This is a genomic window from Myxococcus sp. CA056, from assembly GCF_013336715.1.
In the GTDB taxonomy this organism is placed as follows: domain Bacteria; phylum Myxococcota; class Myxococcia; order Myxococcales; family Myxococcaceae; genus Myxococcus; species Myxococcus llanfairpwllgwyngyllgogerychwyrndrobwllllantysiliogogogochensis.
The window spans coordinates 633,233-1,555,978 of record NZ_JABUMT010000002.1 but is presented as its reverse complement, the minus strand read 5'-3'; the positions used below and the strand labels follow the sequence as shown (position 1 = coordinate 1,555,978).

At 69.5% G+C, this 922,746-nt stretch carries 705 protein-coding genes, 5 pseudogenes and 2 riboswitches (2 of these 712 only partly in view); of the genes and pseudogenes, 318 read left to right on the top strand and 392 right to left on the bottom strand.

Going from position 1 to position 922,746, the window contains the following annotated elements:
• Nucleotides 1-906, bottom strand: the 5' portion of a protein-coding gene (chrA, locus tag HUA76_RS13760; protein ID WP_174461213.1) for a chromate efflux transporter. 300 nt of this gene lie to the left of the window's left edge; only the first 906 of its 1,206 coding nucleotides appear in the window; it begins with the start codon at nt 904-906; its stop codon lies beyond the left edge, outside the window.
• 110 nt (nt 907-1,016) lie between these two features.
• Between chrA and HUA76_RS13755 the strand changes: the two genes are divergently transcribed.
• Nucleotides 1,017-1,442, top strand: a complete 426-nt coding sequence (locus tag HUA76_RS13755) for an OsmC family protein (RefSeq protein ID WP_174457944.1) — start codon at nt 1,017-1,019, stop codon at nt 1,440-1,442.
• Between the two features lie 65 nt (nt 1,443-1,507).
• Here HUA76_RS13755 and maiA read toward each other — a convergent pair whose 3' ends face one another.
• From maiA to HUA76_RS13740, 3 genes are all read right to left on the bottom strand, one after another.
• On the bottom strand, nt 1,508-2,167 hold the full coding sequence (maiA, locus tag HUA76_RS13750; RefSeq protein WP_174457943.1) for a maleylacetoacetate isomerase: 660 nt from the start codon (nt 2,165-2,167) through the stop codon (nt 1,508-1,510).
• On the bottom strand, nt 2,164-3,144 hold the full coding sequence (locus HUA76_RS13745) for a fumarylacetoacetate hydrolase family protein (RefSeq protein WP_174461088.1): 981 nt from the start codon (nt 3,142-3,144) through the stop codon (nt 2,164-2,166). The genes maiA and HUA76_RS13745 overlap by 4 nt, the downstream gene beginning before the upstream one ends.
• A gap of 152 nt (nt 3,145-3,296) precedes the next feature.
• On the bottom strand, nt 3,297-3,881 hold the full coding sequence (locus HUA76_RS13740) for a hypothetical protein (RefSeq protein ID WP_174467301.1): 585 nt from the start codon (nt 3,879-3,881) through the stop codon (nt 3,297-3,299).
• Between the two features lie 368 nt (nt 3,882-4,249).
• On the opposite strand from HUA76_RS13740, the gene HUA76_RS13735 reads away from it, so the two are divergent.
• Nucleotides 4,250-9,235, top strand: a complete 4,986-nt coding sequence (locus tag HUA76_RS13735) for an ATP-binding protein (RefSeq protein ID WP_174461086.1) — start codon at nt 4,250-4,252, stop codon at nt 9,233-9,235.
• 21 nt (nt 9,236-9,256) lie between these two features.
• Here the strand turns inward: HUA76_RS13735 and HUA76_RS13730 are convergent, their stop codons facing one another.
• Nucleotides 9,257-10,267: a class I SAM-dependent methyltransferase gene (locus tag HUA76_RS13730; protein ID WP_217439558.1), complete on the bottom strand. Its 1,011-nt coding sequence runs from the start codon at nt 10,265-10,267 to the stop codon at nt 9,257-9,259.
• A gap of 222 nt (nt 10,268-10,489) precedes the next feature.
• Here HUA76_RS13730 and HUA76_RS13725 point away from each other — a divergent pair, with 222 nt between their 5' ends.
• Together HUA76_RS13725 and HUA76_RS13720 are read left to right on the top strand one after the other, a co-directional pair.
• Nucleotides 10,490-12,388 (top strand): S9 family peptidase, encoded by a 1,899-nt coding sequence (locus tag HUA76_RS13725; RefSeq protein ID WP_174461084.1) that lies wholly within the window; start codon nt 10,490-10,492, stop codon nt 12,386-12,388.
• A gap of 126 nt (nt 12,389-12,514) precedes the next feature.
• On the top strand, nt 12,515-14,476 hold the full coding sequence (locus HUA76_RS13720; protein ID WP_174461083.1) for an alpha/beta fold hydrolase: 1,962 nt from the start codon (nt 12,515-12,517) through the stop codon (nt 14,474-14,476).
• Here HUA76_RS13720 and HUA76_RS13715 read toward each other — a convergent pair.
• On the bottom strand, nt 14,410-15,447 hold the full coding sequence (locus tag HUA76_RS13715) for a serine/threonine-protein kinase (RefSeq protein WP_174457938.1): 1,038 nt from the start codon (nt 15,445-15,447) through the stop codon (nt 14,410-14,412). The genes HUA76_RS13720 and HUA76_RS13715 overlap by 67 nt on opposite strands.
• A 282-nt stretch (nt 15,448-15,729) precedes the next feature.
• Between HUA76_RS13715 and HUA76_RS13710 the strand changes: the two genes are divergently transcribed.
• The 3 genes from HUA76_RS13710 (at nt 15,730) to serA (ending at nt 19,312) form a co-directional block, all read left to right on the top strand.
• Nucleotides 15,730-16,107: an STAS/SEC14 domain-containing protein gene (locus HUA76_RS13710; protein WP_141646994.1), complete on the top strand. Its 378-nt coding sequence runs from the start codon at nt 15,730-15,732 to the stop codon at nt 16,105-16,107.
• Nucleotides 16,108-16,212: 105 nt separating this feature from the next.
• Nucleotides 16,213-17,865, top strand: coding sequence for a serine protease (locus HUA76_RS13705; RefSeq protein ID WP_174457937.1), 1,653 nt, complete (start codon nt 16,213-16,215; stop codon nt 17,863-17,865).
• 193 nt (nt 17,866-18,058) lie between these two features.
• The gene (gene serA / locus HUA76_RS13700) at nt 18,059-19,312 is read left to right on the top strand and encodes a phosphoglycerate dehydrogenase (RefSeq protein WP_174461082.1); all 1,254 of its coding nucleotides are present in this window, start codon (nt 18,059-18,061) and stop codon (nt 19,310-19,312) included.
• Nucleotides 19,313-19,336: 24 nt separating this feature from the next.
• Here the strand turns inward: serA and HUA76_RS13695 are convergent, their stop codons facing one another.
• The gene (locus HUA76_RS13695) at nt 19,337-20,743 is read right to left on the bottom strand and encodes an FAD-binding oxidoreductase (RefSeq protein WP_141646997.1); all 1,407 of its coding nucleotides are present in this window, start codon (nt 20,741-20,743) and stop codon (nt 19,337-19,339) included.
• 185 nt (nt 20,744-20,928) lie between these two features.
• Between HUA76_RS13695 and HUA76_RS13690 the strand changes: the two genes are divergently transcribed.
• From HUA76_RS13690 to HUA76_RS13680, 3 genes are all read left to right on the top strand, one after another.
• Nucleotides 20,929-21,312 carry a hypothetical protein gene (locus tag HUA76_RS13690; protein WP_174457936.1) on the top strand — a complete coding sequence of 128 codons (384 nt, stop codon included), beginning with the start codon at nt 20,929-20,931 and terminating at the stop codon, nt 21,310-21,312.
• 25 nt (nt 21,313-21,337) lie between these two features.
• Nucleotides 21,338-23,152 carry a hypothetical protein gene (locus HUA76_RS13685; RefSeq protein ID WP_174457935.1) on the top strand — a complete coding sequence of 605 codons (1,815 nt, stop codon included), beginning with the start codon at nt 21,338-21,340 and terminating at the stop codon, nt 23,150-23,152.
• Nucleotides 23,153-23,475: 323 nt separating this feature from the next.
• A complete protein-coding gene (locus tag HUA76_RS13680; RefSeq protein ID WP_174461081.1) occupies nt 23,476-24,012 on the top strand; it encodes a dihydrofolate reductase family protein in 537 nt (178 codons plus the stop codon).
• Between the two features lie 36 nt (nt 24,013-24,048).
• On the opposite strand, the gene HUA76_RS13675 is transcribed toward HUA76_RS13680, so the two are convergent.
• Together HUA76_RS13675 and HUA76_RS13670 are read right to left on the bottom strand one after the other, a co-directional pair.
• A complete protein-coding gene (locus HUA76_RS13675) occupies nt 24,049-25,374 on the bottom strand; it encodes a hypothetical protein (RefSeq protein ID WP_174461080.1) in 1,326 nt (441 codons plus the stop codon).
• Nucleotides 25,371-26,735 carry a hypothetical protein gene (locus tag HUA76_RS13670; protein WP_217439557.1) on the bottom strand — a complete coding sequence of 455 codons (1,365 nt, stop codon included), beginning with the start codon at nt 26,733-26,735 and terminating at the stop codon, nt 25,371-25,373. Before HUA76_RS13670 ends, HUA76_RS13675 begins: the two co-directional genes overlap by 4 nt.
• Before the next feature lie 163 nt (nt 26,736-26,898).
• Between HUA76_RS13670 and HUA76_RS13665 the strand changes: the two genes are divergently transcribed.
• Nucleotides 26,899-27,720: a hypothetical protein gene (locus HUA76_RS13665; RefSeq protein ID WP_174457931.1), complete on the top strand. Its 822-nt coding sequence runs from the start codon at nt 26,899-26,901 to the stop codon at nt 27,718-27,720.
• A gap of 12 nt (nt 27,721-27,732) precedes the next feature.
• On the opposite strand, the gene HUA76_RS13660 is transcribed toward HUA76_RS13665, so the two are convergent.
• Genes HUA76_RS13660 through HUA76_RS13605 form a run of 12 tightly spaced genes read right to left on the bottom strand, consistent with a single transcriptional unit; the run spans nt 27,733 to nt 39,134 of the window.
• Complete coding sequence (locus HUA76_RS13660) at nt 27,733-28,209, bottom strand: hypothetical protein (protein ID WP_141647004.1); 477 nt, start codon at nt 28,207-28,209, stop codon at nt 27,733-27,735.
• Nucleotides 28,210-28,218: 9 nt separating this feature from the next.
• The gene (locus tag HUA76_RS13655) at nt 28,219-29,334 is read right to left on the bottom strand and encodes a hypothetical protein (protein WP_141647005.1); all 1,116 of its coding nucleotides are present in this window, start codon (nt 29,332-29,334) and stop codon (nt 28,219-28,221) included.
• Nucleotides 29,334-29,849 carry a phage tail protein gene (locus HUA76_RS13650; protein ID WP_174461078.1) on the bottom strand — a complete coding sequence of 172 codons (516 nt, stop codon included), beginning with the start codon at nt 29,847-29,849 and terminating at the stop codon, nt 29,334-29,336. The genes HUA76_RS13655 and HUA76_RS13650 overlap by 1 nt, the downstream gene beginning before the upstream one ends.
• Nucleotides 29,836-32,427, bottom strand: a complete 2,592-nt coding sequence (locus tag HUA76_RS13645) for a putative baseplate assembly protein (RefSeq protein WP_174457927.1) — start codon at nt 32,425-32,427, stop codon at nt 29,836-29,838. The genes HUA76_RS13650 and HUA76_RS13645 overlap by 14 nt, the downstream gene beginning before the upstream one ends.
• Nucleotides 32,424-32,852, bottom strand: coding sequence for a GPW/gp25 family protein (locus tag HUA76_RS13640; protein WP_141649480.1), 429 nt, complete (start codon nt 32,850-32,852; stop codon nt 32,424-32,426). The genes HUA76_RS13645 and HUA76_RS13640 overlap by 4 nt, the downstream gene beginning before the upstream one ends.
• Complete coding sequence (locus HUA76_RS13635; protein ID WP_141649479.1) at nt 32,849-33,190, bottom strand: hypothetical protein; 342 nt, start codon at nt 33,188-33,190, stop codon at nt 32,849-32,851. Before HUA76_RS13635 ends, HUA76_RS13640 begins: the two co-directional genes overlap by 4 nt.
• Nucleotides 33,191-34,708 carry a phage baseplate assembly protein V gene (locus HUA76_RS13630; protein ID WP_174461077.1) on the bottom strand — a complete coding sequence of 506 codons (1,518 nt, stop codon included), beginning with the start codon at nt 34,706-34,708 and terminating at the stop codon, nt 33,191-33,193.
• Complete coding sequence (locus tag HUA76_RS13625; protein WP_174461076.1) at nt 34,705-35,454, bottom strand: LysM peptidoglycan-binding domain-containing protein; 750 nt, start codon at nt 35,452-35,454, stop codon at nt 34,705-34,707. Before HUA76_RS13625 ends, HUA76_RS13630 begins: the two co-directional genes overlap by 4 nt.
• Nucleotides 35,454-36,797 carry a hypothetical protein gene (locus tag HUA76_RS13620; RefSeq protein ID WP_174461075.1) on the bottom strand — a complete coding sequence of 448 codons (1,344 nt, stop codon included), beginning with the start codon at nt 36,795-36,797 and terminating at the stop codon, nt 35,454-35,456. The genes HUA76_RS13625 and HUA76_RS13620 overlap by 1 nt, the downstream gene beginning before the upstream one ends.
• Nucleotides 36,790-37,278, bottom strand: a complete 489-nt coding sequence (locus tag HUA76_RS13615; protein WP_141645052.1) for a phage tail protein — start codon at nt 37,276-37,278, stop codon at nt 36,790-36,792. The genes HUA76_RS13620 and HUA76_RS13615 overlap by 8 nt, the downstream gene beginning before the upstream one ends.
• Nucleotides 37,271-38,449: a phage tail sheath family protein gene (locus HUA76_RS13610; protein ID WP_141645051.1), complete on the bottom strand. Its 1,179-nt coding sequence runs from the start codon at nt 38,447-38,449 to the stop codon at nt 37,271-37,273. The genes HUA76_RS13615 and HUA76_RS13610 overlap by 8 nt, the downstream gene beginning before the upstream one ends.
• A 1-nt stretch (nt 38,450) precedes the next feature.
• On the bottom strand, nt 38,451-39,134 hold the full coding sequence (locus HUA76_RS13605; RefSeq protein WP_141645050.1) for a carboxypeptidase-like regulatory domain-containing protein: 684 nt from the start codon (nt 39,132-39,134) through the stop codon (nt 38,451-38,453).
• 333 nt (nt 39,135-39,467) lie between these two features.
• Here HUA76_RS13605 and HUA76_RS13600 point away from each other — a divergent pair, with 333 nt between their 5' ends.
• Nucleotides 39,468-41,726 carry a CocE/NonD family hydrolase gene (locus HUA76_RS13600; RefSeq protein WP_174461074.1) on the top strand — a complete coding sequence of 753 codons (2,259 nt, stop codon included), beginning with the start codon at nt 39,468-39,470 and terminating at the stop codon, nt 41,724-41,726.
• Between the two features lie 34 nt (nt 41,727-41,760).
• On the opposite strand, the gene HUA76_RS13595 is transcribed toward HUA76_RS13600, so the two are convergent.
• The 3 genes from HUA76_RS13595 to HUA76_RS13585 form a co-directional block, all read right to left on the bottom strand.
• Entirely contained in the window at nt 41,761-43,224 is a 1,464-nt protein-coding gene (locus HUA76_RS13595; RefSeq protein ID WP_174461073.1) for a hypothetical protein, read from the bottom strand.
• A 189-nt stretch (nt 43,225-43,413) separates the two neighbouring features.
• On the bottom strand, nt 43,414-46,086 hold the full coding sequence (locus HUA76_RS13590; RefSeq protein WP_174461072.1) for an N-acetylmuramoyl-L-alanine amidase: 2,673 nt from the start codon (nt 46,084-46,086) through the stop codon (nt 43,414-43,416).
• Nucleotides 46,087-46,122: 36 nt separating this feature from the next.
• Nucleotides 46,123-47,004, bottom strand: a complete 882-nt coding sequence (locus tag HUA76_RS13585; protein WP_174461071.1) for an OmpA family protein — start codon at nt 47,002-47,004, stop codon at nt 46,123-46,125.
• A 282-nt stretch (nt 47,005-47,286) separates the two neighbouring features.
• On the opposite strand from HUA76_RS13585, the gene HUA76_RS13580 reads away from it, so the two are divergent.
• Both HUA76_RS13580 and HUA76_RS13575 read left to right on the top strand, forming a co-directional pair.
• The gene (locus tag HUA76_RS13580; protein ID WP_174461070.1) at nt 47,287-47,916 is read left to right on the top strand and encodes a hypothetical protein; all 630 of its coding nucleotides are present in this window, start codon (nt 47,287-47,289) and stop codon (nt 47,914-47,916) included.
• Nucleotides 47,917-47,931: 15 nt separating this feature from the next.
• Entirely contained in the window at nt 47,932-48,477 is a 546-nt protein-coding gene (locus tag HUA76_RS13575) for a hypothetical protein (protein ID WP_141645039.1), read from the top strand.
• A gap of 7 nt (nt 48,478-48,484) precedes the next feature.
• On the opposite strand, the gene HUA76_RS13570 is transcribed toward HUA76_RS13575, so the two are convergent.
• Nucleotides 48,485-49,024 carry a hypothetical protein gene (locus tag HUA76_RS13570; RefSeq protein WP_254614155.1) on the bottom strand — a complete coding sequence of 180 codons (540 nt, stop codon included), beginning with the start codon at nt 49,022-49,024 and terminating at the stop codon, nt 48,485-48,487.
• 97 nt (nt 49,025-49,121) lie between these two features.
• Between HUA76_RS13570 and HUA76_RS13565 the strand changes: the two genes are divergently transcribed.
• The 4 genes from HUA76_RS13565 to HUA76_RS13550 all read left to right on the top strand — a co-directional run bounded on the left by HUA76_RS13565 (nt 49,122) and on the right by HUA76_RS13550 (nt 54,520).
• A complete protein-coding gene (locus tag HUA76_RS13565) occupies nt 49,122-49,847 on the top strand; it encodes a TetR/AcrR family transcriptional regulator (RefSeq protein WP_174461069.1) in 726 nt (241 codons plus the stop codon).
• A 9-nt stretch (nt 49,848-49,856) separates the two neighbouring features.
• The gene (locus HUA76_RS13560; protein WP_174461068.1) at nt 49,857-50,765 is read left to right on the top strand and encodes a transglycosylase SLT domain-containing protein; all 909 of its coding nucleotides are present in this window, start codon (nt 49,857-49,859) and stop codon (nt 50,763-50,765) included.
• A gap of 525 nt (nt 50,766-51,290) precedes the next feature.
• A complete protein-coding gene (locus tag HUA76_RS13555) occupies nt 51,291-52,607 on the top strand; it encodes a zinc metalloprotease (RefSeq protein ID WP_141645035.1) in 1,317 nt (438 codons plus the stop codon).
• Nucleotides 52,608-52,858: 251 nt separating this feature from the next.
• Nucleotides 52,859-54,520, top strand: coding sequence for a von Willebrand factor type A domain-containing protein (locus HUA76_RS13550; protein ID WP_174461067.1), 1,662 nt, complete (start codon nt 52,859-52,861; stop codon nt 54,518-54,520).
• Here HUA76_RS13550 and HUA76_RS13545 read toward each other — a convergent pair.
• Nucleotides 54,514-55,257 carry a glucosamine-6-phosphate deaminase gene (locus HUA76_RS13545; RefSeq protein WP_174461066.1) on the bottom strand — a complete coding sequence of 248 codons (744 nt, stop codon included), beginning with the start codon at nt 55,255-55,257 and terminating at the stop codon, nt 54,514-54,516. The two genes, HUA76_RS13550 and HUA76_RS13545, sit on opposite strands and share 7 nt — an antisense overlap.
• 207 nt (nt 55,258-55,464) lie before the next feature.
• Here HUA76_RS13545 and HUA76_RS13540 point away from each other — a divergent pair, with 207 nt between their 5' ends.
• From HUA76_RS13540 to HUA76_RS13530, 3 genes are all read left to right on the top strand, one after another.
• Complete coding sequence (locus tag HUA76_RS13540; protein WP_174461065.1) at nt 55,465-56,892, top strand: amidase; 1,428 nt, start codon at nt 55,465-55,467, stop codon at nt 56,890-56,892.
• A gap of 78 nt (nt 56,893-56,970) precedes the next feature.
• The gene (locus HUA76_RS13535) at nt 56,971-58,008 is read left to right on the top strand and encodes a 6-phosphofructokinase (protein ID WP_141645032.1); all 1,038 of its coding nucleotides are present in this window, start codon (nt 56,971-56,973) and stop codon (nt 58,006-58,008) included.
• Nucleotides 58,009-58,109: 101 nt separating this feature from the next.
• Complete coding sequence (locus HUA76_RS13530) at nt 58,110-59,741, top strand: long-chain fatty acid--CoA ligase (RefSeq protein WP_174461064.1); 1,632 nt, start codon at nt 58,110-58,112, stop codon at nt 59,739-59,741.
• Nucleotides 59,742-59,794: 53 nt separating this feature from the next.
• Here HUA76_RS13530 and HUA76_RS13525 read toward each other — a convergent pair whose 3' ends face one another.
• The 4 genes from HUA76_RS13525 to HUA76_RS13510 all read right to left on the bottom strand — a co-directional run bounded on the left by HUA76_RS13525 (nt 59,795) and on the right by HUA76_RS13510 (nt 63,466).
• Nucleotides 59,795-60,253: a hypothetical protein gene (locus HUA76_RS13525; protein ID WP_174461063.1), complete on the bottom strand. Its 459-nt coding sequence runs from the start codon at nt 60,251-60,253 to the stop codon at nt 59,795-59,797.
• Entirely contained in the window at nt 60,250-60,552 is a 303-nt protein-coding gene (locus HUA76_RS13520) for a hypothetical protein (protein WP_174461062.1), read from the bottom strand. Before HUA76_RS13520 ends, HUA76_RS13525 begins: the two co-directional genes overlap by 4 nt.
• A 260-nt stretch (nt 60,553-60,812) precedes the next feature.
• On the bottom strand, nt 60,813-62,840 hold the full coding sequence (locus HUA76_RS13515) for a hypothetical protein (RefSeq protein ID WP_174461061.1): 2,028 nt from the start codon (nt 62,838-62,840) through the stop codon (nt 60,813-60,815).
• A 272-nt stretch (nt 62,841-63,112) separates the two neighbouring features.
• The gene (locus tag HUA76_RS13510; protein WP_174461060.1) at nt 63,113-63,466 is read right to left on the bottom strand and encodes a hypothetical protein; all 354 of its coding nucleotides are present in this window, start codon (nt 63,464-63,466) and stop codon (nt 63,113-63,115) included.
• Nucleotides 63,467-63,777: 311 nt separating this feature from the next.
• On the opposite strand from HUA76_RS13510, the gene HUA76_RS13505 reads away from it, so the two are divergent.
• Both HUA76_RS13505 and HUA76_RS13500 read left to right on the top strand, forming a co-directional pair.
• Nucleotides 63,778-64,314, top strand: coding sequence for an FHA domain-containing protein (locus HUA76_RS13505; RefSeq protein WP_174457910.1), 537 nt, complete (start codon nt 63,778-63,780; stop codon nt 64,312-64,314).
• 183 nt (nt 64,315-64,497) lie between these two features.
• Complete coding sequence (locus HUA76_RS13500; protein WP_174461059.1) at nt 64,498-65,709, top strand: metallophosphoesterase; 1,212 nt, start codon at nt 64,498-64,500, stop codon at nt 65,707-65,709.
• A gap of 8 nt (nt 65,710-65,717) precedes the next feature.
• Here the strand turns inward: HUA76_RS13500 and HUA76_RS13495 are convergent, their stop codons facing one another.
• From HUA76_RS13495 to HUA76_RS13485, 3 genes are read right to left on the bottom strand one after another with little or no spacing between them, the layout of a single operon-like run.
• Nucleotides 65,718-66,344 (bottom strand): class II aldolase/adducin family protein, encoded by a 627-nt coding sequence (locus HUA76_RS13495; RefSeq protein WP_174461212.1) that lies wholly within the window; start codon nt 66,342-66,344, stop codon nt 65,718-65,720.
• Between the two features lie 32 nt (nt 66,345-66,376).
• The gene (gene mtnA, locus HUA76_RS13490; RefSeq protein WP_174461058.1) at nt 66,377-67,483 is read right to left on the bottom strand and encodes an S-methyl-5-thioribose-1-phosphate isomerase; all 1,107 of its coding nucleotides are present in this window, start codon (nt 67,481-67,483) and stop codon (nt 66,377-66,379) included.
• Entirely contained in the window at nt 67,480-68,364 is an 885-nt protein-coding gene (locus HUA76_RS13485; RefSeq protein WP_174461057.1) for an S-methyl-5'-thioadenosine phosphorylase, read from the bottom strand. The genes mtnA and HUA76_RS13485 overlap by 4 nt, the downstream gene beginning before the upstream one ends.
• Nucleotides 68,365-68,476: 112 nt before the next feature.
• On the opposite strand from HUA76_RS13485, the gene HUA76_RS13480 reads away from it, so the two are divergent.
• From HUA76_RS13480 to HUA76_RS13465, 4 genes are all read left to right on the top strand, one after another.
• Nucleotides 68,477-68,848, top strand: a complete 372-nt coding sequence (locus HUA76_RS13480) for a helix-turn-helix transcriptional regulator (protein ID WP_141642978.1) — start codon at nt 68,477-68,479, stop codon at nt 68,846-68,848.
• Nucleotides 68,845-69,327, top strand: a complete 483-nt coding sequence (locus HUA76_RS13475; protein WP_174461056.1) for an SRPBCC family protein — start codon at nt 68,845-68,847, stop codon at nt 69,325-69,327. Before HUA76_RS13480 ends, HUA76_RS13475 begins: the two co-directional genes overlap by 4 nt.
• The gene (locus HUA76_RS13470) at nt 69,320-69,853 is read left to right on the top strand and encodes an SRPBCC family protein (protein ID WP_174461055.1); all 534 of its coding nucleotides are present in this window, start codon (nt 69,320-69,322) and stop codon (nt 69,851-69,853) included. The genes HUA76_RS13475 and HUA76_RS13470 overlap by 8 nt, the downstream gene beginning before the upstream one ends.
• A gap of 178 nt (nt 69,854-70,031) precedes the next feature.
• Complete coding sequence (locus tag HUA76_RS13465; protein ID WP_217439553.1) at nt 70,032-70,472, top strand: CBS domain-containing protein; 441 nt, start codon at nt 70,032-70,034, stop codon at nt 70,470-70,472.
• 46 nt (nt 70,473-70,518) lie between these two features.
• Here the strand turns inward: HUA76_RS13465 and HUA76_RS13460 are convergent, their stop codons facing one another.
• From HUA76_RS13460 to HUA76_RS13440, 5 genes are all read right to left on the bottom strand, one after another.
• Nucleotides 70,519-71,328: an alpha/beta hydrolase gene (locus HUA76_RS13460; RefSeq protein ID WP_174461054.1), complete on the bottom strand. Its 810-nt coding sequence runs from the start codon at nt 71,326-71,328 to the stop codon at nt 70,519-70,521.
• A 32-nt stretch (nt 71,329-71,360) separates the two neighbouring features.
• Nucleotides 71,361-72,590, bottom strand: a complete 1,230-nt coding sequence (locus HUA76_RS13455; RefSeq protein ID WP_174461053.1) for a DUF1501 domain-containing protein — start codon at nt 72,588-72,590, stop codon at nt 71,361-71,363.
• A 180-nt stretch (nt 72,591-72,770) separates the two neighbouring features.
• On the bottom strand, nt 72,771-73,430 hold the full coding sequence (locus HUA76_RS13450) for a site-2 protease family protein (protein WP_141642973.1): 660 nt from the start codon (nt 73,428-73,430) through the stop codon (nt 72,771-72,773).
• Nucleotides 73,431-73,557: 127 nt separating this feature from the next.
• Nucleotides 73,558-75,225: an RCC1 domain-containing protein gene (locus HUA76_RS13445; RefSeq protein ID WP_174461052.1), complete on the bottom strand. Its 1,668-nt coding sequence runs from the start codon at nt 75,223-75,225 to the stop codon at nt 73,558-73,560.
• A 216-nt stretch (nt 75,226-75,441) separates the two neighbouring features.
• Nucleotides 75,442-77,046, bottom strand: a complete 1,605-nt coding sequence (locus HUA76_RS13440) for a DUF1800 domain-containing protein (protein ID WP_371823475.1) — start codon at nt 77,044-77,046, stop codon at nt 75,442-75,444.
• A 270-nt stretch (nt 77,047-77,316) separates the two neighbouring features.
• On the opposite strand from HUA76_RS13440, the gene HUA76_RS13435 reads away from it, so the two are divergent.
• Together HUA76_RS13435 and HUA76_RS13430 are read left to right on the top strand one after the other, a co-directional pair.
• Nucleotides 77,317-79,179, top strand: coding sequence for a protein-arginine deiminase family protein (locus HUA76_RS13435; RefSeq protein ID WP_174461050.1), 1,863 nt, complete (start codon nt 77,317-77,319; stop codon nt 79,177-79,179).
• Complete coding sequence (locus tag HUA76_RS13430) at nt 79,176-80,093, top strand: hypothetical protein (RefSeq protein WP_174461049.1); 918 nt, start codon at nt 79,176-79,178, stop codon at nt 80,091-80,093. Before HUA76_RS13435 ends, HUA76_RS13430 begins: the two co-directional genes overlap by 4 nt.
• A 3-nt stretch (nt 80,094-80,096) precedes the next feature.
• On the opposite strand, the gene HUA76_RS13425 is transcribed toward HUA76_RS13430, so the two are convergent.
• The 7 genes from HUA76_RS13425 to HUA76_RS13395 all read right to left on the bottom strand — a co-directional run bounded on the left by HUA76_RS13425 (nt 80,097) and on the right by HUA76_RS13395 (nt 95,698).
• Nucleotides 80,097-80,801 (bottom strand): response regulator transcription factor, encoded by a 705-nt coding sequence (locus HUA76_RS13425; protein WP_174461048.1) that lies wholly within the window; start codon nt 80,799-80,801, stop codon nt 80,097-80,099.
• Nucleotides 80,798-82,621 carry a HAMP domain-containing sensor histidine kinase gene (locus tag HUA76_RS13420; protein ID WP_174461047.1) on the bottom strand — a complete coding sequence of 608 codons (1,824 nt, stop codon included), beginning with the start codon at nt 82,619-82,621 and terminating at the stop codon, nt 80,798-80,800. Before HUA76_RS13420 ends, HUA76_RS13425 begins: the two co-directional genes overlap by 4 nt.
• Nucleotides 82,622-82,629: 8 nt before the next feature.
• On the bottom strand, nt 82,630-84,048 hold the full coding sequence (locus HUA76_RS13415; RefSeq protein WP_174461046.1) for a von Willebrand factor type A domain-containing protein: 1,419 nt from the start codon (nt 84,046-84,048) through the stop codon (nt 82,630-82,632).
• A gap of 118 nt (nt 84,049-84,166) precedes the next feature.
• Nucleotides 84,167-84,835: a D-alanyl-D-alanine dipeptidase gene (gene ddpX, locus HUA76_RS13410; protein WP_174461211.1), complete on the bottom strand. Its 669-nt coding sequence runs from the start codon at nt 84,833-84,835 to the stop codon at nt 84,167-84,169.
• Between the two features lie 2 nt (nt 84,836-84,837).
• Nucleotides 84,838-85,530, bottom strand: a complete 693-nt coding sequence (gene queC / locus HUA76_RS13405; RefSeq protein WP_141642965.1) for a 7-cyano-7-deazaguanine synthase QueC — start codon at nt 85,528-85,530, stop codon at nt 84,838-84,840.
• Nucleotides 85,530-86,129, bottom strand: a complete 600-nt coding sequence (locus HUA76_RS13400; protein ID WP_174457897.1) for a hypothetical protein — start codon at nt 86,127-86,129, stop codon at nt 85,530-85,532. Before HUA76_RS13400 ends, queC begins: the two co-directional genes overlap by 1 nt.
• A gap of 20 nt (nt 86,130-86,149) precedes the next feature.
• Nucleotides 86,150-95,698 (bottom strand): flagellar hook-length control protein FliK, encoded by a 9,549-nt coding sequence (locus tag HUA76_RS13395; protein ID WP_174461045.1) that lies wholly within the window; start codon nt 95,696-95,698, stop codon nt 86,150-86,152.
• Between the two features lie 152 nt (nt 95,699-95,850).
• Between HUA76_RS13395 and HUA76_RS13390 the strand changes: the two genes are divergently transcribed.
• Nucleotides 95,851-98,439, top strand: a complete 2,589-nt coding sequence (locus HUA76_RS13390) for a protein kinase (protein WP_174461044.1) — start codon at nt 95,851-95,853, stop codon at nt 98,437-98,439.
• A 40-nt stretch (nt 98,440-98,479) separates the two neighbouring features.
• Here HUA76_RS13390 and HUA76_RS13385 read toward each other — a convergent pair whose 3' ends face one another.
• The 3 genes from HUA76_RS13385 to HUA76_RS13375 all read right to left on the bottom strand — a co-directional run bounded on the left by HUA76_RS13385 (nt 98,480) and on the right by HUA76_RS13375 (nt 106,320).
• Nucleotides 98,480-98,791, bottom strand: coding sequence for a hypothetical protein (locus HUA76_RS13385; RefSeq protein ID WP_254614153.1), 312 nt, complete (start codon nt 98,789-98,791; stop codon nt 98,480-98,482).
• A 184-nt stretch (nt 98,792-98,975) separates the two neighbouring features.
• The gene (locus tag HUA76_RS13380) at nt 98,976-99,929 is read right to left on the bottom strand and encodes a CHAP domain-containing protein (protein ID WP_217439550.1); all 954 of its coding nucleotides are present in this window, start codon (nt 99,927-99,929) and stop codon (nt 98,976-98,978) included.
• 73 nt (nt 99,930-100,002) lie between these two features.
• Nucleotides 100,003-106,320: a hypothetical protein gene (locus HUA76_RS13375; protein WP_217439549.1), complete on the bottom strand. Its 6,318-nt coding sequence runs from the start codon at nt 106,318-106,320 to the stop codon at nt 100,003-100,005.
• 203 nt (nt 106,321-106,523) lie between these two features.
• On the opposite strand from HUA76_RS13375, the gene HUA76_RS13370 reads away from it, so the two are divergent.
• Together HUA76_RS13370 and nth are read left to right on the top strand one after the other, a co-directional pair.
• On the top strand, nt 106,524-107,030 hold the full coding sequence (locus HUA76_RS13370; RefSeq protein WP_141642960.1) for a GNAT family N-acetyltransferase: 507 nt from the start codon (nt 106,524-106,526) through the stop codon (nt 107,028-107,030).
• Between the two features lie 189 nt (nt 107,031-107,219).
• Nucleotides 107,220-107,909 carry an endonuclease III gene (nth, locus tag HUA76_RS13365; protein ID WP_371823470.1) on the top strand — a complete coding sequence of 230 codons (690 nt, stop codon included), beginning with the start codon at nt 107,220-107,222 and terminating at the stop codon, nt 107,907-107,909.
• 3 nt (nt 107,910-107,912) lie between these two features.
• On the opposite strand, the gene HUA76_RS13360 is transcribed toward nth, so the two are convergent.
• On the bottom strand, nt 107,913-109,193 hold the full coding sequence (locus HUA76_RS13360; RefSeq protein WP_174461040.1) for a phosphatidylserine/phosphatidylglycerophosphate/cardiolipin synthase family protein: 1,281 nt from the start codon (nt 109,191-109,193) through the stop codon (nt 107,913-107,915).
• 143 nt (nt 109,194-109,336) lie between these two features.
• Between HUA76_RS13360 and HUA76_RS13355 the strand changes: the two genes are divergently transcribed.
• Together HUA76_RS13355 and HUA76_RS13350 are read left to right on the top strand one after the other, a co-directional pair.
• Complete coding sequence (locus HUA76_RS13355; protein WP_174461039.1) at nt 109,337-111,676, top strand: acyl-CoA dehydrogenase; 2,340 nt, start codon at nt 109,337-109,339, stop codon at nt 111,674-111,676.
• 68 nt (nt 111,677-111,744) lie between these two features.
• On the top strand, nt 111,745-112,260 hold the full coding sequence (locus HUA76_RS13350) for an ester cyclase (RefSeq protein ID WP_174461038.1): 516 nt from the start codon (nt 111,745-111,747) through the stop codon (nt 112,258-112,260).
• A gap of 7 nt (nt 112,261-112,267) precedes the next feature.
• Here HUA76_RS13350 and HUA76_RS13345 read toward each other — a convergent pair whose 3' ends face one another.
• Nucleotides 112,268-112,894: a hypothetical protein gene (locus HUA76_RS13345; protein WP_174457890.1), complete on the bottom strand. Its 627-nt coding sequence runs from the start codon at nt 112,892-112,894 to the stop codon at nt 112,268-112,270.
• Between the two features lie 151 nt (nt 112,895-113,045).
• Nucleotides 113,046-113,801: a hypothetical protein gene (locus HUA76_RS13340; RefSeq protein WP_174461037.1), complete on the bottom strand. Its 756-nt coding sequence runs from the start codon at nt 113,799-113,801 to the stop codon at nt 113,046-113,048.
• Nucleotides 113,802-113,963: 162 nt separating this feature from the next.
• Here HUA76_RS13340 and HUA76_RS13335 point away from each other — a divergent pair, with 162 nt between their 5' ends.
• On the top strand, nt 113,964-114,422 hold the full coding sequence (locus tag HUA76_RS13335; protein WP_141642953.1) for a DUF3293 domain-containing protein: 459 nt from the start codon (nt 113,964-113,966) through the stop codon (nt 114,420-114,422).
• 132 nt (nt 114,423-114,554) lie between these two features.
• A complete protein-coding gene (locus HUA76_RS13330; protein ID WP_174461036.1) occupies nt 114,555-116,492 on the top strand; it encodes a bifunctional UDP-sugar hydrolase/5'-nucleotidase in 1,938 nt (645 codons plus the stop codon).
• An 18-nt stretch (nt 116,493-116,510) separates the two neighbouring features.
• Here the strand turns inward: HUA76_RS13330 and HUA76_RS13325 are convergent, their stop codons facing one another.
• From HUA76_RS13325 to HUA76_RS13300, 6 genes are all read right to left on the bottom strand, one after another.
• Nucleotides 116,511-116,933 carry a hypothetical protein gene (locus HUA76_RS13325; protein WP_174457887.1) on the bottom strand — a complete coding sequence of 141 codons (423 nt, stop codon included), beginning with the start codon at nt 116,931-116,933 and terminating at the stop codon, nt 116,511-116,513.
• A gap of 193 nt (nt 116,934-117,126) precedes the next feature.
• Complete coding sequence (gene clpP / locus HUA76_RS13320; protein WP_141642951.1) at nt 117,127-117,735, bottom strand: ATP-dependent Clp endopeptidase proteolytic subunit ClpP; 609 nt, start codon at nt 117,733-117,735, stop codon at nt 117,127-117,129.
• A 141-nt stretch (nt 117,736-117,876) separates the two neighbouring features.
• Nucleotides 117,877-119,271, bottom strand: a complete 1,395-nt coding sequence (fumC, locus tag HUA76_RS13315) for a class II fumarate hydratase (RefSeq protein WP_174461035.1) — start codon at nt 119,269-119,271, stop codon at nt 117,877-117,879.
• A 105-nt stretch (nt 119,272-119,376) separates the two neighbouring features.
• Nucleotides 119,377-119,721, bottom strand: coding sequence for an antibiotic biosynthesis monooxygenase (locus tag HUA76_RS46280; protein WP_174461034.1), 345 nt, complete (start codon nt 119,719-119,721; stop codon nt 119,377-119,379).
• Nucleotides 119,718-120,908: a cytochrome P450 gene (locus tag HUA76_RS13305; RefSeq protein ID WP_174461033.1), complete on the bottom strand. Its 1,191-nt coding sequence runs from the start codon at nt 120,906-120,908 to the stop codon at nt 119,718-119,720. Before HUA76_RS13305 ends, HUA76_RS46280 begins: the two co-directional genes overlap by 4 nt.
• Nucleotides 120,909-121,156: 248 nt before the next feature.
• The gene (locus HUA76_RS13300) at nt 121,157-121,507 is read right to left on the bottom strand and encodes a PspC domain-containing protein (RefSeq protein ID WP_254614152.1); all 351 of its coding nucleotides are present in this window, start codon (nt 121,505-121,507) and stop codon (nt 121,157-121,159) included.
• A 273-nt stretch (nt 121,508-121,780) separates the two neighbouring features.
• Between HUA76_RS13300 and aceB the strand changes: the two genes are divergently transcribed.
• The 3 genes from aceB (at nt 121,781) to HUA76_RS13285 (ending at nt 125,371) form a co-directional block, all read left to right on the top strand.
• On the top strand, nt 121,781-123,406 hold the full coding sequence (gene aceB / locus HUA76_RS13295; RefSeq protein ID WP_174461031.1) for a malate synthase A: 1,626 nt from the start codon (nt 121,781-121,783) through the stop codon (nt 123,404-123,406).
• A gap of 49 nt (nt 123,407-123,455) precedes the next feature.
• Entirely contained in the window at nt 123,456-124,742 is a 1,287-nt protein-coding gene (gene aceA, locus HUA76_RS13290; protein ID WP_174457883.1) for an isocitrate lyase, read from the top strand.
• 200 nt (nt 124,743-124,942) lie between these two features.
• Nucleotides 124,943-125,371, top strand: a complete 429-nt coding sequence (locus HUA76_RS13285) for a hypothetical protein (protein WP_141647273.1) — start codon at nt 124,943-124,945, stop codon at nt 125,369-125,371.
• A 3-nt stretch (nt 125,372-125,374) separates the two neighbouring features.
• Here the strand turns inward: HUA76_RS13285 and HUA76_RS13280 are convergent, their stop codons facing one another.
• The 5 genes from HUA76_RS13280 to HUA76_RS13260 all read right to left on the bottom strand — a co-directional run bounded on the left by HUA76_RS13280 (nt 125,375) and on the right by HUA76_RS13260 (nt 130,754).
• A complete protein-coding gene (locus HUA76_RS13280) occupies nt 125,375-125,626 on the bottom strand; it encodes a hypothetical protein (protein WP_141647274.1) in 252 nt (83 codons plus the stop codon).
• Nucleotides 125,627-125,727: 101 nt separating this feature from the next.
• The gene (locus tag HUA76_RS13275; RefSeq protein ID WP_141647275.1) at nt 125,728-126,066 is read right to left on the bottom strand and encodes a hypothetical protein; all 339 of its coding nucleotides are present in this window, start codon (nt 126,064-126,066) and stop codon (nt 125,728-125,730) included.
• A gap of 63 nt (nt 126,067-126,129) precedes the next feature.
• Nucleotides 126,130-127,413 carry a TIGR04013 family B12-binding domain/radical SAM domain-containing protein gene (locus HUA76_RS13270; protein ID WP_174457882.1) on the bottom strand — a complete coding sequence of 428 codons (1,284 nt, stop codon included), beginning with the start codon at nt 127,411-127,413 and terminating at the stop codon, nt 126,130-126,132.
• Between the two features lie 59 nt (nt 127,414-127,472).
• Nucleotides 127,473-129,068: a serine hydrolase domain-containing protein gene (locus tag HUA76_RS13265; protein WP_371823469.1), complete on the bottom strand. Its 1,596-nt coding sequence runs from the start codon at nt 129,066-129,068 to the stop codon at nt 127,473-127,475.
• 162 nt (nt 129,069-129,230) lie between these two features.
• A complete protein-coding gene (locus HUA76_RS13260) occupies nt 129,231-130,754 on the bottom strand; it encodes a pyridoxal-dependent decarboxylase (RefSeq protein WP_174461029.1) in 1,524 nt (507 codons plus the stop codon).
• 153 nt (nt 130,755-130,907) lie between these two features.
• On the opposite strand from HUA76_RS13260, the gene HUA76_RS13255 reads away from it, so the two are divergent.
• Complete coding sequence (locus HUA76_RS13255; protein WP_254614151.1) at nt 130,908-132,341, top strand: hypothetical protein; 1,434 nt, start codon at nt 130,908-130,910, stop codon at nt 132,339-132,341.
• A gap of 11 nt (nt 132,342-132,352) precedes the next feature.
• Here HUA76_RS13255 and HUA76_RS13250 read toward each other — a convergent pair whose 3' ends face one another.
• Complete coding sequence (locus HUA76_RS13250; RefSeq protein ID WP_174461027.1) at nt 132,353-133,264, bottom strand: LysR family transcriptional regulator; 912 nt, start codon at nt 133,262-133,264, stop codon at nt 132,353-132,355.
• 67 nt (nt 133,265-133,331) lie between these two features.
• Here HUA76_RS13250 and HUA76_RS13245 point away from each other — a divergent pair, with 67 nt between their 5' ends.
• Entirely contained in the window at nt 133,332-134,276 is a 945-nt protein-coding gene (locus tag HUA76_RS13245) for a haloalkane dehalogenase (RefSeq protein WP_174461026.1), read from the top strand.
• 66 nt (nt 134,277-134,342) lie between these two features.
• Here HUA76_RS13245 and HUA76_RS13240 read toward each other — a convergent pair whose 3' ends face one another.
• The 3 genes from HUA76_RS13240 to HUA76_RS13230 all read right to left on the bottom strand — a co-directional run bounded on the left by HUA76_RS13240 (nt 134,343) and on the right by HUA76_RS13230 (nt 136,930).
• Nucleotides 134,343-135,572: a hypothetical protein gene (locus HUA76_RS13240; protein ID WP_174461025.1), complete on the bottom strand. Its 1,230-nt coding sequence runs from the start codon at nt 135,570-135,572 to the stop codon at nt 134,343-134,345.
• Nucleotides 135,573-135,651: 79 nt separating this feature from the next.
• On the bottom strand, nt 135,652-136,416 hold the full coding sequence (locus HUA76_RS13235) for a hypothetical protein (RefSeq protein WP_174461024.1): 765 nt from the start codon (nt 136,414-136,416) through the stop codon (nt 135,652-135,654).
• Between the two features lie 49 nt (nt 136,417-136,465).
• Nucleotides 136,466-136,930 carry a MarR family winged helix-turn-helix transcriptional regulator gene (locus HUA76_RS13230; RefSeq protein ID WP_174457873.1) on the bottom strand — a complete coding sequence of 155 codons (465 nt, stop codon included), beginning with the start codon at nt 136,928-136,930 and terminating at the stop codon, nt 136,466-136,468.
• A gap of 127 nt (nt 136,931-137,057) precedes the next feature.
• Here HUA76_RS13230 and HUA76_RS13225 point away from each other — a divergent pair, with 127 nt between their 5' ends.
• Complete coding sequence (locus HUA76_RS13225; RefSeq protein ID WP_174461023.1) at nt 137,058-137,807, top strand: hypothetical protein; 750 nt, start codon at nt 137,058-137,060, stop codon at nt 137,805-137,807.
• 78 nt (nt 137,808-137,885) lie between these two features.
• On the opposite strand, the gene HUA76_RS13220 is transcribed toward HUA76_RS13225, so the two are convergent.
• On the bottom strand, nt 137,886-138,908 hold the full coding sequence (locus tag HUA76_RS13220; protein WP_254614150.1) for a polysaccharide lyase: 1,023 nt from the start codon (nt 138,906-138,908) through the stop codon (nt 137,886-137,888).
• Nucleotides 138,909-139,264: 356 nt separating this feature from the next.
• Here HUA76_RS13220 and HUA76_RS13215 point away from each other — a divergent pair, with 356 nt between their 5' ends.
• Complete coding sequence (locus tag HUA76_RS13215; RefSeq protein WP_141647287.1) at nt 139,265-140,290, top strand: arginine N-succinyltransferase; 1,026 nt, start codon at nt 139,265-139,267, stop codon at nt 140,288-140,290.
• A 12-nt stretch (nt 140,291-140,302) separates the two neighbouring features.
• Here HUA76_RS13215 and HUA76_RS13210 read toward each other — a convergent pair whose 3' ends face one another.
• Nucleotides 140,303-141,328 carry a lasso peptide biosynthesis protein gene (locus HUA76_RS13210; RefSeq protein WP_174461021.1) on the bottom strand — a complete coding sequence of 342 codons (1,026 nt, stop codon included), beginning with the start codon at nt 141,326-141,328 and terminating at the stop codon, nt 140,303-140,305.
• Between the two features lie 65 nt (nt 141,329-141,393).
• Between HUA76_RS13210 and HUA76_RS13205 the strand changes: the two genes are divergently transcribed.
• Entirely contained in the window at nt 141,394-144,537 is a 3,144-nt protein-coding gene (locus HUA76_RS13205; RefSeq protein ID WP_174461020.1) for an ABC transporter substrate-binding protein, read from the top strand.
• A gap of 1 nt (nt 144,538) precedes the next feature.
• Here the strand turns inward: HUA76_RS13205 and HUA76_RS13200 are convergent, their stop codons facing one another.
• Together HUA76_RS13200 and HUA76_RS13195 are read right to left on the bottom strand one after the other, a co-directional pair.
• Nucleotides 144,539-146,698 carry a hypothetical protein gene (locus HUA76_RS13200; protein WP_174461019.1) on the bottom strand — a complete coding sequence of 720 codons (2,160 nt, stop codon included), beginning with the start codon at nt 146,696-146,698 and terminating at the stop codon, nt 144,539-144,541.
• A gap of 68 nt (nt 146,699-146,766) precedes the next feature.
• Nucleotides 146,767-147,387, bottom strand: coding sequence for a DedA family protein (locus tag HUA76_RS13195; protein WP_141640569.1), 621 nt, complete (start codon nt 147,385-147,387; stop codon nt 146,767-146,769).
• Between the two features lie 140 nt (nt 147,388-147,527).
• On the opposite strand from HUA76_RS13195, the gene HUA76_RS13190 reads away from it, so the two are divergent.
• Entirely contained in the window at nt 147,528-147,845 is a 318-nt protein-coding gene (locus HUA76_RS13190) for a hypothetical protein (RefSeq protein WP_141640568.1), read from the top strand.
• Here HUA76_RS13190 and HUA76_RS13185 read toward each other — a convergent pair.
• Complete coding sequence (locus HUA76_RS13185) at nt 147,834-149,003, bottom strand: DUF6183 family protein (RefSeq protein ID WP_174461018.1); 1,170 nt, start codon at nt 149,001-149,003, stop codon at nt 147,834-147,836. The genes HUA76_RS13190 and HUA76_RS13185 overlap by 12 nt on opposite strands.
• 258 nt (nt 149,004-149,261) lie before the next feature.
• Between HUA76_RS13185 and HUA76_RS13180 the strand changes: the two genes are divergently transcribed.
• The 4 genes from HUA76_RS13180 to HUA76_RS13165 all read left to right on the top strand — a co-directional run bounded on the left by HUA76_RS13180 (nt 149,262) and on the right by HUA76_RS13165 (nt 159,100).
• Entirely contained in the window at nt 149,262-150,857 is a 1,596-nt protein-coding gene (locus HUA76_RS13180; RefSeq protein WP_174461017.1) for a putative metal-binding motif-containing protein, read from the top strand.
• A gap of 31 nt (nt 150,858-150,888) precedes the next feature.
• On the top strand, nt 150,889-157,872 hold the full coding sequence (locus HUA76_RS13175; protein WP_174461016.1) for an RHS repeat-associated core domain-containing protein: 6,984 nt from the start codon (nt 150,889-150,891) through the stop codon (nt 157,870-157,872).
• A gap of 7 nt (nt 157,873-157,879) precedes the next feature.
• Complete coding sequence (locus HUA76_RS13170; protein WP_174461015.1) at nt 157,880-158,071, top strand: hypothetical protein; 192 nt, start codon at nt 157,880-157,882, stop codon at nt 158,069-158,071.
• 297 nt (nt 158,072-158,368) lie between these two features.
• On the top strand, nt 158,369-159,100 hold the full coding sequence (locus tag HUA76_RS13165) for a methyltransferase (protein WP_174461014.1): 732 nt from the start codon (nt 158,369-158,371) through the stop codon (nt 159,098-159,100).
• A gap of 294 nt (nt 159,101-159,394) precedes the next feature.
• Here the strand turns inward: HUA76_RS13165 and HUA76_RS46430 are convergent.
• A pseudogene (locus HUA76_RS46430) lies at nt 159,395-160,983 on the bottom strand (IS3 family transposase).
• A gap of 1,520 nt (nt 160,984-162,503) precedes the next feature.
• Between HUA76_RS46430 and HUA76_RS13150 the strand changes: the two are divergent.
• The 4 genes from HUA76_RS13150 to HUA76_RS46425 all read left to right on the top strand — a co-directional run bounded on the left by HUA76_RS13150 (nt 162,504) and on the right by HUA76_RS46425 (nt 171,516).
• Entirely contained in the window at nt 162,504-163,271 is a 768-nt protein-coding gene (locus tag HUA76_RS13150; protein WP_174461011.1) for a hypothetical protein, read from the top strand.
• Nucleotides 163,268-170,500 (top strand): RHS repeat-associated core domain-containing protein, encoded by a 7,233-nt coding sequence (locus HUA76_RS13145; protein ID WP_174461010.1) that lies wholly within the window; start codon nt 163,268-163,270, stop codon nt 170,498-170,500. Before HUA76_RS13150 ends, HUA76_RS13145 begins: the two co-directional genes overlap by 4 nt.
• Complete coding sequence (locus tag HUA76_RS13140) at nt 170,501-170,980, top strand: hypothetical protein (protein WP_174461009.1); 480 nt, start codon at nt 170,501-170,503, stop codon at nt 170,978-170,980.
• A gap of 221 nt (nt 170,981-171,201) precedes the next feature.
• On the top strand, nt 171,202-171,516 hold the full coding sequence (locus HUA76_RS46425) for a helix-turn-helix domain-containing protein (RefSeq protein ID WP_371823468.1): 315 nt from the start codon (nt 171,202-171,204) through the stop codon (nt 171,514-171,516).
• A gap of 455 nt (nt 171,517-171,971) precedes the next feature.
• Here HUA76_RS46425 and mscL read toward each other — a convergent pair whose 3' ends face one another.
• From mscL to HUA76_RS13110, 5 genes are all read right to left on the bottom strand, one after another.
• On the bottom strand, nt 171,972-172,379 hold the full coding sequence (mscL, locus tag HUA76_RS13130) for a large conductance mechanosensitive channel protein MscL (RefSeq protein WP_174461007.1): 408 nt from the start codon (nt 172,377-172,379) through the stop codon (nt 171,972-171,974).
• Nucleotides 172,380-172,506: 127 nt separating this feature from the next.
• On the bottom strand, nt 172,507-173,583 hold the full coding sequence (locus HUA76_RS13125) for a radical SAM protein (RefSeq protein ID WP_174454321.1): 1,077 nt from the start codon (nt 173,581-173,583) through the stop codon (nt 172,507-172,509).
• Nucleotides 173,580-173,819, bottom strand: coding sequence for an anti-sigma factor (locus HUA76_RS13120; RefSeq protein WP_141640579.1), 240 nt, complete (start codon nt 173,817-173,819; stop codon nt 173,580-173,582). Before HUA76_RS13120 ends, HUA76_RS13125 begins: the two co-directional genes overlap by 4 nt.
• 69 nt (nt 173,820-173,888) lie before the next feature.
• Nucleotides 173,889-174,503 (bottom strand): RNA polymerase sigma factor, encoded by a 615-nt coding sequence (locus HUA76_RS13115; protein WP_141640553.1) that lies wholly within the window; start codon nt 174,501-174,503, stop codon nt 173,889-173,891.
• 35 nt (nt 174,504-174,538) lie between these two features.
• On the bottom strand, nt 174,539-175,126 hold the full coding sequence (locus HUA76_RS13110; RefSeq protein WP_174454320.1) for a DNA-3-methyladenine glycosylase: 588 nt from the start codon (nt 175,124-175,126) through the stop codon (nt 174,539-174,541).
• Nucleotides 175,127-175,265: 139 nt separating this feature from the next.
• Here HUA76_RS13110 and HUA76_RS13105 point away from each other — a divergent pair, with 139 nt between their 5' ends.
• A complete protein-coding gene (locus tag HUA76_RS13105) occupies nt 175,266-176,816 on the top strand; it encodes a 4-alpha-glucanotransferase (protein ID WP_141640551.1) in 1,551 nt (516 codons plus the stop codon).
• A gap of 62 nt (nt 176,817-176,878) precedes the next feature.
• Here the strand turns inward: HUA76_RS13105 and HUA76_RS13100 are convergent, their stop codons facing one another.
• Nucleotides 176,879-177,187: a hypothetical protein gene (locus HUA76_RS13100; RefSeq protein ID WP_141640550.1), complete on the bottom strand. Its 309-nt coding sequence runs from the start codon at nt 177,185-177,187 to the stop codon at nt 176,879-176,881.
• A gap of 163 nt (nt 177,188-177,350) precedes the next feature.
• On the opposite strand from HUA76_RS13100, the gene HUA76_RS13095 reads away from it, so the two are divergent.
• Together HUA76_RS13095 and HUA76_RS13090 are read left to right on the top strand one after the other, a co-directional pair.
• Nucleotides 177,351-179,480 carry an outer membrane protein assembly factor gene (locus HUA76_RS13095; RefSeq protein WP_371823467.1) on the top strand — a complete coding sequence of 710 codons (2,130 nt, stop codon included), beginning with the start codon at nt 177,351-177,353 and terminating at the stop codon, nt 179,478-179,480.
• Nucleotides 179,477-184,171 carry a translocation/assembly module TamB domain-containing protein gene (locus HUA76_RS13090; RefSeq protein WP_174461005.1) on the top strand — a complete coding sequence of 1,565 codons (4,695 nt, stop codon included), beginning with the start codon at nt 179,477-179,479 and terminating at the stop codon, nt 184,169-184,171. Before HUA76_RS13095 ends, HUA76_RS13090 begins: the two co-directional genes overlap by 4 nt.
• A gap of 10 nt (nt 184,172-184,181) precedes the next feature.
• On the opposite strand, the gene HUA76_RS13085 is transcribed toward HUA76_RS13090, so the two are convergent.
• A complete protein-coding gene (locus tag HUA76_RS13085; RefSeq protein WP_174454317.1) occupies nt 184,182-185,240 on the bottom strand; it encodes a hypothetical protein in 1,059 nt (352 codons plus the stop codon).
• Nucleotides 185,241-185,486: 246 nt separating this feature from the next.
• Here HUA76_RS13085 and HUA76_RS13080 point away from each other — a divergent pair, with 246 nt between their 5' ends.
• Nucleotides 185,487-186,815, top strand: coding sequence for a hypothetical protein (locus HUA76_RS13080; protein ID WP_174461004.1), 1,329 nt, complete (start codon nt 185,487-185,489; stop codon nt 186,813-186,815).
• Nucleotides 186,816-186,876: 61 nt separating this feature from the next.
• Here HUA76_RS13080 and HUA76_RS13075 read toward each other — a convergent pair whose 3' ends face one another.
• On the bottom strand, nt 186,877-188,568 hold the full coding sequence (locus HUA76_RS13075) for a hypothetical protein (RefSeq protein WP_174461003.1): 1,692 nt from the start codon (nt 188,566-188,568) through the stop codon (nt 186,877-186,879).
• A 200-nt stretch (nt 188,569-188,768) separates the two neighbouring features.
• Here HUA76_RS13075 and HUA76_RS13070 point away from each other — a divergent pair, with 200 nt between their 5' ends.
• Nucleotides 188,769-190,073 carry a calcium-binding protein gene (locus HUA76_RS13070; RefSeq protein ID WP_254614149.1) on the top strand — a complete coding sequence of 435 codons (1,305 nt, stop codon included), beginning with the start codon at nt 188,769-188,771 and terminating at the stop codon, nt 190,071-190,073.
• A gap of 7 nt (nt 190,074-190,080) precedes the next feature.
• Here the strand turns inward: HUA76_RS13070 and HUA76_RS13065 are convergent, their stop codons facing one another.
• The 10 genes from HUA76_RS13065 to HUA76_RS13020 form a co-directional block, all read right to left on the bottom strand.
• Nucleotides 190,081-192,834, bottom strand: coding sequence for a VWA domain-containing protein (locus tag HUA76_RS13065; protein ID WP_174461002.1), 2,754 nt, complete (start codon nt 192,832-192,834; stop codon nt 190,081-190,083).
• Complete coding sequence (locus HUA76_RS13060; RefSeq protein WP_174461001.1) at nt 192,831-194,564, bottom strand: BatA and WFA domain-containing protein; 1,734 nt, start codon at nt 194,562-194,564, stop codon at nt 192,831-192,833. The genes HUA76_RS13065 and HUA76_RS13060 overlap by 4 nt, the downstream gene beginning before the upstream one ends.
• Nucleotides 194,565-194,696: 132 nt before the next feature.
• Nucleotides 194,697-195,557, bottom strand: coding sequence for a DUF58 domain-containing protein (locus HUA76_RS13055; protein ID WP_174454312.1), 861 nt, complete (start codon nt 195,555-195,557; stop codon nt 194,697-194,699).
• Nucleotides 195,554-197,086, bottom strand: coding sequence for an ABC transporter permease (locus HUA76_RS13050; RefSeq protein WP_371745518.1), 1,533 nt, complete (start codon nt 197,084-197,086; stop codon nt 195,554-195,556). The genes HUA76_RS13055 and HUA76_RS13050 overlap by 4 nt, the downstream gene beginning before the upstream one ends.
• Entirely contained in the window at nt 197,083-198,066 is a 984-nt protein-coding gene (locus HUA76_RS13045) for an ABC transporter ATP-binding protein (protein ID WP_174461000.1), read from the bottom strand. The genes HUA76_RS13050 and HUA76_RS13045 overlap by 4 nt, the downstream gene beginning before the upstream one ends.
• Nucleotides 198,063-199,823: a hypothetical protein gene (locus tag HUA76_RS13040; RefSeq protein ID WP_217439547.1), complete on the bottom strand. Its 1,761-nt coding sequence runs from the start codon at nt 199,821-199,823 to the stop codon at nt 198,063-198,065. The genes HUA76_RS13045 and HUA76_RS13040 overlap by 4 nt, the downstream gene beginning before the upstream one ends.
• A complete protein-coding gene (locus HUA76_RS13035; protein ID WP_174460998.1) occupies nt 199,816-200,814 on the bottom strand; it encodes an AAA family ATPase in 999 nt (332 codons plus the stop codon). Before HUA76_RS13035 ends, HUA76_RS13040 begins: the two co-directional genes overlap by 8 nt.
• A 19-nt stretch (nt 200,815-200,833) precedes the next feature.
• A complete protein-coding gene (locus HUA76_RS13030) occupies nt 200,834-202,444 on the bottom strand; it encodes a hypothetical protein (RefSeq protein WP_174460997.1) in 1,611 nt (536 codons plus the stop codon).
• 106 nt (nt 202,445-202,550) lie between these two features.
• Nucleotides 202,551-203,387 carry a hypothetical protein gene (locus tag HUA76_RS13025; protein ID WP_254614148.1) on the bottom strand — a complete coding sequence of 279 codons (837 nt, stop codon included), beginning with the start codon at nt 203,385-203,387 and terminating at the stop codon, nt 202,551-202,553.
• A gap of 287 nt (nt 203,388-203,674) precedes the next feature.
• Nucleotides 203,675-204,922 carry a hypothetical protein gene (locus tag HUA76_RS13020; protein WP_174460996.1) on the bottom strand — a complete coding sequence of 416 codons (1,248 nt, stop codon included), beginning with the start codon at nt 204,920-204,922 and terminating at the stop codon, nt 203,675-203,677.
• A gap of 261 nt (nt 204,923-205,183) precedes the next feature.
• Between HUA76_RS13020 and HUA76_RS13015 the strand changes: the two genes are divergently transcribed.
• The 7 genes from HUA76_RS13015 to HUA76_RS12985 all read left to right on the top strand — a co-directional run bounded on the left by HUA76_RS13015 (nt 205,184) and on the right by HUA76_RS12985 (nt 211,438).
• Nucleotides 205,184-207,151, top strand: coding sequence for an alpha-amylase family glycosyl hydrolase (locus HUA76_RS13015; protein ID WP_174460995.1), 1,968 nt, complete (start codon nt 205,184-205,186; stop codon nt 207,149-207,151).
• Between the two features lie 12 nt (nt 207,152-207,163).
• Nucleotides 207,164-207,991 (top strand): AraC family transcriptional regulator, encoded by an 828-nt coding sequence (locus HUA76_RS13010; RefSeq protein WP_174460994.1) that lies wholly within the window; start codon nt 207,164-207,166, stop codon nt 207,989-207,991.
• A 52-nt stretch (nt 207,992-208,043) separates the two neighbouring features.
• Nucleotides 208,044-208,526 carry a DoxX family protein gene (locus HUA76_RS13005; protein ID WP_141640535.1) on the top strand — a complete coding sequence of 161 codons (483 nt, stop codon included), beginning with the start codon at nt 208,044-208,046 and terminating at the stop codon, nt 208,524-208,526.
• A gap of 11 nt (nt 208,527-208,537) precedes the next feature.
• A complete protein-coding gene (locus HUA76_RS13000) occupies nt 208,538-209,533 on the top strand; it encodes an aldo/keto reductase family protein (protein ID WP_174460993.1) in 996 nt (331 codons plus the stop codon).
• A gap of 159 nt (nt 209,534-209,692) precedes the next feature.
• Entirely contained in the window at nt 209,693-209,917 is a 225-nt protein-coding gene (locus tag HUA76_RS12995) for a hypothetical protein (protein WP_174460992.1), read from the top strand.
• A 112-nt stretch (nt 209,918-210,029) separates the two neighbouring features.
• A complete protein-coding gene (locus tag HUA76_RS12990) occupies nt 210,030-210,320 on the top strand; it encodes a hypothetical protein (RefSeq protein ID WP_141640532.1) in 291 nt (96 codons plus the stop codon).
• A gap of 125 nt (nt 210,321-210,445) precedes the next feature.
• Nucleotides 210,446-211,438 carry a hypothetical protein gene (locus HUA76_RS12985; protein WP_174460991.1) on the top strand — a complete coding sequence of 331 codons (993 nt, stop codon included), beginning with the start codon at nt 210,446-210,448 and terminating at the stop codon, nt 211,436-211,438.
• A gap of 6 nt (nt 211,439-211,444) precedes the next feature.
• Here the strand turns inward: HUA76_RS12985 and HUA76_RS12980 are convergent, their stop codons facing one another.
• Complete coding sequence (locus tag HUA76_RS12980) at nt 211,445-212,020, bottom strand: NIF family HAD-type phosphatase (RefSeq protein WP_174460990.1); 576 nt, start codon at nt 212,018-212,020, stop codon at nt 211,445-211,447.
• A gap of 203 nt (nt 212,021-212,223) precedes the next feature.
• Between HUA76_RS12980 and HUA76_RS12975 the strand changes: the two genes are divergently transcribed.
• The 4 genes from HUA76_RS12975 to HUA76_RS12960 all read left to right on the top strand — a co-directional run bounded on the left by HUA76_RS12975 (nt 212,224) and on the right by HUA76_RS12960 (nt 215,622).
• Nucleotides 212,224-213,453 (top strand): PQQ-dependent sugar dehydrogenase, encoded by a 1,230-nt coding sequence (locus HUA76_RS12975; RefSeq protein WP_174460989.1) that lies wholly within the window; start codon nt 212,224-212,226, stop codon nt 213,451-213,453.
• Nucleotides 213,454-213,654: 201 nt separating this feature from the next.
• The gene (locus tag HUA76_RS12970; protein ID WP_141640529.1) at nt 213,655-214,365 is read left to right on the top strand and encodes a MotA/TolQ/ExbB proton channel family protein; all 711 of its coding nucleotides are present in this window, start codon (nt 213,655-213,657) and stop codon (nt 214,363-214,365) included.
• A gap of 3 nt (nt 214,366-214,368) precedes the next feature.
• Entirely contained in the window at nt 214,369-214,803 is a 435-nt protein-coding gene (locus tag HUA76_RS12965; protein WP_141640528.1) for a biopolymer transporter ExbD, read from the top strand.
• Between the two features lie 15 nt (nt 214,804-214,818).
• Nucleotides 214,819-215,622, top strand: a complete 804-nt coding sequence (locus HUA76_RS12960; RefSeq protein ID WP_174460988.1) for an energy transducer TonB — start codon at nt 214,819-214,821, stop codon at nt 215,620-215,622.
• 51 nt (nt 215,623-215,673) lie between these two features.
• Here the strand turns inward: HUA76_RS12960 and HUA76_RS12955 are convergent, their stop codons facing one another.
• Nucleotides 215,674-216,162, bottom strand: a complete 489-nt coding sequence (locus tag HUA76_RS12955; protein ID WP_174454297.1) for a MarR family winged helix-turn-helix transcriptional regulator — start codon at nt 216,160-216,162, stop codon at nt 215,674-215,676.
• A 311-nt stretch (nt 216,163-216,473) separates the two neighbouring features.
• On the opposite strand from HUA76_RS12955, the gene HUA76_RS12950 reads away from it, so the two are divergent.
• From HUA76_RS12950 to HUA76_RS12940, 3 genes are all read left to right on the top strand, one after another.
• Nucleotides 216,474-217,898, top strand: a complete 1,425-nt coding sequence (locus HUA76_RS12950; RefSeq protein ID WP_174460987.1) for a TolC family protein — start codon at nt 216,474-216,476, stop codon at nt 217,896-217,898.
• Nucleotides 217,899-218,041: 143 nt separating this feature from the next.
• Nucleotides 218,042-218,254: a hypothetical protein gene (locus tag HUA76_RS12945; protein WP_141640524.1), complete on the top strand. Its 213-nt coding sequence runs from the start codon at nt 218,042-218,044 to the stop codon at nt 218,252-218,254.
• Between the two features lie 261 nt (nt 218,255-218,515).
• Nucleotides 218,516-220,999 carry an FG-GAP-like repeat-containing protein gene (locus HUA76_RS12940; protein ID WP_174460986.1) on the top strand — a complete coding sequence of 828 codons (2,484 nt, stop codon included), beginning with the start codon at nt 218,516-218,518 and terminating at the stop codon, nt 220,997-220,999.
• Between the two features lie 77 nt (nt 221,000-221,076).
• On the opposite strand, the gene HUA76_RS12935 is transcribed toward HUA76_RS12940, so the two are convergent.
• The 5 genes from HUA76_RS12935 to HUA76_RS12915 form a co-directional block, all read right to left on the bottom strand.
• Nucleotides 221,077-221,712 carry an isoprenylcysteine carboxylmethyltransferase family protein gene (locus tag HUA76_RS12935; RefSeq protein WP_141640522.1) on the bottom strand — a complete coding sequence of 212 codons (636 nt, stop codon included), beginning with the start codon at nt 221,710-221,712 and terminating at the stop codon, nt 221,077-221,079.
• 91 nt (nt 221,713-221,803) lie between these two features.
• Nucleotides 221,804-222,373: an RNA polymerase sigma factor gene (locus tag HUA76_RS12930; RefSeq protein WP_174454294.1), complete on the bottom strand. Its 570-nt coding sequence runs from the start codon at nt 222,371-222,373 to the stop codon at nt 221,804-221,806.
• Nucleotides 222,374-222,380: 7 nt separating this feature from the next.
• Nucleotides 222,381-223,442, bottom strand: coding sequence for a Rieske 2Fe-2S domain-containing protein (locus HUA76_RS12925; RefSeq protein ID WP_174460985.1), 1,062 nt, complete (start codon nt 223,440-223,442; stop codon nt 222,381-222,383).
• Between the two features lie 23 nt (nt 223,443-223,465).
• Nucleotides 223,466-224,110 carry an HAD family hydrolase gene (locus tag HUA76_RS12920; protein ID WP_174454292.1) on the bottom strand — a complete coding sequence of 215 codons (645 nt, stop codon included), beginning with the start codon at nt 224,108-224,110 and terminating at the stop codon, nt 223,466-223,468.
• Between the two features lie 143 nt (nt 224,111-224,253).
• A complete protein-coding gene (locus HUA76_RS12915) occupies nt 224,254-224,820 on the bottom strand; it encodes a hypothetical protein (protein WP_174460984.1) in 567 nt (188 codons plus the stop codon).
• A 284-nt stretch (nt 224,821-225,104) separates the two neighbouring features.
• Here HUA76_RS12915 and HUA76_RS12910 point away from each other — a divergent pair, with 284 nt between their 5' ends.
• Nucleotides 225,105-226,298, top strand: coding sequence for an LLM class flavin-dependent oxidoreductase (locus HUA76_RS12910; RefSeq protein WP_174460983.1), 1,194 nt, complete (start codon nt 225,105-225,107; stop codon nt 226,296-226,298).
• 269 nt (nt 226,299-226,567) lie between these two features.
• Nucleotides 226,568-227,779, top strand: a complete 1,212-nt coding sequence (locus HUA76_RS12905) for a right-handed parallel beta-helix repeat-containing protein (protein WP_174460982.1) — start codon at nt 226,568-226,570, stop codon at nt 227,777-227,779.
• Nucleotides 227,780-227,833: 54 nt separating this feature from the next.
• On the opposite strand, the gene HUA76_RS12900 is transcribed toward HUA76_RS12905, so the two are convergent.
• From HUA76_RS12900 to HUA76_RS12890, 3 genes are all read right to left on the bottom strand, one after another.
• Nucleotides 227,834-228,589: a hypothetical protein gene (locus tag HUA76_RS12900; protein WP_174460981.1), complete on the bottom strand. Its 756-nt coding sequence runs from the start codon at nt 228,587-228,589 to the stop codon at nt 227,834-227,836.
• 27 nt (nt 228,590-228,616) lie between these two features.
• Nucleotides 228,617-231,814: a TonB-dependent receptor gene (locus HUA76_RS12895; RefSeq protein ID WP_174454288.1), complete on the bottom strand. Its 3,198-nt coding sequence runs from the start codon at nt 231,812-231,814 to the stop codon at nt 228,617-228,619.
• 102 nt (nt 231,815-231,916) lie between these two features.
• Nucleotides 231,917-232,519: a TetR/AcrR family transcriptional regulator gene (locus tag HUA76_RS12890; RefSeq protein ID WP_174454287.1), complete on the bottom strand. Its 603-nt coding sequence runs from the start codon at nt 232,517-232,519 to the stop codon at nt 231,917-231,919.
• A gap of 195 nt (nt 232,520-232,714) precedes the next feature.
• On the opposite strand from HUA76_RS12890, the gene HUA76_RS12885 reads away from it, so the two are divergent.
• Entirely contained in the window at nt 232,715-233,806 is a 1,092-nt protein-coding gene (locus HUA76_RS12885) for a Gfo/Idh/MocA family protein (RefSeq protein WP_174454286.1), read from the top strand.
• Between the two features lie 201 nt (nt 233,807-234,007).
• Nucleotides 234,008-234,910: a DUF547 domain-containing protein gene (locus HUA76_RS12880; protein ID WP_371823466.1), complete on the top strand. Its 903-nt coding sequence runs from the start codon at nt 234,008-234,010 to the stop codon at nt 234,908-234,910.
• Between the two features lie 6 nt (nt 234,911-234,916).
• Here the strand turns inward: HUA76_RS12880 and HUA76_RS12875 are convergent, their stop codons facing one another.
• Nucleotides 234,917-237,772 carry an HAD-IC family P-type ATPase gene (locus HUA76_RS12875; RefSeq protein ID WP_174460979.1) on the bottom strand — a complete coding sequence of 952 codons (2,856 nt, stop codon included), beginning with the start codon at nt 237,770-237,772 and terminating at the stop codon, nt 234,917-234,919.
• Nucleotides 237,773-237,979: 207 nt separating this feature from the next.
• Between HUA76_RS12875 and HUA76_RS12870 the strand changes: the two genes are divergently transcribed.
• Genes HUA76_RS12870 through HUA76_RS12860 form a run of 3 tightly spaced genes read left to right on the top strand, consistent with a single transcriptional unit; the run spans nt 237,980 to nt 240,737 of the window.
• Nucleotides 237,980-239,146, top strand: coding sequence for a HEAT repeat domain-containing protein (locus HUA76_RS12870; protein ID WP_174454283.1), 1,167 nt, complete (start codon nt 237,980-237,982; stop codon nt 239,144-239,146).
• Nucleotides 239,146-240,132: a hypothetical protein gene (locus tag HUA76_RS12865; protein WP_174460978.1), complete on the top strand. Its 987-nt coding sequence runs from the start codon at nt 239,146-239,148 to the stop codon at nt 240,130-240,132. The genes HUA76_RS12870 and HUA76_RS12865 overlap by 1 nt, the downstream gene beginning before the upstream one ends.
• 56 nt (nt 240,133-240,188) lie before the next feature.
• A complete protein-coding gene (locus HUA76_RS12860; protein WP_141640507.1) occupies nt 240,189-240,737 on the top strand; it encodes a peptidase M23 in 549 nt (182 codons plus the stop codon).
• Nucleotides 240,738-240,802: 65 nt separating this feature from the next.
• Here the strand turns inward: HUA76_RS12860 and HUA76_RS12855 are convergent, their stop codons facing one another.
• Entirely contained in the window at nt 240,803-241,609 is an 807-nt protein-coding gene (locus HUA76_RS12855) for a helix-turn-helix domain-containing protein (RefSeq protein ID WP_254614145.1), read from the bottom strand.
• Between the two features lie 132 nt (nt 241,610-241,741).
• On the opposite strand from HUA76_RS12855, the gene HUA76_RS12850 reads away from it, so the two are divergent.
• Entirely contained in the window at nt 241,742-242,146 is a 405-nt protein-coding gene (locus HUA76_RS12850; RefSeq protein WP_174460977.1) for a hypothetical protein, read from the top strand.
• Nucleotides 242,147-242,192: 46 nt separating this feature from the next.
• On the opposite strand, the gene tpx is transcribed toward HUA76_RS12850, so the two are convergent.
• From tpx to HUA76_RS12820, 6 genes are all read right to left on the bottom strand, one after another.
• Entirely contained in the window at nt 242,193-242,711 is a 519-nt protein-coding gene (gene tpx, locus HUA76_RS12845) for a thiol peroxidase (RefSeq protein WP_141640501.1), read from the bottom strand.
• Nucleotides 242,712-242,729: 18 nt separating this feature from the next.
• The gene (locus tag HUA76_RS12840; RefSeq protein ID WP_141640500.1) at nt 242,730-243,662 is read right to left on the bottom strand and encodes an ROK family protein; all 933 of its coding nucleotides are present in this window, start codon (nt 243,660-243,662) and stop codon (nt 242,730-242,732) included.
• Nucleotides 243,663-243,676: 14 nt separating this feature from the next.
• Nucleotides 243,677-244,228 (bottom strand): NADPH-dependent FMN reductase, encoded by a 552-nt coding sequence (locus HUA76_RS12835; protein WP_174454280.1) that lies wholly within the window; start codon nt 244,226-244,228, stop codon nt 243,677-243,679.
• Between the two features lie 2 nt (nt 244,229-244,230).
• The gene (locus tag HUA76_RS12830) at nt 244,231-245,601 is read right to left on the bottom strand and encodes a phosphomannomutase/phosphoglucomutase (RefSeq protein WP_141640499.1); all 1,371 of its coding nucleotides are present in this window, start codon (nt 245,599-245,601) and stop codon (nt 244,231-244,233) included.
• Nucleotides 245,602-245,841: 240 nt separating this feature from the next.
• Complete coding sequence (locus tag HUA76_RS12825; RefSeq protein WP_174460976.1) at nt 245,842-247,785, bottom strand: protein kinase; 1,944 nt, start codon at nt 247,783-247,785, stop codon at nt 245,842-245,844.
• A gap of 200 nt (nt 247,786-247,985) precedes the next feature.
• Entirely contained in the window at nt 247,986-249,050 is a 1,065-nt protein-coding gene (locus tag HUA76_RS12820; RefSeq protein WP_141640497.1) for a mannose-1-phosphate guanylyltransferase, read from the bottom strand.
• Between the two features lie 124 nt (nt 249,051-249,174).
• Here HUA76_RS12820 and HUA76_RS12815 point away from each other — a divergent pair, with 124 nt between their 5' ends.
• Both HUA76_RS12815 and HUA76_RS12810 read left to right on the top strand, forming a co-directional pair.
• Nucleotides 249,175-252,054 carry a GDSL-type esterase/lipase family protein gene (locus HUA76_RS12815; RefSeq protein ID WP_174454277.1) on the top strand — a complete coding sequence of 960 codons (2,880 nt, stop codon included), beginning with the start codon at nt 249,175-249,177 and terminating at the stop codon, nt 252,052-252,054.
• A 1-nt stretch (nt 252,055) separates the two neighbouring features.
• Entirely contained in the window at nt 252,056-253,474 is a 1,419-nt protein-coding gene (locus HUA76_RS12810; protein WP_174460975.1) for an MBOAT family protein, read from the top strand.
• On the opposite strand, the gene HUA76_RS12805 is transcribed toward HUA76_RS12810, so the two are convergent.
• Both HUA76_RS12805 and HUA76_RS12800 read right to left on the bottom strand, forming a co-directional pair.
• Nucleotides 253,465-254,088 (bottom strand): CoA pyrophosphatase, encoded by a 624-nt coding sequence (locus HUA76_RS12805; RefSeq protein WP_174460974.1) that lies wholly within the window; start codon nt 254,086-254,088, stop codon nt 253,465-253,467. The two genes, HUA76_RS12810 and HUA76_RS12805, sit on opposite strands and share 10 nt — an antisense overlap.
• A gap of 13 nt (nt 254,089-254,101) precedes the next feature.
• Complete coding sequence (locus HUA76_RS12800; RefSeq protein WP_141640493.1) at nt 254,102-254,995, bottom strand: undecaprenyl-diphosphate phosphatase; 894 nt, start codon at nt 254,993-254,995, stop codon at nt 254,102-254,104.
• A 124-nt stretch (nt 254,996-255,119) separates the two neighbouring features.
• On the opposite strand from HUA76_RS12800, the gene HUA76_RS12795 reads away from it, so the two are divergent.
• Nucleotides 255,120-255,590 (top strand): YchJ family protein, encoded by a 471-nt coding sequence (locus HUA76_RS12795; RefSeq protein WP_174460973.1) that lies wholly within the window; start codon nt 255,120-255,122, stop codon nt 255,588-255,590.
• 28 nt (nt 255,591-255,618) lie between these two features.
• Nucleotides 255,619-257,214 carry a TIGR02996 domain-containing protein gene (locus HUA76_RS12790; RefSeq protein ID WP_174460972.1) on the top strand — a complete coding sequence of 532 codons (1,596 nt, stop codon included), beginning with the start codon at nt 255,619-255,621 and terminating at the stop codon, nt 257,212-257,214.
• Nucleotides 257,215-257,279: 65 nt separating this feature from the next.
• Here the strand turns inward: HUA76_RS12790 and HUA76_RS12785 are convergent, their stop codons facing one another.
• Both HUA76_RS12785 and HUA76_RS12780 read right to left on the bottom strand, forming a co-directional pair.
• On the bottom strand, nt 257,280-257,918 hold the full coding sequence (locus HUA76_RS12785) for a hypothetical protein (protein WP_174460971.1): 639 nt from the start codon (nt 257,916-257,918) through the stop codon (nt 257,280-257,282).
• Between the two features lie 42 nt (nt 257,919-257,960).
• On the bottom strand, nt 257,961-260,708 hold the full coding sequence (locus HUA76_RS12780; protein ID WP_174460970.1) for a CHAT domain-containing protein: 2,748 nt from the start codon (nt 260,706-260,708) through the stop codon (nt 257,961-257,963).
• Nucleotides 260,709-261,159: 451 nt separating this feature from the next.
• Here HUA76_RS12780 and HUA76_RS12775 point away from each other — a divergent pair, with 451 nt between their 5' ends.
• Nucleotides 261,160-261,978 carry a class D beta-lactamase gene (locus HUA76_RS12775; RefSeq protein ID WP_174460969.1) on the top strand — a complete coding sequence of 273 codons (819 nt, stop codon included), beginning with the start codon at nt 261,160-261,162 and terminating at the stop codon, nt 261,976-261,978.
• Nucleotides 261,979-262,062: 84 nt separating this feature from the next.
• Here the strand turns inward: HUA76_RS12775 and metK are convergent, their stop codons facing one another.
• The gene (metK, locus tag HUA76_RS12770; RefSeq protein WP_141640487.1) at nt 262,063-263,244 is read right to left on the bottom strand and encodes a methionine adenosyltransferase; all 1,182 of its coding nucleotides are present in this window, start codon (nt 263,242-263,244) and stop codon (nt 262,063-262,065) included.
• A gap of 228 nt (nt 263,245-263,472) precedes the next feature.
• Here metK and HUA76_RS12765 point away from each other — a divergent pair, with 228 nt between their 5' ends.
• The 5 genes from HUA76_RS12765 to HUA76_RS12745 all read left to right on the top strand — a co-directional run bounded on the left by HUA76_RS12765 (nt 263,473) and on the right by HUA76_RS12745 (nt 270,299).
• A complete protein-coding gene (locus HUA76_RS12765) occupies nt 263,473-264,048 on the top strand; it encodes an ABC transporter substrate-binding protein (RefSeq protein WP_141640486.1) in 576 nt (191 codons plus the stop codon).
• Nucleotides 264,049-264,154: 106 nt separating this feature from the next.
• Complete coding sequence (locus tag HUA76_RS12760; protein WP_174460968.1) at nt 264,155-266,305, top strand: site-specific recombinase; 2,151 nt, start codon at nt 264,155-264,157, stop codon at nt 266,303-266,305.
• Between the two features lie 125 nt (nt 266,306-266,430).
• Nucleotides 266,431-269,106: an RND family transporter gene (locus HUA76_RS12755; protein ID WP_174460967.1), complete on the top strand. Its 2,676-nt coding sequence runs from the start codon at nt 266,431-266,433 to the stop codon at nt 269,104-269,106.
• A gap of 75 nt (nt 269,107-269,181) precedes the next feature.
• Entirely contained in the window at nt 269,182-269,781 is a 600-nt protein-coding gene (locus HUA76_RS12750) for an MXAN_6521/LA_1396 family lipoprotein (RefSeq protein WP_174460966.1), read from the top strand.
• 11 nt (nt 269,782-269,792) lie between these two features.
• The gene (locus tag HUA76_RS12745; RefSeq protein WP_174460965.1) at nt 269,793-270,299 is read left to right on the top strand and encodes an MgtC/SapB family protein; all 507 of its coding nucleotides are present in this window, start codon (nt 269,793-269,795) and stop codon (nt 270,297-270,299) included.
• 7 nt (nt 270,300-270,306) lie between these two features.
• Here HUA76_RS12745 and HUA76_RS12740 read toward each other — a convergent pair whose 3' ends face one another.
• The 7 genes from HUA76_RS12740 to HUA76_RS12710 form a co-directional block, all read right to left on the bottom strand.
• Nucleotides 270,307-270,693, bottom strand: a complete 387-nt coding sequence (locus tag HUA76_RS12740; RefSeq protein ID WP_174460964.1) for a hypothetical protein — start codon at nt 270,691-270,693, stop codon at nt 270,307-270,309.
• Nucleotides 270,694-270,760: 67 nt separating this feature from the next.
• Nucleotides 270,761-272,575 carry a phosphoenolpyruvate--protein phosphotransferase gene (ptsP, locus tag HUA76_RS12735; RefSeq protein ID WP_141647095.1) on the bottom strand — a complete coding sequence of 605 codons (1,815 nt, stop codon included), beginning with the start codon at nt 272,573-272,575 and terminating at the stop codon, nt 270,761-270,763.
• A gap of 46 nt (nt 272,576-272,621) precedes the next feature.
• Complete coding sequence (locus HUA76_RS12730) at nt 272,622-272,900, bottom strand: HPr family phosphocarrier protein (protein WP_141647096.1); 279 nt, start codon at nt 272,898-272,900, stop codon at nt 272,622-272,624.
• A gap of 20 nt (nt 272,901-272,920) precedes the next feature.
• On the bottom strand, nt 272,921-273,688 hold the full coding sequence (locus HUA76_RS12725; RefSeq protein WP_141647097.1) for a PTS system mannose/fructose/sorbose family transporter subunit IID: 768 nt from the start codon (nt 273,686-273,688) through the stop codon (nt 272,921-272,923).
• Nucleotides 273,685-274,401 carry a PTS sugar transporter subunit IIC gene (locus HUA76_RS12720; RefSeq protein ID WP_174454265.1) on the bottom strand — a complete coding sequence of 239 codons (717 nt, stop codon included), beginning with the start codon at nt 274,399-274,401 and terminating at the stop codon, nt 273,685-273,687. Before HUA76_RS12720 ends, HUA76_RS12725 begins: the two co-directional genes overlap by 4 nt.
• 4 nt (nt 274,402-274,405) lie before the next feature.
• Nucleotides 274,406-274,891 (bottom strand): PTS sugar transporter subunit IIB, encoded by a 486-nt coding sequence (locus HUA76_RS12715; protein WP_141647099.1) that lies wholly within the window; start codon nt 274,889-274,891, stop codon nt 274,406-274,408.
• A 33-nt stretch (nt 274,892-274,924) separates the two neighbouring features.
• A complete protein-coding gene (locus HUA76_RS12710) occupies nt 274,925-275,347 on the bottom strand; it encodes a PTS sugar transporter subunit IIA (protein ID WP_141647100.1) in 423 nt (140 codons plus the stop codon).
• A gap of 417 nt (nt 275,348-275,764) precedes the next feature.
• Here HUA76_RS12710 and HUA76_RS12705 point away from each other — a divergent pair, with 417 nt between their 5' ends.
• From HUA76_RS12705 to HUA76_RS12695, 3 genes are all read left to right on the top strand, one after another.
• Complete coding sequence (locus tag HUA76_RS12705) at nt 275,765-276,262, top strand: peroxiredoxin (protein WP_141647101.1); 498 nt, start codon at nt 275,765-275,767, stop codon at nt 276,260-276,262.
• Nucleotides 276,263-276,777: 515 nt separating this feature from the next.
• Complete coding sequence (locus tag HUA76_RS12700; protein ID WP_371823465.1) at nt 276,778-277,848, top strand: M35 family metallo-endopeptidase; 1,071 nt, start codon at nt 276,778-276,780, stop codon at nt 277,846-277,848.
• Nucleotides 277,849-277,969: 121 nt separating this feature from the next.
• Nucleotides 277,970-278,542 (top strand): protease, encoded by a 573-nt coding sequence (locus HUA76_RS12695; RefSeq protein WP_174460962.1) that lies wholly within the window; start codon nt 277,970-277,972, stop codon nt 278,540-278,542.
• 39 nt (nt 278,543-278,581) lie between these two features.
• On the opposite strand, the gene HUA76_RS12690 is transcribed toward HUA76_RS12695, so the two are convergent.
• The 3 genes from HUA76_RS12690 to HUA76_RS12680 all read right to left on the bottom strand — a co-directional run bounded on the left by HUA76_RS12690 (nt 278,582) and on the right by HUA76_RS12680 (nt 281,716).
• Nucleotides 278,582-279,670: a 6-phosphofructokinase gene (locus HUA76_RS12690; RefSeq protein ID WP_141647104.1), complete on the bottom strand. Its 1,089-nt coding sequence runs from the start codon at nt 279,668-279,670 to the stop codon at nt 278,582-278,584.
• 89 nt (nt 279,671-279,759) lie between these two features.
• Nucleotides 279,760-280,680, bottom strand: a complete 921-nt coding sequence (locus HUA76_RS12685) for an NAD+ kinase (RefSeq protein WP_141647105.1) — start codon at nt 280,678-280,680, stop codon at nt 279,760-279,762.
• A gap of 25 nt (nt 280,681-280,705) precedes the next feature.
• Entirely contained in the window at nt 280,706-281,716 is a 1,011-nt protein-coding gene (locus HUA76_RS12680; RefSeq protein ID WP_174454262.1) for an SPFH domain-containing protein, read from the bottom strand.
• 498 nt (nt 281,717-282,214) lie between these two features.
• On the opposite strand from HUA76_RS12680, the gene HUA76_RS12675 reads away from it, so the two are divergent.
• The 5 genes from HUA76_RS12675 (at nt 282,215) to HUA76_RS12655 (ending at nt 288,433) form a co-directional block, all read left to right on the top strand.
• Entirely contained in the window at nt 282,215-282,922 is a 708-nt protein-coding gene (locus tag HUA76_RS12675; RefSeq protein WP_174454261.1) for a metallophosphoesterase family protein, read from the top strand.
• A 93-nt stretch (nt 282,923-283,015) separates the two neighbouring features.
• Nucleotides 283,016-283,810, top strand: coding sequence for an imm11 family protein (locus HUA76_RS12670; RefSeq protein WP_174460961.1), 795 nt, complete (start codon nt 283,016-283,018; stop codon nt 283,808-283,810).
• Between the two features lie 208 nt (nt 283,811-284,018).
• A complete protein-coding gene (locus HUA76_RS12665; protein ID WP_174454259.1) occupies nt 284,019-285,161 on the top strand; it encodes a serine/threonine-protein kinase in 1,143 nt (380 codons plus the stop codon).
• Between the two features lie 57 nt (nt 285,162-285,218).
• The gene (locus HUA76_RS12660; protein ID WP_174454258.1) at nt 285,219-286,271 is read left to right on the top strand and encodes a PEGA domain-containing protein; all 1,053 of its coding nucleotides are present in this window, start codon (nt 285,219-285,221) and stop codon (nt 286,269-286,271) included.
• An 89-nt stretch (nt 286,272-286,360) separates the two neighbouring features.
• Nucleotides 286,361-288,433 carry a TonB-dependent siderophore receptor gene (locus tag HUA76_RS12655; protein ID WP_174454257.1) on the top strand — a complete coding sequence of 691 codons (2,073 nt, stop codon included), beginning with the start codon at nt 286,361-286,363 and terminating at the stop codon, nt 288,431-288,433.
• Between the two features lie 232 nt (nt 288,434-288,665).
• Here the strand turns inward: HUA76_RS12655 and HUA76_RS12650 are convergent, their stop codons facing one another.
• The 3 genes from HUA76_RS12650 to HUA76_RS12640 all read right to left on the bottom strand — a co-directional run bounded on the left by HUA76_RS12650 (nt 288,666) and on the right by HUA76_RS12640 (nt 295,064).
• Nucleotides 288,666-293,537 carry a hypothetical protein gene (locus tag HUA76_RS12650; protein ID WP_174460960.1) on the bottom strand — a complete coding sequence of 1,624 codons (4,872 nt, stop codon included), beginning with the start codon at nt 293,535-293,537 and terminating at the stop codon, nt 288,666-288,668.
• Between the two features lie 48 nt (nt 293,538-293,585).
• Complete coding sequence (locus HUA76_RS12645; protein ID WP_217439543.1) at nt 293,586-294,560, bottom strand: peptidoglycan-binding protein; 975 nt, start codon at nt 294,558-294,560, stop codon at nt 293,586-293,588.
• Nucleotides 294,561-294,632: 72 nt separating this feature from the next.
• The gene (locus HUA76_RS12640; RefSeq protein ID WP_174461206.1) at nt 294,633-295,064 is read right to left on the bottom strand and encodes a hypothetical protein; all 432 of its coding nucleotides are present in this window, start codon (nt 295,062-295,064) and stop codon (nt 294,633-294,635) included.
• A gap of 375 nt (nt 295,065-295,439) precedes the next feature.
• On the opposite strand from HUA76_RS12640, the gene HUA76_RS12635 reads away from it, so the two are divergent.
• The 5 genes from HUA76_RS12635 to HUA76_RS12615 all read left to right on the top strand — a co-directional run bounded on the left by HUA76_RS12635 (nt 295,440) and on the right by HUA76_RS12615 (nt 302,741).
• On the top strand, nt 295,440-295,811 hold the full coding sequence (locus tag HUA76_RS12635; protein WP_141649270.1) for a hypothetical protein: 372 nt from the start codon (nt 295,440-295,442) through the stop codon (nt 295,809-295,811).
• Nucleotides 295,808-300,994: a hypothetical protein gene (locus HUA76_RS12630; RefSeq protein WP_174460959.1), complete on the top strand. Its 5,187-nt coding sequence runs from the start codon at nt 295,808-295,810 to the stop codon at nt 300,992-300,994. The genes HUA76_RS12635 and HUA76_RS12630 overlap by 4 nt, the downstream gene beginning before the upstream one ends.
• The gene (locus tag HUA76_RS12625; RefSeq protein ID WP_174460958.1) at nt 300,991-301,719 is read left to right on the top strand and encodes a hypothetical protein; all 729 of its coding nucleotides are present in this window, start codon (nt 300,991-300,993) and stop codon (nt 301,717-301,719) included. The genes HUA76_RS12630 and HUA76_RS12625 overlap by 4 nt, the downstream gene beginning before the upstream one ends.
• 86 nt (nt 301,720-301,805) lie before the next feature.
• Nucleotides 301,806-301,967, top strand: coding sequence for a hypothetical protein (locus HUA76_RS12620; protein ID WP_174460957.1), 162 nt, complete (start codon nt 301,806-301,808; stop codon nt 301,965-301,967).
• Between the two features lie 36 nt (nt 301,968-302,003).
• Nucleotides 302,004-302,741 (top strand): hypothetical protein, encoded by a 738-nt coding sequence (locus HUA76_RS12615; RefSeq protein ID WP_174460956.1) that lies wholly within the window; start codon nt 302,004-302,006, stop codon nt 302,739-302,741.
• Between the two features lie 18 nt (nt 302,742-302,759).
• On the opposite strand, the gene HUA76_RS12610 is transcribed toward HUA76_RS12615, so the two are convergent.
• Nucleotides 302,760-303,413, bottom strand: a complete 654-nt coding sequence (locus HUA76_RS12610) for a hypothetical protein (protein ID WP_217439542.1) — start codon at nt 303,411-303,413, stop codon at nt 302,760-302,762.
• 753 nt (nt 303,414-304,166) lie between these two features.
• Between HUA76_RS12610 and HUA76_RS12605 the strand changes: the two genes are divergently transcribed.
• The 12 genes from HUA76_RS12605 (at nt 304,167) to HUA76_RS12550 (ending at nt 319,195) form a co-directional block, all read left to right on the top strand.
• A complete protein-coding gene (locus HUA76_RS12605; protein ID WP_174460954.1) occupies nt 304,167-304,919 on the top strand; it encodes a hypothetical protein in 753 nt (250 codons plus the stop codon).
• 45 nt (nt 304,920-304,964) lie between these two features.
• Nucleotides 304,965-306,191: an ROK family transcriptional regulator gene (locus tag HUA76_RS12600; RefSeq protein WP_174460953.1), complete on the top strand. Its 1,227-nt coding sequence runs from the start codon at nt 304,965-304,967 to the stop codon at nt 306,189-306,191.
• Nucleotides 306,188-307,033, top strand: a complete 846-nt coding sequence (locus tag HUA76_RS12595; protein WP_174454249.1) for a family 16 glycosylhydrolase — start codon at nt 306,188-306,190, stop codon at nt 307,031-307,033. The genes HUA76_RS12600 and HUA76_RS12595 overlap by 4 nt, the downstream gene beginning before the upstream one ends.
• Nucleotides 307,030-308,685, top strand: coding sequence for an ABC transporter substrate-binding protein (locus tag HUA76_RS12590; RefSeq protein WP_174460952.1), 1,656 nt, complete (start codon nt 307,030-307,032; stop codon nt 308,683-308,685). Before HUA76_RS12595 ends, HUA76_RS12590 begins: the two co-directional genes overlap by 4 nt.
• A 2-nt stretch (nt 308,686-308,687) precedes the next feature.
• Complete coding sequence (locus HUA76_RS12585; protein ID WP_141644429.1) at nt 308,688-309,668, top strand: ABC transporter permease; 981 nt, start codon at nt 308,688-308,690, stop codon at nt 309,666-309,668.
• Nucleotides 309,661-311,430: a dipeptide/oligopeptide/nickel ABC transporter permease/ATP-binding protein gene (locus HUA76_RS12580; RefSeq protein WP_174460951.1), complete on the top strand. Its 1,770-nt coding sequence runs from the start codon at nt 309,661-309,663 to the stop codon at nt 311,428-311,430. The genes HUA76_RS12585 and HUA76_RS12580 overlap by 8 nt, the downstream gene beginning before the upstream one ends.
• A complete protein-coding gene (locus tag HUA76_RS12575; protein WP_174460950.1) occupies nt 311,427-312,422 on the top strand; it encodes an ABC transporter ATP-binding protein in 996 nt (331 codons plus the stop codon). The genes HUA76_RS12580 and HUA76_RS12575 overlap by 4 nt, the downstream gene beginning before the upstream one ends.
• Entirely contained in the window at nt 312,403-313,773 is a 1,371-nt protein-coding gene (locus tag HUA76_RS12570; RefSeq protein WP_174460949.1) for a GH1 family beta-glucosidase, read from the top strand. The genes HUA76_RS12575 and HUA76_RS12570 overlap by 20 nt, the downstream gene beginning before the upstream one ends.
• Nucleotides 313,770-317,105, top strand: coding sequence for a glycoside hydrolase family 2 TIM barrel-domain containing protein (locus HUA76_RS12565; RefSeq protein ID WP_174460948.1), 3,336 nt, complete (start codon nt 313,770-313,772; stop codon nt 317,103-317,105). Before HUA76_RS12570 ends, HUA76_RS12565 begins: the two co-directional genes overlap by 4 nt.
• 10 nt (nt 317,106-317,115) lie before the next feature.
• A complete protein-coding gene (locus HUA76_RS12560; RefSeq protein ID WP_174460947.1) occupies nt 317,116-317,670 on the top strand; it encodes a hypothetical protein in 555 nt (184 codons plus the stop codon).
• Nucleotides 317,667-318,314 carry a hypothetical protein gene (locus HUA76_RS12555; protein ID WP_141644423.1) on the top strand — a complete coding sequence of 216 codons (648 nt, stop codon included), beginning with the start codon at nt 317,667-317,669 and terminating at the stop codon, nt 318,312-318,314. The genes HUA76_RS12560 and HUA76_RS12555 overlap by 4 nt, the downstream gene beginning before the upstream one ends.
• A gap of 422 nt (nt 318,315-318,736) precedes the next feature.
• Nucleotides 318,737-319,195, top strand: coding sequence for a hypothetical protein (locus HUA76_RS12550; RefSeq protein WP_174454242.1), 459 nt, complete (start codon nt 318,737-318,739; stop codon nt 319,193-319,195).
• Nucleotides 319,196-319,289: 94 nt separating this feature from the next.
• On the opposite strand, the gene HUA76_RS12545 is transcribed toward HUA76_RS12550, so the two are convergent.
• From HUA76_RS12545 to hprK, 6 genes are all read right to left on the bottom strand, one after another.
• On the bottom strand, nt 319,290-319,997 hold the full coding sequence (locus HUA76_RS12545) for a QsdR family transcriptional regulator (protein WP_174460946.1): 708 nt from the start codon (nt 319,995-319,997) through the stop codon (nt 319,290-319,292).
• Nucleotides 319,994-320,839 (bottom strand): SDR family oxidoreductase, encoded by an 846-nt coding sequence (locus HUA76_RS12540; RefSeq protein ID WP_174460945.1) that lies wholly within the window; start codon nt 320,837-320,839, stop codon nt 319,994-319,996. Before HUA76_RS12540 ends, HUA76_RS12545 begins: the two co-directional genes overlap by 4 nt.
• Before the next feature lie 34 nt (nt 320,840-320,873).
• Nucleotides 320,874-322,397, bottom strand: a complete 1,524-nt coding sequence (locus tag HUA76_RS12535) for an NAD(P)/FAD-dependent oxidoreductase (RefSeq protein WP_174460944.1) — start codon at nt 322,395-322,397, stop codon at nt 320,874-320,876.
• A gap of 150 nt (nt 322,398-322,547) precedes the next feature.
• Entirely contained in the window at nt 322,548-323,102 is a 555-nt protein-coding gene (locus HUA76_RS12530) for a manganese efflux pump MntP family protein (protein WP_141644416.1), read from the bottom strand.
• A gap of 3 nt (nt 323,103-323,105) precedes the next feature.
• On the bottom strand, nt 323,106-323,969 hold the full coding sequence (gene rapZ / locus HUA76_RS12525) for an RNase adapter RapZ (protein ID WP_141644415.1): 864 nt from the start codon (nt 323,967-323,969) through the stop codon (nt 323,106-323,108).
• Nucleotides 323,966-324,931, bottom strand: a complete 966-nt coding sequence (gene hprK, locus HUA76_RS12520; RefSeq protein ID WP_141644414.1) for an HPr(Ser) kinase/phosphatase — start codon at nt 324,929-324,931, stop codon at nt 323,966-323,968. The genes rapZ and hprK overlap by 4 nt, the downstream gene beginning before the upstream one ends.
• A gap of 192 nt (nt 324,932-325,123) precedes the next feature.
• Here hprK and HUA76_RS12515 point away from each other — a divergent pair, with 192 nt between their 5' ends.
• The gene (locus tag HUA76_RS12515) at nt 325,124-325,468 is read left to right on the top strand and encodes a histidine triad nucleotide-binding protein (protein WP_174454237.1); all 345 of its coding nucleotides are present in this window, start codon (nt 325,124-325,126) and stop codon (nt 325,466-325,468) included.
• 97 nt (nt 325,469-325,565) lie between these two features.
• Nucleotides 325,566-326,336: a YoaK family protein gene (locus HUA76_RS12510; RefSeq protein WP_174460943.1), complete on the top strand. Its 771-nt coding sequence runs from the start codon at nt 325,566-325,568 to the stop codon at nt 326,334-326,336.
• A gap of 1 nt (nt 326,337) precedes the next feature.
• Here the strand turns inward: HUA76_RS12510 and HUA76_RS12505 are convergent, their stop codons facing one another.
• From HUA76_RS12505 to HUA76_RS12430, 16 genes are all read right to left on the bottom strand, one after another.
• Nucleotides 326,338-328,767, bottom strand: coding sequence for a spermidine synthase (locus tag HUA76_RS12505; RefSeq protein ID WP_174460942.1), 2,430 nt, complete (start codon nt 328,765-328,767; stop codon nt 326,338-326,340).
• Nucleotides 328,768-328,786: 19 nt separating this feature from the next.
• Nucleotides 328,787-330,478 (bottom strand): carbon starvation protein A, encoded by a 1,692-nt coding sequence (locus HUA76_RS12500; protein ID WP_174460941.1) that lies wholly within the window; start codon nt 330,476-330,478, stop codon nt 328,787-328,789.
• A 75-nt stretch (nt 330,479-330,553) separates the two neighbouring features.
• Entirely contained in the window at nt 330,554-333,838 is a 3,285-nt protein-coding gene (locus HUA76_RS12495; RefSeq protein WP_174460940.1) for a serine/threonine-protein kinase, read from the bottom strand.
• Nucleotides 333,839-333,921: 83 nt separating this feature from the next.
• Nucleotides 333,922-335,604 (bottom strand): FHA domain-containing protein, encoded by a 1,683-nt coding sequence (locus tag HUA76_RS12490; RefSeq protein WP_141649394.1) that lies wholly within the window; start codon nt 335,602-335,604, stop codon nt 333,922-333,924.
• A gap of 161 nt (nt 335,605-335,765) precedes the next feature.
• Complete coding sequence (locus HUA76_RS12485) at nt 335,766-336,257, bottom strand: ubiquinol-cytochrome c reductase iron-sulfur subunit (protein ID WP_174460939.1); 492 nt, start codon at nt 336,255-336,257, stop codon at nt 335,766-335,768.
• Nucleotides 336,254-336,988 (bottom strand): cell surface protein, encoded by a 735-nt coding sequence (locus HUA76_RS12480; RefSeq protein WP_371823464.1) that lies wholly within the window; start codon nt 336,986-336,988, stop codon nt 336,254-336,256. Before HUA76_RS12480 ends, HUA76_RS12485 begins: the two co-directional genes overlap by 4 nt.
• Nucleotides 336,985-338,433: a hypothetical protein gene (locus tag HUA76_RS12475; protein ID WP_174460938.1), complete on the bottom strand. Its 1,449-nt coding sequence runs from the start codon at nt 338,431-338,433 to the stop codon at nt 336,985-336,987. The genes HUA76_RS12480 and HUA76_RS12475 overlap by 4 nt, the downstream gene beginning before the upstream one ends.
• Nucleotides 338,434-338,580: 147 nt before the next feature.
• Nucleotides 338,581-338,795: riboswitch (cobalamin riboswitch) on the bottom strand.
• A 20-nt stretch (nt 338,796-338,815) separates the two neighbouring features.
• Nucleotides 338,816-340,429: an MXAN_6577-like cysteine-rich protein gene (locus HUA76_RS12470; RefSeq protein ID WP_174460937.1), complete on the bottom strand. Its 1,614-nt coding sequence runs from the start codon at nt 340,427-340,429 to the stop codon at nt 338,816-338,818.
• Nucleotides 340,404-342,419, bottom strand: coding sequence for a TonB-dependent siderophore receptor (locus tag HUA76_RS12465; protein WP_174460936.1), 2,016 nt, complete (start codon nt 342,417-342,419; stop codon nt 340,404-340,406). Before HUA76_RS12465 ends, HUA76_RS12470 begins: the two co-directional genes overlap by 26 nt.
• 58 nt (nt 342,420-342,477) lie before the next feature.
• Nucleotides 342,478-342,725, bottom strand: a riboswitch (cobalamin riboswitch).
• Nucleotides 342,726-342,731: 6 nt separating this feature from the next.
• A complete protein-coding gene (locus HUA76_RS12460) occupies nt 342,732-343,256 on the bottom strand; it encodes an FHA domain-containing protein (RefSeq protein ID WP_141648015.1) in 525 nt (174 codons plus the stop codon).
• A gap of 157 nt (nt 343,257-343,413) precedes the next feature.
• A complete protein-coding gene (locus HUA76_RS12455) occupies nt 343,414-344,685 on the bottom strand; it encodes a hypothetical protein (RefSeq protein ID WP_174460935.1) in 1,272 nt (423 codons plus the stop codon).
• The gene (locus tag HUA76_RS12450) at nt 344,682-345,668 is read right to left on the bottom strand and encodes a tol-pal system YbgF family protein (RefSeq protein ID WP_174460934.1); all 987 of its coding nucleotides are present in this window, start codon (nt 345,666-345,668) and stop codon (nt 344,682-344,684) included. Before HUA76_RS12450 ends, HUA76_RS12455 begins: the two co-directional genes overlap by 4 nt.
• On the bottom strand, nt 345,665-346,261 hold the full coding sequence (locus HUA76_RS12445) for an RNA polymerase sigma factor (protein ID WP_174454381.1): 597 nt from the start codon (nt 346,259-346,261) through the stop codon (nt 345,665-345,667). Before HUA76_RS12445 ends, HUA76_RS12450 begins: the two co-directional genes overlap by 4 nt.
• Before the next feature lie 44 nt (nt 346,262-346,305).
• Nucleotides 346,306-347,412: a hypothetical protein gene (locus HUA76_RS12440; RefSeq protein ID WP_174460933.1), complete on the bottom strand. Its 1,107-nt coding sequence runs from the start codon at nt 347,410-347,412 to the stop codon at nt 346,306-346,308.
• 178 nt (nt 347,413-347,590) lie between these two features.
• Nucleotides 347,591-348,850, bottom strand: a complete 1,260-nt coding sequence (locus tag HUA76_RS12435; RefSeq protein ID WP_174460932.1) for a dipeptidase — start codon at nt 348,848-348,850, stop codon at nt 347,591-347,593.
• A gap of 85 nt (nt 348,851-348,935) precedes the next feature.
• Entirely contained in the window at nt 348,936-349,832 is an 897-nt protein-coding gene (locus HUA76_RS12430) for an MBL fold metallo-hydrolase (RefSeq protein ID WP_174460931.1), read from the bottom strand.
• A 550-nt stretch (nt 349,833-350,382) separates the two neighbouring features.
• On the opposite strand from HUA76_RS12430, the gene HUA76_RS12425 reads away from it, so the two are divergent.
• From HUA76_RS12425 to HUA76_RS12390, 8 genes are all read left to right on the top strand, one after another.
• Complete coding sequence (locus HUA76_RS12425; protein ID WP_163863983.1) at nt 350,383-350,631, top strand: hypothetical protein; 249 nt, start codon at nt 350,383-350,385, stop codon at nt 350,629-350,631.
• Nucleotides 350,628-350,981, top strand: a complete 354-nt coding sequence (locus HUA76_RS12420) for a helix-hairpin-helix domain-containing protein (RefSeq protein ID WP_141649416.1) — start codon at nt 350,628-350,630, stop codon at nt 350,979-350,981. Before HUA76_RS12425 ends, HUA76_RS12420 begins: the two co-directional genes overlap by 4 nt.
• A gap of 160 nt (nt 350,982-351,141) precedes the next feature.
• Entirely contained in the window at nt 351,142-352,854 is a 1,713-nt protein-coding gene (locus HUA76_RS12415; protein WP_141649415.1) for a dipeptidase, read from the top strand.
• A 312-nt stretch (nt 352,855-353,166) separates the two neighbouring features.
• Complete coding sequence (locus HUA76_RS12410) at nt 353,167-353,709, top strand: MarR family winged helix-turn-helix transcriptional regulator (RefSeq protein WP_141649414.1); 543 nt, start codon at nt 353,167-353,169, stop codon at nt 353,707-353,709.
• A 560-nt stretch (nt 353,710-354,269) separates the two neighbouring features.
• Nucleotides 354,270-357,413 (top strand): DUF4175 family protein, encoded by a 3,144-nt coding sequence (locus tag HUA76_RS12405; RefSeq protein ID WP_174460930.1) that lies wholly within the window; start codon nt 354,270-354,272, stop codon nt 357,411-357,413.
• 11 nt (nt 357,414-357,424) lie between these two features.
• Nucleotides 357,425-359,179, top strand: coding sequence for a peptidase MA family metallohydrolase (locus HUA76_RS12400; RefSeq protein ID WP_174460929.1), 1,755 nt, complete (start codon nt 357,425-357,427; stop codon nt 359,177-359,179).
• Between the two features lie 153 nt (nt 359,180-359,332).
• Complete coding sequence (locus tag HUA76_RS12395; RefSeq protein WP_174460928.1) at nt 359,333-359,776, top strand: DUF1622 domain-containing protein; 444 nt, start codon at nt 359,333-359,335, stop codon at nt 359,774-359,776.
• 51 nt (nt 359,777-359,827) lie between these two features.
• A complete protein-coding gene (locus tag HUA76_RS12390) occupies nt 359,828-360,106 on the top strand; it encodes a hypothetical protein (RefSeq protein ID WP_141649158.1) in 279 nt (92 codons plus the stop codon).
• Between the two features lie 54 nt (nt 360,107-360,160).
• Here HUA76_RS12390 and HUA76_RS12385 read toward each other — a convergent pair whose 3' ends face one another.
• Nucleotides 360,161-362,194, bottom strand: a complete 2,034-nt coding sequence (locus tag HUA76_RS12385) for a S9 family peptidase (RefSeq protein ID WP_141649157.1) — start codon at nt 362,192-362,194, stop codon at nt 360,161-360,163.
• Nucleotides 362,195-362,351: 157 nt separating this feature from the next.
• Between HUA76_RS12385 and HUA76_RS12380 the strand changes: the two genes are divergently transcribed.
• The gene (locus HUA76_RS12380) at nt 362,352-362,972 is read left to right on the top strand and encodes a DsbA family protein (protein ID WP_141649156.1); all 621 of its coding nucleotides are present in this window, start codon (nt 362,352-362,354) and stop codon (nt 362,970-362,972) included.
• A gap of 67 nt (nt 362,973-363,039) precedes the next feature.
• On the opposite strand, the gene fliB is transcribed toward HUA76_RS12380, so the two are convergent.
• The 3 genes from fliB to HUA76_RS12365 are packed head-to-tail and all read right to left on the bottom strand — an operon-like array spanning nt 363,040 to nt 367,933.
• Entirely contained in the window at nt 363,040-364,314 is a 1,275-nt protein-coding gene (gene fliB, locus HUA76_RS12375) for a flagellin lysine-N-methylase (protein ID WP_174460927.1), read from the bottom strand.
• Nucleotides 364,315-364,327: 13 nt separating this feature from the next.
• The gene (locus HUA76_RS12370; protein WP_174454219.1) at nt 364,328-364,540 is read right to left on the bottom strand and encodes a ClpX C4-type zinc finger protein; all 213 of its coding nucleotides are present in this window, start codon (nt 364,538-364,540) and stop codon (nt 364,328-364,330) included.
• 33 nt (nt 364,541-364,573) lie between these two features.
• The gene (locus HUA76_RS12365) at nt 364,574-367,933 is read right to left on the bottom strand and encodes a TIGR02266 family protein (RefSeq protein ID WP_174460926.1); all 3,360 of its coding nucleotides are present in this window, start codon (nt 367,931-367,933) and stop codon (nt 364,574-364,576) included.
• 142 nt (nt 367,934-368,075) lie between these two features.
• Here HUA76_RS12365 and HUA76_RS12360 point away from each other — a divergent pair, with 142 nt between their 5' ends.
• Complete coding sequence (locus HUA76_RS12360) at nt 368,076-369,242, top strand: hypothetical protein (RefSeq protein ID WP_174460925.1); 1,167 nt, start codon at nt 368,076-368,078, stop codon at nt 369,240-369,242.
• Here the strand turns inward: HUA76_RS12360 and HUA76_RS12355 are convergent.
• Complete coding sequence (locus tag HUA76_RS12355) at nt 369,211-369,732, bottom strand: RNA polymerase sigma factor (RefSeq protein ID WP_174454216.1); 522 nt, start codon at nt 369,730-369,732, stop codon at nt 369,211-369,213. The genes HUA76_RS12360 and HUA76_RS12355 overlap by 32 nt on opposite strands.
• Before the next feature lie 391 nt (nt 369,733-370,123).
• Here HUA76_RS12355 and HUA76_RS12350 point away from each other — a divergent pair, with 391 nt between their 5' ends.
• From HUA76_RS12350 to HUA76_RS12340, 3 genes are all read left to right on the top strand, one after another.
• Nucleotides 370,124-374,293: a MopE-related protein gene (locus HUA76_RS12350; RefSeq protein WP_174460923.1), complete on the top strand. Its 4,170-nt coding sequence runs from the start codon at nt 370,124-370,126 to the stop codon at nt 374,291-374,293.
• A 270-nt stretch (nt 374,294-374,563) separates the two neighbouring features.
• Nucleotides 374,564-374,917, top strand: a complete 354-nt coding sequence (locus HUA76_RS12345) for a hypothetical protein (protein WP_174460922.1) — start codon at nt 374,564-374,566, stop codon at nt 374,915-374,917.
• Between the two features lie 165 nt (nt 374,918-375,082).
• Nucleotides 375,083-376,495 (top strand): fibro-slime domain-containing protein, encoded by a 1,413-nt coding sequence (locus HUA76_RS12340; protein ID WP_174460921.1) that lies wholly within the window; start codon nt 375,083-375,085, stop codon nt 376,493-376,495.
• Between the two features lie 93 nt (nt 376,496-376,588).
• Here the strand turns inward: HUA76_RS12340 and HUA76_RS12335 are convergent, their stop codons facing one another.
• From HUA76_RS12335 to HUA76_RS46050, 3 genes are all read right to left on the bottom strand, one after another.
• Nucleotides 376,589-377,143, bottom strand: coding sequence for a hypothetical protein (locus HUA76_RS12335; protein ID WP_174454212.1), 555 nt, complete (start codon nt 377,141-377,143; stop codon nt 376,589-376,591).
• 123 nt (nt 377,144-377,266) lie between these two features.
• Nucleotides 377,267-378,721 (bottom strand): metallophosphoesterase, encoded by a 1,455-nt coding sequence (locus HUA76_RS12330; RefSeq protein WP_174460920.1) that lies wholly within the window; start codon nt 378,719-378,721, stop codon nt 377,267-377,269.
• Nucleotides 378,722-379,009: 288 nt separating this feature from the next.
• Nucleotides 379,010-380,383 carry a hypothetical protein gene (locus HUA76_RS46050; protein WP_174460919.1) on the bottom strand — a complete coding sequence of 458 codons (1,374 nt, stop codon included), beginning with the start codon at nt 380,381-380,383 and terminating at the stop codon, nt 379,010-379,012.
• 278 nt (nt 380,384-380,661) lie between these two features.
• Here HUA76_RS46050 and HUA76_RS12320 point away from each other — a divergent pair, with 278 nt between their 5' ends.
• The 3 genes from HUA76_RS12320 to HUA76_RS12310 are packed head-to-tail and all read left to right on the top strand — an operon-like array spanning nt 380,662 to nt 384,674.
• Nucleotides 380,662-381,690 carry a MoxR family ATPase gene (locus HUA76_RS12320; protein WP_141641671.1) on the top strand — a complete coding sequence of 343 codons (1,029 nt, stop codon included), beginning with the start codon at nt 380,662-380,664 and terminating at the stop codon, nt 381,688-381,690.
• Between the two features lie 6 nt (nt 381,691-381,696).
• On the top strand, nt 381,697-382,575 hold the full coding sequence (locus HUA76_RS12315; RefSeq protein ID WP_141641670.1) for a DUF58 domain-containing protein: 879 nt from the start codon (nt 381,697-381,699) through the stop codon (nt 382,573-382,575).
• The gene (locus HUA76_RS12310; protein WP_174460918.1) at nt 382,572-384,674 is read left to right on the top strand and encodes a BatA domain-containing protein; all 2,103 of its coding nucleotides are present in this window, start codon (nt 382,572-382,574) and stop codon (nt 384,672-384,674) included. The genes HUA76_RS12315 and HUA76_RS12310 overlap by 4 nt, the downstream gene beginning before the upstream one ends.
• Before the next feature lie 250 nt (nt 384,675-384,924).
• Here HUA76_RS12310 and HUA76_RS12305 read toward each other — a convergent pair whose 3' ends face one another.
• The 8 genes from HUA76_RS12305 to HUA76_RS12270 form a co-directional block, all read right to left on the bottom strand.
• Complete coding sequence (locus HUA76_RS12305) at nt 384,925-389,472, bottom strand: non-ribosomal peptide synthetase (RefSeq protein ID WP_174460917.1); 4,548 nt, start codon at nt 389,470-389,472, stop codon at nt 384,925-384,927.
• The gene (locus HUA76_RS12300) at nt 389,469-395,933 is read right to left on the bottom strand and encodes a type I polyketide synthase (protein WP_174460916.1); all 6,465 of its coding nucleotides are present in this window, start codon (nt 395,931-395,933) and stop codon (nt 389,469-389,471) included. Before HUA76_RS12300 ends, HUA76_RS12305 begins: the two co-directional genes overlap by 4 nt.
• Complete coding sequence (locus HUA76_RS12295) at nt 395,930-411,472, bottom strand: type I polyketide synthase (RefSeq protein WP_174460915.1); 15,543 nt, start codon at nt 411,470-411,472, stop codon at nt 395,930-395,932. The genes HUA76_RS12300 and HUA76_RS12295 overlap by 4 nt, the downstream gene beginning before the upstream one ends.
• Nucleotides 411,473-411,483: 11 nt before the next feature.
• A complete protein-coding gene (locus HUA76_RS12290; protein WP_174460914.1) occupies nt 411,484-417,057 on the bottom strand; it encodes a type I polyketide synthase in 5,574 nt (1,857 codons plus the stop codon).
• A gap of 19 nt (nt 417,058-417,076) precedes the next feature.
• Entirely contained in the window at nt 417,077-422,662 is a 5,586-nt protein-coding gene (locus HUA76_RS12285) for a type I polyketide synthase (RefSeq protein ID WP_174460913.1), read from the bottom strand.
• Nucleotides 422,659-430,029, bottom strand: a complete 7,371-nt coding sequence (locus HUA76_RS12280) for a type I polyketide synthase (protein WP_174460912.1) — start codon at nt 430,027-430,029, stop codon at nt 422,659-422,661. Before HUA76_RS12280 ends, HUA76_RS12285 begins: the two co-directional genes overlap by 4 nt.
• A 569-nt stretch (nt 430,030-430,598) precedes the next feature.
• Nucleotides 430,599-431,981 (bottom strand): ATP-dependent RNA helicase DbpA, encoded by a 1,383-nt coding sequence (dbpA, locus tag HUA76_RS12275; protein ID WP_174460911.1) that lies wholly within the window; start codon nt 431,979-431,981, stop codon nt 430,599-430,601.
• Between the two features lie 88 nt (nt 431,982-432,069).
• Entirely contained in the window at nt 432,070-432,510 is a 441-nt protein-coding gene (locus HUA76_RS12270) for a DUF488 domain-containing protein (protein ID WP_254614143.1), read from the bottom strand.
• Nucleotides 432,511-432,766: 256 nt separating this feature from the next.
• On the opposite strand from HUA76_RS12270, the gene nagZ reads away from it, so the two are divergent.
• The gene (nagZ, locus tag HUA76_RS12265) at nt 432,767-433,831 is read left to right on the top strand and encodes a beta-N-acetylhexosaminidase (RefSeq protein ID WP_141641672.1); all 1,065 of its coding nucleotides are present in this window, start codon (nt 432,767-432,769) and stop codon (nt 433,829-433,831) included.
• A gap of 175 nt (nt 433,832-434,006) precedes the next feature.
• On the opposite strand, the gene HUA76_RS12260 is transcribed toward nagZ, so the two are convergent.
• The 4 genes from HUA76_RS12260 to HUA76_RS12245 form a co-directional block, all read right to left on the bottom strand.
• Nucleotides 434,007-434,444, bottom strand: coding sequence for a hypothetical protein (locus HUA76_RS12260; RefSeq protein WP_174454202.1), 438 nt, complete (start codon nt 434,442-434,444; stop codon nt 434,007-434,009).
• Nucleotides 434,445-434,544: 100 nt separating this feature from the next.
• Nucleotides 434,545-435,039, bottom strand: coding sequence for a hypothetical protein (locus tag HUA76_RS12255; protein WP_174460910.1), 495 nt, complete (start codon nt 435,037-435,039; stop codon nt 434,545-434,547).
• A 380-nt stretch (nt 435,040-435,419) separates the two neighbouring features.
• On the bottom strand, nt 435,420-436,628 hold the full coding sequence (bcp, locus tag HUA76_RS46275) for a thioredoxin-dependent thiol peroxidase (RefSeq protein WP_305794231.1): 1,209 nt from the start codon (nt 436,626-436,628) through the stop codon (nt 435,420-435,422).
• Between the two features lie 68 nt (nt 436,629-436,696).
• The gene (locus HUA76_RS12245; protein WP_174454200.1) at nt 436,697-437,191 is read right to left on the bottom strand and encodes a hypothetical protein; all 495 of its coding nucleotides are present in this window, start codon (nt 437,189-437,191) and stop codon (nt 436,697-436,699) included.
• Nucleotides 437,192-437,247: 56 nt separating this feature from the next.
• Here HUA76_RS12245 and HUA76_RS12240 point away from each other — a divergent pair, with 56 nt between their 5' ends.
• Entirely contained in the window at nt 437,248-437,895 is a 648-nt protein-coding gene (locus tag HUA76_RS12240) for a hypothetical protein (protein WP_141641657.1), read from the top strand.
• A 70-nt stretch (nt 437,896-437,965) separates the two neighbouring features.
• Here the strand turns inward: HUA76_RS12240 and HUA76_RS12235 are convergent, their stop codons facing one another.
• On the bottom strand, nt 437,966-439,294 hold the full coding sequence (locus HUA76_RS12235; protein WP_174460908.1) for a response regulator: 1,329 nt from the start codon (nt 439,292-439,294) through the stop codon (nt 437,966-437,968).
• Between the two features lie 114 nt (nt 439,295-439,408).
• Here HUA76_RS12235 and HUA76_RS12230 point away from each other — a divergent pair, with 114 nt between their 5' ends.
• From HUA76_RS12230 to HUA76_RS12200, 7 genes are all read left to right on the top strand, one after another.
• Nucleotides 439,409-439,774 (top strand): MXAN_6627.5 family MYXO-CTERM protein, encoded by a 366-nt coding sequence (locus HUA76_RS12230; protein ID WP_141641655.1) that lies wholly within the window; start codon nt 439,409-439,411, stop codon nt 439,772-439,774.
• An 11-nt stretch (nt 439,775-439,785) separates the two neighbouring features.
• Nucleotides 439,786-440,829 carry a methyltransferase gene (locus HUA76_RS12225; protein ID WP_174454199.1) on the top strand — a complete coding sequence of 348 codons (1,044 nt, stop codon included), beginning with the start codon at nt 439,786-439,788 and terminating at the stop codon, nt 440,827-440,829.
• 83 nt (nt 440,830-440,912) lie between these two features.
• Nucleotides 440,913-442,358 (top strand): UbiA family prenyltransferase, encoded by a 1,446-nt coding sequence (locus HUA76_RS12220; RefSeq protein ID WP_174454198.1) that lies wholly within the window; start codon nt 440,913-440,915, stop codon nt 442,356-442,358.
• Nucleotides 442,359-442,371: 13 nt separating this feature from the next.
• Nucleotides 442,372-443,763, top strand: a complete 1,392-nt coding sequence (locus tag HUA76_RS12215; protein WP_174454197.1) for an FAD-binding oxidoreductase — start codon at nt 442,372-442,374, stop codon at nt 443,761-443,763.
• 24 nt (nt 443,764-443,787) lie between these two features.
• Nucleotides 443,788-444,525, top strand: a complete 738-nt coding sequence (locus HUA76_RS12210) for an SDR family oxidoreductase (protein WP_141641651.1) — start codon at nt 443,788-443,790, stop codon at nt 444,523-444,525.
• Between the two features lie 64 nt (nt 444,526-444,589).
• A complete protein-coding gene (locus HUA76_RS12205) occupies nt 444,590-445,180 on the top strand; it encodes a Uma2 family endonuclease (RefSeq protein WP_174460907.1) in 591 nt (196 codons plus the stop codon).
• A 49-nt stretch (nt 445,181-445,229) separates the two neighbouring features.
• A complete protein-coding gene (locus tag HUA76_RS12200) occupies nt 445,230-445,817 on the top strand; it encodes a Uma2 family endonuclease (protein WP_174460906.1) in 588 nt (195 codons plus the stop codon).
• Nucleotides 445,818-445,844: 27 nt separating this feature from the next.
• Here the strand turns inward: HUA76_RS12200 and HUA76_RS12195 are convergent, their stop codons facing one another.
• Nucleotides 445,845-446,960, bottom strand: coding sequence for an aldo/keto reductase (locus HUA76_RS12195; RefSeq protein ID WP_174460905.1), 1,116 nt, complete (start codon nt 446,958-446,960; stop codon nt 445,845-445,847).
• 90 nt (nt 446,961-447,050) lie between these two features.
• On the opposite strand from HUA76_RS12195, the gene HUA76_RS12190 reads away from it, so the two are divergent.
• Entirely contained in the window at nt 447,051-447,953 is a 903-nt protein-coding gene (locus HUA76_RS12190) for a LysR family transcriptional regulator (protein WP_174454193.1), read from the top strand.
• 18 nt (nt 447,954-447,971) lie between these two features.
• On the opposite strand, the gene HUA76_RS12185 is transcribed toward HUA76_RS12190, so the two are convergent.
• From HUA76_RS12185 to HUA76_RS12175, 3 genes are all read right to left on the bottom strand, one after another.
• On the bottom strand, nt 447,972-448,748 hold the full coding sequence (locus tag HUA76_RS12185) for an alpha/beta fold hydrolase (protein WP_174460904.1): 777 nt from the start codon (nt 448,746-448,748) through the stop codon (nt 447,972-447,974).
• 147 nt (nt 448,749-448,895) lie between these two features.
• Nucleotides 448,896-449,459 (bottom strand): regulatory protein RecX, encoded by a 564-nt coding sequence (locus HUA76_RS12180; protein WP_141641645.1) that lies wholly within the window; start codon nt 449,457-449,459, stop codon nt 448,896-448,898.
• A gap of 110 nt (nt 449,460-449,569) precedes the next feature.
• Complete coding sequence (locus tag HUA76_RS12175) at nt 449,570-451,294, bottom strand: alkaline phosphatase family protein (protein WP_174460903.1); 1,725 nt, start codon at nt 451,292-451,294, stop codon at nt 449,570-449,572.
• A gap of 106 nt (nt 451,295-451,400) precedes the next feature.
• Between HUA76_RS12175 and HUA76_RS12170 the strand changes: the two genes are divergently transcribed.
• Both HUA76_RS12170 and HUA76_RS12165 read left to right on the top strand, forming a co-directional pair.
• Nucleotides 451,401-452,336: a LysR family transcriptional regulator gene (locus HUA76_RS12170; RefSeq protein WP_141641643.1), complete on the top strand. Its 936-nt coding sequence runs from the start codon at nt 451,401-451,403 to the stop codon at nt 452,334-452,336.
• A gap of 103 nt (nt 452,337-452,439) precedes the next feature.
• Nucleotides 452,440-453,795, top strand: coding sequence for a hypothetical protein (locus HUA76_RS12165; RefSeq protein ID WP_174460902.1), 1,356 nt, complete (start codon nt 452,440-452,442; stop codon nt 453,793-453,795).
• 5 nt (nt 453,796-453,800) lie between these two features.
• On the opposite strand, the gene HUA76_RS12160 is transcribed toward HUA76_RS12165, so the two are convergent.
• Nucleotides 453,801-454,910, bottom strand: a complete 1,110-nt coding sequence (locus tag HUA76_RS12160; protein ID WP_174454189.1) for an MBL fold metallo-hydrolase — start codon at nt 454,908-454,910, stop codon at nt 453,801-453,803.
• 92 nt (nt 454,911-455,002) lie between these two features.
• Nucleotides 455,003-456,046 (bottom strand): SDR family oxidoreductase, encoded by a 1,044-nt coding sequence (locus HUA76_RS12155; RefSeq protein WP_174460901.1) that lies wholly within the window; start codon nt 456,044-456,046, stop codon nt 455,003-455,005.
• Nucleotides 456,047-456,139: 93 nt separating this feature from the next.
• Between HUA76_RS12155 and HUA76_RS12150 the strand changes: the two genes are divergently transcribed.
• Nucleotides 456,140-456,772: a TetR/AcrR family transcriptional regulator gene (locus tag HUA76_RS12150; RefSeq protein WP_174454187.1), complete on the top strand. Its 633-nt coding sequence runs from the start codon at nt 456,140-456,142 to the stop codon at nt 456,770-456,772.
• Nucleotides 456,773-456,778: 6 nt separating this feature from the next.
• Here the strand turns inward: HUA76_RS12150 and HUA76_RS12145 are convergent, their stop codons facing one another.
• The 5 genes from HUA76_RS12145 to HUA76_RS12125 are packed head-to-tail and all read right to left on the bottom strand — an operon-like array spanning nt 456,779 to nt 461,552.
• A complete protein-coding gene (locus HUA76_RS12145) occupies nt 456,779-457,876 on the bottom strand; it encodes an NAD(P)/FAD-dependent oxidoreductase (protein ID WP_174454186.1) in 1,098 nt (365 codons plus the stop codon).
• Nucleotides 457,873-459,582, bottom strand: a complete 1,710-nt coding sequence (locus HUA76_RS12140) for a fatty acyl-AMP ligase (RefSeq protein ID WP_174454379.1) — start codon at nt 459,580-459,582, stop codon at nt 457,873-457,875. The genes HUA76_RS12145 and HUA76_RS12140 overlap by 4 nt, the downstream gene beginning before the upstream one ends.
• 44 nt (nt 459,583-459,626) lie before the next feature.
• Nucleotides 459,627-459,905, bottom strand: a complete 279-nt coding sequence (locus HUA76_RS12135; RefSeq protein ID WP_141644603.1) for an acyl carrier protein — start codon at nt 459,903-459,905, stop codon at nt 459,627-459,629.
• Nucleotides 459,898-460,473: an isoprenylcysteine carboxyl methyltransferase family protein gene (locus HUA76_RS12130; protein WP_174454185.1), complete on the bottom strand. Its 576-nt coding sequence runs from the start codon at nt 460,471-460,473 to the stop codon at nt 459,898-459,900. Before HUA76_RS12130 ends, HUA76_RS12135 begins: the two co-directional genes overlap by 8 nt.
• Nucleotides 460,467-461,552 carry a type III polyketide synthase gene (locus tag HUA76_RS12125; protein WP_141644601.1) on the bottom strand — a complete coding sequence of 362 codons (1,086 nt, stop codon included), beginning with the start codon at nt 461,550-461,552 and terminating at the stop codon, nt 460,467-460,469. Before HUA76_RS12125 ends, HUA76_RS12130 begins: the two co-directional genes overlap by 7 nt.
• 240 nt (nt 461,553-461,792) lie before the next feature.
• On the opposite strand from HUA76_RS12125, the gene HUA76_RS12120 reads away from it, so the two are divergent.
• Nucleotides 461,793-462,938 carry a TonB family protein gene (locus tag HUA76_RS12120; protein ID WP_174460900.1) on the top strand — a complete coding sequence of 382 codons (1,146 nt, stop codon included), beginning with the start codon at nt 461,793-461,795 and terminating at the stop codon, nt 462,936-462,938.
• Nucleotides 462,939-463,001: 63 nt separating this feature from the next.
• Here HUA76_RS12120 and HUA76_RS12115 read toward each other — a convergent pair whose 3' ends face one another.
• Together HUA76_RS12115 and HUA76_RS12110 are read right to left on the bottom strand one after the other, a co-directional pair.
• Nucleotides 463,002-464,516 (bottom strand): MXAN_6640 family putative metalloprotease, encoded by a 1,515-nt coding sequence (locus HUA76_RS12115; protein WP_174460899.1) that lies wholly within the window; start codon nt 464,514-464,516, stop codon nt 463,002-463,004.
• Entirely contained in the window at nt 464,513-465,304 is a 792-nt protein-coding gene (locus HUA76_RS12110; RefSeq protein WP_141644599.1) for an HmuY family protein, read from the bottom strand. Before HUA76_RS12110 ends, HUA76_RS12115 begins: the two co-directional genes overlap by 4 nt.
• A gap of 218 nt (nt 465,305-465,522) precedes the next feature.
• Here HUA76_RS12110 and HUA76_RS12105 point away from each other — a divergent pair, with 218 nt between their 5' ends.
• On the top strand, nt 465,523-466,230 hold the full coding sequence (locus tag HUA76_RS12105) for a siderophore-interacting protein (protein ID WP_174460898.1): 708 nt from the start codon (nt 465,523-465,525) through the stop codon (nt 466,228-466,230).
• Between the two features lie 10 nt (nt 466,231-466,240).
• On the opposite strand, the gene glgC is transcribed toward HUA76_RS12105, so the two are convergent.
• Both glgC and HUA76_RS12095 read right to left on the bottom strand, forming a co-directional pair.
• Entirely contained in the window at nt 466,241-467,488 is a 1,248-nt protein-coding gene (gene glgC / locus HUA76_RS12100; protein WP_141644597.1) for a glucose-1-phosphate adenylyltransferase, read from the bottom strand.
• Between the two features lie 124 nt (nt 467,489-467,612).
• Complete coding sequence (locus HUA76_RS12095; RefSeq protein ID WP_174460897.1) at nt 467,613-468,023, bottom strand: hypothetical protein; 411 nt, start codon at nt 468,021-468,023, stop codon at nt 467,613-467,615.
• A 156-nt stretch (nt 468,024-468,179) separates the two neighbouring features.
• On the opposite strand from HUA76_RS12095, the gene HUA76_RS12090 reads away from it, so the two are divergent.
• Nucleotides 468,180-470,096 carry a glycoside hydrolase family 2 protein gene (locus HUA76_RS12090; protein WP_217439540.1) on the top strand — a complete coding sequence of 639 codons (1,917 nt, stop codon included), beginning with the start codon at nt 468,180-468,182 and terminating at the stop codon, nt 470,094-470,096.
• A 120-nt stretch (nt 470,097-470,216) separates the two neighbouring features.
• On the opposite strand, the gene HUA76_RS12085 is transcribed toward HUA76_RS12090, so the two are convergent.
• The 7 genes from HUA76_RS12085 to HUA76_RS12055 all read right to left on the bottom strand — a co-directional run bounded on the left by HUA76_RS12085 (nt 470,217) and on the right by HUA76_RS12055 (nt 482,033).
• Nucleotides 470,217-471,581 carry a hypothetical protein gene (locus HUA76_RS12085; RefSeq protein WP_174460895.1) on the bottom strand — a complete coding sequence of 455 codons (1,365 nt, stop codon included), beginning with the start codon at nt 471,579-471,581 and terminating at the stop codon, nt 470,217-470,219.
• Between the two features lie 309 nt (nt 471,582-471,890).
• On the bottom strand, nt 471,891-472,454 hold the full coding sequence (locus HUA76_RS12080) for an RNA polymerase sigma factor (protein WP_174460894.1): 564 nt from the start codon (nt 472,452-472,454) through the stop codon (nt 471,891-471,893).
• Nucleotides 472,455-472,596: 142 nt separating this feature from the next.
• Entirely contained in the window at nt 472,597-475,296 is a 2,700-nt protein-coding gene (locus HUA76_RS12075; protein WP_174460893.1) for a family 20 glycosylhydrolase, read from the bottom strand.
• 68 nt (nt 475,297-475,364) lie between these two features.
• Entirely contained in the window at nt 475,365-476,738 is a 1,374-nt protein-coding gene (locus tag HUA76_RS12070; RefSeq protein ID WP_174454176.1) for a carbohydrate porin, read from the bottom strand.
• Between the two features lie 85 nt (nt 476,739-476,823).
• Nucleotides 476,824-478,539 (bottom strand): N-acetylglucosamine-specific PTS transporter subunit IIBC, encoded by a 1,716-nt coding sequence (gene nagE, locus HUA76_RS12065; RefSeq protein WP_371745524.1) that lies wholly within the window; start codon nt 478,537-478,539, stop codon nt 476,824-476,826.
• Nucleotides 478,540-478,569: 30 nt separating this feature from the next.
• Nucleotides 478,570-481,149: a phosphoenolpyruvate--protein phosphotransferase gene (gene ptsP, locus HUA76_RS12060; protein WP_174460892.1), complete on the bottom strand. Its 2,580-nt coding sequence runs from the start codon at nt 481,147-481,149 to the stop codon at nt 478,570-478,572.
• Nucleotides 481,146-482,033: an N-acetylmuramic acid 6-phosphate etherase gene (locus tag HUA76_RS12055; protein ID WP_254614142.1), complete on the bottom strand. Its 888-nt coding sequence runs from the start codon at nt 482,031-482,033 to the stop codon at nt 481,146-481,148. Before HUA76_RS12055 ends, ptsP (HUA76_RS12060) begins: the two co-directional genes overlap by 4 nt.
• A 271-nt stretch (nt 482,034-482,304) precedes the next feature.
• On the opposite strand from HUA76_RS12055, the gene HUA76_RS12050 reads away from it, so the two are divergent.
• The 4 genes from HUA76_RS12050 to HUA76_RS12035 all read left to right on the top strand — a co-directional run bounded on the left by HUA76_RS12050 (nt 482,305) and on the right by HUA76_RS12035 (nt 487,510).
• Nucleotides 482,305-483,090 carry a GntR family transcriptional regulator gene (locus HUA76_RS12050; protein ID WP_246137350.1) on the top strand — a complete coding sequence of 262 codons (786 nt, stop codon included), beginning with the start codon at nt 482,305-482,307 and terminating at the stop codon, nt 483,088-483,090.
• Complete coding sequence (locus HUA76_RS12045; RefSeq protein ID WP_174460890.1) at nt 483,087-484,124, top strand: SIS domain-containing protein; 1,038 nt, start codon at nt 483,087-483,089, stop codon at nt 484,122-484,124. The genes HUA76_RS12050 and HUA76_RS12045 overlap by 4 nt, the downstream gene beginning before the upstream one ends.
• Entirely contained in the window at nt 484,124-485,287 is a 1,164-nt protein-coding gene (nagA, locus tag HUA76_RS12040; RefSeq protein WP_174460889.1) for an N-acetylglucosamine-6-phosphate deacetylase, read from the top strand. The genes HUA76_RS12045 and nagA overlap by 1 nt, the downstream gene beginning before the upstream one ends.
• Before the next feature lie 195 nt (nt 485,288-485,482).
• Nucleotides 485,483-487,510: a glycosyl hydrolase family 18 protein gene (locus HUA76_RS12035; RefSeq protein ID WP_174460888.1), complete on the top strand. Its 2,028-nt coding sequence runs from the start codon at nt 485,483-485,485 to the stop codon at nt 487,508-487,510.
• A gap of 157 nt (nt 487,511-487,667) precedes the next feature.
• On the opposite strand, the gene modC is transcribed toward HUA76_RS12035, so the two are convergent.
• From modC to modA, 3 genes are read right to left on the bottom strand one after another with little or no spacing between them, the layout of a single operon-like run.
• Nucleotides 487,668-488,762, bottom strand: coding sequence for a molybdenum ABC transporter ATP-binding protein (gene modC / locus HUA76_RS12030; protein WP_217439539.1), 1,095 nt, complete (start codon nt 488,760-488,762; stop codon nt 487,668-487,670).
• Nucleotides 488,735-489,412 (bottom strand): molybdate ABC transporter permease subunit, encoded by a 678-nt coding sequence (gene modB, locus HUA76_RS12025; protein ID WP_174454169.1) that lies wholly within the window; start codon nt 489,410-489,412, stop codon nt 488,735-488,737. Before modB ends, modC begins: the two co-directional genes overlap by 28 nt.
• Nucleotides 489,409-490,170 (bottom strand): molybdate ABC transporter substrate-binding protein, encoded by a 762-nt coding sequence (gene modA, locus HUA76_RS12020; protein ID WP_217439538.1) that lies wholly within the window; start codon nt 490,168-490,170, stop codon nt 489,409-489,411. Before modA ends, modB begins: the two co-directional genes overlap by 4 nt.
• 118 nt (nt 490,171-490,288) lie before the next feature.
• Here modA and HUA76_RS12015 point away from each other — a divergent pair, with 118 nt between their 5' ends.
• Together HUA76_RS12015 and HUA76_RS12010 are read left to right on the top strand one after the other, a co-directional pair.
• Nucleotides 490,289-490,801 carry a MarR family transcriptional regulator gene (locus HUA76_RS12015; RefSeq protein ID WP_174454167.1) on the top strand — a complete coding sequence of 171 codons (513 nt, stop codon included), beginning with the start codon at nt 490,289-490,291 and terminating at the stop codon, nt 490,799-490,801.
• 167 nt (nt 490,802-490,968) lie between these two features.
• Nucleotides 490,969-492,504, top strand: a complete 1,536-nt coding sequence (locus HUA76_RS12010; RefSeq protein ID WP_174460887.1) for a trypsin-like peptidase domain-containing protein — start codon at nt 490,969-490,971, stop codon at nt 492,502-492,504.
• Here the strand turns inward: HUA76_RS12010 and HUA76_RS12005 are convergent.
• Both HUA76_RS12005 and HUA76_RS12000 read right to left on the bottom strand, forming a co-directional pair.
• Nucleotides 492,485-493,147 carry a YdcF family protein gene (locus tag HUA76_RS12005; RefSeq protein ID WP_141644579.1) on the bottom strand — a complete coding sequence of 221 codons (663 nt, stop codon included), beginning with the start codon at nt 493,145-493,147 and terminating at the stop codon, nt 492,485-492,487. The genes HUA76_RS12010 and HUA76_RS12005 overlap by 20 nt on opposite strands.
• 43 nt (nt 493,148-493,190) lie before the next feature.
• A complete protein-coding gene (locus tag HUA76_RS12000) occupies nt 493,191-494,582 on the bottom strand; it encodes a hypothetical protein (protein ID WP_174454164.1) in 1,392 nt (463 codons plus the stop codon).
• Between the two features lie 160 nt (nt 494,583-494,742).
• On the opposite strand from HUA76_RS12000, the gene HUA76_RS11995 reads away from it, so the two are divergent.
• Together HUA76_RS11995 and HUA76_RS11990 are read left to right on the top strand one after the other, a co-directional pair.
• Complete coding sequence (locus HUA76_RS11995) at nt 494,743-495,126, top strand: hypothetical protein (RefSeq protein WP_174454163.1); 384 nt, start codon at nt 494,743-494,745, stop codon at nt 495,124-495,126.
• A gap of 112 nt (nt 495,127-495,238) precedes the next feature.
• Nucleotides 495,239-495,790 carry a hypothetical protein gene (locus HUA76_RS11990; RefSeq protein ID WP_174454162.1) on the top strand — a complete coding sequence of 184 codons (552 nt, stop codon included), beginning with the start codon at nt 495,239-495,241 and terminating at the stop codon, nt 495,788-495,790.
• Here the strand turns inward: HUA76_RS11990 and HUA76_RS11985 are convergent.
• From HUA76_RS11985 to HUA76_RS46270, 3 genes are all read right to left on the bottom strand, one after another.
• The gene (locus tag HUA76_RS11985) at nt 495,769-496,623 is read right to left on the bottom strand and encodes an endonuclease/exonuclease/phosphatase family protein (protein ID WP_174460886.1); all 855 of its coding nucleotides are present in this window, start codon (nt 496,621-496,623) and stop codon (nt 495,769-495,771) included. The genes HUA76_RS11990 and HUA76_RS11985 overlap by 22 nt on opposite strands.
• 85 nt (nt 496,624-496,708) lie before the next feature.
• Nucleotides 496,709-497,338 (bottom strand): MXAN_6652 family MXYO-CTERM-anchored protein, encoded by a 630-nt coding sequence (locus HUA76_RS11980; protein ID WP_174460885.1) that lies wholly within the window; start codon nt 497,336-497,338, stop codon nt 496,709-496,711.
• Between the two features lie 201 nt (nt 497,339-497,539).
• Entirely contained in the window at nt 497,540-498,220 is a 681-nt protein-coding gene (locus HUA76_RS46270; protein WP_174454160.1) for a DUF4336 domain-containing protein, read from the bottom strand.
• Nucleotides 498,221-498,407: 187 nt separating this feature from the next.
• On the opposite strand from HUA76_RS46270, the gene proS reads away from it, so the two are divergent.
• Complete coding sequence (gene proS / locus HUA76_RS11970) at nt 498,408-499,841, top strand: proline--tRNA ligase (RefSeq protein WP_141649056.1); 1,434 nt, start codon at nt 498,408-498,410, stop codon at nt 499,839-499,841.
• A gap of 71 nt (nt 499,842-499,912) precedes the next feature.
• Here the strand turns inward: proS and HUA76_RS11965 are convergent, their stop codons facing one another.
• Together HUA76_RS11965 and HUA76_RS11960 are read right to left on the bottom strand one after the other, a co-directional pair.
• On the bottom strand, nt 499,913-500,773 hold the full coding sequence (locus tag HUA76_RS11965; protein WP_174460884.1) for a caspase family protein: 861 nt from the start codon (nt 500,771-500,773) through the stop codon (nt 499,913-499,915).
• A gap of 97 nt (nt 500,774-500,870) precedes the next feature.
• The gene (locus tag HUA76_RS11960; protein ID WP_174460883.1) at nt 500,871-502,115 is read right to left on the bottom strand and encodes an adenylate/guanylate cyclase domain-containing protein; all 1,245 of its coding nucleotides are present in this window, start codon (nt 502,113-502,115) and stop codon (nt 500,871-500,873) included.
• Between the two features lie 87 nt (nt 502,116-502,202).
• Here HUA76_RS11960 and HUA76_RS11955 point away from each other — a divergent pair, with 87 nt between their 5' ends.
• The 4 genes from HUA76_RS11955 to HUA76_RS11940 all read left to right on the top strand — a co-directional run bounded on the left by HUA76_RS11955 (nt 502,203) and on the right by HUA76_RS11940 (nt 506,203).
• A complete protein-coding gene (locus HUA76_RS11955) occupies nt 502,203-502,727 on the top strand; it encodes a metal-dependent hydrolase (protein ID WP_174454158.1) in 525 nt (174 codons plus the stop codon).
• Nucleotides 502,728-502,730: 3 nt separating this feature from the next.
• A complete protein-coding gene (gene thpR / locus HUA76_RS11950) occupies nt 502,731-503,285 on the top strand; it encodes an RNA 2',3'-cyclic phosphodiesterase (RefSeq protein WP_174454157.1) in 555 nt (184 codons plus the stop codon).
• A 148-nt stretch (nt 503,286-503,433) separates the two neighbouring features.
• Complete coding sequence (locus HUA76_RS11945) at nt 503,434-504,063, top strand: YiiX family permuted papain-like enzyme (RefSeq protein ID WP_174454156.1); 630 nt, start codon at nt 503,434-503,436, stop codon at nt 504,061-504,063.
• Between the two features lie 73 nt (nt 504,064-504,136).
• Entirely contained in the window at nt 504,137-506,203 is a 2,067-nt protein-coding gene (locus tag HUA76_RS11940; protein WP_174460882.1) for a MopE-related protein, read from the top strand.
• A gap of 12 nt (nt 506,204-506,215) precedes the next feature.
• Here the strand turns inward: HUA76_RS11940 and HUA76_RS11935 are convergent, their stop codons facing one another.
• The 8 genes from HUA76_RS11935 to HUA76_RS11900 form a co-directional block, all read right to left on the bottom strand.
• Nucleotides 506,216-506,983 (bottom strand): methyltransferase domain-containing protein, encoded by a 768-nt coding sequence (locus tag HUA76_RS11935; protein ID WP_174460881.1) that lies wholly within the window; start codon nt 506,981-506,983, stop codon nt 506,216-506,218.
• A gap of 59 nt (nt 506,984-507,042) precedes the next feature.
• Entirely contained in the window at nt 507,043-509,274 is a 2,232-nt protein-coding gene (locus HUA76_RS11930) for a sialidase family protein (RefSeq protein ID WP_174460880.1), read from the bottom strand.
• A gap of 159 nt (nt 509,275-509,433) precedes the next feature.
• Nucleotides 509,434-510,222: a hypothetical protein gene (locus tag HUA76_RS11925; protein WP_174454152.1), complete on the bottom strand. Its 789-nt coding sequence runs from the start codon at nt 510,220-510,222 to the stop codon at nt 509,434-509,436.
• A 190-nt stretch (nt 510,223-510,412) separates the two neighbouring features.
• Nucleotides 510,413-511,117 carry an ABC transporter ATP-binding protein gene (locus HUA76_RS11920; RefSeq protein WP_368773767.1) on the bottom strand — a complete coding sequence of 235 codons (705 nt, stop codon included), beginning with the start codon at nt 511,115-511,117 and terminating at the stop codon, nt 510,413-510,415.
• Nucleotides 511,118-511,164: 47 nt separating this feature from the next.
• Nucleotides 511,165-512,061, bottom strand: a complete 897-nt coding sequence (locus HUA76_RS11915; protein WP_141642011.1) for an ABC transporter ATP-binding protein — start codon at nt 512,059-512,061, stop codon at nt 511,165-511,167.
• Entirely contained in the window at nt 512,058-513,122 is a 1,065-nt protein-coding gene (locus HUA76_RS11910) for a branched-chain amino acid ABC transporter permease (protein WP_174460879.1), read from the bottom strand. The genes HUA76_RS11915 and HUA76_RS11910 overlap by 4 nt, the downstream gene beginning before the upstream one ends.
• Nucleotides 513,123-513,124: 2 nt before the next feature.
• A complete protein-coding gene (locus HUA76_RS11905) occupies nt 513,125-514,045 on the bottom strand; it encodes a branched-chain amino acid ABC transporter permease (RefSeq protein WP_141642010.1) in 921 nt (306 codons plus the stop codon).
• Entirely contained in the window at nt 514,046-515,257 is a 1,212-nt protein-coding gene (locus HUA76_RS11900; RefSeq protein ID WP_174454150.1) for an ABC transporter substrate-binding protein, read from the bottom strand.
• 428 nt (nt 515,258-515,685) lie between these two features.
• Between HUA76_RS11900 and HUA76_RS11895 the strand changes: the two genes are divergently transcribed.
• A complete protein-coding gene (locus HUA76_RS11895) occupies nt 515,686-516,603 on the top strand; it encodes a YsnF/AvaK domain-containing protein (protein ID WP_174454149.1) in 918 nt (305 codons plus the stop codon).
• A gap of 155 nt (nt 516,604-516,758) precedes the next feature.
• Here HUA76_RS11895 and HUA76_RS11890 read toward each other — a convergent pair whose 3' ends face one another.
• From HUA76_RS11890 to HUA76_RS11870, 5 genes are all read right to left on the bottom strand, one after another.
• Complete coding sequence (locus HUA76_RS11890) at nt 516,759-518,240, bottom strand: serine/threonine-protein kinase (protein WP_254614211.1); 1,482 nt, start codon at nt 518,238-518,240, stop codon at nt 516,759-516,761.
• A 113-nt stretch (nt 518,241-518,353) separates the two neighbouring features.
• Entirely contained in the window at nt 518,354-518,653 is a 300-nt protein-coding gene (locus HUA76_RS11885) for a hypothetical protein (RefSeq protein WP_174460878.1), read from the bottom strand.
• A gap of 95 nt (nt 518,654-518,748) precedes the next feature.
• Nucleotides 518,749-520,572 (bottom strand): molecular chaperone DnaK, encoded by a 1,824-nt coding sequence (dnaK, locus tag HUA76_RS11880; RefSeq protein WP_141642005.1) that lies wholly within the window; start codon nt 520,570-520,572, stop codon nt 518,749-518,751.
• A gap of 5 nt (nt 520,573-520,577) precedes the next feature.
• Nucleotides 520,578-521,471, bottom strand: coding sequence for a nucleotide exchange factor GrpE (gene grpE, locus HUA76_RS11875; protein ID WP_174460877.1), 894 nt, complete (start codon nt 521,469-521,471; stop codon nt 520,578-520,580).
• A gap of 95 nt (nt 521,472-521,566) precedes the next feature.
• A complete protein-coding gene (locus tag HUA76_RS11870; protein ID WP_174454145.1) occupies nt 521,567-522,067 on the bottom strand; it encodes a transcriptional regulator in 501 nt (166 codons plus the stop codon).
• 223 nt (nt 522,068-522,290) lie between these two features.
• Here HUA76_RS11870 and HUA76_RS45280 point away from each other — a divergent pair, with 223 nt between their 5' ends.
• The 10 genes from HUA76_RS45280 to HUA76_RS46420 all read left to right on the top strand — a co-directional run bounded on the left by HUA76_RS45280 (nt 522,291) and on the right by HUA76_RS46420 (nt 537,429).
• Nucleotides 522,291-524,576: a lamin tail domain-containing protein gene (locus HUA76_RS45280; protein WP_254614141.1), complete on the top strand. Its 2,286-nt coding sequence runs from the start codon at nt 522,291-522,293 to the stop codon at nt 524,574-524,576.
• Between the two features lie 287 nt (nt 524,577-524,863).
• On the top strand, nt 524,864-525,307 hold the full coding sequence (locus HUA76_RS11860) for a hypothetical protein (protein ID WP_174460876.1): 444 nt from the start codon (nt 524,864-524,866) through the stop codon (nt 525,305-525,307).
• Between the two features lie 191 nt (nt 525,308-525,498).
• Nucleotides 525,499-526,194, top strand: coding sequence for an RNA polymerase sigma factor (locus tag HUA76_RS11855; protein ID WP_141642001.1), 696 nt, complete (start codon nt 525,499-525,501; stop codon nt 526,192-526,194).
• Nucleotides 526,191-526,937, top strand: a complete 747-nt coding sequence (locus HUA76_RS11850) for a hypothetical protein (protein WP_174460875.1) — start codon at nt 526,191-526,193, stop codon at nt 526,935-526,937. The genes HUA76_RS11855 and HUA76_RS11850 overlap by 4 nt, the downstream gene beginning before the upstream one ends.
• A complete protein-coding gene (locus HUA76_RS11845; RefSeq protein WP_174460874.1) occupies nt 526,934-528,667 on the top strand; it encodes a caspase family protein in 1,734 nt (577 codons plus the stop codon). Before HUA76_RS11850 ends, HUA76_RS11845 begins: the two co-directional genes overlap by 4 nt.
• 27 nt (nt 528,668-528,694) lie before the next feature.
• On the top strand, nt 528,695-530,629 hold the full coding sequence (locus tag HUA76_RS11840; RefSeq protein ID WP_174460873.1) for a hypothetical protein: 1,935 nt from the start codon (nt 528,695-528,697) through the stop codon (nt 530,627-530,629).
• The gene (locus tag HUA76_RS11835; RefSeq protein WP_174460872.1) at nt 530,626-532,515 is read left to right on the top strand and encodes a hypothetical protein; all 1,890 of its coding nucleotides are present in this window, start codon (nt 530,626-530,628) and stop codon (nt 532,513-532,515) included. The genes HUA76_RS11840 and HUA76_RS11835 overlap by 4 nt, the downstream gene beginning before the upstream one ends.
• Before the next feature lie 51 nt (nt 532,516-532,566).
• Nucleotides 532,567-534,612: a hypothetical protein gene (locus tag HUA76_RS11830; RefSeq protein ID WP_174460871.1), complete on the top strand. Its 2,046-nt coding sequence runs from the start codon at nt 532,567-532,569 to the stop codon at nt 534,610-534,612.
• Between the two features lie 116 nt (nt 534,613-534,728).
• Nucleotides 534,729-536,390 carry an FAD-dependent oxidoreductase gene (locus HUA76_RS11825; protein WP_174460870.1) on the top strand — a complete coding sequence of 554 codons (1,662 nt, stop codon included), beginning with the start codon at nt 534,729-534,731 and terminating at the stop codon, nt 536,388-536,390.
• Between the two features lies 1 nt (nt 536,391).
• Nucleotides 536,392-537,429 (top strand): ATP-binding protein, encoded by a 1,038-nt coding sequence (locus tag HUA76_RS46420; protein WP_174460869.1) that lies wholly within the window; start codon nt 536,392-536,394, stop codon nt 537,427-537,429.
• A 5-nt stretch (nt 537,430-537,434) separates the two neighbouring features.
• On the opposite strand, the gene HUA76_RS11815 is transcribed toward HUA76_RS46420, so the two are convergent.
• Nucleotides 537,435-538,991 (bottom strand): sensor histidine kinase, encoded by a 1,557-nt coding sequence (locus tag HUA76_RS11815; RefSeq protein ID WP_174460868.1) that lies wholly within the window; start codon nt 538,989-538,991, stop codon nt 537,435-537,437.
• A gap of 279 nt (nt 538,992-539,270) precedes the next feature.
• Here HUA76_RS11815 and HUA76_RS11810 point away from each other — a divergent pair, with 279 nt between their 5' ends.
• Both HUA76_RS11810 and HUA76_RS11805 read left to right on the top strand, forming a co-directional pair.
• Nucleotides 539,271-540,659 (top strand): ATP-binding protein, encoded by a 1,389-nt coding sequence (locus tag HUA76_RS11810; RefSeq protein WP_141641992.1) that lies wholly within the window; start codon nt 539,271-539,273, stop codon nt 540,657-540,659.
• A 165-nt stretch (nt 540,660-540,824) separates the two neighbouring features.
• Nucleotides 540,825-541,322, top strand: a complete 498-nt coding sequence (locus HUA76_RS11805; RefSeq protein WP_174454134.1) for a hypothetical protein — start codon at nt 540,825-540,827, stop codon at nt 541,320-541,322.
• On the opposite strand, the gene HUA76_RS11800 is transcribed toward HUA76_RS11805, so the two are convergent.
• The gene (locus tag HUA76_RS11800) at nt 541,309-542,025 is read right to left on the bottom strand and encodes a DUF2238 domain-containing protein (protein ID WP_174460867.1); all 717 of its coding nucleotides are present in this window, start codon (nt 542,023-542,025) and stop codon (nt 541,309-541,311) included. The genes HUA76_RS11805 and HUA76_RS11800 overlap by 14 nt on opposite strands.
• 431 nt (nt 542,026-542,456) lie before the next feature.
• Between HUA76_RS11800 and HUA76_RS45270 the strand changes: the two are divergent.
• The 5 genes and pseudogenes from HUA76_RS45270 to HUA76_RS11780 all read left to right on the top strand — a co-directional run.
• Nucleotides 542,457-542,681: pseudogene (locus tag HUA76_RS45270) on the top strand (Gfo/Idh/MocA family oxidoreductase); the annotation flags it as partial.
• Nucleotides 542,682-542,763: 82 nt separating this feature from the next.
• Nucleotides 542,764-543,474 carry a hypothetical protein gene (locus tag HUA76_RS11795; protein ID WP_254614140.1) on the top strand — a complete coding sequence of 237 codons (711 nt, stop codon included), beginning with the start codon at nt 542,764-542,766 and terminating at the stop codon, nt 543,472-543,474.
• Nucleotides 543,475-543,600: 126 nt separating this feature from the next.
• Complete coding sequence (locus HUA76_RS11790) at nt 543,601-544,374, top strand: VOC family protein (protein ID WP_174460866.1); 774 nt, start codon at nt 543,601-543,603, stop codon at nt 544,372-544,374.
• 78 nt (nt 544,375-544,452) lie between these two features.
• Nucleotides 544,453-546,021, top strand: a complete 1,569-nt coding sequence (locus tag HUA76_RS11785) for an AAA family ATPase (RefSeq protein ID WP_141641987.1) — start codon at nt 544,453-544,455, stop codon at nt 546,019-546,021.
• The gene (locus tag HUA76_RS11780) at nt 546,018-546,728 is read left to right on the top strand and encodes a hypothetical protein (protein WP_141641986.1); all 711 of its coding nucleotides are present in this window, start codon (nt 546,018-546,020) and stop codon (nt 546,726-546,728) included. Before HUA76_RS11785 ends, HUA76_RS11780 begins: the two co-directional genes overlap by 4 nt.
• Before the next feature lie 66 nt (nt 546,729-546,794).
• Here HUA76_RS11780 and HUA76_RS11775 read toward each other — a convergent pair whose 3' ends face one another.
• The 18 genes from HUA76_RS11775 to HUA76_RS11690 all read right to left on the bottom strand — a co-directional run bounded on the left by HUA76_RS11775 (nt 546,795) and on the right by HUA76_RS11690 (nt 568,303).
• Complete coding sequence (locus HUA76_RS11775) at nt 546,795-548,063, bottom strand: SH3 domain-containing protein (protein ID WP_174454129.1); 1,269 nt, start codon at nt 548,061-548,063, stop codon at nt 546,795-546,797.
• Between the two features lie 115 nt (nt 548,064-548,178).
• Nucleotides 548,179-549,351: a nickel pincer cofactor biosynthesis protein LarC gene (gene larC / locus HUA76_RS11770; RefSeq protein WP_174460865.1), complete on the bottom strand. Its 1,173-nt coding sequence runs from the start codon at nt 549,349-549,351 to the stop codon at nt 548,179-548,181.
• A gap of 5 nt (nt 549,352-549,356) precedes the next feature.
• Entirely contained in the window at nt 549,357-550,109 is a 753-nt protein-coding gene (larB, locus tag HUA76_RS11765; protein ID WP_141641983.1) for a nickel pincer cofactor biosynthesis protein LarB, read from the bottom strand.
• Between the two features lie 24 nt (nt 550,110-550,133).
• Nucleotides 550,134-550,733 (bottom strand): chemotaxis protein CheC, encoded by a 600-nt coding sequence (locus HUA76_RS11760; protein WP_174454127.1) that lies wholly within the window; start codon nt 550,731-550,733, stop codon nt 550,134-550,136.
• Nucleotides 550,730-553,186: a chemotaxis protein CheA gene (locus tag HUA76_RS11755; RefSeq protein WP_174460864.1), complete on the bottom strand. Its 2,457-nt coding sequence runs from the start codon at nt 553,184-553,186 to the stop codon at nt 550,730-550,732. The genes HUA76_RS11760 and HUA76_RS11755 overlap by 4 nt, the downstream gene beginning before the upstream one ends.
• A gap of 50 nt (nt 553,187-553,236) precedes the next feature.
• Complete coding sequence (locus HUA76_RS11750) at nt 553,237-553,605, bottom strand: response regulator (RefSeq protein ID WP_015352829.1); 369 nt, start codon at nt 553,603-553,605, stop codon at nt 553,237-553,239.
• Nucleotides 553,606-553,680: 75 nt separating this feature from the next.
• The gene (locus HUA76_RS11745; protein ID WP_141641980.1) at nt 553,681-554,103 is read right to left on the bottom strand and encodes a chemotaxis protein CheW; all 423 of its coding nucleotides are present in this window, start codon (nt 554,101-554,103) and stop codon (nt 553,681-553,683) included.
• Between the two features lie 15 nt (nt 554,104-554,118).
• Nucleotides 554,119-554,721 (bottom strand): MmcQ/YjbR family DNA-binding protein, encoded by a 603-nt coding sequence (locus HUA76_RS11740; RefSeq protein WP_174460863.1) that lies wholly within the window; start codon nt 554,719-554,721, stop codon nt 554,119-554,121.
• Nucleotides 554,718-556,043, bottom strand: coding sequence for a methyl-accepting chemotaxis protein (locus tag HUA76_RS11735; protein WP_217439534.1), 1,326 nt, complete (start codon nt 556,041-556,043; stop codon nt 554,718-554,720). The genes HUA76_RS11740 and HUA76_RS11735 overlap by 4 nt, the downstream gene beginning before the upstream one ends.
• Before the next feature lie 133 nt (nt 556,044-556,176).
• A complete protein-coding gene (thiL, locus tag HUA76_RS11730) occupies nt 556,177-557,109 on the bottom strand; it encodes a thiamine-phosphate kinase (protein WP_174460862.1) in 933 nt (310 codons plus the stop codon).
• A 56-nt stretch (nt 557,110-557,165) separates the two neighbouring features.
• Complete coding sequence (locus HUA76_RS11725) at nt 557,166-558,695, bottom strand: hypothetical protein (protein WP_174460861.1); 1,530 nt, start codon at nt 558,693-558,695, stop codon at nt 557,166-557,168.
• 139 nt (nt 558,696-558,834) lie between these two features.
• Nucleotides 558,835-560,733: a Hint domain-containing protein gene (locus tag HUA76_RS11720; protein ID WP_174460860.1), complete on the bottom strand. Its 1,899-nt coding sequence runs from the start codon at nt 560,731-560,733 to the stop codon at nt 558,835-558,837.
• A 221-nt stretch (nt 560,734-560,954) separates the two neighbouring features.
• Nucleotides 560,955-562,568: a hypothetical protein gene (locus tag HUA76_RS11715; protein ID WP_174460859.1), complete on the bottom strand. Its 1,614-nt coding sequence runs from the start codon at nt 562,566-562,568 to the stop codon at nt 560,955-560,957.
• Between the two features lie 316 nt (nt 562,569-562,884).
• Nucleotides 562,885-563,907 carry a hypothetical protein gene (locus HUA76_RS11710; protein WP_174460858.1) on the bottom strand — a complete coding sequence of 341 codons (1,023 nt, stop codon included), beginning with the start codon at nt 563,905-563,907 and terminating at the stop codon, nt 562,885-562,887.
• 88 nt (nt 563,908-563,995) lie between these two features.
• A complete protein-coding gene (locus HUA76_RS11705) occupies nt 563,996-564,487 on the bottom strand; it encodes an SRPBCC domain-containing protein (RefSeq protein WP_174460857.1) in 492 nt (163 codons plus the stop codon).
• 19 nt (nt 564,488-564,506) lie between these two features.
• Nucleotides 564,507-564,854, bottom strand: a complete 348-nt coding sequence (locus HUA76_RS11700) for a helix-turn-helix transcriptional regulator (RefSeq protein ID WP_174460856.1) — start codon at nt 564,852-564,854, stop codon at nt 564,507-564,509.
• A 16-nt stretch (nt 564,855-564,870) separates the two neighbouring features.
• Nucleotides 564,871-565,296 (bottom strand): VOC family protein, encoded by a 426-nt coding sequence (locus HUA76_RS11695; protein ID WP_174454118.1) that lies wholly within the window; start codon nt 565,294-565,296, stop codon nt 564,871-564,873.
• 145 nt (nt 565,297-565,441) lie between these two features.
• On the bottom strand, nt 565,442-568,303 hold the full coding sequence (locus HUA76_RS11690) for a serine/threonine-protein kinase (RefSeq protein WP_174460855.1): 2,862 nt from the start codon (nt 568,301-568,303) through the stop codon (nt 565,442-565,444).
• A 26-nt stretch (nt 568,304-568,329) separates the two neighbouring features.
• On the opposite strand from HUA76_RS11690, the gene HUA76_RS11685 reads away from it, so the two are divergent.
• A complete protein-coding gene (locus HUA76_RS11685) occupies nt 568,330-569,040 on the top strand; it encodes a sigma-70 family RNA polymerase sigma factor (protein ID WP_141641968.1) in 711 nt (236 codons plus the stop codon).
• Between the two features lie 29 nt (nt 569,041-569,069).
• Here the strand turns inward: HUA76_RS11685 and HUA76_RS11680 are convergent, their stop codons facing one another.
• The 3 genes from HUA76_RS11680 to HUA76_RS11670 all read right to left on the bottom strand — a co-directional run bounded on the left by HUA76_RS11680 (nt 569,070) and on the right by HUA76_RS11670 (nt 571,993).
• A complete protein-coding gene (locus tag HUA76_RS11680) occupies nt 569,070-569,657 on the bottom strand; it encodes an NYN domain-containing protein (protein ID WP_141641967.1) in 588 nt (195 codons plus the stop codon).
• Between the two features lie 108 nt (nt 569,658-569,765).
• The gene (locus tag HUA76_RS11675; RefSeq protein ID WP_174460854.1) at nt 569,766-571,277 is read right to left on the bottom strand and encodes an ATP-binding protein; all 1,512 of its coding nucleotides are present in this window, start codon (nt 571,275-571,277) and stop codon (nt 569,766-569,768) included.
• Nucleotides 571,274-571,993, bottom strand: a complete 720-nt coding sequence (locus HUA76_RS11670; protein ID WP_141641965.1) for an ATP/GTP-binding protein — start codon at nt 571,991-571,993, stop codon at nt 571,274-571,276. Before HUA76_RS11670 ends, HUA76_RS11675 begins: the two co-directional genes overlap by 4 nt.
• A gap of 287 nt (nt 571,994-572,280) precedes the next feature.
• Between HUA76_RS11670 and HUA76_RS11665 the strand changes: the two genes are divergently transcribed.
• The 5 genes from HUA76_RS11665 to HUA76_RS11645 all read left to right on the top strand — a co-directional run bounded on the left by HUA76_RS11665 (nt 572,281) and on the right by HUA76_RS11645 (nt 577,418).
• Nucleotides 572,281-572,820, top strand: a complete 540-nt coding sequence (locus HUA76_RS11665; RefSeq protein ID WP_141641964.1) for an N-acetyltransferase — start codon at nt 572,281-572,283, stop codon at nt 572,818-572,820.
• Between the two features lie 245 nt (nt 572,821-573,065).
• Nucleotides 573,066-574,772, top strand: a complete 1,707-nt coding sequence (locus HUA76_RS11660) for a type IV pilus twitching motility protein PilT (protein WP_174460853.1) — start codon at nt 573,066-573,068, stop codon at nt 574,770-574,772.
• A gap of 1 nt (nt 574,773) precedes the next feature.
• Nucleotides 574,774-575,880, top strand: a complete 1,107-nt coding sequence (locus HUA76_RS11655) for a type IV pilus twitching motility protein PilT (RefSeq protein ID WP_174454112.1) — start codon at nt 574,774-574,776, stop codon at nt 575,878-575,880.
• A 112-nt stretch (nt 575,881-575,992) separates the two neighbouring features.
• Nucleotides 575,993-576,817, top strand: a complete 825-nt coding sequence (locus HUA76_RS11650; protein WP_174460852.1) for a hypothetical protein — start codon at nt 575,993-575,995, stop codon at nt 576,815-576,817.
• Nucleotides 576,818-576,887: 70 nt separating this feature from the next.
• Nucleotides 576,888-577,418: a GNAT family N-acetyltransferase gene (locus HUA76_RS11645; RefSeq protein ID WP_254614139.1), complete on the top strand. Its 531-nt coding sequence runs from the start codon at nt 576,888-576,890 to the stop codon at nt 577,416-577,418.
• A 40-nt stretch (nt 577,419-577,458) separates the two neighbouring features.
• On the opposite strand, the gene HUA76_RS11640 is transcribed toward HUA76_RS11645, so the two are convergent.
• The 4 genes from HUA76_RS11640 to map form a co-directional block, all read right to left on the bottom strand.
• The gene (locus HUA76_RS11640; RefSeq protein ID WP_217439533.1) at nt 577,459-578,130 is read right to left on the bottom strand and encodes a hypothetical protein; all 672 of its coding nucleotides are present in this window, start codon (nt 578,128-578,130) and stop codon (nt 577,459-577,461) included.
• Nucleotides 578,131-578,773: 643 nt separating this feature from the next.
• Nucleotides 578,774-580,537 (bottom strand): hypothetical protein, encoded by a 1,764-nt coding sequence (locus HUA76_RS11635; RefSeq protein WP_174460850.1) that lies wholly within the window; start codon nt 580,535-580,537, stop codon nt 578,774-578,776.
• Complete coding sequence (locus tag HUA76_RS11630) at nt 580,534-581,160, bottom strand: hypothetical protein (RefSeq protein WP_174460849.1); 627 nt, start codon at nt 581,158-581,160, stop codon at nt 580,534-580,536. Before HUA76_RS11630 ends, HUA76_RS11635 begins: the two co-directional genes overlap by 4 nt.
• A 358-nt stretch (nt 581,161-581,518) precedes the next feature.
• Nucleotides 581,519-582,328 carry a type I methionyl aminopeptidase gene (gene map / locus HUA76_RS11625; protein ID WP_174460848.1) on the bottom strand — a complete coding sequence of 270 codons (810 nt, stop codon included), beginning with the start codon at nt 582,326-582,328 and terminating at the stop codon, nt 581,519-581,521.
• Between the two features lie 104 nt (nt 582,329-582,432).
• Here map and HUA76_RS11620 point away from each other — a divergent pair, with 104 nt between their 5' ends.
• Together HUA76_RS11620 and HUA76_RS11615 are read left to right on the top strand one after the other, a co-directional pair.
• Nucleotides 582,433-582,711: a LysR family transcriptional regulator gene (locus HUA76_RS11620; RefSeq protein WP_141646277.1), complete on the top strand. Its 279-nt coding sequence runs from the start codon at nt 582,433-582,435 to the stop codon at nt 582,709-582,711.
• Nucleotides 582,712-583,675: 964 nt separating this feature from the next.
• The gene (locus HUA76_RS11615; protein ID WP_371823463.1) at nt 583,676-585,598 is read left to right on the top strand and encodes a TonB-dependent receptor; all 1,923 of its coding nucleotides are present in this window, start codon (nt 583,676-583,678) and stop codon (nt 585,596-585,598) included.
• A 3-nt stretch (nt 585,599-585,601) separates the two neighbouring features.
• Here the strand turns inward: HUA76_RS11615 and HUA76_RS11610 are convergent, their stop codons facing one another.
• The 4 genes from HUA76_RS11610 to HUA76_RS11595 form a co-directional block, all read right to left on the bottom strand.
• On the bottom strand, nt 585,602-586,933 hold the full coding sequence (locus tag HUA76_RS11610; protein ID WP_174460846.1) for a hypothetical protein: 1,332 nt from the start codon (nt 586,931-586,933) through the stop codon (nt 585,602-585,604).
• Nucleotides 586,934-587,034: 101 nt separating this feature from the next.
• A complete protein-coding gene (locus HUA76_RS11605; RefSeq protein ID WP_141646281.1) occupies nt 587,035-589,032 on the bottom strand; it encodes an ATP-dependent DNA helicase in 1,998 nt (665 codons plus the stop codon).
• A gap of 133 nt (nt 589,033-589,165) precedes the next feature.
• Nucleotides 589,166-589,927: a hypothetical protein gene (locus HUA76_RS11600; protein WP_141646282.1), complete on the bottom strand. Its 762-nt coding sequence runs from the start codon at nt 589,925-589,927 to the stop codon at nt 589,166-589,168.
• Complete coding sequence (locus HUA76_RS11595; RefSeq protein WP_141646283.1) at nt 589,924-590,919, bottom strand: site-2 protease family protein; 996 nt, start codon at nt 590,917-590,919, stop codon at nt 589,924-589,926. The genes HUA76_RS11600 and HUA76_RS11595 overlap by 4 nt, the downstream gene beginning before the upstream one ends.
• Before the next feature lie 215 nt (nt 590,920-591,134).
• On the opposite strand from HUA76_RS11595, the gene HUA76_RS11590 reads away from it, so the two are divergent.
• From HUA76_RS11590 to HUA76_RS11580, 3 genes are all read left to right on the top strand, one after another.
• A complete protein-coding gene (locus HUA76_RS11590; RefSeq protein WP_141646284.1) occupies nt 591,135-591,482 on the top strand; it encodes a hypothetical protein in 348 nt (115 codons plus the stop codon).
• A 101-nt stretch (nt 591,483-591,583) separates the two neighbouring features.
• A complete protein-coding gene (locus tag HUA76_RS11585) occupies nt 591,584-592,384 on the top strand; it encodes a hypothetical protein (RefSeq protein WP_141646285.1) in 801 nt (266 codons plus the stop codon).
• Nucleotides 592,385-592,426: 42 nt separating this feature from the next.
• Nucleotides 592,427-593,146: an HAD family hydrolase gene (locus HUA76_RS11580; protein ID WP_174454102.1), complete on the top strand. Its 720-nt coding sequence runs from the start codon at nt 592,427-592,429 to the stop codon at nt 593,144-593,146.
• 59 nt (nt 593,147-593,205) lie between these two features.
• On the opposite strand, the gene HUA76_RS11575 is transcribed toward HUA76_RS11580, so the two are convergent.
• A complete protein-coding gene (locus tag HUA76_RS11575; protein WP_174454101.1) occupies nt 593,206-593,688 on the bottom strand; it encodes a transcriptional regulator in 483 nt (160 codons plus the stop codon).
• Between the two features lie 185 nt (nt 593,689-593,873).
• Between HUA76_RS11575 and HUA76_RS11570 the strand changes: the two genes are divergently transcribed.
• Nucleotides 593,874-594,743: a calcium-binding protein gene (locus tag HUA76_RS11570; protein ID WP_174454100.1), complete on the top strand. Its 870-nt coding sequence runs from the start codon at nt 593,874-593,876 to the stop codon at nt 594,741-594,743.
• Nucleotides 594,744-594,874: 131 nt separating this feature from the next.
• On the opposite strand, the gene HUA76_RS46415 is transcribed toward HUA76_RS11570, so the two are convergent.
• A complete protein-coding gene (locus tag HUA76_RS46415; RefSeq protein ID WP_174461202.1) occupies nt 594,875-595,639 on the bottom strand; it encodes an immunity 52 family protein in 765 nt (254 codons plus the stop codon).
• Nucleotides 595,640-596,116: 477 nt separating this feature from the next.
• Between HUA76_RS46415 and HUA76_RS11560 the strand changes: the two genes are divergently transcribed.
• On the top strand, nt 596,117-597,028 hold the full coding sequence (locus HUA76_RS11560) for a lipid kinase (RefSeq protein WP_254614205.1): 912 nt from the start codon (nt 596,117-596,119) through the stop codon (nt 597,026-597,028).
• Nucleotides 597,029-597,080: 52 nt separating this feature from the next.
• Nucleotides 597,081-599,963, top strand: coding sequence for a carboxypeptidase regulatory-like domain-containing protein (locus tag HUA76_RS11555; RefSeq protein ID WP_174460845.1), 2,883 nt, complete (start codon nt 597,081-597,083; stop codon nt 599,961-599,963).
• A gap of 61 nt (nt 599,964-600,024) precedes the next feature.
• Here the strand turns inward: HUA76_RS11555 and hrcA are convergent, their stop codons facing one another.
• Nucleotides 600,025-601,056 (bottom strand): heat-inducible transcriptional repressor HrcA, encoded by a 1,032-nt coding sequence (hrcA, locus tag HUA76_RS11550; RefSeq protein WP_141646294.1) that lies wholly within the window; start codon nt 601,054-601,056, stop codon nt 600,025-600,027.
• 285 nt (nt 601,057-601,341) lie between these two features.
• Between hrcA and yedA the strand changes: the two genes are divergently transcribed.
• Both yedA and HUA76_RS11540 read left to right on the top strand, forming a co-directional pair.
• Nucleotides 601,342-602,295, top strand: a complete 954-nt coding sequence (gene yedA / locus HUA76_RS11545; RefSeq protein ID WP_371823462.1) for a drug/metabolite exporter YedA — start codon at nt 601,342-601,344, stop codon at nt 602,293-602,295.
• 170 nt (nt 602,296-602,465) lie between these two features.
• Nucleotides 602,466-604,757 (top strand): hypothetical protein, encoded by a 2,292-nt coding sequence (locus tag HUA76_RS11540; RefSeq protein WP_174460843.1) that lies wholly within the window; start codon nt 602,466-602,468, stop codon nt 604,755-604,757.
• Nucleotides 604,758-604,783: 26 nt separating this feature from the next.
• On the opposite strand, the gene HUA76_RS11535 is transcribed toward HUA76_RS11540, so the two are convergent.
• The 3 genes from HUA76_RS11535 to HUA76_RS11525 all read right to left on the bottom strand — a co-directional run bounded on the left by HUA76_RS11535 (nt 604,784) and on the right by HUA76_RS11525 (nt 615,413).
• Nucleotides 604,784-606,769 carry a PAS domain S-box protein gene (locus HUA76_RS11535; protein ID WP_141646819.1) on the bottom strand — a complete coding sequence of 662 codons (1,986 nt, stop codon included), beginning with the start codon at nt 606,767-606,769 and terminating at the stop codon, nt 604,784-604,786.
• 114 nt (nt 606,770-606,883) lie between these two features.
• Complete coding sequence (locus HUA76_RS11530; RefSeq protein ID WP_217439634.1) at nt 606,884-614,053, bottom strand: HAMP domain-containing protein; 7,170 nt, start codon at nt 614,051-614,053, stop codon at nt 606,884-606,886.
• Between the two features lie 469 nt (nt 614,054-614,522).
• Nucleotides 614,523-615,413: a hypothetical protein gene (locus tag HUA76_RS11525; protein WP_174454094.1), complete on the bottom strand. Its 891-nt coding sequence runs from the start codon at nt 615,411-615,413 to the stop codon at nt 614,523-614,525.
• Nucleotides 615,414-615,595: 182 nt separating this feature from the next.
• Here HUA76_RS11525 and HUA76_RS11520 point away from each other — a divergent pair, with 182 nt between their 5' ends.
• From HUA76_RS11520 to HUA76_RS45260, 3 genes are all read left to right on the top strand, one after another.
• The gene (locus tag HUA76_RS11520; RefSeq protein ID WP_174454093.1) at nt 615,596-618,088 is read left to right on the top strand and encodes a TonB-dependent receptor; all 2,493 of its coding nucleotides are present in this window, start codon (nt 615,596-615,598) and stop codon (nt 618,086-618,088) included.
• 283 nt (nt 618,089-618,371) lie between these two features.
• On the top strand, nt 618,372-618,902 hold the full coding sequence (locus HUA76_RS11515; RefSeq protein ID WP_174454092.1) for a transglycosylase domain-containing protein: 531 nt from the start codon (nt 618,372-618,374) through the stop codon (nt 618,900-618,902).
• Nucleotides 618,903-619,107: 205 nt separating this feature from the next.
• Nucleotides 619,108-620,070: a hypothetical protein gene (locus tag HUA76_RS45260; RefSeq protein WP_254614138.1), complete on the top strand. Its 963-nt coding sequence runs from the start codon at nt 619,108-619,110 to the stop codon at nt 620,068-620,070.
• A 4-nt stretch (nt 620,071-620,074) separates the two neighbouring features.
• Here HUA76_RS45260 and HUA76_RS11505 read toward each other — a convergent pair whose 3' ends face one another.
• Genes HUA76_RS11505 through HUA76_RS11495 form a run of 3 tightly spaced genes read right to left on the bottom strand, consistent with a single transcriptional unit; the run spans nt 620,075 to nt 621,510 of the window.
• Nucleotides 620,075-620,371, bottom strand: coding sequence for a cyclic-phosphate processing receiver domain-containing protein (locus HUA76_RS11505; protein WP_141646814.1), 297 nt, complete (start codon nt 620,369-620,371; stop codon nt 620,075-620,077).
• 25 nt (nt 620,372-620,396) lie between these two features.
• The gene (locus tag HUA76_RS11500; protein WP_141646813.1) at nt 620,397-620,630 is read right to left on the bottom strand and encodes a hypothetical protein; all 234 of its coding nucleotides are present in this window, start codon (nt 620,628-620,630) and stop codon (nt 620,397-620,399) included.
• 34 nt (nt 620,631-620,664) lie between these two features.
• Complete coding sequence (locus HUA76_RS11495) at nt 620,665-621,510, bottom strand: 2-oxo acid dehydrogenase subunit E2 (protein WP_174460842.1); 846 nt, start codon at nt 621,508-621,510, stop codon at nt 620,665-620,667.
• A gap of 113 nt (nt 621,511-621,623) precedes the next feature.
• On the opposite strand from HUA76_RS11495, the gene HUA76_RS11490 reads away from it, so the two are divergent.
• Together HUA76_RS11490 and yjjJ are read left to right on the top strand one after the other, a co-directional pair.
• Complete coding sequence (locus tag HUA76_RS11490; RefSeq protein WP_174454089.1) at nt 621,624-622,559, top strand: DUF1684 domain-containing protein; 936 nt, start codon at nt 621,624-621,626, stop codon at nt 622,557-622,559.
• 198 nt (nt 622,560-622,757) lie between these two features.
• On the top strand, nt 622,758-624,059 hold the full coding sequence (gene yjjJ, locus HUA76_RS11485) for a type II toxin-antitoxin system HipA family toxin YjjJ (protein ID WP_174454088.1): 1,302 nt from the start codon (nt 622,758-622,760) through the stop codon (nt 624,057-624,059).
• Nucleotides 624,060-624,130: 71 nt separating this feature from the next.
• Here the strand turns inward: yjjJ and HUA76_RS11480 are convergent, their stop codons facing one another.
• Nucleotides 624,131-624,712 (bottom strand): type 1 glutamine amidotransferase domain-containing protein, encoded by a 582-nt coding sequence (locus HUA76_RS11480; RefSeq protein WP_174454087.1) that lies wholly within the window; start codon nt 624,710-624,712, stop codon nt 624,131-624,133.
• Nucleotides 624,713-624,917: 205 nt separating this feature from the next.
• On the opposite strand from HUA76_RS11480, the gene HUA76_RS11475 reads away from it, so the two are divergent.
• From HUA76_RS11475 to HUA76_RS11465, 3 genes are all read left to right on the top strand, one after another.
• Nucleotides 624,918-626,084: a sorbosone dehydrogenase family protein gene (locus HUA76_RS11475; RefSeq protein WP_141649430.1), complete on the top strand. Its 1,167-nt coding sequence runs from the start codon at nt 624,918-624,920 to the stop codon at nt 626,082-626,084.
• Between the two features lie 70 nt (nt 626,085-626,154).
• On the top strand, nt 626,155-627,750 hold the full coding sequence (locus HUA76_RS11470; RefSeq protein WP_246137899.1) for a sodium:proton antiporter: 1,596 nt from the start codon (nt 626,155-626,157) through the stop codon (nt 627,748-627,750).
• Entirely contained in the window at nt 627,747-628,880 is a 1,134-nt protein-coding gene (locus tag HUA76_RS11465; protein WP_174454086.1) for an NAD-binding protein, read from the top strand. Before HUA76_RS11470 ends, HUA76_RS11465 begins: the two co-directional genes overlap by 4 nt.
• Before the next feature lie 126 nt (nt 628,881-629,006).
• Here the strand turns inward: HUA76_RS11465 and HUA76_RS11460 are convergent, their stop codons facing one another.
• The 4 genes from HUA76_RS11460 to HUA76_RS11440 all read right to left on the bottom strand — a co-directional run bounded on the left by HUA76_RS11460 (nt 629,007) and on the right by HUA76_RS11440 (nt 635,304).
• Nucleotides 629,007-630,179, bottom strand: coding sequence for a tetratricopeptide repeat protein (locus HUA76_RS11460; protein ID WP_174454085.1), 1,173 nt, complete (start codon nt 630,177-630,179; stop codon nt 629,007-629,009).
• An 88-nt stretch (nt 630,180-630,267) separates the two neighbouring features.
• The gene (locus tag HUA76_RS11455) at nt 630,268-631,986 is read right to left on the bottom strand and encodes an aldehyde dehydrogenase (RefSeq protein WP_174460841.1); all 1,719 of its coding nucleotides are present in this window, start codon (nt 631,984-631,986) and stop codon (nt 630,268-630,270) included.
• Nucleotides 631,987-632,066: 80 nt separating this feature from the next.
• Entirely contained in the window at nt 632,067-634,916 is a 2,850-nt protein-coding gene (locus HUA76_RS11450; protein WP_254614137.1) for a M56 family metallopeptidase, read from the bottom strand.
• A 4-nt stretch (nt 634,917-634,920) separates the two neighbouring features.
• Nucleotides 634,921-635,304: a BlaI/MecI/CopY family transcriptional regulator gene (locus HUA76_RS11440; protein ID WP_141648249.1), complete on the bottom strand. Its 384-nt coding sequence runs from the start codon at nt 635,302-635,304 to the stop codon at nt 634,921-634,923.
• Between the two features lie 247 nt (nt 635,305-635,551).
• Here HUA76_RS11440 and HUA76_RS11435 point away from each other — a divergent pair, with 247 nt between their 5' ends.
• Nucleotides 635,552-637,795: a PAS domain-containing protein gene (locus HUA76_RS11435; RefSeq protein ID WP_174460840.1), complete on the top strand. Its 2,244-nt coding sequence runs from the start codon at nt 635,552-635,554 to the stop codon at nt 637,793-637,795.
• Nucleotides 637,796-637,798: 3 nt separating this feature from the next.
• Here the strand turns inward: HUA76_RS11435 and HUA76_RS11430 are convergent, their stop codons facing one another.
• From HUA76_RS11430 to HUA76_RS11420, 3 genes are all read right to left on the bottom strand, one after another.
• On the bottom strand, nt 637,799-639,190 hold the full coding sequence (locus HUA76_RS11430) for a hypothetical protein (protein WP_141648250.1): 1,392 nt from the start codon (nt 639,188-639,190) through the stop codon (nt 637,799-637,801).
• 152 nt (nt 639,191-639,342) lie between these two features.
• Nucleotides 639,343-640,953, bottom strand: a complete 1,611-nt coding sequence (locus HUA76_RS11425; RefSeq protein WP_174460839.1) for a phospholipase D-like domain-containing protein — start codon at nt 640,951-640,953, stop codon at nt 639,343-639,345.
• A 67-nt stretch (nt 640,954-641,020) separates the two neighbouring features.
• Nucleotides 641,021-641,260 carry a chaperonin gene (locus HUA76_RS11420; protein WP_141648252.1) on the bottom strand — a complete coding sequence of 80 codons (240 nt, stop codon included), beginning with the start codon at nt 641,258-641,260 and terminating at the stop codon, nt 641,021-641,023.
• A gap of 415 nt (nt 641,261-641,675) precedes the next feature.
• Here HUA76_RS11420 and HUA76_RS11415 point away from each other — a divergent pair, with 415 nt between their 5' ends.
• Together HUA76_RS11415 and HUA76_RS11410 are read left to right on the top strand one after the other, a co-directional pair.
• A complete protein-coding gene (locus tag HUA76_RS11415; RefSeq protein ID WP_141641306.1) occupies nt 641,676-642,239 on the top strand; it encodes a hypothetical protein in 564 nt (187 codons plus the stop codon).
• Nucleotides 642,240-642,348: 109 nt separating this feature from the next.
• Nucleotides 642,349-643,137, top strand: a complete 789-nt coding sequence (locus HUA76_RS11410) for a hypothetical protein (protein WP_174460838.1) — start codon at nt 642,349-642,351, stop codon at nt 643,135-643,137.
• A 22-nt stretch (nt 643,138-643,159) separates the two neighbouring features.
• On the opposite strand, the gene HUA76_RS11405 is transcribed toward HUA76_RS11410, so the two are convergent.
• The 7 genes from HUA76_RS11405 to HUA76_RS11375 all read right to left on the bottom strand — a co-directional run bounded on the left by HUA76_RS11405 (nt 643,160) and on the right by HUA76_RS11375 (nt 648,577).
• Nucleotides 643,160-643,618 (bottom strand): hypothetical protein, encoded by a 459-nt coding sequence (locus HUA76_RS11405; protein WP_141641308.1) that lies wholly within the window; start codon nt 643,616-643,618, stop codon nt 643,160-643,162.
• Nucleotides 643,615-644,262, bottom strand: coding sequence for an anti-sigma factor (locus tag HUA76_RS11400; protein ID WP_174454079.1), 648 nt, complete (start codon nt 644,260-644,262; stop codon nt 643,615-643,617). Before HUA76_RS11400 ends, HUA76_RS11405 begins: the two co-directional genes overlap by 4 nt.
• 73 nt (nt 644,263-644,335) lie before the next feature.
• A complete protein-coding gene (locus tag HUA76_RS11395; protein WP_141641310.1) occupies nt 644,336-644,950 on the bottom strand; it encodes an RNA polymerase sigma factor in 615 nt (204 codons plus the stop codon).
• Nucleotides 644,951-645,026: 76 nt separating this feature from the next.
• Nucleotides 645,027-645,947 (bottom strand): Immediate early protein ICP0, encoded by a 921-nt coding sequence (locus tag HUA76_RS11390; protein WP_174460837.1) that lies wholly within the window; start codon nt 645,945-645,947, stop codon nt 645,027-645,029.
• 429 nt (nt 645,948-646,376) lie between these two features.
• Nucleotides 646,377-646,880, bottom strand: a complete 504-nt coding sequence (locus HUA76_RS11385; protein ID WP_246137012.1) for a hypothetical protein — start codon at nt 646,878-646,880, stop codon at nt 646,377-646,379.
• A 5-nt stretch (nt 646,881-646,885) separates the two neighbouring features.
• Nucleotides 646,886-647,800 carry an oxygen-dependent coproporphyrinogen oxidase gene (gene hemF / locus HUA76_RS11380; protein ID WP_174454078.1) on the bottom strand — a complete coding sequence of 305 codons (915 nt, stop codon included), beginning with the start codon at nt 647,798-647,800 and terminating at the stop codon, nt 646,886-646,888.
• A 21-nt stretch (nt 647,801-647,821) separates the two neighbouring features.
• Nucleotides 647,822-648,577 (bottom strand): hypothetical protein, encoded by a 756-nt coding sequence (locus tag HUA76_RS11375; protein ID WP_141641368.1) that lies wholly within the window; start codon nt 648,575-648,577, stop codon nt 647,822-647,824.
• 169 nt (nt 648,578-648,746) lie between these two features.
• Here HUA76_RS11375 and HUA76_RS11370 point away from each other — a divergent pair, with 169 nt between their 5' ends.
• A complete protein-coding gene (locus HUA76_RS11370) occupies nt 648,747-649,340 on the top strand; it encodes a hypothetical protein (protein WP_174454077.1) in 594 nt (197 codons plus the stop codon).
• Between the two features lie 28 nt (nt 649,341-649,368).
• On the opposite strand, the gene HUA76_RS11365 is transcribed toward HUA76_RS11370, so the two are convergent.
• The gene (locus HUA76_RS11365) at nt 649,369-649,659 is read right to left on the bottom strand and encodes a DUF3467 domain-containing protein (RefSeq protein WP_141641313.1); all 291 of its coding nucleotides are present in this window, start codon (nt 649,657-649,659) and stop codon (nt 649,369-649,371) included.
• A gap of 69 nt (nt 649,660-649,728) precedes the next feature.
• Between HUA76_RS11365 and HUA76_RS11360 the strand changes: the two genes are divergently transcribed.
• The 13 genes from HUA76_RS11360 to HUA76_RS11300 all read left to right on the top strand — a co-directional run bounded on the left by HUA76_RS11360 (nt 649,729) and on the right by HUA76_RS11300 (nt 667,127).
• A complete protein-coding gene (locus tag HUA76_RS11360; RefSeq protein ID WP_141641369.1) occupies nt 649,729-650,529 on the top strand; it encodes a carboxylesterase in 801 nt (266 codons plus the stop codon).
• A gap of 54 nt (nt 650,530-650,583) precedes the next feature.
• Nucleotides 650,584-651,300, top strand: coding sequence for an ABC transporter ATP-binding protein (locus tag HUA76_RS11355; RefSeq protein WP_174460836.1), 717 nt, complete (start codon nt 650,584-650,586; stop codon nt 651,298-651,300).
• A complete protein-coding gene (locus tag HUA76_RS11350) occupies nt 651,297-653,837 on the top strand; it encodes an FtsX-like permease family protein (protein WP_174460835.1) in 2,541 nt (846 codons plus the stop codon). The genes HUA76_RS11355 and HUA76_RS11350 overlap by 4 nt, the downstream gene beginning before the upstream one ends.
• Nucleotides 653,838-653,841: 4 nt before the next feature.
• The gene (locus HUA76_RS11345) at nt 653,842-655,107 is read left to right on the top strand and encodes a lipocalin-like domain-containing protein (protein ID WP_174460834.1); all 1,266 of its coding nucleotides are present in this window, start codon (nt 653,842-653,844) and stop codon (nt 655,105-655,107) included.
• A gap of 151 nt (nt 655,108-655,258) precedes the next feature.
• The gene (locus HUA76_RS11340) at nt 655,259-656,635 is read left to right on the top strand and encodes a hypothetical protein (RefSeq protein ID WP_174460833.1); all 1,377 of its coding nucleotides are present in this window, start codon (nt 655,259-655,261) and stop codon (nt 656,633-656,635) included.
• Nucleotides 656,636-656,643: 8 nt separating this feature from the next.
• Nucleotides 656,644-657,189, top strand: coding sequence for a hypothetical protein (locus HUA76_RS11335; protein WP_174454072.1), 546 nt, complete (start codon nt 656,644-656,646; stop codon nt 657,187-657,189).
• A 97-nt stretch (nt 657,190-657,286) separates the two neighbouring features.
• Nucleotides 657,287-658,153: a hypothetical protein gene (locus HUA76_RS11330; RefSeq protein ID WP_217439531.1), complete on the top strand. Its 867-nt coding sequence runs from the start codon at nt 657,287-657,289 to the stop codon at nt 658,151-658,153.
• A gap of 84 nt (nt 658,154-658,237) precedes the next feature.
• A complete protein-coding gene (locus tag HUA76_RS11325; protein ID WP_174460832.1) occupies nt 658,238-659,086 on the top strand; it encodes a helix-turn-helix transcriptional regulator in 849 nt (282 codons plus the stop codon).
• Between the two features lie 104 nt (nt 659,087-659,190).
• A complete protein-coding gene (locus HUA76_RS11320; protein ID WP_174460831.1) occupies nt 659,191-659,790 on the top strand; it encodes a TetR/AcrR family transcriptional regulator in 600 nt (199 codons plus the stop codon).
• Between the two features lie 126 nt (nt 659,791-659,916).
• Entirely contained in the window at nt 659,917-661,029 is a 1,113-nt protein-coding gene (locus tag HUA76_RS11315) for an efflux RND transporter periplasmic adaptor subunit (protein ID WP_141641318.1), read from the top strand.
• Nucleotides 661,030-661,065: 36 nt separating this feature from the next.
• Nucleotides 661,066-664,185 (top strand): efflux RND transporter permease subunit, encoded by a 3,120-nt coding sequence (locus HUA76_RS11310; protein ID WP_174460830.1) that lies wholly within the window; start codon nt 661,066-661,068, stop codon nt 664,183-664,185.
• 159 nt (nt 664,186-664,344) lie between these two features.
• The gene (locus HUA76_RS11305) at nt 664,345-665,784 is read left to right on the top strand and encodes a TolC family protein (RefSeq protein ID WP_174460829.1); all 1,440 of its coding nucleotides are present in this window, start codon (nt 664,345-664,347) and stop codon (nt 665,782-665,784) included.
• Nucleotides 665,785-665,789: 5 nt separating this feature from the next.
• A complete protein-coding gene (locus HUA76_RS11300) occupies nt 665,790-667,127 on the top strand; it encodes a POTRA domain-containing protein (RefSeq protein WP_254614136.1) in 1,338 nt (445 codons plus the stop codon).
• A 63-nt stretch (nt 667,128-667,190) separates the two neighbouring features.
• Here HUA76_RS11300 and HUA76_RS11295 read toward each other — a convergent pair whose 3' ends face one another.
• Nucleotides 667,191-668,156 carry an MBL fold metallo-hydrolase gene (locus HUA76_RS11295; protein WP_174460828.1) on the bottom strand — a complete coding sequence of 322 codons (966 nt, stop codon included), beginning with the start codon at nt 668,154-668,156 and terminating at the stop codon, nt 667,191-667,193.
• A gap of 401 nt (nt 668,157-668,557) precedes the next feature.
• Here HUA76_RS11295 and HUA76_RS11290 point away from each other — a divergent pair, with 401 nt between their 5' ends.
• The 6 genes from HUA76_RS11290 to HUA76_RS11265 all read left to right on the top strand — a co-directional run bounded on the left by HUA76_RS11290 (nt 668,558) and on the right by HUA76_RS11265 (nt 676,595).
• Nucleotides 668,558-670,216 (top strand): hypothetical protein, encoded by a 1,659-nt coding sequence (locus tag HUA76_RS11290; RefSeq protein ID WP_174460827.1) that lies wholly within the window; start codon nt 668,558-668,560, stop codon nt 670,214-670,216.
• 52 nt (nt 670,217-670,268) lie between these two features.
• Nucleotides 670,269-671,759: a glycerol kinase GlpK gene (gene glpK, locus HUA76_RS11285; protein WP_174460826.1), complete on the top strand. Its 1,491-nt coding sequence runs from the start codon at nt 670,269-670,271 to the stop codon at nt 671,757-671,759.
• A complete protein-coding gene (locus tag HUA76_RS11280; protein ID WP_174460825.1) occupies nt 671,756-673,141 on the top strand; it encodes a hypothetical protein in 1,386 nt (461 codons plus the stop codon). Before glpK ends, HUA76_RS11280 begins: the two co-directional genes overlap by 4 nt.
• A gap of 56 nt (nt 673,142-673,197) precedes the next feature.
• The gene (locus tag HUA76_RS11275) at nt 673,198-673,509 is read left to right on the top strand and encodes a 4a-hydroxytetrahydrobiopterin dehydratase (protein ID WP_141641325.1); all 312 of its coding nucleotides are present in this window, start codon (nt 673,198-673,200) and stop codon (nt 673,507-673,509) included.
• 44 nt (nt 673,510-673,553) lie between these two features.
• Nucleotides 673,554-674,822, top strand: coding sequence for a hypothetical protein (locus tag HUA76_RS11270; RefSeq protein ID WP_174461198.1), 1,269 nt, complete (start codon nt 673,554-673,556; stop codon nt 674,820-674,822).
• A 168-nt stretch (nt 674,823-674,990) separates the two neighbouring features.
• A complete protein-coding gene (locus HUA76_RS11265) occupies nt 674,991-676,595 on the top strand; it encodes a hypothetical protein (RefSeq protein ID WP_254614135.1) in 1,605 nt (534 codons plus the stop codon).
• Nucleotides 676,596-676,717: 122 nt separating this feature from the next.
• Here the strand turns inward: HUA76_RS11265 and HUA76_RS11260 are convergent, their stop codons facing one another.
• A complete protein-coding gene (locus HUA76_RS11260) occupies nt 676,718-677,137 on the bottom strand; it encodes a cell envelope biogenesis protein TolA (protein WP_141641327.1) in 420 nt (139 codons plus the stop codon).
• 128 nt (nt 677,138-677,265) lie between these two features.
• Complete coding sequence (locus tag HUA76_RS11255) at nt 677,266-678,420, bottom strand: hypothetical protein (protein WP_174460824.1); 1,155 nt, start codon at nt 678,418-678,420, stop codon at nt 677,266-677,268.
• A 185-nt stretch (nt 678,421-678,605) separates the two neighbouring features.
• On the opposite strand from HUA76_RS11255, the gene HUA76_RS11250 reads away from it, so the two are divergent.
• On the top strand, nt 678,606-679,016 hold the full coding sequence (locus HUA76_RS11250) for a hypothetical protein (protein ID WP_174460823.1): 411 nt from the start codon (nt 678,606-678,608) through the stop codon (nt 679,014-679,016).
• A gap of 34 nt (nt 679,017-679,050) precedes the next feature.
• Here HUA76_RS11250 and HUA76_RS11245 read toward each other — a convergent pair whose 3' ends face one another.
• From HUA76_RS11245 to dapE, 5 genes are all read right to left on the bottom strand, one after another.
• A complete protein-coding gene (locus HUA76_RS11245; protein WP_141641330.1) occupies nt 679,051-679,821 on the bottom strand; it encodes a LytTR family DNA-binding domain-containing protein in 771 nt (256 codons plus the stop codon).
• On the bottom strand, nt 679,818-680,969 hold the full coding sequence (locus HUA76_RS11240) for a sensor histidine kinase (protein ID WP_371817211.1): 1,152 nt from the start codon (nt 680,967-680,969) through the stop codon (nt 679,818-679,820). The genes HUA76_RS11245 and HUA76_RS11240 overlap by 4 nt, the downstream gene beginning before the upstream one ends.
• A 59-nt stretch (nt 680,970-681,028) precedes the next feature.
• Nucleotides 681,029-681,499 (bottom strand): DUF6640 family protein, encoded by a 471-nt coding sequence (locus HUA76_RS11235; RefSeq protein ID WP_174460822.1) that lies wholly within the window; start codon nt 681,497-681,499, stop codon nt 681,029-681,031.
• 87 nt (nt 681,500-681,586) lie between these two features.
• Nucleotides 681,587-682,423: an AraC family transcriptional regulator gene (locus HUA76_RS11230; protein WP_217439530.1), complete on the bottom strand. Its 837-nt coding sequence runs from the start codon at nt 682,421-682,423 to the stop codon at nt 681,587-681,589.
• Nucleotides 682,424-682,476: 53 nt separating this feature from the next.
• Complete coding sequence (dapE, locus tag HUA76_RS11225) at nt 682,477-683,559, bottom strand: succinyl-diaminopimelate desuccinylase (RefSeq protein ID WP_141641333.1); 1,083 nt, start codon at nt 683,557-683,559, stop codon at nt 682,477-682,479.
• A gap of 243 nt (nt 683,560-683,802) precedes the next feature.
• Here dapE and HUA76_RS11220 point away from each other — a divergent pair, with 243 nt between their 5' ends.
• Together HUA76_RS11220 and HUA76_RS11215 are read left to right on the top strand one after the other, a co-directional pair.
• Nucleotides 683,803-685,533 carry an ankyrin repeat domain-containing protein gene (locus HUA76_RS11220; protein ID WP_174460820.1) on the top strand — a complete coding sequence of 577 codons (1,731 nt, stop codon included), beginning with the start codon at nt 683,803-683,805 and terminating at the stop codon, nt 685,531-685,533.
• 98 nt (nt 685,534-685,631) lie between these two features.
• Nucleotides 685,632-687,068, top strand: a complete 1,437-nt coding sequence (locus HUA76_RS11215; RefSeq protein ID WP_174460819.1) for an ankyrin repeat domain-containing protein — start codon at nt 685,632-685,634, stop codon at nt 687,066-687,068.
• A 12-nt stretch (nt 687,069-687,080) separates the two neighbouring features.
• Here HUA76_RS11215 and HUA76_RS11210 read toward each other — a convergent pair whose 3' ends face one another.
• The 4 genes from HUA76_RS11210 to HUA76_RS11195 form a co-directional block, all read right to left on the bottom strand.
• Nucleotides 687,081-688,838, bottom strand: coding sequence for a hypothetical protein (locus tag HUA76_RS11210; RefSeq protein WP_174460818.1), 1,758 nt, complete (start codon nt 688,836-688,838; stop codon nt 687,081-687,083).
• Between the two features lie 108 nt (nt 688,839-688,946).
• Nucleotides 688,947-689,582 carry a cupin domain-containing protein gene (locus HUA76_RS11205; protein WP_174454366.1) on the bottom strand — a complete coding sequence of 212 codons (636 nt, stop codon included), beginning with the start codon at nt 689,580-689,582 and terminating at the stop codon, nt 688,947-688,949.
• 62 nt (nt 689,583-689,644) lie between these two features.
• Nucleotides 689,645-690,469: a 2,3,4,5-tetrahydropyridine-2,6-dicarboxylate N-succinyltransferase gene (locus HUA76_RS11200; RefSeq protein ID WP_174454056.1), complete on the bottom strand. Its 825-nt coding sequence runs from the start codon at nt 690,467-690,469 to the stop codon at nt 689,645-689,647.
• Nucleotides 690,470-690,533: 64 nt separating this feature from the next.
• A complete protein-coding gene (locus HUA76_RS11195) occupies nt 690,534-690,839 on the bottom strand; it encodes a hypothetical protein (protein ID WP_174454055.1) in 306 nt (101 codons plus the stop codon).
• 205 nt (nt 690,840-691,044) lie between these two features.
• On the opposite strand from HUA76_RS11195, the gene HUA76_RS11190 reads away from it, so the two are divergent.
• Both HUA76_RS11190 and HUA76_RS11185 read left to right on the top strand, forming a co-directional pair.
• The gene (locus HUA76_RS11190) at nt 691,045-693,441 is read left to right on the top strand and encodes a carbohydrate-binding domain-containing protein (RefSeq protein WP_174460817.1); all 2,397 of its coding nucleotides are present in this window, start codon (nt 691,045-691,047) and stop codon (nt 693,439-693,441) included.
• A gap of 22 nt (nt 693,442-693,463) precedes the next feature.
• On the top strand, nt 693,464-695,134 hold the full coding sequence (locus HUA76_RS11185; RefSeq protein WP_174454053.1) for a DUF1501 domain-containing protein: 1,671 nt from the start codon (nt 693,464-693,466) through the stop codon (nt 695,132-695,134).
• A 51-nt stretch (nt 695,135-695,185) separates the two neighbouring features.
• Here the strand turns inward: HUA76_RS11185 and HUA76_RS11180 are convergent, their stop codons facing one another.
• Complete coding sequence (locus HUA76_RS11180) at nt 695,186-695,425, bottom strand: SelT/SelW/SelH family protein (RefSeq protein ID WP_246137016.1); 240 nt, start codon at nt 695,423-695,425, stop codon at nt 695,186-695,188.
• Nucleotides 695,426-695,821: 396 nt separating this feature from the next.
• Here HUA76_RS11180 and HUA76_RS11175 point away from each other — a divergent pair, with 396 nt between their 5' ends.
• Entirely contained in the window at nt 695,822-697,264 is a 1,443-nt protein-coding gene (locus HUA76_RS11175; protein ID WP_174460816.1) for a pyridoxal-dependent decarboxylase, read from the top strand.
• Here HUA76_RS11175 and HUA76_RS11170 read toward each other — a convergent pair.
• A complete protein-coding gene (locus HUA76_RS11170) occupies nt 697,242-699,749 on the bottom strand; it encodes an ATP-binding protein (RefSeq protein WP_174460815.1) in 2,508 nt (835 codons plus the stop codon). The two genes, HUA76_RS11175 and HUA76_RS11170, sit on opposite strands and share 23 nt — an antisense overlap.
• 200 nt (nt 699,750-699,949) lie before the next feature.
• Here HUA76_RS11170 and HUA76_RS11165 point away from each other — a divergent pair, with 200 nt between their 5' ends.
• Complete coding sequence (locus HUA76_RS11165; RefSeq protein WP_141641343.1) at nt 699,950-700,669, top strand: glycosyltransferase family 2 protein; 720 nt, start codon at nt 699,950-699,952, stop codon at nt 700,667-700,669.
• A 29-nt stretch (nt 700,670-700,698) separates the two neighbouring features.
• Here the strand turns inward: HUA76_RS11165 and HUA76_RS11160 are convergent, their stop codons facing one another.
• Both HUA76_RS11160 and HUA76_RS11155 read right to left on the bottom strand, forming a co-directional pair.
• Nucleotides 700,699-702,810, bottom strand: a complete 2,112-nt coding sequence (locus HUA76_RS11160) for a cation:proton antiporter (protein ID WP_141641344.1) — start codon at nt 702,808-702,810, stop codon at nt 700,699-700,701.
• 168 nt (nt 702,811-702,978) lie between these two features.
• Complete coding sequence (locus tag HUA76_RS11155) at nt 702,979-703,455, bottom strand: hypothetical protein (RefSeq protein WP_174460814.1); 477 nt, start codon at nt 703,453-703,455, stop codon at nt 702,979-702,981.
• 363 nt (nt 703,456-703,818) lie between these two features.
• On the opposite strand from HUA76_RS11155, the gene HUA76_RS11150 reads away from it, so the two are divergent.
• The 3 genes from HUA76_RS11150 (at nt 703,819) to HUA76_RS11140 (ending at nt 706,446) form a co-directional block, all read left to right on the top strand.
• On the top strand, nt 703,819-704,361 hold the full coding sequence (locus HUA76_RS11150; RefSeq protein ID WP_141641346.1) for a hypothetical protein: 543 nt from the start codon (nt 703,819-703,821) through the stop codon (nt 704,359-704,361).
• A gap of 169 nt (nt 704,362-704,530) precedes the next feature.
• Nucleotides 704,531-705,565, top strand: a complete 1,035-nt coding sequence (locus HUA76_RS11145) for a rod shape-determining protein (RefSeq protein WP_141641347.1) — start codon at nt 704,531-704,533, stop codon at nt 705,563-705,565.
• Nucleotides 705,566-705,684: 119 nt separating this feature from the next.
• Complete coding sequence (locus HUA76_RS11140; protein WP_141641348.1) at nt 705,685-706,446, top strand: hypothetical protein; 762 nt, start codon at nt 705,685-705,687, stop codon at nt 706,444-706,446.
• A 7-nt stretch (nt 706,447-706,453) separates the two neighbouring features.
• On the opposite strand, the gene HUA76_RS11135 is transcribed toward HUA76_RS11140, so the two are convergent.
• Complete coding sequence (locus HUA76_RS11135) at nt 706,454-707,239, bottom strand: glutathione S-transferase family protein (RefSeq protein ID WP_174460813.1); 786 nt, start codon at nt 707,237-707,239, stop codon at nt 706,454-706,456.
• 46 nt (nt 707,240-707,285) lie between these two features.
• Between HUA76_RS11135 and HUA76_RS11130 the strand changes: the two genes are divergently transcribed.
• From HUA76_RS11130 to HUA76_RS11115, 4 genes are read left to right on the top strand one after another with little or no spacing between them, the layout of a single operon-like run.
• A complete protein-coding gene (locus HUA76_RS11130) occupies nt 707,286-707,924 on the top strand; it encodes a macro domain-containing protein (RefSeq protein WP_174460812.1) in 639 nt (212 codons plus the stop codon).
• A 49-nt stretch (nt 707,925-707,973) separates the two neighbouring features.
• Entirely contained in the window at nt 707,974-708,783 is an 810-nt protein-coding gene (locus HUA76_RS11125) for a YdeI family protein (RefSeq protein ID WP_254614134.1), read from the top strand.
• Nucleotides 708,784-708,805: 22 nt separating this feature from the next.
• Complete coding sequence (locus tag HUA76_RS11120; protein ID WP_141641352.1) at nt 708,806-709,567, top strand: ABC transporter ATP-binding protein; 762 nt, start codon at nt 708,806-708,808, stop codon at nt 709,565-709,567.
• Nucleotides 709,568-709,569: 2 nt separating this feature from the next.
• Nucleotides 709,570-710,376: an ABC transporter permease gene (locus tag HUA76_RS11115; RefSeq protein ID WP_174460811.1), complete on the top strand. Its 807-nt coding sequence runs from the start codon at nt 709,570-709,572 to the stop codon at nt 710,374-710,376.
• A 4-nt stretch (nt 710,377-710,380) separates the two neighbouring features.
• On the opposite strand, the gene HUA76_RS11110 is transcribed toward HUA76_RS11115, so the two are convergent.
• A complete protein-coding gene (locus HUA76_RS11110) occupies nt 710,381-712,459 on the bottom strand; it encodes a prolyl oligopeptidase family protein (RefSeq protein ID WP_174460810.1) in 2,079 nt (692 codons plus the stop codon).
• Nucleotides 712,460-712,608: 149 nt separating this feature from the next.
• Complete coding sequence (locus HUA76_RS11105) at nt 712,609-713,604, bottom strand: zinc-binding dehydrogenase (protein WP_174460809.1); 996 nt, start codon at nt 713,602-713,604, stop codon at nt 712,609-712,611.
• 99 nt (nt 713,605-713,703) lie between these two features.
• On the opposite strand from HUA76_RS11105, the gene HUA76_RS11100 reads away from it, so the two are divergent.
• The 3 genes from HUA76_RS11100 (at nt 713,704) to HUA76_RS11090 (ending at nt 722,545) form a co-directional block, all read left to right on the top strand.
• Entirely contained in the window at nt 713,704-714,027 is a 324-nt protein-coding gene (locus HUA76_RS11100) for a helix-turn-helix domain-containing protein (RefSeq protein WP_141641356.1), read from the top strand.
• Nucleotides 714,028-714,076: 49 nt separating this feature from the next.
• On the top strand, nt 714,077-718,273 hold the full coding sequence (locus tag HUA76_RS11095) for an MG2 domain-containing protein (RefSeq protein WP_174460808.1): 4,197 nt from the start codon (nt 714,077-714,079) through the stop codon (nt 718,271-718,273).
• Nucleotides 718,274-718,486: 213 nt separating this feature from the next.
• Nucleotides 718,487-722,545, top strand: coding sequence for an MG2 domain-containing protein (locus HUA76_RS11090; protein ID WP_174460807.1), 4,059 nt, complete (start codon nt 718,487-718,489; stop codon nt 722,543-722,545).
• 28 nt (nt 722,546-722,573) lie between these two features.
• Here HUA76_RS11090 and HUA76_RS11085 read toward each other — a convergent pair whose 3' ends face one another.
• From HUA76_RS11085 to HUA76_RS11045, 9 genes are all read right to left on the bottom strand, one after another.
• Nucleotides 722,574-723,302, bottom strand: coding sequence for a 2OG-Fe dioxygenase family protein (locus HUA76_RS11085; protein ID WP_174454040.1), 729 nt, complete (start codon nt 723,300-723,302; stop codon nt 722,574-722,576).
• Nucleotides 723,303-723,441: 139 nt separating this feature from the next.
• Nucleotides 723,442-724,161, bottom strand: a complete 720-nt coding sequence (locus HUA76_RS11080) for a double-CXXCG motif protein (RefSeq protein WP_174454039.1) — start codon at nt 724,159-724,161, stop codon at nt 723,442-723,444.
• A gap of 4 nt (nt 724,162-724,165) precedes the next feature.
• Entirely contained in the window at nt 724,166-724,834 is a 669-nt protein-coding gene (locus HUA76_RS11075; protein WP_174460806.1) for a TIGR02269 family lipoprotein, read from the bottom strand.
• Between the two features lie 46 nt (nt 724,835-724,880).
• Nucleotides 724,881-725,705 (bottom strand): c-type cytochrome, encoded by an 825-nt coding sequence (locus HUA76_RS45255; protein ID WP_254614133.1) that lies wholly within the window; start codon nt 725,703-725,705, stop codon nt 724,881-724,883.
• Nucleotides 725,706-725,720: 15 nt separating this feature from the next.
• Nucleotides 725,721-726,839, bottom strand: coding sequence for a metallophosphoesterase (locus tag HUA76_RS11065; protein WP_174460805.1), 1,119 nt, complete (start codon nt 726,837-726,839; stop codon nt 725,721-725,723).
• A gap of 13 nt (nt 726,840-726,852) precedes the next feature.
• Entirely contained in the window at nt 726,853-728,166 is a 1,314-nt protein-coding gene (locus tag HUA76_RS11060) for a cytochrome-c peroxidase (protein ID WP_174454037.1), read from the bottom strand.
• A gap of 194 nt (nt 728,167-728,360) precedes the next feature.
• The gene (locus HUA76_RS11055) at nt 728,361-729,728 is read right to left on the bottom strand and encodes a phosphatidylglycerol lysyltransferase domain-containing protein (RefSeq protein WP_371823461.1); all 1,368 of its coding nucleotides are present in this window, start codon (nt 729,726-729,728) and stop codon (nt 728,361-728,363) included.
• 5 nt (nt 729,729-729,733) lie between these two features.
• Nucleotides 729,734-731,608, bottom strand: a complete 1,875-nt coding sequence (locus HUA76_RS11050; protein WP_174460804.1) for a chloride channel protein — start codon at nt 731,606-731,608, stop codon at nt 729,734-729,736.
• The gene (locus tag HUA76_RS11045) at nt 731,595-732,158 is read right to left on the bottom strand and encodes a MarR family winged helix-turn-helix transcriptional regulator (protein ID WP_254614132.1); all 564 of its coding nucleotides are present in this window, start codon (nt 732,156-732,158) and stop codon (nt 731,595-731,597) included. Before HUA76_RS11045 ends, HUA76_RS11050 begins: the two co-directional genes overlap by 14 nt.
• Before the next feature lie 238 nt (nt 732,159-732,396).
• Between HUA76_RS11045 and HUA76_RS11040 the strand changes: the two genes are divergently transcribed.
• The 3 genes from HUA76_RS11040 to HUA76_RS11030 all read left to right on the top strand — a co-directional run bounded on the left by HUA76_RS11040 (nt 732,397) and on the right by HUA76_RS11030 (nt 735,851).
• A complete protein-coding gene (locus HUA76_RS11040; protein WP_174460803.1) occupies nt 732,397-733,128 on the top strand; it encodes a hypothetical protein in 732 nt (243 codons plus the stop codon).
• Complete coding sequence (locus HUA76_RS11035; protein WP_254614131.1) at nt 733,125-733,712, top strand: hypothetical protein; 588 nt, start codon at nt 733,125-733,127, stop codon at nt 733,710-733,712. Before HUA76_RS11040 ends, HUA76_RS11035 begins: the two co-directional genes overlap by 4 nt.
• A gap of 222 nt (nt 733,713-733,934) precedes the next feature.
• Nucleotides 733,935-735,851 (top strand): DNRLRE domain-containing protein, encoded by a 1,917-nt coding sequence (locus tag HUA76_RS11030; protein WP_174460802.1) that lies wholly within the window; start codon nt 733,935-733,937, stop codon nt 735,849-735,851.
• Nucleotides 735,852-735,879: 28 nt separating this feature from the next.
• Here HUA76_RS11030 and mtgA read toward each other — a convergent pair whose 3' ends face one another.
• The 3 genes from mtgA to HUA76_RS11015 all read right to left on the bottom strand — a co-directional run bounded on the left by mtgA (nt 735,880) and on the right by HUA76_RS11015 (nt 739,786).
• Complete coding sequence (mtgA, locus tag HUA76_RS11025) at nt 735,880-736,821, bottom strand: monofunctional biosynthetic peptidoglycan transglycosylase (protein ID WP_174460801.1); 942 nt, start codon at nt 736,819-736,821, stop codon at nt 735,880-735,882.
• Between the two features lie 69 nt (nt 736,822-736,890).
• A complete protein-coding gene (locus HUA76_RS11020; RefSeq protein ID WP_174460800.1) occupies nt 736,891-737,553 on the bottom strand; it encodes an NlpC/P60 family protein in 663 nt (220 codons plus the stop codon).
• A gap of 163 nt (nt 737,554-737,716) precedes the next feature.
• Nucleotides 737,717-739,786, bottom strand: a complete 2,070-nt coding sequence (locus HUA76_RS11015; protein WP_174460799.1) for an MASE1 domain-containing protein — start codon at nt 739,784-739,786, stop codon at nt 737,717-737,719.
• Nucleotides 739,787-739,930: 144 nt separating this feature from the next.
• Between HUA76_RS11015 and HUA76_RS11010 the strand changes: the two genes are divergently transcribed.
• The 3 genes from HUA76_RS11010 (at nt 739,931) to HUA76_RS11000 (ending at nt 744,509) form a co-directional block, all read left to right on the top strand.
• Nucleotides 739,931-740,470 carry a hypothetical protein gene (locus HUA76_RS11010; RefSeq protein WP_174460798.1) on the top strand — a complete coding sequence of 180 codons (540 nt, stop codon included), beginning with the start codon at nt 739,931-739,933 and terminating at the stop codon, nt 740,468-740,470.
• 103 nt (nt 740,471-740,573) lie between these two features.
• The gene (locus HUA76_RS11005) at nt 740,574-743,126 is read left to right on the top strand and encodes a M1 family metallopeptidase (protein ID WP_174460797.1); all 2,553 of its coding nucleotides are present in this window, start codon (nt 740,574-740,576) and stop codon (nt 743,124-743,126) included.
• 24 nt (nt 743,127-743,150) lie between these two features.
• Complete coding sequence (locus HUA76_RS11000; RefSeq protein ID WP_174460796.1) at nt 743,151-744,509, top strand: phosphoenolpyruvate kinase; 1,359 nt, start codon at nt 743,151-743,153, stop codon at nt 744,507-744,509.
• Between the two features lie 30 nt (nt 744,510-744,539).
• On the opposite strand, the gene HUA76_RS10995 is transcribed toward HUA76_RS11000, so the two are convergent.
• From HUA76_RS10995 to HUA76_RS10975, 5 genes are all read right to left on the bottom strand, one after another.
• Nucleotides 744,540-745,655, bottom strand: a complete 1,116-nt coding sequence (locus HUA76_RS10995; RefSeq protein WP_174460795.1) for a zinc ribbon domain-containing protein — start codon at nt 745,653-745,655, stop codon at nt 744,540-744,542.
• A gap of 11 nt (nt 745,656-745,666) precedes the next feature.
• Entirely contained in the window at nt 745,667-746,734 is a 1,068-nt protein-coding gene (locus tag HUA76_RS10990; RefSeq protein ID WP_174454026.1) for a DUF2804 domain-containing protein, read from the bottom strand.
• 95 nt (nt 746,735-746,829) lie between these two features.
• Complete coding sequence (locus HUA76_RS10985) at nt 746,830-747,999, bottom strand: ABC transporter permease (protein WP_174454025.1); 1,170 nt, start codon at nt 747,997-747,999, stop codon at nt 746,830-746,832.
• A complete protein-coding gene (locus HUA76_RS10980) occupies nt 747,996-748,730 on the bottom strand; it encodes an ATP-binding cassette domain-containing protein (RefSeq protein ID WP_174454024.1) in 735 nt (244 codons plus the stop codon). Before HUA76_RS10980 ends, HUA76_RS10985 begins: the two co-directional genes overlap by 4 nt.
• Nucleotides 748,731-748,743: 13 nt before the next feature.
• The gene (locus HUA76_RS10975) at nt 748,744-750,189 is read right to left on the bottom strand and encodes an alpha/beta hydrolase (protein WP_254614130.1); all 1,446 of its coding nucleotides are present in this window, start codon (nt 750,187-750,189) and stop codon (nt 748,744-748,746) included.
• 174 nt (nt 750,190-750,363) lie between these two features.
• Here HUA76_RS10975 and HUA76_RS10970 point away from each other — a divergent pair, with 174 nt between their 5' ends.
• The 12 genes from HUA76_RS10970 (at nt 750,364) to HUA76_RS10915 (ending at nt 760,578) form a co-directional block, all read left to right on the top strand.
• Complete coding sequence (locus tag HUA76_RS10970) at nt 750,364-751,206, top strand: LEA type 2 family protein (RefSeq protein WP_141642143.1); 843 nt, start codon at nt 750,364-750,366, stop codon at nt 751,204-751,206.
• 94 nt (nt 751,207-751,300) lie between these two features.
• Nucleotides 751,301-751,693 carry an aspartate 1-decarboxylase gene (gene panD, locus HUA76_RS10965; protein ID WP_141642144.1) on the top strand — a complete coding sequence of 131 codons (393 nt, stop codon included), beginning with the start codon at nt 751,301-751,303 and terminating at the stop codon, nt 751,691-751,693.
• A gap of 102 nt (nt 751,694-751,795) precedes the next feature.
• Nucleotides 751,796-752,239, top strand: a complete 444-nt coding sequence (locus tag HUA76_RS10960; RefSeq protein ID WP_141642145.1) for a hypothetical protein — start codon at nt 751,796-751,798, stop codon at nt 752,237-752,239.
• Between the two features lie 38 nt (nt 752,240-752,277).
• Entirely contained in the window at nt 752,278-752,907 is a 630-nt protein-coding gene (locus tag HUA76_RS10955) for an EcsC family protein (protein ID WP_174454022.1), read from the top strand.
• 188 nt (nt 752,908-753,095) lie between these two features.
• Entirely contained in the window at nt 753,096-753,665 is a 570-nt protein-coding gene (locus tag HUA76_RS10950; protein WP_141642147.1) for a MarR family winged helix-turn-helix transcriptional regulator, read from the top strand.
• A 69-nt stretch (nt 753,666-753,734) separates the two neighbouring features.
• The gene (locus HUA76_RS10945; protein WP_174460793.1) at nt 753,735-755,186 is read left to right on the top strand and encodes a sulfatase-like hydrolase/transferase; all 1,452 of its coding nucleotides are present in this window, start codon (nt 753,735-753,737) and stop codon (nt 755,184-755,186) included.
• Nucleotides 755,187-755,498: 312 nt separating this feature from the next.
• Entirely contained in the window at nt 755,499-756,155 is a 657-nt protein-coding gene (locus HUA76_RS10940) for a hypothetical protein (RefSeq protein ID WP_174460792.1), read from the top strand.
• A gap of 51 nt (nt 756,156-756,206) precedes the next feature.
• Complete coding sequence (locus HUA76_RS10935; RefSeq protein ID WP_217439529.1) at nt 756,207-756,812, top strand: hypothetical protein; 606 nt, start codon at nt 756,207-756,209, stop codon at nt 756,810-756,812.
• Nucleotides 756,813-756,952: 140 nt separating this feature from the next.
• Nucleotides 756,953-757,597, top strand: coding sequence for a hypothetical protein (locus HUA76_RS10930; protein WP_174454019.1), 645 nt, complete (start codon nt 756,953-756,955; stop codon nt 757,595-757,597).
• A gap of 155 nt (nt 757,598-757,752) precedes the next feature.
• Nucleotides 757,753-758,460 (top strand): hypothetical protein, encoded by a 708-nt coding sequence (locus HUA76_RS10925; RefSeq protein ID WP_174454018.1) that lies wholly within the window; start codon nt 757,753-757,755, stop codon nt 758,458-758,460.
• 117 nt (nt 758,461-758,577) lie between these two features.
• A complete protein-coding gene (locus HUA76_RS10920) occupies nt 758,578-759,570 on the top strand; it encodes an Ig-like domain-containing protein (protein ID WP_174454017.1) in 993 nt (330 codons plus the stop codon).
• A 39-nt stretch (nt 759,571-759,609) separates the two neighbouring features.
• A complete protein-coding gene (locus HUA76_RS10915) occupies nt 759,610-760,578 on the top strand; it encodes a WD40 repeat domain-containing protein (RefSeq protein WP_254614129.1) in 969 nt (322 codons plus the stop codon).
• Nucleotides 760,579-760,592: 14 nt separating this feature from the next.
• Here the strand turns inward: HUA76_RS10915 and HUA76_RS10910 are convergent, their stop codons facing one another.
• On the bottom strand, nt 760,593-761,180 hold the full coding sequence (locus HUA76_RS10910) for a Crp/Fnr family transcriptional regulator (protein WP_174454016.1): 588 nt from the start codon (nt 761,178-761,180) through the stop codon (nt 760,593-760,595).
• Nucleotides 761,181-761,246: 66 nt separating this feature from the next.
• On the opposite strand from HUA76_RS10910, the gene HUA76_RS10905 reads away from it, so the two are divergent.
• Nucleotides 761,247-762,494: a sterol desaturase family protein gene (locus HUA76_RS10905; RefSeq protein WP_174454015.1), complete on the top strand. Its 1,248-nt coding sequence runs from the start codon at nt 761,247-761,249 to the stop codon at nt 762,492-762,494.
• 10 nt (nt 762,495-762,504) lie between these two features.
• Here the strand turns inward: HUA76_RS10905 and HUA76_RS10900 are convergent, their stop codons facing one another.
• Complete coding sequence (locus tag HUA76_RS10900) at nt 762,505-763,344, bottom strand: hypothetical protein (protein WP_174454014.1); 840 nt, start codon at nt 763,342-763,344, stop codon at nt 762,505-762,507.
• 163 nt (nt 763,345-763,507) lie between these two features.
• Nucleotides 763,508-766,054 carry a TonB family protein gene (locus HUA76_RS10895; RefSeq protein WP_174454359.1) on the bottom strand — a complete coding sequence of 849 codons (2,547 nt, stop codon included), beginning with the start codon at nt 766,052-766,054 and terminating at the stop codon, nt 763,508-763,510.
• A gap of 135 nt (nt 766,055-766,189) precedes the next feature.
• On the opposite strand from HUA76_RS10895, the gene HUA76_RS10890 reads away from it, so the two are divergent.
• Entirely contained in the window at nt 766,190-767,068 is an 879-nt protein-coding gene (locus tag HUA76_RS10890) for a hypothetical protein (RefSeq protein WP_174454013.1), read from the top strand.
• A 66-nt stretch (nt 767,069-767,134) separates the two neighbouring features.
• Entirely contained in the window at nt 767,135-767,728 is a 594-nt protein-coding gene (locus HUA76_RS10885; RefSeq protein WP_141642156.1) for a DUF2378 family protein, read from the top strand.
• A gap of 103 nt (nt 767,729-767,831) precedes the next feature.
• On the opposite strand, the gene trxA is transcribed toward HUA76_RS10885, so the two are convergent.
• The 6 genes from trxA to HUA76_RS10855 all read right to left on the bottom strand — a co-directional run bounded on the left by trxA (nt 767,832) and on the right by HUA76_RS10855 (nt 773,470).
• Nucleotides 767,832-768,212: a thioredoxin gene (gene trxA, locus HUA76_RS10880; RefSeq protein WP_141642157.1), complete on the bottom strand. Its 381-nt coding sequence runs from the start codon at nt 768,210-768,212 to the stop codon at nt 767,832-767,834.
• Nucleotides 768,213-768,251: 39 nt separating this feature from the next.
• Nucleotides 768,252-768,575, bottom strand: a complete 324-nt coding sequence (locus HUA76_RS10875) for an FKBP-type peptidyl-prolyl cis-trans isomerase (RefSeq protein ID WP_141642158.1) — start codon at nt 768,573-768,575, stop codon at nt 768,252-768,254.
• A gap of 146 nt (nt 768,576-768,721) precedes the next feature.
• Nucleotides 768,722-769,891, bottom strand: coding sequence for an outer membrane protein (locus tag HUA76_RS10870; RefSeq protein WP_174454012.1), 1,170 nt, complete (start codon nt 769,889-769,891; stop codon nt 768,722-768,724).
• Nucleotides 769,892-770,037: 146 nt separating this feature from the next.
• On the bottom strand, nt 770,038-771,930 hold the full coding sequence (nadE, locus tag HUA76_RS10865) for an NAD(+) synthase (protein ID WP_174460791.1): 1,893 nt from the start codon (nt 771,928-771,930) through the stop codon (nt 770,038-770,040).
• 95 nt (nt 771,931-772,025) lie between these two features.
• Nucleotides 772,026-772,685 carry an LON peptidase substrate-binding domain-containing protein gene (locus HUA76_RS10860; RefSeq protein WP_141642161.1) on the bottom strand — a complete coding sequence of 220 codons (660 nt, stop codon included), beginning with the start codon at nt 772,683-772,685 and terminating at the stop codon, nt 772,026-772,028.
• Between the two features lie 143 nt (nt 772,686-772,828).
• Nucleotides 772,829-773,470: a TetR/AcrR family transcriptional regulator gene (locus HUA76_RS10855; protein ID WP_174460790.1), complete on the bottom strand. Its 642-nt coding sequence runs from the start codon at nt 773,468-773,470 to the stop codon at nt 772,829-772,831.
• A 75-nt stretch (nt 773,471-773,545) separates the two neighbouring features.
• Between HUA76_RS10855 and HUA76_RS10850 the strand changes: the two genes are divergently transcribed.
• Nucleotides 773,546-774,832, top strand: a complete 1,287-nt coding sequence (locus tag HUA76_RS10850) for a serine hydrolase (protein ID WP_174460789.1) — start codon at nt 773,546-773,548, stop codon at nt 774,830-774,832.
• A 19-nt stretch (nt 774,833-774,851) separates the two neighbouring features.
• On the opposite strand, the gene HUA76_RS10845 is transcribed toward HUA76_RS10850, so the two are convergent.
• Entirely contained in the window at nt 774,852-775,817 is a 966-nt protein-coding gene (locus HUA76_RS10845) for an AraC family transcriptional regulator (RefSeq protein WP_141642164.1), read from the bottom strand.
• Nucleotides 775,818-775,915: 98 nt separating this feature from the next.
• Between HUA76_RS10845 and HUA76_RS10840 the strand changes: the two genes are divergently transcribed.
• Together HUA76_RS10840 and HUA76_RS10835 are read left to right on the top strand one after the other, a co-directional pair.
• Nucleotides 775,916-776,899 carry an NADPH:quinone oxidoreductase family protein gene (locus HUA76_RS10840; protein WP_174460788.1) on the top strand — a complete coding sequence of 328 codons (984 nt, stop codon included), beginning with the start codon at nt 775,916-775,918 and terminating at the stop codon, nt 776,897-776,899.
• Nucleotides 776,900-777,028: 129 nt separating this feature from the next.
• Nucleotides 777,029-779,326, top strand: a complete 2,298-nt coding sequence (locus tag HUA76_RS10835; protein WP_174460787.1) for a discoidin domain-containing protein — start codon at nt 777,029-777,031, stop codon at nt 779,324-779,326.
• A gap of 25 nt (nt 779,327-779,351) precedes the next feature.
• On the opposite strand, the gene HUA76_RS10830 is transcribed toward HUA76_RS10835, so the two are convergent.
• Nucleotides 779,352-781,760, bottom strand: coding sequence for an MASE1 domain-containing protein (locus tag HUA76_RS10830; protein WP_174454358.1), 2,409 nt, complete (start codon nt 781,758-781,760; stop codon nt 779,352-779,354).
• 263 nt (nt 781,761-782,023) lie between these two features.
• Between HUA76_RS10830 and HUA76_RS10825 the strand changes: the two genes are divergently transcribed.
• Nucleotides 782,024-782,245 carry a hypothetical protein gene (locus tag HUA76_RS10825; RefSeq protein ID WP_141642167.1) on the top strand — a complete coding sequence of 74 codons (222 nt, stop codon included), beginning with the start codon at nt 782,024-782,026 and terminating at the stop codon, nt 782,243-782,245.
• A gap of 64 nt (nt 782,246-782,309) precedes the next feature.
• Here the strand turns inward: HUA76_RS10825 and HUA76_RS10820 are convergent, their stop codons facing one another.
• The 7 genes from HUA76_RS10820 to HUA76_RS10790 all read right to left on the bottom strand — a co-directional run bounded on the left by HUA76_RS10820 (nt 782,310) and on the right by HUA76_RS10790 (nt 787,320).
• Nucleotides 782,310-783,239 (bottom strand): hypothetical protein, encoded by a 930-nt coding sequence (locus tag HUA76_RS10820; protein WP_254614128.1) that lies wholly within the window; start codon nt 783,237-783,239, stop codon nt 782,310-782,312.
• 41 nt (nt 783,240-783,280) lie between these two features.
• Nucleotides 783,281-783,700 (bottom strand): hypothetical protein, encoded by a 420-nt coding sequence (locus HUA76_RS10815; RefSeq protein WP_174460786.1) that lies wholly within the window; start codon nt 783,698-783,700, stop codon nt 783,281-783,283.
• Nucleotides 783,701-783,844: 144 nt separating this feature from the next.
• On the bottom strand, nt 783,845-784,453 hold the full coding sequence (locus tag HUA76_RS10810) for a putative glycolipid-binding domain-containing protein (RefSeq protein ID WP_174460785.1): 609 nt from the start codon (nt 784,451-784,453) through the stop codon (nt 783,845-783,847).
• A gap of 160 nt (nt 784,454-784,613) precedes the next feature.
• A complete protein-coding gene (locus tag HUA76_RS10805; protein WP_141642170.1) occupies nt 784,614-785,273 on the bottom strand; it encodes an HAD family hydrolase in 660 nt (219 codons plus the stop codon).
• Between the two features lie 84 nt (nt 785,274-785,357).
• Nucleotides 785,358-785,936 (bottom strand): biopolymer transporter ExbD, encoded by a 579-nt coding sequence (locus tag HUA76_RS10800; RefSeq protein WP_141642171.1) that lies wholly within the window; start codon nt 785,934-785,936, stop codon nt 785,358-785,360.
• A gap of 24 nt (nt 785,937-785,960) precedes the next feature.
• Entirely contained in the window at nt 785,961-786,449 is a 489-nt protein-coding gene (locus HUA76_RS10795; RefSeq protein ID WP_141642172.1) for a biopolymer transporter ExbD, read from the bottom strand.
• A gap of 130 nt (nt 786,450-786,579) precedes the next feature.
• A complete protein-coding gene (locus HUA76_RS10790; protein ID WP_141642173.1) occupies nt 786,580-787,320 on the bottom strand; it encodes a MotA/TolQ/ExbB proton channel family protein in 741 nt (246 codons plus the stop codon).
• Nucleotides 787,321-787,642: 322 nt separating this feature from the next.
• Here HUA76_RS10790 and HUA76_RS10785 point away from each other — a divergent pair, with 322 nt between their 5' ends.
• The 3 genes and pseudogenes from HUA76_RS10785 to HUA76_RS10775 all read left to right on the top strand — a co-directional run bounded on the left by HUA76_RS10785 (nt 787,643) and on the right by HUA76_RS10775 (nt 795,062).
• A complete protein-coding gene (locus tag HUA76_RS10785; RefSeq protein WP_174454006.1) occupies nt 787,643-788,530 on the top strand; it encodes a general secretion pathway protein GspE in 888 nt (295 codons plus the stop codon).
• Nucleotides 788,531-788,939: 409 nt separating this feature from the next.
• Nucleotides 788,940-789,869: pseudogene (locus HUA76_RS10780) on the top strand (bifunctional methionine sulfoxide reductase B/A protein); the annotation flags it as partial.
• A 171-nt stretch (nt 789,870-790,040) separates the two neighbouring features.
• Nucleotides 790,041-795,062, top strand: coding sequence for a hypothetical protein (locus tag HUA76_RS10775; RefSeq protein ID WP_174460784.1), 5,022 nt, complete (start codon nt 790,041-790,043; stop codon nt 795,060-795,062).
• A gap of 18 nt (nt 795,063-795,080) precedes the next feature.
• On the opposite strand, the gene HUA76_RS10770 is transcribed toward HUA76_RS10775, so the two are convergent.
• From HUA76_RS10770 to HUA76_RS10760, 3 genes are read right to left on the bottom strand one after another with little or no spacing between them, the layout of a single operon-like run.
• Nucleotides 795,081-797,003, bottom strand: coding sequence for an ATP-binding protein (locus tag HUA76_RS10770; RefSeq protein WP_174460783.1), 1,923 nt, complete (start codon nt 797,001-797,003; stop codon nt 795,081-795,083).
• Complete coding sequence (locus HUA76_RS10765; protein WP_141642178.1) at nt 796,993-798,972, bottom strand: PAS domain S-box protein; 1,980 nt, start codon at nt 798,970-798,972, stop codon at nt 796,993-796,995. The genes HUA76_RS10770 and HUA76_RS10765 overlap by 11 nt, the downstream gene beginning before the upstream one ends.
• Nucleotides 798,973-799,027: 55 nt before the next feature.
• Nucleotides 799,028-800,692 (bottom strand): nitrous oxide reductase family maturation protein NosD, encoded by a 1,665-nt coding sequence (locus tag HUA76_RS10760; RefSeq protein ID WP_174460782.1) that lies wholly within the window; start codon nt 800,690-800,692, stop codon nt 799,028-799,030.
• A gap of 453 nt (nt 800,693-801,145) precedes the next feature.
• On the opposite strand from HUA76_RS10760, the gene HUA76_RS10755 reads away from it, so the two are divergent.
• From HUA76_RS10755 to HUA76_RS10725, 7 genes are all read left to right on the top strand, one after another.
• Complete coding sequence (locus HUA76_RS10755; protein ID WP_174454002.1) at nt 801,146-801,895, top strand: SDR family NAD(P)-dependent oxidoreductase; 750 nt, start codon at nt 801,146-801,148, stop codon at nt 801,893-801,895.
• A gap of 154 nt (nt 801,896-802,049) precedes the next feature.
• Nucleotides 802,050-803,084, top strand: coding sequence for a M23 family metallopeptidase (locus HUA76_RS10750; protein ID WP_141643636.1), 1,035 nt, complete (start codon nt 802,050-802,052; stop codon nt 803,082-803,084).
• A 111-nt stretch (nt 803,085-803,195) separates the two neighbouring features.
• Nucleotides 803,196-803,600 carry a hypothetical protein gene (locus HUA76_RS10745; protein WP_141643637.1) on the top strand — a complete coding sequence of 135 codons (405 nt, stop codon included), beginning with the start codon at nt 803,196-803,198 and terminating at the stop codon, nt 803,598-803,600.
• Nucleotides 803,601-803,602: 2 nt separating this feature from the next.
• Nucleotides 803,603-804,724: an alpha/beta fold hydrolase gene (locus tag HUA76_RS10740; RefSeq protein WP_174454000.1), complete on the top strand. Its 1,122-nt coding sequence runs from the start codon at nt 803,603-803,605 to the stop codon at nt 804,722-804,724.
• Complete coding sequence (locus HUA76_RS10735) at nt 804,724-805,635, top strand: alpha/beta fold hydrolase (protein ID WP_174453999.1); 912 nt, start codon at nt 804,724-804,726, stop codon at nt 805,633-805,635. Before HUA76_RS10740 ends, HUA76_RS10735 begins: the two co-directional genes overlap by 1 nt.
• A gap of 56 nt (nt 805,636-805,691) precedes the next feature.
• Nucleotides 805,692-806,420: an ATP-grasp domain-containing protein gene (locus tag HUA76_RS10730; protein ID WP_174454356.1), complete on the top strand. Its 729-nt coding sequence runs from the start codon at nt 805,692-805,694 to the stop codon at nt 806,418-806,420.
• Nucleotides 806,421-806,515: 95 nt separating this feature from the next.
• Nucleotides 806,516-807,832 carry a hypothetical protein gene (locus HUA76_RS10725; protein WP_174460781.1) on the top strand — a complete coding sequence of 439 codons (1,317 nt, stop codon included), beginning with the start codon at nt 806,516-806,518 and terminating at the stop codon, nt 807,830-807,832.
• A 15-nt stretch (nt 807,833-807,847) separates the two neighbouring features.
• Here HUA76_RS10725 and HUA76_RS10720 read toward each other — a convergent pair whose 3' ends face one another.
• From HUA76_RS10720 to HUA76_RS10680, 9 genes are all read right to left on the bottom strand, one after another.
• A complete protein-coding gene (locus tag HUA76_RS10720; protein ID WP_174460780.1) occupies nt 807,848-808,597 on the bottom strand; it encodes a queuosine precursor transporter in 750 nt (249 codons plus the stop codon).
• An 89-nt stretch (nt 808,598-808,686) separates the two neighbouring features.
• Nucleotides 808,687-809,532 (bottom strand): dihydroneopterin aldolase, encoded by an 846-nt coding sequence (locus HUA76_RS10715; RefSeq protein WP_141643642.1) that lies wholly within the window; start codon nt 809,530-809,532, stop codon nt 808,687-808,689.
• Nucleotides 809,529-810,254 carry an SDR family NAD(P)-dependent oxidoreductase gene (locus tag HUA76_RS10710; RefSeq protein ID WP_174460779.1) on the bottom strand — a complete coding sequence of 242 codons (726 nt, stop codon included), beginning with the start codon at nt 810,252-810,254 and terminating at the stop codon, nt 809,529-809,531. The genes HUA76_RS10715 and HUA76_RS10710 overlap by 4 nt, the downstream gene beginning before the upstream one ends.
• Before the next feature lie 123 nt (nt 810,255-810,377).
• Nucleotides 810,378-810,902, bottom strand: a complete 525-nt coding sequence (locus HUA76_RS10705) for a hypothetical protein (protein WP_254614127.1) — start codon at nt 810,900-810,902, stop codon at nt 810,378-810,380.
• Nucleotides 810,903-811,036: 134 nt separating this feature from the next.
• Complete coding sequence (locus HUA76_RS10700; RefSeq protein WP_174460778.1) at nt 811,037-812,185, bottom strand: hypothetical protein; 1,149 nt, start codon at nt 812,183-812,185, stop codon at nt 811,037-811,039.
• Complete coding sequence (locus tag HUA76_RS10695) at nt 812,182-815,259, bottom strand: IPT/TIG domain-containing protein (protein WP_174460777.1); 3,078 nt, start codon at nt 815,257-815,259, stop codon at nt 812,182-812,184. The genes HUA76_RS10700 and HUA76_RS10695 overlap by 4 nt, the downstream gene beginning before the upstream one ends.
• A gap of 471 nt (nt 815,260-815,730) precedes the next feature.
• Complete coding sequence (locus HUA76_RS10690) at nt 815,731-817,191, bottom strand: hypothetical protein (protein ID WP_174460776.1); 1,461 nt, start codon at nt 817,189-817,191, stop codon at nt 815,731-815,733.
• Between the two features lie 2 nt (nt 817,192-817,193).
• The gene (locus HUA76_RS10685) at nt 817,194-818,648 is read right to left on the bottom strand and encodes a choice-of-anchor D domain-containing protein (protein WP_174460775.1); all 1,455 of its coding nucleotides are present in this window, start codon (nt 818,646-818,648) and stop codon (nt 817,194-817,196) included.
• Nucleotides 818,645-819,754 (bottom strand): vWA domain-containing protein, encoded by a 1,110-nt coding sequence (locus HUA76_RS10680; RefSeq protein ID WP_174453692.1) that lies wholly within the window; start codon nt 819,752-819,754, stop codon nt 818,645-818,647. The genes HUA76_RS10685 and HUA76_RS10680 overlap by 4 nt, the downstream gene beginning before the upstream one ends.
• A gap of 127 nt (nt 819,755-819,881) precedes the next feature.
• On the opposite strand from HUA76_RS10680, the gene HUA76_RS10675 reads away from it, so the two are divergent.
• The gene (locus HUA76_RS10675) at nt 819,882-820,598 is read left to right on the top strand and encodes a class I SAM-dependent methyltransferase (protein WP_141643666.1); all 717 of its coding nucleotides are present in this window, start codon (nt 819,882-819,884) and stop codon (nt 820,596-820,598) included.
• On the opposite strand, the gene HUA76_RS10670 is transcribed toward HUA76_RS10675, so the two are convergent.
• Nucleotides 820,599-821,504: an MBL fold metallo-hydrolase gene (locus HUA76_RS10670; protein WP_174460774.1), complete on the bottom strand. Its 906-nt coding sequence runs from the start codon at nt 821,502-821,504 to the stop codon at nt 820,599-820,601. It lies immediately after the preceding gene.
• Between the two features lie 9 nt (nt 821,505-821,513).
• Entirely contained in the window at nt 821,514-822,044 is a 531-nt protein-coding gene (locus HUA76_RS10665; RefSeq protein ID WP_174460773.1) for a GreA/GreB family elongation factor, read from the bottom strand.
• Nucleotides 822,045-822,189: 145 nt separating this feature from the next.
• Here HUA76_RS10665 and HUA76_RS45250 point away from each other — a divergent pair.
• Nucleotides 822,190-822,474 (top strand): annotated as a pseudogene (locus tag HUA76_RS45250) (dienelactone hydrolase family protein); the annotation flags it as partial.
• Nucleotides 822,475-822,626: 152 nt separating this feature from the next.
• Here the strand turns inward: HUA76_RS45250 and HUA76_RS10655 are convergent.
• The 3 genes from HUA76_RS10655 to HUA76_RS10645 all read right to left on the bottom strand — a co-directional run bounded on the left by HUA76_RS10655 (nt 822,627) and on the right by HUA76_RS10645 (nt 827,458).
• Complete coding sequence (locus tag HUA76_RS10655; protein ID WP_174460772.1) at nt 822,627-823,160, bottom strand: hypothetical protein; 534 nt, start codon at nt 823,158-823,160, stop codon at nt 822,627-822,629.
• Between the two features lie 702 nt (nt 823,161-823,862).
• Nucleotides 823,863-826,577 carry a DUF4105 domain-containing protein gene (locus tag HUA76_RS10650; RefSeq protein WP_371823460.1) on the bottom strand — a complete coding sequence of 905 codons (2,715 nt, stop codon included), beginning with the start codon at nt 826,575-826,577 and terminating at the stop codon, nt 823,863-823,865.
• 440 nt (nt 826,578-827,017) lie between these two features.
• Nucleotides 827,018-827,458 carry a hypothetical protein gene (locus HUA76_RS10645; RefSeq protein ID WP_141643651.1) on the bottom strand — a complete coding sequence of 147 codons (441 nt, stop codon included), beginning with the start codon at nt 827,456-827,458 and terminating at the stop codon, nt 827,018-827,020.
• Between HUA76_RS10645 and HUA76_RS10640 the strand changes: the two genes are divergently transcribed.
• The 3 genes from HUA76_RS10640 to HUA76_RS10630 all read left to right on the top strand — a co-directional run bounded on the left by HUA76_RS10640 (nt 827,430) and on the right by HUA76_RS10630 (nt 830,650).
• Entirely contained in the window at nt 827,430-827,864 is a 435-nt protein-coding gene (locus HUA76_RS10640; RefSeq protein ID WP_174460770.1) for a hypothetical protein, read from the top strand. The genes HUA76_RS10645 and HUA76_RS10640 overlap by 29 nt on opposite strands.
• A gap of 479 nt (nt 827,865-828,343) precedes the next feature.
• Nucleotides 828,344-829,468: a helix-turn-helix transcriptional regulator gene (locus HUA76_RS10635; protein ID WP_141643653.1), complete on the top strand. Its 1,125-nt coding sequence runs from the start codon at nt 828,344-828,346 to the stop codon at nt 829,466-829,468.
• A 15-nt stretch (nt 829,469-829,483) separates the two neighbouring features.
• Nucleotides 829,484-830,650: a metallophosphoesterase gene (locus HUA76_RS10630; protein ID WP_174460769.1), complete on the top strand. Its 1,167-nt coding sequence runs from the start codon at nt 829,484-829,486 to the stop codon at nt 830,648-830,650.
• Nucleotides 830,651-830,659: 9 nt separating this feature from the next.
• Here HUA76_RS10630 and HUA76_RS10625 read toward each other — a convergent pair whose 3' ends face one another.
• On the bottom strand, nt 830,660-832,027 hold the full coding sequence (locus HUA76_RS10625; RefSeq protein ID WP_174461190.1) for a thioredoxin family protein: 1,368 nt from the start codon (nt 832,025-832,027) through the stop codon (nt 830,660-830,662).
• A 107-nt stretch (nt 832,028-832,134) separates the two neighbouring features.
• On the opposite strand from HUA76_RS10625, the gene HUA76_RS10620 reads away from it, so the two are divergent.
• The 4 genes from HUA76_RS10620 to traB all read left to right on the top strand — a co-directional run bounded on the left by HUA76_RS10620 (nt 832,135) and on the right by traB (nt 839,284).
• Nucleotides 832,135-833,880: a GTPase domain-containing protein gene (locus HUA76_RS10620; RefSeq protein ID WP_174460768.1), complete on the top strand. Its 1,746-nt coding sequence runs from the start codon at nt 832,135-832,137 to the stop codon at nt 833,878-833,880.
• Nucleotides 833,881-834,031: 151 nt separating this feature from the next.
• The gene (locus HUA76_RS10615; RefSeq protein ID WP_174453984.1) at nt 834,032-835,102 is read left to right on the top strand and encodes a hypothetical protein; all 1,071 of its coding nucleotides are present in this window, start codon (nt 834,032-834,034) and stop codon (nt 835,100-835,102) included.
• A 307-nt stretch (nt 835,103-835,409) separates the two neighbouring features.
• The gene (gene traA / locus HUA76_RS10610; protein ID WP_174460767.1) at nt 835,410-837,656 is read left to right on the top strand and encodes an outer membrane exchange protein TraA family protein; all 2,247 of its coding nucleotides are present in this window, start codon (nt 835,410-835,412) and stop codon (nt 837,654-837,656) included.
• Entirely contained in the window at nt 837,653-839,284 is a 1,632-nt protein-coding gene (traB, locus tag HUA76_RS10605) for an outer membrane exchange protein TraB (RefSeq protein ID WP_174460766.1), read from the top strand. The genes traA and traB overlap by 4 nt, the downstream gene beginning before the upstream one ends.
• 146 nt (nt 839,285-839,430) lie before the next feature.
• Here traB and HUA76_RS10600 read toward each other — a convergent pair whose 3' ends face one another.
• The 4 genes from HUA76_RS10600 to HUA76_RS10585 form a co-directional block, all read right to left on the bottom strand.
• Nucleotides 839,431-840,234, bottom strand: coding sequence for an Ig-like domain-containing protein (locus HUA76_RS10600; protein WP_246137260.1), 804 nt, complete (start codon nt 840,232-840,234; stop codon nt 839,431-839,433).
• Between the two features lie 188 nt (nt 840,235-840,422).
• Nucleotides 840,423-841,772, bottom strand: coding sequence for an HD-GYP domain-containing protein (locus HUA76_RS10595; RefSeq protein WP_174460765.1), 1,350 nt, complete (start codon nt 841,770-841,772; stop codon nt 840,423-840,425).
• 33 nt (nt 841,773-841,805) lie between these two features.
• The gene (locus HUA76_RS10590) at nt 841,806-843,497 is read right to left on the bottom strand and encodes a hypothetical protein (RefSeq protein WP_174460764.1); all 1,692 of its coding nucleotides are present in this window, start codon (nt 843,495-843,497) and stop codon (nt 841,806-841,808) included.
• 355 nt (nt 843,498-843,852) lie between these two features.
• Complete coding sequence (locus HUA76_RS10585) at nt 843,853-845,781, bottom strand: lipase maturation factor family protein (RefSeq protein WP_174460763.1); 1,929 nt, start codon at nt 845,779-845,781, stop codon at nt 843,853-843,855.
• Nucleotides 845,782-845,926: 145 nt separating this feature from the next.
• On the opposite strand from HUA76_RS10585, the gene HUA76_RS10580 reads away from it, so the two are divergent.
• Both HUA76_RS10580 and HUA76_RS10575 read left to right on the top strand, forming a co-directional pair.
• On the top strand, nt 845,927-846,583 hold the full coding sequence (locus HUA76_RS10580; protein WP_174453977.1) for an MBL fold metallo-hydrolase: 657 nt from the start codon (nt 845,927-845,929) through the stop codon (nt 846,581-846,583).
• Nucleotides 846,584-846,916: 333 nt separating this feature from the next.
• Nucleotides 846,917-847,270 carry a hypothetical protein gene (locus tag HUA76_RS10575; RefSeq protein ID WP_174453976.1) on the top strand — a complete coding sequence of 118 codons (354 nt, stop codon included), beginning with the start codon at nt 846,917-846,919 and terminating at the stop codon, nt 847,268-847,270.
• A 186-nt stretch (nt 847,271-847,456) separates the two neighbouring features.
• Here the strand turns inward: HUA76_RS10575 and HUA76_RS10570 are convergent, their stop codons facing one another.
• Together HUA76_RS10570 and HUA76_RS10565 are read right to left on the bottom strand one after the other, a co-directional pair.
• The gene (locus HUA76_RS10570; protein ID WP_174453975.1) at nt 847,457-848,248 is read right to left on the bottom strand and encodes a hypothetical protein; all 792 of its coding nucleotides are present in this window, start codon (nt 848,246-848,248) and stop codon (nt 847,457-847,459) included.
• The gene (locus HUA76_RS10565; RefSeq protein WP_174460762.1) at nt 848,241-849,137 is read right to left on the bottom strand and encodes a dimethylarginine dimethylaminohydrolase family protein; all 897 of its coding nucleotides are present in this window, start codon (nt 849,135-849,137) and stop codon (nt 848,241-848,243) included. The genes HUA76_RS10570 and HUA76_RS10565 overlap by 8 nt, the downstream gene beginning before the upstream one ends.
• 127 nt (nt 849,138-849,264) lie before the next feature.
• Here HUA76_RS10565 and HUA76_RS10560 point away from each other — a divergent pair, with 127 nt between their 5' ends.
• On the top strand, nt 849,265-850,962 hold the full coding sequence (locus HUA76_RS10560; RefSeq protein WP_174460761.1) for a GTPase: 1,698 nt from the start codon (nt 849,265-849,267) through the stop codon (nt 850,960-850,962).
• A gap of 183 nt (nt 850,963-851,145) precedes the next feature.
• On the opposite strand, the pseudogene HUA76_RS46035 reads toward HUA76_RS10560, so the two are convergent.
• Nucleotides 851,146-851,511 (bottom strand): annotated as a pseudogene (locus HUA76_RS46035) (M23 family metallopeptidase); the annotation flags it as partial.
• Between the two features lie 430 nt (nt 851,512-851,941).
• On the opposite strand from HUA76_RS46035, the gene HUA76_RS10550 reads away from it, so the two are divergent.
• From HUA76_RS10550 to HUA76_RS10540, 3 genes are all read left to right on the top strand, one after another.
• Nucleotides 851,942-852,616: a TetR/AcrR family transcriptional regulator gene (locus HUA76_RS10550; protein WP_141648158.1), complete on the top strand. Its 675-nt coding sequence runs from the start codon at nt 851,942-851,944 to the stop codon at nt 852,614-852,616.
• A 21-nt stretch (nt 852,617-852,637) separates the two neighbouring features.
• Nucleotides 852,638-853,537, top strand: coding sequence for a sterol desaturase family protein (locus HUA76_RS10545; RefSeq protein ID WP_174453971.1), 900 nt, complete (start codon nt 852,638-852,640; stop codon nt 853,535-853,537).
• A 179-nt stretch (nt 853,538-853,716) separates the two neighbouring features.
• Nucleotides 853,717-855,306 carry a glucose-6-phosphate isomerase gene (locus tag HUA76_RS10540; protein ID WP_174460760.1) on the top strand — a complete coding sequence of 530 codons (1,590 nt, stop codon included), beginning with the start codon at nt 853,717-853,719 and terminating at the stop codon, nt 855,304-855,306.
• Between the two features lie 162 nt (nt 855,307-855,468).
• Here the strand turns inward: HUA76_RS10540 and HUA76_RS10535 are convergent, their stop codons facing one another.
• Nucleotides 855,469-856,500, bottom strand: a complete 1,032-nt coding sequence (locus HUA76_RS10535) for an alpha/beta fold hydrolase (RefSeq protein WP_174460759.1) — start codon at nt 856,498-856,500, stop codon at nt 855,469-855,471.
• A gap of 195 nt (nt 856,501-856,695) precedes the next feature.
• Here HUA76_RS10535 and HUA76_RS10530 point away from each other — a divergent pair, with 195 nt between their 5' ends.
• Complete coding sequence (locus HUA76_RS10530) at nt 856,696-857,595, top strand: AraC family transcriptional regulator (protein ID WP_174460758.1); 900 nt, start codon at nt 856,696-856,698, stop codon at nt 857,593-857,595.
• A 179-nt stretch (nt 857,596-857,774) separates the two neighbouring features.
• On the opposite strand, the gene HUA76_RS10525 is transcribed toward HUA76_RS10530, so the two are convergent.
• Nucleotides 857,775-858,677: a LysR family transcriptional regulator gene (locus HUA76_RS10525; protein WP_174460757.1), complete on the bottom strand. Its 903-nt coding sequence runs from the start codon at nt 858,675-858,677 to the stop codon at nt 857,775-857,777.
• 111 nt (nt 858,678-858,788) lie between these two features.
• Between HUA76_RS10525 and HUA76_RS10520 the strand changes: the two genes are divergently transcribed.
• From HUA76_RS10520 to HUA76_RS10510, 3 genes are all read left to right on the top strand, one after another.
• Nucleotides 858,789-859,763 (top strand): alpha/beta fold hydrolase, encoded by a 975-nt coding sequence (locus HUA76_RS10520; RefSeq protein ID WP_174453966.1) that lies wholly within the window; start codon nt 858,789-858,791, stop codon nt 859,761-859,763.
• A 97-nt stretch (nt 859,764-859,860) separates the two neighbouring features.
• Nucleotides 859,861-860,631: an SDR family NAD(P)-dependent oxidoreductase gene (locus tag HUA76_RS10515; RefSeq protein ID WP_141643366.1), complete on the top strand. Its 771-nt coding sequence runs from the start codon at nt 859,861-859,863 to the stop codon at nt 860,629-860,631.
• A gap of 84 nt (nt 860,632-860,715) precedes the next feature.
• Nucleotides 860,716-861,228, top strand: a complete 513-nt coding sequence (locus HUA76_RS10510) for a hypothetical protein (protein WP_174460756.1) — start codon at nt 860,716-860,718, stop codon at nt 861,226-861,228.
• Between the two features lie 54 nt (nt 861,229-861,282).
• On the opposite strand, the gene HUA76_RS10505 is transcribed toward HUA76_RS10510, so the two are convergent.
• From HUA76_RS10505 to HUA76_RS10450, 12 genes are all read right to left on the bottom strand, one after another.
• Nucleotides 861,283-861,681 carry a DoxX family protein gene (locus HUA76_RS10505; protein ID WP_174453964.1) on the bottom strand — a complete coding sequence of 133 codons (399 nt, stop codon included), beginning with the start codon at nt 861,679-861,681 and terminating at the stop codon, nt 861,283-861,285.
• 60 nt (nt 861,682-861,741) lie between these two features.
• On the bottom strand, nt 861,742-864,534 hold the full coding sequence (locus HUA76_RS10500; protein WP_174453963.1) for a beta-propeller fold lactonase family protein: 2,793 nt from the start codon (nt 864,532-864,534) through the stop codon (nt 861,742-861,744).
• Nucleotides 864,535-864,896: 362 nt separating this feature from the next.
• Complete coding sequence (locus HUA76_RS10495; RefSeq protein ID WP_174460755.1) at nt 864,897-865,922, bottom strand: cytochrome d ubiquinol oxidase subunit II; 1,026 nt, start codon at nt 865,920-865,922, stop codon at nt 864,897-864,899.
• Nucleotides 865,912-867,258, bottom strand: a complete 1,347-nt coding sequence (locus HUA76_RS10490; RefSeq protein ID WP_305794229.1) for a cytochrome ubiquinol oxidase subunit I — start codon at nt 867,256-867,258, stop codon at nt 865,912-865,914. The genes HUA76_RS10495 and HUA76_RS10490 overlap by 11 nt, the downstream gene beginning before the upstream one ends.
• 45 nt (nt 867,259-867,303) lie before the next feature.
• Nucleotides 867,304-867,813, bottom strand: a complete 510-nt coding sequence (locus HUA76_RS10485; RefSeq protein WP_174460753.1) for a hypothetical protein — start codon at nt 867,811-867,813, stop codon at nt 867,304-867,306.
• Nucleotides 867,810-868,214, bottom strand: a complete 405-nt coding sequence (locus tag HUA76_RS10480; RefSeq protein ID WP_141643359.1) for a phage holin family protein — start codon at nt 868,212-868,214, stop codon at nt 867,810-867,812. The genes HUA76_RS10485 and HUA76_RS10480 overlap by 4 nt, the downstream gene beginning before the upstream one ends.
• A 174-nt stretch (nt 868,215-868,388) precedes the next feature.
• Nucleotides 868,389-869,417, bottom strand: coding sequence for an ADP-ribosylglycohydrolase family protein (locus HUA76_RS10475; protein WP_141643358.1), 1,029 nt, complete (start codon nt 869,415-869,417; stop codon nt 868,389-868,391).
• A gap of 411 nt (nt 869,418-869,828) precedes the next feature.
• Nucleotides 869,829-870,089, bottom strand: a complete 261-nt coding sequence (locus HUA76_RS10470; protein WP_174453959.1) for a hypothetical protein — start codon at nt 870,087-870,089, stop codon at nt 869,829-869,831.
• Nucleotides 870,086-870,532 carry an Rrf2 family transcriptional regulator gene (locus HUA76_RS10465; RefSeq protein ID WP_141643356.1) on the bottom strand — a complete coding sequence of 149 codons (447 nt, stop codon included), beginning with the start codon at nt 870,530-870,532 and terminating at the stop codon, nt 870,086-870,088. The genes HUA76_RS10470 and HUA76_RS10465 overlap by 4 nt, the downstream gene beginning before the upstream one ends.
• 2 nt (nt 870,533-870,534) lie before the next feature.
• Nucleotides 870,535-871,524 (bottom strand): FAD-binding oxidoreductase, encoded by a 990-nt coding sequence (locus tag HUA76_RS10460; protein ID WP_174460752.1) that lies wholly within the window; start codon nt 871,522-871,524, stop codon nt 870,535-870,537.
• A gap of 17 nt (nt 871,525-871,541) precedes the next feature.
• Complete coding sequence (locus HUA76_RS10455; protein WP_141643354.1) at nt 871,542-871,925, bottom strand: group 1 truncated hemoglobin; 384 nt, start codon at nt 871,923-871,925, stop codon at nt 871,542-871,544.
• Nucleotides 871,926-872,065: 140 nt separating this feature from the next.
• Nucleotides 872,066-872,671 (bottom strand): flavin reductase family protein, encoded by a 606-nt coding sequence (locus HUA76_RS10450; protein ID WP_246137229.1) that lies wholly within the window; start codon nt 872,669-872,671, stop codon nt 872,066-872,068.
• Nucleotides 872,672-872,844: 173 nt separating this feature from the next.
• Between HUA76_RS10450 and HUA76_RS10445 the strand changes: the two genes are divergently transcribed.
• Entirely contained in the window at nt 872,845-873,606 is a 762-nt protein-coding gene (locus HUA76_RS10445; protein WP_217439523.1) for a helix-turn-helix transcriptional regulator, read from the top strand.
• Here HUA76_RS10445 and HUA76_RS10440 read toward each other — a convergent pair.
• The 5 genes from HUA76_RS10440 to atpG all read right to left on the bottom strand — a co-directional run bounded on the left by HUA76_RS10440 (nt 873,537) and on the right by atpG (nt 877,974).
• The gene (locus HUA76_RS10440) at nt 873,537-873,944 is read right to left on the bottom strand and encodes a F0F1 ATP synthase subunit epsilon (RefSeq protein ID WP_141643351.1); all 408 of its coding nucleotides are present in this window, start codon (nt 873,942-873,944) and stop codon (nt 873,537-873,539) included. The two genes, HUA76_RS10445 and HUA76_RS10440, sit on opposite strands and share 70 nt — an antisense overlap.
• A 22-nt stretch (nt 873,945-873,966) precedes the next feature.
• Entirely contained in the window at nt 873,967-874,536 is a 570-nt protein-coding gene (locus HUA76_RS10435; RefSeq protein ID WP_174453956.1) for a hypothetical protein, read from the bottom strand.
• A 31-nt stretch (nt 874,537-874,567) separates the two neighbouring features.
• A complete protein-coding gene (gene atpD, locus HUA76_RS10430; protein WP_174453955.1) occupies nt 874,568-876,010 on the bottom strand; it encodes a F0F1 ATP synthase subunit beta in 1,443 nt (480 codons plus the stop codon).
• Between the two features lie 176 nt (nt 876,011-876,186).
• On the bottom strand, nt 876,187-876,984 hold the full coding sequence (locus tag HUA76_RS10425; protein ID WP_174453954.1) for a prohibitin family protein: 798 nt from the start codon (nt 876,982-876,984) through the stop codon (nt 876,187-876,189).
• Between the two features lie 108 nt (nt 876,985-877,092).
• The gene (gene atpG, locus HUA76_RS10420; RefSeq protein ID WP_174453953.1) at nt 877,093-877,974 is read right to left on the bottom strand and encodes an ATP synthase F1 subunit gamma; all 882 of its coding nucleotides are present in this window, start codon (nt 877,972-877,974) and stop codon (nt 877,093-877,095) included.
• Nucleotides 877,975-878,178: 204 nt separating this feature from the next.
• On the opposite strand from atpG, the gene HUA76_RS10415 reads away from it, so the two are divergent.
• The 3 genes from HUA76_RS10415 (at nt 878,179) to HUA76_RS10405 (ending at nt 879,721) form a co-directional block, all read left to right on the top strand.
• On the top strand, nt 878,179-878,613 hold the full coding sequence (locus HUA76_RS10415; RefSeq protein WP_174460751.1) for a response regulator: 435 nt from the start codon (nt 878,179-878,181) through the stop codon (nt 878,611-878,613).
• 78 nt (nt 878,614-878,691) lie between these two features.
• Entirely contained in the window at nt 878,692-879,339 is a 648-nt protein-coding gene (locus tag HUA76_RS10410) for a vancomycin high temperature exclusion protein (protein WP_174453952.1), read from the top strand.
• 109 nt (nt 879,340-879,448) lie between these two features.
• A complete protein-coding gene (locus HUA76_RS10405) occupies nt 879,449-879,721 on the top strand; it encodes a hypothetical protein (protein ID WP_141643344.1) in 273 nt (90 codons plus the stop codon).
• Nucleotides 879,722-879,804: 83 nt separating this feature from the next.
• Here the strand turns inward: HUA76_RS10405 and HUA76_RS10400 are convergent, their stop codons facing one another.
• The gene (locus tag HUA76_RS10400; protein ID WP_217439521.1) at nt 879,805-880,128 is read right to left on the bottom strand and encodes an immunity 53 family protein; all 324 of its coding nucleotides are present in this window, start codon (nt 880,126-880,128) and stop codon (nt 879,805-879,807) included.
• A 135-nt stretch (nt 880,129-880,263) separates the two neighbouring features.
• On the bottom strand, nt 880,264-881,988 hold the full coding sequence (locus tag HUA76_RS46265) for an SMI1/KNR4 family protein (protein ID WP_174460750.1): 1,725 nt from the start codon (nt 881,986-881,988) through the stop codon (nt 880,264-880,266).
• Between the two features lie 358 nt (nt 881,989-882,346).
• Here HUA76_RS46265 and HUA76_RS10390 point away from each other — a divergent pair, with 358 nt between their 5' ends.
• Entirely contained in the window at nt 882,347-882,691 is a 345-nt protein-coding gene (locus HUA76_RS10390) for a co-chaperone YbbN (RefSeq protein ID WP_141643341.1), read from the top strand.
• 18 nt (nt 882,692-882,709) lie between these two features.
• Here the strand turns inward: HUA76_RS10390 and HUA76_RS10385 are convergent, their stop codons facing one another.
• On the bottom strand, nt 882,710-883,060 hold the full coding sequence (locus HUA76_RS10385; protein ID WP_141643340.1) for a hypothetical protein: 351 nt from the start codon (nt 883,058-883,060) through the stop codon (nt 882,710-882,712).
• A 188-nt stretch (nt 883,061-883,248) separates the two neighbouring features.
• Here HUA76_RS10385 and HUA76_RS10380 point away from each other — a divergent pair, with 188 nt between their 5' ends.
• From HUA76_RS10380 to HUA76_RS10360, 5 genes are all read left to right on the top strand, one after another.
• The gene (locus HUA76_RS10380) at nt 883,249-884,793 is read left to right on the top strand and encodes a right-handed parallel beta-helix repeat-containing protein (RefSeq protein ID WP_217439520.1); all 1,545 of its coding nucleotides are present in this window, start codon (nt 883,249-883,251) and stop codon (nt 884,791-884,793) included.
• Between the two features lie 258 nt (nt 884,794-885,051).
• Nucleotides 885,052-885,390 (top strand): hypothetical protein, encoded by a 339-nt coding sequence (locus HUA76_RS10375; protein WP_174460749.1) that lies wholly within the window; start codon nt 885,052-885,054, stop codon nt 885,388-885,390.
• Between the two features lie 296 nt (nt 885,391-885,686).
• Nucleotides 885,687-886,265 (top strand): type 1 glutamine amidotransferase family protein, encoded by a 579-nt coding sequence (locus HUA76_RS10370; protein WP_174460748.1) that lies wholly within the window; start codon nt 885,687-885,689, stop codon nt 886,263-886,265.
• Between the two features lie 92 nt (nt 886,266-886,357).
• Nucleotides 886,358-886,624 carry a hypothetical protein gene (locus tag HUA76_RS10365; RefSeq protein ID WP_174460747.1) on the top strand — a complete coding sequence of 89 codons (267 nt, stop codon included), beginning with the start codon at nt 886,358-886,360 and terminating at the stop codon, nt 886,622-886,624.
• Between the two features lie 141 nt (nt 886,625-886,765).
• Nucleotides 886,766-887,599 carry a Uma2 family endonuclease gene (locus HUA76_RS10360; RefSeq protein ID WP_174460746.1) on the top strand — a complete coding sequence of 278 codons (834 nt, stop codon included), beginning with the start codon at nt 886,766-886,768 and terminating at the stop codon, nt 887,597-887,599.
• A 10-nt stretch (nt 887,600-887,609) separates the two neighbouring features.
• Here HUA76_RS10360 and HUA76_RS10355 read toward each other — a convergent pair whose 3' ends face one another.
• The 3 genes from HUA76_RS10355 to HUA76_RS10345 form a co-directional block, all read right to left on the bottom strand.
• A complete protein-coding gene (locus HUA76_RS10355) occupies nt 887,610-889,472 on the bottom strand; it encodes an ABC transporter ATP-binding protein (protein WP_174460745.1) in 1,863 nt (620 codons plus the stop codon).
• Nucleotides 889,473-889,515: 43 nt separating this feature from the next.
• A complete protein-coding gene (locus HUA76_RS10350; protein WP_174460744.1) occupies nt 889,516-890,451 on the bottom strand; it encodes a universal stress protein in 936 nt (311 codons plus the stop codon).
• A gap of 897 nt (nt 890,452-891,348) precedes the next feature.
• Complete coding sequence (locus HUA76_RS10345) at nt 891,349-891,540, bottom strand: CsbD family protein (protein WP_141643332.1); 192 nt, start codon at nt 891,538-891,540, stop codon at nt 891,349-891,351.
• Between the two features lie 461 nt (nt 891,541-892,001).
• On the opposite strand from HUA76_RS10345, the gene HUA76_RS10340 reads away from it, so the two are divergent.
• Nucleotides 892,002-893,777 (top strand): methyl-accepting chemotaxis protein, encoded by a 1,776-nt coding sequence (locus HUA76_RS10340; RefSeq protein ID WP_141643331.1) that lies wholly within the window; start codon nt 892,002-892,004, stop codon nt 893,775-893,777.
• A 64-nt stretch (nt 893,778-893,841) separates the two neighbouring features.
• On the opposite strand, the gene HUA76_RS10335 is transcribed toward HUA76_RS10340, so the two are convergent.
• Together HUA76_RS10335 and HUA76_RS10330 are read right to left on the bottom strand one after the other, a co-directional pair.
• The gene (locus HUA76_RS10335; RefSeq protein WP_174460743.1) at nt 893,842-894,699 is read right to left on the bottom strand and encodes a hypothetical protein; all 858 of its coding nucleotides are present in this window, start codon (nt 894,697-894,699) and stop codon (nt 893,842-893,844) included.
• 93 nt (nt 894,700-894,792) lie between these two features.
• Nucleotides 894,793-896,394 (bottom strand): NAD(P)/FAD-dependent oxidoreductase, encoded by a 1,602-nt coding sequence (locus HUA76_RS10330; protein WP_174460742.1) that lies wholly within the window; start codon nt 896,392-896,394, stop codon nt 894,793-894,795.
• Nucleotides 896,395-896,605: 211 nt separating this feature from the next.
• Here HUA76_RS10330 and HUA76_RS10325 point away from each other — a divergent pair, with 211 nt between their 5' ends.
• Nucleotides 896,606-898,432, top strand: coding sequence for a CHASE domain-containing protein (locus HUA76_RS10325; protein ID WP_174460741.1), 1,827 nt, complete (start codon nt 896,606-896,608; stop codon nt 898,430-898,432).
• A 76-nt stretch (nt 898,433-898,508) separates the two neighbouring features.
• On the opposite strand, the gene HUA76_RS10320 is transcribed toward HUA76_RS10325, so the two are convergent.
• The 3 genes from HUA76_RS10320 to HUA76_RS10310 form a co-directional block, all read right to left on the bottom strand.
• On the bottom strand, nt 898,509-898,754 hold the full coding sequence (locus HUA76_RS10320) for a hypothetical protein (RefSeq protein WP_141643326.1): 246 nt from the start codon (nt 898,752-898,754) through the stop codon (nt 898,509-898,511).
• A 187-nt stretch (nt 898,755-898,941) separates the two neighbouring features.
• On the bottom strand, nt 898,942-899,913 hold the full coding sequence (locus tag HUA76_RS10315; RefSeq protein ID WP_174453941.1) for an aldo/keto reductase: 972 nt from the start codon (nt 899,911-899,913) through the stop codon (nt 898,942-898,944).
• A 187-nt stretch (nt 899,914-900,100) separates the two neighbouring features.
• Nucleotides 900,101-901,009: a LysR family transcriptional regulator gene (locus tag HUA76_RS10310; RefSeq protein WP_174453940.1), complete on the bottom strand. Its 909-nt coding sequence runs from the start codon at nt 901,007-901,009 to the stop codon at nt 900,101-900,103.
• Between the two features lie 66 nt (nt 901,010-901,075).
• Here HUA76_RS10310 and HUA76_RS10305 point away from each other — a divergent pair, with 66 nt between their 5' ends.
• Nucleotides 901,076-902,533, top strand: a complete 1,458-nt coding sequence (locus HUA76_RS10305; RefSeq protein WP_174460740.1) for an alpha/beta fold hydrolase — start codon at nt 901,076-901,078, stop codon at nt 902,531-902,533.
• A gap of 69 nt (nt 902,534-902,602) precedes the next feature.
• Nucleotides 902,603-903,016 (top strand): hypothetical protein, encoded by a 414-nt coding sequence (locus tag HUA76_RS10300; protein ID WP_174460739.1) that lies wholly within the window; start codon nt 902,603-902,605, stop codon nt 903,014-903,016.
• 31 nt (nt 903,017-903,047) lie between these two features.
• On the opposite strand, the gene HUA76_RS10295 is transcribed toward HUA76_RS10300, so the two are convergent.
• Both HUA76_RS10295 and HUA76_RS10290 read right to left on the bottom strand, forming a co-directional pair.
• A complete protein-coding gene (locus tag HUA76_RS10295) occupies nt 903,048-903,344 on the bottom strand; it encodes a hypothetical protein (RefSeq protein ID WP_141643321.1) in 297 nt (98 codons plus the stop codon).
• A gap of 45 nt (nt 903,345-903,389) precedes the next feature.
• Nucleotides 903,390-904,679 (bottom strand): M48 family metallopeptidase, encoded by a 1,290-nt coding sequence (locus tag HUA76_RS10290; RefSeq protein ID WP_174460738.1) that lies wholly within the window; start codon nt 904,677-904,679, stop codon nt 903,390-903,392.
• Nucleotides 904,680-904,815: 136 nt separating this feature from the next.
• On the opposite strand from HUA76_RS10290, the gene HUA76_RS10285 reads away from it, so the two are divergent.
• The 3 genes from HUA76_RS10285 (at nt 904,816) to HUA76_RS10275 (ending at nt 909,234) form a co-directional block, all read left to right on the top strand.
• A complete protein-coding gene (locus HUA76_RS10285) occupies nt 904,816-905,688 on the top strand; it encodes a class I SAM-dependent methyltransferase (protein ID WP_174460737.1) in 873 nt (290 codons plus the stop codon).
• Between the two features lie 109 nt (nt 905,689-905,797).
• Nucleotides 905,798-908,791 carry a protein kinase gene (locus HUA76_RS10280; RefSeq protein ID WP_174460736.1) on the top strand — a complete coding sequence of 998 codons (2,994 nt, stop codon included), beginning with the start codon at nt 905,798-905,800 and terminating at the stop codon, nt 908,789-908,791.
• Nucleotides 908,792-908,919: 128 nt separating this feature from the next.
• Nucleotides 908,920-909,234: a hypothetical protein gene (locus HUA76_RS10275; RefSeq protein ID WP_174453933.1), complete on the top strand. Its 315-nt coding sequence runs from the start codon at nt 908,920-908,922 to the stop codon at nt 909,232-909,234.
• A gap of 66 nt (nt 909,235-909,300) precedes the next feature.
• Here HUA76_RS10275 and HUA76_RS10270 read toward each other — a convergent pair whose 3' ends face one another.
• Both HUA76_RS10270 and HUA76_RS10265 read right to left on the bottom strand, forming a co-directional pair.
• Nucleotides 909,301-909,582: a hypothetical protein gene (locus HUA76_RS10270; protein WP_371817204.1), complete on the bottom strand. Its 282-nt coding sequence runs from the start codon at nt 909,580-909,582 to the stop codon at nt 909,301-909,303.
• A gap of 100 nt (nt 909,583-909,682) precedes the next feature.
• Nucleotides 909,683-910,348, bottom strand: a complete 666-nt coding sequence (locus HUA76_RS10265) for a hypothetical protein (protein WP_141644471.1) — start codon at nt 910,346-910,348, stop codon at nt 909,683-909,685.
• Nucleotides 910,349-910,482: 134 nt separating this feature from the next.
• Here HUA76_RS10265 and HUA76_RS10260 point away from each other — a divergent pair, with 134 nt between their 5' ends.
• From HUA76_RS10260 to HUA76_RS10250, 3 genes are all read left to right on the top strand, one after another.
• On the top strand, nt 910,483-911,772 hold the full coding sequence (locus HUA76_RS10260) for a glycosyltransferase (protein ID WP_174460735.1): 1,290 nt from the start codon (nt 910,483-910,485) through the stop codon (nt 911,770-911,772).
• A gap of 200 nt (nt 911,773-911,972) precedes the next feature.
• Nucleotides 911,973-912,269, top strand: coding sequence for a hypothetical protein (locus tag HUA76_RS10255; RefSeq protein WP_174460734.1), 297 nt, complete (start codon nt 911,973-911,975; stop codon nt 912,267-912,269).
• Nucleotides 912,270-912,378: 109 nt separating this feature from the next.
• Complete coding sequence (locus tag HUA76_RS10250) at nt 912,379-912,639, top strand: hypothetical protein (protein WP_174460733.1); 261 nt, start codon at nt 912,379-912,381, stop codon at nt 912,637-912,639.
• Nucleotides 912,640-912,726: 87 nt separating this feature from the next.
• On the opposite strand, the gene HUA76_RS10245 is transcribed toward HUA76_RS10250, so the two are convergent.
• The 8 genes from HUA76_RS10245 to HUA76_RS10210 form a co-directional block, all read right to left on the bottom strand.
• On the bottom strand, nt 912,727-914,433 hold the full coding sequence (locus tag HUA76_RS10245; protein WP_174460732.1) for a DUF3616 domain-containing protein: 1,707 nt from the start codon (nt 914,431-914,433) through the stop codon (nt 912,727-912,729).
• 255 nt (nt 914,434-914,688) lie between these two features.
• Complete coding sequence (locus HUA76_RS10240; protein WP_371823459.1) at nt 914,689-915,282, bottom strand: imm11 family protein; 594 nt, start codon at nt 915,280-915,282, stop codon at nt 914,689-914,691.
• Nucleotides 915,279-916,019, bottom strand: a complete 741-nt coding sequence (locus HUA76_RS10235; protein ID WP_174460731.1) for an AHH domain-containing protein — start codon at nt 916,017-916,019, stop codon at nt 915,279-915,281. Before HUA76_RS10235 ends, HUA76_RS10240 begins: the two co-directional genes overlap by 4 nt.
• A 111-nt stretch (nt 916,020-916,130) precedes the next feature.
• On the bottom strand, nt 916,131-916,631 hold the full coding sequence (locus HUA76_RS10230) for a VOC family protein (protein WP_141644475.1): 501 nt from the start codon (nt 916,629-916,631) through the stop codon (nt 916,131-916,133).
• Nucleotides 916,632-916,790: 159 nt separating this feature from the next.
• On the bottom strand, nt 916,791-918,827 hold the full coding sequence (locus HUA76_RS10225; protein ID WP_174460730.1) for a zinc-dependent metalloprotease family protein: 2,037 nt from the start codon (nt 918,825-918,827) through the stop codon (nt 916,791-916,793).
• Nucleotides 918,828-919,005: 178 nt separating this feature from the next.
• Nucleotides 919,006-920,208 (bottom strand): formaldehyde dehydrogenase, glutathione-independent, encoded by a 1,203-nt coding sequence (gene fdhA, locus HUA76_RS10220; RefSeq protein WP_174453926.1) that lies wholly within the window; start codon nt 920,206-920,208, stop codon nt 919,006-919,008.
• A gap of 178 nt (nt 920,209-920,386) precedes the next feature.
• The gene (locus HUA76_RS10215; protein ID WP_174460729.1) at nt 920,387-921,781 is read right to left on the bottom strand and encodes a suppressor of fused domain protein; all 1,395 of its coding nucleotides are present in this window, start codon (nt 921,779-921,781) and stop codon (nt 920,387-920,389) included.
• 67 nt (nt 921,782-921,848) lie between these two features.
• Nucleotides 921,849-922,746: the 3' portion of an RluA family pseudouridine synthase gene (locus HUA76_RS10210; RefSeq protein WP_174460728.1), read on the bottom strand. It continues 563 nt past the right edge of the window; only the last 898 of its 1,461 coding nucleotides appear in the window; its start codon lies beyond the right edge, outside the window; it ends in the stop codon at nt 921,849-921,851.

The following is a 922,746-nucleotide window of genomic DNA, read 5'->3' as shown; positions in this document are numbered from 1 at the left end:
GACCACCGCCCCCGTCATCCCCCCGAGCACGTAGCCGATGAACGTGGCCGTGGTGAACACGGGACCGGGCGTCACCTGCCCCACCGCCACCGCGTCCAGCAACTGCGCCTGGGTGAGCCATCCCCACCGCTCCACCAGCTCGGAGCGGAGGAACGCCAGCAGCACGTACCCACTGCCGTACAGCACCGAGCCCACCTTCAGGAAGAAGAGGAACAGGCCCTGCTGCGTGAAGGGCACGGCCGTGGTGGCAACGCCCAGGGGAAGCGCCAGCGCCCACGGCGACACGGGCAACAAAGCGGAGCGTCCCGAGGGCCCATGCTCCCGGCGGTGCTCGATTGCGCGCCACGCGAGGACGCCGAGCCCCGACAGCAACAGGAGCCACAGCTCGTTGACGCCGAGAAAGGCCGCCGCCGCGGACCCCAAGGCCACGACAGCGGAGAGCCGCGTCTTCACCACGGTGCGCGACAGCCCCCACAGGGCCTGCAGCACCACGGCGATGATGACGGCCTTCACGCCGTACAAGAGCGCGCCCACGTCCGGCAGGTCTCCGAAGCGCGCGTAGGCCCAGGCGAAGCCGGTGACGATGAGGAACGCCGGAAGGATGAAGCAGACGCCGGAGACCAGCAGCCCCGGCCACCCGCCGCGTCGGTGGCCGATGTGGATGGCCAGCTCCGTGGAGTTGGGGCCGGGGATGAGGTTGGCCGCGCCGAGCAGGTCCACGAACTCCTCGCGCGTGAGCCAGCGTCGACGGCGCACCACCTCGTCCTCCATGAGCGCGATGTGCGCGGCCGGGCCGCCGAAAGCGGTGGTGCCCAACCGGAGGAACAGGAGCGCCAGCTCCCGGAGCACGGGTGCGCTGTCTCTCGGCGCGGAAGGCGCGGGGCTCGCGGGCTCCTGGGGAGGCATCTTCACGAAAGCTACCCCAGGAAGAGGGATGCGCTTTCGAAACAACCTGGCGACTTCCCACCCGAGCACGGGCCTTGTCACCCGGGCCCCGTCCTGGATTCATGCCCGTCATGACCACCCATGACACCACGCTGCTCGCGGCGGCCGTCGTCGAGAGCCAGGCTGGCTACACGCAGTCGATTCGCACCGGCAAGCACCACTTCCAGGCGGACGAGCCCGCGGCGCTGGGAGGCGCGGACCAGGGCCCCGCGCCCTATCAACTGCTGATGGGCTCGCTGGGTGCGTGCACCGCCATCACCTTGAAGATGTACGCGGCCCGCAAGGGCTGGGACCTGGGCCCGCTCACCGTGAAGCTCAAGCTCTTCCGCGAGAACGACACCGAGCGCGTGGAGCGCGTGCTCTCCTGCGGCCCCGCCGTGAGCGAGGAGCAGCGCGCGCGCCTGCTCGAAATCTCCGCGAAGACGCCGGTGACGCTCACCCTCTCGCGGGCCCTGCGCATCGAGACGACCTTCGCCCCGGCGACGCCCACGCCCTGACAGCTCCGCGAGAGGGCCGCCCCCGCTCTCACTCGAGCGGGGACGACCTTCACGCGCCTCGGGCCTCAGCCCGGCGTCGCGTCGGGCTGCCGGTCCGGGTGGGACGCCTGGAAGGCGGGGTGCTCCGCGCACGCCGCTTCAATCCGCAGCAGCGTGGGGTACGGCGACAGGTCCAGCGCGAAGCGACGCGCGCCGTACAGCTGCGGCACCAGACAGACATCCGCCAGCGTCACCGAGTCACCCACGCAGAAGCGACCCACCGTGGGCTGCACCATCTTCTCCAGCGCCTCCAGGCCCCGGGTGTTCCAGTAGGCCCCCCACGCCTTGTCGTCGCCGTTCAGCTCGGCCTTGATGCGCTGCAGGACGGACAGATTCTGCATGGGCTGCATGCCGGAGTTCACATACTCCGCCAGCATCCTCGCGCGGGCGCGCAGGTACGCATCCTCGGGGAACAGCGACGGCGACGGGACGTGGTCCTGGAGGAACTCCAGGATGGCGAGCGACTGGGACAGCCGGCGCACGGTGCCGTCCGCCTCCGTCCACTCCAGCGTGGGCACCGTCCGCATGGGATTCACGGCGCGGTATGCGTCGGAGTTCTGCTGACCGCCGTCCTTCAAGAGATGCACCGCGACGTACTCGAAGGGCAGGCCCTTGAGGTTCAGCCCCAGTCGCACCCGCCACGAAGCGGAGGAGCGCCAGTAGTTGTGCAGGCGCAGGTCCTTCATGGCGTCTTCACCACCTTCTGGGAGATGCGACCGAAGACGCTCTGCCCGTCCTCGCCCATCATCTCGATGTCGATGGTGTCGCCGGGCTTCATGAAGGGCGTCTTCGGCTTGCCCTCCTCAATCGTCTCAATCATGCGCTGCTCGGCGAGGCAGGAGATGCCCCGGGCGCGGTCCACGTTGGACACCGTGCCGCTGCCCAGGATGGTGCCCGCGGTGTAGCCGCGCGTCTTGCACAGGTGCTGGATGAGCTCGAAGAAGGAGAAGTGCATCTCCGGGCCCGCGTCGGTGTCACCCACCTGGACGCCGTTGAGCACCGAGCGCAGGCGCAGGTGGATGCGGCCCTCGCGCCAGGCCGGGCCCACCTCGTCCGGCGTCACCGCGAACGGGCTGAAGGCCGTGGCGGGCTTGCTCTGGAAGAAGCCGAAGCCCTTGGCCAGCTCGTCCGGGATGAGGTTGCGCAGCGACACGTCGTTGGCCAGCATCAGCAGCTTGACGTGCTTGCCGGCGTCGGCGGCCTTCGTGCCCTGCGGCGTGTCGCCGAGGATGACGCAGACCTCGCTCTCGAAATCCAGGCCCCACGCCTCGTCCGCCAGCGGGATGTCCGCGGTGGGCGCCAGGAAGTCCCCGGAGCCGCCCTGGTACACCAACGGGTCCGTCTTCAGCGTGGCCGGCGGCTCCGCGTTGCGCGCCTTGCGCACCAGCATGACGTGGTTGATGTAGGCGCTGCCGTCAATCCACTCGTAGGCGCGCGGCAGCGGCGCATGCAGGGCCGTCTGGTCCAACGGGCGGCTCTGCACCGCGCCGGCCTCCAGCTGCGCGGCGAGCGCGCGCAACAGCGGCTCCTTCGTGTCCCAGTCGTCCAGCGCCGCCTGCAGCGTCAGGGCGACGTTGGTGGCCAGCGCATAGGCCGAGTTGTCCCGCTTGACGACGATGAGCCGCCCATCACGGGTTCCATCCTTGAGCGTCGCGAGCTTCAATCCCGGGCTCCCCGCGGCCCGGTGGAAACAGCGGGGGCCGCCTCATGTGCTCGGCTTTTCCGCCGGGGCCCCCAGGGTGTCAAGCGCGGGGCGCAGATGCGCCGCGACAATCGTCACGGCGTGGAGAATGTCGAACCGCTCGCGGCGGAAATCTACCAGCAGCTCGACCGTGCCGGCAGCTGCGCGAAGTAGTTGTTGCCCAGGTTGCTGTCCCACTGGCCATGGGACGTCGCCGCCAGGGAGATGTCCCACGCGTTCTGATTCCCATTGGAGTTGAAGGCGTAGAAGAAGAGGTCGTTCTCCACCGCCGTGGGCTGCTGGCACACCCAGACGCCATCCTGGCCACCGTTGGCGAAGTGCTCAGTGCACTGGGGCAGGTTCTGGTACTGCATGCACTTGATGCAGGCGCGCGGCCCCGCGTTCAGGAAGACATAGGCATCGTTGTTGGTGCCCGCGCTGGCGCTCAGCGTCTGCTGGCGGCCGTTGAGCTGGATGTAGATGGAGATTTGATTGTCCGGGTACAGGCCCCGCAGGTAGCCCCGGTAGCTGACGGTGAGCGTCGCCAGGCGACCGGGAAGCCGGCGCGTGTGGCGGATGACCTCGAAGGGCCCCGTCGTCGCGGAGTCGTACACGCTGCAGATGGGGTAGTCCGGCGGATAGTCGGAGGCGCGCGCCGAGGAGACAGGGAGCAGCAGGGTCAGCGCGAGCGCGGCCAGGAACGTCTGCGACAGCTTCATGAGTGTGTCCTTGAGCAGGAGCGAGTTCACGCACCGGCGTAGCATGTGTCACCCACATGCCGGAAGACCGGGCGCCCGCCTCGTCGGCCGCCGGACGGACAAGGCCGCCCGCACGGCCTTGCCTCCTCGACAGTCCGTGGCGTTGGGCGCTCGCCCCCCTGGTCCGCGAGCGGGCACACAGCATGCTCGTGGAGCAGGAGGGAAGCGGAGCGCGCGCGGCTGTTGAAGGCTGAGTCGGCACACGGGGGACGTGCGTCGGCCTCTCCCCTTGGCAGCGCCCCGTCCGACACCCAACGTTGCCGGAAGGACGGAACGCGAGGCCAACCTCATCGCCGGAGCGATGCGGGGGTGGAGCGCGAGGACACTGAATGGCTGAAGGCTTCCAAGACGCCGGCGCCGTTCCAGGAGAGCCGCAGTCCGGCCGCCGACTGGGCAACCGGTTCGAGCTTGCCCACCGCATCAAGGCCGGCCACGGCATCTCCACCTGGGACGGCGTGGACCTGCGCACCGGAGAGCGCGTCGCCATCAAGGTGACGTCCACCACGGCGCTCGTCCCGGCCGCGCGGCACCGGCTGGAGCACGAGGCCACCGTCCTCTCCCACCTCGACAGTCCCTTCATCGTGCCGGTGCGCCACCTGGGCACCTCGGGCGACTGGCTGTTCCTGGTGGCGCCCTGGCTCCAGGGCGAGTCGCTGGATGCGCGCCTGTCACGCGGAGCCCTGAGCGTTCCGGAGGCCCTGTCCCTGGGCCGAGACTTGCTGTCCGCGCTGGCCGAGGCCCACCGTCACGGCGTCCTGCACCGGGACGTGAAGCCCACCAACATCATCGTCTCCGGACAGCCGCTCTCCCGCGCCACGTTGATTGACTTCGGCCTCGCGCGCAGCGAGCGACTGGACCCGTCGCTCAGGGACCTCCCGGTGGGCACCGCGCGCTACCTGTCGCCGGAGCAGGCCGGCCTGCTCCACCGTCCGGTGGAGGCCACCTCGGACCTGTACTCCGCGGGCGTCGTCCTCTTCGAGTCCCTCTCCGGAGAGCCCGCCTTCGACGGTGACTCCGTGGGAGAGGTACTGCGTCAGCACCTGGCGGCGAGGCCCCGGCTGCGCGCCGTGGGCGTGGAGGCGCCGCGCGCGCTGGAGGAGGTCATCTCCCGGCTGCTGCAGACGGACCCGTCGGACCGCTACCAGACCGCGAGCTCCGCGCTGGCGGACCTGACGGAGCTGGAGGAAGCGCTCTCGCGGGGACAGTCGGAGCCGGCGCTCATCACCGGCGCGAGGGATGCGCGACGCAGCCTCGCCGAGCCGTCCTTCGTGGGCCGTCACGAGGAGGTGGCCACGCTGGAGCGGGAGCTGGACCTCACGCGGACGGACCCCGGACGGCTCGTGCTGGTGGAGGCCGAGTCGGGCGGAGGCAAGAGCCGGCTCCTCGAGGAGCTCCGCGCGCGAGCGGCGCGGCATCACGCGTGGGTGTTGCAAGGCCAGGCGCAGGACCAGGCCGCGCGGCGCCCGTTCCAGCTCTTCGCCGGCGTGGCCTCGGACCTCACCCAGGCGCTCCAGGCGAAGCCCGCGCTCGCGGAGCTCCTGCGCGACAGGCTGGCGGGGCAGGAGGCCGGCCTGTGCACGGTGCTGCCGCAGTTGGAGCCCGTGCTGTGCGCCCAGGCCCGCGCGCCCGCGAGAGGCCTCGGGCCCGAGTCACTCGGAGAGAGCCGGGGCATCTGGGCCCTCACCGCGCTGCTGAACGCGCTGGGCACCCGGGACGAGCCCGCCGTGGTGGTGCTGGATGATTGTCAGTGGGCGGATGAGCTGACCCTGCGGGCGCTGGAGGGCTGGTCCCTGGCGAGGAAGCAGGGGCGGGGGCGGGTGCTCGTCGTCGTCGCGTTCCGTGGCGAGGACATCGGCCCCACGCACGTGCTGCGCAGACTGGCTCCCACCGCGCACCTGAAGCTGGCCGCCTTCGGCGCCCTGGAAGTCACGCGGCTGGCGGAGTCCATGGCCGGCGCGCTGCCCCCCGAGGCCACCGAGCTGGTGGCGCGGCTGTCCGAGGGCAACCCCTTCATGGCCAACGCGGTGCTGCACGGGCTGGTGGAGGACGGCGTGCTCGTGCCCGGCCCCTCCGGGTGGCAGGTGCAACCGGAGGCGATGGCGCACGCGCGCTCGTCGCGGCAGGCGGCCACCTTCCTCGTGCGACGCCTGCGGCTGTTGCCCCTGGCCGCGCGGCGCCTGCTGTCCGTGGGCGCGGTGCTGGGCAAGTCCTTCGAGCTGGCGCGGGTGGCGACGCTGTCGGGTGTCTCCGCCGAGGAGCTGGGCGCCGCGCTGGAGGCGCCGCGCCGCAGGCACATGCTGTGGGAGGAAGGCACGCGCTACACCTTCGTGCACGACAAGCTGCGCGAGGTGTTGCTGGACATGCTGACGCCGCAGAAGCGGAGGGAGCTGCACCGGCTGGCGGCGCGCTCGGCGGCGAACCAGCTGCCCCAAGACCCGTTCGAGCTGGCCTATCACTTCGACGCGGCGGGCGAATACGCGCAGGCACTGCCCCACGCGCTCGTGGCCGCGGAGCTGGCGCGGCGGCGCTTCGCGCTGGAGACCGCGGAGCTGAACTATCGCATCGCCGAACGCGGCGCCTCGGGCGCGGATGCGGGCACCCGCTTTCGCGTCGCGGCGGGGCTGGGCAATGTCCTCATGCTGCGCGGTCGCTACGAGGAGTCCCGCCAGCAGTTCGAGCGCGCCCAGGCGTTGGCGAGAGACCGACAGGAGCAGGCGCGCATCCTCGGCCAGGTGGGGGAGCTGGCCTTCAAGCGGGGCGACTTCGGCGAGGCCACGCTCGCGCTGGAGCAGGGCCTGAAGCTGATGGGGCGCTGGGTGCCTCCGGGAGGACTGCTCACCGGCGCCAGCGCCGTCTGGGAAATCCTGGCGCAGGCCGCGCACACGGTGGCGCCGCGCAGGTTCCTCTCGCGCAGGCCGCTGGCGGGTGGGGAGAGCGACCTCCAGGCGGTGCGCCTCTACAGCCGGCTCGCCTATGGCTACTGGTACCGGCGCGGACGCATGGCGGTGCTGTGGGCGCACCTGCGGGACTTGAACCTCGCGGAGCGCTACCCGCCCACGCCGGAGCTGGCCCAGGCGTATTCGGAGCACTCGCCCGCGCTCACCACCCTGCCATGGTTCCAGCGCGCCTTCGCGTACGCGGAGAAGTCCCTGACCCTGCGCCAGGAGCAGCGCGACGTCTGGGGCCAGGGACAGACGCTGCACTTCTACGGCCTGGCCTGCTACGCGGCGTCCCGCTTCAACGACTGCATCGAGAAGTGCACCGAGGCCATCCGGCTGCTGGAGCGCACGGGGGACCCCTGGGAGGTGAACAACGCGACGTTCCAGGTGGCCATGGCGCTCTATCGGCTGGGCCGGCTGCGCGAGTCGCTGGAGACGAGTCAGCGGCTGCACGCGGCGGCCCTGGCGCTGGGAGACCGCTACTCGGCGCGCCTGGGGCTGGAGGCCTGGGCCAAGGCGTCGGGAGGGCGGCTTCCGGGCACGCTCCTGGAGGGCGAGCTGGGCAACCCCGACCAGCCGGACCCGCAGAGCTACGCGGGCGTCCTCCAGGCGGAGGCCCTGCGCCGGATGCACAAGGGGGACGCGGCGGGCGCCGTGGAGGTGCTGGAGCGCGCCGCGCGGCTGGTGGACGAGGCGAACCTGCGCCAGGAGTACGTGGCCCCCATCGCGCCCCTCCTGGCCACGGCGCTGCGTCAGCTCGCGGAAGTCACCTCGCCCCTGGCCGCCGCGCGCCGCGAGGCCCTGCTCAAACGCGCCGAGGGCGTGGCACGGCGCGCCCATGCGCTGGCGCGCACCTACCGCAACAACCTCCCGCATGCGCTGCGCGAGCGGGGCCTGATTGCCGCGTTGAGAGGCCAGCCCCGACAAGCGCGACGCTGGCTGGAGCAGTCGCTGCAAGTGGCCGAGGCCCAGCAGATGCGGCACGAGCATGCCCAGAGCCTGAAGGCCCGCGGAGCGCTGGGACACGCGCTGGGCTGGCCCGACGCGGAGGTGGACCTGGCCACGGCCACGCGGGCGCTGGAGGAGATGGAAGAAGGCCTCTCGCCGGAGGTCGCCGCGCGAGGCGGCACGCGCACCCTCTCGCTGGTGGACCGCTTCCCTCGCGTGCTGGAGGCGGGCCGCAGGCTGGCCTCCGCCCTGTCGCGCGAGGCGGTGTTCGAGGCCGCGCGCCAGTCGATGCTGGAGCTCCTGCGCGCCGAGCACTGCGCGGTGGTGGACCCTCGGGATTTGCCCACGGACGAGGACTCGGATGCGGTGGGCATCAGCCGCACCGCCATGGCCCGCGCGCTGGAGACCGGCCGCATCACCGTGCTGGGCCAGGGCCTGCCCGGGCGCCCGAGCGAGAGCATGGAGCTGCTCGGCGTGCGCTCGCTGCTGTGCGCGCCCATCCAGGTGCGCGGCAAGACGGTGGCGTGCGTGGTCGCCACGCATCGCCAGGTGGGCGCGCTGTTCGGCGAGCTGGAGGAGCACCTGGCGGAGTTCGTCACCGTGCTGGCCGGAGCGGCGCTGGAGAACGCGGAGAACTTCGCGCGCATCGCCGCGCTCTCCGAGGAGCAGGGCCGGCTCTACCGCGCCGAGCAGGAGGCGGTGCGCCGCCGCGATGACTTCCTCTCCATCGCCGCCCACGAGCTGAAGACGCCGCTCACCTCGCTCCAGCTCCACATCCAGGGCCTCCAGGCCCAGGCCCGCGCCACCACCCACCTGCCTCCGGAGAAGCTCACCGCCAAGCTGGAGTCCGCCTCCGCGCAGACCCAGCGCCTGGGGCGGCTGGTGAGCGACCTGCTGGACATCTCCCGGCTCGCCCAGGGCCAGCTCCACATCAAGCTCTCCGAGGTGGACCTGGTGGCGCTGGTGCGAGGCCAGCTCGAGCGCAGCCGCGAGGCGCTCGCCCGCGCCGAGTGCCCGGTGCGGCTGCACGCACCCAGGCACCGCCTCGCGGGCTACTGGGACGCCATGCGACTGGAGCAGGTGGTGGGCAACCTGTTGTCCAACGCGATGAAGTACGGCGCCGGCCAGCCGATTGAAATCACCCTGGAGGAGCGGGGCGGCCTCGCGCGGCTGCGCGTGCGGGACTCCGGCATCGGCATCGCCACCGAGGACCTCTCGCGCATCTTCGGACGCTTCGAGCGCGCGGTGTCCGTGCGCCACTATGGCGGCTTCGGCCTGGGCCTGTGGATTGTCCGCGAAATCGTCCAGGCCCTGGGCGGCACCATCGACGTGGAGAGCACCCCGGGCACGGGCTCCACGTTCACCGTCACCCTGCCCTGCTCCGGGCCCCCGTCACACCTCGAGCCTCCTGGCCCGCCCGTGCACTGAAGCGCGCTCCTGGCGCCAAGGTCAGCGGCGCGTGAGCTCCAGGTAGATGACGTTGTCCTGGCTGTCCCTGAACAGCCGCACGGAGTCGAGCTGCTCCAGCGGCACCTCCCCGAGCAGGGCGCGCATGTCGTCCTCCTCACGGTAGGTGAGCCACCAGTCCATGAAGGCCTCCATGTAGCCCGTCTCCGGCGGAAAGCGCGCGAAGTTGGCCACCAGCAGACGGCCTCCCGAGCGCAGCATGCCGAAGAGCAGCCCGGTGAGCCGCGTGGCAACGGAGGCGGAGAGGTAGTCGTAGAGGCCCGCGGAGTAGACGAAGTCCAGGTCCGCGAAGGTCACCTTGCCGGCGAGCAGCGCGCGCACCGAGCCGCAGTGGGGGCGCACCACGTCGAGCGGCTGGTGGTGGGAAATCTCCGCGAGGCTCAGCGGGTCCTGGTCGAACGCGATGAGTTCTTGGACGCGGCGCTCCCGCACCGCGGCGGAGGACTCGGCTTCACGCAGGTGGCCACACGCGACGGAGAGGATGCGCGCGTTCTGGGGGACACGCTCGGCCGTCGCGTCGAGGGCGCGCGCTAGCAGCTCGCGGCGCTCCCGCACGCTGACTGCGCTGGGTTGCTGGTGCATGTACCGGTAGACCTCGCGGCCCGCGTGAAGCTCGTCCGCGGCCCGGTCCATGTACAGGTAGTCGATGAGGGCCGCGTCCCCCGCGTAGCCCCGAGGGCGCTCGAAGGCCCGCCGGGTGAAGGGACACTGGTGGACGAATGAGCGGAGCGGGTGCTTGCGCGCGGTGTCCGTGCAGAAGGACTTCCAATCCTCCTCGCTCCAGCGGCGCCGCAAGGTGAGCAGGCCCAGGTGGAGCGAGTGCATGTCCTGGTGCAGCACCTCATCCTCGGCGGCCATCATCCGCTCGTGGATGCCATCGAGCCACCCTCGAGCTTCCGCGAGCGCCTCGTGGGCTGGACGCTCCGGGACGGGAAGGACCAGTTGGTTGCGCTGGACGGAGGGGACAGGCGTTGGCCTCGGCGGGCGGGGCATCGTCTGGGGGTCGTGCATCGTCCAACACAACCCCGGGGGGGTATGTATGCACTTCCCACGAGAAGCGCTCTCGCCCGCCCGGTCCTGGAGGCGGGCATCCGAGCGCGCCCCCGGAGCCTTCCTTCCAGAGGTGCTCTTCAAAACGCAGCGAGTATTCGTATCCCGGCCCCGCTCACGCCACAGTCCCGCGCGCCTTCGGTCCTGCGTCTCCTGGAGCTGCCCATGACCTCGTGGTCCACCCTCTCGCGAGCACTCGTCACCCTCGCGGTCCTCCCCGCCCTGGCCCTGGCCCTCCCGCGCCCCAAGGCCCCAGCGAAGCGCTACACCGTCGAGCAGTTCATGCAGACAACGACGGTGTCCGGCGCGTCCTTCTCCTCGGACGAACAGCGGGTGCTCTACTCGTCGGACGAGACGGGCGTCTTCAACGTCTTCTCCGTACCGGTGAAGGGCGGCAAGCCCACCCAGCTCACCCGCGCGAAGGACGCCTCCCTCGCCGTCGGCTACTTCCCCACCGATGACCGCATCCTCTTCACCCGGGACACGAGTGGCCAGGAGCGCCCCCACCTCTACGTGCGCGCGCTGGACGGCCAGGAGCAGGACCTCACGCCGGGCGACAAGCACCGCGCGTCCTTCTTTGGCTGGAGCCACGACGACACCGCCTTCTACGTGCTCACCAACGAGCGCGACGAGCGCTTCCTGGACCTCTACCGCTACGACGCGAAGACCTACGCGCGCACCGTTCTCTACGCGGGAGACGGCGAGCACGTGCCGGCCGCCCTCTCCCCGGACGAGCGGTGGCTGGCGCTGGAGAAGTCGCGGACGCTGTCCGACAGCGACGTCTACCTCTTCAACGTCACCACGAAGGAGCGCCAGCACCTCACCGCGCACCAGGGCCCGGCCACCTGGAAGGCGGCGACCTTCGACCCGACGTCATCCGCGCTGTACCTGCTCACCCATGAGGGCTCCGAATTCACCCGCGTGGAGCGCCACGAACTCGCCACCGGGAAGCGCGAGTCAGTGGAGGCGCCCGCCTGGGACGCACTGTCCACGACGTTCTCCAAGCGCGGCGCCTTTCGCGTCACCCGCGTCAACGAGGACGGCCGCACCACGCTGCGCGTCCACGACGTGAAGGCCGGCAAGCCCCTGGCCCTCCCAGGGCTCCCCGAAGGCGCCATCTCCGACGTGGCGCTGTCGCGCGGCGAGAAGCGGATGGCCTTCCTGGTCGACGGAGACCGCGCGCCGGCCAACCTCTACGTGTTCGACTTCGCGACAAAGAAAGTCACGCGCCTGACGGACACGCTGAGCCGGGCGCTGGACGCGAAGGACCTGGTGGAGTCGGAGCGGGTGCGCTTCAAGTCCTTCGATGGGCTGGAGATTCCGGCGCTGCTCTACAAGCCCCACCCGGCCACCGCGAAAGCTCGCGCCCCCGCCATCGTCTTCGTCCACGGGGGACCGGGGGGCCAGTCCTCCAAGGGCTACAGCAGCTTCTTCCAGTTCCTGGTCCACCACGGCTACGTGGTGCTGGCCGTCAACAACCGGGGCAGCGAGGGCTACGGCAAGGCGTTCTTCGCGGCGGACGACCAGCAGCACGGCAAGGCGCCGCTCCAGGACTGCGTCGAGGCGAAGAAGTACCTGGCCGGCCTGCCCTACGTGGACGGCGAGCGCGTGGGCATCCTCGGCCCCAGTTATGGCGGCTACATGGTGCTCGCGGCACTGGCCTTCCACCCGGACGTCTTCGCCGTGGGCGTGGACGCGTTCGGCATCACCGACTGGCTGAGCGCCCTGCGCGAGCTGCCACCCCACAAGACTGCGCTCCGCGAGGCGCTCTACCAGGAGCTGGGCAACCCCGAGACGCAGGAGGCGATGCTGCGCGACATCTCCCCGCTGTTCCACGCGGAGAAGATTCGCAAGCCGCTGCTCATCATCCAGGGCGCCCATGACCCGCGCGTGCCCAAGGCGCGCACGGACACGTTCGTCGAGTCCCTCCGGAAGAACACCACCCCCCTCGACTACCTCGTCCTCCCCGAGGATGGCCACGGGTTCAGCGGTAAGAAGAGTGAAGCGGAGACCTCCCTGCGAATCCTCTCCTTCCTGGAGCAACACCTGCGGGGAAAGCCCTGAGACCGCTCACGGCGGCGCCCACGCAATGGCGCCTCCCGCCGTTCGTGTAGAAAGGCACGGGGACGATGCGCCAGCGCCGCCTCGCGCGTGTCCCCCTCTGCGCACCCCACTTCCCCCGGAGCCGTCATGCCGACCTGGTCTTCCCTGTCACGAGCGCTCACCGCCGTGGCCCTCGTCCCCACCCTCGCGCTGGCCGCGCCCAAGCCGGAGCCGACCGCGACGGAGAAGAAGCCGGGTGCGGTGCGTGAAACGGCGCGCCCGTCGAAGCACTACGCCATCGAGCAGTTCATGAAGACGACGCTGATTCGGGGCGCGTCCTTCTCCCCGGACGAGCAGCGGGTGCTCTACTCGTCCAACCAGACGGGCATCTACAACGTCTTCTCCGTGCCGGTGAAGGGCGGCAAGCCCACCCAGCTCACCCGCTCCACCACGGACAGCACCTTCGCCGTGGGCTACTTCCCCCAGGACGAGCGCATCCTCTTCACCAAGGACCAGGGCGGCAACGAGCAGCACCACCTCTACGTGCGCACGCCGGACGGCAAGGAGAAGGACCTCACGCCGGGCGACAAGCACCGCGCGTCCTTCTTCGGCTGGAGCCGCGACGAGTCCGCCTTCTACGTCCTCACCAATGAGCGCGATGAGCGCTTCATGGACCTGTACCGCTACGACGCGAAGACGTTCGAGCGCACGCTGCTCTACCAGAACGAGGGCGGCCTCGACGTGGGCGACGTGTCCCCGGACGAGAAGTGGCTCTCCCTGGGCAAGACCAACACCACGTCCGACAGCGACGTCTACCTCTTCAACGTCGCCACGAAGGAGAGCAAGCACCTCTCCCCCCACAAGGGCATCGCGACCTGGGAGTCGGCGACGTTCGACCCGACGTCCTCCTCGCTGTACCTCATCACCGACGAGGGCACCGAGTTCACCCGCGCGGTGCGCTACGTGCTCGCCACCGGGAAGATGGAGGACGTGGAGAAGACGGACTGGGACGTGATGTACACGTACTTCTCCAAGAATGGCGCGCTGCGCGTCACCGGCATCAACGCGGACGGCCGCACCGCCATCCGGCTGCACGACGTGAAGGCCGGCAAGCAGCTCGATTTGCCCAAGCTCCCCGAAGGCGACATCACCGGCGTGTCCATTGGCCGCAGTGAGAAGCGCATGGCCTTCCACCACAACGGGGACCGCTCTCCCAGCAACCTGTACGTCTTCGACTTCGCCACGAAGAAGGTCACCCGCCTGACGGACACCCTCAACCCGGAGATCGACGCCAAGGACCTGGTGGACGCCGAAGTGGTGCGCTTCAAGTCCTTCGACGGGATGGAGATTCCGAACATCCTCTTCAAGCCGCATCAGGCCACCGCGAAGCAGCAGGCGCCCGCGCTCGTGTGGGTCCACGGCGGCCCCGGCGGCCAGTCCCGCAAGGGCTACAACCCGATGATTCAGTACCTGGTCAACCACGGCTACGTGGTGCTGGCCATCAACAACCGGGGCAGCTCCGGCTACGGCAAGACGTTCTACACCGCGGATGACCAGAAGCACGGCAAGGAGCCGCTCCAGGACTGCGTCGAGGCGAAGAAGTACCTGTCCACCCTCCCGTACGTGGACGGCTCACGCGTGGGCATCATCGGCGGCAGCTACGGCGGCTACATGACGCTGGCCGCCCTGGCCTTCCAGCCCGATGTCTTCAACGTGGGCGTGGACATCTTCGGCGTGTCCAACTGGCTGCGCACGCTCAAGAGCATGCCGGCCCACTGGGAGTCGCGGCGTCAGGCGCTCTACCAGGAGGTCGGCAACCCGGAGACGCAGGAGGCGATGCTGCGCGAAGTCTCCCCCCTGTTCCACGCGGAGAAGATTCGCAAGCCGCTGCTCGTCATCCAGGGCGCCAATGACCCGCGCGTGCTGAAGGCGGAGTCGGACGAAATCGTCCAGGCCGTGCAGAAGAGCAAGGTCCCCGTCGAGTACGTCCTCTTCCCCGACGAGGGCCACGGCTTCACCAAGAAGAAGAACGAAGCGGAGGCCTACTCCCGCACCCGCGCGTTCCTGGACCAGTACTTGAAGAAGCCCGCCAACGCCCCGACGAACTGAGCCGTCCGGGTCCGGTGCGCGCGCGGCATGGCGCGCACCGGCTCCGCCGCTTCATCCTCCTCCACGCCAACGTCCCGCAGCGCCTCCAGCACCGCGTCCATGGAGGCGAAGCGCTGCTCGGGCCGCTTCTCCAGACAGCGGCGCACCACGGCCTCCACGGAGGCGGGGATGGCCAGGTCCGGACGCAGCTCGCCAAAGCCCGGCACCGGCTCCTTGTGGTGCGCGAAGACCAGCTCCAGCGCATCCTCCGACTCGAAGGGCACGCGTCCCATCAGCATCTGGAACAGCACGACGCCCAGCGAATAGATGTCCCCGCGCGCGTCGGCGACTCCGCGCGCCCGCTCCGGCGCCATGTACGCGTGCGCGCCGTGGAACGAGCCGCTGCCCGTCAGGTCTGGCACGGAGAGCCGCTCGGACTCCGCGACGACGGGCCGCAGCCGTCCAAACCCCCGCACCTTCACGTGCGAGCACTCCCGCCCCGCCGCGTCCGTCACCAGCATGACGTAGGCCGGCGTCATGTCCCCGTGCACCACGCCCCGCCGGTGTGCCTGGCGCAGCGAGCGCCCCAGCCCCCGGGCCAGCTCCACCGCGCGCGCCCACGGCAGCGCCCCCGAGGTGAGTACGTGGGCCAGCGTGCGCCCCTCCAGCCACTCCTGGGTGACGTAGAGCGTGCCGTCGTCCGTCCTGCCCGCGTCCAGCACGGTGACGGTGTTGGGGTGGGCCAGCCTCGCGGCGACGCGGGCCTCCTGGAAGAAGCGCTGCCGCGCCTCCTGGTCCGTGAGTGGAGCACTCAACACCCGCAGCGCGACTTCCCGCTCCAACGGTAGGTGGAGGGCCCGGTACAGCCGCGCGGGGCCGCTGGGGCCCACGGCCTCCAACACCTGGAAGCGGCCGTGCAGCACCTGGCCGACGAGCGTGTCCACCCCCCACGAGGGTGGAGCCAGCGGGGTGGAATGGAGCTCGGTCTGCATGGTGGAATCTCCTCGGCACACTCCCAAGCGCTCGTCACGGCGGCGTCGAGCGCCCGTGACGGCCCCGACAACACGGCGCGACACCTGGACCCGGGGCCACGCCCTTCGACGCGGCCAGTACCGGTTCGGCGGCAGGGACGTCACTAGCCGGGGGGTCTGACATTCCTGGCGCTTCCGGACAGGCCGGGCGGACCTACCTCCCCCAAGGACATTGGAAGCGTCGGGTATCGGAGTGTCACCGGCTGGGGTTAGGATGCTGCGCCTTCGGAGCCGTCACCACCCATGCCATTCCAGATCAACGTTCACGCGCAGGACCGTATCCTCGAGGTCGTCTATCCCCCCCAGGTCACCTCGGCCGACCTGTCCGAGTATCTGACGGAGGTGAAGAAGGCGATTGTCGGGTTCGCGGGGGAGTGGTCCGCGCTGGTGGACCAGTCCCAGTTGAGGGTGATGCCCACGGACGTCGTGGCCTCCATGGCGGCGCTCAACGCGTACGCGCAGTTGCATGGGATGCAGCGCTCGGCGCGGGTCGTCACGGACGCCCCCTCCGGCCTCCAGGCGTGGCGCATGACGAAGCGGGCCATGCTGACCATCCCCACGCGAACGTTCGAGACGCGGCAGGAAGCCCTGGAGTGGCTGCGCAATCCGGACGCGGACTGAGCATTGCCTCGGGGGGCCCTCTGCCCTCCACTGGCGGCTCCCTTATAGTGGCGACCCGCTCGTCCCCCGGGCGGGCATCGATCCATCATCAGGAGTCGTCTCCATATGCACAACACCCGGAATGGCGCCGCCAGGAAGCTTCTTGGCGCGCTGCTGTGTACCCTTGCCTTCACCGCCTGTCAGCCGGCCCCCGAGGCTGAGCCCGGCGAGGAGGCTCCAGCGACGGGGGCGGGCGAGCAGCCCGTGGTCTACGGCAACGACGACCGCAAGGACGTGTTCGAGCACACGAACGCCACGCTGAAGGCGCGGGCGGAGCAGGCCACCGTGGCGCTGATGTCCCCGTCGGACTTCAACGCCAGCAACCCCAACAACGTCACCTTCAATGGCCCGAACCTGGGCTCGTCCGAGAACCTCTGCACCAGCCAGCGCTTCCGGAGTGATCCAACGGCGGCCTGGTGCTCCGGCACGCTCATCGACGACGACCTGGTGCTGACGGCGGGCCACTGCGTCGAGAGCGCGGCCGAGTGCGGGGACACGCGCATCGTCTTCAACTACTACCGGACCGCCGCCAACACGCTGAAGACGGTGACGACGGCGGATATCTTCTCCTGCCAGTCCATCGTCGTGCGCAAGAAGTCGACGACGGGTGGGCGCGACCTGGATTTCGCCATCCTCAAGCTGGACCGCGCCGCGACGCCGCGCTTCACGCCCGCCCCTGTCCGGGCCGGCAACACCGCGCTGGCGACGGGCGCCAACGTGGCCGTCATCGGCTCCGGCAGCGGCATCCCCTTCAAGATTGACTCCGGCGGCTCGGTGCGCACGCCCCGCGCCAGCACGTTGGACTACTTCGTCGCCACCACGGACACCTTCGCCGGCAACTCCGGCTCGGGCGTGTACGAGACGGCGGAGCACACGCTGGCGGGCATCCTCGTGCGCGGTGACGAGGACTACATCGGCAGCGGAAGCTGCAACGTCGTCAACACCTGCACGGAGACGGGCTGCAACGGCGAGGAAATCACCTACGTGAGCAACGCCATCACCGCGCTCTGCCAGGCGACCACCAACGCCCGGCTGTGCGGCTCCGGTCCTCCGCCCACGGGCGGCAGCAACTTCACCTTCTCCGCGAGCGCCACCGCCAGCGCCACCACCAACACCACCAACAAGACGGTGGCCCTGACGGCCGGTCAGAAAATCACCCTGGGCACCTGCGGCGTCACCGGCGCCGCCGTGACGGGTGACTCCTACCTGCGCCTGTTCGGCCCCAGCGGCACCGAGGTCGCAAGCAACGACGATGGCTGCGGCGGCCGGGGCTCCAACCTGAGCTTCACCGCGACGCAGGCGGGCAACTACGAGGTCCGCGCCGGCTGCTACTCCTCCGGCGCCTGCTCCGGCACCGTGGCCTGGACGCTGGAGGGCGGCGGCACCGGCCCCGCGCCGTCGAGCGGCTCCTTCGCGTACACCGCCAGCGCCACCAACAGCGCGCAGACGGGCACCACGAACCAGGGCATCACCGTGGCCGCCGGCCAGAGCATCTCCTTCGGCACCTGCACCGTGACGGGCGCCGCCGGCACCGGCGACACCTTCCTGCGCCTGTACAACAGCGCGGGCCAGCAGGTGACGAGCAACGACGACTCCTGCGGCTCGCTGTCCTACGCCAACTACACCGTGCCCGCGGGCGCGGGCGGCACCTACCAGGTTCGCGCGGGCTGCTTCGGCAACTCCTCCTGCGGCGGCACCGTGGCGTGGACCGTCCAGTAGCGCATCCGTCCTGATTCACGGCCTCTCGCGGGCGGTCCGGGAAGCCGGGCCGCCCGTTTTCGTCTTCCGGACACCCCCACCCCCCAGGTCACGGACGGCGGGCCGCCCTCCTTCCCTGCTCCCGACACCGGGCCCTCCAGCCCCCTCACCCCGCGCTTGACAGCCTTGGGGCCGGGGTCTAACGCACGGCGACATGAGCACTGCCCGGTTCCCGCCGTCCCCGACGCGCCCGATTCTCAACGAGGGTCCGTTCCGCGCCCTGCTGCTGGAGAACATCCACCCGTCCGCCGAGGCGCTGCTGGCCGCCGAGGGCTTCCAGGTGGAGCGCACGTCCTCGGCGCTCAAGCCGGCGGAGCTGGCCGAGCGCCTCAAGGGCGTGCACCTGCTGGGCATCCGCAGCAAGACGACGGTGCCCGCGGAGTCGCTGGTGCACGCGGACGAGCTGCTCGCGATTGGAGCCTTCTGCATCGGCACCAACCAGGTGGACCTGACGTCCGCCAACACGCACGGCATCCCCGTCTTCAACGCGCCCTTCAGCAACACGCGCAGCGTGGCGGAGATGGTCATCGCCGAAATCATCGCCCTGACGCGGCAACTGTTCGACCGCAGCCGCGAGGTGCACACCGGCCAGTGGCGCAAGGTCGCCACCGGCAGCCACGAGGTGCGCGGCAAGACGCTGGGCATCATCGGCTATGGCCACATCGGCTCGCAGCTCGGCGTGCTGGCGGAGTCCCTGGGCCTGCGGGTGCTCTACTTCGACGTCATGACGAAGCTGCCTTTGGGCAACTCGCGCGCGGTGGGCTCGCTGGACGAGCTCTTGGCCGAGTCGGACTTCGTCACGCTCCACGTCCCGGCGCTGACGTCCACGCACATGATGATGGGCTCCGAGCAGTTGGCGAAGATGAAGAAGGGCGCCTGCCTCATCAACGCCAGCCGGGGCACGGTGGTGGACATCAGCGCGCTGGCGGCGGCCCTGCGCTCCAAGCACCTGGGCGGCGCCGCGGTGGACGTCTACCCGGAGGAGCCCGAGGGCAACTCGGATGGCTTCGTCACCGAGTTACAGAACCTGCCCAACGTCATCCTCACGCCGCACATCGGCGGCTCCACCGAGGAGGCGCAGGCGTCCATCGGCAGGGAGGTGGCCGTCAGCCTCTCCAAGTTCTTCCGGACGGGCGCGACGACGGGCTCGGTGAACTTCCCCATGGTGGAGGCGCCGCTCATCCCCGGCACCCACCGCATCCTCAACGTGCACCGCAACATCCCCGGCGTGCTGCGCGACATCAACCGCATCGTCTCCGACTTGAACGCCAACATCCACGCGCAGGTCCTCAGCACGGACGCGAACATCGGCTACCTGGTCATGGACCTGGACCAGGACGTGTCGCGCCCCGTCTGTGACGCCATCGCCGGCCTGACGACGGACATCAAGACGCGCATCGTCTCCTGACGTCAGCGCGCGCCCATTGCGCGCTCAGGCGTCCAGAATCTTCCCGGGGTTGAGCACGCCCCGGGGGTCCAGGGTCCGCTTGAGCGCGCGCAAGAGGGCCAGCTCCTCCTCGGAGCGCGAGTAGCCCAGGTAGTCCTTCTTCAACAGGCCGATGCCGTGCTCCGCGGAGATGCTGCCCGCGTGCTTGCGCACCAGCTCGAACATGGTGGGGTCCGCCTGCTTCGTGTGGGCCAGGAACTCCGCCTTGTCCAGCGCGTCCGGCTTCATCACGTTGACGTGCAGGTTGCCGTCGCCAATGTGGCCGAAGAGGCAGATTTCCCACCCCGGGTAGCGCGACTGGAAGACGGCCTCCAGCTCCGCGCAGAACGCCTCCAGGCCCGCGACGGGCAGGGAGATGTCGTTCTTGTGGGGCAGGCCCGTGGCGGACAGGCTCTCGCTGATGCCCTCGCGCAGCGCCCACAGCTCCGCCGCCTGCGCCGCGCCCTGCGCCTGCGTGCCGTCCGTCACCAGCCCCCGCTCGAAGAGCGAGCCCAGCCACGCCTCCACCGCCGCCGCGTCGCGTGACTCCGCCTCCAGCAGCACGTAGCAGCCACTGGTCGCTTCAAAGGGGGAGCGCAGCTTGCGGTGGCGCTGCACGCGCGAAAGGCAGCGGTCCGTGAAGAACTCGTAGGCGGAGATGAGGAAGGCCGTCTGCTGGCGCGCGTCCCGGAACAGCCTCAGCACGGCGGCCACATCCGGCACGGCGAAGAGGAAGACGTCCTGCTTGCCGGGAAGCTGCGTCAGCTTGAGGGTGGCCTCGGTGATGACGCCCAGCGTGCCCTCGCTGCCGATGAAGAGCTGGCGCAAATCCAGGCCGGTGTTGTTCTTCTCCAGCGCGCCGTTGAGCTCCAGCACGCGGCCATCCGCCGTCACCACCTGGAGCCCCAGCACCCAGTTGCGGGTGAGGCCGTAGCGGATGACCTTCACTCCGCCCGCGTTGGTGGCGATGTTGCCGCCCACGGTGCTGGAGCCCTTGGAGGCGAAGTCCACCGGCCACGTCAGGCCATGCTCGGCGCAGTGGCGGTGCACCGCCTCCGTCACCGCGCCCGCCTGCACGCGCACCGTGTTGCCGAGCAGGTCCACCGGGCCCAGGCGAGCCATGCGCTGCAGCGACAGCACCACCTCGCCCTTCGCCGCCACCGCGCCACCGGCCAGGCCCGTGCGGCCTCCGGAGGGCACCACCGCCACGCCGTGCTGGTGGCACAGCGCGAGCAGCCGGGACACCTCATCCGTGGTGCGGGGCAGCGCCACCGCGCTCGGGGCCGGGGCATACACGCGCGTCCAGTCGCGGCCGTACTCCTTCAATTCCTCCGGCTCCTGGGTGAGGAAATCGACGGGGAAGCCCTCGGAGAGAGCGCGGAGGAAGTCGGCGGGGAGCGCGGCGCTGGACATGCCCCAGGCGTATTGCAGGTCCCACCCGGTGACAAGGTGCGGCGAGGGCCCCGGCGGCTGGGAGGTCGTCCGGAATTCACCGGGAAACGGACAGGAAAATGGGCTCGTTGCGTATACCCAGGCGACACCCGTCGGGTTCTGTCGGGCCGTCCCTGTATCCCACCCCACCCTCCAGGATTCCGAAGATGCATCCGAGCCGAGTCCTCCGCGCCGCCGCCCTGCTGCTCGCCTCCGTGACGCTGACGCCCTCCGCGCTGGCGGCCGAGACACCCCAGCCCAACGTGCCCTACGTCTTCGTGACGGTGGACAGCTACTCCCTCGTCCAGGCGGACACCATCCAGGTCACCGGCGTCCTCCAGGGAGAGAACACGCCCCGGACCCTGGAGTTCGAGTTCCCCTACCCGTCCACCAACTACTACGGCGCCAGCCCGCATATCGCTCGCTGCGACCGGCTGGCCTTGCTGCTCATGAACAAGCCAGGGGCCTACCTCCTCGAGCTGTCGCTCCGGTACCAGGGGGCGATTGTCACCTGCAAACTGACCCGCCGGACGGCGGCGCCGGCTCCCTGACGGACGGAAGACGGGACTCCCGCTCATGGCGACGACGCGAAGCATCTGGCTGGCGCTCGCGCTGGCCCTGCTGGGGCTCCAGTCTGGCTGCGCCGATGGTGGCGATGGCCTCGGGACTGGCGGCAAGGACTCGGACGGCGACGGCGTGGCGAACGACGCGGACTGCGAGCCGTTCAACAGGGCGAACTGGCACGAGGTCTCCGCCTACGAGGACGTGGACCGTGACGGTCGGGGTGACGGGGCCTTGAAGAAGGTGTGCGCCCCCGACAACGCCCTGCCCCTGGGCTGGACCTCGGTGCCGGGAGACTGCGCCCCGAAGGACAGCTCCCGGTGGCGCACGGTCTCCGGCCTGTATCCGGACCGGGACAGCGACGGCGCCACGGGCCCGGGTCCGGTGGAGGTCTGTCTGGGGGAGACCCTCTGGGGGTATCGCGAGCAGGCGGGCCCCTCGGACTGCGATGACGAGGATGCGCGCTTCGCGGTGGCTCGCGGCGCCTGGCCGGACCTGGATGCGGACGGGTATGGCGAGGGCCCTCGCGTGGACGTCTGCGCCGGCAAGTCGCCACCGCTGGGGTTCTCCATCGTGGAAGGAGACTGCGCGCCGCTCGATGCCACTCGCGCGGTGTCTCTCGCCTATCTGTACCGGGATGTCGACGGGGATGGCCTCACCGTGGATGCGCCGGGCGCGCTCTGCCTCGCGCCCCTTCAGCAACTGCCTGCCAGCTACACCCTCCAGTCCCTCGGCGCGGATTGCGACGACTCGGACTCGACGGTGTGGCGGACGCGCGACGTCTACGTGGACGCGGATGGCGATGGCTTCGGCACGGGTGAGCCCCAGGCCCGGTGCGCGGGCGCGGTGGCGCCTCCGGGACATGCGCTCCAGGGCGATGACTGCGCCCCCGGGGACGCCACGCTCTGGCAGTGGCGGGGCTACACGTACCGCGACGCGGATGGGGATGGCGACACGGTCCCCGAAAATGGCGTGCGGTGCAGCGGCGAGTTTCTGCCCCAGGGCTATGCCCACCTTCCCCGCGGGCTCGACTGTAACGACCAGGATGCTTCCATCCGGGTGAGCTGGAGCGTCCATCCCGACGAAGACGGGGACCTGGTGGGCGCGGGCACGGCGGTGACGCTGTGCGCGGGTGGCACGGTGCCACAGGGCTACTCGACGCTCGGCTCCGACTGCGCGCCCTCGAACGCCAGCGGGTGGCAGCTCCGGGAGTACCGGCATCGCGACGCGGATGGGGATGGCTACACGGTGCCCGAAGCGGGCAACGTCTGTGGTGGCACCGCACTGCCTCCTGGCTATGCGTGGACCGAGCAACGCCGGGACTGCGACGACACGAGCCCCACGCGACACACGTCGCTCCTGTCCTGGCCGGACCTGGATGGAGATGGCGTGGGCGCGGGCACGTCGGAGACGCTGTGCACCGACGGGCAGACGCCTCCTTCCCGGTCGGCGGTGGGAACCGACTGCGCGGACGACGATGCGACGCGCTGGGTTCAGCGCAACTACACCCACGTGGACCGGGACCTGGACGGCGCCACGATGCCCGAGCAGGGCGGTGTCTGTGTGGGCAGCGCGTTGCCAGCGCCGTACTTCACGAAGGCCACGGGCAACGACTGCGACGACGCGGACCCGGAGCGCACGCGCTGGGTCGTGCTCTATCCGGACATGGATGGCGACGGCGTGGGCGCCGAGCCCCGGCAGATTCCGTGCATCGGCGCGACGATACCTCCGGGCATGTCCATCTACGGCTACGACCTGGACGACAACGACCCGGACGTGACGGAGGCCACGGAGGACGACAGCGACATGGACCTCATCCTGGAGCCGTGAGCCGCATTCCCGCCATCTGACGACAGGCGAACCCTTGCCTGGAGTCGGGGCGGGACTGCGTCACCTCGTGACTTGCATCGTCAGTGGGTTGAGGCCATCCTCATTTCCGGCGCGGGAAACCGCGCTGTCCATGACCTCTTCTCACTGACAGCTCTCGCTCCTCGAAGCGCTCCTCCTCGCCCTCGACGCCATGCGTCCGAGGTGGCGGGTGAGGCGCTCCCCGTGAGCGATTCCCACAGCACCGCATTCACGTCCCCACCGCACCCTTCCGGCGCGGAGCGCCACCCGTGCGCGGTGGGACTTCTCGAATCCGAGGTCCTCCTATGCAACCCCAGAAGCGCAAGCTCGCGTACCACGTCGCCACCACCCTCGACGGCTTCATCGCCCGAGAGGACGACTCCTTCGACTGCTTCGCGAACGAAGGCGACCACGTCACCGAGTACCTCGCCACGCTGCGCACCTATGGCGCGGTGGTGATGGGCCGCCGGACGTATGACATCGGCCTGAAGTTCAACGTCACGGACCCCTACCCGTACCTGGAGACGTACGTCGTCTCGCGCACGCTGAAAGAGAGCCCGAACCCCCGCGTCCACCTCATCTCCGAAGACGTCGTCGGCACGGTGCGCGCGCTGAAGGCCCAGGAGGGCAAGGACATCTACCTGGCGGGAGGCGGAGCCCTGGCCACGCAGTTGCTCACCGCGGGCCTCGTGGACGAGGTCCTCATCAAACTGAACCCGGTGCTGCTCGGCGCGGGAATCCCCCTCGTCTCGCGGTTGGGTTCACACATCCCCCTGGAGCTGCTGTCGACCAAGGTCTACCGGACCGGCGTCGTGCTGCTCCAGTACGCCATCAAGCACTGAGCCTTCGCGCTCCAGGGTGCCCGGACGTGAGTGCGCTCACGTCCGGGCGCTCTTCGCCTTTCCCGGCGTGACGGCGTCCGGCCAGGAGCGGAGAATCAACTCGGCCGAGGACTGCGCGGACCACTCCATCTGCCCCATCAGGACCTGCCTGCCGCGACTGACTCGAAACGGCTTCCACAGCGGAGCCTCCTCCCGCTTCAAGGAGTCCCAGGCCGACCAGCTCACGCCTCCAGTGGCAGTCACCAGCCGCGTCAGCCAGTCGTCGAACTCCGTGCCGGACAGCCAGCGGAGCTGCTCCAACACCCGGCCCACGTCCGCCGCGAGCGTCGACTCCCGCCCCGTCACCGTCGAGAGCACCTGACGACCGGCCGCCTCCGGAATGAAGGACACGCCGCCAGGCCGCAGCACGGCCCACCCCGAGCGGGGCGCCGCCGCCGCCTCCCGCAGCGATGCGGGAAAGACAACCACGTCCGCGAGCCGTACCCCGGAGCGCACCCGCCCCAGCAGCGGAGGCTGGCTGTGCAGCTCGAGAAGGGTCGCGAGCGCCTTGGCGTCCGCGAGATGGGCCACCTGGAGCCGGGGCTCACCCTCCACCTTCAAGTCGTGCGTGGGCCCCAGGTGGACACCTCCAGGCGCGATGGTGGCCAGGGGGACGGAGACGGTCTCTCCGAACGTCGGCATCCACAACAGCCGCCTGCTCGTCATCCAGACGCGACCCGCCCGGGCCCACGCCACGAACAGCGGGGCGACGATGAACGCCACCAGCGCCACCCCCGCCCGACTCCCGTTTCCTCGCAGCAACGCCAGGAGGAGGACATACAAGCCCCAATACAGCAGGGCCATGGAGACCAGCAGCGGAAGCGTCTGTCCCGAGGAGACCGGCGACAACCGGTCCGCCTGGAACAGCAGCACCTCACCGGGCTCGAGCGTCATCGTCGCCCGCTTGCCCACCAACCCGTCCAGCCGCGCCAGCTCCACCTTCAGCACGGGAGGACCGGACACGTGCACCAACCGCGACAGTCGCGCGCGCACCAGCGTCTTGAGCCGCTCCCGGCGCGCCTCCAGCTCGCGCAGCCCCTCCATCACCGGCAGCGTGTCGGACCAGCCCTCCACCCGCGCGCGCCGGCTCGTCCGCTCCAGAGCCTCCTCGACAGTGGCCTCCTCTGCCAGCCACTCCGAGACGAGCGTGGGATGCGCGCGCCACCGACGCTTCCATCCCCGGCCGCGCAGCACCGCCTCCAGGGTGGCCGCTCGCCGGAGCGCCGCCTCAAGCACCTCCGCGCGACCTTCCAACTGGACGCGCACGTCTTCGGCGGTGGGCCCTTCCGACGACTCCTTCCCGGTGTGGACACGCTCGGTCATGACCCGCTGCTCAGCTTGGGCTGAACGTCCTCGTTCGAATCCTGGAGACCCTCACTCCAGGCGTGCACCAATCGGTAGGCAAGCTCCCGCTGCGCCAGCCCCACGTTGCCGACGAGCACCTCCTCGCCCCGGGTGATGTGGACCTCCTGCTCCAGGGGAATGTCCCGAGCCACCCGCGCATCCTGAGACGACCAGGCCGCGCCCCCGGTCGCCACCGTGGCCCGCACGAGGTACGCGTCCAGCTCCGACTCGGGCTGCCAGCACAGGCCATCGAGCACGCACTCCAGCTCGACGCTCGACAGCAACCTCCGGCCGGTCGCGGCATGCAACAGCGCCGCGCCCGCGTCGGGGTCGGGGAGGAAGAAGACGCCACGACCCAGCAACACGGCCTGCCCGGAGCTCCACGTCCCCTTGCGACGCAGCAGCGCCGAAAACGTCAACAGCTCCACCCGCCGGTCCACCCGGGCCGCTTGCGCCCGGACGCGGGCATCGCGAAACAACTCCATCAGGACGCGCAGCCGGTCGGCGCTCGCGCCATCGAACCGCGTCAGCCGGATGAAGTGGTCTCCGCGAAGGCTGAGCGCTCCCCCGCCGTCTTCCAGTTGGAGTCCGCCCTCCTCCAGCGAGTCCAGCCGCACGGCCACCGGGGGCTCGTCTCCCGGCGGCATCCACACCACGCGCTCCGGCGTGAGCCAGACGACGCCTGGGGCCTTCATTCGCAGCAGCGTCACCGTCCCCATCAACAACGCGACCAACGCCAGCGTGCCACCGACCAGCGCCACTCCCGTCGAACCGAGGAGCAGCAGCCAGAGAATCCCCACCCCGAGGCCCAGCGCGGCCAGGACGAAGACGAAGGCCACCACGTACTGCGGCGCCCGGCCCACCGAGGCGATGCGCAGCGCGAAGGGCTCCGTCGGCGTCCGCTGGAGGGAGACCTCCTGGGCGCAGACCTCCTTCAGCTCGCGCAGCTTCGCCTCCAGCGACAGGGACTCCGTCACGAGGCCCCGGGTCAGCAGCGCGTCGCGCACGCGCATCGTCAGTCGCTCGCGGACCTCGCGCACCCGACTCGCGGTCTTCGGAATGGACGAGCCCTCCGGCCAGCCCTCCTGCTCACCGCGCCGCTCGGTGCGCTCCAGCGCTTCCAGCAACGTGGGCTCCACCTCCAGGACGTCCTGAATCAACGAGGGCTCGTCCTGCAACGTCCGCCGCCAGCCGCGCGAATCCAGGGTCCTGTCGAGCATGCGGTAGCGGCGGAGGGCGGACTCAATCAGTTCCACGCGCCCTTCCAGGCGGCGGCGCAGGTCCCCCTCCGACGGTCGCGACTCGGGCACCACGGCACCGGTTCGGTTGCGTTCGGACATTGCCCTCGCAGCATATCCGGTCGGGCCCTCCCTCCGGGAGCAGAGCCCGTGAGCCCCAGGACAGTCCCGACGACGGCACGAGGGAATCCCCTTCCACCATGCCTAGGCTCGCGTTCACGCGCCGCTGGGGGCGCGCCTTGCCGGGGGGCGCGGCATGGACCGCATGCGAAGACCCTTCCTCATCGCCGCGCTGGTGCTGCTGGCGCTCTGTGTGCTCGTGGAGGTGGGCTCGCCCATCCTGCTGCCCCAGAAGTCGCCGGACTGCTCGGTGCTGAGTGGCACGAAGCCCTGCGCGCCGCTGCCTCCGGGCTTCCCCGAGGACTGCCGTCCCCTGCACGCCGCGATTTGCGAGGGAGAGGACGTGGACCCCTCCGACGTGGTGCGCACGCAGAAGGAGAACCCGCCCACGCCGGGCCTGGGCATTCCCTACCTCGCCCTGGTGGATGCGCTGCTGCTACTCACGCTCGGGTTGATGGGCGCGAGCCTCATCATCCCCGAGCGCGTCCACGGGCGAGTGCAGGGACTGGCGACGCTCATCGGCTCCATCGTCGCGCTGCTCACCGGCTTCGGCCTGCTCATGGCCGCCATCGCGCTGACGCTGACGATGATAACGCTCGTCGCGTCGGTGCCCTTCGGCACGCTGGCCTATCTGGCCGTGTGGGGCTTCTTCAACCGGGGAGGCGCGGCCGGCACGCTGGGCTTCTTGATGTTCCTCAAGCTCGCCGCGGGCGTGTGCCTGGTGCTCGCGCACCAGCGCTTCCTCCAGAACAAGGGATTGGTGCTGCTCTACCTCACGTCGCTGTTGGCCAACGCCGTGGTGTCCCTCCTCCACGGACTGGTGCCCGGCATCCTCGTCAGCATCACCGACGCGGTGAGCGCCATCATCGTCGCCATCCTCGGCCTCATCTGGGCCGTGCTGCTGCTGGTGGGCGCGCTGGTGTCCATCCTCAAGGTGCTGCGCCTCAAGCGCGCCGCGCCGGCCTGAGGCCGCTCCTGCTCACCGCAGTCCCAGCTCGCAGATGGGACGCTGCGGAGGGGCCGACAGACACGTCACCTCCAGGTCCGCGCCCTCCTTCGCCACGTCCAGCTTCTTCGCCTCCTTCAGCGGGTCGAACTTCGCCGGCACCGACGGCTTGCCCCTCGACGCCAGCGACACCCGGACCACGGAGAGGGGGCGGGGCACCACCTCCAGCGAGCGCATCCGCGTGTCGGACGCCTTCACGTCCACCCGGCAGGAGCCCCCGCTCGGAAGGACGAGCACCCCCTCCTGGAAGGCACACGTCGCGGCCAGCTCCGTGGCATCCACCGGCTCGGGCTTGATGAACCGCTCCCGGAGCTCCTGGGCGGACTGCGTGGGACTCTCGCGACGGGAGGACTCATCCTTCGCCCCCAGGCCCACGCCCAGGACATAGAGCGCGACGATGGCGACGATGGCCAGGATGAGCACGACATGGAGGGGCTTGAGCTCAGGCATGGCGCGGCGCTACCGGATGATGCCCTCTTCCCGCCGACGCATCTCCAGTTGCAGACGCTGCTGCTCCTGCATCTGCTCCATGATTTCCGACTTGCGAGGGGAGACCTGGAGCATCTCCTGGTTGAGCACCGTCGCCCGGACGTTGACGCACTGGCCATTGCTGCAGACAGTGAAGTCCGGGCACGGGCCCGGGCATTGGAAGCCCAGCGGGGCGACCTGACACGTCCCCGCGCAGAAGCCGGAGAGGCAGACCTCGTTGGACCGGCAGGGCTGTCCATCCGCGAGCTGGCAGAGCTTCGTGGGGCCACACTGCGCCGGCTGGCGACAGTCGGCGTTGCTTTCGCAGCGCCCGTCGTCCCGGCTGCATTTCCCGTCGGCGCGGCAGTAGAAGCTGGAGCAGTCACTGTCGCGCTCGCAGTCCTGCAGGGACTCCAGCAGGCACAGCCGCGAGCCGGGCACCTCCGTGCACTTCAGCGGCCCCGGGCAGTCGCGCTGGCTCGCGCACGTCTGCCCCAGTGCCAGCTGGCACTCACCCCTCCTGTTGCAGAAGCCGGTGGAGCACATCGCGCCGCCGTCACACGCCTCGCCCGCGGACACCAGGCACGAGCCGCCATCCGGGTCCGTACACGTGAGCCCCTTGTCACAGTCCCCCCCCGGGCAGGGCTGGCCCAGTTCGGCGCCCCCACTCGACGAGATGATGCCAATCACCGTCCCGATGATGAGGATGACGCCCGCCGCCAGCGCGACCCACATCCAGGGGAAGGGCTTCTTGGGCGGCGGCGCGGCCACGACTTCAAAGGCCGTGGCGGGCCCTTCCGCGTAGCGCTCGTCCGGGTTCGTCACGTCCACCACGAGCAGGTGGAAGGTGAAGCGTCCCGGCGGTGTGCCCGGTGGGACGCGAAGCTGCACGCTGAGCTGCTGCGTGCCGTCCGGCGCGAAGTCCCGCTCGTCGCCTCCGGAGATGGTGGCCCACTCCGCCTTCGCGCCGGGGCCCGGGACGATGGAGGCCCGGGCTCGGACGGGGGCACGCAGCGCGTTGGACACCGTGTAGGCCACCTCCCCTTGTCCCGTCGCATTCAGACGGACGGTGTCCGTCACGGCGGTGATGTCAAAGGCGCGGGGCATCAACTGGCTCCTTGAGGCGGCTGCGCGAAACGCAGCTCATAGGTGACGTATGCGGGCTTCTCCCGCTCGATGATTCGCTCCAGCAGCAGCCGGTGGGCGGACACCGCCGAGGGCGCGAGCACCAGGACGTGAAAGGGCCGCGGCCTGCCGTCCTCGCCGGGCACCGCGTCGTCCACCTGGAAGTCGGTGCGGCCGGTGGCCGTGGTGAGGAACAACCGCAGGCCGCGCGCGGTGCCGCGCCAGCGCGATATCTCCACCGCCTGCGCCACCAGCTCTCGCAGCCGTCCCAGGCCCGTGGACACGGGCAGGTCCATGCCCACCCAACGCGCCAGGAAGGGCACGAAGCGGTCCGGCGCCCGGCGCGGGTCGAAGTGGGACTCCAGCCCGGCGAGCACGTCCTCGCTGGGCGCGTGCAGCGCGTCCATCACCGCCAGCAGCGCGGTGAGCGGAGAGCCCGGCATCACGGTGCGCTGGAAGACGCCCGGCAACAGCCGCTGGATGTCAGGGCTCCGCATCGTCCGTCACCACTTCCAGCGTGTGCGCGCCGGAGCTGAGGAGCCACGTGGGCGGCAGCGTCACCTTCTCGGTGAACTCGCGCGTGGAGACGGGCTCATAGCGCTCGCTGCCTCGGGGGCGACGGAAGACGCCGTCCGGTCCTCCCGCGAGCACCGGGGCGCCCGTGGGCGAGGACGCCAACGCGGACACGGGCTGGAACAGGCGCTCCGCCTCGCGCAGCGGCAGGCCACAGCCCACGTCGGGACGCCGCCAGGAGGCACCGGGGCGACTCGAGTCCACCCACAGCACACCCACGCGGTGGCTGCCCGCGTACACGGTGGAGCCGCTGAACGCGAGCGCCAGACAACTGCCGCCATCCCAGTTCCTGTCGAACGGACGCCAGCCATCCGGCGGGTCCGCGCTGCCCATCAACTCCCAGCACAGCGCGCCCCTGCCCGGGTCCGCGCCACTGGCCGCGGCGAGGCCCGCCCAGAGGAAGGAGCGAGGCCCGTCCTTCTGGACCTCCAGCACGCGCACGTCCTGGCCCTTGGGGCCGATGGGACGGAAGGTGCCTCCGCGTCCACCGCCGCTCGACAGGAAGACGCCCCGCGTGCCCATGGCCGCCACCGCGACATTCACCGCGCCGCGCACGTCCGTCGTCGCGGCCACCGCGTAGAAGCCCAGGTCCTGATTGGCGGGGTCCACGAGCACCTGGATGGGCGTGGCGCCCGGACGCGACACCAGCTCGAACAGGCCCACGCGCGTGGCCAGGAGCAGCACCGGCACGCCGTCGCGCTCCGCCCACGTCAGGTCCTCCACCGCGTCCAGCGTGTGCGTGGTGTCGTCCCACGTCTCGCCGCAGTCGTAGGACAGGTGGATGCGGGAGCGCTTCGAGTCCGCGGCCAGCCGCGCGCACACGGCGACGAGGCCCGCGCGCTGGGGATGCGCCTCCACCGCGTCCACGTCCTCGCCGGGGAACAGGCCCGCCCGCTCCCAGCCGTCCGCGTCGTTCACCGTGCGGAACAGCGTCTCGCCGCCGCCCGCGTAGAAGGTGCCCGGCTGGAAGCTGTCGGCGGCCAGGGTGCGCACCTCGCGGGGCACCTCGTCCACCAGCAGCCGCACCTTGTCGAGGTAGCTGACGCCTGGCTCCGCCAGGAGCGCGTCGTAGACATGCGAGGCGCGCAGCGCCTGGCCGAAGCGCCACCCTTCCGGCTGGAGTCCCGAGGGCAGCGGCGTGAGCACCTGGTGGAGCCGCTCGGTGAGCCGCGCGCGCAGCGCCGCCGTGTCCTCCTCGCGGTGTGCCACCACGCGCGCCTGCACCCGCACCGTCTTGTAGCGCGCCCACTCCACATGGCAGGTGGTGCCCAGCGGACGGCGCAGGTCCAGCTCCGCGTGGATGCGCGCGCGGGCCTCCTCCGTCTCGTGCTCGCGCAGCGCCGCCTCCGTGATTCCCTCCCCCGACGCGCCTCGCACCTCCGGCGGCAGGTGCGGCACCAGCAACACCTCCACCGTGCCCGCGGGGGCGTGGGACCACAGCTGCGCCAGGGTGACGGCCTTGGCGCGCGCCACCGCGCCGGAGCTGCGCAGCGCCAAGAGTTCGAAGTCTCCGGCGGTGACGGCGCGCCGCAGCGAGTGCAGCTCCTGGGGCCCGCGCAGGAGCGCGTTCTCCAGCGTCTCCGCCACGCGGCCTCCCGTCGCGGGCCGGGGGTTGGTGACCTTCAAGCCTGGGATGGGCGCCTTGAGCACCTCCAGCGTCCCCGCCGCCACGTTGCCCGCGGCGCCTCCACCGCGCCGGTACCAGAGGCGAATCTCCCGCCCCACCCCCGGCACCGCCGCCAGCGTGCGCGGCTCGTCCAGCGCCCCCGTCTCGTTCGCCAGGCGCACCGAGGACGCGAAGGTGATGGTGCCCGTCATCCGGTCCGCCACGTACGCGGGCTCGTTCGAGTCCAGCGCCGCGAAGTTCTCCACCTCGCGCCAGATGCGGTAGGTGCGGCCGTCATGGCGGCGGGCCGGCGCGCGCGCATCCAGCTCCCCGGGCCCCGCCTCCACTCCCACGACGAGGTCCAGCGAGTCCCCGGTGGGCGCGACGATGGGGGGACGCTTCGCCTGCACGGTGAGGCCCGGCAGGCCCGTGCCCACGCCCACCAGCTCCCCGTCCACCGGGTCGCAGTGATACGCGAGCACCTCCACCTGCGTGTCCCCTGGCGCGATCGTCACCGCGTCCGCCGTGTGGAACACGACGGGCTCCACGCCCGCTCCGGCGCGCGACAGGGTGACGGGCGTGTTGCGAGGAATCTCCGTCGGTCGCTCGGAGGCGCGGGCCAGCGAGAAGCGCAGGCGCACCGACGCGGCGGCGGGCGGCTGGAGGCGCACGCCGAGCAGCCGGAGGAACTCCACGTAGGCCTTCTCCGGCAGCCGGTTGAGCCGGTACAGCATCGTCTCGGTGAGGTGGGAGAACACCTCCACCAGCACCATGCCCGGGTCGTGCGGCGTGAGGTCCGTCCACTCGGGACACAGGGCGAGGATGCGTGAGCGCGCCTGCTCCACGAGCTGGGAGAAGCTCCGGTCGTCGAGCCGGGGTGTCGGCAGCGACGTCATGTCGGGCCTCCCGCGAGCGAGTAGGGATAGGCCAGCCGCTCGGTGCGGCCGGTGGAGCGCACGCGGTACTCGACGGACACGTCCAGTCGGAAGCCGTCCTCCGCGCTCCGGGTGGCGTCCAGGTGAAGCACCTGGATGCGCGGCTCCCAGCGGTCCAGGGCGCGGCGCACGTAGTGGATGGCGAGCCCCGCGGTGGTGTCGTCGTTGTTGGCGAAGAGCAGCTTGTGCAATTCACAGCCGTAGTCCGGGCGCATGACGCGCTCGCCGGGCACCGTGGTGAGCAGGAGCAGCACGGCCTGACGGATGGCGGCGTGCTCCTCCACCATCTCCACGCGGCCTGTCGGCGCCACGCGCAGGCCGGACTTCTCCGCCATCTCGAAGTCCGGGTGCGCGAAGCGCCAGGTGCGGAAGCGGGGCGCGCTCATCGCTCCTCCGTCACCAGCATCTGGCCGGGCGCGTTGACCTTGTACTTCACGATGCCGGGCGGCGTGCCGTCCGTCAGCCCCGTCAGCGTGTCCAGGCACACGGGCTTGCCGTCGATGGTGACCAGCGTGGAGTACCCCTGCTGCACCTTCAACGTGGTGGTGCAGGGCTTGATGGTGGGGCCGATGTTGGGACACCCGCCGATGGGACGCCCCTCCGGGTCCGCGCGCACGAGCAGCGGCCGGCGCTCCACCGTCACCCAGGGCTGCGAGTTCACGAGCCCCACCCGCCCCAGCTCATGGGCACACACCACCAGCGCGTCCACGGTCAGCAGCCGCATTCAGCCTCTCCGGAAGTCAATGGACCGTCCACGGATGACCACGTCCTGGCCCGGCGCCTCGAGCTCCATCGCCACCTTCGAGTGCAACCGCACCCCCTTCGGTGACAGCTCCAGGTAGCTGCCGGTGCCATCCTCCAGGCGCAGCGTGCGGCTCTCGTCGTCCAGCTTCAGCCGGTGCCCACCCGTGGTCAGCAGCGTGTAGCGCCGCACCGAGCCACCCTCGACGCCCGCGTCCGGAGGCCCCCCGCCGCCATACAACCCTCCCACCACCACGCCCCGCGCCGGGTCCTCTCCGCCCAGCGCGAGCAGCACCGTGTCCCCCACGTCCGGCAGCAGCATCAGCCCCTTGCCGGAGCCGCCGCCCGCCGCCAGCACCTGCATCCAGTCCGTCTCCACGCCCCCATACGAAGGCAGCGTCGCCCGCACGCGGCCCCGCCCATCCGGGTCATCCACCCGGCTCACCATGCCCAGCGTCACCGCGGACGCCCGCGCCCGGGGCCTTCGCGCGGGAGGCTCGGAGGACAGCTCCGAGACGAAGCCCTGCCTGGCGTCGATGCGGTGCGTGACGCTGGTGAGCACGTAGCGCCCCGCCACCAGCGAGGCCACGCCCGCCACGTCCACGCGCGCGCCGGGCCGCAGCCTCGCGTCGCCCTCGGCAAGGCCGGTGAGCACCACCTCGCGCGCGCCCCGGTGGTCCAGTTCCGCCTGCGCCGCCGACTCGACGTGGGGGATGCCCTCCGCCGCCTCATCCACCAACGAGCGACGCGACTCGCCACCCACGCGCTCCGGCGAGACTCCCGCCTCCACGTCCCGTCCCACCCGGGGCACGTCCGCGCGACCCGCGTGGGCCTCCGCGCGCAGCACGTCCCAGCCCTCGGCGGACACCTCGCGACAGGCCGCGTCGCCATTGACCTCGATGGACGCCTCCAGCAGCGACTCGCCCAGCCGCAGCGACACGGGCGTTCCCTCGCCCTCCAGCGTCACCAGTCGCAGCGTGTCGCCGTGGAGGATGGGGAACAGCCCGCAGCGGTCCGCGTACTCCACCAGCAGCTCCAAGTCGGACTGGCCATGCTGGATGAGGTAGCGCCACAGCGGCCCGGAGGACGCGGCCTTCACGGAGAGCCCCAGCCCGGAGACGAGCTCTTTCGCCAGGTCCTCCAGCGTCACCTGGACGTGCGCGCGCACCGGCTGCCGTTTGCGCAGGCGGTGCAGGACGTCATAGCCGCGCACCCGCACCTCGCGCGCGCCGCCTCGCGCGTGCGAGAACTCAACGGCCGTCACCTCCCCCAGGAAGAGGTCCTCCAGCGACGACGAGGCCGCGACGCGCAGCGAGGTCCCCGGAGGAAGACCGGAGGTCGCCAGGACGCCGCGAGGGTCGGTGAAGGTCAGCTCGCACTGCGTGGGCAGCGCCAGTCGCTGCGACACCTGGATGGACGCGAGCGAGCGCAAATCCCCCGTCGGCAGCGGCGCGCCGTCCACCTCGATGCGCAGCTCGGGCAGCCCTCGCAGCTGGCTCACATCACCCTCCGGAGCGCTTCGGGTGTGGGCAGGCGCAGCACCTGTCCGGCGGGAATGCGCGAGGGGTCGGAGATGCCGTTGAGCGCGGCGATGAGGCGCCACATCGACGGGTCGCCGTAGCGCTGGTGCGCGATTTCATCCAGGCGCTGCCCGGAGGCCGGCGTGCCGTCGTCCCCCTCTTCGGCCCCGAGCACCGTGTGGGCCTCGTAGTCCTCAGGCGTCAGGGCGGCTTCCACGGCGTCCGCGTCTGGCGGCTCGCCGCGCTCCACCGGCTCCCTTGGGCCCGTCTCGTCCTCCACGCGCACCAGGCGCAGGCGCAGCCACGAGCGACGCGGCGCCCCCGTCGCCGTGAAGTGCTCCAGCCGCTCCGCGACGGCGGCCACCACGCCCAGGAAGTTGAGCCGCTTGCCCCACACCATGCGCGCCAGCGAGGGACGCATGCCGCCGTCTTCTCGCAGGCCGTTCTCCGCCAGGCGCCACAAAGGCTCGGTGAGCTCCCGCACGTCCTCCGTCTCCAGGGTGGAGCCGGAGAGCGAGACATCGAAGAGCAGGTCCAACGTCATCTCGGTGGTGCCGCCACCGGTGAAGAGCAGCGGGTCGTCTCCGGGCCCACCCCACGGCAGCGAGCCTCCCAGCGCGCGCCTCGGGCGCAGCCCCGCCTCTCGACGCACGACGAGCGTCTCCGGGTTGAGCAGACACCCGATGCGCTCACCGCCGGGCTCGATGAGGAAGGCCACGCGCTCCATCACTCACCCCGCTGCTCGCGCTCGAGCCGGCGCAGCCGCGTCCAGAGCCGGAGCTCCTGGGCGACGTCCGGAGACTCCGGGGCCAGGGCGGACGGAAGCTCCGGCCAGGAAGCCGCGTCGGCCGTGGCCGATTCCTCGGGCGCACCCGGTGGCTCCTCCCTCACGGGGGTGGCGAAGCGCGCCGTCGAAGCCTCCTCCTGCTCCCGTGCGCTCGCGCCGCGCCTCCCGTCCTCCTCTGCCTCCGTCCAGGTGCAGGGAGCGAACGGGGGTGTGCGCTCCAGCGACACGTCCCGCTGCACCGCCGGGCGCGCCTCCTCCTGGAGTTCGGCCTGACGTCGACGTGGCCCCCACGGCTCGCCGGTGAACCGGGGCGTTGCGCGCCGAGGCGCCGGGGGCGCCGCCTTCACGGGGACGCCTTGCAGCCCCAGCGCCTGGGACGCGGAGATGCCTTGGGGATATCCCGAAGCGCACAGGTTCCGCTCGCGGTCCTCTTCCCGCAGGGGCGGCACGCACACCTCCGAAGGCGACGCGGGAGTGGAGGCCACCATCACCGGGTTGGCGAAGGCCGGTCCTCCATGCATCAACGACGGGGTGGGGGTGATGGCCACCTCGGCCAGGAGCCGCCCCGCGTCCATGGGAACGGGCGTCGGAGGCGATGTCGCAGCGAAGGGATTCGGCATCGACAGGGGCGACACCTTCGAGGCGTGTCGAGGCGCCTCGCGAGGAACACCCACGGGCCCCTGCCGCCCGGGCGTCTCGGAGCCCCCTTCACCGCGCGCCGACGCGAAGGGCCCCCGCTCCGAGGGCGCTTGCGCGGCGGGACGGTGCGCGACCCGCTCGGGGCCGGCTGACGGACGCGCGGCGTCGCGTCTGGGCGGAGGAGCCGATGACGGAGCATTCGTTGAGGCAGGCGCGGCGCTCGACGATGCCGAGAGCAACATCCGCGCGCGGAACGAGAGGTGGGCGTCACTCACCGGCAGCGGTGCCTCCGCTTCCGGAAGCCCCTCGACGAGATGGGGCGCGACCTTCCGCACCCGGGCCACCCAGTCGGCGGGAGGCCCCCCGGTGCGCCGCGCCTGGATATCGCGGAGCCAGTGCTCCGGAGCCCCCAGCCCCACCGCGGGCGCCGTCACGGTGACGGGCGCGGCGGGGACACGGGCAACCTCGGCGCCGTCCGGGCTCGCGTCGGCACGTGGGGCGTCCAGCGACACGCGCGCCTGGGCGAGCGCCGCGGCGAAGTCGCTCTCCTCCTCGGAGAGCACGGACTCCGCCCACGCCTTCATCTTCCGAGCGACGGCGCGCAGCCACGCGCCGGGCACGGGTCTGCGCGTGGGTTCAGCCACGGGTGATGGACTCGAAGACGAGGGTGAGTGAGTCGATGGCGATCTGCTGGCCGAGCGCATCCAGCGGCGCCGCCCGCCACTTCTTCGGCCACGCCTCATTGAGGTTCCAGCGCAGCTTCTCCGTCACCCCATCCATGTCCAGGAGCAGGACCGACACGTTCTTGCGCTGGGGCACGCCGTTCATCGACGCGAGGAACCAGTTCCACAGCTCGGGTGACACGGTGACGCCGTAGCGCAGCGTCATGTCTCCGTGCGTGACGGGCCCCGCCAGCCTGCGCGTCACCGGGCCCGCTCCGCCCTCGCGGTAGTGCAGCGCGGTGACTTCGACCTCCAGCCCGGTGCACTGGGTGAAGTGTCCTTCGTTCACTCCGTCGATGAGCAGCTTGAAGTTGTACGCACGGAACGGGTCCGCGAGCGCGCCGGGCTGGGCGCCCGCTTCCTGCTCCGGGGGGGCCGCCTCGGGAGCCTTGGCCTCAGCCATTCGACACCTCCTCCACTTCCGCCCCGCCCGCGTGCTGGCCGATGCGGAAGATGATGAACTCCGCCGGCTTCACGGGCGCCAGACCGATGACAGCGATGACCTGGCCGGCGTCGATGGTCTCCTGCGTGTTCGTCTGTTCGTCGCACTGCACGAAGAACGCCTCTTCCTTGGTGCGTCCCATCAGCGCGCCGTCGCGCCACAGGCGCAGCAGGAAGGCGCTCACGTCGCGGTGGATGGACTTCCACAGCGTGGGGTCATTCGGCTCGAACACCGTCCAGTTGGTGCCCAGCGCGATGGACTCCTCCACGAAGTTGAAGAGCCGGCGCACGTTGACGTAGCGCCACTCGCTGGCGGCGTCCGCCACCGTGCGCGCGCCCCACACGCGGATGCCGCCGCGCGGGAAGTAGCGGATGCAGTTGACGCCCACCTGGTTGAGCTCGCCCTGCTCCTCGGGCGTCACGTCGCGCACCAGCCGCATGGCGCCGCGCACCACCTCATTGGCGGGGGCCTTGTGCACGCCTCGCGTGACGTCCGTGCGCGCGTAGATGCCAGCGATGTGCCCGGAGGGCGGCACGTTGACCATGGCCTTGCCGTCGCCGAGCGGGTCCGGCGTGGAGAACCACGGGTAGTAGAAGGCGCCGTAGCCCTGGTCGGAGAAGCGGCAGCGCAGGCCGGGGCCTTCCGCGCCGGTGGAGACCTTGGTGAGCCGCTCCACCTCCTCCACGTCCTCGGGCGCGTCCAGGATGGCGATGCGGTCCCGCATCTTCTCGCAGTGGGACAAGAGCGCGTCCCAGGCCGCCGCGTCCGTGAAGCCGGGCGCGGCCACCATGGCCACCTCGCTGACCTCTTCGAGCACCGCCACGCCCTGACGCTTGCGCGCGTCGCCGATGACGCTCTCGCTGTCGCCGATGTTGACGATGAAGCAGCGCCGGCCGCCGTTCTCGAAGAAGCCGTACACGGCGCGGGCCAGGGAGGTGCCCGGAGAGCCGGGGGGCGCGAACTCCTTCACGAACTGCGCCCAGCCATTGACGGGCACCGCCTCATGGAGCCGAGCATCCCTGGCGGGCGCCCGGCCAACGAAGGCCGCGGTGGTGGTGCCCACGCCCTGGATGGAGCGTGTCCCACTGGGAACCTCCTCCACATAGACGCCGGGCGTCAGGTAGTTCGGCACGTCAGTCCTCCTTCAGCGGCAAGCGGATGAGCAGCGGTTGGGGCTCGGAGGCGAGCGCCTCCGGACCCAGCGCGAGCAACTCCCCCTTCGCTCGCACCTCCAGCCGCCCCAGCGTGGCCACTGGCGGCACGCGGGGAAAACGAAAGCAGCCCTTGTCGTCCGTGCGCGTGGCCAGGCTCAGCCCGGGCAATTCCACCAGCGCACCCGGAATGGGCACGTCACCGGGACCGACGACACAGCCCAGCAGCGCCTCGGCGGGCACCGCCTGGGTGACGATGGGGAAGCGCACCCGGTGGACCACGGGTTGCGGACGCTCGCGTCGCACGGGCAGGCGCAGCCGGAAGCCGGGACGCGGGGGGATGCGCAGCCCCGCCCAGACACTGGCGGGCACGGGGGTGAGGTCCACCTCGAACTCGGCTTCCTCCATGGCCGCGAAGACCAGCTCCCCGAGCAGCCGGTGGGCGAGTTCAGGCGACTCGGCGCCCACGGTGACGAGGTAGCAGACGGAAATCTGGAGCGGCACGCGGCGTCCGCCTCTCGCGGGAGGCGCGGGCCCCAGCTCCAAGAGGTACAGGCACACGCCGCGCTCGACGGCGTCGCGGTCCGGCACGCCCAGGTACACGGGTGCGTCGCCGGAGATGCGGCCTGCCCACGACTTCAATCGCAGATCGACTTCGTCGATCATCCGGTCCCCCCCGAAGGCCCTGGGCCGGCGCTCAGCTTCCTGCATCGCCAGTGACGTCCGGGCTCGCAAGGTCGCATCGGCTGCGGGGAACGGTAACTGGTCCGAAGGATGGAGCCGCCGTCGCGGTCCCAACACGCCCTCGCCCATGGCACGCGCTTCGTCGGACGGAACACACAGCCAACGCGAACTCGTGAACCGAACGGGTGGGCTCCCCGCACACCTCCACCGTGAGAGGCCCCGGTGGACGCTCATGTCCGTGAAGAAATCCACGCATGCGGGGCCACCAGGAGGCGGGGCGGGAGCGTTATCTTCACGACCCTTCGCCGAGCCTCCATGCCCCGACTGTTCTGTCTTCCCCTCCTCCTCCTCGTCACCGTCGCCCAGGCCCAGCCTCGCGACTTCGCCGCTCCCACCTCCGCGGCCCCCGACGTCCTGGCCCAGGCCATGCCCGCCCTCGCGAGGCAGGTGCTGGCGCAGTACCCGGAGCAGGACGCCGACACGCGCCTGGGACACGTGTTCCGACTCCAGCTCGTAGCGGGAGACTTCGCGGGCGCGCTCGAGTCCATTCGAGCCCTGCGGCCCTTGCGCGAGATGAAGTCGCCCGTGAAGGGCATCACCTTCCTTCAATACGAGGCCCACTCGCGGGCGAAGCTCGAACAGGCGACCCACGGGACGCCGTATGCACAGGCGCTGAGCACGGCCTTCCAACAGACATTCGGCGCCTTGGATGACCGGGCGGCCTTCCAGGCCACGGGCATGTTCCGGTTCGACCTGGAGCGCGCGCGGAGAGAGCTGGAGGCCGGGGTCGAGGACGCGCGGAAGTCAGGCCGCGTCTCGCTGGCCCAGGCCCTGGAGCTGGTGCGGCTGTACCAGGTGCACCAGTCCTTCCAGGAGCTGCTCCCCCAGGCCGACGCCCTGTGGGCCGAGGACGACGCGCGTCGCTACGTCATCGAGCGCGACCTCCTGGTGCGCACGCCGGATGGCGCCTCGGTGTCCGTCATCGTGGCGCGGCCCCGGAAGGCGTCAGGACCGTTGCCCACGGCGATGTCCTTCACCATCTACGCCCAGGACGACAACGTTCGCGAGGCCGTGCGCTCGGCGGCGAATGGCTTCGCGGGCGTGACGGCGAACACGCGCGGCAAGCGAGGCAGTCCCCAGGCCCCCGTACCCTTCGAGCACGACGGCGCCGACGCCACCGCCGTCATCGACTGGGTGAGCCGTCAGCCGTGGAGCGATGGTCAGGTCGGCATGTTCGGCGGCAGTTATGAAGGCTTCACCCAGTGGGCGGCGGCGAAGCACGGGCACCCGGCGCTGAAGACCATCATGCCGTCGGTCCCGGTCGCGCCGGGCATCGATGTGCCGATGCAGGGCAACGTCTTCCAGAGCTTCTTCTACAAGTGGCCGCGCTACGTCACGCTCGACAAGGGGCTGGCGGACGCGGACTACTTCGATGGCGCGCGGTGGGATGCGCTCGACGAGCGCTGGTTCGCGAGCGGCGAGCCCTACCGCGCGCTGGAGCGGCTGGATGGCCGTCCCAATCCCTTCTACCAGCGCTGGCTGAAGCACCCGGGCTACGACGGCTACTGGCGGAAGATGATTCCGTATCGCGAGGAGTTCGCGCGCATCCGCATCCCTGTCCTCACCACCACGGGCTACTACGACGGCTGCTCGCTGAGCGCGATGTATTACCTCACCGAGCACCTCAAGTACGCGAAGGACGCGAACCACACGTTCGTCATCGGGCCGTATGACCATGTCGGCGCGCAGCGCGTCTCCAGCGATGAGCTGATGGGCTACCGCATCGACCCCGTCGCCCGGCTCGACGTGATGGAGCTGCGCTACCAGTGGTTGAACCACGTGCTGCGCAAGGGGCCCCGGCCCGAGCTGCTCAAGGACCGCATCAACCACCAGGTGATGGGCACGAACACGTGGAAGCACGCGCCGGGTCTCCAGGCCTTGAGCAATGCCTCGCTGGAGCTGTACCTGGACCCCGCGCCCTCGGGTGACGCGCACCGGCTGGCCCTCAAGCCGCCCGCGCCGGGAACGGTGCTCCGTCAGCGTGTGGACCTGAAGGACCGCTCGGAGGGAAGACACTCCGAGCCCGCGCGCATCGTCGACACCACCGTGGACGCGCGCAACGGTTTCACCTTCGTCAGCGAGCCGCTCGATGCGCCCGTGGAGGTCAGCGGCCTGTTCTCAGGGCAGCTCGACTTCATCACCAACAAGAAGGACTTCGACTTCAACGTGGTGCTCTTCGAGCGCACCAAGGGGGGTGAGTACTTCTACCTGTCGTACGTGCTGGCGCGTGCCAGCTACGTCGCGGACCGCGCCCAGCGACGACTGCTCACGCCGGGCAAGCCCCAGCGCCTGACGTTCCAGAGCGGCAGGATGACCAGCCGCAAGCTCGAAGCGGGGAGCCAGGTCGTCATCGTGCTCGCCATCAACAAGCAGGCGCAGTCACAGGTCAACTACGGCACCGGCAAGGACGTCAGCAGCGAGTCCATCGCCGACGCGAAGGTTCCGCTCGACGTCACCTGGCTCGGTGGAAGCCGCATCACCCTGCCCCTATGGCGGGAGCCTCCGGCCCCCTGAGCCGACTTCTGCCTCCCGACACAGGCGGACGGCGTCAGAGCGCGTGACAGACCTTGGGCTGGAGCGGCGTGGTCAGGAGCACGCCTTCCGGCAAGGCCGTCGCGGCCTTCCACGTCGTCACATTCGCGGGCACCAGCCGCGCCTCCTTGTCGACCTGGATGATGAGGCCACCATCCGGCAGCGACATCAGCGAGGCGCCGCCCGACCCTTCGTGGATGCGCACGCGCTTGTTGTCGCGAGCGACGCGTTCCACGACATGGCGCAGGATGCTCGTCGGCTCCGGCGTCGAGGCATCGCACCAGGACTCCACGGACGACACCCAGACCGCATCACCCACCGTCACCGCCTGGAGGAAGGGGTGCTTCGCGGGCACGGTGTCGTGCGGGATGCTCCGCTGCGTCGACTGCTCGACGAGTTTCCCCCCGTCCCTCATCCAGCCGTCGGGGAACCCGATGAGCACCGAGCCCTCGGAGACCAGTTCACCCTGGGCCGACACGGAACGATTGCGATGACCGCTCTCAGTGGCCACGTCACGCCACCCACTGAACTGGGGTTGTGTGGGATTGGTCTGGTCACCGTTCTGGACGCGGAAGGCCCACTTGCCTCGGACTTCGCTCCACTGGAGCGCCTGGGGGCCGCGATAGTCCGGAGTGGGGCTCCGCACGGGAGTCATCGGGCTCCCTGTGACGGCGTCACGGACGCTCACCTCCAGGTCCGTGAGCATCGACGTCAGGCCCAACCCCAGCGCCCCTCGGACCAGCAGCACACTCGCGCGGTCGGTCGACAGGCGCGCGGTGATGGCGCCGGGCTCCAGCGGTCCCGCCGGCACGAAGCGGCCCTGCTTGGGCAGATAGACGCCCGCGCGGAGCAACGCGGGAGGCGGCGTCGTGAACGCCCCCGAGTCATCGCCCTCCTCGCTCCGTGGCGCCGCGGGCTTCCACCACACCACGGGAAGGCCCTGTGTCAGCGCGGTCCGCCAGGAAGCCTCGAGCCGAGGCAGCCGCGCGGCCAACGCCCGTCCCGGCTCGCTGTCACGCAGCGGCGCGAGCCCCGGGTCCGTCGCCCAGAGGGAGACAAAGCGCGGCAGGTCCGCTTGGAGGAGCGCTTCGATGTCCCGTGCCGCCGCAATGAAGTCCTTGCGTCCGACAGCCGCGCGCACGGGCTGCAGCGCCGACTCCGTGTCCTGGGGGGCCTGCGCGGGGTTCACACCGAGCAGCGCCGGGCCCGCTGGGGATGGAGAGGACGGGGCGGAGGATGAGGTCCCCCCGGTTTGTGAAGGCACCGCACCCGTGGTCGCGCCGGCAAGCGACGTCCCCACGGTTCGCGGCTGAACCACTGGCGCCGACGTGGACGGCGCGGTGCCAGGCGTCGCCACCGAGGTCCGCTGCTGAAGCCCTGGCGTCGTCGAGGACGATTCCGCGGCGACCGCCTGCCGACAGGCACCGGTCAGCAGCGGCAACACCGCCACCATCCACCCCAGCGCCAGACGCAACGCCATGCCCGCCCACAGACGACCCGCCCCTCGCGAAACCACACTCACCCGACGCCCCATGGACGACCTCCCTCGACTCCAGAGCGACTCGGGATTGCGCCGGGCCGCCGGCACGGAACCACCCGCCGTGACGGCCCCCACTCGGGGCGTTGTCGTTCCTGGCTCGCGCTCATGGGGACCATCTTGTCACCGACCTCAAGGCGCGTGCAGGTGGAGCCGCATCTGCCCCAGCTCCGCCTGGAGCGTCGCGAACTCGGGCGCGACGGCCGTCAACTGCGCATCCGTGGCGGCCGTCGCCGCGAGCAGCCGCGTCAGCCATTCCAGGCTGTTGGCCGTCGCATCCACCTGGGGTCGGGTCGCACCGTCGGCGTCCTGCAACATCTCCATCTCCACCGAGCCCACGCCCTCGCGGTTGTTCAGATACGTCACCACGCGCCGCACCGTCTGGATGAACTCGTACCAGGCCGCCACCGTGGTGCCGTTACCAGGGCGGACATCCACCGCGTTCCCCGCGAGGTGCCGGCCCGCCCGAGCGCTCAGCGCGTTGACCTCCACCGCCACATGGCTCAGCAGCACCGTGACGCCGTGCTGGCGGTCGTTGATCATCTCCAGGGCATCCAGCAGGCGCATCCGGAAGCGCGTCGTCTGCTGCGGCGCCGCGGCCAGCGCCGTCAAATCACAGAGCCGGTCCACCGTGACTTCGTAGAGGTTGTCGTTCCACCGGACCTCCGCGTACCCCTGGGGCGGCGCCACGGAGGGGACGGGGTTCACGAAGCGCACCACGTACCCGTTCTCCACGGCGATGGTGCTCGTCACCTGTCCACGCGTCTTGTCCTGGGAGCGGAGAATCTGCTCGTGCCGCGCGACACGCTCGTTCATCCACTGCATGAACACGAGCGGGTGCAGGTGCCAGACATGCGAGTCGCCCAGGAAGGGCCCGATGACAGCCTCGGTGGCGACGCCCTGCATGTCCGTGTGGAAGCACAGGGGCCGGATGTTCGCCTCCCACTGCTCGTTGGTGAGCGCCTGCGTCAGCGCCACCTCGACGGCCGGCTGCCCCACGACGATGGTCTGCGTGAGCTGCTCACGCGTCTGCAGGCTCCACTCGCTGCGGAAGCGCACGGCCACCTGGCGCAAGTCGCTCACCGCCGTGCGGACATCGACCTGGGTGATGGGCGGATAACCCCGTCCCTGGAGCCAGTCATCCAGCGCGGGCAAGTCACAGACCAGGTCCTCCGTGGTGTCCTCCATCCGGTTGGCCGCATCCACCCACGGGCTGTCGGCGAACCGGGACACGTCCGCGGTGGTGAAGACCTCCACATGCACCGTGGGCCCATACACGGGCCCGGTGGCATCCATCCCGGTGATGTACGTGCCCGAGTGGCCTACCAGGTCACTGAGCAGCACGGTCTGGTCGGGATAGAAGATGTCGCCGTTGTCGGGCGCCTGGTCCGTCGGATGGTCGATGAAGTAGTGATTGAGCCAGTCCGGATGCGCCGCGTAGTCGACCACCGCGGCCCCCGCGTCGCTGCGCGCAATCACCTGCGGTCGCAGGTGCATGTAGAGGGAGTAGACGGTCTCCGTGGAGTCCGCCCCGTAGTCGATTTCCCCCTCGCGGTTCGCGTCCTCGCGCACGTGTACTTCATGACGCACGAGCACGAAGCAGCGGCTGTAGCGAGGCTCGACTCCCTGCACCAGCCCGTTGACGACCCGCGCGGCGACGATGCGGCCGTTGGCCATGGCATAGACGGGCCGCGCGTTCTCCCCCGAGGGGAGGTGGATGCCGCCGTGCCACAAGCGATTGAGGCCCACCGGGAAGTAGCCGCCGCCCGTGCCCTCGCATTCGGTGAAGTAATCCACGCGACGGCTTGCGACGTTGTACGCCGTCATCGCGATGTAGTCGGCGGAGCGCGCCGTCTCGAGGTAGTTCAGCGCCCGCGTCGTGTCGTCCAGGTTGACGGGGTACCACCACTCGTCGCTGACGCCGCGCTTGAGCCGGTAGAAGTCCATGGACGCGCCCGGGTCCGAGCGGTCCGCCTGGATGTTGTTGTGCCCGATGATTCCCTGGAAGGAGCGCACCCGCTCCTTGTTCTGGAGCACCGCGGGCGTGTTGAGCTCGATGAGGTCCTGAACGTCAATCCAGGGTTGCTCGACGCCGGTGGCCGGATGCAGCAGGAAGGCCTTGGGAATGCGATTCATCTCGCACATGCACTTCGCCCACTTCACCAGCGTCTGGTACTGCTCCTCGGTGAAGAGCACGTCCAGCGGGTACGTGGCGCGGTTGTCATTGCGCTCGTCGTCGAACGTCGCGACCTTGATGTAGTAGTAGGAGCGGCTGGCGCTGGTGCTCTGGAGCACCGTCCCGCCATTGATTTTGCCCAGCTTGTACCGGCGCGTGCCGCCCGTCTTCGAGCCCGGATGGGTGCTGTAATTACACTCGTCCGGGAAGGTCGTCACGGTCTGGAAGTCGATGCCGGGATAGCCATTGACGCTGTAGAGCGCGGGGCCCTGCTGAATCTTGCCGAAGCGCGCCAGCTCCACGCCGATGGACGTGAGGTTGACGAAGCTGTACTGCCCGGAGAAGTCGGGCGCACCGCCCACGTGGTTGGTGCGGACAATCATCTCCTCGCACTGGAACAGCGTCCCATCCAGGTCGATGTTGAAGGTGGCGCCGTACCAGTCCGTGGCGGGCGCCTGCCAGTTCCCCGCCACCCAGCCGTGGGTGTAGTGCAGGGTGATGGTCCGCGTGACGTTCCGGTGGCGCGTCGCCGCGTTCCAGGCCGGAGTGCTGGTGGGCGGCTGCTGGTCTCCCACCGCGGTCAACACATCGGTACGTCCGTAGAGTCTCAGGACTTCCGGAACGGGCATGATGGCTCCACGCGAGCTGAAGGCAGGACGGCCGCCTCAGACAGAGAAGAAGAAGGTGTGGCGCGGGGTGATGGGCAGATAGCTGCGCTGGTAGCCGCCCTGGGCCCCGTAGAGTTGCGCGCCCGGAGGACTCTGGCGCGAGAAGTCCGGCGGCGGCTCCTCGAAGAAGACCAGCTCCACGCGTCGGTTGACCTGGGAGCGAAGGTTGTCCTGGCCCTGGCCTTCGATGGGCCAGTCCTCGCCGCACCCGAGCACCGCGGGCGTGGCGAAGCTCAGCGCACCCCGCGCGGCTTTCAGGTCCACGCGGCCCGCGACATACGTCTCATAGAGTTGGAAGACGGCCTTCCAATCCTCCACGCCCGGCGCGCGGGAGTCCGGCGGCTTCGAGCCGTGCGCGGCCTCCACGGCCTTGCGGAACGCCTCGAGCGCCGCCGTGGTGCGCTTGCCGTGCTGGCCATCGATGCCACCCGGGTCGCAGTTCCAGCCGTACTCGTCCGCCACCCAGGTGAGGACCGTCTGGTAGTCCTGCACCGTGTGCTCGGCGCACGAGGAGGCCCAGCCCGCCTTGTCGCCCGTCAGGAAGTCATGGACGTTCTGCGCGCGGGCCTTCGACAAGGCGCGGTTGGAGCCATCCCCTCCGACGCTGTCGGTGTGCCCGGCGACGAGCAGGGTCTGCTTCTTCTCCAGCGCATACTCGAGCGCGCGGATGACACACGTCAGTCCGCCCGTGTGGCCCTGGCGCCAGTTCTCGCGCGCATGAGGCGCGGGCAGCAGCACGGCGCTTCCGGAGTGGAAGTTGAGGTCGTCCAGCTCCACCACGACGGCCGCGCGACGCTTGAGGACCAGGGTGTGGGCTTCGCCCGTGGGCAATCCGAGGCCCGCTGTGAGCTTCCGCGCGGTGACCTTGCTGTGAGACATCCTCGCCCCCCGGACCGCTGTTGTTGGAAGTTGAACTCTAGTCGTTCCTTCACCGCGCGTGCGAGTCCCTCCAGCAAGAAGTCGACGCGCGTGGGTGACTCGCGCCTGCCTGCCCCGCATGACGCGGCAGCGCTCCGCTCCACCGAGAATCCTCGCGCCAGGAACCCAGGGCTTTCCGCGCCTCGGCCGTGAGGGCTCATCATTTTCATCCCCGCGACTTCCGTTTCCGCGCTCGCCGCCGAATGATGCTCGCCGGGCCGGACATCCTTCGTGGAACAGCACATGACGATGGCAACACCTTCGACGAGACGACGTGCGGCATCCCTCCGACGACATGGCACGGCCCTGGCCTGCCTCGTGGCGGTGGCCACCGGGGCCGCCGCCCACGCGCAGGAGACGGCGGGCGCGGAGCCCTACCGACTGGGACTGCTGGTGGATGCGGGCGCGCCCCACGGCATCGGCGTGTCCGCGGTCTTCAAGCCCCTGCCCTGGCTGCGGCTGCAAGCAGGTCCCACCACCAACACGTTGAGCCTGGGGTTTCGGGGCGGCCTCAGCCTCCTTCCGATGCAGACGTTCATCTCCCCCTCCATCAACGTGGAGGGCGGGCACTACTTCGGCTCCGACTACAACGACGTGGTGGACTGGCTGGGCGCCACGCCGACATCGGCGACGTCCGCCATCCGCGACATCAGCTACGACTACGTCGCCGGCAGCGTGGGGCTCGAAATCGGCGCCGCCAACCGGTTCAACTTCTTCCTGCACCTGGGCCTGAGCTACGTGCGCATGGGCGTGGACGACGCGAGCGCGCTCATCGAAGACGCCACGGACGAGTCGGACATCACCGCGCGAAACCTCACCGTGCGCGCCACCATCCCCTCCGTGAAGGTGGGCTTCCTCTTCTATTTCTTCTGAGTCTGGAGACACACCATGCGAACGAATTCCTTCCGCGCCCTGGTGCTCTCCACCTGTGCGCTCGTCGCCACCGGCTGCGACTCGCTCTTCTTCATCGAGGCGGAGGCCGAGGAGATCTGCAAGGCCGAGCCCGACGTCGACTTCCCCGCGGCCTTCCCCGGCACTCTCAGCATCGAGTACTCGATGGAGTTCCCGCTGGGTGACTTCGACGAAGTGCTCCCCCAGGACACCGACGTGGAGACGGAGCTGCGGCTCAAGGGCTTCGAGGTGACGTCCAGCACGGACCTGAGTGGCATCGAGCGCGCCAGCGTCTCCGTGGTCCGCCCGGGCACCAGCGAGAGCATCCTCATTGGCGAGTACCGCCGCACCAACACGTCGCCCACGCAGTCCATCCGGCTCACCGGCAGCGGCGCGGTGAACCTGCTGGACATGGCCCGCGAGGACGCGCTCGAGCTGACCTTCGAGGCGCGGGGCTCGCTGCCCACGCGCGACTGGAACGCGAGAATCGAGGCGTGCGCGGGCGTGCGTGCCAAGGCGAACTACTTCGACCTCGTCTTCTAACCCCGCGTCACGGGTGCGCGGGGGACGCGGACGTCAGGCGCTCCCCCGTGCCCATGGGCACCGGCGCCGTGGAGGCCGAGGGCTGCACGCCCAGGTACTCGCGCCGCGTGCCCAGCAGGTTGTCGAAGAACGGGTGCGTCACGCACCAGTTCGCGTTCTGGTCCGAGCCCAGGTGGTGGTCGTAGTGCCAGGGCAGGTGCTCCCGGGCCCACTGGGGGTCCAGGTGCGCGCGGCGGTGGACGCGGTAGTAGTTCACCGCGCACGCCCACACGGTGCCCACGAAGAAGGGGGCCACCGGGAACAGCGGCGCGTGCGCCAGGGCGACGGCGGCCAGCCCCAGGAGCTCCTTCGTCTGCGCGGACCAGGTCCACAGCGAGCGCAGGTACTGGTCATCCAGCATGTCGTGCTTGCGGGACGCCTGGTGGTGCTCGTGCCAGTGGAAGCCCCAGAAGCTTCCCCGGTGTCGACCCAGGCCATGCAGCACGTACTTGTGCAGCGCCCATTCGCCAAAATTGGAGTACGCCCAGCCCAGAGGGATGCCGATCATCGTCGCTCTCCAGCGGGGCGCCCGGCCGACTCCCCGCCCTCAATATCATGACTATTTGGTCACTCTTTTTCTATCACGCAATGAGTCGGAGCGCACGATGGTGAGCCGCGACGGCACGAAGGCCAGGGGCGTGGAGGCGGACAAGCGACCGGGGCGGCCGGGTGGCCCGAGGGAGACGGCGCGGCGGGAGAGGAGGAAGGAGCTGGAGGACGCGGCGTTGCGGCTCTTCGTGGAGCGGGGGCTGGACGCGGTGACCATCGACGACATCACCCAGGCGGCGGGGGTGGCCAAGGGGACGTTCTACCGGTACTTCGTCGACAAGGCGGCGCTCGTGGAGGCGCTCTTGGAGCCGGTGCGGGGCGAGCTGCTCTCGGGGTTGGAGGCGTGCGGCCAGGCGCTCGGGAAGGCGCGGGGCGTGGAGGCGATGTTCGAGGCGTACCGCGCCATGGCTGCCGTCATCGCGAGCGCGCTGTTGCAGTACCCCGGCGTGGTGCGGCTGTACCTCCAGGAGAGTCGGGGGCCAGCGGTGGGTGCGCGGCGGAAGGTGGCGCAGCTGGCGCGGGAGGTGTCGCGGCATGCGGTGGATATCACCCAGAAGGCGCACACGCATGGGCTGTTGCGGCCGATACGGCCAGCGGTGAGCGGGCTCGCGGTGGTGGGGGCGGTGGAGCGGCTGCTGCTGGCGGTGTTGAGTGAAGAGGACATCGGCAATCCGCTGGAGTTGCCGGACGCGCTCACGACGCTGGTGCTGGACGGACTGCGAGTGCCGCCTGGGACACGGGAGGGGCGCCGGAAGTTGGACGGGGGAGCCAAGCGCACTTAAGGGTGGAGTGTGGCGCGCAAGCGGGCCCTGGGTGGCTTCAGCATTCCGTGGTGGGCGTGGGTGGGGCTGGCGGCTGTCACGCCGGTGGTCCTCATCAACACGGCCATTGCGTGGCTGGGTGACACGCACGTGTCGCCGCTGTCGCTGTCGTTCCTGGAGATGAAGGTGAACGCGCTGCGCACGTATGTGGCGCACCGGCCGTCGTGCGTGCTGGATGGGCACGAGCCGCTGGAGCCGCTCATCGCGCGGGCGGAGCGGCGGCACGGGCTGCCCGCGGGATTGTTGCAGGCGCTGGTGCTGGTGGAGTCGGAGGGGCGGGTGCATCGCATCTCTCCGGCGGGCGCGATGGGGCCTGGGCAGTTGATGCCCACCACGGCGGTGATGCTGGGGGTGGAGGACCCGTTCGACCCGGCGCCCGCGTTGGATGGGAGCGCGCGATATCTGGCCGAGCAGCTCCGGCGGTTCCGGGACGTGAGGCTCGCGGTGGCCGCGTACAACGCGGGGCCTGGCGCGGTGGATGGGCGCGTGCCGAGGAATGGGGAGACGGAGTACTACGTGCCCAAGGTGCTCACGGCCTGGGTGCGGACACGGCCGCCGGAGCCGCCGCCTCGTCCAGTTCCCGTGGTGGCGGCGCGTGCTCGGCCCGTGGTGGCTGTGGTGGCGAAGCCCGTGGCGCCTGTGCGTCCCGCTGTGGCGCCGGTGAGCAAGAAGGCGGGGCCCAAGGTGGCGGCGAAGCCGGTGGCCCCCGTGCGCCCCAAGGTCGTCGCCAAGGTGTCAGCAGCGCCGGCGCGCAGCGCGGTCGTCGCCAAACCGGTGGCACCCAAGGCGAAGCCAAAGAGCGCGGCTGGTCCCGCGAAAGCGCCGACGCGCGCGACGCAGGCGAAGCCCGCTGTCACGGTGAACACTCGCCCGGGCTGAAGGGCAGCCCTGCTCCCGAACAGGCGATTGGGTGGAATGGTCTCTGGGGTGCTGACGCGGCGTTTGCATCGCCCTCGTTGAGCCCGCTCAGTTGGGTGGGCGAAGAATCCAACGATGCGACCACCGAAGCCGTACCTCGTCGGATTTCTGGTTGAGTTGCCACGAAGGTCTGCGCTGGGCGCGGATGACCAGAAGCCAGCCGCAGAGTTCCCCATCGTCCAACCCCTTGCGCGTCAATGGATTCATCGCTGCGAATTGGATGAGGACGAAGGCCAGCACAGCCTGATGACTGACGAAAGGCAGAGATTAGCCCGACCGCAATCAGGCAGACCTCTCAATCACCCATCGCGCCGCGCATGCGCCGGAAATTTCAAGCACGACAGTGTCTGTAATTTTACAGAGCACATCAACAATCCTTGACGCTTGAGCTTTGGAGGGAAATTCGACATATGTCATTCCTGGCACGGCGGCCGACCCAGAACAAACCGGGAGCATCGGCGACGTCCGCACACCCAAGGAAAGTCAATGACGAGACATGCCAGTCTGTCGATGCATGCAAGCGTGGCCGCTGCATGGCTGACGCTCTCTGCCTGTAGCCCTGTCGATGAGAATCCAGGTCCCGAGTCAGTTTCCGCGTCCAACTCCGCGGAGGGATGCAACACGTCGAAGGAGAAGATTCTCAGCCGCGCGCGATGTGGCACGCCTGAGCCGACGGCCGCACAAACGGAAGCAATGCGGGTAACCACGGAAGAAGATCCGTCGACACTGCGCGCCACAAGTCTCGTGGGGCTCACGACGATTGACGTCTGGTTTCACGTCATCCAAAGCGGCCCTGCCCTGTCACAGGGGAATGTGCCCGAAGCCTGGCTGGATGCACAGATCCGCGAACTGAACGATGCTTACGGCGATGCCACGGCTTTGGCTTCGAGTCGCTTCAACTTCGTGAAGCGAGGAGTGACGCGCACCACGAATGGCACGTGGTTCAACCTCACTCCTGCCACTCCCGCGTCCGCAAACGAACTGGCGATGAAGCAGGCGCTCCACCAGGGCGGCGCAACGACACTCAACATCTACACCATGGCGCCTGGGGCCGGGGTGCTGGGATGGGCAACGAATCCCGCCCAGCTCTCTGGCACCAACGGTGCCGTACTGGATGGGGTGGTCGTTCATTACAACTCGTTTCCGGGTGGAACGGAACTCTACTACGACCAAGGGATGACTGCAGTCCACGAGGCCGGGCACTGGCTGGGATTGTATCACCCCTGGCGCAATGGCTGTTCTTCCGTCGGGGATGAGGTCAGCGACACGCCTGCGATGGACGATGCCTGGTTGGGGTGCCCCGCTCAGACAGTGGACAGCTGCCCGTCGATGCCTGGAACGGATCCGGTCCGCAACTACATGGGGTACACCGACGACATCTGCATGTGGGAGTTCACGAGTGGGCAGGTCGCCCGCATGGCTAATCTCTATTCAAGTCTACGCGGAACCCTGGGCACCGTGAACGGCTATACATACGAAGGGCTGTGGCAGCACACCATTACGTCCACCATTTATGGCGGGGCGTACGACTCCGACACCCCTAGCTCGGCAATTCAAGTGCGAGCCTACTGGGACGGAGCCGCTGGCAGTGGCGCTTCATATACACAGGTCACCGCGAACGAGGCGAACGGCTATATCAACGAGATTTACGGCGTGGCTGGAAACCACGGCTTCACCATCACCGTGCCGACGGCGCTCCGAGATGGGCAGCCGCACAAGGTCTACATCTACGGTGTCGACTCGGGCTCCGGCCCCATGTCTCATCTCATGTACGGGGCGCTGAGCTTCACCATCAACCCCTGAGCTGGCCGTGGCGAGAGGCGACTTTCGGGAAGCGCCCCTCTCCCTGACGAGGGACATACCCCGTCGAACTCCCTGAGATAGGAGCCCCGCGTGCGCTGACCACGGGGCTCCCGCGTTCGGGCAGGTCGCATCGGTCGGATGACCGACCTCCTCCCGTTGACCGACCTCGGGCGAATGACGGACGCGCGGCGTGAAGCACTCGTGCGACGAGTAGCTCACGCATGACGACTCCTTCCACTCCCCGAGGCTCCATGAGCAAGTCCTTGAAGGTCACCTTCGCCCTGCTGTCCGCAGCGCTCGCCTTCGTGGCCGGAGTCACCCTGTTCGGCGACAACATCCGCAAGTACTTCGGCGCGACCTGCGGGGCGCTCGCCGGCAACCCAGACGTGGCCTACAGGAAGAGCATGCGCACCTTCGGAGAGAACACCGCGTACGGCAACGACGGCGCGACCGCCTCTGTCGACTCCCTCCAGCGCAAGCCGATGCGCCACTTCAACTCCGGCGCCTACGCCGAGGCCCCCGCCCCTAGCCAGCGCACGGAGCGCCTCGCCTCCAACGCCTATACCCGCACCGAGAACGACCCGCTCTCCACCTTCGCCGTGGACGTGGACACCGCCTCCTACGCCCTCTTCCGCCGCGCAGTGAAGGGCGATCGGCTGCCCTCCGCCGACACCGTCCGCGTGGAGGAATGGGTCAACTACTTCCGCTACCGCATCCCCGAGCCCAACCCCGACGAGGGCGCCTTCCACGTCGCGCTCGAAGCCGCGCCCTCCCCCTTCGCCCTCAGCCAGCACATCCTCAAGGTGAGCCTCCAGGGCCGCCACGTCGCCAAGGCCCAGCGCAAGCCCACGCACCTGGTCTTCCTCGTGGACACCAGCGGCTCCATGAACGGCGAGGACCGGCTGGAGCTCGCCAAGACGTCGATGAAGCTCGCCGTCGCCGGCCTCAACCCCGCCGACACCGTCACCATCTCCACCTACGCCGGTGACGTGCGCACCGTGCTGGACACCACGCCCGCGCGCGACCGCAAAATCATCGAAGCCGCCATCGACGGCCTCTCCTCCGGCGGCGGCACCGCCATGGGCAGCGGCCTGGAGCTGGCCTACCAGCACGCCGTCCGCATGGCCGGAGCCAACCGCGTCTCCCGCGTCGTCGTCCTCACCGACGGCGACACCAACCTCGGCCGCAACCAGACGGCGGACGCCATGCTGGAGAGCATCAGCCGCTACGTGAAGGAAGGCGTCACCCTCTCCACCATCGGCTTCGGCATGGGCAACTACCGCGATGACCTGATGGAGCGCCTGGCCAACAAGGGCAACGGCAACTGCTACTACATCGACTCCGAGCGCGAGGCCCGCCGCGTCTTCCAGGAACAGCTCGGCGGCACCATGGAGGTCATCGCCCAGGACGTCAAAATCCAGGTGGAGTTCGACCCGACCGCCGTGCGCGGCTACCGGCTGCTCGGCTACGAGAACCGCGCCATCGCCGACAACGACTTCCGCAAGGACGCCGTCGACGCGGGCGAAATCGGCGCGGGCCACACCGTCACCGCGCTCTACGAACTGGACCTCACCGGAGAAGGCTCCACCGTGGCCACCGTCCGCGTGCGCGCCAAGAAGCCCGGCGACTCCGAGGTCGCCGAGCAACGCTTCACCCTGCCGCGCCACCAGGTGCGCGAGTCCCTGTCGACCACCTCCTCCGACCTGCGCTTCGCCCTCGCCGTCGCCGGCACCGCGGACCTCCTGCGCGGCACCACTCCGACGGATGACCGCGGCTTCGCGCGCATCCACTCGCTCGCCGAAGATGCCGTGGATGGCCAGGAGGACCGCGAGGAGTTCCTCACCCTGCTCGGCAAGCTGCGCGAGCTGATGTCGCCGCGCCTCGTCCGCAACGCGAACTCGACGCGCTACTGAGTCCGCGCCGACAGGGCGCTCGCCGAGGCCCTGTCCAACCACACCTCCACGTCGCGGTGCAGTTGCAGGAACGACGCGGGGCAGCGCGGAGTCACGGGGCCCTCCATCATGGCCTTCACCGCCTCCGCCTTGCCCTCGCCGAACGCCAGCAGCATCGCGCGCCGCGACTGGATGAGCGCCCCCATTCCCAACGTCAGCGCCTCCAACGGCACGTGGCTCGGGTCATCACCAAAGAGCATCGCGTTGGCCTCCCGCGTCTCCCGGCTCAGCCGCGTCCGGTGACAGCGCGCCTGCAACTGCTCCGCGGGCTCGTTGAAGGCCAGATGCCCGTTGGCGCCAATGCCCAGCAGCACCAACCCCAGCCCACCCTCCGCCACCAACTCCGCCTCGTAGCGCGCGCACTCGACCTCCGCGTCCGGCGCCGTGCCGTCGAGGAAGTGGATGCGCTCCTCCGACAGGTTCACCTTCCGGAAGAAGTGCCGGTCCATGTACGCGCGAAAGCTGCCCCCGTCCTCCGCCGACACCCCGAGCAGTTCGTCCAGGTTGAACGTCCGCGCGCGAGACCAGTCCACCGCCTTGCGCTCATGCAACGCCACCAGCTCCCGGTACACGTTGAGCGGCGTGCGCCCCGTGGGCAGCCCCAGCACCAGCGACGGATGAGACGTCACCGCCTCGCGGACTCGCGCGGCGCATGCGACGGCCGCGTCCTGCTCGGACTCGAAGACTCGAAGGTGCAAGGAGGCTCTCCGCTCGCGAAAGAGGCGCGCACACGAGCATAGAAGCCCCACCTCCAACACGAGCCCTGAGTCAGGAACGCGTTCACCACGAGGCGCGTCTGTGACAACTGCTGCAACTGTCTCTTTCCGATACCGCACAAACGCAACGCGTCATGCGTGGCGGCCCGCATGCGAAGGTGTCGACGAGGAAAGCGGTAGAGTCGACGGATGGACCCCTTCGTCAGCCTCGACGCCACCGCCCAGGCCGAGCTCGTCCGCAGCGGGGAAGTCACGCCGCTGGAGCTGGTGGACGCGGCCATCGCTCGCATCGAGCGCTGCAACCCGAAGCTCAACGCCGTCGTGCAGACGCAGTTCGACACGGCGCGCGCGCGGGCGAAGGCGCCCCTTCCCCAGGGCCCCTTCACCGGCGTGCCGTTCCTGCTCAAGGACCTGCTCGCCGCGCAGGAGGGCTACCCGCTCAGCTTCGGCTCGCGCTTCACGAAGGACTTCTCGCCGAACCACGACAGTGAGCTGGTCAAGCGCCACCTGCGCGCGGGGCTCGTCGTGCTGGGAAAAACCAATACGCCGGAGCTGGGCCTCCTGCCCACCACGGAGGGCGCGCTGCACGGCCCCTGTCGCAACCCGTGGGACGTGACGCGCTCGCCCGGAGGCTCCAGCGGCGGCGCCGCGGCGGCGGTGGCCAGCGGCATGGTGCCCTTCGCGCATGCCTCCGACGGCGGCGGCTCCATCCGAATCCCCGCGTCGAGCTGCGGCCTGTTCGGCCTCAAGCCCAGCCGGGGCCGCAACCCCACCGGACCGGAGCTGACGGACAGCGTCCACTGGCTGGTGGGCGAGCATGCCCTCACCCGCACGGTGCGAGACAGCGCCACCCTGCTAGACGCCACCGAGGGCCCCGACCTGGGCGCGCCCTACATCGCCCCGCCCAAGACACGGCCCTACAGCATGGAGGTCGGCGCGCCACCTGGACGCCTGCGCATCGGCCTGACGCTGCGCAACGCCGTGGGCGCCCCCGTCCACCCGGAGTGCCTGGCCGCGGTCGCCGCCACCGCCCGGCTGCTGGAGGGCCTGGGCCACTCCGTCATCGAAGGCAGCCTGCAGATACCGGGCGACGAGGAGCTGGGACAGCACTTCATGACGGCCTGGGCCGCCAGCGTGGTGAACAGCATCGAGGGCCTGGGCCGGCGCATGCGCCGCACCCCGGAGCCCGAGCACTTCGAGCCCTTCACCTGGGCGCTCTACCAGTTCGGACTGAGCCAGGGCCTGACGGCCTACCTGCACGCCCAGGCGGAAGTGCTGCGCTTCGGCCGCGCCTTCGCCCGACGCTTCGAGGACGTGGACGTGTGGCTCCTGCCCACCGTCACCGAGCCCGCGCCCACGCTGGGCACCTTCGCCTCCCCGCCCGACGAGCCGCTCGCTCCGCTGTTCCGCTCGGCGGCCTTCACGCCCTACTGCCCCATGGCGAACATGGCGGGCAACCCGGCCATGAGCGTGCCCCTCCATTGGAGCCCGGAGGGGCTGCCTGTGGGCGTCCAGTTCATCGCCCGATTCGGCGACGAGGCCACCCTCTTCCGGCTGGCCGCGCAGCTCGAGTCGGCGCACCCCTGGACGCACCGGCGCCCCTCGGTGTTCGGCTAGGGGTCGCCACGTCCTTCGGAGAGCGCTCGGGCAAACTTCGCGAGCACGCATGGCGCCGGGCGCGATACAACCTTCCCCATGAAAGTCGCCGTGCTCACCGGCGGGGGTGACTGCCCCGGCCTGAACGCCGTCATCCGCGCCATCGTCCGCCGCGCCACCGCCCACGGTTTCGAGATGATGGGCCTTCGAGACGGATGGAAGGGCCTGCTCGAGGACAACCACTTCCGCCTCACGCGGGAGACCACCTCCGGCATCCTCCACCGGGGCGGCACCATCCTCGGCACCTCGCGCGTCAACCCCTTCAAGGTCGAGAACGGGCTGGAGAAGGTCAAGCGCGCCATTGAACGCAATGGCATCCACGCCGTCATCGCCATCGGCGGCGAGGGCACGCTGTCCGCCGCCACGCGCATGTCGGAAGAGGGGCTGCGCATCGTCGGCGTGCCGAAGACCATCGACAACGACCTCAACGGCACGGAGTTCACCTTCGGCTTCGACACCGCCGTGGCCATCGCCACGGAGGCCGTGGACCGGCTGCACTCCACCGCCGAGTCCCACAAGCGCGTCATCGTCTGCGAGGTCATGGGCCGGCACGTGGGCTGGATTGCCACCTACGCGGGCATCGCCGGCGGCGCGGACGTCATCCTCGTCCCGGAGATTCCCGCCGACCTGGAGCGCGTGGCCGAGCACATCCAGCGCCGTCACGCGGGCGGGCGCACCTTCTCCATCGTCGTCGTCGCGGAAGGCACGCGCATCAAACTGGCGGCGGACCAGAACGAGCAACTGGTCACCAGCGGCGCGCTGGACGAAGCAGGCCGGCCGCGCCTGGGCGGCGTGGGCAACATCGTCGCGCACGAAATCGAGCGCCGCACCGGCTTCGAAACGCGCGTGTCCGTGCTGGGCCACATCCAGCGCGGCGGCGCACCCACCGCGCATGACCGCGTGCTCGCCACCCGCTACGGAGTCCACGCCTGCGACATGGTGGCCCGCGGCGAGTTCGGGAAGATGGCCGCGCTCAAGGGCAACGAAATCATCAGCGTGGACCTGTCCGCCGCGACGAAGGAGCTCAAGAAGGTGCCCAAGGAGTTCTTCGAGGTCGCCCAGGTCTTCTTCGGCTGACGCAGTGCGATAACAAACGAGCCGCATGACGCGGGACGCTGGCTCGTGTGCGCATCCGGTAGCATCGGTGGCCTACCCCTCGCAGTGAAGGGACGGTGCCGATGCTTCCAGGACGCATGATGGACTTCCCGCTCACCCTGACGCATTTCCTGGAGCGCGCGCGGACGTACTTCCCGCGCTCGGAAATCGTCAGCCGCAATCCGGACAAGACGACGCACCGCTATACCTATGCGGACTTCCACCGGCGCACGTGTCAGTTGATGAACGCGCTGACGCGGCTGGGGGTGAAGGCGGGCGACCGGGTGGCGACGCTGAGCTGGAACCACTACCGGCACCTGGAGGCGTACTTCGGCATTCCGGCGATGGGCGCGGTGGTGCACACGCTGAATCTGCGCCTGCACCCGAACGACCTGGCCTACATCGCGCGGCACGCGGAGGACTCGGTGGTGCTGGTGGACCGCTCGCTGTTGCCGCTGTTCGAGAAGTTCGCGGCGCAGGTGCCCAGCATCCGCCACGTCATCGTCATCCCGGACGCGGGGCCCGCGCCGGAGGGGATGCTGGACTACGAGCAGCTACTGGCGAAGGAGTCAGTGGACTTCGACTTCCCGACGCTGGAGGAGAACAGCGCGGCGATGCTCTGCTACACGTCGGGGACGACGGGCAACCCGAAGGGTGTGCTGTTCAGCCACCGCTCCATCGTGTTGCACACGTTGGTGTGCTGCATGAAGGATTTGACGGGCATTGGCGAGGCGGACTCGGTGCTGCCGGTGGTGCCCATGTTCCACGCGGCGGCGTGGGGACTCCCTTTCGACGCGATCATCACCGGCGCGCGCATGGTGATGCCGGGGCCGCACCTGGACCCGCCGTCGCTGTTGGAGTTGATGGCGACGGAGAAGGTGACGGTGGCGGGGGGTGTGCCCACCATCTGGCTGGGGATTCTCGCGCTGTTGGACCAGGACCCGAAGAAGTGGGACCTGAGCGCGATGCGGACCATGTTGATTGGGGGCTCGGCGGCGCCCCCGGCGATGATTGACGGCTTCCGGCAGCGGCACGGGCTGGAGGTGACGCACGCCTGGGGCATGACGGAGATGAACCCGGTGGGCACCATGGCGAAGGTGAAGCAGGAGCTTCGCCACGCGGACGCGAAGACGCAGCTGGCGGCGCAGGGCTCGCAGGGCTTCGCGCTGCCGTTCGTGGAGACGCGGGTGATGAGCGAGGAGGGCAAGCCGTTGCCGTGGGACGGCTCGACGATGGGCGAGTTGGAGGTGCGCGGACCGTGGGTTGCGGGCTCGTACTACGGCGGCGAGGGCCAGGACCGCTTCACGGCGGACGGCTGGTTCAAGACGGGCGACGTCGTCACGCTGGACGCGGATGGGTATGTCCGCATCTGCGACCGGAGCAAGGACGTCATCAAGTCGGGCGGCGAGTGGATTTCGTCGGTGGCGCTGGAGAACGCTCTGATGAGCCACCCGGCGGTGCTGGAGGCGGCGGTGTTCGCCGCGCGGCACACCCGCTGGGACGAGCGCCCGCTGGCGGCGGTGGTGCTCAAGCCGGGACAGGCGGCGACGAAAGAGGAGCTGGCCGAGCACCTGGCGAAGCAGTTCGCCAAATTCTGGCTGCCGGACGACTACCTCTTCATCGCCCAGATTCCCCGCACATCCACCGGCAAGTTCCTCAAGACGAAGCTGCGCGAGGACTACGGCGACCACCTGCTCAAGAGCGCCACAGGGTGATTTGAACGGCATCCGGACCCGCCGTCCTCGCGACGAGGCGGTGGGTCCAGGGCTCAGCCGTGCTGGTCGATGAGCTGAATCTTCCGGCTCCGGCACACATCCTCGAAATCACCTCGGTTGAAGGTGATGAGAGCGTGCAGCCGGTTCTTCGGGTTGAGCAGCATCAGGCGCACCACCCGGTCCACCAGACTCAAGGCGCGGTAGCTGCCTCCCTGTTTCTTCAGCTCCTCGAAGCACTCGCCCAGCGCCTGCTCCCGCATCTTGCGGTCGAACAACATCGACAACCGGTTTCGCTGTCGCAAGCGCTTCAAGTCCCGCTCCAGCAGCCCCAGCGAGTCACTGCGTCGGGCCATCCGGGTCGACACCGTTTCATAGAGGATGGGCCAGGGGACGACGAGTTCATGCGTGGCCGAGTCGAAGAGCTTCTCGAAGAGGGCCTCCGCGACACCGTGCAGACCGTCCCGCGAGTCGTACAGCGCGATGAGGAAACAGGCATCGACGCAGACCTTCATGCGTCGTCCTGCTCCTCTCCCGCCACCTCGGAGTAGCCGACCCAGGAGGCTGGACGCCTGCTGCCGAACAGCCACTTCCCGCTCCACTTCCCATCCTTGTCGGGCCCAATCAGATAGGCGCGGCCCTTCTTCCCGATGATGGGCTTGAGGGCGCGCTTGAGTTGCGTGGGCGTCAGCGCCGTCGTGAAGGTCGCCATGCCATCACCGCACTCGCGTGCCTCCAGCTTCGCCAGCCACCTGTAGAGGTCGTCGTAGTTCCCCCGGAGCCCCAGGTCGAACGAGAGCCAGTACCGTGTCATGCATCCTCCCTGACGAGGCCGTGCGCCGCCCCGACGGACGGGAGCCCGTACAGGCGCGAGGTCCGAGCCCTGTTTCTCACCCCCCAGGTCGCGGCGTCTACTCCCTACCGGAGTTCGTGGAATCGGAGGAGGACGGGACGAGGAAGTCGCTTCGATAGAGGGACGCATGCAGTCTCACAGGTTGGACGGTCCGCGCCCATCGCATGAGCGCGGACCGTGATTCCTGCAAGCACCACGCCCTGGCCGGACAGAGCCTGACGTCAGTTGGCGCCGAGACAGACGCCGCCGCAGGTGGTCTCCACCTTGCCGTCCGGCCGCAGGAAGAGGTCCACCTGCTCGCGGCCCTTCACGTTGCGCCGCACGCCCTCATGCACCGGATTGTCCTGCGCCGGCAGGTCCGCCACCGTGCCCGGCAGCGGCGCCGGCAGCCCGAAGTCGAACTGCACCAGCGCCGCGCTGTCGATGGCGCCCTCGAACACCGGCAGCTCCGGCACCCGCCACGCCGCCGGCAACTGCTGCGTCAGCCCCATCGCCCGCGCGTGCAGCTCCGTGGCCACGTTGGGCACCTGCGCATCCCCCAGCCCGTACTGCACCAACACCCGACGCGACGCCGGTCCACCGGTGTACAGCGTCGTCACCACGTGCGGCGCATAGGTAATCGGGTCGATGCGGTCGAAGCTCGTCTGCGTCAGCGCCGCGAACTTCTGCTGGTCCAACGCGTCCGGCACCGCCGCCGCAATCGCCTGGAGGAACATCGCGAACGGCTTCGCCCGGAACATCATCAGCGAGAAGTCCGCCCCACCCACGCTGAAGACCGCCCGTGAGATGTGCGGCGACAGCGCCACGTACGTCCCACCCAGGATGTGCCCCTGGCTGATGCCGTAGAAGTACGTCTGGTCCGGGTCATACACGAGCACCCCGTTGTCCTTGAGCTCCGCCAGGTCCTTCAACGTGGTCCGCGCCGCGTAGGTGACGGCCATCTGGTTCACCATGCCCTGGTGCACCCTGTCCGTGAAACGCAGCGTCTGCGCGGGCTGCTGCGACATGGCGCCAATCACCCCCGGCGCGTCCGCCTGCGACATGCCCCACCAGTCCACCGTCATCACCACCATCTTCGTCGCTTGCACGAAGGGCCGGACGAACGAGCCGTCCGACTCGCCCTGGCTGCCGAAGAAGCCGTGCCCGTACTGGAGGAAGCGCACCGGCGCCACCGACTGGCCCCAGACACTCCGCGGAATCTGGAGCGTGAAGGGCACCTCCGCCTCGCCATTGCGCTTCACCCGCCCCTGCGCGTCACGCGCCAGCAGCGCCCCCGCCTGCGCCGTCTCCGTGAAGAGCGGCACCCGCAGCGTCCCCTTGATGCGGCGGAAGATGTTCGCGTCCACCTCGTCCTTCACCTCCGTCACCGTCACGACAGGCGGCGTGGCCTCCAGCGCCTCCATCGCGAGCCGCCGCACGTCCATCATGTCCCGGGTGACGTTCTCCTCCGTCTCCGTGGTGAAGTCCCACGCGAGCTGCAACTCCGAGCGCGCCACACCCGCGGCCTCCAGCGCCGGGAAGATGTCCGCCTCGTACCGCGCGGCCAGGGGCGCCAGCAGCGGGTCTCCCGCCGTCTGCCCATCCCGGATTCGACGGAAGCCCTCCGGCACGGGCACGGCCGTCCCGTCCTTCGCCTTCAGCCCGCGCAACGCGACGATGTAGCGCGCGCCACCGCGCAGCCGCACCGCCGGCCGCACCAGCAGTGCCCGGTGCGCATCATCCGGCGCGCGCGGGTCCAGCTCCGCGAAGTGCAGCACCCCCGTGCCTGCTTCCGCGTCCAGCACCACCGTGGCGCCCGTGGTCGCCGCCGTGGGCTGAGCCACCGACGGCAGGTTCGTCGCGTCCACGCCTCCCGGGAACAGCGCGAGCATCTGCGTCCCATGCGAATAGCCATCCGCCGGATGCAGGTCCGTGAAGTCAAAGGGCGTCCCGTCCTTCATCTTCAGCTTCGCCGCCGTGGTCAACTTCACGCGGTGACCCGACGGCAGCGCCGCGTCCTCCTGCAGGAAGTAGTTCGACGGGTACGGCAACAGACAGTCGTGCTCCGACGCCAGCGGGTTGCAGCCCTCAGGCACCTCCAACGCCGGCAGCTGCGTCCCTGAGTCCCCCGCGTCGGGCGTGCCGCCACCGTCGGGCTGCTCCTGCCCGGCGTCCGGCGGCGCGTCATCCTCCGAATCCGAACACGCGGTCATCGCCAGCAACGACAACGCCAGCACCCACGCGCCGCGCTTCTTCATTCGCTCCCACATGGTCCGAGGACTCCTCGTGCGAACACAGATGTTTGTGTCACGAGGATGTAACCGGAGACGTCACCCGAGCAAAGCCTTGTCTCACGACGCACTGCACCACGCACAACCCTGGCATGCCCCGCGTGCGTGGGCCCCGCGCTCGGCTGCCCAATGTCGCACACCCACGCCTCCCTGGAACCATGTCAGGCCCCACGGAAAGTGAGAGGAATCAGGCAAGCAGCGGAACAGCGTCAGCCCGAATTACGGACTGACGCTGTCTATCCACGGATGTTTCAGATTCCGCAGATATCTTCAGCCAGCGAGATGCACGCCGCGATGAACTGCGCGGTGGTGCAGCCGCCGTTCTGGGTGCAGACGATGTCGCCGGTGCCCGGCTCGCTACACCACTGGAGCGTCACCCAGCACGCCGCCTGGGTGAGGGTGCGCTCTCCCTCGATGGACTGCGCGCTCAGGTTGTTCTCTCCCGAGGCATCCCGCACCGTCACGGGCGTGCCATCGGCGCGCGTCGCCTCATAACGTGGGCCCAGCTCTCCGGAGACGGCCTCGGGCGAAGACGTCTCGGGACCACAGCCCGTGAGCATTCCAACGGCGAGCCCCGCGACCACCATGAATGACAGCGCTTTCATATGGGTTCTCCTGGTGATGGAGCTCACCGACCTGAGCCCCACTGCCCATATGCAATGTTTGTATTTACTCCTCTATCGTTGATTGCCACTATCTGAAATGTTTTCAGCCCATTCCCGAGTCTGGGATTACAGCCCGCCGCAATCACTGCGCATGGATTGGGTGCGAGAACGCCCGTCGTGAAAGCTTCCGCTCATCCTGGTCGCGCGGGCTCCGGCGCCCTCGCACAGGAGCGTTGTCTGGTGGACGGGAGCCTGGAGCGCGCGGACGGCGCGAGCGTCCACCGCGTCCTCCAGGTTAAGTTGCGGCCACCATGCCGTCCGTGAAGCAACTTCGCCCGTTCGCCCTGGCAACCCTGGAAGCCTTCCTCGACGCTTCCGGGCCCGTGGTCCTTGTCCAACAGCCGCCCGAGCCTGTCTTCCAGCAGGTGGCGATGCGGCTGGGTGAGGCGCGCACCGTGGGCATGGCCCATCGCAGCCGACTGGTGGACCGCCTCTTCGTCATGCTCCGGGGCTTCGACGCGCTGGAGGTCCACTTCCTGCGTCCCGCCATGGATGGCCACGAACTCACCGTGGGGAGGATGGAGGGCTGCACGCTGCTCGTCCCGGACCCATCCGTCTCCAAGCACCACGCCACGCTGAAGTGGCACGAGTCACGGGGCGACTGCTCGGTGAAGGACGTGGGCTCGATGAACGGAACGTGGGTCAACGCCTCGTCGCTCACCGCGGAGCAGGAGGTCCTGCTCACGGACGGCGACGCGCTGGGTTTCGGCGACGCCCAGTTCCTCTACCTGCGCACGGAGACGCTGCACGCGCACCTGCGCATGGCCAGCCCCGGCACCCACCGCTGATTCGCTCCTCGCGGGAATGCCACACCCGGCCTGCGCGTAGGGAGGGCGGCCCGGCGCGCCCCTGCTCCCGGCCGAGCCCGGCTCGCGCGAGGCCCCGTCCTCTCCTACATTGAGCCACTTCGTGCGGCGAGGCAGGCGGGTCGCCGCTATGACTCCCGCTCTTCAGCGCGTGGGAGTGTGTGGATGGTCAGGCCGTTGCTTCTCCTCTTGGTCTATGTGGGCGCATGGGCCGTGCTGCGCGCGCTCTGGCCCGACCTGTTGCGTGGGTGGCGGCGGTGGGTGCTGCTGGGCGGCTCGGTGATGTCCCTGGCCGTGTGGCTGTTCCCCCTGCTGGCGGGCCCCCACGTGGAGCTGCCCGCCGCGCTGCGCATCCTCGCCGTCGGGTGGTCCATCTCCGCCATCATCGTCGTGCTCGCCGGGACGCCCATCGCCCTGCTGCGCAAGTGGGTGGACAGGAAGAGCCCGGGGCTTGTGCCCTCCGCCCCGCTCGCTTCCGACGCGATTGCCCCCATCACTCCACCCCCCGCCCTGGGTGGGATGAGCCGGCGCAGCCTGCTGACGAACGCGGGGCGCGCGGTGCCGTTGCTCGCGGCGGGGACGAGCACGGTGGGCCTGGCGGGCGGCGCCACGGGCTTCACGCTGAAGTCGGTGGAGGTGCGCCTGCCCGGCCTGCCCGCCGCGCTGGACGGGTTTCGCATCGGGCAAATCACCGACGTCCACGTCGGCACCTTCATCGACACCCACTACCTGCGCGAGACGGTGGCCGCGATGAACGAGGCCCAGGTCGACCTCCAGGTGATGACGGGTGACCTCATCGACGACCTGGACCAGCTCGACGGCACCATGGCCGCGCTGGAGTCCTGCCGCGCCCGCCACGGCATGCTGGCGGTGCTCGGCAATCACGAGCACTGGCGTGGCCTGGACGAGGTCCTCGGCGCCTACGCCCAATCCCAGGAGCGCGGCGGCCCGGTGCGGCTGCTGGTGGACTCCTCCCACGTCATCGAGCACGGCGGCCAGCGCGTGCGCATCGTCGGCGTGGACTACCCCATGTCCGGCCGCAGCCACCGCGTGAAGGCCGAGCGCATGCGCCAGTCCGCGGAGAAGGCCTTCCAGGACACCGCCTCGGACGAAGTCGTCCTCTGCCTGTCCCACCATCCCGACTTCTTCAACCACGCCGCCGAGCGCGGCGCCCGGCTCACGCTCGCCGGCCACACCCACGGCGGCCAGGTGGCGTTCTTCGGCGTGCCCGCCTTCTGGTTCGCCTTCCAGTACATGCTCGGCCGCTATCGGCGCGGGGACCACCAGCTCTACGTGTCCGGCGGCACCGGCCACTGGCTGCCCTTCCGTCTGGGTGTCCCGCCCGAGGTGACGGTGCTCACGCTGCGCGCGGCGTAGGCGCGCCTTCAGCGACCTCCGGGCGGCGACTGCTGCCCGTACGTCTTGAACTTCTCCAGCACGCGCGCCATCTCCTCATCGTCGAGGAGCACGGGCTCGCCCACCTGGAGCGCCCGCCAGTACATGGCCGCGAGCGTCTCCACCTCCACCGCCAGCTTGAAGGCCTGGGCCAGGCCCGCGCCCAGCGCGAGCATGCCGTGGTTCGCCATCAGGCACGCCTTGCGTCCCTCCAGCGCCTCCAGCACGCGTCGCGCCAGCTCCTCGGTGCCGAACGTCGCATAGGCCGCGCACCGCACGTCCACGCCGCCCGCCGAGGACACCATGTAGTGGAAGGCGGGGATGCCCCGGCGCAGACAGGCCAGCGTGGTGCAGAACATGGAGTGGGCATGCAGCACCGCGCCCACCTCCGGGCGCGCCACCAGGAGGTCCCGGTGCAGCTGCCACTCCGACGACGGAAGACGGCGCCCCTCATGGCTCCCGTCCAGGCGCATGAGGACGATGTCCTCCGGCTCCAGCACGTCGTAGTCCATGCCGGTGGGCGTCAGCAGGAAGCCCTCCGCCACGCGCAGGCTCAGGTTGCCGGACGTCCCCTGGTTGAGTCCGGCCGCGTTCATCTTCCGGCAGGTGGTAATCATCGCCTCGCGCGAGGCGCGGTCATCCCGACTGCTCACGAAGCCCTCCCCGCCCGCTCCGGGAAGAGCGAGCGCAGGCCCTCCTCGGTGGCGGGGCACACGCCTTGCTCGGTGATGAGCGCCGTCACCAGCCGCGCCGGTGTCACGTCGAAGGCGTAGTTGGCGGAAGCGCTGCCCTCCGGCGTCACCCGCACCGTGGCCACCTCACCCGAGGCCAGTCGCCCGGTGACATCGCTCAGCTCGGTGCCGTCGCGCTGCTCAATCGGAATCTCCCGCACGCCGTCTCGCAGGCTCCAGTCGATGGTGGGCGAAGGCAGCGCCACGTAGAAGGGCACGCCGTTGTCCTTCGCCGCGAGCGCCTTCAGGTAGGTGCCAATCTTGTTCGCCACGTCTCCGTGCGCCGTGGTGCGGTCCGTGCCCACCAGACACAAGTCCACCTGTCCATGCTGCATCAGGTGGCCTCCCACGTTGTCGGCGATGACGGTGTGCGGGACACCGTGCTGTCCCAGCTCCCAGGCCGTCAGCCCCGCGCCCTGGTTTCGCGGACGCGTCTCGTCCACCCAGACATGCACGGGCAGGCCCGCGGCATGCGCCAGGTAGATGGGCGACAGCGCCGTGCCCCAGTCCACCGTCGCCAGCCACCCCGCGTTGCAGTGGGTGAGCACCTCCAGCCGACCCTGGCGTCCCTTCTTCTCCCAGGCGGCCTCCAGCAACTTCAGACCGTGCCCACCCATGGCGCGGTTGATGGCCACGTCCTCGTCGCACAGCTCGGCCGCGCGCTGCTTCGCGGCGGACGGACGCTCCGAGACGGGCAGCGGCTCCAGCAACTGGCGCATCTGCTCCAGCGCCCAGTGCAGATTGACGGCGGTGGGGCGCGTCGCGCCCAGCACCTCGCGGGCCCGCGCCAGCGCCGCATCCGAAGCGTCCTCGCGCAGCGCGAGCCAGACGCCATACGCGGCGGTGGCGCCGATGAGCGGAGCGCCTCGCACACGCATCGCACGGATGGCGTGCGCGGCCTCCTCCAGCGTGCCCAGCCGCGCGGTGACGAAGGCGTGGGGAAGGCGAGTCTGGTCGATGATGCCCACCGCCTGCCCGTCGGGCTCCAGCCAGATGGTGCGCATGGGCCTGCCCTGGACCTTCATCGGTTCAACACCCGGCCGGCCACGGCGGACAGCTTTTGCGCGAGCGCGGCATCCCGAGCCTCGGGCGCGGTGATGACCGCGTGGTCCAGGGCGCGCTGACAACCCTGGCGACAGGGCCCCTCATGTCCACCGAGCAGCGGTGTCACCTGCTTCACCAGACCGCGCGCCTTGCCCGCGTTGCCCAGGAGCACGGAGACCACCTGGTCCACGGTGACGGCGTCATGGTCCGGATGCCAGCAGTCGAAGTCCGTCACCATGGCCACGGTCGCGTAACAAAGCTCCGCCTCCCGGGCGAGCTTCGCCTCCGGCATGTTCGTCATGCCGATGACGTCACAGCCCCACGTCCGGTACAGGCGGCTCTCCGCGAGCGAGGAGAACTGCGGTCCCTCCATGGCCAGATAGGTGCCGCCCCGCCGCGCGGCCACGCCCAGGTTCTCGCAGGCGGCCATCACCGCGTCCCCCAGCCGCGAACACACCGGCTTCGCCATGGACACGTGCGCGACGAGCCCCGTGCCGAAGAAGCTCTTCTCCCGCGCGAAGGTCCGGTCGATGAACTGGTCCACCACCACGAAGACGCCCGGCGGCAGATCCTCGCGCAGGCTGCCCACCGCGGACAGTGAGAGCAGGTCCGTCACCCCGCTGCGCTTGAGCGCGTCCACGTTCGCCCGGAAGTTGATGTCGCTCGGGGCGATGCGGTGGCCCCGGCCATGGCGCGGCAGGAAGACCACGCGCTGTCCCTCCAGGGTGCCGAAGCACAACTCGTCGGAGGGCTCGCCAAAGGCAGAGGACACCTTCTTCCAGGTGACGTCCTTCAAACCGTCAATCTGGTACAGGCCGCTGCCACCGATGATGCCGATGACGGGCGGGGAGGCATCGGACATGAGGTCTTCTCCCGGAAACGAAAGGCGCGGGCGAGCGTACCAGCCTCCCCGGCCCACGGCGGCACGGGCTTCGTCGGTTGACAGTCCCACGCACGGACTTATATTCAACCTCATGGTTGAACAACGTCTCGCCCAGCTCGACAACACCTTCCACGCGCTGTCGGACCCGACGCGCCGGGCGATGCTGCGCAACCTGTCCGTACATGAGCGCAGCGTCGGAGAGCTGGCGGCTCCCTTCCGGATGTCCCTGGCCGCGGCGTCCAAACACATCAAGGTGCTGGAGCGCGCGGGGCTGGTGCGCCGCGAGGTGAAGGGCCGCACGCACGTCTGCCGACTGGACGCGAAGCCGCTCTCGGAGGTGAAGGACTGGCTCCAGTACTACGAGCGTTTCTGGAGCGAGCGCCTCGACGTCCTGGAGGCCCTCCTCCGAGAGGACGCGCCCACGCCCCCTTCCTCCCCCCGCAAGAAAGGACGCTCCCGGTGAGTCCCCACGCCCCCATCCAGGTCCAGCTCGTGCGCCACTTCGACGTACCCGTCGAGCGCGTCTTCGACGCCTGGGTCGACGCGAAGCTGCTGGGCCAGTGGATGTTCGGCCCGCGCGTGCGCGACGAGCAGGTCCTCCACCTCCACCTCGATGCCCGCGTGGGCGGCACGTTCTCCTTCCTCGTTCGCCGCCGGGACATGGACATCGACCACATCGGCACGTACCTCGAGGTCGACCGCCCCCACCGCCTCGTCTTCACCTGGGCCATCCGGGAGGATGACCTGGCGGAAGAGGACATCAGCCGGGTGAGCCTGGAGTTTCGTCCCCAGGGCACCGGCTGCGAGCTGACGCTGACCCACGTCATGTCGTCCAAGTGGGCCGAGTACGCCGACCGGACCCAGGCGGGCTGGGCCACCATGCTCACCGCCCTGACGCGCGCGCTCGCCACACCCGATGCGCTGGAGCCCCACCGTGGCTGAGTACGGAATCGTCACGGAGCCCCAGACGGTGCGCATCGAGCGCGTGCTGCCCGGGCCCATCGAGCGCGTGTGGGCGTTCCTCACCGACTCGGAGAAGCGCGGCAAGTGGCTGGCCGCCGGAGAGCTGGAGCCGCGCGTGGGAGGCCGCGTCGAGCTGCACTTCCTCCACTCCACGCTCTCCCATGAGCCCCTGCCGAAGCGCTACGAGGTCATGCGCGACGGCCATCGGCACCTCGGCCACGTCACCCGCTACGAGCCACCTCACGCGCTGAGCTACACCTGGGCCGAGCAGACGGGCGCACCCTCCGAGGTGACATTCGAGCTGAGCGAGCGCGGCACCGAGGTGCTGCTCGTCCTGACGCACCGACGGCTCACCACGCGCGCGGACAGGGTCAGTGTCGCCAGCGGTTGGGACACCCACCTGGGCATCCTCGACGACCAGCTCTCCGGCCGTGCGCCCCGAGGCTTCTGGTCCACGCACGCCCGCCTGGAAGCCGAATACGAGCAGCGGCTTCCGCGCGACTGAGGGACAAGGGGTCCGGGGCCCTTCATCGGCTCGGACCCTTGCCCCACCGCTGTCCGGTCCTCGAACCGCGCCCCCGCATCCCGGGCCGACCGAACGGCGAACACCCGGGTCTCCCGCTGTCGCCTTCCAAGGAGAGGCCCACCTTGAGGCGGAGAGACACTCGCCCCGGGAGGCCCCCATGAACGTCGAAGAAGTCATGTCCGAGAACCCCGTCACCTGCCTGCCCGACACCGGCATCGAGCAGGCCGCGCGGTGGATGGTGGAGTGTGACTGCGGAGCCCTGCCGGTCATCGACGTGGACAACAAGCCCATCGGCGTCATCACCGACCGCGACATCACCTGTCGCATCATCGCGAAGGGGAAGGACCCCTACATGCTCAACGTGAGCGATGCGATGAGCATGCCCGCGGCGACGGTGTATCGAGACACCAGCCTGGAGGACTGCCTGGAGTTGATGGAGCAGAACCAGGTCCGCCGCATGGTGGTGCTCGACGACGACGGCACCGTCTGCGGCATGGTGGCGCAGGCGGATCTGGTGAAGCAGCTCAAGGCGGAAGAGACCGCGGAGCTGATGCGCGAAGTGTCCGTCGACACCGAGTCCCCTTCACAGGTCCACTGACGAAACACCTCGGGGGGCGGTGGACTCACGCGCCTCGGGGCGTTGCTCAGGTTCCGCCCAGGGCGAACACGGCCATGCGCCGCACGAGGTCGGGGCCTGACTTCTCCAACACGTCGTTGTGGCCCGCCCCGGGCACCGTCTCCACGGTGGCGCTGGGAAAGCGCGCGCCCAGCCTGCGCCCCATCTCCACCGGGATGAGCGTGTCCTGCTCTCCGTGGATGATGAGCACCGGCAAGGTGATGTCCGGCGCCTTCGACGCGGAGTCATAGCGGTCCCTCACCAGCAGGGACGCGGGGAGGAAGGGAAAGACCTGCGCCGCAATCTCCGTGAGAGAGGTGTAGGGCGCCACCAGCATGATGCGCGAGCCGTGTCCCCGGCGCGCCATCTCCACCGCCACGCCCGTGCCGAGGCTGCGGCCACTGAGCACGGTGTGCTCCGGCGTCACCCCCTGCGCTCGCAGCATCGCCAGCGCCGCCTCCGCCGCCGCGTAGATGCCCTGCTCCGTGGGCTGTCCGGGCGACGCGCCATATCCCGGGTACTCGACGGCCAGGAAGCCCAGCCCGTTCTGGTTCAGCACCGTGCCCAGGTCGAGCTGACCCAACAGCTGCTCTCCATTGCCATGGAAGTGCACCACTGTCGGGGCGCCGGGCGGCGCGGGGAGATGGAGCACGTCCACGAACGTGTCTCCTGGCAGTGGCAGGTGCCGGAAGCCGAGCTCGGCCGGCAGCGGGATGGGGGCCTTGGGCGCCGGGTATATCAACGGGCGCTGGAGCACGAAGGCCGCCAGGCACAGGGCGAGGTAGGCGACCGCGAAGATGGAGACGAGGATGACGAGCACGCGACGAGGCCGGACCATGGCCCCTCCAGTCTGCACGAACTCGAGCCGCGCTACGCGAAGAGTCCCAGCGGCGCGCCGGGCGTGAAGCCGGGGAACACCCGGGTCAAGTCCACGCCAGGGCGGCAGGCGCGCAGCACCTCGGCCAGCGGCGCGCGCACGTCCGTCCACGCGGGCACGTCCCGCCCGTCCTGGAGCCGGTCCGGGGTGAGCGACTCGAAGCGGCCGTGGACCTGGCCACCCTTCACGCCGCCACCGAGCACCAGCATCGCGCTGCCCACGCCGTGGTCCGTCCCCCGGCTGCCGTTCTCCCGCACCGTGCGGCCGAACTCCGTCAGCACCACCACCGTCACCCGCTCCAGCAGCGGCCCCACGTCCCGCGCGAAGGCGGCCAGCGCGCCCGCCAGCTCCGCGCACCGGTTGGCGAAGGTGCCCGTGGCCGCGCCCTGCGCCGCGTGCGTGTCCCAGCCGCCCATCTCCGTCGCGGCGACCTCCAGGCCCACGTCGCCTCGGATGAGCCGCGCGATGTCCCCCAGTCGCTGTCCCAGCGGGCCGCGCGGATACTCCACGCCCGACGTCGGCGGCAGTCGTGACAGGTGCTCCGCGTCCAGTTGGGAGAGCGCGTCGAAGGCGCCCTGGCCCGTGGTGCGCAACGCTTCGTCCACCGCGCCCGCGTAGAGCGCCGCGAAGCCGCGCGTCGCCTCGGCGCCTCGCTTGCCCACGCGGAGGCGGAACTCCTCCAGCCGTCCCATCGCCAGCGCGCCCGCGTCACCGAACAACGCGCGGGGCAACGTGGCTTGCAGGGCCACGGCTCGCAGCGGCGCGGCGGACTCCTCGACACCGAGGGCGCGGTTGAGCCACCCATCGGGCGTCGACTTGCGGCCCGGCGTCCCCGACTCGACGAAGTCCTGCGCGTCGAAGTGCGAGCGCACCGGCGTGGGCAGCCCCACCCCGTGCAGCACCGCAAGGTGGCCCTCGTTCCAAAGGGGCAGCAAGGCCTCCAGCCGGGGATGCAATCCGAAGGGGCCCGACAGCGGCAGCGCGGCGCCCTCCCCGGTCCTGCGCAGCGCCAGCGTGGGACGCGCGCGGTGATAGGCCGCGTCATCCACGGGAGGCACCAGGGAGAGACCATCCACGCCGCCTCGCAGGAACACCGTCACCAGGGTGCGCCGTGAGGACGGGGCGGCCAGCGCGCGGCCCGACAGCGCTGGAGCGAAAGCCAGCCCCACGCCCGAGAGCCCCAGGGCGCGCAGCAGGAGGCGTCGAGACAGCAGCGGACTCATGGGCTTGCGCGGCTCCGGCGAGTGAAAGGCGGCCCTGTCCATTCCGCGGGGCCGTTCAAGCGACACAACACCGGACCCGGGCGGAGGTTACGAGCGTCCGTGCCGAATCCCCGGCCACAAGTCAGGGTCCCCACTTCCCTTCCTCCAGACCCACCCGGAGGACCCAGCGCGACCGGGTCTTCAGAGAATCGCCCGGACGAAGAGCGACGCCACCCACGCGGCCCACACCAGCGAGACGGCGAGCAATACGGCGGCGACCGGGCGCACCCACGTCGGGGACTTGTCGCGCCAGGGCAGGAGCATCAAGTAGCCCCCCGCCAGCGAGGGAATGGGGAGCAGGTTGAGGGCCGCCATCCGGGCGCTCATGATGCCCCACGCGCGCACCAGTTCGCCCTCTCGCAGCAACCCGACGAAGCGCTCCACGCGGCCCGGCAGCGCGGCGACGTTGAACACGGCGGGGAAGCCCTCGGTGAACTGATGGAAGCCCTCCGCGGGGCCCAGGCACGCCATGGCGACGCCAATCTGCACGTACCAGGGGACGGCCAGGGCCAGCGCATGCAGCGGCGGAGGCAGCTTGAGCAGCCGGCTCTTGAGCGGCGGCTCGGGCGAAGCGTCGTCTTGCTCCGGCACGAACGACGCGGAGCTGCCCAGGGTGATGGGATGCAGGCTCCAGCCAATACCGGCCATGCGCCACGCCACCAGCTGGGGCCCATAACCAATCCGCACCGCGAGCGGTCGAGCCCCGAAGGCACTCGCCACCACCGCCTGCGCAAGCGCCCACATCACGTTGACCGCGAGGAACAGCACCCACAGCCAGAAGAAGAGGGCGACTCTGTCCATGGCTGGAAGTCTATCCTCTTTCACGAGGAACTCGCGCCCTGGGTCGGTCCAGACGAGCGCCATGCATCGAGGTCCCAGCCACCTCGGGTAGGTGGCTGGGCGGGAGGCACGCTGATTCACGCATCCATCAACGCAAGGACGAGAGAATCGGGGTGAGGTGTTGGTTGCCCTCCGTTCCGTTGCCGGCCTGTCCGTGCGTGTTGGCGCCCCAGGTGAAGACAGCACCATCGGCACGCATGGCCAGGGAATGGTCGAAGCCCGCCTTCACCGCCACCCCTCGCTCGAATCCGGACACCTGCACCGGTGAGAGCCGCGTGACGACCGTGCCATCCCCCAACTGCCCCTTGTCGTTCAACCCCCAAGCCCAGACCGTGCCATCCGCCTTGAGCGCGAGCGAATGACGCGACCCCGCTGACATGGCGACGATGTCGACGAGGCCTGGAATCATGGTGGGTGTATTCCGGTAGACCGTCGTGCCATCACCGAGTTCACCGTTGCTGTTACTCCCCCAGGCCCAGAGCGTGCCATCCGACTTGAGTGCGAACGCGTGAGCATTCCCGGCTGAAATGGAGATGACACCGCTCAGTCCCGGCTTCTGCACGGGGAGATTGCTCTGCGGCGTCGTGCCATCGATTCCCCAGGTCCAGACGGTGCCATCGGACCTCAAGGCCATGCTGAACCTGCTTCCCGCCGACACCGAGATGAGCCCCGTGGGGGCCGTTGCCTGGACAGGGACACTGGTGGAGTCCTCCGTTCCAGTCCCAAGCTTCCCATAGTAACCCGCCCCCCAAGCCCAGATGGTTCCATCCCAGCGCAGCGCAAGGGAATGAAAGGGACCTGCCGAAACCATTCGGACATTGGTGAGGTTCTGCACCTGCGTGGGAGTGTAGTGGGCAGAGGATTCGGTTCCGATGCCCAGCTGGCCAAAGAAGTTGTTGCCCCATCCCCAGACCGTGCCGTCGGAACGCAGCCCTATTACGCTCAGGTTCGAGGTCGACACCGTCTTCATGCAACTCAACACCGACACTCGCAGCGGATTCTGCGCGGAGTGGTCCGGAGGGAAGTCGTTCCCCAGGCTGCCATGTCCGCTATAGCCCGCGCCCCAGATACTGGCGTCGGCTCGCACCGCCAGCGAAGTATCATCCCCCGCGGCCAGCAATGACTGGGGAGAGAAGACATCTGCTTGCGTCTGGGGGAAGACGGCGCCCAGGCCTCCACAGTCGGTCATGAGCCGGAACGTGGATGAGAATCCGGCGTATTGCTCGAAGTCCACATCACTGACCTGGAAGGTGTGTGAGACCTCGTATCGATTGACGACCAGACCCGTGAGGGTATCCGTGTAGCTGTTGAGAAAAGTAACGCTCAGCGGAGCCGTCGTGTAGGCACTGTTCGTCCCGCATCCAGGTGCCTGGGTGAGTCGGGTCCGCGCATAGGAGCCACTCGCACCCGGCAGCAGCGCGATGTCGGCCGGGACAGGCTGCAACCATGATACGCGGACGCTGCGAACGCCGTTGCTCCCCGTGACGGTGTAGCCACGGTAGGACGGCCTGGAGGTATCGGCGTAGTCGAACTCACAGCCCGGGTAGTCCACCTGCGCCCTCACGGTGCGACCGGTGGGGGCATTGGCGCTCAGGTGGTGTTCGACGCCTCGTGCATCCACATAGCCACTGGCCACCGGAAAGTCTCGCGGATGTCGCTCCAGCAGGACCTCGGTGGAGGTTGCCTCCTCGCGGCCCGCGACCTCTTCGTCGCCCCCCCCGACCTGACAGCCCATCAGCCCCACCACGATGGACATCACCGCGACACGCAAGGTAGCGCGTGAATCCGGGCACCCCGCAGGCGACTCGATGGATGTACTTCCGGCGCACCGTCTCGGATGAAACATCTTCACAAGGAAGCTCCTGACTCGATTGGGACCGGGCGGTCCGTGAGACACCCAAGCCAAGGCCGAAAATTACGGCAATACAGGCAAATCTAGCAAGCCAGCACCAGGTGCCTGACGAGCGCAACGCTATTGCCGTTGAAACTCGGGTGAGCCAAGCAGCAACCCCGCGATGAGCTGCACGTCGACAGGGCCTGGTTCTCCTTCAGCGCTGGCGGCCTCGGTGCGACGAGACAGCGCCGCGAGCACCGTGGCCCGTGTCTCCGCCGAGGGCGCTGTCCCCAACAGCGTGTGCCCCAATGTGTCCACCCAGGCCTCCGCTGTGGGTGTCGCTGGGGTGGCGAGTGACGAAAGTGTCACACGCGCTCCGGGAAGCCGCCCCGACACCAGGTCCAGACTGAAGTTGAGCCGAGCCACCAGCGCGCCACTGTTCACCCACGGCGCCGCACCTTCCGGAAAGCCCGTGGGCGCGGGCGCGCGGTAGAGCGGCTCACCCATCCTCGCCAGCGACTGCACCAGCCGGGGACGCACCTCCACTTGCGCCCTCGTCGCACGCAGCGCGGACACCACGAACTCGAACGGCGTCTTCACCTTCGCCCCTCGTGCCTCGGGAGCCCAGAACTCCGGCGAGTCGATGAGCGCGCGATACACCGTGGGCAAGTCCCCGTCCGAGTCGAGGAACACCTTCGCCAACCGGTCCACCAGCGCGGGCGGCGGCGTGTCCGAGACGAAGCGCCGCGCCAGCTTCGTCGCGACGTGGCGCGCGGTGGCCGGATGGCTCGCGAGCAGGTCCAGCACCTTCTCTCCATCCGCCTCGCCACCGCGCGCGGGGATGACCTGTCCGAGGACCTGCTTGGCCTCCCTGTCATGCGCCCGCCGCCGGAAGAGGAACTCCGGCGCGCGGCGAGGATGCCGGATGCTCCACCCCGTGAAGCTGCGCGCCACCTCTCGCACGTCCTGCTGTGAATAGCCCCCGTCCACGCCCAGCGTGTGGAGCTCCAGCAGCTCGCGCGCATAGTTCTCGTTGAGACCCGGCCTCGGCCCGGACACCGCGGGCTCGTCATCGCCGTCGCCGTCCTCCTCCATCATCATCGGAGCCACGCCGCGCCTCGCCAGTCGCTCCCCGAGCTTCGGCAGGCCGTCGCGAGTGCTCGTCCAGTTGTCCAGATAGACGAGCATCGCCGGGTGGCGCGCCGTCGCCCCCAGCAAGTCCCTGAAGCGCCCGAGGACATGCGGGCGGATGGCGTCACGCTCGTACGACGTCACCATCCACCGCACCGCGCCTTTGTTCGCGGACACGTTGAAGTGGTTGAACCAGAAGTCCACCAGCACCTCCTCCAGTGGATTGGGTCCCTCCACTGCCCGGAGCACCTTGGCGGCGGACAGCTCCAGGCCAATGCGCGCGGTCGGCAACAACTCCCGGCCATCCAGCAGCGCCTGCTCCCGCTCCCTCTTGCCGGGGTAGTCACTGACGAGCTGGGTCATCGACATCGTCAGGGTGGGCAGCTCCCGGAGCTTCGCCTCCAGCTCCGGTGACATCGGCACGTCCCGCCGCGCGAGTCGTGCCTCCACCCAGCCCCGCACGCCCAACGCGCGGACCTCGGCCAGGTCACGCTCCGACGGACCGAAGGCCCACCGCTGAAGCAGGTGCACCTCCGCGCCCGGGCCGAAGTCTGGCGGCGCCTCACTTCGGACAGGGTGTGAGCTGCTCGCACATGAGAGCAGCAGGGCCACCAGGGAGCAGAGGGACACAAGGCGCATGGCGGGAACTGAACCCACGAAGGTGCCCGAAGTTACAGCGCGTTCAGCCTCGCTCGCCTGCCCTCCCCCGGGGTCGCCTCGACGGAAGCAGACGCGATGTCAACCATCACTTGCCTCGCGAAGGTCGCCCCGGGGCGCACCCGATGTTGCTTGAACCCGAGGCCAGGATGCTTTTCGTATGCATACCAACGATGGGTGGGTGCCCCCCGGCACCGGACCGGTCATCCATCGACCCGGACCTTCATGAGCCTACCTCCCGAACAGCGCGTCACCTCCTGCGTGCCCCTGGGCGTGCTGCTCTCGCTGGTGCTGTTCAGCGGGTGCTCCGCCTTCGACTCGGGCAACGACACGAGCCAGAACTCGGACCGGCTCACCGCGCCCTTCGAGCCGAATGTGAATCTGCTCGCGGATGTGAACCGCGATGGCGTGGTGGACGCGGAGGACGAGGCGGGCGAGGACGCGTGGACCGCCGACCGGGGCGCCATCTTCCTGGCCAACATCGACGATGACCAGGAGATCTGCGCCTTCAGCATGTCCTCCTCCATCCTGAGTGATGACGCGCTGGCGGCCTGCAACGACGGGCGGGACTCGGAGGTGAATGGGGACGAGGACCTGTTGGACCTGGCGCGGCTGCGCGTCGAGCGCTGGGCGGACGCGCCGGGCTATGCGGTGGGGAGCATCTCCGTGACGGGGCCCGCGAGCGACAAGGTGCGCCTGTTCAAGCAAATCGAGGGTGAGTTCGTCTCGTTCCGCATCGCCAACGTCCTGCCCCTGTCAGCGAAGAACCTGCGCGAGGGCGTGAACATCGCCATCGAGGCCAACGACATCGCGAGGGACCCGGCGGAGTGGGACGGGTACGCGGACGTGGTGCTGTCCATCTACCACGTGGACCGGCCGCAGGAGCGGTTCCAGGACACGGTGCGCCTGCGCGTCGCGCCGGTGGTGATGTTCCATCATCTGACGCCGGTGCGGAACGTCTACGTGTCGCGGTTGGATATCGAGGACTCGTCGCGCTTCCGTGGCGATTTGGGCAGGGCCCTCGCCGAGTCCGGGGAGCCGACGGCCTTCTCCGAGTTCGCGGTGGAGGACCTGTGGGCGCAGGACTACTTCGAGCCCGCATACATGTCGATGCCCCGGCTCGAGGGTGGCGGCGCCCAGCACGTCATCCAGGTCAACTACCGTTCGGCCAACGTGAACTGGGGCGCGACCAAGGCTCCTCTCCGAGAGGCAGGCCGCATCGTCTACTGGCTCCGGGGCAGGAACCAGGCGGCGGTGCAGCAATACCAGACGGGCATGTCCTCCGAATCCCAGACGCTCAACTCCCTGGGCAACACGGAGGTCATCCCGCCCTACGAGAAGGACGGCGTGAAGTATCCCCTGGGGCGGCTCTTGCGCGGCCGGGGTCCCGACTCGGAGCCCGACTTCCAGCCGGACCCCAGCTTCACGAAGATGCTGGAGGCCCAGGCCGTGCAGCCGCCGGTGTACCTGGACACGTCCTGGCTCGCCGTGGCCCACGTGGACGAGACGCTCAGCTTCCTTCCCGCCGACACGCCTCGCGGCTGGATTGCGCTGGTGGCGGACCCGGCCCAGGCGCGGCGCATGTTGCAGAACGCCCAGGCCCAGGGACATGGCGAAGCGAAGCTCTTCACAGGCATGCGCTGGCCGTATGACCGGCCCGCGGAAGCGACGGTGTCGGAGCTGTTGAACCATGCCGGGGTGATGGATGCCAACGCGCGGGCGGCGCTCGAAATCGACGAGCAGTTGCTCATCCTGCGTGAAGCGACGGGCCTCACCGACGATGAGATTGTCCGCGTGCCCTTCCTCTTCCAGAACGCGCCGAACGGCGCGACGGCGCTGCAACCCGGGACGGTGAATCTCCTGTCGGTGTCCCGCTCGCTCGTCATCGCGCCGGACCCGCACGGGCTCGTCATCGACGGGAAGGACATCTTCAAGGTGCAGCTCGAAGAGGCGCTGGCTCCTCACGGCATCCGGGTGCACTGGACGGACACCTGGGACCTCTACCACCTGGGAGGTGGCGAGGTTCATTGCGCGACGAACAGCGTGCGAGAAGTGCCTTCAACGAAGTGGTGGGAGAGCGGCCGATGAGTCACGCACTGTCCGCCGGACTGGGCGCCGCGCTGTTGATGCTGTTGTTCACCTCGCCCGCCACCGCCCAGACGGCCCCTGTGGATGGACTGGGCGAGCTGCGAGAAGAAGTCGCCCGCGCGCGGCAGCAGACGCCCGAGGCCTTCGCGCGCCTGGAAGCGGTCATCCCCCAGGTGGAGGTGATGGACTCACGCAAGAGGGGCACCCTCGCCGCCGCCGCGCCGCTGTTCCGACAACTGGGTGCGCAGGCGCTGTGGCCCATGGTGGAGCGACTGGTCTTCGACGCGGGCCTGGCAACTCAACCCGCGCGCGACTCGGCGAAGCTGGCCCTCCAGGTGGGCATGGTGGAGGCCACCGGGGACCTGCGGGACGCGCGACTCCTGCCGCTGTGGCAGACCCTGCTGGAAGGCGCGGAGACGCGGAGGCCCGCGCGCCGTGCGGCGGCGGTGGCCCTGGCGAAGCTGGAGTCCCCGGAGGCCGCGGCGCTGCTCATCACGCTGTCCCCCCAGGAGGGCTTCCGCGGAGAGACGGTGCGCGAGGCCATGGGCCAGTGTCGCAGGCTGGTGGTCGCCCAGGCGCTGGCGGATGCCCTCGCGCGCACCCCGGCGCCCTCGGAGGCCCGGCGGCTCGCCGTGGCGCTGGGCGACATCGGCTCCTTCTGGGCGTGGAAGACGTCCCAGCCGAAGGCCGCTCCCGAGGAAGGTGACGTGCGCCGCGTGGCCGCCGAGGCCCTGGTCAACGCCTGGCTGAACTACACCGGAGACGTCCAGCAGGCCCTCACCCAGGCCCTCATGCGCGTGGATGCGCCGGAGACGGGAGCCCTCATCCAGTCGATGCGGGCTCGCACGCGGGAGTCCAACCACCCCGCGCTGGAAGGCCTGTCGCGGCGGATGGCGAACAACCCGCTGCGCTGAGCGTCAGGGCGCCTCGATTTCCATGCGGTAGCCCACGCCGCGCACCGTCTGGATGGCGAAGCGCGAGGCGCTGTTCCACCCCAGCTTCTTCTTCAGGCTGGAGACGAAGTTGTCCACGGTGTGAGGGTCCACGACGATGTCACGGCCCCACACCGCGTCGAGGATGTCATCGCGGCGCAGCACGCGCTCACGCTCGCGCACCAGGAAGGCCAGCAGGTCGAACTCCGTGCGCGTCAGCTCCACGTTCGCGCCCTCGGGCGTCTCCAGCTTGCGGCGGTCCATGTCCATCCGATAGCCGCCGAAGCGCACCTGCTTCGCCGGAGCACCGCCACCCGCGCGGCGCACCAGCGCGCCCACCCGGGCCAGCAGCTCGCGCAGGCGGTAGGGCTTGCCCAGGTAGTCCTGCGCGCCCGCCTCGAAGCCGCGCACGACGTCATCCTCCAGCGTGCGAGCGGTGAGCATCAACACCGGCGACGTGACACCTTCCTCGCGCAGCGACCGGCACAGCGTGTAGCCGTCGCCATCCGGCAACATGACGTCCAGGAGGATGAGCTGGAAGGCGCCGCGGGCCAGGTGCTCGCGGGCCTCGCGCACGGAGGCCGCCTCTTCCACGGCGTAGCCTCCTTGATGCTCCAGGCTGTCGCGCAGCGCGAGCCGCAGGTTCGGGTCATCCTCCACGAGCAGGATGGTGGGCTGGGTGGGATTCATAGCGTCGCGTTGGGGGAAAAGGAGAGCTCGAAGGTGGTGCCCTCGGAACTGGAGGCCACCACGCGAAGGGTACCGGAGTGCAAGCGCATGATGCGGCGACACAGCGCGAGCCCCAGGCCACTGCCGGGGACTTCGCGCCCCTGCCCGGGCAGGCGGACGAACTCGCCGAAGACGCGCTCCCAGTCTCCCGGAGCAATGCCCACGCCGTTGTCGGAGAAGCGCACGCGTCCACCCGGCAGCGACTCCACGCGCAGGCGCACGGGGACGCGGGTGTTGTAGGCGCAGGCGTTGCGCGCGAGGTTGGAGAGCAACAGGCGCAGCAGTTGGGCGTCGGCGCGCAGCTCCAGCTCGCCCACCTCCGCCACCAGCTCCACGGGGATTTTCGACCAGGCTTCCAGGTCCCTGCGCAGCAGCGACACCAGCTCGTCCAGGCGCACCGGCTCCAGCCTCGGCACCCAGCGGCCCTTGTCGATGCGGTTGAAGGACAGGAGGTTCTCCACCAGGAAGCCCAGCCCATCCGCCTCGCGAACGATGCGCGCCGGATAGTCCCGGGCGTCCGTGCCTTCGGCGAGCCGCCACTCGAGGGTCTCCGCGAGCAGACGGATGGAGGCCAGCGGCGTGCGCAGCTCGTGCGACACCGTGGCCACGAAGTCGCTCTTCAGCTCCAGGAAGCGGTACTTGCGGTGCTGCGCGAGGAAGGCCAGCGCGGCGATGCCCAGGGCCAGCCCCGCGCACAGCACCACCATGCCCGTCTTCAAGCGGTAGCGGCTCTCCAGCGCGGCCTGGGCCCGGGCCCACTCGGGCGTGGCCACCGACAACGGCAGCGCGTCCAGCGACAGCACCGCCGTGTCCCCGAGCAGCCGCACCTTGCCCTCGGTGTCCAGCAACCCGCGCTCGCGCATCTCGCGCGTGAGCGACTCCAGCAGCTCCGACGCATCCACCGCCACGCCTCGCACCTGGTTGCCACCGCGCGGTTCCAGGTACCAGCCGACGCGCACCAGGGCCGGGCCCGGAAGGGACACCGGCAGGGGCAGCGGACGGGCCGTCAGCTCGCGAGCGCGCGACTCGAAGTCGTCCACCGGCGCGCCCACCTTCGTGGAGAGCGCGGCCACCCGCTCGAGCAGGAACTGGAAGTCCGCCGGAGTGAAGCGCGAGCGGCGGGACAACAGCAGCCGCTGGAGGCCATCCAGCCGGCCACCCTTGCCGTCCGCCAGTCCATCCCGCACCAGCGCCTGCATGAGCTGCGGCACCGGGTCGCCGCGCTCCGCCAGCGACTCCAGCACCACCAGCAGGCCCGGCACGTCTCGCGTGGAGGCGAGCACGTATTGCGAGCGGTGCTGCAAGAGCGCCATCAGCGCCACCGTGGAGGCGCGACGGTCTCCCCGCGCGAGCGCCAGCTCCACCGCCCGCGTCCTCACGAGCCGCTCCGCCCACGGGTCTTCCGGGTCCTCCGACACCTCCGTGCCGGCGCGCAGCCGCGCATACCGCTCGCGGGCCGGCGAGACGTCACCGGTGTCGTGGAGCGCGAGGCGGGGCAGCACCTGCGTGCCGCGCTCTCGCAGGTAGAGGCCGGTGTCGGGAGCCAGCGGATCCGCCACCGCGGCCTCAAGGGCGGGCTTCGCGGCCTCCAGCTTGTCGTGCAGGGACTGCGTCAGCGACGCGCGCGCGTACTGCTCCAGCGCCTCGCGCCGCGAGTCGAGCGAGAGCCGGGCGTCTTCCCGCTCGTTGGCGAAGATGCGATGGAGGTAGCCCAGTCCCCAGCCGAGCCCGACGAGGCCCAGCAGCAGCGCGACGAGCATGGGCAGCAGCCTGCGAAGCATGCTCGCGGCTACCTTCCGGGACCCGGGCCCGTGTCGGGGTCCATGGTGGACAGGGAGCCTGGGGGGCCGAAGCGGTCCTTGCGCTGGTCCAACGCGCCCGCCTTCTTGATGAGCGCGCCCAACTCCACCACGTCCGGACGGCTCACCAGCAGCTCCCCGATGTCCTGCCAGAGCGCGTGCAGCCGCGGCCAGTCGAGCGTGCGCGTCCAGTAGGAGCCGCGCAGCTTCTCCGCGAAGGCGGCGGCCACGTACACCAGCCGCGTGGAGGCGGCGACGCGCGCGGAGGACGAGCGCAGGACGCTGGAGGGCAGCAGCTTCTGCACGCGGCGCCACATGGTGTTCTCGCCCTCTTCATAGAGGACGCGCAGGGTGCCGAAGGCGATGGCGGGCCCTATCAGCTTCACCTCGTAGATGGCGGTGACGGACGTGCCCGCCGCCAGCGGCACGGGCTCTGGCTCCGCGTCATCGTCGAACGGCTCCGGCGTGGCGGACTGGTTCTCGTACCCCACCAGGCGGTAGCGGGCCACGGCCTTCCGGTCGAACTCCAGTTGCACGCCCACGTCGGTGAAGGACTCGCGTGCGCGCACGCTCACTCGCACCACGTGGTAGCCCTTGCGACTGGGTGACGGGAAGCCCTCCACGTGGATGACGAACGGGCCCACCACGTCGCCGTCCTCGCCCACTTCGAAGCTGTTGACGAAGTCCTCCACCCGCACGGCCTCCTCCGCCGGCAGGGAGTCGCGCTCCAGATAGCCTCGTGTCAGCGCGTACGAAGCCGTGCTCACCTGGAACGTATACGTGGAGATGCGCTCCTCCTCCGTGTCGATGGTCGGATTGACGCCGTGGCCCCGCGTGTCCGAGTCGCGCAGCGGCTTGCTGCCGGGAGCGAAGAGGCTCTGGTTCGTACCGTCGGGCCCGAGCACCGAGAGCTGGGGCAGCGCCCACGGTGGAGCCCGGTCACGAATGTCCCCGGCCCGGGGGACGACCATCCACGCGACACCATCTGACTCCAGGCGCAGCGGGGGAGCGAACGGAGCCAGCGGAGCGAAAGCGTGGGACGCCGTGCCATTCGTCGCGGCGGAGGGCGGGGACGACGTCACGGGCGCAAGCTCCACCTGCACGGTGAGCGTCTGGCCCGACTCCACCTTCACGTCCGCGCGCGTGACGGTCTGGAAGGACTCCTTCTCGAAGCGCAGCGCGTAGAGACCCGCCGGGAGCTGGGCGAGCTGGTAGTGGCCCTTCGCGTCCGTCAGCACGGTGCGCGGCGCCGGGAGCATGGGGGACGTCGCTGAGACCTTCACCCCCACGAGGGGCTGCTGGCTCCGCGCCTGGAGGACCGAGCCCGCCACCGTGCCCACCTGTGCCCACGCCGACGTGGCGAGACACAGGAGGACACCGCACAGGGAGCGCAAGAGAGCGGTCTTCATCGTGGGACCAACGCGGACACCGGGCGGAGCCTTCCCTTCGGATTCAGCCCAGCGTGCCGCAGGTGGAGCCCGGCTGCATCACGGTTCCATCATGGAGCCGGGGCCTTGGACTCTCGCGCTACTTCACCGGAGCGAAGGGCACGTCCAGCACCGGCCGGGACTTCGCATCCGGCAGGTCATAGTGCCACCACTCCATGCGGTTGGGCGCGAAGCCCGCGCCCTCCATCGCCTCTCGCAACACCTCGCGGTGCTTGCGCGACGCCTCGCTGCCACCGGCATAGCCGTGGTGCGCCTCCGGCGTGAAGGTGTCGAAGGCGGTGGGCATCTCCACCTCCTTGCCCTCCAGCGTCACCATCGTCAGGTCCACCGCCCCACCCCGGTTGTGGTTGGAGCCCTTGCGAGGGTCCGCCACGTAGCCGGGCACGGGCATGATCTTCCACATCTCCCACTGCACGGCCCGGGGCCGGTAGCAGTCGTAGACCTTGAGCCGGTAGCCCTTGGGCCGCAGCACATCCGCCGCCGCCTTCAGCTTGCGCGCGGACTCCGGCAGCAGCAGGCAGCGCGCCGTGTCCGGATACACCTGCTTCTTCAGGAAGTTGTCCGCCGTCGCGTAGCGGAGGTCCAGCGCCAGGTCCTCCACCACCGTCGTCGCGTCCACGAGCGGCGCGATGTCACCCGCCTTCGCGCCCTTGGCCTTCGTGGGCTTCGCCGCGCCACTGTCCTGGGCCAGCGCCGTGCCGCTCACACACAGCCCCAGCACCACCACCCACCCCAGCCGCGTCGTCATGCTCATGCCCCCACCGTGTAGCGCGTCGGGTCCGGGACTCCCGCTTCCTCGAAGCCCTTCTTGCGCAACAGACAGCTGTCACAGCGTCCGCAGGCGAGCCCCTGTGCGTCCGGGTCGTAGCAGGAGTGCGTCATCCCGTAGTCCACGCCCAGCCGCGTGCCCTCGCGGATGATGTCCGCCTTCGTCAGTCCGGACAGCGGCGCGTGGACCGTGAAGCTCGCGCCCTCGACGCCCGCCTTCGTCGCCAGGTTCGCCATCGCCTCGAACGAGCGGATGAACTCCGGGCGGCAGTCCGGATAGCCGCTGTAGTCCACCGCGTTGACGCCGATGTAGATGTCCGTGGAGCCCACCACCTCCGCGAGCCCCAACGCCAGCGAGAGGAACAGCGCGTTGCGCGCGGGCACGTACGTCACGGGGATGCCGTGGCTCATCTCATCGGCCGGCCGGTCCTTCGGCACGTCGATGTCCGCGGTGAGCGCCGAGCCGCCAATCTGCCGCAGGTCGATGCTCACCACCCGGAAGTCCTTCACGCCCATGGCGCTCGCGACGTCCCGCGCCCGCTCCAGCTCCACCACGTGTCGCTGTCCGTACGCCACGGCGAGACACACCGGCTCGAAGCCCTTCGCCTTCGCCATGGCCACGCACGTCGTGGAATCCAGGCCACCCGAAATCAACACCACCGCTCGCTTCGCCATCAGTCCCTCCGCACTCCCTGCACCTTGTACGCCGTCTTGCACGTCGCGGGAGTACACGTACAGGAGCCCGGCAGGAAGACATCTGTCAGCGAACCACACGCCAGGGACACGTCGTAGCCGTTCTCCGTGGGAGCAGGCGGGCTGCCGTCGGGGACGCCTCCGTCGAACGCGTTGCAGTCCCGGTTGAGCACGCGCGCCTGGCTGTCACTGAAGATGGTCACCTTCAGCGACTCCTCGATTTGCGAGTCCTTGCAGCCGGTGCCGCACGAGGCGCGCGGCGCCGTGGCACGGAGCGCGGAGTCGACAAGCTGCCCCTCGTACTTCGCTTCGCGGTCGAAGCCCTGCACGGTGAACCAGCCGGTGCCACCGTCGTCGTTCTTGGAGAACGTGCCCTCGAAGCGGAACACGCCGCCGTCGTCGAGCTGCGCGAACTCCGGCATCGCCGCGTCGCAGGTGGTGTTCGCCGGATCCAGCCGTGCCTCGAACTGGAAGGTGCCCAGGAGCTGATTGCCCGGGTACACGGGGTCCGAATAACAGGCCATGGCCGTCACGACGGCGGCGGCGGGGAGGACGGAGAGGGCAATGTGCTTCAGGCGCATACGGCGCGGAGGCTACACGGCTACCCGACGTCGAGCACGCAAAGGGCCACGGCACGGAAGGCGCCTCCACGTCCGAGCACCGCGCCCACATCCACCCGCGCTGGGTCACTCCCGCGCACCTCCGCATCCAGACGCGCCAGGACGCGCCCCGCGGCGAGCGAGGCGGGCACCGCTCGGAAGGCCGCCACTGCGGCGGCCTCGAAGCCGGGCACCTCTCCAGGACGAGACAGCTTCACGCCGTCCTCGCCCAGCACGAGGGCCAGCGCGGACAGGTAGCCCAGCTCCACCGAGCCGAAGCACGACAGCGCGCCCGCGCCCAGCACCAGCGCCTCCGAGCTGACCAGGTACCCCTCCACGCCACCCGAGGGGTCCACGTACACCCGCAGGCCGCTGGCTCCCAGCGACGACAGCAGGGGACGCAGCGCGGCGAAGAGTCGGGGGAAGCGCTCGGCCGTCACCTGCAGCGAGTCCGCGGGCAGCGCATGCTCGAAGCCCGTGGGCACCGGCAGCGCGGACACGGATGCCGCGGGCACCGTCGCCGTGCTGGAGGACAAGGCCGCGCCGACACCGTCCGCGCGCTCGGCGGCGTCCTGACGCTCCAGGAGCCGCAGGGCCTCCGCGAAGAGCGTCCAACCATCCACGTCCAGCGGCGCCGCGCGCAGCAGCTCCGGCCAGACGCGCACGGCGAACGGCGCGCCTTCAATCACCGGAGAGAGCCGCTCACATGCGAGGCGGAGGACCTCTGGAGACAGGACCCCCGCGTCGAAGAGGCGCTCGGCGAGCCGGGCCGCGGGAGACACGAGCTGCGCGTCCAGATAGCCGCGGAGGATGGACTCCAGCACGCCGGGCTCGTCGGTGAGCCGCTCGCGCAGCCCCAGGGCCTCGCCCGTGAGGCCGCGCTGCTCCGCCAGCCTCGCGCGGCGAGCGAGCCGCTCCTCCGTCTCCGGCAGCGCCTCCAACTGCGCGACGGCGTCCGCCACCTGGCCCAGGACCTCGTAGGCATCCGCCAGTCGCTCGCGATGGGGCGTGGCCGCGTCGGGCCCCTCCTCCACCGTCAGCCGCTCCGCGAGCGACACGAAGACAGCGGGCTCCTTCGACTCGTCCACCAGCGCCAGCAGGTTGCGCAGCGAGGGCAGGCTGGTGCCATCGGTGTCCAGCGCGCGCTCGAAGGCCGCGCGGGCCGCGTCGGGCTGGTCCAGCGGGCTCAGCAACAGCTCGCCGTGCTCCAGGTGCAGCGCGGCCAGGACGCGGGCGTCCTCCTCCACCTCGATGAGCCGCGCCAGCGAGCGCGCGGCGGCGTCGAAGCGGCCCAGCCCGTACTCCAGCGTGTGACGCTCGCGCAGCAGCGGCTTGCGGCGCGACGTCCATCCCTCCGCCGCCATGGCCAGCGCTTCCACGCGCGCGGCATCAGACAGGGCGCGCACACGGCCGAGCACCGCTTCCGAGAGCGCCTCCGGGTGCTTCTCCAGCCCCGGCAACAACAGGGTGAGCCGGGTGCCGAAGTTCGCATCGGACGACAGCTCGTCCAGGGCCCGCAGGCGCTGGAGCGCCGGGGCATCCGCCGCGCGAAGCACTTCGTCACGCAGGGCGACGGCGAAGGGCTCGTCACGCGTGACGGAGAGGGCCGCCAGCTCCAGCAGTCCTTCCGCGTCGCGCTCGGCGCGCAGGCCGTCCGCGAGGGCGGAGGCATGGGCCGCATCCGCGTCCGGCTGAGCCACCAGGGCCCACAGCGCCTCGCGCGTGCGCGCCGTATCGCCGGCCTGCGCGGCCATGGCCAGCGCATCCGTCAGCTCTCCAGCGGCCATGGCGGGCGCGAAGCCCACCTGGAGCGCGCGAGTGAAGGCACCCAGCCGGCCGAAGCGTTCCGCCAGCTCCGCGGGCGCGAGGATGTCCGGTGCTTCGGTGGCGATGCGCTCGATGACCTCCAGCGCTTCACCGTGCTCGCCCGCCTTCTCCCAGAGGTCCGCGGCCTCCAGCAGCAGCGGCGGACGCTCCTCCGGCGAGGCGAGCCGCGCCGCCTGGAGCAGCGCCTTGGCGGCCCGGGGCGCCTCCCCCAGGGCGCGATGCAGGTGGGCGACGCGCATCGCCGCGTCCACGTCCGGCTCGGTCGCCACGGCGGCCTTCGCCGCCTTCAGCGCGTCCCGCAGGCGCCCCGCGCTCTCGAAGGCCCGAGCGGAGGACAAAAGGAGCACCAGCCGCTCGCGACCGGAGACCAGCTCCGCGCGAGCCACCTGCACCTCGGCCCGGCGCGCGGGCTCATCACGCAGCAGCTTCTCCAGCTCCTCCAGCGCGACGGCATAGCCCGCGCCCGAGGCGCCACGCTCGACGACGGCTTCGAGCGACTCGCGGGCCCGCGACACCTGGTCCGAGTCGCGGAGCAGCGTGGCCAGCTCCAGGCGCAGGACGGACGCCTCGTCGGCATCCTCCAGGTGAGGCACCAGTCGCTCCAGCGCCTCCAGCAACCGCGTCGCCTCCCCCCGCTCGCGCAGCCCCGTCACGAGGGCGCGCAGCGCGGTGACATCCTCGGGGGCGGCCTCGGCCGCGCGCTGGGTGAGCTCCCAGGCCGCGTCCACGTCCGCGAGCGACTCGGCGGCCACGGTGGCGGCGGCCAGCAACAACTCGGCGGCGCGCACGCCACCGGCGGCCTCGGCGCCGGACTCGTACACCGCCAGCAGGTCCCCGTGGCGCCCCAGCGCGCGCAGGCCCGCCACCGCGCGGTCGATGACGGAGGCATCCGCCGGACGCAGTCGCGCCAGCGGCAGCAGCGCGTCGATGGCGTCCTTCGGGTCGTCGAAGAGGTCCGCCGCGCGGCGGTACAACACCTCCGCCGTCGCCGTGTCCTCCGCCCGCCGGGCCAGCTGCAACGAGGCCCGGTACAGACCCGGTGCGTTGCCCGTGCGCGAGTGGACTTCCGCCAGCAGCGACAGCGCCTCGCGGCCGCGCTCGCCTTCCGGCTCCAGCGACACCACCGACTCGAAGGCATCCGCCGCGTCGTGGTACGCGTTCGCGCCCAGCGAGGCATGGCCCAGCCGCAGCCATGTCCGCGCGCGCACCGTCACGGGCAGCGTCTCGCCACCGGCCGACAGCAGGCGTCGGTCATACGGTCTCGCGGCGGCGGGGCCTCCGCTCTGGGCCGCCAATTCGGCGCGCGCGGACAGCGCCTCCACGTCGTCACCCGAGGAGCCCAGGTACACGTCGAACGCCTCGGCGGCCAGCAGCGCCTCGCCCGCGTCCAGCAAGCGGGTGGCGCGCTCGCGCAAGAGCGGCAGCGCTTCCTCGGGAGGCAGGGCCGCGGCGCGCACGGCCAGCAACTCCGACAGCCGGCGCACGTCTCCGGCCGCGCGCTCGCGCACGCGCTCGAAGGCTTCTGCGCTCGCGGGGCTCAGCTCGAAGGCCCGGTCCTCGCACAGCAGCGCGCGCTCGCGGGCACCCGCCGCGCGGAAGGCCCGGGCGGCGGCGAGGTAGCTGTCCGCGGCGTCGGCATCCGACTGACGCTGGGCCCGGCGCAGCATCAACTCCGCGAGCGACTGCGGGTCCTCGTTCTCCTCCAGGAAGGCGCGGTGCCGCGAGAAGACGGGTTCGCGGAAGGGGTCGGCCTCCAGCAGCACGGCGTCGAACTCGGCCGCGTCCGCGTGGCGCTTCACCTCGTGCAGCAGCTCCGCCGCCTGCGCGGTGAGGTCCAGGTCATCCGGGCGAGCGGACCGCGCGGCGATGAAGGCCGCCGCCGCCGCGTCCGGGCGCCCCGCCCTGTCGCGGTACAGCACGGCCGCGCGCTGGAGCAGTGCCGCGCGGCGCTCCGTGTCCGGCTCACCCTCGGCGCACTCCTCGTACCAGGCCGCCAGCTCCGCCAGCCGCCCGTCCCGCTCCAGGAGGCGAGCCAGCAGCGTCTCGGCTTCATCCAGCGAACGGTCCTGCCGCAGCGCTCCGCGCAGGAAGCGCTCCGCCTCTTCCGTATCCGCGAGCACGCCCAGGTGCAGCTTCGCCAGCCGCAGTCGCAGCGCCGCCGCTTCCTTCGCGTCGTCCAGCAGGGGCAGCGCGCGCTCCAGCCAGAGGGCCTCCGCGTCGGCATCGTCCCGGCGCTCCGCCAGCGCCGCGCCCAGCCGCGCCGTGCCCAGGTCCTCCGCCAGCGAGAAGGCGCGGTCCAGCGCGCTCTCCGCCGCGGCCAGGTCCAGCTTCACATCGCGCAGCAACTCCGCGCGCCGACGCTCGCACGCGGCGGCCTCGGGGGCGCGCCCACGCGACTCCAGCAAGTCTCGCGCGTCCGCCAGTGCCCGGAGCGCGTCGTCCGCGCGGCCCGTGGCCTCCGCGAGACTCGCCTCTTCGTCATGGGCCGCGAGCGTCGCGGCCACGTCGCCCACCTGGAGGCTGAGCGCGGCCACATGGCGCAGCTCCGCGAGCAGCTCCAGCGAGCGACCCGTCTCGCGGTAGAGCGAGGCGAGCTGGAGGCGCAGCGGCAACGGCATCGTCGCCATCTCCGCCGCGCGCGACAGCAGCGACGCCGCCACACCCGCGTCGGCGAGCGCGGCACGCGCCTTCTCCGCGAGCACCACGAGCCGCCGCACCGTGTCCTCGGAAGGCGCCAGGGCGCGAGCGTGGGTGACGAGCACCTCGAACGCGCCGCGCGGGTCGTCCTTCTCCAGCAGCGCGGAGAGCCGCTGCACCGCGGGCTCGCACAGCGGACGCTCGACGAGCAGCTTCCGGTACGCCCCCACCGCGCGCTTCGTCTCGCCCGCGCTCTCCGCCAGCTCCGCCAGCCGCAGCCAGGTGGCCTCGGCCGCGTCGGCGCTCGCGGTGAAGTCCGCCGTCGAGGCCAGCGTCTCCTGGAGCGGCAGGGCCTCCAGCACCGCGCCGCGCAGGTAGAGCAACTCCGCCAGCGACGCCAGCTCCGCGCCGCGCGCCGGCACCAGGGAGTGTGCCTTGCGCGCCAGCTTCAGCGCGCGGTCCAGGTCCTGGGCATCCCGCGCGTACGCGGCGCCCTCGCGCAGGAGCGTGGCGGCCTCGGACGTCGTGGCGCTCTCTGCGGCGGTCTCCAGCAGGGCCGCGGCCTCGCGCAGCTCTCCGCGCCCGGCCACCAGCGACACCAACCGGCGTCGCACGTCCGAGTCGCCGGGAGCGAACCGCAGCGACTGTCGCAGCGCCGCCTCCGCGGGGGCCGGCTGCTCCAGGCGCTCCAGGTAGAGCGATGCCAGCTCCGCGTACATCGCCGCGGACTCGGACGGCGGAGCATGAGGCGCCTCGGCCGCGAGCAGCTCCGCCAGCGCTGCCCAGTCCTCCAGGGCCCGAAGCGCGCGCTGCAAGGAGACGGTGGCCCGCGCGTGACGCGGGGCCAGCGCCAGCGCGGCCTGAAGGCTCCCACGAGCCTCCGCCAGCTCTCCTCGCGTCTCCAGCAGTGTGGCGCGAGCGAGCAGGGCCTCGACGCGGCGGGGCGTGGGGCCCTGGCGAGCGGCCTCGGCGAGCGCGGCGGCTTCCTCGTCCGGGCGCTCGTCGCGGTGGGCCAGGTCGGCCAGGGTGAAGAAGGCGTCACAGCGCTCGGCGTCCGACGGGGACAGCGCCACCGCGGAGACCAGCGCCTCGCGCGCGAGCCCCCGCTCATCCTTCTCCGCCAGCACGGTGGCCAGGGCGAGCAGCCGCTCCCGAGCGCGCGTGCCCAATTGGGCATCGGCGACCACGGCGCGACGCCACACTTCCAGCTCCCCGGCCTCGTCTCCGGACTCACGCGCCAGCTCCGCCAGCGCGAGCAGCAGGGCCGCGGGACGGCGGGCCAGCTTCGCGGCCTCGGAGAAGTCCTCGCGCGCGGCGGAAATCCGGCCCGTGGCGCGATGGAGCACGGCGCGACGCGCGAGCAGCTCCGAGCGGTCCTCGCCCGTCGCGGACGCCACCAGCGCGCCCAGCAACTCCAGGCGCTCGGCTTCCTCGTCCGAGGAGCCCGTGCCCGGAGGCGGCAGCAAGTCCAGCAGCGCCTGCGCCGCCCAGGTGTCCTGCGGCTCCTCCAGTCGCAGGCTGCGCAGCGAGTCCACCGCCGCGCCGGCACGACCGAGCACGAGGGACAGCTCCGCCAGCTCGCGACGGGCCGCGCGCCGGGGCTCGCCGGACAGGCGCGGCCACAGCTCCACCAGCAGGTCCGCCAGCGCCTCGCGAGCGCCGGCCTTGCGGTGCAGGTTGACCAGCTCCACGCGGGCGTCGAGGTCCTCGGGAGCCCGGATGCAGTACTCGGACAGCAGGCGACGCGCGGAGTCCGTCCGGCCCGCGCGCACGGCGGCGCTGGCGGCCTTGCGCGTGAGCGCCACCCGCTCCGCTTCCCGGGGCGCGTCCGCGTCCACCGGAGGCAGCGCCAGCACCGCCTCGAAGTCCTCCAACGCGGAGCGCGCGTCGGTGGGAAGCTTCAGCTCACCGCGTCGCTGGCGCGCGGGCGCGAAGGACGCGTCGCGCTCCAGGGCCTCGGCGAGGAACGCCTCTTCGCGACTGGTGCCCGCCGCCAGCAGCGAGGCGCGGTAGAGCAGCTTCGCGCCGGAGCGGTCCTCCGGCACCAGCGCGGCGCGGCGCGCGTACAGCCGGGCGGCTTCCAGCTTCTCGCCCCGCTCCAACTCCAGCTCGGCCAGCGACTCCAGCACCTCGGCCGCCAGCGGCCCCTGGGGACTGGCCTCCAGCGCGGCCGTCAGGCGCAGCAACGCGGCGGCCTTCTCGCCCCGCTCCAGCAAGGCACGAGCGCTCTGGAGGAACAGCGGCGCGGCTTCCTCGGCGCGGTCGGCGCCCATCAGCGCCTGGGCACGGCCCGCCCACAGCTCGGCCAGCGCCTGCGTCTCGCCCGCCTCCGTGTAGAGCGACTCCAGCCGCGCGGCCAGCGCGTCATCCAGCCGGCGCAGCGGCAGCGCCTGCGCGTACGCGGCGATGGCGCCTTCGCGGTCGCCCAGCATCTCGCACGCGCGACCCAGCCGGGCGCGCACGTCCGCCAGCTTCTCCGGCGCCGCGGTGCGCGGCAGCGTGGACAAGAGCGACTCCAGCGCGCGTCGGGCGTGCTCGGGGCGCTCGCAGCGCAGCGACAGGTCCGCCAGGTCCAGCAGCACGGCGGAGTCCGGGGCCAGCCGCGCCGCCTTCTCCAGCGCCACCAGCGCGTCACCCACCCGACCCAGGCGGGCCTCCAGCACACCGGCCAGCTCTCGCAGCGCCGCGGCGGCGAGCCGCTTGTCGCCCTGCGCCTCCGCCACCCGCGCGCGCTCCTCCAACGCCACGGCCAGCCCGGCCATGTCCGCGCGCTTGCGCTGCAGGGCGCACAATTCGCCCAGCGCGGGCAGGTCATCCGGCTCCGCGCGCAGCACTTCCTGGAGGGAGTGCACCGCCAGGTCCAGGTCGAAGGCCAGGTCGCGCGCGGCCACCGCGAGGCGGCGGTACTTCTGCGCGCGCTCCTTCACGTCCGGCGCCAGTCGCGCCAGCGCGGACAGGCACCGCGTCAGAAGCGGCCCGTCACGCCGCGCCTCGGCCAGCGCCAGCAGCGACTCCAGCGCGGGACGGTGGTCGGCGTCGGCCTCCAGCGCGAGCAGCAGCAGTTTCTCCGCCTTCTCCGGCTGCTGGAGTCGGCCGCGATACAGCTCACCCGCCTCGGCCCAGGACGCGGCGCGCTTCGCCGGCTCGTCCTGGAGCGCGGCGGACTTCTCCAGCGCGTCGGCCAGCTCCAGCGACTTCCCGGTGATGCGGAAGTACGGAATCAGCTCCTCGAGCGCCACCGCGTCGCGCGGGTCCAGCGACAGCGCGGACTCCAGGTGCTCGCGCGCACGCGCCGGGTCTCCCAGTCGGGAGCGGTACAGCCGCGCCAGCGCATGGTGGCTGGCGTGCGCGGCATGGCGGACGCCTTCCGAGCGCGGCGCCGGCCCCGCGAGCTCCAGCGCCTGCTGGTAGCCCGCGAGCGCCTCCTGCAACCGGCCCAGTCCTTCCGCCACGCGCGCGGCGGCGAACAGCGGCTCCGCCTCGCCGGGCAGCAGCGACACCGCCTCGCGGTAGCGCAGGAGCGCGTTCTCCGGCTGCTTCAGGCCCTCTTCCCACACGCGACCGGCCATCAGGTCCGCGTGGCCCACGCGGTCCAGCTCGTGCCGGGCCATGGACACTTCACGCAGCCGGTCCAACGCCTTCAGCGCGCGCAGGTGCTCGCCGCCCCGGTGACACAGCTCGCCCAGCAACAGCAGCGCATCCGACTGGTCCGGCGACAGTCGCAGCGCCGCCTCGCAATGCAGGCGCGCCCCCGCGATGTCGTCCTCCGTCTGCGCGCACAGTCGAGCGAGATGCACGTGCGCGTCCGCGGCCTCATGCGGGTCGCGAGCGAGCGCCGCCAGCCGACGGTACGCCCGCACCGCGCCCGCCTTGTCCCGGGCCTGGTCCGACGCGCGCGCCAGCGCCTTGAGCGAAGGCAGGTGGTCCGGCTTCAGGCCCAGCAGCTCGTGCAGCGCCTTCACCGCCACCTGGGGCGCGGTGTCTCGCGAGCAACGCGCCGCCGCCTCGGCGGAGAAGAAGGCCGCGGCCTCCTCCGAGGTGCGACGGGCCAGCGCGCACAGCGCCAGGTAGCGCTCGGCGGCGCGGGCACCCTCGCCCCGACGCTCGCGCACCACGGCCTCGCCCCACAGCGCGGCGGGACTGCGGTCTCGACGACGCTGCAGCGTGGCGGCCACGTCCAGCGCCAGCTCATGCGCCTGCGGGTCCGCCACCAGCAGCGAGAGCAGGCGCTCGGCCGCGAAGGGGTGCGCGTCCTGCGCGTCCCCGGCCTGGAGGTACTGCTGTCGCGCCTCGGCCAGCCGGCCCTGGGCGACGAGCCCCTCCGCGTCCGCGAAGGCCCGCGCGCCCTCCAGCGTGAGGAGCAGCTCCTCGTCCGGCGCGGACGGCGGAGGCAGGCCCCCGGCCGCGAAGCGCAAACGCAGCCCCGAGCTGGACACCTCCGCGGCGGACAGGCGCGCGGTGTCCAGCGACGGCATCTTGTACCCACGGCTCACCGCCGCGAGCTGACACAGCGCAGGCAGCACGCGGGTGGAGAAGCCGGAGGCCCCGCGCACCTCCACGTCCGGCACCAGCGCCAGCGCGCCCACTGCCGCGGACAGGAGGCCGGGCACCTGCACCGACGGCGTGGAAGAGAACCCGTAGAGGCGGACGTCGTAGAGATAGACGGCGAGCTTCTCCCCGTCCGCGTCGAAGGCCACCTTGAACGTGAAGGGCGTGCGCTCCGGCGCGGGCAGTCGGCCCTGTCCTTCCAGGTATCCGGGACGGAAGTGCAGCCGCACCTCCTCCAGGCCCGCGAGTCGCCCTGCCAGCTCCGCCACCCGCCGCGTCACCAGGTCCGCGTCGACGGACAGCTCCAGGAAGCCGAAGTGCAACTTCTTGCGCTGATAACGCGTGGCACCGGCGCTGACGTTGAACGGGAAGCTGACGTCCGGAATCTGGAGCGCGAAGTCGGAGATGCGCAGGCCCGGCACGACTTCCAGGGCCGGGAAGCCCACGAACGCCCTGCGGTCCAGCAGGCGCAGCTCGGGTGCGGCGGCGCGCGCATCGGGCGCCGCGGTGGGCTTGGGGGAGTCGCTCTCGTTGGCCATCGCGGGAGCCTGGAAACTACCACGGGGTCCAAGCGCCCGAAATTTATGACAATCCCCCGCCCGGGGGGCAACCAACGGGGCTGGGGGACCCCAGGGCCGCATGTGTTGTTCGTCATGCGCGCCGGACTGAAGTCGGACAATATGCGCCCGGCGTGCTGGCTCCCGACTCCCTCGTCCTCGACGGTCGCTTCCGAGTACTCCGTCCCTTGGGTTCGGGCGGAATGGGCGAAGTGTACCTGGGTGAACAGGTCTCCCTGGGCCGCAAGGTGGCCATCAAGGTCCTTCACCACGACCTCAACGCCCAGCCCGGCATGGCCGAGCGCTTCAAGCGCGAGGCCCGCCTCCTCTCCGCCGTCGAGCACCCCGCCGTGGTGCACATCGTCGACTTCGGTGAGTCCGGTGACCACGCGTGCCTGGTGATGGAGTTCGTGGAAGGCGAGAGCCTCTACGACGTGCTCACCCGGGGCGCCATGCCGCCGGGACGCGCGCTGCCGCTGCTCCACCAGCTCGCGGAGGGCCTGTCCGCCATCCACGAGAAGGGCATCATCCACCGGGACCTGAAGCCGGAGAACGTCTTCATCTCCCCCGGCGTGCGCGGCGAGCAGGCCCGGCTCCTGGACTTCGGCATCGCTCGACTGGTGGAGCCGGACGCGCAGAGCAACGTCAGTCAGGTTGGCGTGGTGCTCGGCACCCCGGAGTACCTGTCGCCGGAGCAGGCGGTGGGCGCGAAGGTGGACACGCGCAGCGACCTGTACACCTTTGGCGTGCTGACCTACCGCGTGCTGTCCGGACGGCTCCCCTTCGATGGGCCGCAGGCGCGCCACTTCCTCGCACAGCACGCCTCCCACGCCCCGCTCCCGTTGGACAGGGCTGCGCCTTCCCTGTCGCGCTACATCGGCCTGCTGTCGCTGGTGATGCGCCTCCTGGAGAAGAACCCGGCCAAACGCCCCCAGAGCGCGCACGAGCTGGCGGATGCGCTGGCCGCCGCGCACTCGTCGCTGTCCGCCTTCACACCCGGCCTGGGCACGCCCGCCTACGTCAGCGCTCCCACCACCAGCACCACGCCCTCCGGCACGTCCGTCTTCGGCGCGGGAGAAGCCACGAGCACGGGCCCCAGCGGGACGTCCGTCTTCGGCGCGGAAGAAGCATCAGCTCCGCTTCCGAGCCGCTCGAGTCGAGGCACCGCCGCGTTCGGCCTGGAGTCCTCGACGGGCCCCGACAGCGCGGCGTCCGCGCCGATGGCGATGCGCACGGGCACGGCGTCCTTCGGCACGCGGCCCTCGCTGTCTGGCAGCACATCGACGGTGAAGCCTCAGAACCTGACGGTGATGCTCACCGACATCCAGGGTTTCACCGAGCGCACCAGCCGGCAGACGCACGAAGAGAACGCGCGGATGCTGGAGACGCATGACCGGCTGCTGATGCCCCTGGTGCGAGAGCACGAGGGACGACTCGTGCAGAAGCGCGGCGATGCCCTGCTGGTGGTGTTCCGCTCTCCCACTGCCGGCGTGTTGTGCGGCATGGCCATGCAGGACCGGCTGTGGCGCCACAACCAGTCGCTGCCCAACGAGGAGCGGCTGCACGTGCGCGTGTGTCTGCATGCCGGCGAGGTGCTGCTGACCGCCGACACCGTGCTGGGCGAGCCCATGGAGGTGGTCGAGACGGTGGAGCACGTCGCCGCCGCGGGCCAGGTGACCTTCACGGAGGCGGTGAACCTGGCGCGCAATCGCGCAGGAGCGGACGTCGAGCCGTGCGGCTCCATCACCCTCCCCGGCCGCGAGGAACAGCTCCAGCTCTACCGCTGCCAGCAGGCGGCCGAGGGGCCTCCCTTCGGCGGACGTTTCGAGAAGCAGAACGCCCTCATGGTGCGACTGGCCCCCGCGGTCCAACGGACGCGCGCGGCGCTGGCCCCCATCTCCCAGCGGGTGCGCTCTCTCGGAAGCTCCCTGCGCACGGCGACGAGCACGCTGGGCGCGGGCCTGTCCCGACTCGGCGCGGCCCTGAAAATCCCCCCGAAGCTGAAGGAGGGACTCGGCAGGACGGTGGTGCTCGCGCGCGCGAAGCCGCGTCAGGCGGCGGCGGTGCTTGGAGCGGTGGTGCTCCTGGGCGGCGGCGTGGCCCTGGTGGTGCATCTGAACAGCCCTGCCGTGCGCGCCATGTCGCTGCTGAAGGCTGGAAAGAGTAACGAAGCGCTGGCGCTGCTGAACGCGACGTCGAACGAGGAGCAGAAACAGCCCTCGGTGCGGCGCGCGCTCGCGGCGACCCACCACGCGCTGCGCAACCACGACAAGGAGCGGGTGCTGCTCGCCACGCTGGACGTGGACGGGCGCGCGGAGGTGGAGGACTCCGTGCTGGATGGGCTCGCGGAGGACTTCGGCCGCGGCGACATCGACGAACCCGTGCGCAAACTGCTGGCCACCCTCCCGAAGGAACGGGTGCGCCCTCACTTCGAGTCCCTCGTCGAGGACGAGTACTCGCTGAAGCAGTGGGGGGCGCTTCGCTACCTGGACTCCTCGGAGCTCGCTGACGAGGTGGACCTGGTGGTGGCCTACTCCAAGGCCCTGGAGGCGAAGGAGTGTGGCGTGCGCAGGGCCGCCGCGAAGCGGCTGGGCGTGCTGGGCAACACGGACGCGGTCCCCGCCCTCATCCGACTCGCCGAGCTGGGCAGCACCAAGGGCGGCGACTGCGGCCAGGACGAGGCGAACCGAGCCATCCAGAAGTTGAACAAGAAGGGCGGCTGAAACCCGGGAGGCGTGTCACCCCCGGCCCCACCGGTGGTGCTCAGTCGTCGTCGCGCCGCGCGTGGCCCTTCTTCTTGCCCTTGCCATGGCCATGACGGTGGTCGTCGTCATCCCAGTCGTCGTCATCGTCCCGGTCATCGCGCCGGGCCTTCACCTTCTCGTCCACCCTGAGCAGGTTGCGGGAGAAGGCGTCGTACTCCAGATGCAGGTGGCCTCGCGCACCGGGAGCGGCGGCGAAGAACTTCACCTTCCAGATGTCGTTGCCCGTCCGGTGCGCCTCCTTGAGGCGGCAGTCATAGCGGCGCGAGCGACACTCACCGAAGCCCCGGTCCACCGCCTCATTGTAGGCCATGGACGACGGACGCGAGGGCGGAGGAGGCCGCGGGAGCGAGGGGCGGTTCGGCGGGCGCGCATGGAGGTGACAGCCCGACGCGAGCAGCAACCCACCAATAAGCAGCACGATTCTCATGCCGTCATGACGCATCAACCGCACGGAGCTTCAAAGCCACGCGGGGTGTGAGTTGACGACTGGAAAACTACAGTCCATCGGGAGACGCGAAGGCCACGAAGAGTTCGCCGGTGAGATACGCGCGCGCACCCTTCGTCGCGGGCCGGAGGAAGTCATTCACCACGGGGCCACCCTGCGCGAGCTGATGCTTCTCCGGGTGTGACAGGTTCATCCGACTGCGGGCCACACCCTTGTTGCCTCGGTGGATGAAGGTGACGGTGCCGTCGTCTGCCACACCCTCCACCACGCCGACATGGGTCATCCCGTCATTGCGACGGCCGTCGCGGTTGCGGTCATACGTCTCGCGGAAGAACACGAGGTCTCCGGGACGCGGCGCGCGGTGATGCAGCCGCTTGCCATCCGTGGCGCGACGGAAGATGGCGGACACGGCATTCTCTCCCGCGAGGAAGCCATGCGCGACCAGGTCGATGCCGGCGGAGAGATAGGCCAGGCGCACGAAGCCAGAGCAGTCGTTCGGCATGCCCCGGCTGACCTTCGCGAGGTTGCGCTCACCGACGAGTTGCATGGAGCGAGACACGATGAGCCGCGCCAGTTGCATCGGCGTACGGTACGCATCCCAGAAGCCCTCCATGTCGGTGGCGGGGCGCACGACGAGGGCGACGGCCTCCAGCGCGGCCGCGATGACCCCCGTCACCAGGGGGCGCTCCTTCTCCTCGAGGACGACAGTGGCCACGACTCGCGGCGCCACCTCGGTGTGCGGCACGCCCTCGGCCGCTCCCGGCGTGGCCGACTCACCGCTCTTCACCGTCGTGGGCGCCTGAGCGGAAACCTGGGCCACGGACCCACCCGGTGTCACGGCCCCCACACCCTCGGCGGCGGGTGCCGTCACGACCTGCTCGGAGGGTGCCACCGCCGCGTGTGACGGGACCTCCAGGGCGGTCCCCTCTTCGCGCGACTGCACGGTGGCACAGCCGATGAGAGCGCACAGCGGAACGGTGGCGAGCAGGCGAAGACGGGACAACCGAAGGACCTTCCGAAAGTTGGCGCCGCATTCAATCCCACGTTTTTGGGGGTGCCGCCAAGAACTCGAAGTGTCAGCCCTCCCAGGTGGACAGCAGTGCGCGAACCCGTGCGTACCTCTGGAGGAGTGCGGCACGGTGGGCGCTGAGCATCACCATGGAGCCGATGACGAAGAGGCCCAGGAGGAACAGCGATGCGGCGGCGACGCGGTGGTCCCTCATGCCGAAGCGCACGAGGTTCGCCGCGATGCACGTCACCAGGAACGCGGTGCCCAGGTACACGTAGGAGCGGATGCGCAGGGCGATGCCGAAGCCCACGCCCACCACGCAGAGGAACACGCACAGGAGCATCGCGCTGCCGTCGCTGAACATCAGCGGCTTCCACGCTCCCGCCACGTAGATGACGGTGACGGCCAGCGCGCGCAGCCGCGCGTAGGTGTCCTCGTCGATGGCGCCTCGGAACACGCGCAGCAACGCGAGCAGCGAGAGCCCCGCGGGGATGACGTAGAACTGCGGCTCGCCCTGGCCGGTGCCCTGCCACACGAGGTAGAGCGCCACGTTGAAGGCCACCACCGACGCGAGCGAGGCGACCCCTCGACGCGTCGGATGCGACGCCAGCGCGGCGAAGTGCGCGGCGTGTCCCACGAGCAGGGCCGCCACCTGGAGCGGCTCGCCCCAGGGCGCTGACAACAACCCCGCCAGCGGGAAGAGGTATGCGCCCCACAGCGCGGGCCTGCGGAAGACGGCCAGACTGGAGCCCTCGCGCTGCACGAAGAAGTAGAGGCCCGTGAAGAGGGCGCCCCCGACGAGGGCCGCGAGGCTGTCCCCGGTGCTCGGGCTCGTCCCCATGCCCAGCAGGCGCACGGACAGGTAGCCCAGCGCGAGCACGGCCTGGGCGAGGAACGCCGCCGGCTCGTCCTTCTCCACGGCGGCGTGGCGCACGAGCGCGACGAACAGCACCGCCAGCGCGATGCAGGCCACCAGTGCTTCGCGCAAGGCATCTCCCGTCGCGCCCAGGAACGACAACCCGAGGAGGACCTCGGTGAGCGCGACGACGGTGAAGCCCAGGCCCACGCCCCGCCGGAGCTTCGCGCCCGCCAGGAACAGCGCCAACGTGGCGAGCACGGCGCTGGCCGCGCCGAAGTGCGGGAGGATGAACTCCGAGCCCCGCCCGGACGAGTACACCGCGCCCAGGTGCATCAGCGCGCCGTGCGCCGCCGCGAGTGAGGCCAGCCAGCCGACCACCTCGCGCTCGCGCCGACGCCACACCACCGTCCACGCGGAGGCCAGACCGAAGAGGAAGCACAGCGGCGTCGCCAGGTGCTCCAGGTCTCTCAGCGAGGCCAGCGACAGCAGGGCCAGCACCCAGCCGCCGTGGTGCAGGGCCGCGCCCACGCGCACCCCGCGCGAGTCGAGCACCATGCCCCCTACGCACAGCACCAGGCCCGCGCCACTGATGACGGCGGGGAGCCACAACACCGGCACCGCGGCGACCAGCGAGGCCGCGAGCAGCACGGTGGCCACGTTCGCCATCCACCGCTCACGAGCGACCATCAGCACCAGGGACGTGAGGACCGCGCCCGCCGCCACGTGCGACGCCAGCGCTCCCGGCCCCGCATCCGCCAGTCGTCCCAGGAGCAGCAGCGCGAGCGCTCCGGCGCTCCCCACCCATAGCGGCTCGCTCCAGGTGCCTTCCAGACCGGGAGTCAGCTTCAACGCCACCGCGCTGAGCGCGCGTTGCATCGCTCCGGACTGGCAGAGGGCGGACAACAGGCCCGCGCCCAGCGCCACCGCGATGACGGCGAGCCCCGTCTCCGGCCTCCACTCCAGGAAGTCATACGCCTCGGTCCGTCCCGCCGTCGCCAGCGCGAGCACCCAGACGGCGGGCACCAGCAGCCACCGGCGCGACAGCAGGAACGCGGACGCCGTCACCACGGCCGCGAGCCCCGCCAGTCGCGGCGGCGACGGGTCATCCAGCACCGGCAGCACCGCGATGGCCAGCGCGGTGATGACGGAGGCCCGACGCAGGTAGACATCCGGTGGGCTCCGGAAGAAGGCCCAGACAGCGGAGGGCGCATGGTGCTCAGTCAGGGCCAGTGCGAGCAGCATGCTGGTGACGACAGGCCTCGCCTCCGGAATGACGAGCAGCAGGAGCGAAGCGCCGCACACCCGCATGAACGGACGCGGCCCGGGCATCAACGCCAGCGACGCCGTGAGGAAGTACACGGGCGTTGGCCCCATCCAGGGCGCCATCATCACCATCGGGGTGAGGCAGGCGAGGGCCAACTGCATCCACAGGGACAGCGCGTCGCGCTCCTTCTCCTCGTTCGAGCGGAGCAGCAGGGAGCTGAACGCGGGCACATGCGCGACGGCCCGTGCCACGGCGAGTGACACCAGCGGCAGCGCATACGCCCAGGTGGGCGGAGTGCCGCCCATCGCCAGGAAGCCGACGAAGGCATACGGCACCGCGAGGCTGGCGAAGACGGGCTGCCGGGTGGCGCGCGTCCACAGCAGCGGAAGCAGCATCGCGCCAGAGACCATCCACGCGGGATGCGCATCGTCCCAGCGCACCACCACGATGGCCAGCACCAGGGCCGATGCCAGGGTGGCCACCCACGCGAATCGCTTTCCTCCCGCGCCGACGGCCAACACCGCCGGGATTTCCTCCGCCACGGCCAGGAGCCCCAGCACGGCGGACAACCCCAGCAGCACCACGGGGCCTTCCGAGTACAGGCCCATCGTCGCATACAGCGCCGCCACCGCGACGCTGAGCCCGGCCGGCATCGCCCGCGCGGTGAGCAGGGCCACGAAGGCCGCGCCGAGCAGGAACATGCCGCCCTGTGAGCTTCTCGCTTCCACCACGGCGACCAGCGGGAAGACCCACGCCACCAGTCCGGCGACCGTGGTGCTCGCGCCGCGCCCCCATCGCGCCGCGCAGAGCGAGGCACCCAGACCCCAGAGGAGGAACAACCCCAGGGACATCCCCGGCGTCATCATTCCATTCCAGGGCGCATAGAAGTTCGAGATGTCGGGCAGCAGCGCGAAGGCGGCGATGAACACCGCCAGCGGCCGGCTGAGGGGGAACGTGCGCGACACCACGGCGATGGCCGCCGCGGCCAGGAGCACCACCAGCCCCAGTCCGCTCACCTGGCCGACGGCACCCGCCACGAAACCGAACAGCGCGTAGAAGACGGCGACCCCGCCCAGCAGACGCAGCAGCCGTCCTCGCTCGGCCAGCACCGCCAGAGCCAGCGCGACGAAGACCAGCGAGAACGCCATCGCGGTGGACGAGACCTGGATGGCGAACTTCGGCACGAGGGCCGCCGCCAGGAGGGCGGCATAGGCCATGGCGTACTCACTCCGGAGCGCCCACGCGACGACGAGCGTGCTCACCGCGCACAGCACCGCGCCCGTCATGGCCACGAAGCCGAAGTTGCTGCCGAGGCCCATGAAGAGGCCCGCGGTGGCGATGAGCCCCGCGATGGGCGCCAGCAACGAGCGCGTCCGCGCGGTGCACACCGTGCAGACCCCCGCGAGCGCGAGCGACAGCAGCCCGGACACGACGGCAGCGGCCGGAACCGAGAGCACGTCGGCGGCCAGCACCGGCACCAACAGCGACAGCAGCGCGCCCACGACGGTCAGGTAGAAGCGCTCCACCAGCAGACCCGTGACCAGGCACAGGAGGGACAGCCCGAGCACGCTCCAGAATCCCGGGCGCGTGTCGGGCCCCGCCAGGCCGTAGACGGTGAAGACGACGCTGGCCACGGCGGTGGAGCGGAAGAGCACCTCCGCGAAGGCGATGTCCCGCGCATTGCCCGTGCGCTCACCGCGCCACAGGCGCGACACCGCGAGCACGACGCCGGCGAGGATGAACGGCATCGCCGTCAGGGCGCCGTACTGCAAGGGCAGCTTGCCCGCGTCGGGGTAGCCGAGCGCGGCCTTGAGCGCGGCGATCAGGCGCTTCACGGGGCCAGGGATGAGCTGCCCGCTGGTGGCATAGGCGAAGTAGGACGCCGCATAGGCGGGGTACACCCACGGCAGGCGACCGATGGCGCCGCGAGCCAGGGACACCAGGGTCCACGTGGTGACGGCGGCGGTGACGAACAAGGTCGGCGGCGGCGCGCCGATGGCGGCCACCAGACACATCACCTGGAGCGAGGCCACGCCCAGGGCGAGCGGATCCGCCGCGCGCTCGGCAGGCAGCGAGCGGAAGCGCTGCATGGCGGCGAGGAGGAACGCGAGGAAGGGCGCATAGACGCGCACGTCCGGCGGCGTTCCGGCATCGACGAGCGCCACGTGGAGGCGGACGGCGTAGACGAGGAGCAGGTAGAGGGGCGCGCCCAGGGCGAAGGTGAGCTCGGCGCCTTCGCGCGGTCTGGCCACGGGTCGCGCGGACAGCAGGAAGAAGAGGACGCACGGGAGGATGTTCAGCCACAGCGCGGTGCCGCCGAGCTTCGCGGCCAGCGGCGCCAGTCCCATCATCAGCGTGCTCGCGACGAGGGCCACCTGGACGAAGGGACGCGAAGGCGCATCGAACGCATCCGCCGGTTTGCGCACGAGGAAGGCCGCGCCCACGGCCCAGCCGAGCAGCAGCGGGATGAGCATCACCGTGTTGACGCCCCCGAGCAGCAGCGCGTCTCCGAACTCCATGGGCCCCAGCGCGATGCCGGCGATCGGCGCGGACGCGGAGCCGATGATTCCGAGGATGCGCCCCGGGTTGCGCAGCGCCTCGCGACGGGCGAGGTACGCGCCCCAGACGGAGAAGCCAGCGGAGTAGCCCACGGTCATGCCGAAGACGGTGAGCGAGCGGGTGACGGAGGACATTCCGGCCCAGCTCTCGAAGACGAAGTAGAGGGTGCCCGAGAGGATGAGGAAGGCACCGACGAACCACATGATGCTCTCGTAGAGGAACGGCCTCCACACGCGATTCCACGTGGAGGTTTCCTCGACGAGTCGCGCCGTCGCATTCCGGGGCGGAGGCGCCTCGAACGAAGGCTGTGAGGGGTTCTCGGGCAGAGGGAGCTCTTCCGCCCCAGGCTCTCGCTGCGTCGGAGGTTTCACCCGATTCGGAGCACCGGGACGGGCCTGCTGCGCGGCCGAAGCCTGGTTGCGAGGCGCCGACGTCGCATCACCTCGCGAGGCACGAGCCGCCTCCACGGAAGCAGCCAGCAACCGCGCCGCTTCCTCACCCGAAACCACCGAGGCTCCCGAGGCCGCACGCGCGGCACTCGCGGCGGCGGCAGCCTCTCGCGCCGCGGCGTCCCTCGAAACCACCGAAGGAAGTCGAGCCGCGTCCCGCGGAGAGGCGACAGAGGACTCCACGGCATCCGAAGTCGCGCGGGGCGTCGCATCCGCACGCGCCAGTTCCTCATCCGAGAGCGCCGAGGCCGCGAGGTGCAACCCATCCACCTGAGCCACGGCCTCGTCCGAGGCCGCCTGGCGCATCGCACTCGCCTGCGCCACATCCGAAGCCGCGAGCCCTGTCACACCTGACTGCACCACATCCGCATCCGAGTGGCGCACCACGCCGGGCCGTGCCGCGTCATCACCCGATGCAGCGAAGCCTGTCGCACCCGCCTGCACCACATCCGCATCCGTGTGGCGCATCACGCCCGGCCGTGCCGCGTCGTCACCCGATGCAGCGAAGCCCGTCGCACCTGAGTGCAGCGCGTCCGCATCCGTGTGGCGCACCACGCCCGCCCGCACCGCGTCGACACCCGATGCAGCGAAGCCTGTCGCACCTGAGTGCGGAACATCCGCATCCGTGTGGCGCATCACGCCTGCTTGCACCGCGTCGTCACCCGAAGCCGCAAGGCCCTTCACACCTGCATGCGCCACGCCCCCGTCCGTGTGGCGCACCACGCCCGCCCGCACCGCGTCCTCGTCCGAAGTCGAGAAGCCCTTCACACCCGCATGCGCCACGTCCGCATCCGTGTGGCGCATCACCCCTGCGTGCGCCGCGTCATCACCCGAAGCCGCCGAGCCCGTCACGCCCGCCCGCACCGCGTCCTCGCCCGAAGCCGCGTGGAGCATCGCGCTTGCCCGCGCAGCAGCCTCGCCCGTGCCCGCCACCACGACCGTCCGCGCCTCGCCAGCATCCGCGACGCCCTCCACCCGAGCGGCACGCTGCCCGGTCCCCGCGAGAGGAGCGGGCGACTCAGCGAGCACGGATAGGAGGATTCGAGACTGCCGCTCGTAGCGTTCGGAGAGGAAGCGCCGGACGTTGGAGGGAACCTCGGAGGAATCCCAGCGAGTCAGCTCGGACAGGAGGAAGTGGACGTGAGCAAGCTCCGCTTCCAGCTCGGAACGGGGGCGCGAGGTCATCGCCGTACCGCACAAGGCGCACTGGCTGAATTGACCCAGGCGCTCCTGTCGGCAGTCAGGGCAGTACATGGGGTTCCCCCTCTACAACGGACATGCCACCCAGAATGCCTGGGTTCTCCCAGGGGAGGAAACCGGGGCCCCACTTCAGGGTGCGCCGGCTGTGTGCCACCTGTGCAGCCGGGTGCACAACAGGTGCGTGCACCCCGACGCACCCGTCAGCCCCCTGGGTCTCTCTGGCCCTCGGTCCGCATCCATGAAACCGTGTGCCCCGCATGAGTACTGACGAACTGCGACTGCGCCCCATTCAGCCCCAGGACGACAAGCACATCGCCTCCATCATCCGCGCGGTGATGCCGGAGTTCGGCGCGGATGGCCCCGGCTTCGCGCTGCATGACGCGGAGGTCGACACCATGTCCGCCGCCTACGCGCACCCCCGCCACGCCTACTTCGTGGTGGAGCGAGCGGGCCGCATCCTGGGAGGAGGTGGCATCGCACCACTGGAAGGCGGCGACCCCAGCGTGTGCGAGCTGCGCAAGATGTACTTCCTGCCTGAGGCCCGGGGCTTGGGAGTGGGCGAGCGCATGGTGCGCCGCTGCCTCGACTTCGCGCGCGAGGCGTTCTTCCACCGCTGCTACCTGGAGACCCTCGCCTCGATGACCCAGGCCCAGAAGCTCTACCGGCGCCTGGGCTTCACTCCGCTGTGCGCGCCCCTGGGAAGAACCGGGCACTTCGGCTGCGACCACTGGTACGCGCTGGACCTGACGAAGCCGCCCGGCTGACGCGCTCCCCTGCCCTGCCACCGGGCAGGAGGCACCCGCGGACCCGTTCCCGTGAAGGTCCTCATCTTCCCTCGAAACCCAGGGAGGAGAGGGATGGCGACGACACCCCGGAATCGCCGCGCGACAAGCCGTCAGGCCCCGTCCCGGACCAGCACGCGAACCGTGCGAGCACGTCCGGACAACACAGGCGTGGTCACCGAACCCGAGCCGCGCGCCGACAAAGTTCCCTTCGACATCGACGACGTGCTGGCGCGAGTGCGCGAAGCGGTGAGCGACTTCGCGGACGCGGCGATGTTCGCGCTCGCGGCACGAGGCCACGACAGCCTCTTCGAGCAGCTCGTCGCCTGCATCCTCTCCATCCGCACCCTCGATGAAGTGAGCCTGCCCGCCGCGCTCGCATTGCTCCAGCGCGCCTCCACCCCCGAAGCGCTCGCGAGCATGCGCCCCGACGACCTCGACGCCCTCATCCGCCCCGTCACCTTCCACGACGCCAAGGCGCACCAACTCCACGCCATCGCCGTGCGCACCCGGAACGAGTTCGGCGGAAAGCTGCCCTGTGACGCCCAGGTGCTCCAGTCCTTCAAGGGCGTGGGGCCCAAGTGCGCGCATCTGGCGCTCGGCATCGCCTGCGGCCACGAGGCCATCAGCGTGGACATCCACATGCACCGCGTGACGAACCGCTGGGGCTACGTGAAGGCCGGCTCACCCGAGGCGACGATGGCGGCCCTGGAGACGCATCTCCCGCGCAGGTACTGGGTGGAGCTCAATCGCCTGCTGGTGCCCTTCGGCAAGCACGTGTGCACCGGCTCGCGGCCCCGGTGCTCCACCTGTCCGGTGCTCGCGTCCTGTCGTCAGGTCGGCGTGACGAACCCGCGCTGACCGTCAGCGGTCATGGCCCACGAGCTGCGTGGCCCTGCGAGCCAACCGTCGCCACGGGTTGGTGCGGCCCCCGTTCTCCAGCGAGATTTCCTTGGAGACACGCAGGTCCTTCGCCCAGCAGCGCTCCATCTTGCGCACGAACTCCGCGTCGTTGATGACGAGCGAGCCCTCACCCAATTTGTTGAGCGACAGCGAGTCCATGTTGGTGGAGCCCACCACGGCGAGCCAGTCATCCACGAGCATCGTCTTCGCGTGCATCATCGACGGCTGGTACTCGTAGATGCGCGCGCCCGCGTCCAGCAGTCGCTCGTACGTGGAGCGCTGCGAGGCGCGGATGACCTTCACGTCATGGATGGGCCCGGGACCCAGGATGCGAAGCTCCACGCCCTGCCGGCACTTCTCCTCCAACTGCTCCAGAATCTCGTTGGGTGGAGAGAAGTACGCGTTGGCGATCCACAGGCGCTCACGCGCGGCGGCGATGACCATGCGCACCATGCGCTCCGCATCCGTGATGCCCAGCTTGCCCGAGCTCTCCACGAAGCACGCCTCGGAGTCACCCACCAGCGCGGGCTCCGGGAAGGTGCTCGGAGGCAGCAGTCCGCCGCCCGACTCCTGCCAGTAACGCGAGAAGGAGAGCTGCATCTCGCGCGCGGCGGGGCCCTCGACACGGACGCTCGTGTCTCGCCACTCCTCGGGCGACTGACCGTTGCCCTCCCAGACCTTCCAGAAGCCGAAACCACCCGTGTACGCGATGCGTCCGTCGATGATGACCAGCTTCTGGTGCGTGCGCCCCAACAGGCGCCCCATCACCTTGCCCGCGAGCAGCCGGTAGTAGTGAACCTCCACCCCGGCCTCGCAGAGCACCTTCTCCACCTTCTGGTCGAAGTCCTTGTCGCCGCTGAGTTCCTCGCTGCCCACCGGATCCACCACCACGCGGCACGCGACACCCGCGCCGGAGCGCTCCACCAGCGCCTCGATGATGCGGTCCGACACGTCACACGGCCGCCAGATGTAGACGAGGATGTGGACACTCTCCCGCGCCGCGTGAATGTCCTCCAGCATCCGGTCGAACACCGCGCCGTTGTCGAGCAGCTCCAGCCGGTGCCCCGGCATCAACGCGGCGCCGGTGGACTGGTACAGGGAGAACGAGAACCCCTGGGGCCCGGGGGGCAGCACGAAGGGGCCATGCATCTCGTGCCTGCCGCGCTCCCTGGCGCCGTCAAAGCCGTGGGCGCCCGGCTGGGGCAGAATCTCCGTCTCCGTGAGGTCCTGGGGCTCGTCCATGACGTGGCAAGCTAGGGACACTCTCCGGCCCCGGCATGCAGGGCCCGCCCGCCTGCCCGACAGCCGAGTGCTCTCTCCCATTGCCGCCCGGCGCCATGCTGTCCACACTGCGCCCGTTCCCTCGCCTGCTGGAGTGTCGACTTATGGTGGAAGAGATTCGTCCAACCGCGAAGGAGCTGCTGTCGCTGCCGCGCCTCGCGCCGCTGGTGCCCATGCTGTACGTGGCCTGGACGGACGGAGAGCTGACACCCGCGGAGATACGGATGCTCGGCAACGCGGCCCGCGCCCAGCCCTGGCTGGACCTGCGCTCCACCTCCGTGCTCGCGCGCTGGTTGGACCCGCTGCTGCCGCCCACCTCCAACGAGCTGGCGCTGGTGCGCGAGCACATCCGCGCCGCCGCCACGCGACTGGCCCTCAGTCCCCAGGACAGCCTCGCGGAGCTGGGCGCGAAGCTGGCCGAGCTGGTCTCCGGCACGAAGGAGCTGCCCCCGTCCGTCCCCGAACTGGTGCGCGCGCTGGCCTCCGTGGAGGCGGTGCTGGGGGTCTCCAGCCGGGACGCCGTTCGCGCCCTCGTCCCCTCCGCCGCGCACGAGCCACGCCGCGTCGGCCCCACGGAGCCCACGTCCTTCGCCCCGGAGGCGCTGCGCGCGGTGCTGGACCGCAAGTACCCGGAGGTCCGCTCGAAGGTGCGCACGTGGCTGGAAGACCCGGCCTTCCGCCAGCAGCCCACGCAAGACACGGCGAAGCAGCGCGAGCAGGTCTTCGACTGGCTCAAGCAACTGGCGGACGAGGGCCTGGGCCGCATCGCCTTCCCGGAAGGTGACGAGGCGGGCGCGGACCTGGGCGCCTTCATCGCCGCGTTCGAGACGCTGGCGTTCTTCGACATGAGCCTCGTGGTGAAGGCGGGTGTCCACTTCGGCCTGTTCGGCGCGAGCATCCTCTTCCTCGGCACGGAGCGGCACCACCGCGAGTACCTGCCAAAGGTCGCCACGCTGGAGTTGCCCGGATGCTTCGCCATGAGCGAGCTGGGGCACGGCTCCAACGTGCGCGACGTGGAGACGGTGGCGCGCTACGACGCGGAGGCCGGAAACTTCCTTGTCCACACGCCGTCGGACTCCGCGCGCAAGGAGTGGATTGGCAACGCCGCGGTCCACGGCCGCATCGCCACGGTGTTCGCGCAGCTGGAGGTGGGCGGCAAGGGCCTGGGCGTGCACGCCCTCCTGGTGCCCCTGCGCGATGAGCGCGGCAGGCTGCTGCCCGGAGTGCGCATCGAGGACTGTGGCCGGAAGATGGGGCTCAACGGCGTGGACAACGGCCGCATCTGGTTCGACCACGTGCGGGTGCCTCGGGAGAACCTGCTGGACCGTTTCGGACAGGTGAGCGCCGACGGCGAGTACACCAGCTCCATCTCCAGCGACGGACGTCGCTTCTTCACCATGCTGGGCACGCTCGTCGCGGGGCGGGTGAGCGTGGCGTGCGCGTCGCTGAGCGGGGCCAAGAGCGGGCTGACCATCGCCGTTCGCTACGCGGACTTGCGCCGGCAGTTCGGTCCTCCGGGCGCAACGGAAGTCCGGCTGCTCGACCACCAGACGCACCAGCTGCGCCTGCTGAGGCCGCTGGCGAAGACGTACGCGCTCGACTTCGCGCTGGAGTACCTGGTGGAGCGCTACGTGAAGCGCACCGAGGAGGACTCCATGGAGGTGGAGGCCCTGGCGGCGGGTCTCAAGGCGTATGCCTCGTGGAACGTGACGGCGGTGCTCCAGGAGGCGCGCGAGGCGTGCGGAGGCCAGGGTTATCTGGAGGCCAACCGGCTGCCGGGGCTGAAGGCCGACACGGACATCTTCACGACGTTCGAGGGCGACAACACGGTGCTGATGCAGCTGGTCGCCAAGAGCCTGCTGACGGACTACCGGCAGCGCTTCGAGGATGACCGCGTCTTCGCGGTGCTCAAGCTCATCGCCGACAGGGCGACGTCGGTGGCGGACCGAAACCCCATCGCGACGCGGCGCACCGGCAGCGAGCACCTGCGCGACGGCGACTTCCAGCTCCGGCTCTTGCGCTACCGCGAGGAGGACCTGCTGGCCTCGGTGGCGAAGCGGCTGCGCAAGCGGATGTCCGCGGGCGTGGAGGCGTTCAGCGCCTTCAACCAGGTGCAGGCGCACCTGGTCGCGCTGGCGCACGCGCACATCGAGCGGGTGGTGCTGGAGCAGTTCCTCCACGGCGTGGCGACGGTGAAGGACGAGGGGCTCAAGGTCGTCCTGGGACGGCTGTGCGACCTCTATGGCCTGTCGTGCCTGGAGTCGTCGAGCGGCTGGTTCCAGGAGAACGGGCTCATGGAGGGCAACAAGGCCCTGGCCATCCGCAAGGAGGTCGTGAAGCTCTGCACGGAGCTGCGTCCGGACGCGGTGGCGCTGGTGGATGCCTTCGGCATTCCAGACAGCTGCCTCGCCTCGCCCATCGGCCTGGGGCACCTGTCGCCCTGACGTGCGGTGAACACTCGGGGACCTCGGGGGGCTGACGGCCTGGGCGGCGCTGCGCAGCTTCCCAGGCCATGAAAAGCCCCGCGACGACGATGTGGCTCTGCGTGCTCGGAATGCTGTCCGCGTGTGCGTCCGTGTCTCCGGTGGAGCGCGCCGCCGCGCTGGAGGAGCAGAACCGCCAGCAGGCGCGACTGCTCACCGAGGAGCTCTACAACCTGCGCAAGCTGGACCGCGTCGCGGAGCTGTTCTCCGAGGACTACGTGGACCACTCCACGGGAGCGCCCACGGACGTGGTGGGTCCGGCCGCCGTGCGCCAGCAGGCCGAGGCAACGTTCCAGGCCTTCCCGGACCTGCGCTTCGACGTCCTCCACGTGGTGGCGGACGGAGACATGGTGCTGGTGCACTGGAAGGCCGAGGGCACGGACGTGAAGCACCCGGACGACACGGGCAAGCCCCGTCCCCTCGCGCTGAACGGCCACTCGCTCTACCGGATGCGCGACGGCAAGGTGGTGGAGTCCTGGGACATCTCCGACCGCCTCGCCCCGCTCCTGCAACGCGGCTACAAAATCGTTCCGCCCCAGCAGTGACGCGGAATCACTGCAGGACGGCGGGCGCCTGGAAGACCTCGCCGTCGCGGCCCTCCACGCGCAGGCTGGCGCCGTCGGCGGGGCTCACCTTCAGCTCCACGCGAGGCTGACCCCGGCGGTCCACCAGCATCAGCCCCGGCGAGCCGTGCTCATCCGCGCCCAGAATCGCGCGAGGCCGCCCGTCCGCGTCCGCCAGCTCCAGCCGCGAGGAGCCGTCCACCTGGAGCCCCACCGCGAACAGGTCCACGCCACCGGGCTTGGACAGCGTCAGGCGCGGCGCTTCATCCGAGTACACGGTGAGTTCGGCCAGGGACTCGCCGCCGGCCGTGGAGAAGCGCAGCCGGGGCGAGCCATCCACCGCCACGCCCAGCAAGGCGCGCGGACGTCCCGCGCCGTCATGGAGCACCAGCCCCGCGGCACCCGAGTCATCCAGCCCCAGCGAGGCCCGGCGCTGGCCCTGGGCATCGTTGAGCACCAGGCGCGAGGCCACCAGCTCTCCCCCCAGCGTCGGCGCGGGCTTCAACGCCGCGGTGCCCAGCCCCACTCCCGCCAGCGCGAGCGCCGAGAAGGTGAGTCCCTGCAACCGCCGACAGCGGCGCTCCAGTCGCTCCAGCCGCGCATCCACCGAGTCCATGTCGAGCCTCTTTCTGACCGGACCCTGCACGCCCGGAGTCGGGCAGGTTAGCGGAAGAAGGACGAGCGCGCGCCCCACACCCAGAGACAAGGACAATCATCCACCCACCGAGCCCAGGACAGCCGTTGCCCGGGCCCGAAGGGAAGCCACGTCAGATGTCGACGTCGCTCGAGTCGGCGGTGTTGTAGTCCCGCACGTCGCGCCGGATGGAACGACCGCGGCCGAAGAGGAAGCCCAGCTTGAACTGGACGAAGCCTCCCTCGAAGCCCGCGCCCAGCTCCGAACTGGAATCCGTGGTGTTGAACTCACCGACGATGGGGACGGAGATGCCCACCTCGGGCATCAGGCGGAAACCCTCGGTGACGCGCAGCGCGTAGCCCACCGAGGCACCCACGCTCAGCAGATTCACCGCCGCGTTTTCGGTGGAGCTGCCCGCGGCGATTCGCGTCGCGGACACGCGAGGCCCCAGCACCAGCTCCGAGCCGCCCGCCGTCTTGAAGCCCACCAGCAAGGGCACCGCCAGGTTGACGTAGCTGCCCACGGCGGCGTCATCGTTTCCCACGAAGACACCCATCACCGAGGGCGCCAGGGAGATTGCCAGGTTCGGGTCATCGGGGGTGGTGAGCAGGAACTTCGACTGGAGTTCGGCCAGCGACGAGCCGAAGCGCACGCCCAGGTCCAAGCGCTCCGTCACGCCGAAGCGCGCCGCGAGGTCGATGTGTGGATAGTAGACGCCAGCCGCCCCGCTCTCACCAATGACGGCGGCGCCCCCGACGCCTGGCTCGATGGCGAACTGGAACTTGCCCGCGCCCAGCGTGTCGGCTGTCTGGACATGACTCACCGAAACACAGCCGGTCCCCCCCAAGCCCCCGCACAGCGCGGCGACGACCACGGCACGACGCATCATCTGGATCCGCCCCACGTCCAAACGCCCCCTCATTGGAACGTTGCGAGGGCACCAGACGTTGAGGGGTTCTGAACATTCACCGGGAATATCCAGACACCTTTTTGCCAGAACCTGTCGCCCCCGGGGCTGACAGCGGGGTGTCGGCAACGCGAGAATGAGGCGATGAGACAGCTCGACCAGGAGCGGTTGCTGGGAGCCTACCGGGCGACGCGGTATGTCATTCGCCCCCATGGTTCCACGGAAGGCGTGGAGCAGGTGCTGCGAGTTGGAAGGCTGCACCCCGCCCTCGACGCCGCCCTGGCGGCACGGGGGCATCGGGAGTGGGCCTTCCTGACGGCCTGGAATCCGGGTTCGCGCCCTCGGGGCAAGGACGAGAACCAGCGCGCGCAGGAGCGGCTGACCTCCCAGCTCATCGCGGGCGGCTGGGTGGTGGCGCCCGCCATCGGTGAGGCGGAGGACGGGAGCTGGTCCGAGCAGAGCCTCTTCGTGCCGGGCCTGCCCCGCGCGGAGGCGGAGCGCTTCGGCCGCGCCCACGGACAGGTCGCCGTCCTCGTGGGCCGCACCGGGGGGCCCGCGGAGTTGCTGCTGTGCGGCGGCGAGGCGCCGCCACCCGCTCCTTGAAGCAGGGCGATGAGTCGCAACCCCGTGTCGAGACGAAGTCGAGGCGCGAGCTTCACCGTGCCGCCATGAAGGGCGCGCCATCCTCCACGAACCTGAGTAGGCTCCCCCTCCCCGTTCGTTGGAGTTCCGTCGATGCCTCAAGCCACACCGCGCTCGTCACTTCCGGGAGCGCGCCCCAGCGTCTTCCTGCTCGCCGGAGCGTTTGTCACCGGCATGTTCCTCTTCGCCCATGGCGGCTGCGGAGGTGACGAGTGCCAGGACGCCGCCGACTGCCGTGAAGACAACGGCACACCGGCCGAGGGAAAGGAGTGGGTCTGCGACGACAAGCGCTGCGAGCAGCACCCCGTCCTGCAGCCGCCTCCGGACGCGGGGACACCCGACGCGGGGACACCCGACTCGGGGACACCCGACGCGGGGGCGCCCGACGCGGGGAGACCCGACGCGGGGACTCCCGACTCGGGTCCCACCACGGTGAGCGTGCAGGTGCTCGCGTTCAATGACTTCCACGGGCAGCTCGAGGAGCCCGCGAGCCAGATTCTGGCGGGCGTGGCCCCCGACGGTGGGCCGGTGCGGGTGAACGCGGGCGGCGTGACGTACTTCGCCCGGCACATCGCGGCCCTGCGGGCCACCAATCCGAACACGGTGGTGGTGGCGGCGGGAGACCTCATCGGCGCCTCGCCGCTGGTGTCGGCGCTCTTCCACGACGAGCCCACCATCGAGGCGATGAACCTGATTGGTCTTGACCTGGTCGCGGTGGGCAACCACGAGTTCGACGAGGGCAGCACGGAGCTGTTGCGCATGCAGTCGGGCGGCTGCCACCCGGTGGATGGCTGCCTGGACGGGGATGGCTTCCCGGGCGCGAAGTTCAAGTACCTGGCGGCCAACGTGGCCACGGGCGTGGACCGCACGCTGTTCCCCCGCTACGACGTGCGCGAGTTCGAGGGCGTGAAGGTGGCCTTCATCGGCATGACGTTGGAGAACACGCCGGAAGCCGTCATACCCACGGGCGTGGCGGGGCTCACCTTCAAGGACGAAGTGCAGACGGTGAACGCGCTGGTGCCGGAGCTGCGGCAGCAGGGCATCGAAGCCATCATCGTGGTGGTGCACCAGGGCGGCAATCCGGCCCCGGGCTCGCTGGTGAACGAATGCAAGGGCGCGGGTGCGGACGGCCTCATCTCAGGTGCCATCGTGGGCATCGCCAAGGGCCTCAACGACGCGGTGGATGTCATCGTCAGCGGCCACACGCATCAGGCCTACAACTGCATCATCGATGGCAAGGTCGTCACGAGCGCCTCGTCGATGGGGCGGCTCGTCACGGACATCGACCTGACGTTGAGCAAGGCGACGGGCGACGTCGTGGGGGCGCGAGCGAACAACGTCATCGTCACTCGCGACGTGCAGGAGGTCGGCGCGGTGAAGGAGCTGGTGACGAAGTACCAGGGGCTCGTCGAGCAGCGGGCCAACCGGGTCATCGGCTGGGTGGCGCAGACGCTCAGGTCACAGACGGACTCCGCGGGCCAGTCCACCCTGGGCTTCGTCGTCGCGGACTCTCAGTTGGAGGCGACGAAGCCCGCGAACCTGGGTGGGGCGCAGGTGGCCTTCATGAACTCGGGCGGCCTGCGCGCGGACATCGGCCAGGGAGAGGTCACCTACGGCGAGGCCTTCACCACGCAGCCGTTCGGCAACAGCCTGGTCACCCTGACGCTGACGGGCGCGCAAATCGAGCAACTGCTGGAGGGGCAGTGGCAGCCGTCGGGAGCCACCATCATGCTGCTTCCGTCGGCGGGCTTCACCTATGCGTTCAGCGCGTCGGCGCCCATCGGAAACCGCGTCGACCCGGCGTCCATCCGGATCAACGGCGTGCCAGTGAGCCTGACGGCGGAGTACCGCGTCACCGCGAACAACTACCTCGCGAGTGGGGGTGATGGCGTCGAGGTGCTCCCCGAGGGGACGAACCGGCTGGGTGGCGCCGTGGACAGCGACGCGATGGAGGCCTACCTGAAGGCGCACAGCAGCGCGGCGAGCCCCTTGCCCGCCCCGGCGTTGAATCGCATCACCGCGCTGCCGTAGCGGCCGGCTCCGGCCGCGTCAGGGGACGGGTCCTCGCCCCTGACCGCCGGAGGGCACGTCCTCTCCCCGTCCGGGGACGTTGTCGGGGGTGGTGGTGGAACCCGGGAGGATTTCAATCTCCTGGGCGCGCGTCACCCGGCGGGCAATCTCGTCGAACTCCAGCTCCACGCCCCGGCCGGGCTTGTCCTTCAAGCCGAAGCGGATGCGCCAGAGGTTGGGGCGGATCTCCACGGCCTCGCCGGCCTGGGCCAGGACGAAGCTGTTGTTGCGGGCGTATTCCTCACCGGCCTGGATGACGTCGCGCTCGCCCAGCTCCGCCTGCACGGAGGCCGAGGAGGGGGGAACGGGCGGGCGACCGGTGGGCCCCACGCAGCCCACTCCAAGCAGGATGGCGGCGGGCAGCAGGAGTCGACGGAGGGTGCGCGAGCGGGGCCAGGACATGTGTCCAAGTTTGGGCATCGGCCAGGACACTCGCAGCCAAGGGAGCGGGCACGGCGGCGTGCGGGTTTCGCGCCTGCTCGGTGCACCAGCGGAGGACCTGCGCGCGGCGGGGGGCGGAATCAACGGGCGGGCTCGAAGCACCCACCCGGCCCCCGCTCCGCCACGAGAGCGGGGGCGGTGCGACGACGCGCCGTTACTTCGCGGACGGGGACGGAGAGATGATGCGCTGCTTCTCCACGACTTCGTCGATGAGGCCGTACTGGCGGGCATCCTCGGCGCTCATGAAGTAGTCGCGCTCGGTGTCCTTCTCGATGCGCTCGACGGTGTGGCCCGTGTGCTTGACGATGAGGCCGTTGATGTAGCTGCGCAGGCGGAGGATTTCCTTGGCCTGGATGTCGATGTCCGTGGCCTGGCCCTGAGCGCCGCCGAGCGGCTGGTGAATCATGATGCGGCTGTTGGGCAGGGCGTAGCGCTTGCCCTTGGCACCGGCCAGCAGCAGGAGGGCGCCCATGGAGGCGGCCTGTCCCACGCAGATGGTGGACACCGGACACTTCACGTACTGCATGGTGTCATAGATGGCGAGGCCGGCCGTGACGGAGCCACCGGGCGAGTTGATGTAGAGGTTGATGCCCTTGTCGGGGTCCTCGGACTCGAGGAAGAGCAGCTGGGCGACGATGATGTTGGCCACGTCGTCGTTGACGGGCGTGCCCAGCATGATGATGCGGTCCTTGAGGAGCCGGCTGTACAGGTCATACGCCCGCTCGCCGCGGTGCGTGGTCTCAATGACGAAAGGGACGTTCATGGCTTTCCTACCCTAATCGTCCTGTCGCCCTCGCGCCCGCTCGTTCTTCCCGCAGCGTGAGCTGGCCCACGGTTGGGACGGGGATGGCCCCCCGGATGCCCCTCGGTGGGGCGTCCAGGCGGGGTGTAGGACACGGGCGGCCTACAGGCCGGTCATCTTCTCCGGGCGGACCCATTGGTCGAACTGCTCGGAGGTGAGCAGGCCCAGCGCCACGGCGACCTCCTTGAGCGTCTTGCCTTCCTTGTGGGCCTGCTTGGCGATTTTCGCGGCGTTGTCGTAGCCGATGTGCGGGTTGAGGGCGGTGACGAGCATGAGGCTGCGCTCCAGGTTCTCCTGGATGCGGGCGCGGTTGGGTTCGATGCCGACGGCGCAGTTGAGCCGGAAGCTGCGCATGCCGTCCGCGAGCAGCCGGCAGCTCTGCAGGACGTTGTGGATGATGAGGGGCTTGAAGACGTTGAGCTCGAAGTTGCCGGAGGCGCCGCCGATGGAGACGGCGACGTCGTTGCCCATGACCTGGGCGCAGAGCATGGTGAGGGCTTCGCTCTGGGTGGGGTTCACCTTGCCCGGCATGATGGAGCTGCCCGGCTCGTTCTCCGGGATGGTGATTTCGCCCAGGCCGGAGCGGGGGCCCGAGGACAGCCAGCGGATGTCGTTGGCGATTTTGAAGAGGACGGCGGCCAGGCCCTTGAGGGCGCCGTGGGCCTGGACGAGCGCGTCGTTGGCGGCCAGCGCCTCGAACTTGTTGGGGGCGGTGACGAAGCCGAGGCCGGTGAGGCGGGCAATCTCCTTCGCGACGCGCTCGGCATAACCCTTGGGGGCGTTGAGGCCCGTGCCGACGGCGGTGCCACCCAGCGCGAGTTCATGCAGGTGCGGCAGCGTCCGCTCCAGGTGGGAGCGCGCGAGGTCCAACTGGGCGACGTAGCCGCTCAGCTCCTGGCCCAGGGTGAGGGGCGTGGCGTCCTGGAGGTGGGTGCGGCCAATCTTCACGACATCCATGAAGGCGCGGGACTTGTCGGCGAGGACATCGCGCAGGGCCTTCAGTTCGGGGAGGACGTGCTCGACGAGGGAGGTGGCGGCGGCCACGCTCATGGCGGTGGGGAAGACGTCGTTGGAGCTCTGGCCCTTGTTGACGTCGTCGTTGGCGTGGACCTTGCGGCCCTCGCCGCGCTCTCCGCCGAGCAGCTCCGAGGCGCGGTTGGCGAGCACCTCGTTGGTGTTCATGTTCGTCTGGGTGCCGCTGCCGGTCTGCCAGACGGACAGGGGGAACTCGGCGTCGTGTTTGCCGCCGAGGACTTCATCGGCGGCGCGGACGATGGCATCGCCCTTCTCGCGAGCCAGGCCGCCGTTCTCCACGTTGACGAGGGCCGCGGCCTTCTTGACGAGGACGAGCGCGCGGATGAGGCCGGGGGGCATGCGCTCGGTGGAGATGGCGAAGTTCTGGAGGCTGCGCTGGGTCTGCGCGCCCCAGAGGCGGTCGGCGGGGACTTCGATGGGGCCGAAGGTGTCCTTCTCGATGCGAACGTTCTGGGTGCTCACGCGCGGGGCTCCTGGCGAAAAGTGTCCGTGAGCCCACGAATAACAGGCTGGAGCCGTTGGCACCCGGAAGGTGTGTGGACCGTCGCTCCGTGAGCAATCCGGGTGTCAGCCGTGAGCCCGGCGGCTGTCGTCGGGGGCCTGCTCGCGCGCGTGGGGTCCGTAGTCGCGAAGGACCGTGGCGACGCGCAGGCGGTAGTCGGCGAAGACGGACTCCCGGCCCCGGGCCTGGGCGGCGCGGTGGGCCTCGAGCTGTCGCCACTGCTGGACGGCGGCCTCGTCCCGCCAGAACGAGAGGGAGAGCAGCCGGTCTGGCGAGGACAGACTCTGGAAGCGCTCGATGGAGATGAAGCCGTCGATGCGAGCCAAGAGCGGCCGGAGCTGGTCGGCCAGGTCCAGGTACTCACGCTGTCCATCGGCAGTGAGCCGGGCCTCGAAGATGACGGCAATCATGGTTGAGCCTCCGGGAGTGCAGCAGCAGCGAACACGGGGATGCGAGAGTTGAGCGAGGGCATCCACGCAGCCCCGAGGACGGCCGCCCGAAGCGAGCGAAGGTCCGAGGAGAGCAGCGCCAAAAGGGAGCCATGAGCCACGGACTTCGCGAGCCCATCACCAGGGCAGGCATGAGCGCCCGCGCCGAAAGCAAGCGCCCGGGGATGCGCCCGGTGGAGGTCGAACCGCTGCGGTTCCGGATGAAGGGCGGGGTCACGGTTGGCGGCGGCGAGGACGACGAGCACGGCATCCCCGGAGGCCATGGCCTGTCCGTCGACAACGGCGTCATCGGCCAGGAACCGGCGGGTGTTCTGGACGGGGGACTCGAACCGGAGCACCTCGTCGAGAAACGAAGGAAGCAGCGACACGTCGTCCCGCACCTCCATGAGCAGCGAGGAGTCCGTGAGCAGGGCGCGAAGGGCCTGCCCCAGCAACCCCGCCGTGGCGTCATGCGTCTGCAAGAGCAGACCGATGGCATTGGCGACCACCACCTCCGAGGAGTCCTGGGGCCCCAGCGAGGCCGTCTCGTGGGCCAGCACAGCCAGGGGGCCGCCGGACGAGCCCGGTGCGAGCTGGGTCTCCAGCGCGGAGCGAAACACCGAGCGCAGAGACCGCGCGGCCACGGTCGCGGGCCCCAGGGTGTCCGGGTGGGCACCGGGAACGATGCAGCGAACAAAATCCCGCGTCCAGGAGGCGACCTGGGGAAGCGACTCGGAGGAAAGCCCCAGCAGCTCACCGAGCACGTACACCGGGAGCAGAAAGGTCAGCGTGTGACTCGGAGCCGAAAGCGAAAGCTGTCGGGTCCAGCGCCCGGAGACCTCGATGACGTGAGGCGGCGCCCACGTGCGCAGCAGCGCGACGAGGGCGCGCCGTGCGAAGGCGTGAGAGGAGCCGTCGTTCATGCGAGCAAGGCGTCGGAACACCTCGCCGGGAGCCGACCCGAGCAGGGCGCGAGGAACCGGTTCGGAAACAGGACGGACGCGACAGGAGGGGTGGGTGAGCACCGCCTGAACGGCCTCCGAGCTGGAGGCGACCCACAGGCGAAGGGAGTCATCCCAGTACAGGGGTCGTCGGGAGACGAGGTCCGCGTAGAAGGGGTACGGGTCCGGGTGGGTCGCGGCGGCGATGGGGTCCAGAGGGGGTGACATCCGGAGTCCTCGAACCGCCGTGCACGCCGGGATGGAGTGCGAAGCGGTGAGGAGCTTCTACGGGTCCCCGAGGACGAACGTTTCGGTGCGGACCGAAATGAGCCGAAGGATGTGTACGAGAGCCGTGTGCCGCAAGGGAGCGGGACGGCCGGCGTGGGGGGCCCCGTCCGCTGACGGGGGGACCCGCGCCGAGCCGAGGGGCCCGCGAGCCGTGTCTACCGTGGCCGCGGGCCCGTGAATCCTCGCACTCAGACGCGGCGCTCGACGCGAGAAGGCGCCGACTGCCCGAGTCCCGACAGCCACTCCATCGTGCGCTGCAGCGGGGCCTGTCCCACCGGAGACGAAGGAGTGAAGCCCCAGAGGAGCAGATAGACGAGGGGCACTGTGCCGCCGGAGAACAGGGTGGCGATGACGAGCGCCACGCGGACCAGCGCCACGTCGATGCCCAGCTCGCGAGCCAGCATCGCGCACACGCCCGTCAGCGCCCGTCCTTCAACACCCCGGTGAAGCCGCTCCCCTCGCGTCCCGCAGCGAGGGCACTTCGCCGCTTCCGCCCTCATCTCCTCCGCGCATCCCGAGCACCGCTTCATCGCGTCCATGACCTGTCTCCCCAGAGGGGCAACCCCCTTGGCGTCAAGCACCCTCATCCCTACCTACGCACCCTGGCGTCGCTGATTGCATCCCTTCCGCCCGCCGCCCCCTCCCCGCCAAACCCGCGCCAAGTCTGTTGATTTACAGATTTAATCCGGCGGGTGTTGACAGCATTACAGCCAAGCAGGCACAAATTGACCGACACTTCCTTTCCTCCCTCGGAAGATCCATTTTCCGACCCGTCGAAGCTGATTTACAACGCAGCAAGCCAAGGAGTCGAGATGACCGCGGATGCCCCCTCCTCGAAGACCCCGGCCTTCAGCGCTGGCGTGGCCGTCAAGGGGCCGTGGCACCCCGATTACGCCGAGGTCCTCACCCCGGCCGCCCTCGATTTCGTCGCCCGCCTCGCCCGCGCCTTCGGCGAACGCCGTGAAGCCCTCCTGGAGCGCCGCAAGACGGTCCAGGCGTCCTGGCGCAAGGGCGAGCGTCCCCACTTCCTGCCGGAAACGAAGGCCATCCGGGACAGCCACTGGACGGTGGCTCCCCTGCCTCCGGACCTCCAGGACCGCCGCGTCGAAATCACCGGCCCCGTGGACCGGAAGATGATCATCAACGCGCTCAACTCCGGCGCGAACGTCTTCATGGCGGACTTCGAGGACGCCAACAGCCCCACCTGGGACAACGTCGTCCGCGGCCAGCTCAACCTCCGCGACGCCGTCCGCCGCCGCATCTCCTTCACCGCCGACGGCGGCAAGCACTACGCCCTCAACGAGAAGCCCGCCGTCCTCTTCGTGCGTCCTCGCGGCTGGCACCTGCCCGAGCGCCACGTCGAAATCGACGGCAAGCCCATCTCCGGCTCCCTCTTCGACTTCGGCCTCTTCTTCTTCCACAACGTCCGCGAGCAGCTCACGCGGAACACCGGCCCCTACTTCTACCTGCCGAAGATGCAGAGCCACCTGGAGGCCCGCCTCTGGAACGACGTGTTCCTGCTCGCCCAGGACACCCTCGGAATCCCCCGCGGCACCATCAAGGCCACCGTCCTCATCGAAACGCTCCCCGCCGCCTTCGAGATGGACGAAATCCTCCACGAGCTGCGCGAGCACTCCGCCGGCCTCAACTGCGGCCGCTGGGACTACATCTTCAGCTTCATCAAGACGCTCCAGTCCGACACCAGCGTCGTCCTCCCGGACCGCGGCCAGGTCACCATGGACAAGGCGTTCCTCAACGCCTACTCCCAACTGCTCATCCAGACGTGCCACCGCCGCAACGTCCACGCCATGGGCGGCATGGCCGCGTTCATCCCCATCAAGGGTGACGCCGCCGCCAACGAGGCCGTCCTCGAGAAGGTCCGCGCCGACAAGCTGCGCGAGGTGAAGAACGGCCACGACGGGACGTGGGTCGCCCACCCCGGCCTCGTCGCCCTCGCTCGCGACATCTTCGACGCGAACATGAAGGGCGAAAACCAGCTCTCCAACAAGCGCGAGGACGTCCGCATCACCGAGGCCGACCTGCTCAAGGTCCCCTCCGGCACGCGCACCGAAGAGGGCCTGCGCCACAACCTCCGCGTCGGCATCCAATACACCGCCGCCTGGCTGGGCGGCCTGGGCTGCGTGCCCCTCTACAACCTGATGGAGGACGCGGCCACCGCCGAAATCTCCCGCGCCCAGGTCTGGCAGTGGATTCACCACGGCGCCCCGCTCGACGACGGCCGCAAGGTGACCACCGCGCTGTTCCAGGCGCTGCTCGCCGAGGAGATGGCCGAGCTGGAGCGCGAAGGCGTCCAGCAGCGCTACGGCGCCGACCACGTGACGCGCGCCCGCGAACTCTTCGAGCGCCTGTCCACCGCCTCCACCTTCGAGGACTTCCTCACCCTGCCCGCCTACGCGGCGCTGGATGCCACCCGCTGAAACCTTTCGTTCTTCTTCAACCCTTCACCGCCGCACCGAGGAGCCTGCGATGTACGACGCCACCACGACGACCCCGGATGCCACTCCCCACGCCAAGCTCCACGCTCGACGCTTCGAGGGCATCACCCGCAACTACACCGACAAGGACGTGCTGAAGCTGCGTGGCACCCTGCCCATCAGCTACACGCTGGCGGAAGTCGGCGCGAAGCGGCTGTGGGAGCTGCTCCACACCGAGGACTACATCAACGCGCTCGGCTCGCTCACCGGCAACCAGGCCGTGCAGATGGTCCGCGCGGGCCTGAAGGCCATCTACCTCTCCGGCTGGCAGGTCGCCGCCGACGCGAACTCCGCCGGGCAGATGTACCCGGACCAGAGCCTCTACCCGGTGGACAGCGTCCCCACCGTGGTGAAGAAGATCAACAACGCCCTGCGCCGCGCGGACCAGATCGACCACGCCGAGGGCAAGAGCGACCGCTACTGGTTCGCCCCTATCATCGCCGACGCCGAGGCCGGCTTCGGCGGCCCGCTCAACGCCTTCGAGCTGATGAAGAGCATGATTGAAGCCGGCGCCGCGGGCGTCCACTTCGAGGACCAGCTCGCCAGCGAGAAGAAGTGCGGCCACATGGGCGGCAAGGTCCTGGTGCCCACCAACCACTTCATCCGCACCCTCACCGCCGCGCGCCTCGCCGCCGACGTCATGGGCGTGCCCACCCTGCTCGTCGCCCGCACGGACGCCGACAGCGCCAAGCTGCTGATGAGCGACTCGGACGAGTACGACCACGCCTTCATCGACCGCAAGAACGGCCGCACCTCCGAGGGCTTCTACCGCCTCAACGGCGGCCTCGACTGCGCCATCGCCCGCGGCCTCGCCTACGCGCCCTTCGCGGACCTGGTGTGGTGCGAGACCAGCACCCCGGACCTCGCCCAGGCCAAGAAGTTCGCCGAGTCCATCCGCGCGAAGTTCCCCAACAAGATGCTGGCCTACAACTGCTCGCCTTCCTTCAACTGGAAGAAGAACCTGGACGACGCCACCATCGCCAAGTTCCAGCGTGAGCTGGGCGCCATGGGCTACAAGTTCCAGTTCGTCACCCTGGCCGGCTTCCACGCGCTGAACCACTCGATGTACGAGCTGGCCCGCAAGTACAAGGACCGCGGCATGGCGGCCTACAGCGAGTTCCAGCAGGGCGAGTTCGGCTCGGAGAAGGACGGCTACACCGCCACGCGTCACCAGCGCGAGGTCGGCACCGGCTACTTCGACCAGGTCGCCGAGGTCATCTCCGGCGGCTCCGCCAGCACCCTGGCCCTGCACGAGTCCACCGAGGCCCACCAGTTCTAATCGGGCGCCTTTTCCGCTGATCCATCCGAAGGCCGTGGACCTGGGCACCCTGCCCGTAAGTCCGCGGCCTTCGGTCGTTTTTCTGGCCAGCGGGCAGGCTCCGCGCGCCCGGACGCAACTTCCCGGGGCTTCGGGCGATAATGTGTGCAGACCTCCGAGAATCGCGCTTCGTGCGCCCTCGGTTTGCCAAGGAGCCCACCATGAGCCGCATCAACAACCTCACCGGTCCTCGGGTCCAGGTCCCCACTCCGCAGGCCAACGCCGCGGCCTCGCGCGCGGGCTTCGGCGCGGTGATGCAGCAGCACAACAACAACATGATGTCGGCGGCGAACCGCCCGGGTGATCCGCTGATGTCCACGGGCGGCCTCGTGGTGCAGTCGGCGCTCAACTCCGTGGGCGGCTCCTCGCACGGCGGGCTGCTGAACTCCTACCTGTCGGCCGTGGGCCGTCCCCCCGTGGCCAAGGACGCCAGCTCCGCGGACGGCGCGCAGGCCGCGTCCACGCCGGCGGCGGGCTCCAAGGAGGCGGAGGAGCAGAAGGTGATGATGGAGTTGGCGGAGCTGTCCGCCGCGACGCTGAGCAACTCCATCTTCCACATGGGCAACCGCACGAAGGTGTCGCTGGATTAGTCGCTAGCGCTTCTTCGTCGTCTTGCGCTCGGCGCGCTTGAGGTACTCGGCGCGCTGGCCCTGCTGGAGGTCCCCGGCGCCATCATACGGATGGCCCACCTCCGTGCGCTGACCGCCGTCCTGCCCCGTGATGTCGTTGAGGAACTCGGCGCGCCCTTCGGCGGGCACCCGGTCTCCATCCGCCTCCGGGTCCTTCTGCTTCTCGGGGTCCAGGGGGATTCCGAGCGGCGTCTGGAGATACTCCTTCGGGTCCATGGGGGTCGCTCCTTCGAGGGTGCACTCAGCCCGTGACTCGAAGGTGGGGACGACGGGACGCTTCGCGCAGCGAGAGAGCCGGCGAGCAGCCCCCCGTCACCTCAGTTGAGGTACTTCGGGCGAGGCGGCGTCGCGGGCTGCTGACGCATCATCTCCAGGCCCTGGCGCGTGAGGATGAAGCGCACCACGCCGGAGCCGCGCTCCGTCTCGATGTCCGCCTCGAAGGCAGGACCGGCGATGCCGCCGAGCGCCACGTCCTTGCGAAGGTTGCGCACCTTGCCGCTCAGCATGTCCCCGGCGACGTCCTTCGCGCCCTCTCCCCGCTCGTGCAGCTCGTACGCCGTCTGGTGCAGCGTCATGGCGAGCGAGGGCGTCAGCGGCTGGGAGCTGAAGAGGACGGAGATGAGCAACCAGTAGGGAGGGGTCTCGTCGGAGGACATCGCGCACCCATCCTAAGCGCCTGAGCGCTCGCGGGCCCGAGGAAGTGACGCGGGCAAGGGACGCTAGCCCGCCCGGGGCCTTCGTCGCGAGGCGATGCCCTCCGCCAGCGCCACCTGCTGCTTCCAGTGGCCATACAGCCGGCCCTGGGAGGCGAGCGTGTCCAGCTTGCGCTGCGTCTCCTCATCCACCCGCCCTGGCGCGGCGTCGCGATAGGGCGTGCCGGGCAGCGGCATGAAGGTGTGTCCGTGGACGCGCGCGCCCAGCTTCCCCAGCTTTTCCATCAGGGAGACCGTGGCCTCCACGTCCTCGGGCGTCTCGCCGGGGAGGCCGAGGATGAAATCCACGTTGGGGACGAAGCCGCCCTCCACCGCGAGCCGCGTGGCGCGCACCACCGTCTCCACGTCATGGCCGCGGCGCGTGGCCTGGAGGATGCGCTCGGAGCCGGACTGCCCTCCAATGATGAGGTTGTCGTTGTGGACATAGCGCTTGAGGACCGCGAGCGCCTCCGGTGTGACGTGCTCGGGACGGACCTCCGAGGGGAAGGTGCCGTAGTACACGCGCCCATCGGGAGCCATGGCCTCGCGCACGGCGGCGAGCAGCTCCTCCACGGCGGCCAGGTTCATCGTCTCGTCGGCGGTGCCGTAGGACATGGACGTGGGCGTGATGAAGCGGATGTCCCGCCGCCCCGAGCGCCGCAGCTCTCGGGCCCAGTGCGCGATGTTGGCCACGGAGCGATGGCGGAAGCGCGCCTTGCTCATGAAGGGCGTCTGGCAGAAGCGGCACGCGTAGATGCAGCCGCGCGTTATCTCGATGGCGCCAAACATGGCGTGACGGGCCGCGAAGGGAGGGAAGTCGTCGAGCTTCACGCCCTCGCCCCGGCCGTGCTGCACCAGCTTGCCGTCCTTCAGGTGGGCCACGCCGTGCGTGTCACGCGGGTCTTCTCCGCGCTGCACGCGCCCGAGCAGCTCGCGCAGCGAGTACTCGCCTTCCCCAATCGCGATGAGGTCGAAGCCGGCCTGGAGCGTCTGGACGGGCTCGGCCGTCGCGTGAACTCCGCCCGCGATGCAGAGGACGGAGCGGCCCTCCAGTCGCTCGCGCACCCACGCGAGTTCCTCCGCGGAGACGGCGAAGCTGGCGGAGTAGAAGGACCACGCGGCCACCACGGTGTCGCCCGCGTCGGCGCGCTCCTTCACGGTGGAGAGCAGGGTCTCCCTGTCGCGAGGGAAGAACAGCTTCACGTCCGCGAGCGCGGGGTCGGATTCGACGGCGCCCGCCAGCACGGTGAAGGCGTACTTGCCCGGGTACTGATAGCTGAGGACGAGCGAGATGGGACGGTGCGGCACCATGAGCGTCCACCATGATGCCACATGGCCCCAGCCGCGAGGACTCCGAGAGAGCAGGCGACTCAGCGCGCGGCGGGCGCGGGCCGGACGAGGTCGAGCACCTTGCCAGTGAACTCTGAGAACTCCAGGGCCTCGTCGGGAACGCGCTCATCGGAGTCCGACATGCGCACGGCCACGAGGTCGTACTTCGGCAGCACGAGGACACGCTGTCCGCCCTGGCCAATCGCCGCGAAACCGCTGGGCGGGCCCTCCACGTTCTGTTTGAAGTTGTAGGGAGCGGACTTCTCCATGAAGTCAGTGAGCAGGGAGGCGTCTCCCAGCTTCTCCACGAACGTGGCCAGGAACACGCCCTGCGGAATGGGGCGGTCAGCGAGGTCCCGCAGCCGGGCCAGCGGAGCCTCGGGGAAGCCGTTGCGTCGAGCCTGCTCCAGCATGTCCGTACCGAGCGTGACGGACATGCCCTGCTCGTAGAGGAGCCACCAGAGCAGTCCCCCCGTGGGCGTGTGCGGCTGAGCGGGAGCACCGCCCAACGCCTGGATGTACGACGCGCTCAGGACACGCTGGCCCTTCCACGTGCCGCCCTGGAGCAGCATCTGCCCCACCTTGGCGAAGTCCACGGGATGGAGCTGCAGGCCCGCCATGCCCACGGGGTTGCCCGACGGGTCCTTGTCCCAACGGAAGTCGCGGATGCCGAGCGGAGTGAAGAGCTTCCGCGCGAGATACACATCCATCTTCTCACCCGACGCGCGCTCCACGATGCCCGCGACGAGATTGGTGGCCTTGTTGTTGTACGCGTGCTTGCTGCCGGGCTCGTCCACCACCTCGGAGTCCAGCGCGTAGCGCACGAAGTCCTTGGACTCGTAGATGTCGAAGGCGGTGCGATTCGAGGCCAGTCCCGACGTGTGATTGAGCAGGTGCTTCAGCGTCACCTTGCCCTTGAGGCCGTCCTTCCACTCAGGAAAGAAGGCGGAGACCGGGGTGTCCACGGATGGAATCTTCCCCTCGTCGATGAGCAGGCCGATGGCCAGCGCCACCATGCCCTTGGTGGCGGACATGGCCTCGATGCGATGCGTCTCGCCGCCGAAGTACCACTCCCCCACCAGCTTGCCGTGACGCAGCAGCACGAGCCCCGCGGAGCCTGACTTTTCGGCGGCCTTCAGCAGCTCCGCCAACGCGGGTTCGGACAGCCCTGCCTCCTTGGGAGAACTCCGCTCCAGTCCAGCGCCCACGCCCCAGGCGCGCCGGGCCTCCAGCGCGTTCTTCCGGGCGCGCTCCACCAACGCGTCGTAACCCGGCAGTGTGCGCAGGGAGGCCAGCGTCTTGGCGTGAAGCAGGCCCGACGGGTCGGCCAGTCCCTTGTCGAGCGCCCGCTCCAACCAGGTCATGGCCATGGCCGTATCGCCCGAAGCAGCGGCCATGCCCGCGGCGGCGCGAGCCACCTCCTCGAACTGGTGTCCCGCGTCCCACACCTGTCGCAGCTCGGCGTGCCCCTTCGCCGCGTCCCCCGCGTGCTGGGCCATCCAGGCCCGCGTCATCGCGGCGCTGGCCTCTGGAGAAGACACCGTCGAGGCCGCGGCGGCCGATGGAGGAGAGACCGGCTGGGAGTGGGCGCAAGCCAGCAGCGCGCAGAGCGGCAGGAACAGGGCACGTCGTGACACGAAGGACTCCAGGAGAGCGACGGGGGTGTGGGGTACCGCGACAACCAGTTGCCTGGCTGGCGAGAGAACGCTTCGCCTTCCGTCGCATTTCATTACGCCGTGTAAAGGGACACACGGACGTGTCCCCTGGCGCGCGCCCCTCGGCCGTGTTCCTGGAGGACGTCAGCCGACGGACGACGCGAGAAGTTCCCACGCGGCGCGTACGTGTCGCTCCTGCGTCATCGAAGCCCCGATGGCCATCCGCAGCACATAGCGAGCAGGCGTGCCCTCCACCGCATGCAGCACGGTGTGTGAGAGGAACATCTTGCCCGAGGCATTCACCCGCTCCAGCAGCTCCCGGTTGCGCGCGTCCGTGGCCTGAGGAGGCTCGCCAGGGAGTGGCTTCAAACGGAAGCACACCAGTGACAATGAGCGGGGCACGGCTACCTCGAAGCGCTCATCCTCGGCCACCCACGACTCGAAGCGCTCCCCCAGTCGCACGTGCTCACGGATGTGGGCCCGCAGGCCCTTCGCGCCATAGTGACGCAGCACGAACCACAGCTTCAGCGCGCGGAAGCGGCGCCCCAGCGGCACCTGCCAGTCGCGGTAGTCGATGACAGCGCCGCTCGCGCTCGCGGCGTTGCGCAGGTACTCCGGCGTCACGCTGAGCGCATCGAGCAGCGCCTTCCTGTCCCGCGTGTAGAAGGCATTGCAGTCGAAGTTGGTGAGCAGCCACTTGTGCGGATTGAACGCGAGCGAGTCCACCCCGGACATGCCATCGAGCAGGTCCCGGTGCTCGGGGCACACCAGCGCCGCGCCCGCCCAGGCCGCGTCGACATGCAGCCAACCGCCCGACGCACGCATGGGCGTGCGGGCCATCACCTCACCCACCGCGCGAACCGGGTCCGCAGCGCCCGACGACGTGCTCCCCACGGTGGCGCACACGAAGAAGGGCACGCGCCCCGCCTCGAGGTCCTCGCGGATGGCGCGCTCCAGCAGCTCGGGCCGCATCCCGTAGCGGGCACTCGTCTCGATGAGCCGCACATGCGTCGTGTCCTCGGCGCCATGGGCCACTCCACACAACATGGCCGCCTTGAGCACGGAGGAGTGCGCCTGCGTGGACGCATAGGCCACCCACTCGGAATCAGCGGGAGCGCCGTGACGACGGGCGCGCTCGCGAGCGGCCACCATGGCGACGAGCGTGGCCTCGCTCGCGGTGCCCTGGATGACACTGCCCCCGGTGGCGGAGGTGGAACGGAAGTCCTCGGGCAGGCCCGTCAGCTCCGCGAGCCAGTCGAGCACACGCGTCTCCAGCTCCGTCGCGGCGGGACTGGTGGACCAGAGCATGCCCTGCACGCCCAGGCCCGCGGACAGCAGCTCTCCGAGCACGGCGGGCCCGGAGGCATTCGCCGGGAAGTACGCGAAGAAGGACGGTGACTGCCAATGCGTGAGCCCCGGCAGGATGATGTCCTCCAGGTCCTTGAAGATGCCTTCCCAGCCGGCCTCACCCGCGAGCCCCTCCTCGGGAGGATGCTCGGGCAGCTTCGACGCGACGCCACCAGGCGCCACCTGGGAGCGCACCGGGAAGGACTCCAGCCGCGCCTGATAGTCGGCAATCCAGTCCACCATCCGGTGACCGAGCTTCCGGAACTCCTCCGGGCTCAGGTGGGGCACGCCTCCATCACCGCCAGTCGAGTCATCGCGCATGCGCGGTTCCTGACACGGGCCCCGTGAAGCTTCAAGCGACGCACAGCGCCATCCCTTCAGGAAATGCACTTATTCACGTTTTCCCAACATTGATATGGGAAGAGTCATGGTTTGCTCGGGGGCATGACTCCAGACACCACGAGACGTGCTCCGATGTTTCGAGGGCTCGGCCTGTACGGCGTGCTCGCGCTGACCTTCGCCGCGCTGTGCTGGCCCACACAGGCCCGCGCTCAGGCCTGGTCCCTGACGAGCGCGCAGCGACAAGCGTTCCTCCAGTACTACGCGCCCGTCATCCTCAAGCGCGGCAACGGGAACGACGGGCGGCACGGCTATGACTGGGTGACGAACTTCGACTTCGACCGGGATGGGAACTTCTCGAACAACAAGCTGAACTGGAAGCAGATCCCCCAGTACGTCGACGCGTCTCGTACAGGCCCCAGCGCCTATGACGGTTGGCGCATCCGGCCGACGCTGTACACGTCGCTCATCGAGTTCATGGACGGAGGCAAGAATCTCGTCCTCATCTACCACGTGTATCACGCGCTCGATAAGAACGCGGCCGGGGACTACCAGCTCCACGACTGGGAGCGGGTGGAGCTGCTCGTCCAGAACGTGGTGGGCAACCCGGGCAGTGGTGAGTCCGTTGCTTACGGAGTGGTGACGCAGCACAAGCGCAACGTCGTGCGCCGGGCGGGGCACGTGGACCTGAACTTCATGCAGACGGCCACGGGCAAGCACCTGCTCATCTGGCAGGCGGAGTGGTCCGACAAGCTGGCGGCGGCTCATGGACAGGAGCTGCGCTTCTGCACGGACCCCTACTCGTTCTTCGCGGGCCGCATGGCGAGCGCGGGCAAGGCGGAGGCCGGGGTCAACAACGATGGTAGGAAGAACGTGCACTACGCCTTCGTGCCGGAGGGTTCGGCGGACGCGGTGGCGGCGTTCGGCGCGCGGGCGCTCACGTATGCGACGGCGGACGCGCTGGCGAGCCGCTACGACAACGGGAAGACCGTCACCTGGCCCAACGTGAAGCGAATCACGTACGAGCTACAGGACCTCGCGGACATCCTGCCCACGCACTGGCAATACGGCGGCTACACGACGCACTGGAAGGACACATCCCCCATCGACTTCTGGCTGGAGAGCGCCATCGTCAACGAGGCGGGACAGACGGAGGTGAGCGCCGGGATGCAGCGCTTCTTCCCGCAGACGCGCGACATCGAGAACGAGGATGACCGCGAGGGCTACATCGCGAAGAAGTGGCTGCTGGGCACGTTCGAGCTGAACGACAGCGCGTCCGACTTCGGCGGGGGTGGCTCGAACGCCTTCCACGACAATGCCTATGCCAGCAGCGTGGCGGACTCTCGTGGCCAGACTCGGGCCAGCGCGAGCGGCTACAGCACGTCGCCGGGTTCCTTCTGGTGGCAGCACGACTACTTCGTGCACACGGGCTTCACGGACTCCAATGACGGCGTGGAGCATGGCTTCTGGCTGCCGGGCGCGTGGTACTCGCCGACGAGCGGCGGCTTCGACGGGCGCTGGGTCCAGCTCTTCGGCGACCGTCCAGGCCTGGAGTCAGGGCAGCGCTGAGCCGAGCCACTTCACGCGGCCAGGACACCGCGCCGCACCAGCTCGCGGAAGAAGCGCGCGGCCGGGTCGGCGTGGGTGCGCTCGTGCCAGCACATCGAGATTCTGACGGAATGTGAGGGATGCGGCGCGTCGACCGGATGCACCGTGAGACGCGCGCCGTGCTCGTGTACGAGCGACTCTGGCAACGTCGCGACCAGGTCGGTCGCGGCGACGACCGCCGCCGCCGCCGTGAACGTGGGCACCGTCATGACGACCTCCCGCGGGATGCCCGCACGTGCGTAGGCGGCTCCAACGGCGTCACCGAAGCCCTTTCCCGGCACCATCTCCACGCGGACATGCCGGAGTCCCCCCAGCGCCCGTGCCGACTGGCGCTTGCCCAGCACCGGGTGCCCTCGGCGAGCCACGAGCACGGTGCGCTCCGTCAACAACGGCTCGAAGTGCAGACCCGCCCCCTGTCCCGCCACGCCCAGGTGCAAATCCACCTGCCCCGACCCCAGGTCCCCCAGCGAGACGAGGGAATCGATACCGACCACGCTCAGGCGCGCGTTCGGTAGCTCCTTGCGCATCAGCGCCGCGATTCGCGGCACCCACGTGAGCTGTCCCGCATCGGCGATGGCCAGGGTGAAGGTCTGCTTGCACCGCAGCGGCTCGAAAGGGACTTCATGGAGCGCGAGCTCCATCTCTCGAAGCCCACGGCCAATGGCGGGGGCCAGCGCGAGCGCTCTCGGCGTGGGGACGATGCCACGTCCCTTCCGCGTCACGAGTGGGTCCCCGAGCAGGGCGCGGAGCCGGGCCAGACTGTTGCTGATGGCCGACGGCGTGACATGGAGCCGCTCGGACGCGCGCACCACGCTGCGCTCGGTGAGCACGGTGTGGAGGACCAGGAGGAGATTGAGGTCGATGGCCCCTATCTGAATGCTCATGGCTCGTGAGGTTACTGCTCACGAATCATCACGGCCAGGAAGGTCTCACCGGCCGCATATTGGGCGCATGCACAGACTGCTCGGCTGGCTCGTCACCGGCACGCTCATCGCGTGCCACACGTCTCCACCTGTCCTTCCCCAGCGCACGCCCATGCCCACCACCCACCAGGCCCCCGTCCTCGACTCCTTCATCTCCTACCGAGAGGAGGGCACCGGCTCGCCCATCGTGTTCCTCCACGGCAACCCCACGTCTTCGTACGTGTGGCGCAAGGTGACTCCACAGCTCGCCGACCGGGGCCGCTGCCTCGCGCCCGACCTCATCGGGATGGGGAGCTCCGGCAAACCCGACATCGCCTATCGCTTCGCGGACCACGCGCGGTACCTCGACGCCTGGTTCGACGCGCTCGACCTGCGCGACGTCGTGCTCGTCGGCTACGACTGGGGCGGAGTGCTCGCCCTGGACTGGGCCTCGCGACATCCGGACCGCGTGCGGGGCGTCGTGGTCTTCGAGACATTCTTCCGGTCGATGAACTGGAGCGACTCGACGCCACAGGGTGAGCAACTGTTCCGCGCGCTGCGTACGCCCGGCGTCGGCGAGAAGATGGTGCTGGAGCAGAACGAGTTCCTCGCACGCTCCCTCGCCAATGGCGTCAAGACGGGCCTCACCGAGAGCGCCCGCGAGGCCTACTACGCCCCCTACCCCAATGCCGCGTCACGGCGCCCCATGCTTCAGTGGCCGCGTGAGCTTCCCATCGAAGGAGAACCCGCCGATGTCATCGCCGTCATCGAGCGCTATGACGCGTGGCTTGCCCATCCCTCCGTGAAGCCCGCACTCCTCCTGACGTTCGGGGACACCGGCCTGAGCGCGCCGAAAGTCATCGAGTGGGTACGCAAGTCCCTCCCGGGCCTCGAAATCGTTCCGCTCCCCCCGGCGGGACACCACGCGCCGGAGGACGCGCCCGACGACATCGCCCGCGCGCTCCGAAGCTGGCTCGACCGTCACGGCTGGTGAGCCCCATCGCGACGTGTGACTCGACTTGCACGCCAGCACCTCGAATGCTGGCGTACACACGCCGCGTCAGCGCAGGTCGAGAAGCCCCGCGTCGGTGACCTTCTCGAGGCCGCTCACCCAGGCAAACTCGTCCGTGTCGTTGTCGTACACGTTGAGGACGCCGCCCCTCGCGTACAGGACGAGCGTTCGCCCGTCCTCGCTGATGTCGTGCACCCCCTCCATGCCTTGAGCCTTCAGCTCGCGGACCTCATCCCCGTCGAGCGAGTACTCATACAGTTGGGAAACGCCGGTGGAGAAGTAGTTGCTCTCGATGAAGTACGCCGTCCTGCGCCGCGCACTCGCCGCAGCGATTCCGAAGCCGCTGCAGTACGTCTCATGTGTCCGCCAGACCTTCTCCTGGCCGGTGCGCAGGTCGAGGCGACGATAGGTGGCCGAGTCCGCACCTTCGCAGTTCATACCCTCGTCCTGTGTCCCCTCGCGGTAGAAGACCATCGAGTCCCCCAACACCACGGGTGTCAGCAGTCCCTTCCGCTTCTGTTTCATGGGGGAGCCCAGCTTCCAGGGCTTCGTGCCCGAAGGGTCCAGCGTGGCGACCCGGACTCCGCCACGCTCGTGCCGCACCACGGTGCGCGACTCCCCCAGGACCAGGTCGTTGCTCGCGGTGTCCGTCACATGCGCGGGCAACACGCGAACGCCCTCGGGCTTGGGCCCGAAGCTCCAGCTCCACCAGTCCGCGGTGGTCAAGGTCCCGTTGGCGACGAGCACACGAGAGCCGTCTGCCGTGAACAACTCGGGACGCTGCGAGTGCTGGACCTGGTTGCTGGTCCACTGCGCCGGGACTCCGGGGGTGATGGCCACGACGCCCTCGAGGTCCCCCATCACGAGCAGGTTGCCCTCCTTGGCGCGTCCCGCTTTGTCGGTGGGCACCTCGACCTTCCGACCCGACAGCGTCATGCTCACCAGTCGAGTCGTACCGATATCCCCGCTGACCGAAACACCCATCGCCCAGCGTCCCGTGGGTGGATGCACGGCGAGGTACCAGAACGAGCACGGCTCGGTCTCCCGAAACAACTTGCCCTTGTCGGGCCCACCCAACATCCGGTGCTCCTCGACCTGTTCGCAGTCCGCGAGGGTTCGCGAGCCCCGCGAGTCGATATGGAGGACCTTCCCAGGGACCAGGGCAATCAGTGGCACCGGGGACACGGTGGCGGCGGGAGACACAGGGGTTTCGGCCCACGCCGTCGCGGACGTGGCCAACAGTGCGGAGAGCACCGTGCTGCGCAAGATGTCGTGCATACACCTGATGACGGACTCACCTGTGCTGTATTCACCATGCGTGTGATTGTTCCACCGGAGCGGTTGAGCGCCCCGGGGTTCAGCGCACGCCGCGCGGCCCCTTCGGCTGCCGGGGTCGCCGCGCACCGGGCAGGTCCGCGAACAACCGGTCCGCGAGTTGCTTCAGGGCCAGCGGGTCATCGCCACCGAGCCGCAGCGTCAGCCGCGCGGGGTTCTCATCGAACTGGGCATGCACACAGAGCGGCCCCGCCTGCAAACAGGCCACGCGGCCCAGCAATGGCAGGACAGGCACGAACCCGGCGCGCTGCAGCAGCGCCACGGCCCGCGGCAACACCCCGCTTCCCTCGCAGCCCTGGGTCACCACTTCGTGGTGCGCACGGAGGCGCAGCTCGAAGTGGCTGAACACGCTCGTGGTGATGCGTTCGCCGAAGGTCTCGTGGGACTCGACGGGTAATTGCAAGTCGAGCGAAACACCCTGCTCCAGCACCACGAGCGGCACGTCATCATCCTCGGCGCGCCGCAGGTCGAGGTAGTGGTCATACAACGCCACCTGCGACTCGTCGGTTTCGAGGGCCACGGGGAAGAAGCGGCTGGACAGCGCGTCGTCGTCCTCGCCGAGCCGCTCTGCGATGGCGGAGAAGCGGTGGTCCTGCGTGGCGCCAAACGGACAGTAGTCGTTGCTGCTACCCCCCATCCGCCGCAGGAACTCCACATAGAACCCAGGCAGGGTGACGTCCCGTCCGGCGGTCAGGGTCGCGATTGCGGCGTCCGGCACCCCCTCCAGCCGGGACAGGAACACCGGGTCGCGCTGCCGGATGAACTCGAACACCAGGGGCCAATCCATGAGAGGGTTTCTCCTGAGCAGCACGCCAACCGGACACGGAGCAACGGTTTCAGGCTTCGCTCGCCACGGCGACGTCCTGCTCCAACGCCTCCCGGACCTCCTGGAGCGCCCCCAGCGCCGTCTTCAGTGACGCCACGGACACCCGGCCTCCCACCTTGTTCGCCCAGGCCAGTTGACGCGCCTCCACCTCGCGCAGTCGCTCGCGCCCCTTCGTCGTCAGGGCGATGAGCTTGGCCCGGCGGTGGTGCGGGTTGTCCTGGTACTCGACCAGCCCGTCGGCCTCCAGCGCGTCCGCCGTCTGCTGCACGCTCTGCCGGGTCAATCCAATGGTGCGCGCCACGTTCGCCACCGGCGTCGGCTCATGGTCCACCACACCCAGCACCTGCCAACGCGCGCTCGTCAGCCCCGACGGCTCGGAGAGGCGCTCACCCGCCGCGAGCAGCAGGCCGTTGTTCCGGAAGATTTCGAGCACCAGGTCCGTGAACGTCGACCCGGCCGTCGTGTATTTCGCCATGGACAGAAGGCTGTCTGATTGACAGATGGCTGTCAATCAACCGCGTCTCCCGCGCTTCCGAAACTCCCGTGAATTTCCGGAGGCCCGTGACGTCCCAGGAGCGCACCCACGCCTCCAGGAGCCCGTGATGCTTCGCGCCCTCGCCGGACTTCTTCCCCTGTGTCTGCTCGCCACCGCCTGCGGAACCTCGGCTCGACAACAGGCGCTGCTGGAGCGCCGGGAGGCCATCCGCGCTTCCAATGACGCCTTCGCCGCGGAGGAGCTCGCCCACTACCGGGGCAAGAGCGGCTTCCAGGAGACCCGCTGGGGCATGTCCCCCGACGAGGTCCGCGCGCTCCATCCCGAGGCCCGGACGACTTCGTCCCAAGGCGACCTTCGCGTCACCACCCGCGTCACGGACCGCCTGGCGACGGTGGACTTCAGATTCACCCTGAACAAGCTCGCCACCGTGTCGCTGCGCTTCGACACCGACGCGCCCCTGCGCGAGGACTTCGGTGCGCTCTCGGAGCTGCTGAGCATGAAGTATGGCGCGCCCACCTCGCGTCGGGACACGGCCGAGGACGCGGAGGAGCGCCTGCGCATGGCGGAGTCCCTTAACCTGAGCCTGGGCGAGGGCACGAGTTTTTCCCGGACCACCGGGGACGACCACGCCTACGAGGAGCGGCGTCGCATCGAGGCGCTCGCGGCCAGGACGGACTACCAGTTGGAGAAGACGTGGAAGGACTCGGAGACGAAGCTCCAGCTCTCCGGTTGGCAGCAGCCCGACTCCAAGCGGCTCACCCTGAACTATGTGAGCCGCTACCTCGAGCCCCACCTGAGCAAGCGCTCCGAGACCCAGGACCTGGAGCTCAAGCGCGCGCAGGCCCAGGAGCTGTGAGCGCGGACCCAGGACTCGGGAGCTTCAGCGGCGAGCCCCCGAGTCCGCGTCGATGAGCACAGCGTCCCGGCGCGAGCCTCAAGAGCGCCGGCGACGCACCCAGGCCAGGCCCATCAACCCCAGGAGCGCGAGCCCCGCGAGCGGCCCGCCAGCGCTGTTGCAGCCCGCGGCCTCCCCGTCCGAGCCATCGGGAGTCACACCCGTGGGAGGCAGCACTCCGCCGGGTCCCTCCTCCGGCAACGTGCCCGCATCGCTCCCAGGCGGAGTGCCCGCGTCCTTGGGCTCCTCCGGCTCCGGGTCGACCGGCGGACCCGCGTCCACCGTGGGCGTGCCCGCGTCCGTCGGGGGAGGAGGGCCCGCGTCCACCGTGGGCGTCCCCGCATCCGCGGGAGGAGGCGTGCCCGCATCCGGCGTGGGCGTGGGCGTCGTGTCCAGCACGTCCGCCAGCGTCGTCGCCTGGATGAAACCGTCGTGGTACAGCACGCCCACCGGCTTCACCGTGTCGCTGCGATACAGGCCCAGCTTCAGATAGTTGTTCTGGCCCGCGTACATCGTCACCGCGCTCTTCTTCGCCAGCACCTTCTCCTTGTTGTGCCAGAGCTCCACGAAGCCCGTGCTCGCCTTGGAGGACCACTTCACGTGCAGGATGAACTCGTGCCACACGCCGCGCTGGAGCTTGCCGCGCCATGGAATGGTGGAGTCGTAGTTGAGCGCCATGCGAATCTCCTCGCCGCGCACGTAGAACTCCAGCGGCGGTGAGCCGCAGCACCCGTCATGGTGCCACTGCGTGAAGAGCTGCCACGTGTCCACGCTGGGGAAGTCCGCCGCGAACATCACCTTCCAGCGGTAGAAATACTCGGAGCCTTCCTTCTCCTTGCCCTGGTACACCAGCTCGTTGCGATTGCCGCTGGAGTTGATGGGGTCGTCGCCCTGCTTCACGGTGACCTTGAGCGCGTACTTGCCCTCCGCCACCGGGTTCGTCACCACCAACAACCGGTCCGAGCTCACCACCTGCTCGCTCGAGTATTGCGAGCGGTTGCCCGTCTCGAAGTCACCGCGCCACACGACTCCGGCGAACGCCAGACTGGGGAGCATCCACATCGCAAGCATTCCAGGAACAAAGACTCTCAATGGCACGCGTCCTTGCGAAGGTTTGAAAGCCAACGGTCGACACACGGTAGCCGAAAGCATTCCACGCTTCATTCCCCCCACCGTTTCTTCCCACTCGCCTGACAACAGGGCGAGCGTCCAGTCAGGGGGTTGGACGTTTGATATATGTTTCACCCCGCGCGAGCCCGTGCGTGGGCCACGCGTGCCTGCCAGGGCGGATAGTTCACCTAATGACTCAGCGCGTCACACAAGGAAACAAGCGAGCGTGAGCTGACCGCCGGCAGGTGGTGTGGTGTATGGTCCCCACCCCTTCCGGCGCCCATTCCAGGGGCGTCCCGGGTGCACCCATGCTTGTCCTGCGTGACGTCCAGAAGACCGACCTGGCCGGCCTCAAGCGGCTCGCCGCCGTGCTCAACACGGTGAACCTGCCGAACAACGAGGAGACGCTCGAGAACATCATCGACAAGTCGGTGAAGAGCTTCGCCGGGAAGGTGAAGAACCCCTTCGAGCGGGAGTACCTCTTCGTCCTCGAGGACGTGCGCAACGGGCTCATCATCGGCACGTCGATGATCATCGCCCAGCACGGCACGTACGAGGCGCCGCACATCTATTACGAGGTGAGCGAGCGGGAGCACTACTCCGCCTCCCTGGAGCGGCACCTGCGGCACAAAGTGCTGTCCATCGCCTACAACTACGAGGGGCCCACCGAAATCGGCGGCCTCGTGGTGGACCCGCCGTACCGGGCCACGCCGGACAAGCCCGGCAAGCAGCTGTCCTACGTGCGCTTCCTCTTCCTCGCCATGCACCGCCGGCTGTTCCGCCCGCGCGTGCTGGCGGAGCTGCTCCCGCCCCTGCTCCCCGACGGGCGGAGCCTCTTGTGGGAGGCGTGCGGCAAGAAGTTCACCGGCCTGACGTACCTGGAGGCGGACCGCCTCAGCCGGCAGAACAAGGAGTTCATCAAGGAGCTGTTCCCCGCGTCGGACATCTACGCGTCGCTCTTCCCGGACCGCGTGCAGAAGGTGCTGGGCGAGGTGGGGCCGCAGACGCGCGGCGTGCAGCGCATGCTGGAGCGCATCGGCTTCCGGTACGTGGAGCGCATCGACCCGTTCGACGGCGGTCCGCACTTCGAGGCCAACACCTCCGACGTGTCGCTGGTGCGCAAGTACCGCACGGTGAAGCTCGCGGACGAGGACTTCGAGATGGAGGGGGACGACATCCTCGTCGCCTACGAGCGCGAGTCCGGTCGCAACCGCTTCCGCTCGGTGCGCTGCCAGGCCCGGCTCGACAACACGGTGGCCTACCTGCCCGCCCGCGCCAAGGAAATCCTCGGCGCCGACGCGGGCGCGAAGCTGTCCATCATCCCCTTCGAGTAACCCGCGCCCATCTCACGGCCGGCGCACCACCCGGTGCGCCCCGCGCAAGAGCGACAACCACCGCGCTCCAGCCTCCAGCGCCGGGCCGCGCGCCTCCGCGAGCGCCAGCGCCAGGTGCGTGTCCGCGCGGACGTCATCCAACGACGTGGGGTCCAAATCCAGCGTGCCCCCTCCCACCAGCGCCACGCGCACCCAGGCGTGGGGCCGGGCCGGCCCTCCGTCCACCACGAGCAGTCCGTGCACCAGGGCCACCTTCACGCCCTTCTCCCGCGCCCACGCCGCGAAGCGAAGCGCGTGCGCCAGACACCCGCCCGCCTCCCCCGCCCCGTCCTCGCTCCAGTCCGCCGCGCCGGGCCCCTTCTCCGGAAACGCGGCGTGCACCCTCGCCGACAGGGCCCGCGCCGCCCCCACCGTCCAGGGCGTCATGCCATCCAGTGTCGAGGGGACCTCCAGCGGGGGCACCATGGCCAGCGCCCCCGTCTCGCCTTCCACCGGCAGCCCCTTCGCGAAGAAGTCCGGCGGGGCGCGCAGCCGCTCACCCGGCGCCGCCACGGTGAAGCGCGACTCGCCCACCTCCAGCACGTCCATGCGTCCGCCCGCGTCGTAGCGCGCCCGGAAGGGTGTTCCGAGCAGCGTGCCCTCCACCCACGGCGCCCTCCCCCCCGTGACGCAGTGCGGGCCCTCGCGGCCAGACAGCTCCTCGCGTCCCGTCACACAGCCCGGCGCGGGAGGCCCCCGCCACAGCCACAGCGCCTGGGGAACCACGGCCCGGCCCGGGAGCCGACCCGCGGCATCCACCTCCAGCGTGGCCTCGCGCCGACGCTCCCCGTGCTCACGTCCTCGTGTGTGCAGGTGCCGGCTCAGATACGTGAAACGTCCGGCGGCCTGCGTCAACGTCACCGTGCCCACCGGCACCCCGCGCCAGGAGAAGACGAAGCGCGCCTCCTCCCTCCGAGGCGGACCCCCGACACCCTCACTTTCAGGGCTGACGGGATTCACTGGGAGAGCGAGGACAAGGAGGGCGAGCAGGACGGACACGGGGCTCCCCAGTCTGCGGCGTTTTGAGGACCGGCGCGAGAAGGCGGGGTAGCCTCGGTCGGTCCATGGGCGCCAAACGGTATCTCTTCGCGTTCGGCCTGGCGGCCGGCCTGCTGTCCGCGCTCGTGTTGGGGGGCGTCCTTCAGTTGAGCGGCCAGCAACTGGAGTCCTCCTCCTGGCTGGCGCTGCTCCTGGCCACCCCCGCGCTGTACCTGACGGGCGGGTATCTGGCGTGGTTCCGGTGGGCGGCGCTGCGGCGGCTGGCGCGCCGACGCGTCATGGCCCGGCTGGCGGAGGGCGACCTCACCACGACGGGCGGGCACAAGTACGAGGGGCACGAGGATGTGCGCCGCCTGGTGCTGTCCCTGCGCCGCGCCCTGTCGCAGGTGCAACGGGTGACGGCGAACCTGCACCGCACCAGCACGGACGTGAGCGAGCAGGCCCGCATGCTGCTGGAGGCCGCGCGGCGCCAGGGCGGCGCGGTGGAGCGCACGCTGCACTCCGTCAGCGGCATGGGCGGCAGCCTCCAGGTGGTGGGCAAGCGGGTGCACCAACTGGAGGTGTTCGCCGTCGACACCACGGGCGCGCTCCTGGAGATGACCGAGCGGCTGGAGCAGGTGGTGGAGTCGCTGTCGCAGGTGAACGACTTCGCCAATCACACCACCGCGCTGATGCAGGCGATGAGCGAACGGCTGGCCAACATCGCCTCCTCGGGTGACGAGCTGGCGCGCTTCGCGAGCGAGGCGGAGGACTTCGTGGCGCTCGTCGAGGGCGGCATCGACTCCGTGCGCCGCCGCGCCAGCGAGACGAACCAGCTGGCCCTGGCGGTGACGGCGACGGCCGAGCGCGGCGAAGTGCTGGTGGCCGACAGCGTCAAGGGCATGTACCGGGTGGAGGAGACGGTCCGCAAGGCCGCGGAGCTGATGGGCACGCTGGGCTCGCGCTCCGCCGAAATCGGCCGCATCGTCGACGTCATCCAGGAAATCGCGGACCAGACGAACCTGCTCGCGCTCAACGCCGCCATCATCGCGGCGCAGGCCGGCGTGCATGGCCGCCCCTTCGGCGTGGTGGCCAACGAGATTCGCAACCTGGCCGAGCGCACCACGCGCTCCACACGCGAAATCGCGGCCATGGTGTCCGGCGTCCGCGACGCGGTGCTGACGGCCGTGGCGCTGGTGCACGAGGGCCGCGAGCAGGCCACCGCGGGCGTGGCCCTGGGAGACCGCGCGTCCGAGGCGCTGGTGGAGATTCGCTCGATTACCCGGCGCACCTTCAGCGCCGTGGAAGCCACGGTGACGGAGACGCAGCTCTTGGAGGCCCAGGGCGCCACGGTGGTGGAGGCCAGCCGCCGCGTGGCCCGCCGCGTGGAAGACGTCACGCGCATGGCCATTGAACAGTCCGGCCACGCGCGCGAGCTGGTGCGGCAGACGCAGGAGATGGCCCGCGTGGGCCATGGCGCGTCGCAGAAGGCGGAGGACCAGGCGCGCACGGGCCGCGACTTGTCGGAGTCCGTGGTGCGCCTGAGCGCGGCGATTGAAGAGCTGCGCACCGCCAACGTGGTGCTCACCAAGGCGGACTCGTCCATCCGCGAGGAAGTGGCGCAGGTGCGCGAGGACGCGCGCCGGGTCATCCGCATTGGCGACGGGCTGACGCGCACGGTGGACCAGCTGAGCCACGAGGCGCTGGGCCTGGAGACGGAGGTCTTCCGCTTCCGACTGCCCCAGCCGCGCGCGGGCGGCATGCTGCGCGTCGTGCTGCATCAGGCGGCGTCGCTGCGCAACCGCCAGGCGGTGGACCCGCTGTTCAGCGTGGAGAACCAGCTCTCGGAGCTGACCGCGTGCGCCTTCTCCAGCCTCCTGCGCCTGGAGGACGGCGGACTGGAGCCGGACCTCGCCGAGCGTTGGGACGCGGACCCCTCCGCGCGCCGCTATCGCTTCTATCTGCGCCGGGGCGTCACCTTCCACGACGGCGCGCTCTTGACGGCCAGCGACGTGAAGCGCCACCTGGAGCGCCTGCTGGACCCGGCGGTGCGCTCACCGGACCGCAGCCTCCTGGAGGACGTGGAGGGCGCGTCCGAGTACACGTCCGGCCTCGCGCGCGAGGTGTCGGGCATCGAGGCGCTCGACGACGCCACGCTGGAAATCCGCCTGCGCGAGCCGAAGGCGTTCTTCCTGCACCTGATGGCGCTGACGCCCACGGCGGTGGCGCGGGTGGACTCCAGTGGCAGGCTGGTGGGCACCGGCCCCTTCCGCGTCATGTCCCTGGAGCCGGAGCGCGTGGTGATGGAGCGCAACCCGTCCTACTGGCGCGCGGGCACGCCGCTGTTGGACCGGCTGGAGTTCCAGTTGGTGAACTCGCGACAGGAGGCCGTGGCGCGGCTGCGCGAGGGCGCCGCGGACCTGGTGTCCTTCCTCTCCGCCGAACACGTGGAGGTGCCGGGCCTGGAGTCCTTCCAGGTGCTCGCCAGCACCACGCCCTCCACCGCCTTCGTGGCCCTCAACCTGCGCGAGGCGCCCTACGACGACGTGCGCGTGCGACGCGCGCTGCGCGCGGGCATGGACATCGTCGGCGCGGTGGAGCAGTTCCACCCGGGCGCCCGCGTGGCGCGCACGCTCACCCCGCCGGAGCTCATCGGCGGCACGGAAGTCGGGCCCCTGCCCGCGCCCGACGTGGCGCTGGCCGAGCAGTTGTTGCGCGACGCGGGCCTGCGGCGGCTGCGGCTCACCCTGCACCACCCCGCGGGCCGGGACACTGCCGCCGAGGACGCGGTGCTCTTCCGCCCCTTGTTGCAGGCGGGCCTGCTGGAGCTCAAGCACGTGGAGATGGCGCCGGAGGAGTACTCGGCGCGGCTGCGCGACGGAAAGGTGCCGGCCTTCCGCACGCTGTGGCTGGCGGACTTCCCGGACCCGGACACGTTCCTCTACTTCCTGCTGCACTCCAGCGCGCAGACGGTGTACCCGCTGGGCTATCGCAACCCGGAGCTGGACCGCATCACCGCCGAGGCACGTGTGTCCATCGACCCGGGCCTGCGGCAGCAGCTCTACGTGCGCGCCGAGCACCTCTTCCGCGACGACTGTCCGCTCATCCCGCTGTACCACGAGCGCGTGCACGCGGCGGCCACCTCCACGGTGCAGGGCCTTCGCCTGCACCAGACGCCGCCGCAGGTCCGCTACGAGGACCTGTGGGTGGACCCGAATACGACCGAGTGATTCACGGCGACTCGCGCCGCGTCGCTCCCGGCGTCCCGTGTCGCTGGGGCCAGCCGCGCGCATCCACCTGGATGCCGGGCCCCATGCCGTAGGACTCCAGCTTCCACACGCCGTCGCGCTCCAGCACGACGAGCAGCTTGTCCTCGAAGAAGGACGCCCCCGCCACCACCGTCGGGCGGCCCGGCAGCGGGCACATCAGCAGCTTCTGTCCTCGCGCGAAGAGCTGGAGCCACACCTGCCGCCCATCCGGGCGCGTCGCGTCCGAGAGCACCCCCACCGCGCCGCCCTGAATCAGTGTCGCGTCGTGCAGCGAGCCGGGCAGCGCGGTGAAGGGCAGCGCGTCCACCTCCCACGCCATCTGTCCCGTGGCCGAGTCCACCGCGCGAAGCACCGTGCGATCCTCCTCGGGCGTGCACGGCAGGCCATCCGCGCGGTCGCAGGACTGGGCGAACAGGTAGCCGGGAGACCCCTCCGCCGCGAGCAGCGCGGGCTCGGCCAGCGGAGTCAAAGTCCGCGTGCCCGCGTCCCAGTCCACCGCCACCTGCGTACCGCCGTCCGTGGACACGAAGGCCTGGGTGCCCACCAGCAGCGTCCCTCCCGCCACCGCCAGCGACGCGCGCCCGCCCGGCACACCCCCGTCGCCGAGCGCGGAGATGATGACTTCCGTGCCACCGTCCGGCTCGAGGTCCGCGCGCTCCAGCCGTCCATCCACCGTGTAGCGATAGGCCGAGCCCTCCACGTCGAGCGCGAGCCGGGCCTCACCGCGCCAGGGCTCCACGGGCCCCGCGCGCACCACCGAACCCGCATCTTCATGCCCCGCGAGCCAGACCCACCGCGCACCCTCCGGCGCCAGCGGCGGCGCCACTCCGCCATCCGCGCCCGCGTCCAGCACAGGGCCCCAGGCCACGTGCGCGACCACGTCTCCGTCTGGTGTCAGCGCGACCTCTCCCGCTTCCACGTGCCCCATCCAGGGCCCCGCATCCGAGGGCGCGCCCAGCGACGTCCAGGGGGCCTCCCACTGCCGCGCGCCCGGACCCCGAGGGGCATAGGACTCCAGTCCCTCCGAGGCGAGCACCACCACGCCCGCATCCGACGCGGCCAGCAGCGTGCGGGTGCCACCGTCGGGATAGGGCGACTCGTAGCGCAGCAGACCGCCGTGCGTGAAGGAGACGAGCCGGCAGCCCCCGTCACCCCCGCACACCGAGGTGAACAGCGCGCCCTCCTGGACGAGCAACGCGGGCTGGCCCATGGGCTCCCCTCCCAGGTCCTGGCTGAAGTCGACCGGGAGGTCTCCCGCGTCGGGCTTCTCACACTCGCCATCCTGGCAGGTGCCCTCACCCTGGCATGCGGTGGCGGGCGCGCAGAGCATGCCATCCGGCGTGGGCAATTCCTTGCACGAGCCCCCGAAGCACAGGTTGGACTTCTTGCAGTCCACCGGCCCGCACGGGACGAAGTCCTCCGCGTCCACCTCCTCGCAGCCGTCGTCGCGGTCGCACACGCCCACCTTGCATGGGTTCTTCGGCACCGGACACGCGACGGGCGCCGTCACGCAGCCCAGGGTGGGCGAGCACGCATCCACCGTGCACGGGTTGTCGTCGTCACACGAGCGGGGGGTGCCCACGCACGCGCCCGACTCGCAGCGGCCGTTCGCCTGGCAGCGACTGGTGGGGATGCAGGTGGCGCCGTCCTCCAGGGGCCGCTCCACGCAGGCACCGGAGTCCAGGTCGAAGCGCGACTCGTGACAGGGACTGGAGGGGACGCAGTCGAGCGGCCTCACCCCCAGGCCCATGAGTCGAACGGTCTCCGTGCGTCCCGCGCCCGTCAGCGTCAGCGTGCCCTGCGCCGCGCCGTTGCCCGCGAGGAAGTCCACGTCGACGGTGGCCTGGCCACTGCCCGGCACCGTCACCTCGGCGACGTCCACGGAGAAGGGAGAACCCGAGGAGGCCGTCACGGTGACGCCGGCGCGCCCGGTGGCCAGCAACGTCACCTGACGACGCGTGAGGGAGCCCTCCAGCGCCCGGCCGAAGTCGACCTCTTCCTCCTGGGGACGGAAGCCCTGGCGCGCGCCGCCCACGCCCGGGTCATCTCCACAGCGGCAGCCCGCCACGGACAACACGAGCGCGACGAGCAACGAAGTCCCTGGATGGATGCGCGAGGCCATGGAGGCGACTCAACCGCGCCGGGCCCTGGCCGCGCAATGTCGGTGTGGGAGGCCGTCCGACTGAAGACTCAGGGCTCGGAGGCGGGCGCGCGTCGCCGAGCGAACATGCGCACCAGCACCGCCACCACGCCCACCACCACCAGCCCCAGCACCGCGTACTGGTAGCGGCTCATCAACGCCGACAACTTCTCGAGGTTTCCGCCCACCGCGGCGCCCAGCGCGAGCACCAGTCCGGTGTGCGCCATGGCGGACAGCGCGCCCAGGCCCAGCGCGTTGACGCGAGGCATGCGCGCGGCGCCCGCGGCGATGAAGATGAGGCCTCGGATGCCTGGAAGGAAGCGGTTGGCGAGCAGCAGCCATGGCCCGTTGCGCCGCATCCGGGACTGCACTTGCTCCAGGCGGGCGTGGGTGATGCCGAAGTAGCTGCGGCCCGGGTGCGCATCGAAGCGCCCCGCCAGCCAGTGGCCGACCATGTAGTTGATGGCCGCGCCCACCACGCTGCCCGCCGTCACCACGAGGAAGACGAGCACCCATGGGTGCGCGCCGCGCACCGCGTACACGCCGCCCAACAGGGTGATGGTGTCTCCGGGGAAGGGTGGGACGACGTACTCCAGCGCCGCCGCCAGCCCCAGCACCAGCAGCCCCAGGGGGCCGAGCGCTCCGATGAGCTGGTCGATGTATTCCACCATCCGCGCGAACGACCTCCTCCGGGTGCCAGACACCCGTCATAAGGCAGCACCCGTGAAGGGGAAAGCGTGGGTGGTCGATGGTGAACAGAGACAGGTGCGCGGACGCGAGGAGACGTCGGCTATGCTCCGCGCCCACCGCCATGATTCTTCCGCGCTATTGGGACAGGCTCACCGCCACCCTGCACGCCGTCGACCTCCACCGAAGCCCCGAGGAGGCGTGGCGGTTCCTCGTCTACCAGGGGTTCACGGAGGACTCGGCGGAGGGACTGCGGTTCTTCGAGGACGTCGTCCGTCAGAGCCGGGAGATGGACCACCCGACCGGTAGCAGCCCGATGGGCTTCATCGCCACGGAGCTGATGCAGGAGCGCCTCGTGGAGCCCCGCCACCCCAGGGACCCGGATGGCCGCTCCTCGAACCGCGCGTTCCGCCTGTGGAAGCGCAGGGCCCTACCCGCCTGAGTTCTCGGGCGTATCGCGCACCGCCAGGAGCGCGAGCGAGGTCCCTCCGGGGCGAAGACAGACGACGCCCACGCCCTCGGGCACGTTGAACTGGTACCACGTACAGGCGCCCCAGCGCTTCTCCAGGGCATCACCGGCCCACGAGGCCGGGAGACCCCCGAGCCCCTCAAGCGTGCGCCACAAAGCCAGACGCCCATACGCCGCGCCCAGCGCGCCCCGCCATCCTCGCGCGCCCGACACCGCCAGCGCATAGAGCGCCTCCGCCACGTCGGCCAGCCGCGCCCGCTCGCACACGACGGCGGTGGCGTCCTTCAGGAGCGGCAGGTCCAGGTCGACCAGCAGAGAAGTCACGGTATCGGCGGGCGCCTTGGGCAGCGCGGGGCGCAATCGGAGCACCCGCTGGTCGACTTCAGTGGGAGGGCCCTCCTCACCACGGCCCTCGACGACGGCCGCGAACCCCGGGGGCACGGGTTCGTCGTGCGTCACCAGCCGGACGTTCGGAGTGGTGTATTCGTCGTCGTCGTCCTCGCGAGACTTCGCGGCCCTCAGCTCCGCGAGCGAGTCCGCCGCCGAGGCGACATCGTCAGCCCCCAGGAGGTGCCCCAGCGTGGACTCCCAGCGATTGCGCCGCGGTGGCAGCGCCGCCAGCGGGTGTTCCCGCCGCGTCAGCTCCGCTTGGAGTTCTTGCACACCCGGCGCCGACGACAGGTCCGCGCCACGCATGACGTACTCCTGCACGCCGCAGGCGAACAGCTCGAGGAGGTCCTCGGGCCCCAGGCGATGGGACATGAGTTCCACGAAGCTCGACGCGGAGCGATGCGTGGCCAGCAGCGCCGCCAGGTCCTGCTCGCGTCGCGCGGCGGAGTGCCGCCCCTGGAAGCGCGCGGCGCGAGGTTGCCGGGCGACCTCCAGGAGGGCCAGGGCACTGTCCACGTCCTGGCCCTTGGCCAACACCTCTTCGAGGTGGTCCGACAGCGCATGCAGCCGCCACCGCGCGTCCACGGGCGTCGAGGCCTGACGCGCCTCCAGTTCGGCCGCGAGAGCCACCAGCGTCGGGCAGGCACTCTCTTCACCCAGCCGCTCCAGGCGCAGCCGGGCCTCGTTCAAGCCCTCACGGGTGTCGATGTCGTCGAGGAACGCGCTCACCGTCGAAGTCATGGAAGGAAAGCCTACAAGGAAAAACGCGGGCGTGGACCGACAAGCGGAGTCCGGGCTGGGCTCCGCGGTGTGTGCACGCCCCGTCCCGAACACCTCAACAATCTGGGTCACAACGGAATGTCACGACCAGCTTGAACGCGTGCCTCCGTATGCGTTGCGGGGGGCACTCCTTCATCCCTGAGTCGAACCGCGCCCCCTCCGCATGGCACTCGCATGCCTGGTCGCGAGTTCATTCGTCGTCCACCACGAAAGCCCACCATGTCTCGACCTCCAGAGACCCGCGCACGCGCGTGGCGTCTCAGCCAGTCTGTATTGATATTGCTCACGGCCCTCGCCGTCGGCCCGGTCTTCGCGGCCCCGGCGAGCTCCGCCATCAGCTCCCAGCAGGAGCCGAACCTGCTGCCTCCACCTGGATGTCCCGACTGTGAGCCGGACCCTGAATGTGTCGCGGAGATCTGCGACGGGGAGGACAACGACTGCGACGGCCAGATAGACGAGGGCGTCAAGCGCAACGTCTATCGCGACGTGGATGGGGACGGCCACGGCACCGGGGCCGCGCAGCAGGGCTGTCTGGACCATGGCTGGGTCCTCAACAACAACGACTGCAATGACGCAAACGCCTCCATCTGGCAGGCCGGTCGCTACTACAGGGACGCGGACGGAGATGGCTACGGGGCACCAGGAAACTGGATCGACTCCTGTGGCCTCCCCGCGGGCTACGTCGCGGACGCCACCGACTGCAATGACGGCAATTCCACCATCAAGCCGGGGGCCATCAAGCAATGCGGCCAGGGAGCCTGTGCACGGAGCGTCCAGGCCTGTGTCAACGGCGTGGAGCAGGCCTGTGTCCCCTATGCCGCCTCCGCCGAGATTTGCGACCGCATCGATAACAACTGCAACGGGCAGGTGGATGACCTTCCCCCCATCTCCTGCGGCACGGGAGCCTGCCAGCGCACCGTCGCCGCCTGCGGCAACATCTGCGAGTGGGTGGTAGTCCAGGACGGCAAGCCGCCCGTCGAGTTCTGCGAGTGGGGTGACAACGCCTGCACGCCGGGCGTCGCCAAGGCAGAGACCTGCAACAACGTGGACGACAACTGCAATGGCACCATCGATGACGGGGTCCAGCTCACCTACTACAGCGACAACGACGCGGACGGCTATGGTGCCGGCGCTCCGATTGGCGCGGGCTGCAGTGTGCCGGGCGGCGCTTCCTCCAACAGCCAGGACTGCAACGACTCGAACTACGCCGTGAAGCCCGGGGCGTTGAAGCACTGCGGCCTCGGCGTCTGCGCCGCCAGCGTCCAGGCGTGCGTCAACGGCGCGGAGCAGACCTGCATCCCACGCCCATCCCAGCCGGAGATCTGCGACAAGTCAGACAACGACTGCAATGGGCAGGTGGATGACCTCCCGCCCATCAGCTGTGGCCAGGGCGCCTGCCGGCGAACCGCCCCCGCCTGTGGCGAGCTGTGCGAGTGGGTGGAGACCCATGACGGAAAGCCGCCCGTCCAGGTCTGCGAGTGGGGCGAGCACGGCACCTGCACCCCGGGCGCGCCCACGGCGGAAGTGTGTGCCAATGGCCTCGACGAGGACTGCACCGGCTTCTCCGATGACTCGAGCAACAGCGCGGCGTGGCTCACCTTCTATCCGGACCAGGACCACGACGGTTACGGCACGAGCTGGGGCGAGACCACCACGTGCCGCCAGCCCGCGGACACCTCCCGGGCACCGGGCGATTGCGACGACACGCGAGCCGACATGAAGCCGGGCGCCGCCGAGGTCTGCGACGGCATCGACAACAACTGCTCGGGCACCCTGGACGAGTCCGGGGTCTGCGACCAGTCCCTCTGTCAGTAAATCCCTTTCGACGCACCACGGTCATTCCCACATGAGACACGATTCAGAATCCCCGCGTCCGCCGGGACGCCGCAAGCGGTTCGCGGCGAACCTCACGCTGTTCTTCTATGGCGCCCAGTTGCTCACCAGCTGCGGCCCCTCGCTGACTTCCTCCTCTGGAGACGAGGATGGGCAGCCACCATCCCAGACACGAAGCGCGCTCCTGGACGTCCCCATCGAGCTGCGCTCCGACACGATTCTCGACACGGCCTTTCCCGGCACGGAGGCGCCCGGAGTCACGGCCTTCACGGCGGATGTGACACCGAGCGGCTCGGCCACCGTGTCGCTCCCGCTCTGGGTTCCTCCGGGGCGCGCGGGCCTCCAGCCCTCGCTGTCGATTGTCTATGACAGCAATGCCAGCGACGGGCTCCTCGGCCCCGGCTTCAACCTGGCGGGGTTGTCACAAATCACGCTGTGCCCCAACTCGTTCGCACGGGACAACGCGCTGCACTCCGTGGACTTCATGCCGGACGAGGGGCTGGCCGCGAAGAACCGCTACAGCAGGGCCTGGTGCCTGGACGGCGTCCGGCTCGTTCCGGCCGGCGGTTCCGACGCCCGGGCCTTCAAGACGGAGCACGACACGTACGCCTCCATCCGCATCCCGGAGGGAACCACCCTCCACGCGCCTGACACCTTCGAGGTTCGGGGTCGCGATGGGCTCATCCGGACCTACGGCAAGGGGCCGGGCTCGCGCGAGGACGCACTCGTCAAGGGCATCCATTCGCAATACGAGCAGGGGCCCAACGAGACCATCCAGACCGTGAACAACAACACGGTGCGCATCGCCTGGGCGCTCGCCTCCATCGAGGACCGCTTCGGCAATCGGATGGAGGTGTTCTACGACCAGGCGCCCCTCGGAGCTCCGTCCGGTGCGTGGCACCGCCCTTCCCGCATCGTCTACACGCAGTTCCGCGACGCCTCGGGCTCCATCGAGCCGGGCCAGCGCGAAGTCACCTTCGACTATGAGGCCCGGACGGATGTCTTCACCGGCTATCTGGCGGGTGTGAAGGTCGGCCGCGACTTCCGGCTCTCCCGCGTCAACATGAAGGGCCCCGGGTTTGCCCCAGGTGCCAGCACCCTGTCGCAGGTGCTGCTGCGCTCCTACAAGCTGAAGTACTACCTGGGAACCCTCAGCAAGCGCAGCCTCCTGACGGAACTGCGGGAGTGCGATGGCAAGGACATCTGCAAGACGCCCGTGCGCTTCGAGTGGGAGCAGGGCTCGTGGGACTTCCAGTATCCGCCGGCCCAGAGCGTAAGCGACGCCGCGGCGGGCGCGGGCCTGAATGCCTTTGGCCTGGGCGCGGGACGTCAGGGCCTCGCGTACTTCGTGCGGTCCGACATGACGCTCGAGGAGGAGCTCGACTTCCATGCCTCCAACGGGGTCACTGAGTTCACGCAGCAGAACTGGCGAGACACGATGCGCCTGTTGCAGTTCCCGGACGCCGCGTCCCCCTCGCTCGAGGCGTCCGACGTCACGGGGCTCTCCCTCTGGCACCCCTGGTTCAACATCCAGGGCACGGGCTGGCTGGAGGACATCTGGGACAGCATCTTCGGGAACGACAACCCGGGCGAGTTCTGTGGGAAGCGCAACGAGCGCGGCCTCTATCCGATGGTGACGGACTGGGATGGCTTTGGCCGCTCCAGCGTCACGCCGCTCTCCTGCTTCTGGACGGTGTTCTCCGGCTCTCCATTCCCGGCGCCCGCGTATGCGCATGCCAACCGGGGGTCCGCCGAACTCAAGGTGGTCGGCTCCGAGCCGAACTCCCAGTATTGGATTGACGTCGACGGCGACGCCCGCAACGAGCGCGTGTGGATGGGGCAGCACGAAATCGACCTGACGGGAGACTCCGACTCGACGGTGACCGCCAAGCGCCGCGTCGTCGTCGACAGGACGGCGCGCAACCGAATCACCAAGATGTCTCCGGTGGGCTACTTCCAGGCCGCCCGGCTCGGCATGCGCGTGGTGGACCTGGATGGAAGCGGGAAGATGAGCATGCTGGGCGTGGGTCCCAATGGGAACGCGTTCCTGGATGCGCTCACCTACCGGGAGGTCTCGACGACCAACGTCAACGAGGCGGAGCTGAAGGTCGTCCCGACCTCCGTGCGCACGCCCTTCACGATGCCAGCCCTCTTTCCGTCGCTCTACGCCTCCACGTTCGACTTCGTCGACGTCAACGGAGACGGCCTGCGGGACGCGGTGGCGCTGGGGGTGACGAGCATCTCCGACCCGGCCATCAAGCTCCGGGTCCAGTTCAACACGGGCAAGGGTTTCACCGAGGTCCGGGAGACCGTCATGCCGAGCAACATCGCCACGATGCTGCTCGGCGCCAAGACGGAGCATGGCGACTTCGACGGCGATGGCCGGGTGGACTTCGCCATCTTCAAGAATGGCAGCCCGGTGCAGTTGCTGCTCGCCGGTCCGCAGGGCGACTTCACCAACTATGAGAACCTGTCGATTGTCCCGAGCGGCGACAACAAGGAGTGGGCGCAGGTCATCGACACCAACAACGATGGCCTGCTCGACTTCACGTTTCGCCAGGGGAACAACCTTCGTGTCGCGCGTCGCATCAAGGCGACCGACGTGCTCAAGAAGGTGCACGGGAACATCCAGATTGCCAGCTACCTGGGCTTCTCCGGCCTGAGCTACTCCTTCGAGTACGCCCCGCTCTCGCAGGGAAATCCGCACGGAGACGTCACGCCGCCCGAGGCGTTCTACGCCCGGAGCTACGTGGAGACCGCCACGAAGCCGTGGCTGCGCCTGGCCTCCGAGTCGATGCGCGTCGTCTCGCGCATGTCGCTCAACTCGAATGACCAGCAGGTGCGGAGCTGGCGCTATCTCTACCGGGATGGCCTCTCCGATACCCGGGGCCTGGGCTGGCTGGGCTTCGGTCAGCGCATCGTCGTGGACGAGGTGACGGGCGCGCGCACGACGACGACGTACAACAACCAGCACTCGGTGGACAGCACGCTGGACCGCAAGGCCTCGGCGCCCCTGGCGCACTTCCCACAGGAGGAAACGACCGAAGTCGCCCTGGATGCCAACACGAAGCTCCAGACGAAGCGGACCTGGACCTATGCCCTGACTCCGGCGACCCACTCCACAATCTGGCAGCAGTACGCCCGTCGCGTCGTGGAGACGGTGCGCGAGTTCAAGGGTGGCGCCGAGACGGTGGTGTCGGAGAGGGAGTCGCTCACGGAGCTCGACGACAAGGGCAACCCTGTCTACAGCACGACCCTCACGCACAGCGCGGGCAAGACCGAGCAGGTGAAGGTCGTCACCACGGGGAGAGGGTTTGACTCCACGACGTGGCTGCCCACCGGACTGTGGACTGTCTCCAGCGCGTGGCAGTCTTGCTCCAGGGCACTGGAGGTCGGCTGCACGGGCCCCGCGGACGCGGCGAACACCCGGACGCAGCAGGTCACCTACGGCACGAAGGGGCAGGTCGAAAGCACGGAGCTGGAGCCCTCGCGTTTCGAGGAGGTCGTGACTCCGACGACGTCCGAGACGTACCTGAAGACACGCTTCGAGCGGAACGAGCGGGGCCTGGTCCAGCGAGTCGTCCAGCAGGGCCGTGAGACGGAGCGTGCGGAGTCGGTGACGTACGACACCGTCGACCAGACGCAGGTGGCCACGTCCACCGACGCGGGAGGGGCGACGTGGCGATACCTGTACCACCCTGGCATGGGTGTGCTCGCGCAGACGGCGGACCCGAACGGCGTGAATACGCGCTACCAGTACGACGGCTTCGGCCGCCCGCGCGTGGTGACGCCGCTGTACATGGGGCCCTCCGTGGCGCCGGCGGACCAGTCCATCGTTCGCACGTACTACGAATGGAATGGCCCGTTGCCGCAGCACCGCACCCAGGTGGCGACGGACACGGGGACGGTGGATGAAACCATCACCCGCTTCGACACGCTGGGCCGGCCCGTGGCGACCCAGGGAGCCCGCTTCGATGGACAGCCGGTGACCTCCAGCGTCACCTATGACGTCCAGGGGCGTGTGCAGAAGTCCGAGGCACCTCGCACCAACACCGAGCAGCCAACGTGGGAGTCCTATGAGTACGACCCCCTTGGCCGCGTCACGGCGCGCCGCTTCGGGGACGGGACGACGGGGCCTTCCGGAAAGCTCCTGGAGCGCATCGCGTACACGGTGCCCGCGCCCTACTCCACCCAGACGGTGGTGACGGACGCCATCAACCAGGCGAGGAAGACGCTGCTCGACTTCCGCGGGCTGATGGTGCGGTCGACCGAGGCGGTGGGGACCTCGAAGGAGGCGACCATGACGTATGGGTATGGTCCCTTCGGTCGGCTGGAGTTCACGGATGACCCGCAGGGCCATCGCAGCGCGAACTTCTATGATGGCTTCGGTCGGCTTGAGCGGACGGTGGACCCGAACGCGGGGACGCGGACCTTCCTCTACAACGCGTTTGGCGAGGTGAAGAGCGACTCGGACGGCCCCGTGGGCATGCCCGGCCTCATCACCACGTCGTACGAGCGGGACGTGCTCGGCCGGGTGCGCACGGCCACGAACGAGAAGGAGAGCCTGTCCTATCTCTATGACCAGGGCCCGGGTGCCATCCGGCGCCTGTCGCGTGCGACGCGTACGCCCACCGGCAACCCCGCGGGCGTCGTCATCACGAATCATGTCTACGACGACTTCGGCCGCGAGACGAACACGTCGCAGGAAGTCGCTGGCGGCACGCAGGTGATGAGCCGGCAGTATGACGCCTACGGACGGGTGAGCCGGCTCACCTACCCCGTCATGTTCAACGGGCAGCCGGTGTCGATTGGCTACTCGTACACCTCGCGAGGCGACCTCTCGAGCATCTACCGGACGAACTCCATCACCAGCTACTGGTCGGCGCTCGCGCGAGACAGCGGGGGGCGGCTGACGCAGGCGCGCTATGGCAGTGGGGTGGTGCGCGACTTCCGCTACGACACCATGGGTCGTCTGCGATTCCTGGACGCGAAGCGCAGTGGCACCAACGTCCAGCGACTCGCCTACGAGTACACGGACAATCACAACCTCTCCGCCCGCCACGACCTCATGGTCGGAGCGACGGAGAAGTTCACCTACGACGCGTTGGACCGGCTGGAGCGCTGGAAGGTCCAGCAGAACTGCCAGACGCTGGACGTCCAGTTCCAGTACGACGCGCTCGGCAACCTGCTCAGCCGCTCCCCTGTCACCGGCTTGGAGCCGACGTCCACGCTGAACTACACCCTGGGCGCGACGGGTGGACCGCACGCCGTCAAACGGGCGCAATTCGGAGCGGACTCGCTCACCTACGAGTACGACCACCGGGGCAACCAGACGGCCTCGCGCGACGTTTCGAACAACGAGGTCCGGACCGTCACGTACACGCCCTTCGATTTGCCGGAGTCCATCACCCAGGGGGGCAAGACGGTCCGCTTCGACTACGACGCGTCCGGAACGCGCGTGCGCAAGCAGAAGAGCGACGGCCTGGAGGAAGTGCTCTATGTCGGCGGCCTCTACCAGCGACGCAAGCAGGGTCTGACGACGACGCACGTGCTCAGCATCCCCAGCCCCGAGGGCATCATCGGAGAGCTGTCGTGGGACGAGGGGTCGAGCACGGAGAGCGCCCGGTACTTCCTCAACGACAAGCAGGGCAGTCCGGACACTGTCACCAACGCCGCGGGCGCGGTGGTGGAGCGCATCAAGTTCGAGCCCTACGGCGGACGACGAGACGCGACCAACCTGTTGCAAGCGTCCAGCGCGAGCTACAGCGGCGCGAAGCGGGGCTTCACCGGGCATGAGCAGGATGAGGAGCTGGGTCTCATCAACATGCGCGGGCGCATCTACGACCCGCGGTTGATGCGATTCATCAGCGCGGACCCCGTCATCGCGGATGCGGGCTCGGTGCAGGCGTACAACGCGTACTCCTATGTGTTGAACAACCCGATTCGCTACACGGACCCCAGCGGGTACACGCCCTACGGTGGAACGCTGGTGGGTCAATGGGGAGGCAGCTCGGGCGGTGGGTATGTGCCGGGACCGAACCTGGTGGCGGAATCACTGCTGCGGCACGAGTCCGCACCGGGGGCCACGCCGTTCCTGCCCTCGGTCGACCTCCGTGTCCCCAGCGTGGAGAGTCTGGATGACGCGAAGGCGCAGCCGGATGCCCACCACACGAATGACATCGGGCAGAGCTCTGGCGAGTCCAAGGCCAGCCTGACGTCGCTGATGACGACCGCCGCGGGGAAGATAGGGGCCGCCTACGACCAGTTCCCGTGTGGCTTGTCCCTCGGGTGCCATGTCGGCAGGTCCCTGGCCAAGGGCCAGCTCGACAGCATGGTCGCGGCCGCGACGTCGTATGAGCGCTACGAGCCTGTCAGCAAGCTCGCCGCGGTCAGCTACGCCGTCAACGAGTTCATCCCGTTCGTGACGGCGGGAGAGAGCTATCTCCAAACCAAGTCAGCCTGCGGCAACGGAGAAACAGGCGGCTGCGTCGTCGGCGCGGGGAAGACGGCCTTCTACACACTCGCCTCTGGCGCCAGCATCTTTTCCATCCTCGAATCGGGAGGCGGCGTTGCATCCGTGCTCAGAGCCCCCGTCACGAAAGTTCGTGGCGTGGTGGACGATGTTGCTCGAGCCTTCGGGACTCGAGCCCCCCCGCCCAGTGGCTCCTTCTCCATGACCAAGAACGCGGCAGGTGGAGAGGTCTGGACCTCCAATGGGGAGATCATCCAGTTCCATTTCGCCCCGCACGTGAATGACGCCCTCACCAAGGGAGATGTACACATTCTCTCGGGGGCTCACGGCTCACGCGGGGGCAGAATCACTCCGGCGCCAAATTTTCTCAGGGATGACAAACTTCGTTGGAGAAAGAACCCCAACGTGAAAATCCATGACATCACCAAGATGACGCCCGACGAAATCACGAACATCCTCCGAGGCGAGGGAACCATCGTCGGCGGCTTTTGCTATAGTGATATCTGCCTCGCACCCTTCAAGTAGACACGACATGACCGAAAAGAACTTGAGAGAGTACCGAGCAATCATCCTGCTCGAGGGCCCCGCTCAGACTCAGCCGGGTCTGCAGGTCACCGTGATGGCAACTGACGGTGACGAAGCCTACACGCTTCTCGAGGAGAAGTATGGCGACGGCACCGTCTTCGACCTGCACAATGAAGAGGATGCGAGCACGATTCGATAACCCTGCCGGCTGAATGTTCGGCTTGGAGTAGCTGAGGCTGGGCTCGCGATCTTCCAGGTCGCGGGCCCTCCTCCTCGGGGTAGGCACAATGGGCGTCCTCCCATGCCGTCCTCCGGTCGCCCATCCGTGGGAAGACGTGAGCACTGGCACCGATTCTGGGAAGCAGCCAGAGGCCAAGAGCCCGCACCGTCCAGACAATCCGCCGATTCAGCCTGAATCCCCGCCCTACCGGACTGGCCTGCCGACGCGCATCCTCGAACAATCGCCCGCCTTCAGCGGGCCCATCGAGGACACGTCATGGCCCATGAACACCTCACTCACTCCGCCCACCACATCGTGCCGGGCTTCGGTGCCGACCGAGCCGCCCACTACGACGCCCAGGCCGCCATCAACCTCGCTGGCGCCCAGGCCATGTATGAGCTCGGTGTCAGCGCGCTGACCGCACAGCTCGACGGACAGGAGGCTGCCTCCCTGCTGTTCGTGGGCATGGGTACGGGCACGGAGCTGATGCCCTATCTGCGCTTCGATGTTCCCGGCTGGAGCTTCACGGGCGTGGACCCGTCCGAGGCCATGCTCGACGTCGCCCGTAAGCGCCTGGAGGCCGAGGGCCTGCTTTCTCGGACGCACCTTCACGTGGGTGAGCTGCGAACCCTGCCTCCCGGCCCACCCTTCGACGGCGCGCAGATGATGGGGGTGCTGCACCACGTGGAGGGCGAGGAAGCCCGCCTGGAGCTGCTGCGGGAGGTGACCCGGCGACTCAAGCCCGGAGCGCCTTTCGTCGTGGGTTGCCGCGTCGGCAATGACCCCGAGCTGACGAACGTGGAGTTCCGGCGGCTACGGGCTCATGGAATCCCCTCCGAGGCACTGGTGCAGCGACGCAAGCGTATGGTGGAGATCCGCCCCATCGAGTCCGATAAGGCCATGTTCGCGATGCTCGCACGAACCTCACTGGTGGCGCCGCGCCCCATCTTCGTCTCCTTGCAGTTCAAGGTGTTCCTCACCCGCTTCGAGCCTGGAGGAAAGCGCTGAAGCCCTGTCAACGACGCTCGTAAGCGAAGGGCAGGCGCGCATCGCGGGCCGCACCTGCCGCGCCATCGGGATCGACCTCCACAGAGGTGGAGCCAGGTCGAAGAACGTTCCTCCTCTGGATTCACGTGGGCGTATACTGGTCGCTGGCTCAGCCCTCTCTGCCAACGTGAGTGAGACAGTCCGTACCCGGCAGTTTAGTGTGCAGGGCAACCCAGGCAGGAACGATGAATCCGGTGGTGGAAGAGGCTCGGGTCAGGGACGGTGAGCGTCAAGGTAGTTGTCGCGTGAGAGGGTTCAGCCGATGCGCTTCATCTCCTGCACGGCCGGGGTGAGGTTCGGAGAGGGACCGAGACGAACGGGGCCTGCTGGCGTCCAGTTGCGCGTGACGCGGCTCCAGCGCTCGGGGTGACGGGCTCGTGCGCGCTGGTACACCTGGTGGCGTCGAGTCAGCAGCATGGCCTCGCGACCGAGGTGCCTGTCGTCGGGCGTGATGAAGCGGATGGCGGAGTGTCGGTGCTCGGTGTTGTACCAGTCCACGAAGCGCGTCACCCAGGCGTGCGCATCCTCGAAGGACGCAAAGGGCCGCCGGGGGAAGTTGGGGCGGTACTTCAGCGTGCGGAAGAGGGCCTCGGAGAAGGCATTGTCGTCCGAGACTCGGGGCCGGCTGAAGGATGGGGTGACGCCCAGCCACTGCAAGGTGGCCAGCAGCGTGGCGCCCTTCATGGGGCCGCCGTTGTCCGAATGCAGCACCAGTCCCTCGGGGCAGCCAGCCTCATGCCAGCAGCGACGGATGAGAGCCGCTGCATGCTCGGACGACTCCTCCTCGTGCACCGCGAAGCCCATGATGCGCCGGCTGAAGACGTCCACCACCAGGTACAGGTAGAGGAAGGCGCCCTTCACCGGGCCCTTCAGGTAGGTGATATCCCAACTCCAGACCTGGTTCGGCCCGGTGGCGGTGTGCTCGGCCCGAGGCTTGGGTGTGGGCGCCTTGGCATGGCCTCGGTGGGCCAACTGCCCCGCTTCGCGCAGCACCCGGTAGAAGCTCGCCTCGCTGGCCACGTACTCGCCCCGGTCCGCCAGCCTGGGGACAATCTGCTTGGGCGAGGCGTCCCGGAACTCCTCGCTGTTGGCCACCGCCAGGATTCGGCGCCGCTCCACCTCGGACAGCCGGTTGGCCGGCCGGGTATGCGGTCCGCACCGCCGGTCCTCCGCCGTGGCTGGCTTCCTCCAGCGTTGAATCGTGCGCGGGGCCACCCCGAGCCGCTCGCAGATGGCTTCCAGGCGCACGCCTCTCTCCAAGGCCTCGTCGACGTGGGCGAGCGTCATTTCTCGCTCTTCTCGTCCGCTGCGTCGTCCTCGTCGGCCAGGTGCCTCTCGTCCCACCCCATCGCCTGAAGTTTTTTTTCGAGCACCAGCAGCGCCGCCGTCTCCGCCAGCGCCTTCTCCTTGCGGTGCAGCTCCCGCTCGAGCTCCTTCACCCGCTTCTCGGCGGCGGCCAGCCGCTTGCGCTCCTTGGCCGGCAACGGCTCGCTCGCCGTGCCTGAGAGCGCCCCCGCGGCCGCCTGCTGCCACTCTCGCAGCTGCGCTTCATGCAGCCCCTCTCCACGCAGCAACGCCCCCAACTCCTCGCCTTTGAGTTCCTGGGCAGCCACCAGCACGCGCAGCTTCTCCTCGGGAGTCCACTTCTTCGGCACGGGGGAGGGCGCGGGCTTCTTCTCGTCGGACGGGGGCGTCATGCCCGCTACCCTATTCGCCGCGCGCAACCACTGCGACAACGTCGGCTGCGACACTCCCACCTGCCGGGCCAGTGTCGAGGCATTCACCGCACTCGGGCCCATCATCCGCTTCACCATCTGCGTCTTGAATGCGTCTGTGTACGGCACTTCAACCGCCTGCGCTCGCCCCCATCGGGTGGTCAGCTCGGCCGGTCAGCCGAGGCGACTTCTTCCCTGACACAGGGGGAAGCGGAAGGCGGAGTGTCGGTGCTCGGTGTTGCACCAGGCCACGAAGCGCGTCACCCGGCAGCATGCGTCCACGACGGAGGCGAAGGGGCGCTGAGGGAAGGTAGGGCGATACTTCAGCGTGCGCAAGAGGGCCTCGGAGAAGGCTTTGTCGTCCGAGACTCGGGGCCTCCGCCAGTCGGTACTCGGCCTTCGCCTCGGCCAGCCGCGTCCGCGCTTCGGGACTCCCGTCCAAACTCGCGTACGCCCGCTGCAACTCCACCTCTGCCCACCCCAGACGCTCCGCGAGCGCTCGCCGCTTCTTCATGCTCATGACCGAGGGTGGAAAGCAGGGGGCATGCCGCACCTTCACGGACACCACTGCGCTCGGGGCGTGTTGAGCACCGGCCTGGTGCCTGCGTCCGTCGACTCGCACTCCCCAGTCCGGCCCGGAAGACACCAGCCACAACCGCCCATGGACTGGAGCCCCTGGCGACATTGGCCCGTGAATTGAACTACCCCGAAGGGCGATACCCCTGAAGGGCGTGGCTTCAATCAGCCGAACGCTATCCAAGGGCTAGGTGTGACTTGTCGTGCATGGCCTAACACTCACAGCCTCGCTCGCGCGCTCTCCAGTCAGTGGTCGCGATTACGCCGCATTCAAAGAAATAGCGCTTACGCGTCGACTGCAAGCGAGGCTGGAAGGCCTCCGCGCATTCATGTCAGCCCTTACAGCTACGCTTCGCGGAATCCAAGGGGAAGAGGCACCATGTCGTTACAAGACACATTATTGGTTCACGACAGCGGCTGCTACGCCAACACGCTGTCCGTGTCTGTTCCAAGGGGGCGCAATGAGGTTGTGTTTCGGGGTCGTCTGGATCCTCTTTGCCATTTTCGCGGCATGGAGAGCGTGGGGAGAATCACGGCAAGGGTCGCCAAGTGGCCGGAGACTTACCACCGTGTGGGGGCGCATTCGAGGGCGAGCGCTGACTCCTGTCGCCATTGCTTTGCAGCTCTTTACCTTTCCAGCCCAAGCGGGCCCTTGTGCGGAAGGGGATACCGCGCCTCGGGATTGCAAGGTCGGCGTGTGCAAGGGCGTTGCCTATTGTAATGGTCTCTACCTGGGCGAGTGCGAACCCTCAGGGGCGTCCACCGAGACATGTACTGTCTGTGGGCGCACGGGCTACCGGTTGTGTTCTGGTTTCGACCTCATGCCGGCGTCGTGCTCCGCCTACCGGGCGGAACTCTGCAACGCCTGCGATGACGATGGTGATGGCGCCGTGGACGAAGGTGTCGCAGGGGTGCCTTGCACCATGCCCAACGGCTGTAGCGGTGTGATGACGTGCTCCCCCTCGGGTGGGACTTGCGTCTGGACTCCAGGGAGCACGAAGCACTGCTCCAACTGCGGGGCAGGAGGAAAAGCCATCTGTCAACAAGATGGCTCCATCGGCCTGTGTCGGCCCATGTCTCCGACGAGTGAAATCAATTGCAACGGCTGCGACGACAACCATGACGGCGTTGCGGACGGGGCCTCGGGCGCTGCGGAGACCTGTAACGGGACGGACGATGACTGCGATGGCGCCATCGACGAGAGCGCCTCGGGCGTGGAAGGAGACGCGTGCCAGGTGAATGTGGCTCAGGTGTGCTGCGCGCCGACGACGTGTCAGGCGCAAGGCAAGAATTGTGGCCTCATGTCCGACGGCTGCGGAGCCACGATAAACTGTGGTGTCTGCCCGAGTGGCCAGGCCTGCGGCACCGGCGGCGTCCCCAACGTGTGCGCCTGCGCGCCCATTCCCCAGCAAACCGCCTGTCAAGGCAAGTGCGGCCTGGTCCCCAACGGTTGCGGTGACACGTGGAACTGCGGTGGCTGCGCCAGTCCCCAGAGCTGCGGCGGTGGCGGCACGCCCAACGTCTGCGGTTGCACCCCCATCTCACAGGCGACGGCCTGCAGCGGAAAGAACTGCGGCATGGTGTCCAACGGCTGCGGTGGCACCTATGGCTGCGGCGGTGCCTGCACGGGCTACAACACCTGCGGCGGCGGCGGCACGTCCAACGTCTGCGGTTGCTCGGCGGACCCAAACGCCTGCGACGGCAGGGAGTGCGGCAGTGTCGACAATAACTGTGGTGGGACGATGAGCTGCGGAACCTGCTTTGGGGGCACCTACTGCCGGGCCGGCGAATGCACGGGCGGGGACCCGGTTCTGCCGAAGTCCGAGGAGGTCTCGCGATGACTCGCCTGACGAAGCCCTCCACCTTTCGTGACAGTCAATCCTTCGGGAAGAGCATCCAGATGAAGCGTGTCCTCTCGTTGCTCGTCCTCGGCCTGTACGGCGTCAATCTCCTCAGCTCATGTGGCCCCACCGTGGGCCCAGACGGAAAAGAAGCGCTGGCGGGCTTCTCGGCCAACCGGCTCAGTGGCACCGAGCGCCTCATCGCCCCGGCTGGGACGGTGGTGGATACCAACGCCCAGGTCGGCGTCACGCCGGGCGCGACGGAGGGCAGCTACTCCCTGACGGCCGACGGCGCGGCCTCCTACAGCCTGCCGTTGTGGGTGCCTCCGGGGCGCGCCGGCATGCAGCCGGAGCTCGCGCTCAGCTACAACAGCCGTTCGGGCGCGGGCCTGGCGGGCGTGGGCTTCACGCTGAGCGGGACGCTGTCGCGCATCACCCGGTGTCGCAAGTCGGTGGCGCAGGACGGCGTGGTGGGGCAGGTGAGGTTCACCACGTCGGATGCGTTCTGCCTGGATGGCGCCCGACTCATCCACACCAATCCCGGCGTGGCGGGGTACGGCGCGAACGGCAGCGAGTACCGCACCGAGGTCGACACTTTCGCCAAGGTGAAGCTCTCCTCCATCATCGCCAACGGCCCTCCGGACTCCTTCGAGGTTCGCCAGAAGAATGGACGCATCCTCACGTATGCCGCGAGGCTGGAAGGTGCTCGCGTCATTCCCCAGCAGGCGCCGCCCACGGGCGTCAACACCAGCACCCTCGAAACGGTTCGCTTCGCCTGGGCCCTCTCCGAGGTGAAGGACCGGCAGGGTAACTACATGCGCCTGCTGTACTCCCAGGAGGGCACCCATACGACGGGCTTCGAGCACCTGCTGACGCGCATCGACTACACCGGCTCCCATACCGATGCTTCCGTAGCCCAACCGCAGCGCAGCGTGGTGTTCAACTACGAGCCGGGCGACGTGGATGAGTCCTATGTCGCGGGATTCAAGCTGCGCACCTCCAAGCGTCTGGAGCGCATCGAGATGTTCGCGCCGGACGTGCCCGTGTCCCAGACACAGATGGGCGCCGTCGTCAGCTGGCGCTCCTATTCATTGAAGTACCGCGAAGGCAGTGAGAGGAGTGTTTCCGGCAGGAGCCTGCTCAAGACTCTGACGGAGTGCGACGGTCGCAACGTGTGCAAGTCCCCCACCACCTTCCACTGGGGGATGGGCTCCGAGTCCTTTACGACTATCAACACGGGTGTCCCGGACATCATCCACAATGACGCCAGGCTCGACAGTTTGCACCCCTATGTTGCCCGCGATTACTGGACGATACAGCTCGTGGACGTCAACGGAGACGGCAAGGACGACCTTCTCTATCGGTACACTGTCTTTGGCCCCTCGGGCGGTTTTCCGGAGCCGGAGTGGCGCCTGCGGCTAAGCACCGGCTCGGGGTTCGGCGAGTCCATGGTCGTCAACCTCCCCACCGCGAGGGTGGGCGATACGCTGGATGATTTGGCCCCCGTGGACATGGACATGGATGGCAAGACGGACATCCTGGCCATCAAACGCACCCACTGCGACATGAACATCAGCGGCCACAACCAGCTCTACCGGTTCAACGGCACCGATTTCATTCCCACCATCAACGATGGGAGTGAGACCTACGCTGTCTGCGATACGACTCTGGCGAACCGCCGTCCCTCGGGCCTGCAGACCGCGGACCTCAACGCCGATGGCCTGCCGGACCTCATCCGCTCCTGGCGTCACGTCAACGCAACCGAGGTCACGCCCGCGGAGTGGGCCTGGCGTCTCAACCCGCTGGGCACTACTGGCACGCTGAATTTCCCCGCCTACACCCCGCTCGGCATCCGCGCTGGACTGGAGCACGCGGGCCTCGTGGTGGACGTGGATGGCGATGGTGCGTCGGAGTTGTTGCTGCGCAAGCCCCAGTCCAACACTCCCGACTATTTCGCCAACTACTACACGGCTGTGGGCATCAACTCAGACGGCAGTGTGCGTGAAGTGGCGACGACGCTGTCCGCTCTGCCCTGGGACCACGTGTTGGCGCAGCCCTACCACTACCTCAACCTCTGGATGGTGGACGTGACGGGTGACGGTCTTGCGGATGCCCTGACGTTGCACCGGGAGGCACAACCACGTGCAGACGCTCCCCGCCTGCTCAAACTGGCGGTGAACACCGGCAATGGCTTCTTGCCGCCCCAGACTCTCGACCTCCCCGCTGGCAGTATGCCGGGGCCGTCTCAGTGGCATGAGATGGGCCGACTCATCGACAACGGCCTGCGCGTGCTCGACTTCAACATGGATGGGCGGCAGGACCTGCTGCTCACCGAGTACTACCTCGACCGGGGGACCTTACGCGCGCACCTCACGGTGCTGCTGTCGACGGGCACGGGCTTCACGACCAAGACTCTCTCCGACATTGCAGTGGGCCGGGACACGGGGAACGGAACCCAGTCACCTTCAGGCGCCGGTGCAGGAGCGGAGGGCTCGGGTTGGGGACAGAAGCTGACGCGAGTCGGCGACATCAACGGCGATGGGTTGCAGGACATCGTCCAGGTCGAGCCCAGCACCTCGAACCTGGTGGTGCATCTGCGGCAGGGAGGCAAGCCGGACCTGCTGCAAGAGGTCCGAGACGGGCATGGCAAGTTCGTCCGCTTCGAGCACGCCCCGCTGCGTGCGCTGCAGGACGCGGGGCGGTACACGCCCGGCACCTGCACTTATCCGCAGTACTGCGGCACGCGCGGGTTGTGGGTCGTCAGCTCATACGCGGTGGACAACGGACAGGACGACGTGCTTGAGCCGCCCTTCCGCAAGTATGACGTCAGCTACGCGGAGGGGAGGACGGACCTTCGAGGCCGGGGGTGGCTGGGCTTCGGCCGCCGCGTCGTCACGGACACCTCGACGAATGCGACGACGACGACGGTTTATGACAACGTCACTCGCACCGGAACGCTCTACCTGCATGCGGGCTCTCCCAAGTCCGAGACAGTCAACACCCCTCTCGCGTCGGGCACGCACAGCCGCGTCACCACATTCCTCCGGGAGGCCCGCACGGCGCCCGAGGGCGTCACACGATTCCTGTGCCCGGTGAAGACGTCCGTGTCCGAGACTGACGGCATCCATGGCGTCGTCTCGGACGCGGTGTCGGACCAGCAGTGTGACGCCTACGGCAACGTGACGTCGCAGGACACCTACGTGGGCGCCAGCGCCACCGACACAGTGGGAACGCGGCTGCAACGCACTCTCCAAGTGGAGAATCACCCCAGCACCTGGGTGCTGGGCCTGCCCCGGAGAGTGACGGACACTTCGACGTCACCGCCCAGCGGCCTGTACCCGAGTGGACAGCAGGCCACGCGCGCACAGACATACCAGTACTGCGCCAGCGAGCCCTGCCCTGAGTCCAACCTCGTCTGGCGCGTCGTCACGGAGCCGGAAGGCAGCGTGGACACGCGGATGGTCACCACCTACGCGCGGGACGCCACGGGCCAGGTGACGTCCGCCGAGGCCACGCATGGGGGCACCGCGCCCTCGCGCCAGGAGAGTGTCTACTTCGACAACTTCGAGAAGCTCTTCCCCACCGTAGCCATCAACGCGGAAGGCCACCGCGAGGACACGGCCTACCATCCGGCGCTGGGCGTGGTGGCGCTCATCGAGGACGCCAACGGCGTGCGGGTGCGCGCCTCCTATGATGGCTTCGGCCGGCAGCGCATGGAGACGGCGCCCTACCGCGAGGGCGGAGCCTCGGCTGGCGCGCCCCTCCTGGTGGACTACGCGCGCCAGGGACAGGGCACCCAGGTGACAGCGCAGCGCAGCGGCAGCCCCATCGTCATCCAGCGGCTGGACAGGTGGGAGCGGCAGCTGTCCGTCAGCACCCAAGCTGCAGATGGACGTTGGACGTACGCCACCACGGAGTACGACTTCTTCGGCCGCCCGTCCCGCATCACTCAGCCGCGCTATGAAACCGAGCCGGCAAAGGCCACCACCTTTACCTACGACAATCTGGGACGACTGCTGAAGGCGACAGGGCTGGACGGCACCTTCCAGGAATGGGTGTACGAGGCGCGCAGGACGCACCGCTACGACGAGTTGCGCAACCGGTCGACTCTCGTGCGTACACCGCTGGGCCGGGCGTTGCTGGTGGACGAGGTGCGGGCAACCGGCTCCCTGGTGACGACTATCTACACCTATGGCTCGTTTGGTGTGCTGGAGTCGGTGCGGGACACCAGTGGCGGCGTCACCTCCATGGAGTATGACGTGCTGGGGCGCCGCACGAAGCTGACGGAGCCCAAGCTGGCGCCGCTCGTCACCGCGTACGACGCCTTCAGCGACATCCGAGAGGAGACGGATGCGGGAGGCCGTCAGACGACGTATGTGAATGACAGGCTCGGCCGAGAAATCCTCATCAACAACACGGACGGGCAGACACGCCTCACCTGGGACACCGCGCCCCATGGCGTCGGCGGACTGGCGTATGCGGTGAACGAGCGCGGGGCGACGACGACGGCGGACGACGTGCTGACGGCGTACGCGTATGACACGCTGAGCCGCCCCATTCAGGAGGCGCTCACCTTCGGCGGCGTGACGCACCTGGTGGACCAGAGCTACGACAGCTACGGCCGTCCGGACACCCTCCGGTACCCGGCGGGCCCTGGAGGCACCCGGCTGACAACGCAGCAGGTGTACACGGCGCTGGGCTACCCGGTGGCGGTGAAGGACGCGTCCACCGGCGCCGAGTACTGGCGGGCGAGGGAGCGCGACGCGGCCGGACGACTGCTCATCGAGACACGCGGGGCCAACGTCCTGACGACGTGGAACCGCTATGACAGCCGGGGGCGGTTGCGCTTCATCGAGTCCCGCCTGGGCGCGACGGCGGCGGGCGGCCCCGTCCAGTCACTGGCCTACAGCTACAACGCGGATGACAGCCTGCGCAGCCGCCACGACACCCTGAAGCAGGTAACGGAGTCCTTCCAGTACGACGGTTTGGACCGACTCACGCGCTGGACGGTGCAGGCCCGGTGCGACAACACCGTCACCGACTACGGCTACAACAACCTGGGCAACCTCACCTCCAGGAAGGTAGTGCGCAACGGCACGCAAATGGAGCATCTGTACTTCCAGTACGGCGCGCAGACGGCTCCGCGGCACGCACTCACGGGCGTGAGCACGACGCCGACCTTCAGCACGCTGACGGAGAGCTTCACCTACGACACGGCGGGCAACCAGACGCACGCGGCCGAGGCGGCAACGGGACGCTTCCGTAATATCTCCTACACCTCCTTCAACCTGCCCTCCACCCTGGAGACGCAGCAGGGCACGTTGAGCTTCACCTACGACGCCTTCCAGCGCCGGACGCTGAAGCAGCACAGCAACGGGGACTCCACCCTCTACGTGGGGGGCGTCTACGAGAAGCGGCGGCAGGCGGGCGTCGACTCGCACATCTTCTTCGTGCTGGCCGAGGGCCGCGCGGTGGCGCAGGTGACGCTGGCCGCCAGCAGCGGCGCCACCCCCGTCACCTTGTACCTGCTGAATGACTATCTGGGCTCGGTGGAGACGGTGACGGATGCGGCCGGTACCGTGCTGGAGCAGCGCAAGTACCAGCCCTTCGGTGCGCAGGGGCGAGCGGACGACCCGACTCTCGCTCCCGCCACCACGGCCAGCGGCGTGAGCCTGGGCTTCAGCAGCCACGAGTGGGACGACGAGGCGGGCCTCGTCAACATGAAGGGCCGTCTCTACGACCCGAGAGTGGGACGTTTCCTGACGCCGGACCCGGTGGTGCAGGCGCCCTTCTCCAGCCAGGCCCTCAACCGCTACAGCTACGTCCTCAACAACCCCCTGCGCTACGTCGACCCGACGGGTTTCTCGGGAGAGGACGCCCTCTCAAGCGTCATGTGGACGGCTCCCGTTGCCGATGGCGAGGTGACCGCCATCTGCGGCTCCCCCAATCCGGCGGACTGCATCTCACCGACGGTGGGTGCGGTGAACGGCGCGGAGACGGAGGTCGGTAACAGCTCCGACGGTGGAGACAGCAGCCCTGCGGCCATCGCCGGCGGCGCCGACCAGAACGGCGGCATCGAGCCAGGCGTCGTCCAGTCCTCCTGCCGCTTCTGCGTGGGCGACGGCCGGGGCCTATTCGCCTTCAGCGACAAACAGATGGACGACCTGCAGGGCTGGATGCGCGAGACGAAGTGGGCCTACGTCCCCGTCGCCGGGCTCGCCACGACGTCGCTCAACCTGATGCTGTCGTTGATGCGCGGCAACACGGACGACCTGGTCAGCGAGGTGTCCCAGGTGGCCCTCTCCCTCGTCGCCGCAAAGGCGGTGGGCGCCGCCATCAAGGTAGCAGCTCCTGTCGTCGCCTCTGCGGCAGGCAACGCCAGTGGCAGACTCGCGCAGGCCATCACGAACAGACTCTCCCGGATGCCCAAGGCTTGCTTCGTAGCAGGCACACTGGTGCTGACGACGGCGGGCCACCGGCCTATCAACGAAGTCAAGCCAGGGGAGTTCGTGTGGTCCCAGAATTCACGAACCGGCGCATGGGACTGGAGCGACGTCACCGAAGCGTTCGCTCATGACTACGAAGGCGTGGTCGTCCGGGTGGACTTCGACGCGTCGAGCATTCAAGCCACTGAGAACCATCCATTCTGTGTCACCAATGGCGCCCTCGTGTGGGGACGGCCTGTTCCCACCGACATCGGCCTGGATTCGCTCTCCTGCGGCGGAGACGGCAGGTGGGTCGCCGCAGGAGATCTCCTGCCGGGCGACATGCTCCTGGGTGCAGATGGCCCGCGACAAGTCACGTCCGTCACGCCGTACTTGGCGAGCCTCCCAGTCTACAACCTCCAGGTCAAGGGGACACATACCTACGCTATCTCGACTGAGAACCTACTCGTCCACAACAAGTCGATGCCGACCTTGCCCTCGAAAGCGATCCGCGTCTCCCGTCGATGGCAGGCGCGTGATGTCACGGATCCCTGCTTTAGGAATGGATGCGGTAGCGTCGCTCAACAAATCAAAGACCAAATCGGGGGGAAAGTGGTAGAGATCACCCCAACAATGTCAACGTGGATGGGGGCCTACCGAGGCCACGACCCGCGGTGGGCCTTTCACAAGGTCGTCGTGAAGGACGGACGTGTCTATGACCTCTTCACTGGGCACAAGGGCTTGCCCGTTGAGGAATATAAGGCTCTCTGGTCCTATCGCGACACTCTCAACTTCGGATTCTAGATGAAGCTGACACCTCTATCGGAACTCGTCGGTCGCCTGCGGACCATGCAGCTCGGGTTCATGCCCACGGAGGGCTACGACACCTTGGTCGCGTACATTCTCGGGTTTGATGTAGCAACCGGCGGAGGCGCGCTCACGGGCCTTCGCGAGTGGCTCATCACCCAGGTTCGGGACGGGACCAATCTCCATTGGCCTGATCTGGTGAGCATGCTCCTGCACCAACGAGCCGCTTCAAATCCTGAGACCCATGAGTGGGGAGAGAGAGAGCGTATCGATTTTCTCTGCGACACCCTCGAAGAGTTCTTCAAGGTGCAGCAGTCTCGCGACGGCCTGAGTACCATTTATTTTCATTACGAGGCGTGGCTCAGGAGACATAAGTGGTACGACCCACCGACTCCTTACTGGCTCCCACCACCGGCACCGAAGAAGCCTCCGCACAAGCGCGCCAAGAAGGCTCCAACGATCCGACGCAAACGTTGAGCCACTGAGACTCTCCCATTCGGAGCTACGTCCGTGCCCAGGACGTGGTCTGCCCCCCATCCTCTGGCCCACGTCCAACATCCGTCCAGGGGAATGGGGGCAAGCCGACGGGACACGACTCTCGTGGCGCCAAGTACATGCAGGCATGTGGGACTTGCTCGACGACTACACGCAGGACGTCCCAAAACTAACCCCGTTCAGGGAAGTTGGCTGAGGGCGGGATGGTTACGCCATGGAGGAGGTGGGCCATGGCGTGGCAGCCCAGGCACTGGACGTCGCAGCAGTTGGAGGAGCGACGGCGTGCAGCCGGACGGTTGTTGTCGCAGGGGCGCCTGTCACAAGCGGAGGTGGCGCGCCGGATGGGGATCAGCGAGGCCGCTGTCAGTCACTGGGCAAGGCGGCTCGATGAGGCAGGCGGCTGCCTCCGCGGGCTGAGCGGTGAGCGTCAAGGCAGATGTCGCGTGAGAGGGCTCAGTCGATGCGCTTCGTTTCCTGCACTGCTGGGGTATGGTGAGCACCCATTCCGGACGTGGTGAGCACAGGCCGAGGCGGCACGGAGCGTTGACGGCGCTGGGTAGCGAGGTCGAGCAACATGACGGGTCAACGCGCCAACTCGTGAATGCGCTTTTGATGGCATTCACGATGCGGCATTGGGACCGGATACGTCTCGCGAGAGCACTTCCCAGTCTTTACATCCACGAAGAGTCCGGACCGAGGGAGACTGCGGTACGCATCCTGGTCATCCTGCTCAATCTGAACAGGCGGGCCCCCGGCGAACGAATCCAATACGGCGATGACATGCCCTGCGGTTTTCGGACCACCTGAAGCTTGAGAGGATGCCGTCTCCGGACACCACGGAGGCAGGCACTGAAGATGCGCTCTCTTATCGAGTAACGCCGAGCAGACGCATCCCACTGAGCATGTCCGGTTTGAAGGGGCACCTCCACACCTCTGGCCATAGGAGGCAGTTGATGAAATGCCCGCAATCACTTCACACCGTCACCAGCACCGACGTACAAGCCCGGCACCGCCGGGCCTCCAACGGAATCGTCTCACGGCACTCCGGGCACACCTTCGTCGTGGCCGGCGCGGGCTCACCCTTCTTCCCGCGCTTCGCCCATGCCTGCCCCACCTTCGCCACCACGATGAACAGCACCGACGCGATGATGAGGAAGTCGAGCACCGCGCCCAGCAGGTGTCCCAGCCGTAGATTCAGTGACGTCGCCGTCGCATTGCGCCAGTCACCTCCAGGCAGCACCGCGCCGACCACTGGCATCACCAGGTCCGCCACCACCGCGGTCACAATGGCGGAGAACGCGTTCCCCATCACCACCGCCACCGCCAGGTCCACCACGTTGCCCTTCAGGGCGAACTGCTTGAACTCCGAGAGCAGGGACACGGGTACGCGCCTCCGTCACCGGATGGCCTGCTCCCTGAATGCCTTGGCACCAGCCGGAGGGCCCCGGAAACCCACGCACCCTACCCGCCCCACCCCGCACCCTCGGCTCGCCCGACAGGGCCGATTGTCACGTGGTGGTCGAAGTCGACTCGGACACGGGCGCCGGCATCACCGTGCCCCCGTACTGCGTCGCCGCCAACGTGCCGCACGCCGCCCCAATCTCCTTGCCCCCTGAATACCGCCGCGCCACCGGCGCCTTCAGGATCTGCAAGTAATCACGGAACGCGCTCAGCTCCTCCGCCGTGGGCGGCTCGTACTTCCCCGTCGGGTCCGTCACGTCGATGAGGTCCACCTTGATGGGAATCCCCTCGAAGGCCACCTTCAACGCCTCCGCGTCCTCCCGCTCCAGGTTGAACCCGCGAATCGCCACATAGGCAATCATCGCCCGCTCGCGCCGCACCTGGCTGTACTCGCGAATCGCCTCAATCAACTCCGGCAACGGATGCGTCTTCTCAATCGGAAGCACCTTCATCCGCTTCTCCGGAATCGCGCTCGTCACCGAGAAGGCCAGCCGGTACGGATGCCCCTCCCGCGTGTAGCGCCGAATCGCCGGCACATGCCCCGCCGTGGAGAAGGTGATGGACTGCCCCGAAATCGAGAAGCCCGCCGGATTCGACAGGATGCCCGCCGCTCGCAACGTCTCCTTGTAGTTGAGCAGCGGCTCCCCCATCCCCATGAACACCACACCCCGCACCGGCCGGTCCGCCTCCGCCCTCACCTGAAGCACCTGGTCCAGAATCTCCCAGGTCTGGAGGTTCCGTTTGAAACCCAACTTCCCCGTCATGCAGAAGTCGCACGCCAGCGCGCAGCCCACCTGGCTGGACACGCAGACGACGTACTTCTCATCGAAGATGGGAATCCGGACGGCCTCAATCCGCCCGCCCAGGGGCGAGTCGAAGAGGTACTTCACGAAGCCGTCATCCGCCCGGCGCCGCTCCACCACCTGGAGGCTGGGCATCTCGGCGTGGGCCTTCAGATGGTCGGACACCCGCCGGGGCACCTGCGGCGAGCGCGCCACTTCCTCCACCGAGCCGAGCCCGTGGGCGAAGACGGCGGCGAACACCTTGCGGACCGCGGTGGGGGACGGGGAGAAGGGCGCGAGCGCCTCCGCCAGCTCCGGCAGCGACAGTTGCTTCAGGTTCACGAGGCGGACTTGATTTTGGTGCGAAGGAACTCCGTCAGCTTGGAGCTGACCTCCTTCGGCATCCTCGCCGCCAGCGCGCGCTTGCACAGACTGGGCGTCGCCCGGTACGTGTTCAAGAACTCCTCACAGGGCGAGCACCCCGACAGGTGCTCCTGAAGGTGGCGCGACTCCTCGGGCGACATCTCGCCCTCGAGGTATTCCAGCAGGAGGTTGATTGAGTCTTTACAGGTGTACATCCGAACCTCGGCTGGCTGCGGCACGCCCTCGTCCTCGCTTCGGAAGATGCGGAGCCCCCCAGTTGCGTTTCACGGCCCGCGATTGTCCCGGTTGTAGAAGGCGTCAATGGCCTCCCGGAGCGCGAGACGAGCCCGGTGCAGGCGGCTCTTGATGGCGGGAATGGAATCCCCCGTCACCTCTGCAATCTGTTCGTAACTGAGGCCGTCCACGTCTTTCAAGAGGAAGACCTCACGATACCCCTCAGGCAGCCTGTCCGCCGCTTGTCGGATGGCATGCCCCAGCTCGGCGTCCAGCGCCTTCTCCTCGGCGTCCCGGCTCCAGTCGGACACCGGGTAGTCCGCGAGCGTACCCCGGGGGGTGAATTCCGGCCCCTGGAGCTCCGCCTCGGCGGCCTGCGTCACCCGGCGGTGGCGCAGGCGCATCAGCGCATGGTTGGCCGCTATCCGGTGCACCCACGAGCCGAAGGCCGCATCCCCGCGAAAATCCTTGAGATGTTGGTAGGCCGACAGGAAGGTGTCCTGGGTGATTTCGGCGGCGTCCGCCTCCGAGCGGGTCATCCGCAGGGCGAGACCGTACACCTTGTCCTGGTGGGACTCCACCAGGGCCTCGAAGGCGGACATGTCCCCATCCTGCGCGCGGGCGAGGAGCTGGCGATCATCTTCCGTGGCGACCTCGTCAGGCATGGCGGGGCGCACCCAACCAGCCGGAAGCGCCTTCGTCAAGGCCGGTTACGAGCCCTCGTCGCCGGCCGCTTGCTGACGTGTTGACTGTCCCGGACCCAGAGCCGGAAGGGCTCCTGGGCCCACGCCCCCGCGTAGTCCACGCCGATGCGCGGCCCGCGCTCCACCCGCGCCTCGGCCACGTCCACCCCCGGCAGCAGGTGCAGCCCGGGGGAGGCCAGGTCCATCCGGTTGTGCGTCAAGGTCAACCCCAGGGCCTTGCACAGCTTGCCGGGCCCGTCCGTGCGCGCCCCGACCTCCAGGCCCTCCACCGGCTCCACCGCGCGCACCAGCACCGCCGCCCCCACCCCGGGCGCGTCCGTGACGACGTTGAAGCAGTGGTGCATGCCGTAGATGAGGTACATGTACGCCCGCCCCGGGGGCCCGAACATCACCTCCGTGCGCGGGGTGAGCCCCTTGGCCGCGTGACAGGCCAGGTCGTGTTCACCGATGTACGCCTCCGTCTCCACGATGCGCCCCACCCGACGAAGTCCGGTGGCGTCTCGCACCACGAGGAGGGTCCCGAGCAGCTCCCGCGCCACCACCAGGGCCGGCCGCGCATAGAAGGAAGGGGGCAAGACAGTCACGCTCACCCCAGGATTGTACCGGCCAACAGACGGGTGCGCCGGGGAAGGTGAATCCGTCCTCCAGCGAAAACCCGCCGCGCATTTCCTGTCACGGGACCAGTTCACTCCGGGGCAGGGGTGGTGCAGATTGCGCCGCACCATGTCCACCCCCGGCCGGCTCTCCGGTCTCCTGCTTCCGCTGTTCTCACTCCGCGCCCCGACGGATTTCGGCATCGGCGACTTCGGCGCGCTGGATGGCCTGTTCTCCTGGATGAAGGTCGCGCGCCAGCGTCTCCTGATGCTGCTGCCGCTGCTGCCCACCGCGCCCGGAGACTCCAGCCCCTACGCCACCCGCTCGGCCTTCGGACTCAACCCGCTCTTCATCGACCTGCACGCCCTTCCGGAGTTCATCACCTCCGGCGGCGAGGGCGCGTTCTCCGAGGAGCAGCGCCGGCAGCTGGCCGAGGCCCGCTCCGCGCCCCGCGTCCGCTACGACCTGGTCTTCCCCCTCAAGGACGCCGCCTTCGCGCGCGCCTTCGACACCTTCGAGGAGCAGCACCAGTCCCGCCAGTCCGAGCGCGCCCGCGCCTTCCACCAGTGGCGCGAGGCCCAGGCGGACTGGCTGGAGACCTACGCCCTCTTCACCGCCATCAGCGAGCAGGAGCAGCGCCGCGCGTGGTGGGAGTGGCCGGAGGGCCTGCGCACGCGCCAGCCCGAGGCCCTGCGCGCGAAGGCCACCGAGCTGGAGCGCCGGGTGCGCTACCACGCCTGGCTCCAGTGGGTGGCCGAGCAGCAGTGGGACGCGGCGCGCGCCAGGGCCAAGGCCCAGGACGTGCTCCTGTGCGGCGACGAGCCCTTCATCATCGGCCAGGACAGCGCGGACTGCTGGGCCAACCCCACCATCCTCCGTCGCGACGCGCGGCTGGGCGTACCGCCGGACGACTTCTCCGCCACCGGCCAGGACTGGGGCCTGCCCTACTTCGACTTCGTCGCCATGCAGAAGGACGACTACGCCTGGCTGAAGGCGCGCGCGAAGAAGGCGGCCAGCTACTACGACTTGCGCCGCGTGGACCACGCGGTGGGCTACTTCCGTCAGTGGATTCGCGACGAGAAGACGCCCACCGGACGCTTCACGCCGCCGGACGAGGAGAGCCACAAGCGGCTGGGCCGCAAGCACTTCGAGCTGCTCTCGGAGGGCGCGGGCATCGTCGCCGAGGACCTGGGCGTGATTCCTCCCTTCGTCCGCCACATCCTCGCGGAGCTGAAGCTGCCCGGCTACCGGGTGATGCGCTGGGAGCGAGACGACAGCGTCTACCGCGACCCGCACCAGTTTCCCCCCGTGTCCCTCGTCACGACAGGCACCCATGACACCGACACGATGGCCGAGTGGTGGGAGGGCGCCCGCGACGACGAGCGACAGGCCGCGGCACGCGCCTGGCCGGAGCTCAAGGGCGTGACGGTGACGCGCGAGTTCACCCCGGAGGTACACCGGGGCCTGCTGGCCTCGGCGCTCAACGCGAGCAGTGACTTGTGCGTGCTGCCCTGGCAGGACGTGCTCGGCACCCGGGACCGCATCAACCTGCCGGGCTCCATGAGCGACTCGAACTGGGCGTACCGCATCACCCAGGACGTGGGCGCGCTGATGTCGGATTCGACCACGCGGGAAGCGGCCGAGAAGCTGGCCTGGCTCACCGCGTCCGCCCGGCGCTGAACGCCGGACTCCGCTCGCCCGGGGCTGTCCTCCCGGGCGTGGCTCCACTCAACTCGCGCCGCTTACTTGATGCACTTCACCTGACCGGGGAAGCCATCGAAGATGGCGCAGCGGCGGTTGGTGTTGGCGCACTCCAGCCGTTCGCACACGTCCTCGGTGATGCAGATGGGCGGCGAGCGACCGAATTCCAGGAAGACCTCTGCGCAGAACTCGTTGAGCTGGTCGCAGCCGAACGAGCCGCAGTACTCGGCGTCGGCGAGGCTCTCGCCCTCCTTCACGCGCACGACCTCGTCGTCATCCACGCCGCAGGCGGTGGCGAGCGCCGACACCACGCAGAACACCAAGACTCTGATTCGCCGGGACAGGAGCATGGCCCCCAATCTGGCGCACCTTGGCGCGGCTTGCACGTCTCCGTGTGTATCCAGCAAGGACCAGCCGACAGGAACCGCCGACGAGACGTTGGAATGCGACAAAGGGATGGGGGCGTCCGACAGGAGACGCGTCAGGCGCTTGCCTTCCGGGTATGAACAGTCCGTGGCCGTTGACCTGCTCCGACTCCTTCGCCTCGCCACTGTCGCCGCGCTCCTGAGCGTCGCGGCGTGCGCCACCACGTCCACCCCGCCCCCGGGGCCCAAGGTCTCCCGGCTGGAAATCGAGGGCACGAAGCAGGTGAAACAGGGGGACATCAAGGACCGCATCCTCACCTCGGAGACCCCGTGGTGGGCGTTCTGGCCCTTCGGCAGCCCTCACTACTTCGACCCCAATGCGTGGCAGGCGGACCTGCGCCGCATCGAGCGCTACTACCAGGCCCAGGGCTTCTACCAGGCGGAGGTGGTGGACAGCGCGGTGAAGCCCAAGGGCAAGAACGAGGTGGAGCTGCAGGTGCAGGTGAGCGAGGGCGAGCCCACGCGCATCAGCGAAATCCAGGTGGAGGGCCTCCAGACACTGCCGGAGGAGCACCGCAAGGAACACCACGAGCGGGTGAAGTCCGAGCTGCCCCTCAAGGAGGGCGACATCTTCCGCGAGGCGCCCTGGGAGGAGGCCAAGGCCCGGGTCCAGGAGCAGCTGCGCGAGCTGGGGTACGCGGAAGCCGAGGTGTCGGGCGAGGTGCAGGTGGACGTGGACACCCGGAAGGCCCGGGTGCGGTTGGACGTGAAGCCGGGGCTGCGCTACCGCTTCGGCAACACGTTCGTCGCGACAGACGCCAATCCCCAGGTGCCGCCGCGCCGCATCATCGAGCAGGTGCAGGGCTCGCTGAAGAAGGGGGACTGGTACAGCGAGACGGCGCTGGCGGAGGCCCAGGCCCGCGTGTTCCGCATGGGCGTGTTCGGCGCGGTGAAGGTGAACCGCGGGGCGCCAGACCGGGAGTCAGCCACGGTGCCCGTCGTGGTGGACGTGCGCGAGGCGCCATTCCGCTCGGTGCGACTGGGCGGCGGCATCGGCGTGGACGCGGCCCGCCAGGAAGCGCGCGTGCTGGGGGAATGGACCAACCGCAACTTCCTGGGCGGTCTGCGCCGCGTCACCGTGCGAGGCCGCGCCGGCTACGCGTTCATCCCCCACGTCCTGTCGCCGTCGAAGCAGGGCCCCGTCTTCGAGATAACGGGAGAGTACGAGCAGCCGCGGTTCCTCTTCCGGGATTTGCGCCAGCAGACGTCCCTGACGCTGGAGAAGGGCCTGGAGCAGGCCTACGACTTCTATGGCGGCAGGTTGCAGACGGGCGTCATCTGGCAGCCGCACCGCAACTTCTCCGTCTTCCCCTCCTACAACCTCCAAATCTATCGGCTGTCGGGTCGGGTGAGCGCGGACTCGCGCGTGCCGCCCGTCGTGCTGGGCTGCGGCGAGGACACCATCCAGTGTGACGTGGCGCTGAGCTTCCTGGAGGTGGCCTTCGCGTGGGACCGGCGGGATGACCCGGTGGAGCCTCGGGATGGCTACTACCTGAGCCTGTCCGTGCAGAAGGGCGGCAGCATCTTCTTCGGCGACTTCAACTACATCCGTCTGCTGCCGGACCTGCGCTTCTACCACTCGTTCGACGAGGACAAGCGCGTGGTGCTGGCGGCGAAGCTGCGGATGGGCACGCTCAACCCCGCGGGTGGCTCACAGAGTTCCATCGTCACGCGCTTCTTCTCCGGTGGCGCCACCTCCATGCGCGGCTTCAACGGCCAGCGCCTGTCGCCCCTGGCGGCGCTGGCCAAGGAGGAGGACACCGACGGGGACGGTGTGCCGGAGACGACACAGACGGAGGAGTGGGAGACGGTGCCGGTGGGAGGCAACAGCCTCTTCGAGACGACGGTGGAGCTGCGCTACCAGATTTCCACCAGCATCGTGCTCGCGGCGTTCTGGGACACGGGGCTGGTGGGCGTGGAGGGCTTCGACTCGCGCGACTCGCCGCGACTGTTCGGTCCCGACCACTACCACGCGGTGGGCGTGGGCCTGCGCTACCTCACGGTGGTGGGCCCGGTGCGCCTGGACATCGCGCGCCGACTGAACCTGGGCCAGGGATTGCCCGTCGCCACCCCGGGGTACATCTATCCGACTTCTGGAGGCTGCTTCGGCATTGGCAGCAAGTGGAAGCCCGACGGCCCCACGTCTCGCGGGGCCACCTTCGCGGGAGCGCCTGACGGTCAGTGCGCGCTGCACCTGTCGATTGGAGAGGCGTTTTGAGAGGGCGACGCTGGGCACGACGACTGCTGTGGGGCCTGCTCGGCGTCGTGTGCCTGGGAGTGGTCGCCGTGCTGGGCGTGCTCCTCTGGGCGACGTCGTCACCGGGTGAGGGCTGGCTCATCCGCAAGGGCCTCCAGCTGGCCAATGAGCAGTTCTCCGGTCGGCTGGAAGTCGGCGGGCTGGACCTGGCACCACCGGGCGCCGTCCTCACCGGCGTGAAGCTGTATGACCCGGAGGGTGAGCTGGTGGCGGAAATCGCGCGCGTCGAGGCCCGCGTGCGACTGGGCGGCCTCATCCACCAGCAGGTGGACCTCACGGACGTGCGCGTGGAGAAGCCGCGCCTCTATCTGGCCCAGGATGAGCGCGGGTTGAACCTCGCCCGGGCCATCGCGCCCCGCGTGCCCAAGCCCGAGGAGCCGCCCTCTCCGCGCGGCAAGCTGCGGGTGGAGCTGCACGAGTTGGAGCTCGAGGACGGCTACGTCGACTTCAGGCAGGAGCTGGAAGAAGGCGGCGAGCGACACGTGCGCCTGGAGGACTTCGACGCGAAGGCGTCCGGCCACTACGCGGCGGCGACGCAGGGCTTCGGCGCGACGCTGGAGTCCACCGGCGCGCTCGCGTTGCCCACCAAGGGGCCCCTGCGGCTGGCCTTGAAGGGCGGCGGCGAGGAGGGCGCGCTGAACGCCGACGTGGACCTGGACCTCGCGGGGCTGCTGCTGGACGCGAGCGCCACCGCGCGACTTCCTCCCGAGACTCCGCCCGGCCTGCCCCCGGGCACCCTGAAGGCGGACGTGGACGTGCGGCGCCTCACCGTGCCGCCGGAGCTGACGCGCGGCGTGCTGCCCACCTGGCCGCTGCTGGTACCGGTGAACCTCGCGGGCAAGGCGGGCATCGACGGCGAGCTGGCTCAGGTGGACCTCCAGGGGACGGCCGCGGACGCGAAGCTGGACGTGAAGGGCGACCTGGACCTGGAGCGGATGCGCTCCACCGGCGTCTCCGTGAAGGCGCGCGACGTGGACCTGTCCGCGCTGGTGAAGGAAGGACCGAAGACGAGCCTCTCCGCGGACCTGACCGCGAGGGGCGGCGGCACCAGCCTGGAGACCCTCGACGGCGAGGTGGACCTCACCGTGTCGCCCTCGCGCTTCCGGGGTCAGCCGCTGGGGCCCGTGGAGCTGCATGCCCGCGCGAAGGACGGCCGCTACACGCTGTCGCGCCTGCTGGTGCTGGTGCCGGGCGCGTCGCTCCAGGCCAAGGGCGAAGGCACCACCGAGGCGATTCGCGTGGACGGCGGCCTGACGGCGGGCAACCTCGCCATGCTGTCCGACGCGCTGACCCGGCTGCTGCCTGGCACCGTGCCTCCGCTGTCTGGCAGCGGCACGCTGGAGTTCCGCGTGGAAGGGCCCGTGCGCGCTCCGGGCGTCGTCGCCCACGGCAACTTCACCTCGCTCTCCTATGGGGACTTCGCGGTGAGGAACCTCACGCTCCAGGCCGAGGTGCCGGACATCACCCGCCCCCTCACCACGGACGCCACGCTGGTGATGGGTGAGCTGCGTTCGGGCGAGCGCTCCTTCCAGGACGTGTCCGCCACCATCACCACGCACGAGCGTCACCTGGAGGTCAGCGTGAAGGCCCTGGGGGGCGCGACGCTCGGCCTGGCGCTGAACGGGCTGGTGGATGAGGACAACCAGGGATTGGAAGTCCAGGCGCTGGTGCTCTCGTGGCCGGAGGCCACCTGGAAGCTCCAGGCCCCCACGCACGTGGGCTTCGGCGGCGGACGCATGGAGGTGGAGCCCGCGCTGAAGCTCGCGTCGGGGGCACAGTCGCTGGCGGTGCGCGGCTCGCTCGCCAACGAGCAGCTGACGGCGCGCGTGGACCTGGAGGCGGTGGACCTCACGCTGCTGCCCCGCATCGTCATCCCGGAGTCGCTGGGGCTGGGCGGCACGGTGTCGGGCTTCGTCACCGCGAAGGGCAGGCTGCCCCGGCCGGACGCGGAGACGAAGCTGCGCTGGCAGGACGGACGGGTGAGCGGCTACGAGAACCTCCAGGTGGCGCTCGACGGGCGCTACGTGAAGGACCGCGCCACGGGCACGCTGTCGGCGGGGCTGCCGGTGGCGAAGGTCGTCGCGGACTTCGACGTGCCGGTGCAGGGCGTGCTGAAGCGGCGCAAGGATGCGCTCTCCCTCAAGGTCGACCTGGATGACCTGGACCTCGCCGGGGTGATGAAGCTCCTCGGGCGCACGGAGCCGGTGAGCGGCCTGGTGGCCGGAGAGCTGCGCATCGACGGCACCGCGCGCGAGCCCCGGCTGGACTTCGTGCTGCGCGGCCAGAAGCTGAACTACGCCGCGCCGCCTCCGGGCTTCGCGCTGAAGCAGCCGCTGGATTTCGAACTGCGCGCGGCATCGGACCGCGAGGACGCCACCCTGGATGCACGCCTGGACGTACAGGGGATGGGCACGCAGACGTACGTGGTGCTGCACACGCCCTTCACCCTGGGCGGGATGCTGGCGCGTCCCCCCAAGGCGGACGACCTCCTCTCGGCCTCGGTGGACCTGGAGGCCCGCGTCGCGGACCTGTCCCTGGCGCAGTTCGAGGGCGTCAATGGTCTGCAGAAGCCCGCGGGCACCGTGTCCGCGCAGCTGTTCCTCTCCGGCTCCGCGCTGGTGCCGCAGGCCCGCCTGAGCGTGAAGGCCGTGGGCCTCACCGCGTACGGCCTGCCTCCGGTGAACGGGCAGCTCGGCGTGGTGGGCGATGACCAGGACGTGAAGGTGACGCTGGCGGCGCAACGGGACGAGGGGCCGCTGGCGCAGCTCGACGTGACGCTGGACGCTCCGCTGGGGGCACTCCAGGACCAGGAGGTCTACGGACACATTCCCTTCCAGCTCAAGGGCCGCCTGGGCCCGGTGGCCCTCCAGCACCTGCCCGGCGTGGCGAAGGCCCGCGCGACGGGCGCCGCCGCGCAGAAGGCGAGCGCCGCGTCCAAGGGCATCCAGGGCGAGCTGTCGGTGGAGCTGGCCGCCCGCGGCACGTTGGACACGCCTCGCATGGAGCTCACCGCCGGCGTGCAGAAGCTGGGCATGGGCGAGCTGGCCTTGGGACAGGCGCGCCTGCACTACGGCTACCAGAACGCTCGCTCCGCCTTCGACGTGCTCCTCACCGCGCCGGCGGGCGGCACCTTGATGGTGGAAGGGGGCGTGGAGTTGGACGTGTCCCTGCCCGCGATTCAGCGCGGCCTCGACACCTCCCGCGCGCCGCTGGACGTGACGCTCAAGGCGCGCGACTTCGACCCCTCCTTCCTCTCCGGCGCGGTGGAGATGCTGCGCAGCGTGGGCGGGCTGATTCAGGCGGACGCGAAGCTGGCGGGCACTCCGGCCGTGCCCACGTTCCAGGGTTCGCTTTCGTGGAAGGACGGCAAGCTCGGGCTGATGGGCCTGGGCGAGTACCGCGAAATCCAGCTCGCGCTGGAGGCCAGTCGCGAGGAACTGGCCATCAACACGCTGTCCGCCAAGGCCGGAGGCGGCACGCTGTGGCTCGACGCGCCGCTGACGGCCACTCGCACCCAGAATGGCGAGTACGAGCTGAACAGCCCCGCGGGGAAACCCTACCCGCTGATGGCTCGCGACTTCCCCATCGTCTTCGACGACCAGCTCATCGCCGTGCTGAGCATGCGCGCGAAGGTCGAGGGCACGCTGTCCGAGCGGCTCGTCAACCTGCGCAACGTCTCCATCCCCGAGGCCACCATCGAGCTGCCGGAAGTCAAACGCAAGGACCTCCAGGACCTGGAGCGTCCCAGTGACGTGGTGCTGGTGCGCAACGGCACGCCCATTGAGCGGCGCAAGCGCAGGCAACAGCAGCAGCCCTCACCGGGCGCGCCCGAGACGAACCAGCAGCCCTCCACCGAGCCTCCTCCCGTGGCCGACTCCGCGGAGGACCTGGAGTCGGGCGAGACGCCACCCGGGCGCGCGTACTGGGTGAACGTGAATGCGCCGCGCAACATCTGGGTGAAGGGCTCTGACGTCAACGTGGAGCTGGGGCTGTCGGAGGACTTCCGCGTCGAATACACCGACGTGGCGCGCCTCTTCGGACAGGTGCGCGTGCTGCGCGGACGGGTGGACGTGCTGGGCCGGCGCTTCGACGTGCAGCGCGACAGCATCGTGAGCTTCACCGGGCCGCCCACCGTCCCGTACATCAACGTCACCGCCGAGCACCGCAACGACAGCGCCAACATCACGGTGTTCGTCACCATTCGAGGCCAGGGCCGGGACATCACCCTGAAGCCCACCAGCGAGCCGCCGCTGCCCGAGTCCGAAATCTACACGCTGCTCGCCACCGGCCGCCGCACGCTGGAGCGCGGCTCCGGCGCGTCGATGACGGCCAGCGCCCAGGCCGCTTCCGTGGTGGGCTCGCTCGTCGCCAACGAGGCGCGCAAGGCCCTGGCCGCGAAGCTGCCGCTGGACGTGATTTCGATTGAAGCCGGCGGCGCGGGCATCGCCGGCACCAAGCTGGAGGTGGGCACCTACGTCACCGACAAAATCTACGTCGGCTACACCGGACGCGTGGGTGCCAACATCCAGCAGGGAGAGAACTCCAACGCGGTCCGGTTCGAATACCAGTTCGGACCGCGCTGGAGTCTGGAGGGCCAGTACGGCGATGCGCGCTCGGGTGGCCTGGACCTCATCTGGACCAACGAGTACTGACGCCGCGGGCTTACAGCCAGTACATCTCGAAGCACGCGCCCACGGGGCCCGCGCCGCTGTTGGGCGCCATGGGCGAGCTCACCCACGCGCCGCCCACGCCGCACTGGCTCCACTGCTGGTCAGACGAGGACTGCACGCACGTGCGCGCGGGCACGCTGCGGCCCAGCGTGGCGGAGGAGCACCACGGCCACGACTGGGTGCAGTTGGTGGGCTTCGTCGTGGTGCCCGCGGTGAAGACGCCGGACACGCACTGCCGCCACACCGCGTCCGACGAGCTCTGCACGCAGCCCAGGTTCGGCACCGTCGTGCCCGCCGTCTCCGACACGCAGCCCGACGTCGTCGGCGCGTCCCAGTTGAAGCCGCCGTCCGCGTACCGGTGGTAGATGACCGCCACCAGCGACGAGCCGCCCACCGTGGTGCGGCCACACTGCGTCGCGTACGCGCCCACCCAGGGCGTGTACGTGTACAGCGCCGCGGTGGCCTTGTTGGTCGGCTTGATGGAGCACGGGTCCAACGACGCCTTCGTCGTCCCCACCTTCCAGCCAGACACGGTGGTCCGCCCCGCATCCAGGTCCGTGAAGTAGCCGCGCAGCTTCTTCGCCGAACACTCAATCTGCTTGCCGAAGCCCGTGTATTGCGCGTCACACCCGCTGCTGTCCGGACAGCCACAGCCGGTGGCCTTGGCCAGGTTGGTGGAGGTGCCGCTCTGCACCAGGCTCGACTCCACCTGGATGCGCGCCAGCATGTACAGCGGGCTGATGTTGTACGCCTTGGAGCGCTCGACGATGAGCGCGGCCGCCGTCTTGTTGCTGAAGGCCGGGTCCTTGTACGTCGCCAGGTACGAGCCCTGCTGCGTCAGGAACGCCTGCACCTGCTCGGTGGTAATCCACTGATGCCCCAACAGATGCGTGTCCTCCAGGAGCCGGTGCATGTCGTACTTCACCGTGGCCCGCTGGAGCACCTGCCCGGTCAGCTCGTCGATGACCTCGCCTTCTTCGTCATCGATGACGGGACCACAGCCAACCGCCAGCAACGCGGGCACCACCAGCCACCACAGTCGCGTCTTCATCACGGCCTCGAGGGGATGTGCCGCGCCCGCGAGGAAGCCCAGACCACCCGGCGGGCTCGGCAGGGGGGAACCCTGACGTGTAGTCGGCGCGAATACCGAGTTTCAAGAATTTCTTGAATTGAAAGATTAACAGATTGTTATCGCGAGGCTGGATGTCGGGCGAGGAAGCAGTCAGGACGGCCCCCTGTCCCGGAGTCCCAGGCCCTTGAGCCGTGCAGGGCGTGGCGAGGTAGCGTGACTGTCGTCATGCGCATGCACACTTCGACGTGGCTGAAGCGACTCGCTCCGCTCACCCTCTGCCTGCTGATGCTGGGAGGCTGCTCCGACGCGGGCACGGACGGCACCAACACCCCAGACGGCGGCAATGGCACACCGGACGGTGGCGGCGGGACGCCGGATGGCGGCCCTGTCGGCACCGGGTGCATGGGCGAGACGTTCCTCGCGTCCCTGGGGAAGAACCGGCTCCTCGTCGGCGCGCAGATGGAGCCCGGCACGGCGGCCGGCGCGCCCTTCGACGTGCACTACCTGTACGTCGCCAGCGGGCTGGTCGACTCGACGAACGTGTGCACCTCATGCACGACGGGCTGCACCACGTCCGGCACCTCCTGCGCGGGCGCGGCATGCGCGTGGTGGGGCTGCTGGCAGGACGTGTCGGATCCGCCAGGTGCCTACGTGCGCGGCCACGTGTCCGGGGCGAAGGGGCGCCAGCAGCTTCCCTTCATCACCTACTACCAGCAGCTCCTGGGCGGCGTCGGGCCCGCGGGCGAGGGCGAGCAGCAGCTCCAGGCGCTCAACGACGTGGCCATCATGCGACGCTACTTCGCGGACTATCGCTTCACGTTGCAGCAGGTGGGCAGCGAGCCCGCGCTGCTGCACCTCGAGCCGGACCTGTGGGGCTATCTCCAGTTCTTCTCCAATGGAGACCCGGCCACGGTGCCCGCGCAGGTGGCGAGCGCCAACGCCACGGACTGCTCGGGGATGGCCAACAACGCCGTGGGCGTGAGCCGGTGCATGATTGCGATGGCTCGCAAGTACGCGCCCAACGCGAAGGTGAGCCTGCACGCCAGCCCCTGGTCGACGCGCACGGACGTGTACCTCAACACCAACGCCTCCTTCGACATCGCCGGTGAAGCGCGCAAGGTGGCCGACTTCCTGCTGAAGCTCGGCGCGGCGGACACGGACTTCATCGTCGTGGAGGCGTCGGACCGTGACGCGGGCTTCTACGACAGCATCGGCGAGGACACGTGGTGGGACGCGAACAACACCACCCTGCCCCACTTCCGTCAGGCATTCACCTGGGCGAGCGCCATCTCCGAGCGACTCAACAAGCCGAACTTCTGGTGGCAGCTCCCGGTGGGCAACATGAACCTGCCGAACACCAACGAGCGGTGGAAGGACAACCGCGTGGACTACTTCTTCTCGCACACGTCGGAGCTCGCCGCCGCGCACTCGGTCGGCTTCTCCTTCGGCGCGGGCGAAGGCCGGCAGACCTCGCCGGAGACCGACAATGGCAACCTGTCCAGCCGCGTGAGCGCCTACAAGCGCGCCGGCGGTCAGGCGCCCTGCGCGCCGTAGAGAAGCGTCCGTGTCGTGGGGTGTCCTCCGAGGGTTCTTCTCGGAGGCACCGACGCGCGGCTCAGAACAGGCGCGAGTACGTGGGCTTCGCCTCGGGACGCGGCACCCATCGCTGACCGTCACGCGGGAGCCACAGGAGGTGCAAGCGCCCCTCGGGGCCCTGGTACCGCACGGTGTGCTCACCTCGCGACAGGATGAGCTCCGCCTCCGTCACGCGGGCCCCATCGACGAACAGCGCGCCCGACTCCAGCATGGACGCGGGCTCGACGAAGTAGCGCCCGTCACGCACCGCCAGGAAGCGACCCTCCAGCGCGCTCCCGGGGGACACGTCGTATCGCTGCCCCCACAGGAACAGGTCTCCGTCGTAGGGCTGGTAGTACGTATCGAGGAAACCTCGCAGCGATGGCGGCAATCCCGACGTCCGCAGGTCATCCACGCGCAGCACGCAGCCGCGCTCCACCAAGGCCCGGGGCACCTCGCGCGCCAGCACGTCCGGGATGGAGCCCCGCAGATAGGCATCCGTGTAGAAATAGAAGTGGGCGTGTGGCCGGCTCACATAGCCTCCCGAGTTGTCGTAGACGACGTCCTCGGGCCCGGTGAGCGTGGCGATGCGCGCGAGCACGTCTCGCTGTCTGGCATTGCCCCCGCCATCCACGAGGGCCTCCATCCTCCAGAGTTGAAGACAGAGCAACACCCCGAGCGCCAGGGCCGCGACGACTCGCGCCGGGGGCGTACTCCAGCCGCTGAAGATTGCCACCGTGCCTCGCGCCATGAACGGCGCGAGCGCTCCCAGGAAGGGCAGCAGGCTGTACGGAAACGGCGCGCGCTGGAGCGCATACGAGCCAAACGTCGCCAGCACCGCGAGCAGCAACGGCAGGTCCGCGCTCGCCCAGCGCTCCACGCCCGCACGCCACCACGCGCGCACGGTGACGAGGAACCCCAGCACCGCCAACGCGAAGAGCCAGGGCTGCTCGCGAACCATGGGCAGCAGATAGTCCCGCCACGAGAAGCCGGGGTAGTGCCGCTGATGCTCCGCGGCCCACGCGAAGCACCACTGCCACCAGGCGCCCCACGAGCCCGTCACCGTCAGATACGACGCCACCGCCGCGAGCCCCACCCCCGCGCCCGCGAGAAACGCGACGGGCCGCGCCACGAGCGCCGGTCCCCTTCCCCGCCGCCAGACGATATCCACCGCGAGCACCGCGCCCACCACGCCGCCGTGGAACAACACCTTCTGCGAGGACCAGAGCGCGGCGGAGAACAACACCCCCGCCACGAAGCCGAGCCCCCGGGTGCCCGGCCTCACCGACAACGCGGCGAGCCCTCCCAGGAACAAGGCACAGGCCAATGCGTCCGGACGAATCTCCACCGCGAAGCGCGTGAAAGGCGTCAGCGCCAACAACAACACCGGAGCCAGCCACATCGACACGCGACCCTCGCGTCGATTGAGCACGGCCACCGAGACACACGCACCCGCCAGCGGAACGAGCATCGCCAGACGCAGCGCGAGCACACCCCGAGGCGCATCCCCCACGAGCCAGAACAGCGGCGCCAGCCCTTGATAGACAAGCGGGAAGTGGACCTCGAAGAAGTCCCGGTAGGGCACCTGCCCTTTCGACACGAGCCAGGCCGCGTGCGCGTACTGGAACTCGTCGATGCTGAAGCCCTTGTGCAACGCCAGGCGCGCGGCCTGGAGGGCAAGTGCGAGGAGCGCCAGCGTGAGTCCCAGGCGCCCCCAACGTGCAGACGTCATTGGCGCCTCATACCTCGAAAGAGCCATTCCCATATTCTGGTAGGGGGGAATTTTTTTGACCCAGTTGTGGCACCCATTCTTTCCGTGTATCTCTTCTTTACCCTGTGAGCTTCATAGGGAGCGGGCCGCCCTCCTCATCGTGATGACACCTCCAGGTCGGGGGCGGCCCGTGCCACATCCGTAGAGGGGGAACCACCGAAATGACTCAGACCCATCCGTGGGGCGCCTGGCGCTCCGCGATTGCTCGCTCATGTCGTAATGCTGGCGGCGCCGCGCTGTTGGTATTGGGAGTGGCCGCGCCGGGGAGCGCCCTGGCCACCCTGAACCTGCCGGGCATGAACCTCAATGCGTATTGCGCCTGGCAGTACGGCGCAGGCGCGTTCTCCACGCTGACGCAGCAGAATGCCTTTGGCTGGTCTTGCTACAAGAATGGGCAGTACCTGTCCATGGACCTCACCCAGGCCTGTCTGACGCAGCACCCGAACTCCAACATCTATCAGGCCGCCTACCAGACCTTCAGCGACCCCTATTCCTGGTACTGCCAACGCCGGGGGACGTACACCTCACAGCCGGGCGCCCAGCACACGCTCTACATCTGGAAGGGCCAGAAGGTCACGCTGCACACCCCCGATGTGACGACCTGCACGGTGTCGCAGATCAAGCTCGTGGTCGACGGGCTGGACAATGGCTACACCTTCTACCAGGACATGACCGGCCGGACTCCCAGTTCGGGCCGCAGCTACCAGGGCACGGACAGCCTCGCCATCCTCCCCTCGGGTGTCGCGACGGGCTGTGGGAGCGCTTCCGACCCGGCCTGCGGTGACCTCGGCTCGCATGGCATCGAGTTCAAGTTCGACCTGTTCCAGCTGAACATCTGCACCGATGCCGCCGCGGGCAAGCACAACCAGGTCGGCTTCTACGAGCTGGGTCGCAACTTCTGGTTCTACGGGCCCCAGCTCGCGTCCAACAATGGCAACTACGGCCACGCCATGGTGACCGGCTACGCGGTGCTGAATCGCTTTCTGGCCATGGAGTACTACGGGCTGCCCGTGTCCTCCAGCCACACCACCCTCTACACCAACGTCAAGAACCTGATGACCGCGTACCAGGCCGACGTGGCCTGCGGCACGGTGGGCGCCACCAGCACGCCCATCAGCCCGGGGAGCACCCGCTGCTTCAAGCATGACTGGGCCAACACGCTGCTGGTGAGGCAGGGCATCGGAGGGTTCGACACCACGGACCTGTTCGCGTCCTTCGTGCTGAAGCTCAAGAGCGTCCACAACTGGAGCTTCATCTTCCAGCTCTGGCGCAAGGTCGAGCAGCTGGGCAGCGTGACGAGCCCGTACTCGTCCGCGGACAACTTCGTGCTCGCGGCCAGCCGCGCCGCGAACGTCAACCTGTCCGACGTGTTCCAGTACACGTGGCGGTGGCCGGTGAGTTCCTCCATCCGCATCACGCTCCAGAACGAGCTGGGCAACCCTGTGAGCGGCACGCCGTACCTCTAGCCGCCACTCACCGGTCCAGTCGACGACGAGAGCGGGCGCGCGCGGCCTCCAACGCGGAGTCCACGCCGCCCTCTTTCGGCTTCGCTTCACCTTCGGGAGCGCGGGGCCCCGCCTCGGGAGCCGCTGGGGCCGCCGTCACGGAAGTCACCGTGGAGGGCGCGGGTGACGACGGCGCCAGCATGCTCCCCGCCACGGACGCCTCCGACACGGTGCGAGCCTTCACGCGCTGCCGAGGCGCGGAGAGGAAGCGGCGCACGGCCACCTCCGACAGCAGCACGGCCACGGCCAGCGCCACCAACCACGGAGCCAGGGCCAGGTGTCCCTCCGACTCGGGGGCTTCCTCGAAGAGGCCCGTCATGGACAGGCGCTCCACGCCCCCTCCCACGGCGGCGACGGCTCGCAGCAGCACGAGTCCTTCCTTGGGACTTCCCGGCTCGAACTCAGGGGCATACGGCAGCGCGACGGGTGGCGCACGCAGGGCGCGCGTGCCCACTCGCACCACCGGGTGCCACGTGCCGCTTCCTTCCAGCGGGAGCTCCGCCACCAGCCGGTCGTCTTCCTCCCAGCGCATCGGATGCTCGGTGGGCGCGGACGTCCCGTCGCCAGACAGCAACATCAGCGTGGGCAACGTCGCGGGCAGCGGCTCGTCCGGAGGCAGGTCCAACGTCACGCGCAGCAGGTGACCGCGCCGCTCCGAGCGCACCACCGCTTCTCCCAAGGGAGAGCTGCCCGCCAGCGTCCAGCGCACCATCGCCTCCAGCGTCGCGCGCAGCGAACCCCACTGGCGCAGCTCGCCGGTGAACGGGCCATCCACCTCCGCGGTGAAGGCCACCGTGCGTCCCGCGCCGCGCGGCCACATCGCGAGCAGGGGCGCGGCATGCGTGTCGAGCGTGCGCAGTGCCACGCTGGCCCGAGGTCTCAGATAGGTGAGGTTGTAACCGCCCACCTGGGGCAGTCCCTCGGAGGGCAGCTTCCCCAGGAGCGGCAGGTCCGGCGCGGCCTCCACCGAGACGGGCTCGTCGATGAACGTCGCGCGCGCGACGGCGAGCGTCTCCTGGCTGAAGATGCGTGGGAGGCTCATCGCGTCCTCCGCGAAGTAGATGCGCCCGCCGCCGCGCTGGGCCACTTCCTTCAGCAGCGCCGCGTCCACGTCCTTCGGCGTTCCCAGGCCGATGACGGACACCGTCACGCCCTCGCCCTGCAGCTCCGACAGGGTGCGACGGTAGTCGTCCGGCTCCTCGGAGTCGGCCGCGTCGGAGAAGAGGAGGACATGGCGGGTGGGCTTCTCGCTCTTGAAAATCTGCTTGCGCCCCGTGCGCAGCGCTTCGCCCACGTAGATGCCACCGCCGCCGCTGAAGCCCTTCGCCACCTTGTCGTACGGCAGGCCCGCCTGCACCGAGCGAAGGGGGAAGATTTCATGGGTCTCCGTGTCCACCATGTGCACGGAGGCTTCGTCCTGGGGGTTGAGCAGCGTGAGCGCGGCCACGACGCCCTCGGCGGCGACCTCCATCTTCGTGCGGCCGTCGGGCACCGTGGCGCCCATGGAGCAGGAGCAGTCCATCAGGATGCTGATGGCGATGGACGCGCGCCGCTGCTCCTCTCGCATCTCCAGCGAAACGGGCAGCAGCGGCTCCACGGGTGAGCGGCGATACCCCCCTTCGCCGAAGCTCTCGCGCCCGCCCGTCATCACGAGCCCCCCTCCCGCCTGCTCCACGTAGGCCGCGAGCGCGTTGAGGCCCGGCTCGCCCAGGGTGTTCGCGTCCACGTTCTCCAGGACGACGGAGCCCACGCCGTCCAGGTCATCCAGGGTGAGGCGGAAGGGCGCGCGGACCTCCAGCACCAGCCCCGTCGCTTCGAGCGCCTTCGCGAGGGTGCCCTTGGGCTGGTTCGTCACCAGCAACACGCGGCGAGGACCTTCGACTCGCAGGACCGCGAGCCCCTTGTCGTTCTCCACCACGCCGTCTCCCGGGACTTCGACGGTGAGCTGGTAGCGCGCGAGTCCGGGCTCCTCGATGAGGTCCCTCAGCGGGAGGACGTTGGGGCCGGGCTGGAAATCGAAGGGGCCCTTCACCAGCACGCGGCCATTGCGCTCCAGTCGCACCGTGCCCGTCACCGCCGCGGAGGCGTGCACGCTGGCGGAGAACTGGAAGGGCTCGCGGGAGGACACGGCGGTCGGCACGTCCAACGAGACGACGGCGACATCGAGCGGAGGCTCGGGCCGCGCGAGCTGACGCCAGTCCACGGCGATTCCCCGGGCCGCGAGTCTTCGCGCGGAGCCTCGTGCATCCGTGCCCGTGGCGCGTCCATCGGAAAGGACGAGCACCCGGCCGGTGCGCTCCTGGGGGATGAGGGCGTTGGCGGCATCGAGCGCGGCGGACAGGTCCGACGACTCCGCATCCACTGGACGGGTGAAGCCGCCGAAGGCTCCGCCCGAGGACAGGGGTTGCTCCACCCGGGGCTCGCGGCCGAAGGCGATGACGCCCACCCTGTCACCTGGGCGGCGCTGTGATTCCAGATGCGAGACGAGCTCCTGCGCGGTGCGGTCGATGTCCCGAGGCATCGAGGCGGAGCGGTCCACCACCACCACCACGTCGCTGCCCGCGTCGGCCCGTCGCAGCTCCGGCCCCGAGAGCGCGCCCACCGTCAGCACCAGCAGCACCGCCCGCAGCCACATGGGCGGACCGGGCCGCCGGCCGAACTTCCAGAGGAAGAGGCCCAGCGGCAGCAACAGCACCCACGCCTGGGGGAGGGAGAAGGTCATGACACCCGCCTCGTGACGTAGAAATCTCCCACCAGCGCGAGGAGCAACAACACCAGCGGCCAGCGCGCCCGGTCCGAGGCATTCGCGCGCGCCTCGTCGTCTCCCGATTCACGCGCCGGCACGTCCGCGCGCCCACGTCCCCGCAGGTCCGACTCGCGTGCGTCCAATGCGAGGACTTCCGCCGCGTCCACCCCATCCGCGCCATCGCGTTCCAGGACATATCGCCCCGGCATGGCGGGAGGAGGAAGGCTCACCGCTCCCGCGCCGAACACCGGCTTGCTTCCACTCGGGCCCGTCAGCGTGTAGCGCTTCCCTGGCAGTGTCACCAGTTGGAGCGGCTCGCCCAGGGTGAGCTGTCGTCGGACGAAGCCCTCGCGGGCGCGACGCGACTCTCGCACCACATTGCCCAGCAACACGGGCCAGGCGGACACGCGCTGCACGTTGGAGCGAGCCAGGTCCACGTTGAGGTGCAGCCGTCCGTCGTCCTCCTCGGAGACCAGCACCGCGTCACCCGCCGTGATGAGGGGATGCCCCGGGGGATTCTCTCCCGCCGACCACCTCACGCCCGCGAGCTGTACGTCGTCCAGCAGCGGGTGTCCCTTCTCGGAGAAGAAGGGCCCCACGAAGGTGCGCACCTTTCCCGTCGCGCCCACTGTCACCTTCGCATCCGTGCCTCGTGGGCCCATGAGCAATGTTTCGCCCGCGGCTCCGTCTCGTGCCACGTCGGGGGAGGCCGCGAGGAAACGCTCCAGGGCGTCACGTTCGAGCGGACCCAGGCCCTGGGCCAGACTCACCGCGAGGGGCCGTGTCGGAGAGGCCGTGAGCCGGGCCTGACCGTCTTCGAGCAGCGCGTCGTCCGGCAGGGAGACCTCGACGTCACCCGCGTTCTGGAAGGTGAGGCGCACCGTGGCGGAGCCCTCGCCTTGGAGCGAGACCTTCTCCACGCGCTCCGTGCCTTGCTTCGCGTCGGGACCCGGGAGCGCGCGCAGCCGTACGGACACTGACTCAGGGGCCGCGCCGAAGCGGGCCACTCGCAGCGTCACGGTCGCCGTGCCGCCATCGTCCTTGCGCTGCGCGGAGACGAACGCCACGTTTTCGCGCGCGGTGCCCAGCGCCGTCCACCGCACGGGGGCTGGGATGACCAGTCCCTCCACGGGGGCGGCGTCGGTGAAGAAGGCCACGTGTTTGCCCGCTCCCGCGAGTTCCTGGGCCCACAGGAGCGTGGGCATCGGGTCGTGGTCCGCGCCTCGAGACTGGAAGGACTCGAGCGCCGCCAGGGCGCGGGACGGCTCTGCTTCCGGACCCGCGACGACACGCGGACTCAGCCCGGTGGCCAGCACCGTCACTCGCGTGGCGGCTTCGTCTTCCACCCGCTTCGCGGCCTCTCGGCGGGCGAGTTCCAGCACCGTCACGCCATCGGGCCCTCGCGCGGACATGGACAGGCTTCCGTCCACCACCAGCACGAGGTGCTTCGTCCGCGCCGCCTCACCCAGGCGCACGTCCGCGAGGTACAGCGCCGCCGCGATGACCGCGAGCGCCTCCAACAGCAGCGAGGCCTCCCGCGTGAAGCGCTCCCAGCGAGGTCCTGCCTCCGCGCGGGGACGCGGCGTGCGCCACAGGAACAACGCGCTCACCACGACCGGCTTCTGCCGACGCCGCAGGAAGTACGCCGCCACGAGGGGCACCAGCGCGCCCAGGGCGAGCAATCCCCACGGGAAGCCGAAGCTCATGCCACACCTCGCGCGACGGCACGGGAGCACGACACACAGGCCCGCAATCTCCACGAGAGGTCGGCGCTCATGCCGCACCTCGCGCAACGACGCGGGAGCTCTGCGCGCCATGCGCCCCTGAGCGGTCGAAGCTCACGCTCGACCTCCCGCGACGAACAAGGGCCGCAGCGGGCCCATCACCAGGGCGTTCAGTGTCTCCGTGGCGGGCGCCGTCAGGAGCGCTCCACGCGAGCGCAGGGCCGCCGCCCTCAACACGCGCTGGTGCTCCGCGAAGCGCCGTGCATACGCGGCCAACACGTCCTCGGTCAGCAACTCCTCCAGCGCCGCGCCAGTCTCCGAGTCCACCAATCGCGCGCCCTCGCCCCCCGTCGGAGCCAGGTCCTCCGCATCCAACACCTGCACCAGGAAGACCCCCGCCGCGCCCCGCGACAACCGCGCCACCATCGCGGGCAGGTCCGCCTCGAACAGGAAGTCGCTCACCACCACGCGCAGGCCACAGGACCTCGGCGGAGGCATCCGCCCCAGCGCCGTCACGAGGTCATCCTTCGCGTCGAACTCCAGCGCGCGCAGCGCCGCCCGACACGCCGCCCCCTGCACCCGCTCCGACCGCACCCCCGTCGCAAGCAACGTGGGACTCAATCCCTGACGAGCCCCCACCTCACACGCGAGCAACGCCAGCTCCCGCGCACACGCCGCCTTGCGCGGTGACAACGCCATGGAGCGCGAGCCATCCAGCACCACCTCCACGCGCGGCGACACCTCGTCCTGCCGCACCCGCAAGATGAGCTCATCGGTCCGCGCCACCGCGTTCCAGTCGAGCTGCCTCAGGTCATCGCCCGGCTGATACGCCCGGAAGTCATGCAGCTCCAAGGCGCTCCCGGTGGACGCCGCGCGGACCTCACCCACGCGGCCCCGGTGAGGCCCTCGCGGCAACGCCAGCCCCAACCCGGGCGCCAGTCGTCCCACCGCCGCTTCATCCAGACGCTCGCTCACGGCAGATGGGCCCGCTTCTCACGCTCGACGAGCACCCGGTCCGCCATGAAGGCGACCAGCAACGCCACACCCACCACGAAGGCGACCAGCGGCCACGCCATCCCCGGCTCGGCCGTGGCGTAGTCATGCGCCCCGAAGTTCGCGATGCCCACCACCGGATTCAGGAGGTTCAGCAGCGGGTCTCCCATCTCGATTCCCACCAGCGCGGCCACCAGCGGAGGCAGGCCCGCCGCCACGCCCACCGCCGCCACGAAGAGCAACCGCACCGAGGCCGGCGACGAGAACCGGTCCGAGCGAGGCATCCTCCCGAGCACCAACGCCAGGGACAGATAGAGGATGACGTAGGCCGGCATCACCGCCATCAGCATCCGCATGGACTCGCTGCCGTGGTTCGTCTTCCCCGACACCAGCGCCAGCGCCGCCCACACCCCGGCCCACCCCACCAACAGGAGCATCGTCAGTCGGAAGCCACGCAACGCGCCGGGCCGGAACAGGGACACCGGGCCGGTGGCCGCTCGCAACGCGCGCGCCTGCCCGTCCACGTCCGTCACCACGAAGAGCCCCACGACGGCGAGATGCAGCGTGCCGCAGACGGCGAAGATCTCCGTCACCACGTGCCCCTGGTCCTCGTGCCACCAGAACCCCAGCCCCACCACCAAGGCCACCAGCATCTGCACCACCATCACCCGCCGGGGGCCGCGTGTGTAGTCCTCCGTGGAGAGCGACAGTCGCGACGCGGCCACCTCGAACAACAGCCAGCCATCCAGGAGCATCAACCCCAGCCCGATGCCCATGGCCAGATGAACCCCATCGTTGCTCAGGAGCCTGTTGCCCGAATCACTCAACGCGCCCGAGACGCCCAGCGCCGCACTGAAGGCCAGTCCCAACACCCCCAGCACCACGAAGTGCACGAAGGCGCGCCCCATGCGGCTGTCCGCCAGCGTCGCCGCGCACACCGCCACCACGGTGAGGAACACCAGCCACGCCCCACCCAACCCCAGCACCGCGAGGATGGACGGCAGGGAGATGCCATTGAGGTAGTAGCTGAACAACAGGAAGGGCCCCACCGCCGAGGCATACAGCGCCGCCTGCACCAGGAAGGAGGACACCTTGCCTCGCAGAATCCTCCGAGGCCCCAGGCCCGTGAGCACCAGCAGCACCCACGTGTCGTCCTCCCGCTCGCGCGCCAGGGAGCGATACGCGCTGTAGGGAATGACGAAGAAGTGCACCACGGCCAGGCAGATGAAGAACGCGAAGAAGTAGCCCTGGCCATGGTGGGCGAATGCCTCCTCCCGCGTATGCACGAAGGCCACGAGCGCCAACACCAGACAGGCCAGCAACATCAAACCGAAGCACGCCCAGAAGACACGCGTGCGCAGTCCCTGACGGACCTCCTTCACCACCAGCGGATTGAGGCGATCTCCCCACCGCTCCTGGAAGGACAGGCCCGCGGTGCTCGCGTCCGCCGTCTCCACGGATGCGGACACCTCCGTCCCCGCCCCCGTGCTCGTCTCCACCGGCGCGCTCACGCCAGCCTCCCCTTCGTCACCGTCATGAACGCATCCTCGAGGTTGCGCTCCCGCATGCCGAACGAGCACACCGGCAGGCCCGCCGTCACCAGCGCCGACAACAGCCCCGCCGCCGCAGCGTCCACCTGCCCCGCGCCTGCTCCCGCCTCCAACTCCAGCCCCACCCTCAAGGACTCTCCCTCTCGCGAGACGCGCGCCACGCGCGGCTGCTCCAGCAGGAGCCGCTCCGCTCGCGCCCACGCCGCGTCCGCATCCGCGCCCACCGCCAGCCGGACCATCAGCTCCACGGCGGCGACACTGGCGCCCTGCCGGAGGATGTCCTCCACCCTGCCCGTGGCCAGCAGGCGCCCCTGCTCGATGATGGCGCACGTGTCACAGATTTCAGCCAGCTCCGTGAGGATGTGGCTGGAGATGATGACGGCCTTGCCCTGGTCCGCCAGGGCGCGCAGCAGCTCGCGCAGCTCGATGCGCGCACGCGGGTCCAGGCCATCCGCGGGCTCGTCCAGCAGGAGCAGTTGCGGGTCGTGCAGCAACGTGCGCCCCAGCGCCACCCGCTGCCGCATGCCCTTCGACAGCGCGGTGGTGAGCTTGTCCGCCAGCGGGCCCAGCCCCGTGAAGCCCATCACCGACTCCACGCGCTGGCGCCGCTTCGCGCCCGTCAGCCCATACGCCCGCGCGAAGAAGTCCAGGAACTCGAAGACTGTGACGTCGTCATAGGTGCCGTACCGGTCCGGCATGTAGCCGATGAGCGGACGCACCCGGTCCGGCGCGTCCACCAGCGAGTGGCCCCCCAACAGCACCTCTCCCGCCGTGGGCGAATCCAGCGTCGCGAGGATGCGCAGCGTGGTGCTCTTGCCCGCGCCATTGGGGCCGATGAAGCCCAGGATGCTGCCCGGCTCCAGATGGAACGACACGTCGTCCACCGCCCGCAGCGCGCCGTAGTCACGCCGCAGCCCCTTCACCTCCAGCAACGGACTCATGGCCTCACCTCGCCGCGGACCAGATGCACGGCGGTCTCCACTTCCGAGGGCATGCCACTGCTCGGCAGCGGCCCCTGCCCGCTCAGCCGCGCGATGAAGCCTCCCTCGGAGAGGTCCGCGCTGAAGGGCGTCAACGCATTCGACAGCCGGAGCCCCGCGCCATCTCCCAGGTGCCGCCCGACCAGGGTGTCCGCCACGTTCCCCGGCTCCGGCTCGGGAGCCCCCAGCGCGCCTTCCTCACCGTCGGACAAGGCAGGCAGCCGGCGCACCGTCCCGTCCAGCCGCACGTACCCCTCCTCCAGTCGCGCGCCCAGCGCGTTCTGGACACGGGGCGCATCACCCTCACGCTTGAGCACCAGCCGGGCCCGCGACGGGAGCACCGCGACCTCACCCCACTCGCGATAGGTCCTCGGCGGAAGGAAGCCGTCCCCCACCGTGAGGCCCGCCGTCCAGTCCAGGTCCGCCAGGGCGTCGTCCAGGTCGGGCGGCGGCAGGAGCACGCTGGAGGCGGGCAGGTGCAGCGCGTCGGGCGACAGGTTGGCGTACCAGGCGCTCAAGCCCGCCGTCACCGCGCGCGCCCGCGCTCCGTCCAGCCACGTCAGGCTGTAACGCGAGGTGTGCACGGCGAAGCCATCCACCAGCACGGACCAGAAGATGAGCGCCAGACACGTCACCACGGAGACGGCCGGCACCATGATGAGAACCGACACCGGCCCCCGGCGTCTCGCCAGCCACCAGGCCCCGGGGCCCACCACCAGCGCGAAGGCGGTGATGACCAGCAGGAAGCGCCCCACGGGCGTGCTGGCATTGGACAGCAGCGGCCGCGGGTCTTTCGTCTGCATCAAGGGCGCCACCCAGCGCTGCGTCATGCCCAGGGGAATCACCACGCCCCGCTGGTAGGCCTCGATGCCGACGGAGCCCCCTCGAATCAGCGACGCACACTCGAACTTGCTTTCCAGGCACGTCCACACCTGCCCGAAGCCATACTGTGACTGGGGGGTCGTCGCTTCCGGCAAGAGCGGCAGGCGCTCACGCAGGTCACGGGAGGGGCTCGTGACGACCAGCGTTCCTCCCGTCGCGGCGTAGGCTTCGAGCACGGCCCATACATCCGCCGGAACCGCCGCGGCCTCCGCCGTGACGACCACCAGTTGGAAGCCCACGTAGGCAGCCAGCTCACGAGGAGCATCCTTCGCGTCGAGGAAGCGGATGGAGAAGTAGGGCTCGTCCCGCTCCCCCGTCTTCGTCAATCCCGTGGAGGTCTCGAACTCCGACACCGTCCCCACCGACAGCACCGGCTCGAAGCGGTCGGAGTCGGCGTAGAGGGACTCCACGATGGGCTTCAATCCGGGTGAATCGACCCGCAGGGTGACGGAGTGCCACGCCACGGGCAACGGCACCCAGGTGACGACACGCTGCCGGGGCCCCACCTCCACATGCCGCATGGCGGAGCGCGACGTGTCTCCGTAGGCGGGAGAGAAGGCGATGCGCACCGGGAGCGCCTGCGACCCGCTGTTGTTCAGCACCACCTGCGCCGCCCAGTACCCACGCTGGGGCTTCAGCACGGCGCCGTGCATGGTGACCCGCAGGGGGCCCTCCGTGACGGAGTCCACGGTGCCCGTCGCGTCGCGATAGCCGTTCGGAGCGTTGGCCTCGGTCGCGTCCTCGGCCTCGGCCACGGCCTGCTCGACGGCGACGGCCGCCGGCGGGGGCGAGGTGCCCAGCAGGAGCCACAGCGAGAGCATCGCGACGCTAGTCACGCGGCACCTCGGGCACGGCCTGGAGCAGCGCGCGCACCACGTCCGGAGCGGACACCTTCTCGAGCGACGCCTCGTACGCGAGCACCAGCCGGTGATTGAGCGCGGCGGGAGCGGCGGCCACCACGTCGTCGAAGCTCACGTTGGGCCGTCCACTCAACAGCGCACGCGCGCGGCCCGCGGCGGCCAGGGCAAGCGCGGCGCGCGGACTCGCGCCATAACGCACGAAGCGGCGAACGGCCTCCGGCGCGGAGGCCTGGCGCGGGTCGCTGGCCTCCACCAGCCGCCCGATGAAGTCCGCCACCGGCCCCGGCAGATGCACGCGGTCGGAGGCGGCGAACAGGCGCGCGAGCCCCTCCCCATCGAGGACGGGAGACAGCTCCGGCGGCGCGCCGCGCACGCGCGTGGTGAGCAGCGCGCGCAGCGTCTTCGCGCCCACGGGCGGCACCTGGATGCGGAAGAGGAAGCGGTCCAACTGCGCCTCCGGCAGCGGGTAGGTGCCCTCCAGTTCGATGGGGTTCTGCGTGGCCAGCACGAAGAACGGGTCCGGCAGGGTCCGCGTCTGGCCGAGCACCGTCACCCGGCGCTCCTGCATCGCCTCCAACAACGCGGACTGCGTCTTGGGACTGGAGCGGTTGATTTCGTCCGCGAGCACCAGGCTCGCGAACAGCGGCCCCTCGCGGAAGACGAACTCGCGGCGCCCCTCTCCCTCCAGCACGTAGGTGCCGGTGATGTCTCCGGGCAGGAGGTCCGGGGTGAACTGGATGCGACGGAAGGGCAGCGCGAGCAGCTTCGCCAGCGACTTGCACAGCTCCGTCTTCCCCAGGCCGGGCAGGCCCTCCAGCAGCACATGCCCGCGCGCGAGCACGGCGACGACGACCTGCTCGACGACGGACTCCTGGTCCAACAGCACCGTGTTCAGGCTGTCCCTGAGCCGGGCCGCCACCTCCGCCGCCCCCTGTGCCTCGGCGGGACTGAGAAGCTCCGCTGCCACGTGTGTCTCCCCTTCCAGACTACTCGCCACCAAAGTACCGCTTCACCAGGTCGCGGTTGCGCGGCAACAGCGGCTGCGCACCAGGCCCCGCCGTCGCCTCACCCCGCGCGCTCGTTCCTCGCGAGCCCGCCGCACCCGCCGACCCCGTGCCGCGCCGAGGGTCCGCCGCCTCGAGCCCCCAGAGCTCTCCGGCCTCGCCACCCTGTCCCTCCGGAAGCGGCTCGAACGAGAGTCGGTCCGGGTCCATCTCCGCCTCACCGCCGAACACGAGCGGACTCGGCCCTCCGCCCTGTGTCCCCGTACCACGACGAACGCCCCGGCTCGCATGGCCCTCATTGCCTGTCTGCCCCTGCCCCTGTCCCTCGCCCTGCCCCTGTCCCTCGCCCTGCCCCTGTCCCTCGCCCTGCCCCTCGCCCTGTTGCTCGCCGTCCTGCCCCGGTCGCGACGCACCTTCACTCCGCTGGCGCGCGCCCTGCTTCCGACGTGAGCCCGACCGTTGTGAGCTCGCCTGGGCGCCTTGCCCTTCGCGGGGCTCGAAGCGTTGCGAGAGTGACTGCTGTCGACGCTCCAGCGACCGGCGGAGTTCCGAAATCTGGTCCGGAGCGCCCGAGGCCTGGGCGCGGGCCTGGGCCTGCCGCCGCGCCTGGGACTGCGCTTTCGAGCCCTCCGAATCCGCGGTGCCCTGCTGTCCCGACTGCGAGGTGCCCTGCTGTCCCGACTGCGAGGTGCCCTGCGTCCCGTTCGGGTCCTCTCCCTGAGGCCCCTGTTGTCCCTCGCCCGATTGGGCCGATGCCTCACCCGGTCCCTGGGAGTCCTCACCCTCGCCCTCACCCTCCAGGCCCATGAGCGCGCGCTCCAGGGCCTCGCGCTCACGAGACGAGGACTCGGCGCCGCCCGCCGCCCCCAGGGCTTCCTCCAAGTCACGCGCGGCCTCGGAGGCCTGGGCCAGCTCGACGGCGGCCTCGGCGGCGCGCTCGGCGAGTCGCTGCTCCAGTGAATCGGCGGCCTCCCAGTCACCCGAGTCGAAGCGACCCGCGGCCACCTCCTCGGCCAGTCGGCGCAACTCGTCCTCCACGGCCTCGCCCAGAGGTTCCTCCCGGGCCAGGGCCTCCGCCTGGGCCTTCACGGCATCCACCTTCGCGGCGGCCGCGGCATGAGGGGCGCGCGGGCCCTTCGGCGCGGGCAGCGGGAGGAGGAAGCCGACGAGCAGGAACAGCAGCGCGCCCAGGAGGGCCCCCACGGGACGCCGCCACGCCACCACGGGGAGCTTCACGTCGCGCACGAGCTGATTGACGCTGAGCTCCCACTCCCCCATGGGCCGCTCCAGCCGGGTGAGGAGCAGTCCCCCCGCGTTGGCCGAGCGGTCCGCGAGCACGGCCGCATGCTCCAGCGACACGCCCCGCGTCCGTGCGCGGAGGAAACACCACGCCAGTCCCGCGAGGACCAGCGGAGGCAGGGCCCAGACCACCGCGCCACGCAAGAGCAGCCGGGCAAGCACACACGCCGTGACGGTGGCCCACAAGGGAACGAGGCTGGCCTGTGCCCAGGCGAAGGCGTTGAGGCGCCGCTGCACACGCCGCACCGGGGCGAGCACGAGAGCCTGGAGGCGACGTTCTTCGCTGGCGGCCATGGGGAGGGGCCAGTGTCGGACACTCGGCCGGCCCCCACAAGCCACGCGGAGCGGTAACAACGCGCCGGGTTCCCCACGAAGGAGGACCCGGCCGGGAAGACAGGGACTACTGGGCGCGGCTCGGGTCCACGGTGAGGCAGGGCTCCATCTCGTCCGGGACGACGAGGAACAGCTCCTCGCGGTTCAGGTTCTGGAGGAAGCCCAGGGAGGGGTCGCCAATCTGCCCGCCTCCGTCATAGAGCAGGGCCGTCCAGTCGTTCTGTGACGCGGGAAACACATCCACGACACCATTGCGATTGAAATCCCGGGAGTAGCTCGCGGTCGAGACGTCGCCGTCCCCATTGAAGTCGATGTTGGTGCTCGCGTTGCCGATGACCTGGGCCTCGTTGAAGCGCAGCCCGCTGATGCGCGCGAGGTCCGCCTCCTTGGGGGGAGCGACCGGCGCGAAGGCCGCGACCTCGTTGATGGTCGCTTCGTTGAAGGAGGCAACCCGCACGCGCGAGTAGTCGAGCACGTTGGCCACGCCGCCAATGGTGAAGCCGTAGAACTGGTACTCGTAGTTCATGATGCTCAGGTAGTTGGGCTTGTAGTTGGCGTGGTCGGTGCCACCGTGGCGCAAGCCGATGTTGTGCCCCAGCTCATGCATGATGGTCCCGGCCAGTTGCAGCGCAGTGCTGTCTCCGGCGTCGCCCAGGGTCATCACCAGGTCATGGGCGGGGATGCCTCGGGAGATGCCACTGGAGTAGTCCCCGTCATAGTGGTTGGCGATCACCATGTAGTGGAAGAAGGGCCCTCGGCTCGCGGCGAAGTACTTGGACTTGGCCTTGAGCTTGTCGAAGTCCGTCCAGACGGGGTTCAGGTCCGGGTCCGCGTCCACCGCGGCGATTTGCTGGTCCACCACCAGGTGCAGCGAGACGCCCGTGGAGCCATCCGGGTTGCTCACCGGCGCGTTGGCAAACGCGCGGACTCATACCCATCCTTTGCGCTGCACCCATTTGCATCACGCCATGCAACGCATCCCTTACGGCTCACGGCCGCGCTTCGACTTATGGCATCCGCCGGCAATGAAGAACTCTCGCAATCTTGCATCACAGCAATGCCAGGGATTGGACAGGCACGAGCCCTCCAGGACACTGCCGCTCCAACGGCGCGCTCAATGGCAGACAAAAGGCCGGGCCCTCGGAAGGAGGACCCGGCCTTGGGATGCGAAGGCTTCCGCGAAACGAGGGACTACGGCATGCGGCTCTCGTCCACGGTCTGGCAGGGCTCCAACGTTTCCGGGGCGTCGAGGAACCGCGCCTCGCGGTTCAGGCTCCGGAGGATGCCCAGCCCGGGGTCACCAATCTGCCCGGCCCCGTCATAGAGCAGGGCCGTCCAGTCGTTCTGGGACGCGGGATACACGTCCGCGACGCCATTGCGATTGAAGTCCCTGGAGTAGGTCGGGGCATCGGTGACGCCATTGCCGTTGAAGTCGGTGTTGTTGCTCGCGTTGCCGACGACCGAGACGTTGTTGAAGCGAAGTCCGCTGATGCGGGCAAGGTCCGCCTCGGTGGTGGGGGCGACAGGCGCGAAGCCCGAGCCCTCGTTGACGGCCAATTCGTTGAAGGAAGCGACCTGCACGCGCGAGTAGTCGAGCACGTTGGCCGCCCCGCCGATGCTGAACCCATAGAACTGGTACTCGTAGTTCATGATGCTCAGGTAGTTGGGCTTGTAGTTGGCGTGGTCGGTGCCACCGTGGCGCAGGCCGATGTTGTGCCCCAGCTCGTGCATGATGGTTCCGGCCTGGTCCAGTGACGTGCCGCCTCCGGCGAAGCCCAGGGTCATCACGAGGTCATGGCCGGGGATGCCGCGAGAGATGCCACTGGAGTTACCCCCGTCGTAGCGGTTGGCAATCACCATGTAGTGGAAGAACGGCCCCCGGCTCGCCGCGAAATACTTGGACTTGATCTTGTCGAAGTCCGTCCAGACGGGGTTCAGGTCCAGGTCCGCGTCCACCGCGGGAATCTGCTGGTCCACCACCAGGTGCAGCGTGATGCCCGTGGAACCGTTCGGGTTGGAGATGGGCGCGTTGGCGAACGCATTGATGACGCGGTTCAGCGTGGCCTGGGTGGGCTGGAGGCCGGGGTAGTAATCCACCTCCACGAAGACGTCCTTCTTGCGCGCGTTCGCCCCGAGCGCGGCCAGGTCCAATCCCCCGAATCCGAATGACTCCGCGTAGTCGCTCAGGCGGTCACCGTCCGTGTCGGTGCTGTTGGGGTTGGTGCCCAGCAACGCCTCGACGATGTCGCAGATGCCATCCTTGTCCGTGTCCAGGGAGGCGAGCAGGCACCCGACAGGGAGCGGAAGAGGCACGGCCTCCGCGGTCATCTCCTGGGCGGCGCTGTCCGTCTCTTCTCCCTGCACATCGGTGACGCCACACCCGGTCAACCCCAGGAACACCAGGGTGCCTGACAACAAGCGTTTGCAAAGCGGGTTCATACACGTCCTTTGTGCTGCGAGGATTCACATCGCATCGCGCAACGACTTCTTTACGACTTGCGGCAATTTCAGGATTTAGTCTATCTGCCACTTCTGACAAATCTTTGGAGACCGGAGGCCCCAGGGATTGGAGCAGGGTGAAACGCGGGGGCCACTGCCTGGAATTGAACGAGGGCCGGCCCTCCAGGGAGGATTTACCCTCGGGTCCTCCCGCTGTCGGAATGCGGCACATCGCGCGACGTCCGCGGTGCGGGGGAATGAATGTCGAACCGAGAAACGAATCCGAACGAAACACGTTCGCCGCGCAAGGACTTCAGCGAGTCCGCGTGCAGGGCTCGCGGAAACCAGGTGGTGGAGCGCACCGCGCGTTCTCGCGCCGCGCCGGAGCTGTTTGGCCCCGCGGACCAGCTCCAGGCTCCCGGCTTCCTCACGGCCTTCGTCCCGCTGGAGCCCCAGCCCGAGCCCTCATGGCGTCCCGGCATGGGCGCCATCCCCTTCGATGGCGGCGCGACGTTCCGCGTGTGGGCGCCTCATGCGCAGCGCGTACAGGTGGTGGGAGACTTCAGTCACTGGCACGCGGTGGAGCTTGCGCGCGAGCCCTCCGGCAACTTCTCCCGTGACATCCCTGGCGCGGGCAATGGCCAGCAATACCAGTTCATCATCCAGGGCCGTTACGGCGACTGGCGCTGGCGCAATGACCCGCGCGCCGCGGACGTCACGAACTCCACGGGCAACAGCGTCATCCTGGACCATCGCGACTTCGTCTGGCGCTACGACGGCCTCTTCCGGATGCCGGACTTTCGCGAGGCCGTCCTCTACGAGCTGCACATCGGCACGTTCAACGACTCGGCCGGGTGGGGACCGGGGCATTGGCTGAGCGCCATCGACAAGCTCGACTACCTGCGCGAGCTGGGCGTCAACGTGGTGGAGCTGATGCCCTCGGCCGAGTTCGCGGGGGACTTCTCCTGGGGCTACAACCCCACCTTCCCCTTCGCGCCGGAGAGTTCCTACGGCACGCCCAACGACTTGAAGCGCTTCGTGGACGAGGCGCACCGACGAGGTATCGGCGTCATCATGGACGTCGTCTACAACCACCTGGGGCCCAGTGATTTGCCGCACTGGGACTTCGATGGCGAGACGTTCGGACGGGGCGGCGTGTACTTCTACTCGGACTGGCGCGCGAGCACGCCGTGGGGCGACACGCGTCCGGACTACGGCCGCTCCGAGGTGCGCGACTACCTGCGCGACAACGCGCTGATGTGGCTGCGCGAGTACCACATGGATGGCCTGCGGCTGGATGCGACGAAGGAGATTCGCACCGCCAGCGGCGTGGACAATCCCGCGGGCTGGGAGCTGTTGCGCTCCATCACCGAGGCGGTGAAGCGCGAGTTCCCCTGGAAGCTGCTCATCGCGGAGGACATGGCGTCGGACCCCGCCGTCACGCATTCCCAGGGCGCGGGCTTCGACGCGCAGTGGGACGCGGCCTTCGTGCATCCGGTGCGCGCCGCGCTCATCGCGCCCTTCGATGAGGGGCGCGACTTGAACGCCGTCCGCGACGCGCTGTACTTCCGATACAACGGTCAGGCCTCCCAGCGGGTCATCTTCACGGAGAGCCACGATGAGGTGGCCAACGGCCGCAGCCGGCTGCCCACGGAGGTGTCGCCCTACAACCCGGGGGACATGCTCGCGAAGAAGAAGGCACTGCTGGGCGCGGTGCTGACCTTGACGGCACCGGGCATTCCGATGCTCTTCATGGGGCAGGAGTTCCTGGAGGACGGGCACTTCGACGACGGAGACCCGCTCGACTGGAACAAGGCGGGCTGGTTCGGCGGCATCCTCCAGGCGCACCGGGACCTCATCCAACTGCGCCGCAACTGGCATGACACCAGCGCGGGCCTGCGCGGCGAACACGTCCACGTGTTCCACCTGAACCACGAGGACAAGGTGATGGCGTTCCACCGCTGGGAGCATGGCGGCGCGGGCGACGACGTCATCGTCGTGGTGAACCTGGGACACCGGACCTTCACGGGGTACGAGCTCGGCCTGCCCACGGATGGCCTCTGGCGGGTGCGGTTCAACGGAGACTGGCGGGGCTACTCACCGGACTTCGGCGACACCTCCGTGCACGACGTCTGGGGCGATTGGGGCGGACGGGACGGACTGCCCGCGCGCGGCGCGCTCTCACTGGGGGCCTACAGCGCGGTCATCCTCTCGAAGAATCGCTGGTAGCGTCACCGCCGAATGCTGCTCGCGCGACCGCCCGACCTCGCTCCCCGTGCCCCGTGGCCGGACATGCCCCTGGTGGTGTGGCCGGCCGCGCTCGCCATGTGGGGCCCGGGCGACGCGTCGTCCAGGCACGCCCACCACGCGATGCACCTGCTGCTCCGTCGCGAGGGCACCCTGACCTTCCGCGCGGGCACGGCGAAGGGGGACTCCCGCGCGGCGGGGGTGCTCGTGGGCCCGGACGTGCCCCACGCCATCGACGCGACGGGTGGCGAGGTCCTCCTCCTGTTCATCGAACCGGAGAGCCAGGACGGCGAGCGGCTGCGCGCCTCGCTCGATTCCCCCGCGCGACTCTTCGACGAAGCGGCACGTGACGCCCTGCTCGCCCGGCTGCCGCGCAAGGGCCCCATCGCGCACGAGGCCATCGGCCCGTGGATGGAGGCCACGCTGGAGGCCCTGGCCGGTCCCACGGAGGCCCCCGCGCCGCGCATGCACCCGCGCGTGCGCAAGCTCCTGCGGCACCTGCGCGCGGAGCCCGCTCCCGAGGACACCTCCCTGGAGGCCCTCTCCGAGGTCGCCGGATTGTCCTCCGGCCGCCTGATGCACGCCTTCACGGAGTCCACCGGCGTGCCCCTGCGCCCCTATCTGCTCTGGCTGCGACTGCAGCGAGCAGCGGGCGCCCTCGCGTCAGGCCGCACCGCGGGAGAGGCCGCGCACGCCGCGGGCTTCTCCGACGCGGCCCACCTGACGCGCACCTTCCGCCGCATGTTCGGCACCACGCCCTCGTTCCTTCAACGTCGCAGCCAGTTCGTTCAAGCGAAGGCCCGCCCCACCGACGCATCTTGAGCATCGACCCGCCGGACCAGTCTCCGGCTCGCTGCCCTCGAGGTGCCTCGCCATGTCCTTCGCCCTGATACTCATCTCCACCTTCCTGTTGCTCCACCTGCCTCCGCTGCGCCGCCTCCCCTCGCTCTCCACGCCCACCCGTCGCGCCGCCGTGGCCGCGGGACTCTTCTTCATCGGCGCCGGCGTCATGCACTTCGTCGTGCCCGCCCAGTACGACGCGATGATTCCGCCGCAGCTCCCCTCGCCGCGCTTCTGGACGCTGCTGTCCGGCGTGTTCGAGGTCGCGGGCGGCGTGGGCATGCTGATTCCCCGGACGCGGAAGCTCGCGGCCCTGGGGCTCATCGCGCTGCTGCTCGCCGTCCTCCCCGCCAACATCCACGAGGCGGCGTCGAACCAGGGCTCCCACGTGCTGCCCTTCCCGGACTGGTACTTCTGGCTGCGCATCCCCTTCCAGCTCATCTACCTTGCGTGGGTGGCATGGGCCGGTGGACTGTGGCCGCTCGGAAGCCGTGCGAGCCGACCTGTCACTGGTTAGGCTGGCGCCCCATGCACTTCCGTCATCTTGGTCGCAGCGGTCTGGCCGTCAGTGAGATTTCCTTCGGCAACTGGCTCACGCACGGCTCCCAGGTGGAAGAGGACGCCGCGCTGGCCTGCGTGAAGGCGGCGCAGGACGTCGGCATCACCACCTTCGACACGGCCGATGTCTATGCCGGCACCCGCGCGGAGTCCGTGCTCGGCCGAGCCCTGAAGGGTCAGCGCCGCGCCGGCTATGAGCTGTTCACCAAGGTGTTCTGGCCCACCGGGCCCGGGAAGAACGACTGGGGCCTGTCGCGCAAGCACATCATGGAGTCCATCGATGGCTCCCTGAGCCGCCTCCAGACGGACTACGTGGACCTGTACCAGGCCCACCGGTTCGACACGGCGACGCCGCTGGAGGAGACGATGGTCGCCTTCGCGGACATCGTCCGTCAGGGCAAGGCCCACTACATCGGCGTCTCCGAGTGGACCGCCGACCAGATTCGCCAGGGCGCCGCGCTCGCCCGCGAGCTGCGCATCCCCTTCGTCTCCAGCCAGCCCCAGTACTCCATGCTCTGGCGCGTCATCGAGGAGAAGGTCATCCCCGCGTCCCTCGAGGAAGGCCTGGGACAGATTGTCTGGTCTCCCCTGGCCATGGGCGTGCTCACCGGAAAGTATCTCCCAGGCCAGCCTCCTCCGGCCGGCAGCCGCGCCACCGACCCCACCGGCTTGCGCTTCATCGCCCGCTTCATGAAGGACGACGTGCTCAACCGCGTGCAGCAGCTGCGTCCCCTGGCCCAGCAGGCGGGACTCACCATGGCGCAGCTCGCCGTCGCGTGGGTGCTCCAGAACAAGGGCGTCTCCTCCGCCATCATCGGCGCCTCGCGGCCCGAGCAGGTCCACGACACCGTGAAGGCCTCGGGCGTGAAGCTGGAGGCGGAGTTGATGCGCCGCATCGACGAGGTGCTCGGCCCCGTCGTCGAGCGCAACCCGGCCCTCACCGAAGTGCCCGACCGGAAAATCTGAAGCAGGGCTGTCATGCATCAACACAGCTCTGTCCCCTCTCCGACACTTGAGAGGGGATTGAGTTGAAGGCGACAACCCCAGACATGGCCTAATCCCTCCCCAGGCGCGCCCGTGTGGGACGCCCTGGACGCAATCACAGCCACACGTGACGAGGGATACATGAAGAAGACTCTGTTGATGGGACTCCTGGGCGCGCTCATCGGCATCGGCACCTCCATGGTGTCAGGGACCGCGGCGGCCTCGGAGGATTCGCTCGTGCCGTGCTGCTCTGACTGTGATGCCGGCTATGACAGGTGCATGGCCAACTGTCAGGGCGAAGACTGCGATCTCTCCTGTTTCAGCAGGTGGAGGCCTTGCTACAACGTCTGCTCCCACGCCTGCTAGGTGAGGTCGTCATGATGTCGGAGGGCGCGGGCACGAAAGCCCGCGCTCTTCGATTCAAGGACCTCCGCCGCCGCCCTATACTCGTCCCAGGCTCTTCACCTGGAGGTGGCGTATGCGCTGGTTCGTGGTCACCGCAGTGCTGTTCGCGTCGAGTGCGTCCGCCCAGTCTCCTGAATGCAAGTCGGCGAAGAAGGAGTTCGCGGAGCGCGAGGAGCAGCTCACCACCTTGAAGAAGGCGCGCAAGGACATGCGCGACGTGCTGGTGACCGCCAAGAAGGGGCGCGCGCACAGCCGCGCCCTGGACTCACTGGAGAAGGCGGATGACGCCCTGGAGGACGCCGTCAAGCGGGCGACGGCGGAGCAGCTCCAGCGCGACAAGCTGACCCGGGAAATCTGCAAGTAGCCGTCTCGCTGTCCAGGCGGCGTGAGGGCCTCACGCCGTCTCTCACGTTCTCAAGTTCCTGATGTTTCAGGGCTACAGCTTCGTCCCTCTTGGGATTCAGCGGGGATTGAAGCATGGTCCTCGCCATGAATCGGCAAGAGTCCGCGATGTTCGTCGGGGTGGCGGTGCTGTGGGTCCCCTTGCTGCTGGGCGTGTTCATCGGGACGTGGCTCAGGAAGCACGTACATCCCAAGGTGATGGCGCACTCGGAGCTGCTCAGCAGGACGGCGAACTCCAGCGTCACCCGGCTGTCGAACATCGTGTTCGTCATCTTCTGGGTGGGAGTGACGCTGGCCTGCAGCGGCATGATGGCCCCGAGGACTCTCACGTGGCTCCAGTCACTGGGAGGGCTGCCCTTCGTGCCCACGCTCGAGCTGCTGCGAGGGGTCTCCCTGTTCGCGGCCTTCATGATTGGCTACACCGTTGGGGCCATGCCCCGGGGAGACTCCGCGCGGCAGGCCTCACAGGCGCACGGCAACGCGTCAGGAGCGACCGCGTCCGGTCCCAGCAACGGCCAGCACGTCAACAAGTACCCCAGCATGCGGGTGCTCGCCATCATCGGGGGCACGATTGCCGTCGGACTGGGCGTGGGCGCGCTGAGCACGGGGCTCAAGAAGGGTGGCTTCCTCACGACCTCGGACGTGGGCGGGCTCCCCGAGCTGGCGCGCATCCAGGAGCAGCTGAGGCCGCTCGAGGCCTGCTCGCTCAGCTACATGAAGCGGGACCGGCGAGGCTCACGCAACTACCCGACCACGGTCTGGCTCAGGACCTGTACGCACAACGAGTACTTCTCCGTCATGATCACCGTCCCTGGGACCTGGGCGAGCCGAGGCGTCGGCTTCGAGATGGAGCGCGGTTCCAGCTCTGAGCCCTGGGAAATCCTGGTCGAGAAGAACGACGTGCCCTTCCCCGACCTCAAGGAGGCGCTCGAACACTTCGCGCCCATCATCGCCGCGCAGTATCCGGAGGAGCTCCGAAAACGACGCACGAGCTCGGATGAGATGGACCGCCACCTGGAGGAACGCTCGCGGCTGGAGAAGGAACGCAAGGAGCGCGCGAAGACCTCCTATCCGGAGTGAGTTCGCTCACTCGCGTGGATTCCTCCAGCCCCGCTTCTCCAGCACGCGCACGTTGGGGACGTCCGCGAGCGTGGCCAGGTAGTCCGACAGCGCGAGCAGCTCGATGTCGTCCACCTGCCCCTCGAAGGGCCGCACGTAGATGGCATTTCCGTAGTTGTGCAGACACTTCGCGGGGGTGTCGTCGACGATGAGCACCCGCTCCAGTCGGAAGCCCCTGCGCTTCAGCTTGTGGAGCTTCTTCGCATATTCGTAATGCGAGGACGGGTCCATGAAGCCCTCCTCCAGCACGCGCGCGCGGTCCACGCTGAAGGTGCACCGGCTGCGGCCCCAGACCAGCTCGGGGCGGAGTTCCGGCGGGAAGAGGTGCTGGACGATGGCCGCGACGTAGTCGTCCGCCGCGGATGACCAGACGGCGAGGCGGAACCGGGCCGCGCACGCGGTGAGGAACCGCTCCAGGTGGGGCCGCGCGTAGACGTGGAAGCCGAACACACGGAAGTCCGCCGCGCGCTCCAGCGGGGCCTCGCGGGCGTGAATCAGCGTCTCGTCCAGGTCCAGCACCAGGAGCAGCTTGTCCGGGTCCATGCGGGTCACCACTCGTCGCGCTGCGGGATGCGCCACATCGCCAGGAGACACATGCCAGGGACGCCTCCGTGCCTCCAGTGCTGACTCTTCCACGCATGCCCTGTTGGAACGCGCACACCCCGCTGTGAGGACAGGCGGCACGCCGCGCCCCAGGGCTAAGTGCTGTCGGGTTCATCCCTCTCATCCGCCCCCTGAGGAGCCCCATGCACCTGCGCGTCTTGTTGACGACCCTGGCCTGCGCCGCCGTCCTGTCCCTCGCCGGACCCGCCCGAGCCCAGGACGCCACGGAGAGTCCTCCGTCCGAGCCCGGCGTGTCCTCGTTCGACCCGGCCTTTCCCGGCCAGACGCGCGCGCCCGCCGTGCAGACGCAGACGCCCTATCAAGTCACTGAAGTCGCCTCCGGCTTCAACTACCCCTGGGCCGTCGCCTTCCTGCCGGACCGGCGCATGCTCGTGACGGAGAAGCCGACCGGGAAGCTCTTCATCGTCACACCCCAGGGCGTGAAGTCCGCGCCCGTCGCGGGCCTGCCTCCCGTGGACGGCCGCGAGCAGGGCGGCCTGCTCGACGTGGAGGTCGACCCCGACTTCGCCACGAACAGCCTCATCTACTGGACCTATTACGAGCCACGCGAGAACGGCAACGGGCTCGCGGTGGGACGCGGGAAGCTCAAGGACGGCCCCCAGCCGCGCATCGAGGCGCTGCGAATCATCTTCCGCATGAAGCCCACCCTGGACTCGCTGTGGCACGCGGGAGGCCGCCTCGTCTTCGCTCCCGACGGCACCCTCTTCGTCACCCTGGGCGAGCGCTCCATCCTCACCGGCCGCGTCCAGGCCCGACAACTCAACAGCCACTTCGGCAAGATTGTCCGCATCCACACCGATGGCACCGTGCCCGCCAACAATCCCTTCGTGAACAACCCCGCGGCGCGTCCGGAAATCTACTCACGGGGCCACCGCAACGTCCTCGCCGCCGCGCTCGACGGCCAGGGCCGCCTCTGGGAAGTGGAGATGGGACCACTGGGCGGCGACGAGCTCAACCTCGTCGAGCCGGGCAAGGACTACGGCTGGCCCACCATCGGCTATGGCAAGGAGTACTCCGGCGCGCCCATCCACGAGAGCTCCCAGGGCCCAGGCATGGAGCAGCCCGTCTACTACTGGGACCCGGTGATTTCCCCCTCGGGGTTGACCATCTATTCCGGGAACCTCTTCCCCGAATGGAGGGGCAACTTCTTCATCGGCGGGCTGTCCAGCCACGCCCTGGTGCGGCTCGTCCTGCGCAATGACCGCGTCGTGGGTGAGGAGCGCCTCAAGCCCGCGGGGAACAACCGGGTCCGCGACGTCGTCCAAGGTCCCGAAGGCGCGCTCTACCTGCTCACCGACGCGCCAAACGGCCGGCTGCTCAAGGTGACGCCCCGCCCGACGCCGCCGCTCTAATGGGGCCTCCCGCGAGGGGCGCTGGAACCAGAGGCGACGGCCAGGCGACAAATGTGTTTCCAGCCGTTGCCAGACGGCCCAGGAAGCGGACAAACCGGCCGATCCATTTGACTTTCAGGGCGGACGGAACAACAGATGGGCGCGCGAGTTGGCAACCGGGTTACTGACACCCGTCACCCACTTCCCCCCAGGCTTCCCTTCATGACGCTCTCCCTCCTCCTGGCCCAGACAGGGCAACCCGAGCTCGGCTGGCTCAGCAGCAAGCTGCTCGGTGTCACGCTCACCTCCGCCGAGTGGGTCCTCTGGATTCTGGTCGTCCTCTCCGTGCTCTCCATCGCCATCATGCTGGAGCGCACGGTGTACTTCGCCCGCAACCGCCTCCCGGACTCGGAGGCCCTGGCGGTCCGGCTGGCGCGCGGCGACTTCGAGGCGGCGCGCAAGGCCGTGGAGGGCAAGACGGGCATGGAGGCCGCCATCATCCGCGAGGCGCTCGCCTCCGCCTCGCAGGGCGCGGACACCGTGGAGCAGGTGATTGCGTCCACCATGTCCCGCGAGCGCCCCCAGTACGAGCGCTTCCTGTCCTTCCTGGGCACGCTGGGCAACAACGCCCCGTTCATCGGCCTGTTCGGTACGGTGCTCGGCATCATCAAGGCGTTCCACGATTTGGGCTCCGCCAACGTGAAGGGCGCGGCGATTCAGCAGACCGTCATGGCCGGCATCTCCGAGGCGCTCGTCGCCACCGCCGTGGGTCTGGCCGTCGCGATTCCCGCCGTCGTCGCCTTCAACATCTTCAACCGTCAGCTCAAGACGCTCACCAGCCGCGCCAACGCCCTGGGCTACGCGCTGGTGGGCAGCATGCGCGCCGAGGGCCGCACGCCCGACGCGGCCACTCGCACGGCGGAGGGCCGCTAGCCCATGGCCGGAGGCGCGCAGCAAGACGACGAGGAAATCACCGGCATCAACGTCACCCCGCTGGTGGACATCGTGCTGGTGCTGCTCATCATCTTCATGGTGACGGCCAACTTCATCGTCCGGGAGACGGTGGAGGTGGACCTGCCCCGCGCGGCCAACGGTGGCGAGACGGTGCAGGGGCTCGTCAACGTGGTGCTCGACAAGGAGGGCAAGCTCTACTTCGACGGCGCCGCGGTGAGCGAGGCGGACTTGAGGGCGAAGGTCGCCGAGGCCATCGCCAAGGACAAGGACACCCGCGCCATCATCAGCGCCGACCAGAGCATCGCGTATGGACAGGTGATGCGGCTCATCGACACGGTGAAGGGCCAGGGCATCGCCAAGTTCGCGCTCAACATCGAGAAGGACGTGGCCCCCGCGGCCGCGCCCGCCACACCCTGACGCAAGGCCCAGCGCATGAGCCAGGCGGTCGTCGACTCCCCTCCCCCGATGTTCCCCCGCCGTGAGCGCTCGCTCTGGGTGGTGGGCATCTTCCTGCTCACCTCGCTGGTGCTGCACGGCGTGGGCTTCTGGTACCTCAACCGCATCGCCGAGCGCCCGCGCCCCGTCGCCCAGCGCCCGGTGGAGCTCGTCATGGTGGAGGTCCAGAAGCCGCCTCCGCCGCCTCCTCCCGAGGAGAAGAAGGAAGAGCCCAAGCCGCCTCCGCCCAAGCCCAAGGCGGTGAAGCCCCCGCCCATCAAGGTGGCCGAGGTGCCCAAGCCCCAGCCGCCTCCGTCGGAGCAATTGCCGCCTCCGCCCAACGAGCCGCCGCCCACGCCGCAGGCCAAGCCGCCGCCGCTCGTGGTGGGCATGACGATGTCCTCCACCACCAGCGCGGGCTCGTTCGCCGCACCCGTGGGCAACACCGCCTACGGCAAGGCGGACGGCGTCGCGAAGGACCCCAAGGACGTGAAGGGCTACTCCGCGCCCAAGTACACGCCCATCTACCAGGTGGACTCCGAGCCCACCGTGGCCTCCGAGGTGAAGGTCCCCTATCCGGAAGAGGCCCGTCGCGCTGGCATCGAAGGCACGGTGACGCTGTCCATCACCATCGACAACGAGGGCCGCGTCGTCGCCGCCAAGGTGCTCTCCGGCCCCGGCTACGGCCTCAATGAAGCGGCGCGCGATGCCATCAAACGCTTCCGCTTCAAGCCCGCCATCAAGGGCGGCGAGGCTGTCTCCACGGAGATGAAGTACTCGTACACGTTCCTGCTGGACTGAAGCACGCCGGGGCCCCACCTCCCTGCTGGAGGGACGGGGCCCGCGCGGGCCTCACTGCGAGCGCAGCGCCCGGCGCATGATGTCGCGCAGCGCGCGCAGGTCATCATCCGACAGCGCGGCGATGAGCTCCGGCGGCTCCGCCAGTCGCTCCAGGAGCCGCTCGCGCAGCGCCACACCCGAGTCCGTCAGCACCAGCATCTTCACCCGCCGGTCCTGCTCGCTGCTGCGCCGCTCCACCAGGCCCCGCGCCTCCATGCGGTCCACCAGGCCGGTGACATTGGACGCGTCACACGACAGGTAGTTGGCCAGCGTGCTCATCGCCAGCGGGCCCTCGCCCAGCTGACGCACCACGTGCGCCTGCACCGGGGACAGCTCGAACTCGGCCGCCAGCGCCGGGAAGTTCCGCATGTGGGCGTGCATCAGCTCGAACAGCAGCGTCCACGCCTGCTTGGGCAGGTCCCCCTCCAGGGCCTCCGGCCCGGAGTTCGGCGGCTTGCCCCGTCGCTCCAGATTCTCGCTGCTTCCACTCATACCGCTCATGGTAATTCACCCCCATTACCTAAACAATTGACTTCATCAAATATTGAGGGTTACTACATTCCGGAGCTTCCAAAATCGAACGACATGGCCTATGTGGGGCCCGACCCGAAACAGGACCGTGGAAGAAGCCATGCGGCGGCGGATGACCTTCATAAGAGCCGGTTCGGCCCTTCGCGCTGAATTCCTGTCGTTCATGACGCGCTCGGGCAGAACGCCCGGAACGCGGACCCAAGACACACCCCCGTAGTGAATCCATCTAGGACCATTGGGGTTCGCGCCGGCGCGGACCCCACGAGGAGGCAGAGGCGGTTATGAGCTCACTTCTGGCGTTGACCCTGGCGGCCACCCTGGCCGCGGCACCGCCCCCCGTGCTGACCCTGGAAGACGCACTCATCCAGGCGCGAAAAGAGAACCTGGACCTGAAGGCGGCGCAGGCGCGGCTGCGTCAGGCGGACACGGCGTCCCGCAAGGCGTGGGCGGGCTATCTGCCCACCATCACCGTGGGCGCGGCCATCGTCCGAAACTCCAATGCCGCCGTCATTCCCCCAGGTCCCCTGGGTCCCGAGCCCGTGGTCATCCAGCCCCTGGTGCAGCGGCAGTTCCAGGCGGAATTGCGCCAGGCCATCATCGCGCCCCAGCTGTGGGCGGGCATCCAGGCGGCCTACAAGAGCGAGACGGTCGCCGCGCTCAACGTGGAGCAGGCGCGCCGGGAAATCCTCTTCGGCGTGGCGCAGGCGTACTACGGCGCCGCCGCACAGGCCCAGGCCGTGACGGTGCAGGAGCGTCTGGTGGAGCTCAACGGCGCTCGCGCGAAGGACACCAAGGTCCGCTTCGACGCCGGCACGGTGACGCGCGTCGCGCTCCTGCGCGCCGAGCAGGATTTGTCCCGCGCCGAGCAGGACCTCATCCGCGCCCGCAACGCGCTGGCGTCCGCGAAGCTGGTGCTGACCACGCTGCTGGCGTTGGACAGCCCGGACTTCGAGGTGGCCCCGCCGCCGGAGCCGCAGGTGCCGGTGAAGACGGAGTCAGAGGTGCTCGTGGAGCGCTCACTGGAGCAGCGCGCGGACGTGGCCGCGGCCCGTGAGACGACGGAGCTGGCGCGCATCAACAAGCGCGGCGTGTGGTTCAGCTACCTGCCCACCGTGGGCCTCACCGGCACCTGGCGCATCGCCAACGCCGCGGGCTTCGCGGGCCGGGCGGACGTGTGGCTCATCACCCTCGGGGCCAACTGGACGCTGTGGGATGGCGGTCTGCGCGAGGCCAACCTCGCGGACACCTCCGCGAAAATCGTCGAGGCCCAGGCCAACGCCCGCAAGGCGGAGCTGACGGCACGTGAGGAAGTGAAGCGCTCGCAGCTGGATTTGGAGAGCGCCCTGGCCAACCGCCTCAAGGCGGAGCAGACGGTGGAGCTGGCGCGGGAGTCCCAGCGCCTCACCGACGTCTCCTTCAAGGCCGGCGTGGCCACGTACCTGGAAGTCGCGGACGCGAACACCGCGCTGACCAACGCCGAAATCGGCCTGGTGAGCGAGCGCCTCCAGGCTTCGGTCGCCGCCCTGCGCCTCTTGCGCTCGGTGGGTGCGTTCGAGGCTCGCCCGCTCGACTCCGACCTGAAGGACGAGAACGCGGTGCCGCCCACGGTGCAGCCGCTGCCCGGCGCGACGGAGCAGAATCCCGCGGGGATGCAGCCCCCGGAGCAGCCGAAGCCGGAGCAGCCGCAGCCCGCGCCGCAGCCGTAGAGACTCACCCGTCCGGCGCCTGAACTCCAGGCGCCGGACCGACCGCCTCCCGGGGCGGTGGCGCGGCCCCGCTTGTGAGGCTTCGCCACCGACCCCACCCTCGGAAGGAAGACAGCAGCACCCCTTTTTCCGAGGAGGTCATCATGGCGGAAGGACAGTGGGGCAACTGCAAGAGTTGTCGCTACTTCGCCAGCGGTAACGCGAACCCCAGTGACAATGAGACGCAGCGCTGCATGCAGGCGGACCTGCGTGCGTACGACCTGAAGGTCTCTGGCGCCAGCGGCTGCAATGCGTTCGAGGCCCGCACCGGCGTCGGACCCCAGCAGCGGCAGGAGCCCGCCCAGCCGGCGCACTGACACCGGCAAGCGGTTCCCGTCGAGACTTCGTGGAGCACAAGACTCCACGAAGCAAGACGGCCACGGCCCGTCCTCCCTCTCAACACCCTTTGACACCCGCTCCGTCAGAGCGAGCACGTCCTGCTCGCGGGCGCGCAGGTGACGCATGGACTGCTTTGGGGCCGCCTGGAGTCTGCCCTTGGAAGCGACGTGCGAAGGCGTCAGCACGACATGGTAGGAGCCTGCCGGGCCATTCACGAAGGCCCCCGTTTGGATTCCCCCATGAAAAGACTCCTGCTGCCGTTGTTGATGACAAGCATGGCTTGTACCCAGGCCACTCCTTCCGCCCCCGTCGAGACGGGCCAGCGCCGTGATGCCGTCCTGACGGACGCGCAGATTGGGAATGCCTGGAAGGACCCACCCCTGCCGTACCGGACCGTCTCCTTCACCTTCGATGACGGTCCGGATGACAATCCGATGGCCAGCTTCAATACCAGTTGGCAGATCGCGAAGTACCTGCAGCAGCAGGGGATTCGCGCGACATTCTTCATCAACGGGTGCCGCATCGACGCGGGTTGCCCGCGGTACCTCGGCGACCTGGGCAACACCACCTATCTGTCCCAGATTGTCGAGATGGGCCACCGGGTGGCCAACCACACGTATGACCACGAGGCGCTCACCAACCCTTCGCTGGGGGCCGCGGGGCAGATCGCCGAGCTGAAAGTCAACCAGGCCATCCTGGACCCCTACATCACGGATGGCATGTTTCTCTTCCGGGCCCCGGGCGACAACTGGGGGCAGTCCCCCACCGGTGGAACCCACGCGTGCGACGGCTCCTCCTCGATCGCGAACAACGTCCGGAGCGACCCCGCGTTGTCCAAGATGAGTGGCCCTTTCTGTTTCGACTGGGACGCCCACGATTGGGCTTGCACGAATGACGACTTGACGCCGGAGGCCTGCGCGGACCTCTACGTCGCCAAGAGCCTGGAGCTGGATCCCGATGGGGACAGGACGGTGAACGGGCTGGAGCGAGGCATCATCCAGATGCATGACTTCAATCCCACGGATGGCTTCGCTGGGACGGACTGGGCCTACCGCTTCGTGGTGTCCCTGGTCGGAAAGCTCAAGGCCGTGTCTGGCGCCCCGTATGTCTTCGTCCCGCTCGACGCGCATCCCGGCGTCCGGGGAATGTTCAGCTTTCCCGCTCCGACCCAATGGACCACGACCTACCTGTCCGACTGGGAGACGTGGAACAGCGACGTTGGCTACTACGGGACGGTCCGGCTGGGTGACATCAATGGCGACGGCAAGGCGGACGTGTGCGGGCGTGGCTCCGGGGGGATTCGGTGCGCGCTGTCGCTCGCGGACGGCTCCATGGACACCGCGACCAACTGGCTGAGCCTGGTGGCCGACACGGATGGCTACAAGCCGGCCCAGTACAGCACGACGTTCCAGTTGGCGGACATCGACAATGATGGCAACGCCGATGCTTGCATCCGTGCCGTGGTTGGCTACCTGTGCTTCAAGTCGAACGGAACGACGGCGTTCGCGACGTCGGCCTGGGACGCGGCGGAGTTCTCCAATGCGAACGGGTGGAATGCCTCGGAGGCGCTCTATGGCTCGATCCGGATCGGGAACGTCGACGGGGACCTCGATGGCTATGCCGACATCTGTGGGCGGAACGCGGCGGGTGAAATCGTATGCAGCCTCTTCAACGGGACGACCTTCGAGGCCGCGACGTCCTGGAGCTCGGACTTCACGGCCCCGTCGTGGGCCCTGGCGAAGCACGCCACGACGTTCCAGTTGGCGGACCTGGACAACGACGGCAAGGCGGACATCTGCGCGCGTGGGGCGGACGGCATGTGGTGTGGACTGTCCGAGGGCGTCGCCACGGGCTTCGCGACGGCGTCGCGCTGGACGCAGATGTCCTTCGATGACGCCCAGGGATGGGGAACCCTGCCGTCGCGCTACAAGTCCATCAAGCTCGGCGACGTCGATGGGGACGGCAAGGCGGACGTCTGCGGCCGGCACTCGACGGGGCTGGTCTGTTCTTTCTCGACGGGGACCTCCTTCAGGAACTACCGCTATGTCACCAACATGGACTTCGGTGACTCCGAAGGGTGGTCCGCCGACGAGTACGGCTCGACGCTCGCCCTGGGAGACGTCAATGGCGATGGCCGGGCGGACCTCTGTGCTCGCGCGAGCGCGGGGTTGACCTGCACCCTGGCCCCCATGCTTCTGGCCACCTACAACACGACGCGACAGACCGGGCTGTGCTCGACGGCGCAGGCCTCCTGCGACTCGGGGATGTTCTATGAGGGCCGGGGGACGGTGTATCCGGAGGCCCAGCAGCCCAACACGCTGCAGGGCACTTGCGCGGATGGCTCCGCGGTCACCACCGTGGGCACTGACGTCACGGGCGGATACCTCAAGGATGGCTCGGTTGAGCGCGTGCGGGTGATGACGCTCGACAAGACGCCGTTCGCCTCGGGGAAGACGGTGCGCGTGGAGGTCAGCGCCTTTGCCTCGGGCACCGGGGAGCAGTTGGAGATCTTCACCGCGGCCAACGCCGCCAGCCCGACGTGGGTCAGCCTGGGCGCGACCACCCTGTCGAGCGCGGGGTATGCGTGGGTGACGCGAACCTACACCCTGCCGGCGGGCGCGCAGCAGGCGGTGCGAGCCGTCCTCCGCTCCACCAGCCTCTCGGGTGCATGCCCCGGTGGCGGCTTCACGGACGTGGATGACCTCGCCTTCACGGTGCAGTGACGTGAACGACTGACCTACCCGTGGCGCCTGGGGCCGGAGTTCATCCCGGTCCCGGGTGCCGTTGGGAGGTGTGCCCTTCAGGCCGTGACTTCCGCGGGCTCCAACCGGCCCAACCCTGGCAGGAAGCGCCCCACCCGCGCCGCGTACTCGCGATACGCCGGGCCGTGCAGCCGCGCGAGGTGCTCCTCCTCCAGCCTTGCTTGAAGAGACACGAGCAGCACGTAGTCGGCGCACGCCATCCACGTCCACGCGCTCGGCGTCACGCAGGCCATCCCCACCACGACCCACAGCATGCCCGCGAAGATGGGATTGCGGACGACGGAGAACAGGCCGTCCGTCACCAGCGCCGTGGGCTCCCGGTCGATGCCGATGCGCCAGGACGCGCCCATCTGCACCTGGGCCACCAGCACGACGACGAGCCCCGCGAGCAGCACCGCCCAGCCCAGCCACCGGACGGCGTCCGGCACCGGCCACACGCCGAGCCGCTCCGAGCCCAGCGCCGCGTACAGCGCGCTCCAGGCCGTCAGGCCGAGGATGAACAGGCCCATGCACACGCCGATGACACGCTGGAAGGGATTGGCGCGGCGGTGCAGCACGAAGGCGGCCTGGCCCGTGCGGCGGCGCAGCCGCGCGGTGGGCAGCACCATGGCGAAGAGGAGGAAGGCGACGGCGCTGGCGGGCAGCGCGAGGCGGTGGAGGGTTTCGGCGTCCATGAGAGGTCCTCGACGAAGAGGGCGAGCACCCGCCCGCCCCTGACGCCAGGGCTGACGCCCGGCCCCCGTGCCGCATTACACCGGCTTTTTGTCAGGCCTCTTCGGTGACTCGGGGACGCCCCGGCTCGCAGGCGCAGTCCACGCAGCCGTGGGTACAGCAGGTGCCGCACAATTCGATGAGCCGACGACCCAGGGCCTGCCGGGCGCGGTGCAGGCGGACGGCGGCGTTGTTCGCGGTGAGCCCTTCCTCGCGGGCGAACGTCGAGACGGGCGTGCCCTCCAGGTCCACGCGGCGGATGGCGGCCGAGTACTCCGGCTTGAGCGTGTCCGTCAGCCCCGCCACGCACGCGCACACGGAGGACTCCAGCGCCTCGGCGTCCTCGGTGGAGCGGGGAGCCTCCGCGTCCTCGACGGCCAGGGCGCGCTCTTCCCTGCGGGCGCGGCGGTGGCGGTCCACCAGGACGTTGCGCAGCAGCCGGTAGAACCAGGCCACCGCGCTCTCCTCGTCGCGCAGCCCCTCGCCCTTCTCCAGCCCCTTCACCAGGGCGAGCTGGAGGACCTCCTCGGCTTCCTCCGGGCTGCCCACGCGCGGGGCCAGGAACGCGAGGAAGCGGCGCCGCTGGGCGACGAGGGTCTCCATGACGCGCGCGTCCAGGCTCATGCGGGCTTCAGCCTACCGCCTCGCGCGCGAGCGTCACGGCGGGCAGTTCGTCCTCGGTGGTCGTCGTCCGAGGCTGACGGAAGTAGATGCGCTCCATCAGGCGGCGCTGGTGCACCAGCGGCTTGTCGTACCGGTCCAGGCGCATGCCCCTGTGGCTGTAGGGCGTGTCCGCGACGGTGGGGATGAAGCGCGCGTCGTCGACGACCTCCCAGCGGGTGAGCTCCATGGCCACGCGGGCCGCCACCGGCAGGAAGGGCTTGAGCAGCGGCTGCACGCAGCGCAGGAAGGAGAAGACATGCAGGCGCGTCGTCTTCGCCGTCTCCGGGACGAAGAAGATGTTGGCGCGGGTGATGAACGGACGCTGCTTTCCGGAGGGCGCCTCCCAGCTCACGGTGTACTGGCTGTGCACCGGGTCGAAGCGCGTCACCCACTCGTTGCGGAACAGGTCGCCGTCGCGCACGCCCAGAAGCTTCATGAGCGCCGCGGGCCGCTGGGGGGCGCGGTAGAACACCTCCGTGCGGTCCTCGAGGTTGTGCGCCTCGAACTCCACCTGGCCCGCGTGAGGGTCATCCCAGCCCAGGCGGGTGTGGACGTAGGGCGTGTGTTCGTCCTCGCTGAAGTTGTCGAGCGCGACATGCAGCGGCGCCTCGAAGAGCACGGAGAAGCTGCCGCCGAAGAGGTAACCGTCGTTGGCGGGCAGCTCCGGCAGCGAGGACAGCGGGGTGTCACGGTGGGCCAGCCACAGGTAGCCCCGGTGCTCCACCACCTGGAAGCTCTTCACGTCGCAGTGGCGCAGCTCCGGCTGACTGGGATTGGCGCCCTGTCCCTGCGCGTCGAAGCGCCAGCCATGGTACGGGCACTGGAGCCGACCATCCGCGCGCACGCGGCCCTTGGACAAAGGCGCGAAGCGGTGGGGACACGCATCCGCGAGCGCGGCGGGACGCCCTTCAGCGTCCCGGAAGAGGGCATAGGCACGACCGGCCACCTCCACTCGCATGGGTTTCTTACGGAGCGCGGTGGCTGGGAGCACGGGATGGAAATGACGGAGGACGTCGGGCAGTGGCTCCATACTTTCCAAGTATAGCGAGCGACTCAGGACAGGGGAGGAAGGCGCTCCAGCAACCGTCGCAAGTCGGGCTGAAGCTCATCCGGTGTTTCACCGGCCAGTTCCTCCACGGGGTGAGTGCCCCAGGTGACACCGTAGGTGCGCAGTCCGGCCGCCTTGCCTGCACGCAGGTCCAGGGTGGTGTCACCCACCATCCACAGTCCGCCCGTCTTCAGCTCGGCGAGGGCGCGGTGGAGCACGTCGGGTGCGGGTTTGTGCGGAAAGTCATCCGTGCCCTGCACATGGTGGAGCACGGAGCCCAGGCCCATGGCGTCCACGAAGCGGCGGGCCATGGGGCTCTTCTTGGTGGTGGCCACGGCCAGCAGGTAGCCGCGCTCGCGCAGCGTGCCGAGGGCCTCCAGCACACCGGGATAGGGGCGCGAGCGGTTCATGTAGTTGAGGGGGTAGTGCTCGCGATAGGTGGCGCACAGCGCGGGCACGTGCTGGGGCGCGAACTCCGCGTACATCAAGTCGAGCGGGTAGCCGATGAGCGCGCGCACCTGGGCGTAGGTGGGGGCGGTGAGGCCATGCACGGGGAAGGCTTGCAGGAAGCTGTCGATGATATCCGGCAGCGAGTCCACCAGCGTGCCGTCGAGGTCGAAGAGGATTCCACGGGAGTCAGCGCGGCTCATGCGCTCCTGCATACGTGGTTCGTGCGCGCGGGGCACCTGTTCCCGACGTGGCCCTCGCGGGCACCCGGCCTGGGAAGCGGACGGGTGCCCGGGAGGAGGTCGTCACCTTCGCCGTGGGGGCCTCGCGGGGGTGACGGAGGGGCTCACTCGAAAGCCGTGAAGGAGAAGGTCGATTGGAAGTCGACGTCCGCGCCCTTGCTCGTGAAGGTCGGCGCCGCCGTGCCTCGCAGGACCACATCGAACCGACCCGCGAGAAAGCGCGTGTAGTCCTCCTCCGCCATCGCCTCCGAGTCGAAGTCGACGATGAATGCCACCGGGCCACTGCCCGTGGGGCTCTCCCCGTGGCCCGCGACGTAGGTGTTGTTGGAGTCATCGATGAGAAAGAGGATGTCCACGCGGCCGGTGAAGACCTCGGCCAGCGAGCTCACGCCGACGCTGGACGCGCCCAGGGTGAGCGTGAGCTGGGTGAGTTCGATGCGCGCAGGGGACTTTCCGTCCAGCTCCTCGCGCGCCGCATCGACGAAGACCTTGAAGGGATTTCCCGACTCGGTCGAGATGCCCTTCCGCGAAGTCACGGTCGCATTGACGGTATCAGACGACTTGGCCTTGAGGTTGATGCCGACCGGCGCCGAATACGACACCGCATCGCCTCCACAACCCATGAGTGTCTGGGCGGCGAGCACCACCACCAGGAAGACCTGCTTCCACATGAAAGCTCCAAAAAGAGAGAACAGGGTGCGCTCGGCCCGGCGCGCCTCGCGTACTTGGGACGCTACCCATGCAGGACCCATTCGACAGGCCGATGGCCACATCGCCCCGCACTTGAAACGAAGGGTGCGGGCTGGCGACCTCCCGCGAACAGCACCAGGTAAGACAAACAATGGATGTCAACCGCGACCCTCGCCGTGACAAGGATTGACCCGCGAGACGGAACAACCACACTCCTGGTGCTACAGTCGCATCAACCCGAGGTCTACAGGGGGAAGGACCTGACATGCGACTCGATATCTTCTCGGAGATGCAGCACCCGAAGGAACACTGGACCCAGCCGGACCATGAACATCGGCTCATCCGCGAAACACTGGAGCAGGCGCGGCTGGCGGATGAGATGGGCTACGGCGTCTGGTGGCAGGTGGAGCATCACACCGCGGTGGAGTTCAGCTACAGCTCCGCGCCGGAGGTCATGCTCACCGCCATCGCGATGGGCACGAAGAACATCCACGTGGGCCACTCGGCCGCGCTCGCGCCCGCGCGCTTCAACCACCCCATCCGCATCGCCGAGCGCTCCGCGTTCATCGACCACCTGAGCGGCGGCCGCTTCCAGCTCGGCATGGCCCGCAGCACCATCCCCGAGTGGCGCGTCTTCAACATCGACGCGGACGCCACCCGCTCACAGATGCAGCAGGCTTTCGAGATGGTCCCGAAGATGTGGACGCAGGAGAAGTTCTCCTGGGACACGCCGGACTTCCGCGTCAAGGACATCAGCGTCATCCCCAAGCCCTACCGCAAGCCGCACCCTCCCCTGTGGCAGGCTTGCTCCAGCCCCGCGTCCTTCGAGCAGGCGGGACGCAACGGCGTGGGCGCGCTCGGCGTGACGCTGTGGGCCTCTCCGGAGCAGGTGGGGGAGATGATTCACCTCTACCGCGAGGCGCTGAGGACGCGCTGTGAGCCCGTGGGCGAGTTCGTGAACAACCAGGTGGCCTTCTTCACCTTCGTGCACTGCGCGGACTCGGAGCGCGAGGCCATGGAGAACGGCGCCGCCCAGGCCGCGGCCTGGTACACCAACGGCTCCTTCACCTTCTTCGAGGCCAAGGACTTCTTCGTCAAGTCGGCCGCGGAGCTGGAGGCGCTCGCCAAGGACCCCGCCGGTGGCGGCCTGACGGGCCAGTACCTGCGCGGCAAGGACCCGAACGCCCCCGTGTCCAAGGCCCAGCGCATCCTCGGCCGCATCATGTCCGGCGAGGACGTGCCGCACGAGCAGGTCTGGGAAGTCTTGAGCGCGCAGGACTCGCTCATCGTCGGCACGAAGGACCAGGTGCGGCAGGGCCTCAAGCGCTACGAGTCGCTGGGCATCGACGCCCTCATGTCCTTCCACCAGGTGGGCGCCCTCTCGCACGAGGCCGTCCTCAAGAGCATCCGCCTCACCGGCGAGCTCATCCCCGAGTTCAAGACCCCCGCCCCTCCCTGAACCCCAGCGGCAACGACGGGCCCCTTCCCCGCTTCCCAGCCGCGCCATCGTGCGCACCTTGGGGAGCGGGGTTTGTCCGACGGGAGGGGATGGGGATGAGGGTCAGCCAGCTGACACTGGGATGGGGCCTTGCCTGCGCGCTGTGGGCGTTCAGCCCCGCATGGGCGGCGAAACCGACCACGCCTGCCAAGAAGGAGGGCGACCAGGGGAGCGGCGACACCGTGCGGCACGCCACGCGCCGCCCGAAACAATTCTCCCGGGAGTGGCACGTGAGCACCTCGGGCTCGGACACGGCGGCGGGGACGAAGCAGGCGCCGTTCCGCACCATCGGCCGCGCGCTGAGAGTCGTAAGTCCCGGCGAGGCCATCCGGGTCGGCCCCGGTGAGTACGCGGAGGGCCTGCTCATCGACAACGCGGTGAAGGCGGGCCGCGCGGATGCCCCCATCACCCTGGTGGGCGAAGGGCGACCGCGCATCGTCCCGACGCCGAAAGGCGGGACGCTGGTCCAGGTGCGCAAGCCCTACTGGATTGTCGAGGGCTTCGAAATCGACGTGCGCGGCCAGCCCCGCTTCGCCGTCCTCTTCGAGGGCAACACCACGGGCTCCGTGCTCACCGGCAACGACCTCCACCACGGAACCCTGGGCGCCGGCATCGCCACCTACGGCGGAGCCCGGGACGTGCTCATCGAGAACAACCACATCCACGACTTCCGCAAGCAACCCAAGGGCGACTCGCACGGCGTCGTCATCCAGGCCACGTCGCGCGGAATCACGGTGCGCGGCAACGACATCCACCACAACTCGGGGGACTCCGTGCAGTGCCTGCTGCCGGACAAGAAGGAAGACGCTCCGGCGAGCGACATCCTCATCGAGAACAACCTGCTCCACGACAACGACGAGAACGCCGTGGACATCAAGACGTGCCATCGCGTCGTCATTCGTGACAACACGATGTACGGCTTCCGCAAGTCCCCCACGTCCTCCGGAGAGGCCGTCGTCATCCACTACTCCGCGCGGGACGTGCGCGTGGAGGACAACACCATCCACGACGCGGGCCGGGGCATCTCCGTGGGGGGCTCGCGAATCGGCGACCAGCCCAGCCCCGTGGGCGTGGTGGTGAGCGGCAACGTCATCCGGGACATTACCCAGAGCGGCGGGAGCGACGGCACGGGCATCCGCGTGGAGAACTCGCGCGAGGTGCAGGTGGTGGACAACGCCATCTCCGGCACGCAGGGCTACGGGATGATGCTCGGCCTGGGCTCCAACGGCGCGCCCAGCGAGAACCTGACGGTGCGGGGCAACAGCATCCAGGGGCGCAGGCTGGTGCGCCTGGGGCAGCGGCAGCACCGGCCCGGCCTGAAGATGGACCGGAACCAGTACGGCTCCAACGGGACGTTCAAGGTGGACCCCCAGGAGGAGACGAACCTCACCGACTGGCGCAAGTCCTCCGGCGTGGACCAGCAGTCCACCCCGCTCCAGTGAGCCCAGGTCCCCTTCCGCTCGACGAACAGCGGAAGGGGCCTGCGTCACCGACGCTCAGGGCGTTTCGTCGGACGGCACGTCACCGGTGAGCACGCAGATGAGCGCGTCCGGGTCGCACTTCACGGGGAACAGCGGGTTGATGCCGGAGCCGCGCAGCCGGCCCACGGAGTAGTCCGCGTACGGGTCACACTTCGTCTCGTCCGGCGCGCCCTTCGTCGCACAGCCCACCACGGGCCAGATGCCCTTGGCCTGGTACGTCGCCGTGCAGCCGTTCTCCGTGTAGGTCAGGTCCGCCTTGAACTGCGTGCCCGGAATCCCAGGCGTGTTGTAGATGCGCAGGTTGGACCACTCGTAGCGGAAGCTCTGCGCGGGCAGCGTGGCCGTGGCGGGCACGTCCAGCCGCGTGGGGCTCAGCTGGGGCACGTCGCAGAAGTTGTCCGCGCCGGGCCCTTCGCTCGAGAACGGGCCCACCGAGAACGGCGTGTGCGCGGGGTCCGGGTCCGGCCGGTCCTCCTCGAAGTCCGCCACCAGTTCGCCCAGCCGCTCGCTGCGCACCGCGACGGTGTCCCGCGCGTTGGGGTCCTGGCTGTAGTACTTCTGCAGGCCCAGCGGCTCCGGCTTGAGCTGTGCGCACTGCTGGTCCGGATTCTGTCCGGGCAACAGCGTGTACACGGTGGCGAACGAGCCGATGGAGCCGTCGCTCACCGCGCGCGCCACGACACACTGCGGCTCCGGGTCCTCGACGCCACAGCCCGCGAGCAGAACCAAAGCGGCGACGCCGGGTCCCCATCCCATCCAACGAGTCTTCATGGGTGATTGTCCTTTCATGGTGGGGGCCTAGAAGCTGAGCTTCGCGCCCAGACGGACGGAGCGCGGCGCCTGGTAGGCGGTGGGACGCTTGAAGTTGGGGTTGATGTCGGAAGTCGTGATGGGCAGGTTCGTCGCCGTGGAGATGACCTTGCAGCCCGGGTTGTTGGCCGTGAGGCACGCCGTCAAATCCTCCGGCTTGCCGCCCTGCTCAATCGCATAGACGCGGGTGAAGGTCAGCGTCTGGTCCACCGCGGTGTACTGCTGGAAGTTGAAGAGGTTGAACACATCCAGCGACAGGCTCAGCGTGTAGTCGCGGGCCAGCTTCTGGCTGACGCCCACGTGGGTGTCGAGGTTGTGGACCCAGGGCAGCCGGCCGGCGCTGCCGCGCGGCAGGATGAACGTCTCGGAGCCGCTGCGCCGGGGGTGCGCGCCCAGGTAGTTGAGCGGCGTGCCGGAGCGGCTGCGGTAGCCACCGCCAACATTGACGCTCGTCGTCCGCGTCACCTGGAACTCCCGCGCGCCGAACACCTTGATGGCGTGCGTGCGGTCACCGGGCAGCGGACCGTCACGGTTGGTGGTGAGCGACAGCAGGTCGAAGTCGCGCGTGAGGTTGGGCGACAGCTGGCCCGTGTCCGCGCGGAACAGGCCGGAGTAGTTGCCGCGCAGCTGGGACCACGTGTAGCTGGCCTGGGCCAGCCAGCCGTCGGAGAACGCCTTCTGGTAGTACAGGTTCACCGCGTCGTACTTGCGCACCGCCTCCGGGAAGTCCGTCGAGTACCCCTTGCCCGGGTTGCCCAGGAAGAAGGTGTTGCCGTCGTCACGGCTCATGTCCTCGATGACGTCGTTGAGCTGGCGGCGGGTGTACGTCAGGCCGAAGCGGCCGAGCAGCACCTCGTACTCGCCGCCCACCATGATTTCGTCCGCGGACTGGGCGCGGATGTTCGGGTCCACCGGCACGCGGTCTCCACCCTGCGCGTCCCAGGCCTGGTTGGGGCTCTCGCTGTTGCCGATGAGCTGACGGTTGCGGCTGGCCACGCAGTCCGTCACCAGCGAGTTGCGGTCGTCGGGGCGGCACGGCGGCGAGTCATACGTGGCCGACAGCAGCTGCTGCTGCGGGAAGGACAGGTCCGCCATGTCCAGCGGCACGTTCTCGAAGAAGCGCGCGAAGTTGACGAACAGCTTGGAGCGCCCCTGCTGCGTGAAGTCGTAGACGGCGCCCACGCGGGGCGACCACTGGTTGGGCAGGTGCAGGCCCACCTTGTCGTCCAGGCCCCACAGCGTCTGCACGTCGTAGCGCAGGCCCGCGTTGAGCGTGACGGTGTCCATGATGGACCAGCTGTCCTGCACGAAGCCGCCCACCGTCATCGACGTGGACGTGCCTTCCTTGCTGGCCAGGAACACCGGCGAGTCCGGCCCATCCAGGTAGCCGTACTGGTTCAGCGTGTAGAAGCAGTCGCCGCCGGTGCACTCTTGCCAGGGCGTGCCGCCGGTGCGCGCGCGGTTGTTGTAGAAGCTCATCCGCTCCGCGTCGAAGCCCGCCTTGACGATGTGGTGGCCCAACGCTTGGAACAGGTACGTGCCCATCACCTTGCCCTGGACGCGGTCCAACTCCTGCTCGCTGATGGTGCCGGGGCCACCCGTGGAGTAGGCGGTGACGGGACAGTTGCGGCGCTGCTCGGCCTCCGTGGCGCCACAGACGGACGGGTCCATCAGCGACTCGAACTCGGTGATGGTGTGGGGGCCGGGGTTGCGCGTGCGGCGCCAGGCGATGTTCGGCCGGGAGGACAGGCCCGAGTCCGACAAGAGCCCCGAGCCATCCGACGGCAGCTGGCTGTCCGACTGGTGGTGCCAGCCGACCGTCGCGTCGACGAGGAACTTCTTGTCGAAGAAGGACGAGGACTGCTTGGCGACGATGTCCATCACGCCGTTGGAGCGCCGGGTGGCGATGGAGTCGTAGGTGCCCTGGACGTAGGCCGTGCAGGACAGGCCCACGCAGACCTCCGGGTCACCGTCATCGCTGAAGGCATACTTGCCGTCGCCGCCGGAGGAGCGCGGCGTGCCGAAGACGGAGAGCGACAGGTTGTGGTCCGGGTTGAAGAGGTACGTCAGCTTGCTCATGTACTGGATGCTGCGCTCGTCCGCGAAGCGGGTGGTGCGCGAGCCTTCAATCGGCGTCACCTGACCGAAGCCCGTCTCCGGGTCCCTGCGGCGCTGGCCCACCGTGGCGCAGCCGATCGCCGGGTCCACCTCCGTGCAGAAGTCCAGCGTGCTCAGCTGCCGGTCCACGCGGATGCGATTGAACGACGGCGCCACGCCCACGTAGAACCAGAGCTTGTCCTTGAGGATGGGGCCGCCCAAATCAAAGCCGAAGTCGCCCTGGTTCCAGGGCTGACCCTGCGCGGAGATGACGGTGCCTTCCTGGCGGACCACCGTGCCGTTGCGCTGCAACGCACCGGGGGCCATGTTCGCGAACACCGAGCCGTGGAACTCGTTGGAGCCGGACTTGGTGACGACGTTGAGCACGCCACCCGTGGAGCGGCCGTACTCCGGCATGTAGCCACCGGTGATGACGTTGACCTCCTGGACGAACTCGACGGACAGCGGCGTGCCCAGCGTTCCCACGCTCGGGTCATTCACCGACAGGCCATCCACCACGTACTGGCTCTCCGGCGAACTGCTGCCGCTGACGCTCACGCCGTAGCGGTCCTCCGTGGCGCCCGGGGCCAGCTCCGCCAGCGACTCGAAGGAGCGCGACGCGGAGCCCTTTGTGCCGGGGCGGATGACGGCCATGGTGCGCAGGAAGTCCGCGTCCACGCTCAGGCCCGTCGTGCTGGAGCCCACGTCCACCGTGGGCGCCGCGCTGATGGAAATCTCCTCGCCGAAGGCCGAGGGCAACAGCTGGATGTTGACCCGGATGGTGCGGTCCAACCGCAGGACGATGTCGGCGCGCACGAAGGGCTCGAAGCCCTCGCGCTCCACGCGCAGCGTGTACGTACCCGGCGGCAACTGGGCGAGCCGGTACTGGCCGCTCGTGTCCGAGACAACCACCCGCTCACCCTGCAGCTTCGGCGACGTCGCCGTCACGACTGCGTCCGCGAGCGAACGCTTGTCATCCGCGCTGGTGATGGTGCCGGTGATGACCGAGACGCCCTGCGCGAATGCCCCCGCGCCAAAGAGCAGGACCGCGAGACACAGCCCGCGAGCAAGACCTACACGTATGGACAAAGCTGACTCCCTCCCGTGATTCAGGGAGCACTCTGTCTCAAGACACGAGAAAGCAACAATCCCTAATTAAACAGTGCGGATTGGCGAGCCGCGCCATGCGCGCTAGGTGGCGCAGGCGGCGGTTGCCTGCTCCAGGGAGCGATCAAACGCCAGCCGCAGGAAGGCATCCAGCGGGGCGCGGCCCTTCTCCACGCGGCTGCGCAGCACGGCGCCCTCCCAGGCCCCGAGCATGAAGGTGGCGAGCATCTCAGGAGCGACGTCCTTGGCGACCTCTCCGGAGCCCTGCGCCTCGAGCAGCACTTCCTCCAGGCGCGAGGACCACTCGGCGAAGGAGGCCGCCACGCGCTCGCGGATGAGGGGGCTGTGGTCGGCCAGCTCCGCGGCGAAGTTCGCCAGCAGGCAGCCGCACTCGAACCTGCCCGCGACGAGCACCTCCACCTGCGCGGCGAAGTAGGCGCGCAGCCGTCGCAGCGGTGTGAGGGACGTGTCGCGCAGCAGCGACAGGTCCGCGCTGCTGGCGCGCATGTACTGGTCCACCACCGCCGCGCCCAGCGCTTCCTTGCTTTCGAAGTGGTTGTAGAAGGAGCCCTTCGGCACACCGGCCGCGTCGGTGATGTCCTGCACGCCGCAGCCGTTGAACCCTTGAGTACGCAGGGTCTCCAGACCGGCGGCGAGCAGCTTGTCGCGAACGCTGGCTCTCGGCATCGCTCCCTTTTAGGGCCCGTGCCCCGGGCCGTCAAAACCCGCCTCGAATTCGATACAACCCCATGATACTCCACGGCTTTTGGTTGAATATGACCAGTCGTCTTGAATCCATGGAGGTCGCTCGCTAGCCTGCCGGCCGGGAGCGGAGCCCGGACTGGCGCGGTGCCGCCCCGTCACCTGCGAAGGAGTGGAGCGATGGGCAAGTCGAGCGTGTCGGACAGGATTCGGGTGGGCATCATCGGGGCGAGCCCGCAGTGGGGGTGGGCGACCTACGCGCATCTGCCCGCGCTGCAGTCCCTGCCGGGCTATCGCGTCACGGCGGTGAGCACCACGCGGCAGGTGAGCGCGGATGAGACGGCGCGCCGGTTCGACGTGCCGCATGCGTTCGCGAGCTTCGAGCCGCTGGTGGAGCATCCCGAGGTGGACCTCGTCGTCGTCTCGGTGCGCGCGGCCGAACATGCGCGGTTGGTGCGCGCCGCCATCGCCGCGAAGAAGAACGTGTTCTGCGAGTGGCCGCTGGGCGTTTCGGTGGAGGAGACGACGGAGCTGGCGGCGCTGGCGCAAGCGGCGGGGGTGCGCACCGTCATCGGGCTTCAGCGTCGGCTGGCGCCCGGCGCGCGTTATCTGAGGGATTTGCTCCAGGAGGGCTACGTGGGGCAGGTGCGCTCCGCGACGCTCCAGGTGTCCACGGCCATGCTCGGGCACACGCGGCCCAAGGCGTATGACTACACGGCGGACGCCACCAAGGGGGCCAACGCGCTGGCCACCATCACCGCGCACTTCCTCGACACGGTGCTGGCGGCGGTGGGGGATTTCCAGAGCGTGGCCGCGCTCGTCACGCGCCAGTTCGAGCACACCACGCTGGCGGAGACGGGCGAGGTCATCCCCGTCACCGCGCCGGACCAGGTGCTCATCACCGGCACGCTGAAGAGCGGCGCGGTGCTGTCCGCCCATGTCGAGGCCGGCAAGCGCAACGGCGGCGTCATCGGCTGCACCATCACCGGCACCGAGGGGGACCTGTACCTGTCGCAGGACCTCACCGTGTCCGGAGCGCGAGGCGACAACCAGCCGCTCCAGTTGCTGCCGACGCCGGAGAAGTACCTCCTGAGCGCCAAGGGCGCGCTGACCGACGACGCGCACCAGACGGCGCAGCTCTACGCGGCGTTCGCGAAGGACGTCGCGGAGGGCACGTCGCTCGCTCCCGACTTCCAGCACGCGGTGAAGCTGCACCGTTTGCTGAACACGTTCGCGGAGTCGTCCGCGTCGGGACAATGGCGGACGCTGTAGCGGAGTCTTCCGCGCGTCAGCAGCGGGGATGCCGGTGGCGCCCTCCTCGTCGGGACAGCGGCGGACGCTGTAGCGGAGTCCTCCGCGTCTGGTCACCGAGGTAGGTGGCCGGTGGGCATGGCGTCCTTCTGTGTGCTCGCCGGGCGGGAGACCGATGGGGGCAGGTGGCACAGGCTCGCGCTGGTCTATGCTGCGCGCCGCGTGGACGCTCCCCTGCCCTCCCGACGACGCTACCTGGTGGCCGCAGTGCTCTTCGCCAGCATGAGCATGCTGGCGGCACTGGCGGCGTTGCACGTGCAGGGCCTGCTACCCGCCTCCGTGCCTTCCGCCGACGAGCCCTTCCACTACCAGGGCTTCGAGAAGGTGCTGCGACACGTCCAGCCGGACGGCGATGTGGACTTCTCCTCGGTGGGGCGCGAGCGCGCGGAGCTGGACCTCTTCGTCGCGTCGCTCGCCTCGTTCTCTCCGCACAACCGGCCAGATGTCTTCCCGACGTCGGAGGACGCGCTCGCCTTCTGGCTCAACACCTACCACGCGCTCGTGCTCCAGCAGGTGGTGGATGGGTATCCCTATCTGGAGAGCGTGGAGCAGCCCTGGCCAGGGCGATTCTACTGGGCCCGCTCATGGCCCGTGGGCGGCCGGCGGATGACGCTGTGGTCCCTGCGCCATCGCATCCTCTCCGGCGAGTTCGCCGACCCGCGCGTCCACCTCGCGCTCTTCCACGCCACCCGGGGCGGCCCCCGCATGGGCAGCTCCCACTTCCAACCCGAGTACCTCGACGCGCAGCTCAACGAGGCCAGCCGCCGCTTCGTCGGCGACAAGCGCCACGTGCGCCTGGACAGGGACACCGTGCACCTGGCGCGCCTGTTCGAGACGTACCGCGAAGACTTCCTCGCCGCCCTGCCCGAGGGACGCCGGGGCAACGTGCTCCAGTTCGTCTGGGCCTTCCTTCCCGACACCTGCGAGGAGCGTCCCGGCTGCGACACCCGCGCGGACCTGGACCACGCCTGCGGACCCAAGCTGGACCGCTGCCACATCGTCTTCGAGGCCGAGGACACCTCGCTCCCGGACGCCGCCGCGCGCCCCTCGCGCACGGAGCGCTGAAGCACCTCACGCCGGCAGACGCTCGTGAGTCCCGGGAGGCGGCGTGTGCTCCTCATCCTCTCGCGAGCGGGGGCGGGAGCGGGAGCGCTCCACCGGACCGCCGTCCTTGCGTCCGCGCAGCCACTTCTCCAAACCCACCGCGGGCACCACCACCGCGCCCACCAGCACGGACAGGCCAATGGCCTCCAGCGACAGCGGCGCGGTGCCGAAGATGCGCCGCATGAAGGGCACGTACATGAAGGCGAGCTGCAGGAGCACCAGCGCCCCAATCCCCATGAACACGGAGGGATTGCTGAACAGGCCCACCTTGCGCAGCGAGCCGGTGAGCGTGCGGCACATCACCATGTAGAAAATCTGGAAGCTGATAACGGTATTCACAGCCATCGTCTGCGCCTCGGCCAGCGCCCGCGCATGCCCCACGTCCGGCACCTCGTGCTTGTACTCCCAGAGGAACAGGCCGATGGCGCCCGCCGCCATCAGCAGGGCGACGAGGCACGTGCGCATCACGATGAAGTGACTGAGCACCGGAGCGTCCGGATTGCGCGGCCTGCGCCGCATGACGTCCGACTCACGCGCCTCGAACGCCAGCGGCAGCGCGAGCGACACCGTGGCCACCAGGTTTATCCAGAGCAACTGCGTGGGCAGCATCGCCATCAGCGGCACCGGCCCCCCTCCGAAGTCCTGGATGGGAAAGAAGGCCACGCCACACAGGAGGATGAGCGCGAGCCCCAGGTTGGTGGGCAACACGAAGGCCAGCGACTTGATGAGGTTGTCGTAGACGCGCCGTCCCTCCTCCACCGCCGCCGCGATGGAGGCGAAGTTGTCGTCCGTGAGGACGATGTCCGCCGCTTCCTTGGACACCGCCGTGCCGGTGATGCCCATGGCCACGCCGATGTTCGCCTGCTTGAGCGCGGGCGCGTCATTGACGCCGTCCCCCGTCATCGCCACCACGTGCCGCCGTTGCTGGAGCGCGCGCACCAGCCGCAGCTTGTGCTCCGGCGCCACCCGCGCGAAGACATTCGTGCGCTCGGCCACGTCCGCCAGCGCCTCATCGTCCAGCGCTCCCAACCTCGCGCCCGCGACACCGGGCGTCCCTGGCTCGTGCAGCCCGAGCCGCGCGCCAATGGCCTCCGCCGTCGCGAGATGGTCGCCCGTAATCATCTTCACGACGATGCCCGCCTCGTGGCACGCCCTCACCGCCTCGATGGCCTCCTCGCGAGGCGGGTCCATCATCCCCTCCAGTCCCAGCAGCTCCAGGCCCCCCTCCGCGTCCTCCAGTGCCAGGGTGTCTCGCGTCTCCGCCAGCTCGCGCGAGGCCACGGCCAGCACGCGCATCCCCCGCCGCGCCAGTCGCTCCACCTCCTCCAGCACGGCCTCGTTCGACGCGGCGCCGTCCGGCGCGCACCGTGCCAGCACGACTTCGGGCGCGCCCTTGAGGAGCAGCACGCGGCCGCCTCGCGCGTCCTCATGCAGGGTGGCCATGAACTGGCTCTCGGACTCGAACGGGATGGCGTCCAGCCGGTGGAAGCGCGCGCGGGCTTCGTCCACGCCGAGGCCCGCCTTCTCCGCCGCCACCACCAGCGCCCCCTCGGTGGGGTCACCCGTCATCCGCCAATCACCGCCCTGCCCGTGCAGCGCGGCGTCGTTGCACAGCGCGCCCGCGAGCAGCAGCTCCCGCACGTCCTCGGGCACCAGCAAGGCGCTGAGCGGCGGGCCATCCCTACGCAGCTCTCCCCGAGGCGCATAGCCCACCCCGGTGACGGTGTAGCGCCCCGTCGGTGTCCACAGCGCCTGCACTGTCATCTCATTGCGCGTGAGCGTGCCTGTCTTGTCCGAACAGATGACGGTGGTGCTGCCCAGCGTCTCCACCGCCGGCAGCTTGCGGATGACGGCGCGACGGGCCGCCATGCGTTGCACCCCGATGGCCAGGGCGATGGTGACGATGGCGGGCAGGCCCTCCGGAATCGCCGCCACCGCCAGGGTAATCGCCACGACGACGGCCTCGCTGAGGTCATAGCCGCGCCACAGGCCCACCCCGAGCAGGAGCACGGACACGACGAGGATGGCCCCGGTGATGACCTTGGCGATGGTCGCGAGCGCCTTCGTCAACGGCGTCTGGAGGTCCGTCGCCCCGCGGAGCATCTCCGAGATTCGGCCCAGCTCCGTGGCACCGCCCGTGGCCACCACCACCGCCCTGGCCGCGCCGGACGTCACCAGCGTGCCGCCGAAGACGACGCTCGTCCGGTCGCCCAGCTCCGCGTCCTCCTCGACGGGCAGGGGCTGCTTCGACGCGGGGACGGACTCGCCGGTGAGCGCGGCCTCCTCGATTTGGAGGTTGCGTGAGGACACCAGCCGCATGTCCGCGGGCACCTTGTCCCCAGAGGCAATCTCCACCACGTCGCCAGGCACCAGCTCCGCCGCGGGCACCGCGCGCTTGTCGCCGGCGCGCACCACGGTGGCGTTCTCCGGCACCATCCGGCTCAGCGCCTCGATGGCCTTGCCCGCACGGAACTCCTGCACGAAGCCGATGACGGTGTTGAGCACCACCACCGCCGCCACCACCAGCCCGTCCGTCACCTTCCCCATCACCACCGCGAGCACCGCCGAGACGATGAGCACCCAGATGAACGGGCTGTTCACCTGACGCCAGAGCAGCCTCAGCGGCCCTTCACCCTTCTGGCGCTCCAGCACGTTGGGCCCGTGGCGCATCAACCGCTCTCGCGCCTGCTCGTCCGTCAGGCCCTCGGCGCCACTCTCCAACTGCTCGAACACGCGCTCGGGGGGAAGGGCATGCCAGGGCACGGCTCCGCGAGAAGACACACGGCCGTCCTCTCCAGAGGCGGCGGGTGGCGGCTCGTGCATGGGACTCCCCCTGCCAGACATCGGCTGTGATGGGAGGCGTCACCTCCACCTCACCCGGGAAAGCTATGTCCGCCGCTTCCGCGCGCTTCACGCCCGCCCTCGCAGGGAGCAGGCGTCGCGTCGGGCCCGTGACAAATCCGTTGCCATTCACGCATTTTCCAAGTAATCGAGAATTCTCAGTTTTAACAACCTATCGACTTTCTCCTGATGACCTTCAGAAAGCCTGGTTGGGCCCTGGTGGGCGCGGTGCTGGTGGGGGCGGCCGTCGCCCTGCTGCTCTCCCGAGGGACACCTCCCTCCGTCGAGGACAGCGCGCGCTCTGATTCCGCCGCGAGGCCGCCCTCCGCGAGCGGCGTGCTGGTCGGCACGTCTTCAGGGATGCCGTCTCCCAACGAGCCGAAGCTGGCGGTTGAACAGCTTCCCATGCCGGGGTGCTGGGACGGCCTGAGAGACCTCGACAAGACGGCCACGCTGGACTCGCTGCGCGAGGCGCTGGGTGTCGCGGTGGGCAAGCGGGACAACCTGCTGGCGACGTACCTCCAGGAGCGCCTGACGGAGGTGGTGGGCCAGGACGCGGGCCGCGGGCTCCAGGTGGTCGAGTGGGCGAAGCAAGCCAGTCCTCCCGAGCTGGGGCTCTACCTGGACGCGCTCAAGGCGGCCCCGGCCGTCCACGACGCGAAGGTGTCGGAGGCGCTGCTGAAGCTGGGTGAGGACCGGAGCATGCCGCTCCAGAACCGCTCGGCGGCGCTGGACGCGTTGGAGACCCAGCGCCGCCTGTCCCCCAGCGATTTGGCGCGGCTGAAGGCCGTGGCGCTGGACGAGACGGCGGACTCCACGGCCTGGGTGGCCACGCGCACCCTGGGCCGGGTGATGAAGGAGGACTTCGAGCGCACCGGCACCCATGCCCCGTACTGGAAGGAGCTGCTCTCCATCGCCGGCAAGTCGGACGACATGGCGGTGCGGCTGCTCGCGCTGGAGATGCCGTCGTATTCCAATCCGCTCATCGGCTCGGAGTCCTTCGACGAGCTCCAGCGCATCCTCACCACGGACCGCGAGCGCGACGTGCGGGAGATGGCGGCCTTCCGGCTCGGCGTCACCCGCGAACCGGAGGAGGCCCTGAAAATCTACGAGGCGGCCTTCGAGAAGGAGCACGACGTCTGCGTGCGCTGGGCCATCTTCCGCTTCGCCGTGCGCGCCGCCGGAGAGAAGGCGCTGCCGCTGCTGGCGAGGCTCGCCGCGAAGGACCCGCGCTTCCAGCGCGACTACGCGGAGTTCAAGCAGCTCTACGCCTCCGGCACGGTGGACTTCGCCCGCATCTGGCTGGGCAAGGGCGAGCACCACGCGTGCCTCGTCGAGGAAGGAGCGCCGCACTGATGGACGCCCTCGTGAGGAAGCACCTGGGGCGCGCGCTGCTGCTGTCGGCCCTGGCATTCGGGGGGATGTCCGCGAGCGCGGCCCAGCCCCTGCTGACGCCGTCCACCTGCACGGTGGAGACGATGCTGGTGGACGTGCGCGCCGCGCTGAAGGGCGGCTCGCCGGCGCTGCGGCGCTACGTGAAGCTGCGGCTGCGAGAGGCGGCGCTGGCCCTGCCCGTCTCCGAGCTGCAGGCCGCGCTGGAGCGGGAGCGCGAGCCGGAGGTGCTGGAGGCCCTGGGCGCGGCGCTGGCCACCAAGGCGAGCCACGCCGAGTCACCCACGCTGGTGCAGCCGCTATTGGCCCGGGCCGCCGGAGACGCGGACCCGGCCGCGCGCGCGGCGGCCGTGCGCGCGCTGAGGGCCACGCCCTCCGTCGAGTTCATGGCGAAGAACGGCGGCGTGGTGACGTACCAGCAGCTCGCGAGGGATTCATCCCCCGAGGTGCGCCAGGCCGTGGCCGACAACCTGCGAGAGGAGAGCGCACAGGTGTACTCCGGCCATGACCGCGCGGTGTCGGAGACGGCGGTGTCGGTGGCGGCGGCGACGGAGGACCCGGCAGTGGCGGCGAAGCTCTTGGGCGAGGTCTCCATGGAGGCCGTGGGCCACGACGCGGTGGAGAGCGTCACGCGGCAGCTCGAGGCGGAGGACCCGGGCCTGCGCGCGGCGGCGGCCACGGCGCTGGGAGGCGTGCCAGGGGCGGAGGCGGATGGGGCGCGGCGCTCGCTGGTGGAGACCTTCCGACGTGACGCGAATCCCGCGGTGCGCAAGGCGGCGCTCGAGGGAATCGCCCGGCTGGGTCAGGCCTCCGCGCGGCCCCTCCTGGAGTCGCTGCGGGGCGTGGACGCGAGCATGGACTTGGAAATCGACGCGTGGCTGTCCGCGCTGAAGCTCAACCTCCAGGAGTGGCACCTGCTGCTGCGCGAGAAGCAGCGGCTGCGGAGGTGACCCCTGCATCACCGCCGTAGGCAGTGCCACAGCGAAACAACCCAGAGGAGGTTTCCATGAAGGGAATGAAGTGGATGTTGGCCACGGTGGTGCTCACCGTGACGGGATGGGCCACCAGCGCGCTGTCCGCGACGGCGGTGGGCCCCATCTGTGACACGGCCGCTCGCGTGGGCTCCACGACGTACTACTCCTGCTCGGGCAGCAGCCACAACGCGCTCGACATGAGCAATGGCACGTGCAGCGAGTGGAACCACCGGGGGATGATCAACGTCAGCCGCTACTACGCCTACTACGGCGGCTGTGCGAACAACTGCAGCGGAGGCACCACCTGTAACGGCGGCGCGGGCAACTACTACGTCGTCACCGGCGCCACCGGCTGGGACTTCCGTCAGCTCCACCTGAACTCCAACGTGTCGTCCGGCTCCAAGACGTGTGACCGCTGTGCGCTGGGCCTCGTGGGCTCCACGGGCAACTCCACCGGCGCGCACGTACACGCGGACAATCGTCAGTACGGCACCCGCAAGACGGCCTGGTACACCAGCGTCGGCACCACTTGCGGCTCCAGCGCGTACTGCAGCAATCGCGTGGGTACGCCCACGCTGTAGTCGCGGTCGCCACACCCCGCGCCCCGCTCCGGTTACCCTATGGCCGGAACGGGGCGTCCCTATTTTCAGGCGTCGGAGTGTCGCGCCGCCTCGGCCGCGGCCTGGCGCAACAGCTCCCCCGTCGCCGCGTCCGCCGGGAAGAACGACTCAATCGCCAGCTCCGCCAGGGTGATGTCCACCGGCGTGCCGAACACCGTCGTCGTGCCGATGAAGGACATGATGCCTCGCGGCGTCTGGATGCGCAGCGGCACCACCACGCCCGCGAAGTCCGGCTCCGCGGATGCGCTCGGGGCCCCCATCGCTCGCAGCTCCTCGAGCAGCGCCGCCAACGTCACGTCCGCCGTGCTCGACACCTGCCGCTGCAGCCGCGTCAGCACGTGCGCGCGCCACTGCTCCAGGTTGAGGATGCGCCGGCCCAGGCCCTCCGGGTGCAGGCTCAGCCGCAGCACGTTGATGGGAGGCTGGAGCAGCTCCATGGGCACGCCCTCCAGGAGCACCCCGATGGCGCGGTTGGCCGTGACCAGTTGCCAGTGCCGGTCCACCGCGAGCGCGGGATAGGGCTCGTGGCCGGAGAGCACCAGCTCCACTGCCTCGCGCGCCGCGCCCATCCGGGGGCCATCCAGCTCGTTCTCCGAATAGACAGGCGCGAAGCCCGCCGCCACGAGCAGCGCGTTGCGCTCGCGCAGGGGCACCTCCAGCTCCTCGGCCAGATGCAGCAACATGTCCCGGCTCGGCGTGGAGCGCCCCGTCTCCAGGAAGCTCACGTGCCGTGCCGACACATCCGCGCGGCACGCCAAATCCAGCTGACTCAAGCTGCGGCGCTGGCGCCACTCCCGCAGCAACTCACCCACCGGACGGCTCGGCATCATCATGCCCCTGACACTAGGAACCCGGGGGAAGCGCTCCAATTACCTCCCACGTAATCGACTTCAAATCCCCCGGCGCGCAATTTGTGTCTCACACGGCGGCCGGATTCACCGGCGCCGCTCTCCAAGGACACACCCATGAGCGCCATACCCGCTTCCCGCACCCTGCTGGGCCACATCCTGCTCGCCGACGGTCTCATCAGCGGCGCCACCGGGGCCCTGATGTTCTTCGCCGCGGGGCCCTTGAGCGACTTGCTGGGCCTGCATGTCACGCTGCTGCGCTCGGCGGGCTTCAGCCTGCTGCCCTTCGCCGCGCTGCTCGTCTTCCTCGCCATGCGCCCGCTCGTGCCCCGAGCGCTCGTCTGGGCCATCATCGTCGCCAACGTGCTGTGGACGGTGGACAGCTTCGTCCTGTTCGCCTCGGGCTGGGTGCAGCCCACCGTCTGGGGTCAGGCCTTCACCCTGGTGCAGGCCCTCGCCGTGGCGGGCTTCAGCTGCCTGGAGCTGATGGCCGTCAAGCAGGCCCGCGTGGTGCACGCCTGAGCCGCCTCACACTCCCGCGCCTGGAAGCGGCGCGGCGCTCGACGACTCAGAGCGCCTTGCGGACCGCTTCCAGCGCGGCGTCGTAGTCCGGCTCGTGCATCATCTCCGGGACGACCTCCCGGAAGACGACCTTGCCGTCCCGGCCCACCACGAAGGTGCTGCGCGCCAGGAGGCCCAGCTCCTTCATGTACAGGCCGTACTTCCGCGCGAACTCGCGGTTCTTGTAGTCCGACAGCACCGCGACGTTGTTGATGCCCTCGGCCGCGCTGAAGCGGTTGAGCGCGAAGGGCAGGTCCAGGCTCAGGTACCAGACCTTCACGTCCGGCCCCATGTCCGTCGCCTGCTTGTTGAACATGCGCAGTTGGATGGCGCAGACCTTGGTGTCCACGCTGGGCGCCACGCTCAGCACCACGACCTGACCCTTGAGCTCCGACAGCTGGTGGGACTCGAAGAACCCCTTGAAGACGGTGAAGTCAGGCGCGACGTCGCCCACCTGCACCTGTCCGTCCCCCTCCAGCGTCACCGGCTGTCCCCGGTAGGTGACCTGGTTCTTGAACTCGGCCATGAATCCCCACTCCTCTCATCACGCGGCCAGCAACGCCGCACCAATGAGGCCGCTGTCGTCACCGAGCTCCGCGTCGGCGATGAGCAGCCCCTCGCGGGACGTCTGGGACGCCCACGCCCGCACACCATCCAGCACCCGGCGCCGCATGCCGGGACAGTGGTTCAACACCCCACCGCCCAGGATGAGTCGCGCCGGATTCAACACCGTCACCTGGTTGGCCACCGCCAGCGCCAGGAACCGCGCGGCCCGCTCATACACCTCTCGAGCCGCCGCGTCGCCTGCTTCCGCCGCCTGCTCCAGCGTCACCGGCGTGAGCTTCGTGGCGTCATTCCCCACCAGCTCCGCCAGTGCGGGCGAGCTCCCGGCCGCCAGCAGCTCCCGCGCCTGCGCGATGAGGTTGTGTCCGCCGGCATACGCCTCCAGGCACCCCTGCTCACCACAGCCGCAGCGCCGGCCATCCGGCACCACCTTGATGTGGCCCAGCTCTCCCGCCACGCCGCCCGCGCCATCCAGCAACTGTCCGCCCGCGATGATGGCGCTGCCCACGCCCGAGCCCACGAAGACCACCAACAAATCCTGGGCGCCGCGCCCCGCGCCCGCGTGCAGCTCACCCCAGGCGGCGGCGGACAGGTCGTTCACCACCTTCACCTTTTGCCCCAGCCGGTCCGTGAGCAACTGGCCCAGCGGCACGTTGCGCCAGCCCAGGTTGGGGGCGACCGACAGCACGCCGGAGTCCTTGTGAATCTGCGCGGCCGCGCCCACGCCACAGCCGCCCACCACGACGCCCGCGGACTTCACCGCCGCGGACGCCGCCTGGGCGATGGTCTCCACCACCCCGGTGGGGCTGCGCTCGTCGAGGGCCACCTTCGCCGACGCGAGCATCTTTCCCGCCGCGTCCACCACGGCGGCGCGGGCGAACGTCCCACCCAGGTCGATTCCTAGCGTCGCCATGGCGGTGTCCTTTCTCAACCCTTCACGCGCTCGAACAGCTCGGTGACCAGCGCTTCGACTTCCTTCTTCCGCGCGTCGTCCTTCAGCGCACCCTCGGGCGTGAAGGCCTCCATCGCCCGCGCCAGGTGCACCTGGGTGGGCAGCACCAGCGCGCCCACCGAAGACATCACCTGCCGCAGGTGCGGCTGCATGCGCGACGTGCCGAAGTTGCCGGGGCTGGCGCCCATGAGCGCCGCCCACTTGCCCTGGAACAACCGGCCCGGCGCACGCGACGCCCAGTCGATGGCGTTCTTCAGGCCGCCGGGAATGGACGAGTTGTACTCGGGGCTCGAGATGAGGAAGCCCTGGGCCCTGGCCACCCGCTCGCGCAGCGCGACGACGGGCGCCGGCAGGCCCTGGGCCTCCACGTCGCCGTCATAGAGCGGGACGCCGAGCGACTTGAGGTCCACGACGTCGACCTCGGCCCCCAGCGCGCGGGCCTTCTGGACGCCCACCGCCAGGAGCAGTTGGTTGAAACTGCCGCTCCGGAGACTTCCGCTGATGGCGAGGATGCGAGGCGACGACATGCTCACCCGCCCACTTCCTTCTGCACACGGGCCACCGTGCCCTCGATGAGCGCCTGGATTTCCTTGAGGCGCTCGGCCGTGTTGGCCTCGAAGCGAAGGACGAGGATGGGCTGCGTGTTGGAGGCGCGGATGAGGCCCCAGCCGTCGGGGAACGTCACGCGCACGCCGTCCACGTCGATGATGTCGTGGCCCGCCGCGCGCAGCGTCTCCGTGGCGCGCTTGACCATCTCGAACTTCTTCTCTTCCTTCGTCTCGAAGCGCAGCTCGGGGCTGGCGTACGTCTTGGGCACGTCGGCGAGCAGCTCGGACAGCTTCTGCTTCTCGTGGGTGAGGATTTCCAGCAGGCGCGCGGACGAGTACACCGCGTCGTCGAAGCCGAAGTAGCGGTTCTTGAAGAAGATGTGACCGCTCATCTCCCCGGCCAGCTCCGCGTGCTCCTCCTTCATCTTCGCCTTGATGAGGGAGTGGCCCGCCTTCCACATGATGGGCCTGCCGCCGCGCTTGGCGATGTCGTCGTACAGCGTGTAGCTGCACTTCACCTCGCCGACGATGGCCGCGCCCGGGCTGTCCTTCAGCACGTAGCGGCTGAAGAGGACCATGATCTGGTCACCCCAGAGGATGTTGCCCTGGTCGTCGATGACGCCGATGCGGTCGCTGTCACCGTCGTAGGCGATGCCCACCTCCGCCTTCTCGCGCTTCACCGCGGCGATGAGGTCCTGGAGGTTCTCCACCACCGTCGGGTCCGGGTGGTGGTTGGGGAACGTCGCGTCCATCTCGCAGAACAGGGGCACCACCTCGAAGCCCATGCTCTCGAACAGCGGGACGGCGATGGCGCCGCCGGTGCCGTTGCCCGCGTCGATGACAATTTTCATCCCCTTGCGGCCCACCTTCACCGTCTGCTTCACGAAGTGGTTGTAAGGGGTGATGATGTCGAACGGGGTGACGGTGCCGGGCGTGGCGGAGACCTCGAAGTCAGCGGCCTCGATGAGCTTTCGCAGCGCCTGGATTTCGTGGCTGTGGAAGGTCGTCTTCCCCGCGCCAATCTTGAAGCCGTTGTACTCCGGCGGGTTGTGGCTGCCGGTAATCATGGCCAGGCCATCCACCGGCAGGGTGTTGGCGGCGAAGTAGACCAGCGGCGTGGGCACGACGCCCACGTCGAAGACGTTGAGGCCCGTGGACGTCAGGCCGGCACAGAGCGAGTCGCGGAAGCGGGTGGACGACTCGCGGCAGTCGCGGCCCACGGCGATGAAGCGGCCGCCCTTGCGTCGGATGATGGTGCCCAGGCCCTTGCCCAGCAGTTCCACCACCTCGGCGGTGAGGTCCTTGTCCACCAGACCCCGGATGTCGTACTCGCGGAAGATATGCGCGTTCATGAAGGTGTCCCCGCCCTCGGAAGACCGGAGGGCATGACGGAGGGCGGCGGACTCTACACGAGCCCCGACCTTCCCGGCACCCGCCGAGACGGGGGCGCAACCTGCTGAACGGAGGCCCCTCGGGGGCCCTTCAAGTCCCTGGGGTGCCAATCAACCCCTGGATGTGCCCGCCTGTCGGGCGGGCGGCGGTACACACCGGGCCTCCACGCCCTCTGGAGGGTCTCCCGGAAGACACAGCCCTCAGTGCGTGAGGGCCTCCGCGCCAGGGGCCTCGACGGCCGGGAGGACCGCCAGACGCACCCGTCCGCGCAGCTCCTGGTAGTGCCGCAGCCAGGAGGCGTTGAGGGGGTCCAACGAGAGGGCCTCCGCGTAGCGCTCCAGCGCGGCGTCCAGCGAACCCCGCGCCTCCAACGCATGCCCCTGGGTGAAGAGCGCCCGGGCCCGCGTCTCGGCCAGGGGACGCGCCGCGAGGAAGGCCTTGCGCAGCACGTCCGCTTGCGGCTCCGACAGGCCCGCGGCGAGGCAGCGCGCCACTCCCGCGAGGTTGCCGCGCGTGGCGTCGAAGCCCGCGCGTGACACGGGCTCGCCCAGCACGCGTCCCGCGGCCTCCACCCGGCGCAGGAGCGACTCCAGGGCCTGACGTTGCCCCAGTGGAAGCGCGCGCTGACGGAACAGGTTCAGCCGGCGCAGCGCGGCGCTCGCGCGACGACGCACCTGCTCGAAGTCCTCGTGAGGCAGCGCGCCCAGGAGGGCGTACGGGTCCTTGGCCACGACGGCCGCGCGCGACAAGAGCCGCCCCAGCTCCGCGTCCGGCACGGGCTCCGCGTCCAGCTCCCCCGGCGTCACGCCCACGCCCAGCGCGCGGCCCAGCAGCGCCCGCGCCGCCTCGCCCGCGAACTGGACATAGAGGCCCGAGGCCCCGCCCCACGCCCGCGCTTCTTCACTCGTGACATGGCGGACCACGTCGCAGTCACACGCCACCTTGCGGCCCCCCAGTGACAGCTCCACGGGGAGCTGCGAGGCCAATTCCGGCAGCGGGCCCGCCCAGGTGGCGAAGAAGCCGTCCACCGTCACATCGCCCACGCGCACGGGCACCAGCTCCGTGTCCGTCGCCAGCCCCAGCCGGACGCCCAGCCCGCGCGGCGACTCCATGCGCGGCGGGTTGACCTCGGTCGGCGTGGCGTTCCCATGCGCCGCGTCTCGCAGCGCCAGGTGCAGCGGCGTGGCGCCGTCCTCGGGGAGGATGTGCCCGAAGATGGAGACGCCGCCCTTCGACGTGCGTGTGCGCGTCGACGAAGAGGGCTCCAGTCGCCCGATGCCCTGGCTCTCCAGCAGCGCCTCGCGGAAGGCCCTCGCGTTCGGGAAGCGCTCCCCGGGGCGCTGGGCCAGCGCGCGCAGCAGCACCGTGGAGAGCGCGGGAGGAACCCGCGGGTTGAGCACGTGCGGCTCGGTGGGCGACAGGCCTCCCACGCGGCCGAAGCCGAAGGGCAGCCGGCCCGTGGCGAGCAGGTAGCCCACGACGCCCAGCGCATACAGGTCCGTGCGCCCATCCACCGCGTCCCCCGCCCACTGCTCGGGCGCGAGGAAGGCGGGTGAGCCCACCACCATGCCGCACGCGCGCTCCTCCTGAGAGAGGCTGGCGGAGAGCACCGCCTGCGTGCCGAAGTCGAGCACCTTCACCTGCCGCTCACCGCGCGAGTCCCACGTCAGGATGAGGCTGTCCGCGGACAGGTCCCCGTGCACCAGCCCTCGCGCGTGCGCGGCCTCGAGCGCGCACAGCGCCTGGGCCAGGAGCAGCACCACCTCCGCCGAGGCCAGCGGCATGGGCAGGCGCGAGAAGGGCTCACCCTCCGCGTACTCCATGAGGAGGCACGGCAGTCCCTCGGGGCCCCGGCGCACATCCAGCACGCGGGCCACGTGGCGGTGCTTCAGTCCGCGCAGCGCCCGGGCCTCCGCCTGGAAGCGCGCGCGCACCGCGGGCTGGGCGGCCAGGTGCCGATGCAGCACCTTCACCGCGAAGCGATGGCCCGTGGGCTGGTGCTCGGCCAGATACACCGTGCCCAGCGCTCCGGCCCCCAGCGGCTGGCGCAGCACGAGCGGACCGTGACGCTGCCCTTCCAGCGACGGCGCCTGGGGACAGCCCGTACCCACCGGATGCTCCACCGCGCAGTGCCTGCATGCCATGTTCGCCACCGCCCCTGCCGCCCCTGGATGGGGCGGGCGGCGGTGGCACTGCAACCCTCGTGCACCCCCGGCTTCGTCACCGACTGGACAGGACAACCTCCCGACGGGACGAGAACCCGGGGAAACCCGTTACCCACGAAGCGGAAAATGTTTCAGCCCCGAGAGTGGAAGTTTCTCCAGCGCACACTGGGCGCCTGCGCCTACAGATACTTCTGAAGCTTGCGGGCCTTGAGGGCCTCGACCACCTTGCGGACGTCCTGGCTCTTCTCGCGAGGCACCACCAGCACCGCGTCGCCGGAGTCCACCACCACCACGTCGGTGAGGCCGACGACGGCCAGGGGGCGCTTGTCCGCGAGCACCACGCAGCCCTTGCAGTCCACCACCACCGCCGACGCGCCGGAGATGACGTTGCCGTTCTCGTCCGCGGGGCGGACCTCCGGAATCGCCGCGAAGGAGCCCACGTCGGACCAGCCGAAGTCCCCGGGCAGCACCGCGATGTTGGACGCCTTCTCCATGACGCCGTAGTCGATGGAGATGGAGGGCAGCTTGGGGAAGACCTTCTTCAGCACCGGGCCGAAGGTGCGCTTGCCCGCCGCCTTGCTCAGCGCGGCCAGGCCCTTCTTCATCTCCGGCATGTGCTGCTCGAAGGCGGCCAGGATGACGTCGGCGCGGAAGACGAAGATGCCGCCGTTCCACAGGTACTCGCCGGAGGAGACGTACGCCTTGGCCGTCTGCGTGTCGGGCTTCTCCTTGAACGCCTTCACGGAACGGCCGCCACCCGAGAGCGCGTCACCCACCTGGATGTAGCCGTAACCCGTCTCCGGGCGGTTGGGCTGGATGCCCAGGGTGACGATGTGCCCCCCTTCCGCGATGCGGGCCGCCTCCTCCAGCGTGCGCTTGAAGCCGGGGACGTCCGCGACATGGTGGTCCGAGGGCAGCACCACCATGATGCCCTTCGGGTCTCTGGCGGCCACGTGCACGGCGGCCAGCGCAATCGCGGGCGCGGTGTTGCGCGCCACCGGCTCCACCAGGATGTTCGCCTTGGGCAGGCCCTTCACCAGCTTCGCCGCGGCCTTCGCGTGCAACGGGCCGCACACGATGAAGGTGTTCTTCACCGTCGACAGGCCCTTGAGGCGGGCGGCGGTGTCGGTGATGAGCGGCAGCTTGGAGGCCAGGGGCAGGAACTGCTTGGGCCGCGCCTGACGGGACAGGGGCCAGAAGCGAGTGCCGGAGCCACCGGCCATGATGACGGGGTAGAGGGCCATGCGGGGTACGACTCCTGCGAGTGCCGGCTCGTCGCCAGCGGGAGGCGCCAGGGTCTTCCCCCAGCGTGAATGGCGGCGCACCATACCGTTTCGGCCTTTCCGGGAAAGAGGGGAGCCGCTTCCCATGAAGCCCCCGTCCAGGCCGTTGCGCCTCCCACCTTCCGGTCCAGACCGCCCGCCTGTCCGCCCCCCGGACGATGAAGCGGCCCCGAGCGGCGAGAGTTTTGACCCGCCCCCGAAAAGCCAGTCTCATGCCGCGCTGTTGGACTTCCTCAAGGCCAGAACCACCGGGCTGACGCTCACCCTCACCGTCGCGCTGGCGCTGGGGCTTTCGCTCGCCCCGATTCCGGAGTCGTGGCGCCCCCTGCCCAGTCTCCAGCGAGGCCCCCTGGGCCCGAAGCTGGTGGCGCTGGCGGTGCCGGCGTCCTTCACCGGAGGCCGCCCCGCCCCACCCCCGGAGATTGAGGTGGTCGCGTCGGACACGCCCAAGCAGGGCGTCGTGCCGGAAGAGGACCCGGCCGACGACGCGGGGACGGAGGTCGTGGACGCGGTGCCCACGCCCGCGGTGCCCACCGTGCCTGGCATCGGCCTGGAGGAATTGAGCGCCCCCTCGCTGGCGCGCGCCGTGGAGCTGGAGGCGCTGCGCGAGCGGATGAGCGCCCAGCACGTGGATATCGAACCCAACTGCCGCAAGGCGCGGGCGGACGGCACCTGTGAGGAAGACGGGCTCGCCCCCTTCCACCGGGCGCTGACGGAGCTGCGCGCGGACACGCGGCGCACGCCGGTGCGCGTGGTGCACCTGGGAGACTCGCTCGTCGCGTCGGACTACATCACCGACGTGGTGCGGGACAGGCTCCAGGAGCGCTTCGGCTCGGGCGGCAAGGGCTTCCTCTTCATCACCCGCCCCGCCAGCGCGGGCCGGTGGACGCGCTCCGGACGGGGCTCGGACGGCTGGGAAATCGCGCGGCTGGTGGACACCAAGTGGCCCCGCGACAGGGTGGGCTGGACGGGTGTGGCCTTCACCTCGGCGGGTGGCTCGCAGAACACGAAGTATGACGTGGAGGGCTCGCGGGTGGCGGAGCTGTTCTTCCTCGCCCAGCCCTCCAGCGGCTCCGTGCAGCTCTCCGTGGATGGCCGGCCGCTGCAGCGCATCCAGACGCGCGGCTTCTCCAAGACGAAGTCGGAGGCGGCCTTCGCGCGGGTGAACCTGCCCGAGGGCGCCAAGACGCTGACGCTCACCACATCCGGCAAGGTGGAGCTGCACGGCGTGACGCTGGAGACGGGCACGCCGGGCGTCATCTACGACACGGTGGGGCTGCTCGGCGGCATGGCGGAGGTGTACCTGCGCGCCCAGCCCGCGGCCTTCCGCGCGCAGCTTCGTCAGCGCAAGCCGGCCATGGTGGTGTTGATGGTGGGCGGCAACGAGGCGTTCTTCTTCTCGAGAGACCGGACCACGCTCGAGGAAGTGCGCGCGCAGATGAAGGAGTTGGTGTCGCGCGTGCGCGCCAACGTGCCAGACGCGGCGTGCCTCGTCATGTCGCCCATCGACGCGGGCGTGCGGACCATGGGCGGCGAGCTGGTGCCGCGCCGGGGCTCCAAGGAGGTCTCCGACATCTTCCGCGAGGAGGCGCGCCTGGGTGGCTGTGCCTTCTGGGACGCGTACACCGCCATGGGTGGCGAGGGTGCGGCTCTTCGGTGGCTGGAGGCCGGGTTGATGTTGGAGGACCTGGTGCACCCGCGCGCGAAGGGCTCCGATTTGCTGGGCCACCTGTTCGACCTGGCGCTGCAGCGCGGGTTCGCGAAGGTGCACGCGCCGCTGGTGCCGGTGGCGGATGCGCCGGGCCTGCGGGACGCGGACACCGCGCTGACGAAGACGTTCGACCGGCTGCGCCGCCGCGAGTCCGGCGAGGCTTTGCGCGTGGGCATCGCCCAGCTCGGCGCGTCGCATACCGCGTCGCACTACTTCACGGACGCGGTGCGTGGGGTGCTGACGAAGCGCTTCGGTGACGCGGGCCGGGGCTTCATCGCCGCGGGCAAGTCCTCGCCTCGGCTCGAGAACGCGCGCGTGGCCCGCGAGCTGGTGGGCGACTGGACGGTGGAGGACGCGATGGAGGCACCGCCGGGCGGACTGTGGGGCCTCACGGGCATCCGCGCCGTGGGCGCGCCGGGCGCGAAGCTGCGCATCGAGTTCTGCAAGGACTGCAAGGACGCGAAGACCTTGACCGGGCGGCTCGACCTGTACGCGCTCGACGCGCCCGACACGAAGGCTCCAGACATCCGGGTGGACGGCGAGGCCATGCCTCCGGACGCGCCGCTGCCGGAGCCGCTCTCCGCGCCGATGGTGCGCATCCGCTCCTTCCCCGTCACGGGCGCCTCGCACGAAGTCGAGGTGGTGGCGCCGGAGGGCAGTGGGGTCACCGTGCTGGGCGCCGCGCTGGAGTACGACACGCCGGGCGTGGTGCTGGACGCGCTGGGGTTGCCCGGGGCCATGGCCTCCACGCTGCGGGACATGGATGCGTCGGCGGTGGATGCGCAGCTCGCCTCGCGTCGTCCGGACCTGCTCGTCTTCTGGTACGGCACCAACGAGGCGGGCAAGGCGGACCTGGACGCGGCGGCGATATCGAACGACTACCCCGCGCTCATTGCCCGCCTGCGCAAGGCCACCGGCAACGCCGAGTGCCTGTTGATGGGGCCCACGGACCGGCTGGCGCAGGACGCGAATGGCCGCTGGACGGAGGCGCCCGCGCTGGCGTCGGTGCTGGACGCGTTGCCTCGGGTGGCGCGTGACGCGGGCTGCGCATACTGGTCTCCGCGCGCGGCCATGGGCGGCGAGCGGGCGATGCTGCGCTGGCAGCGGGCCCGTCCGGTGCTGGGCCATGCGGATGGCGTGCACCTGACGCCGGAAGGCTACGAGCGACTGGCGGCGAGCTTCGCGCGGGACTTCCTGGCGGCGTACGAGCTGCGCAAGAAGACCGAGCCCACCGCGCGCATGGAGGGGAACTGACGTGCTGTCGCACAGCCTCCAGTACCTCGTCTTCGTCATCGCGGTGTTCGCCCTGTACTGGGCGGTGCACCGTCACTACTGGCCGCGCCTGTTGGTGCTGCTGGTGGCCAGCGTCTACTTCTACGCGGCCTTCACGCCCTTCCCGCTCATCATCTTCCTCATCGGCGTCACGGTGGACCACCTGCTCGTCAAGGGGATGGGACGCGCGACGTCGCAGGGCGTGCGCAAGCTGTTCGTCACGCTGTCGGTGGTGTCGAACCTGGGGTTGCTCGCGGGCTTCAAGTACCTGGAGCTGTTGCGCAAGACGGCGCTGGAGCTGGTGCCCGAGTCCTGGGGCCTCCACGTCCGCGAGACACCGTTCAGTTTGATTCTGCCGCTGGGCCTGTCGTTCTTCGTCTTCCAGGCCATCAGCTACACGGTGGACGTGTACCGGGGGAAGGCCAGCTCCGAGCACTCGTTCATCGAGCACCTGCTGTACATGCTCTTCTTCCCGCGCGTGGTGAGCGGGCCCATTGTCCGCGCATCGGAGCTGATGGCGCGCTTCAAGGACGTGCCCACGCTGACGCCGGAAGAAGGCGGACAGGCGATGTTCCGCATCGCCGTGGGCCTGGTGAAGAAGCTGGTCATCGCGGACGTGCTGGGCAGCGGCATTGTCGACCCGGTGTTCGCCTCGCCGGACAAGTACGCCTCCGCCGAGTGCATCGTCGCGGCCATCGCCTATACCTTCGAGCTCTACTACGACTTCTCGGGCTACTCGGACATCGCGCTGGGCGTGGCGGCGCTGTTCGGCTTCAAGTTCCCGGAGAACTTCAACCGGCCCTATCTCGCGAAGAACCTGGGCGAGTTCTGGAACCGGTGGCACATGAGCCTGTCCACCTGGCTGCGGGACTACCTGTACCGCCCGCTGGGCGGCAACCGGGTGTCGAAGCCTCGGGTGTTGTTCAACCTGATGACGGTGATGGTGCTGGGTGGCCTGTGGCACGGCGCGGACTGGCGCTTCGCCGTCTGGGGCGGCGTGCACGGCGCGGTGCTGGGCCTGTCACGGTGCTGGGAGTGGTGGGTAGGCAAGCCGGAGAAGCCGGGGGTCCCTCGCATCGCCATGGGGATGCTGGCCACGTTCACCATCGTCGTGCTGACGCGCGTGGTGTTCCGCGCGAAGACGATGACGCACGCGGGTGAGTTCTACGCGCGGATGATGGAGGGCGTGCCGGGCATCGCCAACGTCAGCCCGCTGGTGTGGGGCATGTTGGCGGCGGCGGTGTTCTTCCACGTGGTGCCGATGAAGCTCTACACGGTGACGTCGGAGCTGTTCGTGCGGATGCCGGTACCAGTGCGCGCCGTGGCGCTGGTCGTCCTGGGCCTGGGCATCCGCCACCTGTCCGCCGTGGAGACGCGGCCGTACGTGTACCTTCAATTCTGACGCTGTCCGGGCGCGGCGAGCACGGACTCCAGGCCGGGCACCTGCGCGAGCTGCCCCAGGAAGTCGCGGAGGATGCGCGCGGTGGCTCCCCAGATGACGTGGGAGTCGTACGTGTAGAAGTACAAGTCCCGCTCGGCGCCAAAGACTTCCTTGCGCTCCACGCGGAGGATGGCCGGGTCCATCAGGGCGACGAGTGGCACCTCCAGGATGAAGGCCACCTCTTCTGGACTGGGCTGGTACTTGCCGTCGCCCGGAATCACGCCCACGAAGGGTCGCACGCGGTACTGGGAGATGGTGGGCACCTCGTCCAGCATGCCCAGCACGCGCACGCCGCGCCGGTCGATGCCCAGCTCCTCTTCCGTCTCGCGCAGCGCGGTGTGCAGCGGCGTGAGGTCCTCCGCGTCGCGGCCTCCGCCCGGGAAGCTGTACTGATTGGCGTGGGTGCGCAGGGTGGCGGGGCGTCGGGTGAAGACCACGTGCGGCACGCCGTCGCGCTCGAACAGCGGCACCAGCACGGAGGCCTCGCGCAGCACGAGCCCCGGCAGGTCCACATTGCGCGCCGGGCGCGTCGACAGCCGCGCCTCCACCCCCTGGAACAACGCCTCCACGCTCACGACGCCAGCCTCCCTAGTCGGTGATCTGCTTCTCGATTTGCTGCTTCCCCGGCTCGCGAGGCACGTCCACGTTCTCCACGCCCGACAGCGGCTTGAGCACGCCCGCCTGGAGCAACCCGAGGAGCAGCAGACCGAGCGCCACGCGGTACACCACGAACACCAGCGTCGTGCGCGAGCGCAGGTAGTTCAACAACCACGCGATGGCCGCCATGCCCGAGGCGAACGCCACCAGGGTGCCGACCCAGAGCGACACGGCGCTGGGCCGCTCGGTGGCTTCCAACAGGTGCTTCAGTTCGAAGATGCCCGCCAGCGAGGTGGCGGGGATGGACAGGAGGAACGAGTAGCGCGCCGCGTCCTCGCGCTTGAGTCCCAGCGACAGGCCGCCGGTGAGCGTCGTGCCCGAGCGCGACGAGCCGGGGATGAGCGCCAGCGCCTGCCACAGGCCGATGAGGATGCCGTCCCGCCACGTCATGTCGGCCAGCGTCCGCTGGTGTGAGGCGCGCTTCTCCACCACGAAGAGGATGATGGCCAGGATGATGAGGCTGCCGGAGATGACGTAGAGCGAGCGGAACTGCGTCTCGATGGCCTTCTTGAAGGCCAGGCCACAGAGGCCGATGGGCAGCGTGCCCACCAGGACGAACCACGCCAGCCGGGACTCCACGGTGCCGAAGGGCTCGCGCTTCGCAAGCCCCCGGAAGAACGCCGTCACCAGCGAGACGATGTCCTTGCGGAAGTAGATGAGCACCGCGGCGACCGTGCCCAGTTGGATGACCGCGGAGTACGCGGCCCCCGGGTCCTTCCACCCGAACAGCTCCGGCGCGATGCGCAGGTGGGCGGTGGAGCTGATGGGCAAGAACTCGGTGAGACCCTGGACCAGTCCCAGGACGATGGCTTCAAGGAGGCTCATAGGCGCGGTCCCCGGATGTATGCCCGGACACCGCCGCCAGCAAGGGCGAACCTCCGCGTGTGTGGCGGGGCGAGCACGCGGCGTCCCCCTTCCCCCTCGGTCCAGGTAGGCTCGGGTCCGCGACATGCCCCCTGCCCCTCCGTGCCCCTGCTGCTCCGGACTGCGCTACCGCGAGTGCTGTGCCCCCTTCCACCGGGGCGAAGCGGAACCGCCAGACGCCGAGCGACTGATGCGCAGCCGCTACAGCGCCTTCGCCCAGCGCGAGCCGACGTACCTGTGGAAGACACTTCACCCCAGCCATCCGGACCGCGCGCGGCCCGAGGACGTCGTGGTGCGCGAGCTGCGCGCCTTCGCGCAGGTCCACCAGTTCCCCAAGCTGGTGGTGATGGACCGCCAGGCCCCCGACGCCCAGGGCACCGCGCAGGTGCTCTTCTTCGCGAAGGTGTTCGAGAAGGGCAAGGACCGCTCCTTCGTGGAGCGCTCCGACTTCCGCCACGACGGCACCGGCTGGCGCTACCTCTCCGGTGACACGCTCATGCTCCGCGAGCTGACCGTCCCGCCCGAGTCCCTCACGCTCGCGACGTTCCCCAGGTAGGCCAGCTCCGCGTCTCGAAGGAACCTCGATGCCCACCGCGCCCTCGAAGCTGTCTTCCCTGCTGAAAGCCGCGAGCCAGCACGACTGGAGCCGCGTCCTCGACGACCTACTCGTCGCGTGGCGTGCCGCGCCCCACACCGCGCTGGCCGACCGCATCGTCACCGTGGGACAGAAGCTCTCCGGCGGCATCCCTCCGCCCAAGGACTGGGATGCGCTCGCGAAGAAGCCCGACGCGGCGAACCTCACGACGCTGCTCGCCGCGCTGCTCGACAAGGGCTCGGTGAAGGGGCGGGGCCGGCTGGAGACGCTCGCGGACTGGCCCGAGGACCCGCGCATCGACCGCTGGGTCGCGAGCCAGTTCGTGGACCCGCCCTTCACCAGCACCGGGGCCCGTCCATACTGGACACGGCTGGCTCCCCTGGCGCGCCGCGTCCGGGATGCCCAGGCCGCGAGTTCGATGCTGAAGGCACGCGCGCGCTACGACAAACAGGATGACTTCGAGGAGTTCCTCGCCGGCCACGTCGACCGGATTCGCGCCGGGCTCGAGGCCGCGAAGGACGCCGAGCTTCACGCCGACGACGTGAAGGTCCTCGCCGGGTTCGACGCGGCCCTCCAGGAGGCCGCGCCACCGAGGCCCCGGAACGCCGCGGACGCGGAGGCCCTGCTGGCCCAGGTGCTCGCGAAGCCCGAGGACGACGAGGCCCGCGCCGTGCTGGCCGACGTGCTGCTGGAGCAGGGCCACCCTCGCGGCGAGCTCATCGCGCTCCAGCTCGAGGCCGCCCGGCGCCCACTCACCGCCGCCGAGCGCAAGCGGGAGCAGGCGATTCTCAAGAGCGCCCGGAAGGAGCTGCTCGGCCCGCTCGACGAGGCGCTCAAGCCCGACTGCGTCTTCACGCGGGGCTTCCTGTCCCACGCCGCGCTGAAGCAGGGCAACGCGCGCGCCACCCAGAGCGCCATCGAGAAGACCATCGGCCATCCCCTGTGGGCCACGGTGGAGCACCTGGAAGGTCGCGGCGACTACGACATCACCACGGACCCGGTGATGAAGTCGCTGCGCTCGCTCGCGAACACCGACGTGGGGCTCCGAGCGCTGGCGAAGATGCCCCGGCTCGAGTCCCTGCTGGTGCGTGGCGCGGTGGACGCCTGGACGGAGGTGGGCAAGGACACCAGCGCGTTCCCCTCGCTGCGCCACCTGGACCTCTTCCTCTTCCTCGGGTGGGTCTCCGATTTCCTGGCGACACCGCTCGTGTCTCGGATGGAGCGACTCCAGGTTCGCATCTACGTGAGCGCCGAAATCCCGTCGTCGGCGCTGGAGTTTCTTTCGCTCGTGCCGACGCTGAAGGTCCCTGACCTCACCTTCCGACTGGTGCGCAACGACACCAAGGACTGGAGCTGCGGCTTCCGCTTCGTGCGCGAGCCGGATGGCAAGCACGCGGTCCACCTCTTCACCACGAAGATGAACGAGCCCTACGAGGAGCTCGTGCGCGACGACCTCGTCGCCGGACTCGAGCAGATCGCGCGGCTCAAGCGCTCGAAGCTCACCATGGCCCATCAGCTGCGCTCGGACGTGAAGGCGGACATCGAGCAACGCGTGAAGGCGCTCGGCGGCACGCTGGAGACCTGACGCACTCGCGAGGAGCACGACGAGGCCCGGCGTGACAGCTCCGGGCCTCGTCCCTTCACCCGCGCCTAGCGGGGCACCGTCGTTCCAGCCGGCGGAGCAGTGGCCGCGGGCACGGGGTCGCTGGTGTCATCGACGGCATTGGCGGTCCTCCAGGCCAGGGCCGCGAAGCCATCCGGCACCGCGCCCCCCTCATCCGTCGGGTCCGGCGGCGGCTTGTCGCCAATCTCGTCAGACTGGTTGGTGCAGGGGTCATACGGCGGTGGCGCGCTCTGCTCCTCGCCTCCTCCCTGATTTCCCTGCTGAGGGTTGGAGCCCGCGTCGACGGCGTCCGTCCCCACGGAGCCCCCGCCCCGGACCCTCACCGGCGCGGTGAACGTCGTCGTGGGGATACCCTTGCGGCGGACGTTCGCGAAGAACGCGTCGCTGGAGGCGCGGTCGCCCGACACCGCGTACGCGAAGGTCTTCCCCCCGGGGTTGACGCCCAGCGCGAGGAACTTGCCCGTGCGGGGGCACAGCCCGACGACCATCTGGGTGGCGCCCTCGGGCAGCTGCGCGCTGGGCGGCAGCGGCTGGACCTTGGGAGTCTTCGGCATCGGGCCGGGCTCGGGGCACGGACTCGGCGTCGGTCGCGAGCCCATCGTGCGGCACCCCGTCACCGCACCCACCAGCACCAGGCACATCATCCACTTGTTCATGTTCTTCATTGTCTTCCCCCTCCACTCGAACCAGGCGGGCCCATCCCGCCTTCATTCAAAAACCAGGACGGAGCGCACCCAACTGCGAGGGTCTCGCCGCATCCACGTCATCCGCACGTCTCGCAGGGCATTGGCCGCGCGCTCTCCACGCTGAATCCGCTCACGCACCGCATTGAAGAAGGGTCCCGCTTCGGCATCGGGCACGTCCACGGTCGCCGCGAGCACGGTGCTCGCCCCCGCATCCAGGAAGGCGACGGGCAGGCTGAAGCGCTCATATGTCCAGGTGACGCCATGCGCGGCCCGGCACGCGGCCAGGATGACCAGGGGCTGGCCTCGCAGCTTTGTCGCACGCACTTCGCCCGCGGTGAGCGCATAGCGACCGTTCGACTCGGGCGACAGCACCAGCAACGACGCCTCGGACACATCCGGGTTCATCAGCCCGTGGGCATGGACCTCGATTTGCGTGGCGTCCGCCATCGCCTCCAACACGCGTGAAGGCGTGGCCTGCCGTCCCAGCAACATCGTGGCGTCATCCCCGGGCAGCCCCGCCCACCCGCCGAGCGCGGGCAGCCCCAGCGACGCGGGCGCCTGCACCTCCGCCACCACCAGCCGACGTCCCGTGCTCGATGCCGGTACGGCTGGCCCTGGCCTGACGACGTGGTAGGCCCACGCCACATCCTCGGGCAGCAGCCCCGCTCGGCCATGAAGCGGAGGACGCGCCACCACCTCCACCGCCGGGCAGGCTCGCAGCATCGTCGTCACCGACTCGGGCACGAGGCCCTGAAGTTCTTCATCCAGGGGCGCGCGGCGGCTGGCGTTGAGATGCTCCACGAGCTGCCCCTCCGGTCCTCGCGCCAGCACGAGGGTCCGCTCGACATCCACGGTGACGGCCAGGACACACCGCTCGGGAAGCGAGCCGCCCAGCTCCTCGCCGAAGAGTCGGAACGCCTGTTCGGACTCTCCGGCCCGGGCCGCCGCGAAGAGCAGGGACGTGTAGCTGTAGGCGCGGGCCTTGCGCGCATCGACGCTGGTGGAGGGAAGGCGCTGCGCCTCGGCGATGGACCGCCGCAGCAACGCCTCGCCCCGCACCCTGTCCTGCTCCACGAGGAAGCGCCCTTCGATGTGCGTGAGCAGCGCCGCCTCGCCCGGGGTGAGCGTCCCCTGCTGGCGCCGCTCCGACATCCCCGCCACGAGCCGAGCATCCTGTTCCGGGTCCGGCCGCAACCGCGCCAGGTCCGCGAGCGTCTTCGCGCCCGAGAGCAGCAGGGGCGTCTTGCAGGAGAGCGCCTCACGCATGCGCTCCCGGGCCGGCGCCACGGACAGATTCCCCAGCAAGGCCAACGCGTCGTTCGAGCGGACGAAGTGGCGGATGGTGCAGTCCTCGGGACGCTGCGCGAGCGCCTCCTCCAGATAGGCCCGTGCCTGCGCGCCATCACCCTGGTAGCGGGCGAGCTGTCCGAGATGGAGCAGCAGTTGCGCCTCGCCCCACCTCGGGTCCGTGCGGTACAGGGCGCGCGCGGCCTGCAGGTGACGATGGGACTCCGCCAGCCGGTGGAGCTGGCGATAGAGGTCGCCCAGGTCCGACTCAATCGGGATGCAGCGGTAACCCAATGGATGTTCCCGGCAGAGCGCGGCAGCGGCCAGGAGGTGTTGCTCCGCCTGGAGCAGGTCTCCTCGGGAGATGGCCACCCTGGCGCGCTCGTGCTCCAGCAGGAGCGTGAACCACGGGTCCCCCAGTCGCGCGACGAGCGGGGTGAGTTCGTCCAACCGCTCCGCCACCTTCCCCTCGCGCACCAAGGCGCCCAGGTACAGGTCCAGCTCGCCGGCGCGCCGCAGCTCATCCAGGAACGCGGCGAGCCCCCCGGCGACCTCGTGCGTGCGGTACAGCTCCAGGTAGCGACGGGCCAGCGGCGCGCGGACGTGGAAGTCCCGTCCGCTCGCCCAGCGGAGCGCATCGCGCAGCACCGTGCCGCCGTCGCGTGCATCCAGGACCGTGGCCATCGACTCCAGGGCGCGCAGCCGCTCCAGCGAGGGCGCCGCGCGAATGGCCTCGTAAAGGAACATGCGGAAGATGCCGGGATGCGCCTGGAGGACCTCGGCGGACACGGGCTCGCCCTGAGTCACCAGCGCCTGTCCTCGCGCCGACGGCTTGCGCCAGTCCTCCGTGCTCATCAGCCGAGCGCGCGCCGCGTCCGCGCGAGTCCTCGCCTCCGCCGCCCAGCCCGGCTCCCCCAGCGCGGCCACGGCGTCGAAAGACAGCGCGGCGAGTGCCCACAGCTCCAAATCTCTCAGCACGAGCGCCCGATTCCACAGCGCCTGCGCATGCGTCGGCCGAGCCGTCAGCACGCCCTCCAACAGCGCCAGCGCCGTGGCGGAGTCCCCGTGGTCCAACGCCATGATGGCCCTGTCGCTGGCCACATCCGGAGACGTCCCCGCCTTCGCCAGATAGGGCGCCGCCAGCTCCGCGTTTCGGCGCACCAGATAGGCCGCCGCGAGCCCATGCATGTCGCCCTCGGCCTCCAACCGCGCCAGCTCACGCAGCGGCGCGGGAGGCGGCCCGCCGGCATCCCCCGAGCGCAGCGGTCCGTAGGGGCGGTGAACGTCCGCGCCGGGATGGCTCACCCGCGCCTCCAGCGTGCGCACCGGAGCGCCCGTCAGGAACAGCTCCGGCGACACAGGCTCGGAACGTTGCCGCGAGCGCACGCCGGCCACGACAGCGGCGGCTCCCGCGACACCCACCACCACCACGAGCGCGGCCCACCTCGGCCGCGGAATCCAGGACCAGGACCCGTCATCCACCGCCGTACTCCCCGCGTATGTGCCCTGGCAGCCCATGCCCACCCAACGGCGGGTCGCCAGAATCTTCCCGCCGGGACGCTACGCCGCTTCTTTCGTCATCGCGATGCCGCCGCGCCGAAGGCTCCACCTGTGCGGTCGACGTTGACGAGCGAGGGCTTCGCTTCAGGGCTGACGTCACCTGCGCCGCGTGCCCGAGCCAGTCACCCCGGCTCCGGTGCGAGGAGGAACGGGCCGAACAAGCGGCGCACGACAGAGCGCACCCCAGGTGGGCGCACGACGCGGGCTTCGAGCCACGAGCCCGTGGACGGGGCGCCACGGCTTCGTGTCCGGAGGACCACGCGACCTACGGGTTCCAACTCACGCGCCTCGCAACGAGCCCTGGCGCGAGCCTTGCTCTCGCCCCGGCCCCAACGCGCGAAGCTCGGCCCACGTCGCGCGGAACCGGAGTCCCATGTCCCGCAGCCCCTCGACACTGCTCGCCCTCATCACCCTCGCCACCACGAGCGCGCTCGCCGCCGCGCCGAAGGCTCCAGCGGCCCACCCGGGCTGTTTCCTGTTGATGGACCTGGAGACAGGCAAGGTCACTCGCAACGACGCGGTGAAGTGCGCCACGCGGCTGCCGCCGGCCTCCACCTTCAAGGTGCCCCATGCGCTCATCGCCCTGGAGACCGGCGTCGTGGCGAGCGTGGACGAGGTGCACAAGTGGGATGGCACCAAGCACTCCATCGCGATGTGGAACCAGGACCAGACGCTGGACACGGCCATGCGCCGCTCCGCGGTGTGGTTCTTCCAGGGCACGGCGAAGCAGTTGGGCCGCGAGCGCATTGAGGACTGGCTCGGCCGCTTCGACTACGGCACGAGGGACGCCTCCGGCGACATCACCCTCTTCTGGCTGGGAGGCCCGCTGCGCATCTCTCCCGACGAGCAGCTCGACTTCCTCGCGCGCATGTTCCGGGGCCAGCTCCCCGTCAGCGCGAAGGTGCTGGAGCAGGTGAAGGGCACGATGACGCACGGGCCAGACACCGTGGCCAGCGTCCGCGACGGCATCAACCTTGGCGGCCCCTGGAAGGACGGCGCGGTGCTGAGCGCCAAGACGGGCTGGTACCCGAACAAGTCCGGTGACGTCACCTGGCTGGTGGGCCACGTGGCCTCGCCCAAGGGACGCCACGTCTTCGTCAGCGCCGTGCGCTCTCCCGCGGGCAAGGCCCCGTCGCGCTCACCGGCACTCGCGTCGGCAATCGACGCGCTCAAGGCGCACGGGCTGCTCTGAAACGACGATGGGCCGCCCCCATGGTGGGAAGCGGCCCATCTCGGTCCCGCGTCAGCCCCCATCAGCGGGGCGAAGGCGCGGGTTTCAAACCACCTTCAGGCGACGACCCGTGGAGGTGCTGTTCGCCGCATCCCGGAGCGCGTCCTTCTTGTCCGTGCGCTCCCAGGTGAACTCCTTCTCCGTGCGGCCGAAGTGCCCGTACGCGGCGGTCTTCTGGTAGATGGGCCGCAGCAGGTCCAGGTGCTCCGTGATTTCGCGCGGCTTCAGGCCGAACGTGTTGCGGATGGCCTTGGCGATGCGCTCCTCGGGAACCGTGGCGGTGCCGAAGGTCTCCACCATGACGCTGACGGGCTCGGCCACGCCGATGGCGTAGGAGACCTGCACCTCGCAGCGAGTCGCCAGGCCCGCGGCCACGACGGTCTTCGCGATGTGGCGCCCCATGTACGCGGCGGAGCGGTCCACCTTGGACGGGTCCTTGCCACTGAAGGCGCCGCCACCGTGACGGCCCATGCCGCCGTAGGTGTCGACGATGATCTTCCGGCCGGTGAGGCCCGAGTCGCCCATGGGGCCACCCACCACGAAGCGGCCCGTGGGGTTGATGTAGAACTTGGTCTTGTTGTCGATGAGCTTCTTGGGGAGCGCCTTCGCGATGACGTCCTCGCGGATGGCCTCCTGGATCTTCTTGTTGGAGACGTCGTCCGAGTGCTGGGTGGACACCACCACCGCGTCGATGCGCACCGGGCGGCCCTCGCGGTACTCCACCGTCACCTGGCTCTTGCCGTCGGGACGAAGCCAGTCGTGCTGCTTGCGGCGCACGTCCGCCAGCTTGCGGGTCAGCGCGTGGGCGTAGTGCAGCGGGGCGGGCATCAGCTCCGGCGTCTCGTCGCACGCGAAGCCGAACATCATGCCCTGGTCACCGGCGCCCTGCTCCTTCTTGTTGTCCACGCCGCGGGCGATGTCCTGGCTCTGCCCTTCGATGGCCACCATGACGCCGCAGGTGTTGCCGTCGTAGCCCATGGAGCTGTCGGTGTAGCCAATCCGGCAGATGGTGCTGCGGACAATCTTGGGGATGTCCACGTAGGTGTTCGTCGTCACCTCACCGGCGACGATGGCGAGGCCCGTCTTGACGAGCGTCTCCACGGCGACCCGCGCCTGCGGGTCCTTGGCGATGATGGCGTCGAGGACACCGTCGGAGATCTGGTCGGCGATCTTGTCCGGGTGGCCCTCGGTGACGGATTCGGACGTGAACAGGTAGTCGGTAGGCATGTCGTCTCAGTGCAAGGGGGGCGCATACCGCGCGCGCGGGCGGACACTAAAGTGTGGTCCCAAGGGAGTCAAACAGACATCCGGGCCGCTTCATTCGGGTGTCCGACATGCAGGGCGACCGGGCATGGTGCCCGCCCGCCAGGCGTCTGGGGTTGAATTTCGCGAAGCGCCCAGCGTTCTCCTGGGCTAACAGAACGCCGAGCATTCCCTGTGGAGGACTCGCCCGACATGAACGCCCGCTTCCGTACCCTCTCCCTCCTGGTCGCCTTCACCCTGTCCATGCCCGCCCTCGCCGCGGCCCCGAAGAAGGACGACCCTGTCGTCAAGCCGGTGAAGACGGTGGTGACGTCCGTGCGCTACGAGCGCGACGCGGCGGCCCTCAAGCTCTTCGGGGGTGAGGAGCAGGGGAAGTACCTGCTTGGCGACGCGTGGGCCAAGGGCACCGACGAGCAGCGCAAGGAGTTCGTCACCCTCTTCCATGGCCTGTTCGCGAAGATCGCCTTCCCGCGCGTGCGGGAGAACTTCAAGTCGCTGGAGGACATCGTCTACTCCCCCGCCGAGGTGACGGGCAACGAGGCCACGGTGGACTCGGTCGTCTTCATCAAGCACCCGCTGAAGACGCAGGAGATGAAGTTGAAGTACCGGCTGGTGAAGGACGCCGCCGCGTGGAAGGTCGTGGACGTGACGGTGCTCGGCTCCTCCATGCTCCAGGACATCCGCGACACGCAGGTGCAGCCGCTGCTGGCCCAGGGCGGATGGGACCTGCTGCTGGGGCGCATGCGGCAGGAGCTGGCGAAGAAGTAGTCGCCGCGCCCACTCCCGACGGCCGGGCCACCAGGCCCTCGGCCGTCGGAGGGGTTCCGAGGGGGCGACGCATGGCGTAGTCTCGCCCTCCCCTCTCGTCGGGTCGATGACCACCACCTCCTCCTCCGCTCAGCTCTCCGTGAGCCGCACCTCCCACGCTCCTTCCGAGCGGGAGGTGGACGCGTTCTGCGTGCAGTACGCGCCGCGCGCGCCCGGGCACCCCGCGGTGAGGGACTTGTACCGGCTCCTGCGCGACGTGCCCGAGGACGGCCTGGAGTCGCGGCTGGACTGGGTGGAGCGCTGGATGGCGTGGCTGCGCGAGCGCATCCCCGCCCACGGGCTGGTGGACGCCACCGAGCCGGAAGCGCCCCCCACCGACACCCGCCTGACGCTGATGGTGCGCATCATGGAGGGCGAGCCGGCCATGCGGGCCGCGGTGACGCACCTGGTCTCCGCAGTCTGCGATGGCAGCCGGGGCCTGAAGCTCTTCGCGCAGGTGGGCCTGCCCGCGGGCCAGGGCTTCTTGTCGGAGGCGTCCGACCGGCTGGCCCGCACGCTGCTCCCCTCCCCGCCGGAGCCCGGCAAGCTGTCGGAGCTCCTGCTGCGGCTGTTCCCCGTACCGGAGGACGCGGTGTGGCTGGCGCTGCTGTCGCCCGCACTGCTGGCGAAGCTCGCGTCACTGGTGGGCGAGCCCAGGCCGCCGGACCCGGTGCCCGCCGCCCGCGTGCGCGCGGACCTGCTGGACGCCCTGATGCTGCTGGCGGTGCAGACAGCGGCGCTGGGGACCATGGAGGACGTGAGGGAGCGTGCCCCGGAGACGGCCTTCCGCGCCTCGCCCTTCCTGCGGCTGCGGATGGTGTGCGACGCGGTGCTGGCGCGCGACGCGGCGGCGGACACGATGAGGGACCTGGCCACGTGCGTGGACGACTGCCGCCTCGTGGTGGGCAGCGTGTCACGGCACCTGGAGGCCTCGGGCGTCAGCGTGGACCTGGTGTACCGGCTGGAGCGCATCCGCCGGAGCCTGGAGCGCATGGAGGCCATCGCCCGCGTGCTGGGCGCGCCTCGGGGTGAGCCGCGCTGGCGCGAGGCGCTGGGGCTCCTGTCGGACCTCCTGCGGCGCGCGCACGCGGACCGCTCCGTGGGCGAGCTGGTGCGGCGCAACGTGCGGATGCTGGCGCGTAAAATCATCGAGCGCGCGGGCCACTCCGGCGAGCACTACATCACCAGCACCCGCTCGGAATTCCACGCCATGGTGCACTCGGCGGCGGGCGGCGGGCTGGTGACGGCCGTCGCCGTGGCCCTCAAGTTCGCCCTCACCGCGCTGGCGCTCGCGCCGTTCTTCTCGTTTCTGGCCGTGGGCCTCAACTACGCGGTGGCCTTCCTCCTCATCCAGGCCCTGGGCTTCACGCTGGCCACCAAGCAGCCCTCCGTCACGGCGGCCACGCTGGCGGGCGCGGTGGGCGAGGGCGCCCGGGGAGACCGGCTGTCGAGCCTGGTGGACATCATCCCCCGCATCACCCGCTCGCAGCTCGCTGCCTTCACCGGCAACCTGGGCTGCGTGCTGCCCGCCGCGGTGGCCCTGGCCCTGGCATGGCAGGCCGCGCGGGGCACGCCCTTCCTCTCCCCCGCCAAGGCCCAGGCCACGGTGGCCTCCATGCACCCCTGGCGCAGCGGCGCGCTCCCATACGCGGCTCTCACCGGCGTGCTGCTCTGGCTGTCCAGCGTGGCGGGCGGGTGGATGGAGAACTTCGTGGTGTACCGGCGACTGCCGGAGGCCCTGGCCCACCACCGCATGCTGCGCCGCGTCCTGGGCGTGGGCGGCGCGCAGCGGCTCGCGGACGGGCTGGTCCACGCGGCGTCGGGCCTGGGCGTCAACGTGACGCTGGGCTTCCTGCTGGCGCTGATGAGCGTACTCGGGCGCTTCTTCGGGCTGCCCCTGGACGTCCGCCACGTCACCTTCGCGCTCGGCTCGCTGGCCATGGCCGGGGGCGCGCTCGGCCCCCAGGCGGTGCTCCAACCCGACTTCCTCATGGCCCTGGTGGGCGTGGGGCTCATCGGGGTCATGAATTTCACCGTGTCGTTCTCGCTGGCCCTGGGCGTGGCCGTCCGGGCCCGTGACGTCCCCCTGGGAGAGGCCCTGCCCTTCCTGCGGGCGGTGGGGGTCCGCTTCCTCGCCGACCCCCGCTCGTTCTTCCTGCCCCCCCGCGCCCCACCCGAGCCGCTGCCCGCCGCCCTCCCCGTGGAAGAGGGGCGCTGAGGGCTCGTCGGCGCCCTGTCAATTATTCCCGAGCCCGGTCCCGGGTTTCTCCGTGGCCAGGAAGCCAGCCGGGCAGGTGGGCCGTGCTTCCGGGGCAGCGCGTTTGTCGGTAGGGTCGCCCGCGAATGAGCGGCGCTCCTCGAAACCCGAACTCGCATTCTCGCTTCGCCTACGCCTTCGCCGAGCTGCTGGTCCGTCGTCCAGGCACCATCCTGGCCGTACTGCTGACCCTGCTCGCCGTGTCCACGTGGGCCACGCTGAAGCTGCGCATCAACTCCAACCAGCTCGACCTCATCTCCCAGGATTTGCCGGAGGTGAAGGACGTCAAGCAGGTCATCGACATGGTGGGGGGCAGCGGCTTCTTGATGCTCGCCCTGCGCTCGACGGACGAGGCCGCGATGAAGCGGACCGCCGACGACATCGCCGGCATGCTCGAGGCCGACAAGCAGAACGTCCGCACCGTCTCCTACAAGCTGCCCGTCGAGTTCATCCAGCAGAACATGGTCCTCTTCGTGAAGACGGAGGACCTGGTCGAGGGCAAGCGCCGCATCATGGCCTTCCTCGAGGACAAGCTGCGCCGCAGCAACCCCTTCTACATCGACATGGGCGCCACCAAGCCGGTGGAGCTGAACATGCAGGACCTGGTCGACAAGTACTCGTCCGTCGGAAAGAAGAGCATCCGCGACGACTACAACATCTCCAGCGACAAGAAGATGGTGCTCATCCTCGTCAAGCCGATGTGGGACACCACGGAGATTGGCAAGACGAAGGACTACCTCGACAAGCTCAACAAGGACCTGGCCGCGTACTCCACGCAGGCGGGCAAGGTGAAGCTGGTCGAAGACTACAAGCTGATGGGCGACTCGAACCTCATCGCCTACGGCTACACCGGCTCGTACAAGACGACGGTGGACGACTCCTTCGCCATTGAGGAGTCGCTGCAGCCCGTCACCGTCATCGCGCTGGTGACCATCTTCGCCATCACCATCCTCTTCTTCCGCAAGCTGGCGCCGACCTTCATCGTCGTCAGCGGCACGGTGATTGGGACGATTTATACGCTGGGCTTCACCTACGCGACGATTGGCGAACTCAACATGATTACGTCCATCCTGGGCGGCATCCTGATGGGGTTCGGCATCGACTACGGCATCCACTTCACCTTCCGCACGAGGCTGGAGCTGGGCGCGGGCAAGCCGTACGACGTGGCCATCATCGACGCCTTCGTCAACGCGGGCCGCCCCGCGGCGGTGGCCGCCATCGTGACGGGTGGCTCCTTCTTCGTGCTGATGGTGAGCGAGTTCCGCGGCTTCTCCCAGTTCGGCTTCCTGGCCGGCTGCGGCACGCTCATCCTGGGCCTGACGCTCTTCGTGTGGAGCGCGTCGCTGCTGGCGCTGGTCGGTCGCATCAACCCGGAGTGGCCCAAGAAGCTCATCGGCGAGATGAAGCCGCCGCCGGTCAACTCCGCCATCAGCGGCCAGGAGCTGCGCATCCCCCGTCCCGGCCTGGTGCTGGGCGTGAGCACCGCCATCGTCGCGCTCATCTGCGCCGCCGCCGTCCCCTGGGCGGGCACGGGCGAGCCGCCCGAGGGCGCACTGAGCTTCTTCGACCGCGTGAAGCACGGCGTGGGCTTCAACTACAACACCCGCGCGCTCATCCCGGACGGCATGTCGTCGGTGCTGCTGCAGGACGAAATCAACGTCCGCTTCAACATCTCCAGCGACCCGATGGCCGTGTACACCAAGGACCTGGACGAGGCCGAGGGCGTGTACCGGGAGCTGACGCAGAACGCGCACAAGTACCCGTCCATCGACCAGGTGGTGAGCATCTTCACCTTCGTGCCGCCCGAGGCGACGGCGAAGGCCAACGAGAAGGTGCTCCAGGAGTGGAAGCAGGACATGGCCAACCTGGAGGCGCGCGGCTTCTCCATCTCCGCGCTCCCGCCGGACATGCAGGACAAGGCCACCTTCTTCATGAAGGTGCTGGATGCGAAGCCCTTCGACGTGCACGGCGTGCCGGACAACTACAAGGCCCAGTTCAAGAACCTGCCCACCGCGCAGAACAAGGGCTACCTCACGTTCATCTACTCGAGCGTGGACCTGTTCGACGGCCAGAAGATGATGCAGTTCGCGGACGAGACGCGCGGCATCCCCGTCACGTACAACCCGGGCCGCTTCGACAAGGACGACTTCGACCCGCCGGGCCCCACCGCGCAGAAGGAGTTCCGCGCCGCGGGCGCCACCCAGCTCTACGCGAAGCTGGCGCGCATCGTCCTCTGGGACGGCAAGGTGACGGTGGTGCTCACGGCGCTGTGGATTCTGGCCATGCACTTCCTGGACTTCCGCAACGCGAAGCTGGCGCTGGCGTCGGTGATTCCGCTGGGCGTGGGCGTGGCGATGATGCTCGGCATCATGTCGCTGACGGGCCTGCGGCTGAACTTCATGAACATCATCATCCTGCCCATCCTCCTGGGCTTCGGGGTGAGTCACGGCCTGTACCTCCTGCATCGCTTCCTGGAAGGCACCTCGCCGCTCGTCGCCCTGCGCAGCGTGGGCGCGGCGGTGGCGTCCTCCACGCTGACGGCGGTGGCGGGCTTCGCGGCGCTGCTGGCCGCCAAGCACAACGGCCTGCGCTCCATGGGCATGGTGGCCTGCATCGGCCTCATCACCACGCTGGTGGTGTCCTTCACGGTGCTGGCCGCGGTGATGCAGCTCATGCATGACCGGCGGCGGCGCGAGTCGGCCCCGGGGGGAGATGCGCCCCAGGCCGGCGGCGGCGAGGACAGCTCGACGCGGGCGGCCTGAAGCACGCGGTACGCGTCACGCAACGGCGCGGTAACGAGGCCCCCTTCACCCGAAGGGGGCCGGGAGAGGGACATCATGAGGATGATGCGATGGGCGCCCCTGCTCGGGCTGGGGCTGTTGGCGGGTTGCTCCGCGGTGAAGACGCACCGCGTACGAGGCGACTACGCGCAGGTGGACCGCAAGGCGACAAAGCGGCTGGTGGTGGTGGCGCAGCCGCTCCCGGACGAAAAGCCCGCGGTGGGTGAGCTGTGGAGCCTCATCGCCCGCCAATGGGTGAACCAGAACCGCGACTTCATCGTGAAGGACAACGTCGCGCTGCCGGGCCGGCCCTCGGACACCACGTTCAAGGGGCTGTGCGTGGAGGGCGTGGAGGGCGTGCTCTGGCTGGACCCGAGTGTCAGCCTCAAGGGCGACGGCGCGGAGGCCGAGGTGAAGGCCCAGCTGTTGCGGTGCACCGACGGCCAGGAGGTCTGGGCGGCGAAGGCGGCGGGGAGCTGGAGCTCTCGCGACGAGGACTACGCGGCGCGCGTGACGAAGTTCAGCGAGGAGCTGGGCGAGGAAGTGGCCCCCTACGTCGTGCCCACCACGAAGCTGTTGGCGGCCACGCTGGAGACGCTGCCCAATCCCGAACTGACGGAAGCGGACAAGGACGAGAAAATCGAGCTGGGTGAGTAGGCTCGTCCCTCGTGGACGAGACACTCATCGCCCTGCGGCTCGGCGTCGCGGCGCTGCTCGGCGCCGTGCTCGGCCTGGAGCGGGAGCTGCGGGGGCAGGCCGCCGGGCTGCGCACGCACATCCTCGTCTCCCTGGGCGCCTGTCTCTTCACGCTGGCCAGCGTCTTCGTCGAGTGGACGCTGGGCGGCGACTCCCCGGACGGCTCGCGCGCGGACGTCAGCCGCATCGCCAGCCAGGTGGTGGTGGGCATCGGCTTTCTGGGCGCGGGCGCCATCATCCGCGACCAGGGCCAGGTGAAGGGCCTGACGACGGCGGCGAACCTGTGGCTCACCGCGTCCGTGGGGCTGGCCACCGGCATGGGCTTCCACTGGGCGGCCGGCACCACGGTGGTCATCGCGTTCCTGGCGCTCGCGGGCCTGCGCCCCCTGGAGCGCGCCATCCGACGACATCGTGTCCGCAAGGGGCTGAAGGTGGAGGGCGGGATTTCCGACCGCCCCGACGAGGAGGGCCCGGACTGAAGCGCGGTTACCGGTCCAGGTCTCCGGGTATGACGCCCAGCGCGCCCGTCGCGTCATGGTGGAGGACGGCGTGGCGGGCCGCCTCTCCGCGCGCCTCCAGCACGTCCGGGCGGACCCCTGGCAGGCTCGCCAGGTCCTCGCGCAGGTACACGTCGTCCCGGTCGATGTCCGACACGTCCGAGAAGGCCACCCGGTGATCTCTCGGGAAGTAGCTGCCTTTCTCGATGAGGAAGCCCATCTCGTCGACGGAGACGATGAGGCCCAGGTTCTCCCCGTCCCTGTCCCGCGCCGTCATGCCCTTCTGGATGTCCGCTGGATTGAACACGCCCGCCTCCCAGGTCAGGTGTTCGACCTGCTGACTTGAAAGCTGGGCATGGCCCGCGCGCTCCGGCATGGGCCACCCGCCGGGCAACCAGGCGGGCAGGCCCCCGCACCACGCCCCGGCCGAGGGCGTGGGGGTTTCAGCCCGTGGTGCGCCCGGAAGGCGCGTCACCGGTCAGCTCCGGCGCGCGGTCCGGCGTGTCGACGAAGCGCCGGTCCATCTCCGTGCGCATGAAGCGCTCGATTTCCTCGGCGGTGGTCAGCTCCATCGCCTCGCGCAGCAGCTCCGCCGCGTCCACGCGGCTCACCCGGCGGATGAAGCGCTTCACGGCCGGAATCTGCCCGGACGTCATCGACAGCTCGTCGAAGCCGAGCGCCAGCAGCACCAGCGTGTAGAGCGGGTCTCCCGCCATCTCCCCGCACATGGACACGGGGATGTTGGCGGCCTTCGCCGCGCCGACGATGGTCTCCAGCATGCGCAACACGGACAGGTGCAGCGGCCGGTAGAGATAGGCGACCTCCCGGTTCTGGCGGTCGATGGCCAGCGAGTACTGGATGAGGTCGTTGGTCCCCACCGAGAAGAAGTCGGCCTCCTGCGCGAGCCGGTCCGCGATGATGGCCGCGCTCGGCGTCTCCACCATGATGCCCACCGGGAAGCGCTTGCCCACGGGCAACCCCGCGCGGCCCAGCTCGGTGCGGCACGCCTCCAGCTCGCTCCGGGCCTCGCGCAGCTCGCTCACCCCGCAGATGAGGGGGAACATCAGCCGCAGGTTGCCGTGCACGCTGGCACGCAGGAGCGCGCGCAGCTGCGTGCGGAACAGCTCGCGGTTGGACAGGCAGTAGCGGATGGCCCTCAGGCCCATCGCCGGGTTGGGCTCCTTCTCGTGCTTCGTCTTGCCCGGCACCTTGTCGCCGCCCAAATCCAGCGTGCGGATGGTGACGGGGCGTCCGCCCATGGCCTCCAGCACCTGACGGTAGGCGCGGTAGTGCTCCTCCTCCGTCGGCGCCGTCTTCCGGTCCAGGAACATGAACTCGGTGCGGTACAGGCCAATGCCCTCCGCGCCGTGCGCCAGGAGCGACGGAATCTCCTCCAGGAACTCCATGTTCCCGTTGAGCCGGATGCGGAAGCTGTCGGTGCTGATGGCCTCCAAATCCTTCGTCGCCAGCGCGACCTGCTCGGCTTCCTGGTGACGGCGCTGCTCCTCGCGGAAGCTCTGGAGCTGCTCCTCCGTGGGGTTGACCAGGATAATGCCCCGGGTGCCATCCATGGCCACCAGGTCCCCGGGGGAGATCTGCTCGCTGGCCCTTCCAGCGCCCACCACCGCGGGCGTCTCGCGCGCACGGGCGACAATGGCCGTGTGGCTCGTCTGGCCGCCCAGGTCCGTCACGAAACCCGCCACCCGACCGCTGCGCGCCATCATGGCGGCGTCGGCCGGGGGCAGGTCATGTGCGACGACGATGGCCTCCGCGGGGACTTCCACTTCCTCGTCCACCACCTGGCCCATCAGGTTGCGGATGATGCGGTCGGCGACGTAGTCCACGTCGGAGCGCCGCTCGCGGAAGTACTCGTCCGGGATGTTGTCGAAGAGGTGCTTGATTTTGCGGGCCACGCGGCGGACGGCCCACTCGGCGTTGATGCGGTCCTCGACGATGAGCTGGTTGACGGCGTCCACCAGCATCGGGTCGTGGAGCATCAGCCGATGCGCCTCCAGGATGAGGGCGTGGTCGGAGCCCTCGGTGCGCGTGATTTGATCCTTGAGCTCGGCGAGCTGGCGGTCGGACAAGTCCACCGCCGTCTTCATCCGCATCCGCTCGGGCTCGACTTCCGCCTCCGCCAGCCTCAGCTTCGGCGTGCGGATGCGTTTGCGGTCCAGGATGAAGGCGTGGCCTACCGCCACGCCGGGTGAGGCGCCGATGCCCATCAACCTCAGTGTGGGAGTGGCCTGGCTGCTCACGTGTCTTTCTTCCCTCCGAGTCCTACCGCATTTTCATTCTCACCCGTCACTTCGACTCGCCAAAACGGTCGGCGATGAGCTTTGCCAGCTCCTGGAGACACGCCTCGGCGTCGTCTCCCTTACACGTCAGCTTCACCTGGACCCCCTGGGCCGCCGCCAGCATCAGCACGCCCATGATGGACTTGGCGTTGGCCCGCTGACCCTGGGCCTCGATGAGGACGTCGCTCTTGAAGCGGTTGGCCACCTTGACCATCTGCGCCGCCGCCCGGGCATGGAGCCCCAGCTCGTTGATGATCTCGTATGTTCCTACAGCCTCGGTTGCCATCGCGACTCCTACCTCTCGTCTTAAAGGAAGGCACCCGCCGCGCCGGCCAATATCGCCGCGAGGTAGAGCACCACGTAGTTGGGCACCCGACGGCTGACCAGCACGTAGGATGCAACCCCCAGGGCCAGGCACCCGGCCGCCAGCAGGGGCGCATGCGCCCCACCCGCGTTGGCCCCAAAGGACACCGCCAGCCAGGCCGCGAGCCCGCCAGCGCACAGCGCCGCCACCGTCCTGAGCCGCGCCCCCCGGGCTGGCAGGTTCGCCCGCGCCACCGCCTCCACCAGCCGGTCTCCCAGGGTGAGCCCCAGCCAGTACAGCCGCACCCGCAGGAGCAGGTGCACCAGATTGTAGAACACCAGGAACACCGGCACCGCCCACAGCCCCATGAGCGGCACCAGCGCGGCGCCCACCGCCCCGGCCGCGGGCTTGAGCGACAGCCAGAAGAAGCCGTCCCCCAGCGCGGCCAGCGGCCCCATCAGCGCCGCCTTGAAGGCCACGACCTTGTCCGGGGTCTCCTCGCCCCGGGCGATTCGCTCCTCGTGGAAGACGACTCCGCCGACGATGGCCGCGGCCACGTAGGGGTGGGTGTTGAAGAAGACCAGGTGCCGGCGGACGGCCTCCTCGCGCGCGGCGCCGGACGCGTACAGCCGCTCCAGTGCGGGGAAGACGGCGTAGGCCAACCCCAGGTTCTGCATGCCCTTGGGGTTCCACGAGGCCTGGAGGAAGAGCGAGCGCATGAAGACGCGCAGCAGCACCGTCCAGGGCAGCGGGGCGTCGGGAGCGCTCACGTGCGCTCCTGGAGCAGGAAGAAGACGACCGTCACCGTCACGGCCGCCGCGCCCAGCGCCGCGTAGAGCGGAGCGCGCCTGGCGTGGCTGCCCTGCGCGGCGATGGCCGCCGCCACGGAGGCCATGGCGGGCCACGCCCACGCCAGCCCGCGCACGAGCATGGGGGGCATCGCCTGGAGCAGCGGCTCCACGAAGAAGCCGGCGAGCGCGCACAGCGACGTCAGCACGCCGTACACCACGAAGTGCGGCCACATGCCCCACAGGTTCTGCCGCATGGCGCGCGTGAGGTCGCCGGCCTCCGCGGACGACAGGGCCACGCGCGCGAGCCTCGCCGTATACCCCTCCAGCAGCCGGTCCGCGCGCCGCCCCACCCGGCCCATGCCGATGAAGAGCAGCACCGCCAGGGACCAGATGGCCGGCGTGGAGCCCGCGCCGGAGGCCAGGGTGATGGTGCCCGCGGCGGCGCTGGTGGCGGTGGCCGCCAGCGTGTCGTTCTCCGGCAGCGCCGCGCCCAGGTTGGCGGTGCCCAGGAAGAACAGCTCCAGCAAGAGGCCCACGCCCAGCCCGGAGGGCACGTCATTGAGGAGCAGCCCCATGACGGTGGCGGCCACGAGCGGCCGGGACAGCATGGCCTGGAGGAACGCCTTGCGCTCCACGGCCACCAGTCCGCCCCACACTCCCGCCAGCGCCACCTGGGTCCAGACGACGCTCACGCGCTCACCCGGCCTTCGCCCACCGCTCGGACAGGTCCGGCAGCTCCACCGGCTTCTCCGCCGGCACCGCGCGCGCTTCCACGCGCACGCCCTGCTCCGCCAGCTGCTGGAGGGTGCGCAGCTCCGCCTCCGCCAGGAACACGGACGGGGACACCTGCCGCCGGCCGGTGCCGAAGTGGACGTTGCCCAGGTTGAGCTCTCCCAGGTTCAGCCCGTGCGCGTACGCGAAGGGAACGGAGGCCACGTCGCGCAGGAGCACCAGCGTGCGCACCCCGTCCTTGGACAGGGCCGCGAAGTCCACCTGGGACAGGGGGAGAATCTGCACCTCGATGGCGCTCTGCACCGCCAGCGCCATGGCGGCGCGGATGAGCGGGCTGGAAGCAGCCTCGTCATCCGCGACCACGACGCGGGACACCTTGAGGTGGGGCAGCCAGGCCTCGACGACCTGGCCGTGGATGAGGCGGTTGTCGACGCGGACCAGGGTGATCACGGCAGTCTCGAATCGCCGACCCGCGCGGGTCCGTCAAGTTCGCGGTTGCTGCTGGGCCTCGCGAAGCAGGGCGGATGCACAGGTGATGTTGCGCTGACCATGGGATGCCAGCTGGTTGGCCATCTCAGGGAGGGTGAGCTGCTCGGAACGAAGCGAGTTGGCCTTGAGGAGCATGGGCAGGTTGACGCCCGCCAGGACCTCCAGGTTCATGCGCTGACACATCATCAGCGACTCCTTACAAGGCGTACCTCCGAACAGGTCCGCGAGGATGATGACACCGTCACCGGTGTCCACGCGCGACACTGCCTGCTTCATCTTCGCGCGGATGTCCTCGACAGGAGTCCCCGGCTCGATGTTGCAGGTTGCCACCGCGGGGAGTTTCCCCACGATCTGTTCCGCGGTGGAGACCAGCTCCTCCGCCAAACGCCCGTGCGATGCGACGACGAGGCCGACCATGTTCACTCCTGACCAACCCCCCGGAGATCGCGTCCTACGCCTGAACACGACGTTGCGCAACTCCGGCGAAAGTTTCCGCCCTGTACCCTAGATAAGCTCTCACGTCTTGTCTCGAAAGGTAAGACGCCATTGCCTCCCGTGCCCGAAATTTCGGGTCCGGCCTCGCGCAGGGCTGTCGCCTGCCGGACGGGGGAGCGCCGTCGCATCCCCCACGTTCATGAGATGCGGAGGGGGTGGTGGAGATGCTTCGCGCCAACAAGCGCGCGCCCACGCCCCCCACACCCTCGGGCAGCGAGGGTGCAGGCACCCCACTCAGTGGGAGGGCTCGTCCGCAAGCTCGCCCCTCCCCTCGGGGCATGGTTGACTGCCACACCTGGGGCACGCCGGGCCCCACCTCCGGCGATGCGGGAGGACTGCGTGGCGAACCAGAAGCTGCTGAAGGCCGGGGATGCGCTGCCGGACGTGACGCTGCCGGGAGCGGGCAACCAGCCGGTGCGCCTGCGCGACCTGGCCGGGCAGAAGGTGCTCGTCGTCTACTTCTATCCGAGGGACGACTCGCCGGGTTGCACGGTGCAGGCGTGCGGCTTGAGAGACCAGTACGAGGACTTCGTCGCGGCGGGCGCGGAAGTGGTGGGCATCAGCGGTGACTCCTCCGCGTCCCACCAGGGCTTCGCCGCCAAGCACCGCCTGCCCTTCGTGCTGCTCAGCGACGAGAAGGGCGAGGCGCGCCAGGCCTTCGGCGTTGGCACCTCCTTCCTGGGCATGCTCCCCGGCCGCGTGACGTTCGTCGTGGACCGCGCCGGAGTCATTCGCGACAGCTTCGAATCCCAGATTCGCGTGGGCGAACACGTGCGGCGCTCCCTGGAGCTCGTCCGCTCGCTCGCCGGTGAAGCCGCTCCCGCCACAGGGAAGTGATGGGGTGGATGCGCGGGTGCGCGCCTCGGAATGTCGCGGCCGCACGGGCGCGTCCCATGCGCGAACACGTTGCGCGGCCCCCGGGGCAGCGCACCCCCGCTCCACCGCGCCAACCCCGCGAAGCGCCTGGGTTTCCGCCCGCGTAAAGCCCGTGGCCCATGCCTTGCTCTTGTGTCCGGATGCCACGCGATGACCGCGCGGCACGACGCAAGGAACACGGCCATGAACACCCAACCCGAAAGCTTCTACGACACGGTCCTCTTCGCGCTCGGCCCCGTCGTCCTCGGCTACGCCGCGTGCATGGTGGCGCTGCTCGTGTCGTACGCGCGCCCCTAACCACGCCCACGTGTCGGGGCCTGGACGGGATTCCTTGGGAAGAGATATAAGCAGAATACCGCGACAGGACCGCATTCTCTGAATGAGGGCCGCCGCGCACTCCGCGAAGTCACTCCCAAGCATTCCCCGAAAGGAAGTCCGACATGAGCTTCAGCTCAGGTGGTCGCCTCAATTGGTGGATGGGTGCAGTTGTCAGTGTCTCGCTGCTGGGTGCCTGTGGTTCGCCAGAGGAGCGGGCGGGAGAGGTCCCCGTCGAGGCCGAGACGGCGCGAGACGCGGTCGCCGGAGATGTCGCCGTGAAGTTGTCCACGCCGCGCCAGTCGCTGGCCGCGCGTGAGGGCGTGAGCGTGACGGTGACGCTCACCAACGTGTCGAAGGACACGGTGCGCCTGCTCAAGTGGCACACGCCCACGGAGGGGCTGAAGGAGGACCTGTTCGCCATCACCGTGGACGGCGCGGCGGTGGAGTACCAGGGCCGGCACTACAAGTGGGCCACGCCGGTGGAGAGCGACTTCCTGCGCATGGCCGCGGGCGAGAGCGTCTCGTACACGGTGGACCTGGGCGAGACGTATGACTTCTCGCGCACGGGCAACTACAGCCTGCGCTACGACTCGGACGCGCACGACTCCACCGTGGGCCACGAGGGCATCTCCCAGCTGCGCTCGGACAGCCTGAACCTCTTCGTCGAGGGCCGCCCCTTCGTCGACGTGGGCGCCGACCAGGACGGCACCGTCTCCTCCATGGCGCTGTCCACCGCGAACTGCACGGCCGCGCGGACGACCCAGGTGACGACGGCGTTCGCCAACGCGAAGACGATGTCCACGAACTCCATCAACTACCTCGTCAATGGAGTGCCGCCGTACCTCCGGTACACCACGTGGTTCGGGACGTACAGCGCGGCCAACAAGACCATCGTCCAGAACCACTTCAACGCCATCCTGAGCGGCTTCAACAACCAGTCGGTCATCGTCGATTGTGGCTGCACGGACAGCGCCTACGCGTACGTCTACAAGAACCGTCCCTACCGCATCTACGTGTGCAACGCCTTCTGGCCCGCGCCCGCGACGGGCACGGACTCCAAGGCCGGCACGCTGATTCACGAAATCAGCCACTTCACCGTGGTGGCGGACACGGACGACCACGCCTACGGACAGAGCGCCTGCAAGAACCTGGCGAACTCCAGCCCGACGAACGCGCGCGACAACGCGGACAGCCACGAGTACTTCGCGGAGAACACGCCCGCGCAGTAGTGACGGGCCTCCAGTGACATGATGTGACGCGAAGCGGGGGCGCGGCCGGGCGCCCCCGTTTTGTTTTCCGGGCGGCGCGAGGCCTCGGGCCCCACGCCGTCTTCCGAGGGCGGAGCAAACCATGACGCGTGGACATGTGGGCCGCATCGCGCTGCTGACCCTGGCCATCACCGGGGCGGGCTGTGCGTCGCGCAAGGAAGAGACAGCGCCGCCAGCGGACGCGCGGCAACAGGAGGAGGCAGCCGTGGCGAAGACGCTGGAGTGCTCGCTGAGCGGCCCCGCGCAGGTGAAGGCGGGTGAGCCGGTGGAGCTGGTGTTCAAGCTCACCAACCCCACGAAAGAGCCCCTGTACGTGCTCAAGTGGCACACGCCACTGGAAGGCATCCGCAACGACATCTTCACGGTGACACGCGCGGACTCGGCGGCGGAGCTCTCCTACGGAGGTCCGATGATGAAGCGCGGGCCACCGGATGCGTCCTCCTACGCGACCATCGCCCCCGGGGAGTCGGTGGAGGGCACGGTGGACGCGGCGCTCGCATACGGGCTCCAGGAGCCGGGCACCTACCGCATCACCTTCCGGGGACCGCTGATGGACGTCACCTCCGACCAGGCGAAGGTCCCCGCCCTCGCGGGCGAATACGAATACCACGACGTGGCGCTGAAGTGCCCCGAGGTCGTCGTGACTGTCACGTAGGTCGCGAGGTGGAGGCGCGACGGGGCGCTCGCGCGCGGGCTACAGCGCGAGCACGCCCTGCACGGACTCCATCATCCGCACGCGCCGCTGGGTGACGGGGCTGCTGCCATCCAGCAGCGCCGCCGTCTCCGCCAGCACCTGCTCCAGCGGATAGCGCTTCACGTACGGGTCCGGCGTCGTCTGGCCGCCGGGCACCGTGGACTGCCAGCCCACCATCAAGTCAGTGGCGCCCTCCAGCGCGGCCTCCACGGCGGCGAACGCGAGCCGGCCCGCAATCATCCGGTCATGGTGGGTGGGACTGCCGCCGCGCACCAGGTGGCCCAGCACCATGCCGCGCGCCTCCACGCCCTTCAGGTCCTTCAAGCGCTCCTGGAGCCGCGAGACGAGCAGCGGCGTGGGCAGCTCCACGCCCTCCGCCTTCAGCACGAGCACCCGGCGCTTGGTGCGCCCCTCCGCGAGGTTGCGCCGCACCAGGTCCTCCAGCGCCTGGAGGATGTCCGCCTCGCCCCTGCCCTGCTCCCGGAACAGCACCGCGTCGGCGCCCGCGGAGACGGCCGCCGCCATCGCCAGGTAGCCGCAGTGCCTGCCCATCACCTCGACGATGAAGGCCCGACGGTGGGCGCGCGCGGTGTCGGAGATGCGGTCGCACGCCTCCACAATCGTGTTGAGCGCGGTGTCCACGCCGATGGCGGACGCGCTGCAGCCGATGTCGTTGTCGATGGAGGCGGGGATTCCGACGATGGGCGTCTTGCACTCGCGCGCCAGCAGGTGCGCGCCGGTGAGGCTGCCGTTGCCGCCGATGACGACGAGGCCCGACAAATCCTCCAGCCTCCGAGCCGCGTCCGCGCGTCCCTCCGGCGTCATGAAGCGCTGGCTGCGGGCGCTGCCCAGGATGGTTCCCCCCAACTGGCCGCTCGCATCCAGCTCCGGCTCCGGCACCAGCGGGCCACCCTCGCCGTCGGGCCGGGTCAGCTCTCGGAAGCGGCCCTCCATCAACCCCTCGTAGCCGAACTCCACGCCCAGCACGCGCACGCCGCGCACCGCCGCCACGCGCACCAGGGCGCGCAGCGCCGTGTTCATCCCCGGCGAATCCCCGCCAGACGTCATCACCGCGAGTGTCCTGGCCATGAGCCTCTCCTCGTGCGTGTTCCAGCGCGGGACGCCGCGAGCGTCCGTGAGGCCTCACCATAGCGCGAGGAACACGGCCCCCGTGAAGCTCAGCCCACCACCAGCCGCGCGCGCTGCCGCGCCGGACGGATGTGCGCCCGCGCCCCCGCGCCGAAAACCAGGAAGTCCTCTTCCATCCCGTCACTGAAGATGACGCCCCCCGACGGCATCCTCGACTCCAGCACCAGCTCCTGCTCCTCCGTCACGAAGCCGCCCACCACCTCCGCGCCCGAGTGACGACTCACGAAGGGCTCGCGCACCACGAAGGCCAGCCGGGGCTCCTCCCACCCCAGCCGCCACGGCGCGCCCGGCACGCCGCCCGTCTGCGCGGTGAGGCTCCGGGCCAGGGTGAAGATTGAGGACAGCCACCCGCTGGAGCCCGCCCCCGTGGACACCAGCACGCCACTGGACGACTGCGACTCCTCCTGTCCGCCATGGCTCAACCTGTAGCGCGCCGACACGTGCGTCCGGGCGCCGATGAACAAGTCATTGAAGGCCAACAGCCGCTGCCCATCCTCCAGCCGGGCCTCCGCCAGCGTGACGCCGCGCAGCCGGGCCTTGCCCTCGAGCACCTTGCGCACCGCGCCACGCGCCCCCGCGACTTCGTAGGGCAGGAGCACGCCGTCGAAGCGCTCCGGGTCCGGATTCACGCCCACCAGCGGCTGCTCCCCCACGTACTTGGCCACGTTCGCCACCAGCCCGTCCTGCCCGGCGACCACCACGATTTCCTTCCCGCTGAAGAGGAAGGTGGGCACCAGGCCCCGGTCCACGTGCTGCACGGGAAGCCCCACGTCCAGCGAGTCGCGGAGCCGGTCCACCGCGCGCACGTAGGCTTCGTCCTCGCGCTCGAACTCCTCGAAGTCCTGCCCGGCGTGCTCCACGTAGAACTTCGCCTGCTTCTTCGTGTTGAAGCGCTCCACCAGCCCCGCCAGCCGTGTGCGGCGGGTGACGAGCAGGATTTTCTCGAACATGGCCCGGCCCTCCCCTCGTGGTGACTCAGCGCTCGCGGGCAGGCCCCTGCGTGGCATTCCGAGGGGTGTCCCTCGGCGGCTTCGCACCCGCGTTCATCAGCGAGTTCAAGAGGTCCGGAGACACGTTCAGCTCGCCGATGCGGTGCGCGTTCTCCGCCATCTCCCGGAAGGCGAGCGCGATGTTCAGCGCAGGGTCCCCGCCGCTCGCGGACGTGGCCATCAGCGTCTTCCAGTCCACCCCGCGCACCGGCGCCAGCGTCTTCTCCAGCGCGTAGGCCCGCGCGTCGGCGGCCTGCTTCTCGTTCTGCGCCCAGCGCTCCATCAGCGCCGAGCGCTGCTCCTCCACCGCGATGTCCCCCGCCATCTTCGCCTCGCGAATCTGCCGCTGCCGCTCCTGCACGGCCAGCTCCGTCGCCAGCTCGCTTTCCTTGATGCGGCGCTCCTGCTCCACCGCCGCGTTGCGCCGCGCGTAGATGGCCTCGTCCGCCTGGCGCTGCAGGCCCTCGCGCGCATCGGCCTCCAGCGCCCGCGCCATCTCCGGCGTCGGCTTCGCGGACAGGAGCGAGAACGCCATCACCTCCACCCCCAGCGCCCGGATGGGCTCCGCCGCCGAAAGCGACGCCAGCACCTGGGCTTCAATCGTCTGCGCCCCCACCAGCACCTCGCGCAGCGCCATCCCCTGCACCACCGTGCGCGCCCGCACCTGCGCCACCTGCACCAGCCGCTCCGGCAACTTCTCCGGGTCCTCCGAGCGATACCGCCCCGACGGCCCCAGCGAGTAGTCCAGGAGCGACGACAGCTTGCGCGCGTCCGCCACCCGGTACGTGAGCTGCCCCTGCAGCGTCACCGCCTGGAAGTCCCGCGTGATTTCGTTGAACGCGAAGGGCACGTCCACGCTCGACAGCGGCACGCTCACCAGCGTCGCGGACGGCTTCCAGTAGAAGAACGAGAGCCCCGCCCCCTCTCGCACCACCTGTCCCCCCTCGAACTGCATCACATACGACGTCGGTGCCGCCTTCATGTACCCGATGACCATGCGCCCACCCTCGCTGCTTCGTGTACCTTCGACACATACTTAGTGTCCAATTAACACAAAATCAAATCAAAGCGACGGAGCGGTCCACCGGCCCACGCGCGGTCGGCGCCCGTCACCGCGAAGCGGAAGGCCGTGCGTCGCCTCGACAGGGGTCCAGGGCGAGGATGCGCTGCTCGGCCACCCCACTCCCGGCCCGGCACGTCATCACCGCGTCAGGGTCGATTCCCGAGCCGCTGAAAATCCGGGGGGCGACAAAAGAAGGTCTTCAGTCGTGGACGAATGGGGCGCGCGTGCGCAGGGTTGCGGGGAAGCCCTGGTCCGGTTCCTTCGGGACGAAGTCGGCGGTGAAATCGCCAGGAGCAGCATGCCTCGACACCAAGGGACGACTCGACGCCCCAGGCTGGGAAGCCACGCGACACACCCGCTCGGGCGAATCATGCCGCTCGCGGCCCGCCGCCCCCGGCCCCGCCCTTGCAAATCCACGGGAGGGGACATGCCATGCACATCGCGGTGATTTCGGACCTCCACCTGGGCAGGCGCGACGTGGCGGACCATTTCGGCCACGAGGACTCCGCCTTCGCCCGCTTCCTGCGCGTGCTGGAAGGCAACTTCGAGCGCATCGTCCTGCTGGGCGACATCTTCGAGACGCTCACGTCCCGGGCTCCTGGCCACCATGCGGCCGAGCTGGCCGCCGCGCGCGCCGCCCATCCGGAGCTGGTGCGCCGCTTCGCCGAGCCGAGGTACCACTACATCCACGGCAACCATGACCTGGTGGCCGGCGCGGTGCTCGGCGCGCCCGAGCAGCTGGTGCTCGAGGCCGACGGCGTCAGGATGTTGTTCACCCATGGGCACCACCACGACTGGGTCATCCGCAAGGCGCGCTGGTTCTCGGAGGCCGCGGTGTGGACGGGCGCGTGGCTGCGGCGCATGCACCTGCGCGCGATGTTCCGCATGTTCCAGGCCATGGACGCGCGCCTGATGCACGCGGTGCCGGACCCGGCGCGCTGCACCTTCCAGCAGTGGGCCCTGGCTCGCGCCAGCGACAGCGCCGCGGACATCGTCGTCACCGGGCACACCCACCTGGGCATGCGCGTGGAGCACGGCAGCCGGCTGTTTCTCAACAGCGGCACCTGCTCGGAGGGCCAGTTCTCCTTCCTCAGCCTGGACACCCGCGCCGGCCAGTACGCGCTGCACACCACCTGGTAGTGCACAGGCCGGCCGGACGCGGAGGGGGCGACGGGCCGGGCCCCCTCACGTTCCGCTCGCTCCCACCCGGGACGGGCGAAGTAACATCGCCGGATGTTCAGGCGGCTCACCCAAGCGCTCCGGCTTCTCGCGCGGAGCATCCCGGGTCCGAGCTCCGACGAAGGGTCTCCACGCGGCGGCGAGGTACCTTCCGAGGAGGCTCCGGACCGCGCCCGCCGAGCACCCGCCGCCCGCCGCGCCTCGCAAGCCCCGGACCGCGCGGCCCGCTACTTCGACCTCCACGACGACTTCCGCACCCCGGACCGGCGCGAGCTGAGCGACCCGGTGTCCCTGGACGGGCGGAAGATGAACTCCGTCTGGTTCTTCACCTCCGGCGCCGCCGTGCCGCACCGGGGCCGGCTGAAGCTGACCGCCGAGCCCCCCGGCCGCCCCCTCGACTTCTCCCTGGCGGGCGCGGGCCTCACCCCCGTCGTCCACGCCTCCGTGGCCGCCATCTTCCGGGAGCTCGCCCCCGACGACGTGCAGCTCATCCCCGTGGAAGTCGAGCGCGAGCCGGAGTCGTTCTTCATCCTCGTCGCCACCCGCCTGGTCCGCTGCCTGGACGAGACCGCCTGCGCGGAGGTCTCCCACTACACCGCCGAGGACGGCCCCCCCGAGCGCGTGGGTCACTACCGCACCGTTCGCGGCCTGCGCATCGACCCCGTGAAGACCGAGGGCGCCCGGGTGCTGCGCACGTGGGGCTGGCCCGTCAGCCTCATCGTCTCCGAGGGAATCAAGGAGGCCCTGGAGCACGCCGGCGTCTCCGGCGTCCGCTTCGCCGAAGTCACCCCTCCAGCCGCCCCCCGCAAACGCCGCCGCAAGTCCCGGAGCAAGCCGCGCCGGGGCTGACCCACCCGACTTCCAGAGTTTGATGCCCAAAGTGCTTGACACCGAGGGGTCGTGAACTTGTGGGGTAGGTAAACCAACTGTATCTTTCTCGCCTTACAGCTAATTCCTGAGGCGAAAGTTGGACAGGCTCGACGCGCCAGTGCCGGTTCCCGCAGAGGACGTTTACTTCGGGAAATACAGAATTCTGCAACGGCTCGCGGCGGGTGGGATGGCGCACATCTTCCTGGCCTCCATCGACGGGCCGGACGGCTTCTCCAAGCCGTGCGTCATCAAGCGGGTGCTGCCGGAGTACGCGAACCTGGAGGCGTTCAGCCGGATGTTCGCGGACGAGGCGAAGGTCGCCGCGCTGCTGACCCATCCGAACATCGTGCAGGTCTTCGACTTCGGGAAGATTGATGGCCAGTACTACCTGGCCATGGAGTGGATTCAGGGCCAGGCGTTGGACCGGGTGCTGCGGCACGCGTGGAAGTCGCACTTCCCGCTGGGCCAGCGGGTGGCGGTGGACGTGGGCATCGCCGTGGCGGACGCGCTGGCGTATGCGCACTCGAAGACGCTGCCGGACGGCACGCCCCTGAAGCTGGTGCACCGCGACGTCACGCCGGGCAACGTGCTGGTGTCGCGCGACGGCATCGTCAAGCTGGCCGACTTCGGCATCGTGAAGAGCGCGGTGAACGTCGAGCGCACCAGCGTGGGCGTGGTGAAGGGCAAGTACGCGTACATGTCCCCGGAGCAAATCACCAACCGGGAGTTGGACCACCGCTCGGACCTCTACTCCCTGGGCATCGTCCTCTACGAAGCGTCCACCGGACGCCGGCTGTTCAAGCGCGAGACCGTGGAGCAGACCATCATCGCCGCCACCCAGGTGCAGGTGACACCGCCTTCACAGGTGTCACCGGGTTTCATGCCGGAGCTGGAGCGCATCATCCTGCGCCTGCTCGAGAAGGAACCCGACGCGCGATACCAGAGCGCCCGGGAGCTGGCCATGGACCTGGAGCGCTTCCGCGCCGCGCAGAACTGGACGTCGGGCGGGCGCGAGCTGGCCACGCTGGTGACGTCGCTGTTCCCCGCCGACAAGACGGGCCACCACAACACCGCGCTGTCCGCGTTCGGCTCGTCATCCACCAGCGGCATGTCCAGCGGCGGCGTGCCATTGGAGCGCACGCCGAACCCCAGCGTGCGGCTTGGACCTCCCGTGGAGGAGCGGACCTCTCCCACCACGCGCGGCCCGGTCGCGGACGCCGCGCTGGCCATCCCCGTGGACCTGGCAGAGCCGCCGTTCCCCTGGCCCATCGTGTTGACCGCGGGAGCCGCGGCCTGCGCCAGCGCCTTGTTCTGGTACTTCGTCGCCTGAGAATGACGGCCTTCGTGCCCGGGCTGACGTGGCGCATGCGGTGAGACCGAGAAGCGGATGAAACAGAAGACCTGGATTGCCGTCATCGTCGTCGGAACACTCGCCGTCAACGCCATGGCGTACGTCGTGATGCGCAAACGCCGCGCGACGGAGGCCATTCCCGCCACCGCCTCTGTCACGCCGCCCCGGCCTCCGTCAGCGACGACCGCGCCGCCACCGCCCGACCCCGTCACCGCCCCGCCGGTGGATGACGCGAGCGAGGGACTGGCCCGCGCGCGCCGGGCCGCCGGACTCGCCGCCCTGGAAGACCGCGACTACGACACCGCCGTCAGCGAGTTCACCGAGGCGCTGAGCCTGCGCAAGACGCCCGGCGGAGACCTGGTCGAGCTGTTGCGCATCGCCACCGACCTCCAGTCGCGCGAGCGCAGCCGGGGACGCGGAGAGCAGGCCAAGGCGACCCGGGAGCCCCCGACGCGGCAGACCGCCCGCTCGCGCGCCTCCAGGGCCGCCGCCGCTCGCGCGCAGCAGCAGCAACCCAGGGAAGAAACCACCGTGCTGGAGGAGCCTCGCGGCGGTCTTCTGCTGGTGACGTCCACGCCGCCGGGCCTCGTGGTGCAGGTGGATGGGAAAGCCGTGGACCTGACGCCCGCGCGACTGCCCCTGCGCGCGGGGACGTACCGCGTGGCGCTCGCACAGGGCGACCGCCGGCTGGTGGAGGAGACGGTGGAGCTGGAGGAGGACGGTGTGCGCTCCATCAACCGCGACCTCAGCGAGCAGCTGGCCCCACCACCGCCCGTCGCCGCGAAGCCCGCAGCGCCCGCTCCCCCCGTCGCCGCGCCCGCCGCCGCCGTGGAGCCTCCGCCCACGTCCGTGGCCACCGCCGCGGTCGCGAAGAGCGCCGCGACGGGCAGGGGTGAGCTCGACATCACCTCTCCGTCCCTCTACGGCGAGGTCTGGGTCAACAACCGTCCCTATGGCTTTCCCCCGCTCGTCGCCCAGAACCTCCCCGCCGGCCCCGCCCGCGTGGAGGTCCGCGTCAACGGCGAGGTGAAGCGTCGCATGAGCGTCGAGGTCGAGCCGGGTCGTCGCACGGCCGTCCGGGTGCGCTGAAGCCCCGCCGCGCACCGCTGTCTCCCATTCCTTTTCAGACGCGGGCCCTGGCCGCCCACGCCCCGTCCTTGCCCAGAGGTCCGCCCCCCATGCCGTTCCGCCCTCGCTGGCCCCGCCCCGTCCTGCTCTCGCTGCTGCTCTCCGCCACGCCCTCCGCCCTCGCCCAGTGGGAGCCGGAGACCTCCGAGCCCACCACCGAGGCCGAAGTCGCTCCCCCGCCGCCCGCGTCGGGACAAGAGGAGCTGCCGCTCGACGAAGAGTCGGACGTGCACAGCCAGGTGGCCTCGTTCGCGATAACCAAGCTGCGCGACTCGCCCGCCGTGGTGACGTCGATGACGACGGAGGAGATTCGCAACTCGGGCGCGCGCGACTTGATGGACCTGCTGCTCCAGGTGCCGGGCTTCTTCTTCGGCGTGGACGTGCAGGGCGCCGTCGGCCCGGGCTTCCGAGGGCTGTGGGGCTACGAGGGCAAGGTGCTGCTCGTCGTCGATGGCAAGGAGCTCAACGAACAGCTCTACTCGACGATGCAGTTGGGCAACGAACTGCCCATCGAGCTGATTGAGCGCATCGAAGTCGTACGCGGCCCCGGCTCGGTCATCTACGGCGGCAACGCGGAGCTGGCCGTCATCAACGTCATCACCCGGGGCGTGCAGGGCAGCACCGACTTGATGGTGTCCGGCACGTACGGGCAGATGGAGAAGGTCAACGGACGACGGAGCCTGACGCTGTCGGGACGCAAGGTCTTCGAGTCCGCGCCAGGCCTGAGCGTCTTCGCGTCCGCGTCGCTGGGCCAGGGCCAGCGCAGCGATGCCCTGTTCCAGGACTTCTTCGGCAACACGGCGGAGATGGGCGGCAACACCAAGCTCAACCCGACGACGGTGCAGGCGGGCGTGGGCTACCGGGACCTCCAACTGAGCGTGCTGTACCAGCGCTTCGCCACGTCGGCCATCATCGCCTTCGACGAGGTGCTGGACGCCCCCGCGGCCACCGACTTCGAGTCCTTCCACGCGGAGCTGAGCAACCGGTTCCGTCCGAGTGAGCGGGTGGAAATCATCCCCCGCCTCAACCTGACACTCTCCGAGCCGTTCCGCGACGCGGACCAGGCCTCCGAGTTCTATTACGAGAAGCAGGTGATGCGGCTGCGCGGCCGGACGATGGCGCGCTGGGCGGCGCTGGACGTCCTGCAGCTCACCGGCGGCGTGGACGTGGCGTCGGACCAGGGCAAGCTCAGGGGTCCCGCGGACGTGGGGCTCCAGACGGCCTTCGGCGAGGACGGCGCCACCAGCGTCTCGTACCTCAACGTCGCGGGCTTCGTGGAGGCGTTCTCGGAGAACCCCATCGTCACGGTGGTGGCGGGCGCGCGGTATGAGAACCACAGCGACTTCGGCAGCTCGTTCGTCCCCCGGCTGGTGCTCTTGCGCGGCTTCGGTCCGTTCAGCGCCAAGGCGCTCTTCAGCCGCGCGTTCCGCGCGCCGGGCATCGAGAACATCAGCCTGGGCGCGGACGTGAAGCCCGAGCGCACCACGGTGTACGAGTTGGAGGGCACGCTGCGCTTCGGTGACGGCCACGCGCTGAGCGCCAACGCCTTCGACGTGGGCGTGTCGGACCCCATCATCTACTCGTACGACGCGGCGACGAACGAGGAGGCGTACCGCAACCTGGGACGGCTGGGCAGCCGGGGCGTCGAGCTGGACTACCACGTCAAGGGGAGCTGGGGCCGCGTCGCGCTCAACTACTCGTTCTACGCGCCGTCGGGCCGCAACGACGTGGCGGACTACCAGGTGCCCGGGCACTCCAACGCCTTCACCGGCATGCCCACGCACAAGGCCTCGCTGTCGGGCAGTCTCAAGGTGCAGCCATGGCTGTCCGTGAATCCCACGGCGGTGCTCGTGGGCCGGCGCTTCGCGGTGGACGTGCCCGACGACAACGGCGACTCGGCGGTGGAGGAGCTGCCCACGCAGCTCTTGCTCAACCTCTACGTGCGCGCGGAGGACGTGGGCACGAAGGGGCTGGAGATTGGCGCGGGCGTCTACAACCTGCTCGGCACGAACTTCCGCATCGCCCAGCCGTACAATGGCGGCCACGCACCGCTGCCCGTGTTCTCCCGCGAGTTCCTCGTCAAGCTCAGCTACCTGTTCGACCCGGGCCTGAGCGAGCTGTAGTCACGCCCCCGAGCCGGGTCCCACGCGGGCCCGGCCCCCGGACGCCGCCCCGAGCTCGGAAGCAGCCCGCGCGAGGCCGTCAGGCATGTCGCTCCCCAGACTCCGAGCCGCTGGCCTGTTGAACGGTGGGCGTCAGCGTCTCGGGAACTCACGGGAGAACACAGGCATGAACACCTCGCGAGAGGGGCCGGACTCGCGAGGGCGCCCACACCATCGCGACGCCAGTTCATCGTCATTGATCGGGTCTCTTCGGTCCCATTCTCGGGAACTTGTGGGGGCGCCTCGCGACGGGAGCGGACTCCCTCTCCTGCTCGTCTTGACTCGCGTCGTCTTCGACAGGAGCCGCGTCGTCTTCGACAGGCGCCGCGTCGTCTTCGACAGGGGCCGTGCCGTCTTCGACAGGGGCTTCGTCGTGGTTCACGTCGCGCCTGCGCTTGGTGCGCGCGCGCCCCCGGGCCACGCCCTCTCCAGCGGTGGTGGAAGAGGACAGGGAACTCGAGGAGCTGGCGACTTGCACCTCCTTGCAGCGCTGACACAGCCCCTCGAGCCTCCCGCGCAGATAGGCCAACGTCTTCGGCGCGTACACGTCCAGTTGGCCCAGCTCTGTTCCCAGGAGTATCTCGCCGTCGCTGTTCCGCGGGAGCACGAGCCTGCGGAACTGGCGACTCTCCACGCGGTCAATCAGCGCCCGCAGGTCCTCGTCGAGAATCGCCGTGTTCTGCGCATAGGTGGCATCGGACCAGCGCCCCATCGCCGGTGACGTCCCGCCCGAGATGCGCAGCGTCCGCAGGGGGACGACATTGGGAACACCCACGACGCTCGTGCTGGAGTCCTCACGGACGGACGGAGCCCGCTGCATCGCCTCCGAAACCTCCTGCACGTAGAGGTCCTCCTGATTGCGCGTCACCACCGACGGCACGAGCAGGGTCAACCGGGGGACGACCCGCACCTTCCCCAGCTGGGCGTTCGCCCAGTCGATGAGCTCCTGGATTTTCTGCTGCAAATGAGCCCACGTCCTGGGCGCGCCCTTCGGCAGGTTGGCGACCCCCGTGCCGATATCCAGCGTGTTGGACGCGAGGTTCCACGGCACGACGAGCGTCGTGTACAGGCCCTGCGTCAGGAGCCGGAGTGCCTCGGCGCAGTCGTCGTCGATGGCCTGCTGGTTCCTGGCGAAGTCCGTGTCGACCATGCCTACGCCAGGCACCCAGCACGTGCGCACCCCGAGCGCGTTCGGGTTCATGCGGATGATGGCCTGCGTACTGCTCTGGAAGTGTTTGTTCTTCTTCGACGCGTCGTTCTCACCGAAGAGAAAGAGCCCCCGTGGATGCCGGGTCGGCGTGTCGTGCTGGAAGTGGTTCGTGCTCGGCCAGAGGCATACGGGACCGGTCATCGCCGGGTCCGTCGAGGAGCCCCCCGCGCTCGAAGCCGTGCTGGACGAAGACGTGGCCGCTGACTGCGCGAGGGCCCTCAGCGCCCCTTCTCCACCTCGGCGGCGCCGCACGGCGAGGGCGGCGTACCGCTCGGGCGACCCCGCCACCGCGGGCCCCAAACCCTCCTCCGGGCATACCGCCTCGTAGTGCGCGTTCCTCAAATTGGCGAGCCGCAGCAGGGGCGCCGCCTCATGCCCCTCCTCACGGGGCACGAAGTCCACCTCGTCGCTCCAATATGCGCGGGCGCTCGTCCTGGCGAAGGTCTGGAAACGCACGCGGAACAGGTTGGAGACCGCCGCCAGCACCACATGGTCTCCCCACACACCGTCCCGGCTCATCGCCCGCAGGTACTGACTCCAGGCATCCACCCCGTTGACGCGCCGGTACGCCAGCTCGTTCGGCCAGCCCGCCCGATGCCAGTCGAGCAGCAAACCCATGTCCCGCCGGAACGTCTCCACCGACACGGGCCCCACCCGTGCTCCACCGCCCCCTCCCCGCCCGGCGAGCAGGTCGTCCAGGTGATTGACCGCCAACTGGCGCACCGTGCCGTGGTGCCGCTCGTCGCCGAAGAGAAGCTGAGCCAGTGAGCGGAAGAGGCAGTCACCTCCCCCTGCGTTCGGCTCGCGCCGCTGATGGAGGGACGTCAGGTGTTCATCCATCGAGATGGTCCGGACGGCGCTCCTGCGCCCTCCATCCGACTCTAGAGTCGGCCGCTTGCCCCAATAGGCCGCCGTGTCGAAGCCCTCCGCCCGGAGCGCGACGAGCGTCAGACGCACTTGCATGGCATCCGCCACCAGGCTGCCAGACCGCTCGTGCTCGGCCTCACCGACCTGGGCCGCCGCCTCCAGAATCTGGTCGAGCGCCCTGGCCGCCACCTCGTCGGACTCCGTGGACTTCTGGTAGGCGAGACACAACGCCTCCAGCCTCCGCATCTCCTCGGAGCCCCTGGGCGCCTCCGGGACCTCGGGGGGCAGGGCGGTCTCCTCGACGACCAGCTTTTCGCGCCCGTCGTAGACCAGCCTCAAATCAGAGACGAGCGGCATGTGGTCGCTCATCTTCTTCGCGTCCGCCATCAGGTCGACCCAACGCGCGTCGTCGCTGCCCTTCAGCGTGACACCCGCGCCGCGCAGCTGCCCGAAGATGCGCTCCTCCTCCTCCAGCCGCGCATCCTCCCTCTGGATGAGCTGCCAGAAAGGTCTCAGGTGCTCGGGCAGGAGCTCGCCGTGGATGCGAAAGAGCTTTCGCTCCTTGTCAGTGGCGAGGACCATCGGGAACGGGATGACGAAGACCGAGGCCTGCTCCAGCCTCCAGCCATCCGTGCGCGGCGAGTACACGAGAATCTTGTCATAGCCACTCGCGCCATAACGTTGCTGGGGCGAAGTCGCGAACGACTCGATGAGCCCCAACACATCCTCGACGGAGTTGAGCAACGATACCGGCTCGCCGCGCTCCGTCGTGGAGGGGTTGAACGGAAGGGCCTTCACCGCCGTGTTCAGCAGCGCGCGCAGGGACTGCTTGGAGCCACTGCCAAAGTCGTGGTCCGCATCGGACGCCCAGGCCGTGAAATCACTCACCGCGAGGGTGGAGCGCTCATCGGCCAGTGCGTAGAGATGACTGGCATTCGCGCCGGGCCCCAGCAGCGTATCGAAGAACCGGTGGAACGAGAGCTTCGGCTTGCAGTCGGCGATGTACGGAGTGCCATCGGGCGCGAGGCCTTTTTTGGGCCTCGCGGTGTCGATGTTCAAGTCGGACAGGACGATGCCCAGGGCCTTGGCCTGGCGCTCGGCCTTGCAGTACTCGAGGAAGGCTGAAAAGTCCTTGCCCCGGGCAGGCCCATTGTCAGCCTTGGGCGAGGGCGGATGCCACGCGATGACGCCTATCTCCGGAGCCGCTTTCACCTTGGCGAGCCGCACCGGAATCCGCAGGGGCTCTCGCTTGCTGAAGAGGCTCCCGGCCTCCTTCTCTCCACGCGCCAGATAGGTGCTGACGTAGGAGACGGCCTCCTGGTCGATGCTCACCTTGGAGGCGCGCCACAGGACACCGTACGCCTCATCCTGCGTATAGAGCCCCTTGACGGCCCCTTCGGGCACCTCTCGGGGCCACGACTCGTAGACCTCCACATGACGGGCCCGGCACTGGGCGTTCAGCGCATCACGGATGCGCAAGAACTCGCGCAACCCCGCATGGGTCGACGGCCCGTCTTCGGTCTCGTTCTTGCGCCGGGCATAGGCCGCGAGCTTCGACTGATAGAGCCGATTGAGGTGCTCGGTATTTGAACGAGACAGGATTTGTTCGAACTCGAACTCGCGCCCCTGCTTCCTGGAACGCGGCACCTCCTCCTTCGCGATGCTGAAGATGAACCCCTTGAAGAGTTCTCCGCAGTACGCGAGGAGCTGTTCGACGGCGAACTTCGCGAGCTTGTCGCGGGCAGTCCGCTCAGCTCCGAGTTCCGCATCCTCTCTCTCGGTGGTTGAGTAGCGCGGCGCGAAGGGCTGGAGCCAATCGTAGTACTCCTCTTCCACGAGCAACCGCACACAGTACGGGTGAAACTCCGCGATGAGCTTCGGGGTCTTGCGCTTCACATCGATTTCGGTCGCGACGAGCCGCGCGGCAGGGGCATCATCATCATCATCATCCGGCCCACCGAAGCGATCGATGAGCAGGGGCTCGCAAGCCTCCCATGCGGTTTCGATGCTCTCATTGAGTTCGTCGAGCCTCTCGGCATCGAGTTCTTGCGTCGTTTCGCTCCAATCCGGGTCGGGTGCTGATTCGGCCGTGACGCCCGGCCAGATGGCTCTGCGCACTCTCGTGGCGAAGATTTTCGCCAGGTCATTGGCGAACTCCGATTGCCACTCCCGGACAGCGGCATCCTCGGCATCCTGGGGGGCGACGTTCCTGACGGCGCTCGCGGCGGCCTTCTTTCTATAGCGCTTGGGCACCGGGAAGCGCTCCAACAGCGCGGTCAACGAATCGCCGCGCACGCGATTCGGCGGTGGCGGAACCGGCGGCTTGGGCTCAACCAGACGCAGGCCCCCCTTCTTCTTCAGCTCCAGGATGGTGACGAGGTCGGGGTTCGCCGCACGGATGACGTGCGCCAGGGCGTCGATGGTCCACTGCTTTCGGACCGCGGGAGTTCCGCTCGGCCCCCCTCCCAGGTCCGCGATGTTCCACAGGAGCACCCGGAGCGGGAAGCTCCGGTCGAGCACGGGCGCGTCAGCCACGGTGGTCTCCGCGCCGAGCGGGACACTCCGGACCTCGGACCGCGCGTCCCTCAGCGCTTCGGGTGGCGACTCCAGGGGCGGGATGACGACTTCGGAGGAGGACGCATCGAGCATCTGCGCATGCATCTGCTCGTTCGACAGCCGGTGCGAGTCCGTTGAATCAAGGCTCTCCAGCACCTTGTCGTACTCATCCCCCATGAGCGAAGCGAGGGTCTCATCGTCATCGGAGACCGCCTGGGCCCCCACGTCGATGGGTGGGAGTTCGTCATCGTCACCGAGCGGCTGGAGGTCCGCGTCGTCATCGTCGTCGACCGGCTGGACCTCATCGTCCACATCGTCCCAATCGTCACCGTCGGCGGCGGCCCAGTCGTTGTCATTCCCCGCGGCGGGGACGACAGGCAGGGGAGTGCCACAGGCGGCGCACCGGGGAGCGGCCTCCGCTCCGTCGTCCATGACTTCAGCGTGGCAGTTCGGGCATCGCATCGCGAAAGGCTCCCTGGATTACGAACGGTGAAGCAGGCCCAGCGCGGCGCGGGTCGCCTCGTCCACGTCACCGCTCGGAGGCAGCCCGAGCGCGTACTGAAACCACTCGACGGCCAGACGCGTCTTGGGCCCCAACTCCCCCTGCTCGCCTCCGCAGGAGAACCCCAGGTTCTCCAGGCGCTCCCGCAGCCCCTCCGGCGCGCTCGTCGACCGCAGCGCGACGAAGCGCAGCGTCAGGCGGCGCTCATCGGGGCGACCGGGCGCCACCGTCACCTCGCCCCTCACCGCGCGCTCCGGCAGCACCTGCACGACGCGCCCCTCGTCATCCGTCACGCCCTCCTGCGCGGGCAGCTCCTCCTCGTCATCCAGCCACACCTTCAGCAGATAGGGCTGGTGCGCGCGGGGTTGGTGCGCGCCGTCGCGCAGCACCAGCACCAGGGCCAGGGGAATGCCAATCCGGTGCACCACCTGCCGGTAACCTGTCTCCACGGTGACCCACTCCCGGGCGAAGGGCCGCGCCACGACGCGAGTGCCCGGCGCGGGTGCCACGTCGGACGCGAGCGCTTGTCCCGTTCGCGCATCCACGAGGCGCGATGGGCGCACTCCCCACCTCGCGGCGAGGACCGTGAGAGACTCGGTCCCCTCGCACGTCCAGGTGAGCGCCTTGGGCTGGGACGCCGGCCCCCATCTCGCGCTGGCTCCCGCCTCGCGAGGTGGCAGCTCCAACGCGCCGAGCACCCGCCACAACGCGGGCTCCACGTCGAGCAACCGCAGGCGATAGCGGCCTTCCTCCAACCCCTCGAACAGCGCGACGCCCTGCTCATCCGTGCGCGTGCGCAGGGCTTCATCCCCTGTCAGCCGCGTCAGCTCGAGCGCCACACCCGACAGCGGCGCCTCCCGGTCATCGACGACGACCACCTCCACCTGGCCCTTCCCGGACTCGAGTGGACAGGGGGCAATGGCGGCATCCGTCCCGGACGTGGGGGGTGGCATGGCAGTGGGTCCTCGCTCAGGCGTGCGTGTCGGGTCGGCCTGGGCGGCGGCGACATGCCCGTGCGACTCCGGTCAGGTGTCGGTCCCAGGCGGAGCATGGAGGAGGCGGAATGCCTCTTCCTTCCGTCGGTTCTGGAGGACCACGTCCTCGCGGCGGCGGCGCTCGTTCACCACCCTGCGAAGGCGCGCGACAGGGTCCGAGACGCCCGCGTCATCCAACCAGGTTCGCATCCAGGCATGAGGGCGTTGCTCCTCGAAGTCCGCGCCCAGCGACTCGGCGAGGCTGACGTAGAGCCGCACGTCCGCGAGCGCGAGGATGCCCCGGTCCACCGCCCGGCGAACCACGGGCCGCAGCCGCTCCCGCGTCCACGCCGGCTCCACACGAGCAGGCCCGGGCACGACAAGAGCCTGCTCCGCGAGAAGGTCCCCGACCCGCTGCTCGACCCGCGCATCCTCCGCGGAGAGCCGCAACGTGGTGATCTGCGACTCACGAATCCGCAACAACGGAGACACCCACGCCGGTGAAGTGACGCAGGATTATTTCCAGGACATCAGAGGAAAGCAAGGTACGGAGGCGTCTCGGACGGATTCATCCGGCGACGAGTCCTCCGCGACGAGGCAGGTGAAGACAGGCCTCCGCGTGGCGGACGACCAGGGGCCCGGGCACGCCAACGCCTTCACCGGAACGCCGCCTCGGCGGTGGAGGAGTTGCCCACGAGCGTTCGAGCAATCTGACCTCGTGGGTTTCACCGGAACACGAGGCGGAAGGACGCGCCGCCTCCGTTGCGGGACTCGTGAGGGACGCCTTATCGTTTCGCCTCAGTCCTGGAAGCACGGTTGCGCGGGGGGCCAGGAATTCAGGCTCGATAAGGCACCCCTTTGTTGATCATCCGTGACGAGCAGAAGCAGGTCTTCCAACAGGAGTCGCGTCGACGGTTCGAGGTCCTCCTCGCCGCCTTCCTGCGAGAGCACTACCCCGCGGCCCGCCGCATGGCACCCGAGCAGCTCTCCGGGTTCGTCCACACGCAGGTCAGCAAGGCCGGGCCCTATGGGCTGGTGAGCCGGCGCGGCGCGGCGCTGTTCGTGGCGGCCGCCTGGCATCTGGGTGACGGCTTCGACCTGCGGTTGCGCGGAGGAAAGCGGCCCATCTTCGGCCGCGACACGTTCCCCTCTGAGCGCGAGGCGATGCTCGAGGACCTGCTCCACGAGTTGGGCGCGGGCGTGCCCGCCGGAGAGGGGGCCGGACGATGAGCGACACCTTCGACGATGACCCGCGCTCCAGGCCCCCGTTTCGTCCCGCCCCTTCGTCCTCGAAGCCCCCCCATGGAGAGCCGCCCCACAAGCAGAGGACCCCCGCGAGTGGCACCTTCCCGCCCCCGTTGGAGGACGAGCCGAACCTGACGGACGACAGCGACTCCGAGACCGAGGCCGTCGTCCCAGGAGAGTGGCGCCCCTCCACCCGACTGAAGGGGCCCAAGGCCCTGGACGGTGGACAGAAGCGCGTTCACGGGAACTGGGATCCGCCTTCGGGCTCGGAAAGCGACGACAGCGACGACGACAGTGATGACGACAGTGGGGACGACTCCCAGTCCCCCATCATCCACGACAAGAAACGCACTCGGTACAGATACGCGCGGACAGGAGAGCCCGAGTACCCATTCTTCCCTCCGCGGGCGTCGTCCTCGATGGACGTCGACCTGGTGGTCCTCCCCTGCGACCCCCCTTCACCGCCCCCCTTCGTCCCTGAGATGGAGGAGGACGAGGGCCCCGAGGAGACGGAGGGCTGGTTCTATGCCACCGCCAGCAAGTACGAACCCGATGACACAGGGGAGCGCGCCCTGGTGTGGTTGGACCTCGTCGAGGAGGAGTGGTTCGACGAGCGCGCGGAGCTGGAGCGACAGGAGTTCCATCGCCAGAACCGGTGGACGCCCCTCTGGGAGCTGGAGTTCCAGGCGGACGGCTACCGCCATGAGGCGGGAGTCCCCACCGTCACCGTCGTCGTGGGGAACAGCAAGTTCCACATCCAGGAAGGCATCTGGTTCCGGGTCAGGGTTTCGTCCACCCGTCCCACCATGGACGTCGACAACGGCCCCCTGGAGGTGTCGTGCTACCGGCAGTTCCCCTCGCTGAAGTTCGGGCCCGAGCAGACCTGGTGGGTGCTGGAACTGGAGGCGATTGGGGACCAGGGCAAGGAGCTGGCGCGCATCTATTCCATCCGCCCCGAGGACAGCACGGGCCAGCAGAGCACCAGCCTCAACCAGCACGTGTCCTATGTCGGCGTGTTCGACATCGGTCAGGGCAACTGCAACGCCCTCTTCGACGCGAATGGCCACCCGTTCGCCTACTTCGACTTCGGCCTGGGGGACGACAAGTCCCACAAGTACACGCGCCCGACGAACTACCAGCCCTGCATGGCCGGCAACCCCGTGGTCATCCTGTCGCACTTCGACACGGACCACCGGCAGCTCGCGGTGGAGAAGCCGCAGGCCATGCACCTGCCCTGGCTGGTCATCGAGAACAAGCCCGTCACCAGTGACAGGAACTTCTTCAACGCGCTGACCCACGTCCGCGTCATCTCCAACAACCAGCTCTGCTTCGAGGAATACCCCTGGGGCTTCGTGCTGCGCGCGGACTGGCCGGGCCACCACAACAGGGAGATCGACAAGAACGAGATTGGCCTCGCGGCGCTGGTGCGCGTGCAGGACGACAGCAACGCGCCGCCCATCGGCCAGCGCCGGGCGCTCGACGCGGGCGGCACGCGGCCAGAGCTGTTCCCGGAAGAGCGCTACGTCCTGCTCACTGGCGATGCGATGTTCCAGCACATCGCCTCGTGTCGCGCGGGAGACCTGGACGGCAAGGTGGTCGGCATCCTCGCGGCCCACCATGGCGCCAAGGACGGCCTGGAGGAGAAGTACATCCCGCTCGCCGCGCCGCCGCTGCACGGCCTGCCGCCCACGGTGGTGTACTCCTACGGCATCTTCTTCACGGGGAGCCTCAAGAACAAGGTCGGCAAGCACGGCTACGCGAAGAACGGCGGCGCGGGACACCCCTTCCCCGAAGCCGTCGACATGTACCGCGTGCGCGGCTACCACTACGTCCAGAAGACGGCGGAGGACATCGACGTCACCCTCATCAACACGAACACGAACGTCCTCGTGGTCCACCCCCGCCATGGAAAGGAACACAACGACAACGTCACCCTGAGCGGGGCCGCGCATGCGGTCTACAACGCGGGGCCGCACCCCATCCACAAGCTGGACGAGGACCACTACACCTTCCCGGTGCCTCGCGACGGCACGCCGAGGGTCGAAGCGGGCATCCTGTCCACCTGCGCCGTGCGCGTCTTCGACGCGGGTCCGAACACCTGGTGCTTCATTCGCAAGCCCGGGCACGGCCTCTCGGATGGAGACATCGTGGCCATCGCCGGGACGTCCAACGACAACCCGGCCATCGCCATCCACCGGTGTGACAAGAACTACGTCGCGGCGCCGCTCTCCGTCCTGGCCAGCCAGTTGGACGCGGATGGCACCCTGAATGGAGCGCCAGCCGCCGTCTACCACCTGCCCGCCAACCACTGCCTCGTCCGCCACGAGCGGCACGGCCTGGACGCCCACGGCGCGCCCCAGGTCAACCTGAACGGCGTGGGCCTGAACCCTGTCACCGTGCTGGACGAGGACCACTACATCTGGCCCCTGTCCACCAACGCCACGGCGACGCCCACCGTGAACAAGGTCGCCACCGCGGGCGTCACCGTGACGCTCATCGCGGTGCCCACCGGCGACGCGCTGGTCGTGGACCCGGGCCCCGCGCGCACACCCGGCATCCAGGTCCGCCTGCGCAAGTACGACGGTGGCGGCTTCCCCGCGGCGCTGACGCAGATGCCGCTGCAGCCCGTCCCTGGCGTCGCCGGCTACTACACCGTCGATCAATGCCATCACAAGAATGACTCCTCCCCCATGCGCATGGAGCTCAACGGCGTGGTGGGCCAGCGTCGCCACTGCCTGCTGGGCTGGAGGGGACCCGGGACGCCGCCCGTAGGGCTCGCCGCGACGAACATCCAGGCGGCCACCACGGCGTATGAGCAGGCCGCCGCGCGTGTCTCCCACTGCTACGCCCAGGCCCAGGCGGCGACGCTCGTCGGGGGCGCGGCGGAGGCCGCGAGCAAGGTGACCGGCAACTCCGCGGCCGACGTGGCGGACGAGGCCGAGACGGAAATGACGGGCGCGGCCTTCGTGAACCTCCATCCCACGGCGGCGACCAAGATGGCCCTCCGCGACGCGATTCTCGCGGCGCGCGGCGAGCCCAATCGCAGCGCGGCCTCTCGCCTCATCAACGGCATCGTGCAGCGGCTGCGGCAGCCCGCCATCCTGGCCAGCCAGGAAGCGGAGCGACAGGCCCGCGCGTCCGTGCAGGTGGTCCACACGAACGGAGGCCCGCTGCCGCTCCAGCTCGTGCATTGCCAGAAGCCGCCCGCGTCCCAACATCCCGTGGCCGCGAAGCCCGTCCCGGAGCCCGTGCTCGGCGTGGGGCCACGCGCCACGGGGACCTCCATGCCCCCGGGCGGCGGCGCTCCCGTCGTCGAGGCCACCGAGTTGCTCACCTTCCCCGCGGGCGAATGCCTGGTGCACCACCCGGCCCATGGGCTCGTGGGGACGAAGCAGGTGAGGCTGCGTGGCACGGGCGTGGCACTCCTGAATGGCGCGCGCAACGCCACCGTCGTCGACGCCCATCACTACCGGCTGGATGCCAGCGCGGGAGCGAACCACGTGCACACGCTGCCGAGCGTGGGCGTGCGCGTGACGCTGATGGACTTCCCCGAGGGCCAGTGCCTGCTTCACCACCCCGGCCAGGGCGCCACGCTGGGCTGCGTCCACGTCGACGGCTCCTCGGCCGGCGCGTGGGATGGCGACCACGAGGTGACGGAAATCATCGACGCGGACCACTACAAGCTGCGCTTCACCAGCGCGGTGGCCAACGGCGAGGCCGCCCAGGTGGACGGCACGGCGGTGACGCTGGACGATGACGGCACCGACACCATCGTCACCCACCTGGCCCATGGACGCGGGCTGGGTCCGGTGGTCGTCACGGAGAGCACGGACCCATCACTCGACGGGCCTCAGCGGGTCGTCGAGATTGTCGACGCGAACACCTACCGCACGGACAAGACGAGCCCAGTGAACGTGCATGCGACGGCGAAGCTGGGCGGGGTGGATGTCGTCCTGGACGCGGACCTCACGGGAAGTGTCGTCACCCACGCGAACCATGGACGAGGGCTGCGAATGGTGAAGCTCCAGGGCGCCAGCGTGCCCGCCTACGACGGCGCCCACCCTGTCGCCCGGAACCTGGACGCGGACTGGTCCCTCCTGGACGTGTCCCAGGGTGCGGCGGCGGAAGTCACCGGGCAGGTCGCCGGCAACAACGTCACGCTGCTGGACAAGGCCCCCACCGAAAGCCTCCTGCGCCAGACGCAAGCCGACGGCTTCTGGGGCACGGCCCAGGTGGAGTTGGTGGGCTCCACCGGCCACTTCCACGACGGCGAGCGCACGCTCGCGAACGTGGGCGGCACCCCCTCGCTGCGCACGCTTCCGCGCAACGAGAAGGTCTATCGCAAGGATGAGGTGGACCTCTTCGTCCCGGTGACGGTGGTGGACCACATGGGCAACCAGGCGGTGGCGCGTCACCCCAACCATGGCCTCAAGGGCGCGCCCATCGTCACCATCAACGGCGCCGCGGTCATCGCGCTGAACGCGGCGCATGCCGCCACCGTGGTGGACTCCAACCACTATGCCCTGCCCCTGGGCGCTCCCGCCGCCGCGGTCCAGAACATCACCTCGCAGGTGACGCGAACCCCGCTGGCCATCGCCGGACCGGCGGCTCCCGCCCAGGGAACCCCCAGGCATGGCGTCACCCTCAGCGTGATGGGAATCGCGGCGCTGAACGGGCACCACCAGACCGCTCAGGTCATCGATGAGACGAGCTACGAGTTGGCCATCACCACCGGCGCCGTCCACCTCGGCGTCGCCGGAATGGCGGACACCGGCATGGGGGCGGGCCCCGTGGCCATCACCCTGGATGATGACGGCACCTCCTGCACGGTGACCCACGCGGTGAACCACGACCTGGGCGCGGGCACGGTCACCATCACCGACGGCAACCACGTCGGAGGCACGTATGCCTATAATGGCCTGTATGCCGTTGCGGGCGTCACCGACGACGACTCCTACGACATCACCCTCCCGGTGTCGGGGGTGGTGAGGACCGTCAAGCTGAAGGCCAATGGGCGCACCGCCTACCTCGCGGACGACGGCGCGGGGGTGGGCACCCTGGAGCACTCGAATCCCCACGAGCGCGTCATCCACCTGGCCCCCGCGAACGCCGCGCCGGTCTCATGCCTTCCCGCCGCCTGCGACTTCACCAATCTCACCCAGGCATGAGCACCCACGCGGACAACGAAGGCCGACGGCTGCTCTCCGGCGAGCCGTTATGTGAAGAGGGCAGCTACCTCCAGGCGACGCTCGGCGGGTGGTTCCGCCTGAGTGAGTCCGGCGCCCCCGTGCTGCTCACCGTGGAGCACCTGTTGACGCCGGACCCCATCAGGGCCGCGTCCGCGTGCCTCGCGGTAGGAGGCCCGCCGCCGCGCCTGCGCTGGCAGGGGGAAGACGCCATCGTGAACCGCCGTCCCGAGGGGCGCTGGCTGTGCCACGCCACGTCGGGCGAGCGCGTCGCCAGGGTGCTGGCCTCGGGAGTCCGACCCGAGACGGGACACCAGGGTCCGCTCGACGCCTGCATCGCCGCGCCCGTGGCCCCGTCGCTCGGCTCGGACGAGTACCCGCCGCTGCCCTGGGTGCCCCGCGTCGCGGAGCCTCGCGAGGGCAGCACCGTGCTCAAGTTCACCCGGCGGGGCGGACTGCGTCACGGCCGCATCCTCTGCGTGAGCGAGTCTGGAGACGAGGTGCTCGTCACCTCCACCAGTGAGCAGCCCTTCGCGGTGGAAGGCGACTCGGGCGCGCTCCTCATCGACGTGGAGGCCCGTGCCGCCATCGGGATGCACGTGGGTGAGGTCTACATGCGCTACGTAAAGGAGCGTCAGTGGGCCGTGTTGTGGCGGGCCCGTCCACTGCCGCTCCTGATGAAGGCCTTTCACCTGCGGCCCTACTGAACAGCCCTCACACGCGCACCGGGGACTCCGTCGCGAAGGACACACGGGCTTCAAGGTGCCTGCGCCGTCCTGCCCCACCCACGTCCGTGGCCCGAGGGTCGCGGTGGGGTGGCAGGGACAGCCTGCTCGGCGAGAACTTCCGCATCGCCCAGCCGTACAATGGCGGCCACGCGCCCATGCCCGTGTTCTCCCACGAGTTCCTCGTCACGCTCACCGCCCTGTTCGACCCTGGCCTGAGCGAGCTGTAGCCACGCCAGGTCTTCCCTCTGGAGTCTCGCCCGACCATGAGCACGCACGGCCACGGCAAAGGCCCCCGGCTCATCGCCGGAGAGCCGCTGAGTGAGGAGGGCAGCCCCTACGAGACCTCCCTCGGAGGCTGGTTCCGCCTGCGTGAATCCGGCGACCCCGTGCTGCTCACCGTGGAGCACCGGCTGGGACCACCCGTCCTCCCACCGGCGCCCGGCGGCCTCACGATGGGAGGAGGACTGGTGCCACAACCTCCACCGTATTCGCGGGGAGAGGACGGCATCGTGGACCGCCGTCCCGAGGGGCGCTGGCTCCGCCACGTCATCACCCAGACCCGGGTCGCCCAGGTGATGGCCACGGAAGCCAGGCAGTGGAGCCCCTCGGGCCTGCTCGACGCCTGCATCGCCGCGCCCCTGGACCCGGCGGAGCGTGGCACGGGCGAGTACCCACCCGTGTCCTGGGTGCCCCGGGTGGCGGCGCCCCGCGTGGGCAGCACCGTGATGAAGTACACCTCCCGGGGAGGCCTGCATCGCGGCCGCATCATCTCCGTGGGCGAGGACGGACAAGAAGTGCTCGTCACGGCCACGGATGACCGGCCCTTCTCGATATCGGGTGAGCCGGGCGCGCTCCTCATCGACCTGGAGGCCCGCGCCGCCGTCGCGCTGTACCTGGGCGACGTCTACATGCGAGGCGTGAACGAACGACAGTGGGCCGTGCTGTGGAGCGCGCGCCCCCTGCCGCTCCTCATGGAAGCCTTCCGCCTGGCGCCGTTCTGAGCACCCCGCGCACGCGACTCAAGGGTGACGCTCCAGGACGATGTCCCGGCGCGCGAGCCACACGCCAGAGGCCGTGCGCGACAGCTTCACGATGCCACTTCCACCGCGAAGCTCCTGCTTCTCGCGGTAGCGCGGCGTCACGCCAAACTCGCCGTCGAACACGACGTCATCGACGTGGTACGCGGGCCGCCCCGGCTCGCCAATGAACAGGTGTACGTGCGCCGGCAGGGTGTCGTTCGGATAGGGCGCGGGCTTGATGGTTTCGAACGCATAGACGCCGTCCCCACCCGTCCTCGCCCACCCGCGCAACCGACCATGGCGACGGCTCCACTCGGACTCCCGCGTACCATTCGCATAGAGCCCGGCCGCGTTGGTGTGATGCGCGTAGATGACGACACCCGCGACGGGCTCGCGTGACTGAGCGCTCAACACCCGTCCCGTCAGCGTCATCCGTTCTCCGGGCTCCTCGGCGCTCGACAGCCAGACGGTGGGAACCAGCCGCTCCGGCACCCGCTCCGCGACGGCTTCACATCCCTCGCAGGCGTAGAGCTGGGCCCTGACGCGGGGCGCCACGGGGACGGCTTCCGCTGGGACCGCGCAGGTGCATGCCACCACACTCACGGCGCAGGACCCCAGCCCCAGCACGACGGAACGCCGACTCAGCTCTCGCATGAAGCCTCACAACAGGCGGCGCACCTCCGGATTCCAATCCCCTCGGACGTCCCGCGCGGACCTGGCTCCGTTCAACCCGGTGCATCGACACGACCAGCCTGGTGACGCGGGCCGGCGCGCTCCTGGCCCTCTCCATGACGCGCCCGCCAGCCGAGGGCGCGGAGCCCTTCCTTCTCGCGCTGGATGAAACTGTTCAAGGCGGCGGGCCCACGCTATGGTGGCAGCCGCTGTCGTCATTCCACTCGGAGCCGGACGTGAGCCTCACCCCGTCCAGCGCCCCACCTGGGTGACCCGGCACCTCCCACCCTGAACTTTGTTCGCCGTCCGAACAAAGTTTCGAGCGCCCCTCCAGGCGGCATTCTCGCCGCGCGTGGCCCCACTCGGCGGGCTCGAAGCGCCCCTCGTGCCCTCTTATCCCTCTCACGTCACGGTCGCCGCGACGCGTCAGGCAATGGGACGGGCCGCGCGCGGCGCCGTGTCTGGGTTTGGCGTCAAGGCCCTGTCACGCGGCGGCTTGCAATCCAACCAACGTCGCTGGTACTTTCTTCGTCACTCGAACGAATGAAGCACGGTTCGTGACGGAGTGACGGTGAGCCCCGGGGGTGTGGGCGGATGGGCACGGCGTGATTCACCTCACTCTCCTCTGAAGCAGAGCGCCTTTCTTGACGCATCGCACCACGCGAGCGTCGGTTCCTTGCGTCGTCTGGTTTCTTCGCAGTGCGAACGAAGTTTTCCAGCAGGGAGGGGAAGCCCATGCAACACAAGCGTTTCGCCTGGACGTGTGCCGCGGCGGGGTTGCTCGCCACGATGAGCCTGCTCGGTGCATGTGACCCGGAGGAGGATGACAAGACGCCCGACCCCCAGACTGACGCGGGGACGAAGCCCGACTCGGGAACTCCGGACTCAGGACAGCCGGACGCGGGGCCCGTGGACTCGGGGGTGCCGGACGCGGGTCCGCCAGACTCCGGGACTCCCGACGCGGGCGAGCCGGACGCGGGGCCTCCTGACGCGGGCCCCACCACGGCGCTTCCCCTGACGGTGGACGGAACGTGGGCGCCCAGCGGCTACATGGGCGACGGCGCGTCGGGCGGCATCGTCTCCGCGCCCGAGTGCGCCGCGACGCGGCCGGGCACGGGCAAGGGCGACTGCCACAAGTTCACCTATACGGCGGGCGGCGGCAACTGGGGCGGCGTGTGGTGGCAGTACCCCGAGAGCAACTGGGGTGACCTGCCCGGCTTCGAGGTCCCCGAGGGCGCGTCCGTCCTGTCCTTCTATGCGTGGGGAGCCACGGGAGGTGAGGTCGTCAAGTTCCTGGTGGGTCTGAGTACTACGGCCGACGGCTTCAGCCTCGATACCGGAGACCAGACGCTCACGGCGGAGCCAAAGGAGTACACAATCGACGTCAGCCGCGTCCGATACCGGAAGGTGGTGGGTGGTTTCGGCTGGGTAGCGGGGGGCAAGCCGACCCCGGTCGTCTTCTACGTCGACGACATCCAGTGGAGATGACACCCACCGCGCCTTCCGCGCGGCGGAATGGAGCGTAAGGGGACGATGAAAGTGGGAACGGCGGCACTGACGGTCGACGCGGCGGGCATGCGGGCGCAGAACAGCAGCCTGCTGCTCAACATGATCTGGCGCGAGCGCCAGATTTCCCGGGCGGAGATTGCCCGGAGGACGGAGCTGAGCCCGTCCACCGTGTCGGCCATCGTCGCGGACCTGGAGCACTCGGGGCTGGTGCGCAGCATCGGCGCCGGCGTCTCCCGAGGCGGCCGTCGCCCCACCCTCATCGGCTTCCGGGATGACGCCTTCAGCATCCTCGGCGTGGAGATGGGCGCCACCCACGTCACCGTGGTCCTCACGGACCTGCGGGGCCGGGTGCGCACCCACCGCAGCGCCGCACAGCAGGTTCGCAACGACCCGGAGGGCACACTGAAGACGGTGCGGACATTGGTGCAGGAGTGCCTGGACGCCGAGCGCGTTCCCCGGCGCTCCGTCGTGGGCCTGGGCGTGGCCGCGCCCAGCCCGGTGCACCCGTCCGCGCCCGGGAAGATGTCCCCGCTCATCCTGCCGGCGTGGCGCGGCTACGACGTGCGGGAGGCCTTGAGCACCACGTTCGACCTGCCGGTGTTCGTGGACAACGACGCGAACCTCGGCGCGCTGTCGGAGTGCTACTGGGGCGCGGGCACCAGCGGCGAGGACCTGACGTACATCAAGCTGGCCACGGGCATCGGCTCCGGCCACATCATCCACGGCGACGTGTACCGCGGCGCCGGAGGCACGGCCGGAGAGATTGGCCACATCGCCGTCGACTCCGCGGGGCCTCCGTGCCTGTGCGGACTGCGCGGCTGCCTCGTCACCCTCATCGGCTCCGGGGCGCTGGTGGAGCGCGCGCGGGAGCTGATGGGCACCAAGGGCCGCAAGGCTCCGACGATTCGCGAGATTGTCGAAGGCGCGCGCGCGGGCGACCCGGCGGCGCGGCAAATCATCGATGGGCTGGGCCAGTACCTGGGCGTCGCCGTCGCGGGCCTGCTCAACCTGCTCAACCCCGCCATCGTCGTGCTCGGCGGGGAAATCTCCTCCGTGGGCGACCTCTTGTTGGACCCGTTGCGGGCGTCGGTGCGCAAGCGCGCGCTGTCCACGTCCATGGCGGAGACGCGCATCGTCACGTCCGCGCTGGGCGACAAGTCCATCGCGGTGGGCGCGGCCACACTCGTGCTCCAGGCGGCCCTCCGGGACCGCACGTTATTTCCCCTCCAACACGTCGGAAAAACCGCATGACGCCCAGCCGACTCCTCCCGTGGTTCGCGCTCCTGGGATGCATGGCCTGTGACCCGGCCCGCTCAGGACGCACCGACCCGCCCCCCACCACCGTCCAGCCCTCGCATCAGGATTGGAAGCTGGTGTGGCAGGACGAGTTCGACGGACCGGCGGGCACGCCACCTTCCACCGAGCGGTGGAGCGCGGACGTCGGAGGAGACGGCTGGGGCAACGGCCAGTACGAGCACAACACCGCGCGGCCGGAGAACGCTTCGCTGGACGGCGAGGGGCGCCTGGTCATCACCGCGCGGCGCGAGCGCTACCAGGGCAACGACTACACCTCCGCGCGCCTCACCACGCGCGGCAAGTTCGAGCGGACCTACGGGCGCTTCGAGGCGCGCATCCAGCTGCCCACGGGCAAGGGCATCTGGCCCGCCTTCTGGATGCTGGGCGCGAACTTCAACCAGGTGGGTTGGCCCACGTGCGGCGAAATCGACATCATGGAGCACCGGGGCCAGCTGCCCGCCATCGTCCGGGGCTCGCTGCACGGACCGGGGTATTCGGGCGGGGAGAACGTGGGCCAGGAGCACGTCGTCGCGGGCGGCAGGCTCTACGAGGACTTCCACGTCTTCGCGGTGGAGTGGGACCCCGACCGCATCCGCTGGTTCGTGGATGACATCGCCTTCATGGAGGTGACACCCCGGGACCTGCCGGGCAACGCCCGCTGGGTGTTCGACCATCCGCACTTTCTCATCCTCAACGTCGCGGTGGGAGGCGGCTTCGTGGGCCCGGTGGACGGCACCACGCAGTTCCCCCAGCAGATGCGGGTGGACTACGTGCGCGCCTACTCGAGGGTGGAATGAGGCCCGCGGGCCTCGTCACCTCCGCCCTCCTCCTGCTTCTGTGCGCGGCGTGCTCGAACGAGCCCCGTCCGCGTCCGCCGGGGACCCTGTTCGTCTCCGTGGAGCAGCAGAGCGCGTGGGTGCGCAACTTCAACCCGCTCTTCCCGGGCGCGGGCTCTCGCTGGCCCACGCGCGCGGGCGTCTACGAGTGCCTGGAGCTCTACACACCGTCCAAGGGTGACTACCAGCCGTGGCTGGCCACGGGGCACGCGTGGTCCGAGGACCGCCGCACCCTGCGCTTCACGCTGCGCGAGGGCGTGCGCTGGTCCGACGGAAAGCCCTTCACCGCCGAGGACGTGGCCTACACCTTCCAGTTGCTGCGCAAGCACGCGGCCCTGGACGCGGGCGGCGTGTGGCGCTTCCTGGCGGACGTGCGCGCCGAAGGGCCGCACACGGTGGCCTTCCAGTTCTCGCGCACGTTCATCCCCGGCTTCGGGGACCTGGCCGCGCAGCCCATCGTCCCGCGCCACATCTGGGAGCGGGTGGCGGACCCGGTGACGTTCACGAATCCCAACCCCGTGGCCACCGGTCCGTTCACGCAGGTGAGTGTCTTCCGCAATCAGGTGTACGAACTGAGCCGCAACCCGTACTACTGGCAGCCCGGCAAGCCCGCCGTCAGGGCGCTGCGCTTCCTGGCCTTCCCCACCAATGACCAGGCGAACCTGGCGCTGGTGGAGGGCGAGGTGGACTGGGCGGGCAACTTCGTCCCCGCGGTGGACCGCACCTTCGTCGCCAGGGACCCGAAGCACCACGCGCGCTGGTTCCCGCTCTTCGGCAGCACCGTCTTCCTCTACCCCAACACCACCCAGCCCCCGCTGAACGACGTGCGCGTGCGCAAGGCGCTGAGCATGGCGTTGGACCGGGAGCGGCTGGTCGAAATCGCCATGTATGGCTACACGCGGCCGGCGGACGCCACGGGCCTCAACGACGCGTACACGGGCTGGCGGGACGCGGACGTCGCGGACGACGCGTGGGTGCGCCACGACGCGAAGGAGGCCGCGCGGCTCCTGGACGAGGCGGGGCTCACGCGGGGGCCCGACGGGCTGCGCCGCCAGGCGGACGGCAGCCCGCTGACGCTGGACATCGAAGTGGTGGGCGGCTGGTCGGACTGGGTGCGCGCGGGGCAGGTCGTCGCGCGGGACTTGCGCAAGCTGGGCCTCCAGGCGCAGCTGCGCACGTACGAGTTCAGCGCGTGGCAGGCGCGACTCCAGAAGGGGGAGTTCCAGCTCGCCATCTCCTGGTCGCTGGACGGCCCCACGCCGTACACCTTCTACAAGTGGATGCTGTCGTCCGCGACGGTGCGTCCGGTGGGCGAGGTGGCTCCCGCCAACTGGCAGCGCTACGGCGACAAGGAGACGGACGCGCTGCTGGAGCGCTTCGAAGTCACCGACTCGCGCGAGGAGCAGCAGGCGCTGATGGCGCAGGTGCAGCGGCGCTTCTCCGAGACGGCGCCGGCGATTCCGTTGTTCCCGAACCCGTCCTGGGGCGAGTCCAACTCCAAGCGCTTCACGGGCTTTCCCACCGAGGCGAACCCCTACGCCCGGCTTTCGCCCCACGCCGAGCCCGACAGCCTGCTGGTGCTGACGGCGCTCGCCCCGAGGGAGGCGCCCTGACCATGCGCTACGTGCTCCGCAGGCTCGGCTTCTACCTGCTCGCCGCGTGGGCCTCGCTGACGATGAACTTCGTCATCCCGAGGCTCGCGCCGGGAGACCCGGCCACGGCGATGTTCGCCCGCTTCGAGGGCCGCATCTCCCCCGAGGCGCTGGTGGCCCTGAAGACGGCGTTCGGCTTCACGGATGCGCCGTGGCACGTGCAGTACTTCACGTACCTGAAGCACCTGCTGACCGGGGATTTGGGCCTGTCGTACGCGTACTACCCGTCGCCCGTGTCGGAGGTCATCGGCACGGGCCTGTTGTGGACGCTGGGGCTGGCCGGGTGCGCGGTCATCATCAGCTTCGCGGTGGGGACGATGCTGGGCGTGCTGGCCGCGTGGAACCGGGGCGGTTGGCTGGACTCCGCGCTGGCGCCCGCGCTCGCCTTCCTGGGGGCCTTTCCCTACTTCTGGCTGGCCATGCTGGCCCTGTACCTCTTCGGCTTCGGGCTGGGCTGGTTCCCGCTGCGTCACGCGTACTCGCACGACGTGGAGCCCGGGGCGACGCTCACCTTCCTCGCGGACGTGGGGCGGCATGCGGTGCTGCCGGCGACGTCCATCGTCGTGGCCACGCTCGGCGGGTGGATGCTGAGCATGCGCAACACCATGGTGGCGGTGCTGGGCACGGACACGCTGCGGCTGGCGCACGCGAAGGGCCTGCCGCCCCGCCAGGTGATGCTGCGCTATGCGGCGCGCAATGCGCTGCTGCCCAACGTCACCGGCTTCGGCATGGCACTGGGCTTCGTGCTGAGCGGCTCGCTGCTGACGGAAATCGTCTTCTCGTATCCGGGCACCGGCTACCTGCTCATCCTCGCGGTGCGCAACCAGGACTACCCGCTGATGCAGGGGCTCTTCCTGGTCATCACGCTGGCGGTGCTCGCCGCGAACTTCGCCGTGGACCTGCTCTGCCTCTGGCTGGACCCGAGGACCCGCGCCCATGCGTGACACCCTTCGACGCTTGCTCCGCCAGCGCAAGGCGGCGGTGGGAGGCACCCTCCTCCTGGGCTTCCTCCTCGTCGCGCTGGTGGGCCCGTGGTTCGTGATGGACCCGACGGAGCTGATGGGCCAGCCCCACCAGCCGCCTTCGAGTGCCCACTGGTTCGGCACGACGGGCCAGGGCCAGGACGTGCTCGCGCAGACGGTGGTGGGCGCGCGGGAGACGCTGGCCATCGGCTTCGCGGTGGGCGCGCTCGTCACGCTGGTGGGCGCGCTGGTGGGCATCACCGCCGGCTACCTGGGCCGCCGCGTGGATGACGCGCTGACGCTCACCACCAACATCTTCCTGGTCATCCCGGGCCTGCCGCTGGCCATCGTCCTGGGCGCCTACCTGCCCTCCGGTCCGTTCCGCATGGTGGTGGTGCTCACCTTCGCGGGCTGGGCGTGGAACGCGCGCGTCTTCCGCGCGGAGGCGCTGTCGCTGCGAGGTCGGGACTTCGTCGCGGCGGCCGTCGTCGCCGGAGAGAGCCACCTGCGCATCATCACCCGCGAGCTGCTGCCCAACATGGCCTCGCTCGTGGCCTCGTCGTTCATTGGCAACACGCTGTACGCCGTGGGCGCGCAGGTGGGCCTGGAGTTCCTGGGCCTGGGTGACGTGGGCTCGGTGACGTGGGGCACCAACCTCTACTGGGCCGGCAACGACGCGGCGCTCCTGACGCGCTCCTGGTGGATTTTCGTCCCCACGGGCATCTGCATCGCGCTGGTGGGCTTCTCGCTCACGCTGCTCAGCTCCGCCATCGACGAGCTGACCAACCCCTCGCTTCGCGCCCCTCCGAAGGCGCCCAGCGCCGCGGCGGTGCGCGCCGTCGCCTCGCCCGCGCAGGAGGCCGCCACGCCCGGCGCGCTCTTGAGCGTGCGTGAGCTGTCCATCGAGTACATGACGCAGGCGGGCCCCTCCCGCGTGGTGGACCAGGTGTCCCTGGACATCGCCCCCGGCGAGGTGTTCGGCCTCGCGGGCGAGTCCGGCAGCGGCAAGTCCACGCTGGGCTCCGCGCTGTTGCGCCTGCTGCCCTCGTCGGCGGCCATCACCCACGGACGCATCCTCTTCGACGGAACGGACGTCACCGCGTTGTCGCCGGAGGCGCTGCGCGCCTTCCGGTGGAGCCGTGTGTCCATGGTGTTCCAGAGCGCGATGAGCGCGCTCAACCCGGTGCTCACGCTGGGCGAGCAGTTCCACGACACGCTCGCGGCACATGGCGGCAGCTCGCGCGCGTCCTCGTATGCGCGGGCCCGTGAGCTGCTCGGCATGGTGGGGCTCAAGCCCGAGCTGGTGGACGCGTGGCCGCACCAGCTCTCCGGAGGCATGCGCCAGCGCGTGGGTATCGCCCTGGCCCTGGCCCTGGAGCCCCGGCTGGTGGTGATGGACGAGCCCACCACCGCGCTCGACGTAGTGGTGCAGAAGGAGCTGCTCCAGCGTGTGGTGGAGCTGAAGGAGCGGCTGGGCTTCGCGGTCCTCTTCATCACGCATGACCTGCCACTGCTGCTCGCGCTGGCGGACCGCGTGGGCATCCTCCAGGCCGGCAAGCTGGTGGAGGTGGACACCGCGCAGCGCCTGCGCACCGACGCACGGCATCCGTACACGCGCCTGTTGCTGTCGTCCTTCCCTCACCTGGGCGCGGCCGACGCGCCGACGCCGGCACCCGACGTGCTGGAGCAGGCCACCAGCGCGCTGAAGCCGCCGCTCGCCGCGTCCCCCGGAGGTCGTCGATGAGCCCTCCCCTGCTGGAAGCCTCGTGCCTGAATCGGAGCTTCCCCGTGGGCGGCTTCCTGTCCCACGCGCGCCGCAAGGTGCTGACGGATGTGTCCTTCTCGCTGGAGCGCGGAGAAATCCTCGCGCTCGTCGGCGAGTCTGGCAGCGGCAAGTCCACGCTGGCCCGCCTGCTGGCGCGGCTGGACACCCCGGACTCGGGCGACATCCTCCTTGGCGGAGAGAACGTGCTCGCCCGCGAGGGCGGCGCCGCGTCACTGGCCTACCGGGGCCGCGTGCAGATGGTGTTCCAGGACCCGTTCGCCTCGCTCAATCCGGTGCACACGGTGGCTTATCACCTGGAGCGCTCGCTGGTGCGCCATGGGCGCGCGCGGGGCGTGGAGCTGACGCGACGGGTGCACGCGCTGCTGGAGTCGGTGGGGCTGACGCCGGCGGAGCAGCTGGCGAAGCGCTATCCGCACGAGCTGTCCGGAGGCCAGCGTCAGCGCGTGGCCGTGGCGCGGGCGCTGGCGGTGGAGCCCGACGTCATCATCGCGGACGAGCCCACCTCCATGCTGGACGTGTCCACGCGCCGGGGGGTGCTCCAGTTGCTCAAGGGCCTCACGCGCGAGCGCGGCATCGGCATCCTCTTCATCACCCACGATCTGGCGAGCGCCCGTCACCTGGCGGACCGCGTGCTGGTGCTCTACGCGGGCTCCGTCGTGGAGACGGGCCGCACCAGCGACGTGCTCCAGGCGCCTCGCCACCCGTATACGCGGCTGTTGTTGTCGGCCGTTCCGGATGGCGTGGACTTCCTGCGCACGCCCCTGCCCGCGCGCGTGGCGATCGTGCCCGCGCCTCCTCTGGGGTGTGCCTTCGCGCCCCGCTGTCCTCACGCCGACGTGCGGTGCCACGAGGCGCTTCCTCCCTTTCACCTTCCCGCGGCGGAGCACCACGTCCGCTGCCATCTCGAGTCCTCGAAAGGAGTCCCTGACGATGCGGCAGTTTCCTCATGACTTCGTGTGGGGTGTGGCCACCTCCTCGTACCAGATTGAAGGAGCCACCGACGCCGACGGGCGCGGTGAATCCATCTGGGACCGGTTCGCCGCCACGCCCGGTAAAATCGCCGACGGAACCAACGGCAACGTCGCCTGCGACCACTACCACCGCTGGCGCGAAGACGTGGAGCTGATGCGCTGGATGGGATTGAAGGCGTATCGCTTCTCCGTCGCCTGGCCGCGCGTGTTCCCCATGGGGCGCGGCAAGGTGAACACGGCCGGCCTCGACTTCTACTCGCGGCTGGTCGACGGACTGCTGGAGGTGGGAATCGAGCCTGTCGTCACGCTGTACCACTGGGATTTGCCGCAGGCGCTTCAGGACAAGGGCGGCTGGGCCTCGCGCGACACGGTGAGCGCGTTCGTCGAGTACGCGGACGTGATGAGCCAGAAGCTCGGGGACCGGGTGTCGCGGTGGATTACGCACAACGAACCCTGGTGCATCAGCATCCTGGGCTACGCCAACGGCGAGCATGCCCCCGGCATCAAGGACTGGGGCCAGGCGCTGGCCACGGCCCACCACGTGCTGCTGTCGCATGGACAGGCCGTCCCCGTCATCCGCGCCAACGTGCCCAGGGCGGAGGTCGGCGTCACCCTCAACCTGGTGCCCGCGGAGCCCGCGTCGCCCAGCAAGGAGGACCATGACGCGTGCCGCTCCTTCGACGGCGGCTTCAACCGCTGGTACCTGGACCCGCTCTACGGGAAGGGCTACCCGCGCGACGTGATTGACGACCATGTCGCCGAGGGGCGACTGAAGTCGGACACGCTGCCCTTCGTGCGACAGGGGGACATGGCGGACATCGCCGCGCCCATCGATTTCCTCGGGGTCAACTACTACAACCGAGGCGTCATCCGCAGCGACCGCATCCCCGAGGCGCAGAACGCCCCGCGCACCGTCCACGTCAGCCCCGAGAAGACGGAGATGGACTGGGAGGTGTCGCCCCACGGGCTCACCCAACTGCTCGTGCGGTTGAACCAGGACTACAAGCCCGGCCGCCTCTACGTCACGGAGAACGGGGCCGCCTACGGCACCACGCCGGACGCGGACGGCCGCGTGCGGGACACCAAGCGCGTGCACTACCTGCGCACGCACCTGGAGGCCTCGCTGGAGGCCATCAAGCAGGGCGTGCCGCTCAAGGGCTACTTCGCGTGGTCGCTGCTGGACAACTTCGAGTGGGCGTACGGCTATCAGAAGCGCTTCGGCATGGTCTACGTGGACTACGCGACCCAGAAGCGCATCCCCAAGGACAGCGCGCACCTGTACCGCGCCGTGGTGGCCCAGAACGGGCTGGATGTGGAGCTGGCCGCATGAGAGCCCTGTTCCTCGCACCCCTCCTCGCGGTGGCGCTGTACCAGTCCCCCGTCCACGCCGGGCAGGACGCGCAGCCCGTCCAACCCGGCGGCACGCAACCTCAAACGGCGCCGGTGGAAGCAACTCCGCCGGCCGCCGCTCCTCCCGGTGGCGCGCCGCCCGCGGCCACCACCACGACGCCCTCGGGTCCTCCGAGCCCGGCGCCGTCTCCCGCGCCGCAGCCCCTCACCCTGCAGCCCGTGGACGTCACCGCGGGCGCGGAGCAGGCCACCGTCGTCAAGCTCCAGCGCGACGAGCGCGGCTTCAAGCTGAAGGTGGACGGCCGCGACTTCCTGCTGCGCGGCATGAACTGGGGCTACACGCCCATTGGAGAGAACTACCGCTATTCGCTCTGGAACCAGCCCGACGACTTCGTGCGCGCGGTGCTGGCGCGGGAGATGACGCTGCTGCGCGACATGGGCGTCAACGCCATCCGCCAGTTCGACGACATCCCCCCGCGCTGGGTGGAGTTCATCTTCAAGAACTACGCAATCACCACCGTGGTGAACCCGCTGATGGGCCGCTATGGCGCCACCGTCAACGGCACCTTCGTGCCCAACATCGACTACTCCAACGCCGCGCACCGCAAGGCGCTGCTCGAGGAGCTGGCGAAGAAGGTGGAGGTGTACCGGGGCGTTCCGGGCGTGTTGATGTGGCTGCTCGGCAACGAGAACAACTACGGCCTGCACTGGACCAGCTATGAAATCGAGGCGCTGCCGGGCCAGGAGGACGCCGCGCGCGCGGTGCACCTCTACACGCTGATGGGCGAGGCGGCGCGGACCATCAAGGCCCGCGACGTCAACCACCCGGTGGCGATGGCCAACGGCGACCTCCAGTACATCGACCTCATCGCGAAGCACGCCACCGACATCGACATCTTCGGCGCCAACGTCTACCGGGGCCCCAGCGTCCGGGACTTGTACGAAGAGGTGCTGCGCAAGGTGGACAAGCCGGTGCTCTTCTCGGAGTTCGGCGCGGATGCGTTCAACGCGCGGGACGGCCGTGAGGACCACCTGTCGCAGGCCGAGTACCTGCGCCAGCAGTGGGAGGAAATCTACACGCAGACGTACGGCCAGGGCCGCGTGGGCAACGCGCTGGGCGGCTTCGTCTTCCAGTGGGTGGATGGCTGGTGGAAGGTGGGCCAGGAGGCCAACCTCTCCCTGCACGACACGACGGCGTCGTGGCCCAACGGCGGCTACGCGGCGGACTTCGTGGCCGGTCAGAACAACATGAACGAGGAGTGGTTCGGCATCTGTGCCCTGGGCACGCCGGACGACGCGGGCATCTCCCGCATCCAGCCGCGCACGGCCTACTACGTGTTGCAGGCGGCCTTCCGCCTGGACCCGTACGCGGAGGACACGGACCTGGACCGCATCCACGCGCACTTCGCGGGCCTGCGGCCCTCCGAGCTGTCGAAGAGCTACGAGTCCTCCATCGCCCTGGCGAAGGCGGACGAACTCAGCGCGGTGCGGGTGTCGAACCTGCGCCTCGTCATGGACAGCTCGCTGTCGCGCGGGAGCATCGCGACGACGCGGCCGAACCTGACGGCGGCGGACCACACGGAGTCCATCTTCTTCGACCTGGCGCTCCAGCCCGCCACCGGCGTGTACGGCCGCGCGTCCTTCAACGTGGTGGGCAACGTGGCCACCAACCGCCTCAACAACCTCTTCTACGAGAACCGGGGCACCACGCCGACGCCGACGACGCCGGCACCGGGGGCCTCGCCGACGCCGGGCGTCTCCCAGCCGGGAGTGAATGGCTTTGACCGCTTCGCGCTGTACCAGGCGGAGTTCAAGCTGGACCGCGCGGACTTCGCGCTGGAGGGCTTCTACCGCGTCGGCCACTACCACTGGGGCGAGGAGGGTGACTTCTTCGGCCTGTACCGCGAGGCCAACTACGGGCCGAACATCGACATCTACCACGGCAACGCGCCCTTCGGCGTGGTGCTCAGCGGCAAGCGCTCCTTCGAGGGCTTCAAGCTGGCGGTGGGTCCGGAGCTGTACTGGGGCGCAAACCCATCCGTCGTCGCCAAGTACCGCAAGGGCTTCGGGGACATGGCGCTGACGCTGGTGCATCAGGAGGACATCGCCCGGGGCGCGACGCAGCAGACCGCCTCCGTCATCCGCGAGCGCGTGGCGCGCCGCACGGCGCTGACCTTCGAGTGGAACCGGGGTCCGCTGGCGCTCGACATCGGTGGCATCCTGGCCGCGCCCCAGCGCATCGGCGAGGAGTTCACGTGGACGCGCGAGGCGACGGGCGGTGCCAGCTACATGGGCAGTGGCCAGGAGGTGCTGCGCGACAAGGTGCAGTTCCTCGACACGCTCGGCGCGAAGGCGCGGGCCACGTATGACCTGGGCGGCGTCCGGCTGTTCGCCCAGGGCTCGTTCCGCGGGCTGGTGGCGGACGGTGGTCCCGAGCCGAGCATCGTGCTGACGGGCTGGAGCCTGCGGGAGAGCGGCCGCGGCAACCACTTCGGAGCGCAGGCGGGCGCGGCCTTCCAACTGGGCACCATCGAGGTGGCGCCCAACGTGCTGTACCAGAAGCCGCTCATTGGCCCGAATCCGAACATCCCCGACACGTATGACCAGGACTCGGGCACGTACTTCCCCGCCGTGCGCGCTCGCAACGTGTTGCAGGACGCCTTCACCGTCCTGGACAACCGCGAGACGCTGGGCGCGGAGCTGCTCATCACCTTCGACCCGACGCCGGGGACGTGGTTCTGGGCGTGGGACCGGGAGATGCGCGAGGACGCGCCCTTCGCGGCGGGCCTGGACCTGGTGTACCGCCGACAGCCGACGTCACGGGATGCGAGCATCGCCATCCTCGCGGACGGCAGCGCGGTGGCCTTCGCCGGGGCGCCTCCCGCGCGCGACGAGTGGGAGACGACGCTGCGCATGGTGGGCAACCCCACGCAGCGGCTGAAGCTGTACGGCACGGCCTTCGTGGGCAGCGTGCAGTCCGGAGGCGAGGACGCGCGGCAGGTGCGCCGCTTCGGCCTGGACGCCAACGTGCTGTACGACACGCTGCTGCTCGCCACGCAACTGCGGTTCAACGACTGGGGTCCGTACGACTACCACCGCGTGTTCAACCTCACGTATCCGGTGCAGCTCGGGGGCGACGTGTCCTACGGGCTCAAGCGGCCGGTGCTGGGCGCGGTGTCCACGCGCTTCGGTCTGCGGGGGCTGGTGCGCATGCTGGATGAGTACTCGGAGGGCATGAGCACGACGGCCATCACCGAGGGACTCAAGGGCCGCGAATACGAGGTGGGTGCGTATGCAATCCTTTCGCTCTGAGGGACAACGTATGAGGACGTGTCTCGTGCTCCTCGCGGTGCTGGGCACCTTCGGGTGCTACGACCGCGCGAGCTATGTCTATGGCGAGCCGCTGGAGGACCTGACGCTCGAGGTCCACGACCCGACCATGGGCGTGTATCCGAGCACCGTCATCCTGGACGACCCGAACAATCCGTTCGCGGACTCGACGCCGGGGACGGAGACGAAGTGGGTGCTCCAGGCCAACGCGGGGCCGGTGGCGGCCTTCTACTCGTGGGCCACCGTGCTCGCGCGGGGGCCGTATGGCGAGGCGCAGTACTACGTCGGCCTCAACCTGCTCGGCGTGTACCAGAACGGACTGGCGAGGCAGGAGGACCTGCCGGTGGTGCGGGACATGGCCATCCGCTCGTACCAGTCGGTGTTGGACAACTTCCCGGACGCGGTGACGTACGACTCGACGGGGACGATTCCCTACGAGCTGTTGACGCCGTCCTACAAGGCCATCGTGGAGATGGGTGGGACGGTGACGGGCGGTTGGGTGCTGGTGCGGACCTCGAGTGGTGGTGAAAGGGCGGTGCGGCCATGAAGCGGACCGTGGGAGTGCTGCTGTTGACGTTGGCCGCGTGCCGGCCGGACCCGGGTGCCTCCGACTACGAGAACCACCAGCCGTCCTCGCAGGACGACGCCGGGACGAATCCCCAGGACGAGGTGCTCCCGGGGCCGTTCCCGTTCGAGGCGGGCCAGCGGCGCCTCTTCGTCGGCTTCTACGAGGGAGGCCGGTCCGAGGAAATCATCATCAACGACGTGGACACGCACATCTACCTGTACGAGGGCACCGTCACGATTGAGTCCTCGAACACGCGCATCGAGGGGAAGACGGCGGACCGCATCGTCCACGCGGGCAAGGGGTGGTTGGGGTTTGGCATCCACTGGGATACGGGCCACAACCTGGACGCGTGGAAGACGCTGCACGTGAGCCTCAACTCGTCGGACCCGGGGTTCGCCTCGGTGAAGATTGGGATGAGCGACACGGAGGGCGTGCAGCTCGACGTGGCGAAGTATGGGTATGTGAACGACGGGCAGTGGCACCACCTGGCCATTCCGTTGTCGGACTTCACCGCCGCGGGCGTGAGCCTGGGCGCGGTGCTGTCGCCCTTCGTGTTCATCGCCGGCGGTGGGCCCTCGGGCAACGCTCTGCTCTTGGACAACCTGTACTTCACGACGAACTAGAGACTGTGCGACGGGCCCGCTTCCCTGCTTCCGGGGAGCGGGCCTGGGTCGAGGCCATGGGCAGCGAGCGCCTCCGAATCGAGCCGTGGCTACAGCGAGGGCAGTTCCCGCATTTCGTAGGGTGCATGCGCGAACGCCAGACGCTCAGAAAAACAAGCCACACGCCAAATTTGCAATTCAGGTGCTTCAACCATTCAGAACCAACTGATTGACAGTTGCCACCTGACGAAGGGCTCGCGACGGGAGGGGCCTCTGGTTTGATTCCCTACCGGAGGCCGTCCACCATCCCAGGCTGACGGGCCCAAGGCCGACCGATGGGGTGTTCCTGGAGCAACAGCAGGCGACGGACCGTCTTCGTCCACTGTCTCCATCCACTCCCCAACACAGGCACCAGGCCATGGTGCCTCCGGAGTTCTCCCGTCATGTCGCGAACTGGCCGCACACTCTTCAGCGCCGCCCTTCTCTCCGCGCTCTTCGCCGCTTGCAGCCCCGACCCCACGGAGGGGACGCCGGTTTCCAACGAAGAAGTCACCCTGGATGAACAAACGCAGGGACTCGAGTCCAACGGCGGAACCCTGGCGGCCTGTACCGCCACGGCCATCTGCGGCACTTGCACGACGTTGACGTGCAGCGGCACGTCCACCTGCTCGGCGCTGAATGGAACCACGGGCTTCGTCACCTGTGATGGCGTCACGAAGTCCTGCCGCACGTGCACGTACGGCGGCATGACGTTCAACGATGGGGAGGGCTACCCGATCGACGGCAGCACCAGCTGCTCCGCCAAGGACGACGGCTACTGTCTTGGCGGTCCCTTCTCGGGCAGGTCCTGCGTCGGCAGCGGAGAGTGCTACGCCCGATGCTGCAATGGCGAGTGGCAGTAGCGCTGCCCAATCGTGCATGACCAGGCCATCGCGGGTCCGCACGGCGTGAAAGCGGGCGGTGACACGGAAGTGGACTTTCGAGCCCACCTCTTCGTCACCGCCTGTTCCACCGCGCATCCCCCTCCTCCGCGGTGAGGAGGATGAGCGTCGCGGTGATGGCGGCCCGCACATCCGGCGGGTCGCCCGTGAGCGCGTCCCGGTACAGGAAGAACTGCCCCACCCTCACGATGACGTTCGACAACGCATCCAGCCCCATCGCCGGTCGGAGGTGCTTGTCCCTCACGCCCTCCTCCAGCGCTCTCCGGATGCTCGCCGCGCAGCGCTCCTCCACCCGGCTGCTCTTCGACATCAGCACGCGCATCGCGTACTCGGAGTCCTGCTGGATGAAGCGCCGCAGGGGCGCGTCCTCCACAATCAGGTGGATGAGGCGCTGGGTGACGTCCGCCACGTACGCCGTCCCCTCCCCCTGGAACTCGCTCCTCGCGGCGGTGAGCGCGGCCTCGAACCGAAAGGACAGCACCTCCCCATAGAGCAGCTCCCGCGTCCCCGCCCAGCGGAACACCGTCGCCCGACTGACGCCCAGCTCCTGCGCCATCCGGCCGATGTCGAAGCGCTCCCCCTCGTTCCACCACCGCATCGCCAGCGCGAAGAGGTCCTGCGGCGTCGCCCGCGAGGGCACCTCCAGCCGCTGCGAGAGCGGCGTCACCCGCGCCCGCGCCTTCTCTCGCGAGGCCGGCCGACGCGTCCTCGAAGGCGCTTCCTTCGTCGCGCGCCGCGAGTCCTTCACGCGCGTCCGTTTCATGTCGCCGCGCTCAGCATCTTCCGCCGCCGCCGCCGCATCCCCGCCACCAGCACCCGCTGGTACAAGGTCGGCAACAACCGCTGGAACAGGTCGATGAGGACCGCGTCCCCGCCAATGAGCTGCCTCCGCCGGTTCTTCCGAATCGCCGTGAGGATGTCCTCCGCCGCCCGCTCCGGCGTGGTGGCCAAGGCCTTCTCGAAGTCACTCGACGAGCGCTCGTCCGTCCACCCCCGACGCACCGTCACCCGCGCATTGCGCGCGATGTTCGTCTTGATGCCCCCAGGATGCACACAGGTGACACCGATGGTCCCCGGATCCACCTCCAACTCCTGCCGCAGCGCCTCCGTGAAGCCCTTCACCGCGAACTTCGCCGAGTTGTACGCCGCCTGCGTCGGCACCCCAATCAGCCCGAAGACGCTCGACACATTGACGATGTGCCCCTCATCCACAGCCTTCAGGTGAGGCAGGAACGCCTTGGTGCCGTACACCACCCCCCAGAAGTTGATGTTCATCAGCCACTCGAAGTCCTCGTACCGGGTGTCCTCGATGGTGGCGCCCAACGCCACGCCCGCGTTGTTGATGATGATGTGGACCGCGCCGAACTCCCGCGCCACGTCATCCGCCCACGCATGCACCTGCTCGCGCTTCGCGACATCCACCCGGTCCGCCCGGACACGGACACCCAGCGCACGGCACTGTGTCTCCGTCTCGGAGAGCCCCTGCCCATTCACGTCCGACAGCGCGACGTGACACCCCTGACGCGCGAGCAACACCGCCGTGGCCCGGCCAATGCCCGAGCCCGCTCCGGTAATCGCCGCGACCTTGTCCTTCACCGATTTCATCCGTTGGCTCCGTTCCGCGTCCATCGCCACCGCGTCAGCCGTGCGCCTGCTTCCGGGGGCTCGCCCCGGTCTTCAAGGACGCGCGCCCACGCCGGGTGATGGCGACATATTCCGAGGGCTCGAAGGTGGCGACGCGGCGCCTGTAGTCGAACGTGAAGCCCGGCCACAGCGTCGAGTTGCGCCCCGTCGCATCCAGGTACCAGCTCACACACCCGCCCCGCATCCACACTGTCCGCGCCATCCGCGTGTCGACGTCGCGGACGAACGCCTCCTGCGCCTCCACCGTCGGTTCCACCGCCGCCAGCCCCCTGCCCTCCAGGTAGCGCAGCGCGCTGAGCACATGCGCCAGCTGGCTCTCAATCATCAGGATGACGGACGTGTGCCCCAGCCCCGTGTTCGGCCCCAGCAACATGAAGAAGTTGGGGAACCCGCTCACCGACGTCCCCAGGTGCGCCTTCATGCTCCCCGCCCACGTCTCCGCCAGCGTGCGCCCATCGCGCCCCCGGATGTGCCGGGCGAATGACGGCTCCGTTATCTGAAAGCCCGTCCCGAAGATGAGCGTGTCCACCGGATGCTCGACGCCCGATGCCGTGACGACGGAGTGCTCGCGCACCTCCTGGAGCCCCTCCGTGACGACCTCGACATTCTCCCGCGTCAGCGCCGGCAGGTAGTCGTCCGACACGAGCACTCGCTTGCAACCCATCGTGTAGGAGGGTCGCAGCTTCGCGCGCAGCACCGGGTCCGGGACGGACTGCTTCAGGTGCCGCCATGCCCCTCGCTGGGCCCAGCGGATGATCCACGGATACATGAACGCCAGCGCGGACAGCTCCTTCACCGCGTAGAGGCCCGCGCGCATCAGCCAGCGCGCCCCGGGAACGCGCGCGTACAGCCACTGCTTCCAGCCCGAAATCGCGTGGTCATTGCGCGGCAGAATCCAGGGAGGCGTGCGCTGGAAGAGGACCAGCCGCTCGACCTTCGGTTGAATCGCCGGGACGAATTGAATCGCGGACGCGCCCGTGCCCACCACGGCGACCTTCCGGCCCGCCAGCTCATGCGAAGGGTCCCACCGCGCCGAGTGCATCACCTTGCCCTGGAAGCGCTCCAGCCCCGGGAGCGAGGGCTGTACCGGCTCGCCGAACGCCCCCGCCGCGAGGATGAAAACATCCGCGGTGAAGAGCCCCTCCGACGTCTGGAGGCGCCAGTGCCGCGCATCGTCATCCCAGCGCGCGTCCTCCACGGCGTGACGGAAGCGCACGTGGGGGAGCACGCCGAAGCGCTCCGCGCAGTCACGCAGGTACGCGTGAATCTCCGGCTGGGGCGAGTACGCCCGGGACCAGCGCGGATTCGGCGCGAAGGAGAACGAATACAGATGCGACGGCACATCGCACGCGCACCCCGGATACGCATTGTCCCGCCAGACGCCGCCCACGTCGTCCGCGCGCTCGAAGAGGACGAAGTCCTCCAGCCCCTCCTGCTTGAGCCGGATGGCCATCCCCAGGCCGCCGAACCCACTGCCCGCGATGGCCACGTGGAAGTGCCGCGTCGGGGGAAGGGACATCCAGGCCTCCAGTGGGAATCCGCGCTACGGACTCCCAGCATGGCGCGCCATGAGTCACTTCACAAGGATGACGCATGCATGAGGTGCCCCGACAGGGTGTCGCATGAACGACAGGCTCGGGCGGAGGCTTCGAGCCCACCGCCAGGAGGCCTACGCGGTCAGGTGCTCGACGAGCGTCTTGAGGCCGATGCCGATGAGCACCAGGCCGCCGAGGATTTCGATGCGGGTGCCGAAGCGCTCGCCCAGCCGCTTGCCGGCCCAGGCACCGACGATGGACAGCACGAAGGTCATCACCCCGATGAGGGCGGTGGAGAGGACGATGCCCAGCTCCAGCGCGGGCAGCGTCACGCCGACGGCGAGCGCGTCGATGCTGGTGGCCACGCCGAGCGTCAGCAACATGGGCAGGGGGATGCCGGTGGCGGCGCGCTCCTCCTCGTCATGGGAGAACGCCTCCCAAATCATGTGCCCGCCCACGAGCGCGAGCAGCCCGAAGGCAATCCAATGGTCCACCGCCGCGAAGTGCGTGAGGATGGCCTTGCCCCCGAGCGCACCGCCCAGGGACATGCCGAACTGGAACAGGCCGAAGGTCAGCGCCAGCTTGAGGACATCCGGAGGCCGAGCCCCCCGGATGGCCATGCCACTGGAGACAGCGGTGGCATCCATCGCCACGCCGAGCGCGAGCAGAAGCAGGGTCACGGAGGCCACGGACTACTCTTTCTCGATGTCGCGGTCCCAGAGCTGAACGCGGGTGTTCTCGTCGGCCAGCCGTCGGGTCAGCTCCGCGGCGATGGCCACCGAGCGGTGCTTGCCACCCGTGCACCCCAGCGCCACCGTGAGGTACGCCTTCCCCTCCTTCTGGTAGCGGGGGAAGAGGAAGCGGCACAGGTCCACGACCTTCTCGAGGAACTGCTGCGTTTCCTCGCGGTCCAGCACGTACGCGGCCACCTTGGGCACCTTGCCCGTCAGCCCCTTCATCTCCGGGACGAAGTACGGGTTGGGCAGGAAGCGCACGTCCAGCACCAGGTCCGCCTGCGGCGGCACCCCGTACCGGTAACCGAACGACATCACCGACAGGCTCGGCCCCGCGGCGGGCTCCGGGCTGAAGCGCGCCTGCACCATGCGCTTCAAGTCGTGCACGTTCAGCACCGACGAGTCGATGACCTGGTCGGCGATTTCGCGCAAGTCGCGCAGCTCCTGGCGCTCCGCCTTGATGCCGTCCGCCACGGTGCCGTTGGGCGCCAGCGGATGGCGGCGGCGCGTCTCGCTGAAGCGACGGATGAGGCTGTCATCGCTCGAGTCGAGGAAGAGCACCTCCACGTGGTGACCGGCGCGGCGGACCTCGTCCAGCACCCGGGGCGCGTCCTTGAGGAACACGCCTTCACGCACGTCCATCACCAGCGCCATCCGCTCGATGTTGCCCCCGCCCGCGAGCTCCGTGAGCTTGGGCAGCAGCAGCACCGGCAGGTTGTCGATGCAGAAGAACCCCGCATCCTCCAGCGCCCTGATGGCGGTGGACTTGCCGGAGCCGGACATGCCGGTGATGACGACCAACTGTTTCGCGGGCGCGGTCACTCGACCTCTTCTCCCAGGGTGCGGCGCATCGCCCCTTCGGCGATGGCTCGGTTGAGCCGCTCGGCGAATTCCCTCGCCGAGTGGTGGCCCTGAAGCTTCAACAACTGGTTGCGGGCGGCCACCTCGATGATGGTCGCCATGTTACGGCCTGGACGCACGGGTACCACCGACAGCGGGATGTCCACACCCACAATCTGGAGATGTTTGTCCTCCACGCCCAGCCGGTCGTACTCCTGATGGGGGTCCCATTCCTGCAGCTCGATGACGAGCTCGATTTTCTTCTGCTCGCGCACCGCCGCCACGCCGAACAGGTCCTTGATGTTGATGATGCCCAGGCCCCGGATTTCCATGTGGTGCTTGATGACCGGGTTGCCCGCGCCGTAGACCGCCCCCTTGCGCCGGGTGACGTCGACGATGTCGTCGGCCACCAGCCGGTGGGCCCGCATCACCAGGTCCAGGGCAATCTCGCTCTTGCCGATGCCGCTCTTGCCGAGCAGCAGGATGCCCACGCCGAAGACGTCCATCAGCACGCCGTGCAGGCTGCTGGACTCGGTGAGCGCTTCCTCCAGGAAGGACTGCACCCGGGTGATGAACTCGCTGGAGAGCAGCGGCGTCTTCATCAGCGCCAGCCCGCCGGACTCACACGCCGTCACCAGGACGGGCGGAATCTCCAGCTCCTTCGTCACCACGACGCACGCCAAGTCCTCTTCCTCGAAGAGCTTGGAGAGCGCCTCGCGCTGCCGCGACTCCGGCAGGGTGGCCAGGTACGAAATCTCCGTGTTTCCGAACACCTGGACCCGGTGGGGGTGGAGGTGCTCGGTGAAGCCCGCCAGCGCCAGCCCCGGCTTCTGGATGCGCGGCGAGTCCACCGTCCGAGTCAGCCCGCTCGCGCCCGCGATGAGCGTGAGCCGCAAGTCGTAGTCGTGGTCCTCGATGAGCTGGGAGATGCGGATGGATTTCATCGTCGGGGCCTGGAATATCACTGGTGGGACCTTTTGAGGCGAGGTGCCCACCTGGCATGTCGTCCCCTACCTCTACCCCCGATAACCCACCCGAGCGAAGCCCTGGTCGCCCGCTGGGGGAATCGCTTGGGACTTCAACAATGAGTGCCGAGGCCATTTCCCGCCGCCTCGTGCGTTGCTAAGCCCCCGGCCATGTCCGACTGCCTCTTCTGCAAGATTCGAGACGGCCTCATCCCGGCCAAGGTCGTCTATCAGGACGACGCCTGCCTGGCCTTCGAGGACATCAATCCCCAGGCGCCCACGCACGTCCTGTTCATCCCCCGCAAGCACATCGCCACGGTGAACGACGTCACCGCGGAGGACGAGGCCACGGTGGGCCACCTCTTCGTGGCGGCGGCCAAGCTGGCGAAGCAGCGGGGCCATGACAGCAACGGGTACCGGGTGGTGATGAACACCCACCGCGACGCCGGGCAGACGGTGTTCCACATCCATCTGCACCTCCTGGCGGGTCGACCGCTGCTCTGGCCTCCAGGCTGAGCAGGCGTGCGCGCCGCGGATCGCCAGGGCGCGGGAGTGGACGCGAGCCGGGTGAGCGGGTGCTAGCGTTCCCCGACAGCGCAGGGATGCGCCGCGCATGCCCTTCACCACGGAATCCTCTCCCAGCAACCGCCGCGCCTATACGGTGCTCTCGCTCCTGCTCGCGGCGGTCGCCGGCGCGGTGAATGCGACGGGCTTCGTGGCGCTCGGCATGCACACGTCTCACATGTCCGGGAACATGGCGGCGCTGGGCGAGTCGATTGCCACGGGCGAAGCACGCCTCGCGGTGCTCGCCGCGCAGTTGCTCCTGTCCTTCCTGCTGGGCGCGGTGTGCGCGGCGGCGCTGCTGGATGCGTCCCGACACCGCTCGCGAGGCCGGCACGTCGCCGCGCTGATGGTGGAGGTGGTGACGTTGGCCGGCATCGGCACGGCGCTCACGTCCTCGCCGGGGACGCGCGCGCCCGTGCTGATGTGGGGCCTGTCGTTCGCCATGGGGCTGCAGAACGCGCTCGTCACCCGGGTGTCCGGCGCGGTGGTGCGCACGACACACGTCACCGGCATCCTCACGGACATTGGCATCCAGTTGGTGCGGATGTTCGCCTGGGTACGGGACGGGGCTCGCGGCCAGGGCGTCGCCGGCGTGTTGCGCGGGCTGCGCGCCCTGCCTTCCGCCATCGAGTTCGAGCGCACGCGCCTGCACCTGGGACTGGGCGCCGCGTTCCTGCTGGGGTGCACCAGTGGGCCGCTGCTCTATGTCCACCATGGGCCCGCGGCACTGGGGTTGCCGTGCGCGGTGCTGCTCCTGCTCATTGGCCTGGACTTGAGCCCGGCGGCGCGGCGCCAGCCGGACTCGGCCTCGCGCGCCTGAGTCACGGCGAAGCGGGCTTCGCCATGGGCACCTTCGGCGGGCCCGAGGGCGCCTCCACATCCACGACGTTCGCGTCGGGGCCAATCTGGCGCAGCACCCGCAGCACGCTGCTGCGGTCATCCGTCCAGGCAAAGTCCTGCTCGTCACGCAGCCCCAGGCGGCGCACCCGTGCCTTGGCACGGGTGAAGGTGGGGCCCCAGGAGAACTCGCGGTCTGGACTGAGCAACATCCAGTTGCTGCGCAGCGCGCTTCCTTCCGTGTCATGGAAGACGAAGGCCGCGTACATCCCCAGGCGGCGCGCATGCGACAGCGTCACTGGCACCAGGTCCAGGTGCACGTTGCTGATGTGCAACGCGAGGACTCCGTGCGGGGCCAGGTGCCGCTTGTACAGGGCGACGGCCTCCTCGGTGAGCAGGTGCACGGGGACGGAGTCGGAGGAGAAGACATCCAACGCCAGCACGTCGAACCCGCCGGGCTCGCCCCGCTCCAGCTCGCGCTCCAGGGAGATGCGCGCGTCCCCTTCCACCACCTCAATCGTCGCGGGCGAGTCGCCCAGGTAGCTGAAGAAGCCGCCCTCGCCTCGCGCCAGGGAGATGACCACCGGGTTGATTTCATAGAAGCGCCCCCGGTCCTCCTTCTCCAGCAGCGCCGCGCTCGTCCCCACGCCCAGCCCCAGCACACCCATGCGCAGGCCCGGAGGCAGTCCCACCGCCGCGCGCAGCCGACGCTGCTCGGCGACAGCCAGTCCCAGACCGGCCTCTCGCGTGTAGTAGGTCGTGGGCCACGAGCGCAGCTCCGGTTTGACGTACTGCATGCCATGGGTGATGGCGCCGTGGCGCTGACTGTAGAGGTGTTTGTCCGGCGACTCCTCGTTCTGCTCCGTCACCCTCACCACGCCGAAGAAGTTCCGCTCGCTGAACAGCGCCTTGTCCAGCTCCCGGTTCACCGACAGGAACAGGTTCACCGTCACCATGACGAGCATCGCGCCGCGCAGCACCCGTCGGCCGCGCTGACTCCACGTCTCTGCCGCCGGCCCGCGCACCATGCCCGCGAGCGCCACCGCGCAGCAGCCCCCCAAGGACAGCGGGTACTCCCAGTACGCGCGGAAGAAGGCGGTGGCCACGCCGCTGACGAACAGCGCGCCCAGCACGCCACCGGCGGACACCCACAGGTAGAAGGCGCTCAAATGGCGCGGTGACGGACGCAGCCGGTACAGCTCGCCGTGACACACCATGCAACCGGCGAAGAGCGACGCGGCGTAGGCGATGAGCTGGAGGGTGAGCGGGAAGTGGGCCCCCGCCGCGTGCGCGTGCGCCACCATCGCTCCGGAGCCGATGAGCAGCACCGAGTAGACGGTGCGCGAATAGAAGGACTCGCGCGAGAAGGCGATGATGAAGGTGAGCAGGTAGACGGCCAACGGCAGCACCCAGAGGAAGGGGCCCGCGGCCACGTCCTGCGAGAGCTGGTTCGTCGTCGCGAGCAACAACACGGACGCGCACGTGGCCAGTCCGAGCCACGCCAGCGTCCGGCCCACACCGGGTCGAGCCTCGGAGTCGCGGGGCGCGGCCTCCAGTGAGGCGCCTCGTGCTTCTCGCCGCATCGCCTCGAAGGCGGCTTCCCGGGCCGCCTCCGCGTCCGTCTGAAACCGTGATGCCGACTCAAACGCCGTCGATGAACCTGCGCCTGCATCCTGCGTGGCCATCGCGCCGACTCGGGCGCTGACGTCTTGCGATGCGAGTTCGCCCGCTGTCACTCGGGCCGTGGCGCCCTCCAGGAGGACCGCCCCGCGTGGACCTGTCGCTTCCGTGCTCGCCACCACGCGCTCATGCCGCAGCACATCCAGCGCGCACACCGCGCAGGCTCCCACGAAGAGGACGAAGCCCACGCCCCAGCCCCACGCCTGCGTGGCTCGCCCCACCCACGGCTCCACGAGGAAGGGGTAGCCCAGCAGCGCCAGCAGCGAGCCCACGTTTGACAGCGCATACAGCGCATACGGTGAGCGGCCGGGCCTCGCGCGAGCAAACCAGGACTGGAGCAGCGGCCCCGTCGTGCTCAACACGAAGAACGGCAGGCCGATGGTGGCCGCCAGCATCGCCAGCAGCCTCGGCACCGCCAGGTCCGTGCCCACCGGACGCCACTCCGGCCCCGGTGCCACGGGCGAGCCCACCCACAAGGCCCGCGCCCCCAGCACCGCCACCGCCACCGCCAGGACGCCCAGGTGCACCTTCGCCTGCGTCCGTGGCGTCAGCCGCGAGGCGAGCCCGTGCGCATACGCATACCCTCCCAGCAGCGCCGCCTGGAAGAACAGCATGCATGCGGTCCAGACGCCGGGCGTGCCGCCGTACCACGGCAACGCATACCGCCCCGCCAGGGGCTGCACACCAAACAGAAGGAAGGCACTGGTGAAGATGGCGACGGCGTAGCGGAGCATGGCGAACCTGGAGGCTGAATCAGACCGCGGGCGCGGTGGCCGAAGGTGCTCGCCGGGAGCGCAGCGCACGCGCCCCCGCGGTGAAGAGAGACAGGGCCAACGCCAGCAACACCACCGCCACCACCCCGTTCACCCGGGAGACGGCGGAGCTGGCCGGCTGCAGCGCCTCGCGCACCAGGAGCACCAGGCTGGTGAGCGTCACGGCCCCCACGAACAACATGGGCACCAGCGCGTACACATACGGCCGGCTCGTGCTCTTGAGCCACACACAGACGCCCAGCAGGGACAGCGAGGCGAGCAACTGATTGGACGTGCCGAACAACGTCCAGAACGAGCGCCACGCCCCCGTGCCCGCCAGCAGCACGAAGGCCAGCGGCACCCCACACGTCACCGCCGTGGCCACCATCGCCGACACCCGGCCCTTCCGCCCCGTCAGCTCCTGGAGGATGTAGCGCCCCAGCCGCGTGGACACGTCCAGCGTGTCGAACACGAACGTGGAGAAGGCCATGGCGCCGAACGTCGTGGCGAAGACGAGGTGCTCCTTGCCCAGCACCGTGACGAGTAGGCGTCCCAGCCCCGCGCCGTACACCGCGCCCGGCGCCTTGCCCGTCAGCTCCCCCTTCGTGGCAATCATCACCGTCGCCAGCGCGATGACCGCCACGAAGCCCTCCAGCAACATCGCCCCGTAGCCCACCGGCTTGCAGTGCGGCTCCTTGTCTATCTGCTTCGACGTGGTGCCCGAGCACACCAGCCCGTGGAACCCCGAACACGCCCCGCAGGCGATGGTGACGAAGAGGAAGGGAAACAGCGCGCCTCCCGCCCCCGGCACGTTGAAGCCCGCGAAGGCCGGCTGCTGAATCGACAGCTCCCCGCTCAACCCGCCGTAGAAGATGCCCACCACGCCCACCGCCAGCGCCGCGTAGAGCACGAAGCCGCCCAGATAGCCGCGCGGCTGCAGGAGCACCCACACCGGCGTGAGCGACGCGACGAAGCAGTACGCGAGGATGAGCGCCGCCCAGCCCCGCGCATCCAGCACCAGCAGCGTGGAGAAGCGCGTGCCCAGGTACACCACCCCCAGCGTCGCCGGCACGAAGATGAGCGTCTGCAGCCACAGCGGCGGCTTCAGGTACCGGTCCACCAACCCCATCACCACCGCCAGCGCCAGGTATGCAATCGACGCGAAGGCCACCGCGCCGCCGGGGTTGAAGCGGAAGGTGAGCCCCTCCAGCTCCGCGTCACCGCTGACGAACGTCGCGGCCGTGGCGTCCGTGAAGGCGACGATGACGTAGACGAGCGCCACCCAGATGAAGGCCAGCATCGCCAACCCCGCCGTTGCCCCCAGGTGGGTGCGCACCACCTCCGCGATGGAGACGGCCCCGTGGCGCACGCTGGCCACCAGCGTGGCGAAGTCATGCATCGCCCCGATGAACACCGCGCCCACCGCAATCCACAACAGCGCCGGCAACCAGCCGAACTGCTGCGCCGCGAGGATGGGACCCGCGATGGGACCCGCCGCGGCAATCGCGCTGAAGTGCTGACCCAACAGGTAGAAGGGCTTCGTCGGCACGAAGTCCACGCCGTCGTTCTTCGCGTGCGCGGGCGTCTGGGCCTCACCGTCCAACCGGAACTGCCGGGCGATGAAGCCACCGTAGAAACGATAGCCGAGGGCCAGCACCACCAGGAACACGCCGGCAATCAGGGGGAGGCTCATCCCTGAAGGCTTTCCCGCCCGGGACTTCCGGTCAACTCCATGACTCCTGGACGCTCGGGGAACGAATCAGCGTCCTCACTGCCCCACTTTGTCCAGCTGTCGCTGCGCGGCCTTCTTGAGCCGCTTCACCTTCCCGAGGAGCTCGGGGTCCACCTCTCCCTCGGAGGCCTCCACCAGTTCCTTCAGGTCGTCCCGCTGCTGGCACAGGAAGCCCAGGTCGTCGCAGGAGCGGAACTCCTGGAGCGTCTTGAACACCGCAACGGACTCCTTCCACTCCTTCTTGAGCTCGGCCTGGGACTTGTTCGTGCTGCCGGAGATGATTCGCACGCGCGGGGCCGCCGCGCGCTTCGGCGGGGTGGACTTCGGGGGCGCGGACTTCGGGGGGCTGTTCAGCGGGGCCAGGAGCAGGTCCTCGGACAGCTTCTCGTCCGACGGCTTCGGAGGAGGCGCGGGGGGGGTGTCGACAGCGGCCTGTGGGCTGTTCACGGCGGCCACGTCACCCGTGGGTGGAGGCGCCGCGGCCCCTTCGCCCGGCGCGGCCTCTGGAAGCGCGGGCTCCCCGCGCGCCACGGCGTTCTCGGAGGGCAGCGGCGGGGTCCGCTCGATGGGCCTGGAAGGCGGCGGGCCCTCCAGGACCTGGGTGAGCCCCAGTTGGTGCGTCAGGCGCCTGCGCAGCACGGGGTCCAGGGTGAGCGCGGCGGCTCCTGCCAGCAGCGCACCCAGTCCGCCCAGCACCACCACCCACGCCACGACGGACCTGCGCTGGGAGCGCCTGGGGATGGTCGTCCGCCGGGTGTCCTCTCCCGGGCGGCGCGCGGCGGGCTGCGCATTCGGACGGACGGGCACCGCCGTGCGGCGCGTCTCGTCATGCGAGGGCATGGACACGCGCACGTCCACGTCCTCCTCCTCGTCCTCGACTGGCGCGGGCGCCGGGGCGGGCGCGGGGCGGATGACGGAGGCGGACCCCGTGCGCCGGCCCGACACGGGCGCCATGCCAGGAGACGAGGGGCGAACGCGGCGTGAGCCCGTCTTCGGACGCGACGGGCCGGACCTCTCCTCCTGCTCCCGCGCGGCGCCTTCCGCGTCGCGAAGGAAACTCTCGTCCAGCACCACGCGAGGCTGGGTGTCCTCATGAAGGCCGGCGGCGGCACGGGGCTGCGTGTCGGCCGCGCGAGGCCCCCGAGGGTCCGTGTCCGCGTCGCGAGGCGCACGCGGCTGCGTGTCGTCGGAGCGCTCCGCGCGCGGCGGCCGGGACGCGCGCGGATTCGTGTCCATCTCCTCCACCCGCGCCGCCTGCTCGTCGTGCCCCATCTGCTCGGGCGTGAGCACCGGCAGCTCGGCGCTCTCCGGCTCGGAGCCCGTGTCCGAGACGACCACGCCCGGCTCGGCACTTCTCGAGGGAGGCGCACCGCCCGGGTTCGTGCGCACCGGCGTGCTCGCGGGGATGGAGATGGCCGGCATCACCATCGCTCCCGAGCGCGTCGGGGCGCTCGGAGGCGGCGAGGAGAACGGTCCGCTCGTCGCGGAGACGGCGGGCATCACCAACGCCCCCGAGCGCGCGGGAGCCCCGGTCGGAGGCGAGCCCGCGGGAGCACCCAGCGCCTGCCGCTGCGGCATCACCGCGGAGGCAGGAGGCACCGGCGCGGCGGGCGGCGGCTGGGACGCGGGAGGCGCAAGCCCACCGGGACGAAGACCCGACGCGGGCACCGGGGGCCGGGACATCGGCGCGCCGGGACGAGGCTCGCCCCCCATCACGCGCAGCGGCTCCGCGCGGGGCTCCGTCGGCTCCACCGGCCACGGAGAGGGCTCCGAGTCGGCGGGGCCGACCACGGCGCCAATGGGCAGCAGCTCCAGCTCGGTGGGCCGCATGTCCGGACGCGCGGGCATCGGGGGCGGCGGCGCGGGCGGGGACCAGGGGGCGGGTGGAATGGCCTCCGGCGGCACGGTGGCCAGCGGCACCTCCCGCGTCTGCGAGGGCGGACGCATCACGGGAGCAACGGCGGGCGGCGGCGTGGGAGGAGGACGGTTGAAGGCCTCCGGCTCCACCTCCACCGAGGGCGACGTGTCCGGATTCAGCCGGCTCGCCCGGGCGCGGGCCTCTTCCTCCAAGGCCTCCAGCGGGAAGGCGGGCCGCGTGGCCTCGTCCATGGGAATGCCCGGACGCGTCTCGCCGTCATTCACCGGACCGCCGGCCTCGCGGCTGCGCGGCGTGGGGTGGAAGGAGAGCGCCTCCACCGGGCCATCCAACCGGATGGTCTTCGCGGGGAGGATGGCCCCCGCCGGCAGCGTCGCGCGGGGCGCGGTGCCGCCGTCGTCCTGCTCCTGCGCCGCGGCCCGTGGCTCGGGGACACCTCCGCGCGGCACGTCCTTGAGGCTGGCCAACAGGCGCCGCTCGGACTGGAAGTCCGCCGTGAAGAGCTCCCGCATGAAGCGGCTGACGCTCTCCGGGCCCGCGCTGGCGTCAATCTCCATCAGGCACGTCTGCAGCCGGCCACGGAACTCCTCCGCCGTCTGGAAGCGCTGCGTGGGGTCCACCTCCAACGCCTTGGCCACCAGCGCCGTCACCGAGCGCGGCGTGAGCGGCTCCACGTTGTCCAGGGGGGCGACCTTGGGGTTGGCCACCACGGACATCAGCTCGCCGGGGTGGATGCCGTCGAAGGGGTTCTTGCCGGCGATGAGCTCGTAGAGCGTGAGGCCCACCGCGTACAAGTCACTGCGCCGGTCCACCGGCTGGTGCCGCGCCTGCTCCGGGGACATGTAGAGGAACTTGCCCAGGATGATGCTCGGGTTCGTCTTCGCCGCGGACAGCCGGCTCTTGGCGAGCCCGAAGTCGACGACCTTCACCTCCCCCTCGTAGGAGATGAGGATGTTCTGCGGAGAGATGTCCCGGTGGACCAGCTTCAGGTCCTCGCCGTCGTCATCCTTCTTGCGGTGCGCATAGGCGAGCGCGTCCAGCACGCGGCCCATGATGTAGAGGATGAAGGTGAGCGGCAGCGGCACCTGCCTGTCCCGCACCCGAGCGGCCACCTTGCGCAGGTCCTTGCCGTCCACGTACTCGAGGGCCATGTAGGCCTCGCCCTCGTGCAGCCCCATGTCCAACACCTGGGCGATGGAGCCGTGGCTCAGCCGGACCAGGGTGCGCGCCTCGCCCACGAAGCGCTCGACGAAGTCGCTGTCCTCCGCGAGCTGCGGGAGGATTTTCTTGATGACGCACAGCTTCTCGAAGCCCTGCGCGCCCTCCAGGCGGGCGAGATAGATCTCACCCATGCCGCCCGTCGCCAGATGGGACAGGAGGGTGTACCGGCCAAAGGGCTGGGGCCGGAACGGACGCAGCCGGGCGGAAGGGTTATGGGCGTTCATGGAGGCGGGGGTCCACCACTCGGGCCCCATTGAACCCCGTCCAGGGCCACGGCATCAACCCGTCAACCTGCCGCGAGGGGTTTTCACCGCAGGCCCGGGTTGGTGAGCGTGCCGACATCCTCGTCGAGCACCTCGAAGACGGCCACCTTCTCCCGGGGTGCGCGCACCATCCGCTCCCCCAGGGGCATCACGTCGAAGCGGGCCCCCACGGAGGCCAGCATCTTGCCGGTCATCAGCACCTGGCCGGGGTTGCCCGTGGCGGCCAGCCATCCGGCCACGGCCATGCCCTCGCCCACCGCCGTGTAGTCCGAGCGCACCTCGTTGCCGATCATCCCCACCAGCGCGCGCGTGGTGTGCAGGGCCAGCCGCAGCTCGCAGCGCTCGTCCAGGGGGCGGCGGCTCATGGCCCGCTCCCAGTCGGCGCGCAGGGACAGGGCGGCGCGCACGGCCCGCACGGAGTCCTCGCCCTTCACGTAGGGCACGCCGAACAGCGCCCGCATGGAGTCGCCCTGGAAGCCCTCCACCGTGGCCTCGAAGCTGAACACGATGCCGGTGGCCCGCGAGTGGAATTCGTTGAGCAACTGGGTGGCCTTGGCCGCGCCGATGCGCGGAGCCAGCGCGCCAAAACCCACCAACTCCACGTGCAGCACGGTGAGGGTGCGCTCCTCCAGCCCCGGCAGCCGTCCCCCCTGACGCAAGGCCTCCGACGCTCGGCGCTCCGCGATATCTGGCGGGTGGAAGCGCTCCAGCATCCGGCGCATCCGCTCCAGCGTGGCGCCGCCCTCCTTCGGGGAGAACTTCTGCACGCCCGTGGCCACCAGGTGCGCCACCGCCGAGCACGCATCCAGCATCGGCTCCAGCCCATCCCCCTTCGCGGAGGTGTTGACGTAGAGCACGCCCGCGTACGGGGGCTCGGCGCCAATGGGGATGCACAGCACGCTGTCCACGCCGTAGAGGATGACGCTCTCGCGGGCGGCGAAGCGGCGGTCGTCGCGCACGTCACCCACGGCGAGCGCGCGGCCCTGCTTCAGCGCCTCGTCGACGATGGCGTCGGACACGGGCACCTCGCCCTTGGCCAGCTTGCCCCGGTGACGCACCGCCGCCGGCACCAGCGCGCCCGTGGGGTGCTTGAGCAGCACGACGGCCGTCGTGGCGTCCGTGCGCTCCAGCAGCCGGTCCATCGTCATGTCCAGGAAGGTGGACAGCGTGGTGGCGGTGGAGAGCGCCTCCGCGGTGCGGAACATCAGCACCAGCGTCTCCTGGCCCACGCGGGGACTTGCGGGCGCAATCGGCGTGGACGCGCTGCTGAAGTCCTCGAAGGGCATGGGCCCCACGTTGTCCAACAGGCGCAGCACGTCCGCGTCCCGCACGCTCTTGGCCAGCAGCACGGAGGGGCCCACGTCCTGCCCATGGCCGAAGCGCACGACGCCGCCCGCGCCCAGGTCCACCATCTCCGTGGCCGCGTTCTCCACCGTGTTGGGCTGGCGGACCGCGAGCGTGTTCTCGCCCAGCGCGACGGTGTCCCCGGGGGACAGCTGTCGTGAGCCCTGCAAGGGCGCGCCGTTGACGCGACTGCCGTTACGGCTGCCCAGGTCCTCGATGCGGAGGATGTCCGCCTCGACGTACAGGCGCGCGTGCCGGCGCGAAACGAGGTCGCCACCCAGGACGATATCGTTCTCGTCCGCGCGGCCGAGGCTCGTCACGCCCTCGGGCAAATCGTAGGACGTATCGAAGTAGCCGGGCCCGTTGATGATGATCTGCCACATCGAATGCCCGACATTACACGACTCTCCCGTCTCATGAGAGAAGGAGACACCGCTTCGAGAGGGGGGACAGGAGTGACCCGGACTGCCGGCGCAAGTGCTTCGCGCCGCGTCAAGACTGACAGTGCTCCGGGCGACTCGCAAGTGCCCGCCAGGGCGAGTCCTCAGCGCGGCCGGTGGATGAAGACGGACTGTCCGTGGCGCACCGCGGTGAAGGCCGTCAGCGCTCTTTGGGCGGGGCCTTGGAGCACCGCGCCATCCAGCGCGAAGCGGGAGCCGTGACAGGGACACTCCATGACGCCCTCGGCCGGGAGCCAGTCCACGGCGCAGTCCCCGTGCGTGCAGATGCGCCACAGCGCCACGAAGCAGCCGGGCCGCGTGTGCACGAGCACCACGTCCAGGAGCGCTTCGGGCACGCGCACCTCGGCGTGGCCTCCCGGGGATTGAAGCGCCGGGTGGTCCGCGAGCCGCACTTCCACCCAGCCCTCCTCGGTGGTGCCCGGCACCGGCGCCCCGGGGCAGGCGGCGCCGTCGGGCGGGAGGTCCAGGACGATGGCCTCCCGCCACTCCCCGCCGCACCCCACTCCCAGCGCGGCCAGGGCACAGCCACCCTGGGCCAGCGTGAGGAGCGCGGCGCGGCGGTCCAGCTTCGTCATGGCGCGGCCGTGAGCGACACGCCGTTCACCACGGCGACGCCGTCCAAATCGAACCCGGCGGACGTGCCGGCGGAGCCGCTGGTGCCGGAGTCCTGGATGCGCACGTAGCGCGCCCGGCTCAGGCCCACGGTGGCCAGGTCGAACCCGTCTCCGCCCGCGACGGCGGGGTCCGTGGCGCTGATGCCGGCGGCGGGGTTGGCCGTCACGGGACGCACGCCCGCGCAGCCCGGGTAGTTGTTCGCCGCGTCCGAGGGGGCGCAGGGGAACTCGAACCACTGCACGCCATCGTCGCTCACGGACACCTTCGCCCGCTCGGTGAAGGCGCGAGGGCCTCCGGCGATGAGGAAGGCGTTCTCGAAGACGAGCAGGTCCACGCCCGGCCCGTCCATCACCGCGAGGTCCGTGAAGCGAAGGGTGATGGAGCCCGACTTGCCCAGCGAGAGGACGTCGAGCGAGCCGCTGTCCAACCCCGAGCCCACCGGCGGCCCGAGGACGATGGACGGGAAGCGGTCCTGTCCGAAGCCCGCGCCGGGGCCCGGAAGGAACTCCACGACCTCGTCCGCGTACGGGTCCGCGGGCACGGCGACACTCGCGTCTTCAGGCGAGCCCGAGTCCCCCGGCCCCGCGTCCTCCGAGGGCGAGGACGGGTCCTCACCACCGCAGGCCGACAGGCTCAGGAGCAGGGCGAGCGCCGCGCCCCGCTGGTGCGGCCAGGACACGCGGCGACTCACGGGGCCACCTGGAGGCGGACCAGTCGCTGGCCGTTCTTGTCGGCAACGCCCACCAGCACGTCCGAGCCGAGCGGCTCCAGCATCGTGACGGTGGTGCACTGGTCCACGTAGTCGAGCACGGCGGCGCGCGCGCCCACCGTGACAGTGTCGCTCCCCGTGCTGGTGGACAGCGCGAAGCGGGACACATCCGTGCTCACGAAGCTGAAGTTCTCGTCATACCCGCCGCGGTTGACGACGACACCCGCGCCGAAGGAGGACGCACTGTCGAAGTCGCTGCCCACCTCGATGGGCGACTGGCTGCCCAGCTCCAGCGGCGTCCCGCTGGTGATGGCCTGGGCGACGACCGACGGCGCCACGCCGTAGATGACGTTGACGAAGTCTCCGTTGAAGAAGCCCAGCGCGGCGACGCCATTGTCCGCCACGGCGGTGAAGCCGCTGGCGACCACGCCTTCGGCCGGGAAGTTGGCCACGCGCACCGTGCCCAGGGGATTCGCGGACGTCACCACGCCGTAGATGCCGAGCCCCGTGGGCAGGGTGCCCAGGCCACCACCGTTGAGGAGCACCGCGCTCGTGTCCCCGTTCGAGAAGGCCGCCGCGGAGTAGTTCTTCGGCGCGGTGAGGAAGGACGACGAGGCCGGCGTGGCGATGTCGTAGAGCGAGAGGGAGCCCGGAGACCCGGAGGCACCCGTGGTGTAGCCGGTGAAGACGCGCTGCCCGTCGTTGATGAGGTAGCCGCCCGCGTAGACCGCGACGCTGCCAGCGCGGTCCTCCGGGGTGACGACGTCATAGAGCTTGGTGGGGGACAGCTGGAGGTCGGGCCACGTGCCCATCGAATACAGCGCGGCGTCCTTGCCGCCCCCCTGCACCGCGTAGAACGAGTACGTCGGACCCGGCGACGAGCCCAGGGCGGAGATGCCATCCGGCAGCGGGGCCGTCTCGGTGGCGACGAAGCCCGCCTGGAGCTGGAGCGTGCCCAGCTTCGCGTCGTGCGGCGTCGTCTCACAGGTGACGGGGCCCGCGTCCGGCGTACCCGCATCCGGCGTGGGGTCCACGGGGCCGGCGTCCGGCGTGCCCGAGTCCACGGGGCCCGCGTCCGGCGTGGGGTCCACCGGGCCTGAATCCGGCGTGCCCGAGTCCACGGGACCGGCGTCCGGCGTGCCCGAGTCCACCGGACCTGAATCCGGCGTGCCCGAGTCCACGGGACCCGCGTCCGGCGTGCCCGCGTCAGGCACCGGGGGCTGGCCAATCGGCTCCGTCTCGCACTTCTCGTCGACGCAGACCCACTGCTGGCCCGCGGGGGGCTCGCCGTTGTCGGCGCGGCAGTCGAATGTGTCCACGCACTCGGGGTTGCAACCCGTGCCAAGCAGCGCCACCGCGAAGGTGGTCACAGCCAGCGAAACAGACTTCGTCCAGGGAGCTACGCGCTTCCAGTCAGCGGTCTTCATCGGCGTCCTCAGTCCCTCTCCGCCCCCACGGGCGGGTGGGCATCCAGGAGGACGCGGTCGAAGGCGGGCCCGGGCACACCCACGTGCACGGAAGAAAGGCTGACGCCTCCGCCGCCTCCCCTCGGAGGCCTCGGTGATGTCCGTGCCCGAAGGGCACGGGTCCTTGGCAGGTTTTCGGACTCGCAGGCGCGGATGCCCCGGGGGCACCCACCTAGTGGCCGTCGCTTCCCAGCCCCATGGAGGGACCAGTGCTTCGTGACGGCGGTCGTTCCTGCACACCGCTGCGGGGCAGTCCCGGATTCACACCGGGTTCCCTAGAGCCGCCGTGTTTCCACGTCAGCACCGAGGACGCCGGCGGGGATATGGCGGGTGACCGGCATTGTCAATGGAGCGCGGTGACGTCGATGGCATTGGACACGGGGCGACGCGGGTCCAACGGGCACGCCTCCAGCGCGGGGCCCTTCGCCTCGGGCGTGGAGTAGCCACGACGCTCGGTGAGGCGGCCGTCTCCCACCTCCACCACGAAGACGCGGCCGGCGTTGGTATCCGCCAGGTACACCGAGCCCTTCGCCACCGCGAAGCGACTGGCCACGGAGAGCACACACCCGGGCGCGCCCGGCTGACAGCCAGGGTTGAGCGCGTAGGAGGCCACGACGGTGTCGTCCTTCACCAGCACCAACCCGGTGGAGCGCACGGACGTCGCGATGTAGCCATTCTCCGGGTCATAGAGGGCCTCGCCGATACAGGCGACCACCAGCTGGTCCCCCACCGCCTCCACGTAGCCCGCGTTGAGGCAGCGCTCCGCGCCCAGGTCGATGGCGCTCATCGCGCCGGTGGAAGGGTCGATTCGCGCGAGCATGCCCGGCCCGTTGGGACGGTAGTCATTGGCGGGATTCAGATTGGTGAGCGCCACGTACACGGCGGAGCGCGTCGCCGTCACCGAGTACGGCAGCGGCATCACCGGGCCTCCGCCAAAGGGCTTCAGGTCCAGGCCCGCGAGCGACAGCGTGTCCACCTTGCGCGGCTGCTCGGGGTTGGAGATGTCCACACGCGCCACGGCGTTGCCGTGCTGGAAGTTGGAGCTCGCGGTGCCGAACAGCGGGATGAAGAGCGTATCGCCGAAGCGCGCGAGCGCCTGGGGACTGGTGTTCGCGCCCAGGTTCACCTGGCCCACCGTGCGCAGGCCCAGGCCATTGCCCTGCGCCGTGCCCTCGCGCTTGAGCACCTGGAGCGTGTTGTTCACCGAGTCGACGACGTACACGTAGGGCGGGTCCACGAGGATGTCGTTGGGCGAGCCGGAGACCACGCCCAGCGAGTCCTCCTCGACGAGGGTCCCCAGGTTGCCTCCCGCCGCCTGGAGCAGCTTGCCGTTCGTCATGTCCGCCGCCAGCACGAAGCCGTCCCATGACGCGAGCGACTGCACACCCGCGCCGAACTCGCGCCGGGGCCCCAGCTGGTCCGTTCCCGCCTGGATGCCCACGAGCTGTCCGTTCGTGAAGCACGCCGTCACCACGTCGTATGCGCACCGTCCGGCGTGACACGACTGCACGTCCGGACACGCGACGCCGCACGCGCCGCAGTTCAGCACGTCCGTCCGCGCATCCACGCACGCACCACCGCAGCGCAGCAGCCCCTCCGAGCAACCTTCGCGACACGCGCCCGCCTCGCACACCTGACCTGTGGCGCAGGCCGTGCCGCAGGTACCGCAGTGGGCCACGTTCGTCGCGGTGTCGACACAGGCGCCATCACAGGACTCGGTGCCAGCGCGACAGCCGCAGACGCTGTCCTGACAGACTTCGCCCGTGGAGCAGGTGTTGCCACAGGCGCCGCAGTGGGCGGTGTCGCCGCGCAGGTCCACGCAGGTGCCGTCGCAGACCGTGAGGCCGGCGGTGCACACCACGCCTTCATCCGGGCAGCCGGTGAGCACGAGGGCCAGGAGACAGACCGACAGCAACGCCAGCGGCGTGGACTCAAGGGGACGGAGCGCGCGGGGCATGGGAGTCCTCGGAGGAGGGAGACGACGTGGGGTTCGGCTCGAGCGACACCGCGAGCGTCGCGTAGGCCGCGCGCCCTGGCAGTGGGAAGCCGGTGAAGTCCTGGGCCCGTGAGTCGAGGAGGTTCTTCACCTCGACCGACAGGGTGACGTCCGGAGCGTGCAGGAAGGTGCTGGAGGCACCCACGCTCCAGAGGGTGCGTGACGGCAGGCCGCGCGTGCCGGTGCGGTTGACGAGCTGCGTGGCCTGGTACAGCACCTCCGTGCGGGCGTTGAGCCAGTCGGGCCCGGCGCGCACGCGGCCCACCCACTTGTGGCGCGGGCGGTAGGGCAGGTCCTGATTGTAGAAGCGTGGGTCGCCCAGGCGGTTCTGCGTGCGCAGCCACGTGTAGCTGCCGCTCGCGGACAGCCAGGAGAAGGGCCGGGCCTCGCCTTCCAGCTCCACGCCCCACACTCGGGCGGCGTCGAAGTTGTAGGGCCGCGCCATCATCGGGGGATACAGCTCGTAGGCGATGAGGTTCTCGTACAACGCCGCGAAGCCGCCCGCCGTCGCGCTCCAACGGGGCGCACCCGAGACACGCTTTTCGGAGTCCCAGACCAGGGCCGCGTCCGCGTACAGGGCGCGCTCGGGCTTCAAGCCGGGGTTGGGCAGGAGCGTGCCCTGGCGGATGTACAGCTCTAGGAACGAGGGCGCGCGGTGGGACTGTCCCGCGTTGGCGCGCAGCCCGAAGCCACCGCCCAGGGACACCGCCGCGCCGAGCTTCGGAGAGAAGAGCCAGTAGGGCCCCACGCGCTCCAGCCGCAACGAGGGCACCACGTCCAGCACGCCGCCGAACAGGGCCCACTCGTCCATGACCATGACGCTTCCGCGCCACCAGCCCGCGGACTGCGCGCCCCGGGCCTCGGTGACCTGCTCGCTGGAGGAAGCCACGGTGGTGGTCAGCGTGTGAGCACCGCCCAGCGGAGTACGCCCCTCCAGTTCCACGCCGCCGACGAGGTGGCGCTGCGGGCCTCCCGCGCCGAGGAGGCCGCCTGTGACCTCCAGGCCATCGCGTCGGAAGAAGCCTCGCGCGCTGCCTTGCGTGCCCGTGCCACCGAGCGCTCCCGACCAGCGCACCCCGAGCGAGAGCCGGTCCAGGTCCTGTCGCCCGGCGGACTGGGGATTCTGCACCGTGCCGGGAATGGCGCGGTCCTCCAGGGCCAGCTCGGAGAGCACATCCAGACGCGAGCCTCCGGGCAGTCGACGCCGGTAGCGCAGCAGCACGCCGCCACCCTTCGCGTCGTTGCGGGCACGGGCCTCGGCGGTGACGGGGTTGTCGTCCACCGCGGGCAGTTCATCGAGCTCGTAGGCGAAGTCTCCATCCGAGCGCCCCGCATGGAGCAACACCAGTCCATGTCCGTCGAGCAGCGGGCCCGTCACCGCGACATGTCCCAGCGCCGTGTTCCAGCTTCCGTAGGTGACCTCACCACTGGCGCGAGTGTGAGAGGAGGGCGCGCGCGTGACGATATTCACCGCACCGCCCAGACCTCCCGAGCCATAGCGGGCGCCCGCGCCACCGCGCAGCACCTCGAAGCGCTCCACCAGCGCGGCGGGAACCTGGGACAGGTCCGCCATGCCGCCCGCGCCGTTGAGCGGGATTCCATCGAGGAACACCAGCACGCCGTTCGACGCGGCGCCTCGGACGACGAGGCTCTTGCTCTGGCCGTAGCCCCCCGAGTCCTGCACCGCGAGGCCCACCGAGCCGACGAGCAGCTCCGCCGTGTCGCGCGCTTCGCCCGCGCGAGCGGTGGCATCGATGACGGTGATGGCGCCCGTCGGGTCCCTGCGCTCGGGCGAGTCCGGCGGTGGCGGCGACTTGCCGCGAACCACGGTGGCGCGCACACGGGAGCTGTCCGGCTCCGCGGCGGCATCGTCCGGCACCTGGGCACGGACTTCGACAGGGAGGCTGAGCGCCAGGCACACCAGGTGCCCAACGAGGAAGGTGCGCCGCATGCTCCGCCTTCCGCTCTCTCCATCGAAGAGAGAAGGCCGTCCGCACGTGTCGCCACGCGACACGTTCGCACCCCTGGGCAGGTCTCCTGGCTGATGGGCTCCGGCCTCAGGCGCACGGCGCGTCTGGCTGGAAGGGGGCTTCCGCCTTCCCCCGGAGCGCCTCAAGGCCGCTGCCGAAGTGGCGACTGTCCGAAGTCCCCGGCCCTGTCCTCAGGGCTGCCCAATCACAGTGGCGGGACCGCACCGGATTCGCACCGGCTTCCCTCTTGAAAGCCCGACATGGGCACCCAAGGGCGCACCCCTTCTAGGGGGTCACCTCCGTCGCGTCAAGCGCACCCGGGACAGCGCGGCACACGAGCGCACGTACTGCTCGAAAGCACTCGCTTGGAGGAACACCACCTCCGCGCCACCCAGTCGCAACGACGCGCGGCTGAACAGCGGCGAGGAGCGGCCCGGCACTATCAACACGCCTTCCTGATACGTGCCGCCGTGGCTCTCCAGGTCCGTCACGCTCCACACCTCCGTGTGCGGCTCCGGACGAAACCGCGCGTGCTGACGCGACACAGTGGGTTCGGGCAGGACGATGTCGCACTCGGGGCTGCGTCCCACCGTCACCTCGGGACCACTTCCCCGAAGGCGCGGCCGCAGCTCGAACACGACGGGCTCCACGACACGCGAGGGCGACGGGCCCATCAAGGTCGGCGCATCCACCGGAGACACCGGGCGCGGGCGACTCGGCATCGAGTCCCACACCAACACGGGCCACCCGACATCGCGCAGCAGCGCCTCGCGGTCCTCCCGAAGCTGAGCCATCAGCGCGGACAAACGGTGGAGCACGAGGGTCCTCCAGGCCGGAAGGAAGGTGCGCTCGCAAAGCTGTGCACGCCCCTTCCGTCTGTCCACCCCCACACGTCCACGAGGGCGCCTTCGCGGGGGGAACCTCGCGGGTCGCACACCCGACCCCATCGCCAGCCACGGTGAAACAATCCGGGCCTCACTTCTCGGGGCCGCAGGCGCTCCCCAGCGTGGCCACGTCCGCGTCGTAGTGCAGCGCCAATGCGCCGGAGGACTCGATGTGGCGCACGAAGAGGGAGCCGTACACCTCCGCGTTGCCACTGAGCGTCAGCGTGGCACCGGGCGCGTAGAAGTTCCCCGCGAGCACGCTGCCCGCGGAGATGCCCAGCGTCCCCGTGCCCGCGGAATAGACGCGGACGCGGGCCGGCGCGTCGATGGAGCCCAGGAGGAACTGCCCTGCCACCGTCACGTCGCCGCCGATGAACAAGTCCAGCTCTCCAGGCGGCACCACTTCCACCGAGAGCCGCTCGCCAATGACGACATCGTCTCGCACGAACAGCGCGGTGCGCTCGCGCACGACGAGGTTCAACCGCCCCTGTCCCTCGATGCTCGTCAGGAAGAAGCGCCCGCACGGCAGCTCCAGCGTGCGCTCCCCATTGAAGCCCGCAAGCGACGAGGCATCCAGGCCGATGGCCTCGTTGTGGTTGTTCTCGGCGTGGCTGCTGATGAGGCCGCGAATGTCCACCCGCGAGGCGTCATCACACGCGCACGGAGCCACCGAGTCCACCGGCTCTCGCAGCACCTCCGAGGCCGTCACCGTGCCGGACATGATGCGCTCGGCGGGCACGGCCAGCTTGCCCTCCACCGTCAGCGACGCCAGACCCACGTCACCGCGCACCCACGCATCCCCCGTCACCTGGGCGGACACGTTGCCCGTGAGCGGACCTCCGCTGTACAGGCCACCGCCCACCGACAGGCCGCGTCCCAGGGAGATTCCATCCGCGCCGCCCGCGCTCAGCCCACCGCCGAGCTTCAGCGTGTCGTTCGCCGCGACGCCGCCGTTCGTCGCCACCGCGCCGCCCTGCCCTCCCGGCACGTACTTGCCCATGGAGCTACGGAACGCATCCGTGGTGAGCGTGGCGCTGAACGCGAGCCTGTCGCACGAGCACAGCGCGTAACGGAAGGCGCGCTCCGCGAGGTGACCGCTGCACACCTTGGCGCCGGTGACGCTGTCACCCACCAGCAGCAGCGGGCCCGTGGAGGCACAGAAGGCCGCGGGGTCATCGGAGGGGTTCTCGCCCTCCCCTGTCGTCCCGCTGTCCGACGAGGCCACCGGGCCCGCGTCGCTGTGCGGCGTGTTGATGAAGGCCACCGGGTCCCTCACCGTGCACGCGGCCCCCACCACGAGCCAGCCCAGCAGGACGAACCTGCCCGGAGAACGCTTCCACCGCGATGCGAAGGCGCGAGTCATCGACCTGAAATCTCCCTCAGTCGGGCCCGAGCCGCCACTCCATGGGGCGAATCGGGGTGGCGCGCGAGAAAGGACTCCAGCGCCCGCGCCTCGCCGTCCCTGTCGCCCAGGGCCCGCAGGGCCTCCGTGACGCCGTGGCTCGCTTCTTCTTCCAGCACGCCCCCAGGCCAGCCCCGCTGGGCCTCCTGGTACTGACGCAGCGCCCCTCGCGCATCGCCCAGGTGCTCCAGCCGCAGCGAGCCCGAGGCCACGCGCGCGACATACGCGGACATGCCCTGCGGGTCGGTCCGGATGACGCGCAGATAGAGCGCCTCCGCGGCCTTCCACTGTCCCGTGGCGCGGTGACCATTGGCCCGGCGCAACAAGTCCTCTGGAGCGGGCGCGCTGGGGAGCATCTCCGTCCCACGGAGCTTCGCGGACGGCGAAGGGACCGCGACGTCCGGAGTGGTCCGAGGCACGCCGACCTCCGTCCCTCCGGTCGTGGTCTGCTTCATGCCAACGCCGGCCACGTCGGGTTCGGCCCGTGCCACGCCGACCTCCACTCCGGTCCGCGTGACTCCGACGCCGGCAACCTCGGCCCGCTCCACGTCGCCGCCGGCCTCCGCTCCGGTCCGCATGACGCCGGCAACCTCGGCCCGCTCCGAGTCGACCGCCGGAACCACCGGCTCGGGGCGCACGGGTTCGACGACTGCGGGCACCGCCACGACAGACGTCTCGACGGGCGCCAGCGAATCGCTCCGGCGGGACATGTGCCATGTCGCGACAGCCGCCGCGCCCACCACGAGCAGCGCCCCTCCCATCAACCACTCGTGCCGGCGACGGGAACGCGGAGGCGGCGAAGGCGCGTCCAGGGCGGCGAGCACCGCGGCCTGCACCAGCGCCGCGGACTTCTGCCGAGACAGTCGACGAGCAGGCCCCGGGTCCTCGTCCAGCGGCGCGAGCATCCCCGGAGGCAGCCCTTCTTCATCCAGGAGCCGACTCATTCCGCGCCTCCATCCGGAACGCCGCCGTCCTCGGTCGCCAGTGCGCGGAGCGCCGCGCGCCCCAGCCGCAGACGACTCCGAATCGTCTCGAAGGGAATTCCCAGCTCGTCCGACACCTCCGGCACACTCATGCCGAGCACATGATGCAACACCATCGCATGTCGCTGCTCGTCGGGGATACGGTCCAACAACATCACCATGCGACGGCGATGCACGTATTCATCCGGGGGCGCATCCTCGGAAGGCACCGCCATCAACTCCGCGGACTCATCGACGCGCCGCGCCTCGTTGCCCCGGGCGCGCTTCAGCCATGCGAACGTCGTGCGAGCCACCACCCGGTCCACCCAGGACTGGAACTGCCCCTCGCCCCGGTACGTGGAGAGCCCCCGCAGCAAGGCGATGAGCGCCTCCTGGGCGATGTCCTCCACCTCCCCGTCCCCGTGCACCAGATAGCGGACGAGGTTGCGCACCCGAGGCAACAGCTCCATCAACAAGGACTCGGCGGCCTCCCTGCGCCCCTGGATGGCCGCCTGGATGCGGGGGTCCGCTCCAGGACGTGCTCTGCCGATGGCTTCCCGTCCCGTGCTCGTCATCGACCCCATGGAGGAAGGTCGAGCCGAAAACGGGTCATCCCCACTCACGGCAACAACACCAGCGCCAGGGCGAACCTTGGCCGCACCGCCCAGCCTTCGTTGCGTGGCACGAAGTTTCCGTCCTCGGAGTAACCGAGCCGGGGCCGCCCCAGGACGCCATCGGCGGCGACGGTGGCCTCCACGCCCATCCACTGGGAGAAGCGCCAGCGCAGGGAGGTGTCGGGCCCCGCCAGCAGCGCGGGGATGAAGCGCGGCTTGGCGGCTTCGATGCCCAGGAAATACGACTCCGTGCTGCGACCGAAGATGAGCAGGCCCACTCCCGCGCCCACGCCCCAGCGCAGGCTCCCCACTTCGAGGAGCGGGGTGTCCACCCACAGCCCTCCGGCGTACTGCTCCAGCTTCACGTCCGTGCGGCCATCCGGCAGCTTCGCCTCCAGTCCCGCGAGGACCTGGAGGCGAAGGCGCACTCTGCGGAACTCCCAGCCGGAGGCGAGCAGCAGGCCCCGATGGCCGGACCGCTCATACCCATCCAGCGTCATCATCCCGCCCACCATCACCTCCCAGCGCAGCGGCACCGAGTCCAGGGCAGCCGGTGGCACGGCCCAGAGCTCCGGCGGCATGGGCGTGGGCTCACGCTCGGGCTCGGGGGTGGCGGGCGCGGACAGCGGGGCGGCGACCTCGACGACCTCCCCCAGGGGCGTGCCAGCCTCCACCGCGCGCAGGGCGGAGCGCACGACGAGCGCCACGGCCTCGGCGCCCGCGGACCACTCGAGCGCGCCGGGCTGACCTTCCAGCCGCGCGGTGCGCACGAAGAGGTGACGGCTGCCGGGTTCGGCGAAGTGGACGCGCAGCTCGGAGCCCGAGCGCTGGAACCAGAGGACGGCGCGGGCCTGGTGGACATCCGCCAGCTCGACGACGGAGCGCCACTGCGCCTGGGGCGAGCCTTCCATGGACGGGCCCGGCATGGCGCGCAGCTCGACGGGCAGGTCGCTGCTCTGGCCGCGCACGCGTTCGAGCAGGGCGCCATCCTCCTCGGAGGCCACACGCGCCACGGCGAGCCACGAGCCGCCGCGGTCCGCCGCGCGCGCCTCCCCGCCCAGGCACAGGGCGGCGACGAGCCCCAGCCGAATCAACACGACGCCCGATGCCATGACTTGAAGGCTAGCGTCTCGTGTGTGCGCGCGGGAAGCCCCGGGGACAAACACACCTCACCGCACTGACGCACTCTGGCAGGCGCACCGGAAAAGACGCGCTGCGCCTGCAATCCTCCGGCGGACGGGCGACATGGGCCTCGGACTCCAGTCTGCCCTCGCGCCCGTCGCGGATGACTCAGCGCTGGACGCTCGGGGGGGCGCGCAGCTCACGGCTGACACGCTCCGCCTCGCGGAAGACGCGCAGCAGGTTGCCGCCCAGAATCTTGTGGAGCTGCTCGCGGGTGTAGCCCCGGGCCACCAGCGCCTCGGTGATGCGCGGCAGGTCCGCCACCGAGTCGATGCCCTGCGGCGAGGAGTTGATGCCATCGAAGTCCGAGCCCAGGCCCACGTGGTCCACGCCCGCGACCTTGGCGATGTGGTCGATGTGGTTGATGAGGGATTCGAGCGGAGGGCGCTGCACCTTCGCGGCCCACTCCCAGCTCGCCTGGGAGTTCGCGCGGTAGCGGGTGACGGGGTCCGAGGCCTTGTGCTTCGCCTCCACCGCGTCCTGGGCGGCTTTCCGCTCGGTGGCCATGGCGGCGTAGGACGTGCGGTAGGTGTCGTCGATGAAGGCGGAGAAGAAGTTCACCATCACCACGCCGCCGTTGGTGGCGACGGCCTTGAGCATCTCGTCGGTCATGTTGCGCGGGTGGTTGGTGAGCGCGCGGGCGGACGAGTGCGACGCGATGACGGGCGCGCGCGTCACCTTCAGCGTGTCGAAGAACGTCTTGTCGGACACGTGGGAGATGTCCACGAGCATGCCCAGCCGGTTCATCTCGCGGACGACGTCGCGGCCGAAGTCGGTGAGGCCGTCGTGGTGCTTCACCGACGCGTCACTGATATCGCCCGACGAGTCCGCCCACTCGTTCGTGTTGGACCAGGTGAGCGTCATGTAGCGCACGCCCAGCCGGTAGAAGTCGCGCAGCACGCCCAGGTCATTCTGGATGGAGTGGCCGCCCTCGACGCCCATGAGCGTGGCGAGCTTCTTCTGCTTGCCGGCGCGCGCGGCGACGATGTCCTTCGAGGACAGGGCGAGCACCATCTGATCCGGGTGCTTCTCCACGGCGCTGAGCACCGAGTCGATGATGCGCAGCGACTGGTGGGTGTATTGGCCGGCGAACTCCTTGGGCTCCACCCAGATGGAGAAGAAGGCCGCGCCCAGGTTGCCGGCGCGGGCGCGGGACAGGTCCAGGTGCCCCTGGCCATTGGGCGGCTGGGAGCCCAAATCGAAGCCCTCTCCGAGCATGCGCAGGGGCGTGTCCACGTGTGTGTCGATGATGAGCGCCGACTCGTGGATGGCGCGAGCCTTCGCGGAGCTGGGCGATAGCGCGGCGGGAGCGGCGGCGAGGGAGGGCGCGCCCAGGAGGAACAGGGCGGCGAAGACGGAGCGGTTCACGCGGACACCTCGGAACGACGGGACGCGGGGGACTCTCCCACGGAGCCAGGGCGGGATGAAGTCGCGACGGTCCACCTTGGACTCATCAGGGGCGCTTGCCCTGCCCCACCAGCCCCAGTCCCGTGTAGACGACCTCCAGCCACTTCTCCGTCTTGACGTGGCCCTCGCCGAAGCTCCGGTACTTCTCCGGCAGGCCCTCTGCCTTCACCTGGTCGAGCGTCAGGCCCGCCACCTTCTTGCGACGCACGAGCGCCGTCGTCTCCCGCAGCATGGCGACGAAGCGCTCCAGGTCCTCGCGCCCCGCGAGCGCGCCGTGGCCCGGGATGATGCGCACGCCGGAGGGCAGGCTCGCGAGCACGCCCTCCGCGTTGCGCACGTAGCCCTCCACGCTGCCTCCCGCCTCCAGGTCGATGACGGGAAAGCGGTCCGTGAAGAACTGGTCGCCCAGGTGCAGCACGTTGCTGCCCACGAACAGCACCGCGCTGTCGCCATCCGTGTGGCCCGACGGCAGGTGCGTCATCCGCACCTCCTCGCCGTTGAACCAGAGGCTGAGCCCCTGCTGGAAGGTGAGCACGGGGCGCGCATGCTCCGGCGCGGGAGGCAGCGTCTCGCCCCGGCGGACCCTCGGCTTCGACATCCGCGCGCGAACGGCGTCATGCGCCACCAGCGTCGCCTCGCGCCCGAGCACCGCGTTGCCTCCCGTGTGGTCGCTGTGCACGTGCGTGTTGAGGACATAGACGAGCTTCTGCTTGCTCAACGTCTTCAGCGCCGCGCGCACCTTGTCGATGACCGGGGCGAAGTCGTCATCCACGAGGAGCACACCGTCGGGCCCCACCGACACGGCCATGTTGCCGCCGGCCCCCTGGAGCAGGTGGATGTTGCCCGCCACCGGCGTGGCGCGCACCTCCACCTGGGAGAAGTCACGCTCCTGCGCGAGCGCGAGACAGGGAAGCAGGACGAGCACGGCGGCGACGGCCTTCATGCGACCTCCAGACGACGGGGGATGCGTCGGCGGGCGTCTTAGCAAACCGGGAGCCCATTCATTCCCGACGCAGGTGCACTTCTCTCACGCCAGCCCTGCCGTCGAGCGGAATCCCCCGAACCTCCACGCCAAAGCGCGTGCACCGTTCGCGAGCCCCATGCCGTCGCGGAGTGGAGCCGGGTGCCAACGAGCGGAATCCCCCCAACCTCCACGCCGACGCACGTGCACCTTTCGCGGGCCCCCGCCCCTGATGCGTGGTGCCGGGTGCCGTCGAGCGGAATCCCCCGAACCTCCACGCCGACTCGCGTGCCCCCACCCCTGATGCGTGGAACCGGGTGCCGACGCGCTCTTGCCTCTTGAGAAGCCACTGGAGCCTCTTCGCCCGTCCTCGCGGTGGGACACCTCGCGGATGCTTGCACGGGGGCCAGAACGCTCCTCCGAGGGAGACGGCCCTGGCACGGCGACTGCTCAAGCAGGTGTCGACCTCAGGCGGTCGAGCCGGCGAGGCGGTCGCGCCGTGGTGGCGCGGTGTGGAGTGTGGAGGCGGAAGATGCTGATGGCGGGGAAGCGACTGGCGGTGTTCTCCATTCGCGAGGGCAAGGGCGGGAGCATCTGGGTGCGGGCGGGAAGCGCGTTCGTGAACAAGGACGGCTCGCTGAACGTGTTGCTGGATGTGCTGCCGCTGGACGGCAAGCTGCACGTGCGAGAGGCGGCGGAGAAGCGGGACACGCCGGGGGTGGGCGGACGGTACGCGCCCGAGGTGGGGCTGGACGCGGCGCCAGTGGGGGGCCACTCGTGAGAGCCGCGTGGGGACTGCTGGCGCTGGTGCTCCTGGTGGGGAAGCCCGGCGTGGCGGACGCGGCGCGGCTGCGCACTCAGTACTCGGGCGTGGTGAACCTCAACGAAGCGACGGCCGCGGAACTCGACTTGCTGCCGGGGGTCGGTGACTCGGCGGCGCAGCGCATCATCCAGCACCGGGGCAAGCGCCCCTTCCAGCGCGTGGAGGAGCTGGTGCGGGTGAAGGGCTTCGGGCGCAAGAAGTTCCTCAAGCTCAAGCCGCACCTGACGCTGAGCGGGCCCACCACCTTGAAGGTCGAGCAGGTGCCTCCGCCTCCCGAAGGAAAGGAGGTGGTCGCCACGAACAACTGACACGACGCATCCATTCACTGGGGAGTGGGGTCGCCGCCCGGGTCTACCTCGTGGCCCGGGCGGTGGCCCTGTCGAGTCCCGGCTTCGCGCCGGGGGAGCGGCCAGGCGCGGTGCACGTGAGGTTTGTATCTGGAACCCGGCTGGTAGAGCATCCGCCGCCATGAACCGACGACTGCCCCGACTGCTCACCGCGCTGCCCGTCTCGGCCGCGCTGGTTGCTCCGCCCGTGCTCGCGTGTACCAGCATGCTGGTCAACAAGGGAGCCACGGCGGACGGCGCCACCCTGATGACCTACGCCGCGGACGCGCACGAGCTGTACGGCGAGCTGTACTACACGCCCGCGCGCCGCCACGCCGCGGGCGCCATGCGCGACATCATCGAGTGGGACACCGGCAAGCACCTGGGGCGCATCCCCGAGGCGCCGGTGACGTACTCCGTCGTCGGCAACATGAACGAGCACCAGCTGTCCATCGGCGAGTCCACCTTCTCCGGCCGCAAGGAGCTGGAGGGGCCGGCGGGCATCGTCGACTACGGCTCGCTCATCTACATCGCGCTGGAGCGCTCCAAGACGGCCCGCGAGGCCATCACGGTGATGACGAAGCTGGTGGCCGAGCACGGCTACGCGTCCACCGGTGAGTCCTTCTCCATCGCCGACCCGAAGGAGGCGTGGCTGCTGGAGCTGATTGGCAAGGGCGCCGGTCAGAAGGGCGCGGTGTGGGTGGCTCGTCGGCTGCCGGAAGGGCACATCACCGCGCACGCCAACCAGGCGCGCATCGAGCAGTTCCCGATGAACGACCCGGACAACGTGCTGTTCTCGCCGGACGTCGTCTCCTTCGCGCGCGAGAAGGGCTGGTTCAAGGGCGCGGACAAGGACTTCAGCTTCGCGCAGACGTACAACCCGCTCGACTTCGGCGGGCAGCGCTTCTCCGAGGCGCGGGTGTGGAGCATCTTCCGGCGCGCGGCGCCGTCGAAGAACTACGGTCCGGAGTACGCGGATGGCTCCGCGCCGGCCAAGCGGCTTCCCCTGTGGGTCAAGCCGGACAAGAAGCTGTCCGTGCAGGACGTGATGTCGCTGATGCGGGACCACTTCGACAACACGCCGCTCGACATGTCCAAGGACGTGGGCGCGGGCCCCTACGCGGCGCCCTACCGCTGGCGGCCGATGACGTGGGAGGTGGACGGCAAGAAGTACGTCCACGAGCGCGCCATCTCCACGCAGCAGACGGGCTTCTCCTTCGTCGCGCAGATGCGCGCCTCCATGCCGGCGCCCATCGGCGGGGTGCTCTGGTTCGGCGTGGATGACACGTCCATGACGGTCTACACGCCGATGTACGCGGGCATCCGGCAGGTGCCGAGGAACTTCTCCCAGGGCGTGGCCAGCCGTGGGGCGTTCTCCTGGGACTCCTCCTTCTGGGTCTTCAACTGGGTGTCCAACCAGGCGTATGCGCGCTGGAGCGACATCTCCGTGGACGTGCACAAGGAGCAGGGCGCGCTGGAGGGCCAGTTCCTCGCGGACCAGGCCGACATCGAGAAGACGGCGCTGGAGCACTACAAGCGCAGCCCGGAAGAGGCGCGGCAGTACCTCACCACCTACTCGGTGCAGCAGGGCGAGAAGGTCCACGCGCGCTGGAAGAAGCTCGGGGAGACGCTGCTGGTGAAGTACATCGACGGCAACGTCCGCGACGAGCAGGGCAAGGTGAACCACCCCAAGTACCCGGACAGCTGGTACCGGCGCATCGCCCAGGAGCGCGGAAAGAGCGTGGAGATGCCTCCCGAGCCCGAGGAGCCCAAGCCCGTCGCGGCTCCGGCCCCCGCCCCCGCACAGAAGGCGCCGGCGCCCGCGTCGAAGCCCACGGTGGCGCCCGCCCCGTAGGCCCGCTGGCCCCTTTCCCGGATCCGGGTCCGGGAGGGGCGCCCAGGGTTGTTCCACCGAGCGGGGGCGCTCGGGCAGGGCGCCCCCGCCTCCCACCCCACGAGGTGGGCAGACGGGCGCCCCCTTCGAGGGCTTCCGGGCGTGGGCTTTGGAAGGCAGACCTGGCGGGCGCTGAATGCCTCACCCACGTCTTGCCGGTGACTGATACACAACGAAATCTACACGGCAGGGGGGACCGCGAAGAGATAGACCTCCTGCGACTCAAAAGACTTGGCAGAGACAGGGAGGCGGCAGGTGAGGGAAGATGAAGTCATGAAGGACACGGCCAGTGGGGAGCCTGAACCCCAGGAAGGTGAGCGGCCCAAGGGCCCGCCGCTCGGAGAAGTGCTCGAGTTCATGCGCCTGCTGTGGGCCGTGGACCACGGGCTCCAATCCACCTCGAAGCGAATGGAGTCGACGCTGGGCCTCACCGGTCCGCAGCGGCTCGTCATCCGCCTGGTGGGTCGCTTCCCGGGCATCACCGCCGGCACGCTCGCCCAGATTCTCCACGTCCACCCGAGCACCCTGACGGGCGTGCTCAAGCGGCTGGAGAAGCGCGGCCTGCTGGAGCGCAAGTCGGACCCGCTGGACGGACGCAAGGCGCTGTTCGCCCTCACGGAGACTGGACGCGGGCTGGACGTTCCCTCCGAGGGCACCGTCGAGTCGGCCGTGGCGCGCGTCCTCTCCCGGATGTCGCGCAACCGCATCCTCTGCACCCAGGACGTGCTCACCGCGCTCGCCCAGGAGCTGGGTGGCGTGCCGCCTCCGGAAGAGGACCTCGCCGACCCGACCGCGAAGAAGTCGGACGCTCGCTGAACAGGCGTGTCACGGCCCGCCCCTTCGGCGGGCCTCCGCTCGGTCGCTTCAAACTCCACGAGCGTCGACCGGTGCCGCCTCCGCGCAGGCCCTCGACGCTCCCGGCCCCCTCCCCGCCTCTCCACGAACCCCTGGCCCGTCAGGGCGGCGTTCAGCGTGGGCGACGCGCCCCATCACCGCCGTCAGGGCGGCGTTCAGGGCGGACCCTCGACGCGCCCCACCCCACCGCCGAGAGACCCGAGGCAGGGTGGGACTTCGTCTCGCGGCCCCGCCGACCCGGCGTCCGTGTCCCCCGGTGCCCAGTCCGAGGGAAGGGGCTGCGTCCCCCACTCGCGAGTCATGACGGGCACTTGGCGGACTCGGACGGGACGAACGGGGGCATTTGCCGCGTTGCCTCCCGGACCCTCCGCCGGTCGCGTGCTTCCGGCGGCGGACAGCCCCGCCCATCCTGGGTGAAATCCGTGGGCCCAAGCACCTCGCGGCCCGTCGGACGTTGCTAGAGAATCGGGAAATAGGCACCTCCGCCGGGAGTTGCCTCGCCACTGAGCGGACAGGACAGCGTGAACCTCGACACCCCGCAGAGCCCAGGCCCCGAGCTGCCGCCCCAGCCACCTCCGCCTCCGGCCTCGCCCACCCTGGTGGGCAGGTCCTCGCGGGGCCGTGGCGTGGAAGCCCTGCTCTCCGCCGTGCGCACCCGGCAGCGCCGGTACCTGTGGCTCCAGGGCCTCGCACTGGGCTTCATGGCCGCCTGCCTCCTGTGGGTGGGTGGCGGCCTGCTGGGACTCGTGGCCCCGCGCCTGGGCGGGTCGCTGCTCGGGATGGCCGTGCCCGTGGGCGCCGCGGTGGCGTGTGTCTTCGGCCTGTGGCTCGCGCGGCGACGGGTGGGCGACGACCTGCTCACCGCCCGACTGGTGGGCCAGCGCCGGCCGGAGCTGTCGCTGGACGTGCTGGCCGCGGTGGAGCTGCGGCGCGAGCAGGGCGGACACGCCAACGGCTCGCCGGAGCTGGCGGAGGCCTTCCTCGCGCAGATGGACACGCGGGTGCGCACCGTGGACGTGCGCTCCATCGTCGACGGACGCCCCGTGCAGCGCAGCGCCCTGGCCGCGTGCGGCGTGCTGCTGGTGCTCGCGCTGGTGTTGGGGCTCTTCAGTGAGAAGTGGGCCGCGGGCCTGAAGCGCATCCTCGAGGTGGCGCGCGCTCCGGAGGCCCCGACGCAGGTCGAACCCATCACCGGCGACATCGAGCTGACGTACCGCTACCCCGCGTACACCGGCCTGTCCCAGCGCACCGTGCCCGGCACCGACGGCGCCGTGAGCGCCCCGGCCGGCACCGAGATTCTCATCAAGACGCGCTCGGACCGCCCCGTGGAGCGCGCGGAGCTGGTCATCAACACCGAGTCGGTGCCGCTCAAGGTGACCGGCAACCGCGATTTGGAAGGCACCTTCATCGCGAAGCAGACCGGCCACTACCACTTCGTCTTCTACGCCCGGCGCGAGAAGCCCCTGGCGGTGGGCCCCGACATCCCCCTCACCGTGGAGGCGGACAAGGCGCCCCAGGTGACGCTGATGACGCCCGCCGCGGAGCTGGAGGTCGACCCCAACCAGAAGGTGACGCTCAAGTACGAAGCCACCGACGACTACGGCCTGTCCGGCCTGTCGCTCGTCTTCCGCACGCCCGGCGCGCAGAAGGACACGCGCGTGCCGCTGCGTCGCGAGGACGGCCGGCGCAGCCGCGACACGTACACCTGGGATCTGGGCTCGCTCAAGATGGACGCCGGCGACCGGATTACCTACTTCGTCGAGGCGCAGGACAACGACGCGGTGGACGGCCCCAAGAAGGGTGTCAGCCGCACGCAGGTGCTGCGCATCTACTCCGCCGCCGAGCACCACCGCGCCGCGCTGGAGAAGGCCGAGCAGCTGTGGGGCCGCATGGTGGACCACCTGGCGGACCGGCTGGAGGGCCCGGACCGCGACAAGCAGAAGGACGCCCAGGCCATCGCCACCGCCGCGTCCGTGGACACCAGTGGCCAGCAGCTCATCACCGACATGCGCACCCTGGCGCAGACGCTGTCGCGCGAGCGCGATGTGCCCACCGAGCTGGTCTCCGCGCTCGCCAACATCTCAGAGTCCCTGGGCAGCCACATCAACGGCACCGCGGACTTCCGCCGCCTCTACCTGCGCACCCAGCGCGCTCGGGGCGAGGACTGGGGCACCGGCAACCGCCTGTCCGGCGTGGTGACGGAGGAAATCGCGGAGCTGGAGAAGGACATCCTCTACCTGGAGGCGCTGCTGGACCGGCAGAAGCTGGAGGCGCTCCAGGAGATGGGCAAGCAGCTGGCCGGCGAGCGCCGAGAGCTGTCGCGCCTGATTGAGCAGTTCAAGGCCAACCCCGACGAGGCCGCGCGCCAGGCGGTGATGGAGCAGATTCAGCAGCTCAAGGCGCGCATCCAGGAGCTGATGCAGCGCATGGCGGAGATGCGCAAGGGCATCCGCGACGAGCACCTCAACGCCGAGGCCCTGTCCGAGATGATGAAGGACCAGGACATGCAGAGCGCCCTGGACGAGGTGGAGAAGCTGATGCGCGAGGGCAAGACGGACGAGGCGCTCGCGAAGCTTCAAGAGCTGGGCATGCAGATGGACGAGATGCTCAAGGGCCTGGACGAAGCCAACGAGGAGTTCGGCGGCGAGCAGTACCCGGAGCTCGCGGAGAAGTTCGGCAAGTTCATGGAGAACCTCAAGGGCACCGTGGACGAGCAGCAGCGCGTGGCCGAGCAGACGCGACAGTTGCGAGACCAGGCTCGCGCGCAGAACAAGGAGCGCCTCTCCGAGCGCGGCGAGTCCATCAAGAACGACCTGATGCGCAAGGTGCAGCAGGCCCAGCAGAGCTACGACAAGCTCAACCCGGAGCACCTCAACAGCCGCGCCGCCCGGCCGCTGGAAGAGGCCCAGTCGGAGCTGCGCAACGTGGAGAGCGCGCTGAAGGTGAACGACTTCGACCTGGCCGCGGAGGCCGCCGCCCGGGCCGAGGACGCGGCCCGGCAGCTGGCCGGCATGGGTGAGCAGCAGAAGCAGCTCGACGAGATGTTCGGCAACCCGCCCGAGGTGCGGCAGCAGTCCTCGGAGCTGGCCCAGCGCCTGGACCGCGACGCGCGCAACGTGCAGGACGTGAACAAGCAGCTCCAGTCGCTCTTCCCTCCCCCGGGCTCGCAGCTCTCCCAGCAGGAGAAGCAGCAGCTCCAGCAGCTCTCCGAGCAGCAGCAGCAGTTGGAGCAGCGCGCGCAGAACCTGCGCCAGCAGATGGAGGAGATGGAGCAGACGGCGCCGCTGTTCGGCGAGGAGGCCGCGCAGCAGATGGAGGGCGTGGGCCAGCGCATGGGCGAGGCCGCGCAGCGGATGCAGGGCAAGGACCCGGGCCGGGGCTACGGCGAGCAGCAGGCCGCGCTGGAGGGCCTGCGCCAGTTCCAGCAGCAGATGCAGCAGGGCCAGAAGGGCCGCAAGGGCGGACTGCCGCTTCCCGGTGGGATGAGCGGGCGCAAGCAGGGCAACTCCGGCAGGGACCCGAAGGACGAGGTGGAGCTGCCCGATGAGGATGCGTTCCAGGCCCCCAAGGAGTTCCGCAAGGACTTGCTGGACGCGATGAAGCAGGGCGCGCCGGAGAAGTACCGCGAGCAGGTGAAGCGCTACTACGAGGAGCTGGTGAAGTGAGAGACCGCCGGATGAATCGCTGGGTGGCCCTCGCGCTGGCCCTGGGACTGGGCGTGGCCGCGCCCGCCGTCGCGCAGGACGCGTCCTCCCTCAAGGACGAGGTGAAGACGCGCCTGGGCCAGGTGGAGCAGGGCCTGGACGACTGGGACGTGCCCGGGGCGAAGCGCGAGCTGGCCGCGGTGGAGCAGCTGATTCCCTCCGACGTGGAGCCCTTGAAGTACTACCAGGGCCGCGTGGCCTTCGAGGAGGGCCGCTACGACGACGCGGTGGGGCTGCTGGAAGGCGCCAACATCGAGGACAAGCCGGGCAGCTACCTGCGGCTGGCCAAGGACACGCGCGACATCGTCAAGAGCCACGAGCGCGCGGAGAGCGAGCACTTCATCTTCTTCTATCCGAAGGGCAAGGAAGCGGTGCTGGTGCCCTACGCGCTGGAGACGCTGGAGGCCATCCACCGGGCCATGGCGGAGGACCTGGGCTGGACGCCGCCGGGCGGGAAGATTCGCGTCGAGGTGGTGAACAACGCGCGCGAGCTGTCCAAGGTGAGCACGCTCACCGAGAAGCAGATTCGCACCACCGGCACCATCGCCATCTGCAAGTTCAACAAGCTGATGGTGACCAGTCCCAAGGCCGTGGCGCAGGGCTACGACTGGCAGGACACGCTGGCGCACGAGTACATCCACCTGGTCGTCAGTCAGATGAGCCGCAACACGGTGCCCATCTGGTTGCACGAGGGCCTGGCCAAGTTCCTGGAGTCGCGCTGGCGCGGCAAGGCGGGCCTGGCGATGACGCCGTCCACGCAGGCGCTCCTGGGCAAGCGCGTGAAGGCGGACACGCTCATCCCGTTCGAGAAGATGCACCCGTCCATCGCGCTGTTGCCCACCGCGGAGGACGCGGCCACCGCGTTCGCGGAGGTGTTCTACGCCATCGACTACGTGCACCAGTCCAAGGGCTCGGCCGGGCTGCGCGCCGTCGTCCACGAGCTGAAGGCCGGGCAGACGGACAAGAAGGCGGTGGAGGCGGCCATGGGCATGCCCTTCGCCCTCTTCGAGAAGACGTGGCTTTCGCACATCAAGAAGCAGCCCTTCCCCTCGGAGCTGGTGCCGCGCGACGACCGCGTGGTGCTGAAAGAGGACGCGAAGAACAAGTCGAAGGAGGACGGCGAGAAGAAGGGCCGTGAAATCTCCTTCGGCGATTTCAACGAGGTGGCGGAGGTGCCGGCGCGCAAGTTCGCGCACCTGGGTGAACTGTTGCGCGAGCGCAACCGCGTGAAGGCCGCCGCCGAGGAGTACGCCAAGGCGCACAAGCTGGTGGGCGACAAGTACGAGTCCGTCTCCAACAAGTACGCGCTGGCGCTCCTGGAGTTGAAGCGGCTGGATGAAGCGGAGTCCGTGCTGCGCGGCAGCCTGCGCGTGCACCCGGGCTCGCCCGCCACCAACGTGCACCTGGGCCGCATCCTCCTGCACCGCAAGGACTACCCGAAGTCGAAGACGGCCTATCTGGAGGCGCTCGCCTCGGACCCGTTCGACCCCGAAATCCACGTGGCGCTGACGCGCATCCACGGCGCGCTGGGCGAGACGGCGCTGGCGACCCGCGCGAAGGCGGCGACGGTGGTGCTCACCGGCCTGGAGCCCGCCGAGGTCGACCAGTTGGCGCAGCAGTTCCTGCGCGAAGAGGGCGTGCTGTCGGAGACCAACGTCCCCGCCACTGGAGGCGCCCCGAGCAAGCCCGCCGCGCCCGCCACGGGACCGACGGACGCGGGGCGCTGAGGCGCGACACGGAAAGCAGGGCGCGCGCTCGTCCCCGCGGCGCGCCTCGGCGTGGAGCCTGGAGCAGGCAGAGAGCGAGCCGACAGGCAGGGGCCTGCCCGCCACTGAAGGCCCGCCCTCGCCGTGTCCAGGTTCAGCCGGGGAGGCGTCGTCATGGACATCCGGCCGCTCGTCTCGCTGTCCGCCCGGCTGATGGAAGCCGCGGGCGTCGGCGCCATGGTCCTGGGCGCGTTGATCGCCCTCTTCGCGATGCTGTTCCGGCACCGGGGGCTCCCGCCCGCCGAGGCCTATCGCCTCTTCCGGCTGAACCTGGGCCGCGCCATCCTGCTCGGCCTCGAGTTCCTGGTCGCCGCCGACATCCTGCGCACCGTGAGCAACGAGCCCACCTTGCGCGATGTCCTGGTGCTGGGCCTCATCGTCCTGGTGCGGACGTTCCTCAGCTTCACCCTGACGGTGGAGCTCGAGGGCCGCTGGCCCTGGCAGCCCGAGCGCGAACACGCGCGTCCCACCGCATCCCCTCCCCGCCCACCACCGCCCCCTCCGCGTCACGTCAAGGTCGTCCGACCTCAGCCCCCACGGCAGGCCGCTCGACACTGAGCAAGAAGGGCTATTTCCCGAAGACGACTGGGTGCGCTAGGACACCGCCCCATGTCCATCCGAAACCTCGCAGTGACGACCCTCCTGGCGCTCAGCGCGGTGCTCACCGGCTGCTCCAGCAACGCCGACACCATCTGTGACCATCGCAAGGAGTGCTTCGACTCCAAACTCGACACGGGAAAGTGCGCGGACACCATCAACGACTGGGTGGATGACCGCGACTCCGACGACCGGAAGGACGCCGTGGCGGAGTGTGCCGACTGCGCCGCCGACAAGAGCTGCTCCGAGTACCTGGAGCGCTGCATCGACGACTGCTTCGTCGTTCCCTAAAGAAGAGGCCACCGGGGCCCGCTCGCCTGACGCGGGCCCCGGGGTGTCACGCGCCTAGTTGCGCGTCCACTGGTCCAGCCAGGCCAGCACCTCGTCGTGCCACTGGATGCTGTTGGCGGGACGCAGGACCCAGTGGTTCTCCTCCGGGAAGTAGAGCAGCTTGGAGGGGATGCCCTTGCGCTGGAGCGCGGTGAAGGTGCCCAGGCCCTGCGTCTCCACGACGCGGAAGTCCTGACCGCCGTGCACCACCATCATCGGCGTCTTCCACTTCGCCACGTGGTTGATGGGGCTGTGCTTGCCGTAGCCCTCCGGGTTCTCCCACGGCGTGCCCTTGTGCTCCCACTCCGGGAACCACAGCTCCTCGGTGTCGAAGTAGCCCATGCGCTCGTCGAGGATGCCGTCGTGGTTGACCAGGCACTTGAAGCCGTCCGGCCAGTTGCCCGCAATCCAGTTGATCATGTACCCGCCGTAGCTGGCACCGAGCGCGCACTTCTTCTCCTTGGAGATGAAGGGGTAGCGCTGCAGCGCGGCGGCCAGGCCCTTCTGCAAATCCTCCAGCGGCTTGCCGCCCCAGTCGTCACGGATGGAGTCGGTGAACGCCTGCCCGTAACCGGTGGAGCCATGGAAGTCGACCATGACCGCCACGTAGCCCCGGCCCGCGTAGACCTGGGGGTTCCACCGGTAATGGAAGTGATTGCCGAAGGAGCCCTGCGGTCCGCCGTGGATGAGGAAGGCCAGCGGGTACTGGCGCTTCGGGTCGAAGTCCACCGGCTTCACGACGTAGGCGCGCACCGTCTCGTTGTTCCAGCCGGGGAACTCGAACTGCTCGAAGCCGCCGAAGCGGATGCGCGCGAGCGCGTCCTGGTTCACCTGGGTGATTTGCTTGGAGGTGCCGTCCGCGTTGAGGACATGCAGGTCCGCGGGCGAGTCCAGGTCGTCATGCACGTAGACCAGGCTGCCGTTGGCCGCGGGCTGGGGTGAGTCGTCGGTGCCGTCCTTGGTGAGCTGGCGCACCTGGTTGCTTGCCACGTCCAGCGCGAACAGGGGCACCAGGCCAATGTGGCCCGCGGACGCGTACAGCGTCTTGCTGTCCGGGCTCCACGCGAGCGAGCCGGCGGAGCGGTCCCAGTCCTCGGCGAGCACGCGCTCCTGGCCACCCGGCCACGTGCGCAGGATGACGCGGTAGCGGTCCGCCTCGAAGCCCGGGCGGGCCATGGCGAGGTACGCGAGCGTCTTGCCGTCGGGGCTGAAGACGGGGCTCGTGTCGGTGGCGCGGTTCTTCTCGGTGAGCTTGCGCGGCTTCGCCTTGCCGTCGACCGGGGACACGAAGAGGTCCAAATCCGTGGACCAGGACTCGGTGCGACCCACGTCGCGCGCGGTGAAGACCACGCTCTTGCTGTCCGGGGTGAAGGTGTACTCCTCCGGGCCGCCGAAGGGCTTGGTGGGGCCGTCCGCGTCCATGCCCTTCATCACGTCCACGGGCGTGCCGCCGGCCACGGGGACGACGAACACGTGCGAGCGCTTTCCGTCCTTCCACGTGTCCCAGTGACGGGCGAAGAGCTTGTCGTAGGTGCGGCCGGTGGACTTGCGCTTGGAGCGCTCCGTCTCGCGTTGGGTGTTGCACTCCAGCCCGGAGGTGCAGTCGGGGAACACGTCCATGGACACGGCGAGCCGCGTGCCGTCGGGGGACAGGCGGAAGCTGCCCACGTCCAGGGGAAGCTTCGTCACGGCGAGGGGCTCGCCGCCGTCCACGGGCAGGCGCCACACCTGCGAGGAGCCGCCGCGCGAGGAGAGGAAGAAGAGGCTCTTGCCGTCCGGGGCCCAGGTGGGGTCCGAGTCCGAGTCGGGATGCGAGGTGAGCTGGCGCGAGCCGCTCCCGTCGATGTTGACGAGCCACAAGTCATTGCGGCCCCGGTTGGCTTCCAGGTCGGTGGAGCGCAGGACGTAGGCGACCTGTTTGCCGTCCGGGGAGACGCGCGGGTTGCTCAGCCGGCGCATCGAAATCATGTCGTGGTGGGTGAACGGCTGGGGCCGGGCGGGCGCCGGAGAGGCGGCGATGGCCAGGGCCGCGACAAGCGACAGCGACAAGGTGTCCTCCTGGGGTGGACCCAGGCGCTGGCCTCCAGGCGAGCGCTCGGGTTGGGGGCATACGGGGGTGGACCGTGCCCGCTCCTCTGGACGCTGTCCACCCTGGGGCCTCGGAACATGCGAGCGGCCCGTGTATGCCCGGGTTAATGAGAGGGCCATGAGCGAACCCGTCACCGTCCGCGTCTGGTCCGATTTCGTCTGCCCCTGGTGTTACGTCGGCCTGCAGGAAGTCAAAAAGCTGAGCCAGGAGTACGACCTCCAGGTGGACTGGCGTCCGTTCTTCCTGCGCCCGGAGACGCCGCCCGAGGGGCTGCCCCTGCCCGCGCACATCCGCGAGAAGATGAAGGACCCCAACAACCCGCTGAAGCTGCGCGCGGCGCAGGCGGGGTTGAAGATGGTGGACCGGGACGTCATTCCGTCCACGAAGCGGGCGCACCAGGCGACCGAGTACGCGCGAACCCAGGGCAAACTGGAGCCGTACCATGCGGCCCTGCTGCGTCGGTACTGGAGTGAGGGACAGGACCTCTGGCAGTGGGAGACGCTGCGCGGCGCGGCGGAGGAAGTGGGCCTGGAGCCGGACGCGCTCCAGCAGGCCGTGGAGGGCGGACACTTCGAGAAGGTGGTGGACGACGCGGTGCGCGAGGCGCGGGAGATGGGCGTCAGCGCGGTGCCCACGTTCGTGCTCGGAGACCGCTTCGGCATCCAGGGCGCGCAGGACTACGCCGTGTTCCGTCAGGCGATGGAGCGGCTGGGCGCGAAGCCGCGCTCGGCGACCTGAGCGCGCGGAGACTCCCGCCGAAGGTCGGCCGCGTGTGCGGACGCGCGCGGCGACCTGAGCCCGAGGCTCAGAGGCCCTGGAGGAGCACGAGCATCCGGGGCAGCGAGTCCGGCCCCGCGCCGCCCGAGAGTCCCTGGGCGAGCGTGTGCAACTCGGAAGACTGTTCGAGGTGCTTCGCGCTCAACTGGAAGCACTCCACCGCCGCCGCGTCGAGCTGGGCGCGGACCTCTGGCGTGGCCGCGAGGTCGTCGCGCTCGCACAGCGCCACCACCGTCGGATGGCCGAGAAGCACCCAGCGCAACACCGCCGCCCGCAGCGCGAGCTTGAAGACATAGTCGAGCACCGACGGCGCATCGGTGAATGGATGGCGCAACCAGTGGTTCACCGCGTGGTGCCGGAAGTACTGCTCCACGCGCGCGCCCAGCACGGGCTCCAGTCGAGCCCTGCGCGCCGCATAACGGGCCCAGACGTCGTCCGGCGCCGCCTGCGGCCCTCCGTAGGACGCCAGCACCGCGCGAGCCCAGCCACTGAATCGCTCGCTGCCCACGGCCCCCACGCGCGACCTCAGCACCATGCCGCAGATGCCCGCCCACGGTCCTCCAGGCAGCGACACCTGGGAGACCGCCGCATGCAACGCGGCCAGCGTCTCCGCGTCCTCGAACGTCGCGAGCGTCTGGGTCAACAGCGCCTCCGCGCCCTCCTCCCGGAACACCTCGGTGCCCCGGAAGTAGAAGGGCCCCAGCCGCCGTGCCAGCTCTCCCAGCATGAACAGCCGCGAGGCGAACGGATGCTCACGCCGCTCCAGGATGCGCAGCGCCACGGCGCGCACCCGCTCCGAGTGCACCGACCACGCGTCCTCGTCCCCCAGCACCCGGGCAATCTCCGGCCGCGCCGCGAGCGAGGCGTCCACGGGCACCTGCTCCAGCGCATCCTCCGCGAGCAGACACAGCCGCACCACCTCGGGACAGCCGAACGAGCCCGTCACCTCCAGCCGCCCTGCCCTGCGAGTCGCCACGCGCGGAAACATCGCGCACGCATCCGGCAGCGCGACCTCGCCATACTTCCGGTGCAGCGCGCACAGCTTGCGCTCGTCGAGGAATGAGCAGTTCCCGTCCTCGCGCTTGGTGATGTACGCGGCCTCCGCGCCCGAGCCGCTGCCCGGGTCCGGCAGCACGAGCGCTTCGACTCGCGCCGCATCGGGCCCACCGGCCACCACGTCGCGAAGGATGCGCCAGCGCGCATCACTCACCGGCACGACGAGCCCCGCGCAGCACGTGTCCTCGCACGCGTCCGCGAGGCACTGGAAGCGCGTCAGGTACCGGGGCGCTGAGACGGACGACATGGAGCTCCCGAGGTCAGGCGTCGTCCGAGCCACTGTGGAGCGTGGCGGTGTTTCCCTTCGGATTCGGGCTGGGGGCGAAGGCTTGCCGGTCCAGTTCGGCGAACAGACGCACCACGCACGCATCGCAGATGGTGGCGCCGCCGGTGCCCTGTCGCAGCGGGCCCGCCTGATGCTCGGGGGCGCCGCAGAAGGAGCAGCGCCGACGGGAGGGAGTGTGCTGGCTCAAGACGTACGGTCCTTTCGTCCCTCGGCGTGCCCGCTACTTGCGGCCCAGCGCTTTCTTCACGAAGCCCCAGAAGCCACCCGCGCGCTCCTTCAGGTCCGCGCCACGGCGCTCCTCGGCGGCCTTCACCGACTCCTTGCTCACCTGGAGCTGCTTCTGGAGCTCCTCGGGTGAGTAGCGCGTGGCCAGCGTGGCCTTCACTTCCTTGCGCGTGGAGTACTCGCGAGCCTCGACATGCAGCACGCACTCCGAATCGAGCTTGATGGTGACGGCGACGCGCACCGAGCCCTTCGGCCCCCGAGGCAGTCCCTCGATGCGCACCGTGCCCAGGTACTCGTTGGCGGAGATGTGGTTGTCCTCGCCCTGGAAGATGGACAACTCCAGGAACTCCTCGTTGTCCTTCGTCGTGTTGAGGGCGAAGGAGCGCTGCGCGGGCAGCGGGCTGTTGCGCTCGATGACGCGCTTGAAGACGCCACCGGGCATCGCCACGCCGACCGTCATGGGCAGCACGTCGATGAGCACCACGCTGCTCACCTTGTCCACCGAGCCCGAGTAGAGCGCCGCGCCCAGGGCGACGGCCTCGTCCGCGTTGACGCTCGCCTGCGGGCCCTTGCCGAACAGGCCCTTGAGCTTTTCGCGCACCAGGGGCATGCGGCTCATACCGCCCACCAGGATGATGTCGTCCACCTCGCTGGCCTTCAGCTTCGCGTCCAGCAGCACGTCGCGCACCACGTCCACGGTGCGGCTGAGCAGCGGGTCGCAAATCTTCTCCAGCTCCTGCCGCGTCATCACGACACGCAAGTCACGAGGGCGGCCCGCATCGTCCATCATCAACATGGGGATGTGGACCTCGAAGCTGGCGCGCTCGGAGAGGGCCATCTTCGCGCGCTCGGCGGCGTCGCTGACGCGCGACAGGGCGATGCCGTCGCCGTTGAAGGCCATGCCCTCCTTCTCCTGGAAGCGCTGGAGGAGGAAGTCGACGATGAGGTTGTCGAAGTCGATGCCGCCCAGGAAGATGTCGCCGCCGGTGCCGAGCACCTCGAAGACGTTCTTCTCGATTTTGAGGATGGTGGCGTCGAAGGTACCGCCGCCCAAATCGTAGACGAGGACCTTCTTGTTCAGCTCGCGGTTGAGGCCATACGCGAGCGCCGCCGAGGTGGGCTCGTTGAGGATGCGCTCCACCTTGAGGCCCGCGAGGATGCCGGACTTGCGCACCGCTTCGCGCTGCGGCTCGGAGTAGTACGCGGGCACCGTCACCACCGCGCGCTCCACCTTCTGGTTGAGGTGGGCCTCCGCCATCTCCTTGCACTCGCGGAGGATGATGGCCTGCACCTCCTCCAGCGAGAGCACGCTGTCCGCCAGTCGCACGGCGGCGCGGCCGGCGGCATCGGGGACGATTTCGTAGTGGAAGCGCTCGCGGACCTGGTTCACCACGGCGCTGTCGTAGGGACGACCCACCAGTCGCTTCGCGCCGTAGATGGTGTGCTGCGGGCGCAACACGAGCTGGTTCTTCGCGCGGTGGCTGACGAGCAGCTTGTTCTGCGCGTTGAGCGAGATGACCGACGGAATCGTGTTGTAGCCCTCGCGCGAGCGAAGGACCATGGGGCGCCCGTTGGACAAGAGCGCCACGCACGAGTTGGTGGTGCCCAGGTCGATGCCGATGACGGGCCCCGTGCCCACGATTTGCGGAGGCGGCGGGAGGAAGACCGTCTTCGGCAGGCCCCGCTCATCCAGCGCGGGCGCGGCGAGCGGTGTCGCGGGCTTCGCTGACGCCGGCGAGAGCAGCGTGGGAGTCCCCACCGGCTCGGGAGCCCGAGGGGCCTCGCGGCGCACATTGGGCAGCGACGCGGCCGCCACGGGTGACGGAGGCGGCGGCTGGAACGAGGGCGGCGGCGGTGGAGGCTGGAACGCGGCGGGCGGAGGCGGAGGACGGGCCGCGGCGGGAGGCGGCGCGGGCATCCGAGGCGCCGCGACTCCGGGAGAGGGCCTCGCGCCCATCCCCGACAGGTCCAGGTCGAACTCGCGGCCGCCACCAGCGGGGCGAGTGGCGGACGGAGGCGGCGGAGGCGAGGTCCGCGTCGGAGGCGGCGCCGCCGGAGGGAGTTCCTCCACGGCATCGCTGAAATCCAGCTCGAACTCGAGGCTCCCACCGCTCGGCTTGGACGCCGGAGGAGGCGGCGGCGCGGCCGGGCGCGGAGGCGGTGCGCGAGGGGACTCCTCCACGGCCTCACTGAAGTCCAGGTCGAACTCGAAGGCTCCACCGCTCGGCCTGGCGGCCACGGCGGGCGGCGGCGCGGCGGGGCGCGCGGGAGGGGACTCCTCCACGGCCTCGCTGAAATCCAGCTCGAACTCGAAGCTCCCACCGCTCGGCTTGGAAGCCGGCGGCGGCGCGGCGGGACGCGCGGGAGGCGGGGCTGGGCGCGAGGGCGGTGTGGGAGGGGACTCCTCCATCGCCTCGCTGAGGTCCAGGTCGAACTCGAGCGGCCCGCTGGCCCGCGAGGGCGCGGCGCGTGGAGCGGGAGGAGGTGGCGAGAGGGCCGCCTCGGACATATCCAGGTCGAACTCCAGCGGGCCGCTGGCGCGCGACGGAGCGGAAGAAGCCGACTCCTCTTCCACGGTGATGCCGACCTCGATGGGCGCCTCGTCGAGGCTCACCGGCTCATCGAGCACCTCCCCGAAGGCCAGAGGTGCGTCACCCGGTCCTGCCTCTATCTCGAATTCGAACCCGGGCAGCGGCTCGTCATCCGGAAGCGAGACGGGCGGCGGCGTGCTCGCGATGAGCTCCTCGAGCGGAATGTCCACGTCGTTCTCCGCGGAGGCGGGCGGAGAGAAGTCGAAGGGCTCATCCAGCGTGGGGGTGGGCGGGGCCTCGATGTCGTCGAAGAGCGAATCGAGCGCCACGCCTTCCGTCGCGCGAGGCGCGGGCTTCGCGGCGGGCGGCGAGACGGGACGGACCTGCACGGGCGCGACGGCCGGCGCCAGGGGCGCGATGGCGGGAGCCAGCGGGGCGACGGAGGGCGCGATGGCGGGCAGCGGCGAGACGACGGCGGCGGGCGCCTCCGGCCTGCGCTGCAAGAGCATCATGTCGACGAGGGCGCGGCTGGCCGGGTCCAGTTCGTGGAACTGGAGGCCCATGCCGGGAGGGCCCGAGGGGTCTCCCACTTCGCGGATCCACCGAACATCGGCGGTGCCGTGCAGCACGCGCACGCCGCCGGCGATCTGCACCTCGAATTTGACGGGTGTCCCCACGGGCTGGGGGGTGCGCGAACGGATGAACATCCCGCCCGGGCTCAGGTTGGTGGCGAACTCCTCCGCGAAGCTCCCCACGCTTTCATGCTTGAGCTTCACCAACAGACCGACTGCCTTCCGGTCCGTGGTGCGCCTGCCTTGATCCATAACGCACCACCATCGCGGTACGCAGCGCCCGGCTCAAGAGGGTTTTGGGCCCTTGGTCGGTCGACCGGCCAATGGACGGCGACAGGTGGGCCTGCGGCCTACCTGCACCTTCCTGTATCTTGTGGAGTCCCCGAGGAGCCTCATGAGCACTCTGCCTCTCACCGCCTCCGAGGCGCCACGCGCGGGCTGGCTCGTCGACCGCCGGCACGACCTGATTTCCACGGTGGGCGGTGCCTGCGCGAGCCTCGCTCTTGTCGGGCTTCACGTCTGGGGTGGCGTGAGCAGCCTGGCGTTGTGGTGGGCGTGGGTGGTGGTGCTGGATGGGCCGCACCTGTTCGCGACGGTGTCGCGCACGTACCTGGACGCGAGGGAGTGGAAGACGCGGCGCGGGTTGCTCTTGGGGAGTCTGGGGTGGTTCGCGCTGGGGCCCCTGTGCTTCGCGGTGTCGACGGTGGTGGGCAGCAAGCTGCCCTTCCTGTTGTTCCTCACGTTCGCCGCGCTGTGGGCGTACTGGCACGTGGTGCGACAGCACTACGGGCTGATGTCGCTGTACCAGCGCAAGGGTGGCGAGACGTCGCTCGTGGACCGGCGGCTCGACAGCGTGACGCTGTATGTGGGGTTGCTCGCGCCCTTCGTCGCGTTCGCGGTGACGCATCCGGGAGCGCGCAAGCAGTTGGGGCTGACGGGGACGCCCACGTGGGAGCCGGTGCTCGCGGCGGCGTGCTTCTCGCTGGTGCTCGCGGTGGGGGTGCTGAGCGCGGGGCGGCAGGTGTGGCGGTGGAGGACAGGTCAGCGGGTGAACGGGCCCAAGCTGTTGATGATGGGGGCGGCGGTGGGGCTGTCGGCGGTGGTGTTCTGGCCGTCGGTGTCGGCGCGGATGGACTTCATCATGTTCGCCGTGGCGGTGACGGCGTTCCACAACGTGCAGTACCACGGCGTCGTCTGGTTCTATCACAGCAATCGCTATCACTCACCGGGCGCGGATGCGGCGTCTTTCGGCTGGGCACCGAAGGTGAGTCAGCGCTTCCTCATCTACGCGGTGTGCGGCGTGGTCTTCACGTTGGTGTACCGGGGCGTGGGGTGTGGCTTTGGCGCGCATCCGGGCTGTGGCGGGTTCGACGCGAAGCTCGCGCTGGGAGCGGGCCTGACGCTGAGAGATTTCATGTCGGGCTTCATCTGGGGCTTCGCGCTGCACCACTACTACCTGGACCAGAAAATCTGGCGCGTGAGTCGCGACGCGGGGCTGCACAAGGATTTGAAGCTGGGCAGCGCGCCGCTCAGCAGCGGGCCTGGACCCACAGTCGCTTGAGCAGGCGCACCACCGTCTTTCGAGACACGCCGAGCACCTCGGCGACCTCGCCTTGCGTGTGTCCCTCGACGAAGTGCAGGCGGGCGGCGGTGAGGACCTGGGCAGGCGTGGAACGGACCATCCAACGCAAATCCCTGGCTGCCTCGACGCGCTGAAGGCTCTCGCCCCCATCATCGGAGCGGGCCTCACTTCCCAGTCGGGCGTGCCAGACCAGACGGCGCGCTCGCGCCCGGTACCGGTCCAGGGCCTTGTGCGTCACCATCTGGGACAGCAGCGTGAAGACCGACGCCTCTCCCCGGTGCAGCTCCGGGCTGGCCAGCATGGCCAGGAAGACGTCCTGGAGCACGTCTTCGGATTCGTCCACGCCTCCGAGCAACGCCCGCGCCCGCTGACGCAAGGCCCGCCCATGTCGGAGATAGAGTTCACTCAACTCCAGACATGGGGGATATGCCCCCGCTGGGATTCGCCGCCGCGCTGGCGGAAAGGACATGGCTGACCACCCGGGTCGTCGGCGCACGGTTCGGAAACATGAAGCGTCACGACCGCATCGCGACCGGAGTCCACCTTCCACCAGCCAGTCGACGAAGACCTCTCTTCATAATCCAGACTGCAAGACATTGGCAAGACAGCCAGTCCCATGGATGACGGGCACGCTGTCCCAGGAAATCCATCTCGGGCGACAAAGGCTCCGCCTCCCGCTCCCTCCGGCTCGCAACCATATCCGGGGTATCTCAGACACCCCGAAGGACCTGTCTGACTCAGGCCGTATCCGGCGGGACTCCCCCAGCAAAAACATCCATGACCCGAGGGAGGCCGGGTCTGGGTTGGCCCTCAGGAGCCGTGCCTTGAAAAGTCCATGTTCTGAAGCGTCACGAGTCCGCGTGTTGTGCGCGGTCCTCGTCGTCGTCGCATCCGTGAGCTGCGGGGAAGAGCCGGAGCTCGCCCCGAAGGTCTCCGAGGAGACAAGCCTCACCACGAAGCGACAAGGGCTCTCCTCCGTGCGAGTGCCGCGCATGGTGGCGACAGGCGCCTATCACTCCCTGTTCCTGAAGAAGGACGGAGAGGTCTGGGCCTGGGGACAGAACTCGTTCGGACAGGTGGGGACGGGCAGCATCACCCCCGCGGCCCTGCCGCAGCCCACCCGGGTGTACGGGCTTCCCCCCATCAAGGCCGTCGCCGCCGGCACGGCCCACTCCCTGGCGCTGGATGTGGATGGACATGTCTGGACCTGGGGCCAGAATGCCTCAGGTCAAGCAGGGCTCGGGAACACAGGCGGCCTCGTGTTGGTGCCCACCCAGGTGCCCGGGCTGTCCAACATCCAGGCCATCGCGGCCAATGGCAGCTTCTGCCTGGCCCTGTCGCTGGACGGACAAGTCTTGGCCTGGGGACAGAACGCCTCGGGACAGTTGGGCACGGGAGCCACGAGCGCATCGGTGCCCTCGCCCTTCCAGGTGACGCGACTGCCGACCATTCGCGCCATCGCCGCGGGCTTGAATCACACCCTCGCACTGGACGCGGACGGGCAGGTCTGGGCCTGGGGCTTCAATAGCGCCGGGCAGGTGGGCACCGGAAGCACCTCGCCCTCGATGGTGCTGACGCCCACGCGGGTGGCGGGAATTCCGCGCGCCAAGGCGATGGCCGCGGGAGCGGGCCACTCGCTCATCATCGACGAGCAGTTCGGCAATGTGTGGGCCTGGGGCCAGAACACCTTCGGGCAGACAGGGACCGGCAGCGCTACCCCCACGCCCGTGCTGTCGCCCTCGCCGGTAGGAGGCGTGTTCGCGGCCACGGCCATCGCGGCGGGCCACAACACGTCCACCGTCATCATGGGCAACGGCTTCGTGAAGGTGTGGGGCCACAACGCCTCGGGCCAGCTCGGCAATGGCACCACGGTGAACAGCGCCACGCCGGTGGACGCGACAGGGCTCACTGACGCCACCTCCATCTCCGCGGGAGCCCAGCACGTGGTGGCGGTGAGACCGGGCTGTCCCGTGTGGGCCTGGGGCAACAACATCCATGGACAGCTCGGCACCAGCACCAGCACGTCCACCACGCCGACGACGACGCCCACGTCCACGCTGCTCACCAACACGTTCTATTTCGACGGGGACATGGATGGCTTCGGAGATGAGTTCTTCTTCGAGTCCGCCTGCACACCGTCTCCCGGTTTCGTCGAGGAGATCGACTGCGACGACTACATGCCCACCACCTATCCGGGCGCACCGGAGCAGTGCAACGGCGTGGATGACAGCTGTGACGGACAGGCGGACGACGGCAACCCGAGCGGCGGCGAGGGCTGCGCCACGGGACTGCCCGGCGTGTGCGCGGCGGGCACCACGGCCTGCACTCAAGGAAGCGTGGTCTGCACACAAAACCAGGCTGCGTCCACGGAGGCGTGCGACAGCCTGGACAATGACTGTGATGGACAGGCGGACGAGGAGAACCCTGGCGGCCTGGTGGCGTGCCCCACGGGTGCCCAGGGCGTCTGTGGTGACGGCGTGACGCACTGCTCCCATGGCGCCATCGAGTGCGTGCAGAAGCAGGCCGCCTCGTCGGAGACGTGCGATGGCCTGGACAATGACTGCGACGGTCAGTCGGACGAGGAGTTCACCTTCCAGGCGTGGTACCGGGACCAGGACGGCGACAACTACGGCGTGACCTCCCAGTCGACGCAGGCGTGTGCTCGGCCCCTGGGCCATGCGCCGAACGCGGGTGACTGCGACGATGTCCAGCCGAGCCTGCACCCCGGCGCCACGGAGGTGTGCGACGCCGTGGACAACAACTGCGATGGACAGGCGGACGAAGGGCTGGCCACGCAGGCGTGGTATCGCGATCAGGACGGAGACGGCTTCGGCGCTGTCGGACAGGCCGTCCAGGGCTGCCGCCAGCCTCCCGGCCACGTGTCGAACGCGGTCGACTGCAACGACGGCGACGCGGCCATCAAGCCCGGTGGCAGCGAGGTCTGCGACAGCGTGGACAACGACTGCGACACCCAGGTCGACGAAGGCCTGATGAGCGCGTGGTACCGCGACGCGGATGGGGACGGTTACGGCAGCGCGGCGCAGTCGACGCAGGCCTGTGCGCGACCTTCCGGCTACGTGTCGAACGCCAGCGACTGCAACGACGGCAACGCGAGCATCCAGCCGGGCGCGACGGAGGTCTGTGACGGCGCCGACAACAATTGCAACGGCTCCGCTGACGAGGGCCTCGCCACCCAGACGTGGTACCGCGACGCCGATGGCGACGGGTACGGCATGGCCTCCAGCACCTCGCAGAAGTGCGACCAGCCCGCGGGGCACGTGTCGATTGCCGGTGACTGCAATGACACCAGCGCCAGCATCAGGCCGGGCGCGACGGAGACGTGCGACGCCGTGGACAACAACTGCGACGGCTCCACGGATGAAGGGGTGACGTCGACGTTCTATCGGGACGCGGATGGGGACGGTCACGGCAACGCGGGTCTGCCGACTCAGGCGTGCTCGCGGCCCGCTGGATACGTGACGGACACCACTGACTGCAACGACGCCAGCGCGAGCGTCCGTCCTGGCGCCTCGGAGGTCTGCGACTCGGTGGACAACAACTGCGACGGCGTCACGGACGAAGGCGTGACGTCGACTTTCTACCGGGACGCGGATGGTGACGGGTACGGCAACGCAAGCCAGCCGACACACGCTTGCGCCCAGCCCGGTGGGTACGCGGCGAACGCCAGCGACTGCAACGACACCAGCGCGAGCATCCGCCCCGGGGGCACGGAGGTCTGTGACGGTGCGGACAACAACTGCAACGGCGCCACCGACGAGGGCGTGCAGTCCACCTTCTACCGTGACGCCGATGGTGACGGGGCTGGCAACGCGGGCCTGCCGACCCAGGCCTGCTCGCGGCCCGGTGGTTATGTCGCGGATGCCACCGACTGCAACGACGCCAGCGCGAGCATTCGTCCCGGCGCCACGGAGGTCTGCGACTCGGTGGACAACAACTGCAACGGCGCCGCGGACGAGGGGGTGCAGTCCACCTTCTATCGTGACGCCGACGGTGATGGGTATGGCAACGCGGGCCTGCCCACCCAGGCCTGCTCGCGGCCCGGTGGATATGTCGGGGATGCCACCGACTGCAACGACAGCAGCGCGAGCATCCGTCCCAGCGCCTCGGAGGTCTGCGACTCCGTGGACAACAACTGCAATGGGCAGGCGGATGAAGGCGTGATTCCCACGTGGTACCGGGATGCGGATGGCGATGGATACGGCGCCTCGAGCCTCTCCGCGTCCACCTGTGCTCAGCCCGGCGGCTACGTCGCGAACAGCTCCGACTGCGACGACGCCCGCTCGAATGTCTCTCCCGGGAGGACGGAGAGCTGCGACGGATTGGACAACAACTGCAACGGCTCCGCGGACGAAGGCGTGCTGCTCACCTTCTATCGGGATGCGGATGCGGACGGCTACGGCAACCCCACCCTACCGACCGCCTCCTGCACCCAGCCTGGCGGCTATGTGGCGAACGCCGATGACTGCAGCGACTCCTCGGCGAGCCGGAATCCCGGAGCCGCCGAGATTTGCGACTTCGCCGACAACAACTGCAATGGGGAGGTGGATGAAGGAGCCCTGCGCAGGCTCTATCCGGACGCGGACCACGACGGCTACGGCTCCGCCAGCCATCCGGGCACGATGGGCTGCCTCATCCAGTTCCACACCACGCAAACCGGGGACTGCCACGACGGCAACCCCAACATCCACCCCAATGCGACGGAGACATGTGACTCCATGGACAACGACTGCGACAGCGCCGTAGATGAGGGGCTTGCCACCCAGACCTGGTACCGGGATGCCGATGGGGACGGCTATGGCGTCGATTTCACCTCGACTCAGTCCTGTGGACAGCCGTCTGGCTATGTCAGCGAGGCCTCGGACTGCAATGACACGACCGCAGCCATGTCCCCTGCCCAGTGGGAGATGTGCTATGACAGCCTGGACAACAATTGCAACGGCATCGCCAACGAGGGCTGCATTGAGTGCCCCTACATGCACGTCTGCCCGGATCAGTACCCCAACCAATGATAGCCAATCACCAGGGGACCTTCCTGAACCGGGCTCAACTCCACGCCCCGTGACTCGCGGATGAAGGAAAGGGGCCGGCCTGTCCCGCCGGCCCCTTCTGGACTGAGCTGGCCACTCGACTCTCAAGAATCGGGCATAATCCCTCACGCTCATTCAATGGCTCACGGGAACCCCGTCCCCGGGTGCTGGCCAGTTGAATCCTCGCAACGGAGGCCTAGCTTGGCTGCCCAAGCGGGTCTCGGTACGCCCGCGCCCACCCCCGGAGTTTCCATGTCGCGACGCACCAGCCTCTCCTTCCTGGCCATGCTCTCTGTCTTCACGTGTCTGTATGCGGGCGAGAGCTTCGCGCAGAACGCGCGCATCGGAACGGCCTCCGACGGCAACTACATCACCGTCCCCTCCGGCTCGGTGAATGACTGGGTCATCCACGTGTCCCCTCGGGACATGGGGTTCGAGGAGCCCGGCTCCGAGGGCGACAACGCACTCCTGAAGTTTGAGTGCTACGTGGTGCAGATCAACCAGTACACGTGGCAGGTCGTCGCCCGGTACAAGCTGCGCCCCTGGAGCAACCGGGACGGCATCTGGCACAGCGGCACCGCCAACTATCTCCTCGTCCACAAGTAGGCCGGCGCCTGCTCACGAGCCACATCGAACTACATTTACAATCAAGGTTCTTGAGCAAGTCAGATAACAGCCGGACAACAGGGCATGTCAGGGCCGTCGGGCAGGATGGTCCACCCGTGCGGAGCCGCGTGGACTCCGTTCGCCAACCCCAGACACCCACTGCCCATGACACCCCATCGTACTCCCTTGCGCTTCGCGAGCGTGTTGCTCGCCTCCCTGGTCCTCTCACTGTTCGCGTGCGGAAGGGAGGACGACTCGGAGACGGACCCGGACCGGATGCGGGGCGTGCAGGAAGCCCCCACTGTCGAACTGGAGCCGGGCTGCGGAGAGCCAGGCGACGACGCGGGAACGGACGCGGGCGTCGATGCCGGAACAGGGACCGAACCCGATGCCGGCCCCGCTGTCTGCGGTGATGCCCTCAAGCACCCCTCGGAGGAGTGCGACGACGGCAACAACGACCTGGGCGATGGCTGCACACCGCTGTGCACGCGCGAGCCTGTCTGCTCCAACGGAGTCTGCGAGAACGTGTGCGGCGACGGCCAGTTGAGGTCCGAGCAGTGCGATGACGGCAACACGCTCGCCAACGACGGCTGCTCGCCGACCTGCGAGTTCGAGCCGGGCTTCATCTGCATGGCCGTCGACGACCTCCCTCCCGCGCAGCTGTCCCTCCCCATCGTCTACCGCGACTTCCGCGGGTACGACCTGCTCGCGACGGGCTCACTCCCCCGGGGCCACATCGACTTCGAGAACGCCCTCGGCAGTGAGAAGGGCATCGTGGCCACCACGCTGGACGCCCAGGGCAAACCCGTCTACGCGAAGACCTCCATGGCCTCCGCCACCACCCACGGCAAGGCGGCCTTCGACCAGTGGTTCCGAGACGTGCCCAACGTGAACCAGACCGTCATTGGCACCCTGAATCTCCCCCGGCAGGCCATTGGCCAATACCTGTTCGACGACCAGACCTTCTTCCCCCTGGACACAGCGGGCTGGGTGGCCTCCGGACACGAGCCTCTCCGGGCGGACAACAGCTCCCCCGCCCAGCTCCACAACTTCAACTTCACCAGCGAGACGCGCTACTGGTTCGAGTACCGGGGTGACGAGGTCCTCACCTTCCGTGGCGATGACGATGTCTGGGTGTTCATCAACGGCATTCTCGCGGTGGACCTGGGCGGAATCCACGCGGCCGAAACCGCCTCCCTCACCCTGTCACAGCGCGCAAGCCAGCTGGGCCTCATCGTGGGCGGCACCTACCAGCTCGCGGTGTTCCAGGCCGAGCGCCACACCCGGGCGTCTTCGTATCGGCTGGGGCTCAACAACTTCTTCCGTCCCTCGCGACGCACCCAGTGCGTGCCCGGGCCCGACCCGGAGCCCCTCTGCGGCAACGGAACCACGGACCCCGGTGAGCAGTGTGATGACGGCATCAACGACGGTGGCTACAGCCAGTGCGCCCCGGGCTGCGTCAGGGGTCCTCGCTGCGGCGATGGCATCGTTCACCTCGTCGAAGGGGAACAGTGCGATGACGGCAACCTCCGGAGCCTCGACGGCTGCAACGCCACCTGCCAGCTCGAACTGCCCTGAGCCATGAGCATCGCGTGAGCGGGCCGGTGTCACCCGACTCGACGGGCCCGCTCACCTCGCAGGTGCTTCGACGCCACGAACGCCGGTGCGGCTTCAGTCAGGCGAGAAGGACAGCTCAGCCACCCGGCCCGCTTCGAAGCGCACGATTCCCCAGTCAGAGTCGCCCCATCCCTGGTGGGTGTGCCGGTAGACCACGCTGTCCTTGAGCTCCAAGGCGCCACCCGGGCTCCGTCTGGCATCTCTCGCGTGCTCGCTCCCCATTCCATGAGGCGCTTCTGGCCGCACGTAGGGATTCGCGGGCCAGCCCGTTCCCTCGATGTAGCGGCCCATCACGGCTTCGACCTCACCGCGCGTCATGCCAATCCGAAGCAAGGAGAAGTCTCGGAGGAAGGGCTTGCGGGAGTTCCACTCGGTGAGGCGGATGCCCACCACGCCACCGACGAAGGCCACCAGGAGCCCCACACGGAACCCCCGGGGGGCCGACCGGGAGCCATAGACCCCGAGCCCCAATCCCAGACTGAGGATGACGGCATTCCAGGACAGCAGATACGACACCGCATCCACGGAGTCGCACAGCGCGAAGAAGCCAAGAAGGCCTCCCAGCAGCACGAGGGTGAGGAGCAGCTGCAGGTGTCGCCTCGGCATCATCAGCGAAGCTTACGGCGCCACCGATGCGGTGTCTTGTCCCCTGGGTGTGCCTCTACCGGGAGGACTGACAGGACACGACGGAGGAAGGGGCCGGCCTGCTGGCGTGCCGGCCCCTTCGCTTCGTCAGCGCACCCAGTTCACGTTGGAGATGGTGAACTTCGTTCCATCCTGCTTCTCCACGTTGGTGTACGGCAGGTACACCCGCGAGGAGAACGTGTTCGCCGCGGTGTCGATTTCGATGAGCCGCGTCGGGTTCGACGTCCCGTCATGGTACGTGGTCAGCATCTGGTAGATTTTGTTCCCCTGCGTGCCGGTGACTTCGCTGTACGCCGCCGTGCCCACGTGCCCGGAGAAGATGAACCGCACGTTGGCGTACGGCTTGAGCGCGGTGTCGAACACGTACTGCGGGCTGTTGTTTCCATACCCGCCATTGCCCTGCTCGATGCCGCCCCCACTCGTCTGGTGCGAGTGCGTCAGCACGATGACGTTGTGACGCGGGTGCTGCTCCACGACGCTCTTCACCCAGTTGACCGCATTCGTCCGCGCCCAGAGCTCCACGTTGATGACCAGCCAGTTCAGCCCGCCCGCCGAGAAGGTGTGATAGGCATTGTCGCACTTGCCCGCCTCGAACACACCCGCCAGCGCACGGAACCGCGTCGTCGGAAAGTACGTGTTGAAGGTGGTGGTGTTGCGGAGGTTCGCGTTCACATTGCCAGGGCACGCACTGCCACCGGGGCACGTCGCCGCGGTGTCATGGTTGCCAATGGCGATGGCATAGGGAATCTGCGCGGCATCCAGCTTCTGGAACGCGTTGCTCGCCCGGACGTACTGGATGTGGTCCGCCGTGTCCCAGTTCGCCATGTCGCCCGTGTGGCCCACGAAGCGGATATCGAGCGCGTCCTTGTTATCCGCCAGCCACTGCATCCGGTGGTCAATCAGCGTGGACTGCGAGATGAGCTCGTTCTGCGTGTCCGGGATGATGACCAGGGTGAACTTCGTATCCACGGGCTGCGCCGTCGTGGGCGCCGCGTGGAACTTGATGCCCTCGTCCACCCACCCCGCCGCGCTCAGCGCCGAGCGCTCCGCCGCCGTCGTCGCGAAGCGGTGCTTGCGCAGCGTGTCGTTCGCATAGCGATAGACAGGTACCAGGCACGGCTCCGCCATCGTCGACGCGAAGAAGCCCGTCCCCTCGTCCGTGGTGAACCCGCCCTGCGTCGCGAGCTGCTGCTTCTCCGCCGCGTCGATGGTCCAGAAGTGCTCGTTCCGGCTCGGGCTGTACAACCGATACACCGTGGACAGGCCCGGGCCCGCGACGGCGGCGGCGCGGAAGGCCACGCCCCGGTCATCGGTGTAGCCGTAGTTCGTCGCCGCGCTGGCCGCCTCGTTCGCGTTGAGCGTGTAGAGGCTGTCGCCGTTGCTCACCCGGATGCGGTGATACACCGGCGCGCTCATGGCGGCGCAGTCCAGCGCGGCCTTGCTGGAAGCTGTCTCGGATACCTCGTCGGGTGACGTGCCGCCGCCACAGGCTGACAGCACGCCCCACAGCGACAGGGATGCAACGACTCTCAAGGGACTCATGGTGTCTCTTTCCAGGATGGGATGAAAACAGGGTTCGTCGGCTTCAACTCGGTGTTTACCGCGAAATACCGAATTCCGGCCTTGGTTATCGCTTGAGTCCCATCCCAGGAACTCCATGTGTCCGACTGCGAGCAACACACAACACCGTCACGACGGAGCGGTGAGCAATGTCTCTCGAATTTTACACAAACATCTAAGCAACCCCGAGCGTGCGCATGGCACCCGAGGTCCGCTTCAGATTGATGCGGAGACGTGGAGGGACACTCGCGGGCGAACGTCCGGGCCCACTCACTCCGGCGTCACCACCCGCAGGAACGCGTCCTGGTTCCACCCGTCCCCGCCGCCATCGCGCTGCCAGCCCGCGACGGCCAGTCCGCGCCCGGGCACCATCGCGAGCCCCGTCACCGCGAGCGAGCACTCGCCGCTCGCGCAGCCCTCCGCCGGCAGCTTGCGCTCGCCCTGCTGCGTCCCATCCGCCGCGTAGCGCGTGAGCACGTCACCGCACGCCACCATCACCGCGCCCGCGTCATCCACCGCCGCCGCGACACCCTCCGACGCCTGGTCGCCGCACTCCGGCTGCTTCAGCCAGCGCACCTCGCCCTCCGCGCCCACGCCGAGCACGAACGGTCCTTGAGTCCCCAGCGACGTGCCGCCCCACACGAGCAGGCCCGTGAAGTCCCCCGCCACCGTCACCGCGCCCTCCGGCCCCACCGCCACCGACGTCACCTGCCCCTTCGCGCCCGGCAGCTCCCGTCCCCACACCAGCTTCCCCGCCTCGTCGAACGCGAGCACCACGAAGCCGCGCCGGCCCTTGGCGCCGAACGACTCGCCATCCACCTCCAGCGTGTCGGAGAGCTGCCCCGCGAGCACCGTCTGCCCCGACGGCGCCAGCGCCACCGCGTGCAGCGCCGTGCCCTCGCCCGTCCCGGTGAGCCGCCGCGTCCAGCGCACCGAGCCGTCCTCCGCGTAGTGCGTCAGCACCGGGTCCTGCACCTCGCCTTCCCACTCCTCGCCCGCCACCACCACGCCCCCGGCCGGGTCCGCCGCCACCGCCCGCGCCTTCTGCCCCACGCGCTGCTGCCACGTCGCGCGCCCCTCCGCGTTGAAGCGCACCACGAAGCCGTCCTGCGCCGCTCCCAGCCCGAAGTTCGCCGGATACAGGAACGCATTGCCGGTGAGGAACACCGCGCCGTCCGTGCCCGGCGAGGCCGCCACCCTCAGCTCCGAGAGCCGCTCCCGGGGAAAGTCCTGCACCCAGTGCGACGTCCCCTCCGGCGAATACCGCGCCAGCTCCACCGCCAGCAGCTCCCCCTCCACCGGCTCGCGGTCGGCGTCCTGCCGGGGTGTCTGCGACACCACCATCACCACGTCGCCGCCGCGTCCCACGGCGAGGCCGGACGGCGTGTCGTCCTGCGGCCCACCCACGCGGGTCTCCCAGAGGGTGCCCTCCGGCAGCGCGCCCGAGGGCGGCGAAGTGGACTCCGAGGGCGGCGTTTCCGGCCCGGACGGCGCCACCCCGTCGGCTCCGGGCGCGGCGGTCTCCCCGGGGGGCTCGGGAGCGTCCTGCTGGGAGCCACACGCCAGCCCGGCCCCCCAGAGGAGGGCCACGGGCCCCATCACCCGCCAGCCGTGGAACCAACGTCCCGCTCGCTCAAACCGCATGCGCGCACCCCGGAGACGGCCGCCGTCCGTCGGAGGCCGGTTCTCCGGAGACGGTAAGCAGCGTGTCCGCGAGGCGGCATTCCCCCTGCCCCTCGGGGGGCTGGCCCTGCTCGGGGGGCGTGCAGGCACGGAGGGGCCCAGGCCCCTTTCGGGCCTGTTCCAGAGTGTATGGCAGCGGAATAGCCCCCCGCTCCAACGGTTGCCACCTCACGACTCGGCTGCTCGGAAGGAGGAAACCGTTGGTCCGGGCGCCGCCCGCGAATTAAGAGACTCCTTCCATGGAAAGCGCCGCCCCCGCCCCACGTCCCGTGCCCGACCCCTCGAGCGACGACCTCCGCGCAGTCGAGGAGCTCGCCGAGGCTCGAAACGCCATCGTCGGCCAGATTGAGAAGCGCGTCGTCGGCCAGCGGGAAGTCGTCGAGCACCTGCTCATCTCGCTCTTCAGCCGGGGCCACTGCCTCTTCGTCGGCGTGCCCGGCCTCGCCAAGACGCTGCTCATCTCCACCTTGGCGGACGTCCTCAACCTCTCCTTCAACCGCATCCAGTTCACTCCGGACCTGATGCCGTCGGACATCACCGGCACGGACATCCTGGAGGAGGACCGCACCACCGGCCGGCGCAACTTCCGCTTCGTGCAGGGGCCGCTGTTCGCCAACATCATCCTCGCGGATGAGGTGAACCGCACGCCGCCCAAGACGCAGGCCGCGCTGCTCCAGGCCATGCAGGAGTACCGCATCACCGCGGGCGGCCGGACGTATCCGTTGGATTTGCCCTTCCTCGTCTTCGCCACCCAGAACCCGATTGAGCAGGAAGGCACGTACCCGCTTCCGGAAGCGCAGTTGGACCGCTTCATGTTCCTCGTCGACGTGGGCTACCCCACGGCCGAGGAAGAGGTGCAGATCGTCAAGAGCACCACGGGCGGCGAGCAGCCGAAGCTGGAGAAGATTCTGTCGCCCGAGCGCATCCTCGCGCTGCAGGAGCTGGTGCGGCGCGTGCCGGTGCCGGACCACGTGGTGCGCTTCGCGGTGGAGCTGGTGCGCAACACCCGCCCCAAGGAGCCCGGCGTACCGGACTTCGTGGCGAAGAACGTGTCCTGGGGCGCGGGGCCTCGCGCCAGCCAGTACCTGGTGCTCGCGGCGAAGGCGCGCGCGATTCTCCACGGCCGCTTCGTGGCCACGGTGGAGGACGTGCGGGCGCTGTCGCGGCCGGTGCTGCGTCACCGCGTGCTGCCCAACTTCACCGCGGAGAGCGAGGGCATCACCTCCGTGAAGCTCATCGACCAGCTCCTCACGGTGGTGAAGGGCTAGCGCCGCGTGCTGCTCGATGCCCAGACGCTGGCCCGCCTCAAGGGCGTGAAGCTGCGTGCCCGCGCGGTGATGGAGGGGGTGCTGTCCGGCCTCCACAAGAGCCCCCACCAGGGGCAGAGCGTGGAGTTCGCCGAGCACAAGGAATACGCCCCCGGCGACGAGCTGCGCCACCTGGACTGGAAGGCCTACGGCAAGTTCGACAAATACTACGTCAAGCGCTTCGAGCACGAGACGAACCTGCGTTCGGTCATGGTGGTGGATGCGTCCGCCTCCATGGGCTACGGCAGCGGCGCGCTGAACAAGCTGGAGGTCGCCACCACGCTGGCGGGAGCGCTGTGCTACCTGCTGGTGCGTCAGCAGGACGCGGCGGGGCTGGCGCTGCTCACCGGCGGCAAGTGGAAGGACGTGCCGCCGCGCGCGTCCGCGGGCCACCTCAACGTGCTGCTGGAGACGCTGGACGCCACGACGCCGGGCGGAGGCACCGACCTGGGCAGCGCGGCGGACCACCTGGCGGAGGTGCTGCCCCGGCGCTCCACCGTCATCGTCCTGTCGGATTTGCTCGACGAGAAGCAGGACGCGCTCAAGCGGGTGCTCGCGCTGCGGCAGCGCAAGAACGACGTGTCGCTGTTCCACGTCGTGGACCCGGCGGAGCTGACGTTCCCCTTCGATGACCCCACGCTCTTCCTGGACATGGAGGGTGAGGGCCGCATCGAGGTGAATCCGCGCGAAATCAAGGAGAGCTACCTGGAGGAGTTCCACGCCTTCCTGGCCAGCGTGAAGGCCTCGTGCGCGGAGGCGGACGTGGACTACGAGCTGGTGCGCACCGACGAGAAGCTGGACGACGTGCTGCTGCGCTACCTGGGGCGACGCGGGAGGCGCGGGTGACGTTTGGCAATCCGTGGATGCTGCTGGGCGCGCTGGGCGCGCTCATCCCCCTGCTGGTGCACCTGTTCGACCGACGTCGGCCGCGTCCCCATCCGTTCGGCCCGCTGGCCTTCGTGCTGCGCAGCCAGAAGCGCACCGCCAGCCGACTCAAGCTCAAGCGCCTGCTGTTGTACGCGCTGCGCACGCTCATCCTGCTGGCGATTCCCATCGCGCTCGCCCGGCCGGAGCTGAGCCGTGACGCGCACGCCGCGCAGGTGGTGAAGGGCCCGGCCGCCACGGCCATCATCCTGGACGCGTCGCTGTCCATGCGTTGGACGGACGGCACGTCGCTCTTCGAGCGAGGACGGGACGAGGCGCGCGACGCGCTCAAGGACCTGCTGCCCGAGGAGCCCGCCACGGTGCTGGTGTGCACCAGCTCCCCCGCCGCGCCTCCGCCTCCGGGGTTCGACCGGGCGCGGCTGCGCGGACTCGTGGATGAAGCAAAGCCGACCTACGGGGCGGCGGACCTGTCGCGGTGCATGGAGATGGCGTCGCGCTCGCTGGAGGAGAACCCCATGGTCGCCAAGCGGCTGGTGGTGGTCTCCGACATGGCGGCCTCGGCGTTCCGGCTGGAGGCGCCGCCGCCCACGGTGAAGGGCCCCACGGGGGCGCCGGTGAAGCCCGAAGTCGTGCTGCGCGATGTGGCCGAGGGCCGCGAGGCGCTCAACAACCACGCGATTGTGGACCTGAAGGTGGAGCCCGCGCTCCAGGCGGGGCCGCGCTCGTTCCAGTTCACCTTCACGGTGCGCAACTTCGGAACGGAGGCGGCCAAGGATTTGGAGGCCGCGGTGCGCACGGGCGAGACGACGCTGGCCAAGGGCTTCGTCGACGTGCCCGCGGGTGGCACCACGCAGAAGGCGCTGACGGTGCGCTTCCCACAGGGTGGCACGGTGGTGGGCCAGGTGACGCTGGCGTCGGACTCGCTGGCGGAGGATGACCGACGGGCGTTCGTGTTGCCGGTGCCCAAGGCGCTCAAGGCGCTGGTGGTGAATGGCGCGCCCCATGCGACGCGCTACCGCGACGAGGCGTTCTTCGTGGACGCGGCGCTGACGGCGCCCGGCTCTCCGGTGGAAGTCGCGGTGCGTGACTCGGAGGTGGGGCTGCGCGAGGACTTCGCCGCGTACGACCTGGTGCTGCTGTTGAACGTGCCGGCGCCCACTCCAGAGGAGGCGGCGCGGCTGGCGGCCTTCGTGGAGAACGGCGGCGGGCTGTTCCTGAGCATGGGCGACCGGGTGAACACGGAGGACTACAACCAGCGGTTGGGGGCGGTGTTGCCCAGGCCGCTGCGCGTGGTGCGCACCAGCGCGGAGCGCGAGACGGACCCGGAAGCGGAGACGAAGGCGGCGCGGCTGGCGCAGGTGAAGCAGGAGCACGTGCTCTTCTCGCCCTTCACGGGGCGGGCGGAGGAGGGGCTCATCGGCGCGCGCTTCTACCGGTACGTGTTGCTGGAGGCGGACAACCCGGCGTCGCCCGGCGCGAGCCAGGTGCTGGCCACGTACGAGGACGGGGCGCCCGCGGTGGCGGTGATGCGCAAGGGCAAGGGCCGGGTGGCCATGTTCACCAGCACGGTGGACCGTGACTGGAGTGACTTCGCCATCCGCACCAGCTTCCTGCCGCTGATGCAGCGCTTCGCGGCGTACCTCACCGGCTCACTGGAGGAGCGCGAGGAGGTGCGCGTGCGCGTGGGTGAGCAGGTGACGCTGCGGCCGGAGGGCTCGCAGAAGGTGACGGCCGTGAAGGCGCCGGATGGGAGCGAGCTGCCGGTGAAGGAGCAGCCGGATGGCTCGGTGGTGGCGGGGCCGGTGCTGGAGCCGGGGGCGTACTCGGTGCTGGGCGCGGACGGGAAGATGCAGCCGGCGCTGTCCTTCGCGGCGATGCTCGACCCGGCGGAGAGCGACCTGACGCGCGTGCCGCAGGACACCCTCACCGCGTACTTCGGTGAGGAGACGGTGAAGGCGTCCAGCGGTGACGAGGACCGGCCGACCGTGCCGCTGTGGACGTGGCTCATCCTGGCCGCGTGCGTCGCGTTCTTCTTCGAGGGGACGCTGCTGCGCAAGTAGCTCCCGACACGCATGCCCACGCGGACTGTCGCGTGGGGTGCATGCCGCCGTGCTGAAGGCAGACGTGGTGTGACTGCGTGAATCCCTGGGCGCGACGTCGCGAGGCCCACGCGGAGCCGCCATCACGTCCTGTGTTGGCCTTGTGATTGGACGGTGTCACCGCCCTGCTCGGATGTCAGTTGGAGACGACAGTCCCGGAGCCCAGGCGGTTCATCGCCCGGACTCCTGGCGCGCGTCACACAGGCGGGTGCTACCGCGTCCCGGGGGCAGCGAGGAAGCCGCGCTGCACCAGGGACGAGAGGTAGGTTGAAATCAGGGAGGCATCCACCGAGGGACAGGCGGTCCCCGTTCCTCCCAGGGCCTTCAACGTGTTCCCGCTGTCGCAGACCACCATCCGCGGCCCGCCCACGCTCCGGTCCTCCGGAGGCACCTGCTGGAGGAACATGAGCAGATCTCCCAGCTCGCTGTCGGACGGAGCCGCGACGCCCAGTTCGGCGAGCCATTCGTCATACGGGAGGACTCGCAGCCCGTACCCGAAGGAGCGCATGTGGCTCCACATCTCATCGGCGCGCACGAACCGCGGGTTGACCAGGTGATACGTCTGTCCGAATGACGCCGGGCGCAGGGACAAGTCCACGATGGCGCTGCTGACGTAGTCGACAGGCGTCACATCGAGCAGGGCCTCGACACGGGGGGCACTGCCCATCCGCACGCAGCCCTTGAGGGTCCTGCACACCAGGTCATCCGTGTTCCAGGCCCCCGTGCGGCTGTGCCCCGTCACCCGTCCCGGTCGATGGAGCGTCACGGGGAGCCCACGACGCGAAGCCTCCCTCACGAGCTTCTCGGCGACCCACTTGCTCTGGGCATACCCACCCACGAGGCTCTCGGCTCCCTCCAGGGGCTCGTCCTCCAGAATCGGTGTCTGGCGCCCCAGCGGCAACACGGAGACGGTGGAGACGTAGTGCAGGGGCTTGATGCGCGTGCGCATCGCCAGCCTGAGAATCTCCCGCGTGCCGAGCACATTGGCCGCGCGCATGGACTCGTAGGGGTAGAGGAAATTGACCAGCGCGCCGTTGTGGTAGACGGCGTCCACCTCCTCCGCGAGCCGCTGGAACTCCGCTTCGGACAGGCCCAGCAGCGGCAGTCCGATGTCCCCCTGGAGGGGAACGATGCGCGACGCCAGCGCCTCGCTCCACAGTGAGTAGCTCTCCAGATTCTTGCGAATCCGGTGCATGCCATCCTGCGCTGACTTGGAGCGCACCAGGCAATAGATGCGCGCCTCCGTCTTGCGGCAGAGCTCCTCCAGCAGGAAGGCCCCGAGGAAACCCGTGGCGCCGGTCAGCAGGAGGGTGCGCGCGGCGCCCGTCAGGGGCGGCAGTGCGTCGCCTGGCTCCAGGGCCGCATCCAGCACGGCATCCGCTTCCATCTCCGCCACCACGTCGTGGGTCGGCAGCGAGCCCGTCTTCGCGGCCTCGATGGTCCGTGCCATCTCCTCCAGCGTCGGAGCCTGCAGCAAGGCCCGCAGCGGGATGTCCGCTCCAGACTCCGCCCGCGCGAGCACGAGCACCCGGTAGAGCAAGAGCGAGTGCCCGCCCAGTTCGAAGAAGTGGTCATGGACACCCACCTGCTCCACCCCCAGGACCTGGCGCCAGATGGCCGCCAGCGACACCTCCCCGGGAGTCCTGGGCGCGACGTGCTCCTTGCCGCCCCCCGAGCGCGGACGCTCCGGCGCCGGAAGCGCGGCACGGTCCACCTTTCCGTTCGGCGTGAGCGGCAACGCCTCCAGGCTCACGAACAGGAAGGGCACCATGTACTCCGGCAACCGGGACTTCAGGTGGTCGCGCAGCTCCGCCGGCTCGGGAGCCTTCTGCTCGCGTCCGACGACGTAGGCGACGAGCTGCTTGTCCGTCCCCAGTCCGTCGCGCACGACGACCACGGCGTCACGGACCTTCGGGTGCTCCATCAGGGCCGCGCCAATCTCGCCCAGCTCGATGCGGAACCCCCGCAGCTTCACCTGGTGGTCCATCCGGCCCAGGTACTCGAGCTGTCCGTCCGGCAACCACCGCGCCAGGTCCCCCGTCCTGTACAGACGCTCGCTGGTGCCTCCAGCGAAGGGCGACGCGATGAACCGCTCCGCGGTCAGCTCCGGCCGGTCCAGATAGCCTCGCGCCACACCGTGGCCGCCGATGAAGACCTCGCCCGGCACGCCCACGGGCATCGGCTCCCGGTGCGCATCCAGCACGTACACCTGGGTGTTTCCGACAGGGCGCCCGATGGTCGGCGTCTGTCCACGGCTCACGCGGGTGAACGTGGAGTAGGTCGTGGTCTCGCTCGGGCCATAGAGGTTGAACACGTCCCGCACATGGCCGAGCTGGTAGATGTGGTCGACCAGTGACGCCGCGAGGGCCTCACCCGCCAGGTTCACGATGACCACCGAGGACGGCACCGCGCCCGCTCGCAGCAGCGCGCCCATGGCCGAAGGCACGGTGTTGATGAGCGTCACCTCCCGCGCCGCGGGGAGCTCCCACACCTCCAGCGCGTTCTTCGCCACGATGACCTTCGCCCCCAGACACAGCGGCGCGAAAATCTCGAAGACCGACAGGTCGAAGCAGATGGACGTCGAGGCCAGCGTCCCCGCGAGCGCCTCCGGGGAGAAGACGCTCAGGGCCCAGGTCAGGAAGGCCACGGCGTTGCGGTGGTCAATCATCACGCCCTTGGGCTTGCCGGTGGAGCCCGAGGTGTAGATGAGATACGCGAGCGCGTCGGGACTCGTGACCTGCTCGGGGTTCGTGTCCGGCTCCGCGCCAATGGCCGGCGCGTCCGTATCCAGGCACACCACTCGCGCCTGGGTGGCGGGCAGCTCCGGGACGAGGCGCTGCTGCGTGAGCAGCACCGGCACCCGGGCGTCCTCGAGAATCAGCGCCAGCCTCTCTTTCGGATAGGCGGGGTCCAACGGGACGTAGGCGCCTCCGGACTTGAGGATGGCCAGCAGGCCGATGACGAGGTCCTCGGTGCGCTCGACACAGAGGCCCACGCGGGCCTCGGGCTGGACACCGAGCCGTCGCAGATGATGCGCGAGCTGGTTCGCCCGGCGATTGAGCTCGGCATAGGTGAGCCGCATGTGCCCGCTCACCACGGCCACGGACTGGGGCGTCCGCTCCACCTGGGTCTGCACGAGCTGCTGCATGCACAGCGCGGGGACGTCGAGCACCGGACCGTTCCAGTCGGTGAGGAGCCTTCCGCGCTCCGCCGGGGACAGCAGCGGCAGCTTCGACAGGGGTGCCTCCGGCCGGGCCACGATGGCCTCCAGCAGGACCTGGAGGTGCTCCACCATCCGCTCCGCCGTCGAGGCGTCGAAGACCTCGCGCGAGTACTCGAGCATGCCGCCCAGGCCGTTGTCGCCCGAGGCCAGGATGAGCGAGAGCTCGAACTTGGCGACGCCCTCCACGCTGCCATCCGGTGCTCCGTTGAGGAACGACCAGCGCGTCCCCGGCAGCTCCAGCACGGGCGCGGGGATGTTCTCCAGCGTGAAGCAGGCGCGCACCAGCGGGTTGAGCCCGCCCTCTCGCGAGGCGCCCACTCCCTGCACCACCTCGCTGAACGGCAGCGACTGGTGGTCCAGCGCCTCCAGCACGACCTTGCGCGCGCGGGCCAGCCACTGCGCGAAGGTCGGCTCCCCCGAGAAATCACAGCGCAGCGCGAGGGTATTGGCGATGAAGCCGATGAGGTCCGCGGGCGTGTTTCCCCGGTTCGCGATCACCGTCCCCACACCGAAATCAAGCTGTCCTGAGTAACGGTGCAGGAGCGCCGAGAACGCGGCGAAGAGCACCATGAAGAGGCTGCAACCTTCCCGGTGGGCCAGCTCCCTCAAGGCCTCGCTGAGCGCGGGTGAGAAGGCGACGGGAATGGTGGCGCCACGATGGCTCGTGGACGTGGAGACCGCATGGTCCACGGGGAGCTGGAGCGGCGGCAGCCCCTGGAGCTTCCCCTTCCAGTACGTCCGCTCGCGGGCACCCGACTCCCCCGCCAGCCACGCACGCTCGCGCAGGGCCGACTCGGCGAACTGCATCGACACGGGCGGCAGCACGGGCGTCTGTCCCCGGACAAAGGACGCGTACAGCGCCGACAGCTCGCGCACGAAGACGCCGAGCGACCAGCCATCCGTGATGATGTGGTGCTTCGTCACGAAGAGGGCGTGGTCGTCGGGGCCCAGGGCCACCAGGGTGACCCGGAAGAGCGGTCCCGTCGCCAGGTCGAACGGCTGCCGGGCCACCGCATCCGAGCGCCGCTGGATTTCCTCTTCACGCCGCGCCTCGGTGAGCCCTGGCAGCTCCACCACGGTCAGCGCCACGCCCGCATCAGGTGACGCGATGACCTGCCGGGGACTGCCCTCCACCTCCGGGAAGCGCGTCCGGAGCACCTCGTGCCGCCGGACCAGCTCCTCCAGGCTCCGGCGCAGGGCCACGGTATCGAGCGCGCCTCGCGCCCGGAGACCGAGATGGACGTTGTACTGCGCCGTGCCGGGCGAGAGGCGGTCCAGGAACCAGAGCCGCTCCTGCCCGCTGGACAACGGGATGACCTCGGGCCTCGCGAGAGGCAGCGCCGGCGCGCTCGACGACACCTCGCGCGCGGAGTGCTTCCCCAGGAACGCCAGGATGTCACCCTTGTTCGCGGACAGCTCGGCGCGCAGCTCCGGAGTGAGGACGGCCTTGCCCGCCTCGACCACCAGCTTCTCTCCGTCGACACGCAGGCGCACACCCCTGGCGGCGAGGGTGCTCAACAACTCACGGACACTCATAGAACGAAGACCTCGTTGTCGTCAGCGGCGGCCGCATCCATCACCGGCCTGGTACCCTCGTCCGCACGCGCGAGCGTCTCGGCGAGGTTGCGATCCATGACTTCACTCTGGAGATGCGCGCAGAGCGCCTCCAGCGTCGGGTGCTTCCAAATCAACGAGGCGGGCAGTGACAGCGCCAGCCCCGCGGCCAGCCGGTTGCGCAGCTCCAACCCCATCAGGGAGTCCAGGCCGAAACCCTGGAGCGGCGCATCCGGAGCAATGCGCGCCGAGTCCAGTCGCAGGACACGGGCAAGCTGCTCGCGGACGAACTGCTCCAGGGCCGCCCGTGCCTCTTTCGGGGACGCGGTCTTCAGCGTCTCCAGCAGGGCCTCGTTCCCCGGCTCGCGGGCCTCCGCGCCCGAGCCAGCGGGGACCAGCTCCGACAGCCACGGGGACGAGCGCGCGCGCGGATAGAACTCCACCCACTTGCGCAGCTCCAGCGGCATGACCGCCATCTGCGTCACCTCACCATCCAGCAGTCGCCCCAGAATCGCGTTGCCTTCCGCGGGCGTCAGACTGTCCGAGCCTCGCTGCGCCAGCCGCTCGCCCCGGTTGGACTGCGCCGCGGCCAGACCGACCTCCGAGAAGGGCCCCCAGTTGATGCTCAGGCCCGGCAACCCCAGCGCTCGACGATGGTGGGCGAGCGCGTCGAGGAAGGCGTTGGCTGCCACGTAGTTGCCCTGCCCCGGTGCTCCGAACAGGGAGGCCGCCGACGAGTACAGCACGAAGAAGTCGAGCGGCGCCTCGCGCGTCAGGACATGCAGGTTCCAGCCTCCACGCACCTTGGGCGCCATGACGCGCTGGAACCGCTCCACCGTCTGCTGCGACAGCACACCATCGTCCAGCACCCCGGCCGCGTGGATGACACCTCGCAACGGGGCCTCATCCCGGACTGTCTCCGAGAGCACCCGGGCGAGCTGCGCGCGGTCGGACACGTCCGCCCGAGCCACTCGCACCCGCGCTCCGGCGGCCTCGAGCGCGGCCACGTCCTGCTGCTGCTCCGGTGTCAGGGCCGTGTCGCGGCCGATGAGCACGAGGTGACCGGCGCCCTGCTCCACCATCCACTTCGCCACCGCGAAGCCGAGCCCACCGAGCCCACCCGTGACGAGATACGTCCCATCGGCGCGAAGCCGCTTCGCACCCACCGAGGGGACCACCACGCGCGCCTTCGGGTGATTCAAGGTGAAAGAGTTCACCCCGGAGGCGACGGAGGGAAGGCCTCTCACCTCGAACGCGTCCTTCACCTCCTGCCACAGACGAGCAAAGCGCTCGGGCCTGCGTCGGGCGAAGGCAGGCACGTCCACTCCGCACCAGGCGACGTTCGCATCCCCCACGGGAGCCGGCACGGAGGACGCACGCAGGTCGAAGACGCGCGCGCCTTCGCCCAGCACCACGAGGCTCCGGTCGAGTCCGACAGCGCCCGGCGCGACCACGGCCAGCTCCACTCCGCTTCCTCCCGTCGCGGCCAGGAGCCGGGTGACGAAGGTCTCCTCGCCCGGGTCCACGACATGGTCGGCTCCGAGTTCCCGCAGCGAGGCTCGCTGCTCGGTCGTCGTCGCCACGGCGAAGACCTCCGCCCCCACCCACCTGGCCAGCTTGACCGCCGCCCTCCCGAGCCCGCTCGAAGTCCCCAGAATCAGCACGCGGCCCCGCTTCTCCAGTCGGCCCAGGTGGAACAGCGCGTACCAGGCGGGAAGAACGGCCGCCGCGAGCGCCGCTGCGTCCTCGTGTGACGAGGACGACGGGCGGAGGGCCGTGCACACCACGGGCACACACACGTGCGACCCGAGGCGCGACGCCACCAGCGCGACCCGCTCCTCGCCGAGCACGACATCCTTCACACCTTCGCCCACGGCGACGACGCGCCCACTGCACCCGATGACGCCACCTTCTGCTTCCCACGGCTCGGACTCGAGCCCTCCATGGGAGGCCACGGAGACCTCGATTTCGAGTTCGCCCGGCCCGGGTGGGCGCCGTGTATTCGCCCTCCGCTCCAGACGACCTCGCACGTCCCGCTCCAGGAGGAACGGGTGTCCCGCCGAGGGGACCACGGCCTCGCCAACGGGCCTGCCGGGAACACCGCGCACGATGCGGGCGACATGGCGCCCATCCGCGCGCAGGGAGATCTCCTCCTCCGCGTCCGCCACGAGCAGCTCCCGCACCAGCGCGACGCCCGCATCACCCGAGCCCAGGGCAGCGGACACATCCACTCGCGTGCACTTCAGCTCGGAGTGCTCGTGCGCGAGCGTCCGGCCCAGGCCCCACAGCGGAGCCTGGAGCACGTCCGAGGCGGACCGACCGTCAGAGCCATGATGGACACCTCGCGTGACGAGCCACAGCCTGGGCGGGCTCGACAGGCCCGCACGGCCAAGCGCCTGGACCAGATGCAGCACGCCACCACACCCCATCAGCGGGTCCACCTCGCGAGGCTCCTGGCCCGTCAGGTGAATCACGCCGCGTGGCTGCGAGCCCGCGCCGAAGGCCTCTGACAGCACCGCATCGAAGGCCTGGGGCGAAGCCGTGTCCACGACCCGGCGCCCCGGGCCCGCACCCGTGACGTCGACCCGGAGGACCTCGCCCTGTCGCTCTCGCAGCAGGGACTCGACCGTGTCGGAGAGTTCGCTGCCGTCCGCGATGAGCAACCAGCGCCCACCCGCCTCGGTGCCCGAGGACGGGACAGGCTCGACAGCCGGCGCATGCCGCCATTCCTGCGCGAAGAAGAGGTCCCTCCCCGTGCCCTCCGCGACCGGCATGTCCAACTGCTGGACGCGCAGCCCAAGCGCCTCCACCTGGAGCCGGCCAGACGCATCACGCAGCTCCAGGTCGAACGTGTAGACGCCACCACGAGCGCCCTCCAGGGGACGCAACCGCACGTGGCAGAAGACCTCTGTCCCCGGCTGCTCGTGAAGCCGCAGGTTCGCGAGCGCCACGGGAACGGCGGGGCCCGCATCCTGGGCGAGGTCTTCCTGGGGAACGGCCGCGGCCACCAACTGGAAGCACGCATCGAGCAACGCGGGATGGATGCGATACGCCGACGCCCGCGCCACGAGCGGCTCCGGCAGACGGACATGTCCGAGCGCTTCGCCTCGGCCACGCCACACCTGCCGCACACCCTGAAACGCCGGTCCGTAGGCCACGCCACCGCGCGCCAGCGCCTCGTAGTGCGCCGCCGACTCCATCACCTCCGGGCAACGCGCCCGAATCGCCTCGAACGACTCGGGTGTGGGGACGGACAGCGCTTCGTCCATGGGACGCAGGTGCCCCACGACATGCGCCATCCAGCCCGCCGGGGCATTCGCCTCCGTGCCCGCCTTCTGGCTCGAGAGCTGGAACGAGAGGACACCCTCGCGCTCGCCGCTCAGCGCCAGTTGCACGGTGCGCTCATGTCCCTCGGGGAGCAGCAGGCCCTCCTTGAAGGACGTGTCGACGAGCTCGTGCGCCGTCCCACCGGTCAGCTCCCGCGCCGCCGACAGCGCCATCTCCAGGTAGGCCGCGCCCGGCACCACGCACTGCCCGCCCACGCGATGGTCCGCCAGGAACGATGGCTCCCGCGCGCTCAGCGTGGATTCCCAGAAGCGGCTCTCCGTCTGCACGGAGGTGGTGAACGACGCACCCAAGAGCGGATGCCCCCCCACTCGCGCGACGCGACCGCGCGAGGTGGCTGGCTTCAGCTCCAGCCAGTGCCGCTCGCGCTGCCATGGATACGAGGGGAGTGCGACGCGACGGCGCTTGTCCGGATGCAGCCGGAGCCAGTCCACGCGGTCCACGCGGGTGGAAATCGCTCCCAGGGACGAAAGCAGGCTCGGCCACTCTTCCTGCTCTCGGAGCAGGCTCGGCACCACGAGCCCGCGACCCGACGTGTCCCCTTCCCTCAACATCGCATCCACGAAGGGCACGAGGATGGGGTGCGGGCTCAGCTCGATGAACAGGACGTTTCCATCCTGGATGAGGCGCTGCACCGCGTCCGCGAACAGCACGGGCTGGCGCAGGTTGCGCACCCAGTACGAGGCGTTCAGCTCCTGGCCCTCGATGGGGGCACCCGTCACCGTGGAGTAGAGCGGCACCGTGCCGCCGGTGGGACGCACGGCCGCCATCCGCTCCAGCAGCTCCTGCCGCAGCGGGTCCATCTGCGGGCTGTGCGAGGCCACGTCCACCTTCACCCAGCGGCAGAACACCTCGCGACGCTCCAGCCGCTCCATCACCTCTTTCAGCGCCGCGGGGTCTCCCGATAGCACCGTGGCCTTCGGGCCATTGCTCACGGCGATGGCGATGCGGTCCTCGGCGCCCCGAATCTCCGCCTCCGCCTGCTCGCGGGAGAGGTCCACGACGGCCATGGCGCCCTTGCCACTGACGCGCCGGAGCAGCTTGCTCCGCTCACAGATGATGCGCGCCGCGTCCTCCAGCGAGAGCACCCCCGCGACGTGCGCCGCGGCCACCTCTCCCATGCTGTGGCCCACCACAGCGTGAGGCTCCAGCCCCCACGAGCGCCACACCGCCGCGAGCGCCACCTGCAAGGCGAACAGCGTCGGCTGGATGACGTCGATGTCATTCCAGCGAGGTTGCTGCCCGGGCTTCGTCAGCAGCTCGCGCAAGGACCAGTCGACATGACGGCCGAGCGCCTCGTGACACCGGTCGATGGCCTCCCGGAACGTCGCGTCCCGCGCGTACAGCTGCTGTCCCATTCCCAGCCACTGCGAGCCCTGGCCCGGAAAGACGAAGACAATCCGCTGTCCGGCTCCGCTGCCCCGGCGCCCCACCGACAGGCCCGCGTGGCTCTCCCCGGCGGCGAAGGCGGCGAGCTGCGCGAGGAGCTCCTCCCTGGACTTCGCCGCGAGGGCGAGCCGGTGCTCATGGTGCGTCCGGCCCAGCGTGGACGTGGCGCTGATATCGGCGAGCGAACCCGGCGCCTCGCCCTTCAGGAACGCGCTCCAGCGCTCCGCCAGCGAGGACAGCGCTCCGGGCGTCTTCGCGGACAGGACCACGAGCCGCGCCTGGGCCTCCTCGTCCGACGCGGCGGGGACGGTGGCGGAGGGAGCCTCCTCCAGCACGACGTGCGCGTTGATTCCGCTGAGCCCGAAGGAGCTCACCCCCGCGATGCGCCGTCCCTCGTGGGCCGGCCAGGGCACCCGCTCGACGGGGACGCGGGCCGGAATGCGGTCCCACTCCACATGCGGGTTGGGGGTGCGGAAGTGCAGATGCGGGGGAATCTCCTGGTGCTGGAGCGAGAGGATGGTCTTGATGACCCCGGCGATTCCGGCGGCGGGCTCCAGGTGTCCGATGTTCGTCTTCACCGAGCCGATGAAGAACGGCCGGTCCTCCGGACGACCCTTGCCGAGCACGGCGCCCAGCGCCCGCAGCTCTATCGGGTCACCCAGCGGGGTGCCCGTCCCGTGGGCTTCGACGTACCCCACCAGGGCCGGCGCGATGCGCGCGTTGTCGAGCGCCCGCTGGACCACCGCCTGCTGCGACGGCCCGTTGGGCACCGTCAGCCCGCCGCTGGCCCCGTCATGGTTGACGGCGGAGCCGCGAATCAACGCGAGGATGGAGTCACCGTCCCGCTGCGCATCCGAGAGCCGCTTGAGGACGAGGACACCACACCCTTCGCCTCGCACGTACCCGTCCGCGGCCGCGTCGAAGGTCTTGCACCGGCCATCGCTCGCGAGCGCCTGCATGCTGCACAGGCAGATGGTCGTCTCCGGCGAGAGGATGAGATTCACGCCACCCGCCAGCGCGAGGTTGGACTCGCCCCTCCGGAGGCTCTCACTGGCCAGATGGAGCGCGACCAGCGAGGACGAACACGCGGTGTCCACCGGCATGGCCGGCCCCTGCAACCCGAGCACGTACGAGACGCGGCCAGGAACGAAGCTGTAGCCGTTCCCCGTCGCCATGTACCCGTCGAAGCGCGTCGCGTCGTTCTCCTTCAGCAGACGCGCCATGTAGTCGCTGGACATCACGCCCATGAAGACGCCGGTCTTGGTGCCCGCGAGCTGATGGGGCGCCAGGCCCGCGTTCTCCAGCGCCTCCCAGGCGACCTCCAGGACGAGCCGCTGCTGCGGGTCCAGGCTCGCCGCCTCCCGGGGAGAGATTCCGAAGAACTCCGCGTCGAAGTTCTCCACGTCGTCGAGGAAGCCTCCCCGCGTCCCGTACATCTTTCCGGGCAGGCCCCGCGTCTCATCGAAATGACCGGGCACATCCCAGCGGGACTCGGGCGTCTCGCGCAGCGCATCCACGCCGTCGCGCAGGACCTTCCAGAAGGAAGGCCCGTCGACGGCGCCCCCTGGGAATCGGCACCCCATCCCCACGACGGCGATGGGCTCGGTCCGGGCACGCTCCACCGCGTCGAGGCGTGACTGCATCTTCTCCACGAGCAACGCGGCGCGCTGGAGCGCGGACGGCTCGGCTGACTTTTCCTGCTGGCTCATGACCCTTCTTCCATCAGTGCGGAGAGCTTCGCCTCCAGGGAGGCGGCGAGCTCATCCTGCGAAAGCTCCATGATGCGTTCGAGCAGCGCGGAGTCCTGGACCTCTCCCCGCGCCTCGCCAACGGGCTGCGTCTCCAGGCCGTAGACCTCGCCGAGCAGGTAGCTCGCGATGGCCTCCGCCGTCGGATAGTCGAAGACGAGCGTCGCCGGCAGCGACGTCCCCACGGTCTTCTGCAAGCGATTGCGCAGCTCGAGCGCCATCAGCGAATCCATGCCCACTTCGAACAGCCGCTCCCGGGGCTCCAGCGGCGCCGACGCATCCAACCCGAGCACGCGCACCGCCTCGCCCTGCACGTGCTCCAACAGCAGCGGCATGCGCTGGCGGGGCTCCGCCGACTCGAGCCGACGCCGGAACTCGGAGGCCGAGCTTCCGCTGTCCTCGGTCGCCGACGCCGGGCTGCCCAGCTCCGCGAGCAGGGTCGGCGCCGTGCCACGCGGGTACTGCGAGAGGTAGCGCTGCCACTGGATTCGCAGCAGGGTGAGCTGCGGCTGCTCGCGACCGAAGGCCCGGCTGAAGGCATGGAGCGCCTCGGCGGGAGTGAACGCCTCGATGCCCTGCGACTGGTAGCGGGACGCGAGCTGCGCGGCCATGCCGACCTCGGCCCAGGGGCCCCAGTTGATGCTCAGCGCCGGAAGCCCCAGCGCCCGCCGGTGATGCGCCAGCGCGTCCAGGAAGGCATTGGCCGCCGCGTAGCTCCCCTGCCCCGGCGCGCCGAGCAGCGTCGACGCGGACGAGTACAGGACGAAGAAGTCGAGCGCCCTGTCCTTCGTCAACGTGTGGAGGTGCCAGGCTCCGTCCACCTTGGGTGCGAGCACCCGGGCGAACCGCGACCAGTCCTGTTGCAGGAGCATTCCATCGTCCAGGACACCCGCGGCGTGGACCACCCCGCGCAGCGGCGCCAGTCGCTCTGCTTCCTCGGTGGCGCGGCGGACGTCTTCCAGCTTCGACACGTCCGCCTGGACGACCAGGACCTTCGCGCCCGCCGACTCCAGGGCACGGAGGGCCTGCTGGGCTTCAGGCCGGGCTCCGCCTCGGCCGACGAGCACGAGGTTGCGCGCGCCCTGCTCCACCATCCACCCGGCCAGCGACAGTCCCAATCCACCGAGGCCACCCGTGAGCAGGTAGCTGGCGTCCGGCAGCAACCGGGGCATGCCGTTGCGTGGCTCCTCCCGCGAGGCGCGGAGCCGGGCGACATGGCGCTGGCCTTCGCGAATCACCACCTGTCGCTCTCCGTCACCCGCGCTCAGCTCGCGCCAGATGGCCGACGCGTCGTCTCCGGAGCCGGAGGGGTCCAGGTCGATGAGCGCGCCGCACCGCTCGGGGTGCTCCTGCGAGAAGACGCCGCCCAGGCCCCAGAGGGGCACCTGGCTCAGCGCGAGCGGCGACGGCTTGGACGCCAGCGCCCGGGCACCCCGCGTCACCATCCAGAGACGCGCGGCCGAAGCCGAGGCCACCAGCGCCTTGGCCAGATGAAGCGCGCTGCCTCCGCCCAGTTGGTGAGCCTCTCGCAGCGACTCCACGTCCTCCCCTTCGGACCCGCGCATCGCCCAGAGATGGACGACGCCCCCGAGCGACTCGCCGGGCAGCACCGCTTCCACGAGCAGTCGCTCGTAGTCCTCGGCGGACCGGGCATCGAGGGTGAAGCGGTCCTCTCCATGGCGGACGTACGCCGCACCCGGTTGGACCAGCACGGGACGACGGCCACTCTTCATGAGCCGCTCGGCGAGCGCCTCCGCGAGGCCCGCCTCGTCCGCGAACACGAGCCAGCGGCCCGTCGCGGGCGCGCCCTCGGGCAGGGGCTGACGCTTCCAGGCGAGTTCGTAGAGGGTGTCACGCTGGCCATGGCGCAGCACCGCCATCAGCGCTTCGCGCGGTGCGCGCTTGTGCTTCAGCCCTTCAATCTCGATGAGCACCCGGCCTTCGGCGTCCACCACGTACACGTCGCCGGTGATGACCTCACCCACGGCCTCCTCCGCGTCGCGGCGCACGGCATAAGCCCACACCGGCCCGGTCGGCTGCTCGTGGAAGCGGAAGCGCTCCACGGAGATGGGCACGTAGACGGTGCTCAACTGCGCGTCCTCGCTGATGAGGTCCGTGCCCATTGCCTGCAGGAAGGAGTCGACCAGTCCCGGGTGGACGAACAGGCTCCGGTCATCGCCCTCCGTCGGTGAGCGCATCTGGCAGAGCGACTCGCGCCCGCCATTTTGGACGCGCTCAATCCAACGGAACGCGGGGCCGAGGTTGAACCCGATGTCCCAGTTGCGCTCGTAGAGTCCGCCTCCGAGCTGGCGCGAGCAGCGCGCCTCGATGTCCTGCCGGGAGATGGGCGCCGGGCGCGCGGCCCCTTCGCCGCCCACCTGGAGCGTCCCCGTGCCGTTCAGCAGCCACCCCTCGGTGTGCTCGTCGGCGGTCGCGGAGAGGCTGTAGATTTCGAAGTCGTACCGGCCCTCCCCCTTGGGGGCGAGGACGAGTTGCACGAGCTGCTCCTCCTCGTCCGCGAGCACGATGGGCTGGGAGAAGAGGCACTTCTCGATGGTGTACGGCCCCGTCCCGAACGACTGCGCCGCCGTCGCGATGATGCGCGCGATGTGGCACGAGCCGGGCACGACGATGGTTCCGTAGAGCCGGTGGTCCTCCAGGAACGGCAGGGAGCGCGCGCTGTAGCGGCCCTCGAACACGAGCGACTTGCTCAGAGGTGAGCGCACCCGCTGACCGACGAGCGCCTGCGCGCTGGTGATTGACGAGACGGGGCGCGGGGCCTTGGCGGCCTCCAGCCAGTGGCGCTGGTGCTGCCACGGGTAGACGGGGAGCGCGACGCGCGAGCGGTGACGCTCACCGTTCAGCGCGGCCCAGTCCACCGCCACGCCCTGGGTGTAGAGCGAGCCCAGGCTGAAGAGGATGTGCGGCTGCTCGGGCTGCCCCTGGCGCAGTGACGGCAACCAGGTGCCCGCGTCGTCCCCGAGCCCCTTGAGCGCCATGCCGGTGAGCGTCGGATGCGGGCCGACCTCCACGAACACGGTGCCGCCGAGCGCCCGCAGGGCCTTCAGTCCATCGTGGAAGCGCACCGCGCCCCGCACGTGGCGGCGGAAGTACGCGGCGTCCAGCACGGCATCCTCCGCGAGGACCTGGCCCGTGACGTTGGAGGCCAGGTGGATGCGCGGCGCGTGGAGGGCCACCTCGCCCGCCACCTTCTCGAACGCCTCCAGCATCGGGTCCATGAGCGGCGAGTGGAACGCGTGGGACACCGTGAGCCGCCGGGCCTTGATGCCCTTGGCCTGGAACCCGGTGGCGAGGGCCTCCACCGCCTCACGCTCGCCGGAGATGACGGTGTCCGCCGGCCCGTTGACCGCGGCAATCGAGACCCGGTCCGCGTACGGCGCCAGCGCCTGCGTGACCTGCTCCTCGCTCGCGGAGATGGCCACCATCTCGCCATCGCGCGGGAGGGCCTGCATGAGCCGCGCGCGCTCGGTGATGAGCCGCAGGGCGTCCTCCAGCGTCATCACCCCCGCCACGCAGGCGGCGACGTACTCGCCGACGCTGTGCCCCAGCACCGCCCAGGGCTCCACGCCCCAGGAGCGCCACAGCTCCGTCAGGGCGTACTCCAGCGCGAAGAGCGCCGGCTGCGTGTACGCCGTGTCGTCGATGCGCGAACCCGTCCCGTGCATCACGGAGAGGAGCGACTCCTCCCAGGTGCCCGCGAGCAGGGCGTCGCAGCGGTCCAGGGCCGCGCGGAAGACAGGCTCGGTCTCATACAGCTCCCGGCCCATGCCCGCGTACTGGGAGCCCTGGCCGGTGAACACGAAGACGATTTTGGGAGGCTCGCCCTCGAAGCGGTGCTGGGCCAGCCGGGCCACCTCTTCTCCCCGCGCGAGCGCCAGCAGCCGCTCCCGGGCCTGCTCCGCCGAGTCCACGACGACCGCGAGCCGGTGGGAGAAGCCCGTGCGCTGCGTGTTCGCGGCGTGGCAGACATCCGCGAGCGACAGCTCCGGGCGCGCGGTGAAGTGCTCACCGACCCGCGCCGCGAGCTGCGAGAGCGCGCCCTTCGTCTTCGCCGACAGCGCGAGCACGTGCAGGCTTCGCTCGGGCTGCGCCGCAAGGGGCTCGGTCGCGGGGGCCTCTTCCACGATGACGTGCGCGTTGGTGCCGCTCAGGCCGAAGGCGCTGATGCCGGCGATGCGCGGACGCGCGCGCTCGGGCCAGGGCGTGGCCTTCGTCGGGATGTCCAGCGGGAAGCCGTCCAGCTCGATGTGCGGGTTGAGGCGCGTGAGGTGCAGGTGCGGTGGCACCACGCCGTGCCGATGGGCGAGCACCACCTTGATGAGCCCGGCGATGCCCGCCGCCGCCTCCAGGTGGCCGATGCTGGTCTTCACCGAGCCCATCAACAGCCGCTGCTCGGACGTGCGGCCCTCACCGAGCACCTTGGCCACGGCCTGGACCTCGATGGGGTCGCCCAGGGACGTGCCCGTGCCGTGCGCTTCGATGTAGTCCACCTCCGAGGGGGCCACGCCCGCGTTGGCCAGGGCGGCGCGGAGGACCTGCTGCTGCGCATCCCCGTTGGGGACCGTAAGCGCGCTGCTCGGGCCGTCATGGTTGACCGCCGAGCCACGGATGACGGCGAGGATGTCATCCCCGTCCCGCTTCGCGTCGGACAGGCGCTTGAGGACCACGATGCCGCAGCCCTCGCTGCGCACGTAGCCATCCGCCGAGGCATCGAACGTCTTGCACCGTCCGTCCTGAGACAGGGCCCGCAGCTGCGCGAGGTAGATGGTCGAGTGCGGCGCGAGCGTCATGTTGACGCCACCCGCGAGCGCCAGGTTGGCTTCTCCCGAGCGCAGGCTCTGGCAGGCCAGGTGCACCGCCACCAGCGACGAGGAGCACGCGGTGTTCAAGCTCATCGTCGGCCCCTGGAACCGGAGCAGGTAGGCCAGCCGGCCCGCGGCGAAGCTCGCGTCGTTGCCCGTGGCGATATACGCGTCGCCCGCGGCCGAAGCGCTCCCCACCCCGTTGAGCATCGCGTACTCGTTGCTGCCAATGCCGATGAACACACCCGTGCGGGTGTTCGCCAGTCGCCCCGGCGCGAGCCCCGCGTGCTCCAGGGACTCCCAGGCCACCTCCAGCAGCAGGCGCTGCTGCGGGTCCATGTTCGCGGCCTCACGCGGGGAGATTCCGAAGAACTGCGCGTCGAACTGGTCGGCGTCGTCCAGGAACCCGCCCCAGCGGGTGTAGGTCTTCCCAGGAACGCCCGGCTTCGGGTCGTAGTAGTCGTCGACCTTCCACCGCGAGGCAGGCACCTCGCGGATGGCGTCCACGCCGCCCTCCAGCAGTTGCCAGAAGGCCTCGGGGCCCGAGGCCTGGGGCACGCGGCAGCCCATGCCGACAATCGCGATGGGCTCCGTCGCGTTGCTCGCGGACCGGACCGTCTCCTCCTTCGCCACCACGTCCAGTTGGAGCACGTCCTGAAGGAGATAGGTCGACAGGGCCAGCACCGTCGGCTTGTCGAAGGCAATCGTGGTCGGAAGCTGGACGCCGAACCGGGCCACCAGTCTCCGCCGCAGCTCCACGGCGGTGATGGAGTCCATGCCCGTATCGAAGAAGCCCTGCTCCAGCTTGACGGAGGCGCTCGACGGGAAGCCGAGCACCCGCGCCACTTCGTCACGCACCCAGGCCGTCACCAGCTCCCGGCGACGCGCAGGAGAAGCGTTGCGCAGCGGCGCGAGCTCGTCGCTCCCGGAAGGCAGCGACACCGGCCGCGGCGCGGGCACGGAAGCGGGACCGAGCGCCTCCAGCATCGGCTTGCGCGACCGCGACTCGTACACCGACTTGAAGAGGCTCCAGTCCATCTGGGCGACGGTGCGCTGGGTCGCATCCGTGGTGAGCAGTGCCCCGAGCAGTTGGAGCCCGCCCTCCACCGAGAGACCGCTGACGCCCATCCGCTCGAACCAGCGCAGGCCTTCTTCGGCGACCATGCCTTCGGCGGCCCACGGCCCCCAGTTGATGCTCAGCGCGTGCTGGCCCTTCGCGCGACGGTGGTGGGCCAGCGCGTCGAGGAACTGGTTGCCCGCGGCGTAGTGGCCCATCCGGGCCGAACCCCACACGGCGGAGACGGACGAGAAGTAGACGGTGAAGTCCAGGTCCAGCCCTTGCGTCGCCTGATGCAGCACCCAGCCGCCCCACACCTTCGGACGCAGGATGGAGGCGAGCGCCGCCTCGTCCATCGTCTCGAGCGGCTGGACGGTGGACACACCGGCGGCGTGGATGATGCCCTTCAGCGGCGCGGGCCCTTGCTGGATGAGCCCGATGACCTCCGCCATGCGGGTCGGGTCACCCACGTCCGCGCTGAGGGCGTGGACGACGGCGCCCTCGGCTTCGAGGGCTTCGAGGGCCGCCACCTGCCGGCCCACGTCGCTCTCGCGCGACAGCGCTGGCCACGCGGCACGGTCAGGCAGCCCCCTGCGGCCCAGCAGCACGAGGTGCCGCGCGCCCTTGGAGACCAGCCACTTCGCCACATGCAGCCCCAACCCACCCAGGCCCCCCGTGACGAGGTACGCCGCGTCCGCGCGAAGCGCGACGGGCGCGAGCTCGCGTGCCGGAGCCGAGGGGACGAGGCGCGCCACGTAGCGGACTCCTCCACGGAAGGCCGACTGGTCCTCTTCATCCGCGCCGGACAGCTCGCGCCACAGCGTCTCCACTTCACCCTCGGAAGCGCTCGGGTCCAGGTCCAGCAACCCACCCCAGACCTCCGGGTGCTCCAGCGCCATGACGCGACCGAGGCCCCACAGGGGCGCATACAGCGGCGAGCCTCCCGTGACCCCACCCACGGCCTGGCTGCCGCGTGTGCACAGCCACAGCCGGGCGGCGCTCTCGGCCCCCTTGCGCATGAGTGCCTGCGCGAGGCGCAGCGCCGCGTGGACTCCGAGCTGCTGCGCGGACTCGACCTGCGCGAGCGTGGGCTCGGAGACTGGCGCGACCTCCGCGCCCCACAGGTGGACGACGGCGCGGACGGGGCCCACCTCCTGAAGCAACCGGTCGAAGTGCTCGGGGCTTCGCGGATTCAGCGACCGCACCCCGGGGCCCTGGACCGCCTCTTCGTCACCCGGGATGACCAGCCAGCACGGCTCGCCCCGTTTCTCGAGCAGGGCCGCCAGCGCTGCGCCCGTGCCCTCGCGGTGACCGAAGACCAGCCACGTCCCCTCATCGCGAGGCGCGCGCGGTGAAGCGGCTCCACGCTCACGCACCTGCCACGTGAGGTCGTAGACCCAGTCCTCCGGCCGCTTCGCCTCCGAAGCGGGCGCGGCGGCCACCGCCGAAGCGGCCTTCGCGTCGTCGGCCTCAATCCAGTACCGCGAGCGCTGCCACGGGTAGAGCGGCAGCGCCGCCAGCCGGCCTCCCGACGGGAAGAGGCGCCCCCACTCCACCGGGAATCCCTTCACATGGAGCCCGCCCAACGCGCCGAGCATCACCGTCTGGCCATCCCGGCCCTTGCGCAGGGACGGCACCGCCGCGCCTTCCAGCTCGCGGCGCTCCAGCATCTGGAGGACGTACCGGCCCAGCGCGGGCTGCGGCCCCAGCTCCACGAAGAGCCGTTGGCCCTCATCGAGCAGGGTGCTCATGGCGTCGGAGAAGCGCACGGCCTCCCGGATGTTGCTCGCCCAGTAGGTCGCATCCAGCGACTCGCCCGCGATGACCTGGCCCGTCACCGTCGAAATCATCGGGATGGACGTCGGCCGCGTCTCGAGCCGGCCCAGTGCCTGGACGAGCTCTGCCTGGAGCGGGGCCATCTGCTGGCTGTGGAACGCGTAGTTCACCCCCAGGTCCCGCGTGGAGACGCCCCGGGCGCGCAGGGCTTCGAGCACCTCTCCGAGTGCCGCCGGCTCTCCCGAGAGGACGACGGCGCGCGCGTCGTTGATGGCGCCCACCGACAACCGCCCGGCGTAGCGCGTCAGCTCCCGCTCGGCCTCCTCGGGCGACAGCTCGACCGAGGCCATGCGGCCCTGGCCCGTCACCCGCTGCATGATGCGGCTGCGATGCGCCACCAGGCGCGCGGCCTCCGCGAGGCTCAGCGCCCCGGCCACGTGCGCGGCGGCAATCTCACCCACGCTGTGTCCCACGACGGCGACCGGGACGACCCCGAGCGCGCGCCAGGCCGCCGCGAGCGCGACCTGGATGGCGAAGATGGCGGGCTGTGCCACCTCCGTCTCGTCCAGCCGCGACGCATCCCCTTCGACTTCGAGCGCCTGGATGATGGAGGCACCGGTGTGCGGGGCCAGCAGCGAGTCGCACTCGCGCAGCGCGGCGGCGAAGGCCTCGTTGCCTGCGAGCAAGTCCCTGCCCATGCCCCGCCACTGCGAGCCCTGACCACCGAAGACAAAGACGACCTTCTCCCGTCGGCTCTCGGCGAGCCCCGTCGTGAGGTACGGCGGCGCCGCGCCCTCCAGGAAGGCCTGAAGCTGCTCGCCCCACTCCTGCCGTGAGCGGCCCGCCACCGCGAGCCGATGCTCGTAGGGGTTTCGTCGGAGCGCGGCGGTGTAGGCGACGTCTTCGAGATTCGGTGCCTGGTCCTCCGGTAGTTTCAGCAGCTCCTGGTACGAGCGCGCCAGCGCCCGCAGCGCACCCTCGCTTCTCGCGGACAGCGCGAGGAGCTGGGCTCCCACGTCGGTGGCCTCGGGCGCGGGCGGCGGCGTGGGGGCCTCCTCCAGGATGACGTGCGCGTTCGTCCCGCTGATACCGAAGGAACTCACGGCCGCGTAGCGACGCCGCTGGGACACGGGCCACGGCTGCTGTCGCGTCGGGATGACGAAGGGCGTGTCCTCGATGGAGATGCGAGGGTTGAGCGCCTTGAAGTGCAGGTGCTTCGGGATGGCCTCGTGCCGCAGCGCGAGCAGGACCTTGATGAGGCCCGCCATGCCGGCGGCGGCCTCCAGGTGTCCGAGGTTCGTCTTGGCGGAGCCCAGGTAGCAGAGAGAGCCGTCCTCGCGGCGCGCACCGTAGGTCTCCCGCAGCGCCTCCACCTCTATCGGGTCACCGAGCGGCGTCCCGGTGCCGTGCGCCTCGATGTAGCCAATGTCCTTGGGCGACAGGCTCGCGGCCGCCAGGGCCTCGCGAATCAGCGCCTGCTGGGACAGGACGTTGGGAGTCGTCAGGCCGGTGGAGCCACCATCCTGGTTCACCGCCGAGGCGCGAATCACGCCGAGGACGTTGTCCCCCTGGGCCAGGGCATCGGAGAGCCGCTTCAGCACGACGACGCCGCAGCCCTCGCCACGCACGAAGCCGTTCGCCCTCGAATCGAACGTCCGGCAGCGACCGTCGGGAGACAGCGCCGTCAGCTTGGAGAGCCAGGTGCTGGGCCGCTGGGAGAGCAGCAGGTTGACGCCGCCGACGAGCGCCGCGTCGCACTCGCCGTTGCGCAGGCTCTGTCCCGCCAGGTGCAACGCCACCAGCGAGGACGAGCAGGCCGTGTCCACGGACAGCGCCGGGCCGCGCAGGTCCAACAGGTACGACAGGCGTCCCGCAATCACGCTGTTGGAGCAACCGATGACCGAATAGACGTCGCCCGCGACATCACGCTCCGCCTGAAGCATGGCGTAGTCATTGCCGCAGACGCCGACGAAGACACCCGTCCGGCTGCCCACCAGACGCGACCTGGGCAACCCCGCGTCCTCGAGCGCCTCCCAGGCGACCTCGAGCAGCAGTCGCTGCTGCGGGTCCATCGCCACGGCCTCGCGAGGGGCGATGCCGAAGAACTCCGGGTCGAAGCCATCCACCCGGTCCAGGAAGCCACCCCAGCGCGTGCCCTTGTGCTCCGCCGCGTCCGTGCTGCTCCGCCAGCGGTCCGAGGGGACCTCGCGGACGGCGTCCACGCCTTCACTCAGCAGCCGCCAGTACGCTTCCGGAGCGTTGGCGCCACCCGGGAAGCGGCAGCCCATGCCCACGACGGCGAGCAGCTCGGGGCCCTGTCCGGAGGAAGTCTCCGGGGCGGACGTCCGCGCCTGCTTCACCGAGGGGCGAGCCGCGGGACGCGCCTCGGCGTCGAGCGCGGGCTCCAGCTTGCTGAACAGGTACTCCGTCAACGCCTGCACCGTGGGGTAGGCGTAGACGAGCGTCGCGGACAGCGTGAGCTTCAGGCCCGATTCGATTCGGTTGCGCAGCTCCAGGCCCGTCAGGCTGTCCATGCCCACGTCGCCAAAGGGCTGGTCGGCTTCGATGCGCGCCGGCTCCATGCGGAGGATGCGCCCGAGCTGTTCGCGTAGGTAGGACTCCAGGAGCCCCCGTCGCCGGGCTGGCTCCGCCGCCGCCAGTTGCTCGCGCGCGTCGCCCTTGCGCGACGGCTGCGTGCTCGCCCGCTCCTGCATCAGCACGGAGAGGAAGGGCGACTGCGCCGCGCTCAGATAGAACTCACGCCACTGCCGCAGGTCCAGCGGCACCACCGCCACCTGCACTGCCTCGCGCGCCAGCAGCCGGCCCAGCGCATCGAGGGCCTGCGACGGCGGCATGTTGCCTACGCCCCGCAGCGCCAGACGGTCGCCCCGGCTCGTGGCCACGGCCGCGAGCCCCACCTCGGCCCACGGCCCCCAGTTGACGCTCAGCGCGGGAAGGCCCGCCGCGTGCCGGTGATGGGCCAGCACGTCCATGAAGGCGTTGGCCGCCGCGTAGTTGCCCTGCCCTGGCGAGCCCAACATCGACGCCGCCGAGGAGAACATCACGAACAAATCCAGGGGCCGCCCCTGCGTCTGCGCGTGCAGGTTCCATGCGCCCTGGACCTTCGGCGCCAGCACCGTGCGCAGCCGGGTCTCATCGAGTTGCGTCAGCACACCATCGGCGATGACGCCGGCCGCGTGGACGATGCCTCGCAGCGGCGGCAGCTCCGCGTCCATCGTCCCGAGCAGGCGCGCCACCTCGGCGGCGCTCGTGACGTCCGCGCCGTAGACGCGCACCTCGACTCCGCCCGCTCGAAGCTCTCCGAGCACGCGAAGCGCCTCCTCGGAGGGAGCGCTCCGTCCCGTCAGCGCCAGGTTGCGAGCCCCCCGCTGGACGAGCCACTTCGCCACCTCCAGCCCCAGGCCTCCCAGGCCGCCGGTGATGAGGTAGGTGCCCGCCGGGGAGAGTTCACTCGGCTCCGAAGCCACTCGCTCGGAGGTACCCCGCTCCAGCCGCGCGACGTGACGAGACGTCCCACGCAAGGCGATGCGGTCTTCCGCCCCATCCGCGAGGAGTTCCTCCGTCAGCGACGCCAGCTCCTCGGGTGAGGGCTCCGCGCCCAGGTCCACGTGCGCGCATCGCAGCTCGGGATGCTCGTGGGTGATGACCGCGGCGAGCCCCGACAGGAAGGCCGCGGCGGGCGCGCCAGACGGCTCGCCCTGGGCCAGCACCTGCATGCCCGCCGTCACCAGCCACAGTCGAGGGGTGTCACGCCAGCCGCGCTGTGCCCACGCCTGGAGCAGGTGAATCACGCTGGTGCCACCCAGGGAGACCGCGCGCTCGAACGCCTCGGGCTTCGACACGTCGGACGCCACATCGAGCCCGAAGAGGTGCACCATGCCTCTGCACGGCGACTGCTCGCTGAACGCATCGCGCAGGAGCGCCTGGAAGTCCTCGAGCCGGGAGGGATTGACGCGGTAGTGCTCCGCGTCGAGCCGCTCGTAGGCGGCGCCCACCTCCACCACGACGCTGCCTCCGGAGCGCTCACCGAGTCCCGTGGCCAGCGACGCGCCCAGGCCCCGCGTGTCCGCGAAGACGAGCCAGCGGCCCTCGCCGCGCGCGCCCACCGTCCCCGTCGGACGCGGCTGCGACCGCCACTGGACGGAGTAGAGCCAGCGGTCCACTTCATCGACGGGGGCGCTGGTGACGGAGACCTTCTTGCACACCAGCCGCCGCACCTCCGCCACCACCCCACCCTGGTCATCCAGGAGCGTGACGTCGCACTCGATGGCGCTCGAACCCGTGGCCGCGCCACTGACGATGCGAACGTGGCTCCAGAGCCCGGCCGACGGGGGGCGCGACAGGACGCGCAGGTGCTTCAGCTCCACGGGGACGTAGACGCCCCCTTCGCTGTCGATGCTCTCCAGCGCCGCGCCCAGGACCTGGAAGCAGCCGTCGAGCAGCGCCGGATGCAGGCTGTAGTGCGCCTCCGAGGCCGTCAGCTCGCCTTCGAGCCGCACGCGGCCCAGCGCCTCACCGTCCGCCCGGTACAGCTCCCGCACGACACGGAAGGTGGGGCCATAGTCCAGCCCGATGTCCCGGAGCGTCTCGTAGTGCGCCTCGACCGGGGACTGCTCACCCAGCCGCGCGCGAAGCTCCGCGAGCACGACGGGGGCCGTGTCCGCCGCGACCTCGCCCTGTCGCAGCGAGCCTTCGGCGTGGAGCGTCCAGTTCAGCTCGTCCGAAGGCACCTCGCGCATGACGGGTGCGCTGAAGAGGCGGAACGTGTGGGCCCCCGGACGCTCCGTCGACAGCCAGAGCTGGAGGACCCGCTCCTCGTCCTCGGGGAACGACATCAGCGCGCTGAAGGTCACATCCTCCAGGGAGACGGGCTCTCCGAGCGTCTGCCTCGCCGCGCTGAGCGCCATGTCGGCCATGGCCGCCGCCGGCAGCGCGGGCACGCCCTGGACGCGGTGCTCCGCGAGCAGCGGGAAGTGCTTCGGTCCCAACTGCACCTGCCACAGGCGGGAGACGTCTCCCTGCGCGGACAGGTCGATGCGCTCACCGATGAGCGGATGCCCGGAGGCGGTCCGCGACGAGCGCGCGGCGCGGGAGACAGGCTCCATCCAGAAGCGCTCGCGCTGCCAGGGATACGCGGGCAGTGGCACGAGCTGCCCCTTGCCCGGATACACGCGGTTCCACGCGACGCGGTGGCCCGAGGCATAGAGGGAGCCCAGTGAAGCCAGCAGGGTGTGCCGCTCCTCCTCGCCCCGCCGCAGGGAGGCGAGCACCAGGCCCTGCTGCGTGCCCTCCGCGCCCATCGTCTGCTCGACGGCCGGGAGCAGGACGGGGTGGGGGCTCACCTCGATGAAGAGGGTGTGCTCGCTCGCGAGGAGCCGCCGCGCCGCCGCCTCGAAGCGCACCGGGAGCCGGAGGTTGTTGCCCCAGTGGGCCGCGTCGAGCTTCGCGCCGTCGAGGAACTCGCCCGTCACGGTGGAGCAGAGGGGCACGTCCGAGGCGCGCGGAGTGATGCGTGCGATGCGCCCTTCCAGCTCCCGACTGATGACCTCCACCAGCGGGGTGTGCGACGGCACGTCCATCTTCACCCAGCGGGTGAAGACACCCCGGTGCCCGAGCGCGTCGACCGCTTCCTTGACCGCCTCCGGGTCTCCGGACAGGACCTGCGAGCGGGGGCCATTCAGGCCTCCCAGCCAGAGCCTGCCACTCCAGGGACGGATGGCCTCCTCGGCCTCCTCCGCGGAGAGCTCGACCATCGCCATCGTCGCGCCCCGCCCACCCAGGGTGCGCATGAGCTTGCTGCGGTGGCAGATGATGAGGACGGCGTCCTCGAGGCTGAGCGCCCCGGCCACGTGCGCGGCGACCACCTCGCCCATGCTGTGACCCATCACCGCGTCCGGCTCGATGCCCCACGAGCGCCACAGCGCCGTGAGGGCCACCTCCACCGCGAAGAGCACGGGCTGGTTGACGTCAATCTCCGCCAGACGCGAGTGCTGCTCGTCCGCGGCGATTTCGTCGAGCACGCTCCAGCCCAGGTGGGGCCGCAGCGCCTGGTCCACCTTGACGAGCGCGTCGCGGAAGACAGGCTCTTGCTCCATCAACGCCCGCCCCATGCCGGCGCGCTGCGCGCCCTGCCCCGGGTAGACGAAGACGACCTTGCGGCGCGCGCCGAACGACTTGCGGCCCGTCCAGGTGTCCGCGGGCTGCTCTCCTCGCGCGAAGGCCCGAAGCCGCTCGGCGGTGCGCTCGCGGGAGTCCGCCAGCACCGCGAGACGGTGGGCGTGGTGCGTGCGGTGCGCTGAGGCCGTGTAGCAGACGTCCGCGAGGCTTCCGCCCCCGTCCCGACCCAGCCGCTCCGCATGACGCTCCGCGAGCGCCTGGAGCGCCTCCCGGCTGCGCGCGGACAAGGGCAACAGCTCCGGACGCTGGGGCAACACGTCCTTCACCGGGGACGCCGGTGCCTCTTCGAGGATGACGTGGGCATTGGTGCCACTGATGCCGAAGGAGCTGACGCCCGCGCGACGCGGCTGCCCGGCCACCTCCCACGGGGTGAGCCGCGTGGGGATGGTGAGCGCGCTGCCCTCGAGCTGGATGCGCGGGTTGACCTGCTTGAGGTGCAGGTGCGCCGGGATGCGCTGATGCCGCATCGCGAGGACGACCTTCATGATGCCCGCGACGCCCGCCGCGGACTCCAGGTGCCCCAGGTTGGTCTTCACCGAGCCGACGCCGCACACGCCGCCGTCAGCGCGCGGGACGCCGTAGGTCTCCCGCAGCGCCTCCGCCTCTATCGGGTCGCCGAGCGGCGTCCCGGTGCCGTGTGCCTCCACGTAGCTCACGTGCTCCGGCTTCAGCCCCGCGTTCTCCAGGGCCTGACGGATGAGCGCCTGCTGCGAGAGCACGTTGGGGGTGGTGAGCCCCGTCGACTTTCCGTCCTGGTTGATGGCCGAGCCGCGAATCGTCGCCAGGATGTGGTCGCCGTCGGCGAGCGCGTCGGAGAGGCGCTTGAGGACGAGCATTCCGCAGCCCTCGCCTCGGGTGAAGCCGTTGGCGGAGGCGTCGAACGCCTTGCTCCGGCCATCCGGAGACAGGGCCTGCAGCTTGGACACGAGCAGCAGGGACTGCGGCGAGAGGATGAGGTTCACGCCGCCGGCGAGCGCCAGGTTGCACTCGCGGGCCCGCAGGCTCTGGCATGCCAGGTGGAGCGATACGAGCGAGGACGAGCACGCCGTGTCCACCACCAGGCTCGGCCCCTGGAGGTTGAAGAGATAGGACAGGCGGCCGGACAGGACGCTCGCGGCGACGCCCGTGGCGCTGAACGCGTCTCCCGTCTCCGGCTGCTCCACCTGCATGCAGTGGTAGTCGTCGTTGCAGGCGCCGATGAAGACGCCGCTGCGGCTGCCCGAGAGCTTGTCGACATCCAGCCCCGCGTCCTCGAGCGCCTCCCACGCCACCTCGAGCAGCAGGCGCTGCTGGGGGTCCATCTGCACCGCTTCACGCGGGGAGATGCCGAAGAAGCCCGGGTCGAAGCCATCCACCGCGTCCAGGTAGCCGCCCCAGCGCATCGCCCCTTCACCCAGGCCGGAGACCTCATCCCGCCGCCAGCGCTCCAGCGGAATCTCCCGCACGGCGTCGACACCGGCCTCGAGCAGCCGCCAGTAGGCGTCCACGTCGTCGGCCTGAGGGAAGCGGCACGCCATGCCCACGATGGCGATGGGCTCCTTCGCGGCACCTTCCACCGCGTTCAGCCGCGTCTGCATCTTCTCCAACGCCACCAGCATGCGCTTGGCGGGGGACAGCTCGCTGGACTCGTCGTTGCGGTTTGCCATGGGGGTTCTCTTCACTCAGCCAATGCGGCGAGCTTCTCCGCGAGGAGCGCCTCGGCCTCTTCGTCCGAGAGCTGATTGACGTTGTTGACGAGCACGGCTTCGAGCGCCGCCGCTTCATCGCGGGGCTGCTCGGCCTGAGTCGTGATGGGAAGTTTCAGTTGCTCGGCCAGGTGCTCGACGAGTGACTCCACCGTCGGGTAACGCCACACCAGCGTCGCCGGGAGCCGCAGCCCCAGGCTGGCCTCGAGCCGGTTGCGCAGCTCCAGCCCCATGAGCGAGTCCAGCCCCATGTTGCCGAAGGGCTGCTGCGGGTCGATGCGGGAGGGCGCCAGCCGGAGCACATGCCCGGCCTGCTCGCACAGGTGTGTTTCCAGCAGTTGAGCCCGCTTCGGCCGCTCCGCCGCGCGGAGCGTCTCCACGAAGGCGCCCCGGTCCGCCGGGCCTTCCGCGCGACGGGACTGCTCGCCAGCGAGCCGTGACAGGAACGGCGACTTCGCCGCCGTCAGGTAGAACTCGCTCCACTGGCGCATGTCGAAGCGCATCACCACCACCCGCGCGTGGGAGCCCGTCAGAATCCGGCCCAACGCCTCGAGCGCCTGCGCCGGCGGCATGCTGTCCACGCCTCGCTGGGAGATGCGCTCGCCGCGCGCCTCCGCCGCAGCCGCCAGTCCCACGCCAGCCCAGGCGCCCCAGTCGACGCTCAGCGCGGGCAGGCCCAGTCCCCGCCGGTACGACGCCAGCGCGTCGAGGAAGAAGTTGGCCGCCGCGTAGTTGCCCTGTCCCGGTGAGCCCAACAGCGAGCCCGCCGCCGCGAAGAGCACGAAGCTGTCCAGCGGCAGGGCCTGCGTCAGCACATGCAGGTTCCACGCGCCATGGACCTTGGGCTCCATCACCTTGCGCAGGCGCTCCGCGGTGAGGTTCGCCAGCACGCCGTCATCGAGCACCGCCGCCGCGTGGAAGACGCCCCGCAGCGGAGGCATCTGGGCCGCGAGTTCTCCGAGCACCCGCTCCAGGTCCGCTCGCACCGCCACGTCGGCCTTGCACACCCGGACCTCCGCGCCCGCCGCGCGCAGGCCCTCCAGCGTCCGCTGCGCCTCCTCGGACGCACCGCCCCGGCCCAGCAGCGCGAGGTGGCGGGCGCCGCGCTCCACCAACCACTCCGCGAGCTTCAGGCCCAGACCTCCCAGGCCGCCGGTAATCAGGTACGTGCCATCGGCGCGAAGCTCCGCCGGCGCGGCCTTGCTTCGCTCCATGCGCGACAGTCGGGCCACGAACCTCGCGGGCCCCCGAAGCGCGACCTGCTCCTCCGGCGTCGACGCGAGCAACTCACTGGCGAGCCCGCGTGCCTGGTCCTCGTCGAGCGCGCCCAGGTCCACCGAGCAGCACCGGAGCTCGGGGTGCTCCAGCGAGAGCACCCGGCCCAGACCCCAGATGGGGGCCTGCTCCACATGGAGGACCTGCTCCGAGGGACGGGGGGCCTGGACACCTTCCGTCACCAGCCACAAGCGAGGCATGTCACGGAAGCCCGAAGCCACCAGCGCCTGCGTGAGGTGGAGCGCACTGCCCGCCCCGAGCATCCGCGCTCGCGCCAGGGCCTGGGGCCCGTCCTCGGGACGAGGCGCATCCAGGCTGAAGAGGTGGACGACGCCCCGGCACGATTGCCGCCCGGCGCCGAACTCGGCCTCCAGAATCCGCTCGAAGCCTTCCACCCGGGACGGGTCGACCACGTAGTGCCCGGGCTCGATGAGGCGGGACTCCTCGCCGTGAGAGACGAGGATGCACCGCTCGCCGCGCGCGCTCAGCGCCGCCTGCAACTTCCGGCCGAAGCCCTGCCGGTCCAGGAGCACCAGCCAGGCCCCGGGCGTGGAGTCCGGAGCGGGCGTCACCTGCTCACGCGGCATCTCCTGCCAGTCGACCTGATACATCCACGAATCGACCTCGTCGGAGGACCGCCGCCGCATCGCCTCCAGCCGGCGGCACAGCAGCCCCCGGGCCTCCATCAGCACGCGGCCCTCGCCGTCCAGCAACGTCACATCCGCTTCGAGCGAGCCCGCGCCGCTGCGCGTGCCGGGCCGGATGCGGGCGTGTCCCCACAGCTCCCCGCCGGGGCGCCCGTGGGCACGCAGGCTCTCGACAGCCATCGGAACGAACGTCTCTCCCGGCCGGTCGCCCAACCCCGCTCCATTGATGACCTGGAGGCAGGCATCCAGCAGCGCCGGATGGAGCTGATGGGCCGCCATCTCCGAAGCAACCGACGACGACAGCTCCAGGCGCCCCACCGCCTCCCCGGGCCCCTTCCACAGCTCCTTCAGCAGTTGGAAGCTGGGACCGAAGTCGACGCCTCGCTCCTTCATGAGCTGGTAGTGCGTCTCACCGTCCATCCGCTCCGTGCACCGCGCACGCGCCTCGTCGAGCGCGAAGGCCTCCGCCGCCTCGGCTTCACGGAGCCGGCCCTCGGCGTGCAGCGTCCAACCACCGCCCGCTTCCGTGGACCGGCTGAAAATCTGGAACCGCTTCGCTCCGCCCTCGTCCGGGGTGAAGCGCATCTGCACCGCGAGCGGCTCGTCGCGGGAGAGCACCATCATCTCCTGGAAGCTGACGTCCTCGAGCGCATGACACGTGGGCCCCAGCGCCTCGGCGGCGCCCGCGAGCGCCATCTCCAGGTAACCCGTCCCAGGAAGGACGACCTCTCCGTGCACGACGTGGTCACCCAGATACGCCGGGCTGTCCGCCAGCAGCCCGGTCTGCCACAGGTGCGCGCCGTCCTCTCCGGCCAGCGCCACGTGGGCCCCCAGCAACGGGTGCTGCCCGGCGACCAGGACCTGACGCGCGCGCGGGGATGACTCGAACCAGAAGCGCTCGTGCTGCCAGGGATAGGTGGGGAGCGCCGCCCGGAGGCCCCGCACCGGGTGCTGGCGCTGGAAGTCCACCGCATGCCCCACGGCGTACAGGGAGCCCAGCGACGACAGCATCGAGCCCCGCTCATCCTCGTTGCGCCGGAGTGAAGGCAGCACCGCGCCCTCGCGCCCGAGGTGCCGCAGGTGTTGCTCCACGGCGGGCAGGAGGATGGGATGCGGGCTCAGCTCGATGAAGATGTCGTGTCCGTCGACCGCGAGTCGCTCGATGGCCGTCGAGAACAACACCGGCTCGCGGAGGTTGTCGGCCCAGTAGGAGGCGCCGAACGCCGCGCCATCCGTCAGCGCTCCCGTCACCGTCGAGCAGATGGGGACACGCGACGCGCGGGGTGAGATGCCCTGGAGGGCCGCGAGCAACTCCGGCCGCAGCGAGTCCATCTGCGGGCTGTGCGACGCGACGTCCACCTTCACGAAGCGGCAGAAGACCTCCCGCTGAGTGAGCGCGCCGGAAATCTTCTCGAGGGCCCCAGGGGCTCCCGAGAGGACGGTGGAGCGCACGCTGTTGCTGACCGCGACGGAGACCTGGTCCTCGAAGCCGCGCAGAGCCTCCTTCGCCTCTTGCAGCGTCAGGTCCACCAGGAGCATCGAGCCCTGGCCACTCACGCCGCGCAGCAGCCGGCTTCGGCGGCAGATGATGGTCGCCGCGTCCTCCAGGCTCAGCGTGCCGGCCACGTGTGCCGCGGCCACCTCGCCCATGCTGTGGCCCACCACCGCGTCCGGCTCGATGCCCCACGCGCGCCACAGCTCCGCCAGCGCCACCTCCATGGCGAAGAGCACGGGCTGGATGACGTCAATCTCGTGGAGACGCCCCTGGCCCTCCTCGGCCGCGAGCTCCGCCAGGACACTGAAGTCGGCGCAGGCCCGGATGGCCACGTCGCACCGCTCCAGCGCGGCGCGGAACGCGGGCTCCTCCTCAAGCAGCCTCCGACCCATGCCCAGCCACTGCGAACCCTGGCCTGGGAAGACGAAGACGACCCGGCGGCGGACCTGCCCCGAGCCGCGCCCGATGGCCGCCCCGGGCACGGACTCGCCCCGCGCGAACGCCTCCAGCTTCTCCACGAAGTCGGCGTGCGTGCGGCCCGCGAGCGCGAACCGCTGCTCGTGGTGGGAGCGCGACAGGGCCGCCGTGGCGCACACGTCGCGCGGCGACACGTCCGGGTGCTCGGTGAGCCAGCGCGCGTGACTCGCGGCCATCGCCCGGAGCGCGTCAGCGCCGCGCGCCGAGAGCACGAGCAACTCCGCGCCCCGCGAAGGAAGCGGAGGCGGGGGCGCCGGAAGCGGAGGCTCCTGCAGGATGACATGCGCGTTCGTTCCACTGATTCCGAACGCGCTCACCCCCGCCAGACGCGGCTGCCCGGCACGCGGCCACGGCTGCACCTGCGTCGGGACGACCACGGGCGCGCCGTCCAGGACGATGTCCGGGTTGAGCCGCTGGAAGTGCAGGTTCGGAGGAATCGCCTCGTTGCGCAGCGCGAGCGCCGTCTTGAGGACGCCGGAGAGCCCGGCCGCCGCCTCCAGGTGGCCGAGGTTCGTCTTGACCGAGCCCACGAAGAGCGGCGACTCGGCGCTCCTGCCCGTCGCCAGCGCCCGCGCCAGGGCCTGAAGCTCGATGGGGTCGCCCAGCGAGGTGCCCGTCCCGTGGGCCTCGACGTAGGAGATTCGCGAGGGCTCCAGGCCACCGCTCGCCAGGGCCTGGGCGATGACGCGCTCCTGCGCCGGGCCGTTGGGGACCATCAGTCCACTGCTGGCGCCGTCCTGGTTCACCGCCGAGCCTGCGACGAGCGAGAGAATCTCGTCACCGTGGGCCAGGGCATCGGAGAGCCGCTTGAGCACCAGGACGATGCAGCCCTCCGCGCGCACGAAGCCATTGGCGGAGGCATCGAACGTCTTGCAGCGCCCGTCGGGCGCGAGCCCCCTGCTGCTGGACAGCGCGATGGTCGCGTCCGGCATCAGCATCAGGTTGACGCCCGCGGCCAGCGCCACGTCGCTCTCGCGGTTGCGCAGGCTTTGGCAGGCCAGGTGGAGCGCGACGAGCGACGACGAGCACGCCGTGTCGATGGCCATGCACGGCCCCTGGAGGCCGAGCGTGTAGGAGAGCCGGCCCGCCGCCGCGTTCAGGGAGGTCCCCGTCAGGTGGTAGATGTCCGGGGCCCCGCCGAGCTGCCGCGCCTGGAGCTGCGCGTAGTCGCTTCCGATGATGCCCAGGAAGACGCCCGTCTTGCTTCCGGCGAGCTGGTCGGGCGGCTGGCCCGCGCGCTCGAGCGCCTCCCACGCGACTTCGAGCAGCATGCGCTGCTGCGGGTCCATGCGCGCGGCTTCGCGAGGCGACACGCCGAAGAACGCGGCGTCGAAGTTCTCCACGCCGTCGAGGAAGCCTCCCCAGCGCGCATAGGTGCGGCCCTGCTTCATCGGGTCGGCGTCGAACAACGCCTCCGCGTCCCACCGCTCACGGGGCACTTCGGTGATGGCGTCCACGCCCTCGTGCAGCAGCCGCCAGAATGCCTCCGGCGTCCGCGCTCCGCCCGGCACGCGACACGAGGTGCCGACGATGGCGATGGGCTCCGAACGCGTCCGCTTGAGGGCCTCGCTCTCCGCGTGCAGCTCGAGCGCCAGCAACACGAGCCTCTTGGGAGGGAGGCTCGAAATCTTCTCGTAGAATTCTTTGCTCATCGCCGTCGTGCCCGCCGCGTCAGCTCAGCTTCTGTGCAATCAACCGCTCGACTTCGTCGTCGGACAGCTCCGTGACCTGCGACAGGCGCGCGGAGAGGTCATCGATTTGCGCGGGCGCCACCTGCGCTCGCGGTTCTTGCGCCCCCGCCACGGTGGGCAGGGGGATTTCCACCGCGGTGACACTGCTGGCCAGACGCTTCGCCAACGCCATGACGGTGGGGTGGTCGAACGCGAGGCTCGCGGGCAGCTCCTTCTCCAGGCCCCGCTGGAGCACCGCGCGCAGCTCCACGGACATCTGGGACGTCATGCCCATCTGGAAGAAGCCCCGGTCCGTGGGGGGAAGCTCGGAGGGCGCGAACCCGAGGATGCGCCCGACCTCTCCCTGGATGCGGAGCACCAGCGTGTCGAAGCGGCGGTCGGGCGGAAGCGACTGGAGTTCCGCGAGCAGCCGCGCCCGCGAAGACGCCTCACCCACCGACGCGGACGCGGACTCGCCCAGGTTTCGCAGGAAGGGCCGGCGGCGCCGGGCCTCCCAGATGGGCTTGAGCACGCTCCAGTTCACCGACGCGACCGTCTTGTGGCTCGCGCCCGAGCCCAGCACCTGGCCCATCGCATCGAGCGCACGCTCCGAAGCCATGGGATTGAGGCCGAAGCGCGCGAAGCCGCGCACGCTGTCGGCGCGCTCGCCGCCAATCTCGTCCCACGTCCCCCAGTGCAGGGTGGTCGCGGGCAGCCCCGAGGCCCGCCGGTGGTGCGCCAGCGCCTCCAGGAACTGGTTGCCCGCCGCGTAGTGCGCCAATCCGGAGGCGCCCCACAAGGTCGACGTCGACGAGAACATCACGAAGAAGTCGAGCGCCAACCCGCGAGTCAGCTCATGCAGCACCCAGGTGCCGAGCACCTTCGGCCGCAGCATCGCCGTCATCGCCGTGAGGTCCAGGTCCTCCAGCCGTCGCTCCGTCAGGAGCGCCGCGGCGTGAATCACCCCGCGCAGCGGAGGAAGCGTCTCGGCCGTCTCGCGCAGGAGCGTCGCCATCCGCTCCCGGTCCGCCACGTCGGCGGCCAGCGCGGTGACAGTCGCACCGAGTGCCCGGAGCGACTCGAGTGCCTCACGGCGCCGCTCCGACGCCGCGTCGCCGGAGCCCGACAGCCCCCCACGGCCCAGCAGCACGAGGTGCCGCGCGCCCCGCTCCACCAACCACCGCGCCACCTTCAAGCCCAGTCCTCCGAGCCCACCCGTGACGAGGTAGGTCGCGTCCTGGCGCAGCCTCAGCGGCTCCGTGGGTGCCGTCACCCGGCCACGAGTGAGACGGGCCACCAGCGAACGCCCCTCGCGGAGCGCGAGCTGGTCCTCGCCATCCACGCCGAACGCGGAGACCTCGCGAAGCACCGCCAGCACCTCCTCGGGATGACGCTCCGGCGACAGGTCGATGAGGCCTCCCCATACTCCGGGCTGCTCCAGGGACACGCTGCGACCCATGCCCCACAGCGGCGCCTGGGCCAGCGACACCCGCTCGTCGCCCACGCCGGTGACCTGTGCGCCCCGGGTGACCATCCAGAGCCGCGCGCGGCCAGGTGAGCCCATGAGCGCCTTCACCAGGTGCAGCGCGGCCACGGAGGACTCCGGCGTCCCCGTCTGCTCGTCGAGCACCGCGTCGAGGCCCCACAGGAAGAGCGCACGGCCCTCGTGTCCCGAGGGCAGCGCGGGCAACTCGCGCAGCAGACGCTCCATGTCCTCCGGCCGCTTCGGGTCCACCACGAAGCGCCGTGCGTCCAGCCGCTGGAAACCGCCTCCCGAGGTCACGGTGACAGGCGAAGCACCCTGGCGACGCAGCTCCTCCACGAGCCCGACGCCCCAACCCCCGCCATCGACGAACACCAGCCAGTCCGCGGGCACAGGCGGGGCCACGCACACCGGCCTGGGCTCCCACGTCACGTCATGGAACCAGTCCTGGGTGCGAACCTCGCCCAGCACTTCCAACAGTCGCTCCATCGCCACGCGCCGCAGTCGAACCCCGCGCGCCACGGCCACCTGGCGACCGGCGGCATCCAGCAACGTCAGCGTCCCCACCCGCTCCTCGGAGCGAGACATGGGCGCGATGGACACATGGGCCCACTGCACGTCCGCGCGGCCCGGAAGGCACTCGAACGACTCGAGGCTCAAGGGCATGAACAGCGCTGACTGCTCCGGCTCCCCGAGGGCGAGCGCCAGGGTCTGGAGTCCCGCGTCCAGCAGCGCCGGGTGGAGCTGGTAGCGCGCGGACTCCTGCATCCGCTCCGGTCCCATCACCACGCGCCCGAGCGCCTCACCGGGCCGCCTCCAGGCTTCGCTCAGCGTCCGCAGCGGCGCGTCGTACTGGACACCGCCGCGCTCCAATTCTTCGTAGAGGGCCGCGCCCTGGACGTGCTGCGCGCAGCGTGAGCGCACCGCCTCGATGACGTCCGGCACTCCCGTGAGCACTCCCAGCGGCCGGACCTGGCCCCGGCAGTGCCGCACCCACTCCGTCTCGGACGCGGCTCCGTCCACCGCCCGGCTGTGGAGATGGAACACGTGCCGCCCCTCCGAAGCCGAGGAGAGGTGGACCTGCACGAGGCGCCGCGAGGACTCCGTCAGCACCAGCGCGCGCTCGAACTCCACGTCGGAGAGTTCCCGGGCGCCTGAGCCCAGCGACTCGGACGCGGCGCTCAGCGCGAGTTCGACCAGGGCCGAGGCAGGGACCACTGCGACGCCGCCCAGCCGGTGCGCCCCCAGCCACGGCAGGGAGGTGCTGCCCAGCTCCAGCTCGAAAATCTGGCCATCCACTCCATGCGCGACGCGGACCGGTCGGCCCTTCAGGGATGTCACCTGCTCGGCGATGGCGACGACGGGCGTCGCCACCGCGTCGAGCCAGTACCGCTTGTGCCGCCAGGGATACGTGGGCAGCGGGACGACCTGTCCGCCCTCCGGGAACAGCCGCGTCCACGCCACGGGGCAGCTCGCGCGGTACAGCGCGCCCACGGACTCCAGCATCACCGTGCGTTCGGACTCCTCGCGGCGCAGGGAAGGAGCCGTCACCCCTTCGCGTCCCGCGTGCTGCATGCACCGCTCGACGGCGGGCAGCAGAATCGGATGCGGGCTCATCTCCAAGAACACGGTGTGCCCGCCCTCGACCAGGCCGAGCACGGCCGAGGAGAAGAGCACCGGCTCACGCAGGTTGCGCACCCAGTACGCCGCATCGAAGCCCGAGCCATCACAGCCGGTGGCCGTCACCGTCGAGACGATGGGCACGGAGGCGGAGCGCGGCCGGACCGAGGAGAGGACGGAGAGCAGCTCTTCTCGCAGGCAGTCGACCTGCGGGCTGTGAGAGGCCACGTCCACCTTCACCCAGCGGCAGAACACGTTGCGGGCTTCGAGCGACCCGCGAAGCTCCTCGAGCGTCACCGCATCGCCGGACAGCACCGTGGACGTCGGGCTGTTGCTCACCGCGATGGCCACGCGCTGCTCATGCCCCACCAGGACCTTGCGCGCGTCCGCCAGGGACAGCTCCGTCGCCAGCATCGCGCCCTGGCCACTGATGCGCTTGAGCAGCCTGCTCCTGAGGCAGATGATGGCCGCCGCATCCTCCAGGGTGAGCGCGCCCGCCACATGCGCCGCGGCCACCTCGCCCATGCTGTGCCCCACCACCGCGTCCGGCTCGATTCCCCAGGAGCGCCAGAGGGCCGACAGCGCCACGGCCATGGCGAACAGCACCGGCTGCACGACGTCGATTTCCCCCAGGCGCGACGACTCGGAGGGCGCCCGGAGCACGTCGAGCAACCCCCAGGACACATGGGGGCGCATGGCCACGTCGATGCGCTCGAGCGCCTCGCGGAAGACAGGCTCCTGGTCGAGGAGCTGACGACCCATGCCGTGCCACTGCGAGCCCTGGCCCGGGAACACGAAGGCCACCTTGGGCCGCTCGTCCGTGCCCTTCATGGCGGCGGTGACGCCCGACGAGGCGAGGTCCTGGAGCTTCTCGGCGATGGCGGCCGGGGAGTCGCCCGCGACGGACAGGCGGTACTCCTGGTGGGTGCGCCGCAACGAGGCCGTGTAGCAGACGTCCCGGAGCGACACGTCCGGCGACGCCACGAGGAGGCTTGCATAACCGCGCGCCAGGGCCTGGAGCGCGGCGGGCGAGCGCGCCGACAGGGGCAGCAGGTGGGCACCCGCCGCGCGCTGGGACGGCGCGGCCACGGGCGCGGGCGGCTCCTCGAGAATCACGTGCGCGTTCGTCCCGCTGATGCCGAACGAGCTGACCGCGCCCCGGCGCTTGCGCTCGGCCTGGACGGGCCACGGGTGGAGTGACGTCGGGAGGGTGATGGACTCGCCGGTGAAGTCGATTCGCGGGTTGAGCCGCTGGAAGTGCGTGAGCGGCGGAACGGCCTCGTGCCGAAGCGAGAGGACCATCTTGATGATGCCGGCGATTCCCGCGGCCGACTCCAGGTGGCCAATGCTCGTCTTCGCCGCGCCCACGACGAGCGCCTGCCGCGCGGACCTGCCGCTGGCGTAGACCTCGTGGAGCGCCTCCATCTCGATGGGGTCACCCAGCGACGTCCCCGTCCCGTGCGCCTCGACGCAGTCGATGTCGGCGGGCTCCAGGTTCGCGCTCTGGAGCGCCTGACGGATGAGCGCCTTCTGGGCGAGCACGTTGGGCGCCGTCAGCCCCGCGGATTTGCCGTCCTGGTTGACGGCCGAGCCGCGCACGAGCGCCAGGATGGGGTCTTTGGCGGCGATGGCATCCGACAACCGCTTGAGGACGACCACGCCGCAGCCCTCGCCGCGCACGAAGCCGTTGGCGCGCGCGTCGAAGGTCTTGCAGCGCCCATCCGGCGACAGCGCCTGGGCCCTGGAGACGCTGCTCGAGGAGAGCGGCGAGAGGATGAGGTTGACGCCGCCCGCCAGCGCCATCGAGCACTCCTGGTTCCGCAGGCTCTGCGCCGCCAGATGCAGCGCCACCAGGGACGAGGAGCACGCGGTGTCCACGGTCAGGCAGGGGCCCTGGAAGTCGAGCAGGTAGGACAGGCGCCCCGGCACCACGCAGTTGATGGCGCCCGTCACGCTGCTGGAGTCACGCGCGGACGGGTTGCCCACCTGGAGCAACGCGTAGTCGTCGCTGTACACCCCGATAAACACGCCCGTGCGGCTGCCCGCGAGCCGTGACATGTCCTGCCCGGCGTCCTCCAGCGCTTCCCAGGCGACCTCCAGGAGGATGCGCTGCTGCGGGTCCATCCGGTGCGCCTCGTGCGGCGAGATGCCGAAGAAGTCCGCATCGAACTGGTCCACGTCCTGGATGAAGGCCCCCCACCGCGCCCCCAGCTTCTCCAGGGCCTCGGGGTCCATCCGCGCCATCTCCTCACGCGTCCACCGCGAGGAAGGCACCTCGGTGACGGCGTCCCCGCCATCGCGCAGGAGGTTCCAGTACGACTCCGGGTCCTTGCCCCCACCCGGGAAACGGCACCCCATGCCGATGATGGCCACCGGCTCCGAGCGGGTGCCCTCCACCGCGTCCAGGCGGGACTTGAGGTCCATCGCGAGCAGCGCGAGCCGCTTGGGGGAGTACTGCGCGATTTTCTCCGCGAAGCTCGTCATGTGCCCTGCCCCATGCGCTGAGCGAACAGCCGCTCGACTTCCTCTTCGGACATCTCGTCAATCGCACTCGCCTCGGCGATGGCCGGCGGCGCCGCTTCGTCCAGTGGCTCCGGAGCCCGGTCCTCGAGCGGAAGCCCCAGCTTCTCCGCCAGGAAGGGCGTGAGCGTGGCCACCGTCGGATAGGTCCACACCACCGTCGCGCTGAGCTTCAGCCCGAGCGCCGCCTCCAGGCGGTTGCGAATCTCCATGCTCATCAGCGAGTCGAGCCCCAGGTTCATCAAGGGCGTCCTCGGGTCGATGCGCGCGGGCGCCATGCGCAGCACGCCACCCACCAGCTCGCGCAGGTGGCCATCCAGCAGGGCCCGTCGCTCGGAAGCACGAGCGGCGAAGAGCTGCTCGCGAATCCGGCTCCGTCCCGCGCTCACGGAGGGCCGGGCAGAAGGCTCCTGGGCGAGCCGGGTGAAGTAGGGCGACTGCGCCGCGGACAGGTAGAAACCCAGCCACTGCCTCGCGTCGAACGACATCACGCTGAGCTGTGGCCGCGCCTGTCCCATCAACATGCCGAGCACGCTGAGCGCCTTGTCCGGAGACATGCCCCGCAGGCCCCGGGCCTCGAGCCGCTCACCCCGGTTGGACTGCGCCGCCGCGAGCCCGACGCTCGTCCAGGTTCCCCAGTTGATGCTCAGCGCGGCCAGTCCCCGCGCGCGGCGGTCATGGGCCAGCGCGTCCATGAACGCGTTGGCGGAGGCGTAGTTCGCCTGCCCCGGCGTGCCCAGCGAGGCGGCCACGCTGGAGAAGAGCACGAAGTGCTCCAGCGGCAGGTGGTGCGTCTGGGCGTGCAGGTTCCAGGTCCCCAGGACCTTGGGTGCCATCACCGCGGCGAAGCGCTCCTCGGTGAGGTTGAGCAGCAGGCCATCCTCGAGGAGCCCCGCCGCGTGGAACACGCCGCGCAGCGGTGGCATCGCCTCGTCCACCCGGGCCAGCGCTCGCGCCACGTCATCCGCGACGGCGACATCCGCCTGGAAGGACTCCACGCGCGCGCCCGTCTGGCGCAGCTCCGTGAGTACGTGCTCGGTGGCCTCGGTGGGAGCACGGCGCCCCAGCAGGAGCAGGTGACGCGCCCCATGGGAGACGAGCCAGCGGGCGACTTCGAGCCCCAGTCCGCCGAGTCCACCCGTGATGAGATAGGTGCCGTCGTCGCGAAGCAGCGTCGAGGGCTCCCGAGCGACCAGCGCGTCCGGGGCCCTGGACAGCCGCGCCACGAAGCGCGTGCCACCGCGCCAGGCGGACTGGTCCTCGAACGTCGTGGACGACAGCTCGCGGAGGAGCGCGTCGGCGCAGGCGTCCACACCGCCCTCGACATCCACGCGCGTGCAGCGCAGGTCCGGCTGCTCCACGGCCAGCACCTGTCCCAAGCCCCAGAGCGGCGCCTGCGCCACCGCGACGCGCTCCGGCGACCCGCCGACGGACCGCGCGCCCCGCGTGGTCAGCCAGAGGCGGGGAGCATCCCTCCAGCCCACCTGGGAGAGCGCCTGCGTCAGGTGCAGCACGCTGGTGGTGGTGGACCGGCGCGAGTCCTCCAGCGCCCGCGGCGTGAGCGCGTCATTCGCGGCGACATCGAGGCTCCACAGGTGCACCACCCCGCGGCAAGGAGGCGTCCCGGCCCCCAGCGCTTCCCCGAGCAGCCGGCGCAGGTGCTCCGCGTTCCGGGGGTCCACTTCGGCGCGCCCCGGCCCCGTGAGCCGATACGTCTCTCCAGGGACGACGAGCACGCACGTCTCCCCGCGGGCTCGCAGCAGGGTGGACAGCGCCTGCCCCACGCCCCCCTGGTCACCGAGAATCAGCCAGCTTCCCGGTGTGCGCTCCGGCCACGTCGGCTCCACCGGCAGGGGCTGCTTCTCCCAATCCACCTGGTAGAGCCACTCACCGAGCGCCTTGCGAGCCGCGACGCCCGCGTCGAGCCGGTACAGGCGCAGCTCGTCCAGCTCCAGCAGCACCTGTCCCTGGTCATCCAGGAGCCGCAGGTCGAAGGAGCGCTCCCGCTCGTTCGCCGCCCCGTCGCCCACGGAAGTCACGTGGACCCACACCGCGCGCCCAGGCCGCTGGAAGAGCCGCACCCGGCCCAGGCCCACCGGCACATAGGTGGGCGCCACGGCCGACGCCTCCGCCACGGATGCAATCAGCTCCACCGCGACCTGGAGGCTCGCGTCCAGGAGCGCGGGATGAAGCCGGTACGCTCCACTCTCGGCGGCCACCTGCTCGGGAAGCTCCACGCGCCCCAACCCCTGCCGCTCGCTTCGCCACAGCCGCCGCAGGCCCTGGAACGTGGGGCCGTACATGAGCCCCTGCTCCTGCCTGCGCTGGTAGTGGGCCTCGGAGGAGAGCTCCACGGGGAGCCGCTGCCGCAGTGACTCGGGAGGCTCGGAGACGGGCCTCGTGGCCGCGTGCTCCTCACGCCGCAGGCGCCCCGCCGCATGCTTGCGCCAGCCCGCGTCGCCCTCGGCGCGGCTGGAAATCTGGAAGGAGGCATGCCCCGCCTCCTCCTCGTTCAGCACCACCTGCACGCGCCGCGACTCCGCCGGCTTGAGCGCGAGCATCTCGCTGAGGGAGACGTTCTCGAGCACGAGCCCCGCCTCACCCAGCACCTCCGCTCCGGCGGAGAGCGCCAGCTCCAGATAGGCCGCGCCCGGGAAGACGACGTCCCCCCAGACGCAGTGGTCGGAGAGATACGGGAACGCCGCCGTGCTCACGCTCCGCTCCCAGAAGTGGGTGCCGGGCTGCACGGAGGAGGACAGCGAAGCGCCGAGCAGGGGATGTCCCGCGCGGCCCTCATCCCCGGAGCCCCTGAGCTCCGGGTCCGTCTCCGCCTCGTCCATCAGCCAGTAGCGCTCCCGCTGCCACGGGTAGCCAGGCAGCGCGACGACCCGCCCACCCGAGGGGTGCAGCGACGACCAGTCGACGGAGCACCCCCAGGCGTACAGCGCCGCGAGCGACTCCAGGAGGCTGCGCCGCTCAGGCATCTGTCGCCGCAGCGACGCGAGCGCGAGGGCCTCCCGCTTCGACTCGCGCAGCGTCTCCTCGATGGGCGCGAGCAGCACCGGATGCGGGCTCACCTCCAGGAACACGCTGTAGCCGTCCTCCAAGAGCTGCTCGACGGCGCCGTGGAACAGCACCGGCTCGCGCAGGTTCCGGACCCAGTAGGCCGGATGGAAGTCGCCCCCGTCGCTCGTCTGCCCCGTGACGGTGGAGTAGATGGGCACCAGCGCGGGCTGGGGCGCGAGGCCCTCCAGCACACGCAGGAGGTCGTCCTTCAGCGAGTCCATCTGAGGGCTGTGCGAGGCGACATTCACCTTCACCCGGCGGCAGAAGATGCCCCGCCCTTCCAGCGTGGGCAGCAGCGTCTCCAGGGCCTCCGTGTCACCGGAGAGCACCGTGGAGCGCGAGCTGTTGCTCACCCCCACGGAGAGCCGCGTCTCGTAGCCCGTCAGGGCCGCGCGGGCCTCTTCCAGGCCAAGCTCCACCACGGCCATGGCCCCCTGCCCGCTCTTGCCGCGAAGCAGCTGGCTGCGCAGGCAGATGATGCGCGCCGCGTCCTCCAGGCTCAGCGTGCCGGCCACGTGCGCCGCGGCCACCTCGCCCATGCTGTGGCCCACCACCGCATCCGGCGTGATTCCCCGCGAGCGCCACAGCGCGGCCAGCGCCACCTGCATCGAGAACAGCACCGGCTGCACGACGTCGATGTCCTGGAGGCGCGAGCGCGGCTCCTCGGCGAGGAGCTCCTCGGTGAGCGACCAGTCCACATGGGGCCGCATCGCGCGCTCGCAGGCCTCGATGGCCTCGCGGAACACGGGCTCCTCGCCGAGGAGCTGGCGGCCCATGCCCAGCCACTGCGAGCCCTGACCGGGGAAGACGAACGCCACCTTGGCCTTCCCCTCCGGACTCACCTTCCCGTGGCTCACGCCCGGATGGGCTTCGCCACGCGCGAAGGCCTCCAGCGCCTCCGCCATCTCCCGCCGCGAGCCACCCACCACCGCCAGACGGTGCGAAAGCTGACCGCGGCGCACGCCCGCCGTGTAGGTGAGGTCCTCGAGCGACGCACCCGAGTCCTCGCCCAGCACGTCACGGAAGGCGGAGGCCAGGGACGTCAGGGCATCGGGGCTTCGGGCCGACAGGGGCAGCACCCGCGCCGAAGCCTCGCCCTCCTCCACGCTCCCCCTGGAAACCGACTCCCAGCGGACCGGCTGGCCGTGGACATACAGGACGCCCAGGGTGTCGAGCATCGTGCCCCGCGCGTCCTCCTGTCGACGCAGGGTGGGGACGAACAGCCCCTGCTGACCGGCGTGGCGCAGGGTCGACTCGATGGGGTGCTTGAGAATCGCGTGGGGGCCCACCTCCAGGAAGACGCGGTGCCCCTCGCCAAGCGCGTGGGTGAGCACGCCCGTGAAGAGCGTGGGCATCGCGATGTTCTTCTGCCAGTGGGGGGCATCGGCCTGCGCACCCTCCAACACCGCGGCGGTGACACCGGACACCATGGGGAGGCGCGCGGACGCGGGACGAATTCCCCGCAGCTCCTCGATGAGCACCTCACCCAGCACGTCCATCTGGTGGCTGTGCGCCGCCACGTCGATGTCTCCCTGGCGGCAGAACACGCCACGCGCCTGCAAGGCGGCGAGCACCTCGGCGAGCGCCGCGGGCTCCCCCGACAGCACCGTCGAGTCCGGGCCGGAGTCGATGGCGCGGTCCAGCCGCCCCGCGTAGCCCACCAGCAGCTCGGCGGCCTCGGCCCAGGGCACGGCCACGAGCGCCATCGCGCCCTCGCCACTGCGCCGGTGCATCTGCCGGCTCTGGAAGCAGACGACGCGAACGGCGTCCTCCAGGCCCAGGATGCCCGCGGCATGGGCCGCCGCCACCTCGCCGATGCTGTGCCCCATCACCATCGCGGGCTCGACGCCCCAGGAGCGCCAGAGCGCCGTCAGGGCCATCTCCAGGACGACGATGGCGGGCAGCGCGATGTCGATTCGCTTCAGCCGCGCCGCCGAGTCCTCCGCGCCCAGCACCTCCAGCAGCGACCAGCCCACGTTCTGCTGGATGAGCCGCTCACACCGCATCATCACGGCCCGGAACACCGGCTCGGTGCGCATGAGGGACAACCCCATGCCGGGCCAATGCGCGCCATGGCCGGAGAAGACGAAGACCGGCTTCCAGCCGTGCTCGGGCCCCACGCTGCCCACGCACACGCCCGCCCGGGCCTCTCCGGACAGGAAGGCCTGGAGGCTCGCGCGCAGGTCCTTGCGCGACCGGACCGTCATCGCCAGGCGATGCGCGTGCGCCCCGTCTTCGTCCGCCGCCGAGCGCAGCAGCTCGGACCAGGGCTGGTGGATGGCGCCGTCCAGACGCTCGAACAGCCGCTGCGCCGCGGCCCGGAGCGCCTCCGGACTCTCCGCCGACACGCGCACGAGTTCGGCTCGGGGCGCGTCCGGCTCCTCGAGCAGGACGTGGCAGTTGGTGCCGCCGAAGCCGAAGGAGCTGACCCCCGCGAGGAGCTTCCGGTCCGGCTCCGGCCAATCCGTCAGGGTGCGTTGGACCTCCAGCCGCAGCGCCTCGAAGGGGATGAGCGGATTGGGCGTCTCGAAGTGGAGGCTCGGAGGGAGCGCCCGGTGCCGGATGGACAGGGCGACCTTGATGAGCCCGGTGATGCCCGCGGCGGCCTCCAGGTGGCCGACGTTCGTCTTGGCCGAACCGATGTGAAGGGGCTTGTCGACGGGCCGCCCCTCACCGAGCACTTCGCCCAGCGCGCGGGCCTCCATCGGGTCACCGAGCTGCGTGCCGGTGCCATGGGCCTCGACGTACTGCACGTCGGTCGTCGCGACGCCCGCGCGGGCGCAGGCCTGGCGAATCACCTCCGCCTGGGCGCTGGTGTTGGGCGCGGTGAGGCCGTTGCTTCCACCGTTGTTGTTGAGGGCACTGCCTCGGATGACACAGCAGATGGAGTCGCCATCCGCGAGAGCCTGGGAGAGGGGCTTGAGCACGACCACACCGCCCCCCTCGCCCCGCACGAACCCGTTGGCGCGGGCATCGAAGGTGTAGCAGCGACCGTCCGGAGAGAGGGCGCCGAGCTTGGACAGGGCGACCGTGCTGTCGGGTGCGAGCGTCAGGTTCACGCCGCCCACCAGGGCCAGGGTCGACTCGCCCCTGCGAAGACTCTCACAGGCCAGATGCACCGCCGTCAGTGAAGACGAGCACGCCGAGTCCATGGACAGACTCGGCCCCCGCAAACCCAGGACGTAGGAAATGCGGTTGGCGACGATGCTGTGGTGGTAACCCGTGGCGGTGTACGAAGAGATGCGCCGCAAGCCGAGCCGTTGCAGCTGCGCCTCGTAATCCATCCAGACGGCGCCGAACATGACAGCCGTGGGCGAGCCCCGCAGCCGGTCCGCTGGGATGCCCGCATCCTCCAATGCCTCCCAGGTCAGCTCCAGCATGAGCCGCTGCTGCGGGTCCATGTGGAGCGCTTCCTTGGGTGAGATGCCAAAGAAGAGCGGGTCAAACCCATCCACCCGGTCCAGGTACCCGCCCCAGCGGGAGGTCACCTTGCCGGGAGCCGCGGGGTCGCGATCATAAAGACGGTTGACGTCCCAGCGCTCGGCGGGGACCTCGGAGATGGCATTCGTCCCTCCCGCCAGCAGACGCCAGAACGCCTCCGGATTGGGGGCCTGGGGAAGACGACACGCCATGCCAATCACCGCGATGGGCTCATCCTCCATCGAGTGTCTGGGAAGGACCTGCGAGGTCGGACGAGCCCGCGCTCCAGAGAGGTGCGCGGCCAGGGACTCCAGGGTAGGGAATTCCCAGGCGAGCGTGGGTGACAACGGCCGCCCGAGCATCGCTCCCAGCTCCGCGATGAAACCCGTGGCCATCACGGAGTCCAGCCCATACCTGCTGAAGCTCTCGCGCACGTCCAACTGGCGCGCATCGACTCCCAACCGTTGTGCAAGCACACGGGCCAGACGCGCCTGGATCCCAGCCAGGCCGTCCTTCACCACACTATCGTTCGCTGACACTGGAACCTCTAACTCGCGCGCCCGCAAGCCAATGACGTTTTCCTGGAAAGCGAGACGTAAACGGGCATAACCCGTTTCCCCTCTATTTGACGCGATGCGGGAAAAATAGATGCCAAAGATTGTCGTGCGTTGCAAGTCATAAAGCGGCACCGCCTGTTTTGCTGGAAAACAAAACAGGGTTGCGAAAACCGTGGCCCCCCAACAAATGGGGCCACGTCTGTATGAATTTGCCTGATGACCCCAGTCAGACAACCACGAGGCGAGTCTGGCGTCTCTCGTCGGGCAAAAACATTGCACAACTGCCATCCATGACTTGCGCCCTCGGAGATACCCGCACAGGACAGGCAGACGGTGGACACCGCCGCGTCCAGGAAATTCGACCTGCCTTCTCGAGAGAGCCACGAACGAAGGCCGTCACGCGGTCCTCGGGCCGGGCAACACACTCATAGAAATTTCATCGTGTCGGCAGAGCGACGCCCTCTCGCGATTGCCTTTACCTGGCATTCGTCAGACAGCCATCGCAAAGACTCGAAGCTGATGCACGGACGCCACAAATTCATGCGGGCTGGAAGCGGGGAGTCCCGTCACCCCGCCGCGACACGTGACACGGCCCGGGCCATCCACCTCGTTCCCAGGTCGTGCGAGGCACGAGCCCGCATCAGGTCATGCGCCGTGAGGGCACCGGTCCTCGGCGCCACCGCACGGCAGGGTGCTGCCCTGGCGCGGCGAACCTCCACGGGAGGCATCCCGCCCAGAAGCGGCAAGCCACTCAGCACTGGAGGATTCCCGCATGACGGAGTCACCCGTCGCGGGTGGGAGGGCCAGAAGGTGCGGGCCTGGCCCGTTCCGCGTGCGGGTTCGTTCTCCGCGGGCGGCTACTTCACGCGCTCAATCTTGTGCTTGCGGCCCTTGATCTTGCCCTCGCTCAAGCGCTGGAAGGCCACCTTGATCACGCGGCGCGCGACGGCGACGTAGGAGATGTGGTCCTGGATTTCAATCTTGCCGACGTCCGTGGCGGCGAAGCCACCCGCCTCACCCGTCAGCGCGCCGAGGATGTCTCCCGGCCTCATCTTGTCCTTGCGCCCGGCGGAGATGTAGAGCGTCTCCCAATCCGAGCCGAGCGAGCCCGGCTTCGACGCCGCGGCCTCCAGCTCCGCCGCGTCGCCCGGCTCCAGCTTCAGGCCCAGGGACTGCTCAATCTCTTCCACCTTGCGCTTGTCGTTCGGCGCCACCAGCGCGATGGCGAGCCCCGTGCGCCCCGCGCGTCCCGTGCGTCCGATGCGATGCACGTACGGCTCCGGCTGGAAGGGCATGTCGAAGTTGACGACGGCGTCGAGCGCCTCCACGTCGATGCCTCGCCCCGCCACGTCCGTGGCGACGAGCACCCGCGTGGTGAGGTTGCGGAACTTCGCCATGACCCGGTCCCGCTCGAACTGCTCCAGGTCCCCCTGGAGCCCGTCCACGCTGACGCCCGCGTCGGAGAGCGCCTTCGTCAGCTCCACCACCGTCGCCTTGTGGTTGCAGAAGACGATGGCGGAGGACGGCTGGTAGAGCCGGAGCGCGCGCAGCAACTGCTGGGTCTTGTCCTCGGGCTTCGTGTCGTAGCGGACCTGACGAATCGCGGGCGTGGCCTCGGTGTCCTCCACCGTCACGCGCACGGGGTCCTTCTGGAACGCGCGGCTCAGGGCCGCGATGTCTGGAGGGAACGTCGCGGAGAAGAGCACCGTCTGACGCCGTGACGGCATCGCGCCGATGATGCGCTCCATGTCCTCGCGGAAGCCCATGTCGAGCATCCGGTCCGCCTCGTCCAGCACCACCGTGCCCAGGCGCTTCGTCTCCAGCGCCTCGCGCTCCAGCACATCAATCACCCGGCCGGGCGTCCCCACCGCGATGTGCACGCCCTTCTCCAGCGCCTCCAACTGCGGCCGGATGGGCTGTCCGCCCGCCAGCACCAATATCTGAAGGCCCGGCAGCCGGCGCCCCAGCTTGCGAATCTCTCCCGCCACCTGGGCGCACAGCTCTCGCGTGGGGCAGAGCACCAGCCCCTGCAGGCGTCGGTCCTGGAGCTGGACGTGCTGGAGCATGGGCAGCGCGAAGGCCGCCGTCTTGCCGCTGCCGGTGCGCGCCTGGCCGACCAGGTCCTTGCCCTTGAGCAACACGGGGATGCTCTGCGCCTGGATGGGCGTGGCGGCCTGGAAACCCAGCTCGGCGATGACCTGGAGCAAGGGTGGAGACAGCTCGAGCGTGGCGAAATCCATCAGGGCCTCGATTGAACGGAGGCGCGGAAGGTGCCTCGGAATCCCGGGGCCCTTGTAGCAGCCGTCCGTGGCGGAACAAGCCCCTGTGTCAATGCACCGTCGGGTGCTGGCGCGAGCGCCGCCTGGCTGGACGCAGCCCGCGCTCCAGATGCGCCTTCAGGACGACGGCGCTGTTGTGGTCCTCGTCCCGCGCGCTGAACAGCAGCGTCACGTCTCCCCGTCGGGCCGCCTCGACGAGCGGCTCCAGGGCCTCGCGATGCTCCCGCAGCTCCTGGGCGTACCTGCGCTGGAACTCCTCCCAGCGCGCGGGCTCATGGCCGTACCACTTGCGCAGCTCCGTGCTGGGCGCCACGTCCTTGAGCCAGCCATCCAGCTTCAGGTGGGTCTTCTTGATGCCTCGCGGCCACAGTCGCTCGACGAGGAAGCGAGCCCCCTCCGAGTCGTGCGGCTCCAGGTGGTGATACACCCGCTCGATTTGAATCATCGTCCCGTGCTCCCCCGACAGGTGGACGGGCAGGCGCCCTGGCATCCCGCGCTGGCGCCTCGCCGCCGTGCCTCAACATGACGATGCGAGGAGCCCGCCGGAAGCCACGTGGAGGAGCCGGGCGACCCCTGCCCCGGGCGGACCGGGATGGCGGCCAGCGGACATGACCGCCCCGGGAGGTGACGGGCAGACGACGCCCGGTGCGGACCGCGAAGGAACGGTATCCAGCTGAGGCCCGGGTTCTGCGACACTGCGTCCCGTGACCGCCTCCGCCCTCTACCGCGACTGCGCCCGCCTGTTCATGGTGGGCTTTCCTGGGACTCGCATCGACGCCGACCTGGCGGCCCTGATGGATGACGGCGTCTATGGCGCCATCCTCTTCAAGCGCAACGTGGGTACGGCGCAGGAGACGGCGACGCTGTGCCGCGAGCTGAAGACGCGCGCGGGTCGGCCCTTCATCCTCTCGGTGGACCAGGAGGGAGGACGGGTGGCGCGGCTGCGCGGGGCGCCGTTCACCGCCCTGCCCCCGATGCGCGAGCTGGGACAGCGCGGGGACGCCCGGTTGGTGGAGCGCGTGGGGCGGCTGCTGGCGCACGAGCTGCGCGCGGTGGGCTTCGACTGGGACTTCGCGCCGGTGCTGGATGTGGACACCAACCCGGCCAATCCCGTCATTGGGGACCGGAGCTTCAGCCGGGACGCGGAGGAGGTGGCGCGGCTGGGTGTGGCGCTCGCGCGGGGCCTGGAGGCCGGTGGCATCGCCTCCTGCGGCAAGCACTTCCCCGGGCATGGTGACACGACCACGGACAGCCATCTGACGCTGCCCAGGCTGGCGCATGATTTGGAGCGGCTGCGGCGTGTGGAGCTGGTGCCCTTCCGGGCCTTCGCGCAGGCGCGGCTGGCCTCGCTGATGACGGCCCATGTCCTGTTCGACGCGCTGGACAAGGGCGTGCCCGCGACGATGAGCGAGCGCGTGCTCACGGGGGTGCTGCGCGAGGAGCTGGGCTTCGACGGCGTGCTCGTCAGCGACGACCTGGAGATGAAGGCCATCGCGGACCACTACACGGTGGAGGAGGCGGCGGTGCAGGGCACGCTCGCGGGCGTGGACCTGTTCCTCGTGTGCCACCACGCGGAGGTGCAGCGTCGCGCCATCGAGGCCGTGGTGAAGGCGGTGGAGTCCGGCAGGATTCCGCGCGAGCGCATCACCGAGGCGCACCGCAGGCTCGACGTACTCGCCGCGCGCTTCGCGCACCCGGCGGAGGACCGGCTCGCCACCCTGGGAGGCGCCGAGCATCACGCGCTCGCCAAGGGGCTCGACAGCGCCTTCGCGGGCAAGGATCCCACCGAGGTCATGCTCGCGTCTCGCTGAGCGTGACGGCCACGGGCACCACCCCGTGTAGCGAGCCAAGGCCCCCGCCGAGGTCCTGCTCGCGTCTTGAGGAGCCCCACGGGGCACCGGCCCCGTGTAGCGAGCCCAGGCCCCACCAAGGTCATGCTCGCGTCTCGATGAGCGCCACGGGGCACCGGCCCCGTGCACCGAGCAACTAGTGCGGGACCTTGGAGTCCTCGCGTGGAGGAGCATCCCCTGGCTTCGGGGCCGACGTTCCATCCGGCGTGTTCTTCGCGGGCGGGGCCCCCTGGGGCGGTGCGTCCTGCTCCTGCTGCTCCTTCTGAATCGCTGTCGGTGAGCCCGCGGCGATGCCGGGCTCCACACGCGGAGGGACATTGCCCACCGCCGTGGGCGGCAGGTTCGTGCCCACGATGTCCTGCACGGGCGCGATGTCGGGCGTGCCCGAGCCACCCGTTCCCGGGCCGAAGCTGCTCAAGGGCTGCGAGTCATTGGCGACGCCCTGATAGGGGCCGCCCGTCCTGGGAATCTCCCGACGGACGCGCTCTTCCTCCCGGTGACACGCCGTGCCCACCAACGAAGCCACGGCCAGCGCGCCGGGTAGGAGCCAGCGGCGAATGTTTCCCTGGTTCATGTGTCCATCCCTCCGGCGAGCCATTCAGGCCCCAGAGGGATGGATACCCATCCTCGTACGCGGGTGCCGGCGAAGAACCAGCCGTCCGCCCGAGTCGAACCTAGCGCCGCAGCCGAGCGTTGCGGTCCTGCCAGCCCTGCGGCCGGTAACCCCAACCATGGTTGAAGTCAGTCGAGCCACCCTGAATCGCGCCATCCTCGCCACCCAGCCCCTGTGACGTCGGCGCGAAGGTGGCACCCCCCTCGACGCCGTACCGGTCCTCCATCATCTTCCCCTTGTCGTCCCAGAGGGACTTGTTCTGCTGTCCCTCCAGCTTGGGCGTGCGCGGGTCGATGCTGGAGCCAATGTCCTTGATGGTGCCGTTGTGGCCCCGGTCCGCGACCATCAACCAGGGCGGGGACTTCTCGGGGTGCACGTTGCCCTGCATGTCCAGGAGTGCATCCGGCTGGATGCCACGCTGAGCGAACGGCCCGCCGCGACTCTCGCCCGGCTGCTTGCCCCCTGTCTCGGGCAGGCCACCGCAGCCCGCCGCGCCCATGACACCCACCGTCAACGCCGCCACCTGAGCCCACCGCCGGAAATTCCGCTCGCGCATGTCCCACTCCTCGGATGTCTGTCTTCAAGTCCCCCGCATCCCAGGAGAATGGGCACGTCTGGTGTCCAAACCACGAGGCGGGTACACGGCGGCCGCTTGGGCCGCTTGCTCAGTTACGCCCTCCTCGGCGCTCGCGCACCGTCTTCTTCATGGTCACGGTGGATTGAGACTTCTTCGGGACAGAAGCCCGCGTCTCGCCGCAAATTTTGCGCGGCGAGTCCCTGCTCCCTTGCCTGGTTCAAAGCACCGTGCGTCCGAGCACGAGCATCGTCGCCGCACAGACAGTGCTCCGTGGCGCCTCATCCCCAGATACGGGGACGAGGCTTGAAGCGCCGCGTCCACGCATCTGGGAAGTGGCCGTGCTTCACGGCAGCGCTCTGCTACTTCCGCTTCGCAGCTGACTTCTTCGCGGGAGCGGACTTCTTCGCCGAGGCCCCCTTCTTCGTGGGCGCCTTCTTCGCAGACGCCTTCTTCGCGGAGGTCTTCTTCGCGGGCGTGGCCTTCTTCGCAGACGCCTTCTTCGCGGCTGCCTTCTTCACAGGCGCTGCCTTCTTCGCGGAGGTCTTCTTCGCGGGCCCGGCCTTCTTCGCGGCCGCCTTCTTCACAGGCGCTGCCTTCCTTGCGGAGGTCTTCTTCACAGGCGCTGCCTTCTTCGCGGAGGTCTTCTGCGCGGGCGCCTTCTTCACAGGCGCTGCCTCCTTCGCGGAGGTCTTCTGCGCGGGAGCGGCCTTCTTCTCGGGCGCGGCCTTCACAGGCTCGGCCTTCTTCTCGGAGGCCGGCTTCTTCGCGGGCGCGGCCTTCACAGGCTCGGTCTTCACAGGCTCGGCCTTCTTCTCGGAGGCCGGCTTCTTCGCGGGCGCGGCCTTCTTCTCGGGCGCGGTCGTCACCGCGACAGCCGCCCCGGCCGGCGTCTCATCCTGCGACGCGGCCTTGCTCGCGGGGGCCTTCGTCGCCGCGGACTTCCGCTTCGCGGGCTCGAACTTCGTCACCTGCGCCGGCGCCGTCAACGGAGTGCCCGAGAGCGGAGTGAGTTCATCTACCCACTCCGAGTCCTTCACGGACGCCGCGGGCAGTTCGGGCGCCGCCGCCTCCACCTCTAACGCGGACCCGCCCGACACCGGAGCACTCGGCTTCGCCCCCAGCGCGGCGAGGACCTCCACCACATGGCCGTTCACCTTCACCTTGGGCCACACCTGCTTCACCTTGCCGTCCGGTCCAATCAGGAACGTGGCGCGGTTGATGCCCAGGAACTTGCGTCCATACAGCGACTTCTCCCCCCAGACGCCGTAGGCGTCCGACACCTGGTGCTCGGTGTCCGCCAGCAGCGGGAAGGGAAGGTTGAACTTGGTCGCGAACTTGCGATGGCTCGCGGTGCTGTCCGCGGACACGCCGAGCACCACCGCTCCAGCGGCCTCCAGCACCGAGTGCTCGTCGCGGAAGCTGCACGCCTCCACGGTGCATCCGGGAGTGTCATCCTTCGGATAGAAATAGAGGACGACGTTCTTCCCCGCGAGCTGCGAGAGCGTCACGGAGTTGCCGTCCTGGTCCTGAAGCACGAAGTCGGGAGCCGCGTCACCTGCTTGGGGCATGGGCATGCGCGCTCCATAGCCACAAACCCGACGTGTTCTCAATCATCCGTGAGCGACGTCACACGGCGTCAATGCGGCGGACTCCCATGCTCGTGGCCTTCTTCCCCGGGAGGGTGGCTCTTGGCCTCCAGCCGGACCAGGTCCGCGTGACACTGCTCGAGCGCCTTGTGCAGTGGCTCGCGAGTGGCCTCGTCCGACGCCTGTCCCAGCTTCTTCGCCAGCGCCTCGCACGCGGCGCGCTTCACGTCCGCCTCGCTGGTGCCGGGCCCCGTCGCACCGGGGGTCGCCAACGGACGCGGAGGCAGGCTGCCCCGCAGGCCACGAATGGCCGAAAGACGCTTGTCGGCTTCCGGACGCGAGCGTGAGCCGGCGGGCACCTTCTCCAGCGACGCGACCACCGCGTCCCACGCCGGGTCTGTCGGCGGCACGCCCCGGTCCACCAGCGCCTCGTACTGTGCATTGGCTTCCTGGAATTGCTTCTTCCCCGAGTCACACCCGGTGAAGAGGACCCAACAAAACACGAGTGAAAGCGCGGCCGGCAGCGGTCGGAAGGCAGTCCACATGACGCGTAGGTACCTCTTGCTGGCCTCCGGAGGGAAGCGCGGGTAGGGTCCGCGTCGTGCAGCCCATTCTCCTTGCCTTCCTGCTCGGTCTGTCCCAGGGCCTGCTCCACGCCGTGGGGCCGGACCATTGCGCGGCCGTGGCCACGCTCGGAACCCTGAATGGGGGCCGGCGTCGAGCGGCCATCGCCACCGCCTTCCGCTTCGCGCTGGGGCACGCGGCCATGCTGGGCGGCATCGCCTCCCTGTGCCTCCTGGCCGGCGTGGGCCTGTCCGAGACCTTCGAGCGCTGGGCCGAAATCTTCGGCGGCGCGGTGCTGGTGGCCCTCGCCGTGACGGCGCTGTTGTTCCCCAACAGCCTGAACCACGGCCACCCCCACCTGCCCGGCCACTCCAAGGAGCCGCACGAGCACGTGCACACCGTCAGCACCGCCGCCGGCGCGCTGATGGCCGTCAGCGGCGTGCGTTCGTTGCTGCTCGCCCTGCCCCCGCTGCTCGTCGGCGGAAGCATGAGCCTGGCCGCGTGGACGTACCTGCCCGGCTTCGCGCTGGGCATCCTCATCGGCATGGGCACCGTGGGCCTGCTCTTCGCCGAGGGCCTCACCCGCCTCAACGACCGCATCACCACCTGGGTGCAGCGCGTCGTCGCCGTGGGCTCCGGTGCGCTCGGCCTGTTCTGGATTGGCTCCCGCCTGACGGGCGGCTGAGCTCGAGCTCCAAGCCACCCCGGGCGCCCCAGGCTCCAAGCAGGCGCCCGCCCGGCGACCCGCAGCCGCGCTACGAGCGCTTGTCCAGGATGCCCAGCGCCATCATCGCCACCAGGAAGCCGTAGACGACGTGCTCGGGGCGGTTGGCGAACGCCAGCAGCTCCGCGACGGTCCGGTTGCCGTCAATCTTGGGCAACAGCTCCGCCTCCCACCGCTCCAGCTCCACTTCGTTGAGCTGGTACGCCGGGGCCACCGCGGGGATGAGCCGGTCCTCTGGCTGCAGCAGCCGGCGCAGGCGCTCCGGCTTGTAGAGCTTCTTGATGCCGCGGACGATGAGGTTGGCCGGGTGCACGTCCAGCTTGATGGACTCCGAGCTGGCCTTCTCCCGGAAGCTCATCAGATACGTGCCCTCTTCCCACGCGAAGAGCGAGTAGATGACGGCCTTCACCTGCTGGCCCACGTAGTAGAGCCGCTCGGTGTCCTTGAGCAGCCCGCGCTCCACCAGCACGTCGCCGGTGCGCCGGTTCGTCGCTCCCGCCACGGCGGAGGCATCCTGGAGCTGCTCGGGCTTTATCTTCCCCACGCGGACGAGGAACTGCCCGAAGCGGTCCGCCAGCAGGTTGGAGAGGGCGAACACCGGCATGCCCTTCTCGAAGTAGACGACCTTCTTCACCTTGCCGCGCTGGATGCCCAGCTCGCCCGTCTCACGGGAGAGGTAGTAGGCGGTGAGCAACGAGGGCAGGTTGTCCTTCAGCTCGCCCCGGCGGCTGCCCGGCGCGCCCGAGCCCGCGGGAGGAGAGTCCGGCGGACGGCCCGGCGCGGGCGACCGCACCTGGGTGGCCGGCACCTTCTGCATGGGGCTGGCGGTGAGGTTGGCGCCGCGAATCTCCGCAGTGATGTTGCCGCCGCCCGTCACCTTGATGCGGCCCGTCAGCTCCATCACGTCCTGGGGGCCCTCCTCCTCCACGTCGATGTCCAGCTCCACCTCGAAGGCGTCCTGGAGGGAGCCGGCGGGTGGGGCCTTCTTTTCCGGAGGGAGGACCTTGGTGACGGCCTCCAGCAGCTTCTGCGCCTCGAACGGCTTCTCGAAGTAGCCGGCGGACTGGTACTTCTGCCGGGCCTCCAGCGCGTGCTTGCCGCCCTTGAAGACGCCGGTGATGAAGAGCAGCGGGAGCTGGGGGTTGTCCTTCCGCAGCGCGTCCGCCAGGTGGTAGCCCATCATGTCCGGCAGCAGGATGTCCAAGACGGCCGCGCCGGGGGGATTGGCCCGAGCGACGTCAACCGCCTGCCTGCCGCGGCTGGCGCCGACGACCTCGTAGCCCGCGTCCTCGAACAGCTGCGTGAGGAGGGAAAGAAGCTCCGGGTTGTCATCGACGACGAGGATTCTGGGGGCGGCCATCGCGGGTCGTACGCTACCAGATGAAGGCGGTGGGGTGGGACAATCTACCCCCGAGTTCCGGTTTCCACGGTGGATGCATCTGTGCGGCGGGGCGGTTAGGGTGACGACCCCGTCATGTCCCTTCGTCACCTTGTCCGCGCCCAGGGCTTGTCTCTGCTGGCCTGCCTCCCCCTCTTGCTGCCCGCCGTCGCCCTCGCCCAGTCATCGGGGGACGGAGGCATCATCATCCCCCTCCCGGACGCATCCACTGGAGAGGGCGGACCCGACCGGGACAACCCGGAAGGGGAGGACGGGACGGGGCGGGTGAACACCGTCTGTCGCAGCAGCGGAGACTGTTCGCCGCGCTTCTCCTGCGAGGACGGCACCTGCCGCTACACGGGGGTGCGCAAGGCGGAGCAGGTGGGCTGCCTGATGGGCGTGGAGGCCGCGCTGGTGATGGTGGGACTGGCCGGCCTGGCCCTCCCCCGGAAGAAGCGTTAGGGGGCGCACGCATGCGGCTGGGGCTCAAGGCGGACAACCTGCTGGAGCGAGTGGCGGACTGGTTCAATCTGGCCCCCCAACCCCTGGCCCATGCCTTCTTCGGGATGATGGCGTCGCGCACGCTGATGGCGGGCGTGCGGCTGGGCATCTACGGCGCGCTGGCGGACGGCGCGGCCACGTCGGAGGCGCTGGCGGCGCGGCTGAAGCTGTCCCCGGAAGGCACCCGCTCCCTGCTGGAAGCGCTGGTGGCGTGCGAGGCGGTGGAGCGTCAGCGCGACGGCCGCTACCGGCTGGCGTCGCGCTCCAAGCGGTGGCTGGACCCGCGCTCGCCCAAGTACGTGGGCGCCTTCCTGGAGTTCAACTACGCGCAGTGGGACTGGTGGACGGGGCTGGAGGGCGTGGTGCGCTCGGGCGAGGCGGTGGACATCCACGACTTCGCGCCGGAGGACCCGCGCTGGCGCGACTACATCCACGCCATGCACCAGCTCGCCCGGCTGGCGGCCCCGGAGGTCGTGGGCGCCATCCCCCTGCCCCGAGGTGCCAGACACCTGTTGGATTTGGGCGGAGCGCACGGCTGGTTCGCCGCGGAGCTGTGCCTGCGCCACCGGGGCCTCAAGGCCACGGTGCTGGACTTGGAAGGCAGCGTCCGAGTGGGCCGGGACATCATCGCCTCCGCGGGGCTGAGCCACCTGGTCACCCATCAGGCCGGGGACATCCTCTCCGCGGAGCTGGGTGGCCTCTATGACGGCGTGCTGCTGTTCCAGGTGATGCACCACCTGACGCCCGCGCAGAACGTGGCGCTCCTGCGCCGCATCCGCTCCTCGCTGGCCCCCAAGGGGACGCTGGCCGTGCTGGAGTATCTGCGTGAGGACATCCAGGACCCCGCCAGCTCCGCGCCCCTCATCGGCCTGCACTACTTCGTCACCTCCGGCTCTGACGCCTACACGCCCGCGGAGGTGGAGGGCTTCCTCGACGACGCGGGCTACCGCATCGAGAGCAGCCGACCCATCCGAAACCTCCCCCTTCAAACCCTGCTGATCGCCCGACTCGACTGAGCGGTGCCCTGGCGGGCGGGGGGCCGCGCGCCCTTCCCGCTCCCAGGAGCGGTCTGACAGGGTAGCCTTCGCCCCCGTTGCCCATGCTTCCCGAGACACCCCTCACCGCTGACTCGCCCGACGTGGCGCTCGCCGTCGACCTCGACGGGACACTGGTGCGCACCGACACGCTGCACGAGAACCTGCTCGTGCTCTTCAAGCGCGCGCCGTGGCTGCTCCTGCTGCTGCCCCTGTGGGTGCTCAAGGGCAAGGCGTACTTCAAGGCGGAGGTCGCCCGGCGGGCGGGCCTGGACGCCGCGCAGCTGCCGTACAACGAGGAGCTGCTCGCGTTCCTCCACGAGGAGAAGGCGCGGGGCCGCCGGCTGGTGTTGGCCACGGCGGCGGACCAGCGAATCGCGCAGGCCGTCGCCGCGCACCTGGGAATCTTCGCGGAGGTCCACGCCAGCGACGGCACGGTGAACCTCTCCGGCGCGCGCAAGCTGGCGAAGCTGAAGGCCGCGTTGGGCACGTTCGACTACGCGGGCAACGACGCGGTGGACGTGCCGCTGTGGCGCGAGTCGCGAAACATCGTGGTGGTCCACGCGCCGGCGGGCGTGCTCGAGAAGGCCCGGGGACTGGGGCGTCAGGTCCACCGCGTCTTCGAGAGGCCCAAGGTGGGCCCGCGCGTCTGGGTGAAGGCGCTGCGCGTGCACCAGTGGGCGAAGAACGCGCTCGTCTTCGTGCCGGTGCTCGCCGCGCACAAGGCCGCGGCGCCGAATCTGTTGGCCCAGGCGGTGCTGGCCTTCGTGGCGTTCAGCCTGTGCGCGTCCAGCGTGTACGTGCTCAATGACTTGCTGGATTTGGACTCGGACCGGCGGCACCCGACGAAGAAGAAGCGCCCCTTCGCGGCCTGCTCGCTGCCGGTGAGCGTGGGCGTGGTGCTGGCGCCGGTGCTGCTCCTGGCCGGGGCGGCGGTGTGCCTGCTCTTGCCGCCCGCCTTCGCGGCGCTGCTGGCGACGTACTACGCGCTGACGCTGGCGTACTCGCTGCGGCTCAAGCAGGTGGTGATGCTGGACGTGCTGGTGCTGGCGGGCCTGTACACGGTGCGCATCTTCGGCGGCTCGCTGGCGGTGGGCGTGCCCACGTCGAGCTGGCTGCTCATGTTCAGCATGTTCCTGTTCCTGTCGCTCGCGCTGGTGAAGCGGCTGAGCGAGGTGCGCCGGCTGCGGCTGTCCAACGAGACGTCCGCGCATGGGCGCGGGTACCTGGCGCAGGACTACGAGCAGCTCGCCAGCCTGGGCGCGGCGGCGGGCCAGGTGTCCGTGCTGGTGCTGGCGCTGTACATCACGTCAAAGGAAGTGACTGTCTATTACGACCACCCGGAGCGCCTGTGGCTGTTGTGCCCGGTGATGCTCTACTGGGTGGGCCGCATCTGGGTGCTGGCGCATCGCGGGCAGGTGAACGAGGACCCGCTCGTCTTCGCGCTCAAGGACAAGGTGAGCTACGCGGTGGGGCTCGTCTCCGCCCTGGTCTTGTGGGCGGCCACGTGAGAGGGCTTCCGCGATGAAGTCACTGGAGTCCTGGGGGCGTTACCCCCAAGTCGAGCAGCGCACGCAGGCGCTGACGTGGCGCTCGGACGCACTGCCGCAAGTCTCTGGCTCCGTGCTGCCGCACGGGCTGGGGCGCAGCTATGGCGACTCCTGCCTCAACGGGGGCGGGACGCTGCTGCTCACCTCGGGCCTGGACAAGCTCATCGCCTTCGACGCGGCCACGGGCGTGGTGCGCTGCGAGGCGGGCGTCACGCTGGACACGCTGTTGCGACTGGCGGCGCCTCGGGGCTGGTTCCTGCCGGTGACGCCGGGCACCAAGTACGTGACGGTGGGCGGCGCCATCGCCAACGACGTGCACGGGAAGAACCACCACCGGGGCGGGACGTTCGGCCGCTATGTGCGCCGCTTCGAGCTGGTGCGCTCGGATGGCAGCCGCCGGGTGTGCGCGCCGGACGAGAACCCGGACTGGTACGGCGCGACGATTGGCGGCCTGGGACTCACGGGGCTCGTCACGTGGGCGGAGGTGCAGCTCAAGCCCATCAGCAACCCGTACGTGCTCCAGGAGACGGTGCCCTTCGGCAACCTGGACGAATTCCTCGTCGTGGCGCGCGAGTCCGAGGCGGACCACGAGTTCACCATGGCGTGGGTGGACTGCCTGGCGCGCGGCAAGAAGGTGGGACGGGGCCTGCTGTACCGGGGCAACTTCGCGCCGCCGCAGTTCGACGGGCTCCCGCTGACCAAGAGCCACCTGTCGCATGGCATTGGCCTCGCGGTGCCGATGGACATGCCGGCCTTCTGCCTCAACCGGCTGTCGGTGTCGGCGTTCAACTGGCTCTACTTCCACCGGCAGAACGGCAAGCCCAAGCAGCGGCTGACGCACTACGACCCGTTCTTCTATCCGCTGGACGCCATCTACGCGTGGAACCGCATCTATGGCAGCCGGGGCTTCCTCCAGTTCCAGTGCGTGGTGCCCTACGCCACCGCGCGTGACGCGCTGAAGGACATCCTGGAGCGAAGCTCGCGCGGCGGACTGCCCAGCTTCCTGTCGGTGCTGAAGACCTTCGGTGACCTTCCCTCGCCGGGGTGGATGTCCTTTCCGCGCCAGGGTGTGACGCTGGCCATGGACTTCGCCAACCGGGGGGAGAAGACGTACCGGCTGGTGGAGGAGCTGGACCGGGTGACGCGCGAGGCGGGCGGCGCGGTGTATCCGGCGAAGGACGCGCGGATGAGTCCGGAGAGCTTCGCCGCGTACTTCCCGCGCCGCGCGGAGTTCGCGGGGTACATCGACCCGGCGTTCTCCTCATCGTTCTGGCGGCGGATGAATCCGGTGGCCATGCCCTTCTCGCTGGAATCGGAGCGCGCTTCCGGAGCGCCGCATCCCAAGTCCCTGCTTGCGCTTCGCTGACCTCTCTCCGAGATTGCCGACCCCATGAAGAAAGTGCTCGTCCTCGGCGCCACCAGCGCCATTGCCCAGGCGACGGTGCGGCTGCTCGCCGCGCGTGGTGCCTCGCTGTACCTCGTGGGCCGCAACGCGGAGAACCTGGACGCGGTGGCGAAGGACGCCGCCACGCGGGGCGCCGCGAAGGTGGAGTCGAAGGCGGTGGACCTGAACGACTTCGCGGTGCACGAGGCGCTGGTGGACGGGGCGTTCCAGGCGCTGGGCGGGCTGGACGGCGTGGTGCTGGCGCACGGCGTGCTGGGAGACCAGGCGGAGGCGCAGCGCTCGTGGACGGCGACGGAGGCGGTGCTGCGCACCAACTTCCTGAGCGCGGCGTCGCTCCTGACGGTGCTGGCCAACCGCTTCGAGGCGCAGAAGGCCGGCACGCTGGTGGTGATTTCGTCGGTGGCCGGAGACCGCGGCCGGCAGAGCAATTACGTGTACGGCACGTCGAAGGGCGCGCTGACCGTGTTCCTGCAGGGCCTGCGCAATCGCCTGGCGAAGTCCAACGTGGCGGTGGTGACGGTGAAGCCGGGCTTCGTGGACACACCGATGACGGCGCACCTGCCGAAGAACAAGCTGTTCGCCTCGCCGGAGAAGGTGGCACGCGGACTGCTCAGCGCCGCGGATGCGCGCAAGAACGAGGTCTACGTTCCCGGCATCTGGGCGCTCATCATGCTCATCATCAAGAGCATCCCGGAATCCGTGTTCAAGAAGTTGAAGCTCTAGCTGTAAACGGACGCCGTCAGCGGCGCGGCTTGTCGGACGGCCCTGCTATCTCCACACTCGGGGCATGGCCTACGGCAAACGCGAGACAGAGGGTGTCGCGACCCTCGCCGATATCGAGGCTCTGCCCGAGGGCGTCGTGGGCGAGATCATCGAAGGAACGTTGTATGTGCATGCCCAGCCACGTGCTGGGCATATGAATACCCTTGGAAGTCTGCATGCCCTGCTCTGGAGCCCCTTCCAGCATGGGAGTGGCGGACCTGGGGGCTGGTGGATTCAGGTGGAGCCCGGCATCCGGCTGGAGGGTTCGCCGGAGTTCATTCCGGACGTCGCGGGCTGGAGGAGGGACCGGGTGGCACGGCTACCCACGGGTTCCTGGCTCGTAGCACCTGACTGGGCCTGCGAAATCCTGTCACCGTCGACACGTGCGTATGACCTGCACATCAAGCAGCCGTTCTACGCGCGGATTGGCATCAAGCACTTGTGGTTCATCGACGTGGACGCACGAACCCTCACGGTGAGCGAGCTGCGCGACGGACTCTGGATGGAAGTAGGGACCTACGGTGATGAGGACGTCGTCCGCGTGCCTCCGTTCGAAGACCTCGAGCTGAGACTCGGCGCGCTCTGGCCGTTCGTGGAACCCTCCGCCGGGATATAGCCTCCTGCGTCCGCTTGTCCGACAGCGCTGCCATCTCCACACTCGGGGCATGGCCTACGGCAAGCGCGAGACAGAGGGTGTCGCGACCCTCGCCGACATCGAGGCTCTGCCCGAGGGCGTCGTGGGCGAGATCATCGATGGAGCGCTGTACACGCATGCCCGCCCCGGTGGCGGGCATGTCTATTTCGGGCTGAGACTTTTTGGTGAGCTGGATGGTCCGTTCCAGCTCGGAAACCCGGGGCCGGGCGGCTGGTGGCTCATGGTCGAGCCGGGCGTGCAGGCCGGAGGCTCCCCGGAGTTCATCCCAGACCTCGCTGGCTGGCGGAGAGAGCTCGTCGCCCGTCTTCCCGAGCGACAATGGACCACGGAGCCCGATTGGGTCTGTGAAATCCTGTCGCCGTCGACACGCGCGTATGACCTGCGCATCAAGCGCCCGTTCTACGCGCGCCTCGGCATCAAACACCTGTGGCTCATCGACCTGGACTCACGCTCGCTCACCGTGAGCGAGCTGCGTGAAGGACAATGGGCCGAGCTGGGCGTCTACAACGAGCACGACGCCCTCATCCGAGTCCCACCCTTCGAGGACCTGGAGCTGCGCTGGGGCTGGCTCTGGCGCTCCCTTCAGCGCACCGACTGAAACCAGCCTCCAGCGCGCACCCGAACTTCAGCGCACCGCCGGACGGAACCACGTCGGCTCGGCGCGCACGGACGTGCCACCGGTGAACATGCCGCTGGTGAAGAAGGCGTTCTCGAAGAAGATGTACGGGTGGACGAGCTCCGGGCGACCGGCCGCGTCCAGCTTCGCCGCCTGCGCCTCCGGAATCTCCACGTCCAGCGCACGCAGGTTCGCCTCGAGCTGCTCCAGCTTCGTCGCCCCGATGATGGTGGAGGCCACCCCCGGCCGCCGCGTCACCCACGCCAACGCCACCTGCGCGGGCGGCTTGTCCAGCTCCCGCGCCACCTCCATCAGCGTGTCCACGATGCGCCAGTTCTTCTCCGTGAAGAGCTTCTCCATTCCCGGGTTGCCTCGGCCCTGCACCGCCGGCAGTCGCCCCTCTCCCTTCGCGACCAGGCCCTCTCGCGTGTACTTGCCCGACAACAACCCCGACGCCAGCGGGCTCCACGGCGTGATGCTCGCCCCCAGCTCCAGCGCGACCGGGATGTGCTCCCGCTCGATGTTGCGCTCCACCAGCGAGTACTCCAGCTGCAACGCGACGACGCGCTCCCAGCCCTCGCGCTCCGCCAGCGTCTGCGCCCGCGCGAAGTACCAGGCCGGCACATCCGACAGGCCGATGTAACGAATCTTCCCCGCCCTCACGAGGTCCGTCAGCGTGCTCATCACCTCCTCCATCGGAGTGATGCCGTCCCACGCGTGCATCCAGTACAGGTCCAGGTAGTCCGTCTTCAGCCGGCGCAGAGAGCCCTCCACCGCGCGGTGGATGTTCTTGCGTCCGTTGCCTCCCGCGTTCGGGTCTCCCGGCGACGTGTTCACCGTGAACTTCGTCGCGATGACGGCGCCGTCACGCCCGCCCTGCTTCGCGAAGTAGTCCCCGATGATTTCCTCGCTCGTCCCGTTCGTGTAGCCGTCCGCCGTGTCGAGGAAGTTGCCCCCTGCCTCCAGGTAGCGGGCCAGCAGGCGGTGCGCCGTGTCCTTGGGGCTCCCCCAGCCCCACTCCGTGCCGAACGTCATGGTCCCCAGGGCCAGCGGGCTCACCCGCAGCCCCGAGCGCCCCAACAGGTGGTAGCGAGAAAGCGAGTCGATGCGGTTCGTCGTCGTCATGTGTGCCTCCGTGAATGACCTCAAACTGCCGCCCGAGGGCCTTTCGGAGAAGAGGCACGGCGCGAAAGCACTGTTTAGAATGGCTTCACAATGGCACTGACCCCACTGAACGAGCTGGCCGTGTTCGTCTCCGTCGCACGGCACAAGAGCTTCACCCGGGCCGCGAAGGAGCTGGGCGTCTCCACCTCCGCGGTGAGTCAGTCCGTGCGGCTGCTGGAGGAGCGGGTCCAACAGGCGTTGTTCTTTCGCACCACGCGCAATGTGTCTCTCACCGACGCCGGCCAGCGCCTGCTGGAGCGCGCCGCCCCGGGACTGGAGTCCGCCCTCAACGCGCTCGAGCACCTGTCCGCCGATACCACGCAGCTCACCGGCACCCTGCGACTCACGGTGCCCAGCATCGCCCTCGCCAGCATCATCGAGCCGGTGCTGCCCCGCTTCCTCCGGGACAATCCGCATGTCCACGCGGAGGTGCGCTTGTCCGACAGGTTCGTGGACATCGTCGAGGAGGGGCTCGACGCGGGACTGCGGCTGATTGAAGCCGTGGAGAAGGACATGGTGCAGGTGCGGCTCACGCCCGCCTTCCGCTTCATGGTCCTCGCCTCCCCCTCCTACCTGAAGCGCCACGGCACCCCGATGCACCCCGAGGACCTGGCGAAACATGACTGCATCACCTACCGCGCGCCCACGACGAGCCTGCCCTATCACTGGGAGCTGGAGCGGGGTCGCAAGGAGCTGCGCATCCAGGTGAAGGGCCGGCTGGCCACGGACCATTCCGAGGTCATGTACCGCATGGCGGTGGCGGGCGTGGGGCTGACCTATCTGGCGGAGCTGCAGGTCGCCCCCGCCCTGCGCGCGGGCACCCTCGTGCCCGTGCTGGAGGACTGGGCGCCCTCCGTCCCGGGCATCTTCCTGTACTACCCCCACCGGGCCCGCGCGTCGGCGCCGCTGCGCGCCTTCATCGCCCTGGCGCGCAAGCTGCTCCCCACGAATTGACACGGGGGCATCGCCACGTCACGACGCCGGCGCGGGCTCCTCCAGGAACGCCAGCGCCGTTCGCGCGAAGTCCTCATGCTGCTCCCCGAAGATGGGGCCATGTCCCCCGCCCGGGACGACCCACAGCCGGGACGCGGGAATGGCGCGATACAGCTCCACCGACAGCTCCAGCGGATAGAGCGGGTCCTGGTCCCCCTGGACGAGCAGCGTCCGCGCGCGCACCGTGCCGAGCAGCGGCGGCGTGAAGTTCATGTCGTCGAAGCTGTCCGCGAAGCCTCGGCCGTGTCGCCAGAGCGCGCGAATCTGCGCGTCTCCGTGGACGTGTTTGGAGCGCATGTCCGCCCACTCGGCCTCGGTGCGCGATTCCTCCGTGAAGGTGGCCATGATGCGGCGCGCCTGCGCGGGGTAGTACGGCGTGCTGGAGACGAGCACCATCCGCTCCACGCGGCCCGGTGCACGCGTCGCGAGGTGCAGCAGCGTGTTGCCACCCAGGCTCATGCCGATGGCGCGAAACCGCTCGATGCCCAGCGAGTCCAGCAGCGCGAGCACGTCCACCCCGCACTGGCGCGTGGTGAAGTCCTCTGACGGGTTGTCGGTCCGGCCGTGGCCCCGCAGGTCCGGGATGATGAGCCGGTACCTGCGGGCGAGCACTTCCAGGTCGAACACATGGACCCAGTCCGCGCCCGTCCCCGTGAAGCCGTGGAGCAGGACGAGAGGAGGGCCCTCGCCCATCAGCGTGCAGTGCATTCGCAGGCCATCGAGCGTGACTGTCCGCAGGTCTTTCGTCGCGTTCATCCCGTGACTCCCGTGAGGGACTGGAGGTGTTCCAGTCACGCGGGGAAGTACGGGAGACTTTTGCAACTTGATAGCTGCGTTCTTTTCCGCAAAACTGCTTCGCGGCATCACGGCATGGGAGTTCACGCCGGGCCGGACGTCGCAGCGCTAGTCGAGTGCTCCGTCGATGATCTTCTTCGCCACGCCGAACGAGAAGCCCGCGCGAGCCAGCGACGCGAGGTCGCGCTTGCGATTCTCCTCACGCGTGGCCAGGTCCTTGCGAAAGGGCCCCAGTCGCTTCTTCCGGGCCCAGATGCGCGCGGCGTCCTCGTCGGAGACCTCCGCGGTGGCCAGCGCCAGCTTGCGCTGCACCAGGTCCGAGGCCACGCCCTTCATCCGCAGCTTCTGCGCAATCATCCGCGTGCTGCGCCCCGAGGCACGCAGCGACTGCGCCTTCATCCCCGCATAGGCGTCGTCGTTGACGAGGTTGTTGCGGACGAGCTTCTGCGTGAGCGCGTCAATCCACCCGAGCGCCTCGGCGCGGTCTCCGCCATGCTCCTTCACCGAGCGGTCCACCCGGCGCACCAGCACGCGCTTCAACTGGCTCACCGTGGAGGCGTAGCGCTTGAGGTAGTGCAGCGCCACGTTCTCCAGATAGCGGGCGGACACCTTCCGGGGTCGCTTCTGTTTCCTGGGGGGCCTGCTGTCCTGTCCGGTCCGGTCGTCGTCCACGTGGCCCCCTATCTACCAGGGGCGTCTGACCCGGACGCGAAACAAGAGGTGTCAGGTCCAGGAACACCCAAGCGGGCAGTCGAGCGGCGCCACTGCCTCCTCACTCGCCCTCATCGAGCGGCGGCGGCATTCGCGGCGCAGCTCGCGGGCACGGACGTCCCAGGCGCCAGGGCCTCGCAGAGCGGACTTCCCGAGGCATCCGGCAGCGTCACGCCCAGCCACGTCGCCAGCGTGGGCGCCAGGTCGAGCGGAGTGACGGGCCGCCCATGGCGCGCGGCGGGGAGGCCCTGGCCGAAGAGGATGAGCGGCACGTGGATGTCGTACTCGTACGGCGTGCCGTGCGTGCTCGCATGGTCTTCCCCCGGCTCCAGCAGCACATGCGGGTCCGCGATGATGACGAGTTCCCCGGACCGCGCCGGCACGTACTCCCCGCGCACCCTTCGAGCGAAGCCCCGCTCACGGCCCGCGCTCACGTCCGAGGCGGAGACGACGTCGGAGATGCCGGGCAGCGCCTGGACCGCGGTGCGGCTCACCTCGACGGCATCTTCCAACCTCACCTTGCGCGCCTTCAGGCGCGACTGACGCAGATACAGGTGCGGCACGCTGAAGGCCTCCACCCAGTCCTCGGGTCCGAACGCCCGGTCCAGCGCCGCGTCCACCGCGTGCGTCACGAGCGCACCTGGCATCCGCTGCTCGGCTCGCGCGGGCGCGGGCGCCATCCCGTGGTCCGCGCTCATGGCCACCAGCACCCGCGACAATCCGAGCTCCCGCTCCAGCGTCGCCAGGAACGCGGCCAGCGCCCTGTCCATTCGGAGAATCATGTCCGCCGTCTCGTGACTCTCCGGACCGAAGGCGTGGCTCACCACATCCACACTCGACATGCCGATGGCCAGCAGGTCCCTCGCACCAGGACGCTTCCCCAGCGCTTCGGCGCGCAGGCCCGCCAGGGCGAACTCGAACAGCTTCTCCGCGCCCAGCGGGGTGTAGAGGAAGGCGTCCTCCGTGGAGAGGGGATGCGGAAACGTCCGCCCCAGGTCCTCGGGTGGACGCTCGCGCGCATCGTCATCGGGCCCCAGCGCGCCGTACGCCCCGGGCTCCGCGCCTCGTGCCCAGACTCCACCCTTCTGGGAGACCTGGGCCTGATTCCAGGTGGAGACCCAGGATGGCAGTTGCTCCGCGTGGTGACGGCTCGTCGTGAAGCCCTTCGTGCCCCACCAGTACGCCTGTCCCCGGTGGCCTCCGAGCATGATGGCGGCGCGGTCCTTCAACGAGACGGACAGCACGCGCGACGAGGCCCCATGCGTCGCGAGCAACCGGTCTCCCAACGTCGGCACCAGCAGTCGCCGGGGTGACACGCCCTTTCCCTTCGGGTCATCCAGCGGTGGGCTCGCGGCGTCCTTTACACAGCTCACCTCCGCGCCGGACTCCCGCTCGTACCACTCGTTCGAGATGATTCCGTGCGCGCCGGGCAGGGCCCCCGTCGCGAGCGTGGCGTGGCCTGGACACGTCTTCGTCGTCGCATAGGGATAGCGCGCGGAGTCGAAGACGGTGCCGCCCTCCAGCAGCCTGCGGAAACCTCCCGGCCCCATCCGATGGCGCCACCGCTCCAGGTCGTCGTAGCGCAATCCGTCGAACACCAGGAACACCACCAACGACGGACGCGCCTCTTCCACGGCGGACGCCTGGGCCCGCGAGGAGCCTCGGGCTGGAGCCACCGTGCGCGACCCCACCTTGCCCGAGGACACCTCTGGCTCACGTGCCTCGCTCGGGCTCGAGCCCAGCACCACCCATAGACAGCCCAGCGACACGAGCGTCCGACTCCATGAACCCGTCATGATTCCACCTCCGACACCGCGCACCTCGCGATGTGGAGGGCATCCTGCGAGCGCTCCGCTCCATCAATCCAATGGATAGACTGGATGGAGCCGATAGAATGGTTCGATGGATCTGGACCCTCGCTATCTTGAGACCTTCCTGACGGTGAGCCGTGAGCGGGGCTTCAGTCGCGCGGCGACGGTGCTGCACCGGACGCAGCCGGCGGTGAGCTACCAGATTCATCAACTGGAGCAGCAGTTGGGCACCGTGCTCTTCGACCGCACGACGCGGCGACTCACGCTGACCGACGCGGGCACGAAGCTGCATGCCCTCTGTGAGCGCTTCTTCGACGAGTTCGGACGACTCGCGCGCACCTTCAAGGAGGGCGACACCCAGCCAGCACCGCTGCGCATCGCCTCGGTGAGCGGCTTCGGACGCTATGTGCTCTATCCCCTCCTCTCCCGTGAGCGGGCCTCCGCGCCGTACTCCCTGCGTTTCCCCACGGCGGACCAGGTCTTCTCATCCCTGGAGGACGGTGTCTGTGACGTGGGCTTCGTCTACCTGCCCCACGTGTCGAGCCGCCTGCTGACCGCGCCCGTGTGGCGCGAGGAGCTGGTGCTCGTCGGTCCGCCCCAGGCACGGGGACGCGCGTTCCCGTCGCTCGCGGCCTTCGAGGACCTGGCCTTCATCACGTATGACGAGTGTGAGTACGTCTTCGGCAAGTGGTTCGAGGGCCACTACGGACGACAGCCCCGCTCCGTGCGGGGCACGTACCACTTCGAGGAGCTGGAGGAGGTGCTGGGCACGGTGGCCGCCGGCCACGGCTGGTCCATCCTCCCCGACCACTGCGTCGCCCAGGCCGCCCGTCAGGGCACCGTCGTCGTGCCCCAGGCCCCGAGCCGCCAGCAGGTCGTCAACCTCATCTACTCCGTGCAGCGGGCGAGCGCCCCGGAGAACCCCGCGGCGCTCCGCCTCATCGAGTCCCTGCGCACCGCCAGCGAGCAGCGTGGACTCACCGCGCCCAAGACACGCCGGACCAAGGCCCGGCGCAAGGCGCGGTAGGCGCCTCGGAGGAACGGAGCGGGCTCCCGCGAGCGCGCCACAGGGCAATCATCCTTTTGGGCACCCCGTGCTCCCTGGCTACGATTGGGCGCAGGAGCCCTCCATGACCACCGCCACCCCTCTTCACTCCGAGCCAGGGCCCGTCGCGCCAGTGCCAGCGGCGCCCGTCCCCGCCCCTCCGGTGCCCGAGTCTTGGAGCCCCGCGAAGCGCATCGCGTTCCGCTTCGTCTGCGCCTTCGTCCTCATCTACTGCTTCGCCTTCCCGTTGGACGCGCTGCCCATCATCGGCAGGCCCCTGGCCACGGCCATCTCGGGCTTCTGGCAGGTCGTCGTGCCCTGGGTCGCCCGACATGTGGTCGGCTACGAGCAGGAGCTCTCCATCGCCACGTCCGGCAGCGGAGACAAGGCCATCGACTACGCACAGACGGCCCTCTGCCTGGTGCTCGCCTTCATCGCGGCGAGCGTGTGGTCCGTCATCGACCGGCGTCGCACCCGGTACGTGAAGGCCCACGACTTCCTGCGCGTCTACGTCCGCTACATGCTGGCCCTCGCCATGCTGTCCTATGGCTTCGCCAAGGTCTTCAAGTCCCAATTCCCCTTCCCCACCGTGGACCGACTCACGCAGCCCCTGGGCGAGTTCTCTCCCATGGGGCTGCTGTGGACCTTCATGGGCTTCTCCCCGGGCTACAACCTCTTCACCGGAGGAGCGGAGGTGCTGGGAGGCCTGCTGCTCCTCTTCCGACGCACCACCACGCTCGGCTCACTGGTGGTCGTCGGCGTCATGTCCAACGTAGTAGCGCTGAACTTCTTCTACGACGTCCCCGTCAAGCTCTACTCCACGCTGCTCCTGCTGTACGCCGTCTTCCTGCTGCTGCCCGACCTCCGACGCCTGGCCGACGTCTTCGTCTTCAACCGCGCCACCCAGCCCGCAGTGCTCGACACGCCCTTCGCCTTCTCCTCCCGCGTCACCTGGGCGCTGCGAGGCGTGAAGCTCCTCTTCATCGGCTGGATGCTCTACTCCAACGCCAGCCGGACCCTGGAGGGCCACATGAAGTGGGGAGATGGCGCGCCACTGCCGCCGCTCTACGGCCTCTATGAGGTCGAGTCCTTCACGAAGGATGGACAGGTGCTGCCCCCGCTCCTGGGCGACACCTCGCGCTGGCGCAGCCTCGCCATCGGCCGCTTCCGGATGACCCTCCGGAAGATGGACGACTCCACACAGCGCTACCAGGTGTCGGGCAGCCCGGAGACCCGGACGCTCGTCCTCGCCGAAGGCCGGGGCGAGGACGCGAAGAAGACGACCTTCACCCTGGAGCAGCCAGACCCGGAGCACCTGGTCATCCAGGGCACCTTCGAGGGCGCCGCCCTCCACGTCCGCGTGCGCAAGGTGGACACCTCCCAGCTCCAGCTCCTCAACCGAGGCTTCAACTGGGTCCAGGAAGTTCCGTTCAATCGCTGAAGCGGCTACTCGGAAACCACCGTATCCGGGTGGCAGATACCCGCGAGGGCCGCGGCGGTCGTCGGCAGCGGCTCCACGTAGCGTCCCTCGCCGAACCCCAGCGCCCAGAAGCGCGGTCGCACCTCCTCGCGCGCCAGCAACCGCAGCAGCAGGAACTTCGCCTCGTCCTGCCCGTCGAAGGCCATGGGGAAGGTGTTGTGGTGCATGGCCACGGACGTGGAGGAGTTCAGCACCTTGTGCGCATCCAGGGCCTCGCGCGGCCCCATGTGCACCTTGTGGATGATGCGCGGACGGAACGCGCCAATCGGCAGCACCGACAGCCGCATGGGCCCGAAGCGCGCGGCCATCATCGAGAAGTGCGGACCGAAGCCCGTGTCCCCCGCGAAGAGCACCGGCCCTCCCGTGGTGGAGACGACGTAGCCCGCCCACAGCGTCTCGGACAGGTCCGTGAGGCCCCGGTTGGAGCGGTGCTGCGCGGGCACCGCCGTCACCTTCACCTCCGGCGTCACATCCGTGGACTGCCACCAGTCCAGCTCCTCCACGTTCCGGAAGCCCTCGCCCTTCAGCAGCGCCTTGTTGCCCAGGCCGACGATGAAGCGCGGATGGTGCGCCTCCTCCAGCCGGCGCAGCGTGGGCAAATCCATGTGGTCATAGTGGTTGTGACTCACCACCACCACGTGGATGGGCGGCAGGTCCTCGAAGCGGATGCCCGGCGGATGCACGCGCTTGGGCCCCACCCAGGGCACCGGGCTGGGCCGGTCCGAGTAGATGGGGTCCGTCAGCACATTCACCCCGTCCGCCTGGAGGAGCACGGTGGCGTGGTTGATGAGCGTCACCCTCAGCCGGCCCGGCCCCACCCGCGCCGGAGGAGGCCTGCCCGGCGTCAGCTCCTCGTACTCCCGCCACTCTCCGCGAGGCTCCTTCAGCGCCGCCTCCACCAGCTCCGTCGTCTTCAGCTCCGGCGCGTCCCCGAGGTTGTGGAACTTCTCGCCATCGAAGTGCGCGAGCGGCGGCCCCTGGTGACTCGGGCCCGCGAAGAGACAGCCACCGACGAGCGGCGCGCACAGCAACAGGAACAGAACCGTCGAGGTGGGGGACTGGCGGTCCAGGGGCATGGGCACGACACTCCATCGAAGCGACCGAGCCCTCCGGCCAGGGCGCGCTGGGGACCCATCGTAACGGCCGGCGTGACGACGCGCAGGCCTCTTCAAGGGGAAGTGGCGACCTGGGGCTTCTCCAGCACGGGCGCGGCCTTGAGCGTGTGCTCGCGCAGCCACGCCACCGTGTCGCGCAGCGTCTCGTCCAGGGGACGGAACGACGCGCCCAGCTCCCGCCGCGCCTTCGTCGAATCCACGCTCAGCTTCGCGTGCATGACGCGCACACCCTCCACCGTCAGCGACGTCTGGCCCCCCGTCAGGCGGGCCCACGTCTGCCCCAACGCGCCCAGCACCACCGCCAGCCCATGCGGCAGCGTCCGGCGCGGCCCCTTCACCCCCGTCACCCGCTCGAGCGCCTGGGAGAGCGTCACGAGGTCCACGAATTCACCGCCCACCAGATACCGCTCGCCCGCACGGCCCTTCTGTGCCGCCACCACCGTGGCCTCGGCCACGTCGCGCGCATCCACCAGCGACGAGCCGCCGTCGAGCAGCGCCGGCATCTTCCCCGCGAGGAAATCCAGCACGAACTGGCCCGAGCCCGTGGGGCCCGCGTCCCCCGGCCCGAACATCCACCCCGGCAGGATGTAGACCACCTCCATGCCCGAGCGCGCGCTGAAGGCATTCAGCTCCCGCTCCGACTCCACCTTGCTCTTGAAGTACAGGTTCGCGGAGGCGACGGGTGCGGGCGGCGTCGCCTCATCTCCGGCCGAGCCGTCCGGCTTCGTCCCCACCGTCCCCGAGGAGCTGATGTCCAGGAAGCGCTTCACCCCGCGTCGGTGGGCCTCCTCGGCAAGCTCCACCGTGGCCTTCACGTTGATGGCATACAGCTTCGGCCAGTGGTCGCCGGGCGCGTAGTATTCACGGAAGTAGGCCGCCGTGTGGATGACCACGTCACATCCCTCCAGCGCGGCCGCGAAGCTCTTCACGTCCAGCATGTCCCCTTCCACCACCTCCACGCCCGCAAGGCCCCCCAGCACCTGGCGCGCCTTCGACGGCGAGCGGGCCAGCGCCCGCACCGTGTGTCCTCCCGCCACCAACGCCCGCACCACGTTGTTACCCAACAGGCCCGTGCTACCCGTCACGAATGCGCGCATCCCGCGTCTCCCAGTCTATATGAGCACTGTTCAGATAAGAGGCAATCTCAGCAGTGTCAAGATGAACGACATTCCAGGAAGGGGGCAGGGGCGATGACGACTCGGGTCGGGAAGAAACCGGCGGCGCCGCGAAAGCGCGCCTACCACCACGGAGATTTGCGCCAGGCCCTGGTGGACGCGACGCTGAAGCTCATCGCGACGGAGGACGTGGGTGCGGTGTCCCTGCGCGAGGTCGCCCGGCGGGCCGGTGTGACAGCGGCGGCGCCCTACCACCACTTCCGGGACAAGGATGCGCTCCTGGCGGCGGTGGCGGAAGAGGGCTACCGGGCGCTCAACCAGCGGATGGACGAGTCGCTGTCCAGCATCCGAGCCCCCCGGACGGACAACCAGCTGCGGGCGCTCGCCCGGTGCTACGTGCGCTTCGCCGTGGAGCACCCCGCGCACTACCGCGTCATGTTCCGGCAGGAGTGGGGGGACGAGGAGAAGTACGCGAGCCTCCACGCGGAGGGCATGCGCGCCTACGGGCGGCTCCAGGAGCTGGCGAAGGAGACCACGGGCGGCAAGGTGGACATGGACACGCTCGCGTTCACCGTCTGGGCCTGGGTGCACGGCCTCGCCTCGCTGTGGAACGAGGGGCCCCTGCGCAAGAAGACCCGGAGCGACTCCATTGAACCCCTGCTGGAGCGCTCCGTGGAGCTGTTCGTCGGGTGGGTGATGGCGAAGTAGGCCCCGTCACGCCACGACGGCATGGAGGATTCTCTCGAACATCCACGGGCTTCGCCCCAGCAGCCGGACGATGGGGCGTCGCAACCCGGGCCTTCGCGCCAGCATGAGCAGCGCGCGCGTGGCCCAGGCGTACTTGCGGAACACCTGCTGGAAGCGCTGCTCGTAGGGGCGCAGCACCTGGCGCGTCGCCCCCTTCGTCAGCGCGTCCGGCAGCAGCGTCCCCAGCGACTCCGCGCACGCGAAGGCCAGTGACAGGCCCTCGCCCGTCAGCGCGTCCACGTAGCCCGCCGCGTCGCCCACCAGCGCGAAGCGGTCCGCCACGCGCACCCGCGCCACCCTCGCCAGCGGCCCCGCGCCGCGCACCTGCGAGTCAGGCGCCGCGACGAGCAGTCGCTCCTGGAGCCGAGGGAAGCGCGCGAGCAGCGTGTCGAAGCCCACGCGCCCCTCCACGCCACCGTCTTCCCACAGGAAGGCCAGCCCCACGCGTCGCGCTCCGGCGGGCGTCACATACGCCTCCACGCCGTCCGCGAAGTGCACCTCCACGTAGGGCGTCCACGGCGCCAGTTGGAAGTGCCTGCGCAACCCGAAGCGCCGAGGCCCCTCCGAGGCCACCTCCAGCCCCTCCGCGCGCCGCAGCGGCGAGCCCAGCCCGTCCGCCGCCACCAGCATCCGCGCCTCCACGGGCCCGTCCGCCGTCTCCAGCGTCACCCCGTCCGCGCCGCGCCGATGCGACAGCACCTGCGTGCGCTCGCGCAGCTCCACGCCCACGTCCCGGGCCCGCGCCACCAGCGCCGACGCGAGCGCCACCCGCCGCACCCCCAACCCGCCCGGCCCCGGCAGGAGCCCCTCCGCCATGCTGCCATCCTCCTGCACGTAGCGGATGCCCACGAAGGGCGAGCACTCCGCGCGGTCCAGGTGCGCCAGCGCCCCCAGGCGCTCCAGCGCCGCGAGCCCCGAGGGCATCAGCCCCTCGCCGCACGCCTTGTCCGCGGGCAGCGTCGCGCGCTCCAGGACGACGGTGTTCAGCCCACGCGCCGTGGTGTGGATGGCCACCGCCAGTCCCGCCGGCCCGCCTCCCACCACGGCCACGTCATACCGTCTCACGTCTCGTGCTCCGCCCGCGCCATGGCCAGCGCGCTGCGCGCCATCTCCACCGCCATGCCCACCATGCCCACCTTCTTCGGCGGCGACAGCTCTCCGGACAGGTAGCGCCGCAGCGCCTCGCCCCGGCGCAGCTTCCCGCTCGACGTCCGGGGCAGCGTCCCCGCCTCCAGGAGCTTCACCGTGTGCGGCCGCACCCCCGTCGCCTCCACCACCGCCGCGCGGATGCGCTCCTCCACGTCTGCTTCCGCCGCGTCGCCACCGCGCTCCGCGAGGATGAGCAGCGCCTCGTCCTGGCCTCCCTCGGGCGTGAAGCCCAGGGCCACCGCGCACCCCGTGCGCACGCCCTCCACGGACTGGAGCGGCTCCTCGAACGCCTGCGGCGCGTGGTTGGCGCCCCGGATGATGACCACGTCCTTCGCGCGGCCCGTCAGGTACAGCTCGCCGTCCGCGATGAAGCCCAGGTCCCCGGTGTCCAGCCAGCCATCCAGCGTCAGCGCGCGCCGCGTGGCGAGCGCGTCACCGAAGTAGCTCGTCATCAGCGACGGGCCTCGCGTGAAGACCCGGCCCACGCGCCGGTCCGGCTGCACCGCGCCCTGCTCGTCGCGCACCTCCACCTCGAAGCCGGCCACCGGCGCGCCCACGCTCACCAGCATCCGCGCGCCCGCCTCCGCCCGCCCCTCGCTCGCCAGCACCGTCGGGTCCACGCCGAGCGAGCGAGGCCCCCGGCCCTCCGGAGGGAAGGTCACCGCGAGCGACGCTTCCGACAGCCCATACACCGGACGCAGCGCCCGCGCGGAGAAGCCCCAGCGCTCGAAGCGCTCGACGAACCGCTGCAACGTCTCCGCCGACACCGGCTCCGCGCCGTTGAGCGCGTGTTTCCACGACGACAGGTCCACGCCCTCCATCTCCGCGTCCTTCACCCGCTTCAGGCACAGGCCATAGGCGAAGTTCGGCGCGGGCGAGATGAAGCCCCGGTGCCGCGACAGCGCGCGCAGCCACAGCGCGGGCCTCGCCAGGAAGACCTCCGGAGGAATCAGCACCAGGTGCCCAGGATAGTGCAGCGCGGACAGCAGACAGCCGATGAGTCCCATGTCGTGGTACAGCGGCAGCCAGCTGACGCCCACGCGCGGCGTCTCGGGTGACGACAGGGGCATCGCCACCTCCAGCGCCATCACCTGCGACAGCAGCGCTCCGTGCGTCAGCGCCACCGGCTTCGGGTCCACCGTGGAGCCGGAGGAGAACTGGATGAGGCCCAGCGCCTCAGACGCCACCGCCACCTCGCGCACCTCGTCCCCTCGCGACACGTCGTCCACCGTGTGACAGCCCAGGCGCGGGCGGGACTTCTCCACGCTCGGACCCAGGAGCAGCCGCACGCGAGAGTCCGTCAGGACGAGGCTCGCCTCCGTCACCTGGAGCATCCGCGCCGTGGCCCGGTGGTACTCATCCAGGCGCCCCAGCCGGACGGGCGGATACAGCGGCACCGGCACCGCGCCCGCGAGCAGCGTCCCGAAGAAGGCATCCATGAAGCCCGGCGAGGTGGGCAGGAGCAACGCCACCCGCTCCCCCTCGCGCACCCCCAGCCGCGCCAGCCCCGCCGCCGTGCGCCGCGCGCGGCGGTACACCTCCGCCCAGGACAGCGACTCCTCGCGCTCGGCCGCGTCGACGAACGTCAACTGGAAGGGCGTCCGGCTGGCCGCCGAGAGCATCGCGTTCACCGTGGGGAACCGCACCTTCGGCAACGTCGGACCTCTCACGAGCGGACCTCCGTCGGCGTGCGCGCCGTCGTGGCGACGCGGCGCTCCACCAGCTTCGCCAGGTCCGCCACCGTGCGCACCCCCTGCGCGTCCTCCTCCGACAAGCGGATGCGGAAGCGGTTCTCCAACCCCACCGCCAGCACCGTCAGCCCCAGGCTGTCGAGTTGCAAGTCCCGAACGAGGTCGTGCTGGGGCTCCACCACGCCCTTCCACTCCAGCTCATCGGCGGCGATGCGACGAATCTCCGCCAGGACTTCCAGTTCGAGCTCAGCCACGGGGCACCTCGGGAAGGAAACGGGGGCGGTGGGAGAAGGCGCGCGCGTACGCGTCCCCCAGCGCCGCTTCCTCCGCGCGGATGCGCACGGAGAGCAGCACCAGGTTTCCCACCGAAAAGAACACGGCCGTCCACCACGCGCCGTGGATGAGCGGCACACACGCCAGCTCCAGCACCACCGCTACGTAGTTGGGGTGACGCAGGAAGCGATACGGCCCGCCCACCACCGGCGGCAGGTCCGGCACGACGATGATGCGAGAGTTCCAGCGCGGGCCCAGCGTGGAGATGGCCCAGTAGCGCAGCCCCTGCGCCACCACCGCGCCGCCCAGCGCCGCCCCGCTCCAGCCCCCCAGGAAGGGCCGGTGCAGCAGGAACACCTCCGCCACGCACGCCGCGAGGAAGAGCGAGTGGAACACCACCATGAAGCGGTAGTGGCGCTGTCCCGTCTCCACCCCGCCCCGCGCGAAGGCCCACGCGGCGTTGCGCTTGGAGAGCACCAGCTCCACCAGCCGCTCCACCCCGAGCAGGCCCATGTACCCCAGGAAGACGGCCTGTGTGGCGGTCACCATCGCAAGAGCACCATCTCCGCGCAGAAGCCCGGGCCCATGGCCATCATCAGTCCATACTCTCCGGGCTTCGCCGTCACCTTCTCCAGCGTCTCCCCCAGCACGAACAACACCGAGGCCGAGGACAGATTCCCCACTTCGCGCAAAGACGCCCACGAGCGCGCCAGCGCGTCCTTGTCCAGCTCCAGCGCCTCCTCGAAGGACTCCAGCACCTTGGGCCCGCCGGTGTGCGCCACCCAGTGACGGATGTCACCGCGCTTCAAACCCTGGGACGCGAGGAAGCCGTCCACGTTGCCCTGGATGTGGTCCTTCACCAGCTGGGGCACCTTCGCGGACAAGACCACCTTGAAGCCGGAGTCGACGACGTCCCAGCCCATGATGCGCTCGGAGTCCGGATAGAACACCGAGCGCGACGCCACCACCCGGGGTCCCTTCGCGCCAGGCGCCTGGGCGCCCCTCAGCACCGCGCAGGCCGCGCCGTCACCGAAGAGGCCGGAGGCGATGATGTTGGGGATGGACAGGTCCTCGCGCTGCAGCGTCAGCGAGCACAGCTCCGCGGAGACGACGAGCGCGGTGTGCGTGGGGAAGGCGCGCAGGTAGTCCGCCGCCCGCGCCATGCCCGCCGCGCCCGCGACACAGCCGAGCCCGAAGATGGGCGTGCGCTTGAAGTCCTCGCGGAAGCGCAGCCGGTTGGCCAGCCGGGCCTCGATGCTGGGCGTGGCGATGCCCGTCACCGTGACGAAGAAGACGTGGTCCACGTCGGCCGGCGTCAACCCCGCGTCGTCCAGCGCCTGTCGCACCACGACTTCGCTGAGCGCCGTGGCCTCGCGAATCCAGGCGTCATTGCGCTGCTGGAAGGTGACCAGGGCCGGATACGCGTCGATGGGCAACGCCAGGTAGCGGCCTCCCACCTGCACGGCGCGGTGCAGGTCCTCCAGCCGCTCCAGGTTGAAGTGCCGTTTGGCCCACAGCTCCCGGAAGGCCGCGATGAGCTGCTCCTGCGAGGCGTAATGAGGCGGGAGTGCGCGCCCCACCGAGCGGATGAAGGGCGCGCTGCTGTCCTGGCCGGATGCGCTGTACATGAAGGTCTCGGGTCCGTGCGGCGGTCAGAAGGACACGCTTAGCTGGAACTCGGGACAGACGCGATATGCCTCGCGCCCACTTGAACGAGTCCTGACGCCCCACCCGCCTCGTAATGTCGCGCGGTCGACGGCGAATTCCTCCCCGGGGAAGGGGAGGCTGGACTCCCTGTCACACCCCGGACAGCGCCTCCCCGCCCGCAACCTTGGACATGCCTTGGGCAAGGGCTAGCGTGGGCGCGGATGCGTCCACTGCATGTCGTTCTTTGTTCGCTGCTGCTCGGAGCCACCGCGTGTGGCCACTCCGCCCGCATTCCCTCGCTGCCCGCGAGCCACGGGCACCTGTCGCGCGCCATGGCCCACTACCTGGACCCGCAGACCGAGGACCCCAGGCTCTTCGGACCCGTCGGCGTCTCGCCCAAAGACTCCGCGCCGACCACCGAGGTAGAGCCCGAGCAGGCCCCCAGTGTCTTCGCGGAAGCGGTCCAGAAGTTGTCGGGCACCCTCTCGGAGGAACAGCTCCGCGAGGCCGCCTCGGACATCGGCGCCGCGTGCGACGCGGGTCTGGCGGAAGCATGCGACTACCTGCGTGAGCAGTTCCAACATCCCAAGCGCATCTCCGGTGAGATGCCCCGGCTTCCCCAGGAGGCCCTCCTCGAGCGGGCCATGTCCGTCGTCGTCGTCGAGTGCCGACTGGGCACGGACGGCCGAGCCCGGAACCTCCGGGTGCTGGAGTCCGCGCCCTATGGGCTCACACAAGCCATGATCGACTCGGTGCAGACGATGCGGTTCGAGCCGGCGAAGCTGGCGGGCCACCCCCTCGAAATCAGGTACTCCTTCCAGTTCAACACGACGTTCAGCGACATGAAACTCACGGCGCGGGAGGAGCAGGACTGGGCGCGGACCCGGACCGAGCTGTTTCCGACCAGCTCCGCGGCCTGGGCGCATCTGGCCCGGGTGCTCGCCCGGGACAATCCGGAGGACGCCGCGTATGAGAAGGCGCTGCGCCAGTTGAACCGCATGTCACCCACGTACTGGTGGGCCGCGACGGAGCTGGCATGGCTGCATGTCCAGGCGGGCCGTTACGTCGAGGCCGAGCCGCTGACGCGCGCGGCGAAGAAGGCCGCGTCCCACAATTCCTATGTACTGGAGACAGCGGCTCGGGTGGCCTACCACCAAGGCCGCTGCGAGGACGCGCTGCGCGAGCAGCAGCAGGCCATCGCGAAGCTCCCGGCCGAGTGGCCCCAGGAGGAGCAGGAGCGCTTCCAGCGAGCGCTGACCGAGTACCAGGGCCCGTGCCCAGCAGGGATGCCCGCGCCGACACCTCCGCGGGCACCTGCTCCCCAGGAGTCAGCGCCCCAGCAGCACACCTCCGCCCAGGGCTCCTGACTCGATTCGGGGCCGCGCAGCCGTGGCTCCATTCAACACGGAGCACGGGCCGCCACGCCGCGCTCACCGCACGGAGTCACGGCGCACCACGACTGCTCGCCGAAGCGCCCGCTCCGGCCGTGCACTGAGCGCAAGCAACGCCAGCACCAGTGCAGCCCATCCCAGGCCGCTCGGCGCCGCGCTGCAGCCCCCGTCATCGTCCTCGGGGTCCTCGGGCTCGGGAGTCACGTCGACACACGGCGCGCCCGCGGGGTCCGCCGTGAGGCAGAGCGTCCCGTAGCGACCCACGCCCTCGTGGCGACCATCCACCACCGCGATGATGACCTCGCTCGCATCCGACGCATCCACCTTCGCGGACAGCGCGCCCGTCCCCTCCGCGCGTGACACACGGAGCACCGCCGTATCCGTCACCGCCGCCACCAGCAGGTGCAGCTTCGCGGGGTCCTCACCGGCCTTGAGCACATACGTGGCCAGCACCTCCGCGGAGCCACCCGGCACCGTGAAGTAGCGCGTCGACGCGGTCGTCACCCGGACATCCGCCTCCTCGGTGGGCAACGTCCGGGCCGACGGCGCGAGCCCGTCATACCCGCCCCCTCGCGCATAGCCCTGCTCGACGCGCGCCCGCGCGCCCGTGGAGAGGTTCCACTGCGAGAACTCGGCGAAGGCCGTGTCGAAGTCCGCGCCCCACTCGCGACGCAGCACCGTGTCCAACAAGATGGCCCAGGGCGCCGTCGGCGCGACGAGGCTCTCCTGCCACATCGCCAGAATGACCCTGTCACCGAAGCGCTCACCCAGGTACTGGAAGAACACCCCCGCGCCATAGCTGAACGACGCGGCCGGCCCCGTCGGGTCCAACACGAGGCTGCGGTCCGTCCGGGACAGATACGACGACGTGAACTGCTCCAGGTCATCGAGCGTCGCGTCGAAGCGCTCGCTGGCCCACACCGCCGTGCCCTCCGACGCCACGCTGCCCAGCCCCGGCCGATAGGCCGCCTGCACCGCGTGGAAGAACTCGTGGCTGGCCAGGATGCTCACCGCCTCCTCGAAGGAGGGGTAGTCGTACCCCGCGAAGTCGTTCTCCTGGAGCATGTGCCCCGCGCACTTCTGGTCCACGCTCTCGCAGCCATCCAGCCGGAACGCGCCATCCGCCCGGCCCGCGAAGTCCACCAGGTACACATCGAACAACCCATCACCGCCGTTGTCCGCCCCCACCGACTCATCGTCGCGCGGCAGGAGGAACCCCAGCCCGACATAGAAATCCGCGACGCGCTCATAGGCCCGTCCGACGACGTCCACCGCGTCGGGCACGCCATTGCCATCCGCGTCCCCCGGCGGCACCGCGTTGAGCCCGACGCGCGAGAAGTGGACCCGGAAGCGCCCCCCCGGGGACACCGCCGACTCCACCTGCTCGTCCACGCCGAAGCTCGGCGGCACCGCCTGGGGTGAGGTGGGGCGCGCTCCAGCCTGCTGCCCCGCTCGCGACCCGGCGAACGTCTCCGGAAGCTCATGCGGCTCCCGCGATGCCTGCACGGGGCCACAACCCAGGGGAAGAAGCAGGAGCCACGCCCCGAGCCTCATGGCAGGAACGCCCACTTGATGCGAATGGAGCCGGAGCCGCTCGGCTGCGGCACCGAGTGCGTCTCGTTGCAGACCTGCTGCGCCGCGGGCTCGTAGTACCCCGTCACCTCCAGCTTCACGTGACGGCCGTCCGCCAGCCGGACGATGAAGATGCGACCCGTCATCTCCACGCAGCTCTGGTACGTCCAGAAGCCACCCAGGAGCGTCGCGGGCCCGCCCAGACCGGAGTCGTCGGGGATGAGCGTGCAGGTGGAATCAAACCACGCCTCCGTCTTGAACTCCCCGGCCGCGCTCTTCGACGTCACCGAGGCGAACGTCGTGCCCTCGGGCGTGTTCGCCACCGAGACGCAGGACGGCCCGGACGTGCCGCTGTTGACGCGCATGGTGTAGCGACGCACCGCCAGGTCCCACTCCGTCGACGCGAGCGCCGCCTGGTCACTCACCTGCACCTGCGTCAGCCCCGTCGGCGTGAAGCGCAGGTACGTATAGGACATCGTCGGCGTCAGGCCACCCGCGCGCGAGTCCACGAAGGTGTGGAACTCGCCGGCCGTCGTCCCCTCCTCGCGAACCTCACCCGTGGAGACCGCCGTCAGCAGCGTCAGCCGGTCGATGGTCTGCTCGGTGCAGGTCACCTGGCTCGCCTCACAGACCTCCGGCTCGGGCTCCACCTTCGGGTCGTCCTCGCCGCAGCCCGCAAGCAACGCCAGCGACATCCCCACGGCCACGAGGACCCACAACCCCTGCTGTCCGGCGCGCCTCGGCAACGCCTGCTCGTTATCGCTCATCATTCCCTGATTCCTCTCCCTGTGCGGACTGCGTGACGTGACTCCCAGAGCACGCGACTCCGGGTTTTCTTGTCGAGGGCCCCGCCGCGCTCTCCGACGCTCAGGCACCACTTCCACGCTTCCGCGAAGCACTGCCCACTCGACAGGACGACAGCCTACTTGATAACGATTCTCATTTTCAATATTAAAGATTGAACACTGAAACCCCGACGGAGAGAGCCATGCCGGAGATGCCCGCGGTCCTCGCGAACACGTTGATGCCCTGGTTCGCGAAGCCCTCGCACATCACCCGGGTGGAGACGCTGGCGCCCCGGTTGCGTCGGGTGTGCTTCGAGGGAGAGTCCCTGCGCGGCGTCGTCCACGAGCCCGGGCAGGAGGTGGAGTTCCGCGTCAGCGAGACGGCGTTCCGCCACTACACGCCGTCGATGATGGACCCGGTGACGGGGGCGATGGAGGTCGTCTTCTTCCTGCATGGGCAGGGGCCCGGCAGCGCGTGGGCCTCAGCGCTCCAGCCGGGAGACACGGCGGACATCCTCGGGCCTGGAGGCCGGCTCGGCGTGGACGAGGAGGCCCCCGCGCACGTGTTCCTGGGCGACGAAACGTGTCTGGGGTTGTTCCAGGCGATGATTCGCGCCCTGCCCTCACCGCTGCGGCTGCTGGGCGCCATCGAGGTGGAGCCGGGAGCGGAGGACTGGCTGGAGCGGGTGGGCGTGCCCCTGACGGCCGTCGCGCGCGAGCACGGACAGCCGCGAGGCGAGGCGCTGCGAGCGTGGCTTGGGCGCAACGTGCTGCCGGGCGCGACGTGTTACCTGGCCGGGCACGCGGGCTCCATCGTCACGCTGCGCAAGGAGTTGCTGGAGCGGCACGGCGTCTCGCGCCGCTCGGTGCGAAGCAAGGCCTACTGGGCGGACGGCAAGCGCGGGCTGTGAGGCACGCGGCTCACTCGAAGCGGTAGCCCTTGGGCACCACGACGATGCCGCTCTCGGTGACGGTGAAGCCGCGCGCCCTGTCGGCCTCCAGGTCGTAGCCCACCTTCGCGTTGGGAGGCACTCGCACGCCCTTGTCGATGATGGCGTTCTTCACCTGCGCGTGCCGGCCGATGTCCACCTCGTCGAAGATGACCGAGCGCTGCACGCTCGCGTAGCTGTTCACCCGCGCGCGGCGGAAGAGGATGCTCTCGCGCACCACGCCGCCGGAGATGATGCAGCCGCCGGCCACCATGGAGTTGAGCGCGCGCCCCACCCTGTCCCCGGCCTCGTGGACGAACTTGGCGGGCGGGCTGTACTCGCTGGCGGAGCGCAGCGGCCACTCGGCGTTGAAGATGTCGAACTCCGGGTTCACCGACACCAGGTCCATGGACGCCTCGTGGTACGCGTCCAGCGTTCCCACGTCGCGCCAGTAGGTATTGGGCGCCGTCTGGCCGGGGATGGGGTTCTTGGCGAAGTCGTAGGCCTGGATGTGATAGCCGTCACGCAGCGCGCGCGGCAGCACGTCCTTGCCGAAGTCGTGCTGTGAGCCCTCCGTCTTCGCGTCCACTTCCAGCAACTCCGCGAGCACCTTGCTGCGGAAGATGTAGTTGCCCATGCTGGCCAGCGCGGTGTCCGGCCGGCCGGGGATGGCCTTGGGGTCCTTGGGCTTCTCCTGGAACTCCGTCACCCGGCCCCGCTCGTCCACCTGCATGACGCCGAAGCGGTGCGCGTCCGCCAGGGGCGTGGGGTACGCGGCGATGGTGATGTCCGCGCGCTGGGACTCGTGCTGCTCCAGCATGTGCGCCACGTTCATCTTGTAGATGTGGTCGCCGGAGAAGATGGCCATGTGCTCGGGGCGGTGGTTCTCCACCAGATGCATGTTCTGGTAGATGGCGTCCGCGGTGCCCCGGTACCAGACGGGCCCCAGCTCCTCGTACAGGTACATCTGCGCGGGCACGAGGGTGATGAAGTAGTCCGACAGCAGCACCGAGCCGAAGCGCCAGCCGCGCTGGATGTGCTCCGTCAGCGACTGCGCCTTGAACTGCGTCAGGACGTAGATGGAGTAGATGCCGGAGTTGATGAAGTTGTTGAGCGCGAAATCGATGATGCGGTACTTCGAACCGAAGGGCACCGCTGGCTTCGAGCGCCTCAGCGTGAGCGGCGACAACCGAGTTCCCTGGCCTCCGGCCAGCACCATGCCGAGGATGCGCGTACCCATGCTGAGATGTCTCCCTGAGTGGCCTCCAGTATAGGGCTCCACGAAGGGTTGTCCGTTTTCACGGCGCGCGCCCCACCAGAAGTCCTCGTGCGTCAACGCGCGGGGCAGCGAGGGCAGGTCCGACTCAGGTCGCGTCCTTCGAGGGACGGACGGAGAAGCCGTTCAGCAGCGAGCCGCCGGCCATCAGCGCGATGCCGAGGAACGACAGCCAGGGTCGCACCGGGAGTTGTTGCCGTGCACCCAGGATGACGGCGAGGCCCACGAGGCTGAGCACGAAGGGGACATAGCCCTTGCGCGGCGCCCGCCGCAGCAGGAGCCCCAGGTGGACGCCCGAGAGCCCCAGCAGCACGGGGAAGAGCCACTCCACGGCGGGCGCGCTCGCCAGCCCGACGCTTCCGAACAGGCTGAGGTACGCGGCCCAGCACATGGCGCACTTGGGGAAGAACGCCATCAGGACACTCAAGAACACGGTGAGGACCGAGCGCGCCGTCGCACCGGACAGCGGGTGCTCCGCCTCCTCCCGCGGCCTGGACATGCGTCACCTCCAGCCCGTGAAGCGTTGCGGGAAAGACTGTCGAAGCAAGCGCTGGAGCACCTGCGTTCGACATGGGTTGTCCTCCCTGCCTAGCCTGCGCCCCTGGCGGCGCGTGCCGAGGCACGGCGGACACATTCGCACTCACGGAGCATGACCATGCGGGGACAGTGGCTCAAGCAGCTGTGCGGAGGGCTGACCGTGATTGTCGGACTGGCGACGCAATCCCTTGCGGCAACTCCTTCCCAGACAACACCCGCGCGCGTGGGGCCCGTGCTGGTCAACGTGGAGGCTCGCGCCGGGCAGGACTTGTCGGGTGCCTGGCACTGGTCCGTGGACCCATACCGAGACGGCCTCGCGGGCTTCCATGGCGCGGAGGCCGGCCCCGGGCACCGTCGCCATGACGACGTCGATGTCGATGCCGTCACGCGCGCGAATCCCCAGGCGCTCTACGAATACGACATGCGCCGCTCGCCCGTGGTCCACCTGCCCGCCTCGTGGATCTCCCACGACGAGACGATGCGCTACTACGACGGCCTCGTCTGGTACCAGCGGACCTTCACCGCGACCAAGACCCCGGGCCAGCGAGCGTTCCTGCGCTTCGGCGCCGCGGACTACGTGGCGCGTGTGTATTTGAATGGCAAGCCCGTGGGGATTCACGAGGGCGGCTTCACGCCCTTCGCGTTCGAGGTGACCTCGTTGCTGCGCACGGGGGAGAACCAGGTGACGGTCGGCGTCGACTCCGTGCGCTCCGCCGACACCGTGCCGCCCACCGTCACCGACTGGGAGACCTATGGCGGCCTCACCCGGCCCGTGCGCCTGGTGCTGACGCCGGCCACGTACATCGACGATGCGTGGGTGCGCCTGGGCGACGACGGCCGCCTCCGCGCGACGGTGCGGCTCCAGGGCACGCGGCCCGGGGACACCGAGGTGCGGGTGCGCATCCCCGCGCTGTCCCTGACGTTGAAGGGACGCACCGGCGCGGATGGGAGCTGGACGGGCGATGCGGCGGAGCCCTCCGCCCTGAAGCGCTGGAGCCCAGAACAGCCTGCGCTCTACGAGGTGACGGTGGAGGCCGGCGAGGACCGGTTGGTGGACCGCATCGGCTTCCGGACGCTGGAAGTGAAGGGCCACGACATCCTGCTCAACGGCAAGCCTGTCTTCCTGCGCGGCATCAGCCTGCATGAAGAGGAGCTGGGCAAGAACCCCACCCGCGCCATGACTCCCGGGGCGGCGCGCGCGCTGCTCGGAGAGGTGAAGCACGGCCTCCACGGCAACTTCGTGCGGCTGGCCCACTACCCCCACTCGGAGGTCATGACGCGAATGGCGGACGAACTGGGGCTGCTCGTCTGGAGCGAGATTCCCGTCTACTGGCGCGTCAACTTCGCCCGGGGCGAGACGCTGGAGACCGCGCGGCGGATGCTCGCGGAGAACATCCTGAGGGACCGCAACCGCGCCTCCATCGCGTTCTGGAGCGTGGCCAACGAGACACCCGTGAGCGACGCGCGCAACGCCTTCCTGGCGCGACTCGCGGCAGATGCGCGAGCGCTCGACGACACGCGGCTGGTGACGGCGGCGCTGCTCATCGACCGTGTCCAGGAGAAGGGCCAGTCGGTGATGGTGGTGAAGGACCCGCTGGTGAGCCACCTCGACGTGGCGGCGGTGAACACCTACAACGGCTGGTATTCCGACGACGCGCTGGCGGACCTGCCGGGCATCGGCTGGCGCAACGACACGGGCAAGCCGCTCGTCTTCTCCGAGTTCGGCGCCGACGCCCAGGCGGGCTTCCACGAGCCCGGGCTGAAGCGGAAGTTCTCCGAGGAGTTCCAGGCCGAGTACCACCGGCAGACACTCGCGATGAGCGAGAAGGTGCCCTCGCTGCGCGGCCTGTCGCCCTGGGTGCTGAAGGATTTCCGCTCGCCCCGGCGCCAGCATCCCGTCTACCAGCAGGGGTGGAATCGCAAGGGGCTGCTCTCGGAGACGGGCCAGCGCAAGCAAGCCTTCGACGTCCTCGCCGAGCACTACCGCAAGCTGGAGGCACGACAGGCCCACACCGAACAGGCGCGCGCGCCCTGACAGCGTGCACATGGATCGCATCGTCGTCCCTGCCCAGGGCCTCGCGCCCACGCTGAACGTCACCCAGGACAGGGCCTCCTTCAGACTCGGAGGCCACTGCTGGCGCGAGGAGGCACCGCGCTACTGGGGCCGCAGTCGTTGGATGAGCTGCTTCGCGCTGAACGGCGTCGTCGAGGTATCGACGTCCGCGTCCCCCGTGAGGGAGACCTCGCCCGTGGGGTGGTACGTCAGCTCCCACGCGGCGCCGTGGAAGGGCCCGATTCCCGCGCCCCAGAGTCGACTTCCTGCCGGAGAGTAGAGCCCGAGCACTCCATCCGTGCCGCCGAACTGGACCTCGGGCGGCGGACACGTGGCGTCGCACGCACCCAGCACCGCGATGCCGAGCGGGCCTGTAGAGACATCCTTCAGCCAGGCCCCCACCAGTGACATCCAGCGCTCCTCTCCGGTGAGCGAGTAAACCGCGATGTTGCCGCGTCCCCAGATGCCTCCCGGATAGTCCTGTCCCTTGAAGCGCATGGTCCCCGAGAAGCTGCCCACCGCGACGATGTCGTCACCGAGCGCCGCGACGGCATAGAAGCCACCGGTGGCCTCCGGGTACTCGCGGAACCAGCGGTGCGGACCGTTCCGGGCGAACTTGGACACGAAGGCCACCCGCTCCGGCGAACGGTTGAAGACATAGCGCCACCCCACGACGACGACGCCATCGTCCGAGGAAGTCTTCAGGTCCATGACCTCCACGCGGTCACCCCTGCCACCAATGGCGCGGTCGAAGACGTAATCGCCATTCGCGTCGAACTTCGCGATGTAGCCCTGCCACCCCGGGACCTCCAGCACCCACCGGACGCCACCGCCCACGTTGCAGTTCAGGCCCACCTGACCTCCGAGCCACACCGCGCCGTGCGAGTCGACCGTCACCGCGCGGATGCCCAGCTCGTCACACAAGGCGTGCCGCCACAGCAGCGTCCCCGCTGGAGAGAACTTCGCCACGAACGAGCGCTTGCCCAGCGCGCCATCTCCCAGGTCCATCGTCTCCGGCGCATGGCCCGCCATCAGGATGTTGTCGGAGGCATCCACCACCAGGTCCGGGAACGAATAGAAGTCCGACTCGGCGGGCTGGAGCTGCGCCACGGGCCACGCGAAGACCTTGCGCCAGACCTCCTGTCCGAGCGGGTTCAGCTTGAGCAGCTCCAGCGTGCGCTGGGAGCCGTTTCGCCAATAGCTCGCAAGGGTGAGCACGTTGCCCGCGCTGTCCCGCACGATGCGCGAGGAGCGCGTGTTGCCACGATAGATCATGCCAGTGTCCAGCACCTGCCACGCGCGCACGCTCGGCGGTCCCACGGCCTCCTGGGATGCCATGGGGCGCCCCACGTCGTCTCCCCGGGTGTCGGGCGCCATGCCCTCCTCGGGTTGCCCGCAGCCCGAGAGCACCACCCAGCCCAGCAGCACCATGCCGAGCGTGACTGTCTTCGTTCGCAAACTCCGCATCACCTGACTCCTTTTCCATGCACGGGGGCACACCCCAGGCGCTCGCGCAGCGAAGGGGGCTTCACGGAGTTGTGAGGCACACGCCGGGAAACAACCCCCGGGCCCAGGGCTCACGCGACGGGTTGTTCAATCCAAGGCGTCGCGCGGGCCGGGAGCACCTCCAGGCACGCCGGCCAGGGAGCCACGTCCCACGGGCCTCGCCCGTGCACTCGTGGATGAGGTTCAGAGCGCGAGCACCGCGGGTTCGGGGCACCGCGCATCTCCATCGCAGGCGTCGGCGGTCCTGAATCCGACAGGTGCCGGGGTGACTCAGGATTGAAGCGAAGCACCACGCCGGGCGACGAGCACGCGCAGGTGGGCCCGCCCCAACCGGAGTCGACTCCTCACCGTCTCGAAGGGAATCGCCAGCGCATCCGCCAGCTCGGGCACGCTCATTCCCTGGAGGTGGTGAAGCACGAGTGCGCGGCGCTGCTCGTCGGGGAGCTGCGCGAGGAGCCCCTCCACCTGTCGGCGCAGCAGGCAGTCCTCCCTCGCCAGCTCGTCGCAGGACTCGAAGTCCTGGGCACTCGCTTCATCGCGCTGACGTCGTTCGATGCGGGCCCTGCGCGAGGCCGCGAAGCTCACCCGTCGCACCACCTGGTCCGCCCAGGACGCGAAGGCGCCGTCGCCCCGGTAGCCGCGCAGGCCGCGCAGGATGGCGACGAGCGCCTCCTGCGTCACGTCGTCCACCTCCGTGTCGCGGCGGACCAGGTACCGCACCCGCGTCCGGACCCGGGGCAACAGCTCCGTCAGGAGCGCGCCGACCGCGTCACGATTCCCCCGACTCGCATCCCGGACGCGAGGTTCATCCACACCGAGCTTGGCAGTCGCCATGGCCTCTCCCAGCCTCATCCGCGCAGGGGCGTCGGGCCCGGCGCTGCCCGGCCCACCGGGCGCTCCCGGTGGGCGGTGTCACCTGTCGAGGACGCGGCACCCTCACCCCGCGAAGCGGAGAAGCAGGAGGGTGCCGCCCCCGTCAGTTCAGCTCGACCTCGCGACTGCTCCGGCCATCACTCGCCCGAGCGCGCAGCAGCACCCGGCCCGGGGCACTCACGGGCTCCGAATAGACGGCCCAGCTCCGGCCGCCATCCGCCGAGTACTCGATGACGAGGCCCGGGAAGCGCACGTTGGCGTGCACCTTCCCGCCCGTGCGCTGTGCCCCGGGCAAGGGGATGCGGTAGTTCACCCCCACGCTGTCGGGCAGCTCACCACGCACGTCCACCGGGCGATAGGCGCCCAGCCGAGGCAGGACGGACTGTCCCAGGCTGTTGGCGAAGCGAGCCCACAGCGCGGGCATCTGGTCAGGCGCGGGCAGCTCCGGGTTCCAGGCGCGCTCCGCCACGCCCAGTATCTTGGGGAACGCCAGATACTCCATCACCTGCGGCGTCTTGACGTTCTCCCCGAAGAGCAGCCCGTGCATGCCGAGGATGTTCTTGCGCCCCGCCTCGGTGAGCCGCTCCTTCGTCGCCCATGCACTCGGGTCGATGGGGTTGCCCATCCGGTCCGCCGTGCCATTCACATACACATCGAACGGTCGGTACTCGAAGGTCTTCTTCTCGTCGACGAAGTTGGCCCAGTAATAGCCGGGCTCGTCCGGGTCCTTGTTGTACGCCAGGTCCATGTAGAGGTTCGTCGCGTGCGACAGAATCACGCGGTAGCCCTGGTTCGCATACCGGTACGCGTCGTCCTCGCGCCCCCAGCCCCACACGTTGCTCCACGGCATGGGGATGAAGCCCGGCAGGTCCAACCCGTGGTGGATGATGTCGTCCCAACCCGTGGCCGCCGCGCCCGTCGCGGTGATGAGCCCGCCCCAACGCGTGAAGAACCGGTTGAAGAGCTGCACGTCCGTGAGGCCACGCGTCTCCGGGTTCTGTTGGCACACCGGCGAGCCCTGCCACCACACATTCGCCGCGAGCGACGGCAGCTCGTCGCCCCCCGCGTGGATGGCCAAGAGCCGCGCCCCGGGCACCGCGTCGTGGCGAGCCTTCAGCTCCTGGGCCACCTTGGCCAGGAAGGCATAGGTCGACTCCAGGCAGGGATTGACGAAGTTGTCCGTGTAGCCCTGCACGCTGGTGTGCACCGAGGTGTCGGCCGGGTCCACCAGGCGGTACTCCGCCGCGCGCACCGGGTCCGTGCCCTGGTACTTCCGGAAGCGGTACTCCATCGCCTTCACCGCCGCCCGCGCGTGCCCCGGCATGTCGATTTCCGGAATCACGTCGATGTGCCGCTCGGCCGCGTACGCCAGCAGCTCCTCGTAGTCCTTCACGGTGTAGTAACCATGGCCCGCGCCCACGAAGTTGAGCGTCGCCTGCTCGAAGCCCTGGTAGCGCGGCGCGACTCCACCGTTGGCCTCGGTGGGCGACTCCGGCTTGAAGGCCACACCGTCTCCCTGCGCCAGGTCGCTGCCACTGCCCAGACCGATTTGCAGCATCTGGCCTTCCTGGAGGTCATAGCCGCGCCGCGCGCCGTAGGCGGTCAGCTCGGGGATGCCGGGCACCTCGATGCGCCAGCCCTCGTCATCCGCGAGGCGCAGGTGAAGCGCGTTCACCTTGTAGTGCGCCAGCACGTCGAGCAGCTTCTTCACCGTCTCCTTCGTCTGGAAGTGTCGTGCCACGTCCAGGCTCATGCCCCGGTAGGCGAAGCCCGGCACGTCGGTGATGCGCACGCGAGGCAGCGACAGCACGGCGGGCCTGCTCGTGGGATTCACCGAAGCCGCGTAGGCCTCCACCGGCACCAACTGACGCAGCGTCTGGATGCCGTAGAACACCCCCGCCGCGTCCGAGCCCACCACCGACACGCCGTCTGCCTCGACCTCCAGCACGTACCCTTCGGCGTCCTTGTCGCCATCGCCGTCGACATCGAGCGCCGAATCGATGCTCAAGCGGATGCGCTCCGAACCCGCGCTTCCCTGGGCCTCACGAGTGGTGATGGACGCCGAGAGCACGTCTCCGAGCGCCGCGGCGAGATAGGCCGCCTCGCCTCCGAGCCCCGGCGCGTGGAGGATGCCCACCGCGCCACCCAGCACCACCGCGCCCTCCCGGACGTCCACCTGACGCGGGGTCGGCAGCAGTCGCGCCTTCAAGTCCAACGACTGGAAGGAGGGGTTCTCCGCGTAGCGCAGCGCCGGCGTCTGAACGGGCAGCACGTCTCCCTCGAAGCGCGTCGTCTGCTTCGGGTCCGCCGCATCCAGACGCACCGTGGCGGGCACCGCGAGCGAGAGGTCCGCCCCGAACGGGCCGCCCTCGAAGACGATGTGGAACCCGGCGGGCGCGTCGGACTTCAGGACGGCCCAGTCGGAGGCCAGCACCGACAGCTTCCGCTTCTCGCCAGGGCGAAGGGGTACGAAGCCCGGCAGCGGCTCCAGCACATAGTAGTCGCCGCTCTTCGCCACTCCGGCCCTGGAGAGTCGGATGCCCTGCGCCGCGAGCGCCTGGATTCCCGTCTCGTCACCCTCCCCTTCGTCGAGGATGCGGCGCACGAAGCTGAAGTAGAGCTTCCAGCCCCGCGAGCCCAGCTCCCGCTCACCCCGGTTCTCCAAGGTGAATTCGGAGCGGAAGAACTTCCAACTGCCCACCGAGTTGTCCACCGGCTGCCACTCGACGGCCAGCTCCGTCGGGCGACGGCACGCGGACAGCAACAACGTCACCATCGTGAGGCACAACACGAGCCGCTTCATCGGGTCTCCCTTCGCCACGTCGAGCGTGGCCCTGAAACGAAACTGTGGATGGGGTGTCGCGCGGGAGGTCAGAGCCACCACTCCACGCGCGCGCCCAGGTAGTGGCCCACGGTGGAGCCGCCCACCGTCTGGAGGTACGGCGAGATGAGCCGGTCGACCGACGCCTGGTTGTAGACAGCCAGCGTGTAGAACAGCCGCAGGTGCGGCCGGGCCCAGACGTCGCGCTTGCCAGTGGGCACCAGCGTGGGCACCAGCGACAGCTTCAGCGCCGTCCCGTACCGCTGATGTCCCTCGCGGAAGCCCTGGAAGCTCGCCTCGTTGACCAGGTGGAACTGGTCATGGAGGTACAACGTGCTCTGCGCGCCCAGCGCGTACTCGACATAGCGGTCCGTCACCGCGCCGCTCGCGCCCCGGCCCGCGTGCAGGGTGCCGTAGGCGTTGACGCTCAAGAGCGGGTTCACGTTGTAGAGCAGGTGATTCACCACCTCCACGCCATACGCACCCGAGTACCGGCCATTCGCCGCGGGCAGCCCATACGTGTTCCACGTCGGGAGCCCCGCGAGGCTGCCATTGGCGATGCGGCTGCCGATGCGCACCGAGGTGTCGTTGAAGCTGCCGTTGCCAAGCTCCACGTGCCCCTTGACGCCGCCCACCACGCCCACGTCCGGCGGCAGGATTCGCGCGTCGGCGGGAGCGAGCGAGGCCGCCTCGGGCAGCGCGTGAATCTCCGTCAGCAGATGGATGGCGTGCTTGCTCTGGAAGGTGTGCGTGTACTGGCCCACGATGACGGTGCGCTGACGGCGGCGGTCCGGCTCGCCATCGCCATCCGTGTCCACCGCGTACTCCGCGAGCGTGGCGGAGGTCTGGAGCAGCACCGCCACGTCGATGGGCCCGTACTGAACTCCCAGCCCCTGCGCGGACAGGTTGTTGAAGTACCAGTAGTCCGCCAGGTACACGTTCGTGCCGCGATAGAAGCGCACGCCGCCCCAGAACTTCAGGCCGGGGACCAGGATGTTTCCCGCCGCGACGTAGGCCTCTCCCAACTCCAGCGCCAGCGTGGAGCTGAAGCGATTGCTCGTCAGGCCGATGAACAGGCCGTTGTTGGCCCACATCGCGGGCGTCAGCACCGCGTAGGCGTAGGGCGCATCCACGCTGCCCTCGGCCGGCTTGAGCAGGTGCAGCTTGAGGGAGGGCTCCAGATAGTCGCCCTCCTCCAGCCGTCCTCCCACGGAGCGGCCCGTGAGGTTGAACGTCTTGCCCTGGATGAACTCGCCGCTGGTGGGCGCCCAGCCCACGCCGACGCGGCCGTACATGGAGAAGTCGAGCCGGTCCGCCAGGGATTGCGCGCTCGAGGGAAGTGCGAACAGCAGGCAGAGCGCGGCCAGCAGCGGACGCGAGGAACGACCGAGGAACAACGGGACTGAGGGGCCACCGGGAATCATGTGTGAACCTCCGGGCAAGGCACGGCCAGCACCCCTCCCGAGAGAGGGGTTCATTCGGTTGGAAGAGAGAATGGGGAGTCGGGGGCTAGAGCATCGCGCGCAGCTCGTCCGCGACACGCTCCGCGGTGGGACCAAGGATGACCTGCACGCTGCCGCTGACGGGCTTCACCACGCCTCGCGTCCCCAGCCCCTGAAGCTTCGCGTCATTCACCAGCAACGCGTCCGCGACACTCAGCCGCAACCGCGTGGTGCAGCTGTCCACGACGCGCACGTTGGCGGCGCCACCCAGGGCGTCGAGCATGGCCCTCGCCAGGGTGCGGTGCTCGGCCCCGGGCGCCGCGGCGCCCTGGAGCGCCTGCTTCACCTCGGCGGCGAGCTGGTCCGCCTCGGGACCGATGATGACCTGCACACTTCCTCGCGCGGGACGCAGCACACCGCGCGCCCCGAGCTGCTTGAGCGTGGCCTCGTCCACACGCTCCGAGTCCACCACCTGGAGCCTCAGGCGCGTGGTGCAGGCGTCCACTTCCTTCAGGTTGGCCACGCCTCCGAGCGCCTTCAGGTACGCCTCGCCTCGGGCCAGGGCCGGAGCGGGAAGGCTCCGGCCCTCACTCGGGGCACTCACGGCGGCGAGCTCATCCTCGCGACCGAGTGTCTTGAGGTTGAAGCGGACGATGATGAAGCGGAACACGCCGTAGTAGACGCCGAAGTAGGCGAGTCCCACGGGCAGCAACAGGAGCGGCTGGGTGGACTTGCCGTAGTTCAGCACGTAGTCGAACAGCCCCGCGGAGAAACCGAACCCGAGCTTCACGCCGAGCACGTTCATGATGACGTGCGACATGCCCGTCAGCACCGCGTGGAGCAGGTACAGCGGCGGAGCCAGGAACATGAAGGCGAACTCCACCGGCTCGGTGACTCCCGTCAGCGCGGAGGTGAGCGCCATGGACAGCAGCACGCCGCCGACCCTGGCGCGATTGCGCTGGGGCGCCGCGTGGTACATGGCGAGGCACGCCGCCGGCAGACCGAACATCATCACCGGGAAGAAGCCCGCCATCATCGCGCCGGCCGACGGGTCCCCGGCGAAGAAGCGCTTCAGGTCTCCCGTCACGCCGTTGAAGTCACCGAGCACGAACCAGGCGAGGTTGTTGATGATGTGGTGCAGCCCGGTGACGATGAGCAGTCGATTGAAGAAGCCATAGAGGAACAGCCCCAGTCCTCCGGCGGAGACCACCGAGCGGCTGGCCCCATCCAGCCCCAGCTCCACCACCGGCCAGGCGAAGCCGAACGCCAGGGCGAACAGCAGACAGGCGAAGCCGGTGACGATGGGAACGAACCTGCGCCCTCCGAAGAACGCCAGGTACTCCGGCAACTTCGTGTCCTTGAAGCGGTTGTAGAGCAGGCCCGCGCTCAGGCCCGCGAGGATGCCGGCCGGCGTGCTGATTTTCGCCGCCAGCCGCGTCTTGAAGGTGGACAGCGCCAGGTCTCTCGCCGCGCCCTCCAGGCCCGCCGTCACCTCGGGCGGAATGGTCACCAGCGCCTGCGTGCCCTGGATGATGATGAAGTAGCCCACCGCGCCCGCAAGCCCCGCCGCGCCATGGTTCTCCTTGGCGAAGCCGACGGCCACGCCCACGGCGAACAGCAGGCCGAGGTTCGAGAAGATGGCGTCTCCGGCCGCCGCGACGAAGGCGATGTCCAGCAGGTCCGGCTGCCCCAACCGCAGCAGCAGGCCCGCGATGGGCAGCACGGCAATGGGCAACATCAACGCACGCCCGAGTTGCTGCACTCCAGCAAACGAGTTGCTCACCACGACGTACCTCCAGGGTTGGGAGCCGGGCTACAGCCCGGGCCAGGTGCTCGACACCAGAGCGCGCACCGCCTCCGCGCTCTCCAGTTCCAGGGCCTCACGCGCGACCTGCTCGCAGCGCGCGAGGGACAGCGTGCGGATGAATGCCTTCAAGTCGGGAATCACCGAGGGCGTGGCGGACAGCTCCGTGACGCCCAACCCCAACAGCAGCGGCGCGGCCCGAGGCTCCGACGCCACGCCACCACACACCGCCACCGGGCGCCCGTGGACCCGCGCGCCCTCCACCGTCTTCGCCACCAGTCGCAGCACTCCCGGATGAAGGCCATCCAGCCGCGCCGCGAGGTGCGGGTTGCCTCGGTCCACGGCCAGCACGTACTGCGTGAGGTCATTGGTACCGATGGACAGGAAGTCCGCCTCCGCGGCGAGCTGGTCCGCGAGCACCGCGGCGGCGGGGACCTCCACCATGGCGCCCAGGAGAATCGGCGCGGTGAGGCCGAGCGCGCGCTGCTCCGATTCGAGAAGGGCGCGCACGGCGCGCAGCTCCGCCCGCGAGGAAATCATCGGAACGAGGATGCGGCAGACCCCCACGGGACGGACCCGGAGGATGGCGCGCAGTTGGGTGCGCAGCAGCTCGGGCTCTCGCAGCGACACCCGCACGCCCCTCAGGCCCAGCACCGGATTGTCCTCGTGTGGCAGTGGCAGGTAGGCCAGCGGCTTGTCACCGCCGACGTCGAGCGTGCGGATGACCACGGGCCGCCCGCCCAGCGCGTCCGCGATTTCCTGGTAGCGCGCCAACTGCTCGTCCTCACCGGGCGCGCGGACCCGCTCCAGGAACAGGAACTCGGTGCGCAAGAGGCCACAGCCCTCCGCGCCCTTGTCACGAGCCGTCACGGCCTCACCCGGGCGACCGAGGTTCGCGAGCACCTCGATGCGGACTCCATCCGCGGTGCGGCAGTCCTCGTGCGCGGTCAACAGGTGGACACGGCGGTGGGCCGCGCGCGACGTCATCGCGCGCCGGGTGGCCTCACGCGTCTCCTCGGAGGGGAAGACCCGCACCTCGCCCCGGTCTCCGTCGAGGACGAGCGGCGCGCCCTCCGGAATGCCCAGGGCCTGATTCCCCAGGGCCACGACGGCGGGGAGGCCCATGCCCGACGCGAGGATGGCGACATGCGAGGTGGGCCCACCCCGCGCGGTGCAGATGCCGGCGATGCGATGAGGCTCGAGCGCGGCCAGCTCCGAAGGCAGCAGCTCATCCGCGACGAGGATGGCCTCCGGCGGCAACGTCGAGGGAATCCGCGAGCTGGCCTCCCCCGTCAACGCGGCGACGACGCGGCGCGCGAGGTCATGCAGGTCCCCCGCGCGCTCCGCCAGTCGCGCGTCCTCCAGGCCGAGCAGCACGGCGGCCTGTCGCTCGACGACCGCGCGCCACGCCCAGGCCGCGCCACGTCCGACGGCGAGCTCGCGATTCGCGGCCTCGATGAGCTCCGGGTCATCCAGCAGCGCCAGGTGCGCCCGGAAGATATCCGCGCGGGCGCCTCCATTCCCGGGCGTCGCGGACATCGCCTCTTCGAGCTCCCTCCGGACGCGGGCGAGGGCCTCCGACAGGCGCTGTTCTTCCAGCGTCACGCCGAGTCCCTGCTCGGGCAGGTCGACGGGGAGGTCGATGACCCGGACGGCCCGCCCCACGGCGGAGCCCGGCGACGCGACGATGCCCTCGAGCAGCAGCTCCTTTCCAGGTGAGAAGGTCGGAGGCGCGACGGGCACGGGGGTGATGCCGCGCGCGGTCATCACCGACTCCGCGACGGGCGTCGTCGGGTCGCCCAGTCCACTGGCCACCCACTCCGCCAGCTCCTGCGCCACGCACTCGGCCGCCTCTCCCTCCACGTGAAGGGTCAGCAGGTCTCCGTGCGTGGCCCCCAGACCCATGAGCGCGGACACGCTCTTGCCGTTGACCACGCGCCCATGACAGGCGACGCGCACCGTGCCCGGGTGTTGCCGCGCCCGCTGGGCGAGCGCCGCCGCGGGACGGGCGTGCAACCCATGCGCGATGAGCAGCCGGACCTGCCTCGTCGCACCCTCTTCACGCGCTCCCTCCGGCGCCACCGGCGCGCTCCCCGTGACGGCGAGCAACGGCTCCCCGACGGACACCGAGCGACCCTCCACTCGCTCCGTCACGGTGTAGCCCTCGGCGTTGACCACCAGCATGAGCGTCTGGAGGCTGCGCGCCTTGCGTGCGAGCAAGTCCAGGTCGAAGCCAATCAGCACGTCTCCGGTGCGCACCTTCTGGCCCGTCTGGACATGAACGGTGAAGCCCTCGCCGCGCAGCTCCACCGTGTCGATGCCGATGTGGAGGAGAATCTCCGCCCCCGTCTCGGCGCGCAGGGTGCACGCGTGGCGCGAGGCGTGGATGGAGATGACGACACCGTCGCAGGGCGCGCGCAGCTCGGCGGAGGTCGGGTCCACCACGATGCCGTCACCCGCCAGGCGCTGGGCGAAGGCCGGGTCGGGCACCTCCTCCAGCCGCGCCGCCCAGCCCGACAGCGGTGAGGAGAGCAGCAGCGTGGCCGAGGAAGGACGAGCGGTGACGAGCTTCAGCGGGAGTCCAGTCATGAGGGGTCTACCTCCTCCGAGGAGAGCGCCGACAGCGCGAGCCGCAGGTTGCCCCCGGCGCGCTCCAGGGCCGCGTCCGCTCGCGCGACATCCAGCCCCGCGAGTCCCAGCACCGCGCGTTTGACGGTGCCGTGTGCCGTGAGCGCTTCGGCGGCGCGGAGTTCATCCACCTGGGCAAGCCGCGCCACCATGGCCACGCAGCGCTGACGCAGCTTCGCGTTCTCCGGCCGCACATCGACCATCAGGTTGTCGAAGACGCGCCCCAGCCCCGCCATGACGGAGGTGGAGAAGAGGTTCAACATCACCTTCTGCGCCGTCCCCGCGCCCAGCCGCGTGGAGCCCGCGATGACCTCCGCGCCCGAGGCGACGACCACCTCGTGTGCCGCGACACGCGCCAGCGGCGACTTCGCGCGACACGTCAGCGCCACCGTGAGCGCGTCGCGACCGCGCGCCACGTCCAACACGCCCACCGTGAAGGCGCTGTGCCCACTGGCGGAGACCCCCAGCACCACGTCCTCGGGTCCCAGCCGCGCCCGCAGCGCACGCTCCCGACCCGCGCCCTCGTCATCCTCCGCGACAGCGTCGAGCCCGTGAGAGAGGTCCAACCCTCCCGCCATCACCACCGCCACCCGCGACGCCGGCCAGTCGAACGTCGGCCCCAACTCCACCGCGTCCAGCGCCGCCAGCACGCCCGACGAACCCGCCCCCGCGTACACCAGCCGCCCCTCGCCCCTCGCCAGCCGGTCGACCGTGGCCTCCACCGCCGCGCCCAACGCCGGCAACGCGGACAGGCAGGCCGCCACCGCCCGGGACTGACCGCCCCAGAGCGCCTCCAGCGTCTCGGCCGTCCCCCAGGTGTCCAACCCCTGGAAACGACGAGCCATGTGCTCCGTCTCCTCCGCCATGACTGTGCCCCCCGGCAACAACTGGTATCAAACTGGACTCAATGACAATACCAGCAAAAATCCTGATTTCAAGGAGTAGTCGGCTTTTTCCAGAGACGCAGTGCGACATGCGACTTCGTCCATGCCGATATTCCCAAGTACATTCAGCCACTTGGGATGGCTGACTGACCGAGCTTTCTGGTTGGTCGGGAATACTGGCTGGTGCTATAGTGGTATCCGACTGGTTCGACACCTGAGAGGAGCGATGTCGGTGGACCCACGTAGAGCCGACCCTTTCGACAAGGGCGCGATTTCAAACGCGCTGCCGATGCCGCTCTATCTCCAGCTCGCGCGGCACCTGCGAGGACTCATCGTCGGTGGGCAGCTCGGACACCTGGATGCGCTCCCCGGGGAGCGGGAGTTGGTGGAGCGGTTCGGCGTCTCGCGCGTCACGGTGCGCAAGGCGCTGCGCGAGCTCCAGACGGAAGGACTGCTCCAGCAGCGCCAAGGCGCGGGCACGTTCGTCAATCGCGTGCCGTACGTGGAGCAGCGGCTGTCCTCGTTGACGAGCTTCTCCGACGACATGGCCTCGCGCGGACTGTCAGCGGGCTCGGTGTGGCTCCAGCGCGTGGTGACGGTGGCGACGCCGGAAGAGACGATGTCGCTCGGGCTGAGTCCGGGAGCGACGGTGAGCCGGCTGCACCGGCTGCGCACGGCCAACGAGACGCCCATGGCGCTGGAGCTCGCCGTCATCCCCACGCGTTTCCTGCCGGACCCGCGCACGGTGGAGGGCTCGCTGTACGGAGTGCTGCGGAGCCGGGGCTTCACGCCGTTTCGCGCGCTCCAGCGGTTGACCGCGGTGCGGCTCACCGCGGAGCAGGCGGAACACCTGCGCGTGCCGGAAGGCGCGGCGGCGCTCTACATCGAACGCCGCACGCTGATGGAAGACGGCACGCCGCTGGAGTTGGTGCGCTCGCAGTACCGGGGCGACGCCTATGACTTCGTCGTGGAGCTGAACATGAGCGGGGGCGCCGGGCCCCAGGAGCCGAACCGATGACCCCGTCAGCGCACCTTCCCATCATGGCGCGCGAGGCCGCGCAGGCCGCGGACGTCGCTCGGCTCCAGTTGGCCCACGGAGAGGATGCCTTCGCGGAGCTGGGTGAGCGCCTGCGCCGCCATCCTCCGCGCTTCGTCGTCACCTGCGCACGGGGCAGCTCGGACCACGCGGCCGTCTACGGCAAGTATCTCATCGAGACGACGCTCGGACGCGCTGTCGCCTCGGTGGGCCCCAGCGTGGCGTCCATCTACGGCGCGCACGCGTTGGACTTGCGCGACGCGCTCTTCATCGCCGTCTCCCAGTCCGGGCGCAGTCCCGACCTGCTGCGGATGACGGAGGCGGCGCGCGCGGGTGGCGCGCTCGTCGTCGGCTTCGTCAACGAGCCCGCCGCGCCCCTGAGCGCGCTGTGCGACGTGAGCCTCCCGCTGGGCGCGGGCCCGGAGCGGAGCGTCGCCGCCACCAAGTCCTATCTGCTCTCCGGCCTCGCCTTCCTGCGACTGGTGGCGCACTGGTCCTCGGATGCGAGGTTGCACGAAGCGGTGGCCGCCTTCCCGGAGGCACTGGACGCGGCGCGCGCGCTCGACTGGTGGCCCGGGCTGGAGACCCTGGCCCCGGCCCAGAGTCTCTACGTCGTCGGTCGGGGCAGCGGGCTCGGCGCCGCGCTCGAGCTGGCGTTGAAGCTCAAGGAGACGTGCCGACTGCACGCCGAGGCGTTCAGCGCGGCGGAGGTGCTTCACGGACCGCTCGGCCTCGTGCGGCCGGGCTTCCCCGTGCTCGCGCTGGGACAGGAGGACGGTTCGGCGGAGGGGACACGCGGCGTGGTGCGCCGCATGCTGGAGCTGGGCGCCGACGTGCGCTCCGTGCTCCCTGTCCCCGGCGCCGTGACACTTCCCACCGTGCCCGGAGTGCCGGTGGCGCTGGCCCCGCTGTGCCAGGTGCAGAGCTTCTACCTGGCGGTCCACCGGCTGGCCACGGCGCGCGGGTTGGACCCCGATGCACCCGCCCATCTGCGCAAGGTGACGGAGACCGTGTGATGAGACAGGTCCTGCTGGGTGCCCGCGTGTTCACTGGGGAGCACATTCTCGACGGGCACGCGGTGGTGCTCGAAGCCGAGCGCATCGTCGCCGTGGTGCCACGACATGAAGCCCCGGTGGGCGTCACCGCGCGCACCCTGCCCTCCGAGTCCCTGCTCGTCCCGGGCTTCATCGACCTCCAGGTCAACGGCGCGGGCGGCGTGCTGTTCAACGAGTCGCCCACCGTCGACGCGGCGCTCGCCATCGCCACGACGATGCGTCGCACGGGGACCACGGGCCTGCTCCCCACGTTCATCACCGACGCGCCCGACCTCACCGCGCGCGCCTGCGAGGCGGCCTCCGAGGCGATGGCGCGTCCCGGCAGTGGGGTGCTCGGCATCCACCTGGAAGGCCCCTTCATCAGCCCCGAGCGCGCCGGCGTCCACGCGCCGCGCTACATCCGTCAGCCCGAGGCGAGCGACCTCGAGTCCTTCACCGCGCTCGCCGAGCGCCTGTCCCGCGCGGGCGGACGGCTCCTGATGACCCTGGCACCAGAGCGCGTGGAGGACACCTTCCTCCGACGCCTCAGCGACGCCGGAGCCGTGTTGTTCGCGGGCCACACGGCGGCGAGCTTCGAGCGGACCCTGGAGTCCATCGCGGCGGGCGTGCGCGGCTTCACGCACCTGTTCAACGCGATGCCCCCAGTGCTCAATCGCCAGCCCGGCCCCGTGCTCGCGGGCTTCAGCGCCGACGAGGCGTGGTGCGGCGTCATCGTCGACGGCCACCACGTCCACCCCGCGAACCTGCGCCAGCTCTTGAAGGCCAAGCCCCGCGGCAAGGTCCTGCTCGTCACGGACGCGATGCCTCCCGTGGGAACCCACGAGACCACCTTCACGCTGTACGGCCACACCATCCTGCGCCGGGACGGTCGGCTCGTGACAGAGGACGGGACGCTGGCGGGCGCGGACATCGACATGTCAGCGGCGGTGCGCAACTGCATCCACCTGCTGGGTGTCCCGCTGGAGGAAGCGCTGCGCATGGCGTCTCTCTATCCCGCGCAGGTGCTCGGGTTGGAAGGGCGACTGGGAATGCTCGCCGCCGGACATCGCGCGGACCTCACCTTGCTGCGCGAGGACCTCTCCGTGCAGGCCACGTGGGTGGGTGGAATCGAACAGTGGCATTGAGGCCGCTTCCGGCGGGCGCGTGTTCTTCCATCCACACCGTCCACCGCAAAGCCTCACATTCCTTTCGCATCCTGATGCTGCAAGGCATTAACCCGGAAAAATAGGTCCAAGCCTCCCTCCTGGAAACGAGTTCCCGAGTCGACCCCGCGTGAACGACGCGCGGTGCGCGTGGGGCTCGCACCGAGGAGAGCACGCATGCGTCGCAGCAAGTGGTTCATTGGACTGATGGTGACAGCCCTGTCCGCGAGCGGTTGTGGACAGGACGTTTCCTCCTCACAGGGTGAGGGCCCGGGCAGCGTGATGAAGGCCCCGCTCCTCGCGGAGTGGGCGGTGGGCGTCGCCTATGCGGTGGGTGCGCAGGTCACCTACGGCGGCCGGCTCTACCAGTGCCGTCAGCCGCACACGTCACAGGCGGACTGGACGCCTCCGGCCGTCGCGGCCCTGTGGCTGGACCTGGGACCCTCGGGAGGCGGTGACACCACCGCGCCCACCGTCTCGTTGAATGCCAGCGCGACGAACATCACCGCGCCGGGCTCGCTCACGCTGACGGCCACCGCCACGGACAACGTGGGCGTATCCCGCGTGGAGCTGCTGGAGAACGGCACCGTCGTCTCCACGGGCAACAGCTACACGCGCAACTTCTCCGGCTCCGCGCAGAACGGCACCTATACGTACGTCTTCAGGGCCTTCGACGCGGCCGGCAACGTGGGCACGCAGCAGGTCAGCGTCACGGTGGCCATCACCATTCCCGGTGACACCACCGCGCCCACCGTCACGCTGAATGCCAGCACCACGAACATCACCGCCCCGGGCTCCGTCACGCTGACGGCCACGGCCACGGACAACGTGGGCGTGTCGCGGGTGGAGCTGCTGGAGAATGGCACCGTCGTCTCCACGGGCAACAGCTTCACGCGCAGCTTCTCCAGCTCCGGGCAGAACGGCTCCTACAACTACGTCTTCAGGGCCTTCGACGCGGCCGGCAACGTGGGGACCCGCGAGGTCCCCGTCACGGTGGCGATTCCCGGCGGCAACCCGAGCAAGCGCATCGTGGGGTACTTCACCCAGTGGGGCATCTACGGCCGCAACTACCAGGTCGCCCACATCCCCGCGGCCAAGCTGACGCACATCAACTACGCGTTCTCCAACATCTCCGCGGATGGCAGGTGCGTGCTCGGTGACGTGTTCGCGGACATCGACAAGGGCGGCGGCTGGGCGGGCGAGTGGGACCCGGGACAGCTGCGCGGCAACTTCCGCGCCTTCAAGGAGCTGAAGCGGACGCAGACGCACCTCAAGGTGCTCATCTCCGTCGGTGGCTGGACGTGGTCGAAGTACTTCTCACAGGTGGCGGCCTCGGCGGCGTCCCGCACGGCGTTCGTGAAGTCCTGCGTCGACCTGTTCATCAAGGGCCAGTACCCCGGCGTGGACCCGGTGAATGGCGCGGGCGTCTTCGACGGCATCGACATCGACTGGGAGTACCCGGTGGGCGGCGGCCTGCCCGGCAACACCAACAGCCCGGCGGACAAGCAGAACTACACGCTGTTGATGGCGGAGTTCCGCAGCCAGCTCAACGCGGTGACGACGCAGACGGGCAAGCCGTACCTGCTCACCATCGCCACGGGCGCGTCGCCGGACCTGCTCGCGAACAAGCAGGAGACGAAGAACCTGTCCAACATCCTCGATTGGATCAACGTGATGAGCTACGACTATCACGGCGCCTTCGAGAGCACGGTGAACTTCCACTCGGCGCTCAACCGGGTGACGGGGGACCCGATGGCGAACACGGGCTTCTACACGGACGGCTCGGTGGCGAAGATGCTCGAACTGGGCGTCGCGCCGAACAAGATTGTCGTCGGTGTTCCGTTCTACGGCCGTGGCTGGGGCGGCGTACCGAACGTGAACAACGGCCTGTTCCAGAGCGGCGTGCCAACGCGCGGCACCTGGGATGATGGTCAGTCCGGCCTGACGGGCGTGTTCGACTACAAGGACGTGAAGGCCAACTACGAGCGCGCCGGCTCCGGGTACACCAAGTTCACCCACCCCGAGGCGAAGCAGGCCTACGTCTACAGCCCGTCCACCGGGGTGTGGATTGCGTATGACGACCCGCAGACGCTCCACGCGAAGTCGGACTACATCCTGAGCAAGAACCTGGGCGGCGCGATGTTCTGGGAGCTGAGCGGCGACGACGGCACCCTCGTCGACGTCCTCTACCAGCGCCTGCACTGAGGACACCCGACGGATGTGACAGCCCGCTTCCAGGCGACGGGACACCCGGTCCGGTGTCTCGTCTCCCTGGGGGTGAGCAGGCCGTGGATTGCGAGGCGGGCCTGAAGCCGGCGAACGCACCACGGCATGTCTCCCACGAGCAGCCGAGCCCCAGCGCTCACCGCAACCGGCGACACGCGGCGGTCTTCACCGCCAGATGCACACGGACTCCCGAGGCCACGCCCAGCTCACGCACCGAGGCCTCGGTGAGTCGCACCACCCACCGCGTGCCCACGATGTCCACCGTGGCCGCGGCCTCCCGTGCCCCCGCGCCCTCCACGCCCACCACGGTGCCCGCAAGCACGTTGCGCGCGGACACTCCCGACAGCGGCCCCATGGACAACAGGATGTCCTCGGCTGGCACCGCGTAGGCCGCTCTCGTGCCTGGCGGTAACTCCGGTGCATCGGGAACCCAGAGCGACAAGCCTTCCGTCACCCGCAACCGGGTGCCACCCTCGGACGGTCGCTCCAGCACGCCTTCGAGGATGTTCTCCTCACCCTCGGACTCCGCAGCCAGCAGTCCGCGCGCGGACGCACCGAGCACCTCGGACGCGGGCCCCGCCGCTCGCACGCGCCCGTCCTCCAGCAGCAGGGCTTCCTTCGCCAGCACCCGCGCCTCGCCAAGCTGATGCGTCACGTACAACATCGGCACGCGCGCTTCGTCCCGCACGCGCAAGAGGTACGGCAGCACGCGCTCCTTCAGCGTCACGTCCAGCGCGGCCAGCGGCTCGTCGAGCAACAACAGCGCCGGGTCGGTGGCCAGCGCTCGCGCCAGCGCCACGCGCTGCTTCTCGCCTCCCGACAACGTGGCCGGATAACGGTGCAGCAGCGGCCCCAACTCCAGCAGCGCCACGGCTTCCTCGACACGCGACGGCCGGCCCGCGCGCGCGCCATAGCGCACGTTCTGCTCCGCCGTGAGGTGCGGGAACAACAGCGCGTCCTGCGGCACGTACCCCATGCGCCGTGCCTCCGGCGCCATGTCCACGCCCGCTGCGCTGTCCAGAAGCACGCGCCCGCCCACGACGACTCGCCCGCGCGCGCCGCGTCGAAGCCCCGCGAGAATCTCCAGCAGCGACGTCTTCCCGGAGCCCGAGCGGCCCAGCACCGCCACCGACGCGCCCTCCAACCGCACGTCGACCTCCAGCGCGAAGCGCGCCAGCGGCAAGCGCACGGACAACTCCAGGCTCACGCGCTCACCCGCCGTCCCCGCCATCGCGTCAGCCCCTCCGTGGCATACACCGCCACGAAGGCCAGGAGCGCCGCCACACCCGCCAACCGGAGCGCCTGCGCGTCCTGCCCCAATTGCGTGTACTGGAAGATGGCGAGCGACAACGTCTGCGTGCGCCCGGGGATGTTCCCCGCCACCAGCACCGTCGCGCCGAACTCACCCAGCGCGCGAGAGAAGGCCAGGAGCGCGCCCACCGCCACCCCGCGCCACGCCAGGGGCAGTGTCACTCGGAAGAACGCCCGTGCCCGCGAGTCCCCCAACGTGCGCGCCACCGCCACCAGTCTCGGGTCCACCTCCTCGAAGCCCGAGCGCGCCGAGCGAACCAGCAACGGGAACGCCATCACCGCGCTGGCCAGCACCACCGCCCCGGGCGTGAAGACCACCTCCACGCCCACCGCATCCAGCAAACGTCCCAACGGACCATTGCGGCCCAGGAGTTCCAGCAACACCAGGCCCACCGCCGTCGGAGGAAGCACCAGCGGCAGCGCGAGCACCGTGTCCACCACGCCCCGCCCCGGGCCTCGCCAGCGCGCGAGCGCGTACGCCGCCGCCACTCCGGGCGGAAGGATGATGAGCGTGGCCACCGCCGCCACCGTCACCGTGAAGAGCACCAGTCCCGTCGTGTCGTCCGTCACTTCGCGGACTCTCCACCATCTGGAGCGAGCACGACGAAGCCATGTCGCTGGAAGGCCGCTTTCGCGGGCTCGGACTGGAGGAAGCGCACGAAGGCCCGGCCGACCTCGGGTGCCTTGCCCTTCGTCAGCGCCGCCACCGGATAGACGATGCGGGGCGCGTCCGTCGCGGGGACCTCGAAGGCCACGCGCACCTTCTTCGACTGCGCCGCGTCTGTCGCATACACCACACCCGCATCCACGCGGCCCGCCTCCACCGCCGCCAGCGCGGCCCGTACATCCAGCGCCGGCACCACCCGGGGCGCCAGGTCCTTCCACAGCCCCGCCTTCTCCAGCCACGCCTTCGCGTACACCCCCGCGGGGACGATGGCGGGGTCCGCCAACACCAGCCGCTTCAACCCCTTCAGTGACTCCGGCCCGACGAGCTTCCGCTTCGAGTCGAGCGGGATGACGACCACCAGCCGGTTGGACAACAGGTCGACTCGCGTCCCGGGTTGCACCAGACCCGCTTTCTGGACGGCCTCCATCCTCGCCACATCCGCCGAGAGGAAGGCATCCGCCGGAGCTCCCGCCATCGCCTGACGTGCCAGGTCTCCAGACGAGCCCAGCGCCAACACCACTGAATGCCCCGTGGCCTTCGTGAAGGCGGGCCGCAGCTCCTGGAGCACGTCCGTGGTGCTGGCCGCGGCGAAGACGAGCCCTTCTTCGGCGTTCGCGGCTCCTCCCAGGAGCATCAGGGTCAGCACGCACAGCCTGGACATGGTACGCACTCCTGGACGCTCCTCTTGCTCCCCCCAACGGGGAGCGCATTGTCCGCACGGCTGCCCACGCCGTGACAACGGGTTGACCCGTGGGGCCCTGCCCGCTAAGCCATACTCCGTGTCACGGAATATCCACCCTAAAGAGGATGAGGACATCTCGGCGGACGTGCTGAAGCTTCAGCAGCTCCTGCTCGCGCTGGGCCGGCGCCGTTCGCTCCGTGACCCCATCGCCAGCACCTGCGAGCAGCTCCAGTTCACGCCCCCGCAGGTGCATGCGCTGCTCTGGCTCGGCCAGGACGGCTCGCTCACGATGGGCGAGCTTGCTCGCCGACTGGGCGTCACCGAGAAGACCGTCACCGGGCTCGTCGACCGGCTGGAGCGCGAGGGCCACCTGATGCGCGAGCGCAGCGCGGCCGACCGCCGCGTGGTCCGCTGTCGGCTCACGCCCGACGGCTTGCAGACCTACCAGCGGCTCGAGCGCTTCATGACGCAGGGCATGGGGCAGCTGCTCTCCATCCTCGACGGCGTCGACCGCAAGGCGCTCTTCCGCATCCTGGAGAAGCTGCTGCGCCGGATGGACACGCTGGGGCCTCCGAGCGCCGCGACGACAGCGCGCGAGCGCTCGGCCTGAAGCCCGTGGAGCGGGCGAGCAAGGCCCGCTTCCTCGTGCCTTCTCCCGCCAGGGGCCCCACCTCAAGTGACACGCGGCGTCTTTCGCGCCGGCAGGGCCCGGTGCTTCTTCCGACGGACGACTTCCGCACCATGGCAGCGCGGCGTTGATGCGAGGGGAGGAACGCGATGAAGGGAAGCAGACGCGTCGTGGCCGTGGGCCTGGTCCTGACACTCGCGGGCTGCCGCCGGGAGCAGGAAGAAGCGCCGCCCGCCCCGCCGCCCTCCGCGCGGCAGGAGCCCGCGGCGCCGTCACCCGAGGCGGCTCCGGAGGGCACGGCTCCCGCGAAGCAGCCGATGCCGCCGGACATGCGCGGGGCGCTCGCGTCCATCGCGCCGCTGGTGGAGTCGGTGAAGTCGGCCGTCGTCAACGTGGAGGTGCGAGAGGCCTCACCCGCGCGCGGCCCTCGTCGGGGCTCTCCCTGGAATGGAGGGGGACCGGGCGCTCCGTTCGGCGGCGGCATGCCCTTTGGTTCTCCGTTCGAGGACCCGCGTGAGGAAGGGCCGCGCCAGGGCCTGGGCTCCGGCTTCGTCATCGACGCTCGGGGGTTGGTGCTCACCAACAACCACGTGGTGGCGGATGCCACGGAGATACGCGTTCAGTTTCCCGACGGACGCGAGCTGGACGCGAAGGTGCTGGGGACAGACCCGCTCACGGACGTGGCGGTGCTCCAGCTCAAGGGAGATGTGAAGGGGCTCCCGGTGGTGAAGCTGGGCGACTCGGACGCGCTGCGCGTGGGCGATTGGGTGGTGGCCATCGGCAACCCCTTTGGACTCGCCTCCAGCGTCAGCCTGGGCATCGTCTCCGCCAAGGCCCGCGACATCCAGGTGGGGCCCTTCGACGACTTCCTCCAGACGGACGCCGCCATCAACCCGGGCAACTCCGGCGGGCCGCTGTTCAACCTCCACGGCGAGGTGGTGGGCATCAACACGGCCATCGTCGGCCAGGGCTCCGGCATCGGCTTCGCCGTGCCCAGCACGCTCGTGAAGGAGCTCTTGCCCCAGTTGGAGAAGGATGGCGCCGTCACGCGGGGCTGGCTGGGCGTCGCCGTGCAGGATTTGACGGCGGACCTGGGCAGCGCGCTGGGGGTGTCCAAGGGCGAGGGCGCCATCGTCACCGAGGTAAACGAAGGCACGCCCGCCGCCGAGGCCGGGCTGAAGCCGGATGACATCATCGTCGCGGCGGGGGGACGCCCCGTCACCTCTGGCCGCGCCCTCACGCGCACGGTGGCGCTCAAGGCGCCGGGCTCCGAGCTGCCGCTCACCGTGTACCGAGGTGGGAAGAAGACGGAGCTGAAGGCGAAGCTGGGCACGCGGCCGGACCTGGAGGGCGTGGCCTCGCGCAAGCCGCCGGAGGAGCACGCGGAGCCGCCGCACCAGCGCGTGGGACTGAGCCTGTCGGACATGGACCCCAGGCTCTCGCGAGCGCAGGAGCTGCCGCGCGCGGGCGCGTTGGTGACAGACGTGGTGCCGGGCTCCAGCGCCGAGCGCTCCGGGTTGCTGCCGGGCATGGTGGTGGTGGAGGCGCGAGGCCAACCCGTGCGACGGGCGACGGACCTGGCGCGCGTGCTGAAAGAGGCCGAGCCGGGCGAGTCCGTGCTGCTGCGCGTGGCGGTGCCCGGAGGCCGGCGCGAGCTGCGCGCGCTCACCGCGCCGGAGTCGTGACGTCCGGCCCCGCGTCCCCAGGCGCGCGGGCCCACAACACGCGAGGGTGCAGCACCAGCGCGACGGCCTCGCGCACCGTCCAGTAGAAGCGGTCCACCCAGTGCAGGTTGCGCTCGGTCTCCAGCGCGGGGCTCGTGCTCACCTCGAAGCCATTGAGCCGGAAGTACTGCCGCGCGCGCAGCAGGTGGTACGGGTCGGAGACGACCACCACGCGCCGCGCGCCCAACTCACGCAGCAGCTTCGCCGTCAGGCGGGCGTTGTCCTCCGTGGAGTGGCTCGACTCCTCCAGCACGCACGCCTCCTCGGGGACGCCCAGTTGGGTCGCGAGCGTCAGCATCACCCGCGCCTCCGAGGGCGGATGCACACCCACGCCACCGGAGAAGACGAGCCGGGGCGCCACGCCACGTCGGTACAGCTCCACCGCCTTCTCCGTGCGGGCCCGCAGCGCGCCGGACGGCACCCCGCCCGCCAGCACGCGCGCGCCCAGCACCACCACGGCGTCGGAGGGCTCCGCGCGCTCGCGCTGCCCAAAGCGGTCCACCACCCACGCCAGGCCGAACACGCCGCACGACGCCACACCCACGGACACCACGAGCAGTCGACGCACGCGTCCGGGCCGCGCGCTCAGCGAAGTTGGAGGCACGAGCCGCACGTTAGCCGCGCGCAGCCCGCCTCGACGACTTTCCTCAAGGCTCGAAGCCTCCGAGGAACAGCTCCCGCCCACCGCCTCCGGGCTCGCCCAGCGCCACCGTCCCGAACTCCATCGCGGAGAGCCGCGTGCCCAGCAAGGCGCTCGCCCCCTTCTTCGACGACGAGACGAAGAAGCGCTCCTCGGAGACCTCTCCGACGCCCGACGGCGCCATGGCGAAGCCTCGCGCCCAGCGCACCCCACCGTCCACGCGGTCCAGCTTCACCATGAAGAGATTGAGCGTGCTGCCCGGCGCGCCCACCACGGCCCCCGCGCCCAGGTCGTCACCGTGTGCGTAGCGGCCCACGACGACGGCGCCGTCGTGCTCGTCCATCGCGATGCCCAGCCCCTGGAAGCCGAAGGCCCGAGCCCAGCGCGGTGTGCCCTCCCGGTCGAACGCGGCCACGAAGGCCTCGCTCCCGCCCGGCTCCACTTCGTGCGTCTTCCCCTCGAACGTCAGCGGTTCGGAGAACGCGCCCGTCACCAGCACGCGGTCGCCGTGCACCGCCACCCCGGTGGCCCCGCCGGACGCAGTGTCGAGTCGTCGCTCCCACAGCGGGCGCCCGCGAGGGTCCAGCTTGAGCAGGAACGGCTGCGCGTCGAGCGTCACCGGCGAGCGCGGGGGATGCAGCAGCCCCGTGACGTAGAGGGAGCCCTCGCGGTCCGCCGCCACGCCGGTGGCCGCTCCCGGCTCCGGGTGCGCGTACGTCCACAAGTAGCCGCCCCTCGCGTCCACCTTCACCAGCGCGGCAACCCCGCCGAGCTTCGCGTCGGGAAGCGTGCCCGCCAGCACCACGTTGCCCAGCAGGTCCACCTCCGCGCGCTGGAGGACGAAGTCGGGCGAGACGCCCAGCGACACCAGACTCCGAGCCCAGACGAAGTCTCCCTCCCGTCCCAGCTTGAGCAGGAAGCGTCCCGCCGGCAGAGGCCCTCCGCCCAGGTCCGCGCCCGCCGGATTGCGGCCCGCGACGAACACGTGTCCGCGGGAGCTCACCGCGACGACCTCCGCGAAGCCCGGCAGGGAGACGGACCACATCCGCTCTCCCCCCGTGCCGTACTTCGCCACGCCGAAGGTCTTTGGCGCGGCGGTTCCGGAAGCGGGTACCAGCAACGGACCGAAGAGGTCCGCCACCGCGTCCTCCGAATCGAGGGCCAGCACCAGGTTGCCGCGCGTGTCGTGCGCGAGCCCCACCGCGGACTCCCGGCCCGCGCCCGTCAAGGCGCGCAGCCAGCGCGTCCTTCCCGTCAGCGACCCTGCCTGTGGGGCGCGCACGACGGCCGGCGGGCTCTCGACGGAGGGACTCGGGCCCACCGCCTCGGACTGCTGACAGGCCATGACCAGCAACGCCAGCGCCTGGCAGGCCCTGCTGCCCCGTGCCCCATGAAGCATTGCGTCGTGCCCCCACCCGCCCCGTACAGGCCCGTGGAATCTCGAAGAAGTGACGGGCAGGGTGGGGATGCGACCTGGCGGGCGCGAGGTGCCCTCGAGTCCGAGAAGACGGCTCGCCGCTGGACGGAGGGCCCATGCGTGGGCTCCAATCCGACAGGTGATGACCCAGGATGAAGTGACGAAGGTGCTGTCGGACGTGGAGTTGGTGCCGTGCGCGGAGATGGCGCTGGCGGACGCCCGACGGCTGGTGGAGGCCTGTCTGGAGGCGGACGTCCCCGCGCTGGTACACCGCGAGGCGTGCGCGAAGCCCGGGTGCAGCCCGAAGTTCCAGGTGCTGGTGCGCCCCGAGGACGGCCTGCGCGTGGCGACGCTGCTCCAGCAACGTTGGATGGACAGCATCCAGCGCGAGGGCGTGCTGGCGGACGGCGCCTCGCCCTTCGCATTGCCCGCGACGGAGGACGGTGAGCCGCCGTGTCCGGCCTGCGGCACCGTGGCGCCCCTGGTCGCCGGAGCCTGCGCCGACTGCGGTCTTCAGCTCGAGTAGCAGGCAGGCGTCGCCTGCGCGCGACGTTGTCGCACCCTATCCTTCCCGTGGAAGCCGGGACGGACTCCCCCGAGCGCGGCCCCGCGCGGGGTCAGGCAGTGGAGGCACACGGATGGAAGTCAAAGGCGTGGCGTTCCTGGCGCGACAGCAGATGGCGATGCAGTCCCACGGCGAGAAGGCGTGGAAGGACTTCATCGCGGACATCAAGAAGAAGGAGCCCGTCTTCGCGCAGCCCGTCCTCCCGGTGACGCGCATCCCGGTGGATGCGTTCCTGCGGCTCAACGAGGAGCTGCTCCAGCGCTTCTACGGAGGAGACCCCAACGCGTGGTGGCAGTTCGGCATCAAATCCGCCGAGTACGCGCTGGGCCAGGGGCAGCTCAAGGCGATGTTCAGCCCGGGTGACTTCCGCCGCTTCCTCTTCTTCACGCCCGGCATCTGGAAGGGCTACTTCACCGAGGGCGAGCTGGAGGTGCTGCCGGGAGCTGGCCACACGGACCTGCACATCATCAAGGTGCCCAAGCCGCACGTGTACTTCGAGCTGTCGGTGATGGGCTTCGCGTGGGGCGGCCTGACGGTGCTCGGCGCGAAGGACCTGAAGCACGAGGTCCTCAAGGGCTACAGCCGGGGAGACCCGGACGTGCTCTACCGCTTCAACGTGAGCTGACCTTCCGCGTCCGTGGGAGGAAGCACGTCCAGCCGCAGGTCCGCGACGACGGGGTAGTGGTCCGACGCGGCGACCCGCAGCACGCGGCTGGCCACGGGCGTGAAGGCATCACAGGCCAGCACGTAGTCGATGCGCAGCGTGGGCAGGAACAGGGGCATCGGGTAGGTGCCCCTGGCTCCGCCGGTGGCGGCGACGACGTCGCGCAAATCGCGGCGCAGCAGGCGCACCGAGTGCGAGTCCGGGTCGTCGTTGAGGTCACCCAGGAGCAGTCGAGGCCGGGAGTCCTGGGCGAGCAGTCGGGCCACGTAGCCGCTCTGGCGCAGGCGCGTGGCGTTGTTGAAGGGGCGGCGGATGAGATGCGTGAGGTAGACGCTCACCTCGCGACCATCCACGGACACGACGGCGTGCGCGAGCGTGCGCGGCTCCGCGCCCGAGGGCACGGGCAGCGGGTACTGCGCGAGCGACTCCAGTGGGAAGCGCGACAGGATGGCGATGCCGTAGGCGCCGCCATGCAGATCCGTGGTGCGGAAGTGGGCGCGGTGAGGCAGGCCGGTGAGGAGGGAGAGGGCCTCCACCTGGTCGATGCCGCCGGCGCGCCTGGAGCCGACGTCGACCTCCTGGAGCGCGACGAGGTCCGGCACGGAGGCGCGGATGACGCGGGCCACGCCATCGAGTCCACGGGCACCGGACTGGATGTTGAAGGTCATCACCCGCAGCGTCCCAGGCTCGCGGTGTACGGCGGCGAGCGGGACTTCCGGGGGGAGGAGACCGGGGCCTGTCGCACACGCGAGCGGCCCCAGCATGAGCAGCAGGGAGAGGAGGCGGAGGTGCATGGAGAGCGAGGGCGGGATGTTAGGCCGCGCCGTCGCTCACTGTCTCCCCGCCCCCCAGGTGCCTGATTGAGGAGCAGCCAGCCGCTTACGCGTCGCGGCGGCGCAGACGCGCGCCGAGCAGCAGCAGGGCTGCGCCCAGGAGGGGCACGCCACCGGCCGCGGCGCAGCCACCGCCGTCGTCCTCACCACCGCCGCCGCCGTCTCCGCCGTCGCCGACCTTCACCTTGAGCGTGGCGGTGTTGGACGCGTCACCGGTGTCCTCGTTGTTGCCGTTGGTCGAGTTGCCCGCGCCGAACAGGGTGAGCGTGGCGCCGGTGGACGGGGCGACGAGGGTGAAGTCGAAGCGCACCGTGCCGCTGGCGAAGGCCTTGGGCTGGGTGTGGGTGAGCTCGCCGGAGACCTTCTTGGAGCCGGTGCCGGCGGTGAGGGTGGCGGAGCCATCCGTGGCCACGTTGAAGCCGCCGCGAACGCCGGGGCCGCCGGTGATGACGAGGGCGTAGGTGCCCGTCTGGCCGGGCTCGAGGGACGCGGGTCCCTCGAGGGTCACGGTGGGCTTGGTACCCGTGGTCGAGTGGCACATCGAGCTCGCGCACGTCAGCGAGCTGTCCTTGCCGCTGTGGCCCGTCTGGCCGGTGGCGTAGGCGAGGGCGGAGCCGGAGACGAGGCACGCCGTCAGCGCGCCAGCCACTCCGAGAGACGGAAGAAACGACCGCATGAAGCCTCCAGGTGGAAAACCATGAAAAATGGAGAGCACGTCATAGCGCGACGCGCCAACGCTTCCCAGCATCCGTCAGGGTGTGACGCTCGCGTTGCATCCACGCGAGAGGACTCCAGATAGCCGGTATCAAAAAGGGTCGGCGGCGACCCGCGCCAAGGCCCTCGCGTCGCCCGTGTATCGCCAACACCGTGTGAGCCCTCAGCCCGCGAGCCGGTGGAACGCCTCGCGCAGTGCCTCGCGCGCGCCCGTCTCCTGCACGTCTCCGTGGCACACCACCACCTGCTTCACGTCCCACGCGAGCACCCGCTCCAGCGACGCCTTCACCGCCACCCGGTCCTTCACCACCGCCTTGGTGATGAACGTGGGCGCAAGCCGCTGCCACGCGCCACAGAGCTTCAGATACGTGCGCGTGAGCCACGAGCCCGTCTGGTGAAAGTTGAACGCCAGGTCCGTGAGCAGCACCGTGCCAGTGGGCCGGTGGAAGAACACGAACTCGTCCAGCTTCGGCATTCCCTTCACCTGCACCTGGTCGATGACCCCCGCCCAACCCGCGTCCGCCGCGTCCCCCAACTCCAGGTCGATGCGCAAATCCTTCCGCTTCGCCCTCAGGCTCGCCGGCGCCACCACGCGCGCCTCCGGATAGGCCGCCGCCCATTCCCCCACCCGCAGGTGGTGCATCAGGTTGGGCGCGACCAGGAAGCGCACCGGGCCCAGCGCGTCCACCGTCGCGCGCGCCTCGGGCGTGCAGGCGACCGGCGAGTGCACCCACAGCCCCCCGCCCGGCAGGCGGATGACCGTCATCCGTCCCCCCAGGTCGAACGCCCCCATCCGGAAGGGAACCGCCAGGGAATGAACCTCTCCAGCCACGGCGCGCAGCATGTCTTCCTCCTGGGACGACCACGGGACAGCCGGGGCATCCTCGCCGCCCTCCGAAAGCCCTCGCAACGTGAACGACCCACCCTGGGACGAGCCGAGGGACGTCCTGGGACGACTGGAGCGTTGATTTCCGGGTGGCCAAAGCGTAGGCAACCGTCCTCTTTCAACGACTTGAAAAGGTGCTCAGCACATGGCCGATAAGCTCACGCCCCGAGAGAAGGGCTTTTCCGAGTGGTACGTCGACCTGGTCCAGAAGGCGAAGCTCGCCGACTACTCGGACGTGAAGGGCTGCATGGTCATCCGTCCCAACGGCTACGCGCTGTGGGAGAACATGCAGCGCGTCCTGGACAAGATGTTCAAGGACCTGGGCCACAAGAACGCCTACTTCCCGCTGCTCATCCCCGAGAGCTACCTCAAGAAGGAAGCCGAGCACGTCGAGGGCTTCAACCCCCAGCTCGCCGTCGTCACCCACGCGGGCGGCGCCAAGCTCGAGGAGCCCTACGTCATCCGACCCACGTCGGAGACCATCATCAACCGCAGCTTCGCCAAGTGGGTGCAGAGCTATCGGGATTTGCCCCTGCTCATCAACCAGTGGGCGAACGTGATGCGCTGGGAGATGCGCACGCGCCTGTTCCTGCGCACCACCGAGTTCCTCTGGCAGGAAGGCCACACCTGTCACGAGACGGAAGAGGACGCGGAGAAGGAGACGCTCCAGATGCTGGAGGTCTACCGGACGTTCTCCGAGGACTACATGGCCATGCCCGTGATGACGGGCCGCAAGTCGGAGTCGGAGCGGTTCGCCGGCGCCCTGCGCACGTACAGCATCGAAGCCATGATGCAGGACAAGAAGGCGCTGCAGGCCGGCACCAGCCACAACCTGGGCCAGAACTTCGCCAAGGCCTTCGACACCAAGTTCCAGGGTCGCGACGGCCGCGAGCACTTCGTCTGGCAGACGTCCTGGGGCGTGTCCACGCGCCTCATCGGCGGCCTCATCATGACCCACTCGGATGACTCGGGCCTCATCGTCCCGCCGAAGCTGGCGGCCACGCACGTGGTCATCATCCCCATCTTCGGCAAGGCGACCGACACGGAGAAGGCCCAGGTGCTGGAGAAGAGCCACGCGCTCGCCGCCGACCTGCGCAAGTCGGGCCTGGGCGTGGTGGTGGACGACGACGACAGCAAGGGCCCCGGCTTCAAGTACTTCGAGCACGAGCTGGTGGGCACCTGCGTGCGCATCGAGATTGGCCCCAAGGACCTGGCCAAGGGCACCTGCGTCATGGTGCGCCGTGACTTGAAGGTGAAGGAGTTCATCCCGCTGGGCGAGGCCGCCGCCAAGGCCCAGTCGATGCTGGACCAGATGCAGAAGGACCTCTTCCAGAAGGCGAAGACGTTCCGCGACGAGCACACCTTCGAGGTCAACTCCTACGAGGAGATGAAGGAGAAGGCGGACGCGGGCTTCCTGCTCGCGCACTGGAACCTGGACCCCAAGGTGGAGGCGCGCATCAAGGAAGAGACGGGCCTGACCACGCGCAACCGTCCCTTCGCGCTCAAGCAGGAGCCGGGCAAGTGCGTCGTCACCGGCGAGGACTCGCCGGGCCGCATCGTGTTCTCCAAGGCGTACTGAGCCCCACCGCGAACGCGGCGTCATGACAGAGGGCCGTGGAGGGACTCCATCAGTCCCCCCTCGGCCCTTTGTCACACCTCGAAGGGCGTCTCCCGCTCGAACTCGCGGCTGGGGACGCCGACGATGGAGTAGTTGGGCGACTGGAGCGGCGGCATGCGCCGGACGATGCGGCGGTGGAACGTGCGGTGGCTGCCCCGGAACTTCCCGCTGTTGTAGACGCGCAACAGGTTCGCGGTGAACAGGCCGTTGAAGGCTCCGTCGCTGGAGAGCTGGTTGTCCTGGCACCCGGAGATGAGCAGCACCGTCGCCTTCGTCTTGCCGATGGGGTCCTCCTTCGGGAGCCCCGCCATGACGTCGTCGTAGAAGGCCTTGTTGTCCCGGTACGTGCGCAGGGCAATCGCCGTGGGCATGTCCTTGAAGCGCCGCTCTCCCGGCGTCGGGTCATGCAGCGTGTCCGCCAGCATCTCCAGGCTGCCGCTGCTCCTCAGCGCCGAGTACGCCACCCGGCTCACCGTGCCGCTGTGGCAGCTGTCGGAGAACATCAGCACGCGCACGCCCTGCTTCAGCTTGGACAGCGCGAGGTGGATTTCGTCGTCGATGAGCTCTCCGTCGTAGAGCACCCACGTCTCGTCCTGCGCGTCCGACTCGTCGCTGTTGCGGTCCGGGAGCTGCCCGCCGTGTCCGGAGTACGTCAGCAGGAACAGGTCTCCGGGTTGGAGCACGCGGGCCGCCTCGTCCATCTCCTTCAGGATGCGGCCCCGCGTCGCGTCCCGGGTGAGCACCTTGCGCACGGTGGAGAACTTCCGCTCCGTGGCGATGGCCACCATGTCCTCGGCGTCCGCCTCGCAGGCGACGAGCGCTCCGTCCCAGCCCGCGTAGTGCGCCGGGTCCACCAGATTCAACCCGATGTTCAACGAATATCCCTGAGCCATGGTCACACTCCTCCTGTCACCGGAGGGAGCGCGAGGCTTCCAGGTGTGAGCCCACCGGCCCCAGGGCGCCGAGCCTCCCCGCCCGGCCCCCGTCCGCTCAGCCCACCTCGCGCAACGCCTGCTTGCCCGGGACGAAGGTGGCCACGGGCTCGGACTTGCCCGCGACGGGCAGGGGCGCCGCGGGCTCGAAGCGCAGGGACGCATCGTCCTGGCAGAAGTGGCGCGTGGCCTCCGACACCAGCATGGCCACGCCCACCTTCTTCGTGAGCCCTTCGATGCGGCTGGCCAGGTTCACCGCGTCGCCAATCACCGTGTACTCGCGCCGCTGCGCGCTGCCCACGTCCCCCACCACCACGCGCCCCGTGTGGATGCCGATGCCGATTCGCAGCGGCTCCTCACCGCGCGCCACGCGCTCCGCGTTGAGCGTCTCCAGCGCCTCCAGCATGGCCAGCCCACACGCCACCGCGGCCTTCGGGTGCCCCGGCAAATCCAGCGGCGCGCCGAAGTACGCGAGGATGCCGTCACCGATGAACTTGTCGAGCGTCCCGCCATGGCGGAACACCACGTCCACCATGCGCGACAGGTACTCGTTGAGCAGCGCGACGACTTGTGGGCTGTCCATGCGCTCGGACATGGAGGTGAAGCCTCGGATGTCGGAGAACAGCAGCGTCACCTCGCGGTGCTCGCCACCGCCCGCCTCGGTGCCGTGCTGGGCAATCTGCCGGGCGACCTCGGGGGAGAAGTAGCGGCCCAGCCGCTCCAGCCGCACCTCCTCCTGTGCCACCTGCGTCACCAGCCCCAGCACCTGCCGGCTGATGAAGGCCGCCGCGAGCGCGCCCAGCGCCAGCACCAGCACCATGCCCGGCAGGAACGCCTGCCACTCCACCTGGGCCTGGAACACCAGCATCTTCTCCAGGCCGATGGCCACCACCGTGGCCAGCACGACGATGACGCGCGACAGCGTCACCAGCGACACGAGCACCACCAGCACGATGTACACGCCCAGCGTCAAGAGCGCGGTGGGCACCGCGTTGTCGTTGTTCGCCGTGCCGATGGCCAGTGACTGGAGGGCGAAGACAGCGGGCATGTCCAGGAAGACGAGCCCGAGCGCCGGGCGCCGCCCCAGGCGGGGAAAGCGGCGCGCGCCGGCCCACAGCACCACCGCCAGCGCCAGGTACGCGGCGAGCACCCCGAGCGGCGTGCGCCACTCGAACTGCCACGTCATCACCAGCCAGCTCGCCGTGCCCGCCGCGCGGACCCGGTTGAGCCACTCGCCCACCTGCGCGCGCCACCCTTCCAGGCGTCGCGCGAGCGTATCCTCGACATGGGAAAGCACCCGCATGAGGTCGCACGCTACCACCACCCTCCAGGGAGCCACCCGCGTGCGAGCCAAGAGGCCCAGGTGCGGTATCTTCCGCCCCAGGAAATCATGGCGAGCATCGGTCACGTGGCGGTGGGCATGGCCCTGGGGCGGTATGAGGCGAACGGTGGGTCGACCCGTCGCCTGGTTGCCTCCATGGCACTCTTCTCGATGCTGGCCCTGCTGCCGGACGCGGACGTGGTGGCCTTCGTCTTCCGCATTCCCTATGCGGCGCCATGGGGACACCGGGGCGCGTCGCACTCGTTCGTCTTCGCTGCGGCGGTGGCGCTCGCGGTGGCGGGGGTGGCGAAGTGGGCGGGGGCGCCCGCGGGCCGCTGGGGTGGGCTGGCGTTCCTCGCGGTGGCGAGCCACGGGCTCCTGGACTCGCTGACGGATGGCGGGCTGGGCGCGGCGTTGCTGTGGCCCTTCTCGAATGCGCGGCTGTTCGCGCCCGTGCGTCCACTGCCGGTGTCGCCCATTGGCGCGGGCATGCTGTCGCCGCGCGGGCTGTATGTCGTCGGCGCGGAGCTGCTCGCCTTCATCCCCTTCTGGGCCTACACGCTCTGGCCGCGCGGGTCCGCGAGAAAGAGCTGAGCCATGCGACTGTTCACCGCCGTCACGCTGGGGAACAGCATCGAGGCCCGGGTCGCCGCCGAGCTGAAGCGGCTGCGCCAGTTCGCGAACCATGCCCGCTTCGTGCGAGTCGAAGGCATCCACCTCACGCTCGTGTTCTTGGGGGAAGTGGAGTCCTCGCGACTGCCCGCCATCCGTGAGGCGCTGGCCTCGGTCGGCCCCCGGCACGCGCCCTTCACGCTATCGGTGGGCGGAGGCGGCACCTTCGGGACAGCCACGCATCCGCGCGTGCTCTGGGCGGACGTGCATGGAGAGACCGACGCGCTCAAGGCCCTGCAGGCCGACACGGCGGAGCAGTTGCAGCCGCTCGGCTTCGAGTCGGAGTACCGCGACTACGCGCCGCACCTGACGCTGGCCCGGAGCCACACGTCGTCCGGAGACCCGGCGCTGCTCGAGTGCGTGAAGGCCCTGTCCGGCACGGACCTGGGCCAGGGCCGCGTGGACCGGCTCATCCTCTTCGAGAGCCGTGGCCCGGAGTATCACCGCGTGGCCGAAGTGCCGCTGACGCGCACCGCCTGACAGCTGCACGCGCGCTCCCTTCTCCAGGGAACACCGTCGGCGCCAGGGACGTCACATGCCTCTCGGATGGGGGCGTGGGAATGAGCCCTGGCATCGGGGCTGCATCGTGAGACAGCGGGCGTGGCAAACGCCGGAAAGGACAGGGTCCATGCGTTGGCTCGTGTTGTGGGGAGTGTGGTTGTGGGGACTCAGCGCGGTCGCGGCGCCTCGGGAGGAGCTGGCGGCGAAGCTCCAGACCGGGGACGTCGTGCTGCACACCTCGCGCTCGCGGCAGTCCCAGGCCATCCGGGCGGCCACGCACAGCGCGCTGTCCCACGTAGGGCTGGTGGAGGTGACGGCACAGGGCGTGTTCGTGGTGGAGGCGGTGCAGCCGGTGCAGCGCGTCCCGTTCTCGAAGTGGAAGGCGCGCGGCGTGAAGGGCCACATCCTCGTGCTGCGCCCCCAGGGACTCGACGCCGAGCAGCGGCAGCGCGCACTGACGGCGGCGAAGTCCCACCTGGGCAAGCCGTATGACTGGCGCTTCGGCTGGGGCGACGAGGCGATGTACTGCTCGGAGCTGGTACGCAAGGCCTACGCCCAGGGCGCGGGCGTGGAATACGGAGCAATGGAAGCCCTGGGCTCGCTCGACGTGGCCGGCCTGAAACAGCAGATGCGCGAGCGCTACGGCGCCCAGGTTCCGCTGGAGCAGGAACTGATAACACCCGCGAGCCTTGCTCGTGATGCGCGGTTGTCGGTGGTTCACTCGGATTTCCCGAGTGAGCGCCAGCCCGGGTCATGAATATCCAGGGGTGTATTCAACCCTGACTCGGAGAAGGTGAGCCGAGCCGGGAAGCGCGGATACACTTCGTTTCATGCGACGCCTCCTGCTCGTCCTCCCCCTCCTCCTCCTCGCTGGCTGCAAGAAGGACGTCACCCAGGGCGCGGTCAAGGTCACGGTGAAGTACGGCCCCTTCCTCCCGGGATGCCTCCGGGTGGAGGCGTTCGACGTGGCCAGCGGGCAGACACGCGGCAAGGACATCGTGGGCACGGACGTGAAGGGAACTCGCGCCGACGGCGGCAGCATGATGGTGGCGCTGATACCTCCTCTCGACTGGGGAGCGTCCGTGGGAGTGCGCGCCACGGCCTTCGAGCAATCCTGCGAAGGCAAGGCCGTGGTCTCCGACTCGCAGCGCGTGACGGTGGAGCTCGACACCGTGCATGCCGTCACGCTGTCCCTGCAGGCCACGGACGCGGACCAGGATGGCTACGTCGGAGAGAGCAGCAACGGCACCGACTGTCGGGACGACGTGCTCGCCATCAATCCAGGCGCCGAGGAGCTCTGCGACGACGTGGACGACAACTGTGACGGCGTCGGCGACACGGTCCACTTCCAGCTGGGAGAGGCCTGCTCGACGTCGGCGGACTGCTCCGGTGTCTTCCGCTGCGGCACGACGGACCGCGCCCGGTTCTGCGACACCCCGCCCAGCAGGAATGTGTATCTGGACGGGGACCAGGACGGCCACGGCAAGAAGGACTCGACGCCCCTCATCGTCTGCGGCGCCACGCCCGACGGCTACACCACCGGCGCTCCGGACGACTGCGACGACACGAACCGCGACATCCGCCCAGGGCTCACCGACCTCTGCGATGACGTGGACACCAACTGCGACGGAGTGAAGGACGAGGGCTTCCCCACGCTCACGCAGCAATGCACGGATTCGTTCCAGTGCACGGGAACGAACCAGTGCAACAGCGTCCAGACGGCCCTGGAGTGTGTGACGTCCTCGGTGGCCACCCTGTGGTACCCGGACGAGGACGGCGACACCTTCGGTGGCAACACCGGCATCGTGCAGTCCTGCGTGAAGCCCGCGGGCGCCTATGTCACCAACAGCTCGGACTGCAACGACGGCGACTCGCGGACCCATCCCGGCGCCACCGAGCTGTGTGATGACCTGGACAACGACTGCGACGGCCAGAAGGAACTCCAGAGCGTCTGCCCGGGCGGAAACGCTCCCGCATGGACCAGCAGGAACGTGGGCTCGGGGGGGATGAAGGACTGGTACGCGGCCTCTTCATGGACTCGCGGCGGAGTGTGGGTCGGGGGTGATGACAACCGTCGCGCGCGGCTGCTGCCCACCGGCACGAACTTCACGGTCATCACGGATGACAGCTGCGGCGCCGACGACACCCAATGGCGCGCCATCTGGGCGGACCCCACCACGGGCCGCGCGTGGCTCGGCTCCGAGGGCGGCAAGAAGGCCCACCAGGACACCACCGCCGCGGGCTGCTCCGACATCAGTGACGACAACCGGTGGATTTTTGGAATGACCGGGCTGCGAACCAACAACGTCCTCACGCTCTACGGTGCCAACTCGCCCACGGGCGAGGACAACGAGACCACTGGCACGTCCTTCACCTGGGATGGCGGCGGAACCCTGAGCTACAACGCCGCGAACAACGCGCTCCCCAGCGTCTACAACATCCACGGGAGCGCCCAGAGCCACCTGCTGTTGGTGGGTGGCGCCTCGAACACGCCTCGCGTCTTCCGGTTCAACCCCGCCAACAGTCGCTGGGAGACGGAGAACGCGGAGCAGGACACCACCGGCGCACGGGCGCTGCGGGCCGTCTGGGTGGTGAACGACCAGGTCGCCTTCGCCGTGGGCGATGGAGGCACCGTCCTGCGCAAGGTCAACGGCACGAAGTGGGTCAAGCAGGGCTTCCCCAACGCCCATGACCTGACGTCGGTCATCGCCTTCGGCGCGGGGTCCGCCTATGCGACGTGCGCGAACGGCCACATCTACCGCTACAACGGACAGACGTGGACGGAGATCCACGCGGCCTCCGGCGGGCGCCTCAACGACATCACCGGCACGGGCCCCGACGACCTCTGGGTGGTGGGCATCGGCGGGCGAATCCTGCGCTGGCCCGCCTGGCCCTGAGGACGCGAGCGCTCAAGTCCCCCGCCGCGCCACCACGAAGCGGCGGGTGAACAGGAACGGAGTGCCCCGCGCGTGAGCGGGGTACGCGTCGCGCAGGCGCGGCCCCAGCTCCTCCAGGAACGCCTGTCGCTCCGCCTCACCCAGCGCCGCCAGCACCGGCCGCAGCGTCGTCCCCAACAACCACTGCAACACCGCATCCTCGCCCGGCAGCAAATGCAGGTACGTGGTCTCCCACGCATCCACCGTCATCCCCCGCCCCGCCAGCAGCGACTCGTACGTCTCCAGCGTCTCCACGGGCCGCCGCCTCACGGGCTCAAGCACCCGGACGAAGCGCGGCAGCGCCTTCACCTCGTCGACGAGGCGGTGCGAGGGCGCATCGAAGTTGGCCGGCACCTGGAAGGCCAGCACGGCGTTCGGCGAAAGCTTCGCCACCAGTCGCGCCATCAGCGCCGCATGGTCCGGCACCCAGTGCAGCGCCGCGTTCGACACCAGCACGTCCAGCGGCACGGGAGGCGCCCAGCCCGCGAGTTCCCCCACCTCGAAGCGCACGGAGCCCGGCGCGGGACGGCGGCGCGCCTCCTCCACCATCTCCACCGAGGAGTCCACGCCGTAGACCGTCGCGCCGGGCCAGCGCTCGGCCAGCACGCGCGTCAAATCCCCCGTCCCGCACCCCAGGTCGGCGACGTGCGTCGGGGCGGCCACGTCCACCCGCGACAGCAGCTCGAAGAAGGGCCGCTTCCGCTCATCGCGGAAGCGCGTGTACTGCGACGGGTCCCACATGCCAGCCTCCCGGCGGCGTGCTCGCGCCGCGCACCGGGAGGTCTAATCCACCCGCCCGCTCAGCGCTCGATGCGCAGCACCTGAAAGCCCTTTCCCGCGCTTCCGAAGCCGCTCACGTTCTCCATCCGCACCACCAGCTCCCCGGAGGGCAGCACACCCCACACGTCCGCGCGCGCCAGGTCGGCCCCGCTCACCCGCTCGTGGCGCCGCGCCTCCTTCCACGTCTGCCCATCCCCGCTGGTGAACAGTCGCGCGGAGACATCACCCGGCGCCTGCACGTCCCCCGCGCTGGACCAGGCCGTCCCCAGCACCCAGCCGCCTCCGGGCGCGGCGACCAGCGAGTACGCGGGCCCCGGCAGCTCCCGCACCGTGCTCACCCGGCCGTCCACGGACAGCCGCAGCAGCTTCGGGTGCTCGGGCTCGAACAACGTGGACTGCCCGAGCAGCAGCGAGCCATCCGCCATCACCACGCCCGCCACCGCGTTCGCCCCGTATCCCTGGAGCAGGGACTTCCACGTCCGCCCGCCATCCGTGGAGCGCAGCACCGCCGCCTGCGTCTTGTTGCTGCCCATCAGCGCCCACAGCGCCCCCGTCACCGGGTCCGCGACCAGCGCATAACCATGCCGGTGCGCGGTGAGCGTGGAGCGCACGGACCAGCTGGCCCCGCCATTCGTGCTCGCCCACACCCGCACCGGCGCGGAGGACGAGGTGAAGCTCTGGTACTCGAGGAAGAACCACGTGCCGCCCAGCTCCGCGAAGCTGCGCGGCCCCATCGCCCGGTAGTTCCCCAGGCTCACCTCGCCCGTCCAAGTCCGCCCGCCATCCGTGGAGCGCTGGAGGTTGTACACACCGCTGTGGCTGGCCACCGCCACCAGCGTCCCGTTCGTCATCGCCGCCAGCGTCCACAAATTTCCCCCGTCCTGCCCGCGCGCGGAGAAGGTGCGTCCGCCATCCGTGCTCGCCATCAACCGCGAGCGCTCGCCCCCCGCCGCGAGTCCGTAGAGCGTGCCCGCGCCATCCACCGCGAGCAGTTCATGACTCGCGCTGGAGCGCACCAGCTCCAACGTGAAGGGCTCCTCGGAGGGCTCCTCCGGCGGCTCCTCATCCAGCACCATCGCCACGCGCGACACGGTGCCTCGCGAGCTCGCGTCCACGGCCTCGCCGTACAGACACGGCACCTCGCTGCTGCCCTCCGGCAGCACGTCCACCGCGTTGGGATACCCCTTGAACGTCGAGTCCCCGTCGAGCGTCACCGCGGCGCTCAGGCTGCCGTCCTCGAGGAGGGCGCGCACACGCAGCTCGCTGTGTTGATTGAGCACGCGCATGCGGTTGTAGAAGATGTACAGGGTGTCGCCAATGCGGGTGGTGGCGGCCTGGAGCGCCCAGTCGGATGTGCCCTCCACCAGCTTGCGCGGCCCGAAGGACGTCCCGTCGAAGCGCCGGTGGTACAGCCGCTCCTGCTCGTCCTTGTAGACCAGGTGCATGCCGCCCCGGCCGTCCGCCACCGCGCTCAGCGCCGCGCCGTGGTAGATGCCGTCGGAGAAGGCCTCGCGCACCGGCCCCCAGGTCTCCACGGGGTCCGCGTCGTTGCGCACCCGCATCCGCGTGGGCACGAAGCCATCATGCATGGCGTAGACGAAAACGAGCTTCGTCCCCACGCTCAACAGGCGCCCGCCGCCTCGGCGGCGAACCTTGTCCAGCACCTGGGGCGCGCCAAAGTCCTGCCCGCCATCGGTGGACACCGCCACCACCGCGGTGGAGCCGCCATCCGACTCCACCCGGAAGGCCTGCACCCAGAGGCGCCCCCGCGAGTCGCGCGTCAGGAGCGCCCGCGAGTAGCCCGTGCGGTCATCCACCGAGTCCAGCACGCGCACCGCGGGCTCCGGTGTCCAGGTGTCCTCCGAGGACTGGTAGCGCCACCACTGGAACCAGACGTCATGGCGTCGGGAGGGCGCCAGCTGCGGACCCTCGTACGAGTAGACGAGCGCCACATCCCGGCCCACCGCCAGGAGCTCCGCCCGGTCCGTGTGCGTGGAGTCCGACTGGATGTCCCCCACGCGCCGCACGGTGCGCAGCGCGTCCTCGGAGCGGTACAGGACCAGCCCCTTGCCCTCGGTGCCACCGTGCTGGATGGCCACCAGGAAGCTGGGGGAACGACTTCCACCTCTGTCGATGCGAACGATGTGGCGCTGCGCCGGGAGCGTCAGGGCATTGCCCCCACTCACCGGAACCAACGCCGAGCCGCCCGCCGCGAGCACCACGGCGAGCAAGGCCCCAGTCAGCCCTGTCATGAATCCCCTCCCCCGAACACCGAGGAGGAAGACTGTGGGCGGTCAGGGGGAGAAGGAAGCCGCCCCGCACCACCAGGGCGCCCCATTCCTTTTCAAGTGAACGGGGCGCCTGTCATCAAGCACACGCTCCCGCGAGCGCGGGCGTGCACCAACGACGAACTACTTCGTGCGACGGCGCTTGGCCGGAGCGGCCGTGCCCGCGTCCTGCGGACCCGCGTCGGGAGCAGTCGCCTCGACCGCGGCACCCTCCGCGGCGACACCCGCGTCACCCGAGCCGGCATCCGCCGCGCCCGCCGCGCCCGCGCGCGGAATGGCCGGAGGCGGGTTGACGAGCTGGAGCGAGCCCAGGAAGTCATCCGCCGCCGGAGCGCCGATGCTCGGGTTGTAGAGAACGAGCATGGTGTAGAGGCGCGGGCCCACCAGGTAGTTGCGCGCGCGCACCTCGCCGTTGGGCGAGGACACCGTGTAGGACTTACCGGGGTAGCCATCGAGCGTCAGCTCCTGCTCGTTGCTGACGGTGCCCTTGAGCTGGTTGGTGAGGCCGTCGCGGCCCTCGTTCAGGAACGCCTCGGGCGGCCGGCTGGCGACGACCTTCTCCGGGTAGTCGGCGATGCTGACCGAGTAGATGACGCCCTCGGGGGTCTGCAGCGAGTAGGCCGCCGTGGACACCTCGCCCGCAGGGATGTTCACCTTCTGGCGCTGGACCTGAGGCTGGCCCGGCATCTTGACGTTGAAGCCCTCCTCGGCGCTCACGGGGTTGAGCTGCGGGCCCGCGGCGGCCGGCTGCGCGCCGCCCGTCTCTCCACCCTCGTTGGGCAGCTCCTCCACCGTGGAGGTCGCTTCACCAGAGTTGTTGGAGCTGCTGTCGGTCTTCTGCGGACCGACGCACGCGAGGGCCATCAGCGCAAGGGTGGCAATCGAGGCAAGGAGGCGGGACAACGAAGGCATGGGCGCGCTTCCTGAAATGAGTTTGGGAGAGTTGAACGCGGTGCGTCGGACGACGCTAGACGAACTGCTCGACTTCTGACTACCCGAGATTCGGAGACCCGCCAGTTTCCAGGTGTCACGAGGACCCCAGAAGCGTCGGCGGCAGGACGAACGTGGTGCGCCGGGAGGCGGAAACTCGGCCTTCCAGAGCCTACTCGCCCAGATAGGCGCGGCGCACCTCCGGGCTCTCCAACAGCGCTTTACCGGGGCCGGCCATCACCACTTCACCCGTCTCCAGCACGTAGCCGTAGTGGGCGGAGTTGAGGGCCAGGTGCGCGTTCTGCTCGACGAGCAGCACGCTGACGCCCGCCTTGTTCACGTCGCGCAGGGTGCGGAAGATGGTCTCCGTCACCTGCGGCGCAAGGCCCAGCGAGGGCTCGTCGAGCAGCAGCAGTTGGGGCCGGCTGAGCAGCGCGCGCGCGATGGCGAGCATCTGCTGCTCTCCGCCCGACAGCGTCCCGGCCATCTGGTTGCGCCGCTCCTTGAGCACGGGGAAGAGCGTGAAGTTCTTCTCCATGTCCGCGCGGATGTCCGCGGTGTCCCGGCGCAGGTAGGCCCCCAGCTCCAGGTTCTCCAGCACGGTGAGGTTGGGGAAGATGCCGCGCCCTTCCGGTGCGTGGGCCATGCCCCGGGGCACCAGCTGGTGCGCCTTGAGGGACGTGGTGTCCTGCCCGCTGAAGCGGATGCTCCCCGCGCTCGCCTTGAGCATGCCGCTCACCGCGCGAAGGGTGCTCGTCTTGCCCGCGCCGTTGGCGCCGATGAGGGCGACGACTTCACCCTTGCCCACCGTCAGCGACACGCCCCTGAGGGCCTGGATGGCACCGTAGTGGACCTTGATGCCCTCCACCGCCAGCAGCGGGGGGAATGCCTGGCGCTCACCCAGCGTCTTCACCTGCGCCTCGCTCACGCCGCTCCTCCGTGGCTCTCCAGGTAGCTGTCACCCAGATACGCCTCGATGACCTTCCGGTCGCTTCGCACCTCGGCCGGAGCGCCGCGCGCAATCGTCTCGCCGTGGTCCAGCACGGTGATCTGCTCGCAGATGCCCATCACCAGCTTCATGTCGTGCTCAATCACCAGCACGCCCAGCTTGAAGTCGTCGCGCAGCTTGCGGATGAGGACCATCAGGTCCGCCTTCTCGCGCGTGTTCATGCCCGCGGCGGGCTCGTCCAGGAGCAGCACGCGGGGCTGGCTGCCCAGCGCGCGCGCGATTTCCAGCCGGCGCTGCTCGCCGTAGGGAAGGTTGCGCGCCTCCTCGTCGCGGCGATGCGACAGGCCCATGACCTCCAGGAGGTGCTCGGCCTGCGCCGTCAGCCGGCGCTCCTCGCGCTGGAAGGACGGGGTGAGCAGGAGCGCCTTCCACCAGTCCGCGTAGTTGTGGGCCGCGTTCGCCAGCTTCGCGCCCACGCCCATCCGGGACTGGTGCAGCGCCGTCTGCGCGCGGCAGGCCACCTTCACGTTGTCCAGCGCGGTGAGCGCGCGGAACAGACGGATGTTCTGGAAGGTGCGCGCCACGCCCAGCAGGTTGATTTGATGCGGCTTGCGCCCGTTCACCTTCGTGCCGCTGACGAACACCTCGCCCTGGGAGGGCTGGTACACGCCGGTCAGCACGTTGAACGCGGTGGACTTGCCCGCGCCGTTGGGGCCGATGAGGCCCTGCAGGTCGCCCTGCTGGATGGAGAGGCGGAAGTCCGTCAGCGCCTTGAGGCCACCGAACTGGATGCTCACCCCGTCCGTGCGCAGGAGCGCGGCGGACTTCGTGGCCGGAGCGACAGGGGCCACCGGCTGCGCGTTCGCGCTCATGCCAGCCCCCTGCGCTTGCGAGGCAGCCACCGGGGCAGCACGTCCCAGATTTCCTTCGTACCGAACAGGCCCTGGGGACGCGACAGCATCAACACGACGAGCAGCAGGCCGTAGATGGGCATGCGAATCTGGTCCACCCGCTGCGCCAGGCTGCCCTCGGTGCCCAGCGCGCCGAACAGCGAGCGCATGCCTTCGGGTAGCAGCGTGAGGAAGATGGCCGCGACGAACGCGCCGGTGGTGGAGCCCAGACCGCCCAGCACCACCATGACGACGATTTCCATCGAGCGCACGAAGGTGAAGGAGCCGGGGTTGATGATGGGCACGAAGTGGGCGAACAGCCCGCCGGCGATGCCCGCGAAGAACGACGAGAAGACGAAGGCGCGGACCTTGTAGCCGGTGGTGTCCACGCCCATGGCCTCGGCGGCCACCTCGTCCTCGCGGATGGCCCACAGGCTGCGGCCATGGCTGGAGCCAGCGAGCCGTCGCGCGGCCAGCACCACGAGGAACACCCAGAAGAACACCATGCCCGGGCTGGAGTACTGGGGGATGCCCGACAGGCCCAGCGCGCGGCCGAACGCGTCCGTGTTCTGGACGAAGACGCGGATGATTTCGCCGAAGCCCAGCGTGACGATGGCCAGGTAGTCGCCCCTCAGGCGCAGCGAGGGCAGCCCCACCAGGAAGCCGCACGCCGCGGCGGCGGCGCCCCCCGCGAGCAGCGCCAGCAGGAAGAGGACCTGGTCGCTGGCGGCCACGGGGAGGAAGGACAGCGCCACCTCCTTGAGCTGCAGGGAGGTGTAGCCCGCGATGTACGCGCCCACGGCCATGAAGCCCGCGTGGCCGATGGAGAACTGGCCCGTCATCCCGTTCACGATGTTGAGGCTCACCGCGAGGATGATGTTCACCCCGACGACGGACAGCAGATACGTCGCGAAGTCGGAGCCGGTCAGCGACCAGTGGAACAGCGCGAGCGTGGGAATCGCGATGACCAGCGGAAGGATGCCGCGCAGCGCGGGGGGGACGAGCGACGGTGCCTCGGGGATGGAAAGCGCGGGGGTCTCCATCGTCACACCTTCTCCGCGGCGACCCGGCCGAACAGGCCACCCGGCTTCACCAGCAGCACCAGGATGAGGAAGCCGAAGGCCACCGCGTCCCGCCAGGTGCTGGCCGCGTAGCCCACCACGAACTCCTCCACCAGTCCGAGCACCAGCGCGCCCACCACCGCGCCCGGCACATGGCCGATGCCGCCAATCACCGCGGCGACGAAGGCCTTGAGGCCCACGTACAGGCCCATGAGCGGGCTCACCGACGTGTCCTTGATGGCGTAGAGCAGCCCCGCGCCCGCGGCCAGGCCGCTGCTGAGCATGAACGTCAGGGCAATCACGCGGTCGGTGGGGATGCCCATCAGCGCCGCCACCCGGTGGTCCCAGGAGACCGCGCGCATCGCCCGGCCGAAGCGCGTGCCGAAGACGAGGTACTGCAGGGCCACCATCAACCCCACCGCGATGAGGAAGCTGATGACCTGCCAGTTCCAGACGACGACGTCCCGGTCCCCGATGATGAGCCACTCCTTGGGCTCGATGATTTCGGGGAACGCGCGGGGGCTGGCGCCCGGCAGGAAGCCGATGTCCAGTTGGAAGCCGTAGGAGAGCGCGAAGGAGATGCCGATGGCGGTGATGAGCGCCGTCAGCCGGGGCTTCTCGCGCAGGGGCCGGTAGGCGAAGCGTTCAATGAGGAAGCCGAACAGCGCGCACCCGAGCATGGCCACCGCGAACACGGCGGCGATGCCGAGGAACGAGCCGCGCGCCTCGCGTCCAATCGCGAAGGCGGTGGCGTAGCCCATGTAGACGCCGACCATCATGACGTCGCCGTGGGCGAAATTGATGAGCTTGAGGACGCCGTAGACCATCGTGTAGCCGAGCGCGACGAGCGCGTAGATGGTTCCGGCGGCCAGACCGTTGATGAGGTGCTGGAGGAGCTGCGCCATTTAGGGAGAGATGGTCGTCACATACTGCGTCTTGCCGTCCCCGACCTTGAGGACGACGGCGGACTTCACGGCATTGCGCTTGTCATCCAGGGTGACGGTGCCCGCCACGCCCGGGAAGTCCTTGGTCTGCGCGATGGCATCCCGCACCGCCGGACCGCTCAGGTCCTTGGCGCGCTTGAGGGCCTCCACCGCCACGCGGGCCGCGTCGTATCCCAGCGCCGCCAGCGCGTCCGGCACACCGCCGTACGCGGCCTTGTAGTCGGCGATGAACTTCTGCACGCGGGGGTCCGGGTTGTCCGGCGAGTAGTGGTTGGAGAAGTAGCTGCCAGAGATGGCGCTGCCGCCCAGCTCGAAGAGCTTCTCGGAATCCCATCCGTCGCCGCCCATCAGGGGGACCTTGAGGCCCACCTCGCGGGCCTGGCGCGCGATGACACCGACCTCGCTGTAGTAGCCCGGGACGTAGATGCCGTCCGGCTGCGTCTTCTTGATGGCGGTCAGCTGCGCGCGGTAGTCGGTGTCGCCCTGGCTGTAGCTCTCCGTCGTCGCGACCTTGCCGCCCATCTCCGTGAACTTGCGCGTGAAGACGTCCGACAGGTCGATGGAGTAGGCGCTCTTGTTGTCCTGGAGCACCGCCACCTTGCCCAGCTTCAGGTCCTCGCGGGCGAACTTCGCCATGACGAAGCCCTGGAACGGGTCGATGAAGCACACGCGGAAGATGAAGTCGCCCTTCTGCGTCACGGTGGTGTTGGTGGACGAGGGCGTAATCATGGGCACGCCCGCCGCCTGCGCCTTCTCCGCCATGGCCAGCGAGTTGGACGAGGCCACGTCGCCCAGGATGAGCACCACCTTGTCCTGCGTAATCAGGCGGGTGGCGGCCTGCGCGGCCTCCTCCGGCTTGCTCTGATTGTCGTAGACGCGAATCGCCAGCTTCTTGCCATTCACGCCGCCCGCGGCGTTGGCCTCCTTGAGGGCCAGCTCGATGCCGTTGCGCGTGGAGATACCGAAGGTCGCCTGACCGCCGGTGAGCGCGCCCACCTGGCCCAGCAGGATGGTGTCGGAGCCAGCGGCGGGTGTGCCGCTCACCGTGCTCCCGGACTGACCCTGCGCGGCCTGCGTGCCAGCCTCACCGGAGGGAGTGGGCTGCGTCTTCTTCTCACAAGCGCCCGCCATGACGGCGAGCGCGGCGAGCAGCATCGGGGCAAGGCGTCGCATGCGGAGCAATCCTCCTCAACAGGGGGTGCTGCGATTCAAAGCCCCGGTTTTCTAGCGGAGCCCTCTCCATGGGTCAAGCGCGCTGCCAGACAGGCCCTCCCCCCACGTACCCTCCGTGCGGCGCGTCACGTGGGGTTCCGGGCCCGGGCGCCGGAGGGGACCGAGGCGTTTCGCGCGCCCATCCCACCCCCAAATGCCGCGGTCCTCGGGGGGAAAGGGCCCGTGAACCTGGAGGACGACGCCCCTGGAGGAAGAAGCGATGCACGCCGGGAGAGGGCAGGCAACCCCCGTCGGGGGCAACCACGGGACCGAGCCCCTCGCGCTCGTGTTGCCACGGCACTGTTCATCCCCGGACCTGTTCCCACCTTCCGGTTGATGGAGTGGTGGACCGCGCCCTCCATCCAGCCAGTCAGCAGGAGGAGCCAGCCATGTTCCAGCGCAAAGACGTCAGGGAAGGAATGGCCGTCCGCAGCATCGACGGCGAGAAGCTCGGCAAGGTCTTCGCCATCGGCGACGACGCATTCCACATCGAAAGGGGCCTGTTCTTCCCGAAGGACTACCGGGTCGCCTTCACGGAGGTCAGCGAGATTCGCGACGGAGAGGTGATTCTCAACCGGGGCAAGGAAGCGCTCCAACAGGTCTCCGACGCCGAGCGCGCCAAGGCCACCGCGGGCACGGGCGTAGCGGCCGGAGCCGTGGGCCTGGCCTCCGAGCGCACGACGACCACGACGGAGACGCGGGTACGCGACACGGACCTGGGCGCATCCCGGGGCTCCGTCACGTCGCTGCCTGGCGCGAACCTGGGCACGGACGCCAACTACGCGGCCAACATGCGGGCGGACACCGACCTCCGCAGGGGCGACACCCGCCTGGAGACCGACAGGCGCCTGGAGACCGACAAGCGCCTGGGCTCCGAGAGGCGTGACACCGACGACATCTCCATCCCCGTCCACCGGGAGAAGCTGACCGTGGAGAAGCGCGACACGCAGGCGGGCGAGCTGCGCGTGCACAAGGACGTGGTGGAGGAGGAGGAAGTGGTGAAGGTCCCCCTGCGCCACGAGCGGGTCCGCGTGGAGCGCCGGGCGGCGACGTCGGACAAGCCCGTGGTGGGCGCGACGTTCAAGGAGGAGACCATCGTCGTCCCGCTGCACGCCGAAGAGGTGGACATCACCAAGCGCTCGGTCCTGGACGAGGAGGTCGTCATCCACAAGGACGTCGTCGAGGAGGAGCGCCGCATCACCGAGAGGGTGCGCCACGAGAACGTGGACATCCGCACCGAGGGCGAGGTCGACGCCCCGCGCACGCTCAACGCCACGCCCGACGACCCGTCGCTGCGCCGCTCCTGAAGTGACGCCCGGGCACCTTCCGCCTGGGCGCTCGTTCGGCCTGGAATGGGGCGGGAGCCCCACTCCGCCTGGAGTGGGGCCGGCCCCCCTCTGCTTCGACCCAGGTGGGGCCACAAGCCTTGCTCCATCTGGAGTGAGACCGGTGCCCGCCCGAGTCAGGGCGCGGCCTTCTTCTGGGGCACGGGGCGAGGCTCCGTGTCGATGTCCTCCTGGGGAGGCCACCCCTCTGGGGGAGCCCGCACGTCGCGGGACGCCACCGGAGGCTGTCCTCCTGCCTCCGTGCGGTCCAGCCGGTTCAGCTCTCGCAGCCGGTCCGGAAAGTGCCGGGCCATCAGCCGCGACAGCTCCGTTTCCTTCGCCGGCGTGACGATGTCCAACAGCCGCTCCGCCATCTCCTGCGCGCTCGCGAAACGCGCCGTCGGAGACTTGGCCAGCGCCACCTCGAGCACCTCCCACAAGGGACGGGAGATGGTGTCCGGCCGCGTCAGGCGCTCGTCGCAGATGGCCTGCATGGACCGCAGCTCGTCTCCCCTGTCAAAAGCGCGCCGCCCGGTGAGCGCCTCGTAGAGGATGAGGCCCATGGCGAACAGGTCGCTGCGGGCGTCCAGCCGCTGCCCCCGGGCCTGCTCCGGCGACATGTACAGCGGCTTGCCCTTCACGATGCCCGGCAGCGTCATCGTCCGCTGCGCGCGGACTTTCGCCACGCCGAAGTCCAGGACCTTCACCTGGCCGTCGAAGCCCACCATCAGGTTGTGCGGGGACAAGTCCCGGTGCACCAGGTGCATCGGCTTGCCGTCCTCGCCCTTGAGCAGGTGCGCCGCGTGCAACCCGTGCAGGGCCTGCACGACAATCGCGGCTGTCTGCTCGGGCGTCAGCGGCCCCTTCTGCGCGCGCAGCAGCCGGTCCAGGTCCACGCCCCGCACCAGCTCCATGGCGATGAAGTACGCCCCCTGGGCCTCGCCGAAGTCATAGACGTGCACGAGGTTGGGGTGCGACAGCCGCAGGCCGATGCGCGCCTCGTCCAGGAACTGCTGGACGATGGCCGGCTCCGCCGTCAGGTGCGGGAGGATGCGCTTGAGGGCCACCAGCCGCCCCAGCCCCTCCGGGCCTCGCGCCCGCGCCACCAGCACCTGGGCCATGCCACCGGTGCCCAGCGGCGTCAGCACCTCGTACTTGCCAATGCGCCCGCGCGGCACCGGCGTGTCGTCCAGCGCCAGTTCGTCCAGCCGCTCCAGGGGCCCCTGCCCGTCCATCAGCGCCAGGAAGGCCAGCACGGCCGTGTCCAGCTGCTCGCCGATGGCCTCCACCAGCTTCATCACCAGCCCGCCGCCGTCCGCGAAGCCGCCCTCCACCGCCAGCCCCAGGCCGCCCAGCTCCAGGTTCCCCAGCTTCAGCCGGGTGCAGAACAACATCCGCCCGTTCTTCAGCCGGTGGGGTCCCCGCCAGCTCGCGGCCTCGAAGACGTCCGCGCCCAGCTCGCCCAACACCCGCGTCAGCACCGGCCCGCGCGTGCCCCGCAGGGACACGAAGCCCGCGGGCGCGTGCACCATGCGCGCGCACTGGGTGAGGAAGACATCCAGCCCCGCGTCCAGCGTCAGGCCGCGCTGGAGGCAGTCCTCGAGGATGTCGTCCGACATCCGATGAACCGCCACCAGGCCGCGCAGGAACGCGACCTCTGTCTCCAATGAAGGGAATTCCACGGGCCCATTACACACCCGCACGAGCTTCCCCGGAAAGTCTGGGGTTGCCGCTAGACGCGCTCGCGGTCCTTCAAGGACCCGCTACCGGACACCCGCTCGGAGGAGGCCGAGGGCAGCGGCAGGGCGCGACGGTCGTCGATGAGGCCGTGGATCTCCAGCATGTGCTCCAGGTGGGCCACGCGCGCCTTCAGCATCGCCGTGTCCGGGTGCTGGCCGAGCTGGGCCTCGCGCAGCCGGATGAACGCCTCCATCACCGGCTTGAGCGAGAAGCGCAGCGTCAACCCGAGAAAGGGGATGCCGACCGTCATCGCCACCACCGACGTAATCACCACGGCTTCGACTGGATCCATGACTCGCTACCTCGAAACGGACAGGGGGTGATTCACCTACGCGGGAGGCGCGGAGATGATTGCACGCCCCCCGTCCGAAATCCGGGGGTGCTCGTTCAGCTCGCCTGGCCGGTGTAGATGGCGTCGGCGATGCGGTAGGCGCTGCCCTCCAGGCGCTGGAAGGCCTCCTTGAGGGCCACCGCGTCGGAGGTGTTGAGCATGCCCTTGAGCCGCTCCAGGTCCGTCCTGATTTCCTCGCGGTCCTTCTCCGACAGGAGGCTGGCGTACTCCTCCAGGCTCTTCTCCGTCGTGTAGATGAGGCCGTCGGCGTTGTTGCGCAGCTCCGCCAGCTCCTTCTTCTTCTTGTCGTCGGACGCGTGCGCCTGCGCGTCGGAAATCATCCCCTGGATTTCCGCCTCCGACAGACCGGAGTTGCTCACCACGCGCACCTGCTGGACCTTGCCGGTGCCCAAATCCTTGGCGCTGACGTGGACGATGCCGTTGGCGTCGATGTCGAACGACACTTCAATCTGCGGCACGCCGCGCGGCGCCGGGGGGATGCCCACCAGCTCGAAGCGCGCCAGCGTCTTGTTGTCCGCCGCCATCTCGCGCTCGCCCTGGAGGACGTGCACGCTCACCAGCGGCTGGTTGTCCACCGCGGTGGAGAACACCTGGCTCTTCTTGCAGGGGATGGTGGTGTTCTTGTCGATGATCTTCGTGAAGACGCCGCCCGCCGTCTCCACGCCCAGGGACAGCGGCGTGACGTCCAGGAGGAGGACGTCCTTCACCTCGCCCTTGAGCACGCCACCCTGGATGGCCGCGCCCACGGCGACGACCTCGTCCGGGTTGATGCCCTTGTGCGGCTCCTTGCCGAAGAACTCCCGCACCTTCTGCTGCACGCGCGGCATGCGCGTCATGCCGCCGACGAGGAGCACCTGGTTGACGTGCTGCGCGCTCAGGCCCGCGTCCTTCAAGGCAATCTTGCAGGGCTCAATCGTCCGGTCGATGAGGTCCGCGACCAGCGCCTCGAACGTGGAGCGGTCCACCGTCTCCGTCAGGTGCTTGGGGCCGGACGCATCCGCGGTGATGAACGGCAGGTTCACCTCCGTCTCCGGCGCGCTGGACAGCTCGTGCTTGGCGCGCTCGGCGGCCTCCTTGAGCCGCTGGAGCGCCATGCGGTCCTTGCGCAAATCCAGCCCGTTGTTCTGCTCGGCGAAGCGCTTGGCCAGGTAGTCGATGAGCCGCTGGTCGAAGTCCTCGCCGCCCAGGAACGTGTCGCCGTTGGTGCTCTTCACCTCGAACACGCCGGCGGTCAGCTCCAGGATGGAGATATCGAACGTGCCGCCGCCCAGGTCGTAGACGGCGACGCGCTCGGTGCCGCCGTCCTTCACCTTGTCCAGGCCGTACGCGAGCGCCGCCGCGGTGGGCTCGTTGATGATGCGCAGGACGTTGAGGCCGGCGATGCGGCCGGCGTCCTTGGTGGCCTGACGCTGGCTGTCGTTGAAGTACGCGGGGACGGTGATGACCGCCTCGGTGACGGGCTCGCCGAGGTAGTCCTCCGCCGTCTGCTTCATCTTCATCAGGATGATGGCGGAGACCTCCGGCGGGCTGTGGCCCTTGCCGCGAATCTCCACCCACGCGTCGCCGTTGGGGCTGGTGGCCACCTTGAACGAGCTGACGCTGATGGCCTTCTTCGCCTCCGGCGAGTCGAACTTGCGGCCGATGAGCCGCTTCACCGCGAAGACGGTGTTCTCCGGGTTGGTGATGGCCTGCCGCTTGGCAATCTGGCCCACCAGCCGCTCACCGGAGTCCGTGAAGCCCACCATCGAAGGCGTGGTGCGGCTGCCCTCGCTGTTGGGAATGACCACCGGCTCGCCGCCTTCCATGACGGCGACGCACGAGTTGGTCGTTCCGAGGTCGATTCCTATCACCTTGCCCATGACGCTTACTGACTCCCCCCGGAAGTGCTGTCCGACTGCTGCTCGGTCGCCTCGGCACGCGGCTCACCGTCCGGCGAGGACGGCGCCTCCGCGGACTCGGGCGGCGTGTTTGACGTGGTGTCGACGGGCGCGGGCGCCTCCGGCGCGCGCGCGACGACGACGAGGGCCGGACGCACCAGCCGCTCGTTGAGGAAGAAGCCGCGCACCACCTCGAAGGCCACGTGGCCCACGGGGACGTCCGCCGTCTCCACCTGCTGGATGGCCTCGTGCATGCGCGGGTCGAACGGCTGACCCTTGGCGCTGAAGGACTTCACGCCGTGGCGCGCGAGCGCGTCCTCGAAGGACTTGCGCGTCATCGCGACGCCCTTCTGGAAGCTGTCGATGTCGGTCGACTTGGCCGCCGCCTCGAGCGCGCGGTCCAGGTTGTCCATCACCGGGAGCAGGTCCTTGAGCAGCTTCTCCGAGCCGAAGCGCTGGACCTCCTCCTTCTCCTTCTGCGCGCGCTTGCGGTAGTTCTCCAGGTCCGCGGCGGCGCGGACCATGCGCTCCTGCGCATCCTTCGCGCGCTCGTGCGCCTCGCGCAGCCGCTCCATCGTCTCGCGGCCCTTGGCCTGACTGAATTCGACCTGCGCCTTGAGCGACTCCACCTCCTCGCGCAAGGCGGCGACCTCTTCGGCTGTCGCCGGAGTCGCCACGGGGTCTTCGGGAATCGCGGAAGACTCGGGGGAGGCGGCGAGGTCCTCGTCAGAGGCGGCGGCCTGGGGGGCCTCCACCTCGATGACGGTCACTTCGTCATCCTCCATTCGACGCTCGACGCTGCGGACCGCCGCGTCGATGACGTCCTGCCCGATTTCCGCCTGGATGCTGTCCTTTTCGCTGGAGCCGGCCACGGCGCGCACTATCTCACGCGCCGCACACCGTTCCAACTGGCGGGAACGACTGGCGGAACCCGGACCCGAGGTATGTGCGGGCGCGATTCAGGCGGAACGGAACTTCACGCTCCGGCGGTGGGCTTCTTGGCGCGGCCCATCGTCTTCTTGGACGCCGGGGCGGCCTTCTTCGCCGCCCGCCCGCCCGCCTTCTTGGCGCGGCCAATGGACTTGGTGCCCGCCTTCTTCGCGGCGCGAGGCTCGGCCTTCGGAGCCGGGGCCTCGGCGGCCGGGGCTTCGGGGGCGCTGGCGCGGGAGGCGCCCTTGGCCTTCTTGCTGGCGGGAGGCTTGGTGGTGGCCTCGTCTTCCGGATGGAAGGCGCGCTCCACGGCGCCCTCGACCTGGCGCACGGCGGTCTCAATCTTCTCCGCCGCCACCTTGGTGGTGCTGGCCGCCCAGGTGCGCAGCTGCTCCAGGCCCTCCTTCACCTTGGCCTGCTTCTCCGGGTCCTTCACTTCCTTGAGGAGCCGCTGCGCCTCGCCGCGAAGGTCGTCGGTCGTGCGCTTGAGCTCGTCACCGGTGCGCTTGAGGAACTCCATCAACTGCTTGTCCCACTTCTCGGCCATTGAGCGTGTCCTCTCGTCGGGCGGCGGCAGCCCCCCATGGTTCCCGCGACTCTCGAATATGTCACGGACGACGCGGACGGCCATTGCCGTTCCAACGCAGCGCGACTTCCTGGGGCTCCGTCCGTGTTCGAGGGTGTCATCGTCGCGCAACAGGGATTTCGCTAGAGTGTCTCGTTTCAAATGCGGGCCCGGCCGATGGCTCGCCCTGCCGGAGCCCACATCCATGTCTCTCATCCGCGCCGCCGGGACACTCGTCCTCCTGGCCTTCTTGAGCGCCTGTTCGGGAAGCCGCCACGATGACCCAGGCGGGGGCCCCAAGCTCCCCACCTCCGAGCTGACCGACACCACGGTGGGCGCCACCTATGAGGTGCACCTGACGGCCACGGGTGGCACCGCGCCCTTGAGCTACACGCTGGAGACGGAAGTCCCCCCGGGCTTCTCCTTCTATTCGGCCGACGGGAAGCTCACCGGCCCCGCCAGCGCCTCTGGAGAGTTCTCCCTCCGGGTGAGCGTGCGGGACGTGGAGAAGAGCGTGGATACGCGGACGTACAGCCTCAAGGTGTGGCCGGCGCCGGTGCTCTCCGCCGTCGCGCCGTCCGCCGCGTTCACCGGCAACGGCTACACGCACACCTTCTCGGTGGCGGGGGGGCGTCCCCTGCTGACGTTCTCCGTGGCGGAGGGCTCGCTGCCCTCGGGCCTGTCGCTGACGCAGGACGGAGAGGTGACGGGCGTGGCGGAGCTGGCGGGCACGAAGACCTTCACCTTGAGGGTGCAGGACGCCAGCGGCGTGAAGGCGGAGGGCCGCTTCTCCCTGGAGGTGAAGCCAGGCACGGGAATCCCCGATGGGGGCCCTTCGACGAGCTTCCCGCTGGCGGTGGGCAACTGGAACATCGAGTGGTTCGGCTCCCCGACGGAGGACCCGGCGGACGACGCGCTCCAGCTCGCCAACGTGCAGTCCGTGATTGGCGACGCGGGCGTGGACGTGTGGGGCCTGGGGGAGATGGTCAACACGGCGCAGTTCAACACGCTGAAGGACCAGCTGCCCGGGTACGAGGGCTTCCTTTCCAATGACTCCACCGTGACGTTGGGACCCACCTACTACTCGTTCAACGAGCAGAAGGTGGGCCTGCTCTACAAGACGGGGCTGGTGGAGGTGCGCCAGGCGCAAATCGTCCTGAGCGAGTACGAGAATGACTTCGCCGGCAGGCCGCCGTTGCGCGTGGACCTGCGCATCACCCGAGGCGTCTCCAGCGTGGACCTGACGGTGCTGGTGCTGCACATGAAGGCCATGACCGGGGCGGACGACTATGCACGGCGGCTCGCGGCCGGGCAGCACCTCAAGGACTACCTGGACTTCAACCTCCCCACGCAGAAGGTGATGGTGGTGGGTGACTGGAACGACGACGTGGACGGGTCCACCACGACGAACCCCAGCACAGGGGGGAAGTTCGACACACCCTACCGCGACTTCGTGGACGACACCGTGCGCTATGCCTTCGTCACCCAGGCCATGTCGCTCCAAGGGGTCGCCTCCACCGTGAGCTTCTCGACGTTCATCGACCACCAACTCGTCAGCAACGAGATGCTGGCCCACTACGTCTCCGGCTCGGCCGCCGTGCTGCGGCCGAACATCCCCAGCTACGGCTCCACCACGTCGGACCACTACCCCATCATCAGCCGCTACAACTTCGGGGAGGTGCCGGAGCACACCGTGAAGCTCACCGCGCCCAACGGCGGAGAGTCATTGAGCGCGGGCGTGGCGTTCGACGTCACCTGGACGTCGGCCGGGGTGAACACGGTGCGGCTGCAGTACTCCCTGGATGACGGGCTCACGTGGAGCGACATCGTCGCGTCCGTGCCCGCATCGCCCGCGACCTACGCCTGGACGGTGCCCGCGGTGGAGTCCTCCACGGCACGGGTGCGCATCAGCGACGCGCAGGATGGCACCCTCGCGGACGTGAGCGACAACGTGTTCCTGCTGAACCGTCCGGTGCCCACGTTGTTCATCAACGAGTACCTGCCCCACCCGAACAACGTCTCGGGGACCACCACGGTGGACTTCGACAAGATGTTCGTGGAGATCCGCAACACCGGCACCACGGCCGTGGACCTGGGCGGCTACTCCATCCACGACGAGGAGTCGCGGCGGGGCGACAAGCCCGCGCGGCACGTCTTCCCCGGGGGCACGATGCTCCAGCCCGGCAAGGTCTACACCGTCTACTCCGGCGCGTCGGCGGTGCCCTCGGGCGTGCCCGATGTGGCGTTCGCCAACGGCGGCGACGGGCTGCGCTTCAACCGGGGCGTCAACACGGGCAGCTCCGGCGACACCGCCTTCCTGGTCCGCCCGGATGGCTCCGAGCAGGACAAGGGCAAGTACGTCAACGCGACCCAGGGTCTCTCCTACAACCGGAGCCCGGACGGCTCGGCTGCGGGGAGCTGGGTGCCGCACAACACGCTGTCCTCCTCGACCGCGTCTCCCAGAACACGCGTGGACGGCTCGGCGTTCTGACCGGCCGAGGGTGAAGTCCGCTCGACGCCATGACAGCGGCCCGTACCCACGGGTCGCCCGGCGTCGGGTGGCTTCAAACTGAGATCTCCCCGAGGTCGGCGGCTCATGCCTGAAGACTCGGGACGCGCCTTCGCGGCAACGGGCCGGAGTGGCTGGACGCGAACCCGGCCGCCACCTCCGCACCGTCAGGGCCTGCCTTCGCGCCGCGTCGGCGGGCCCTCCGGGCCCGGGCAACTCCAGACGCCACGCGCCCCCCGCCCCACAACCCGCTCGATAGGAGAGACCCCATGACGGAGACGCTCACGCTGTACCGCCCGGTGGGGCTGAAGGAAGCGGAGCTCGTCCTGGCCAGCGACTGTCGCGGCTTTCCTCCCCGCCTGCCGGACCAGCCCTTCTTCTACCCGGTGATGAACGCGGACTATGCGCGGCAGATCGCCCGGGACTGGAACGCCCCGGACGCCGGCTCCGGCCACGTGGGCTTCGTCACCGCCTTCGACGTGGAGTCCCCCTGGCTCACCCGCTACCCCGTCCGGACGGTGGGCGCCGCGCGACATCAGGAGCCGTGGGTGCCCGCCGAGGAGCTGGAAGACTTCAACGCCCACCTCGTCGGCCCCATCCGCTTCATCGAGAGCTGGTACGGCCTGGACGAAACCCACCGCGCCACCGTGCTCGCCCAGCTCCAGACGGCCTGGACCCAGGTCCATCCCCACTCGCCCCTCCCCTTTTCTTGAGGCCAGCCCAGAAATAGTTCGAGGACATAAGACCGCGTCCCGACAACTATTTCTGGGTCGTGCCGCAAGGAATTCGGCATCCCTTCGTTGACGTGGACAACCCATTTCGCGAGCAAGCTCCGTATCCCTTTCAAGGGTGACGGCTGGTCGGGCATTGGGCTCGAGCCGGCTCGCGTGGTGTCGGAGAGACCGTGCTGCCAGGCAATGACCGCTCCGTCCTGGAGTCCTTCCGTCGTGGGGATTCGTCCGTCCTCACCCAGGTGTACCGCGCCTATTCGCCGGAGGTGCTGCGCTACCTCTCGCGACGCTTCTCCGTGGGCCCGGATGGTGGGGCCACGCGCACCGTGTCCCTGTCCGCGCTGGACCTGGACGCGGCCCATCAGGAGACCTTCGTGCGCGCGTTTCGTCCCAACATGCGGCAGGCCTATGACGGGGTGCGGCCCTACCTGGGGTTCCTGCTGACAGTCGCGCGCTCGACGGCCATCGACCTGATGCGCGCATCGGGACGGGTGTCCCGGGAAGCCGTCTCGCTGGACGAAGCACCGGAGCTCAACCAGTTGCCCAATGAGGGGCGCAGCCCGGAGGAAGAGGCACTCGGCACCGAGGTCCGGACGCTGGTGCGCCGCTTCCTGGAGACGCAGTCCGAGGAAGGTCGCGCGCTGGCGCAGTTGCGGTTCGTGGAGGGGCTGTCCCAGGAGACCACCGCCGAGCGACTCCGACTCACCCGAGGCGAGGTCCGCGTGCGCGAGCGCAAGCTGCGCACGCAGTTCACCGAGCACCTGAAGTCCTCCGGCTGGCTGGAGACGACGGCCGAGCCTGGACGCCTGGAGCTGGGCGTCCTCTTGGCCACCCTCGCCCTGTGCGCGATAGGGAGCATCCCATCATGAGGTGGTACGAGCGACACATCGACGCCAGCCTGCCGCGCTGGGCCCAGGGAGAGCTTCCCCCCGCCCAGGCCTCGCGACTGCTGCGCCATGCCCACGTCTGCCACCGCTGTGGCCCCCTCTACGAGCGCTGGGCCCAGGCGCACCGCGCGCTGGAGGACTCGCTGGACGCGCCCTCCTCCATGGAGCGGCTCGCGTTGACGGAGGGGGGACTGGAGGCGGCGCTGGCCGCGGCGGAGCCCCTGGCCGCCCCTTCACGGTGGCCGTCGATGATGGCGCTCGCGGGCGCGCTGACCGCCGTCGTCGCCGCCATGGTGCTGTCGCCCGCGCTGACCGACGAGTTCCGCGCCCGAGGCCTGGGCACGCCGCCGCCCGGCGTGGCCCTGCGCATCTTCTGCGCCACCCCGGGTCAGCCGCTGCGGGAGCTGCACTCGGGTGAAGCCTGCCCGGCGGGTGCCATGCTGGCCTTCGCCGCGGGCGGGCAGGCGCCGTACACGCATATCGCCGTCCAGGTGCGCGGCACGCAGCGCGCGGAGCTCACCGCCGGCCCCTTCCTCCTGTCCGGTGCGCCAGGCAAGGAGGCGCCCCTCGCGTTGACGGTGCCGCTGCCGGAGACGGTGGGCGAGGCGGAGGTGACGGCTGCGTTCGCCGACAGCCCGTCCGCGGCCCTGGCGGCCTTGCGTGGTGAGGAGCAGGGGGGGGCAGTGGTGCTCAAGCAGGCCCTGAGGGTAGAGGAAGGTCCATGAACAAGCTGGGAGTGCTCCTCGGGGTCGCCGCGCTCTTCGCCGCACGCGACGCCTCGGCGGATGCCCTGGTCCGTCGCGCGCTCGTGATTGCCCACAACGGCAGCGACGACCCGTCGCTGCCCGCGCTGCGTTTCGCTGACGATGACGGCGTGCTGTGGGCGGAGACCCTCCAGCGGCTGGGGGTGGAGACGACGCTGCTGGTGGACCCGGACGCCTCCACGCTCGCAGGGGGCCGGCCGGTGCTCGCGGGCGCGCGGCCTCCCACGCCCGACGAGGTGAAGCGCGAGGTGGCCCGGCTGCGCGCCGCCAGCCTCGCCGACGACGAGCTGGGCCGCGAGACGGACGTGCTCGTGGTGTACGTGGGCCACGGCAACACGGACGAGGCGGGCCGCGCCTACTTCACCCTGGCGGGAGGCCGGCTGGACAAGGCGAGCCTCTACGCGGACGTGGTGGACCCCCTGGGCGCCGACTACGTGCACCTCATCGTCGACGCCTGCCGCGCGTCCGGCGTCGTGGGCAGCCGGGGTGGGCAGACGGACGCGGCGGTGCTGGCGGAGCTGCGCGGCATGCTCGCTCGCGAGCAACTGGCCACCCGGCCCACCGTGGGCGCCGTCTTCGCGGAGAGCGACGATGGAGAGACCCACGAGTGGTCCCGCATCCGCGCGGGCGTCTTCAGCCACGTGGCGCGCTCGGGGCTCCTGGGCGCCGCGGACATCAATGGCGACGGACAGGTGGAATACAGCGAACTGGGCGCCTTCGTCTCCGCGTCGCTGCAAGGCGTGAAGGGCCTGCCGGCGCGGCTGAGCATCCACGCCTTCGCGCCCACCGGAGCGCCCCGCCGTCCCCTCGTCGGCCCGGCCCCCAGCGGCCCCAGCCTCACGCTGTCCAGCGGCTTCGGTCACTCGCGACTTTCCGTGGAGGACTCGGACGGACGGCGGCTCGCGGACGTGCGTCGCTCCGAGGACCAGTACGTGATGCTGCGGCTGCCGGAGCGCGACGTGTACTGGTTGCGCACGCCCACCAGTGAGGCCCGCGTCACCCTGGCGGAGCTGTCCCAGGAGGTGCTGCCGGACCTGAAGCCCCGCGAGCTCCAGGAGCGCGGTCCCGCCGAGGAGGCCCTGCGCCGGGGCCTGTTCGCCGTGCCGCTCGACAAGGACTTCTATGACCAGTACGTGGTCGCCGCGGGTCTGGTGCCGGTGGACTTCTCCCGCGCCTTTCCTCCAGCCGCGGGCGGCGGCGACTTCGTGTCCCGGCGCTTCGCGATGGCCAGCCCCTCCGCCTCCTCCGCGTGGGAGGTGGGCCTCGTGGGGCATCAGGCGCCCCTGGGGCTGAGCAGGTTCTCCACCGGCCCGAGCCTCTCCTGGCGCGATGACACGTGGCCGCACCTCTACTACGGCGCGCGCGCCACCTACTCGCTGATGCCGGTGGCGTTCGAGGGCATCCGCACGCACCGCACCACGGTGCAGGGCCTCTTCGGCCTGAGGGATGGGGAGCGCACGCCGCTGTTCCTCGAGGCGGGACTCGGCTGGGGTGTGCTGGGGGTGACGTCGCCGAACAAGCGCATGTGGGACCCGACGCTGCTGACGACACACGCGGCGGCGGGCGTGGCGGGGCGGCTGCTGGGACTGAAGCTGCGACTGGCCGCGACGGCCTCAGCGGACCGCGTCACGCTGGACGGCGATGACAGGTGGGACCGGATGTTCGGCGTCGAGCTGGCGCTGAGACGCTGACACCGTGCGGCCCGGGGGAGAGCCTTCGTGATGCGACCTGTCTGGATGACGCTGCTCGTGCTCACCGTGGGCTGTGACGGAATCGACCTGGAGCAACTCGTCCGTCAGCACAATCCCCTGTCCCGCTTCGAGCCCGAAGCCCCTGGCGAAAACTGCGAGCACGGCGGACGGCGCACGCTCACGGGCCTGGACCTGGACGACGACGGCGTCCTGGACGACGCCGAGGTGAGCAGCACCTCCTACGACTGTGCCCTGGCACCGCCGCGAGTGCTGGTGGTGACGCAGACGCTCCCTCCGGGGACACCCTGCCCGTTGGGCGGCCAGCGCTTTCGCGCGGGCCTGGACGTGAATGGCGACGGGCAGCTGGAGGACGCGGAAGTCACGCAGGAAGTCGTCACCTGTCGGGATGCGTCCACCGTGGTGTACCGCGTGAGCGACCTGAACTCGTATCCCCTCGCCTGCGACGAGGGGACGTCCCTCCTGGAGGCAGGGCCGGACCTGGATGGCGATGGAGCGCTGGGCGACACGGAGCGCCGCGCGCAAACCATCGTCTGCGCTCCCGCGTCGATGGTCCGCGTGCGCCCGCAACCCGAGCCGCCCGGAGCCCGCTGCGCCTCCGGTGGCACGCGCCTCAATGTGGGCACCGATACGAACGGCAACGGCACACTCGAGGACTCCGAGGTGGCCACGCGCACCTACGTGTGCCTCTCCGAAAACACCTTCACAGGCGACTACTATCTGCGCGACGCGGTGGACCTGGAGGTGCTGCGCTCCCTCTCCCGCATCCAGGGCTCGCTGAACATCCAGGACACCGCGTTGGCCGAGCTCGTCCTGCCATCGCTCTCCGCGGTGGAGGGGCCGCTGTACGTGGGCGGCAACACGGCCTTGACGCGTCTGGAGATGGACGGGCTGCGCTTCGTGGGCGGCGACGTCGCCGTCTACTCCAACCCGGAGCTGGAGACGCTGACGCTCGGGGGCTCGACGGAGCAGGGCATCCTGTGGGTGGAGCGGGACTTGTCCGTGCAGCAGAACCCGCGCCTCGCCAGCCTGGATGGGCTGAAGAACGTGAGGCCCCGGGGCAGCCTGTCCTTGTTCGACAACGACTCGCTCACCCTCCCAGCCTCGTGGAACCTCACCGAGCTGCCCGGCTCGCTCGATGTCATCGGCAACGCGAAGCTGACCCGACTGCCCTTCCGGGTCCTCAAGCAGGTGGGGGGCTCCATCGCCATCAATGAGAACCCGGCGCTGACCGCGCTGGAGCTGACGCAACTGGAGACGGTGGGCAACACCCTGACGCTCCGCCAGAACGGCTCGCTGACCGACCTGTCGGGCCTGCCCGTGCTCCGGACGATTCAGGAGGGTTTGTACGTGACGGACAATGACGCCCTGGTCTCCACGTCGGGGCTGGGCGAGCTGCACAGCGTGAGCTGGCTGTCCCTCGCCGACAACGACGCACTGACGGCCTGCGACTTCCCTCGACTGGCGGCCATCCACGGCCGGTTCGACCTGACGCGCAACAAGGCACTGACGCACCTGGGGACCTTCCCGGCCCTGTCCTCCCTGCCGCGACTGGCGCTCTCGGAGAACGACGTGCTGAACGACGTGTCGGGGCTGGGCAACCTCCGGAGCATGGAGGAGCTCGAGGTGACGGGGAACCCGGCGCTGAAGCACCTGGATGGGCTCTCACACCTCAAGTCGCTGACGAAGCTCAAGGTGGACTCCAATCCCGCGCTCGAACGACTCGGGTTGGGCGGCCTCCAGGAAGTGCGCCAGACACTGGGCATCGTCTGGAACACGGCGCTGCCCACCTGTCTGGCCAACACCTTGGCGGACCGGGTGTTCATCGGGACGGAGCGCGACATCCGGGGCAACGACGACACGGCCACCTGCGCGACGCCGGTGCTCCCTGTCGGCGATACAGCAGCGCAGGGCGCGTGGGCCCCCCAAGGAAGCACTCGATGAGATGGTCATGGCTGGCGTTGCTGCCCCTGGTGATGGGCTGTGAAGCCCTCCGGTTGAGCGAGCTGTTCCCCGCGCTCTCCCGCACCATCGTGGAGCCTCCGGGGGAGCGCTGTCCCCTGGGAGGACGGGTGATGTTCGTGGGCACGGACCTCAACGCGAACACCGTGCTCGACGACGACGAGGTGACGAGCACCGAGGTCCAGTGCGCCATCGTCCCCGACCTGCTGGTGATTGTGGAGCCGGTGCCCTTCGGGACGCGGTGCCTGGGAGACGGCCAGGTCACCCGCGCCGGGCACGATGCGAACGGAAACCACACCTTGGACCCGGAGGAGGTCGCTCGCGAGGTGTACACCTGCTGGAAGGTCTCCGACGCGCCCATCCTCTCCCGCGTGCGCATCCCCGAGCCGCCCCCGAGTTCCTGCCCCGAGCCCACCAGGCTCACCCTCGTCGACACGGGGCCCGACGAGAACGGCGACAAGAACCTCGACGACGACGAGGTGCGGACCACCCTCTCCCTCTGCGCGCAGGAGCCCCAGCTCCTGGTGGAGCTGGACTGGGAGCCGGCGGGTGAGAAGTGCGCGGCGGGCGGGACTCGCGTCTTCGCGGGCATGGACCAGAACACCGACAGGGTGTTGGACGCCTCGGAGGTCCTCGCCTCCAGCTTCATCTGCCGGGACCGGAACACCTTCGAGGGCGACTTCCTGGTGCGGAACGACACGGACCTCGCCGTGCTCCAGGGCATCGGCCGCATCCGAGGCACCCTCCAGTTCCGGGGCGGCGGTCCGTCGCTCTCCCAGGTGAGGGTGCCCTCACTGGAGGTCGTCGATGGCGCCGTGGTCATCGAAGGCAATCCCTCCCTGACGCGCATGCAGTTGCCCGGCTTGCGCTTCGTCGGACAGGGGCTGGAGATTCGCGGCAACGACCTGCTGGAGACGCTGGAGGTCGGCGGCGCGAGCGGCGAGAAACTGTGGGTGACCACGAATCTGGCCGTCGAGTCCAACGCCCGGCTGACGAGCCTGGACGGCCTCCGGTTCGTGGTTCCTCGCGGCGGCGTGCTCCTGAAAGGCAACGCGGCGCTCACGCACGCGCCCGAGAGCCCGGGGCTGCATTCCATCCAGTTCCTCGAGGGAGCGTTGACCATCAGCGCTCACGGCACGCTTCCGAGGCTGCCCCTGCCCAACCTGGTGCGAGTGGCCGGGGACGTCGTCATCGAGGGCAACACCCACCTGGTCACGCTCGGGGGGACGAAGCTGGAGTCCGTGGGTGGAAACCTGCGGGTGAAGGGCAACCCCCAACTGCCGAACCTCATGGGACTGTCGTCACTCCAGGTCGTCTCCGGCGAGCTGGAGGTGAGCGAGAACGCGGGGATGCTCAACTCCTACGGTCTCTTCTCGCTCCGGCATGCGGGGAGCATCACCTTCGCCCGCAACGACGCGATGACGGTGTGGGGGGACCTGCCCGAGCTGCGGAGCGTGGCGACGGGCATCTCGGTGGACTCCCTCCCGGAGCTCAAGACCCTGGGGGGCCTGATTCCCCTCGTGAACGGGCCCTGGCTCTCTCTCGACAACAATCCCAAGCTGACCGCGCTACATGGGCTGGCGAACCTGGAACACCTGCGGGGGCTCTCGGTGCGGCGCTGCGACGCGCTCGGCAACCTGGGTGAGCTGGGGCATCTGCGCACCATCGAATCGCTGATGGTGGAGGACAACGCCAACCTGACCCGCCTGGGGTTGGACACGGTGCAGGAGGTGTCCAGCTACCTGTCCGCCCAGCGCAACCCGCGGCTTCCCACCTGTCATGTCCTCGAGTTCGTGGGGCGCGCCTACACAGGCACTCCCGGCGTGCTCTTCGTGGCGGACAACGACGACCAGGCCACCTGCCCATGAGTCCATCTGGTGGGGACAGCGCGCGACGAGAAGCGACAAAGAGGAACTCCGATGCGATGGACCTGGGTTGTTCCGCTCTTCTTGCTGGGGGGCTGCGATGCGATTCGCCTCGGCGACTTCCTCGAACCCCACGCGACGCTCATTCGCAAGGAGCCGGAGCCCGCGGGCGAGCACTGCGAGCATGGCGGGGAGGCGATGCTCGCGGGCCCGGACGCGAATGACGATGGGCTTCTGTCCGACGACGAGGCGGACAACATCCAGTACTCCTGCGACAAGGCGCCCCCGCGAGTCGTGCAGCGCACGCGGGAGGAGCCGGCGGGCCCGCATTGCGAGCACGGCGGTCGCCGGGTGGAGTCGGGCATCGACACCGACCTGGATGGCGTGCTCGGCGACACCGAGGTGACGGCCGAGGAGTACGTCTGCGCCACGACCTTCCCAGGGGTCTTGGTGCGCACGCGGAGGGAGCCCCGGGGCGAGGCGTGTCCGCTGGGCGGCCAACTGACTCACGCGGGCAACGACACGAACCAGGACGGCATCCTGTCCGACGACGAAATCACCCGCGCGGTCTACGGCTGCCAGGAGCCGGACACGGTGCTCACGCGCGTGGTGGGGCTCGGGACGCGCGAGGACAGTGAATGCGGCTCCTCGGACGTCTACGCCGTGGAGTCCGGTCCCGACCTGGACCAGGACGGCACCCTCGACGACGACGAGCTTCGCGCCTCCACCCGCATCTGCAGACCGCCGGGGAGCATCCTGACACGCCAGCACGCGGAGGCGCCCGGCGTGAACTGCATCGCTGGCGGCGTGGCCGTGGCCTACGGCGGAGACGAGGACGGGAGTCTGGTGTTGGAGGAGCTGGAGGTCCTGGGCCGGCAGTACGCATGCCGGTCCGCCGCCACCCATGACGGCACCTACGAGCTGCTCGACGCCACGGACGTCGCCGCGCTCCAGAACATCTCCCACATCCGAGGAGGGCTCATCATCTCCTCACAGGTGGCCACGGAGGTGGTGCTCCCCGGGCTGGAGTTCGTCGAAGGCTCGGTGGACATCCACGACAACCCGCTGCTCGTGCGCGTGGCGCTCACGGGGCTTCGCTTCGTCCGGGATGACGTGGTCATCGCCCGCAATCCGCAACTGAACTCGCTGATGTTCGGCCCCGCCTCCTTCCCCCCGAGCCGCGCAGTCCAGGTGGGCCGGAGCCTGAGGGTGGAGCAGAACGCCCGGTTGTTCTCCCTGGCGGGAACGGGCGCCCTCACCCCTCGACAGGGCCTTGAAATCACGGACAACGCCATCCTCGAAGGCGCGGGGACCTTCAGTTTTGTCGAGAGCATCACAGGCACCGTGAGAATCACGGGCAACCCAGCGCTGAGAGACGTTCCACTGCCGCAGGTCGCCCTCGTCGGGGCCCTCCACATCGTCGACAATCCCTCGCTCCTTTCGCTGGCCGGGCTGCGCAAGCTGCGGACCATCCCGGGTGACGCCTCCCTCGTCCGCAATGAGGCGCTGGAAGACACCGCCCTGCTGGAGAACCTCCAGACCGTCGGCCGGGAGTTCGTGGTGTCGGGAAACCCTCAGCTCAAGCGCCTGGAGCTGCCCAACTTCTCCCGGGTGGGGGGCTTCACCATCGAGAACAACAACAACCTGTCCGTCCTCGGCCCCATGCGGGCCTTGCGGGACGTGGGGCCCTACTTCCGCGTCATCGGAAATCCGAGGCTGTATCAAGTCACGGAGCTGGGCTCCCTCCAGAGCATCCGCGGCGAGCTGGTCATCACCAACAACCGGTCCCTGATGGACCTGTCGGGCCTGGAGCGATTGACCATCGCCAGCAACCTCTACGCGGATGGGAACACGAACCTGCCGACCCTCGTCGGGCTGAAGGGCCTGCGCGAGGTGGACGGCCTGACGGTCCGGGACAATCCCAGCCTCACGGAGCTCCGGCTCGACTCCCTGGCCCAGGTCCGCGTCGGCTTCATGGTCACCGGCAACACGTGGCTCCCTTCGTGTCGGGCCACCCTGCTCGCGGAGGCCGTCCACACGGGCGCCCTCGACGAGCGCGTCATCGATAGAAACGACGAGGCGGCCACGTGCCCGCCGTAGCCCGCCTCGCGGGCGCTCGCTGACGCCAGGGCTCCGGGCGGCCCGCGCACGGCCCGTCCGCCCGCCTGGAGGACCTGCGCTGTCCGGTGCGTTCTCTCCCAAGGGGAGCGAACCGCATGGCCAAGCCCGTCATCCTCGCGGTGGACGACGACACGGAAGTGCTGCGCGCGGTGGAGCGCGACCTGCGGCGGCAGTACGGCCGCGAGTACCGCGTGCTGAGCGCGGACCGGGGTGAGGCCGCGCTGGAGACGGTGCGACAACTGCGGCTGCGCGGAGACCCGGTGGCCCTCTTCCTGGTGGACCAGCGCATGCCAGGCATGTCCGGCGTGGAGTTCCTGGAGCAGGCCAAGGCGCTCTACGACGAGGCCCGGCGCGTGCTGCTCACCGCGTACGCGGACACGCAGGCCGCCATCCACGCCATCAACGAAGTGCACCTGGACCACTACCTGCTCAAGCCGTGGGAGCCTCCCGAGGAGCGCCTCTACCCGGTGCTGACCGACCTGCTCGAGGAGTGGTGGGCGCACCACCCTCCGACGTTCGAGGGCATCCGCGTGCTGGGCAACCGCTGGGCGCCTCGCTCCCATGCGCTGCGGGACTTCCTGGGCAGCAACCAGGTGCCCTACCAGTGGCTCGACGTGGAGGTCAGCGACGAGGGCCGGCTGCTGCTGGCCCAGGCCGGCGGCGCGGCCGTGGAGAAGCTGCCCCTGGTCCTCTTCCCGGACGGCACGCGGCTGATGGGGCCTTCGACGCTGGAGGTGGCCGAACGCATCGGCCTGAAGGTCCGCGCCACCAAGCCCTTCTACGATTTGGTCATCATCGGCGGAGGACCCGCGGGGCTCGCCGCCGCCGTCTACGGAGCCTCCGAGGGCCTGAGCACCGTCATGGTGGAGCGCAGCGCACCGGGCGGACAGGCGGGCACCAGCTCGCGCATCGAGAACTACCTGGGCTTCCCCGCGGGCCTGAGCGGCGGAGACCTGACCCGGCGCGCGGTGGCGCAGGCGGCGCGCTTCGGCGTGGAAATCCTCACGCCCCAGGAGGTGAGTGGCCTGCGCGTGGAGGACCCGTACCGCATCGTCACGCTGGCGGATGGGACGGAGCTGAGCTGTCACGCGCTGCTGCTCGCCATGGGCGTGCAGTGGAAGAAGCTGGAGACCCCCGGCATGGAGGCGCTCACCGGCGCGGGCGTCTACTACGGCTCGTCGCGCACGGAGGCGGTGTCCTGCAAGGAAGAGGACGTCTACATCATCGGCGGCGCCAACTCGGCGGGACAGGCCGCGCTCTACTTCGCGCAGTTCGCCCGGCAGGTGACGCTGGTGGTGCGCGGCGACTCGCTGGAGCGGGGCATGTCCCACTACCTCGTCGAACAGGTGCGCTCCCTGCTCAACGTCACCGTGCTGCTCGACACCGAGGTGACGCGCGTGGAGGGCGGCGCCCACCTGGAGCGCCTCACCCTGGCCACGCGGGGACAACCCGAGCGCACCGTGCCCGCCACCACGCTGTTCGTGATGATTGGCGCCGTGCCTCGGACGGAGTGGCTGGACGGACTGGTGGCCCGGGACGCGCGCGGCTACGTCCTCACCGGACCGGACCTGATGCCCGGAGGCCAGCGCCCCAAGGGCTGGAAGCCGGACCGTCCACCGTTCCTCCTGGAGACGAGCGTGCCGGGCATCTTCGCCGCGGGCGACGTGCGCCATGCGTCCATCAAGCGCGTGGCCTCCGGCGTGGGCGAGGGCTCCATCGCCATCTCCTTCATCCACCAATACCTGAGTGAGGTGTGACGTGTCCGCGGACGTGAAGGAGCCCCAGGAGCGTCTGCGATGCCTGGAAGGCACGCTGCTGCGCCAGGAGAAGCTGGCCGCGCTGGGCCGCCATGCTGCGGGGCTGGCGCACGAGATGAACAACCCCGCCTCCGCGGGCCGCCGCGCCACCGAGCAGCTCACCGTGGCCATGGACGCGCAGGAAGACCTGTCCCTCGCGCTGGAGCGCTGGAAGCTGACGGAGGAGCAACGCGTGCTGCTGTTGCGCACGTGCCGGCAGAGCCAGGGCCGAGGTGCCACGCGGGACCTGGACCCGCTGACCCGAGGTGACGCGGAGGACGCGCTCGCGACCTGGATGGATGAACGCGGCGTGGTGAACGCGTGGGACCTCTCGCCCACGCTGCTCGACGCGGCCATCGGACAGGAGAAGCTGGAGGCGCTGGCCCAGGCCCTTCCCGCCGACGCGCTGCCGGACGCGCTCGCGTGGCTGGAGGCGATGGTGCGCACCCGGGCACTGCTCGCGGAGGTGAAGCAGAGCACCACGCGCCTGGCGGAGCTGGCCGGCGCGGTGAAGTCCTATACCCATGCGGGCAAGGAGCAGCTCGAACCCGTGGACGTCCACGAGGGCCTGGAGAACACGCTGCTGCTCCTCAACTACAAGCTGAAGCACGGCGTCGAGGTGAAGCGCGAGTACGACCGCGACCTGCCACGCGTCCAGGCCCTGCCCGGCATGCTCAACCACGTGTGGACCAACCTCGTCGACAACGCCATCGACGCCATGGGCGGCAAGGGCCACCTCACCGTGCGCACCGCGAAGGACGGTGACTTCCTGCTCGTGGAGGTGGTGGATGACGGGTCCGGAGTGCCGCCGGAGCTGCTGCCGCGCATCTGGGAGCCCTTCTTCACCACCAAGCCCATGGGCCACGGCACCGGCCTGGGCCTGGACATCACCCGCCGAGTCGTCGTGGACCGTCACCACGGCGACGTGCGCGTGGAGTCGAAGCCCGGACGCACGTCCTTCCAGGTCCGGCTTCCGCTGAAGACACCTCCGCCGGGGTGACACCGCTACGCGCCGCGCAGCTCCTCGAGCTCCGGACGCGGCTGTGGAGAAGGCGCACGCGGACGCGCGGGCTCGGGGATGAAGGCGCTGTCGAGTTCGAGGGGCAGGCGGACCCGGAAGCGCGTCTCGCCCGGCCTGGAGGTGACGACCACCTCGCCTCGGTGCAGCGTGGACACCACGCGGTGGGTGATGCTCAGCCCCAGGCCCGTGCCCTCGCCCACGCCCTTCGTGGTGAAGAACGGGTCGAAGACCCGTGGCAGCACGTCCTCGGGGATGCCGGGGCCGTCGTCCACCACCTCCACCTCCACGTGGTCCCCGTCGCCGCGCGTGCGCAGCAGCAGCGTGCCCCCGCCGTTCTCCTTGATGGCGTCGGCCGCGTTCTCGATGAGACTGGTCCACACCTGATTCAGCTCCGTGCCGTACGCGGTGATGGGCGGCAGGCTCCGGTCATAGTCCCGCTCCACGCGCACGCCTCGCAGCCGATGCCCCAGCACGGCCAGCGTGCTCTCCAGTCCCTCGTGGACGTCCACGCGCTGCAGCGGCGCTTCATCCAGGTACGTGTACGCCCGGGCCGCGTTCACCAGCGCGGCGATGCGTCCCCCCGCCTGCCCCACCTCTTCGAGCAGCACCGAGATTCCCCGCGTCGCGGCCACCCAGCGCAGCGTGCCCTTCAGCACGTCGCCCTGCAGCGACTCCAGTTCGTGCTCCAGTCGCTCGAGCGACAGGCCCGACTCCACCAGCTCCGGCGCCAGCACCCACGCGTCCTCCACGCCGCGCGCGCCCAGCCACCGCGCGAGCGCGTCCTCCGCGTCTCCCCGGTCCAGGGGACTGCGGGAGACGGGCTCCAGCGAGGCGCGAGCCTCCAGCGCCCGCACCTGGGGCTCGGACAGCGTGCGGCAGTCCAGGGACAGCGCCAGCGAGGGCAGCTCTCCCAGCCGCTCCCCCAACTCGCGCACGCCGCGCATCACCGCCGACACGGGGTTGTTCAGCTCATGGGCCAGCCCCGCGGCCAGCGTTCCGAGCGACGCCAGCTTCTCCTGCTGGAGCGAGATGGACTGGAGCGCCTTCATGCGCTCGGCCATCTTCCGGAGAATCTCCCGGTTCGCCGTGGGGCACTCCGCGAGCATCTGCCAGAAGGCCTTGTGACTGAGCCGCACCAACCGGCAGTACGAGAGGGCACGGCTGCTGGCGAGGAAGCGCTGGCCGAGCAGCAGCGGCACCTCCCCGAAGAACTCTCCGGCGCGGAACACGGAGACGAGCGTCTCCACGCCTCCCACCGTCTTGGTGATGCGCAGCTCCCCCTGCAGGATGAGGTAGAAGGCAGCGGGTTCCCCTTCGTGGCCCAGCCACTCCTGGGGTTGAAGCTCCACGTGCGTGGACTCGCCGCGCAGCCACTCGGCCTCCTCGGGGTCCACGTCGGAGAAGAGCGAGACGGTCCGCAGCTCCGACAGGAAGACAGCCGCCGCGTCGCCTTCCTCCGCTCCTGCCGAGGTGGGCGGAGTGCTCGTCGGCGACAGACCCGGGGCCTCCGTGCGCGGAGGGGGAGCGGCATGCGGCTCCATACGGAGCTCCTTCCTGTCAGGGTTCCCCCAACATTGCGCCCCGTCCGCGAGTCCCGCTTCCCCACATGCTCCGTCGTCCCCCACCCTGCCGGACATGCGTCGCGCGGGAGCGGACAGCCAGGCGGAGGCCGCCTGCTCCCAGTCGGGTGAGGCCCCCCTCGAGCCCCAAGGCGCCGGGCGCCTACAGGGCTTGCATCCCACGGTCCATGTCGATTCCGGGTCCACGGGGCCATCCGGAGATGGACACCCTTCCTCGGACCCAGGCAGCATCGAAGGGACATGGGAAGCGAGGACATCGTCACAGCGCTGCGCCGGGTTTCACTGTTCTCCCGGCTGGGCGACGAGCAGCTCCACTGGGTGGCCAGTCATGGGCGCCAGCTTCACTTCGCCGCAGGGACTCGAGTCGCCGCGCAGGGAGACCCCGCCGACGGCCTGTCCGTCATCCTCGAGGGACGCACGGTGTGGTCCCGCCGGGTGGGAGACCAGGACGCCCCCACGGGCACGCTGGAGGCGGGCGACATCTTCGGGGAGCTCATCCTCTTCCTGAACTCCCCCTATCCCACCACCGGCCATGCGCAGACGGACGTGCGCTTGCTGAGGTTGGAGCCCGCCGCCTTCTGGGAGCTCTTGCGACAGGCGCCCTCGCTGGGACGGGGGCTCATGGAGGTGGCGGCCCAGCGCACCCAGCCGCAGGAAGTGGTGTCCACGCAGCAGCCCGGGCTGCTGACGCCCGGGCAGATGGTGGCGGGGCTCGCACCGGAGCTGGGCAACCCGGCGACGGCGGCGAACCGGAGCGCGACACGACTGCGCGACACGCTGCGACTGGTGTCCGCTCGGGCCATGGCGCTGGGGCAGCATGGCCTGTCCTCCGCGCAGCGTGGCGCGTTGCTCGCACTGCCTCGCGAGGCCGCCGACCGCGGCCGGGCGACTCCCGCGCTGGAGCCGCTCGCGCGGACGCGGCGCGAGGAGGACGTGGGCGCGTGGCTGGAGATTCGCGGCATGACGGACGCGTGGGACGTCGCGCCCGCGCTGGTGGCGTCCGGGCTGGACGTGGCGTGGCTGGACTCGGTGGCGCACCGCGTGGGCGAAGCGCTGCTGCGCGACACGCTGTCCTGGCTGGTGGCGGCGGTGAGCGGCGACGTGCTGCTGGCGGAAGTGGAGCGCGGCAGTGCCCGCGTCTCCGCCCTCGTGGAAGCGGTGCAGGCGTACAGCTTCATGGACCGGGCACCGGCCACGGAAGTGGACGTGCATGACGGCCTGGAGACCGCGCTGGGCGTGCTGCGCCACCGGCTGGACGGCGGCCACGTCACCGTGGAGCGGCAGTACGAGCGGACAGCCCCGAAGCTGAGCGCGGAGGGTGGCGCGCTGGACGAGGTGTGGACGCAGCTGGTGCTGAACGCGCTGGAGGCGCTGGGTGAGCGCGGCGGGACGCTGAAGCTGCGCACCTGGACGGAAGCCGGTCAGGTGGTGGCGGAGGTCGCCGACGACGGGCCTGGGATTCCCAGGGACTTGATGCCGCGCATCTTCGAGCCCTTCTTCAGCACGAAGCCGCACGCGGCGGGGCTGGGGCTGGACATCAGCCGGCGCATCATCGAGCGGCACGGCGGTGACGTGCGCGTCCTCTCCGAGCCGGGCCACACGCGGGTGCAGGTGCGGCTGCCGGTGTAGCGCTCCGGGCGGGTGTCCTGCGGAGCACGCGCGGAGCATCCACCGGGAGACGGAAGACCTGTCCTCGACGCTCGCGAGCGTCGTGCCGTGCACGCCCGCGTGGGGGGCCCTCTGGTTCGCGAGGGGCCACGCGGGTGGAGTGCTCTCCAGTCAGGGGAGCAACTCATGTCCGGCGAAATCCAGGGCGCCTGGTTCAAGGCCATCCTCGGCGCGATGACGGCAGCGTCTTCGCGCTTTCCAGCGCACCAGCGCACCATCAACAGCATGCGTGACGACACGTGGTACGCGTGGGAGGACTACGTGCGCATGACGGGGGAGCTGCACGCGGCGCTGGGAGACAGGGCGGTGGAGGCCATCGCCCAGCGCTCGGCGATGCGCACGCTGCCGCTGGCTCGGGCGAAGGGCTTCGACTCGGTGGAGAAGGTGTTCAGCGACTTCGACTTGGTGCTGCGCGCGCTGGTGAAGGACCTGCCCGCGACGGACAGCACGCGCACCGTGGCCTTCATGCCCCTGGCGGCGGAGCTGGAGAGCGGCTCGCGCCTTCCCGCGCCGCTGCTCTTGGGGACGTTCCGCGGCTTCCTGATGGGGTTCGGGAAGATAGTCACCGAGGCGAAGATGACGCCTCGGCACACCGTGCGGCGCTACTCGCTCAAGTGGATGTGAGCTTCGCGCGCGCCACCAGTCGCTCCACGCTTCGCAGGTGGGCACGGCCGAAGAGGGCCATGGCCAGGGTGGCGCCGCAGAGGGCGAGGAACATGTCCCACTGCGCGTCCCAGATGTCGCCCTGCGAGCCGAGGAACTTGTCGCCGCCCTCGGGGTCCAACACGAGCGCGGCCCACCACTCCAGCAGCTCGTAGGAGGCGCTGATGGCCAGCGCCACCGAGCCGGTGAGGAAGTTCAGCCAACCGCCGCGCCGCAGGGGCGTGGCGCGCAGCAGCACCTCGCGGATGATGAACGCGGGGAAGAAGCCCTGAACGAAGTGCCCCAGCCGGTCATAGGGGTTGCGCGACAGGTGGAAGGTGTCTCGCGCCCAGTCGCCCAGGGGCGTGAGGGCATAGGTGTAGTAGCCGCCGTACGTCAGCACGAGCACGTGCAGGAAGACGCAGACGTAGACCCAGCGAGACATGGGGAAGCGGCGGAAGGTGGCGGCCAGGACGACCATGCCGATGAGGCCTGGGCCCACTTCGAGCAGCCAGTTGAGCGGGCCCTCCGGGCTGAACAGCAACGTGGCGATGAGGATGGGAGCCAGCACGCCTGCGAGCACCAGCGGTACCCGGGCTTCTTCTCGCGTGCCGCGCACGGGAGCGAAGTACGGAGCGACGAAGTCGGCGGAGGGCGTCGAGGACAGGGAAACCGCGGGCTGCATCAAGGGGCCTCGTCTCGGGCGTGCCCGGATGTGAAGGCCGGGCCGCGCACAGCATCGCATGTCCCCAGCGGAGGCGTGCTCGCCCCATGCGTGCCGGCACGGCATGACACGAACGGCCTCGCTTCGCGGGGCGACACCGTGAGAGTCGTATCGGACGGGCTGGCATGGCCGCAGCGGCTGCATTCATGCCAGTTGCTCGGCCCGTGCTTGCCGGCACGGCATGAAGGGCCTCGCTTCGCGGGCCGACACCGCGAGGGTCGTACCCGACGGGCTCGAATGTCCGCAGCGGCGGCATTCACGCCAGCCGCTCGCCAGCACGGTTCGATGGGCATGACGCGAAGGGCCTCGCTTCGCTGGTCGACACCGTGAGGGCGCTCTTCCATCAGCGTGGGTACACGCTCGGACCTCGGTCTCTGGCAGGCTGCGCCCCCATGGCGCGCATTGGAATCATCGGGACGAAGTGGGGGCGCATGCACGTGGGCGCCTTCCGCGCTGCGGGTGCGGATGTCGCGGCCCTGTGCGGACGCGACCCCGTGGCCACCCGAATCGCGGCCGAGCAGGAAGGCATTCCCCTGGCCACCACGGACGTGCATCAACTGTGCGCCGCCGTGGACGCGGTGGTCGTGGCAAGCCCAGACGCACTGCACGCAACCCATGTACTCGCCGCCCTGGGGTCCGGTCGCGCGGTGCTGTGCGAGAAGCCCCTGACTGACTCGCACCATCGAAGAAGCACGCCTCGTGGCACGCCGCGCCCACGACACCCCGACGCCCAGCGCCGTCAACTTCCCCTACCGCATGCTGCCGCCCCTTCGCGCCCTGAAACACTGGCTCCGGGGACGCTCCGTGCGCCACCTCGTCCTCACGCTGCGCACTGGCTTCACGCCCATCGGAGACGATGCACCCGACGCGCCCCGCACGGGCGAATCCGGAGACTGGGGCGGCCTGTCGCACGTCATCGACGCGGCCTTGTGGCTGACAGGACACGCGCCTGTCTGGGTGCAGGCCTCGCTCTCCGGCCGGCCCGTCCACACCGCCGCGTTGCACGTGGGACTCTCCTCCGGCGCCATGCTGGTACTCACGCATGCCGCATGTCCGGAGCCGGGCCTTCACGGTGGATGGACGTTGCTCGGCCACGACTGGGAGGTGGGCTTCTCCGGTGGCTACGTGCCCTCACGCGGAGGTTGGTGCATCTCCCCGGTGCGCGGCTTCGAGCAAGGCACCTGGAAGGACCTCGACCCCGGCGTCGAGCCCCGACCCGGCGAGCCCGAGCCCTGGGCCCGCGCCCACGAGGAAGGCGCGCGCCGATTCCTCGGCCTGCTGCGCGGCGCACCCCGCGATGGGCTCGCCACGGTGGAAGACGGCGCCCTCGTCCAGGAGGTCATCGCGACGGCGCTCCGCTCCAACGAAGAGGGCCGGAGGGTCCACGTGCCTTCCTCCTCGGCGGCGTGAAGGACACGCCGCGACAAGGGCCCACTCCCTCCGGACAGACAGAGCAAGCAAGGTGGCTCGCGCGACTTCCCCGGCGGTGGCTACCTTTCACCCGCACGAAGCCCCCACCCCATGAAGGAGCACGACATGCCGACAGTCGAAGCGCATGCGGTCGGAACGCCCACCTGGATGGACCTGACGACGCCCGACCTGGAACGGACCCGCGCCTTCTACAGCGCGCTGTTCGGATGGACCTACCTCATCGGTCCCGAGGAGTCGGGGTTCTATTCGATGTGCCAGCTCAACGGCCGCATGGTGGCCGGCATCGGCCTGAAGCCCAAGGACGCGCCCTACCCCACCGCCTGGAGCGTCTACTTCGAGGCGGATGACGTGGATGCCTTCGTCCAGCGCGCCGAGAAGCTGGGAGGCAAGGTGGCGATAGCCCCCATGGATGTCTTCGACGCGGGCCGGCTCGCCTTCTGTACGGACCCCACGGGCGCGAGCTTCGGGCTCTGGCAATCACGCGGGCACAAAGGCGCGCAGCTCGTGGGAGAGCCCGGCACCATGGCCTGGCACGAGGTGAACACCCGCGACGGCATCCGCGCGAAGGACTTCTACTCCGCCCTCTTGGGCCTGGAGGCCAAGAAGCTGGACCTCGGCATGGACTACTGGACCCTCGACAAAGGCAGCGAGCCCGTGGCCGGAGTGCTCCAAATGACCGCGCAGTGGCCCGCCGACCTGCCACCCCACTGGATGAACTACTTCGCCGTCACGGACACGGATGCCTCGGTGCGGAAGGTCACCGAGCTGGGCGGCAAGGTCCACGTGAAGCCCACCGACTCGCCCCATGGTCGCTACTCCGTGGTGACGGACCCGGTGGGGGCGGCCTTCACCCTCATCGCGCCGAGCCGGCCCACGTAGAACCCTGTCGGACGCACGCCACTCCCGTGGGCACCCGCGTTTTCGCTTCCGCGCGGTGCCCACTAGAGTACTGGACGAATGTCGTCCTTCTCCCCCGGCAGCGCCCGCGTCTCCCGTCCCGCCGAGCCGTGGCTCGAGGAGCTCGACATCTTCGTGCGGGCTCGCTACCCGCTGCTCTACCTGGTGTCGTGGGAGGAGCACCGCGTGGACGCCATCCTCGCGGAGCTGGCGCGCGCACACGGCAAGGCCCTCTTCACCTGGTCCATCACCCGGGGCCTGCGCAGCATGGGCACCTCGCGCACCGCGCCCCTGCCCGAGGACACGCGCAACCCCATCGACGCGATGGCCGCCATCGAGAAGCTGGGCGAGCCCGCGTTGGTGGTGCTCAAGGACTTCCATCCCTACCTCGAGGACCGGGGCGTGGTGCGCGCGCTGCGGGAACTGGCGCACTTCCTCAAGAGCACCTTCACCACCGTCATCCTCCTGTCGCCCACCCTGCTCATCCCCGTGGAGCTGGAGAAGGAAATCTCCGTCATCGACGTGCCCATGCCCGGGTACAACGACTTGCTCCAGCTCTTGAGAGAGATTGTCGCGGTGGTGCGGCGCACCAACAAGGCGACCATCGACCTGTCGAGGGACCACGCCGACCAGCTCATCAAGGCGGCGCTCGGGCTGACGATGGCGGAGGCGGAGAACGCCTTCGCCAAGGCCATCGCCCATGACGGCAAGCTGGGCCCCGAGGACATCAAGCGCATCCAGGACGAGAAGCGGCAGGTGATTCGCAAGAGCGGGTTGCTCGAGTACTACCCGCCCGAGGAGTCGCTGGGGAACGTGGGAGGGCTGGAGAACCTCAAGGGGTGGCTGAGCCAGCGCACCGCGGCCTTCGGCGAGCGGGCCCGCCAGTTCGGCCTGCCGGAGCCCCGAGGCCTCTTGCTCCTGGGCGTGCAGGGCTGTGGCAAGAGCCTCACCGCGAAGGCCGTGTCCGCGCACTGGAACCTGCCGCTCTTGCGGCTGGACATGGGCCGCATCTTCAGCGGGCTGATTGGCTCCTCCGAGGAGAACCTGCGCAAGGCCATCCGCGTGGCGGAGAGCGTGGCGCCCGTGGTGCTGTGGGTGGACGAAATCGAGAAGGGGCTGTCCGGTGTGGCCTCCTCCGGCGCGGGAGACACCGGCGTGTCCGCGCGCGTCTTCGGCACGCTGTTGACGTGGCTCCAGGAGAAGACGGCGCCGGTGTTCGTGGTGGCCACGGCCAACCGCATCGACGGCCTGCCGCCAGAGGTCCTTCGCAAGGGACGCTTCGACGAAATCTTCTTCATCGACCTGCCCGAGCAGGCCGAGCGCGAGGCCATCTTCCGCATCCACCTGCGACGGAGGAAGCGGGAGCCAGAGGGCTTCTCGACGGAGGAGCTGGCCACGCTCACCGAGGGCTTCAGCGGCGCCGAAATCGAGCAGGTGGTGGTGGCCGGGCTCTATGAAGCCTTCGCGGAGGACACCGAACTGGCCCAGCGGCACCTGGTGCGCACCATCCAGGACACCTTCCCGCTGTCGGTGACGATGCACGACGAGATTCGCCGGCTGCGCGACTGGGCGAGAGGCCGCACGCGTCCGGCCTCGTCCGGGAGGACCCTGCCCCAGAGGGCGACATGAGCTCCAAGCTGTCGCGCTTCCTCCACCTGGAGAAGGACCGGGGCGAGCGCGCGAAGCGGGAGCTGCCACCCCAGCTTCAAGACGGAGGGCGCCGCTTCGAGGACATCGCCGAGCGCGGCGCGCTGCCCCAGGGCGAGGTCCCCGAGGCGCACCTGGAGCGCTTCAAGGCCCAGGCCCCGGTGGTGTTGGAGCAGCGGCCCGACAGCTCGGAAGACGACGGGCCGGACTTTCCCCGCTGCGTCGTCTGCGCGTCGAACAACGGCCGCTTCGCGAAACACTGCCAGCAGTGCGGCGCGGACCTGGGGACGCCCGAGCAACTCGCCTACAGGGAGCAGCTCGCGCGCGAGCACCGGGAGCAGCGCGCGAAGCAGCTCGGCGTCGAGCGGGAGGGCGCGCTCCAACGGCTGGAGCAGGAACGCCGCGAGGACTCGGAGCGCTACGCGTTCCTCCTGGGGAAGCTGCGCGCGGAGGAGCAGAAGCACGGCGCGTGGCGCCTCTTCGCGCGTCACTCCACCGTGGGCACCGGGCTGCTGGCCCTGCTGCCCTCGACGTTCGCGCGGTGCCTCGCCATGGGGGCCTATGTCGGGGTGACGCTCGGACTGCTTCGCTTCGGCCCGGGCGACGTGCGCTGGGTGGGCATCGGGATGATGTTCCTCCTCGCCCTGTTGTTCACACCGTGGCGGAGCCGGTTCAGGCGCTGGCGATGAACGGCCGGGGTGCCCGCGCCACCCGAACTGGCGAAGGGCGGCACCCCGGACCTGGACTCCTCGCGACTACGAGGCCTCGGTCGTCGGACCGTCGATGGCGATGGCGCTGCGGTTGCCACGCATGAAGGCATCGAGCTTCTCGGGAGACACCTCGATGGGCGCCTTCGAGGGATGCGCGGGGTCACACACGATGAAGTTGCCCTCGTCCGTCACGCCCACCACGGCGACGAAGTGTTCGATGGCGCCACCGCCCTGGGTCCAGGTGTCCTTCTTCTTCTCGGTGGCGAGGCTGTACTCACCCGCCGCGTTCTCGTCGGGGAGGAAGTCACCGTTGTCGTCCACGTAGACGCGACCCTCGGGGGCCCTCAACGCCTCGGGCGTCAGGTCTGTCGCCGTCGAGTACTCGAAGAACGAGCCGGAGATGACCACCGTGCTGCCATCGCGAATGGCATCCGCGATGGCCCCTGGATTCGCCGCCGGCCGGTAGAAGGTGCCGCCCGCGGCCGTCACCGCGTGCTCGATGTCCGTGGTGCCGGTGTAGCTCCCGTTCTCCCCCAACGCGTAGACGACCTCGCCCTGGTCATTCGTGCTGACACCGTCATCGCCGGAGTCGTTCTCGTGATTGCCCCAGTAGCGCACCGCCTGCACTTCCGCGCCCGTGGTGTCCTGACCGTGCGTGGTGACGAGGTCGGGGATGGCCGGAATCTCCAGGCCCTCGTTGCGCAGCGCCGTGAGCGTGGCGGAAGGACCACAGTTGGCGTTCTCGCCGTCGCCGCCCACGTCTCCCTCGGCGCCGAACTGGTCGACGTAGACGTCCTGGTACTCCGCCGAGGCCGCCGTGTTTTCGTCGCTGGGAGTCCCCACCGCCACGGGCGCCTGCGCCGCCTCGGCCTCCGTCAGCTCCCGGGTGAAGGACGTGCTCACCCAGCCCGTGCTCCCATCGGGGCCGCGCACGTAGACGAAGCCAGCCTGCTCCGGCGAGCCCTGCGGCGGCGCGATGACCTCCAATCGCTCCCCGTTCCTGAAGCCGCCAAGGTCCCTGGAGGACGCCAACGGGCGCTCCCGCAGATTCACCCCAATCCCCGATTCCACCTGGAGCTTGTCCCCCACCTCCAGCCTGTCGTTGCCCTGCACCGACGCGTTCGTCACGGGAGGCGGCGGGACCTCCAGCGACACCTGCGCGCGAGCGGGTCGGGCCTGCTCGAACGACGACACCGCGAAGTTCATGGCCGCCTTGGCCACCTGCTGCAGCGGCGGCGGCACCGTCTTCTCGATGGCGACGTTCCCCACCGTCCGGATGACAGGCCCCAGGCTCCTACGGATTGCATCAGTCATGGAATTTCCCCCTCTTGCCAGAAACAAACTAGCAAGAATGTTTTCGCATGACCATGTCCCCCGGTTCATCCGTCATCTGGCCGGGGGGGCCTTACACAGCCTGGAGGACCGCGGCTCAGCTTCGCTGGCTGAGCGCCACCAGGGCCGCGGCGACCACCTGCTTGAGCGGGACACCAGCGGCCTCCGCGAGGCGGCGGCAGTCCTCGAATTCAGGGTGCGCGTTGAGGACGGCGCCGTCGCGCAGGCCGCGCTTCACGCGCACCTTGCCCCAAGGCGTCTCCACCTCCACCCAGTCGCGCTCCAGCGCCTGTCGCTCCACGCGGTGGTAGCGCACGCCCAGCGTGGTGGACTCGCGCAGCAGCGTGTCCACCACCGTGTCGCGCAGGCCGCCTTCCACCAGGGCGCTCAAGAGGTGCCCGGGGCGGCTCTTCTTCATGACCACGGGCGTCACCCACGCATCCAGCGCGTCGACGGCGAGCAGCCGCTCCACCAGGTGTCCCAGCAGTTGGGGCGTGGCGTCGTCCAGGTTGGCCTCCACCACCCACAGCCCCTCCGAGCGCGTCGCCTCCATGCGGCCCAGGGACGCACGCAGCACGTTGGGCCTGTCCTTGAAGTCCTTGGTGCCCACGCCGTAGCCCACCTTCTCCACGATGAAGTCGGGAGGGTGGCCAATGTGCGCGAGCACCTTGAGCAGCGCCGCGCCAGTGGGCGTCGTCAGCTCACCCACGCCCTCGAAGCGCACGGGCACGTCTCGCAACAGCTCCAGCGTGGCCGGCACCGGAATGGGCATGGTGCCATGCGCCACGCGGATGGAGCCGCTGCCCAGCGGGGGCGGCGCCGCGTGGACCTCCGGGTCGCCCAACAACTCCAGCACCACCGCCGCGCCGCAGATGTCGACGATGGAGTCCACCGCGCCCACCTCGTGGAAGTGGATGTCGTCGATGGACACGCCGTGGACCTTGGCCTCGGCCTCGCCAATGGCGCGGAACACCGCGAGCGCGCGCTCCTTCACGCGAGGCGACAGCGTGGACGCGGACTCGATGAGGCGGCGGATGTCCGCATAGGCGCGGTGCGGATGCGCCTCGCGCGTGTCCAACACCACATCCAGGTGGGTGCCGCTGATGGCGTGGCGCACGGCGCGACTCACCGCCAGCTTCCACCCTGGGACGCTCAGGCCCCGCAGCGCGGCTTCAATCGCCTCGGGCTTGAGCCCCAGGTCGATGCCCGCCGCCAGGAACATGTCCCCGGCGATGCCGCCCACCGGCTCCAGGTAGAGGATGCGTCGCATGGGGCTCACCGCCGTCCCTTCGTGCGGGAGACGAGCGCCGCGTAGAAGCCTCCACCGAAGCCGTTGTCGATGTTCATCGTCGCCACGTTGGAGGCGCACGAGTTCACCATCGCCAGCAGCGCGGACAGGCCCTTGAAGTTGGCGCCGTAGCCCACGGACGTGGGCACCGCGACGACGGGGATGCCCACGAGCCCCCCCAGCGCGCTCGCGAGCGCCCCTTCCATGCCGGCCACCACCACCGCGACGTGGCACTCCTGGATTTCCTCCCGGCGCCGCAACAGCCGGTGGATGCCCGCCACGCCCACGTCGTAGACGCGCCGCACCTCCGCGCCCATGGCCTCGGCCGTCACCGCGGCCTCTTCCGCCACGGGGATGTCGCTGGTGCCCGCGGTGACGATGGCCACCTTGCCCGAGCGCACCTTGCCCTGCTTGAGATGGAAGATGCGCGCCACCGGGTGGTACAGCCCCTTGGGGAAGCGCGACACGAGGACCTCGGCCTTGTCCGGCTGCAGCCGCGTCACCAGCACCGTCTGCTTGCGCTCCACCAGCGCGCCGACGATGCCCAACAGCTGCTCCACCGTCTTCGGCTCGCCCAGCACCACCTCGGGGAAACCGAAGCGGAGGTTGCGGTGGGTGTCGAGCGTCGCGTAGCCCAGCTCCGCGAAGGGCAAATCCTTGAGCTTGCCCACGGCGGCGTCCACCGAGACGCGGCCCGACTTCACGCTCCCCAGGAGCTGCTTCAGCGCCTTCTCATCCATGGGGCCCGTCTACTCCGAAACGGGCTACACGCCCAGCCGCGCCAGGAGCGCCCGGGAGCTGTCCCGCTCCAGCACCAGGAGCAGCTGCCCGCTCACCGGCGGAGTCGCCGCCGCCATGAAGCGCGCCTCCAGCACCACCACGCGGCTGGCATCGCCCTCCACCTGGGACACCGCCGCGTCCACCAGCGCTCGCGCCGTGTCCCTGCGCAGCGTGGGCACCGACGGCATCAGTCGCCACGACGTCAGCTTGCCGATGGCGGACAGGCAGGCGCTCGCGACGATGTTGGCGGCCTCCGACACCGCGCTGTCACGCTCGGCCTGCCCGGCCCCCTGCCCGCCCAAGAGCAGCGTCTCCAGCGCCGTTCCATCCGCCAGCGGCATCGCCAGCATCAACACGCCCCGCAGCGCGCCGGTGATGGAGAGCCAGGCCGCCACCGCGGGCGCGTCTCCCCCCAGCAACCCCGCGGCGTCCGAGGGGCCGGTGAGCACCACCCGAGGGACGGACAGGTCGACCTGGCGCCCGCCCATCAGGCGGGAGAGGGCGTTGGCGGCATGGCCACAGCCGATGTTGGCCACCTCGCGCAGGGCATCGAGCTGCGCGTCGCTGGGGAGGGGAAAGCTCACGCGGACAGTAACCTCGGCACATCCAGGATGAAGACCGGACGGCCGCTCCCGAGGATGGTCACACCGGAGAGTCCCGGCAACAAATCCAGCGGCCGTGACAGCGGCTTGAGCACCACTTCCTCCTGCCCCAGCAGCCGGTCCACGCCCAGCGCCACCCGGCCGGAGTCACCCTCCATCACCACGAAGGGCCGCACACCCCGCAGCCCCGGCGACGGCACCCCGACGAGCGTGTCCAGCGCATGCACGGGCAACAGCGAGTTGCCATGCGGCAGCAGCGCCGTCTCGCGGCTGCGGCTGAGCGCGTCGCCGTCCGCCTCCGTGGCGCCCACCACCTTGGCGATGGGCAGGCCGAACACCTCGTCCCCCACCTCCACCAGCAGCAGGTGCACCACCGCCACCGTCAGCGGCAGCCGCAGCGTGAAGCGCGTGCCCCGGCCCGGCTCGCTGTCGATTTCGAGCGTGCCGCCCACGCTCTCCACCACGCGCTTGACGGCGTCCATGCCCACGCCCCGCCCGGAGATGTCCGTGATGTCCTTCGCCGTGGACACCCCTGGCAGGCACGACAGCATGAACGCTTCCCGGTCCGTCAGCCGTGTGGCGACCTCCGGAGGGAGCAGGCCGCGCGCCACCGCCGCGGCCTTCAGCTTCGCGGGGTTCATGCCCCGGCCGTCGTCCTCCAGCTCGAGGATGACGCGGTCCCTGGCGCGCTTGACGGCCACGAGCACGCGCCCGCGCGGGCCCTTCTTCGCGGCGATGCGCTCCTCGGGGGATTCGAGGCCGTGGTCGATGCAGTTGCGCAAGAGGTGCAACAGCGGGTCCGCCAGCTCGTCGAGGATGGCGCGGTCCAGCTCGATTTCGGCGCCGGTGATGACCAGGTCGACCTCGCGCTCCTTGCGGCGGGCGATGTCGCGCGCCGCGCGGGGCAGCCGGTCGGTGATGAGCGACAGCGGCGTCATGCGCGCCGACATCACCTTGTCGTGCAGGTCCTTCACCAGCGTGTGCAGCCGGTAGACGCCCTCGTCCAGCACGGGCCGCACGTTCTCCGGCAGCACCTTGCCCACCTCGCGCAGGCGCGCCGTGGCGAGCATCAGCTCGCCCACCGTGTCGAGGAAATAGTCGAGCAGCTCCGTGCGCACGCGCACCGTGCGCGCCGAGGAGTCTCCCGTCGCACGGCCCCCCTCGGCCGTCGTCGTGGGGACGACCACCGGCACCGGGACGGCCACGGCCAGCTTCACCGAGACAACGTCGACCTCCGCCACGTTCTTGAGCGAGGACTGGATGCCCGCCTCGCCCACGGACGTCTCCAGCTCCAACTGGATGTAGCCGTCCGGGATGCGCCCGGCCTTCAGCTCCTCCAGCGCGGGCCGCAGGTCCACCAGCGTGCCCAGGGTGGTGAGCCGCTTGTGCACCAGGAAGGCCCGCACGCCGGGCACCTGACACGTGGGGGAGATGCGCAGCCGCACCGCCCAGCGCTGGGTGGCGCGGTCGTCGGGAAGCACTCCCGTGGAGGCCGCCTTGAGGGCCGTCCCCAGGTCCGCGACCAGCGTCTCGGGGAGCACGGGCGGCGTCGCCGGGGACGCCATGCCATTGCCGGAGGACGGAGGCGCGCCGATTCCCAGCACCTCCCGCACGCCTCCCACCCCCGTCTCCGGAGCCGTCAGCCGAGCTGGCGCGTCCGGCGCGACGGCGCCCGAGGCTTGAGAGCCATTGCCGGGAGTCGTGCCTTGCGAGCCCGGCCCCGGTGTTCCGCCAGACGACGTGTCCGGCGCGGGAGTCGAACTCCCAGACGTCCCCGAGGACGTACCGCCACCCGAGCCTGACTCGGGCGTGCTCGAAGGCGTGGACCCCGTGGAGCCCGCACCACCGCTGCCCGACGAACCCGTGCCGGAGCCAGTCGCGCCGCCGCTGCTCGACGAGCCGGAGCCGGACGCGCCGCCGGTGCCCGACGAACCAGAGCCGGACGCGCCGCCGCTGCCCGACGAGCCCGAGCCGGGGTCCTCTCCGTTGTCGGAGCCCTCCGGCTTGAGCACGGTGACCTTGGCGACGCGGGTGGCGGTGGGCGCATGGCCCGTCATCGCCGTGACGCGGACACCCAGCTGCGCGAGCAGCGCCGACGCGTCATCCGGTGGGCGTCCCTCCGCCACCGCGCGCACCTGCGCCAGCAGCGTGTCCGAGGCGCTCAGCAGCAGGTCCACCAGGTCCCGGTCCAACCGGCCACGGTCCTGCCGAACGGCGTCCACCAGGTCTTCCACCCGGTGCGCGACGATGGCGATGGGCTCGAAGCCCATGGACGACGCCATGCCCTTCACCGAGTGGGCATGGCGGAACATCGAGTCCACCGCGCTCGAGGAGCCTTCGCGCTCCAGTTGCACCAGGTCCCGCCCGAGCGCCTCCAGGTGCTCGGTGGCCTCCGAGATGAAGAGGCCCAGGTAGCGGGACATGTCCATCGTCATGGCCCGACCTCGTCAGGAAGCGTCGCGAACCCGCCCGGAGGCGATGCCGCTCACGCCTCTCCCAGGACCTTCTTCACCACGGCCAGCACATCCTCGGCCCGGAACGGCTTGACGATGAAGTCCGAGGCACCCGCCTCGATGGCCTCCATCACCAGGCTCTCCTGCCCGAGCGCGGAGCACATGATGACCACCGCGCTGCTGTCGTGCTTGATGATCTCCCGCGTGGCCTCGATGCCGCTCTTGAAGGGCATCACGATGTCCATCGTGGTGAGGTCAGGCTTGAGCTCCTTGTACTTCTCCACGGCTTCCAGACCGTTGGCCGCTTCGCCGACGACCTCGAACCCTCCAGACGCGAAGATGTCCTTGATCATGTTGCGCATGAAGATGGCATCGTCGACGACCAGGACCCGCTTAGCCATGTGAAGAACTCCGCCTCCGAATCGCCTAGCCTAGAGGAGCGCGGACACTATCACCCGCGCTTTCCAGGGGGCTACTCACTTGGAATGGGTGAACAAGGCAACCACCGCGGCGTCCAGTCCCTCTGGATCCAGCACGGTCACTCCCAGCCCGCCCAGCCGAGCAACGCCACGGATGGCCGGCGTCGACTTGCCCGGTGCCGTGCTCACCCGCTCCACCGCCTCGATTCCATCCACGTCCGTCACCAACAGTCCCAGATCCCTCCGGCCCCGGTCCAGAAGAACCACGCGGGACGGCGGCGTGGCACCGTCCGGCAACCCCAGGAGCTGACGCAGCTCCACCACCGTCACCACCCGGCCCCGCAGGTTCATCACCCCCGTTATCGCCGGGGGCGCACGCGGAACCCGCGTGAACTTCTCCGGGGGAACCACGACCTCCCGCACCGCCGACAGCGGCAGCCCGTAGCGTTCTTTCTCCACCCGGAAGATGACGTGCCGCACAGAGGTCGTGTTGTATCAGCTTTGCTTTGAGCGGGACGCGGTGGCGCGCCGCGCCGTGCGGGGCTTCTTCACCCCGGGCGCCGCCTTCTTCGCCACCGTCTTCCTGGCGGCCGGCGGGGATTTCTTCGCGGCCGGCGCGACTTTCTTCGCGGCCGACGTGGGCTTCTTCCCGACCGACACGGCCTTCTTCCTGGCCGGGGTGGACTTCTTCACCTGGGACGAACGCGGCGGCTTGCCACCGTCCACGGCGTCGAGCACCGCCTTGGGCGCCACGGCGCGGAAGCTCTCGTGAACCCACAGGGACAACAGCTCCACCGGGGCCACCTCACCGGGGGCGAAGCGCGCCGTCACCCAGCCGCTCTTGCCCAGGCCGTAGCCGGTGGGTTCGGCGAAGGGGAGCATCAGCGCCGCCTCGTGGGACTGGGGAAGCTTGGTGGTGACGGTCAGCCCCTGCTCGTCCAGGACGAGGACGGCGAACATCTTCCCCCGCACCTTGGCCGTGCGGTGGCCCCACGGAAACTCCTCGGTGACGTGGGGAAACGCCAGCATGACCTCGCGCAGACGGACTTCCACGGCGCGCAGGGCGGCATCGGACGACGAAGCGGAGGACTTGCTCATGGCCCCAGACGGAAGCTGCGCACCACGCTCTGCAGCTCGACGGACAGGTTGGTCAGCTCGCTGGCCAGCGACGTCATGCGCGACACGGCGGCCGTCTGCTCCTGGATGACGGACTGGATGGCCTCCGTGGACGCGGCGTTGTTGCGCGCCACCAGCTTGATTTCCTCGATGGCCTTCACCATCTCCTCGCTGCCCTTGTGCTGCTCGCGGGTGCTCTCGGAGATGAGGTGCACCTTCTCCGAACCCTTGCGGATGGTGTCGGTGATGGCGCCCATGCTGCGCACGATGTTGGTGAGGTCCTCGCGGCCCTCGGCCAGCTCCGCGATGCCTTCCTTCATGGCGCTCACCACGGAGGTGGACTGACCGGAGATGTCCCGCGCCAGCTTCGAAATCTGCTCGGCGGAACGGCCCGCGCTCTCCGCCAGCTTGCGCACCTCGTCGGCCACCACCGCGAAGCCGCGGCCGTACTCACCCGCGCGCGCCGCTTCAATCGTCGCGTTGAGCGCCAGGAGGTTGGTCTGCTGCGCCACCTGGGTGATGGCGTCGACAATCTTCGAAATCTCCTGCGTCTTCTCGCCGAAGGCGAACACCTGCTGGCTGGCGGATTCGATTCGGTTGAAGACCTTCTTCACCTTGTCGCCGGCCAGCCGCGCCGCCTTGGAGCCGTCCTCCGCCGCGCTGCTCGTCTCCGCCGTGGTCCGCGCCGCGTCCTCCGCGCTGCCCGTCGCGCGCTGGATGCTGCTGGCCATCTCCGTGATGACCTTGGACGCCTTGGACACCAGCTGCGACTGCGACTCCGCGCCCCCGGCGATGATGTTCATCGACGAGCCCACTTCCTCCGTGGACCCGTTGACGTTCTCCGCCGAGCGCTGCAGGTCGATGGCGGTGTCCGCCACGCTCTTGGCCGTCTCCTGAATCTTGCCCACCAGCTCCCGCAGGTTCTCCTGCATGCGGATGATGGCGCCCGTCAGCTCGTCGATTTCGTCGCGCGTGCGGCCACCCTCGGCGGCCACCGGCTTGGACAGGTCTCCCTGCGAAATCTCATAGGCGGAGCGGCTGAGCACCTTCACGCGGGTGATGCGCACCAACCAGGAAGGCAGCAGGAACGCCGCGGTGAGGGTGAGCAGGAGCCCCACGCCCAGCCGCACTCCGTCCTTCCACGCCGCGAGCTGGGGGAACACGTCCTTGAAGAGCGCGTCCGCCAGGAACATCCAGCCGATGAGCACCAGCCCCAGCATGACGTAGCCATTGAAGATGACCTGGCGGAGGGAGACCTCTTTGGTCGCACGGGGACCCTCCACGGCGCGAAGGAGCCGCTGCATGGGCTCGCGGCGAGGGGTCAGGCCAGGGGCAGTGTCGTCACGTAGGGGACGGCGCACGGGATGCTTTCGGGGGTGGTGCGGAAGCGCCTTGGGTTTAGCCTTGCTGTCGGACAGGGTCAATCCACCTGGGATGCTACCGGAAGTGGTCGAACCCGCCCGGCCGGCGCACCGCGCGTCCCGCTTCATCGTGGATCACCCACCCCGCGCCCTCTGACAGCACGCCCACGCGCGTGACGACGTGCCCGCCGCGAGCACACGCCCGCTCGAATGCCCGCCCGCGCCCCGGTGCCACCGCCAGCAAGAGCTCGTAGTCCTCGCCTCCCGCCAGCGCCCCTTCCGGCCCCAGCTCCCGCCGCACCGCCGCGGACATGGGCAGACGCGCCAGCTCCACCACCGCCCGCACTCCCGATGCGGTGCACAGGTGACCCAGGTCTTGTGCAAGCCCATCGGAAACATCCAGCGCAGCGGACGCAAAGCGCGAGGCGAGCTGGCCCAGGGCCACGCGCGGCACGGGGCGGCGCTGGCGGCGAACGGCGGCGCCGCGCTTCAAGCCGGCCTTCAAGTGGGCAAGGCCGAGCCTCGCGTCGCCCAGCGTGCCGGACACATAGAGCCAGTCCCCGGGCCGGGCGCCCGAGCGGGTGAGCGGTGGACGCGACAGCTCGCCCGTGGCGGTGATTGTGACGGACAGCTCGCGCGCGGAGGTGAAGTTGCCGCCCACCAGGTCCACGCGGTGCTCGCGCGCCAGCGCGGCCATGCCCCGGGCGATTCCAGACAGGTGGGCCACGGGGAAGTCCCGAGGCAGCGCGAGCGCGCAGACGAACCAGCGCGGCGTGGCGCCCATGGCGGCCACGTCGGAGAGGTTCACCGCCAGGGCCTTGTGGCCGATGTCCGCCGGGGAGAAGCCCGCGCGGGTGAAGTGCACGTCCTCCACCACGGCGTCGGTGGTGACACACAGCGCGCCGCGCGACGGCGCGAGCACCGCGCAGTCATCGCCCGGCCCCACCGGCACGCGGGCCTTGGGGAAGTGGTGCAGGAAGCGGCGGATGAAGTCGAACTCACCAGGCATCGGCCCGGCAGGAAAGACCAGCCGCCGCTTCCAGGCAACGCGCGCGTGCGCGGCGGCTACTGGAACACGCTGACGCCCAGGCCCGGCACCTCGCCGCCGTGCAGCCACGTGGCCACGCCCACGCCCGTGGGGCTCACGGAGAGCCGGGGGAAGCCACTCTGCGCGGACGGCGCCGTGTCGAGCAGCAGCGCCCTGCCCCACCCCTGGCTGGCGGTGTAGCGGCTCGTCGCGACGCGATGGCCGCCCTCCAACTCGTGCGACCACACCACGAGCGCCTGGTTGCGGCTCAGGGACACCACCTGCGGGTCCGTGGCGTGTCCCAGCGTCAGGGGCTGCGCGTCCACGTCCCGCCGCTCGCGGAAGCCGTACGTCGCGAAGTCATAGGCCTGGGCGGACAGCCGGGTGAAGGAGGCACGGGCGCGGGGCCAGACCACCATGGCCCGTCCGCCCTGCTCCTGACTGGCCTGGGCCGCGCCGGAGCTGCCCAGCGCTTCCTCCACTCGCTGCGCCTCGCCCCAGCCGGTGCCGGGCACGAAGGGCCGCGCCCACAGCTCCACGTTCACCCCGCCCAGCTCGCTCCACAGCGCGAGCACCGCGCCACCCGGGCCCGCGAGCGGCTCCGCGTAGAAGCTGTCCACGCCGTCCGGACTGGTGCGCTCCGCGGCGCTCCACCCCTCGGCGGGCGTCCACCGGCTGAACCAGGCCATGCCAATGCCTTCCATCTCGTCGAACCGGTACCAGCCCACCACCGCGTGGCCGTCACCGCTGACGGACACCTGCGGCTCCAGGGAGAAGCCCGGCATCGGCGTGTCGATGCGGCGTGCGTCCTCGAAGCCCGTCTCGGGCGAGCCCCGCGTCACCCAGACATTCTCGCTGAGCGTGTCCCCGTCGAACTGCGTCCACACCGCCGTGACGGTGCCCGCCGCATCGCGAGAGACCTCCAGGTACGTCGCGTCTCCCAGCGAGCGCGACAACACGCGGTCCGGCTTGCTCCACCCCTCCCCCGGCGCGTGGCGGGAGTACCAGAGCTGCGCCGCCCCGGAGCCTTCGCTCTGCAGCCACACCGCGAGCGAGCGCCCCTGCGTGTCGGCGACCACCTGCGGCTGACGCACCCGAAGCGCGTCTTCCGGGAACTCGCGCGACAGGCCCACCGTCTCGGCGGGAGTCCAGCCCGTCTGGGGCACGTACTCGCTGAACCAGAGCCGCTCGTCGAGGCCGTCCTTCTCCGTCCACACCGTCACCGCTCGGCCATCGTCGGCCACCGCCACCCGGGGCGTCGCCACCTGCAGGCCCGGCGTGCCCATCAAGCAGGGTGAAGCCCACCAGGCCCGGCTCTCCACGCCTGGCTCACCGGGGTCCTGGGCGCGCGTGAAGGCCGTCATGGTGGCGAGGTTGCGGCGCGCAAGCCACGCCTGGGGCAGCGGGCGCGCGCGCACCAGCAGGGGCGCCTGACCCGGCACGGGCTCCTGGGCGGCGGGGCGCTCCGGACAGAAGTTCGGAGGAGGCGGCGTCGGCGGGTCTTCCCCGCAGGCCGACACTCCCAGACCCATCACCACCAGCACGCTCACGACGACCGTGTTTCGCATCCGCCCTCCTGCCACTGCCGGTTTGACTGTTGACTCGATAAACAGACGCCCCACCGTCGGACGAGCCGTCGGTGGGGCGCCGGGTCCGGGCCTCTTCAAGGGAAGAAGCCCGGAAGCTCTTTCACCGCGAGCAGCCGCTTTAGCGCTGGCCGGCCACGAACGACGCGGAGCGCGCGTAGTCCTGGTGCCACGAGGCCGGCAGACGCTCCAGCACCGGGCGGGAGTCGGCCACGGGCGCCGTCAGCTCGCCCTGCATCGCGTTGTCGCCCACGCGGAAGCCGTTGGCGAACAGCGTGTTGGAGCCCTTGCCCACGCGCGCCAGCTCCTCCTTGGTGCCCAGGTTGAAGTTGAAGACCTTGCCCGCGTACTTCTCACGGGTGACGGAGGTCAGCGTCGCCACGCCGTCGCGGGTGCTGACGCGGTCGGCGACCTTCAGCGTGCCAGCGGCCACGGCCTTGCCGTCCGCCATGATGACGGGGTGCCTGTCGGTGAGGCTGACCGCGTGGCCCTTGTCGTCACGCAGGTTCACCATCGGCTCCACTTCGCCACCCGTCTGCACGTCGGTCACCGTCAGCGTCTCGCCCTTGGCGTTCGTCACGATGCGGGCGCCGCGCTTGACGTCCTCCACGTTGGCGATGGTGCCGTCGGCGAGCACCACCTTCGTGCCCTCGGCCATGCAGCTGTTGTAGACCATGACGCCATAGCGATAGCGCGCGTCGCTCAGCATGCGCACCGTCACCGTGGCCACCGTGTTCGCCGGGGTGCCGCAGTTCACCTTGGTGCTCACCGTGATGACGTACTCCACCGCCTGGTTGAGGACCGTCTGGGTGCTGCAGTTCTCCGTACCGGTGCCGGCGATGGACGTCTCACGCGACAGGTCCGCCAGCAGCTTGACGGTGGCCGTCTGGCTGTTGATGGAGCTGGTCAGCGAGGGGACCAGGTCCGCCTGGCTCATGCACGTGCCGCCCGTGACGGGCTTCACCATGCGCACCTTGGAGCCCGGGAGGATCTCCTTGATGAGGCAGGCGACGCCGTTCTTGCTGCCCGCGTTGAAGGTGAACTTGGTGGGGATGTAGATGTGCGTGAAGTTCCAGGGCGCCGTCACCGGGAAGTTGTTGGCCGCGTCACCCACCCAGCTGGTGGTGACCGTCGTGTTGCGCAGCGCGATGCTCGCCGGCGTGCTGCCGCCCGAGGGAGCCAGCGTGGCGCCCACCGCGGCGTAGTCACAGTCGATGCCGCCGCGCATCTGGCACAGCTCCGTGTTGAGCTTCATGCTCGTGGGAACCGACAGCCGCGGGTGCTCCAGCGACAGGTCCGCGCCGCCCGTCGTCGTGCTGGACTGGCCGCGCACGAAGGTGACGACCTCCTCGCCGGTGTTCTCGTTCATGGCGATCATCATCGAGTCGAGGATGACCTGCCGGTCCTGGTTCACCGGGATGGCCGGACGGACGATGACGTCGTCGAAGCTCTGGCCGGCGGCGTACTCCTCACCGGACGCCGAGTCGACCACGGCGGTGTCCGTCTCCGCGTTGTTCGCGTTGAAGGCCACGATGTCCGTGTACACGTAGCTGGCGCCGTTGAGACACGCGGCCCAGGGGTTGCTCTCGTAGACGCGCACCGCGCCGGCGGTGACGCCGCGGGTCAGGTTGAGGAAGTGGTCACAGCCCCAGTTGTTCACCAGGGACGCGCCTTCCGCCTCCTTGCCAGAGGCCTTGAGCGCCAGGGCCTTCTCGCGCGCCAGTCCCAGCCGCTGGAACAGCTTGGGCGAGTTGGTGGCCGTCTTGCCGGAGCCACGCAGGCGGTTCATCACGAAGCGGTACTGGCCCGGGTCCGCCAGGTCGATGGCAACGGCTTCACCCGTCGCGCCCCGGGACTTCTCCTCCAGGACACGGCGCATGTACTGCGAGTCCTCCACCAGGGTCGCGCGGTCCAACCCCCGGTCCGGGGAGCGCAACGGCCCGGCCCAGGCTGACGTCGCGAGCGCGACGAGCGGCAGGGCCGCGGAAACAGGCACCGAGAAACGCGAGTACGGCTTCATTTGTAACCCCCTCTGCTGCAGTGGACTGCCTTTGCCAACGACAACCACAACGCATCCGATGACTTCTCTTGAGACGGGCCCCCTCCTCACCAACGAGGAGAGAGCCCTTGACCCCCTGGGCATGGGGCACCTGCCCATGCCCGCTCACGACGGGACTGCTCGGCGCCCCGGCGGACGTGGGGGTGCGACGACCGCCAACCGGGACACCGGAAGACTCCGCGCTACAGCGCGTTGCAGGACAGACCGCAGACGTCCTGGGCCTGGTCCACGCAGATGACGTCCCAGCTGCCCGTGCAGCAGAACGGGTCGCCTTCGCACACGGACGCCGCGCACGGCGAGCAGTGCGTCGCGATGGGATTGCCCGGGTTGCACACGTTGTGGCACGGGCGCGGACGGCTGAGATACTCCTCGAAGACCGCCTTGCGGTGCGGCAGGAAGACGTTCTCCAGCGCCGGGGAGATGCGGAAGCGCGTGCCCTCCGGCCCCGCCTCCGTCAGCTCGCTGATGTGGGTGAAGCCCAGCGAGTTGGGCCACGTCAGGCCGCCGCCCAGGCCGTTGCTGTTGCTCAGGTCGTGGCAGCCGGCGCAGGACAGCGCCTTGGCGCGGTTGACGATGTTGACCGGCGTCAGCGTGCTGCCGATGCGGTCCAGCTCGCCCTGAATCAGCGTGCGCAGCGCGGACGCGTTGTTGCCGAACTGGCCGGTGTAGTTGTTCTCTCCGCCCTGGGCATCGCTCTGGCCGCCGTTGAACTGGTCCTGGACGTCCATGTTGAAGAGGTTGATGTCGTTGCGGGCCAGCGCCTCCACCTGGGTCGCGAAGAAGAAGCGGAAGTCCGCGGCGCGAGCGTGGGTGGAGTTCGGGTTGAACAGCCCGCCGAACGGGTTCACCTTGTCCGTGGAGATGATGGCCTTGAGCGAGGTGCAGGTGCCCGAGGCGCAGGTCTTCTGCAGCTTGAACTCACGCAGGAGCCAGTTGCTCTGCATGAACTGGTTGGTGCGAATCTGGCCCGCGATGGTGGCCGGGTCCGCGCCGTAGTTGTCGATGTGGACGACGGGACGGAAGCCCGGCAGGCCCGTGAAGTAGAAGTTGCGCAGCTGCTGGGTGCGCGACGCGGGGTCCGCGTTGGCCGTCAGCCGGTGCCAGAACTCCGCCACGGGGAGGCAGCCATCCAGCCCCTCTTCCGGGTGGGGGTTGGGCAGCACGGCCTCGAAGATGATGAAGTTGCGCGACAGGATGTTCGTCTCGCCCGACTTGCGCGCGAAGATGATGCGGTACTCGCCGCAGTTGGCGCCGTCCGCGGGCGCCAGGTCGAAGCGGTTGAACAGGCCCACCGCCTTGTAGGCGTTGGCGGAAGCCGGGTTGGTGAACGGGTCCTGGTTGGCCTGCGAGCCTTCCTGGGTCCGACACTGGTACGGGAAGCTGTTGAAGACCGGCTGACCACTGGAGGTCAGGTCATTGCAGTGCTGGCCCTGGTTGAGTCCCGGCCGCGCGTTCTGCGTGTCCCAGAGCTGGCGGTAGATGGCCAGGCCCGTCAGGCCCGCGACACCGCTCTGCGCGGCCAGCTGGTCGAACACCTCACGCATGGAGAAGTTGTTGACGATGGCCGTCTCCGTCACGATGAGCGAGCGGAACGTGTTCACCGTCACCGTGGCCATCTGGGACTTGTCACCGGACTCGTGCAGCAGGCCGATACCGCCACGCTCGGAGTGCAGTGGAGCGGTCCGCGCGGGCGGGGCCTCCTCCGGCGCCTCCAGCAAGTCCTCCTGCGTGCTACAGCCCGCAAGAGCCAGAATCGATGCAAAAGCAAGACACGAGCGCCGCACGCGCTTGTCCATGTGCTCCCCCTCTTCGAATTGACACAGCTGGTTTCACCGCTTCTGTGCAGCGCGCGCCCTTATGAAGCATTCAACAAATAATTACAAGACATCATCGGAATTACCACAATACCCACATAAGCCAGTTCATGCGTACACACATAAGTATTCCCCACGATACGCGAGCCTTTGACCCTGGGTGCGTCAAGACTGCACACCCCTCGCGTCCGGGCGGTACGCCGGGCGCGTCCTCCCGGCACGCGGGAGGATGCGAGACAAAGACAATGTCGCGTTCAATCCGTACGCACCGGCGCGTCTCACCGGTACGCAAGGAATGTCACTGAAGCTCCATGGGACAGGCGGGGAGCATGTCGTTCTCCGGGGTGCGCACCACGTTCTGCGTCAGGCACATGGGCCGACAAGTCCCCCCGATGCAGTAGTCCCCTTGCGCGCAGCACCCGCCGTTGCAGAGCACCCCATTGGGGCAGCACACCCGGTCGCCGCCGTAGCAGGCACCGCCGTAGCAGGCATCCCCCTGGGTGCAGGAGTCCCCGTCGTTGCACGCCGTGCCCGCCGGCCGCGCCGCGTAGCCACACGCACCCGTGGCGGGGTTGCAGGTGCCGGGGCTGGCGTAACAGGTGCCGGGCGCGCTGTTGCAGCTCACCGTCGTCCCCACACAGCTCCCCGTCGCCCCACACTTGTCGTTGAGGGTGCAAGCATTGCCGTCGTTGCAGACGGCGCCGGCGGTCAACGGCGTGTAGACACACGTCGCCCCCGAGCAGCTCCCATAGGGGGAGAAGCAGGGCCCGGGTGGGGTGTTGCAGGGGCCGCAGGTGGACTCCACGACGAGGATGTTGAGCATGAAGCGGCCGCAGGAGCCGTTCTTCCCATCCACGGTGATGCGCACCTCCTGGTTGCGCGCCAGGTTGAGGATGGCGGAGGACGTGAGCGTGGAGGCCGAGGCGTTGTCGTTGCAGCCCAGCGAGGCGCTGCTGTGCCAGTCCGTCACCTGCACCACCGTGTCGTAGTCGGTGGTGTCGAGCGGGTCCGTGACGAAGGTGTAGCTGCCGTCATACGGGGCGATGAAGTGGAAGCTCAGGTCCGGTCCGCTGCCACCGCCGCAGGCGGGTGTCACCTCGTTCGCCGCGCCGCAGGTGCGGCCCACCGCCACGCCTCGGCCCACGCGCAGCCGCAGGTCCACGTAGGAAGACGTGACCACGCGGGCTTCCTGGGTGACCAGGCTCTCCGGGGCCACCGGCTCCGCGCCGACTCCGCCCCCGGGGGACTGTGTGCAGCCCAGCCCCAGCAGCAGCACCCAAAGAAAGACACCGTTCCAGTGTCGATACTTGTTCTCCGCCATGACTGTCCCCCCTGCGTTCAACTTCCAACAGCATACACACCCGCAGTGGGTATTACTATAATTCTACGACAGGGCGGTTTTCAGGCAGTCATTCACCGCGGGGAGTCACCTGGGCGGCCTGGGAGCGCAGGCTGGTGGCGAGGCCTCCCCACCACATCCCCATCATCGCGAGGAAGGCCGGGACGTCCTGGCCATGGCGCACGGGGTGGTCCGGACGGAGAGCCTCCCAGCCCCGGTGCTCCAGGACGACCCGGGTGCCGCCCTGGGAGGGCTCGAAGCGGACGTCCACCTGGGTGAGTTCGCCCGGGGCGAAGTTGCGTCCGCGCCACTCGAAGCAGAGCCGCGCGCCGGGCTCCCACGTCAGCACGCGGCCAATCTCGAAGGTGCCGGCGCCGTCCTCTTCGATCAAGCGGCCTCCGGCGCCTCCCTCGAAGCGCACCATGCTGTCGGCCGCGTGGGAGCCCCGGAAGCGTGGCCCCCGCCGCCACCAGAGGTTGGTCTCCTCGGTGAAGACGGTGAAGGCGACCCCTGGCTCCACCTCCAGGAAGGTCGTCACGCGGGCAATCTGCTCGGTCGTCATGTCGGGCCTCGCGAGGGACTCATGGCCGCTTCTTCGCGCGCGTGCGCTCGGCGTGTTCCTTGAATGACTGGAGCTGCTCGCCCCAGAAGGCCTCCACCTCGTCGAGCCACGCGCGCAGCTCCGAGAAGCGCTCCGGCCGCAGCCGGTACAGCTTGACGCGAGCGTCGTCCTCCACGGCGTCCTCCTGGACGAGCCCCGTCTTGCGCAGGACACGCAGGTGCCGGCTCATGGCGGGGGGAGACATGTCGAAGGCGGCGGCCAGCTCTCCGGCGCGAAGGGGCTGCTCGCGCAGCAGGTCGATGACCCCACGGCGGGTGGGGTCGGCCAGGGCGGCGAAGGTGTCGTCGAGACTTCGGGCGGCTCCCATGGTGTGCTTTCGGGGCTCAGCCCTTCATGCGCTGGGCGAACCACCACGCGTGGCCCTCCAGGTCCTCCGCGCCGTAGCCCCGGTCCGTCCAGTAGTCGTCGCCGTAGTTCGTCGTCTCCGGCTCCCGGGTGATTTTCGCGCCCGCGGCCTTCGCCCGCGCGCAGTGCGCGTCCACGTCATCCACGTAGAGCATGAGGTAGGCGGCGCTGGTGCCTCCCGCCGCGGCCGGCGTGCGCCCCGGGTACTTCGCGCTGAGCGAGCTCAACATGATGACGCCCTCGCCGAAGACGAGCTCGGAGTGGACGATGACGCCCGGCCCTCCCTCCACCTTCAGCCGCGTCTGGAAGCCAAAGGCCCGCTCCAGCCAGTCGATGGCGGCCGGAGCATTCACGTAGAACAGCCCGGGGGTGATGCGCGCACAGCCCTCTGGAACCTTCTTCATGGCGGATCTCCTGGCAACGAACTTCGTTGCCTCCATGGGCAATATTTAACGCTGTCGTTAACCATCCGCAAGCGCCAAGGACGCGTCCCCGCCGGGCGAGGAAGCGGCCATCGTCAGGACGGAGGGCTGCCGGGGCTCCAGGGGTTCAGCGGGCCGCGAGCCACGCCTCGACCTCGAGCGCCTCCTTCACGCGGGCCTTGGGGAAGCGCCGGTAGATTTCGAGCGTGGACTGAGCCAGGTCCCGTGCGCGCCTGGCTTCACGGGGTTGGTCCACCAGGGCGCGCGCGACCAGGAACCGCATGTCCGCGAGGAGGAGTTCGTCGGAGCCGAAGGCGCTCTTCTCATAGACGGCCAGCGCACGCTCCAGATGCGGACGGGCCTTGCGTGGCTGATTCATGGCCAGGAGCGTCTCGCCGATGAGGGCCCGGTCATAGGCCGCCTCCAGGGAGTCGGGACCCCGAGCCTTCTCTCGAATGGCCAGGGCGCGCTCATGGAGCGCGAGCGCCTCGGCGTGGCGGCCCAAGTCCCGCAGGACCTGGCCCATTCCGGCCAGGGGCTCGGCGACAACGGCACTCTCCAAGCCGAAGACCTTCTCTCGAATCGCCACCGAGCGGCGGTAGTACGCCACGGACTCCTCGGCGCGACCCTTGACGTGGCGAAGCATGTTGGCGCCGTTGTGCAGCGCCGACGCCACGGCCGGAGATTCCTCGCCGTACACCTTCTCGCAGATGGCGAGCGCGCGGTGCTGGTTCGCGAGCGCGTCCTCGTAACGGTTGAGATAGGTCTCCTGCACGGCCAGCGCCTGGAGAACAGCGGCCACGTCCGGATGGTTGGGCCCGTAGTGCTCGGTGTAGCGGGCCAGTGCTTCCTTCAAGAGCGCGGCGGACTCCTCGAAACGGCCCGCGACGCTGAGCACCCGCCCCGCGCTCAGCAGGGGCGTCGAGAGCCGGGCATCTCCCGCGGGGAACGCCTTGCGGGCCAACTCCAGCGCGTGCAAGCCCTGCGTGACTGCCTCTGGCAGCCGCCCCTTGGCATGCAAGAAGACAGCGAGATTGGTGGCCAGCAGGCGCTCCAGCTCCGCGTCGCCTCCGAGCCGTGCGACAGCGGCGGTGGCATTGCTCGCGTACAGGTTCTCGGGGTCCTGCTCGTCAAGCGTGCTGGCGACTCGCAGCAACGCGACCCACCCGTCCGCTAGCTGTCTGTCCAGCCCGGCCGCCTGGGCCGTCTGGATGAGCTTGTGCAGCGTCTTCACGGAGTCACGCGGTTGGAGCCCCGCCTGCGAATGAGCGAGCACGTTGAGCATCTCCACGTGCGCCGGCGGGTAGTCCAGGCCCTCCATCCGCGCGGGAAGCGTGGAGGCCAACTCGAGCGCGGACTTGAGCTGCCCCGCGTGCAGCCGCGCGCGGACCGTGGCGAACTCCTTCTGAAGCGCCTCCAGTCGCTGTCGCGTCTCCAGGTCCTTCGGAAGCGGACGTGGCGAAGTCAGTGCCTGCACATCCGAGCACCGGGCCAGGTCCTCCAAACGGCTCACCGCGCGGGCGGCGTTCTGGACCACGGTCGTATCCGCCGACGCCAGCACCTCCACCAAGGCGGAGACGTCCTTGCGGCGTTGGTCCAGGCACAGCAACTGCCGCTCGAACATGCCCTCCGTCTGCCGCCCGTGGATGCGCGTGGCCTCGCACGCCTGCTTCGACGCCGTCGTCCAATCACGCACGTACGCGTCCAGCCCCTTCTCCACCACGCGCCACGCATCCGCCGCGTAGGGCAGCGTGTCCTTCGTGAGCGCGACGTGAACGGTGCTCCGGGTCTTCGCGTCCCAGATGTCGGTGAAGGCGCCAGGGTCGTCCGCGCACAGCGCGGGCCGCGTGGAAATGAAGACGCCCGCCCCCACCGCCGCGAGCAGTACGGCCGCGGCGGCGCCCCCGAGCAGCTTCTGCCTGCGCGAGCGAGGCTCCTGCCGCAGGGCCCGCAGCAGCACATCCATGGAGGCGTGACGGTCTCCGGGGGTCGGCGACAAGCCCTTCAACACCGCGACGTGAACCCAGTCAGGGACCCCCGTCTCGCGCTGGAGGGCACGGACCTCGCGAGCGCGCTCGGCGGGCGTGACGTCCATCTGACAGGCCCGCGCGGAGGGCCTGACGCCATAGAGCGCCTCGAGGAGCGCGACGCAGAAGCTGAACTGGTCGCTGCGCGCGTCGGGCCGTTCGCCTCTCGCCTGCTCGGGGGACATGTAGCCCGGCGTGCCCAGCAGCGCCCCCGTCTGGGTGAGAGACACACCTGGCACGGATGGGGCCACGAGCGCGGGCCCGGGCTTCGGCGGCTCTTCGACACCTTCGTCGAGGATGCGCACGAGTCCGAAGTCGGTGATGCGAACCCGTCCCGCATTGTCGATGAGGACGTTGTCCGGCTTGAAGTCGCGGTGCACGAGTCCCGCGGCGTGCGCGGCGGCGAGCCCCTGCCCCGCCTGGAGGAACAGGCCCAGCACCTCGCGCCAGGGCATCCGTCCCGCGCGCATGCGGGCCCCCAGCGTGGTGCCCTCGACGAACTCCATCGCCAGGAAGACGCGCTCGTCGACTCGGCCGAAGTCGTGGATGGCGACGACGTTGGGATGGACGACACGCGCGGTCGCCTGGGCCTCACGCAGCAGCCGGCCCTGGGCTTCCGCGAGACGGGCGGGTTGGATGGTGTCGAAGCGCAGAATCTTGAGGGCGACGCGGCGGTCGAGCTCCGGGTCCCGCGCGGAATAGACGACGCCCATGCCCCCCGAGCCAATGCGCGCCATCACCACGTAGCGACCCAGCGAGGTGCCGGGACTCAACGGCTCCCATGGCGGTGTCGGCGAAGCCGTGGGTTGGCTCGCGTCACCGTCCACGGAGGCCACGGCCTCCGCCACCAGCACGCGGCATGCGGGGCAGCCATCCAGGTGCTCCTGCACCACCGTGGCCTCTTCACCCCGCAACAATCCCCGACCGAAGGCGAGGAGGTTCTCCGTGGTGGGACATTGCATGAGTCCTCAAGGTAGGCTTCGGGTGGATGGCCAAGACACCGGACACCGAGGTCCATGAAGAGGACCTTGCGCTCGCGAGAGCCTGCGCTCACGGTGACACCGTGGCCCTGGCCGCGCTCGAGGCGCGCATCATTCCCCAGGTCCGCGTGGCATTGAAGCGCCGTGGAGTGGACGAGACGACAACCGACGAGGCGCTCCAGGTCTTTCGCGCGCGTTTCCTCGTCGCCGACGGCGCCATGCCGCCCCGCATCATGGAGTATTCCGGGCGCGGTCCGCTCTCCGCCTGGCTCCGCATGACCGTGCTGCGGCTGGCCTGGGGGCTGGTGAACGAGCGCAAAGGGCCGGCCCTCCCCGATGACACGCCGTTGGAGGCGCTGAGCGCCGCGCCCCACGACATGGAGCTGCAGTACCTCAAGTCCCGCTATGGGGCGGACTTCAACGCCGCCTTCCAGGAGGCGCTCGCGGGGCTGGAGCCGCGCGCGCGGACCCTGTTGCGAATGCATCTGGTGGACGGAATGGGCACCGCGCGCATCGCGGAGGCGTACGGCGTGGACCGCTCCTCGGTGAAGCGCTGGCTCGCCACCGCGCGCGAATGGCTGCTGGACCAGACCCGCACGCGCTTCGCGGCCCGCGTGGGCGCGCGCGTGCCGGAGCTGGGCAGTCTGCTCGCCCAGCTCCAGAGCCAGCTCGACCTGAGCATCCGCCGCCTGATGACGACGGAGGGAGACGCGCCGTAGCGCGGCCCCCTTTCGTGCCCGCGAGCGGACTACACGAACATCATCGGGTCGAACTCGTCCACGTTGACCGGCAGCAGCCGGGGCAGCGGGCGCTGGAACACCTTCGCGTTGAGCTCCAGGTCGACAATCTTCAGGCCCGAGGGCACCAAATCCCTGAAGCGCTGGCTGACGTACTCGCGCAGGCCGAGCACCGCCACCTGGCGCTTCTCCTCCAACATGGGCTTGAGCGCCTCGGCGAAGTCTCCGCCGTCATGGCTGGCCAGGCCCACCGCCGCCTTAGGGCGCTGGACGCGAATGGACTCCAGCAACTTGAGGATGCCCAGGTCCACCACCTTCTGGTCCTGCCGCCCGTACAGGAGCGCCACCTCGCACCCCGCGGACTTCAGCGCGCGGATGAAGCCAATCATCATGTCCGGCAGCTGCTCGCCCCGCGCGTTGAGCACCACCACGCAGCGCACGGGCGCGGGGAAGTAGCTCTCGCAGAAGGCCACCAGCCGGTCGAACTGGACGCGGTCCTGTGACTCGGGTTTGCGGCCGACAACGTTGGACACGGCCCAGTCGATGTTCTCCGCATCGATGAGCACATAGGAGGCGGCGGGGGGACGTCCGGTGAGCATGGGCGCGGACAATACGCTCGCGCGCCATTTCCAGGGGGATTGCGTGAGCGCCGCGAGCCGCCCTGGCCTGTCACGAACACCTGACGGCACCTCAGGCGACCTGACGCGTCAGAAGCGGTCCGGCCCCGGCGGCATCTCCGGCAGCGGCGCCAGCGCGGCCAGCAGGCCATGCTCCGGAATGGGCGGCTGCATGGGCAGCACCACCGTGAAGCGAGAGCCCCGTCCAAACTCGCTCTCCACGAACACCTTGCCGCCGTGGCCCTCCACCAGGCTCTTGACGATGGCCAGCCCCAGGCCCGCGCCGCCGTGCTCGCGCGTGGAGCTGCCGTCCACCTGGTAGAAGCTCTGGAAGATGCGTTCGAACTGGTCCTCGCGGATGCCCACGCCGGTGTCTTCCACGCTGACGCGATAGCCGGACATCCCCAGCGACTCCTGCGGGCCCGCTTCCGACAGCACCACCGACACCCGGCCCCCGGAGGCGGTGAACTTCAGCGCGTTGGCGAGCAGGTTCACCAGCACCTGCCGCAGCTTGTCCGCGTCCCCCGCCAGCCGGGGCCTGGGAAGGGGCGGCAGCCGCACCTCCAGCTCCACGCCCTTGCGCTGCGCCTGCGGCATGACGGTGGACACCGCCGTCTGGATGACGCCGGCCAGGTCCACGGGAGAAATCGCCAGGCGCAGCTTGCCCGCTTCAATCTGGCTCAGGTCCAGGATGGAGGAGATGAGGTTGAGCAGCGACTCACCCTTTTCGACGATGGTGCGCACGTAGAGCAACTGCTCCGGGTTGAGCACGCCGGCCAGCCCCTCCGCCAACATCTCCGAGTAGCCGATGATGGACGCCAGGGGCGTGCGCAGCTCGTGGCTCACCGTGCCCAGGAAGGTGGACTTCAGCCGGTCCAGCTCCTTGAGGCGGGTGTTGACCTGCGCCAGGCGCGAGTTCTGCGCCTCCAGCTCCCGGTGCGTCTCCAGCATCGCCTCGATGTGCAGCTGCGTCGTCAGGTACGTGCGGTGGCCGCTGGCCACCAGCGCGGCGAGCACCTGGCCAAAGTGCGTGAGCACCTGCGCCGCCGTGCGCTCGGGCGCGCGCCGCACCTTGGCCACCAGCTCCTGGGCGCGCGTCAGCTCCAGCCCGGAGATGTCCGTGAGCGTGTCGGGGAAGTCCCCCAGCTCCTCGGGCGTGAAGGGCCCCAGGATGACACGGCCCAGGAAGTCCCCCTCCCAGCGCACCGGCATCACCAGGTAGCGCAGGCCGGTGAAGCACGGCAGCGCGATGAGGCCCGCCTCCTCCGCGCCATCTCCCTGCGCCACGCGCGCGCCCTGCAGCGGGTGCACCGGGCCGTCCTTCACCCGCGCCACCGTCGCCGTGCAGCGCGTGCGGCCATCCGGGAAGGAGAAGACGTAGGCGCAGAAGTCGCCGTGGCCCACCTTCACGTCGGCCAGCTTGGTGCCTCGCGCGTCCAGCACCTTGATGCCCACGCGGTACAGCTCGCTGAAGCTCTTCACCACCTCGGAGAAGGAGGGCAGGTCCAGCATCTCGCCCAGCGACAGGCGACGCTGGAGCACCGACTCGCGGCGCGAGCCCGTGGCGCCTTCCGGTGGCGCGTTCCCCTGATAGCCGCTCATCGCCCGCCCCCCAACTGCTCGTCGCGCCCCACCGCCGAGTAGCGGCCCGCCAGCGTGGTGCCCGACAGGTCCATCCGCCCGAAGACCTGGGAGAGGAACTCCGTCTCGGTCAGCCCCACGTTGCGCGCCAGGTGCGCCCGGGCATCCAGCCGCCGGTAGGCCGCCTGCGCCACCGCGTGGAAGGTCTCCAGCACGCCCTCGCCCTTGAGCGCCACCGCGCCCACGACGGCCTCCCCGCCGCGCTTGCGCGCCTCCTCCAGCTCCGCGTCCGTGCGCGCGTCGGGCAAATCCCGCTTGTTGAACTGGATGACGACGGGCACCTGATCCACGTCCAGGCCGTTCTCCTTCATGTTGTCCTGGAGGTTTCGCCAGTAGGCGTTGTTCTCCGCCGTCGCCCCATGCCGACTGTCCGCGATGAACACCACCGCGTCCGCGCCCTGGAGCACGATGCGCCGGGTGGCGTTGTGGATGACCTGGCCGGGCACGGTGAACAGCTTCACCTTCACCTTGAAGCCGGACGACGTGGAAAAGAAGACGGGCAGCAGATCGAAGAACAGCGTCCGGTCGTCGTGCGTCTCCACCGTCAGCAACCGGCCCCGCACCTCGGGGGACGCCCGGGCATGGAGCTGGCGCAGATTCGTCGTCTTCCCGCTGAGTCCGGGCCCGTAGTAGACGATCTTGAGCGTCAGCTCTCGCTGGGCGTGGTTGAGTTGCAAAGGATGGCTCGGGCAGGCGGGGTCTAGATGAGGAGGCCAGCCCTCCGTGGATGACCAGGGTTTTTATAGTGGGAAGGCGCCCCGCGCGGAAGGCCGGCTGGATGCCAGCCGTGGAAGCGATGCCCATTCTTGGAATGGGACGGGCCAGAGTCGGGTTGACCGGAATCCGCCCCTCACAACCGCGGGGGAGGCAATCTCCTCACTTGGGAAGACAATGTGCGCGGAATGACCGCGTGCACCGGTGGCGGGGGTGCGGTTAGGATCGCAGAGCGACGGAGGAGATGGCGATGACGATGAAGCAGGTGGACCCGGGCGTGGAGATGGCCCCAGCCCCGGTGCTGGAAGCGGCGGTGGGCCTCCCCAACGACCTGATGGCGGCGGTGAAGTTCACCCTGCCCACCGACGAAGACATGACGGCGGTGGCGGCCCTGCGCGCCAGCTCCGAGCCCTGGAAGAGCCGGGGTGAGACGCAGGAAGACAGCCTCAAGGCCCTGGCCCAGCTCAAGCCCTTCATCCACGTAGCGAAGCTGCAGACGCAGATCGTCGGCTACGTCACGGTGGAGCGCGACGGCCCGGTGCCCGGCGCCGCCTACCTGCGCAACATCGTGGTGAAGACGGAGCTGCGCAAGAAGGGCCTGGGCGCGGTGGTCCTGGAGCAGGCGCTCCGAGCCGCTCGGGACATGTATCGCAAGACCATTGCCCTGCGCGTGGACCCGTCCAATGCGCCCGCGGTGAGCTTCTACCGCAAGGCGGGATTCACCACCGTGGCCACGGTGGTGTCCAAGAAGTCCGGCAAGCTCCGGCTCCTGATGTCCCGCGAGCTGTAGTTCCTGGACCTGGCTGGCGGGAGGACGCTTGCCTCCCGCCGCCTTCGCTCCGAGCGGGCCTCCTGGCCCCGGAGCCCCTCTCTTCAACCCTGGCGGACATGGCCCGGCCCCCTCGACAGGGTGGGTGTGGGGCCCACCGCGCTCAGCGCGGCGTGACTCCGTCCAGGGGTGGGCGCTTTTGCGTCAATGTCGACTATCCTGCGGTCCCCCGCGCTCCGCGCTCCGTGGCTCGAGTTCGAATCCGCATGAGACCCCTTGCAGAGCTGTTGCGCCATTTGTCGCGGCCTGGAGTGACGGAGCTGACCCTGGCCACCGGGCGCCCTCCCATGATTCGGGGCAGCAACGGCTACGAGCCGGTGGACCCCGCCGCGGTGACGACGGACGACGTCGTCCGGGCGCTCCAGGCCATGGTGGGTGTGGCCCGGGCATCCAGCGTCTCCGACGCACCCTCGAACTGGTCCGTCAACGCCAATGGACTGGGTGCCCTGTCCATCGCCGCGATGCGTCGGGGAGACCTCATGCACCTGAGGTTGTCCCGCGCGGCGGAAGTCGCGGCCAGCGCCCCAGCCGCCGTGGCACCGCCCGCCCAACCCGTGGCGGCGCGGGCGGCTCCGGTTCCCCCCACCCCCCAGCCGGTGCCTGTCGCGGCGCAAGCCGCCGCGCCTCAGAGCGCCGGGCCCGGGTATGCCTCCGCGCCCACCGCATCCGGGAATACCGCCGCGCCTCAGAGCGCCGGGTACGTCGCCTCGGGAACGCAGGAGGCCGCGCGCTCACTGGCGACGTCGCGCCTGACGGGTGGAGCCAGGGACCTGGCCATCGTGCTGGAGCAGGGCCGCAGCAGCCGCGCCAGCGACGTGCACGTCGTGGCCGAGCGCCCCGTGCTCTTCCGTCTCGCCGGAGAGCTGGTGCCCCAAGGCGGCGCACTGGATGCGGCGCGGGTGGAGGGCATGTTGATGCCGGTGGTGCCGGAGCGACTGCGCCCGGTGCTGGAGCGCGACGGCAGCTGTGATTTCTCGCTCGACTCGCCGGAGATGGGGCGCTTTCGCGTCAACGTCTCGCGGCACCGCACGGGCCTCAAGGGCACCTTCCGGGTGATTGCGCGCGACATCCCCACGTTGGAGTCGCTGGGGCTGCCCGTCGAAATCGCCAAGGCGACGCACCATCATCAGGGGCTCATCGTCGTCACGGGCCCGTCCGGTCACGGCAAGACGAGCACCCTGGCGGCGCTGGTGGACCTCATCAACCGCGAGACGTCCCACCACGTGCTCACGGTGGAGGACCCGGTGGAGTTCGTCCACCCGCGCAAGAAGGCGCTCATCAGCCAGCGCGAAGTGGGCGCGCACACGAAGACGTTCGCCAGCGCGCTCAAGGGCAGCTTGCGCGAGGACCCGGACGTCATCGTGGTGGGCGAGCTGCGCGACACGGAGACGGTGCGCATGGCGCTGGCGGCCGCGGAGACGGGCCACCTGCTCATCAGCACCATGAACACGCCGAGCGCGGCGAAGACCATCGACCGCCTCATCGACCTCTTCCCGCCGGCGGACCAGCAGCAGGTGCGCCTGTCGCTGTCCAGCGGCCTGCGCCTCATCGTCAGCCAGCGGCTGATGGCGAGCGCGGACGGCAAGGGCATGGTGGCGGCGGCGGAGGTGCTCCCCGGCTCGGTGGCGCTGGGCAACCTCATCCGCGACAACAAGACGTACCAGATTCCCTCGCTCCAGCAGCGCGGCAAGAGCCTGGGCATCATCCGCTTCGAGGACTCGATGGCGGACCTGGTGCGCGCGCAGAAGGTGAAGTTGGAAGTGGCCAAGGGCTTCGTGGACAACCCGGACGAGCTGGAGGCGGTGGTGACGGGAAAGAGGCCGGGCACGTCCGTGGCCGCGCCGGAGACGCAGCAGGACAGCGCCCGGCTCTTGAGCAAGATGGGCTCGTTGATGGGAAGGAAGGGGGGCTGAGATGAGCACCACGCCGCGCATCTCCGCGCTCTTCGACATGCTGCTGGAGCAGAAGGGCAGCGACCTGCACCTGAGCACCGGCTATCCCCCCATGGGCCGCATCCGTGGCGAGCTGACGCCGCTGCACGAGTTGCCCCTCACGCCCCAGGAAGTCGAAGGGCTCTTGTTCGAGCTCATCAACCCGCAGCAGAAGCGGCAGATTGTCGAGGAGCTGGACCTCGACTTCGCCTACGGCTACGGCACGAAGGCCCGCTTCCGCGCGAACTACTTCTACAAGCAGACGGGCCTGGGCGCGGTGTTCCGCACGATTCCCAGCAAGGTCCTCACGCTGGACGACCTCAAGACGCCCGAAATCGTGCGCAAGCTGGCCGAGCGTCGCAGCGGGTTGGTGCTGGTGACGGGCCCCACGGGCAGCGGCAAGTCCACGACGCTCGCGGGGATGGTGAACCACATCAACCAGACGCGTCCCGCGCACATCCTCACCATCGAGGACCCGGTGGAGTTCGTGCATGAGTCCGCGCGGGCACAGGTGACGCACCGTGAGGTGGGGCCGCACGCGTCCAGCTTCGCCACGGCCATCCGCTCGGCGGGGCGCGAGGACCCGAACGTCATCCTCATCGGCGAGCTTCGCACCAACGAGACGATGAAGCTGGCGCTCCAGTTGGCGAGCTTCGGCGTGTTGGTGTTCGCCACGGTGCACACCAACAGCGCGCCGGCGACCATCGACCGCATCATCAACTCGTTCCCCGCCGACGAGCAGGCGCAGGTGCGAGGCATGTTGGCGGAGAGCCTGGCGGGAATCGTCGCGCAGCAGCTCATCAAGACGGCGGACGGCAAGGGCCGCGTGGCGGCGCTGGAAATCCTCGTGGGTGGCGCGGCCATCGCCGCGATGATTCGCGAGGGCAAGGTCTTCCAGATTGCATCCAAGATGCAGGCGGGCCAGGGCCAGGGCATGCAGACGCTCGACATGCACCTGGAGCGGCTGGTGCGGGACAACATCGTCACGCCCGACGCCGCGCTGGAGAAGGCCCAGGACAAGGAGAACCTGGCCAAGGTCATCCAGCGCCTCAAGCCGGATTGGGTGCTGCCGGAGTCGATGAAGGCGTAGTCGCCCCCAGGCCGCCCGCGACGGCGGAAATGTCCGGGCGAGAGGGAGACCTTTTCCACCGGTGTCAGGAAGGCAAGGCCGTGGCGTCGCTGGGCCCGCAAGGGAGCCCTGGATGCGCTACGGCGATGACAAGTCCTTCGAGATGGCACGCAGTCTGTTGCCTTCCACGCACCGACAGGCAGCTCGCAAGAGTCGCGCGAGCCTGCACCGGCGCTCCCGCCGCAGCTCGAGGACCCGGGTCGCCCAGCTCATCCGAGACCCCGAGTTCGCCGAGGACTGCGCGGAGCTGGATGAAGACTCCTCCACCGAGATGCAGTGGGTGGTGTCGAGACGGCGAAGGGCGGACAAGGTCAACCCCTTCATCCGCTGGGCGGAACAACGAACGTTGGACCAGCCTCGCGACCTGCGCGTGGAGCTGATGCGCAAGGTTCTCCCGGCAGGACTCATCGGTCATCACGCGCTCTCGCATCTGAAGCAGCAGAAGCACTTCCTGAGCAGCCTGGAGCTGCCGCGCGGGATCGGCCGCTCCAGCACCCCATGGCGGAGAAAGCCCCTCTCGGACCGGGGGGTAATGGCGCAAATCCTTCGCGGACTGCTGCGAGTCCCCGACGGACAGAAATCCTTCAACGGCTACCTCAAGCGGGCCTCTGCCAGCAGTTGGAGCTGGAAGCAGGGACACGACGGCCGCTGTCACGTGGTGCTCCACGGACACAAGACTCCCAGGTTGCTGATGGGGGTGCATGACGTGCTCACCTTCCTGGATGGCGTTGGCGTTCATCCCTGGCCTCCTCACCCGCCACGACCCCGGGGCGAACCCGCGTCGACCCGCGAGCCAGCCCTCACCTTTCTGCGAGCCTTCCATCGCCTGGGTGGGGACCTCACCGCCACCCTCGCGGCCCTTCCCCCGGTTCCCCGACTGAGCACGCTGCCGCGCTGACGCACGCACGGGCCGTGGGTGAGACCTGGAACCGCGACGAACCGACGTGCGCGGGCAGGCGACGCGGAACATGATGCACACCATGCTTCACGGCTTCGAGAGCACGACGACGGAACGGCTGCTGCTTCGCCCGTTTCGCGAGACCGACCTGGACGCGGTGTTCACACTCCATGGCGACCCGGAGACCTCTCGCTTCAACCCCTCCGGCCCCTTGCGCTCGCTGGACGCCGCGAGGGAGCTGCTGGCGCTGTGGTTGAGTGACTGGGCGAAACACGGCGTGGGGTACTGGGCCGTGGAGCAACGAGAGACACCGGGCGTCGTCGTGGGCGTCTGCGGCGTGCGCCACAAGCTGTTCGAGGGTCGGACGGTGTTGAACCTCGCCTATCGGTTCGCGCCTCGGACCCAGGGGCTGGGTTATGCGACGGAGGCCGCGCGCGTCGCCGTGGAGAAGGCCCGGCGACACCTCCCCGCTGTGCCCCTCGTCGCCATCATCCATCCGGAGAATGCACCGTCCCTCCGCGTCGCGGAGCGACTCGGGCTGCGGTTCGAGCGCATCACCGATTATGAGGGCACCCCGAGCCGCGTGTACGGGGTCGACTGAGCTTCGACGTGTCCGTGCGGCCTCCCGAGGCACAGGAGGACTACAACTCCTCGCGGAGCCCCTCTCGGAACACCGTGAATACCGCCTGCCCGCAGCGGTCCGATGTGTCCGCCTGCGCTCTCGCCACGCGCACCTCGTAGCGGACACCTCCCAGCAGAAGTCGCTTCGTCTCTCCAACAGAGACAGTGACGGGTGATGCGCCACGCTTCCGAGCATCCTCGAACCGGAGCCGTGCGCCCTGGGTGCGTGCGTCCTTTCGCCGCTCGCAGTCAGCAAGTTCCCACCGGACTCGCAGCTCCGGCACCAGTCCCGTGGGCAGCAGGACTTCGCCTTCCGGCGTGGTGGGCGCGCTCGGTACCGTGAGCAGCAAGAGCCCTCCGTCCGCGTCGCGGAGCGTGTCGCCCGAGAGGAGTTCTGGATGCTCTCCGTCGCTGGAGACACAGCTCGCGGGCTCGCGGTGGCTGACCCAGCCCACGGTACGTCCCGTCAGGTCCGCCAGGACCTCTGGCACGGTGAGCCCGTAGCTCAGGCCGCCGCGCATCTCGCCTGCCTTGTACTCCAGCACCGAGGCCCACTGGTCCCCATGGCGGTATGCACCTCGAAGTTGTCGGGCCACGGTGAACCGTCGCTCCAGCCGTGGGCCCGTGCGCTGGATGGAGCGCGTCTCCGGCGTCTCCTTGAAGGCCACGTCCACCCGGGCCGCGCGCCACACGTCCGCGCACGCGAGGGAGCCAGGTGACTCCGCAGCGCGTGTGCCTCCATCCGGCGTCGATTCCGCGGAGGCCCCCGACACCGTGATTCCGTCGGCGGACGAGGGCACCGCGCGCCTGGAGTCACGCGAAGCCACGTCGGACGGAGCGAGTCCTCCAGCGGGCGGCTCACGAACCCCGCCCACGGCTGAAGACCGTGGGGTCTCGGACCGCTCCGCGACAGCAGAGCCTGCGTCCGTCGCGGGAGGCTCGGGGCGAAGCCAGCAGGCACCGTGCATCAGCAAGAACCCCAGCGCACAGCTCCGCGCACCCAGCCGGTGTGGTCCTTCCGACTTCGGCATCACGTGCTCCTCTGCAGGGCAAGTGCCCTCCGCCTCCGCCGACTTTCGCCCTTCTGGTCAGGGGAGGCCAGCGATGCGGCGGCATGTCTGCTTCGCGGCTTTCGGTCACGGTCTGCCCCACCTACTCTCGCCCGTCCGAGGAAGGACCCGCATGACGACACGCGACAACTCCAGTACCCCTTCGACCATGGGGTGGCGGATGTCCCCGTGGACGTCTACGGCAAGCCGGGCAAGGGGCCGGTGGTGATTGACGCGGGCTGGGCGCCCTGCTCCCGACGAACCTGACGCATCCTGACCGTCGAGGTCAGAGGCATTCCGCGTACAGCAGCGTTCCATCCGCCGACACGTGGAAGTCGCGTCCCTCCACGCGTCCCCGAGACAGGAGTCGCTCCCGCTTGCGTCGGACGTCGTCACGCCGTCGCACCAGCGAGGACTCTTCGTGCGGCACCCTCGGCTGGAAGCGCGCGGGGCCCCCCTTGTCATCCGGCGCATAGCGGGTCAGCAGTGAGCGCTTCGAGCCTCGGCCCGCGCCGTCATCCGCGTCACCGTCGTCGGAGAAGTCGAGTTCCAGCGAGCCCCACTCGCCCACGTCGCAGTCGCAGGAGCCACAGCCCGGAAAGCCGCAGCCCAGGAAGCCATCGCGGCAGGAGACACACTCCGCCTTCGGTGACGAACCGCATGCCGCGCAGCCGTTGTCGCCAAATGAGTACGAGTGCCACCCCGAGTTGCTCACGCCCGCGAACTGGTAGCGGTAGTTCATCACGCTGTCGTGCACCACGCTGTACTGCCCCGGCACGTCGTTGCCGTTGTGGTCCAGGTTCAGGTTGTGGCCCAGCTCGTGGATGAACGTGCCGCGCTGCTCCTGGATGCTCGGACTGCTGAAGCAGCCCATGCTGATGATGAGGTCGTTGCCCAGCAGTTCGGCCTTTCCCGACGAGCAGCTCGTGAGGCTCGTGTGCCGGTTGGCCCACATCGCATAGTGGAAGTACGGCCGGCGCTCGGGGTTCGCGGACGAGAACGCGCTCTGCTTCAGCGCGTAGAAGTCGACGCCGTTGGCGCAGCTCCCGTAGCAGACCACCTCATGCCAGGGCAGCGCGCTGTCGATGAAGGCATGCAGCCGCACGCTCCCACCCGTCTCCTGGGCGAACACCGCCGCCGCGTCCGCCACCAGGCCGGCGTACGGCTGCCGCGTAAGGTACGGGTTCGTCGGGTGCTGCATCCAGTCGACCTCCACGTAGAGGTCCCTTGCCGTGGGGCTGCTCCACTCGGAGAAGGAGAAGCCATCATTGCCGAACACCTCCAGCGTGTCCGCTATCGAGTCCCCATCCGAGTCCTCGTTGTTCTGACTCAGTCCGATGAGCGGCTCGAGCGAGTCCGAGAGCCCATCCTCGTCACCGTCGTTGTCATCGAAGATGGTGGACCAGAGTTCCTCGTCGTGGACGAAGCTGGCCGTTCCGGCGCTGCCCGGGAAGCGCCCCACCACCACGCGCTGAGTGCCGACGTTCTGCGTGCTCGTCGCGGTGACGAGCGGGTAGTACTTCGGCCCGCTGTCGTCATCGTGCTGGAGGTACTCGGTATTGGAGCGCAGCAGGAAGAGGAGATGGTCTCCGCCTCCGGGGCTGGTGGCCGAGGCCCTGAAGGTGTCCTTCGCGTTCCACGCGAAGAGGAGCGGCACGCCTCCGAAAGGCTGCTGCGACAGGAGCAGCGTCCCGTTGCGATACAGGCTCGCCGTGCCGCCGCGCCCATCCGCGTACGCTCGCACCCAGACGCGGTAGTAGCCTGAGTCCGGCGCGACGAAAGTCACACACGAGCGCGTGGCGCCCTGGCAGTCGTCACCCACTGCGACCTGACTCCAGCCATTCCTGTCGCGCAACACGTGCAGCACCGTGTCCGGCACGGAGCCCGTCAGCTCTCGCGTCTCGAAGGTGTACGTCTGTCCCGCGTCGAGCCAGGTGCTCAGCCAGATGAAGCTGCCCCAGTCCCGCGATGCCACGTAGTGCGGCCCCGCCCACGCCATCATCGGCGCCAGCAGCAACACCACGCGAAGCGCCCCCATGAACGACTTCATCGCTTCTGCTCCCCCTGGAAGAACCACTCCTTGAATGTCTCTTGCGCGCGGTCTCGTTCCGCGGGCGAGAGAGTTCTCCACTTCACCTGCTCCTCCGCGAGCGCGCGCTGGTAGCGAGTGTCCTCGTCCCGTGCACGGGCGTCGTCCGGAGGTGATGCGGAGAGCTTCGCGACGAGATTGAGCGCGGCGAGATAGCGCTGCTCTTGTCGTGCCCGGGTTTCAGGGCTCGCGTCCTGGAAGGCTCGCTCCGTACGAGTCACGAGCGCGGCCAGGTCGTCGACGGGCTCCTCACGCAGGAGCGCTTCCTCATCTGGAGTCAGGGGAACCAGTGCGTCCTTCGCGAACCTCGTCAGCAGGGATGTCGCGGGGGTGGAACTCGCCACCTGCACCGTGAGGCCATCAGGTCCCTGGACCTGCTCGATGTGAAGGACAGGCTCCGGCGAGTCCTTGCGCGGGTCTCCAGGCCGAGCCACCTCGGCTGGCTCCTGGTGCACCGTGGCCGGGTTCGCGGCGGCGTCCTCGCGTGGAATGTGCCGAGGCACCAGCAGGGGGATTCCCGCCGCGAGCAGTACGACGCCCAACACCACGCTCCCGACTCCGACCTTGTCGCCTCGTGCGCGCATGCGGCCCCCACTCGCAGGCCACACGTCTAGCCGCAATTCGCGCCGGCATCAAACAGCCGGAGTCTCGGAAGGATTCAGCCCGAGACAGGCGTGGGGAGGACTCCCCTCGCCCACCGGCATCAAACAGCCGGAGTCTCGGAAGGATTCAGCCCGAGACAGGCGTGGGGAGGACTCCCCTCGCCCACCAGCATCAAGCAGCCAGGGTGCGGAGACATTCAGCCCGAAACAATCTCGCGGAGGAGTGTCACGCGGTCGGAGATCGGGGCAGCACGACGGCTGTCATCGAACGGCCCGGTGCGCCGCCGGACGGGAAGACCTCGACGGTGCTGCGTCGAACACGTCGTGCTCCAGGCTCAACTCAACGGGCCTCGGGCTGTGACGTCCGGGAGGGTGGCTCCACCACCGGATGAGCACCGGGATATGGGGTGAGCACCTCGCAGCCCTCGCGCGTCACCAGGATGGTGTGCTCGAACTGCGCGGAGAGGCTTCCGTCCTCCGTCACCACCGTCCAGCCGTCCGCGAGCATTCGAATCTCGGGGCGGCCCAGGTTCACCATCGGTTCGATGGTGAGCACCATGCCGGAGCGCAAGGTGATGCCCGTCCCCCGCGAGCCGAAATGCGGAACATGGGGCGGCGCGTGCATGGAGCGTCCGATGCCGTGTCCTCCGAACTCCCGCACGATGCTGCACCCTTCCTTCTCCGCCAGCTCCTGGATGGCCGCGCCGATGTCGCCCATCCGAGCACCGTGACGCACGACGGAGACACCCACGTCACGACACCGGCGTGCCACGTCCACCACATGCCGAGCGTCGGCGGAAACGTCACCGATGCAGAACGTGGCCGACGTGTCTCCGTGGTAGCCGTTCAGGCAGGTGGTGACGTCGACGTTGATGATGTCACCGGGGGCCAGTCTTTCGTCCGGGCGTGGGACGCCATGACAGACGACGTGATTGCGGCTGGTGCAGACCGTCGCGGGAAAACCGTGGTAGCCCAACTGGCTGGGCGTGCCGCCTCGACGGGCCGTGTCCTCGCGCACCCACTGGTTGATGTCCTCCGTGGAGATGCCCGGCGTCAGCTTCCCCGCGACCCAGGCGAGCGTGCCAGCAGCCGCCTCGCCCGCACGACGCAGACGCTCTACCTCGGTGCCCTTGAACAATGGTGTTCCCATGGGGAGCCAAGGTGTCCCTGGGGGGCGTCAGCGTCCAATGCTGTTTCGGTATCGCGCTCGAGGGCGGGGGTGCAGGACATGAGCGCTCGCGGTAACCTGGGGCCGTGAGCATCACCCACCTCCAGTCCTTCGTCGCGGTGGCCGAGGAACGCCACGTGGGCCGCGCCGCGCGCCGGCTCCATCTCACCCAGCCGCCGCTGAGCCGCCACATCCTCGCGCTCGAGGACGAGCTCGGCACGCGCCTCTTCGAGCGCACTCGACAGGGCATGCGCCTGCTTCCCGCTGGAGAGGTCTTCCTTCACCACGCGCGCCGCATCCTCGCGGAGGTGGACACCGCGGTGCTCACCGTGCGCGGCCTCTCACCTCGCGACGCGGGCGGGTGAGGCAAAGCGCACACCTGCTCGCTAGCCCGGAACCTCCACCGGGAACTCCAGGGCTTCTCCCCGGTGAGACAGGACCGCTGTGCGAATCAACTCGCGAAGCTGGCGCGCACTGAGCGGCAGGTCGGCGAAGACTCGCGAGGGCGAGAAATCTCCCAACGCCAGCCCTGGTCCCTGTTCCGGTCCCCAGATGCGCTCAGCCACGAGTTCGTAACGTGACCCGGCCAGCTCGAGGGAGACCGCGCAGTCCCTGTCATTGAGCCTCCGCGCGGCGAGCACTTTCATCACCCCGCCTCGCGGGTGTGAAGTCCGCTCCAACACGTCGTGACCACACATCCAGGATGCCCCCGCGCTCGTTGCGAACTGGACGATACCACGAGGCCTCGCCGAGCCTCATGACGCTCGGCGGGCGCCCGTGCCCGAGGTGGGGACATACTGCCGCGCCGAGAGCCCCCGGACCGAAAAGGAACCGCCAGACATGCCGCGCAGGTCGTCATGCATCCCGTCATCACCTCGTCGGCTCGTGGTTCCCTGGGTGCTGCTCTCGTCACTGGCCTGGGCTCAAACACCAGACACCGGAATAACGACGACGGAGTCCGGCGCGCGGAACACCGTCATTGGCACCTCCTCATCGCCTGAGTCGCGCACTCGCATCGCCGGCTCCGACGGCTCCGACGGCTCCGACGGCTCCGACGGCTCCTCCGTAGCTGTACCGGAGCGGCCCGCCGCCAATGTACCCACGGCGCCTGAGACGTCCCCTCGTGTCGCTGTCGATGCGCCCATGGAGCAGGTGGCGACCTCCCGCGCCTTCGCCGAGGCACCCTCACAGCACGAGGCGCCTGCTGCTCCCATCGCCGATGCGTCCACCGCGCCTGAGGTTCCATCAAGCACGGCGCTGCCCACAGCGACGCCGGAGACAAGTGCATCCTCGCGAACCGTCGTCACGGGCACGCGCCTTCCACGTCCCGTGCGAGATGTGCCCGCCACCACCGTGGTGCTGCCTCGCGAGGAAATCGACCGCAGTCCCTCGCTGACGCAGGACACCCTCGTCCGCTCCCTGCCCTCGGTCGCCACCTTCCGCCGCACGCCGAGCCTCGTCTCCGACCCGACCGCCCAGGGCCTCAACCTGCGCGGTCTCGCTCCGTCCGGTGTCGCGCGCACCCTCGTCCTGCTGGACGGCGTCCCCGTCAATGACCCGCTCGGGGGCTGGGTCTTCTGGCGCTCGCTCCCGCGCCTTGGACTGGACCGCATCGAGGTCGTCCCCGGTGGCGGCTCCGCCCTCTATGGCAGCTCCGCGCTCGGCGGCGTCGTGCAGCTCATCTCCCGCCCCATCACCGGCCCGGCGCTCGACGCGGACCTCTCCGCCGGCAACCGCGACACGGGCCTCCTCGCCGCGCGCGGTGCACACCGCTGGGGCCCCATCGCCGCCGCTGTCGAAACCGAGCTGCTCACCAGCAGCGGCTATCGCATCGTCACCCCGGGCCAACGCGGCGCCATCGACAGCGACACGCCCAGCAACCATGTCGTCCTCAACGGCCGCGTCGAAGCTCAACCTTCTGACGCGCTGACGCTGTCCGCTCGCGCCAACCTCTTCCGTGAGAACCAGAACGGAGGCACCCGCTTCACCACCGCTCGCGTGGAGCTGGCGCACTTCGGCGCGGGCGCGCGACTTCAAACCGACACACTGGGCACCTTCTCCCTGGACCTCTACGGCCGTGCCCTTCGCTTTGAACAGAACCGCGCACGCGTCGCCCAGGACCGCGCCGCTGAGTCGCTCGCCGCGTCCCAGGACGTGCCTGCTGATGACCAGGGTGCCTCACTCGTGTGGACCGCGCCGAGCTGGACGGCGGGTGGCACCCATCAGCTCTCCGCGGGCCTCGACGCTCGGCGGATGGCGGGCACATCCCGCGAGCAACTCTTCCCACCCACGCAGACCCCTGAAACCGTCCTCACCCGTGAAGCCGGCGGCACGCAGTGGACAGGTGGCGTGTTCCTCCAGGACCTCTACGCCATCACTTCCGCACTGGAGCTCTCGGCCGCGCTCCGCTTCGACGTCTGGCGCAACACGCAAGGGCTCCAACGTGTCGAGCGAGCCAACGGCGCGGTGGACACCACTCCTTTCGACGACCGCACCGAGCACCAGCTCAGCCCACGCCTGGGCGTGCGCCTGCGTCCCTGGGACGCCGTCACGCTGCGTGCCTCCGGGTATCGAGCCTTCCGCGCACCGACGCTCAACGAGCTCTATCGCCCCTTCCAGGTCGGCACCGTGTTCACCGCCGCGAACGCGAACCTCGGCGCGGAGCGCCTGTGGGGCGCGGAGGCTGGCGTGGAAGTCGAGCCCCTGCGCACCCTCACCGCCCGCGTCACCGGCTTCTGGAATGTGCTCGAGGACCCCATCACCAACGTCACCCTCCCCGACGGCACGGGCCGCGAGCGGCAGAACCTGGGTCGCGCCCGCGTGCGCGGCGTGGAGGCCAGCATCGACTGGCGACTGTCACGCCAGTGGACGACGCTCCTCGGATACACCTTCGTGGACCCCACCGTGACGGATGCGCCCGGCCAGCCGGCGCTCGTGGGCCGACAGCTCGCGCAGGACCCCAGGCATCGAGCCGCCGCCAGCCTCACCTTCGAGGACCCGTCCCTCGTCACCGCCACCGTGCAGCTCCGAGTCACCGGGCCTCAATACGAGGATGACCTCAATGAGCGCGGCATGGGTGGCGCGCTCGTCGTGGATGCGGCCGTCAGCCGGCGGCTCTTCTGGAAGGTGGACCTCTTCGCCGCGGTGGAGAACCTCTTCGACCGCGAATACCTCGCGGGCCGCGCGGGCGTGGACACGTTGGGCCCGCCCCTGCTCGCGCGCGTGGGCCTGCGACTTCGTGACGCGCCCTGAGCCTCACGGACACTGGCGCGAATAGCCGATGCGCCGGAGCATTCGCATCGGCTCCTGGGCTTCGACCAGTTCCGTGTACATCACATGCGCGCGGCCCTGTGCATCCACCTCCAGGGCCCAGTCGAAGAAGGGTGAATCGAGGAGGCTGGACTCCAGGTCGATGACCGTCTTCGGCGCCCAATCCCCCCGCGCGTCGTTCCGGTACTCCAACCGCTTCCCGAGATTGCGCAGCACATGAATCACCCCCGAGGCGGAGAACCTCAGCTCACCAGAAGACGACTCGAAGGGAAGGATGCTCGTCGACCACTCGCCTGGAGCACTCCGGCTGCTCAGCGACAAGACGCCCGCCTTCGCCCAAAGGATGTGCGGCACCCCCGCTGGTGACACCGCGATGACCGGATTCGCACCCGCCGCGGCCACCTGCTCCCTCACCCACGTCCCCGAGGCGTTCGTCGCGTAGAAGATGCCAGCGCGTCCAAGCACGGCGTCGTACTCATACGTCACATGGGCTTTGCCCTGGCCATCCGCGCGCAGCGACACGCGCGTGGAGAGCGACCCGAGCTCGATGCCCGTATCGATGACAGACAAATCACCAATACGACCCTGCACATGGTTGAGCCGGTGCTTCACCGCATCCACCAGGCTGATGGCATGCAGCCTGCCCTGCGCATCCAGGTCATGGGCACGCACCAGGCCACTCATCAGCCGAGCGTGCTCCCAGCGTCCCCCTGTGTGATGGAGGAAATCGGTGGGGACCACCTGCGCCAGGTCATCGGACCGCGGGCTGATGGCCAGGTGGACCTCACCCGCCGCATCCACGCGGATGCCACCCAACCACCACTGCCCTCCCGCGAAACCCGTCTCGGCGAAGACGCGCCAGGGCTTCGTCGTCACCACTCGCAGCACCGCGTCGGTGTACTCGACGAAGTACGCCTCACCGTCCGCATCCAGGGCGAACTGTGGATACCCCCTGTCTGCTCCCAGCGGCAGCACCGTGCGCGACTGCCAGCCGTCCTCGCAGTCGCTCCACGCCGTCATCCGCGCATCCACACCGCCATCCCCCAGCGGCCGGACGGGGATGTTCAGCCCACCGTCAGGCCCCGCGTCCTCGGAAAGCGGAATCCCACCATCCCGCCCACCGTCAGGCCCCGCGTCCGGCTCCCCGCCATCCGGCCCCTCCTTCCCACCGAGTTCATCCCCTCCGTCCGGTGAATCGCTCCCCGAGTCCGAGGGAGGCTCCCCCATGGGCACCAGCGAGATGGGCTCACACGCACACACCAACGCCACCGCGGCGAGCAGGACGAGGCGCAGGAAGGGAAGGACCAGACAGTCCACGTCAGGGCTCTGGGGTGTGCGGGGACAGCCGGTGAAACAGACCCGGCCGAAGGCATACGAAATGAGCGGAATTCTCGGGCAATTTCGCCCGGAAATTCAGCTCACTCCACCGAACGCAAGGACCGCACGGGGCGCACCGGGCCGTTGAACCAGCGGCTCAGCTCCACCAGGTCGTCCATCCGCCGCGCGTCCGGCAGGCTGGCCAGGAAGACCTGTCCATACGCCTTGGTGAGGATGCGCCGGTCCAACATCGCGACGATGCCCTTGTCGGACTGGGTGCGAATCAGGCGCCCGAAGCCCTGGCGCAGCGCCAGCGCCGCCTGGGGGAGCTGGTACTGCTCGAAGGGCTCCTCGCCCCGCGTCTGGAGCTGCTTGATTCGCGCGGCCACCAGCGGGTCACCCGGAGAGGCGAACGGGAGCCGGTCGATGATGACCAGGCTGAGCGCATCCCCCGGCACGTCCACGCCCTCCCAGAAGCTGTGCGCCGCGAAGAGCACGCTCGGCGTGTCGCGGAACGCCTCCAGCAACTGCGCCTTGGGCCGCTCCCCCTGGAGCAGCGCCTGATACGGCAGCCGTCCCGCCGCCAGCTCGTACGCGCGCACCATGTTGCGCAGCGACGTGAAGAGCACGAAGGCACGGCCCCCCGTCACCTGGCAGAGCTGGACGATTTCCTCCGCGGCCGCCTCGATGAAGCCAGGGGCGCTCGGGTCCGGCAGATGCGTGGGCAGATACAGCGCGGCCTGGCGCGGGTAGTCGAACGGGCTGGGCACCGCCAGCGTGCGCACGCGCGTCACCGTCTGGCCATCCTCGCCATACAGCCCCATGCGCCGGGCGAAGAAGTCGAAGCGGCTCTCCGCCGCCAGCGTGGCGGACGTGTACACCACCGTGTCGAGCGCGCCGTACATCCGCTCGCGCAGCTCCTTCGCGACGTCGATGGGACTGGCGCGCAGGAACAGCCCCTTGCCGCGCTGCTCCGCCCAGTACACGTGGTCCGACGACTCGGCCTTCTCCAGAAAGGAGAGCTGCTCCTCCAGTTCGTCCGCGCGGCGCGTAATCGCGGCCAGCTCCGGCTCGCGCTCGCCCGCGCTGAAGGCGGACAACGCGGCCAGGCCCTCGCGCACACCGCCCAGCGCGCTGGACAGCTTGCCCATCGCCTCCGGCTGAATCGAGACGGAGGCCTCGTGGCCCGACAACCCCAGCGCCCGGGGGGCCTGCGCGAAGAAGGCGTCCGCCCCGGTGCGCAGCCGCGCGGCCAGCGCGCGCAACATCGCGTGCCGCGAGTCGTCTTCCTTCAACGACGCCACCGCGTCGCGCGCCAGCTCTTCCATCCGGTAGTTGGAGACCCCCACGCCGAAGTGGCCGCTCGCCGCGTCCTCCAGCGCATGCGCCTCGTCGAAGACGACGGCCTCGTAGTACGGCAGCACGCCCTCGGTGCGCTTGCCGGAGCTGCGCAGCGACAGGTCCGCGAAGAAGAGGTGGTGGTTGACCACCAGCAGGTCCGCGCTCTCCGCGCGCTTGCGCATGCGCGTGACGAAACACGGCTCGTACAGCGGGCAGCGCGTGCCCACGCACGTCTCGGACGTGGTGGACAGCCGAGCCCACGCGCTGAACGACTCCGGCAGGTCCAGCTCGCTGCGGTCCCCGGTCTGCGTGTCCTCCGCCCACGCCTTGAGCTTGGGCCAGTACCGCGCCTCGTCGCGAGAGCCGAACTGCGGCTCCTTGGCGAAGGCGCCGTAGCGGTGCAGGCACAGGTAGTTGTTGCGCCCCTTGAGGTAGGCGGCCTCGAAGGTGAGCCCCATCTTCTCGCGCAGGAGCGGCAGGTCCTTGAAGAAGATCTGGTCCTGCAGCGTCTTCGTCGCCGTGGACACCACGACGCGGCGGCCCGACAACAGCGCGGGCACCAGGTAGGCGAGCGTCTTGCCCGTGCCCGTGCCCGCCTCCGCCAAGAGGTAGCTGCGCTCCGCGAAGGCCCGCTCCACGGCGCGCGCCATCTGGAGCTGCTCCGGCCGGTGCTCATACGCGGGCAGGGCCACCTGGAGCGCGCCCCCCGGACCGAGCAGGCTGTCGACGGTGAGTGACGGAGAGACGGGAAGCGTCATCGGGAGTGGCGAGCCTCGCGGGAGCGGCCCGACACGATAGCAGCCAGCCGCGCCCCAGGCCCGTTTCCATCCACCATCCATGCCCCACGCCCGCATGGCCGGCCGCCCCGCGGGGGAGTCGCCGCCCGCCGCGTCAGGGCAGGTCGCTGAAGAAGAGCAGCCGCACGCGCTGGATGATGAACGTGAAGAGCACCAGCACCACCAGCGAGAGCGCCGCGATGGCCGCCGCTCGCAGCCGCCGCTTGCCTGGCGACACCTCCGAGGACTCCACCTCCGTGGGCACCACCAGGGTGGCCCGCCGCACCACTTCCTCCCGCGCCCGGTGCGCCACGGCGTCGTCCGGCGCCCGCGCCAGCCGCACCCGGTACAGGCGGCCCGCCGAGGCCAGCTCCCCGCGACCCATGGCCAGGGTCAGCAGCCTGTCGTGCGCCTCCCACTCCTCCCAGTGCTCCGCCAGCGAGCGCCACGCCCCCATCAGGTCGTCCGAGGGCTTGTGCTCCTCCGCCATGAAGTTGGCGTACACCAGCCCGCACTGCGCGCAGGACGTGTCCACCTCCCGCCGCGGCGACACGCACTTGGGACAGTGTCCCGGCGGAGGCGTGAAGAGCGCCTCGTCGTCCAGCGTCACCGGCACCGCCGAGCCCCGCACCACCCGCAGGGCCGGCGTGCTGGCGCGCGCGGGCAGCGGCGGCACCGACGCCGTCGCGTCCTCCACCGAGGACTGCGTCGAGCCGGAGCCCTCGCCCGACAGCGCCGGGGACACCGAGAGCGGCAGCGACGCACGCGCGCGGCTCTCCGCGCCACACCGCTGGCACGACACCACCAGCCCGCCCCCCTCCATCCGGAAGGACTCCAGGGGGATGAGCCGCTCACAGGCTTCGCACTGGAACTTCATGACACCACCTGACGCAGCGGCACGGGCATCGCGCAGCCGATGAGGGCCAAGAGGCACAGCGCGCAGATGAGCTTGCGCGTGGGACTGAGGGGCTCCAGCGGCGCCACGACGTCAGGGTGCCCGAAGCCCACCACCTTGCTCGTCACCAGGAGCCACAGGCCCCAGGACGCGGTGACGAAGAGCGTGAGGAACAAGAGCAGCGCGGCCATGGCCCGCCCCACCCAGTGCGCGTGACGGCCCAGCAGGGCGAAGGCCAGGTGCCCGCCGTCCAGCTGTCCCATGGGCATCAGGTTGAGCAGCGTGACGAGCAGGCCGAACCAGCCCGCGATGACCACCGGATGTACCAGCACGTCCTTTCCCTCCGGCAAGGGCCCCAGCGCCAACCACGTCAGCCCCCGCATCAGCAGGCTGTCACCAAACAGGGTCTGCACGCCATGAAACGTCTCTTCCGGAGCGGCGGGCGCGTGCGTCAGCTTCGCCATCACCCAGGTGAACAAGTCCTTGCCGTACGCCCACAGCGACATCTCGCCGGGGAATTGCGAGGGCACGTGGGGCGCGTCCACCACCGTGGAGTGCGCAAGCCCCCAGTAGAGGATGGGCAGCGCCACCACCAGGCCCGCCAGCGGTCCCGCCGCGCCAATATCCACCAGCGCGTTGCGGTGCGGGATTCGGTCCCGGATGCGGATGACGGCGCCCAGCGTGCCCACGCCCAGCACGGGCAACGGGATGAAGTACGGCAGCGACGTGTCCACGCGGTGGATGCGCGCGAGCACGTAGTGGCCCATCTCGTGAGTGCCCAGGATGGCCAGCAGCGACAGGCTGAAGGACAGCGCGCGCATCGCCGCTTCCCGGGAGACCTCGTCCGGCGAGTACGGCCGCTGGAAGTGGAAGTACAGCAGGTACGAGGTGAAGGTCGTCACCACCGTCAGCAGCAGCAGCAGCAGGTGAATCCAGTACCGGGGCGCGGGACGTGCGGCGGGGACGATGTCCATTCGGAAGCCTCGGGGTTTGGGGCTAGCAAGGCGAGATGTGCATTGCAACGCGAGCGCGCTCACCCAACGGGCGTACAGTGTGTCCGGACGGACCTTGACATGGAGTCGACATCTGGTACGTACCCCGGCGCTTGAGGTCCCATTCAAACGGACGAGCGTTCCCTTCACGGGGGTGCTCGACCACCGTCCAAGCAACACTCAACGAGGGGAAAACCATGAAGAAGCTCATCCTGTCCGCCGTTGCCGCGTCCAGCCTCATCGGCTGCACCAGCGTCGAGAGCGCTGTTGTCTCCGGCACCGAAATCGCGGCGAACGGTGAGGCCGTGGCCGTCATCCAGACCAACGCGCTGGGCCTGACCGCCATCTTCCACATCATCGACATCGTCCAGAGCGACCTGGACACCGTGGTGAACAAGCTCCTGATCGCCGAGGCGAAGGCGATGGGCGCGTCCAAGGTCGACCTGAAGTCGGCGTCCACCACCCCCCGTCACGGCATCTACGCCCTGTTCGGCACCATCATCGGCATCACCTCCTCCACGGCCACCGGCGTGGCGGTGAAGTAGTCAGGCCGCCGGCCCTCACGGCGGCACCTTTCGGGAGGCCCCCTGGCGACAGGCGGGCCTCCTTGCTTTTCAGCCCCCCTCCTGCCTCACTTTCTCATTCCATGCGCCTGCGCCTCTTCGTGCCCTGTGTCCTCCTCGCCCTCGCGGGCTGCCCACGAAAGACGGACGACACCGCGGCGCTGGCCGCTCAGGTGAAACAGCGGCTGGCGGAGCGGGACACGAAGCTCGGCGGGTATCACATCGCCGGCACGGTGAAGGACGAGGGCCAGGACGAGGTGCCCTTCTCGTTCGACTACCGCGCGCCCCAGCGCATGCGCGGCACGCTGGGCACTCCCGCCACGCGCATCTTCTCGTGGGACGGCACCCACCTCTTCGAGCAGTTGGACGGCGAGAAGCGCTTCACCACGTTCAAGTCGGAGCTGCCTCCCGCGAAGCTCGCGGGCTTCCTCACGGAGACCTTCGGCGTCTTCACGCCCGAGGGCTTCCGCGCGCCGCTCGTGTCCCACGGCGCCACCCTGCGCCGAGTGAAACATCCCCGCGCGCCAGAAGCCGTGGAGCTGGCGGTGACGCTGGGGGGCGAGGCCCAGGGCCTGGAGCTGGTGTACGTGCTGCGCTGGCCGGGGCTCGACTTCCTGGACAAGCGCTCGCGCGCGCCGGACGGCACGCAGGCGGAGGTCCGCATGGAGGAGGAGCACTGCGACGCGGCCCTGGCACTGTGCGTCCCCCGGCGCCTCACCCGGTGGCTGGGGGGGCGGAAGGTCGGGGAGACGGTGCTCTCGCGTGTGGAGCTGAACAGCCCGCCGCCCAATGACACCTTCACCCTCACGGCACCAGAGGGCTACGATGTGAAGACACGAACACTGGTGGAGGCGACCCCAGAGAACCCGCCCACGGGCGGTTGACCGCCACCTGGGGCGTCCCCACTTTGGCCCGGGAGGCGCGCGATGGTGGAGAACGTCATCTTCGACGTCGATGGAACGCTGGTGGACTCGGTGGACGAGCACGCCGAGGCGTGGCGACGTGCGTTCCTGCACTTCGGCAGGGATGTCCCGTTTGCCCATGTGCGCAGTCAGATTGGCAAGGGAGCCGACCAGCTCATCCCCGTCTTCTTCAACGACGACGAGCTGGAGCGCTTCGGCAAGGAGCTGGAGGAGTATCGCTCCGCGCTGTTCCTGCGGGAGTTCCTGCCCAAGGTGAGGCCCCTGCCTCGCGTGAGGGAGCTGTTCCAGCGGCTGCGTCAGCACGGCCGACGCTTGGCCCTGGCCTCCAGCGCGAAGGACGAGGAGCTCCAGTACTACGTGCGGCTGTGCGGCATCGAAGGCCTGTACGAGACCCAGGCGAGCAAGGACGAGGTGGACAAGAGCAAGCCTCACCCGGACATCTTCGAGAGCGCGCTCGCCAGGCTGGGCCGCCCCGCGCCGGACGTCACGGTGGTGGTGGGCGACACGCCCTATGACGCGCTCGCCGCCGGCAAGCTGGGCCTGTCCACCGTGGGCGTGCTGGCCGGAGGCTTCTCTCCGGAGGACCTGCGTTCCGCGGGCTGCCGCATCCTGGTGAAGGACCCCTCGGAGCTGCTGCGGCTGGCCGAGGACTCCTCGGTCGACTGGCCGTGGAACGGACCTGGCGCCACGCCGCCGGCCTCCAAGGACGAAGAGCCTCGCTGAAGCAGCGCGTTCGCGCCCCACCTCGAGCACACCGAGGATGGAGCGCGAGCCGCGCGCGACTACCTGCGCGAGCCGCCCCGGCCGCGTGAGCCGCGCGTTCCGGTGGTGCCGCGACGGGAAACACCTCGGGTGCTCTTGCGAGCCGTGCCACGCTTGGAGCGCGTGCTCGTGGAAGTCTTGCGAGCCGTGGCCCGGCGTCCGGCGACGCGACGCGCGGTGGACTTGCTCCCGGAGCGCGTGGCGCGCACGGGCTTGCGCGTCCTCGAAGCAGCCGCCTTGCGAGCCGACGCGGACCGCTGCGCGGCGGTGCGCTTGCGCGCGGCCTTCTTCGCGGCGGCGCGCACCTTGGGGCGGCGCCGGGCCATCTTGGCCTTGCTGCCGGAGCCACCCTTCATCCCACCACCGGTGGCCTTGTTCACCGTGGCCCAGGCCCGAGCCGCCGCCGTCTTGTCCGACGTGCCGCGAGCCTCGTAACCCTTCTCGATTTTCTCGGCCATCCGCTTCTGTTTCGCCGTGTACTTCGCCTTGCTTCCTCGTGCCATGCATCGCCCTCCAGGCCTTGCGCTTCACCGGCGCGGAGCCGGCCGCGCCTGAAAGGTGTGCAGCCACCCTGGCACACGGAAGGGGCGCGACGGCCACCTCTGTCCCTCCGCAACTTCTTCCGACGCACCGGGTTTCAGCAAAGCGAGGCCGGACACCGCCGCACTTCGAACCTGGAGCCATCCCCATGAAACGAGTCACCGCTCACCGTCGCATCCTCGCCGCCGCGCTGTGTTTCACCCTGCCCTTCGGGCTCACCGCCTGCGGCGATGACGTACCAGACGAGACCACTCGGTACGTGGGCGAGGCCGCGTCGTATCTCACCGCGGCCGAGGAGGACGGCGCGCTGGGCGCGGACGCGGTGGCGGACACGGACGCGACACAGCAGGGGGCCATGGCCGACGAAGACGTGAGTGGCCTGGAGATGGAGCCCACCGACGACGGGAAGGCGTGCGACTTCAGCGAGCACCGGCGGACGGTGATGGCGAAGTACGACGACGACGGGGATGGCGCGCTGAACGCGCGGGAGCTGCGCGAGCTGAAGGCGGACGTGGGTGAGCGGCGCGACACCTTGCGTCCCCGGCTGGCGCAGCTGGGCCGCCGCGCGCGGCACTGGGCCTTCTGGCGCGTGCGCTGGGCCTTCGACGAGAACGGCGACGGCGTACTGTCCGCCGAGGAGCGCACCGCGCTGGTGGACGCCATGGAGGCGCGCTGCCAGCGCCTGCGCACCGAGCGCCTGGAGCAGCACGACACCAACGGGGACGGGACACTGGACGAGGCGGAGCGGCAGGCGGCGCGGGAGGCTCGGCGCGCCCGCTGGGAGGCCCGGCGCCAGGAGCGGCTGGGCACGTACGACGCGAATGACAACGGTGTGCTCGATGCGGGTGAGCGTGTCGCGCTGAGGCAGGACCGGGTGGAGGCCGCCCAGGAGCGCCGGGCGACACTGCTGGCCACGTACGACACCAACGGTGACGGCCGCCTGAGCACGGAGGAGGCCCTCCCGCTGCGTCAGGACATCCAGCGCCGCATCATCGAAGGACGCGACGCGGAGGGCTGAACCTCTGCACGAGACAACCCAATTCCGAGGCAGGAGCGCCCTGACCCGCGACTTTTCTGGGAGTCTTGGACCTCCGCCGTCCCGCCCGCGTTGAGGAGCCGAGCAGCGGGCGACTCGGCTCCCCCACTCTTCTACGGTGGGGGCTGAAGCGGCTTCACGAGCCCGGCCCGCGCCAGCAGCTCCCGCACGCGCCTCGACAGCGCCACGTGCTCCGGGTTGGCCACCGTGAAGCGTTCCGGCGTCAGAACGATGAGCGTACCCTTGTCCTCGACCGGCTCAACGCGCACGGGAGCGGGAAGCGGGGGCACCGTGCCCCATTGACGGGCGAGGTACGTCACCCAGCCCACCCAAATGTCGGCTTTGCCTTCTTCATCGTCCATATCCCGGTGCGCACGAGACATGACCACCGCCCAGTCAGGCTCCCAGGCCACCGCCATGGCGCGCACCACTTCGGTCAGCACGGATGCCGCGAGGATTCGCTCCGCGTTCTTCCCCGGGTAGGGAAGTGACAGTAAGCATGCATTGTCGGTGCTGCATCCGACGTAGCCCCCGCACTGCATTCTCACTGAGACAAAGTTTGAGCCGGCGCCGTCGTTGTATGCCGAGACGGTCCAACCCAACTCTTCAATGGGGGGCCCGCCGGAATCTCGGTTGACGCCGCGCCGGAACGCCTCCGTCAAGGTGGGGAGGTCAGGGGGCATGAGGGGGACTTTCCGTCCCTTTCGCGGCTTGGGAAGCTTGTTCCAGTTCGCCAGCAGGGGGTCACACGCGGCCAGCATGTTGAGGAAGGTCCCTGCTCGTCGGGCGCACTCCTCTGGGGATTCCCGTCTCGGCCCCCAGTGGGCACCAGCGTAGTAGCTCTCAGGGTAGGCCCTGGGCGCGGATGGAACGGTCATGATTCGCTCTTCTGAGGGTACCAGGGGACGTGCCAGGGTGTGGATGGCGGTGATCTCCTTGTAGCCATCGAACTTCACGCCACCGCTGTTCCTGCCCACGCCACCCACCCAGGAGGCGTCATCGTAGGAGTGTCCTGAAATCTGTTCCTGGTACGCCCGAGCACGAGGGGACACGCCCTTGCTCGCGTGGGGCCATACAGGGGCAAAGGCCGTGGGGTGAAAAGGCTCGCGACCGCTGATGATTGCGAACCCTTTCAAGTGGACGCGGAGGGCTGAACCCTCGCCTCCCAGCTCGCCCCCCGCGTCCCCAGGGATGTCGCATGACCGCTGTCTTTCGGTCCTCTTCCCCCGGAGACCGCTGGCCCCTTCGGCTCCGCGTGCACACCTTTTCCCGCACGCAGCAAGGAGGAGGTCCCCCTGGAACCCGCGCTCATCGAGCCTCCACGCCGGCTGGCCCCGGACGACGGGCCGGCGGCCCTGGTGGTCAACACGCAGTCCCGCTCGGGCAGGGAGGCCTATTCGCTCGCCCGGGACGCCCTCGCCTCGCGGGGCGTCATCCTGACGGAGAGCCACGCGCTGTCGAAAAGCGGACGGCTGCGCCGAGTGCTGGAGCAGATGCTGGCGCGCGGCACTCGCCGCATCCTCGTCGGGGGCGGAGACGGAACGCTGAGCGGCGCGGTGGCACATCTGCTGGGGCGCGACGTGACGCTGGGCGTGCTGCCGCTGGGCACCGGCAACGACTTCGCTCGCTCCCTGGGCATCCCTCCCGACGTGGAGTCCGCGTGTGACGTCATCGCGAAGGGCTATGCGGCGCGCGTGGACGTGGGGCTCGCCAACGGACGACCCTTCCTCAACGCGGCGAGCCTGGGCCTGGCCGCCGCGATTGCCCGGCGACTGACGAAGCGCCTGAAGCAGCGCGCGGGCAGGCTGGCCTATCCGGTGGCCGCCGCCGCCGAGGCGAAGGACCTGCGGCCCTTCCGCATCCGCATCAAGGCGGATGAACAGGAACTGGAACTGGATGTGCTCCAGCTCGTGGTGGGCAATGGGCGCTACCACGGCGCGGGCAACATGGTGGCGCCCGATGCGCGCCTGGATGACCGACGACTGCATGTCTATGCCGTCGCCGCGCCCTCCTCGACCTCCGGCAGGGACGGCACGGGCCTGGGCCAGCTCCAGGACCTGGCCACGCTCGCGCGCGTGGCGCTGTCGGTGCGCTCCGGGGAGCACGGGGAGAACCCCGCCGTCACCTCGCTGCTCGCCGTGCGGCTGTATGTGGAGGCCACGCCTCCGCAGGAAGTGAACGCGGACGGAGAGCTCGTCGGCATGACGCCCATGCGCTTCGAGGTGGCCCCCGCGGCCCTGCGCGTCTACGCGCCCGCGCCCTCCTGAATTCCGAAATGACCCAGGCTGTCCTAGGCTGGCGTCCTCCCGAGGACGAGCCATGCGCCTGCGGTCCCAACGTCCCATCTTCTTCGCCGCCCTCCTCGCCATCGGCGCGGTGTTGTTGCTCTGGTTCCGCGTCCCGAGGCCCGGCACGCCCTCCGACCCGGCGCCCTCCGCGCCTCGCGAGACGCAAGCCTCCTCCAGCGGCGGTGGCGTCACCGCCCGCGCCGAGTCCGTGTCCGCCGCGGTTCGCGACGAGCCCGCGGCCCCCGACGAAGGCGCCTTCGTGGTGCGCGTGGTGGGCGCGTCCGGTCCGGTTGCGGGCGCGAACGTGCGGGCCTGGCGCAAACAGTCGAAGGACCTCGTCGATGCGGCGGCGTCCTCCTGGCGGCTCGCGGCCGAGGGCACCACGGGCGAGGACGGCACGCTGCGGCTGCCCACCCGGCCGGGCGACTACCTGCTGTCCGCGCACGCCGAGGGCCATGCTCCCGCGCGGCGCGAGGCGACGCGACCCGCGGGTGAAGCGGAGACATCCGTCGAGCTGACGCTGAGCGCGGGCGTGACACTCCAGGGTCGCACGGTGGCGGAGAACGGCGGTGAGCCGGTGCCGCTGGCGGAGGTGACGCTGCATCCGTACCCGGGCGCCGCCATCGCCTGGGCGGAGCCCGCGGCGATTGCCGAGGAAGCCGTGACGGCGACGAGTGACGAGCGCGGCCAGTTCCAGTTCACCGGACTGGCTCCAGGCCGCTATGGCCTCACGGCCGAGGCGCCGGGCTTCAGCCGCCGCACGCTGCGCTTCCTCCACGTGCCCCAGCAGGGAGAGCTGGTGGTGGGGTTGTGGGGCGCGGGCACGCTGGAGGGCTTCGTGGTGGACGGGAAGGGCCAGCCCGTCACCGGCGCGCAGGTGACGGCCTCGGGAGGAAGAGCGCCCGTGAGCACCACTTCGAGCGAAGGCGGCGGCTTCGCGCTCGAGGTCGGCGGTGGCGACTGGGTGCTGTCCGCGCGACATGGCGACGCGGTGGGCCGCGTGCCCGGCACGCTGTTCGTGGCGCCGGGCGAGACGCTGCGCGGCCTCACCGTGGCGCTGGGCTCGACGAGCGGACTGACCGGACAGGTGAGGTCTACCGGCGATGAGGCACCGGTGCGCGGCGCGGTGCTGGTGGTCAGCCCCACGGGAGCCGACGGTGAGCTGGCGCGCACCACATCCGGAGGCGAGGGCATCTACCGGCTGGGCCTGCCTCCTGGTGAGTACGACGTGCAGGTCCACGCTCCGGGCTTCGCCAGCGCCACGCATGACGGCGTGGTGGTGTCCGAGGGTGCCCACGCGACGCTCGACGTGAAGCTGGAGCCGGCCACCGCCGAGGTCGAGGGAGTGGTGGTCAACCCCCAGGGTCAGCCGGTGGCGGGCGCGGAGGTGCGAGCCCAGCCGCCGCGCAACGGCGGGGGCGCGGCGGCCACCACGCGCACGGACTCACAGGGTGCGTACACGCTGAGCGGGCTGGTGCCCGGACGGACGTCGGTGCGCGCGCGGCGCGATGGCTCGCAGGGATGGACCAGCCGCACGGAGACCTTGAAGGCCGGCACGCGCACGCGCGTGGACCTGACGCTGACCGAGTCCGGCATGGTCCAGGGCGTGGTGAGGCAGTCCTCGGGCAAGCCCCTGTCCGAGCCCGCGGTGGTGCGCGCGGTGCCACGCGGCGCGCCCGGCGGCACCTCCGACCTGGCGTGGGCAGAGACGGACGCGGCGGGGCTGTACCAGTTGGAGCTGCCGGCGGGCGTGTACCAGCTCACCGCCGTGCTGCCCCGCGCGCGCTTCATCTACTTCCAGGATGACGACCCCAGCGTGACGGTGCAGGCGGGGAGCGCCGTGCAGCAGGACCTGGTGCTGGTGGAGGAGCGCGGCATCTCCGGCACGGTGCGCGAGCCCTCTGGAGCGCCCAGCCCCTTCGCCGTCGTGGCCGCGGTGCAGGGGGGAGACATGCCCTTCACCATGCGCGTGCAGGCGGACGAGAACGGAACGTTCGCCATTCCCACGCGGCCGTCGGGTGCGCCTCCGCTGCAGGAGCTGGCGGCCCACAACGGTGGGCGCGTGGTGAGGGTGCCCTCGGTGCGCGAGGGCCAGGGGTTGATGGACCTGCGCCTGAAGCCCGCGGCCCACCTGCGCGGCCGGGTGGTGGCGCGCGGTGGAGCGGTGCCCGCGGGCTTCACGTTGAGGCTGACGGAGGACAACGGCGAGGAGCTTCCATGGGAGCCCCTGGCGCCGTCCACGCGGCGCTTCAGCGGAGACACCTTCGAGATGAGGGATGCGCCCGGGCAGGTGGTGAAGGTGCATGTCCAGACGCAGGACGGGCGCACCGGTTCGGCGAGGGTGGCACTGGAGCCGGGCGGCAGCGCGAACGTGGAGGTGTCACTCTCGACGGGAGGCGCGGCCTCCATCATCGGGCGCGCGGTGTGGAGTCGGGGTGGTGGTCCGGCCGCGGGTGTGGCGGTGTTCCTGGACCGCGCGGTGACGGCCAGGCCTGACACCGTCACCGGCGTGGACGGCCGCTTCCATCTGGACGAGGTCCGACCCGGTCCGCACACCGTGAGGCTGATGCCGCCCGAGGGGCGCGTGGAGACGCACTCCGTGAAGGTGACGGAGGCGGAGACCTCGGACCTGGGCGACGTGACGGTGTCCCCGCGCCGCGCGACCCCGGGCACCGTGGGCGCGGGGTTCAGCGAGGAGCGCGGTCAGGTGGCCGTGGCGTGGCTGACGCCGGATGGGCCCGCCGCGCGCGCGGGTGTGGCGGTGGGTGACCGGTTGCTCGCGGTGGACGGGCTCGTCGTGCGAGACAGGTCGGAAGCGGAGGCGCGCACCCGAGGCGCTCCCGGTACACCCGTGCGCCTCCAGGTACGGCGCGAAGGCGGAGAGCGCGAGCTGCAGGCCACTCGCGCGGAGTGAGGAGGGCCGCAGCTTCGCTCGCACGCGCGGGGGTCCTCCCCTCCGCGCGATGTGGTGCCAGCTACACCTTCTCCAGCACGCGCGACAGCACCTGCGCGGTGAAGTTCACCAGCGGAATCACGCGGCGGTAGTCCATCCGCGTGGGGCCGATGACGCCCACCGTGCCGAGCACCTGCTCCTGGTTGCCGTAGGGGCTGGCGATGACAGACACATCACCCGCGGCGGAGAAGTCGCTCTCCGCGCCGATGAAGATCTGCATCTCGTTGGCGCGCTGCACCTGGTCCAGCAGCGACAGCAGACGGTGCTTCTCGTCCAGCGTCTTGAAGAGCGCGCGCATGCGCTCCACGTCCGCGAACTCCGGCTGCTCCAGGAACGAGTTGGTGCCCTGGATGAGCACGCGCTCCGTCGTCGGCAGGTCCGTGGCCGCGGCCCCCAGCTTGAGCGCCTTGGCCGTCATCGCGTTGTAGAGCGCCTGCTCCTGGTCCATCTCCGAGCGGATGCGCTCACGCGCCTCCTCCAGCGGAACCTCGTGCAGGAGCTCCGACAGGTAGTTGCTCGCCCGCATCAGCTCGTCCGAGGTGATGGGGAAGTCGACAGTGATGGCCTTGTTGTGCACCTGCCCGCTCTGCCCCACCAGGATGGCGAGCACCCGGTCCTCGCGCAGACGGACGAACTCGATGCGACGGAACACCGCGGACTCGGGCCGAGGCGTCACGACGACGCCCGCGTGCCGCGTCAGCGAATGCAGGAGGCGACTGGCATCCCCCAACACCTCTTCCAGATTCGCGTCGTGGAAGAGGCCCGCGTGGATGAGCTCCCTGTCTCGCGGCGTGGGGTCCTTCAGCTTGACCAGCGTGTCCACGTAGAAGCGATAACCCGCGTCAGTGGGCACCCGGCCCGCGGAGGTGTGCGGCTTCTCCAGGAACCCCAGCTCCTCCAGATCCGCCAGCACGTTGCGCATCGTGGCCGAGGAGACCTCGAACCCAGGCCGGCGAGCGAGCTGCTGGCTCCCTACCGGCCCGCCCGTGGAGATGTACTCCTGCACCACGGCCCGGAGGACTTCCTTCTCGCGTTCACCCAGCTCTTCGGACATCCAGGGGCTCTCACTCTGAAGCATGCGGCCAGCCACCGCGCCGCGAGCGCTCCACGAGACCCAAGTGTAAGAAAGCCTGTCCGTGGGTTCAATCCACGTCGGAAGGAGACATGCGGCCGAAGGGTGGTCCCCGCCCTCGCACCACCCACCGGGGAGCCAGGCGGGCGCCGCCGCATCCAACCTGGCGCGCACTCGCACTGTACCGCCCGACGACTCCACCGACTGTGGGGTACGGCAATGCGTACATGGCCCGTGGGGAGGTCGGACGCTACAAGCCGCGCCACCGTGTCCGCCTCGTCCGCCGCCTCGTCCCTGTCCACGCCTTCCACTCCCGCCCTCTCCCCCGTCGCGGCCCCTGTCGCCGGTGACGCGCTCCAGTCGGGTGCCTCGCGCGGCCGCATCCTGCTGTGCCTCGTGACGCTGTACCTCGTTTGGGGCTCCACCTATCTGGCCATCCGCTGGGTACTCCAGGGTGGCATGACGCCATTCCTCGCATCAGGAACGCGCTTCCTGCTGGCGGGAGCGCTGTTGTTCGGCGCGATGTGGCTCAAGGGCTCGCCGGTGCCGACCGCGCGACAGTGGGGCTCCAGCGCGGTGGTGGGACTGCTGCTCTTGGGTGTGGGCAACGGCGGGCTCGTGTTCGCGCAGCAGTGGGTGCCCTCCGGCGTGGCGGCGCTGGTGGTGGGCAGCCTGCCCATGTGGTCGGCGCTGTTCGGTGGACTGTTCGGCCAGTGGCCCGGAAAGCTGGAGCGCTGGGGACTGGCGGTGGGGTTTGGCGGCATCATCCTGCTGAACCTCGGGGGCGAGCTGGGCGGGAGTGGGTGGGCCACGCTGGCCCTGCTGGTGTCGCCGATGAGCTGGGCGCTGGGCTCCGTGCTCGGACGCCGCATGCCGATGCCCCAGGGGATGATGGCGCCCGCGGCGCAGATGCTGTGCGGTGGCGCGCTGATGCTGACCTTCGGGCTCCTGCGTGGCGAGCACCTGACGGCCATGCCGGATGCGCGCGCGCTCGCGGCCTTCGCGTACCTGGTCACCTTCGGCTCGCTGGTAGGCTACACCGTTTACGGCTACCTGATGCGGCACACGAGCCCCTCGGTGGCCACCAGCTACGCGTACGTCAATCCGGTGGTGGCGGTGCTCCTGGGCGTCGTGTTCGCGGGCGAGTCGATGAGCCCCCTGTCGTGGGTCGCCATGGCCGCGATTCTGGGCGCCGTCGTGCTGCTGACCCGCAAGCGCTGAGCACCTCGCGCGGACGCATCACCAGAATGTCTGGCGTCAGCGAAGACCACTCGCGGAAGACCACTCGCGGACCCTGCGTGCTCGGAGGTCCGCACGTCGCGTGACACCCCGGACGAGAAGGGGCAGACGGCGCTTGACGCTGGTGCCCTCCCTCGCTGTTTAACGGGGGAATGGAATCCATCCGCGCGCTCTGTCTCGCATGGCTGCTGGTGGGTGGCCTCGCCGCCGCCGCGCCCGTCGTCCAGGTGCCCGAGGGTGGCGCCGGCGTGCCGGTGGTCTCGAAGGGTGTCGTCTGTGGTCCGTTGCGAGCAGGCTGGACGCTGGCGTCGGACAGTCGGACCCTGCGGCCTCCGCAGCGGGTGGAGCAGGACGACGCGCGCATCCAGGAGTTGAAGGTGGCGTCGTCGGTGGGGCAGTGCGAGACGACCGAGGAGCGCGTCACCGTCATCGCCACCGGCGCCTTTCCGCGCGTGGACGCGGCGGCGACGAACTTCTTTCCGGACGAGGGCCGCGTGGAGCTGCGCGGCGCGGGGCTGGACCACGTGGGCATCTCCTGGAGCGGGACGCCCCGGGGTGAGTCCCAGCCCCAGCTCATCGAGGGACAGGACCGGTGCCTGGCCCCCTCGACGGAGCGGGGGCCGGCGAGCTGCACGGTGCCCGTGGCGCGAGGGCTGCCCACGGACGCCGCGCTCTACTGGACACCGCCTCATGGTCGGCATGGACCGGATGTCACGACGTATGACGCGTCTGGAAACGTGGTGGACCCGGAGACGTTCCGGCTTCGTCCCGGGCGCGTGGTGCTAACCCAGCCGCTCATCCAGTCGGGCGGCGTGGATGTGTCGCGAGGGCCGGGCTCGGTGGCGCTGAGCCACTCGGAGGCACTGGCGTCGGTGGACTGCGGGCCGGTGCGCTGCGAGGTGAACGAGGGCACGGTGTCGCTGCGCAACGTGCCGGGCGTGGACGTGAGCGTGACGCTGCGCCTGCGCCTGGCGCCGCGCATCTACTTCGCGCGCGGCGAGGTGCTGGAGCAGGTGCTGCTGGAGACGCTCCCCGTGCTGGCGTGTCCGCTCACGGCCGTGGAGGGCACGGTGCTGCGCGACGCGGAGAACGCGGCGATGGTGGTGCGGCTGGACACGTCATGCCAGCACGACCCGCGCAAGCTGTTGTGGTCGATGAACGACCAGCGGGCGCGGGTGGAGCGCGTGGTGAAGGCGCAGGACGGCGTCTATGTGTTGCTGCGCACGGGAGGCACGTCCGAGCAGCAGGTGACGGTCATCGCGCAGACCTCGCGGGTGGAGGGCTCGGTGGTGGCGTCGGATACGACGAAGACGCAGCCGCTGCCCGTGCCGCGCGCGTCGCTGGAGCTGTCGGACCAGGGGGCCATCGACTTCATCCCCATCAACCGACCTGCGGAGCTCATCGTGGCCTCGAGCGGAGAGCAGGGGCGCTTCGTTCCGCGCCCTGTGGCCGGGGCCTACAGCATCATCTCGCGGGACGGGACGACCTATGTGCAGGGCGAGCCCACCGCGGGCGGCTTCGTGTCGCTGCGCTTCGGCTATCAGGTGTCCACGCTGCCGGGAGAGCTGGCGACGGCGGACCTGTTCGTCGTCAACGAGCGGGTGCAACGCTCGGTGCGCGAGGCCAGCGTACCCATCCGCATCGAGAGCGTGGTGGAGCTGGTGTGCGCGGACAAGGAGGGCAAGGACCAGGTGCTGGAGCCCAGCCGTCCGCACCGAATCAACTACGAGATGCGCAACTCGTGTCGGGTCATCATCCACCGGGAGCGGCTCAAGCCCGAGCAGGGCACGCAGGAAATCGTGCTGCGCATCGACGTCACCAAGGCGGACGGCTCGGCGCGAGGGGAGAGCCACGTGGAGCAGCGGATGTTGCTGCGTCCGCAGGGCGAGGCCCGAACCATTCCCGTGCCGGGGCAGCTGGCGCAGTTCGACCGGATTCTCGTCCAGGTGTCGCTGGTGGCGGACGAGTCGCGGTACGCGCTGAGCACGTCGGACCGCTCGGGGCTGCCGTCGGCGCAATGGACAGCCATCGTCAGGGGTGGGCGCTTCCGGCTGTACACGACGGCGACGATTCCGGCGGGCCTCTACCGGGCGACGGAGCCCAGCGGGCAGCTCATCCTCAACTTCGGCGTGGTGTCGCGACTGGCGCTCCTGAACAACGAGGGACAGGAGCGGCTCCTGGGAATCGAGATGGGGCTGATGGGCATGGGGTTGATTCCCCAGTCCGGCGACATCGAGTTCCCCCCGACGCTGGCGGTGGTGCTGGGGCTCAGCTTGCGCGTGCCCATTGGACCGGGAGCGGCGGTGGGGGCACAGGCGTGGGTGGCGCGCGAGTTCCGGGACGACATCACCCGCCGCTCCGACGGCTCCGTCGTCCCCTCCAGCCGCTGGTCCTTCATCTTCGGGCCCAGCATCTCCGTGGGCAACGTGGGCTTCAATCTCTGACGCCGCGCTCGCGCGCCGGCGCCCTGTCAGCTCGCGGTGCGCGTGCCGTGCTCGTGATGCACGCCGACTCCGGGGGACTCCGTCTCACGGGGCAGCCAGACGTTGAACGTGGACCCCTGGCCCGGCACGCCCTGGGACTCCACCCAGATGCGTCCGCCGTGCTGTTCGACGATGCCCTGGCTGATGGTGAGCCCCAACCCCAGGCCGCCGTACTTGCTGCCGTGCGCGCGCCCGAAGCGCTCGAAGATGAGCGCCTGCTTGTCCTTGGGAATCCCCACGCCGCTGTCCTTCACGGACAGGTGCACCCCTTCCTTCCCCTCGCGCACCAGCCGCACCAGCACCGCCCCACCCTCCGGTGAGTAGCGGATGGCGTTGGACAAGAGGTTCGTCAGCACCTGGTCCAACCGACCCCGGTCCCACGTCCCCTCCAGGTGCTCCGGCGCCTCCACCTGGATTTCATGCCCCTGCGACAACACCGCCATGCGGTCCCGCGTCTCCTGCACCAGCTGGCCCAGGTCGAACTTCTCCAGCTCCAGCGACAGCCGCCCCGCCTGCAGCCGACTGATGTCCAGCAGGTCCTCCACCAGCTTCGCCATCCGGTCGATTTGCCGGTTGATGATTTTCAGCGACTTGCCCGGCCCCGCTTCCGTCTCGCCGCCCAGCTTCAAGAGCGCCAGATGCGCGTGCCCCTTGGCCGCCGCCAGCGGCGTGCGCAGCTCGTGGCTCGCCGCCGCGAGGAACGCGTCCTTCGCCTCGCTCGCCAGCCGCAGCGCGGTTTCCGCGCGCTGACGCTCGGTGATATCGCGCGCCACGGAGATGAACCGCCCCCCGGGCCCCTCCGCCGCGGACACGAACTGGAGCACCACCTCCACCGGCACCTCGGTGCCATCCCTGCGCCGGTGCGTCGTCGAGTACGTCTGGCTGGGCAACGTCCCACTCACCAACGGCGCCAGCAGCTTGCGGAACCCCGCCTCGTCGAACGCGCTCTCCACCTCCAGCACCGACAACCCCACCAGCTCGTCCGTGCTGCTCGACAGCTGCTTGGCCGCGCCCGCGTTGGCGTACGTGAGCGTCAGCGAGTCCGGCGAGAACATCAGGACGCAGTCCAACGTCGCGTCCAGCGTCATCTTGAAGCGCCCCAGCGCCTCCTCCGCCCGCCGCTTGTCGTCGATGTCCGTGGCCACGGCAATCCAGCCCACCACGTGCCCGGACTCGTCCCGCTCCGGCACCGCGCGCGCCAGGTGCCAGCGATACACGCCGTCGAAACGCCGCAGCCGGAACTCACGCTCCACCCGCTGGCTGGAGCGGATGGCCGTCTCCCACGCCGAGCGCATCTCCTCCCGGTCCACCGGGTGCACGAACTCCAGGAACGTGCCCAACGACAGCGGATGCTCCTCGTGGATGCCCGTGTAGTCGCGCCCCGCCCGGTTGGCGTAGGTGAACGAGCCGTCCGCCCGCGCCGCCCACATCACCTCCGGCAAGGACTCCGTGAGCCGCCGGTAGCGCAGCTCGCTCTGCCGCTCCACCGCCTCGCGCTCGCGCTGGCGCAACATCGCCGCCTGCCGCTGGATTTGTTGTTCCTTGAGGAACAAATCCACGAAGACGCTGACCTTCGAGCGGAGGATTTCCGGGTCGAAGGGCTTGAGCAGGTAGTCCACCGCGCCGTGCGCATAACCCTTGAAGATGTGGGCCGCGTCGCGGCTGAGCGCGGTGAGGAAGATGATGGGAATGGTGCGCGTGCGCTCCCGCTGCTTGATGAGCGTGGCCGTCTGGAAGCCGTCCAGGCCCGGCATCTGCACGTCCATCAGGATGACGGCGAAGTCGCGCTGAAGCAGGAACTTGAGCGCCTCCTCGCCACTGGTCGCTTTGACAAGCTCCTGCCCCAACGGCTCGAGGATGGCCTCCAGCGCCAGCAGGTTGGACGGGTGGTCGTCCACCATCAGGATGCTCGCCCGGGGACGGCTTGCGCCGTCCTGGGGGCGTTCGGCGGAGATGTGTTCGCTAGGCGTCATTGAAATAGGAGCAAGGTATGCCCCGACCGTTCACTGGCGGGACAGGCTAGGCGCGACCCCCGCCGTCCCCAAGCCCGGCGGTGACGAGTCGTGCGCTAGCCATCATTCGACCTTTCAAGCCGACACCCAGAGACGGATGAGTTCCAAAAGCTTGTCCGTATCCACCGGCTTGGGCAGGTAGTCACTGGCCCCCGCGGCCATGCACTTCTCCCGGTCGTCCTTCAGGGCCTTCGCGGTGACGGCGATGATGGGCAGGCTGGCGTACTTCACGTCCTTGCGGATGGCCCGCATGGTCTCGTACCCGTCCATCTCCGGCATCATCACGTCCATCAGCACGATATCCACGTCGCGGTGCTGCTCGAGCGTTTCGATGGCCGCCCGCCCGTTCTCGGCGAAGACCACCTGCATGCCGTGGTTCTCCAGCACGCTGGTGAGGGCGAAGATGTTGCGCATGTCGTCATCGACGACGAGCACCTTCTTGCCCACCACCTCCGACTCCTGCTCGCTGCGCTGCGCCAGGGCCGCCCGCGCGCGGGGAGGCAGGTTCTGGTCCAGTCGGTGCAGGAACAGCGCCGTGTCACTGAGCAACTGTTCGGGACTCTTCGTTCCGCTCTTGAGGATGACGCTGCCGGTGTAGCGGCGCAGGCGCGTGTCGTCCTTCGGCGTCAGCTCCTTGCCCGTGTAGATGACGATGGGCAAGTCGCGGAAGCGCTGCTGCGTCTTCACCTCCTCCACCAGCTTGATGCCGTCCATGTCCGGCAGGAGCAGGTCGATGACGAGGCAGTCGTACTCGCCCTCCTCCAGCTTCTGGAGGACCTCCTGGCCGGTGGCCACCGCCGTGACGGCGACGTCGCCGCCCTCGGCGAGCAGGCTGACCAGGCTGTTGCGCTGGACGTCGTCGTCCTCCACCAGCAGCAGCCTGCGCTCCGTGCGCTCCAGGAACTTCGCCAGCTGGTTGAACACCCGCTCCAGGCCCTCTTTGCTGACGGGCTTGGTGAGGTAGCCGAACGCGCCCTGGGCGTTGCCCAGGTGCTTGTCCATGACGCTGATGATGTGCACCGGGATGTGGCGCGTGCGCGGGTTGCGCTTGAGCCTGTCGAGCACGCTCCAGCCGTCGACGACGGGCAGCTGGATGTCGAGCGTCACCGCGTGCGGCTGGAACTCGTTGGCCATGGACAGGCCGGTGTCACCCCGCGTGGCGACCAGGGCCTTGAAGCCCTTCTCCCGCGCCAGCTGCACCATGATGCGGGCGAACTTCAGGTCGTCCTCGATGATGAGCAGGACACGGTCACCCTCGCGGATGTGATCCCGGTCGTCCTCCACCGCGAGCGGCGGAAGCAGCGAGTCCACCTGAGGAGGCGGCAGCGCCGAGTCCAGCACATGGGCGTTCTCCGCGGCGGTCGGCGGCACCGGCGCAGGCGCGGGCGTCGGGAACAGGGGCTCCGACGAGGCGTGGGACATGCGAGACAGCGGCTCGAGCGGCGAGGGCATGACTGGCATGACCGGCAAGCCGTCGTCCTCGGGGCCCACGTACTCGGGGGGCAGGTACAGCGTGAAGGTGCTGCCCTTGCGCGGCTCGCTGTGGACGTGGATTTCGCCGCCCAGGAGCTTGGCGATTTCGCGGCTGATGGACAGGCCCAGGCCGGTGCCGCCGTACTTGCGCGCGGTGGAGCCGTCCGCCTGCTGGAACGCCTCGAAGATGAGGCGCTGCTTGTCCTTGGCGATGCCGATGCCCGTGTCCGTCACCGAGAAGGCGAGCACGAAGCGCGAGCGCTTGAGCACCTCGTGGTCCAGGCGCGTGCCCGGCTCGGCCAGCTTCACCGTCATCTTCACGCTGCCTTCGTCCGTGAACTTGAAGGCGTTGGAGAGCAGGTTCTTGAGCACCTGCTGCAGCCGCTGCGGGTCGGTGCGGATGTGGCGGGGGGCGCCCTGCGCCACCTCCACCGTGAAGGCCAGGTTCTTCTGGTCCGCGACGGGGCGGAAGCTCCGGTCGATGAACTGGTTCAACTCCGACAGGACGATGTCCCGCGGCTCCACCTGCATCTTCCCGGCCTCCACCTTGGACAGGTCGAGGATTTCGTTGATGAGGCTGAGCAAATCACCACCGGAGGCGTAGATGGTGTTCGCGTACTCCACCTGCTTGGTGCTGAGGTTGCCGTCCTTGTTGTCGGACAGCAGCTTGGCCAGGATGAGCAGGCTGTTGAGCGGCGTGCGCAGCTCATGGCTCATGTTGGCCAGGAACTCGCTCTTGTACTTGGAGATGACGGTGAGCTGCTCGGCCTTCTCCTCCAGGCTGACGCGCGCGCGTTCGACTTCGTTGTTCTTCTCCTCGACGCGGCGGTTCTGCTCCTCGAGCAATTTCGCCTTGTCCTCCAGCTCGCTGTTGCTGCGCTTGAGCGCGTCCTGCTGCTGCGTCAGTTCGCGCGACTGGCTCTGCAGCTCCTGAGTCAAACCCTGCGACTGCTGCAGGAGCTGCTCGGTGCGCATGTTCGCCATGATCATGTTCAGGACCACGCCGATGCTCTCGGTGAGCTGGTCCAGGAAGATTTGATGGATGGCGCTGAAGGTGTGGAACGAGGCCAGCTCGATGACGGCCTTGACCTCACCTTCGAACAGCACGGGCAGGACGATGATGTTGAGGGGCGCGGACTCGCCCAGGCCGGAGGAGATGGTGATGTAGTCCGGCGGCACGTGGGTGAGCAGAATCGTCTTCCGCTCCAGGGCCGTCTGTCCGACGAGTCCCTCGCCCAGCCGGAACCGGTTGGCGATGTGCTTGCGCTCCCGGTACGCGTAGGTGCTCGTCAGCTTGAGCACCGGCGTGCCGGAGTCGGTGTCCATCAGGAAGAAGGCGCCGTGGTGCGCGGAGACCAGCGGAGTCAGCTCGCTCATGATGAGGCGGCTGACGGCGTCCAGGCTCTTCTGGCCCTGCATCATCCCGCTGAACTTCGCCAGGTTCGTCTTGAGCCAGTCCTGCTCCTGGTTCTTCTGCGTGGTCTCACGCAGGTTGACGATCATCTGGTTGATGTTGTCCTTCAGCGCGGCGACCTCGCCCTCGGCGACGACGGTGATGCTCCGGGTGAGGTCACCCTTCGTCACCGCGGTGGCCACGTCGGAGATTGCGCGCAGCTGGCTGGTCAGCGTACCGGCGAGCTGGTTCACGTTGTCGGTGAGCTGCCGCCACGTGCCGCGCGCACCGGGCACGCGGGCCTGACCGCCCAGCTTTCCTTCGATACCGACTTCGCGGGCCACCGTGGACACCTGCTCGGCGAACGTCCCCAGCGTGTCCGTCATGTTGTTGATGGTGTCCGCGAGCGCGGCCACTTCGCCCTTCGCGTCGACGATGAGCTTCTGGGTGAGGTCACCGTTGGCGACCGCCGTCACCACGCGCACGATTCCGCGCACCTGCGTGGTGAGGTTGGAGGCCATGAAGTTCACGTTGTCCGTGAGGTCCTTCCACGTGCCGGCCACACCGGGCACGCGGGCCTGTCCTCCCAGCTTCCCTTCGACACCGACTTCGCGGGCCACCGTGGACACCTGCTCGGCGAACGTGCCCAGCGTGTCCGTCATGTTGTTGATGGTCTCCGCGAGGGCCGCCACTTCGCCCTTCGCTTCGACGACCAGCTTCTGCTTGAGGTCGCCGTTGGCGACGGCCGTCACGACCTTGACGATGCCGCGCACCTGCGTCGTCAGGTTGCGGGCCATGAAGTTCACGTTGTCCGTCAGGTCCTTCCAGACGCCGGACACCCCGCGCACTTCCGCCTGTCCACCCAGCTTGCCTTCCGTGCCGACCTCGCGCGCGACGCGCGTCACCTCCGAGGCGAACGAGTTGAGCTGGTCCACCATGATGTTGATGGTGTCCTTCAGCTCCAGAATCTCGCCCTTCGCGTCGACGGTGATTTTCTTGGAGAGGTCACCGTTGGCGACCGCCGTCGTCACCAGCGCGATGTTTCGCACCTGCGCGGTGAGGTTGGAGGCCATGCTGTTGACGTTGTCGGTGAGGTCCTTCCACGTACCGGCGACTCCCGGCACCGCGGCCTGACCACCCAGCTTGCCGTCCGTTCCCACTTCCTTCGCGACGCGAGTCACCTCGGCGGCGAACGCGCGGAGCTGGTCCACCATCGTGTTGATGGTGCTCTTGAGCTCCAGGATTTCGCCCCGCGCCTCGACGGAGATTTTCTGCGACAGGTCGCCATTGGCGACCGCCGTCGTGACCTTGGCGATGTTTCGCACCTGGTCCGTGAGGTTGCCGGCGAGGACGTTCACGTTGTCGGTGAGGTCCTTCCACACGCCCGCGACTCCGGGCACCGCCGCCTGCCCTCCCAGCTTTCCCTCGGTGCCGACTTCCTTCGCGACACGCGTCACTTCCGACGCGAAGCCTCGGAGCTGGTCCACCATCGTGTTGATGGTGTTCTTCAGCTCCAGCACCTCGCCCTTCACGGAGACGGTGATCTTCTGCGACAGGTCGCCGTTGGCGACGGCCGTTGTCACCTTGGCGATGTTGCGCACCTGGTCCGTGAGGTTGCCGGCGAGGACGTTCACGTTGTCGGTGAGGTCCTTCCAGACGCCAGACACGCCCTTCACGTCGGCCTGACCGCCCAGCCGGCCCTCGGTGCCGACCTCCTTCGCGACGCGAGTCACCTCGGCGGCGAACGCGCGGAGCTGGTCCACCATCGTGTTGATGGTGCTCTTGAGCTCCAGCACCTCGCCCTTGGCGTCGACCGTGATTTTCTTCGACAGGTCGCCATTCGCGACAGCCGTCGTCACCTCGGCGATGTTTCGCACCTGGGCCGTGAGGTTGTTGGCCAGCAGGTTCACGTTGTTGGTGAGGTCCTTCCACGTGCCCGCGACGCCCGGCACCTCCGCCTGGGCGCCCAGCTTGCCCTCGACACCCACCGTGCGGGCGACGTCCGTCACCTGCTGGGCGAAGATGGACAGGGTCTGCGTCATCGCGTTGATGGTCTCCGCGAGGGCGGCGATTTCGCCCTTCGCGTCCATGATGAGCTTCTGGGTGAGGTCACCGTTGGCGACCGCCGTCACCACGCGCACGATGCCGCGAACCTGGCTGGTGAGGTTGGAGGCCATGAAGTTCACGTTGTCCGTGAGGTCCTTCCAGACGCCGGACACGCCGCGCACTTCCGCCTGACCGCCCAGCTTCCCCTCGGTGCCGACCTCCTTCGCGACGCGCGTCACTTCCGACGCGAAGCCTCGGAGCTGGTCCACCATCGTGTTGATGGTGCTCTTGAGCTCCAGCACCTCGCCCTTGGCGTCGACCGTGATTTTCTTCGACAGGTCACCATTGGCGACCGCCGTGGTGACTTCGGCGATGTTGCGGACCTGGTCGGTGAGGTTGTTCGCGAGCAGGTTCACGTTGTTGGTGAGGTCCTTCCACGTGCCCGCGACGCCCGGCACCACGGCCTGGGCGCCCAGCTTGCCTTCCACGCCCACCGTGCGAGCGACGTCCGTCACCTGCTGCGCGAAGATGGAGAGCGTCTGCGTCATCGCGTTGATGGTGTCGGCCAGCTCGGCGACCTCGCCCTTGGCCTCCATCTTCAGCCGCTGCGTCAAATCCCCGTTGGCGACCGCCGTCACCACCTTGGCGATGCCACGCACCTGGGTGGTGAGGTTGACGGCCATCACGTTCACGTTGTCCGTGAGGTCCTTCCACGTACCGGAGACGCCCTTCACCTCGGCCTGTCCGCCCAGCTTGCCGTGCGTGCCGACCTCGCGCGCGACGCGCGTCACTTCCGAGGCGAACGAGTTGAGCTGGTCCACCATGGTGTTGATGGTGTTCTTCAGCTCCAGAATCTCGCCGCGAGCGTCGACCGTGATTTTTTTCGACAGGTCGCCATTGGCCACCGACGTCGTCACCAGGGCGATGTTGCGCACCTGGGTGGTGAGGTTGGAGGCCATGCTGTTGACGTTGTCGGTGAGGTCCTTCCACACGCCGGCGACGCCCTTCACATCGGCCTGACCGCCCAGCTTGCCGTCGGTGCCCACCTCGCGCGCGACGCGCGTCACTTCGGAGGCGAACGCGCGGAGCTGGTCCACCATCGTGTTGATGGTGTCCTTCAGCTCCATCACCTCGCCCTTCACGTCCACCGTGATTTTCTTGGACAGGTCGCCCTTGGCGACGGCCGTCGTCACGTCGGCGATGTTGCGCACCTGGGCCGTGAGGTTGTTGGCCATCAGGTTGACGTTGTCGGTGAGGTCCTTCCACGTGCCGGCGGCGCCGGGCACCTGGGCCTGGGCGCCCAGCTTGCCCTCGACACCCACCGTGCGCGCCACGCTCGTCACCTGCTGGGCGAAGACGTTGAGCGTGTCCGTCATGTTGTTGAGCGTCGCGCCCAGCGCGGCGATTTCGCCCTGCGACGGCACCATCAGCTTCTGGGTGAGGTCACCGTTCGCGACGGCCGTCACCACCTTCACGATGCCGCGCACCTGCGTCGTGAGGTTGGACGCCATGAAGTTCACGTTGTCCGTGAGGTCCTTCCACGTGCCGGACACACCGGGCACCGCGGCCTGACCGCCCAGCTTTCCTTCCGTGCCCACTTCACGCGCCACGCGCGTCACTTCGGAGGCGAAGCCGTTGAGCTGGTCCACCATCGTGTTGATGGTGCTCTTCAGCTCCAGCACCTCGCCGCGCGCGTCCACCGTGATTTTCTTGGACAGGTCGCCGTTGGCGACGGCGGTGGACACCTCGGCGATGTTTCGCACCTGGGCCGTGAGGTTGTTGGCCATCAGGTTCACGTTGTCCGTGAGGTCCTTCCACACGCCGGACACGCCCTTCACCTCGGCCTGTCCGCCCAGCTTGCCGTCGCTGCCGACCTCGCGCGCGACGCGCGTCACCTCGGCGGCGAACGAGTTGAGCTGATCCACCATCGCGTTCACGGTGGTGCCGATGCGCAGGAACTCGCCCTTCACCGGCTGGCCGTCGATTTCGAGGGCCATCTTCTGCGTCAGGTCGCCTTCGGCCACCGCCACCAGCACGCGAGCGACTTCCGTCGTCGGCTGCACCAGGTCGCCGATGAGCGCGTTGATGGAGTTGATGCTCGTGGCCCAGTCGCCGCGCGCGTCGCCCAGCGACACACGCTCGCCCATGCGGCCCTCGCGGCCCACCACGCGGGAGACGCGCACCATCTCGTGCGTCATGGCCGAGTTGAGCGTCACCACCGCGTTGAAGGCGCGGGAGATGTCATCCATCACCGGGAGGGTGGAGAAGTCCGGCAGGCGCACGGAGAAGTCTCCGCCCTGCACGGCCCGCAGCGCGGCCAGCAGCGTCCGCATCGGGTCATCCCCTCGGATGCGCGCACCACCGCCGGGCGTCCTGGCGCCGCCGCCACGACTCCGCGCACCCTCGTCCGCCTGCCTGCCCGCCCCATGAGAGGGCTTCGAGTCACTCGCACGGGTGCGGGTGCGCTCGGCTTCCACGCGGTGGGCCGCGAGGGTGTCGCTGGAGGTCTGCGGGCTGGAAGCCACATCGCTCCGAGGCTGCTTGCGCGTCGAGGCGCGCTTCTTGCCATTGCTGGAGCTGGGAACCTTGGTGTCGTCCACGAGGAGAACCCTTCTGATCGGGATGAACGCCGTGAGCTGTGTTTCACGACGGACGGCCGGGCCGCGAATCTCCTGTGAGTTCGCGGGCTTGTCGATTCAAAGCCCGCCCTGACAGGACGATTTGTCGCCTACTGGACTTCCACTCCGAACTTCCGGACGGCCCGTGTGGAAACCACGGGACCCGGAGCCTTTGTGCAACATGTCAGGGCGGCGGTGCCGTGCAGGGAAAACCGTCGCAGCCCTGGACATAGAGCGGCCGACCGGAGAGCCGGCGAGCAGGGGCCAGACTCCGGTATTCCGGTGCTTTCTCACGCATTCCGGTGCGCACATCGACCGAGAACGACGGTGCCCCGGACGGTGTGCAGCCGATCAACAGCCGGTCCGGTTCATCCAGCCACCACACGGTCTCCACCGCGCAGGGGAGGTCCAGTTCAACGGGGGTGAGGGTGCGGGTGTCGAAGACGCGCAGCAGTCCTTCGGAGAGCACGGCGGCCAGCACGCCGCCCGAGCCCACGGAGAGTCGGCCCGTGGTTCCGGGAACGAGCGTTTGCGCGAGCACCGTGCCCCCAGGCGCCACGGAGACGAGCTGTCCGGAGGCATCCAGGGCCAGCATGCCGTGGGAGTGACCGGCCAGGGCCATGGGCTCGAAGTCGCCCATGGGGCGCAGGGTGGCGCCGTCCTCGCGCAGCAAGCGGCCCGCGGCGGAGAGCCACAGCCGGTTGTCTCCGTCGAAGGCGAGGGCGAGGGTGCCGGTGAGTTCCCTGCGCGTGGCGGCGTCACCGGGGCCGCAGACGGCGACGGCGTGGGGGCCGTAGACAGCGGCGCGCGTGGCGTCCGGGGAGACGGCCCAGCCCAGCCGGGCTTCGGGGTGGGCCTTGGAGAGACAGTGGTTGAGGGCGCCGAAGTTCGGGTCCGTCGTCGGGGAGGAGACGAGGTAGGGCAGGCTGGTGGTGGCGACGTAGAGGAGGAGGCCCAGCGAGACGGCGGTGGCGAGGGTGAGCGGCCAGGGCCGGAGGCTGCGAGCGCGCGTATTCCTCGCGGACGCGCGTGCGCCCTTCCTTCCCGTGGTCACCGCGCTCTCGCGTCCACTCAAGGTTGAGACCTCGTGACAGTGCTGCCCCGGCCCTCGACCTCACACGAATAGCGCCCGACCCGCTTCCGAGCCACCCACCCCGAGGCTGGCTCCAGCACAGCACGGAATCATCACGGGTGCCTGCCTGCTTCGTGCGGAAACCATGACGAACGACGCTCGAGCCCCATGGAAGGTTCTGGGAGATGCGGAACCTGACCGTGTTTCACGTCGTCGTCGGAGTCCTCGTGGGGATGAGCCAGGCACCCACGGCCAGGGCGGAGCCCACGAGCAGCATCTTGGGCACGGTGATTGACGCCCAGAGCCGACAGCCCGTCGGGGATGTCGTCGTGACTGCTTCCGCGTCCGAGCCCCAGGGCGAGTTCACTGTCGTCACGGAAATGGACGGCACCTACCGGTTCGAGCTCCTTCCACCGGGCGTGTACGAACTGCGCTTCGAGAGGGAAGGATTTCTACCGTTGAGGAGGGACTCGGTCCCCGTGCGAGAAGCGCGTGCCTTGCGCATCAGTGCCAGCCTCCTTCCCGAGTCCTTTCGAGAGTTGTTTGAGCCGACTCGCGGCGAGTTCCCCCCCGTGGACACCGAGAGCACGGGTGTCTCCGAGTCCCTCGACCATCTCGACACCGACTTTCTTCCCATCGCACGACCCATCCCGGGCAGCGCGATGCGCTCGGTCGACAGGCTTCAGTCCTTGCGCTCGGAAGCAGTCGACACGGACCAGGGGCTCACACTCCTCGGAACGAGCCCCTCGGAGAACGGATATGTGCTGGACGGCCTCTCCACCCAGGACGGTGTGTTCGGACGCAATGCCGTACCCCTAAGCCTGGAGCTTCTTCAGTACGACTGGGGTGAGCTGCTGTTCCGTGGGCGCATTCCCCAATACGGACGAGCCACGGGAGTCATCATCGATGCGGGGGAGAACAAATCCGGTGGCAATGAGTTCAACGGGTCCGTCTTCGCCCATTGGGCCACCGGCTTGCTCCAGGGGCGTCGGCCGCTCCAGGACAGTCCCCATGAAGTGATTGAGAACATGGGAGAGCTGGGCGCGGTCCTCTCCGGCTCCATCCTGAAGGACCAGCTCTGGTTCTCCCTGGGGCTGATTCCCTCGGTTCAGCGAGTAGAGAGCACACGCTCGCGGTCAGCCGTCCCCGAAGAGGACTCCCTCACCATTCAATCCGACCAACGAGAGGTCCAGGCCTTGGGTCGCCTGACCTACCTGTTCAACGCGGACCACAACACGACGCTGACGTTCATCACGATGCCCGCCACCCAGCGATTGCATGAGGGGACGGCTGCTTTCGCACCACGCACGCTGGAGCGAGACACCCTGCTGCTCGGACTCGGGCACCGCGGGGGACTGTTGGACAAGGCGGTGTTGCTCGATATCGATGCGCGCTGGCTTCGACAACACTTCTCCCAGCGCCCTGCTCTCTCGGGGGACACGGGGACGGAGACAGAAGGACTCGCCTGCGGCTCCGCGCTGTTGGCGCTCTACACCCGGTGCGGAGACGAAGAGCACGAGACGAATCAATTCCAGGTCCAGGGACGGGCCCACTATCGGAACTATGGAGCCCTGGGAATCCCCAAGCTGCAGCACACCCTGAAGGTGGGGCTCGACGCGGAGTGGCTGGTCCACGACGCGGTGCAGAGAGTCCCCAGCGCGCAACGCCGGTCTCCCCGTGGCCTCCAGTCAGCGCCTTCGAGCATCGCGACCCGGACACATCGCGACGTGGTGGGGGGCTTCGTCCAGGACTCCTGGATGTACTCCTACCTTCTGACCCTCAACGTCGGGCTTCGTTACGACATGCAGCGGCTCGTGCCCTCACACGGGGAGACACGTGCTGAAAGCCACATGCTCTCGCCTCAATTGGGCGTGGTCGTGGACCCCTTCGAGCGTGGCGAGATGCGCCTCTTCGCTCACTACGGCAAGTATCGCGGGCGCGTGTTGCTCGGACTGCTGCTTCCTGATGCATCGGGTGAGCAGGTTCGCGGGGTGGAGGTGGATCCCCACCTTTCACCTGCCTCGACCAGCGAGGTCACACTCGGCACCGACGTGGCGGTGCTGGGCGAAACAGTCATGAGCGTGACCTATGTCCGCAGGGAGCTGGATACGGGACTGGGACTCGTGAGCAACCCGGGAGGCGATGCATGGCGGCTCGTCAATCCCGGGAAGGGGTTGGGCTCCGGCCTGCCCAAGCAGGAGCAGACTCATGACGCGGTAACGTTGGAGCTGGCACGAACGGCCGCTTACGACTGGATGGGGCAGGCCAGCTACACGTGGTCGCGCTTCAGCGGCAGTCGTGAGGACTCGCTGAACCACATGCTGCGAGGAACGTCCGCCGTGGCACGGCGCACCCATGTCCTCAAAGCCTTCGGGGGAAGACGACAGCGGTTGACTCCGGCGATGTTGGCGCACTTGGGACTTGCCTATGTCGCCGCGTCGGGAGCACTCAAGGCAGGACAGCGGGGATCCACGCCTTGGTTGCATGTCGTCGATGCGCGGTTCGGAGTGGACTATCAATTCGACCGCGGCAAGGCACTGTCCTTCGACCTCGATGCCTTCAACCTCTTCAACATCCAGACGGAGACGCGGATGACCCCGAGCAGCGAAGACCCCACCGTGGCCATGGAGCAGCAACCACCGAGACAGGTTCGCTTCGGGGCGCGGTACACGTTCTGAGTCCTGGCCTGAAGGCTGCACTGCGCCGAAGCCCATGCGATGGAAGCGCGGCTTGCGGTGGCTGGTGTGTCTGCTGGGACTCGCAGTTGTGGTGCCCTTGGCCGCACTGGAGGGCTTCTACAGCCACACGCTCGCGAGGGTCCCTGTCCTTCCCTCCAAGCCCGTGCCTCTTTTCCGACCCGCGGAGCAACTCCGGCTCCGATGGTGGATGAGCATGGAACGGCCCCAGGTGACTCACGTCCAACCCATCTGGCCCTGGACAGTGGCCCTCGGTGTATTGCAATTGATCCCTTTTACAACCGCCTGCTTCGCAGAAATCGAACCCGAGGGATTCGGGCTCGCACTCGATGCCGCGTATCGCTGGAGTTCCGACCTGGAGCAGCGCGGCGCCGACCGCATTCGGCCTGGGGAGCGCGTCGCGCTGGCGGTCTGGCTCACTCGCCACTGGAGCGCGGAGGACCTGGTGCTGCACGAACTCCGGCACCGCGCACTCCACGAGCAGCAACAGGGTGTCTTCGACGTTGCCAGGAGTATCTTCGGCAAGGAGTGGGCGGAGCTCGACCTCGCGAGCATCGCGCTGCTCAAGGCGGTCTACGACGCCCCCATGAGACAGGACCCCTGGTGCAATCCGGAGCTCAGCCTCGAGAGTCGCGATTGGTTCCTGCGAGCCTCTCACGCGAACGCGGCCATCACCGTGGATGAACTGGAGGAAGTCCTCAAGGCGCGGCCCCTCCTCGCACCACGCCCCGTGCAGTGGCCTCCTTGCGGAGAGCCTCGTGAGGGTGACACCTGGGATTCCTCCCCACCGCATTGACGATGAGGACGCACCCTCACACAACGGACACCACTTCTCCGTCGACGCCCGGCCGAACCCTCCACGCTCCCCTCCCGCCCTGCTCGCAGGGACGCCACGCGGACGGGCATCACTCCGGATGAACGCGAGCGTGCGAGCTTCCGCGAGGCTCGCTTGTCGCCAGGGCCCCAAGCCTCAACCTTGAGCACGAGGAAAGGACCCCACCATGCGACGAGCGCTCTTCTCCGCGGCCCTGACGTTCAGCTTCTTGATGACTCCCGTTGCCCTCGCGCAGACAGCGGGCGGTGGGTCGAGCGGTGGGTCGTCCGCTCCTGGAATGACCTCACCTCCACAGAACCAGCAAGGCCGAGGTGTCTCGGGAGATACCGGCACGCAGCCACCGGGCACATATGAGTCCGGCAGCTACTCTCCCGTCCCACAGGGCGCCACCGGAGCCGAGGACAACCTCGGTACGCCGAACACGGATTACTCGGGCACGGGTGGCTCCGGAAACACGAACAACACCCCGGCCTCGAACCAAGGCGCTGGAAACCAAGGCTCTGGAAGTGACGTCCCCAGCGGCAGGGCTCCTCCCACGCAGGGAGGCACCGAACCTTCCGACGCGGCGGGTGACGCGCATGGTGGCAGCGCGGAAGCCGCATCCTCGGGGAAGGACCTGAGCCCGCAGCAATTGACTCGTGAAGTCGCGATGCTTCGCTCCGATGTCCTGCGCCTCCAGCGACAGGTCAACGCCCTGCGCGGCCCGCACTCGGACAAACAGGACGAAGGCACCGGCGGCTCGGGACAGGCGGCCTCGGGACAGGCAACCTCGGGACAGGCGACCTCGGACCAGAGCACGCCCCCCAAACAGAGCGCGTCCCCGGAGCCCGCGCGGGACACGGGGGCGGACCCCGAGAAGACCGTGGTCGCCAACGTCGTCATGCGCGGACAGGTGGCCTCGACCTCGAAGGGACGCGTCGTGGTCCGAGACGCGGAGACCGGAGACCTCTACAACCTCCGCGTCGGCCAGAACACCCAGGTGGTCCGCAACGGACAACGCATCTCACTCGAGAGCCTGCCCCAAGGCACCGCCGTCCAGGCGGCCTTCAGCCTCATCGCCGACGGCAGCACCAACGCGACCCGCATCCAGGTCGCCCCGAGCCCGAGTCCAACTCCGCGCTCACGCTGAGCCGTCACCGCTCGCGAACGAAACGCTCGATGCGCTCCATCGCCAGCTCCATCTTGTGGCGCGCGGAGCTGTTCGCTGAATGCACCCGGACACGCGGAGGAACAAAGCCCCGCGTGGCCACCGCTTCCTCGAGCCAGAGCAGCACGTCGTAGCCCGTGCCATGCTCATCGTCTCCAAGGTCATGGTCGAGGCTGAGCTCGACCACCTGCCCACCTTCGAGCAACGCGATGGCCTCCTCCGGCCACCGCACCGCCACCCAGCCCTCCGGCGTGGGCCTCTCGTCGTCCAGATAGACCTTCATCGAGGGGCCTGCTCCACAAAAGACCTCAGCGCTCCTCGTCCTTGGACGACTTGCTCTCCGCGAGCTGCCGCATCTTCGCGGCGAAGGGGCTCTCCCCTTCCGCGCGATTGGGCCCACCCGCCAGTCGCTGGCGTCGAGTCATCGCCAGTGGACCTTCCGCCGGGCCCTCGAGCGCTTCCTTCTCGTAGCGGTCCTGCCCTCCGAGCGCGCGCCCCACGGGACGGGCGGAGGCAACGCGACGATTGGTATCCACGGGCATGACGGGACCTCCAGCAGTGGCGACGTGTCCCGTTCTACCCCACCCGCTCGCCGCTCGCAGCCCCCCACGTTTCCTCGGGCGACTCCAGCGCCGCGCCCACGTGCCGCAGCACCTTCGCCACCACCTCCACGTCGAGCGCCCGCGCGTCCCACGTACACGTCAGCGTCATCATCCGCCCGGGAACCAGCTCGCCCGCCTCCACCACCGGCACGGACCGCACCGCACCCGGCGCGAGGATGAGCGGCACCCGCGTGTACGGCACCGTCGCCACGAAGCCGCGCTCCAGCCCCAGCGAGCCCAGGCTCGTCACCACCACCGAACCAAACGGGTCCCTGGGCATCCCCACCCAGCGCAGGTCCACGTTCAGCGTGAACCAGACGAAGGACAGGAGCCGCAGCGCCAGCCCCATGAGCATCCCGGGGATGCGATACGAGCGACGCTTGCCCCGCTCGATGACCGCGTCCTTGCGCGAGCGCACCTGGGACACGACGGCCTCCATCGCCCGCGCGAACTCCTCCAAGGACAGGGTGTCCGCCCGAGGCACCGTGGCCGTCGTCAGGTCCGCCCGTCCCGACTCCTCGGGCTGCACGACGAGCACGCACACCCCCACGTCCACACGCAGCGAGGGCGCGCCCCAACGCAGGAGCACGTTGGCCTCGGGGTGCAGGCGCAGCGCATCCGCGGACGCCTTGGCCACCAGGTGCGTCACCGTGAGTCGCTGTCCGGTGCGAGCCCGCCACGCCTCCAGGAACGCGACGGCCTTCTCCATGCGCACTTCGAGGGACGCATAGGCGCTCGGGTCCCTGGGCGAACGCCACGCCCCCAGGGCGAGCTTGCGGAAGGCACCCGGCGGCGGTGCCGGCTTCAGGTCGAGTTCCACGGCGGGTGTCCGGCTTCGCACGGAGCCCGGTCGCCTGCAACCCTGCGCCGCGCACCCCACCCTGTTAGACAGGGGGCCGCTGCTGGAAGCCCCCTCTCACCGAGGCACCCGACATGACGCCCCTTGCCCTGGCCCTGTCCCTCGCCCTCCAGGCCGCGCCGGCCCCGCAGAAGGCCCCGCCGCCGAAACCCGCTGCCCCCGCCAAGACTGTGTCCACTCCCACGACGCCCGAAGACCTCACCGCCTCCACCCGCGCCTGGCATGAGCAGCGCATCCAGCGACTCCAGTCCGAGGAGGGTTGGTTGACGCTCGTCGGCCTCTTCTGGCTCAAGGAGGGCGAGCAGACCGCCGGCTCCGCGCCCGAGAGCGAACTGGACTTCCCGGCCGGTACGCCCGCGAAGCTCGGCATCTTCACGCGCAAGGGCAACACCGTCAGCTTCCAGCCCGCGTCGGGTGTGCAGTTCACGCGCAACAACGCGCCCTTCACCGGGGGCGAGCTGAAGACGGACGAGAAGGGCTCCCCGGATGTGGTGAAGCTCGGCAGCCTCAACTTCCAGGTCATCCTCCGAGGCGACAAGCTGGGCGTGCGTGTGAAGGACTCGCAGGCGCAGGCGCGCAAGCAGTTCCACGGCATCGAGACCTATCCGGCGAGCCCCACGTGGCGCGTCACCGCGCGCTTCGAGCCCTCGGCCACGCCGCGCACGCTCCAGGTTCCCAACGTGCTGGGCACCACGGAGGAGATGAAGGCGCCGGGCACGCTCGTCTTCACCATGGACGGCAAGGAGTACCGCCTGACGCCGGTGGAGGAAGAGGGCTCCAACCAGCTCTTCATCATCTTCGCGGACGAGACGAACCGCGATGCGACGTACGGCGCGGGCCGCTTCCTGTACTCGGACATGCCGAAGGACGGACAGGTGGTGCTCGACTTCAACCGCTCCTACAACCCGCCCTGCGCCTTCACGCGCTTCGCCACCTGCCCGCTGCCTCCGCGTGGCAACCGCCTGGCCCTCCGCGTGGAGGCCGGCGAGAAGCGCTACGGCGACCACTGAGGTCCAGGGAGCTGTTCATCTTGCTGTGCCCACCGGGCCGACTCCGCTCTCACGCGGGGCGGCCCGGTTTCATTTTCCCAGTGAATCCAAGAAGATGCTCGTGGCTCTCATCTCGAACATCCTTCGGGATTCGGTTCACGAATCGAATCAGAAATCTGTTCACGGGTTGAATCAGGGAGACAGGGCGGGCCCCACTTCATGGCCACGGTGGAACAGCTTCTAGCGGCCCTCGGCCGTCGGGATGAAGCCCGAGCGAGCGAGCTCGCGACGCAGCTCAAGGTTTCTCGCCCCTCGGTGACGCGCCTCCTGCTCGCAGCGGGGGACCGCGTGTGTCGCATGGGCGAAGGACCGGCGACCCGCTATGCGCGGACCCGCGAGCCGCCCCCGCTCGGCACACGGCTGAACGTCCACCGCATCGATGAAGCAGGCGCTGTCCACCGGTACGGCGTGCTCCGCTTGCTCACGGGTGGTCGACACTGGCTCGAATACACGGAACGCGCGCCCAAGCACTTCGAGGGGCTCCCGCCGTTCGCGACGGACATGAGTCCACAGGGCTACATCGGCCGGACATTCTCACTCCGCCATCCCGAGCTCTTGCTCCCCCAACGCGTGGCGGACTGGACGGATGACCACTGTCTCGTCGCGCTGGCCCTGCGTGGAGAGGACTGCGTCGGAGACCTCATCCTCGGTGACGAATCGCTCGACCGATATCTCGCCACGCCTCTGCCCACGGCGACTCCCGACGACTACCTCGCGCTCGCACGGGCTTCCGAACAGGGACCGTCGGGCTCCTCCGTGGGCGGAGAGCATCCCAAGTTCGCCACGTACTCCCTGGGTCGCCACGTCATCGTGAAGTTCGCGGGCCCCGACGATGGAGCAGCGGCCTCTCGATGGAGGGACCTGCTCATCGCCGAAGCGCTCGCGCTTGAAACACTTCGCGACGCGGGCATCCCCGCGGCCAACGCGCGTTGGCTGGATGTGGAGGACCATCGCTTCCTCGAAGTGGAACGCTTCGACCGGCTCGGCGCACGCGGCAGGAAGGCCCTGCTGTCACTCGGAGCCATCACCGACGAGTACATCGGCCCGCGCGACACCTGGACGCAGGCCGCATCGAGAATGCACGAGGCGCAGCTCGTCTCCGAAGACGATGCACGGCGAATGCGCTGGCTCGACACCTTCGGCCAGCTCACCGGCAACACGGACCGCCACTTCGGCAACCTGTCCTTCTTCCCAGAAGGGCCGAAGCGGTTCCGACTCGCGCCGGTCTACGACATGCTGCCCATGGTGTTCGCGCCCGTGGGAACGAACCTCGTCGAGCGGACCTTCACGCCACGCCCGCCCACCGCGAGCACCGTGGACATCTGGTCCGACGCCGCACGCCTCGCCCTGTCCTACTGGGAGAAGCTCTCACGAGAGCCCGCGCTCAGCGCGCCCTTCCGGGAGCACTGCGGCCACTGCGCGGCCACCCTCCAGACCTTCATGAACCAGCAGCCCGTCTGACCGAGGAACGCACTCCCGCAACAACAGGCCACGAGCCGACACATCCCGTCCGCTCGTGGCCCGTGACGGACTCAGTGCACGCTGGACGGCTGCTCCGAAGTGGCCTCGCGCCCGCGCGGTGATTCCAGGCGTGGGGCGATGCCCTGGGCCACCTGTCGCAGCAGCGCCTCAGTGAAGGCCGGCAGGTCCCCCGGGTTGCGCGAGGTGATGAGGTTGCCATCCTCCACCACCTCGCGGTCCACCCAGCGCGCGCCCGCGTTGATGAGGTCCGTGCGGATGGAGGGCCACGACGTGAGCGTCATCCCATCCGCGATGTCCGCCTCCACCAGCATCCACGGCGCATGGCACACAGCCGCCAACGGCTTGTCCGCGCGGTAGAAGTCCCGCACGAAGCCCACCATGTCGATGTCCATGCGCAGGTGGTCCGGTGAGTAGCCCCCCGGAATCACCAGCGCATCGAAGTCCCGGGACGACACGTTCCGCACGGCCTTGTCCGGGGTGATGACCTCCTTGCCCTTCTTGCCCTTCACGGGCGTGTCGGCCTCCACGCCGATGACGACCGCCTCGTGCCCTGCTTGCTTCACGCGGTCATACGGAATGCGGAACTCGGAATCCTCGAAGTCGTCGGCCAGGATGAACGCGATGCGCGCCATAGGACGTCTCCTTGTTGCGAATGGACGGGTTGTCCCGTGCGCTCAAGGTGCCCACGCGCCCCGTGGCGACACAGGCGCGCCTCCGCGCTCGGCCCGCCCGCCTGCCCACCCTCCCGACGAGGGACGCCTCCCCGAGCGTCCTCACCCTCACGTCCGCCATCCGTCACGCTGGCGCCCCCACCCGACCGCGGACATTAATCGCCCCATGCGCGCCTCTCGCCTGCTCGCCTCCGCCCTCGTGGTGCTCGCCGTGTCGGCCTCCGCCTGTCGCAAGAGCCAGTCCCAGGGCACCGCCTCACCCGAGGACTGCGTGCGCGTCGCGGACGACTGGGGCCCGGATGGCGCCGTGCCCATCACCGTGGACGTCGTCGCCGAGGGCCTGGAGGTCCCCTGGGGCATCGCCTGGCTGCCGGGTGGAGACGCGCTCGTCACCGAGCGACCTGGTCGCGTGCGCCTGCTCAAGGCCGGCGTGCTCCAGCCCCAGCCCGTGGCCACCGTGCGCATCACCCGCGCCGCGGAGGGCGGCCTGCTCGGCATCGCCGCGCACCCGGACTTCGCGACGAACCGCCAGTTCTACGTGTACGTCACCACCGACGCGGGCGGGCAGGACGAGAACCGCGTGGAGCGGTGGACGCTCTCCGAGGACCACACCACCGCGACGTTCGACCGCGTCGTCTTCGGCGGCATCCCCTCCGCGACGTACCACGACGGAGGACGGCTGCGCTTCGGCCCCGACGGCATGCTCTACGCGGGCACCGGTGACGCCCGCGAGCCGGACCGCTCGCAGAACGTCAATGACCCGGCGGGCAAGCTCCTGCGCCTGACTCCCGAAGGACAAATCCCCCAGGACAACCCCTTCCCCGGCTCCCCCGCGTTCCTCACCGGCATCCGCAACCTCCAGGGCTGGGACTGGAAGGATGCCACCACGCTGTACGTCACGGACCACGGCCCGAGCGGAGAGACGATGCGCCGGGGGCACGACGAGGTGAGCCTCGCCCGTCCTGGGAGCAACCTGGGCTGGCCCGGCATCTACTCGTGCGAGCTTCACGCGGGGCAAATCACGCCCTCGCTCACCTTCGCGGACGCGATGCCTCCCGGGGGCGCCGCCCTCTACACCGGCACCGCCATCCCCGAATGGACGGGCTCGCTGCTGGTGGGCACGCTGGGCTCGCGGCACCTGCACCGTGTGCGGTTCGCCGCTGACAACCCCGCCCGAGTCACCCTCCACGAGGTCTACCTGCGCGACACGTACGGCCGGCTGCGCGAGGTGAGCATGGGTCCGGACGGCCACCTGTACGTCACCACGAGCAACTGCGATGGGCGTGGGGACTGCGGGGCGAAGAAGGACCTCATCCTCCGCCTGAGGCGATGAAGCCCGCGACCGGCAGGCCGCTCAAGATGGGGTCGTGACCTCGCTCTTCCGTTCTGGAAGACTGCGCGCCGTGCACTTGGAGATGCCTCTCGTCATTGGATTGATGGTGGCTGCCATCGTCCTGGCCATCGCCGCCAAGCGGGCGAACATGCCCTACAACGTGGCGCTCGTGGTGGGAGGCCTGCTCATCTCGGTGGGCAACCTGCTCCCCGGCGTGCCGCCACTCAACCCGGAGGTGGTGTTCCTCGTCTGCCTGCCGGCGCTGCTGTTCGAAGGAGGCATCACCGCGGACCTCAATGGCATCCGCGCCAATGCCCTGCCCATCCTCATCCTGTCCACCGTCGGCATGGTGCTGGCCATTGGCGCCACGGGCACCGCGCTGCACTACCTGGTGGACCTGGCCATCTGGCCCGCGCTGCTTTTGGGCGCGCTGCTGGCCGTGACGGACACCGTCTCCATCCTCTATGCGTTCCGTCGCGCCCCGGTGCCGCCTCGCTTGTCCGGCATCATCCAGGGCGAGAGCCTCTTCAACGACGGCACGGCGTTGGTGGCCTACGCGGCCATCGCCAGCGTGGTGGCGGGAGCGGCGGCGCCGTCCCTGCCGATGCTGGCCGCTCGCGTGTTGCTCGCCTCGGCGGGTGGCGCGGTGGTGGGGCTCGCGGTGGGCATGCTGGGCGCCTTCGTCATCCGCCGCACCGAGGACCCGCTGGCCGAAATCATGGTGACGACGGCCGTGGCCCTGGCCTCGTTCGTGGTCGCCGAGCAGATTCACCTGTCGGGTGCCATCTCCGCCGTCGTCGCGGGACTGGCCGTCGGTGTCGGGCTGCGCAAGGACGTGTCCCCACAGAGTCGGGTGGCCATCCACTCCTTCTGGGAGTACGCCACGTTCGGGGTGAACACCTTCCTGTTCCTGGCGGTGGGACTCACCACCAAGCCGGAGACGCTCAGCGGCTACCTGCCGGAGACGGCCATCGCGGTGGGCTGTGTGTTGGGCGGGCGCGCGGTGGCCATCTACGGGCCCTTCCTGCTCCTGCGGCTCATCCGTCCGGCGGAGGCGGTGCCGCCGCGCTGGCAGCACGTCTTCATCGTGGGCAACATCAAGGGCGCGCTCTCCATCGGACTCGCGCTGGGTCTTCCGGAGACGACGCCGGGCCGCGAGAAGCTGGTGGCCATCGCCTTCGGCGTGACGCTGGTGTCGCTGGTGGGTCAGGGATTGGTGCTCACCCACGCGTTGAAGTGGCTGGGCCTGTTCCAGCAGGACGAGGTGGCGCTGGCCATGTCCGAGCAGCGCGGCAAGCTCATCGCCAGTCGCGCGGCGCATCAGGAACTGGCGTCGCTGCATGAGCAGGGACTGGTGCCCCGCGCCGCGTATGACCACCTGCGCAGCGAGTACCAGGTGAGCATCGCCCGTGCGGAGCGCGAGCTGCGGCGGCTCAATGACCATCACCTCGCGCAGGGGGCGAGGGACCTCATCGCCATGCGGCGTCGGCTCATCGACGCGGAGCGCACGGCGCTGCAGGTCGCGCGCAGGAGCGGCCTCATCCCCGAGACGACGGCGGAGCACATGCTGGCGCAGTTGGATGAGCGGACACTGAATCTGGAGAAGGTGTTGCACGGAGCGCACGGCGACGAGCCGGCAACGGAGCCCGGGAGGAAGGCGTCGTGAAAATCGTCATCGCGGGTGGGGGACGGGTGGGCAGTGTGCTGGCGTCCCGGCTGGTGGCCGAGCAGCACACCGTGACGGTCATCGAGCGGGACGCGAGCATCTGCACGCGCCTCTTCGAGGAAGTGGGCGTGGTGGCGGTGTGCGGGGACGCGACGAGTCCGCAGGTACTTGAGGCGGCGGGAGTGGCGTCCGCGGACGTGGCGGCGGGGGTGCTGGCGAGAGATTCGGAGAACCTGGCGTTCGCCATGCTGGTGCGCAGCATGTCTCCCGCGCGCATCATGGTGCGCATGCTGGACACGAGCTATCGCGAGGCGTACCGGCTGGCGGGAGTGAAGGAGCTGGTGGCGGAGGCGGAGGTGGTGGTGGCGAAGATGACCACGGCCATCGACTTCCCGCAGGTGGCGGGCTCGTTGCCGCTGGGCGACGGTGACACGGTGCTGTTCGAGCTGGCGCTGCCGTTGCGCGCACGCGTGGCGGGACAGACGGTGGCGCAGGTGCGGGCCATGGAGGGCTTCCCGCGCGAGTGCATCTTCATCGGCATGGTGGACCCGCAGGGTCGCGCGGCGCTGCCGGATGGGAGCACGGTGCTGAAGGCGGGGCACACCATCATCCTCGTGGCTCGACGCGCGCAGCTCGCGGAGGCGGTGTCGTTCCTCACGGCGGAGCCGGTGGGGACGACGGGCGCCGCGGCGCTGGCGGCGACACTGCGCAAAGTGGACTTCCTGGCGCCGTTGAATCCGGAGGAACTGGAGACGGTGGCACGCGGCGCGGAGCACCTCCAGTGGCCGGCGGGCACGGAGCTGTTCCGACAGGGCGACGCGGGAGAGAGCTTCTACGTGGTGCTCGCGGGCGAGGTGCAGCTCAGGGACACGGGAGGACAGGCCGTGGCCACGGTGAAGCCAGGAGGCTTCTTCGGGGAGCTGGCCCTGCTGACGGGAGAGCCGCGCACGGCCACGGCGGTGACAGCCACGGCTTGCGAGCTGGCGGCGGTGGGCCGCGAGGACTTCCGCAGCGTCGTCATGGCCAACCCGGGCGTGGCGCTGGAGATGAGCCGCATCCTGGGAGAGCGACTGTCGCGCGTGCAGGGCGGCAAGACGCCCACCAAGCGCTGGGGCCTCTTCGGCCGGTAGCACCCGCGAGGGTGGAGCGCACGAAGCGCCAGGGCGTCTCCACCCCGGCGTCGCGCCTTCGATGCGACGAGGCCCGAGGGTTCGCTGGGCACACGGTGCGGTGCCCAACAACACCGCGCGAGGCCCTCAGCCCTCGTTCAGCTTCTTCAACAACCGCTCGGCCTGCTCCCGGACAACGCCTTCACCCAGCGCCTGCGCACGCTGCGCATGGTGGATGCACGCGGCGCGGTCCGTCAGGAAGGTGGCCACCGCCATGTTGAGGTGCGTCGTCGCATCCTCGGGATGCGCGGCCAGTGCCCGCTCCAGGAGCGGCTTCGCGCGAGCGTGTTCGTCGTCCTGCATCAAGAGCAGCGCCAGGTCATTGACGGGCCCCAGCTCGGTGGGCACCAGCGCCACCGCCTCCTCCAGTCGCCGACGCGACTCCGCGCGCTCACCCAACGCGCCATGCATCTGCGCCAGCGCCTGCAACGTCTGCCAGCTCCTGGGCGCCAGCCGCAGCGCCTCCTCGAAGAGGTCCTTCGCCTCCGCGAAGCTGCCCGCGCTCATCACCGCCAGCCCGTGCATGTACACGTAGTTGATGTGCGTCGGCTCCAGTTGGCGCAGCTCCAGCACGGTGCGCTTGGCGCCCTCGGGACTGCCCCCTGACAGGTACAGCTTGAAGAGGTCCTCCAGCACCGCGCGCCGCAGGCCTCCCTGCGCCTTGTCCAACGCCTGCGTGCCCGCCTGGATGCCCAACCCCAGCGCACCCTGTGCCGAGTGCGCGCGCATCAACATCAACAGCGGCATCGCTTCCTGCGGCGCGCCCTCCGCCGCCTTCTGGAAGTGCGTCACCGCCGCGCTCGGCGTGCCCTGCTGCAGATGGATGCGCCCCAGCTCGAAGTGCGTGTGCGCGCTGTCGGGCGCCACCTGGAGGGCGGACTCATAAGCGGCCCGCGCGCCATTCAAATCGCCCCGGTCCAGCAACAGGCCGCCCAGGTTGAAGCGCTCGAAGTAGCCCGACGTGGGGGCCGAGGCCAGCACCTTGAGGGCCTCCAGCGCCTCCGCGTTGCCCGCCTGCGCCCTCAACATGGCGAGGTGCGCCTGCCCCTCCGCATGGTCCGGCTTCGCCTTCAGGAGCCGCAACGCCGCGGCCTCCGCGTCGCCCGCCGCGCCCGTGCTCAGGTACGTCCGGACGAGCCCCAGCAGACAGTCCACGTCGTTCGGGTCGATGGCGAGCCCCTTCTGGAAGCTCTTCACCGCGTCCTGGGGCTGACCCACCTGGAGAAACCGTCCGCCTTCCCGAGCATGCGTCGATGACATGCTCCGGGTTTATCACGGGGTGGCGAGCCCCGGCAGCCCGAGGAAGGGCCACCCCCGAGCCTCCGCTCACAGAGCGATTCCACGACACTCAGCGACGCAGCGCCGCCGCCGCGATGCCCGGCATCTTGAGCCAGGACGGGGACCGCTCGAACTGGACCAGCCTCCGCCCCAGGTCACGCACGCTCCGGTGTCCGGGGACCCACGGCGGGGCGAGAAGGCTCGTCAGCGGCCCGCGGAGGACGGACTTCTCCACCTGCTCCAACATGAGGCTGTTGTGAACCCAGCCCTGGCCACTCTGGATGTCCTGGGGCGTCGAGGACGGATGCCCACCCCAGGGCAGCGAGATGAGCGCATAACCCGCCGCGGGCCAGGTGTTCACCGCCACCGTGCCATACCGCAGCTCGCGAATGGCCTTCTCCAACGCGGCCGCCACGGCCGGGTCCTTCAGCGAGCGCGGGTGGATGATGAGGGTGGCGTTCAGCGTTCCCCACACCTTGTCGTTGAGGAACGACACCGCGCTGTCGAGGAAGGCCACCGGGTCATCCGCGCCGGGCAAACCCGTCTCCGAGAGCACCGTGCACCACGGCTCGTGACGGAAGACGCGGTCCTCGGCCTGCCGCGAGTCCACGTCCGGAATCAACGCGAAGGGCAGCTCGCCCACGCCCGCGTGGCCCACCTGCCGCAGTTGGGAACGCCCCTCGGTGAACTGGCGCCAGCGCTGGTCCGCGCCCGGGTAGTACGCGCGCCGCACGGCGGCCTTGCCCAGGCTGACCTCCACCGCATCCACCACATGCTCACGCGGCTTCCAGGCCTTGGGCTGCACCAACAGCTTCGCCGCGTTGCAGTTGAAGGACGCGTTGTTGGCCACCATGCCGGCGATGCTGTCCGCCTGGAAGCGCAGCTCCCCTTCCGAGTACGGCCCCGGCACCACCACCACCGGCGAGATGTTGCCCAGCTCGCTCGTGAAGGGCTTGCGCAGCAACGGCTCGTTGCGCGCGCGACGGGCCTCCGCCTCCGGACCCGGCGGCCCCCACACCAGCGCGTCATGCGTCTTGTCGCTGCCGGTGATGTGGACTTCATCCACCGCCGCGTGCCCCACCAGCACCGCGCCCTCCTCCGCGCCGCCGTACACCACGGCGAAGACATCCCGCCGCGCCAGCGAGGCGAAGGCCTGCTCCAGCATGGGCCCCAGGTAGGCGTTCACCGGGTTCATCTTGAGGACGCACGCGGCGCCCTCGACGAAGAGCTTGTAGAGACAGTCAGCGGGCGGAATCGAGTTGACGTTGCCCGCGCCGAGCACCGCGCACAGGCGTCCGTCGTGTGGCTTGCGGTAGAACGAAGCCTGGTGCTCGCGGAGGTTGCTCGCCGTGACGCCGGGGAGGAAGTGGACCTCCCCCTCGGCGTGGGGCAGCAGCATCCCCTCGAGCGCGTTCATCGGGTAGATGCGCGCCGCGAGCCTTCCGTCCTCCAGCGTGCGCAGGCGAGAGGCCGGGATGCGCGGGACACCGTGACGTTGGATGTCTCGCAGGGAGGCGGCCAGCAGGCGCAGATTGCGCACCACCACCATGGGCCCGGCCAGCCACTCCTCGCCAGCCAGGGGACTGTTCGGGTCGATTCCCTTCGCCTCACACGCCGCGCGCACGCTCGGCTCGGCGATGGCCATGTAGCCACGGCTGAGGTCCTCCAGCAGCGAGAGGCGTTCGGGAATCCCGAGCTTCACCCACGCTCGCGAGCCTGCCTTCACCCGCTGGATGATGGTCTCCAGCGTACCGGTGGGAGTACTGCGGGGCGTGGCGGCGAGGCTCATGGGGACCTCCGGGAGCGGGCGGGCTCCTCAAGGTAGAGGAGCGCCAGCCCGCGCGTCACAAGTCCCCACGCGGACCGTCATCAGGTGGGCAACGGCTTGCCCAGGCCCTTGCGCAGCGCCTCGTCGATGACGGACTGGATCTTCTTTTCCGCGTCGCGAACCTGGTTCTCATGTTGCTTGCCGAGCTTCTCCTGCTCGCGGCCCAGCTCCTCCTGTTGCTTGCCGAGCTTCTCCTGCTCGCGACCCAGCTCCTCCTGTTGCTTCGACAACTCCTCCTGCTTCGCGTCGAGGGCGTCGATCTCCTTGTCGAGTTCGGCCTCCTGCTTGTCCAGCTCCGCCTCGCGACGCGCGCGCTCAGCCTCGGAGAGCGAGTCCAGACGAGCGGATTGCAGATGCAGCCCCGCCCGCTTGTGAGCCAGTTCGGCGTGCTGCAGGCCCAACTGTCCCTGCTGCACTCCCAGCGCGCCCTGCTTCATTCCCAGCTTGCCCTGCTCCTCGCCCAGCGCGCCCATGCGCGTACCCACTCCACCTTGGACCAGGCCGAACTTCCGGATGGGCTCCAGCGCGGCCTTCATCGCCGCCAGGGTGGCCGTGTCGCGGATGATGAACGCCTCGCCCTTGCGGCGGACGTAGAGCAGCTCGCCGCCGTTCTTGTCCTTGAACATCTTCGCGAGCTTCAGGTCCACCGTGCTGCCGCGCATCGTCGCCTTGTCACCGGAGAGCAGCACGTAGCTGGAGTCGTCCTCATCGTCGTAGTCGGGAGGAGAAGGCGGCGAGGGCGGAGTCGGAGGCGCCACGGGGGCGGCGGGCACACCGGCCATCGCCAGACGCGGCGTCAGAGGGGCAGCGCGCGGCGCCGCAAGGGCCAGCATCGGCCTCGGCGCGACAGGGGACGGCCCGGAGGGAGACGCCACCGCCATCGGCGCGATGGGGCTCAGCCCCACTGGAGACGCCACCCCCACGGGAGTGACGAGGGTCGGACTCACTGGAGATGCCACCGCCATCGGCGCGATGGGGCGCAGCCCCACCGGAGACGCCACCCCCACCGGAGCGACGAGGGTCGGACTCACTGGAGACGCCACCGCCATCGGAGCAACGGGGCTCAGCCCAGCAGGAGACGCTACCGCCACCGGTGCAACAGGGCTCGGTCCAGTCGGAGACAGGGCCGCCACCGGCGCGACAGGGCGCGGCCCCACCGGAGACGCCGCTATCGGCGCAACAGGACTCGCAACGGCGATCGGCGTCGGCGCGTCCATCGTCCCGGTGCGCACCGTGCCCTGCTTCCTGGAAGGCACCGCTGCTGGCTGGGCGCTGTCGGTCGACGTCGGCCCACCGGGACTCGTCTCCGCCACGGCCGTCAGCGCGGGAGGCGCGCTCCCCTGCTTCGACTCTGTCTCCGGCACCGACTTCGCTTCCTGTCGAGCGACGACCTGGAAGGGAACCAGGGCCACGAGCCCCAGCGCGGAGAGCGTCACTTTCAACCAACGACGGGAACGGGAGGAACCGATGTCGACGTGCTCCAGCATGCTCAACCTCCTGTGCAACGCGTGAACGTGGGCGGACGCACCGAGCGCGGCGGCGGTCCCATGAGGACGGGTGACTCCGAAGGCGAGCAACAGTTCGCCGTAATCCGCGGGCTCCGCGCCGGTGAGCCGCAGCGCTTCCGCGTCACACGCCTCCTCACGGGCCAGCGCGTATTCACGGGCCGCCCGACGCGCGAGCGGGTGGAAGAAGAGCAGCGCCTCCGCGAGTGCCGGCACCCAGCCGAGCCACAAGTCACCGCGCTTCAGGTGCGCCACCTCGTGTGCCAGCGCCATGCGCAGCCCTTCCACCGGAAGCCGCCGCACCGCCTTCGTCGGCAGCACCACCACCGGAGACCACAACCCCGTGGCCAGCGGGCTCGCCACCTCGTCCGACACGAGCAACCTGGGAGCACGTCGCAGTCCCGCGCTCTCGGACAGCTCGAGGACCTCGGACTCCAATACCGGGTGCTCCAGGGGGCGGGCGTTCCGGCGCAACCGCCGCATCAACGCCCAGCTCCGCACCTGCGCTCGCACCTGCCACAGCACGCCCACCACCCACGCAGCCAGGAGCGCCAGCACGACGAACTGCTTCCAGCCTGCTCCCGAGGCACGTGCCCCAGGCGTCGACGGCTTCAGCAGTCCGCCCGCGACGACCTGCCCGCCCTCCGTGAGACGCGGAGACTCGGCCCCCAGCACCTTCGCGGCGTGACCGCCCTCCGTCAGGCGCGGAGACTCGGCCCCCAGCACCTTCGAGACCTGCCCGCCCTCCATGAGATTCGGAGTTCCTGCCTCCGACCTCCTCGCGCCCTGCCCGCCTTCCGCGAGACGCGGAGACTCGGCTCCGAGCATCCTCGCGACCTGCCCGCCCTCCGTGAGATTCGGAGATCCTGCCTCCGACATCCTCGCGCCCTGCCCGCCTTCCGCGAGACGCGGAGACTCGGCCCCCGGCGCCTTCGTGCTCTGTCCCGCCGGCACCAGGTGGACGGCGCCTCCCACCATCCCGAGGTTGCCCACGTGCGCGTCACGCTCGCCCACCAGACCGTGCGCCGCGCCGATGGACGGAGCCCATCCCTCCGAACCTCGTGACACGGGCGACGCCCCCACCGCTCCGCCCTCGACGAGCGGCGCGCCATCGGACTCCGACGACTCCGCCTGCCCGGAGAGGAACGCGAGCGACGCGGGCAACACCGGCAGCGCCAGCGGACGCGGCCCACCCAGCGACACCACGAACTTGAGCGCCACCAACCACCACATGCCCGCGCGCAGCGAGGCCGGCATCCGCGTCCACAGTCGCGTCACCGCCCACACCAGCGCGGCACACAGCGCGCCCTGCCACGACGCTCGCCACAACCCTTCCGGCCACGACGCCAACCACGTGGCCCCATCCATCAGCCATTCGGTCCGCATGGAGCTATTCCTTCCGCTTCTTCGAGCGAAGCCGCGCCACCACATCCTGGAGCTGCGCGAGGTCCTTGTCGGAGACGTCATCCGCGTCAGAGAGATACGCGGCGAACGGCGACAGCGAGCCGGACAGCGTGCGCTGGACGAAGTCACCCACCACGTCCCGCAGCAGCTCCCCCTCCCGCACCGGCGAGGCGTACTGGAACACGCCCTCCACCTTGCGCCGCGTGAGGTAACCCTTCAGCCGCAGCCGCTCCATCACCGTCAGAATGGTGGAACGCGCCAACCCCTGCGGCTCACCGAAGCGCTCCACCACCTCGCCCACCGTCGCGGGCCCGTGCTCGGCCACGTACCGCAGCACCGACAGCTCCTGCTCTCCCACCGGCTTCTTCATGACCGTCCTCTGACGACAACTGTAGTCACAAGAGAAGTACGCGTGACTACAGCCGTAGTCAAGCGGGTACCAAGGGAAGAAGCGACCCTTTCCCGCCACTGGGACGAGTCCCATGTTTGGGAATGAGCGGGCGACATGCCGCACGGAGGTGGCGCCAGTGTCGAAGGGCGACATGCGGGAGGGGCAGGCAAGGCCGGACGCCTCCGCTCCGGCGAGTCCGTCCCGTGCGCCAGAGCGACTCCTCCAGGTGGGCACAAGCCTCCACGCCGCGCTCATCGTGGACGCGAAAGGACGCATCGTCTGGATGGACACAGTGCTGGCCCTGGCGGCCGGCTGGGAGCAGGGCGACGTCGAGGGACGGAGGTCAGAGGAGGTGCTCGCCCGGCTGCCCTGGCTCGCGCGCGCGGTGGAGTCGGCACTGTCGAGTGGACAGGGGCTGGGCGAAGGCAGCGGACGAGGGCAGCGGCTGCGAGCCCTGGTGCTGGCCGTCCATGGGGACGACGGCTCGGTGCTGGGAGCCTGCGCGCGACTCCAGCCTCGGGAGTCTCCAGAGGTGGCGAGGGACGCGCTGACCGCGGAGCTCTCACACGTCCGCAAGCGCTACGAGGACTTCATCGACAGCATCGACGGCATCGTCTGGGAGGCCGATGCCGGGTTTCGCTTCACCTTCGTCAGCAAACAGGCCGAGCGGCTCCTGGCCATCCCCGCGGAGGAGTGGATGCGCGACCCGGATTTCTGGGCGCGACACGTCCACCTGGATGACTGGGCCGGAGTCGTGTCCTCCTGTCTGACCGCCTGGCGACAGGGGCGGCCCCAGGAGTTCGAGTACCGCATGCTGGCCGCCGACGGGCACATCGTCTGGATGCGCGCCCACGTCACGGCCGTCTCGGAAAATGGCCAGCAGATGCTGCTGCGCGGGCTGATGGTGGACGTCACCGAGCAGCGCCAGTCCCGCGAACGCCTGGAGCACGCCCACTCGGTGCTGCGCGCGACGTTCGACTCCATCGCGGACGGCGTCATCGTGGTGGACGCGGAGCGACGAATCATCGCCTACAACAAACGCTTCCAACTCATGTGGGGCCTCAGCGACGAGGTGATGGAGTCACGCGTCGCGCAGCGGGCGCTCGCGGCGGCGGCGCCGTTGACGAAGGACCCTGCGCGCTTCGTCTCGCGCATCCAGGACCAGTACCTCCCCTCGGACGCCATCAACGTGGACCCCATCGAGCTGCGCGACGGACGCATCTTCGAGGGCACGTCCCTGCCGCAGCGGATGGGCGACGCCATCATCGGCCGCGTGTGGAGCTACCGGGACGTGACGGAGGAGCGCCGCGCGAAGGTGGAGCGGGAGCGGCTGCTCGTCGCGGAGCAGAATGCCCGGGAGCAGGCCGAGGAGTCCTTCGCGCTGCTCGACACGTTCCTCAACCACGCGCCCGTGGGGCTCGCCTTCATCAACCGGGAGCTGCGCTACCTGCGCATCAACGAAGCGCTCGCGTCACTGCATGGACGCACGCGCAACGAGGAGCTGGGCAGGACGGTGTGGGAGATGAACCCCAACATGGCCCCCGCTTTCGCGCCGCTGATGCTCCAGGTCATGGAGACGGGCGTCCCCCTGAGCGACATGGAGATGTCCGGCCACGTGCCCGCGACTCCCCACGAACTGCGGCACTGGCGCGTCAGCTACTACCCGGTGCGGACCCCCAGCGGCGGCATCGTCGGCCTGGGTGCCGTCGTCATGGAGGTGACGGCGGAGCACCGCGCCCAGCAGGAGCGGGAGCGGCTGCTGAAGGAAGCGCAGGAGGCCATCAGCGTCCGGGACGACTTCCTGTCCATCGCCGCCCACGAGCTGAAGACGCCGCTGACGCCGCTCAAGCTGCACCTCCAGATGATGAAGCAGCAGGCCTCCGCCGGCCATGCCCCCAAGCAGCACCACGTGGACAAGGCGCTCGCCCAGGTAACGCGGCTGTCCGTGCTCATCCATGACCTGCTGGATGCCACGCGCATCGAGGCCGGCAGGCTGGAGTTGCGCCGGGGGCCCGTGGAGTTGCAGGCACTCGCCAACGAGGTGCTCGCGGAGGTCCGCCCGCTCGGCCCGCAGCACACGCTGGAATATGAAGCGCCCTCGGAGCCGCTCGTGGTGGAGGGAGACCGGGGACGGCTCGCGCAGGTGCTGACCAATCTGTTGGAGAACGCCTTCAAGTACAGCCCGAGCGGGGGCGTGGTGCGGCTGACGCTGGAGCGCGACGGAGCCGAGGCCCGGATGTCGGTAAAGGACTCGGGCATCGGCATCCCCGAGGACCAGCGCGGGCACCTCTTCCAGCGCTTCTTCCGCGCGCGCAACGCGCCCATCTCCGGCTTTGGCGGGCTGGGGCTGGGGCTCTACATCTGCCGCGACATCGTCGAGCGCCACGGCGGCCACCTGGAGGTGGACACGGAGGTGGGCAAGGGCTCCACCTTCCGCGTCACCCTGCCCTTGGAGCCCGGGGACACCTGAGGCTCAGCGCTGGAAGTCCACGCCCACGCCCATGCCCGCCGTCACGCCGCGCACCAACTGTCCATCCGCCTGCGGGAAGTGCACCGTGCCTCCGGAGCCCCAGGCGTACAGGTGGTTCACCAACCGCTGGCGGACCTCCACGCCCAGCGAGTAGCGCGGCCTGTCTCCCAGCGCCGTCAGCACCGCGCGCGCCAGGGCCCGGGTGCGGCCTCCAGGCAGCTCGAAGCCCGCGGACACATCCAGGTCCGTGCGACCGAAGCCGTGGTACTGCGCGGCCAGGCTGCCCAACAGCAGCGTCGTATCCGCGCTGCCCTTGGCGATGGACGCCTCCAGGTAGCCGGCGAAGCCGTCGGGGAGTTCCTCGTCGGCGATGGGCTGCTCCGTCAGGCCCGTGCCGGAGAAGCGCCCCAGCTCATAGTCTGGACCGAACATGCCGAAGCGGAAGCGCCCGCCCTGCTTGCGGCCCTGCAGCGTGAAGCTCAGCTGTGTGCCGCTCTCCATCTGCCCCTCCATCGCCACGCCCAACAAGCCACCGACGGCCGGCGAGTGCGCCTCCGCGAAGCGCGCGCCACCGGCGAGCAGCGCCCACGCGCGCAGGCGCTCACCCTTGTAGAGCGCCACGTCGCCGCCCACCGAGGCCAACGTCATGTTCGGCGTCTCGCCGCCCGCCTTCGCCGCGTCATGCGCGGCGGACAGGCGCAGCAGGTAGCGGTCGAACTTGTTCGCGTCGTCACTGGCGGCGCGGCCCAGGTCCAACATCACCTCGCCCGCGAAGATGCGCGCGCCCAGCACGTCGCTGGCCAGAATCTCCGCGCGCACCGGCCCCTTCAACATCGTCAGCGAGCCACCCGCGGGGTGATAGTCCGGCGACAGCACGTTGCTGTAGCGGCCCATCAGGTATCCACGGCCCAGCGACTCGTCGGCGAAGGGCTCCACGCGCAGGTAGAACGGCGACTGCCCCTCCTGGCCGATGCGCAGCATGCGCACCACCTGGCCGATATCGCTCAGCTCATCCCAGTCCTCGCGGCGCAGGCGCCCGCCGTAGTCGCCGTCCGCCTGCTTCGGCTCCTCGTCGACCATGCGCAGCCGCAGGTTCGCGCCCAGTCGCAGCACGAAGCTGTCCCCCTTCGTCAGCCCCAACGACGGGTACACCCGGATGAACAGGTCCTGCCCGCCGTCCGGCGTCCCGGAGGGAAGGCTCAGGCCACCGGCCTCGAGCTGACCGCTGAAGCCAAAGCCCTCGCCGCCCACGCGACTGCCGGGCGGCGCGGGCTCATCCAGGCGCGCCGCCGACACGGGCGTGTCCTGGCTGGAGGGCGCGGGCTCCTCCTCGTAGATGGTGGAGCTCTGGTTGGAGACGAGGGCGAAGAGAGCGAGAAGGGGGGCACCAGTCATCGTCCCCCGAGTCTACCCGGCCCCGTGCTCCAGCGAAGCAGCCAGCCCTCACGGTGTGGGTGACACTGCCGAGCCTCGGCACACCCGCCGCGCGGGGGTGACACCCATGTCACGCTCCGCCGCTGCCCGAGCGGGCCCGCGCGCCGACGGCCTCAGCCTCCGCAACGGCCGCTCTCGTCATCCGGGCCCGCGGGGAGAATCGCGCGGTGGGGACGCTCCTCCGCCGCGCCCACCAGCCAGCGCGACAAGAGCCGGATGCCGGAAGCGAACAGCCCGTCCTCCGCGCCACGCAGCGCCTCGAAGAGGGACTCGTCCAGCACGGAGTCCTCCGGGTCGATGACCAGCTCCTCCGGCTCCAGCGACTTGAGCAGCGGGCTCTGGTCGAACACCGTCTCCAGGGGGTGCGGGCGGAGCCGGTGCAGGCCCGCGCTCGCCACCGCGTCCAGCCATTCCACCCACGTCGGGTCCGCGCGAGCCAGTGGCATCAGCTCCTCCGCGCCCGACAGCCCCGCGTGCTCCGCCAGGAGCGACACGCGGACGCGGCGGATGGCACGAGCGACGACGTCGCCCGCCTCTTCCGACTCCCAACTCAGGTTCAGCTCCGAGTCCAACCCGAGGCTGCGATTGGTGGTGTTGGCCGAGCCCAGCGTGAGGAAGCGGTCATCCACCACCATCACCTTCGAGTGGATGTATGTGAAGACATCGGCGCCCGTCTCCGGATTGCGCCCCGCCGAGCAGTACACCCGGAAGGTGTGTCCCGTCTCCAGCGCCATCCGCTCCAGCGTGCGCAACAGCCGCACCTGGGCCACGCCCATGGCCAACTGCTCGCGCAGGGCCTCCGGCTGCCGGGGCAACACCAGCACCACCTGAATCGGTGGACGTCCGGACGCGCGGAAGCGCTTCACCAGGGCCTGGAAGATGGCCCGCGACGAAAAGTACTGGTTCTCGATGTAGATGAACCGGTCGGCCGCCTCGATGGCGTCCAGGAACAGCGCGCGCACCTCCTGCACGGCCTCCTGCGGCGGCACGAGCGTCTTTCCGAAGGTGCGGCTGATGGCCACCGGCCCGGGCGGCGCCGGCACACTGGACGAGAACGTCACGTCATCCCTCGCCACGCGCGGCAGGTGCAGCTCTCCTCCGCCCGAGTGCGCCCAGCGCGCCTCGAACAGCTCCGTCAGGCGCTCCACCACCGGCCCGGTGAGCACCGACTGCACGTCATGGTAGGGCCCGTGCGGGTCCCTGCCGCTGTCACACCGCAGCGCCGAACCCACCCGGTGGTCGCGGTCATCCCAACGGCAATCACAGACATCCATCCCGCCCGTGAAGGCCTGCACCCCGTCCACCACGACCAGCTTCTGGTGATGGGCGCCGTACAAGGGACTGGAGGCGTCGAAGCGGAAGCGCACGCGCTCGTTCGTCGTCCAGTTGAACAACAGGTGCTGCATCCACTCGCGCTCCATGGCGAGCAGCAGGCTGAAATCCCACGCCAGGATGTAGACGTGCAGCTCCGGGTTGGCCCGGCACAGCGCGTCCAGCATGGGCAGCAGGCGCACCTCGCCGCCCCGCGCTTCCTCCAGGTCTTCGCCCCGAAGCAATGACACGTCACTGTCGAACTGCCAGCCCGTCATCGCGATGTAGCGACGGGCCTTCTTCGCGGCCCGGTACAGCTCTCGGTAGTAGGCGCGCCCGTCCACCAGCACGCCGCCGTCGCTCGCCTCTTCCACCGTCCAGCAGTTGCGCCCGGGAATGATGATGCGCTTCACGCTGTCCGCTCCCCTCGCCGCCGCCCTCCCCCAGCGCCACGCCCCGTGGCGCCCCGCGCGCGCAACCTCAGCCCACGAAGACGATGTGCTTGCCGGTGGCCAGCGTCATGTCCGTGGAGGACATCACCTGCTTCACCTTCTTCACCTCGCCCCCCACGGTGTCGAACGCCGCCGCGATGAGGTCTCCCAGCGTCACCTGCACCTGCCGTGCGTGCTTCCCCGCACCCGACACCGCCCGAGCCGTCGTCGCCTTCACCTGCCGAGCCTTACGACGGATGACCTGCCCACGCTGCTGAGTCTTCGCCATGGTTCTTCTCCAAGGATGAGGGATGCACCGCGCCACCACACCGACCCGCCGCCGCCGCCGCCGCCCGCCTGCCCCCAGCCCAAGAGCAACCCACGTGCCGAACGACAACCCCGCGTCTTCACTGGAATCGGGCACCCCAACCCACCCCTCCCCCAGGGGAAGGACTGCCATTTTTTCAGTCCGGCGTGCGAACTCCGCACGACCTGACAGCCCCGCCGCGCCAGCACACCCGCGCCCCACTCCGCCCACGTGAGTGTTTGGAATCAGACACGAGACATCGAGACATGGGTCAGCCTTACCCCCAATGTAAAACGTATTCACGCCAGCGGAAAAGTTTAAACATATCAGTCAATTTGAAAAGACCTGAGAAAACGGTTTCAATGCGTGGCATCGCTTCTTCCGAGGACATCCACGTATGGAATTGAAGACTCCTCCCGCACAGCCCACCTTCGCGACCTACCAGGGCGTCGAAATCGTCGGACAGTCCATCCTCGCCATCGTCAACGGAATGGAGCTGGCGCAGGCCCGGGCGCTGCGAATCCTCGCGGAGAATGGCATCACTCCACTGGAAGCGAAGACGTGGTACCCGATGCCCGCGTTGCTGAAATCTTTCAGCCTGGTTTTCGAGAAGATTGGCCCCAGCACGGTGCGAACGATTGGCCGGAAGATTCCAGACAGCGCGCACTTCCCGCCAGACATCGACAACCTGGAAAAAGGCCTGCGAGCGGTGGACCTGGCGTACAAGATGAACCACCGGGGCAAGGGCAACATCGGGGGTTACCACTACGAGCCGGTGGACAAGCGCAACGCGAAGATGCGCTGTGACAATCCCTATCCGTGCGATTTGGACTACGGCCTGCTGGAGGCAATCACGGACAGGTTTCGCCCCAAGGATTCGCTTTGGGTGCGTATTGAACATGACCCCAGGAGTTGCCGTCGCAGGGGAGATGGGGCCTGCACGTACAACATCAGTTGGTAGCGCACATCGCAGGCCTCCAGGCCCGCGTGGCTCCCCGCGCGGACCTGGGCACGTCGTCAAAGACACTCCGCCAGGGCCGAACGGAGACATGCATCCGGGAGGGACATCCATGAAGGCCGTGCTCCAACACATCGCGGTGTGCGAGGAGCGGTTCGCCTCACACCCCTTCTTCGCGGACCTGAAACAGGACCGACCGATAGAACAGGTGATGGCGTTCGCGCCTCGCCTCACCTTCTGGGTGATGACGTTCCAGGATGTGCTGCGCCTCAACGCGCACTTCATCCAGGACGCGCACCTGAAGGAGCTCGCCACGCATCACCATGCGGAGGAAGGCGGGCATGACCAGTGGTTCGAGGACGATATCGCCCAGCTCACCGGGGGCTCGCTGAGCATCGGCGCGCTCTACGGCAAGGCCCACGCGAAGACGCGCGACGCCGCCTACTCCATCATCAGCGAGGTCTACCGCTCGGTGGATGACCGGCTGCGCATCGTCCTCTTGTGGGCGCTGGAGTCCACCAGTCACGTGTTCTTCAGCCGCACCGCGGTCATCAGCGCGGCGCAGGGCGCGGACGACAAGCTCAAGTACTTCTCCGACCACCACATGCAGGCCGAAGCGCAGCACGCCATGTTCGAGCAGCAGCTGGCGGAGGAGCTGGAGGCCATGGTGCTGGCGCCGGAGGTGCGCGAGGACGCGCTGGCCATGGTGAACCGCATCTACGCGGCGTTCGACACCATGTTCGACGGGCTGCGCATCCACCTGGAGCACGAGCGCGCCGACCAGACGGAGCCGCGCCGAGCCACGCTGGCCCCCACCGCGAACGCGGAGGCCGAGGAGCCCTTCGAGCTGGATGAGACTGACTTCAGCGACGTGACGCTGGCGGTGGACCGGGCCGCCTGAGGCGACCCGCCGTAGGTCCGAACTACTTCGAGGGCGGGGAGAGCACCAGGATGAGCTCTCCGCCCACGTGTTTGCCCGCCTTCTGATAGACGGCGCCCTGCCGGCCCAGCTCCACGTCCAGCGTGGGCTGGCGCGGAATGGCCACGCGCACGGTGGCGGTGCCTTCCTTCATGCCCAGCAGGAGCAGCGACGCGTTGCTGCCGTTGGGCAGCTTCACCTCGGTGGCCGTCTTCGCGCCCACTTCCAGCTTCTCGTTGGACAGGCGCTTGAAGGACGTGAAGTTGAAGTTCTGCTTCTGGAACTGCTCCTTCATCTTCGCCAGCTCCGGGGGCTCCACTTCCGAGCCCTTCTTGGAGGCGAGCACCACCTCCACCTGGATGCTGACCTTCTGCTCCTCCTGGGCCTGGCCGACCACCGGCATCAGCAAGCCCAGGCCCAGCACGGCCAGCAGCAGCCGGCCGGACGACACGTTCTTCTTCACAGGGGACCTCCCGAGGGGCGCTCCACGTCGGTCTTCGGCTTGCCCAGGGGCTTGGGCCCCTTGCCCTTGTTGCGAAGCCCGCCGCCAATGTCCTCTTCCAGCTCCTCGTCCTCTTCCGACGGGGAGCCGTCCTGCGTCTCTTCATCCACCAGCCAGATGATGGTGCCACCGTTGTCGGTTTCCATCACCACCGGCGCCACGCGGGCGTCCTGGTAGGGCTGGATGGACTTCACCGTCATCCGCTCCGCGCCGTAACCCACCGGGGCCTTGTCGCTGAGCAGCAGCGGCAGGCCCACCAGCACGAGCACCGCCGCCGTCGCCAGCGAGGAGACCATCGCCGTGCGCTGGTAGAGGAACATTTCGGACAGCGCCAGCTTCAGCCGCTCCAGGAGGGGCGGCTTCTCCGGCGTCACCCGCGCCATGACCTTCTGCGCGAAGTCCTTGAAGTCGACGTCATCCACCGCCATGTCCAGGCCGACCCGGAGCAGGCCCGACTCGGCCCGCAGGTCCGCCGCGCGCCCCGTGCAGTCGCGGCACGCGCCAAGATGACGCTCCACGTTCACCCGCTCCGCGGGGGTCAGCTCCCCGTCGACATACGGGGAGAGCATGGGGACAAAACGCTCACATGCGGGATTTCCGGCCATAACCTTCACCCTGCTCGGTGGTGGATGCTGCGAACGCTGTGACGCGGGGGTCCCTCAGATATTCGAGGGCCCTTCATTCGCTGCCCACTCCGCTCTTCGCTTCGTCCAACTCCAGGTATTCACTCAGGATTTTCTGGACCTTCGCCCGGGCATGGAAGAGGCGGCTCATCACCGTGCCCTTGGGAATGTCGAGCGTCCGGGCCAGGTCCTCGTAGGACATGCCTTCGATCTCCCGGAGGAGGAGGATGGCGCGGTGCTTCTCGGGCACCGTGGCGAGCGCTTCCTGAATCTTCTCCGCCAGCTCACGCCGCAGCGCGCTCTTCTGGGGATTGGTGCCCAGGCGGCTGCCGAGCGCGCCGATGCGGGCCTCGGACAGGTCCATGGCCTGGTTCTCGTCGAACTCCACCGCCTCGCCTCCACCTCCGCGCTTGCGCAGCACGTCGATGCAGATGTTCACGGTGATGCGGTAGAGCCAGGTGTAGAACGACGAGTCGCCCTTGAAGTGGTCCAGGTACTTGTAGACCTTGACGAACGCCTCCTGGGAGACGTCCATCGATTCCTCCTTGTCCTTGAGCATGCCGAGCGCAACTGCGTACACCTTGCGCTGGTAACGCTCGACGAGGAGTTTGAACGCGCGCTGGTCGCCGCTCCGGACGCGCTTGACGAGTGTAAGGTCGTCGGTTGCCAATGGGTGCGGCAACGTACCACAAGCCGGCCAACGCCGAGGACTTTCCACCGCCAGGCAGCCTCCCCGGCAAGTCTCCCTAGAGGCTCACGAGCGCCAGCACCAGGAGGGCGATGCCCGCCAGGGCCAGCATGGCCCCGAAGGCCGCCCTGTCCCACTGCCCCTGCGACACCGCCCCGTCCTCGGGGTCCGCGCGGAACCGGTGCAGCACGTTCCAGAGCATTTGCGGCCCCAACCGCTTGCCCGAGGAGCGGCGCCGGCCGTCGGAATCCGAGGGCTGTTCGTCGGAATCCTCGGACTCGGACGCCCTCATGCCCAGCGGCGCGGGGCCGCCCCGGAGCGTGTCCGGTCCGCGGGCCTGCATGGCGAGAGCTCCCTCGGCCACCCCCTCCTTGCGGACGGCGGCCTCCGAGTGGCGGACCTCCGGGGGCGGCTCCAGCCGGACGGTGGCCACGCGCTCGCGGGCCTCGTCGGGCGTCCTGGCCTCCAGCACCCACAGGCCCTGCGTCACCCCGTCCTGGCCGGTGCGCGCGTCGCGCAGCTCCGCGAAGCCCTGGCCCTTGAGCGACTCGCGGAAGGCCTCCTGCCCCTCCTTCTGGGGCGGCTGGGCCACGGCGGCCTCGGCGTAGGCGGCGAAGAAGGCCCACAGCCGGGTGGCGCGCTCGGTGCTCGACAGCTGCGAGGGCTTGAGGTGCTGGGCCAGCAGCGCCGCGTCCGAGCCGAAGCGCAAGCCCAGCTCCTCCTGGCCCGCCACCTTCTCGAGCCCGGGGGGAATCAGCTCCGCCACCTTGCGCAGCGGCGCCCGCTCGGTGCCGCCCAGGGTGGGATGGCCGCCGGGGATGGCGCCCTTGGTCCGGAAGGCGTCGTGCTTCCCATGGCCCCCACCCTCCAGCCCGCCACCCTCGGGGACCTTGGGGCCGCGCGGCCCTCCCGCGGGCGACTTGAGGATGAGCCGGGCGAGCTGGCTGAAGTTGGAGGTGATTCGCGAGGAAGCGGACATGAGCGGTGCCTCGTCATCCGTCGTGGGAAGGGGCGTCTCTGGCACGTCCCCGGTGGGCTCCGCCGAAGGACTCCGGGAGCCTAACGCGGGCGCGTCCCGGGGGCTGTTTTGGGAGCTGAACGAAGTGTCCGCCAGCGACGCCGTGCCCCGGGGAGCATTTCCGCTCTCACGCGGTGTGTCGGAGACGGGGGCGCGCCAGATGCGGGTGGGCTCCGCGCCTTCTGGCTCCATGCCATCCGCCAGCAGGGGAAGTCCCGCTGGAGGCGTCCGGGGGCTGGCGCCCGAGTTGGACGACGTGCGCGGGCCATGCTCGCCACGAGGCTCCCCGCCGCCCCTTCCTGCCCGGGGACCGTCGCGGGGCCCCCTCATGTCGCCGACGTGGCCCATTTCCCAGATTCTCGCCCGGAGCGAGGATCAGGTTGCGGCCAACTACTCGCCTTCGCGCTCCACCTCGACGGGCGTGGTCATTCCGTTGGCGTCCAGACGCACTCGGTAGACGGAGTTCAGCCCATCGCCGTCGAAGTCGCCGCGCGCCAGGCACGACACCTCCGGCTCGCCCACGGGGCTCTCCTGCACCACCACTTCGTACTGGAAGCGCACCTTCCCCTCCGGCTCGAAGCCGAGGCGGTGGAAGACGTCGTTCTCCGGGAAGGGCACCGACTCGCCGCCGCGCGGCACATCCCGGGGCGTGGGGCCGGCGACCTGATAGGCGCCATGCTCGTCGCGGTATGCCTGCACCGCGTCACACAGCGCCAGCACGTTGAGGCGCGCCTCGGTGTCGGTGGGTCGCTCGCTCGACTGCCCGACGTGCCGGAGGCCGAGGACGCCCAGGATGGCGGCGAGGACTCCCAACCCGGCGGCGAGCAGGGGCCACCGCTTGAGGAGGTTGCCCGGCGGGGACGGAGGCGGAGGGGATGTGGAGGGGTCGGACATGGTCCTCAGCTCTCCGGCGTCCAGGCGGCCCAGTCGCGGGGCTGCTTCAGCACGTCCACCAGCCGGGCCTCCCAGCTTCCGGGCTCCGGGTGATGGTCGTAGCGCCAGCGCGTCTGGGGCGGCAGGGACATGAGGATGGACTCGGTGCGCCCGCGCGTCTCCAGCCCGAAGACGGTGCCGCGGTCATAGACGAGGTTGAACTCCACGTAGCGCCCACGCCGCACCTCCTGCCAGAAGCGCTGGGCCTCGGAGAAGGGCGTGTCCTTGCGTCGCTCGGCGATGGGCAGGTACGCGTCCAGGAAGGCCCGGCCACAGTCGCGCACGAAGTCCAGTTCGCGCTCCAGGTCGCCGCCCATGTTCTCGAAGAAGATGCCGCCCACGCCGCGCGTCTCCTCCCGGTGACGCAGGTGGAAGTACTGGTCGCACGCGGCCTTGAAGCGCGGGTAGTACGCCAGGTCGTGCGCGTCACACGCGGCCTTGTGCACGCGGTGGAAGTGCGCCGCGTCCTCTTCGTAGAGGTAGTACGGCGTCAGGTCCGCGCCGCCGCCGAACCACGCCTTCCCGCCCTGATGGATGAAGCGGTAGTTGGCGTGCACGGTGGGCACGTGAGGGTTGCGCGGGTGCAGGACGAGGGAGATGCCGCCGGCCCAGAAGGAGCGCCCCTCACCCTGGAGCTTCTTGGCGAACTGGTCCTCCAGCTCTCCGAAGACCACCGACGTGTTGACGCCCGCCTTCTCCAGCACGGCGCCGTCCTCCAAAACGCGGCTGCGTCCACCGCCCCCGCCGGGCCGCGTCCAGGCGTCCTCGCGAAAGCGTCCCGTGCCGTCCAGGCGCTCCAGCGCGCCGCAGATGTCGTCCTGCAGCGACTGGGTGAAGGCGGCCATCCGCTCCTTCAGACTCTCCACGTCCACCTTCGTCATGCGTGCTCCTGGCGATTGCCGCTACGGCGCGGAGTAGTCGGCCGGCGCCTCGAAGTCCACAGGCGGAACGGGGGGCGCGTTGTGGCCCGCCGCATCGAACGCCTCGATGCGCGCCCGGTAGCTGCGGCCATCCTCCATGGCGAACGTCCCGCTGCACGCCTCGTGGCCGATGAAGGCCGTGTTGTTGTGCACCGGCACCACGTACTGCTGGATGCTGGGGCCCGGACGCCGGGGCTCCAGCTTCACCACGAGATACGCGGGGCTCTCCTCCTTCAGCGACAGGTTGAGGCGCACGAAGCGCGCGGTGCCCTGGGCCGTGCGGCGCAGGAAGCCCTCCGAGACGGCGGGGCGCTTCTGCCAGCGCGGCGGCTGGGTGTCGGCGCCCTTGCCCGTGTTCCATTCGGGCAGCGCCCCCGCCCGGCCGTTGAGCACGGCGACGTTGGGCAGCAGCTCGTCGAGCCGCAGCGTGTAGCGCTTGTCCGGCTCCAGCTTGCCCACCACCTTGAGGACGATGGTGGCTCGACCCAGGCTGCTCTCCCAGCCGCGCTGCGCCTTCACCTCCACCTCGTGGGTGTCCGCCACCAGCCGCAGCTTCTTGCCCACCAGCGCGACCACGGACTCCCGGGCCGTGCCCACGCCCTCCAGCAGGAAGCGGCTGTTGATGGGGACGATGGCGCCGGGCGTGGGAAACAGCTGCACTCCGTCACCCAGGCATTGGGCGGAGGCGGCACGAGCGCACAGCAGCACGAACAATGAGACGAGGATTCTGAGCACGATTTCCCAAGTCTGCGCCCCTGCGGGATGGATGCCAACCCGTTCAGTGCCCCCGGCGATATGGGGGACACGCACCGTGCGTTTCCAGGAATAGTCCCCCGCGCGCCGGGCCCCGGGCTCGCGGGCAGCTGCTCCCTCCGTTTTCCTCCGGGGACTTTCCGAGAACATCACCATGCGCTCACGCCTTTCGACGTGGGTGACGGTCGGGCTCCTGTGGGGAGCCTGCGGCTGCGCCGTCACGCCTGAAACCCGCCAGCAGTTGGTGGAGACCACCAGCGGCAACGCCATCTACAACCTGTCGGCGGACGCCCTGCTGACGACGACGCGGCGCCTGCTCGCGGAGCAGAAGTACGAGCTGCTCCCCAGCTCGGACCCGCTCTACATCCACACCACCTGGCGCATCCGGGGCAACACGGACATGGGCGCCAGCTGGAGTCGCATCTTCGTGCAGGTCCATCCGCTGTCGGACGGCCGCGCCGTGGTGCGAGCCTACCGGATGGCCTACACCACCAACGGGCGCGCGCCCATGCACCCGACCCTGGGCGCCGGCACTCGGGACTCGAAGCTGGGGGATGGAGCGGCGACGGCCTACGTCCAGGGGGAGCCCATGTCGCCGGCGAAGCCCATCGTGCGCCGCGCCTCGGATATCGAATGGGAGGTGCTGTCGCGCGTGGAGCCCAGGCTCGCCGCCCACCTGGAGGCCCGCGCGGAGGCGTACCTGGCCACCGGACGGAAGGACCCGAGCGCGCCCACCGAGGAGGAGTGAGCACGCCGCCGGGCGCCGGGGCTTCGCGTCAGTGCATGCCGCCGTCGTCCTCGCGCAGGACGATGGCGCCGTACTTCGCCTCGTAGCGGTTGAGGTTGTCCTGCATGGCCAGCATCAGCCGCTTCATGTGCTTGGGGCTGGTGATGATGCGCGAGCGCACCTTGGCCCGGAGCTGCTGCGGCTGGACGTAGATGAAATCCAGCGTGAATTCCGTGTCCGTATGGTTCACGAGGGCCATGTTGGCGTACTGACCATTGGCGACGTCCTCGTCGATTTGAATCTGCAACTGCATGTCCGGGGGCTTCGGAGTGTCCGCCATGAGGCATGGGGCATAGCGCCTGCGCCTCCGCGTGGCCAGCCTGACGTCATGATGGATGCCTCGCTCGCCATGGACGCGGAGAAGACGGAGCCCTTCGAGCTGGGACGGGGCCCGGACGCGTGCCTGTTGCTGCACGGCTTCACCGGCAGTCCCTGGGATGTGCGCCCGCTGGGAGAGGCGCTGGCGGCGCGGGGGATGCATGTGGTGGCGCCGCTCCTGCCGGGCCACGGCACCACGCCCCAGGCGCTGCTGGGCGTCACCTGGCGCGACTGGCGGGACGCGGCCGAGCACGCCCTGGGCGCGCTGCGGGGTCACCGGAGCATCTTCGTCGCGGGGCTGTCCATGGGCGCGCTCCTGGCGCTGGGGCTGGCGGCGGACCATCCGGAAGCGGTGCGAGCGCTGGCGCTCGTCGCCCCGGCGGTGCGCTTCCGGGGGCCTCGGATGATGCTCATCCGGCAGTTGTCGCGCACGCCGCTGTTGGAGTGGGCCCGGCCGTGGGTGGAGAAGACGGGCACGGACATCTCGGACCCGGTGGCGCTGGCCCAGGCGCCGGTGCTCTCCGGCTTCCCGGTGGCGCGCCTGCGGGATTTGGTCACCCTGCAGGACGCGGCGGCGCGAGGTGTGTCGCGGGTGCGCTGTCCCGTCCTGGTGGCGGTGGCCGAGCAGGACCACGTCGTGGACCCGGAGGGGGGACGGTGGCTGGCGCGCCGGCTCACCGCGTCGCCGAGCGTGCGCGTGGTGTCGCTGCGACGCGGCTTCCACGTCATTCCCCGGGACACGGACGGCCCCCTGCTGGCGAGCGAGGTGGGTGGCTTCCTGACGCAGTGGCGTGACTTCGGGGAATGGGAGCCACAACCGGCGGGCGCGTGAGCGGGGCTCGGGACGCGGCGAAAGGGGCCGCATCCGTATATCAAGGGCTCGCACATGCCTGAGTCCGACACTCCTCCGCTCGTCGAGCTGCGTGACGTCACGAAGTCCTATGCCGAGGGCGACACCGCGCGCGAGGTGCTCTCCGGCGTGCGGCTGACACTGCGCCGGGGTGAGTTCGTGGTGCTGCTGGGCCGCAGCGGCTCGGGCAAGTCCACGCTGCTCAACCTCATCAGCGGCATCGACCTGCCCACGCGCGGCGAGGTGCTCGTCGACGGACGGAACCTGGGCACGATGAGCGAGCGCGAGCGTACGCTGCTGCGCCGCGAGCACGTGGGCTTCATCTTCCAGGCGTTCAACCTGCTCCCCACGTTGACGGTGGAAGAGAACGTGCGGCTGCCGGTGGAGCTCAACGGGCACGACGCGGCGGAGGCGAGCGCGAAGGCGCGGGCCCTGCTGGAGCGCGTGGGACTGGCCTCGCGCGCGAACAGCTTTCCGGACCGGCTCTCCGGTGGCGAGCAACAGCGCGTGGCGGTGGCGCGGGCGCTCGCGCATTCGCCGCCGCTGCTCCTCGCGGACGAGCCCACGGGCAACCTGGATGAAGCCACGGGGCGACAGGTCCTGGACTTGCTGGAGGGCCTCACTCGACAAGGTCACGCATGCGCGTTCGTCGTCACACACGAGCCGGGCCTGGTGGCCCGCGCGGACCGGGTGCTGGAGATGACGGGCGGACGGCTGGTGGAACGCGACGTGACGCGAAGGGAGCCCCGGTGACCAACCTCTTGGTGCGCTCCAGTCTGCGCCACCTGGGCCGCCATCCGTGGCTGACGGCGCTGTCCCTGCTGGGCATCGCCCTGGGTGTCGCGGTGGTGGTGTCCATCGACCTGGCGAGCGGCAGCGCGCTGCGGGCCTTCGAGCGCTCCACGGACGCGGTGGCGGGACGCGCCACGCACCAGCTCGTGGGGGGCACCTCCGGGCTGCCGGAGGCCGTGTATCGGGACTTGAGGCTGCGTCCGGACGCGCCCGTGTCCGCGCCGGTGGTGGAAGGGTACGTGCAGGCCGCGGTGGGGGACCGGCGCACGCTCACGGTGCTGGGCGTGGACCCCTTCGCGGAGACTCCGTTCCGCGACTACGCGGGCGGCGAAGCCGTGGGCGACGTGGGCGCGCTGCTCACCCAGCCGGGCACGGTGCTCCTGAGCGCGCGGGCCGCGCGGGCGCTGGGCGTGGAGGCCGGCGGCGTGTTGCCGGTGCGCGTGGAGGGACGCGAGGCCTCGCTGCGCGTGGCGGCGCTGCTGGCTCCCGAGGACGAGGACACCGCGCGGGCGCTGGAGGCGCTGGTGCTGACGGACCTGTCCACGGCGCAGGAAGTGTTGGGGCGCGTGGGGCGACTGACGCGCGTGGACCTGCGCCTGCCGGGCGGAGAGGCGCAGGCGGACCGACTGCGCGCGACGCTGCCGACAGGGACCGAGGTGGTGCGCGCGTCGGCGCGGGCCGGCACGGTGGAGCAGATGACGAAGGCGTTCCGCACCAACCTCACCGCGCTGTCGCTGCTGGCGCTCGTGGTGGGGATGTTCCTCATCTACAACACGATGACGTTCTCGGTGGTGCAGCGGCGCGGACTGCTGGGGCGGCTGCGCGCGGTGGGCATCACCCGGGGCGAGCTGTTCGCGCTGGTGCTGGGCGAGGCGCTGGTGCTGGGCATGGTCGGCACGGTGGCGGGCCTGCTGCTCGGCATCCTGCTGGGACGCGGGCTGGTGGGGCTCATCACCCAGACCATCAATGACCTCTACTTCGTGGTGAGCGTGCGCGGACTGGCGCTGGAGCCCTTCACGCTGGCCAAGGGCCTGGCGCTGGGACTGGGGGCCACGTTGCTGGCGGCGCTGGTGCCCGCGTGGGAGGCGGCGCGCTCGGCGCCCGCGACGACGCTGCGCCGCTCGACGCTGGAGGACGTGTCGCGCACGCGGGCGCCGAGGCTGGCGCTGCTCGGGTTGCTGGTGCTCGCGGGAGGCATTGGCCTTCTGGGCTGGCCCACGCAGGCGTTGGTGCCGGCGTACGCGGGACTCTTCGCCGTGTTGATTGGTGCCGCGCTGTTGGTGCCGTGGGTGACGGAGCGGCTGTCCCTGTTCGCGGCGGTGCCGTTGGGGCTCGCCTTCGGTCTGCTGGGACGCATGGCGGCGCGCGGGGTGAGGACGAGCCTCAGCCGAACGGCGGTGGCGCTGGCGGCGCTGATGGTCGCGGTGGCGACGACGGTGGGCGTGGGCCTCATGGTGTCCAGCTTCCGAGGCACGGTGCTGTCATGGCTGGAGGCCTCGCTCCTGGCTGACGTGTTCATCTCCCCGCCCTCGCTGGTGGCTCGACGCGGAGACTCCACGCTGGTGCCGGGACTGGTGGAGCGACTGCGCACGACGCCGGGCGCCTCCGGCAGCAGCACCCTGCGCGTGACGCGGGCCCGGGTGAATGGCGTGCCCACGGATTTGCTCGCGGTCGACTTCAGTCGTTCGCCGGCACGGCCCTATCGCTTCAAGCAGGGCGACGAGGCGGCCGTGTGGCGGGAGCTGGACGCGTCGACGGATGCGCTCATCGTCTCGGAGCCCTTCGCCTTTCACCGGGGCGTGGGTGTCGGCGACACGGTGCAACTGGCCACGGACCGAGGGCCTCACGACTTCCGCGTGGTCGGCGTGTACTTCGACTACGGCTCCGACGTGGGGACGATGCTGATGCCTCGCGCCACGTATGAGCACTGGTACGAAGACCGGGGTGTGAGCGGCGTGGCGCTTTACGCGGCGCCGGGACAGGACGTGGATGCGCTGGTGGCCTCGGTGCGAGAGCGCGCGGGAGGCGAGCAGGCGCTGCTGGTGAGGCCCAATCGCTCGCTGCGACAGGCGTCGATGGATGTGTTCGACCGCACCTTCACGATTACGCAGGTGCTCCGACTGCTGGCCATCGGCGTGGCCTTCGTGGGGGTGCTCAGCGCGTTGATGTCATTGCAGTTGGAGCGGGCGCGGGAGTTCGCGGTGCTGCGGGCCACGGGGCTGACGCCTCGACAGCTCTGGGGGCTGGTGTCGCTGCAGACGGGCCTGCTGGGGCTGCTGGCCGGTTTGTTCTCCATGCCGCTGGGGGTGGGGCTGGCGTACATCCTCGTGTACGTCATCAATCAGCGGTCCTTTGGCTGGACGCTGCGGCTCGCGGTGACGCCGGAGACGCTGGGGCAGGCGATGCTGCTGGCGCTGGTGGCGTCGGCGCTGGCGGGGCTGTATCCGGCGTGGAAGATGGCACGCGCCAATCCCGCGCTCGCGTTGAGGGAGGAGTGACGCCATGAGCAACGGCCGAGGGCTCGTCATCGGGACGGCGGTGGTGCTGGCGGCGTTGGCGGTGGCGGCGTTCATCGTCACGCGAGAGACGGAGCCGCCCGCGCTCGCGAGGAGCGGGACGCTGACGGTGGCGAAGGCGCTCGGTGGGAGTGATGGGGGAATGGAGGGCTATGCACGCGCCTTCGAACCACGACCCTTCCACTTCCCCGAGGACCACGGCCCGCATCCGGAGTTCCGCACGGAGTGGTGGTACTGGACGGGAAATCTCGAGACGGCGGACGGGCGCGCCTTCGGCTATCAGTTCACCCTGTTCCGCAATGCGCTGGCGCCCGGTGCACCAGCGCGGGACTCCGCGTGGGGAACGCGCGAGGTGTACCTGGGACACTTCACGGTGACGGACGTGGCGGCGGGACGCTTCCACGTCGCGGAGCGCTACAGCCGCGCGGCGCTGGGACTCGCGGGCGCACGCGCACAGCCGTTCAAGGTGTGGCTGGAGCAATGGGAAGCGGCGAGCGTGGGCGAGGCGATGTGGCCCGTGCGGCTGCGCGCGGAGACGGATGAAGTCGAGTTGGAGTTGTTGCTGGAGCCGGGCAAGCCGCCGGTGCTCGAAGGCGACCGGGGGTTGAGCCAGAAGAGCGCGGAGCCGGGCAACGCGTCGTATTACTACTCGATGACACGCATGCCCTCGCGCGGCACGGTGCGACTGGAAGGACAGACGTACGCGGTGACGGGTGAGAGCTGGATGGACCGTGAGTGGAGCACCAGCGCATTGGGCGCAGACCAGGTGGGCTGGGATTGGTTCTCGCTCCAGCTCTCGGATGGTAGCGAGCTGATGTATTACCAATTGCGTCGCGAGGACGGGACGGTGGACCCGTTCAGTTCGGGGACGTGGGTGCCGCCCGTGGGTGCGGCGGACAGCGCTTCCGTGCATCTGACCCGGGATGACGTGGAGCTCGCGGTGCTGGACACGTGGAAGAGTCCGCGCGGCGGGGTGTATCCGTCCAAGTGGAAGCTGCGGGTGGCGAAGCTCGGGCTGGAGCTGACGGTGACACCGCAGCTCGCGGACCAGGAGTTGCCGGTGAGCGTGCGCTACTGGGAGGGCAGCGTGAACCTGGATGGCGCGCGCCAGGGCCAGTCCGTGAAGGGACGCGGCTACGTGGAGCTGACGGGCTACGCGGACACGGCGGCGTCGACACGACGGCCAGAGGCCCGGGCCCGGGGGACTCCGGAGGCCCGAAGCACTCCAACGACAGACAGTCCTCGCCACTGACTCAAGGCGGCGGTCTCCAGCCAACGACGGTCCCGGCAGAGAAGTCTCGACAGCAAGCCCGCACACACGACGGCGCGGCCAGAATGTCGGACTCCTCTGTTAATCCCCGTCGCGTGCCCCCATTCATGGGCATACAGGCGAGGAGGATGAGATGATGCTGCGGTGGGGGGGACTGCTGCTGCTGGGGTGCCTCTTCGTGGGGTGTGCAACGCCACGGGTGGTGCGACTGGATACGGGAGCAGGCGCCCCCATCCTCTACACACCACCGAGCAACGTGGAGCCCATTGAGATTGACGAGAGCGACTTTCAGCGGGTGATGACCACGCTCGTGTTGGACATGCGCTTCTCCCTCCGAACCAAAGAGGTGGAGCGCCATCGAGTGCATCTCGCCTCGTGGAATGCGGAGGACACCGAACAGGGGGCGCCTGTCCGGAACCATGACCAGTGGTGCTTGGAGCAGGAGAATCCCGAGGAGTGCCGCACACTCCTCAGAGGAGGCTTGAGTCTCCTGGACGAAGAAGCCCGACGGAGCCTGGCGCTCAGTTTCGCATGGGACGGCGTATGGGAGGGGATACAGGGCTCCGTGAAGGAGGTCGTCAACCCGCTGGCGCTCAAGGCGATGATCACCTCCGCTCTCGCGGCCTACATGCTGTTGGTTGTGATACCCGAGCCTGTGACCAAGCTGGTAGCACTCGCCCTCACGACCTACTTCGTCGCGTATCTGGGGCTCGAGGTCTTCTTCGATATCATCGATGGGTGGCAGAGGCTTTCAACGGAGTCGGTGAAGGCGATGTCTTTCGAAGAACTCGAGGACGCCGGACACCGCTTCGGAAAGGTGATGGGCAAGAATGGAGCACGCATCATCATCATCGCACTGACTGCGGCGTTGATGGGGGGCTCTGCGGGCATCGCCTCAAAGGGGCCCATGCTCCCAGGCTTCGCACAGGCGACACTGGCCGCCGAAACGAACGCCGGGTTCCAACTCTCCGCGGCACTGGCGGGCGGTATTCGCTCCATCTCCGTCGCAGAAGGCGTCATGACGGTGGGGCTTGCCCCCAACGCTGTCGCAATGGTGGCTCGAAACGCGAGCACCCAAAGTGCGCCGCAGGTGGACGACAACCCAGTTCCAGCAAGCCTCTTCGAGAACCAAAAACCCCACCTTCTTCCTGCTGAACTGGAAACCGCGCGGAAGCTCGGCGTCCGCCCCGTCAACGTGACGGACACGGACTTCCTGCGCTATGTGACGGAGGGTCGAATCAAGTGGGTGGTCACCCAAGAGGGCACCTTGCAGATTGTTCCACACACGTGGCGGAGAACTGAAATCTCGCACGCGGTCGCCAGTGGCGGTCGCCCAGTGCTCGCCGCTGGTGAGGCGGACATCGCCGTTCATGGTGTTACTCGTATAGGGATTGAGATCACTCCGCAGAGCGGCCATTTCCTGTATGGCGCATCCGAGGCCGTCAGCGCCCGGGCGCTGGAAATCGGGAGACGGGCATTCTCTCAAACTGGCATTGTCTTCCCGCCATAGAAGAGACCATGGAAAGCACTCGAGACCTTCTAGATGCTGTCCTGCGCTGGCCGGCCGAATCTGTTGAGGCGTGGCTCGATGGGCTCGTCGTCGGAGAGCCCGTCGGGGACGAGCCCTTCAACTGGGAGGTATTCGCCTTCACTGCCGCTACACGGGCAGGCGAGGAGCGAAACCTCCCTTGGGCACATATCGCCCTGCGCGTGTACGACGGACTCGTCAACCGTTCGCCCGCACGTGCCGCGCACTCGTTCTGGCTCTCGGCGATGAACCTACGCTCACGGCTGATTGAGGACCTTGGCGCAAGGGAAGGTGATGCCGTCCTGGACCCGCACATCATCGCGGCATGGTTCCAACGCATTGCCACCATGCCCCTGGAGGAAGCAGTTCGGCTGTCATCCGCTCCTGACCTCCGCACCGTTCCACCCGAAAAGCTCCTCGCGCTTCGCGACATCAAGAACGCGCTGAACATCCTGTCGCGGCTCGCTGAAACGGACTTCGTGAGGAATCACCCCGAGTTGCACGGCTGGATACAGCTCAGAAGCCAACTGCCGTGACGATGGGTGGCGATGTAACCATTGCGCACACGAGGGTGCGCCCTTGGCGGGCAGGCTGAAAGAAAGCCTATGCTTCACCCCTCACCCGGGGGGTGTCATGAGTCATGACAATGAAGCGAACACCAGTACAGGAGTGTCCGCCGTCGCGGCTGTGCCATCTCATGGGGGCCTCGCGCCTCCCTCGACAGGCACCATCACCGCCATTCCCCACCCCCAGAATCAGCGACTGCTGATCCTCACCACCGCGCTGCCGCTGCTCAGCCTCGCGGCGGCGTGGTTCGTCGCGCCCGGCTGGAGCTACATCGCCGCGTCCGCCGTGCTGCTCGCCTTCCTCGCCGTGCTCGGCCAGAGCATCACCGGGACTCCCTTCGGCGTGCTCATCAGCGAGCGCAACATCATGAGCCTGTCTCGCTTCCAGGCCGTCACGTGGACCGTCGTCGTCGTCGCCGGCTACCTGACGATGGTCATCGCCCGCGTGAAGGCAAACACACCCAATGCCGTCGACGTCGCCATCCCCCAGGAACTCTGGTGGGCCATGGGCATCGCCTCGACTTCACTGCTCGGCACCTCGCTGCTGCTCAGCGGCAAGCGCTCCAAGACCCCTGACGCCAGGGCCGTCGACGCCACCGCCGCCCAGCTCGCGGAGCCCCCCTCCGAAATCAACGCCCAGCGACAGGGCGCCCTCTACGCCAACAAGGGCATCCAGGACGCGCGAATCTCAGACATGTTCCAGGGAGACGAGGTCGGCAACACCGCGCAAATCGACCTCGCCAAGGTGCAGATGTTCTATTTCACCGCCATCGCCGCGGTGACCTACTTCGTCGACATCTCCATGGCCATCCAACGCGGCTCCCTCACCAGCCTCCCAGAGCTCTCCGAAGGTCTCGTCGCCCTGCTCGCCATCAGCCACGGCGGATACCTCGTCAGCAAGACCACCGACCACTCCAACTCCAAGCCCTCCTGAGCCACGCGCCCGCCGTATGCTCGGCCCCGGCGCGCCCTCACGAGCGCCGGGCGCCCGAGCACGCAAGCACGGAGGAACGTCGCGGTGCCCAAGCCCCTGGTGGACGTGGACGCGGCCCCCGCGTCCTCCTTCTGTCTCACCGACACGCTGACACCCTTCACCTCCGGCTGGCACACCCACCGCCGCCACCAGCTCCTCTACGCCGCTCGTGGCGCCCTCCACCTGGAAGTCGCCGAGGCCCAGTGGCTCCTGCCACCCCAGCGCGCCGCCTGGCTCGCCGCCGGCACCCGCCACCGCGTGCGAGCAACCCAGCCCGCCACCCTCTGCACCGTGTACCTGGAACCCTCGCGCGTCCCCTCCGCCCCCGAGGGCCCCTGCCGCGTCTTCGTCCTCCCCCCACTCGCGCGCGAGATGCTCCTCTACTCCACCCGCTGGGGACCGGAGCGCCCCCCACGCGATGCCGTGGCCGAGAGCTTCTTCTCCGCCCTGGCCCACCTGCTCTCGGAATGGGCCGCGGAACCTCGTGAATGGCGCCTGCCTCGCGCCCGCACTCCCGAACTGGAACGCGCGATGGCCTACACCCTGGCCCGACTCGCCGGCCCCGCCACCCTCGCCGGCGCCGCACGCGCGGCGGGACTGTCCCAGCGCACCCTCGCGCGCCGCTTCGAGGACGAGGCCAGCACCTCCTGGCGCCGCTTTCTCCACGACGCCCGCATGCTGCGCGCCATGGAGCTGCTCGCCGAGGACGGCGCCCGCGTCACCCAGACGGCCTACACCGTCGGCTTCGAGAGCCTCGCCGCGTTCACCCACGCCTTCACGTCCTTCACCGGCGAGAGGCCTCGCGACTTCCGCCAGCGCGTCGCACGAGGCGTCGTCGTCCCACCGCCCCGCGCCACACCCCGCCCCAGGCGACCTGCCAGACGAGCCCCTTGAGGCCCGCCCGAACACCACGGCGCTTCAGGTAGGTGCCGGCGGCACATCAACCCCGGCGAAAGGGGACTTGCGATGACCGACTGACCAGATTACCATCCTGGTCAATGAGTTCCGACCCTCGCATCGCCATCCTCAAGGCCGCCGGCGAAGTCTTCGCCCGGTTCGGCTTCAAGAAGGCCTCGGTGGAGGACATCGCCAAACGAGCAGGCGTCGGCAAGGGCAGCATCTACCTGCACTTCGAGAGCAAGGAAGCGCTGTTCGAGGCGATTGTCCGGCAATCGCACGAGATGAGCCTCGCCGAGCTCAAGGCGAGCGTCCAGCGCGCCACGACGCCCGAGGCCCAGGTCCGCGCCTACATTCGCTGCAAGCTGGAGCAGAGCGTCCGCAAGCCCGACGGGGAACGCCTTGAGATGGCCACGCTCTTCGAGCTGGGCACCCAGGTGATGCACCTCGTTCCCCAGATGCAGGACGCGGATGCGGCCATCCTGGCGCGCGTCTTCGAGGACGGAGTGGCGGGCGGGGTCTTCACCGTCAGCGCCCCCCAGTTGGCGGCTCGCGGCTTCGTGGAGCTCATCACGATGCTCGTTCCCAAGCTGATGACCCAGGAGACCAGCCCCCTGACGCTCGAAGCCCTGGACGCCTCGTTCGAGCTCTTCATCCGCGGCCTCTCGGCCCCACCCGGCCCGACTCCACCCACTCGCTGACTCCCCAGGCCCCACTCCGTGCCCGGAGGATGGGGTGTTCGTTTGCCCGGGACTGACCAGAAAACCAATTCAGTCATTCAGTGCCGGAGTCCCATGAGTGCCGGCCCCACGACGAGGAACGCAGCGATGAAGACGACCTTGAAGGCAGCAGTGGTGGTGGTGGCCGTGGTGGCGGGGGCGTGTGGTGGCGGTAGCAAGCCCGTGGCGCCGTCTCCCTCGGCGCAGGCCGTCCAGAAGCCGGTGGGCGTCAAGGCGCTCACGCCGGCCACGAAGCTGGAGGCGAGCGTCCTGCAGGCCACCGGCAGCGTGCGCGCCAAACAGGAGGCGACGCTGAGCGCGGAGGCCTCCGGCACCCTGACGAAAGTCACGGTGAACGCGGGCGACGCGGTGAAGCGCGGTCAGTTGCTCGCGCAGTTGGACACCTCCAACGCGCGCCTCACCGCAAACCAGGCACGCGCCGCCAAGGCCGCGGCTGAAGCGGCACTGGAGGGCGCGAAGACGGAGGTGGAGCGGGCACGGATGCTGGCGCAGTCGGGCAGCCTCGCGCGCGCTTCGCTCGACAAGGCGGAGGTGGGCTACCGACAGGCACAGGCCCAGGCCGAGCAGGCCGCCGCGGTCCTCGCCAGCGCGCAGGAGGCGCTGCGCGACGCCACCCTCACGGCGCCCTTCGACGGCGTCATCACCAGCCGCAGCCGCAACGAAGGGGACTACGTGTCGCCGGGCACGGCCATCTTCGGCCTCGTCAACACGCAGGCGCTCGAGGTGCGCGCCCCGGTGCCCGAGGCCTTCGTGGACCGCGTGAAGGTGGGCACCATCGTCAAGGGCACACTCAACCCCTCTGGCGCGCCCTTCGAGGCGAAGGTGCGGAGCCTCGGCGCCGTCATCGACTCGCAGACGCGCACCGTGGAGGTGCTCGCGGACGTGCTGCCCTCGAAGGAGGACGGGGCGCGGCTGCGCGCGGGCGCCCTGGTGGAGCTGGACTTCTCCGACATGATGGCCACCGACAGCGCCCCGGGACAGGCGGGCCTCTTCCTGCCGTCACAGGCCGTCAACGCCAAGGGCCAGCAGGGCTTCGTCTGGGTGGTCCAGGACGGCAAGGCGCAGCGCCGTGACGTCAAGGTGGAGCGCGTGCTGCCCGGCTTCGTGCGCGTTGTGCACGGGCTCGGCCACCAGGAGCGCGTCGTCGCCGACGCCAGCCTGCCGCTCCAGAACGGCGTCGCGCTCCAGGTCGTGCAGTAGCCCCTTTCCTCCCCTCTTCCGACGAGCGCCACTGCCATGCTCCAGACCTTCATCAAACACTCCGTCTTCACCGTCATGCTGATGGCGGCGGTCGTCGTCTTCGGCCTGTATGCCTATCCGCGCATCGGTGTGGACCAGTACCCCAACGTCGACATCCCCGTCGTCACCGTCACCACGCTGCTGCCGGGCGCGGACCCTGAGTCCATCGAGAAGAACATCTCCGACCCGCTCGAGGAGGCGCTCAACACGCTCAGCGGCGTGGACGAGCTCAACTCCATCAACCTGGAGAACGTCAGCCAGGTCACCATCAGCTTCAAGCTGGGCACCAACGTGGACGCGGCGGCCCAGGACGTTCGCGACCGCGTGCAGGCCACGCTGCGCGAGCTGCCCGACGACATCGAGACACCCGTCGTCGAGAAGTTCGACATCGGCGCGGCGCCCATCCTCACGCTGTCGCTCTCCGGCGCGCTGCCCATCGAGGAGCTGACGCGCGTGGCGGAGGACGTGGTGAAGCCCTCGCTCCAGAGTCAGGCGGGCGTGGGCAGCATCGGCGTGGTGGGTGGCCGCGAGCGGGAGATTCAACTGGTGGTCGACCCGCAGCGGCTGCGCGGCTACGGGCTGGCCATCGGCGACGTGAGTCAGGCGCTCCAGGCGCAGAGCGTGGACCTGCCCGGTGGACGCGCGACGCAGGGAGGCCGCGAGCGGGTCGTCCGTCTGACGGCCGAGGCGCGCAGCGTGGAGGAGATTGGCGGCATCATCGTCGCCAGCCCCAACGGCACGCCGGTGCGCGTGCGTGACGTGGCGGCGGTGGTGGACGGCGCGCAGGAGGCGCGGGGTCTGGCGCGCTCCGACACGGGCACGGCCCTGGCGCTCGTGGTGCGCAAGCAGTCGGGCGCCAACACGGTGCAGGTCGCGGAGAACGTCAAGGAGTCGCTCGCGGAGCTCAACTCCGAGCTGCCCCAGGGCGTGACGGTCAGCACCATCAGCGACAACTCGACGACGATTCGCGCCTCCATCCACGCGGTGCAGGAGGACATGCTCATCGGTGGCGTCCTCTCCGTCCTCATCGTGCTCATCTTCCTGCGGGACTGGCGCTCCACCTTCGTTTCGGCCATCGCGCTGCCGGTGAGCGTCATCGGCACGTTCGCGGTGATGGCGATGCTGGGCTTCACCTTCAACATCATCACCATGCTGGCGCTGACGCTCTCCATCGGCCTGCTCATCGACGACGCCATCGTGGTCATCGAGAACATCGTGCGCCACCTGGAGGAGGGGAAGACGCCCATGCAGGCGGCGCTGGAGGGCACCTCGCAGATTGTCATCGCCGTGCTCGCGGTGACGCTCGCCATCGTCGCCGTGTTCATCCCCGTGGCCTTCATGGAAGGGACGATTGGCCAGTTCTTCTACCAGTTCGGCGTCACGGTGGCCGTGGCGGTGCTCATCTCCTACGCGGTGTCGATGACGCTCACGCCCATGCTCTCCAGCCGCCTGCTCAAGGCCCACGCCCACAGCGGGCCTCGCAACCGCGTGAGCGCCGCCATCGAGCGCGTGCTCGTGGGGATGGAGCGCGGCTACCGCCGAATCCTCGGCTGGGTGCTGGAGCGGCGCACCCTGGCCATCGCCGTCGCGGTGGGTGTGCTGGTGCTGACGTTGGGCATGGCCCGCTTCCTCAAGTTCACCTTCATCCCGCCCTCCGACAACGGCGCCGTGCGCGTGACGGTGGAGCTGCCCGTGGGCTCCACCCTGGAGGACACCGAGCGCGAGCTGGGAATCGTCGCCGCGCAGGTGCGCCCGCTGGAGGGCGTGAAGGAGACGTTCAGCACGGCCGGTGGTGGCACGCTCGAGGAGGTGCACAAGGGCGAGGTGCTGGTGAACCTGGTGCCGCGCAAGGAGCGCGCCTTCGACCAGGAGGCCTTCAAGGTGCGCCTGCGCGACGCGCTGGCCGAGCGCCCCGGGGTGATGCTCTCCGTCCAGGACGTCTCCGGCGTCGGCGGTGGTGGCCGCACCCAGCAGGTCCAGTACGTGCTGCGCGGAACGGACTGGCCCCAGGTCGTCGCGTCCAGCGAGAAGCTGCTCGCCACGATGAAGTCCCACCCGGGCTTCACCGACGTCGACACCACGTTCCGCAGCGGCAAGCCGCAGTTCGACGTGCGCGTGGACCGCGAGCGCGCCGCGCAGATGGGCGTGCCGGCGGCCCAGGTGGGCATCGCCCTGCGGGCCTACCTGGGGCGCGACGAGTTCATGACCTACCGCGAGGGCGGCGAGACGTACGACGTGAAGCTGCGCCTGCCCGACGCGACGCTCGCCTCCGAGGAGGCGCTGGGACAGCTCACCGTGCGCACCACGGGCGGGCAGTTGGTGGAGCTGCGCAACGTGGCCACCATCACCCCTTCCGAGGGCCCGGTGCAGATTGACCGTCAGAACCAGAAGCGGCAGATCACCCTGCTCGCCAACCTCGCGCCCGACTACACCCTGGGCGAGGGCATGGGCTTCCTCACCGCGCAGGCGGAGCAGGACCTGCCCCAGGGCGTGGTGGGGAGCTTCGCCGGCAACGCGAAGGAGATGAACAAGACCGTCGGCGCCTTCGCGACCGCGCTGGGGCTGGGCATCCTCCTGCTGTACATGATTCTGGCGGCGCAGTTCGGCAGCTACATCCACCCGTTCACCATCATGTTGTCGCTGCCCTTCGCGCTCATCGGTGCCATCGGCGCGCTGCTGCTGTCGGGCAACGCCATGTCGATGATTGCCCTCATCGGCGTCATCATGCTGATGGGTCTGGTGGTGAAGAACGGCATCCTGCTGGTCGACTTCACGCAGCAGCTTCGCGACGCGGGCAAGAGCGCTCGCGAGGCACTGCTGGAGGCCGCGCCGGTGCGCTTGCGCCCCATCCTCATGACGACCATCGCCATGGTGGCCGGCATGATTCCGGTGGCGCTCGCCAAGGGTGACGGCGCGGAGACTCGCGTGCCGATGGCGCTCGTCATCATTGGCGGCCTCATCAGCTCCACGGTGCTGACGCTGGTGGTGGTGCCCGTCGTCTACTCGCTGCTGGACGGGCTCTCCGCCCGCTTCAGCCGTCGCAAGAGTGACGCCCCCACGTCGGAGGCCCTGGTCGCGCCGAGCGGCCCGCTCCTCGCGGAGGAAGGCTCCCACTGAAGTACGAGCTCACGCCACGCTGACGGCGGAACCGGGAGCCACATGCCCGGTTCCGCCTCTTCCACCTGACTCGCGAGGTCGACGCTCCGGTCCTTTCAAGCGACCGCGACGCACCTCGTGTGCCCTCGCTTCCCTGACGCACCCACCTCGGTCTTCACCATGCTCCTCCACGCGTTCCTCACCAGCGTCCTGCTGACGCAGGCCCCCAGCGTCTCCGCCACTCCCGGACGCACGCCCACCTTCCAGTCGGCCCCCGCCGCCACCGACACGCCCGTACGGGATGCGGCCTCCAGCGACTCCGCCGTGCCGATGTCCGCGTCCGGCACGAAGGCGACCGCGCTCCCGCTGCTCACCCTCCAGGAGGCCATCGCCCTCGCGGAGAAGCAGAGCCCCAGCCTCGACGCCGCACGCGCGCGGCTCCAGCAATCCAAGGAGCTGGGCAACAAGGCCTGGTCCGGCTACCTCCCCAGCGTCACCGCGAGCGGCTCGTACATCCGCAATCCGAAGGAGCTGACGTTCGCGCTCCCCGGTGCTCCGGACCCCGTCACCCTGCAGAAGCAGGATCAGCTCTCCGGTCAAATCTCCGCGCGGCAGGCCCTGATTGTCCCCACGCTGTGGCCCGCCATCAAGAATGCCTACCTGGGCGAGAAGGTGGCGGGGCTGACGGCGGAGAACTCGCGACGCGAGATTCTCTTCTCGGTGGCCCAGGCCTATCTCGGCGCCGCGAGCCTGCGGGAGGCCATGGCGGTGCAGGAGCAGCTCCTGGAGGTTCGTCGCGGCTTCGAGCGCGACGCACAGAACCGCTTCGACGTGGGCGACGTGGAGCGGTTGGCACTGCTGCGCGCGACGCTGGACCGAAAGCAGGCCGAGCAGGAGGTGGTGCGCAGCCGCAACGCCTATGCGACGGCGAAGAGTTCCCTCGCCGCGCTCCTCGCGCGACCGGTGGACTTCGACGTGGCGCCTCCCCAGGAGACGGCCGTTCCACTCCCCGCGGAGACAGGGGATGTGGCGTCCGCCGAGAAGACGGCCCTCGACCGGCGGCCGGATGCCTCGGCGGCGCGCCTCAACGTGGACCTGGCGCGCGGCGGGCGCAAGCAGGTGCTCTTCGAGTACCTCCCCAACCTGCATGCGACGGGCAACGTCTCGACGAGCAACACCGCCGGCCTCACCGGCGTCGCGTCCACGTGGACAGCGGGACTGGCCCTGTCATGGAACCTGTTCGACGGCGGACTGCGCGAGGCCAACCTGCGGGAGTCCTCTGGAAAAATCGCCGAGGCAAGCGCCAACCTGCGCGGCACCGAGGAGAAGATTCGCGATGAGGTGCGCAAGGCGCGCAGCGAACTGGAGAGCGCGGAGGTCAACCTCAGTACGGCCGAGGAGCGGGTGAAGCTCGCGTGGGAAAGCGCTCGACTCGCGAAGCAGAGCTTCGACGCGGGCGCCACGACGTACCTCCAGGTGACGGACGTCAACGCGACGCTCGCGAGCGCGCAGATGTCCGCCGTGACAGAGGCGCTCAACGTGCAGTTGTCACGCCTGGCCCTGGCCCGAGCAACGGGACTCTTCGACCCCACCGGCAACTCGCTGGCGCCCGTGCCTTGAACGCCATGAAGAACGCATCCGTCATGAACGCGTCACTGACCCAGGTCCGCCGACTCGTGGTGCTGCACGCGGTCGGACTCACGTGCACGGCCTGGGCGCAAGACACAGCGCCCACACCGAGCCCCTTGCCAGTCGCTGGAGAAGTGACGATTGAAGCCTCGGCGCCACCACCCGCGACGCTGACGGGGCGCATCGAGCACATCGACATCCAGGGCAACACCCGCACCCAGGAGTCCGTCATCCTCCGGGCCATGCGCATGGCTCCGGGGGACATGCTCACCACCGGGGACGCCGCCGAGCTGAAGCGACGGCTGCTCAACCTGCAGCTCTTCAAGAGCGTGGAGGTGCTGACACGCCCCGAGGGCGAAGGCGTCGGACTCCAAATCACGGTGGAGGAGCGCTGGACGCTGCTGCCCATCCCCGTCTTCTCCTCGGGAAAGGGGCAATGGCAGGCCGGTGTCTTCGCCGTCGAGAGCAACCTCTTCGGGCTGCGCAAGACGCTGGTGGGCGGAGGCATGTGGGGCAACCGGGGCGGCACCCTGTTCTCCATGTACCGGGACCCGAGCATCGGCGGCAGCCAGTGGACGGGCCTCCTTTCATTCCAGTTCGCCAAGACGGACCGGGAGCGCCATGTCCGCGATGTCATCAGGGATACGTACACGGACAGGCGCTTCGACATCGCGGGGACGCTCGGCTACCAGGTAACGCCTGAGCTGAATGTCGGCGCGGGTTGGTTCTCCCTCATCAACAAGCCCCTGGCCTTGCCGGAGGGCCCGGAGACACCTCAGCGGGGAGAGGTGCACGGGGTGAGCGTCTCGGCCGAGTACCTGGGCCAGGACTTCCACTTCTATTTCAACGAGGGGCTGGTGGCCCGGGCGCTCTACCGTGAGGGATTGGGCTTCCTGGGTTCTTCTCGCGAAATGCGTCAGGTGTCGCTCTTCGCGAGCTACACGCTGCCTGTCTTTGGCAATCATGCGCTGACCTTGACGGCCCAGCACGGACAGACGCGAGGAGACGCGTTCCTGGACGCGCAGCTCCTGGGCGGCCGCACGGGGAGCCGGGGCTTCGCCGCTGGAACACTGTGGGCGGAGATGGCGACCTCCGCGACGCTGGAGTACCAGGTGCCACTCTGGAGCCCCAGCATGCTGACCCTCACCGCGCATGCCTTCGTGGATGTGGGCCGGGTGGAGTGGAGGAACTCGCTGCTCAAGTACGTCTCCCCCGGCGTGGGTGTCCGTGCCTACGTCCGTGAAGTGGCGATTCCGGCCGTCGGCGTCGAGCTGGCGCGGGACCCTCTGTCGGGCGACATCGTGACCTCGGTCGCGGTGGGCTTCGGTTTCTAGCGTTCTTCTGAGCGCGGGCCGCCGTTCTCGCGGCGGCCCGTGAAGCCTTGGCCCGGATGAAACTCACCCGCCGCAAGCGACGCGGTGGACCAGTCCGTACACGCCGTAGCGCACCATGTACGGCAGCGCGTACTCCGGGAAGGCCGCCGCCGCGCGCTTCTCCAGCTCCGCGTGGTGGGGCGCCGCCGCGTCACCGCACAGCTCCGCCTTGCGCCCGCCCAGCTCCGCCGCGTACGTCGTCACCACCGTCACCATTCCATCCAGGTAGCGCTGCTGCGCGGCAATCGCCTCCGCCACGGGCGCTGACGTCCCGCGTCCTCCGTACACCGTGGCGCGCGGCCAAGCGGACAGCTCCTGCAGCGCCGCCTTCCACGCCTCCACGTCCGGCACCACCTTGCCGTCACGCACCCCACCCTCCAGCCACGCATGCGCGCCGTGGTGCACCAGGTCTCCGACGATGAGCGCCTCACGTCCCGGCACGTACGCCACCGTCTGCGTCACCGTGACACCCGCGTGCTTCAGCTCCGTCAGCTCCACCTTCGCGCCGCCCTCCAGCGGCAGCGAGTACGCCCCCTGGAACGTGACATCGACCATCGCCTGCGCCGGATAGGTCTCCTCGGTGAAGGCCTTCGCCACGTTCACCCAGAAGTACTTCTTGTATGCATGCACGGCGGGAATCGCGGCGGCGGTGGCCTCGCTCGCCACCACCTTCGCGCCCACGCGCTGGAACACCGCCGCGCCGTTGAACTTGTCTGGGTTCGGATGCGTGATGACCACGTAGCGGATGGGGTGGTCCGTCCGCGAGCGGATGTGCTCCAGCACCCGGTTCGCCTCCGCCTCGGTGAACTGCGCGTCGAAGACCACCACCTCCGCGCCCGTGTCATAGAAGAACGAGTGCGTGTCGAATCCATTCGCGTCACTCGTGTAGTGCGCCACCTCGGAGTCGCCCAGGTTCGCCTTCGTCCCCGCGCACCCCAGCACCAGCAGCGCCCCCAGCGTCAGCACCGTCGAGTTCATCGTGAAGCCCATGGTCATCGTCCTCGCGTTGGAATGCCGGGACCTCCAGGGGCCCCAGCGAGCGAGGCGAAACATGCGCGCGGAGCGTCTGGCGCGCTTTCGCGCATCGGCCATCCATTTGTTCAAATCCGCCAGATATCCCAGTACGTCGACCAAGAAGACAGGCGCATCCGCCCTGTCGATGGGCTCCGTTCGCGTCTCGCTGCTCACCACGTGACGCCGTTCCCCCCTTCGGGTGCCAGGCCGCGCATTTCCTCCCGTGGGCAGCGCGACGCTTCCTCACGCACCTCGCGTCACCCAGTCAATCCCGCGCTACGTCCCATCCCGGCCTCCACGCGGCTGGCACCTGACTTGCCTGTGAGCCACCGGCGCTCGGGGGACGTTCGCCCAAGGACGTCGGAGGCGGGACAAGCATGTGCGGGCATGGACGAAGCGGATGGTGGCTGGGATTGCTGGGCGCGCTCTTGCTCGCCGGCTGCAAGGAAGGCGCGGAGACGCGGACTCCTCCCATCGAGGACCAGGACGGACAACCCGACGCGGGCGCGCCTCCCGTCGACGATGACGCCGGAGTGCCCGATGCCGGCGAGCCTCCCGACGCGGGCCTCCCGGACGACGCGGGCACACCCGACGCGGGCCCACCGGATGCCGGAGCGCCCGACGCGGGCCCGGCCAGCGGCCCTCCCATCCCTCCGGATGCGAGCGGCTGGCGCTTCCTCGGCTCCGCGCAGGGCGGACCGCGCGAGGTGCTGGGCGTCACCCAGGACGAGGGCGGAAACATCTGGGTCGCGGGCGGCGAGGACGGCCTGTGTCTGGTGCGCCCCGGCGCGACCACCTTCCAGTGCTTCACGATGGCGGACGGCCTTCATCCCTGGGCCGCGTGGAAGGGCAAGGACCCGCTGCCGGAGAACCGCTACCTCAAGGTGACCGCGGTGACAGGCGGCCCCTCGGGCGTCGTCTTCGTCGGCTACCAGGGCCGCCCCAACTGCGAGAACGAGTTCTACAAGCCCCCTGGCCAGCCCGAGGACCCCGCCATCTACAAGAGCGGCGACGCGGACCGCGTGGAGCTGAAGGCCGATGGCACCTTGTCCGTCGTCCACTATGACATCCACTCGCCGGCGCACTCGGTGCCCGGCTACGGCCACCGCGAGAAGCTCTGCACGGTGAACCGCATCGTCTGGGACAAGGCGACCCAGGGCCTGTGGTTCGCCGCCAACCATGGCCTCGCGTGGGGTGAGGCGAACTACCAGGGCGGCGAGGCCTGTGCCAGCGCCCAGGTCCGCGCCGTCAACGAGTGGGCCTATGTCACTCATGACGCCCAGGGCAACGAGGTGGACCGCGAGCTGCGCCAGCGCTGCAAGTTCGGCGTCATGGAGCACGTCCACCCCGCCATCCAGATGCACGGCACGGACGAGACGGACGAGGACAGCCGGCTGGCGGGAGATGTCTGGGGCGTGGCGGTGCGTCCGGACGGCGACGTGTGGATGGGCACGGCCATCCGCAGCTCGCGCTTCCGCATCATGACCAACGGCGTGGGCCACGTGGGCACCGGCGCGCCCTGGAACTTCGAGGCGGCGCGCAAGCAGTCCGAGGAGAAGAAACACAAGGCCAACCGCATCGACATCTGGCCCGACGCCGTCGCCGAACCCATTCCACCCACGCCCGCACAGCGCAAGGACGACGTGGTGAGCGACCTCGCGCTGATGCCGGATGGCACCGTCTGGGTGTCCAGCTTCGCGTGGGGCATGGCGAAGCTGAGCGACGCGGGGCTGGTGGTGGACCAGGCACTGACGGGTGACGCGGAGCGCTTCGTGTCCTCGCTGGAGCGGGATTCGCGCGACGGCAGCCTGTGGATTGGACACCGCTGGGGCCGGGGCCTGATGCGCCTGCACACCGAGGGCACCTTCATCACCCACAACAAGGTGTTGGGGGGCCTGGCCGGCCAGCCCGTCTGGGATATCCAGGTGGCGGGCACGGGCGATACGCGCGTGGTGCTGGTGGCCTTCGGGGCGACACGTGATGGTGCGAACAACATCACCCGTCCGGGCTCCATCGGCATCTACACCGGCCATTGACGTGGAGTAGGGTCCTCCCAACGCGCCGTCCATCGTTGGGAGGACCCACCCCATGCCGAAGGCGAAGTACGTCCTGGCCCTTGACCAGGGCACCACTGGCACCCACGTCTCCATCCTCGACTCGAAGCTCAAGGTGGTGGGCCGCTCCTACAAGGAGTTCACCCAACACTTCCCCAAGCCGTCCTGGGTGGAGCATGACTTGGATGAAATCTGGGCCACCAGCGAGTGGTGCATCGGCCGCGCGCTGAAGGACGCGGGGCTGGTGGGCCGGGACATCTCCGCGGTGGGCATCACCAACCAGCGCGAGACGACGGGCCTGTGGGCTCGCGACTCCGGCAAGCCCCTGCACCGCGCCATCGTCTGGCAGGACCGGCGCACCTCGGAGCTGTGTCGCCAGCTCAAGGAGCGCGGCGTGGAGCCGCGCGTGCGAGAGACGACGGGCCTCGTCGTGGACCCGTACTTCTCCGGCACCAAGCTCCACTGGCTCTTCGAGCACGTCAAAGGCGCACGCGCCAAGGCGGAGCGCGGGGACGTGTGCTTCGGCACCATCGACACGTGGCTCGTCTACAAGCTCACCGGTGGAACCACCCACGTCACCGACGTGTCCAATGCCAGCCGGACGCTGTTGATGGACCTGAAGACCTTGCAGTGGAGCGACGAGATGCGCGCGCTCCTGAAGATACCGGCCGCGTGCCTGCCCCAGATTCGCGGCTCGGCGGAGGTCTACGGCACCACGCGCGGCATGCGCAGCCTGCCGGACGGCGTCCCCGTCGCGGGCATGGCGGGAGACCAGCAGGCCGCCCTCTTCGGTCAGGCGTGCTTCGAGCCCGGCGAGTCCAAGTGCACGTACGGCACCGGCGCGTTCCTCTTGATGAACACGGGCACGGAGCCGGTGCGCTCGTCGGCGGGCCTGCTCACCACGGTGGCGTGGCGGCTGGGCGGCACGGGTTCCACCACGTACGCGCTGGAGGGCAGCAGCTTCATCGCGGGCGCCGCGGTGCAGTGGATGCGCGATGGCCTCAAGGTCATCAAGCGCGCGCCGGATATCGAAGCGCTCGCCGCCAGCGTGAAGGACACCGGCGACGTCGTCTTCGTCCCCGCGCTGGCGGGCCTGGGCGCGCCCCACTGGCGCCCCGAGGCACGCGGCCTGTTCGCCGGCATGGACCGCTCCACCACGGTGGCCCACATGGCGCGCGCGGTGCTGGAGGGCATCGCCCTGCAGATTCATGACCTCGCGGAGGCCATGCGCCGCGACAGCGGCCGGAACATCCCCGTCTTCAAGGCGGACGGCGGCGCGGCGGCCAACAACCTGCTCATGCAGTACCAGGCGGACCTGCTCGGCGTGCCGGTGGTGCGTCCGAAGAATCTCGAGACCACCAGCCTGGGCGCGGCGTTCCTCGGCGGCCTGGGCGCGGGCGTCTGGGACAGTCCGGACGCCATCCGCCGCGCGTGGAAGGCGGACAAGGTCTTCAAGCCGAAGATGAAGGCCGACCTGCGCGAGCGTCACCTGGGCAAGTGGAAGCGCGCGGTGGAGCGCGCATGAGCCGGGGGGCGCGCACAGGCCCGCTGCTCGCCGCCATGCTCGCCCTGGTTGTCGGTGCGGGCTGCCCGGGCGATGTGCCGCCGGAGTCGTGTATCAGCGGCGACCCCATCGGCCCGATTCCGCCGTTGGTGCTCGTGCCGGTGGGCGAGGAAGCGAGCCTGCGCGTCACCGCCAACCCGAACATGAACTGCGCCCTCGATGAGGGCAGCTTCCCCGAGTCCGTCACCGCCGAGGTCCAGGACCCCGACAACCTCCCCGTGCAGGCCACGGTGGAGCTGACCTCGGGTTGGGGGGCCACGCTCCGCTTCACGCCAACGATGACGGGCCGCTACCACGTCATCGTCGCCTTCGCGCCGGTGGGCAGCCTGAGCCAGTTCGACGTGTACGTGGCGGAGGACGAGCGCCAGCGCCCCTCCGTGGCGAGGCTCTCCGGCGTGCCCCAGTGCCAGCACCTGGACCGCACAAGCAGCGGCACCTGGGTGTGTGACGGCCGGGCCCATCGGGGGTCGGGGTTCCCAGAGCAGACGGTGGGCCGGGATTATCGCCCCTCGACGGCCGTGGTGGGGAACGTGGTGTGGACGATGGTCGAGGGTCAGGTGCGCCGCTTCGTCGACACAGGCGAGGGGCCCCTGGTGCGCGCCGGCAGCGCGCTCTACCCCACCAGCATGGCGACGGACGTCTCCCCCCACACCCGCCTCGCCACGGAGAACGAGTACCTGGTGCTGGATGCCACCACCCTGTACCGCTACACCTTCACCGAGGAGCTGGGGCTCAGCGTCGCCCGGACGTCCAAGTGGACCGAGCAGCCCGGGCTGGCCTTCGGCTCGGACTCCACGCAGGTCATCGCCATGCGCGTGGGTCCGACGCTGTGGCTGGTGAGCCGCTTTCAGGAGCCGGTGACCTTCCTCGCGCGCACGCGGGCCTGCCCCTTCCAGCTCGACGCGCAGGACCACTATGTCCCCGTGTCGGGCCAGCCCTGCCAGGTCCTCGCTGGTGAGCCACTGGGCCATGGCGACGGCGTGCTGTGGACGCGCGAAGTGACCTCCACCCCGCGAGGGTTCACCAGCGTCCTGCATCGCCACCTGGTGACAGCGGAGCGCGGCCTCGTGGAGGAAGGCGTGCTGGCCCTGGGTGACGGGCTCTCCGTCTCCGTGCCGGAGCTGCGCGCGGGCCCCGCCCTGCCCGTCATCACCTCCTTCGGAAGCACCGGACCGGCCGCCACCCCGCGCTGGGACGCGGAGCGCAACGCGCTGTTGCTCGTGTTGTTGCCCGGCCCGGGAACGAACACCGGCATTACACGCGTCTCGGACCATTTCACCTGGACGGTGAACCTGGACGGGCTCACCGACCTGCGCATCCACCCGTGGACGTCCAGCCCCTGACGTCGCCATTCGGATGGCTTCCCTCGGGCGCGAGAGCGGATATGAAGGAGGTCATCATGGCCCACGACCGCACCCTGCTCGCTCCCGAGGCGCTCCAGTCCTTCCTCACCCAGCATCCCGACTGGAAGCATGAGGGCGGGATGATTCGCCGCACGTACGAGGCACCCTCCTTCCTCGCGGGCATCGCCTTCGTGGAGAAGGTGGCCCAGGCGGCGGAGAAGGCGGACCACCACCCGGACATCGACATCCGGTGGCGCAAGGTGACGCTGGCGCTCGTCACGCACGACGCCGGGGGCCTCACGTTCCGCGACACCGCGCTGGCCGCGGACGCCGACCGGCTCTTCGCCGAGGTGGTGCGGGCTCGGTGAGGCACTTCGCGGTGAGTGCCTCCAACAACGTGATGGACTCCAGGATGGGCGGCTCGACGCGGTGGAACGGATGGCTTCGCGCGCTCGGCGGATGCGCGGTGCTGGGCCTCGCGCCCGCCGCCTGGGCGCAGGACGAGGAGCCCACCCAGCCGCGTCCGGAGCGGCTGTATTTCAATCCCGGCGCGCTCCTGGGCTCGGCGCGCGTGGTCGCGCTGGGTGGCGCCTACGTGGGCATCGCCGAGGGCGCGGCGGGGTTCCCCAGCAACCTGGCGGCGCTGGCCCACAGGGGACCCGCGCTGGAGAAGGACTGGGATTTGGGCGTCACGCTGTCCTGGCTGGACCTGCCGTTCACCAGCGGACGCGCGCGCGACGTGGACAACGACGGGCGTCCGGACGAGTCGCAGGACCGGCGACAACTGCTGGGCGGACTGCTGTTGCAGTACAAGCGCTTCGGCATCGGCTTCGCGCTGCGCAACAGCGCCGTCTCCTACTGCGCGACGGAGGCCTGCGCCGGGGACAGCGAGCGCATCCGCGTGTCGCTGACGCAGTCGGTGCTGGCCGGAGCGGTGTCTTTCGGACAGGACGACTTCATCCTCGCGCTGGGCATCTACGCGGCGCAGGCGTCCTTCCGGCTGCAATCCGGCGGGACGGAGCTGCGCTACGGCGACACGGGCGTGGCGGTGGACATGTTGTACCGCCCGCATGGCCGTCCCTGGCGCATGGGTGTGACGGTGCGGCCGGAGGTCGTCGCGGACTGGAGGCGAGAGGAAGGCCAGGCGCCGGTGCTGGCGGACCGGACGCTGTTCGGCGCGGTGGTGTCCCCGGCGGTGCTGTCGGTGGGCGCGAGCTGGCGACTGGGCGAGGGCGCGGAGCGCTACAACCGCCTGTCTCCCGCCGCCCGACGTCAGCTCGTCATCGAAGGGGACGCGCTGCCGGTGCCGGAAGAGGAACCCAAGGATGCTCCTGCGGGACGGTGGCTCATCAGCGCGCAGGTGGACCTCCTGTCCGGCGTGGACAACGCGGTGCCGCTGCGCAGCTTCGCGTCGACGGCGGAGGAGGAGCGCGTGGGCCACGGCTCCGAGTTCGCCCCCCGACTGGGCGTGGAGCACGACACGGTGCCGGGGATGATTCGGCTGCGAGCGGGCGTGTACGCGGAGCCCTCGCCCTTCGACGGTCGGCCGCCCCGCCCCCACCTCACCGGCGGCTTCGAGGTCTTCATCCTGCGCTATTGGGAGGACTGGTCCATCAGCACCTCGTTCGACCTGGCGAGCCGCTACACCAACGTCGGCCTGTCCGTGGGCTTCTGGCGCTGAAGCCCAAGGAGCGAGGCGCGCGTTGCCCGGGATGGGAAGCGCGCCTCCCTCACAGGAGAGGTCCGGTGCGCAGGCGAGGCACACGGACGCCTCGCGGGTGATGCATCGCGCGCTTCGGAGCGGGCGGGCGGGCAAACGTCGCACACGGTATTGCTGGCACCTACCAGCATGGAGAACCTCCGAGGGGCGGGAGGGGGCTTCATGCACCAGGGGCGGCGATGGTTGCGGACTGTCGCGTTCGCGACAGCGGTGGGCTGGGCGGGGCTGCTGACAGGTTGTGACGACGCGGAGGCCGACACGCCTCCGGATTGTCCGAACGAGTCGCGAAGCGACTGTCCCGCGCAGGAGACGCCTTCGGAGGAAGATGACGCGGGGACGCCGCCTCCCGGGGAGACTCCGGACGCGGGCGCTCCGGATGCGGGCGGCCCACCGCCGATAGAGCCACCGCCTCCGCCACCCCCGGCGACACCGGGAAGCACGCTGTGGCTGGCGCGCGAGGGCACCGCGCAGGATGACCTGGCGCTCGGCGCGGCGGTGGATGCGAATGGCGACATCCTCACTGTGGCCTTGTACGAGTTGGATGACCTCCAGGAGCGTCAGCCCACGGACAACACGGTGCGGCTGACGCTCGCGCGGCGCATCCCGACGGGAGAGATGCGCTGGACGCGCAGCTTCGCGGTGCGCGTGGCGGAGACGCCCGAGTCGCTGCGCGCGGACGTGAATGCACGCGTCGCCCCCGCGCCCGACGGGGGGCTCTTCGTGGCGGTGGATGCCCGGGGGCTCGTGGACTTCGAGCCGCTGGAGCTGGGCAACGGCGCCTTCCTCGTCCGCCTGGACGCGGCGGGCAATGTCCTCTGGTCCGCCACCGTTCCAGGCAGGGATGCCACCGTGGCGGACCTGGTGCTGGATGCCCAGGGACGGCCGATGGTGGCGTTCAACACCTCCGGCCCGACGGACTTCGGCGGGGGCGTGGTGGGCTCCGGCGCGGTGGTGGTGACGTACTCGCTGGACGGCAAGCCCGAGCAGGCGCTGTCCATCGGCCGGGCGGAGGGTTCGGACTCGCGGGTGACGGTGACCACCCTGGCGCGCGGCACGAATGACAGGCTCGTGGTGGGAGGGCGCTACCTGGGCGCGGCCCGCTTCGGCACCCAGCGCACGGAGTCGTCGAAGGACGGCAGCCCGTTCGTCGCCGTGTACCAGGCGACCGGAGTCCTGGTGTGGGCAAGGCCTCTCTCCCAGGCCAGCGGCACCGTGAGCGACGTGGGCGTGGACAGTCAGGGCACGGTGGTGGCGCTGGGCTCCTTCCTGGGCACGGTGTCCTGGGGCACGACGAAGCTCCACGGACATGTGTACCGGGCCAGCCCGTTCCTCGTGTCGGCGGATGCCACGGGCAAGGAGCGCTGGAGTCGCAACCTGGGGGATGGACTCCAGGCGGGAGCGCTGGGCGTGGAGCCCACGGGCGGAGTCGTCGTCGCCGGGTTCACCTACTCGCTCATCGTGGATGGCGCGTCAGGACCGGACGGACTCGGCTCGGCGCAGCCCCTGGCGCTGCGCTACGGACCGGATGGCGCGTCGCTCGGGTTGCGCCTGTACCTGTCCGACCCGCCCCGCCCCCGAGGCGAGCTGTATGGGCTGGAGGACATCCGCTTCGTGCAAGTGCTCCCGGACGGCGATGCCCTGCTGTTCGGCCACACGGACCGCGAATCCGACTTCGGCACGGGCCGTCGGTCGCCCGCGCGGAGTGATTTGTTCCTGCTTCGCATGAAGCGCTGAGCACTGGGGGGAGGGGCCCGTGGGGACCTCCTCGAAGGGTCCTCGGCCTCACCTCAAGCGCTGAGCGCGGCAGCGGGGACCCGTCTCTTACGAGGGGTCCCCGCTTGCTTTCGCGTCGCGAACTAGCGGCGCGTCGTCCGGCGGGTGGTCTTCCGGGCGCCCTTGCGAGCGGTGGTACGGGTGGTGGTGCGACGGGCCGGGCTCTTGCGCGCGGTGCGTCCCGCGGCCGCCGTCCGGCGCGTGGTGGCCTTGCGGGCAGCGCCCTTGCGCGTGCCCCGGACGGCCGTCTTCCGCTTGGCCGTCTTGCGCGTCGTCGACTTGCGCGTCGTCGACTTGCGCGCGGCGGTCCTGCCCCGCTTCGCGGAGGCACGGCGCGAGGTGGTCTTCTTCGCACGAGCACCGGTGCGGCCAGCGGCCTTCTTCGTGGCCCGACGCCGCCGCGCGGGCGACTTGCGCGTCACGGACGACGAGTCTGAGGTCCCACCCAGGTCCGCGGGCGCCAAGGCATCGGTGATTTGCGAATTGACGGTCTCGTGAGTCATTCCATCTCCTCCAGAAAGGGGAACCGCGTGAATTACGAACCACAGCGTACGCCGATGCGCACGCGATGAGAGCCATCCCCTCGGGAAGATGAACGACAGCGGACGAATGGCGCGTCAGCCTTCACGCATCACGGTGCGCGAGCCAGCTCGCGTTCGACCTTCTCCACCTGCGCGAGCGACGCCTTCAGTCCATGGTCCGTCGCCACCGCACGCGCCCGTCCCAGTCGCTCCTCCACTCGCGCTCGCTCGCCACGCAGCGCGTGGGCCCGCGTCAAATCCAGCAGCAGGTCCACCGTCGAGAGCCAGTCCTCGTGGGACTCCGCGTTGGCGAGGGACTGCTCCAGGAAGGGAAGCGCGGAGGTGGCGTCCTCGCGGCGCAGGTGGATGCGGCCCAGGACGGCCCGGGCCTCGCGCTCTCCCGACGGGTCCTTCAGCTCGAGCGCCAGCGCCAGCGCCTTTCTCGCGGGCTCCAGCGCGGAGGTGCCCTTGGGCTCGATTCGGGAGCGGACCTGGGCCACCGTCACGAGCGCGAACAGCTCTCCGGTGCGAAAGCCCACCTGCTCCCTCAGGCGCAGCGACTCCTCGAACTGCTCCAGGGCCAGCTGAAGCTCCCCCCGGTCCTCGGCCAGCCCCGCGAGGTGCCGCAGGTTGTAGGACTCCATCAACGCGTCTCGCGAGCCGCGGGAGAGCGCCAGGGAGTGCTCGAAGGTCGACCTGGCGCCCGCGAAGTCCTCCTGGAACTGCTGGGTGAGGCCCAGGTGGAAGAGCGCCACGATGTGTCCGCGCGTGTCCCCTGAGGACTCGGCCAGGTCCCGTGACTGCTCGAAGAGGGCGACGATGGGCGCCCACTCGCCCTTCCCCGCCAGCAGCTTGTCGAAGTAGTGGAACATGCCCTCGGCATCGAGCGCGGCGACCCGCGCGCGCGCATCCCCCGAGTCCTCCGCGAGCCTCCGCGCTCGACGCAGCAAGTCGAGGACCTGGGCCGCATCCATCCCAGGCTCATGACGGAGCTGGCGGGACAGGACGCGTCCCAACTCCACCTGGAGGCGGGCCTCACCGCCCGGGTCCTTCAGGAGTCGAGCCCGCTCACTGGCGAACCGGCCCAGCGCCGCGGCCTCCTGGAAGCGGCTCTCCAGGTCATATGCCTGCATGACGGTGACGGCCGCCTCCGTGAACCGTCGTCCCTCTTCCAGGGTGACGGGCTCTCCATTCCCACGCGCCGACTTCCCGGCGGCGCAGGCGGTAACGAGCGCAGCCAATCCCACACACACGACAGGCCTCATGACGTCCTCCATGGGGAGGCGACCGGCCTCCCAGCGCGAGGAAGACTAAGAACGGAGCTGTCCGGTGGGGCACGGATGGGATGAGACGCGGAATCGGGGGACGAGCCGAAGCCGGACGAGGACGAGTCACGACGCCTCACTGGCGATGGCGCAGGAGCGTGTGTGCGTCTAGCCTCCCGAGCGCCATGACTCCCGAGGAGAAGCAGAGACTCATCGAGCGCGCTCGCGCCATCCTCCTGGAGCAGGTGCCCCACTGGGAACCGGCGACTCGCGAGGAGAGCGACCCCTCCAGTGGCTACGAGCAGCTCGCGGCCGCGGTCAGGGGTGCCCTCGCGGGAGAGCGCGGCGGGGTCCCCACGCTGCATCGCGTCTTCGACGAGAGGTTCTTCGCCGCGACCAACTCACATCATGAGTATGCGCTGGCCGCCCTGAGCCTCGCCCTGCTCGGAGACCGCGCGTCCATCCAGCGCATTCGAGCGGTGTCCGCCATCAACCTGAACCGTGAAGCGAAACCGCTCGCCCTGGCGATTCTCGACGCCACGGAAGAGCCGCTCCCGGCTCACGGGGGGTCGAACAGCTCGCCCGAAAAAGCCTGAAGGCGAAGCGGCCTGGAGTGAGGGGAGGCACACGTCACAGGGGATGGCCGAGCACCTGCTCCAGCCGGGCCCGGTACGTGCGACTCAACGTCAGCTCCTGCCCGTCGCGCAGCACCAGCCGGTGGTCGCCCGACAGCGTGGGCGACAGCGAGACGATGCGCTCCACGTTCACGAGCGCCGAGCGGTGGACCCGAGCGAACCGACGCGGCGGCAACCGCGCCTCCAGCTCCGCCATCGTCTCGCGCAAGAGGTGCGCCTCCGCGCCGACATGCAACGTGACGTAGTTCCCAGCGGACTCCACCCAGTCCAGGTCCTCCACTGGGACGAGCAGCGTCCGGCTCCCCGTCTTCACCACCAGCCGCTCGGTGGGCACGGCCACGGGCTCCGGGCGCAGCTCCTGGAACAAGCGCTGGAGCTGCTGACGCAAGTCCCCAGGAGGCGCGGCCAGTCGCTCGCGCACCCGGACCAGCGTGCGCCGGAAGCGCTCCACCGTGAACGGCTTGAGCAGGTAGTCCACCGCGGCGGCATCGAAGGCCCGCAGCGCGTGCTGAGGCCAGGCCGTCACGAAGACGATGACGGGCGGAGGCGTCAGCGCCGCTTCGGCCAGCACACCGAACCCGTCGCGCTCCGGCATCTCCACGTCCAGGAAGACGAGCGCGGGCCGCTCGCGGGCCATGACCTCCAGGGCCTCATGCCCGTCGCAACACTCGGACACCGGATGAAGGTCCGGCTCCGAAGCCAGGAGCGTGCGCAAGCGCTCCCGGGCCAGGGGTTCGTCGTCGACGATGAGTGTGCGGACCGTCATGCCCGGGCGCTCCGGAAGGGCAGCGAGAGCGAGACGACGAAGCCTCGGGGCGCGTTGGCCTCGCACGTCAGCGACTGAGAGACACCGTAGAGCCGCTCCAACCGGGCGCGGGTCGAACCCAGTCCGATTCCCTCGCTCAGCCCGGAGAGCCCCTCCGCGGGCGGCCCGACGCCGTCGTCTCGAACCTCCAGTGACAGTCGGTCCCCGGCCCGCTGGACGCGGACCCAGACCCGGCCGGGCCCCCGACGGGGAGCGATGCCATGACGGATGGCGTTCTCCACCAGGGGCTGGAGCACCAGGGGCGGAACCAGGGCGTCGTGCACATCGGGCGCCACCTCCACATCCACCTGGAGCCGGTCGGAGAAGCGGGTGCGTTCGATGTCCAGGTAGGGCGCGAGCAGGTCCAGCTCCTCGGAGAGCGGCACCTCATGGCGACCGTCGCGCTCCAGGCTGGCGCGCAGCAGCTCACTGAGCTGGCCCACCATGCGGTCCGCCGCGTCCACGTCGCGGTGCATGAGGGTGGAGATGGCGTGCAGCGTGTTGAACAGGAAGTGGGGCCTCAACTGGCTGCGCAAGAGGTGGAGCTGCGCCTGCGCGAGCTGAGCCTGGAGCCCCGAGGCGCGAACGGCCTCCTCACGCACCTGTCGCGCGTAGCGCAGGGTCGCATCGAGCCCCACTACGGAGAGGTAGATGAGCAGGTCGAAGTCCGTGGTCTTCGACAGGAGCCAGGTGAAGTAGGTCCACGCGGCGGCCCCACCGCCTCCCGCGGGCTGGAGCAGGAGTTGACGCAGCCCCGCCAGGAGCGCCAGGTGTGCCGTGGCGAAGAAGACCGCGGGGGGCAGGTGCAACGCGAGCTGGACGGGCCAGGGGCGCCCCGTGCCTCGCACCCGGCGGGCCACGGCGAGGATGAACGGCGTCAACGCCGCCCAGCCCCCCCAGACGATGGCCCCCGTGAGCAGCGTCTCGCCGAAGACGGGGGGCGCGCCAATGGACGCCTTGTAGACGGAGAGCTGCGCACCGTAGATGAGCGCGAGCACCGTGTACCCGGCCAACACCAACGCGGGCCCGAGCCAACGCGAACGGAACGTGCGGGCCTCCTCGGCGGAGGACACGGGGTGCGGCCCGGTGATGTCTTTCAGTCCCACCACGAGGGCCTGACTCTAACAGGCCTCCAGGACGTCCGGCGGGAGGCCGCCACCGCGCACGCTCAGGACACCGCGCGCCGCCGCTCCAGGAGGCTGGCCGCGCAGAGAAGTCCCAGCAGCACCGCGCTCAGGACGACCTGCGCTGGAATGCCCAGCACCTGTCCGGTCCCCGCCCGCTCCGGGTCGACGAAAGCCGTTCCCGGAAACGCGATGCTCCCCAACTGCGCCAGCCAATACAGGGAGGCGAAGAGCATCCCGGTGCGTGGTCGCGGCCCCGCATCCCGGCCGCTCCACCAGGTGAACCCGAGCGCACAGGCACCGAGCCCCAAGCCCAGCAACATCGTCTGGGCACCGTGAAACCTCGCATGCGGTGGCCACAGGGGATTGAAGAGATGCGTCGCGTTCCAGTCCGCGAGGAACGGCCCCACCATCGTCACCCCTGCGACGAAGGTGACGAGTCCCTTCCCCACAAGCGACCCGCGTGCCGAGACCGTGCCTGGATGAATGTTCGTGCCGTGCATCCGCACCGACATGTCGCCTCCTCGTGAATGCATGAAGCTTCGAGAGGACACGCAAGGTAGGCGTGCGAGCCGAGAGGGTCGCGGCGGAAGGTGCGCGACCTAGGCGAAAGGTGCTCCATTCGAGGCACGCACGCGGTACTCGCGAGGCGAGCAGCCATAGCGGGCCCGGAACGCGCGCGCGAAGCGTCCCGGGTCGGTGAAGCCGCACGCCAGGGCGACCTCCAGCACGGAGGGCGTCCGGGCCGCTCGGAGTTGCTCAGCGGCGCGCTCGAGCCGAAGTGTCGTGAGGTGCTGATACGGGCTCGCGCCGACCTGCGCGCGGAAGACATGCAGGAGCGCATAGCGGCTCATCCCCGCGACGCGGGCCAGGTCCTCCACGGACAGTCGCTCGCGATATCCATCGTTCATGGTCGCGAGCACCCGACGAATGCGCCGGTCGAGGTGAGCACCCGGGGGTGGCGAGTGGAGCGAGCCTCGCGCCACGCCGAACACCGTGGCGTCCGAGAGGGACTTGATGAGCGGGTCCTTCATGGAGGCACCTTCGGACGCCTCCTCCATGAACAACCGGATGAGCTGCGCGAGCCGGTCGTCGGCACCGAGGACGAGCGGTTCGAGCGGGCCATGCACGGGGAGCCCGAGGGTCATCGCGGCGACCGCGATGATGGACGCGGGGACCATGATTTGCTGGAGCGCCGCGACGCGGACCCTCGGGGTGACGACGGCCCCCGGGGGCAACACGATGCACGCTCCATCCGACGCCACGAGCAGCTTCCCTGAAGCGAGCTCGAACTCAACCCGCCCGGCCTCGACCCAGGTCAGCTCGAAGTCGGGGTGGTGGTGACGAAGCCCGCGCTCGACGCGCCGCCCGCTCACGGCGCGGCGGACGACACGGTCGGCGACCGGCGGCGCCTCCAGGCTGGCGATGCGCATCCCCATGCGATGTCAGGGTAGCGCGGCGGGCGCACCCGCGCGCAAGGCTCCGAGCCCCGTCAGCCCTTGAGGAACGCGGCCAGCTTCTCGTACGCCACGGCCAGGGGAGCGATGGGCGCGCTCTCGTTGGCCTGATGCGCCTGCGCCGTCTCACCGGGGCCGTAGTTGATGGCGTCCACGCCCCACTCGCCGAAGCGGGCCACGTCCGTCCACGCCTGCTTGGACGCGGCGGGCAGCCCGGTGATGGCGAGCAGCTTCTGGAACAAGGGGTTGCCAGCGACGACGGGCCCGCTGGGCGAGGCGTCGGTGATGTCCACCTCCGCGCGGCCCGCGACGAGCGCATGCACGTCCGCCTTCGCCTGCTCGATGCTCTTGCCCGGCGCGAAGCGGTAGTTGAGGTTCAGCTCGAACGCCTCGGGGATGACGTTCCGCGCGCGGCCGCCCTTGGCGAGCGTGGCGTTGATGACCTCGTAGAAGCGGAAGCCATCCACATCCACCTCCACGCGCTGACGGGCCAGCAGCTCCGTGAGGAACGGCCCCGCCTTGTGGATGGCGTTCTCCCCCTGCCACGGCCGCGCCGAGTGCGCGCTGCGTCCGGTGAAGCGCACCGTCACCTGCATGGAGCCGACGCAGCCCACCTGCACCTCGCTGTCGGTGGGCTCCATGGCGATACCGAACTTCACGCCCGCCAGGTCCGGACGCTTCGCGAAGAGGGGGATGAGGCCACTCTCCGCGTAGGCGCCCTCCTCGCGCTCATAGAAGAGGAACGCGAGATTCACGGGCAACGTGTCGCGGCGCAGGTCCTCCGCCAGCGCCATCATCACCGCGAGCCCGCCCTTCATGTCCGAAGCGCCCAGGCCGAAGATGCGCTCACCCTCGATGCGAGGCTCCCGCCCCACGTCACTGGGGTGCGCGGGCACGGTGTCCAGGTGGCCGATGAGCGCCACCGTGGGTCGTGGGTCGTCCAGGCGACCGAGCAGCAACGTGTGCCCTACCCGGAAGACTTCCCTCGCGGGGAAGTGCTGGAGCGCCCAGCGCTCGACGAAGTCGGCGATGGGGCCTTCGTGGGTGATGGGGCTGGAGATGCGGCACAGCTCGAGCGTCGTGCGGGCGAGCCTCGTAGCGAGGTCTTGAGAGGACATGCGCCTCCCACCATAGCGCCACCCCCACCTCGCCCGCTGATCTCCCTCCACCCCGACGACAATCAGGGCCGCCAGGCAGGCGAGTCAGGTCCTGAAATTATCGATTACTGGAAAACCCGCTGACAGACGGCCCCAGGCATGCCGCGAGTGAAGAGGATGCCCGACGAACCCCTTCCGGGATTACGAGTGACAGTGCTCGGGCGTTCACTGACACTCGCGCCGCTTTCCACCTCCGAGGATGAAATGTCGGCCAAGTCGAACAGTGACGCGACCCAGGCGCTGCTCTCGCTCTGCGAGGCCAAGTCCCGCTGGAAGAACGAGCTGACCCCAGAGGCCGTGAAGAAGGCCGTGGCCGAAGGCGCTGACGTGAATGCCGGCAACAAGTACGGCCAGACGGCCCTGCATCTCGCCGTGCAGTCGCCCTACACGAAGGGCGAGCCGCTCCCCAGCGTCGACGTGGTGCGCGCGCTCATCGAGGCGGGCGCGGACGTGAACGCGCGCGACGCCCATCAGCAGACGCCGTTGATACACGCCGTCAGCTACGAGCCGGACAAGGCCAGCGAGGACCGGGCGCTGGAGATCATCCGGGTGCTGCGCGCCGCGGGCGGCAAGGTGCCCTCGGAGGTGACGGACAGGAGCGGCGGCGCGTTCAGACTGTCGACCGAGGCGCTCTATCGAGAGGTCCTGGACGCGGGCGCGACCGTCAACGTGCGGGACGATTCGGGACAGACGCCGCTTCACCGCGCGATGGGCGTGGGCAAGCCGGAGCTCGTGAAGCTGCTGCTCGAGCGCGGCGCCGACGTGAATGCCATCGACGGGTTGGGGCGCACGCCGCTGGGCGTGGGGCTGCGCACCAAGGAGGAGGTGTGGGTGGCCCACAACAAGCGCACGCCGGGCTTCGTCGCGGCCATCAACGCGCTGGAAGCCGCCGGAGGCAAGGCGAGCGTTCCCATCCAGCACGACCCCACGGACCCGTTCGCGCCCTTCCCCATCGACGAGGCCGCGCTGACGAAGGCCCTGGCGGGCAAGAAGCTGTCCTTCAAGCACGCGGTGAGTTCGGCGCAGGAGCTGGCCACGGGGCTGCACAGCTTCGGGGACCCGAGCGATGCGTTGGACAAGCTGGAGGCCGTGAGTGATGTGCTCGGCGTGGAGGAGCGGACGGTCCGGCTGAAGGGCCCGCTGACGCTGAAGCGCGTCTTCTTCCACCACGGCGACCTGGAGGTGGACGGCGACCTGGAAATCCAGAAGCCGTTCGCGGTGACGGGGGATGTCATCGTGCACGGCGTGGTGCGGGATGCCGGGAATGACTCGCTCGTGAACATCCTGGGCGACCTGAAGTGCCACGCGCTCTACACGGATGGAGAGTTCAGCGTCGGGGGCGACATCGAGGCGCGGGACGTGGTGCTCGGCTACTACAACGACCACATCCTGAGCGCGGACACCATCCGGGCCAAGGTCGTCATCGAGGATGAACACGCCGTCGATGCCACCGTCGAGGCCGAGCACCACTTCGACATCGACACCTACGCCCAGGGCTACGGTGATGGCGTGGCCGACGACCTCCGCGCCATCTTCGTCGACCAGGTGTTCGAGGGCGAGACGGACAAGCCCGAGGACGAGGAGTCGGAGGACGAGGAGGAACTGGACGAGGAGGACTCCGAAGTCGAGGACATCGACGACGGAGACTCCGATGATGTCGACGACGAGGACTCCGACGACGACGAAGCGGACGACGACGGAGACTCCGACGACGACGACGACGAAGCGGACGACGACGAGGACTCCGACGACGACGACGAAGCGGACGACGACGAGGACTCCGACGACGAAGAAGAGACTTCGGACGACGAGGACTCCGACGACGACGAAGCGGACGACGATGATGAGGAGGAAGAGACGCCTCGACTCGACAGAGGGGCGCTCTTCTACCGCATCAGCAAGGGGCTGCCCGTCTTCCGCAAGGCGAAGAAGTAGGAGCTCCGCACAGCAGGCGCGGGAGCTGTCCTCCCGCGCCTGAGCTCGCCACGAGCCTCTGTCCTCGGGCAAGACGCCCCCCGTTCCGAGAGAAGAACATGTCCGCGAACACAGCCGAACACGCCACCAAGGCCCTGCTCTCGCTCTGCGCGGACAAGCACCGCTGGGCCCGGGAACTCAACGTGGACACGGTGCGGGACCTGCTCTCCCAGGGCGCGGAGGTGAACGCTCGAAACGAGTCCGGAGTCACACCCCTGCACCTCGCCGTGCGTGGCCCTTCCTCGAAGACGGAGCCGCTGCCCGACGTGGAGGTGGTGCGCGCCCTCATCACGGCGGGCGCGGACGTGAATGCACGCGACGCACTCCAGCAGACGCCACTGCGGCTGGCCCTTCCGACGGAAGACAGTCAGGACAACGAGGCACGGGCGCTGGAAATCATCCGGGTCCTGCGAGCCGCCGGAGGACAGGTGCCCTCGGATGTGAGGGATTGGCGGTCCAGCGCGTTCAGCTCGACGAGCGCGGTGCTCCTCTCGGAGCTGCTCGATGCGGGCGCCCCGCTGGATGCGCGCGACGAGGAGCAGCTGACCCCACTCCACCGGGCAGCCGCCCGGGGAGTCTCTTCCGTCATCGAGCTGCTGCTCGCGCGAGGCGCAGAGCTCAATGCCCTGGACGGACTCGGCCGGACGCCGCTGGGTGTCACGCTGCGCGAGCGAGACAAGAAGTGGGTCCAGGCGAACCAGCGCACGAAGGACTTCGACGCCACGGCGTCAGCCCTGATGCGAGCCGGCGGCACACCGAGCCTCCGCTACGAGCGCCGAGATGACCCCTTCGCGCCCCTTCCCGTCGATGGCCCCGCGGTGCGAGCGGCGCTGTCGAAGGTGGCTCCGTTCCCCTTCAAGCACGACGTCGACTCGGCGCAGGAGCTCGCCACGGGCCTGCATGACCGCGAGTCCGGACTGGGACTGGAGCTGCTCGAGACGCTGGTGCCAGTCCTGGACGGCCCTCCGCGCCCCCTGCGGCTCCAGGGGCCCCTGACGCTGAAGCGGGCCTTCTTCCACCACGGCGACCTGGAGGTGGAGGGCGACCTCACCGTCCTGCGAGCGTTCGCGGTGACGGGGAACGTCACCGTGCACGGCGTGTTGACGGACGGCTCCACCAGCTCGCTGGTCCGCGTCCTGGGCAACGTGTCGTGCCACGCGCTCGACACGGGCGGCAGGTTTTCCGTGGGCAAGTGTCTCCAGGCGCGCGATGTGGTGCTGGGCTCCGGCAACGACTTCGTGCTGAGCGCGGGCACGCTCAAGGCCAGGGTCGTCATCGAGGACGACCACGTCATCGACGCCGTCATCAAGGCCGACTACCACTTCGACAAGGACACCTACGCCCGGGGCTACGGCGAGGGCATCGCCGAGTGGCTGCGCGAGCTGTTCGTCGCGGAGGTGCTCAAGGAAGAAGACGACACCACCCTGCTCGACGGCGCCCGACTGTTCGACCGGATTCGCAAGGGCCTGCCCGTCTTCCAGGATGGAGCCCCGTGAGTCCTCGCGGGGTCAGAACGTCCGGATGAAGTCGAGCTCCACGCCGGGGTTCTTCGCGCCCCCCGCGTCGGCGGGAGTCACCGCCTGGGCCTTCGCCGGAAGCGCCGGGCTGCCTGACGCCTGCCAGGCGGACACGTGGCGGAACGAGTTGGCGTCGAAGCCCGCGAGCATCAACACGTTGGGCACCCGCGAGGGCAGCGGCGCGTTCTCGTAGGCCCCCAGGTTCCACATCACCACGTCCACCGGACCCAGCACGTGGTGCCACGCCTGGAGCACGGCCTGGAGCGGCGGCACGCTCGCGTCGAACTCGATGCCCCTCTTTCGCAGCGACTCCACAAGACCCGGCTCCACTGTCTGGACCTCCGGCGGATGGAACTGCATGTCGGAGAAGAAGTAGAGCGTGCGGGGCCTCGGCCGCGAGGGATTCTTCAACAGGAGGGCGATGAGGTTCATCACCGAGTTCACCACCTGCGTGCTGCCCCACCCCTGCCCGCCGCGCAGTCTGCTGGACAGCTCGAGCACACCCTGCCGTGGTGCGAGGTCCTCCACGAAGATGTCGTCGGAGAACGTCGCCGCGTACCCCAGCTCGCGCGCCATCACCGCGGCCAGCACCACCGCCACGTCCCCCACGTGCGCGGAGCTCTTCGCCCCGCCCAGCTTCGTGGCGAACATGGAGCCGGAGATATCCGCGATGCCCAGGCTCTTGCCCTTCGGCAACAAGCCCTCGCACACCTTCTCCAGGATGACCTCGAAGACAGGCGCGATGGCCGGCTCCGGGTCCGCGTGGAAGCAGTCCTCCCCCTGGGAGTCCTGCCGCGACTTGCCCCACATCGCCGCCCACCACCCCATGTACACCTGATGCGGCCACATCCCCGCGAAGCGACGCTTGCGCGCCTCCGCCAGCAGCACGGCCAGCGGGATGCCCGCCTGATACATCGCGCGGATGTAGCCCTTGAAGGCCATGTCCGGCAGCAGCCCAGGCACGTCCAGCACGCGGCGCCACGTCTCCTGCGTCGACCCCATGAACGACAGCGCCTGCTCCGTGGAGAGCCGCCCCTTCACGAAGTTCTCCAGGCTCGCCTCGCCGCCGAAGAACGCGCGGCGCGCCTCCAGCAGCTCCAGCCCCTGCGCCAGGGCCGTGCGCTCGCGAGTGGGCGCGTGCAGGTAGTGGTAGAGCTTCAGCGTGCGCTCATCCAGGTGCGCCTTCGCCACGCCCATCGCATCCACCAGCCGCAGGCTCGCGCGCTGACCGTTCTTCCGGCGCCGCGAGAGCGGGAACCGCCGCCCCGCGTACTTGAGCAATTGATACAGGTCCATGCCCGCGAGCGCCCGAGCCATGCCCTTGCGCGCCGCCTCGGGCACTTCGCCAAGCCCCAGGTGGTCGAAGTGCGTGAGGAACAACGCCACGTCGTCCGCGCGGTGTCGCAGACAACGGAACGTGTACTCCTCCGTGAAAGGGCCCTCAGGGTCCGCCGCCGCGAGGATGGCCGGCGCGACACTCCCCTGGATGCGATTGCCCTTCCCCTTCACCGGGTCGCGCATGTACGCGGCGAACTTCCAGGCGAAGCCCCGCTCGTGACGCTCCGCCGCGAGCAGCGCCGCCGCGTAGCTCCGAATCTCCTCCACCTGGGTCCGGTAGAAGGTCTCCTCGAGCAGCGCCGAGCCCTTCGTGAAGGTCAGGTGCGTCAGCGGGTCTGTCTGGGACAGGTCGAAGGCCGCGGCACCCTCGTGCGTCAGCGCTCCCACCACCTCACGCAGCACCCGAGGCATGTCCCCTCCCGACCTGAGAAGAAAAGTCGGCGCCCCGCCCCTGATGGCAAGCCATCAGGAGCTCATGGACGAAGTAGGGGCGCCAGATGTCTTGAAGGCTATGACAACTCAGCCCGGCGTGGCGAGTTCTTCCTCGAAGCTGATCTCACCCTCCAGCAGCGTCGCGCACAGACACGCGGGCCCCCGCAGCGCGCTGAAGCCGTGGGCACTGCCGTCCGTCTTCTCCTGCTCCTCGCCCGGCCACACCTCGTGCCCGCCGTCCTCGCGCAGCCCGCCCTCGAGCACCAGGTTCAGCTCGCGGCCGTGGTGGGTGTGCAGCGGGTAGTGAATCCCCGGGTTCAGCCGCAGCATCGCGCCCATCATCCCCTCGCGCGCGGGCCCCGCCTCTACCGGCATCAGCTCCGAGCCCTCCACCGGTCCCGGCATCCACCGCGACGGGTCCGCCAGGGACTCCAGCAGCTCCAGCGCCCGCTCCCTCGACAGGTCGAAGAACGCGGCCACCCGGTCCGCGAAGCGCTCGAAGCGGCGCGGCCCCTCCATGCGCTCCATCAGGGCCTGGAGCACGGCGGCGGGCGGCTCGACGGGAGGCACCGCCATCGACAGTCCCTGGCGAGCCATGGACAGGCGGTCGGCCTCGACCCGGCAACGAGAACACGTCGACAGGTGCCGCTCCGCGGCCTCCCAGGCGGGGGAGTCCAGGGTGCCGAGGGCCCACTCAGCCAGGATGTCGTCGAGGTGCTCCATCGTCACATTCCGTCCCGTCACACTCCCTCTACGGAAGTATCAACCGCTCTGGATTTCTGGGGTCAGACCGGCACGGCGAAGTCGCGCAGGGCCGAGTTGAGGCTCGTCTTCTTGTCCGTCGACTGTGTCCGCTGGCCGATGATGAGCGCACAGGGAACCATGAATTTTCCGGCGGGGAACTGCTTCTCTCGCATCCCCGGAATCACCACGCTGCGCGCGGGGACGCGGCCCTTGTAGACGCGCTCCTCGGGTCCAGTGACGTCGATGATTTGCGTGGACGCGGTGAGCACGACATTGGCGCCCAGCACCGCCTCCTCCTCCACCACCACGCCCTCCACGACGATGCAGCGGCTGCCCAGGAAGGCCCGGTCCTCGATGATGACGGGCGACGCGGTGGGCGGCTCCAATACGCCCCCCAGGCCCACGCCACCGGACAGGTGCACGTCGCTGCCCACCTGCGCGCAGCTGCCCACCGTGGCCCAGGTGTCCACCATGGTGCCCGCGCCCACGCGCGCGCCGATGTTGACGTAGCCGGGCATCACCACCGCGCCCCGCTCCACGAAGGCGCCGTAGCGCACCGTGCCCGGAGGCACCACGCGCACCCCCGCCTTGTCCAACCCCTTCTTCAGAGGGACCTTGTCGTGGAACTCGAAGGGCCCCACCTCCATCACCTTCATCTCCGACACCGCGAAGAACAGGAGGATGGCCTCCTTCACCCAGGCGTGGACCTTCCAGCCCTCCGCCCCCTTCTCCGCCACGCGCAGCTCGCCTGCGTCCAGCCGCGCCACCGTCTCGCGCACGGCGGACACGACGTCCGGGTCCTTCAATTTCGTCCGGTCCGCGAACGCGGCGGAGACCTTCTGGGCAAGCTCGTCGATGGGCGGCATGGCGCCTCCTTGAATCACAATTTGGAGCGCCGCGCCGCACCCAACCGCAGGCCCCGCGCGAGGCTCAGGTCCGCGCCGCGCCGGGCTCCACCAGGGGCAGCGTCTGCGTGGTGATCTCCTCGTACAGCTCCGGAGTCACCGCGTCCGCGGGCCCCCGCCCCTCCAGCACCACCGTGCCCGGCGTCACATGCCGAACCCGGGACATCGGCAGCTGCCCCCACCGCCGGCTGAACGGCCAGGGCCTCACGTAGATGTGCACGCCACTCAGCAGGGCCACGTACCCCAGGAACGTCCCCTCCTCGTCGCGCACGCGCATGCCTCGGATGATGGAGCGCCGCTCGTAGGGCGACGCCATGTCGGGCCAGGCCATCCGTCCACCTCCTTCCACCAACCTGCACCTTCCTCCGCCTACCCGGGAGCACTCCGCACTCGCCTGTTTCCTTGCCAGCGCAGGCAACTGCTTCCCCAACGAAGTCGATAACTTCCTGTTTTCTCTGAATTCACCATGTTGACGACTGGTCAATCGCACCACGGTCGTGCCAGCATGGGGTCACCCCTCACCCCTGGAGGGCAACATGAGCGCTACCCCCCCGCGCCCGTGGAGCCTCGCAGTGGCAGTGCTCGCGTCGTTCGCCGCTGGTTGCCTCGGCGAGGCGTCGCTCGACATGCAAGGTGTGCCGGATTACGACAATCCGAACCCACCGCCTCCCCCGGTCCAGCAGGACGGCTCGCTGCCGTGTGATTTGGAGAGCGTCCCCGCCGGGGTGACGCTCGCGGGCATCGCCAGCGACTTCGACCGGGTGGTGCAGCCCGCACTGGTGCGGGAGGTGTCGGGCTGTATCTCCTGCCACGCGCCCACCAGCGGACGGCTCTTCCGGGTGGGCCTCAACGGCGTGGAGAACTTCTACGCCATCCGCGCCGCCGGCTATCTCACCCCGTCGTCGGGCTCCATGTTGTCGCGCCTGGTCACCACGGATGAGAGCGCGCGCATGCCCAGGGCCCAGCCGGCCTGGAGCGCGCAGGAGATCGCCGCCGTGGCCAGCCTCACCTGCCAGTTGGCGGCGGTGGAGACGCGCCAGCCGTCTTCGCCGCCGGACGAGGAGTTCCCTCCCGCGCTGCTGGAGGCCTACAGCGGCCCGTCCGTCGCCACGTATGACAATCCCTTCCTGAGCTACGAGCAGCTCAAGGGCAAGGTGAAGGCCGTCTTCAACGACGACTGGGTGCGCGGCGGCCAGGACCGCTTCGCGCAGAACGTGGGCGTGTTCGGCGGCGTGGACTACAAGGACCACTTCGTCGAGGCGCGCGTGGCCTCGGCCGACTTCTTCCTGGGCCTGGATGATTTGTCGCGCGACGTGTGCCTCACGGCCGCCACCGCGAAGACGGGGCCCTTCTCCGGCCTGGACCTGGCCCTGCCGCTGACGGACATCCCCGCGCCCTCCACGAAGACATACGAGATGGAGGCCGCCGCGAAAGATGGCACCACCATCCCCGCCGGCACGCAGATTCTGGCGAGCACCGGTGGCAAGTCCGGCAGCACCGGGTGGAACCTCTACACCACCGGCACCCTCACCACGCTCCAGCCGTACGCCTTCCCCGCCTCCGCCACCTACCGCTTCACGGTGAAGGCGAAGGGTGACCTGTGCGGCCCGGACCTGCCGAACCTGCAGCTCAAGGTGGACGGGGTGCTGGTGAAGGAGTGGGCCGTCGCGAACAACACGGCCTACGCGGACTTCGTGCACACGCAGGCCGTCACCAGCGGGGACCACATCCTCACGGTGGCCTTCACCAACGACTACGGCGAGACGGGCGTCTGCGACCGCAACCTGCACGTGGACGCGCTCGTGGTGTACGGCCCCACGGAGGCGGCCACCGGCACGCAGCGCGCGGACGCGGCGAAGGCCAAGGTGGACACCATCTACCGGCGGATGCTGTACCGCGCCGCGACGCCGCAGGAGCGCACCAACGGTTATGCGCTGGTGACGGGCCTCCTGGACATCGAGGCGAACGTCACCAAGGCCTGGAGCGGCCTGTGCGAGGGCCTGATGCGTGCCCCCGACTTCCTCTTCACCCTGCCGCCTTCCTACGAAGCGGCCTCCGGCAAGGAGCGCGACAAGCTGCTGTTGGTGAAGCTGGCGCAGGACCTGCTGGGCCGCCCGCCTTCCGCCGCGGACTTCACCGCGCTGGAGAGCGGCACGAAGACGTGGGAGGCCATGGTGGACGGTTACCTGGCCTCGGCGGACTTCCGCACCAACTACTTCCGCCGCATGCGCGTGCGCACGGAGAGCGAGGGCACCCCCGACACGGACGAGCCCGCGCGGCTGTGGACCTTCCTCGTCGAGCAGGAGCGGCCACTGCAAGAGTTGCTCGTCGGTGACTACTCGGTGGACGCGGCCTTCCAGCAGGTGACGCGGCCCACGCAGCACGGCAAGACGGGCGTGCTCACGATGAAGGGCTTCATCAAGAACAAGCCGGGCCTGCCGCACTACAACTACGCGGCGCGGGTGATGACGGACTTCATGGGCACGCTGTACGAGGTGCCCGCCGAGGTCTTCGACATGCGCGGCGCGGCCACGGCCTCCTCCACGGTGGACCCCAGCAGCATCTGCTTCTCGTGCCACCAGACGCTCACCCCGCTGGCGCACCAGCGCCTGAAGTGGGACGACGAGGGCAACTACCGCACGGCGGACGAGCAGGGCGTCACGCTGGACGACACGGACCGGAACCTGGCGGCCACCTACGCCTTCAAGGGCCCGGGCATGGAGGCCTTCGCCACCCAGGCGGTGAAGAAGGAAGCCTTCGTGCGCCGCACGCTCAACGCCCAGTACGCGCTCTTCTTCGGCCGGGAGATGCGGCACCAGGAGGACGAGCGCGTCATCTACAAGCGCCTGTGGGACGTCAGCCAGGCGCAGCACGGCAACTTGAAGGCCGTGCTGAAGACCATCGCCACCTCGCCCGAATACCTGCGCCAGTAACCGCGCCCAAAGGACCGCCGCCATGAACCGCCGCCGATTCCTCGCGGGCGCCGCAGCGGGCGCCGCCATCAGCACCCTGGACTGGCTCCGCTTCTTCCGCTCCTTCGGAGTGCCGGGGACGAAGAAGGAGCTGGGCTTCGCCGAGGCCGCCGCCGCCGAGGCCGACGACCCGCACTTCCTCATCTACTGGTTCCAGGAGGGAGGCTGGGACGGGTACTCGATGTTCAACCCCGTCCACACGCCCAATGACGCCATCCGCGTCGTCCCGGCCGGAGAGCTGCGCCCCACGCCCTCCTGGACGCAGCACCGCTACCGCCCGAAGAACTACGGCACCACGCCGTCGGACCCGCCCAGGATGCAGGGCAACATCCAGTACGGCTACCTGGCGCAGGACGGCCTGGACCTGTTCCCGGACCTGGCGGTGGTGTCCAGCCACAACGGCAACACCTTCCACTCCGGCGGCCGGTGGGAGTACCACTACGGCAAGTACAGCGCCTCGCTGTCCGGCAAGCGCAACGCGGACGAACGCACCGTGATGCAGGCGTTCTGCGAGGCCTACGGCACCGGCTACCTGTTGCCCCACGTCTCCTGGCACCGCTGGCTGTCGGACGGTGAGCTGTCCATTCCGTCCTACCCGGAGGGCACCGGCTACTACGAGAAGCTGGGCCCGGTGCATGCCCACACGCTCTACGGCAAGACGCCGGGCGCGATGCGAGACAGGCTGTCCTCGCTGGGCAACGTGGCGCAGGGCCAGCGCGACGCGCGCATCCGCCAGTTCACCGACAACCTGCAGGCCAGCTTCCTGGCGGAGAAGAACAGCGAGTCGGTGCGCGCCTTCTCCTCCGCGCTCCAGATTCACCGCGCGCTGACGGCGGGCGGCAGCATCAACCTGGACCCGCGCACGCTGTTCACCGACACCACGCTGCGCGCCGAGTTCGGCATCACCGCCGCGGACGAGGCCACCGACTCCTCGTCCATCAACGGCAACCCCGCTCGCACCAAGGAGACGCCCAACACCAACGTGCAGGCGTTGATGACGTACGAGCTGATGACGAAGGGGCTGTCCATCGGCTTCTTCATCGAGAACCGGGGCCTGCGCCAGTTCGACACGCACCGGGACCGGCGCTCCATCATGAACAACAAGGGCCAGACGGAGCAGCGCGACACCATGCGCAAGCACCTCTGGAACCCGCTCAAGACGCTGGTGGCCAAGCTCAAGTCGACGCAGTACGGGACGACGGGCAAGAGCTACTACGACTTCACCACCATCGTCCTCGCCTCGGAGATGGGCCGCACGATTCAGGGTGACGTGGAGGGCATCCTCACCAAGGCGGACGTGACGGATGCGCAGAAGTACGAGGAGATCATGCTCCAGGACTGCTGCCAGCACTGGCGGGTGAACAGCGCGGCCTTCCTCGGCGGCACCGTGCGCGGCAACACGCAGTACGGCCGCGTGGGCAGCGTCTCGCTGGACGGCATTCCCATGATGCCGGATGGCACCTTGGACCCGGCCTTCAACCCGGACACGGGCCTGCTGATGACGGGGCGGACCAAGAGCGCCAACAGCTTCATCTCCGACGCGGGCCACCTGTACGCGACGGCGTTGCACCTGTCCGGCCTGGACCCCGTGGCGCTGAAGGCCGCGGGCAAGGGCAAGAACGACAGGCCGGCGATGAAGTTCATCAAGCGCTGAGTCGACGAAGGCGACCTGGAGTGCTCCTCCGGGTCGCCTCGCGCGCGTGGGTCATCCGTCCAGGGCGCGCGCCACCGCGTCGACCACCTCCTGGTCCGTGGGGAAGGCCAGCGAGTCCTTCCGGATGACGACCTTGTCACCCACCCTGACCTCGTAGCTGCCCGACGGGCCCGGCTTCAGCTCCGTCTCCACATCCAGTTCGTCCTTCAGCACGGCCGCCGCACGGGCGGCCCGAGGCTTGTAGCCTCAGGAATTACAGTAGGTAATCGAGACCGGCTTCGCGTCCGCCATGGTGCGTCTCCTCGCGTGGGCGCATCGACTCGTGCGCACGTCCTGGAGATAATGCGTTTCAAGCGCGCGAGCCAGCCTGCTTGTCTGCCTCGACCGGGACGCGCACGAGGCCCGGGGGCCCTTCGTCCCACCTGCTCGCGACGCCCGTCCGCTCGAGACCTGCGCGAGCCTCCGAGGCGCCCTCCCGCCTGCCTGCCCCGACCGGGGACGGGCGCGAGCTCGGGGAGCCGTCGTCTCGCCGGCCCGCGCCTCCTGTCCGCCCAAGACGTGCGCGAGGCCCGGAGGAGCCTGCCCTCATCCCGGCCTCTCCGGTCGTTCATCGGTGAGCGGGACTTGGGGCTCCGCGCTCGTACCCGAGGACGTCGCCATCCATCGCGGCTAGGTTCCCGGTCCGCCATGACCGACTTTCGTGAGCGCATCGCCGCCGCCTATGACACCGAGGCCTTCCGTCGCGAGGGTCGCCAGTTGGTGGACACGCTGGCGGACTATCTGCGACAGGCCGAGCACGGCGAGGGCCTGCCCGTGTTGCCCTGGGCGGCTCCGGCGGTGAACGTGGACCGCTTCGCCGCCTCCTTCCCGGAGGAGCCCACGGGAGACTTCGCGGAGCTGATGGCGAGCGTGCTCTCCGGTTCCAACCACCTGCACCACCCGCGCTACGTGGGCCACCAGGTGACAGCCCCCGTGCCGCTGGCCGCGCTGTGCGACGCCGTCTCCTCCCTGCTCAACAACGGCATGGCCGTGTACGAGATGGGTCCGGTCTCCACCGCCATGGAGCGCAACGTGCTGCGGTGGATGGCGGCGCGCCTGGGGATGCCGGAGTCCACGGACGGCGTGCTGACCTCGGGCGGCTCGCTCGGCAACCTCACCGCGCTGCTCGCCGCGCGGCAGGCCCGGGCCGGCTACGACGCCTGGAACGACGGCGCGCACGCGGGGCCTCCGCTCGCCGTGCTGGTGCCGACGACCGCGCACTACTGCGTGTCGCGCGCCACGCGGGTCATGGGCTGGGGCTCGGGCGGCGTGGTGCCCGTCCCCGTCGACAGCCGCTTCCGCCTGCGCCCGGAATCCCTGGGGCCCGCGCTGGAGTCGGCCACTCGCGCGGGGCGCAAGGTCATCGCCGTCGTCGCCAGCGCCGGCTCCACCGCCACCGGCGCGTTCGACCCGCTGGAACCCGTGGCCGACTTCTGCGAGCGCCACGGCCTGTGGTTCCACGTGGACGCCGCGCATGGTGCCGCCGCCGTGCTCAGCTCCGAGTACCGCCACCAGACGCGCGGCATCGACCGCGCGGACTCCGTCGTCTGGGACGCGCACAAGGGCCTGTTGATGCCCGCGCTGGTGACGGCCGTCCTCTTCCGCGACGGCGCGCGCTCCTTCGAGTCCTTCGCCCAGGAGGCCAGCTACCTCTTCGGCAACACCGAGCGGCCCTGGAGCGACGTGGGCCTGCGGACGATGGAGTGCACCAAGGAGATGATGGCGCTCAAGCTCTACACCTGCCTCCGCGTGCTGGGCACGCGCCTCTTCGCGGACGCGGTGACGGAGTCGTACACCCTGGCCCGTCGCTTCGCCGAGCGCCTTTCCGCCGCCCCCGACTTCGATGTGCCGGTGTCCCCCGACTGCAACATCGTCTGCTTCCGCCACACGCCCGCGCACGTCCCGCCCGAGGAGTGGGACGCCCTCCAGGCCCGGCTGCGCGAGCGACTGGTGACACGCGGGGACTTCTACCTGGTGCAGACGAAGCTGCCCACGGGCGTGTACCTGCGCGTCACCCTCATCAACCCCCTCACCACCGACGCGGACCTGGACGCGCTGATGGAGGCGCTCAGGACGGCAGCTCGACGGTGAACTCGCTGCCGACGCCGGGCTCGGAGGCCACCGAGACGACGCCGCCCAGCACCGACACCATCTCCCGCACCAGCGTCAGCCCCAGGCCCACCCCCGGCTTGGACTTGTTCTCCAGGGGCTCCAGGTGCTCGAAGGGCTCGAACACGCGCGACTGCGCGGCGCGGGGGATGCCCGGGCCGGTGTCTCGCACCCGCAGGCGCCAGCCCTGGGGGCGCTCCTCCACCGCCACCGACACGCCGCCCTGCTCGGTGTACTTCACCGCGTTCGTCACCAGGTTGAGCAGCACCATCTGGACGATGCGCGGGTCCGTGCGCGCCACCGCCTTGCCGGGCGGCCGCTCCAGCTCCAGCGCCAGGCCCTTGCGGCGGGCCTCCGCGCGCGCCTCCTCCACCACCTCCTCCACCACCTCGCCCAGGTCCACCGCCTGACGCCGCACCACCAGCCGGCCCTCTTCCAGTTGGTTGTACTGAAGCACCATCTCCACCATGTCCCGCAGGCGCACGGTGGAGCGGTGCATCCGGTCGAACATGTCCAGCGCGCGGGGCGGCATCCCTCCCAGCTCCCGCTGGAGCGCATGCTGGGTGAGCTGGAGCACCGACAGCGGCGTGCGCAGCTCGTGCGACACCAGTTGGAGCAGCGTGCTGCGCGACGTGCTGGCGCGCTCGGTGGTCTCCAGCGCCACCTCCAACTGCCGCTTGCGCATGCCCAGCTCGCGCGCCATCGCCTCCAGGTCCACCGAGCGCGCGGCCAACAGGCCCTGCAGCACCTCGCGCGTGCGCTTCACCACCGCCAGGTTCGTCACCCGCGCCACCAGCTCCTCGGAGACGAAGGGCTTCACCACGTAGTCCTGCGCCCCCGAGCGCAGCAGGTCCACCCGCAGCGCATCATCCGCGCGCGCGGTCAGCAGGAGGATGGGCGTGGACTCGATTCCGGGACGCGAGCGCACCGCGCGCACCAACTGGTCTCCCCCCATGCGAGGCATCATCAAGTCACTGACGATGACGTCCGGTTGCATCCGCTCCGCCTGGACCAGCCCGTCCACGCCGTCCACCGCGGTGGCCACCTGGAAGTCCTTTGACAGGGTCTCCACCACGAAGCGGCGCATCTCCCGCGTGTCCTCCACCACCAGCACGCGCGGGCGGCTCGAGTCCTCCGCGCGCGTCGACGCCACCACCTCCCGCGCCTCCGGTCGCAGCAGGTCCAGCTCCGCGCGCGCCGCCGCGTGATGCTCCACCCGCGCCTCCACCTCCGGACGCGCCGACAGCTTCGCGCCCGAGGGCGCCATCAGCGGCAGCTCCACCACGAAGCGGGCGCCGCCCCCCGGCCGGTCCTCCACCCAGACGCGCCCCTCGTGCAGCACCACGAAGTCCCGGGCAATGGCCAGGCCCAGCCCCGTGCCCCCCAGGTCCCGCACGGTGGCCTCGTCCCCCTGGCGGAAGCGCTCGAAGATGGCCTCACGCAGCTCTAGCCGCACGCCCGGCCCGGTGTCCTCCACCACCAGCCGGCCTCGCCCCGCCTCCGCGCTCAACGCGACGCGGATGCTGCCTCCCGGGGGCGTGAACTTGGCGGCGTTGGACAAGAGGTTGAGCACCACCCGGTCCACCTTCTCCGAGTCCACCTGCGCCGGCAGCATCGCCGGCAGCTCCAGCACGAAGTCCAGCCGCCGCTCCGCCGCCAGCCCCTCGAAGTTCTCCGCGCCCAGCCGCACCAGCCTCGCCAGGTCCACCTCCTCGTACTGGAGGCGCATCTTCCCCGCGTCCAGCTTGGCCACGTCCAGGAGCGCGTTCACATGCCGCAGCAGCACCCGCGCGTTGCGGCGCACCACCTCCAAGTCCCTGTGGGCGGACTCGGACAGCTCCCCCTGGTTCAGCAGCCGCTCCACCGGCCCCAGGATGAGCGTCAGCGGCGTGCGCAGCTCATGGCTGACATTGGCGAAGAAGCCGGTGCGCTGCGCCTCGGATGCCTTCAGCCTCGCGTACAGCTCCTCCAGCTCCACGGAGCTCTTCTCCAGACGCACCCGGCGCTCCTCGGACAGCCGCGCCGCCTCCGTGAACTCCACCACCCGCCCGCGCAACGGCACCAGGTACATGCCCGTGGCCACCGACGCCACCGCCGTCACCACCTTGATGCCACCCGCCAGGTAGTAGGCCGAATACCAGACGTTCCACACCTCCATCAGGTGCGTCAGCCCACACGCGCCAATGAAGACGCCAAATGACAGAATCATCCCGCCAAAAGGCAGCCGGCTGCGTCGCACCATCGCGTACAGCGACAGGGAGATGAAGAAGTAGGCGGCGCCAATGAGCGCGTCCGACAAGACATGCATCACCACCAGCTCCTGCTTCCACAGATAGCAGTGGCCGTGAGGCATGTTCCAGGCACCGTAAAGCACGTCCCGCAGACCCGCCCAGGGTCCCTCTTCCGCCAGGGAAGACCGCACCAGGGAAACCGCGCCGCGCACCGCATGTCCGAGCTGGTCGTTCATGGCGTTCCCTTCCACTGTCCGCATGACAGGGGGGCCCCCCATGGCCCTCCCCCCAAGAAAGCATTCCACGCAAAACAGGCACCTCTTGCTACCCCCCCATCTCACACTGACGCGAGGGGAAAGGGCATTCACCCCGGCTCCACGCGCCGGGTGCTGGACAGTCGCCCTCCCCCCCGAAATGAGGTAGAGGGCTCAACGCCATGCTCGTCTCTCTCGTCATCCCCGTTTACAATGAGATTCCCACGCTCGCGGAGCTGCTGCGCCGCTGCATCGCCGTCGACTTTCCGAAGGAGCTTGTCCTGGTGGACGATTGCTCCCGGGACGGAAGTCGGGAGCTGCTCCAGCAGCTCGCGGAGCAGGGCGTGGGCGTGTTGGGGGGAACCCCCAAGAACCGCAACGAAGTCCGGGTGCTGTTCCAGGAGCAGAACCAGGGCAAGGGCGCCGCGCTGCGGCGCGGCTTCGCGGAGTCGACGGGGGACATCATCCTCGTTCAGGACGCGGACCTGGAATACGACCCCAAGGACATCCCGAAGGTGATTCAGCCCATCCTGGACGGGGATGCGGACGTCGTCTTCGGCAGTCGCTTCACGGGGACGCCCCGGCGGGTGCTGTACTTCTGGCACACCGTGCTCAACAACATGCTGACCACGCTCTCCAACATGACGAGCGGGCTGAACCTCACGGACATGGAGACCTGTTACAAGGCCTTCCGCGCCGAGGTGCTGCGCTCCGTCGAGGTGGAGGAGAACCGCTTCGGCTTCGAGCCCGAAATCACCGCCAAGGTGGCCCGAGGCAACTGGCGCATCTTCGAGGTGCCCATCAGCTACCACGGGCGCACGTACGAAGAGGGCAAGAAGATTGGCTGGAAGGACGGCGTGCGCGCCCTCTACGTCATCGGCAAGTACGCGCTGAAGCGGTAGGGACGGCCGCCGCCCCCACCGGGGCGGTGCTACCCGTGGGCCCGCGTCTCCGGAGCCGGCGGCTCAGGCGGCGGCGCGGCGGGCTCCACACCCATCAAGAGCGCCTTGGCCGCGTCCACCGCCTCGCACGTGCCCGTCAGCGCGAGCACGTCTCCAGCCCGCAGCACCTCCTGCGCGGTGGGCACGGAGAGGCTCTCCTCACCGCGCTGAATCGCGAGCACCGTCGCGCCGGTGAGGCCGCGCAGGTTCACCTGGGCCAGCGTCTTGCCCGCCACCGGGCTCTTCTCCTCCAGCCGCACGGACGCCGGCGCGCCCAGGCCCGGCAACAGGCCCTGGACGTGGTCCAGCGCGTGCTCGTCCCCGCCCGGCTCCTTCGAGTGGGACTGCGCCGCCAGCGCCGCGACGATGACCTGCGCTCCGGCGCGCACGTGTCCGTGCAGGTTGGTGGCGCCGCGCCAGAACGCCACCCCCAGCGCGCCCACCAGCGTCAGCACGATGAGGGGACCGGTGGCGCCCTTGAGGAAGGGCTGCGTCACCATGACGACGGGGATGCCCACCAACAGGACGATTCCCACCTGCAGCGTGACGAGCAGCACCCGCCGGGGCGCCGCGGCCAGGTCCAGCTTGCCGTCCTTGCGCGCCGGCAGCGCGGCTTCCGCCAGCGTGGCGCCCAGCCGCCGGGCGATGCCGATGACGCCCAGGATGAACGGCACCGACAGCAGCACCGCGCCGCCGAGGATGACGTTCTTGGACACGTCCTCGTCCAGGCCCGTGCGCGTCTCGACGAAGCCCGCCATGCGCTCGGCCGACATCGTCGTGCCAATCACCAGCGTCACCAGCAGCACGGCGTCCAGCACCAGCAGGCGAATCAGCCGCCGCACGTCCGCGCCCAGCGTCTCGCGCCGGGGCGCCTGCCGCAGCCGCTCCACCCAGGTGCCGTACAGCGTGACGAAGGTCTGCAGCGGCTTGGGCAGCTTGCGGTCCACCCACGTCGCCACCGGCCCCGACACCTTGATGAGCAAGGGCGTGGTCAGCGTGGTGATGGCCGACACGGCCACCGCCACCGGATAGATGAACGAGCCCGTCGCCTTCAAGGACAGCCCCAGGCCCGCGATGATGAAGGAGAACTCACCAATCTGCGCCAGGCTCATGCCCGCCTGGACGGACGTGCGCGTGCCGTTGCCCGTGAGGAACGCCCCCAGCGTCACGCTGAGCAGCTTGCCCAGGATGACCACCGCGGTGAGCACGAGGATGGCCGCCCAGTGCTCGACGATGAGCTCCGGGTTGATGAGCATGCCCACCGACACGAAGAAGATGGCCGCGAACATGTCGCGCACCGGCTGCACCAGGTGCTCCACCAGCTTCTCCTCGCCCGACTCCGCCACCAGCGAGCCCGCGAGGAACGCGCCGAGTGCCACCGAGTAGCCGAACGACTGCGCCAGCAGCGCCACCGCGAAGCAGATGCCCACGCTCGTCACGAGCGTCGTCTCCGGCCGGTTCAGCTTGATGACCGCGCGCATGGCCCGGGGGATGATGAACAGGCCCACCGCCACCAGCCCCACCAGGAACGCCACCAGCTTGCCCGTGGTGAGCGTGAGGTCCTTCACGTTCAGGCCCGCGCCCGTGGAGACGGCCGTCAGGGTCGCCATCAACAGCACGGCGATGAGGTCCTCGACGATGAGCACCCCCACCACCAGCTCCCGCAGCTTGCCCCGGATGCCCTGCTCGTCGAACGCCTTGGCGATGATGGTGGTGCTGGAGATGGCGATGAGCGCGCCGGTGAAGAGGCTCTCCAGCGTCGTCCACCCGAAGGCCCGCCCCACCACGAAGCCCAACCACACCATGATGCTGCACTGGATGACGGCGGTGACGCCGGCGGTGAAGCCCACGGAGAACAGCTTGCGCAGGCTGAACTCCAGCCCCAGCGAGAACATGAGCAGGATGACGCCCAGCTCCGACAGCGTCGTGACGACCTCTGGATTGGCCACCAGCGGAATCGGCACGAAGGGCCCCACGACGAGCCCCGCGAGGATGTAGCCCAGCACCACGGGCTGTCGCAGCTTCTGGAAGAGAACAGTCGTCACCGCGGCGACGCACAGGACAATGGCAATGGCCTGGAGGACCTCGTGGGCTCCGTGCATCAGGTCACCTCAAGAATGAAAAACTCGGATGGGACACGACCCGCCGTCGCTCCGACGAAATCGGAGACAAAGGCCGTCGCGCATGAAGGAAAGGAAAAGACGTCGTAACGCCGGAAATGAGCGCGGGCTCGAACAAGCGCCGGACGAAGCCGGCACGACGCTCGCGGCTCAGCGGCCCCGGGGAGGACCGCGCAACGGCCGGGTGACGATGGAGGGACGGTCCGCGATATCCCCGCTCGAAGTAGGGGCCGCCGCGGACCGACGTTCTCTCAAGGTGACGCGCGCGACGGCGTGACGCCGCTCGCGGCCCCAGCGATGGAGCGCCTGGAGGTCCGGCTCGAAGGCGGCGCGGCCTCGCGCGGAGGACGGCGGGGTGAAGGCGAGGCCCGAGCCGACGTGCAGACCCGAGTCCCAGCCCCCCAGGTCGGTGACGTGGAACTGCGCGCCCCACCGACGTGAAGGCCCTTTCGAGGACTTCGAGCCCTGGCGGACGGAGGTCGCGCCGGTGTCCAGGTAGAAGCTCCGCTCGGAGGCCCACACGGTGGGGCACTCGGCGGCCTCGGCGCGAAAGACAGTGGCCAGGACGAGGCTCACCCCCAAGGCGAGCAGCACCGTCCGGAGCGTCTCGCTCCCGGAGCCGGGCATTCGCGATGTCGTGCCGGGGGAGCGCATCACTCGTTCAGGTACTACGCCGGACCTGGGCCCGTAAAGCGCGCCCTGCCTCACGCTCGCCAGTCCGCTGGAGCCAGGCTCCTGGCGCGGGACAGCTGCTCCACTGGTTGTCGCGCTCGCTGACGCGTGAGGCTGACGCCTTGCTCCAGGCCGGCGCGTCACAGACCTGTAGGGCCATGTCCTCCCCCGCGCGCGGCGCACCCGCGCGTTGGTGAAGGGGCGCGGGGCCCTTCCGTGTGGAGGGGGAGAACGTCCACCCGTGCACATCGACGGCAGGCGTCGATTCGTCGTGGGGCGGGGCCTGCCGGTTGCGAGGATCGGCCCTAACTTGAGGGCGTGCTTTCACGATTCTTGCTCTACGGGTGCACGGGTTGGGTGTTGGAGGTCCTCTTCACCGGGGCTGGCGCGGCCTTGAGCAGGGACCGGAGCGCGACGGCGCGGACCTACCTGTGGATGCACCCCATCTATGGAGGCACGGCGCTGGCGCTGGAGGAGGTCTCCGCGCGGCTCAAGCCCCTGCCTCGGCCCCTGCGGGCGCTGGCCTACACCGCCCTCATCTTCGGCGCGGAGTACGCCACGGGGTGGATGCTGCGCAAGCTGCTCGGCCGCTGCCCGTGGGACTACGCGCCGCACCGGTGGAGCGTGCACGGGCTCATCCGCCTGGACTACGCGCCGGCCTGGTACCTCACCGCGCTGATGTTCGAGCCGGTCCGGGACGGGCTGCTCCACGTCACCAGCGAGGCCCTGCGCCACACCCCCGAGTACCGGGAGGCGGAACAGGCGGGGGAATTGCCCGTGTGCCTGCCAGAAGGCCAGGCGGAGCAGGCCGGCGTGGTGGCCGCGCGCTTCGAGCAGGCCCACTCGGAAGCGGCTCCCTGAGCCCCCGAGCCTCGGGTCTCCAAGTCCGGTGGCCGACTGCCCCCCAGGCGGTTATTGGAGCGCCGCCGGCTTTTCTTCCTCCGTGCCGCGTCGCGTAGTACCTTCGCGACCGCTCTTCCCACGCGCCAGCGGGAAATTCCGCCGACTCTTCGAAAGTTTCCGCCCTCGTATGTTCGACTGGCTTCACACCCTTTTTTCGCGCGACCTCGCCATCGACCTCGGGACGGCGAACACGCTCATCTACATCCGCGGTCAGGGCATCGTGTCCAACGAGCCCTCTGTGGTGGCCGTCCAGCATGACGCGCGCGGGGGCAAGAAGGTCCTCGCGGTGGGCAAGGAAGCCAAGGAGATGCTGGGGCGGACGCCGGGCAACATCGTTGCCATCCGGCCGATGAAGGACGGCGTCATCGCCGACTTCGAAATCACGGCGGCGATGCTGCGCTACTTCATCCAGAGCGCGCACAACCGCAAGACGCTGGTCAATCCGCGCATCATCATCGGCATCCCCTCCGGCATCACCGAGGTGGAGCGCCGCGCGGTGCGTGAGGCGGCGGCGAACGCGGGCGCGCGCGAGGTCTACCTGATTGAGCAGCCCATGGCGGCGGCCATCGGCGCGGGCCTTCCGGTGACGGAGCCCAGCGGAAACATGATTGTGGACATCGGCGGCGGCACGTCCGACGTCGCGGTCATCAGCCTGGCCGGCATCGTGTTCGCCAAGAGCGTGCGCATCGGCGGCGACAAGCTGGACGAGGCCATCATTCAGTACGTGAAGCGCAAGTACAACCTGCTCATCGGTGAGCGCACGGCCGAGCTCATCAAGATGGGCATTGGCACCGCGTACCCGACGGACGAGGTCATGACCATGGAGATCAAGGGTCGCGACCTGGTGGCCGGTGTGCCGCGCACGCTGACGGTGTCCAGCGACGAAGTCCGCGACGCGCTCGCAGAGCCCGTCAACGGCATCGTCGAGGCCGTGAAGCTGACGCTGGAGCGCACGCCTCCGGAGCTGGCGGGTGACATCGCCGACAGGGGCATTGTGCTGGCCGGTGGTGGCGCGCTCCTGAAGAACCTGGACACGCTGTTGCGCGAGGAGACGGGCCTGCCCGTGTTCCTCGCGGAGGACCCGCTCTCCGCCGTCGTGATGGGCGCGGGCAAGGCGCTGGAGTCGCTCGATATCCTCCGGCAGGTCTGCCAGCCGGGCTGAGGCCCGGAAGTCACTTCCCGCCTGCGCCCACGGCGCCGTGCCTTTCACGAGGCCGGCGCCGTTCGTGTGTCCGGGGACGGGTTTGACAGCCATGTGGCGCCTGGATTGTGGTGCACCGCATGAGCTCATTCTCGGTTCGTCACACGCTGTCGGGAGTCCTCGCCGCCACGCTGCTCTTGTCCACGCCCGCCCTCGCCGACTGGGTCGGGGACCTGCGCGTGAAGAGCGCCCCACTGCCCGGACAGAAGGGCGCGCCCCCGGAGACGAAGGGCAAGATGTACGGCCGTCCGGGGATGATGCGCATGGACCTGGCGCCCGCCGAGGTCCCCGGCGGCATGTCCATCATCTTCGACTGGGACAAGCGCACCGGCACCACCCTCTTCCACTCGAGGAAGGCCGCCACCAGCCGCAGCCTCGATGACATGTCGGTGAAGATTCCCGGCACCTGTGTGGGCAAGGACCAGGACTTCGACGCCTGTTTCAAGGAGCAGGGCTTCAAGAAGGTCGGCACCGAGAAGGTCAACGGCCACCCCACCGTCGTCTACGAGGGCGTTCCTCCCGGCGCCGAGGGCAGCATCCAGCGCCAGAAGGTCTGGCGCCCCACCGACCTGCCCGAGGTCGCCTACGTGCGCAGCCAGACCTTCGACAAGCAGGGCAAGGTCCAGGCGGACATCGACGTCACCAACATCCAGATGGGCGCGCAGCCCGCCTCGCTCTTCGCCGTCCCCGCGGGCTACCAGGAGCTGGACGCCGCCAGCGCCGCGCCCCCCATCATGGGGTCCTTCAAGCCCGAGGACCTCCAGGGCAAGACGCCCGAGCAGATTCAGGAAATGATTCGTCAGCGCATGCAGCAGGGCCCGCCGCCCGCGAAGAAGAAGTAGCGCCGCGTCACCCCGTGCGGGACGCCGCGCCGCCGCTTCCAACGCCCAATGCTCGGGCCTGGGGGCGGCGGTGCTTCGCATACAGGTCATCGCGCCACGCGAGCAGGTCGGGGAACGCGGCGGCCAGTGACTCGTGATGCCAGATTTCGCGCGTCCCCGGCCCGAGCGGCAGCCACGCATCATCCACCGGCCGCGCGAACTGGAGCATGGCGCACGCGGTGATATCCGCGTAGGTGAAGCCATCCTCCAGGTAGGGCCGTCCACGAAGCTCGGCGCGCAGATGCTCCAGCGCGGGGAGGGCCGTCTGACGAATCGCCGCCTCTGGGTCCGCCATGGCCTTGTGCTTGCGTGCGATGAAGCGCGCACCCAGCCGCGCCGTCGGAGCGGACACTCCCCGGAGGAAACCCGGGATGAACGAGGGCAGGCTCTCCGCCTGCGCGCGCGGGTTGTGGAGCAGGCGGCTCACCACGCTGGCGCGAGCAATGCTCAACACCTGGTCACTCACCGCCTCCCAGCGCTGGATGGCGGCCATCGCGCTTGCGGGGAACAATGCCGAGCCCTGCCCCAGCGCCTCGGCGCGGCGGGCGATGGCGAACGAGCCCGTCGTCGCAACGTCCTGCTCGACGAACAGCGGCACGGAGGGATGCGTGCCTTTCGGAGTGCGCCAGCGCAGGGCCAGCTCACCGATGAGTGGCATGTGCTCGCGATAGCGGTGGTCCACACGGTGATGGTCCAGCGCCCAGCGGGCCTTCTCCGTCCACCCCGAGTAGCTCAACCCGTAAAGAGTGCGCATGCGCCGGGACGCTACCGCCACCACGGGCCCCGTGCATACTGGCCCCATGCCTTCAACTCTCCAGCTTCATCTCCGAGACTTGAGCAGCACCCTGGTGGCGGCCTGGCGCCAGGAGTTCGCGGACCTGCCCGGCATCACCATCTCCCACGGCGACATCTTCTCCGAGCGGGAGGGAGTCGTCTCCTCCGAGGCCCCCATCGACGTGCGCGCGGACGCCATCGTCAGCCCTGCCAACAGCTTCGGCTTCATGGATGGAGGCATCGACGCGGTCTACACGTACCAGCTCGGCCCCCAGGTGCAGGAGCAACTGCGGGAGCTGCTCGCCCAGGAGCACGGCGGAGAGTTGCCCGTGGGCTGCGCCGTGATTGTGCCCACCGGTCGCGAGGAGATTCCCTGGTGCATCAGCGCGCCCACCATGCGCGTCCCGTCGGACGTCAGCGACACCGTGAACGCATATCTGGCGCTCCGGGCCTCGCTGCGCGCCGTCCTCGCCCATAACGTCACCGCGAAGAATCCCATCCGCACCGTGCTCTGTCCGGGGCTGGGCACCGCCGTCGGTCGCATGCCACCGGCGCGGTGTGCGAAGCAGATGAAGGAAGCCTGGCTGAGCAGCGTGCGAGGACCTCCCTCCATTCCCGTGTCGGTGAGACAGGCCGCCGAGGATGACTGGCGGCTGCGGCAGTAGCGCCTCACCAGCCCTCCGCCTCCGCGGCCCGTGGTACAAGCCGGCCCCGATGAGCCCCGCCAAGAAGACCCTGTCCGCGAGGAAGAAGTCTCCGGCCCAGAAGCCGTCGGTGCCCGAGAAGGCTGTTCCCCGCAAGCCCATGGCCCGGAATGCAACGCCCGATAAGCCCGCTCCCGCGAAGGCCCCGGCCCGGAAGGCAACGTCCAAACCACGGGCTCCCACGCCGAGCCAGATGGCGACCCCAAAGCCGGCATCCACTCCAGGCGCCTCCGCCACCGCGACGCCGACTGGCGAGCTGCCCATCGTCTTCTTCGCGAACATGGATGCCTTCGACACGTGGCTCCAGAAGCACGCCGCCACCTCGCGCGGCGCGTGGCTCAAGCTCACCAAGAAGGGCCACAGCCCCGCCTCGCTCACCTATCAGGAGGCGCTGGAGGTCGCGCTGACGTGGGGATGGATTGACGGCCAGAAGGGCCGCTTCGACGACACGGCCTACATCCTGAGGTTCACCCCGCGCGGCCCGCGCAGCATCTGGTCGACCATCAACCGCGACAAGGCGCTCGCCCTCATCGCCGCGGGCCGGATGAAGCCCTCGGGGCTGGCCGAAATCGAGAACGCGAAACAGAACGGACGCTGGGAGGCCGCCTACGAATCCCAGAGCAAAATCACCGTGCCCGCCGACCTCGCCGCGGCCCTGGCCGCCAATCCCCGCGCGGAGGCGTTCTTCGCCACCCTCAACTCCGCCAACCGCTACGCGGTGCTCTTCCGCATCCACCACGTGAAGAAGGCCGAGACGCGCGCGCGCAAAATCGCCGAGTACGTCGAGATGCTCGGCAAGCACGAGAAGCTTCACAACTGACGCAGGACGCTCCACCCCCGACATGGCCGAATCCTCCAGCAATCCACCGGTGCTCTCCGTCCGCGAGCTCTGCAAGTCCTACGCGAGCACCGTCGCCGTGGATGGCATCTCCTTCGAGGTCGGCCGCAACGAAATCGTCGGACTGCTCGGCCCCAACGGCGCCGGCAAGACGACGACCATCAACATGGTGCTCGGCGTCCTCGAGCCCACCTCCGGCGCCATCCACATCCAGGGCGTGGACCTCTCCAAACGCCGCTCGCAGGCACTCGAGTACACCAACTTCGCCGCCGTCTACGCGCCGCTCCCCGGCAACCTCACCGTCGTCCAGAACCTGCGCTACTTCGGCATGATTTACGGCGTGAAGCGCGTCTCCGAGCGAATCGAGGCCCTCCTCCAGGAGTTCGACCTCGCGCGCTTCCGCGACACCAAGTGCGGCGTGTTGTCCTCGGGAGAGCAGACGCGCGTCGCGCTCGCCAAGGCCATGCTCAACCGGCCCCAGCTGTTGCTGCTCGACGAGCCCACCGCCTCGCTGGACCCGTCGACGGCGCGTGACATCCGCGCCCGCATCCGCGACTTCACCGCGAAGGGCACCGGCGGCGTGCTGTGGACCTCCCACAACATGTACGAGGTGGAAGAGGTGTGTGACCGCGTCCTCTTCATGTCGCGCGGCAAGGTGCTCCTCCAGGGAGACCCGCGCAAGCTGCCCCAGGAGCACGGCAAGGCGACGCTGGAGGAGCTGTTCATCACCGTGGCCCGCGAGCCCCTCGCCCTGGAGCACGCCTAGCCATGCGCCTGTCCCGCGCCGCCGCCATCGTCCTACGCCAGTTCTACCTGCTGCGCGGAAGCCCCTCGCGCGTCTTCCCCCTCTTCGTCTGGGTGGCCATCGACATCGTCCTGTGGGGCTTCATCACCCGCTACCTGGGCACCATCACCCGCGAGCCGGGCATGGACCTCCTGCCGGCGCTGCTCGGCGCGGTGCTCCTCTGGGACTTCCTCACCCGGGTGATGCAGGGCGTGACGATGGCGTTCTTCGAGGACGTCTGGTCGCGCAACTTCCTCAACGTCTTCGCCACCCCCATGACCATCGCCGAGTACGTCACCGGGCTGGTGCTCTCCAGCATCGCGACCAGCTCGGTGGGACTCGTCGTCATGATTGTCGTCGCGGGCGCCGTGTTCGGCCTGTCGATGCTCATCTATGGCGCCATGCTGGTGCCTTTCCTGCTCGTGCTGTTCCTGTTCGGAATCGCGCTCGGCATCGTCGGCACGGCGGTGGTGCTGCGACTGGGCCCTTCCGCGGAGTGGTTCATCTGGCCCATCCCCGCGCTCTTGTCGCCGTTCGTCGGCGTCTTCTACCCGCTGTCCACCCTGCCCTCGTGGATGCAGGCCATCTCCCGGCTCCTGCCCCCGTCGTACGTGTTCGAGGGCATGCGCACCATCGTCGCGGGGGGCTCGGTGTCGTGGACGACGGTGCTGATGGGGGGCGGCCTCGCCGTGCTCTACATCCTGCTGGCCGCCCTGTTCTTCACCCGCGTGTTCCGCCACGCCGTGCGCACGGGCCTCATCGCCCGCTACAGCGCGGAGAGCGTGAGCTGAGCGCTCAGTCCATCAACTGCTGCGACAGATAGACGTGGTGCAGCGCCCACCGACGCGCGTTGAGCATCGGGTCGGAGTCGTTGGAGTGCCCGCCGTCGGTGTTCTCGAAGTACAGATACGGCAGCCCCATGGCCTCCAGCTTCGCGGCGAACTTGCGCGCATGGCCCGGGTGCACGCGGTCGTCCTTCGTGTTGGTGGTGATGTACGGCTTGGGGTAGCGCACACCCGGCTTGAGGTTCTGGTAGGCGGAGTACTTCGAGATGAACGCCGCGTCCTCGGGGACGAACGGGTCGCCGTACTCGCCCACCCACGACGCGCCCGCCGGCAGCTTCGGGTAGCGCATCATGTCGATGAGCGGGCTCTCGATGACGGCCGCGTTGAGCAGCTCCGGATGCTGCGTCATCACCACGCTGGTGAGGACCCCTCCGTTGGAGCGCCCGTAGATGCCGATGTGACTCGGTGAGGTGAGCTTGCGGCGGACCAGGTCCTCCAGCACGGCGGCGAAGTCGTCGAACGCCCGCTGACGATTCTCGCGCAGCGCGGCCTGATGCCAGCGCGGGCCGAACTCGCCACCGCCCCGGATGTTGGCGACGACGTACGCCCCGCCGCGCTCCAGCCACAACTTGCCCATCTCCGGCAGGTACATGGGCGGCTTGGAGACCTGGAAGCCGCCGTAGCCGTACACCACCGTCGGCGTGACGCCGCCCGCCTTGGGCTTCAGGGGCCGCACCAGGAAGTACGGCACCCTCGTCCCGTCCTTCGACTTCACCCAGAACTGCTCCACCCGGTGCTTCGTCGCATCGAAGCGCGCCGGCAGCGACTTCACCTGCTTCACCGAGCCCGACGCCGCGTCTCCGAGCCACAGCGACGTCGGCTCCAGGAAGCCCTCCGCGCCAGCGAACAGCTTCTCGTGCGAGGACGACGTGGCGACGATTTCCACCGCCGCGTTCTTCGGCATCGCCAGTCGCTTGCGCGTCCAGCGGCCCTTGTTCGACGAGTAGACATCCAGCGCGCCCTTCACGTCCTCGTACAGGTTGACGAGCAGCCGGGTGCGCGTGGCCGACACGCGCTCGATGGCCTGACGCGGCCCGGGCTGGAAGATGAGCGTGGGCTTCGCCTTCGCGGCGTCCTGCTTCAGCGCGTCCAGCGACCAGGCCAGCAACGCCCCCTGCTTGAAGCGGCCCCAGTCCTCTTCAATCGTGAAGACGACCTGTCCCTGGACGAACGCCTGGAAGGACACCTTGCGCGGAAAGGGCAACCGCACCGGCGCCGCGTCTCCGAGCAGGAACAGCTCCGACTCGTAGAACGTCACCGCGCGATTGATGAGCACCCCTTGGAGCTGCCCGTCCGCGTCATGCAACACAATGGGGGAGGCGGACACATCCTTGCGCTCGCCCCGGAAGACCTCGGTCGCCTGCTCCACCGGAGTGCCGCGCTTCCAGCGCTTGAGCACGTAGGGGTAACCGGACTCGGTGAGGGTGTCACCGCCCCAGTCCTGACCCACGAGCAGCGTGTCCATGTCCAGCCACGACACGGACGGCTTGCCCTCCTTCAGTCGGAAGCCGCCCTCGACGAACTGCTTCGTGCCCGCGTCGAACTCGCGCGACTCCACCGCGTCCTTGCCGCCGTTGGAGAGGAAGACGACGCATCGCAGGTCCGCGGGGGGCAGGCAGTCGTGGCCCTTCAAGACCCAGGGCGCGCCCTCCTTCTTCGCCAGCGCATCCACGTCCAGCACCGTCTCCCAGGGGATGGTGGCGCTCGCGTAGCCGTCCGTCGTGGTGTGCCGCCACTGGCCGCGCGGGTTCGTCGCGTCCTGCCAGAGGGTGTCCACGCCACCGGCGCGGAAGGACGGCGTGGGGATGCGGTCCGTGGCGGTGAAGATGCGCAGCGCTTCGGCCTGGAACGGCTCGAAGCGCGGGTCCTTCTCCAGCACCGCCTCCGTTCTGGCGTTCTGCGCGCGCACCCACTCCAGCGCCCGCTGCCCCTGCACCTCCTCCAGCCACAGGAAGGGGTCCTCCTCCGCCATCGCCGAGGAAGCGGTCAACAGCCCGGTCAGCAGCGGCACGACAAACAACCTGCCCATGTCCTCATCTCCTGATGGCGGCGCGGCGCGGCCTCCAACACGGCGCGCCAGCTCCCATTCCGATGGGCCAGCTTCGCCCAACCCCGGCGCCCTGGCCACCCGCACCCCGTGCTCCCACCGACGACACGCCGAGTCCTGCCCTCGCGGGCTCAGGGAATGAGCAGCACCTTGCCCGTCGTCTCACGGGCCCGCAGCGCGCGGTGCGCCTGGGCGATGTCCGCGAGCGGATATCGCTGACCGATGAGCACCTCGACCTGACCCGAGCCCACCAGCGTGAACAGCTCGTCGTAGCTCCGCGCGAGCAAGCCCGGCACACCGAACAGCGGCCAGCCCGAGAAGCCCGTGACGAACTGATTGCGGCTGTAGAGCCCCAGCACCTGCGCCGAGTCCAACTCGCCGAGCTGGTGCGTCGCTGCGCCGCCGTAGATGACGAGCGTGCCCTGGATGGCCAGCACCTCCAACCCGAGCCGCCGCACCTCCCCGCCCACCTGGTCGTAGATGACGTCCGGGCCTCGCCCCTCCGTCTCCATGCGGACCCGCGCCGGCCAGTCCGGCTCCGCGTAGCTCACCACCACGTCCGCGCCGAGCCTCCGCGCCACCGCGAGCTTCTCCGGCGTGCTCGCCGTGGCGATGACGCTCCGGGCCCCTTTGAGCCTGGCGAGTTGCACGAGCCAGGAGCCGACGCCCCCAGCCGCCGCGTGGACCAGCACCGCCCGCCCCGCCGGAGGCACGTGCGCCAACATCCACAGCGCGGTGAGCCCCTGGAGCATCATCGCCGCGCCCTGCTCGAAGCTGATGGCATCGGGCAGGGGCACCAGCAGCGACGTCTCCACGACGAGGGCCTCGGCGGCGGCGCCTCCCAACCTTCCCGCGACGAAGAGCGGAACGACCACCCGCGCGCCCACGCCCACCCCCGTCACGCCCGGCCCGAGGGCGTCCACGACTCCCGCCGCTTCCATGCAGGGGATGAAGGGAAACTCGAGCCGGACAGGAGCATCTCCCTGCCGAATGACGGTGTCCCCGAAATTGAGACCGATGGCCTTCACTCGCACCCGGACCTGTCCCTCGCCGGGCGTGGGAGTCGGGACTTCTTCGTACGTCAGCACCTCGGGCCCACCGTTGCGGGCCAGCCTCACGACCTTCATGCGTGCACCTCCGGAAGGCAGTGAGCCATGGCCTCGCCAATGGCCTCTACCCACTTCGTCGTGGGATACCCACCTGGAGGTCAGCATGGAGCGACGACGATGAAGAACCTTCCCGAGGTTCCGGCCGAGCGGGCGCTGCGAGTAATTGGCGGGCGCTGGAAGCTGCATGTGCTGTGGCATCTGCTGGAGCACCGGCGCCGCCTGTCCGAGCTGCAGCGCCTCATCCCCGGCATCACCCAGAAGGTCCTGATTCAGCAACTCCGTGAGCTGGAGGCACACGGCGTGGTGAGCCGCGAGGTCTTCGCCGAAGTTCCGCCCCGCGTGGAGTACGAAGCGACACCCCTGGGCCTCACCCTGCGGCCCCTGCTCGAGTCCCTGTGCTCCTGGGGACGTCAGCACGCCCAGGCACGGGGAGCGCGCTGATCACCCCACCGTCCAGAACTTCCCACGCGGTCAGCCGTTCAGAGCCAACATGACCCTCCCTGTCCCGCGCCTCCTCGGGGTGCTCCGCGCCCTGGGCCTCGCCGCGTCAGTCCTGCTGGTGCCTGGCCTGGTGCTCGCCGCCCGCCCCAATGCTCCGTCTCCCGAGGGTCGCGACCGCCCCCTCACCTTCGTCTCCACCGACAAGCCCTTCTACCGACCGGGAGAGTCCGTCCTGGTGCGCGGGCTCGTGCTCCAGGCCCTCACCCACAAGCCCATGACGGGCGGAGTGAACGCCGTCATCGAGGTTCGCGGCCCCCGGGGAGACCTCATCGCCCAGGGCCGGGTGTCCTCCCCTGAGACGGCCTGGGGCTACTCGTGGTCCATCCCCGCCGGACAGGCCGGTGGTGAGTACACCCTGCGAGTCAGCGACCCCTGGACGTCCGGAGCCCCGGTGGAGCGCAAGTTCGAGGTGCGTGCCTACCGCGCGCCCCGCCTGAAGACGCAGGTCCAATTCCTCCGCGACGGCTACGGCCCCGGGGACACCGTCACCGCGACGCTCGACGTGACACGCGCCGAGGGCGGCGTGCCCGAGACGGCGAAGGTGTCCGCCACCGCGCTCGTCGACGGCGCCAGCGTGGCCGAGCAGACCTGCGCGGTGGACCCGCAGGGCCGCTGCACCGTCCGCTTCAACCTGCCGAAGGCCATGGAGCGCGGTGAAGGGACGCTGGCCTTCACCATCCAGGATGGCGGCGTGGTGGAGACGGCGGCGAAGACGATTCCCATCCTCCTCCAGACGCTGGACCTGGCGATGTACCCGGAGGGCGGTGAGCTGGTGGCGGGGCTGACGTCGCGCGTGTACTTCGAGGCGCGGACTCCCGCGAGCAAGCCCGCGGACCTCACGGGCGTGGTGCTGGACACGAAGACAGGCAGGATTGTCGCCACCGTGCGCTCGGAGCATGAGGGCCGGGGCCGCTTCGAGCTCACCCCTCGCGCCGACACGAGCTACGCGCTGCGCATCGACTCACCGGCCGGCATCAAGAAGACCTTCCCGCTGCCCACCGTGAAGGCGACAGGCGCGGTCATCCGCGCGCGCGAGGATGTGATTGCGCCGGGCGGACTGGTGCGGCTCGTCGTGAGCAACACGGGCGTGGGCCGGACGTCGGTGACGCTGAGCCAGCGCGAGGTGCGCGTCGCCTCGGCGGTGCTCGACGCCGAGGACGAGAACCCCGTGACGCTGGACCCGGGCAAGGCGGATGGCGTGCTCATCGCCACGGTGTGGGACGCGGACGGACGGCCCCTGGCGGAGCGACTGGTGTTCCGCCAGCCCGCGAAGGAAATCACCGTGGAGCTGAAGGCGGACCGCACCCGCTACGAGCCGGGCGCGCCCGTGGAGCTGACGGCGCGCACCCTGCGCGGCGGCGAGCCCGTCTCCGCGCTGGTGATGCTCACCGTCACCGACGACGCGGTGCTGCAGCTCCAGGAGAAGCGCGAGCAGGCACCGTCGCTGCCGGTGATGGTGCTGCTGGAGCACGAGGTGAAGGAGCTCGCCGACGCGCAGCTCTACTTCGACAAGACGAACCCGAAGGCGCGCCTCGCGGTGGACCTGCTGCTGGGCACCCAGGGTTGGAGGCGCTTCGCGTTCATCCACCCGCGCACCTTCATGTCCAGCCACGGAGACGCGGCCCTGCGGACGCTCGCGATGCATGCGTCGCTGCGGTTGCCGGGACTGCGAGACAAGGCGGACCGGAATCAACGCCTGCCCAAGATATCCAGGCGGTTCATGCGGGCCGAAGTGGCCCCGGAAGACGTGGAGATGGCGGAGGGCGCGGGCGATGGCCTGGCGTTCAGGGATGAAGACAGGGCCTTGAAGGGCGCGGTGGTTGCTCCCGTGGCCGCCGTGGCTCCCCCACCTCCTGCCCCTCCCGCGGCTGAGCCCGTTCTGGCCAGGGCGCCAGAGATGCAGGCTCCGGCGGACCTCAAGGTGGCGATGGAGGTCCTCGAGGCCCCCATCCAGGATGAGCAGCCCCGGAAGAAGAGGGCGCACGCCGGCCGTGGGATGGCTGCTCCGGTGTGGCAGGAGCCGGGGGTGCCCTCGTCGTTCATCTACCTGCGTGAGTACGCGCACATGACGCGACCGGGCCGCAAGTCCGGGGACCGGGTGGACTTCGCGGAGACGCTCTACTGGAACGCGGGCGTGCGCACCGACGCGCGCACCGGCGAGGTCCGCGTGCGCTTCGCGACCAACGACTCCGTGACGACGTTCAAGGCCACGGCCGGCGCGGTGGGTGACGGGGGCGAGCTGGGCTCGGCCGTCGCGGAGCTGGAGTCCTCGCAGCCCTTCTACGTGGAGCCGAAGCTGCCGCTGGAGGTGACGTCGGGTGACATCGTCCGTCTGCCGGTGGCGCTGGTGAACGGGACGGACGCCGCGCTGACGGGTGTCTCGCTGAAGGCGGAGCTGAAGGGCGACGTGAAGCTCAGCGGCAACCGGACCATGGACCTGGCCGCGAACGGGCGCGGGCGACAGTTGCTCTCCCTGGAGATTGGCCAGCAGTCGCAGCCGGTGGACCTGAAGCTCATCGCGAGCACGGGCAACTACACGGACACCGTCACCCGCACGCTGTCCATCAAGCCCCGAGGCTTCCCGGGCAGCGTGTCCTTCGGCGGGCTGATGTCCTCGAAGAAGCCGGCCACGCACACCATCACCCTCCCCGACAGCGTGCTGCCCGGCAGCGTCCGCGCGACCATCGCCCTGTACCCGGGCCCCGTGTCCAACCTGACCGAGTCGCTCGCGCGCCTCATCCGTGAGCCGAGCGGCTGCTTCGAGCAGACCAGCTCCACCACGTACCCCATGACGATGGCGCAGCAGTACTTCCAGACGCACACGGGGGTGAACCCGGAGCTGGTCGCCTCCGCTCGCGAGAAGCTGACGTCGGGCTATCAGCGACTGGTGGGCTTCGAGACGAAGGAGCAGGGCTACGAGTGGTTCGGCGAGGCCCCGGGCCACGAGGCCCTCACCGCCTTCGGCCTGCTCCACTTCACGGACTTGCAGCAGGTGCACAACGTGGACGCGCAGATGCTGCTGCGCACCCGCGAATGGATGCTGAAGCAGCGCGACGGTCAGGGCGGCTTCAACCGCAAGCGTCGCGCGCTGCACGTCTGGGTGGAGGACCCCGACACCTCCAACGCCTACATCACCTGGGCACTGCTGGAGAGCGCGCCCCAGAAGGCCGCCACGGCGAAGGAGCTGACGCGCGAGGTGGCCGCGGTGAAGCAGGCCGCGACGAAGAGCACCAATAGCTACGTCGTCGCCCTGGCGGCCAACGTGCTGTCGCTCGCGGGTGACAGCGCATCAGCCCGGTCGCTGATGGGCAGGCTCGCGAAGCTCCAGCAGCAGAACGGCGTGGTGGGCGGCGGCACGCAGTCCATCGTCGGCAGCTCGGGGGACACGCTCGAAATCGAGACGACGGCGCTGTCCGTGCTCGCCTGGTTGCGCGAGCCGGAGTACCTGGCGAACGTGCAGCGCGCGATGAAGTACATGGCGGAGTCCAGCGACGGTGGCCGCTATGGCGCGACGCAGAGCACGGTGCTCGCGCTGCGCGCCATCATCGCCTACGACAAGGCCCACGCGGCCAACGTCTCCCCGGGACGGGTGCGCGTCTTCGTGGAGGGCCGTCCGGTGGGTGAGCCGGTCAGCTTCACGGGTGCTTCGCAGGAGGCGCTCAAGCTGCCGGACGTGAGCAAGCTGCTCGGCCCCGGTGGGCGTCAGTTGGAGCTGCGCATGGAGGATGGCTCGGAGCTGCCCTACACGGTGGAGGTCACCTTCAACGCGCAGGTGCCGGACAGCTCCAAGCAGACGCAGGTGTCGCTGGAGGTGGCCCTGGCGAAGCACGAGCTCATCGAGGGCGAGCCCACCGAGGCCCGCCTCATGGTCCTCAACCGCACCGGTCAGCACCTGCCGACGGCGGTCGCCATCTTCGGCGTGCCCGGTGGCCTGGAGGTGCGGCATGACCAGCTCAAGGAGCTGGTGAAGCGCAAGGTGGTGGATGCGTACGAGGTGCTGGGACGCGACGTCGTCCTGTACTGGCGGGGCATGGAGGCGAAGAAGCGCATCGACGTGCCGCTGTCCCTGGTGGCGTCGGTGCCCGGCACGTACACCGGTCCCGCGAGCCGCGCGTACCTGTACTACACCGACGAGCACAAGGTCTGGACCGAGGGCGTGAAGGTCACCATCGCCCCGAAATCCTGAGTCACTGAAGCCCGCGTGGAGCTTCCAGGGGGACGGCCTCGAAACACGGCCTCCTGGAAGCTTCTGCTGTTGCAGCAGAAACCCCGGAACAGAAACACCATGAGTGCGACTCCTGGTCGCCTCCGAGGTATCGTCGCGCGGAGTACGAGGAGCCACGGCCCCACGCGATGAGCCGGCGTGGAGCTTCCCACGGCGCCTGCGCACAGAGCCGACATGACCTTGTTCCGCTCGCTGAGTCTGGGAGTGCTCGCGGTACTCGTCGTCCTGGTGGGTCTCGCCACGACCTTCCCACGGGTGCCGGTGCTCCCCCGGAAGGAGTTCGTGGGGGGGCCCGGGGCCCGGCCAGAGGCGCTCACGGCCCAGGACCGGCCGTACACCTACGTGAGCCTCGACAAGCCGATGTACCGCCCGGGCGAGCAGGTCTTGATTCGCGGCCTCGTGCTCGAGGCCCTCAGCCGCAGGCCCCATGTCGCCTCCCGGCGCGGGCAAATCGAAATCACGGGGCCCCAGGGAACCATCGTCGGACGGGGCGAGGTGGAGACCTCGGACTCCGTCTGGGGCTACGCCTGGCCCATCCCTCGCGACCTGCCCGGCGGGGGATACACGCTCGTCGTCAACGACCCCTTTACGGGCACCGCCCAGGTGATGCGCAAGTTCGACGTGCGCGACTACCGTGCCCCCCGACTCAAGTCCCAGATTGCGTTCCTCCGCGACGGCTACGGCCCCGGCGACACCGTCACCGCCACCCTGGAAGTCCAACGCGCGGAGGGCGGCATCCCCGAGGGCGCCAAGGTCACCGCCACCGCGCTCGTCGACGGCAAGAGCGTCGCGGAGAAGCCCTGCGAGGTGGATGCCCAGGGCCACTGCACCGTGAGCTTCGAACTGCCCGAGGCCATCGAGCGCGGCGACGGCACGCTCTCCTTCACCCTCCAGGATGGTGGCGTGGTGGAGACGGCGGCCAAGACGATTCCCATCCTGCTCCAGACGCTCGACGTCGCCCTGTATCCAGAGGGCGGAGACCTGGTCGCGGGGCTGACCTCGCGTGTCTACTTCGAGGCGAGGACGCCCATGCGCAAGCCCGCGGACCTGACGGGCGCGGTGGTGGACCTCGCGACGGGAAGGGAGGTCTCCGTCGTCCGCTCCGAGCATGAGGGCCGCGGACGCTTCGAACTCACACCCACCGCGGGCGTTCGCTATGCGCTGCGCGTCGACTCACCCGCTGGAATCAAGAAGACCTTCCCGCTGCCCGAGGTGAAGGCCACGGGCGCGGTCCTCCGAGCGAAGGACGAGGTCATCGCCGCCGGCCAGAAGGTGCGGCTCGCGGTGGACTCGGCGGGCGTGGGCCGCACGAAGGTGACCCTGAACCAGCGCGACGTGCGCGTCGCGGAGGCGACGCTGAGCGAAGACGGCGACGTGACGCTGGAAGCTGGCGTTGCGGACGGCGTGCTCGTCGCCACGGTGTGGACCGAGGACGGGCGCCCGCTCGCGGAGCGACTGGTGTTCCGCCAGCCCGCGAACGCACTCTCCATCGAGCTGAAGGCGGACCGCGCGCACCATGCACCGGGCGACGAGGTGGAACTCACCGCGCGCACGCTGCGCGACGGCAAGCCCGTCTCCGCGCTGGTGATGCTCACCGTCACCGACGACGCCGTCCTCCAGCTCCAGGAGAAGCGCGAGCACGCGCCCCTGCTTCCGGTGATGGTCCTGCTGGAGCCCGAGGTGAAGGAGCTCGCCGACGCGCACCTCTACCTCGACACCTCGAACCCCAAGTCCCCGCTCGCCACGGACCTGCTGCTCGGCACCCAGGGGTGGCGCCGCTTCGCGCTCGTTGATCCGCTCACCTTCATGGCGGACCACGACGAGGCCGCAAGGCGCGTACTCGCGGCCCACACCTCGCGACGATGGCCTCCCTCTCCTCCGGAAGCGGAGCTGCGACGCGGCAGGGGCACGCCCCCCGGCGCCAAGAAATGGAACAGGGGGTACTTCGACCCGAACGCCCAGAGGGACCTGCTCGCCTCGGCGTACCTGTTGATGGAGGGGAATGAGCGGCCGTTCGACCCGGCGCGCGGTAACCCCCTGGAGCTTCGCGACATGCTGGCGAAACTCGAAGGCATGAAGGTCGTCGGCTTTTCACGGGTACGGGACACCCTCGTGTATCAACGCGAGTACGCCCACCTCGCATCACCCGACCGACAGAAAGGCGAGCGGAGGGACTTCGCGGAGACGCTCTACTGGAATGCGGGCGTGCGCACCGACGCAGCCACTGGAGAGGCGCGGGTGCGCTTCGCGATGAGCGACTCGGTGACGACGTTCAAGGCCTTCGCCGGGGCGGTGGACGTGGACGGCGCGCTCGGTGCATCCGTGGCCGAGCTGGAGTCCGTGCAGCCCTTCTACACGGAGCCGAAGCTGCCGCTCGAGGTCACCTCGGGTGACGTGGTGCGCCTGCCGGTGGCGCTGGTGAACGGGACAGACGCCACGCTGACGAACATCGCGGTGAAGGCGGAGGTGAGCGGTGACGTGAAGCTCACCGGGGACGTGCCTCGGGACCTCGCGGCGCGAGCGCGTGAGCGGCGGCTGCTCACGCTGGAGATTGGCCAGCAGTCCCAGCCCGTGGAGGTGAAGCTCACCACGAGCGCCGGCGGCCACACGGATATCGTCACCCGCACGCTGGCCATCCAGGCCCAGGGCTTCCCAGGACGCGAGTCCTTCGGCGGCGCGCTGTCGCGGACGCAGCCCGCGGTCCACACCCTCACCCTGCCAGACACGGTGGACCCCGCCAGCATCCGCGCGTCCGTCGTCGTGTACCCGGGCCCCCTGGCCAACATGACCGAGTCGTTCGCCCGTCTCATCCGCGAGCCGACCGGCTGCTTCGAGCAGACCAGCGCCACCACGTTCCCCATGACGATGGCGCTCCAATACTTTCAGCGGCACCCGGGAGCGCGGGCGGAGCTGGTGAAATCGGCGAAGGAGAAGCTGGAGAAGGGCTATCAGCGGCTGCTGGGCTACGAGACGCCGGAGCAAGGCTTCGAGTGGTTCGGCAAGAGCCCCGCCCACGGAGGGCTGACAGCCTTCGCCCTGCTGAGCTTCACGGAGATGCGTCAGGTCATCGAAGTGGACGGGGCCATGCTGGCGCGCACGCGGAACTGGCTGCTGAAACAACGCGACGGGCGAGGCGGCTTCACACCTCCAGGAGACCAGGCGGACACCTCCAACGCCTACATCACCTGGGCCTTGCTGGAGAGCGCACCCCGGCCCGCCGACATGGCGCGGAACCTGGAGCGCGAGGTCGCCTTCGTGAAGAAGAGCGCGGCGAAGAGCTCCAACAGCTATGTGACGGCGCTGGCCGCCAATGTGCTGTCGCTCACCGGCGACCACGCGGGCGCGAAGGTGTTGATGGCCCAGCTCGCCAGACGTCAGGGGAAGACGGGCGAGGTCGAAGGGGGTTCGCAATCCGTCGTCGGCAGCACGGGGCAATCGCTGCTCATCGAGACGACGGCGCTGGCGATGCTGGCGTGGCTGCGAGAGCCCGCCTACCTCACGAATGCGCGGCAGGCGTTGAAGTTCCTCGCGCGCTCGAACGACGGCGGGCGCTTCGGGTCGACACAGGGCACGGTGCTCGCGCTGCGCGCCATCCTCGCCTACGACGTCCACGCCATGAAGCCGGCACCGGGCAAGGTGGGACTCTTCGTTGAGGACGTCCTGGTGGGCGAGCCCGTGAGCTTCGAGGCCTCCGCGCAGGAGACCCTCAAGCTGCCCGACATGAGCGGCCTGCTCGGCCCTGGAGGACGCCGGGTGGAGCTGCGCATGGAGGGGAGTTCGGAGCTGCCCTACTCGGTGGAGGTGACCTACAGCGCGCGGATGCCGCGCGACTCGGAGAAGAGCCTGGTCGCGTTGGAGGTGTCCCTGTCGAAGCAGCAGCTCACCGAGGGCGAGCCCATCGAGGCACGGCTCATGGTCCTCAACCGCACGAACCAGGCGCTGCCATCGACGATGGCCATCTTCGGCGTACCGGGCGGGCTGGAGGTGCGGCATGACCAGCTCAAGGAGCTGGTGACGCGGGGACTGGTGGACGCCTACGAGGTGCGCGGTCGCGACGTCGTCTTCTACTGGCGCGGCTTCAAGCCCCGCATGCGCCTGGAAGTACCCCTGTCGCTGGTGGCCACCGTGCCCGGCACGTACACCGGCCCGCCGAGCCGCGCGTACCTGTACTACGCGGACGAGCACAAGGTCTGGGCCGAGGGCCTGAAGGTCTCCATCACTCCGAAGACCTGAGACCTCCGCGCGGCGGCCAGGGGAACCGTCAGGGCCCCTGGAAACCCTTCGCGCGGAAGGTGAGCACCAGCGTGTCACGGTGCCCCTGACCGTCCACGGGTTGAATCGGAGTGCTCTCGTGGATGACGCGCTCGTCGTCGAGCAGCAGCGCCGACCATGGCTCCGTCAGGGTGAAGCGGATGCCATTGGGGCCGGCGGCCTCGAACACGCGCGTCTCGCCGCCCTTGATGCCCTGGCGACCGACGAGCAGGACGACGACGAAGTCCACGCCGTCGCGATGCGCGCCCTCGGGCGTCGGGCGGCCGATGCCATCCGTCGTGTCGATGCGGAACTGGTGCGACTCCACGTACCAGGGTTGAGCGCCCTTCAGCGCGGAGCCGAGGGCCGCGAGCCGACTCAGCAGCTGGGGCCACTCGGGCCGTGAGACGACGGCGGGAGGCATCGGCTCGAACCAGCGCTCCAGGCCGCCGTGCAGCGCGTTGTACTCGACGGGCTGCCAGTGCGCGCGGTGGGGCACGGGGGTGACGGTGTCGCCGTCGACGATGAAACACGAGTGTCGACGCGAGCGATACCGGCCACCGTCGCGCAGGTAGCCGTCCGCCGGGAGGTCACCCCAGGTGGGCCGCCAGAGGTCCATCGTGGCGGCGGGGATGGCCACCAGCTCGGACAGGCCCGCGCGGTCCAGGACGGCGTAGCCCCTGTCTCGCAGGGTGGTGAGTGCATCAGAAGGAACGGAGATGGGCGGAGAGAAGCTCATGGGCGCGAGGACGACGTTGCTGGCGAGTCATCGTCCTTCCGGCCACCGTCGTCAACACTCGCGTCTCATGTGGGCTCGTCGGTCCTCCAAGCGAAATGCTCGGCGTGCTGGCGGGCGAGCGCGTCAGAAGCGCGTGAGGTCAGCGCACGGGCAGTTCGCGGAAGCTCAGTCCGTCCAGTTCGAGCTGTTCCACGGCGTCCTTGAAGCGCTGGGTGACGACGAGGACCATCGCGAAGTTCCTCAGTCGCATGAGGTCCAAATCCAGCGGGAGTGACGCCGCGTCGAGGACGGGCTCCTTGGGGAGACTGAAGCCATGTCGACCACACTTCGGACACGGAGGCTGCGTCGAGCGCGGGATGCAGTCAGGGTGCAGCAGACCGCGCGGTTCGACCGCCAGTTCCAGCAGCTCCTCGACATCCTTTGGCCGAAAGCGCAGCTCGGTGCTGACACCCTTCAGTCCCCTCAGTCCGGCGGCATGTAGACGCGCCAGCGCGTCCGGGCGGACGAGCACGACGTCCCCATACTGCTGCAGGAAGGCAGCGAAGGGTCCCCGCGCCGTTCCCACCAGGGGGCCGAACAAGGCGCCCGGCATCAATGGACTGTCTGGTGGCAACAAGGGCCGGAGCTGCTCGCGCAGCAGCTCGAACTCCTCGAAGTCCTTCTCCAGGTAAGCCTTCGCGAGATTCTTCGCCGCGGGATGGTTCGTCAGGTCCAGGGCGGGATAGTTGAAGCCCGTGCTGGCCCACGTCGCATGACAGTGAGGGCAGGTGACTCCCGGCAGCCCCCACTTGTGCCGGGCTTTGTACGTGCCCTTCTGCCGCTCGCCGTCACCCCGCTCCAGATGGAAGAAGCGCGTCATGGGCTCAGTAGTCGAGGGAAGGGCCCACGAGCAGGTGGTACGGCAGAATGGGTCCCACCAGGTCGAAGCGGATGATCATCTCCCGAGCGTATCGGTACATGTCCTCTTGGGTCGCCCCCGTGTGGTTATCACGGAACTTCCGCCATTCTCCATTCCAAGGTCCACCGCTGAATCCCTTGTGGATGCGGTGATGGGTGTCGATGTCGATGAGCATCGTCTCCTTGTGGATGTTGATGCCCTGCCGCTCGAACCAGTCTTTGAACTCCTGGGGAAAGATGTGGTGCTTCTCGCGCGGCTTCGTCGCAAGCGCCTTCGCCATCTCCAGCAATCGCTTCTGACTGGGCAGCAGCTCCCGCCCATACCAGCGAATGACGAAGATGGGCTGCGCATGCCCGGGAAGTCCCTGGACGTTGCCCCAGTTGCGCTGCGGTGAACGCACCGCGCTCGGCGGCAGCACGAACGACGCACCCCGCGCCGGCACCACGCGGCCCCAGGACTCCACGTCCTCGCACCGATAGAGGCCACACGCCTCCTCCGCGCACAGGAACGTGACGCACGCGCCTTCCTCCAGGCGCGTGTACTCGTCCGGATACTCATGCTCACTCTCGGGCGTCGGCGTCGTCGCGCACGACAACAGCCAGACACCCAGCCAGCACCACAGCCACCGCTTCATGACGCCCCCCCGGGCAGACCTTCCACCCGAGGGGTCATATCAACAGCTACTTCTTCCCGTACTCCAGCTTCGTGCCCTTCCGCTGCGCGTAGATATACGCCTCCATCGCGCGCAACCTCGGGTCCCCATCCGCCAGCGGCTTGCCGCGCACCGGGTTCTCGATGCACCAGTTGATCATGTCCCGCAGCAGCGCCACGCGGCCCAGCTGCACCTGGTACTTCGGATAGGTCTCCGGATGCGTGTTCGACGCATCCGGGTGGCACATGTCACAGGACACCGCAATCGTCCCGCCCACCGCGTCCGCGTCGTGGAACACGCGGTGCCCCTCGTCCACGAACTGCTGCGTGGACGCCGCCCACACCGCCTCGTCCCGCTGCGTGAACGCGCCGTAGGAATGTCCGTCCTGGATGTTCACCCCCGCCTGCTTGCGGACCTCCTTGCCACCACTCTCCGCCGTCACCCCACCCTCGCGCACCGCCCCTCCCGTCGCGGGCTTCTGCGTCCCCATGGGCGGGTTCTTCTGCTGCGGCGCCTGCTTCTGTCCCTGCGCCACCACGGGCGGCGGCACCGGGTCCCAGTTCGCATCCGGGTTCTTCTTGCGCCACGCGTCCATCAGCTCGCCCGACACCCGCGCCGCCTGCGCGCGCGTCAGCTTCTGCCCCTCCTTGACGCCCTTCACCTCCAGGGACGTCTCCCCGTCACACATCCCCACCACCAGGTTGCCGTCCTTCGACACCGGCACCTGATGCCTCGGCAACTCCGTCGTCTGAAGGGCCTCGGGACGCGGCGCGGGACTCGTGGCCAATGCCACGCCCCCCGCGAAGGACAGCAGCGCTCCCGCTCCCACCCACAGCTTCATCCGGTAGGTCATCGTGTCCCCTCGCGCTCAGTAGCTCGGAAGCTTCGTCCGGGGCGGCGCATCCTGCTTCCCACCCGACGCGAGGTAGCTCCCGCGCACGGTGATGGGATTGCGCTCCCAGAGGTTGTACAGCTTGTCCACCAACCCCGACTCCAGCACGTCCACCCGCCCATCCCCGCAGCCGTCGAACTGGCTGAACGGGTCCGGCCGATTCATCTGCACCGTGAGCTGCGGCAACCCCTCCGGCGCATACGGCCACGGCCACGCCGTGGACAACATCCCGTGGAACTGGATGTTGTCGATGCGGTTCGTCAACAACTGGTGCGTGTGTCCATGAATCACGGTGACACGCTCGAAGGGCTTGAGCAGCGCCTGCACCTCGTCCGCGTCGTCGGTCCAGAAGTTCCAGGGCCGGTAGTACTTGTAGAGCGGCGAGTGGCTGAAGACGATGACCGGCGTCTTCTTGTCCACCTTCGCCAGGTCCTGCTTCATCCACGCGCGCTGCTCACCGCCCACCTCGAAGCGCGACTGGATGCCATTGTCCAACCCGGCGACAATCTTCATCCGCTCCATCGGCGTGAGCTTCCGCTCCGTCCAGAAGTCCTTCTCCAGAATCGAGTTGAGCACCACGAAGTGCACGCCCTTGTGGTCGAACGAGTAGTTCGGCGCGCCGAACAAGTCCCGCCACAGCTCCCCCATGTCGAGGAACCAGTCGTGCTCGCCCACCATCATCCGCACGGGCGCCTTCACGCTCTTGAGAATCTGCGCCCCCAGCTTCAGCTCTCCCGCCTGCCCCAGCTGCGCCAGGTCTCCACCGAACAACACGAAGTCCGGCTGCGGGTCCAACCCGTTGACGTCGTCCACCGCCTTCAGGATGGAGCGCACGAAGCGGTCATTCAGCTTCTGCTCGTACAGGTGCGTGTCGGAGATGTACGCGAAGGTGAAGCGCGGCTTCGTCCCCTGCGCCTCCGCCACGTTGACCAGCTGGAAGCTCTGCGGCGTCCTCAGCCCCATCCCCGCGACGATGCCCGCGGACATGCCCGCCACCCGCAGGAAGGCCCGCCGGTCCAACCGCTTCAGGCCCTCGAAGAAGGCTTCGCGTTCCTCATAGTGCTTCGTCTCGATGCTTCGGAACTTGTTCCCCATGGACGGCGCCTCCTCAGGGCTGCTTCGTCGAAGCGGGTTTGGGCAGCGTCTCGGTGCCGTACACACCGATGTCCGCCGGGTTCTTCACCGACAGGTCCGGATTGGGCGCCAGGTCTCCCAGGTTGCCCTTCTTCCCCAGCGCCACCGCCGTGTCCCGCTCCGGCCGCTGGCCCTTGCGCGCGCGCTGCCGCGCCAGCTCCTGACCATTGAACTTCGTGAAGCGCTCGTCGGTCAGCGTGAAGACGAAGGCCACCAGGTCATCGATTTCGGGCTCCGTCAGCCCCAGTCGCTGCATGCCTCCGTCCAGGTAGGGATTGGCCACTCCCCCCTTGTTGTAGTGGTCCATCACGTCCCACAGCGTCGTCAACGAGCCGTCGTGCATGTACGGCCCGGTGATTCCGACGTTGCGCAGCGTGGGCGTCTTGAACGCGCCCACGTCGTTCTCCTGCTTCGTCACCAGGAAGCGCCCCAGCTCGGAGAAGCGCGTCTGCAGCGCCAGTTCGTCAATCTGCCGCTCGTCGCCCAGCCGGACGACCTTCACACCCTCGCGCGCCAGCTGCGGGAAGTCCTGCTTGTGCGCGGCGACGCCGATGTTGTGGAACTTCTGGTCGCTGAACAGCGGCGACACCGCGTTGCCCGCGTGACAGGCGTTGCACCGCGCCTTGCCGTTGAAGAGGGCCCAGCCCCGTCGCTCCGACGCGTTGAGCGCGTTCGTCTCGCCGTGGATGAAGCGGTCGAAGCGCGCGTTGCCGGAGAACTGCGTGCGTTCGAAGGCGGCGATGGCCGACGCCAGGTCGTCGTAGGTGATGTCCCGCTTGAAGACAGCCTGGAAGGCGGTGACGTACTCGGGAATCCCCCGCAGCTTGGTCACCACCGCCTCCGGCGAGGGCATGGCCATCTCAATCGGATTCAGGATGGGCAGCTTCGCCTGGTCCTCCAGCGTGGACGAGCGCCCGTCCCAGAACTGAGAGGCATTGAAGAGGGCGTTGAGCACCGTGGGGCTGTTGCGCATGCCCTTCTGGCCCTTCACGCCTTCGGCCACCGGCTTGCCGTCCGTGAAGCCCTTGTTCGGGTCATGGCAGGTGGCGCAGGACGTGCTGTCATCCAGGGACAGTCGCTTGTCGTTGAAGAGCTTCTCCCCCAGCGCCACCCGCTCGGGCGTCGGTGCCGCGCTCGCGGGCACCGACAGCTTCCACAACACGGCCGACACTCCCGAAGGCAACGGCGAGGGTGGCGGAGCCGAGCTCTGTGTTTCGGGCGCGGCGTGGCTCTCATGGACCCACAGCAACACGGCGAGCGACAGGGCAACGCCGGACGGCGTTCGCATGGTCACCCCTCCCAACCGACGACGGACGACGCCGCGAGAAAGTCACGGCGCCCGAGGCCGGAACAGCTCTTTCCAGAAAACAGCATTGCCCTCGCCTTGCGGTCCAGGAGACGCGAGGAGGAGTGTCCACCTGTGTAAACCCAGGGGGTCCGCGGGACAGGTGAGATGTTGAGTCGTGGAGAAAGCGCGGTGCGTCAGCGCGCGGGCAGGCGGAAGTCGCGCGCGCGGACGAGCAGCCCGGAGGCGGTGGCGGGCGCCAGCACCGCGGCGGTGATGACGAGCCAGTCCACGGGCCCTCGCGCTCGCACCGCGTTGTAGGTGGCGGCCTGCACGAAGGTGAGGCACGCATCCGCGGCGGTGAGGCACACCAGCGCGGTGGCCAGGCCATCTCGCCACCGGCGCACCAGCGAGAAGAGTCCCGCCGCCAGCCCCACGTCGAACAACACCCAGCCCCACTGCACGCGCGCCGAGGGAAACCAGCGCGTGGTGGCGGGCAGCGCCAGGAGCGCCGTCCAGGGCAGCAGCAACACCGCCAGCCCATGCACCAGCAACCGGGGCCGCCGCAGCAACGTCGCCACGCCGAAGCGCACCAGGCTGCCGCGCGCGAAGGCGCGGAGCGCGTCATACACGGCGAAGAAACCACCGCCAGGCTCGGGGTACGCGAGGTGGAGCGGCACCCACGCATCCGGACGGAACTTCGCCTTGAAGGCGCGCAGGCCCTCGAAGTCGAACAGCGGCTTGCCGCACGCACGCGCCAGTCGCAGCCACGGCCGCACCGGGCCCGACAGCGGCGCCAGTCCCAGCGTCACGTAGCGACGGCCCTCGGCGGCGGCCGCGCGCATCGCCGCGTCCACCAGGGCCTCGGCGGTGCCGTTGGGCGACTCGGGGTCTCGCACCAGGTCCTGGAGGAACCAGCCGTCCCGCGCGTACACGGGAGACACGAGCAGGACGCCCACCAGTTCGCCCTTCACCTCCGCCGCGAAGGCACGGCGCTCCCGCGCGAAGGCATCCGGACGCAGCTGCACCAGGAAGCCCATGGGCGCCATGCGACGCGACGCCAGCCAGCGCTTCCTCAGGCGCTCCAACGCCTGACGCGTGGGGTGCTCGGCCTCCTCCAGCACCTGCGCGGGGAGTTCCCGCACCACGACGCCATGCGAGCGCGCGCGGCGCAGTTGCTCGCGCAGACTCCGACTGCCGCGCACCACCGACTCCCAACGCGATGGCTCCCACACGGGCTGCTCGCCAATGGAGAGCGACTCCATGGGCACCCACTCCGTGAAGCGCGGCTCCGTGGCGAAGAAACACACGCGCCGGCCCGCCTGTCGCGCCGCGGCCTGGAAGCCCTCCACCGCGCGAGGCAGGGACTCCGGCGCGGTGATGGGCGCACCCGCCGCCACCCACGCGCCGCCCGTGTCCACGTACGCGACGAAGGCGTCCCCCGCCGGGTCGAACCAGTAGCGGAAGCCCGGCATCAGCACCTGGAAGGACGTGGCGTTCCACCCGAACCGGCGCAGCAGCTCCAGTGCCCGCTCGCGCTCCTGTGTTCCCGCCTCGCCGTCCACGTGCTTCAGGCTCCTCGGGCCGGCAACGGCCCACCCAGTCCACGCTCCCTGCGCCGCGAGTTCTCCAGCCGCCGCCGATGCGCGCCCAGCAGGTCGCTCCGGGTGATGATGCCCACGACGCTCGAAGGAGTCTCACGCCGGACCACTGGAAGGCGACCCACGCCCTCCTCCACCATGAGGTCCGCCGCCTCGCGCAGTGAGCTGTCCTCATACGCCACCGACGGAGGACGCCTCACCACGTCCCGCACACGCCGCCCCTCGGGCGCTTGCCCGTCCACCAGGTCCCTGCGCGTGACGACGCCCAGCAGGGCGCCCTCCTTCACCACCGGGAAGCCCTGGTGACGGGTGCCCGCCGCGTCCGACAGCAGCCACGCGCGGACCGACTCCAAGGACCGGTCCGCGTCCAGGGTCACCACGGGCTTGAGCCCCACCTCGCGCACCAGCACCTGCCCCAGCGCATCCACGCCGTACTCGGTGAGGACCCGCCCGCCGCGCCGCGCCAGCTTCTCCGTCATGATGGAGTGGCGCATCAACAGCGCCGACACCAGATAGGCCGCCGCACAGCCGCCCAGCAGGGGCAACAACCCCAAAGGCTGGCGCGTCGTCTCGAAGGCGAACACCACCGACGCCAGCAGCGCGCGCGAAGCCCCCGCGAAGATGGCCGCCATGCCCACCAGCGCGGCCACGCGAAGGTCCACGCCCAGCCCGGGCGCAAGCCGCATCGCCAGCAGTCCCAGCCCCGAGCCCAGTCCACCGCCCAGGGTGAACAGCGGCGCCAGCGTTCCGCCGGAGGTGCCGCTGCCCAGCGCCACGGACCAGGACACGAACTTCAGCGCGCAGAACACGAGCATGGCCGTGCCCACGAAGCGCCCGGAGAGGATGTCCTCGATGTTGGTGTAGCCCACGCCGAGCGTGCGCGGAGACCACCAGCCCACCACCCCCACCACGAGCCCTCCGAGCGCCGGCCACCACATCCAGTGCACGGGCAGCTTCTCGAACGCATCCTCGATGGCATACACGGCGCGGGTGGCCAGCGTGGACGCCAGGCCCACCACCGCGCCCAGCACGATGTAGAACGCCAGCGCCGCGCCGCCCGGCAGCGCCAGCTCCGGCATCGCGAAGGCAGGAGCGCTCCCCTCGAAGGCCAGCCGCACACCGGTGGCCGTGGCCGTGGCCAGCGCCACCGGGATGACCGAGCGCGGGCGGTACTCGAACAACAACAACTCCACCGCCAGCAGCACCGCGGAGACAGGCGCGCCGAAGGTCGCCGCCATGCCCGCCGCCGCGCCCGCGGCCAGGAGCGCCTTGCGTTCATCCGCCGTGACGCGCAGCACCTGCCCCAGCAAGGAGCCCAGCGCGCCCCCCGTGGCGATGATGGGCCCCTCCGCGCCAAACGGTCCTCCCGTGCCGATGGCCACCGCCGCCGACAGCGGCTTGAGGAACGTCATCCGAGGCGGAATCCGGCTCTGGTTGTAGAGCACCTGCTCCATCGCCTCGGGGATGCCGTGGCCCCGGATGGCCCGTGAGCCATAACGCGCCATCACCCCGACGATGAGCGAGCCCACCACCGGCACCACGATGACCCACGCGCCCAGCGAGTGATTCACCGGGGAGACCTCCGCGGTGGAGAACCGGCCGAAGAAGGCGATGTTCGTGAAGAGGTGGATGAGCGCGCCCAGCCCCTGGGCCACCAGTCCCGCCGCCACGGCCAACACCACCGCGAGGGCGCTGATGAAGACCACCCTCCGGTCCACCACGTCCACCGTCGCGGGCGCGCGCATGCCCGCGAGCGTGGGGCCCATGGACGGCGCCACCGGCAGCCTCGCGCGAGCCTCCTCGCCCTGCCCCGCCTCCACTCGACTCGCTTCAGGCCGCTCCATGAGACTTCTCCTTCTTGTTCTTGCGGGGCGTCGTCTTCTTCATCGCGCGGGCCCGGCCAGGCGCGGGCTCGTCCTCGAAGAAGAGCGGCGCCTCGTTTCCCTCCAGCCCCAGCTCTCTCACCAGGGCGGACAGCCCCTGGGCCAGCCCTTCGCGCGCGCCAGGCTCCAGCCGTCGAAGCCCGGTGATGAGCCGGGCCTGCGCCATCGCGGGTGTCTCGCGCAGCAAGGCGCGCCCCGAGGGTGAGAGCGCCACCTCCACCCGGCGACCGTCTTCCGCCGAGGGGCGCCGCGTGGCCAGTCCTCGCTCCAGCAGCCGCGCCACCACCACCGATACGCTGCTCTGGTGCGTGAGCGTCCGCTCGGCCAGGGCGTTGATGGAGCAGGGCCCCGCCTCCGCGAGCTGCTGGAGCACGAAGAGCTGCGCTCCGCTGATGCCCACCAGTCGCTCTGAGGCCCTCGCGGAGACCCTCAGCAGCCGCACGATTCGGCGGATGCCGTCCATCACCTCGCGCACGTCTTCGCCGCTGGTTCGACTTGTATGGGAGCCCATTGAATTGAGCGGAACGTACGGTCCACGGCTCGCGTCCGCAATGAGAAAGGCAGGTGGACGCGCACCGGCCGACCTGGCTGCCGGAGGGTCGCCTCCTCCCGGACGAGACGAAGCTCCGGGCAGGTCGCGAATGACCGCGTGAAACATCTGTCGACAGTTCACCAACCTGGGCGACGCACGAGTCGACGCGGTGAAGCGACACGCTAGACACGGGGCCCCTTTCACAGGAGCTCCCGGCTTGAGTCCTTCCAGACGTCCCGGCGCACCAGGTGGCGCCGGGTACATCCCGCCCTGCATCCTCGCCGTCCTGCTGCTCTCCACGCCGTCCTCCGCCGAGCCGTCCCCAGGCGTGCGCACCAACACCGCGCGACTGATGGGAACGGACGCGGCCGAGGTCATCGACGCGCCGGTGCTGGGACTCCAGCGCGGCGCGCTGCCGCTCTTCGCGGGGCTGGTGGTGGACACCTCCGTCTTCGCGGACGTGATGCTCGCGCCCAACGTGGGGTTGCGCTGGGCGGTGGCGGCGGGCCCGCACCGCGTGGTGCTGGGCGCGCGCTACACGCACTTCATCGGTGGCTCCGTCTACTCGGACATCGTCGAGTCGGAGACGCCCTCCCTCCAGCGCTTCGAGCCGGAGTTGAGCGGCCCCTCCGTCTATGGCGTCTATGGCCTGGTGCTCGGTCCGCTGCTCGTGCAGGGCGAGGCCCGCTACGCGCGCTACACCTCCGACTACCTCTCCTTCACGGGCGGGGCCGCCCTCAACTTCGCGGGCCCCTGGTCCGTGGTGGGCGAGGCCGGCGTGCGCGTGAAGGGCGGCGCGACCTTCCGTGCCGCCGCGGGCATCCGCTACGGCGGAGAGAATCTCGGCTTCGGGCTCGGCGCCACCTATGTGGACCTGAGCGACCCGGCCGTTCCGGGCGAGGAACTGCCCGTCCTTCCCGTCCTCGACCTCTCCTGGACCTTCCGATGATGACCCGCGCCCTGCTGGCTTCGTGCTTCCTGTTCCTGTCCGGCTGCTCGGCGGAAATCGCCATCGCGACAGAGCCCTTCGACGTGAGGGTGCCCGTCACCTCCGTCCTCCAACCCGTCTACGCGGAGGTGGCGTTGGACCTGCCCGAGGAGTCGGTGAACACCGAGGACCTGGACCTGATGGTGGAGCAGGTCGCCGCCACGCTCGAGGTCGTCAATCCGTCCTCGTCGCTGACGCTGCGCACGGCCATGCGCCTGTCCTTCACCGGGCAGGCCACGCCGGAGGACCCGGTCTTCTACACGGACCTGAACCGACCGGCGTACTACGCCCAGGCGGCGGAGGTCCTCCCCTCGCGCAACTTCGCCCCCACCACCCGCACGGCGGTGCGCATCGACAGTCCCGCGCTGAAGGACGCCGTGGGACGCAGGCGCGTCTGGTTCATCGTCAGCAACACCGTGGTGCGCGGGGACCTCGGCACGCCGCAGCTCCCCGTGGAAATCCTCCTCGAGGACATCGTCTTCCAGGCCGTGCTCACCAAGCCCTTCCCGGGACTGGGCGGCGCGCTGGAGGTCGGAGGACTCTAGGAGGAACCCCGAACCACCCCGCGTGGACGTCGACACTTCCCTGAGATGGAAGCGCCCTGCCCTCGCCTCATCCCCTGGGACGAGGCGGGCGTCGTGCCGCGCACCTCGCTCGCCCGGTAAGCCCGGCACCCACGATGCACAGCGAGCCCCCCACGAGCGTTTGGCATGGGGGGATGGATGCACGGAAGAAGCTGGAAGCGAGGGTGGCGGGAAGCAGGCGCATTGGCGGTCCTGGCCCTGCTCCCCCACTGCGGAGGCAACACCTCGTCCCCGGACAGGGAGCCGCTGGAGCAACACGGCGACCCCGCCGCGGGAGCAAACACCTTCATCGCCATCGCGGACGCACAGGTCGACTCCTCGCGGCCGTCGACGAACCTGGGCGCGGAGGAGCAGCTCTGCGTGGACCGGACGCCCATCGAGTACCGGACCTTCCTCCGCTTCCAGGTGAAGGGCCTGCAAGGCCGGGTGAAGCGCGCCACCGTGCGCCTGTTCGTCACGAATGGCTCGACGGACGGCCCTGTCGTCCACCGCATCGACCCTCAATGGAAGGAGGACGTCGTCACCTTCGACCACCAGCCCTCGCTTCTGGGCCCGGCCCTGTTCACCGCGGGGGCGCTGCGCTCCGGAAGCTGGGCGGAGCTGGACGTGACGCGCGCGGTGACGGGCAACGGCGTCGTGAACCTCGGGCTCTACTCGTCGGGTGCCGACGGCGCGGACTTCAGCTCGCGCGAGGACCGCGACCCGGCCCTGCATCCACGCATCGTGGTGGAGATGGAGCCTGTCCCTCCGACAAATCCAGTGCCCGCGCCCGACTGGGTGCTTCAGCGGGGCGGCCCGGGAGACGAGCACGTCCAGGTGATGGCGACCGCGGAGAACGGCCTCGACTTCCTCGTGGCGGGCTCCTTCACCGGCAGCGGTGACTTCGGCGGCGACGTCTTCCAGGGAGAGCGCGGCCTCGTCGTGGCGCGCTATGGCGCGGACGGCGCGCATCGCTGGTCCCACGCCTATGCGGTGGGCGCGAAGGTGGAAGCGACGGGGCTCGCCGTCTCGGCCTCGGGTGAGGCGTGGCTGGTGGGCGCCTATCAAGGCGCTCCAGATTTGGGCACGGGCGCGCTGCCGTTCATCGAGGAATCACCCACGACCTCCGGCTTCTTCCTCCTCAAGCTGTCGCCCGAAGGAGAGCCCCTCTGGTCCCGAGGTGTTCGCGCGGAACATCCCGCTCCGTCCTCGGGCATCACCCGCACGGGGCTGGTTCGCGCGCAGGCGGTGGTCATCGACTCGCAAGGCAGCGTCGTCGTCACCGGCCACTTCCAGGGGGAGATGAGCCTGGGCCGAGGCAGGCTCTATGCGGACCCGGGCAACAGGACCCGAGATGACCACGTGCCCGCGCTCTTCCTCGCGAAGTTCCACGCGGACGGAGCGAACGCCTGGTCCCTCGCGTTTCCCGGTGGCGACTCGGGCACGCGCGCGGAGGCGCTCGCCACGGATGGCGCGGGCTTCATCTACGTGGGCGGCGACACCGACTCGCAGGTGCTGGGGGCCACGGGGGTCCGAACGCCCTTCCTCGGAAAGCTCTCCGCCAACGGCACGCCCCAGTGGTTCCGTGCGCTCAATGGCGCACGGGGCAGCATCCGCGCGCTCGCGCCATTCGCCCAGGGAGACGTGGCCTTCGTCGGCGACATCAACGGCAGGTTCTCCTTCGGTGGGAAGGACATCGAGGCGAGCGAGGACGTGCTGCTCGGCACCCTGCATGCGACGGCCGCGGACGGCTGGGTGCATGTCCTGGGCGGAAGGAGCGCGGGGCAGGCCCATGCCCTGGGAGCGAGCGCGGAGCGTGAGCTCATCGTCGGAGGCTGGACGCGGGATGGGCGGCTCGACCTGGGAGGCGGTGCGCTCGGGAAGGCGTCCATCCCCAAAGGTGACGTCCTCCACTTCGTGGCGCGCTATGACGCCAGGGGTGCGCACCTCGACTCACGGGCCCTGGGCATCACGGGCCCGGGCAACGCGGCGCTCCAGGTGACGTCCGCTGGACAGGCGCGGCTCTGCGTCCCGTTCAATGACGCCCTGTCACCGGATGGAGCGACCTACGCTTCACGAGGCGCGGGAGACCTGCTGTTCCTTCAGCTCACGCCCGATTGAGCCGAGCACGGCGCGGACGGGACGAGCCTCAGGCGTCGTCGTCCGCGCCCTCATCCTCGCCACCACTGTCCGCGGCGGGTGTCCGACCCAGCAACCGGTCGATGTCCGCGCGGGCGGTGGTCGCCTCAGCGCCGCTGATTCGCCCCACGGACGAGAGCTGGTCGACAATCCAGTGAGAGCGCTTCCACAGCGCTCGAGAGCCCGACGACGGCGAGCGCTTGCGGGGCGCCGGCAGCATCGCGGCGAGGATGGCGCCCTGGGCCACGGAGAGCTGCGCGGCGGACACGCCGAAGTGCTCTCGCGCACCGGCTTCGATGCCGTAGACGCCGTTCCCCCACTCCACGACGTTCAGGTACAGCGCGAGGATGCGCTTCTTCGTGAGCGCTTCCTCCAGACGATGGGCCAGCACCAGCTCCTTCGCCTTGCGGAACAGACTCCGGTCCGTGGACAGCCAGAGGTTCTTCGCCAGTTGCTGGGTGATGGTGGACGCGCCGCGACCGAGCTGACGTTTCGCCCAGGCCTCCTCCAGCGCCTTGCGCACCTCCGTCGTGTCCAGTCCCTCGTGTCCGTAGAAGCCCGCGTCCTCGGACACCAGGACCGCGGCTATCGCGTGCTTCGAGATGGACGTCAGCGACACCCACTGATGGCGGCGGCGGACCTTCTTCCCTGCCTCCCGAGCCTCCTCGGCGCGCCGGTCCATCAGGGCCGTCGACTTCGGGTTCTCCCGCACCAGCGGCTCCGCCTCGGGGAGCGTGACGTACTCGTACACCCCGAAGCCCAGCAGCAACACCGTCACCCCGAGTAGGGCCTTGAGCCGCCAGGACTTGCGGCCCGGTGTCGGCGCGGGGCGAGCGACGGTGTGCGCCGGAGGAACGACAGCCACCAGCGATTCAGGCCTGGGGCCTTCCGTCACCGCCTCGGTGTGCTCCGAGGGCCCAGGCCCTTCCGGTCGTCCATCGGTGGTCGACATCAGCGCCGTGCATACCGCCTCCGGCCTCCGACGTCACGCCCCCGACGGAGCCACGAGCGCGCGCGGCCTTCAGCGGCGAGCGCGCGACACGGTGACAGGCTCCACCTTCCAGCGCTCATCGACGGAGGCGAAGCCGGCCACCAGCTCACCGGCCAGGTAGCCTCGGTTGCGCTTGTCGCGGCGGCGGAGCCAGTCATTGAGGACGCGGCCCTTCTCGTCCTTCCTCGCCTCGGGGCGCGCCAGGTTGAAGCGGCTGCGCTTCACCCCGCCGCCCGCGCGGTGGACGAACGTCACGGTGCCGTCGGTGCTCACCCGCTCGACGATGCCGATGTGCGTGAGGCCGTCGTTGAGCCGCCCATCCTTGTTGCGGTCGATGGTCTCCCGGAAGAACACCAGGTCCCCGGCGTTCGGCGCCTCGCGCAGCGCGCCCAGGGTGCCCGCCTTCCGGTAGATGGCTTTCACCCCGTTCTCACCAGGCAGGGTCAGCTCCGGCATCAGGCTGAGTCCGGGCTTGCGGTACGCCAGCTGCGTCAGGCCCGAGCAGTCGTCGTTCACCGCCGTGCTCACCGTCGACAGCGAGCCCAGCCCCACCCACGCCTTCGCGCGCCAGAGGGCCCGGTCGGACAGGGTGACCTTGGCGGCCCGCTTCGGCGGAGTGCGCCTCGCGGCCTCGGCCGTCCCGCCCCACAACACCAACCCCACCAGCGCCCCCAACCACGCTCCACGGTGCATACCCGCACACCACAGCAATGGACGTGCCTCGCCTCGAGCCCCCGCCAGACGTTGGCTCGCGAACATCCACCCCAGACGCGCCATCCCTCCCCCTGGCGAATCCCTTTCCCACCCTGAGCCGTGAAGTCGCTCCACAGGCGCCTCCGGCACCCAGCGACTCGCCTCAGGCGCCCGCGCGAGGCTGCCGCGCCGGGTCTTCGTTCAGGAGCGGAAGCGACGGCTCCACCGGCAGCTCCAGCACGAAGGAAGCGCCCGCCCCCCGGGTGCTGCTGACCTGGACGGAGCCACCATGTGCCTCCGCGATGCGGCGCGTGAGGTACAGCCCCATGCCCAGGCCTCCGTACTCCTGCGTGGAGACCGCCCGTTCGAAGGGGCCGAAGATGCGCTCCACCGCTTCGGGAGGAACGCCAATGCCCCGGTCCGTGACGACGAGCCGGGCGCGGCCTCCCACCTGACTCAGCGCCACGTCCACCTCCCCCCCCGCGCCGAACTTGATGGCGTTGGACACCAGGTTGGAGAGGGCCTGCTCCACGCGCCCCGGGTCCAACCACCCGCGCACCCGCTGGGCCGTGGCCGTCAGTCGCAGCGGTGTCCCGGCGCGCGTCGCCTCTTCCATGGAGCGCTCCAGCACGTCTTCCACCAGCGCGGTGAGGTCCACCCACTCGCGCCGCAACTCCAGCCCGCCCGCCTTGAACAAGCCGACGTCCAACACGTTCTCCACCAGGCGAGTCAACCGTCGCGACTGTCGGGCGATGGCCTCCAGTCGCTCCAGCAGGAAGCCGTTCTCGGTGCCTCCGCGCAGCAGCGCCATCAACCCCTGCACCCGCAGGGTGAGCGTGGCCAGCGGCGTGCGCAGCTCGTGCGCCGCCACGGCGATGAAGTCCTCACGCACGGCGACGGCCTCACGGGCCTCCTCCAGCAGCCGCGCGTTCTCCAGCGCCATCGCGCACCTGCGCGCAACGTCGTCCGCCAGCACGTGCTCCCGTCTGCGTCGCCCTGTCCCCTCCAAATCCATCGCCACCGCCAGCGCGCCCACCACCTGTCCGCGCACTCGCAGCGGCACCAGCACCCCCGAGCCCTCCGGACCCGTCCAGTCGCTTGCCTGCGCTGGCAACGGAGGAAACCGTCCTCGCAGCCCCACTTCGCGCGCGGGCGTCCAGCCCGCCGCCGCCACCCGCTCCACCACTCCGTCGGCGTTCTGCAACCAGATGGCGACACCTGTCGCGAGCTCGGGCACGAGCAGCCGCGCCACCCGAGGCAGCGTGACGCTCCATTCAGGGGACTCGGCGAGCACCCCGCCCACGGTGGCCAGCACGCGCTGCGCCGCCTCCGCGCGCCGCCGCTCCGCCACCACGGCCGCCACCGTCAGCGCCGTCAGGCTGAGCACGGACATGAACACCTGCACGGACAGGACGCGCTCCGACGCGGACACGGACAGCGCCCCGAAGGGCCCTATGTCCAGGCGCGTGTACTCCACCGCCACCGCGCTCATCACCGCGGACGCGCTCGCCGCCCCCCGAGGCCCCAGCCGCAGCGCCGCGGCGATGACCAGGGGAAACGCCGCGTAGGGCAGCGTGGTGGAGAGCGCCGCTGACCCCGTCGTGTCCTCGACACTGAAGACCAGGACGCCGACGAGCGCCACCACCGCTATCATGAAGACGGACTCCACCAGTCGCCTCGGCGGAGAGGTCGCGCGCGCCACGGGCCACCACGTCAGCAGCAGCGGCGCGACGAGCACCGTGCCCAACGCGTCACTGAGCCACCAGACAATCCATTCGCTCGCGAACGACGCGGAGCCCAACCACCTCGTCGCGCCGAGCGCGCCCAGCGTGGCGCTCGGCAGCGCCCCCACCACCGCCCCGAGCACCAGCAGCCCCGTGACGTCTCGCACGCGATGGAAGCGGACGATTCCACCCAGCAAGCGACGCATCAGCGCCGCCCCCAGCCAGGTGCGCAGCACATTGCCCAGCCCCCACGTCGCGGCAAGCCCCCAGGGCAGGCCCTGGGACAGGACCGAGCCCAGCTCCGCGGCGAACACGGCGGCCAGCAGGGCGGGCCACATGCGCGTGGGCGAGCGCAAGAGGAACGCCAGCGTCAGCCCCGCGGGCAGCCAGAGGATGGCGCTGCTCAGGGGCGGAAACACGAAGTGGGAGCTGACGACCTTCAGGACCTCGAAGGACACCGCGAGCAGTACCGCTCGCTCCCAGGCGGCGCGCCCCAGCGTGAGTGCCATTCCGACCCCCATCGCAAGGTAAACAGCCAGGGCGAGGAAGCGCGGCCGGGCCGACGGAGCAGGAGGGCCCCCGTTCGCCCAGGCCGGCCTGGAGTCGGAGGCAGGCGCCCACGCGCCGTGCTCGCTAGAGTGCCGCCGCCCCCCGTGCCCTTCGCCTACTACGAGAGCCTCAGTCCCGAGCAGCGACGCACCTATCGGATGAGCGATGGAGTGACGGCCCTCCGGGTGAGGGAGCCCACGGCCCTGCATCCCCTGGTGGACGAGGTCCGGGAGGCGCTGGCCACGGGTGAACGCGGCCCGCTGGAGCGCGCCACGGCGGGGCTGGGCAAGGCGCTGTGCGAGCGGCTGGATGTCCCCAGCGTCCGGGTGGAGGTGCTGGACGTGCGCCCCTCGTCCAAGGAGGGCGAGCTGCACGGCCTCTACACCTGGGAGCCGGGACGCCGGCCGCGACTCCAGGTCTGGATGCGCACCGCGAAGCAGGCGCGCGTGGTGGCCTTCCGCACGTACCTGCGCACCTTCCTCCACGAGCTGTGTCACCACCTGGACTTCCTGCTGCTGGAGCTGCCCCACTCGTTCCACACGGACGGCTTCTTCCAGCGGGAGTCCAGCCTCTTCCAGCAGCTCGTCCCGGGCCGTGGCCCTCGCGGACGGAAGGCGGGCCCGGACGGGGAGCCGGGGCGGTAAGGGTGTGGCGGACGACACCCCACCCGGCGGACGACAGGTTTCTTGCACCCGCGTGACAGAAGTGGGAACGCGCGCCGCGAGCGAGGCTAGATTCCGCCTCCCTATGGCGCATCCGACCGAAGACAAGAACTTCCGGCTCCCCACCGCCGTTCGCCCCCACCGCTACGCGGCCACGCTGACCCTGGACCTGGACGCGAAGTCCTTCTCCGGACAGCAGACCATCGAGGTGGAGCTGGCCGAGCCCACGCGCGAAATCATCCTCCACGCCATCGCCCTGAAGCTGGGCGAGGTGTCCTTCCGCTCGGGCAACGCGCGGCACCAGCCCACGTCCATCCGGCCCGTGGAGGTGAGCGAGACGGTGGTGTTGAGCTTCGACGCGCCGCTGCCCAAGGGGCCCGCCACGCTGGAGCTCGGGTGGACGGGGTCCTTCACCGACGGCCTGCGCGGCCTGTACCTGGCGGGCAAGGTGGCCGCCACCCAGTTCGAGGCCGCCGACGCGCGCCGCGTCTTCCCCTGTTTCGACGAGCCCGCCTTCAAGGCGAAATGGTCGCTCAGCGTGCGCGTGCCCGAAGGGCTCGCCGTGCTGGGCAACGGCCCCATCGTCAAGGAGGAGAAGGACGGCGCGCTGACAAAGGTGACGTTCCAGGAGACGGAGGTGCTCAGCAGCTACCTCGTCGCGCTGGTGGTGGGCCCGCTGGTGGGCACGCCGGCGCAGCTGGTGGGGGGCGTGCCGGTGCGCACCTGGTCGCTGAAGGAGAAGGAGCACCTGACGCGCTTTGGCCAGGACGTGGCGCTGGCGGTGCTGCCCCTGCTCCAGGACTACTTCGGCCTGCCGTATGCCTTCACCAAGCTGGACCAGGTGGGCATCCCGGACTTCGAGGCGGGCGCGATGGAGAACGCCGGCCTGATTACCTACCGCGAGGTCACCCTGCTGCTGGACCCGGCCACCGCGCCCCTGTCGGTGCAGAAGCGCGTGGCGGAAGTCGTGACGCACGAGCTGGCGCACCAGTGGTTCGGCAACTGGGTCACCATGGTGTGGTGGGACGACCTCTGGCTCAACGAGGCGTTCGCCACGTGGATGGCCTTCAAGATTGTCGACCAGTGGCGCCCCGAGTGGCGCATGTGGCTGGACTTCGACTCGCACCGCACCAGCGCGCTGTACCTGGACGCACTCAAGTCGACGCACCCCATCCACGGCGAGGTGCGCAACGCGGGCGAGGCCGGTGAGAGCTTCGACGCGATTACGTACGAGAAGGGCGGCGCGGTGCTGCGGATGATTGAGGGCTTCCTCGGGGAAGGCCCCTTCCGCGATGGCATCCGCCTTTACATGCGCAAGCACGCGCGCGCCAACGCGGTGAAGGAAGACCTGTGGAACGCGCTGGGCGCGGCCGCGAAGCAGCCGGTGGAGGAGCTGGCCACCGCGTGGGTGGGCCAGAGCGGCTTCCCGCTGGTGACGGCGCATGTGGAGGGACGCGAGGTGGCGCTGTCGCAGCAGCGCTTCTATTCGGAGCCGGGCGTGGAGAGCGGCGAGAAGTGGCCGGTGCCCATGGTGCTGCGCTACGAGGACGCCTCCGGCGTGCGGGAGCAGCGCGTGCTCCTGCGCGACAAGCAGGCCACCGTGAAGCTGGAGGGCACGGGCGCGGTGAAGTGGCTGTGCGCCAACGCGGGCTCCACCGGCTTCTACCGCATGGCCTACGACAAGGCGTCGCTCGCGGGACTGGCTTCGAACCTCCAGGTTCTGGCGCCCTCGGAGCGCATCGCCCTGCTGGAGGACCAGTGGGCGCTGGTGCGCTCGGGCCGGGGCTCGGTGGCGGACCTGTTGGACCTGGCGGCGCGCTTCGGGAACGAGGAGGACGACTCCGTCCTGGACGAGCTGGTGGGCAGGCTCGCGTACGTGGAGAACCGGCTGGTGGATGGCGAGGACCAGGCGCGCGTGCGTGCGTGGGTGGAGAAGCTGTTGAGCCCGGGGCTCAAGAAGCTGGGCTGGCAGGCGGCATCCGGTGAGTCGGACCGGGTGAAGCTGCGCCGCTCCGCGCTGGTGCGCGCGGTGGGAGGCCTGGCTCGCAGCCCGGAGGCGCTCGCGGAGGCCCGCCCGCGCGTGGCGCGCATGCTCCAGGGAGAGCGTGACGCGTTGGAGCCCAACCTGCTCGACGTGGCGGTGGCCATGGTGGCGCGCGCGGGAGACTCGGCCCTCTTCGACACCTTCCTCCAGAAGGTGCCGAAGGAGCCGGACCCGGCCACGCAGCGCCGCTACCTGATGGCGCTCACCGCCTTCGAGGACCCGGCGCTGGCCGAGCGCGCGCAGGGGCTGCTCTTCTCGGAGACGGTGAAGACGCAGGACGTGGCCAGCTTCGTGACGGGGCTCCTGGCCAACCGCACCGGCCGCGACGCGTGGTGGGCGCAGATGCGCAAGCAGTGGAAGGACGTCGTCGCGCGCACGGGCGGCGCGCCCATGCTGGTGCGGCGCATCGTGGAATCGCTAGGCATGCTGCGCACGCGCGAGCACCTGGAGGCGGTGAAGGCGCTGCTGCGCGACAACCCGGTGAGCGACGCGAACCAGGCCACCGCGCAGACGCTGGAGCGGCTGTCGCAGGACGTGGAGCTGCGCGAGCGCTGCGGCCCGGAGGTCTCCGCGTGGCTGAAGCGCCAGCCCTGACGCACCCCTCTTGAGAGGCTCTCGATGAAGACCACCCTGACGCCCGCAAGCCTCTCCAGCGCGCGCGAGTCCCTCCGGCGGGCCAACGCCGAGCTCGCGCGCGAGTACCCGGGGGAGTCCCCCCGTCGCCAGCCGGTGCACGTCGTGTACGGCGGCGCCCACCTCTTCCGCGCGGAGGCGGCGCGGAAGCTGGGGGACCTCGCCCTGGGGGCCATGAAGACCTACGCGCCGGACGCGGCGGAGCTGGCCCACGGCTTGGGCCTTCCCCAGCGCGGGCGCTTCGCCCAGCGCGTCTACGAGCGGGTGCTGGACAAGCTCGGAAGCGAGCCGGTGGAGGACTACCGCATCGACTTCGAGGACGGCTATGGCCACCGTCCCGACGAGGAGGAGGACTCGCACGCCGTCGCCGCCGCCCAGGAGATGGCGCGGGGACTGGCCCAGGGCTCGCTGCCGCCGTACGTGGGCATCCGGGTGAAGTCCTTCACCGAGGAGCTGTTCGAGCGGGCCTCTCGCACCCTGGACCTCTTCGTCACCACGCTCCTGGAGCACAGCGGCGGAAAGCTGCCGCCGTCGTTCGTCGTCACCCTGCCCAAGGTCTCCGTGCCCGAGCAGGTGGCGGCGCTCGCCCGCATCCTGGAAGTGCTGGAGACGGAGCACGGCCTGACGCGCGGCGCGCTCGGGCTGGAGCTGATGGTGGAGACGCCCCAGGCCCTCTTCAACAAAGAGGGGAGCCTGCACCTGCCGGCGCTGGTGGCCGCGGGCGAGGGGCGCTGCTCCAGCGTGCACCTGGGGCTGTATGACTACACCGCCGCGCTCAGCGTCAGCGCCCACGTGCAGAGCATGCTGCACCCCGCCTGCGACTTCCTGCGGGATTTGGTGCAGGTCTGCCTCGCGGGCACCGGCATCCAGCTGGCCGACGGCGCGACGAACGTGATGCCCGTGCCGCCGAACAAGAAGCAGGGCGACATGCCGCTGCTGCCCACGCAGTTGCGTGAGAACAGCGAGGCGGTGCAGCGGGTGTGGCAGCTGTCCTATCGCCACATCCGTCACTCGCTGGAGCGCGGGTGGTATCAGGGCTGGGACTTGCACCCCGCGCAGCTGCCCGTGCGCTACGCGGCCGTGTATGCCTTCTTCCTGGAGGGCCTGGACACCGCCACCCGGCGCCTCAAGGCCTTCATGGAGAAGGCGGCCCAGGCGACGCTGGTGGGTGACGTGTTCGACGACGCGGCGACGGGCCAGGGCCTGCTCAACTTCTTCCTCCGGGGCCTGAGCTGCGGCGCGCTCAGCCAGGACGAAGCGCTGGCCACCGGCCTCACGCTGGAGGAGCTGCGAAGCCGCTCCTTCCGCGCCATCGTCGAGTCACGTCGCGCCCGGGTCTCGTAGCGGGCGCGCTCCTTTTCCGCCGAGGGTGACTCAGCTCTCGGCGGAACCCGGGCCCGGCGGCGCGTCCTCGCCCCCTGGAGGTGCGTCGCCTGCTCCGCTGCTCGCCGCGCGGTGCGCGCGCACCAGGGCCACGTCGATGGCCACCGCGCCGAGCAGGAAGAGGAGCGGGCCCGCGTGCAATCCCAGACCGAGCAGTCCCCACAGGGTGACGACGCCGGCCAGGAGGTACGGGAGCATGGGCGGCACGGCGTCACGGGCACGCGGCACGGCGGCCAGCAGCCCCAGGGACATGAGGGCCAGGACGATGAGCGGCGCGCCGGGCCGGGCGCGTCCCGACTTCGCGAAGAAGGAGGACGTGTTGGTGAGGCCGGGCTTCCACGTGTACCTGCTGTCCGTATACGTGTGGCCCGTGGAGCGGCCGGTGTTGTCCACCTCGTACACGAGCTTGTCGTCGTAGCCGTAGCCGCCCAGGGACGTGGACGAGCGCATCCCCGTGCCCCAGGAGAACAGCAGCGACACCGCGCACACGGCGGCGCCCGCGCACACCCAGCGCTTCAGTCGCGAGGCCTCGGGTGAAGGCCGCAGCTCGGGTGCCGAGGCGGAGGACGCCTGGAACACGCGCCACTGCACATACCCCAGCACGACAGCGGCCCCCACCCAGACGAGCGGCACCAGTCCGAAGCCCAGGGACAGGAACGCGAAGGTGACGGCCAGCGCGGTGAAGAGCGGCAGGAAGGCGGCGTGCGAGGCCACCTGGGCGAGCTTCTCCAGCGGCGGGGGAACGGGGCGGCCCGCGGCGCTCCACTCACGGGCACCGAGCAGGATGCTGCCCGCGAGCATCGTCACGGACCACGGCAGGCCAATGCTCCCGCCAATGATGGGAAGCCCCGGCAGGAGCACGGCGGCGGCGACCAGCCCCGAGCCGAGCAACGGAAGCGAGCCGCCCGGCAGCCGCTCACGCAGACGAGGGTCCTCCAGAATCGACTGCACGGCGCGGCCCGCGGACTCGGCGGTGCGCCGGGCGGACTCGGCGGTGTCCTCGGAGAACAGCGGCTTGTCGAAGGAAGGCTTGACGTCCCGGCCACAGTGGGGACACGCGGCGATGCGCGCTTCGGGAAGTGGCTGACCGCAGTGCGGGCAGGACATGGGGGACACGTTCACCACAGCATGTCCTGGTCCTCGGTGACGCCGGGGACGTTGGAGAGCTGGAGCGTCTGGCCGCCCACCGTCACCGTGCCCTCGAAGAAGCCCACGGGCTGGGCGAAGTGGCTGATGATGAGGCGCAGGTTGCGCTCCTCGCGGTGGACGTAGAAGGGCTGGAAGCGCAGGTCCACCGCGCCGTCCACCGTCGTCAGCCGCCACGGCGCGAGCAGGTCCTTCGTGTCGTATTCGAAGCGCGCGCGGGCCAGCGGGTACAGCCGGTCTCCCAGCCACAGCGCGTTCTCATTGGCCTCGGTGTTGCTCTCGTTGAAGCCCTCGACGAGGTTGAGGCCCACGGGCGTGCCATCCGCCAGCCGGCCCGCGGCGAAGGCCCAGCGCCACGCCGTATGCCGCGCCAGGTAGCCCTGCGTGTAGTCGATGCCGCCCACGCCCCCGTCCAGCCGGAAGCGCTTGCCGCCCGCCTCCAGGCTGCCAAAGGACAACAGGCCGTTGCGCTTCATCGTGACATTCACGAGCCCGTCACCCTGCACGGGCGCAATCACCGTCAGCGCGGGAGGGCCACCCGCGACGAGCAATTCGCCTGCCCACTGGAAGGTGTTGAGGCTGCCGGTGCGCACGCGGCTGACGTCCACCTCCACCTGGTAGCGCTCGTCCGTCTCGCCCCGGCGGATGGCCAGCTTGCCGCCCAGCGTCCTGAAGGAAGCGGACAGTCCCGCGCCGGGCTTGTCGCCCAGCGACAGCATGGGGCCCGGCGCGCCCAGGAAGCTCACGTCACACAAGGGCTTGCGCGCGGCCAGGTCGAGCGCCACCGCGAAGGCACTGGACGAGTAGCCCAGGTCCACCACCGCGAAGAGCGCGGCCACCTCCTGCGTCGCCACGAAGGTGTAGTGCCACCGCTTGCGCTTGAGCAGCCGGGTGGCGCGGGCCGGAGCCCACCGTCCCAGCAGCTTGGGCAGGTCCACTTCGGGCAACTCACCCTGGTATGTGCCAAATCGGGGCTCACCTTGCGAGGTGGCCACGGAGGCCGGCGCCAGGGGCAGGAGGGCTTCTCTCTCGGGCGTCATCCGCGCCCATTGGAAGCCAACCGCCGGCCGAAGTCACCCAGGCTCGACGACCCGGGGCGCCAACCGACGCCTCGGCGACACTGTCGGTGGGCCTCTCAGCTCCGGCCGAAGACGATGCGCTCCTGGGAGAGCAGCCCCGTGGTGACACGCAGGGACACCAGCGTCACCACGACACAGGAAGCCGCGGCGATGAGGAAGGGCAGTGGCCCCAGCACCTCGCCGCGCAGGACCTCGCTCGCCAGCAACTGCTGGCCCACCACAGGGACGGCGAACATCCACAACTTCGTCTGCATGGGCGACAGCATCAACATCATGCCCGGCAACATGGGCACCACCATCAACATGGACTGGTACATCTGCGCTTCCTTGAAGGAGCGCGCATAGGTGGCCACCCACATCTGCAGGGCGGAGACGGCCAGCGCCAGTGGCAGCATGGCCGCGGCCATGCCCAGGGTGGCGGGGGCGTCGAAGTTGGCCCTCACGCCCAGGTCCTCCAGCGGGACATGGCGCACCACCACGATAAAGCACGCCAGCGACGCCACCACGGTGACCCCCGCCATGGCGACGGTGGCGAGCCACTTGCCAGTGACCAGGGCACCGTGCGGCACGGGGTTGAGCAGCAAGGGCTCCAGCGAACCCCGCTCGCGCTCACCCGCCATGGTGTCACTCGCCAGCTGCATGCCTCCTCCGAAGGCGGCCATCACCAGGAAGAAGGGCAGCATGTTGAGCACCATGGCGGCGGTGCGCTCCGGCGTGGACAGGTCCAGCTCCTCCACGCGCACCGGCATCGCCAGCTCCGGCGCCATGCCGCGCGCATACAACCGCTGGTCGCCCACGTGCCGCGAGTACCCCTGCAGCAGCCGCTGCGCCCGCTGCACCGACCGCTGGGCGGACTGGCGCGAGCTGTCCATGATGAGATTCACATCCGCGGTGCGCCCGGAGGAGAAGTCCCGGCCGTAGTCCTGGGGCACCAACAGCACCACGTCCAGCGAGCCCGCGCGGATGCGCTCCTCATAGTCCTCCGGGGCGTCCTTGAGCGTCACACCCAGGCGACCCAGGAAGGCCATCAGGCTGGGGGCATGCTCGCGCCCCACCACGGGCAACTCCAGGGGCTTGTCCTTCCTCCAGGAGGCCATCACGTTGATCAACACCAGGAAGAGGAGCGGAGCCAGCAACGCCCACAGCAGGGAGGTGGATGCCGTCCTCCGGTCCCGCAGGTAATCCCTCAGCTCCTTGCGAAAGACAGTGCCAATCAGGCGCCTCATTGCATCAACCCCTGCTCACTGCCGATGGTCGCGACGAAGGCCTCTTCCAGGCTGTCCTTGCCGGTGCTCGCGCGCAGGGCATCCGGCGTGCCCTCCGCCACCACGCGGCCATGCGCCACCACGACGATGCGCTCACACAGCGCGGCGACCTCCTGCATGATGTGACTGGAGAAGACGACGCAGCGCCCCTCGTCCTTCAGTCGCCGCAACAGCGTGCGCACCGCGCGGGTGCTCATGACATCCAGGCCGTTGGTCGGCTCGTCCAGCAGCACGTTGCGAGGCCCATGTACCAGCGCACGCGCCAGCGCCACCTTCACCCGCTCGCCCTGGCTGAAGCCCTCCGCGCGCCGGTCCGCGAGTTCCTTCATGTCCAGCAGGTCCACCAGCTCGTCCACGCGCTTGTCCAACGCGGCGCCAGACAGCCCATGCAGCTCGCCGTAGTAGCGCGCGTGCTCGCGGGCGGTGAGGCGCGGATAGAGGCCCCGCGCATCCGGCAGCACCCCCAGCACACGCCGGGCGTCCTCTGGACGGGCCGTCACGTCCACGCCGTCCACCGTCGCGGTGCCCCGGTCCGGGCGCACCAGCGTGTAGAGCATGCGCAGCGTCGTCGTCTTCCCGGCGCCGTTGGGACCCAGGAGGCCGGTAATCATCCCGTCCTCGGCGGTGAAGGACACGTCCTCCACGGCCGTCACCTTCCCGAAGCGCTTGTGCAGGTTCGTGGCTCGTATCATCGACGCTGCGTCCTCAGGGCACGGGGCCGGCGAAAGAGGTGAAGAAGGGGGGCCGCGAGAGACTCCCGCCGCACGAGGGCTTCAGGCCCTCCACGTTGCCCTTGGCCACGAACTCCACCATCAGCGAGCGGGCACAGTCGGCAACCAGCGCGTTGTGGCCCACCCCGGGCACCACGACGTGGAGACCGTGCTTCAACGTGCGCTTCGCCTCCTCCCCCCAGGCAGGCGGCGTCACCGGATCCAGCTCTCCGGACAACAGCAGCGTGGGCACGTCCGACACCACCGCGTCGCGGTAGCCCGAAGGCAGCGTCGCGCGGGGCCAGCCCTCGCACGCGGCCATCATCTCCAGGCCCATCAGCGCGCCGAACCAGGTGCCTTTCGCCTCGCGCTCCACATCCTCCTTGGTGAAGAAGGGCGCGTCCTCCGCGCAGATGACGGCGAACTGGAGTCCCCGGCTCATCGTCCGGTCCAGGGTGTCGCCGCCCCCCAGGCTCAGCGCGACGAAGGGCGCCCAGTCCTCCCGCGTCACCCGGTCCAACATCAGCGGCACCAGCGAGCCTCCCTCCGCGGAGTAGAGCTGCATCAGCAGCGCCCCCAGGAAGGCCTGTTGCGTCAGGACGACGTCCTCCTGCACACCGGTGCGCGGATGCGGCACCCGCACACGCACCGGGGCCTCCGCCAGCTTCGCCAGCAACGCCTCCGTGCGGGCGCGCAGCTTGGGAAAGGTCTTCTCGCAGACCGCGTCCTGCTCGCAGTGGGACAGCAGCAACTCCAGCGCGCGCTGACCGTCGCGCGGCATGTACAGGGGCAGGTACAGCCCCATGGGCGCCACGCCGTCGAGGATGGCCGTGCGCACCCGCTCCGGAAACTGGCGCATGTACACCAGCGCCGCGCGCGTCCCGTAGGAGACGCCCCAGAGGTTGACCTTTTCGTAGCCCAGCGCCGCGCGCACCTCGTCCAGGTCCGCCATCGCGATGGGCGTGGTGTACTGGCGCACGTCCGCCTCCCACCGCTCGCGACACGCGTGGAGGCGTCGCGGGACGTCGCCTTCGTCGAAGAGTGCTGACAGCCCCTCCTCCTTCTGACGGAGCTCGCAGTCGAGCAGGCTCGAGTCGCCCGTGCCCCGCTGGTCCACCAGCACGATGTCGCGGTGGCGGCGGATGCGCTCCACGGCCAACAGCATCTCCGCCGTCCGCGTGGCCGACTGCCCGGGGCCGCCCGCCAGGTACACCAGGGGGTCTGGCTGGGGCTGGGCCGCCAGGGCGGGCACCACGGCGACCCGCAGGGACAGCTTGCGGCCCGACTTCGCCTCGCGGTTCTCGAAGACCTCGTACGTCCCGCATTGGGCCTGGAGCGACAGGCCCTCCAGCCGGCAGGGCTTCAGCTCCAGCTTGCGCCCCTGGGAGGGCGAGCTTCCCTGCGAGCAGGCGGCCAACGCCACCATCGCGAACCCGAGCATCCAGGCGCGCCAGGCTCCACGCCAGACAAGGGAGGGAATGTGGGTCCAGACACCAGGCACAGGCGTCTCCATGTATGGTGCGGCGGCCCCACGCATAGCACCCGTGCTGTTCGCGGTACACCCCTCGCCAACGCCGTGAATGCCCGCCGCGAGGGGCCGTCTGGTGATACGCCCATGCCCACGATGAAACGCGCCGTCCTCGTCCTGGCCGCTCTTGCCCTCACCACGTTCAGCGGCTGCGCCTCTCTGCAGAAGACGCTGAAGGGGGTCTTCAAGAAACCCACCCTCACCTTCAAGACGGCGCGGCTCTCCAGCGCGTCGCTCTCCGACGCCACCGTCGACCTCGTCTACGAGGTGAACAACCCCAACGGCTTCGGACTGGAGCTGGCGAGCATCGACTACTCCTTCTTCGTCGAGGGAAAGCAGGTGGTGGCCGGCAAGCCCAAGAAGGGCCTGGACCTCAAGGCCAACGGCAGGAGCGAGCTGGTCTTCCCCGCCAACGTGAGGTTCGCGGACATCGCCCCCGTCGTCGAAACCTTCCTCAACAAGGACCGCGCCGCCTACAAGGCCCAGGGCAGCGTCGGCGTGCAGACGCCCATCGGCGTGCTGAACTTCCCGCTCGAGAAGGAAGGCACCTTCGACGTGCCCAAGATTCCGCAGGTGTCCTTCCAGCCGCCCCGCATCACCAACATCGGACTCACCAGCGCCACGGTGGAGTTCCCGCTCTCCATCACCAACCGCAACAGCTTCCCCCTGCCCGTCGCCGGCATCACCGGCGCGCTCAAGGTCGCCGGGGCGGATGTGGGCACGCTGTCCACCGGCAACCTGGGCATGCTCGACGGCAGTGGGACGAAGCAGGTGACACTGCCGCTCACCATCCACTTCGCGCGGGCGGCCTCCGCGGCCATGGCCCTGCGCTCGGGCGGCAACGCCAAGCTGAGCCTGGATGGCAAGTTGACCTCGGACGCCCAGTCCGTGCCGCTCAACCTGAGCCAGCTCGTCAACATCGTGAAATAACGCCCGTCCGGGCAGCAAGCGGGCGGGAGGCAACCTCGTGGTTGTCCCAGGGCGCCCTTGCCGTTACGGTTGGGCGCCCTTTGGGACACACGCCATGCGCCGCATCCTCTTCAAGTCCAAGATTCACCGCGCGACGGTGACGCAGGCCGACCTGGATTACGAAGGCTCGGTCACCATCGACCAGAACCTGCTCCGCGCGGCGGACATCATCGCCAACGAGAAGGTCGCCATCTGGAACGTCACCCAGGGCACGCGTCTGGAGACGTATGCCCTGGAGGGCGAGCCCGGCAGCGGAGTCATCTGCATCAACGGCGCCGCGGCCCACCTCAACAAGCCGGGGGACCTGGTCATCATCGCCACCTTCGCGGAGGTGGAGGAGTCCGAGGCCCGCGCCTGGAAGCCCACCGTCGTCTTCGTCGATGCGAAGAACCGCATCGTCCCCGGACAGACGGAAGAGATTCCGGGGCCGGCTCGCCGCCTCGCCTGAACCGGCGGTCCAGGCCCTCCGCCGGCTTTCCCCTCCGCGCGCCTTTTGCCATGCTCCGCCCACCTTTAGAGGGGGGCCCATGGCCCCGGAGGAATCACCACGATGAGGCGGATGTGGGTGGGAGCCAGCGTGCTCGCGCTGGGACTCTCCGGTTGTTCCGCAGTGGGCTCTTTCCGGCCCAACCCCAATGACGAGGATCCGCTCTACGGAGCCATCCCCGTCGTCAAGGCGCCCCTCCAGGCGCGCTGTGTGGCGCACGGGAAGTCCTCGGTGCGCTCCAGCTGCGACGAGGCGCTCTACCTGGCCACGGAGTACACCCGGCGACTGTCCGTGGGTGACGAAGTCTGCCTGGAGGGTGGCTACGGCGAGGAGCCGGGTTATGCCTGCAAGGCGCGCGCGGCCGTCATCGACACGTCCCCCAACCAGATAAAGCTCGAGGTGCGAGGAGCCAAGCCGGACTCGCGCTGGTTCAACGTGGAGATGCGGCACGCCTGGTACGAAGAAGGCGCGCTGGTGGACCTCTACCTCGCCGAGCGGGGTTATTAGAGGACGCGGGAAACCCACCCCCTGGAGGAGCGTCGACAATGGGCTTCTACGACAGCGTGGCCGAGCGGCTGGCCTTCATGAAGAAGCTGACCCCGGCGGAGCTCAAGAAGCTCGGCTCGGCTCGGCTGTCGGACATCGTCCTCCAGGAGACGAAGCGTGCCCGGGTGCGGGTGGCGGAGCTGGAGAAGCGCTACCCCCGCGCGGAGGTGAAGGAGCTGGCGCAGCGCCTCATTGACGAGAAGAAGAACCTGGCCAGCATGGTGGGCGGAGTCAGCGGCGTCTTCGGACTCATCGCCCTGCCGGCGGACCTGCTGTTCATGGCCTATCTGCAGATCATCCTGCTCACCGACCTGGCCACGCTCTACAAGGTCAACCTCAAGACGGAGCGCGCGCGCGGGGAGATGCTCGACCTGTTCGGCTACGCCAACGGATTGGGGCCCATCCAACGCTCCAGCCCCAAGGTGTTGGGGAAGCTCGCCGCGCTGATGTTGGAGAAGGGCGGCCTGCACACGCTGGGGCGCGCCATGCCGCTGGTGGCCGCGCCGATTACGGCCTACTTCAACAACCAGCACATCCAGCGCGTGGGTGAGCAGGCCGTGCGCTTCTACGAGGGCTTCGACAAGGCCCACGCCAAGGCCAAGGCCCACCGCCCCCAGCAGACGGGCTGACGGCCACACGCGGTGAGGATCCACGGGGGCCTGGTGACGGGCGCCCCGATTAATTCAACGGGTCCGATATGCCCTTTTCACCCCTTCGTTCCCGTTCCCAGGCGGGGCGAAAGCCCCCATCCATGGCGGGCGACCGATGAACCCCCAAGGCCGGACGGGGGCGGCGCCCGAAAGGCGGAGGCACGAAGATGTCCGAGCTTTCGGCGGAAGTGCGTGTGCAGGTGGCGCGGTTGCGGAACCTGGTCATCGACGTGGCGCGCTGCGGCGCCCTCAGCAGCCCTCTGGGCGCCCTGCCTCACCAGGAGCTGGACCCCATGGAGGTACAGGCCATCTGGTGGCTGAAGGCGGAGAGCCTACTGCCCGTCAACGTGCTCGCCGACCGCCTGGGTGGTATCGCCCTGCCCCGTCTGAGCCGGCTGTTGGACCGCCTGGAGGACGCCAAGCTCGTCCAACGTGAGCGCTCGGTGCGGCATGATCGCCGCCGCGTGCGCGTGCGCCTCACCGAGCAGGGCCGCGCCCTGGCGGAGCGCGCGGACACGGTGGTGCAGGAGCGCATGGCGCGCCTCCTGATGCCGCTGGGTGGAGAGCAGCGCAGCGCGCTGATGGACCTGCTCGAGGGCTGGGTGGAAGCGCTGGGCTGCTGGAACCGCGCGGAGGAGATTGCCGCCGAGGAGACCGACGCGGACGGCACGCGCGCCACGCCTCACCCCCGGCTCACCGCCGTGGAGGACGTAGGCGTCACCGCCAACGCGGCCTGACGGTTCGCGTCCCGGCGTGGAGGAACATCGCGGAGTACGCTGGAGGCCCTCGTCGTCCTGGAGTGGCCCATGCGACTCGGCAACGCCTCCACGCCGCCCAACCTGCTCATCATCCTGACGGACCAGCAGCGCCAGTTCCGTCACTGGCCCAAGGGCTGGGCGGAGCAGCACCTGCCCTCGTTCCAGCGCCTCGCGCGCACCGGGCTGAGCTTCGAGCGGGCCTTCACCAACACCTGCATGTGTTCGCCCAGTCGGGCCACGCTGTGGACGAGCCTCTTCCCCGCGCAAACCGGCGTCGTCGACACGGGTGAGCAGTCCCTGCCTCCCGACATCACCACGCTGGCCCAGGTGATGGCGAAGGCGGGCTACCAGGTGGGCTACCGGGGCAAGTGGCACCTGGGCAATCCTCCTCCGACGCACGGCTTCGGGCCCTGGGATGGACCGGACGCGGGCACGTCCCTGCAAGCAGGGAGCACGCAGGGCGCGGGCGGCTACAACAACGACGCGCGCTACCTGGGCACCGTCACCGGCGCCTCGGAGAATCCTCCGGGCACCCCACTCAATGGGCCCAGCATGCTCGACTTCCTCGAGCGCGTGGACCCGAGCGTGCCGTTCTGCCTCGTCGCCTCGTTCGTCAATCCGCATGACGTCTACGTCGCGCCGTTCAACTACGAGGCCGCGGGCTACAACCCCACCGACTGGGAGTCACTGCCCCAGCAGCCCCCGGCGTCGTGGAACGAGGACCTGTCCACGAAGCCCTCGGTGCAGTCCTGGTTCCAGTCGAGCGCGCAGAACTGGAATGTCCCCACCTGGAGCGACGCCGAGCGGACGAGCTACGCGCGCTTCTATGCGTACCTCCAGACGCTCGTCGACCAGGACATCACGACGCTGCTCCAGGCGCTGGAGCGCCGCGGCCTCACCGACAACACCCTCGTCGTCCGACTCGCCGACCACGGGGAGATGGGGCTGTCCCACGGGCTCGTCGAGAAGACCTTCAACGCCTACGACGAAACCATCAACGTCCCGCTCATCATCTCCAACCCCGTGCTGTTCCCCTCGGGCGTGGTGACGAAGGAGCTGGTCAGCCACATCGACCTGCTGCCCACGCTGGCCTCGGTGGCCGGCGTGCTGGGGGACTTCCAGGGCCAGTTCAAGGGCATCGACCTGTCGCCGCTGTTCACCGCGCCCACGACATCCCTCCAGGACTCCATCCACTTCACCTTCGATGACACGGCGCTGGCCCAGGGCATGCCCGCGACGACGCCCGGCCACATTCGCGCGCTGCGCACGAAGCAGTGGTTGTACGCCGCGTACTTCACGCAGGACGGCTCCGCTTTCGAGTACGAGCTGTATGACCTGGACGCGGACCCCGATGAGCTGACGAACCTCGCCAACCCTCGGAACATCACCCCGGACAGCAAGCGCCAACTCCTGAAGCTGAATGAGCACCTCATCCGGGCGATGAAGACGAACGGAACCACGCCTCCCGGCTTCACCTGGCCCAAGCAGCCCGTCGTCTGACACGGAAGTGATGTGACTCCGGGCTTCGGATAAGCCCGTCGAGTCGACTCCGGACCGAGCGCTCTTCCTCCGCGGAGAGCGCCCTCCGCCACGCCATCCGCTGTGAGGCCGACGCCGCGACGTGCGCCCGGCCCCCGGACGCGCCGCACCGTCCCCATGGGCGCACCCGACCCCGGGTAGGCGCGAGGACCGACCCATAAATGCAACTTGATTACTTTTAGATATCAGTTGCATATTTGCGGGGCTCGACGACGAACCGGGGTCGGGCGCGACATCGCGTTACCCGTCGGCCACCGAGCAGGAGCGGCTTTCATGAACAGATTCATCTGGAGCGTGGGCGTGACAGGACTCGCGCTCGCGGGCCTCACGTCCGTGTTCCTTCGCCGCCCCGTGGAGCCTTCCTTCACGCAGGCAGCCACCGCGCCGGCGCCGCTCCGTTCCGAAGCAGGCCCGCCTCTGCGCCCCATGCATGCGGCGGAGCCCACGGAAAGCCCCGACGCCGACCCGCCTTCCACACTCGCGGCATCCGGGATGGCGGAGCCCCGCGTCCCCTCGCCTCCTGTCCGAGCGCGTCGGCCGACTTCGGAGTCACGCCTTCGCCTCGTCCAGGCTCTGCGCGGTGCGCCCTCCGAGCCGGGCGCGCGCCGCGAGGCCGTCCTCGCCTCGCTGGTCGCCTCGGGAGAGAGCCAGGCGCCCTGGACGCATCAGGCTCGCGAGGCCCTGGACCTCTGGCGCCAGCAGGTGACGACGAGCGTGCTGCCCGTCCAGGCCCAGGCGGCGCGCTGCTTCGTCGCGGGCTGCGTGACGCGCGTCACCTTCCCAGACGCCCCCTCCTTCGACGTGGCCTTTGGCCTCACACCCGAGCTGCGGCTCCCCGGTGGAAGCGCGCACCTCCAACTCCCCGCCGAACACCTCGCCTCGGGCGAGGTCTCCGCCGCCTGGGTCGTCCTCCCTCCAGACGCCCCCTGAACCCCTTCGCCACGGATTCACCCCAGCAGTCCCACAAGGAGAAGTCCCTCGATGAAGCCCCAGTCCCTGTTCCAGAAGTCCCTGCTCGCCACCAGTGTCGCGCTCCTTCTCACCGGCTGCGGAACCACCGCCGCCGAGGAGGAGGTCACCCAGTCCGAGCTGTCCACCGACGAGTCCGCGCTGCTCGGCCTGCTGCCCTCCTGCGAGGAGCCCGAGGAACTGGCCGAGGTCGTCGAGCACGCCTGCATCCACGCGGAATTGGGCCCCTTCGAGCCCGTCACCGCCGCCGCCCTGGGCGCGCCCGTGCTGGTGGACGCCAGCACGCCCCACACCGCGTACAACATCACCCTCCCGTCGAGCGCCACCTCGTGGGGCTGGGCGGGCCGCGTGTCCTTCCTCCCCGACGAGTCCGGTGAGTTCGCCTTCCTGCTGTCACGCCATCGCGGCCTGCGCATCTACGACGCGGCGACGGGCCTCGAGGTCGCACGCGAGTGCCGCTACCAGGTTCCCACCGAAGTATGCGGCGCGCTGAAGACGGCCATCGTCGCAGACCTCGAAGCCGACACCGAGTACCACCTGGAGTTCCGCTCCATCCTGAGCCGCAACGCCGCCTTCTCGCTCGTCATCGAGGAGGCCGCGCACCACCACGAGGAATAGCGCTCCTCGTCTCTCCATCCACGCGGGTGCCCGGAAACACTCCGGGCATTCCGCCCCACGCCGCGTCGTCCACGCCACTCCTGGCACACACATGTCTCTCAATGACGTCCTCCCCTCGCCTCCCCATGGAGCGCTCCCGCATGCGATTGAACCTCCGTGCCCTTCTGGCCTCGTGCGCCGTGGCGGCTTCCGCCTGCGGTGGTGGCGAGACGCCCCCGAGCGTCGAGCCCGAACCTCACGCCGAAGACCCGTGCGCTCCCAATGGCCACATCCACCGTGAGGCCGAAGGCGACTGGTGCCACTGCAACAAGGGCCACGTCGCCGCGCCCCAGGGCCTCGCCTGTGAAGTGGACCCCGACTACGTCCCCAGCGAGGGCTTCGACTTCGGCGACGACGGAGAACATGCGTGCTGGCACGTCGCGCACGGCCCCTATGTCACCGTGACGGCCACCACCAGTCGCAACCCTCGCGTGGACGACTTCCACACGCACTACACCGTGAAGCTCCGTGAGGAGAACGGCCAGTACACGGGCACCTTCAGCTACAAGGCCTTCGCCAGCGGCGATTTCGTCGTCTACCTCAGCACCCCCGACGTGCCCGTCAGCCTGGTGGAGACCGCCATCCAGACGCAGCTCACGCCGGCGGGCACCAAGTCCACGGGCGACTTCTGCTCGGGCCTTCGACACATGGTCGGCTACGAGCTGACAGACCGCGTCCAGTACACCCTCACGCTCGGCCCCACCTCGCTCCCCGAGGTCGGCATGGTCATCGAACACCTCGAATAGCCCTGCACGACAGGCCACACCCGGCCGTGGAAAACGTCCGCCCTGTTATTGCAACTCAATTACATTTACGTCATGAGTAACCGCGCCGTGGAGTGGCGGTGGAAGCCCGCTTCGGTGCCCGCGCGTCGCGCCCGGCGTTTGAAAGGAACCCCACAATGAAGATGCTGAAGCAGACCCTTTGCGGTGCGTTGCTCGGGCTGTCCCTGGCGGCCTGCGGCCCCATGGACGAGGCGGAGCTGGAGTCGGTGGGCCAGTTGGAGGCGCCGCTGGAGGCTGGGTGCGTGTCGGTGGACGACACGCTGATGACGACCCATGCCTGCACCCACGCGAGCAACAGCGCGGACAACGTGACAGTGACGACGAGCGCCACGCGCATCGCCACCGCGCCGGACATCAGCACGCGGCACAAGCACTACACGCTGAATCTGCCGCCCGGAGCCGAGGGCTCGGTGACGTTCACCCCCGTCGCCGTGACGTCGGGCACCTCCACGGTGGAGTCCATCTCGTTCTACCTGTCGCAGAACGTGGCCTTCACGGTGGTGGACACCACCACCAGCACCACCGTGTCGGCGCTCATCAGCGAGGCCGTGTCGGAAGTCGCCTGCTCGCTGACGCAGGCCCGTGTGTATGACCTCGTCGTGGGCCGCGAGTACATCGTCGCCACGGGCCCCGCGACGGGGAACCAGGTCGGCCTCGTCCCCGAGTACCTGTACGACAACCGGGACCGCTTCTACCGGGACCAGGATGGCGACGGGTACGGCACCAACACGCCCGTGTACCGCTACGCCTGTGAGGCGCCCGCTGGCTACGTGAAGCAGCGGTTCGACTGCGACGACACGAACCCCGCCATCTTCAACTGCTGAGCCCCACCCCTGTAGCCCGGGCCCACCGTGGCCCCTCCAGCGGGGCGTCCTCTGTGTTCGAGGGCGCCCCGCGCTTCACCCGTTCGCCCCGCTCACTTCGCAAGGAAACACCCGAACATGCGTCTGACCCACGTCGCCGCCCTGCTCACCACCTGCGCTGTCCTGACCCTGACGGGCTGTGACAACGATGACCCCATCACCCCGAGCTCCGATGCGGGCACTCCGACGGATGCGGGCCCGGACGCGGGACCTCCACCAGACGCGGGGCCTTCACCGGATGCGGGCCCGGACGCGGGAGGTGACACCACGAAGCCCCACGTCACCGCGTCCAGCCCCGAGGAAGGCGCGACGAACGTGCTGCCCGTGCAGACCTACAAGGTGGACACGACGAACACGAGCCTGCGGCGGCTCGTCACCGTCTCCTTCAGCGAGCCCATGGACTCCACCGCCGCGCAGGTGACGTTGTTGGACGTGAGCACGCCCGCCAACGCCTCGCGAGTCCTCACCGGCACCTGGTCCGAGGACGCACTGACCTTGTCGCTCTCCATTCCGCGTCCGGAGTCGGACCTTCCCCCGCTGGAGGAGGACAACCGCTACTCGCTGGACCTCACGTCGCTGCGGGATGTCGCGGGCAACGCGCTGGACACAGTGCACGCGGGACTCGGCGATGGTCGGCTGGACTTCACCACGGGCGAGCGGGACCGCGTCACGGAGCACGCTTGCGGGCACGCGCTGCTGGAGTCCCCCCTGGCCGTAAGGGCGGGTGCGTCTCCGACAACGATGTATCCCGCGACGGACTCGCCCCACGAGTTCTACGAGCTGACGCTGCCGACGAACGGGACGTCATTCCTCGGCTACTCGGAGGTCGTCTCCGCGGAGCGCGACGAGCCGGTCATCATGTACCTGAGTCACGAGGTCCCCGTGGTGGTGCACGACGTGACGGAAGACGAGACGGTGATTGCCTCCACGGTGACGCCGGCACCCGCCGTGTGTCTCCCCGCGATTTCCCACACGCTGAAGTTCACCGCGCCCGCCGGAGACCGCTTCCTGCGCCTCACCTACGGCCCAACGCCTCTGGAGAATTTCACCTTCGTCTTCGAGCGATATTGAGCAGGTTCATCTCCGTGGCGAACGCCCTATGCTGCGGAGATGTTGCGCCGTTTCCGCCAGAGGCCCGACCCGGACGACGCTCCCGACTTCGAGCCTCATCAGCCGCTCGGCGCGCCGATGCCCTGGCCCGACGGTCGTCACGTCGCCGCCAATGCCGGCAAGCACATCTTCCTCTGGGACCTCGCGACTGGGGAGTGCTCGCGGGTGCTCGAAACCAGCGCCATCCACCAGCCACCGATGTTCCGTCTGGCGTGCGAGCCGGTGCTCGGGCGCGTGCTCGGAAGCCACAAGCTTCGAGAGTTCGCCCTGTGGGACTCGACGGACTGGCGCCGCCTCCAGGTTTTCGCGGGGCACGGTGAGCCGGTGCGGGCCGCCGAGGTCATCGCTGAAGACCGGGTGCTCTCCGTCAGTGGCGATGGCTTCGCGCTGCTGTGGGATGCGTGGACGGGTGAGCTCCTGCGCAGGTTCGAGACTTCGCCGCTCTACGCGCTCGCCCAGAGCCCGGCGCACGGCCTCGTCGCCGTCGGCGGTGGCAAAGGTGCCATCACCTTGCTCGACGGCCCCACGCTCGAGGTCCGCGCCAGCTTCCAACTGCCCATGGCGACCGCGCGACACGCGCCGCTCAGCGAAGAGCGCCAGCGTCAGCTTGGAATCGTGTGGAACCGCCCGTCCAACACCATCGAGGCATTGACCTGGCATCCCGATGGCGAGCACCTGATTTGTGGAAGCTGGGACTTCATCGCCAGGATGGTGCACAGCCACACCGGACACGTCGTGCGCGAGTGGCACGGCCATGCGCACTGGGTCGACTCCGTCGCCGTCGACCCGCGACGCGGACTCTTGTGCACGGGCAGCTCCGACGGCACCGTGCGTGTCTGGTCGCTCGACTCGACCGAGTGCCTCGCGGTCCACGACGTCGGGCACGCCGACCTCGGTGGCCTGTGCCTGATTGGGGACTCCCTCTATGTGACGGTGCGCAGCGAGCTCGTGGTGATTCCCCTGCCGTGACCGCCCGGTGAAGCTCACTCCGTGCGCTTGCGCTTGCGCGACATGATGCGACTCAGGGCCACCTCGGTGATGCCGAGGTAGGCCGCCACGTCGCGCTGCGGGACCCGCCCGCGCAGATGCGGGTGCTCCGCCCAGAAGGTGTCCAGCCGCTCCTCAGCGGACAGCTCCAGGAACTCCTGCTCCCGTCGCTCCTTGAGCAGGAAGTGCCGCTCGGCGACGCGGCGCGCCACGCGCACCCAGCACCCGTGGCCCTCTTCCAACGTCTGGAAGTCCTGCGTCCGGAACACCAACACCCGTGCGGGCTCCAGCGCTTCGATGGCCGTCATTGACGGCATGCGTTGGAGCATCTCCGCGTACGCGCCCAGCAGTTCACCCTCGGCGCGAAAGGCCTTCACTGACTCGCCGCCTCGCGCCGACACGCGCACCAGCCGGAACACCCCTTGAAGCACGACCGCGAAGCGGTCCGCCGCGTCTCCGGGGCGCAGGAAGTGGGCCTTGCGCTCGACCGACTGCTCCCTCGCGAGCGACTCGGCCCTCTCCCACTCACTCTCGGGAATGGGACCGAGCGGGGACAGCTGCTCGTAGAGCTTCGGGAATCTCACGGGGACGAGGACGGAGGTTAACCCAGGTTAAGGCGGCAATCGAGCCGGGCGCCGTACACCGGGGACATGTCCATCAACGTCTACGCGATTGCCACACCCTTCGTCATCGCCCTGGCGCTGGGCGAGTTCGTCTACTGCGTGGCGAAGCGCAACGGGTACTACAGCTTCCAGGACTCCATCGCGAGCGTGGGCACCGCCGTCCTCAACCAGTGCGTCAACGTGGCGGTGGCGCTGCTGATGCTGCCCCTCTTCACCCTGTTGGGTCAGCTCGCGCCCTGGAAGATTGACGTCGCGTCACCCTGGGCGCTGCTCGGCCTCTTCCTGGGGGTCGACTTCCTCTTCTACTGGTTCCACCGCTTCGGGCATCGCACCAACATCGGCTGGGCGGCGCACTCGCCACACCACTCCACCGAGGAGCTGAACTACGCGGTGGCCCTGCGGGCCAGCGTCACGCAGCGCATCTTCTCGTTCCTCTTCTACTGGCCGCTCGTCGTCGTCGGCTTCTCGCCCGAGGCCGTGCTGGCCATGGTGGCCTTCCACCTGGTGCTCCAGTTCATCCCCCACACGCGCGTCATCCCCAAGCTGCCCCGGTGGATTGAGTCGTGGCTCAACACGCCCTCGCACCACCGCGTGCACCACGCGCGCAATGACCTCTACATCGACAAGAACTACGCGGGCTTCCTCATCATCTGGGACAAGATGTTCGGCACCTACGCCGACGAGACGGAGGAGTGCTCCTACGGCGTCACCTCTCCGCCGAACACCTGGGACCCCACCGTCATCAACTTCCAGTTCTGGGGGAAGCTCGTCAGTGACGCGGTGAAGACGCGCAGTTGGTGGGACCGGCTGCGCCTGTGGGTGATGCCCACCGGCTGGCGCCCCTCGGACCTGCCGGCCCGCGAGTCGACCCCGTGGAAGCGAGATGGCGTGGAGGTGAAGTTCCAGTCCACCGAGCTGCCCAACATCCGCGGCTACCTCGTCTTCCAGATGATTGCGTCGATGCCCTTCATGCTCCTGGTCAGCCACCACGCCTCGCCGCTCGTGGGATGGCAGAAGCTGATGCTCAGCGTCCTCTTCTGGGGCATGGCGACCGCGTGGGGCGGGATGATGGAGTCCAAGCGCTGGGGCCTCCCACTGGAGATGGCTCGCGTGTTCGCCATGGGCGGCGCCGTGACGCTGTGGCTCGTCCAGGCGGGCGCTCCGCTGTCGTGGCGGGCGCTCACCGTGGGCTGGCTCGCCGTCACCCTCGTGTGGATCAGCGTCGCGCGCGCGAGCAGCCGGAGTCCCTCGCCCGTGGCACGCGGCGTGAGCTGAGCCGCGCTGCTCACCCGGCCTTCTCGGGTTCCCATGCACCCGAGAAGGCCGTGAAGCGCCGCACGTTGACGGACAGCGCTCGGTGCACCTGCGTCTCCGGTGTGATGTCCACCGGGCTTCCGTCGGCGGGCAGCGTCAGCCGGTCGAAGTGCGCGCCCTCGAACCATTGATGCGGCCGGGCCTCCACGACGAAGAGTCCGTCGTCGTCCAGGTCCGCATCAATCGGCACGAAGTCCACGCGCTGGAGCTCCACGGGCGGCGGGAAGTCGAGCGCCACCCGGAAGGGCACCCGCGCTTCTCCCCGGAAGGCCGTACCCGCCAGGAGCATCGAGTGTCCCTGGAGGGACGCCGCTTCGTCTCCGAGAGCCCGTGAAGGAGGCTGGAGCAGCAGCGAGAAGGACCGGGCCCGACCCGCGATGCCCGGTGAGCGCCCCAATACCTGGGCCTCACCGCCGGCGAGCAGGTCGAACACCACCTCGCGGTCCCATTCCCCGAGCACCGTCCCTCCCGAGAAGAAGTCCCCGTCATGCGCATGCGCCGTGGGCACGAACGCGTTCAGCAGCGACTTGAAGACGCCGCGCGTCCGCGCCTGGAGCGGAGAGGGATTCTCGAAGAGGTAGATGGGCCCGAGCACCATCCGCGCGGAGGTGAGCCGCACGCTCCAACCTGTATCGGTGGTGAGTTCGCCCACCTGAGCCGCGCCGGGCGCGAGCGCGGTGCGCAGGCCCATGCGGAACACGATGCCTCGCCCGCCGGTGCCGGACAGTCCACACGCCGAGCCACCACCGACGAGCGTGGTGCCCATGAACAACATGAAGGCGCGACGGGAGCCATGAAACACACGTGTCATGGGGCCTTCTCCCGCGGGCACCGACACAACGAGGTGTCGTGTCGTGGACGGGAGAGCGTGGGGTGCTGGGGTCCCTCCGCGAGCCCTCGGCTCAGTACGGCGGTGTGTCGCGCCAGGACTACCCGCGACGAAGCGGGCCTCTCGGGCGACTGGGACAGGTGCCTCATGGAGCGTCCTCCTCGAAGTCCAGGTACAGCGTGAAGGTGCCTCGAAAGGTGCGCGGTGCTCCGGCGGAGAAGTGGCGCGTGGCCAGCAGTGACGCGGGGGCATCGGGTCCCCGGAAGTTGGAGACGTAGTTCAGCTCCGTCTCGCGCCAGCGCGCGTCCAGCACGTTCTCCACGGACACGCCCAATTCCATCCAGTCCCAGCGCGCGCGCGCGCCCACGTCGAAGAGAAACACGGGGTCGCTGTAGCGATTCAGCGGCAGCGGCCTGGGTCCCACCGCGCTGTGCCCCAGGGCTACGTTCCATCCGAGCCGCTCGCCCGCCACGGTGACATGTCCTCTCACCGAGGCATCCACCCGCCCCAGCAGCGCCGGGATGTAGGGCATCACCGCGCCGTCCCACAGCTTCCACGCGGACGCACCTGGCGTCGGCAGCGTCGCGCGAGCCCACGCGACGGAGGCCTGCGTGTCGAGCCAGTCTTCCCATTGCAGTCGACCCGTGGCGAAGGCTCCCAGCCGTTGCGATGCGCCGATGGGCTGGTTGCGTCCCAGTCGCTCGTCGAAGACGAAGTCCTGGGACACGCGCGTGGCGAAGACCGCGCCGCGTGCTTCCAGCGAGTACGGCCGCGACTCGCCCTCCAGCCTCCAACCCAGCCCCGTCTCACCCGAGGCGACGCGCGCATACGGCGCCAGCTCCGCGTCGGACAGCGCGGCGGCGTCGCTGGAGCGCGCGCCCAGTCCCGCGCTGGTCAGCCACGTGAGTCGAGGTGACAGCTTCACCTCGGCGCTGGCCCGGGGGCTGGCGAAGAAGCCATAGGCATCCAGGGACTCCTCCGGGATGCGCGGCCCATCACGGTCCACGGCGGGACGGTTCAGGTCCTCCACGCCGAACAGGAACGTATCCAGCCGCACACCGACACGCAGGGCCAGCCAGTCGAGCGGCTGCACTCGCAGGGACGCGTATCCACCCAGGTTGGTGGTGCGCACCTGATTGTCGAACAGGGTGGAGTATGGCGCGCCACCGCTGTCCCTCAGCCGACGTGAGCGCGTGCGGACGTCGTCGTAGCGAGCCACATAGCCCAGCTCCAGCGGGCGTGACTGCCCCAGCAAAGTGAGCCCTGGCGTGTAGCGCCCGCGCAGGCCCAGGGTGCTTCCCCGGTAGTAGCCCTCCGTGCCGTCACCGCGCTGCGCGTCCTCGCCGGGAGGCGTGTCCTGGATGAAGCCGGTGAAGTTGTCGCGGATGCGCGTCTGGCGCAGCACCACGTAGCCCTGCTGCACCAGCCGTCCGCCGCGCTTGAGACGCGACTGGAGCTCCGCGGAGACGAGGTGGCGCTGGCTCGCGCCTCCCTGGTTCTCGTCATAGAAACAGAAGAACTGCGAGTCCGCGTCCGCCGCGCACGGCAACCGGGCGTCCACCACGTCCGTCTCCCGCACCACGCCCGCCGAGGCGAACCGCGCGCCGTAGCTGGCACCGAGCAGTCGCAGTCGCGTGTCATCTCCCAGTCGCAGCTCCACCTGCGCCATGGCGGTCGCATTGGCGAAGGAGCGATTCGGTCCGAAGCCCTCGCCCTGTCGCAACAACAGCCCCACGAAGGTGGCCTCGCTGGACTCGGGTGGGCCCCACACCAGCGCGAGCCGACGTGAGGCGAAGCTGCCGTAACTGGCCGAAGCGGTGAGCCCTCGACGCGCGAGGCCGAGCTGGTATTCCACCGTCCCCGCCACGCCGAAGTCACCTTGCGAGGCGTCATAGGGGCCCTCGGTGACTCGCAGCGAGTCCACCAGTTCCGGGATGATGAAGTACGTGTCCGCGTAACCGTGGCCGTGGGCGTGGGAGACCTCGTTGAGGGGCACGCCGTTGAGGCGCATTTCCACGTCCTTGCCCTCGCCCGCGTCGAAGCCTCGGATGAACACCGTCTCCGCGTGACCCTCGCCTCCGTGGTTGGCGAGCATCACTCCGGGCGCGAGCAACATCAGGTCGGAGGCCGAGTTGCGCGGGACGTCCGCGAGCTGTCCCACCTCGATGTGAAAGTCTCCGACGGCCACGGGCGGTGGTGCCTCGGCCACACCTCGGACCGTGGTGGAGAAGCCGGGCGACGAAGACCTGGAGGCCGCCTTCGCCTCCTCGGATGAGGCGCCCGACGGCGACGTCGAATCGTCCACGGCGAGTTCCGACATCAAAGGTGGCGACGGTGTTGCCCCCATCGCCCCGTGCGGCGTGTCCGCGACGGCCTCGCGCGCCCGCATGGGAGCGAAGTGGACCGGGACGTCCACCTGCACCTCGAGCGGCACTCCGCTCCGCCGCGCCGGCTCGAACTTCCAGCGCACCGCCGCGCCCATCGCGGCCCTGTCAAACACGGCTCCCGCCGACTCGCGCACCTCCACCCGCGACACCGCGCCCACCTCATCAATCGTGAGGCGAACCACCACCGTCGCCGTGTCCTCCAGCACCGGCGCGTCACCGGGCGTCACCGGCGCCGCCACCTCCACCGGAACCGGCGGCGAAATGAGCGCCTCCTCCAGCGCCCCCACCGCACACAACACCAGCATCGCAATCCACACGGCGAGGACCTCACTCCTGGGTTCGGCGGCACCCGGGACACCTCGCCACCGGAACGTCGACCGCCCGGAGATACAACACGGACCCCTTGAATTGCAACTTAGTTACATATACATCCGCGAAACATGAATTTGAAATCGAGCGGACCTGGCCTCCTCGCGGTGCTCGCGCTGACACTGGCGCTCCCGGCCTGTGACTCCGTGCCCCCCGGAGACGTGCGCGTGACGATGAGCGGCGGAGACGGCACCCAGCGGGGTTTGCCAGACACGCTCTTCCAGGACGGTTGGTCCGTGCAATTCACCAAGTACCTCGTCTCGCTCGGAGACTTCACCCTGACCTCCGCGTCGGGCGAGGCGCGTGAGAGCCGCCGCCATGTGCTGGTGGACGTGCAGAAAGGAGACATCCCGCTGACGGAGCTGACGGGCCTGCCGGCGGGCCGCTGGGACGTGGGCTTCCGAGTCAGCCCACCCCGCGACGACACGGAGCTGGCGGACGGCCAGGTCTCCGCCGAGGACCTCGCGATGATGCGCGAGCGCGGCTTCAGCTACTGGGTGGAGGGCCGCGCGGTGAAGGCGGGCGTGGGCATCTTCGACTTCCGGATGGGCTTCCCCGTCGACGCACGCATGGTGGACTGCATCAACGGGGTGGATGGCACCCAGGGCATCATCGTCCCGGAGGGCTCCCGGGCGGACGTGGAGGTCACCATCCACGCCGAACACATGTTCTACGACAGGCTCGGCACCCACAGAGGCGTGCAGCTGCGCTTCGACGCCATCGCCGCGACGGCCACCTCGGACCACCTCATCACCCCGGAGGGGCTTGCCTCACAGCAACTCACCGACTTGAAGGATGCCCAAGGTCGGGAGCTTCGCGACGCAGCGGGTCAGCCCGTGGTGTACCTGCCCGGAGCGCATGATGTGCGCACGCTCCAGCAATTCGTCACCCAGAGCATTGTCGATCAGGCCCACCTCAACGGTGGAGGTGTTTGCACGGTCGCCAAATGACAGGTGGACCCGCGGGCACCCCACCCCCGCTGGACTTGGCCCGCCCCGCGCCGCTAGGAAAGTCACATGGACTCTCCTCTGCACCTGCAAGCCCGCATGGCCCTCTGCCGTCCCGAGCACATGGTGCTCGATTTGTTCGTGCAGAGCCTCCGCGAGAGCATCGCCCAGCGGATGGGTCGGAACCTGGCCCGGGCCGCCGGAGCGCCCATCGCCAGCGTCCCCGTACGGGGCGCCCCCTCACACCGCTCCGCCCGCGAGTACCTGGAGTTGCTCCACGAAGGCGCGAGCACCGTGGAGCAAACCCTGGGAGAGGACTACTCCCACGCCGTGGAGCAGCTGTCCTTCACCGCGGCGAGCCACGTCTTCTCCGCGCCCGTGGGCGCCATGGTGATGGCCATCACCGGCGAGGACCCGCACCGCGGCCTGTCCGTGGGCTCGGGGCTCGCGGGCGCCACCAGCACCTTCGGCGAGCGGGAGTACGAGCGCGTCTCCGACACCACCGCGCGCGTGCGCTTCAAGGACGAGTTCTTCGGCCCCGCGTGGTGCAGCGGCCTGGTCCGCAGCGGCCTGCTCCAGACGAACCCGGAGCGGCGCTTCCGCGTGGAGCTGGAGACCGGCGAGCCGCCCTTCAAGGACTTCTCGCTGCTCATCCACTGGTAGCCCCCCGCTCCGCGAGGGGACCGCCGACCGGCCGGAAGCACCGTGAGACGCTTCCGGCCAGCGGCGCGGACAGGCACGAAGCCCGCCCGACAGGCGCACCGACTCAGGCCTTGGGGGCTTCCTTGCTCCGGCGCTCCTCGACTTCCTTCTTCACCTGCTCCATGTCGAGCGCGCGCACCTGGCGGACCAGGTCCTCCAGCGCGGCGGCGGGAAGCGCACCAGCCTGCTCGAAGAGCAGGATGCCGTCACGAAACACCATCAGCGTGGGGATGGAGCGAATCTCGAACGCTCCGGACAGCTCCGACTGCGCCTCGGTATCAATCTTTCCGAAGACGATGTCCGCGTGCTTGCCGGACGCCGCCTCGAAAGTGGGCGCGAAGATGCGGCACGGACCGCACCACGACGCCCACCAGTCCAGGATGACGATGCCGTTCTTGCCGACCGTATCCTTGAAGTTGTCCTTGGTGATTTCCACCGTCGCCATGACGGCCCTCGTTTCTCCCCGCCTGCGCGGAGCGTGACTTCAGCGGACTTCCAACAGCTCCACCTCGAACAGCAGGGTGGCGTTGGGGGGGATGACACCACCGGCGCCGCGCGCGCCGTAGCCCAGGTCGGGAGGAATGGTGAGCTTGCGCACGCCGCCAATCTTCATCCCGGCGACGCCGTCGTCCCAACCCTTGATGACCTGACCCGCACCCAGACGGAAGGTGAAGCCCTCGCCCCGGTCCCGGCTGCTGTCGAACTTCTTGCCGCTCGTCAGCGTCCCCACGTAGTGCACGGTGACCGTCTTGCCGGCGGTGGCCTCCGTGCCAGTGCCGACCTTCACGTCTTCGATACCCAGGCTCATTCCCTCTCCTGTTGCAGTGGAAGGTTCCACCTTAACTCGCCAACCCCGCTGGCGCCGCACTGGAAAGCACAGTGGCGCGGGCCCGTTGGCTACCGGGCACCGCGCCACCGACTCACGCCGTGCGTGAAGACTTCAAGACGCCCGCGTCAGAACGTACCACCCACGCTGACGACGCCCTGGTAGCTACCCCCGTTGTCGAAGTCGCCGCCGCCGGACTCGATGCCGGGGGCGAACTCCTTGTCGAAGAGGAAGTTGTAGTTGGCGCGCGCATCCACCGTGAAGTGACCCACGTGGCCCCGCAGGCCCACGCCCGCCGGGACACTGCCCACGGTGTCATCCCGGTAGCCCAGCGACTGGCCGCCCCGGAAGTTGTAATCGTTGATACCAATGCCGCCCAGCACGTACGGCTGCCACGCGGAGGGGAACAGACCCAGCGTCGCCACGGCCGTGCCACCGTTGCGCACGAGGTCAGGACCGTCCACGCTCACCTCGCCACGCTTGGAATCGATGTCGTTGATGGCGCCGGTATAGCCCAGCTCGATGCCAAACACCTTGGACGGCCGGATGGCCGCCGTCACGCCCGCGGTGGGGCCCGGGTTGAGCTGCGGTGCCAACGCGCCGGTGTAACCCTCCACACCGCCGCCCAGCATCACGCTCAGACCCTTCATGTCGTTCTTGTCCTTCTTCTTCACCTCGAGCGGCTCGACAGGCTCCGCGGCTTCAGCCGAGGGACGAAAGTCCGAGGGCGGAGGCGCGGTGATGCCGCTGCCACCCGTGGCGTCATCCTGGGGCAGCGCCGGGTATGACTCGGAGCGGGGCTCCGCCGCGGGCGCGGCCTCGGGACGAGGCTGGGGCGAGGACTGCGGCGGCGGGGCCTGCAGGCCCTGGATGTCGTCCTGCTGTCCGCTGGAGCCACTGCCACCGGTCCCCTGCTGCTGCTGGGAGTCCTGGTTCGACGGCTCGCAGCGCAGCGGCATGTTCAGGTACACCTCACCCTGCGCGGGTGGAGCGGCCTGGCTGCCTCCGATGGCGGACGAGCTCGAGGACGAGGAGTCATCCTGCCCGCTCTGTCCACTGCCGCCGACTCCCGAGTCGTCATCCGTCCCCATGGAATCGGGCACGGGCTCCGTCTCGATGATGATGTCTTCCTCCTGAAGCGAGTCACCAGAAGAGGTGTCCTGCGATTGAGCCAGCAACACTCCCTGTCCCGGGTTCCCCGCGCTCGCCCGTGGTGGTGGGCAATCGCCGTCCGAGGCCAGTGCCGAGGTGCCGTAAAAGAGCGCCCCGATGGCGCCTGCCAGAATTTTCGCTTTCATCCAACCCTCCGTCGTCGAGTGGCTGACATGAAGGTTGTTTGCGAAGACACATCCGGCAAGGCACACCTGGGTAGCGTTTCCCGCGTGGCTGGCCGCTGAGCAGCCAGCCAGGCGTGGAGCCCGGGAAACACGGTTGCACGAGCAGGCTACTTTTCGCGCATCCACTCCGAGCCGGTGACGACGGGCAGTTGCAGGGCGCGCTCGCGGTCCAGGTCCAGGTTGCCGACGTGCAGCGACAGGGGCGACTGCACCCACTTGTAGATGGACTGCGTGAAGAGGCGGACGAACTTGTCCACGTAACCGCCGAGCCTCGTCGCCTCCACCTCCGGGAACATGGGCGTCAGCGCCTGGAGCATCTCCGAGGGCGTGAGCTTCTCGCTCGCGAACAGGTAGAAACACGCATCGAGGATGGGGAAGGGCATCAGCTCCTCCTCCCCCACCTGGTTGTGCGCCAGCTCCGGGCCCGCGGGCTTGGCGAGCACCTTGCGGATGCCCTCGTAGCCCGTCACCTCCTGGAGGTAGTCCAAGAGGTACATCACCACCGTCTTGGGCAGGTTGGAGATGACGGCGAGCGCGCCCATCAGGTCTCCACCGATGGTGGTGTAGCCCACGGACTTCTCGCTCATGTTGCCCGTCTGGAGGAACAGGCCGCCGCAGGAGTTGCTCCAGTTCCACATGCGCTGGGCGCGCAGGCGGGCCTGGATGTTCTGCTCGGTAATCGGCGTGACGGGGGTACCGCCCAGCATCCGCGCGGCCACGTCGCGCTCGCGCTCGAAGGCCTCGTCGATGGAGACCACCTGGAAGGCCACGCCCAGCTCGCGGGCAATCGTCTCCGCCGCGTCGCGGGTGGAGTCGCTGGAGAAGCGACTGGGCATGTAGAACGCCTGGATGAGCGAGCCGGGGTTCTCCGGCCGCGCGCGCTTCGCGTAGCGGTGGGCGATGAGCAGCGTCAACAGCGAGTCACGGCCACCGGACAGGGCGATGCCCAGCACCTTGAAGGCGCGCGTCTTCTCGAAGTAGTCGCCCACTCCCAGCGACAGCGCGTCGAGGATGTCCTCGCACAGCGCCTCGCGCGCGGGCCTTCGCTTGTCCGGGGTCGGCAGGAAGAAGCTGCGGTGCGCGGGCACGGGGTACGTCAGGGACTCGCGCCGGGTGCGCACCGCGTCGGTGCAGTCCAGCACCGCGGTGCCCTGGCCACCGGTGGTCAGCCACGCCTCGCGGTCCACGCGCCACGTGGTGGCCTCGCCGCGCAGGCGCAGGGTGCGGTCCAGGTCCACGACGGCGGAAGCGAAGCCCTCCTGGAAGCGCGGCGTCTCCATGACGTGGCGGCCGTTCTGGTTGAGGAAGCCGCCGCCGTCGAAGATGAGGCCGTCGTTGCTGCCCACCGCGTTGCAGTAGGCGATGGTGCATTGGTGGTCGGCGGCACGGGTGGCGATGAGCTCGCGGCGCGTCTCCACGAAGCCCAGCCGGAAGGGCGAGGCGGAGATGTTCACCACCAGCTCCGCGCCGGAGTACGTGCGCCGGCGCATGGGGCCGTCCGCGCTCCAGATGTCCTCGCAGACCTCCGGCGCGACGAGGCCGAAGTCGAACTGGAAGAGGTAGTCGCCCAGCGGCACGCCCCGGTAGCGCTCCTTCATGCCGGGCTGGCCGCGGCCGAACGTCCGCGCTTCATAGAAGACGCTGTAGGTGGGCAGCTTCTCCTTGGGGACGAGGCCCAGCACGCGGCCTCCGGCGACCACCGCCGCGCAGTTGAGGCGCTGTCCCTGGAGGGCCACGCCCACGCCGACGACGAAGACGGTGGAAAGCGCGGCCGTCTCGCGCGCGAAGCGCTCCAGCTCCGGCCACTGTCGGTCGATGAAGCCCTGCCACTGGACCATGTCCTCGGCGGGGTAGCCGGCGAGGAGCTGCTCCTGGAAGACGCCCACGGTGACGCCGTCCTCGGACATCCGCTTCGCCAGGACGAGGGCCCGGTCCGTGTTGCGAACGAAGGCTCCGACGGTGGTGTTGACGCTGGCGATGCCGACTTTCACGAGCCGCATGATTCTCCCGCTCCCCTTTCGCTTCCGACGCGGGGCTCAGCAATGCTCGGAGCGAAGCACAAGGCAAGCCCCAAGCCCCGGGGCGCACGGGTGGGTCAGTTCAACGGGCCCAGGGGCCGCACGGGCTGGAGCCGGGCGATGAGCTCGCCCACGTCCTCCAGCACCGCCTCCAGCCTGCGCTTCACGTCCAGCTCCGCGAGGAGCTGTTGGCGCCGCTCGGCCTCCGGGCTGATGGCGGAGGCCACCACGTCCGCGAGCTTGCCGCCCGCCGCACGGGCCGTCACGGGCAGCAGGTTCTCCGCGAACGTCGGCGGCACGCGCCCGGCCAGCTCGAAGACGGCCTGACGCAGCCGCTCCTCCTCCGGCCCCTGATACGGCAGGTCCGGCAGCGACAGCGCCTGCACCTCTCGGTACGCCTTGTCCGTGGTCAGCTCGGTGACCATGCGGATGCGGCTGACACCTTGGAGGAGGATGTTGTAGCGCCCCTCCTCCACCTCCTCGTCCCAGACGATGACGCCGGCGCACATGATGGACTGCATCGGTGGCCGGCCCTCGTACTTGCCCTCCCAGCCGTCCTCCAACTGGGCCAGCGCCACCACGCGGTCCGTCGCGAGCGCGTCCTTCACCATGGCCCGGTAGCGCGGCTCGAAGATGTGAAGGGGGATGACGGTATGGGGGAAGAGCACCGCCGACGGCAGCGGGAAGACCTTCAGCGCACTGGCGGCGGCGCGCTCGACGCGTTCTTGGGCGGTCATGTCGGGCATCCTTACCCGTGTTGATAAGCCTCTCGGGCGCCCGTCGCACCGCAAACCCGCGTCCCACCGCGGCCCGCACCGGAGGGGCGGGGCACAACCCACTGGATTCGCAGGGACTTTCCGTCGGGACGCCCCTTCGACGACTACCGTGCGCGCGGGCGGCCAGCCCCTCCATTCCAGGCCCGCATCGCCACCTCCACCAGGCCGAGCAGCTCCGCCTCGCTCGCGCCGTCCTGCGCCTGGATGGACATGCCCTGGACGACGGCGCCGAAATACCGCGCCAGGGCCCCCGCGTCCGTCTCCAGGGGCAGCTCCCCGGCGGCGATTCCCCGGGCAATACGCTCGCGAACCAGCTTCACCGCGTTCGAGCGGAGGCCCGCGACGAGGTCGGCGACGGGCTGGTGGGCCTCCGCGCACCGGAGGACACCCGTCGAAATCATGCACCCGGGCGGCTGCTTGCGGCGGGTGAAGGCCCGGGCCGACTCCCGGAGCACCCGCTCGATGGCGCCCCGCGCGGTCGGCTCCTCGGTGAGCGCCAGCCACGTGTGGGCTCCGGGGCCCTGCTGGTAGCGCTCCAGCACGCGCCGGTACAGGCCCTCCTTGGAGCCGAAGGCCGCGTAGAGGCTGGGCGCGGTGATGCCCATGGCGCCAGTGAGGTCCGCCACCGACGCGCCCTCGTAACCCAGCCGCCAGAACACCTCCACGGCCAGGTCCAGGGCCTTCGTCTCATCGAACTCGCGGGGCCTTCCGCGCGGCCGGGGCCGAGGGGCGATGTCGATTTTCATAACGCTCACTATTGAAATCAGGAAATGGGCTTCCTATTTATAAAACACTCGCTACATAAATAGGAGTTCCGCCCGATGCATTCCGCCATCGCCACCTTCCTGGTGGCCGCAGGTCTTGGTGTCTCTCCCGCAACGTCCGTGAAGCCGGAGCCGCGCGCCGTCGAGGCGAGCGCCCGACCGAGCGCTGTCGTCGTGAGTCCTGAATCGAGCGCCCTCGCGGCGAGCCTGGACCCGGTCATCGACAAGGCGCTCGCGGACCAGCGCATCGTCGGGGCCGTCGTCATCGTCGCGAAGGACGGAGAGGTCATCTACCGGCGCGCCGCGGGCTTCGAGGACCGCGAGGCGAAGAAGCCCCTGCGAGAGGACGCGGTGTTCCGACTGGCGTCGATGACGAAGCCGCTCGTCTCCGTCGCGGCGCTCGCCCTCATCGACCAGGGCAAGCTGTCCCTGGAGGACCCCGTCACGAAGTGGCTGCCCACGTTCCGCCCCAGGCTTCCGGATGGACGTGAGCCCGTCATCACCGTGCGGCATCTGCTGACGCACACGGCGGGACTGACCTACGGCTTCAACCAGCCAGCGCAGGGGGCCTATCAAAAGGCCCAGGTCTCCGACGGGCTCGACAACCCTCCCGGGCTCACGCTGGAGGAGAACCTGCGTCGCCTCGCCACCGCCCCGCTGGCCTCGGAGCCTGGGGAGAAGTGGGCCTACTCGTTGGCCACGGACGTCCTGGGCGCCGTCGTCGCGAGCGCGGGAGGCGCGCCGCTGCCCCAGGTCGTCTCACGGCTCGTCACGCAGCCACTCGGCTTGAAGGACACGGGCTTCCGCGTCAGTGACGTCTCGCGGCTCGCGACGCCGTATGCGGACGGAAAGCCTGTCCCCGTGCGCATGGGCAAGACCTTCGACATCCCCTTTGGCGCGGGCGTGGTCCACTACACCCCGAGCCGGGCCCTGGACGCGCGTGCCTTCCCTTCCGGGGGCGCGGGCATGGTGGGGACGGCGAGCGACTACGTGAAGTTCCTGGAGGCCCTGCGCAAGGGCGGGGCGCCGGTGTTGAAGCAGACCACCGTCGAGCAACTGGGCTCCGTCCACGTGGGCCCGGAGTCGCAACCGCAGGGACCGGGCTGGGGCTGGGGACTCGCCTCGGCGGTGCTCATCGACCCGGCCCCGACCCACAGCCCCCAGTCGGCGGGGACGTGGCAGTGGGGTGGTGCGTACGGACACAACTGGTTCGTGGACCCCCAGCGGGGACTCACGGTGGTGGCGCTGACCAACACCGCGCTGGAGGGCATGTCGGGCGGGTTCCCCGGCGCCGTTCGTGATGCGGTGTACGCAGCCGACAAGGCTCCCGCGAAGAAGCCCTGAGTTGGGGACGGACGCTCCTTCAGGCCTGTCGGCGAAACGCGCCCGGTGTCATGCCCACCCAGCGCCGGAACGCCTTGCCGAAGGAGCTCTCCGTCTCGTAGCCCACGGCACGAGCCACCTCCGCCATCGCGACGTCCCGGCCGCGCATCAGCACCATGGCCCGGTGCATGCGCCACCGGCCGATGTACGCCAGCGGCGCTTCACCCACGAGCGACTTGAAGCGCTCCGCGAACACCGAGCGCGACATGCCAGCGAGCCGGGCGAGCCCCTCCAGCGTCCACGGGGCCTCGGGATTCTCGTGGACGCGCTGGAGCACCGCGCCGATGCGCGGGTCGACGAGCGCTCGCAGCCAGCCGCCCTCCCCAGAGGACGACTCCAGGTGCGCTCGCAAGGCCTGCACGAAGAGGACATCCGCGAGTCGGCTCACCACCGTCTCATGTCCAGGCTGCCTGGCCTCGATTTCGGAGGCCACGAAGCGCAGCGTCGACTCCAGCCACCTCGGGGACTTGGGGTCATCCGCCCGGACGTGGAGCAGCGTCGGCAGGTGCCTTACCAGCGGGCTGAGTGTCTCGCCCTCGAAGGTGAAGGAGCCCACCACCAGCGTCACCGCCTCGCCGCCCCCGCCGTAGTGCAACAGGCCTCCGCAGCGAATGGGCGTTCGCGTCGCATAGACCTCCGCGATGGGAAGCACGCGCGTGCCACGGCGGTCCTTCAAGGTGAACTTCACGTTGGCGGGGACGAAGACGAAGTCTCCGCCCGCGAGTGACAGCTCCCGCTCGTCCGTGGACAGCAGGCAGCTGCCGCGCATCACCGCGTAGAAGAGCGGGAGCGGAGAGCCGTCGATGCGCATGCCCCACGGGGCCGTCAGCTCGTAGCGCGCGTGCACACGGCTGCGCAGGTGCACGCCCTGGAGCACGTCCGCGAGGACATCGAGCCCGGGCTTTTCGCCGGACGGTTGGACGAGAGAAACGGACTTCTGGCGCATGTTCGTCCTTTCACCCAGGACTATAGGTCCACTCACGCGGCGGGCGAGGAAGCACGAGCCTCCCTACCCCACGGCCCGCCGTCCAGGAGACAGACCTCATGAGAGCCATTCGCCTGCACAAGTTCGGCGGACCCGAGGAGTTGCGCCTCGACGACGTGCCCACCCCCACCCCAGGAGAGGGCGAGGTGCGCATCCGCGTGCACGCCGCGGGACTCAACTTCACCGACATGGGCCAGCGGGAGGGCCGCATGCCCGGTACGCCGCCGCTGCCCTTCGTCCCGGGCCTGGAGGCCGCTGGAGTCGTGGATGCCGTGGGACCTGGCGTCCAGGGCCTCACGAAAGGAACGCGCGTCGTCGCCGTCCTCCCCAATCAAGGGGCCTTCGCGGGATACGCCATCGCGCCGACGGCGACCGTGCTCGCCCTTCCCGACGCGGTCTCCTTCGAGCAGGCGGTCTGCCTGCCCGCGCAGGCCCCCACCGCGCTGCTCGGACTGAGGGAGGGTGCGCGGCTGCGTGAGGGCGAGTCCGTCTACATCCCGTCGGCCGCGGGAGGAGTGGGGACGTTCCTCGTGCAGTTCGCGAAGCGGATGGGAGCGGCACGCATCATCGGTGGCGTGAGCCAGGACGCCAAGCGGGACGTCGTCCTGCGTCTGGGAGCGGACGCGGTCGTGGACACGTCCCAGCCGGACTGGCCCGCCCGGGTCCGCGAGGCCACGGGTGGACTCGGCGCGGACATCGTCTTCGTGGCGGGCGGCGGAGAGCTTCCCGGCAGGAGCCTTCAGGCCCTCGCCTTCCGGGGACGGCTGGTGCTGTTCGGCGCGGAGAGCATGTTCGACACGCAGTGGAGCCGGGAACAGATGACCGGAATGCTGGCCCAGAACCAGGCCATCATCGGCTTCGCCACCTTCACCCTTCCCTTCGAACTGAGGCAGGCGGCGCTCCGTGAAGCGCTCTCGCTCGTCGAGCGAGGTCAACTCCAGGCGGTCATCGGACAGACCTTCCCGCTCGAAGCAGTCGCCCAGGCACATCGAGTGATGGCGGAGCGGAGCACCACCGGCAAGGTCGTCATCCGCATCGACTGAGCGTCCAGGCCCGCACCAGGGCCCGACTCAATACGGTATCACAGAAACTAGAACATCGCGGCTGCCAGTGTACCTCGCACTCACTCCTGGATTAAACAGGATTTGTATTCCTGTCTGGGAGGTCTCACCTTGAACAAGAAGTTCATCATGTGGGGGAGCTGTGTCGGCGCCCTGGTGCTGTCGGCTTGCGGCGAAGCACCGGGTGCGGCCGAGGTGTCCTCGAGGGCCTCGGCGCTGGACGATGGGCTCGTCAATGTCACATTGAACAAGCCCACGACGGCGTCCCATACCCAGTTGGACCCTCAGCATTTCCTTCCACAGTACGCAGTGGATGGAAACATCACGTCGGACGACTCGCGGTGGTGCACGGGTGAGTACATCTACGCGCCGCGATATCTCGACATCGACCTGCAGGGGACGTTCGACCTGCACCGCGCGGAGGTCTACACGGGCTACCAGAGCACGAAGCCCATCGCGAACTTCGACCTGCTCTACCATGACGGGACGTCCTGGCAGCCCATTCCTGGCGCGGCCAGGACGGGCAACACCAGCGTGGCGGTCTCCACGACGTTCACCCAGGTGGTGCGCGGTCAGAAGGTCCGCTTCCTCTGCAACGAGCCCGGCACCTCGAACTGCCGCGTGAAGGAGGTCTGGGTCTTCGGTGCGCCCGCCACCCCTGGCGCCAATCAAGCGCCCGTGGCCAACGCGGGCGCGGACCGGAGCCTGGTGCTTCCCACCTCCAGCCTCACCCTCACGGGCTCGGGCACGGACTCGGATGGGACCATCACTACGTACGCTTGGACGCAGGTCAGTGGCACCCCCGCGACCCTGAGCGGCGCGAACACCTCCACGCTGGCCATCAGTGGGCTTTCGGCGGGGGCCTTCATCTTCCGCCTCACCGTCACCGACGACGACGGAGCAACCCACTCCGACGACGTGACCGTAACCGTCACCAATGCCCCACCGAATCAGGCGCCCGTGGCCAACGCGGGTACGGACCGCACCGTGGTGCTGCCCAACGCGGGCATCACCCTCACGGGCTCGGGCACGGACTCGGATGGCAACATCGCGTCCTATTCGTGGACCCAGGTGAGCGGCCCCACGGCCTCATTGAGTGGCGCGAACACCCCGTCACTCTCCGTCAGCGGGCTCGCCGTCGGCACGCTGGTCTTCCGCCTCACCGTCACCGATGACGATGGCGCGACTCACGCGGACACCGCGACGGTGACCGTCACGAACGCCAGCACCCTCACCAACGTGGCGCGACTCAAGCCGGCTGTCGCCATGCACACCAGCGGCTCGAACGTCGCGGCGCGCGCCACCGATGACAACCTCTCCACCCGCTGGGAGTCCGTCTACGCCAACAAGCCAGGCACCTATCTCGACGTCGACCTCCAGGGTGCCTACGAAATCCACAGCGCGGAGGTGCATCTGTCCTTCTCCACGGACTCCTCCGCCGCGATGACCAACTTCGACCTCCAGGCATGGGACGGTGGCTGCTGGAAGACCATTCCCGGCTCCTCCGTGCGGAACAATCCGGGGGCCACCACCCTCAAGAACGTGACCTTCACCGCACCCGTCATCGCCAGCAAGGTTCGCCTGCTCTGCCTGGACAGCGATGGGGACGAAAACGAGCCCTGCCTCGTGCGGGAACTGAAGGTCATGGGCAAGCCCGCCACCACGTCTACGGGCCCCCTGTCATGCACCGCCGGAGAGCAGATCGCCGTGCGCGACTCGCGCTACTCGTACGCGCTGTTCCTCCCCGCTGGCTACAACGCGGACCGGAACGCTCGCTGGCCCCTCATCATCTCGCTGCCTGGGACCGGCGGCGTGATGCTCGCGAATGACCACCTGTCGGTCTCCAGCAACGCGGAGGGCCTCGCCTGGAGTCTGAACTCCAGCACCTACCGCGCGGGCTTCGGTGCCATCGCCGCGTCCCTCCACTACTGGAAGGAAGGCCCCATCGGCAACGAGAAGGCCTACTTCACCGTGAGCACGCTCATGGCGATACTCGAGGACCTGAAGCGGGACTACCTGGTGGACACGGACCGCGTGTACTTCACCGGCTTCAGCGGCGGCGCCAACGTCCTCTACGAGGCCGCCGGCCTCCCCATCTACATGTCGAAGGTTGCCGCCTTCGTCCCCATCGCCGTCACGGGCACGCCCACGAACGTCGCCAACATCTGCAACCTGCGCCCCCTGCCCATCTGGCCCTTCCATGGGGGCTCGGACTCCCAGGGCGGAGCGGACAAGTCGACGGGCCTGAAGACGATGCTGGAGACGCAGTGCGGAGGCACCACCAGCGCGATGCTCAGCCCCACCGTCTATCCCGGCGTGGGCCACTCGAACACGCTGTGGCAGAACGCCTACGCGACGCCCGCCCTCTGGACCTGGCTCTTCCAGCAGCGCATCAGCAACCGGCAGTAACCGCTTCCGCCGGGTGGCGCCGCCCTCAGTGGCGTGCGCCGCCCGCGCGGGCGACCACCGGCCCGTCGTCCTCGTCTTGAGCGGCGAGCGTATCCAGCGCCGCGTCCACCGAGGCCATCAGCACCTCCGGCCGCACGGGCTTCTCCAGCACGAGGTTCGGCACCGTCTCGATGAAGTCCCGCGTCTCCGCCGTGTACGCCCCGCCGGAGATGAACACCATCCGCCGAGTCAGCTCCGGCGCCACCACGCCCAGCCGTCGGTAGAGCGTGGCGCCATCGACCTCCGGCATCTGCAAGTCACACAGGATGACGTCGTAGCGATGCCCCGCCGACACCAGCGCCAGGGCCTCGCTGCCTCGCGTCGTCATCACGACGTCGTGGTACGGCTCGAGCAACAGCCGCATCGACTGCGCCAGCCGGGGCTCGTCATCCACCACGAGCACGCGCCCACGTCGGCCCGTGGAGGGCACCGCGGGCTTTCCACGCGCCACCGGCCGGGGTGGCACCTCCATCTGCACCGGCGCCGCGGGCAGCAGCACGGTGAAGACGGAGCCCTTGCCCTCCTCGCTGCGCACCTCCAGCTCGCCGCCGTGCGTGCGGACAATCTGCTGACAGATGGCCAGGCCCAACCCGGTGCCTTCCCCGGTGGGCTTGGTGGTGAAGAAGGGCTCGAAGATGCGCGCCATCACCTGCGCGGAGATGCCCATGCCCGTGTCCACCACGTCCACGCGGGCCCGGCCCGATGCGTCCGTGCTGGTGCGCACGCGTACCTCGTGCAGCGTCGGATTGCCCTCGGGCACCGCCTGCATCGCGTTGACGAGCAGGTTGAGCAGCACCTGCCCCAGCCGCGCCTCGCTGCCCAGCACCTTCGGCACCGGGCCGAACTCCTCCACCAGCCGCGCGCGGTGGCGCAGCGCATGGCTGATGATTCGCACCGCCGGAGGCACCAGCGCGTTGAGGTCCACCAGCGTCCGGTCCTGGTCTCCCTGACGGCTGAACACCTGCAGGTCGCGGACGATGAGGCGGATGCGCTCGGCGCCCTCCAGCGCGCCGCGCACGCTCGACTGCGCGTCTCGCTGCCCCAGCATCCCGCCTTCCGACAGCGCGCGCGTGGCGGCTTCCAGGTTCAACACCAGGTAGGCCAGCGGGTTGTTGATTTCGTGCCCCACTCCGGCCGCGAGCGTCCCCACCGCGGCGACACGCTCGGCCGCCACCAGTCGCGCCTGGAGCTCCTTGGTGGCGGTGATGTCCCGGTGGGTCGCCACGAAGTGCGACACGTCTCCGCCCGTGGCGCGCACCGGCGACAGCAGCACCTCCGTCGAGACGAGGCGGCCATCCTTGCGTGGCACAGTCACCTCCACGCAGAGCGACTCGCCCGCCAGCAGCGCCGCGTTCAGGCGCTGGCACAGCCGGGGGTCCTGGTCCCCATACATCTTGCACGGGTCCTGCTCCACCAGCTCTTCCGGAGGCCGGCCCAGCAGCAGGCTCAGCGCCTCGTTGGCGAACACGGTCCGCAGCCTGCCGGGGCCCTCCACCTCCGCGATGAAGACCCCCTCGTGTACACCCCTCACGGTGGTGGCGAGCAGTTGGAGCTTCTCCACCGCGCGCCGTCGCTCCTCGCTCGCCGCCGCCAGCAACTGCCCCGTCACCGCGTTGACGACGACGAAGAGCTGGAGCACGAGCAGGTCCTGCGCCACGTTGCCCGAGGAGAACGGCCCCTGCCCTCGCACCGTGCCGAAGATGGCGACCGTGGAGATGGCCAGGGTCGCCGCCGCCGCGCCCCGAGGCCCGAAGCGCAACGCCGCCATCGCCGACATCGGGAAGAGCAGGAAGCTGGCCGCGTGCGCGAAGCCGGGCTGCGCGTTCCGGAAGAGGAAGACGCTCGCGCCCAGCACGGTGGTCAGCCCCGCCAGCGCCACCGCCTCGCCCAGCCGGTGCGGCCAGGTGGGGCGGCTCAGCAACAAGAGCGGCGGCGCCACGACGAGCACGCCCATCAAGTCCCCCACCCACCACACCCAGACCGCGCGGCCCAACAGCTCCCACGGCAGCGCGCCACCCAACAGCAGGCACAGCGGCCCCACCAGCGAGCTCACACCGGTACAGACCGCACCCGCGCCCACGCAGAGCACGACGACGTCACGGATGCGTGACAGGTCCGAGCCCATGCGCAGACGCCGCGTCAGCGCCGCCCCCAGCACGGTGGCCAGCGTGTTCCCCGCCGCCACCCCCAGGGCCACCGACAGCGGCACCCCCGTGGACGCGGTCGCCAGGAACGCGCCGATGAAGATGCCGGGCCACAGCAGGGGACCGCGCAGAATCAGCGCCGCCAGCGCCACCCCCGTGGGCGGCCAGACAGGGCTGACATTTCCTCCCACGGTGGACAGGGACAGGCCGAGCCGGGCGACGGCGAGATAAACGCCCGCCAGGACAAGCATCTCCAAGAGATGCCGTCCGCGAAGCGCGCGTGCGCTGGCTCGAATCAGCCCGATGATGATGACCGTCCCCCCGGTAGACCCGTCCGCCGACCCGGCGGGTTCACAAAGTGGAGTGCATGGTAGCGGGCCAGGCCCGGTATTGCACCTTCCCCCCGTCGCGCAGGGCAGGCAAGCGTCCAGGAGCCGATAGGTCGGAAGCTCCGGCGGATGCAATCACTTCGGCGGGGGTGCGTAGGGAAGAACAAGGAGGAGGTACCTAGACGATGTCGCGACCCGGAATCGCAGCCCTGCTGTCCTTTCTGATCCCCGGTGTGGGGCAGATCTACAACGGCGACATTCTGCGCGGTGTCTTCTGGCTCATCGTCACCCCGGGCTTCTGGATTGGCACTGGAGGGTGCCTGGGCTGGGTGTGCCACATCATTTCCGCCGCCACCGCGCACAACCGGGCGGAGGACAAAGAGAAATACCGCGTGACCATCGTCTAGCGACGAGGCTCGCGGGGCGCGGGGCGGCTCACAGGGGTGGTCGGCCCGCGCTTTTTTCTTCCGCTCAGCGAGAGAACAGCAGGATGAACGTGGGTATCGCGGCGACCAGCACACCCGCGATGAGCGCGAGCACCTGCTGCACGAAGAACACGTCCTCCAGCGTCTCCACCAGCGCGCCCTCCAGCCGGTCCACGGCGAGCGTCTCCAGTCCTCGCACCGCCGTCGCGGTGTCGGGCGCGGTGAGCACCGTGCGCAGGGCGACGGCGCCCAGGACACGGTAGGACTGCTCCATGAGGAAGCGCTCCAGGCGCTCCGTGCGGGAGGGCGGCCCGGTGCGCTCCTCGGGAAGCTCGCGCAGTTGCTCGGCCACGGAGTGCTCGATGGCTTGGATCAGCTCCTTGCGACCGAGCGGCCCCGTGCTTCGCAAACGCCGGGCGACATGGAGCGCGGCGGGCTTGAGCACCGCGTAGGCGTACCCCATCCAGCCGCGCTCCTGTGCCTCCTGGGCGAGCCGCGAGCCGACCCCGTTGAGCATCAGGGCGTACCCGCCCGCCAGGGCCAGCGCGAACGGCGTGAGCCCCAGGCTGAGGGCTTCCAGCCAGCCAGGTGTCGGCGGCATGCCGAGCCAGCGCGGTGCCAGGACGAAGGTCCCCGCCAGGGCGAGCCCGAAGGCGCCGAAGAGGAAGAAGCCCTTCACCGCGCCCCACAGGCCCGAGCCCAGCAACGCGGGCACCACGCCCACGAGCATCCGCAATCCCGCGCGCGCCACGTCCTTCATGACGCGGCGCTGGTTCGTGGGAGGGGCCTCGGTCAGCGCGTCAAGCTCGGACGACGTCGGCACCGCGTCCAGCGGCTCGGCCGTGGTGCTCACCGCCAGCATCGAATCACTGGACGGAAGCGCCGTGTCGAGCTGTCCGAAGGGACTCCGCTCCATCGACACCGCATTCACGGCGGCCTCTTCCGCGCCTGGCACTCCCGACGGTGCGGACTGCATCGTCGGAGCCTGGGAGCCCGTGGTCGTTTTCGCGGACGCGCTCACGCCACACGCTCCCGCGGCGACGTGTCCGCGTTCAGCTCCGCCAGGGCCCACCGGTCCACGTCCTCCGGAGACGGAGCCGGTGGCAGTGGCACCTTCACGTCCCGCCGCCTGCGCCACCACAGCAGGAGCGCCGCGCCTCCCAGGAGAACCGCGCCCAGCATGAGCCGGGGCAACAGCCACGCCATCGTCCCGGGCCGTGGGGACTCACGCTCCGCCCACCAGGCATTCCAGCTCCCCGAGGCCGCGAGCACGGCGGGAAACAGGGCTGCTGTCACCAGCGCCTTCTGCCCGGGGCCCGGAACGAGCGCCATCAGCCCGAGCCACACCGCGGCGATCCACAGCAACATCCGGCCGAGGCGGAACTTCGACAAACTCAGCAGGACATTCGCACCGGGCGGAGGGCCCTGGGTGTTCAAGTGATGCACCTCACGGCCCCATCGTAAGGGCCGGGGGCGAGGGGTGAAAGCCACGGCCCGTGCACACGGCTCCGGGCTCGGGACGCACAGATTCCGACGCACTCTTCCGTCCAGCCGTCGACGCAGGGCTAGAACCCAGGCGCCTCAGCGCGACGTGACGGCGACGCGCTCCCATGCGGGCGGATAGCGCGTCACCAGGCCCAGCTCATCCGTCTCCAGCTCGGCGACGAAGCTGCCGCTCCGGCTCTCGTACCGGAAGCGCGTGGGCGACAGCCGCGTGTAGCACTGCGGCAGCGGCAACAGCGCCAGGTCCGGCATGCGCACCCACGCGGCTGTCACGTCGCTCGACTGCCCCACTTCCAACGACAGCCGACGGATGGGCAACGTGTTCGTCGAGGGCGTGAAGCCCAGGTCCACGTCCGTGCAGCCCCGAAACTGGGGGACCTCCTCGTCGCCGCGCCACCAGCGTCGCTGCTCGTCCGCACGGAGAACGAGCGACTGTGACGTGCCGCCCCGGCGCAGCAGGATGCGCGCCTCCCGGGTCAGCCATCGTGAGTCGCACGCGACGGAGTACTCCGCGAGGAACGGCGCCCCCTCCTCCGCGACCACCACGGAGCCCACCAGCTCCCAGCCACCGTCGAGCTCACGCAGCTCGCAGTACTCGCTCCCGGGCTGGTCCTGGCGCGTCCATTGCCACGCGCGGAGACACCGCCGCTTCGAGTCCGGGTTCGCATCGCCCAGGGGAAAGGTCATGAGGAGAGCTCGCGGAAGAAGAGCGTCGGCGCCTCGCCGAAGTCGAGTGGACCCTAGGCATCGACGGCCGGGTCGTCTTGCTCATTCTTGCTCTCATTGTTCGCGAGCACACCCCGCCCATGCTGGCCGTGTCCCCGCTGCCCGAGACACGCGGGCCCGCTCAGACGCTCGCCGAGCGAAGCGCCGTGAGCAGCTCCTGGGCCGTCGTGGCCACCGCGCGCGCACCGTGCGCATGCAACTCCTCCGCGTCCCGGAAGCCCCACGTCACGCCCACGCCGTACATGCCCGCCGCGCGCGCAGTGTCCATGTCCACGGCCGTGTCGCCCACGAAGCCGCACACGCCAGGGGCCAGCTCCAGCTCCGCCGCCATCCCCAGCACCGCCGTCGGGTCCGGCTTGCGAGGCACGCCCGGCCGCTCGCCGTACACCCGCGCGAAGGCCACACCCGGCAACAGCCGCTCCACCAGCCGCTTCACGAAGCTGTCCGACTTGTTGCTCAGCACGCCCATCACCACGCCCTCTTCCGCGAGCGTCGCCAGCAGCGCGGGGATGCCGGGGTAGGACGCCGTCCTATCGAAGAGGTGCTCGTCGTAGTACGCGCGATACGTCTCCAGCACCGGCGCGGCCAGGTCCTCGCGGCCCGCGGGCACCGCCCTGCGCGCCAGCTCCCGGACTCCCTCACCGACGAAGCGGCGATAGGCGGACTCTGGATGCGTGGGCAGGCCGTGGTGCGCCAGCGCGTGGTTCATCGCGTCGGCGATGTCCCCCAGCGAATCCACCAAGGTCCCATCAAGGTCGAAGAAGACGGCACGAAGCTGCATGAGATGAGGTCTCCGGAAAAAACAAAAACGCCCCGGCCGAAAGGGCCAGGGCGTTCAGGGCTTCGAGGCCCGTTCAGCAATCGCTCAGGGCGTGACGGCCGCGGTGGTGGCGTCGTCCGGTCCGGCGACGGTCATCACCGCGAAGTTGATGTTGTTGTAGCCGGCCGTGGCGCAGCTGAACATCACCCGCTTGATGATGGCGTACTCCACATCCTTGTGCGCCTGGATGTTGATGTCGCCCTTGAACGTGTTGGCGTCGTCGTTCGCCATCGCGTGCAGGTCCTCGAACTGCTTCTTCATGTCCCGCAGCTTCTCTTCCAGCGCGGGGATGTTGAGGTACTCGTCCTTGGAGAAGTCCTCCACGCGACCGACGATGGTGCCGGACACGCTCACCTGCTCGCCGGACACCATGACGACCGGGTGCATCTCCACTTCCTGGACGTGGACCGCCTCGGGAAGCTGGATGTCCTTGGTCATCATCAGCACCTCACCCGTCGCGGAGAAGTTCGCGATGAGGAAGAGCACGATGATGACGAACATGTCGACCAGCGGGGTGATGAGCAGGTCGGCGTAGCCGTTGCGCTTCCCGTGGACGCCGTGCCCGAACACCTTGGAGTGCTGGAGGCGCTTGCCAAACCGCTTGCCTGGAACCTTGATGGCCATGACTGAGAGTGGCTCCGTGCTCGGCTAGCCCATCGCCGCGGACACCGACACCTGGGGCAACCCAGAGCCGATGCACTCGTCGATGATGCGGACCAGGTCCTCGTAGCGGACCTTGTCTTCGGGCTGAAGGGTGATGGCTGTCTGGTCCGGAAGCTGCGCCTTCAACTCCTTGAAGCGCGCCACCAGCTTGGACAGGTCCGTCTTGCCCTTGCCGTCCTTGGTGAGGGGGATGGGGTCGAACGTGCTCTGGTCCGCCGACAGCCGAAGCTCCGACGGGGTGATGAGCAGCGTCAGTTGAACCGTCTTGGTCTCCGTCGGCGGCTGCTCCTCCTCCGTGGAGGGACCTCCCGCCTGGGAAACTTGAAGTCGGCCAATCTGAGTCCAGACCGCCGTCATGATGAGGAAGCTGATGGTCACTGCCATCAGGTCGATGAATGCGGTCAGGTTGATGGCGGTATCGAGCGGCTTCTTGCCACCCTTACCACCTTGCCCTGTGTCCATTCCGCCGGCCATGGCGTTCTCCTCCTACGGCCCCGCGCGGTGAAGCGCGGCAAGAGACTGAAAGGGGCGCGCCGTTGTCCCCACGCTATGTGGGGGACAGGACAGCGCGCCCGGGTTCCGGGTTCCCTCCAGGGAGCCCGACTCAGTCGTCGTGGTGGTCCCGAGCGGCGGGGACGTTCAGGTTCTTGAACTTGTCCTTGTTCGCCACGATGAGGTTCAGCACGGAGACGCTGGTCTCGTTGATGTCGTTCACCAGCGACTGGGTGCGGCCCATCAGCACGGAGAAGGCGATGAGGCACGGAATGGCCGTCACCAGCCCGAAGCCCGTGCAGTTCATGGCTTCGGAAATACCGTTGGCGAGAATGGTCGCCTTGTCGGCCGGGTTCACGTTCGCCACGGCCTCGAAGCAGGAGATGAGACCCGACACGGTGCCGAGCAGACCGGCGAGCATGGCCGCGTTGCCGAGCATCGCCAGGTAGCCGCTGCGGGCCTCCAGGCGGGGCGTCTCGCGCAGGGTGGCCTCGTCCAGCGCCGCCTGCACTTCGTCCTGGCCCTTGGGGACGTTCATCAGGCCGGCCTTGATGACGCTCGTCAGCGGCGTCGACTTCTGGCCCGCCACGTAGTTGATGGCCTTGTCCAGGTCACCCGCGTAGATGTGCTTCTTGAGTCCACGGAGGAAGGCTTCCTTGTTGATGGACGCCTTGCCGAAGAGAATGATCGTGCGCTCGACCATGATGGACAGGGCCACCACGAGACAAGCGGCGATGGGATACATACCCCACTGACCGGCCTCCCAGCGCCTGGCGACCTCTTCGAAGAAGCCCCGCTCGGGACCACCAGCGTTCGCGAGCACGGCCAGATTCGTCAAAAACCCCAGGTTCATCGCGTCTTGCCTCCACGGCGGCTTGGCCCGGCGCTCCGGACCTTCCAGAACCTGTCGCCCCCCCGGGCGTGCGCCCCAGATGTATGGGCGGCAGGAATGGATGTTGAAAACGGTGGTGCCGACTTTAGGAATGGCTGTCTGGGGTGTCAAGGCAGGGGCCCTGGCGTTAAGTGCTGAAATCTCACAGGAATTTTGCGCTGGAGTACCCCTTGCCAGCATGGACTCCAGGCAGCAGTACGGGCCTTTTGGGGGGCTTCCCAAGAAGGGGGCGTTGTGTCAGCGCGCGCTTCCGAGCCCAGGGAACGCATGCTAATGCCGGCGCATGGCGAGGAAGCGCATTGGCGAGCTGCTGCTGGAGCAGCGGGCGATCAGCGTCGCCCAGCTCGAGGCGGGGCTCGCGGCCCACCGGAAGTCAGGGCAGCGGTTGGGGGCGACACTCATCGCCCAGGGAGCGATCACCGAGGCGACGCTTTCGAGCGCGCTGAGTCAGGCGCTCGGGATGCCGCAGGTGGACCTGGCGGCGGTGACTCCGGAGTGGGCGGCGGTGCACATGCTGCGCCCCCGCTTCTGCGAGCAGCACGACCTGTTCCCCATCGCACTGGAGAGCGTGGGCGGGCGGCGGCAGCTCGTCGTCGCGATGAGTGATCCACTCAACGTACCGGCGGTGGAGGAGATCGAGTTCACCACCGGACTCAAGGTGAGCGTGCGCGTGGCGGCGCTGTCCGCCGTGCGGGGCGCCATCCTGCGCTACTACCACAAGGTCCCCGTGGCTCCGGCGAGTGGCACGGCCGCGAAGCCCGCGCCGTCCGCACGCGCGCGCCCCATCGCCGCGCCCGCGGTGAAGCCCGCTGCATCGGCCCCGCCGCCTGGCGAGCCTGGCGAGGACGAGGATGAGGTCATCGTCGGCGAGGAGCTGCCGCCCGGTGAGACGACCCAGCGCACCTCGCTCGCGGAGTTGATCCGCACGCGGGAGGAGCAGCGCAAGCAGAAGCGCGAGCAGGCCGCGGCGAAGCCCAAGCCCGCGTCGGGTGGCGGGGTGCTCGACGACCTGGACTACCTCTTCGGGCAGGCCCGCGAGGACCCGGACCGGGTGGAGGAGCTGGAGCGCAAGTTCTGGGCGCTGATGCGCATCATGGCGCGCAAGGGGCTGCTGTCGAACGAGGAGTTCAGCCGCGAGCTGGACGACGAGGGCGAGGACAAGGGCGGCTGAACCGCGCCGCTCGTGCCCTGGGTGCTGGCGTGACACGGCGGGCTCGGTCGTCCGCCGGCTCGCCTGGGGTATTCGGGGGCGTGGGTGTCGGAGGCTGAAACCGACTTCGGGGCTGGCGCGTAAGGGAGGGAGAACCCCCGCGCGGCGGGCGTGTCCGGAGAGGCTCCAGCCCATGTCGTCCGTCATCGTCACCTCACGCTCTTCCCGTTCCCGTTCCTCGGGCGCGCCAGGGCGCCTGCTGTTATCCATGGCCTTCGCGGTGCTCGCGGCATGCACCCAGGCGAGCGGCGCGGCCACTGGCGGCGCGGGCACGCTCGAAGCCGGGACACGCTCCACGGCGGGGGATTCCCGCCGCTACGAGAAGCCCGCCGACGCGGAGCTGCGCCGCACCCTCTCCCCGACTGCGTACGAAGTGACGCAGAAGGAGGCGACCGAGCCGCCGTTCCGCAACGCGTACTGGAACCACCACGAGGAGGGGCTCTACGTCGACGTCGTCACCGGCGAGCCGTTGTTCTCCTCCAAGGACAAGTTCGACTCCGGCACGGGCTGGCCCAGCTTCACGCGTCCGATTGACGCGGCCCACGTGGTGGAGAAGCGGGACTCGAGCCTGGGCATGGCGCGCGTCGAGGTCCGCTCGAAGGCGGGAGATTCCCACCTGGGCCACCTGTTCGACGACGGTCCCCAGCCCACGGGGCAGCGCTACTGCATCAACTCCGCGTCCCTGCGCTTCGTGCCGGTGAACGACCTGGAGAAACAAGGGTACGGCGAGTGGTTGACGCTGTTCGGCCGCAAGCCGGTGAGCGCGACGCCCGCGAAGGTCGACCTGAACAAGGCGCTCGCCGCGTCGGGGGTGACGGAGACGGCGCTGCTGGCGGGAGGTTGTTTCTGGGGGATGGAGGACCTGCTCCGCAAGATTCCGGGCGTGCTCCAGACAGACGTCGGCTACACGGGCGGCGGCCTGGAGAAGCCGACGTATCAAGACGTGAGCTCGGGACGGACGGGACACGCGGAGTCGGTGCGCGTCGTGTTCGACCCGAAGGTGTTGAGCTTCGCCACGCTGCTGGAGGACTGGTTCTTCCGCATGCACGACCCGACGACGCTCAACCGCCAGGGCAACGACGTGGGCACGCAGTATCGCTCGGCCATCTTCGTGCTGTCCGACGAGCAGCGCCGCGTCGCCGAGGAAGTGAAGACCCGCGTCAACGCCTCCGGGAAATGGAAGCGCCCTGTCGTCACCCAGGTGGTTCAAGCAGGCGAGTTCACGCCCGCCGAGAGCTACCACCAGGACTACCTCGTGAAGAATCCAGGCGGATACACCTGCCATTACATGAGGGACTGAGAAACAGGGGCCCCGGCCGAGTGATACAAGTCTCGTATCCCGGGGAAAGCGCGTGGAGGGGCCCGGCTCGCGACACCGAGTCGGGGCGACAGGCGTGTCTCCGAGGCACTCCACGCACGGGGTGATGCTGACTCAAGGCAGGTGATGTGGGAGTGCGGCTATGCTGCGCGGATGATCTGCCCAGTCTGCGCGCGGTTCCGCGACAAGGCATCGGGGGGCGAGTGTCCGGAGTGTGGAGCCACCCTCCAGCCCGTCACCGAGCCGCACTTCGATGCACTCGTCAAGAAGGCCCTCTGGCGACGCATCCAGGACTGGCGAAGCGACGCACTCCTCGATGAGTCGACGGCGCTCCGACTGGAGCAGTCGCTCGACGCGATGGCGACGCCCTTCGATGCACCCTCTTCCGCGGCCGTTGTCGCCGTGGGCGTGCAGGCCGTCGGACACGACACCGTCGTGGCGGAGGCGCAACCACTGGACTCCGCCGCGCGCGTGGAGGCCTGGGCGGATGGCGTCGCCGCATCGGCGCAACGCGCGGGAGGCTGGAGCTTCTTCGGCTGGGGCGCGGCGCTCGCGCGCTCGTTGGATGAGGCCGCGAAGGAGGAGCGAGCGCAGGCGGCGCGGGGGCCGCGAGGAGACAGGGACGCGAGCGAGGACGACCTCGGCTCGGCGCTGGGCTCCGGACAGTCCCTCTTCGCCCGGGACGCCTCGGGTGCGCTCGGTGGCGGACTGGAAGCCGTCGTCGCGCTCGACGCGCAATCGGAGAACACGCCCCGGCTGAACGATTTCATCTGGTGGTTCCTCGGCGCGGTGCTGGTGCTCGGCGGCTCGCTCATGGGCGTCCGCGAGGCGTGGCGGGCGCTGGGTGGCGTGCCTCGACAGCTCCTGGTGACGGGTGCGTTGTGGGGTTACCACGCGGGCTTCATCGGGCTCGGCGTGTTCCTGTCGCGGCGCTCGATGCCAGTGGGCCGCGTCCTGTCGGGCATCGGTCTGGCGTTGCTCCCCGTGGCGTTCATCGCGCTGTCCTCGCTGGTGGCGCTGTCACCGCTCCTGGGCCTTCCCGTCGCGCTCGGGGTCGCCGCGCTGGGGATGGTGCCGTTGAGGTCCGCGGGGAGGCTGTTGCATGGCACGTCCGCGACCGCGCTCGCGGTGGCCCTGTTCCCCTCGCTGCTCGCGGGCCTGCCGCTGATGGGACTCGACGAGGCACCGTGGCTGCGTGTGCTCTGCGCCTCCACGGGCGTGGTGGCGCTCGGGGCCACGCTGTGGCGTTCGCGAAAGGAGACGTCCGCGAACACGTTGCTCGTCAGCGCGAGCGCGGCGCTCTATGGCGCTCTCTGGCTCGCGGTCTTCGCCGTGTCGAGCGGCCCCTCGGGGTTCGATGACCTGCAGCCGGGCGGCGCGTTGTTCGCGGGGATGACGCTCTGGGCGCAGGCCATCGCCACGGTCATCGCGGTGGCGGCGACCACGCACTTCGCACGCGAGGCCCTTCCCCGTGCGAGCGCGGTGCTGGAGACCGTGGCGCACGCGGTGCTGGCCGCGGGCGCGCTCGCGGGAGCCATCACCGCCTTCTCCGTGGGGACCGGTGAAGACCTCCAGGTCGATGGCGCTTCGGCGCTCGCGCCGGTGCTCGCCGCAGGGGTCTTCTTCCTGCTGGAGTCGCGGCGTCGGGCCCTGGTGCATCCCGGGGTCATGGCCACGCTCCTCGCGGGAGCACTGCTCGCGCGGACCCTGGCTCCGGGAGAGCCGGGCTGGTGGGTGTTCGGAGGCGCCGCGGCGGCTTCGGCGCTGATGCTCTCGGCGCGACGAAGCCAGTCCTCGATGCTGAGCATCCGGCTGCTGACGTGGAGCATCGGCAGCACGCTGGTGTCGCTGCCGCTCGTGTCCTGGATGGAGGGCGAGGGCGAAAGCTCACCGTGGCCCCGAGTCTTCACGGGCCTGGTCATCGCCGTGGCCGCGCACCTGGCGGGAGGTTGGCGCTGGCGGGGGCTGCACTACCTGGGCGGAGCCGCCGCGCTGTTCGGCGCACTGGCCTTCGTCGATGGAACCTCGTGGCTCTCGGGTGACTGGAGTCGCCTCGCGGTCTTCGCGCTCGTGAGCGCGCTGTACGGTGTCGCGGGGCTCGTGCAGTACGCGTGGGCCCAGCCGTCGTCGCCCCATGATGCGCTGTTGCCACTGGACGACGTGTCGCTGGTGATGGCCTCGGCGGGAGTGTTCCTCGCCATCGGCGTCGCGCCCGTGCCGCCGGACCTGCTGATGTCCGTCGCCGCGTTGCCGGGTGGGGTGCTCATCGCGCTTCCCACGGCGCTGGTCTCGCTGGAGTTGTTGCTGAGAGCACGCCGTGACGGCACCCGCATCGTGAGCATCATCGCGGCCACGGGCGTGGCGCTCGTCGTGTCCCAGGTGCTGGGCACCGTCTTCGACTTCGCATCGGCGCGTTCCGCGCTGGGCTCGGCGGCCGTGGCATTCGGCTTCGCGCTCTTCGCGACGCTGCGCCCGCGTCCACCTGTCGTCGACCCGGCGGCGGCTCCTGGCGCGCTTCGCGACTTCTGGGGTCGGGGGGTGTTCGCCCTCGTCCGGTTGCCGCTCGGTGCTCGCGGGCTTTCGCTCTACACGGATGGCTTCGCCACGGCCGCGCTGGTGCAGGCCATCATCGCGACCGTCACCCTGGTCCAGTGGCTCCCCTTCCCCGCCGATGCCGAGCGCGGCACGTGCCTGCTCGCGGGCGGACTGCTCATCCTGACCGCGCTCCTGGCGTTCGGGTCGCGCGGCTTCAAGGACTGGGAGTTGCGAGGCTCGGTGGTGACGCTCGCGGCGATGGGCGGGTTCATCGCGCTGACGGCCATCATCAATCGCGCGGGCCATCCCTTGCCACCGGATGTCGTGGCGCGGCGGCTTCCGCTCATCGGCATCGCGGTCTGGGGCATCGCACTGGCGACGAGGCGCTTCGGCCCGTGGCTGGCGAAGCGGCTGGAGCGACCCTCGCACGGCCCGCTGTACCACGCGGTGCCCCACGTGGGCGTGGCGGCGCTGGCGCTCGTGCTCTTGAAGGGCGCGGTCCTGGTCGGCCTGCCGTCCGCGTCACACGCGCTGGGAATCACGCCTCCGCTGCTGGTGCTCGGCGCGACGGTGCTGGTGCTGCTGCTCGCGACCTCGTTCCGCGCGGTGTTGCTCGCGAACCTGGGGTTGTACCTGGGGCTGGCTGGTGCCGCGCTCTGGGCCGCGAGACAGTCGCTGCTCGGGCCTTCGCTCGTCGCGCTGGCGCCGCCCGATGGCGAGTGGGTGCGCGTGGGCGCCGAGGGCTACCACTGGCTCACGGAAGCGGCGTGGCTCGCGCCCGGCGACAGCGTGTTCCTCCTGTGGCAGCGAGCCTTCGCGGGCATCGCCGCCGCGGGGCTCGTCTATGCCGTCGCATCGGTCCGGGGTCTGCCCGAGCAGTTCCGGCACCTGCTGCACCGTCGCTCCGTCACGGCGGTGTGGCTGGTGGGGCTCGCGGCGCTCTTCCAGCCCGGGCTCACCGCGGCGGGCCTCGTCTGCGCGACGGGGGTGGTGTTGTTCGTCGGTGGAGCCCGAGCGCAGGGGCGCGGCGTGCTGGGCGCGAGCATCCTCCTCTTGGTGCATGCGTTGGCGCACCGGGTGGATATCTTCGAGGTATGGCCGGGCCCCGTGCTCGCGCTGGTGGGACTCGCGGTGGTGACAGTGGGCCCGTGGATTGCGCACAAGCGCGGCCTGTCCGAGGGCGCGACGCGCGTCCGCATCCAGCAGGCGATGGCCGTCTATCTCAGCACCGCGATGGTGTACGCGCTGGCGGTGAACGGCACCACGTCGTCGACGCTCGCGGCGCTCAACCTGCTCGGGGAGATGTTCATTGGACTGAGTGGCAACTGGATGGTGTCGCCGGCCTTCCCGATGACGCTGTGGCTCATCGCCGCCTCGCTGCTGGTGGCGGCGTTCCGGTGGAAGGGCGCGTTCGCGTCGCTCATGGCGTCAGCCGGCACCTGGGTGGCGGGCAGCGCGGTGCTGGCTTCGTTCATGGCCGGGTTCACGATTCGCGCGAGCCTCAACGGCCCCTGGCTGCGCTATGGGGACCTCTTCATCGTCCACGGCGCGGTGCTGGCCCTGGCGTCCGCGGGGGCCGTGGTGGCCCTGCAGACCGCGCAGCGGTGGACGCGAGCGCGCCGGGCGGACGTCGCGGTGGGGATGACGTGGGGGCGGGACGCGTGGCTCGTGGCGACGGGGGTGATGCTCGCCGCGCTGGCGGTAAGCGGCAATGCTCCTCAGGAGTCGCTGACGACGGCCATCGCGGCCATCGGGCTGGCGGTGCTGGTGGCGCTGCACTGCGCCTGGGTGGAGCACACCGGGCGGCACGTGTACTTCGTGCAGCTCGCGGTGGTGGGCGTCTACGCGCTGGTGCGCAGCCTGTATGCACCGGGCCTGCGGGCCGAGCATGACGCCCTCTTCGCGCTGGCACTGGGCTTCACGCTCGTCGGGGTGACGGTGATGGCGCGACGGGCGGGAGTGCGCCCGGTGGAGGCGGCGACCCGGCGCTTCGCGGCGCTGCTGCCCATTGGAATGGCGTTCGTGCTGCCGGGCGAGGCGACGCAGGAGGCGGCGTTGCTCGCGGGTGGCTCGGGGCTCCTGTACGCGGCGCTGGGGGCGGTGGAGCGCAGCCGGATGTTCGGCGCCTTCGCGGCGGCGGCGTGCAACCTGGCGCTGCTCATCGCCGCGCTGGCCTTCGGGCTGGAGGGGCTGGAAATCTATCTGGCGCCGCTGGGCTTGTTGCTGCTGATGCTGGGACAGCTCTTCACGGGGAGCCTGCCGCACGCGGCGCGCAACACGGTGCGGATTCTGGGAGGCCTGCTGCTGTACGTGCCCGCGGCGGCGAAGCTGGCGATGCGGGTGGGCGAGTCACCGGACGGCACGTATGCGCTCATCTTCGGCGGCGTCTGCCTGCTGGGCGTCGCGGTGGGGATGGCGTTGCAGATTCGCGCGTACCTCGCGCTGGGCACGCTGTTCCTCACGCTGGACGTGGTGGCCAACCTGCTCGACGCGGGCCTGAGGGACCACCGCATCGGCTTCCTGGTGATGACGCTCACCGGCCTCACCGTCATCGGCGGGCGCGTCCTGACGACCCTGAAGCGCCAGGAATGGGACCTGCTCATGCGAAGGGTGCGCGTGCAGCTCCGGGGATGGGACTGACCGGACGCCTCGCCGCTGTCAGTCCACCGACAGCGGCAGTCGCACGGAGAAGGTGGTGCCCGCGCCCACGGTGCTCGTCACCGTGAGCCGGCCGCCGTGGTTCTCCACGATGCCCTGGCAGATGGAGAGCCCCAGGCCCGTGCCCTTGCCCTCCGGCTTCGTGGTGAAGAAGGGCTCGAAGATGCGCTGGAGGTGCTTGGGGTCGATTCCCGTCCCCGAGTCCCTCACCGACACCACCGCCTCCTGACCCTCGCGCCGCGTCGTCAGGAACACCGCGCCGCCCGGCTGCATCGCATGGCACGCGTTGGTGATGAGGTTGACGAACACCTGCACCAGGTTGGCGCGCACGGCCGACAGCGGCGGCAGCTCCGTGTACTCCCGGTGCACGCTGACGCGCGCCTGCGCCACCACGTGCTCACAGAAGCCCACCGCCATGTCCACCACGGCGTTGAGCTGCACCCGCTCCGGCCTGTCCTGCGCCGGCCGCGCGTAGCTGACCAAATCCCTGGTGAAGCGAAGGATGCGGTGGCTGCTCTCCAGAATCTTCCGCAGCTTCTCCTGGTCCGCGGGATTCGCCCCGGGCGTCGTCCGCGAGCGCTGGAGCAGCGCGTCCGCGTACGTGGCCACCGCCGTCATCGGGTTGTTGATTTCATGCACCACGCTGGCCGCGAGCTGTCCAATGGACGCGAGCTTCTCCGCGTGGATGATGCGCTTCTCCAGCTCCTTCACCACCGTGATGTCCTGGCCGATGGCGATGACGCCGTCCACCTCGCCATGGTGCGCCAGCCTCGAGGACGTGGCGAACGACACCCGCACCTCGTTGCCGTCGCGCGACAACAGCCGCGTCTCGAAGCTGTTCACCGACTCACCGCGAAGCGCGGCGGCGATGACCTGGGACAGCCGCAGGTGCTCGTTCTCCGGCACCAGCCAGAAGAGGTCCTTGCCCAGCACGTCTTCCTTCCGGAAGCCCGTCAGCGCGCTGAGCGCCTGGTTGAACACCACCACTTCCTGCTGCCGATTGGCGACGAGGATGAGCGCGTTCGCCTTCTCCAGCAGGTCCTCCAGGTACTTGCGCACGAACGTCAGCTCGTCGATGAGCTTCGCGTTCTTCACCGCCACCGCCACCTGGCTGGCGAGCTGGAGCAACACGCGCTCGTCGTGCTGGATGTCCGCGTCCAGCCCCTCCGGATACTCCATGTTGATGGCGCCGAAGAGCTGCCCGCTCGCCACCAGCGGCGCGCTCACGCCGTGCGTGCTGCCCAGGAACAGGAGCGGCACCTCGCTCAGCACCGTCACCCGGCCCGTCGTCGGCAGCGTCGAGCGTCCCAGGTTCAGCTTCTCCACCGCGCGCTGCAGGAGCACCAGCGGCTCGTGCGCGCCTTCCTTCATCCGGCCTTCCGCGTAGAGCGACGTCAGCCCGCCGGTGCGCGAGTCGGTGATGCGGATGCAGAACGAGCGCCCGGGGAACAGCTCCTTCACCCCGCGCGCCACCGCCGCCACCAGCTCCTCCTCGCCGCCGACCTCCGCCACGCTGCGGCCCAAATCCAGCAGCACGCCTTCGGTGCGCGCCTGCTCCAGCAGCGCCCGCTCCGCCATCACCAGCCGGCTGCGCGCCAGCTCCGGGTCGTTCCGGGCCCGCACGGCCACCACGTCACCCCGGCGCGACATCGTCAGCACGGCGCCCGGCTTGCCCGCGAGCGGCAGCTCCATGTCGCAGCTGGAGCCATCCACGGGCACGGCCGCCACCGCCAACGCGCGCGCGACATCCTCCACCGTCGCCTGGTGGTCCGCGCAGAAGCGATGGAAGGCCTCGTTGACCGCCACCAGCCGCAGCATCGGGTCACACAGGGCCGCGGGGGCGTCGAGCGCCTCGAAGAAGGCCTGGAACGACTCGGGGCCCGGGCCGCCGGGGATTCGCACGGCGCGGGTGTCAGTCTTCATGGGAGGTCGCCTTGTCCAGGTCGAGAATCTGCTGCTCCCCCATGTACGCCTTCGTCTCGTAGCGGGTGATCTTCCCAATCTTCCGGACGATCTCCGCCATGCGCTCCGCCTCGCGGTAGATGATGTCCACCGGCTTCCAGGCGAAGTCCTCTTCCTTCAGCTTGCGCTTGAGCAGCTCCGCGTAGCCCATCACCGACGTGAGGGGCTGGTTGAGCTCATGCGCCGCGGTGCCGGCGAGCGCGACGATGACGGCGCTCTTCTCGCTCTCCTCCAGCCGGGTCTCCGCGTCCGACAACTTGCGCTCCAGCTTCATCCGGTCGCGCATGTCCGTGAAGATGCCGACGCTGAAGACCTCGCGCCCGCCCTCGTATACGAGCGACGCCGTCATGTTGACCGGCACCCGCTCTCCGGCGCGGTTCACCAGCTCCTCGCGCGTGAGCGACATACGGCCCTTGCCACCGTGCTCCGGCCCTCGGAGCGTGGACATGATTCGCCGCGCGACGCCCTGGGGATAGAGCTGCTCCACGGTGACGCCCGCCATCGCCTCCTGCGCGGTGTAGCCCACCAGTGCCTCCGCGCCCTTGTTGAAGAGGATGATGCGCCCCTTCAGGTCGGCGGCGATGATGGCGTCCACCGACGAGTCGATGAGCCGCTCCAGGAAGTCCTTCGTCTGGCGCAGCTCGTCCTCCAGCCGCCGCGCGTCGGTGACGTCGCGGAACGACAGGATGGTGGCCGCGTCCTCGTCACGCAGCGGCGCGGCGGACATGGACAGCGTCAGCCGACGCCCCGTCGCCGTGCGCACCTCCACGTCCACGCCCGAGCGGGCCTCGCCTCGCGACGCCGCCGTCACCAGCTCCATCAGCACGCCGTCATCCACCGGCTGCGTCACCTGATGCAGATGCCGCCCCCGAGCCTCGGGCGCCGGCAGGTCCAGCATCGCCGCGCCGGAAGGATTCAGGGACAGCACGCTCGCCTTGTCGTCGAGGATGGCCACGCCCTCGCTGACGTGCGCGAAGAAGAGCTGGTAGGGCTTGAAGGAGGCCGCCTGCTCCTCGGCGGCCAGGCGCGCCGTCTTCTCCGCCTCCGTCTGCCCCCTCACCGACTGGAGCACCGAGGCGTTGCGCAGCGCCACCGCCGTGGCATGCGCCACCGTGGTGAGGAAGTCGATTTCCCGCGAGGTGAACGTGCGCCGACGCCCCGCCGCGCGAAGCAGCAGCACGCCTCGCACCTGCCCCCGGATGGGCAGGGGCAGCGCGGCGATGGCGTGGATGCCGCGCGCCGCCACGGCCCTGCGCTCCACGTCGCCCAGCAGCGGATGCGTGGGCGCCTCCTCCATCACCACCGGACGACCCGTGCGCATGACTTCGCGGATCTCCGGGTAGCGCGACAGCTCGATGCGCAGGTCCTTGAGCGTCGGGTCATCGCTGGCCGCGACGATGACGCCCTCATCCGCGTTGCGACCGAGCATCACCAGCGTGGCGCGCGCGATGTCCAACTTCTCCGCCAGCCGGCGGGTGACACCGTGCAGCAGCGCCTCCACGTCGGACGTCTCCGCGTAGTCCGCCGTCAGTTCCAGGAGGAGCGCCAGGTCTTCCTGACCGCGCTCCTGTCCCTCGCGCTCCAGGTGACGCCCGGCGGCGCGGTGGAGCCGGAAGACCAGCTCGTGCGGCGACACCGGGATGGTGAGCACGTCCGCGGGCCTCAGGGGCTCCGCGGCGGAGAAGCCCTGCTCGGTCGGTTCCACCAGCGCCACCAGCGTGATGTGCGAGGCGCGAGGTGAGTCGAGCAGGGTGCGAAGCGCGGGGCCACTGTCTGGCGAGGTGAGGTCCACCAGCGCCAGCGCGGCCCCCTCCACGCCATCCACCACGCGGAGACCCGCACGCGCGGCAGCGGCCGCGAGCAGCTCACGTGCGGGTGAGGCCGGAGGCACCAGGGTGATGCCGAGAGCGAATTCCAGCGAAGACGGCACGTGGAGGGTCGGGGCGGAAGGGGGGAGCGGAGCCCACTCTACACGCCCCGCCGCCTCAGGGGCAGTCCGACTCGAATGCCCCCAGGTCCGGGGCTGTGCCGCAGAAGGTCAGTCCCAACCCCAGGCCCGCGTTGCGACCCGCGGAGCCCGACCCCAGCCGGAAGTCCCCGGTGTCGATGTTGACGAACCCCGGCGACTTCTCCAACGAGCGTTTGTCCAGCCCGCTGCGAGAGCGCCACTCCGTCAGGTTCACGCTCTCTCCATTCAGCAAGAAGGAGATGGAACCGGAGGAGCGGAAGAAGAGGTTGCCATCCATCACCGTGCCGGAGCGCGCAGCCCCCGCGCGCGAGGAGACGCCACAGCCGGCGAAGACGTTGTTGCGCACATCCAGGCTAGCGCTCGGCCCCGTATCGCCGTGGCCGAAGGTGAGGCAGGGCCCGGGCATGTTCCACACCGTGTTGTGCTGCACCTTCACGTCGGTGGACGTGTCCACGCGGATGCCACCGCCGTCCTCGCTCCCACCCAAGCCATCCCGGATGAGGTTGCGACGGATGATGATGCGGGTGGGCGGCCCGTTCACCCGGTTGCCACCGATGTTGATGGCCCGGCCGTTCCCGTAGAAGACGTTGTCCTCCAGGGTGACATCCGACGCGGACAGGTGGACGACGACCCCCTCGCCGCGCGACGTGGACGTGGCCTTGTGGCCCCAGATGATGTTGCCGCGAAGGGTGACGTGCGTGCAGGTCTTTACATCCACGCCGTTCTCCCGGTTCTCGTGCAGCTCGTTGTCCTCCACGAGCAGGTTGTCGAAGGGCGTGCCGGACACGGTGGCTCCGGCCTCCGGGCCGATGCACTGCACCGCGTCGCCGGAGTTGTGATGGATGTCATTGCCGCGCACCACCACGTTCTTCGACGTGGTCTGCACGATGATGCCGTGGCTGTCGCTGCCGCCCCGGCTGAAGTTCGAAATCGTGTTGCCCTCGATGAGGATGTCGTGGGCCTTCTCCGACACGTTGAGCCCCGCGCCCGCCGTGCCGTTCTTCGCCACGCAGTCACGCAGCACGCCGTGATGCGCGGCGGTGCCTCGCCACAACACCGCGAAGGCAGCGGAGCCCGCGGCATCCAGCGTGAGCCCCTCGACGCGCCAGTACGCGCCGCGCACGTCCACCAGCGCGGACTCGCCGCCAGGCTTCACCACGGGCGCGCTGCCCGGCGCGGCCTTCACCGTGAGCGGCTTCGCCTCCGTGCCACCGCGCTCCTCCAGCTTGAGGCGCTCCGCGTAGGTGCCCGTCTTCAGATAGATGGCCTCGCCCGGCGCGATGAGCGTCAGCGCCCGCGTCACCGTGCGCAGCGGGGCGCTCTCCGTGCCGGAGGCGCTGTCACTGCCCGACGGCGCCACCCAGAGGATGCGCGTGTAGGTCGGCTTCGGCGGCTCCGGAACGGGCTCGGGCTCGGGCTCCGGCTCGGGTTCCGGAGTGGGGGTGGGCTCCGGCTCGGGCGTCGGCGTGGGCTCCGAGGGCTGCTCGGATTCATCCGGCTCCGTCGGTGTCGGCGCGGGAGTCGTGGGGGATGGCGCGGGCGGGTTGCCCGTCGAGGGCGCCTCATCGGTGGACGGACGTGAGCCCGTGGTCTGGGTCAGCTCGCTCTTTCCATTGCAGGCAAGCAGGGCAAGCAAGGCAGCGGAGCAGTAGGCCGTCAGCAGCGGTGAGCGTTGGCGCATCCTGTCAGACTCCATGTGTGGGTCGCGGCGTATGGGGCGCTCGCGAGGACGGCCGCCAATCGGGGCGCGCGTCCTGTTCATTCCCCGACCCGATGGCAACCCAGACTCGCCAGGCCGCAGGGCAAGAAGGCAGGAAATGGGATTTCGCGCGGTTACGTTGAGCGCGAAGAAGTCAGACTGATGCGTGCGGGCCCGAACATTCGTGCTGCTGCCTGTGCAGGTGTGCGGATGAAGGCGGTTTCATTCCCGACGCGGGTGGGCGGGACTTCACTCGGAGAGAAGGTCGCTCCGAGCGGGAGCATGCGGACGGGGGCGCGCCGAGAAGGCGTCTCCGACGAGCTGTGGACTGTCGGGTCGGCTCTGGGGGCACCGCGCGGCGAGGGCCTTTCCCCGTGCGCGGGCCGGGGCCTCGTGCCATTTAGCGCGCGAGGCATCGCATCCAAAGGGAACGCCATGAACGTGCTGGTTACGGGAGCCACGGCCGGGTTCGGCCTGGCCATCGCGCGCCGCTTCATCCAGGAGGGTGCGCGGGTCATCGCCACCGGGCGGAGGACGGAGCTGCTGGAGAAGCTGCGCGCGGAGTTGGGTGAGCGGCTGCTGCCGGTGACGCTCGACGTGACGGAGCGCGAGGCGATGGCGCGGGTGCTCGGCGCGCTGCCGGCGGACTTCGCCGAGGTGGACGTGCTGGTCAACAACGCGGGGCTGGCGCTGGGGTTGGAAGCGGCGCAGTCGGCGCACCTCGACGACTGGGAGGTGATGGTCGACACGAACGTGAAGGGGCTCATGTACTGCACGCACGCGGTGCTGCCCGGCATGGTGGCGCGCAACCGGGGCCACATCATCAACATGGGCTCGGTGGCGGCGGACTATCCGTACCCGGGTGGCAACGTGTACGGCGCGACGAAGGCCTTCGTGCAGCAGTTCAGCCTCAACCTGCGCGCGGACCTGCTGGGCACGGCCGTGCGCGTGACGGACATCGAGCCAGGGCTCGTGGGCGGCACGGAGTTCTCCAACATCCGGTTCAAGGGCGACGCCGCTCGGGCCGCGGCCCCCTACGCCAACACGCAGCCGCTGACGCCCGAGGACATCGCGGACGCGGTGCACTGGGTGGTGTCGCGACCGGCGCACGTGAACATCAACGTCATGTCACTGATGCCGGTGACCCAGGCCTTCGGGCCGCTCGCGGTGAAGCGACAGGGCTGAGCGAGCCACACGGTGGGCACCCGACGGGGTGCCCGCCCGCTCCACTGCCTGGTGGCGTCACACCCCGACCCACCGCAACTCCAAGGAGGGAGAAGCCTCGCGCTCCCCGCCGGAGTCCCGGTGGGCCGATGTTCGCGAGGCAGGGGGAAGCGCGATGAAGCGCTACGGCACGACCTGGTCCATCATCCTCGCGGTCTTCGGCGTGTATGGGCTGGTGATGTTCGGGGTGTCCTTCGCGGGCCTGACGGGAGAGACGCCCATGGTGCTCTCCTCGGTGCTGGGCCTGCTCGTCTGGGCGGCCTTCGTCGCCCTGGTCATCCACGCGCTGCGCTTCACGCTGCCGGTGGCCAAGGGGAGCGACGACAAGGTCGACGAGAGCCTGCGCTGGACGTCCCGGACCTTGCTGGCGGCGGCCATCGCATCGCTCTTCACCGCCGTCGCGCTCGCGCCGGGAGCGTTCGCCGCGTGTGGCCCCACGTTCCTGGCGAACCTCTACCACTGGGGCGGGATTGTCGGCAGCATCGCCGCCTTTGCCTTCTGGTTCGCCTTCCCGCACATCGCGCGCGGCATGCTCGAGGGGCGCGCGGCGAAGGTGGAGCTGCACCGGGTGCGCAACATCGTGCTCACGGGCGCCGTCGTCTACGGCCTCATCGGAGTGTTCTGGCTCGGCGCGTGGCTGGTGCTGCGCGGCTCCATCGACTCCGGCGAGTACCCCAGCGCGGCGAGCTCGCCCTACCGGCTGCCCTACCCCGAGGGAGACCGCTCCTGGGTCATCCAGGGCAACAACTCCCACCTGAACCACAACGACGACGAGGAATACGCCTGGGACTTCCGTCGACAGTGCGGCACCCCGGTGCTGGCGGCGCGCGCGGGCACGGTGTCGCGCGTGGTGGACACGAACAGCGGCAACGGCGGCGACAAGCCCAACAACCGCATCGAAGTCGAACACGGCGACGGCACGGTGGGCCGCTACTTCCACATCTCGAAGGGCACCGCGAAGGTGGGCGTGGGCGACACGGTGAGCCAGGGACAGCAGCTCGCGGAGGTGGGCAACGTGGGCAACAGCCTCACCGGCCACATCCACTTCGATGTGGAGAAGGGCGGCGACAGCATCCCCGTCACCTTCAACAACGTGGACGAGGACAAGGGCATCCCCCGGACCTTCGAGGGCTACGCCTCCACGAAGTAGCGGGCACCGCGTGACGCGGTGCTTCCCCGCCCGCTTCAAACATGAACCACCATTCACTTTTTGGACAGGGTCCCCTGCGTCCCCGGCGCGGCTTGGGTTAACGTCGCGGGCATGAGCGACTCGGACCGCCCGCCTCCACCCAGGGGACTCCTCGCCCGGGGATTGAAGCTCCTGGGCCACCTCACCCATCCGGAGACTCGAACGGGCCAGGTGTTCACCCGCGCCGAGCAGCGCCTCACCCGTGTCCTCACCCGCGTCTCCGAGAGCCCCACCTACCTGCGCGCCAGCGGCACCGTGCTGCGCCAGGGCCTCAACGCCCGCATCCGCCGCAACAGCTTCGTGGAGAGCGCGCTGCACACGCTGCGCCTGCCCACGACGTCCGAGGTGGAGAGCCTCCGCGACCAGCTGCGCCGCGTGAATGACCAGGTCGAGGCGCTCGGCTCCCAGCTCGAGGTGGTGGTGGACCTGCTCCATCGCCAGGAGTCCGACAGCCCTCCCACCAAGCCCGGCGCCTGAACATGACCGCGTCCACCCAGCGGCTGCGCTCCTTCGTCACCGGCCAGTTCGAGCTCACGCGCGCTGTCGCTCACGCGCTCAAGGCCCGTCCCTTCAATCCCTACCCGTACCTCAAGCCCTTCATCGAGCGGGCCTCCGGTGTGCGCGAGCCGCCCATCAGCGCCACGCCCCACACCGTCGTGTACACGCGGGGCAGCATGCGGCTGTTGCGCTACGCGGCGCCCCGTCGGCGCCACCGCACGCCCATCCTGTTCGTCTACTCGCTCATCAATCGCTGGTACATCCTCGACTTCCTGCCGGGCCGCAGCCTCATCGAGCACCTCACGCAGGAGGGCTTCGACGTGTACGCCATCGACTGGGGCGTGCCGGGACAGGACGAGGAGCGCCTCACCTGGTCGGACCTGCTCGGAGGGCTCATCCAGACGGCGGTGCGCTGGACGCTGCGGGTCAGCAAGAGCCGGGACCTCACGCTCTACGGCTACTGCATGGGCGGCACGCTCGCGCTGGCCTACACGTCGCTGCATCCCGAGGGCGTGCGCAACCTCGTCGCGCAGGCCACGCCCGTGGACTTCAGCAAGGGCGGTGTCTACACGCTGTGGACCGCCGCCAATCACTTCGACGTGGACTCGCTCGTGGATGCCTACGGCAACGTGCCCACGCCCGTGCTGGAGAGCGGCTTCCTCATGGTGGCGCCCGTGCAGCGCCTCACGCGCTGGCTGGAGGTGTGCCGCCGCATCGACGACCCGGACTTCGTCAGCACGTTCCTCGCCATGGAGCGCTGGGGCTCGGACCCCGTGCCCTTCCCCGGTGAGGTGTATCGCCAGTACATCAAGGACTGCTACCAGCAGAACCTCTTCCACCAGGGACGCATGAAGGTCGGCGGAGAGGCCGTGGACCTGGGACGCATCCAGGCCTCCGTGCTCAACGTCATCGCCGAGCACGACACCATCGCCTTTCCCGCCATGAGCGAGCCGCTCGTTGACCTGGTGGGCACGAAGGACGCCCAGACGCGGCGCTATCCGGTGGGCCACATCGGGCTGTCCGCCTCCAGCAAGGGCCCCACCCATGTCTGGCCCTCCATCTCCGAGTGGATTGCCACGCGCTCACAAGCAATGGAGCCCTGATGCACTCCGTCTCGGAAACCACCTCGGGCTCGGGCGTGCAGGTCCGTGAGGGCGTGCTTCGGCTGAAGGATGGACGGCGGCTCGCGTACGTGGAGTCGGGAAACCTGGACGGAGTCCCGGTGTTCTTCGTCCACGGCAACCCGGGCTCGCGCTACATGCGGCATCCGGATGACCGGCTCACCCATGGCCTCGGCGTGCGCCTCATCACCCCGGACCGGCCCGGCTATGGGCTGTCCGACTACCAGTCCGACCGCACGCTGCTGGACTTCCCGGACGACCTTGAGCAGCTCGCCAACGCCCTCAAGATAGGCCGCTTCTCCCTCTTCGGTGTATCCGCGGGCGGCCCCTATGTCGCCGCCTCCGTGTGGCGACTGGGCGAACGAATCATCCGCTCCGCCATCGTCTCCGGCGCCTCGCCGCTGAAGCGGCCCGGTGGCATGGAGGGCGTCAACCGCGACTACCGCAACGCCTACGCCATGGCCGCGTGGCCAGAGTGGCTGCTGCATCCGCTGATGGCGATGCATGACAGGCAGGTGCGCTCGAATCCAGAGCGAGCCCTGGCGGCGCTGCTGGCGCATGCGTCGGAGGATGACCGGCTCGTGCTGTCTGACCCGCACATCGCCGCGCAGGTGCAGGGCTGGCGACGCGAGGCCACGCGCCGAGGCGTGGCGGGCATGCGCCGCGAAGCCCACATCCTGGCATCGCCCTGGGACTTCGCGCTGGAGGAGATTCGAGGAGAGATGGACCTCTGGTACTGGGACGGCGACAGCATCGTCCCGCCGCAGATGGGGCGCTATCTCGCCTCGCGAATCCCGCGCACCGTGCCCCACTTCCTCTCCGGGGGCGGACACTTCTCCCTCTACTCGCACTGGCGCGACATCCTCGCTCCGCTGGCACGGCGGGGCTCGTGAGCCAGGATGGGCGGTGGCCCTCTCGGGCCTTCATCGAGGAGGAGGCACACGGGCGGATGGAGCCGGAGATGCGGCTGCTCCTGGAGGGCCTGCGCGCGAAGGGCGTCCCCACCGAGTGCTTCACCGCCAAGCGCCTGGAGCGGCGCCAGCTCCCGCTGACGTCGGACACGCTGGTCGCGGGCTACGTGCCCACGGTGCTGGGCGCGCTGAAGCAGTTGGGCATCGAGCCACCTCCAACGAACGACTACCCGCCCAGCCTCACGCCCTTCCTCCACCGCCGACTCTGGACGAGCACCGTGCGACAGCTCACCTCGCACCTGCACGACGTCGCGAGTCCGCCCGTGTTCGCCAAGCCCCAGGGACGCAGGAAACGTTTCACGGGCCAGGTCTTCCAGAGCGCCAGCGACCTCCTCTTCCTGGAGCGGGCGTCACAGGGCACGCCGCTCATCTGCTCGGAGGTGGTGCGGTGGCTGAGCGAGTACCGCGTCTTCATCGTGCACGGAAGGCCCGTGGGCACGCGTCACTATGCGGGAGACGCAACGGTGCCCCTCGACGAGGCGCGAGTCCACGAAGCGCTCCGCCTCCTGGAGTCCTCCGGGGAAGCGACCGCGGGCTACTCCGTCGACTTCGGCGTGCTGTCCACCGGTGAAACAGCGCTGGTGGAGTGGAATGACGGCTTCTCGCTGGGCGCGTATGGACTGGAGCCGGAGCACTACACCGCGCTGACCGTCGCCCGCTGGTGTGAGCTGACGGGACTCGCTCAGCCACCGCCGCGAAGCACCTGACAACGTTCAGTGTCCGACGCGGGCCTTGCCTCCGGGAGCACCACACCCCAGCTTCGCCTCCGGCCGGAGGGTGAGCGGACTCGCGGAGAATGAACATGGGACGGTGGCGGGCAGGCACTGCGGGGCTGGTGCTGAGCGTGTGGACAGCACTCGGCTGTGGTGGGAGCGGCGCGTCCACGCAAGCCCCTCTCCCCGAGGAAGAAGACCCAGGCTCCACGCCACAACCCCCCAAGCCTCCGACGCTGGAGCCGGGGGATGCGCGGTGGACCGTTCACTCGCGAACCCTGGGGCGACAGGACGCAGTGGCCGTGGCCTCGGACGGCCTGGGCGGCAGCGTGCTGCTGGGCACCACCCACGGCGCGACGGGCACACCGGATGCGTCCTCGACGGATGGCGGCGGCACGGCTCTCACCCTCGCCCACCATGATGGCGCGGGACAGGTGCTCTGGATGCGGAGCTTCATGCCCGAGCCGTCCGAGAGCGGAGCGGCCCAGGCCCACGCGCAGTTCCTCGCCGTCTCCTCCGGGGGAGAGCTCTTCGTCGCTGGCAAGCTGGAGGGCCGGCTGCGCCTCGGTGAGACGCTCATCACCGACAGCCACTTCGTAGCGAAGCTGGCCTCGGACGGCACGCCGCTGTGGGCTCGCGCGACAGGCACCGTGAAGGCGCTGACAGCGGACATCGAAGGGGAAGTCGTGGTGGCGCACGGCCGGCTGGTGACGCGCTACGACACCCGAGGCACGGCGCGCTGGTCCCAGGAGATGCCCGCGCTGGCCTCCGCGTCCGTCGTGGCGCTGGACTCGGATGGCGGCGCGGTGCTCGCGGGGCAGCGCCCGCTGGCCCCTTTCGAGAGCATCGGGTTCATCGCGCGGCTGTCGCCCGTCGGTGAGGTGTACTGGGAGTTGGAGGTGGGACCGGACGCACCCTCCTTCACGCAGGTGATTTTCGCGGCCGATGGCGGGCTGCGACTCACGGGCGACTTCCAGGGCACGCTCCACTGGGGAGGCGCCGTGCTCATGCCGTCCTGTGTCGCGGAGGGCTGCGCTCGCGCCGCCTTCGTGCTCGCGGCCGATGCGGCGGGACGTCCGCTGTGGGGACATGCGCTGACCAGCCAGTCGCCAGGGGAGGCCCGTGGCGCGCGACTGGCGGCGGATGAGGAGGGAGGCGCGGCGGTGCTCTGGAAGCATGGCTGCGGCTCGGAGCTGGCGCGGCTGTCACCCCTGGGTGAGCTGTCGTGGCAGGCGCCCTACGTCACCCAGCCGTGTGACGAGAGCCTCCACCTGCGAGACCTCACCTTCCTGTCGGGCGGAGACATCCTGGGTACGGGCACATTCTCCGGCACTCGCGCGCTGGGCGGCGAGGAGTCCTTCACCTCCGACGACACGGACGTCTTCCTTCAACGCCTGGTGCCGTGAGGCCCGCGTCGCCCCTCAGGCGGCGCGCGTCTCAGCGGGGACGGCCACCTCCGCCACGGGCTCGGGGAGCGGCTCACCGTCCGCGCCCAGCACCACGGGCTTGATGCCCAGCTTGCGCTCCACCAGGGCATGACCCAGGTAGATGAAGGGCGTCAGGCTCACCGCGACGAGCAGCTTCACGATGTACGACGTGGCGATGATGTTGAAGATGACCGCGGTGGGCAGCACGCCCGTCCACGCGACGAACTGGACCACCGCCGTGTCGATGAGCTGGGAGACCAGCGTGGAGCCCGTCGCGCGCAGCCACAGCATCTTGTTGTTCGTGATGCGCTTGAGCAGGTTGAAGATGGAGATGTCGCAGAACTGGCCCACCAGATAGGCGATCATCGACGCCAGCAGGATGCGCTGCGAGCCACTGAAGACGTTGTTGAACGAGCCCTCCACCGTCCCCGTGAAATCCGGTGCGCGCGTCAGCGGAGCGAAGGGCACCTCCACCGCGATGGCAATCACCGTGAAGGCGAAGATGGCCATGCTGAAGCCCACCCACGTGACGAAGCGGGCGGCCTTCTTGCCGTAGAACTCGTTGAGGATGTCGGTGAGCAGGAACGTCACCGGGAACGGCAGCATGCCAATGGACATGACCGCCACCACGAAGCCCAGGTTGACCTCGAACAGCTTCACGCCGATGAGGTCTCCCACCACCAGCGACGTGACGAACACCGCCGCCAGCACCACGAAGAGCTGCATCCGCCTGTCGAGGTTCATGCCGTTGTTTCCTCTGGGCTCCGAAGTCGCGTCATACCGTGTCTCGCGTCCTCGGAAACAGTCCCCTCACCGAGAGTGCGTCCCCGTCCTCAGGGCTGCTTGTCCGCGGACACACCGGGCGCCGCGGGCTCGTCATGGGGGTAATAGGACGTGCCGGTGATGGACAGGAGCGCCGACGCGGGCGCACGCGGCTCCACCGCCTGGGGCTCCGGCTCCAGGAAGCGGGGCCGATACACGCTCAGCACCGTCTGCTCCTGCGCGGAGGGGTTGTCGTAGCGACGCGGAAAGCCCCGGGGCCAGTGGAAGGCCATGCCCCGCTCGACGGGGTGCCCCTGCGACATCAGCCCCTGCCCCAGCACCAGCTCGCTCTCCTCCATGCCTGGATTCGAGCTGGCGGGGACGGTGCCACCGGGCTTCACGCGCAGGCGATACACGCCGTATCCCGCGCCCTCGTGGATGACGTCCAGGCGACCGAAGGACCGCTCCTCCGACGCGTAGCTCATCTCCTCCGCCGTGCGGTGCACCTGGAGCGAGGGCACCGCGAGGCCGCCCAGGGCCAGGGGCTTGATGACACGCACGGTGGCGGCGTGGACCTGCGCGCGCGGCACGTCCGCGGTGGGGGTGGCGAGCAGGTAGCGACTCACCGCCTCGACGGCGGATTCCAGCAGCTCGAAACGACACGCCTCCAGCAGGAAGCGCAGCTCTCCGGCCAGCCGCCCATAGTTCACCGTGTGCGCCAGCCGGCCGCCCGTCGCCGCGTTGCGCGTGTCCAGGAAGAGCGCCACGTCCAGCCGGAGCGGCTGCGCCGAGACGCGCTCGCGGTTGTACACGCCCACGATGCAGTCCACCGTGAGTCCGCGCAGCTCGATGACGTCCAGCGGACGGCCCTTGCTGTCATTGACCACGGGAGGATGGAAAGCCAGCTCCGCGCTCATAGTCTCGCGCTCCTGCCGCCGTCGACGGCGATGACCTGTCCGGTGACATAGGGCGCTTCGCGCGCGAGGAAGACGATGGTGCGAGCCACGTCCTCCACGCTGCCCTCGCGTCCCATGGGAATGTGTCGCAACACCTCTTCGCGCGCGGCGGCGTCGAAGCTCTCCGGGAACGCGGCCACGCCGGGCGACACGGCATTGACGCGCACGTGCGGCGCCAGCTCCACCGCCAGCGCGCGCGTCAGCATCAACAGGCCCGCCTTGCTCACCGAGTAGTGCGCGAAGTGGCTCTCCGGACGCTCACCGGCGATGTCGCCGACGTGCACCACCAGCGGGTCTTTCCCCGCGAGCAGCGCGGGCAAGAGCGCCTGGGTGAGGAAGAAGGGCGCGTCCAGGTTGACGGCGAGCATGGTGTGGTACCGCTCGCGCGAGATGTCCGCGAAGTCGACCCGCTCGTAGAGGCCAGCGTTGTGGACCACCACGTCCAACGCGGGCCAGGCCTCGCGGACGCTTGCGGCCAGGGCGTCGACCGCGTCGGGCTGACTCAGGTCGGCGGCATGAAGGGTAACGCGGCGTCCCTGTGCCCGGAGCTCGTCCGCCAGCGAGGCCAGCGCATCCATGGAGCGGTTCGCATGCAGCGCCAGGTCATAACCCGCGCGAGCCAGCGCCCTCGCCACGGCGCTCCCGACGCGGATGCCTGCTCCCGTGATGAAGGCGGTCCCCATGCGGCGCACTGACTAACAGGCCGCACGGGGAAAGGCACCGGGGACCTGAAAACACGAAGGGCGGTGCTGGATACCCCCGTATCCGGCACCGCCCCTCGACCCCCTGTTTTTTCTCAGCGAGAACTACGGGTAGTAGCTGGCCGGGTGCGTGCGGTTCGAGCTCCAGCCATTGCCGCGCTCGTAGGACACCCAGACCCACTCCGTGGTCTGCACGTAACCGCCTTCCACCCACCGGTTCTCATAGAAGCCACCCGAGCAGCGGGAGACGCGGTGCCGACGGCCACGACGCTCCTCGCACACCTCGGGCACCCACACCTTCTCGTAGCGGCCCTCGACCCAGCGGTTCACGGTCTGCATCTCGTAGCGGCCGCGAGCCCGGGAAGGAGGACGGGGCGCCGGAGCGTGGTGGCAGCCGCCGGTGTGGATATGGGCCTCATAGCGGTCCGGGTGGTGGCCCCGGCGGTTGTCCCGGTCCTGGTGGCCCCGGTTGTCGTCACGGTCGTTGTCCCGGTCATGGTTTCGGTCATCGCCGCGGCGGGCCTGCTGAGTCGCCCAGTCGCGCACGCTGCCGTCCTCCGCCATCGCCGTCGAGGAACCAAGGAACAGGGTGCCGAGAGCCAGGGTGGTGAGAGCAGTCTTGAAAGCCATGGTGTCCGTCCTCCGTCGTGTTGCTACTTCTGACGGGGCACCCTCCGGAACATTCACCATCGGGCACCACCCTTCCTCGCGGACATCGAGCGCGGATGTAGGCAAGGCGCTCAAACCCCCGTGGAACCAGGGACTTACCGGGCGAAGCGAGGTGCGACCTCCGCGCAGGTGAGGCCCTCCTCGGGAGCGCAGTTGCGCCCCACGAAACAGCCTCCCGCGCCTTCATGGTCCACGCAGCGGATGGGCCGGCAGTCCGCGTCACCCACGCACGAGCGACGACTCACCGTGCACGTGCCCTGGCTGCAAGCATCCTGCACGCAGTCGGTGTCCTGCTGGCATGAGCAGAAGCCCTCCACGTCCCCCTCCGCAATCGAGCAACGTCCCGCGCACGCGCCCTCGGCCTGTCCGTCCGACTTCACGCAACGCCCGCCACGTCCACAGTGCGAGTCCTCACGGCACGGCAACGAGGGCGACGGCGCGCACTGCGCATCCGAGCGACAGCGCGCACGACTGGCGACCACCACCACGTCCGAGCACTGGTAGCCATGAGGGCAGCTCTGCCCCTCCGAGCAGTCCGCGCCGCAGAAGGCAGTCCCCGGGCTCGCTGTCTCGCGCAGACAGAAGTTCGCGCCGCGACCGCAGACCTGGAGGCCACCGCCGTAGATGCAGTTGGCGCAGTAGGGACGTCTCACCGGGTCGAAGTCGCTGAAACATGTCCCCGCTTCCACGCCCGACGGCGTGCCGCAGGACTCACCGAAGGCGCAGTCTCGCGCGTCCGCGCAGAAGCTCGCGTCGCAGACACCCAGGGCACAGGCGGCGCGCCCTTCTGGCGTGGTGGCGTCGCAGAGACACGGTGCATCACCGCAGCGGCAGGCCGTGCCCGCGCAGTCTCCGGATGTCCGACAGCCCGCCACGCACGTGGTCCGCGCGAGGTCACAGACTTCGCCCAGCGCGCAGTGCAGGTCCGTGGCGCAACGGCCGCGCGTCAGGCAGGTGCCGGTGCTGGTGTCGCAGAAGAGGGAGTCCTCACCGCAGTCCGCGTTCGACTCGCAGCCCGCGCGGTCCTGGCAGAAGCCCGCTTCGTTGCACAGCTCTCCCGGCGCACAGGCGCCGTCCGTGCGACACCGACAGGCCGACGTCTCCGTGTCACACCGATACGCCTCCGACGGCGTGCCGCAGTCCGAGTCCACGCGACAGCCCTCATCGCCCACGGGAGCGTCACCGCGACAGGCGGCGAGGAGGAGCAGCAGCGGCACTGCGAGGGGAAGCCAGCGGCGCATCACGGGTCGAAGACCTCCGAGCGCCCCAGGACGTACGACGTCCAGGTCGCGGTGGACAGCGTGTCGTAGGTCCACTGCGAATACTCGAAGCGAGGGACTCGCGCGAGGGAGAGGTCCGCGCGAAGTCGCGCGCCTTCGGGCAGCTCCGCGCGCAGCGACTGCAACGCGGCCTCAGGGAGCGTCGCCCGCGTCTCACCTCCCGGAAGCACGGCGGTCCAGCGGATGCCGCCTGTCGTACCAGGCGCCATCAGGGTGAGGACCTGCACGTCCAGGGTGGCACCGGAGGACGATGGAGTCCAGGCCACCGCTCCCGTGAAGCGGGTATCCCGCGCGGGCTCGGTGAAGACAGGGAACGGGAGTATCGGCGGGAGCGTCACGCCCGCCTCCAGGGCTCCTGGCTGACGGTGATACAGCACGCTCTGGGGATAGGCCGTGGTGCCTCGAAGCAGGTCGAGGAAGAGAAGGCTCGCCCCGTCCACTCGAGGAAGCTGGGGGAACGTGAGCAGCGGACCGGGCCCTTCGACAGAGGAGAAGAAGCGCGAGCCCGTGCCCCAGTTGTGCGGATGAGGAACCAGTCCCTCCGCGCCCAGGTCCAGCCACGCGTAGACCTGATGCAGGGCTTCCTCGCCCGCGATGATGACGGGCCCCGCCACGGAGAGGGGCGCGGTGACGTCCAGATGCACGTCGAACACCACGTCCTGTCCTTCGGACACCCGCGTGCCCGAGGCCGCGATGCCGCGACGCACGCCGAGCAGGTAGGGCTCGAAGTCGACCTCGTCCTTCAGCACGCCGAGCACCGCGTACACCGCGCGCAAGCCGGGCTGCGCCTGCACGACGAAGGCGCCACCCTCTTCGCGAATCCGCCACGTCTCCGCGCGACGGTCTCCGGGCCCCGCGAAAGGAGGGCCCGACGCGGGGCTCAACTGCGCCACGAAGACGCGAGCCTCCAACACCTCTCCAGTCTGGAGCGGCCTGGGCGGCTTGAAGCCTCGCACCCGGCCCGTGATTCGAGCACTCGCGGGCACGGGCGGATTGCCCGGGTTGCCTTCGCTGTCGAGACGGCGCAGGTACACCGTCAGGTTCTCCGAGCGGATACCCGCCACCGTCACCACGTCGTGGCCCGCCTTGAAGACGGTGACGCTCTGCGCGCCCACCATCCGTGAGTCGGACAGCGTCAACTGTCCGCGTGCATCCGTCTCACCCTGGAGGAGTGCCGGCGAGCCCGTGCCGAGCAGGACCTTCGCGCCCACGACGGGCTGCCCGTAGGTCCCCGAGGAAGTGTCGAGCACCGTGACATTCAACGTTCCCGTGAGCAGCGCACCCGAGAGACCTCCAGGGCCTCGCGGGTCGAAGTAGGTGAAGGCCTCGGAGAGCGCCGAGCGCACGGCTCCCTGGATGACGGCCACCTCCACGGGCCCCTGGCTCCGCGACACGGGAGTTCGACAGGTGAGGGTGTGGGCGTCCACCACGTGCACGTCGCTCGCGGGCTCTCCACCAAAGGTGACGCGGATGCCTTCGACGAAGCCGGTCCCTCGCACCGTCACTCGCGAGCCTCCCGCGATGGCACCGCGCGCGGGCTCCACCTGGGAGAGCACGAGCGCGGGCTCGTAGGTGAAGGCGTTCGGGAGCAGGGCTTCGTTCTCCGGGTCGCTCGCCGAGGAGACATGGAGCGAGTGCGCTCCCGCGCCACCTGGCGGCGTGGTGAGGCGGAGCTCCGTCGTTCCCAGCACCGTCACATCTGGAGAAAAAAGCGCGCCGACTCGCACCACGGCATCCGGAGGCAGTGCGTCTCCTTCGAGGAGGACCTGACTTCCTCCTCCCGAGGGGCCCGTTCCAGGCGTCACCCGCGTGAGCGCGAGCCGATAGGTGTAGCCCCCTGGGAGGTGACTGCGCAGCGAGGCCGCGCTGACCGTCACGGGGACTGTACGCGGAAGCGTGCCTCGCGGCGGAACGCGGACCGTGAGCGTGAACCGGGTCGCCGCGACAATCTGGACGGGCGTTTCATCGAAAGTGACGGAGAGGTCCGGAAAGTCGAACGCCAGTCCTGTCAGCGTCACCGTGCCGTCCTCTCGCGTCCCCACGCGTGGAAAGACTCCCAACACGCCGAACACGGTGCCCTGCGGACTGTCCGCGTACGTGAATCCCTGGCGCACCGTCCAGGCACCTCGCGGGGTGACGATGCGCACGGGGACTGTCTCCATGTCCATGTGCCGTGGCGAGGCCACCACGAGGCGCGTGGGTGACTCCACGCGGAAGGAGGGCGCGGACGTGTCTCCGAAGAAGACCTCCGTCGTGCCCTCGAAGCCCTGTCCCGTGAAGACGACGGACGTGCCCCCGAACATCGTCCCCGTGAGCGGCTCGATGTCGGTGACGCGGGTGTCCTCGACGTAGCGGTATGCACGCCTCAGCACGTCACCCACGCCGGCGCCCTGCACCCGCACGTCGACGGAGCCAATAGTGGTGCTCCAGGGAACGACGACTCGAAGCTCCGAGGAGGACACTCGCGTGACGGAGGGACTCGCCGTGCCTCCGAAGAGGACCTGGAGCCCTGTGCTCGAAGGGAAGCCCGCGCCCACCAGCACCACGGTGTCACCGCCCCCTTGCGCTCCCGTATCGGGCGAGACAGCGCGGAAGTCGAAGACATCGAAGTACGTGAAGCACGCCGCGCAGACCGTCGTCCCATTCGGGTTCTTCACCGAGACGTCTGCCGTACCTTCGATGCCAGGAGGCGTGCGCAGGTCGAGCGTGGTGTCGTCGATGAGCTGGAAGTCCCGAACCGCGCGCGAGCCGACCCGCACCTCCGTGCGCAGCGCGGCTTCCGAGGGCGTCGCGGCCACCCCTTCCACGAAGCCACGGCCCTTCAACGTCACCCAGGTTCCACCCCCACTCTCTCCCCGCGTGGGCAGCGCCGAGTGGATGACGGGCGCGGCCGATGCCCCCGCGTCGACCTGAGTCCCCGCGTCCGTGCGGCCTGCGTCCTCCGCACCCGCATCACGTGAACCCGCGTCCGGCAGGTCGCCCGGTGGTCGGGACGAGCCTCCGCAGGCCGCGAGGACAAGGACCAACAGACCCAGCACGAACCCACGCAGAGGTCGCTCGACATCGACACGATTCGTGCAACCGGGCCAGAAGTGGCCGCTCCTGGCAGCGAGCCACAAGCCCATACGCACCCGGGTGACGTGCGCGATGAAGGAGCAGTTGCCCGCTCGGGCCGGAGCCCTCATCGCGAAGCCATCCGGGATTGGCGTGCGTGATTCCCGCGAGCCCGAAGGCAGGTGGCTGTTCGCCGTCGGCACTGCCATGCGGCGACCAGGCCATGAGGAACTCCTCATGGGTGCCACTCCTCCTGGAGCGTGTAGCCATTCATGCCCGTGCCCCAGGCAGGTGGTCGCTCGCGTCGGCACCGACGTGCGACGGCTGGGCCATGAGGAGTTCCTCATGGGAGCCACTCCTCCTGGAGCGTGTAGTCATTCATGCCCGTGCGCCCAGAGGCAGGTGGTCGTTCGGCGTCGGCACCAACGTGCGACGACTGGGCCATGAGGAATTCCTCATGGGAGCCACTCCACCTGGAGCGTGTAGCCATTCGTCGTGCGCGCGTCATCGCCCACCACTCTCGCGGTGAGCCGCTGGCCCGCCACGGTCGGAGCCGGCAGCGACACCGTGGCGCCCTCCACGTTTTGCGAGCAGCCCAGTTCCACGCCTCCGCTCTCGCCCAAGAGACACAGGCGCAGCAAGCCACGGTCCGCCGCGTAGCCCGACAGCGACACCTTCACGCCTTGGGCCACGGGCACGGTGAATCGAACATGGTCCTGCTCTCCCGGGCAGACCATCCCCACCAGCGACAGGCGCTCCGGCAGGTCCGTGGCCGTATCGACGGTGTCGTTGGGCTCGTGGACATCGTCATCACAGGGCGTGCCTCGCGAGAGGAAGAAGCCGATGTCATACGCTCGCGGCAGTGTGTCACGCGAGGCGATCCGCACCGTATACGTGCCTCGCTCCGCCACGACGTGCGACATGCGGAATCGTCCCGTCGCCAGCACCCGACCCCTCGCGTCTTCAATGGTCGTGGAGAACACCGACTCCGCGAACACCTCCGCGTCCACGTTCACGCCGAACTGGTCCCCTCGCTCCAAGGCGAGCGAGTAGTGGTCCACGTCATCCGGGCACAGCGTCAACTTCACGTAGCGACTCGCGCTCACGGGGAACGTCGTGGACACCGTGTCGTTGGGCTCCAGCGCATCCGGCTGACAAGCCCGGGGCTCACAGGTTCCCGTGCCGAGGTCGCAGCGCTGGTCCATCGCGCAGTCATCATCCGAGCCACACGGTGGAGGACCCGGCAGGCACGCCCCGCTCGCCAGATGACACACCCGAGGTACGTCGCAGTCCCGGTCCGAATAGCAACGCGGTGTCGATGAACACCGTCCCGCCGCGTCACACATGAAGCCCACCGCGCAGTCCGTGTCCGCCTCACACTGGACGCAGAGCCCCTCCGCGCAGTGCTCCCCTTCCCCGCACGAGGTGGCCTCGGTGCAACGGGCCACACAGGCATGCAGCCCGGGATTGCAGCGCTCCTCGGCACCACAGTCCCCATCCTCGACACATCCCAGGTCCTCCTCGCAGACGAGCGTGGACCCATTGCATCGTTGCCTGGTGGGGCACTCGCCCCTCGCTCCCGAGGGACAAAGCACCACCTCAGTCCTCGCGAGACAGAGCCCCTGTCGGCACCACAGCCCGAATGCACACGCCTCGTTCGTCGCGCAGTCCGTGCCCCAGCCCTCACGAAGCACACAGGCCCGCGCGTCATCGTCACAGCGTTCCTTGAGCCGACACTGGCCGCTCGACTCACATGCACCACAGACACCCGCGAGCGTGCAGACCTGTCCTCCCTCGCAGTCCTCGCGACGCGCACAGGACGTCGGGCTCGGCCCCGCATCCGGCACGGGTGGCACTGTCTCCTTGGAGGAACAGGCGAGCACACAGCACGCCACCACGAGGAGCCACCACCGCATCGTCACGGCACCTCCGTGACCACGCCCGAGGGCCACTGCACGTCCGCCGCCGTCCACACCTCACCCTGACTCGCCAGGGTGCGACGGAACTCGCCCTTCAGCACACCCCGGTCATACACGCGCACCGTCGCCTCGCTGCGCGGGTCCACTGCTCCATTCGCGCGCGCCAGCACCACCGCCACCCGGTAGGTCCCCGCCACCGGGTTCTCGTAACCGAACACCTCCGGGCCGTAGCCCGTCAGCCGGTCTCTCAACAACTCCGGGTCCTCCGCGAGGCCGGGCGCACCCCAGTCCGGACGCGGATTCGCGTAGTGACAGTCGTCCACGGATCCCGGCACCGCGTCCACGCCCCGCGACACATGCAGGTCCAGGTCCGTCTCCGCGTGGTCCCAGGACACGTCCACCAACAGTCGCTGCGCGGGCACCGCCAGGACACGCGCGCTCGCGGGACGAGGACTTCGAGCGCCGGCGGCATCCGTCACCGCGAGTTCCACCATGTACGCCCCCGGCACCACCGGGTCCAACCGCAACACCGTGCGGGCCACCCCCGGCTCCATCACCTGAGCCCGCGCACCCACCGGTCTCTCCCGCAGCACCCATTCGTACGTGAGCGGCCCATCCCCATCCGCGTCCGTCGAGGCCGTTGCGTCCAGCACCACCTCTCCTCCAGGTACGCTGTCCCCCAGCGCCCCCATGACAGGCACCGGCGCCAGATTCACCCCGCCGTGCAGCGCCACTCGCGCCTCTCGGTGGTCAGGGTCCGTGGTCCGCAGCAGGAGTCCTCCGCTCACCTCCTCGGAGGCAGCACCCAGGGGCACCGCATAGCGGACCGACAGCTCCACCTCGCTCGACACATCCAGGACCGCCGGGGTCTTCGTGGAGCCCACGAGCTGAAAGGCCGACGGTATCGAGTCACCAACAAGGGTCAGTGATTCGAGCACCAGCGGCGCGTTGCCCCGCGAGCGCACCTTGAAGGAACGCACCACGGCGGCACCTTCAGCGACACGTCCGAACTCGATCCGCTCCGCGTCCAACTCCAGAATCGCCGAGGTATGCCCCTCTCCTCGCAATGACACGTCGAGCGACGGACGACTCGGGTCATCCGTGTGCAGCTCCAAGGTCGCCGTGTACGGAGACTCGCGCGGAGGGACGAAGGCCAACAGCACGGGGGACTCCGCCTGCGCGGGGACTTCCACTGGCGCGGAGATGATTCGAAACGGACTGTCCGCCTCCCGCACCGAGACACCCACCACGCGCAGCGGAGCGCGCCCCGCATTCACCAACGGCAGAGACACCGTGCGCTCGTTCAGCGCGGGCACCTCTCCGAAATCGAGCGTGGATTCGGGCGCCACCCAGCGAGGCACCACCGACAGCGGAGGCGCATCCTTCCCGCAGCCGCCCGTCAGCAAGCAGCCCACGACGAGCCACCACCCTCCGCGAGCCGCCCACGTCCTCACGACGCGTCCTCTTCCACGTACTCCAGCTCCACCCTTGACCCGAGCCCGGGCACCGAGTCCCCCGCGAAGAACACCGTCCTTCGCTCGGGCTGGTACACCCAGCCATCCACGGCTCCGGCCCTGGGTGTGCAGACGGCATCCAGCGCTTCGGCTGGCTGACCCGCGCACGCCTCTCGGTCCACCGCGTCACAAGCGCTCAGCGCGTCCTGCGTCGCACCACAGGGATACCGCACCCGGACCCGCAACGAGTCCACACGAGGGACACGCTCCAGCGCGAACGTGCGCCGCAAGCCCACCGCGCTCGTCGCCAGCGTGCGGAGCGCTCGCGCGAAGTCCTGGTCACAGATGCTCCCCAGCTCCCCACCCATCAGCGTCACCAGCTCCGCGTACCGAGTCCCCGGCTCCGCGCCACAGCCATTCGCGGGCACGTCCCCGATGATGGCGGAGGCCACCACCGTCCCGTCATTTCCCAGCCCCTTCGCCTGCTCGAACGCGCGCCAATACATGCGCACGTCATGCGGCGAGCGGTCGTCCTCATCCGTCACGAAGGCCAGATAGAGCCACGCTCCCGGACGCAGGAAGTCCACGGCGTGCTCCAGCGCGCAACCGTCGCGGCAGGGTTGTGTAGAGCAGCGCGCCACACAGGCCGCGCGGGCCTCCAGCACCGGTGCGTTCTCCCGAGCCACCTGCTCCAGCACGAGGTTCGCGGCCTCCAGGCCCGCCTCGTACGCACTTCCCTGCGTCCCCACGCGCACGCTGTTCGCGAAGGCCTGCTCCAGCTCAGGTGTGTCCGGCCTCAGGATTCGCGGCGTGCCCACCAGGGCCCCCGGCCGCGTGAAGGTGTCCGTCGTCGCCACGCCCATCCGGTAGTCGACGCGCCCCTCGCGGAACAGCGAGATGAAGGCCTGGAAGTTGCGCGCGAGCGACTCCTGACGCGGTGCCATGGAGGCCGAATCGTCCACCACCCACAGGACATCCACCGCGGGGGCAGGGCGCTGCGCGTACGTGTCGACGTGATAGCCGGCGGGAAGTGAGGGCACGAGCCGCTCGTCCCGACAATCGACGACCAGGAGCGCCAGGAAGGCGACGGCGGCTGCACGGCGCATGAGCGAGCAGCCTATTACCACCGCTCCTCGGGAATCGAGCAGGCCGTCCCGCCGAGCGTTCATGGCGCACATGGACAGCCAGAAGCAGTCCTGGCTCGGCCCCGGGTGCGGTACACCCAGCCTCACCATGTTCCACCGCCAAGGGCCCACCCTCCTCGAGCTGGCCGAGCAGGCCATGACCTCCGTCGAACACGGCTACGACCTGCTCGCCCCCAAGTTCGACTACACACCCTTCCGCACGCCAGACCCCGTGATCCAGGCCGCCATCGACGCCCTGGGCCCTGCCGGCTCAGTCGACACCGCCCTGGACGTGTGCTGTGGCACCGGCGCCGCCATGCGCCACCTGCGGCCACTCGCCCGGGAGCGCGTCGTCGGCATCGACCTGAGCCAGGGCATGCTCGAGGAAGCCGACCGCCGCCTCTCCGGCGCTCCGGGCACCGCCGCCTTCCAGTTCGTCCGGGGTGACGCGCTGGAGATGACCTTCGACGCCGAGTTCGACGTCGTCACCTGCTTCGGCGCCTTCGGTCACATCCTCGAGTCGGACGAGCCGCGCCTGCTGCAAGGCCTCCATCGCGCCCTGCGTCCCGGTGGCCGGTTCCTCTTCGTCACCGGACATCCACCGTCGATGCTGCGTCCGGGCTACTGGGTGGCCCGAGGCTTCAACGCCGCCATGCGCGTGCGCAACGCCCTCTGGAAGCCGCCCTTCGTCATGTACTACCTGACGTTCCTGGTGCCTCGCGCCAGGGCACTGCTGGAGGCCCAGGGGTTCACTGTCGAGGTGCGCGACAGCATCCTCCCCGAGCCCTTCACGCCCCTGGCCACCGTCATCGCGACGAAGCGCTGACTACTTGCCGTCCGTCGCCTTCGCCGCGCCCTTCTCCAGGCCGCGGTACACCGTCTCCAGCCACACGTCCGTCTTGATGTAGCCCTCGCCGAAGGACTTGAGGTGCTCCGGCACGCCCTCCGCCTTCACCTGCTCCAACGTCTTGCCGGCCTCACGCCGGGTGCGCACCAGGGCCACCGACTCGCGCAGCGCCCCCACGAAGCGCTCCAGGCCCGCGCGGTCCGTCAGCGGCCCGTGGCCCGGAATGATTTTCACGTCCGCCGGGAGCGTCTGGAGCAGCTTCTCCACGTTGCGCACGTACCCTTCCACCGAGCCGCCGCTGTTCACGTCGATGAACGGGAAGGCGTCCACGAAGAACTGGTCGCCCGTGTGCATCACGTTGGAGCCCGTGAAGTACACCAGCGTGTCGCCGTCCGTGTGGCCCGCCGGCAGGTGCGTCAGGCGAATCTCCTCGCCGTTGAAGTACAGCGACATGCCCGTGTCGTAGGTGATGACCGGCAGCGCCTCCTTCTTCGCCGGAGGGACGACTCCGCGGTCCCCCCTGTCCTGCCCGACCACCAGCCGCGTGCGCACCTCGCGATGCGCCACGATGCGGCCCTCGCGGCCGAAGACGGCGTTGCCGCCCGTGTGGTCGCCGTGCCAGTGCGTGTTCAGCACATAGGCGATCTTCGCCTTGCTCAGCTTGTCCAAGGCCTTGTGAATCTTGGGCGCCAGGGGCTCGAACTGGTCATCGACGATGAGCAGTCCATCCGGTCCCACCGAGACGCCGATGTTGCCGCCCGCGCCCACCAGCATGTGCACGTTGCCCGCGACGGGACTGCTCGTCACAGAGACCTTCTCCACATCCTTCAACTGCGCCAGGGCCAGCGAAGGAATCGCGACCAGGACCGCCAGGAGGCTTCGCATGTCGGGGACTCACAAGGACAGGGGTGCGGGAAACGGAGAGGCACCATAGTCCACCGCGACCACCGTGTACTCCACCGCGCCTCGGGGTCGCTCCACCTGCACGGACTCCCCCACTTCCTTGCCCAGCAACGCCCTGGCCAGCGGCGACTCCACGCTGAGCCTCCCCGCCTTCACGTCCGCTTCATCCAGGCCGACGATGCGGTAGCGCACCCGCTCGCCCTCTTCGTCCTCCAGCTCCACCCACGCGCCGAAGAAGACACGTCCCGCCTGCGCCGGGTCTGGCTCCACCACCCGCACTTCCTCCAACGTCGCAGCGAGGTGCCGCGCTCTTCTCTCTCGCTCCTGACGCCGCACCCCGGCCTCCAGCGGCGTCAGCCCTTGCGCACCTGCGTCCGGGCCCTGCATGGACGCCAGTTCGTCCTGCAGCGCGCGGTAGCCCTCGGGCGTGATGTAGCGCTTGTCTCCCGAAGCGGACCTCGGGCGCGGCGGCACCAGCGCCTCATCCTCACCCGAGTCTTCCTTCGTGAACGCCTTCGACATTCCCGCCTCCACGAGTCGAGGCACTTCAAGGCCCCGAGATTAAGCTACGCCGCTTCCTCCATCACTCAAGGGGTGCGCGCATGGCAGGGCAGGCAAGGCTGACTGGCAAGCAGGGCCAGGAACTGGCGGGCTCTCGTGGTGGGGCCTGAACGCGCACATCCAGGGCGTCGCCGACCGACTCGCGAAGGAGGGCTTCACCGTGTTCGCGGTGGACCTCTACCACGGCCGCACGACGAAGGACGCGGCGGAGGCGGACAGGCTGCTGGCGCAACTGGACTGGGGCAAGGCCGGCGAGGAGCTGCGCGCCGCCACGGACGCGCTGCGCGAGCGCGGTGGGCCGGGCACCAAGGTCGCCGTCCTGGGCTTCTGCATGGGAGGCGCGCTGACGCTGCTGGCGGGAGTCACTGACCCGCAGCTCGACGCCGTGGTCCCCTTCTACGGGATTCCTCCGGAGACCGTGGACGTCACGCGCATCCGCGCGCCGGTGCAGAACAGAACGCGCGCCAGGCGTGGAAGCGCACCGTGGACTTCCTCCACGCGAAGCTCGGCTGAGCCTCGCGCGGAGGACGGACGACGCTCGGCTCAGGTGCCGGGCGTGGGCGCGGGCGCGGGCGTACCGGACGGCTGCTGCACGGGGCTGGGCGCCGCCTCCGGGGTGGTGGCCGGCGTGCCGGACGCCGGGGTCTCCGTGGCCGGAGTCTCCGTCGCGGGAGCCTGCTCCGGCGCGGCGGGAGCCTGGGGCGCGGTCTCTACGGGAGCGGCGGGCGCCTCACCCGAGGGCGCGAGCTGCAGGCGGTACTCCTTCACGCCCTTGGGCAGCACCACCTCCACCAGCGGGTTCTCCTTCAGCAGCGCCTCGTTCGCCTCCAGCTTCACCAGGCCATCCGCGTCGCTGAGGACGTTCAGGCGCGTACGGCCCTCGCCCGCGCGTACCCGGGCCCCCTCCACGGGCTTGCCGGAGCCATCCACCACGCGCAGCGCCACGGTCTGCCCGGGGGTGACGCCAGCGGCGCTCGGAGGAGCAATCAGCTCCTTGTAGGTCGGCCGCAGGGCACAGGCGGTCAGCAGCGAGGTGGAGGTCAGGACGACGGTCAGCAGGGCTCGGCGGAGGCTCATGGGAATTCCGTACGGACGTGAGGGGACTAACGGGCGCGGCAGCATAGCCGCAGACGGCGAGCCGCCAAGCCCCACGCCCGCCCCCTTGGGTTTGCCTGGCCCGTTTTCCCCGGCTTGCCCCTGCGTTGAACCAGGGGGCCGCAGGGCGGCCCGCTCACCGGTGGGGGCACCAGCCCTTCCACATGTCCGTCGCCGACCCCACACCTGAGGGACGGCGGGAGCGCCACACCTGCCCCTTGGGAGGCTCGAAAGCCATGGTCGAGATGATTCGCTCCGATAGAACCACCAACCCTCCCCCCTATGCGCGGGATGTGCACCGCGAGCTCAGGTACTCGGAGCTTCCAGCGGGCATCGGGATGAAGTCCGAGGAGATCCGCTTCAAGCACAACCGGTTCGTCGTCAGCGTGGCGACGATGCTCATCACCAGCTTCGTCGTCTTCTTCGTGCCGCTCTTCAACGGCCTGATTGGTGGCGCGTTCGGCGGGTTCCACGCGCGGACCATGAAGCGCGCGCTCGGCGCGGCGCTCGTCAGCTCCATCGCGCTGCCGGTGTTCATCGCGCTCTTCTCCTTCCTCGCCGGCCCCACCCAGCTGCGCATCTTCGGCGGGCTGGGGTTCTGGGGATGGACGGCCCTCTACGTCATCGGCACGTTCATCGGCGCCGCCACGGGCCCCTACTGTCGCCCGCTGTTGACCGAGGGCTTCAACGCAGCTCCAACCCCAGTGCCAGCCGACGGTCCATCGTACCGGACCACCACGACGACGGAGACCGTGACTCGCGAAGTGATTGTGGAGCGAGTGAGCCCTCCCAACGAACCTGTGCGCGAGGAGTGAGCAGCACCCCGAAGGGCCCCGCGCGCCCCAGCCACCACTCCACCTGCAGCCAGGCCCCCGCCTCGTGCGTGAGGCGGGCGTCGCCCATGCGCCAGGTAGGGGCATAGGCCGCTTCCAGGCGCACCGCGTTGGCCCCCGAGCCCGGCAGGCCCGTGCGGTGTGTCAGCGACAGGCGAGGCCCCGCCGCGGGCGTCAGGGCGTGCTCGCTCCAGTGCATCCGCGCGAGTCCCCCCACGCCCACCGCCGTGAAGCGCGAGAAGCGCGCGCCCGCGTCCACCACCACCAGCGCCTCCGCCTGCACGGTGGCCCGGTAGGGCAACGCTCGCGCCGCGTCCGAGGCCACGCGCGCCTCCGCGCCCCACCCGAGCGAGTCCCATGCGGACTCGCGGAACTGGGGCAGTTCGCGCTGCAACGTGCGGTAGCCCACCAGCGTCATGTCCGTGGACACCACGCGCGGAGGGCCCCACCGAGGCTCCAGAGACAGCTCACCATCCAGGACCCGCAGCTCGCTGCTCGACTGGAAGCCATGCAGGCGCGAGTCCCCCAACGCCTCCGCCATCCCCGCGGTGCGCACGCTCACCACGGGACGCGCCGCGCCCACGTCGGGGAAGTCCATGCCCACGCTCACCACCGTGCGCGCCGCGCCGGACTCCCGCAGCGCCGAGGCCGCCCAGCGCGTCTCGGCCTCCACCTTGCGACGACGGTCCGCCCCCAGGAAGGCCACCGCGTCGACCTCCGCCAGCACGCCGTCATTCAGCTCGCCCTGGGCCTCGGTGGCCCGGACGAAGGCGGCCTCGGTGCGCTCCGCGCGGACGAGGACCTTCAGCTCCTTCGGCGTCGGCGGGCGGCGCGGCGCCATGGCCAGCGCCTCCTGGAACAGCGCCGTCCGGTCCAGCACCGCCAGCTTCCGCTGCAGCGCGTCCTCTCGCTCGAAGACCCGCTGACGCTCGCGGATTCCCGCCTCCGCGGAGCCCTTCAGGGGTGTCTTCACCGCGAGCAACCGCTGGCGCTCGATTCGCAGCCGCTCTCCTTCCAGCCGGTCCAACGCCGCGCGCTCCACCCGCACCGCGTGGGCCACGTAGGCATGCAGCGTCTCGCGCACGGAGGCTCGGGCCTTTGGCGATGCGGAGGCGAGCACCCCGCTCACCGTCTCCGGCAGCTCTCCATAGGCTTCGCGTCTCGTGTCGGGCTCGGGAGATTGAAGACGGGCGTGAAGGCGCAGCAGCCGCGTCAGCGCGGAGGTGTCCACCAGGCCCGTGAGGGACTCCAGGGTCTCTCTTCGTATCGCGTCCGCGCGCACGGCGCGGTCTCCGGTGGACTCGAAGGCGTCCGGAATCAGCTCCAGCAGCGGGCCCGCGGGGCCTTGCTTGCCCAGCACCTCCAGCTTCGCCAGCGCGTCCAACGTGGCCGTGGGCAGCACCCACAGCGCTCCGGGGGGACTCACCTGTCGCCCGTGCTCCAGGACTCCGTTGAGGAGGAAGAGGAGCGCGCTCGCGCAGTTGTCGGTGAAGAAGTAGTAGCCCATGTACCCGCGCCGCTCGAGCTCCCAGATGCGCTCCAGCATCCGCGCCTCCTCGCCGCGAGTGAGGCGCAGTCGGAAGCGGCGGATGGTGCGTTGCTCCAGCTCCAGCGACTCGTGGGTGAGGTCGCCCATCGTCCCGGTGAGGAAGACGGTGTCGTAGCTGCCCGTCATCCCCTTCACCACGTAGCCCAGGCCTCGAGGCTCCAGTCCCGTGAGCGCCACGAGCTGCACGACGCGCTCGAAGGAAGGGCCTCGCACCTGGGCGCCCTCGCTCCAGACGGGGCGCAGCAGCAGGTGGCCGAAGAGGGACTCGGGCTGACGTCCCGTGGCCGCCACCAGGAGGACCTCGACGTGGGACAAGAGGTCCAACTCCGCCCAGGCGTCGAAGGCCGGACAGTCCCCTCGCGAGCGCGGCGCTCCGAGCCCCGTCGCCTCCACCAGCTCCGTCAGCGCGCGCGACTTGGAGAACTCCTGACAGCGCACCTGCTCGTCCACGGACAGCGCGTCCTCGCGCAGGGACTCCACCGGGACGAAGTACTCTTCAGCGAACGTCACCAGGTCCTGCGACGCGCTCTTCTGTCCGAGCGCGCGACTGAAGGCCCCGGCGTAGTGCAGGCGCGCTTCCTCCTTCCAGACCAACGGGCGCTCGAAGGGCTTCATCCAGCCCGACAGGCGGCGCCAGTTCTGGGACCGGCTCCACTGGTAGGCGTCGTCCCAGCGCTGCACCACCGCGTGCACCACGGCGCGGCGGCGCCACAGTTGCTCCGACTCCTCGTCCGTCAGTCGTGACAGTCGCAACGTCGCGCGGCGCTCCGAGGACGGTGCGTACTGGTAGAGGTGGAAGCGGGCGCGCTCCTCGGACCAGTCCGGGCGTGCCGCCGTGCCATCACCCAGCCCCAGTGGAGCGGGCTCGGGATGAAGGACGAACTCCAGCGGACCTCCTGGAAAGCGGCGCATCGCGGGCGGCAAGGCGCTCAGGCCTGCTTCCACCTCGCGCACCAGGGTCTCGTCGCTCGCTGCGGCACCTCGCAACAGGACGCCTGCTCGCTCCAGGGAGGACACGCGTTTCTTCAGGGGACGTGTGTCCTCCGTCGTCCCGCCTCGCGATGGAAGCCCGGCCTGCTCCGTCACTCGCGCGCCATCTCGCGGCGACGCTTCGTCCTCCATCGCCGCACTTCGCGATGGAGGCTCGGCCGGCTCCGTCACTCGCGCGCCATCTCGCGGCGACACTTCGTCCTCCATCGCCGCACTTCGCGATAGAGGCTCGGCCGGCTCCGTCATTCGGGCGCCATCTCGCGGCGACACTTCGTCCTCCATCGCCGCACTTCGCGATGGAAGCCCGGCCGGCTCCGTCACTCGCGCGCCATCTCGCGGCGACACTTCGTCCTCCATCGCCACACTTCGCGATGGAGGCTCGGCCTGCTCCGTCACTTGCGCGCCGCCGGGCTCCGCCCACGCGGGCAGCGTGAGCGCGAAACTCAGCAGCCACGCCGCCCGGCGCCTCACTCCACCACCTCCGCCGTCGCCTCCTCCCCACCATGGGCCGCGAGGAAGGCGCGCCGGTCCTCGTCGAGCCTCGGGTCCGTGCGCGCCAGCTCACCCACCCGCGCCAACCAGGCCAGCGCCCGCTCGGGCGTCAGGGTGCGCGTGTCCGCCATCGCCAGCAGCTCGCGGCGGTTCGCTCGCAGCAGCCGCCCGAAGGTCCCCAGGTTCTCCCGACGGATGCTCGCCGCCGACGCCAGGTCCTCCACCGTGGGCCCCGCCCCCAGCGCCAGGTCCTCCCGAAGCTGGTGCGTCCGGGAGCGCAGATACACCTGCGCGGCCCGCCCCACCTCCTCCGGCGGAGGAGGCGCCTGACGCCGCCGCTCGGCCGCCGCTATCACCCGCCAGATGACCACCCCCAGGCCAATCACCGTGGCCGCCACCGTCGTCGCCGACACCACGCGCCCATCGTTGTTCTCGCTGTTGCTCGTTTCCGAGCGCGAGTCCTTCCCCTCCCCTGCACCCTCCGACTCGCTGGTCCCCGTGTCGCTCTTGCTGGAGCGCGACTCGCTGGACCCTCCCTCCTCGGAACTGTGGTTCGAGTTCTCGCTGGAGCCCGACTCCGACTTGCTCGAATCGCCGGACCCCTTCGACGAGTCCCCGGACCCCTTCGATGAATCCCCGGGTCCGTCCGACGAGCCACCCGAGCCCGAACCCGAACCCGAACCGTCGGACGACCCCTCCGACGCGCTCATCCCTCCACTCCCCGTGGCCCCCGGCGTCCGACACCCTGTCACGCCCAGCAACACGGCCATTCCCAACGCAAGTTTCCCGGTGCGCATCATCGTCATCTCAGACTCCCCCTGAATGAGCATTCGTTCGCCGCGAGCAATGGACAGACATCCGTCCAGCCTCACGGAAGGAATTCATTGTCATGAATATGTTAGCCAGTGGCGTGCCGGCTGCGAAACAGTGATGTTTCGCGGCCTTGCGGATGACGCCATGCATCAAAGCGCGAAGCGGACGTCCCAGGGGTGCGTCACGGGCTTCGCGCCAGATGTAGGGAAAGGGCGGGGTACAAGGGCGACGCGCCGGGCATCGACTGTCGATCCCCGGCGCGCGCTCACATGAAACCTACCGCGAAAGGCCCTCCCCCCCGGTGGGCCTGCACTTCATTGTCGCGCGGTACGCACTGCGATTTCCATGCGGGGAAGCCCTGATGTCTGCTTCCACCCGGAAGCCTCAGACTCCAGGGCATGTCGCCGATAAATGCTCAACAACTCACAACTTCGACGTGTTGGTGGGATAGTGGGAGTCACTCATTGCCAGCGTATACTCAGGATATCGTGATTCGTTTGAATTCCGAGGAACAGCGTATCCTGGCGGACCTGGAAGCCCTGCTCGTCGAAGCGGAGCCGAGTTCGGAGTCCCTTCCCACACTTCTGGGGGCATTGCGCGACACGCTCAAGGCGGAGCGCGCGGTGGCCTACGGCGTGGATGTAGGGCCGGACCGCTACCACGTCAGCTATTCCTTCAACTCGGGCTTCCCCCAGGAGGGGGAGTCGGTCTTCGACGCCCTGGAGACCTTCCTGTCGGACCGGGAGAGTCTTTGGGGTTGGTATGATCCAGCCCGTCCCGCGCCGGCCCAACGCAACCGGGCGCTGCACTTCCGCTCGCTGCAGGAGTCGGAAGCGCGGCAGATGCCCTTGCATGACCTGCCCGCATATGAGGTGGGGCGGCGTCTGGGATTGACCGAGGCGGAGCTGGACGCCCAGAGAGACCGCGTCAACACCCGCTCCGGCGCGGTGTACCGGCAACTGGGCATGGAGCGCATGGCCTTCCTTCGCACCCTGGTCTGCGAGGGGCCGTCGCTCCTGGGCTGGCTGGGGTTGATGCGCGAGGAGCCCTTCACCGAGCGCGAACAGCGCGTGCTCCAGGCGTTGACGCCCACGCTGCAGCGGCGGCTGACGATGGAGACGCGCCTGCGCGAGTCGGGCCTGATGTCCACCGCGCTGGAGGTCGCGATGGAGGCGCTCGGTCGCGCCGCCTGGGTCGTCAGCGGCAGCGGCCGGGTGGTGCACGCCAACAGCGCGGGTCGGGTGTGGCTGGAGCGCGGCGAGCCGGAGCTGATGGAGCAGCTGCGCCGAGGCGCCCAGGGCATCCCCTGCTCGGGGCCGCTGACGCTCACGCCGCTGCGCACCACGGGGCTTCCCGCGCACTACCTGGCCATCGACACGGGCACCGCCTCCAGCGCCGCCGCGCGCGTGCAGGCCCTGGCCGCGCGCTGGTCGCTCACCGCGCGCGAGTCCGAGGTCCTCACGCACATCGTCCAGGGCGAGACGAACAAGTCCATCGCCGGCAGGCTGGGCTGCGCGGAGCGCACCGTGGAGGTCCACGTCACGCACCTGCTGGCCAAAGCGCACGTGGAGAGCCGCTCGGCGCTCATCGCCCGCTTCTTCCAGACGTCCTGACTCTACAATGAGCGGGTGAACGACTCCCAAGCCACCCGCATCCAGGCCGCCCACGCTCGCGCCCGACAGGCGGTGGAGGCAGGTCCCCGCTCCGCGCCCCCTGACGGTGTCCCCCGCCGACGACGGCTCGCCCTGGGCGACCCGCAGGCGGACTTCGACAAGGTCCTGGGCATCCTCGACCACCACGGACTGCTGGGCGCGGACGGCTGGCTCCTGCCCGACGTGCAGCTCATCTCGGTGGGAGACCACTTCGACTGGGGTCGCCCCGAGGAGCGCCTGCACGCGGCGAACAGCGCGCTCGCGCTGGTGGCCTGGCTGGCCGCGCATCCCGCGGACCAGGTCCTCCTGATTCTGGGCAACCACGACCTGGGCCGCGTGGGAGAGCTGGCCGGCTTCGACGACGCCCGCTTCACCGTCGCCCAGGCGGAGGCGGACCGCGTCTACCAGAAGGGCCTCACCGATGAGGCCGGGGAGAAAGCCTTCCTGGCGCGCTGGCCCCAGGTGCCCACGGCCGAGCTGGTGGCCCGCGACTTCGGCAACTTCCTGGAAGCCCAACGCGCCTGGGTGGAGCACCTCTTGCGCGTCCGGCGCTTTCGCACCGCGCACGCCGCGGGCCCCGGGCTGCTGGTGCTGCATGCGGGCGTCACCCACGAGGACCTGGACGTGACGGGCCTTGCCCCCGAGCGCCGCGCGGACGCGGACGCGGTGGCCCACGCGCTGAACGCGACGATGGACGCGGCGGTGGAGGCCTGGACGCACGGACGGCTGGAGGTGCCGGGCCTGCACCAGCCGGGCGACGCCGCGCGCGGCGAGGGCACGGGCATCTTCTACCAGCGCCCCAGCACGAAGCCGGAGGACGCCGAGCGCACGCGTCAGACGCCGCGTCGGCGCTTCGACCCCAGGCGGCTTCCCTCGGGACTCACCCAGGTGGTGGGGCACACCCGCGACAAGCGCATCCGGGAGCTGATGGGCGTCACTTCGGGCACGGCGCTCGACGGGGTGGTGCGCCACCTGGTGACGGACGGCACGCGGGTGGACTGCGCGCACGGTGCCCCGCCAGCCACGGGCCCGGCGGAGGCGGTGCTCGTCTTCATCGACGGCGGGATGAGCCACTGTCCCGTCGACGCGTACGAGCTGTTCGACCTCGGTCTGCGCGCCGCCGTACGAGCGACGGCGCGCTGACCTGAAGGACTACTTCGGCGCGGGCTGGGCCTCCGCCTGGAGGCCGGCGAGCTTCTTCTCCAGCCCCTTCATCATGCGCGGCGACACCTGCGAGGCGGGCAGCGTCTTGGCGTAGGCGATGGCGTCCTCCACCGTCTTCGTGGCGCCGGAGACGTCCTTGCGCGCGACGTGGATGTCGACCCGGTTGGACAGCACGTTGATGCGGCGGGAGCCCTTCACCCGCGCGAGCGCGCGGTCACTCGCCGCGAGCGCATCATCCAGGCGCCCCTGCAGCCGGTACAGCGTGGCCAGCCGCGCGGGCGGGTTGTAGTCCTGGGGCAGGTCCTTCTCGCTCTGCTCCAGCGCGGGCACGGCGCGCTCGGGCGTGCCCAGCTTCATCGCCGCCAGCATGCGGTGCGAATCAAAGACGGAGCGTGCGTCGGGGTTGGGCGCCTTGGCGGCCTCCGCCTCCAGGAACGCCAGCCACTCGCCCGCGAGCGCCTTCACGCCCGCCTCGTCCTTCTCCAGCTCTCGCGCGCCCACCCGCATCTCGTAGAGGCCGGAGCGGTCATCCCCCGACATCTCGATGATGGGAGCGCCCATGGCCTCGACCACCTTGGCCTCCAGGGCCACGCGCAGCTCCTTGCTCGCGGCCTGGTCCGGAATCGACAGCGCGCACATCAGGCCCATCATCGAGGCGTTGGCCCACGACAGCGAGCGCGGCGTGCCCGGCAACAGCTCCAGCGCCTTCTTCGCGCACGGCTCCACCTGCATCGCGCCGTACATCGCCGTCATCAGGGACTCCACCGCGCGGCCCCGACGGGACCAATCCGCGGGCGCCTCGGCCAGGGCCTCCGTCAGCGTCTCGACGGCCTCCGCCGAGCGTCCCTCGCCGTAGAGCGCGTCACCGCGCGCCAGGAGCGCCTCCGCGCCGGTGATGCCGCCCTTGTAGGCGCGCTCACCGTCCTCGAAGAGCTTCACGAGCTGCGCCACCGTGGCGCTGCCGGCGAAGCGCAACAGCGGCTTCTCCTCGCGCGGGTCGATGACGTACAGCGTGGGCCAGAACTCGATGGGGAACTTCTCCTGGAACGCCGCGTTCTGGGTCAGGTCGGTGTTCACCTCCAACCAGACGTAGCGTCCGGCATGGCGCGCCAGCGACTTGTCCGACAGGACATACGCTTTCATGGAGCGACAGGTGTGACACCACGGTGCCCAGACGTCGACGAAGAGGGGGATGCCCTTCGCCTTCGCCTCGGCGAGCGCGCGGGCGTAGTCATCCTCGATGAACGGCAGGGGGGCTCCGGCATGCGTCGCATCCGTGGACACGGGGGTGTTCGTGTTCGCGGCGGTGCAGGCGACGAGCCCCAGCAGCAACAGGCAGGCGGCGTGGATGCGCATGGCGGCGGACCCTACCGCGCCCTCGCCGCTCTGTCCCTCAACGACATCCGCCACGCAAGCAACTGGGCACCCGCTCCCGCACATGCTCTGGTGTGCGCGGACCTCCGATGACGAGAGACCCCTACACCCTGCGTGATTCCCTCGCGTCCGCCCTGGACGCCCTGCCCGCCCCCGAGCGCTTCCCCGAGGCGTCGGACGCGGACCTGGCCCGGCGTCTGGCCGAGCGGCTGCGCAGGGACCTGCTTCCCCGCCTGGGTTCCGCGGACGCGCCCCTGTTGCTGGTGGCCATCGCCGGCCCCAACAACGTGGGCAAGTCCACGCTCTTCAACGCGCTGGTGGGCGCGCCGCTGTCGCCCGCGAGGCCCGAGGGAGGCCTGACGAAGCAGTGCCTCGCGGCGGCCCACCCGGAGACGTGGACGGGCGCGCTGAAGGACTTCCTCACCCGTCGGTACGACACGGTGCCCGTGGCGCCGGGAGCGCTCGCGCCCGTGGACCAGCCGGGCCCCGCGGGGCGGCTGTACCTGGTGCTGGCGGACGCGGTACCGCGCGGGCTGCTCGTCATGGACACGCCGGACTTCGACAGCGTGTACCGGGAGAATCGCGAGCGCGCGGAGGCGTTGCTCGTCACCGTGGACGTGCTCGTGTTCGTGGTGAGCCGGCAGACGTACCAGAACGCGGCGCTGGTGGACTTCCTGCGCGCAGCCGTGGGCCATGGGCGGCCGTACCTGCTCGTCTACAACGAGGCCTCGCGCGAGGAGGTGGCGCGTGGGCACCTGGACAAGCTGGCCTCTGACGTGGGCCATCCTCCGCTCGCGCGTTACCTGGCGCCGCACCAGCCCGACGTCGAGGCGGGCCTGCGGGCCCTCGCGACAGAGCCGCTGGACGGGAGTCCTCCGCTCGATGCCCTCCTGGGGGAGGCCGAGCACGCACGGGAGCTGAAGGCCCGGGCGCTGGAGGCGTCGCTCGCGGATGCGCGGGCGGAGCTGGAGGCGGTGGCGCGCGCGTCGACTCGCGCGGCGAGCGAGCCGGAGCGGCTGCGGCAACGCCTGCGTCACGAGCTGGAAGGCGTGGGACGCGCGGCGGCGCTCAAGGCGGTGCCCGCGGACGTGCTCATCGATGCCTTCCGCGACGAGTTGGATGCGCGCAGCCAGTTCCACAAATGGGTGCGGCTGCCCTTCCGGGGACTGGCCACGGCGCTCACGTACGTGAGTCGCAAGGTGCGCCAGTCCTTCACGGGGCCGGAGCCGGAGGGCTCGCAGACGCCCTCGCGCACGGTGGACGCGACGATGACGGATGGGGTGCGGCGGCTGGTGGATGCCTTCGCGCCGGAAGTCGCCGCGTGGCGCGGAGACCCCGAGACACGAGAGAAGCTGACCGAGGCCTTCGGGCCCGTGACGCTCGCGAAGCTGGAGGAGCCGCTGGGCTTCGAGTCCCTGCACGCCCACGCGGCGGACCGCGCCACGCTCTATGCCTACTGTCGCGAACTGGTGGCGGGCGAGCTGCAGGGAGGCATGCGCGAGGAGCTGCTCCAGGCGCTGACGACGCTGGTGTACTCGGTGCCGTCGGGCGCGGCTGCGGTGGTGACGGTGGCCACGGGCGGCTTCGGCCATGACGCGGTGGTGTGGGCGGGGACGCTTTTGTCCACGCCGCTGATGGAGCGCTTCGTGGACCTGCTGGGCGCCCAGGTGCGTGCCCGCGTCACCCGCAAGTGGGCGGACGCACATGGCGCCACGCTGGCCCGCGCGCTGGAGACGCGGTTCTTCTCGGACGTGCTGGGTCACCTGGATGGGCTGGCGGACGACTGGAACCACACCGCCGCGCGGCTGGAGGCCACGCGGGCCGAGCTGTCGTGACGGCTGGCGGGTGGACGAGCCGTCGTCCTCCTGGTTCAGCGGGCTGGGAGGCGTGCGCACTGAGACACCGAGGCGACACCGCGCGGACGGACAGGACGGATGACATTCGGTCCGTGCGTGTGCGGCGACAATGCGCCATGCTGCGAGCGTCATGAATGGCTCGGACCCCGGAGCACCGGGCTCCCCACCTCCCGTCCTTTCCTTCCGCCACCTGCTGACCGACGCTGTCGGTACGTTCCTGGATGAGGCGGGGATGTCGTGCGCGCAGACGGCCGACTCCATCGGCGAGCTCATCGTCACGCTGTCGCGCTACCGCGAGGAAGGCGCACCGCTGTTCCCCATGGCCTTCATGGGGGACGACCTGGGGCAGATGCTCGCGCTGCTGGGCGGCAAGGACCCCATCGCCATCGGCATCGGGCCCCGCTCACGCGCCACCGTCCAGCGAGCCCTCAAGCAGTGCGCGCCGTTGGGGCAGGGGCGGTGGTGGGCGCTTTACCTGCTGCGGGTGCCGGAGGGCTTCGCCTACGGCGTGTTCCGCACGGACCCGTTTCCGCTCGCGGAGTCACCGCTGGAGCGACTGCGGCGGACGGAGGAGGCGCAGGCGGGTGTCGTGGGTGTGCTCCAGCTCGCGGACAACATGCTGGAGCTGCGCGCGGGTGGCGGGCTGTGCCGGCACGTGTACCTGTCGGGTGCGCGCGTGGAGGGGGCGTCACCTCCCGCGGTGCTCAACGAATTGGCGGAGGCCATCACGGATGGCGTGGCGAGCGCCAGTCTGGAGCGAGCCCGAGGGTTCTTCCGGCGCGTGCTCTTCGAGGTGATGCAGTCGTCCCATGGGGCGCTGGTGGCGGTACTGCCCCGGGAGCGCGCGGGCTCCACGCTCTTCGTGGACGGCATCATCCTGCCGCGCCCGTTGGACATCGTGGCGCTGCTGGACCGCTATCACGCGGACCCGACCGACTCGGCGGCCACGGCGGTGCGAGCCACCGGGCAGCTTCTGCGCGGGATGATGGCGACGGATGGAATCACCGTGCTTCGCGCGGATGGGTGCATCGTCGGGTACAACATCTTCGTGCGGCACCCGGAGTCGCTCGCGCATCAGCCGTCCGTCGTGGGCGGAGCGCGTCGGCGCACGTACGAGGTCCTGGGCGCCGCCGTCGGCACCGAGCTGACCGCCGCGTTCATCCGCTCCCAGGACGGTGACGCGGCCTGCCGTCGCGCGTGACGCGAGGTCGGGCCCGTGAGGGACACCCACCAAGTCGGGAGGAGGTGTCCGGTTCACGAATCCGGAGGATGGGTGGACGGGAGCGAATGGGTCGGCCCCGAGGGTGATCCTTGCGTCCCGTAGGAGTCCCGCGCACACGACACGGGGCCGGGATTTTCGGGCTGTTCTGGATAACAGCTACAACCTGTGTCGGTAGAGGCACAGGTTTGCTGTCCGGAGACTGACCTCTCACGTCACATGGCACCGTGGACGCACAGATGGCCGGAGAATTGAGTTTGTCAGAGGCTTCCAGCATGCTGGCGCGGCCTTGAAATCCCCCTTGTTCCGCATCGCGCGATTCGCGCTCGCTGCCCTCGCGGTGTGCCTCGTGGCCCCCTCTGCGTGGGCCCAGAAGCTACCGGACGTCACCGTCGCTGGTCCGCCTATTGCCCCCGCGCTGAGCGAGAGCGGCCAGGGCCTGTGCGTTGCGTCCAACGTGTGGACGCGGACCCCAGGCGAGTTTCCGCAGACGCGTGGCACATTCCTCGACGGCATCAACGGGTTCTTCGAGGAGCCCGCCAGCAAGCAGAACCGCATCACGACCGTGCTGCGCACGCCGTTCGATCTGTCGAACAACCTCAACGATGGTCGCACGCTCAGCTTCGGCGACTTCGTGGGTCAGGTCACCATGCCTGGCTGCTCCACCGGTGGATGCAGTTTCAACGTCATCAACGACAATGATGCGTTGACACCATTCGTCTCCCGCTTTCGCGGCTACTTGAACATCCCCGCTAGCCTCGTAGGCCAGACACTGCATCTTGGGTACTACTCGGACGATGCCGTCAGTCTGGTCGTCTATGACCGTGCTCAGGCCTATACGGTCATCAACCGACCGCCACAACTCGGCGCCGCCACATGGCGAACAACCAACAGCGTGACCTTCGCCCAGTCAGGGCTCTACGCCGTTGAGATTCTGTACGCCCAGGTGACGGAGCACGCCGCGCTGGAGATGTCGATGCTCGTAGGAGCCTTCACGGACTTCGAGCGAGCAGCCAACGTTCCGCCGATCATCAACCTGTACAGCTCCAACTTCCAACTGCTCCAGCCCGCGCAGTTCTTCCAGACGGAGAACGGCATCCCGTCCTATTCGACGGACCCCAACCGCTGCGAGCAGTGCATCCGCGCCAACGTCAACGCCCAGAACAACGGCGGCTGTGATCCCTACTACCACTGCAACTCCGCGGCCCTGTGCGCCCCTTGCGACTCCTCGCTCCGCTGCGGCGCGGCCTGCTCTCCCTGCGGTCAATCCACGCCCCTCTGCGCCAACATCAACGGCAACACGCAATGCGTGCAGTGCACGGATGATAGCCAGTGCCCCAACGGCCGCTGCGACCTGAGCGACAACATCTGCCGAGGATGCAACGGCGACGACGACTGCCCGACCAACGGCCGCTGCGACCTGAGCGACAACACCTGCCGAGGCTGCAACGACGACAACGACTGCCCGAACACCGGCCGCTGCGACCTCGGAACGAACCAGTGCTCGGGCTGCAACGACGACGCGGACTGCCCGGGCGCCGTCTGCGACGAGCCCACCGCCACCTGCGTCCCGTGCACCGACGACGAGCACTGCCCCGATGGCCAGGTCTGCGCGACCGACATCAACCAGTGCCGCGAGTGCAATGACGATTCGCAGTGCGTCCGCGGTGAAGTCTGCACCAATCACCAGTGCGCCCCCTGCGCCACCGATGACCAGTGCGCCGGCAACTCCTGCAACTGCTGCCCCAATGGCACCCAGTGCTCCGCACTGACTGCCGGCGGGTCTCCCTCCTGCGTCGAGTGCACCACCGATGACCAGTGCGCTAACGGTCAGAAGTGCGATCCGCTCAACGGCACCTGCGTCACCACGCTGCCCGAGTGCAACACCGCCGATGCCTGCGGCCCCGCCTGCGCCAAGTGCCCTGGCGAGCGCCCCTTCTGCCTCGACGGCGAGGTCTGCGTTCAGTGCCGCACCGACCTGGAATGTGGCGACGGCCAGTTCTGTCTCAGCGGCGAGTGCAGCACCTGCACCACCGACCGCCACTGCGGCTCGCGCTGCGAAGCCTGCGAGACGGACGCACCCTTCTGTCTCTCGGATGGCTCGGTCCAGAACAGCACCTGCGTCGGCTGCAGGAGCAATGACGACTGCGGCAGCGGCCAGTGCAACCCCACGACGCGCACCTGTGAGAACGCCGGCGCCTGCGCGGTGACCTGTGACGCGGGCCTCGTCTGCAATGGCGAAGCGTGCGTCCAGTGTTTCGCCGACGCGCACTGCCCCTGCGGCGGCACCTGCGACCTCACCAACAACACCTGCTCCTCTTCGTGCGAGGACAGCGGCGACTGCCTCGGCGTCCAGCACTGCTCGGCCAAGACGCAGGAGTGCGAGCGAGGCCGACGCAAGCCCGGCACCGACCCACAGGGCGGCGCCTTCTGCTGCGGCACCGCCGCCGACGCCACTCCGGCTGGCAGCGCCACCATCCTCGTCCTGCTCGCCGCGGGCCTCCTGCTCCTCCGCTCCCAGCGCCGCGTCCGATGAAACCCTTCCACCTGCCGCTCCTCCTCCTGGCGCTCGGAGGGGCAACCCTCGCCTCCGCCCAGCCGGACGCCCGCTTCGACGTGCAGCTGTTCCGCCCGTCCGCGGCGCCGCAGGACCTGGTTGTCGTCACCCAGTCCCGTCCGCTGTCACACATGTCCGTGGCCTTCGGGCCGTACTTCAGCTACTCGCTCAACCCCCTCACGCTGGTGCCCGAGGGCGGAGACCTCGAGAAGATCAGCCTGGTGGGCAACCGCCTCCAGCTCGACGTCATGGCCATGGTGGGCCTGTTCGACTGGGGCGAGATTGGCGTGGACCTGCCGCTCATCCTCGCCCAGGGCGGACAGAACCTGGAGGTCATCGGCACCGAGGGAAGCGTGGAGAGCTTCGTGCTCGGTGACTTGCGCCTCTCCGGCAAGGTGGCCATCCCGGGCCTTCGCCGTCCCGCCGAGGGCAAGGGCTGGGGCGCCGCGCTGACGCTCAACGTGTCCTTCCCCACGGGCGCGCAGGACGCGTTCGCCGGCGAGGGCGAGATGACGTGGGCCCCCGGGCTCGTGCTGGACTACCGCTTCGGCAACGGCATCCTGCTCGCGTTCAACGGCGGCTTCTGGAAGCGGCCGGACCGCGTGTTCGACGGCGTGGCGCTGGGTGACATGGCGCCCTTCGGCCTCGGCACCGAGGTGCCCATCCTCCGAGGCAGCGGCATCACCGCGCTCGCCATGGTGAACGGCGCGGTGGGACTGAAGAAGGCCCCTGGAACGGAGCGACAGATTCCCGCGGAGCTGCTCATCGGCCTGCGCTGGTACAGCTCCACGGGCGTGACGTTCACCTTCGGCGGCGGCGCGGGCTGTGGCTGCTCGCTCGCGTCGCCCACGCTGAGCCTCTTCACGTCCATCATCTGGATTCCGGCGAAGACGCGCGAGTGGGAGGCGCTGGAGCGCTTCAAGGAGCCGCCCGAGCCGGCACCGCCGCCTCCTCCGCCGGTGGACCCGGATGGAGACTCGGTGATTGGCGTGGGCGACAAGTGCCCGGATGTGCCCGGCCCCGTGGAGAACGCGGGCTGCCCGGACACGGACCGCGACGGCGACGGCACGGTGGACCGGCTCGACAGGTGCGCGGACCAGCCGGCGGGAAGCCGTGGCCGTGATGGGTGCCCGCTCGCGCGCCGCGACGGGAACAAGATTGTCATCCTGGAGCAGGTGAACTTCGCCACGGACCAGGACGTCATCCTCTCCGAGTCCTTCCCGATTCTGGAGGAGGTCGCCCGGGTGATGAACGAGAACCCGGAGATGGACCGGGTGTTGGTGGAAGGCCACACGGATGCCCGCGCGAGCGATGCGTACAACCTGGACCTGTCGCGCCGGCGTGCGTCCAGCGTGATGCGCTTCCTCATCCAGAGCGGCGTCGCGGCGGAGCGGGTGTGTTCGCAGGGCTTCGGTCGCAGCCGGCCGCTGTCCGACAACGCGACGGAAGAAGGCATGGCGCTCAACCGCCGCGTCGACTTCACCATCCAACCGCCCAGCGATGGCCCGCGTCCGCCCTGCCCCGAGGACCCGTCCGAAAAGAAGGGCAAGCGCCCCCGTACGAAGGCGCCGAGCCCCAAGGCCAGCCCCGCCGCGCCGAAGCCGTAAGCGCGGCGGCGCGGGCTCCGACAGCATCCGCCGCACGCCGCGCCCCTCAGCGAGGCGTCACGAACCTACGAAGCGACTCGCGCGCACGCGGAAGCCGCCGGCATCCACGGCACGGGCGGTCTCCACCGAGGGGCCCCGCACCACCGTCAGGGAACGACGAACTCCGCGGCGGAGCGGCGGCGACCGGCGACAACGGAGACCACCGCGCGCCCCTGCCCCACCGCCGTCACCCGGCCGTCCTGGGACACCGACACCACGGCTGCGTCCGACGTGAACCACTCCAGCGGCACGCTGTCGAGCACCACGCCGTTGCGATTGAAGGCCCGCGCCAGGAGCAACACCGACTGCCCCGGACGCTGGAACTGATGGTGGGTGAGGTTGAGGCCCAGGCGCGCGAAGTCCGCGGGCACCACCTGGACGGCGATGTGCCGAGCCAGATGCCCCAGGCTCGCGCTCACCGTGGCCGAGCCGGGCTTCACCGCCACCAACTGTCCCTCCTCTACCCGCGCGACCGACTCGTCCGACGAACGGAACTCCGGCACGGCGTCAGGAAGCGACGCGCCCTGCTCATTGCGCGCCACCACGCGCATCTTGATGACGCGGCCCACTTCCATGAAGTCGGCACCCGGCGCGCGCACATCCAACGAGTTCAGGATGATCAGGTCCAACGGCAGGGCCTCACGCACCTTGCCCCCCGTCACGCCGATGACCGTCTTGCCGGACTTGCGCACCGTCACCACGCCGTCCTGCACCAGCGCCACATCCGTCGCGGAGCTGGTCCACCGCAGCTTCGGCTCGGACATGCGCTGACCCTCGGCATCGAGGACCGTGTAGTCCAACTTCACGTTCTGCCCCGGCGTGCGCAGGAACTTCGACTCCAGCGGCTGGAAGGTCAGGGACTCGGGCGACGGCCCACATGCGCCCAAGAGGCCGAGCGCGAGAACAAGCACGGAACGAAATAGGAAACGCGGCGTCTTCACGGCGGCGGAGACAGACAACGAAGCGGGGTGGGAGTAGCGCCCATTTTAACCACGCCCCTCGCCCCGCGTGTGAACCGCGAGGCCCTCTTCTCACCGCCTCCGCGCCCGATGCCGTCCGCAAGGCACTCGTCCAGACAGGCGGTATCCGCTCGCCCCCCTCAGGAGAAGAGGAAGTGGGGGACGTTGAAGTCACTCTCGGTGGAATCGAGGGACGCGACGATGTTGAGCCGCTGCCCGGGCTCCGCGAGGTCGACGACGCAGTCCGCCTTCGTCTTTCCCGCCCCCTGGATGACCCGGACGCGGGGTCTGGCCGCCTGCGCCGAATCCGTGGGCACATCCATCACCACGCCCAACTGCCCCCCAGACAGGCGCACCAGCGTCCCCACCGGGTAGAAGCCGGCCACCGCGGTGAACAGGCGGACCACCCTCGCATCGAACCGGGTGCCCGCCCGGTGGGTGATGAGCCGCAGCGCCGTGTCCGGTGCCAGCCCAGGATGAGGCGGCGCCGGAAACGTCAGCAGGTCGAAGGCACAGGGCACCGCGAGCAGCCGCCCCGCAAACCCCACCGGCCGATGCACCGGTCCACTCCACGCCGGCTGGAGGCAGTCATGCGCGGCCACGACACGCTCCAGTCGACTGGCGTCCAACGGGCGCTGCAACAGCCGGAGCGCCGTCTTCAGCGGGCCCCGCCGCGCCAGCAACTCATGGGAGGCGCGGTCGAACTCCTGCTCCGGCGCGAGCGTGGTGGCCCCCCGCCCCAGGTCATGGAACAGCCCGCTGAGGGCCAGGTCCAACTGTTGCGCGCGCGACAGCCCCATCCGCCGCGCCATCAACAGCGACAGCACCGCCACCGCCGCTCCGTGCTGCCCCCCATCCACGTCTGTCCGGCGAAAGCGCGTGAGGCCCACCAGGAGCGACTCGTGGCCCACGGAGGACTCGGCCAGGCGCAACAGCACGCGGCGGAAGCGCTCGACGCGCACCTGTCCCTGAGAGGTGATGACGTGCTTGAGGAGGACGACGAGCCGCGCGTAGTAGCGCAGCATCACCTCACGCGGGGTCAGCACGTTCGTGGAGGACAACACGTCGCGCAGGCGGATGGGCCCCAGCTTCTCCTGGAGGATGGCCCGCGGCTTCCGCGCGCGCCGGTGCTTCTGGAAGGCGACGAGGAAGGCGCGCAGGTGCTCGCGACGCAGGCCCGAGCCGAAGGAGATTTCCTGCACCTGGAGATGCTCCAGGTAGCGCCGCAGTGAGACGGCCGTCTCCAGATGCTCCTCACCCAGCTTCATCCTCGCGCCGTTGAGGAAGGGGATGCCGCCCACGCACTGGAGCTCCACTGACTTCTGTCCCCGCAGCTCCGCGTCCAGCAGCGAGCCCAGCTCCTCGAGTGCCTCCTTCACGCCCGCGCTGTCCACGTCATGCAGGGACACCGTGTTCAGACACCGAACGACGACGCCCATGAGCCTCGGGCCCACCTGTGCCGCGTCCTCCCGTGTCGTCGACGTGTCCATGTCTCCGCGTCCCCCGACGTCCGTCCGTCGGCTTCAGCCCACCGGGGCCAGTTGCGCCAGCGCTTCCCGACAGGCCTGTTTCAGATTGCGCGGCGCGAAGAGCTTGTTCGCCACCGCCTCCAACAACGGCCGGGCCCTCGGGTCTCCGAGGATGCCGATGCAGTGCGCGCAGTGGGTCTTCAGCTCGATGTCCTGCGCTCGCTCGAAGGAAGACCGCAGCGCAGCACCAGCGAGGGGGCCTCCCAGGTCCGCGAGCGCGCGCAGCACCGCCATGCGCTCGCGCAGCTCCATCCGCGCATCGAGCCGGGACACCAACGGCCCCACCGCCGCATCCACGCCGTAGCGCACCAGCAACACGAGCGCCGCGCCACGCACCCCCACCGCGGGGTCCGCCAGGAGCTTCAGGAGCGGCGAGCGCTGGGCCTCCACGTCGCGAGGACTCAGCCGGGACAGCAGCGCCGCGCGCACCTCCGGTCGGGGATGTCCCAGCAGGGCCGCCGTCAACGGCAGCGCCTCCGGTCCCGACTCGCGCAGGAACTGCACCCAGTCCAGGTCCGCCTCGCCCAGGGACGAGGCCCGCGCCACCAGGATGTTCAGCGAGATGCCCCGGCGCACGAGCAGCTTCGCCAGGGCCCCACGGGCCTCGGGCGAGGGCAGCTCGAAGAGCAGGTCCGTGACGCCCTGGAGCGCATCCCGAGGCAGCGCGCTCACCAGCTCCAACACGCGCAGCAGCAAGCCCGGCTGGGCGGTGGCCTGGGCCAGCGCGAAGCGCGTCTTCTCCCGGAAGAACAGCCGCGTGACGGCATAGAGGTCCGGCGTGCGCGCGTCCGAGGCCCGAGCATCCCGCGTCATGCCCTGCACCACCTGCGACAGCTCCGTCCAGCGGCCATTCGAGACGAGGCTGGAGAGCAGCTCCTCCATCCACGCCAGGAGCTCCGAGCGCTCCTCCTCGCGACACACCGCGAGCAGGCCCCACACCACCCACAGGCTCCGCTCGTGCACGCCTTCGCCGCCCCGCTCGCGCTCCAGCAGGGCTCGCAGCTCCGCCAGCTCCGTGTCGCTCGCGCCCGCGAAGGCCGGCGCTTCAGAGCGCACCAGGTCCTGTGCGCGGACAGGGGCCAGCACCTCCGCCTCCAGTCGCGCCAGCCACTCGTCGTGTCCCACGGGCCGACGGCGGCCGGAGCCCGAGGACTGGCGCCGCGTGAGCTCCGCGAAGAGCTGCTCCTCGCGCTCGGCCAACTGGGCTTCGGCCTGCGCGGACTCGCCCGTCTCCGCCGACGCGGGCACCTCCGCGACGACGAGCTCGATGTCCTCGAAGCCCCGCTCCCAGAACCACGTATAGAAGTCGTACTCCGGAGGCAGCGTGCGCTGTAGCGCGCGGTGCCACATCCCCAGGAAGGCGCTCAGCTCCTCCGAATCCAAACCCGGTTGCAGCAGCACCTCCTGTACACCTTCCAGGAAGAGGGGCCGCGTCACGGAGTCCTTCGCGGACGCCGACTCCACGAGCACCACGTCTCCCAGGAGCAGCGCCGAGGAGCGAACGTGCAGCACCACCGCCTCGCTCGTCACCTCGTGGTAGCGCCGCACCGCTTCGATCAATCGCTGTTGGACTTCCACCAGCGCGGCATGCCCCTCCGCGTAGAAGCGATAGGCGCCCAGCACCTTGTTCAGCGCGTGGCCCACCTCCGTCGCGGCGTCCCCCGGCGAGAGCGCGGGCAACCCCACGGCGCCTGGAGCTATTGTCTGACCTCTGGAAGCGGGAGTGGGCATGGCTGGCAATTCATTGGAGTCCCTCCACGACACTAAAGCCAGAATCCAAGCACCACCAAATGAAGGTTGTCTTTCATGAACGAGGCGCGTGGGCGCCCAGTGCCCCAGGGACTGGGTTGCCAGGGCTTCGCCCTCGCGCCACCCAGCGAGTCGGGCGCGCTCCCGGGCCCGCTCCAATCGCTCACGCGCCTCGTCTGCCCTGCCCCCCGCACCGAGCAGACGCCCCACGTCGTAGTGGATGCGCGCGGCCTCCTGCGCATCGCCCCCCTGCTCGGCCAGAACGAGCGCTCGCTCCAGTTCAGGGTGTCGTCTACCCCGCCGGCGCGAGCCACCTCAGGCGCGGCATGCTGCCCGTGGGACGAGGCCCCGGCGCCAGGGCCAGCGGCTGGACGTAGAGGCCCCAGCGCTCTCGCGTCCACCACGCTCCCGTGCGCCGACGCTCCTCCGCTCCTGTCATCCGGTAGTCATGGAGCACCGCGCGAACCTGCCGGGGCGGCGCGTCCGGGAAGGGATTGCGCTCGAGCAATCCCAGCACCTCGGGAGCGCCTTCGAGCAGTCGAGCCAGGAAGGCGATGAACCAGCTCGGCGGAGAGGAGAGCGCGGCGAACCACATCTGCCAGTCGAGGCGAGGTTGGTGCGGGGCCACCTGCTTCGGCGGCTGGTCGACGTCGCCCACCTTGTAGCGAAAGCGATAGGGCTCCCAGTGCTCGCCGTCGTTGGACCCTTCGACGACGATTTCCGGTCGCTCCACCGTCATCACGCTGAACAGGCCATAGCGATTCACGGAGCGCAGCGGGCGCGCACAGCCGTGCAGCCACGTCAGGGGACGGAGCACTTTCTCCGGGAGTCGTGCACCTCGCTCGAAGCGCAGGAGGATGTCAGCGGCGCCGAGCAGGAGGAGCGGCGTGAGCAGGACTCCACTCCAGTGCGTTCGCGAGCGCGCCGGAGGTGGGCCCTCGGGAAGGAACGGGAGCATTCGTCGCAGGGCGGCGTCATCCAGCAGCCACACTCCCAGCGCCAGGGACTGGAGATTGAAGAAGCCATAGTTGCCCGTGGCGGCGATGGCGGCCTGCAACGCGGAGAAGGCTCCGAAGGCGAGCTGTCTGGGTCGACGGGGTGTGAAGACGAGGAGCGGCACACCGGCTTCCAGCGCGAGCACCATCGCTGTCGAAGCCTTCTGGAGTGGCTCGGGCAGGTGGTGTGCGTACCAGCCGCCGCGCGTGGGCAGGGGCGCTGTCTCGTAGTAGTGCCGACAGGCCGTCAGCTCGCGCCACGTCCTGTCCCCCGACTGCCACTTGCTGACACCCGAGCCGAAGTAGAGGCGGAACACGAGCAGTCGGAAGAGGAACACGTCCAACGCACCGGGTGACGCACGGCCCAGGCCCGGGCGCAGTCCTGGTGGAGCGGTGAGCGCGGACAGCAGGCCCATCTCCAGCAACAGGACGTCCCACTGGAACGAGAGGAACTCCCGGCCCACCGCCGCATAGGAGAGATACAGGCCCCACAACAGGGCCAGCGCGCTGCGGGGCGCGACGTTGAAGAGGACCGCGAGGGAGAGGAGCTGCCCCAGCGTGCAGCCCCGCACCAGCGTCGCGTCGGAAGCGCCGAACCAGAACACCGTGGGCAGTCGTCGCCAGCGCTCCCGCGCGGGTTCGGCCTGTCGCCGTTCCTCGCTGACCAGGTCCTTCACGGGGCGGATGCCTCGCGAGCCGAACAACCCCAATACCTGTCCTCGCAAGGACGTGAAGGCGATGAGGAACGTGCCGCCCATCAACCGGAGGAAGAGCCAGCGCACCTGGCGGAGGTCTCGCGGTGCCACGGTGCGGCCGAAGAGCCAGCGGTCCACCCGTGATGCCGCGCGGCGATTGCGAGCGATGACGCCGTAGGCAGCCTGGGACAGGCCCAGCACTCCGGGCAGCAGCCCCACTCTCGCCATGCCGTGCGTCAGCCAGCGGGGCGACCGGGTAAGCGCGCGGAAGACCGCCTCCGCGCCCTGCGACACGCGGCCCGAAGGCTCCACGAGCTGCGTGGCGCGACGCATGTTCCGTCGCGGGATGCCGAGCAGCAGGAGGAGCCAACTACGGCCTGGGAGGAAACGGACGCGTCCTTCGGTGTGCTGTGCCCAGCGCGCCACCCAGCGGCGGCAGAAGCCGCAGTCGGCGTCGTAGAGCAGCAGCGGTGGCGGACGCGTGAGCCGCCCCCGGGCGGCGACACGTTCGTGCGTGTGAGAACCCACCATGGCTGAAGCATGGAGTCGGCGGGTGGAGTTGGCCGCCCTTTGGCGCGGAGGCGGTGGCCGCTCCGGGGCCGGGGTGCCGAGCGAGCAAGCGCGGCATCTCGTGGGAGGCCCTGGACATCGGAGCGGGGTGCCTAGCTTTCACGGCATGAGCGAGCCGAAGGGGAAGGCAAAGCGACTGGTCGAGGTGGCGCCTGGCATCCACCACTGGACCTTGAATGACAACCGCATCGGCGGCACGCGCAGCGATGCCTACGCGGTGGTGGATGACGATGGGGCGGTCATCCTCATCGACCCACTGCCCATCGACGAAGCGGTGCTGCGGGGACTGGGTGACATCTCCGCCATCCTGCTGACGGCGGGGAATCACCAGCGTTCGGCGTGGCGCTTCCGCAAGGCGTTCGGCGCTCCAGTGTGGGCTCCGGAGAATGCATACGGGTTGGAGGACAAGCCCGACTTCATCTACGTGGCGGGCGACACGCTTCCGGGGGGACTGCTCCCCTTCCACACGCCCGGTCCCGCGGTGGCCATGTACACGCTGTGGATGCAGAAACATCCGCGAGGCATTGCCTTCATCTCCGACCTGTTGACCCACGAGGGCAGCGGCACGCCGGAGTTCATCCCCAGCGAGTACCAGGACGAGCCCCTTCGCACCCGACAGAGCGTCCAGCGCATCCTGGACCACCTGGCCGTCATAGACATCGTCTGCTTCGCGCACGGAGAGCCCATCCTTTCGGATGGCGCGAATGCGCTGCGGCGTGCGCTGCAGGAAGACATGGACGCTCCTGCCGCACCGTCACCCTAGACATCATCATCCCGCTCGAAGAACATGCTGAGCCAAGGGCAGTGCACTTGGCGCAGCCCACGCCCAGGGCGAGCACACCGCCACCGGGCTGAACCCAAGTCTGGAGTTGGGAGATGAAGGGCATCGGCCGCCCCTTTCACGCGACATCTACCTTGACGCTCACCGCAGGCCTCGCATCGGCGCGCCGTCCAGCCCAACAATTCCTGTCGCCGTGAAAAGCAACAGCAACAGAACGCATCTCAGACAGCATCCCATTGAAAGCCGGTCTGCTTTATGGGAGTGACGTCTGGCGCGAGCAGCTTTAGCTCCCGCTCCGACCCTCCTGGAGGTTCCATGCCCCGAAGCTCTCGGCTGTCATTCCTTGCGTTTTTCGCCATGGTGGTATGCCTGTATGCAGGCGAAGGCTTGGCACAAAACGCGCAAGGCGGGATTGTCAACCACGAAGCTTACATCACTGTCCCCAGCGGCACGGTCAACGACTGGGTCTTGCATGTCTCTCCCAACGACATGGGATTCGAGGAGCCCGGCTTCGAATCTGACAATGCCCTTCTCAAGGTGGAGTGCAGCGCCTTTCAGATCAACCAATACACCTGGCGGGTCATAGCTCGGTTCAAGTACCGCGGAGTGAGCACTGGCGATGGTATCTGGCAACCCGGGAAGGCGAACTACATACTCGTCCACAAGTAAAAGCCCCAAACGAAGGACAGGACCGGGGCGCTCGAAGTACAACACCACGGGCCGACATGAGCAGACATTGCCTCTCTCGTGGCAGACATACCTGCGACTGGAGTCCCTCGAATCGCAGGCCGATGCCCGCGGGCGTCAGTCCGTAAGTGCATCCATCGGATGCCAGACACATTCGTCGGTCACGAATCAGCCCTCTCGCACCAGCACGTGGCCGTCCTGGACACCTGGCGGGACGAGGTACAGCGCCTCTCCCGCCTCCGCGCGGTCCAACAGCGCGCTCAGTGCCGGCAGGTCCGTGACGGCGATGCGCCTCGTCGGATCCAACGACAGTCGACGCTCCATCGCCTCCGCCACGCGCGCGCCGTCGGACACGTCCGTCTCGTAGACGAAGGTCCGCTCGCCGTACTCGTGTCCCCCGGGAACACGGCCCACCAGTCGCAAGGGCCCCAGTCGCGCGTGGACGCGCACACTCGGATTGTCCCACTGAGCCACGCCACGCAGCCGCGTCGCACGCAGCATGCGCAATGTCAGCGTCTTCACCCAGGCCCCCGCCCCCGTCCCCGGCAGGAAACTCAACAACGACACGCCGATGAACAGCCCCGGCGTCATCGACGGCGCCGCGTAGTACGCCGCGCCGATGGCCGGCTCCTCATCCGCGAGCCCCAGGTGCGCGCGCAGCTCCGGCTTCAACATCCGCGCGGGACAGCGCAGCAACCCAATCGCTCCCGGCATCAGATACAGGTCCGACAACACCCAACGCGGCACACCAATCCCGCCAAAGGCGAACTGGTTCAACGCCAGATACTGCGTCGCCAGCTCCAGATTGCGCTCAGCGGGCAGATACGTCGCCGGCAACCCCAAGGGCGACAGGTCCATCGACTCCGCGTGTTCACCCGCGCCCAGTGCCATGAGCGACACCCCCGGATGCGCGGAGAAGAATGCCTCGGCCTGCCTCGCCAGTGCTTCGGTGTCACGCATCGGCTTCGATGTCCTTCGCCACCGCCGACAGTCTCGCCTCGTCCGGAATCCTCACGGCGCCGTCGTCCACCCACGCCCGCGACACGAGACAACGCGAGGAACCTCCGCCCTTCTCACACAGCTCGCTCATGTCGAGCGACACCACCCCCATCCCCAGCGCCGCCACCCGCGCCTTCACCGCCTCCGGCACCACGGACGGCGCAAGCAAGTCCCTCCCCACCGGCAACCCATTGGTGGCATAGCGACGAATCTCGTCCTCCGTCACCGTGAGCAACCGCTGCTCACCGAAGCGCTCGCGCAGCAGCGCATACGACTCGGCGGCGATGACGTCCGGACACACCAGCATCCGGTCCACGGCGGGCAACGGCAGCAAGGCCATGTTGCCGTGAAACGCGGGCTCACGAACCCGAACCCGCACCACCTCGCCTGGAATCCAGCGCGACGCGGCCTCCAACCCCTCCAGCGTCGTGCGCCCACCCCAGAACAACAGCGTGGCCCCGTCGAAGTGCGCCACGTCGCCATGGGCCTCCCAGATGCCCTCACCCGGCTCCATCACCTCGAACCCCATGCGCCGCGCCAACGAAGCCCAGTGTTCCTTCTCCGCCTGACGGTGCGCGCTCATCATCCGAGGCAACACGAACCCCGGCGCCGCGCCCTCGCGCGCGACCACCTGGCCGCACTCCGCCGCGTACGGCATGCCCGTCAACAGCTCCGACGGCGACGACAGCGCCACCACCGTGCCACCACGAGCCTCGATGGCCCGCGCCAGCTCCAGCCACTCACGCCGGGCCTTGCGCGCATCCACCTGCCCCGCCTCGCGACTGCGGAAGTTGTTCCGCCCTCGCAACGCCCAGCCTCGCCCCGGGGGCGACATGAGGAAGAGTTCCATGACCCCTCCGCTTCTACCCCTCCCCCACGCATGACCGCCACACCACGTCCCGCCATTGAACGCTGGCGCACGCCTCGTCACATTCGCGCTGGCCCTCCGCGCGACGCCAGGACAGGCTGCCCCTCACGTGGACGAGACGAGCCTGCCCGAACCCGAAGCCTTGCGGTCCCTCTTGAAGACCGCCCTGGAACTGCCACCGCTCCAGCCGCATGCGGCGCGGTTGGAGCGCCTCGTGGACGACTACGCGCGCGGCGTCGCGAGCAGGGACGCTCCGCTCTCCGTCGCGCTCGTGGGCGCCACCGGCGCGGGAAAATCCACCCTCCTCAACGCCCTGGCCGGACAACCCCTCTCCCGCGAGGGCGTGGACCGCCCCACCAGCACCGCCGCCACCGTCTTCGCCCCGGAAGGCGCCGCGGCGGACACCCTGGCCCAGACGGGCGCTCGCGTGGCGCGGTACGTTCCCGGCCCCCAGGCCCTCTGGGGCGGACAGGTGTTCATCGACACCCCCGACCTCAACAGCGTGGCCACCACGCATCGCGACGTGGCTCGCGCCGCACTGGAGCGCGCGGACGTGGCGCTCGTCGTCATGCACCGGGGCAGCGTCGCGGAGGCCACGCAGGTGGAGTTCCTCGCGGAGTTCGCTCGCCGCCGCGCGCTCGTCTTCATCCTCAACTTCGCGGACGAGCTGTCACCCGAGTCTCGCGACACGCTCAAGGCACAGGTGCGCCGCGTCGCCGCCGAGCAGTTCGGCCTTCCCCCTCAAGACGTCCCTGTCTTCGCCATCAGCGCGCTGGCCGCCAAGGAAGGCCGCGACGTGTCCGGCGAGTTCGGCCCGCTGCTCTTCCACCTGCGCGGGCTCGCCACCCAGGCCATCGCCGCGCGCGTGCGACGTGGCAACGCGATGGGCGCCTTGGAGGAAGTGTCGGCGCGCGTGAAGGCCGCGCTCGACGAGACAGATGCACTGCTTGCTCGGACTCGCGCCGCGCTGGACTCCGGCCTGGCGAAGGCCTCCGACGGACTGCGCGAGGACTTCGACGCGCGACTGCGCCTGGCCCACGGACACCTCGCGGCGGAAGTGCGACGACAGGCGGGAGGCCGCTTCTGGGGCCCGGCGGCGTGGGGCCTGCGCCTCTCCCTGTGGGGCGCGAGCGGCCTGGGCGCGGCGGCGCTGGTGAGCCGACGCAGCCTGCCCGCGGGACTCGCGGTGGCGGCGGCCTCCACGGTGGTGGACGCTGTTCGCGGACACACACGCGCGCGGGCCGCGGAGAGCGCGGTGATTGAGCCCTTCGACGACGACTTCGGCGTCGAGTCCGCGGCGCGCACCGCGCTGGCCGAGGCGCGCAGCGTGGCGCGAGCCGGAGGCCTGGAGCCGTCGGTGCTCGGCGTGCCGGACGTGGACGCGATGCTGGAGGAGGTGCGCGCGGCTCGGGCCTCCGCGTGGCGCTACACGGCGACGACGGGCGTGGCGGAAGCGGTGGCGGGCTGGTGGCGCACCGCGCGCTGGCTGGTGCTGCCGCTCATCAACCTGCCGCTGCTCGTGCTGCTGGGACACGTGGGCTACCGCGTGGTGCGTGCCTACGTGGAGGGCCCCCTGTTGCCGCTCGACTACTTCGTCAACGCGGGAGCCCTCTTCGCGCTGCTCGCCGGGGCAGGCGCGATGCTGGCCTCAGCGAGTCTCGCTGGGGCCGCTCGCCGTGCGGGCGCCGGTGGGCGCACGCGCTTCGTCGAGGCCCTGGCCACCCTGGGCGGGCGGCTGGGAGAGGCCGTCGATGATGGCCTTCGCCCCGGGCGGGAGGCCGCGCGGCGCATCCTGGCGCTCCGGTGACATGGACACCACCGGCTGACCCGGCGTGTGCGAGCCCTCCGTCGCGGCCATGAGCGTGTCGCGACCGGAGTCACGGCAGATGGGCGCGGCCACGCGCGTCTCGCGCACCGGGTCTCCATAGCCAGCGATGCGCGCGGGCACGGACGGGTTGTTCCAACCCTTGCCCACCTCACGCGCCACCTTGAAGTGCAGGTGCGCGCCGCACGCCCAGCCGGTGGAGCCGGAGAAGCCGATGAGCTGCCCCTCCTTCACACTCTCGCCGGGCTTCACCACCACGGCGCTGAAGTGCAGGTACTGCGTCTCCAGCCCGTCCCCATGTGAGAGGACGACGTAGTTGGCGTAGGGCGCGAACTTCTCGTCGCACCCGCCCTTCGTGCTGTCGCCGCGAGCCAGCCGCACCACACCTTCACGCGCGGCGACGATGGGCGTGCCTTCCGGCATCCGGAAGTCCCACGCATACGTGTCGTTGTGTTGGTGACTGCCTGTGTCGTGTCCCTGGCTCACCGTGTGGATGCGCCCACACGCGAACGGAACGCCGACCTCGGGCATGTCGCCCGCAGGAGAGGCAATCGAGTTGGTAACCGCTGGCGCCGTGGCCAGGAGGGAGCCGACAAGGAGAGCGGAGGAAAGGTTCATATCGGGCCGGCGGACAACGGAGACAAGTGGCAGGGGTATTTCCTGGACCAATTATCTCGCGCCCGCGTGGCCTATCACCAGGGACCCCATGGCCCGCTCGCTCGTCCGTGGGGCCTGACGCCCTCGACGTCGAGTGACGAGTCCGCCTCCAGCGGGCGGGCACCTGTCTCCTCGCCTGCTCGACGAGGCGCCGCGAAAATGCCCAGGCGAGCCTCGCGCGGACGACGGCGCCCTCGTGTCTCACCTGCGCCACCATGGGTGGCACCGTGGATCACCCTCCCTCACCAGCAGCCGTGACATAGTGACTGGTCACTCATTAACATCGGAGTTATGCTTTCGGCAGATGGCCGTGAAGAGTGCATCCCCTACTGAAGGGCCACCCCGCCCTCCCCGCCGCACGCAGCAGGAGCGCCGCGAGACGACGCGCCGCAAGCTGCTGGACGCCACCATCGACACGTTGGTGGACGCGGGGCACGCGCGCCTGACGACGGTGGAGGTCGCGAAGCGAGCAGGCGTGTCCCAGGGCGCGCTCTTCACGCACTTCGATACGAAGGAGGAGCTGCTCGCCGCGGCGGTGGAGCACCTCTTCCCGCGAATCATCCAGGACTACCTGGCCGGTGTCGGCGCGCGGCCGTCGAGCAAGGACCGCATCGCCTCCGCCGTGGACATGTTGTGGGCCGCGTACCAGCGGCCAGAGCTTCAAGCGGCCATCGAGTTGTATGTGGCCGCGCGCACGGACACGGCGCTCCAGGTGGCGCTGGCCGCGGTGGATGGGCCGCACCGGGAGAACCTTCACCGGGTGGCGCGCGAGCTGTTCCCCGAGGCGGCGACCGCCTACCCGGAGTTCGACTCCGTGGTGGAGCTGGCGCTGGACGCCGTGCAGGGTGCGGCCGTCGGGGGAAGCGCGCGTCCGGATGACCCGGCCCACCGCCGCATGCTCGATGCCCTCACCCGCTTCATGCGCAGTGCTTTCTCTCCACCTTCGACACGTCGACCGCGCCAACGCCACCGCTCCTGAGCATCACGATGGAGGTGTCCCATGGACGCCGTACACATTCCCGACCTCATCACTCCCGCCATCCCCGTCTTCATCCTGACGGTGGTGGCCGAGGCGCTGTGGGTAAAGAAGCTGCGTGACGAAGGCCGCGAGGTGGCGGGACATACCCTGAAGGACTCGGCCGCCAGTCTCTCCATGGGCCTGGGCAACGTGTTCATCAACGTGGTCTGGAAGGGCATCGCCTTCGCCGGCTACCTGGCGCTCTACAACCTGACGCCGCTGCGCGTGGGCACGGGGGTGCTGGCCTGGGTGCTGCTCTTCTTCGCGGAGGACCTCTGCTACTACTGGTTCCATCGCGTCCACCACGAGAGCCGCTTCTTCTGGGCGTCGCACGTGGTGCACCACTCCAGTCAGCACTACAACCTGACCACGGCGCTGCGGCAGACGTGGACCAACCCCACGGGCTGGGTGTTCTGGGCGCCGCTGGCGCTGCTCGGCTTCTCCCCGGTGATGATTGTCGTCCAGCAGTCGGTGAGCCTGCTCTACCAGTACTGGATTCACACCGAGGCCATCCACCGGCTGCCGCGTCCGCTGGAGTGGGTGCTCAACACGCCGTCGCACCACCGCGTGCACCACGCGTCCAACCCGCGCTACCTCGACAAGAACTACGCGGGCATCCTCATCATCTGGGACCGGATGTTCGGCACCTTCGAACCCGAGGGTGAGAAGCCCGTCTACGGCCTGACGAAGAACCTCCAGACGTACAACCCGCTGCGCATCGCGTTCCACGAGTTCTTCGCCATCGCCAGGGATGCGATGAAGCCGGGCTCATTGAAGCAGCGACTGAGCTACGTCTTCCGCAATCCCGCGTGGAAACCGGACGAGCGAAGTGCGCCGCCCGGCAGTCCTCCGGCGACGGAGCCGGTGCGCCCTTCCGCCTGAGGTGAAGACCCTCCAGGGGTGCCCCTGACTCCCTGGGGAGTGGCGGGTGTTGAGCACTGCGCCCTTCCCGGGTGTCGAGTCCTCGCGTCGCGCGCGTGTTCGGCTTCCCTCACGCGAGCGGAGGCGCTAAGCCAGCCGGCACTTTTTTCGCGCGAGCACCCCCAGGAGGAGGACGAGTCATGACCGAGCGTGAGCTGTGGGAGCGGTACCAGCGGTATCTGAGCGTCGTCCCGTCGCTGGGGTTCTCCCTCGACGTCTCGCGCATGGGCTTCGCCGCGGACTATCTGGAGCGGATGCGTCCGCGCCTGGAGGAAGCCTTCTCCCAGATGGAGGCGCTGGAGAAGGGCGCCATCGCGAACCCGGATGAGAACCGCCGCGTGGGCCACTACTGGCTGCGCGCCCCCGAACTGGCCCCGGAGCCCGCGCTCTCCAAGGACGTCACCGACACGGTGGCCGCCGTCCACGCCTTCGCGCGCGACGTGCATGACGGGAAGCTGAAGCCGCAGAAGGCGCAGCGCTTCACGCATCTGCTGTTGGTGGGCATCGGCGGCTCGGCGCTCGGGCCGCAGTTGGTGGCGGACGCGCTGACGTCGCGGGACGACAAGCTGCGGGTGTCCTTCTTCGACAACACGGACCCGGATGGGATGGACCGGGTGCTGGGACAGCTCGGCGCCCAGCTGGCCGAGACGCTGACGGTGGTCATCAGCAAGTCCGGCGGCACGAAGGAGACGCACAACGGCATGCTGGAGGCCGAGCGCGCCTATGTGGAGCAGGGGCTCACCTTCAGCAAGCACGCGGTGGCCGTCACGGGCGCGGGCAGCGAGCTGGACACACACGCGAAGAAGCAGGGCTGGCTGCGCACCTTCCCGATGTGGGACTGGGTTGGCGGACGCACGTCGGTGATGTCGGCGGTGGGCCTGCTGCCCGCGCGGCTCCAGGGCCTGGACATCGACGCGATGCTGGCGGGCGCCCGGGAGATGGACGTGGCGACGCGGCAGCGTGACGCGGTGAAGAACCCGGCGGCGCTGCTGGCGCTGATGTGGTTCCACGCGGGCGACGGCAAGGGCCTGAAGGACATGGTCATCCTGCCGTACAAGGACCGTCTGCTCCTGATGTCGCGGTACCTCCAGCAGCTCGTCATGGAGTCGCTGGGCAAGGAGAAGGACCTGGACGGCAAGGTGGTGAACCAGGGCATCGCCGTCTACGGGAACAAGGGCTCCACGGACCAGCACGCGTATGTGCAGCAGCTGCGCGAGGGCGTGCCGAACTTCTTCGCTACCTTCATCGAGGTGCTGAAGGACCGCGACGGCGAGTCGATGGAAGTGGAGCGCGGCATCACCAGCGGGGACTACCTGCTGGGCTTCATGCTGGGCACGCGCCGCGCGCTGTTCGAGAAGGGCCGCGAGTCCATCACCCTCACGGTTCCGGACGTGAGCGCGCGCACGGTGGGCGCGCTGATTGCCCTCTACGAGCGCGCGGTGGGTCTGTACGCGAGCCTGGTGCACATCAACGCGTACCACCAGCCGGGCGTGGAGGCGGGCAAGAAGGCGGCGACGAGCGTGCTGGAGCTTCAGAAGAAGCTCACTGCGCGCCTGCTGGATGCGCGTGCATCGGCGCGTTCGGCCGAGCAGCTCGCCAACGACGTCGGCCAGCCCGACGAGGTGGAGACGGTGTTCAAGGTGCTGGAGCACCTGGCGGCCAACCCGGGGCGCGGCGTGCAGCGCTCGGGTGGCGCGAGCCCCTCCGAGGCTCGCTTCCAGGTGAAGTAAAGCGCACCACGACAGCCCGGCGTTCGTCCGCGCCGGGTTCTCGCAGGTTGCCTCAGAGACACGCCTCTTCATGAAGCGAACCCCTCGGGAGCTCGCTTCGAGAGGAAGTGACTTGAGGCACGAATCCCGGCGTTCGTCCGCGCCGGGCTCCCGCGTGTCGCGTCAGCCCACGCCCCAGAGGCGACGCGCCTCCTCGGCGATGAGGTCCGGGTACTCCTCGGGGAAGAAGAGCTTCGCGCCGGGCACGCGCCGCACACCTCGCGAGGCGCCGAACGTCTGGTCCAGGTAGTCGGCGCTCGACTGCGAGAAGATGGTGTCGCCCGTTCCCCAGAGGATGCGCGTGGGCACGGTGCACTTCTGGAGCGCCGGCCCGATGCCCGCCAACGCGTTGGCCTCCAACCCGAGTGTGTACGCATGCGCCTGCGCCTTGCCGCGCGGCGAACGCACGAGGGGCGCGAAGTAGTACTCGATGGCCTCGTCCGTGGGCTGGGAGGGATTCGAGTAGCACATGCCCCCGAAGCCCTTCTCCGAGCGCGCGAGCGCCTTGTCCGCGAGCCATGGCGCAAGCCACGCATCCACGTACTCGCCCTTGCGTGCCATCTCGATGACGGGCAGCACCGCGGCGGGCGGGCACTCACTCTCCACATCGCAGTTCGTCAGCAGCAGCGTCCGCACGCGCTCCGGATGCCGGGTGACGAGGAGTTGCGCGATGGCGCCCCCACTGTCATTGGCGATGACGTCGACCGACTTGATGGCGAGCCTGTCGAGCAACTCGACGAGCATGTCCACCTGGGCCTCGGGCGCGTAGCTCTGACCCTCCGCGACCTCGGTGTATCCGAGCCCCATGAAATCAGGAGCGACACAACGCCGGTACGGCGACAGCCGCTCGATGGCGCCGCGCCACTGGAAGCTGTTCAACGGGAAGCCGTGAAGGAACAACGCGGCCTCACCCGTGCCGCGCTCGACGTAGGCGATTCGCCCGAAGCGACTGTCGAGGTAGCGCCGGGAGGCGTGGTAGGCCGCCGCGTCCAACGCACCACCCTGCTGCGCGGAGGTGCCGCCGGTCGCGCGAGGCACGCAGCCGGAGAGCGCGCTGACAGCCAGCGCTCCCGTGGTGAAGGCGAGGAACTCCCTGCGACGCAGTCCGTGCGTCACTACGGGGTTGCGGGGCAATGCGAAGTCCTTGGAGCTCATTCCCGAAGTCATTTCCTGAAGGGGTGTGGAGCGCGGCGGGTGTCATGCCGTGCAACGGCGGGACTTGTAACCAGCTGACCCCAAGGCCACTTGGTGAAAATTGCTCACGGGACGCATGCGCCCATGCGTCCCGGAAATGGGAACGCTGGGGTTGCCCCTGGACCGCCAGCTGGGACTTTGACCTAGGCTCGCGACATGAGTCGTTCGACGGGCCTCCCCACGCCGACCTCGCTCCCACGTCGGGAAGTGGCGCACGACGGACTGGTGCGCGTCTTCGCGTATCACTGCCCCGCGTCGAAGGGTGCCCCAGTCGAACCGGAGCAGTTCACCCATACCTCCATCTCGCTGGTGCGCTCGGGAGTGTTCGGCTTCCGAAGCGAGCACGGGCCCAGGCTGCTCACCACCGGCTTCGCGATGCTCGCCAACCCCGGGCAGCAGTATGAAATCTCGCACGAGCACGCCGGGGGAGACCGCTGCATCATCTTCCGCTTCGACGAGGCCGCGCTCGAGGAGCTGGTGGGGAGTCCTCCCCGCGGAGCGCCTCGCCAGTACTTCACGCGGTCAGTGCTTCCGCCCTCGTCACGTGTCGAAGCGCTCCGACACCTCGCCGAGAAACAGCTCGCCGTTCATGGCGCATCCCTGGGCCTGGAGGAGTTGGGGCTCGCGCTCGCGGCGCATGTCGGAGCGCTGCTCGGCCGCGCGCCCAAGCCCGAGGCGACTCGCGACAACCGCGCCGCTCGGGACAGCGTCTACGCGGCGCTGCATGCGATTGAGCACGACTCCGCGCGCGAGCTTCGACTGGAGGAACTGGCGCGCGTGGCCGGCTTGAGCCCGTATCACTTCCTCCGCGTGTTCAAGCGCGAGACGGGTGTGACGCCCCATCGCTTCCTCCTGCAGACCCGCGTGCGACGCGCGCTGGAGCTGCTCCGCGATACCGAGCGGCCCGTGACGGACATCGCCTTCGACGTGGGCTTCGGAGACCTCTCGAACTTCATCAACACCTTCCGCCGCGAGGTGGGCAGCTCTCCCGTGCGCTTCCGCAAGGTGACTCCGAAGGACTGGGCCGACACCGTGCGAGCGTCTTCGCGCGGGTGATGCGACTCACGGTGCCTCGCCCGCCGTCGGCGCTCGCGAGTTCGTCCACCGTGACAAAGGGCACCTGCGCCTCCTGCTGGGAGAGGACGCTCCAGAGCCGTCCCCGACGGACGCCGCGACACCCCCCCGCGCGACGCACGCGTCCTGGAGTCGGCCCGGCGCTGAAACGAGCGAGGCGACTATCGCGTTGCCGCCTGTGTCCCCGCGAGCCCCGCCTTCTCTCGCCGACACACCTCCGCCACCCAATCCGAAACCGCGCGCACACGCGGGCTGCGCTGCAAGTCCTTGTGGAACGTCAGCCACAAGGGCCGCTTCGCCAGGACTCCCGCGCCCACGCGCGTCAACCGAGCGTCCCGCTCGCCCGAGAGACACGGCAGCAGCGCGACGCCCAGCCCCGCCGCCGCGGCCTCGCGCAACACCGCGGTGCTGTTGCTCTGGAGCAATCGCCGTCCCCCCGCCGTGACCCGCTTCAACTCCTCGGACTCCTCTCCAGACGTGAGGGCCATCCGGTAGACGAGCACGGTGTGCTCGCGAAAGTCCCCGGGCCGAGGTGCGCCCCGGCGGCGCAGGTAGCCGCGCGATGCGTACATGGCGAAGGCAATCTCGCCGACCTTGCGCACCACCAGGGCGTCACCTCGGGGCGGTATCAACCGCAGCGCCAGGTCCGCGTCGCCTCGCTGGAGGTCCACCACGTCAGTGCCCACCACCAGCTCCAGGTTCAGGCCGGGGTGGCGCGCATGAAGCTCGCCCAGGTGCGCGGCGAGCAGGGCCTGGGCCAGATACTCGGTGGCCGCGAGTCGGACGGTGCCCTCGGCCTTCGCTTCATCGGAGACGGAGTCGTGAAGCAGGCGGAGTGAGTCCTCCATCTCCCGCGCCCGCGCCACCACCGCCTCGGCGTCTTCCGTGAGCCCCAACGTGCGCGAGCCTCGTAGCACCAGCCGCGTGCCGAGCGCCTTCTCCAGCGCCGCCAGCCGCCGTCCCACCGTGGTGGCGTCCACCCTCAGCTCCCGGGCTGCTCCGGCAAGCGAGCCCTGGCGTGCCACGGAGAGGAGGTAGCGCAGGTCGTCCCATCGCATATCCATGCCTGCAATGGTGCAGCAAAGCCCTGCATTCCCGCAGCACTTCCGGCGCTATCTCGGACCCTGGAAGCGGCGGCTCTCTTGGCGGCCCCGCGCGAACGACAGGAGAACGCGATGTCCATGTCACATGCGACGGCGCTGGAGCAAGACACGGTCCCCTCGGTGCGGAGCATCCCCCAGGAGGACAGACTGACGGCGGTCACCCAGGGCACGAGCCCGGGCGTCCCCTTTCGACTCAAGGCCCAGGACGGCTACCCGCTGGCCGCCACCCTCTTCCCCCACGAGGGCGCGGAGGTCGGCGCGGTGGTGCTGCTGGCCGGGGCCACGGGAGCGCGTCAGCGGTACTACTCGCGCTTCGCGTCCTTCCTCGCGCGCCGGGGCTTTCCCACCGTCACCTTCGACTACCGGGGCATTGGCGGCTCACGCCCAGACACCCTCACGGGCTTCGGCGCGCGCATGGAGGACTGGGGAAGCCAGGACCTCGCGGGCGCCATCGCCGCGATGCGCGAGCGCTTCCCGGGGCGACGCCTGCTGATGGTGGGCCACAGCGTGGGTGGCCAGTTGCTCGGGCTGGCGGAGAACGCTCGCGAGGTGTCCGCGCTGCTGAACGTGGCGACGGGCTCCGGCTACTACAAGCTCTTCCCCCAGCGACTGCGCATGGCGCTCAACTGGCGCGTGCTCACGCCCGTGCTGACGCGGGCCTTCGGCAAGCTGCCGGGCTGGGCGGGGACGGCGGAGGACCTGCCCGCGGGCGTGGCCGCGCAGTGGGCGCGCTGGTGCCTGTCCCCGGACTACCTGCTCAGCGAAGGGGGTGAGGCACGCCGCGAGGCCTTCGCGTCGCTGTACCTGCCGCTGCGGGCCTACAGCTTCTCGGACGACCCCATCGCCTCGAAGGCCTCCGTGGAGCACCTGCTGTCGTTCTACGCGGACGCGCTGGTGGAGCACCGCCGGCTGACACCGAAGGACGTGGGCCAGGCCATCGGCCACTTCGGCTTCTTCCGGGAGAACTTCCGCGACACCCTGTGGGAAGACGCCGTCGAGTGGCTTGCCATCCAGGCGCTCACCCCGCGCCCCGTCAACCCACGGTAGCCCCCACAACCGGCGCGGGAGCCGCCGTGTGAAACAGGCGTCAGGTGTCGCGCGGACGGCGTTGGCTCCCGGGTGACCTGAAGTAGAACCCGGCTCCATGGAACTGGAGCTCAAAGGCAAGGCGGCCCTCGTCACCGGCAGCAGCCGAGGCATTGGACGGGCCACGGTGGCGGCGCTGGCTCGCGAGGGCGCACGGGTGTGTCTCAGCGCACGGGGCGCGGAGGCACTGGACGCCGCCGCGAAGGAGCTGCGCGCGGCGGGCGCGGACGTCGCCACCGTCGTCGCGGACGTGGCCACCCTGGCGGGCGCCGTGGCGGCGGTGGACGCGGCGGTGCGCGCGTTCGGCACGCTGGACATCCTCGTCAACAACGTGGGCGGCAGCGGCGGCGCGGGCGCCTTCGACTCGGCCACGGCGGAGCAGTGGACCGCCGTGCTCGACCGCAACCTCATGTCCGCCGTGTGGTGCAGCCAGCGCGCCGTGGAGGTCATGCGCGCGAAGGGCGGCGGCACCATCGTCCACATCAATTCCATCTACGGCCGCGAGTACGCCACCAGCGCGCCCTACACCACCGCCAAGGCGGGCCTCACCGCGCTCACCAAGGAGATGGCCGTGGACCTCGCGCGCCACCACATCCGCGTCAACGGCGTGGCGCCCGGCTCCATCCTCTTCCCCGGGGGAAGCTGGGACAAACGCCAGAAGGCCGACCCGGAGAAGGTCGCGAAGATGGTGAAGGACGAGCTGCCCTGGGGTCGCTTCGGCTCGCCCGAGGAGGTGGCGGACGTGGTGACCTTCCTCTGCTCGGAGCGCGCTCGCTGGGTGACGGGGGCCACGCTCCCCGTGGACGGCGGACAGGGCCGCGCCTTCTGAACGGGCCCCGGACACGGTGGGCCAGCACCCTGGATGGCGCCAGCCGGACGCCATGCTATGGAGGGCCCTCCCCTGGGGTATTCCGTGCTGAAGCTTTACAAAAAGGAAGGCGACAGCCTCCGTTTCTGGGAGGTCTGGGTGCATGAGGGCGTGGTCACCACGCACTGGGGCACCGTGGGCGAAGTGGGCGAACAGAAGGACACGCCCCTCCCCCCGGAAGAGGACCCCGACTTCGCCATCGCCGACGCCGCCGGCCCGCTCATCGAGCAGGACTATGACGAGCCCGAGCTCGACGCCATGGCCACGCTCATCGTCCAGTACCCCATCGAGGGCAAGGGCACGGGGCACGACGTGGAGAAGCGCGTCGCCGTCGAGGAGCTCCTCACGGACGCCCTCGGCTGGACGGGCAACGGCGAGGTGGAAGGCGGCGAGCTGCGCGACGGCTTCCTGCGCGTCCACTGCCAGGTGATGCACGCCGACGCGGCGGTCCGCACCGTGCTGCAAGCCCTCGACTCGGAAGACATGGTGGATGACGTCAGCGTGCTCGTGGCCAAAGGCGACGAGGAGCCTCGCGTCATCTGGCCCACCACGCCCTGAGTGCTACCAGCGCGGCGGCGACGCCACCGCCGCGCTCGCATCTTCCAAGGGACGTCACGCCCCCGCGGGATGCACCGCCGGAGCCGCCTCGACTCCGGCGGAGATGCGGTGCCAGAGCTGGTGCGAGGTGAGCAGCAGCGCCAGGGTGACGAGGGGCGAGATGGTGTTGCCCAGCGGGTCCCCCATCGCAGTGTGGGACACCGCCGCCGCCACGAAGTCGATGGCGAAGCCCGCATAGGCCCACTCGCGCAACGTGCGAGACCCGGGGGCCCACAGCGCCACCACGCCCAGCAGCTTCGCGATGCCCAGCATGGTCCGGAAGTAGTCCGGGTAGCCCAGGTGCTCGAACGCCGCGACCATGTTCGGCGCAGCGGTCAGATACAGGAAGGCAGAGACCGTGGCCGACAGGGAGACCAGTCCGGTGACAACCCAATACGCGACTTTCAGCTTCATGCTCACGCCTCCAAGGACCGTATGGGCTGACGAGCAGCCCCCCGCGCGAGACGATACGGGTTACAAATCCGCCGTCGCAAGCGGGCCACTCTGACCCGCCCCCTCGCCTTCGACGAACCGTCGGCCATCATTCGCCCGGTCCGGCCTGCGACCCCGGTCCAGCTCGTCCCGGTCCAGCATGCCGTCCTCGTCCCGGTCCACGCCGATGCGCCGCTCGGAGCCCGCGGGCACCACGGTGTACGTCAGCTCCGCGCCGGGCCGCGCACCCGCCAGCAGCAGATACGCCCCCACCTTCTCCGAGGCCCGGTCCGACTGGAACACACCGCCGCCGAGATAGGCGAAGCCGCGCTCCTCGCCATGTCGGCGCCCCTTCACCACCAGCCCCACCTTGCCCTGCTCCGCCAGGGACATGAACTGCAGCACCCGGGCGAACTCGGAGGGCGTGGCCGTCGTCAGGGTCACCTGCTGCCCCACCGCCGCGTGCGAGTCCTTGCTGTCCGGCCCCGGCGGCAGGAACATGTCCGTGGCCGAGCCGCGCGGCAGCTCCGAGCCCGCGAAGGACAGCAGCAGCGCGACGAGGTCCGCCACCTCCTGGTCGCTCTCCGGATTGAAGGTCGGCTCGGTGATGAAGCGCGCCAGCGAGTCCACGCTGCCGTCATGGATGAAGGCGAAGCCGGACAGGCTCTCCTTCTGCGTCAGCTCCATGCCCACCTTCTCGTAGACGTTGCGCAGCTGCGGCACCTTGAGCGTGACGTTGGTGCTGCCGTCCGTGGACACGAGCGCGTGGTGCGACTCGCCCGTGGCGCCCTTCTGCATGGGCATCCACATGGCGCCGGTCCACTGCATGTCGACGGCGAGGCCCGACGGGAAGGTGTGGCAGGTGTTGCACGCGAAGAGGCCCTGCGCGAGCAGGCGCGGCGGGCGGAACAGCGCCATGCCCCGCGTCGCGTCGCCATTGGGCAGCGGCTGACCGGCCGGCGCGAAGCGGCCCGTCGTGTAGTGGCCCGTCAGCGGCAGGTTCCGGGGCAGCGAGTTGTCCAGGTTGCGAAACGGGTTGGGCGGGAAGGTGAGCGTCGCGAGGAACGAGCGCAGCTCCTTCATCTCCCGAGGCGTGAGCTGGGCATCGTCACCCTGGAGGCCCTCGAAGGCGGGGTTGAACTCCTCCAGGCTCGCCCGGTCTCCGCGCCAGTGCAGCGGCTCCTTGCCGATGATGTCCTGGAGCGTCTGCGTCGTCATGGGGCCCTTCATCGGGTGCCACGCCTCGAAGGGCGGCAGCGGCAGGCCCATGCCCAGGTTCTGCCCGGCCAGCGACTTCACCGCGCCCGTCGGGTCTCCCAAATCCCAGCCCAGCCGGTCCATGCGCCCGTCGATGTGGCACGACGCGCAGGACACGTGGCCCAGGCCCGACGTCTTGTGCGTGTCGTACAGGTGCTTGCGGCCCACCTTGAGGGCCTGGGGCGTCGGGTCGAAGAACTCCACCCGTGACAGCTCCTTCAGCCGGTCCGTGCTCAGCACGGAGATGCTCGCGCCGAAGCGGTTGAGCACGTAGAGCCTGTCGCGCGAGTCGTCGGACACGATGCCCGTGGGCCCCTCGCCCACCTCCACCTGTCCCAGCCGCGCGCCACCCAGGCCCACGGCCACCACGTTGTTGGAGCCCATGCCCGTCACGAAGGCCCGCGTGCCGCGCGAGTTCCAGGCGATGCCGCGCGGGTCTCCCACCGACAGGTTCCGCACGGACTGGGGCACCGTGGGCGTGGAGTAATCGAGGTGCGGGTTGAGGTCATGAACCGAGGGCGACGTCGGCCGGCGAGGGTCCACCACCGCCATCAGCACGCGCAGGAAGCGCCCGTTGACGTTCGGCTCGAAGCGCACCTCGTTGCGCGCGTCGGTGCCCACCACCGTGACGGAGCCGGAGGGGTGCACGGCCAGCGCCATGTTCGCGTTCATCAGCCGCGTGGCGTAGCTGACGTCGAGTGACGCCGCGTCGATGATGGCCAGGTCGCGGTCCGGCATGTCCCAGCCCGTGAGGCGACCGGAGGCGGCGGCATTCGCCCCGCTCACCAGGTCCGTCCAGTCCGCGCGGTTGTCGTCCAGCCACTGGCCTCGCGTGTTCTTGCGCACGATGAGGCCCACGGGCGGAGGCGGCGGGTTGGCGGGGTTGAGCGCGGGGAAGAAGGTGGAGCCCGCGTTGGGCGGCGGGTTGATGCCGCCATAGGGCCCGCGCGCGTCGCTCACGGCGTTGGGCGGGTAGGCGTTCGGAATCAGCGAGCCACCGCCGAGGATGGTGCTGCCATTGCCGGACTCGAAGATGGCCGCATAGACGAAGCGGCCGTCGGGGCTCACCGCGAGCGCACGCGGGTCCTCGCCCTTCAGGGTGATGCGCCGGGGCGTCGCGTCCGGACGACGCGGGTCCACCACCAGCACGCGGTTGACCTGGGAGCAGGTGATGAAGGCCCGCTCCGGGCGTCCCGCGAAGACGACGTCCGCGGGCTCGTCATCCGTATAGACGGTGGCCGTCACGGTGCCGCGTCGCAGGTCGACGATGCTCACGCTGTCGGAGATGTGGTTCACCACCCACGCCTCGGTATTGCTCCGGGCCCGCACCGACACGGGGTCCAGTCCCACGGGGATGGAGGCCACCAGCTCCAACCCCCGCCTCGACGTCACATCGAACACCATCAGCCGGTTGTCGGCCGTGTTCACCGCCAGCAGCAAATTGCCATCAGGGGTCAGCTCCAGCGGGTGAACGTGGGGGTCCTCCCAGTTCACGAACGACTCATCGGCGTGAGACATCCCCGGGAGCAGGAGCGCAATGAAGCACAGCAGCAAGACCGCGCGTCGGATGACAGCCATATCGGCGACCTCCACGTCAGGAAGAAGCGGTGCTTCTCACTGTCTTGCATTTATCAACGCGACGGATGCAACTCCTTGCGTGAGAAAAAACGCATTCCTACATCTACCCCTGCGGGGTGCGTCCTCTCGGGAATCAAAGATTCGAGCTGCCTGGAAAACGACTCAGGGCGTCACACACGCCAAGCAAAGGCAGACACACAAGTCCATTTACCCACGCCAAAGCGGACAGAACCGCGACACCCAAAAATGCGGGCGCCACGCAAGAAACCGCCCCCATGGCGTTACAAGCCCGTGCTCCATTGAGACAGGATTTTTCTGTCTCACGGCGTCACATCCGGCGGAGTGTCTCCGCCCTGGACACATCAGCCGTGAGTGTCCGTCGTGGCCGAGCCCTCGGGCCTGGGGCGGAACACGCGGAACAGGAGCGCGATGGACGGAATCACCGTGAGCGCTCCCACCCCGAGCGCGATGAGCAGCAGACGCTGCGTCGCGGGGCTCGCAGCCGCGCCTTGCAGCGTCACGTCCGGCACCACCAGATAGGGATACTGGGACGCCGCCCAGCCCAGGACGATGAGCCCGGCCTGGAAGGCCGCCGCCAGCCGCGCCCACTGGAAGCGACGCGTCCACAACAAGGCGAAGGCCGTCACCGCCGCCACCCCCGTCGCCGCATGCAACGCCAGCGCGAAGGGTGAGCGTGACAACCCCTCCCACACCCGGGGCGCGCCCTCGCGCGCGAGCAGCAACACGGCCACCGCCGCGACGAACACGGCCACCCCCGCCCCGAGCGCGCGCTTCCTGAAGTCCTCACGCAGCTCCGCTCCAGACGCCTCGTGGGTGAGGAACACCGCGGCCAGGAAGGCGAAGAGCGCCAGCGCCAGCACCCCCACCGCCCACGCGAAGGGCGACAGCCACGACGCGAAGAAGCCGCTCACCACCACCCTGCCCTCCACGCGGATGGAGCCGCTCGCCACCGCGCCCACGCACATGCCCAGCAGCAACGGCGCGACAATGCTCGCCGCGCTGAACACCAGGCCCCACTGCCGCTGCGCGGCGTCGCCCCGCATGTCGTACGTGCGGAAGGTGAAGGCCGCGCCCCGGAAGACGATGCCCAGGAGCAGCAATGTCAACGGCACATGCAGCGCCACGCTCAGCGCCGCGAAGGCGCGAGGAAACCCCGCGAACAACAACACCACACCGACAATGAGCCAGATGTGATTCACCTCCCACACCGGGCCCATGGCGTGAGCGATGAGCGCCCGCTGCTCCGCCTTGCGCGGCCCGAAGGACAAGAGGTCCCACACCCCGCCGCCGAAGTCCGCGCCCCCAAACAGCGCGTAGAGCACGAACGTCCCCGCCAACACGAAGCCCAGCACCGCGTCAGTGGACATGGGCCTCGCCTCCCTTCGCGTCAGGGCCCTTCGGCTCGCGGTCCGGCAGCGTGTCCGCCACCTGCCGCTTCAACAGCGCCACCACCACCACGCCCAGGAACACGTACACGACGGTGAACGTCCAGAACGGCGCGGCCAGGTGCGGCACCGGTGTCACCGCGTCCGCCGTGCGCATGACGCCCCGGACAATCCACGGCTGCCGCCCCCACTCGGTGACGAGCCACCCCGCCTCCAACGCCACCAGCCCGAGCGGCCCCGACACCAGCCACGCCCACATCATCTTCCGACCCGACGGCCACGCCTTCCTCCGCCACCGATACGCAAGCGTCACCAGCGCCAGCAACGCCATGGCACTGCCCGCGCCCACCATCACCTGGAAGGCGACGTGTACCTTCGCCACCGGCGGCCACGTGTCGCGTGGGAACTCGTTGAGCCCCTTCACCTCCGCGTTGGGGTCGCCAAACGCGAGGATGGACAGGCCGTTGGGGATGTCCAACGCGTGGGAGACAGTGCCCGTCTCCACGTCGGGCAGCCCGCCCAGGCGCAACGGCGCGCCGCGCTCCGTCTCGAACTGCCCCTCCATCGCCGCGAGCTTCACCGGCTGCGCCTTCGCCACGTGCTTGGCGGACAAGTCGCCCACGACGGGCTGGAGCAGCGCGGTGACACACGCGAGCGGCAGCGCCACCGACAGCGCCTTGCGATGGAAGGCCGAGCCTGGATGGCGCAGGAGCACGAAGGCGTGGATGCCCGCCATCGCGAACGCGCTCGCCTGATAGCAGGAGAGCAGCACGTGCGACGTCTGGGTGAGCCAGCCCGGACTGAACATCGCCTTCAGCGGTTCGATATCCGTGGGCCCATGCGGCGTGGCCACGAAGCCCGACGGGTCATTCATGAACACGTTGACCAGCGTGACGAAGAACGCGCTGGCCGCGCCACTCACCGCCACCATGACACCGGAGAACAGGTGCAGCCCTGGCGACACCCGCTCGCGACCGTACAGATAGATGCCCAGGAAGATGGCCTCGGTGAAGAAGGCCACACCCTCCAGGCTGAAGGGCAGCCCAATCACCTCGCCGTACTGGCCCATGAACTCCGGCCACAGCAGGCCCAGTTCGAACGACAACACCGTGCCACTCACCGCGCCCACCGCGAAGAGGATGGCCGTCCCCTTCGCCAGCTTCTGGCTCAGCTTCCGGTAGTCGGAGTCTCCGGTGCGCCGCGCCTTCCAGTCACTCAGCACCATGAGGACTGGCAACGCCACGCCCGCCGCCGCGAACACGATGTGGAACGCGAGCGACAGGCCCATCTGCGCCCGCGCATAGAGCAGGTCCGTCATGAACATCAGAATACGTTATGCACAATTGTCGCGCATTTAGAGATTCTACTTCTCCAGCGAAGCGGGGCTCGGAGCCTGACGGGCGGGCACGAGCGTCTTCACGGAGTTCTTCGCCACGGCGGTGGCCAGGGTGGTGGCGAAGATGAGGATGAGCTTGCGGCCCAGCTCGGCGCCCACGGGGCGTTGGTCCGCGCTGGAGGCCAGCTGGTCCGGGTGCGCCCAGGCCCGCTGGAGCGCCTTGCGGCGCTTCTTGCGCAGCACTTCCCCCCGGTGGCGGGAGCGGTAGATGGCCAGGCCCACGCCCGCGCCCACCAGCACCATGGCCACGGCGCCCGCGGCCACCAGCGCGCCGGTGTGCTGCTTCACCTGATAGCGGACGTCGAGGGCGCGCCCGCGCCGCCGGTCCAGCTCCTCCAACGTCAGCAGGAGCTCATCCCGGATGCGGTCCGCCGTCTGCTCCACCTGCTCGCGGTCATCCATGCCACGGGTGATGCGGTGGTCGACGTGGCGCTGACGCTCCACCAGCTCGTTGCCCCCTCGGCCGTTGCCATTCATTGCAGCGTCTCCCGCGTGAGCTGGTAGTCGAGCTTCAAGCGCTCCTGGGTGTGGGTCAGCGGCTTCTTGGGCACGCGCTTGCTGCCCAGGAAGAGCATGCCTCCGGCGATGGCGAGCAACACCACACCCACCAGCAACACGCCCAGGGCGGCGCGCAGGGGCAGGGCCAGGCCCAGCGCCACGAAGAGCACGGCCAGGGACGTGAGGGCGAGCACGGCTCCCGCGCCAATGAGGATGCCCGCGGTGCGCGCGGCCTTCAGCTCGTCGCGAAGCTCCTTCTTGGCGTGCAGCACCTCGGCGCGCACCAACAGGCGTGTCTCCGCCAGGGCATGCCGGATGAGCTCCGCCGTGGAGAGCGACTCCAGTTGGCTGCGCTCCAGGCGTTCCGATTCGAGGTCCACGGCTCACGTCTCCCGCGCTCTGAGGAGGGGGACTCCCGGGTGCGCGCCCGTCCGCTCGGCCGGCACCTGGCCCCACTCCTCCGGACAAGGTGGGCAGGGCGGACGAGCGCGCAAAGCCCGCCTGGAAGTACAGGGCCGGCCCGCCTGGTCGCCTGCCTGGAGCGTGTCGATGGGCTAACGGCGACGCTGGTGGGCCAGGGCCGTGGCCAGCGTCTCGCGGACCTGATGGGCCCGGAACAGTCGGTCCGCGGTGTCCACCAGGTTGTCCACGTACAGCACCTGCTTGCGCAGCCGCGCGGGAAGCGCGCGCGTGCCCAGGTGCGCGCCCAGCAACGCGCCCGTCAGCGCCGCCGCGACGTCCGCTTCTCCACCGCAGCGCAGCACCAGCGCCACCGCCTCGCGGAAGTCGTGGGGCACCTTCAGCGCGGCGTACAGCGACGTCAGCAGCACGGGCACCACGTGCGAGGGCAGCCCGTCCACGCCCTTCAGCTCACTGGGAGGCACGCCCACCTTGCGCAGCTGCGTCAACGCGCGCGTGGTGTCCCACGTCAGGAGCCGGGGCAGGTGCCGCACTTCCTCGGCCAGCCCCTTGTCATGCACGGCCGCCGTCAGCGACAGCTGCTCGCAGAAGGCCGCGGGCGTCAGCGGCTCCTCCTCCATGCCCAGCGCGGCCGCCTGCGCGAAGGCGGCGGCGGCGGCGGCGCAGACCGGGTCCTTGTGGGTGATGACGGTGAGCACGCCCGCGTCGTGCGGCAGACGCGCGCGCTGACCGCTCTCCAGCAGGCCCACCACCAGCGAGCGGCTGAGCACCGACGGGCAACGCGTGCCCAGGGGCGCGCCCGCGCTCATCCACGGCGTGCCGCTGGAGAGCCGCTGGAGCGACTCCGCGAGGCTGCGAGGCGGCTGGAGGATGATGCCCTCCTGCCACAGCCACGCCAGGTGCGCCGCCGCGCTGCGCCCGTCCACGCGGCCCTCGCGGATGACGCTCTCCGCCGCCGCCAGCAACAACTGCGTGTCGTCGCTGAACTGGCCCTTGGCGAACTTGCCGCGCGGCCTGGGCGCGAAGTCCTCGGCGAGCCCCGGCAGCCGCGCGAGACTCGCGGGGGGGATTCCGCGCAGCGGAAAGCCGAGCGCATCCCCAATGGCGAGCCCCACGAACGCCGCATGGAACCTGTCCTGGCGCTCAGAGGGAGTCAGCGGCATGGAGTCGAGGAGATTAACCGAGGCTCAGGGCTGGACGGACAGGGAGAAGCGCGCGAATCGCGTGAAACGCGCACGGCTTCCGGTGAAATGACACGCGTGGGGACTTGACTCGCGAAGGAGGAGGCCACTCGCGTGTTTCACGCGAGCGAATTCCACGCCATACACCAGGACGCCCGCCGTCATCACCATCCACCCTCCTTGCCTCGTGCCCCCCGCCGTCGCACGCGGGGGTGGGCTGACTACCGCAACCAGCACGCGCGCGGCAAGCCCGAGCACCCGCATGCATTCGCGCACCTGCACACGTGTCCAACTCCGGAAGCTTTCGTGCCGCCACTCACACGGAGCGCATGGCGCACGAGGAACGCGCAGGTGGCAGCATCACGCGGGAGTCGGCACACGCGCCGTCACGCGTCACGCGTCGTCGCGGCCCAGGTTGACGACGGCCTGCAAGCGCGCCAGCACCGCCTCCGCGCCCTGGTGCAGGTGTGTCCCGTCCCAGAGTGCGGGTGTGGAGTGGCCGCCATGCAGCGTCCAGTCCAGTTCGGCTTCCGCGTACACGAGGTTGCGGAACACGACGCGGTCCTCCAGCGCGTGGTCGACGATGTAACGGCGCGCCGCGGCGGAGGGCTTGTCGGCGATGCGGTGGAACAGCTCGAGCGGGGCAGAGGTCATGGCGCCGTCACGGGGAGGAAGAGGTCGGCCAGGTCCTTGCGGGAGCGGCCGACCAGGTCCGCCAGTGTGTACCGGTCCAGCACCGCGAGGAAGGCCTCCCGCGCCTCCGCCAGCACGCCCTTGAGCCCACAGGCCGGGGCGATGGGGCACGTGTTGGTTTCACGGTTGAAGCACTCCACCAGTTCGAAGTCGGGCTCGGCCGCGCGCAGCACCTTGCCCACGGAGATGTCCTTGGTGGCGCGCGCCAGCGTCACGCCTCCGGAGCGCCCGGCCTTGACCTCCACGAAGCCCTCGCCCGACAGCGTCTGCACCACCCGCACCAGGTGGTGCTTGGAGATGCCATATGCGTCCGCCAGCTCCTGCGTGGACGCGAGCCTTCCGGGGCGGGCGGCGAGGTAGAGCAGGACGCGCAGCGAGTAGTCGGCGTGGAGGGTGAGGTGCACGGTCAGCGGGCTCCGACGGCCTCCACCCTGGGGGCGCTCGGCAGGAAGGCATCCGCGTGGAGGTCCTTCAGCGAGAGCCCCGAGAGGAAGAGCTTCTTGCGCAGGGATAACACCAAATCGGAATCGCCGCAGAGCCACGCCCGGTAGCCCACGGGCTTCGGACACTCCGCGCGGATGAGCACGTCGAGCGCTCCCTCGGCCACGTCCCGGCTTCCTCCCGTCAGCACGCCAGGTCTGTAGTGGAAACCCACGTTGCGCGCGGCCAGCTCGCGCAGTTCGTCCGTGAGGTAGAGCCCCTCGGGCGTGCGCGCGCCGTGGAAGAGCCAGATGGGGCCGGTATGCCCCGCCTCCAGCGCGTCGCGCGCGATGCCGTAGAGGGGCGCCAATCCCGTGCCGGTGCCCGCCAGCAGCAGCGGCTGCTCGGGGCGACCGGGCACGTAGAAACAACTGCCCGCTGGCCCCTGCACCGCCATGGCGTCACCGACGCGCGCCTCCCGGACCAGCCAGCCGCTCATCGCGCCACCCGGCACCAGGCGCACGTGCAGCTCCAGCAGGCCCTCGCGCGGCAGGCTCGCCAGGGAGTAGCTGCGGGCCAGCCCATCCGCCCGCAACAGCGACACGTACTGCCCCGCCCGGTAATCAAAGGGCGAGTCCGTGGTCAGGCGCACGCGCAGCACGCTGGGGGACAAGAGGGACATGGACTCGATGCGCGCGGGCACGCGCAGCGCATCCGCGCCCGCCACCTCCAACTCCGCGCCGGTGACGGGCCGGCAGACACAGGCGAGGAAGTAGCCCTGCGTGCGCAGCGTGTCCTTCAGCCCCGCGCGCGCGGCCTCCGGCACGTCACCGGACAGCGCGCGCATGAGGCAGGACTGGCACGCTCCCGCGCGGCACGCGTTCGGCACGGCCACCCCCTGCCGCAGGAGCCCGTCCAGCACGCTCTCCTCGGCCTCCAGCGGATACCACCGTGACTCGTGCTTCACCCTGGCCATGGCGCGCCTTTCGTCCTTCAGCGGTTCAGCACGTCCGCGCGAGCGCCCCCGGCGATGGCGAGCACCCGCTCCACCAGCGGCGCAGGAACGTTGAGTTCCTCCAGCGTCGCGCGCAGGTGCTCCACCACCGCGTCGAAGTGCACGTCGTTCAGCCCGCGCTTCACCAGGGGCGCATGGCCGGCGCGCATGTCCTTGCCCGTGTAGTTCGAGGGCCCGCCCGTCACCATCGTCAGGAACGCCTTCTGCTTCGCGGACTGGCGCTCCATGTCCACGTCCTCGAAGAAGTGGCTGATGCGGTCGTCCGACAGCACCTTCCGGTAGAACACGTCCACCGCCGCCGCCATCGCCGGCTCTCCGCCAATCTGCTCGTAAACGCTCTTCTCCTGCGCCGCCGTGCTCATCGCGTCCGCTCCTTCCGCCCCATCCGGGCTTAAAGATGCATTTCAAATGCATCGATTCGGGCGTAAGGTCAACTACAGCAGGACAAGGAGCGCGAATCGCGGGAATCAGTCGGGGCCTCCGGGCCACCGTCGTGCGGTGGTCATGTCTCCGCGCGGAAGTTGCGGCCCATTCCCGCGCCCGTGCCGACGTAGTGGCGGAACACGTAGAGCAGGGGTTGCCAGCGCTCCACGTCGATGTGCTGCGTGCCCGGCACGGTGACGGACTCGTGCGCGTGCACGCGGGTGACGCGCAGCTCGGCGATGACGAAGGAGGGCTCGGGGGCCTCGGGCGTGGGGCTGGAGCGGCGCGCGGACAGCAGCACGGCCTCGAGCTGCAAGGGACACTCTGCGACGCGGGGTGGAGCGACGGTGTCGGAGGGCAACGGCGTGAGGCCCGCGCGCTCGAACTTGCGAGGCTCGTGCTGATAGCCCTGCGCGCGCTTCGAGTCCGGAACGGGGAAGCGGCCCGTGGTGGGCGCCAGGCGCTCGACTTGAGGCCACAGGGACGCGGAGGGCAGGTTCACCACGGCCTCGCGCGTGCGCTCCAGGTTCGCCAGGCCCTGGCCCAGCCCACCCAGTCCAAGCACCAGCCTGTCGTCGAGTGCCCACGCGGAGGACAGCGGCGTCAGGTTGGGTGAGCCGTCTTCTTGAAGGGTGCTCAGGAGCGCCACTGGCGTTCCGAAGTAGAGGATGCGGGGCGCAATCACGCGGTGTCTCGTCGGCTCGGTCATGCCCGCATCCCTAGGGCACGGGTGGCTCGAAACGCTTCGGTGCTTGCCGAGACGTCCGCGTGCCGCCCGGCCACACACGCAAGCCCCCGCCCGAGATAGTTCGGCGCGCGCCGAAACGTCCTCGTAGGCTTGGCCCTCAAGCTCTCGCCATGCCCCACCCCATCGACCTCGCCCTCACGGCTTCACTCATCGGCGACGCCACGCGCGCGGGCATGCTCTCGCGCCTCCTCGAAGGACCCGCGAGGACCGCGGGCGAGCTCGCGCGGGAAGCAGGCATCTCCCCGCAGACGGCGAGCGGACACCTCGCGAAACTCCTGGAGGGAAACCTGGTCCGCGTGGAGGTGCAGGGCCGCCACCGCTACTACCGGCTCGCGGGCCCCGATGTCGCGCGCGCCCTCGAAGCGCTCAGCCTGCTCGTCCCCACGCGCGTCGCCACCGTGCGCGTACCAGAGCCGCTGCGCTTCGCGCGCACCTGTTACGACCACCTGGCGGGCACGCTGGGCGTGGCGCTGGCAGAGGGTCTGGAGAAACGCGGCCTCTTGGAGTCCGGCGAGGACAGCTACGCCCTCACCCCGGAGGGCACGCGCTTCGTGGCAAAGTGGGGCGTGGATACACAGACACTGTCACAGGGCCGCCGCGCCTTCGCGCGCCGCTGCCTGGACTGGAGCGAGCGCCGCGCCCACGTGGGTGGGGCGCTGGGCGCCGCGCTGGCGGAGCGCCTGTTCGCGCTGCGCTGGATTGCACGCCGCCCGAGGGCCGCGGAGTGCGGCTCACCGTCGAGGGCCGGCGGGGCTTCGAGAAGTCGCTGGGGCTGTCCTGGCCGTGAGGCCCGGAGACTGACTCAGGCCCGAGCGTTCGCGGCGCCGATGCGAGCCGCCTCGCGACGCACGGTGGCCTGCTCCAGCTCGTAGCGCGCGTCCTCGGAGGACAGGCCCTTCAGGCGCTCCTGCGCCTCGGACAGGCGCTTGCGCGCGCCCTCCACGTCGATGCCGGACACGTGCTCGGCGGCGTCCGCCAGCACGAGCACCTTGTCGTTGGCCACTTCCACGAAGCCGCCCGCGACGAAGTACGCGTCACGCTTGCCCGCGTCGATGAGCGTCAGCGAGCCCGGCTCCATCAGCGACAGGAAGGGGGTGTGCCCCGGCCGCACGCCAAACAGGCCCTTGCCGCCGGGCACGATGGCCTCGTCGGCCTGCACCGACAGGATGCGCTTCTCGGGGGTGACAATCTCCACAGTCAGCTTGGCCATGAGGCTCCTCGCACTACCCAAATCAGAAATGGAGCTGCTGGGTGCTGCCACCCACCGGCTCGAACTCCACCACCCCGGCGTCCGTCAACCGAGGCCCCTTGCCGGGGATGCCGAGCGTGCCCTCCAGCCACTTCAAGTGGTGGGTCATCTGGCGCACCTCGGTGAGCTGCCGCGCGGGGACCAGGTCCGTCAGCCGCCGCTCCAGGACTCGCTGACCGTCGCGGCCATACTGCCCCGCCACCAGCACGTTCGTGGCCCAGCCCGGAGGTCCCTTGGGCTTCTTCGCCTTGCCCCGCTTCGGCGCCGGCTCCGGCTTCGTCTTCCCCTTCTCAACCAGGGGCCACACCACCCAGACGCGCTCGCCGTCGTTGGAGACGAAGTAGTAGTCGTCCACCGTCCCCAGGCACTGCTCCAGCTGCCAGACGGGTCCGCTCTCCTTCGTCACCTCGAGCCGGCACTTGCCCGGGCCCGCGTCCACCATGCGCACGCTGTACAAGCCGTTGGCGCTCACCCGGGCCCGTCCCTTTCGCTCCTCCGCCAGGGCGGGGAGCGACAGAACACAGAGGAACAGGGCGAGCGCCGCGTGACGCATGGTCACCTCGGAAAGCGGGTTTGAACCGAGTCTACGCCGCCTGCTTGATCGCGTTCTCGACGACTTCGCTGATGGTGCCCGCCATGTAGAAGGCGCCCTCGGGGATTTCGTCGTGCTTGCCCTCGGCGATCTCCTTGAAGCCCTGGATGGTGTCCTGGAGCTTCACGTACCGGCCTTCCTTGCCGGTGAAGACCTGGGCGACGAAGAACGGCTGGGACAGGAACTTCTGAATCTTGCGGGCGCGCGCCACCACCAGCTTGTCGTCCTCGGAGAGCTCGTCCATGCCGAGGATGGCGATGATGTCCTGCAGCTCCTTGTACCGCTGGAGGATGCCCTGGACCTTGCGGGCCACCGCGTAGTGCTCCTGGCCGATGATGCCCGGGTCCAGGATGCGGCTGGTGGAGTCGAGCGGGTCCACGGCGGGGAAGATGGCGAGCTCCGCGATGGAGCGGTTGAGCACCGTCGTCGCGTCCAGGTGGGCGAACGCGGTGGCGGGCGCCGGGTCCGTCAGGTCGTCGGCGGGCACGTAGATGGCCTGCACCGAGGTGATGGAGCCCTTGGTGGTGGAGGTGATGCGCTCCTGCAGGCTGCCCATCTCCGTGGCGAGCGTGGGCTGGTAACCCACGGCGCTGGGGATGCGGCCCAGGAGGGCGGACACTTCCGAGCCGGCCTGGGTGAAGCGGAAGATGTTGTCCACGAAGAGGAGCACGTCACGGCCCTCCACGTCGCGGAAGTACTCCGCCATGGTCAGCGCGGAGAGGGCCACGCGGGCGCGGGCACCAGGCGGCTCGTTCATCTGGCCGTACACGAGGACGGCCTGGCTGGCCTCCAGGTTGTCGGTCTTGATGACGCCCGTGTCCTGCATCTCGTGGTACAGGTCGTTGCCCTCGCGGGTGCGCTCGCCCACGCCGGCGAACACGGAGAAGCCGCCGCGCTCGATGGCGACGTTGCGGATGAGCTCCTGCAGGAGCACCGTCTTGCCCACGCCGGCGCCGCCGAACAGGCCAATCTTGCCGCCACGGGTGTAGGGGGCGAGCAGGTCGATGACCTTGATGCCGGTCTCGAACATCTGCACGCGCACGTCCTGCTCCGTGAACGCGGGGGGCGCGCGGTGGATGGGCCAGTACTCCTGCGCCTTCACCGGGCCCATCTCATCCACCGGCTCACCGGTGACGTTCAGGATGCGGCCCAGGGTGGCCTTGCCGACCGGAACCTGGATGGGGCCGCCCGTGTTGCGAACGGCAGTGCCACGCGCCAGACCCTCGGTGGAGTCCATGGCGATGGTGCGCACCGTGTTCTCGCCCAGGTGCTGCGCCACTTCCAGGGTGAGGTTCTCCTGCTCCGGCCCCAGGTTCGCGTTCGTCACCTTGAGGGCGACGTAGACCTCGGGAAGACCGCCCGGCGGGAACTCGACGTCGACCACGGGGCCGAGAACCTGGATGATTTTGCCTGCCGTAGGAACTTGAGCGCTCATGGGATGTCGTCTGCCTCGTGAGGGGGAGCGGCCGGCGCCGTGCCCGTCATCAAATTTCGGCCCGGATATGAGGGCGGTGCCCCTTTACCGGGGGCCTCCCCCAGAATCAAGCCTCCCGGGGACCTGACCGGTAAGTCCCGCTTAGCGGATCCACGCCCCCGGCGCCAACCCCCCGGCTACTTCCCGTCCACCTGGTAGACGAGCGGCAGGTTGCCCTTCGAGCCGCCGCCCACGACGACGACCTTGGCGTTGGGGCTGGAGGCGAGCTTCTCCGTGGCCTCGATGCCCTTGAAGCGCAGGTACTCCTCGGTGAGCCCCTGGCGGACGATGTTCTGGTACTTGGCGATGCCCTCGGCTTCGATCTGCCGGCGCTCGGCCTCCTGGCGCTCCTTGTCCAGGGTGAAGCGCATCTTCTGGCTGCGCTGCTCCTCGGCGAGCTTGTCCGCGATGGCCTCCCGGATGGCGGCCGGCAGCGTGACGTCCCGGACGAGGATGGCCTCCACGACGACGTGCTTGCCCTGCAGGGCCCGCGTCACCTCGTCCTGGATCTCCTTTTCAATCTGCTCGCGCTTGGTGGAGTAGATCTCCTCTGGCGCGTAGCGACCGAACACCTTGCGCGCCTCCGAGCGGGCGATGGGGGCGATGAGGATGTCCGCGTAGCGGGGGCCCGTCTGCGTGTGCAGTTCGAAGAGCTTCGCCGGGTCCACCCGGTAGCGCACGCTGGAGTCCACCTTCAGGTCCAGGCCGTTGTTGGACAGCACGCTCAGCTCGTCCTTCATCTCCTGGACGCGCAAATCGTAGGTGATGAGCGACTTGCCCGGCCTGAGCACATGCAGCCCTTCCCCATAGGGCTCACGCTGGGTGCCGCTGCCGAACGAGTCAAAGCCGATGCCCCCGTGGCCGCTGGACACCGTCTCGCACGCACACCCACTGATGCACAGCAGTCCCAGCACCACCCACAGTCGCTGCTTCACGCGGCCCTCCTCGCGCGAGCCCTCACGCGCTCGGGGAGACCCTTAAACGCGAAGGGCCCGCACCCAAAAATGGGGCGGGCCCGAGGCTTGCGCGACAGGAGGCGGGAGCTACTTGAGCGCCTCGGCGCCGGAGACGATTTCCATCAGCTCCTTGGTGATGACCGCCTGACGGGTGCGGTTGTAGGTGAGCGTCAGGCTGGAAATCATGTCCGAGGCGTTGGAGGTGGCGTTCTCCATGGCGCTCATGCGGGCGCCGTGCTCGCTGGCGACGCTCTCCAACAGGGCGCGGTAGACCTTGATGTTGACGGCCTGGGGGACCAACCGGTCCAGCACCGCCTGGCGGTCCGGCTCGTACTTGAAGTCCACCATCGCGGTGGCGCCCTCGGAGGGAGGCGCTTCGGCGCCGAGCGTCTGCAGCGGCAGCAGCTGGGCGACGACGACCTTCTGGTTAATCGCGCTGATGAACTCGTTGTAGACGATGTGGACCGCGTCCACCTCGCCGTTGAGGAAGCTGGCGACGAGCTCCTCGGCCACTTCCGCGGCGGCGCGGTAGTTCAGCCGCTGGTACAGCCCACCGAAGTCCTTGCGGATGGTCTGGTTGCGGTTGCGGAAGAAGTCGTTGCCCTTGCGGCCCACCGTGGAGACCTGGATGCGCTCCAGCGCGGTGTTCTCGTAGATGAAGCGGTTGGCGCGGCGGGTGATGTTGGAGTTGAAGCCGCCCGCGAGGCCGCGGTCCGACGTCAGCGTCACCAGCTCCACGCGCTTGACCGGGCGGGCCACCAGCAGCGGATGGGTGAGGTTGTCGTCACCGGAGCGCGCCGTCAGGTCCGAGATGATCTGGTCCAGCATCGACGCGTACGGACGGGCGGCGAGGATGGCGTCCTGCGCCTTTCGCAGCTTCGCGGCGGAGACCATCTTCATGGCCTTGGTGATCTGCCGCGTGTTCTTCACCGAGCGGATGCGCTTGCGAATGTCGCGAAGGGACGCCATGGGACGGAGGACTCCTGTGGGACGTTCTGCCCAGGTGCGCCCGGGTGGGAGCAAGGCAGTCTGACGGCGGGGCCCCCTATATAAGCGGGCCGCAAGCCGGTCAACGGCAGTCCTGCCGGGGCTTTCCGGACACGTGGCCCGGGGGCTGCCGGGCGGGCGACCCCGGGGCTGTCGGAGGTGAGCAGACCCCTTACCTTCCAGGGCATGGCCTCAGCCGTCGCCGCCGGTGGTGGACCCCTGCTCATCGTCGAGGACGACGTGGATATCCGCGAGGCGCTCCAGACCTACCTGGAGCTCCAGGGCTACGAGGTCCGCGTCGCGGGCGACGGCCGGGAGGCGCTGGCGCACCTGGCGGCCCTGCCCCCTCCCTCGCTCATCCTGCTGGACATGGGGCTGCCGGTCCTGGACGGCCACCGGGTGCTGACGGCGCGCGGGACGGACCCGGCGCTCGCGCGGGTGCCGGTGGTCATCCTGTCGGCGGAGACGGCGGACATGAGCCCCCGCGACAGGGCGGTGTACGCGGCGAGCCAGGGCGTGGCGGCCTTCCTGCCCAAACCGGTGGACCCCAAGCGGCTCCTGGAGACGCTGCGGCGGCTGTTGCCAGGGCTGGCCGCCCCCCAGGCGGACGCACCGGTTTGACGCGGGAGGTCCACACGGGGCTTTGCGAGGGCGGTCGGCCGTAACACAATGGCGCCTGGTGCGGTGGTTCCTGGGTCCATGAAGCCAACCCGAGCGAGCGGTATCTGGGCGCGCAGGGCCCTCTTCCTCCTGCTCGCGGGCACGGTGGGCCTGCTCGTCACCTCGTACCTCGTGCGGGTGAGCTACGAGGAGCGCATCGTGTCCCTGGCGCAGGCGCCCACGGCGCCGGTGGCGCTCGTCTTCGGCGCGGGGCTGGCGCCGGGCGCGGTGCCCTCTCCGGTGCTCGCCCAGCGGTTGGACATGGCGATGGCGCTGTGGCGCGAGGGCAAGGTGCGCGCGGTGCTGGTGAGCGGGGACGAGGTGCAGCCCTTCCACCACGAGACGCGGGCCATGCGGCGCTACCTCCTGGAGCGCGGCGTACCGGAGTCCGCGGTGCTGGGCGACGAGGCGGGGCTGTCCACCTACGACAGCTGCCTGCGGGCGCGCGGCGTGTTCGGGGCGAGTCAGGCGTTGCTCGTCACCCAGCGCTTCCATCTGCCTCGGGCGCTGTTCATCGCCAACTCGGTGGGCATCGACGCGTGGGGCGTGGCGGCGGACGAGGGGCGGTCGACACCCTGGCGCTACACCGTGCGCGAGACGCTGTCGCGCGTGCTGGCGCTGGGCATGGTGCTGCTGAAGGTGGAGCCCGTCTACCCGACGGGCCGCGCGGCGTTCCCGAAGGGCTGAGCCGCCGAACCCGGCAGGCGGGCGGGCGGCGCGAATTGCGGCGGCCCGCGTGGGTTCTCATTGTTGAGGTACGGCGGTTCAGCCCACCCCGCTTGAGCGAGGAGACACCATGCGATTCAAGAAGCTCGGTTCGGAGGACGTGGGCGAGTCCACTTCGTTGCGTCACGTGAACCAGGACACCGGTGAGGAGGAGATCAACATCTCCGACCAGGACCTGGCGGCGACTCCCCCGTTGGAGGAGGAGCCGGACTTCCGAGACATCCTGCCGGATCAGATTCACGAGTTCCGCCGGGGCGACGAGGAGGCGGAGGAAGTGGAGCTGACGGCCCAGCCCGAGGAGCGCTTGCGCCCCGCGCGCAGGGACCAGCTCCCGGAGAGCTAGCGCTTCGGCGCCCACCGGTTGGAAGGTCGAGGCCGGACTGATGAGGTCCGGCCCGCCCGCGCCCACCGGGATTTCGCGCGGACTCAGGGCTCGCGCAGAGCGCTTCCGCCCGCGAACTTCTCCTGCCACGTCTGGAAGATGCCCAGAATCTCCCTCAGGTTCGAGGCTCCACCAAACCCCTCGAAGACGTCAGCGCGCACTCGGCAGCGGACCCAATCCTCGTCCGTTCGATCAATCGTCACTTCCTCGAAGACGACCCCCGACAACTCCGTCTGGATCAGATCGATATGGATTGACCACCCTGGATTATCGAGGTTCTCAATCCGAACACCGTACTGGTGCTCCCACTCTCCATTGGAGTGATTGGCAAGCCAGGCTTCCAGCGCGCGTAGAGCATCCATCGTCATTTTCTCCTCCCAGGAGTTCGTTTGACGATGAGGAACGGCGAGACCTCGTCAGGCTGACATTGACGGTCTTCTTGCATCGCGCCGCGAGGCGGCCCCTCCTCGAACAAAGGGGCCGCGCATGGACGCGTCGAGGGCCTACTTCCTCGACTTGGCCTTCTTGACGGCGCCCTTCTTGGCTGCCGCCTTCTTCGCTGGAGCTTTCCCCGCGACGACCTTTTTGCCCCCCGCCTTCTGGGTGGCGACCTTCTTCGCGGGGGCCTTCTTCGCGGCTGACTTCACAGGCGCCTTCTTCGCAGCCGACTTCTTCGCGGTGGGCTTCGCAGGAGACTTCTTCGCGGTGCCCTTCTTCGCGGCTGACTTCGCAGGGGACTTCTTCGCTGCGGCCTTCGTCGCGGCAGGCTTCGCAGGCGCCTTCTTCGCGACGGGCGTCGCAGCCGTCTTCTTCACGGGGGCATTCTTCAAGGCGGGCGTCGCAGCCGTCTTCTTCACGGGGGCATTCTTCAAGGAGGGCGTCGCAGCAGCCTTCTTCGAGGAGGGCGTCCCAGCGACCTTCTTCGCAGCGGGCGTCGCAGCAGCATTCTTCGCAGCGGCCTTCGTCGCGGAGGGCGTCGCGGCGGCCTTCGTCGCGGCGGCCTTCGTCGCGGAGGGCGTCGCGGCGGCCTTCGTCGCGGCGGCCTTCTTCACGGCGGCCTTGCTTGCGGTGCTGGGCGCGCCAACCGCTGGCGTATCGGCCTTCTTCACGATGGCTTCACGGGGCTTCGTCGCCGTATCCACCTTCGCCGCCGGAGCCACAGCCGACTTCTTCGCCGCCGCCTCCGCGAGCAGCGCCGGCACATCGCTCGTCGCGGGTGCCAACGCCAGTGGCGTGGCCACCTTCTTCGCCTTGGCCTTCTTCGCTGTCGGTTCCGCCTGGGGCGCGCTCACCGGCTTTGCCTCAGCGGGCGTCGCGGCCACCTGGGGCTTCGCCTTCTTCGCGGCGGGCTCGGCAGGAGCCTTCGGTGCCTCGGCCGCCTTCTTCTTGGGCGCCTCCTTCTTCTCGGGCCCCAGCTCCTTGCGCAGCGCCTCCTGCATCGTCGGACGCACGAAGAGTTCCACCTGCTTCACCGCCACCTTCGACGGAGCCTTCCTCCCACCGCCGTCCTTCGTGCCAGCCTTTCCGAATCCGGCGGTCTCGGCGCCCTTCCGGCCTCGTGACGCGTCGTCGTCGTACTCGTAGGCCAGCTCGCGCTGAGCGCCCTCGTCCTCCTCCTCTTCGGCCTCGACGAGCACCTCCTGCGTGACGGACTCCTCCTCCGTCTCCTCTTCGTCGTCCACCCCGACGCCAGAGAGCGCGCCCTGGAGCACCGCGTTCAGCGCGCGCGCGAAAGTGCGCTCACCGAAGCTCTCGACCTCCGCAGGAGGCACGAGCACGTCGAGCATCTCCTTCAGCGTGCGGTACAGCCGCATCTCGCGCTTCTCGCCCTCCCAGGTGCCGAAAATCCATTCCTCGTCACCCAGCGCCTGGACCCAACCCGGCAGGGGTCCACCACCATCGCCCTGCTCCACCATGGCCGACTTGCGCGCGGAGAACAGGTGCCGGTGGGCACCCTTCATTCCAATGCGCCACACACCCGCCGCCGGAAGGCCCTCCAGCTTCAGCCGCGTCTTCTCCAACACGCTCGCGGAGCCCTCGGGCCCGTGCAGCGGGAAGAGATTCACGTCCCCGTGAAACTCGCCCCCGTTGAAGGACAGGTACAGGTGGCCGAGGTCCTCGGGGAATGGAACGCCACACTCCGTCTCCGCCCACCGGACCTCATCCGCGGACACACCCGATGACGCTGCCTTCGCCGACTTCCGCAGTGCCTGCAACCACTCGTGCATGACCCCTCCACGACACAACCATTGCCACAACCTTACGGCGGCTGTGCGTCCCGCGCAGTGCGCCTGTTGGGCTTTTGATGGCCCCCCGCACGGAATGATCCAGCCCCCGAGGTAGGGCCACCCGAGCCCTCCCCGGGACCTATCACGACAACGCCGGGCCAGGGCTCCATCCATCCCCTTGCTCGGGAGGAGGACCCGCCACCGACCCAGAAGGGCCCGGGCCTCGCGCCCCCTCCGCTCCAGGCCAGACAGGCCTCTTTCCGCTGATCCACGACCGCGCGGAACGGGTTCCCCGGGGACCCGCCACCCGGGCCGAGCCCGGCTTGAAGCCGGCAGAGCGACCCGTTAGGCAAGGGGCATGGCACATCCCGTGAGCTATGAGGGGACGGCGGAGAACTTCGACCAGCTGGTCATGGAGCCGAAGGGCGAGCTGGTGGTGGTGGACTTCTGGGGTGACGGCTGCCCGAACTGCGAAATCTACGCGGCGGCCGAGCCCATGCTCCTCTCGGAGCTGGACGGCGCACCGATGCGCGTCGTGAAAGTGAACGCATACCAGCACGAGACGCTGGCCCACCGCTTCGGCCTCTACGGCATCCCCACGTTCCTGCTGTTCCGCGAGGGGAAGCTCATCGGGAAGATGAGCCAGTACTACGGCAAGGAATACTGGCTCGGCGTCGTCCGCGACCACCTGCCGACGGCGTAGCACTCCAGGGCGCCGTGCTCAGCCCACCTGGGTGAGCCGACCGCCCTCCGGCGGACTCGCGGCGGACACCACGGCATCGGCGGCGCGGCGCGTGTTGGCCTCGATGGCGACCTGACACAGCGCCGTCTGCGCCTGGAGCTGGAGGACGAAGGCCCGCGACCTCGCCGAGCGGACCCCCAGCGCCATCCCGATGAAGCCGAGGACCACGGCCCCTATCGGCCCGCTCTTCATCGCCGCGTCGAGCACCGCGCCAGCGACTCCTCCTCCGACAAAACCAGCCAGGCCCCACGCGAAGACCATGCCTCGTGCCTGGTCATAGAGCGCCTGCGCATGGGCGCGAATGATTTCCGGGTCGTATCTGACAGTCATTGCTTCCCCACGGGTCGAGACCTGCGAATGCAGGCCCCTGGAAAGCTTCCACAAGACTCCCGGGAGGGACCTACCTCCCCAGGGGTATGGACAGCAGCGCGTCCATCCTTCGGGGCAACGAGGTTGATGTGGGGCAGGGCCGTTACAACCATGAACCCTCGCGGTGGCAGGGCACGAGGGGGACGGACATGACGAAGCATCGATGGGGGCAAATACTTACGCATCTGGCCTGCATGACATGGCTATGCGGCGGCGCGCTGGGTTGCGGCACGGGCCAGCCCGATGCATACGAGGACGGCGCATCGTCGGACAGGGTGGGGACTCAGACCGCGAGGCAGGCACCCATCTTCACGGAAGACCTCTTCTACGACCACTGTCCGAGGGGGACGCAGGCGCAAGGTCCCACCATCCATGTCGCGAAGACCGGCCCACGAGACCCCACGAAGCCTCTGGGGTCCAACGAGAATCCCTACTCCACCATCATGGCGGCGGTGAAGGTCGCCCGGCCGGGAAACGTCATCGTGGTGAGAGCAGGTGACTACAACGAGCAGGTCGCCATCACCGCTCCGAAGGGGGCTCGACCAGGCACCGCCGACGCTCCCATCGTCCTGAGGGGTGAGCAGGCCGCGCGTCCTCGCATCCTGCCAGCGGCCACCAACGTCGGCAGCCTGGTCATGGTGAGCCAGCCGTACTGGATCGTCCAGTTCTTCGAGGTGGACGTCCAAAGCAGACCGTCGTTCGCCGTGCTCTTCGAGACCAACACGACCTGCTCCCAACTCCGCGACTCGAAGTTGCACGGAGGCCGGGCCGGCGGCGGCGTCATCGCCAGCTACGCGGAGTTCGTCCTCTTCGACCACAACGAGATCTACGACTTCTCCAAGACGAACACGGACTCGCACGGCGTGGCGATCCGAGGCGTGTCCCGCAACATCTTCATCGTGGAGAACGACATCCACGACGTTTCGGGCGACGGGGTGCAGTGTCAGCCGAATGGCGGCCGGCCCGCCATCATCCTCGTCGAGAGGAATCGACTGCATGCCACGGGGGAGAACGGCGTCGACGTCAAGGCCTGCGATGACCTCCTGCTGCACAGGAACATCATCTACGACCTCCCGAACATCACCCGCTTTCCCTGGCAGGCGAACACGTCCGCCGCCGAAGGCGTGCTGATTCACGAGGACGCGACGAACATCCAGATTCTGGACAATGAAATCTACCAAGCGGGCCGGGGCATCTCCATTGGCGGGAACAACGTCATCGACCATCCCACCAACGTGCTGATTGAAAGCAACTACATCCACGACATCTACAACTACGCGTCGCGCACCAATGGACAGGGCATCCGCATCGTGAAGGGTGAAGGGGTACACATCATCAGCAACACCATCGAGCGGACCGCCGACGCGGGACTCCGACTCGCAGCGGACGAACCCAACGTCGTGTTTGGCCTCATTGTCTATGACAACGTCCTGCGCGACATGCGGCTGTTCGTGCGCCTGGGGCGGCCGGAGCACCGGCCCGGCATGGGAATGGACCGCAACCGCTATTTGGGACCCATTGGAGTCTTCACCCTCTCAGGTGCCCTGTGGGAGGGGACCCATGCCCAGTGGCTCAGCGCACTGGCCCCCTCCCACCTGGACCAGTTCTCAGTGAGAGTCCTCGTGCCCTCACGGGCAATCACCGAGCCAGGGCTCACGGAAGCACCCTCCCCGAGGTCGACGCCCGCGCCGTAGCGGGTTACCGCATCACACGCACCCCGCCGGAAGGAGCCACAGGGCTTCCGGCGGAGCCGTGCGTTCGCATTGGGCGCGGCGCGGCATGCGGGAATCCCTATCCATGACCCATCACCATGGACGGACCCCATGCAACTCATTGACTCCGGCAACCACTTACATGCATGACATATTGCCTTCGCCGGAACTCCGTGGCTTACTGGCTTTGCGTCTGATGGGCTCTTCCGAACCCAGACGCCAAAGAAAGCGGAGACAATCATGTTCATCGCAGGACTGCGGCGTTGTGCGCTGTTGGCTGGAATCGTGGCATTGACCGCGTGCGGAGGTCCGCTCCCGGAGGAGCAGGCTCCCGTCGAGGCCACGCCCGGCGAGGAAATCAGTATGGAGGCCGTGACCGAGGGCGGCGAGGTCGAGGCCATGGCCTGCAATCTCGTCAAAGAGCCCTGTTCGCCCAACCTTCGGACCTGTGGCATCCGCTGCTGCGATGGAACCCTCATCCGGGCTCCGAACACGGCATGCGGCGACTGCGAGCCCCTTGCAAACGAAGTCTGCCTCTTTCGCGGCGGCCCATGGCACCTCCGCTGGACGGACCAGTAAGGGACGCGGCGCACGAACGGACTCTGTCCATTCGTGCGGCGGGCACTCCATCGAAAAGTCATTGACTCAACCAATGACTCTCATTCTTCAACTCATCGCCCGCCAACAGGCGGCCGCGAACCGTCTTCCCTTACCCTGAGTGGAACGACTCCGGCCTGACTGAAATCCGTATTACTTTGAACTCCGGGGCGAAGACCCCCGCCGCTGCTTTGTCCTGGCGGTGGGGGCCTTCTCTCGTCTGGAGCGTCGCGCCCACTTTCCCTATCCTCGGGGCTCATTCAACGAGGAGCACGCTGTTGGCCCGTATCGCATTCGTCGTGGTGGAGCCGTTCGCCGACTGGGAGCCCGCGCTGCTGGCGGCGGGGGCGCGCGAGGACTTCGGTGACAAGGTGTCGTGGTTGTCGCCAGGGGGACGTCCGGTTTCATCGATTGGCGGAATGACCATCCAGGTCCACGGCGCGCTCGAGGACTTCTCTCCCAACCAGGCCGATGCGCTCGTGCTGATTGGGTCCTCGCTCTGGATGACGCCCGAGAGCCCCGACCTCACGCCCGTGCTCCGGCGCGCGGCGGACGCGGGCCTCGTCGTCGCCGGAATCTGCGGTGCGACGCTCGCGCTGGCCCGGGCCGGCCTGCTCGATGACCGCGCACACACCAGCAACGCCCTCGACTTCCTCCAGCAACACGTCCCGGCCTACAACGGCGCCGCGCACTATCGACCCGGGCCGCGCGCGGTGCGCGACGGACGCGTCATCACCGCGTCCGGCTCGGCGCCCGCGAGCTTCGCCCTGGAAGTGCTCGGCGCCCTGCATCCCGAGGCCACCCAGCCCCTGGCCGAGTTCCTCACGGAGTTCGGGCGCGAGCACCAGCCCACCTGAGCCTTCGCGCCCTCGGTGCGAGCCCAGGGCGCCCCTCACGTGTGCTTCAATGACGGGAGCGCCAGTCCTCCCGCCGCCCCTCGAGGCAGACGATGAACCTCATCGAGCCCGTCATCTTCACCGCTGCGGCCCTCTTCGGAGTGGCGGGTGCCGTGTGGGGCATCACTTCGGCCCCCATCTGGGGACTCGAGGGCTTCGTCGGCGCCGCCGTGCGTGGGCTCGGTGGCTTCGTCGGCGGATTCATCGGAGGGGGCATCTCTTTCGCCGCGGTGCTCTTCGCCCTGGGTGCCCTGCTCGTCCTCAGGGACAAGGCACGCCAGACGCGCTCGGGCGGGCCGAACCCGCCTCCCACTCCCTGAAGTCGGACATGGGAGTAGACGTCGCCCACGTCGACTCCTGCTTTTCCGGGCAACGCCCGTGCCGACAGCCACCGAGCAGACGAAACGCCCTTGCGGCCCTTGGCCCTTCATTCCGGGCGACCTACTCTCGGAAGCAGTCCCATGGCTTCCGACCCCTACCGCGTCAATCCGGACGACCCGCGCGCGCCTCCCCAGGAGGTGTGGGAGCAGCTGACGCCCGAAGAGCGGGCCCAAATCGTCGACAGCCTTCCCTCCGAGTTCCCCGTCTCGCAGACGCACCCTCCCGAGGGTGACCCCCACTACGAGGCCAAGTCGCGAACGAGGGAGGTGCTCGGGAGCTTCTTCTCTCGCATCGGCCGCAAGGTGTACCTGGCTTGCGAGCTGCCCGTGTACTACCCGGGCGAGTCGATGTTCGCCCCGGACGTCATCGCAGTGGTGGACGTCGAGTCCCGTTCCCGCATGCGATGGATGGTGAGCGCGGAGGGAAAAGGCCTGGACCTGGCCCTGGAAGTCATTGTCGCGGGGGAGCGACGCAAGGACCTGGAGCGCAATGTGGAGCGCTTCGCCCGCCTCGGAATCCGCGAGTACTTCGTCTTCGACCGGGGCCGGCTGCGGCTCAGTGGATGGAGGCTCGAGGAGGGACGCCGTGCCTACCGTCCCATCCTGCCCCAGCATGGGTTCTACCGCTCGGAGGTGCTCGGCCTGGAGCTCCAGGTGGACGACGAGCGCCTTCGCTTCTACGTCGGCGGCGCGGCACTTCCTGAAGCCCAGGAGATGATTTCCCGCCTCGAGCACATGATGGAGCGCGTCGAGGCAAGCCACACGGACCTGGAGCATCAACTCACCGAAGAGATGCGCCTGCGTGCGGAGGAGTCTCGCCTGCGCGCGGAGGAAACCCAGCGCCGCGAGGACGCCGAGCGTCGACTGGCAGAGGCACTCGCCGAGTTGGAGCGACTGCGCGGCAAGCGGGACTGAGCCCCTCGCCTCAGGTCTGATAGCCGCGCGCCTGCAAGCGGAACAGGTGCGCGTAGCGCCCATCCTTCGCCATCAGCGCGTCATGACTGCCCAGTTCGTCCACGCCGCCGTTGTGCAGCACGGCGATCTGGTCCGCCATCCGCACCGTGGAGAAGCGGTGCGAAATCACTATCGCCATCCGGTCCGCCGCCAGCGCCTGGAAGCGCTCGAACAACGCGTGCTCCGCCTCCGCGTCGATGCTCGCCGTGGGCTCATCCAGAATCAGTACCTCCGCGTCGTCCCGCATGAACGCTCGCGCCACCGCCAGCTTCTGCCACTGCCCCGCCGACAGCTCCTGCCCCTTCTCGAACCACCCGCCCAGCATCGTGTCGTACTGGCTCGGCAGCGTCTCAATCACCCCGCTCGCCCCACCCTGCTCCGCCGCCTTCACGATGCGACCCCGGTCCTCCAGCGCCGGCACGTGCCCCAACCCGATGTTCTCCGCCACGTTGAACTGATAGCGCACGAAGTCCTGGAACACCGCCCCGAAGCGGCTGCGCAAATCCCCCACGTCCATGTCCCGGATGTCCACGCCCCCGTAGAGGATGACCCCCTCCGTCGGCTCGTACAGCCGCAACAGCAGCTTCAACAACGTGCTCTTCCCCGCCCCGTTCTCCCCCACCAGCGCCAGCTTCTGTCCCGGCCGCAGCGTCAACGACACATGCCTGAGCGCCCACGCCTCCTTCCCCGGATAGCGGAAGGACACGTCGCGCAACTCGATGTCGTTGGTCGGCCCGCGCGTCGGTGACTTCGCCGGCGACACCCGGGGCGACTCGCTGCCCGTCGGAATCTCCAGGTACGTGAAGAGATTGCTCATGAAGAGCGCGTCCTCGTACATGGAGCCCACGCTCGTCAGGATGCCCTGGAACGCCGCCTGCCCCTGCCGGAACACCCCCAGGTACAACACCATGTCGCCCACGGTGATGGCCCCGTCCGCCGCCCGCCCCGCCACGAACAGATAGCAGCCGTAGAAGGCCGCCAGCGACAACACGCCCAAACCCAGACCCCACCCCATCCGCTTGAAGGCCAGCGCGCGGTCCTCCGCGAAGAACTTCCGGAACAGCTCCCGGTAGCGCCCCAGCACCAGCTCCCCCAACCCGAAGAGCTTCACTTCCTTCACGTGACTGTCGCGCGTGAGGATCCACTCCAGGTAGTTCAGCTTGCGCCCCTCCGGCGCACGCCACGAGTAGAGCCGGAAGCCCGCCATCGCCAGCCGCGCCTCCGCGATGAACGCCGGAACCGACGCCACCACCAACACGACGACGCTCCACGGCGACAACGCAATCAACAGCGCCGCGAAGGTGGACAACGTAATCGCGTTGCGGACGATGGAGAACGCCTGCATCACCAGCGACAGCGGACGACTGCTCGCCTCGCGCCGCGCGTTCTGCATCTTGTCGTAGGTGTCCGAGTCCTCGAAGTGCTGAAGCTCCAGCTCCAGCGCCTTCTGGAGAATCCGCTCGTTGAGCAGGTTGCCCAGGTTCGCGCGCAACAACTCCCGCGTCAGCGTCAGCCCCCGCTCCACCACCGCGGAGCCGAGCATCAGCCCGAACTCCAGCCCCACCAGGCCATAGACGCGCGAGTGCGCCTCCGCCGAGCCCTGCGCGGACGCCACCACCGCGTCCACAATCAGCTTGCCCACCCAGGCGATGCCCGCCGGCAACACCGCCGCCACCAGCGTCAGCGCCCCCAGCAGCACCGCCCCCTGGGGGCTCGCCCGCCAGAAGAGCTGGAACGTGCCGGGGAGCTGCCGGAACAGGCTCCCGGCGCCCTTCAGGCGGTCTTTGAGGGAGGTCTTCGCGGGGGGCGTGGCATCAAGAGAACGAGGAGACACAGGGCGAGTTCATAACGCGCCCGGCGTCCGCGCGCTTGGCCCCTCACGACACCGCGCGCCCTTCGTGCCGGGACACCAGCACATCGCACGAGGACCTCGCCAGCACCCGCTCCGCCAGCGAGACGCCGCACCCCTCGGCCTGCCCCGAGCCCGCCAGTGCCAGCAGGTCCGTGCCCAGCTCCGCCGCGTGCGCCAGGATGCTCTCGCCCGGCTCGCCTCCGCGCAGCCGGGCCTCCAATTCGCGCCCCGTCTCCCGGTACGGAGCCAGGAAGCGGGCGAGCGCCACCCTCGCGGCGTCCTCCCGCTCCCGCTGCAACACCAGGAAGCGCTCCGGTGACGCCCCCCGCGCGCGCAGCGCCGCCTCGTCCGCGCGGGTGTCCACCACGTGCAACACCTCCACCAGCGTCAGGGGACACAACCTCAGCGTCAGCTCCAGCGCCCTGCGGGACTCGCGCGAGAAGTCCACCGCGACCAGCGGGCTCGCGTACGGCCGCGCCGGATGCGGCAACACCGTCAGCACCGACGTGTCCAACCGCCGCACCATCCGTCGCACCGTCGAGCGCTCACCCAGCTCCCGTCCCGGCACCGTCACGTGCGTGCCGCCCAGCACCACCAGCTCCGCGCCCTGCTCGCGCGCCACCGCCACCGCGGCGTCCACCGCGTCTCCCCGGCGCAGCTCCTCGTGCACCGTCACGTCCTGCCGCTGCCTCAACCGCCGCGCCACCGCGCTCACCGCCTTGCGCAGACACCGCTCCCCCGCCACGATTCCCGCGGGCGAGCCCTCCAGCGGAGGCCCCGCGTGCATCACCGTGAAGGTGGCTCCCATGCCCAGCGGAAGCCGCAGCGCCCGGGCCAGCGCCAGCTCGGAGCGCAGCGAGAAGTCCGTCGCCACCACCAGGCGTGTCATGCCCCTCGGGCCCCGGGAGGGCCCGGGTGACAACAATGGAATGTCCAGCCGGGTCAGCTCGTGCTGCCTCATCGCGAGACCCTCCTTTCGTCTGTCCCTACTTCTTTAGTGTCGGCGCCGTGGGGCGGTGACACGACATCCCATGCACCTGACGCGACCTGGGCGAGCCGTTGCTCGTCGGTCCGCCGCCGTGACGCGGCGATGTCCAAGTCCTCGCTCCGAAGATTCAGGCCCTCGCGCCCAGATGCCACCCGTGCCGCGGGGACGCCGCGTGCCCGAGCAGACGACAGAGCCCCCCGGTCCTCGCGTGCACCGCTCCCTCTGCCGCCTGGATGACGCGCGCTCGCCGCGTGGCCCGGCGCTTCACTCGGGTGACAGCCGCGCCGTCCCGACTCAGACCTGGGTGAGGGTGGAGCACGACACCTCGTCGCGCGAGGCGAGACGTCACGAAGGGAGGCAGGGGCTCAAGCCCCCGCTGCGCGCGGGAAGGAGAAGTGCGTCGCACGGTGGACGGCCTCCCTGAAAAAACTCCAGGCGTCTGGCGTCCGTATCTCACGTGAGTCGTAAGGGACATGCACCCCGGCACGAAGATTGGCCCGCTTGGCACGTCCGAGGAGCGACAGAGCGACTCCTGCGGGCCGCGAGGAGCGCGGCCGAGGCTTTGCAGATGGGGTGCTACGGCAGCGCGGTGGGTGGCGGGTCGGACGGGATGCTGAAGAAGGGGGAGGGCCAATGCGCGGGGTCATCACCGGCAGAGAGGTGGTCACCAATCTGGGTCTCATCTACCGAGAGTTCGGCGCGGGCTGTGTGCTGCGCTGCTTGTGGGTGATGCTCAGTGGGAAGACCACGACGTTTCTTGAAGTGGCGTGTCCACCCGCAGCGAAGCGCTAGGGCGGACACAACGGCGACGGGTCGCGAGGGCATGCCCCGCGACCCCGCCGTGGCAATCATCGTCTTCGCGGTACCGGACTAGGGCTCATCGCGGCGAGGCTTGTCGTCGTCCACCGCGTCCCGGACCGCACGCTTGGCGTCCTCGACCTTCTCCTTGGCGTGGCCCTTCGCCGTGTCGACCTTGCCCTCGGCCTCCAGCGAGCGGTCGCCCGTCGCGGCGCCCACGGTCTCCTTGATCTTGCCCTTGGCCTTGTCGATCAACTCACCCATGACGCATCTCCTCTGGCTTTGAGCTCCTGAGAGCCGTTGTGGTGAGAGTGTGAACACGCGCCGGGTGGCATGCAGGCGGCGCGACGACGCTCGCCTGCCCTGGGAGCATCAAACGGCGGAGGCGCATCGGCCCGCCCGGGAGCCCACTTCGCCAAGCAACGGGCGGTCCCCTCGTTGATGTAGGTGCCGGTGTCAGCCTCCTGCCTCGTACGCGCCAGGAGCTCCGCGTGGAGCGGCCCACGCGCCACCCGCGCCTCGGAGCAGGGGGTGGTAATCCCATAATTTTCCTTGAATTGCCTGACATGCAGACAGACAGGAGGTAGGGTCCCGCGCCGGTGCTGACGACCATGCAGACACGCTGCCTGGTTGGAATCCTTCTCTCAGGCTGAAACGGGACATTGACGCAAGGCGCGCCGGCCCGCACGCTGAGGTCACTGCCACCCCGGAGTCACTGCTTCCCGATGTCTACTCCTCCGCTTCCGACCCCTGGCGCGCTGTTCCGGCGGATGTACCTGCTGCGGTCCCTCATCACGACGGTGGCCTTCTGTCCGGCCCTCTACGTGGACATGCAATTGCTCTCACTGGAAGGACCGCGCGCGACGCGCATCCTCCTGGGAGTCATCACTCCGCTGGTGTTGGGGTTGTGCGCGGTGGCGCAGCCGGTGCTTGTGATTCCGTGGCTCCTGAAGCGCGCCATGGCCTCGCAGGGGAAGCTGCGCGTGGAGCGGCTGATCCGCATCCCTTCGACGCTGGCGTTCGGCGAGTCGATGGTGTCGTGGTTCATTGGTGGGGTGCTCTTCAACGGCGGCGTGGCGTTGCTGTTGGACAGGCCCATGTCGGTGGTGCCGGTGGGCGTGGCGGTGGCGGTGAGCGCGGGGCTGTTCAGCAGCCCGCTCCTGTACATGCTCTATGAGCAGATGCTGATGCCCACCGTGCTGGAGGCATACCAGCGCGCGCCGAGTGCCCGGCCCGCGGGCGAGGGCTTCGCGCCGAGGCAGCTGTGGCTGCTTCCGGCCACCGTCGTGTCCGCGCTGCTTGTCACATGTCTGACGAGCATCGTCACCCTGCACCTGAGGCTGGAGCGGGAGATGGGCGCGCTGGCGGCCGACATCGAGTCACGAGGACAGGCCGCGTCGGCCGACCGCGTGCGCGCCACCGTGGCGCCGCTGCAGCGCGACCTGGTGCTGCCGGTCATCATGTTCGGCGGTTATGCCGCGCTGGGTTCCATCCTCACGGCGGCGTGGGCCGCGCGCAGGCTCGCCAAGGGCTCGCGGGCGGTCGGTGCATCGCTGGAGGCGTTGGTGGAAGGCCGCGCCGCGCCGCCGCGCTGGGTGTCCACGGACGAGTTGGGCGACCTGGCGGCGACGACGTGGCAGCTCTATCAGCGGCTGCAGGAGCTGCCTCGTTCGCTGCGCTCGTCGGCCGGGGACCTGGCCCAGGCGGGCAACCGGTTGTCGGAGGCCAGCAGCCAGCAGAACCAGACGTTGTCGCGACAGGCCGCGGCGCTGCATCAGGCGCGAGCCACCGCGCAGGAAATCCAGCAGGCGTCGCATGTGGCGGCCTCGCGCGCCACCAGCATCCTCCAGGTCGCCGAGCGCGCCGCCGCCGTGGGCCGGCTGGGCGAGGAGTCCCTGCTCGGCACCGAGAAGGGCCTCGCCTCCATCCGCGAAATCGCCGACGGGCTGCATGAGCAGATGCAGGACCTGGGGCAGCGCGCCCGCGAGGTGGGGCGCGTGTCGGAAGTGGTGAAGGCGCTGGCGGACCAGTCGCACATGCTGGCCATCAACGCGGCCATTGAAGCCACGCGCGCGGGTGAGCACGGCAAGGGCTTTGGCGTGGTGGCGCGGCAGATGCGCGAGCTGGCGGACCAGTCCGTCCAGGCCACCAATCAGGTGCGCGGCCTGTTGGAGACGATGGCCTCGGCCGCAACCCAGGCGACGGAGATGACGGACCGGGGCGCCGCGGGTGTGGAGACGGCGCTGACGCCGCTGCGCACCAGTGGTGAGCGGCTGCGCGAGCTGGCCACGCTGTCCCGCGAGTCCGCGTCCGCCGTGCGACAGATCGCCGAGGCGGTGGCCCAGCAGCACCAGGGCGTGGACCAGCTCTTCGCCGCCGTGCGCGAGCTGGACGAACTCACGACGGACACACTGCGCCACCTGGACACCACGCAGCAGGCCGCCGTCGCCGTCACGCATGCGACGGGACAGGTGTCCCAGCTCGCGCAGCGCTACGTCTGAAGCAGCGTCGCTTCCTCCGCTGACACCGGAGGCTCGGGCGCGAGCCTCCGTCCTGTGCGCGGCGCTACGTCTGAGCCCGCGCCTGCTCCTCCGCTGACACCGGAGGCTCGGGCGCGAGGTGCCCATCCAACGTCAGCACCGGAGCGCGCAGCAGCACCATCAACTGTCCCGCGAGCACACCCAGGCGAGAGAGCCGCTCACGAGGCTCCGCGCTGCCCTCCTCGAAGCTGGCCGCATCCAGGTATGTCAGCTGAACCTCCGCGCGGCCATGGAGCGCTCCCACCCGCGCGTCGAGCGCGGCCAGTCGCGCGAGCAGCGCCTCCAGGAAGTCCGTGGCCCGCGTCAGCGTCGCCGCGCAGTCCTCCAGACACCGCACACGCGCCTCCACCGTGTCCGGCGCGGGTGATGCGGCCCAGGGCGCTGCGGCATGGAACAGCGACATCCCATCCAACACCACCGGCACCGCGTCCTCCTGCAACCAGCCCCGCTCCAACCACTCGAGCACCGGCACCAGCTCCAGCGGCGCCGTCGCCCCTGAACCGAACAGCGGCCACGCACGCCGCGCCGCTCGCGACACGGGCTCGGCGGGCAGCGCCTCCAACGCGGCCAGGGCCTCGGCCGGGAGGACGTCCTCCCGCCTCGCATGCTCCCACCGCTCCAGGCGCGCCAGCAGCCCACGCAGCGGCTCCACCACCTCCGCCTTCGCCTTCACCTGCCGCTCGCCCAGCGAGGCCATCCCCGCGCGCACGCGCAGCCGGGTCGACTTGAGCGAGCCCAACGCCACCGCGTGCCGCTCACGAGCCGCCCGGACCTCCGGCGGCTCCGGCGCCCCCACGAGGCCCTCATCCAGGACCCGCTTCACGCCGAGCCCCAGCGCCGTCAGCACCAGGCCACCCACCGCCAACGGGATGAAGAAGGGCATACGCTCGCGACCTCCACGGACAGGGTGACAGCTTCGCATCCGTCACGCCCCCACGCGAGGGACCCCCTCCGTTCGCATGGAGGGGAAGGAAGCTCAGCCAGCGCGCGCCCGGGGCGCCTGCATCGACGACGGGCCCGCCGCCTCCCGCGTCGCGTCGTCCAACGGCGGCACGTACGGCCAACCCGGCAGCGGCCCCTGGCCCGCCTCGCGGTTGAGGTAGTCCGCGGCGATGTTGGCGCTCTCCATGATGGTGAGCAGCCCGCTGCCCGGATGCGTGCCCCCACCCACCCAGAACAAGCCCTCCACGTCCGGACTCTTCACCCGGGGCCGCAGCGGCCCCAATTGCATCCATGTATGAGAGAGATTGAAGACCGCGCCCCGGAACACGTTGAAGTCATCCCGCCAGGTCTCCGCCGTGAAGTAGCGCTCCTCGCGAATGTGCTCACGCACGCCCTTCAACCCCACCTTCGCGAGCATGTCTGGAATGCGCTCGCGCAACGTGGCCTCCGTCTTCGCCCAGTCCACGGGCCGCGCCGTGTTGGGCGTGGGCACGAGCACGTAGAGCGTGGAGTGCCCCTTCGGCGCGCCGGACGGGTCCGTCACACACGGGTTGCACACGTAGAAGGGCGGGTCGTCCACGTCGACGCTCCGGTCCTCCAGCGCGTCCCGGTCCGTGCGCCGCGCCGCCTCCGAGAGATAGATGAGGTGGTGCGGCAGGTCCTCGTAGCGCGTGTCCAGCCCGTAGTACGCCATGAACGTGCTGCACGAGTACTTCGCCTTCTCCAGCGCCGCGTCCGTCAGCCGCGAGCCCTCGCGCGCCTCGGCGGGCACCAGCTTCGTCGCCGCGTACGGCAGGTCCGCGTTCATCACCACCGCGTCCGCGTCCAGCACCTCGCCCCCCACCAGCGTCACGCCCACCACGCGCCCCGCCTCCACGCGCACGCGCTCCACCGGCGCGCCCATGCGGAACGTCGCGCCCAAATCTTGCGCGCACCGCATCATCCCTCGCGCCAGCTCGCGGAAGCCGCCGTCGACGTGCCACACACCGAACGCCAGCTCCAGGAAGGGAATCACGCTGAACACCGACGAACACGTCGTCGGGTGCAGACCCAGGTACTTCGACGGATACGCCAGCGCGTACGTCAGCCGGTCGTCATGGAAGAACGAGTCCAGGTGCCGGTACAGCGTCTGCCAGGGCTTGAAGCGCAGCGTGGGCGCCAGACGCCAGGGGGCGTAGTAACCCAGGCTTCCCGCGTGCGTGCAGATGAACTTCTCGTACGCGACGCCGTACTTCTCCTTCCCTTCCGCCAACCACCGGCGCATCGCCGCGGCCTGCTCCGGACCGAAGCGGGCGACCTCCGCCTCCATGCGCTCCGGGTGTCGGCTGGTGTCCAGGTGGGTGCCATCCCAGAAGTGCACCCGCGTGTTGACGTCCAGGGGGACCAGCTTCACGTAGTCCGCCAACCGCCGGCCCGCCCGCTCGAAGATGCGCTCCAACACACCGGGGAGCTGGAGGATGGAAGGACCAGTATCGAGCGAATACTCGCCCTGCGGTCCGAGCGTCAGGCCCTTCATCCGCCCGCCGGGCACCGGGTCCTTCTCCACCACCGTGACTCGAAAGCCCTGGCCGGCCAGGTTGATGGCGGCGGACAGCCCACCCGGTCCCGCTCCCACGACGATGACGTGACGCACCATGGCTCCTAGAATGCCCTGAGCGAGCAGCCGTTGCAGTGTCCGTGGTGCGAACGGGCGGGCGGGGATTGTGTTTCGGCCCCGGACGTTTCTCCTGGAGGACACGCGCGGGTGGGGACGGCTTGAAGGGGGCCGCCGCGCACTCGAAGCTCGCGTCGTCGTTCTCCCGGCCCCTTCCCCGGCAACCTCCCTCCGGTCCTGCTCCCGCGAAGCCGTGTCGCCCCCCCTCCTCTCCCACCTGCGCCGCAACGCGGCCGCGTATGGCGCCCTGCTGACGGGGCTGCTCATCACCGCGGGGGCCACGGCCTACGTCCAGCGCGGCGTGGACCTGCGCCGGGAGCAGCTCTTCGAGAACGCCGTCACCGACGGCAGCGTGGCGCTCCTGCAACGCATGGACATGTACCAGGCCATGTTGCTGGGCACGCGCGGGGTGTTCAGCGGCAGCCAGGAGGTGGAGCGGCGGGAGTTCCGCGCGTACACCGCGAGCCTGGAGGCCCGGCGGCGTTTTCCTGGCATCCAGAGCATCGGCTTCGCCCAGTGGCTTCGCGAGGAGGACCTTCCACGGCACGAGGCCGAGGTGCGCGCCGAGGGCTTTCCCGACTATCGCGTCCGTCCCCGCATCGTGCGGCAGGACCACGCCGTCATCACCATGGTGGAGCCCTTCGACGGGAACAACGCGCGCGCGTTCGGCTTCGACATCACGTCCGAGCCCGTGCGTCACGCGGCCCTCCAGCGCGCGCTGGAGACAGGCCTGCCCGCGGCCTCCGGCAAGGTGAGGCTGGTGTCGGAGCCGAAGAGCGCACCGGACCGACAGGTGGGCTTCCTGCTCTACGTGCCGCTCTACGAGGAGCCCGAGCCCTCGACCCCCGAAGCACGCCGCGCCCAGATTCAGGGCTTCGTGTTCGGCGCCTTCCGCATGAGGGACCTGGTGGAGGGCCTGCGCTTCCCCGGCTTCCAGTCCACCATCGACCTGACCATCTACGACGGGGCGGGCACCCGCGCGACGGACCTGCTCTACACCTCGCGCTCCGAGCAGACCCCGAAGGGGCGCGGCCTGCTGCGTGAGCAGCTCACCGTGCTGGTGGCGGGAACCCCCTGGACGCTGGTCTTCACCACGCGGCCCGCCTTCTTCGAGGGGACGCGCTCCAGTCACCCGGCCACGGTGGCGGGCGGTGGGCTGCTGATGTCGCTGCTGGTGTTCCTCGTCACGCGCGCCCAGGTGAACGCGAGGGCCAGCGCGGAGCGTGCCAGCGCCGAGCAGCGACGACTGGCGAGCGAGGCCCGAGCGGCGGTGCGGGTGCGCGACGAGTTCCTCAGCGTCGCCGCGCACGAACTGCGCACGCCGCTAACGTCCCTGAAGCTCCAGCTCCAGCTCCTCTTCCGACAGCTCCACCAGGGCGAGCCCGTGGACACGTTGCGCCTGGAGCGCGGCGTGGAGACCTGCGAGCGGCAGACGACCCGACTCACCAAGCTGGTGGACAGCCTGCTGGACGTGTCACGGCTGTCGAGCGGCAAGATGGAGCTCCAGTTGGAGTCGCTGGAGCTGGGAGAGCTGGTGCGCGAGCTGGTGCGCCGCTTCGAGGCGGAGGCGCAGACGATGAACGTGCGCCTGGACGTGGACACGTCCGAGCCGGTGACGGGCCGGTGGGACCGGCTGCGGCTGGAGCAGGTCATCACCAATCTATTGTCCAACGCGCTCAAATACGGACACGGCGCGCCGGTGGACGTGCGCGTGCTCGGGGACAAGGCAGAGGCCCGGCTGGAGGTGAGGGACCGGGGCATCGGCATCGCGCCCGAGGACGCGGCGCGCGTGTTCGACCGCTTCGAGCGCGCGGTGTCCAGCCGCCATTACGGCGGCCTGGGCCTGGGGCTGTTCATCACCCGCCAGCTCGTCGAGGCACATGGCGGACGCATCTTCCTGGAGAGCCACCCGGGTCAGGGCACGACCTTCATCGTCGTGTTGCCTCGCACCGGACCTGTCTCCGGGACACAGATGCCACCCCCGCCCCCGACGGAGCCTACCGGGCCGCTCGCACCCTGAGCGGGAGCCGAGCCCGACGAGAGGACACGTCCCCCGCCGGGCTCGTGCCACCTGTCAGAGGCGCGCGAACCGGGTGTTACTCGTACGTCGGCAGACAGCGGCTGCCGACCGCCGTATACGGCTGCCAGACACAGCGCTGCGAGCCCGTCCTACAGGCCTCCTGCGTCTTGAACTGCGCGCAGAAACATTCCCAGGCATTGGCGCTGGAGCAGAGCTCCTGCTCCGTCCCGGAGACAGCCTCCGGCTCGGTTCCAGCGGACTCGACACCACCACCACACGCGGACAGACCCAGGAGCGAAAACAACACGACCAAGCGACGCATGATGTGAACTCCAGCGCGATGAGGGCGCAGCCACCCTCGGTGAGCTGGACCTTGCCTCAGGCATCAGAGGGGTGTCCAGGATTACAAGGAAATAAGAATTTCCCAGCAACGACAGTGCCTCGTGAGAGGCACCGATTCCTAGACACCAACGGACGACAGGTGGCGCAAGGTGGAGGGTGGCGCGGCGCTACCAGGCGTAGTCCTCGGGCGCGGGACGGTGCCCCGGGAAGATTTCATCCAGCCGGGCCAGGGCCTTGTCATCGAGCTTCACCTCGAGCGCTCGGAGCGCCGCGTCGAGCTGCCCCGCGGTGCGGGGTCCGATGATGGGCGCGGTGACGGCGGGTTGGTGCAGCAGCCACGCCAGCGAAACGTCACCCGGCTCGTGTCCCAGCTCGGCGGCGAGACTCTCGTAGCGTTCGATTCGCTCGCGATTCTTCTGGAGGGCTTCCTGCGCGCGGCCCTCCAGCCGGCGCTTGCCCTCGCGTTCCTTCTTCAGCACGCCGCCGAGCAGACCGCCCTGGAGCGGAGACCACGGCAGGATGCCGACGCCGTAGTGCTGAGCGGCGGGCAGCACCTCCAGCTCCACGGTGCGCGCCATCAGGTTGTAGAGGGACTGCTCGCTCACCAGCCCCATGAAGTCGCGTCGCGCGGCGGCGGCCTGGGCCTGGGCGATGTGCCAGCCCGCGAAGTTGCTGCTGCCGACATAGAGCACCTTGCCCTGGGCGACGGCGACCTCCATCGCCTGCCAGATTTCCTCCCACGGCGTGGCGCGGTCCACGTGGTGGAACTGGTACAGGTCGACGTAGTCGGTGCGCAGCCGCTTGAGGCTGGCGTCCAGCGCGCGGCGGATGTTGAGCGCGGACAGCTTGCCCTCATTGGGCCACTCCCCCATGGGGCCATAGAGCTTGGTGGCGAGCACGGTGCGCTCGCGCCGACGGCCGCCCTGCGCGAACCAGTTGCCGATGATCTGCTCGGTGCGGCCCTTGTTCTCGCCCCAACCGTAGACATTGGCCGTGTCGAAGAAGTTGATTCCCCGCTCCAGCGCGGAGTCCATGATGGCGTGCGCGTCAGGCTCCTCGGTGGTCCAGCCGAAGTTCATCGTGCCCAGGCACAGCCGACTGACAGAGAGCCCCGAGCGCCCCAGGTTCGTGTACTTCATGTCGACTCCCTCGCGGCCGGATGGAAGGACGCTGCACGTTGGGGAACGGTCCGGCCGGATGCCGTTCGAGCGCGCCACAGTGACGACTTGCATCCAGTGCGTCGAGTCCGAACAGGACCACCGTTCAATCCCTGCCCTTCGACCCGGACTCTCGCAGGGGGCGTCACGAGCGTCGGGGGCCACGGGCTCAGCGCAGCGCCACCGACGTCATTCGCGACACGATTCGCAGACAGGCCTTGAGGGCGGGGCCTGGGGGCGTGGGAGCGCGGGCAATCACCAGGTCCACATGGCGGGGAGCTCCCGCGACGGCGCGGTAGACAGCGCCCTCGCGCGAGAAGGTGCGGACCGACTCCGGGAGGATGGCGCACCCGAGCCCGGCCGCCACCAGGCTCACCATGGTGAACCACTCCACCGCTTCGGTGACGAACGTGGGCGTAAACCCCGCCTCCAGGCACATGCCCATCATCGCGTCATGCAGCGACGGCGCCGTGTCCCGCGCGAAGCCGATGAAGGGCTCATCCGCGAGCTGCTCCAGCGGCACCCGCGCGCGGCGCGCCAGCCGATGACGCGACGGCAGAACCAGCACGAGCGGCTCCCGGCGCAGCGTGTCGACGCGAACCCCTGGCGCGATGACGGGCCCGCGCACGAAGGCAACGTCGAGCTGTCCCAGCCGGACCTCCTCCAGGAGCGTCACGCTGTCCGCCTCGCGCAGCATGAGGTGCACATCCGGGTGCTCGGCCCGCAGGCCGCGCAGGACGTCCGGCACCAGGGCGAACGCGGCCGGATTGACGAACCCGACGCGCAGCAAGGACTGCTGCTCCCTGGCGGTGCGCTGGGCAGCCTCCGCCGCATGGGACAGGTGGACGAGCGCTCGCCTTCCCGCTTCGAGCAGCGTCCTGCCCGCCGGGGTCAGCTCGACGCGCCGCCGGTCCCGCTTCAGGAGCTGACAGCCCAGCTCCTCCTCCAGGCGGCGAATCTGCTGGCTCAGCGCGGGCTGGGCCAGACGCAGGCGCTCCGCGGCCTTGCGGAAGTGCAGCGTCTCCGCGACCGCGATGAAACACGTGAGGCGACGGGCATCGAGTGTGGGTGAGATCACTTCGCTATCACAGGCCTGGATTTCGGTATTGGACGCGAGGCGGGGAGCTGACTTCTAACGGAGCCCATGTCCTCGAGCATCATGGCCTTCCTGGCATCGCTGTCACTCGCCATTTCGGGCGTGCCCCGGTTCGAGCCCGCACCCTGCCCCGCCACCGTGGAAGCCGGGGAGCGCATCGACTGTGGGTTCCTGGTGGTTCCGGAGAATCGGAGCAAGGCGGAAAGCCGCTCCATCCGGCTGCCGGTGATGCGTCTGCGAAGCCGCGCCGAGCACCCGGCGAAGGACCCGCTGCTCTTCATGCCGGGCGGCCCCGGGGTCAGCTCCGTGGCCCGGCTGCGCTCCGGGAAGAAAAACCTCCTGCTCGACGAGCGCGACCTCATCGTCCTCGAGCAGCGCGGCGTGAAGATGGCCCAGCCGGCGCTGGAGTGCCCCGAAATCAACACGCTCAAGGGAGAGATGGCGGCGGGCCGGCTGCGCGGTGCCAGTGCCCAGAACGCGCTGACGAAGGCGGCGGGCCGCTGCCGCGCGACGTTGACGGCGTCCGGGGTCGACCTGGACGGGTACACGACGACGGCGACGGCGGATGACATCGAGGATTTGCGCAAGGTCCTCGGCTACGAGACGTGGAACCTCCAGGGCCTCTCCTACAGCACGCGGTTGATGCTCACCGTGCTGCGCAGACATCCGGCGGGAGTGCGCTCGGTCATCCTGGATTCGGTGCTGCCGCCCGAGGTGAACTTCGACGAGGTCGCCGCGGTGAACCTGCTGCGCTCGCTCGACCTGGTGTTCGACGGGTGCGCCATCGACCGTGAGTGCTCCGCCGCGCATCCCGACTTGCGCAAGCGCTTCGCCCAGCTCGTCGCCACCGCCGAGCGCAAGCCCTTGCCGCTCGTCTTGAAGGAGTCCGCTACGGGAGGTCGGCCGGTGGAGGTGCGTGGGGCGCAGGTCGTCGAGGCCCTCTATTCGGCGCTGCATGACCCCGAGCGGATTCCCCTCCTCCCGCGCATCATCAGCCGGGCGGCGGCGGGCGATTACTCGGAGCTGACGCCGCTGGTGGAGGACAGCCTGGGTCCGTCGACGATGAGCTGGGGGCTGCGGCTGTCCGTCTGGTGCTCGGAGGAGACTCCGTTCGAGGACCCGAAGCGCATCGCTGCGCAGCGCTCAACGGCCCTGGGGCTGGGCGGGGTGGATGAAGGGACGGCGTCCGTGGAGACGTGCCGGGTGTGGAACGTGGCGCCGGTGCCCGCGGAGGAGAACACTCCGGTGAAGAGCGACGTGCCGACGCTCATCTTCGCGGGGGAGTTCGACCCGGACACGCCGCCTGACTGGGGACGGCAGTTGCTCGAGTCCATGCCACAGGCCCGCTACGTCGAGCTGCGGGGCTACAGCCATGGCGCGTCGTTCAATCGCTGCGGAGGACACGTCACCATGGCCTTCCTCCGCGACCCCAAGGGGCCACTGCCCCTGGACTGCGTCCTCCAGCTTCGCGGCGCGGACTTCGGCAAGAGCGCAGCGGCCCCTTGAGGCGCCGTTGCGTCGGAGGCGCTAACCTCTGGAGGCATGACGACCAGGACACCCCCGTTCCGAGGGAGCATGAGCCACAAGCCTTCCGAGAGCCTCCGTCGCGATATCGAGCGGTGGCTGAAGGAGTTCCTGCTCAATCCCACGGAGCCCGCTGACCAGCGCGAGCTTGCCCGCGAACTCGGCGGACTGCCCCTGTATGCCGACATGGGCGGCCTGGTCGTTCTTCGCCCAGACGGCACGGTGTTGACGTACGACTGGGAGGACTCCAAGTCCGAAGCGACTGATGACGTGTGGAAGGTGGTCGCACTCACCACGAGCCGCGAGAAGTATCCCCGACTGCGGGAGCTGTTGCCCGAGCGCACCGTGAGCGCGCTCGACTGCGCGGCCTGCACGGGGACGGGGTCCATCCTCCGCACCGCGACGTGCTGGAAATGTCTGGGCCTCGGCTGGCACGAGCCAGAGGCCGTTGGCGTCGCGGGTTGAAGGAGCCTCGCCGGAAGCCGGCGTCACTCCATCAAGCCACGTGAGATGCGCGACGAACGCGCCGCTGCACGAAGTGGGTGAGCAGCAACACCACGCCCCACCACACCAGCCCCCAGACAAGGACGACCGCGACCCAGCCGAGCACCGATGGTCCGGCCCAGCCGCCCGACGGCTCCTGCGACAAGACTGGGAGCCCCAGGGCACGCAGGGGCATCAGCGGCAGGTAGACGGAGCCGGCCAGCGCGGGCGCAATCGACGCCGGGACGAAGACAATCGCGAGGAAGTGCAGCGCCATCATCGCGCCCCAAGCCACCCATCGAATCAGCATTGCGTCACAGCCTCTGGTGACCGGGCCCATGAGTCAAGGGCAGCCTCAGGGCACGGCGAAGGCACGCAGGTGCGTCCACTCGTCCTTCACCGTCGCGGCCAACATCGCCTCCTGCAGCGAAGGGAGAGGCCACGCGTCGAGTTCGAGACTCCTCGAGACGCGCGCGACCTCCCGTCCCTCTTCGAGCGCCAGCGCCGCTTGGGTGAGTCGCTCGGAGTCAATGAGCAGCATGGCCCCCTCCCTCATCGTGTTCAGCCCCACCAGGCGCTCGACGAGCGTCGACTCGGCCGCCATGCGCTCACCCAGGGACCACAGCACCCGCCCCAGCCGCATGCGGTGGTCAGCGGAGAGCCCCTCGCCGGAGGCCTTGACGACCTTGGAGATCAAATTGGGCCCGTCAATCACCAGCTCACTCACCGTCACCATGAAGGCGCCATTCTCGGGGTGAGCCACCCCCGCTGACCTCAAGAGCCGCTCCGCTTGCGCGTACATCGACACGGTGGACGTGGGCCGGAAGTCGGGCAGGGCCGCGATGCGCTCCAGTTCGCGGAGCTCTTCGTCGGTGAACGGCGCATCGGCCACGCGAGGCTCCAGCAAGAGCAGGAGGGAGCGCTGCATGTCCGTCGGCGCATCCTCCGCGAAGCGACGGAGTCGTGACCGCAACAGGTCGCGCTGCTCCCCAACCAGGACATCGCGCTGGAAGAACGCCAGGGCGGCCAGCAGCAATCCAGGGTCCTTGACCTCCTCCAGATGCGCGAACAGCCAGCGCCGCGACTCCGCATCAAGCTCGTCGCCGGCGAGCGCGAGCACCAGCCGGACCTCCGCGCTGTTCGTCCGCCCCCAGGCTCCAGCCAGCAGTGCCTTCGCCTTCTCCAGGAGATCACCCATCCCGTCGAACAGGTCGCGGTCCTGGAACCCCGGACGACCCGCCTTCCTCCACGCCCACAAGAATGAGTCGCGCCAGTCCTCTGTCGGGTGGGTACCGCGCCTCTCGATGAGCACTTCGAGGACCGGTGCTTCGAGACTCGCGGGCGCCGATGCGCGCAGGCGCTTCACCATCCCCGTGGCCTCCTTCAGCGAGCCCCGCTCCAGGAAGACACAGGCCTGGACGAAGAGGGCCTTCGCGTCCGTGGGCGCATCTGCGAGGGCTTCGTCGAGTTGCCGCTGCGCGGTGTCGAAGTCCTTCCGCTCCGTGGCCTCGACAGCGCGCGCCACTCGCACGGAGTGCTGCTCCGGATGGGACACCAGCAAGGGAGTGGCCTGAGAATGCATACCGCCCGTGGTGGTGGAACATGCGGCGACGAACAGGAGCAGAAAGGAACGCGCGAAAGACATGGGCGCTCCGAGCGTACCCGAAGTCATCGTGGAGCCCCGCCCCTGCCCTGGCGGCACGCGGGTGGTGCATTTCTTCCAAGCGCTCGCGGCCCGTTCAGGGTGGAATCCGCGTCCAACATCCTGGAGGCCACACCCCATGTCGTCGACCGCTTCACCGCTCGCAGCCCCCGAACCGTGGGACCTCGTCGCGCCCGAGTACGTGCGCGAGCTGCTCCCCGTGTTCGAGAACTTCGCCCGGGACGCCCTCTCTCGCATGGCCGTCGGCCCGGGCTCGCGCGTGGTGGATGTGGCGGCGGGTCCCGGCACCCTCTCCCTGCTCGCGGCGCGACAGGGCGCCCGCGTGACGGCGGTGGACTTCGCCCCCCAGATGCTCTCCGCGCTGCGTGAGCGCGCCACCGCGGAAGGGCTCGACATCGAAGCGCTCGCGGGCGACGGCATGGCCCTGCCCCTGCCCGACCAGGCATTCGACACCGCCTTCTCCCTCTTCGGCCTGATGTTCTTCCCGGACCGCCCGCGCGGCTTCCGCGAGCTGCACCGCGTGCTCGTCCCAGGCGGCCGCGCCATCGTGTCCAGCTGGCTGCCCTTGGAGCACTCCCCCGCGATGAACACCGTCTATCAAAGCTTCGCGGAGCTGATGACAGGCGGCGGCGGTGGCGGTGGCGCGCCTCGGGACGGCATGATGCCCCTATCGGATCGGGAGACGTGTCTGCGCGAGATGGCCTCGGCTGGCTTTGACGAGGTCGCCGTGTACGAGACGACGGCCCGCGCCGAATACCCATCCACCGCCGCCATGGTGGACTCCATGATTCGCGCGAGCGCCCCCGTCGTCCTGGCGCGCAAGGCCCTGGGTGAGAAGTGGCCCTCCATCCAGCAGGCCCTGCTGGAGAAGGTCTCCACCGTCCTGGGCCCGGGACCCCAGGTCGGCCTCTTCAATGCCTACCTCACCACGGGCATCCGCCATCCGTCCGCGGCGTCCAAGAACAGACACCCCACCGCCGACAAGCGTTGACCGAAAGACAGTCCCGCCACTTTTCCCGGCCCCTGGAGCCCGGAACGCCCGATTGTGACCTTTCCTCTCTCCGGAACGTCTGCGATGGCATTGCGGCTCCGGAGACAGCGTGGGGACCTACCGCATCGTGAAGAAGCTGGCCGCGGGCGGTATGGCCGAGGTCTTCCTGGGCAAGGTGGTGGGCGCCGAGGGCTTCGAGAAGCCTGTCGCCGTCAAGCGCATCCTCCCCTCCTTCGTGCAGGACGCGGCCTTCGTCGACCTGTTCCTGCGCGAAGCCAAGCTCTCCGTCTCGCTTCAGCACGGCAATGTCTTGCAGGTGCTGGACCTGGGCTCCAGCGCTGGCCAGTACTACATGGTGATGGAGTTCGTGGACGGGGAGAACCTGGGCGCGCTGCTCAAGGCGGCGCGCAGGCGACAAGTCCCGTTGGGGATTCGCGAAATCTGCTTCATCGCCCAGCAGGTGGCGGACGGCCTCGCGTATGCCCATGGCTGCACGGACTCCAGCGGCGCCCCGCTCAACATCATCCACCGCGACGTCAATCCCTCCAACGTCATGGTCTCCAGCAACGGAGGCGTGAAGCTGGCCGACTTCGGCATCGCCAAGGTCGCGGACGAGGGACACCAGGAGACGCAGGTCGGCGTGCTCAAGGGCAAAATCAACTACCTGTCCCCCGAGCAGGTCCACGGTCGTCCCGTGGACCAGCGCAGCGACATCTTCCTGCTGGGCCTGCTGCTCTACGAGATGCTCGCCGGACGCCGCCTCTTCGAGGGGACCACGCCTCACATCATCCACGCGCTGGGCAACTTCGACGAGCGCGCCCTGGAGCCCCTGCCCGGCGTCCCCGCGCCGCTGTGGGCCCTGCTCCTGCGCGCACTCGCCGCCCAACCCGCCGCGCGATTTCCCGTGGCCCGTGAGTTCTCCGAGTCCATCCAGAACTTCCTCTTCGACCACCGCCTGCGCGTGAGCGCCTCCGACATCGCCAGCCTCTTCGGCCGCGCCTTTCCAGACTGGCGCTCGCCCCTGGCGGACCTGGCCAGTGTCCCCGGAGAGGAGATTCGCCTGGAGGGTGCGGACTTTCCGCGCACGCGCACCCCTCCCGGAAGGGAGACCCGACGTCCCCCTCCGGGCCCGCCGCCCATGCTGCGTCCCGTGACGCCGCCCCCCAACGGGATGGGAGTCACAGCGGTGGCTCGCCCTCCCACCGCGAGTCCTCCAGCGCTGGGAATCGAGCCCCCCACACGACTGGCCCCCGCGCCATTCCCGCCCGGCCCCCGCGCGGCCCGGACACGCCAGCAATTGGGCGCCATCCTGCTGACGCGCGGCATGCTCACGCCCCACGTCCTGGATGAAGCCCTGGCGCTCCAGAAACGCAAGGGCGGCAGGCTGGGCCAGTTGCTCGTCCACGAGCGCTGGCTGGAGCCCGAGAACCTCGTGCGCGCGCTGTCCGAGCAGTCCGGCCTGCCACACATCACCGACGAGAAGCTCCAAGCCCTGCCAGTGCCCAGGGAGCTCATCCAACAGATTCCCCGCGAGCTGTGCGAGCGGTTGTGCGCCGTCCCCGTGGGACTGCGCGGACGCGAGCTGTTCTGCGCGGTGCAGGACCCTCGGGACGTGCAGGTCACCGACGCGCTCAAGTTCTCCACGCGCGCCGTCGCCGTCCAGGGGCTGTTCGCCACGGAGCAGGCCATCCGCAAGGCCATCCAACGCTTCTACACCGAGGAGGAGCCCCGCCCCCGGGAGCGCGTCCCCATTGAGCTGGAGGATGAGCCCGACGTCGGCGGGCACGCGCGCGTGCTCCAGTTCGCGGAGCAGTTCACCGGCCGCGCGGTGCTCGACGAGCGCACCTTCACGCCGACCGAGTCACCGGACACCAGGACTCCCGTCTCCATGGAGACCGCGAGCCGGGTGACGCCGCCCCGGAGCGACGTGCGCGCGCGCATGGTGTTGCTGGTGGCGGAGCCCTCCGAGCCTCGCGAGGCCGTGGTGCGACTGCTGTTGATGCAGGGCCTGGCGGCGGCGACCAGTCCCTCGGCCGATGCCGGACGCGCGCTCGCGCTCGGGGGCTATGACCTGGTGCTCGTGCTCGAGGACTCGGTGACGGACGCCGCCGGTCTCGCGCAGAAGCTGCGCGCCGCGCATCCCCAGGTGGAGGTGCGCCTGCTGCCTTCCTACAGCGCGGCGTTGATGGGCGAGGGCGGACCGCTGGCGCGGCTCGCCGAGACGCAGGCCCGACTGCTGGATGGAATGCTGTCGATGCTCGGCGGCAGCGCGACGCTGGCGCCCTTCCTGACGAAGCTGGCGCGACGCATCGCGGTGAGGCTGGGCGCCGGGCGCGTGGACGAGGCCGTGCTCGGCACCGCGGCCTGCGCCCTGGCCCTGGCCGCGCGACTGGAGGAGCCGCGCCGCTTCACGCTGCCCTCGCGCGCTCGCGCCCTGGTGCTCGCGAGCAGCGGCATGCCCGAGGTGACCGAGCTGCTGGTCGCCGTGCTGCCGGAAGGCGAGGAGCGCGCTCCGCCCGTGGGACGCGCGGCGGGGGCCCTGCTGGGCGCGGCGCGCTTCGTCCAGGAGGTCCAGAGCGCGCAGCCGACACCGGCCAGGGCGGCCCAGGCGCTCCAGGCGCTTCGCCAGGACGCGCGCCTGCCCATCCCCGTCCTGGAGGCGCTCACCACGGAGCTGGAGGCCAGCGCGCTGGCTGACCAGACGGCGCCCCGGGTGGTGGTGGCCGAGACGGACGGCGCCAATGCGATGACGCTGCAGATCCGCCTCATGGCGGAGGGCTTCAGCACCGTGCGCGCCCGGACGCGCGCGGACGTGGAGAAGGCCGTGGGCGCCGGCGCGCAGGCGGCCATCCTGGCCAACCCGTTGCCGGATGGAGACCTGCACTCGCTCCTGCAAGCGCTCCGGAAGAACCCGGCCACCGAGGACCTTCCCGTCTACCTCATCGTCGACAAGGAAGACGCCAGCGTGTTCACCGCCAGCCTGGAGGCCGGGGCCGATGACGTCCTGGTCCGCTCCGCCAGTCCCGAGGTGCTCATCGCCAAGCTGCGCCGGGGCATCCAACAGCGGCAAGGTGCCCGCCGAGGCGCGAGGACCGCGCAGTGAGGGCTCCCCGGACCTCGGCGCACACACGAGCCGCGCTGTTCAGAGCTGCACAGCGCGGCCCATGACGCATGCGAGCAAGTCAGGCCTTGGATGCATCATCGCGGTGTTCCCCTCACCAGGAGCTCTGAATGACGCTGAAGCCTGCCTTTGGATTCGTGCTGGCGTTGACCGTCGCGGTGGGAATGATTGCCGCCACCTTCCCTCAGGATGAACCTGTCGCGGACGATTCCACCACCCCAGCCGCCAGCGCCTGTGAGGCGGACAAGCAGAAGCTGCTCATGTCGAGGGCGCGCAGCGGGCTCCCGCTGGACGCCACGCCTGCCCTCTTCTCTGACGAGCCGGTGGGTCTGCTGGGCTACTGCTCCTACGACTGTTCGAGCTGCTCCTCCACCGCGGAGTGCCGGGCTCGCGGCGCGGGCTCCTGCTACAACATCTGTCCGTAGCGCATGGGCTCGGCCCGATGCCCCTCACAGGGAGCATCGGGCAGGGCCCGCGAGCAGCCAGGGTCATCAGCCGCAGGTGGACGAGAAGTCCGTCACCGCGAAGCTGGTCCGGCGGCCGGAGAGCCACGCGGTCTGATAACACTCACATGAGATGTATCCGACCCACTTCGTGTACGTCGCGTCGGAGTAGTAATCAATCCAGTAGGACTGGTTGCCGCAGAAGGGCAGCGCGTCCTCGCGCGTGTCGAGCGAGGCCTGCTCCTCCTCCAGCGCCGGCTCCATGCCACCACAGCCCATCGTCAGCAGTGCCGCCGTCAACAACCCACCCAGGATGTTCCTGCTGCGCACGTGTGCACCCTCCACCGGGCCATGATTGGGCTTCCGGTGGAGCAAACCTAGCACCAGTCGTGCAAAGCAGGACAAGACGGCAATAATGACTCAGCCTGTCTCAAGGGTTGCCGGTGGCGTAGGCCCACAGCTCGATGGGCGTCGCGTAGTAGATCCACCCGAAGAAGCCTCCCACCGCGGAGCGCGCGGGCGGCCGGAGGTAGGCCTTGTCTCGCATACCGAGCAGCTTCAGGAGCCCGCCGAGGGTACACGTCCAGAGCAGTTGCAGCAGGGACGTGATGACATACGAGGCTGCGACGAAGGGCAGGTAGAAGGGGCCGAAGATGCGCGCCTGGAGCAGGTGCATCTTCTCGTGTTGCCCCGCGCCGCCCAGGTTCACCGTGCCCAGCGTCTGGAGCACGTTGTTTCCGAACGAGCCTCCCGGGTTGGCTCGATAGACAATCCAGCCCTGTCCCTCCGAGTCGGGGCGGGACAGCTTGCCGAAGAAGACATAGACGATGTTTCCGAAGATGAAGCCGAACAGCGTGTTGGGCAGGCTCCAGGTGAGGTCGATGATGAGCTCCACCCAGCCTTGCGCGGAGGGCAGCGGATAGATGCGCAAGAGCCCGGCCTCCAGGCCGTACCCCAGCCCCAGCGGTAGCCCCAGCAGCAGCGCGACGCCCGCCGGGAAGGCGCCTCCCGTCACCGCGCTGACGAGGAGCAGGACTCCCGGCACCAGCACGAGTGACAGCAGCACCGTCAGGAAGGACTGCGTTTCCTTGGACATGGTCCCCACCTCTCGAAGCTCGAAGGGAAGCCACCGTGGCTCCCTCTGACGTGGAGTGGTGGAGCCCCCGCTGTGACACCCGGGCAGGCACACCGGGGGGCAGGCGGCACGACAGGTCGTGCTAAGCGTCCTCCATGTCGAGCATCTTGATGGCGGCCCATCCGACGGCGGGCCACACCAACGCCTTGCGAGTCCTGGGTGGACGGTTGCGCGAGCTGGGCCACGACGTCGCGATGGCCCTGGCCGCGCCACCCCTCCCCTTCTCCGACCTCTGGTCCGAGCCCCTGCGCGTCGCGACGACGCTGCCCCACGCCATCCAGCGCGACGGCCTGCGCCTCATCCGGCTCCAGCCCTCGCCCGCGATGCTCTGGTATGGGGCCCGCATCCCGCGCGCCCGTGGCGTCGACGAATTGGCCCTGGCGCTCCGGCTGTTCACCGCCGGGATGAAGTCCCAGGCCCGCCACCTCGCCCGGGAAATCGAGGCGGCCCACAGCGACGTGGTGCTCGGTGACTACCTCATGCCGGCCGCGCTGCTCGCCGCCCGACTGACGAAGCGGCCCTATGCGGCGCTCTATCACTCGGCGCTGCCCTTCCCCGTGGAGGGGGCGTCACCCTTTGGCAGCGGTCTTCCCGATGATGCGCCCCGCGATGCGACCTGGGCGCGCGCGGAGGCAGCGACGCAGTCGCTCGGCCGTTGGTTCGATGAGCGCGTCGCGCGGGACGCGAGCACGTTGGGTGTCCAGCTCCGCGGGGGAGGGCTGCTCTCCGCGCCCATCTCCGACGACCTCAATCTTCTGATGACGATTCCCGAGCTCGAGCCGGGCTTGAAACCACTCACAGGCCCCGTGGAGATGGTGGGCCCCTGCCTTCCGCGCGCCCGTGAGGCGGACCAGGACGACCCCGCGCTGCGCGCCCTTCAGCCGGGACGCCGCCACGTGTACGTGTCGCTGGGGACCGTGTTCAACGGACAGCCTCGCGTGTTCAACGCCATCCTCGACGGACTGGCGCGACATGACGTCCACACCGTCGTCAGCGCGGGCGCCAGCTTCGGCCGACTGGAGCCGCGCGCCGGCCCTCGCACGCTCGTGTTCCGTCAGGTGCCCCAGGTGCCCTTGCTCCAGCGCGTGGACTTCGTCGTGACACATGGCGGGAACAACACCGTGCAGGAAGCGCTCGCCGCGGGCCGACCCATGGTGGTGATTCCCTTCGGCGGGGACCAGCTCGCGAACGCGCGTCGCGTGGAGCGGCTCGGCGTGGGCGTCGCGGTGCTTCCCTCGGCGCTCGATGCGACCTCCGTCGCCAGTGCCCTCTCCCGACTCCTGGAGCCCGCCGTCACGGCCCGGGCCCGCGCGCTCGCCGCCTCGCTGGAAGGCGTGGACGGAACGGAGCGCGCGGTGCGAGCGGTGCTGCGATTGGTGAAGTGAGCGCTCACCCAGGGCGCTGAAGAGTTTCGCGGGGCGAGGAGAGAGCTTGCGCGATTGCAGTCTCCAGCCAGCAATCCCGCCGCGACTTGTAGTCCGCGGCCTACAACCGGCTCCGCGCCGGCTCGTCCTTTCGCGCCCTTAGGTCGTGGCCCCGGCCTTGCTTTGCTGTCGTCCAGAGCCCCTCAGACAGGAGCAGGACCATGAGCATTGGAAGCGCGACCTCCATCAAGCAGTTCATCAACCAGCCCAAAGTCGACAACGCGCTGCCCAAGTCCATCTGCGACACTCCGGGCACCCAGCCGTCCGCGGCCATGCCGTCTCCGACGGGTGCGACGAGCTGCTTCGAGCCCCAGAAGCCGAAGAGCCCCGTGAACCTCATGCCCGACTTCCCGGGCGCCATCTGCACCCCGACAGGCGCTCCGACGCCGGAGGCGCGGATGGAGGACCCCTTCAAGGCGCTCCTCGCGCTCACCCACGGTGAGCAGGAGCCGCGGTAGGCCCTCATCACTCACGGCCACCCGCCTCCCCCTCGGAATCCATCCAAGACTTTCAACCTGACATCAAACACACGGGAGCGCTCGCTCCCGACGACAAGGAGTAACGAACATGAAGAATCCCCTGGCGTGGTTGGTAGGCATGGCGGCCCTCGTGTTGACCGTGGGCTGTGGTCCCATGGAGCCCGACGAGACGCTGGACACCCCCTCCGAGGACAGCGCCCAGACCGGGGAGGTCTCCGCGGCCGCGACGAAGACCTGCAGGGAGAAGTGTTCCGACAATCTGTCGAGTTGCAACGGCAGATGTGGCGGCAACCTGGGATGCCTGGCGGGCTGCTCCGCCGTCTATTCCATCTGCATCTCTGGCTGTTGAAGCCCCCCTCGAAGTCCCCACACCCCTCCTGGGGCGAGACTCCTCTTCTTCCCGGAGTCTCGCCCCGGGCATCTTCCGGGCCCTGACTCAGTCGACGTGCACGAACACGTCGCTGAAGCTCTGGCTGGAGGATGCGACGTCCTTGCACTCCGTCCCCCCCATCAAGCGCGAGCCCATGTCGAAGAGCACCTGCACATCCAGCGAGCCGGGATAGGGGCTGACGGCCTCCGGCGCGGAGTTCTCCGGCGCGGTCAGGTCAACCACCTTCACTGGCGCGCTGCTCGCGTCGCCCGACCACTTCCAGAGGGCGAAGGGGCCACTGCTCTCGTCGTGCGGACCGCTGAGGAGCAACATCGCCTGGTGGGCCTCCGACCACGCCATGCCTCGCAGTCCCTGGCCTCCCAGATTCAGGGGGATGGCTCGACCAAACCGCGCAGTGGCTCCCGTGAGGACGGCGTCCGGATTGGTCAGCGTCACCACCAGGGCACTGGAGCCCACGCGTGGGTTGCGGAAGCCGATGGCCAGTTCGCCCGAGGGCAACGCCGCGAGCCCCTCCACGTTGGTGCCGTTCAGCTTTGGCGCGAGCGAGGCCACCGTGGGCTCCGACAACCGTGAGCGCGCATTCAGCAGCGTGATGACGGCCGAGTCCGGAGCATCCCAGTTGGCGGCGTCGAGCAAGTCACGCAGCAGCGTCGAGGACGTCCCCGCCACCTGCAGGGTGACCGAGGGTGCGGTGCCCGCGACATCCAGCGCGAAGAACTTGTAGCGCGACGACTCCAGCTCTCCGTCCTTGTTGCGCGCGTGCGAGCCCGTCACGTAGAGGCGATTGCCCACGCGGGCCACGTCCTCCAGGTCCGCCTCGTCCGACGACGAGAGGCCGATGGCGGCGCTCACGTCCTGCGTCTTCACAGCGGTGGCGCTCTGGCTCCGGGTGTAGATGCGCACGGATTGGGACTCGTCATTCACGTTCAGGAAGTGCGTCCCATCCACCCAGGCGCCACCGGAGCCGTCACAAGTGCCCTTGAACGTCCCCGAGGCGGGCACCTCGCCACCGGGCGTTCCCGACGCCTCCCACGTCACGGTGAGCCTGGGACGCGACGCCTTCGTCGAGTACTCGCTCGAGCGCAGCTCCAGGCGGTTGTCATTGTCCTTGTTGGCGAGGATGAGGCCCTGATTGCTCGCGGGTGTGCTCACCCACCGCTGCACCGCCGCCACCCCCTGGGCATTCAGCATCACGGTGTACGTGCCGGTCGCGGGCGCTCGAAGCGTGCCCAGCACCGCGGGGTTCCGGTCACCCGTTCCATCCGCGCCGTTCGAGGCCCAGTCCTGGCTGTTATCCGCCTGCTCCCAGGTGACCTGGCTCTCCGTCCAGCCGCGCGTCAGCGCATACAACTGATAGTCCTGGTCGGCCTTGTCGGACACCGTGACGGTGAGCGAGGCGGAGCGGACGACGGCGTTGGCTGGAATGGCGGACACGTCCCACGCCAGCAGGGCGAAGTTCTCGTTGCCGCTGCCGGCGGGCGTGTCTCCGCTCGCGGAGAGCTTCGTGTCGCTCCCGTGGTTGGCGTCGGAGTCCTCTTCTTCAATCATCGCGTCCCGGGTGCCCGCGTAGTCCGTCGTCGGGGCCACGCCATCCTGGAATGACGTGCTCTGGGTGGCCGCCAGCGGCTGGGTGAAGGGGAGCGAAGCCTCCGGCTCCGTGTCACGCAGCGCGGGTTCCACTTCTCCGCATCCTCCCAGGAGCCAGGAGGACGCGACGAGCACAGCGATGAACGGACGCTTCAATCCACGCATGTCATTTCCCTCGCGCATCGTGCGAGGCAGCACCGTCCCCCGGCTCGCGACGGAATGCCGTAACGATTCTGTCGAAACCCCGCGACAACGTTCGGCGCGGTGTACGCAGAGGACCTGAGAATGAGAAGACCCTGCCCGAGGTCAAAGGTAGGGAGGGGTTGTGTTGGCGTGCATGGAGGTGAACAAGCATCCAGCGGAGCCCATGCTCCACCTGCCTGAATTCAAGGCTTGATCTGGAGTGCCGCGGCAGTCCGTCTATCGGAACGCCACGGAATCATCCCAGGCCTCCAGTGGGATGAATCGAAGTCCCTCTGGTGGTGGAGACAGCCCGAGCACCCGTTCCACAAGTGAGGCGTGGACGAGGTGGACGACAGCCTCCTTGAGCCTGAACGCCAGCCGCTCGCCGAGAGGAACATCCCGGAGGACGGACTCATCGAGCACGAGCCGGTCCAGCCCCGTCAGGACGATGCCGCTCCCCGCCAGCCGGTACACGGAGCGCTCCCGGTCCATCACCGAAAGGCGACGCCACATGTGCACCAGCGTGTAGCGGCGGACATCCCCCTCTTCAACCTGCACATCTGCGGGAATGAGTTGCACGCCCGGCAGCGGCACCGAGCGCAGCACGTCCGCCAGGCGCTCGGAGACCACGGGCGCCGGCAGCGTGTGGCAGTCCACCATCACAGGCCTCAAAGGCATTGGTTCGCCGAGCCGGAGCTGCACGACTTCACCCGTGTCCACCTCGCGGCCCTGCCGGAACGCCAGCGAGGATTGGGCCCATGCCAGGAGCGGGTGCCGCTCGGACGGCGCTCGCGTCCATACGTAGTAGTCGCGCTGCATGGCGCCTCTCACTCTCCCACCTGGAGCGTCCGACGCGGGAGGGGATTCCCTGTCGTCCCGTGCCTCACCCCATGGCGGCGACCATGGGAGCATGGCCGCCGAGGCTTGCTTTGGAGGCTGTGCACGCCTGCACAGCCCACGCCGCCAGCCAGATAATCCCTCCCGTCGGATGTGATTGTCCATGCGCCGGCAGCCAGGCGCGAGAGAATGTCACGGCTCAGGTCATTCAGGTCCGCGATGAACCGCGCCGGGTCCGAGCAGTAGGCTCCAGCCAGGGCGGCCTCGCCGTACGCTTCCACCAGTTCGCGCACCGCGTCCGGATAGGGCATCTCCTTCTCACTGGCCCAGCCCCCAGCGTGGTTGCCTCGATGAACGGGGACATGAAGCTCACACGCCACCACGAGAACCATCGGGAGGATGACACCGTTGCGCCGGTGGTTGATGTCGTAGCCAGTCATCCAGCAAATGGACGTCCACTCGTCGTCCTCAGCCATCACCTCCGAGCAGATGAGGTGGTGAGCCGCGATGGACCACCGCCCAGAGTACCAAGGGTGGGCTTGCGGCTCCGCGCCACGGAGGATGTTGTTGAACAGTACCGCCGAGCTTCCCGAGCTCCATCCCGGCTTCGTGGCGAACGCATGCCCCTCCTTGCCGCAGTACCTGCACGGCGAAAGCTTCGCGGGCCGTGGGCCGTCATTCGGCCCAGCCGTCTCGAATCTGACGCGGTGCCCTCGGATGATGACCGGCATGGGCGAAGCAGAACGGGCCTCGCGCCAGTTCGACAACGAGACCCCAGGGCACCTGTTGGCCACGCAACCCCGGGCGCACAACGGACAGCGCCGGTGCGCAGGAGCGGTCCGTTAGCCCGCCGCACGACGGAGGGCGTCGAGGTCGAGCTTCTTCATCTTCAACATCGCCTCCGTCACGCGGCGGGACTTCTCCGAGTCCGGGCCCGCGAGCAGTCGGACCAACTCGGTGGGCACCACCTGCCACGACACGCCGAAGCGGTCCTTGAGCCAGCCACATTGCTGGGCGCGCTCGTCACCGCCTTCGGACAGGCGTGACCAGTAGTGGTCCACCTCCGCCTGCGACTCGCAGTTCACCACCAACGACAGGGCCTCCGTGAACTTGAAGTGGGGACCTCCGTTGATGGCCACGAAGTCCTGGCCGTCGAGCTGGAACTCGAGGGTCATCACCGCGCCAAGGGGCTGACCGCTCACCTTCGCGCTCGGCTCGTTGTAGCGCGTCGTCGTGACGACTCGCGAGTTCGGGAAGACCGACGTGTAGAGCGCGACGGCGGCCTCCGTCTGCTTCTGGTCGGGGAACCACAGGAACGGGGTGATGCGCTGGAACTTGGACATGAGCGGCTCCTTCGGGCTGTGCCTCAGGAGCAAACTGAACAGGGTCCGTGCACCCGGCTCGCCGCCGTGGCTCGCAAGCCCTTGAGCAGCCAATGGGTCGCCTGGCCGAGAGGAGCCGGGGGCTCGACGCGAGCGCGGGCCGGCTCCCCTCCCCTTCAGCTACTCAGCCACATGCACGGTGGCGGTGGTGCTCGCCACGATGCCGACTTCGTCCTGGAAGAGTTCCAGGCCCACCGTGTGGGTGCCCTGGGCATTCGCGGGAATGGTCTTCGTCATCGTGAAGGTGAAGTCGCCACCCGGCGGCAGGTTCACGCCCCAGTCAGACCAGGTCGTGTCCCAGCCCGTCGTGTCGTTGTTCCAGAAGTCGTACCAGACCCAATTGCACGAAGCGGAGTCGTGGTTCTGCACGTACACCGTCCAGGTGACGTCCGTGCCCGGCGAAGCCGTCACCGTCGTGGGCGAGAGCGTGAGCGTGGGAGTCGCGGAGATACAGCGCTCGACGACCTCCTGCGCGGCCGTGCCCCTCACGGTGTGGCCATTGCGCGTGACGTCCACGCCCGTGGTGTACATCCCCGGCGTCGCGGCGTACGGCGTGTAGAGCTGGAGCGTCAGCGACGTCGAACCCGACGCGGCGATGGTGCGCTGCGCGGGCAGCGGGTCGGAGCTCCAGCCCGGCGGGACGATGGCCGCGAGCTGGAAGACGCTCGGGGTACAGCCCACCGAGTCACGATTGATGATGAGCAGCTCCACCTCGGGGCGGCTTCCAGGCCAGACGGTGGGCTCGAATGGCGTCACCTCGACCTCGGGCGCGGCTCGGATGCAGGCGGCCTGACGGTACTGGAGGGTCACCGTGAGCGCGGTGCTGGTGGCGGAGACGACCGTCACGGAGAGGTTGCTGTACGGGTCTTCCCACGTCGTGCCCGGAAGCAGGGCCGGGTCGCTCCAGGACGCGGTCCCCGGCGTGAAGTCGAGCAGGTGCGTGCCATCCCGCGTGTCCGCGTCCTCGTAGTGGATGAGCGCGCCACCGAACACCTGGGACGGCAGCGTCGACTCGTAGCTGCCCACCTGCTGGCGGTACTCCAGCCACAGCCACGCGTCATTGCCCTGCCCCCTTCGCACCTTGAGGGCCTTCACGCCGCCTGACGCCACCACCGGCGCGAGCGTGAAGGTGCCTCCCACGCCATCCACCTGGACCACCGAGGACGGAGCCAGCCAGCCGATGCGCGCCTTGTGAGGCACCGCGTAGTGGCCCAGGTTCCAACGGCCCATGGTGGAGAAGACGTCGCCGTACTCGTCCAGCGTGCCCGCCAGGTTCAGCAGCGACAGCGGCTCCGCGTCGAAGTCGCGCGTCTGCGAGTGGTTCAGCGACAGGTTGTGCCCCGCCTCGTGCGTGATGAGCTGCACGGCGCTGTCGTGGGTGTTCATCGACTGCGCGACGAGCCACGCGGTGGACGCCGTCACGGTGCCGTCCGGCGTCGCGACCTGACCGCAGGACAACGTGGCCAGCCCCCCGTAGTAGCAACCCGCCTGCGGACGCGGGTGGACGATGAAGATGCGGTCATATTGCGTGAAGTCGACGTCCGCGTCGGCCGCCTGGAGCGCGGCCGTGCGCATCGCGTCCGACTCCTCGCAGGCATAGGCGCGGTCCAGCGTGTACCAGCCCACCACGTCACCTGTCGTCGTGGTGCGCCCCTCGGAGACCTCGCTCCAGTACCCCGCCAGCGAGCGGCGCGTGGTGGAGAAGAAGGCCTCCTCCATCCCTTGCGGCGTGTTCGAGGGAGTGGCCATGCCAGGGAACGCCGCCATGATGACCAGGCTGCGCTGCACACCGGTGACACCACACGTCCCCAGCGTGGAGCTGGCGGACCGGGTCCGCGTGTCCACCTCCACCGATTGAGCGACGAGCTGGCGCGCCGTCCTCTGTCCGCGCAGCTTCACGTGCAGGCCACTGCGCAGGCCCTTCGGCGCGTCGCCCTTGAACACCACCGGGTGACGCTCGCGCCCGGTGACGAGGACGTACTCCTCATGAGAGGCGTCGAGCGAGGGCGCATCCACCACCCGGACCTCCAGCTCGCCCTCCCACGCCTCCTCGCGCGACACCTGCTCCGGTGTTTGAGCCTCTTCGGATGAAACACAACCCTGAATGCCACAGGCCGCGAACCACACGGCCGCCACCATGTTCCACGTGCGGGACATCTCGCCTCCGGCGAACGGCGTCCCCGAGCGGATGTCGCCCGAGGAGCGCCGCGCGCCTTGTGCCCCCGCCCGCACGCGGTGGCAACAGCGCAGGTGGAAGGCACGAGGAATTCACCCGGGGCACGTGACGAGCCGTCACACGTGCCTCCGAGGAGGAAGAGGTCCCTGCTCGCCGGACTCAGGCGGACTTCTTCTTCACCATCCCATGTGGGTCGATGACGAACTTGCGAGCCACGCCCGTGTCGAACTCGTGGTAGCCGCGCGGCGCGTCGTCGAGCGAGATGACGGTGGCGTTGACGGCCTTCGCGATGGGCAGCCGGCCGTGGAGGATGGCCTGCATGAGCTGGCGGTTGTAGCGCAGCACGGGCGTCTGCCCCGTGAAGAACCGATGGGACTTGGCCCAGCCCAACCCGAAGCGCATGCGCAGGTTGCCCTGCTTCGCGGCCTCGTCCTTGGAGCCCGGATCCTCGGTGACGTAGAGCCCGGGGATGCCGATACCACCCGCGGCGCGGGTAATCGCCATCAGGGAGTTGAGCACCGTGGCGGGAGCTTCCGTGGTGGCCTGGGCGCCATGGCCGCGCGCCTCGAAGCCCACGGCGTCCACGGAGGCATCCACCTCCGGCACACCGACGACCGCTTCAATCAGCTCCTCGAGCTTGTCGCTCTTGGTCAGGTCGATGGGCTCGAAGCCGGAGGCCTTCGCGTGCTTCAGCCGCTCCGGGTTCATGTCACCCACCATCACCACCGCCGCGCCCAGCACATGCGCGGAGGCCGCCGCCGCGAGCCCCACCGGACCTGCACCCGCGACGTACACCGTGGAGCCGACACCGACGCCCGCCATGACGGCACCATGGAAGCCCGTGGGGAGGATGTCCGACAGCATGGTCAGGTCGAGAATCTTCTCCAGCGCCTGCGCCTTGTCCGGGAAGCGGATGAGGTTGAAGTCCGCGTAGGGGACCATGACGTACTCGGCCTGTCCGCCCACCCAGCCGCCCATGTCCACGTAGCCGTAGGCACCGCCCGCGCGGCCCTTGTTGACGTTGAGGCACACGCCCGTCTGCTGCTCACGACACGTGCGACAGCGACCACAGGCGACGTTGAAGGGCACGGTGACGAGGTCGCCGATGGCGAGGTACTCGACGTCCTTGCCCTTCTCGATGATTTCTCCGGTGATTTCGTGGCCGAGGACCAGGCCCTTCGGCGCCGTGGTGCGTCCGCGCACCATGTGCTGGTCCGAGCCACAGATGTTGGTGGAGACCACCTTGAGGATGACCCCGTGCTCGATGGATTTCCCCTCGGGGTTCACCATCTTCGGGTAGTCGATGGAGCGCACCTCCACCTTGCCGGGACCCAGATAGACGACGCCGCGATTGCTGGCCATGAGCGGACTCCTCCGATGCGGCCCGGCCGTGCCGCGCCGCGTGCAAAGTCCGGTTAAGGCTGGTGACCCTCCGACTCACTGGCACGCAGGGGCGTGGGGGCCATGAAGGGTGTGCCCTCTCGTCTGCCCCCCTGCCCTTCGTATTTCCGCCCCAGGGCGCGCTGAGCCGGTGTCAGCGCTACCGCTTGCCGGAAGCAGCACCGTGCTGCTTCATGGCTGGCTCCGTCGCCGGGCCCCACCCCTGGTGCTTCGGGCGGGAGCCCATCTTCTTGAGCAAGGCCCGGGTTGTCTTCTCGGCCGCGAAGCTCGCCTCATCGCTCGTCAGCGGCAGCAGCTTCACGAATGTGACCCGCGCATCGGCGTCCTTCTTCGCACCCACCGCCTGGGTGAAGAGGAGCTGCTGGGGCTCTCTTTTCCGATTCGGAAAGCTGGAGAAGGCCGGAACCTCCTCCGGGGGCACCAGTGCGAACCGGCTGTTGGGCTCGGTGGTATCGCCGAGGTCCACGGTGTCGTAGGTCTTGAAGGGCGGGTCCTCACTCGAAGCCGACTTGATCATCAGCGCCACGGCGACGAGACGTTCAACCACGCGGTCGTTCTCGTCCGGCGAGTACGCAAGCAACTCGATTCGAGGCTCAGGTCCTCCAGCCGCCTGCGGGCTCGTGCTGACGCCAAAGGTCGCGTAGGTGTAGTAGGGGCGGTCCTTCGTTGGAGGGTGACGCATCACGTAGAACGGCGGGGCGTTGGCGGACGGCTCCCAGGGACCGTATTCGTGAACGCCCTCTCCGAAGAACTCTCCGTAGTGGGACACGAGCTGCACACGGGAGGTCATGCGGTCGCCAGAGGCCTTCTCCTCCTGAGAGGGCACCCATTCCTTCACGCGGTTCTCTTTCAGGCCCGACAGCAGTTCCTTGACGCCCGCTGTGAGCGTATCCAACACGCCGCTACCATCCCGTGTGTCCGCGAGGAGGGTCGGTTCACTCGTGAGCCCGAGCGCCTTCTTGAGTTCGGCCGCAGGGAGCGCATTCGGGAGTCGATGCTTGTTGAGCTGAAACACTTTCGGGACCCGCGACCAATCCATTCCCTGGTCATGCAGAGCGGACTTCACTCTCTCCAAAGCTTCAAGGTTCGCATCGAGCCGTTCCCTCTGGCAGTCGGCGACGAAGACGATTCCGTCGGCGTGCTTGAGCAGCAATCGGGTCGAAGCGGCGTACTCCTCCTGGCCCGAGAGGCTGTAGAGGTGGATGCGCACTCGGTAGCCACGGATTTCGCCCACGCCTTTTGGCAAGAGGTCGAAGAACATCGTGGTCTCGGTCTTCGTTTCGAGCGAGAGCATCTTGCCCTTCGAGTCCGGCTCGGTCCTGTCGTACACGTACTGGAGGTTCTCGGCCTTGCCCGAGAGCTGTGGCCCCACGTAGATGAGCTTGAGATTGATCTCCTTGGATGCGTGATTGGTGAACATCGCGGAAGCCTCCAGTGACACGACCCCAGGCACGATGGCGAGCAAGGCGACGTAGAAACGCATCGATTTCACGGCGGCTCCAATCCCCACTTGTTGGGTTCGGCACCTTGCCATTTCCTCCTCGGACCGAGAAGACCTCTGGCACTGTCTGCCCTCACCTCGGCGGTGTATGCGAGTGTCCTCAGAATGAGGCGCGAGCCTGGAAACACAACCGCTTCCCGGTCCCCGGGTGGGTGAAGTCGAGCCCCTCTGCGTGAAGCATCAGCCGCGAGTCTTCGACGCCAAAGCGCGCGTCCCCGACGAGGGGCAGGCCCAGCCCCAACGGATGCGCGGCATGGATGCGCAATTGCATCGCATGACGCGTCCGGGGCCAGAGCAGCACGCGTGTGCGCGACTCGCTTCGCTCCGTGACACGCCACTCCGTCACGGCCTGCTTGCCGTGATTCAGGTTCGCGAGCGTTTCAAGGGCACCTGACGTCGTGCCTCGCAAGGGCACGTCGATACGGCCCTGCTCGACGGCGACGAGTCCTTCGACCCAGGCGACGTGCCGGTGCTCGGCTTCGCCACGCGCGAGCTGGCGCTGGAGCGCGGACTGGGTCGCGGTGTCCCGGGCAATCACCTGGAGGCCCGACACCTCAGACTCCAGCTCGTGGACGAAGCGCGCGGCGCTCAGGTCCGGGAAACGTGGCAGGAGTCTGACGAGCACCGAGTCGCGCGTGGGTGAATGCCGGCCCGGCACCGATGGCAAGCCGTGGGGCTTGTCGACCACGAGCAACGCCGCGTCCTCGTGCAGCACGCGGAGCACGTCCTCGTCGCGGGAGGTGACGGGCGAAGCTGGCGCGGGGTCCACGGCCAGGCCCTCCAGCATGAACGGCAGCACCGTTCCGCACTTGTTGTCACAGGCCGGGTAATACGCACCCGACCGCCGACCTCCTCCGAGCGGCTCCGCGCCCCACCAGAACTCCGCGAGCGCCAGGGGCTTGAATCCGTGACGGTACGCGCAGGACAACAGCTTGGGCGCGGCGCAATCTCCCGCGCCTCCCGGCGGTGGACGCGGCGCGAACAGCGCGGCCATGGAC

Excerpts from the sequence above, each read along its gene's own strand:
- HUA76_RS13680 (WP_174461081.1), top strand. The coding sequence starts at position 23,476 with ATGCAACCCCAGAAGCGCAAGCTCGCGTACCACGTCGCCACCACCCTC.
- HUA76_RS11810 (WP_141641992.1), top strand. The coding sequence starts at position 539,271 with ATGGGAAGCGAGGACATCGTCACAGCGCTGCGCCGGGTTTCACTGTTC.
- HUA76_RS12155 (WP_174460901.1), bottom strand. The coding sequence starts at position 456,046 with ATGCGCGCATTCGTGACGGGTAGCACGGGCCTGTTGGGTAACAACGTG.
- HUA76_RS13485 (WP_174461057.1), bottom strand. The coding sequence starts at position 68,364 with ATGTCCGATGCCTCCCCGCCCGTCATCGGCATCATCGGTGGCAGCGGC.
- HUA76_RS13345 (WP_174457890.1), bottom strand. The coding sequence starts at position 112,894 with ATGGACTCGGTGGATGCGCGGCTGGAGCGACTGGAGCGCCGCTGTCGG.
- HUA76_RS13705 (WP_174457937.1), top strand. The coding sequence starts at position 16,213 with ATGCACAACACCCGGAATGGCGCCGCCAGGAAGCTTCTTGGCGCGCTG.
- HUA76_RS10985 (WP_174454025.1), bottom strand. The coding sequence starts at position 747,999 with ATGAGGCGCCTGATTGGCACTGTCTTTCGCAAGGAGCTGAGGGATTAC.
- HUA76_RS11195 (WP_174454055.1), bottom strand. The coding sequence starts at position 690,839 with ATGGCCTGGCCCGACATGGCGTCGCCCTACGAGCGGCGCTCCATCATC.
- dbpA (WP_174460911.1), bottom strand. The coding sequence starts at position 431,981 with ATGGATTTCGCCACGCTCGAGCTGTCTCCACCCTTGCTCCAGGTCATC.
- HUA76_RS10875 (WP_141642158.1), bottom strand. The coding sequence starts at position 768,575 with ATGAGCCTGGGTATCGAAGACGTGAAGGTCGGCACTGGCACGGAGGCC.
- HUA76_RS10665 (WP_174460773.1), bottom strand. The coding sequence starts at position 822,044 with ATGTCGAAGGCGTTCACGAAGGAAGACTCGGGTGAGGATGAGGCGCTG.
- HUA76_RS11980 (WP_174460885.1), bottom strand. The coding sequence starts at position 497,338 with ATGCGGTCGTTTCTTCCGTCTCTCGGAGTGGCTGGCGCGCTGACGGCG.
- HUA76_RS12210 (WP_141641651.1), top strand. The coding sequence starts at position 443,788 with ATGAAGAAAGTGCTCGTCCTCGGCGCCACCAGCGCCATTGCCCAGGCG.
- HUA76_RS12230 (WP_141641655.1), top strand. The coding sequence starts at position 439,409 with ATGTCCCTTCGTCACCTTGTCCGCGCCCAGGGCTTGTCTCTGCTGGCC.
- HUA76_RS11940 (WP_174460882.1), top strand. The coding sequence starts at position 504,137 with ATGCGACGCCTCCTGCTCGTCCTCCCCCTCCTCCTCCTCGCTGGCTGC.
- HUA76_RS11215 (WP_174460819.1), top strand. The coding sequence starts at position 685,632 with ATGTCCGCGAACACAGCCGAACACGCCACCAAGGCCCTGCTCTCGCTC.
- HUA76_RS12360 (WP_174460925.1), top strand. The coding sequence starts at position 368,076 with ATGAGCACTCTGCCTCTCACCGCCTCCGAGGCGCCACGCGCGGGCTGG.
- HUA76_RS12790 (WP_174460972.1), top strand. The coding sequence starts at position 255,619 with ATGCCCACCGCGCCCTCGAAGCTGTCTTCCCTGCTGAAAGCCGCGAGC.
- HUA76_RS10930 (WP_174454019.1), top strand. The coding sequence starts at position 756,953 with ATGCGATTGAACCTCCGTGCCCTTCTGGCCTCGTGCGCCGTGGCGGCT.
- HUA76_RS46425 (WP_371823468.1), top strand. The coding sequence starts at position 171,202 with ATGGTTACGCCATGGAGGAGGTGGGCCATGGCGTGGCAGCCCAGGCAC.
- HUA76_RS13420 (WP_174461047.1), bottom strand. The coding sequence starts at position 82,621 with ATGCTTCGCAGGCTGCTGCCCATGCTCGTCGCGCTGCTGCTGGGCCTC.
- HUA76_RS12085 (WP_174460895.1), bottom strand. The coding sequence starts at position 471,581 with ATGCGGAGTTTGCGAACGAAGACAGTCACGCTCGGCATGGTGCTGCTG.
- HUA76_RS11665 (WP_141641964.1), top strand. The coding sequence starts at position 572,281 with ATGACGATGAAGCAGGTGGACCCGGGCGTGGAGATGGCCCCAGCCCCG.
- HUA76_RS12615 (WP_174460956.1), top strand. The coding sequence starts at position 302,004 with ATGAGCACGCACGGCCACGGCAAAGGCCCCCGGCTCATCGCCGGAGAG.
- HUA76_RS12885 (WP_174454286.1), top strand. The coding sequence starts at position 232,715 with ATGGGCAAGTCGAGCGTGTCGGACAGGATTCGGGTGGGCATCATCGGG.
- HUA76_RS13060 (WP_174461001.1), bottom strand. The coding sequence starts at position 194,564 with ATGAGCTTCGGCTTCCCGTGGGGATTGCTCGCCCTGGGCGCGCTGGTG.
- HUA76_RS10255 (WP_174460734.1), top strand. The coding sequence starts at position 911,973 with ATGAGCATTGGAAGCGCGACCTCCATCAAGCAGTTCATCAACCAGCCC.
- HUA76_RS11330 (WP_217439531.1), top strand. The coding sequence starts at position 657,287 with ATGAGTCATGACAATGAAGCGAACACCAGTACAGGAGTGTCCGCCGTC.
- HUA76_RS11890 (WP_254614211.1), bottom strand. The coding sequence starts at position 518,240 with ATGTCGGACGACATCCTCGAGGACTGCCTCCAGCGCGGCCTGACGCTG.
- HUA76_RS10245 (WP_174460732.1), bottom strand. The coding sequence starts at position 914,433 with ATGCGTGGATTGAAGCGTCCGTTCATCGCTGTGCTCGTCGCGTCCTCC.
- HUA76_RS13435 (WP_174461050.1), top strand. The coding sequence starts at position 77,317 with ATGAGCCTACCTCCCGAACAGCGCGTCACCTCCTGCGTGCCCCTGGGC.
- HUA76_RS11045 (WP_254614132.1), bottom strand. The coding sequence starts at position 732,158 with ATGGGCTCCCATACAAGTCGAACCAGCGGCGAAGACGTGCGCGAGGTG.
- HUA76_RS13010 (WP_174460994.1), top strand. The coding sequence starts at position 207,164 with ATGCTGCTCGCGCGACCGCCCGACCTCGCTCCCCGTGCCCCGTGGCCG.
- HUA76_RS11690 (WP_174460855.1), bottom strand. The coding sequence starts at position 568,303 with ATGCAATGTCCCACCACGGAGAACCTCCTCGCCTTCGGTCGGGGATTG.
- HUA76_RS12150 (WP_174454187.1), top strand. The coding sequence starts at position 456,140 with ATGACGACTCGGGTCGGGAAGAAACCGGCGGCGCCGCGAAAGCGCGCC.
- HUA76_RS12665 (WP_174454259.1), top strand. The coding sequence starts at position 284,019 with ATGGCGCACATCTTCCTGGCCTCCATCGACGGGCCGGACGGCTTCTCC.
- HUA76_RS11835 (WP_174460872.1), top strand. The coding sequence starts at position 530,626 with ATGAGATGGTCATGGCTGGCGTTGCTGCCCCTGGTGATGGGCTGTGAA.
- HUA76_RS12900 (WP_174460981.1), bottom strand. The coding sequence starts at position 228,589 with ATGAAGACTCGTTGGATGGGATGGGGACCCGGCGTCGCCGCTTTGGTT.
- HUA76_RS13520 (WP_174461062.1), bottom strand. The coding sequence starts at position 60,552 with ATGACACGGTACTGGCTCTCGTTCGACCTGGGGCTCCGGGGGAACTAC.
- HUA76_RS13590 (WP_174461072.1), bottom strand. The coding sequence starts at position 46,086 with ATGCCCGTTCCGGAAGTCCTGAGACTCTACGGACGTACCGATGTGTTG.
- HUA76_RS10550 (WP_141648158.1), top strand. The coding sequence starts at position 851,942 with ATGGCCGTGAAGAGTGCATCCCCTACTGAAGGGCCACCCCGCCCTCCC.
- atpD (WP_174453955.1), bottom strand. The coding sequence starts at position 876,010 with ATGAGCGCTCAAGTTCCTACGGCAGGCAAAATCATCCAGGTTCTCGGC.
- mtnA (WP_174461058.1), bottom strand. The coding sequence starts at position 67,483 with ATGAAGGTCCAGGGCAGGCCCATGCGCACCATCTGGCTGGAGCCCGAC.
- HUA76_RS12945 (WP_141640524.1), top strand. The coding sequence starts at position 218,042 with ATGGCGGAAGGACAGTGGGGCAACTGCAAGAGTTGTCGCTACTTCGCC.
- HUA76_RS11900 (WP_174454150.1), bottom strand. The coding sequence starts at position 515,257 with ATGCGACGCCTTGCCCCGATGCTGCTCGCCGCGCTCGCCGTCATGGCG.
- HUA76_RS13185 (WP_174461018.1), bottom strand. The coding sequence starts at position 149,003 with ATGACTTCGACGGTGAGCGCGTTCCTCGACGACATCGACACCCGTGAG.
- HUA76_RS10290 (WP_174460738.1), bottom strand. The coding sequence starts at position 904,679 with ATGTCTTTCGCGCGTTCCTTTCTGCTCCTGTTCGTCGCCGCATGTTCC.
- HUA76_RS12750 (WP_174460966.1), top strand. The coding sequence starts at position 269,182 with ATGAGGATGATGCGATGGGCGCCCCTGCTCGGGCTGGGGCTGTTGGCG.
- HUA76_RS11415 (WP_141641306.1), top strand. The coding sequence starts at position 641,676 with ATGGAATTGAAGACTCCTCCCGCACAGCCCACCTTCGCGACCTACCAG.
- HUA76_RS10710 (WP_174460779.1), bottom strand. The coding sequence starts at position 810,254 with ATGGGGACCGCCTTCATCACGGGAGCAGGCATCCGCGTCGGGAGCGCC.
- HUA76_RS12455 (WP_174460935.1), bottom strand. The coding sequence starts at position 344,685 with ATGACTCGCGCCTTCGCATCGCGGTGGAAGCGTTCTCCGGGCAGGTTC.
- HUA76_RS46270 (WP_174454160.1), bottom strand. The coding sequence starts at position 498,220 with ATGCTGCGCGCCGTGGCTGGAGAGGTTCATTCCCTGGCGGTTCCCTTC.
- HUA76_RS10790 (WP_141642173.1), bottom strand. The coding sequence starts at position 787,320 with ATGAACCTGGGGTTTTTGACGAATCTGGCCGTGCTCGCGAACGCTGGT.
- HUA76_RS11720 (WP_174460860.1), bottom strand. The coding sequence starts at position 560,733 with ATGAAGCCGTACTCGCGTTTCTCGGTGCCTGTTTCCGCGGCCCTGCCG.
- HUA76_RS13635 (WP_141649479.1), bottom strand. The coding sequence starts at position 33,190 with ATGCGGCTGCTGACCGTGGACGCGCTGGTGGTGTGTGCCCATGAGCTG.
- HUA76_RS10900 (WP_174454014.1), bottom strand. The coding sequence starts at position 763,344 with ATGACACGTGTGTTTCATGGCTCCCGTCGCGCCTTCATGTTGTTCATG.
- HUA76_RS12890 (WP_174454287.1), bottom strand. The coding sequence starts at position 232,519 with ATGCCGAGAGCCAGCGTTCGCGACAAGCTGCTCGCCGCCGGTCTGGAG.
- HUA76_RS13430 (WP_174461049.1), top strand. The coding sequence starts at position 79,176 with ATGAGTCACGCACTGTCCGCCGGACTGGGCGCCGCGCTGTTGATGCTG.
- HUA76_RS10390 (WP_141643341.1), top strand. The coding sequence starts at position 882,347 with ATGGCACATCCCGTGAGCTATGAGGGGACGGCGGAGAACTTCGACCAG.
- HUA76_RS12335 (WP_174454212.1), bottom strand. The coding sequence starts at position 377,143 with ATGATGCCGAGGCGACACCTGCAGCTGCTCCTCACCCTCGTGCTGCTG.
- HUA76_RS10960 (WP_141642145.1), top strand. The coding sequence starts at position 751,796 with ATGAGGCGGATGTGGGTGGGAGCCAGCGTGCTCGCGCTGGGACTCTCC.
- HUA76_RS12395 (WP_174460928.1), top strand. The coding sequence starts at position 359,333 with ATGGACATCCGGCCGCTCGTCTCGCTGTCCGCCCGGCTGATGGAAGCC.
- HUA76_RS11005 (WP_174460797.1), top strand. The coding sequence starts at position 740,574 with ATGGCGCATCCGACCGAAGACAAGAACTTCCGGCTCCCCACCGCCGTT.
- HUA76_RS10890 (WP_174454013.1), top strand. The coding sequence starts at position 766,190 with ATGAATTTGAAATCGAGCGGACCTGGCCTCCTCGCGGTGCTCGCGCTG.
- HUA76_RS13575 (WP_141645039.1), top strand. The coding sequence starts at position 47,932 with ATGCGAACGAATTCCTTCCGCGCCCTGGTGCTCTCCACCTGTGCGCTC.
- HUA76_RS11850 (WP_174460875.1), top strand. The coding sequence starts at position 526,191 with ATGAGGTGGTACGAGCGACACATCGACGCCAGCCTGCCGCGCTGGGCC.
- HUA76_RS11245 (WP_141641330.1), bottom strand. The coding sequence starts at position 679,821 with ATGACGGTCCGCACACTCATCGTCGACGACGAACCCCTGGCCCGGGAG.
- HUA76_RS11170 (WP_174460815.1), bottom strand. The coding sequence starts at position 699,749 with ATGAACGACCAGCTCGGACATGCGGTGCGCGGCGCGGTTTCCCTGGTG.
- HUA76_RS11315 (WP_141641318.1), top strand. The coding sequence starts at position 659,917 with ATGAAGACGACCTTGAAGGCAGCAGTGGTGGTGGTGGCCGTGGTGGCG.
- HUA76_RS11700 (WP_174460856.1), bottom strand. The coding sequence starts at position 564,854 with ATGGGAGCCGCCCGAAGTCTCGACGACACCTTCGCCGCCCTGGCCGAC.
- metK (WP_141640487.1), bottom strand. The coding sequence starts at position 263,244 with ATGCCTACCGACTACCTGTTCACGTCCGAATCCGTCACCGAGGGCCAC.
- HUA76_RS12470 (WP_174460937.1), bottom strand. The coding sequence starts at position 340,429 with ATGCCCCGCGCGCTCCGTCCCCTTGAGTCCACGCCGCTGGCGTTGCTG.
- HUA76_RS13580 (WP_174461070.1), top strand. The coding sequence starts at position 47,287 with ATGACGATGGCAACACCTTCGACGAGACGACGTGCGGCATCCCTCCGA.
- HUA76_RS10825 (WP_141642167.1), top strand. The coding sequence starts at position 782,024 with ATGTCGCGACCCGGAATCGCAGCCCTGCTGTCCTTTCTGATCCCCGGT.
- glgC (WP_141644597.1), bottom strand. The coding sequence starts at position 467,488 with ATGGGTACGCGCATCCTCGGCATGGTGCTGGCCGGAGGCCAGGGAACT.
- HUA76_RS11725 (WP_174460861.1), bottom strand. The coding sequence starts at position 558,695 with ATGCGAAACACGGTCGTCGTGAGCGTGCTGGTGGTGATGGGTCTGGGA.
- HUA76_RS46265 (WP_174460750.1), bottom strand. The coding sequence starts at position 881,988 with ATGCACGAGTGGTTGCAGGCACTGCGGAAGTCGGCGAAGGCAGCGTCA.
- HUA76_RS12670 (WP_174460961.1), top strand. The coding sequence starts at position 283,016 with ATGTTCAGGCGGCTCACCCAAGCGCTCCGGCTTCTCGCGCGGAGCATC.
- panD (WP_141642144.1), top strand. The coding sequence starts at position 751,301 with ATGCGCCGCATCCTCTTCAAGTCCAAGATTCACCGCGCGACGGTGACG.
- HUA76_RS46415 (WP_174461202.1), bottom strand. The coding sequence starts at position 595,639 with ATGACCGTTCCATCCGCGCCCAGGGCCTACCCTGAGAGCTACTACGCT.
- HUA76_RS13190 (WP_141640568.1), top strand. The coding sequence starts at position 147,528 with ATGATTCTTCCGCGCTATTGGGACAGGCTCACCGCCACCCTGCACGCC.
- HUA76_RS11925 (WP_174454152.1), bottom strand. The coding sequence starts at position 510,222 with ATGCCTTCGTTGTCCCGCCTCCTTGCCTCGATTGCCACCCTTGCGCTG.
- HUA76_RS11455 (WP_174460841.1), bottom strand. The coding sequence starts at position 631,986 with ATGAGCCTCGCCGCCACGCCCCGCAGTACTCCCACCGGTACGCTGGAG.
- HUA76_RS12440 (WP_174460933.1), bottom strand. The coding sequence starts at position 347,412 with ATGGCATCGGGCGTCGTGTTGATTCGGCTGGGGCTCGTCGCCGCCCTG.
- HUA76_RS10500 (WP_174453963.1), bottom strand. The coding sequence starts at position 864,534 with ATGGCTGTCATCCGACGCGCGGTCTTGCTGCTGTGCTTCATTGCGCTC.
- HUA76_RS11740 (WP_174460863.1), bottom strand. The coding sequence starts at position 554,721 with ATGAGCAAGTCCTCCGCTTCGTCGTCCGATGCCGCCCTGCGCGCCGTG.
- HUA76_RS13275 (WP_141647275.1), bottom strand. The coding sequence starts at position 126,066 with ATGTCCTCCGACGAGACCCCTCCCTACTGGTTGCTCATCTCCGTCCTC.
- HUA76_RS11580 (WP_174454102.1), top strand. The coding sequence starts at position 592,427 with ATGGTGGAGAACGTCATCTTCGACGTCGATGGAACGCTGGTGGACTCG.
- HUA76_RS11915 (WP_141642011.1), bottom strand. The coding sequence starts at position 512,061 with ATGAGCGCGAACGCGCAGCCGGTGGCCCCTGTCGCTCCGGCCACGAAG.
- HUA76_RS10305 (WP_174460740.1), top strand. The coding sequence starts at position 901,076 with ATGTCCTCGAGCATCATGGCCTTCCTGGCATCGCTGTCACTCGCCATT.
- HUA76_RS13565 (WP_174461069.1), top strand. The coding sequence starts at position 49,122 with ATGGTGAGCCGCGACGGCACGAAGGCCAGGGGCGTGGAGGCGGACAAG.
- HUA76_RS12680 (WP_174454262.1), bottom strand. The coding sequence starts at position 281,716 with ATGGTCATCGGGTACATGAAGGCGGCACCGACGTCGTATGTGATGCAG.
- HUA76_RS12595 (WP_174454249.1), top strand. The coding sequence starts at position 306,188 with ATGACGCCCAGCCGACTCCTCCCGTGGTTCGCGCTCCTGGGATGCATG.
- HUA76_RS11015 (WP_174460799.1), bottom strand. The coding sequence starts at position 739,786 with ATGGCACTCACGCTGGGGCGCGCCGCCTGGGAGCGAGCGGTACTGCTC.
- HUA76_RS12695 (WP_174460962.1), top strand. The coding sequence starts at position 277,970 with ATGACGCGTGGACATGTGGGCCGCATCGCGCTGCTGACCCTGGCCATC.
- HUA76_RS11530 (WP_217439634.1), bottom strand. The coding sequence starts at position 614,053 with ATGCGGACGCTGCTGGCCGCGCTGCGGGCCGTGCAGGGCGGAGACTTC.
- HUA76_RS12775 (WP_174460969.1), top strand. The coding sequence starts at position 261,160 with ATGTCCCGCAGCCCCTCGACACTGCTCGCCCTCATCACCCTCGCCACC.
- HUA76_RS12585 (WP_141644429.1), top strand. The coding sequence starts at position 308,688 with ATGCGCTACGTGCTCCGCAGGCTCGGCTTCTACCTGCTCGCCGCGTGG.
- HUA76_RS13645 (WP_174457927.1), bottom strand. The coding sequence starts at position 32,427 with ATGACGTCGCTGCCGACACCCCGGCTCGACGACCGGAGCTTCTCCCAG.
- HUA76_RS11450 (WP_254614137.1), bottom strand. The coding sequence starts at position 634,916 with ATGCGGACCGAATGGCTGATGGATGGGGCCACGTGGTTGGCGTCGTGG.
- HUA76_RS11175 (WP_174460816.1), top strand. The coding sequence starts at position 695,822 with ATGACCGACTTTCGTGAGCGCATCGCCGCCGCCTATGACACCGAGGCC.
- HUA76_RS13305 (WP_174461033.1), bottom strand. The coding sequence starts at position 120,908 with ATGTCACCCCCTCTGGACCCCATCGCCGCCGCGACCCACCCGGACCCG.
- HUA76_RS11755 (WP_174460864.1), bottom strand. The coding sequence starts at position 553,186 with ATGACGATGGACATGTCCCGCTACCTGGGCCTCTTCATCTCGGAGGCC.
- HUA76_RS12825 (WP_174460976.1), bottom strand. The coding sequence starts at position 247,785 with ATGGCATGCAGGCACTGCGCGGTGGAGCATCCGGTGGGTACGGGCTGT.
- HUA76_RS10800 (WP_141642171.1), bottom strand. The coding sequence starts at position 785,936 with ATGGCCATCAAGGTTCCAGGCAAGCGGTTTGGCAAGCGCCTCCAGCAC.
- HUA76_RS13465 (WP_217439553.1), top strand. The coding sequence starts at position 70,032 with ATGAACGTCGAAGAAGTCATGTCCGAGAACCCCGTCACCTGCCTGCCC.
- HUA76_RS12125 (WP_141644601.1), bottom strand. The coding sequence starts at position 461,552 with ATGTACAGCGCATCCGGCCAGGACAGCAGCGCGCCCTTCATCCGCTCG.
- HUA76_RS10440 (WP_141643351.1), bottom strand. The coding sequence starts at position 873,944 with ATGGCCAAGCTGACTGTGGAGATTGTCACCCCCGAGAAGCGCATCCTG.
- HUA76_RS10265 (WP_141644471.1), bottom strand. The coding sequence starts at position 910,348 with ATGTCCAAGGAAACGCAGTCCTTCCTGACGGTGCTGCTGTCACTCGTG.
- HUA76_RS11780 (WP_141641986.1), top strand. The coding sequence starts at position 546,018 with ATGAGCTCCAAGCTGTCGCGCTTCCTCCACCTGGAGAAGGACCGGGGC.
- HUA76_RS13725 (WP_174461084.1), top strand. The coding sequence starts at position 10,490 with ATGACCTCGTGGTCCACCCTCTCGCGAGCACTCGTCACCCTCGCGGTC.
- HUA76_RS11910 (WP_174460879.1), bottom strand. The coding sequence starts at position 513,122 with ATGGAGACCCCCGCGCTTTCCATCCCCGAGGCACCGTCGCTCGTCCCC.
- HUA76_RS11965 (WP_174460884.1), bottom strand. The coding sequence starts at position 500,773 with ATGGCTCAGGGATATTCGTTGAACATCGGGTTGAATCTGGTGGACCCG.
- HUA76_RS10755 (WP_174454002.1), top strand. The coding sequence starts at position 801,146 with ATGAACGTGCTGGTTACGGGAGCCACGGCCGGGTTCGGCCTGGCCATC.
- HUA76_RS12760 (WP_174460968.1), top strand. The coding sequence starts at position 264,155 with ATGACCACCACCTCCTCCTCCGCTCAGCTCTCCGTGAGCCGCACCTCC.
- HUA76_RS10250 (WP_174460733.1), top strand. The coding sequence starts at position 912,379 with ATGAAGAATCCCCTGGCGTGGTTGGTAGGCATGGCGGCCCTCGTGTTG.
- HUA76_RS10715 (WP_141643642.1), bottom strand. The coding sequence starts at position 809,532 with ATGAGCGCGGAGCTGGCTTTCCATCCTCCCGTGGTCAATGACAGCAAG.
- HUA76_RS13145 (WP_174461010.1), top strand. The coding sequence starts at position 163,268 with ATGACTCGCCTGACGAAGCCCTCCACCTTTCGTGACAGTCAATCCTTC.
- proS (WP_141649056.1), top strand. The coding sequence starts at position 498,408 with ATGGCCGATAAGCTCACGCCCCGAGAGAAGGGCTTTTCCGAGTGGTAC.
- HUA76_RS13400 (WP_174457897.1), bottom strand. The coding sequence starts at position 86,129 with ATGCGCCTGAAGCACATTGCCCTCTCCGTCCTCCCCGCCGCCGCCGTC.
- HUA76_RS45280 (WP_254614141.1), top strand. The coding sequence starts at position 522,291 with ATGTCTCTCATCCGCGCCGCCGGGACACTCGTCCTCCTGGCCTTCTTG.
- HUA76_RS13195 (WP_141640569.1), bottom strand. The coding sequence starts at position 147,387 with ATGGTGGAATACATCGACCAGCTCATCGGAGCGCTCGGCCCCCTGGGG.
- HUA76_RS10705 (WP_254614127.1), bottom strand. The coding sequence starts at position 810,902 with ATGGCTTTCAAGACTGCTCTCACCACCCTGGCTCTCGGCACCCTGTTC.
- HUA76_RS11235 (WP_174460822.1), bottom strand. The coding sequence starts at position 681,499 with ATGTCGGTGCGGATGCACGGCACGAACATTCATCCAGGCACGGTCTCG.
- HUA76_RS11655 (WP_174454112.1), top strand. The coding sequence starts at position 574,774 with ATGAGCACCACGCCGCGCATCTCCGCGCTCTTCGACATGCTGCTGGAG.
- HUA76_RS10585 (WP_174460763.1), bottom strand. The coding sequence starts at position 845,781 with ATGGTGGGTTCTCACACGCACGAACGTGTCGCCGCCCGGGGGCGGCTC.
- HUA76_RS13330 (WP_174461036.1), top strand. The coding sequence starts at position 114,555 with ATGCCTCAAGCCACACCGCGCTCGTCACTTCCGGGAGCGCGCCCCAGC.
- HUA76_RS11300 (WP_254614136.1), top strand. The coding sequence starts at position 665,790 with ATGAAGAACGCATCCGTCATGAACGCGTCACTGACCCAGGTCCGCCGA.
- HUA76_RS11935 (WP_174460881.1), bottom strand. The coding sequence starts at position 506,983 with ATGTGGGACCCGTCGCAGTACACGCGCTTCCGCGATGAGCGGAAGCGG.
- HUA76_RS13715 (WP_174457938.1), bottom strand. The coding sequence starts at position 15,447 with ATGCAGACCGAGCTCCATTCCACCCCGCTGGCTCCACCCTCGTGGGGG.
- thpR (WP_174454157.1), top strand. The coding sequence starts at position 502,731 with ATGCGACTGTTCACCGCCGTCACGCTGGGGAACAGCATCGAGGCCCGG.
- HUA76_RS10345 (WP_141643332.1), bottom strand. The coding sequence starts at position 891,540 with ATGGGTGAGTTGATCGACAAGGCCAAGGGCAAGATCAAGGAGACCGTG.
- HUA76_RS12540 (WP_174460945.1), bottom strand. The coding sequence starts at position 320,839 with ATGAAATCGGTGAAGGACAAGGTCGCGGCGATTACCGGAGCGGGCTCG.
- HUA76_RS11275 (WP_141641325.1), top strand. The coding sequence starts at position 673,198 with ATGGCCCACGACCGCACCCTGCTCGCTCCCGAGGCGCTCCAGTCCTTC.
- HUA76_RS12300 (WP_174460916.1), bottom strand. The coding sequence starts at position 395,933 with ATGAGCCAGCAGGAAAAGTCAGCCGAGCCGTCCGCGCTCCAGCGCGCC.
- HUA76_RS13455 (WP_174461053.1), bottom strand. The coding sequence starts at position 72,590 with ATGAGTCCGCTGCTGTCTCGACGCCTCCTGCTGCGCGCCCTGGGGCTC.
- modC (WP_217439539.1), bottom strand. The coding sequence starts at position 488,762 with ATGGCGGGGACGGCGGGTGAGCGCGTGAGCCTGGAGTTGTCCGTGCGC.
- HUA76_RS11815 (WP_174460868.1), bottom strand. The coding sequence starts at position 538,991 with ATGGAGCCGCATGCCGCTCCCCCTCCGCGCACGGAGGCCCCGGGTCTG.
- HUA76_RS12340 (WP_174460921.1), top strand. The coding sequence starts at position 375,083 with ATGACACCCCATCGTACTCCCTTGCGCTTCGCGAGCGTGTTGCTCGCC.
- HUA76_RS11715 (WP_174460859.1), bottom strand. The coding sequence starts at position 562,568 with ATGGACAAGCGCGTGCGGCGCTCGTGTCTTGCTTTTGCATCGATTCTG.
- HUA76_RS10225 (WP_174460730.1), bottom strand. The coding sequence starts at position 918,827 with ATGTCCCGCACGTGGAACATGGTGGCGGCCGTGTGGTTCGCGGCCTGT.
- HUA76_RS11905 (WP_141642010.1), bottom strand. The coding sequence starts at position 514,045 with ATGGCGCAGCTCCTCCAGCACCTCATCAACGGTCTGGCCGCCGGAACC.
- HUA76_RS12550 (WP_174454242.1), top strand. The coding sequence starts at position 318,737 with ATGTCGCGAACTGGCCGCACACTCTTCAGCGCCGCCCTTCTCTCCGCG.
- larC (WP_174460865.1), bottom strand. The coding sequence starts at position 549,351 with ATGCGACGCATCCTCTACCTGGAGCCGGTGGGCGGCATCGCCGGGGAC.
- HUA76_RS12850 (WP_174460977.1), top strand. The coding sequence starts at position 241,742 with ATGAGCGCCATACCCGCTTCCCGCACCCTGCTGGGCCACATCCTGCTC.
- HUA76_RS10895 (WP_174454359.1), bottom strand. The coding sequence starts at position 766,054 with ATGCTGGTGTTGTGTGCGGTGGGGGCGCTGGAGGAGGCGCTCATTTCG.
- HUA76_RS11575 (WP_174454101.1), bottom strand. The coding sequence starts at position 593,688 with ATGGCACGAGGAAGCAAGGCGAAGTACACGGCGAAACAGAAGCGGATG.
- hemF (WP_174454078.1), bottom strand. The coding sequence starts at position 647,800 with ATGACGAAGGTGGACGTGGAGAGTCTGAAGGAGCGGATGGCCGCCTTC.
- HUA76_RS13495 (WP_174461212.1), bottom strand. The coding sequence starts at position 66,344 with ATGATTACCACCTGCCGGAAGATGAACGCGGCCGGACTCAACCAGGGG.
- HUA76_RS11995 (WP_174454163.1), top strand. The coding sequence starts at position 494,743 with ATGACCCAGGATGAAGTGACGAAGGTGCTGTCGGACGTGGAGTTGGTG.
- HUA76_RS10470 (WP_174453959.1), bottom strand. The coding sequence starts at position 870,089 with ATGACCTCTGCCCCGCTCGAGCTGTTCCACCGCATCGCCGACAAGCCC.
- glpK (WP_174460826.1), top strand. The coding sequence starts at position 670,269 with ATGCCGAAGGCGAAGTACGTCCTGGCCCTTGACCAGGGCACCACTGGC.
- HUA76_RS10340 (WP_141643331.1), top strand. The coding sequence starts at position 892,002 with ATGTCTACTCCTCCGCTTCCGACCCCTGGCGCGCTGTTCCGGCGGATG.
- trxA (WP_141642157.1), bottom strand. The coding sequence starts at position 768,212 with ATGGCGACGGTGGAAATCACCAAGGACAACTTCAAGGATACGGTCGGC.
- HUA76_RS12980 (WP_174460990.1), bottom strand. The coding sequence starts at position 212,020 with ATGGACCCGGACAAGCTGCTCCTGGTGCTGGACCTGGACGAGACGCTG.
- HUA76_RS12305 (WP_174460917.1), bottom strand. The coding sequence starts at position 389,472 with ATGAGTGTCCGTGAGTTGTTGAGCACCCTCGCCGCCAGGGGTGTGCGC.
- HUA76_RS12960 (WP_174460988.1), top strand. The coding sequence starts at position 214,819 with ATGAGCCAGGCGGTCGTCGACTCCCCTCCCCCGATGTTCCCCCGCCGT.
- HUA76_RS13695 (WP_141646997.1), bottom strand. The coding sequence starts at position 20,743 with ATGTCCAGCGCCGCGCTCCCCGCCGACTTCCTCCGCGCTCTCTCCGAG.
- HUA76_RS10570 (WP_174453975.1), bottom strand. The coding sequence starts at position 848,248 with ATGCGTGACACCGAAGCACTGGCGAGGCAGGCCGAGGCATTCTTCTCC.
- atpG (WP_174453953.1), bottom strand. The coding sequence starts at position 877,974 with ATGGCGTCCCTTCGCGACATTCGCAAGCGCATCCGCTCGGTGAAGAAC.
- HUA76_RS10495 (WP_174460755.1), bottom strand. The coding sequence starts at position 865,922 with ATGTCCACTGACGCGGTGCTGGGCTTCGTGTTGGCGGGGACGTTCGTG.
- HUA76_RS12875 (WP_174460979.1), bottom strand. The coding sequence starts at position 237,772 with ATGCACGAGCCGCCACCCGCCGCCTCTGGAGAGGACGGCCGTGTGTCT.
- HUA76_RS11645 (WP_254614139.1), top strand. The coding sequence starts at position 576,888 with ATGATGCACACCATGCTTCACGGCTTCGAGAGCACGACGACGGAACGG.
- HUA76_RS10485 (WP_174460753.1), bottom strand. The coding sequence starts at position 867,813 with ATGAATGGCAACGGCCGAGGGGGCAACGAGCTGGTGGAGCGTCAGCGC.
- HUA76_RS11660 (WP_174460853.1), top strand. The coding sequence starts at position 573,066 with ATGAGACCCCTTGCAGAGCTGTTGCGCCATTTGTCGCGGCCTGGAGTG.
- HUA76_RS10945 (WP_174460793.1), top strand. The coding sequence starts at position 753,735 with ATGCGACTCGGCAACGCCTCCACGCCGCCCAACCTGCTCATCATCCTG.
- HUA76_RS13350 (WP_174461038.1), top strand. The coding sequence starts at position 111,745 with ATGAAAAGCCCCGCGACGACGATGTGGCTCTGCGTGCTCGGAATGCTG.
- HUA76_RS11100 (WP_141641356.1), top strand. The coding sequence starts at position 713,704 with ATGAAGAACCTTCCCGAGGTTCCGGCCGAGCGGGCGCTGCGAGTAATT.
- HUA76_RS13425 (WP_174461048.1), bottom strand. The coding sequence starts at position 80,801 with ATGAATCCCACCCAGCCCACCATCCTGCTCGTGGAGGATGACCCGAAC.
- HUA76_RS11050 (WP_174460804.1), bottom strand. The coding sequence starts at position 731,608 with ATGGAGCGGCCTGAAGCGAGTCGAGTGGAGGCGGGGCAGGGCGAGGAG.
- HUA76_RS11125 (WP_254614134.1), top strand. The coding sequence starts at position 707,974 with ATGAGCCCCGCCAAGAAGACCCTGTCCGCGAGGAAGAAGTCTCCGGCC.
- HUA76_RS10275 (WP_174453933.1), top strand. The coding sequence starts at position 908,920 with ATGACGCTGAAGCCTGCCTTTGGATTCGTGCTGGCGTTGACCGTCGCG.
- HUA76_RS12215 (WP_174454197.1), top strand. The coding sequence starts at position 442,372 with ATGAAGTCACTGGAGTCCTGGGGGCGTTACCCCCAAGTCGAGCAGCGC.
- HUA76_RS10830 (WP_174454358.1), bottom strand. The coding sequence starts at position 781,760 with ATGCTTGTCCTGGCGGGCGTTTATCTCGCCGTCGCCCGGCTCGGCCTG.
- HUA76_RS12355 (WP_174454216.1), bottom strand. The coding sequence starts at position 369,732 with ATGTCCTTTCCGCCAGCGCGGCGGCGAATCCCAGCGGGGGCATATCCC.
- HUA76_RS13730 (WP_217439558.1), bottom strand. The coding sequence starts at position 10,267 with ATGCCCCGCCCGCCGAGGCCAACGCCTGTCCCCTCCGTCCAGCGCAAC.
- HUA76_RS10575 (WP_174453976.1), top strand. The coding sequence starts at position 846,917 with ATGCCCCGAAGCTCTCGGCTGTCATTCCTTGCGTTTTTCGCCATGGTG.
- HUA76_RS12970 (WP_141640529.1), top strand. The coding sequence starts at position 213,655 with ATGACGCTCTCCCTCCTCCTGGCCCAGACAGGGCAACCCGAGCTCGGC.
- HUA76_RS12965 (WP_141640528.1), top strand. The coding sequence starts at position 214,369 with ATGGCCGGAGGCGCGCAGCAAGACGACGAGGAAATCACCGGCATCAAC.
- HUA76_RS12645 (WP_217439543.1), bottom strand. The coding sequence starts at position 294,560 with ATGCCACCCCCCACGTCCGGGACGGATGCCGCCATTGCCCCCTGTCCA.
- HUA76_RS12740 (WP_174460964.1), bottom strand. The coding sequence starts at position 270,693 with ATGCCGGAGCGCGCGGGCCATGCCCAGCTTTCAAGTCAGCAGGTCGAA.
- tpx (WP_141640501.1), bottom strand. The coding sequence starts at position 242,711 with ATGGCCGAGTTCAAGAACCAGGTCACCTACCGGGGACAGCCGGTGACG.
- HUA76_RS10675 (WP_141643666.1), top strand. The coding sequence starts at position 819,882 with ATGTTCCACCGCCAAGGGCCCACCCTCCTCGAGCTGGCCGAGCAGGCC.
- HUA76_RS13370 (WP_141642960.1), top strand. The coding sequence starts at position 106,524 with ATGAGTACTGACGAACTGCGACTGCGCCCCATTCAGCCCCAGGACGAC.
- HUA76_RS11165 (WP_141641343.1), top strand. The coding sequence starts at position 699,950 with ATGCTCGTCTCTCTCGTCATCCCCGTTTACAATGAGATTCCCACGCTC.
- HUA76_RS10805 (WP_141642170.1), bottom strand. The coding sequence starts at position 785,273 with ATGCAGCTTCGTGCCGTCTTCTTCGACCTTGATGGGACCTTGGTGGAT.
- HUA76_RS11600 (WP_141646282.1), bottom strand. The coding sequence starts at position 589,927 with ATGAAGTTCCAGTGCGAAGCCTGTGAGCGGCTCATCCCCCTGGAGTCC.
- HUA76_RS11185 (WP_174454053.1), top strand. The coding sequence starts at position 693,464 with ATGAACCGCCGCCGATTCCTCGCGGGCGCCGCAGCGGGCGCCGCCATC.
- HUA76_RS13180 (WP_174461017.1), top strand. The coding sequence starts at position 149,262 with ATGTCTCGACCTCCAGAGACCCGCGCACGCGCGTGGCGTCTCAGCCAG.
- HUA76_RS12855 (WP_254614145.1), bottom strand. The coding sequence starts at position 241,609 with ATGATGATGCCGAGCCGTCCGGTGGGTGAGTTGCTGCGGGAGTGGCGC.
- HUA76_RS13480 (WP_141642978.1), top strand. The coding sequence starts at position 68,477 with ATGGTTGAACAACGTCTCGCCCAGCTCGACAACACCTTCCACGCGCTG.
- HUA76_RS11695 (WP_174454118.1), bottom strand. The coding sequence starts at position 565,296 with ATGAAGAAGGTTCCAGAGGGCTGTGCGCGCATCACCCCCGGGCTGTTC.
- HUA76_RS13045 (WP_174461000.1), bottom strand. The coding sequence starts at position 198,066 with ATGAGTCCGTTGCTGGAGGTGAAGGGGCTGCGGCGTGACTACGGCGCG.
- HUA76_RS11340 (WP_174460833.1), top strand. The coding sequence starts at position 655,259 with ATGATGCTGCGGTGGGGGGGACTGCTGCTGCTGGGGTGCCTCTTCGTG.
- map (WP_174460848.1), bottom strand. The coding sequence starts at position 582,328 with ATGGGAACACCATTGTTCAAGGGCACCGAGGTAGAGCGTCTGCGTCGT.
- HUA76_RS11265 (WP_254614135.1), top strand. The coding sequence starts at position 674,991 with ATGGAGAACCTCCGAGGGGCGGGAGGGGGCTTCATGCACCAGGGGCGG.
- HUA76_RS10730 (WP_174454356.1), top strand. The coding sequence starts at position 805,692 with ATGGAGCCGGAGATGCGGCTGCTCCTGGAGGGCCTGCGCGCGAAGGGC.
- HUA76_RS13660 (WP_141647004.1), bottom strand. The coding sequence starts at position 28,209 with ATGCCTGAGCTCAAGCCCCTCCATGTCGTGCTCATCCTGGCCATCGTC.
- HUA76_RS11295 (WP_174460828.1), bottom strand. The coding sequence starts at position 668,156 with ATGGGCTTCACGATGAACTCGACGGTGCTGACGCTGGGGGCGCTGCTG.
- HUA76_RS10690 (WP_174460776.1), bottom strand. The coding sequence starts at position 817,191 with ATGCGGTGGTGGCTCCTCGTGGTGGCGTGCTGTGTGCTCGCCTGTTCC.
- HUA76_RS13460 (WP_174461054.1), bottom strand. The coding sequence starts at position 71,328 with ATGGTCCGGCCTCGTCGCGTGCTCGTCATCCTCGTCTCCATCTTCGCG.
- HUA76_RS11440 (WP_141648249.1), bottom strand. The coding sequence starts at position 635,304 with ATGAAGAAGCCGGTGGGAGAGCAGGAGCTGTCGGTGCTGCGGTACGTG.
- HUA76_RS10955 (WP_174454022.1), top strand. The coding sequence starts at position 752,278 with ATGGGCTTCTACGACAGCGTGGCCGAGCGGCTGGCCTTCATGAAGAAG.
- HUA76_RS13030 (WP_174460997.1), bottom strand. The coding sequence starts at position 202,444 with ATGGCCGCCAGCGAAGAACGTCGCCTCCAGGCTCTCGTGCTCGCCCCG.
- HUA76_RS13665 (WP_174457931.1), top strand. The coding sequence starts at position 26,899 with ATGCGAAGACCCTTCCTCATCGCCGCGCTGGTGCTGCTGGCGCTCTGT.
- HUA76_RS10925 (WP_174454018.1), top strand. The coding sequence starts at position 757,753 with ATGAAGATGCTGAAGCAGACCCTTTGCGGTGCGTTGCTCGGGCTGTCC.
- HUA76_RS13240 (WP_174461025.1), bottom strand. The coding sequence starts at position 135,572 with ATGCACGACATCTTGCGCAGCACGGTGCTCTCCGCACTGTTGGCCACG.
- HUA76_RS13735 (WP_174461086.1), top strand. The coding sequence starts at position 4,250 with ATGGCTGAAGGCTTCCAAGACGCCGGCGCCGTTCCAGGAGAGCCGCAG.
- HUA76_RS10770 (WP_174460783.1), bottom strand. The coding sequence starts at position 797,003 with ATGAAGACTGACACCCGCGCCGTGCGAATCCCCGGCGGCCCGGGCCCC.
- HUA76_RS11535 (WP_141646819.1), bottom strand. The coding sequence starts at position 606,769 with ATGACGCCTAGCGAACACATCTCCGCCGAACGCCCCCAGGACGGCGCA.
- HUA76_RS13450 (WP_141642973.1), bottom strand. The coding sequence starts at position 73,430 with ATGGACAGAGTCGCCCTCTTCTTCTGGCTGTGGGTGCTGTTCCTCGCG.
- HUA76_RS10415 (WP_174460751.1), top strand. The coding sequence starts at position 878,179 with ATGGCCTCAGCCGTCGCCGCCGGTGGTGGACCCCTGCTCATCGTCGAG.
- HUA76_RS13755 (WP_174457944.1), top strand. The coding sequence starts at position 1,017 with ATGACCACCCATGACACCACGCTGCTCGCGGCGGCCGTCGTCGAGAGC.
- HUA76_RS12710 (WP_141647100.1), bottom strand. The coding sequence starts at position 275,347 with ATGGTCGGCCTCGTCGTCGCATCGCACGGGCGTTTGGCGGAGGAGCTG.
- HUA76_RS12580 (WP_174460951.1), top strand. The coding sequence starts at position 309,661 with ATGCGTGACACCCTTCGACGCTTGCTCCGCCAGCGCAAGGCGGCGGTG.
- HUA76_RS13230 (WP_174457873.1), bottom strand. The coding sequence starts at position 136,930 with ATGGCGAAATACACGACGGCCGGGTCGACGTTCACGGACCTGGTGCTC.
- HUA76_RS13525 (WP_174461063.1), bottom strand. The coding sequence starts at position 60,253 with ATGAAGGTCTGCGTCGATGCCTGTTTCCTCATCGCGCTGTACGACTCG.
- HUA76_RS12160 (WP_174454189.1), bottom strand. The coding sequence starts at position 454,910 with ATGCCCCTGGACCGCCAGTCCCCCACCTCGACGGTTCTGTTCCTGTTG.
- HUA76_RS13615 (WP_141645052.1), bottom strand. The coding sequence starts at position 37,278 with ATGGCTGAGGCCAAGGCTCCCGAGGCGGCCCCCCCGGAGCAGGAAGCG.
- aceB (WP_174461031.1), top strand. The coding sequence starts at position 121,781 with ATGACCGCGGATGCCCCCTCCTCGAAGACCCCGGCCTTCAGCGCTGGC.
- HUA76_RS11490 (WP_174454089.1), top strand. The coding sequence starts at position 621,624 with ATGACGCCCCTTGCCCTGGCCCTGTCCCTCGCCCTCCAGGCCGCGCCG.
- HUA76_RS12690 (WP_141647104.1), bottom strand. The coding sequence starts at position 279,670 with ATGGCCAGGACACTCGCGGTGATGACGTCTGGCGGGGATTCGCCGGGG.
- HUA76_RS11475 (WP_141649430.1), top strand. The coding sequence starts at position 624,918 with ATGCGCGCCTCTCGCCTGCTCGCCTCCGCCCTCGTGGTGCTCGCCGTG.
- HUA76_RS12400 (WP_174460929.1), top strand. The coding sequence starts at position 357,425 with ATGAATCGCTGGGTGGCCCTCGCGCTGGCCCTGGGACTGGGCGTGGCC.
- HUA76_RS11955 (WP_174454158.1), top strand. The coding sequence starts at position 502,203 with ATGGCGAGCATCGGTCACGTGGCGGTGGGCATGGCCCTGGGGCGGTAT.
- HUA76_RS13500 (WP_174461059.1), top strand. The coding sequence starts at position 64,498 with ATGGTCAGGCCGTTGCTTCTCCTCTTGGTCTATGTGGGCGCATGGGCC.
- HUA76_RS11505 (WP_141646814.1), bottom strand. The coding sequence starts at position 620,371 with ATGAAGGTCTATCTGGACGACGAGAGGCCCACGCCGGAGGGCTGGGTG.
- HUA76_RS12625 (WP_174460958.1), top strand. The coding sequence starts at position 300,991 with ATGAGCACCCACGCGGACAACGAAGGCCGACGGCTGCTCTCCGGCGAG.
- HUA76_RS12290 (WP_174460914.1), bottom strand. The coding sequence starts at position 417,057 with ATGAGCAAAGAATTCTACGAGAAGATTTCGAGCCTCCCTCCCAAGAGG.
- HUA76_RS11305 (WP_174460829.1), top strand. The coding sequence starts at position 664,345 with ATGCTCCTCCACGCGTTCCTCACCAGCGTCCTGCTGACGCAGGCCCCC.
- HUA76_RS11705 (WP_174460857.1), bottom strand. The coding sequence starts at position 564,487 with ATGACGACCGAGCAGATTGCCCGCGTGACGACCTTCCTGGAGGTGGAG.
- HUA76_RS12000 (WP_174454164.1), bottom strand. The coding sequence starts at position 494,582 with ATGCTTCATGGGGCACGGGGCAGCAGGGCCTGCCAGGCGCTGGCGTTG.
- HUA76_RS10760 (WP_174460782.1), bottom strand. The coding sequence starts at position 800,692 with ATGCGCCAACGCTCACCGCTGCTGACGGCCTACTGCTCCGCTGCCTTG.
- HUA76_RS12675 (WP_174454261.1), top strand. The coding sequence starts at position 282,215 with ATGCACATCGCGGTGATTTCGGACCTCCACCTGGGCAGGCGCGACGTG.
- HUA76_RS10840 (WP_174460788.1), top strand. The coding sequence starts at position 775,916 with ATGAGAGCCATTCGCCTGCACAAGTTCGGCGGACCCGAGGAGTTGCGC.
- HUA76_RS11355 (WP_174460836.1), top strand. The coding sequence starts at position 650,584 with ATGCCTGAGTCCGACACTCCTCCGCTCGTCGAGCTGCGTGACGTCACG.
- HUA76_RS12200 (WP_174460906.1), top strand. The coding sequence starts at position 445,230 with ATGGCCTACGGCAAGCGCGAGACAGAGGGTGTCGCGACCCTCGCCGAC.
- maiA (WP_174457943.1), bottom strand. The coding sequence starts at position 2,167 with ATGAAGGACCTGCGCCTGCACAACTACTGGCGCTCCTCCGCTTCGTGG.
- HUA76_RS13205 (WP_174461020.1), top strand. The coding sequence starts at position 141,394 with ATGGGCGCCAAACGGTATCTCTTCGCGTTCGGCCTGGCGGCCGGCCTG.
- HUA76_RS13445 (WP_174461052.1), bottom strand. The coding sequence starts at position 75,225 with ATGTCCATCGTGGTGGGGCTGATGGGCTGTCAGGTCGGGGGGGGCGAC.
- HUA76_RS11570 (WP_174454100.1), top strand. The coding sequence starts at position 593,874 with ATGAAACGAGTCACCGCTCACCGTCGCATCCTCGCCGCCGCGCTGTGT.
- HUA76_RS13570 (WP_254614155.1), bottom strand. The coding sequence starts at position 49,024 with ATGATCGGCATCCCTCTGGGCTGGGCGTACTCCAATTTTGGCGAATGG.
- HUA76_RS12600 (WP_174460953.1), top strand. The coding sequence starts at position 304,965 with ATGAAAGTGGGAACGGCGGCACTGACGGTCGACGCGGCGGGCATGCGG.
- HUA76_RS13120 (WP_141640579.1), bottom strand. The coding sequence starts at position 173,819 with ATGTACACCTGTAAAGACTCAATCAACCTCCTGCTGGAATACCTCGAG.
- HUA76_RS11540 (WP_174460843.1), top strand. The coding sequence starts at position 602,466 with ATGGAATCCATCCGCGCGCTCTGTCTCGCATGGCTGCTGGTGGGTGGC.
- HUA76_RS10975 (WP_254614130.1), bottom strand. The coding sequence starts at position 750,189 with ATGCTCGGGTTCGCGATGGTGGCGTTGGCCGCCTGCTCGCAGGGAAGC.
- HUA76_RS10820 (WP_254614128.1), bottom strand. The coding sequence starts at position 783,239 with ATGCAGTCCGCACCGTCGGGAGTGCCAGGCGCGGAAGAGGCCGCCGTG.
- HUA76_RS11385 (WP_246137012.1), bottom strand. The coding sequence starts at position 646,880 with ATGTCCGACCCCTCCACATCCCCTCCGCCTCCGTCCCCGCCGGGCAAC.
- HUA76_RS13510 (WP_174461060.1), bottom strand. The coding sequence starts at position 63,466 with ATGAAAGCGCTGTCATTCATGGTGGTCGCGGGGCTCGCCGTTGGAATG.
- HUA76_RS11420 (WP_141648252.1), bottom strand. The coding sequence starts at position 641,260 with ATGGCGAAGACTCAGCAGCGTGGGCAGGTCATCCGTCGTAAGGCTCGG.
- hprK (WP_141644414.1), bottom strand. The coding sequence starts at position 324,931 with ATGAAATCCATCCGCATCTCCCAGCTCATCGAGGACCACGACTACGAC.
- HUA76_RS12035 (WP_174460888.1), top strand. The coding sequence starts at position 485,483 with ATGCGTCGCAGCAAGTGGTTCATTGGACTGATGGTGACAGCCCTGTCC.
- HUA76_RS13105 (WP_141640551.1), top strand. The coding sequence starts at position 175,266 with ATGTCCACCCCCGGCCGGCTCTCCGGTCTCCTGCTTCCGCTGTTCTCA.
- HUA76_RS10505 (WP_174453964.1), bottom strand. The coding sequence starts at position 861,681 with ATGAAGCTGAAAGTCGCGTATTGGGTTGTCACCGGACTGGTCTCCCTG.
- HUA76_RS10810 (WP_174460785.1), bottom strand. The coding sequence starts at position 784,453 with ATGACCTTTCCCCTGGGCGATGCGAACCCGGACTCGAAGCGGCGGTGT.
- ptsP (WP_174460892.1), bottom strand. The coding sequence starts at position 481,149 with ATGACTGGACTCCCGCTGAAGCTCGTCACCGCTCGTCCTTCCTCGGCC.
- HUA76_RS11650 (WP_174460852.1), top strand. The coding sequence starts at position 575,993 with ATGCGCTACGGCGATGACAAGTCCTTCGAGATGGCACGCAGTCTGTTG.
- HUA76_RS13415 (WP_174461046.1), bottom strand. The coding sequence starts at position 84,048 with ATGAAGACCGCTCTCTTGCGCTCCCTGTGCGGTGTCCTCCTGTGTCTC.
- HUA76_RS11250 (WP_174460823.1), top strand. The coding sequence starts at position 678,606 with ATGACTCCCGAGGAGAAGCAGAGACTCATCGAGCGCGCTCGCGCCATC.
- HUA76_RS11635 (WP_174460850.1), bottom strand. The coding sequence starts at position 580,537 with ATGAAGTCGTTCATGGGGGCGCTTCGCGTGGTGTTGCTGCTGGCGCCG.
- HUA76_RS12505 (WP_174460942.1), bottom strand. The coding sequence starts at position 328,767 with ATGCTCCGCTACGCCGTCGCCATCTTCACCAGTGCCTTCCTTCTGTTT.
- HUA76_RS12610 (WP_217439542.1), bottom strand. The coding sequence starts at position 303,413 with ATGCGAGAGCTGAGTCGGCGTTCCGTCGTGCTGGGGCTGGGGTCCTGC.
- HUA76_RS13515 (WP_174461061.1), bottom strand. The coding sequence starts at position 62,840 with ATGTGGGAGCGAATGAAGAAGCGCGGCGCGTGGGTGCTGGCGTTGTCG.
- HUA76_RS10775 (WP_174460784.1), top strand. The coding sequence starts at position 790,041 with ATGATCTGCCCAGTCTGCGCGCGGTTCCGCGACAAGGCATCGGGGGGC.
- HUA76_RS12800 (WP_141640493.1), bottom strand. The coding sequence starts at position 254,995 with ATGAGCCTCCTTGAAGCCATCGTCCTGGGACTGGTCCAGGGTCTCACC.
- HUA76_RS13225 (WP_174461023.1), top strand. The coding sequence starts at position 137,058 with ATGCTTCGCGCCCTCGCCGGACTTCTTCCCCTGTGTCTGCTCGCCACC.
- HUA76_RS13740 (WP_174467301.1), bottom strand. The coding sequence starts at position 3,881 with ATGAAGCTGTCGCAGACGTTCCTGGCCGCGCTCGCGCTGACCCTGCTG.
- HUA76_RS13325 (WP_174457887.1), bottom strand. The coding sequence starts at position 116,933 with ATGTCCTGGCCCCGCTCGCGCACCCTCCGTCGACTCCTGCTGCCCGCC.
- HUA76_RS12605 (WP_174460954.1), top strand. The coding sequence starts at position 304,167 with ATGCAACACAAGCGTTTCGCCTGGACGTGTGCCGCGGCGGGGTTGCTC.
- HUA76_RS13270 (WP_174457882.1), bottom strand. The coding sequence starts at position 127,413 with ATGGTGCCGCACCGTCCCATCTCGCTCGTCCTCAGCTATCAGTACCCG.
- HUA76_RS12925 (WP_174460985.1), bottom strand. The coding sequence starts at position 223,442 with ATGGAGCCACTGCCCGACGTCCTCCGTCATTTCCATCCCGTGCTCCCA.
- HUA76_RS10375 (WP_174460749.1), top strand. The coding sequence starts at position 885,052 with ATGTTCATCGCAGGACTGCGGCGTTGTGCGCTGTTGGCTGGAATCGTG.
- HUA76_RS12910 (WP_174460983.1), top strand. The coding sequence starts at position 225,105 with ATGCGACTCGATATCTTCTCGGAGATGCAGCACCCGAAGGAACACTGG.
- HUA76_RS11095 (WP_174460808.1), top strand. The coding sequence starts at position 714,077 with ATGACCCTCCCTGTCCCGCGCCTCCTCGGGGTGCTCCGCGCCCTGGGC.
- HUA76_RS12975 (WP_174460989.1), top strand. The coding sequence starts at position 212,224 with ATGCACCTGCGCGTCTTGTTGACGACCCTGGCCTGCGCCGCCGTCCTG.
- HUA76_RS13250 (WP_174461027.1), bottom strand. The coding sequence starts at position 133,264 with ATGAGCATTCAGATAGGGGCCATCGACCTCAATCTCCTCCTGGTCCTC.
- HUA76_RS12685 (WP_141647105.1), bottom strand. The coding sequence starts at position 280,680 with ATGTTCGAGAAAATCCTGCTCGTCACCCGCCGCACACGGCTGGCGGGG.
- HUA76_RS11460 (WP_174454085.1), bottom strand. The coding sequence starts at position 630,179 with ATGTCATCGACGCATGCTCGGGAAGGCGGACGGTTTCTCCAGGTGGGT.
- HUA76_RS11210 (WP_174460818.1), bottom strand. The coding sequence starts at position 688,838 with ATGCCTCGGGTGCTGCGTGAGGTGGTGGGAGCGCTGACGCACGAGGGT.
- HUA76_RS12515 (WP_174454237.1), top strand. The coding sequence starts at position 325,124 with ATGTCCGACTGCCTCTTCTGCAAGATTCGAGACGGCCTCATCCCGGCC.
- HUA76_RS10300 (WP_174460739.1), top strand. The coding sequence starts at position 902,603 with ATGAGCCACAAGCCTTCCGAGAGCCTCCGTCGCGATATCGAGCGGTGG.
- HUA76_RS10795 (WP_141642172.1), bottom strand. The coding sequence starts at position 786,449 with ATGGCCGGCGGAATGGACACAGGGCAAGGTGGTAAGGGTGGCAAGAAG.
- HUA76_RS12075 (WP_174460893.1), bottom strand. The coding sequence starts at position 475,296 with ATGAAGCGGCTCGTGTTGTGCCTCACGATGGTGACGTTGTTGCTGTCC.
- aceA (WP_174457883.1), top strand. The coding sequence starts at position 123,456 with ATGTACGACGCCACCACGACGACCCCGGATGCCACTCCCCACGCCAAG.
- HUA76_RS12940 (WP_174460986.1), top strand. The coding sequence starts at position 218,516 with ATGAAAAGACTCCTGCTGCCGTTGTTGATGACAAGCATGGCTTGTACC.
- HUA76_RS13000 (WP_174460993.1), top strand. The coding sequence starts at position 208,538 with ATGCACTTCCGTCATCTTGGTCGCAGCGGTCTGGCCGTCAGTGAGATT.
- HUA76_RS12280 (WP_174460912.1), bottom strand. The coding sequence starts at position 430,029 with ATGGCAGTTGTGCAATGTTTTTGCCCGACGAGAGACGCCAGACTCGCC.
- HUA76_RS11135 (WP_174460813.1), bottom strand. The coding sequence starts at position 707,239 with ATGCGCACTCTTTACGGGTTGAGCTACTCGGGGTGGACGGAGAAGGCC.
- HUA76_RS12590 (WP_174460952.1), top strand. The coding sequence starts at position 307,030 with ATGAGGCCCGCGGGCCTCGTCACCTCCGCCCTCCTCCTGCTTCTGTGC.
- HUA76_RS12415 (WP_141649415.1), top strand. The coding sequence starts at position 351,142 with ATGAACCGACGACTGCCCCGACTGCTCACCGCGCTGCCCGTCTCGGCC.
- HUA76_RS11960 (WP_174460883.1), bottom strand. The coding sequence starts at position 502,115 with ATGCGGGTGCTTTCCCATGTCGAGGATACGCTCGCGCGACGCCTGGAA.
- HUA76_RS12785 (WP_174460971.1), bottom strand. The coding sequence starts at position 257,918 with ATGAAGAACATGAACAAGTGGATGATGTGCCTGGTGCTGGTGGGTGCG.
- HUA76_RS10595 (WP_174460765.1), bottom strand. The coding sequence starts at position 841,772 with ATGGACACGTCGACGACACGGGAGGACGCGGCACAGGTGGGCCCGAGG.
- HUA76_RS13600 (WP_174461074.1), top strand. The coding sequence starts at position 39,468 with ATGCCCCGACTGTTCTGTCTTCCCCTCCTCCTCCTCGTCACCGTCGCC.
- HUA76_RS12235 (WP_174460908.1), bottom strand. The coding sequence starts at position 439,294 with ATGGCCGCCCCCAGAATCCTCGTCGTCGATGACAACCCGGAGCTTCTT.
- HUA76_RS13255 (WP_254614151.1), top strand. The coding sequence starts at position 130,908 with ATGTTTCGAGGGCTCGGCCTGTACGGCGTGCTCGCGCTGACCTTCGCC.
- HUA76_RS13200 (WP_174461019.1), bottom strand. The coding sequence starts at position 146,698 with ATGGCCTCGCGCATCCATCCAGGGACTTCGTTGCTCGTCGCGCTCGTG.
- HUA76_RS13165 (WP_174461014.1), top strand. The coding sequence starts at position 158,369 with ATGGCCCATGAACACCTCACTCACTCCGCCCACCACATCGTGCCGGGC.
- HUA76_RS12570 (WP_174460949.1), top strand. The coding sequence starts at position 312,403 with ATGCGGCAGTTTCCTCATGACTTCGTGTGGGGTGTGGCCACCTCCTCG.
- HUA76_RS11775 (WP_174454129.1), bottom strand. The coding sequence starts at position 548,063 with ATGACTGATGCAATCCGTAGGAGCCTGGGGCCTGTCATCCGGACGGTG.
- HUA76_RS10400 (WP_217439521.1), bottom strand. The coding sequence starts at position 880,128 with ATGACGATGGATGCTCTACGCGCGCTGGAAGCCTGGCTTGCCAATCAC.
- HUA76_RS12070 (WP_174454176.1), bottom strand. The coding sequence starts at position 476,738 with ATGATTCCCGGTGGCCCCTCAGTCCCGTTGTTCCTCGGTCGTTCCTCG.
- HUA76_RS12630 (WP_174460959.1), top strand. The coding sequence starts at position 295,808 with ATGAGCGACACCTTCGACGATGACCCGCGCTCCAGGCCCCCGTTTCGT.
- HUA76_RS13015 (WP_174460995.1), top strand. The coding sequence starts at position 205,184 with ATGTCGAACCGAGAAACGAATCCGAACGAAACACGTTCGCCGCGCAAG.
- HUA76_RS12140 (WP_174454379.1), bottom strand. The coding sequence starts at position 459,582 with ATGCTCTCGGCGGCCAGCCGGACGCCCTTCCAGTTGACGTTCGTCGAC.
- HUA76_RS10950 (WP_141642147.1), top strand. The coding sequence starts at position 753,096 with ATGTCCGAGCTTTCGGCGGAAGTGCGTGTGCAGGTGGCGCGGTTGCGG.
- HUA76_RS10380 (WP_217439520.1), top strand. The coding sequence starts at position 883,249 with ATGACGAAGCATCGATGGGGGCAAATACTTACGCATCTGGCCTGCATG.
- HUA76_RS10475 (WP_141643358.1), bottom strand. The coding sequence starts at position 869,417 with ATGCCGCTGACTCCCTCTGAGCGCCAGGACAGGTTCCATGCGGCGTTC.
- HUA76_RS11785 (WP_141641987.1), top strand. The coding sequence starts at position 544,453 with ATGTCGTCCTTCTCCCCCGGCAGCGCCCGCGTCTCCCGTCCCGCCGAG.
- HUA76_RS11290 (WP_174460827.1), top strand. The coding sequence starts at position 668,558 with ATGTGCGGGCATGGACGAAGCGGATGGTGGCTGGGATTGCTGGGCGCG.
- HUA76_RS10540 (WP_174460760.1), top strand. The coding sequence starts at position 853,717 with ATGACCGAGCGTGAGCTGTGGGAGCGGTACCAGCGGTATCTGAGCGTC.
- HUA76_RS11805 (WP_174454134.1), top strand. The coding sequence starts at position 540,825 with ATGTCCGGCGAAATCCAGGGCGCCTGGTTCAAGGCCATCCTCGGCGCG.
- HUA76_RS10905 (WP_174454015.1), top strand. The coding sequence starts at position 761,247 with ATGTCCATCAACGTCTACGCGATTGCCACACCCTTCGTCATCGCCCTG.
- HUA76_RS12545 (WP_174460946.1), bottom strand. The coding sequence starts at position 319,997 with ATGAAACGGACGCGCGTGAAGGACTCGCGGCGCGCGACGAAGGAAGCG.
- HUA76_RS11945 (WP_174454156.1), top strand. The coding sequence starts at position 503,434 with ATGCGTTGGCTCGTGTTGTGGGGAGTGTGGTTGTGGGGACTCAGCGCG.
- HUA76_RS13385 (WP_254614153.1), bottom strand. The coding sequence starts at position 98,791 with ATGGCCTACAATGAGGCGGTGGACCGGGGCTTCGGTGAGTGTCGCTCG.
- HUA76_RS12270 (WP_254614143.1), bottom strand. The coding sequence starts at position 432,510 with ATGCCAGGGCGCCTGCCCGTCCACCTGTCGGGGGAGCACGGGACGATG.
- HUA76_RS13220 (WP_254614150.1), bottom strand. The coding sequence starts at position 138,908 with ATGTGGATGCTCCCCAGTCTGGCGTTCGCCGGAGTCGTGTGGCGCGGT.
- HUA76_RS13640 (WP_141649480.1), bottom strand. The coding sequence starts at position 32,852 with ATGAGCGCGCCCCGCTTCCGCACCTGGCGCTTCGCGCACCCGGACTTC.
- HUA76_RS13340 (WP_174461037.1), bottom strand. The coding sequence starts at position 113,801 with ATGATGCGTCGTGCCGTGGTCGTCGCCGCGCTGTGCGGGGGCTTGGGG.
- HUA76_RS10490 (WP_305794229.1), bottom strand. The coding sequence starts at position 867,258 with ATGACGGACCTGCTCTATGCGCGGGCGCAGATGGGCCTGTCGCTCGCG.
- HUA76_RS11630 (WP_174460849.1), bottom strand. The coding sequence starts at position 581,160 with ATGCGCGCACGAGGCGACAAGGTCGGAGTCGGGAGCGTGGTGTTGGGC.
- HUA76_RS10680 (WP_174453692.1), bottom strand. The coding sequence starts at position 819,754 with ATGCGCCGTGCAGCCGCCGTCGCCTTCCTGGCGCTCCTGGTCGTCGAT.
- HUA76_RS11145 (WP_141641347.1), top strand. The coding sequence starts at position 704,531 with ATGTTCGACTGGCTTCACACCCTTTTTTCGCGCGACCTCGCCATCGAC.
- HUA76_RS13540 (WP_174461065.1), top strand. The coding sequence starts at position 55,465 with ATGGACCCCTTCGTCAGCCTCGACGCCACCGCCCAGGCCGAGCTCGTC.
- HUA76_RS10320 (WP_141643326.1), bottom strand. The coding sequence starts at position 898,754 with ATGCGTCGCTTGGTCGTGTTGTTTTCGCTCCTGGGTCTGTCCGCGTGT.
- HUA76_RS12320 (WP_141641671.1), top strand. The coding sequence starts at position 380,662 with ATGGAAAGCGCCGCCCCCGCCCCACGTCCCGTGCCCGACCCCTCGAGC.
- HUA76_RS10720 (WP_174460780.1), bottom strand. The coding sequence starts at position 808,597 with ATGAACCTCGACAGGCGGATGCAGCTCTTCGTGGTGCTGGCGGCGGTG.
- HUA76_RS13170 (WP_174461015.1), top strand. The coding sequence starts at position 157,880 with ATGACCGAAAAGAACTTGAGAGAGTACCGAGCAATCATCCTGCTCGAG.
- HUA76_RS10735 (WP_174453999.1), top strand. The coding sequence starts at position 804,724 with ATGCACTCCGTCTCGGAAACCACCTCGGGCTCGGGCGTGCAGGTCCGT.
- HUA76_RS11075 (WP_174460806.1), bottom strand. The coding sequence starts at position 724,834 with ATGAAGCGGTGGCTGTGGTGCTGGCTGGGTGTCTGGCTGTTGTCGTGC.
- HUA76_RS13300 (WP_254614152.1), bottom strand. The coding sequence starts at position 121,507 with ATGGACGCGATGAAGCGGTGCTCGGGATGCGCGGAGGAGATGAGGGCG.
- HUA76_RS10860 (WP_141642161.1), bottom strand. The coding sequence starts at position 772,685 with ATGACCGCCCAAGAACGCGTCGAGCGCGCCGCCGCCAGTGCGCTGAAG.
- HUA76_RS13280 (WP_141647274.1), bottom strand. The coding sequence starts at position 125,626 with ATGGACCCGAAGGAGTATCTCCAGACGCCGCTCGGAATCCCCCTGGAC.
- HUA76_RS10365 (WP_174460747.1), top strand. The coding sequence starts at position 886,358 with ATGAACCTCATCGAGCCCGTCATCTTCACCGCTGCGGCCCTCTTCGGA.
- HUA76_RS45260 (WP_254614138.1), top strand. The coding sequence starts at position 619,108 with ATGCGACGAGCGCTCTTCTCCGCGGCCCTGACGTTCAGCTTCTTGATG.
- HUA76_RS12190 (WP_174454193.1), top strand. The coding sequence starts at position 447,051 with ATGGCACTGACCCCACTGAACGAGCTGGCCGTGTTCGTCTCCGTCGCA.
- HUA76_RS11410 (WP_174460838.1), top strand. The coding sequence starts at position 642,349 with ATGAAGGCCGTGCTCCAACACATCGCGGTGTGCGAGGAGCGGTTCGCC.
- HUA76_RS12010 (WP_174460887.1), top strand. The coding sequence starts at position 490,969 with ATGAAGGGAAGCAGACGCGTCGTGGCCGTGGGCCTGGTCCTGACACTC.
- HUA76_RS13670 (WP_217439557.1), bottom strand. The coding sequence starts at position 26,735 with ATGTCCGAACGCAACCGAACCGGTGCCGTGGTGCCCGAGTCGCGACCG.
- queC (WP_141642965.1), bottom strand. The coding sequence starts at position 85,530 with ATGGCGAAGCGAGCGGTGGTGTTGATTTCGGGTGGCCTGGATTCCACG.
- HUA76_RS13710 (WP_141646994.1), top strand. The coding sequence starts at position 15,730 with ATGCCATTCCAGATCAACGTTCACGCGCAGGACCGTATCCTCGAGGTC.
- HUA76_RS12990 (WP_141640532.1), top strand. The coding sequence starts at position 210,030 with ATGCGCTGGTTCGTGGTCACCGCAGTGCTGTTCGCGTCGAGTGCGTCC.
- HUA76_RS12765 (WP_141640486.1), top strand. The coding sequence starts at position 263,473 with ATGAACGCCCGCTTCCGTACCCTCTCCCTCCTGGTCGCCTTCACCCTG.
- HUA76_RS10525 (WP_174460757.1), bottom strand. The coding sequence starts at position 858,677 with ATGGATATGCGATGGGACGACCTGCGCTACCTCCTCTCCGTGGCACGC.
- HUA76_RS12450 (WP_174460934.1), bottom strand. The coding sequence starts at position 345,668 with ATGAGTCGGCTCCTGGATGAAGAAGGGCTGCCTCCGGGGATGCTCGCG.
- HUA76_RS10435 (WP_174453956.1), bottom strand. The coding sequence starts at position 874,536 with ATGCGTCACGCGGCGCTCGCCCTGTTCCTCTGTGTTCTGTCGCTCCCC.
- HUA76_RS12295 (WP_174460915.1), bottom strand. The coding sequence starts at position 411,472 with ATGGCAAACCGCAACGACGAGTCCAGCGAGCTGTCCCCCGCCAAGCGC.
- HUA76_RS11400 (WP_174454079.1), bottom strand. The coding sequence starts at position 644,262 with ATGGCCGGAAATCCCGCATGTGAGCGTTTTGTCCCCATGCTCTCCCCG.
- HUA76_RS10745 (WP_141643637.1), top strand. The coding sequence starts at position 803,196 with ATGAGCGACTCGGACCGCCCGCCTCCACCCAGGGGACTCCTCGCCCGG.
- HUA76_RS13235 (WP_174461024.1), bottom strand. The coding sequence starts at position 136,416 with ATGGATTGGCCCCTGGTGTTCGAGTTCATCCGGCAGCGCGACCCGGTG.
- HUA76_RS11360 (WP_141641369.1), top strand. The coding sequence starts at position 649,729 with ATGGACGCGGAGAAGACGGAGCCCTTCGAGCTGGGACGGGGCCCGGAC.
- HUA76_RS13075 (WP_174461003.1), bottom strand. The coding sequence starts at position 188,568 with ATGACGTCTGCACGTTGGGGGCGCCTGGGACTCACGCTGGCGCTCCTC.
- HUA76_RS11080 (WP_174454039.1), bottom strand. The coding sequence starts at position 724,161 with ATGACGCGCTTCTTCCATCTGGAGCGGGGTGACGGCGAGCGGCAGAAG.
- HUA76_RS11605 (WP_141646281.1), bottom strand. The coding sequence starts at position 589,032 with ATGACGCTTCCCGTCTCTCCGTCACTCACCGTCGACAGCCTGCTCGGT.
- HUA76_RS10410 (WP_174453952.1), top strand. The coding sequence starts at position 878,692 with ATGAAGCCAACCCGAGCGAGCGGTATCTGGGCGCGCAGGGCCCTCTTC.
- HUA76_RS11205 (WP_174454366.1), bottom strand. The coding sequence starts at position 689,582 with ATGGAGCACCTCGACGACATCCTGGCTGAGTGGGCCCTCGGCACCCTG.
- HUA76_RS13245 (WP_174461026.1), top strand. The coding sequence starts at position 133,332 with ATGCACAGACTGCTCGGCTGGCTCGTCACCGGCACGCTCATCGCGTGC.
- HUA76_RS12795 (WP_174460973.1), top strand. The coding sequence starts at position 255,120 with ATGCCCCCTGCCCCTCCGTGCCCCTGCTGCTCCGGACTGCGCTACCGC.
- HUA76_RS10230 (WP_141644475.1), bottom strand. The coding sequence starts at position 916,631 with ATGTCCAAGTTCCAGCGCATCACCCCGTTCCTGTGGTTCCCCGACCAG.
- HUA76_RS13685 (WP_174457935.1), top strand. The coding sequence starts at position 21,338 with ATGGCGACGACGCGAAGCATCTGGCTGGCGCTCGCGCTGGCCCTGCTG.
- HUA76_RS10915 (WP_254614129.1), top strand. The coding sequence starts at position 759,610 with ATGTTGCGCCGTTTCCGCCAGAGGCCCGACCCGGACGACGCTCCCGAC.
- HUA76_RS11260 (WP_141641327.1), bottom strand. The coding sequence starts at position 677,137 with ATGACTCACGAGACCGTCAATTCGCAAATCACCGATGCCTTGGCGCCC.
- HUA76_RS12445 (WP_174454381.1), bottom strand. The coding sequence starts at position 346,261 with ATGACGAGCACGGGACGGGAAGCCATCGGCAGAGCACGTCCTGGAGCG.
- HUA76_RS45255 (WP_254614133.1), bottom strand. The coding sequence starts at position 725,705 with ATGACCTACCGGATGAAGCTGTGGGTGGGAGCGGGAGCGCTGCTGTCC.
- HUA76_RS10725 (WP_174460781.1), top strand. The coding sequence starts at position 806,516 with ATGGGACGGTGGCGGGCAGGCACTGCGGGGCTGGTGCTGAGCGTGTGG.
- HUA76_RS12835 (WP_174454280.1), bottom strand. The coding sequence starts at position 244,228 with ATGTCGTCGCCTCGCATCCTCGCCATCAGCGGAAGTCTCCGGAGCGGC.
- HUA76_RS12220 (WP_174454198.1), top strand. The coding sequence starts at position 440,913 with ATGCTTCCCGAGACACCCCTCACCGCTGACTCGCCCGACGTGGCGCTC.
- HUA76_RS12535 (WP_174460944.1), bottom strand. The coding sequence starts at position 322,397 with ATGTCCCTTCCCCCGACGCGGCACTTCCACGTGGCCATCGCGGGCAGT.
- HUA76_RS12660 (WP_174454258.1), top strand. The coding sequence starts at position 285,219 with ATGAAACAGAAGACCTGGATTGCCGTCATCGTCGTCGGAACACTCGCC.
- HUA76_RS13005 (WP_141640535.1), top strand. The coding sequence starts at position 208,044 with ATGTCCTTCGCCCTGATACTCATCTCCACCTTCCTGTTGCTCCACCTG.
- serA (WP_174461082.1), top strand. The coding sequence starts at position 18,059 with ATGAGCACTGCCCGGTTCCCGCCGTCCCCGACGCGCCCGATTCTCAAC.
- HUA76_RS12425 (WP_163863983.1), top strand. The coding sequence starts at position 350,383 with ATGCTGATGGCGGGGAAGCGACTGGCGGTGTTCTCCATTCGCGAGGGC.
- HUA76_RS10360 (WP_174460746.1), top strand. The coding sequence starts at position 886,766 with ATGGCTTCCGACCCCTACCGCGTCAATCCGGACGACCCGCGCGCGCCT.
- nagA (WP_174460889.1), top strand. The coding sequence starts at position 484,124 with ATGAGACAGGTCCTGCTGGGTGCCCGCGTGTTCACTGGGGAGCACATT.
- HUA76_RS10740 (WP_174454000.1), top strand. The coding sequence starts at position 803,603 with ATGACCGCGTCCACCCAGCGGCTGCGCTCCTTCGTCACCGGCCAGTTC.
- HUA76_RS12130 (WP_174454185.1), bottom strand. The coding sequence starts at position 460,473 with ATGGTGACCGCCACACAGGCCGTCTTCCTGGGGTACATGGGCCTGCTC.
- HUA76_RS46280 (WP_174461034.1), bottom strand. The coding sequence starts at position 119,721 with ATGATTGCCGTCATCTTCGAGGCCCGGCTCACTGCCGATGGACAGCGT.
- HUA76_RS11845 (WP_174460874.1), top strand. The coding sequence starts at position 526,934 with ATGAACAAGCTGGGAGTGCTCCTCGGGGTCGCCGCGCTCTTCGCCGCA.
- nadE (WP_174460791.1), bottom strand. The coding sequence starts at position 771,930 with ATGCGGCTCGTGAAAGTCGGCATCGCCAGCGTCAACACCACCGTCGGA.
- HUA76_RS10520 (WP_174453966.1), top strand. The coding sequence starts at position 858,789 with ATGTCCATGTCACATGCGACGGCGCTGGAGCAAGACACGGTCCCCTCG.
- HUA76_RS13690 (WP_174457936.1), top strand. The coding sequence starts at position 20,929 with ATGCATCCGAGCCGAGTCCTCCGCGCCGCCGCCCTGCTGCTCGCCTCC.
- HUA76_RS11220 (WP_174460820.1), top strand. The coding sequence starts at position 683,803 with ATGTCGGCCAAGTCGAACAGTGACGCGACCCAGGCGCTGCTCTCGCTC.
- HUA76_RS11390 (WP_174460837.1), bottom strand. The coding sequence starts at position 645,947 with ATGTCCGCTTCCTCGCGAATCACCTCCAACTTCAGCCAGCTCGCCCGG.
- HUA76_RS11345 (WP_174460834.1), top strand. The coding sequence starts at position 653,842 with ATGAGCAACGGCCGAGGGCTCGTCATCGGGACGGCGGTGGTGCTGGCG.
- HUA76_RS12995 (WP_174460992.1), top strand. The coding sequence starts at position 209,693 with ATGAAGAAGACTCTGTTGATGGGACTCCTGGGCGCGCTCATCGGCATC.
- HUA76_RS12045 (WP_174460890.1), top strand. The coding sequence starts at position 483,087 with ATGACCCCGTCAGCGCACCTTCCCATCATGGCGCGCGAGGCCGCGCAG.
- HUA76_RS12090 (WP_217439540.1), top strand. The coding sequence starts at position 468,180 with ATGCGGGGACAGTGGCTCAAGCAGCTGTGCGGAGGGCTGACCGTGATT.
- HUA76_RS11155 (WP_174460814.1), bottom strand. The coding sequence starts at position 703,455 with ATGCCCGGCTCCGGGAGCGAGACGCTCCGGACGGTGCTGCTCGCCTTG.
- HUA76_RS11035 (WP_254614131.1), top strand. The coding sequence starts at position 733,125 with ATGATGACCCGCGCCCTGCTGGCTTCGTGCTTCCTGTTCCTGTCCGGC.
- HUA76_RS12565 (WP_174460948.1), top strand. The coding sequence starts at position 313,770 with ATGAGAGCCCTGTTCCTCGCACCCCTCCTCGCGGTGGCGCTGTACCAG.
- HUA76_RS12105 (WP_174460898.1), top strand. The coding sequence starts at position 465,523 with ATGCCGGAGATGCCCGCGGTCCTCGCGAACACGTTGATGCCCTGGTTC.
- HUA76_RS12430 (WP_174460931.1), bottom strand. The coding sequence starts at position 349,832 with ATGAAGGCCGTCGCCGCCGTGCTCGTCCTGCTTCCCTGTCTCGCGCTC.
- HUA76_RS12055 (WP_254614142.1), bottom strand. The coding sequence starts at position 482,033 with ATGGCTCGTCGTTTCCAGGGGTTGGACACCTGGGGGACGGCCGAGACG.
- HUA76_RS12815 (WP_174454277.1), top strand. The coding sequence starts at position 249,175 with ATGAAGCCCCCGTCCAGGCCGTTGCGCCTCCCACCTTCCGGTCCAGAC.
- HUA76_RS13085 (WP_174454317.1), bottom strand. The coding sequence starts at position 185,240 with ATGAAGACGCGACTGTGGTGGCTGGTGGTGCCCGCGTTGCTGGCGGTT.
- HUA76_RS12225 (WP_174454199.1), top strand. The coding sequence starts at position 439,786 with ATGCGGCTGGGGCTCAAGGCGGACAACCTGCTGGAGCGAGTGGCGGAC.
- HUA76_RS11710 (WP_174460858.1), bottom strand. The coding sequence starts at position 563,907 with ATGGCGGAGAACAAGTATCGACACTGGAACGGTGTCTTTCTTTGGGTG.
- HUA76_RS11200 (WP_174454056.1), bottom strand. The coding sequence starts at position 690,469 with ATGCCGCCCATCGACGAGCTTGCCCAGAAGGTCTCCGCCGCGTTCGCG.
- HUA76_RS10315 (WP_174453941.1), bottom strand. The coding sequence starts at position 899,913 with ATGAAGTACACGAACCTGGGGCGCTCGGGGCTCTCTGTCAGTCGGCTG.
- HUA76_RS10785 (WP_174454006.1), top strand. The coding sequence starts at position 787,643 with ATGGCGAGGAAGCGCATTGGCGAGCTGCTGCTGGAGCAGCGGGCGATC.
- HUA76_RS13175 (WP_174461016.1), top strand. The coding sequence starts at position 150,889 with ATGAGACACGATTCAGAATCCCCGCGTCCGCCGGGACGCCGCAAGCGG.
- HUA76_RS12345 (WP_174460922.1), top strand. The coding sequence starts at position 374,564 with ATGTCGCGACGCACCAGCCTCTCCTTCCTGGCCATGCTCTCTGTCTTC.
- HUA76_RS13080 (WP_174461004.1), top strand. The coding sequence starts at position 185,487 with ATGCGCATGCACACTTCGACGTGGCTGAAGCGACTCGCTCCGCTCACC.
- HUA76_RS11870 (WP_174454145.1), bottom strand. The coding sequence starts at position 522,067 with ATGGCCGAGAAGTGGGACAAGCAGTTGATGGAGTTCCTCAAGCGCACC.
- HUA76_RS13720 (WP_174461083.1), top strand. The coding sequence starts at position 12,515 with ATGCCGACCTGGTCTTCCCTGTCACGAGCGCTCACCGCCGTGGCCCTC.
- HUA76_RS13625 (WP_174461076.1), bottom strand. The coding sequence starts at position 35,454 with ATGGAGCGCGTGGCCTTCCTCATCGAGCCCGGCGGTGAGCGCATCGGG.
- HUA76_RS11320 (WP_174460831.1), top strand. The coding sequence starts at position 659,191 with ATGAGTTCCGACCCTCGCATCGCCATCCTCAAGGCCGCCGGCGAAGTC.
- HUA76_RS10750 (WP_141643636.1), top strand. The coding sequence starts at position 802,050 with ATGAAGCGCTACGGCACGACCTGGTCCATCATCCTCGCGGTCTTCGGC.
- HUA76_RS11110 (WP_174460810.1), bottom strand. The coding sequence starts at position 712,459 with ATGGGCAGGTTGTTTGTCGTGCCGCTGCTGACCGGGCTGTTGACCGCT.
- HUA76_RS13535 (WP_141645032.1), top strand. The coding sequence starts at position 56,971 with ATGAAAGTCGCCGTGCTCACCGGCGGGGGTGACTGCCCCGGCCTGAAC.
- HUA76_RS10405 (WP_141643344.1), top strand. The coding sequence starts at position 879,449 with ATGCGATTCAAGAAGCTCGGTTCGGAGGACGTGGGCGAGTCCACTTCG.
- HUA76_RS10215 (WP_174460729.1), bottom strand. The coding sequence starts at position 921,781 with ATGGCAAGGTGCCGAACCCAACAAGTGGGGATTGGAGCCGCCGTGAAA.
- HUA76_RS11370 (WP_174454077.1), top strand. The coding sequence starts at position 648,747 with ATGCGCTCACGCCTTTCGACGTGGGTGACGGTCGGGCTCCTGTGGGGA.
- HUA76_RS12950 (WP_174460987.1), top strand. The coding sequence starts at position 216,474 with ATGAGCTCACTTCTGGCGTTGACCCTGGCGGCCACCCTGGCCGCGGCA.
- yjjJ (WP_174454088.1), top strand. The coding sequence starts at position 622,758 with ATGGCCACGGTGGAACAGCTTCTAGCGGCCCTCGGCCGTCGGGATGAA.
- HUA76_RS11685 (WP_141641968.1), top strand. The coding sequence starts at position 568,330 with ATGGCCAAGACACCGGACACCGAGGTCCATGAAGAGGACCTTGCGCTC.
- HUA76_RS12500 (WP_174460941.1), bottom strand. The coding sequence starts at position 330,478 with ATGAGCCTCCCCCTGATTGCCGGCGTGTTCCTGGTGGTGCTGGCCCTC.
- HUA76_RS11060 (WP_174454037.1), bottom strand. The coding sequence starts at position 728,166 with ATGCGAACGCCGTCCGGCGTTGCCCTGTCGCTCGCCGTGTTGCTGTGG.
- HUA76_RS10940 (WP_174460792.1), top strand. The coding sequence starts at position 755,499 with ATGAACAGATTCATCTGGAGCGTGGGCGTGACAGGACTCGCGCTCGCG.
- HUA76_RS10995 (WP_174460795.1), bottom strand. The coding sequence starts at position 745,655 with ATGTCCTGCCCGCACTGCGGTCAGCCACTTCCCGAAGCGCGCATCGCC.
- HUA76_RS11585 (WP_141646285.1), top strand. The coding sequence starts at position 591,584 with ATGCGCCTGCGCCTCTTCGTGCCCTGTGTCCTCCTCGCCCTCGCGGGC.
- HUA76_RS13395 (WP_174461045.1), bottom strand. The coding sequence starts at position 95,698 with ATGGCCAACGAGAGCGACTCCCCCAAGCCCACCGCGGCGCCCGATGCG.
- HUA76_RS12860 (WP_141640507.1), top strand. The coding sequence starts at position 240,189 with ATGAAGGGAATGAAGTGGATGTTGGCCACGGTGGTGCTCACCGTGACG.
- HUA76_RS11335 (WP_174454072.1), top strand. The coding sequence starts at position 656,644 with ATGGAAAGCACTCGAGACCTTCTAGATGCTGTCCTGCGCTGGCCGGCC.
- HUA76_RS12930 (WP_174454294.1), bottom strand. The coding sequence starts at position 222,373 with ATGAGCCTGGACGCGCGCGTCATGGAGACCCTCGTCGCCCAGCGGCGC.
- HUA76_RS12755 (WP_174460967.1), top strand. The coding sequence starts at position 266,431 with ATGAGCGGCGCTCCTCGAAACCCGAACTCGCATTCTCGCTTCGCCTAC.
- HUA76_RS12080 (WP_174460894.1), bottom strand. The coding sequence starts at position 472,454 with ATGGCGACTGCCAAGCTCGGTGTGGATGAACCTCGCGTCCGGGATGCG.
- HUA76_RS10980 (WP_174454024.1), bottom strand. The coding sequence starts at position 748,730 with ATGATACGAGCCACGAACCTGCACAAGCGCTTCGGGAAGGTGACGGCC.
- HUA76_RS12285 (WP_174460913.1), bottom strand. The coding sequence starts at position 422,662 with ATGACGAGCTTCGCGGAGAAAATCGCGCAGTACTCCCCCAAGCGGCTC.
- HUA76_RS11800 (WP_174460867.1), bottom strand. The coding sequence starts at position 542,025 with ATGCAGCCCGCGGTTTCCCTGTCCTCGACGCCCTCCGCCGACTTCGTC.
- HUA76_RS11860 (WP_174460876.1), top strand. The coding sequence starts at position 524,864 with ATGACGGAGACGCTCACGCTGTACCGCCCGGTGGGGCTGAAGGAAGCG.
- HUA76_RS12575 (WP_174460950.1), top strand. The coding sequence starts at position 311,427 with ATGAGCCCTCCCCTGCTGGAAGCCTCGTGCCTGAATCGGAGCTTCCCC.
- HUA76_RS12555 (WP_141644423.1), top strand. The coding sequence starts at position 317,667 with ATGAAGCGGACCGTGGGAGTGCTGCTGTTGACGTTGGCCGCGTGCCGG.
- HUA76_RS12330 (WP_174460920.1), bottom strand. The coding sequence starts at position 378,721 with ATGAGTCCCTTGAGAGTCGTTGCATCCCTGTCGCTGTGGGGCGTGCTG.
- HUA76_RS11085 (WP_174454040.1), bottom strand. The coding sequence starts at position 723,302 with ATGAGCTTCTCTCCGCCCATCTCCGTTCCTTCTGATGCACTCACCACC.
- HUA76_RS12560 (WP_174460947.1), top strand. The coding sequence starts at position 317,116 with ATGAGGACGTGTCTCGTGCTCCTCGCGGTGCTGGGCACCTTCGGGTGC.
- HUA76_RS11750 (WP_015352829.1), bottom strand. The coding sequence starts at position 553,605 with ATGGCTAAGCGGGTCCTGGTCGTCGACGATGCCATCTTCATGCGCAAC.
- HUA76_RS11520 (WP_174454093.1), top strand. The coding sequence starts at position 615,596 with ATGCGGAACCTGACCGTGTTTCACGTCGTCGTCGGAGTCCTCGTGGGG.
- HUA76_RS11140 (WP_141641348.1), top strand. The coding sequence starts at position 705,685 with ATGAGCTCATTCTCGGTTCGTCACACGCTGTCGGGAGTCCTCGCCGCC.
- HUA76_RS12870 (WP_174454283.1), top strand. The coding sequence starts at position 237,980 with ATGACCTTCAGAAAGCCTGGTTGGGCCCTGGTGGGCGCGGTGCTGGTG.
- HUA76_RS12170 (WP_141641643.1), top strand. The coding sequence starts at position 451,401 with ATGGATCTGGACCCTCGCTATCTTGAGACCTTCCTGACGGTGAGCCGT.
- HUA76_RS12120 (WP_174460900.1), top strand. The coding sequence starts at position 461,793 with ATGCGTCCACTGCATGTCGTTCTTTGTTCGCTGCTGCTCGGAGCCACC.
- HUA76_RS12955 (WP_174454297.1), bottom strand. The coding sequence starts at position 216,162 with ATGAGCGGTATGAGTGGAAGCAGCGAGAATCTGGAGCGACGGGGCAAG.
- HUA76_RS12485 (WP_174460939.1), bottom strand. The coding sequence starts at position 336,257 with ATGACGAAGCTGGACCGCCGCGCCGCGCTCCTCACGCTGGCCCAGGGT.
- HUA76_RS11430 (WP_141648250.1), bottom strand. The coding sequence starts at position 639,190 with ATGACTGGTGCCCCCCTTCTCGCTCTCTTCGCCCTCGTCTCCAACCAG.
- HUA76_RS11590 (WP_141646284.1), top strand. The coding sequence starts at position 591,135 with ATGAAGAAGCTCATCCTGTCCGCCGTTGCCGCGTCCAGCCTCATCGGC.
- nagZ (WP_141641672.1), top strand. The coding sequence starts at position 432,767 with ATGGTGGGCTTTCCTGGGACTCGCATCGACGCCGACCTGGCGGCCCTG.
- HUA76_RS46050 (WP_174460919.1), bottom strand. The coding sequence starts at position 380,383 with ATGCGGTTTGAGCGAGCGGGACGTTGGTTCCACGGCTGGCGGGTGATG.
- HUA76_RS10445 (WP_217439523.1), top strand. The coding sequence starts at position 872,845 with ATGCCCCACCCCATCGACCTCGCCCTCACGGCTTCACTCATCGGCGAC.
- HUA76_RS10295 (WP_141643321.1), bottom strand. The coding sequence starts at position 903,344 with ATGCTGATTCGATGGGTGGCTTGGGGCGCGATGATGGCGCTGCACTTC.
- HUA76_RS12490 (WP_141649394.1), bottom strand. The coding sequence starts at position 335,604 with ATGTGGCAGATCATCATCAACGGGCCCGGCTACTTCGATACGTCCTAC.
- HUA76_RS10235 (WP_174460731.1), bottom strand. The coding sequence starts at position 916,019 with ATGCCGGTCATCATCCGAGGGCACCGCGTCAGATTCGAGACGGCTGGG.
- HUA76_RS10545 (WP_174453971.1), top strand. The coding sequence starts at position 852,638 with ATGGACGCCGTACACATTCCCGACCTCATCACTCCCGCCATCCCCGTC.
- HUA76_RS12110 (WP_141644599.1), bottom strand. The coding sequence starts at position 465,304 with ATGATGAGCGATAACGAGCAGGCGTTGCCGAGGCGCGCCGGACAGCAG.
- HUA76_RS11930 (WP_174460880.1), bottom strand. The coding sequence starts at position 509,274 with ATGACAGGGCTGACTGGGGCCTTGCTCGCCGTGGTGCTCGCGGCGGGC.
- HUA76_RS10330 (WP_174460742.1), bottom strand. The coding sequence starts at position 896,394 with ATGGTGCGTCACGTCATCGTCGTGGGAGCGGGACCGGGTGGGCTGTCC.
- HUA76_RS12865 (WP_174460978.1), top strand. The coding sequence starts at position 239,146 with ATGGACGCCCTCGTGAGGAAGCACCTGGGGCGCGCGCTGCTGCTGTCG.
- HUA76_RS13215 (WP_141647287.1), top strand. The coding sequence starts at position 139,265 with ATGCTTGTCCTGCGTGACGTCCAGAAGACCGACCTGGCCGGCCTCAAG.
- HUA76_RS13020 (WP_174460996.1), bottom strand. The coding sequence starts at position 204,922 with ATGAACCCGCTTTGCAAACGCTTGTTGTCAGGCACCCTGGTGTTCCTG.
- HUA76_RS12095 (WP_174460897.1), bottom strand. The coding sequence starts at position 468,023 with ATGTCCAGGCCGCGGGAGGAGGCGGAGCACCCGCTGTCCGGTGCGACG.
- fliB (WP_174460927.1), bottom strand. The coding sequence starts at position 364,314 with ATGTCGTCCGTCTCAGCGCCCCGGTACCTGACGCGCTTCCAGTGCCTC.
- HUA76_RS11190 (WP_174460817.1), top strand. The coding sequence starts at position 691,045 with ATGAGCGCTACCCCCCCGCGCCCGTGGAGCCTCGCAGTGGCAGTGCTC.
- HUA76_RS12175 (WP_174460903.1), bottom strand. The coding sequence starts at position 451,294 with ATGACGGGTTCATGGAGTCGGACGCTCGTGTCGCTGGGCTGTCTATGG.
- HUA76_RS12255 (WP_174460910.1), bottom strand. The coding sequence starts at position 435,039 with ATGCGCGAGCGGAATTTCCGGCGGTGGGCTCAGGTGGCGGCGTTGACG.
- HUA76_RS10460 (WP_174460752.1), bottom strand. The coding sequence starts at position 871,524 with ATGGCCAGGGTGAAGCACGAGTCACGGTGGTATCCGCTGGAGGCCGAG.
- HUA76_RS11990 (WP_174454162.1), top strand. The coding sequence starts at position 495,239 with ATGGAAGTCAAAGGCGTGGCGTTCCTGGCGCGACAGCAGATGGCGATG.
- HUA76_RS10260 (WP_174460735.1), top strand. The coding sequence starts at position 910,483 with ATGTCGAGCATCTTGATGGCGGCCCATCCGACGGCGGGCCACACCAAC.
- HUA76_RS10655 (WP_174460772.1), bottom strand. The coding sequence starts at position 823,160 with ATGAGCCTCCGCCGAGCCCTGCTGACCGTCGTCCTGACCTCCACCTCG.
- HUA76_RS12475 (WP_174460938.1), bottom strand. The coding sequence starts at position 338,433 with ATGAAGACCGCTGACTGGAAGCGCGTAGCTCCCTGGACGAAGTCTGTT.
- HUA76_RS12185 (WP_174460904.1), bottom strand. The coding sequence starts at position 448,748 with ATGAACGCGACGAAAGACCTGCGGACAGTCACGCTCGATGGCCTGCGA.
- HUA76_RS13550 (WP_174461067.1), top strand. The coding sequence starts at position 52,859 with ATGAGCAAGTCCTTGAAGGTCACCTTCGCCCTGCTGTCCGCAGCGCTC.
- HUA76_RS10870 (WP_174454012.1), bottom strand. The coding sequence starts at position 769,891 with ATGAAAGCGAAAATTCTGGCAGGCGCCATCGGGGCGCTCTTTTACGGC.
- HUA76_RS11120 (WP_141641352.1), top strand. The coding sequence starts at position 708,806 with ATGGCCGAATCCTCCAGCAATCCACCGGTGCTCTCCGTCCGCGAGCTC.
- HUA76_RS11130 (WP_174460812.1), top strand. The coding sequence starts at position 707,286 with ATGCCTTCAACTCTCCAGCTTCATCTCCGAGACTTGAGCAGCACCCTG.
- HUA76_RS11735 (WP_217439534.1), bottom strand. The coding sequence starts at position 556,043 with ATGCAGCGGCTCCTTCGCGCCGTGGAGGGTCCCCGTGCGACCAAAGAG.
- HUA76_RS13100 (WP_141640550.1), bottom strand. The coding sequence starts at position 177,187 with ATGCTCCTGTCCCGGCGAATCAGAGTCTTGGTGTTCTGCGTGGTGTCG.
- HUA76_RS11985 (WP_174460886.1), bottom strand. The coding sequence starts at position 496,623 with ATGCACCTCCGCCTCCTCTCCCTGCTGCTCATGCTGGGGCCGCTCGCG.
- dnaK (WP_141642005.1), bottom strand. The coding sequence starts at position 520,572 with ATGGGCAAGGTGATAGGAATCGACCTCGGAACGACCAACTCGTGCGTC.
- HUA76_RS10885 (WP_141642156.1), top strand. The coding sequence starts at position 767,135 with ATGGACTCTCCTCTGCACCTGCAAGCCCGCATGGCCCTCTGCCGTCCC.
- traB (WP_174460766.1), top strand. The coding sequence starts at position 837,653 with ATGAAACCCTTCCACCTGCCGCTCCTCCTCCTGGCGCTCGGAGGGGCA.
- HUA76_RS11595 (WP_141646283.1), bottom strand. The coding sequence starts at position 590,919 with ATGGACATCGTCCCCGCCGCACGTCCCGCGCCCCGGTACTGGATTCAC.
- HUA76_RS10855 (WP_174460790.1), bottom strand. The coding sequence starts at position 773,470 with ATGAAAATCGACATCGCCCCTCGGCCCCGGCCGCGCGGAAGGCCCCGC.
- HUA76_RS12820 (WP_141640497.1), bottom strand. The coding sequence starts at position 249,050 with ATGGCCCTCTACCCCGTCATCATGGCCGGTGGCTCCGGCACTCGCTTC.
- HUA76_RS13505 (WP_174457910.1), top strand. The coding sequence starts at position 63,778 with ATGCCGTCCGTGAAGCAACTTCGCCCGTTCGCCCTGGCAACCCTGGAA.
- HUA76_RS10535 (WP_174460759.1), bottom strand. The coding sequence starts at position 856,500 with ATGAGCTCCAAGGACTTCGCATTGCCCCGCAACCCCGTAGTGACGCAC.
- HUA76_RS10385 (WP_141643340.1), bottom strand. The coding sequence starts at position 883,060 with ATGACTGTCAGATACGACCCGGAAATCATTCGCGCCCATGCGCAGGCG.
- HUA76_RS10920 (WP_174454017.1), top strand. The coding sequence starts at position 758,578 with ATGCGTCTGACCCACGTCGCCGCCCTGCTCACCACCTGCGCTGTCCTG.
- HUA76_RS13585 (WP_174461071.1), bottom strand. The coding sequence starts at position 47,004 with ATGTCTCACAGCAAGGTCACCGCGCGGAAGCTCACAGCGGGCCTCGGA.
- HUA76_RS12205 (WP_174460907.1), top strand. The coding sequence starts at position 444,590 with ATGGCCTACGGCAAACGCGAGACAGAGGGTGTCGCGACCCTCGCCGAT.
- HUA76_RS12245 (WP_174454200.1), bottom strand. The coding sequence starts at position 437,191 with ATGTGGACTGCCTTCCGACCGCTGCCGGCCGCGCTTTCACTCGTGTTT.
- ddpX (WP_174461211.1), bottom strand. The coding sequence starts at position 84,835 with ATGACGACGCGGCTGGGGTGGGTGGTGGTGCTGGGGCTGTGTGTGAGC.
- HUA76_RS12830 (WP_141640499.1), bottom strand. The coding sequence starts at position 245,601 with ATGAACGCGCATATCTTCCGCGAGTACGACATCCGGGGTCTGGTGGAC.
- HUA76_RS13335 (WP_141642953.1), top strand. The coding sequence starts at position 113,964 with ATGAGACAGCTCGACCAGGAGCGGTTGCTGGGAGCCTACCGGGCGACG.
- HUA76_RS11160 (WP_141641344.1), bottom strand. The coding sequence starts at position 702,810 with ATGCACGGAGCCCACGAGGTCCTCCAGGCCATTGCCATTGTCCTGTGC.
- HUA76_RS12115 (WP_174460899.1), bottom strand. The coding sequence starts at position 464,516 with ATGAGGCTCGGGGCGTGGCTCCTGCTTCTTCCCCTGGGTTGTGGCCCC.
- HUA76_RS12650 (WP_174460960.1), bottom strand. The coding sequence starts at position 293,537 with ATGGACGACGGAGCGGAGGCCGCTCCCCGGTGCGCCGCCTGTGGCACT.
- HUA76_RS11830 (WP_174460871.1), top strand. The coding sequence starts at position 532,567 with ATGCGATGGACCTGGGTTGTTCCGCTCTTCTTGCTGGGGGGCTGCGAT.
- HUA76_RS13555 (WP_141645035.1), top strand. The coding sequence starts at position 51,291 with ATGACGAGACATGCCAGTCTGTCGATGCATGCAAGCGTGGCCGCTGCA.
- HUA76_RS13285 (WP_141647273.1), top strand. The coding sequence starts at position 124,943 with ATGAGCCGCATCAACAACCTCACCGGTCCTCGGGTCCAGGTCCCCACT.
- HUA76_RS11675 (WP_174460854.1), bottom strand. The coding sequence starts at position 571,277 with ATGAGCGGCTATCAGGGGAACGCGCCACCGGAAGGCGCCACGGGCTCG.
- HUA76_RS11680 (WP_141641967.1), bottom strand. The coding sequence starts at position 569,657 with ATGCTCACCGGACGTCCCCCCGCCGCCTCCTATGTGCTCATCGATGCG.
- HUA76_RS10615 (WP_174453984.1), top strand. The coding sequence starts at position 834,032 with ATGAATGGCTCGGACCCCGGAGCACCGGGCTCCCCACCTCCCGTCCTT.
- HUA76_RS13375 (WP_217439549.1), bottom strand. The coding sequence starts at position 106,320 with ATGTACTGCCCTGACTGCCGACAGGAGCGCCTGGGTCAATTCAGCCAG.
- HUA76_RS12840 (WP_141640500.1), bottom strand. The coding sequence starts at position 243,662 with ATGGCGACGCTAGGAATCGACCTGGGTGGGACGTTCGCCCGCGCCGCC.
- HUA76_RS10530 (WP_174460758.1), top strand. The coding sequence starts at position 856,696 with ATGAGTCGTTCGACGGGCCTCCCCACGCCGACCTCGCTCCCACGTCGG.
- HUA76_RS12165 (WP_174460902.1), top strand. The coding sequence starts at position 452,440 with ATGACCACCGCCACCCCTCTTCACTCCGAGCCAGGGCCCGTCGCGCCA.
- HUA76_RS12985 (WP_174460991.1), top strand. The coding sequence starts at position 210,446 with ATGAATCGGCAAGAGTCCGCGATGTTCGTCGGGGTGGCGGTGCTGTGG.
- mtgA (WP_174460801.1), bottom strand. The coding sequence starts at position 736,821 with ATGTCGACCACCGATGGACGACCGGAAGGGCCTGGGCCCTCGGAGCAC.
- HUA76_RS12510 (WP_174460943.1), top strand. The coding sequence starts at position 325,566 with ATGCCCTTCACCACGGAATCCTCTCCCAGCAACCGCCGCGCCTATACG.
- HUA76_RS13355 (WP_174461039.1), top strand. The coding sequence starts at position 109,337 with ATGGTGGAAGAGATTCGTCCAACCGCGAAGGAGCTGCTGTCGCTGCCG.
- HUA76_RS13595 (WP_174461073.1), bottom strand. The coding sequence starts at position 43,224 with ATGGCGTTGCGTCTGGCGCTGGGGTGGATGGTGGCGGTGTTGCCGCTG.
- thiL (WP_174460862.1), bottom strand. The coding sequence starts at position 557,109 with ATGCCTGGTGAGTTCGACTTCATCCGCCGCTTCCTGCACCACTTCCCC.
- HUA76_RS12655 (WP_174454257.1), top strand. The coding sequence starts at position 286,361 with ATGCCGTTCCGCCCTCGCTGGCCCCGCCCCGTCCTGCTCTCGCTGCTG.
- HUA76_RS11825 (WP_174460870.1), top strand. The coding sequence starts at position 534,729 with ATGGCCAAGCCCGTCATCCTCGCGGTGGACGACGACACGGAAGTGCTG.
- HUA76_RS11255 (WP_174460824.1), bottom strand. The coding sequence starts at position 678,420 with ATGAGGCCTGTCGTGTGTGTGGGATTGGCTGCGCTCGTTACCGCCTGC.
- HUA76_RS13650 (WP_174461078.1), bottom strand. The coding sequence starts at position 29,849 with ATGCGGAGCCCTGACATCCAGCGGCTGTTGCCGGGCGTCTTCCAGCGC.
- HUA76_RS10335 (WP_174460743.1), bottom strand. The coding sequence starts at position 894,699 with ATGCCCTTCTTCATCCCGTTGGCGGTGGGTGGCCTGGTGCTGACGGCG.
- HUA76_RS11105 (WP_174460809.1), bottom strand. The coding sequence starts at position 713,604 with ATGAAGGTCGTGAGGCTGGCCCGCAACGGTGGGCCCGAGGTGCTGACG.
- hrcA (WP_141646294.1), bottom strand. The coding sequence starts at position 601,056 with ATGTCCGAAGAGCTGGGTGAACGCGAGAAGGAAGTCCTCCGGGCCGTG.
- HUA76_RS11270 (WP_174461198.1), top strand. The coding sequence starts at position 673,554 with ATGGGCGGCTCGACGCGGTGGAACGGATGGCTTCGCGCGCTCGGCGGA.
- HUA76_RS12730 (WP_141647096.1), bottom strand. The coding sequence starts at position 272,900 with ATGGCAACCGAGGCTGTAGGAACATACGAGATCATCAACGAGCTGGGG.
- larB (WP_141641983.1), bottom strand. The coding sequence starts at position 550,109 with ATGGATGAGAAGGCGCTGAAGCAGCTCCTGGGGAGCGTGAAGTCGGGC.
- HUA76_RS10580 (WP_174453977.1), top strand. The coding sequence starts at position 845,927 with ATGAGCGAGCCGAAGGGGAAGGCAAAGCGACTGGTCGAGGTGGCGCCT.
- HUA76_RS10515 (WP_141643366.1), top strand. The coding sequence starts at position 859,861 with ATGGAACTGGAGCTCAAAGGCAAGGCGGCCCTCGTCACCGGCAGCAGC.
- HUA76_RS10350 (WP_174460744.1), bottom strand. The coding sequence starts at position 890,451 with ATGAGGCAGCACGAGCTGACCCGGCTGGACATTCCATTGTTGTCACCC.
- HUA76_RS13530 (WP_174461064.1), top strand. The coding sequence starts at position 58,110 with ATGCTTCCAGGACGCATGATGGACTTCCCGCTCACCCTGACGCATTTC.
- HUA76_RS12915 (WP_174460984.1), bottom strand. The coding sequence starts at position 224,820 with ATGTGGAAGCAGGTCTTCCTGGTGGTGGTGCTCGCCGCCCAGACACTC.
- HUA76_RS12260 (WP_174454202.1), bottom strand. The coding sequence starts at position 434,444 with ATGAACCAGGGAAACATTCGCCGCTGGCTCCTACCCGGCGCGCTGGCC.
- HUA76_RS11000 (WP_174460796.1), top strand. The coding sequence starts at position 743,151 with ATGAAGACCACCCTGACGCCCGCAAGCCTCTCCAGCGCGCGCGAGTCC.
- HUA76_RS12380 (WP_141649156.1), top strand. The coding sequence starts at position 362,352 with ATGAGCGAACCCGTCACCGTCCGCGTCTGGTCCGATTTCGTCTGCCCC.
- HUA76_RS12920 (WP_174454292.1), bottom strand. The coding sequence starts at position 224,110 with ATGAGCCGCGCTGACTCCCGTGGAATCCTCTTCGACCTCGACGGCACG.
- HUA76_RS10845 (WP_141642164.1), bottom strand. The coding sequence starts at position 775,817 with ATGCGCCAGAAGTCCGTTTCTCTCGTCCAACCGTCCGGCGAAAAGCCC.
- bcp (WP_305794231.1), bottom strand. The coding sequence starts at position 436,628 with ATGCCCCAAGCAGGTGACGCGGCTCCCGACTTCGTGCTTCAGGACCAG.
- HUA76_RS12495 (WP_174460940.1), bottom strand. The coding sequence starts at position 333,838 with ATGAACGCCCATAACCCTTCCGCCCGGCTGCGTCCGTTCCGGCCCCAG.
- HUA76_RS13260 (WP_174461029.1), bottom strand. The coding sequence starts at position 130,754 with ATGCGCGATGACTCGACTGGCGGTGATGGAGGCGTGCCCCACCTGAGC.
- HUA76_RS12410 (WP_141649414.1), top strand. The coding sequence starts at position 353,167 with ATGAAGGACACGGCCAGTGGGGAGCCTGAACCCCAGGAAGGTGAGCGG.
- HUA76_RS12195 (WP_174460905.1), bottom strand. The coding sequence starts at position 446,960 with ATGACGACGACGAACCGCATCGACTCGCTTTCTCGCTACCACCTGTTG.
- HUA76_RS10670 (WP_174460774.1), bottom strand. The coding sequence starts at position 821,504 with ATGCGAAGCCTCCTGGCGGTCCTGGTCGCGATTCCTTCGCTGGCCCTG.
- HUA76_RS10625 (WP_174461190.1), bottom strand. The coding sequence starts at position 832,027 with ATGCGCATCCACGCCGCCTGCCTGTTGCTGCTGGGGCTCGTCGCCTGC.
- HUA76_RS13655 (WP_141647005.1), bottom strand. The coding sequence starts at position 29,334 with ATGCCCCGCGCCTTTGACATCACCGCCGTGACGGACACCGTCCGTCTG.
- HUA76_RS11480 (WP_174454087.1), bottom strand. The coding sequence starts at position 624,712 with ATGGCGCGCATCGCGTTCATCCTGGCCGACGACTTCGAGGATTCCGAG.
- clpP (WP_141642951.1), bottom strand. The coding sequence starts at position 117,735 with ATGAACGTCCCTTTCGTCATTGAGACCACGCACCGCGGCGAGCGGGCG.
- HUA76_RS10455 (WP_141643354.1), bottom strand. The coding sequence starts at position 871,925 with ATGAGCACGGCGGCGCAGGAGAAGAGCGTTTACGAGCAGATTGGCGGA.
- modA (WP_217439538.1), bottom strand. The coding sequence starts at position 490,170 with ATGTCCAGGCTGTGCGTGCTGACCCTGATGCTCCTGGGAGGAGCCGCG.
- HUA76_RS10970 (WP_141642143.1), top strand. The coding sequence starts at position 750,364 with ATGCCCACGATGAAACGCGCCGTCCTCGTCCTGGCCGCTCTTGCCCTC.
- HUA76_RS13360 (WP_174461040.1), bottom strand. The coding sequence starts at position 109,193 with ATGGACGAGCCCCAGGACCTCACGGAGACGGAGATTCTGCCCCAGCCG.
- HUA76_RS12465 (WP_174460936.1), bottom strand. The coding sequence starts at position 342,419 with ATGCGGCGCACCTTCCTCGTTGGGCACCTGGTGTGCCTGGCGCTCAGC.
- HUA76_RS11365 (WP_141641313.1), bottom strand. The coding sequence starts at position 649,659 with ATGGCGGACACTCCGAAGCCCCCGGACATGCAGTTGCAGATTCAAATC.
- HUA76_RS10620 (WP_174460768.1), top strand. The coding sequence starts at position 832,135 with ATGACGAGAGACCCCTACACCCTGCGTGATTCCCTCGCGTCCGCCCTG.
- HUA76_RS11555 (WP_174460845.1), top strand. The coding sequence starts at position 597,081 with ATGCGCCTGCGGTCCCAACGTCCCATCTTCTTCGCCGCCCTCCTCGCC.
- HUA76_RS10850 (WP_174460789.1), top strand. The coding sequence starts at position 773,546 with ATGCATTCCGCCATCGCCACCTTCCTGGTGGCCGCAGGTCTTGGTGTC.
- HUA76_RS13150 (WP_174461011.1), top strand. The coding sequence starts at position 162,504 with ATGTCTCCGACGAGTGAAATCAATTGCAACGGCTGCGACGACAACCAT.
- HUA76_RS13115 (WP_141640553.1), bottom strand. The coding sequence starts at position 174,503 with ATGCCTGACGAGGTCGCCACGGAAGATGATCGCCAGCTCCTCGCCCGC.
- HUA76_RS12700 (WP_371823465.1), top strand. The coding sequence starts at position 276,778 with ATGGGTGCAGTTGTCAGTGTCTCGCTGCTGGGTGCCTGTGGTTCGCCA.
- HUA76_RS10565 (WP_174460762.1), bottom strand. The coding sequence starts at position 849,137 with ATGGAACTCTTCCTCATGTCGCCCCCGGGGCGAGGCTGGGCGTTGCGA.
- HUA76_RS11790 (WP_174460866.1), top strand. The coding sequence starts at position 543,601 with ATGCCGACAGTCGAAGCGCATGCGGTCGGAACGCCCACCTGGATGGAC.
- HUA76_RS13675 (WP_174461080.1), bottom strand. The coding sequence starts at position 25,374 with ATGACCGAGCGTGTCCACACCGGGAAGGAGTCGTCGGAAGGGCCCACC.
- dapE (WP_141641333.1), bottom strand. The coding sequence starts at position 683,559 with ATGTCCTCTCAAGACCTCGCTACGAGGCTCGCCCGCACGACGCTCGAG.
- HUA76_RS11310 (WP_174460830.1), top strand. The coding sequence starts at position 661,066 with ATGCTCCAGACCTTCATCAAACACTCCGTCTTCACCGTCATGCTGATG.
- HUA76_RS13605 (WP_141645050.1), bottom strand. The coding sequence starts at position 39,134 with ATGATCGACGAAGTCGATCTGCGATTGAAGTCGTGGGCAGGCCGCATC.
- HUA76_RS12935 (WP_141640522.1), bottom strand. The coding sequence starts at position 221,712 with ATGGACGCCGAAACCCTCCACCGCCTCGCGCTGCCCGCCAGCGCCGTC.
- HUA76_RS12365 (WP_174460926.1), bottom strand. The coding sequence starts at position 367,933 with ATGGATCAAGGCAGGCGCACCACGGACCGGAAGGCAGTCGGTCTGTTG.
- HUA76_RS11090 (WP_174460807.1), top strand. The coding sequence starts at position 718,487 with ATGACCTTGTTCCGCTCGCTGAGTCTGGGAGTGCTCGCGGTACTCGTC.
- HUA76_RS11280 (WP_174460825.1), top strand. The coding sequence starts at position 671,756 with ATGAGCCGGGGGGCGCGCACAGGCCCGCTGCTCGCCGCCATGCTCGCC.
- HUA76_RS10990 (WP_174454026.1), bottom strand. The coding sequence starts at position 746,734 with ATGACGCCCGAGAGAGAAGCCCTCCTGCCCCTGGCGCCGGCCTCCGTG.
- HUA76_RS13140 (WP_174461009.1), top strand. The coding sequence starts at position 170,501 with ATGAAGCTGACACCTCTATCGGAACTCGTCGGTCGCCTGCGGACCATG.
- fdhA (WP_174453926.1), bottom strand. The coding sequence starts at position 920,208 with ATGGCCAGCAATCGCGGCGTCGTCTATCTGGGTCCCGGCAAGGTGGAG.
- HUA76_RS12390 (WP_141649158.1), top strand. The coding sequence starts at position 359,828 with ATGTCCATCCGAAACCTCGCAGTGACGACCCTCCTGGCGCTCAGCGCG.
- HUA76_RS10935 (WP_217439529.1), top strand. The coding sequence starts at position 756,207 with ATGAAGCCCCAGTCCCTGTTCCAGAAGTCCCTGCTCGCCACCAGTGTC.
- HUA76_RS11020 (WP_174460800.1), bottom strand. The coding sequence starts at position 737,553 with ATGCACCGTGGAGCGTGGTTGGGGGCGCTGGTGGGGTTGGTGTTGTGG.
- HUA76_RS11230 (WP_217439530.1), bottom strand. The coding sequence starts at position 682,423 with ATGGGGATGCGCATCGCCAGCCTGGAGGCGCCGCCGGTCGCCGACCGT.
- HUA76_RS10285 (WP_174460737.1), top strand. The coding sequence starts at position 904,816 with ATGTCGTCGACCGCTTCACCGCTCGCAGCCCCCGAACCGTGGGACCTC.
- HUA76_RS11895 (WP_174454149.1), top strand. The coding sequence starts at position 515,686 with ATGTTCCAGCGCAAAGACGTCAGGGAAGGAATGGCCGTCCGCAGCATC.
- HUA76_RS11500 (WP_141646813.1), bottom strand. The coding sequence starts at position 620,630 with ATGCCCGTGGATACCAATCGTCGCGTTGCCTCCGCCCGTCCCGTGGGG.
- HUA76_RS11115 (WP_174460811.1), top strand. The coding sequence starts at position 709,570 with ATGCGCCTGTCCCGCGCCGCCGCCATCGTCCTACGCCAGTTCTACCTG.
- HUA76_RS11065 (WP_174460805.1), bottom strand. The coding sequence starts at position 726,839 with ATGGGGAACAAGTTCCGAAGCATCGAGACGAAGCACTATGAGGAACGC.
- HUA76_RS11885 (WP_174460878.1), bottom strand. The coding sequence starts at position 518,653 with ATGGATCCAGTCGAAGCCGTGGTGATTACGTCGGTGGTGGCGATGACG.
- HUA76_RS13070 (WP_254614149.1), top strand. The coding sequence starts at position 188,769 with ATGACTCAGACCCATCCGTGGGGCGCCTGGCGCTCCGCGATTGCTCGC.
- HUA76_RS13065 (WP_174461002.1), bottom strand. The coding sequence starts at position 192,834 with ATGACCTTCTCCCTCCCCCAGGCGTGGGTGCTGTTGCTGCCGCTGGGC.